Source organism: Sphingobacterium alkalisoli, from assembly GCF_005049105.1.
Taxonomy (GTDB): domain Bacteria; phylum Bacteroidota; class Bacteroidia; order Sphingobacteriales; family Sphingobacteriaceae; genus Sphingobacterium; species Sphingobacterium alkalisoli.
The window spans coordinates 634385-1518168 of sequence record NZ_SUKA01000001.1 but is presented as its reverse complement, the minus strand read 5'-3'; the positions used below and the strand labels follow the sequence as shown (position 1 = coordinate 1518168).

Genomic DNA, 883784 nt, shown 5'->3' with positions numbered 1-883784 from the left:
ATTGTCTTGTTTTTATATCTATTCCGGACTGACCTGGCTGGTCAGTTATTGCTAACTTATCGTTCTTAACTTTCGCCAAAAACTTCAGCTACTCGTTACGTTACATGATCATTTCCTTAAAGAACTTATTTCGCATCCGCTTCGCGCTTCTGCTGCTATTTCAAAGCCCGAAGGCCCTTCTTATCTCTTTTTCAAAACCCCTTCGTTTCCGACGGGACTGCAAAGGTAGAAATCTTTCCCGAAACTCCAAAATAAAAAAAATTTATTTTTTCGGCCCTCTCCGATTTCCGCGTTTAAATATTGTTAAACCCTTCTTTTTTCAGGTGCCGGACCCTGCGGTCCGGCCGTTCCTCCCTTGCGGAGTGGTGCAAAGATAGGAACTTTATAATATTACTTCCAAGCTTTCGAACAAAGTTTTTCATACGCGAAGCGTAACCTACTGGAAGTTTGAACGATAAATTTACGTCCGCCCGGCGGCAGCACCCGGCGGCATGCTCCCGAGCCGCTTTCATGCACGGAAATCAGGTAACCGGTATACACCTTCCCCCGCCTTTCCCCTGACCAATACCCAACCATCTTCGACCGATATATTGGCTTCGCCTTAGTGTTATCTTAGTGTTATCTTAGGACTATCCAGGAAAAGGTAAGGCAGCACTAAGACAGGGGTAAGACAGGCGTAACCTCACGGGGCCGAAACGGGCGAACAACGTCCGAAGAAGGTCCGAAGAAAATCAGGAGCACGAAGACACAAATAAATCCGCATAAAAAATTATGGGAGACACAACCAACTTCAGGTAAAAGCTATAGGTAATGATTTACTGCAGCTTGTTTACATAAAAAACAAATTGAATATTAAAAATTCAATAAAAACACATAAAAACAAAAAATTATTCTATATATTTATATCATCATCGAATATTATAACTAATTTTATGACAAATAAAGAATTAAAGACGCTTAAGATCAAATTAGAAAATCACGGAACTTCAACCGGAAGTAATTGGTTTACCAATAAGGATACAATCCTTTCCTCCTCGCCTACCAATGGTAAACCCATAGCACGCGTAGAATGCACATCCTATAAAGAATATGAAAAAGTAATAAAAGAAGCTGAACATGCAAAATTGATTTGGAGAGATATTCCTGCGCCAAAACGGGGAGAAATTATCCGTCAACTAGGCGAAAAACTTCGCGAAAAGAAACCAACTCTCGGCAAACTGGTATCCTATGAAATGGGAAAATCGTATCAGGAAGGGTTAGGCGAGGTACAAGAGATGATAGACATTTGCGATTTTGCTGTCGGTATTTCGCGTCAACTTTATGGCAATACCATTCATTCCGAACGCCCCGGACATCGTATGTACGACCAATATCATCCCTTAGGTATTGTCGGGATTATTACTGCTTTTAACTTTCCGGTGGCCGTATGGGCATGGAACAGTGCTTTAGCACTGGTCTGTGGAAACGTTGTGGTATGGAAACCGAGTGAAAAAACGCCTTTATGTGCAATCGCCTGTCAACATATACTTGCTGACATATTAAAATCAAACAAATTACCTGAAGGTATTTCATCTCTCCTAATGGGAAACGCAGAAATCGGCACCTGGCTCTCCAAAGATTCCCGTGTCCCACTTATATCAGCAACAGGTTCGACACGAATGGGGCGCCAAGTAGCGATGACCGTAGCCGAAAGACTCGGTAAGACCCTTTTAGAGTTAGGGGGCAATAATGCCATCATCGTTACACCAAAAGCAGATTTAAAAATGACCATCATTGGCGCAGTATTTGGCGCAGTAGGCACTGCAGGGCAACGATGTACAAGTACAAGAAGATTGATCGTTCACGATAGTATATATGACAAAGTTAAGACATCGTTGGTCGAAGCCTACAAACAAATAAAAATTGGCGACCCTTTGGATACGCAATACCATATGGGACCTCTTATCGATATCGACGCCGTACAGAAGTATTTAGATGCATTGTCAAAAATTAAGGAGCAGGGTGGAAAAATTTTAGTAGAAGGCGGTGTACTTAAAGGGGATGGCTATGAAAGCGGATGTTACGTAAGTCCGGTTATAGCAGAGGTCGACAATCAGTTTCCTATTGTTCAAGAAGAAACCTTTGCACCTATACTATATTTAATAAAATATTCTGGCGAAGTACAGCAGGCAATTGCGATACAAAATAATGTGAGACAGGGGCTCTCCTCATCCATCATGACGACTGATCTAAGAGAAGCGGAAGTTTTTCTCAGCCAAAATGGTTCAGATTGTGGGATTGCAAATGTAAACATTGGTACTTCAGGCGCAGAAATAGGTGGTGCTTTTGGAGGAGAAAAAGAAACAGGTGGGGGCAGGGAATCGGGATCTGACGCGTGGAAGGTTTACATGCGGAGACAGACCAATACCATAAATTACACGACAAGTCTTCCCTTAGCTCAGGGTATCCAATTTGAGCTTTAATGAAAAATCAAGATTATGAGAGAGGTACATCAAAGATTAGGAAAACATATATTAGCAGACGGGTTGCCCATGGTAATTGATTTGGAGCAATCTAACGGTTCTTACGTGGTGGATATAGATGGTGAAGCTTATCTGGACATGTTCAGTATGTTCGCTTCTTCACCTATCGGCTACAACCACCCACATCTGGTTGCAAATTCAGCATTATTAAAGAGCGTTTCAATAAACAAACTGGCTTTGTCGGATATATACCCAGTGGAGTTTGCCGATTTCTTAGATACGTTTGCACGTGTGGCAATCCCTAATGAACTGGATTACTGTTTTTTTATCGACGGTGGAGGACTTGCTGTTGAGAATGCTTTAAAAGCAGCCTTCGATTGGAAAACACGAGTAAACTTTTCAAAAGGTATTAACAAAGAGGCAGGAAAGGTTATACACTTTCAACAAGCCTTCCACGGTCGTACAGGATACACATTATCACTGACAAACACAAAGGATCCCCGAAAGTATATGTATTTCCCAAAATTCGATTGGCCTCGTGTTACTAATCCAAAATTACACTTCCCATTAACGGAAGAAAGTTTAACCGAAACCGTTGGTTTAGAGGCACAATCTATTATAGAAATTGAAACAGCTATTCGAAATCATCCAGATGAAATTGCCTGTTTAATAATAGAACCTATACAAGCAGAAGGTGGTGACAACCATTTCCGAAAAGAGTTTTTCCAAAACCTCCGCAACATCTGTACTCAGCACGAGATTATATTAATTCTTGATGAGGTTCAAACTGGGTTGGCGATGACGGGAAAAATGTGGTGTTACGAACATTACGACATCATTCCGGATATCATCGCATTTGGAAAGAAATCCCAAGTATGCGGCATTCTTGCAAGTAGAAGTAAATTTGATCGTATAGAAAATCATGTATTTAAAGAATCAAGTCGGATCAATTCTACCTTTGGAGGAAATTTAGTCGACATGGTTAGATTTAAATTGATATTAGAGGTTATTGAGAAGGAGAATTTGGTCGCTCAGGCGAAAGAGAAGGGTGAATATTTGTTAAAACAACTGGAGAGACTGGCTCAGGAGTATCCAGAAATTTCTAACATACGCGGAAAAGGCTTGTTAGTTGCCTTCGACTTTAAAGACGAAAAAATGAGAGATACTTTTGTTCAAAAGGCGCTCCATAATAAATTACTAATCTTGGGATGTGGCGACAAGAGTATACGTTTCAGACCGCATCTTACCGTTTCCATCGAAGATATCGATAAAGCCTTTGAAATTATCAGAAAAAGTATTTAATAGAAAGGCTCCAGGAAGTGAAATCATGGAGCCTTTCTATCATCATAAAAAATAAGCTTACCTCTTTGGCTTACTCGACATCTCGAATTCAAGACTTCCTCCATTTTGCAACAAGGCGTAAGAAAGTTTGAAATCTTTAATTTCCTTCCCATTCCAGCTCACTTTTCGTACGTACTTATTGGCTACACTTTGGTTTCTAGCATTTACTTGTATCTGTTTTCCGTTTTCCAGATTAATCGTGGCCGATTTTACCAACGGACTTCCAATCCAATAGGTGTCATCTCCGGGTGCTACAGGATAAAACCCCAATGAACTGAAAATGTACCACGCACTCATCTGTCCGCAATCGTCGTTCCCTCCTAACCCCGCTTCACCGTTGTGATATTGATTGTTGATAATTGTTCTCACTTTTTCTTGTGTCTTCCAAGGGCTATTTGTAATATTATAGAGATAGGCGACATGATGTGATGGCTCATTTCCGTGTACATAGTTCCCAATTATGCCTTCTCGAGTAATATCCTCTGTGTGTTCAAAATACTTATCAGGCAGGTGCATTGTAAATAAAGAATCTAAATAGCTTTCAAGCTTTCTTGCCCCTCCCATAGTATTCATCATTTCTACAGGCTGATGAGGAACATACAGACTATAGTTCCATGTATTTCCTTCGATAAAACCTTGGTTATGGGTCTCTAACACATCGAATTTGGGACGGAACTCCCCTTTACTATTTTTGGGCCGCATAAATCCGATCGAACTATCATAGAGATTTTTCCAGGATTCCGCCCTTTTGGAAAAGTCCTGATACAGTGTTTCATTACCTAGCTTTTTTGCCAATTGTGCGATACACCAATCATCGTAAGCATATTCGAGGGTATTGGAAACGGAAGTTCCCGACACATCATCCGGCACATAGCCTAGGTCTATGTAGGCACCAATCCCTTCATACCTGCGCGTGTTGGCCGTCTGTACACATGCTTGTAGAGCAGCATTCGCATCCCCTTTATATACACCTTTTAGTATAGCATCTACCACAACGGAAACACTATGGTAACCACTCATACACCAATTATCATTGGCATAATGTGACCAAATGGGCAACATCTTGAGTACACTCTGGTCGTAATGTGCTAGCATAGAAGAAACCATATCCGCATTACGTGATGGATTAATTAAATTCAAAAGCGGATGAAATGCCCTAAATGTATCCCATAGCGAAAAAGACGTATAATTTATAAATCCGTCAGCCTGATGAACCTCTTGATCGAGACCTTTATATTCACCGTTTACATCCATATAGATAGTAGGCATCAAACTCGCGTGATACATCGAGGTATAGAAATTCACCATATCTTCTTCAGACAGCATATCCACTTCAATCTTCTTGAGTTCATTTTCCCAAGCAGATTGACCCTCCGCAACAACTTGGTCGAAATTCCAGTTCGGAATTTCAGCTTCCATATTAGCTACTGCATTAGTCATACTCACCGGACTTAAGGAAACTTTCATCAGAATAGACTCCTGTTCTTCCGTATCAAAGTCAAGATGTAGCTTGAGGTTGTGTCCCGCTAGATCGGGGAAGTTATTTCGTTGATCAAATTTGCGCCAGAATCCGCGATAAACCTGGTTACCGTCAAACTGACCTGAACCATAATTTTTAAACGGTTTAGATGTCCGAATCGCGAAATAAACCGTACGTGTTCTTGCCCAACCATTTGTTTGTCGATATCCGGTAATCAATGAATCGTTATGTACCTTTAATACGGTCCAAACATTTTTCCCGTCGTAATTATAAATGCCTGAAGTTAGATCAATGACGATATGGGATTCGGTCGATTTAGGGAAAGTGTATCTATGCAGCCCCACACGAGTGGATGTAGTTAACTCAGCCTTTATATTGTGGTCATCCAACAATACTTGATAAAAATTCGGCTTAGCTACTTCCATCTCATGACGATAACGCGATCGATAGCCTTCCTCAGGCCGCTCGGCAGTTCCTGTATTTAACTGTAATTTCCCTTGTGTAGGCATCACCAATATATCCCCTAAGTCTGAATGTCCTGTACCGCTAAAATGCGTGTGACTAAATCCCACAATAGTAGGATCGTTGTATTGGTAACCCGCACAGTATTTATAAACATCTCCGTTATATTTACCATCGACGGCATAAGGAATTGTATCCGTATCAGGACTAAGCTGTACCGCGCCAAATGGTACAGTAGCGCCTGGAAATGTATGTCCCATTTTCGCTGTCCCTATTAGCGGATTAACGTAATCGACCAACTTCCTCTGCTGCGCAAAAGTAGAATCCGAAACAGAAATCAATAAGGAAATGATCAATATCAATTTTAACATCAATTTACTAGATTTTAAGATTTCAACTTAGGATTTTGTGCATAGCTCGTCCACAACTCGTCAATAGTTTTTCCTGTATTCTTTTTCCAAAAATCAGGTGTATATTGTTTTGTGCGCATAGCTTTATCTAATTTAACCACCAACCTCTTATCGTAATTTTGTTCAATCCAATAAAAAAAACGAGCTGTGATACGATAAGCATCTTTGTAGGAATGCTTTTCATTAAATTCCGTTAGTTTCCAATTCGCCCCTTGATTGTCAACCCCCATCACATGACGCACATAGTCTGCAATTCCCTCCGTTACCCAACCTGGTCCCGCTCCATTCGGATATTCTTGAACAATATGCATTATTTCATGCGTAACGACATCGATATCTCTCGGGTTTTTGACAAACCATGCCGGATTGTAGCGTATCACCCCCCCTCCAGCTGCAGCCACGCCATCATAATCAGGATCTATTACAAATGTAACCGATTTACGCGTATTCTTGTTGTATCTCTTTGCTTGCTTCGGATAATTCAAGAAATAAACGTCGATCAGTTCCTGCTTCAACGTTGGACTAAAATCCTTGTCTTTATTGATCCATACTAATGTAAACTTCCCCTTAGTAATGGTGTCAACATCCACTGCACTTTTTAGATCATTTTGTGTGTCACCCCATCCTTGTGCGCTAAGTGTATGAGCACATGTGATGATGGCAATAAATGTTAAAATTTTAATAAAGATATTTCGATTCATAATTTATTTTTTAGTGCTTTTTAATTCATTGGACATCGAGTAAGGAACAGCAGATTTAGTAGTACCGCGTGTTTTATTCGGACTTTCTGACATATCAAAAGTTAATTTTGCGCCTTTCATTAAGGCAGCATGGCTTAACCAATTTTTATCGTGTGATTTACCATTAATTTTTAAATCATCTACATATACATTTTCATTACTTGAATTTGTAGAGGTGATTTCAATCGTTTTACCGTTTTCTAACTTTAATGTCACTTTGGGAAACAGCGGCGCCCCCAATACATACTCATCCGTAGCCGGACAAACTGGGTAGAAGCCCAAAGATGAAAACACATACCAAGCCGAGGTTTGTCCATTATCCTCATCTCCACAGTAGCCATCCGGCGTTGCCTTGTACATCCGATCCAGTACCTGTCTGATCCAATATTGGGCTTTCCATGGCTCGCCACTATAGTTATAAAGGTAAATCATATGTTGAATAGGCTGGTTACCATGTGCGTATTGCCCCATGTCTGCGATTTGCATTTCACGTATTTCATGAATCGTTCCGCCATAATAGCTGTCATCAAAATCCGGCTTCTGATTAAATACACTATCCAACATGTGTGTAAAGACTTTCTCCCCTCCCATCAAATCAATGAGCCCCTGTACATCATGAAACACACTCCATGAATAATGCCAGCTATTGCCCTCAGTAAATGCATCGCCCCACTTTAGTGGATTAAACGGACTTTGAAAATTTCCATCCTTATTCTTCCCTCTCATTAAATTTGTAGACGGATCAAATAGATTTCGATAATTCTGTGCACGTTTGGCATATAGTTCAATATCTTCTTTTGGCTTTTTCAAGGCTTTAGCTAATTGATAAATCGTAAAATCGTCATAGGCATACTCCAGCGTCCGAGCCGCATTTTCATTAATTCCTACATCATAAGGAACGTATCCTAACTCATTATAATATTGAACACCTTTCCGACCTACAGCAGTCATTGGCCCCTCATTATTTGCACCGTGTTTTAATGCTTTATATAACGTTTCAATATCATAGCCACGAAGTCCTTTCATGTAAGCATCAGAAACTACAGAAGCCGAATTATTTCCGATCATGATATCTGCAAATCCGGGGCTACTCCATTCTGGAAGAAATCCACCTTCCAAGTAGGCATTGCGGAGGCCTTCCTGCATTTCAACATTAATCGAGGGATACATTAAATTCAAGAAAGGATATAGCGCTCTGAACGTATCCCAGAATCCTGTTCCTCCGAACAAATATCCGGGCAGTACTTTCCCATTATAGGGGCTATAGTGTACTTTCTCACCTGCTTCGTTTATCTCATATAATTTATTCGGGAAGAATAACGTGCGATATAGGGTGGAGTAAAAGGTACGCATCTGATCAATATTATCTCCTTCGACCGCCAGCTGGCTCAATTTCTCGTTCCAAATAGCTCGTCCATCCTTTTTCACTCCTTCAAAGTCACGATCGCCGATCTCTTTTAAGTTTAGGAGAGCCTGCTCTGGACTGATAAAAGACGAGGCGACTTTCACATGGATTGGATTATTTTTGCCCTTCACCTTAAAGCCTAAAATAGCTCCGGTATGATTGCTTTGCGATTTTGTTTTATTGTTAAACCGTTTTTTGTCTTCCCATGTCGAAAAATTATCGAAAGGCTGGTCGAAAACCAAGACAAAGTAGTTCTTAAAATTCGGCAACTTACCTCGGGAATAACGTGTCGAATAACCAATCACCATATTTTTTTCAGGAATGATCTGGACCTCCGATCCCTTATCAAATGCATCGAGTACCACAAACGCACTATCCGTTTGGCTATAAGTAAACCTGAAATAAGCTGCTCGTTCTGTCGGCGTTACCTCAGCTGTGACATCATGATCTGCTAAATAAACAGAATAATAATACGGAGTTGATTTTTCAGCTTTATGGGAAAACCAACTTGCACGTTCGTCCTGATCAAATGCTCCTTTCCCTGTTACAGGCATTAAAGAAAATTGGCCATAGTCATTCATCCATGGTGACGGCTGATGAGTCTGTTTTAATCCACGGATCTTATCCGAAGCATAAGTATACTGCCATCCATCACCATTCTTACCGGTTTGTGGAGTCCACATATTCATTCCCCAAGGAAGACCAATGGCAGGGTAAGTATTTCCATTAGATAGAGAGGGTTTAGAATCTGTGCCCATAAGAGGATTGACCAAATCAACGGGATCGATAGATTTTCCATTCAGCTTTTGTGCGAGTGTAGAATTAGGAAGTAATGTCCCTAATCCAATAGCTACACAAAGCCAGTGTGTAATTGTGTTTATTTTCATTTTTTAGATTGTACTTAGTTTCATACTCAAGTATAATGGCATTTTGTATTCTTCATATATCTTCTGTGCTTCGATTTCCGTAACACACAAAGACCTGCCTAAGGCCCAATTAGCGGGATTTTATTTTGCACGTCAAATTTCACAAAACCTCTACTAAAAGGTATTAGCGTTCAGCTAAGATAGTTATGACAGACGGAAATATCTGTTAATGAATTGTTAATAGCGTTATATTAAGTTATGCCGTAACCTGAAGTATAAAACCTTTGCCGTAGACGGTCGATAACTTTACTCGTGTAGAATACTGGAGGAGCTTGCGAATACGAGAAATAAATACATCTAAACTTCTGCCCAGAAAATAATCGTTCTCTCCCCAAATATTTATCAGAATCTGTTCTCGTGTGAGCATTACATTTAAATGCCGCGCGAAGAGACTCCATAATTCAGCCTCCCGGACAGTCAAGTTCACCTGATTTCCATTTGGAAACACCAGTTTTAATGCATCTTTAAAAAAAGTAAGGTCACCAATTAAAACAAAATCTTGAAGGGGTGTTACGCTACCTTGTCTTTTCAGTATATTTTTAATCCGCAATAAAAGTTCTTCTATATCAAAAGGCTTACTGATATAATCGTCCGCTCCTATTTTCAACCCCGTAAGACGATCTTCCTTACTATTTCGAGCCGTAAGGAACAGAAAACTTTGGTTGCTATTTACTTTTAGAATTTCTTCCACCAGTGAAAAGCCATCCATTCCCGGCAATGTAACATCAATAAGCGCAAGAGCAAAATCAGGATTTATGTTATAATCTTCCAACGCATTTTCTGCACTTTCATACCAAGTTATATCCAGACCAGACATTTCAAGATACTGTTTAGTTAGCATTCCCAAATCAATTTCATCTTCTACAAAGAGTAATCTATGTTTCATCTTATTAGAGATTTAAGTTCTGCTTAAAACAATTATAAATTCGGATCCTTTTCCAACTACACTGTTCAATTTAATGTTCCACCTGTGAAAATCAACAATTTTCTTGACATAAAAAAGTCCTAACCCTAAGCCCGCCGTTTTTATCTTTTCGGATTCTCGATAAAACTGGTCAAACACTTTATTCTTTGCCTTCTCGCTAATGCCTATTCCATTGTCTCGGATAGAAACTTGCAATTCATTGTTTTGTTGGATGAGTTTAACATGAATAATTTTCTTCGAACTCGTGTTAAATTTCACTGCATTATCTAACAAATTAAAAATAAGAGTTGTAAAAAGGAACTCATTTAACAAAACGGGGTTTGCCGAAGAACCTACTTGATCATCAAACTCGATCACGACTTCATTCCTCTTATTTAGATTATAGTCGTGAAGGATCTGATGAAGCAGGTCTTGAATATCGTACAGCCCTTGGTCGACAGATTCCTCTTCTAGTTTCGTCACACTAATCGTCTGATTAATTAGACGTTGTAATCTGACCGATTGCCTTTGTATAACAGCATGTATCAACTGTAATTTATCATCACTGGCATTTAGATTCTTTAGCGATTGATTTGCGACGATTATTGATGCCAAAGGCGTATTAAATTCATGTGTCACACTATTTAAAAAATCAGTGGTCATCATAGAAAGCCGCTTCTGCTTATGCCAATTCTGATAGATCATGATGTATATAACAACAACCATCGCTAAACTGATCAACGAAAGCAGAAAGACTGGCAGCATCTGGAGCATTACACGTGTACTCCTCGACTCATAGTCGACATGCCATGCAAATGATATTCTATAAGTATTTTCAATGGGACTACTTACCGATATGCGGGTAATCTCATTATTCTTATTGAAAGAACGTAGACTTCCACCCATCGGAACACCTGCGTACTCTGTTTGGCCATCGAGTGCTATATAGTTGACTCCGTCATTTGTGACGCTTAACTCGAGCAGCATGACGCAATGAAGGAAATCGTTATCATTAAGATTCTCCCTTAACAGCGAGGTAAAAAAAGTATCCGCTCTCAGTCCATTGCGTAGGTCATGAATGACTTTTCGATACAGGGAGTCGCCATAAGATTGAAATCTCTTTATATCGTTGTCATACAATATAGCAAGCGTATCTATTTCGTGTAGTATTACACTATCAATTATTCTCTTACCTCCTGGATAAACGTAATCATTGACAATTCCTTCCCTATATCTTCTATTCAACAACTCTCTTTCCTCTAAAAAATACTGTGCATTAGTAATTTCGTATGTCGAAATTAAGAATTTGAGCTGTAAGATAATTAAAAAAAAGAGTGCGGCGAAAGATAATATCTTGTATCTATTTTCAGTAATACGCATAATCAAGGATAACGAGAAGGACTTAAACAGCACGCAAACTTAGATAAAGTTGCGATTATATGCAATCACAATTGCATGATATAATATTATTCCCCTAGAACCGCTGTCACCGATTGTCTAAATCGTGTGCGAACCGGCTTTCCATTAACTAGTCCAGGTGACCATTTTGGCGATCTCTTCATCACGCGAAGAGCTTCCTTAGCAAACTCAGGGCTTATATTATGTTGATTTACAATTTCCACATCACAAACTTCTCCATCCTCGCAGACTGTAAATTCTAAAATTGCCGTTTGTTTAATACCATAGTCAACATAAGCGGTACTATCCATGGCGTAAATCGCATTCCGAATATCGAGATTTCGGCTAAGGAATTCATTCCACCTCTTGACACCACCCCTAAACTGAGGATATATATCTACATGTTCAACTACCGATGTATCTTGTAAGCAGTGCATTATTTTAGAAGTCGAAGTATCACTTTTAGCTGTAAAACTTATCAACGCACTACTGAACATACCTAACCAAAACCATTTCATAACCACCTCCTTTTATCCTATTACTGTTCAATTCTTCAAGTTACAAACAATCTGTTAGATTAATTCAACGGCAAATCTATTTTCTCTAAAAAATTTTGTTGCTCATCCGTTAAGAATGACATTGGAGTTTCAGGATTTTTAATAATTTCAAACAGAAGATACCCCCAAGGTTTCCAAAAGTTTTCCAATACTTGTCCGTATGTTTTTACCGCCCAACTGTCGAAAATAGGTTTTAAGGTAAAGTCGTTCAATGGCATAGGTTCTACATAAACTTTCTGCGGAGTTTCCATATAAGTATATTCAGGCAAACGGTTAAAAAGATAGGCAGAGTAGAAATAACGGGCACATATCTCTTCAAATTGTATGGGATGCAACTTGTGTTCTACTACTTTTTTCAATATCTCTTCATGATAGATGCTATGCGTACCGTTGTCTTGTAATGTCGCTATTATCGCAAAATCATTCATCCGTAAAGAGAACACCAAGGTATTGATTTCATCTCGGTACAAAAAGGTTTCAGGTGCATTTTCAACTGAAAAAACCTGAATGCTAAATGGATTTTTATGTTCAAACTCCATCGGCACAACAATGGATTGTAACATCGCATGAAGATTGCGAAATTTATGTACCAGTGCTTGCGAAAAGTTCATGGGCTCGCCCGATAACAAAGCTTGACGAATTCCGACTTGGATCTCATTGAAAACTACACCATATAAAATTTTGGATACCCATTGGAACAACGTGATCTCATCTAATTTCTTTACCGCATCAAATCCTTGTCCCATAGCCTGCTCCACTTGTCTTTCTACATTTTCAAATGCCAATGCAGTCGAAACCGAAGAGGGAAGCTGCAATTGTTTATAGGTCAGAAAACTCTCATCCAACATTTTAAATGGCTTCTCCTCCAGATCAAAGGCGCGCATCATCCAAACTGGAAAAACCTGTATCTGTTCATCGGGAGACTGCAACTCTTGCCCTGTAAGGAAACAGGTTTTGTTGTCAAATTTAAAATCTAAAAAAGGATTGTAAAGTTTTGTTGCCATATCGTGCACAAAGGTACAGGTTTTACGAAGAGTAAAGTCATTGAAAAATAAAGTTTGGAACGTACTCCATTACTAATTTACATCACATACCTGTGTCTCACTACATAACATTTACTTTAAAGTTTTCAAACACCAAGGAGGCATTGACTATATTACCTTCTTTGGTCTTCACCCCTTTAAGTTCAGAGGTCCTACCTTTTTCCAATAAGTTTTTCATTTCCTTTTCCTCCAACAAAACACCATTTAATACTCTCCAAATTTTAAAATCGCAGCCTCTAGCATAATGATCACATTGGGCAACCTTCTCGAAAAGCAAAATATGACCGGACTGACATTTCGGACACTTAATTTTTCCTTTCTGTTGCGGCTTTACTTCTTCTTGTACAATAGCGATACGAAGTTGTAATAGTTCTTTTGTAATTTTGGCCGTATAATCTTTAATGTGTTTCATAAACACATCATATGAAACTTTATTCGCACGCATTTCTTCCAATTTCTGTTCCCATTTTCCCGTTAGGGTTACTTTAGAAATAGAACGATCTTTCACCAAATTATAGACAGTCAATCCCTTTTCGGTCGGAATCAATTTCTTCTTATCGCGCTTGATATAATCTCGTTGAAATAACGTTTCAATTGTCGCCGCACGCGTAGCTGGTGTACCAAGCCCACAATCTTTCATCGCTTGTCTCATCTCATCATCTTCGATATCCTTTCCCGAAGTCTCCATGGCCTTAAGTAAAGAAGCTTCTGTATGAATCGGTCTGGCTTTGGTAAATCGCTCCGCCAGCTCCAACGTGAGTATTTCCAACAATTCGTCACTCGAAAGCTTTGGAAGTTGTGTATTTTCGTTGTCCTGATCATCCGTATTTTTCTCTTCGTCGGGCAATTCGACTTGATCGACAGATAAACGCCAGCCGTATTGTCGTATAACGGTACCCTTTGCAATTAATTCTACGCCCTGAGCATCGATAACGACGGTCGTAATGTCTTTCAGACAGACTTCCGAAAAACTTTCCACCATACGCTTAGCAATCATATTGTAGATATTTTGCTGTTCTTTTAACATAGGGCCGGGCTTTTCTTCCGTAACGAGTAAAGCATGGTGATCCGTTACTTTTTTATCGTCGACCGATCGCTTATTAAGCTTCGCGCCTATTAGATTGCGCGAAATTGCAGCGATATTTTCTTCCGCTGTGTCTGCAAGATGCTGAAACAGTTCCCCCATATTCTCAAAGACATCCTCGCCGATATACCGCGAACCAGTTCGCGGGTACGTAATGACCTTTTTTTCGTAGAGTGTTTGTGCAATACCCAGCGTTTGATCTGCCGAATAACCATATTTCTTATTCGCATCCTGCTGTAACGAAGTCAAGTCAAACAATAAAGGAGGTTGTTCTTTCGTTTCTTTGGCTTCCACTTTTAAAACCTTTGCATCCGAACCAACCGTAACCTTTGAAATGGCTTCTTCTGCCACTTCTCTCCTTTCAATCTTTTCGGAAGTTGCTTTAAATTTTATGTTATCCTTTTCAAAACCCGCTTGTATCTTAAAAAATGCCTGAGGTTTGAAATCCTTATTTTCCAAATAACGAGAACAAATCATAGCCAAAGTCGGAGTCTGCACACGCCCTAGAGAAAGCAAACCCCGATTACCCGCCGCTAAGGTAATTGCCTGTGTCGCGTTGATACCGATCAACCAATCGGATTCTGAACGCGAACGAGCAGACATATACAAACTATCGTATTCCGATCCCGCTTTGAGCTTCGCAAAACCCTCTTTGATTGCTTTATCTGTCTGGGAAGAAATCCAAAGCCTCTTAAACGGAACCGTGGATCCCAAATAGTAATAGATATTACGAAAAATCAGCTCCCCTTCACGTCCAGCATCCGTTGCTACAATAATTTCTTCTGCCTCATCAAGCAGCCTTTTAATCGTATTCAATTGCTTCAATGCTCCCGCATCATCTATTTGTTTACCATCTTTTCGGAGCTTTTTCACCTCCAAACGAAACTGCTGGGGGATAATAGGTAAATTAGAAACCGACCAGGTATTGTAACCATAGGCCTGAGGAGTGCACAATTGGACCAAGTGTCCAAAAGCATAGGTAAACGCATAACCATTACCGGCTATATACCCATCCTTGATTTCCTTTGCCCCCATCACTCTGGCTAAATCCCGTGCCACCGATGGTTTTTCCGCTATTACAACTTTCATATTCCTCTCGCTCCAATCACGTGTCTAAGTACTTTTTAATAAATAAGCTCATTTATAATGACGGTATGGAAATTCCTTTAATCTTTCGATATAAATCTATCGCATAAATGTCTGTCATCCCAGACACATAATCCAATACGGCGCGTATCTTCGAATAGGTATCCTCTTTATGCGTATGAAATTGTTGTGGAATCATGGCTACCATCTTTTTATCAAAGTGCCCTTTATCTTTTTTTAGATAAGCCGGAATAAATTCTTCCAGCAATGCATTCATTACTTTGAAACCTGCTATTTCGATCTGCACTACCGTTGGCGCGTTATAGATACGCATTACTGATATTCGCTCTATTTCCTTCATCTGTAAGACAATTCGTTCATCTAAAGCATCCACCAATGGTGTTTCAAATGTGCCTGACAAGAGTTTATCCTGATTCTGCGCAAAAACCTCTGCACACCCGTGAATCAAGGTATTGATCGCCTTGGCGCGCAACAACTCTACCCGACTACCACTATCTGCCAACCCATTCAATCGATTTCGCAAATCTTCCCCACCACATAAAGGTAGCAACAAATTTTCCACCTCGTCATAAGAGAGTATTTTCAGGTGATGTGCATCTTCCAAATCGATGATATTATAACAGATATCATCGGCTGCTTCCACCAGATATACTAAAGGATGACGCAAATACCCCTGCGAATTAGTTGGATCCCTTTCTAGACCTAATTCCTGTACGATTTTTTCAAATGCCTTTTTTTCGGGAGCGAAGTAACCGTACTTCTTACGGTGATGACTACCTTTAACATGGCCATCAATAGCCGCACAAGGGTATTTTACAATGGAGGCCAAAGTAGCATAGGTCAAGGCAAAGCCTTTATCGTCCTTGCCGTTGAATGGATGTGTCAATATACGCAAGGCATTTGCATTTCCTTCAAAATGTGAAAGATCCGCCCATTCTTCTGCGGTCATCTCCTTTTCATATTCCCGCCCTCTTCCTTCCGTAAAAAAGGATGATATGGCAGCTTCACCGGAATGCCCAAATGCAGGGTTTCCTAGATCGTGTGATAAGCATGCCGCCGAAACAATATTTCCTACTTCCTGTAAAAAAGGATACTCTGCATCGAGATTTGGATTCTGTTTCTTCATCAGATTATAAAATAACCTTCCCAGGGATCTTCCTACACTGGCCACCTCTAGACTATGGGTCAATCTGTTATGCACAAATACCGCCCCCGGAAGGGGGAAAACCTGTGTTTTATTCTGTAAACGACGAAATGGGGATGAAAAAATCAACCGATCATAATCTCGTTGGAATTCAGATCGTGCATCAAATTGATCATTCGGTACACGCGCTTCATAGCCCCATCGCTTTGCAGATAACAGTTGTTTCCAGTTCATATAATATTCGGATTTTGCTGAGCAAACTTAGATAAAATGCTTTTATCTAAGTCAAAATATTTAAAAAAGGTTTGTAATTGAGCCAATATTCAGGGGGTGCAAAAATCTCATTTGGCTCAAAAACAAACCTTTTCTGCATAAAAAACCAACTATTTTCAACCAAAAATAAAGGCTAAAAGACTTTTAAACCCGTTTTTTTAGCTAAAAGAACTGGCAATCTCCAAAAAACTCACTTCTAGGTGTTTTGTTAAAAAAGCTAGGTGTTTTGTTCTAGGAGATAGCTGCTTTTTTCTGAAAGGTAGGTGATAATACAAAACAGCTAGATAGCAACACAAAAAACCTAGCTATTTCCCTCTACAAGCTGTTTATCCTTTATAAAGTAGAAGGTTAACTCAGGTGTTACCATGAGTCCTATGCCCAATTGTAATTACCGCGAAACGCGGTTCTTTCGTCTAGATAATAATCCCGCAAAAAGATTAACAACATAAACCATTTGCCCCAGTAATAGGATGACAAACAAAATAGTAAAATTTTGTCTTACTGCAGCATTTTTAGCTACCAATCGGCTCCACTCACTATCCATACTATATTCTACTAGTTGCAATTGCCTAAGGAATGAAGAATCATAATAACAATATACCGCTAACGAAATACAGAGACAGGTGTACAACAGTACATGTGCCGAAATCCAACTCGCCAAATACATCCATTTTAATGTAAGTTGATAAAGCAGAGCCCAGCTAAATGAAAAGATAAACAATAGTTTGAACACTTGATGAAGATCAAAAACAAAAAAAGAGACCGCACCTTGAAGTGTAGCAGAATACGATTTACCGATACCCAATCCATATAATACAAGAAATAGCAGACCGTAAAAATAAAATATGTAAAAGGATTTTTGATGAACCATAATATTATTCAATAATAACTTAAAAATATGTATTTTTATACGATATAAAAATATATTATGACAACTTATTCCTTACCTAAACCTTCAGACTTCGCGCATACTATTAATGGCAAAAATACGCATTTAATTATCCTGACCAACCGGGCGGGCATGCAGGTCGCGCTAACGGATTATGGCGCTCGTTTAGTAAGTGCACTGGTACCAGACAAACGTGGCAATCTCGTTGATGTTGTGCTAGGTTTTGACTCCATACATGGATATCTCGGAGCCAAGGAAAAATATCATGGTGCTACGATCGGACGATTCGGGAATAGAATAGCAAATGGAAAATTTAATTTGGACGGCACGGAATATACATTAGCGCAAAATAATGGTCCGAACAGCCTTCACGGTGGCGAAGGCGGATTTCACTCGAAGGTATGGGATAGGCAGGTAAGTTTCAAGCAAAAAGTAGACTTTTATTATGTTTCCCCTGATGGAGAAGAAGGTTTTCCTGGCGAAGTAAAAGTCAAGGTATGCTATGAACTGACGAACGAAAACGAAATAATAATACGTTTTAGAGCGACAACAGATAAACCCACTGTTATCAATTTAACGAACCATGCTTATTTCAATCTAAATGGAGAAGGCAATAGTAATATTTTAGATCATCTACTTCAGATCCCATCCACGCATTTTATTCCAATTGATGACAATCAAATTCCTTTTGGCAACGAAGCTCCGGTAGAAAACACTCCTTTTGACTTTAGAACTCTCAAAAAAATTTCGCAGGATATTGGCGACGACGATCTGCAGATTAAAGCAGGAACTGGATATGATCACACTTTTATAAATCCCAATCCACTCTCCCAAGCAGCCGCTACGGCGTATGCTGAAGATTCAGGCATTCAACTTCAAGTATACACGACCGAACCCGGCATTCAATTGTATACAGGTAATTTTTTATCCGCGGATAGCGGTAAATCAGGAAACGAATACCAAAAACGTGGCGGTTTTTGCTTTGAGGCACAACATTATCCCGATAGTCCAAACCAACCTAATTTTCCAAATGTTGTCTTACGGCCTGGCGAAGAATTTCAATCTCAGATTAGCTACAAGTTTAATATAGTAAAATAAAGTAGCTTTTATAAAGGCTACTTTATTTTACTAAGGTTGTCAATGCCGTTTCAACTTTCTCAAATCCAAACCCTGCTTTTACCTCGTTAAACATTCGTTGAATCTGGTCATTGCACAAATTACCTATACTTCCCTCGTGCGTATGGTTCACCTCTTTAGCAGGTTTGAAGGTTCCATCTTCAATCGCTAAACCAATATTTTTATACGCCTCGCGAAATGGAATTCCTTTAAGCACCTCGTTGTTTACCACTTCGACACTAAAAAGATAATCGTATTTTGGATCATCCAATACATTCTCCTTTACCGTGATGTGTTCCAACATGAATTTAGTAATTTCCAGACAATCACTCAACGACTGAAATGCAGGGAACAGGTTCTCTTTCAACAATTGCAAATCGCGGTGATATCCTCCTGGTAGATTTGTAGTCATCAATGCTATCTCATTTGGCAAAGCCTGTATCTTATTACAACGTGATCTAATTAACTCAAATACATCCGGGTTTTTCTTATGCGGCATAATACTGGAACCCGTAGTAAGATTTGCTGGAAATGAAATAAAGCCAAAGTTCTGGTTTATAAACAACGTCACATCCATTGCAAATTTCGCTAAGGTAGCAGCGATTGAGCTCATTGCTTGTGCTAAAATACGCTCTGTCTTCCCTCGGCCCATTTGTGCATACACCACATTATAGTTTAAATCGTCGAACCCAAGGAGCCTAGTAGTCATCGTACGATCCAGGGGAAACGAAGAACCGTAGCCAGCAGCCGAACCTAGGGGGTTTTTATTGCAAACGCGCCATGCCGCCTTCATCATTTCTAGATCGTCGACCAAACTTTCTGCATACGCGCCAAACCACAACCCAAAAGAAGAGGGCATCGCGATTTGTAAATGGGTATATCCCGGGATCAAAATATCTTTGTGCTGATTACTTAACGTGATCAACTGTTCGAAAAGCGAAGTTACTTGTCCGACTAAATGTTGGATTTCAGAGCGGAAGTAAAGCTTCAAATCCACCAAAACCTGATCATTTCTTGAACGACCCGAATGAATCTTCTTACCGGCGTCGCCAATACGTTTCGTTAATAGCATTTCTACCTGCGAATGCACATCTTCCACCGAATCCTCAATCACAAAATTTCCCTGTTCGATTTCAGAATAAATATGTTTTAGTTCACCCTGGACAGCAGTGAGATCCTCCTCCGTCATCAATCCAATCGCATTTAACATACGTGTATGTGCCAAAGATCCCAATACATCAGCCGCCGCCAGATGCATATCCATGGCCCTGTCGTTTCCTACCGTAAATGACTCCACGAAGGAATCTACATTAATATTTTTTTGCCAAATTTTCATCAATATTTAATTTGTCTTTTAATGGCTGATGAGAGCTCGATTGTAAATTTATAGCGCTTTTCCTATCTATTTACATCTCGGTTTCATCAATATTTAATTTGTCTTTTAATGGCTGATGAGAGCTCGATGTAAATTTATAGCGCTTTTCCTATCTATTTACATCTCGGTTTCATCAATATTTAATTTGTCTTTTAATGGCTGATGAGAGCTCGATGTAAATTTATAGCACTTTTTTCCTAACCATTTACATCTCCGCCACAAAAATACCATTTCAAACGTAAAATCTTCCATACAAATACGTGCATTTAATATATCCTCCCTTTTATTTATATAAATTTACTGTCGACAATTAATTTAACATCTTCATGAACATCAAAACTCTCCTTTTTCTTTGCTTTCAAGTTGCCGGTTTGGCAACCTACGCGCAGGAAAACAAAATCCCCATTAGCTGGAAAGATATTCCGTCTTGGTCTTACATACGAATGAACAGTGTGCAATATACAAACGATGGAAAATGGACAGCCTTTGTTTCGGGACCCACACAAGGTGACCTTAGCCTTACATTGCGAAAAACGCTAGACACAACTACTTATAATTATAAGATCGGCGGAGAAGTAAATCCATTCGAGTTCAACTATAACAGCAAATATATTGCTTTCTTCGAATCACCAAATTACAAGGACATCAAAGCCAATGAAAAAGCAAAAAAACCAATCTCAAAAAAGTTAAAAATTGTTTCACTCTCGGACACCACATCCACCGTTTTTGACAATGTACAGTCCATTCAGTTTTCAAATGAAGACAGCAAATGGATAGCTATTCGTTTTTCAAAAACCACGAGCCGACCTGCCGGTCAACCTTCCTCAGAATCTGGGAAAGGATCCGATCTACTCCTTTATCATTTAGAAAATAAAAAGAGCTTCAACCTTGGGAATGTGAGTGATTTCAAATTCAATAAATCGGGACAGTATATTGCATATACCGTTGATGCCGACGGAACAAACGGCAATGGAATTTTGCTTTTAGACCTAAAAACAGGCTTAACTTCTATTTTACAGAATGACAAAGCAAATTATTCTAAAATCAACTGGAACAAAGAAGGCACCGCATTTGCCTTACTTAAATCAAAGAAAGACAAAAATTACAAAGAACCTATTTACACGTTAATCGGCGTTAAAAATATCAAGGGCGGACAAAATGACCTATTCACATATACCGGGTTAGATGAAGATCAAATTACATCCGGTTATGGCATAAGTCAGAATAGTATTCCTTACTGGAGTAAGGATCTAAGCACAATATTCTTTGGTATTGCCAAAATTGAGAAAGCTGAAAACGAAAAATCCGGCGAAGCTAAAATTGATAGCGTCGCGAAAGACAGCACCAATCAAAAAATAGATTTAGCAAAAGACACACTAAGGTCAGATAGTACCGCTGTACAAATTGCTGGTGAAAGACCTAAGAAACAGAACGGCGATAACAAAAAAGACTTAGAAAAACCCGATATGATTATTTGGAATTGGCAAGATAAAAGACTGCAATCTAGCCAACGAAACCAACTAGAATCAGACAAAAACTACATGGTAATGAGTTCATTGTATGTCAACGAAAATAGATTCATTTCTTTGGCGGACAGCAATATCCGTTCTATTGTACTTTCCCCCACCCAACAGATCGGATATGGTTTGGATTTCAAACCTTATGAGTTCGAGTCCAACCTCAATGGGCAGGTATATGCCGACCTGTATATCATCGACGTAAAAACAGGTAGCCGAAAGTTGGGCGTTGAAAAACTCTATCTGAATGCGACAGGAAGTATAAAATTCTCTCCATCCGCCGATTACCTTCTTTATTATCACGATGGCAATTATTATACGCTACATATTGCAACATCGGTAAAGACCAATATAACAGACAAGATTCCAACTACCTTTATTGATGCTTTCGACGACCATAACGTTTCAAAACCTGCCACTTCAAATTTTGGATGGACACAAGATGGCAAACATGTCCTTCTGAAAGACAATTATGACCTTTGGAAAGTTTCAGCAGATGGGAAAACCTATAGCAGTCTAACCAGCAATTGGAAAAACCAAAAATTAACTACCTCCCGTTATAACAAGATTTATGAAGATGATGATTTTATTGATTTAAAGAAAGATCAGTATTTCACCCTTTTCGACGATAATACGAAGCAGTCTGGAATTGCCCTTCTAGCGGCCAATAAACATAGCTTAGAAGTATTGTCATTAGCAGATGTATCCTTCGGATTATTTAACAAATCCAAACATGGTGATCAGTTTTTCTATAGTAAAGAAAAGAGTAATGAATCTCCGGAGATCTTTACAAGTACAGACAAATTCCTGAAAAGTGAGGTGAAATTAACTTCTAATACCCCTGATATGGAAAATTTCGCCTTTTCGTCTGGATCGAAATTATTAAGCTATGTAAACGATTTCGGCGACACATTACAAGCCACCTTGTTTCTACCAGCGGATTATGTAGCTGGTAAATCATATCCTACCATAACTTATATCTATGAAAGATTAACCGACGGAACGAATAGTTATTCCAATCCGGCTTTTCCTGGTGGTGGATTTAATAGAGCGGTGTATAACAGTAACGGCTACGCTGTATTGATGCCAGATATTACGTACAAGCTCAACGATCCCGGAATGTCTGCAGTTGCATGCGTGGTACCGGCAGTCAAAGCTGCTATCGCAACGGGCATAGTTGATCCCGATAAAGTGGGATTGCAGGGGCACTCTTGGGGAGGTTATCAAACATCCTTTTTAATTACACAGACAGATATCTTTAAAGCGGCCGTAGCCGGCGCTCCATTAACGAATATGATCAGTATGTATAGTTTGATCTATTGGAATTCCGGCTCCACAAATCAGAGCATATTTGAATCCAGCCAAGGTCGTTTAACGTCAGGGTACTGGGATAATTGGGACGCTTTTGCAAGAAATTCACCGATTTATCATATTAAAAAGGTAAATACACCTTTGGTTATTATGCATAACGATAAAGACGGTGCAGTCGATTATACCCAGGGGATCGAATATTTCAATGGACTTCGTCGTCTCAATAAGCCGGTCGTTATGCTCACCTACAATGGAGAGAATCACGGACTTCGCAAAGAAGTAAATCAAAAAGATTATGCAGTACGCATGATGGAATTTTTTGACCATTATCTCAAAGCAACTGAGTCACCAGATTGGTGGTCAAAAGGTATTGACTATATTGACCTTCCAAAACATCTTGAAGAGCGGGCATTCTAATCTTTAAATACATAAGGCGCGGACATTCTATATCTGCGCCATAATATTCCCTCATCAAGCTGAATAGCAATTAATAAGTAAGCACTTACTTTTTTTTAAAAAACATCTTTGGGTAAAGGATTTATATGCCTATGTTTGTACCACACGGGAGATGAAAAGAACAAGAGAAAGTGAGTTAATACTCACAAAATCTTACGACCCAGAGATAAACAAACTAAATGATGGTAGACCTCAACGTCTCGAAACTTGAAAAAGAAATTATTCTATCCAGTTATAAACTATTTTTTTGATTAAGACCTGTCAATGCCCACGACAGGTCTTTTTTTACACACAAACTAAATAGAATTAAGCAATACAAATAGAAATTAAAACTTGTTATAAAAAGTAAGTTTGTCTAAGTTTGTATCATAACATGGAGAGTCAAGGCTTTCTTTAACGAAAAAACACGATGGCAACAGAAAGCAAGAGACAGCAACGGTTTGCAGGAGTGATTCAGCAAGATTTGGCCGAATTATTTCAGCGTGATGGAAGGACATGGGCACCTGGTGCATTCATTACAGTGACTCGTGTGAGAGTCACACCTGATTTAGCGATAGCACGCGTATACCTCAGCTTTTTAAATACCAATACAGCTAAGGATGACATTGCTAGCATCAAAACGAAAACAAATGAAATCCGTTATAAGCTTGGTGTTAAGATAAAAAACCAGGCGCGTGTGGTTCCTCAATTGGAGTTCTTTTTGGACGACACCAATGAATATGTCGAACACATGGATAAATTATTCGATGAAATAAGTAAAGAAGATAGGCAGCCAGATTAATTTATCTGGTGTTTTTCTGAAAGTATATGTTCCCAACAGCTATGAAACCACCTATCAAGGAGCTTTCATGACTATTGGTCTCGTCCTCAGGCGAGATGAAGGTTTTTTAAGCACATGATTTTTGAACTAGAAGGCGGGCAGGTTTCCTTTCCTCATCCGAAGTATGCTGAAGCCGACGGCCTACTGGCAGTCGGCGGGGATTTAACGCCAAGAAGACTACTTACCGCATATAAACATGGTATCTTTCCTTGGTATGCGGACGATTCGCCCATACTTTGGTATGCGCCACATAATAGATTTGTTTTACATCCAAATCAGCTCAAAGTCAGTAAGAGTATGAAAAAAGTACTGTCAATGGGTTTATTTAATTTTACTTATAATACAGTTTTTGAGGAGGTCATCACCAATTGTTCTAACATTGATCGCAAAGATCAAGACGGAACCTGGATTATAGCCGATATGCGAAAGGCCTATACGGAGCTTCATCATTTGGGATTTGTCCACAGTATAGAAGTTTGGAAAGACGAGGAGTTGGTAGGCGGCCTATATGGCGTATTGGTCGGGGGCGTATTTTGCGGCGAAAGCATGTTTGCTAAAGTTTCTAACGCGTCGAAAGCTGCACTAGTTTTTTTAATCCAAAATTTTGGATTGGAATTGATCGATTGCCAAGTATATACATCACATTTAGAAAGCATGGGAGCCATTTACATGCCCCAGCAGCAGTATTTAGATATTTTACAACAGCAACACATGAAACCAAATGGATTACAAATCATATTTTGATGTACCAGAAGATATTATTTATCTGAACACACCTGGAAATGGATTGATGCCCAGAAGCCACCACATTTGGAGGCGACATCGGGATGAAGCATTTTTTGCGCCCTCAGGCGTAGAACGGGAAAAACAAGGGGAATTTATTGCAGAAGTCAAAAAAGACATAGCTGACCTATTTCATTGCGGTACAGATCGAATATTCTGCGTGCCCAATTTCTCATTTGGATTCAACACGTTGATTGAAGGGCTTTCTGCCGACACTACTTTTGCGTTAATTTCGGAAGACTACCCTTCGCTTAATTATCCCGTTCTAAGTAGAGGATTCCCGCATTTCTTCATTGAAGCAAATGAAAACTTAGAAGAAAATATCTTTAATGCCGTGAGCGAAAAGAGGCCTCATGTATTGCTATTAAGTGTCGTTCAATATATTTCAGGTCTGCAAGTAGATATAAGTTTTATCAAAAAGTTAAAGATGTCATTTCCGGATCTTATGATCATCGGAGATGCTACCCAATACTTAGGAACAGCTCCTTTTGATTTCGATAACTCCGGCTTCGACGCAATCGGCACCAGTGGATACAAATGGATGATGGCAGGGTTTGGCAATGGCTTTTTAATGATTTCAGAAACCTTTCGGTCAAAGATTTATGGAGAAGCCCAATCTCGTCCTCGTCCGCAAGAAGCAATGTGGGCAAAAAAGTCCATTTTAGACACGTATTTCGAACCGGGCCACCAAGACACCCTAAGTCACGGCACCTTACAGCAATCTATTCGTTTTCTAAAAGAAATCGGATTGGAGTCCATTCAACAACATATTCAGCGATTAAACACGCTGGCTTATGGCGAACTTATAGCTAGGGATCTCATCCTTCCGTCTATAAAAGCAAAAGCGGTCAAATCCTCCTTAATAAATATACAAATATCACCAGACCTTTACCCAGTTCTCATGTCTAGCGGACTCAGATGCTTTCCCCGGGGAACGGGCATACGTATAGGGATACATTTATATAATGACGAAAGCGATATCGAAAGATTAATACAATTAATAGACAAACATATATGGAATTCAAAATAGGAGATTTAGTACGATTTGTAGACGAGCCAATTGAGGGACATATCACGTCTATACAGGCCAACGACATCGTTGGCGTAACGGATGATACAGGTTTCGAAATACCTGTATTAAAGACAAAGATTACATTGGTTCATGGCAACATGCGTTTACCCGAAGATGATGTAGAAGATAGTCCCAGAACCGCTCAAGGCCCTTTTGTAGACAAGGGAATATACTTGGCTGTAGCCGGCGAGCAGAAAGACGGCTTAGCCAAATTTTATGTGATTAATGAGACCTCTTTTGAACTGCTTGTCAGTGTATCAGAAATTTCAGGGGCAAAAACTACGGGTTTATTCGCTAATCTTATCTCAAGAGGTGACTATGCACAAGTATATACTGCTAACTTCTCGGCGGTTGGAAAATGGCCTACCTTCCAATTTCAACTAATCCGTCATGCGCGCAGCCAGCAAACTCAGACGCAGCCTTTGAGCAAAGAATTAAGAGTAAAACCGTTGGATTTAATTAATTCCAAAGAAAACAACATTATACTCGGTGAAAAAGTTTGGTTATTTGAATTGGATAGAAAAGAAGAAAATATTGGATTGGACAAATTAAAATCACATTTTATATCGCATCGCCCTACTAAAAAATAAACGGTTCAAAAAGAATTTATATAACTATTCGGAACTTCCGATCCGCCGCTTTCTGTACATTAGTCTTTAACAGCTCTTAATTTTCGAACACTTAGCATTAATATCAACGCACTTAGAAACAAAAAGAACCAGCCCCATTTTAGATGTAAGGTCTTAGCAAGCATGCCATCTACGATTTTCATACCGAAGTAATTATTAATTTTAAAATAGACTGCCACAAATCCAATCACTGTCCAGCCTGCAAATATCCAGGTCACGATCCGAAATGCATTTACTTTGCGAATAAACAATAATGCAACACTTAACGCTAACAGGCCAATGCTAAGCCCAAATAAATTGACATCCGTCTGGTAGAGGTTCCAGTTTCCAACTAATGGTACTTTTAGAAACGGGCAAAAGACCGTGCTTAGTGCCCCTATTCCAATGCCAATCCATGCTAAAGGTTTGTTTAAGATATACATTTCTGAAATTTAATTTCACAAAAATGCAGAATCACTTCCATATTTAATATAAAGTTTCTACGCTATTTTTCTGAAAGTGATTATTTGACAAGTCAGCAAACACCTACGGGACACTTTCGTCGCTTTTAGGAACGCCCTAACGATATTGTAAAGGTTTTTATGCCTTAAGACACTTTTTCGGGTTGAATAAATGATTGTCATCATGTATGAAAAAGACAAGTTTTTCAATTCGCTGAAAAACAAATAATTAACAATAATTTAACATTATTTAAAAACATTCTAAATTGATTGGTTTGACAGATTTTTGACATTATACCCCCGCTTTTGCTCTACATTTGCATCAAAGATTTGGGCTAGAAAGAAAAAGCATTGAAGAACTTAAAAGTAATCGCATTTACACATCGACATGTTGACCTAAAAGACCTGGGCAATTTGGTAATCTGTAACGAAGAGTTAGAGTCCAGATTGATCAATCTGAAAAACAATTTAGATATACCCGAGATCTTTTACATCGCTACATGTAATCGTGTGGAGTTTGTTTTTTACGGCGCTCATGAATTAACCGATGATTTTATCGCTAACTTTATGGATAAGATGAATTTCTGCGTTCCTTCAGAAAGACTTCATTGTTATTTAGGCCAGGTAAACCGCTATGCTGGAATAGAGGCGCTCAATCACCTATTCCGGATGTCGTGTTCCTTGGAAAGTCTGGTTGTTGGAGAAAAAGAAATTCTAGCACAAGTACGAAGAGCATATGAAAAATGCCGCGATTCAGGATTCACTGGCGATTTTCTACGTCTTATGATGGACCGGTTAGTGAAAACAGCGAAAGAAGTGTACACTTTTACCAACATTTCCCGTAATCCCATTTCCGTTGTTTCGTTAGCCTATCGTAAATTAAAAGAAACCAAGTTACCTGAAAATCCACGCATACTCGTTATCGGCTCAGGAGAAACTAATCAAAATTTAGCTAAATACCTTAAAAAACATAAACATTCTAATTTTGTTGTGTTTAACCGTACGGTAGCAAATGCGAGTACATTAGCACGGGAACTAAATGCTGAATCATATCCCCTGTCAGAGTTAAAAAACTACAAGAACGGATTTGATGTCATGATTACCTGTACAGGTGCTCCCGAAGCGATTATTAACAGTGATCTATATCAATCATTGCTCAATGGACAAACGGACAAAAAAGTCATCGTCGATTTGGCCATTCCAAATGATTTAGACGCCCAAGTATTAGTCGACTATCCTATTCACTATATTGAAGTAAGTAGTCTTCAAGCTATCGCAGAGAAAAACATTCAAGAACGCTATAACGAACTAGAAAGCGCGGATAAAATCATCTGTGAGAACATTAAAGAATTCCTTCCCCTTATCAAACAACGTCGCGTAGAAGTGGCTATGCGTCAAGTGCCCGATAAAATCAAAGAAATACGTGCTACTGCGCTAAACGAGGTGTTTGCACATGACCTGCGCAACTTAGACCCTCAGGCTCGTGAAGTTCTCGAAAAAGTGATCAACTATATGGAAAAAAAATACATTAAAGTTCCCATGGTGATGGCTAAAGAAATTCTGGTGAGAAACAACGAAACAGAAAACAATTAAAAGCTAACGCGATTTCGCTAACTTAAAGTACTTTATATAGCATAAACTCACCTGAGCGACTTCTCCGAGAATATGAACGAATTCGTTTACGCTTATTATTCATTTGAAAGCAAGATTATCCTCTCATTTGGTTACCTTTGCAGATAGCTTTTTCTTACCGTAAATCTAATATAGTGAGCAGAAAATTAATAATTGGTACCCGAGGCAGTCAACTAGCACTATGGCAAGCCAACTTCGTAAAAGATAGATTAGCAGAAATTGGAATCGAAGTCGAATTAAAAATTATTAAAACCCAAGGTGACATTATTCAGCACCTCCGATTGGACAAACTGGAAGGCAAAGGATTCTTCACCAAAGAACTCGAAGAAGAATTACTGAATGCGCAGATTGATCTTGCTGTACATTCACATAAAGATTTACCGACGGTAAATCCGCCAGGGCTCATTATTGCAGCAGTATCTGAACGAGAAGATGCCTCCGAACTTTTGATCATTCACAAAGACTGTGTCGATATAAAGAAACGGCTTTCGCTAAAGCACAATGCAAGTGTCGGCACCTCTTCCAATCGTCGTAAAGCTCAACTATTGTCATTAAGACCTGATCTAGAGTTTACAGATCTTAGAGGGAACCTACAAACGCGTATTCAGAAATTACGGGACGAAAAATATGATGCAATTGTCTTAGCTAAAGCAGGTGTCGCCCGGATCGAAATGGATCTTTCCGATTTCCACATTGAAGAGATTTCTCCGGTAGAGCTCATTCCAGCGCCGGCACAAGGCGTACTGGCTATTCAGATCCGCGAAGCCGATCAGGATTTATTTGCTATTCTTCAAAAGATACACAATAACGAAGTCGCAGAAACGATCGCTGTTGAGCGTAAGGTTTTAAATCTGTTTGATGGAGGTTGTCATGCTCCATTGGGCTCTTACTGCCGAAAAAATGAAGGTAAATATGAAACATGGACATCCATCGCGGACGACAATGAAGACTTCCCAGATCGTTTTTTTATACAATCAGACACGACAGAAGGTCTAGCGGAACTCATTTTTTCAAAATTTGGAAAAGACAGAAAGATGCCTTCAAGCGTATTCATCACCAGGGATCTAGATGAGAATTCATATCTGGCGAGATGGCTGACAAAACACCGTATCGCCATTGATGATCGTTCGCTAATCAAAATTTATCCTACTATTAACAAGTTGGACTCCTTTATCCTAAAACGAGCTGATTGGATATTCTTCAACAGTAAAAATGCCATCGAGCACTTTTTCAAATTAGAACCTTTGGTGTTAAAGAAAACAAAGATTGCTGTTCTGGGTCGCGGTTCCGAAGATGCCTTACGTAAATACAATCGTATAGCAGATTTTTCCGGTGATAATTTAGGAATCAAGACAGAGGCTATCGCTAAAGAATTCGCCAAACTCGTGGATGGGCAAACGGTATTGATTCCACGTGCTGAAGGATCCTTGCAAACGATTCAAAAAGAACTTACGGAAAACACCAAAGTAATCGACGTCCCTATTTACGAAACGGTACTTGCCGAAAATGTAGATAAATCAAATGCAGACGTATTGATATTTACCAGTCCAAGCAACGTAGAGGCTTATTTCCAGGAAAACTTAGTCGATCCCGGTCAAAAAATCATCTGCATCGGGCATTCTACGGCTGCTGCTATTGCCTCAATGGGATTAACTTATTCGTTGCCCTTCACACCGGATGAAATCGGTCTGGCGGAAGCCATATTTGGTCTAGACTACAAATAGGGACAAAGATTAGGGATCTAAATAACTAATAATATGTTACAACGACCAAGAAGAAATAGAAAATCTGCTGTCATCCGCAACATGATACAGGAGACTTATTTGTTACCTTCCAATTTGATTTTCCCACTCTTCATTGTGGAAGGCGAAAATCAAAAAACGGAAGTGTCATCAATGCCTGGAATATATCGTCATTCTATTGATAACCTATTACGTGAAATCGAAAGTTGCCTGAAATTAGGTCTAACTACTTTTGATATATTTCCCGCCGTAGAAGAGTCGCTAAAAGACAAATTTGCTACGGAAAGCTACCGTGAAGGAACCCTTTATTTAAGAGCGATTGAAGCTGTAAAAAAGCACTTTCCTGAGGCCTGTGTCGTTACCGACGTCGCACTGGACCCCTATAGTTCAGATGGTCACGATGGTATCGTTGAGAATGGCGAGATATTAAACGATGAGACATTGGTTGTATTAGGAAAAATGGCATTGGCACATGCCCAAGCGGGCGCCGATATCATTGCACCTTCGGATATGATGGATGGACGCATCGGTTTTATTCGTAATGTATTAGATGAAAATGGTTTTACCAACGTTTCACTGATGTCCTATACCGCCAAATACGCATCCTCATTTTATGGTCCATTCCGCGATGCACTCGGCTCCGCTCCTAAAAAGGGAGACAAAAAAACATACCAGATGAATCCCGCAAATACACGTGAAGCATTAATTGAAGCTCGATTGGATGTAGAGGAAGGGGCAGATTTTTTAATGGTAAAACCTGGTCTACCCTATTTGGACATCATCAAGCTACTACACGACAATTTCGATCTTCCTATTGCTGCCTATAATGTATCAGGAGAATATGCAATGCTTAAAGCAGCTATTCAAAATGGCTGGTTGCAGGAAAGTGCCATCGTAGAAACGTTGCTCAGCTTCCGTCGTGCCGGAGCTACCGCCATTCTCACCTATCATGCGAAAGAAGTATTGGAAAAAGGTTGGTTGAAATAAATCACCTGTTTTAAATAAATAGATATGACAAATCAAGTACCCGATATTTCACGGGTTAAATCAGCAACGCTATACGAAAAAGCTAAAAACTATTTTCCTGGAGGCGTAAATTCCCCCGTCCGTGCATTTAAATCTGTCTATGGCACTCCACTTTTTATCGAGCGTGGCGATAAGGCACACTTATGGGATGCCGATGGCAATGAATTTATCGATTATTGCTGTTCATGGGGACCTTTAATTTTAGGACACAACAATATCGAAATCCGCGAGGCTGTTTCAGCACAACTGCATAAAGGGTTGAGTTTTGGGGCGCCAACCCAACTAGAGAATACCTTAGCCGAACTAATTATATCCAATAATCGATACGTCGATAAGATTCGTTTCGTCAGCTCTGGCACGGAAGCTGTCATGTCGGCTATCCGTCTGGCCCGCGGATATACGAAGCGCGATAAGATCGTTAAATTTGAAGGCTGTTACCACGGTCACTCAGATTCCCTATTGGTAAAAGCAGGATCCGGACTGGTCACATTTGGAGAAACATCCTCTGCGGGTGTTCCGAAAGCTTTCGCCGATGAAACAATCGTTATCGCATTAAATGATATCGCTGCGCTGGATAAAGTATTCTCAGATTTTGAAGGCCAGATCGCGGCCGTTATCATCGAAGGTATACCTGCTAACAACGGCCTACTCATCCAAGACAAAGCCTACATACAGTATTTAAGAGATATCACTACATCGAATGGTTCATTATTGATCTTTGACGAAGTGATTACGGGCTTCCGATTAGGGTTTGAAGGCGCCGCAAAGCATTACGATGTCCAGCCGGATATATTGACCTACGGCAAGATTATTGGAGGAGGAATGCCTGTAGGAGCCTATGGTGCTTCTAATGATATCATGGGATACATTTCTCCAGATGGCGGTGTTTACCAAGCGGGCACATTGTCTGGCAATCCAGTTGCCATGGCTGCAGGAATAGCAACACTTACGATCCTGTCACAACCCGGATTCTACGAAAAATTAGAGGAGACGACGTCTACGTTTGTCTCACGTATCCGTGATTTTATACGCGAAAAGAATTATCCTGTTTCAATTTTTACCATCGGCTCTATATTCTGGTTTGCATTTGCTACCGATAAAAAGATTCAGCGTGCTGATCAAATAGATCCATCATCAATGGAAAAATATAAAGTGATGCACCGAGAATTGTTAAACCGAGGTATCTATTTTGGTCCTTCAGGTTATGAAGTCGGTTTTATATCTGCTGCCCATACACCGGAAGATCTGGAAACCACACATTTTGCTATTCGAGAAGCATTAGAAGCAGTATTCGTATAACAAAAGCATTAAACTTATCAATAGACAATTAGATAAAACAAAAATTCAATTTAGCTGTTAAAAGGGTTAATGAGAATCTTTAATCTATAGAATTAATATGAAAACATTGAAATCCACATTGGCAATTTTAGCTATCTCTGCAACAATTGTATCCTGCAATAACACGACAAAAAATACAGATGGTGAAGTCCAAGATTCAACCGCTTTATCTGATACGGCAGGCACCGTAGCAGTCAATCCCCTTGCGCATGCAAAGGAATTTCCCGGTGCTACGCTGAAAATTGCGTCCATTACCTCGGAGAAGTCCGGCAGTGATTCTGCGAATATCACGGTAAAATATGATGTACAGAACTTCAAATTAACCGAGCAGACGGAGCACGACCATCATATGGCGAATTCGCATGAGGGGCAACACATCCATTTCATCTTAGACAATAAGCCCTATGTCGCACTTTATAAACCAGAGCATACGCATACCGTAGCGGTTAATTCAGAGCACTATCTATTGTCCTTTTTATCGAGGTCATTCCACGAGTCGATTAAAACACCTGAAGCCTCTAAATTGATTAAATTTAAAGTAAATGGCGAAGGCAAAATAGAAGAGTTACCGACTCCCACCGAAGCGTCATTATTCTATAGCCGTCCAAAAGGCGATTACAAAGGAGCAGACACGAAAACATTGCTGTTAGATTTCTTCGTCGTTAATACGTCTTTAGGAGCGGATGCAAACAAAGTAAAGGCTACAATAAATGGTCAGGATTTCACATTAGATCAATGGACACCCTATGAAGTTTTAAATCTTCCTATGGGCGAAACAAATGTGAAATTGTCTTTAGTGGATAAAGATGGTAACGCACTTACAGGCGACAATGTTTCCGTTGAGCGGAAAATTAATCTTGCGGCTGAATAGCATACAAGTATAAACTATCAAAAAAAGGTCAACCCGAATTCGGATTGACCTTTTTTTTGAAGGTATCTTTGAGTTCGTTACGCTTGGCCCACTAGCCATTAAGAACTTTGATAGTTGCATTACCCGAACATCATGAAGGTTTTTTATGGCAATATATTTGCTATGATTAAACCAACAACAATTTATCAGGTCATAAAATTATTAAAACACAATATTTTACTAACTTAACAATTGATCCCATGAAAAAAATATTACTCGCTCTCGCCATAGGCAGTATTTCTTTGCTAACGTTAAATTCCTGTACTAAAGAATACATTACGAACAATTTCTTACCAGGTATAACATATACACATACGATCCAACCGGGTGACTGGGTAGAAGACGGAGTAGGTTCAGGTGTTTATGCTGTTGATATTCCATTTCCGGAATTGGACGCCCAATATTATAATTTTGGTACGACACAAGTTGCGTTGGAATTTGCAAATAGCAGTACCGCATTTGATGCAATACCTGCCACTATCAGGGAGACCCATTATTCATTCAGTTATCAAGTTGGTTTGGTGACGATATTTGCTGAGACTAGATCACCAGAGGCCGATGATATCGACAGACCTATTGTTGTCAAAATCACATTAACAGATGCTGACAATGGTGGAAACTAAAAGAAGCCCGCAACTAGCGGGCTTCTTTTAGTTTCTTTAGTTTCCTTTTTAGTGCGTAGATTACGTTTTCCCACATTATTTCCAATAAGTGCTTCATCATAGGTGCAAAAATCCTATCTGTCCCTCACCTTTTCTCGTTTCCTAAAGGCTTTGCATCGCTTCATCCTTAAAGCGTTCGACATTATATTTACCCTTGCTCATAATCTTGTGGCTCATTCAATAAAAATGTACCAATTATTTTGTTCAGGCTCATATCAGAATAACGGTACTTTAAATTAGATAGATGTAATTATGATACAATATAACGTTGCAATACATCAAATTAACGCTTTCAAAGAACGCTATACGGTTATTCTATCAAATAATTACGTAAAGTAGAATTACTATTAAGTTACTTTAATATGTATTAACGTTTATATCTTATATTATAACGTATTTATATTTTATAATATCGTAATTAAGAAAAGATTTAACGTTAATATTAAAGAAATTTACGCTGTTGTATTTCAAAATAACGTTGGTATTTGTAATATTAACGTGATGTTACTCTAGAATTACATCATATTTCCTCGAAATAACAGATTATGACATATAAAAAGCTGTGTGGTTTAGATTAAACTAAAAATAAAAACTTTACAACTATGGACTACAAAAAAATATCAACCTATTTCATGATCTCCCATTCTTCTGCCTATTAAAACAATTTTCCCGTAGGAAGACTCGTATTGGGTTAAAATATGACTATTTAGTTGACATGAATGTTATCTACCTTTATTGAACTTGAATCGGACACTTGATAACAACGCAATTCCCTATATTCACCTACTAAGAAGTATACCTTCGGAAAATTGTTATACACCTCCCCGGTACCTCCGAATCAGATAAGCTAGCACTATAAGAATGATAGTCATAATTTTCATTAAAACTATTATCCAAATTCAAACAAAGAATCCAAGATAATTTTACCTTCTCAGAAATACGTATTGGAAGATGGATAACTTGATCTAGGCTCGTTCCTTCGCCTAAAGGATCCCAAGGGCCTTCACCACGATATTTATAGCGCATTATAAATATCATGAAGATATTCCTCCTGAGGATCGTTTAATAAGGTAGTGGATTTGCCCTTAGCATAATAAAGTTCAAAATTTCCTTTGTCTATAGTACTCTCAATTACCCGAACTCCATCAAGCACACACAAAAAACCGAACATACTTGTATCCACTCCCATCTCCACTATTTTTTTTATAAAAGATTTCCCTTCCTGATCTAAGCTATTATACCAATTAGAAATTTCCACTAATTCGTTATTGGGTTTCCTTCCAGGAGGATCAGAAAGACTCTCCAAAACATCATTTATTGCTCCCTGAGAAACGACAACTTTTATACTTTTAATAAATTCTTCTGATTTCATAAACTATTAGTTTTAAGGCTTAATAAAAGGTATTGGATATATTTCTTTGTTCAATTGAATCAATTGTTGTAAACTTGAAATTGGAGCATTTGTATGATTTCTTAAATCGTAAATATCTTTAGCTAATTGACTTCTTGCACTCCGAGTAGGGTCCCCCTTTACCGTAGGAATCGCTTTATGCTCTTTACTGGATAGCGCAATACCTGGTGCTGTCTTTGGGTCATACCCTTCAATTAACTGATCGGCAGGATGTTTTTGAGCCACATGGTGAATATCTAAATTATCTCCGACCTTAGATCTTCTAAGTAAATCATCAACAGTACTAACCTCATACTTAGTAACTTCCCTTGCTGCATCAACGGCAGTTTTAGCTTGGTTCGTTAAAATGATTTTTCCAGGAGTTTTAGCGAGCAGTCCTCCAGTGGCTCCTCCACCGCGACCAAGACTTGCTATATTTAAAACATCCAACCCATATTTAACAGCCTCGTTCCAAAATTCTCCAGATGTCTCAACGAAATCAGTGGTGTAATAACCATTTCCATTATCTACAAATGTAGCTTCTTTTCCAAAAAGACGCGCCAATAAATTGTACCCTGAATGCTTAAGAGATAAAATATCAGTAAACAGGGCATTACCAAACCCTTGTGCAGTGAGAGGGGGATCATTTGGCCACATTCCATCCGGATCAATAAAACGGACCGGATTGTTAAACGCATAGGTATACGGCGACCATCTTCTTCCCTGCTCCGCCATTGGATCCACCACGTTCCACCTTCCGATTTCAGCGTCGTAGAACCTCGCACCGTAATCGTACTGTCCTCCTAGCTCTTCCTGAATCTCTTTTCCGTTGTACAAATATTTATTAATCCCCCCTGTCAAACCGGCACTTTTTCTTTTTCCAAAAGCATAGTAATTATCCTTTTGAATCAAATTGGAACTTGTAGCCGATATCGGCTGGATCGTAGCCCGTACATTGCCCTGATAATCGGTAAGATTATAATAGTACACAAAATCATCTTCACCTTTCTGGATATATCCGTCCTCGGTAAGAATCAGTTCAATACGGCTGGGGTTGGATCCTATTTTATTGTACTCTATACCATCTATATAATCCCGTTGCAAAGTAACACCATTGACTGTAGATGTTTTACGTAACTTCTGACCCGAAGAACTATATACATACGCTACACTAGTCCCACTCTTAACTGCTGTTTTAGGAAGGTTAAGATTATTATATGTATAAACCAAACCGGTACGGTCTTTGGTCGCGTTACCGTTACCGTCATACAGATACGTACCACTGATTCCTCCACCAGAAACAGATGACAGCATATTTCCTTCGTAAACGTAGTTAATTGCCGAAAGGTTATCGCGAGTTAGCTGCTTGATGTTACCCATTACATCATACGATACTTCTTCTTTGAGATCAACACCGGTACTGTTGGCTTTTTTCAGTCTACTTAACAAATCGTATTCATACTGCATTTTCTTAGCGGGATCTGCAGTGCCAAAATTCCAATGTTGCTCACTTATATTTCCATTAAACTGAGCTATAGATCCGCCTGTAGGACTATCGTAATTAACAGTTTGTGAAAAATAGGGCGAACTAATCTGTTTAATCCAACCTCTTTCATTATATCTATAAGCTACTTCTGTAATAAAATCAGTTCCGCCGTTTTCGCTGTGTAGCTTTTTAGACCTAAGCTGGCCGATCCCATTATACGCTAAACTTTGTTGAATAATTTCCGGCTCGGTATTTATTCTCTTTTTAATCTGAACAACTCTACCAACATGATCATAATCATTTGTAGTCGTAATCAAAGTTACCTCTCCTGTTAATGAAGCCTTGTGCGAACGAACGCTCGTAAGAACTTCTCCTGAAAAATTATAGGTATTCGTTACATAATCTATCCCTCCAAGATGGTTTTGGGCCGCACTTTGTATTAGACGTCCCTTGTCGTCATAATAAAAAATAGTCAACAGAGGCGAAGTACCATCTTCTCTACTAACTTTAGTTCCTACCAGGAGCGATTTAGTCTTTAGACTCTCTGTAACACCGGAAGGTGACAAATTACTATCTCCGCTTCCGTCAAATGAATAGTTATCGTAATAATTGACCCGGAGTTCCTGTGTGGCAGAACTTGGAAAAGCACCATTCGAATAACTTGGCCCTGTCCTGCTTTCATAAAGGGATGTGATCGCATTTACCGCATTCTGCGCAAGCGTCTGGTTCGTAAGGCTAGCGTTAGTATAGATGCCAGAAGACACCTCCCTGCCAAAGACGTCATATTTTGTATAAGACCATTTACCGCCGCCTCTTTGTACCGAGTCCTGAGTCAATACAGGAAGATCGTTATCATTATAGACTATATACTTCCATCCTTGTCCGGGAACTTTCTGATGTGTGACGCGTCGTCTTTTATCGTACTTATATGCGTAAACATACTTTGTAAATGCGGTGTCCGTTTTTGCTTCGGTAAACGTCAAAGTCTTGACCGCAGGTGGAATAACATACCGCAGATCTCCAAAAGTGTCGTAAACATAATAGGTATTGAGTGCCGTATTCCCGACCCAAGATCGCTTTAAAATAACCTTACCCTCAAAATCTTTGTATTCTTCGACAGATCCGTCTTTTGACTTCGAGACATTATTTTCGTCATATACAACTGTTTTGGAGAGCTTGTTTGCCTGATAATCAGCATTACCTGTTGCACCGCTCCCATTTACCGTCCACAGACGAACATCAGTAGACTGATATTTGTCATAATTGACTGTCTTCACTGAATGCCCGGTGCTGGGCTGCCAATTCTTTCCGAAAGAACCTGCTTCGATAACCTCATTCAAAGGAGATTTCGCATATATACTTCTGGCATATGCGCTATCGGTCTTTGCTGCATAATCGTCCCACCCGGTAGATTTGTAATAGTTTATTTGGGATTGCTTGGCGGAAGTACTAAATGATCCATCATTTTTAAAATTTTCCGCATATGGCAAATACTTAAAAGACTGCCGCCCGAAAGCATCATACTCTAAATATTGAACCACATCGCTTTTTTGAGGAGAGGCCTGCCACTGCACAATCTGTACAGGTTTTCCAAAAGCGTCGAGATATTGTATTATCCTATTTACATCCTGAACCGGCTTGTTTTGCAGTTCAGCTACATTTTGGTAAGGGCTACGTGCGACCGATTCCAATATATAATTCTTCCCACTGGTTACTACAAAATTATTCGCGGAACCGCCAACTGAAAAAGTTAGGGTAACCGTTGTTGTACCGCTAGTATTTCGCGCAGTCACCGTATAGCTCTGGCTGGCCGTAGCAGCAGATAGCTTCCCGCTGATCTTTCCCGTGGAATGATCAAATGTTAGACCGCTAGGAAGTGCCGGACTGATACTATAGGCTGCCTGTATATTCACTTTTTTGATACGGTTGGACGTATTCTCTGTAATATGGTATTTACCGTCAGGTGTCCGCGAGATACCGAAAGGGTTAGTAAACTGACCGCCTGTCGAAATTGTCGTAACATAGCCCGAAGGGGAGATATAACGCAGAGAATTGTTCATCATGTCGACCAGATAAATACTGCCATTATCGACAACCAGATTATTCGCATTGTTGATGCGAGCCGTACTGCCCTGCCCATCTATATTCCCTGCCGTACCGTTCCCCGCTATTGTCGTCACCTGGCCCGAACTTATCCGGCGGACGGCATGGTTGGTACGGTCGGCAACATAAAGGTCTCCATTGCTATCGAAGGAAAGTCCCATTGGATAGTTGAACCGGGCCGTTAAAAGAGCTCCGTTCTGAAGCCCTGCCGTGCCGCTCCCCGCATATGTGCTTACCACACCTGCCGGTGTGATCTTACGGATACGGTGGTTATAGGCATCTGCGACATATAGGTTCCCTGCCCCGTCGAAGGCAAGCCCCATCGGGTACTGGAACGAGGCCGCCGTACCCGTACCGTTGGCAGAACCGATACTCCCGCTACCTGCAAATACGGTTACCACGCCCGAAGGCGTAATCTTACGGATGCGGTGGTTCTGCTGGTCGGAAACAAAGATATTGCCCGAGGCATCTACCGCAACGAAGCTAGGATGGCGGAAACGCGCTGCCGTACCCGTACCGTTCACATAGCCATATGAAGTACTGTTGCCCCCTGCGAATACGGTCTGCACCCCTGCAGATGTGCGCTTCAAAATAGAATGGTAACCCGTATTGGCAATATACAGCGTGCCATCGGCGCCGCTCACCGTATTCAGCGGATTGTAATAACCTGATAGCAGTGTCTGCTCGACCGTGACCGAGAATGTTGCCGCATCACCACTGTTCGTCGGTGACCAGTCGATCTCCTCATTCACCCCAAAGGTACGTGCCGCTCCGTAGCTGATGACAGGTGCACCCGTGGATAGGGGCTGCACCATGCCACCCTGTGGAACTGACTGTGCCGTAGAAGCGCTGATATCCAGTGAACCCGCACCTGAATGGATATGGGCATTCAGTGTATCGGTCTGCGCTAACGCGCTTATGCTCTGTCCCAAAACAAGCAAGAACAAGTAGCAATATTTTTGAATAGATGATATTTTCATTAGATGGTCAATAACTTATCGTGAGTCGTTGGTTAAATATATTGCTTATAGGACCAGTAGCGGTTCTCAAATGCGGCCCTTCAAAACCCTGTGTATCCGTTAGCCCCCATATATAGCCTGCAAAAAAACTACTAAACGGCGACAGCGGTATTTTTGCCCACCTATAGCTAATCAAAAATTTATAGGGCAGCATTTCTATCTTATAACGTTGATGGCCCTTCATAATTGTACTTATAGGTCTTTAAGATGTTCTGTTCATTGTCCTTTACAACCTGCAGTCTGTTGAATTCGTCATAAATATAATGTTCAACAAGCCCCTTTGAGTCTTTAATGCTCTCAACTCCTACCAAGGGTTTATATGTATAGGTTGTTATATGAGCATTTGTGAGAGTGGCTCGAAGAAGATTAAGTGCAGTTTGCACAGTCGTAGTTGACGTGGTATGTAAATCCAAAGAATTGACAACCGTCTGCCCGCCTATTGCCTGAAGAACCTGTGCATAGCTTGCATTTTCAACTTTCGCCAGTAAATACTTGCCATAATATCCATAAATATAGCAGGTTGTCAATCCTTTTTCAGTAGATTCGATCAGATTCCCGTATACATCATACTTAAAATCTTTGAGACGTAATTTGTAATTTGGATCCATTTGGCCAATGCCGTTACTACCGAGTGTCGTAGCCGTATAATTTGTCAAAGGCACTGTAGTTTCCAAATTATAGAACTCCGATGGTCTTATCAAATTATTGTATAATCCAAAATTAGTAAACTGGGCACCGATTACTTTATTTGTATTGTCATAAGTTATCTGTTCGACGACCGTTGATTTTGCTCTCCGAACTAATCCTGGGATAGCACTTGTGGTCGACGATCCCGAGTAATTATAGGCATAGTTAAATATCGTAAATCTGTCCATAGTAACAGTAAACACTGCGCTCCGTATAGGAAGGAAATCCCGATAATCATGGAATAGATCCGGATAAAGTAACTCTGATGTATTTCCGTACGATGTAGTTCTTACACCATTTAAATACTTAAAGTGTTCTGTCCAGATCCTGTCTTTCCTACTTTTATATGCCTTAATATAATTGCTAGCTTGCTGAACAGGAGATGTCGTTCCGGGAATCAGCAGATACATCTGTATATGATAGTTGTTTATCTTAAAATCTTCGGTGATGTATTTAACATATTTAATCTCACGAAGACTATTTATATTATCGCCTTCATACACGGTCTCTTCGGTCATACGGCCATTTCTAAAATCATAATCTGCTTGGGCTCCAGGTAGAAAATAATAATAGGGAGAAGGATTGTTAACAAACTTATATCTTACTCCCCCATTTATAGTGGAAGATCCTGGGATAATTTCATAAGTAAATATATCACTATAACCTAGGATTTCCGACTGATAAATGGGAGGAAACCAGTTATTTGATGTACCAAAAAAGTACAATCCAGTAGCAACATATATATTATTGGATCTAGCGAGTACTAGTCCACTTGAAGTATTATCTTCTTTTCTGTATTCGTATACTTTTTTAGAAATCAATTGATTAGTTCTATCGTAATTATTTATAGCGGATACCCTGGCACCTAAATGCTTAAAATTTGGCGTACTACTATTGCTGCTCGACGACGTATTATAATCGTTATTTTGATATTGAAATTCTGTGGTTAAGCCTGTAGGATATTTAACTTTCATCAATGCTGCCGATGATACATTTACAGAGTCATACCCGAAATGCAGTATATTCGAATTGTATTCGGGCAAGATCTGACTACTATATTGAAATACGTGAGTCTTTGGAATATTTGAAATAGAGTTACCATAATCCACCAATTTATCCAATCGTAACCTTTTACTCAAGGACGAAGTACTGTTGAAATAACTATGGTCCAAGACGAAATGATTGACAAGCACATTCGATTTATCGTAAATATTTATTTTCGACAATTTATAGCTATTAAGAACTCCAGAGACTGTTGTAAGATCTTCTCGCGTAGTGTACTGAAAATTTATTTTTCCGTGATTCCAAACTATTTCATTTAAGATTATTTCATCTGTTTTCATCGTAGATATAGAAGTATACGGATTCGTTACAGCTGTGCCAGTGAACGGATTATAGTACATCGTGATACCAAGATTAGCACTCTGAGAAGAAATTTTTTGTGTATAAGTACTGTAATTAAATACAATTTCCTGCCTATTCTCCAAAACTATCTTCGATAGGTACCATGAACTTATATAAGTTTCCGAAGGGACATTTGAACTAGGATTTGTTTCAATATCACACTTGGTGTAGACGAAAACATCAAAAGTATAAGTGTGTCCTTTATCGGTCGTCACTGAAATTACTTTGGTTTGAGTATCATATGTTATTACAAAATTTGGCGAATCTTCATACAATATCTCTGCTACACGTAACACTACTCTGCTATCACCTCGAGCAGGGAAAATAAATTTCACTGATCCTTCTGGTAGATTTAAACTAAAAATATCCGGCATATCCGACTTGTCTTTGTTACGCTCAGATTCTTTAACAAAAAAATATCCCTTTTCCTCGTTAAAATCATCCTTATCCACAATATTCCTCGAAATAACCGGTATATTTATTCCCCAGTGTAAACCGATAATAGAGGCACGGTCAGAATATTTCAACCCATTGTAATTATAACTCAATCCCAAAGGCAAATTGTAATTATAGTATTCTAAATTATACAGTGGTATATTTAAATTTGCAGCCCCTGTATAAAGAGAAATATCTGGGCTCCAGGTCATACTCATACTAGCGACTCCAGGCACCATAGGGTTTTTGGGCGCAAGTGACGGCTGAGCGGAAACTGAGAACAGGCTACAGTAAAATAAAATCGGCAACAAAAAAGTCCGTATCCAACTTGTCTTTTTTGTGGTCACAAAAAAAGATTCTAAAACATTATACATATACGTTCTATAAAAATAATAATTAGCGAAAGGTTAATAGTACACACAAGTTACAATGGTCCCGCCGATTATAGCAAAACAAAAATATACTTATTCTGGTTAATCATCGTTTTGCTTACGGTTGAACTTTGTAAAAAATTGATTAATCGTAAAAGTATAAAACATTTAGTACAAAAACAAGCTTGATCAATTCGTTTTGAAACAAAAAAACTTACTCTCTTATACACGACATAGCTTTGCTTGAAAATCCATAACAGTTTATGGTATATGTAGTTTTATTCACCAGTAGGGCGACTGCATAAAATTACTAGTTACCGCCTTTAAGCAATTTGGTTCGTATTTTAATCAATTTTCCAGTTGCTCCAAAAAACTTTTGCGACAAAAAAAGAAGCTCAAATACAAGCAAATTTCATATAGATTCTTTGTTAGCACGTCTTACTGGCCATTTCTAAAACATCTTTATCATGTAGATTATGGTAGACTATAAGTTAGCTTAGTTTACTTACAAAAAAAGGCGATGAAGAAGTTCATCGCCTTTTTTTGTATTATTATTACTATTTCCATTAACCATTCGATAGCGCTGCTGCGCCGGAAACGATTTCTGTCAATTCTGTTGTAATCGCAGCTTGTCGCGCTTGATTGTATGACAACTTCAACGCTTTTAATAAATCGCCTGCATTATCGGTTGCTTTATCCATCGCGGTCATACGTGCACCGTGTTCAGAGGCATTGGAATCTAACACAGCCTTATATAATTGCGTTTTGATAGACTTAGGAATCAATTCGGCAATTATCTTTTCTTTGGACGGCTCTATGATGTAATCTGATTCCACTACATCTTCGTTCTTCTTTTCAGGCAAAAGAGGTAACAATTGTTCTGAAGTTAAAATTTGAACGGCAGCATTGCGAAACTGATTATAAACCACTTCTACGCGATCTATATTGCCCTCTTCGAATTCATTCATCACATATTCCGCCACTTTAGACACATTTTCGAAATCTAAATTATTGAATAAATCGTTGTGATTGCCGATTACATTAAAATTGCGTCTAGAAAAAAAATCATGCCCTCTCTTACCAATCGCTATAAGGCTTACGTCACCTTTAGCAAACTGATCTGCATATTTCGCAGCGATCAAATTATTCGTTGCTTTAATAGCATTAGCATTAAAAGCACCGGCAAGACCCCTATTCGAAGTAACTACAATAATCAACACTTTGGTAGGTACACGATCTTGCGTGAAAGGTGAATCATTCCCTTCAACAGAAGCAGAAACTTGAGCTAAGACATCTCTCAGCTTATTGGCATAAGGACGTAATTGCACAATTGCATTAGTTGCGCGTTTCAATTTAGCAGCAGATACCATTTTCATTGCTTTGGTAATCTGTTGCGTCGATGTTACCGAGGTGATCCGGTTTCTAACTTCTTTTAAATTTGCCATATTCGCGATCAAAGATCTGAGAGGCTAGATAGGAGATTAAGATCAATGGTCTCCTATCTAAAATCTCACATCCAAATTAATATTTTGAAGATAATTCTTTTGCTACAGTTTCTAACACATCCGTCAATTCATCTGAGAATTTACCTGCTTTTAAAGCCGATAAGACCTCTGGATGACGTTGTTCCAATTGTGTTAAATACTCCTCCTCAAATTGTCTAACCTTATTTACTGGAACATTGCGTAATAGTCCTTTCGTACCTGCATAGATAATAGCAACTTGTTTCTCCACAGATACAGGTGAAAATTGACCTTGCTTTAAGATCTCCACGTTACGGACACCTTTATCCAATACAGATTTAGTCGCTGCATCGAGATCCGATCCAAATTTAGAAAATGCTTCCAACTCGCGGTATTGCGCCTGATCCAACTTCAATGTACCCGCCACCTTTTTCATAGACTTAATTTGTGCATTACCCCCTACGCGTGATACCGAAATACCTACGTTGATCGCTGGACGGATACCTGCATTAAACAAGTTTGACTCTAAGAAAATCTGACCATCCGTAATCGAAATAACGTTTGTAGGAATATAAGCCGACACATCCCCTGCCTGTGTTTCGATAATCGGCAAAGCTGTTAATGAACCGCCTCCTTTTACCAAATGCTTGATAGACTCAGGTAAGTCATTCATATTTTTAGCGATATCATCGGAAGAGTTGATTTTTGCAGCTCTTTCTAATAAACGGCTATGTAAATAGAATACATCACCCGGATATGCCTCACGACCAGGAGGACGTCTCAATAGTAATGATACTTCGCGATATGCCACAGCTTGTTTTGATAAATCATCATAAACGATCAATGCCGGACGGCCTGTATCCCTAAAGAACTCTCCGATAGCTGCACCAGCCATTGGTGCATAGAATTGCAATGGAGCTGGATCGGCTGCAGAAGCTGCCACTATTACCGTGTAGGCCATAGCACCCTTCTCTTCTAGTGTGCGTACGATGTTCGCTACAGTAGAATTCTTTTGACCTACCGCAACGTATATACAGAAAACTGGTTGCCCAGCATCATAAAATTCTTTTTGATTAATGATGGTATCGATACAAACCGCCGTTTTACCCGTTTGGCGATCACCAATCACCAACTCGCGCTGTCCACGACCTACAGGAATCATCGCATCGATAGCTTTTATACCCGTTTGAAGTGGTTCAGTTACCGGTTGACGGAAGATAACACCGGGCGCTTTACGCTCGATAGGCATTTCATACGTATCACCCAAGATAGGACCTTTGCCATCAATAGGTTGACCTAACGTATTTACGACACGTCCCAACATTCCTTCACCTACTTTAATAGATGCAATGCGGTTTGTCCGTTTGATCGTATCGCCTTCTTTAATTTCATCAGAAGGACCTAAAAGTACGACACCTACGTTGTCTTCCTCTAAGTTCAATACTATACCTTGCAATCCGCTAGCAAATTCAACCAACTCGCCTGATTGAACTTTTGTTAGGCCGTAAATACGCGCAATACCGTCTCCTACTTGTAATACGGTACCCACTTCTTCTAATTCGGCCTCTGACTTAAAGCCTGACAATTGCTCTCTTAGAATTGCCGAAACCTCATCTGGTCTTACCTCTATCATGTTAATTCGTATAAGGGGTTTTAGATTTTATTATTTTATTATTCACCAAGGAACTAAACACCTTGACTACTAAAATGTCTTTCCAATTTATTCAATTTACCAGCGATACTCGCATCAAGTTGCCTGTCGCCTACTTTTAGTACAAAACCACCTATTAAAGACTTGTCTACCTTGTTGGTGAGAAGAACTTTTGCATTGATTTCTTGTGCGATTTTGGCATTTAGTGCTTGCAAATTAGTATCAGATAACGCACTTGCTGAAGTCACTTCCGCTTTTACAATGCCCTTTACTTCGTTGTATTCGCGAATAAACTCTTGAGCTGTGGCGTATACCAACTCACTACGCCCTTTTCGTACCATAATATTAAAGAATTCAAGTATTTCCGGTCGTACTTTATCTTTAAATAGGGCTTCTAGGATGCTCTTCTTTTTGTCTATTTTAATAATAGGATTACCTAAAACAGCTTGTAACTCAGAGCTCGATTTTATCACAGCAACAATTTGTTCCATGTCATCTTTGATAACTTCTAAACTTCCTTGTTCTTGTGCTAAATCAATAAGTGATTTGGCATATCTTGAGGCAACTTTGAATACTGACATACGTTAATGCTTTATTTGCGTAACCAATTAGTTTAATTTAACATCCTTCAATAAGTCTGCTATTAATGCCTCTTGCTTTCCCTGATCTTCAAATTCTGTGGTTAATACTTTACGGGCAATTGCTAACGATAAAGCAGACACCTGTCCCTTCACTTCCGCTAATGCTTTCGTTTTTTGATCTTCGATCTCACGTTTTGCTTGCTCAATAAGTTTCGCACCTTCGGTTTGAGCAGCAACTTTCGCTTCAGCTACGATTTTATCTTTCAATTCTTTAGCCTCTTTCAAAATCACATCACGTTCAGCACGTGCTTCCTTTAAAAGTTGTGCGTTTTCATTTGTCAAACGAGACATCTCCAATTTTGCATTTGCTGCAGAAGCTAACGCGTCAGCGATACCACTCTCACGCTCCTCCAACGCATTAATAATTGGCTTCCAGGCAAACTTGCCCAATAAAAAGATAATAACCAATAACACGATCAATTGCCAAAAGAACAAACCGTATGAAAACTGATTAATTAATGCATCCATTATATATAGTGTAAAATGTTAATTTTTTAATCCTTGTTGTTTAATTAAAACACAATCTGCAACCAACCGTTGCAAATTGTGTTTGTACTTTCTATTGACTACTTACCTAAAAGTAAAGCACCGAATGCTAAACCTTCAAGCAAGGCACCAATAATGATCATCGCAGTCTGAATTTTAGATGTTGCTTCAGGTTGACGAGCGATAGCTTCCATTGCAGAACCACCAATTTTACCTAAACCAATACCTGCACCGATTACGATTAAACCTGCTCCAATTAAGTTGTACATAATAATTATTTTATAAAATTTAACAAAAATTTCGATTAATGATGCGTATGTTCTTCTACAGCCATACCAATAAATAACGAAGATAACATCGTAAAGATAAAGGCCTGTAAGAACGCTACGAACAATTCAATCACCATAAGGAAACAAGTCAGTAACATCGAAACGCCTATACTTCCACCTAAAGTCAATTGATTTTGCAACAGATAAACTATAGCTATTAATCCCATGATCACCGCGTGACCTGCTGTGATATTAGCAAAAAGACGCACCATCAGAGAGAAGGGCTTGGTAAACATACCCAAAACTTCAATAGGTGCTAAAACAAATTTAAAGGGAACGGGTACGCCCGGCATCCAGAAGATGTGTTTCCAATAATCTCTGTTCGCTTTGATATTTGTAATAAAAAATGTGAACAATGCCAAACATAGCGTAATACTAACATTACCTGTTACGTTGAAACCAAGCGGCGTAAGTCCTAATAGATTCAGTGTCAGAATTAAGAAGAATACCGAAAGTAAATACGGCATAAATTCTTTGTAGCGGTGGCCAATATTTGGAATGGCCATCTCATCACGCACATACAATACTAACGGCTCTAGAACACGACTAAAGCCTTTCGGAATCACATTGGCTCCTTTCTTATAGGTTTTAGCTAGACCTAGAAATCCCCAGAATAATAAAACTAGCGCTAAAAATAATCCTACAACATTCTTTGTGATAGAAAAATCCAAAGGTCTTGCGTTAGTAGGGTGTTGATGGTCATCATAGCTCAGCATGCCTGACGCATCTGTCTTGTAAATTTTACCATGGTATAATTTATAGAACTTTCCTTCTTTTTCTACAATATTGTCGCCATGGTGAAATTCTCCCGAAGAGAAAATTTTCAAACCTCCGTCAATCAGAATTACTGGAAGCGGAAATCCATAATGTTTACCGGCCTTTTTATCACTGAATAAGGAAAAATAGTAATCATCTTCCAAGTGGTGCGCGATATACGATTTAATTTCATCTTCTTGCGCTTGAGGTGCATCTCCATGCACATCATCCGCTGCTCTCAGACTGAAGGGGTTAACAGCAAAAAAAATCACTGCAAATACTAAAAGAGTTCTCTTAAGACTCACCATTTTAACTAACGTTGAATAATGAAAAATTTTGCGCAAAAATACAACTTTATTTGGCATTAAATACCTTTTATTAAAATTTTTAAAAAAAATACTTCACCTACTTCTTTCAGGTTTTATTTATCGCTTTAAAAGCAACGAAAACATCAAAAAACAAGAAAACAAAAAATACCACCAAGAAATTATACTCAATAAAATCGTTTTCAAACTTATTTAACCCGTTCTTAATAAACAGGTAGCTCCCTATAGCCTTGACGGTCATCACGCCAAGAAATATAAAACCGACGTTTTGTGGCATTAGCCATTGACCGAGTAAGACAAGAATTGTAACAAAAAAAGAAGCTATAAATCCAAAAAGATACAAACCCTGAAGGGAATAGCCGGACTGTACCCAATAGTGTTGGACATCCTGTCCAGCCAAAACGAAGTAATGAATACCATAGATTCCGCCTGCCACAGCCAATAATAAAAGAATATATTTCAAGTATTTACTCATGCTTATTAATGTAATTCACCTGTCTTATGAATTGATAAAGTGAAATGATCACTCCCAACATCGTGAGTCCTTTCATCCACCAGGCACCTCCAACCTCGTACCTATCATCTAACCATGTACCCAACCAGTAAAAAGCATAAATAGTCACCCCCATCTGTACGGGCATTGAGGCAAAAACCAACCATTTACTTACTTTTTTATCCGGTGTTTTCGTTTTCAAGACAAAATTGATCAGCTCCCTTACGAAGTGCAAAGATAGTTATTTAAACCGTACATCTGTCATTTACTATCCTGCTTTTATTTCTAAAATTCTTTGTCCAATTTTTATCTCTGGATAGGAAAAATCATCCCCTAATAGCATTTTGATTTCGGACGAAGATTTACCTTCATTTTTCTGCAATACATCTACTATCCTTTCCAATTTCTCCGGCGAGATCAGATCTTCAGCGTCGATCTCATTTCCAACAAAATTGATCAAATGCCCATAAATAGTTCCTTCTACCATACCACGTTTATTCGCAATCTGTTTGATATCAAAACCGTCTAAATACATATCCAGTGAGACCTGTTTCGTATCGACATCCTTTTCAGCGACCTCTTCTTTGATATGGACAGAATCATCTTTTATCTTTTCAATATTCAGGGGGATAGCTTCTAGCTCTTCATCGCGCGTAAGGGCCTGCGCAATCGTAAGACAGTGTTTCAACACCTCATGCTTACGTCTAAAATCTAACAGTAACGCCTTCAACTCCTGAATATATTTCTTGGTACGCTTACGAATTTGCCAGTCTTCAATATGCTTTTGAGTAGCATTAATAAGATCGATCTCCATTTTCGGCAAAAACCAATTTACTGCTGATTCGGTACGTACGCATATTTTATCATAGTCCAAAACCTCTGTATCAGACAACATTTTATACAATTGCGTTACGAACTTATTGGCGACACTTTCCTGCTCTTTGAGCTTCTTAGTTAGCTCCTCAAAAAACTGTACTGCACCAGCTTTATTATCCACATTTCGTTCGACCAAACTATCGGACAGTTCTTTTGTGGTTTCCGTTAGTGTATTAAATCGGAAACTTTGCAAAAGTATTTGACCAAGATAGCCTCGCTGACATTGCTTTAATATTCCTACGACCTCGTCCTCTTTCATCAATCGCTTCATAAAACCAACAACTTGAGAGTCCGTCCGTATGGAATGGGGCGAAATTTTTGACCGCAACACCAGACCTTCTAATCCCGTCAACCTACTCAGAGCGACGTATACTTGCCCGGCGGCAAACGAAGTACCCGCGTCTACAATTGCCTTTTCAAAGGTCAACCCCTGGCTTTTATGAATCGTTATCGCCCAAGCTAGTCGCAACGGAAACTGGGAAAAAGTACCGAGTACCTCCTCTTCTATTTTGTCTTCTCCTTTATTGTATTTATATCTTATATTTTCCCAGATTTCGCGACGGACGACGACATCTTCTGAACCATCTTTAAATCCAACGACAACTTGATCCCTGTCCAACTTCAATTCTTTTACAAAACCTATTTTTCCATTAAAGAATTTCCGATCGTCTCCGACATCATTTTTGATAAACATAACCTGAGCACCTTCTTTCATTGCAAGTGTTTCTTCTGTTGGATATGCTCCTTGTTGAAATTCATCTTTTACAATAGCCTTTACATTATGCAGTTTGCCCGAGAGCTTCACCAACTCTTCCTGATTTATCTGATCAGCTAATCGGTTATGAGAAGTTAAGGTGATATATTGATCATCTTGAGCAGGTCTAAAGTCTACCTTATAGTGCTCATTCAAGGCCATCAGGTCAGCACTCGAGCACAGGTTGTTTCGGATGTTATTTAACACAGCAATAAATTCATCATCCTTTTGGCGGTAAATCTGCTGCAACTCCAACATGACCAACGGATTGTCTCGTAGCACCTTTGCATCAAAGAAAAATGGGCTACTGTAGTGACTACGAAGAATCTGCCACTCATTATCCCTCACCACCGGAGGCAACTGATAGAGATCGCCTATAAATAACACTTGTACCCCTCCGAAAGGACGCATATCTCTACGAACCGATTTCAGAATTACATCAATAGCGTCCAACGTATCCGCACGTACCATAGACACTTCATCAATGACCAGAAGTTCCAACTCTTGAAGAATGGCACGACGTTGCTTGGTTAATTTGATCGTACTAAAAAGTCGATTCTTATTATAGATATGATTGTCTGCATCATCCCATTTCAAAGGATAATCCGCTATGAAAATACCGAATGGCAACCAAAACAAAGCATGTAAAGTTGTCCCTCCTGCATTCATTGCAGCCACACCGGTAGGTGCGGTAATAGCCATTTTTTTATAACAATTTTCGCGAATATATTTTAAAAAAGTAGTCTTACCTGTCCCTGCTTTACCTGTCAAGAAAAGGCTCTGGTTCGTCTGATTGACAAAAGCTACAGCCTGCTTAAATACTATATTGTTATGATCGTAATTAATAGATTCCATACTTGTCTACAAAGGTAAGATTTCTCGGCTAACTATCGTTCAAATGACTGATCGGAGCTTGATATAAATAAATCAGTGGCCACCGTGTTGATAAATATTTACATTACAGTCCCATTTTGATTATGAAATTTTCAAAGAATGTATTATCTTCATCGTCACTATAAATCAATGAGCCATGACATATATAGATAAAGGCGAATTATTCAGCCAAATTGAAGAAAAAATCACTGAACAGGGATTCACCATTGAAAGCACTGATCAAAATAGACCGTGGGGTGGATTTTTCGTTATCAACGAAGATCAAGCGCAGCAATTTGCTAATGCGTATTTTGAAGGTTTAGACGTACAAGATCTAAGGATATCAGGAAAATTAAGCCCAAAAATTTTGATCGTAGGTCCAAACAAGCGTTTGTCGTGGCAATATCATCATCGCCGAGCCGAAATCTGGCGTGTGGTACGCGGTGAAGTTGGCGTAGTAACAAGTCCCAACGATGACGAACACGAGCTTAAAATACTCAAAGAGGGGGATACTATACGCTTAAGCCAAGGCGAACGCCACCGCTTAGTGGGATTAGGAGGTTTCGGCGTCGTTGCCGAAATTTGGCAACATACCGATGCGTCCAACCCTTCCGATGAAAGCGATATAGTACGTGTACAAGATGATTTTGGCAGATAGTATTTGACCAAAATCGACCTATCAAAAACCATAAATAAACGATAATTTTCACTGCCGTAACTACTATTTATTAATGATTAAACAGACATTTTTAAAAACAATAGCAGTTTCCATTTTCACATTTATGGTTTTTGATTCATACGGACAGTTGTACTGCTATGGTGAAAATGTAGACGCTCCACAACTTATCAAAACTAACCTCTTAACTCTTCCCTTCAAAACGTTTCAACTCCAGTACGAAAGATCTATTAAGCCAAAAACATCTATAGGACTGAGCTTTTCTTTCACTCCAAACAGGGACCTTCCTTTTAAAGACTTATATATCGACAGAATAGAGGACGAAGATGCAAAAAAAACAGTAGAGGAAGCTCAATATAACCGATTTTCGATTCAACCCGAAATACGATTTTATTTTGGCAACAATAGTACATTCACAAGATTCTATGTCGCACCCTATCTTAAATACTCAAGGTACACCTCTTCTTTTCGGCTAAACTACAGCTATGTCAACGCAGTAGACAACATCCTATCGGAGGTAGACGTCCCTATTAAAGGTCCAATAAACGCCATCAGTGCTGGCTATGGAATTGGCCTGCAATTTAATATTGTTAAAGATTTTTATTTGGATTGGCAAATCATTGGTAATCATTTCGGATACGCTTTTGGCAAGGGCACCGGAACATCCTCCCAGCCCTTATCTCAAAATGTTCAAGACGATATACGTGAGTCTCTTCAACAGCTAGATGACACTCCTGTTTACAAATTTGACTACCATGTCGATGAGAGAATGATGGAAATAAAACCAAGCGGTCCAATTTTGGGCTTAACGATGGGCTTATCAATCGGGTACCGATTTAGATAGTTGATTTTACTGTTAATGCAAGATCTATTCTTTAATGAATAGCATACAAATTATCATCGATTTTTTTATATTTTTGTCAGGTTCTTAATTGAATTAACAAATGACTACATATAACGAAGATAGTATCCGATCACTCGACTGGAAAGAGCATATTCGCTTACGTCCAGGGATGTATATCGGTAAACTTGGCGATGGCTCTGCCTATGATGACGGTATCTATGTACTTTTAAAAGAAGTTGTGGATAATTCCATTGATGAATTCGTAATGGGAGCAGGAAGAACTATTGACATTACAGTCAATGATAATAAGGTTACGGTACGCGACTTTGGCCGCGGTATTCCGATTGGATCAGTAGTTGACGTAGTATCGAAGATAAACACGGGTGGCAAATACGACAGCAAGGCTTTTCAAAAATCAGTAGGTTTGAACGGAGTGGGTACAAAAGCCGTCAACGCACTTTCTTCCCAATTTACCGTACAGTCTTATCGTCAAGGAGTAACGCGTATTGCACAATTCAGCAAAGGAGAGCTCGTCGATGACGAACAGAAAGACACGACACAACGTAACGGAACATCGGTAACATTTTATCCAGACGACAGCATATTCAAACATTACAAATACAGAATTGAGTACGTTGAAAGCATGATTTGGAATTACGTTTTTTTGAATTCTGGACTGACGATCAATTTTAACGGCCAAAAGTTCATTTCCGAAAATGGGCTAAAGGATCTTTTGGAACGAAACGTTGAAACAGATTCTATGCGCTACCCCATTATTCACTTAAAAGGCGAAGATATCGAAATTGCCATGACGCACGGTCAGCAATACGGCGAAGAATACTATTCATTTGTAAATGGCCAGCATACGACACAAGGTGGAACACATCAAGCTGTATTTCGTGAAGCTGTTGTAAAAACAATACGTGAGTTTTACAAAAAAGAATACGACGCGTCCGATATCAGAGCATCGATTATAGCTGCTATAGCAATAAAGGTGCAAGAACCAGTCTTCGAATCACAGACAAAGACAAAGTTGGGATCCCAAAGTATAGGACCTGATGGCCCTACTGTACGGACATTTATCATAGATTTCGTAAAGAAAGCACTGGATGATTATTTACGAAAAAACTCAGCTACCGCTGAAGCCTTACAAAAACGCATTCTGCAGTCAGAACGAGAGCGCAAAGACATAGCTGGCATCAAGAAATTAGCTAATGAACGGGCGAAGAAAGCCTCTTTGCACAACAGGAAACTACGGGATTGTAAAGTGCATTTTGGAGACAAACATGAACGGACACAAGATACCACCCTGTTTATCACGGAGGGGGATTCCGCAAGTGGGTCTATTACTAAATCACGTGACGTACAGACACAGGCTGTATTTAGTTTAAAAGGAAAACCATTGAACTGTTTCGGATTGACCAAAAAGATTGTCTATGAAAACGAAGAGTTCAACTTATTACAACATGCGCTAAATATTGAAGATGGTCTGGATGATTTACGTTATAATAATATTGTAATCGCTACAGATGCCGATGTTGATGGTATGCATATTCGTCTATTGTTGATGACGTTCTTCCTTCAATTTTTTCCTGATTTAGTAAAAGCCGGACACGTATCAATCTTACAAACACCGTTATTTAGGGTTCGTAACAAAAAAGAAACCATTTATTGTTATTCCGACGAGGAAAGACAACGGGCAATTTCAAAGTTAGGTGGAAAGCCAGAAATCACACGCTTTAAAGGATTAGGTGAAATATCTCCTTCGGAATTTGGTTTGTTTATCGGCGAAGATATCCGTTTAGAACCGGTGATCTTATCTAAAGAGAATAAACTTCAGCAATTGTTAGAATATTATATGGGTAAAAACACACCGGATAGGCAAAAACATATTGTAAATAATTTACGCGTAGAACTAGATCTTGAAGAAGAGCTTGCTTTAGCAAAAGCCGCTCAACAAGCGAGTTAATAATCCTATACCGATAGAAAGAGAATAGACAAGCCTAAAACCATGCAGAACCAAACTTTAATTCTTATCCAGTGTAAAGATGCCGTCGGATTAGTAGCCGGTATTTCCAACGCTGTCGCCAAACATGAATTAAATATTATCACCATGCGTGAATACGTAGATGAAGAAAGTAATAAATTTTTCGTGCGTGTTGTATGCTCTGGTGCTTTAAGCTCTAAGGAAACGCTGATGCAGGACCTGCTGTTACAGTTACCCGAAAATGCTACGATATCAATCTCTCCTGCTCAACGAAAAAAAATAGTTGTACTCGTTACAAAAGAGCACCATTGCCTTGCGGACATTTTAGTCCGCCACTATTTTAACACTTTACAGGCAGAGGTCTTAGCAGTTGTGGGGAATTATGAAATCCTAAAAGAATTTACCGAAAAATTTGGTATTCCCTATCATTATTTATCCCATGAAAATATCTCCAAGGCGGAATTTGAGAACCAGCTAGCAGAAGTTTTAACCTCCTATCCGATAGATTATATTATACTTGCTAAGTTTATGCGCATATTGTCACCTGGTTTCGTGAAGCAATTTAAAGGTAAACTCATTAATATCCATCATTCATTCCTTCCTGCTTTTATAGGCGCCAATCCCTATAAACAGGCCCACCAAAGAGGTGTTAAAATTATTGGGGCTACAGCACATTTTGTCACGGACGATTTGGATGAAGGTCCAATTATAGTCCAGAATACGAAAACCATCGATCACAGTTACGACCTACATAGAATGAAAACGGCAGGAAAAGAGATAGAAAAAGCAGTTTTAAGTCGGGCGATTCAACTTCTTACTGAAGATAGGGTGATGCTCAATGGGAATAAAACAATCGTTTTCAAATCTTAAAAATGACATCAATCATCTTTATAAGCTATCGCAATTATTTTTTAATCGCGAAATTTTAAGGTATTTGCGTCCCATAATAAAAACTAATGGGACACTCTTTTCATATACCGGTTCTGGGCCTAGCATTCTCGATAGACAGCCCTATCAAAGTAGCCAAATTCGGTATTTCTTCCGTAATTTCAATTGTTGACGATGAACTAATTGAGCGCATGCGAAAATATTATTCCGAATTACACGGCAAATCCTATGCAGCGATTGTCAAGACATCGCACGATGCACGTGCACGCCGTATTACGTCCTACCTAGATCTTATCCAGGATTTAATAGACGAACAGGTAGTTAGATTACATTCTGCAGAGCTCGATCAAGACCATGAATTAAATCAATATTTCAAACTTCTCCCTGATGACAGTGATACGAAGATGCTCTATCAAGCTATCAAAAAAGAAAAAAATGACAAGGATAGAAAAAATAAAACCCACGCTTTAAAACAGCAAATGATCGTCGGGGATATTGATGTCAACATCATGTCTAAAGTAGATAAGATAAATTTCGATAAAAAAGGGGCAGCATTAGAAGATCAATATTCGGATGCATCAGCTGCCTTAAGGGGATTCGCAAACAGCAAGTTATCGTCATCAGTTATATTATCCGCCGGAATGAACCCGAGGCTGTACAGCTATTTAGCAGAATTGAAGCAATTTCTTCCGGATCACGCAGGTAAATTTTTAAAGAAAATCACGCTAAAAGTCAGCGACTATCGATCTGCATTTATTCAAGCTAAATTTTTGGCAAAAAAGGGAGTTTGGATTTCAGAATTCCGAATCGAATCGGGATTGAATTGTGGTGGACATGCATTTGCAACTGAAGGCTTTCTATTAGGCCCTATTTTAGAGGAGTTTAAAAGTCAAAGAGAAAACCTTATTCACGAACTGTTTCCAATCTATCGCCACGCCCTGGCAGAAAAAGGAGTTCAAATCGACTATGTACCCGAGATAAAATACACGGTGCAGGGTGGCATCGGAACTGCAGCCGAGCAACGCTTTCTTTTAGACTACTATGGCTTAAACCGTACCGGTTGGGGTTCACCATTTCTTTTGGTTCCAGAGGCGACTACCGTAGATGCACACACCCTAAATACACTTAGTACGTCCGAAAAAGAGGATTTTTACATCAGTGGAGCATCGCCACTTGGTGTTCCATTCAACAACTTTAGAAAAAGTACAGCAGAACAAAAACGCTTACAACGTATTGCACAAGATCGTCCCGGAAGTCCGTGTACCAAAAAATACCTGATATCCAACACAGAATTTACAGAAGAGCCTATTTGTACCGCCTCTCGGAAATATCAATTTAAGAAATTACAGGAACTTGAACTAAAAAATCTAGATATAGCAGTCTATAAAAAAGAATACGAAAAAATAACAGAAAAGGTCTGCTTGTGTGATGGTTTAGCTGCTGCTGCTTATTTAAAGTACGACATCTTCAGACCAAAAGAAAGCAAAGCCGTGGCGATCTGTCCAGGTCCAAATACAGCTTATTTCAAAGGCCCCTATTCTCTGATTGAAATGGTAGACCATATTTATGGCCGTAGGGATTTATTGGACGGAGTGAAACGTCCGTCATTATTCATAAATGAGCTAAATCTCTACGTGGATTATATACGCACCTATGTAGAAAACAACTTAAACGATGTTAATGACAAAAAGGAAAAATATCTCAACAAGTTCAAGCAACAACTACATGAAGGTATAGATTATTATAAAAACCTAAAGGATAAGGTTTCCGCGCTATCAAACAATGTGAAGCAGGATCTATTAACGCAATTAACTGAAGCGGAAAAACAATTGAAATCAATAGAGTTTATTTCAAAAAAAGAACTGAGTGAGGGAATTCATTGATGCCGAAGGAACAATATTTATCAATAAAGGATCCCAGTCAAAAAAAGACAGTCATATTTCCTACTTCAGGCGATATGACTGTCTTTTTTTTAAACAATATTGTTCTACTTACTCCGTTTTTTCATTTTTCTAAATTTGCCAAATACTCCCAATGGCAATTTAGGTCCTGCTGTAGCTTGCAGATATAACTCCCCTATTTCTAGATTTTCCACGTGAGGAAGAGAGGTCCTTATCAGATTCTCTACAATGACAGACGAGAAGCCGAGCGAATAAGTATTTAAGATAAGGAAATGTTCCTCCGGATCCAACAATTGAACGACATCCTGCATCATTTCCATGATATGGTCTTCCAATTTCCACTTCTCTCCTTTCGGACCATGACCATAAGCTGGAGGATCTAAGATGATGCCGTTATATTTATTTCCCCTTTTAAGTTCTCGTTTTACAAATTTCAGAGCATCCTCTACAACCCAGCGTATATTATCTATTCCAGAAAGTTCTTGGTTCTCGTTAGCCCAAGTTACTACTTGCTTTATCGAATCGACATGTGTCGTGTCCGCGCCTGCAGCTTTGGCGACCAACGAGGCTCCTCCCGTATAAGCAAAAAGATTTAAAACCTTGGGCTGCGCAGTCTCAAATAATCTTACACTGTCCGATATGTAATCCCAATTGACAGCCTGTTCAGGAAAAACGCCCACATGTTTAAAAGAAGTCAATCCGAGGCGCAATTTGATGGCCACCTCCTTATTTTTATACTCAACATGCCAACGATCTGCCGTTTTCGAATTTTTCTTTAACCATTCACCACTGGTAGCCGATCTTCCCTTGAATTTGATATCGTATCGCTTATTCCATTCTACGTCTCCCAACGTTTTTGGCCATACAGCCTGAGGCTCTGGACGAATTAAGATTAATTTACCAAAGCGTTCTAATTTTTCAAAATCTCCACAGTCGATTAGTTCATAATCCTTCCAGTGCTGTGGAGTTAGCAATTGGATATTTGTAATTTCAGACAAAGTAATCGTATTTTTTGTGTAAAGATAGATGTTAGATATGATTATTTAATATTTATTTCATCGTTTCTCGCGCAGCTTTCATTAACGGACTTGCGAACACAAAGTCATTAAGTTCTTTCACATCTGATTTGAGCATATCTTTATTTGATCCCTCCCAAAATTTTTGACCTTGATGGAGAAACATAACATATTCACCTATTCCCATCACAGAATTCATATCATGGGTCACCACTATCGTTGTCGATTGATATTCTTCGGTCAGATCTTGAATTAGTTCGTCTATTAATATAGAGGTTGCAGGATCAAGTCCTGAATTGGGTTCATCGCAGAACAAATATTTTGGGCTCATACTAATGGCACGCGCAATACCTACACGTTTTTTCATTCCTCCAGACAACTCTGCAGGAAACAAGTTATTTTTACCGACTAAATTGACTCGTTCTAAACAAAAATTTGCTCTGTCCACTTTTTCAGCAAGACTCATTTCGGTAAACATATCCAGTGTAAACACAATGTTTTGTTCTACAGTCATAGAGTCAAATAATGCTGATGCTTGGAAAAGCATCCCTATTTCCTTTCTGATGGGTACTTTTTGCTCAAAATCCATTCTCGTAAACTCCTGCTTACCAAAAAGTACTTTTCCCTGATCGGGTTCATGCAAACCCACTATACATTTAAGAAGTGTACTTTTACCGGATCCTGACCCACCAATAATCATACTTACCTTACCCCGTTCATAAACCGCATCTATTCCTTTCAACACTTGATTATCACCAAAAGCTTTATGTATATTTTGTATCTCGATCATCTTGTATATTATAAAAGTAAAGCAGTAATGATATAATCACTAGCCAAAATCGAAATACATCCAACCACAACAGCTCTAGTACCTGCTTGACCTACCTCCAAAGCTCCACCTCGCACGTGAAACCCTTTATGCGCAGGCACTGAAGTAATAATAAAACCATAAATAAATGCTTTAACCATTGCGACGACCATTGTAAAACCCTGAAAAGATTCTCTAATTCCAATGATGTAATCACCAGCACTGACTGCGCCTGTCAACGACCCCCCAAGCAATCCACCTACTAACGCACAAAAAATAGAAATAACCACCACGACGGGCATCATGATTACACCGGCCACGACTTTAGGAAGAATTAAGTACCCAGCAGCATTAATACCCATAATTTCCAACGCATCAATTTGTTCGGTTACGCGCATAGACCCAATTTGTGAGGAGATCGACGAGCCTACCTTTCCCATGAGTACCAAAGCTGAAATAGTCGGACCAAGTTCCAGAATATTGGAATCACGGTTAATCTGTCCGATAATTGAATTTGGTATTAGGTCAGAGACTAATTGAAAGGCAATCTGCATAGTCATTACAGCCCCTATAAATGTAGATATAATGATAATCAAGCCAATAGAGCCTACTCCGATCTCATTCATCTCATGTAAGATCTCTTTCCTATAAATTTTCCACTTCTCCGGTTTTTTGAAAACCTTCTTTAGCAGCAGCAAATATTCACCAAAATGATAAAAAATCATATACTTTCTTTATGCTAAATTACATATTTATTAATAGTATACCCCATTTTTTTGCGTATTTGTTCCCTCGACGAAAAAAAAGATGCTTAGTCGTAATACCCTCGGTTATGAAAGTGCGATGAGGGTTCTTGAAGGTCATCACACACTAACACTTTCAGAAAAGAAGATAAGCATCTCTTCTAATCGCTCACCGACAAAATCATTCCCTTTACCGAAAATAGGAATCGAATAACCTAATTCCGCTAGCAACACGATGGGTATAACCCTATTTTTGTTATCAATAAAACAACTAAAAAATGTTATCTTTAAAAACCTTCATGATATCCTTAGCAGCAGCAGTAATGAAGTTGTCGGGGAGGTTCTTGATGGCCTTTGGACCGAGTGATACGAGCTCATTGATGCCTTTAAAAATAAGCGATTATCAATAACACTAACACTTTCAGTAAAATCGAATATGAACAGTAAAATCACGACAGGCATTTGGTTTATCTTCTTCGGAATTATTATTCTGCTCCACAACTTTGGAGTCGTCAATTTCAACTTCTATGCTATTTTTAAATATTGGCCACTTATTATAGTAGCAATTGGTGCAAACTTAATTCTTCAAAATAGAAAATTTGGAACACTTATTACCTCCATTATCAATGTCGCCATATGCATATTTCTAATGATTATTGGCCTGACATCTTCAGAAAAGTTTTCCTTCAACAATTTCGCAAATATTAATATTGAAAATAGCAATGACACACTTGGTCTACAGCAGGTCGTATCTCTTCCCTTTACGGATGACATCCAAAAGGTGGGATTTGAAGTCAATGCTGGTGCTACGGCACTTCTTCTTGACAGTCATCCGTCCGAAGAACTAATTAAAGCCTCAAGTCCTAGTGGCAATATGGGGCTTAAGCTAAAGGTGACAGGCGAAAATCCGTTAGAAAAGATTGAACTTATTAATAAAATAAAAAATGACAGTTCTCCGGGCAACACGATCAACTTCGCCTTGAACAAAAATCCGATTTGGAATATGGAATTTAATATTGGAGCATCTTCTTTCAAAGGAGATTTATCTGCTTACAAATTGGCGTATCTATCGATTAATTCGGGTGCGGCAAGTATAGATTTAACATTTGGACAACCAAACGTAGGTATTACTACTATCGAGATAAATACTGCAGCATCTAGCTGTAAGATCCAACTACCAAAATCTGCAGCCTGTATGATCGAAAATGACAGCTTTTTATCAGGCAAGAAATTTAAAGGACTCGACATTAAAGAAGGCAACAAGCATAAAACTACAAATTTTGATAATGAGGAAAACAAGTATATTATTAAAATTACGGGAGCAGCCAATTCGTTATCAATAAATAGATTTTAAGTTATAAATAGCTAACTTTGTTTCCGACATGGAGACGACAAACACATTGGTATTACCTGGAGGATATTGTAATTCTAAGAACACTTATTCTAGATATAAAACTAGAGAAGTGTCTATCGGCGATATTCCTATGGGTGGAGAAAATCCTATCCGTATACAAAGCATGACCACAGTGGACACTATGAATACACTGGGATCTGTAGAACAGGTAATTAAAATGGTAGAAGCTGGTTGCGAATATGTGCGTATTACCGCTCCGAGTATTAAAGAAGCTGAAAACCTTTCCAATATAAAGCATGAGCTTCGTCTCAGAGGTTATAACGTACCTTTGGTAGCCGACATACATTTTACACCTAATGCAGCCGAAGTGGCTGCAAGAATCGTCGAAAAAGTAAGGATAAATCCAGGGAACTATGCCGATAAAAAGAAATTTGACGCGATAGATTATACCGAGGCTTCATATCAAGCTGAATTGGATCGTATCTATAAAAAATTTGCTCCACTAGTAAATATCTGCAAAGAATACGGCACAGCGATGCGCATAGGTACAAATCACGGTTCTCTCTCTGACCGTATCATGAGCAAATATGGAGATACTCCAGAAGGAATGGTGGAATCTGCATTGGAATTTATACGTATCTGTGAAGATTTAAACTATTACAACCTCGTGGTATCCATGAAATCTTCCAATCCACAGGTAATGGTCCAAGCCTACAGGCTTCTTGTAGAAAAAATGACTGCTGAAACCATGAATTACCCACTCCATCTCGGTGTGACAGAAGCGGGTGATGGAGAGGATGGCCGTATTAAATCGGCTGTGGGAATCGGAACTTTATTGGAAGACGGATTAGGAGACACTATACGTGTTTCCTTGACAGAAGAACCTGAAAAAGAAGCTCCTGTAGCCATAGCCCTAGTAAACAGATATTCCAAAAGAGCAACGGCATTGAGCAAAAATGAACACCATCCTATTTTGAATATTTCTTCGTCCGATGAAACCAAAGCATATGTATCTTCAGAAGTAAACACTTTTGTTGGTGGATCATTGGTTCCTCGAATTATTGTGAATATTTCGAAAGAAAATTTAAAAGATCCTTTTGTTCTCCATGCCGTAGGCTATAAATATGATGCTCTGTTAGACAAGTATCACATGGGAGAACAATCGGTGGACTTTGTCTATTTAGGGGATCAACTTCCGTCATTTACCATGCCTGGCAATCTCAAGCAATTATATGATTATAAAGCCTGGATTAACTTAAAGTCAAGAAGCAACATTCATCCGATATATAGATTAGACGAGTTTAATCATGCAGCGGAAAAAGATGCTGTACTGAATGTCGTCTACATATCGAATGCGCTTCTAGCATCTGAGGCGTTTGCCGACTTTCAAATAGACAAGACTGTCGTTTTTTTATTAGAAACCGATCATCTTCTTGGGATGGCCGATCAGCGCCAATTTTTTGCAAATATCCAGGAAATGGAATTAGACGTCCCGGTTATTATCAAGAGATCGTATCCCTATGATGAATTCAACGGCCCCGTGGGTGACATGATGAATCCTGAAGAACCTATTTCGAAAATTCAAGTATATGCAGCTACCGATCTTGGCGCACTTTTGATTGACGGTTTAGGCTCGGGCATATGGATCGACTCTCCTGCTACACCTGTGGACAATCTAAGCTCTCTCTCTTTCGGGATACTGCAAGCGACACGTTCTCGTATATCTAAAACAGAATACATATCCTGTCCAAGCTGTGGACGCACACTATTTGACCTTCAAGAAACTACGCAGATGATAAGAAGCCGTACCAACCATTTGAAGGGATTAAAAATTGGAATCATGGGGTGTATTGTAAATGGTCCCGGAGAAATGGCTGATGCCGATTATGGATACGTAGGTGCTGGTCCAGACAAAATAACACTTTATCGAGGAAAAGAAGTTGTGAAAAGAAATGTGAGCTCGGCTAATGCATTAGATGAGCTTATAGGCATCATAAAAAATGATGGCTTATGGATCGATGCAGAATAATGCGAGCGCGTCCTAATTAGAACGCGCTCGCACAATGAATTAATATTATTATAAGTTGATATAAAATTATCGTATGGACATTCGTTTTACCACGGTCTCTGCCCCCACTACAACACGCAGAAAGTAGAATCCTGGCGTTATTTTGTCATTGTTGTCAAAAGAAAAAGATTGATTTCCACTTTCTAACGTAGAGTTTGACAAATTCAAAACTTCATTTCCTAACGCATCCATCAATTTAATGCTTACCGTACCTTGCTTAGCTAGTCTAAAAGAAACATTAATCTGTTGAGAGACCGGATTATAAAATACCTTGACATTATTAATGTTTTTATCGTTCTCCTCTTCATTCCCAAATGACATCGTGTTATACGGAGTCGTAGGCCCGAGATAAACATTAGCACCACTAGCATATACCGTAGTAACAGAAATCAATAACAAGATATTGAAGACTCCTAATTTTACTATTCTGTGGATACTAAATTTCATTTATAGTTCAGACAATTAAAGGTGTCATTTGGTTTAATCAAAACTATGACTTTCAATCCAAATAACCTAATACAAAAGTAGTTTATTACCCATGTAATTTTAATATTTTTTTAAAAAACCACTTATTTTAACAATTTTTAACAAGAATAGACGTTACCCCAATATTTCGTGTTAACTTGGCACAATTTTTTAAACGATCTTTTTATACAATTCAAAATGGCAACAGACCATCAGCATTCCTTAAATCGACTCAGCCTAGGGGGCTTATTAGTAGCATTAGGTATTATTTTTGGTGATATAGGTACTTCCCCTCTCTATGTATTTAAGGCGATATTCAACAAAGGAATAATAGATTCCGATCTGGTCATTGGTAGTATCTCCTGCGTTTTTTGGACACTGACACTCCAAACAACCGTAAAATATGTTATTATCACCCTTAACGCAGACAATAAGGGTGAAGGCGGTATTCTCTCACTCTATTCCTTGGTGAGAAGAAAAGCCAAATGGTTAATCATTCCAGCTATTATTGGGGCTTCCACTCTCCTCGCCGACGGCATGATTACACCAGCAATTACTATTTCTTCAGCCGTGGAGGGTTTGGCGATTAAAAACCCCGATTTCCCTACAGTTCCTACTGTGATAGCCATTATTTCTTTGTTGTTCCTAATTCAACGATTTGGCACATCCATCGTAGGTAGGATATTTGGTCCTTTAATGTTTATCTGGTTCTCCACCATTGCAGTCATTGGCTTTAGATATATTGACCATGCGCCCCAAGTGCTCAAAGCGATTAATCCTTATTATGCTATCCAAACCCTTATAAATTATCCCAACGCACTCTTTATAATTGGAGCAATTTTCTTATGTACTACAGGTGCCGAGGCTTTGTATTCAGACATGGGCCATTGCGGGAAAAAAAACATCCGTATCAGCTGGATTTTTGTGAAGCTATCCCTCCTCTTAAATTATTTCGGTCAAGGAGCCTGGCTACTTTTGCATGAGGGTACACAAATTGGCGAAACAAATCCATTTTATGCAATTATGCCAGATTGGTTCGTAATCTATGGTGTTACCATTGCTACAATAGCTGCTGTAATTGCGAGTCAGGCAATGATTTCCGGATCGTTTACACTCATATCAGAAGCCGTTAGGCTTAATATTTGGCCTAAAGTAGCCATCCGCTATCCTTCAGATCAAAAAGGTCAATTATACGTTCCATCTATTAACTTGATTTTATTTGTAGGGTGTATGCTCATTATCTTTGTTTTTCGCGAATCTAGCAACATGGAAGCGGCATACGGTCTCGCTATCAACTTAACATTTATTACTACTACCATATTGATGTGTTTCTTTCTACTTCGAAAACATATTAATAAAATTTGGATCATTTTATTTGCAATCGTTTTCTTTACCATTGAAATTACATTTTTATTAGGCAACGTGATCAAAATAGGACACGGCGGATGGCTTACACTCTTACTGGCCTCCACTATCTTTGTTACCATGTTTTGCTGGTACGGCGCTCGTAAAATTAAAAATCGATATGTTCGATTTGTTGACATTAAAGAATTTTATCCATTAATAACAGAATTAAGTGATGATCTTTCCGTTCCGACATTCGCGTCTCAATTGGTGTACCTGACAAGTGCTAACAATAAAGAAGAGATAGAAGCAAAAGTTATGTATTCAATCATTAATAAAAAACCAAAACGTGCTGATGTATACTGGTTGGTACATGTAGATGTAATGGATACACCACATGCCAGAGACTATGTAGTTACGCAATTGATTCCAGGAAAATTGGTTAGAATCGATTTCAAATTAGGTTTTAGAGAAGAACAACGCATCAGTCTTCTCTTTCGTAAAGTAGTTGAAGATATGGTTAAAAAGGGCGAAATTGATATCACGAGTCACTACAAAACGTTAAATAAATACAAAATTACAGGCGACTTTAATTTTGTTGTACTCGAAAAAATATTCAGTAAAACCGCAGATCTAAACTGGGGAAACAGAATCATTATAGAAATATACAAATTACTTAAACACTTTAGCTTGAGTGAAGAAAAAGGTTTTGGATTAGACAGCAGCTTTGTTACACTAGAGCGGGTACCACTCAATATTCCTAATACAGACAATATCCAGTTGAGAAGGCTTAAATAAAGCAGTGGAGTTCCGCTGCTTTATGCTATTCTTTCACGCGATTAAGTTTCGAGTGCCGATATCCGTACATAAAGTAAATAACTAATCCGATGGCAAGCCATATGATAAAGATCAACCAGTTGCTCGCCCCAAGTTCGCTCATCAAGTATAAATTAATTAATATTCCGGTAACAGGCAAAAGAGAAAAGTTGTACTTAAAACTAAATATACTCATCAAGAACCAAGTCCCCCAGAATACTACTACCAACGACTTGTGAAGTATCATGTGCTTCGTTCCTAGAGTTTTCCATTCAGAAAGTCCCTCCTGACCATACAGGTTCAATAGTATTAGACCAATAAAAAAACCTATCCCTACGATGTACTTACCGTTAACATAAGGCACCTTGAATTTGGAACTTTTGGAAAGGCCTGAATGATCCATATATAGCACCCCCCCACATACCAATATAAACGCGAAGAAAGTTCCCACACTAGTCAAATCGACGAAAAAATCCATCTTCATAAACAAAGCGGGAACAGCAACGACAACTCCGGTCACGATTGTCGCATAGGAAGGTGTTTTATATTTCGGGTGTATTTTAGAAAACTTTTTGCTTAGTAATCCATCTCTGCTCATCGTCATCCAAATACGTGGCTGCGCTAGTTGAAAAACCAATAAGGCCGATGTAATGGCAATGACGGATGTAACGGAAATAATGCCCGCCATTTGATCGAATCCTACGTAATGAAAAACATAGGCTAACGGATCTTTCACATTTAGTTCGGAGTAATTAACCATGCCTGTCAATACAAGCGTAATGGCTACATACAAAACAGCACATATCACAAGGCAGTAAATCATGGCTTTAGGTAGATCGCGTTGTGGATTTTTACACTCTTCCGCTGTTGTCGAAATGGAATCAAAGCCGATGAAGGCAAAGAACACCGCGGCAACCCCACTCAATACCCCTCCCATACCCTTCGGTGCAAAGGGGGTCCAGTTTTCCGGCTTTACAAAAAATAATCCACCGAAAATAACAGCGAGAATGACTCCTATCTTAATGACGACCATTATATTGCTGGCACGCTTAGATTCTTTAATTCCAATATAAACCAGCCAGGTTACAAAAACCGTGATCAATCCGGCAGGAAGATCGAAAATTATTGGAAATCCCGCTATGCGCGGAGCTGTTTCGAACGCCTGCAGTCCAATTTTATCAATACCGCTTAGGTTTGCTGTACCTACTTCCAGCATTTTGACATGTGCTTCAGATGCATAGGCTGGTGCCATCGTTAGCCAACGGGGTATATGGATACCAAATCCTTCGCACATCGAAACAAAATATTGCGACCAAGAAATGGCGACTACCATATTCGAGACGGCATATTCTAATACCAATGCCCAGCCAATTATCCACGCAAACAACTCTCCAAATGCTACATATGCGTAGGTATAAGCACTTCCCGAGACCGGTACAGTACTCGCAAATTGTGCGTAAGATAATGCTGTAAAAACACATGCAAATGCGACAAAAACAAAGAGCAAAGACACCGCAGGACCTCCGTTATATGAAGCTAAACCAATTGTGCTAAATATTCCTGCACCAACAATCGCAGCGATACCTAAGGACACTAAGTCTCTTACGCCCAAAATTTTTTCTAAACCCGACCCGTGAGATTTCGAATCCGATAGGATTTGTTCTATGCTTTTCTTCCTGAAAAGTCTATTTGCCATAATAGATTAAAATTTGCTGACCACAAAAATGATAAAATAACACCAGCTATTCTATTTTATCTTGAATTACTAGAAAGATTTCCTTGTAATTTTTCAAATAATTGACCTCATAATTTATCAAATGATTGGTTAATTCAAGTACATGTTGTTCGCTTTCCTTAAAATCCCAAACTCGTCGACAAATACTAAAAAGTACATAAGAGATATTTTTAATATCGTCATATTGTGCAATATACTTTGATGTAATAAAGCCTTCATAATACACAAAAAAACGATCAATATCTATGCCTCCCAACACCTTAAGAAAAGATTCCACAGCTGCATGGTCGATTGAGGCCAAATGCTCATATAATCTATTCACATTCAGAATATGATGTTTAATGAGCAGATGATCTAACAAAAGTTCTAAACCAATATGAGCAAGAAAAGACGCTCGGATCGGTAGATCCTGTACAGTCTGCTCGATTTCTTTACGTAGGGTGTGCGTATGCATGTAGAAAAAATCGGAACTGTGAAATAATTTATCGACCTCTACATGTCGGTTCCATCCCTCATATAAAGCAGTACTTTTCGGATGAAAGTGCAGCTGATTTTCGTATTTATGAATTTGAAAAGAGTAACTTTTATCTAAATTTCTAAGTAAGTCTGGCAACAGTGCACCTAACACTTTCTCCGCATCCTGTGCAAACCGTTCAAAATAAAAATGAGATAGAAAATTCACCGTGCAAAGTTAATGTAATATTACGTATCGTAAGATACGGCTTAATCTTGTATATTTGCAATCTTATTAAAAAATTCTAAATCATTTCACATGAGTTTTGTAGAAGAATTACGTTGGAGAGGCATGCTTCAAGACATCATGCCCGGTACAGAAGAATTATTGAATAAAGAGAAAGTCGCAGGGTATATAGGCTTTGATCCAACAGGTGATTCTTTACATGTCGGACACTTGACGCAAATTATGACATTGATTCATTTTCAGAATGCAGGACACAAACCTGTTGCATTAGTAGGTGGAGCTACTGGAATGATCGGTGATCCTTCTTTTAAATCAGCGGAAAGAAACCTTTTGGACGAAGCCACCTTACAATACAATGTAAATTGTTTAAAAAACCAGTTGTCTAAGTTTCTAGCATTTGGAGAAGGAGACAATGATGCAAAAATGGTAAATAATTACGATTGGTTTAAGGACTTCGGCTTTCTAGAATTTATTCGTGATATCGGTAAATTGATCACTGTCAATTACATGATGGCAAAAGATTCTGTTAAAAAACGTCTCGAAGGCGATAATGGTCTGTCTTTCACAGAATTCACCTATCAACTGATCCAAGGATATGATTTTTATTATTTGTGGAAACATCACAATTGTAAAGTGCAGATGGGCGGATCCGATCAATGGGGAAATATCGTGACTGGTAGTGAAATGATAAGACGTCAAGATCAAGGAACGGCCTATGCCATTACGACACAGTTGATTAAAAAATCAGACGGACAAAAATTTGGCAAGACAGAATCTGGTGCAGTATGGTTAGATCCTAAAAAAACTTCTCCATTTAAATATTACCAATTCTGGTTAAATACGTCGGATGATGATGCCAAAAATTGGATCAAAATTTTCACCCTGAAATCAAAGGACGAGATCGATCAAATTATTGCAGAACATGATGCTGCTCCACATACGAGATTAATTCAGAAGTCATTAGCAAAAGACATAACTATCCGCACACACTCTGAAAAAGATTATGAAACAGTACTAAAAACTACTGACTTTCTATTCGGCAATGGCTCTTTAGCATTTTTAGCACATTTAGACCACGAAGGTGTCTTAGAAGTGTTTGAAGGTATTCCCCAATATACGGTAAGTAGGATTGATTTAGAAAAAGGAATTAATATCCTCGATTTGTTAGCCAATGATACGCAGGTATTTGCTTCTAAGGGAGAGGCTCGTAAAATGTTACAAGGTGGAGGCGTTTCTTTGAATAAAGATAAATTAAATAATATCGAACAGATTATTACTACTTCAAACTTAACAGGTGGCAGATATTTAATCGTTCAAAAAGGAAAAAAGAATTACTTCCTAATCATAGCTGAATAAATTAAAGGTGCTTTGGCACCTTTAATGTTTTATAATTTTCGCCTCTAAGCCTGTTTCTCCAGCGCCGACGTTATTTTTATTTCCTTTAATTAACAACGTATATATTCCCTGATTTTGAGGCTCAAAGCTTAGCTCCAGCGTAACGTCCGAATTCTCATCTGTAATTTCCAAATTATACCCGATATTAATCGGTAAGTTGATAAAGGAAGACACCTCTTTATACCCAACACGCTGAAAAATCACATTTCTCTCATCTGAAAAAACCTTCATAGATGCGACATTTCCCCCTAGATGAACCACACGTAATTTAGCCTGGCCTTTAGCGGGCAATAACACATTATCTTCCGATTGAAGCAGTTTCAGCCCCCCTTCTCGGTAAACAAATACACTATACACCCTGTTTGGATGAAATGTGAGCTGTTCTTTATGCACCTCTTGTTTTGTGCCAGAATAGCTCGTCAATGCGAATTCAACATCCCCAGAATAGGTATTTCTATAAGGAATATGCTCTCCAAAAAACAACTTATCAGAAGTATTATTTATTCGGGTTGAATTCACGAACACGTCCATGCCACTCGATCCCGGCACTGCATTTACAACACCCACCGACGACAAATTAACTACACCGTCGTGCATCTCATCTATACTTGCTTTATTACAGGCAAATAATGTCATAGATACAACAGCCCAGAAAAAAAACAATATCTTATATACCATAAAATTTATATGAGTAATTATTACACATGAATAAAAACGTTGTAGCGCGAACAATTGCTACAAGTTAACAGAAATACATTTTAACACCACACTTTTTATAGCTATTTTTTTTAAGTTTGTACGGAGAGAATTATCACATTTTCATGGCATATAAAGGAAATACATTCAAAAATAGTAGCCAATCTAGAAATTCTAAAGAGGTCAAGGATTCTACTAAAATCACCTATAAAAAAAGAGATTCGTTTGTCAAATCATTTGATAATATAGATTTTTCAGAGGGTCAACGCAAAATTCTGAAAATACTTGGTTTGCTGTTATTATTAACAGCCTTTGCATTTGCCGTATCCTTCGTTTCGTACCTATTTACATGGAAAGAGGATCAAAGTTATATCGCGACTAGCAATGGAGGATGGAATACCTTATTCAGCACGAATGAAGAAATAACAGATGACACAATAGAAACAGCTGTTGTACGAAATAAATTAGGTAAACTTGGCGCCCTATTATCCAATCAATTTATATATGAATGGTTCGGAATAGCTTCTTTCATATTTATCTTAATGCTTTTCGTAGTAGGATATAAGCTGATATACCGTAAATCTATACTTCCCATTTGGAAAACACTCCTATATTCAGTTTTAGGTATTATCTTCTTATCGGTAACATTGGGCTTTATCCAAGATTATATTGCAGAGACACCCCATATTCTGGAGGGAAAATTTGGATATTGGACTAATCAGTTACTAAATGCACAAATCGGCAAGTTCGGCGTGGCCGGTTTGTTGATATTTGTTTACCTTACGGTTCTTATATTGATTTATAATTTTGATCTCAACTTCTCATTTTTTAAAGAAAACACAACCGAAAAAAAATCCAGATATGGAGGTGATGTTGAAGAGGATAACGAAAAAACTTCCTTTAAAGAAAACGCGATAAAAACTAGTCCTACCGTCTCTTCTGCTAAAACAGCAGTTATACCTAATGTAAGTTTCGAACACAATTACAAAGAGCAAGAGCTGGATGAAGAGGAAGTGACAGATAACGTGCATTTTGATAGCAGACCGTCTTTCACCCAGAATACCCCGAAAAGTACGGAACCTAATCGCCAGGAAATCGAACTCTCGTTGGATACTCCTTTAGAAATTGAACTTCCAAAACAACCCGACGAACCAGTTTTAAGTGTAGCGGAGGTAAAAGAAGAAAAAGCGATAACAGCAAATGACCTTGTCGCGGAATTTGGAGAGTACGATCCAAAACTTGATCTTTCAGGCTATCAGTATCCGACTCTCGAACTTTTGAAAGAATATGGAAGTGGTAAAATAACGATCAATCAATACGAGTTAGAAGCGAATAAAAATAAAATTGTAGATACATTGCGCAACTACAATATTGAAATCGAGCATATTAAAGCCACCATCGGCCCTACAGTAACTCTATACGAAATAATCCCGAAACCAGGCGTCCGTATCTCAAAGATAAAAAATCTGGAAGATGATATCGCGCTAAGTTTAGCCGCATTAGGAATTCGTATAATCGCCCCCATGCCTGGAAAAGGAACAATTGGTATTGAAGTACCCAATAGTAACCCTGAAATGGTCTCTATGCGTTCGGTTCTAGCAACGGAGAAATTTCAAAAGACCGACATGGATTTGCCCATTGCATTAGGTAAGACTATTTCTAATGAAGTCTACATCGCTGATTTGGCCAAGATGCCTCACCTATTGGTAGCAGGAGCTACCGGTCAAGGTAAATCTGTCGGTATAAATGCTATTCTGACGTCTCTATTATATAAAAAGCATCCGTCGGAACTAAAATTTGTATTAGTAGATCCGAAAAAAGTAGAGCTATCCCTCTTTAAAAAAATAGAACGTCATTTCCTTGCCAAACTACCCGGCGAGGAAGATGCTATTATTACCGATACAAAAAAAGTAATCAATACACTTAATTCTCTTTGTATCGAAATGGATCAACGTTATGATCTGCTTAAAAATGGGCAAGTACGGAATTTAAAAGAATATAATGTAAAATTTATCAATCGTAGATTAAACCCTGAGGAGGGTCATCGATTCTTACCCTTTATAGTTCTTATTGTTGATGAATTCGCAGATTTGATGATGACAGCCGGAAAAGAGGTTGAAACTCCAATTGCCCGTTTAGCGCAGTTGGCTCGTGCAGTAGGTATTCACTTAGTAATCGCAACGCAGCGTCCTTCTGTGAATATTATTACAGGTACCATTAAAGCTAATTTTCCAGCGCGTCTGGCGTTTCGCGTATTATCTAAGGTTGATTCGCGAACGATCTTGGATTCAGGAGGAGCCGATCAGCTTATTGGACGTGGGGATATGCTTCTATCGACTGGAAGTGATTTAATTCGTATCCAGTGTGCTTTTGTAGATACGCCTGAAGTTGAAGGAATATCTGATTTCATCGGAAGCCAAAGAGGATATCCGTCGGCATTTATGCTTCCAGAATATGTCGATGAATCTGGGGAAGGGAGTGGCTCGATGGATTTTGATATGTCCGATAGAGACCAACTTTTTGAAGACGCTGCTCGACTTATTGTCATGCACCAACAAGGTTCGACATCCCTAATTCAGCGCAAGCTAAAGTTGGGATATAATAGAGCAGGACGAATCATCGATCAATTAGAAGCCGCTGGAATTGTTGGCCCATTTGAAGGAAGTAAAGCTAGAGAAGTATTGTATCCAGATGAATATTCATTAGAGCAATATTTAGAAACATTAAGAAATCAAAATTAGATGATGAAGAGATATATTTTAGTCCTATTATTCGCCTGTGCTACTCTTTATACGAGTGCCCAGTCGGATGCTGGTGCAAAAAAGATGCTGGATGCAGTAGCAAAAAAGTATGACAGCTATACAACGGCACAGGCCGATTTTGATTTTCTAGCCACTGACACTGACAACAAATCCTATTCAGATCAAGGCACATTATACCTAAATAAAGGTAAAAATCAATATCAGATTAAACTTCAAAACCAACAACTTATCTCGGATGGTCATTCTGTATGGACAGTCTTGAGAGAAGAAAAAGAAATTCAAATAACCGACGCAGATAATAGTACAGATGCTATCGGCCCGAACAATCTATTTACTTTTTATAAAACGGGCTTCAAATATATAGGAATGTCTGATGAAAAAGTAGGATCAAATACATTATCCGTTATTGAAATGGCTCCTCTGGACACAAAAAAGAACTACTTTAAAATTAAGGTGCGTATAAATAAAAATAAACACATCCATGATGTTAGCATTTATGACAAATCGGGTTCGAAATATACGTATACGATCAAAAACCTTTATGTTAATCATCAAATTCCAAATTCACAATTTGTATTTAACAAGAACAACTATTCAGATTTCGAAGTCGTAGACTTGCGGTAATTAACGCGAAATATCGTAGTGATATTTTTGTACCTTTAAAAAATTAGATTTTGACAAATGAATAAGGTAACACTTAAGGAGTTGGCCAAAGTTTTGAACATGTCTGTGTCTACCGTTTCCAAAGCTTTAAACGACAGCCATGAAATAAGCGATGCTACCAAGAAAATCGTAAAGAAATTTGCGCAAGAACGTAATTACCAACCAAACCCTTTAGCTAAATACCTGAAACTTGGTCGATCTAATAGTATTGGTGTTATATTGCCTTCTATAGGTAATCCCTTCCATAGTCAGATAATTGAGAACCTCCACAATTATGCAAGCCAACATAATTTCAACTTAATCATTATGCAGAGCAAAGACTCTGAAGAAATAGAGACAAAGGCGATAAAGGCTCTTTTGAATCAAGGAATAGATGGTATTATTATTTCCCCCGCTCATGAAACATCTAACATAGAGTTATTGAAAAAGATACATGAGAGCACCTGTCCTGTTATTATCTTTGATCGAATCAACTACGATCTCGACACCTATAAGATAGGTGTTAATAACTTTCAAAGTGGTTTCAATGCTACTGAAGAACTAATAAAAGGAGGACGAAAAAAAATTGTTATTCTTTGCGGAAAAAATATCGGCGTTACGAAACAAAGACTTGCTGGCTATGAAGAAGCCCTTAAAAGAAATAGCATAGAAGTAAATCAAAACTATATAGTTTACTGCAATTACAACAATAGTTTTGAAGAATTTGATAACGATCTAAAAGAAAAAATAGCCTATTTAATGCAGGATCGCGCCACCGCGCCAAACGCTATTTTCGGCACAACGGACACACTGACTACTCGCGTATTGGGAATATTGGCGGATTTAGAAATTCAAGTACCTGCAGAATTAGCAGTGATAGGTTTTGCAAATACAGAGATCGCAAACAGTCTTAATCCTGCACTATCTACAATTAGGCAACCTACCGCAGAAATTGCCTCCTTGTCTATAGAAATGCTAATTAAGCTTATAGCTAACAAAAAAAATCGAAGTCAAATAGACTTTCAAGAGTTTAAGCTTGATTCATCTATTCAACTTCGAAAATCAACAGATTTAAGCTCTTAAAACTTACATCTGTACCAATTTCATCTTAGGCACTAAAGCTCGCATTACTGTCCAAGCAATAAGATACGCTATTCCGCAAATCGAGAATATAATAAAATAACCGGCTTCTTCGCCTCGAAATCCCATAAATTGCATATTAGTACGACCTGCAAAGTCGAAGAGCATACCCGAAGACTTGTTTATTATAAAAGCTCCAATACCACCAGCAAGTCCGCCAATCCCCGTCACCGTAGCAATTGCTTTCTTAGGAAACATATCGCCTACTGTAGAGAAGATATTTGCAGACCACGCTTGATGCGCCGCACCGCCTATACCAATTAAGACTACAGGAAACCAATAACTAAGATGTCCTAAAGGCTGCGCTAGCATAACCACAAGCGGAAGGAATGCAAAGATCAACATGGCCTTCATACGACCAGCGTACGGATTCATTCCCAGCTTTTCCACGAAATAGGTAGGCAACCAACCGCCTATAATCGATAAAAGCGTAATTGCATAAAGGACGAAAACAGCAAGTTGACCTTCAAAATCGGAGGATTTAATATCATAGACAGAACTCAAGTAAGCTGGCATCCAAAATAAGAAAAACCACCAGACACCGTCTGTCATAAATTTACCAAAAGCGAATGCCCATGTTTGCCTATGTTTCAAACAAGATAAAATGGAGACCCTCTCCATCTTCTTCTTTGCATTCAAATCAGCATTTTCTTCTAGCGTATTGTCTTGCTGAATATAATTTAACTCTGCCTCGTTTACTCTCGGATTTCCTTCCGGTTTATCATACATGAAAATCCAAAAGCCCATCCAGACAAAACCCAATCCACCGATTATGATAAAGGACATCTCCCATCCCCATAATTTTGCAATCAGCGGTATTGTCAAAGGGGCAACTAAAGCGCCTACAGTTGCTCCTGCATTAAATATACTGGTAGAGTAAGCTCTATCTTTCTTAGGAAAATACTCTGCGGTAGCTTTGATTGCAGCAGGAAAATTACCGGCCTCACCGATTGCAAGGACTAGACGTGCAAAAATAAATAGCACCACGCTGACATTGATTACTCGACCAACGTCTTGGACTTGCCCAATAGCTTCTCGGGCACCTTCAAATCCTACAAACCATTCACCTGCGACGATACCAGAAGTTGCGATTCCGCAAAAAGCGTGGATAACAGCACCTACCGACCACACTCCTATTGCCCATAAAAATCCTTTTTTTGTATCCATCCAATCGACGAATCGACCCGCAAAAAGCATACTTACAGCGTAAAAAATAGAAAACAAAGCGGTAATATTACCATAATCATTGTTCGTCCAATGAAATTCCGGAGCGATAAAATCTTTCCAGGTCAAGGACAGTACCTGCCGATCTAAATAGTTAATAGTAGTAGCAAAAAAAAGCAAGGCGCAAATTGACCACCTATACTTGCTCATTGAATTAGACTTCATAAAGTTTATATAACAAGGTTTAGTAAATATTAAAGTTAAGGTTTTGAGCTAATAATTCCTAATTCCAGTCCACGAATTTCAGCTAAACCCTTTAATCGACCTATTGCTGAATACCCTGGATTCGTTACTTTTTGCAAATCATCCAACATTTGGTGACCATGGTCAGGTCTAAATGGAATAGGCTGTTCTCTCTTCTGGTTTTCATCGATAAAGATATTTAAGACAGCGGCCATATCTACATCACCGTCCAAATGGTCTGCTTCATAGAAATTACCCTGCTCATCCTTTTTCACATTGCGGAAGTGTGCAAAATGTACACGGTGTTTTAATGCTTCTGCAATCTCAGGAACATTATTGTTTATTCCTGCGCCCAATGAACCTGTGCAAAAACAAACCCCGTTAAAGCTCCTGTCCAATCCATTAATGATATTCAGATAATCCTGTTTATTTGAGGCAATCCTTGGTAAACCTAATATCGGATAAGGAGGATCGTCCGGATGTATCGCCATCTTAATATTATTTTCCTCGCATACTTCAGCGATTTCATTCAAAAACCAAAGAAGATTATTAAGTAATCCGTCGAATCCAATCTCTTTATATATTTCAAGGCTTGCGTGAAGATCTTCTAGACTAATATCTTTCTCACTTGGAATCCCCATTAGGATAACTCTATTTAAATCTTCTATATCGGCCGCCGTAAATCCTTCAAAACGTCTTTTTGCCTCTTCGACGATCTCGTGTGGATAATCCTTTTCTGCATGCTCTCTTTTCAAGATATAGAGATCGAACGCGGCCAAATCGGTCCAATTAAAGTAAAGTGCTTTTGCACCATTTGTAAGTTCCAGGTCCAGTTTAGTTCTAGTCCAGTCCAGTACCGGCATAAAATTATATGTCACGATGTGTATACCGCAAGAGGCAAGATTGCGTAGCGATTGCTTATAATTTTCGATATACTGTGCTGCATCACTTCTTCTTGTCTTGATAGCTTCGTGCACTGGAACACTTTCGACAACAGACCATTTCAGTCCAGATTCTTCGATGATTCTCTTCCGTTCCTGAATATCTTCCACAGGCCACACATCTCCATGCGTTATATGGTGTAAAGCAGTGACGATCCCTGTAGCTCCAGCTTGTTTTACATCTTGTAGACTGACCGAATCACTAGGGCCATACCATCTCCAAGTTTGTTCAAATCTATTTTTCATTCAACTATTTTGTTTTTTTGTATTGTTCTTAAGCAACTTCTTAAACTCCACTCCACGCATTAAATCCCCCATCGACGTAGACAGTTTCTCCTGAAACAAAGGATGACGCATCACTCAATAAATAAACCAACGTACCCTCCAGCTCAGATGGATCTCCTAGCCTCGTAAAAGGTGTTCCATTGATGAATTTTTGCGCGCGGGAAGTGTATGTCCCATCCGTGTTGGTAAGTAACGCCCTGTTTTGTTCGGTCAAAAATACCCCAGGAGCAATCGCGTTTACTCTAATCTTATCTCCATACCGGAGTGCTAATTCAGTTGCCATCCATTTGGTAAATCCAATAACTCCGTTTTTGGCTACCGTATAACCCAGCACACGGGTAATAGCCTGACTTGAAGATAACGATCCTATATTAATAATAGAACCTTTGCCATTCTCTGCAATTACCTTCCCAAAAACATGAGTTGGAATAATGGTACCAAACAAGTTTAGTTCAATAGCTTTAATCGTATCTTGTATATTTGAGGCGAAGAGATCTTGTTCCGGAGCAATTGTTGCACCTTGAATATTGCCTCCTGCAGCATTTACCAAGCCATCTATTGTCCCCCATTTTTCCAGTATCTGCTCTCTGGCGACTATCATGGACTGCTCGTCCATTACATCGCCTACAATAGCAAGTCCCTCGCTACCAAATGTCTCCACTAACCGTACTCGCTCGTCTGCACGCGCTTGATCACGACCAATAATACACACTTTAGCCTTTGCTTCTGCAAGTGCCTTTACAAAAGATTTCCCTAAAACACCCGTACCTCCAGTGACTATTATTACCTTTCCCTTCAAGGAAAATTTATCTAAAACGCTCATTTAACAACTGTTTATAATTTTATCAAAGCAAGATACCCAAAAAAACAACAATAAATGAACGTAAAATACGATAACGATTGCGGTAAATTTATGTATCAGCAGTCTCCTATTTATCACAGTTAAATCGTATTTTAGAGCATTAATCAAAACCATTGTAATGAAAAGTGTATTATCTTTTGGAGAAATATTAATCAGACAACAAGCTGTAGGCAATTCCTTTTTTGAGAAAGGCAATAATTTATCCAGATTGTATCCAGGAGGTTCAGAAGCAAATGTAGCTGTATCGTTAGCGCAAATGGGGACAAAAACTTCTTATTACAGTGCTTTTCCCGACAATCCACTTTCTTCCGAAATTATAGCTATACTCCACGAATCTAATGTGGACACGTGTAAAGTCTCCAAAATCGGAGATAGGATTGGCTCGTATATTCTGCTATCTGCCAACGGCCTTACCAAAGGAGAAGTAATATATGATCGAAAGTATTCAAGTTTTAGCCAGCTTCGTCCAGAAGACATCGATTACGGAACATTATTGGAAAATATAGATTGGTTGCATTGGACTGCCCTAACACCTGCTCTTAATGAACAGATGGCTTCATTAACCTATCAATTATTGAAAGAAGCAAGTTCAAGAAATATCACCATTTCAGTAGATTTAAATTACAGGAGTAAGCTCTGGCAATATGGTAAACAACCTATTGAAATAATGCCACAACTGGTTGAATACTGTGATGTAGTAATGGGCAATATTTGGGCAGCAAATAAAATGCTAGGAACATCTATTGATGAGTCGCTGAACCGCGAAACCGAGATTCAAACGTATTATGAATATGCAGTAAAATCAGCAAAGGATATATTCGATAAATTTCCTAAAGTAAAACATATCGCCAATACCTATCGTTTTATGGATAATCCTACACACAATCTTTTCTACGGAACCTATCATTCAAGAGAAGATAATAGTATCTCTAAAATATATGAAACTAATGCGGTTATCGATCGCATAGGAAGTGGTGATGCATTTATGGCAGGATTTATTCATGCGCTGAAAAACACATCTGATCCTCAGCAAATAATCGAAATAGCCACGGGCGCAGGATATCAAAAACTATTTGTGGAAGGTGATTTTGGAAACGGAAAATTTAATTAATTATGAACGATATATTAGAAACAATCAATAAATACCCTGTAATACCGGTTTATTATCATGATGACAGCACAAAATGTATTGAAATCGTTAAGGCTGCTTATGATGGTGGAATTCGTGTTTTCGAATTTGTAAATCGAGGTGAAAAAGCTTTGGAAAACTTCAAGATATTATTGGACTATAAGAAGTCACATCTACCTGGGTTGGTACTAGGCATAGGAACGATAAAAAATGTGGAACAAGCGAAAAACTTTTTAGCGATTGGCGCGGAATTTATTGTAAGTCCTATTATTGAACCAAGTATAGCTCGAGAAACATTAGATAAGGGCATTTTATGGATTCCGGGCTGTATGACGCCTTCTGAAATCGCTGTCGCAGAAAAACTGGGAGCCCCACTTGTTAAATTATTCCCTGGAGACACGCTTGGTCCAAAATTTTTAAAAGCGATCAAACCTTTGTTTCCTAAGGTGAAATTCATGCCTACAGGTGGTGTTGACGTAGAAGAAAAAAATATTCAGGAATGGTTTGATGCAGGAGTATACTCTGTTGGTCTTGGTTCCAAGTTATTCCAAGAACCACTAGGCGCTACCGATTATTCGTGGCTAGCTGATCGAAGTAAGCAATTGTTGAGCTGGATCAAAAAATAAATATTCCAAGCATTGTAGAAACAATAAAGGCTAGCAAATTTGCTAGCCTTTATTGTTTCTATAGTAGAAAGAGAAGATTAATCTTCCTCTTTCGATGCCAATAATTGATCGTATTCTTCACGGGAACCTACGATAATATTACTGTATTTACGTAGACCGGTACCAGAAGGAATTAAGTGACCAACAATTACATTTTCTTTCAAACCTAATAAATTATCACGTTTACCTGCAATAGCTGCTTCGTTCAATACTTTTGTAGTTTCCTGGAAGGATGCTGCAGAAATGAACGATTTAGTTCCTAATGAAGCTCTAGTGATACCTTGCAACAACGGGCTCGAAGTAGCAGGAATTGCATCACGCACTTCAACCAATTTCAAGTCTTGACGTTTTAAACTAGAGTTCTCTTCACGAAGTTTGCGCAAAGTAACAATTTGTCCTGCGCGTAAAGTCGGAGAATCGCCTGATTCGACAATAACTTTTTTATCGTATAGCGAATCATTTTCTTCCATGAAATCCCATTTGTTTACGGCTTCTTTTTCTAAGAAGCGTGTGTCACCGGGATCCTCAATATGAACTTTTTGCATCATTTGGTGAACAATTGTTTCAAAGTGCTTATCGTTAATTTTCACACCTTGAAGACGGTAAACCTCTTGAATACCATTTACAATATATTCCTGAACTGCTGCTGGCCCTTTAATGGATAGGATATCTCCAGGAGCAATCTGACCATCTGACAAAGGCATACCTGCTTTAATAAAATCGTTATCCTGTACCAGAATATGCTTTGAAAGAGGAACCAAATACTTCTTCACCTGCCCATCACGGGATTCGATCGAAATCTCACGGTTACCGCGCTTAACGCCACCTAATGATACCACACCATCGATTTCAGTAACAACAGCAGGATTAGAAGGATTACGTGCTTCAAACAATTCTGTTACACGAGGAAGACCACCCGTTATATCTCGTGTCTTACCGGTAGAACGAGGAATCTTAACTAAGATAGCTCCTTCTTTCACCTTCTGACCATTAGATACCGAAACGTGGGCTCCTACAGGGATGTTGTAAGAGCGGATTATTTCGCCCTTATTGTCAACAACTTTGATAGTTGGATTTTTCGTTTTATCGCGAGTTTCAATAATTACCTTTTCTTTGTGACCTGTTTGCTCATCAGATTCTTCACGGAAAGTAACACCTTCAATAACGGCATCAAACTCCACTTTACCTGCAAATTCTGAAATGATGACAGCATTATATGGATCCCAATCAACAATTTTGGTTCCTTTTTCTACTTTTTCTCCTTCTTTTACAAATAAATTTGAGCCGTAAGGAATAATTTGTTGATAAAGAACCTTATTCTCAGCACCGACAATTTTAACTTCACCCGAACGACCTAATACAACTTGGTATGGGCCAGTTGCTCCCTCTTTTTCAACTGTACGAACGTTTTCAAATTCAACAATACCCTCGTGTTTAGCAATAATAGTTGACTCGTTGGCAATGTTAGACGCTGTACCACCCACGTGAAATGTACGAAGTGTTAACTGCGTACCAGGCTCTCCAATGGATTGTGCGGCAATTACACCCACAGCTTCCCCCATTTGAACGCGTTTACCCGAAGCCAAATTACGTCCATAACAACAAGCACATACGCCTCGTTTAGATTCACAAGTTAATACCGAACGAATTTCAACACCTTCAATACCTGCTGCCTCTATAGCATAGCCAACCTCTTCATTAATATCTTCATTAGCTGCCACGATCAACGCGTTAGTTTCTGGATGATATACATCATGAAGTGGTGTACGACCTAAAATACGATCATATAATGGTTCAACAATATCATCGTTATCTTTCAATGCCGTTGTATAGATTCCACGTAAACCTCCACAATCGTGGTCTACGACAATCATATCCTGAGCAACATCATGCAAACGACGTGTTAAATAACCTGCATCGGCTGTTTTCAATGCCGTATCGGCAAGACCTTTACGCGCACCGTGTGTAGAAATAAAGTACTCTAATACAGATAGACCTTCTTTAAAGTTTGATAAAATCGGGTTTTCAATGATTTCACCCCCTGAATTACCAGATTTCTGAGGTTTCGCCATCAAACCACGCATACCACACAACTGACGAATCTGTTCTTTTGAACCACGCGCTCCAGAATCCAACATCATATACACGGAGTTGAAACCTTGGTTATCATTTGATAAGATGTCCATCACGTGCGCAGTCAATCTGTTATTGATACGCGTCCAGATATCGATGATTTGATTGTAACGTTCATTGTTCGTAATGAAACCCATATTATAGTTATTCATTACATCTTCTACCTCATTAGTAGCCTGAGCGATCAGATCAGCTTTTGCATCAGGAATATTCAAATCTTGCAAGTTGAATGACAAACCGCCTTTGAAGGCTGTTTGGAATCCTAATTCTTTCATATCATCCAAAAATTTCGCTGCACGAGCCATACCCGTGTTTTTCACGATCTCTCCAATGACATTACGAAGCGATTTCTTTGTTAAAATTTCATTGATGTAACCAACTTCATGTGGAACAATCTGGTTAAAGATTACTCGTCCTACGGTCGTTTCAATGATTTGCTGAGCATACTGTTCATCTCCAACTTTAACTTGAGTTTTAACTTTAATCCAAGCGTGAAGATCGACTTGTTGCTCATTTAATGCAATGATGACTTCTTCTGGAGAATAGAAAATACTTCCTTCGCCTCTCATCTTACGATTTTCGTCCGATTTACGGCCTTTAGTAATATAGTAAAGACCCAATACCATATCTTGAGACGGTACTGCAACCGGAGAACCGTTAGCAGGATTCAAAATATTATGTGCAGCCAACATTAAGATTTGGGCTTCCAAAATTGCAGCATTGCCCAACGGTAAGTGGACTGCCATCTGGTCACCATCAAAATCGGCGTTGAATGCTGTACATACCAACGGGTGTAATTGGATTGCCTTACCCTCTACTAAAGTAGGTTGGAAAGCCTGAATACCCAAACGGTGAAGCGTAGGCGCACGGTTTAGTAATACAGGGTGACCTTTCAGTACGTTTTCAAGGATATCCCATACAACAGGATCTTTACGATCTACGATTTTCTTAGCTGATTTTACTGTTTTTACAATACCACGCTCAATCATCTTACGAATGATAAACGGTTTGTAAAGCTCAGCAGCCATATCTTTAGGAAGACCACACTCATGTAATTTCAAGTGAGGCCCCACGACGATTACCGAACGAGCCGAATAATCGACACGCTTACCTAATAAGTTTTGACGGAAACGACCTTGTTTACCTTTCAAAATATCAGATAATGACTTCAACGCACGGTTACCTTCGGTCTTAACAGCATTCACTTTACGTGAGTTGTCAAACAAAGAATCCACAGCTTCTTGAAGCATACGTTTTTCGTTACGCAAGATCACTTCAGGAGCTTTGATTTCGATCAAACGTTTCAAACGATTGTTACGGATAATTACGCGACGGTATAAGTCATTCAAATCCGAAGTTGCAAAACGTCCTCCATCCAAAGGAACTAAAGGTCGCAATTCTGGTGGAATGATAGGAACAATTTTTACGATCATCCACTCTGGACGATTTTCAATACGATCTCTCGAACCACGGAATGCTTCTACAACATGAAGGCGTTTTAAGGCCTCATTTTTACGTTGTTGAGAAGTCTCATTAGCCGCTTGATGTCTTAAGTTATATGATAATTGATCAAGATCAATACGTCTCAGCAATTCTTCTAAAGCTTCGGCACCCATCTTTGCAACAAACTTTTGAGGGTCGTTGTCATCCAAATATTGGTTCTCCTTCGGTAAAGTATCTAAAATATCTAAATACTCTTCTTCCGTTAAGAAATCCATATAAGAAATACCATCATCTTCTTTGATACCGGCTTGAATCACCACGTATCTTTCATAATAGATGATCATATCCAGTTTCTTAGTAGGAAGACCTAATAAGTATCCAATTTTGTTGGGAAGAGAACGGAAGTACCATATATGTGCAACCGGCACCACCAAAGAGATGTGCCCCATACGCTCACGACGTACTTTTTTCTCTGTAACTTCAACACCACAACGATCACACACGATACCCTTATAACGGATACGTTTATATTTCCCACAGTGACATTCATAATCTTTTACAGGACCGAAGATCCGTTCACAGAATAGACCATCACGTTCCGGTTTGTATGTACGATAGTTGATCGTTTCTGGCTTTACAACTTCACCGCTTGAACGTTCCAAGATTGTCTCCGGAGATGCTAAGCTGATCGTAATCGATGTGAAGTTGCTTTTAATTTTATTATCTTTTTTGTAAGACATACTTATTCAAAAGTTAAAGCTTTAAAGAAGCTTAACAGAATGTTTCATCCATTAAGCCCTATGAGCTTGATTAATCTAATGTGATATCTAAACCTAAACCACGCAACTCATGTACCAATACGTTGAATGATTCCGGTACTGATGGAGTTGGCAAATTGTTACCTTTGACGATTGCTTCGTAAGTTTTTGCACGACCTACAACATCATCGGATTTCACGGTCAAGATCTCCTGAAGGATATTAGATGCACCAAATGCCTCTAATGCCCATACCTCCATCTCACCAAAACGTTGACCACCAAATTGCGCTTTACCACCCAATGGTTGCTGTGTAATCAATGAATACGGTCCGATCGAACGTGCGTGCATTTTATCATCTACCATGTGACCTAATTTCAACATATAGATCACACCTACCGTAGTAGGTTGATCAAAGCGTTCTCCAGTCAATCCATTGTAAAGATATGTACGCCCCGATTTAGGTAATTCCGCTTTTGCCACCCACTCTTCTACTTGACCCATTTCAGCTCCGTCGAAGATTGGTGTAGCGAACTTCATTCCTAATTTTTGACCTGCCCATCCAAGAACTGTCTCATAAATCTGACCCAAGTTCATACGAGAAGGTACACCCAAAGGATTCAGTACGATATCGACCGGCGTTCCATCTTCTAAGAAAGGCATATCTTCATCACGTACAATACGTGCAACAATACCCTTATTACCGTGACGACCAGCCATCTTATCTCCAACTTTCAATTTACGTTTTTTAGCTACGTAAACTTTAGCCATTTGAACTATACCTGACGGCAATTCATCTCCTACTGAGATCGCGAATTTATCACGTTTGAAAGCTCCTAACTCTTCGTTATACTTTATATTGTAATTATGAAGAGACATTTTAATCATCTCATTCTTTTCCTCATCGGTAGTCCAACCCGTTGGATTGATGTGTGCGTAGTCTAAATCCGTTAAGATCTTTTGCGTAAACTTAGCACCTTTTGCCACCAATAATTCGCGATAAGAGTTATAAACTCCTTGACTAGTTTTACCGTTTACAACAGTAAATAACTTGTCTACCAAACGCTCTTTTAATGATCTTAGATTTTTATCATGCGCTACTTCTAATTTTTCCAAAGCCTTTTTCTCGACGTCTTTAGACATTTTCTTAGCGCGGGAAAATAATTTAGTATCAATTACAACACCTTTGATAGAAGGTGGAGTTTTTAAAGACGCATCCTTAACATCGCCAGCCTTGTCGCCAAAGATAGCACGTAATAATTTCTCTTCTGGAGAAGGGTCCGATTCACCTTTAGGTGTAATTTTACCGATCAAAATATCGCCCTCGCCCACTTCTGCTCCAATGCGAATGATACCATTCTCATCCAAATCTTTAGTAGCTTCTTCTGATACATTCGGAATATCGGCTGTCAATTCTTCCTCGCCGCGTTTCGTATCACGAACCTCCAATTCGAATTCTTCAATGTGCAATGAAGTGAAAATATCTTGAGACACAACACGTTCAGAAATTACGATCGCATCCTCAAAATTATATCCCTGCCAAGGCATGAATGCCACTTTCAGATTACGTCCCAATGCCAATTCACCATCTTCAGTAGCGTAACCTTCACAAAGCACTTGACCTTTAGTAACTTTTTGTCCCTTTCTTACGATAGGTTTTAAGTTGATACAAGTGTTCTGATTGGTTTTCTTGAATTTGATCAATCGATATGTTCTAATATCATCGTCAAATGAAACCAAACGATCATCTTCGTTACGTTCGTAGCGAATCTTTATTTCCTGTGCATCCACATATTCTACTACCCCGTTTCCTTCCGCATTAATTAACGTCCGAGAATCCGAAGCCACACGGCCTTCTAATCCAGTTCCAACAATAGGAGCTTGTGGGCGCAACAATGGAACAGCTTGACGTTGCATGTTAGATCCCATCAAGGCACGGTTCGCATCATCATGTTCCAAGAAAGGAATTAATGACGCTGCAATAGATGTAATCTGATTAGGAGCAACGTCCATATAATCTAATTTCTCAGGTACGATAATCGGAAAATCACCTTCATATCTAGCTTTTACTTTAGGATCTAAATAATTACCGTTATCATCATATTGTGCATTTGCCTGCGCAATAGTTTTACCATCCTCATCTTCCGCAGATAAATATACTACGGGTTCATTTACGACAACTTTACCATCTCTTACAATACGGTAGGGAGTCTCAATGAAACCTAAGTTATTAATCTTAGCATGCACCGATAGTGAAGAGATCAAACCGATGTTTGGACCTTCTGGCGTTTCGATCGTACAAAGACGGCCATAATGCGTATAGTGAACGTCACGTACCTCGAAACCCGCTCGCTCACGGGAAAGACCACCTGGCCCTAAAGCTGACAAACGACGTTTGTGTGTGATCTCAGCCAACGGATTTGTTTGATCCATAAACTGAGAAAGTTGATTCGTTCCGAAGAATGAATTGATCACAGACGATAATGTACGCGCATTAATCAAATCCGTAGGTGTAAACACCTCATTATCCCTGATATTCATACGCTCGCGAATCGTACGCGCCATACGGGCTAAACCAACTCCAAATTGCGCATATAATTGCTCACCTACCGTACGTACACGACGATTTGACAAGTGATCGATATCATCCACCTCCGCTTTTGAATTGATCAGGTTGATCAGATATTTTACGATAGCGATAATATCTTGACGTGTCAATACCTTCGTTTCGGCAGCCGTATCCAACTGAAGCTTACGATTGATCCGATAACGCCCTACATCACCTAAATCATAACGCTTATCCGAGAAGAACAAACGATCTATGATACCACGAGCGGTCTCCTCATCAGGTGGTTCTGCATTACGTAATTGACGATAGATGTGTTCTACCGCTTCTTTTTCAGAATTTGATGTATCTTTCTGTAAAGTATTATATATAATAGAATAGTCCGCATTGTTCGAATCATCATCTTTTGCCAATATAATAGATTTAACACCGGCGTCGATGATCATATCAATGTGATCTTCTTCTAGGACAGTTTCTCGTTCAAGTATGATTTCGTTACGGTCTATCGATACAACTTCACCTGTATCCTCATCCACGAAATCTTCAATCCATTTTTTTAATACCCTAGCCGCCAAGCGACGACCAACATATTTCTTTAAACCAGATTTACTAACTTTTACTTCATCTGCAAGGTCGAACAATTCTAAGATATCTTTATCCGAATCAAAACCGATTGCGCGTAATAAAGTTGTAACTGGGAATTTTTTCTTACGATCGATATAAGCGTACATCACATTGTTCACGTCTGTAGCAAATTCGATCCAAGAACCTTTAAAAGGAATTACCCTAGCAGAATAAAGTTTAGTACCATTTGTGTGTCTACTCTGACCAAAGAAAACACCAGGAGAGCGGTGTAACTGAGATACAATAACACGTTCAGCACCATTGATAACAAATGTACCTTTGGGAGTCATGTAAGGAATTGTACCTAAATATACATCTTGTACGATTGTTTCGAAATCTTCGTGCTCTTCATCATTACAAGATAACCTTAATTTTGCCTTTAAAGGCACGCTGTAAGTTAGACCACGTTCGATACACTCTTGGATATCATAGCGCGGTGGATCAATGAAATAATCCAAAAACTCGAGCACAAAAATGTTTCTTGAATCAGAAATAGGGAAGTTTTCCGCGAAAACCTTGTACAACCCTTCCTGATGGCGATTATCAGAAGTAGTTTCTAATTGAAAAAACTCCTTGAAAGATTGCAGTTGCACATCCAAGAAATCGGGGTAATCAATTACCTTCTTACTTGTAGCAAAATTTACTCTTTCTTTTTGAATATTACTGTTTGCCAAGGGAATAAGATTTTAGTTTAAAAAAACTGAGCTTAACTGTGCTGTCATGTTGTAAATGTAAAGGAGCCAGCACTACCTCTTTACACGACTTATAGTATAAAACAGGAATAGACTCTGATAGAAATGCTATCAGAGTCTAACCTTTTGGGGCTTTATTTGAGATTACTTAATCTCAACAACAGCTCCAGCTTCTTCTAATTGTTTTTTCAAAGCTTCTGCTTCATCTTTAGAAACACCAACTTTTAATTCTTTAGGAGCGCCGTCAACTAAATCTTTAGCTTCTTTCAAACCTAAGCCAGCTAAATCTTTAACTAATTTAACTACCGCTAGTTTTGAACCGCCAGCTTCTTTCAAGATTACATCAAAAGATGTTTTCTCTTCAGCTGCAGCAGCACCGCCATCAGCAGGAGCAGCAGCAACTGCAACAGCCGCAGCAGCAGGCTCGATACCATATTCGTCTTTTAGGATATCAGCTAATTCCTTAACTTCTTTTACTGTTAAGTTTACTAACTGTTCAGCAAGTTGTTTTAAATCTGCCATTTTATTTTGATTTTTGAATTTACTTAATAATGTTGTTAATTAATATTACGAACTTTTAAATTAATGAGGCGTTCGTTATCCTCTTTGTTCTAAAGCTTTTACTAAACCTGAGATAGTATTTCCACCCGATTGAAGTGCAGAAATAACATTCTTCGCTGGAGATTGAAGCGCTGCGATAATGTCTGCAACAAGTTCATCCTTAGATTTAAGGGTAACTAATGCATTCAATTGATCGTCACCGATAAAAGCTGTTTCTTGAATATACGCGCCTTTCAGCACAGGTTTATCACCTGATTTACGCAACTCTTTGATCAGCTTTGCTGGTGCATTTCCTGATTCAGAAAATAACAATGTAGAAGCACCTTTAAGTACACTACGTAGTTCTTCCGAATCGATTCCTGCTTCGATAAGTGCTTTCTCGATTAATGAGTTCTTAGCAACTTGGATGATGATCCCTTGCTCGTAACACTTGCGACGAATTCCATTGATCTTGTCAACAGTTAAATCAGCAGTGTCAGTAATATAAAAATTACCAAAAGATTTAATCTGTTCGGCCAAAGCTTGAACAATTTCTTGTTTTTCTTCTTTTCTCATGATTAAATTCCTGCTACTGATTTAGTTTCGATATGAATACCGGGACTCATTGTTGATGAGATATGGATACTCTTGAAGTATGTTCCCTTTGCTGCTGAAGGTTTTAATTTTGCGATAATTTGTAATACTTCTAAAGCATTATCATAAATCTTCTCTGCAGGGAAAGACACTTTTCCAACTGAAGTGTGGATGATACCGGTTTTGTCAACTTTGAAATCGATCTTACCACCTTTTACATCTGTTACAGCTTTACCTACCTCTGTAGTTACTGTACCAGTTTTAGGATTTGGCATTAGGTTTCTCGGACCTAAAATACGTCCCAGTTTACCCACTTTTGCCATCACACTAGGCATGGTAATGATGATGTCAACATCAGTCCAACCACCTTCGATTTTGCTGATATAGTCGTCAAGACCTACGTAATCTGCACCAGCAGCTTTAGCCTCTTCCTCCTTATCAGGAGTACACAATACTAAAACACGCACAGTTTTACCAGTTCCGTGAGGTAATGTCGCAATACCACGAACCATTTGATTCGCTTTACGTGGATCTACGCCTAAACGAACGTCGATATCCACTGAAGCATCAAATTTAGTTGTCGTGATCTCCTTTACTAAAGCCGCAGCTTCTTGTAAAGAGTACGCCTTACCAGCTTCAATTTTGGATAGTGCCGCTTTTTGATTTTTTGTTAATCTAGCCACTTTCTTAAATTGATTTCGTTAATTAATTTTTCCAAGGAGCGTCACCTGAAACAGTGATACCCATACTACGCGCCGTTCCAGCTACCATTTTCATAGCTGACTCTACAGTAAATGCGTTCAAATCCGGCATTTTATCTTTAGCAATAACCTCAACCTGTTCCCAAGTCACCGCAGCAACTTTCTTACGGTTAGGCTCACCCGATCCACTTTTTAATTTAGCAGCATCTTTCAATTGAATAGCTACCGGTGGAGTTTTGATGATAAAATCAAACGATTTGTCGGCATAAACAGTAATGACAACAGGTAAAACCTGACCTGGTTTGTCTTGCGTACGAGCATTGAACTGCTTACAGAAATCCATTATGTTCACACCCTTAGCACCTAAAGCAGGTCCTACTGGAGGAGATGGATTGGCTGCGCCGCCCTTAACTTGTAATTTTACTAACGCACTGACTTCTTTTGCCATTTTGTTATAAATTTAATGTGTTAAATGTTTGTTAGTAAGTTGGAAGCAAATAACGTAACATTTATTCATTTGATCTAAAAATCTAATCTTGCAACCAAATGAGGTGCAAAGATATACAAAATATAATCATCAACAAACTATTTTTAAATATATTTCTATTATTGACCTATAAAAAAGCCCTCCTGATTTCAGAAGGGCTTACTAATATTTTTACGTTATATTTATCTATTCTTTGTCTACCTGCATATAGTTAAGTTCTAGCGGTGTCTTACGACCAAAAACTTTTACCATTACCGTAAGTTTCTTTTTATCTTCATGCACTTCTTCGATTTCGCCCGTAAAACCATTAAATGGACCATCCACTACTTTCACGGCTTCACCTACATAATAGGTAACATTAATGGTCTCTCCTTGCTCAGCCATTTCGTCCACCTTACCCAAAATACGGTTTATTTCCGCCTGACGAAGTGGAATCGCGTTGCCGGCCTTATCGCCCAAGAAACCTATTACACTATTTAAGTTTTTGATTATATGTTCGATCTCGCCATCTAAAGTCGCCTCGATAAGCACATATCCAGGATAATAGTTACGCTCTTTTGCTACTTTCTTACCATCACGCATTTGATAGTATTTCTCCATAGGTATCAATACCTGTGGAACCAAATGCTGAACACCAAGACGACTTACTTCCGCCTCTATATATTGCTTTACTTTTTTTTCCTTACCACTTACAGCACGCACCACGTACCATTTCAAACTCTGATCAGCCATAGATATTGGATTGATAAAATTAAGAAGCTGTACCGTACAACACCTCTAACACATTACTTGAGGCCTTGTCCATTACAAAAATGATCAATGCGATTAAAATAGACGCAACAAGTACGACAACTGCATGATTTTGCAACTGAGACCACGTAGGCCAAGTTACCTTCTCCGTAATCTCAACATAAGAGTCTTTAAAAAAATCAAGTACTTTAGCCATTATAGTTACTTAAGTTATGTTAGCACGGGCACAAGGATTCGAACCCTGATCGAAGGTTTTGGAGACCTCTATTCTACCATTGAACTATGCCCGTGTAGTTATTATTTCAATGCTGCAAATATAGTGTTTACGACACATTACAGCAAATATTATTTATTTTTTTTCACCGTTAAGCGAAGTAAATCCTTAGAAAAAATAAGCTAATCAGCATCAGCTAATTAGCTTATTTTTATATTGTAGTTACAATCTCTAAGACTATAAAATTTCAGTTACCTGACCAGCACCTACTGTACGACCACCTTCACGGATAGCGAAACGTAGACCTTTTTCCATAGCGATAGGAGAAATCAACTTAACTGTGATTGTAACGTTATCACCTGGCATAACCATCTCAGTACCTTCAGCTAATGAAATTTCACCAGTAACATCTGTTGTACGGAAATAGAATTGAGGACGGTATTTGTTAAAGAATGGAGTGTGACGTCCACCTTCAGCTTTTGACAACACGTAAACTTCAGCTTTGAAGTGATCGTGAGGAGTTACCGAACCTGGTTTACAGATAACCATACCACGACGGATATCAGTTTTCTCAATACCACGCAACAATAAACCTACGTTATCACCAGCTTCACCGTAATCTAAGATTTTGCGGAACATCTCCACACCTGTTACTGTAGATTTCAAGTTCTCAGCGCCCATACCTAAGATCTCAACTGGATCACCAGAGTTGATTACACCTCTTTCGATACGACCTGTTGCTACTGTACCACGACCTGTGATAGAGAACACATCTTCTACTGGCATCAAGAAAGGAAGCTCAGTCAAACGTGGAGGAATTGGAATGTAATTATCAACAGCATCCATCAATTCCATAATTTTCTCTACCCATTCAGGTTCACCATTAAGCGCCCCTAAAGCAGATCCTTTGATTACAGGAATATCATCACCTGGGTATTCATAGAATGATAATAATTCACGAACTTCCATTTCAACTAAGTCTATTAACTCTTCGTCATCGACTAAGTCAGTTTTGTTCATGAAAACAACTAATGCTGGAACACCTACTTGGCGAGCCAATAAGATGTGCTCACGAGTTTGAGGCATAGGACCGTCAGTAGCAGCTACCACGATGATCGCACCATCCATTTGAGCAGCACCAGTAACCATGTTTTTCACGTAATCCGCGTGACCAGGACAGTCAACGTGTGCATAGTGACGCGCCGCTGTTGAATATTCAACGTGTGCCGTATTAATTGTAATACCACGTTCTTTTTCTTCAGGAGCAGAGTCAATTGAATCAAATGAACGAGCTTCTGATAGACCTTTATCAGCTAATACTTTAGTGATAGCTGCAGTTGTAGTAGTTTTACCGTGGTCAACGTGACCGATTGTACCAATGTTTAAGTGTGGTTTACTACGGTCAAATTTCTCTTTTGCCATGTTTATGCGAATTAGTAATTATTAAATATTTCGTTATTAAAATTCATTACAAAGTTAATAAACTTAAATTATTCGAGCCAAAGATGGGATTTGAACCCACGACCTCTTCCTTACCAAGGAAGTGCTCTACCCCTGAGCTACTTCGGCTTCTTATCAAAAGCTTATTTACAGATTATTGCCTCCACCTTACATCACATGATTATCATGAAAGATAGAGACCCAAAATCTTGATATTAAAGAGCGGAAGACGAGGTTCGAACTCGCGACCTATAGCTTGGAAGGCTATCGCTCTACCAACTGAGCTACTTCCGCTTTTGTTTGCGAGATTGTAATCAGATTTTCACCTGCAACAACTCGCAAACTGTTTAGTGTGGAGGGAGAAGGATTCGAACCTTCGAAGCCGAAGCAACGGATTTACAGTCCGTCCCATTTGACCGCTCTGGAACCCCTCCAGACCAGCAACTTGCGTCGCTTTAGAGCCTCCTATCGGGATCGAACCAATGACCTACTGATTACAAGTCAGTTGCTCTACCAGCTGAGCTAAGGAGGCTAATATTTTTTCTTTTAATATAAATCTCTAAGAACAATCTGTTCTTCTGAACAGCGAGTGCAAAAATCAAAATTTAATTTCACTTTTGCAAGAGTATTTAAAAAAAAGTTTTTTTATTTAAAGAACAACTCAAAAACTAATTCCAAGATAGCCCGTATTGCTTTTGATGATGCAAATATAGGTACTAAAAGGACTTTACAAAATAATTACCTTAAAAAAGCAGCCCCATACTTTTCATTGTACTGATATGCAATGAAATAATTTTCGATTCCAATTCCATCTTCAATTCCGAAACATTTAGATTTATATTTTCTCTGCCTAATAAATCATCAACCGCTGCACAGAGAACGTTAACTACATAACGCCACTTTATAGAATATTAAACTATGTATTAATGCATAGATTTGTGTTTTTGCGATTAGATATTCGTGAATTCGAGGCATTTTATCTATGTTTGAAGCATATAAAAACGACATTAAAAATACGTGAAACCTGCGTTCGCTACTGCTCGAAAAAAGAACTATGCGAAAGCGAACCCTTGAACGGCATTAAAAGCAAACAAGAAGTAAAATAAATAAAGCCGCCTTTGCAAGATTCACTGTCTATTAAAACAATTTTATTCGAATGAAAAAAGCTTTTATTTTTTGTCTTTGCTCCGTACTATCGCTATCCTTATCCGCACAACAAAACAATAATCTTATAAAAAAGACAATCAAAAAGTTCTTGTCATCTAAAAATGATTCTTCTAGAGGAGCGAGTTTTATTGTCTTACCCGCTGTAGGATATTCGCAAGAATCTGGACTTGAATATGGATTTGCATCAACCTATAATTTTTATGCAGACAAATCAGATTTGAGCAGCCGGACGTCCAATTTAACACTGATGGCAACGATGACAACCAAGCAACAAAAGAACATAAAGCTAACATCAGACATTTGGACAAAAAACAATGACTATCATATTATTTCCGAATTAAGATTTAGAGATTGGCCATTTAATTTTTACGGTATTGGTAATAAAACGTTACTGATAAATGAAGACCATATCGACCAAGAGCTATTCAGAGTGAAGCTCGACATTGAAAAGAAAATAACGTCAAAACTCTACTTAGGAGTAAATGCAAATTTTGAACACTTTTCTTTTTCGGATTACGAACCAGGAGGTGTTTTCGAATCTAATGAAGTCCTCGGTAAAACGGGCGGAAAGTATCTTGCATTGGGAGTATCTGCATTATTTGACACCCGGAATAACACAACTTACTCCACATCTGGCCTTTACAGCCGAATAAAATATGCTTATGCTCCCAACTTCTGGGGCGGAGATAATTTCACAGGCAGTCAAATCGAATTAGACGTCAGATACTTCTACCCCCTCACACCCAAATTAACAACCGCTATCCAGACACTATACAGGGCTTCCATCGGTAAAGATATGCCTTTCTACGCCTTTAGGGATCTAGGAGGTGACATGACGATGAGAGGGTATTATCTAGGACGTTATAAAGACAAGAGCTATACGGCTACACAGGCAGAACTACGCTATAGAATTATTCCACGACTCGGAGCTGTTGTCTTTGGGGGTACAGGAAGTACGTTCTCTCCTCAGCACAACCTACGGCTAGTACCTTCATTTGGTGGAGGAATACGTTATTTCTTTAGTTTAGAGCATAACAGTACGATCCGACTGGATTATGCATATGGCGAAAAGAGATCGGGAGAAAAAAGACAGTCTGGCTTTTACCTAAGTATCAGTGAAGCCTTTTAATATTTCCAAAATGGGAAACGGAGCTTAAAATGCTCCTTCCGCTGCCCTTCCCGCTGACACACTATTCCAAAATAGAACAGATCTATCGTAACAGTAATGGAGTCTTCTTCGGTCAAGTTGTTCCATCTTCGTGTATTAGAAAGGCTCTTATGGATATCTCTTAGAAAAAGAAATGTAAAACGATGCTGTAAATCCACAACCTCCTCTAGCTGTAGCTCTTCGATGGAAACATCAAGCGCTCCACTCCATGCAGATTTATCCTGTTTTATTGCTACACCATAATACGCTGCAATTTCTTTAATAAGAAGATCAGATTTACTGCCCCCTCTGGCTTTCTGTCTAGTTGCTGTGTAAATCACCTCATCTGCCAACCTATAAACAAAAGGGGAATGTGTACCATGCCTACTATTAGACAATATAAAATGTGATATCAACCGAAAGAAAAATAACATCGCGACAAACTTAATTATTGTTTTCCAAAGAATTTACGATGTGCATGTTTTAATACCCCGAGTCCGTGTATTAGCACCTATTTGATACCGCTTCGCATTGCAGATGTCCTTTCTTCGCACCATACGGCAGGTATATCAACTATGCAAGCACACTAAAACCACCTCGAATCCGTGCTAGACTCGGACTCGTCACGGACTCAATACGGAGTTAACACGGACACATCTTCTATCTGCTACGAAGAGGCCATGACTCTTTCCCGAACAGATAGCGACTATAAACCGAACACGATGTCTCGCCTACCATCTCAAAATTGCAAGATAAATACACTTCCCTTGCCTTCATCGCTATCAACGAAAATATTACCCTTATGCAATAACATAATCTGTTTGCTCAATGTCAGTCCTATGCCACTCCCCGACTTCTTGGTTGTAAAAAACGGAGTAAATATCTGATCCTGAATATCTACCGACATCCCAATTCCATTATCTTCAACTTTCAACTGGATATTACCCTCCTTTTCCAACGCACTCAAACTTATATACGGATTTTCTACTCCCTTAACAGCTTCTATAGCATTAAGAACGATATTAATCAAGACCTGTTCTATTAAATTGACATCCGCCTGTAGAATTAATCTGGTATTTTTAATGATGATATCCAGATCAATTTTCTTTTGTATCAAGGTGGGTTCCAATAATTGATAGATATTTTCGAATAGCTGTACGACGATTATATCGGTATATTCCGGCTGGTCAACCTTATTAATCAATCGGTAACTTTTGGCAAATTGCAACAGGCCCTCACTCCTTCTTTTTATGGTATATATGCCCAATTTCACATCCTCAATCTCTTCGTGCCCTTCCAATAGATCCAATTTACTATATAGTGTTTCGGCTAAAGAGGTAATCGGGGCAATAGAATTCATGATTTCGTGCGTCAGTACCCGTAACAATTTGTGCCAGGCCCTGGTCTCTGTTGCATCCATGGCCTCATTGATGTTTTGATACACGATAATACGGAAAAGTCCATCCTTCGTCCCAAATTCAGAAGTCTGTATCAGAAGCTTAATCTTTCCCTTGCTCGAATTGATGACATCCATCTGCTGCTGTCCAACATCAAGGGCCATCGTCTTCTCATACAGTTCTTTATGTCGCTTCTGCATTCCCTTTATATTTCCGAGGTGAGGTGTTTGGAACAATTGCTTGAACGCATCATTGATCCAAATGACTTTACCTGTGTCATGATTGTAAAATATAATGGCCGAATCCAGCATATTAATGACCTTATTCAGGTATTGATTTTGGACTTCCTTATCCGCACTTATACTTTTATACGTTTGGTTGACTTGGTTAAAGGCGGTAAACAGCTTTCCCTCTGCCGATCGGGGGTTCTTAATGGGATACCGTCGAGTGAAATCATTATACCTGGCAGCCTCAGAAAACTCAATAAGGTATTTATACAGCACATGTTGATTTGACAAAATGTAGTATAAAACCGCAACAGTTACCAAAAACAATAAAGTGGCATAGGTATATCGTTGTAAAAAAAACAAATAAGCTACCCCTACAGCACAAGCTAATAAGACAATTACCTTAAAAACAACTGATATTACGTAACGCGACATATCCCGATTTTTTACGTTCTGAATCTCATTAAATATTGTACTTTTCTAATCGACGGTAAAGTGCTGCACGTGTAAGCCCCAATTCTTTAGCTGCTTTACTAATATTTCCATTGTGACGGTCAATAGCAGACTTAATGGCTTTTCGCTCCAGTTCTTCTAAGTTACGGGGATTAGGAAGTGTTGCATCAAGCGGATGAAGATCCTCCACCTGTTCAATTGGCGAAAAAAGAATATCATTCGCTTTTAATGTCCTTTCTTCCGACATAATCACGGCCCTTTCGATACTATATTGTAGCTCCCGGACATTACCCGGAAAATGATAATCCGTTAATTTTCGTAGTCCGTCACTTTCAATAACCTCAATCAGTTTATTGTATTTCTTGGAATAAAAAGCTAAAAAGTGTTCCGCCAATAACAACACATCATCTCCTCGGTCCCGAAGTGGTGGAACCTGTATTTCAACCGTATTAATTCGATATATTAGATCCTTACGAAATCGGCTCTCATCCGATAAGGATTTCAGGGATACATTTGTTGCCGTCAACAACCGTATATCTACCGGAACGGGTTGACTAGATCCCAATGGGATCACCTCTCTATTTTGTAATACACTTAATAACTTTGATTGCTGATGCAGCGATATATTTCCTATTTCATCCAGGAACAAAGTTCCCTTATTCGCATGCTCAAACCTTCCTTTTCGGTCTTCCCGCGCATCCGTAAAGGCTCCTTTTTTGTAACCGAATAGTTCACTTTCAAACAGGGATTCAGTCAATGCCCCCACATCTACTTTGACGTAAGGAGATTTACTACGGAAAGACCTGGAATGAATCGCATGTGCGATCAGATCCTTACCTGTCCCGTTTTCACCAAGGATCAAAATATTTGCCTCTGTTGGTGCAACCTTATTAATTTTATGTTGCAAATCGGCCATAACGGATGATTTGCCGATAATACCGTCATCGTGTATTCCCTTACTGGATGTACTGACCGTGACTTCCTTCTTTTCTGCCAATACATTTTCCAACGTTTCGATCAACTGCTCATTCTGCCAGGGTTTAACAATAAAATCAGCCGCTCCCTGTTTCAACGATTTCACGGCCAGGTCGACTGCCGCGTAAGCCGTTATCATAATTACCCGAATATGGGGATACTTATTTTTCACCTGCGAGAGCCAAAATAAGCCTTCATTTCCCGTATTAATCGTACTCTTATAGTTCATATCCAACAAGACCAGATCAATATCTTCTTTAGTTAATGTGGCTAATAAATTTTCGGGATTGTGTGCTACACTTATCTTCCTGACCTTCGATTTTAGCAAAATTCGAGCCGCCGTGAGTAAATCCTGATCATCGTCTAACACCAGTATAGAGGCTTTTTTTAAATCCATCCGCTAAAAATAATTATAAATCGAGATTACCTGCGTAATAATCATTGATATACTTTTGTAATAAATATGCGTATCGCTTCAACAACAACTGGTTTTTCGCTGCATCAAATTTGTTTTTCGCTGTCAGGTAAAGGACTGAATTGCTTGCTCCTTCATCAAATTGAACCTGGGCAATCCGGAATGATTCCGCATAGCTTTGTTCCTGTTCTTTCAGATTTTGCACACTCTCCAACGTCGCTTTCAAATCAAAGACCGCCTTTGCAGTAGATTCCCGCAAATTATTCAAAGCGATCTCCTTTTGTAACCGATTTTCTTCAAACCCAATTTTTGCACGATTTATCTGGTTACGCACCTGAAACTGATTAAAGATAGGAATACTTAAAGTCACAAAAATACTTTTTCCTAGATTATTTTTCGATTGCTGCCAGTAAGAAAAATCTCCTTTACTCGAATAACGACTGTTTAGCCCCGCTCCTAGCGATAAGGAAGGATAATAATAGGATTTCGCCACCTTAATATTTTGTTGCGCTTCCTTGATTCGCCAATCTAAGGCTTGATATTCGGGCAAAAGGGTCTGCGCCTTTATGTAGAGCTGCTCCCAGCCTAAAGCGGGGTCGGTAGCAAGCATAGGAAGAGGCTTGAGTTCACCCAGTTCAGGTTCCGAAATATTTAACAGATTTGCTAAACGCAACCTATTACCATACAAAAATTGTATGTTCGCCTGCACATTATTTTCATCCATTTTATACTGTCCTTTAATATCGTAATAGTCTCCCGGAGCATATGCACCTTCTTTAAACATAACCTCAGCTCTACGCAGCTGCTCTTTCGTAACGGTCAATTGCCGATGGGACTGACTCAACATATCCTTTGCGGTCAGCACCTGAATATAAGTTTCTATCACATCTAAGCGAAGCTCGTTTGCCTTTCCTTCAAATTCCAATTTTCCGGCTTCTTTTGCATTAGACTTCATACGTATATCATGTAAAATCCGAAAGCCGTTAAACAGGTTCACCCCTGCACCTAAGCCTTGATTTCCGGTAGTACTATTTTCTTCAATAAATTGATTGGTTGTAGGATCAATATTCCTACCCTGATTAAGTCCATGACTTAAATCCCCATTCAGGGTCGGCAATTGATTTTGCCACGCTTGTTTGTAATCGATCTCACTCCGCCTTACAATTAATTGATTTTGCTTCAGTTGTGGATTGTTTTTCAATGCCATTACAATACATGTACGCAGATCGATTATTGAATCCTGAGAAAAAGCTTTACCTCCATCCGCGATTATTATCAAAAGTATATTATAAAAATAAAATAGTTTTAAATTCATTTTTAGATATTTCCCAAATCCGTTCACAGCCTGTGCCAAACAAGTAAATCACAAAAAACCAATACGTTAAAATCCCCGACTTAAAAAAAATGTACGTTGATGAACAACGAGTGTTCGGAATCGGACACTTTGTTCGACACAAAAATCCAGCTCTTGGTACAATACAATTCACTTCATCCTACTGTTCGCAGATGAACAATCAAGTGTTCACTATCGGACAAACCGCTTTCCAAAAAAACAACTAAACAACTATATAACAATACTTTAAAAAAATGGCACAAGCTTCTCTAGGAAAAGAGAAAACGACATACTTTTTTTATATTTAATACTTTCTACTTTTCAATGGACAGACCGATAAAACAACGCAGATGGAATAAGAGAAGAATCCTTACTCTTATCGGGATTTTGAGTATACTCGCATTAATCGGAGCTAGCTACTACTTCACAAGTGGTAACAGCAAATTGAATGTAGAAGCTGAACGTCTAAATATCGTGGAAGTTAAAGAAGGGACTTTTCAGGAATTTATCCCTATCAATGGTACGATATTACCTATTAGCAGCATTTACTTAGATGCCTCAGTAGGTGGTCGCGTGGAAGAGAAATTTGTGGAAGACGGCGCACACCTCAAAAAAGGAGATCCAATTATGCGTCTATCCAACACAGATTTAGAACTCAGTCTTGTACAGCAGGAAACACAGGTACTAAACCTATTAACACAGGCGCAGATCGCGCAAACCAATGCACAGCAGGTATCTATCAACAACCGCAACCAAATGGCGGACGTAGAGCAAGGTTTAAAAGAAGCCGATCGTTTATATCGGCTCAACAAGAAACTTTTTCAGGAAAAAGCGATTGGCTCACAGGAGTACGAAAAAACCGTCAACGAATATAACTATCAAAAGGAGCGGGTTGCATTAACCAAACAGATTCTGCTACAGGATTCGCTGTCCACAAGCCAGAAACTGTACCAGGATCGAGAAACGTACAAGCGTACACAGAGCGCGTTAGAACTGATGCGCCGGAAGGTAGGCGATCTGATATTACGCGCACCGGTGGATGGACAACTGACTTCCTTTGATGCTGAGATCGGGCAAAATAAAAACGCAGGCGAACGCCTAGGACAGATCGATGTGCTGACCGGGTTTAAGGTACGTGCTGAAATCGACGAACATTATATTAATCGGATTTTTCCCGATCTGGAAGGATTGTTCACCATATCGGGCAAACCTTACAAACTTCGTATTAAGAAGATCTACACACAAGTGACCAGTGGTCGCTTTCAGGTAGATATGGAATTTACGGGTGAACGACCGCAAAGCATTCGCCGTGGACAAACCTTACAAATTCGCCTGGCATTAAGCGACGAGACAAAAGCCCTTCTATTAGCAAAAGGAGGATTCTATCAACAAACAGGAGGCAACTGGATCTTCAAATTAGACAAATCTGGTAACATTGCCTATCGTGTAGATATTCAACTGGGACGACAAAACCCGGATTTTTATGAAGTCATGAATGGGCTATCACCGGGTGACAAAGTAATTGTTTCCAGTTACGAAACATATGATAAAATACAGGAATTGAATGTGAAATAAGTAAAATGAGAAATAAAGAACAAAGATTATGAACGTGGAGTCTAATAACGATTACCAAGCAAACACCCAAGTCTACAGTCTAATATCTCAAATCTAACATCTAGAATACTATGATCAAAATAACTAACCTCCAAAAATATTACCGCACCGAAGAAGTAGAGACGGTCGCGCTGAACAATTTAACTATACATGTCAAAGAAGGAGAATTTGTAGCTGTAATGGGCCCTTCTGGTTGTGGAAAGTCAACCCTACTCAACATTGTCGGTCTACTGGATGATCTGGATGAAGGAAGTTACCTGTTCAACAATATCGAGGTTGCAAAATTCAACGAACGCAAACGATCAGACCTTAGAAAGCATAATATTGGTTTTGTCTTCCAAAGTTTCAATCTGATCGACGAGCTAACCGTCTTTGAAAACGTGGAGCTTCCACTCGTCTATACCAATGTGCCTGCTGCAGAACGCAAGCGCCGCGTCGAGGAAGTATTGGAAAAGGTACAGATCATGCATCGCCGAAATCACTTTCCACAGCAGCTTTCCGGCGGTCAGCAACAACGTGTAGCCGTAGCCCGCGCAGTAGTTAATACGCCTAAATTAATACTAGCCGATGAACCAACGGGAAATCTGGACTCCAACAACGGTAACGAAGTAATGCATTTGCTGACTGAATTAAATGAAGCCGGAACAACTATAGTAATGGTAACACATAGTGAGCACGATGCCAGATTTGCAGATCGTGTGATCCGTATGCTCGACGGACAGGTAATTATGGAAACGACAACGTTTTAGAAGATAATAAGGATATCTAAATAAGATGATCAAAAACTACATAAAAATAGCTTGGAGAAACCTTAGAAGTCAAAAGCTATTCTCCATCATAAAGATCGGGGGATTTGCCTTCGGTATATCCATCTGTTTGCTCATCGTTCTTTTCGTGAAGCACGAACTCAGCTATGATAAATTTTATCCCGACTCCGATCAGATATATAGAATAGTAGGTGTTGCTAATCGTGACAATGTAATTCTAAAAGGGATAGCCATGCCCGCGCCTGCTGGACCAACATTGAAAGAGGAATTTCCTGCAATCGAAGCCATGGGCAGAATGCTTTCCAACCCACTATTTGGCGCAGGAAGTAATCAGCTATCCATTAATGAAAACCCAGAAAACTTTTCAGACAATGGCTTTACCTATATAGACCAGTCCTTACTGGATATTTTCGCCCTACCAGTAATCTATGGATCATTAGCCCAAGCGCTCGATAAACCTAACACCATGGTTATAACCCTGAGCAAAGCAGAAAAATACTTTGAAGGAGACCCATCTGGAAAGATCATCTATTTAAATAACAACAAAGACAGACCTTACACAATCACTGCGGTCATCGCGGATATACCAAGCAATTCCCATTTGCATGGCTTTAATTTCTTTATGACTTTATCAGGAATTGATTTTTATCCGGGTGAACAGCAAAACTGGGTCGCTAGTAATTATTGCACGTATCTGAAGCTAAAAAAAGGAACTGATATCGAGCCCTTGGCCAAGCAGCTTACCAAATCATATATTCTAGATCACTACATACCTGCCATTTCACAGGCAGGCATGCAGGTTAATCCTGTCTTAAGCTCCGCAAAACTCATCTTACAACGATTAGATAAAATCCACTTATATTCATCAGATATTCAGGATTACAAATTAGAAACACAAAAAAGAGGTGATATTAAAACCGTATGGATTTTCAGTGCCATTGCAGGATTTATCCTTATCATTGCTGCCATAAACTTTATTAACCTTTCTACAGCAAACGCTACCAGGAGAGCAAAAGAAGTAGGCGTTAGAAAAACAATCGGGTCTAGTCGGAAAGCATTAATGAGCCAATTTATTTCGGAATCATTGCTCTACAGTTTGATTTCGGTCTTTCTGGGTATTGGTATCAGCTTCGCACTCCTGTCAGTTTTCAACAACTTAGCAGACAAAACATTATCTATACCGTGGAATGAATGGTATTTTATACCAACCGCTATCTCTGTTGCATTAATTTTAGGGCTACTCTCCGGAATATACCCGGCCGTTTATTTATCTAGCTTCAACCCAATATCGGTCCTGAAAGGTAATATATCTTCAAGATCTGGAACATCAACATTTCGCAACGGATTGGTCGTATTTCAATTTGTAACCTCTATTGTCCTTATTATTGGAACCCTGATTATCAATCAGCAGATGAACTTTATCTTAAACAAAGACATCGGATTTAACAAGGATCAAGTATTGATATTACATGGTACCAATACTTTAGGGGATCAGGTCAGAACATTTAAAAGCGAACTCGCCAATATACATACTGTGCAACATGTAGCTATTAGCGATTATTTACCCGTCATGATGGATGGTTCGAAGAGAAATGGCAATGCATTTTGGCAAGAAGGCAAACGAACGGAAGAGACCGGAAAAGGTGGTCAATTTTGGATAGTTGATAAAGATTACCTTCAAACATTTGGACTCAACCTGATTGCTGGTAGAAATTTCAACTCGGATATTGCCTCAGACTCAGCGATGGTAATAGTAAATGAAAAAATGGTAAAGGAACTTGGGTTAAAAGACCCTATTGGCGCACGAATTACAAACGGGACAACATATACAATCATTGGAGTCGTTGAAGACTTTATTTTTGGTTCACTACGAGAAGAAGGCTTACAGCCCCTTTGCTTGGCTATTGGAGGAAGTAACTCGCTAACATCTGTGAAAATCAGTTCGAACAACATCGACAAAACCATCATGGACATTACCTCTATTTGGAATAAATTTTCTCCAAACCAAAAAATCCAATACAGCTTTTTGGATGAAGGGTTTGCCGCGTTATATAACGATGTTCGACGTACTCAAAATATCTTCACTTCCTTTGCAATTATAGCCATCTTCATTGCATGTCTAGGGCTATTTGGCTTGGCGGCCTATACAACGACACAGCGAACCAAAGAAATAGGAGTTCGCAAGGTATTAGGCGCTTCAATCGCCGCTATCGTTAAACTACTGTCCAAAGATTTTGTAAGACTTGTGTTTGTGGCCATTGTCATCGCCTCACCCATTGCGTGGTGGGCGATGAACAAATGGCTGGAAGACTTTGCTTATCGTATCGACATAGAATGGTGGCCATTTGCATTAGCGGGATCAGCGGTCGTAGTGGTGGCCTTGCTAACTGTCAGTTGGCAGGCAATACGTGCGGCATTAGCCAATCCTGTAGATAGTTTAAGGGATGAATAAGCGAATCCGCGTATTTGCAAATTTGTCGATACGCCGAAAAATCAAAGATTATAGATAATAACTGGATTGCAATACTGAAATCTGAATACTAAAAAATGATAAGGAACTACATTAAAACCGCTTGGCGTAGCCTTCTGAAAAACAAGGGCTTCACCGTTATTAACATTCTTGGTCTGACCGTAGGGCTGTCTGCTGTGCTGATCATTGCCCTGTGGGTGCAGAACCAGTTTCGACAGGACAATTTTTACAGCAATCAGGAGAATATCTACAAAGTATTGAACCGATACATCGTGGATATGTCAACTGGTCAGAGCACCCCTTATCCTGCGGCGGATGCACTTACCGAAAATCATCCGGAAGTGGAATATGCCGCGCGGGTGTATCGGCATTGGGAGCGTTTGTTGACCTTCAAAAGTGACGGTATCAAAGCGTATGGAAATGAGGTCGATCCCGATTTCTTGAAAATATTCGATTTTCCGGCAATAAAGGGAATGAGAGAGGACGCACTCAGCAACAAAACCAATATCGTCGTGACCGAGGGCTTGGCGAAAAGCCTATTTGGAGACGAAGACCCCCTTGGCAAGACCATCACGCTGGACAACGAAAAATCCTACACCGTCGTCTCGGTGCTCAATGATCTACCGACCTATACGGATTTTAGCTTTAACTATTTGATTCCCATGGATCGGGATCCCTCGAACTGGAATACAATGAGCTATAGTACCTATGTAAGTCTCCGGCCTGGGGTCGACATCGAGGTGTTCAACGAAAAGATCGAACCTATGGTGCGTACCCATGCTCCCGATTTGAAGAACAACGTAAACTTTCTCTATCCCTTGTCCAGAATACACCTGTACTCGAAGTTTGAGAACGGTGTGGCTGTGGGCGGCAAGATCAGCCAAGTTCGTCTTATTGCTGGGATAGGGCTGCTGATCCTATGTATTGCCTGTATAAATTTTGTCAACCTCAGCACCGCAAAGGGACAAAAGAGAGCCAAGGAAGTCGGGGTTCGTAAAGTCATCGGAGCGAGCAAGGGCAATCTGGTCGGTCAGTTTTTGACGGAGTCTGTCATCATATCGGTCGTGGCGGGGATCCTGGCCATTGTGGCGAGCTTTTTGGCCTTGCCACTGTTCAACCAAATGCTCGACAAACCCTTGTCCTTCGTGACGACCGGGCCGTTGGTTTGGTTGATACTGTTGGGTTTTGTTATTTTTACTGGCTTATTGGCCGGCGTTTATCCGGCATTTGTCCTTTCGGCTTTTCAGCCCATCAAGACCCTAAAAAATATTAAAGTATCCAAAAAATCTAATTTCAGTATGCGTAGCGTATTGGTGGTCTTACAATTTGGCTCTGCCGTCGTGCTGATAATCGCTACTCTGATTATCCATCTACAGATCCAGTATGCGAGCGACAGAGATGTGGGGTATGATACCTCTCAACTACTGGAAGTCGCCCTCGAGGGCAAAGCCGTCGAGAATTATGAAACGATCAAGAACGAACTGCTGAACAGTGGTTTTGTCACCCATATAACCCGTACCGGACAGACCATTACCCAAAATAACTCATCATCATGGGGGAACTTTTCATGGCAGGGTGCTACGCCCGAACAATCAAAAAAAACGACTTTCTTCTTGACAAATGCGCAGAGTGATTTTATCGAAACCGTGGGACTCAAGCTGGTGGATGGCCGTGACTTGGACTATCCCCGCCTGCCTAGTGATAACCGTGCTATTCTGCTCAATGAGGCAGCAATTAAAACAATGGGTCTGGAAAACCCGATCGGGCAGCTTTTTAACTGGGGAGACGAGGTTTACACGATCGTGGGTGTGTTTTCGGACTTCGTTAGTGGCTCACCGTATAGCGAGGTAGAGCCAATGCTGGTCTTCTCATGGATTGATAATCTCAAAAATATGATTATTCGTACGGACAATCAGCAGGCAATGAATAAAACTTTAGCTTTCATCGAAAGCACCGTAAAGAAATTCGACCCGGCCTATCCGTTCAACTACCGTTTTGTGGATGAACGCTATGCCGAAAAATTCAAGAACCAGCAACAAACGGCTTCTTTATCCCTGACGTTTTCGCTGTTGGCTATATTTATCTCTTGCCTGGGCCTGTTCGGGCTTATCTCCTATATCACCGAGACACGTATCAAAGAAATCGGGATTCGCAAAGTGCTAGGTGCATCGGTATCAGGTATCGCTTCTATGCTTTCCATCGATTTTGTAAAACTTGTGTTTGTTGCCATTATCATTGCCACACCCATTGCCTGGTGGGCGATGAATAAATGGTTGGCCGATTTTGCCTACCGCATCGATATCCAATGGTGGATGTTTGTACTGGCCGGATTGTTGGCAATAGGGATCGCTTTATTTACGGTGAGCTGGCAGGCGATTCGGGCAGCGGTAGCGAATCCGGTGGATAGTTTGCGGGATGAATAGTATGTTGGAACAAGGATGAAAGAACAAGGATTAAGGATATCTAAATTGTAAAAAGATGAACAACAAAATTAAAACTACTCTCCGTTATCTTTGGCGCAATAAGTTATTTACCGCGTTGAACATGATCGGGCTGTCGATCGGCATCAGTGCCTGCTGGTTGGTATTCAGCATTGTGCATTATGAGTTATCTTTCGACAAGAAGATTCCCGATATTGAGCACGTTCATCAGATTGTATCTAGGCAGGAATTTGAAGGAAAAAAGAGCAGTTTCGCAGGTGTTCCTTTGGGTATGGCACCGCTGTTAGCAGATGAGTCATTGGATGATGCTCTTATCGTACCTATATATAACCAAAATTTTGAACGTTTGTCGATACCGCAGGATCATGAAGAAGAGCCCCTGACACTGGATGAGCAAGAGGGCATAGTGGGCACGCGGGCGGATTACTTCCAACTACTTCCTTATGAATGGGTTGCAGGCAATGCCGAAACGGCTTTTTTCCAACCCAACAATCTGGTACTCACGGAAGAGCGAGCGCGACAGTATTTTCCTAAAAATAGCTCCACGGAACTTTTAGGCAAGGTTATAGTGGCAGATACAACACAGTTTGTGGTATCAGGCGTAGTCAGAAAACTATCCTTTCCAAGCAGCTTTAATGCACAGGTATTCATGTCTATTCCCGATAAGGAATGGCATAATCAGAACTGGAGCGGTATGAATTCAAACCACACCCTTTATGTCAAAACAAAAAATCAGGCATCCTTGAAACGCTTATTATCTATGGTAATACAACGTTATCAGGAAACGGCCGCTAAAGAGCACGAAAAACTTGGTGCTAAGATTAATTTTACTTCTTCTCCTTTGAAAGATAAACATTTCGAAAAGCAATTCGACACCGAAGGAAGTAGCATCAATAAAAAAGTACTTTACGGATTAGTGATGATTGGAGGATTCTTATTAATCCTGGCATGTATTAATTATGTCAATTTGAGTACATCACAAATGCCTCAACGCGCTAAAGAGATTGGTGTCCGCAAAACTTTAGGCGCGAGCCCACTTTATCTTACGGCAAATTTCCTTGTAGAAACATTATTTACTGTCTTGCTGGCTTTACTATTATCATGGCCGATTGTCGAATTATTTCGGCGAATATATCCTGAATTTATTCCTTCGGGAATGGAACAATTCAATAACAATTGGATTGTTGTCCTGTTTCTGTTTATACTAGTTCTTCTGGTATCTCTTTTAGGCGGGCTGTATCCTTCCTATTTGATCAACAAAGTACGTTCTATAGACACATTGAAAGGAAAAATAGAGACCAAAATTAAGGGAACACGTTTTAGCTTGCTCAAGGCGCTAATTGTCTTCCAATTTGTCATTGCTCAGTTTTTTGTGGTGGGAGCACTTATTATAGGTCAACAACTGGATTTCACACTGCAGAAAGATCTAGGTTTTGCTCACGATGCTATAGTGACTATCCGCATGCCTTACAAATCATATCAAAATGCGGATGTCGACCCTTTTTTATACAAACAAGCCCTGTCAAAATATCCTGAAATAGCAAATATCGCATTAGGACATGAACCTCAAAATAACAGTCATTGGGGAGATATTTATTACTTCGCCGCAGATACCGGACAAGTACAACTTCACGCTCCAAGAAAATACGTGGATAAAGATTTTGTAGATCTCTATCATATCGAATTATTAGCCGGCCGTAATATACAGCAAACAGACACGATGCGTGAGGTTCTGATTAACGAATCTACTTTGAAACCCTTGGGTATCTCGTCCCCCGAACAAGCCGTTGGCCATATTTTGACGCAAGATGATAATAAAAATTTTTCCATTGTTGGCGTATTTAAGGATTTTCACCAAAAATCACTGCATGTAAAAATAGAACCGTTGATCTTAGGATCCTCCAATAAGAGCGGACAACTGCAAACGTTCCATATCAAACTGCCGAATGATCGCAACCTATGGACAAAAACCTTCGCATTAATGGAAAAAGAATGGAAAATTTTTTATCCTAACGCACCGTTCGAATACAAATTCGCCGACGAAAAGATAAAGACTCTCTATGGGACCGAACACCGTACAGCAAAACTGATTGATTTAGCTACAGGGGTTACGATATTTATCAGTTGCCTCGGTCTGTTTGGCTTAGCGACGCTCACCGCATTTCAACGTACCAAAGAAATTGGTATCCGCAAAGTTCTGGGTGCTTCGGTTTCAGGCATTGTTGCGATGCTGTCCAAAGATTTTGTAAAACTTGTGTTTGTGGCTATTATCATCGCCTCCCCCATTGCTTGGTGGGCGATGAACAAATGGCTGGAAGATTTTGCTTATCGTATCGATATAGAATGGTGGATATTCGCTTTGGCGGGCTTCTTGGCAGTTGTCGTGGCATTGCTGACGGTAAGCTGGCAAGCTGTGAGGGCAGCGGTGGCCAACCCGGTAGACAGCTTGAGGGATGAATAAAGAACAACGATTATAGATAATTTAATTGCCAGATCTTAATACGAAAGACATGATAAAATATTATTTTAAAACAGCGTGGCGGAACACATGGAAAAACAGTCAGTTTACCGTATGGGGTATTTTAGGCTTATCATTGGGCATGGCTGTTCTTATAACTATATTGATTTATATCAACCGCGAACACAGTTATGACCGATGGAATGAACAGTTGTCGCGTGTCTACCGGATAAATACAGAGAGCGAGTGGGGCAATAATTATGAATTGACTTCGTTTTCTCCCCCAGCATTGGGATGGTATATGCAAGAACACCTACCGGAGGTGGATTTAAGTACTGCTTTTAGGGAAATGGGAGAAGTATTAGTAAAAATCGAAGACGAACCCTTCTACGAACATCAGGCGATTGTTGCAGACAGCAATTTCTTTAAGATATTTTCTTATCCGTTCCGTTATGGCAATATAGATTTTGCTCTTAGTAGACCTGACCAAGTCGTATTAAGCAGAGCAACCGCTGAAAAGTGGTTTGGCCCCGCTGATCCAACAGGAAAAACAGTGGAGATAAACAAAAAGACGTATACAGTTAGCGGAGTTTTTGAAAAACCGGGGCCATCACATCTAGATATTCATATGTGCTTATCTACATCGTTTGACCAAAACAATTGGAATGCCCGCGTTTTGACACATTATGTTTTGCTAAAACCTAACGCTAACCTACAACAATTGCGACATAAGGCTGAAGAGGCTTTTGTTTACAATTTTGCATTGGGACAGCAAGCTAATCCATATATCAAGCATACTAAGCAAGAAGCTTCGGAGACAACGATTTTTAGCGCCGAGACTGCATCAAAATGGCTAGCTGAGTTCATGGGTATAAAAAATATTCACCTGCATTTGGAATCCGTGGCCAGCATCCACTTATCACCAATGACTTTCGGGTGGAGTGATTCCCCGGCGAACCATCCCGTACTAGATTTTGAAAAAGGGAATCATGTTCCCGTATTGATTTTTTCTATCATCGGCACACTTGTACTGCTCCTTGCGGCCATCAATTATGCTAACATCGCCATTGCCATCGAAAATACACAGGCCAAAAACACGGGAATCCGAAAAGTCGTCGGTGCCAGCAAGTCACAGATCATTTGGCAATCCCTAACTAGCTCTTTTTTTCAGGTGAGTATTGCATTGATTGCAGCTTTAGTATTCAGCTATTTCATTATCCGTTACCTGAATAAGAAGATGGCATTGGAACTCGAGTTCTGGAACAATATTGCCCAAACGACAAATTGGCAGCTAGTAGGGCAATTGATATTGACGGGCTTAGTGGTGACGTTGGCATCGGGACTTTATCCCGCTTTTATCGCTACGAGGTTCAAGTCGGTAAGGCTACTTAGCGGCGAATTACAAAATGGACAACGTGGCCGCGGTATTCGTAACACACTTGTCGTTTTCCAATTCGTGGTTGCTTTGGTATTCATTATCTCCTTGGTTGTTGTACGTTCACAATTGGATTTCATGAAAAACAACGACCCGGGTTTTGACACCGAACAGGTATTGCGAATAGATGCAGAACGGGTTGATATGGATTTTTTCGCCAACCTTGATGAGCATCATGCACTAATGAACACCCTAAGGGCGATGCCTGAAATCAAAACCCTTGGAACTTCTCATTTTTATCCGGGAAAACCCTCACACAGCATACAACCTGCTGCTTTCGGCCGGACATCAGACACGCTTTCCGTACGTGCCAATTGGGTCGGATTGGGATATTTTGAGACGTTGGGGATAGATATGGCGCAGGGGCGTACTTTTTCGGAAGCATTTGCCCGTGACACGGCTAATGCTGCTATTATAAACCAAACCGCGGCATTGCGTATGGGGCTGACACAGCCGGTAGGGGAACAGATTTCTGCCTTGGGAATGGAATACCGTATCATTGGAGTAGCACAGGATGTTCATTTATCAGGTTATCAACAAGCCATTGAACCTGAATTGTATGTAATTGGAACATTACCAGGCATGACCGGTGGTCGACGTCAATTACTTATCCGATTCCAAGACGGTTTTGCGGCTCAGCGGTCATTAGAAAAAATAAAGACTTTATGGCGAGATATTGAAAAAAGCGGACCGATGCGGTATGCCTGGTTGCAAGATGATTTTGCAAAGCTCATAGATAAATACGAAAAACTGAATCACTTAGTTACCTTACTGTCCATTATCTCCATGATCATTGCCGCTATGGGTATTTTCGCCATCAGCGCTTTCCTTACCCAAAAGCGGATCAAAGAAATCGGCATCCGCAAGGTGCTGGGGGCATCGGTATCCAGTATTGTTGCGATGTTGTCCACGGATTTCGTACGACTTGTGCTTATTGCCACTGTTATTGCCTCGCCCATTGGATGGTGGGCAATGAGTAAATGGTTGGAAGATTTCGCTTACCGCATTGAGATGGAGTGGTGGATATTTGCCTTGGCAGGATCTGTAGCCATAGTGGTAGCCTTATTGACCGTCAGCTGGCAGGCCATACGGGCTGCGATGGCGAATCCAGTAGATAGTTTGCGGGATGAATAAATTCTCCTACAGTCCCTCCAAAGGAAGTAAGGACAAAAAAATGATAACAGATTACAGATAATAACTAGATCTCGATACCGAAAATGATAAAAAACTACTTCAAGACGGCTTGGCGAACGATGTTAATCAACCGTACGTATTCCTTTACAAATTTGATAGGTCTTACAATAGGTCTTGTTGTCGTGATGTTGGTAGCCTCTTTGGTGTGGGATGAAATGTCTTACGACCGACAATGGAGCCACGGAGATGAATTATATCGTATCCGAACTATCCATCGTGATAAAGATGGACAGTTCAAATTTAGGTCCGAGAGTGTTCCTTCAGGACTTGCAACAGTATTGCCAACACTTTTTCCAGAAGTAATCAACTACACTCATATTAATACCTTTCGACCTATACTCGCAATAGATAGTGTTTCTCATAGGAATATCGAAATTGAGGTTCTGGAATCAGATACCAATTTTTTTAATTTATTTGACACCCAACTGTTAGAAGGTAATCCGAAACAAACCATTGCTCAAGTGAAGAATTTAGTCATTACAGAAAGTTTACGCCAACAATATTTTCCCGGCAAAGACATTCTCGGCAAAATATTTTACGATATCCCTGACGAAGGCCCCCCTCAAGCATATGTTATCAATTCGGTTATAGCTAACCTACCTCAAAATACACATCTTAAAGCAGATGCTATTCTCATCTCTTCAGAGACACAAACCTTCAAACCAGAAAATGCAGGAAGCCGGTCTGGGCAATACGTTCGTATAAAGCATCATACAGATACAGCTCAATTGGCAAAAAAAATTGGCATTTGGTTTAAAAACCAATTACCAAATAAACACTTTGAGGGTATGGTCTTTGAGTTCCAGTCTATTAAAGATATACACCTTCGCTCAGTTACCGGATGGGATAGTCCGATGCGGGACATTTACATGTTTATCGGCATCGGCATACTCATCCTAATCTTGATTAGCATTAATTTTGTCAACCTTACATTTGCTCATGCAGTAAAACGTACGCAGCAAACTGGTATACGAAAAGCCCTCGGAGCCAATCGATCCCACTTGATATCCCAAATGGGAGCCGAAAGCTCCTTGCTTTTCGGCGTTGCTCTAATTTTAGCGACCTTTATCTATATCTTAATCTTACCTGCTTTTGAAAAATATCTGGGTCACCCACTTACCATGGTGTTTCATCGTTCATGGTTTATGTTTCTGGGGTTAGTGTTCTTTTGGATATTGTTGGGTATAATATGTAGCCTGTTCCCAGCTATCCTGCTATCTAAAACCCAAACCGCTCACCAACTTAAAAAACGTTTATCGGTACTCCAACTGCCTTTGAATACAGGTTTTACCAGAATCCTCGTTTCCTTACAATTTAGCATAGCGATGACGGTGATCATCTGTATGCTCACCATACGCTCACAGCTACAATATATGCACAACAAGGATCTTGGCTATGAGCCTAAAAACCTTCTCGTTTTGGATTACACGGCATGGGAGGGCAAAGATCAGACTTTTAAACAAGTTCTTTTACAAAATCCGGCTATTACAGCAGTGAGTCTATCGATGTGGACTCCATTTAGTGGAGGGGTAGATTTCAAAGAAGTAATGCATCCTGACGATCCCGACAAAAAAGAGATGATCGCCCTCATTACAGGGGATTTTGATTTTGCAAATACGTTTGGGTTAAAACTTCAAAAAGGAAGACAATTACAACCCGATCGTGCTTTTGATGCCGTTGTTTATGATTCTGTAACGCTACAGAGGGAGATATACAGCAATGTGCTTGTGAGCAGAACCTTGGCTGGCAATCATGGTTTACAAGTAAATATAGGCTCCAAACCTATACGCCATACGCCCGTAGGTATTTTCCAAGACTTTCACCCAGGCAGCCTCCGCTACCCTATTATGTCAACCATTATTGAAGCACGAAAGAATTGGGAAGGTGCTTGTATGACAATACGTGTGGCACATGGTCAGGAAAAACAAGCCTTAGCTGCCGTCACCGCCACATGGAACAAATTTTTCCCGAATAGAACTTCGCAGATCAATTGGCTTGAGGATCAAGTGAAAGCGCAATATCAGAAAGAAGAAAAGCAATATCAACAATTGGCCTTTTTTAGCAGTATAAGTTTGCTGATAGCTCTTTTAGGTGTATTTGGCATTGCTATTTATACTATCGAACGCCGGATCAAGGAAATCGGTATTCGTAAAGTAATGGGAGCCTCTGTCAATTCTATAGTATTGCTCCTTTCTGGCTCCTTTGCAAAACCTGTATTTTATGCCGTATTCGTTGCTGTTCCTGCTGCCTGGTGGATGATGCATAAGTGGCTCGAAAATTTTGCTTTCCGAATTCAAATCCCATGGCTTTTATTTGTGTTAACAAGCGTATTTACCTTTAGTTGTATGTTAGCCGTTGTAGGTTTTCGTGCAGCGCATGCCGCTAGAACAAACCCCGTGGATAGTTTGAGGGATGAGTAAAACAATCTATGTAATTTCATCAGTACAGTTTATGTAATTTCATCAATAGAAGTTATGTAATTTCATCAAAATGATTTACATCTGTCATGTCAAAGGATTGAATGATGTTTGTAACCACAAGGATAGCGAATGAAATAATTGGAAGGTTGACCGCACCTTTATAGCGACAGAAATAAAAGCGGCTAAGACAATAACCACAGAAATGTTTAAACAGTTGGACAAATTCGAAAGCCATCAGGAAACACTTGTGCAAAGGTTTTGATCTACGGAGGCAATAAATCCCAAAAGCGCAGTAAGTATCTCGTTAGGAGCTGGAACGAAGCATCGGACGGAAGTCTTTATAAATAAGCCGTAGGGTGTCAAGAATAAAAAACCAAACCGATTTTGGGGAAATTGGTTAATAATTGGAAGATCCTACGGCTTAAAGATTTTAACGCTATTTTCAGCGTACTTATCAAGTAGTCATCATTTCTTTTTTTATATATACTAGGCCAGTAAAATTCGGCTTGCTAGATTTTTTTTGCACTAAGGAGAACCTTTCTTTTCCTTCCATGTGGTTTTGTATAATTTCCATGAGTTTTTTGGGTTTTATGTAACTATCCATTCGTTTGTTACAGGTATATAGAATATCATAAGCAAGTCTTTCTTCGCTAAAATAACCTTCTTCAAAAAGTTCGTGCAGTGTACTTTTTAACTTTCCATATTCTTCTTCATCGGAATTATACACGATTTGAACATTGCTAGTATCAACTAGCAAAAAGATAGTTTTTATCGGAGTATTGTTACTATCCACCTGTTTCAAGTCGTAAATAACACGATCAGTATAGTTCGTAACTACCATTTGATAACTATTTTTCTCATTGTTCGGATCGATGGGTATTGGATATGCGCTCCCCGCATTTTCGAAATCCAACACCTGTGTAAAAACATATAAATCATGAGCATATATCCGCTTTATTTCAAATGTTTCAACTTTATCAATATAATCCAGTGGCTTACCCATTAAGAAAGAAGCCTCCTTGCCGGACAAATGTTTAGCAAGCCTTAAAATCAACAGTCGGTAAATAATTAGTATTTCTAATTCACTGCATCGGATGGAATACGCTTTTGTCTTCGGAATAATTTCTTTTTCTTTCATAGTTTGTTTATATAGTTTTTCTATACAAATAAATAGATTAAATATCAATATTCAAAACATTTGATTAAAAAATATTTACATTTTATACATTTATCTATACAAATAGATATAATAGATGACCAAATTAGGAGAATACTTAGCAAAGAAATCAGTTAACAAATCGATGGTGGCCCGTAAAACCGGACTCAGCAAGGCTAGAATTAACGAATTGACCATGACCGATACCGCCAAACTACGTTTAGATGAAATGTACTTGATCGCATTAGCTATTGATACAGATCCTTGCGAAATGATGAAAATTCTCTGTGCAGACTTAAGTTTAGACGAGTCAGATTCTTAGAATGTGTAATATTATAGCGTAATCCAAATGAGGGAATATTTTACTATAGTACGCGTCGCACATTATACTTTTCATTTTGTCATCCTGACATTAGGAATTGCGAAGTAATCATTCAAACAAGCAGTACAATGATCCTTTCTATAAAGACCAACAGATTGCATTATTTGGAAATTTTGATTAAATTCGCATATTAAATATATAGAGATACGCCAATTTTCGGGATTTATACGACGACATCGCTTTGACTTAGGTTAAAAATTATAAAATCTTTTTTTGTTTTTGGGCGTTTGTTTGCGAATTATTCCAGAAAGTTATTTTAGTTACGGATTATCCGTTTTGCTATATTAAATATTGCCCATTTTTAACAGAAATCACTAAATTCATATGATTTCCCCATGCTTTATTAAATTATCGAACTATCTGTCGCTGAGTGACAATAGAAATCATTGTTATGGTATATAGTAATCAAACCGAAACTGAACTCATGACGCTTCTAAAAGAAGGCGACCACAAGGCATTTTTGGAAATATATGACCGCTATAAAGTGCTGCTTCAGCAACATGCCTATAAGAAAATTGGTGACGCTCAGGATGTCCAAGATGTTATTCAGGAGTTGTTTACTGAACTTTGGGATAAGAGAATATCTCTCAATATAACTACAGGATTGTCCAACTACCTGTTTACAGCCATTAGGAACCGCTCTCTCAATTTGATTTATAAGCGGAGAAAAGAGATGCATTATCTTGAATCACTGGAGGAATTTATTAATGAAGGGAACTACCTGATCGACCTTCAGATTCGAGAAAGAGAATTCACAGAGCTGATACAAAAGGAAATCGATGCTCTACCAAAACGCATGCGAGAAGTGTATAAATTAAGCCGTGAAGAGGGACTTTCCCATAAACAGATTGCAGAACTGCTGGGTACTTCAGAAACGACAGTATCTAAACAAATAACCAATGTACTTAAAATTTTAAGAAAAAAACTCGGCTCATTATACTTCATCACTTTTTTCTTCCCCTAATCACCCCCTGATTTCCTAAATTCTCCATGAATATTATCTTTCATGGAACTTTTCGCTTGAATTTCAATACAAAAACAAATAAAACACTGATAAAACAAACTATTAAAAGCAGAACCTTACATTTATTTAACTTTTTTTTAATCTCGGATACTTGTTCGGGCGAGTTTGTTTGTCTTAACTATAAATGGGGGTAAAACATTTCCCTATTTTAGGCAATGAAAGAGTCAGAAAAATTATTAAAGAGATACATAAGTGGGGAGGCAGATCCCCTTGAACAGACTATTGTTGAAAAATGGTATGCTGCATTAAATGTGCAGGATACTTCAGGATTCAATGATGCGCAAAAGCAGCAACAGCTAGAATTGATAAAGCAGAATCTGCCAGGACCAATGATTCGTAAAGTCAAACTATGGCCACGCATTGCAATAGTTGCTGCATTATTTATAGCTGTATTAGGTGCTAGTCTGTTTTACTTCAGCAACCAGCCAGATAGAACAGCAGTAAAAACAATTTCTTATGCTAATGATATTGCTCCGGGAAAAGAAGGAGCAACTTTGACTTTGGCAAATGGAGAAAAAATATCGATCAATAACACGATTACTGGAGATATCGCGAGACAGGGAGGAGTAAAAATTTCAAAGGCAGCAGACGGTAGCATTCTTTACGAAATTAGAGAAAGTAGATCAGGTCAAGTAGAATACAATAGCTTATCAACTGCAAGAGGGCAGCGAACGCGTTTGCGTTTACCTGACGGATCATTGGTATTTTTGAATGCCGGTTCTTCTTTAAGATACCCAACCTCTTTCACGGCATTAAAAAACCGCCAAGTGGACCTTGAAGGCGAGGCTTTCTTTCAAATTGAAAAAGATGAGGCGCATCCATTTATTGTAAAAACAAAAGGACAGCACGTAACTGTTTTAGGGACACACTTTAACATTAAAGCCTATAAGGAAGAGGCGAACGTGATAACCACCCTTCTAGAAGGCAGCGTGCGTGTAAATTTTCAGGCTGCCACATGGAATGATAACGGAAAAGTTATCTATGAGGATGAAATTGTGCTGAGTCCTGGACAGGAATCCCTACTTCAAGGAGAGTCTATCAGTATCGCCAAAGCGAACCTGGAAGAAAATATGGCCTGGAAAGAAGGCGATTTTATATTCACTGAGAAGGGTATAGAAAGCATTATGCGTGACATTGCACGATGGTATAACATCCAGATCGTTTACGAGGGAAGCATCCCCACAGGTACGTTCTCAGGGAATGTTTCCAGATCTAAAAACATAAGCCAGATACTCCGGGCTTTGGAATCCACAAAATTAGTTCACTTTAAAGTTGAAGGAAGGAAGGTATACGTGTCGAAATAACTACTTGAATAAATTAACCAGATCCCGAAGATCGGAACCTGATTAAAATTTGGCTTGGGCCAAAAACAACTGATCAACCGAATCCGTAGTAACCTTTCCCGTGGAAAGTTGAGGTATGCTACAGAACCCTAAGATGAAATAAATGTATACAAAATATATCAGAAAACCCGGTATGCCTGAAGGTATATGCCGCAAAACCTTGCTAATTATGCGATTAACCAGCATGATATTTTTAGCATTTCTTATGCAAGTTCCCGTAGTAGGGTTCGCACAGAAAATTACATTATCAGAAAAAAACGCGTCACTAGTAAGGATTTTCTCCAAAATTAAATCGCAGATCGGCTACGACTTTGTCGCAGACGGCAGTGTATTAAAAGCTGCGAAACCTGTAAATCTCCAGGTAAAAAATATGGAACTTCAGGAAGTTCTTGAGGTTATTTTTAAAAACCAGCCCTTAGCTTTCGAAATCCAGAACAACATGGTTGTTGTACGCAAAAAGGAAAACACTCTCACTCAACACCTTACCATTACCATTCATAACGTAGATATAAGGGGATTGGTAATGAATGAGAGAGGAGAACCAATGGCCGGCGCCAGTGTTTCCGTACGAGGAAGCAACCAGGTTACCAAAACGGCTTCAGATGGCTCGTTTGGCTTGCGAAACCTCACGGGTAGGGAAACGTTGATTACGACTTTCATCGGTTATAAATCGGATACATTAACATTAAATGGTCAAAATAGCGTGGTGATTGCCATGAAGCCTTTGGTTGCAGCACTTGAGGATGTATCCATCGTAAGTACAGGTTATCAGGATCTGAACAGAGACCGCGCAACGGGTTCATTTGGGATCATAACGGCTAAGGAGATTGCACAATTTCCAACGATCAGTATCCTTGAACGTTTGCAAGGGCTGGTTCCAGGAGTGAATATTTCGACAAAGACAACTGCTGGTAAAAGCCGCAACGGGACAATTAACATACGTGGTGTCTCGACCATCGTTGGTAATTATACTCAGGTGAGCGTAGAGCCCCTTTTAGTGGTCGATGGATTTCCATCGCAGATTTCCATCGAAAATGGTGCACTGGATTTGCTTAACGCAGATGACATTCAACAGGTAACCTTCTTAAAGGATGCTGCTGCAGCATCTATATGGGGTATTCAGGCGGCAAATGGCGTTATTGTAATTACGACTAAAAGAGGCAAACAAAATGCAGCACCATCACTTAACTTTTCGACTACCTATAGCACCGGTGCAAAACCCAGGACGGATTACGGGCCAATGATGTCTGTCGCTGATTACATTGATCTTGAAAAAGATATGATCAATAAAAATTATGTGGAAGACCTTACCCAATCAGCCTATATATCGGGAAACCTGACTCAAGCCCAAGCCATCATTTTTAAAAACAAGCGTGGCGAAATTTCTGAAGCCCAGATGAATGCAGAGCTTGCTGCATTGGCACAATATGATAACGCAGATCAAATTTCTGAATACCTGCTTCAGCGGCAGGCCACAAAACAATATAATTTATCACTTTCCGGTGGTGGTGTAAATAGCTCTTATTACATGTCTGGCTCTTACAATACCGATGACAGGATATACAAAGGAAATAAGAATAAGGGTTATTCCTTCAACTTATCTACAACTTCCAATCTCCTAAAAGGACGCGTTGCAATTAATACTTCCCTGATTTACGGTAACACTACGGATAAAACTAATCCCGCCGCTGCGCTTGGGATGAGCATGTCTCCGTTTGGACTGCGCCCTTATGATTTACTGGTCAATTCGGATGGAAGCACGATGTACTACGATGTTTTTACGATTCCATCCAGGGCCCGGAGTTTAGAAAGCCAAGGTTATCTTCCCTTTAGGTATTCCGCGCTAGATGAATTGAATTACAACAATACCATCAATACAGGTAACAATTTGGGCCTGAATGTAGATGTCAGAACTAAGATTACTTCATGGCTTAATTTTTCGGTCTCTGGAAATCTGGGCCGGAATTTTACCGAGCGTGAAAATTATCAGGAACCGGATAGTTACGAAGCCAGGATTATGATAAATAGGGCGACTACTATAAATTCTGCTGGTCAATTGGTTTATGGCCTTCCTATTGGTGGAAAGTTGATTACGAATAATGGATCAACCAAGAGCTATAATTTGAGGGGCCAATTAAACATCAATAAAAACTGGAACAACAAACATGAACTGAACGCTGTACTGGGGAATGAAATTCGTGAGGTTTTTAATAAAACCAGCGGAGAGAACCGTTATGGCTATAATAAGGAGATCAATTCATTTACGCCGGTAAATCCCAATGGAAGCTACCTGGATATAACTGGAAACCGTCCGGCTATTGGGGCTACGTCCTCGCCGGTTGTAGAGAGAACCACCAGGGCATTATCTTATTATTCAACTGCCTCATACACCTATGATAGCAAGTATACTGTTTCGGCAAGTGCACGTTTTGATGATTTGAACCTGCTTGGTGTGGAACGGAGAAAAAGAGCCATCCCGCTTTGGTCTGGGGGATTAAGCTGGAACATGAAAAAGGAAAGCTTTTTGAAAGATGTGGAATGGCTGAGTGCCATATCCGGACGGTTTACTTATGGTTTCACCGGAAATGCCCCGCAAGGCTATGCACCGGTAACGGTGATCGATTTACAGGGAACAGATGGTTATTCCCTCCTTCCGTCGGCGTATATTAAAACGCCCGCGCGAGAAGATTTGGCTTGGGAAAAAACCAAAATGCTGAATTACGGACTTGACTTTTCCCTTTTTGACAGTCGCATTTCTGGAACCTTTGAATACTATAAAAAACATACTAAGGATATCTTTTATGAGTTACCCATTAACGGAACCTATGGTTTTTCAAGAACTTTATTTAATGCGGCCACATTAGACGGAGAGGGTGTAGATTTAGGTTTTTCATTTGCAGTCGTTAGATCTAAACAAGTGACTTGGAACAACACGATTAATTTGTCTTACAATACCAATGTCATCCATGATGAGCGTTTTAAATTGCCTATCGCCAATATGCTGGCGGATGGGGAGGAGAGATTATACGATGGTTACCCAACAGACTATCTATTTACATATAAGTTTGCAGGACTGGACGAAAAAGGAGAAACATTAATAGAGGATCCTAAAGAGCCGGGTAAATTGTATACGACCTGGGATTTCCCTTTTTATGATGTGAAGTCGTATTCAGGAAGAACCGCCTCGCCATGGTATGGTGCATATAATACCAATGTTACCTACAAGAGGTTTGATCTGGGTCTTCAATTTCAATATCAGCTCGGTGGTGTTTTTTTAAGGCCCTCAGTTGCTGAAACGGGATTTTATTTAAGCCGTGCCGGAGATTTGGCACAGCGCTGGAGAAAGCCAGGTGATGAATTAACGACCAACGTTCCAGGAATTACATCGGATTATTCGCAGGGTTTTAATTATGGAACCAGTGTAGAGAGATATTCCAATTCGGATCTACTGGTGAGAAGCCGGAGCAATGTAAAATTGAATCAGGTGCGCCTGTCCTATTCGGTACCTCAGCCCGTGGCGGCTAAAATGGGTATTAGGGCCTTGAGTTTATCTGTGGTTTGCAGGAACCTAGGTATGATCTGGGCCAAAAATAAGGAGAAAATTGATCCGGACTATTTATTTAATGTGAGCAACACCTACCAATTGGCTCCCGTACGCAATTATTCTTTTCAACTTAACCTAAGTTTATAATGCATAAAGAAATCACTATGAATGTATTTAAAGTATTTTTCATCACTATAACTGCCGCAACCTTATTTTCCTGCCGGAAATATGTAGAAAATGTTCCGGTGCAAGGCCAGCGGGTTTTAGTATATACAAATGATTATCGCCTACTCATGAACAGCAGAACCGATTCAGAACTTGGCTCGGCAAATGCAGCGATTATAGGTTGTGATGACATTGATCTCAAAGATCCGAACCTTCAAAGCGATATCTCTTACAATAGTGTATACGTTGCGCAATATACCTGGGCAAAACCATTCTATATCGACAAAGAGGATGATTTTGACTGGAATTCTATGTATAAAGCAATATATACTTTTAACACCGTGATCTCAGGTGTATTGGAGAGTAAAAATGGCTCCCTGGCAGAGCAGAATACGATTTATGCGGAAGCACTTGTTCAAAGGGCATTTACTTATTTTACGCTGGTAAATTCACATGGGAAGCAATACGATGCTTCGACGGCTGACACTGATCTTGGTGTACCGCTGTTATTGGAAGCAAAGCTGTTTGTAAACTTGCAAAGGGCCACTGTTGCTCAAGTTTATGCCCAGGTACTGAAAGATATAGAAACCGCTATTCCTTTATTGCCTACTGCTAAAATGAATTCAGTGAACCCGTACCGAGGCAGCGCCTATGCACTATTGGCAAAGGTGCATTTGAACATGCGTAATTTTGAGGCCGCTCGAGTAGCAGCAGAACAAGCATTAGCACTTTCAAACGGACTTAATGATTACAATCTGTTCGTTAATGCTGCATTCCCTACGCTTATACAAAACAAAGAAGTTCTGTTACGTAAAATTCCCCGACTTAGTTATGCCGGCTTGCAGTTGAGCGAAGACTTATTGAACTTACTAGGGACTAAAGACTTGAGATATACTCTATTTACCAGAGACGGAAGCATCGGTTATCCCAGCTTTACAGGTAGGCGATTTTTTGCCGGAGCTGGTGCTGACAACGCATGCGTGGGATTAACAGTTGGCGAGACCTGGCTCATCCGGGCAGAATGCCTAGCACGTGCCGGAAGGCGTGCAGAAGCCTTACAGGCGTTGAATGATTTGCGTAAATTTAGGTTTACGCTGGACGATTATGTGGCGCTTACAGCTACATCAGATCAGCAGGCGTTAGAAATGGTGATTAATGAACGCCGTAGGGAATTATTCGGAACTGGACTTCGGTGGTTTGACCAAAAACGCTTGAACAAAGATGCCGCATTCGCAAAAACGGTTACACGTGTCTACAATGGTACGACCTACACGCTGGAGCCTAACAGCAACGCATATGTATTTCCGTTTTCTCCTATAATCGTTAATCAAAATCCGGAGTTAATACAAAATCCGAATTAAATTATGTTCTGTTACCTATGGTTTTTATAACATCAGCAGCAGAATTAATATTCCTATAAAATGTAAAATCACCAAATTTTGGAAAAAAGTATAGTAAAAATAGAGAATTTATCGCATCGATATAGCAGCAGCTGGGCGATACGTGACATCAATCTGGAGATTAGCCAATATGGTATTGTCGGGCTCCTGGGGTCAAATGGTGCCGGGAAATCCACCACGATGAACATTCTTTGTGGATCCCTTAATCAAACGGAAGGAAATGTCTATATCAATGGCATCAACTTCAGGGATGACCCGATGCGCGCTAAAATGGAAATAGGCTTTTTGCCCCAGAATCCGCCTTTATATTTGGATCTTACCGTGGATGAGTACCTTGAATATTGCGCAAGCCTACGGGACATGTCTGGCCAGGTCCGAAAAGATGCAGTGAAAGAAGCAAAAGAACGCTGCGGAATAGACCACTTCAGTGGAAGATTGATCAAAAACTTGTCCGGCGGTTACAGACAGCGCGTGGGCATTGCTCAAGCCATTGTACACCGCCCCAACGTACTCGTACTCGATGAACCGACAAATGGATTAGACCCCAACCAAATCATTGAGGTGAGGAACCTGATTAAAGACATCGCTAAAGATAGGGTGGTGATATTTTCTTCACACATTCTTTCCGAGGTGCAGTTGCTATGCAAGGACATTAAGATGATTGAGAACGGAAGGATCGTATTTGAAGATACGATGGAAGCGTTTAACAATTACATTGAGCCGCACAGCTTGCTGATCCACTTTAATAATATGCCGGATATCGCCGCATTGGAAACCATTGAGGGCATCATCAGAGCAGAAATTCTTACCGATAGACTCGTACGCCTGTTTTTTAGCGGAGAGGCGGGGATCGCCGAAACCATCGTCACGAAAAGCGTGCAGAACGGCTGGCGTTTACAGGAAATTACGCTCGAAAAAGACTCGGTAGAGGAAATATTTAAACAATTGTCCCAACAATAAACATATCAAAAAAGCTTAATGAAAACAATTTTTCGAGTGGCTAAAACAGAGCTGAAACTGCTGTTTTATTCCCCTATTGCCTGGTTTCTGATTACTATTTTTATGGTCCAGTGCGCCTTTGTCTATCTGAAAGGGCTTGACGACATCGCTATCACAGTAGAGGGTGGCTATAAAATTCCGTTCAGCATTATCGCTTCCATATTTTCGGGAGGACGAGGCGTCCTCTCTAACGTGATGGGGAACCTTTACCTTTACCTCCCGCTTCTGACCATGGGGCTCATTAGCCGGGAAACGAGCAGTGGTACCATCCGGCTTTTATACTCTTCACCGATTCGCGTACGGGACATTGTATTAGGGAAATTTGTAGCAATGGTAGCCATGAGCTTAGTCATGGTGTTCATTGTATCTATTTATATCATCACCAGTTACTTTACGGTAAATAATCCGGATACGGGTTTGCTGCTGAGCTATGTGCTTGGTTTATTCTTACTGCTCTGTGCTTATTCTGCGATCGGAATCTTTATGTCCTGCCTTACTACCTATCAGATTGTAGCCGCAGTGTGCACATTTGTAACTTTCGGCATACTCTATAATGTCTCCGGTTTGTGGAAGGGAATCCCTTTTCTAAGAGACGTTACTTATTTTCTTTCCGTAGCCGGCCGTACAGACTGGATACTCGCAGGACTGATCACCAGCAATGGAATTATATATTTCGTTGCCATTGTGTTCATGTTTCTGCAGTTGACCATCTACAAGCTAAAAACGGGGATGGAGACAACGTCTACCTGGGTTAAGATGAGCCGTTATAGCCTTATTGTCATTGTCACGATTGGCATTGGTTACATCAGTTCAATTCCTCAGCTTATTGTTTACTTCGACGTAACCAGGGATAAAAGCAACACGATTAAGCCAGATACGCAGAAAATTGTGGAGGATCTGGGAGATGAGCCGCTTGAAGTTACCGGGTACGCAAACCTGTTCGGCGGATATATGGAAGACGCAAAACCTGAATCCTACCAGCTGAACATCAATCGCTGGGCACCCTATGTCAGGTTCAAACACAACATCAGGTTAAAAACAGTATTGTACTATGACACCCTGGGTATTGGAGAGGGGATGAAGAAAGCCAATCCCGGGAAAACATTAACCGAGATCGCGGCCAAATCCGCAGAAACTGCGGAGATCAGTCTGAGCCAGTTTAAGCGTCCTGAAGAGATCAGAAAAATGATTGACCTTTCTCAGGAGCCCAATTATTACATCATGCAGCTCAAATATAAAGGAAGGCAAACTTTCTTAAGGGTATTTCCTGATAATGAACACTGGCCATCCGAGACTGAGATTTCTGCGGCACTAAAAAGATTGCTTCTTGCAAAAATCCCAAAAATTCTGTTTGTAACCGGAAACCTGGAACGTAACATAAATAAAATGGGTGACCGTGAATACCGGGCTTTAGCAAACCTGAAGAATTTTAGGAATTCACTGATTAATCAGGGCTTTGATGTCGATACCATTTCCTTACAAAGCGAATCGATTCCTAAAAACATTTCCGCACTCGTACTCGCTGATCCAAAGACCGAGCTTACGGCAGTAGAAACGTCAAAATTGCAGCAGTTCATCAACAATGGCGGTAATTTGCTAATTTCCGGTGAACCGGGAAAACAAGCCATGCTTAATCCGTTATTAAAACAATTTGGCGTTCAACTGATGGATGGCGCCATCGTCCAAACCAGCAGGGATCTGGAACCCCACCTTGCCGCACCGTTTTTGACCGGCACAGGCGCCAAGCTCTATCCGCCACTTGTAGCCGCGCACCGCGACAGTGTAGTGGTTTCAATGCCCATGGCCACGGCGCTCGGTATTGAAAACTCAAGTGTATACACGATAAAACCATTACTAGTCACCGACTCAAGAAAAAGCTGGCTTAAAAGAGACAAATTTGTAACGGATTCTGCAAAGGTGAAGTTTGAACCTGAAAGAGGTGATCTGCAGAAATCCTTTCCGCTGGCTGTTAGCCTGACCCGGAATACAAAAGGGAAAGAGCAACGTATCATCGTTGTGGGCGACGCTGATTTTATGTCCAACATCGAGTTAAACCGTTTTAACATGAGGACGGCCAACTTTGCCTTCAATACAGGAATTTTTAGTTGGTTAAGTTATGGTGAGTTTCCAATCAGCAGTTACCGTCCGGCGCCGAAGGATACTACGCTTTTAATCAAAAGGGAACAAATTAAATACCTGCGGATTACATTGCTTTGGGTATTCCCAGGCCTACTACTCGCCCTTGGGACATTAATATTGATCAGAAGAAAAAGAAAATAAAGAAATGGCATTCCTTACTGATCAACAAACGATAGACGACCTTAATCTTTTTGGAAAATCTGGTGGAGATTCCATCTATCAGATTTTTAACAGAACGAAAACGAGAGGTGGAGCGGCAATCCTGGAAGAAATGTTTCGTTTTCCGCTATCAGATGAGACTAAAATCAACCATCGTAGCCGGATTATTCAATATCTTGCCAAAACAGGAACATCTTTCCCCTTCAGCGTTGATAATTTTGACCCGGTAGAAACATACATAAAAAATACAGATACAAGGACCAAGCTGTCCGCACAGGAAAGCTCTATTGCAAAAAAGTTCAGCAACCTGGTTGCTCTGGATGCGGTTACTTCGGGCATATACCTTGGGATCACAGCTTTAATCAAGCTGCTAAACGAGCTGAATCAGTTTTTGAATAGCCTTGATATGGGTTCGCTTGATTTTTACCAGCAGGATAAAGCAGATATCATGAGCCTGCTAACCACATCGGGAATTAGGGAGAGCCTGAACTTGCCCCTTAACCCAAAGATTTCTTCGGACGAATATGTGGCTTACGACGAATTTTTCAGGTTTAAACACCGGGATGCGGTACTCAAAATACTTAATTATGTATACGGTCTAGATGTTTACTTTTCTATAGCCAAAGTGGCGGTAGAACGTGACTTTATTTTTCCGAAAGCTCTGCCTAAACAGCAGCATGTCGTTAAGTTAGAGGGCGTGTACCATCCGCAAGTAAAAAATGCGGTGGCCAACTCCATCCATATTACGCCCGACAGCAACGTGATTTTCCTAACCGGCGCCAACATGGCCGGAAAATCTACTTTTATGAAGTCATTGAGTGTCGCACTCTTTCTAGCCCATATGGGTTTCCCGGTCGCTGCCAAAGAAATGGAATTTTCGGTGCTGGATGGAATTTATACCACCATTAACCTTCCCGATAACCTGGGAATGGGTGCCAGTCATTTTTACGTAGAGGTATTACGTGCAAAAAAAATCGCCCAGGAACTTAAGCTGGGGAGGAATTTGTTTGTTCTTTTTGACGAGATGTTTAGGGGAACAAATGTGAAGGATGCCGCGGAAGCTACCATTGCTTTTACCGAAGCTTTTGCAGGGAAACGCGATAGCATGTTTGTGATTTCCACGCACATCATTGAAGCAGGCGAAATACTTAAAGAAAGATGTGATAATATTAATTTTGTCTATCTGCCCACCCGTATGGAAGGTAATCAACCCGTATACACCTACACCCTTGAACAAGGTTTAACAGCTGACAGGCACGGAATGATTATTATAAAAAACGAAGGAATATTGGATATTTTAGCGTCTGGCATGGAGCGGATGAATAAACAAAAGATATGAGCTTTACAGTTGACAAACAAACGCTGGAAGATTTAAACTTGTTGGGCAAGTTTACACCAGGTTCTATTTTTGGCATGTTCAATAAAGTACAGACCAGCGGCGGTGAAAGGCTTTTGCTGCAGTTGTTTAAAAATCCCCTAACAGATCCTGATGCCATCAATAAACGTAGTGGCTTGTTGAGCTATTTTCAAGAGAAGGCACTGGATTTTCCCTTTAGTCGAGCTGAATTTCAGACCGTAGAACACTATTTTAGCACGGGCAGCAGCACAAACTATCCAGCCGCATTTATGGTGGTTTTCTTTAAGAAAATACAAGCCTCCCTGTTAAGGGATGAGCGATATCCAGCGCTGCAGAAGGGCTTGGTAGCGACAATAGGTTTTCTAAATTCCTTAAATGATTTCCTGAAGCAATTCAATGATTCTAATCCAACACCTTTTGATGAGGAACGGCAATTGCTTCGGCGAATCCTCGAAACACCAGCGCTCCGTAACTTATTAAAAGAAAAAGGTACTGATGAATTTCCAACTGCAAAGCTCGCAGCCTATGATCATTTATTGAAACACACCCTTCAGGCAGATATAGAAATCCTTATGGAATGCATTTACAAATTAGACGTTTACATTGCCGTGGGCAAGGTAGGCAAGGCCCAGGGCTTTTCATATGCAAAGGCGCTGCCTAAAGGAAAGCAGTTGATAGAAATTGCTGCACTTTGGCATCCGGCATTAATCAAAGGGGTGGCCAACCCGGTTGGCTTTAGCGGAGAAAACAATATGATTTTCCTTACCGGGGCCAATATGGCCGGGAAGTCTACCTTTATGAAGTCTTTAGGCATTGCGCTTTATTTGGCACATATGGGCTTCCCGCTTGCTGCAAGAGGAATGCATTTTTCCATTTGCGATGGAATTTATTCTTCGATAAATGTGTCCGACAGTTTGAATATGGGTTACAGTCATTTTTATGCGGAGGTTTTGAGGGTAAAAAAAGCAGCGGAAGAAGTGGCCAGCGGGAAAAGCTTTCTTGTTTTATTTGATGAGTTGTTTAAAGGAACCAATGTTAAAGATGCTTACGATGCGACTCTAGCAGTAACCGACGCCTTTGCGCAATACCGACAATGTTTTTTCGTCATTTCTACCCACATTATTGAGGTAGGTGAAGCCTTGCAAAAGACAACAGACAATGTGCAGTTTGCTTATCTTCCTACGGTGATGGACGGCAAAGTACCGAGATACACCTACCTGCTTGAACAGGGCATTACAACGGACCGTCAGGGAATGCTTATTATTGAAAATGAAGGGATACTAAATCTGCTTAAAAACTAGAACACATAAACATTTGAGGCTTAATCACTTCTAAAATAATTACATACAAATGAAACACAGCATACTTTGGATCGGTATTTTACTGATGATGACCAGTACTTCTGTTGCACAGAAGGGACTGAGCAAAAAGGAAGCGGAAGCGCTTTCGGTTAAAGAATGGGCACAGGAGAAACAGCGTTTACTTCCTGCAGCACAAAAGGTGTGGGCGGAAGGGATCATTAAATTTGGCAAGTACACCATGCCCATCGCCTATAGAACCTTTGGAGAAAAACCCGCAGATGGCCGTAGCCTCTATATCTCTTTGCATGGTGGCGGAAATGCACCGCCGGCAGTAAATAATCAGCAATGGCAAAATCAAAGGACACTGTATCCAATTTCGGAAGGTCTGGTGATCGTACCTAGAGCGCCGACAGATACCTGGAACCTATGGCATGAAGACCACATCGATAACCTGCTGGATTCCCTGATCCGTTATGGAGTGATTTTGGAGGATGTGAACCCTAATAAGGTCTATATTTTGGGTTACTCTGCAGGTGGGGACGGTGTGTTTCAGTTGGGACCACGGATGGCCGACCGTTGGGCGGCCGCTTCCATGATGGCAGGGCACCCTGGTGATGCTAATGCGCTCAACCTCCGGAACCTTCCTTTCGCCATTTATATGGGCGGCAGGGATACGGCTTATCATCGCAACACTCTGGCCGTCGCATTTAATCAAAAATTAGATAGTCTGCAGCGGCTCGACCCGAAAGGATTTGTACACGACTTTCATTTATACGCCGACAAGGCGCATTGGATGGATCATAGGGATACGATAGCCATACCTTGGCTGGCATCCTTTAAACGAAACCCCTTCCCGGATAAAGTAATTTGGGTGGAAGACAACAGAGTGCAGCACCGCTTTTATTGGTTGTCTGCACCTGCAGTGGCCCAAGTTGAGGGTTCGACTGCGGAGATCAGCATCAGAGGTAACGAAATTTGTGTAAGCAAAAATACTTTTAGGGAACTCAATATCAACCTCAACGATCAACTCCTTGATCTGGATAAACCGGTTTCAGTGACGATGAACGGTCGGGTTGTGTTCCGAAAAAAGGTAAAAAGAAGCTTAGAAACGATCAGAAAGACAATCCGGGAGTATCAGGATCCGACTATGGTATTTTCCGTGAAACTCATCTTGACAGGAAACAAGGTCAGGACATAAACAAATCAATATCATCATAAAAAAGCACCTATCTCATTTTTCTACATCGTACGCTCTTTTTATTTCCAGTCCAGTGACAAAAGCAGCTTTATTGCAGAATAATGCTCAAAAAAGCTATCAAATAACAAAGCAGTCAATCCATTAGCAAGCTGGCTAATTGGATTGACCTACTTTATATGCGGCAATAAAGCGCCGAAAAAGCACCATCTAACCGACGGCAACTATCTCACTATACTACACATATACTACTGTCCGTAGACGTACAGTTACTGTTCGAAAACGAACAGTAGAACAACGTATTAAAAACACAATTAACTCGCAACGAATAACATATACTCTTGGCTTATTAATTGTAATCTGGTTAGAAATACAATTAATTTAAAGTCGCATATCTTAGATCTGAATACGAGAACAATGATACAACTAAATAACACATTCAAATGGTACTCCGTTGGCGGAGCGCGTAGTTTTGTACTCAAGGATATCAATCTAACGATCGAACAGGGTGAGTTCGTCTCTATCATGGGTCCGTCAGGTTCGGGGAAATCGACATTACTTCATATCCTAGGGGATCTGGATGAACCCAATGAAGGAAAATACCTGTTCATGGATGAAGATGTGTACAGCCTAAAGAAAAAACAACGAACACAACTATTTCAGTCCTATATCGGCTTTGTTTTCCAATCCTACCATCTGATCGACGAACTTACCGTGTATGAAAATATCGAAACTCCCCTATTGTACAAAGGGTTATCCTCTTCTGAGCGCAAGGCTGTTGTCGGAGATATGCTTGATAGATTCGGGATCGTTGGCAAGAAAGATTTATTCCCGGCACAGCTTTCCGGTGGGCAGCAACAGGTGGTCGGAATTGCCCGTGCTTTGGCGACATCTCCAAAAGTATTACTTGCTGATGAACCTACAGGCAACCTCAATTCACAACAGGGTGCGGAAGTAATGGATCTATTTAGTCAACTGAACAGAGACGGCACAACAATTATACAGGTAACCCATTCGGAGAAAAACGCCACCTATGGAAATAGGATCATCAACCTGTTGGATGGGCAGGTAAAATAGAAGGATTTTTGTTACATTAGGAAAAAGGCTATCGAAATAAATTGAAATCAGCACAATTGCAGTAACAACTTGCAACATATCGTAAATTTAGTTAAATTCGAATATGAAGGAGACGGAACTAAAGGCACTGATTTCTTTATTGGATGATCCTGACAATGAAATATTCAGTCAAGTCGAACAACATCTTGTGACCTGTGGTCCAGAGGTCATTCCGCTATTGGAAGAATCTTGGGAAGCCTCATTCGATGTATTATCACAAACGAGGATCGAGAACATTGTACATCAAATCCAATTTGATCAGATTAAACACGAACTCCAACTCTGGAAAATAAGGAATAGTGAAGACTTGTTAGAGGGTTTACTCATCGTTAACAGATACCAATATCCTGCTCTGGACGAAGATGTTGTACATTTCCAGATTGCGGAATTGCGCAGGAATGCATGGTACCATCTCATGTATGACATGAGTCCGATTGAGAAAGTTAAACTATTAAATAATACGATATTTAGAGAATTCGGACTATCTGGCAATACAACAAATTACCATGACCCACAAAATTCCTTTATCCATAAAGTACTAGAGTCAAAGAAGGGAAATCCAATTACATTGTCGTGTATCTATACCATCGTTGCACAGAAATTAGATATCCCCATTTATGGAATCAATCTCCCTAAACATTTTGTAGTAGCCTATATCGACAATGAGGCAGAAAATATTCCGTTGTTTTATATCAATATTTTCAATAAGGGACAAATTATGAAACAGGAGGATATCTTTTCTTTTCTTAGGCAGCTAAATCTTCCTCCCTCCGATGACTATATATTACCTTGCCCCAACTTAGAGATCATAAAACGGGTATTACGTAATTTAATGACGGCTTATGAAACCCAGGGAAATCCAGAAAAAAAAGACGAAGTTGCCTTTTTACTTCAAATCCTAGAAGAAAATTAAAGTCTGTTTGCCCCTCTGGAATCTAGTGATATAGATTGAGGTGTCTGTCTATTTAAAATTTCCAATACCTCATCCGGCTCCACATTACCAGTATCCGATAGCTTAAATCGTAGAACATTTCGGGAGACAGGTCCGGCATCAGCGACATAGATAAAAAGCGCATCATCTTCTCCCTCCCTTGTGTCTAACGCTACATCAAGAGGCTGTTGCAACAGCGTATTCGCTCCGGTTATAACACGCGTCGGCACAATTGTTCCTGAGCTGGTATACTGCGAGAAATTCTCAAAGATCAAAATTCGTCCATCACCTACATTAGGTTCTGGAGCCCCTGAATTCACTTTGTAATCCGTCAATGCCAAAATATCCTTACTTGAGGAATATGACAAACCACGTATATTGTTTGCACCACTAACGGTTAATTGGTAAGTTGGCTCGATATCCAGAAGTGTGTCTACCTTCAATGCAGCAGGTAAATTCTTATATACAACTATACCTCCATTATCTTCTGTTCTGGAAAGTAGCAAGTCATCTCCGTTCATCTGTATACTCCATGGGCGGTAATTTAACCTCAACTCATATCGTGGCGGCGTAAATCCCCTCCTACTCTTGGGCTGATCTACAATAAATAGGTTTACCGTATCGGCACCCAAGTTTGTCACTAACAGATAGTTATTCGTAATATTCGTTGTATTCCCGGGGGTATTATGCACATAATACCACAACCCTTTTACGTTATTAAACCTACGATTTCCGATCACGTTACCATTTGAAATCACCCCTTTGTCGCTAACGTTCATTACATAAATCGACGTGTCTCTATACGCAGGAGAATTCACACTACTCTGAAATATACTCTGCGCATATGGACTGAAATGTATTGCACTACCGCCCAATGCAGATGACGTATGATTAGAAAGGGGATCTATAGCAAATGAATTTGAATCCGCGGGGGTTACTACAAAAACATTGTATAGCGCAGGTGACGTCGTATTTGCCTGATAATTAGAAGTGGAAACATACAATCTCGAAATAGGTCTCGCGGCCTTAATTGGCTCGTCATCATCACGTTGACAGCTAACGAAACAAAGTATTGAGATTAATGTTACTATATAAAAGAAATATTTATTCATTGCCTAAAATCGTATTATTGTATGTTACAAATGTATAAAAATAAAACACATAGAATTAAACGAAAAAAGCAATAATAACGCCACAAGTTCACATCATGTTTTAAAATACCGACGTTTTTACTTAAAATTGCAACATTTGAAATTAGAATCATGGATGATAATAAAGAACTGACACGGGAAAAACTAAATCTACCCAATGCCGGCAAAAAGCTACTTTTACACTCTTGCTGTGCCCCTTGTGCAGGTGAAGTAATGGAGGCGTTGATTTACTCCGATATTGATTTCACGGTTTATTTTTATAACCCGAATATCCATCCACGTAAAGAATACGATATCCGCAAAGATGAAAATATTCGTTTTGCTGAAAAGCACAACATTCCATTTATTGATGCAGATTATGATGTAGATAATTGGTTTAATCTCGCAAAGGGGATGGAACACGAGCCCGAACGAGGTGTACGCTGTACGATGTGTTTTGATATGCGTTTCGAAAAAACAGCGGCTTATGCTGCTGCGAATGGATTTGACGTTATATCGAGTTCATTGGGGATATCGCGTTGGAAAAATATGGAACAAATCAATGACTGCGGACTTCGCGCAGCATCCCGCTATCCGGACATGGATTACTGGACATTCAATTGGCGAAAAAAAGGCGGATCTGCTCGCATGCTGGAGATCAGCAAAAAAGAAAAATTCTATATGCAGGAATATTGCGGTTGTGCCTATTCCCTTCGCGACACGAATAAATGGCGCATGACAAGTGGTCGGGAGAAAATAGAATTGGGCACAAAATATTACGGAGACGAGGAATAAAAAAGTATTTTCATAAAAACATTGCAAAATATAGTTAAAAAGATTAATTTTGCAGGCTCAAATACAAGATGGTGAAGTATCTAAAACAATACAGAATACCTTTTTCAGGCTTAACTGCAGGGAAGCACGATTTTGAATTTGAAATAGATGATAAGTTCTTTGATTGCTACGAGCATTCACTAGTAAAAAATGGGGACCTAAAGGTTCTGGTTCAGTTCCAGAAACAAGAAACCATGTTAATTGTGAACTTTAGTATCGAAGGAACGATAAAGTTGACATGTGATGTTTGCCTTAATGAATTTGATTCGCCGCTACAATTTACCGAGCGTTTGATTGTCAAATTTGTGAATGAAGAATGGGATAATGACACGGAGGAGGTGCTTGTGTTATCTAAGACAGATTATGAATTGGATATAGCAGGTCTTTTATACGAGTACATTAATGTTAGAGTCCCTTATTACACCAAGTGTAGCGAGCAAGGTATAAATCTTACTTGTGACGCAGAAATGCTATCAAAAATTAGCAATAGCAGTCAGGAAAACGAATCATCAACTGAAGAAGAGAAAATAGACCCTCGTTGGGCAGCATTAAAGAATATTAAGAACAATTAAAAAACAAAATACGAGATGGCACATCCAAAGCGTAAGACTTCTAAATCGAGAAGAGACAAAAGAAGAACACATTATAAGGCAGAAGCACCTACATTAACAGTGTGTAAAGAAACTGGAGCAGTCCACTTACCTCACCGCGCGTATACTGTAGATGGCAATTTATACTACAACGGTAAATTAATTATAGAAAATACTGCAGTTGTCTAAAGTATATCTTTAAAAAATTAAACATCCCAAATAAGCGTAAAATTTGAATTTTATGCTTTACTTTGGGATGTTTTTTGCGTATTATTGATTTAGATAAATAATAACGAATGAAGATTGGTTTAGACGTATTTGGAGGAGATTATGCTCCCGATGCTACAGTATTAGGCGCTATAGAAGCGCAGAAATCACTCGACAAAGACCAACAGATTGTGTTGTTTGGCGACGAGGCTGATATCAAAAAGCGTATTGAAGAGACTGGAGGAGATTCATCTTTATTTGATTACGTACATGCTCCGGAGGTAATATCCATGCACGAACATCCTACAAAAGCAATCTCTCAGAAACCAAACTCCAGCATCTCGAAAGGCTTCGAGTTTCTGAAAGAAGGTAAAATCGATTCTTTTGCTTCGGCAGGTAACACTGGCGCTATGCTCGTCGGATCGATGTTCAGCGTAAAAACTATACCCGGGGTGATACGTCCTGCTATTGCGACGAATGTACCCAAATTAAAAAGCGGCTTCGGCATTTTACTTGACGTGGGAGCCAACGCAGATTGCAAACCAGAAATGTTAAATCAATTTGCCATACTAGGAAGTCTTTACTCCGAATATGTATATGGTGTACCAAACCCAAAGGTGGGTCTTCTAAACATCGGCGAAGAAGAAGAAAAAGGCAACAATCTAACAATATCAACCTATCCATTACTTAAATCAAATCCCAAAATTAATTTCATAGGCAACGCCGAAGGTCGAGACCTCTTTACCGATCATGCAGATGTATATGTATGCGATGGTTACACGGGCAATGTCGTTTTAAAACTTGCTGAGTCATTTTATGTAGTGACCTTAAAGAAGGGAATTAAAGATGATTTTTTTGATAGGTTCAACTATGAACAGTATGGAGGGAGTCCGGTATTAGGTGTAAACGCCCCTGTGATAATAGGGCACGGCATATCTACCCCTGAGGCTATTAAAAATATGGTATTACTATCAAAAGACATGATCGTTTCAAAATTTATTGACAAAATCAGGTCTGCATTCAATTAAAAACATATGTCTAAAGTTCATGCGGCTATTACCGCTGTAAATGGTTATGTACCGGATTATATTCTGACCAACAAAGAGTTGGAATCAATGGTAGAAACGAATGACGAATGGATTGTCAGTCGTACGGGCATCAAAGAGCGTCGTCTTTTAAAAGGGGAAGGTTTAGCCACTTCTGATTTGGCTGTTCCCGCCGTAAAAGGACTTTTAGAAAAACGAGGTATTTCCGCAGAAGATATTGAACTGATCATTTTCTGTACCAGTACCCCCGACATGCTTTTCCCTGCTACGGCCAACATTCTGGCAGACAAAATCGGGGCAAAAAATGCATGGGGTTATGACCTGCAGGCAGCCTGTTCCGGTTTTCTTTTCGGTCTGACTACAGGTGCGCAATTCATCGAATCCGGTAAACATAAAAAAGTACTTGTAGTAGGTGCGGATAAAATGTCTTCTGTCGTAAATTATACCGACCGTAACACCTGTATTTTATTTGGTGATGGATGTGGTGCCGTGTTATTGGAACCAGACACTGAAGGGAATGGCCTTCAAGACTCGCTTTTAAAAACAGATGGTTCAGGTGGACAGTTTCTCAACATAAAGGGTGGTGGTTCATTACATCCAGCTTCGCATCAAACCGTTGAAGCCGGACTACACTATGCGTATCAAGAAGGTCGTACCGTATTCAAGTTCGCTGTTACAAATATGGCCGAGGTAGCAGCCGAAGTGATGGAGAGAAACAACTTAACTTCTAAAGATATAGCCTGGTTAGTTCCACATCAAGCGAATAAGCGCATCATCAACGCGACAGCAGAGCGTGTTGGCTTACCGGAAGAAAAAGTAATGATAAATATCCATAAATATGGAAATACAACAAGCGCTACTATCCCTATGTGTCTATGGGAATGGGAAGATAAATTAAAAAAAGGAGACAATTTGATATTGGCTGCTTTTGGTGGAGGATTCACCTGGGGGTCAGTTTACTTAAAATGGGCTTATTAAGCCAATCTTTTTTATTATATTCCGTTTATAATTTACAGCGGAGAAACGAGCTTGAAAGCTCACGGAACGTGAACTGATAAATTTGAAATTATATTCAACTCAATTATAATTTGTATATAAAAGCAAATTTATCTAAGTTTAACAGCTAATTTTTTACAAAACATTAAATCAAACCCTTCCAATATGAGTATGGATATCAAACAAATTCAAGATCTGATCAAATTTGTATCAAAATCAGGTGTGAATGAAGTATCAATTGAAGAAAAGGATTTCAAGATAACAATAAAAACCAACCAGGAACCTACCTACGTAACAGCTTCTGCCCCTACCGTAGCCCCTGTTGTAGCGGCAGCTCCTGCGGCGGTAACTCCGCCAACAGCTAGTGCGCCAGTAGTCGCAGTCAACGAAGAAGCAGGCTTTATTACGATAAAGTCTCCAATGATTGGTACATTTTACCGTTCGTCAGGCCCAGACAAAGCATCTTTCGTAAACGTTGGCGATGAAATTGCACCTGGGAAAGTCTTGTGCATTGTAGAAGCAATGAAATTATTTAATGAAATTGAATCGGAAGTTTCTGGAAAAATCGTCAAGATTTTAGTTAACGATGCAGAACCTGTTGAATACGATCAACCTTTATTTTTAGTTGATCCAAGATAATATTAGTTGCAATTCATTATCAACTAAATTTTAGTCACACGAAGTAATTTGTCAATAGGTTACCTCATTTATTCCTTATGTTTAAAAAAATATTAATAGCTAATAGAGGAGAGATTGCCCTACGTATCATCCGCACATGTCGCGAGATGGGTATTAAAAGTGTAGCGGTGTATTCCACTGCTGATAGAGACAGCCTTCACGTCCGCTTTGCAGATGAAGCCGTTTGTATCGGCCCTCCGGCGAGTAAAGATTCGTATCTAAGTATCCCTAATATTATTGCTGCTGCAGAATTAACAAATGCAGACGCAATCCACCCAGGTTATGGATTTCTATCCGAAAACGCTAAATTTTCTGCTATCTGTGCCGAATATGGAATTAAGTTCATTGGTGCCACTGCTGAACAGATTGAAAAAATGGGTGATAAATCTTCCGCTAAGGAGACCATGAAATTAGCAGGAGTACCTACCATACCTGGATCAGACGGACTAGTTCCTAATGTAAAGACTGGTATTGTGATCGCAAATGAAATCGGATACCCCGTAATTTTAAAAGCTACCGCTGGAGGGGGCGGACGTGGTATGCGAATCGTATGGAAGGACGAGGAATTTGAACCCGCTTGGGATTCGGCTCGTCAGGAAGCAGGGGCCGCGTTTGGCAACGATGGAATATACCTTGAAAAATTTGTTGAGGATCCGCGTCATATTGAAATACAGGTAATTGGAGATCAATACGGCAAAGTATGCCACCTATCTGAAAGAGATTGTTCTATTCAACGTCGCCATCAAAAGCTGGTTGAAGAAGCTCCCTCCCCATTCATTACAACAGATTTACGTGCCCGTATGGGCGAAGCCGCTATAAAAGGGGCGCAAGCCGTGAATTATGAAGGAGCTGGTACCATAGAATTTTTAGTCGATAAGCACCGGAATTTCTACTTTATGGAAATGAATACCCGAATTCAGGTAGAGCATCCTGTTACCGAAGAAGTAATCAACTTTGATTTAATCAAGGAACAAATCAAAGTCGCTGCGGGTATTCCAATTTCTGGAAAAAGCTATGAACCAACCATGCATGCTATTGAGTGTCGTATCAATGCAGAAGATCCATTTAACAATTTCCGTCCGTCTCCGGGTAAGATTACAAATTTCCACTCACCGGGTGGACATGGCGTGCGCATAGATACACACGTATATGCAGGATATACTATCCCTTCAAATTACGATTCAATGATCGCAAAACTGATCTGCGTTGCACAAACACGTGAGGAAGCAATCAACACGATGGAACGTGCACTTAGCGAGTTTGTTATCGAAGGTGTAAAGACCACTATACCGCTGCATTTAAGATTAATGCGCGATCCAAATTTTAGAGCAGGTAATTTCACGACTAAATTTATGGAAACGTTTGATTTGACGGCTTATCCCGACGAAGATTAAGCGTAAAAATTTTGTTTTCCGATTAAAAAATACCATTCTTATGTCAAAGAATGGTATTTTTGTTTTCCATAGCACATAAGTATGTCAAGTAGTAAAAAATTAATAGACGCAATAAAAGATAAAGGGAAGAACATTGAAACGGAGATGTCCTTTTTCGAACATATAGAGGTACTCCGTTGGCACATAATTCGATCTGTGATTGCCATTACCGTTTTTGCAATTCTAGCGTTCACATTTTATGATTTTGTCTTCAATGACATCATTATGGGGCCAAAGAACCTTGATTTTTGGACCTACCGAATGATGTGTAAATTGGGAGCGCTTTTGAATCTGGATGGCTTTTGTGTAGAACGCATTCCTTTTAACATCATTAATACGGAGCTGGCAGGTCAATTTATGCTACAGATCAATTCCTGTCTGTTGATGGCCGTAGCGCTGGGATTTCCCTATTTACTCTTCGAAGTCTGGCTTTTTGTAAAACCAGCTCTTACCGGAGTCGAAAGAAAATCAGCTAGTGGTTTCGTTTTCTACGCGACACTATTATTTGTTGTAGGCGCTTTATTCGGTTATTATATCGTTGTACCGCTTTCGGTCAACTTTCTGGCTAACATTTCATTAAGTTCTGAAATCACCAATCAAATTACAATCGATTCCTATTTATCGACTATCGCCACCTTAACACTCGGCTGCGGGGTGATATTTTTATTGCCTATCTTGATTTTTATCCTATCCAAATTAGGATTAATGACACCACAGTTTATGCGTGCGAGTAGACGTTATGCCATTGTCATTATCTTAGTAATAGCTGCTATCATCACCCCTACTGCGGATGTGATTACACTCTTAACAGTGAGCGCGCCTATGTTTATTCTATATGAAATAAGTATAATGGTATCGGCGAATGTGCTCCGGAAAAAGGAACTAAAAGAAAAAGAATTTTATAACAGTTAACACATAAATACCATGAAAATTGCTATTGGAAGTGACCATGCAGGATTTGATTATAAAGAACCTCTCGTAAACATATTGAAAGAACTAGGTCATGATGTGGAAGATTTTGGCCCAGCAACCGCGGATTCTGTGGATTACCCAGATTTTGCACATCCTGTAGCTTCAAGTGTAGAAGATGGGAAAAGCCAATTTGGCGTGCTGATTTGCGGAAGTGCAAACGGCGTAGCTATCACAGCCAATAAGCATCAGGGAATACGTGCAGCTATCGCATGGCAAAAGGAAATTTCTGTTTTAGCCCGTTTGCACAATGATGCTAATATCATTTGTATACCCGCTCGCTTTATTGATCTTGATCTAGCAAAGGAAATTGTAAAAGCTTTCCTAACGACTGATTTTGAAGGTGGTAGGCATGCCAACCGTGTAAATAAGATTTCTTGTTCTTAACGTAAAAACATGAAGCGATTATTATCTCTTTTATTCATAATTCCTGCTGTATATAGCTGTAGCATCGCACAAGATACGCAACAAAAATACGCAGATCTGATCACGGTAGAAAGTTCTAAAAAGCACTTGACCACTTTAAGTTCTGTTGAATTTGAAGGCCGTGGTACAGGCCAAAAAGGCGGAAGAAAGGCCGCGGAATATATTGCAGCAGAATATAAATCCTATGGGCTCACAGCTCCCGTTAATGGCTCCTATTATCAGCCGGTGGCCTTACAACAGGTAGCCTACCAAGTCGAACACTTTAACATCGACGGTGAAACCTGGATAAACGGAAAAGATTTCTATGTACAGGGAGATCATGATTTTCAAGATTTCGCCGCCGGGGAGATTATTTTTGTTGGCTATGGTATACAGCACGCAAATTACGACGAACTCAAGGGAATAGACGTAAAAGGAAAAGTAGTATTGCTGATTAACGAAGGTGAACCCACCGACGAATCGAAAAAATCCCATATCACCAAGGAAAGTTATCAATCAGAATGGTCTTCAAGTCGTTTTAAAAGAATTCAGGAGCTAACCAAGCTGCAGCCAGCTGCGATATTTTCAACAAGTTCTCAAGTCGCAGAAATGCTATCAAGGATGAAAGGCAGATTAACAGGAGGACGTGTGATGCTCGGAAATGGGGATAACACGAACAGAAATATCACGCAAGCCATTCCTGTTATTAACATTTCGTTAGCTACAGCAAATAAATTGCTGGCTAAAGCGAATACATCCATCGACAAATTTAAAGAAGAGACCAATAAATCATTCAAACCTACCACGCAACAGATTAGTGTTCCTTTCGCGGCTTCTATGGGCGTGAAGGTGGAAAAATTGAATGACCCCAATGTGTTAGGACTGCTAGAAGGTACGGATCTAAAAGAAGAAATTATTGTTATTTCAGGGCATTATGATCACGATGGCATCCTCCCTGATGGCACCATTTTTCCAGGAGCCGATGATAACGGCTCAGGAACCGTAGGTGTACTGGAATTAGCAAGAGCTTTTTCTCAAGCTAAAAAAGAAGGCAAAGGTCCGAGGAGAAGTATCCTTTTCATCGGGCTTGCTGCAGAGGAAAAAGGACTTTTGGGCTCGAAGTATTATACTGAAAACCCTATATTTCCACTGGCCAACACCGTGGCTTGCCTCAACTTAGATATGATAGGCCGTATCGACGACAAGCACCTAGGCGGAAATCACAACTATATACATGCAATAGGTACGGATAAATTAAGTTCAGAATTAAAACAGATCACAGAAGCTGCCAATAGAGCACACACTCAAATGGAGATTGATTTCACATATGATGATCCAAAAGATCCCATGCGCTTGTACTATCGATCGGATCATTACAATTTCGCATTAAACGGAATCCCTTCCGCGTTTTTCTTTTCAGGATTACACCCAGATTATCATACACCTAATGACACCGTAGATAAGATTGATTTCCCGATGATGGTAAAACGCGAAAAACTTATCTTCCATATCACTTGGGAAATCGCACACCGTGCCCAGCGATTAGCTCTAGATAACAATAAAGAATAAAGGCTGACAACCTGCCATTGCAAACGCTCCTGATTACCAGTCAGGAGCGTTTGTCGTTTCCCCCCTTTTGTTCCCTTAAAATTAACATTTTGTTAATACTATTTCTTAAAAAGTGTTAATAATAGGCAACAAGACAGTCTTTCGCTTTGATTATTACGAATAAATCGTAATATTTATGCTCAACTTAATTATATAACTTAAATGAGACTCTGTTTACTTGTATGCCTACTTCTCTGCAGCGCTTCGACGTTTGCCCAAAACAAAGGAAAAGTAAAGGGCACTTTATACTCTTCTGAAAAGGAAGCGCTGGAGAAAGCCACCGTCGCAATATTAAACGCTCAGGACTCTACTGTCCTATCTTATTCATTGTCCAACGAAAATGGAAAATTTAGCTTCATTAAATTACCGATTCATCAAGATTTGATCCTGTATATCAGTCATATCAATGCGACTGCAGAATATCTAAATTTCGATCTGCAAGATGAAGCCGAATATGATTTTAAAGACATTACGCTAGCGCCCAAAAGTTTGGAAGAAGTCGTCATCGAGATGACTCCCCCTATACGGATGAATAAAGATACCTTAGAATACAATGCGAAGTATTTTAAAACCCGTCCAAATGCGAATGTAGAAGAATTATTGCAAAAATTACCCGGTCTTCAGGTCAATTTAGACGGGTCGATTTACTACCAAGGAAAAGCAGTGCAGTCTGTCCGCCTGAATAATAAAGATTTCTTCAACGAAGATATGACGATCGCAACGCGGAACCTGGATGCCTCCATGATCGACAAAGTGCAGGTATTCCGCGAGAAAGGTGAGAGCAAGCAGGTCGTATTGGACGATTCTGACCTTCCTGTTATCATCAACCTAAAAACGAAACGAGAATTCGTAAAAGCTCAGTTCGGCAAGTTCTATGCAGGTGGAGGTACGCGCGATCGGTATGAAGCAGGAGCCTTGGTAAACACCTTTCGGGATACCCTCCAAATTAGTTTTATCGGATATGCCAATAACCTGAGCCGTAAAGGGTTTGATTACAGCGAACTCAGCCAACAGGGAGGATTTGGAAGAGCAGAGAACAATTCGTCCTCCTATTCCTTTTACGGAGGATTACAGAATAATGTCTCTGGGGCAGTAAACATCAATTACGATATTGCCAAAAAACTGAAGACCAACTTTTTATATTCTTTTGAACAACAAAACGATTATACGAGGGATGAAGGTAGCAGTCAGAGTTTTTATAATGACACGACTATTAGCAGCACAAATTTTTCCAACGCGACTTATAAGAACTACACACACAAAATAAGGGCGTTTGCACGTTACCATATCGATACCACATCATTTATTTCCTATGATCTAAATCTGAATTTAAATAAAAGAACTTCGGATAGACGCAATGAATACAGCAGTTTCCAAAATGAATCTACGCCTGTACGAGAGGGCAAAGGGGATAATAATAGCTTAAATAATTCGCCTTCGTTGCGGCATAACTTCAGATATGAGAAGCGATTTTCAAACAAATGGGTGCTATCCCTTAGCAATGATTTAAATGTACGCGATAATAAAGGGGATCAAAATGACATTTCTTATGGACGCTATTATCTCTTCGGTGACAGTATTATCGATCAACACGTTAATGAAATCAGTCGTTCGAATACGCAGCGGATCGGGAACACGCTAAATCTTCAGATTCCGTTCAAAAAATTATTTACCACCGATATTTATGCCAAATATAATATTGAGATAGAAGACCAGATAGAGGATATCTATTCCAAGTTAAATAGCGACGAATTCGAAGATAAAGAAGACATCACCAATGACAAAAAAATGAATGCACATGCTGCTTTTTTTGGAACGAAGGTCAATTATAGAATTTCCAAAAGAATTAGGGGATCGATTGGTGCTGAGTGGCTTAACATGGACCGTCGTTATGACTATTATGGAAAAAATGAAGATATCCAAAAAAACCAAAGTTATTGGCTTCCGAACCTCTCCTTGAATGTATATGACCTGAATCTTGCCTATTCGAAAGCTATAAACCTCCCTTCTTTTTACCAGTTTATTGCTGTAGATTCCGACCTCCATCCAACCAGGTTATCCTATGCAAGTCCCTATTTTGACAACGAGATCCAGGACAACTTGCGCATCCAATATTTCAAGCATTTTCAGAAATTAAAGCTTAATCTTTCTTTTTATGGAAACTATACCCTAGTTGACAAATCAATTGGTTATAATAATCTCTATGATCCAGAAAACTCATTCTCCACCTCACAGTATTATCAGGCAGATGGTTTAGATCGATTCAGCCTGGGGGGAAATTTCCGTAAAGAAATCATTCAAAATAAGATATGGAATATGTACGTCAATGGCAATTACAATCTTTATAACTATCCTTCCATTGGCATAACAAATGGAATAGAAAACAAGAGTAAAAATACGACTGTGTCAGGAAACCAAACACTGAATATCTCCTGGAAGAATAAAGTGTCGCTAAGCCCTAGCTACAATTTCAATGTATCAAAAACCACAAATTCATCCGACGCCAGCAGCTTCAGAGATATACAAACAACTACGCACGATTTCGGCGCAGGGTTACGATTAAGCGATATCCATAAAATAACCTTCGAGACCTCCTATAATATAAAAAATCAGCCTTCTAGTATTGATAATGCACGCACGAATATTCACCTAGTAAATGCATCTGTTTACTATCCTGTAATGGGCAAAGGAGAATTGAAATTAACGGTTTTCGATCTATTGAACCAGAATCAGAATGTTTACCGGTATAGTAGCAGCAACTACATTGGATATGGCGAGCAGCTCACGCAAAAACAATATTTCATGCTTGGATTTGTTTACAAATTCCTAACTTCATCCGACAAAAACAAAAAGTAAATTGTATTGTTTTTTACACATTAGTCTATACATAAACTATGGCATTCTTAGATTATTATAATGTACTGGGGCTAGATAAATCAGCTTCGCAGGATGATATTAAAAAGGCTTACCGAAAGCTGGCACGTAAGTACCATCCCGATCTGAATCCTAATGATGATGAGGCCAAGAAAAAATTTCAGGAAATAAACGAGGCAAACGAAGTCCTTACGGATCCCGAGAAGCGGAAGAAATATGATCAATATGGCGAAAATTGGAAACACGGAGATGAGTACCAAAAAGCCCAGCAGCAGTATTCGCGCCAGGGACGAGGAGGCACGCAGAATCCATTTGGCGGATTTGACTATAGTGGCAATTATGATACGGGAGAGTATTCTGATTTTTTTGAACAGATGTTCGGTTCCCGTTTCGGGGGTGGCCGCAAAAGTGCCTTCCGCGGGCAAGATCTAAATGCCGAAGTCAACCTTTCCTTGAAAGAAGCTTCGACTACGCACCAACGGACCTTTACCGTCAACGGGAGAAGCATTCGCATTACTATTCCAGCGGGCCTTCAAAATGGCCAGAAAATACGCTTAAAAGGTCAAGGAACAGAAGGTGCAAATGGTGGTCCCAGAGGGGATTTATATATCACATTCACGATTGCAGCGGATCCGCGATTCCAGCGTAAGGGAAATGACCTCTATACTAAATTAGAACTCGATTTATACACGGCACTACTAGGTGGCAATGCGCTGGTAAATTTACTGAATGGGCAGATCAATGTAAAAATAAAACCCGAAACCCAAAATGGAACCAAAATTCGCCTCAAAGAGAAAGGCTTTCCTATTTACAAACAGGAGGGGAAATTTGGCGATTTCTACGCAGAAATAAACATCAAGAACCCTACGAACCTCAGCGAGGAAGAGAAAAATCTATTCCAGCAATTGAGCGATTTAAGAAAATAAAATCATGGAAAGAACACTGGTGAAAATAATAGATGTCTGCCGGTCCTATAGGATTGAAAGCACGTTTGTCCGGGATCTGCATGAAAACGGCCTGATAGAATTAGTTTCTGTAGAAGAAGAAGAATTTATAGATGAAGAAGAGCTTGGCCAGTTGGAACAGTATTCCACCTGGCACTATGATCTGGAATTAAATTTGCAGGGAATTGAAGTTGTTCGGCATCTGTTAAATCGTATCGAACAACTTCAATTCGAACTCCGTAAGCTCGAGGACCACACCAAATAAATTAGCTTCACTATTGTTGCTGTTGTTGCTGTTGTTGTGTTTCGAGATAACGCTGATACAAATTTGATTTTTCAACTTGTTCATCCGTTGTCACGCTCACATAAGCAGGTTCAATGGGATCCGCCGTTTTTTCTTTTGTCTTTTCATTTGTTATAATGACAGATACTGCCAATGTATGTGCAGAAGGTCCTTTGTATGTCCCTTTTACCGGTGTACAATCTTTAAAATCACGTCCATAAGCTATTTTAATATGTCGATCACTAACCCAGCAATTGTTGGTAGGATCGATACCTCGCCAGCCAATAGATGGAATATAAACTTCTACCCAGGCATGTGTAGCACCCTCGCCTCTCATCTCACTGTTGCTCGGACAAATATATCCCGAAATATAACGGGATGGTATATCCTGCATACGCAACATGGTAATCAGTAAATGTGCAAAATCCTGACACACTCCCGCCCGAAGTTTCCAGATTTCATCTACCGTACTCTCTACCGTCGTTACGCCCTGCCGATAGGTGAAATTCGTATAGATATATGTCGACAACATACGAACAACATCGACAATATGCATCTCCTTTATAACATAGTCGTCAAAAATCGCATTAACCTCCGCTTTGCAATTAATATTTTCTAGATAGAGAAAATCAATATACGGAAATTCCCATTTTTTAAGTTCGAGATCAGCCCATTGCTCCACTACTGAAATCTCCGCAATAGGCTCTGTAGAAGCAAAGGTCACTACCTCCATATCCGCTCTTATTTCTAGCGAACGGTGAGGACCAACTAGCGTAAATACGCCTACTTCATTACCAAAGTAATCCGAAAAAACATCGATATTCACATTAGGAATCACAGAAATCTGGTGCTTTAATATCTGCTGCATATCATCAGACTTCGGAGATAATATAAATTGATTGGCACTATCGGTCACATCCGACGGATATACATATCGAGTTAGGTGCACGACGCTATATTTTGACATTACTGTAATTGCTAAATTGTTAAAAATTATCTTATTATCCCGAAATAGTCGCTATTAATAACTTTAGATAAGTTGTAGTAATTACGTTGAACCGTATTCAGGAACTGTATTTTATGATCTATATGTTCTGGTAGCTGATTGTATTTAATAAAAGAGAATGATTTTCCGATCTCAAAATGAAGCCCCTTCGTATGTAGAGCCACTCCCTCCTGTTCCATGAAACTAGCAAACGATTCAATCTGGTCCCAGTTGTAAAATAGTGAATTTGGAAAATTATTCTTATAGAGTATTTGATTAAGTACCGACTGAGGTTCAAGACTACCCACATTTTCACTCAGGTACGTTTCATAACCATTCAACGCGATCAGCAAATACCGCCAGCGCTGATCTTCTTCGTGCCCTTCCGTATGGATGTTTTGCTCGAGTTCTGTTTTTAACAAGTCAACGATCTGCAATCCACGTTCCATCAATTTTCCCAAACTCAGGAAACAATAAGCCTCTCCCCTGTTCATCGAACTATCAATAACGCCATAATAGTACATGGTCTGTTTGATAAGCTGATCCAGCACACTGATGGGATCAAAGATTAGTTGTTGACTCAATTGACTATCCCGTACCAAATGATAGTAATCATTCAAGGACTGCCACAATTCCCGATTGATATGATCCTGAGCACTGCGCGCATTTTCACGGGCACGAAAAACATTGTTCAGGATCGAAAAATTAGAATTACTATCAAAAATCAATGTTTTCAAAATGGTGTAACTAGACATATTTTCAGCCTCTCTAATACCGAATTGATGTGCAGTTTGCTCCCAAGATCGTACAGGCAGACCATCTTGATGCGCAATATACAAGGTCTTCAACACCCTCAGGCTTATATTTGTCCGCTCCATATAACGGCTCATCCAAAAAAGATTTTCGGCCACTCGACTTAACATATGTTTTAAAGTTTAGTTCAATCCACAATCCAGGTATCCTTACTTCCGCCACCTTGTGAAGAGTTGACGACAATGGATCCATCCTTCAACGCAACTCTGGTCAGCCCACCCGGGACAATTTTAATTCCATCTGGACCATAAAGGGCAAAAGGCCGAAGATCCACACGACGAGGCTGTAGCTTTCCATCAATATAACAAGGAGCCGCAGATAATTTGATGATCGGTTGTGAAATAAATTGTCTCGGATTTTTCTCCATTTCGAAAATATACTCCGCTATCTCCTGATCCGACGCGTTATTTCCGATCAACATGCCATAACCACCACTTTCGTTGGTCTTCTTCACAACCATATTCCGAATATTCTGCACCGTGTATTTACGTTGGTCTTCATTTTCCATTCGATAAGTAGGCACAGATTTTAAAATGGGTTCTTCATTTAGGTAGTATCGAATCATCTCGGGTACATAGGTATAGATTGCTTTATCATCGGCCACACCATTACCCATGGCATTGACGATATTCACCGTACCTTTCCGATATGCATGATAAAGGCCCGGCACACCCAATAGACTATCCGAACGGAAGACCAATGGATCGATAAAGTCATCATCTACCCGTCGGTATATCACATCCACTTTTTTCAGTCCTTTGGTTGTTCGCATATAAACAATATGATTCTGGACCACGAGGTCACGACCTTCGACCAGCTCAATTCCCATCAATCTAGCCAGCGTGGTATGTTCAAAATAGGCAGAATTGAATATACCTGGAGTCAACAGCACAACCGTAGGTCTTGTACTTAGATGAGCTCCTAAGCTAACTAGGTTTTTTACTAAAATATCAGGATAATGTGCTACTTGACGCACTTTATTTTCAGGCAGAATATTGGGGAAGATGCGGTAACTCATCTTTCGGTTTTCCAGCATGTAACTCACACCTGATGGTGTCCGAAGATTGTCCTCCAACACATAATACGTCCCGTCGTAATCCCTAATGAGGTCTATACCACTTATATGCGTATAAATATCAAATGGCACATTGACATTCACCATCTCACGCAGGTAATTGGGACAGGAAAAGATCAAACTGGAGGGAACGATACCATCTTTCAGAATGAATTGCTGATGATAGATATCCTTTAGAAAAATATTAAGTGCTTTGAGTCTTTGGCGGATTCCCGATTCAATATATTCCCACTCAGCAGCCTCAATAATTCGTGGGATCATATCAAAAGGGAATATCTTTTCAATCCCTTCTCCATCAGAATACACGGTAAATGTAATACCCTGCGTCATAAAGAGCTTTTTAGCCATTTCATTACGCAATTCCATGGAGTTAACATCTAATTCTCCGAAAGAGGAAACAAATTTCTTATAATGCTGACGGATTACACCATTCATCATCTCATCATAAACACCGTCTATCGGATTATACTTATCAATTAAATGGTCAATCATAACAATTATCTTAAATTATTCTAAAATTAAGCATTAATTGTTAACAAATCAATATAATAATTATAATTTTATTACATTTTTAATAAAAACACATACTATTTACTACAAAAAATCATCTTTTTCTGCAAAATAATTAAAAAAAAAGATCACAAATAAACTATATAAGAAGAAAAATATAACAGATTTATAATATCAGGAAAACAAAGCCGCATCAGAAGACTTAATTCGAAATTTTGTCATGAAATTATCGGAGAATTTAGAAACTTTACGATCAATATAGATTTTGATTCGCAGAACACTCCGTGGTTTAGATCCCTCCAAGGGTGAGATGACAGCAATGATATTTTAAATGGTCATGCTGAACGGAGTGAAGGATCTAAAGCCATTGATTTACTCCAGCATTTAGATCCTTCATCACGGTTTGGGAAGACACTTGTTATGCAATCTGCTTTTTAGGATTTGATAAAATTACCACCTTTTAATCCCTTTACTTCTATGACCCCTGCTCCGAGCATAAAAGTCAGATCAGCGGAAACAGAATACTGTGTAACCACACCTTTTCCATCAAGAATACCCGGGGCCCATTTACCATATTTTTGGATAATCTCTACAAGGTTCTTTCCTACACCTGGATACGGTTCTTCCAGAATTTTAAAATTTGAAGGCGTGCCATCTTTAGCGATTTCAAAATATACATCTACTTTTCCACCTTCCTTTTTTGAAATCATTTCTTTAGGATAAATTAACCATTCGCTGATACTTTTTCGAAAAGCTACCATTCCACCTTTTGGCTCAGGCAATACCTCTACCCGGGTATGATTCGGAATAATCTTACCACTTCGATCAAATTTAAATCCTACCGCTGTTCGGGAATCAACCGGTTGTCCGTCTTTGAGTGCCGGCTTCCACTTGCTTTTAGAGATGATACGTACCGCTTCATTAAAAAAACTTTGTTCAAGCTCATCTGCCCGGGATGAGAATTGATCCGGTTTACCTTCCTTGTTGACTACAAAACGCACAAGCATGTATGGGTCTATATCTGCTGAGGTAATCGCTCTAGGCAGTTGATATTCCTGCGCAAACCATTCCATAAATTTTGCTCTTCCCAGCGCAGGCTCAGCCAGCACATCCGGTTTAACATCCTCCTGAGCGGATCCCATATGCGTTAAATCCAATCTGATCGGAAGCGTAAAAGCTACACGAACTTTACGGCCATTTTGGATACCTGGACTCCATTTTTCAACATTTTTTAGCATTTCAACAGCAGCTTCCCCTGTACCATGTCCAATATCCTTTTTTATCTCGAAGGTCGTTAATGAACCATCCCTCTCTACAATAAATGAAATTTGTACTGTACCTTTTACACCGGCATCTATAGCCGCGTGCGGATACTTATAATTATCTGCTATCCATTTACGAAAAGTAGTGAATCCACCTGGAGGCTCAGGTACCACTTCAACCGCTGTAAATATTTCATTTCCTACCGTATCTTCCTGGGCTATCACCTGGGAAACGAATTGTTGTGTAGCTGCTGTTTCCTCTTGGGATTCCGTTACCGCTTCCACAAGACTTATCGGTTCTGCGAACACTCCAGATGGTTGATCGTCAGCACTAGATGACAAAGGTATCGCCACATCTGCCACCTTATTTTCAAATTCGGCTACGATATTTTTGGCTTTCGAGGTGTTGAAAATCAACGTAGATCCTACTACTACCAATACAAGAGGTAGCACAGATAGATACAGGTATTTGTGCTTTGTTTGTGATTTATTCTTAAATAACATCATGATTCTTTTCTTTAAAAATGAATGGTTGGAAAACTCATTTGTCAGATGCAGCTGATCTACATTCATCGCATGAGCTACTAATAGTTCGGCATAAGCCACCTTATCCTCCGAACAGATTTCATCTGCAATACACTCGTGTTGGAACTTTAATTCCTTGTGATAGAAATATAAAACAGGGTTGAACCAGTTGAACAATCTCACCAACTCGACCAATATAATATCATAGGTATGCCCCTGTTTCACGTGAACTAGCTCATGTGAAAGAATTGTTTCGTTATCCGTTAAGTGCCTTCCCAAGAAAATCTTGTTAAAGAATGAAAAGCTCAGCCAATCGTGTTCGCTTTCCATAATCAAGCGGAGTCGGTACAGTCGATACAGCAGCGACAATCCGAATACGAGAACACCGACACCATACAGGGGAGTAAGAAAATCAATTAAGTAATACTGACTTTCCTGCGTTCCGAATGCAATGATATCGACATCCATCATCGTATGCAGGTCAATGGTTGGAAGCGCTTGTTCCAACACGCTATTCGACGAGATATCCACAAATAAACCTACAGGTATAAGCAACGAAATAATCAATGCCCCCAGCAAATAATACCTATTCCACTGAAAAAAAGTAAGTTTTTTAAAAAATAAGCTATATAAGGTATAGCATACTATCAATGAGACATTGACTAAAATTAAATATACCATAATATTAAAGTTTATAAAGGCGGTCAACCTATTTATGCTTTTTTAGGATTGCAAGGATATCATCCAATTCTTTGACATCCAACTTATTGTCTTCTAAGAAAAAAGACAACATACGCTTGGGTGAATTATCAAAATAATTGTTCAGCAGTTTATCCGTTATCAATTTTTTATATTCCTCTTTGTGTATTTTCGGGACATAACGATGGCTTTTCCCGAATGCTTGATGTTCTACAAAACCCTTGGTTTCTAGAATACGTACAATAGTAGATACCGTATTATAAGCTGGCTTGGGTTCCGGTAAACGTTCGATGACCTCCTTAACGAAGCCTCCTCCCATTTCCCAAAGCTCGTGCATGATCTGCTCTTCGGCTTTTGTTAGTTCTTTAATTTCGTGCATAACTCTGTTTATTACATGTTAGACAATATTGCCTATAATCGATTACATAAACGAAGTTAAAACTAAAAACTTAGTTTCACAACTATTTCTTTAGTTTATTTTCAAAAAAAACATAAACAACTAAATATCAACACTATAAATACAATACACATCTGTTTGTTTACCATTATATTTCCCAAGAAGATCTATTACTAAAAAACTACCAACGCTATTTTCGATAAAAAAAACGACCGAAGTCGTTTAAAAATCTATAGGAAAAGTTTAAAGATTTAACGCATCGATCACGAAGTAAGACGGCCTTTTCCAAAACCCATCAACGGATCCGTGACACTTGGTTTTCCGATTTCCACATGACCCGCAAATTGGTATACCTCATTTTCTCGGTCGTCCGATTTAACAGCGACATCATACCAACCATTACTACGTGTCAAATTCAGTTCAATCACAGAAAGTGCGCTCTTCTGATCAGTCAATACCCCGTATCCATAAGACAAATCGGTCACTGTCCATTTCCCTGCATAACCTGTTAAATCAATTCGTATCCCCTCTGAACCAATATTTTGTGTTACTAAACCGCATCCTGTTATCGCATTGATACAATTTCCTGTAAAAGATCGATAGAATCCGTTTGGTCCGTAGATAGCGATATCATACTGGCCCGTTTTGAATGCAGACAGCTTCCATCGGTAAATCAAAGGTTCTTTCGGACCCACCGTAAAATTCCAGATTCCCGCAACATTATTTTCATCTTCATATGGATTAGCTGCTGAAGCTATAAACGGCACACCTACTATTTTGTTCGATGGCAGCTTTCCATTGACGGAAAATTTAATAACGAGTTCTTGCTGCTCCACGTCTACAAAAGCATTAACATCAACATCATAGGGCAGCGGACAAGCGGGCTTTGTTCCTTTTTCCTGCTTCGGAATAATTGGACTATCCCATCCGCCAACCAATCCGCCTTTAAGATCTTCTTTACTAATAAGTTGATAGTTTCCTGGCAAATCTTTGTCTCCTGCTGAAAAAATACGTTTCACATAATCATTACGATCTATAGACTGTAAATTGATCTTATCGGATGCCTTAACAGGTCTAAACACAGATGTCAGATCGCCACACACCAATCGTCGCCATGCGCTGATATTCGACTCCACCACTTGCTTGCCAAACTTCTTCTCAATGAAATGTTCTAAGAACTGCAAAGTAGAGGTATGGTCAAATACTTCTGAATTGACCCAGCCCCCTTTCGTCCATGGGGAAGCGATAACCATTGGTACGCGAAACCCCAAACCAATAGGGCTGTCTAGGGTAGTTTCAGGATTTCCTGTACGAATCTTTTCCTGTTCGGCTGTAACATATTCCTCTTCTGTCTTTATTTCTCGAGGAACGGCACCGCTATGCGGTCTTGCAGAATGCGGAGGCACAAAAGGAGAAACGTGATCAAAATATCCATCGTTTTCATCATAAGTCAGCACGAATATGGTTTTCTTCCATATTTCAGGATTAGCGGTCAAAATATCTAAGGCCTCCGATACATACCAAGCCCCATACCATGGTGAGCCCGGATGATCCGAAAAACGGCAGGGTGCCACCAGCCAAGAAACGGTTGGCAACTTGTCTTCTTTAACATCCTGTCGAAATTGATAAAAGACATCTCCTTTGGGTACACTGACGGATTTCTCCCCTCCGGCATCGGAATAGTCTATGTTTTCAAGCTGATGATAATAGGGATCTTCATGATTGGTAACAAAAGCCTTACGGTGTATATTTTTTGTAAACGGGTCGAGGGTTTCAAAACTCTCGTTATTAAATCGTACGATGTCTTCCTGCAGGTGTTTCAATCGCAGCTCCAATTTTTCCCGTTGACCACCATCCGGTGCAGACCCTTCGCTTAATCGTTTTCGGATCTGATCTGCCTCGCGTTGCATATAGCGATGATGAGCCGCATGGTAACGTACCTGGTAACGCCCGTAGAACTCCAAGTTGTTGTCTGTAAAATTTGCTAACCAATCTTCTTCCTCGCTGTTTAAACCTACGGGAAGGCTGAGTTCATTCTGATACACCTTCCATTCTATTCCTGCGTGTTCAAGCCGTTCGGGATAGGTAGTCCAACCTACGTCCTTATAGTTTATTTGGCCATTGTCTACATGCGCCACAGAGTCGGGATCATGTGGCTGCTCGCGTATCGCCCCGGCCCAGAAATACGACCGGTTGGCACTTGTGCCCGTTAGGGAAGAACAAAAATGTTGATCACATACGGTAAATGCATCAGCAAACGCATAGTAAAAGGGAAGGTCTCGCCTATCGTAATATCCCATCGTAAGGGGCATGTGTTGGTAGTTAGGATTCCCGGCCTTCTTCGCTTCAAGCCATGTGTCCATCTTCCCATCGTGACGCGCGGCGACCATATCCTTCCAACCGTGGGGTAGTGATCCCATCCAAGTCGCCTTGGTATTCTCGATATCCAAATGAAAGGGGGCATAACTATCTCCTTGGGCATTGGTCTGTATCCAAACAGGGAGGCCGTTATGCATCTTCATAGCTCTGGGATCATTAAACCCTCTAACACCACGAAGTGTGCCGTAACAATGGTCAAAAGAACGGTTTTCCTGCATCAGGAAAACAATATGCTCGGCATCTAAATACGTACTGCCTTCAGGTGCATCAATTGCCAACGCCTGTTGTATGGATGTAGGTAGCATCTGGAATGCAGCCGTAGCCCCCGCTAATAAAGATGCCTTTTTTAGAAATGTTCTTCTACTTTCTATCATATTGTGAAAATATTGATCCCAATAAAATGGTCGTTGTGTTTAATCCAAGCGCCATTTTCTATCTTTCTTCTTGTTAGCCTGCCTTTTTTTACGATCCAGACGTTCTAAAACTTTAGCTTTGGAGATCTTGGTCGGTATACGTTTTTTTATAGGCCTGAGTGCATTATTTACCAAATTCACTAACTTCTCTACGACGAGTTCTTTATTTTCCAATTGGCTCCTGCTCTCGGACGAATCCACAGCAAGCATACCCAATGCATTAATCCGGTGGGCCAATCGTTGTTCTACAATGGCTTTTTCAACCTCAGAAAGTAATTGGGATCCCTCCACATGCCATATCGCAGTGACCCTGGACTCGACCTTGTTTACGTTCTGTCCACCAGGTCCGCTCGATCGGGAAGTTCTATAAGTCAGTTCTGCCACCAACTCGTCCTTATGTATCATGGTACAAAATTATGAAAACTTTTTAGGCGCGATGCGCTTCAACACCAAAAACTTGCTTATACTTCTCACGCCAAAGGTTTTACAGCTAAATCCAATGGCAATTATCGGGCAACTAAACTTAAGGTATTTTATACTAAAGAACAGCCGCTTTCCAGAAAACCCGGATAGATTTGGTATCTACCTTTTTTCTTGCTATGAATAGGTTGTAATTATCCTGTACCTGTAACCAGAATTCAGGTGTTGTATTACTGAAACCTGTAGCCAGCTTTATAGCCATTTCCGGCGTAACGGACTGTTTTCCATTGATGATAGCCGATAATGTTTTACGAGTAGTACCTAAACCCTTTGCGACTTCTTCCACACTTAGTTTATTGCCGGTTTCTTCAATGATACCATCAATGGTTTCCCTGATTAATTCTCCGGGATGAGCTGGACTGAACATTGCCATAATTTTCTTATTAATGATAATCAATATAATCTATTTCCTGAACTTGCTCATTTTCAATTTTGAAAATGATCCTGTAATTCTTGTCAACTTTTACCGACCAAAAGTTTTTGAGGTTCCCTTTCAACTGATGAAGACCGTAGCCCGGAACATTTAGTTCTTCTGGGGTTTTGACAGCGTCTAAACGGGTTAAGATCAGCCTAATTTTGCTTACATGCTGCGATTGAAGTTTTGAAGCATCTCCCTTTTCGTAAAAGAGCTTAAGCCCTTTGTGTCTGAAGCTAACAATCATTTACAAATGTAACATGAAACGTATCAGGTTGCAAATATCCGACCAAATAAATTAATATTTATGAGCGGACTTTCTATTTTCCCCTTTTTTGTTCCCAACATCCCACTATCATTTATAAATGAAAACAACCGAAAACCTGCTTTATCGTCCTCGCAAAAAGGTTTGTTTTTGGGCCATTTCCCTGGGGATACCAAGAAGTCGTTGGCTCAAAAACAAACCTTGTTATCACAAAATTTAGATCATTTTTTTGATAAAAACTTATTTTAAACTATCATTAATAGGGTTTTTTAGCTAAATAAAATAGCAATCACCAAAAAACGCAACGCTAGGTGTTTTGTAAAAACAGCTAGGCATCCTGTTCCAAACGCTAGGTGTTTTATGACAGACGCTAGGTATTCCGTCAGGATCGGTAGCTATTTCATCAAAAACGTCAGGTATTCTCTTCCAAACGCTAGGTGTTTTATTAGAGTCGGTAGCTAAAAAAACTAAACAGCCAGGTGGTGAAACAAAACAGCTAGGTAAGCAATCAGAACAGCTAGGTATGCGATGATAATTCCTACATAAAAAGAAAGAATAGCCACCTTCTCGAATCAAATCAGTAGGCTGTTAACCTATTTTCCTTTAAGTTTCTGAACCTGTTCTTCCAGAAAAAGCACTTGTTTATCGAGTGATTGAATAGTTTTCTCCTGTGTGGAGATTACCAGCTGAAGAGCATCGATCAACGTATGCTCGATCTCATTTATTACCACGGGTTCCTGATAGGAATCCGTTTTATCCCTAGCCACTGTGCTCCCCTGCCGCAACATTTCACCATTACCTGTAACCAACCATTCGGGACTGATATCTGGATACTTAGATAAAATAGTGACTACCGTATCGGAATTTAATCCACTATTCTTCTGAACACCCTTAAAATTCGCATAGGAAAGGCCTAGATCCTTGAAAAAATCTGTTTTACTGATTTCGTTGTGCTTAGCAATAAGCAATACGCGCTCTTTAATATTAGACATTTTTTTATCTAAAAAATTGTAAAAGATATTTTAATGTCTTATATTTGATTTGTAAAGTATATAAAACTATCCAAAACACCTTTTAATAAACTGTAAACAATGAAAAATACACAAAAGAAATCAAAAGCGAAACATTTCCGGTATTTAAGTAAGGAGCATATAAAAAATCCGGACAGTTTCCTTAGCGAAATCGTACACCAATGGGGCCTCAATTGGTCCAGTAATTTCAATTACCTAATCAATAGTTCGCTATACCCTCCCATGCGTATCGCACTGGATTATAATTACGGTTTCATTTTCATGCATATGAAACAGATGATTGAAATTGCATTTGTTATAACAGAGAAGTGCCAGATAGCCCCGACCTCGAAGGATAAGTTATTCCAGCATTTGGGCAAAGAGACTTTCGAAGCTGAAATAGAAGATCAAATCATCCTCCCTACAAAGCTGCTAAGTGATTTTTGCGGATACAAATCATTGAAGGATTGGTACGAAGTGGCTGACAACTTACTATTGGCAAGAGACAATACCGATACTGAGGAGGCCATACTCGATTTCAACGTGGAATATATCGCTATCCGGGATCTTTTGGTAAAACTACCCCAAGCATTACTACATATCCACAACAAAGGAGGCATACAACATTATATATCCAAATAAATGGCGGCTAAAATAAAAACAAGCAATAAAAAAATAGAGCAACACAGTTCATAGTAAAAATTATAACCATGAAAAAACTAGAACAAACTGACTTGGACAATATCATCTTCCGACTCACAAGTATCTACCTGATTGATCAGATTTTCCTTTGGACGTTTAAATGGGAAAATCAAGCGAGGTATATGCTTCAGATCCTGATGTGCAAAGGCGGTGGGCAAACATTTACCGATGCAAATATCTACATGGGCACAGTGGTCAAAGAATATGACAATATAGATTACGTAGTCTGCTACCCACATGAGATACAAAAAAAGATTAAGCAGGGGCTGGGGAGAGCCATACTAATCTGTCAACCTGAAAATCTTGTCTACGAACACCCCAAGGCACATGAAAAAATCAAGATCCCAGATGTGGATATCGATAGTCTTGTAGAGAAAAACGAGCAGTATCTCCAAAAGGAGATAAAAAAGATATCCGCCTGTTTGGAGGGATATAGTTTTTATCTGGATAACACAAATTTTCAGCATGCAGCTTTTATGCTACATCAGGTTGTAGAGTTGGCTTATCGGGCAGCAGAACATCTTTTAGTGGGCGATGAGAGAAAGACCCATTGCCTCAAGACTCATCAGAATTATGTGAACAAATTCAGTTTCGAATTGGGCAACCTGTTCCGAACGCCCGAACGCAAGGCGATTATCGACAAACTGGACAATGCTTACTCCTCCGTTAGATACGACCAAGACTTTAAAATAAAAAAGAAACAGCTTGAAACTGCCCATCTCCTGGCTGAAACGATGACGGATTGGCTCACCGATTATAGTGCTTTTCTTCTTCAGGAAATCAAGGAAAAGCTCAGCCCCAAACATCAACTATTCATCAACCCAATAAACAAAACAGAAATGAAAACAATCATCAACACCGACCATCGAGATTTAATCCTTAATGCGATTGAGACCTACTGTACGCCCTCTGTCGTAGCTTGTTTCGGACATCGCCAACAGTCTGATCAATACATTAACCTAATTGACGATCAACAAGATCATCAAGTGATACACCACTACTACCTGTTTACAGTTTATTCAGAAAATCAAATTAAAACACCACTACAGAACTTACAAAACGCGGTTGAGCAACTCCTGCCCGAATATATACGCATCACCGTTCTAGTCTTTGAGCACGAACACTTTCAAAAGCAGTGTGATAAATCAAACACCTTTCATACGACTCTACTACAACAGAGCGACCTTTGGCATGAAGATCAACAACATAATATCACATTGCCTGATAATCTACAAATAGCATCTATAAACGTAAACCAGCAGAAAATTTTGTGGATGAAAACACACCGAAATGCTGAACACCTCTATCACGCTCATACCGAAGATATGTATTTTGGATCCGAAGAGGTTGCTTGTTACGGCCTAGCACTCGCTCTTGAACAAGCCTGCCTCGGCCTAATGAGGGTCTTTTGGCAGTTTCAGCCACAGAGCACTAATTTGAACTATTTAATGCGACTCTGTAACTTGATCTGCCCCAAAGCCACATCCGTATTCGTACTGGATCACCCCGGCCAATATGCTATTTTCAAACTCTTAGTCGACGCCCAACAGCAGTTCCGACACGCTCCCAATTACCGCACACAGGGACAGCATTTAGAGGCTTTGGCACAACGGGTAAAGCAGTTTATTGAGGTTGCCCACAGAGCAGTAGAGATACACTTCGCCGAAGAAACCAATAACATAGAACATTCCGAAAGTAAGCAACAGCCAGAGACAACGGAAATACTTTGCGCTTGATAAGCTCAGTAATTAATGACTAAAGAAAACAAAGAAGAAATGTTATCTATCGAGCCAGCTTTCTAGAATTTTCGCCATCATCGCATTGCAACGAGCTATATTTGCTTCACGCGCTGTTATTTCTGCTACCTTCTGGATATAAGGTGCGTCGGTCAATTCCGAAGCACCATTTTCCAACATGTCGCTTAGCGTATCCCGGGTTACTTCCAAATGAAATTGCAAACCGATCAAGTTATCTCCGTAAGAGAATGCCTGATTGTTATTTGCCGCAGAGGAAAGCAGGTCAAGACCGCCCTCAGGAATTTCAAACTGGTCGCCATGCCAATGAAAAACCGTTGGTTGATCCTTAAACAGATCATAAAACCAAGAAAGCTGTTTGCTTTCTTCGGCTGGTTTCACAGGGAACCAACCGATTTCCCTATGGGATGCTCCGTAGACTTTAGCTCCAAGATTATCCGCTAACAATTGCGCGCCTAAACAGATTCCCAATACTTTCTTTCCTGATTCAATGCAATCCGCAATAAATTGCTTTTCCTCAAGCAACCAAGGGTGCGGAACCGTATCGTATACCCCCATTGGTCCGCCCATAATGATCAATGCATCTATATTCTCAACGGCGGGTAAGTTGTAGTCTGCTTCATAAAAACGAGTTGACGAAATGGAAGATTTATTTTCTATCAACCAATCTTCTATGTAACCTAGCCCTTCAAAAGGTACATGTTGTAAGTAGTGTACGTTCATCTATTGTGTTTTATCTTCAACCAAACTTAGCTAAAGTTACCGCAATATACAATACGATTAACATCGATATGTGAATACGGTGCGCATAAAATTTTGCACAATTATGGCAATTTATTTAGCATACAGTTGCGTAAATAATCCTTTATTTGTACCAAAATTATAATCTATAGGAATCAGACCTATAATTTTATAAAGAAATACAAATAACAACATATTAAAAGATGAAAATAGGCATAGTTTGCTATCCAACTTTTGGTGGTAGCGGTGTAGTCGCTACGGAATTAGGAAAGGCGCTGGCTTCCAACGGACACCAGATACACTTCATCACATATAGCCAACCGGCACGATTGGATTTCTTTTCCGAAAATTTATATTATCACGAGGTAGCTGTTTCGCAGTACCCTTTGTTCGACTTCCCTCCCTACGAATCTGCTTTAGCAAGCAAGTTGGTGGATGTGGTGCGTTTTGAGAAATTGGACATCTTACATGTGCATTATGCTATTCCTCACGCTTCTGCGGCCTACCTGGCGAAACAAATTTTAAAAACTTACGGTATCGACATCCCTGTGGTAACTACCCTACACGGTACTGATATCACCCTAGTAGGCAGAGACAAAAGCTTTAAACCAGTTGTTACCTTCTCGATCAATGAGTCTGATGGTGTAACTACGGTTTCCGAAAGCCTTCGGGAAGAAACCTTGTCATTTTTTGACATCACCAGGCCAATCCAAGTCATACCTAATTTCATCGATCTTAACCGCTTTTACAACAAAAAAAGAGAGCACTTTAAGAAGGCTATTGCGCCAGATGACGAACGCATACTTGTGCACACGTCAAATTTTCGACAAGTTAAAAATACCGACGACGTTATCCGCATATTCCATCAAGTAAACCAAAAGATACCTAGCAAGTTACTCATGGTAGGCGATGGACCTGAACGTAGCAACGCCGAAGAACTTTCTCGACAGCTAGGTATTTCAGGCAGCGTACGTTTTCTTGGGAAACAGGACGCTATCGAGGAGATTCTGTCCGTTTCCGATTTGTTCTTGATTCCTTCCGGTTCCGAGAGCTTCGGGCTTGCCGCTCTGGAGGCTATGGCATGCAGTGTTCCCGTCATTTCTTCCAATGCAGGGGGGTTACCTGAACTGAATGTACAAGGTGTAACGGGCTTTTTAAGCGATGTTCAAAACGTAGATGAAATGGCAAAAAATGCAATTCACATTCTTGAAAACTGCGAACGACTGTCAGAATTTAAGACGGCAGCATTTAACCGCGCCAAAGATTTTGAGATTAGTAAAATCCTTCCGCATTATGAAAATTACTACCAACAAACGATAGATAGCGTAAAAAACAGCAACAAATAACGGGCTACTATCTCAAGGGATAAAAAAAAATCATATCTTTGACTTTTGGAAAGATTCCAAAAAAGAACACACATGAAATATAAACGTATCCTACTCAAACTTAGCGGTGAAGCCCTTATGGGGGAACAAAGCTATGGTATTGACATCAACAGAGTCGCACAATACGCAGGCGATATTAAAGAAATTCACGATCAAGGACTGGAGATAGCCATCGTAATTGGTGGAGGTAATATCTATCGCGGTTTAAGTGCTGAAAAATCGGGTATGGATCGTGTACAAGCAGACTATATGGGAATGCTTGCAACGGTTATCAACAGCATGGCTCTTCAAGATGCATTAGAAAAAGTTGGATTAAAAACACGTTTATTAACGGCCATCAAGATGGAACAAATCTGTGAACCTTTCATTCGCCGCAGAGCTGTTCGACACCTAGAAAAAGGTAGAGTGGTAATATTTGGAGCCGGTACCGGTAATCCTTATTTCACAACAGATACCGCAGCCTCACTACGTGCCATCGAGATCAATGCCGATGCAGTGTTAAAAGGAACACGGGTAGATGGCATTTACACAGCCGACCCTGAAAAAGACCCAACCGCCAAACGCTTTGACACAATCTCGTTTACCGAAGTGTATGAAAAGGGGCTCAGCGTAATGGATATGACAGCATTCACCCTGTGCCAAGAAAACAATCTTCCGATTATTGTTTTTGACATGAATAAACCAGGTAATTTGAAAAAACTAGCCTCTGGTGAACATATTGGAACTATAGTTAGCTAACGAATAAATACTCAAAGATATGAACGAACTGATATCACTCGAATTGGACGACTGCAAAGAAAGCATGCTTAAGGCAGTAGCCCATACCGAATCAGAACTTACAAAAATCCGCGCAGGAAAAGCTACACCGTCAATGTTGGACGGGATTAGTGTAGACTATTACGGTTCACCTACCCCTCTTTCTCAAGTAGCCAATATCAACACCACTGATGCGCGTACATTGGTAATCCAACCCTGGGAGAAGACCATCATGGGTACTATAGAAAAAGCCATCATTGACTCCAATATTGGCCTCAACCCTCAAAATGATGGTGTGGTCATACGTTTGGTGATACCTCCATTGACGGAAGAAAGAAGACGCGATCTCGTAAAAAAAGCAAAAGAAGAAGCTGAGAAAGGCAGAATAGCCGTGCGTAACATACGTAAAGACGCCAACGAATCCATCAAAAAATTAAAAAATGACGGCGCTTCAGAAGACGAGATTAAATTAGGAGAAGGCGAAGTTCAAAAATTGACCGACTTCTACATTGTAAAAGTGGATCAACTAGCTGAATTAAAAGAAAAAGATATCATGACGGTCTAGGTCGATACCTTTCCGTATAGCTATAAAAAAAGGATTCTTTAGAGAATCCTTTTTTTATAGCATTTTTTTTCTAAATTTAATCTTTGTAGATCAACCTTCCTATTCTCTACCATAGGAAGTACAGTAGTTGCAAGCAGATTATACACATATGAACAAATCGAGAAGAGATTTTATAAAAAAAACGGGAATAGGGCTGACTTCGGCCTTGATAAGTACCCAGCTGCTATCTGCGTGCACGGATAAGCACAAAATCGGAGATTCTCCTTTCCACAACATAGGATTACAATTGTTTACACTGCGGGATCTAATCGACGAAGACCCCAAACTTGTGTTGAAAACCGTAGCGAAGATAGGCTACAAACATGTCGAGACCTACGGCGTAGACGTGGCTTCAAATAGCTTTTGGGGCTTGCCAGTTACCGATTTAAAAAAGGTATTGGAAGATAACGATCTTAAATCATATAGTGGACACTACGATTTATCGAAATACCTAGATAAAAAACACAACGACAAGGAAAGTATCGAAAAATATATTGAAATCGCACACGAGCTCGGACAAAAGTATATTATCGCCCCCGTAACTCCGATGGAAGACCTAAATAATCTTTCTGTATCTGATTACCAATATGCAGCAGAGCAATTAAATAAAGCTGGAGAGATGTCCAAAAAGGCGGGCATCAAAATGGGGTATCACAATCACTTTTGGGAATTCAGAAATTTTGCCAACGGTACAAAAGGTCTGGACATCCTAATTGCGTTTACAGAACCTGAGTTAGTCGACTTCGAACTGGATATATTCTGGATTGAAAAAGCTGGCATCAGTGCGCAAAGTTATTTTCAGAAATACCCAGGTCGTTTTCCTTTATGGCACGTGAAGGATATGAACAAAAACTATGCACATGAAGTTGTTGGTGAAGGCTTTGATAAGTTACCGCTTGACAGTTTGATGAAAGCAAATGTACGCTACACCGAAGTGGGAACTGGAGCGATAGACTATCCGAATATAGTACGGAGTGCAGATCAATCGGGATTACAATTCGCATTCGTAGAACAAGATGATATTTATATCCCAAACAAATTTGAAAGCGTCAAGAAAAGTTACGAATACGTACAAAAATATTTAACGAAATAGAAGAGGAGCGTTAAGCTCCTCTTCTATTTTTATTTAAAATTTCATTTGTTCGACCTCTAATGCCGTTTTTTCAACAGCTTCCTTTAAGTCTCGTTTGAAAGCCAACACATTTCTGGAAATTTCCTCATTATTAGTCCCAATAATCTGAGCGGCTAAAATTCCTGCGTTCTTTGCCGCATTAAGTGCGACCGTAGCAACAGGGATGCCATTTGGCATCTGAAGTATCGACAGAACCGAGTCCCAACCATCTATGGAATTGGAAGACTTAACAGGTACACCAATTACAGGCAAGTGGGTAATTGATGCTACCATGCCAGGTAAATGTGCAGCTCCGCCTGCTCCTGCAATGATTACTTTCAAACCTCTGTCGGCAGCTTGTTCAGCGTAATCAAACATCCGCTGAGGTGTACGGTGTGCCGAAACAATCGTCACCTCAAACCCTACTCCAAGTTGCTTCAACACGCTTACAGCATCCTGCATGATAGGAAGATCGGACTTACTTCCCATGATAATTCCTACTTGTATATTTGCGTCCATCTTATGCAATTACTTTTAATATTTCCTGAACCTTGCGTGCATTGGCTACAGCCATTTCACGATCATCATTTACAATACAGACGTGCCCCATTTTACGGAATGGTTTGGTATATTTTTTACCATACAGGTGCACATATACACCATCCATGGCCAGCACTTCTTCTACGCCTTCATATACAGCCAAGCCATCATGTTTATCTTCGCCCAACAAATTGATCATGACTGCATTCGTACGTGCAGCAGTATTACCTAATGGCAGATTGAAAATAGCTCGAAGATGTTGCGCAAACTGAGACGTAAAATTCCCTTCTATAGTCTGGTGTCCCGAATTATGAGGGCGTGGAGCTAATTCATTTACCAGGATCTCTCCAGTTTTCGTCAAGAACATTTCTACCGCTAACAAACCAACAATCTGTAGGTCATTAGCTAATTTTTCTGCAATATTTTCAGCCTGCTGTTGTATTTCAAAGCTATAAGTCGATGGCGAAATTAAAAATTCCACTAGATTAGCCTGTGGATTAAACTCCATTTCTACCATGGGAAATGTACTGACGTCTCCTCTATCGTTACGCGCTACGATAACTGCAATCTCCTTCTCAAAATCCACGATTTCCTCAATAATGGAAGGTTCCTCAAAAGCACTGCTTATATCCTCGGCCGATAGTATTTTCTTTACCCCCTTTCCATCATATCCGTCTTTTCTTAATTTTTGGATAAAGGGAAATTGAAATTGGGTGTTACCTAACGCCTCTTTATTTGAAATCAACTGAAAGGGTGCGGTCGGAATATTATTTTGTTTAAAAAATTGCTTCTGCATCCCTTTATCCTGAATCAGCCGAATGACACGAGATTGTGGATAAACGAGCACCCCCTCTTCCTCCAATTTCTCTAACGCATCTACGTTTACTTTTTCAATTTCGATAGTGATCATATCCAATCCCTTTCCGAATTTGTAAACAGTTTCATAATCACTCAGTGATCCGCATTCAAATTGATTACATAATTTACGACATGGAGCATTCTTATCTGGATCCAGTACATGTACATTCACATTGTAATTAATAGCCTCTTGGATCAACATACGCCCCAACTGCCCTCCTCCAAGAATACCTAATTGCAACTCTCCATAAAAATCTTTTGCCATACTATTTTATCTTAAACTTTTTCCTCGAAATACTTTTCGTGAAGAATATGTTCTGTTTCTATTTTCTTTTGTAATTCTAAAAATGCACCAATTAGTGCTTCCGGTCTAGGTGGACAGCCCTGCACATAGATATCTACTGGTATAATTCGATCTACTCCCTTTACGACATGATAACCATGCTGCCAGTAAGGGCCTCCACAATTCGAACAAGACCCCATAGAAATCACATAACGTGGTTCGGGCATCTGTTCGTACAATCGCCTTATGCGATCAGCCATCTTAAAAGTAACCGTCCCCGCAATAATCATGACATCAGCCTGCCGCGGCGAGGGCCGCGGGAAAACACCTAATCTATCCAGGTCATAGGTAGCGGCCATGGCTCCCATCATTTCTATCGCACAACAGGCAATACCAAAACTCACAGGCCACATCGACGAAAGTCTGGCCCAGTTTAATAAGTCGTCGAGTTTAGCAACGACGACACCATTATTCTGTTCTTGCTGTGCACCCATAGCTTACGTTTTTTTAAATCGTGGTTTAAAACCTACTGAAGTTTTTGGAGTTTCGGCAGCCATTCTTTCTGCCGGTGGCTCTGTTTGAGCCACTATCTTATAGTCTTTAATTTCATATTCCCGTGCGTTCAATGTATCGTATACTGAAAGAGGGATTTTTACATCTGTCGTCGGCTTTTGATGAATAGGCTTAATCCAATTCAAATCACCTCGGCGCCATACATATACTAAGCCCATGACCAAAACACCTAAGAAAATAGCCATTTCAATTAATGTAAACCAACCCCATCTTGAATCTGCCGCTATCAGATCGCGGTTACCAAATACAGTAGCCCAGGGAAAGACAAATATCAATTCGACATCAAACAGCAAGAATATAAGCGCTATAACATAAAAACGTGGATTAAATTGTACCCAGGAAGTCCCTACTGTTTCTTCACCACACTCGTAAGTACTTTGCTTAATGGGATTAGGATTTTTAGGAGATATGAATTTTGCCAATCCAATCGTGGCACACACCAATATGACTCCTATTATTCCCATGAGGAGAATAGAACCATATTCAGATAACTGCCCGGGATGATCGTCCATACGATGCAAAAATAATAAAAAACAATTTAAATCATCTTATATTTCATTGGAATATATTTGTCGCCAATGGTAATGCCCCCTCCTTCTGTAAACAGGTAGCAACGAAAAAAAGCCAGACATAAACGTCTAGCTCTTTAAAATTTATATTATATCTCTAGTTTTTTAGAACGGTTTACCAGGCGTCTTCGGCATATTACGCATCATCTTGGCAGCCATCGCTGGATTTGACATCTGCTTCATGACCTTACGCATATCCATAAACTGTTTCAGTAACTTATTCACTTCGTCGATATTCGTACCAGATCCTTTTGCAATACGACTTCTTCTTTTCTGATCTATCGCATCTGGATTTTCTCGTTCAAAAGGTGTCATCGAGTCTATTATAGCTTCGATCGGCTTGAATGCATCATCCTCTATTTCAACATCCTTTAATGCCTTTCCAGCTCCCGGAATCATTCCAATAAGATCTTTCATATTACCCATTTTCTTGATTTGTTGAATCTGGGATCTAAAGTCATTAAAATCAAATTTATTTTTACGGATTTTCTTTTGAAGTGCAGCCGCCTCTTTCTCATCAAACTGCTGTTGAGCACGCTCCACCAACGACACCACGTCACCCATCCCTAAAATACGGGAAGCCATACGATCCGGATGAAAAACGTCCAATGCCTCCATTTTCTCACCCGTACCAATAAACTTGATCGGCTTATTGACAACGGATTTTATCGATAAGGCTGCTCCACCGCGTGTATCACCATCTAATTTAGTTAATACCACACCCGTAAAGTCAAGACGATCGTTAAACGTTTTTGCCGTATTTACCGCATCCTGACCTGTCATCGAATCGACAACAAATAAGATCTCATGCGGTTGAGTGACTTCTTTTACCGCTGTAATCTCATTCATTAACGCTTCATCAATTGCCAAACGACCCGCTGTATCTATGATGATTACATTGTTACCGTTCCGCTTACCTTCTTCAACTCCAGCTTTAGCGATGGCAATAGGATCAGTAGATTCACGATCAGCATAAACAGGAACACCGACTTGCTTACCCAACACTTCCAGCTGATCGATAGCTGCAGGACGATACACGTCACCGGCTACTAATAATGGCTTTTTACCCTTTTGTTCTTTTAGAAAATTAGCTAACTTACCTGTAAAGGTCGTTTTACCAGCACCATTCAGACCTGCAATTAAAATAACGGTTGGATTTGCGGAAAGGTTCAATTCTGTAACCGTACCCCCCATTAACCCGGTCAACTCGTCATTCATAATCTTGGTCAACAATTGACCTGGCGAAATACTCGTCAATACATTATCACCTAACGCTTTCTGCTTCACATCATCTGTGAATGTCTTAGCCGTCTTGTAATTCACGTCGGCATCCAACAACGCTTTACGGATTTCTTTCATCGTCTCCGCGACGTTGATTTCGGTAATACTTCCCTGCCCTTTTAATACTTTAAAGGCCCTATCTAGTTTATCCTGAAGATTTGAAAACATAATCTATTGAAGTTCTTAATACTAAAACGCAAAGTTACAAAATTGCCATGAAAGCAATGTATTATGGCAATAAAAAAGCGGCTATATAAATCTATAACCGCTTAATAATTTCAAAAGCTTATTAGTCTCTACGACCTAGCAACATACTAGCATAATAGAGTAAGGTTACCAAGGCAGATAAAGCAGCAACCACATATGTCATTGCAGCCCACTTTAGGGCGTCTTTTGCACCGTCATGCTCGACAGAACTATGGGTAATATTGGCCGTATTCAACCATGCCAACGCGCGATTGGAGGCGTCAAACTCCACAGGTAGAGTAATGAAACTAAAAACGGTAGTAATAGCTAATGCCACCACTCCTATCTGTAATAACAATAGGATATTTGAAAAAATCGCTAACATTACACCGATCATAAGTGTAAAAGAAACAATTTTTGAGGCTACATTTACCATCGGTACCATCGCCGAACGAAATTGCAACCAACTGTAAGCCTTAGCATGTTGGACGGCGTGACCACATTCGTGAGCAGATACTGCTGCGGCAGCGACACTACGACCATGATATACTTCAGGGCTCAGGTTTACCGTTCTATCCGCGGGATTATAATGGTCTGTAAGCTGTCCTTCCACAGAAATTACCTTTACATCATATATTCCATTATCGTTTAGCATCTTTTTTGCGATATCCGCTCCAGACATTCCCGAAGCCAGCGGCATTTCCGAATATTTCTTAAACTTATTCTTAAATCTCGATTGGACAATCATACTTACGATTCCAATACCAATTAATAAAATCCAAATTCCCATATTTTTAATATTTTAATTTTCAGACAGCTATTTCATATAGATTATCAAATCGCATTCCACTTAAATATAACTGTTAAAATAGCTGGTTAAAAATATTGATTTACTTTTACGCTGACAAATAATCGACTATAAATGGTCAATTTGTGACAATATGACTGACTGAAAAGAACACGCACTAAATGCCATATCTCCGATTAAAATATTATATTGCAAACAATCCGCTTCAGGTAAAGTATTATTGACTAAAAACCAGTACAGGTATAAAATGCCATTTAGCTTATTTAGTAAGCCGAATGATTAAAGATATTATTCGATATGACAGCTTTACATCTAAAAATGAAAGACAAGTTTATAAAACACTAATCTGGCATGAAAAATAAACTTGAACATAGACTTCTTTGGGAACGCATGAGAAATGGGGATGAAGAAGCTTTCTTTGATCTTTACAAATCGTTGTATTATGAACTGGTCAATTTTGGGATTCGGACCAGTGCTGACGCGGAGCTCTCCGGGGAAGCTACCGATCAAGTTTTCGTGGCAATATGGGAAAAACGGAGCAAACTCGAACGTGTGGAAAATGTACAGGCATACCTCATTACATTCTTGAAAAGAAAACTTCTTCGATTACTACAAAAACAGCATAAAATCAACAAGGCCCTTCAAAATGTAAAAGCCGAAGATGATTGGGCAGAAATGTCCTATGAAGAATTTATCATCAAGGTACAAACTAATGAATGGGTCCAACATCGGCTGAAAGAAGCTTTGGAAAAACTTACCTTTCGGCAAAAACAGCTCATTCATCTAAAATTTTTCGAAGGATTGACCTATGAGCAGATTGCAGCCAAAACTCAACAAAGTATAAAGACAGCATACAATACCATTTACGATGCGTTGAAAATCTTACGACAGGAACTCAAAGATGTGTAATTTTTTCTAATTGACTATCAATTACTTACGATATTTTTCAATATTTCATCTAGGAAAAACAAACAGGTAAGGGCACTATAAGTGTAAAGACCAAGAGAAATAATGATAAACACTAGATATGAAAACGTTGAAGATTTTCTGATAGACAATACCTTCCAACAGTATTGCTCTGGCGAAAACAAGCAATGTGTTCTATATTGGAATAACTACCTGTTAAATCATCCGGAACAAACGGAAACCATTATGCAGGCTAAAAGGCTTTTCCATATTCTTGTTGGTAACAAAAAACCGCTGCATACACAGGTCGAGAAACTGAAAACAGAGATTGAAGCATCTTCTTTATCTTCACCAATTAAGAAATTCAGACTTCCTATTTGGGTTAAAACCGTAGCAGCGCTCACGGTAATGACCGTGGGAATATACTGGACTATGCAGCGATGGAAACCCGAGCCGACGACAATCGATCATTCGGCGATTACCTATACCACGGCCAATGGAGAAAAGAAAGTCTTGCAGCTTACCGACGGAAGCAAAATCATCCTCAATGCTGGCAGCCGCCTTTCCTTGGAAGAAGGATTCAACAAAAGCGAAAGGCATGTGCATTTAACTGGAGAAGCATTTTTTGATGTGTGCGAGGATAAAAACAAGCCTTTTATTGTACACACACAGGACTTTGATATACGTGTATTAGGCACTTCCTTTAATGTAAAAGCCTATCCCGAGGAATCTACATCAGAAGCCATCCTGATTGAAGGGTTGATTGAAATGCACAGTAAACGGGGCAGTGAAAACTCGATGATCATCAAACCAAACCAGAAAGTAATCGTATATAAGGCAATAGAAACTCCGGATAAAACGGCGTCAATACGAAAAATCAAAAAATCTCCATTAAAAGAAATAGCCATTCAAGAGGTCGCTGCCGAAGACGAACAAATGTTGCTGGCCGATGTAGCATGGAAAGAGAATCGTCTGGAAATTGTAGACCAAGATTTTGCTTCGCTAAAGAAAGTCCTAGAACGCTGGTACAATGTAGAAATCGAATTAAACGGACAGCAGTTGGAAGATATTAGATTTACAGCGACATTTAACAAAGAGGGCATTGAGCAGGTTCTGGATGCCCTGAAGAAAGTACAACCCTTTAACTATAAAATATATGGAAAAAAAATAACGATTTATGAGTAAAAAAGGATGGTGAGCCAACACCACCCTTCTAAAAAATGATTAACAAACCGGCAGACCTAATTAGCTAAAAAACGTGCTGCCAAGTTTTACACTTTAACCAAAGTACCAAAGTATGATTAAAAATTGCTTATTGCAAGTGCGTAAGGTATATTTTATGCACTTTAGATTCATTATCTGGATGAAACTAACCTGTATTATGATTTTGATCGCAAGCCTCAATTTGTCGGCAAGCGTATATTCTCAGCAAAAAGTTTCTTTTGATGTAAATAAAACGAAGCTGAGTAAAGTGTTGAAGATTATTGAAGAAAACAGTGATTACTACTTTGTTTTCAATTCTAGCAACGCCTTATTAAACAAGGAAATATCCCTTTTTGTTGAAGACACGAAAGTGACAGATGTGCTGTCCAAATTGTTTAAACGAACAGGGCTCGAATACTCTATCTCTAACGAAGGGTTGGTCGTCATCAGCCAGAAACAAGATGCTATTATCAGAGGTATTGTACTAGACAGCCAGGGCAATGCACTTTCTGGCGCGACTGTACGTTTGAAGGGCACAGCTAAAGGAAATGCAACAGACATCAACGGCCGCTTCATGTTAGAAGCGCCAACCGGTAGTGTTTTGATTTTCTCCTATGCTGGTTATTTGTCGCAGGAAATTGCCATACAAAACAAAAACGAAATCAGCGTAACCTTAATTGAAGACAATCAACTACTTAATGAAGTTGTAGTAACGGCTTTAGGTATAACTCGAGAAAGACGTACGTTGGGATACTCGGTCACGCAAATAACTGGAGAGTCACTGACACAGGCACGCGAAAACAACATTGCAAACTCCCTGGTTGGTAAGGTGGCAGGTTTAGATGTAAGTTCTACTGCAGGTGGTGTCGGAGCTGCAACGAGTGTAATAATCCGAGGAGCATCTAGTTTAAGTCAGAGCAATCAACCGTTATATGTAATCAACGGTGTACCCATGGAAAGTAAACCTGTTGGACTAAATAATACCAATCCAAATGGGAATAAAGGTAGCCAATGGGACAATGCTCCAGATATGGGAGACGCTGTAGGAAACCTCAATCCAGATGACATCGAAAGCATATCAGTTCTAAAAGGAGCTGCCGCATCTGCGTTGTACGGTTCTCGTGCTAAGGGAGGGGTCATTTTAATTACCACCAAATCTGGCAAAGGAAATGGAATCGAGTTCAATAGTAATTTCGTTATTGAGCAGGTAATGGATCGAACAGACTGGCAATATATTTATGGTCAAGGTGTTAACAGAGAAAAACCGGCTACCGGCCAGGCTGCAGCGCAAGTAGGCGGGTCGAGCTGGGGCGCAAAATTGGACGGAAGTAGCGTTCCGCAGTTCGACGGAGTTTCTAGACCCTATGTCGCACAGAAAGACAATATTAAAAACTTCTACCGCAACGGCCATACCTGGACCAATACCTTAGCACTCAACAAATCCTTCGACGGAGGAACAGTACGTTTTTCAGCCAGTGACTTATCCAACAACTCTATTGTACCGAATTCTGGTTTAGACAGACAATCGTTTAACTTAGTAGGAACATTCGAACCTATAAAGAGGTTAACGATAGATGCACGTGCAAACTACATCTTAGAGCAGGCAAAAAATCGTCCAATGCTTTCCGATGGTGCTGGTAATGCTAATTTCAACGCGATCTTTCTACCGACCAGCATTAATATAAACGACCTAAAACCGGGAAAAGATGCCGCTGGCACCGAAATCCCCTACAACACCGGAAACGCTTGGGATACTAATCCCTGGTTTGCGGCCAACGAATTTAAAAACGACACCGATCGTAACCGACTAATCAGCTCCCTGAACGCTCGCTACACCTTTGACAACGGACTGTTTATACAAGCTCGTGCAGGTCAGGATTTTTATACCAATAGTTACACCAACGTAGTACCCTCAGGCACCGCTTATCGCCCTCTAGGTTCAATGGTGTCGCAAGAATCAACATTCTCTGATATCAATGCAGATGTATTGGTCGGAAAATCCTTCACAGTCAAAAAAGAGATCACTTTAACTCCGAATATTGGAGCGAGTTACAGGAATACCAAATCGGACATGACCATAAACGAAGGTACGGAGTTCTTAGTTCCGGGTGTATACAATATTATTGGCACAAAGAATAAAGCGGTCGGCTATGTCCAAAGTGAAGCAGAAACACAGTCGGTGTATGGTACGCTCGAATTTGCTTACCGCGATATTCTCTATTTGACCGGTAGTGCGCGTTCAGATTGGTTCTCCACCTTAGCCACTCCTGGAAGAGACAATAAACTACATGTTGTTTACCCTTCTATCAGCGGTTCCTTTGTCTTCTCTGAACTATTAAAATCCGAAACATTAAGTTTTGGCAAGTTGCGGGCTGGCTATGCTGTTGTTGGTCAGGCGACAGATCCCTATCAAACGCTTCTGACGTATAGCGTAATGAGTCAATCTTTAAATGGTAATCCGCTAGGCAATATTTCAAATATCAATATCCCAAATTCCGGGTTAAAAGCTTCAACTGCATCGGAGTTAGAAATAGGAACAGACTTGCGCTTCTTCAACAACCGTCTAAATGTAGATCTTACCTGGTACAAGAAACGTTCAAAGAATGAGATTGTTTTTGCGACAACTTCCACGACCATTGGTTATGATGGAGCCGTATTAAACTCTGGAGAAATTGAAAATAAAGGTGTAGAAGCCCTCCTATCCGGAACTATTATCAAAAACAATCATTTCAATTGGACGTCATCACTCAATGCCACCTACAATGACAACAAAGTCCTTTCGTTGGCCGAAGGTGTCCCTGACCAATTACTTGCCACATCACGCGCTGGCGTCGGTTTCCTAAAATATATTCCGGGAAAAGCTATGGGACAAATAATGGCTTATGATTTCCAGTACGATGCTAACGGCGAGATCGTGAAGTTGGCAGATGGGTCTCCAGCTCAAGGAGACCTGAAAGCTTATGGATCTGCATTTAACAAATGGTTTGCCGGATGGAACAACGAGTTTTCGTACAAGAATATTAATCTTGGATTCTTAATCGATGGGAAGTGGGGAGGCAAAGTATTCTCCGCTACTGACTACTATGGGTATATAAAGGGTTTACATAAAGCTACCTTAGAAAATCGAGAAGAATTGGGAAATACGGCACCTAAATTCTATGAAAATACGGCCAACAACTCCTCCCATCGCTTTGTACAAGATGCTAGCTTTATTAAATTCAGACAGCTAACTCTTGGTTATAATTTTCCAGCAAAACTATTCAATAATAAAATTAGCAGTCTAAATGTTAGCCTTGTCGGTCGTAATCTTTTTATACTAATGAAAAAAACAGACAATATTGACCCAGAGTCCAGTTACAATGCTACTTTTCCAGGATTGGAATTAGGAGGTGTACCCCCAGCAAGGACATTCGGCTTCAACTTAAGTGCTAAGTTTTAAGTTTACAAATTTTATTCCAATGAAAATGAAATCAATAAAGATATACGGTCTTACCCTGATGTTAGGTCTCTTGATCATCACGGGATGCACGAAGAATTTTACCGACATCAATACCAATCCGGTAACCTATGGACCAACAAACTTTGATCCCAATTATACATTTACAACTTCCCAACTTACCTATACCGGAAGTATAGATTTTGCATATGATACGTGGCGGGCTAATTTAATCTATGCCGCGACAATGATGCAAGGACTTTCTACTGTAGTAAGTTATTGGGCGGGAGACAAATACTTACTAACTCCCTGGTATACATCTGCCTACTGGGAGAGAGCATATGCTGAACAGGTAAAACCTATCGTAGATGTCGTAGAAATGACAAGAGAGAAAGAAGAATACCATAACTTACATCAGGTAGCCCGTATTTGGAAGGCGCTTATTTTTGCCCGCCTCACCGATTTGTACGGAGACGTTCCTTATTTTGAAGCTGGGCAGGGATATTACCAAGGCAATCTATCGGCTAAATACGATAAGCAGGAGACTATTTACATGGATCTATTGAAAGAAGTAGAGGAAGCAACCAATGCTTTAAATCCTGCTGCAGACATCGTGAGTGGCGACGTGATTTACAATGGTGATATAAATAAATGGAAACGTTTTGGTAATTCACTGTTATTACGTCTTGCAATGCGATTAACCAAGGTGGATGAAACTACGGCTCAAACTTATGTTACCAAGGTTGTCGGAAACACGATGACGAGTAATGATGATAATGCTTTTCTAACACATGACAAAAGTGGCGACCGTGTTACAAAGAATCGTAATAGCCAGGTTTTACTAGGTGATGGTGGGCAGGAACATTACTATGTAAAATGGTCAGATACGTTTATTAATACACTCAAAAGTACCAACGATCCACGGATCATTGTCGGGGTCACCAATCTTTGGCTATCAGAATCCGTAAAAGGCGAAGGTAAACACAACCCTACATTTACAACTAGCGCCGCGCTACAAAAAGGCATGCCTAATGGCAAGGATCTTAATACGAATCCATTGTACAGTATCAGTTCACACCCATCTTTCACCAGCTTTCCAGAATACTCTTCACCGCATCCGGGTATGATCAAATCAGACGGGATCACTTTTATATTAACGTACTCGGAGAGCGAACTCTTACTGGCAGAGGCGGCGCAACGTTGGGGGATTGGTGGTTCGGCCGAAGATCATTATGAAGACGGTGTTAAAGCGGGAATCACATTTTTAGCACAATATGATGACGCATTAGCAATTACGGATGCTGAAGCAGAAGCCTATGTCAGTGCTCATCCCCTAACGGCTGGCCTGAATCAGATCAATCTGCAATACTGGATACATCAAAATACGGCATTAAATTTCTATGAAACATGGGCCAATTGGCGCAGAAGTGGTTTTCCTAACTTGACACCGGTAAACTACCCCGGAAACGCGACCGGTGGGACTATACCCCGTCGATTCCCTTATCCAACGGCTGAGGAAGCTGGTTCCAATGCAGCTTATTATAAAGAGGCTTCCGCTGCAGTTCCAGGTGGGGACGAATTAAAAGGTCGTGTGTGGTGGGACAACCAATAATAAAAAAGCCAGATTTCTAGAAATCTGGCTTTTTTATTATCCTATTTGCAGTAGCATGTTATGATCTTCAATAATTTTGCGAAGGTTACTCAATGCATAACGCATTCTACCTAATGCGGTGTTAATACTGACATCTGTGATTTCCGCAATTTCTTTAAAGCTCATATCACAAAAATGACGCATAATCAACACCTCTTTTTGATCATCTGGTAAAAGTTGAATAATCTTCTTCAAATCAATATCACGTTGTGTCCTAACTATTTTGCTTTCCGCATCCTCATCTGCAAAATCGAGCACCTCAAATATATCAAAACCATCTGCATTGACAATATTAAGACCACGCTTTTCGCGACGAAAGTGATCTATTACCATATTATGTGCGATCCGCATAACCCAAGGTAAAAATTTACCCTCATCGTTATACTTTCCAGCTTTTAATACATTTATTACTTTTATAAATGTTTCCTGAAATATATCTTCCGCAAGATACTCGTCTTTAACCTGTATATATATCGAGGTATAAATTTTACTTTTATACCGCTCAATCAAAATCCTTAATCCAGCTTCATCGCCATTAATATACTCTTGGATCAACTCTTGATCACTCTTATTTTTCGATAGTTTCATAATAATTTCCCTAATTTTAAGTTAGAGTCACACTTATTTCTAGTTTTAAAAAGAGTAATTTTATATCAATAGGCAATTGTTTTTTGTTTAACTATCCAAATCAAATGAAAAAATCTCATGTTTCAAATTATCACATCCCTTTTTAACATTAATTCACACTTAAAATACTATGCAACAAAAAAAGCTCCAAAAATTAATTTCCGGAGCTTTTTTATTGATTATTTTTCTATGCTTATTTATACAATGGAAACTGAGCCATCATTGCTTTCACTTTTTCATGAATACGGGTCAATTGAGATTCGTTCCCACGATTTGACAACGCCTCGTCAATCAGTTCACCGATCTGAACAATTTCGGTTTCCTTAATACCTCTACTTGTAATCGCCGCTGTTCCGAAACGAACACCTGATGTAACAAAAGGAGAACGTGTATCAAAAGGAACCATATTCTTGTTGGTCGTGATCCCCGCCAATCCTAATACCGCTTCCGCCTCTTTACCGGAGATATCCTTATTACGAAGGTCAACTAGCATTAAGTGATTATCTGTACCGTCTGAAATAATGTTATAATCTTTCTCAACAAAGAACTGCGCTAAGACTGCTGCATTTTTCTTCACTTGAACAATATATTCCATGTATTCATCCGATAGCGCCTCTCCATAAGCAATTGCTTTGGCAGCAATGGTGTGTTCTAATGGACCACCTTGCGTACCTGGGAACACAGCTAGATCTAGTAATTGCGTAATCGTACGTATTTCGCCTTTAGGAGTTTTGATACCCCAAGGGTTTTCAAAATCCTTCCCAACCATAATCATACCTCCGCGTGGACCACGTAACGTTTTATGCGTAGTAGTGGTCACGATATGACAGTGCGGAAGCGGATCATTCAATAACCCACGAGCAATTAATCCAGCAGGATGAGAAATGTCGGCTACCACCAATGCGCCAATTTTATCTGCAACGGCACGAATACGGGCATAATCCCAATCACGCGAATAAGCAGAAGCACCACAAATGATCACTTTTGGCTTCTCTGTTAATGCTGTTTCTTCCAATTGTTCGTAATCGATCAGACCAGTATCCTGCTTTACACCATAAAATAAAGGCTGATACAGCTTTCCTGAGAAGTTTGCAGGAGAACCATGCGTTAAATGTCCGCCATGCGAAAGGTCAAAACCTAATATTTTATCACCAGGCTTTAAAATAGCCAAGAATACAGCTGCATTAGCCTGTGCTCCTGAGTGGGGTTGAACATTCACCCACTCCGCTCCAAAAAGTTGCTTGGCGCGGTCGATAGCAATTGTTTCAATTACATCTACTACCTCACAACCCCCATAGTAACGCTTTCCCGGAAGACCTTCTGCATACTTGTTTGTTAATACTGAACCAGCAGCTTCCATCACTTGCTTGCTTACAAAGTTTTCAGAAGCGATTAATTCAATACCTTCTTCTTGACGTTTTAGCTCTTCAGCTATAAGATTAAATATGGCCTGATCTCTTTCCATTATTGTTTTATTAAATAGGATTTTGAAGAATTATTTTAATAAGCCGCAAATATACGACATTCCTAAAAAATAATGTATATCAATGTGATATCTTTCAAAAAATTGATTCCATTAAATAAAATACGCTCGTCAATCAACGAATGCTTTCAGAAAAAACCTTAAAAATTTAGGCTGTTAACTCATTTTTCAGCAAGAGTTGGGCAGCATCGTACGGATTTACATCTAATTCATTTACATGTTTCAACACGAGCCCCACATACTGATCCAAGGTCGCTTCTTTTGGCAATGCATTTGCTGTATTCCGCAGCAAAGAAATGGTGTTAATCTTTAAATCTTTTACCACCGTCCAAGCAGCATCTGACACATAAAGCTGTTGCGTAAAATTATGATTAAATTCACTTTCCACTTCCGTAATCAGTATCTGCTTAAATTGCCCCATCGACAGCTGCGGATCGTGATTTCGTAACATAATTTGTTCTGGAGCAATGCGGTGAACCAATAAAATCAAGCGCTCATAAGCTGTGTAACGCAATTGGAGATTTTCTTTGGTTAAAAGCTTACTTTGATTGATGGCATTAATTTTTAATAGGTAGTTTTCGATCTTAGGCCAAATAATCCTAAATGCTAAAACTAACGCTGCAAATACACCAAAAGTCAAAACAAATAACTGTGCAAAAAAATCCGTATAATTCATATATAAATAATTTATTCTACATTTCGAGCCCCCCGTCTATCGACGATAAGACATCTCCATCACTATTTTCAGTGACACGTTCACATCCTGACGACTATGCCGTTTTTTAATCTTGCTTTGACTATCCGCATTGTTTACATATTGTCAAAAATCTCCTGCATCAAATTTTGTGGTTAAAAATATGTATTTTTGTTTAACTATACACTATAGGAAAGGCAAGAAATGAATACAGATAATACAATCATGACTGCTCCGGTAACATTAACTTCAGGTGCAGTTTCAGAGCTAAAAAAATTAATCGATCAACAAGAATTGGGGCCTGATTTCGGATTACGCCTAGGTGTAGAAGGTGGAGGCTGTTCGGGGATGAGTTATATTTTAGGATTTGACCAAAAGAAAGAAGGCGATTCGGAATACGAAATAGAAGGGATCCGTGTATTTATGAATAAAGCGCATGGATTATATTTGGCGGGCATGGAAGTCGATTTCAAAAATGGACTTGACGCAAGAGGATTTACCTTCAACAATCCAAACGCAACGAGTACATGCGGTTGCGGGAGTAGCTTCTCCTCGTAAATAAGCGAACAAAGACTTGGCGGTAATTTCAAGTCTTTGTTCGCTTATTGAAGTATGAATTCCTTTAAAACCCATCCGACCGATATACCTCCCAAAATAGCAATCAGAACATTTGTAAGGTTATATCCTCTTTTAACAAGGAGCTTAAACAGTCCGTATCCAAACGAAAAAAGCAGAAACCCCAACACCGGAATCATAGCTAAATTGTGAATCCTTCCAAATAGGGTATTTACAATTTCCGGAAGGACAGTGTAATAGTTCGTGTATAGAACAGTAAGGATTAAAAACAGGCACGCGCCTATCTGACCATATAAAATATTTTTACCCAGTGCTGTACCTTTCATATTGGAGATATATATCCAATAAATATAAAAACTTTTATCTGTTATCCACAATAAGGATGATTACACTTAAAAAATCCCCTCTTTTACCTTTACATAATATTCGTTAAATTAGCGACCTCAAACTTATCGGCCTCCCCTCTAGCTTTGAGAACTTATTTATAGAGGAAATTTTAGAACAATACACACGGATGTACAAGGAATATAAACAGTTGAATTTACCGGAAATCGGAAAAGAAGTATTGAAGCGTTGGGAATCTCAGGACATTTTCGCAAAAAGTGTATCAAACCGTCCTGCGAGTAAACCATACACCTTTTACGAAGGCCCCCCCTCGGCAAACGGTATGCCCGGAATCCACCATGTTATGGCAAGAAGTATCAAAGATATTTTCTGTCGCTACAAAACCTTAAAGGGTTTTCAGGTAAAACGTAAAGGCGGATGGGATACACATGGGCTTCCAATTGAATTGGCTGTGGAAAAGACATTAGGCATTACCAAAGAAGATATCGGTAAAAAAATATCTGTTGAAGAATATAACGCAGCCTGCCGTAAAGAAGTAATGAAGTACACTGACGTCTGGAACGATCTAACCGAAAAAATGGGCTACTGGGTAGATCTGGAAAAGCCTTATATCACCTATCAGAATGAGTACATCGAGACACTATGGTATTTGTTGAAAGAATTGTACACAAAAGGTCTCCTTTATAAGGGATATACCATACAACCCTACTCCCCTGCTGCTGGAACTGGGCTAAGTTCGCACGAATTGAACCAACCGGGTACGTATAAAGATGTAAAAGACACCACGATTGTTGCCGAGTTTCGTTTGGTAAAAGATCAAATCCATCCGCTGATCTCGACTTTGGTCGAAACCGAAGAAGAAGATGTTGCTTTTATTGCTTGGACGACCACACCCTGGACATTACCAAGCAACACAGCCTTGGTAGTAGGGAAGAAAATCGAATACGTTAAAATAAAAACATTCAATCAATACACCGGATCACCGGTTTCCGTAATTTTAGCAAAAAACCTAATCAGCAAGCATTTTAAGGCTGAAGGTCAACAAATTTCTTTTCAGGACTACAATCTTGGTGACAAAACCATTCCTTGGGAAATAGTGGCAGAATTTGTAGGTGAAGAGCTTCTTGGATTACGTTACGAACAACTACTACCCTATATAACAAACGAAGAGTTATTAGAGAAAGCATTCCGGGTAATTGCGGGTGACTTCGTAACCACAGAGGATGGTACAGGTATTGTTCATGCTGCCCCTACCTATGGTGGTGATGACTTTAGAGTTGCAAAGGAAAATGATGTTCCGGGTATTTTTGTTAAGGATGAAAATGGAAAAGATGTACCGACGGTAGACCGTACGGGTCGTTTTGTGAAAGAAATCACGGATTTTGCAGGCCGTTTTGTGAAAGAAGAATACTATTCAGATGCCGAGCGAGCTGAAAAAGATTTCCGCCCTACAGACGTTCTGATTGCAATTAAATTGAAAGAGGACAACAAGGCCTTCGATGTAAAAAAATATGAGCATACCTATCCACACTGTTGGCGTACAGACAAACCGGTTTTATATTATCCGCTAGATAGCTGGTTTATCCGCACAACTGCCATGAAAGAAGAAATGGTAGCGCTAAACAAAACTATCAACTGGAAACCCGAGGCTACAGGTTCGGGTCGATTCGGCAACTGGCTGGAGAATTTGGTCGACTGGAACTTGTCCCGTTCGCGTTACTGGGGCACCCCGCTACCGATATGGCGTTCGGAAGATGAAAACGAAGAAATTTGCATTGGTTCCATGCCGGAATTGAAAAGGTATCTAGAAGCATCTCTTGCATCTGATGTGCTTTCCGAAAATGAAAAAGAAGTCAATACAGCATATTTAGCAAAATTTGATACAGCGCACCTAGACTTACACCGACCATACGTAGATCATTTGGTACTGGTGTCTGACGGTGGACAAAAAATGTTTCGCGAGCCAGATCTGATCGACGTTTGGTTTGATTCCGGGGCAATGCCCTATGCGCAATGGGGCTTGGATTATGACAAATTGGCTAAAGGAGACAAGCTACCATTCAAAGAAGAGTACAATCATGCTTTTCCGGCAGATTTCATCGCCGAAGGTGTGGACCAAACCAGAGGCTGGTTCTTCACTCTACATGCAATCTCCACCATGATTCGGGGTTCTGTAGCTTTCAAAAATGTGGTATCTAACGGACTTGTCTTAGACAAAAATGGCAACAAAATGTCCAAGCGATTAGGTAATGGAGTAGATCCATTCGCTACGATTGAGAAATACAGTGCCGATGCTACACGCTGGTATATGATTAGCAATGCAGCTCCGTGGGACAATTTAAAATTTAACGAGGAAGGATTAGATGAAGTACGCCGTAAGTTTTTCGGCACTTTGTACAATACATATGCTTTCTTTTCATTATACGCAAATATTGATAATTTCAGCTATTCCGAACCGAATGTTGCAAATGAAAATCGACCAGAAATTGATCGTTGGATATTATCATTACTGAATAGCTTGATCCAGGAAGTAGACGGTTATTATGCGGATTACGAACCGACTAAAGCAACCCGTGCTATCCAAACCTTTGTCGATGAACACTTGAGCAATTGGTATGTGCGGCTGTGTCGTCGTCGCTTCTGGAAAGGTGATTATACACAAGATAAGATTTCGGCATATCAGACATTGTATACTTGTCTAGACACTATTGCCAAGTTGATGTCGCCTGTCTCACCATTTTTTTCTGATCAATTATATTTGGATTTAAATGCAGTGACTAAAAAGGAAAATTTCGAATCGGTCCATTTGGCAGATTTCCCATCTTACGATGCGCTCCTGGTAGACAGAGCGCTGGAAGAAAGGATGGCCTTAGCACAAAATATTTCGTCGTTGGTTTTATCTTTACGTAAGAAAACCGGAATAAATGTACGTCAACCCCTGAGTAAGATATTATTACCTGTTTTAGATAACGCATTCCAAGAGAAGGTGGAGAAGGTAAAAGATCTAATTCTTTCTGAAACAAACATCAAATCTATTGCATTTATTACGGATACTACCGGAATTATCAAGAAAAAAATAAAACCCAATTTCAAAGCTCTTGGCGCGAAAGTTGGTAAGGATATGAAATTAGTGACAACGGCCATCCAGTCATTAACCGTCGATCAGATCGCCGACCTCGAAAAGAATGGGAATTACGTGTTAGCAGGAACAGCACACATCATTTCTTTAGACGATGTGGAGATTATCGCAGAAGATGTCGCAGGTTGGCAAGTGGCCAATCTAGGAAACTTGACAGTGGCATTGGATGTACAGATTACAGATGAATTGAAAAAAGAGGGTATAGCTAGAGAGTTGGTAAATCGAGTGCAGAACCTTCGAAAAGAGAAAGATTTTGAAGTCACGGACAGAATCAACGTTTTATTGAGTCAAAATATTGAAATAGAAGAGGCTACAAGAAACAATTTGTTTTATATTTGCACGGAAATACTAGCTGACTCATTGGTTTTTGAAAACACACTAACGTCGTCAGACATAATAGAAATAAACGGTATAGAATTAAAGGTATTAATCGAAAAAAATTAGGTTATGGCAAACACGGAGAAAACACGATACAGCGATTCGGAACTACAAGAATTCAAATCGATTATCTTAGAGAAACTGCGTGTTGCTAAAGAGGAGTTATTAGCATTAACAAGAACTTTAAGCAACAGTAACGCAAACGGCACAGACGATACAGCTGGAACCTATAAAACTTTAGAAGACGGCTCCGCAACGCTCGAGAAAGAGCAAGTAAATCAGTTGGCTGCTCGTCAAAAGAAATTTATTGACAATCTTGAAGCTGCATTGGTACGCATCGAAAACAAAACGTACGGTATCTGCCGTGAAACTGGAAAATTAATTCAAAAAGAACGTTTGAAAGCAGTTCCTCATACGACATTAAGTATCGAAGCAAAAAACAAACAATATTAAGAATTGAAACCTGAATGGTCTTTGCTTAAACAGAGCAAAGACCATTTTATTCTATATCATGAAAGGCTACACGCGACCTATAACTCTTATCTTTCTTATTCTACTCGTTGATCAACTATCAAAATTCTGGGTCAAACTCAATATGACGATAGGCCAAGATTTCAGCATACTTGGCAACAAATTTCTTATTCATTTCATTGAAAACCCTGGAATGGCCTATGGAATGGAATTCGGAGGTGAATATGGTAAACTCTTTCTGAGTATCTTCCGTATTATTGCCGTCATTGGCATTGGCTATGGCCTTCATTATATGGTCAAAAATAAATATCATAGAGGCTTTACCCTAAATGTAGCGCTCATATTTGCCGGTGCACTAGGTAATATCATTGATTGCGTATTTTATGGTATGATCTTCAGTGAAAGTGATTTTTACACAAAGGCAGTACTTTTTCCTGAAGGGGGCGGATACGCATCATTCTTACATGGCAAAGTAGTAGATATGCTGTATTTTCCGTTAATAGAAGGTCATTTCCCGAGCTGGTTCCCAATATGGGGCGGTGATCACTTCTTATTTTTTCGGCCAGTATTTAATGTAGCCGATTCTGCGATATCGGTTGGCGTGGTTCTAATTTTACTCTTTCAAAAGAGATACTTTAAAGAAGAACACAAAGAAGAGGAAAGTGTGAATAGTGAGATGTTAGAGGATTAACTTGTAAAAAGTTAAGCTCACCTAAGTTTGGATATGCTACCATCATTGCCATTGAAAACAGATTTATACGGATGAAAATCACTTTAAAAATCAGCTTTATCAGTAGTTTCCTATCTATTCTGCTACTCTTACCAATATGTTTAGCAGCTCAGATCAAACAGGCGAATTTGAAGAAGCATATTTACTATTTAGCTTCAGACAAGATGAAAGGCCGCGGAACAGGCTCTAAAGAAGTCAATAAAGCAGCTAATTATATAGAAAAACACTTTAAGAAGTATGGCCTTTCACCCAAAGGAGAAAAACGCTACCGACAAACATTCACGGCAAAAGTCCGTCGTGTAACCGTTTCAGATAGTATCCGTCAGGCCGACAATGTAGTTGGATTTTTAGACAATGATGCACCCTACACCATTATAATTGGCGCCCACTATGATCATTTGGGCACAGGACATCAAGGAAGTTCGCGAGACTCATTAGGTGTAGGACAAATACACAACGGCGCCGATGACAATGCCTCAGGCGTTGCTGGTTTACTTGAACTAGCAAGACATTTTGCCACCAACAAAGAGAAAGAAGCGTACAACATGCTATTTATAGGTTTTGGTGCGGAAGAATTGGGTTTAGTAGGATCACGTTACTTCACCGATAATCCGACTATACCATTGGAGAATATTCAATGGATGCTCAATATGGATATGATAGGCCGATATAATCCAGATAACGGACTAGCTATAATTGGTTATGGCACCAGTTCTAAATTTCCATCAATATTCGAAGGAATCACAAGCGATATTAAATTTAACTTAAGCAGGGACGGAAACGGTGGTTCCGATCAAACGTCCTTTTATAAAAAGAATATCCCTGTTTTATTTTTTCACACAGGTGGTCACGATGATTATCACAGACCTGGCGATGATCCCGACAAAATCGATTATAGTTCGCTGGAATCAATCTTAAAACTGGAAATTGACGTACTGAACAATTCCATGAAACAGGGTAAAATGGATTTCCAATGGACGAATTGATGAACAAAGAGAAGCGCATCTTGTTAACAGGTTCTAATGGTTTTTTAGGTCAAAAGCTTACAGACTTTATTCTAAAAGAAACAGATTACTCCTTGCTGTGTACCTCAAAATCCTCAAATAGAAATCCGAATATAAGAGGTTACGAATATATACAGCTATCCCTTATAAATCAACAGGAATTAGCAACTTTAATTGATCGATATGCCCCAACGCATATTGTACACACCGCCGCTATCACAAGTGTCGAAAGCTGCGAAGACAATTGGGAGGAATGTAAACAACTCAACATCGATACGGTTCAGTTTTTAGCCGAACTTTGTCAGATGAAGGATATACATCTTATTTTTTTATCCACAGATTTTGTTTTTGATGGAAAAAATGGCCCATACCTGGAGACCGCATCCACAAACCCTTGCAACGCATATGGAAGAAGCAAAGTCGCTGCAGAACAAAAAATAATACAATCAGGCTGTAGGGCGACTATACTGCGCACGATATTAGTATATGGTGTCATTGCCGATAAAAACCGTTCGAATTTGATTCTTTGGGCTAAAAACAAGTTGCAAAACAACGAAGTTATACGGGTCGTACAAGATCAATGGCGTATGCCTACCTGGGTAGATGATTTAGCGCATACCTGTCTTCTCGCAATCGAGAAAAATGCAGTCGGTATTTACCATATATCCAGTGAAGAGATGTTTTCTATACTCGATATTGTTTATAAAGTAGCAGATCATTGGTCTTTAAACACGAGCTTAATTACACCTGTCAGCGCTAAAGAAATCGGACAGGCAGATAATCGTCCCCAAAAGACTGGGTTTATACTAGACAAAGCAAAAAAAGAGTTGGGTTTCGCCCCCACATCATTGGAAAAAAGCCTGATAGAAATAGATAAACAACTGGATTTTTAGTATAAAATAATATGCAAGAAAAATTTGCGAAAGGGTCGTATACCGAAATGAACGAACTCGTTCTTCCCAATGATACCAATACGTTCGGAAATTTAATGGGTGGACGTTTGCTATACTGGATGGATATTTGTTCAGCTATCGCGGCTCAAAAACATTGCAATAATGTCGTGGTCACAGCATCAGTAGATAATGTTTCTTTTAAGAAGCCTGTCAAACTCGGTGATGTAGTTACCATTAAAGCGCAGGTAACCCGAGCATTTAACACTTCTCTGGAGGTACGTTTGGAAGTTTTTGCCCAGAATCTTCCAAACGGCACAAACGAGAAATCCAATGAAGCCTATTATACGTTCGTCGCCTTAGACGAGCAGGGGAAACCCAAGGCTATTCCGTTGTTGAAACCAGAAACCGATAACGAATTAAAACTATATAATGAAGCCTTACAGAGACGTGAGCTACGCTTGATTCTGGCCGGAAAGCTGAACCCCGAACACGCCACAGAATTAAAAAATTTGGTTAACCTTTTCGATCATAAGGGATAGAAACGGTGAAAAACATTTATCGCGACGCGTACTGAAGAGGTAATATAATAGTAACTATTGTGGTAAATTGATCATTCTGATCAAGATTCTCCATATGCAGCGACGCCATTGATTTATTTATATTCCTGTTAATAATATCAATTCTTTCGTTAATGCCTTTAAGACCGAAAGAAGTTTTTTTGATGCCAGCGTAGGCATCTTTGGTTTGATCGTTACATCTCATTCCTACACCATTATCCATAATCTTGATGGTTATTAAACCGTCTTCCTCGAAAAAACTTAGTTTGATTTTGCCTTTTTTTCCAATTAAGTGCCTAACACCATGATGCACTGCATTTTCTGCAAGCGGCTGAATCAACATAGAAGGTATCATCTTGAATTTATAATCGAGATTTTGTAAATCGATTTCGAAATCAAACTGTTCGCTAAACCTAACCCGTTCAAGCTCTAAGTACAATCGGATTAACTTAATTTCAGATTCAATTGTGACAAATGAAAACTGTGAATTTTCAAGAACAATTCTACTTAAGGCAGCAAACTTATGTATAAGGCTACTGGCATTCTTACTGTCGTTTTCGACAACATACGCTTCGATAGAGTTTAATACATTAAAGACAAAATGTGGATTCATTTGCGAACGAATGGCCTTTAATTCGCTTTCATATAGCTTTTGCTTAAAATCAGCTTCAAGCTTTTTCTGCTTCTCCCGTTCAATAAAGACGTCTTGTTCTCTAACTTGCTCTATTTTTCGATCAAGTTCATGCTGCAATTTGCTATTAAAAGAGCGTTGTAGTTCATTAATCTTTTTCTGTTGATTAATTCTATATACAAAAAAAAGAATAATAGCCAGCAAAAATAGGCTTGCTACTAGACAACGAAACCACCATGTCTGATACCAAACAGTCTTTAAATAGATTGGAAGCTCGGCAATATGGGGTGACCAATTTCCATACAAATCCCCTTTTTTTATTTTGATTACATATTTTCCTCCAGGAAGATTTCTATAAGAAGCCACCTGTTCCGTATTGTCAATAACCCAATCCTGATCCAAACCTTCTAATTTATAGGCGTATTGAATACCATTATTTATATGCTGATCGCTCGATGAAAATGTAAGAGAGAAATTGTTTTCGTGCGGATCCAATATAATTTCGCCTGCAGAGAGGCGATATGAATTTTCCGCATTATGAATCCTAAAACTACTAATTATCGGTGCGCGCGCAGATAAAATGTCCACGTTGGTATGTTCCAATGAACCTTTTATTAATCCTTTGTCTGTGCACCATACCACATCGTCGTCTTTCAACAAAACATCATAGGTCGTGAAATTTGATGTCGGGTATACACCCTTTCCTTTCAACAATTGCAGAAAAGTCTTCTTTTCGGAATTAAAGATCATATAGCCATCGCGGGCTTTCATCCATATCCTATCAAAGGAATCTAGTTTTAACGAGTGCGCATATAACCATGGATATTGATTTCCATCGGGGATTTGACTAAAACTCCCTTTGTCAGTATAACATCCTATTCCAGGACTGCTATTGCTATACCATAAAATATTGTCTCTATCACTTAAAAATGAAAAGATGGTGTTTGAAGCTGTCGAATTACCTTGGTTATCATAAAAAAAATGTCGAAATGAGGGGCTTCTTCTATTTATTAGTTTTACTAATCCAAACCCATCCATACCCAACCAGATATTTCCTAAATTATCCTTTGCTACCGTAATTACTTTGTGGTCAGGCAATCCTTCTGATTTGGAAAAAAGCTGAATCTCTTTCGTATTTACGTTGTACTTATATAAGCCTGAATTCCATGATCCGATCCATAAATGGGATTGTCCATCAATATCATCCTCTATAATAGAATTGCAATCTGCTTTCCTAAAACCCGATACAGAACCATTGATCGGCAATGGTTTTAATACCTTTTCACTATGATCAAATATAAAAACACCTTGATCATACGTTGAGAAATATGTGGACTTTCCTAAAATAAACATTTTACTGACTTTCAAGTCCTTCAAAGAAAATTTGGCATGTATTTCCTTCAGGTCATTGGAAATAACGCCAAATTGAGAAGATGTTCGAAAAAAAAGCTGTCCTTCCGAATCTATAATTTCTAAAATTGGTTCTGACAATAGGTTTGGATAGAACTTATTAAACTGATTAAGTCTTTTCCCATAAAAAAATATCCCTTCTGAAGCAGTAGCTACCCAATATCCATCTTTAACAGGCAATATAGAGTTGATCCTCGGTTGTTTACTTTTATCATTTGAAATTTTGACCCATGGTATATGTTCAATTTTATCCGGTTCGTGATACACATAGATACCCTGGTTGCTATGGCCTGCTAACCATACATTGTTTTCTTTTAGATGAGCAATCCTTAGGATATTATTATCGTAAGGATCTACGTTTTTTCCCAGACCGAGTAGACGCTTCGCACTAAACTCCTCACCCGACACGGTCACTAAATCATAGTCATAATATGATAAGTATATTTTATTGTCGCTTACAGCAATGGCGGAAACGGCATTTTCTCCAGGAAGATTTCTTTTCAAATCAAAACCTTTTGCTTCTTTAGTTTTAGGCCGATATCTAATGAGACCGTTATATCGGGTACCGACCCAAATATGCCCTAAAGAATCTTCCGCCAAGGAAAAGATGGTAACCGGACTCTTAGAAATACGTGAAAAAGAAATATGTTCCACGATACCGCTTTTAACATTCAATACCTGTAGATCCGTTTCTTGTCCACCGAAATAAATGTTGCCACCCTTAGAAGGCAAAACGGTATATAATTCGCTTTTTCGAATAGTACTATGATTTAACTTTGGGAAATAATTGGAGAAGGCATCGCTATTAGGTCTAGCCGGGTCGTAGCATAGTAACCCTTGATTATAGGTACTAATCCATAGTTTATTATCAGCATCAAAAGCAAGGTGATTAAAATCACTGGAATAGACCTTTTCATTTGCATTAACATTGATATGCGTAAACCGGTATCCGTCAAAATAAGAAAGGCCTCTGTTATTAGCAATCCAGATTAGTCCATTTCTATCTTCTGCCAATCCGTTAACGCGATTACTTGAAAGACCATCCTTTTCTGCAAAATGTAAAAAATTGTAAATTTTTTCCTGCCCAAGAAGATTATTCAGGTTAATTACATCGAGAAAAACGAATAAAATAAGAATGGTCAATCTATTCATAAGCTAAGTCGCCATTGTCTGTAAGATTGAAGAGTATACAATAATAATCGAATACAGCTCGATTTTTAATTACCCAAAGCTACGATTCGATCAAATTCCTCCGGTTTCAATGGCATTACGGAAAGTCTCCCCTGACGCACCAATGCAATATCTTGAAGAAATTCATCTGTCTTAATAGCCTCTAGTGTGACGGGGCGTTTAAAAGTCTCTACTGGAGCTAAATCGACGACAACCCATTTTGGATCTTCGGTAGTAGGATCTTGATAAAATTCCTTAACGACCTTCGCCACACCTACTACTTCCTTGCCTTCATTGCTATGATAGAACAAGACAAGATCTCCCTCTTTCATTGCTTTCAAATTGTTGCGGGCCTGATAATTGCGGACGCCATCCCAAAAAGTTTGTCCGTCTTTATTAAACTGCTCCCAGCTGTATTTAAACGGTTCCGATTTAACCAAAAAGTAGTTCATTTTTTCTCTCTTATCTAACGTCTAAAATCTAGTATCTAATTTTGTTGTTCTAAAACTTCCATTTTCTCTGCAAAGTGCGCGCAGTAATCTCTTAAATCGCCAATAATCTTTTCTGCCATTGGATCACCGCCCGATGAACGTAAGAAAGAGTCACCTAACGTTTGCAATGTTTCATAAAAAAACCGCTTCATTTCATCGTACGGCATATCTTTAGTCCAAAGATCTATGCGCAAAGAGTTTTTATACTGTCCATCCCACAATGCCAAAAACATAGCTTTCGTAGGTATTGACTCGGTATTTTGCCCGTCAGTAGACGACCATTGAATGCTATCAGGGACATTGTTCTCGTCTAGTGCTACTTCTAATTTTATTTCTGCTTTTTTCATTTTAAATAGTTGTTTATTGATGTATTGTTATTTAGCGGCATCAATGAGATGGCTTCGTTCATGCTGCCTTCGACGCTTAAATAGCGATGAAAGTATTCTTATTGCATTTTTAATATGACCATAATGATTCCCACTACAAATATAAATCCAATCTGTAGAAACCAAATGCGTTGCAGATCCTTTATGGCTATTCTAAAAAATACATCCACAAACAAAAGCACAAGAATTAATGTAATTAACCATCCCCAGGAAAACAGCATTTCCGTGTCCGCATTCATTTCAGAGATAAACCAAACCAAGATACAGGCTAAGGTAATATTCAAGGGTGTTAGTTTCATGAATCTTACTTCTTTTTAAACGATTTTGACTTTGCGCCAGAAACCCTTCCTTTTCCCGATCCCTTTGTCCTAGAAGCCGCAGCTCCTTTTTTACCCCCTTGCTTAAGTGCAAATTTCTTCTCATGAAACGCGCCTTTGAAATCAGGATTTTCTTTTTTCATCTGACTGTCAATTTCACGGGCTATAGCTTGTCGTTCGTCAAATGGTGTTTTCTCAACAAAAACATCTTCCGGTAAATCAATTACCGCTATGGATTGACGAATGAGCTTTTCTATTTTTATCACATAATATTCTTCCGCGGGATTACAGAAGGTAATGGCATCTCCAGTACTAAAAGCCCTTCCGGTACGGCCAATCCGGTGAACATAATCTTCGATGACAATCGGTACATCAAAATTGATAACATGACTTACATTGCTTACATCCAATCCCCTCGCCGCGACATCAGTAGCTACTAAAAAACGAATTTCTCCGGTCTTAAAGGCATTTATCGAATTGATGCGTGTATTCTGCCCCTTATTAGCATGGATCACGCGAACATTTTTTGTACCGTACTTCCGTTCTAAAAATGCAAACACACTATCAGCCACTTGTTTGGTTTTACAAAAAACAATCACCCGATGATACGCTTCATCATCTGTAAACAAGTGTTGAAGCAGATTGATCTTGGTCTTAAGATTGGGAACATGATACAGCGATTGAGTCACCGTTTGAGCCGGTGTAGCCTGTTCTGTAACCTCGATTACAGTCGGAAACGCTAAAAAATCTCCTGCAATCTTGCGTACCAATTCGCTCATTGTTGCCGAAAAAAGTAAGTTCTGTCTTTTACGAGGTATTACTTCCAAAATACGATGCAGCTTACCGATAAAGCCCATGTCCACCATTTTGTCAGCTTCATCCATGACCAGTACTTTCAACGACTTCGTATTAATATCCCCTGCAAGATATAGATCCAAAAACCTTCCCGGTGTAGCGACAACGATATCGCATCCCTTAGCAAGTAGTTCTTTTTGTGTTTTCGGCCCCAAGCCGCCGTATAGTACAATAGTACGTAGATCAAGATAGGTCGAAAAGAGTCGGATATGTTCTTCAATCTGCATAGCAAGCTCGCGTGTCGGGCTTAATATAAGCGCTCGAGGGTCATCTCCCTGCGCATATTTGAGATTCATCAAAAGTGGCAAGACGAAAGCGGCAGTTTTGCCTGTACCTGTCTGAGCGATACCCATTACATCCTGCCCTGCCAAAATCGGCGGAATGCTCTTTTCTTGTATTTCCGTAGGTATCGAATAACCTGCTTCGGTTATCGCATTTAATAACTGTTTATTAAATTTAAAATCCTCAAACGATGCTTGCATTTTACAAAGATAGGTAAATCTACGGATTTAAATTTCGCAAAGAGAACGTTGCAACAGCAACTTTATTTGTTAAAATTTTGTTTTTTGGGGTATTTAAGCCAATTTTGCGGTCAAACAAAAGGATTGGCGATATACTGAGACGTAAATAGTATGCCGCATTAAACCCAACAATTGGGCTTGCGAGCCCATGGAATTCATCAAAATTAAATGTTATCAAAAAAACAATAAACAAATGAAGAAAATACTATCACTAGTAGTGTTATGCGTGATAAGCATAACGAGTATCGCAGACGAAGGCATGTGGTTTTTAATGCATTTGAAGCGTCTGAATGAGGCTGACATGCAAAAAAAAGGATTGCAATTAACCGCCGAAGAAATCTACAGTATTAACAATTCCAGCTTAAAAGATGCAATAGTACAGTTCAACGGTGGTTGTACAGCCGAAATAGTCTCTGCAACCGGCCTATTATTTACCAACCATCATTGTGGATATGGGGCTATTGCCGAACTCTCCACGCCAGAACACGACTACTTGACAAATGGTTTTTGGGCAAAGAGCCATGCCGAAGAATTGAAACCTAAATCTCTTTACGTACGTTTCTTTGTACGGATGGATGATGTCTCTAAACGTATTCTAGGATTGGTAAATGATACGATGCCTGAAAAAGAAAGAGAGAAAATCATTAACCAGGAAATTGCTAAAATAGAAAAGGAAAATAGCGAAAACGGAAAATATGTGGTTTCGGTAAAATCGTTTTACAATGGTAACGAGTATTATTACTTCGTATACCAAGACTTCACTGACGTACGTTTGGTAGGCACTCCTCCAAATAGCATTGGCAAATTTGGCGGTGATACCGACAATTGGGAGTGGCCTCGTCACACCGGAGATTTCTCCATCTTCCGTGTCTATGCAGACCAAAATGGAAATCCAGCGGAATATTCAACTGAAAATGTTCCATTGAAACCTAAATATCACTTGCCAATAAGTCTGAAAGGAGTAAACGAAGGTGATTTCTCCATGATATTAGGTTATCCTGGCCGTACCAATCGTTGGATGCCCGCTGCCGGGATTGACCAAAATGTAAATTATGCCTACCCTGCTTGGGTAGAAGCTTCCAAGGTAGGAATGGATGCCATGAAAAAACATATGGATCAAGATCAGGCTGTCAAAATCAACTATGCTTCACAATATTCAGGAGTTGCCAACTACTGGAAAAATCGTCAAGGTATGATTGATGCCCTTTCGAAACATAAAACATCGAATTCAAAACGTAAAGCGGAAAAGAAATTCCAAAAATGGGCCAACAAGACAGCAAATAAAGCGCAATATGGTGATGTCATGAGCACTATAAATTCGTATTATGCGTCGACAAACGAAAAATCCCGTCACGACAATTACTTAATCGGCATGCTTCGTTCATCGACATTTGCGGCATTACCTGCAAGCTTAGGAAATGCATTAAAGCAATACGCAGCTGCAAATGTAGAAAAACGCCAAGAAATGCGTCCTAGATTAGAAAGTGCTGTGCATGAAACTTATGAAAAAATACATATTCCTCTTGAAATCGATGTACTTGCCGACGAATTAAATCTATATAGCACAAAAGGAGGCAGCATATCGTCGTATATTGCCGAACTATCGAAACAAAACGGAGGTAATTTTGAAGGTCCAGTTGCCCAATATTTTACAAATAGTATATTTGGTTCAGAAGCAAATCTTCTTGCCTTCTTAGACACCCCATCTGAAGAAAAGATTGATCAAGATCCTTTATATGCAATTTCTAGTGCATTGATGACAAAGTATAGAGAACAATCTCCCGAGCAAGCTGAATTAGCAGATGCATATCAGGGAGCTTATAGAAAATACATCGCTGGCTTTTTGGAGATGAACCCCAAAGCTAAATATTATCCAGATGCAAATAGTACATTGCGTTTAACATACGGTACAATTAGGGCTTTACCTAAGGATCCGCGAAATGATGCGAAAGTTAACAATTACACGACATTGAAAGGTACGATAGCAAAATACAAACCACAAGATGAAGAATTCGATCTTCCTCAAAAATTAATTGATCTATACGAAAAGAAAGATTTTGGGCGTTATGCTGATAAGAAAGGACATATGCCTGTAAATTTCTTGAGCGATCAAGATATTACGGGTGGTAATTCAGGTTCTCCAGTGCTGAATGGAAACGGTGAATTGATAGGTCTGGCATTTGATGGGAATATAGAAGCAATGGCTGGTGATGTTATTTTTGACCCTAAATTGCAACGTACAATTTCAGTTGATGTACGTTATGTTTTATTCGTTATCGACAAATTCGCGGGAGCTCAAAATATAATTGATGAATTGACTATTGTAGACTAAATTCTAATAAAATGATTTTTTATACAAAAAAACAACATTTTATTATTTTTTTATTTGTTGAATTTGTATATTTATTACTTCTTAGTAATTAATTAGAGAAAACTAAAATTATATTAATAAAAATGGAAAACTACACTAAATTAAAAGAACTAGTAGCTTCAATCGAAGCAGATGCGGACAAATTCTTCAACAATGGTAACTCAGCAGCAGGTACACGTGTTCGTAAAGGTTTACAAGAAATCAAAACTTTAGCTCAAGACATTCGTAATGAAGTAACTGAGAAGAAAAATTCAGATAAATAATTCTATTGTTTATTTGAATATAAAAAACCTGATTTACGTCTGTAAATCAGGTTTTTTGTTTGTATTGACCGCAGCCAGGCAGCCCATTACTACTTAAGGATGAAGAGTTTACAAATAGCATCCTGCCATAACTAAGTTGAACATCTTCTCTCCCAAAAATCCTATTAAAACCGCACTCAATTGATCATATACTTCCTTCCGTGTCATCGGCTTGGCCTTTACTTTACCGATTGCCAACGCGCCCGGTGCTAATGGTGTCAGATCTACCTTGGTGGCGAAAATATTATAGTGTAGCTCGGGCACTGCCAGCCCTAATATCATCCCGGGCAACCCATTAAAACTAGAAGGGCCTAAAGAAACAGGAATTTCATCTGTATAAAATGCAACAACGTAAATCGAATCCATAACTAGACCATTGGCTCTTCGACAATTATATCCCGCTATTGATCTATATTCATCCGTTATCTTCCATTTCACACCAACCATCTCATCATCCACGAGAATCGATTGTCCTCCGAGATCAAAAGAAGACTTCATACGCTTCTCTCCCAAATTTTGGTAGGTGGTGATACCCGATTCGATAACCCCCATTTGCATCATCATACGAACAGATTCAGTGTAATCCTCTTTTACGTGCTCAAACAACACTTCCTTATCAGAAAATGATGCTTTCTTTTTAAATACATGATTTTCAGGAAGTCGATCCAGTAGTGAGAGCATCATCTGTTTTGAATTTTCATCCTTTGCGTACGCACCATAGCGTTTTACCAGATTCTTTATGAAGATCGTTTTCTCATAGCTTATTGTCCCCTGTTGCGGAAAATAAGTATACTGCGCTTTCAATGGAAAATGGAAGCATAATATAAATAGACTGACAAATAATATAAATTTCATATCGTGTATATTTTTAAATAAATTTTAGAATGGTATCCATCGCATACCGTACATTTCTTTCGTGAGCGTGGTAAGCTTCGTTTGACTTCTTCAGCGGCACGTGGAATGTCCAGGACCCAGTGGATAATTCTACAGTCAATAGAGCTGTTATAAGTTAATTCGCTTGTACAAACATTTTATTAATATCCCAAGATACTTTTAGCATAAAATATCGCCCTATTGTGTTATACCTGCGCTCGGTAAGCTGAGCACCACTTTGAACTCTCGAGAATCCTATATTCTGATTTAAGATATCATTGGCAGCCAATGTCAACATCAACGTTTCATCTTTCAAAAATTTCTTAGAAATAGATGGGTTCAACAATAAGCGTTCAAATTTTTGACTATAGACCTCAGTAGGTGCTTCATATATGTAATTAAGATCAGCCTGAAGGACAAATTTCATCGGTAAATAATATTTCAATGCATTATTAGCGCTAAACGTAAATCCTTTACTATCTGCCTGCGTATTTAAATCGGTAGACCGAATGGTATAACCTGGCACGACAGCTACGTCAAAATCAAATCCCTTTGTCGTGCTACGCTGTAGGGATAAGCCCATGTTGTAGGTCTGATTTAACGATGCGGCCAACAAACTATTTACGTAATTATAATTTTTGTTAATCGTGATTCCGGGATTAAGACCTAGCCTAATCTGATACTTCTTGTGCAGAAAAGTCGAATACCACGAATAAAAACTTAAACTTTGATTATTTCGGGTACTCAGATTATCCCAGATATAAGTATTTTTTCCCAGACTATCGGTCATTACATTTTGTATCAGGGCATCCTTTGTACTTGAGGCATTCGCGCCAAATCCGTAAAATGTTCCTTGCAAAAGTTTAGAAGCCCAGTAGTTTATATCCATATTATGCGTATACGAATTCTGTAGCTCTTCGTTCCCCAAGTACTCATTTAAAGGGTCTTCATTTGAACGTAGCGGCTGTATCTGTGTAAGATTCGGAAGCGTATTATCTCCCCGGTAATTCAACGATAACATGGAGTTCTTCGTAATGCTGTATCTCGTATTCATCCGTGGACTATACGTAAAGAATGTACGCGATAATTTTGAATTATCGTAATTATTTTTTTGAGATAATTCATTATCGTTAAATGCATTAGAGAAGTTGAAATTTAACGCATCGCCGACCTTATAATTTAAGGCGACATTGTAACGGTTTATAAATGTATTATATTCATAGTCGTTACTAAATTCATCGTCAAGTATATCATAAGCCTGCGTCTGCTCGTTCTTATTAAAAGACTCTAGCTTATTCTGATTGAAATTATTCGTAATCCCGTATTCAAAAGATACCACCAAATTTTTCAAAATTGGCTCGGAATAGGTCACTTTCCCGTCGTGATTTATAGAGGCATTTTCACTTACTTTATTTTGATCCAATGAGTCAGGTAACAACTCATTATTTCTAAAATAGTTTGTTAACGCGTAAATATATTGATCACTTTCTGCGTCTGAGGTATTCGTACCGTAGTAGAAGGATAAAGAACGGCCCTCTTTTCCGAATTTCCGTGTAAACAATGTACTTGCATTTAATGATTCATTCCTATTCGTATTCGAGGAATTTCTTTCATTGTCGTTAATTCTGTCGTTAAACTGATTTATTGTATTCGATACCGAAGATGAATTGTATTCTGATTTTGTACGCGAAGCGCCTGCCCAAACAGTCAGGGTGGTTAAGGAATCAAATTTGGCTTCATATTTCAGGTACATGTCCTGCTTATTGTTGTGTGAATTTATTCTCGAATCGTTATTCGTAATTAACGCGGTATCTCTTAACGAATTTTGTGTAAACACAGAGCGGTTAATATCATTATTTGCATCATTAAGCTTATATCCTACATGCCAATAATGTTTTCCATTATTCGATTTGTCCGCGTACTGCACCCCGGTATTTAAGACTTCCGGCCGCCCCTCACCCGAAAATTGCCCCTGCCCTCCGCGATCCTCATTTCCGATCGAAGATGCTTCATCTCCCGACAGGTCTGTCTTTCCGTTATTACTTGCAATCAAATAAGCTGATAATCGAAGTGATTTTTTAAAATAATTGGTCATCATTTGGCCTAAATAAAACTTATCGGTCGCTGCTCCTGCTTCTATCTTACCAAAAATACCATGTTTGGCTTCCTCTTTGAGTTTCAAATTGATCGTTTGCGAGCGCTGTCCATCATCCACACCGGTGCGTTCCGCTTGATCCGATTTTTTTTCGTATACCTGTACCTTGTCCACCATATCCGATCGAATATTCCGTGTTACCAATACAGGATCATCGCCGAAAAACTCCTCCCCGTCTACCAACACCTTCTCTACAGTCTTTCCCTGCGCCGTAATTTTACCACTTGCATCTACGGAAATACCGGGCAACACTTTAAGTAAATCTTCAACCTTGGCATTCTTTTCCACCGTGAAACTTGACGCATCATATTCCACCGTATCCCCTTTAATAACAATTGGAATTTTACCCGTTACCAGCACTTCTTCCAGAAGGTTTGTCACGCTACTTAGTCCAATCTGACCAATGTCTTCGTTTTGTTTGTTCCCGTCAATCGGTGTATAATAATCTCCAAATTTCGGATAGGATATAATTAACAAGTAAGAGCCGGTATCGGGCTTTATCAATTGAAATTTTCCGTTTTCTCCCGATCGGGTAAAATCGACCAAAATAGAATCCCGAGCCTGTAAAAGCATAATTGTAGCATTCGATAACTTTGTTTTATCTGCTTCATCTACGATTTCACCTTTTAAGTAAGCTTGCGAAAAAGCAACGCTGCTGAATAGAAATGGTAACAAAATAAAGAGTAGTTTTTTCATACAAGGAAAATAATCTTAAGCGAAAATAATTTAACGATTTATACTATGCAACAACATTAACCATAATTAACAATAAGTTTTTAATTCCGTCACTATTTAATAAGATGTACGAGAATTCAAATTCCATGATATTAGTAGATCAAATGCAAAAAATGTTACATCTACTTTCCTAATTTATTTCTTTACCTTTGTAAAAACCCGTTTATAATGCAAAATATCAAAGATTATGTGGAAGCAAACAAACAACGCTTCCTAGACGAACTACTTGAGTTATTGCGTTTTCCTTCAGTAAGTGCTGATCCTCAGTATAAGGAAGGCGTATTGAATACAGCAGAATTCGTAGCCAAAAAACTAGAAGACGCCGGAGCTGACAAAGTAGAAATTTGTCCCACAGCAGGTTATCCTATTGTATATGGTGAAAAAGTTTTTGATCCGTCCTTACCTACAGTTTTGGTATATGGTCACTACGACGTACAGCCTGCAGATCCCATAGAGTTATGGGACACTCCTCCCTTCGAACCAACTGTTCGCGACGGTAAAATCTATGCCCGCGGTGCGGCAGACGACAAAGGCCAATTTTATATGCACGTGAAAGCATTTGAGTACATGATGAAAAATGAACAGTTATCATGTAACATCAAATTCATGATCGAAGGAGAAGAGGAAGTTGGCTCCGCAAACCTAGGTATCTTTGTAAAGGAAAACAGAGAACGTCTAAAAGCAGATGTCATCGTTATATCCGACACCTCAATGATCAGCCTCGAAAATCCATCTTTAGAAACTGGACTACGCGGACTTTCTTACGTGGAGGTAGAGGTAACAGGTCCTAACCGCGATCTACATTCTGGAGTATACGGTGGCGCTGTAGCCAATCCGGCAACGATATTAGCTAAACTTGTCGCATCGTTACACGACGAGAATAACCATATTGCCATTCCCGGATTTTATGATGATGTTGTGGAATTGACAGCCGAGGAAAGAAAAGCGCTAAATGAAGCTCCTTTTGATATTGAAGAATACAAATCCGATCTTGGCATCGCCAATATTTGGGGGGAGAAAAATTTCACAACAATTGAACGAACCGGCATACGTCCTACGCTTGAAGTAAATGGCATATGGGGCGGATATATTGGAGAAGGTGCAAAAACAGTCTTACCTTCCAAAGCTTTTGCAAAGATTTCCATGCGTTTGGTGCCAAATCAGAGCTCTGAAAAAATCACGAAACTTTTTGAAGATCATTTTCAGGAAATAGCTCCTGATTGTGTAACAGTGAAGGTAAAACCGCATCATGGAGGAGAACCTGTGGTAACGCCTACGGATAGTATCGCATACAGAGCTGCCGAAAAAGCCCTAACCGATACATTCGGCAAAAAACCGATCCCCACACGCGGTGGAGGTTCTATACCTATCGTAGCCTTATTTGAAAAGGAATTGGGCATCAAGACCGTATTGTTGGGTTTTGGATTGGACAGCGATAATTTACATTCTCCGAATGAAAAATATGGTATTGAAAACTATTTAAGGGGAATCGAAACTATTCCCTTGTTCCATAAATATTACGCAGAATTAAGCAAGTAAGACAGAGTAAGAGATGTCTAACGTCATTGTGAGGCGCGCAGCAACGAAGCAATCTTAAAAAGACTGCCGCGTCGTAACCTCCTCGCAGTGACGTGTTTTTTCGCGGGTCAATTATCTTGATATATGCACCTGTTGTTTTATCTAACGGAAGCCAACTTTTTTGTTTCAAATTTATTTAGGTTTGCACTATGGTTAAACTATTGAGAAAAACGCACACCATCGTATATTACGGTGCCGTGTTATTTTTCTTTGCTCTCGCCTATCCTATCTTACGTTACCTTATTTTACGCCCCTCTAACTATTATAATCAAATTGTCTTCCTTCGTAAATGGATCAGCTTGTTAGCTTGTCGACTCGTCGGTATTCGATTCAAGGTAGCTTTTGAAAAAACGATCGACTGGACGAAACCATATGTTATTTGTCCCAACCATACCTCCATTTTAGATATAACCGCCGTCAACTACGTTTGTAAACAGCCCTTTTCGTTTATGGGGAAAATAGAATTACTCAAAAATCCGGTTACTGGTATATTTTTTAAAAGCGTAGATATTGCCGTAGATCGCAAAAGTAAAGTATCCGCTTTCCGGTCGTTCAAACGAGCACATCAACTGGTAAACGAAGGTAAGACCATTGTTATTTTTCCGGAAGGAAAAATCGACGATGAATACCCTCCTCGGCTCCATGGGTTTAAATCAGGTTCATTTCGCATTGCTATCGAAAATCAAGTCCAAATTATTCCTGTCGTCATACAAGATGCCTGGAAGGTACTTTGGGACGACGGACTAAAGAAAGGATCACGCCCCGGTATTGTCCACATTACGGTGTTAGCGCCTATAGATACGCAAAATTTAACAACCGAGGCAAGCATTCAATTACAAACGGAGGTATATCATCGCATGAAATCGTATTGGGATATATATAACGATCATTAAAAAGTCATAAACAAGGAAAAACATAAATTTATCTAACTGAACACCAATATATTAACACCACAATCGCAACCTATCGAAAAAATAACTTGATATAGTCAAATTAAATACTATTTTTGCGAAAAAGATAAAACATAAATTGTAAGACTATGTATTGGACACTAGAATTAGCATCGCATTTGGAAGATGCGCCATGGCCTGCAACAAAAGATGAATTAATCGATTATGGAATTCGTTCTGGCGCTCCGGTAGAAGTAATAGAGAATCTTCAAGCGTTGGAAGATGACGGTGAACCCTACGAGAATATTGAGGAAATTTGGCCAGATTACCCCACTAAGGACGATTTCTTTTTCAATGAAGACGAGTATTAATCCATCATAAAAATCGCACGAGCAAAAGTGCGATTTTTATTTCTATCGGCTACCTGCCAAGGTATATACTAGATTTTGACTGTACGCCAGCAAATGGTAGCGGTTGGACCTGTACATTAAAGTGCGTAGGTAAATTGAATTTACTGCGTCCAAGACTAATCCTTTTCTCCTAAAATGTGTCTTATCTTTAAATTGAAAACATGAGAATTCTATTGGCATTCATTTTCACCTTATCATCTCCTTACATTTTTGCGCAAAACCAAGACTCCATAAAGCAGGATGACATCCAGGTAATAAAAAATTTTATAGCCGATCTAGGAGATGAAAACATTGCAGTAGATGTTGTTTTGAGCCAATATATAAAGGTAGATCACCCCTCAAATGAAAAGTACGATTACTTAGAAGTAAGTTTAGAAGAAGTACGTATAAATTTGCTATACAAAAATATCGCTGATATTCAGTATATCCCTTACGCCAACATGCCACGCAAGGAGGTGCGAGATATTGACCCCGAAAAACTGGATATCAATAGGATGTATTTCTTACAATATAAAAAAAGACAAGTGCTAGCGGTGTATATCGATAAAGACAAAATCGCATCGTTCACCTTGGTATCAAAAGGCAATAACTTAGCGCATTTTGTTACATACTAATTTTTATTTTTATAAAATACATTTTGCTTTTTTAAAAAACTTATAAGATATTTGTGATAATAATAAAGAATATGAAAACAATTGTATCATTTAAAGCTTCGTGGTGGCATAACAGCTAATGTTGTGGCAGACACCTATTGCGTAAATTGATACATATCAAAAAATAGCGGGCTTGCCTTTTCGGGTGAGCCTTTTTTTGTTTTATATTATTGTTGAACCCGATGTAACAAGCATTGATGATATCGGAAATTATAGTTAGATCAAACTATCATCAATCACTAACCGAGCTTACGAGCTCATTGAAAGCAATAAAAAAGTAGATGAAAAAAATATTAGCACATTTGTTTGAATATAAATCTTTCTCACGGAAAGAAGCCTATGATATCCTGACCAATATCGCTACAGGCAAATACGACTCCCATCAGATAGCGGCCTTTATGACGACATACGGCATGAGAAGCATTCGTGTAGAGGAGCTAGGAGGATTTAGAGATGCTATGTATGATCTATGCCTGAAAGTCAATTTCGACGGATACGATTTAATCGACATGTGCGGAACCGGGGGAGATGGAAAAAACACGTTCAACATTTCGACATTAGCTTCATTTGTCGTCGCAGGAGCAGGGTATCATGTGGCCAAACACGGTAATGTAGGTGTATCTTCTGGATGCGGATCTTCCAATGTGATGGAGCACCTGGGCTATACATTTACCAATGACAGCAACATTCTTAATAAGCAACTGGATCATGCTCACATCTGTTTCCTTCATGCTCCCTTATTTCATCCAGCCATGAAAACCGTCGCACCTATCCGTCGGGCATTAGGCGTTAAAACTTTCTTTAACATGTTAGGTCCGTTGACAAACCCCGCTAATCCCAAATTTCAATCTGTTGGTGTATTTAGTCTGGAATTGGCAAGGTTGTATGGTTATCTTTATCAAAATTCAGAGAAGCAATACAGCATTATTCATGCTTTAGATGGATACGATGAGATCTCCTTAACGGGTGATTTCAAAATCATCAGCAATACCGGTGAAAATTACTACGAGGTAAGTGAGCTGGGGTTGGAAACTTTAAAAGCAAAAGACCTGACCGGAGGTGATACTGTAGAAGAGGCAGCTGCAATTTTCAGCAAGATAATCAACGGAGAAGGCACTGGTCAGCAAAATAATGTGGTATTAACGAACGCGGCCTTTGCAATCAAAACATTTGATCCAAAAAAATCATTTGGAGACTGCTATCACGAAGCGGAAGTATCCTTATTGGGAAAGAGAGCCCTGCATAGTTTCAAAACATTGATCAATGGCTAGTCGGAATCTTAAAATAAAAGTATGCGGAATGCGGGATCCACAGAATATTGCTGATGTGGCCTCCCTAAATATCGACTATATGGGATTTATATTTTACCGACAGTCTAAACGTTTTGTAGATCAAATTGCATTTGTGCCTTCTTCCACGAAGTTAAAGCGTACTGGCGTATTCGTAAATGCTCCTATAGCATATATAAAAACCAAAATAGTGGATTTCGCCTTAGATACCATACAGCTACACGGAGATGAAGATGTTCATTTCTGCCAACAAATCACCGAGTCAGGTATCCAGCTCATCAAAGCATTTGGAATTGATGATCAATTTGAATGGAAAAGCGTCGAGCCTTTTCTCAACGATGTAGATTTATTTTTATTTGACACAAAAAGCGCGGAACATGGAGGAACCGGGCGAAGCTTTAACTGGCAAAAGCTAAAAGACTACCCCTATGACAAGCCTTATTTTTTGAGTGGAGGACTGTCGCTAGCTAATATTCAGGAAGCTAAAGATTTTGAAGATGATCGGTTATTTGGTTTGGATCTGAATTCCAAATTTGAAATAGAACCAGGATTAAAAAACATAAGTACATTAACGCAAGCATTGAAACTACTAAGAGATGAGTAAATACCAAGTGAATGACAAAGGATACTATGGGCCATTTGGCGGCGCCTATATCCCTGAGATGTTGTATCCAAATGTAGAAGAATTACAGAACCGTTATCTTCAGATTATGGAAGAGCCTTCCTTTAAAGAAGAGTTTGAACAATTATTAACTGATTACGTCGGTCGTCCCTCTCCGCTCTACCATGCACAGCGGCTATCCAAAAAGTATAATGCAAGGATTTTTTTAAAACGAGAGGATCTAAATCATACAGGAGCTCATAAAATAAACAATACCATAGGTCAGATCCTCCTTGCCGAACGTTTAGGAAAAAAAAGAATCATAGCCGAAACCGGAGCTGGCCAACATGGCGTTGCTACAGCCACAGTATGTGCATTGAAAGGATTGGAATGCGTCGTGTACATGGGAGAAATAGACATACAGCGACAAGCTCCCAATGTTGCCCGTATGAAAATGATGGGAGCTACCGTGGTCGCTGCCCAATCAGGTAGTAAGACACTAAAAGATGCGACAAATGAAGCGTTAAGAGATTGGATTAACAACCCTGTAGATACCCATTACATTATCGGATCTGTGGTAGGTCCGCATCCCTATCCGGATTTAGTAGCCCGCTTTCAATCTATTATATCAAAAGAAACGAAAATACAATTATTGAGTAAAACAGGCAAATCTACTCCTGATGTGGTAATGGCATGTGTAGGCGGCGGGTCAAATGCGGCGGGAATGTTTTACCATTTCTTAGATGACGAGGATGTCAAACTTATCGCTGTTGAAGCCGCAGGTCACGGCGTGCACTCGGGTGAATCTGCAGCCACTACTTTATTAGGGAAAGAGGGTGTGTTGCATGGAAGTCGTTCTATATTAATGCAAACTACAGATGGGCAGGTGGTAGAACCTTACTCCATCTCCGCAGGACTTGATTATCCAGGAATAGGGCCACAACATGCATGGCTGTTCAAAAGCGGTAGAGGAAAATATGTAAGTGCTACAGACGACGAGGCTATGCAGGCGGGTTTAGAACTCACAAAATTAGAGGGAATTATTCCAGCGATAGAAAGTTCCCATGCGCTCGCCTATCTACAGAAGATGAACTTCAGCGGCGACGAAACGGTAGTAGTATGTTTATCTGGCCGCGGCGACAAAGACCTAGATAATTACATGAAGTACTTTAATTTGTAGTAACACAATATGTCATAATCGGCATTTATTTTTTACTTTTTTACTTTCTAAATGCAAATCAACAAAAACTCGAACGGCTTACTATCCATATATTTTACGGCTGGTTACCCCACATTAAATAGCACGATAGAAATTGCAAAAACACTGGAACAATCAGGTGTAGACTTTTTAGAAATCGGCTTTCCTTATTCCGATCCGGTTGCCGATGGTCCAACGATACAACACAGCTCAGAGGTAGCTTTGAAAAATGGAATGACGTTAAAGGTTCTTTTTGATCAATTGAAAGATTTACGGAAACACGTTAAAATTCCTGTTTACTTAATGGGTTATTTCAATCCTGTGCTGCAATTTGGTGTAGAGAACTTTTGCAAAGCGTGCAGAGAAGTTGGCGTGAATGGCACCATCATACCTGATCTTCCTATATATGAATATGAAGAGCTCTACAAACCTATTTTCGAAGAAAATAAAATAAGTAATATCTTCTTAGTGACACCGCAGACTTCGGAAGAACGTATACGCAAAATAGACAGTCTAACGACAAACTTTATTTACTTGTTATCTTCTAATGCAACCACTGGTAAACACCTTGAAGTTAAAAATCAATCAGAAGATTATTTCAACAGAATAAAACAGATGAACCTTACCAACCCATTTATTATAGGTTTCGGAATCTCGAATAAAGAAACGTTCGAAAAAGCCACGGCGTATGCAAACGGAGCAATTGTCGGCACCGCTTTCGTTAAAATACTGGCGCAAAACAACCCATTACGACTTATCCCTGATTTTATTGGAGACCTGAAAAAATAAAAGGCTACTAAAAAGTTGGTAAGTCAACTTTTTAGTAGCCTTAATCACTAACTTACTTTTGAGATAACTTTAGCATAAAACTTGAGCAGCAAACAGGCTAAAATAATCAAACCCGTTATACTCGCATAAACTCCAATCGGTGTGCTGAGAATACTTTCCATACGTCATTTAGGCTTTATATTTGTTGGAAACTAACCTAGTAAGTTTATTCCATAATATCAAATATTTTTTTAGTTTTTTTATTCGTTATATTCCTCGTACCTTTGGAATGATGAGACAGTTCATAGCACTTACATTGCTACTATTATATTCCTTCACATCCAGTGGAGCGACTATATATTTGCATCAATGTAGTGGTACTACTTTAGTCAGTCTTATTGAGGGCATAAACACGCATGAAAATTGCCCTATGTGCTCGAAAGATCACGATCACAAAGCGGAACGGAACAGCAATTGTGAAAAGAGTCATTCGTGTAATGACATCCAATTAGAGTTGGATCAATTTTCGGACAAGTTGTTTTCGGCAGATTATGCTAAAAGCTTTCTTGGATTTGGGCCAGCTATCATAACATTGTATTGGGTTCAGACTAACCTCTTTATCGGTGCTATTTTTACCAGCAAGCATACGCCCGAGGAAACAGTAGCTTTTTCCAACTCGTCCCCCCCCACCTATCTTCTCAATCGTAATTTCAGGATTTAGTATTCCGAATTCTTTATTTAATCGTTTAGTTAAACCTAAACGCAATGGAATTTTTATACTAAAAGAAATTACAATGAATTTTATACTAAGATTATCTATATTATTACTCCTCGTGTCACTAGGACACGCAAGCATTGCCCAAACCGACAGCACAGCTCATTTTAACGTAGCAGGAAATTGTGGTATGTGTAAAAACCGTATCGAAAAAGCCGCGAACATAAAAGGTGTAGAAAATGCAACCTGGGATATCAAGACAGGTGAATTCACCGTAAAATACAATTCTCAACACACAAAATTGAATGATATACAGCAGGCTATAGCGTCGGCTGGACATGACACCCCTTTGCATAGAGCGCCAGATGAGGTCTACAAAAAGCTTCATGAATGCTGCCACTATAATAGGTTAGATGCAAAAGAACGAGGTCATAGTCATGAGCCGTCATCTGATGCTCACCAACATCATGATGAGGAGACTGAATCTCATTCCAACGAAGAAGACCATCATGATCACGATCATGAAATAACAGGAGTTGTTGTAAAAGAGAGTTCCAAAGGAGATTTAAGTCCAATTGTAGGCGTGAACATTAAATGGTTAGAAAAAAACACCGCCAACACGGTGACTAATGAGAATGGAGTTTTCAAAATTAAACATGAAGAAGGACTAAAAAACCTGGTATTTTCCTTTGCAGGTATGGAACCCGATACCGTAGAAGTAAAGGATCTACATGAAGTATTGGTCATTCATGCCCAAGATAATGTACTGTCAGAAGTAGTGGTGTCTCGTCGTCGAAAATCTGCCTACATCAAGTCGATGGAACCTAATCGTGTAGAAGTACTTACCACACGAGAATTATTTAAAGCCGCTTGTTGCGATTTAAGTGAAAGTTTTGAAACGAATGTTTCGGTAGATGTAGTGAGCAACGATGCCGTGACGGGGAGTAAGCAGATCCAAATGCTAGGATTAAGTGGGATCTATACCCAGCTAACTGTTGAGAACCTTCCTGGGCCGCGCGGTTTTGCTACACCTTTGGGATTAAATAGTATCGCGGGCACCTGGATCGAATCCATTGAGATAAGTAAGGGTATCGGCTCGGTGGTAAATGGATTTGAAAACATGGCCGGACAAATCAACGTTGAACTTAAAAAACCGCACACTTCAGAAAAACTATTTTTTAACGCCTATGCTAATAATATGGGGCGCACGGATGTCAACTTGAACCTTTCACATAAAATAAATGAAGACTGGTCCGTAGGTCTATTGCTCCATGACAATTTTATGTACAATAAAAACATGAATTTTAGTGATAATGGGTTTCGTGATGTTCCGGTAGGGAACCTATTTTCTGGTATAAATAGATGGCACTATGAAAATGGTAAAGGCGTAATTGCTCAATTCGGTGTCAAATTTTTAAAAGACGACAGAACAGGTGGTGAAATCAATTTCGACAAGGAAACGGATAAATTAACCACTAACCGTTATGGATTAGGATTTGACAACCAACGAATTGAAGGCTTTGCGAAAATAGGTTATGTATTTCCGCAGAATAGGCTACGTAGCATAGGATTGCAATTATCAGCTTCCAACTACAAGCAAGATAGTTATTTTGGACTAAACACCTACCTGAGTGAGCAAAACAGTGGATATGCTAACTTAATCTATCAAGATGTAATAGGTTCTGTAAATCACAAATATAAGCTGGGTACATCCTTCACATACGACGACTACACGGAAGATATAAATAACTACGATTTTGACAGAAAAGAAGCCGTTTCCGGTTTATTTGCAGAATACACGTTCAGTCCATCCGAAAATTTTGATGCTGTATTAGGTCTTAGACAAGACTACAATACTATATATGGTTGGTTTACCACGCCTCGTGCGGTATTGCGGTACTCCCCAGTTACAGGTACTACGGTACGTTTGAGTTCAGGTAGAGGTCAGCGTACGGCTAATATATTTGCGGAAAACGTGAGTATTCTCGCATCAAGTCGTGCAATCAATTATTCAGCTTTGACTAATGGAAATCTTGCATACAACCTGAAACCCGAGGTATCTTGGAATACAGGACTTACATTTGACCAAGATTTCCAGTTGTTTGGAAGAGAATCCGGGATGTCTGTTGAATTGTTTCACAATAATTTCCAGAATCAAGTCATTGTAGACTATGAAAATCCAAGAGAAATCTCATTCTATAATCTAACTGGAAAATCTTATTCAAACAGTCTACAAGCAGAATTCAGATTTATGCCTGCACAACATCTTGAAGCTAGGCTTGCCTATAGATTACTTGATGTACAAACAGATTATGAAGCCGGACGACTGCAAAAACCGTTGACGGCTAAACACAGAGGCTTTACGAATCTGGCCTATAATACCCATAGCGGATGGAACTTTGATTATACATTAAATGTCGTGGGAGAAAAAAGACTACCTTCTACAGCTGCTAATCCGCAACAATATCAACTGTCCACCTATTCTGAAGCCTACGTCACAATGAATGCGCAAATCAGCAAAACATTCGGAAAAGCCAAAAACCTTGACGTATACGTGGGCGGTGAGAATCTATCGAATTACTATCAGAAAGATCCCATTTTAGCTTTTGAGGATCCTTTTGGTGCATATTTTGACACTAACTTACTGTGGGGTCCATTGACTGGAAGAATGTTCTATGCCGGTATACGTTATCACATAAAATAAAAGAAATGGAGCCCTCGCGGCTCCATTTCTTTTATTTTACTATTTTTTTCAACTCCTGAAACAAACGAGATGTGGGTAAGCCTACCACATTTTCATAAGATCCTTCTATTTTCGTGACAGCTATCCGACCTATCCACTCCTGAATACCATATGCTCCTGCTTTGTCATAAGGCTGGTATTGATTAACATAATACTGTATTTCATTGTCACTCAATGCTGCAAACCAGACTATAGTCTCTTCAGTAAAATAATATTGCTCACCTCTATAAAGTAGAACTACTGCCGTGTGGACAACATGCCGGTCTCCGGACAACCGGCCTAAGACACGAACAGCTTCAGCTTCGTCTTTGGGTTTACCGATCGGATTGCCATAAGTATCTATTACGATGGTATCGGCAGTAATAACCAATGCATCAAAAAAAATTTCATCCAAAAAAGCAGCGCTCTTTCTACGTGCTATTTCCAACGCCATATCTTGTACAGGAATATTACTATCAAAACGCTCATCGACCTCTCTAATCACTACCTCAAAGGAAATCTCCAAAGCAGATAGCAATTCCCTTCTTCGTGGTGATTGAGATCCCAAGATTATCTTTACCTCTTTTAGTTTATCCAGTATCATTTATCAAACACTTTTTACCGAAAAATCGGCATTCCACTTATTTTGTAGTTTCAGTACTTTCTCTACAACATCACGAACAACCCCTCTTCCCCCTTCTTTAGAAGAAATATAATGACTTATCGCCTTAATTTCCTCTACGGCATCTTGGGGAGCTGCCGCGATACCCACACTTTTCATACATGCAAGATCAGGGATATCATCACCGATAAAGAGTGCCTCTCTCTTATTAATTTGATATTTATCCAAAATAAATTCCATCATTGTAAGTTTGTCTGAGATGCCCATATGGATTTCTTTCACACCCAATCCTTGAAATCTTTTTAACACGCCTTCTGACCTCCCTCCTGTTATAATACATATTTGGATTTCCTTTTTAATAGCCAACTGAATCGCATACCCATCTTTCACATTGAAAGTCCGCAGCTGTTCACCGGCTTCATTTACAAAAATCGACCCATCAGTAAGTACGCCATCCACATCTAAAAAGATGGCTTTAACATATTTCAAGCGTTCTAGTATCATATTTGGTTTCAAAAATACAGTTTTTATTACCTAATACATAGACAACGATCTTATTCATTTAAGTCATTTTATTATTGCAAAAAACAAGGTGAATCACGCCATTGTCACAAAGTAGTTGTGATAACAACTTTCTTCATTACAACACTTGGTAGATGAAAAATCTTGCCGTAGATTTGTACCAACAATTCACATTAAGCGGTTTTGTTAATAAGATTGTCTTTTCATAATTTAGGTTTATAATTGGTTAGTAGCAAACCCTGACGCCCATCGTCAGGGTTTTGTTTTTACACAAAAAAGCCAATTGAACGTGTCAATTGGCTTTTTTGCATGAATATATTCGATCTATTTATTTTTCTCGTTCCCTTTTGGATTGGAAATTGAAGAACGCATATCTGTATCCGCTTGAATATTCTGCATCTTATAATAATCCATGATCCCCAAATTTCCGTTTCTAAAAGCTTCCGCCATAGCCAATGGGACCTGAGACTCCGCTTCAATCACCTTTGCTTTTGCTTCTTGGGCTTTTGCACGCATTTCTTGTTCGTTGGCTACAGCCATGGCTCTTCGTTCTTCCGCTCTGGCGTTCGCAACTTTTAAATCCGCTTCGGCTTGGTCGGTCTGCAATTTAGCACCTACGTTTTCACCGATATCGATATCTGCAATATCAATAGATAGTATCTCAAAAGCTGTTCCCGAGTCTAATCCTTTGGCCAGCACAGTTTTTGATATCTTGTCTGGATTTTCCAGTACCTGCTTATGATTCTCTGCAGAACCGATCGTGGTAACAATACCTTCCCCCACCCGTGCCAAAATAGTCTCTTCACCAGCTCCACCAACAAGCTGATTAATATTTGCACGTACGGTAACCCTCGCCTTCGCGATCAGTTGAATACCGTCCTTTGCAACCGCCGCAACGGGAGGTGTATTTATTACTTGAGGATTCACGGAGAGCTGTACTGCATCAAACACATCCCGTCCCGCTAAATCAATAGCCGTTGCTAGTTTAAAATCCAATGGAATATTTGCTTTATCCGCTGAGATCAATGCTCTAATCACTTTATTTACATTTCCGCCTGCTAAATAATGTGTTTCTATATCATTGGTTGAAATCCGCAATCCGGCTTTCGTAGAAGTAATCATTGCATTGGTAACGAGTGCAGGAGAAACTTTACGCAGTCGCATCAAAACCAAATTCAAAAGACTGATACGCACATTCGAAAGCTGAGCCGTAAACCAAAGGTTCACAGGCAAAAGGTAAAATAAAAGAAAGAAAGCTATCAGCCCCCCTACTATGGTCAGTATTAATGTAATTTCGGAATTCATTTTGCTATATTATTTTATTATATGGTTAACTTTCTTCCTAAAGATACTAAAAATAGATGAGTGGCAAAGACTTTTTGAATTCAATTCTTTAAAAAATAATAACCTATACCTGTTTTTTCCTAGAACCGAAATTCATTATATTTCCATGAGAGTCCTTCAACAGTCTAATTCTCATTTGCAGACAGGCTAAAATAGACACTCATAAACTTAAGCAACGCGCTGCCAGATGGAAGAAATATTGTATTTTTCCCATTTAGGTATTATTCATTTATATTTGTCTTCAATGGTATGAATGAACGCGCTACATTCGGTTCAAGAATATTATGCATTTTTACCACAGACTATATCACGTATTTAAGCAATGATTACAGAAACTAATCTTCGTTTCGACTTACTGAATGACTGTACCATTGCCCGTAAATACGCGATAGTTAACGTAAGAGCACGGTTTTTGCGAGCGTACTAAGCACACTATAAAAAACGATCGGAACAAATTATGAATCATAGATATATATTAAAATTACAGGTTCTAATCAGCATTGGGCTAGCATATATCGTTATTATATTCTCGGCTTTATATTTTCTTAATAAACTGAATAAGTTTACGAATGAAAACGAGTTGATCATAAATCTTGCGGAGGAACGCTTCACGACATCGACTGCTATTGAGTCCAACTTATATCACATTATTCAATATAAATCTCATTACACCACCAACAACCTACTACCTGAGGCGCTACGAATAAGGGAGGATAAAAATGCAGCCTTAGATGGCCTTATAAAATTGGAATCAGGCAGCAATTATTTCCATTCTATTGGACAAGCACAAAAAAACCTTAGAGAACTGGTGGAGCGAGTTGTCGATTTAGCCCACTTCGAGCACCAAAGACAAAATAAAGATCAACGTGAAATTGCCTTACAACTTGCTACGGAACAAGAGGAAACGAAGAATGTGCTCAATAGTTATACCCATTTCGTTATTGAAGAGCGTACCGAGGCTTTAGCAAAAAACAAAAAAGAATTTGACGAGTCAAAAAAAATAGCCCTTGTCCTAATGTGTATATCGCTCTTGGTAATTCTTTATACATTTTTTAAAGTGTTTCAATTGCTTGAATATTTACGAACATCCCGTAAGGAACTAAAGAAATTGAACACCCAATTTATAACAGCAAGCGAAAAGATTGAAAATACGAATTGGGTGTTAGAGACCAATAACAGACTAATTGAAGACATCAGCGGTATCGACGACGAAAATGAGATAAGCAAAATAACCTTAAAAATCTTAAACCAGGTAACGCCCTTCTATGGTGCTACCATGTATATCAGAAAGATGGCATCCAGCGAGTTTCGTTTGAGTCACAGTATCGGAGTTGATGAAAAAAATTGCCCTCCAACATTTTTTAGCGGGAAAGGTCTGCTGGGAAAGGTGGTAGAAGGCAAAGAAATTAAAACACTTCCAATCCATGATATTGCGCACCTCAATATAAAAAGCAGTATTGCACACGATATTCCCGCAACCGTATTTATCTGTCCGTTAATCCATGAAGGACAGAGTCTAGGTCTTCTAGAAATAGTGTTGAACATCACGGAAAGTCAATCAGTCAAATATGTTGAGTTTCTTATAAGAGCATCAAGAAATATTGCTACACGTATAAAATTTGGACAAAGTCATCATCTCGTAGAACAGCTACTTGAAGAGACCCAGCGCCAAACGGAAGAGTTGGAAGCACAGCAAGAAGAGCTTCGTATTACCAACGAAGAATTAGTTTACAAGACGAATTTATTAGAGTCCTCAGAGGAAGAACTGCGCGTACAACAAGAGGAATTAACACAAACCAATCAAGAACTCAATGAGAAGGCTTCTGAACTAGAGAAACGAAATAACGATCTAAACATTGCCCAAGTAACTGTCGAACAAAAAATAACGGAGGTAGAGCTTGCAAGTAAATATAAATCGGAATTCATGGCTAACATGAGTCACGAGCTTCGTACACCCTTAAATAGTATTTTGATCTTGGCTAAACTTCTGCGCGATAATAAAGGCAAAAATCTTAGCGAAGACCAGGTAAAATATGCCAATGTTATTCATAGCGCGGGAAGCGATTTATTACAACTTATTAACGAATTATTAGATCTAGCTAAAATAGAATCCGGCAATATAGAATTGCATATTGAAACCATCAATACAGGGGACTTTAAGCGTAATATCCAAGAGCTATTTAAAGAATTGGCAAAAGATAAACAGATTATGTTTAGTGTATCCTCCGACGATAACGTGCCAGATAATTTTTTATGTGACGAATACAGATTAGAGCAAGTGTTGAAAAACTTCTTATCAAATGCCTTTAAGTTTACCGGCAAAAACGGGAAGGTTGATTTCAATATCTCCTATTTAGACAGCAACCTATATTTTAAAGTATCAGACACTGGAAAGGGTATTTCCAACGAAAAACAGGAGTTAATTTTCGAAGCATTTAGACAGGAAGACGGGTCAACAAGCAGAAAATATGGTGGTACCGGACTCGGGCTGTCCATAAGCAAGGAAATTGCTTCCATCTTGGGCGGAAAAATAACACTAGAAAGTGCGCTTGATAAAGGAAGTACGTTTACCTTTATCATTCCAAATAACGCCTCGAAGTCAATCTCGGAGCCTACCGCTAAGAAAGCCATCGCTTCAGCTGAGGCTAAAGAAGAGCCAACTATAATACGCTCAAAAAGCCAGAACAGAAGTATTTTAATAATTGAGGACGACGTAAACTTTGCAGACATTCTTAAAGATTTCGCCGAAAACTATAATTTCAATGTCACGTTAGCGCATGACGGATCAATGGGCATCAAACTGGCACAAGAAATGATACCTGATGCGATTATCTTAGATGTTATGCTTCCTATTTCGGACGGTTGGGAAGTACTTCGGATACTAAAAGAAAATGAAGAGACCAAGCACATTCCTATCCACATGATGTCGGCAGCTACATTTAATAGAAAAGATTTTCTGGAAAAAGGTGCGATAGGCTTTATGCATAAGCCGGTCAATGAAGAAGCCATCCAAACAACATTTGAAAATATTAATCTGAATCTAAGTCAGTCCGTAAGAAAGATCTTGCTGATAGAGGATCAAGAGCTACAAAGTGATTTTATAAAAAATTCATTCGCCGAGCATAAAATAAATGTCATCCAGGCATTTTCACTTAGTTCTGCCTGGGAGAAACTGAACCAAGAATCAAATATCGACTGCATTATCCTTGATATGCAACTGCCCGACGGCACCGGAATAGAGTTGCTAGAACGTATAAAAGAATCTGAATCGCTGGAAAATATTCCAATTATTATTAACACGGCCTTTGAGCTGCCTAAAGATCAAGCCGAAAAAATACTGTCTTATGCAAAAGCTACCGTACTCAAATCGGCGAAATCAAGTGATAGGCTCATCGATGAAGTAAATTTATTTTTAAACAAAATCAACGATGCCCAGTATAAATCTGTTAAGAATATCCATAAAATAGATCCTACCATCCAAACAAATAATCTAGCCGGTAAACGGGTGTTAATTGCAGATGACGATATGCGGAATGTATTTGCGCTGACAACTACTTTGCAGAGCCTCAATATGGAGATCGAGATTGCTAATAATGGCAAAGACGCTGTACAATTGATGGAACATATCGGTGAGAAGATTGATATCATTTTAATGGACATCATGATGCCAGAAATGGATGGCCACGAAGCTATCCGGATTATTCGCGAGGACTTAAAATTCAAAAAACTCCCAATACTTGCTGTAACAGCAAAAGCAATGAAGGGCGATAGAGAAAAGTCACTACAGATCGGAGCCAATGATTACATCAGCAAACCCATTGACATCGACAAATTAACATCATTAATGCAAGTATGGCTAAGCTAAATGACCCTGTTCACATTACATTCGAAGATCTGGAGGATGTCGTCTATTTACTTAAAAAAGTAGCAGACTATGATCTATCCGGTTACTCTAAGTCGTCCTTGAAAAGGCGCGTGCAACGGCTTATGGACATGGAACGCATGGATCTTGTAGATCTGAAAAATGCAATTCTCAATGTAGAAGGTTTTTTTGGTTATTTTATTCAAGAGATTACAGTTAACGTGACAGAGATGTTTCGTGATCCCCTCTTCTACCATGAATTAAAAAACGTCGTTTTTCCTTACTTACAAACTTACCCACAATTACGTATCTGGAGTGCAGGCTGTGCCACTGGAGAGGAGGCTTACTCGTTATCAATACTTTTACAAGAAGAAAATTTATTGGGCCGTTCCTTTATTTATGGGACCGATATCAGCCAACAGGCCGTTAATACGGCAAAAAAAGGTGTTTATACCATGGCAAAAATTAAATCGTACACGGAGAATTACAACCGTGTAGGATTAAATAGCAAATTTTCCGACCACTATACGGCGATGTATGATGCCGCAATTATTAACAATGAATACCGGAACAGCGTTTTATTTTCGAATCACAATTTGGTATCTGATAATGTATTCAACGAATTTCAACTGATATGCTGTCGTAACGTACTTATTTATTTTGACAGAGAGTTACAACGGCGTGTACTGAACGTGTTCTATGAATCCCTCAGCTTATTCGGTTTTTTATGTCTCGGCACGAAAGAATCACTGTACAGTCAGGAAATCAATGCAAACTTCAAGGTCATCAACAAAAGTTTAAACATTTATCAAAAAATAAGATAATGACGAAAGCGGAGAATATAATTCTGATAGGTGGATCGGCTGGCTCGTACAGTTTGATCATAAGCATGTTGGAGAGTATCCCTGTCAATATTTCTTCAGCAGTAATTGTTGTCATTCATAGGAACGCAAAATATTCTACTCAAATGGAGAAAAGTCTTTCGTTGAAACTCAAAAGACCTATTGTCCCTGCCGAAGACAAGGTAATGATAGAAAATAATACCATTTATTTTGCCGCTCCAGGTTATCATCTGTTGATAGAACCCGACCGTACATTTTCTTTGGATATTTCTGATCCGGTTAATTTTTCACGACCTTCTATCGATGTCATTTTTGAAAGTGCAGCAGAAGTATATACGAACAGATGTACAGCCTTCTTGCTTTCTGGTGCAAATAACGACGGGGCTTATGGGATCAAAAGGGTAGAGTACTTCGGAGGAACCTCAATAATACAAGACCCATTGGATGCAATTATAGATACAATGCCGAGCAGCGCCATCACTACATCATCGAAAGCGAAAGTGCTCAAAAACAAGGAAATAATTAACTACTTTTGTTCTATTAAGTAAATAGCTATGAGTGCCATCAATCTTCTCATTCTTGATGATAAAGAGGAAAATATCATAAGCCTATCGGCTTTACTTTCAGATATTGGAGACATCAACATTATCAGCTCTACCGATCCCAATGAGGCATTAAAAATCTGTTGGATGAATGATATATCGATTGCTTTAGTCGATGTGCAAATGCCGGAAATAAACGGATTCGAATTTGTCGCCTTGTTGAAGTCCAATTCAAGAACGAGTCATATCATGGCGATCATGGTGACCGCAATGTCAAAAGAAGATAAGTATCTCATACGTGGACTAGAGAGTGGCGCCGTAGATTACTTATACAAACCGCTTAATCCAGAGATAACCATCGCAAAAGTCACGTCCTTTATAAAACAAATTCATATCCAAGAAGAAATCATCCAAAAGAATATTGAGTTAGAACAGTCTAAGAAAGCATTAATTCAGGCTAATCAAGAAGCAGAACAAGCCCGTCGATCGAAAGAGATCTTTTTAGCCAATATGAGCCATGAAATTCGCACCCCTATAAATGGAATTATGGGTATTGTACATATGCTTAAAAGCGCGGATCTGAATCCAGAACAAATCGACTGGATAAATCGTTTAGATAATGCTTCGAGTTCCTTGCTTTTGATTATCAATGATATCTTAGACATTTCAAAAATAGATTCTGGCATGATGAGAATTGAATTCGAAGATTTTGATTTAGAAGCCATGATCTTGGAATTCGATAAGGTTTTCAAACTTAAAGCCAACAACAAAAATTTGGAATTTGAAGTCATTCTGGATAAAACGTTGCCCAAATATGTAAAATTTGATGCTTTACGCCTTCAACAGATTATCAGTAATTTTATTTCAAACAGCTTAAAGTTCACCGAAAAAGGAAAGATATCATTGATCGTTAAGAATATAGATACGAATAAAGATCAGCACACCATCAGTTTCGCGGTAAAGGACACGGGAATCGGCATTAAGCCCGAAGCGTTGGAAAAAATATTTCAAGCTTTTGAACAGGGTGACGATGGCATAACCAAAAAATTTGGCGGAACCGGATTGGGATTAGCAATTGTAAAACGACTTTCCGAATTACTTGAAGGAAATGTCAGTGCTAAAAGCACCTATGGACAAGGCTCTGAATTCTCTTTCGTGACAACTATTCAAAAAGTGGAGCGAAACATCCATGATAAAGAAAAAGTCAGACTCGAATATACGCAACTTTCCCAATTTAATACACTCAAGGTACTTGTAGCTGAAGACAACGAACTCAATAGCTTCATGCTTACACACATGCTCCAAACATGGAACTGCAAGGTAAAGGTCGTAAAAAATGGACTGCTGGCATTGGAAGAATTCAAAACCAACGACTACGACTTGATCTTAATGGATACACATATGCCAATCATGTCGGGATTCGAGGCCATTAGAGAAATCCGAAATCACCATGACCGTAATAAACAAAATATTCCGATCATAACCATCTCCGCGTCGGTGCTCGAACACGAGCAACAAGCTGCCTTCGAAGTGGGCGCGGACGAGGTAATTGGCAAACCTTTCAATCCGGTCGATTTGTACAAGAAAATCACAAAAATCTGTGCATTGAAAAATGAAAATAATATTACTTTTTGAGGCGATTAAAGGTGTTAATTCTATAAAATTATTAGTAAATTAGTCGCTGATTAAAAAAATGTATGAACGCATTTCACGAATCTAATCAACGCTGAAACAAATAACACACATGTGAAGCTATTGCGATAGCTTTATCACAAATTAAATAAACAAACAGATGAAAAAAATCTTTATTATTCCAGCACTTGTATTTGCGATATCACTATCTTCATGTGGAGGTGGTAATGACACAAAATCGACCTCTACTGACAATACAGCAACAAAGGAATCTACAGATGCAGGCGCTGAAACTGTACCGGGTATTGAAAACATCGAGTTGTCAAATACATGGACGGTAGAAGGCAATGATCAAATGAAATTCGACACCGAATTAATTCGTGTAAAAGCTGGTGAACCAGTAGAAATCACATTGAAAAATGTAGGAACGATGCCAAAAGAATCGATGGGACATAATTTTGTTGTGTTAAAACCAGGGGTAGATTTACCTACGTTCGGTGCAGAGGCAACAGGTGCCGCAGATTCGGAATATATCCCCAAATCTTCACTTTCTTCTATCGTAGCACATACGAAGTTATTGGGTCCCGGAGAAGAAGATAAAATTACATTCACCATAGAAAAAGGTGTTTACGATTATATTTGTAGTTTCCCTGGTCATTATGGTGTAATGAAAGGAAAAATCGTAGCTGAATAAGCTTTCGAAAACGATTTTGATAAAAAAGGGCACACTATAGTGCCTTTTTTTATCTTCAATAATTAGTAACTTAGCAGCAAAAAATAAAATTCGCACACATGCAATACGATGTTATAGTAATTGGTAGTGGACCAGGTGGTTACGTAGCCGCTATCCGATGTGCCCAGTTAGGACTCAAAACCGCAGTTATTGAGAAATATAGTACATTCGGTGGTACTTGTCTGAATGTAGGATGCATCCCATCAAAAGCGCTTTTAGACACTTCGGAGCACTATCATAATGCCGCTCACAGTTTCGCAGATCACGGGATCAACGTGAGCAATTTAAAAATTGACGTCAAAAAAATGATATCACGTAAAAACGATGTCATTGCTCAGAATACGGCGGGAATCAGCTTCTTATTCAAGAAAAATAAAATTGATTCTTTTGAAGGTGTAGGATCTTTTATCGACAAGAACACCATCAAAATCACAAAAAATGACGGAAAAACAGAGGAGCTAAAAGGAAAAAATATAATAATTGCAACAGGTTCTAAACCGACGGCATTACCATTCTTACCTATTGACAAAAAGCGTATCATCACTTCGACAGAAGCTTTGAACTTAAGTGAAGTACCGAAACACCTTATCGTAATCGGTGGAGGTGTAATTGGTCTGGAATTAGGTTCTGTATACGCACGTTTGGGCGCTAAAGTTTCTGTTATAGAATATGCTAAATCAATTATTGGCACAATGGATGGCGGACTTGGAAAGGAATTACAACGCGTACTGAAAAAGTCATTAGGTATGGAATTCTTCTTAGGCCATAAAGTAACAGGAGCCTCCGTAAAAGGTAAAAATGTAACTGTTACGGCAGAAGACCCTAAGGGAACAAGCGTATCCTTTGAAGGTGATTATTGTATCGTCTCTGTAGGTCGTATTGCTTATACCAAGGATTTAGGTCTAGAAAATATCGGTATCGTGCCCGAGGAGAGGAGTAATAAAATTCCAGTAAACGATCATTTGGAAACTGCGGTAACAGGTATCTATGCAATTGGCGATGTGGTAAAAGGTGCGATGTTAGCACATAAAGCAGAAGATGAGGGAATTTATGTAGCGGAACGTATTGCTGGTCAGAAACCACATATTGACTATAACTTGATTCCGGGGGTTGTTTATACTTGGCCAGAAGTCGCTTCTGTAGGTCAGACAGAAGAACAGCTAAAGGAAGCCGGTAAAAAATATAAAGCCGGGTCATTTTCTTTTAAAGCCTCAGGTCGGGCAAAGGCATCTGGCGATACGGATGGATTTGCTAAGGTCTTAGCTGATGCAGAAACCGATGAGGTTCTCGGCGTTCATATAATAGGGCCAAGAGCAGCAGATATAATTGCTGAAGCGGTGGTAGCAATGGAATACCGTGCGTCAGCAGAAGATATTGGCCGTATCTGTCATGCCCATCCAACCTATACAGAAGCATTAAAAGAAGCAGCATTAGCCGCTACTGCAAACCGAGCAATTCATGCTTAAAAAAGAAGATTAAGAAGGTATCCAAAAAAGTCGTTACCTACAAGAAAAACGCGTCATTGCGAGGAAGAACGGTGAAGCAATCTACATTTTAACATCGTCAGATTGCTTCACCATCGTCCCTCCGGGTCGCAGTAACGACGATAGTGTGCTTTTTAGACAGCCTCTTAGTCATTAATCTGATATCTAAAAAACTAAACCAAATGAATTTTCACACGCGAAAATGGGTAAAACCAGAAGATCTCAATCCCAACGGCACCTTGTTCGGAGGTACGTTATTAAGATGGATTGACGAAGAGGCGGTTATTTACGCCATCGTTCAACTGAGTAACCCGCAGGTTGTTACTAAATATATTTCCGAAATAAACTTCGTCAGCTCAGCCAAACAGGGAGATATTATTGAACTTGGTATTGTCGCAACTCATTTTGGCACGACGTCCATCACCTTGGCTTGCGAGGTGCGAAACAAGATTACGCGAAAGACAATTCTCTCTATAGACAAATTAGTCTTCGTCAATCTCGATGAAAATGGTGTCCCCTTGCCACATGGTAAAACAGAAATTACCTACGCCTATATGAGTATAGACACGATATCTAATAAGTTAAAACCCGATTAATGGAGGTTGCTTCGTTTTGCAGAAGCAATTTGTTTTTTCACATCTCTTTCGATCCAAAAAGAGACGATAGGTATTAGGGATATGACAAAATAGGTAACTACTTTGGAGAATTTCCAACGGTATGTTTGCCAACATGCCACTAATAAAATAACAAAAATAACGACTAAAAAACCATGAATGGATCCTGCGATGCGAACCGCTTCAGGCACATTCGCAAAATACTTTAAAGGCATCGCTACAAAAAACAATATAACGGTAGAAATTGCCTCCCAAAGCGCGATTTGTTGAAATATTCTTAGCATAGATGTACGGTGATTTTGAAAGCAAAAATAGCGTTATTATTCTTTTCCGCTATATAATTTACCATTATTGACCACCTAGTGACAAACCCCCAAAACAGCTATTTCCAATTTATTGATAATGTCAAAATCACACGTTCAAATTACGTGCTACCAAAAAAAAAATGTATTTTTGGGTTTAATTGTAAAAGACACAAAATCATTATTATATGAACTATGACATCATCGTCATCGGAAGTGGGCCTGGAGGTTATGTAGCTGCTATCCGATCTGCTCAATTAGGTTTTAAGACTGCTGTTGTAGAGCGCGAAGCTTTAGGAGGTATTTGCTTAAATTGGGGATGTATTCCAACTAAAGCATTATTAAAAAGTGCTCAAGTATTTGAATATTTAAATCATGCCGAAGAGTATGGTATTAAAGTACAAGGCGGAGAAGCTGACTTTGGTGCTATCGTAAAACGAAGCCGCGGCGTTGCAGACGGAATGAGTAAAGGTATTCAATTCTTAATGAAAAAGAATAAGATCGATGTGATTATGGGTACCGCCAAAATCAAAAAAGGCGGTAAGATAGAAGTAAAAGGAGCTGACGGTTCGACCAAAGAATATACCGCCAAACATACCATTCTTGCCACAGGAGCACGGTCTAGAGAGTTACCTAACCTTCCTCAAGATGGGAAAAAAATCATCGGATACCGCCAGGCAATGAACTTACCAACACAGCCCAAATCAATGGTTGTCGTAGGATCAGGTGCAATCGGTGTTGAATTTGCCTATTTTTATAATGCCATCGGGACAAAGGTTACCATTGTCGAATTCATGGATCGTATCGTCCCCGTTGAGGATGAAGAGGTTTCAAAGCAACTCGAAAAATCCCTTAAAAAAGCCGGCATCGAGATTCTGACCAAATCGGAAGTTCAGTCCGTGGATACAAAAGGAAATCTTTCGAAGGTCAACATCAAAACAGCCAAAGGCAACGAAGTAATCGAAGCTGAAGTGGTCTTATCTGCAGTTGGTATATCCCCAAATATTGAGAATTTAGGACTTGAAGAAGTGGGAGTTAAAGTGGATAAAGGTCGCGTAGTTGTAGACGATTTTTATAAAACAAATATTGATGGCGTATATGCTATCGGAGACATCGTAAAAGGTCAAGCTTTGGCGCACGTGGCGTCTGCAGAGGCAATTACCTGTGTGGAGAAAATCAAAGGTCTTCATGTAGAAGCGATAAACTATAATAATATACCTGGCTGTACGTACTGTTCTCCTGAAATTGCTTCTGTTGGCTATACAGAAAAAGCTGCTCGCGAAGCAGGATACGAAATTAAAGTAGGTAAATTTCCATTTTCTGCTTCAGGAAAAGCGTCGGCTGCTGGTGCAAAAGACGGCTTCGTCAAACTTATTTTTGATGCGAAATACGGTGAATTTTTAGGTGCTCACTTAATCGGAGCCAATGTAACTGAAATGATCGCTGAAGTAGTTGTAGCCCGTAAACTAGAAACGACAGGGCATGAGATCATCAAATCGGTACATCCACACCCTACGATGAGCGAAGCTATTATGGAAGCTGCTGCAGATGCATACGGTGAAGTCATTCACTTATAAAATTATACACGCGCTACGCTAAAAATAAAATGTCGCGATTTTTACAAATCGCGACATTTTTATGATCATATTTTATCCTCAATGGATACAAAGATTCGTGAATCCTATTTCCACGTCTGCGGGCGGTATTCTTATTTTAAAACTAATTTAGAAGGAAAGACAATATCTTCCGTTACAAGTTCTTCTTTAGACGTCAAGATATCAAAAAGAATTTCTGCTGCCTTGCCGCCTTGCTTATCCGGATACTGCTCAATACTTCCTATTGGTGGATTTTCAATATATTTCCACAACGGATAATTTGCATAGCTAATAAAATGCATATCCTGACTTAAGACAATACCTCTTTGACGTGCGTATTTCATCACATCCAATGTCACGAAATCATTAAAAGAGACCACCGCAGAAGGCCGCTCAGCCAAGGAACATAACTGTTCCATCGCATCTTCATTACCTTTTTCAGTTAGATCGGTATGGACAATATATTTTTCATCAATTGCTACATCAAACTTTTTAAGCGCGCTTTTGAACGCCTCTGTACGCTCACCCGAAGCCAGCAAGGTATCAGGACCATTAATCAGCGCGATACGGATATGCCCCCTGGATACAAAAGCTTCAATAGCTTCCTCCATACCAGAAGATAAATCACTATAAACTTTATCCACATCATTCAGCTCCGGTACACAGTCAAAAAAGACAATTGGGATATCAGAAGCCCTCAACATCTCTATAAAACTTAAATCTGTCGTATTTTTACCCATAGACATCAATATGCCATCTACACGATGTTTCTTGAACGTATTAATGATTTGAAGTTCCCGCGCCTCATTGTCTAGAGACTGACCTAAAAGTACCGTATATTTATGTTCTTCAGCAACAGTCTCTATCGCGCTAATTGCTAGCGAAAAGAAAGGCTCCGACAAAGTGGGCAGGATCACGCCAATGGTAAATGTTTTACGTTGCTTAAAAAAAATGGCCGTCTGATTGGGCTCATAATTCAATTCTACAGCCATTTTCTTAACACGCATGGTCGTCACAAGCCCGATACTTGGATGATCATTGAGTGCGCGAGAGACTGTAGAAGGTGAAATTTTAAGCTTTCTTGCTATCTCCTTTATCGTCGCTGGCTTATTTGGCTTTGTCATCAAAGTTTACTTTAAGTTTATATCTCAAAGATACTATTTTATTTTTAAGTCTTTATTCCCAAACTTGAACATCCCTTGAACTGAATTTCTGTCGTTTAAGTGCATAATTCCCTTTCGAATCCGCTTATTTCGAACATTAATTGAAGCCGATCTGCTAAGCGATGTGTAAGTACCCGTGTTGATATGTCCCAAGGCTATTGCCAACATTGATTCGCGTTCATCTCCAAAGTCATAAAAGTTATCGAACTCTGAGACGTGAGCGGTAGGGACCAATCCGCTAAAATAGTCGCCTTCATTAGCGGCATTAAACGTTTGAAATGACGCCGCATACAATGCTAATGATTTGTTCAAAAGGTTCAATTCAAAAAAACCAACCGGCTTACCGTATGTATTTTCCGAAATCCGGGTTCCGTCTTCTTTCCAAGCATAGGTACCTATAACTTGTACATTCATATAAGGTTTCAAACTATTGATGAGCAGCTCACTTGCAGATGCGGAAGAGGAAGTCACTAAAAAATATACGCGGGCTAAATTTAGCGCATTTGATTTCGCAAAATACACATCTTCAAACTCCTTTTTAATATCTGGATCAGCTTCCAGGTACCTGTTAATTTTGTAGGTCGACATTAACTTGCCATTGCCACTTGCGGGTACAATTTTATTAGCTAAGTATTCAGCCGTATTTACAATACCGCCACCATTATATCGCAAGTCTACGATAAGCTCATCGATCCCTTGCGATTCAAATTTTTGAAAAACCGCTTCGAAAATACCGTGCATCGTAGAAGGGATCTCTGTATTTTCAATAACCAGACTTATAAATGAGCTAAACGCCAAATAACCAATTTTCTTTCCATTTTGTGTTATCACCTTATCGATAACTACGGGATTAAAGGGATATTCTGTACTGTTTATAGAGACTATCTCGGCAGAACCGTCTGGCTTAATAAGATCTAAACGCATCGAGGATGAAGATAATGCCGTATTTATAAATGCAAAATCCTGTGCCTTTTGCGATTCATAATCGATGTCGCTATGGTCATTGATACTCGCAATGCGATCACCACGCTTTATGCCTGCTTTATCAGCGGGAGAGTCAGCATCTACCATACGTACATACAAATCCGCATTGTTTCCCGAAGAAGCGGTTTGCAAATAAAAAACATACATTCCAAAATCTGTCGCGACACCACCCTCCAGTTCTCCACTCACCACCCCCTGCCTATCGATAAAACTATACCGATCTATAGGCTCTCCAGTTGAAGGGTCTACCTTTGTTAAGCCCATTAAATATGACAAAACGTTTTCACTTCGCTCAAAATATTGGGTAAAATTATTACGCAGATAATTTTCTTCATCAATTTTATTGATATCGCGAGGAGGAATATATTCTTCCCACAAGGACAATACCTTATAATAATACCACACCGAATCACGTAATTTATTCTCGTTTTCGTTACTTAGATACGTTGTACTCTTATCAATACCATCGTCATCAAGAGTCGGCGGACTATCCTTTTTACAGGAAAGCATCGTACCTAAAAATGCAAGTATCAATATTTGTGTCGCTATTTTTTTCATCCGTTTATTTTTTATTATGGCTGATGAGAGCTCAATATATCGGTTTCATAACTCCTATTTAAATCTAATCGCGCTCAATACAATATAAATCCCCGGGTGTTACCCCATAATCTTTAGCAATATAATCAATTGGTTCTAAAGATCTAAACTTTAATTCGTCAACAAAAAAAACTTTAAGAAAATTCTTAAATCGCTTTGCTTCTCCCCAATCAATGTGTTTGATTTTATTTAACTGTTCCACTGGGTTACCCTTAGTTAAAATAGCAACTTGTTTGTTTTGTGCAAAAAGTCGGACGATCAACTCTTCCACTTCTTTAAATAACAGTAATTTGAGTGGTAACTGGGCATTAACGTTTAATCGCAATAAATTCTCTCTGTATTTTTCTTCAATTCCGAATGTTTCTTTCAATCTATCAAAAACGAATTCATGTCCGTGATTTTCATAAACTCTCTTCATAAAACCCACCAGATCACTTGCAGATAAAGATCCTGTCTGAAATTCCATAAAATTCGCAAATAGATAGTAGACCTGCAAATCGTAGTCTGATTTCGGAAACAAGACATCATCTACTTCTAATAAATAAACTTTCTTATCTAAAGGAATATATTCGATACGCATATTATTTCAAAACCGCTAAAACAAAATCTTCTCCTGAATCAGAGATCACACCTAAACCATTAACAATAGAAGCGACGGGTTGACCTGAGATTAAATCAACACGATCCAATACGACACTTAAAGGTAATTCTTTTGTTGGTTCAAATAACACGTCTATCGCTAAAAGTTCATTTTTATCGGGACAAATAATACGTATACCGTATTCTTCGAACAGCTGTATGGACTCACTGATGGCCTGTACCTCTGTCGCTCCCAATGGAAGAATCATCTGTACGTCGAGATCCAACGCGAGCTTGAGCACTTCGTGCGAAAAGATAGGATTTGTTCCTGTTGGGATATTCAGGTATTTATCTTTTAGTACAGAGGGAACTTCCTCTGAGGTAGCATGAAGCACTTCGTATTTGGCCTGCATTAACTTTGACAGACGAATGGCTAGCGGTCGGGTACCGAATGTAATTAATAGCTTTTGCATAATTTAATAAATAAATCCATCCCGCATATGGATAGTACGGTCTGATATACCAGCCAACTCTTCGTTGTGCGTTACAATAATAAATGTTTGGCGCATGGTATCCCGCAAATGAAAAAACAGCTTGTGTAATGATGAGGCATTTTCGGAATCCAAATTACCCGAGGGTTCGTCAGCAAGTATAATAGACGGATTGTTAATCAAGGCTCTGGCCACTGAAACACGTTGTTGTTCGCCACCAGACAACTGGGATGGCTTATGTTTTGCGCGCTCAGCAACACCTAACAAATCTAATAGCTCCATCGCTTTCTTCTCCGTCTGTGCATGGTTCTTTCCGCCGATATAGGCCGGAATACACACGTTTTCCAACGCTGTAAACTCTGGTAGCAAATGATGAAATTGAAATACGAAACCTATATGCTCATTGCGAAAAGCACTAAGTGCATTCGCGGAGAGTTCATGTATTGCAGAACCATTGATGTAAAGTTCGCCTTTATCGGCCTTGTCCAGGGTACCGATAATGTGTAGTAATGTACTCTTCCCAGCACCTGACGCCCCTACAATCGAAACAATCTCACCTTTCTCCACCTCCAGGTTCACTCCTTTCAAAATAGGTAATTCACCATAGGTTTTATAAATATTACTTGCTTTCAATATCATAATACGAAGTTAGCAAAAAGTATGAAATTAAGCTCGTCTGCCCGTACATTACAAACACATACACAGCAATGAACAAAGTAGTTTTTTACGAACAAAATCTTGACCCTTACGAATAAAAGCATTACTTTTACACTAAATTTTTTATCGATGAACATTCACGAATATCAAGGAAAAGAAATACTTAAAAGTTTTGGCGTAAGAATACAAGAAGGTATTGTTGCTGAAACCCCAGAGCAAGCCGTAGAAGCTGCTAAAAAATTGAAAGAAGAATACAATTCTGACTGGGTTGTAATCAAAGCTCAAATTCATGCTGGTGGTCGCGGTAAAGGTGGTGGCGTTAAATTAGCTAAAAACCTCGAAGAAGTATCACAACGTGCTAAAGATATCATAGGTATGCAGTTAGTAACTCCTCAAACTGGTGCTGAAGGTAAAAAAGTAAGCAAAGTTCTAGTTGCTCAAGATGTTTACTATCCTGGTGAGAGTGAAACGAAAGAATTTTATGTATCCGTGTTATTAGATCGCGCTAAAGGGCGTAATATCATTATGTATTCTACAGAAGGTGGGATGGATATTGAAGAAGTCGCTGAAAAAACTCCGAACTTAATCTTCAAAGAAGAAATCGATCCTAAAGTTGGTTTACAAGGCTTCCAAGCGCGTAAAATTGCTTTCAACCTAGGCCTAACTGGTGGTGCACACAAAGAAATGGTAAAATTTGTTGCTGCTTTATATAAAGCATATGACTCAACAGATTCATCTATGTTCGAAATCAACCCTGTATTAAAAACATCCGATGACAAAATTCTAGCTGTAGATGCGAAAGTAGACTTAGATGAAAATGCATTATACCGTCACACGGATTATGCAGCATTACGTGATGTAAGTGAAGAAGATCCTACAGAAGTTGAAGCCGGTAAATCTAACTTAAACTATGTAAAACTTGATGGTAACGTAGGTTGTATGGTTAATGGTGCTGGTCTTGCAATGGCCACAATGGATATTATCAAAATTGCTGGTGGTGAGCCTGCTAACTTCTTAGATGTGGGTGGTACAGCAAATGCAGAAACGGTAAAAGCTGGTTTTAACATCATTTTAAAAGACCCGAATGTAAAAGCAATTTTAATCAATATCTTCGGTGGTATCGTTCGTTGTGACCGTGTTGCCCAAGGTGTGATCGATGCGTATCAGGAAATTGGAAACATTCCTGTCCCAATTATTGTACGTCTTCAGGGCACAAACGCCACTGAAGCTAAAAAATTAATCGACGAGTCAGGATTACAAGTTTATTCTGCTATTCAATTAAAGGAAGCTGCTGACTTAGTTACTAAAGTATTAAAAGGATAATACCTTTTTTTATCCTATGGAAAAAGGATGTATCATAAGTCAAAATCAAAATTCACAAACAGAATTTAATTTCGAGACGCTTCTCTAAAAAATAAAAAAGTAATAAAAAACGACAATTTTCTAATCGAGAATTGTCGTTTTTTATTAAACTGGAGAGTACCTTCAAAATTTAATTTGGCAACTTGACACCAAAAACAACTTATGATACAGCCTTTTTTCTGAAAGCCTATTTCTCAAAGGCCATCAAGAACTTTCATTCCTATTGGTGATTCAATGGATCATGAAAGTTTTGTTTTAAACGACCTTTCATTTCGGATCACGTAAATCTTCAGAGGGCATTATTAATAGTAAAAGAAGCATTATTTTATACAAATTTCTTTTGTCGCTTCGGCCGCGGCATAGCCTAAATTTCTTCTTAATCATTTTGCCCTCATCGGCAGGCAGCCTCCTTCCTTTCCTAAAAAGAAGCAAACCGAACGTAGTGAGCTCAAGAATTCCATTGAAAACAAATATTTATTCTTAAAATCGTCGCTGTACCCATTCGCCACATTGGCTAGTGCTTCCTCCTGCTATTGGCAAATGGCTAAGGCGACATTTTCGAATTTGTGAGGATAGTACATTGATTATATTGTACTTTTTGCTTTAGGTGGAGTTAAAAGGACGACCTAAGTCGATGTAGCGTTAAGAAAGCTTTTGGATTTGCGTTAAGAACAGATCTACGAAGTGCAACGGCTCAGATCTGTTTAGTAAATCCAAAAGCTTTTAGCGTAACCATTGACCAAGTCTTGACTCTTTGCTCCTTTCTCGTCAAGGAGAACCCTCGAAGAGGCTCTTGAATGCCTTTGAAATACAAATAATAAATGAAAAAAGGAGAAACCCTGCCACGGCCAGTGGCGAAAAGGCAATGCGATGGAAATTCAAAAAACTGTACAAAATAAACCTTCATTTTTATTATCCCTCCCCTTTTTAACATTGTCATCTCATTTCTTACTATAAATCGCTATTTTTGTCTTATTAAAACACAATAGGTTATCAGCGTATCATCTATTCAAATCTATCATTACTAAAAATGGAACACACACGCATTAAAGAACTATTAAAATCCGAAGAATTCGGTAGGCATGTTATTGTAAAAGGCTGGGTAAAAACCTTCCGAAATAACCAATTTGTAGCGATTAATGACGGTTCTTCTCTAAATAATATCCAGGCAGTAGTTGATTTTGAAAACACAGACGAAGCTTTATTAAAGCGAGTAACAACAGGTGCAGCTGTACGTGTATCGGGTGTACTAGTTGAATCATTAGGTAAGGGCCAGCACGTTGAAATTAAAGTAGATGAGTTAACTATTTTAGGCGATTCTGATCCGGAGAAATTTCCATTACAGCCGAAAAAACATAGCCTTGAGTTCCTACGTGAAATAGCACACCTGCGGTTTCGTACAGGGACATTCAATGCCGTATTCAAAGTACGGAACGCATTAGCTTTTGCAGTCCATCAGTTCTTCAACGAAAGAGATTTTGTCTACATGCACACTCCGATTATTACCGGGTCGGATGCAGAAGGAGCGGGAGAAATGTTTAAAGTAACTACCTTAGATTTCGACAATATTCCGCGCGACGAAGAAGGGCAAATAGACTTTAAAGAAGATTTCTTTGGTAAGGCCACTAACTTAACGGTATCAGGTCAGCTAGAGGGCGAACTAGCGGCTATGGCATTGGGTAATATTTATACCTTTGGCCCAACATTTCGTGCAGAAAACTCCAATACGACCCGTCATTTGGCTGAGTTCTGGATGATCGAACCCGAAATGGCTTTCTACGAATTGGAAGACAATATGGATTTGGCCGAAGAGCTGCTAAAATATGTGATCCGATATGCCTTAGATCATTGTGCAGATGAGATTGAATTTTTAAAAAGTCGCCTGTTAGAAGAAGAGAAGTCAAAACCTCAAAACGAACGGGCAGAATTAAATTTGGTCGACAAACTAAACTTTGTACTAGAAAATAATTTCGAACGTGTAACCTATACAGATGCTATTGAAATATTAAAGCGCAGTAAACCCAATCAGAAAAAACAATTTAAATACCTGATTGACGAATGGGGTGCTGACTTACAGTCTGAACACGAACGCTATCTGGTTGAAAAACACTTTAAGAAACCGGTGATCTTAATCGATTATCCGCGAGAAATTAAGTCGTTCTACATGAAACAAAACGAGCCTGATACCCAAGGAAGACATACCGTGCGTGCTATGGACATCCTATTCCCTGGCATTGGAGAGATGGTCGGCGGCTCGCAACGGGAAGAAAATCTGGATAAATTATTGGCCCGTATGGAAGAAGTCGGCATTCCGTCCGACGAGATCGATTGGTTCCTAGACACGAGACGGTTTGGTACCGCGCCGCACTCCGGTTTTGGCCTTGGCTTCGAAAGGCTGGTTCTCTTCGTTACAGGTATGACAAATATTAGAGATGTGATTCCTTTTCCACGTACACCTAACAACGCTGAATTTTAATCATAATTCTATGCAAACGTCTTAAAACCGTCAAAACAAATTATACTTTTGACGGTTTTATTGTATAGTGCCATGTCAGGAATGCGTATTTGCAAATTGCGTATTCGCGAATACGTTTTTATTACTTTTTACTTATAACATGTTAGTTAAAATATACGAAGACAATCCGAATCCAAAAGCTATCCAGCAAGCGGTAGATATTTTGAAAAAAGGTGGTGTGATCATTTATCCTACGGATACGGTATATGGTATCGGGTGTGATATCACCAATCAAAAAGCAATCGAACGAGTCTGCACGATTCGCGGATTACGCCCTGATAAAGCCAACTTGTCTTTTATCTGCTATGATTTGACGGATATATCCCAATACACAAAACCATTTGACACGACCGTATTTCGCGTGTTAAAAAAGGCGTTACCCGGGCCGTTTACTTTCATCTTTAACGCGAGCAATCAAGTACCAAAATTATTGAGTTCGAAGAAAAAAACGGTAGGTATACGGGTTCCGGATAATAGTATCGTACGCGAGATTGTCAAAGAGTTAGGTAACCCTATCGTAACGGCTTCCATTCACGACGAAGATGAGATTATTGAATATTCGACCGATCCCGAATTGATTTACGAGAAATATGAAGATAAAGTGGATATGGTTATAGACGGAGGATATGGAGACAATGTAGCTTCTACAGTTGTCGACCTAACCAACGGGGACTTTGAGATAATCAGGGAAGGAAAAGGCGATCTGGAACTTTATTTATAAAGTCGCTGCAAGCGTTAAAGAATGATCAATTCTTCGACAATGACTTGTCCGACATGCTCGTTTACCCGACCTATTATTTGTCTCCTCATCAATGCCAATTCATTTTTGATTACTGCAGACTCAACTTTTACAAAGAGCTTTCTATCCTTAATATAGATCTGCTGGGTACGGTTCGCGATAGATGCACCCATTATCTCGGGCCATGCAGAAACAATGGAAGATTCATCAAACTTCTTGCGTAATTTAAAAACTTCGAGCCATTTTTCAACAGCTTGTTTGATACTGACATCATCCCTTGTATGAATTTCCTCAAGCTTCTTCTTATACATTTACCATCCCTCCTTGTATCGCAAAGATACGTATCGGCTGGGCAATATCTTCAAAAATTTTTTGAAGTCTAACCGCATCGGTATCGGTAATAAAAATTTGTCCAAATTCATCATCCGATACCATCTGCATCAACTTTCTCGTGCGCTTTTCGTCCAGTTTATCAAAGATATCATCCAGCAATAGAAGAGGCTTATACTTTTTCTCGCGCCTTAGAAAGCTATATTGTGCTAATTTCAACGCGATCAAAAAGGACTTTTGCTGTCCCTGAGAACCAAACTTTTTAAGGGGCATATCATCATGGATCGTAAACGACAGATCATCTTTATGAATACCTTGAGAGGTACGCTCTAAAATCCGATCTTTTTCTAGTGTCTGGTTCAGCAGGGAAAGAAATTCACACTCGTGCAATGGGGACTCGTATTCAAGCGACACCTCCTCTGCCCCTTCCGACAAAAAACGATAATGACGCTGAAATTCGGGCAGGAATGATGCCATAAATCGCTTGCGATGCGCATAAATAACTTCACCTACATCTACCAACTGAACATTCAAGACCTCCATAAGACCAAGATCAAAAACACCTTTCTCTCTGATATTTTTTAGTATCGCATTGCGTTGAAGTAATATCCTATTATAGGAAATAAGCTTATCCAAGTACCTATTGTCGGTTTGTGAAATGACGTTATCTATAAATTTCCGACGTTCTTCGCTTCCCTCGGTAATGATGACACTATCATTAGGAGAAATCATTACGGAAGGGAACTGTCCGATATGGTCAGCTAAGCGTGGATAATCTTTCTTATTTCGCTTAAACTGCTTTTTTTGGTTACGCTTGAGGCTACACGACACATTATCTAAACGATCATCGGTATCAAACTCCCCCTGAATCATGAACCAATCTTCGCCTTTTTTAATATGTTGCGAGTCAATGGGGTTAAAATAAGATTTGCAGAGCGACAAATAATGAATAGCATCCAATAGATTGGTCTTCCCTGCTCCATTTTCCCCAGCGAAAGCATTCACTTCGGGTAGAAAATCTAACGTTGATTCTGTATAGTTTTTAAAATTTAAAACGGATAAATGCTTTAGCCACATGTTGACATTGTCAAAACTTAAAAACTTTTACCGTATTACTTAATTTCCTCAAAGTCGACAAATTCCCCCGCTGTTGCTGTCCCATTTTTTTTATGCTCTTCTTTAGCGGGAACATAATCCACATGGACTTTATCATCTGGTTTTCGGGACTGCGAATGATCTGTATTAGCACTACCAAAAGGGTTCGAATTCCCAAAAGGACTTTGTCCTCCATAGTTATATTGATGGGATTGCTGAGCTTTTTTCATCATACGTTCTGCAAGTTTACGCATCGCGAAAGGCATGATCAAACGCATCGAAAACTTAAAAACGTAGTAAAATATTATGATGAATAAAATAAAATATATAAATGTCATTTTGTTTCTTCTCTTTCTTCAAAGATAAAAATTTAAAAAGATGGCTGCGTCAAAAAAATGTCAGAGTCAACAACCTTAACGTTTTTTAAGATTCTGTGCGCTTCGCTTTAAGGATGGCATTTGTCAGTTCCTCAGCCTTGTGCGTACCAATAATATATACTAGTCCTTCCCGATCTTTCAGCCATACAGCATCCCTACCTCCTGCATAAAAACGAATCTTACCTTTTGTATGCAAGTTGTACACGGGGTTATTGAAAATAAAGTTACTATACGGTTTCTTCTCAACAGAAATTATGGACGAAAGATCAATTTTCACCAAGCTTGTAGACCACAATCCACTTATCGTTATATTATTTGGGGTTACCTGCGTTTTATACAGCAACATATACATCATAACAACAGAAACAACAATGATGATCCCTCCTACAATAAAAAATAATTGTCTGGAAGCCAGATGATCTAGATTCAGGTAATAGGCAATAAAACAGAACAACGCCAAAATAAGGCGCACACTAATCCAGGTTTTATCCCTTCCTAAATATTGTCTTTCGACAAAAGTATTTTCGTTGTCCATATTTACTATTTACGAACTAAGGTAAGTACTTTTTGTGTATTATCCCTAATCTTATACCGATCGTCTAAACGGTAACCACTGATCCACATGATCTCTCCATTACCATTCACCCAAATTGCAATATTCTTCTTATCAAAAAGACTAACTTTTTTATCCACAAAATAATCGCTCAGTTTCTTTTTCCCTTTCATCCCTAAGGGATAAAAAACATCGCCTTCCTGCCAAGAACGAACTTTTAATGGGAAAATCAATTTCCTGTAATCTATCTGCGCCACCTCGACATCCTGACGAATCTCCGTAGGCTCTGAGACTAGCATATGGAATATTTTATTTAACCAGTTGACTTCCTGAACATGTTCTGGCACTTCTACCTCATCTACGAAAAAATCTCTTTTCTTGAGGAGTACATATGCCCGATCCAACAGCAGTTGATATTCCCGCGATTCGAAAATCCGTCCAGGTTCTGCGTCGATTGCCCGCCTCAAATCTTGAAGCGTAATTTTAGAAAAACCGTAGGGTTCAAAGAGGGAAAATAGCAATGGCATGCTTTGTGCACGCAGCTCTTCTTTTTTAATCTTCCAACGTTCTTCTCCGACATCAGCTTCAAACAACTGTCTACGTAAGGGATCAATAAAACTTTGGAGCAGCGAATAGCTTTCTTGAAAACGTTGGATATTTCCATCCATCGTATCAATAAAATCAGTATTCAAAGACTCGAATTGCGGAATAATATCTAAACGGATCTTATTCCGCACATACTTTGTTGAAAAATTAGATGAATCATCCCGAAAAGGAACTTTTAGTTCCGCAACGGCTTCGCTAACTTCATTGGCCGTTAAAAATAAAAGCGGACGAATGATGTTACCACGCTTCGATTTTATTCCCTGAAGTCCCTGAAGCCCGGTTCCACGTATAAGATTTAACAGCACAGTTTCAACATGGTCATTTTTATGTTGCGCAATCGCTATGTATTTGCAGCTTGTTTCACGGGCGAGAACGTCAAACCAAGCGTACCGCAAGTCACGTGCCGCCATTTGAATCGATATTTTATTTATTTCAGCGTAGGAAAGGGTATCAATTTTTTTTACATGAATCAGCACATTATGCTCCCGTGCGAAACCTCGCACCAACGCCTCATCCTCATCTGATTCTTGTCCGCGAAGGCCAAAATTACAATGTGCAATCTCAAAAGCTACCTGCGCTTTTAGAAATAATGTCGCCATAAGCATGGAATCCCGACCTCCACTTACGCCAAGCAACACCTTGTCACCAGCAACGAAAAGCTCATTATCAGCACAATAATCCCAAAATCGATCTAAAAGTTTCATTAACCAAATTTAGCTAATATTAATTGATTTAACTGATTTAAACAAAACCGATCCATTAGATTTCATGGAGATATCGTTGATATTAAAAGAACCTATTTTTTAATCAGTTTTTATGCGCCTCTTTCGCCGGCGCGAGGGCGACTTCTTTTTCCTAAAAAGAAGCAAAAATCGTCGCTGTACCCATTTGCCAGAATGGCTAGTGCCTCCCACTGCAATTGGCAAATGGCTAAGGCAACATTTTCGATTTTGTAAGGATTATGCATTGATTATATGTGCTTTTTTCATCAGCTAAATTTAGAAAGAACGACCTAGGTCGATGTAGCGTTAAGAAAGCTTTTGGATTTACGTTAAGAACAGATCCCTGAAGTGAAACGGCTCGGAGCTGTTTAGTAAATCCAAAAGCTTTTAGCGTAACGTTGACCAAGTCTTGAATTTTGTCAACCTTTTTTTCAAGAAAAAGGTTGGAGCCCTGCCATGGGCAATGGCGGAAGGGTGCTGAACTGGACAAAAGAAATCGATTAAGAAAATCCTTCCTTTTTATCACTCCTTCAACTTATTTGCTAAATCCACCAGAACCTCACGTGCAGCGGTAAAACAAGTAAGTAAGTAAGTATATGAAAATTTATCAATTAACATTTTTTTGCTATTTATTTACATATTTTTGCCTTCGTGAAATATTGGTTGATTTTTGTCTTTTCTGCAATTGCTTTGCACTATACCTTTGGCCAGACTCCAATCGGTGGAACCCCTGTGCAACAAAGTGGTGGGCAAGATCGATTAAATCTGGTGTCGTCGAGTAGCGGGCGAATCAATGCAAAAACAGGACACATGATTTTCTACCGCCCTGTCTATGAGCATAAAGGCAGTACCTTATCTGCAGATAGCGGTTATATCTACGAGGACGAAGTAAAGCGCCAGTTTTTCGAAGCATTCGGTAATGTGGTCATTACGCAACCCTCGGGAACAGTTATATATTCGGATTATTTACATTACGATGCAGCTGCACAACAAGCACGATTAACCAAGAATGTAAGAATGGTTGATGGCGCTTCCACCTTAACCACGAATTACCTTACCTACAAGATGCGTTCTAAGGTAGGAACCTATACAGGCGGCGGACGTATCATTTCACAAGGTGACACAATTACCTCAAAAAACGCACATTATTTTGAGAACACCAAAGACGCCTATTTTCGCAATAAAGTAGTTGTACGGACTCCTAACGTGAAAATTTACACGGATACCATGCGTTATAATTCAGCGGGAAGGATGACCTATTTCTTTGGCCCAACCAATATAAAAGATCCCGTAGGAGAGAAAAATCTATATACGGAAAAAGGAAATTATAATACAGGTACCGGAGTCGCTGATTTCAATAAAAACAATTTATATACAGAAGGAAGCAAGTTTTTAAAAGGCGACAGTCTGCATTATGAACGGGAAACGGGTATTGGTAAAGCCTTTAGAAATGTTGTTTTTGTAGACACATTGGATAAATTTTATGCATACGGCGGATTTGGATTATACCGTCAATCTGACGAATCGATCACCATGACCGAGAAGCCACTGATCATTACCCTCGTCAAAAATGACAGTACAGCGAACGATCCAAAAGTAGACAGTACAGAAAATACCGTTGAAACAAAATCGCGACGCGAACGCAGACGGGAACAGCGAGAATTGGAAAAAGAGGAAACATTGGAACTAGATACAGATAGCAGCCAAACTGCCGAAAGCGAAATAACACCACCCGAGCTTAAGGAGGAGGCAAAAATGGATTCCGTGTTTTTGACAGCCGACACCCTATTCTCTAAAGTCATTCTGTTAAAAGAATATATCGCGTTAGATCTAAAATTAGACCGTAGTGGAGGTGAATTGATTGTCGAAGAAGATGTAGATTATGGCGATGATGAAGATTTTGACCTTGATGCAGACTCCATGGAGCTCGACGTGGATTCTACCGCACTGCCGTTAAAGCCCGATTCCATACAGATTGCGACCGCTGACCTCGATCAGATTGACGCTTTACAAAAGTCGAATCCCGACAGTACGTTAAAAAAGATTTCCCAAAAACCTGTTGTACAGGCAAAAAAAACTCAAAATAAGAAGCAGGAAGAACCTCTTTCCATAGAAGCAACCATAAAAGCGGATAGCTTGACGCGTCAGCATGCTATTATTCCGAAAGGCTCGGAAGCTGATGATCTCATGAACAACGCCTTAAAGGTTGCACAAACGCCAGATACGACCGCGAAGACTATTCCTCCTACGGGCACGGATAGCACGAAGATGAGTAACATACCGGATACCGCACGTACCCGAATCGTGAAAGCGTATTACAACGTACGATTATTTAAATCCGATTTGCAAGCCGTAGCGGATTCTGTTTATTACGGCATGGCCGACTCGATGTTTCGATTTATGGGGCGACCGATGATCTGGGCGCAGGGATCGCAGATCTCAGCAGACACCATTTTTATGCAAATCTTAAACCAACAGCTGGATAATGCTTTGCTCAAAGAAAATGCTATGATGGTAAATGCCGTGTTGGATACCGTTAAATTCAACCAATTAAAAGGTCGGAAGATTACCGCATTTTTTACGAATAGCAATATTGATAGATTATACGTCGACGGCAACGCGGAAAACCTTGTATTTTCAACAAATGACAAACTGGGTATCATTACGGAAATGTTTCACGATCGGGGTGCCCGTATAAAAGTAAAAATGGAAGGAAAGAAAATTATCGATTATGTTTCTGTCCGAAAGGTAGATCAAAAAGTATATCCCTTCAAAATGGTAAACCAGGATAATGAGATATTGCCCGGTTTCATCTGGAGACCACAAGATAGACCAACTTCAAAGGAAGATTTGCTTAACCGGAAGCGTGAAATTCCAAAAGAAGGCGAAATGTCTGAAGTTCCTCCGGCCAATGAAGGCGAAGGCACGAATCCCCCTCCCCTACAAAAAGATCTGATCGAAGCAGTGCAAGAAGAAGTGACGGAAGAAACGTTAGCGCCTAAGATCTAACCCTATCTTTGGTAATCCTTTAAAAAATCTGCCAATTTGCGAACAGCAATAGCGCGGTGACTGATTTGATTCTTTTCTGCGGCACTCATCTCCGCGAATGTCCTTTCGTATCCATCCGGTATAAAAATAGGATCGTATCCAAAACCACCTTCTCCTCTTCTTTCCTGAATAATCTGTCCTTCAATTATTCCATCAAAGAAATGCTGCTGCTCATTCAAGAAAAGTGAAATAACCGTCCGAAAACGTGCTTTGCGATTCGGATTATCCGCTAAGCTTTCCAACACCAAGTCAATATTCTTTTCCATATCCCGCGATCCGGAATACCGAGCCGAATAAACTCCTGGGGCATTATCTAGCTCTTCGACTTCCAATCCAGAATCATCTCCGAAGGAATATAACCCGTACTTATTCACTAAGTAATCGGTCTTTTGCTTCGCATTTTCTTCAAAGGTATCTCCTGTTTCTGGAATATCATCCTGACAATTGATATCAGCGAGCGACCTAATCTGAAATTGATCACCAACGACCTGTTGTACCTCTTCCAATTTATGGGCATTATTGGTTGCAAAAACTAGTTCTAGCATGTTTCAAAAGTAAAAAGTAAAAAATCAAAAGTAATAAGTCGCAAAAAAAACCAGCCATTAACCGTCGCTATCTATAAAGGTCTGACCTCTATGAGGTCAATACCTAAACCTTAGTCACTAACTCCCAATAAAAGTTCTAAACTCACCCCAGAATAGTTTCTTCTTTTGCACATCGACAAACATCTCTTCAAAACTGAATGTGTTGAACACGGTAGCGATTTTCCCTTTCATATACGAATTATGGGCTATAGCCGGCAGTTTTAACGAAGCAGGTTCGACCCCCAAAAGTGTAATCTTCTTAGGCTGAAAAAATTGCATGATGCGTTTAAAATCATTCGGGTTATGTGCATTAGCCAAATTGACTACCGCAACATTGTGGGGCGTAAGCTGTAGTGCGCCTATCGTCTTCACAAAAGCTTCTTCGGCCTGTGGCGAAAAGTAAGGATACTCTGGATAGCGAAGGATAAAAAGTACCCCCGTAGACTTATCACCTTGGTATATAAATTCCTCAGCCGAGCCCGTACTTACACTCGGCTGAGGAGTTATACTTGCATTAGAAACAGATGAGCTGGCCTCTTCTTGTACAGAAAATCCCGTCGAAAAAATTGTTTCCGACATCAGGGCTTGTAGTGCTACTGGATTATCTGTCAATAAGTTCTTCAATGCGCTATCTAATATGTTATTGTCCCAATAAATAAGCAAAAATCAATGGAGCTACTATAGTAGCATCCGATTCAATCACAAATTTAGGCGTATCAATATCTAATTTACCCCAAGTTATTTTCTCATTGGGAACCGCTCCGGAATACGAACCGTAGGAAGTTGTTGAATCTGAAATCTGGCAAAAATAAGACCAGAAAGGCACATCTTCCCACTCCAGATCCTGGTACATCATCGGCACCACGCAGATTGGAAAATCGCCCGAAATACCACCACCAATTTGAAAAAAACCGACTCCTTTACCTTCTGAATTGGCCCGATACCATTCCGTCAGATAAATCATGTATTCAATCCCTGATTTAACCGTACTCGCTTTTAACTTTCCTTTAATAACGTTAGAAGCGAAGATGTTTCCTGTGGTTGAATCCTCCCATCCCGGGCACACAATTGGCAAGTTCTTTTCGGCAGCCGCAACAATCCATGAATTTTTAGGATCAATTTCGTAGTACTGTTCTAACACACCCGAGTTGACGACTTGGTATAAAAATTCATGAGGCAGATACCGCTCACCTTTTGCCTCTGCCGATTGCCATACATCTTCTAAATGTTTTTGTAGACGGCGGAATGCCTCTTCTTCCGGAATACAGGTATCGGTAACACGGTTATAATGTTGATCCAACAATTCGCGTTCTTGCTCAGGTGTTAAATCACGGTAATTCGGTACACGTTTGTAATGCGAGTGAGCCACTAGATTCATCACATCTTCCTCTAAATTAGCACCTGTACAGGAAATAATGGCCACTTTATCTTGGCGGATTAATTCGGCTAATGAAATACCCAATTCAGCAGTACTCATCGCCCCACCTAAGGAGATCAACATCTTCCCTCCCTCATTCAAATGGGCCTCATATCCTTTAGCCGCATCCACCAATGCAGCAGCGTTAAAGTGTAGGTAATTTTTCTCCAAAAACTGGGAAATAGGACCTTTTTGTGAACTCATATTATTATCTTTTTATTAAGTAAGGCAAAGGTATGGAATATATCCGAATGAGCAACTACACCACCCATTTCTCACAGCTATCCAAAAACGCCTGCTGCATATCCGCTCCGATCCCGATATCATCTGGAATGGTAATACGATAGCCATTATATTGGATACCACCTACCACAGGGTCCTCTAAATGTCCAATCATACAGGTATCCAGATCATAGAATTTAACATTGGGAGCTGCATAGGCATAATGGACTTTCGCTGCTAAGGCTAATCGGCTCTCCAGCATCCCTCCTATCATACAAGGTATATTGTACTCGGCAGCTATCGCCTGAATCTTTAACGCCTCTTGAATTCCCGTGGATTTGGAAAATTTGATATTGACGTAGTCGCATGCATCACTTTTGCACAATCTTTCCGCGTCGTAATGCGAATATACAGACTCATCCGCCATAAGCGGAACAATGGTTTGTATACGTAATTCAGGCATTAAATGATCATTATGTGTACGCATAGGCTGTTCGCAGAACTGGATCTTATAGGATTCTAAACCCGTAAGTGCCTCGACCGCCTGCTCGTAAGTCCAACCTTGATTGGCATCAATACGGATAGGAATATCAAATCCGACGGCCTGGCGGATCGCACGGATACGGGCGATATCATCCTGCGGCCGCTTACCAAGCTTCACTTTCAATGCGATAGCTCCACTATTTTTAAAGGATAGCGCCTTGGTAGCCATTTCTTCTGGTGTAGCAATACCTATCGTAATATCTGTAGCTATGTCGCGCGGACTACCGCCAAGGTATCTATACAGCGGTACATTTGCATGCTTGGCAGCCAAGTCATAAAGCGCCATATCAAAGGCTGATTTGATCGTTGCATTGCCTGCTATGTACAAGTTGAGTTCAGCGAGACGATCTGCAATAGCCAAGGGATCCTTCCCCTTCAGGATCTTCGCAAAATCCTGCGCCACACTGATACAGGTATTCTGGGTTTCGCCTACAATCATGGGGAAAGCCGAACACTCTCCCACGCCATATACTTCTGCATCCGTATGGATTCTAATAAACGTATTCTGTGCATAATCCATCGTACCCGTTGCAATGACAAACGGCTCCATTGGAATGCTTAAACGGTAGATTTCTACTTGTGTTATTTTCATTGAAAAGTAAGAATTTAATAAAACTGAGTTGGTTTAAGACCGGTTCAACACTAAAAACCGATTTTACCGCTATAATTCTGAGCTAATATAAATAAAGTTCAGACTTCATTATTACATCCGGTAATGAAAAACTCAAATTAACCAATAAAACTATCTACTTCCTACTGATCAACAAACGACTTTTTTGGGGGAGGGAATATCTTGTTTTTTGTATGTAGCTAACGATAATTTGCAGAAAATCGATTTATAAAAGTTAAATCAGTCAGATATCAGATGAGAATTAATTGAACGCGAGGTTGGAAATTGCAAACGCAATGTCGTAGTGTAACAACGTTTGATGAACAAGACGACGGAGGAAGCGAACTAATATACAAAGTTCTCAGTCGCTATGAGGAGGTCTCTGTGGATATCGTCTCCCTAGACAGGGATCAGCAGGATTTTTTTGGTGTACTTGGCGACATCCGCAAAATCTAAACTGATTTTTTTGACTACGTTGAGGTCGTCTTCGAACAGTATACCAGAGTACATCATCTGTCTGAAGAAATCTATCGTAGAGCCGAACGTATCCAAGAGCACGTCAATAAGAATTTTCCTTCACCCTAAACAAACGCTATTGATGCGAATTTATAGACTACACCCCTTCATTGTTCTGTAGTAACACAACACTTCTGAATGATATTTCCATTTTCACATTTAAAAGCGCAATAAATGCGAATTCAATTATTTTCACAAATCTTCTTTGAAGAAAAGTCAAAATACACACATCTTTTTTATAAATAATTCAATTTAAAAAAGAAATTATTCGTATATTAGCAAACCAATATTTTGAGGAGAGAAAATGATTAACGAAAGAATGCAGCAAGAAGGACTTTACAACCCGGAATTTGAACATGATGCATGTGGTGTTGGTTTTGTTGCCCATATCAAGGGGCAAAAATCACATGCTCAGGTGAAAGATGCGCTTACTATGTTGGAAAACATGGAACACCGTGGCGCATGTGGATGCGATCCAGAGAGTGGAGATGGCGCCGGTATTATGATTCAGTTACCACACGAATTTTTGTGGGAAGAATGTATTAAATTAGGCATTCAACTGGAGGAACCTGGTTATTATGGAACGGGAATGGTGTTTCTTCCGAAAGAAACCGAATTGAATCAATTTTGCCGAACGATAATACAGGAAGCGACAGAAGAACGTAATATGAACTTTCTAGGGTTCCGTTCCGTTCCAGTGAACCGTCAAGGCATTGGCCCTACAGCACTAGGAGCTGAACCTGAAATTGTTCAATTTTTCGTTTCCCGACCAGAAGGTGTAGCCAATACAGAGGAATTTGAACGGAAGCTGTATGTATTGAGACGTCTCATCATTCAAAAAATAAAACAAAAACAAAGTTACCCACTACCTTTATATATTGCATCCTTATCATGCAAGACCATTATCTACAAAGGTCAGTTGACAACCTATCAGGTAGGCACCTATTATGAAGATCTTCACGACGCGCGCGTAGTTTCGGCGTTCGGATTGGTTCACTCGCGTTTTTCGACGAATACCTTTCCTTCTTGGTCGCTAGCTCAACCATTCCGCATGATAGCACACAATGGAGAGATTAATACACTTACCGGCAACTTAAACTGGTTTTACGCTGGCGTGCGCTCCCTTTCTTCTCCTTACTTTACAGAAGAGGAAATGGAAATTTTGTTACCCGTAGTCGACAAAGGTCAATCAGATTCAGCTTGTTTAGATAATGTGGTAGAACTCCTATTGCATAGTGGTCGTAGCCTACCTCATGTAATGCTCATGCTTGTGCCAGAAGCTTGGGACGGCAATACGCAAATGGATCCCTTAAAAAGGGCATTCTATGAATACCACGCTACGTTGATGGAGCCTTGGGATGGTCCTGCTGCATTATGTTTTACGGATGGAAAGACTATTGGCGCTACATTGGATCGTAATGGGCTCCGTCCACTGCGCTATGCCATCACTTCTGATGATCGGGTTGTCGTCGCTTCAGAAGCTGGAGCGCTTCCGATAGACGAATCTACCATTATCAAAAAAGGTCGTCAACAACCGGGAAAAATATTTGTTGTGGACATGGAAGCTGGTGTTATCCGTAGCGATGAGGAAGTAAAAGGTGAATTAGTTCGTCAACAACCTTACGGCGAGTGGTTAGACAACTATAAGATCAAGTTGGAGGAGTTGGCTAAACCACGTGTTACCTTCACTTATTTATCAAAAGAATCTGTCTTCAGATACCAACAATCTTTTGGTTACTCGCGAGAAGATCTAGAAACGATCCTTACACCTATGGCTGTTACGGGCTATGAACCGATTGGTTCTATGGGTACAGATGTGCCCTTGGCATTACTCTCTGATCAACCCCAGCACCTATCAAGCTATTTCAAACAATTCTTCGCCCAAGTGACTAACCCACCGATAGATCCCATTCGGGAACGTTTGGTGATGAGTTTGGCTACATTCATAGGCAATGCGGGAAATATATTAATTGAAGATAAAAAGTTCTGTCACTGTGTGACCTTAGAGCACCCAATATTAACATCCAGCGAGCTGGAAAAATTACGGTCGATTGATACCGGCGTATTCCAGGCGAAAACATTACAGGCTTATTTCCGTGCAGATGGCAAACCAGGTTCTTTGGAAGCTGGCATCGAGCGCCTTTGCCGCTATGCTGACGATGCGGTCCGTGATGGGTTCGAAGTGATTATCTTGTCGGATAGAGCGATCGATTCACAGCATGCAGCGATCCCTTCTATACTAGCTGTATCTGCCGTACATCACTATTTGATCAAAACAGGTAACCGCGGAGCTGTTGGTTTGGTCGTAGAAGCCGGAGATGCTTGGGAAGTACACCACTTCGCTTGCCTGTTGGCTTTTGGCGCTACAGCAATCAACCCGTATATGGCGTTGGCAAGTATCCGTACCATGCGTGAGGAAGGACGATTAGACACCGAACTTACCTGGGAGCAATTAAAGAAAAATTACGTTAAGGCAGTCTGCAACGGCCTATTAAAAATATTTTCAAAAATGGGTATTTCTACCCTTCAGTCTTATCACGGCGCACAGATATTTGAAGTGCTGGGTATTGACAAGGAGGTTGTAGACAAATACTTCTGTGGCGCAGTTTCACGCATCGGCGGTTTGAAGCTAGACGATATTGCTAAAGAGGCTTTGGCTAAACATTGGAGAGGGTTTGAAAACAATCGTTCTCCAAAAGGTCTGTTGCCCGAAGGTGGCGTCTACCAGTGGAAAAGACGTGGTGAAGGGCACTTATGGAATCCGCAAACGGTACACTTATTGCAGCAGGCATGCCGTACCGACGATTTCCAGACCTTTAAGAAGTATTCAGCACTCATCAATAATCAGAAAGAGCGCATTTTTACCCTACGTGGGTTGTTGGATTTTGCGAAGCACCGCACCCCAATTTCTATTGATGAAGTAGAACCTACAAGTGAGATCATGAAAAGGTTTGCAACGGGTGCGATGTCTTTCGGATCAATTTCCCATGAAGCACACAGTACCTTGGCTATTGCCATGAACCGTGTAGGCGGAAAGTCCAACACAGGTGAAGGTGGAGAAGATGAGTTACGCTACCAAAAATTAGCTAACGGCGATTCCATGCGTTCGGCTATCAAACAGGTCGCTTCAGGACGATTCGGTGTAACATCGAATTATTTGACGCAGGCGGATGAAATTCAAATAAAAATGGCACAAGGGGCTAAACCGGGTGAAGGAGGTCAATTACCTGGACACAAAGTGGATGAATGGATTGCTAAAGTACGCCACTCCACACCAGGTGTTGGACTTATCTCCCCTCCTCCACATCACGATATTTACTCGATTGAAGATTTAGCGCAATTAATTTTTGACCTCAAAAACGCAAATAGAGATGCACGTATCAACGTGAAATTGGTCTCTAAAGCCGGTGTCGGAACCATTGCAGCAGGTGTTGCGAAAGCCCACGCCGATGTAATTCTAATTGCAGGTTATGACGGAGGTACAGGAGCTTCACCAATCAGTTCGATTAAACACGCTGGCCTTCCGTGGGAATTGGGATTAGCGGAAGCACACCAGACATTGGTGCAGAACAAGCTAAGAAGTCGCGTGATACTACAAGCCGATGGCCAAATGAAAACTGGTCGCGATTTAGTAATCGCCACGTTATTAGGTGCTGAAGAATGGGGTGTAGCCACTGCGGCCTTAGTAGCTGGCGGATGTATTATGATGCGTAAGTGTCACTTAAATACATGCCCAGTTGGTGTAGCAACCCAAGACCCTGAATTACGCAAGCTATTCTCTGGAAAACCTGAAGATATTGTAAACTTATTCCATTTCCTAGCCGAAGAGATGCGGGAGATCATGGCAGAGTTGGGTTTCCGTACCATCAATGAAATGGTAGGACGTGCACAATTCCTCAAAAAACGTGAAGACATCCAACATTGGAAAGCGGATAAAATTGATTTCTCCGGAATCTTACACGTCGCCAGAAATGCGGCAGGCGAAACGCTTTACAACACAGAAGAGCAGGATCATGGAATGAGTATGATTTTGGATTGGGGCTTGGTAAAACAAGCGAGACCAGCCTTGGATAATAAAACACCCGTATTCGGAACATTCCTTGTAAAGAATACAGACCGTACGATCGGAACATTATTATCGAATGAAATATCGAAGCTATACGGTTCGGAGGGACTTCCTGATAATACCATCAACTTCAAATTTGAAGGTTCGGCCGGTCAATCATTCGGCGCTTTCAATACAAAAGGAATTTCATTTGAATTAGAAGGCGAAGCTAACGATTACGTCGGAAAAGGACTATCAGGTGCACAGTTAGCAATCTATCCAGCCAAATCCAGCACACTCGTTCCGCATGAAAACATCATCATAGGTAATGTCGCCCTGTACGGTGCCACTTCAGGACACCTATTTATTAACGGCATGGCTGGCGAACGTTTTGCAGTGCGCAATTCCGGAGCTACAGCTGTTGTAGAAGGAATAGGCGATCACGGATGTGAATACATGACAGGAGGGAAAGCACTAATCCTAGGAGCTACCGGACGTAACTTTGCCGCAGGGATGAGTGGTGGTATTGCTTGGATTTACGACGTCAGTGGCACATTTAGAGAAAACTGTAATCAAGAAATGGTTGATCTAGACCCACTGGAATCTGAAGATGAAACAGCAATTATTGCACTGTTGAAGCGCCATATTTTGTTGACAAATAGCGAAAGAGCATCTTACATCCTCAATAATTGGGCAGCAGAGAAAGTTCGCTTCATCAAGGTATTCCCACGTGAATACAAAAATGTATTGAGAAAAAAATTGGTTGTAGCATAAAATTAGAGGGAAAGTATCATGGGAAAACCAACAGGATTTTTAGAATTTGATAGAGCGCTTCCTCAGAAAGACGCTGTAGAAAGTAGAAAACAGAATTATCAAGAATTTGTACACCTCTTTTCAGAGGATCAATTAAATAGTCAAGCGGCACGTTGTATGGACTGCGGAATTCCATTCTGTCATTCCGGATGTCCGCTAGGGAATGTGATTCCGGAATTTAACGACGCCGTATACGATGGAAAATGGGAAGATGCCTATAATATATTGTCATCAACCAATAATTTTCCGGAATTTACTGGGCGTATCTGCCCGGCACCTTGCGAATCAGCATGCGTACTAGGTATTAACAAATCACCGGTAGCTATCGAAGAAATTGAAAAGCATATTATCGAGATTGCCTATAAAAAGGGATACGTTAAACCCAATAAGAGCTTCTTGAAAACAGGAAAAAAAGTTGCTGTTGTCGGGGGCGGACCTGCAGGTCTGGCTGCAGCCGCACAATTAAACAAGGCGGGTCACGATGTCGTGCTTTATGAGCGCGACGACAAAGTAGGCGGATTATTACGCTATGGTATTCCGGATTTTAAATTGGATAAATCTGTTATCGACCGCCGTGTTGAAATTATGGAAGAATCGGGCATCGAATTCCGCACCAATACTGAAGTAGGAAAAAATGTACCTGCCTCTGAATTGAACCAATATGACGCCGTTGTATTAGCTGGCGGATCCACCATCCCACGTAACCTGAATATTCCGGGCCGTGAGCTTAAAGGTGTGCACTTTGCCATGGAATTCTTAAAGCAACAAAACCAACGAGTGGGAAATTCGCCTATTGATGTGGAAGAGATAACCGCAACGGGTAAGAACGTGCTGGTAATCGGCGGTGGCGACACCGGATCGGATTGTGTCGGAACGTCGAATCGCCATGGAGCCAAATCAGTAACGCAATTTGAGTTAATGCCCCAACCGCCACAAACACGTACCGTTGCAATGCCATGGCCGACCTACCCCATGCTATTGAAGACCACTACTTCACACGAAGAAGGTTGTCAACGATATTGGAGTATTAGTACGAAAGAATTTTTGGGCGATGCCGAAGGCAAATTGCGCGGCGCATTAGTTGTAGACCTCGAATGGGAAACAGATGCACTAGGAAGACCTACATCCTTCAAGGAAGTCGAAGGCTCAGAACGTGAAATTCCGTGCGAATTGGTTACCCTAGCTATGGGTTTCTTACATCCGCAGCATGAGGGTTTACTCCAGCAATTAGGCGTGACCTTGGATGGCAGAGGAAATGTTCAGGCAACAGAAAGTGAATATAAAACAACTGCCGATAAGATATTCGTAGCGGGCGACATGCGTAGAGGTCAGTCCTTAGTGGTATGGGCCATTTCAGAGGGGCGCGAATGCGCACGTAAAGTCGATGAATTCCTGATGGGAAACACCGAGCTAGAAAGCAAAGAAGCAGTGTATAATTATGCGTAACTAATCGATCAATATATTTACCCAAAACCGTCTTTCATCATCTGAAAGGCGGTTTTATTTTTGTTCTTCCCACCACTCTGTTTGAAGCCCATCTATTTCCCGACGATCCCGTTTGGTCGGACGTCCCGCCCCTGGATCCCTTTTCAAGACTGGTGCCTGAAAAACCGATTTAAAGGCATATGTTTCCTCCACAGGTGTTTCATCTGCATAGAACTGAACCGCTGTTTTTGCGTCCACGCGCCGTTCGAGTAGTCCCGTTACACGTATCACCTTTCTTTCCACACCTTTTTGGACGGTATATACCTCTCCTATCTTTACAACATACGATGGTTTAATATTTTGTCCTTTTAACTTCACGCGACCGGCTTTGCAAGCCTCAGTCGCTAGACTTCTGGTCTTAAAGAGGCGGATACACCACAGATATTTATCAATGCGCAATTTTTCGGGTTCAATAGCCATATAACAAACTTAACCAACTTGACGTGCATATACAACACTAAATTAATCTTATTCCATTAAAAATAGCCAATCGCGTAAACGACTTCTCAACAAAAATCAGCATCTTTGTTCTTATTTTTTAAACCGCATTAAATTTAAAATGGAATTACAAAAACTAATTGAAGACGCTTGGGAAGACAGACAGTTATTACAGTATAAGGAATATTTTGAGGCTATTCAGTATGTAATCATGAAGCTGGATACTGGCCATTTACGGGTTGCGGAACCTATTGGTGACCGTTGGCATGTGAATGATTGGATTAAAAAAGCCGTGATTTTATATTTCCCTATTCGTGAAATGAAAGAGATTGACAACAAACCTTTCGTTTACCATGATAAAATGAAGTTGAAAACAAACTATAAGGAATTGGGTGTCCGTGTAGTACCTGGCGCTTCAGCCCGCTATGGTGCATATCTTGCAAAAGGTGTGATCATGATGCCTTCATATGTGAATATTGGTGCGTATGTAGATGAAGGGACGATGGTCGACACATGGGCAACCGTAGGTTCTTGTGCTCAAATAGGCAAAAATGTCCATTTATCAGGGGGTGTGGGAATTGGTGGAGTACTAGAGCCCGTACAGGCAGCACCAGTTGTAATCGAAGATAATGTTTTTGTAGGATCCCGTACCATTGTGGTGGAAGGTATCCGTGTCGAAAGCGAAGCTGTTCTTGGCGCCAATGTTGTATTGACAGCCTCGACTAAAATTATAGACGTATCCGGACCAGAACCTATTGAATACAAAGGCTATGTGCCAGCTCGTTCAGTAGTGATCCCAGGCTCGTATACTAAGAAGTTCCCTGCTGGTGAATATCAGGTTCCATGTGCGTTAATTATCGGAAAACGGAAGGAATCTACGGACAAAAAGACTTCATTAAATGATGCTTTGCGCGAACATAATGTTGCCGTTTAATAACACTCATGATGTCCACTTTTGTAAATAGAGAAGATCTGAATCAAGCGCTCGAAACATTAAAAAACGGCGGATTAATTTTGTACCCGACCGATACCATTTGGGGGATCGGCTGTGACGCGACTAATCCAGAAGCTGTTGAAAAAGTGTTTGCATTAAAAGGTAGGGATAAAAGTAAGAGTATGATCGTCCTGCTACATAGTGACAATCAATTGGCGGGTTATGTGCATGACGTTCCGGAGATCGCGTATGAGTTGATAGAAGCGACAGATAGGCCTCTTACAATAGTGTATGCTAAATCGAAAAATTTACCAGAAAATGTGGTTGGCGACGATGGCTCGATCGGAATCCGTATCGTAGCGCATCCATTTTGTCAGCAATTATTGCAACGGTTTAGAAAACCCATTGTCTCCACATCAGCAAATTTAAGCGGAATACTTTCGGCGACATCCTTCGATGAGATATCCGAAGAAATAAAAGCTGGTGTGGATTATATTGTCAAATTTGGTCAGCAGGATAAAAGCGAAGGAACACCTTCTGTTATCATGCGGCTTGATCCGAGTGGGAAATTCGAATTTTTACGTAAGTAAACAGTTAATGTACATATGAATAAATTAATTGCTCTTTGGTCGCTATGCGCTGTACTGGTATCGGTATCCCATGCGCAACAAAAAATTACTCCGGCCAAGCCGGGAGTGACCTATGGTAAAACAATCGACAAAACAGGTGCTATTTCGGTAAAAACCTTAGAAAACACCTTCAAAAAAGATGCTATTTTTAGCGGAAAGATTCAAGGTGAAGTAGTTGAAGTCTGTACGAAAAAAGGTTGCTTTATGACGTTAAAACGTGAAGGCGACCAAGAACCCATCATGGTTCGCTTTACAGATTACGCTTATTTCGTTCCTGCCGATATCATCGGCAAAACTGTCGTGGTCGAAGGAAAAGCAAAAGTGAAGGAAACGACGGTAGAATGGCAAAAACATTATGCGGAAGATAAGGGACAAAGTGCAGCAGAAATCGCCAAAAAAATGACAAAACCGAAAAAAGATATTTCGGTCGTTGCTGATGGTGTACTTGTTGTGAACTAAAAAGCAAAAAAGGCAAATTATCGTCATCGCGAGAAGACACGAAGCTGTCTTCTTTTATTAAGTCCAGAAGATTGCTTCCTCGCTATGCTCATCGCAATGACGTACAGGTAATAACACGTCACTTTCTTTTATCAAATAGCTGGTTTCATGAACAAGTTCCAAACGCATCCCGCCCAATCAATCAATATAAACGGAAAACTCATGACATTTGAGAAACCCTTACTTATGGGCATACTCAATGTAACTCCGGATTCCTTTTATGATGGAGGAAAACATACCACCATTGACCATGTCATAGCAAAGGCGCTGCAACTGATCACTGAGGGGGTTGACATTATCGATATTGGTGCCTGTTCATCACGACCCGGTGCCGCCTTAATTTCCTCCCAAGAGGAGATGGACAGGGCATTGCCAGTCATCGAAGCGATACGGAGGGAATTTCCGAATATCCTGCTTTCGATTGATACTTTTCGTGCCGATGTAGCTGAGGAGTCTATAAAGTCGGGAGTACATATCATCAATGACATTTCAGGCGGAACAATTGATGAACTGATGTTTTCCACAGTGGCTCGATTGCAGGTTCCTTACATCCTTATGCACATGCGCGGACTTCCGGAGAATATGCAACAGCAGACTGCATACGATGATATCGTAACCGATGTAGCCCTATTTTTAGGCGAACGTATAGCAGCATTACGAACGCTAGGTGTTCGAGATATCATTATAGATCCCGGATTTGGCTTTGCAAAAACGATGGAACAAAATTATGAATTGCTATACCGTGTGAATGAATTACATTATTTCGGATTGCCTATTCTCGGTGGTATATCGAGAAAGTCTATGATCTATAAAAAATTGGGGATCACGCCAAACGAATCTTTAAATGCTACTACTGCGTTAAACACGCTTCTATTGGAAAGAGGGGTCCAAATACTTCGCGTACACGATGTGAAAGAAGCAAAACAGCTTATCGACTTGTTTTATTAAGGATTAAAGAAAAAAGATTAAAGAATCAATACGCGTACTGGCTCTTTGATCCTTAATCTTTAATCCTCGTTCCTTTGTTCTTGTTCCAGCTACCTAACCGTGCTTCCCGATTTTATTGTACTGCTAGCACTTACAAAATCTAATCGACCATCAGCATCTTCGGCCATAAGAATCATTCCTTGCGACATAATCCCTTTTATCTCACGTGGCTCTAGGTTGACTAAAATTGAAACCTGCTTTCCCACGATATCGGCGGGTGTAAAGAATTCAGCTATTCCTGAAACGACAGTTCGTTGATCGATCCCCGTATCTATTTTCAATTTCAGCAATTTCTTCGTTTTCGCAACTTTCTCCGCTTCCAAAATTGTACCTACACGAATATCCAACTTCATAAATTCGTCAAAAGTAACATTCGTCTTCGCTGGAGGGACGACTGAAACTGCTTCCTGTGCGTTGTTTATTTTAGCCTGCGCCAATTTGCTTAATTGGAATTCTACCTCTTCATCCGCTATTTTCTCGAACAAGAGCTGTACTTCACCAAACTGATGTTCCTCATGTAGCAAATCTACCTGTCCCGCTTGATCCCAACTTTGTTGTGGTAGGTTTAGCATTTCAAATAATTTCGTAGCCGTTTTAGGCAAGAATGGTTGTGCCAGCACAGCCAAATTCGCGACGATCTGCGAAGCAACAAAGAGTACTGTCTTTACACGTTCTTCATCATTCTTGATAACTTTCCATGGCTCTTCGTCTGCTAGATATTTATTTCCGAGCCGTGCTGCATTCATAAAATGTGACAAGGCTTCGCGGAACCGATAAGTACCGATAGACTGTTCAATCAAGCCCGGATATTTAGACAACTCTGAGAATACGTTCCTATCCGCATCTGTTAAGGTCGATCCGCGCAATACCTTGCCATCAAAATATTTATGTGACAACACCATCACACGATTTACAAAATTACCTAAGATAGCAACCAGCTCGTTATTAACACGGGCTTGGAAATCCTTCCACGTAAATTCGCTGTCCGAAGTTTCGGGCAGAATCGACGTCAATACATAACGTAGTTCATCCTGTTTATCCGGAAACTCTTCAAGGTATTCATGTAACCATACCGCATGATTGCGGGAAGTAGACAATTTATCTCCTTCAAGATTTAAAAACTCATTTGCCGGCACATTATCAGGCAAAATATAACCGCCATGGGCATGTAATATAGCCGGGAATATAATGCAGTGGAAAACAATGTTGTCTTTACCAATAAAATGAATCAGCGTAGACTCGTCTTCCGGATTTGCTGGCTTCTTCCAATAGTCTTCCCAATTCTTTCCGTTATCGATCGCCCACTGCTTGGTAGCCGAAATGTAACCAATCGGCGCATCGAGCCATACATATAATTTCTTTCCTTCGGCCTCCGTCAACGGTACATCTACTCCCCAATCCAAGTCACGCGTCATGGAACGCGGCTGCAAGCCTGATTTCAACCAAGACTGACATTGTCCGAATACATTGGATTTCAGTTCGCCCTTTTTACCTTCGATAAGCCATTCTTCCAACCAAGGCTGATACTTATCTAACGGAAGGTACCAATGCTTCGTCTCCTTCAAAATAGGGGTATTGCCACTCAAGGTAGATTTAGGATTGATCAAATCTGTGGGACTGAGTGAAGTACCACATTTTTCGCATTGGTCTCCATAGGCCCCCTCATTTTGACAATGTGGACAGGTCCCGACAATGTATCGATCGGCTAAAAACTGATTGAACTCCTGATCGTAATATTGCTCCGAGAATTTCTCAATAAATTCTCCTTTTTCATATAGGTTCAAGAAAAATTCTTGAGAGAGTTCGTGATGAATAGGTTCCGATGTCCGGTGATAAATATCAAACGAAATACCAAAATCTTCGAAGCTATCTTTAATTTGTTTATTGTATTTATCGATAATTTCCTTGGGTGTCACGCCCTCTTTCTTCGCTTTGATCGTAATCGCCGCACCATGCTCATCCGAACCGCACACATACACCACATCTTTATGATTCAATCGCAAGAAGCGAACAAAAATATCCCCTGGCAGGTAAGCGCCGGCCAAGTGTCCAATATGCAAAGGACCATTTGCATAAGGTAAGGCAGAAGTAATCGTATAACGTTTTTTGGATAAAGTACTCAAGATATATCGTATTTTTAATGTTAATACTAAAAAATAAATCGTAAAATTGTTTGCAAAGATAACTCAATTTGAGCTTAATAATATAGACATCAAACAATATTCCACTGGAATAGAGATCTTTTTTAAACACCATAATGCAAAATCAAACATGAAGGCACCTCCATATTTACAACCCGGCGATAAAGTAGCTATCGTATGTCCGGCAAGCTACATAAAAGGAGATATTGACGTTGCTGTAAAAACTTTAGAAAATTGGGGATTAACAGTTCAGGTCGGAGCGTCTGTAACATCACAATTCCATCAATTTGCTGGGGAGGATACGCTACGTACAAAAGATCTTCAACAGGCATTAGATGACCCCACAATAAAGGCAATAATAGCCGGCCGAGGTGGTTATGGTTCGGTGCGCATTATCGATAAACTGGACTTCAGTCGATTTATAGCGCAGCCCAAGTGGCTTGTCGGCTTTAGTGATATTACGGCTATTCATAGCCATATTCAGCGGCAGTTCAACATACCGACTATCCACGGACAGATGGCAAAATCCTTCGTTAATTCAACTTTTGAAGCGCTTGAAACCCTTAAAAATGCGCTCTTCGGACAACATATAGATATTGTCTACTCAAATATCGACTTCCCCAATCGATCCGGAGAAAGCGAAGGTATACTAATCGGCGGAAATTTAGCCATCCTTCAAAGTATTCTTTCGTCGGCGTCCGATGTCAGATACGATGACAAGATTCTGTTTATTGAAGATGTAGGTGAATCACACTACAATATTGACCGTATGCTTTGGACATTGAAAAGAGCGCATAAATTCGATAACATAAAGGGTCTTATAGTAGGGGGCTTTACCTCACTACGCGATAGTGATCCTCCATTCGGACAACGCTTCGAGGAAATTATTATGGACAAGGTCAGCGAATTCCGCTATCCTGTTGCCTTCGGCTTTCCTGCCGGTCATATTGATGACAATAGGGCTTTGGTTTTTGGGAAAAAGGTAAAACTTCACGTTGAAGAGATAAAAGTATCTTTGAAGTATTCTTTTTAAAGGGGCGTAGTTTTTAAAAAGCCAAGGATTTTGTTAATCAATTTTTATGCGCCTCTTTCGCCGGCGCAGGGCGACTTCTTTTCTCTCAAAAGAAGCAAAAGTCATCGCTGTACCCATTTGCCACAGTGGTTAGTGCCTCCTCGTGCTATCGACAAATGGCTAAGGCGATATTTATCGGGTTTGTAAGGATAGTGCATCGTTATATGATTATTATTACACTTCAGCTGAATTGAAAAAGGACGGCCTTAGCGGATTTGAACGTGCAGGTCGCAGATGATGCGATGCGGAAACGTACAACTAGCCCTTAACCAAGCAGATCTCAGCCTTTGAAATGGGATAATGCGCTGGAGGCCTAAGAGTTGCGCGCTGCATCATCGCGTAGCCGAAACGACAAATACGGTGTTAGCCTTGATTTTTGCTAAACTTTTTATCAAGAAAAAGTTTAAGCCATGTCACGGCCCGAGTGACAAACTGACTAAAAGAACCCTTCTTCTAACATCAACAAAACCCCAATTAATATTCTCATAATGATTCGTTATAAACCCAACGAATGTTTCAATCAAAATTATTATATTAATAAAATTAACCACAAAAAACGATAAATAAAAACAATATTTATAAAAATTACATTATTTTATTTTCATTTTAACATTCTCCTTACCTTAGCACCGTAAATTATGATACACATGGAGCTACAACAATTAGGCACAAAAAATCCCTCAATTAACATGACTCAACTGGATTTACGATCGAGTAAGGTAAACTGGAACCTCGACCGAAGTACACTGACGCAACAAACCCTAAGACTTGGTCAAGGAAAATTAAGCGATACGGGGGCATTATGCGTCAGTACCGGAAAATTTACGGGCAGATCTCCGAAAGATAAATTCATTGTAAAGGATTCTTATACAGAACAGGTAATTGATTGGGGAGATATCAATATTCCGATTGAAACGCACGTATTTGACAATCTCTATCTCAAAATGATTGACTTCTTAGCAGAAAAAGAAGTCTGGATAAGAAACTGCTTTGCCGGCGCAGATACTAATTACAGATTGAATGTAACAGTGGTAAATACGACACCATGGGCAAATCTATTTTGTAGCAATCTTTTTATTTCTCCAACAGAAGAGGAAATACACAATTTTCAACCCGGATGGCTAATTCTTCAAATTCCAGAATTCCTCTCAAATCCAAACGTTGACGGCACCAGAAAGGAGAATTTCACGATCATTAACTTTAGTAAAAAAACGATATTGATCGGCGGATCCGCATATACCGGCGAAATCAAAAAAGGCATATTCAGTGTGTTAAACTTCCTTCTCCCCCATCATCACAACATATTACCCATGCATTGTTCGGCTAATGAAGGAAAAACCAAGGACGTCGCCTTGTTTTTTGGTCTCAGCGGTACTGGAAAAACTACGTTGTCTGCCGATTCAAATAGATCACTTATCGGAGATGACGAACACGGCTGGGCCGAAGGCTCCATCTTCAACTTTGAAGGAGGCTGCTACGCTAAATGTATAGATCTCAGTGTTGAGAAAGAGCCTGAAATATTTGCCGCCGTAAAAGAGAATACATTACTCGAAAACACCTCTTTTTTCCCCAACTCTACTACAGTAAATTATACAGACTCAAGTATCACCGAAAACACGCGGGCAGCGTACCCGATCGAGTATATAACAAATGCAAAGAAACCGTCATTAGGTGGGAATCCGAAAAATATATTTTTCTTGACCTGTGATGCATTTGGCATTTTACCGCCGATCTCCAAATTAACAAAAGAGCAAGCTATGTATCATTTTATCTCAGGCTATACCGCTAAAGTAGCCGGTACAGAAATTGGTGTTGTCGAACCACAAACAACGTTTTCCGCCTGCTTTGGGAGGGTCTTTTTACCGCTGCATCCCATTAGATATGCAGAACTTCTAGGTGAAAAGCTTGAAAAGCATCCCGAGGTGAACGTATGGTTAGTTAATACCGGATGGACAGGTGGACCTTATGGCATTGGAAGACGCATTAGCCTTAAATACACACGTGCGATGATAAACGCCGCTATAAATGGAGATCTGGATGAGGTAGCCTATAAGGCACACACCGTTTTTGGTGTACTAAAACCTCAGTCTTGCCCAAATGTACCCAGCGCATACCTTAACCCAAGAAACACCTGGGAAAATACAGAGGCTTATGATCAACGGGCGTTTTCACTTGCTCAATTGTTTGTAAACAATTTTAAACAGTTTGAAGATAGGGCCAGCGAAGCAATTCGATCTGCAGCACCTAAAACTTCATTGTAAAACTAAAAAAAAGAAGGTGACCTTTTTTGGACACCTTCTTATATCGGTTAAAAGATCTTACTATGCCAACTCTCCTGAAAAGGTATCTCCCATTTGGACTCTATTTCAGAAGCTTCTGTTAAGATATTATTAAATACAATGGTTTCTGAATGAACGATCCCTGATCTGATCAACTCTTTAAATTCGGAACGATCTACCAATTGTATCCTATGCTCTGCATCCCGGTAAGCTATTTTTAATCGGTCGAAAAAGCCAATATCAAACGCCTGCTCCAGCGATTTTATAAAATGTACTGATTTATCTATAGAACACCCCGTTACCCCAGCCTGTTCCTCGTCGACTTCAAAAATCAGAAATAAATCATACTTCACATATCCCTTACCTGCCAACGCGCTACCGTGGGCTGTCCAGGAGGATACAAACTGCCCTACCCTTTCCAGAATCTGAACACTTTCTTGTTGCGAAAAAATTCTATCTGCCTGATATATCCAAATCCTCTTCATACTTCTTTTTTGATTAATGCGTATAATACGGCGAAATCATCATGTATACAATTACCCCAGTTACCGCCACATAAAGCCACATAGGGTACGTTATACGCGCTAGTTTTTTATGTCTTTCATAAGCGCCAGCGATCCCTCTTACAAAGGTAAATAAAACGAAAGGAATGATAATAATCGAGAGTAAGATATGTGTTATCAAGATAAAGAAGTACACATACCGAATCATACCTTCTCCGCCATAAGGAGTAGAATCCGAAGTCATGTGATACGCGACGTACATGACAAGAAATAAAGAAGAGCAAATCATACAAAGCTTGATCAATCCTTCATGTAGTTTAAAGTTACCCTTTTTGACAGCCGAAATAGCCCATACTAAAAGTATCGCTGTCAATCCATTAACGGAGGCATAAATAGGAGGCAAAAAAGAAAGGGGCTCCACATCATATCCCAATTTTTTTAAATTCACGCCAAATAGGATGGCCACTGCTACTGGAATTACAATAGATAACGTCCAGATCCATCCCTTATATTTCCGTTCTTCTTCTGTCATTGCCATATTATTTCTTCTCTATTTTTAATGGGTTATTTCTTATTTCCTCCACCATTTGAAGTTTTATTTCATCGGTTAATCTATCCACTTCCGTCTTCAAGTTTATATCATAAAAACCTCTTATCCGACGTTGCGAATCTATCAATAGGTAATTATTACTAAATACAAATCCATTCGTATCCGCTGGAGTTTGCATCGCATCGATCAACATTTCTTCCCTTGCATATTTCAACATATCAATATCGGGAGCGTACACCGCATTCCAGTATTTACCTATCAATCCTTCATAAGGCTGTACGTAAGCTTTTAACTTTTCAGCGTTATCCTCTGGATCTACAGAAATAGACAATAAACGTAAGGAAGAATTATTTTTAAACCTATTCGCAATAGCATAGAGATTGTCCATCATAACCCGGGACAAGGCTGTGTCTTGTGTGTAAAAAAGGTGTACGACCGTGATCAATGTATCAGAGGCTAAAAACCGTAGGGAATCTCCTTCGCTATTAACAAAATCAACTGGAGCTAATTGATGATAAGTGGTGTCAGGAATCTCCCTTCCCATCTTTCTGTTCACCTTTCCAGAAAGGACTTTATCACCATATATCGGCAACTTTACATATTCATTAGAACCCATACGATTCAGTAATAAATATAAAAATCCTGGCACCAATAAAACAATGACCAGGATAATTACTTTTGAAAAGCGCTTTCTTTGAGTAGTATTACTCATTTAATCTACTTATTTGGATACAGTGGATGGCTCTGAAAAGCACCTAATAAAAAGTCGCCTTCAATCAACATCAGTGCAATAAAGTAAATAATAAAAATAAATACAATTGCACAACAAACTATAAAACTAGATTTCTCAAACTTCAAGTGCATGAAGAAAGCAACAATATAAAACGCTTTCACCAAGGTGAGAATAATATAAATTACGTTTACGAAGGTGCCCTTCTGCAAAATTCCCCAATGGTGAACAAAGCCCAATGCAATTAAAAACTCTAATGCTGTTAACGCCAACAAGATAAAGAATACAGACCAGATTCTCTTTTTGTCCATTCCATCTTCGTGCGCATGCGCGTCATGTGTAGCAATATGATCGTGATTAGCCATCTTTTTTTAGTATATTAAGTATTGAGTATAAGTATTGAGTATTCATAAGAGATACTCCATACAACACCTATTTTTTATTTTTAGCTTCTATTTTGACTTTCAAGTTAGATTAGGTAGAAGAACGTAAATACAAATACCCACACCAAATCCACAAAGTGCCAGTACAAACCCACTTTCTCAACCATCAAATACGTACCTCTTCTCTCAAATGTACCCTTGAGTGTCATACTCAAAATAATTATATTCAGAAGGATACCGATAGAGACGTGGAAGCCGTGGAAACCCGTAATGGTGAAAAACAAATTTGAAAATTGCAATGCCGCTGTATATGAGATATCATTCGTAAAGTAAGGCCTCAGTGCGTCAGCAATTGCTACATCACCTTCCAAACCTGTTGCTGGATTACGCCCAAACCAAAATCCCTGATGATGTAAGTGTGTCCATTCAATGGCCTGACATCCTACAAACAGTAAACCTCCCAAAATAGTCCATAACATCCATTTCACCACCTCGTTCTTCGCATTCCGATGTCCTGCTTCTACCGCTAATACCATAGTTACTGACGACATGATTAAGATAAAGGTCATGATACCTACGAATACCAAGGGTTGTCCAGATTCAGCGATACCTGGAATAGATTGGAACACTTTATCCGCATCAATCCATGTAGGCTGTGCAAATTTTTGCGCACCGTAATAAATAAGGAATGCAGAAAATGTAAATGCATCCGATACCAAGAAAAACCACATCATGATTTTTCCATACTCTAAGTTCCAAGGAGACTTGCCACCATTCCACGGCCCGTCTTTTACCTTATCCAATTGTGATACAGTTGTACTCATTGTTTACTATTATTGATTCAAAAGTAAGAAAACATAAATATAAATCCATAAAAGATCTAGAAAATGCCAAAAAATCGCCCCTAGATCCATTCGAAAAACATTGTAATCGTGTGCTATAGGCTTTACCGCTCCAATATAACACCGTAATAAAACAAGAATTCCCGCTATAATGTGCGCTAAGTGCAATCCCGTAAATATGTATATAAACGATTGCGAAGCGTTGTTGTTAATAAAATAAATCCCTCTTTCCGACAAAATTCCCCAAGCATTCAATTGTAATACGAAGAAAACAAGCCCCAGCACGATGGTAACCATAAGCAAAGATTTCTGCTTCAACAGATTACCCGCCTTTGCAGCCTTTAAACCTAGATGCATGGTGACACTACTCAAAATAATTGCGATTGTGCTATAGATAAATGCATTCGGTAAAATTGTTTTGATCCCTTTATCCACACCACTTGCCGTGTATACAATGAAACCACTCGACAAAGCAGCAAACATCATAAACATACCGATCAAGCCCAACCAAAGACTAAATTTCTTTGCCTTTCGTACGCGTAGTAATTCGGCTATTTCTAATTCTTCGTTTTCCATCAATTCTACTATAAAGGAATAAAGTCAAATAACAGGATCAACTGCGTTAACGGTAGGTACAAAAATGATGTATACATTACCTTCTTCGCAGAAGCATCTGTTCTTTCGATCATATGCTTATATCCATACCATGTAAAAAAAAGACCTCCAATCACCGAAACCAAGGTAAATATCCAACCACCAAAGCCATAATACATCGGCAAAAATGACGCAGGTACCATCAATAAGGCCGAAAAGAAAATCATAAAGGCAGATATCTTGTCTTTTTTTGTTGTAGGCAATAAATGAATGCCGGCGTTACTATAATCCTCTTCTGCTACCCAAGCAATAGCCCAAAAATGGGGGAACTGCCATAAAAATTGAATGCCAAATAGCACTAAAGGAATAATGACAATAGCCGCTTCACTTACCTCCGCATAGGCTAATCCAAACCCTGCCGATTGAAATGCTGCATAATAACCTATCAATGGCGGTAAAGCTCCTGGAAATGCTCCTATAAAAACTGCAATAGGCGACTTCTGCTTTAATGGCGTATATACGAATGCATACAAAAATATTGAAAAAACAGACAATAGGCCCGCGACAAAATTCAGCTGCACCAATACCAACGTGCCTATTATGCCCATCAACAGACTAAGTACCAAAGCCTGACCTGTATTCATCCTGCCCGAAGGCAAAGGACGATCCATCGTTCTCTTCATCAGCTTATCGATATCCTTCTCAATGATCTCGTTAAAGCCATTTGCGGCACCAGTAACCAAGAACCCGCCAACTGTTAGCATAAGCCAATTAAACCACATTATATCACCCTGTTGCTTCGCTCCTATCAGAAAAGAGACGGACGCTGAAAAAACAACAGTTAACGTTAAGCGTAATTTAACTAGTTTGTTAAAATCTGAAATAAAAGCCTTCATTTAATACGACACCTCCAAAATCTACCTAACTTATCTTTTCAATTTTGTCATTAAAAGCATCAAATAATATTGTGCTCCGAAAAACAAACTAGCAATTACTAAATGTGTTGTCTGTGCAAAAGCTGGAACATCAAAGTGAGCCATAATAAGACCAGACAACATCTGTAAACATACCAAGAACAATACAATCCAAGCATATCTACTTTGCAATGATAAGCGACTAAACCTGTTCTTCACCAAAAAGAAAAACAGAATTGTAATCGCAAATGTAACATACGAAAGAATACGATGAATATGGTAACTCTTTCCGATAGAATCAATCCAATTGGATCTTAATACTCCCTGATCATTCAAATGATCTATCACCTCTCTCACTTCCGTACCATATACCACTTGAACCAGTGTAACGATTATAGAAATGACGGCTAAAACCTTAACACTAGCATACTGATAATTAACCAGTATTGTCTTGTTTCTAAGCGTAGTTGCAATATAAAACGTATATATACTTATTGCCACAATAATCAGTGCCAAAAGCATATGAACGGTAATAATCCAGGGCATCAAATTCGTCGACACGACTATGGATCCTAACCACGCTTGCAACACTACCGCAAAAAGATTCAGAACGCTCCATATAAATATGGACGGTTTTGTTTTAATATATGTAGCTGAAAAAAGCGCAGAAAAAAGCAAACAAAACCCAGCTACTACGCCGACTAATCTGTTGATATATTCTGTCCAGGTTTTAGCAGCATTGAATTCTTCATGCACTAATATCGACTTATCATTCCGAATCCGATCAGCCATATCTGCGGAACCAAACAAATCCACGACATTGGCAAAACGCTGGTTCTTAGCTGCTCGACCTGCTATGTATTGTTCTTCATACCCTTCTGGCAATTGAGAAACATCAGTAGGAGGAATTATCTGGTTGAAACATTTCGGCCAATCCGGACATCCCATTCCAGAACCTGTACTTCTAACGACTCCACCAGCTGTGATTACGAGAAACAAAACAACGATTGTTATCCTGTTTATTTTAATAAATCGCTTCTCACTGCTAGGGTACATGCTTTCTTTGCTTTGTATCAGATCTTGCAGAAGAAATAAGGTTTTTCCTTACTCTTCTCCCGATCTATTATTTTCTTTATTCCATGCTCTCTGTATTGCAATAGCCTCTTCATCCCCTTCAAAATCGTGGTAGGAATTGGAACTCATTGTATGCGAATATGGAACATCTTGAGGAATAAAATCCTCGTCATGCCCAGGTTTACTATAATCGTATGGCCAACGGTGAACTGTTGGAATTTCTCCCGGCCAGTTACCATGAAAATGTTCAACTGGCGTAGTCCATTCCAATGTATTCGATTTCCATGGGTTCTGCGTTGCTTTCTTACCTCTCCAAATTGATCCGAAGAAATTAACCAAAAATGCCACTTGACCCAAGCCAGCTACAATAGCAGCCCAAGTCACTAAAATATTTACTGAAATCCATTTCTCCATAAACGGAAATTCAGTGAAAGCATAATAACGACGAGGAACGCCATCTATCCCCATAAAGTGCATGGGGAAGAATACTAAATAAGCGCCCAAGAAGGTCAACCAAAAATGTAAATAGCCTAATTTCGTACTCATCATACGACCGAACATTTTAGGATACCAATGGTATACACCACATAGCATACCAAAGATAGAGGCCGAGCCCATCACCAGGTGAAAGTGAGCCACAACAAAATAAGTATCGTGTAAATTAATATCTAAAGCTGCATTACCTAAGAAAATACCTGTAACACCTCCGGACACAAAGAAGGAAACCATACCAATTGCAAACAACATCGCTGGTGTAAAACGTATATTACCTCTCCATAAAGTAGCAATATAGTTAAATGCTTTAACTGCTGAAGGAACCGCAATAATCAAGGTGGTGATCATAAATACTCCACCTAAGAATGGATTCATCCCCGTCACAAACATGTGGTGACCCCATACAATAAATGATAGCACCGTGATACCAACCAACGAATAAACCATTGCATGGTACCCGAAGATAGGTTTACGAGAGTTTGTGGAAATCACCTCAGATGTTAAACCTAAAGCAGGCATTACTACAATATATACTTCTGGGTGACCTAAGAACCAGAATAAATGTTGAAATAAAATAGGTGATCCGCCTTCGTTCGGCAAAATCTGTCCTTGAACAACTAAATCTGATAGGTAAAAAGATGTTCCAAAGGAGCGATCAAATATCAACAGCACAACTGCAGAGACTAAGACAGGGAATGACAATAAACCTACGATTGCCGTTAAGAAAAACGACCAAATAGTTAGCGGCATTCTCCATAAATCCATACCCTTCGTGCGCATATTCAATATCGTACTGATATAATTAACACCACCCATTACCTGAGATGCGATAAACAAGGTCATACTGATCAGCCATAACGTCATACCCAATCCAGAGCCTGAAATAGAAGTAGGAACGGCAGATAGCGGCGGATAAATCGTCCATCCTGCTGAAGCAGGCCCACTCTCCACAAAGAAAGAAGCTATCATGATCACACAGGCTATAAAGAAGAACCAATAGGACAACATGTTCATAAATGGAGATGCCATATCACGCGCACCGATTTGGTAGGGAATCAATAAATTACTGAATGTACCAGATAAACCAGCTGTCAATACAAAGAAGACCATCATCGTACCATGGATGGTAACTAAAGAGAGAAAAAACTCTGGCTTAATACGACCACCTTCTGCCCACTTTCCTAGAAAAACTTCTAAGATAGGAAAATCCTTATCTGGCCATGCTAATTGAATACGAAACAATATTGATAATAGCATGGCAAAAACTGCCATAATAATACCTGTAATCAAGAATTGCTTAGCAATCATCTTGTGATCCTGACTAAATATATATTTAGTCAAGAATGTCTCATGATGGTGATCATGTGAACCGTGATGTGCTGCGTCGTGCGATATAACTGTACTAGACATATTCTATTGTAAAAAATCTTTGTTCTATTAATTTAATGAAGCAGTAGTGATGCCTTCAACTTCTTTACTCTGTTGCGCAAATTCCTTTTGCAAATCTTCTGTGAAATATTTGCTTTGTGTACTTAACCATTGCTTATACTCAGCTTCCGTAACTACTACGACCTTTTTCTGCATGTTATAGTGCGCTGATCCACAAATTTTATTACACAACATAACGTAGTCGTATTTTGGGTCATTCATCCGATCCCGCATCTCTTCCGTAGTTACCGTTGGCGTGAACTGGAAATAATTCGTCATACCTGGAACGGCATTAATCTGAACACGAAAATCTGGTATGTAAAAAGAGTGGATAATATCTTTAGAAATAATATGAAACCTAACTGATCTCCCAACTGGCAACACGATATGCTCACCCGAAATATCATCCCAAGAATTCTTATCGTTAAAATCTATACCGTAAGGATTCTCTGCAGTAGTTAATTTATAGTTACGCTTACCTATTTCGCCATCTGATCCAGGATACCGAACACGCCACATAAATTGCTCACCAAGCACCTCAACTTGAAGCGCCGATTTTTGCAGATCTTCGGGAATACTCGTGATCGTTCTCCATGTAAAAAATCCAAACAATACCAATACTGTCAATACCACCGCTGGCACAATAGTCCATATCTTCTCAATTGTATCGTTATGTGGATAGAAATATGCCTTACTATTCGCGCGCATTCTGTAAATGTAAGCAAACCCAAGTAGTAAAATATGCACAACAATCATTACAAAAGTGGTGATGACTGTTGTGATGATGAACATGGTATCAATCTTTTCACCGTGCTCTGTAACAGCATCTCTCCACGACCAGTTTCCCCAAACTGTATACGAATAATATACACCCCATAAGAAAAAGATCAAAAACAGTAGCAACAAGACCGCCTGCAATGTATTACCTGCAAGTGGATTATATCTACCGTTCATCTTATGTGTCAATTCGTAAATCGAAATAACTTTACCGATTACTGCGATAACAGTACAAATAACTAGGAACAATAAAACATAATAGAAAAAGTCTTTATAAACTTGAGGATCTATTTGCTTTACCTCTGCTGCAGTTGAGCTCGCATTAGCAGTGTCACCTGAAGACGTACCGACTACCGCTGTAGAGTCAGCTCCGTTGGCTATACCGTCAACCGAAGTAGCTGTATCAGCCACGACAGATTCGACACCCACTGCCATCGATGTTTCTTCGCCCGCTGTAGTATCAACTACAACAGTATCTTGCTGAAAGGCTAAAACGGGACCAGCAAAAAATATACTGGTGAGTAGTAGACAACCCAATATGGATCTGAATCTGTTATTTATTTTTAACTTCATTTCTTAAAAAACGTTTGAACGTAACTTCCTTTTCTTACTATTAAATTTGGTGGTGTAAACTTTCATCTAAGAACGGATGATTCTTGGCAGCCAACGGATGTCTGCTCAATTTACTCATCACCAAAAAGATAAAAATACCCATAAAACCAATAGCTGTACCTACTTCAATATATCCAAAACCTCTATGTGTCTCCACTGTACCAGGCATTACCATAATATAATAGTCTAACCAGTGCCCTAGTAATAGTAGAATACATACACACATCATTACATTAAGACGACGTTTTGCATCCCTATCAACCAACAATAGCAAAGGGGCCACAAAGTTAATGATTATATTGATCCAAAACCATGGTTTATATTCCGGCTCCCAACGCTTGTAAAAATAAACCGTCTCCTCTGGAATATTTGCGTACCAAATCAACATAAATTGAGCAAACCATACATAAGTCCAAAAGATTGAGAATCCGAAGATCAATTTACCCAGATCGTGTAGGTGATTTTCATTAACCCATGACATATATCCTGCTTTTTTCAAAAAGATCAAGATTAATGTAATCACGCACAACCCACTCACCCACATAGCAGCGAAGTTGTACCAGCCAAACATGGTAGAGAACCAGTGTGCTTCTAACGACATGATCGTATCAAATGACCAAATCGGTGTAGTGAAACCAAATATAACCAAGAATATTGCAGACAACTTAAAGCTTTGCTTGTAAGAGTTTAGACCACCTACCAAGTCCTCATTGTACGAAAGCTTAGCCAATATCACAGCGAATACACTGTATAAGCCCATGAAAATAATTTGGCGACCCAAAAACCAAGGCATATTTAAATAGCTTGCTTTGCCCGCTACCAAGGCATCATAATTAGGACTGTTCGGATCGGTTAAACCTTCCGCATGCCAATGATGATACAAATTATGCGTAGATAAGCCCAAAGCAATAATAATAAACAATATAACAGAAGCTATCGGTAAGATACTTGCCATTGCCTGAGGTATGCGGATTAATCCAGCAGACCATCCGGATTGGGTTACCAATTGTAGAGCAACGAAAAAAGCTCCTGCCGCGCATACACAAGTAAAATAATACCCCATCAATAAGAGATTTGCATATGTACGCTCAACCATGATGTGATCACTCGATAATAAACCGAGTGCGACTGCAACTATTCCTACAACGATAGCAACTAAACTGAGTACCTTGGCAGTACCAGCAAATTTATATTGCTCGCTGAAATTATAATCGTGATGATGACTGTGAGTTCCCATTTATAAAATCGATGTTAGATTATTTTTTTTGTAATTCTTGTACGTACATGACTACTTTCCAGCGCTCTTCTGGATTTAACTGAGAAGCGTGCGATCCCATCGCATTCAACCCGTAGTAAATAGTATGATAAATTTTTCCTGCTGTCAAATCACTCATAGCCCCCCCCCTAGAAGATACCGAACCCGTAGATTTCGCATACGATGGCGGCGGTGGAAAATTCTCCAATTGACGTCTACCTCGCGAATCCTCCACAAAACGGTCTTTTGTAATTGCACCATCTCCCTTACCTTCAGCACCATGACACATCGCACAGTTCACTAAGAACAAATGCTCTCCCTGCGCTAGGTTTTCTGCTGTTACCGCCAAAGGATTCTTAAGCTCAGTGCCTGCACGCTGATAGTCTTCTGGTGTATTTTCAAACTCAAAACGCTCAAAACCAATTGGCGTAGTCCCGACAGGAGGAATTTGTGCAGTTTGATTATTTTTAAAATTATTATTTAGTTGATCTGGATTGTAAGCAATCGGATCATACATATTGCGCGAAAATTCCCAACCTGCATCGCGCGTAGTGCCATCACCACAGGCAGAGACAACTGCAGCTAAAGCGACAGCTACACATACAGTTCCAAGAAAATTCTTCTTATTCATAACTAACATATTTCCTTTCATTGTATTTAACTTCTACTGCTCCGGCTTCCTTCAACAAATTATCAATTAACGCATGATCCGCATTTTCATTTGCATCTATCGCTATTATAAAACGGTCATCTGTTGCTCTTAAATCCATCACACGAGGTGCACGTCCGGGGAATAGGTGATTACGGAAGAAAAAAGTCGCTACCATCCCTAAAGCACATAATAAAATAGTTACCTCAAATGTAACTGGCACAAAATTTGGCAACGGCAATGACGGTTTACCGCCCACATTCATCGGCCAGTCATAAGCCATCGTATAATATAGCAAGCTAAATCCCAGCACAGTCCCCGTGGCTCCGAAAATAAAAGCAGCTATAGGTAAACGTGAAGGTTTAACGCCTAATTTTGCCTCTATCCCGTGTATCGGCATAGGTGTAAAACAGTCATATATGCTAATATTGCTAGCCTGTAACTTGTCAATCCCATGCATCATTTCATCTGGATCGGCAAAACTACCTAATATATATTTTGTGTTGCTCATTGCTATTATATTTTACGTAATTCTTTAATATCCTCTTCTGTGACCGAATCGTATTTACCCAAAGAGTTTTTGAAAAATTCAACCTGTTCCTCAGGAAATGCTCCCTCTTGAACCAATTTAGTTTTTTGTTGTAAACTTGAGCTTTTCAATAATAATTTAACCTCCGCAATTGCAATCCCTGGTAAGAAACGCAAGAACAGTAGGAACAGCGTAAAGAATAAACCAATCGATCCCACGAAGATACCTACGTCAGTCCAAGTTGGATAGAACATCGCCCACGAAGAAGGTAAATAATCGCGGTGCAATGAAGTCACGATAATTACGAAACGCTCGAACCACATACCGATATTTACAACAATAGATAATACCCATGAAATAGGAATACTCGTACGGATCTTCTTGAACCAAAACAATTGCGGTGAGATTACATTACAGGTCATCATCGCCCAGTAAGCCCATGCGTAAGGACCAGCAATACGATTTGCAAATGCATATTGTTCATATTCCGAACCTGAATACCAAGCTATAAACAACTCTGTTAAGTAAGCTACCCCTACAATGGAGCCAGTTACCATGATAATTTTGTTCATCGATTCGATATGGAACATGGTGATATAATCCTCAAAATTCAACACTTTACGAAGAATTAATAGTAAGGTCTGTACCATTGCAAAACCAGAGAAAATCGCCCCCGCAACAAAATATGGAGGAAAGATCGTTGTATGCCATCCGGGGATTACAGAAGTCGCAAAGTCCATCGATACAATCGTATGTACTGAAAGTACTAATGGTGTAGAAATACCTGCCAAAATCAGGGACACGATCTCAAAACGTTGCCAAGTTTTCACTGAGCCATTCCATCCGAAAGAAAAGATAGAATATATTTTTCGTTTAAGGCCTGTAGCACGGTCACGTACGGAAGCAATATCCGGAAGCAAACCACAATACCAGAATACTAAGGATACCGTGAAGTACGTTGAGATGGCAAATGCATCCCAGACGAGTGGAGAGTTAAAGTTAACCCACAATGAGCCAAATTGATTCGGTAATGGAAAGATCCAATAGGCCAACCACGGACGCCCCATATGTGCCACAACGTAAGTCGCTGCACAGATTACAGCGAAGATCGTCATAGCTTCCGCAGAACGGTTAATGGAGTTACGCCAATTTTGGCGGAATAATAATAATACCGCTGAAATCAGTGTACCCGCGTGACCGATACCTACCCACCATACAAAGTCGGTGATATCCCAAGCCCAACCTACTGTTTTATTCAGGCCCCAAGCGCCGATACCTGTCCAGAAGGTGTATCCAACACTCACAACCCATAGCATTGCTCCGCAGACAGCGACAATAAATCCTATCCACCAAGCTTTGTTTGGTTTATTTTCAACCGGAAGCAAGATATCATTAGTCACTTTAGCATAAGTGATATTCTTGCCGGTTACTAATGGTTCTCTTAATATTGATTCGTTATGCGATGACATAGTTTTTTTATTTCAGATATTGAATAAAATTACGCTTCAAATGTATTTCTTACTTTAGTCATATAACCGATGTTCGGTTGAACATTGATCTCTTCCAATACGTAATAAACACGCTCATTGCGTAGTGCTTTTGAAACTTCTGATTCCGGATCGTTAGCATCACCGAAGATAATAGCGTTTGCAGAACATGCTGCTTGACAAGCCATTTTCACGTCACCATCTTTCAGTTTACGATTTTCGATCTTCGCCTGTAATTTACCTCCTTGGATACGTTGTATACACATTGAACATTTTTCCATTACCCCACGAGAACGTGTCGTAACGTCAGGATTCAATACCAACTGTGTAAATTCGTTATTCAAGTAATTATCAAAACGTGAGTCATTCCAATAATTAAACCAGTTGAACCGACGCACTTTATATGGACAGTTGTTAGCACAGTAACGTGTACCGAAACAACGGTTGTAAGCCATATGATTAAGACCTTCCGAAGAGTGTACCGTCGCTAACACCGGACAAACCGTTTCACATGGAGCATGCTCACAGTGTTGACACAACATCGGCTGGTGTACAACTGTTACATTTTCGAAATCTTGAATATCAGCGATTTCCTTCTCTTTTGTGAATTTAATACCGTTCTCTTCTATTGTGTAATAACGGTCGATACGTAACCAGTGCATTTCGCGACGACGACGTACTTCATCACGTCCAACAACCGGGATATTATTTTCTACGTTACAGGCAACTATACATGAACCACAACCCGTACAGGCGTTTAGGTCAATCGCCATTACCCATTTATGACCAGGTTGTTCAAACTTATTCCACAAATCATACGTTTTATGAGAATCTGCAAAACGACCTGACTCTGAATTTGGATCTTTTAAATATTTAGCGAAAGTAGTCTCACGAATAATATTACGTCCTTCAATGGTATGGTGTGTTTGAGTCTGTGCTAATTCGTAAGTACCAGCAGCTTTAGAAACTTTAGCTTGTGCAGCAAATTGGACAGTACCGTTTACCAAGCTAGCAAATGGAAAAGCATTCTTTCCAACTTCATTACCGGCTTTACCTACTTTAGTTCGTCCATATCCTAATGCAACAGAAACCGTACCCATAGTCTGACCAGGTTGCAGCAAAACAGGAAGATCTAGCGATTTTCCATTTGCTTCTATCGTAACTTTACCATTTTCACCTATCCCTAATTCTTCTGCAAATTTAGGATTGATAGCAGCATAGTTATCCCAAGTTACTTTTGACACTGGATCAGGTAATTCCTGTAGATATGCGTTATTTGCATAACGCCCATCACGCATTACGGTAGATTCATATAATTTTAATTCTACCTCTCCAGCAATTTTCTTACTATCATTTACAATAGCAGAAGCTACCAAATTTACATCAACATTCGCCGAATACGCTGACCCTGTTGTAGATCCTTTATATACAAAACCTGCTTGTAATACATCTTTCCATGCTTTGCCTGTTCCCGGTAGGATATTGCTTTCCCAATTTAATTTTACAAAATCGTAAATAGAAGTTGTATCTCCAGCCCATACCAATAAGCTTTGTTCAGCTTGTCTGGTATTGAACACAGGATTGATCGTAGGTTGTACGATGGTGAATAATCCCTCCTTGGCAGAAGCATCGCCCCATGACTCTAAAAAGGTAGAAGCCGGAGCAATAGCTTTTAACTCCGAAGCAGTTTCGTCCGCACGATCAGCAAAAGACAAGGTAAAATCCACCTTAGCTAAAGCCGCTGCTACATCACTCGTGTTGAAATAATCGTAAATCGGATTGCTATTCAGGAAAAACGCAACACCTACCTGACCAGCTTTAGCTGCAGTTAAGAACTGCTGGAAAGCTGTATCTGAGCCTTGATATTGTTTAGAATAATTATCTAAATCTATAATCGCACCGTAAGCACCAAGTTGCGTGTTAATTGCATTTACTAGTGCTTGAATATTTACATCATTAGAGCCGGCCACTACTACTGCAGCACCTTTTGCATTAGCTAATTCTTTAGCCGCCAATTTGATTGCAGTCTGTGCCTTTGCATTCGTTGTAGCACCCGCTACATTTTGACCAGTAATCTCATTGTATAACGCGATTAAAACAGCCCCCTCTTCCGACGGTTTGATAGCAATACGTACGTCAGCGTTAGATCCTGTCATGCTCAATCCAGATTCGAATTGAATATGACGTGACATTTTACCATTCTTCAATGATTTGTAGTCACGGTTTTTAATATAATCTTGTGTATGCTCTTCACCTGCTAGCCAAGATCCCAAGAAATCAGCGGCTACAGAAACCACAACCTGTGCATTCGCAAATCGGTATGAAGGTATAACGGCTTTACCAAACGAATTTCTATTCGCTTCGATAATACCGCTATATGAAATCGCATCAACCTGAATATGAGAAGTTGTAGTGTATTTAGCCGTCAACTTAGCGATTGCAGCTAAAGTAGTCGGTGAATTCACTGTATTAGAAACAATTGTAATCTGCTTGCCCGCAGTCGCAGCTTTATCTAAAGAAGCAATTACAGTACTATCTAATTTAGACCACTCTACATCTCTACCACCAATTTGCGGATTTTGTAATTTGGACATGTCGTACAAATCCAAAACAGAAGCTACTGTAGGCGCATCCGTTCCTTGATTTAAGCCAATTGCATTCGGATTAGCTTCAATCGAAATAGGACGACCTTCACGTGTTCTTACCAATACACTTTGTCCATTAAAAGAGGAAGCATAGAAATTAGGTATACCTGGCGTAACCTCTTCTGGCTTGATCACATAAGGTACTGCCTTATGAATAGGTGTACGGTTACACGCTGCTAATGTAACAGCTCCTAAACCGAAACCCAAAGCTTTTAAAAAGTCACGACGTGGTGTTCTTGTACTTAAACCTGCTTCATTTAATACATCTTCTACAGGAATAGGTTCAGCAAACTCCCCTTTTTTACTTTCTACGAAAGCAGGAGTCTGATTTAACTCTTCTAAACCTTTCCAATATTTTTTATTGCTATCCATTTAAGCTGTATATAAGATTGCGTTTTCCTAATTAATTATTAATAGTGACATTTTCCACATTCCAGACCACCGATCATGGCTGCAGTCATCTTCTCACCTTTTTTCAATTTTTCGTGCGCTTCGATCAATTGATCGTAATATGCATTATCGGCGTTCACTTCAGTCGTCTTATGACAATCCACACACCATTTCATCGTCAACGGAGAATATTGGTATACCTCTTCCATTGTCTCGATCGGGCCGTGACACGTTTGACATTCTACACCAGCTACTGAAACGTGTTGCGAGTGATTGAAATAGGCAAAATCTGGAAGATTATGAATTCTTACCCATTCAATAGGTCTTGGATTGCTGCCATACTCACGTGTATCTGGATTAAAATCTACCGCACGGTATAATTTTGCGATCTCCGGAGAAAGCTCTCCTTCATAGTGATCAGAAGCTGTCACGGTATTATGACAGTTCATACAGACATTCGCTGATGGAATCGAAGCGTTCTTAGACTTGTATGCTCCACCATGACAATATTGACAGTCAATTTGGTTTACCCCAGCGTGAATTTGATGCGAGAATTTGATCGGCTGTACGGGTTGATACCCTTCATGTACACCCACATTCCACATGGTGCGCCAACCTACCACCGCAAGTAAAGCGACTAACATCAACACCGCAAAACCAACAAGTTTTTTGTTCTTTAAAAATGCCTTGGCAAATTTTGCATTACGACTTTCCGAAAACGATTCATTGCTTGCCTGCGCAGCTTGAATAGCCGCCTGGTTATTAACAATAACCTTTTCTAGTGTTCGCGTTACACGGTTTAAAACTACAACCACACCAATCGCTAAAATCAAGATCGCTATCAGACCAAAGATCATGAAGTTATTAGCTCCACTACTCTGTCCCGCACCCGCGGCAGCCGGACTAGCCGCTTTTTCAGCTAATTTAACTTCCTCATCTTGCACATACGCAATAATACTCTTGATCTGATCATCCGACAAGTGCGTGAAAGCCGTCATGGCCATCTTATTGTACTCTTCGTAGATAGCGACAGCTGCTGGATCGCCGGCATCGATCATTGCCTTCGAATTTTTGATCCAGCTAACCAACCATTCTTCTGAGTGGCGCGCGGACATTCCTGCTAAAGCAGGACCTGTTACTTTCTTGTCAATCTTATGACACGTTGTACAATTTGCTTTAAAAAGGGCTGCACCTTCCTTTACATCTTGCGCATTTGATGTCATCGTAACGGCAAATAACAATACCAAACTGATCGATATTGACTTCGCAAGTCTTCCCAAAACGGATGAGATATTTCTCATATTTAGCACTTTATACTATTTATTTATGAATATAAAAATTACTTAACTTAATTGCAATGTGGAATTCGCCCATAAAACAATGCACAAAAGTATAACTATTTAAGTAATCAGTGACAATTTAATGACGCAAATTATCAATTTAAATTCATTCTAAATAATTCGTTTAAACGCCTATTTAAGCCATTAGAGCCCCCGTTACGAAATATTTCACACCTGCTATCTTTCAAATAAATGGATACTTTTAAAAAATGACGTTGGGACGATTATGATATATAAAAAATCATTTTTATAATCTTTCATTATTCGTAATTTAGTAAATATGGAATTCTTTAATTGGCCAAACAAAACAGTGCATAATGAAGTTATCTATATGCCAGGCAGATATACGAATTTCTTTCACCTCATTACGATAAAGAACATAGATGAAATTGCTTATTTTTAATTTAATAGTAGGGTTTATACTAAGTGCTTGCATGAATGGAAACTCACAATCAGTACAACAACATATGGAAGATACTACCAAATACAACAGACTGACAGCAGAAGAAGAATACGTAATCCTACAAAAAGGTACGGAGCGACCGTTTACTGGCGACCTGTTGGAAAACAAGGAAAAAGGAACGTACGTGTGCAAACGATGCGACGCTCCCCTTTATCATTCAGAAGATAAATTTGAATCACACTGCGGTTGGCCGAGTTTTGACGATGAAATTCCCGGTGCCGTGCAACGGATAACTGATGCAGATGGCAGAAGGACAGAAATACTTTGCAAAAAATGTGGAGGTCATTTAGGTCATGTATTTCTTGGCGAAGGTTTTACTACAAAAAACACACGACACTGTGTAAATTCGCTTTCCATGAAATTTGTCCCAGCCAAGGAGAAATAAAAAGCAGATTCTAATTAGGTTCTTACTTTCAACTCACAAGGGATGACTACATGCTGGTATTCCTTGCCTTTGCCGTTGATTTCCGAAATCAATATCTGGATAATATGATCGGAGATGCTCTTGATATCTTGCGCAAGTGAGGTAACCGGAGTTTGGAATAGTGAAAATATAGCGTGATCATCAAAAGAAACGATCTTATCGATATTTAACTTGTATTTTTTAATTGCCTTGAGACCAGCAATTGCAATATAATTGGTCGCAAAGAAAACGGCATCTAATTTATTGTCTACAATAAAATCGCGTACCAAATCAATGGTTACGTCGTCCGGTTGATCAACTTGAATTTTCTTAATGACGGCGTCTCTACCCGACTCATCCATAGCCTGCATGTAACCATCCAGTCTACTACGCATCTGCGTTTGACCGGAATTGATCGTAAGCATGCCTACTTTTGTCGCCTTTAGATCTTCCAATAAGTATTTGGAACCCATATAGGCCCCTTGCTTATTCTCCGACACGACATAGTTGGTATCCAAATCTTCTATAAAACGATCAAATAATACGATAGGGACATTATTTTTAAGCAAATTGTGAATTACTTCCGAAAGTCCTTCGGTAGGTGCAATGATAAAGCCGTCAATCTGTCTATCATGAAAAAGTTGGATAAGCTCCTTCGCCCGATTCACATCATTATTCATACTACAATACAAAATGTGGTATCCGTGATCATAAGCTCGCTGTTCAATTTGTTTAGCGATATTCGCAAAAAAAGTATTGGAAATATCTTCCACTAATAATCCCAAGGTCTTTGATTTACCTGTACGCAGGCTTTTAGCCAGCTGATTAGGCTTGTATCCCACCTTTTTTACATAATCCAATACACGATGCGTCAAGGCATCGCTTATTCTTTTTTCTTTCGCTTTATCGTTTAATATAAATGAAACAGTCGTTACGGATATGCCTAGATTTTTGGCTATATCGCTAATAGACAATCTTTTTTTCATGAATTAGAGTGTATTTCAAACTACGGTAATTTAACAAGGCACAATCTACTAAAATTTAACAAGAATTTTAGCTAAATAAATTTTTATATTTTTCATCATAAACTTCAGAAACAACAGAGGGTCGCCTTATTTACTTTTATAGACTACTGCATTGTATCTAAAAAGAAATTTAGTTAATTTTGCTAAAAGGTTTTATCATTTCAAAATTTAATTAATCACATTCGTTACAGCGTAATTTCCACATGGTTAATCAAAAAAAAATAATTCTTAGCTTGCTTACATGCAGTTTGTTTAATTACAGCGGTATCGCCCAGACATACACCCAATATGTTGATCCATTTATAGGTACGGGTGGTCATGGACATACCTATCCCGGAGCTACAGTTCCCTTTTCCCTCGTACAGCTGTCGCCCGATAATGGTAAAAACGGTTGGGATTGGGTAAGCGGTTATCATATTTCATCCGATTCCATTGCCGGATTCAGCCATATGCACCTAAGCGGCACGGGTATCGGCGATTGGCTGGATATTGCCGTAATGCCGATGTTAGCACCCATTTTTCAAGAAAAAGTAGATACCCGTCAAAAATTTTCACACGCGCACGAAAAAGCAAGTCCCGGATATTACGAAGTTACGTTTAACAACGGCATCAAAACAAAATTAACGAGTACGGAGCGCGTGGGATTCCATGAATACACATTTCCATCCGGCACAGGTGCACCGACAGTAAGAATAGATCTAGGACATGCCTACAATTGGGATAGCCCTGTGACAACACGCCTAGAGATGATCAACGATAGCACCCTCGTTGGACATCGCTATTCATCTGGCTGGGCGAATAAACAACACATTTACTTTGCTTTACGCACATCACAGCCCATAAAGGACTACCTCTTTAATGGAGCTAAATTAAGTAGTTTTGACCCTATTATTGAAATCACGAACAACAGTGCGCAGGGAGGTACAAAATCTGCAAATGCGCAGCTAATATTTGACTCCTCGCCCACTATAAACATTAAAGTGGCCCTATCGATTACAAATACTGCGAAGGCACTTACCGCACTTCAAGAGATACCACATTGGAATTTTGATCATGTGCGGTCTGAAGCCGATGCGAAATGGGACAGAGAACTAGCCAAAATAAAAATTGAAACCAATGATGAAAAGCTAAAACGTGTTTTCTATTCTGCGCTATACCATACAGCCGTATCACCAACACTGTATTCGGACAGAGATGGCGAATACAAAAATTACAAAGGAGAAGTTCATCGCATGCCAAACGGCGCTCAACGCTATACCCTATTTTCACTTTGGGATACCTTCCGCGCATTGAAACCACTATTTACCATTACGCAGCCCGAAAAATACAGTGATATATTAAATAGTATGTTATCTTTTTATGATGAGAATGGATTACTACCAGTGTGGGACTTGAGCACATTCGAAACCAACACCATGACGGGCTACCATGCTGTGCCCGTGCTAGCAGACGCTGTTCTTAAAAACTGGCCGGGAGTTGATGCTGAACGTGCATACCAAGCTATGCGTGCAAGCGCCTTTCAAAAAACACGTGAAGTCCCCGCATACATTGAATATGGTTATATACCGCAGGATGTAAACGGAGGCAGTGTGACAAAAACATTAGAGTATGCCTTCGACGATTACTGCATTTCACTGGTAGCACAAAAACTTGGAAAACAGGAAGATTATCAAATTTTTACGGAAAGAGCAAAAAATTACACAAACCTTTTTGATCCCCAATCCGGCTTTATGCGGGCCAAACTCAGGAACGGTAAATTTGTCGAGCCGTTTGACCCATTTTACTCCGAACACGACTTCGACAAAAGTCAATATATTGAAGGAAATGCCTGGCAACATTCATTTTTTGTACCGCATGATATCCGAGGTTTGGCCAATTTGTTTCCAAAGAAAAAAGGATTGCGCGACATGCTCGATGCACTCTTTGCCGCACCCTCTTATATGACCGGTGAAAACCAGTCGCCTGATGCCAGCGGATTCATTGGGCAGTATGCCCACGGAAACGAGCCCAGCCATCATATTGCCTACATGTATAGCTATATTGGCGATGCCTGGAAAACACAAGAAAAAATTCGGCAAATCGTAGACAGCATGTATCACGATCGGCCAGATGGCTATGCTGGCAATGAAGATGCAGGACAAATGAGTGCCTGGGCTGTATGGTCGATGATGGGATTATACCCCGTTTCACCAGTAGGTGGTGAATATGTATTTGGTAGTCCATCGCTGGATAAAGCTACGATTACCATGCCGAACGATAATCTATTCACGATAGTCGCCCGCAACAATTCACCAGCAAATATCTATATTAAATCAATTACGCTCAATGGTAAGCCATACCACAAGGTTTTCATCACACACGATGAAATGCTTAAGGGTGGGGAGTTGGTTTTTGAGATGTCCAGTACACCGAATAAAAAATTGGGGAAAAGACGGGCAAGCTGGCCTACTTCAATGGATAATTAAACGAAAAGCGACGAAATGTCGCTTTTTTTAAGCAGGACTAAAAAGGTACATTTATTGTTAACCTATATATAAAAGGAGATACAAAATGGCTGATTTAAATAACATAAAATTACAAGACATTCCTGGAGACAATGACGGTGTCGATTTTTACGAAAATTTTAAACAAAAATTAATCGACGTCGAAACGTTTCCTTCTTTATATGTTTTCAAATTTATAGCACCCGCGTCAACCGATACAAAGCTTCAAATCGAACAGTTATTTGAGCACCCCAGCACAAAAATCTCTACCAAAGATTCCAAAACTGGGAAATATAATTCGTTCACTATTGAAACCTTTGTAAATACAGCAGACCAGGTAGTCGCCTATTACAAAGCCGTCGCCAAAATTGAAAATGTTATCATGCTGTAGACAACGAATACGCGGATAACAATAGAGCCGGCTGTCATAATGACAGCCGGCTCTATTGTTAATTAACCTTTAAAATTATTACGCTTCTACTTCTTCAGGAGCAAATTCTTCGTACAAGGTAGAAAATGATTCATAATCATCATCTCCATTTGGTGTAAACACCCTTATTTTTTGTTCATCGATAAATTGAAGCACCTCAGTATTCAAGTCGCTATCATTTACTACGGCTACATCGGTATATGTTAAAGCGCCTTTATACAAATCGACATAGCTACCCGAACCATAAGCCACCGAATCTACCAAGTCTACATCTTCCTGCGCAGGCATTTCGCCATATTTTGAACTTAACGTATCTACTGCGTCAAAATCCTCTTTGTAAAGGGAATAAAACACCTTCGCATCTTTAAACGTAGGATCTTCATGATACACCTTTTTCAAGTACAAAGGCACCATAGCCGAGAACCAACCATGACAATGTACCACATCAGGAGACCATCCCAGCTTCTTCACGGTCTCCAACACACCTTTTCCAAAAAACAACGAACGTTCGTTATTATCATCAAAAAATTTACCGCTTTCGTCACGGAAAACCTTTTTTCGTTGGAAATACTCTTCATTATCCAAAAAATAGACCTGCATGCGTGCTGCTGGTAATGAAGCTACTTTAATAATCAATGGATTATCGTTATTGTCTACCACAATATTCATTCCCGACAACCTTATCACCTCGTGAAGACGATTTCTGCGCTCATTAATATTACCAAAACGGGGCATCAGAATACGGATTTCAAATCCCTTTTCCTGCATGGCTTGCGGTAACTGGCGTGTAATTTCAGAAATTTTACTTATTTCAAGGAAAGGCGACATCTCGTGGGTAATAAACAATATTTTCGTTTTTGCCATCTCCAATTGCTTTTTTTATTAATAGAATATAAAAATCAGTACCACAAAGGTACGTAAATTATCTGAATTTTACAATTTATTAAAAATCATCGTTTTATAATTACAAAATTATTATGCAACTTTGCTCCCATTTTTACAATTAGAAAGACGTGCAAATTTTCAACACAAAAAACAGTCTTCACCGCTATCTTCAAGGTGTTCGCGGAACTCAAAAAACTACCGCTTTGGTTCCGACCATGGGTGCACTCCACGAAGGGCATCTGTCCCTTATTCGGCAAGCCAGGCAATCAGCAGATGTTACCATATGTAGCATCTTTGTCAATCCAACGCAATTTAACGATCCCAAAGATCTCGAGAAATATCCTAGACCCTTGGAAAATGATATTGCGTTATTGGAGTCGGTTTCTTGCGACGTACTGTTTTTACCGTCCGTTGAAGAAATGTATCCAGATCCTAATGAAAATTGGCACCTAGACTTGGGTCCCCTCGAAACGATCTGGGAAGGGGAACACCGACCCGGACATTTTCAAGGCGTAACACAGATTGTATACAAGCTGTTTACCGCGGTACAACCCAATTTTGCATGCTTTGGTCAAAAAGACTTTCAGCAGGTGATGGTAGTACAGAAAATGATCGATGTAAAACAATTACCCGTAAAACTCATCGTTTGTCCTATTATACGGAATCCACAAGGCCTCGCACTCAGTTCGCGTAATATGCGTCTCTCGCCCGAAGGCAAAGAGAAAGCACTAATCATCTCGAAAGCACTTCAGCACGTAAAAGCACATTTTAGATCGGTATCGGTCGACGAATTAACCCAGACAGGAAGCAACATCATTCTTTCTGAAAAAGGTGTAACGCCCGAATACTTTGCCATCTGCGAAACGAGAACCTTACAGCAGGTTAACGAGCTTCATGCTGATAAAGAATATGTCGCACTAGTTGTAGCTTGGGTGGAAGGAGTACGACTCCTTGATAATATGTTGTTAAATGAATAAGTATGCTTCATCAAAAATCTGTCGTTTGGATTGTTGTTGATTTGAAATGAACTTAATTTTTAATCAAATTTCTTTTACTCATTCTAGATTGTATTTGCATGCATTATTATCCGTATTTTTCTATTTGCCACTCGAGCCGTGGCGGGGCTCTTCTTTTTACCTCAAAAAGAAGCAAAACCGGAACGAAGTGGAGCTCACCGAAGGTAAACTCGTCGCTGTACCCATTTGCCACATTGGCTAGTGCCTCCTCCTGCAATTGGCAAATGACTAAGGCGACATCTTTAGTGAATGTAAGGATAGTGTATTGACTATATTGCACTTTTATACTTCAGCGGAATTTATAGGAGGACCTAGGTCGATGTAGCGTTAAGAAAGCTTGTGGATTTGCGTTAAGAACATATCCACAAAGCGAAGCGGCTTGGAGCTGTTTAGTAAATCCACAAGCTTTTAGCGTAACATTGACCAAGTCTTGAATTTTGTCAAACTTTTTTTCAAGAAAAAGTTTGGAGCCCTGCCACGGCCAGTGGCGGAAAGGTAATGCCATGGACAAAAAACTGATTAAAAAATAAGTTCCTTAATTTTATTCAAATAACAGGACTTCACCCCATCATTTTCTTACTTTAAATAAACAATAAAAAGATTAATTTTGCAATCATGATGATTGAAGTAATGAAATCAAAAATTCATCGTGCTCGTGTAACACAAGCCGAATTGAATTATGTGGGAAGCATCACAATTGATGAAGACTTGATGGATGCGGCAGATATTATTGCCAATGAGAAGGTACAAATTGTAAATAATAATAACGGCGCCCGTTTAGAAACATACGTAATACCGGGAGAAAGAGGTACAGGCACCATTTGTCTTAACGGAGCTGCTGCCCGGCTTGTGCAGGTGGGAGACATTGTAATCATTATCTCTTATGCCACTATGAACCGGGAAGAAGCCAGAAAACACCAACCTACACTTGTATTTCCAGATGATCACAACAGATTACTGAAATAATGATTAACTTTACCATCGAATAATACAATTCGATTGCTTTATCCGAATATGCTGCGCATAATATCTACATACCGCAAATTATCTGCATCCCTCTTAGCAGGATGGATGTGTATAATTGTGATCAGTGGTGTGGTATTTATGCACAAAGAGGTAACTTCCAGTGGGGAAATTGTCACGCATATTCACCCATATGATTTTACAGATAAGTCACCGAAGAAGCATCACAAGTCAGATGGTGAAATTCAATACCTAAACATTGTTTTTCAAGGAAGCTTTATTTCTTCTGATTTCGTCAGCTTCGAGATCCCTTTCTTTCAGGAATTTCAATTCGAAAATTATTCATGCTATTCCTATCACGAATATGCTTCTGTTTTCTATTCTTATTACCTTAGAGGTCCTCCCCAAGGCCAAGTGTAACAAAATTTTAAGGAACGGAAGAAATAATATTATCGTCATTGTAAGAGCGTACGAGGTAGCAATGGATCACAACTCTTGAGAAAAGATCGTCTACTGCGTACACTATCGCAGGTACGGTGAGAGGTATAACACCATCGTTATTACGAGGCGATACCACGCGGCAATTGATCACAACCATATTTATTCATCCGTTACCACAACTCTGTATCTTTTTTTAACGTATTTCATCAAGAACACATTATATATTATATGTCTACAAACTATTATGGTCATTTCATGACCGTACTTATGCTATTTGTTTTATCAAATGGCTTCGCCCAACAGAAAATTGAAGGGACTATCCAAGACCCAAAAGGTACACCCATTGAGCATGCCACTGTCCTTATAGAAGGCACGTCCATAGCCGCTTCTTCCGATGAGCAAGGTAAATTTTCCCTAACCTCTCCACAAAATCAGTCCACTATCCTGATCCGTACAGTCGGTTATCTGCCCTATAAACAAAAAATAAGCGATTCCGAAAAAAACTCACAACTCCACATTATATTACAAAAGGACAATCGCAATCTAGATGAGGTAGTGGTCTCCGGCACGCTGCGGGCGGTCTCCAAGTTAGAAAGCCCCATTCCGGTAGAGGTCTATTCTGCCAAATTTTTCAGAGCAAATCCAACCCCGACAATTTTCGAATCTCTCCAGAATATAAATGGTGTGCGCCCGCAGATCAACTGCAGTGTGTGTAATACCGGCGATATCCATATCAATGGTCTGGAAGGGCCATATACCATGGTACTGATTGATGGCATGCCCATTGTCTCCGGCCTTTCAACTGTATATGGATTGAACGGCATTCCGCAAGCTCTAATTGAACGTGTAGAAATAGTAAAAGGTCCGGCCTCTACGTTATACGGTAGCGAAGCGGTGGGTGGTCTCATAAACATCATTACGAAAACACCCGAAAACGCGCCACTATTAAGCTTAGAAACATTTGGAACAACCTGGCAGGAATACAACTTAGATCTAGGAGGTAAGTTTACGGTGGGATCCGCTCAGTCGTTGTTGGGCGTGAACTACTTTAACTATTCGAATCCTTTAGATAAAAATGGAGATAACTTTACAGACGTCACCCTTCAGGATCGGATTTCTCTCTTTAACAAATGGAATTTCGCGCGCAAAGACAATAAAACATTCTCACTAGCCGGCCGATATATATACGAAGACCGTTGGGGCGGAGAAATGAACTGGAACAAGCGATATCGTGGAGGCGATGAAGTATATGGCGAAAGCATTTACACCAAACGCTGGGAAGTGATGGGCGTCTACGACTTACCTGGAAGCGAAGATTTCTCTCTATCTTTAAGCGCAAATGGGCACGATCAAAATAGTGTCTATGGCGACGTCCAATATACAGCAGACCAGAAAATTGTATTTGGCCAATTAACTTGGCATAAACAACTTAAAAACCATGATCTATTGACCGGACTGGCTTATCGTTACACCTATTACGACGATAATACCCCCGCAACAACCGAAGTATCGCACACACATCTACCTGGGCTATTTGTCCAAGATGAAATTACCCTACATCCGCAACACAAATTATTGCTTGGAGCCCGTTACGATTATAACTCTATTCACGGGAGTATTTTATCACCACGTGTAAATTATAAATGGAACTCCAAAGACAAAACCCAGGTCCTTAGGATCGGTGCCGGAAACGGTTATCGTGTAGCCAATGTCTTCACGGAAGACCACGCTGCACTAACCGGTGCACGCGATGTGGTTTTCGAAGGCGATCTCAAGCCCGAAACTTCGTGGAATACAAACGTCAACTACGTGAAGAAGTTTTACTCGGATAATGGCTCTGTATTTGGTATCGATGCTAGCGTATTTTACACCTACTTTAGCAATAAAATTATCCCCGACTATGATACCGACATCAATAAAATCATCTATTCCAATTTAGATGGGCATGCCGTTTCAAAAGGTATTTCTGTCAATTTGGACTGGGCACATTCGAGCGGCTTTAAAGCCATGATCGGTGGGACCGTGATGGATGTATATAGTGAAGAAGAAGGCGAGCGGGAATGGCAGATGCTGACCGAGAAATTTATGGGTACCTGGACCATCGGATATAATTGGAATCGTCTGGGATTAAGTTTTGACTATACCGGTAATGTCATCGGCCCTATGCGTTTACCTATTCTAGGTGCAAACGATCCCAGACCCGACGAGTCGAATGCATGGAGTATTCAGAATATACAAGTCACGAAGCATTTTCGTAACGGGCTTGAAATTTTTGGTGGTGTAAAGAATTTACTGAACTGGACCCCCACCAAAGGAATTCCATTTATTATCTCCCGTGCCCATGACCCGTTTGAAAAAATTGATGACCCGAGTCTTCTACCGTTTGACCCCAGTTACGTTTACGGACCAAACCAGGGTATTCGTGGATTCCTAGGCGTTCGGTATAATTTATTAAGATAATATTAGGTATAATGATAGCAGGATTAAGTAAAAATTGTGCGTTATTGCTGGCCATAATTGGTCTTTTCAGTTCTTTTTGTAAAGCGCAGACAAATCCTGTGGACATTGCTAAGGTGGATAGTCTGATGGAGCAACAAGCCAAGCCGATACTAATTCTGCTATCTACCGATTGGTGTCAATATTGCCAGATGCAGAAGAACCAAATACAAAAGCACAAGGATTTCGCGCTAAAAGCAAACTTATTCTACTATGTAGAGTTTAATGCTGAAAGTAAAGACAACGTTTTGTTGCAGGGGCAGCACTATACTTTCAAGCCTACCGGCAAAAACACCGGCACGAACGAACTTGCTCGGGCGTTAAACGGTCCCGGCACGCTGGCGTTTCCAACTTGGGTATTACTGGACAAGAACTATCAGACGCTGTTTCAACATGGCGGTGTGTTGAATCCCCAACAGTTAACGGAACTGCTGCATGCTATCGATAACATCAACAAAAGCACCCTGTAAAAGTCTTAACAAAATAGCCCGCAACCTGATACTGCGGGCTATTTTATTTTGGGATTCTTACCATTACCTAGAGAACATTTTAGCTATAAACTTTTCTAACTGCTGATATAACTTTGAAGTTGGTCAATGGTCTGTCTTTGATCATCGATGATATGTTTCACAAGATCGCCGATAGAAATTATGCCAATAACAATATCGTTTTCCACGACAGGCAAATGCCTAAAATGATTGGTCGTCATCAGTTCCATACAACTTTCAATTTTTTCTTCAGTCGTAATGGTACGTGGATCATGTGTCATGACAACATGAATAGGTGTATCTTTGGATGATTTGCCCTGCAAAATAATTTTTCGGGCATAGTCACGCTCGGTGAAGATACCAACTAACGCGTCATTTTCAACAATCAACAATGCACTGATGTTCTTTTCCATCATCATTTGCAAAGCATCCAAAACCAATGTATTTTGGCTTACAGCGTGAATAACAGACGATTTACCCTGGAGAATGTGTTTTACGGTTTTCATCTAAATTAGTTTTTAGTTGTTGATGGGTCGGCATCAACAAATTGGCCATTATATGAAATATCCATGTAGCACAGGCTGCACAAATACGAATGAATATAGTTTGGATATTCCATATGGCAATTAAATAACAATTATATACATATGAATTAGTTCATTAAAGATAACTTTTTTTAGCGGAATAAAAAATAAAACCTTTTTTCTTACTTTTGCTGTAGCACTACGGAATAAGCCTGCGTTCTATCGTTTAAAAAAGACATTAAAATTTTTGAAATCGTCATGATTTTCGTCATGAGCGCTTCATTGAACTAAAAAACAATTTATTCGAATGAAAAATTTATTAAAACCACTATTTGCATTTGCGATTGTTGCAACGACTTTCACTTCGTGTATGGAAAAGGATGACACGGATTATGATGCGATCTACTTAAGAGAGGAGCAAATCATTGACTCTATCTTTTCTGCGCAGAAACTTGTTATTGAAGATTATGTGGACATGCACTTTGATAATGCTAAAGAAGACACCATAAAATTGACTTATCGTTACCTAAATAAGAGTATAAAACGAGGTATTTGGTTTGAAGTTCTTAGTGAACCGACGGATGACACTTACGAATATAAAGTAAACCCCAATAGTACACAAGGAGCACCAATTTACCCAAAATGGAAACTTAAATATAAAGCATCACTGCTTAATGGTACTGTAGTACAAGAAGATAGTGAGGGTACTGAATATAGCTTTAATACTAATAACCCTAACGTTTATAATAATGCGTGGTTTATCTCGTTTATCCCCTACTCTCTTAAATATAGCGGGAAAGACTTTATCTATGAGGGCTTAACTAAAAACGGTTTAAAAAAGGGCAGCAAATTTCGTATGGTTACTCCTTCGTACTTCGCTTTTGCTTCAACAGCTAAAGACAAAATCCCTGCTAATTCACCTTTAGTATACGAGTTTGAAGTCTTAGAAATCGAGTAAAACAGATAAAGTATAGGGTAAGCGTTAACAATATTTGTTGACGCTTTTTTTAGCTTATCTCAGAAACGTCTCGCTTTAACCCACATCCAACTATTTACCTAATAAAATTAGGTATCGCAAGTAACAAATCGGACGTTTATGTCATGTTTAACAACTATTATACAAATGAAAAACCTATTTAAACTACTATTTGCATTTACTATCACAGCAGCAACTTTCACATCCTGTGTAGACGATAAAGAGATTTTCGACCCGGAAGCACAGCTAGCATTAGAAAAACCTATCATTGAGAGCTATGTAGAACAACATTACCCTAATGCGCAGCAATATGAAAACAGCGGCCTATGGTATGAGATTATTGAACCCGGAGAGCCTGCTAGTTACGAGTACGACATTAAAGATACACTGAATCAAAAATGGATTTTTGCAGAAGGAATTATAAACTACAAAGGTAAGTTAGTCGCAGATGGGACAGTATTCGACCAGACAAAGGATATAACCAAAGGAGATACAATTCCTGTATATATGAGTCTTAACACAGGCCAAGCATCCGTTATTACAGCGTGGATTTATGCTTTTTCGCCAAAAACTTTAATCGTCGATGAGAAAAATATTGATCTAGGCATTATCTTCACAAACGGCGCACAAAACGGAGCGAAGTTTAGGATTATCACACCTTCACAATACGCTTATGGGAACAGTACTCAAGGTAAAATCCCCGCTAATTCACCATTAGACTTCGAAGTTGAGGTATTAAAAATGCGAGATTTCGATCCTAAACGTAACGATTAACACCAATAAAAGCGGTCTCTTAAACTAGACCGCTTTATTTATCATATCTACTATTTTTTTACTGCGACTAGAATGTCGTCCAGAAATATACGGTTTACGTTTCTCGAACCCTGCCAGCCACTACCTTCACGCAAATCATAAGCACCGCCCAAAAACCAGATTTGGGTATCAGAGGTAGCACCTGTAATCGTGAAAGTACGTGTCGTTTCCGGAGCTTTCCAAATTTCCGTACAGTTTGGGTCAGCAGAATAATCAGGCCAATTGTTGATATTAAACTCATCTACACTGACTGTACCGGGACCGGTGATACCCACTTTGAGGAGCGTGACATCTTGTGCGCCTCCGGCAGTCTGATAGGGTACAGCTTTAAAGGATACTTGCAGATTCTGTGTACCCTGCACAGCAGACAGCTTGGGACTGAGTATATCTGCTCCGTAATTTGTTTTTCCTAATTTCACAAACCCCGGACGAGCATACGTTGATGGGATATTATCCGCAGACGGCTTGTTCCATGTCCATCCCCTTTCTTTTTCAGCAGCGGTCCACAGATCTATTCTTGTCTCGCCAGTGGTCGTGTAAAAAACGGCATTCCCATATCCCAGCCAGTTGAAATCTTCATAGAGAACGACTTCCATTCCTTGCTGATTGATCTCAAATACACCGCCGGGTGCTTGTTCACCGTTCAGGTAGAAGACTAACGTTGCTTTTCGCACTTCGGGTGTTGCATTTGCGCCTACATTCAGGGTCACCCCGGTGTCAAAACGACCTTCCTTTGGTTCAATGTTCAACCAATCCGCACCTTCAAGTATTTCTACTTTCCAATCTCCTGTCGACCGGACGACATATCGCCCATAGAGCCCTTCTTCGGGAGCTTCTAAACTTGACAAGCCATCCAGATTGACATAAGGATCGTCATCTCCATTATTTATACTACGTGCTTCTTGCTCGATCCGCAATACATTATTTTGTATTTTGCCGTCCACAACAAACGTCAGAACAGATTGACGTGCCTCCAAGGTCGAGTTTCTGTCGACAGTTACCGTAAATGTCCCTGACCCATTCCCTTCGCTAGGCTCAATCTTTAACCATTTTTCGTTGCGCAAAGTTTCCACTCTCCATGTTCCTGAAGACTGCACAGTAAAGATCTTGGATATCCCTTGGGAAGATGCAGTCAGACTGCTCGGATTATCCTTCAATTCAAAATGAGCACTTCCATTATTTTCTTTGCTACAGGAATAAAAAAACATCAGGAAAAACACCCCTATAAGTATTCCTGAAGCTTTTCCAAAATCTATATAATAATTTGCTTTCATCGTTATGACTTTAATATTATTGTAACTCCCCTACCTTACTTGCATTTCCACGCGTTCTTGTATAACATTTGTAACACCGCTGATCGTGTACTCGTATTTCAGCAGAAACACGTTGGTTTTTCTTCCAAAAGCCTCTTCGATCCGAAACATATTTGGATACAACGGATCGTTATTCAACTGCGTAACCTGTATATCCTTATACGGTTTGATGGATACCTTGTTGTCCTCATCCACTTCCAGTATAATAGCCGTTTTTGCAAAGGCAGCTTCAGTTGACTGAAAAGTTTCATTACCCGCTATCATCCTGACGCTGTTGTGCGTAAGCGGAAACAATTCCTTATTTGCCGCCACAGGTATCTCTCCGTCTTTTATCCCCGTCATCGTATACCTTGAACTGGTAATTTGAGAAGCATAAGCGTTCTCAAAAGACACTTGGTAAAGCACGGTATTTTTTGTCGGATTGATCTCTACACCGGAAACGTCGGTAGCCTTTAATCCGATAAAATAGGTCGAATCCGGCGATAAACCTTCCGGGCGTAGCTTAATCATGGTTCTTCCGGTGCGCTCGCCCGCTTTTATTATAATCTTGTCATCAAGAAGCTCGTATTTACCTGCAGGCACAAGTTTGGCATACAGATCTTCCGCTGCATCAAAATTCGACCAGTTGTATTCTTTCAAGGGTTCCGGATCTTCCTCCAGTCCGATCACCAGATCCTTCTCGGGGGCGTGTGTACCACCGACAGAAGCGGCGACATACCCGATGATTTCCCCTCCGGTCATTTGTACGACCTCCTGAAATACATTGTGGTCATCGCTACTAATCAAAGAGACTTCATTTTTGTACATCTCCTTTTCGAACATCTCATGATCATCACAAGACGTAAACATCGTCGTGAATGCAAGAATGGCTATATATCTTCGTTTCATCCGTTATTTTTTTTAGTGGTCCGATGTCTCCCCATAATTAGGAAACCGCGGGTTTATGTTCTTCCTTTTTATCGTTCTATTCTAATTATACCCTGGATTTTGGTCTACCGACGGCAACCTTCTCAATTCAGCGCGTGGTAGCGGCACCCAGTTGGCTCGCTTATTGACTTCCCGCGCAAGGAATGAAGAAGATCCCGGCACGACACGTCTGTAATAGGCCTCCCGTGTATCTCCATCCGGATTCATACCCATGATGGGCTCGCGTTCTGTTTGTTCGTAGATGCCCCAGCGACGTACATCGTAGAAACGTCTGTTCTCCCATAGGAACTCGACCATACGTTCGCGTTCGATTTGTTTTTGTACTTCCGATGAGCTGGCAAGCTGCCCAGCAGACAAACCGGGCAAGCCTGCGCGATAGCGCACAGCATTGAAAGCGCCTTTGATCGCATCGACATCGCGGCTTAGGGCATACGTTTTGTCTCCCAGTTCTACCGAATGGCTACCGGTCAGGTTATTGAGTGCCTCGGCGTACGACAACAAGATTTCGGCATACCGAATCATCGCATAGAACTTTGGAAGTTGCCGTGCTCCGGTACCACTTTTTGCATCATACGGGTGTATCCATTTCTTGATCACGTATCCCGTGATCGGATAGTTGGGAGAGCTCGCACTCACCCCACCGCGGCCGTCCAGATCCTGAAAATAGTACTTGGCGGTGTGATTAAAGAGCGTGGTAGAGGATAATGCCTGCCACACGGCTTCATTGAATCCTACAGATGCGTAAAAGCGCATTTCTCGATTAGCATACATCTTGAATACACCGGCATTAAGCGGGTACCCCGAGAAGCTCCTCGACTGTTCTGTAAAAAGGTCATTAAATGTACCACCTGCAGGCAGATCACTGACTTGTTCAAAATAGGTGTCGCCACGAGCTTCCTGTATGGTACGTCCATCCGTCATCAGGTAGGCATCAACGACTTTCTGTGTCACGCAGAAGCGTCCCCAACCACCGAGCGTTGGCGGAAGCGCTCCTTGATTGAGGTCGGTATTGATATACTGCGCACTTTTCCCCCAGATAATTTCCGGGTTGATGGCAGCTACAGATTCACCGGTAAATATATCTGAGTAGGATCTGAATGCATCGATACCATTTGCGCCATTTGGATAGCTATTATAATATTCGGGATCGGACACAACCCCTGCCGGCAACATAGGGGTCAAGTCGTCAGCAGGCACAGTATAAAGCTTATACAATCCCATATCCATGACACGTTTGGCAGCGGCCGCGGCTACCGCCCAGCGCGCTTCGTCATATTGCTGTGATACATAGTGCACGCCGTCGGTCTTGCGCGTCCAACTGCCGAAGAATGAACGGCCTGCTTCACCACCATTGTACAATGGACTGGCATGTATCAATCGCAAACGTGCGATCAGTGCCCATGCCGCTCCTTTGGAAGGACGTCCGAAATTAAGTAGCCCAACATCGGGCGGCATCAGTTGGCCTGCCTTCTCTAACTCTCCGCAGGTATATTCCATCGCTTCATCGTAAGTCGACCGCGGACGATCGTAGTATTCCATGGTTTCGTTCGTGTTGAGCACTTCATCGCCTACCAATATCGGAGGACCATAATCCACCAAAATATTGTAGTATGCATAAGCTCTAATGAAACGGGTGTACCCCTCGATCCGTTGCCTATCGACAATTGTCATGTCGCCCGGCCGCTCCAGATTTTGCAGCACCAGATTGCATTTACGGATAATTTTGTAATAGTTGTTCCATTGATTAAGCCCTCCAAATTTATCCGGTGTAATGTTTCCGGTAGCAAAATCCATCCCATAATATATATTGGTGGTTCCCGCTCCGGTCAGCCCGTTAAAAGCTTCATCAGTTGCCATCGGTCCAGGGGTGTAATTGCTTCGAATTGTTTTTGCCTCGTCAGGGAATAGCGACGCTGCACCCCACATATAAGCTTCCATATTTCGGGTATTGCTAAATGCCGAGTCGATGTTAAACTCATCGTCGAAGTAATTGTCGATATTCAGGTAATCCTTACAGGAGGTCGCCATGACAAGCAACTGAATAATAAGCACTGCCTTCGTTATTTTTTTTATGATTATTGACGTTCTCATGTCGTTAATTTAAATCTGTCGTTCTAAAGATTGATATATACTTGCATCGAATAGGTCGTCGGTATCGGATACTTACGGCCATTCCATGCAGCCTGCTCGGGGTCAAAGATTTTCACATTGTCCCAGATATATAAGTTGTTTCCTACAAATTGAAGATCCATGGAACTTACACCCGCCCTCTTCAAAAATGCTGGACTTACTCGGTAACTCAATGTGATCTCTTGCAATCGAATGTAGCGGGCATCATCCAGCCAAAAAGAGGACAACTGGGTGTTGTTGTTATTCTTACCGTACTGAAGACGTGGAAACCGGGCATTCGGATTTTCCGCCAGAGAAACGTCTATACCATGTTCCAGCGCATATTCCCGAGGAATCCACCGGTTTTTGGGATCGTTAACCGACTCGATTACATTGCCCTCCGTACCGTTGTAGAATGGCATATAACCCTTACCGTTGATCTCTGTGACTCCCTTATACGTTTTAGGCATGCCTACATAGTAGAAAGGTGTTCTTCCGGTTCCTTTGAACAGGACGCCCAAGGACAGGTTTTTATAACGGAACTCGCCACCAAAACCGAACATGAGCAACGGATAATCGCTATGCGTCAAAGGCACCTTGTCTAACGTATTGATTACACCATCTCCATTGACGTCTTTGTATTTGATATCACCCGGCAACACCGCTCCAAAGCTCTGTTTCGGACTATATTTCACGTCATCCTCATCCTTAAACAGTCCCAGAGACTGGTAGCCACGGACGGAATTATATGGGAAACCGTTCTGTTCCAAATATGGATACTCCATATATGCCTGTTCCCAGTTTTGCACAACATTTTTAGAGTAGGTAAAATTACCGCGCACGGTAAAGCCAAAATCCTGAGACACCTGCGTGTTGTAGCTGATGTTTCCGTCGGCACCCGTGCTTTTCATCCGTCCCACATTTGCCCATGGATTGTTCACCACGCCCACATATTCGGGAACTTGTACGCGTTGCTGGAATATTCCGTTTCGCTGATCTTTAAAGAAATCAATGACGAAGTCAATCTTGTTGTTGAAAAGCTTGCCCTCGATCCCTAGATTAGACTTGATAGCCCTTTCCCAGGCGAGGTTATCCGCTCCGATACGGGTTTCGTTAATAGTTTCTATCCCGCCAACTCCCCATATGGTACCGAAACCTTGATTGGCTTTCGTCAGGTAAGGAAAACGAATATCATCAATGATACGGTCGTTACCCACAGTCCCATAGGAGGCCCGGATCTTAAAATAGTTGAGCCAGGGAGCCTTCTCCTGTATAAAGCTGTAGCTCGTAGGCACCCAGCCCAGTGCAATAGATGGAAAGAATCCATATTGCCTGCCCGGCTGGAAGTTTTCGGAACCCGTATACCCGAAGTTGACATCCAACAGATAGGTATCACGGAAACCATAAGTCAGTCTGCTGGACACCCCTTGATAACGCACAGGGATAGCCGTCAGGTTATTTGTGGCTTTCTCCGTGCTTTTGGCATCGCTGACGTAGTAATAGATCAACGCTGATGTGCGGTGGTCATCACCGAATTGTTGGTCATAGTTAAGCGTGGATTCCAAATGGTACTTGCGGTACTGCCGTGTATCTTTACCATAGGCTGCAGCGCTTTCCTGTACCATTTCCTCCGTAACAAGTGAGCCGTCATAATTCCGGCCCGTGGCCTGATATAGGGCTGGCTGTACCCATCTGCGTTCTGTGAATCTACTGTGAATATCGTAAGCGCCCTGTACCCGGAACTTGAGACCATCGAGCACACTGGAAAGATCTTGATCGAGCGAGAGCGTTGTTTTACCCTTGTACCACTGCTCACTGGCCTTTCCGGTACGGTTAATTAAGACGTAAGGCGATGACAGCCCGTTACTTCCCATTGCCGGTAGCATACCATTGGAGTATTGTGTAGGAATAGCCAGGGGTGTAAGCGCTGATTGTGCATCCCATATATAGTCTGTATTGCCCATACCTGGCATATCCAATTTGGATAAGTATCCATCCGATCCTAAGTACACTTTTGTGGTTTTGGTTAGATTAATATCCAGGTTAATCCGATAGGTATAAGCATTAAATCCTACATTTGAACTGTATGGACTGCCCTTATCTACTTTATAAGCGGCTGTTTCGCTGTTACCGCCTAAACTCAGGAAATAGCGTGCGACCTCAGATCCTCCGCGTCCGCTGGCATAATAGCTTTGACGCCAAAAGTTTTTGTTGAGGATTTCGTCCTGCCAACTGACATCTGGATACATGTCCGGATCCAAGCCATATTGAATGATCCCTAATTCGGTATCGGTATAGACCGGCGATTCGCTGCGTGCAAAAGCAGCCTCATTAGCCAGCTGGGCATAATCGTATGCACCTAAATACTTGGGCAGGCGACTGAGGTGTGAAAGAGTTGAATTCACACGCCCTGTAATCTGTATCCGATCCACGACACCTCTCTTGGTCGTGACCAACACTACGCCGTTGGCACCGCGCACGCCATAGACGGCCGTGGCCGACGCATCCTTCAGGATGGAGAAGCTCTCAACGTCCGCCGGATCGATGGTATTTAAGTCACCTTCCAGTCCGTCGATAAGGACCAGTGCACTGGCATTGGCACCAAAGGTACCTATACCACGTATCCAGAAATCTGCGATATTTTGTCCTGGTTCACCGCTGGCCTGCATGGATATCACGCCGGCTGCCCGTCCGCCGAGCAGGTTTGCCATCGAGGGAGCTGGTGACTGCAGGTCTTTGGTATCCACCGTCGTGATGGCGCCTACCGAACTTATTTTCCGCTGTTGGGCACCAAGACCGACCACAACAACCTCATCGATAGCCGCTGCAGCTTCGTTGAGCCTGATGATGAGATTGTTTGTCGATTCGACCGCTAGGTGCTCTACGGGCTCATATCCCACGGAAGTGAACACGATTTTATCGCCATAACTCGCTTTAACGCTAAATTTTCCTTTTTCATCCGACGATGTACCGATACTGGCCTTGTCCCTGACGTAAATAGATACGTTGGCCATTGGCTCTCCGCTTTCATCTAATACGGTACCTACGATTGTTAATTCTTGTGTTTGCTGTGCAAATGTCGTCGTAAGCCAAAAGCAAAACGGCAGTAAGCACAAAATATGAATGATCCTCATAGTATTTATATGCAATTTATTATTCAATAACTAGTTTGCGAATTCGCGAATTGCCGTAGTCGGCAATATATATATCACCGTCTTCATTAACGGCAACCCCCCAAGGGTTGTTAAACATGGATTCTATCGGCCCCCCGTCTTTGTATCCTGACACGCCGGGCTGTCCCGCTACCGTAGTAACGATACCGTCAGCCGATACCATACGGATACAGTGGTTGCCATAATCGGCGACAAACATATTTCCGTCGTTGTCAAACTTGATATCTTTGGGATAGTTAAACACCGCATCTTCGATCGGCCCATCGCGGTGGCCACTACCACCGGTCGCATTTACCCTTTTGAAGCCTTCGTTGATATGTTCTGGACGAAGATCCAGCACCATGAGGCCCTGTCTGTACTCGTTCGGACTGGCATTTGAATGAAGGGTCATCCAAAGCTCCCACGGTTTATCCGGGTTGATACCCTGTCCATATTGCGATCCGTAGGGCCATTTCGACCCGGCAGCATTCGATCCTTTGTGTATAACGGTCGCTTCATATGTATCGGGGTGTATCCGGACGACACTGCCATCTCGGGAACGCGTATAAAGATAGCCGTCGTACGGAGAGAAAGAGATAAAGTTCATATACTGATTACCCGTTGGAATTCCGTGAGGATCTGCAAATGAGGCGTTGCGCTGACGCGGATACCAGCCCTCCCTTGGGTCAAAGGAGAAAAACACTTCAACCACGGATTCGTGCGAAACAGTCATCATACCTGTTTCTCGATCTACCGTGATACCGTTGGCATAGGGATATGGACTGCTCGCCGCCAGATACATGGAGGTCACTAGATTTTCGGCTTCGCTGACTCGGCCCACGCCAAATTTCTCATTACCGACGCCATCCCGCCAGGTCATAAAGAGGTTGCCCTCCTTATCCAACTCCAGGTACTTTGCACAGACATGGGCCTGATCGAGCGTTCCCGGTACGAACTCTCTGTCGCCGGAACCGGTAACAGTGGTAACCTGCGCCTGAGCCGTGTAGATGAAGTGGTTTTCATAGACTACGGAATCTTCACCGATCCTCACCGAAATACGGGGGTCGTCACCCGGCAGACGCGGTACAATAGCATAGATCCGATTTCCGCTGGAAGAAACGACCGCAGCCTCTTTCTTGTTGAAATAAACTTTGATTGCTTTCGGGTCGCTTCCGAAATTTTCTCCATTCAATAAAATTTTGTCTTTTGCTCCACCCTCAAGCGGATAAAAGGACGTCAGTACCACAGGTGCTGATGGATCATATTCCTTACGCAGATCAGTTTCTTCATTTTTACAAGAAGATAAGACAAAGAGGAATAAAGATAAGTACGAAAAAATCTGTTGTTTTGGTCGCATTTCTATTAATTTATTTCTAACAATTGTGTTTTAAGTTTAAAATGAGTTATATTCTGCTTCTCCATTTTGTCAACATACGGCAACTGTTGAGCCGTCACTTTTTCGGATGCAAATGACATAAAAATTCCTTCATTTTTGTCAATTTCATTGGCTCATTAATTTCATTTTTCAAAGGTCAAACTTTAATGTTAGACTATTTTAAATGCGAATTTTCACAACATCAAAATCAAAATCATAAAAAATTTAAAACACTAATAAACAGTATTTTATACCACTTAATAAATCTTAATTTCTAAACTTTTAAGATATATTTACAGGCATTTCCATGCGGTGTTTTCGGGAATTTAACATTGAATTTACAACACCTTAACAGACTTCCAATTTTCACCTGTTAAGGTTGTATTTTTTCATCTTAAATTCACTTTTGGTGACTTAAATATGATAAAGTTTACCTGTCTTTTATGGTAGAGATAAGGCTTATCTTCAGTGATTCATTTACTTTTTGGATCAATAAATTTTAAAGGAACTTATTTTTTAATCAAATTTCTTTTACTCATTCTAGATTGTATTTGCATGCATTATTATCCGTATTTTTCTATTTGCCACTCGAGCCGTGGCGGCGTTCTTCTTTTTACCTCAAAAAGAAGCAAAACCGGAACGAAGTGGAGCCCACCGAAGGTAAACTCGTCGCTGTACCCATTTGCCACATTGGCTAGTGCCTCCTCCTGCAATTGGCAAATGACTAAGGCGACATCTTTAGTGAATGTAAGGATAGTGCATTGACTATATTGCACTTTTATACTTCAGCGGAATTTATAGGAGGATCTAGGTCGATGTAGCGTTAAGAAAACTTGCGGATTTGCGTTAAAAACAGATCCACAAAGCGAAGCGGCTTGGAGCTGTTTAGTAAATCCAAAAGCTTTTAGCGTAACATTGTCCAAGTCTTGAATTTTGTCAAACTTTTTTTTAAGAAAAAGTTTGGAGCCCTGCCACGGCCAGTGGCGGAAAGGTAATGCCATGGACAAAAAACTGATTAAAAAATAAGTTCGTTTCTATTAACCAGATAGTTTAAGTCACAGACTTTTTTTTTGAAAGCAGTCAGAAAAAGAAATCGTTTGGGAACAAAGCATTAATACGACAACAGCAAGTCTTCGCGATCAAGTACCTGAATGCGTCCTTCAAACTGATCTGGACAAATCGATTTGTTTTTAGTCTTACTTCGGTATGTATAAATCGTACTTATTGAACACCGTAGAAACCGTGAAATCTTGGCGCTATCGGTTATGCCTAATCTAATAAGAGCAAAAATCCGAAGTTCAGTCGTTAACAATGCTCCTTTTACTTCCGTTCTCTCCTCTACCGGTAAGAGGTTATTAAACTCCATCACGAAATTTGGGTATAATTTCAAAAAAGTCTCATCAAAATTAATAAGGAACGCTTTGTATTCCTTTTCAATGTATGCTGTAGAATCTAGTTCCCTTTGGATTTTTTCAATCATCCCTCTCTTCAGCAATCTTTTCAGATTAACGCGATAGTCATTTAATTTTTCGATGTAATCCGAGCACAAATCTATAAACTTACTCAAGTAAGTTTCCTTTAGCAAACTCATAGCTATCAGCTCATTATTCGAAAATGCCATCTGACTGTTAGCAATGTGGAGCTCTGCATTAGAAAGGTGCAGTTGATTACTCATTGAGTTAAGCTCTTGATTCATTTTCGTCAAGTCGTCGTTCAATACACTTAACTGATCTTTTGTTTTCCGCAGTTTTCTGTACTGCTTTACGACAAACAGCGACAATAAAATTGTAAATGCCAATAGACAGGCAATAATCAAGAATCCTGATGAGATTGCATTCCGCTGTTGTACAATTTTTGTGTTATAAGCTTCATATATTTTCGGAAGAATCTTTATAATCTGCTGGAACCATCTGAAGGCTCCACTATAGGTTGCATCTTGTAGCGATAGTTCGACAAATTGGTAAGCAGTTTCAATATCACCTTCATCATATAAAAGTGCAGCTAGCTTCCACAAAGACACATATGCTTTTACGGCATATTTAACATCGGTGATAGCCGAAACAGCGAGAAATCGCTTTTCTTGTTCCAAATCTCCCTTCAAGTGAAACAGTGTGGACATATAAAAGGCAACATGAGCCATTTCCCGATCTTCTAGCGATAGTCGATTATAGGCTCCGAACAATACCTTTATTGCACTGTCATATTCTTTCTTCGCCTTAAGCTTGTTGGCAAGATGTATTGTGTGCCAAACGGACTGTTCAGGTGTATAACGCAGCAACGAGTCCAAACAAGCATTTATTTCACTTTTATAAATCTTCTTCTCACTCGCAAGGATTGTATATTCGGCCAGTCCTTTATACAGTTCCATTCGTACGGTGAAATAGAGTAGGTTTATTTCGTCAGCCAGTCCCGCTCCAACAATACGCGCGCTATCTAATATTTCCTTAGATTCGCGATACGTCCCTGTATATGCGTACACGCGAGCTATAAAAAGCATTGATTCTGTCCTGTAAATGGGCTGCTGTTTAAGCGAAGTCTCCGACAGCGCAAGCATGTGCTCGGCATACTTCAATGCGCTATCAATCTGCAAGTCATAATACATCTGAAAAAGCGACTTGCAGGCGTCAAATTGAGCAACGGGACTATTAGAAGAATCCAGTTGTTTTCGCATTTGATCGATCTGAGTCAACTTCTTTTCCAAATAATAATCACTCTTAGCAATCTCACTTTTAAGCAATGTAAATGATTCGCTATATGACATATCTGTTTGCGCTCTCCCCGGTAGGAAGCTGAACAATAAGGTCAGTAATATTGTAGACAAAGCGATTTTCATATATTCTTTTATCAAAAAATGCTCGGTTACTTCCGTTCTACTATGCGATAGACAACATATTATAAATCATGTTGTCTATACTTCATAATTAGAGGTTACCATTTGTCCTACAAAAGACGACAATACAAATCAGGAAAATATAAACTTAATATTACGGTTTTGTTAACAATTACATCAGGAGACTATCGAAATTTACTTCCCCCTAAACTTAGATCCTTCCAGAATTTCCTGTGCGTCTTCCTTCGCTAGCAATTGCTTCAGATCCAGTTCGGGATTTTTTTCCATAAATTTTCGCACGATCATCCAGCCGATATAAGAGCCTAGTTTAGGGGCCGATTCATTGTTCTCTCCGAGTTCACGGGTAAAAGGGGCCTCACTAAAATATTTTTGTATCCCCATGTAATCGGTGCTGTACAAAAGATTTTCTTGAATAAACCAAGCCCATACGTCTTCTTGATAGCGCTGAATCCATTCCATTTGCTGTGCAGTGTAACCGATCTTGAGGCTATCCGCTACATTTTCCAGCAAGACATCCATCGCGTACAGCACCTTACCGTTGTATATCATGTGCTGCAGCATATTCACATCACCATTATGCTGGGGAAATAGCTCTTGTCGCAATACGGTTTCCACTATACGAGGAGTTATGTTCTCAGGTGTAAATCTACGGGAGATATAGCGGGGTATCGATTGAATCAATGCTGGATAGAATTCCGAGTCCGCGCCCAAAAACATATCCAATCCGATACCTAGATAATCTTCACCGGAAATCGTCTGGAATGAAAATCCACCTATAAAAGAAACAAAACGCGGTACGATATATTCCGGGTAGTAATACTTAATATATTTGAATGCTTGTGACAACTGCTGTTGCTGTTTTTTCAGATCTGGAAATTGTACCGCAACAGCTTTCGATAAGTCCACAAAGTCTTTTTTTACCAGTACTTTTTTCAAAATGGACTCAACCTGTACGCTATCCGTCGGATGCCCTACCTCCAGCATTTCAGTCATAAAATCCGTATAAAATAGACCGTAGTGCCGTTGCCAATCACTATTTTTCTGCAGAATCGCAGCCGTATCTAAAGCCGAAAACTCCTGATCAAAACGCTCAACTCTAATATCAAGCTCTATTTCCGAAACATCAGGTCTACTTATTGTAGCAGATTGATGACACGAACTCATACCGAGTATGAAAAAAAAGAAATAAATTTGTGCTATATTGAATTTCATCTATATCTGTCGATTTATGTAAACAAACTTAAGTATCTTGACGTTTTGTTACAAGGGTTAGTTTTACGGCAATATTCTTTAATACATTGATGGTGATACATCGTTCTGCGTAAACGCGAAGCAAAATTATACATCGTAAAATAATATAGACGCAGATAGGAGCTCAAACATATAGAAAATAAAAAGAATGATCAAAAGCACTTTAATCATTACCTCTTTGGCTTTTTTAGCTACTTTATTTGCCACTACGGCCGTGAAGGGTCAAGCTTATTACGAAAAGGCGCATTCGCGTTTAGCGCTTACATTTAATCCTAATATCGGTTGGTTAACATACGATAACGAATTTAAGGGGAAAGCAAAAGCAGGATATTCCTACGGTCTAGTTGCCGATCTGGGGTTCGCGCGAAACTACTACTTTTCAACCGGTTTATTGATCAACGCGATAAATAGCCGTGTTGAGGCACACAATCCGGTAGATGCTGGCGACCCTCTTCTGTTTTACAGTAGAGATATTTACTTAAAATATGCAGAAGTTCCTTTAGCGATCAAACTTAAAAGTGAAGAAAACCACCTGGGAAGATTTTATGGTCTATTTGGTTTCACTGCTGGCGTTAAAGTATCGGGAAAAGAACAGCTACATCGTCAAACAACGAAAACATCCATAGATGGTGATGATGTATTTCGTTTAGGACTGCAGGTGGGCGGTGGCGCCGAGTGGAGACTATCCAATAACCTTGCCCTACTGACAGGTGTAGCTTATAATAATGGTTTTACGAGAGCCATCAATGATCTAGGTAAACCTAAAACCTCGTATGTATCCCTGAATGTCGGCTTATTTTTTTAATGGAAAACAAATTATCTACAGATGAAGATCGCTTTAGCACAATTAAATTATCATATCGGGAATTTTGAAAAAAATAATGAAAAAATAATCGATGCCCTACAACAAGCAAAATCTCAAGGTGCTCATTTAGTCGTCTTTGCCGAATTGGCCATTGGCGGCTATCCGGCAAAGGATCTTTTGCGCAATGCGGTCTTTATAGAAGAATGCAAACGAAGTATAGACCTCATTGCAACGCATTGCCAAGATATTGACTGTATAATCGGCGCGCCGTTAAAAAACACCAGCGGGGAAGGAAAGAATTTATTCAATGCCGCGGTATATATCAGTAAAGGGAAGGTGGTGAACTTCCATAAAAAATCCCTTCTACCCAACTACGATGTATTTGACGAGTACCGATTCTTCGAACCGAGCGACAACCTGCGGTGTATTCAAATGGGTGATCTAAAAGTCGCCTTAACAGTATGTGAAGATCTGTGGGACGATGACGGAGACAATTCGTACATCGGCGATCTGATGGGAGAACTTGCCCAAGAACATCCCGATCTAATCATCAATATCGCAGCCTCCCCTTTCTCCTATACCCATTTCACAAGGAGGTTAAATGTTTTGCAGCGTAATGTACTAAAAGCACATGCGCCACTCATTTACGTTAATCAAATTGGAGCACATGCCGATATCATTTTTGATGGACGTTCCGTTGCGTTGGATCAATACGGAGAGATCGTAGCGGAATTAAAGAAATTCGAAGAAGACATTCAATATGTAACATTTGACAAGGGTAACCTACAGGCGACTGAACAGCAGGAAGAAAAACCAGAAGCAGCTGAAATTGCGTTAATACATGAGGCCCTCATACTTGGATTGAGAGATTATTTTTCAAAATCCGGTTTTCAGAAGGCAGTACTTGGCTTGTCCGGCGGAATTGATTCGGCAGTTGTAGCAGCTTTAGCTATCGAAGCACTGGGAGCCGAGAACGTGCTTACGGTACTCATGCCTTCCGTCTACTCTTCTGGCCACTCCTTAAAAGATGCGCTTGATCTGGTTCAAAACACGGGCTGCGACCACCTAATATTACCCATAAAAGATATTGCCTCCGCTTTCGAAAGCACATTAAGCGATGCCTTTACCGGCTTACAACCGAATACGACCGAAGAAAACATACAGGCACGTACACGTGGAACCCTTCTGATGGCCCTATCCAATAAATTCGGACATATTCTGCTAAACACCTCCAACAAGAGCGAATCAGCAGTGGGCTATGGCACCTTATATGGCGATATGGCTGGGTCACTCGCTGTAATCGGAGATGTATATAAAACGCAAATTTACGAGCTTGCAGACTACATAAATCGTAACAAAGAAATCATTCCTGTGAATACGATCGTAAAACCGCCGTCCGCAGAACTTCGTCCGGATCAGAAAGATTCTGACTCGTTACCTCCCTACGATCTATTGGATGCCATCTTATTTCAGCTGGTCGAGTTAGAAAAATCCGGTAGCGAAGTTATAAAATTAGGATTCGAAGAAGCCTTGGTGCAACGCATTGTCCAGCTATTAGGCAATGCTGAATTTAAGCGATTTCAATCACCACCGATTCTACGGGTAAGTCCTAAAGCTTTTGGTATCGGAAGATCGATGCCATTAGTTGCAAAATATCCATTTTAGCGTTAAACCTTTATATCAAAAGAGCGTCTAACTGTAAAGGGATAAGTGTTTTAGTAGATTATTTACATATATCATATGAAAAAGTTATTATTTTTTGTTTCGTGTCTGGCGCTGATCGCCGTGAGTTCGTGTTCTTCCCAGAAGTACCACACCACCCGCGTGCAAAATCTAGATTTCAGCCAGTATAAAACCTACGGTTGGTTACCACCCGTGGATTCGCTTTCTAAAGATTATTTTAATAACGATATTGCAAAAGGAAATATACTTTCTACAGCAAATAAAGAGTTAGAAAGCAGAGGATTAACCTATTCTAAAGAAAATCCGGATATATTATTTCGATATATTACCATTGTGAACAATAAAAGCCGACTGGTTTATGGAAATGCTTGGGGTGGTGGAGCATGGGGATGGGGCGGCCCATGGGGATGGTACAGACCCTGGGGTTTCTATGGAGGCTGGGGAATGGGAATGGGTTACTCCTATCCTGTTGCCAAAGAGAAAATTCGCTACGGACATATCATATTGGAAGCGGTAGATCGTAAAAGCAATGGTGTAATCTGGCAAGCACGTGGTACCGGAGAGGTAGATATTCCCGAAAAAGCAATTAATGATTTACCTAAAATTGTATCAGGTATTATGAAAGAATATCCGTTACAACCCAATAAGAAGTAAGCGCACGACTTTGATAGAATAATCTAAAAATACCCATTTCTAGGTATTGGTATAGGGATATGCCTTACGTAACTTAGGTTCCGTAACAAATTATAAACTAATACTGATACTATGAAAATGACGCGATTCAATTTGAACTTACTCTTCGGAATAAGTGTATTATTCCTATTGGCAGGCTGTGCCAAAAAAGATCCCCATACGGAAGATGAAGACCAGTTCAATCCAAAATTTGTAAACAGCAATTGGGGACATTATAGCGGCGTACTTGTCGGGTCGACCGGCTATTTCAATATACTTGTCAACGGAAATGGTGTGAGTGCCGTTGTTATTTTTGATGGACAGAGGTATGAGATGCAAAGCAATACGCCCGTACCGGAAAAACAACAGTATGGGGTGGAGTTATCCAAGGATGGTGTATTGATTACTTTCACGGTAGACAAAGCAGGAAAAACCCCTGAAGTAAACCTAGAGATTCCTGAGCACCCTGATGTCCATGCCACGATCTTCAAATCCGAAGAAAATATGTCAGTCAAAAACTATATGGGATGGAGCAAATCAACCTATATGCAAACTACGCATAATGAGACGTACAACATGACGATCAGGGGCGATAAATATAGGGTGGTGGCCAAAAGCTCCGATGAATCCTATACGGAGACGGGTAAAATAGAATGGGTGGGTACCGATAAGGTTCGAATTATAGCACCAGAAACTACTATTCTAGCAAATGTGAATCCGAATACCGGGGTTATCAGCTTTAAAGAGACAGGTGAGGACAATTATTCTTTGGAAATACGGTTGACTCCCCAAAATTTGCTCATTGATGACAATCCGGATGATGGCGACAATTTTGCTTCCCCGACCCCGCCCCCAGGCTCTCAGGAAAACTAACAGTTTGATTAAATCATATTAAAACATCCATATAACAGCTCTCCCTTTAAACCAAATCAGGGAGAGCTTTCGTTACTGGATTTGGGTAATGTTTAAAATCGTGCTCTTTAAAAAGAAATAGCCTTGCTAAAGCCTAATTGAAGCTGAGAGAAATCTTGTTTACGGTCCGACAGGTTTAAGTAATTGATAAACCGAAGAAATATTTTATCTGACTTTTCCTTTTCTGTAAAGTAAAACAGGCTTGTTCTAAACGACAGCATTTTATTCCATTCATCGTTATCAATCAATTCATTTGGGTTGAGTTTCTGCCACAGGTAACGTCCTCTCAAATCAAATCCAAAATTATTTAGTTTTTTGCTTTTTAACACTGCCTCTATATAAGGTGTATGCAATACAGCCTGAATCTTTTCTCCATCAATCACTAGGTTGCTGGAACTGTACATATACCCACCTTTTACCTCAAATGAATTGGAGGGGCGCCAATCAGCACGAAACAGATTGGCGTCTAAACCTATGGCATATGTATAGCGTCTAAATAGCTCTAATCTATTGATTTCATTTGTGCCGGATACGCTGATGGTGTCAAATTTGCTTTCGATACGGTTGAAATGGAAAAAGGGCTCAATGGCATCCAAAGGCATGAAGATATATGAATTTGGATAATTTGCCCGATGTAGATACAGCTTGGTATTGGCTTCAAATTGTATAAGTCCATTGGGCTGATCGCCAAACACGCCAAATAGATCGGAGTATACTTGAAAGTTAACCAACGAATTGAGATTGTTCTTGGCATGCAACATAGCCAACCCAACAGATGTAATCGCATTAGAGGTATCTTTACTGTTTCGTATGGTGAGTGACTGTTCATCCGGGAAATAGTTGAAACGCCGCTCTGCTTCGAAAAAAATCACATCTTTTAGCAAAATCTTACTACCATTTTGTGGATTGATCAATACGTCCTCGAAACGCTTTTCTAAGGTAAGGATAGGGATGGGTGATCTAATATTGTAGAAGGATTTACCATCTTCGGTATATACCTGTATATGCTCCATTACACCCTCACTAATCGTAATAACCACACTGTCTATCAGGGTAGTTTTGTGTGCTGTTGCATTACGCAGGCTCTTGACCGAAAGCCGTTGCCCTTTGAGCCTTTGGTCAGCAATTTCTTTCCAGGCTAATACGGTGTCAATGTTTACCGAATCTTTCTTCCCGAACACAAAAGCATAAGGCTGCAATACAAAACGCCCGATCTTGGTCTGTCCATTATCATCACGCTTAATCTCTTTGAGCATCGTCAGCATGTGCTGTATGTCATTTTTGGATACAGTGACAGAGTCTTGATCCTGACTATGAACTATCAAAGTCGAACAAGATAATAGGAATAGAATAAGGTATTTTTTCATATTGTTGAGTTTTTAATCAGGGATATATACTACACGGAAGCCTACTTTATAACTATTATAAGCATCCCAGTTTTTTTTGGGAGATCCAGCCTTCATCCGATAATATACGGAAGAAAGAGCTGCCCAATAACTTCCTCCTCTGACCACTCTCTCCTTACCGCTATCAGGACCCATTGGGTTTTCTTTGGGGCTTACAGTATAATATTTTTTATCGTACCAATCCAAACAGACTTCCCTCGCGTTACCTGTCATATCGTATATTCCTAATTCATTTGACTTATGTTGCCCAACAGGGGAAAGAGAATACTTCCCCATAACATCGCTTTTAAGTGGTTTTCCCACTTCATCGAGATCATTACTACCACTATATTTATACCCTTGACTTTTGTTTCCTCCTCTTGCTGCATATTCCCATTCGGCCTCAGTGGGAAGTCGCCAAGTTCCCCCATATTGTTTTTCCAACCACTTACAATACCCCATAGCTTCATCCCATGCAATAGGCCATACAGGAACATCGCCAACACCGTCGTTTTTCTTAAAATTGCCATACAATCTATTTGTCACCTCGTACTTCCCAATATAAAAATCACTTACTGTTACTTCGTGAGCATCTTTTCCTTCACCCATCATATACGTGCCCCCCTCTACAAAGACCAAGTTGTTTTCAGAAATTAATTTTTCTTTGTGTTTAGCGATCGTTTCCTTCTTGTACGTTTCAGTCAATTGTGCAAACTCTTCTCGGGTGCTGACTTTGGGTAATCCTGCTGCCATATCGTAAATCTGTCTATATTTTTCTTCTAATCCGGCTATGTCGTAGTTTTTTAGATATTGATCGCATAGCTTACGCAGTGTTTCCAGTTGTTCGTAGCTCGCATAGGGATCGGCTTCCCACACTTTACTTTCGGACATAATGCGCAGGTGCAGGATATTAGGGGCAGATTTACCTAGCAGTTCCTCTGTTTCGTCCAACAGGCTGATGCAACTTTGATAATCACCGTTGTAAAAGGCTTTCTCGGCATCTTCGTATTTGAGCTTGGCAACGGTGTTTTGGCCATATGCGTCTATGGCAATGGCAAAGGTCAGTAACAAAAAAAAGAGTCGTTTCATAATCATTTTTTTACTGGGAAAAGACTACCCGAAAACCGCGAATGTCAGAGTAGTATTCAGTTGTTTCAGGTATACGGCTGTAACGATAAGACACCTTGCACTCAGCGGTGCTGTAGCGCCAGTTGCCACCGCGTACCACACGTCCAGAGCCAGAATTTGGACCTTTAGGGTTTTTATCCGGGCTATTGGTATAGTAGTCTTCCCTATACCAGTCATGGCACCATTCCTCCGCATTGCCGCTCATATCGTAAATACCTAATTCATTCGGCTTTCTCTTTCCAACGGGATGGGCCATGAAATGAGTGCGAACTTTGCTGTTCCCATTGTGCCAGGCGACTTCCTTCCGTCTATTGCCACCGCTGTAGGTGTATCCCCTACTATGTTTACCACCGCGGGCGGCATATTCCCATTCCGCTTCGGTGGGTAGGCGCCAATTTCCTCCCTTTGTTTCGGACAACCACTGACAATAGTCTACAGCATCATGGTGGTTGATGTTCACAACAGGATAAATGTCTGACCAGCCCCAACTTGGTTCCTGAGGCATAGATCTACCCGTGGCATCGCAAAAAGCGTGGTACTGGGCGACAGTGACCTCATATTTACATATATAGAAATCACTCAATGAAACCTGGTGTGTACCTTTTTTTTCTCCCATCATAAAAGTTCCGCCCTCTACAAAAACTAAATTGTTCTCGGCTATTATCCTTTCCAACTGTTTGGCATGTTCTGCCTCTCCTAACTGTGTGAGTTGCGTTTGATTCGCAGCCTTGGGCAGTTTCCCTGATAGCTCATACACATCCCGGTACTTGCCCTCTAGCCCGGCGATGTCGTAGTTTTGCAGGTATTGGCTACAAAGGCTACGGAGCTTCTCAATTTGTTCATACTTGGTATAAGGGTCGACTTCCAATATCTTGCTCTCTGCCAGAATGCGGAGGTAGAGGATATTAGGAGCGGATTTGCCCAACAACTTTTCTGTTTCGTCCAATAGACTGATGCAACTTTGATAATCACCGTTGTAAAAGGCTTTCTCGGCGTCTTCGTATTTGAACTTAGCGACGGTACTTTGAGCCCGTGTATAACTGCAAATCAGCAGTGTAAGCAATATGATAAGGTACTTTTTCATCTATATAAATTTATTTTCAATGGTGATGAAGCTATCAGATTTATTCTTTTATGGGATTCCCGAAAAAATCCAGCTTTGGGCTAGTCTTCGTTGGAGTGGCCTTTTCTTTTCGCGTGGATTGGTTTTTCTTTGGATTTTGATTAATGGGATTGCCGAAGAAATCCAATGCTGGTCCTGTGGACTGACGACCGCCCTCCACTTGTGCATTGAACCCTTTATGCTCAACATAGGCCACTTCCATCCTTGCCTTTTCGGCATATTGGACAAATTGTGTCAAACTGTTCTGCGCTTCGTTAAGAGACGAATAGGGACCATGAATAGTTTCTTGTGAAGAGGTTAAAGCATTCAATTCCTGTTCTACCTTGGTTTTCATAGGCCAGGTACCATCGGGATATCGCCCGATAGCAAATACATTGGAGGCGTAGATCTGGCATGAATTTTCTTCTATTTGGTTGCGGTCCATAGCATAGACAAAATAGTAGAGATTATTCCCTGTAGTTCTGATGGATGATATCGGAAGCTCACCGGCTTCAAAATAACTGAGTACAGCTGTACGGGCATTGCGCAAGGCAGTTTTTAGCTTCGCGACACGTTCTTTTTCCAGTTTATCCCGCTCTTCCCGCGCTTCCCGAGCCGCCTTTCGTTTTGCGGCACCTTCGCCAATAGCCATTACCGCCCCCACACCCATACCGATCAATGCGCCTTTGGCCTGACCTACACTTCCGGTAGAAGTGGCTAACCGGGCCAAACTACCGCTGCTTTCGAGGAGGTTTTTACCGGAGCTGACATCCAGCTGCTCGATAGAATTGTCCAACTCGGCTTTATCACGGTTCGTCTGTGCTATTCCCTGTTGTCCCTGGTTGTAAATGGCATTGTTCTGATCGTCAACCCGTTTTCTTTCCGCCGCCCGCTCGACTTCCCGGGCTCGTCCCGCATTGGCATTCCGCTCACGTAGTTCCATTTGTGATTGGTAGTGGTTGTTGTTTTGTACTTCTGTACCGCCATATCTCACGGTCTCGACTTCATTACCGGCGGTCTTTTTGGCAGCAGGATTCCCCCAGAAATCTAACTCCTGTGTTTGCGGTTGACCGTTGCGTGAGACCGTTGTGCTCCTTTCGGTCTCCATATTAACTCCTTTGGAATCATTGCCCGATACGGCAGTAGCACGATCGGTATCATCTTCCTGTTGTGGCTTTTTAGACACGTCGCTTAGCTTCTGGTCTTCCTGCGTCTTCTTCTTGCTTTCTAACTCGTCAATTTTTGCCTTTTCGATTATTTTTCCAACTTCTTGGTCTGCTCTTGTATAACCGCTTATGTCTTTCTCAATGGGTTCAATAGAGGTAATCTTCACATCTAGTTTTGCCAAAAGTTGACTTATGGTCATATCTTTTACACTCCCCGTATAGCCAAACAATTCCAATTCTTCACTCTTTGATTTTCCAAATTTCCACACTTTAACATCGTGGGTAAATGTCTTTCGCTCTTTATTACGAGGATCTGTATATGCTCCTGTAATTCTAAATTTTACGCTTCCCCTTATATTAGCACCCAATTCATTCAACACATAATGCTTTTCTCCTCCTGATGCATTATAACCACGCACTGAAGAAGGTATATCAACGTCGAAGTCAATAACTGCCAGTAAACCCTGCGCAGCAAATCCGACAGTATTTACATTAAGTCTCCACCACCCTAAGCCATTTTCAGGGGTGATATTTTTAAAACTTTTTAGCTTTTCACTTGATTGGGCTTCAGGAACCGCAGCCATCAAACCTTGTCCAGACCCTCCGTTTATATGCTGCTGTCCATAACCGGTCGTTGTCATAAAAACCAATATAAATATTACAATACATGTCAGCTGTTTCATAACTGTTCTCCTGTTGGCCATTTCATTTTCATATTTGATTAATAGGTCTATTCATTCTATATAGAATTTTTTAGATCCGTACTTCGTAAATAATGCATTAAAGGTATTACCAAAAGAGACATCGCTGCAATACCTAGTTTCAGGTATTTACATTATAAGGATTAATTCTGCATTTTTGTATATGCAGTTACTGGTCGTACCTCGTGTCATCTTATTGGTTTTTCTGTCGCTATCGACGGTGCAGTCGGTATATAGTGGAGAGGAAATAGTCTATCGTGACACCTTTGAAGTGTCGGGAGCGAATACGACACATCTATCTCGATACGTGAGCTATTGGCTAGACAGTAGCAAGACAGCGGACGTTACAAAGGTAGATAAGGCATACCAACGAGACCTATTTATGCATTGGCCGTTGAATGCAAATCTTAATGTAGGGCTCAATCCCTATCCGCTGTGGCTCCATTTGCATGTCAAGCACACCGCTCTTCAGAAAACAACGTATTGGTGGAGCTTTTACAATCAGGCCGATACGGTGCTGGTATACCAAAAGGAAGAGAATGGGAATTATGTCTGCACCGATACGCTTTCATACATGTTACCCATGGCGCGACGAAAAACGCATGTGCGTTTCCAAGCTATACCACTTTCTTTGGATTCGTCCGAAAATAGAACTATACTCGTCAAGGTTATCAATCTGCGGACACCACAGTCCTTCGTGACGGACTTTACCTCACCTCGCGACAATCTACTATGGGAGCAAAAGTTCTATTGGTCTGTAGGCGTATTTGCAGGATGTTTTCTGTTTGCTTTGGTTGGCAGCTTAATTGCAGCCGTTGTCGCTCGGGAGCGTATCCTCTGGATCTACGCGCTTTATGTGCTGACGGTAGTATTTTTGCTCTTCTCGCAGGAGCTATTGATAACCATCTTGCCCGATTGGATGTTTTTCCTCTCCATCCGTATCCATCCGCTCCTGGTGGTTTTGGTCGGTCTATCACTTTACGGTACGGTTGTATGTTACGTTCTGGATGTCAAAACCCGCTATCCACGATTGTACAGGGCTTTGAGACGAATCAATCTATCCGTCCTTGGGTATGGGTTATTGACTACAGTGGGCTATTTAGTTTTTTATACTTATCTGACCGTTCAATCCAAGTTATATGTATATGCTTTCTATATTCATGTCAACCTGGTCCTTGTCATGTTGGGAATTACCTTAGGCGTTATCGTTTTCGTAGGTCTCAAAGGAAAGTATATAATTCTCCACATCGTGATAGGTTGTTTAGTCATCTATTTTAATCCGGCCAGTTATTACCTCAACTATGAAGGGCTTATCAACTATTATCAAATCACCTATCCAAATTATTTTTATTGGATATTGTGCCTAGAATTCATTGTATTTGGAGGGATAATATCATGGCGATACCGAAAAACTCGGAAGCAGAACCATGTTCTTTTTCAGGAAAAGGTACAACAAGATAAGAAAGCCTATCTTCGTGAACTACAGATACAAGAAGATGAGCGGCTTCAAATCGCCCGGGATTTACACGATGATTTGGGCGCAACATTGAGCGCTATCAAATTGGTCACAACCAATAGCTATCCAGATGATAAACACCTCACTGCGATGGTCGTTAAAGCGAATACGGATCTCCGTCATTTCTTCAGTAAACTGACGGAAATGAATTTGAAGGAGAAAGGCTTTTTTTCTTCCCTAGATGAACGAGTAGAAGAGTTGAATGCCAGTGGAGATACAGTAATCTCATTTATCTCTGTTGGAGATGAAGAGCTGATCCCCGAAAGCATTCCACTCCCTTTATTTAGGATTATAAGTGAATTGCTATCCAATATTTTAAAACATGCTAAGGCAAGCGAAGCAATAGTCCAGCTAATCGTTGAAACAGATCATATTCAACTCCTCACTGAAGACAATGGGATAGGATACGATACGCATTCGGCTGAAAATAAAGGGATGGGGTTGCGCAATATTCAGGATAGAGTTGCCCGTCTGGACGGGAAAATACATGTTTCCAGTAATACCTCCGGAACCACAAGTATCATTATTATACCCCTGTAGTACGAATGTTTGTATGAAAGCAATGGATCAATATCAAATTTTTGTCGTAGATGACCATCAGTTGTTTTTGGATGGTATGATTCGGATATTGGAAGATGAGGCTGATTTTGCAATCGCAGCTTTCTTCAATAACGGCAATGAAGTACTACATGCATTAAATCGAACGATCCCCGATCTTATTATTTTAGATGTACAGATGTCGGGAATCGATGGTATATCGTTATGTGAAGAGGTCAAAAGGAGGTTCCCGGAGATTAAGGTATTGTTTATCTCCATGTTTGAACAGTCGAATGTAATTCTGAATTGTAAAACTGCTGGAGCCGAAGGTTTTTTACCCAAGACGTCCGACGCTGCGATTGTGAAAGATACTATTCGAAAAATAATTAGAGGTGAAACCGTTTACTTAAAGAATACAGAAAAGTTAGAAAAGAAAAAAGTAATTTTTCCAACCAGTATTTTTCTTTTGAGTAACAGAGAAAAAGAGATTATAAGATTGATAAAATCAGGAAATACATCAAAAACCATTGCAGATATACTATCAATCAGCGAATATACAGTACAAACGCATCGAAAGAATATTTTTAAAAAACTAGGATTAGTATCGATGTCCGAACTGATAGCTTTTGCTTATGACAATGGGTTGTAAAATATATAAAAATCTATTTCTTAGCTTCCAGACATCCCATGATAAAGGGCCCTGTGGCCTTTGAATCATTTTCACGAACGCGTTCATTCACATAATATTCGTAACTTCCATCACGGTAAGGATGACCGCCCAATCCCGCCACGGCATTGCACTGGATTAGGATAAGATTATCACCATCTTTACGGATCAGTTTCGTATTTATTCCTTCGAAAACCTTATCTACAACGTTTACATATTCCTTACCGATATAGCCTTTATTGATTGCCTTGCTATAGCCATAGAGAAACATGCTGTTCACCGAGGCTTCCTGGTAATTTTTGGGTGCTCCTGCCTTATCCAGCACCTGCCACCAAAGACCGTCCTTATCCTGATATTTCGTTAAGCTTTTCGCTAAGCCTTGAATAACCTGTACTACACTATCTCTCCTCGGGTAATCTACGGGAATGTAATCCAACACATCGACCAACGCCATATACCACCAGCCGATACTTCTTCCCCAAAAATTAGGTGACTGTCCAGTTATGGGATTCGCCCATTGTTGTTTCTTGCTCTCATCCCAGGCATGATAATACAAACCCGTAGCGGGATCGAAAGTATGTTTAGCAGCGATTAGGACGTGATCAATCGCGTCCTCATAGTACGTAGAGTCTTGCGTGAACTGACCATATTGCGCCACAAATGGCGCCGCCATATACACCCCATCCAACCACACTTGATGCGGATAAATCAACTTGTGCCAATAAGCTCCTTCCAACGTACGTGGATGCCGCTTCAGTTGATCCATTAGACGCTCAATAGCTAATTTATATTTTTCCTTACCCGTCTCTTTATATAAGGAAAACAAAATTTTACCCGGATTAATATAGTCTACGTTGTACGTTTCCACTTTGTACAGGTGAATCTCTCCCTGCTCGTTGATAATGGTATCGCCCCACGCTTCTACGTAATCAAAGTATTTTTGGTCTCCCGTCTGTTCCCAAACTTTTAACATCGCTAGGCAGCCCAAACCTTGTGCATATCCAAAGTAGAGTCTTTTGCCATGATCCAGTTGCCAAGCTTCGGGAAATCTATTCATTTCTGAATCCGCGAACTGGATACCAACAGATTGGGCATAGGACCCCACGACAACGAACAAGTAAGATATCAAGATGGCACATGCTTTCATATTAATCAGTTTTAAAAGGTAAAGCGGGTATTCCTTCCGCATTGTATAAGTTGGCTTTATTGTAATTCTTCCATGCATACCGTGTGTACTTGGGACTAGTGACATGTTCGGAACGGAGTCGAACAGAATGTTTATCTTCCACAATCGCTTGTGCGCGGTAGAAAACCTGATCATCTCCTGCAATTTCAAATCCTAAAATCGCATTATCTTTTCGAAGGTTTTTAGAATTGTGCAGATCAAATCTCACCAGCATGCTATTGGATAATGCCGTACTGGATTCATAGATAGGCCCCTGCCAAACGATTTCCTGATTGTAGACATTTGCTAGGGCTACCTTGGCTAACCGCTCTGCTGGTACACGTTTGTTTCGCGGATGAATATCTGTTGAATCGCTCACATCGGTCGTGACAACCATTTGCACATTGCTCAACTGCTGCGTGGCCTGATACTGTTGAGCTCGAATTTCGGGCGTTATCCCTTTGTAGGGGGCAAGCTGTACAAAATAAAAAGGAAGGTTGGCACTGTTCCTATGTTGCCGCCAACTGGAAATCATATTGATAAACATTTGCCCATATCGCTCTTGTCGCGCGACATTGGATTCGCCCTGGTACCAGATTACCCCTTTTATAGCATACGGATTCAAGGGATGAATCATGGCATTCCATAGTACGACAGAAGACTTGTTATCTTTTTTACGGCTTTGCTCCTGAAGTAAATAATCTGCGTACAAGGGGTTCTGATTCATGACGTTCTCAGCGGTCCAAGCTTCAATTGGAGTACCTCCCCAGGTCGATTGAATAAGTCCAACTGGAACTCCTAAGGTGTTTACCAATGCGCGACTAAAGTAAAACCCAATCGCCGATTTATCCTGGATACTATTTGCATCGCATACGACCCACTCCCCTTCGCAATCCAGTCTTGCAGTGTCCGAAATAGATTGTTTCACCCGAAAAAAACGGATGGATGGATAGTCAGCATCCCGTAATGCTTCGGCTTCATGCAACTCACCACTCCGCCAAGTAGCACCTTTTGACATCGGAAAATCCATATTGGATTGTCCGGAAGCGAGCCAGACTTCACCTAATAGAATATTGGATATCAGAATTTCTTCTGATATGTTGGATAACCGAAGCGTATGACTCTGTCCGTCGGACTTCTGGGTATTTAGGTGGCATTGCCATCTTCCTTCGGAATCCGTTACCGCCATAAAGGCCTCCTGATTCCAGGAAGCCTTTATATGAATGGTATCGCCTACAGCGCTCCATCCCCAAATAAGGGCCGAAGTATCCTGCTGGAGTACCATGTTATTAGAAATAATAGCAGGTAACGTAATAGTTTGTCCGGTTCCGAGCGAAGCCGAACAAACCGTTAAAAGAAGCAGGCTGATGTATTTTTTAAAACTATACATCACGCTGCTTAGTATAATGGATGTTGCTGTCCCCTTAACCCTGGGTTAGCATCGATAGTCTGCGTGTTCAGCGGAAACAGTTCCACCTTATTTTTTTCAAGACCTCGATAAATATTGGTTACCCAAACCTCCGTAGGAGTAAACGAATTTGCAAAGAATGCAGCGTTCCGACCATACATGTCCAATATGGTATAACCATCTCCTTCTAACGTAGCTCGCTCTTGCGTAGTGGGCGCACTAACAAAACCTTGATAAGGAATCGCTACAGTTGGATCAGACAATTTTGCAACGGCGTCAATTTTATAGGCGCGGAATCTTGGTACATTGACGTACTTGCCTTGATGTCTTGCCAAGTCCAAAATATCACTTTTGGTAGCTGTCAATTTTTCAAATAAGATACCCCAACGGATTAAGTCAGTTCGTCTCCAACCTTCAAAAGCCAGTTCTAGTTTGCGTTCCTGAATAATCGCATTTCTAAAGCCTTCGTAGTCCGAAGGCGTCTCACCGATCAAATCCGGATTATTATTAAAAGCACGCAACCGGACTTCTTCGTATCGTTCTTTAGCCAGCGCGGTGGGTCCATTATTCACTTCATTAGCCGCCTCGGCATACATCAAGAGAATATCCGAATAACGTAAGTCGATCCAGTTGAAATTGCGTTGATGTTCCCTTGGACCTAATTCTGCTCCCCAGTTTGCCCGATACTTCCCGATGGTGTGGTTGGCATAGGTATTCATTTGATATCCATTTTCAGCTGTAATGGAATAATTGCTAATCGTGACATCGCGTCTCGTATCGCCATTGTCAAACTCGAAATACAATGTCGGAATTACCGCCATAGCCGGTTGTGATTTTTTGACCACAGAAAGGGTGTGCATAAAAATACCGTTGGTATAGCCATTGCGCAGCTCATTACGATCTGGACCTTCCTGTCCATATTCCAGAATATTTTCATTATTGTAGCGCTTATTCGTCACGTCACGGAATACCGATTCGAAAGTTGGCGATAAGCTGTGTCCGCCCTGCGTAATAACTTGTTCACAAGCATCGGCGGCGATCTGGTACAGCTCTTGCACGCGTACAGGATCCGAACGTTTACCTAATTTGACCGTTCCTGGTAAATAAGAGTCTAAATCCCATCGTAGGGAATATCCCGCTGCGTAAAGAGCGACCCTTGCAAGTAATCCATAGGCGGCATTTTTTGAAATACGCTCCGATGATAATCCCGAAGCACTTTTCCATGGCAACAATTCAATCGCCTGTTGCAGATCCGAAATACAGCCGTCCAAAATGATGTCTCTATTTACACGGGATGACGAAAAGCTTTCCGCGTCCACTACAGGAACCAAGGGATAAGGCACGTCACCAAAAAACCGCACTACATTCAACATATTTTTTGCACGTATAGCATATGCTTCTCCCAACAGCATATTAAGCTGCGATCGCTCTGCGTCCGTAGCATCCATGGCGGTGATTCCCTTAATGAGTACATTCACCTGCTCAACGCCCGAATACATACTAGTATATGTCGACGTTGGTGTAGTAGATGGATTGTAAACATAATTAGAAACCATGTTCTTCGAATTCGTCTCGCCCTCGGTAGAAAAGGCCTCATCTGTGCCCATCCCAAATTGGTAGTACAACTCCTGATTGGAAGTACTAGTGTAAGCGCCTAACAGCGCCATTTCAACTCGGCTTGGATTTTCAAAGATGGTTGAACTGTCGAAATCACTCTGTGAAGGTAAATCTAGCCATTTTTGACAGGACGAAGCGAGCAGTGTTGCACCTATTGTTATGATATATAATACTAATTTCTTTCTCATGATTCAATATTTAAAATGTCAAGTTCAAACCGGCAACAAAACTTTTTGCCCGTGGATATGCGGAATTATCGACACCTCTTGTCAGTATCGAACCAGTCGCTGAAACCTCTGGATCATAACCACTAAATTTCGTGAATGTATGTATATTATTAAGGGTAACAAAAACTCTTAGCCTATTTATAAAAGCACGTTGGGAGACTTCATCGGGCAGGGTATATCCCAAGGTAATATTGTTTATTCTTAAGAACGATGCGTCTTCCAAATAGTAATCTAGTGCGTCTGAAACAGCAATACTATTAGTGGAGTTTAAGCTCCAAACCTGGTCTTTATCGTGCTGATTCGGATTTAGCTCAGCCAGTCTAGCCAAATTCATCGTCTCTGCACCCGTGGCAGGATCGATTAGTGTGAAACGATCTGCCATACGTCCTAAGGAATTCTGATTTGGAAGATATGGCCCCATGAAGCGTTGCGTATTCATATTAAAAGCTTGGTTGCCATAACTAAAGTTCAAAAACACGCTCAAATCGAAATTCCCATAGATAAATTCATTGTTAAATCCACCGAAAAACTTTGGTTCCGGGTTGCCGATAATCGTTCGGTCATTGGTCGACCAAACCGGGTTACCATCAGAATCCATTTCGTCAGCAGTAGGAACATACTTTATATCTCCTGGTTTTACCGTGGCACGGTTCTTCCCTTTCAAAGCAGCCACACCGTCTTTTAAAGTATAGGAGCCGTCACCATTTTGTATAAAATCATCTGTTGTATACACACCATCATATTTATACCCGAAGAATTTTCCAACAGATTGATCGACATACGTACGAAACATTGCTCGGGAATCGACATCTCGTTGTAAATAGTCACTACCCGCACTTCCAGTGAGTGACTGTGTTAGAGAACGGTTAAAGGTCATATTCAAATTGGATCTCCATTGAAAATGATCATTTCGGATATTGGTTGTTGCTAAGGTCAATTCAACTCCTCTATTTCTAAGCACCGCAACGTTCTGATATTGAAACCGATATCCAGTAGAGGTAGGGATTTCAGCCTCCAAAAGAAGATTCGATGACCTGTTATTATAGAAATCAGCAGTAACATTGACCCGGTTATTGAAAAAGGAGATATCAGCCGCCACATTTGTAGTTTGTGTTTTCTCCCACATCAATAGCGGATTCCCAACGATGTCACCTGGTCTAAGACCTGTAGCCATCTCATTATTTATCGCCACTATCGTCGGTCCGTAGAGCGTTGCATAACGTACATTTCCAATTTTATCATTCCCGGTGGTACCATATCCTACCCGGACCTTTAGCTGATCAAAAAAATTGACATTTTCCATAAAGTCCTCGTTATGAATATTCCATGCTGCGGAGGCTGACGGAAAATTCCCCCACTGCCTACCTGGCATGAAAGTCGATACACCATCCCGACGTAAAGTACCGGTAAACAAATAGCGGTCATCGTAATTATAGATTGCCCTTGCAAATACAGATACAATTCCATAACGTCCTTCTTCCGTTTCTCCACGCTCCGTACGTCCGGCTAGCGATACGTCGTTCAAACCAAAATTATTGGAAGGAAACAGAAAATATTTGTGCTTAAGGGACATATTTTGCCGGTACATCACTTCGTGTCCAGCTAACAGATTAAGGTTGTGTTTACCGAAATCTTTTAGCCAAGACACTGTGTTTGTCACCTGCCACTGGTATTTCTCTCCATTTTTGATATCGCCAAAAGGACCTAAATTTGCTCGCGCATCAGCAGTACGTCCGTCATCCCAAAAGGTATTACGGTCTTGCCACCACTGATAGCTACCTGTACCACGCCAAGTGAAATCCTTGAAGAGCTTCGCTGTAAACCCGGCGTTGATATTGGCTACACGTTCGTAAGCATTCAGACTACGCGCATCGTTGGTAATAATCGGATTAAAAATATCGTACTGTGAATTCAATTGCTGTAGCTCCTCGCCTAAATCCTCATTAAGCAGCTGCTCATCCGTGAAACGCGTACCTCCCGTTACAGGTTGTAGAATCGCCATCTTGAGCATCCCTCCGAGCGAGCGGCCACCTTCAACATGCTGGCTCTGGAACATAGAATTGAAGTCTACGTTAAGCCCCGGGATGATCTCGTGATCTATCCTCGCTCGAACTGAATTACGGCTCATTCCAGACTTCGCAACGACACCATTCTGATGTGTATTATTGTAGGATAACATAAACTTCGTCTTCTCGTTACCGCCATTAATATTCACATTATGGACGTTTAACAAGGCTTGACCTCCAAACACAGCATCCTGCCAATCAACACCTTTTCTATTAGCGTAATCGCGTTGGATACGAGCATAAGCACCGCTAGCAAAATCCGGTGCATCGACATCACCTCCAAAACCAGTAGCGAAATCAGGCTGTCTACCACCTAAAGTCTGCAATTCATATTGGTATTTTACATATTCTTCTACATTAAGCAAGTCCAGCTTTTTACTCAAGCTCTCAAAGCTATAATATGTGTTATAGTCTACATTCGTACGACCAGCCTTTCCTGATTTCGTTGTGATGAGTACAACGCCATTGGAACCTCGAGAACCATAGATCGCAGTAGCAGATGCGTCTTTTAGAATCTCCATGCTCTCGATATCATTTACATCGATACGCGTTAATCCATCGTCCATAACAAATCCATCGACCACGTAAAGAGGTGTAGTCTCGCTGGTTAAGGAAGTACCACCACGTATATTCAGATTGATATCAGCTCCCGGCGCCCCACTTTGCGTTACAACGCTTACTCCTGCTACCCGGCCGGTTAATGCTTGAGCTGCTGAAGTAACCGGTAGATTGCGTATATCATCAGCTTTGACAGATCCTACGGCGCCCGTGAGATCGCGCTTCCGAACTGTACCATACCCAATAACGACTAGCTCGTCCATCACATTGGTACTTTCGCCCAATTGAATATTGATTTTAGCTTGATTATTGACAGGAACCTGTTGGGGTTCAAAACCCAAATAATTGAAAGTTAATGTTGCTGTGGTAGAAACTGAAATTTTATACATTCCCGCCGCATCGGTCTGTGCGGACGTTGTACTGTTTGAGACGGTGATGGTTACACCGCTTAAAGGTGTATTGTCCTGATCCGTAACAATTCCTGTTACATCAATGTTCCCTTGTGCCTTGGTAGCTAGAAAACTGAAGAACAGCAGACTGACTAAAATAATTCGTTTTGTAATGAGCATCGGCTTCTATATTGATATTAAAAATAAATAGGTTTACTATATCCTCCATTTTCAGGTGGAAAACAAAATAATCCTATTTGCAGCTAATACGCATCCTGTGCCATCCTGAAATAGAACAGCATAAAACCGCAGCACTTAGCGCCGATTAATCTTAATACAATAAATAAAGTAATGCTTTCTATCTATAAACGTGCTATTTATGAGTTTGTAATGTACAGAGCCTCAAAACAACTTAAAATTTACCATTGTAACAAGAATGTTTTGTTACAATGGTGAATATTTTTTTTACGAAAAAATATTAGGCGTCGGCGAGTTCACTGGATTAAGATAATAATGAGGCCTTTCCAATCAACTGCACTACTTTATTATGCCGTGCTAATTTGGATCGTAGGTGGTAAAAAATCCAAAATAGTGTTCCATATAGGAAGCTTTCGTAATCCTAACAGCAAGGTTCAGCGATTCTGGGTCGCCTTGGTTGAGTATTACACTGCCCGATAACGGCGCACCATCATACTCATCCCACAGGGAAGTATGAGGCTCCTCTTCGTATATTGAGCCTTCACTATAACCCCAATATTCGAGATCTATGATTGGATCGCCAGATGTAGGAGTAACTTGTATGTCATAATACAAAATATTCTCGCCATTAACTCTTACTAACTCATATTCGACCTTTAAAAGACCGTCTGCACTTTCGTAGGTTAATTTTGTATCATCAACATACGTTACTCCGGGATTTGAAGAGAGGTAGGTCCAATCCATGCTCTGTCCAAACGCCATGGTACTCATCCATAAAAATAGGATACTAAACATAATTTTTCTCATACTTTTTGTTTTAAGGGTTTATAATAATGAATAAAAAAATAAGCGTATTTTAGAGATCTTGCAATCGTTTTACTTAAACAAAAGGTTAGTTCAACGGATACTTAATAAACCAATTGTTCTCGTCCATCAGATACGACCGAATCTCTTCCTCTCTTGCTCCATATTTTTTTGATACGATATCCGCTAAGATGGCATTATCTTGCCAACGTTTTGCAATACGCATCATAGCAAAATACGCTTTAGCTTCACCGGCACTTTCCATCAGGGTTTCTTGTACAATTAACTCATCCAGTCCCTTCTTGTAAGCTAGTGTATCTGCTGAATCCTCAAGTTCATCTTTCGACATCCCTTCTGGATAAACCGGAAACATCTTAACACGACGACGGATTCCCCAGTTTCTAGCGATCGCACTATTTATCACCTCATCATTAAATGGAAATCGCAGTTTATCTCTGTTTAAGATAAGGTACTGTTCAACACCGTCATTAAGCAATGCTTCTGCCTCGGCAAATAAATTTAAATTATTCAGCGCTTCTATCATAAAGAAATGTACGTCAGCATCTCTGTAAATCGAGATATGTACGTTATTTTTGTAAATTTCAGATGCAGCTTCTCGGTCTCTGGAAAACTTACGTACCACCCATTCCCCGTTTTGAAGGAAAAATGTACGTTCATCCCCTCTCCATAAATCGCCTAAATTACTACCATCGTACCGTAGCTGCCGGGCGTACCTATCCATTGACACCTGCGTTGGTCTTAGATAATAAAGAGATGGTGGTGTATTGGAAAAAAACTGAATTAATCTATTGGTTTGATTCCGCTCAAAATCATAGGGTACAACATTAATAAGCGCTCTAGTTCTAGTAATAGGATCACGCGTAAACAACTGAATCCACTCCCCATCGTAATCATCATTACCAATTTTATACCGTGCTCCCCCACCATCATAGATAAAGTTTATCCCGTTCTGTACGACCAAATCATACTGTCTATTCCACAGCTGCAATTCCATAAGTAGCGGCATAGGCGATGGACAGATCATATTCCACATCAGATCCTGCTGATTAGCCGGTACGCCTGGGAATAAAATATTAGCCCAGTTCGTTTCGTACAGACCACTCACACCATCTACCCCTGTATTCATTAACCCCAACAATCGCGGTAACAACTCATCCAAGGTAATCACCGGCATATTTGCAATATCGTCCAATTGTAAATTGGGGGTATCAAAATAGGCCGCTTTGCCATACAATTTTCCGATGGTTAGATAGGTCCATACTTTAAAGCGAATGGCTCCAGAAATCAACGCACGATAGTGGCTGTCTTCAACCGCCTTAGGATTTTCCTTCCGATATTTAACGATCTTGTCCAAATAACTATTTGCATTTACGATGAGATCGTAATAGCTACTCGGATTAGCAAATTCATTTCCTTTCGTTTCTCTATAATTGTAGATATCCCACAGGTCCTGTGGTGCATTCTGCGTTGGTTCTAAAAAATCTGATCTCAAATCGCTCAGAAAGACGGTCTGATCGGCAATAGCCTGCATTTTTGAGGCGACACCGATATAGCCCGAATACAGTTCATTCGCCTCGCCTACATAATTATCGTCCAGCAACATATCACTGGTATTCACTTCAAAATATTTATCACAGGCCGTAAAACTCAGGGAACCTGCTAATAAGGCATATATTATAAAATTTCTTTTCATCGATTTCTCCACTATAATTTGATATTTACACCTAATTTAAATGTTCTCGGCAGTGCGACCTTACCGTAATCCAGCCCCATATGTCCCGTTTGCGTACTATACCCTGTCACCGGATCTAAGCCGAGATAATTCGTCCACGTGAATAGATTCTCGCCAGAAATATACCATTCGGAATTCGCCAGGGCCTTAATAGAACTTTCCACAACTTTGTATGAAAAGATTACGTTCTCCAATCGAAGGTAAGAAGCATCTTCAATCCAGCGGTTGGAAAACCGGGCATTTTCCATCGGATCACCATATTGTGCCCGCGGAATATCCGTCAGCTGCCCATCAGCCTGCCATCTTCGCAGGGCTGCTTCCGATTGATTATAATAACTATCCAACGATTCTAAGCTACGACGAACACCGTTGTACATCGAGCTACCCTGGCTGTAACTCATAAAGCCCTGCAGACTGAATTGTCTGTAACGCAGATTAAGGAAACCTCCGCCAAAGAGTTTAGGTAAACTACTGCCCAGTAACATCCGATCATTTTTATCAATTACGCCGTCTTGATTGACATCATTGAAATGCGCATCTCCGGCCTCGAATGATTGGTTTCTAAAATCCGATAGATTAAGTTGGTTAGCATCGGCTGCTGTTGAAATCACACCTAAAAACTCATGTCCGTAAAACGAAAATGGAGATTGTCCCACCATTTGGATCCGAGAAACGTTATCCGACTGATCGGAAATGATCGGTTCATTTCCGACTAGCTTCTTAATTGTACTATTAATCGTGGAAATATTTCCACCGACAGAAAATGACCAAGTTTTATTATCCACAACCGTATAGTTTAAATCCACTTCAAGCCCGTGATTATCTATTTGTCCTCCGTTTATGTAAACGCGATCAATTCCAGCAATAGGAGAAACAGGAAATACATTCAACAGGTTAGTCGATTGCGTAAAGTAATAACCGACATTTATATTAAATCGGCGATCGAAGCCCGAAAAGATCAAGTTGGCCTGCAGATTTTGGTTATCCTCCCAACGTATACCTGTATTTGGAATGTTCCCGACAACGATACCTGCTAACTGCCTGTATAATTGACTGGAATAATAAGACTGTCCTATTTTTGACGAGAAACGACTATTTCCTGTTTTCGCATAGCCTAACTTTAATACTAAGTTACTTATTGCGTCTACATTCTTTAATCCTTCAAAGTTGCTCATTAAGAAGGAGATATCAGCAGCCGGAAAAAGTCCAAAGCGATTGGCTGTAGTACCCGAAACCGAAGAACCGTCCACATTCAAAGAAGCATCTAATTTCACAAGGTTACGAAAATTATAGGTAGAGGCTCCGTAGAAGCTCAACCAGTTCCAGGACTCGTTATACCCCCAAAACATCCTCCCAGCATTGTCCACAAAGTCCAATGTCCGATAAAAATCTGAACTGGTATTCCTACCCGAACCGGCGTCATATTCCTGTGCATTTATAATACTCTGTACACCTCCGGTTAATTGCCAACTATCCCGATCAAATGTCCTACTATATACCCCATTGAGACCTAAAAAAACATTGGAGGCTTTACCTGCACCTGCCCTTGCTGTATTTAATGCAATCCCATTTTCCAAAGGCACTACTGTACCGCTAGAAAGGCCAGGTACAAATGTTGCTTGTCGTGTATAGTTGGAAAAAAGACCAATCGTACCATTCAACCGCAGATTTGTCGATGCTTTGTAAGCCAAATTTGCATTGACAAAGATATCATACACGTCCGAACTGACCTTCCCTGTATTTAATAGCGCAACAGGATTAGTCACTCCAAATTGCCTTACGCCATCATAATCCGGCAACAGGTTGTTCTCACTATCTTTGAGACGATCACTTAATATGGGTGCTCTATAGAGAGCCGCCAAAATAGGATTTGTGGCTGGCAACATGCCCTGCTCTTGCAGCAATGCAGTTGTATAACTCAAGCCCATAGAAGCTTGTAAATCAAACTTGGCACCTAGCGCAACTTGTGTATTCATACGCGTACTGTAACGCGTGCTCTGGGTATTGTCCAGCGCACCGTTTTGGTTAAGCACACCGAGAGATAGATCGTATTTAGCAACCGCATCTCCTCCTTTGATACGCAAGTGATTGTCGGTCACAAAGGCATTGCTATATATTAAATCCTGCCAGTCTGTATCGTTATTATACAAATAGTTGTAAAAATAATTAGGGTCATCCCTTAAGAAAGGAAATCGTGTGAGCAGTTCGCCTAAATCTTCATATTCGGTCATACCGACATTGCCCAGATAACTCTTGTAGTCGCTGACCCCTAAAACAGGCATCGTCCTGAAATTGTGTGCTACGCCATAATTTCCTTTAAACTCCACTACAGTCTCCAAATCGGTAGAAGTCGACGTCTCCAAATACAGTACCCCATTAGACCCCAAAGAGCCGTAACGGTTTGCATCCGCACCTTTAAGCATACGTATGCTCTTAATATCATTGACGTTAATTGCACTCAATATGCTGCGCGAATAACCTCCTATAATAGGAGAATTTCCTCCATCGGGCAAATACGGGATACCGTCTATTACGATTAATGGCGAATTATCCGCTTCAAAAGATCGTACACCCCGATAATTCAGTGTTGCCCCTTCCGTAACCATCCCGCTCTTATTCATAACGCGTAACCCTGCAACTTCTCCAACCAACACGTTTTCTATACTTTGCGCACCCAATCGAAAATCCGAATTTTGCAAATAGGTACTATTTTTGTCGGAAAAAGCACCGTCAATAACGTTGTCATACTTAATTCTTCCTGCCGATATCAAGGTAATTTCAAATTCCGAACGTCCCAGCACGTCCACTACAGCTTCATAATACCCCGGACTCCATACGCGAATTGTCGTGGGTGCTTCCTCCAAATCGCTAAATTTAAAGGTACCATCCGCCCGCGTTTGTGTCGTGTGGGTTGTATTCACAACCGTTACAACAGCATTCTGAACAGGCCCTTTATCATACGAACTCAACACCTTACCGGTAATAACCGTCTGTGCAAATAGGGGTAATGCTCCTAATAATAGTGTAGAAGTGAAAATTAATCTATATAAGCCTCTCGCTCTATTTCTCATAAACTTATTAAAAAAGGGTTATTAATAATTGTTTGCTGTCGGTATTAAAGCCCAGTGATAAAGTTCCACGGTCTCTGCCGTGCCTTTACCTAATCCGGCAAATTCGACCTTGATTTTGAACGTCCTTACCTCATCACCGTCAATCATCACCGTACCGACCAGCCCACCCCATCCATTGTACTTAGCAGGGCTCGTATTTGTGCTTCTATCATAATGCCATGGATTAGAAGGCTCAACATTGAGTTTCGAAGCTATCTGCTTTCCATCTACATAAATGTTGACATATGGATGTGAGATATGCCGGAAACCCATATATAAATTATATTCACCTGGAGGCACCTCGACGATCTTATAACCAATAGATCCATCTGAAGCACGCTCCAGCATCAGTGGTGTAAAATCGATAGACACCGGACTACCATCGTTTACGTCGCCTTCACCTCTCAGTACTAAGGTGCGATAAATTCCCTCTACACCAATCGCTGGAAAACACATGCAATCTCTATCTGTAGGTACAATGGTACTATAGTTTGATACGGTAAACAGATCATCCTTCAACGCATCGGGCACATATTCATAATAGTGAAACAACTGCTTGATCATCTTGATGTGCACATTGTTCGGAATCTTCATCTTGGTAATATTGTAGATTCGGCCGTTGCTCATGCGCATATAGTCAGGATCGACCTCTTGTACAGTAGGCTTCCAAAGCTGGTTAAACGCCGAAGTGATATCGCCACTGCCGTAATTGTCAATAAGCGTATTGTAAAATATAGCTTCTTTTATCCATTTGTAGGCGATCACCGTATCCGCCGGTAAGAAGGGTTTGCCGAATTGACCGTAAAGCTGTCCTAAATTATCAAAACACTCTTCAAGCACCTCATTACTTGGCAAAAACATGGTCAGCTTATCAAATTCGGACATAATGTTTGCTCTTTCGAAAATAGGATTAGAAATTATAAAAACGGAGTCATATAATGTTCTTCCTGTGCGATCGACTCCTACCGGTATGCTGTTTTCCATATCAAACAGGGTATCATTCATAGCTAAAATCGTATCCCGTATAGTGGAATGACTATCTCCCAATCCTTCTAGATAGTCGTAGATACTAATGTCCGGTTTCAATAGCTGGTCAATTTCATGAACCACACCATTTTTACACAGTTGGTTCCCTTTGGTAATTGTACCATCTCCTACGTGAACACCATTCTCCGAAATGTCCACCGATAAGTATTTGCCATTAAATGTCATCAACCGAAGACCGCTCTTCAACTTGGTCTTGTCAAAAACCAAACTATTGATGTGGTATTTTAGCACGTAGTCCTCATCAAAGTCCATCTCCGTCAATTGCGCCATTTTATCATTAGTAACTACCCATACAGTTAACGTCTGATCTCTTTCCAACTCTTTATCAATACCATATTCTTCTAGCTTTGCTAGAAATGCTGAATACTGTGGCTGTGATTTCAGGTATTCCAAGAGATTAAGTGGCGAAACAATTTCGTCTGTTTCTTTGGTTCCATAATGGTCTTCCCAGCCTTTTTGACAGCCACCTATTAACATCGTAATAACTGCTGTAAGGATTAAAAAAATATTTTTCATAACATATCAATTATAATTATTAATCAATCGGATCAAATTGCAGGTAATCCATGGTAATCAGCTTACCATCAAGCGATAAAATGCGAAAGGTATGCGAGGTTGTTTCTTCGAATTCCACTTCACCCAGTACCTGTGTCTGTCTTCTATCTGCGGATGTGTTTGATGTAACGAGCCGGGAATAAAGTTCTTGGTTATCCAAGATAAAAGAACATATTCCAGTATTTGTGGCATTTCGCACACTAGGCCACACAAAAGTTACTTTATATTTACCACGTACAATCGTTGGCGTATTCATTTGTATCCAGCCCGATTCACCAAGCGTAACCCTAAAATGGTCGTGATTAAGCACGCTATTATAAAAAACACCGTCTGCTTGTCTGTTGTTTCGATAGATTAAAACGTCTGATCTAAACTCAGGAACCGATGACCATATTATACTGGTCAGTTCGTTTGCGGTGAATGTTTTATTATATTGTGCACCCAAACTCGGATTCTGGTATTGTGTCACATTTGCTGCTACATCGGGGTAATCTGTAAATTCCCATATGATCGGTACGCGTGCAGGAAAAAATACCGGCATCCAATCATCCACCTCGTGGACAACACCATTCTTGGCGATAATATTATATTCAATAAACTGAATATAATTTTCTCCGACCTCATCTACATTGACAACGAGCTCAGCAGAATTATCCGAAACGTTCATTAGCTCGCCTTTGGCTAACGTTTCGAAGTTCACGCGGGCTGTACCCTCTGGAAATTTACCCAGATCAGTATACGAACGCTGCTGCGTCAGTACATGATACGCTACATACTTATATAGTGGATTGTTCTCATCTTTTAAGTCCGATCCAGGAGTAACGGCTAATTTCGTTAGCAAATCCGGTAAGGACGCTATACCCTCTTTGGCAAAAGTGGCATTAGCTACAGCGAACAGGGTATATTTGAACCGCTGTTGAACCGGATTACCAAACTCGTCTACCGTTTCGGTATAGATGCGATCCAACCTCTCATCCAAACCGACTGCTATTACGGTTTCGCGAAACAAGCTAAATCTCTCTTCTGCTAACCGATCCAGGATGGTAGCCGTAAGCGGCACAAGCACATCATCAATACTGTGGATCACACCATTGGTTGCTGCAATATCAAATCGGTTAAAACGGGACTCACCATTTAGGTAAACGGCATCTAACCCCCCTTCCCTAAATTCCACATATAAATTATCATCTGTTGCATTTAAATCGCTAATGGCGCCGCTCTGAAATTGGCCGAAGTCTACCTTAATACCCGGAATCAAGTGATATCGAACCAAATAATTCGCATCTTCTTTAGACATCTCAGCTACCGAGCCGATATTGAGCTTGGCAAGATAGCGTTCGACACCTTCATTCACAGGCGCAAAATGGGTGTAAACAGTACTGATATTTAAGGTATTGTATAAATCTGCCTTTTCCAAAATTTCGACCCACAGTGAATAATTCTCCGGATCACTTTTTAGCAAGATCGCAATCGGGCTTTCTTCATACGCTTTAAACGTATCATCCTCATATGCATCCTTACAGGATCCAACCAGCAGGGAAGCAAATGCCACCAGCAGGTACACAGATAACTTCCATTTAGTTTGTAATTTTTCCATGATTCTTCCGTTAATTAAGTGGTGCATAATATGGATTTTGTGTCAGCAATGTATTGAACAGAATCTCGTCCTGATGAATGGGTAGGTAATGTGCATTTTCGTTCAGTAGTATCGAACGAATTACCGGTGCCGAACCTCCCGTCATACCTGCCAGTACTTCTTCAATTAAATATTCTTTATATTCATAATTATTACGCATCGCAACACGTAAGATGTCGTACCAGCGTTTGCCCTCGCCTACGAATTCGCGGGCACGTTCGTCCATCAGAAGATCCAGCATCTCCAACTCGTTGGATCCGGCGGAAATAGGTCGCGAAATCTGCGCGCGCGACCGTACTGCGGTAATTAGCTCCAATGCAGCGGGGTAAGAATCCTCTCCTTTCATGATTAAGGCCTCGGCCTTCATGAGGTAGATGTCGGCAACACGGTATAAGATCCAGTTCTGATCACTTTGTGGCCTTGCCACCCCTGTATTTCCTTCAGCCCCTATAAATTTCCAAAGTTTAAAATCCGATGCAGAGTAGGACGCCCCAGCTCCCCGTACATCTTCCAGATTCTCTTGAAATAAGGTAACGCCATAATTAGAGATGACCCAATTATGTGAAGTACCAAAGATGGTAAGAAAATTATTGGTTTGGTTTTTGGTAAAGTCAAACTGCACTTCAAAAATGCCTTCATTGGAATTACCCGGACTGAAAATGGTAAACCAATTGTTCTGGGTATTCACGACACCTTCTATTAATCCGACTTTTCCAGATTCCAACACGGCATTGCAGGAAATAATCGCATTATCGTAATCTTCTGTCCATAAGTATACATCTGCCAGCATCGCATGGATCGCATTCGTCGTGGACCTACCTTTCGTTTCCCAGACCGTAGGCCAGGTATCCTTACTATTTTCCAACGCCGTATTCAGGTCAAAAATAATCTGGGCGTACAGTTCTTCTTTCGTCGATTTTTCCTTTTCATAACGCTGCGAATCGTTCATATAAGGATCCAAAAGCAGGGGTACTTCGCCGAAATTACGTACCAGATAAAAATAGCTCAACGCACGTAAAAAATAAGCCTCGGATAAAAACGACTGCATTATTGCCGTATTAAAAGAAGGATCCTTCTCCACAACACCGGGAGCATAACGTATCACCATATTGGCGTAGTTGATCATTTGATAGAACTCGGCCCATTTGGTAAGGGAATTGGATGGAAGTAAACGCAACGTTTTAAAGTCACCGAGGCCAGTCGCCACAAAGCCGCCTAAGGACAACATGTTGCCCCTGGCCTCTCCCCATACAATCATCGAATTGACGGACTTTTGTAGGGATACATATGCAGCTCCCAACACCGCTTCGACCTCTTCTTTGTTACTCCAATACTCATCGGTCACCTGCTCATTCTCAGGCAATATTCCCAACCACTTCTCACAAGAGGTCGTAAAGAACAGGAGTGCAACCAAAATATATGTTAATATCTTCATATCTATCTCTTTTAAAAATTAGCTATTATACCAAATGCAAAACGCCTTGGTCTCGGCGTACTCGCCCCATCTTCACTTAACATAAAGATATCCGATGACAGACCGACTTCTGGATCCTGTCCCGAATAATTCGTCCAGGTAAATAAATCCTGTCCCGTAGCAAACACATCGAAACGCGAGATATTAAAACGACTGATAATCGATTTTGGCAAGGAATACCGCACAGAGACCATCTTCAACCGTACAAAGGAAGCATCTTCCACAAAACGATCCGAGCCCAAGGTATTATAACCCTCATTATATAATGCCCTGGGAATTTCCGTATCATCCCCCTCGTGTCTCCACCTGCGCAGTACAGCTGCACTTTGATTATTTGTTCCGCGCATACTTTCATTACTAATGCGTACGCTGTTAACTACCTTCTGTCCTAACCTCGCGTGCAAAAACGTGTTGAGTGTAAAGGCTTTGTACCGTACATCAATCCCTCCTCCAGAGGTAAACAACGGCATCGCATTTCCCAAATAAACGATATCATATTGATCGATGACTCCATTGCCGTCCATGTCCTGATATTTCGCATCTCCCGGGTAAACCTTTCTGTTACCATTTTGGGTATAGATGGGCTCACCCATCAGATCGTATATAGTATTGTTGTCGAGATCACGTGCGAGCGTCTCTTCTTCATTTTGATAGACGCCAAGATACTTGTATCCATAAAATGATCCTAGTGGGTTGCCAGCTATAATTTTATGCGCATATTTTCCATTTTCAAAATTGTAATTCTCAAATTGCAGGTTCTCCGGTAATTCCAGCACTTCATTCTGGTTTCTGGAGAAGTTTAGCGTTGCACTCAATGTGAAGTCCTTCGCCCGGATTAAGTCACCCCGAAAAACAAGTTCCCATCCTTTATTCACCATTTCTCCTGAATTATAAAATTTCATCGTCGCAAAACCAGTAGACGATGGGAGCTTGACGTCCTTTTGCAACAAGTCTGATGTTAAGCGGCTGTACCACTCCGCCATAATATGCAGACGATCCTTGAAGAAAGACAGTTCCAAACCAACATCTGTTTGCGTGACCAACTCCCACTTTAAGTTATCCAATTGGATACGGGTTGGCCGGATAGCCGTCATATCCATATAGCCCGGGACAAGGGGCTCAAAGGCACCTAGGTAAACAAAAGATCCACTCGGCGGGTTACCGTTCTGTCCCCAGCTTACGCGAAATTTGGCCATATCCAAAAAGTCCAATTCCTGCATAAAGGGTTCATCGCCTAAATGCCAGGCCGCACCTACTGTTGGAAAGCCCTTCCAACGATGCTGTGCGGAGATGCTCGTATTCGCTTCCCAGCGATAGATTCCATTCAGGATATACCTATTCTTATAGCCATAATAAAGACTACTGGTAAAACCGATATCTCTACTCATCGAATTTCCAGAACCCATTTTCACCACAGCTGCACCTGCTGTCGGATCACTTAGGGAAGCAGAAGCATTACCCGAAGTCTCCGAGGCATATCCAAAAGCACGGGTTTCGTTTGTACGTACAATCTGCGTAGCGATAATATTATGATCTTCGTTTAATATTTTATTATAAATAAATTTGTTCTCCGTGTTCAACTGCAGTCTATCACTCAGTTGGTCTGATCCGCGATTGAAATAGGAATCTGTCCAAATGACACCGGTAACCGACTGCGGCAAAAACCGCCGGATTTTATCCGAACTCGTGTTAAAGCCAACCGTGGCCGTATACCGTAAGGAGGGTAGGATATCATACTGTGCCCGAAAGATGGCACGGGCCTGTTCTTTCATGGCATTGTTGACCGACTCGTTAACCATTGCCACTGGATTATACATACTTTCTTTAGCTTCACCTACAAAACTTCCCTGAAAGTTTATCCGTGGTGTAAAATACTGATCCGAATACACACCATAATCGTCGATAAAATATGGACTCATATTTGGCATCTTCTTCAACGCCATCGCTCTCGGTTCTGGTACCTTGTCTCCCGTCCAATACTTGTTGATATCACTAAGGGAATACGAAATATCAGAACTGATATTAAACTTATTCGAAAATTTATAGTTCACACTTACCAAGGCATTATACCGATTGGTTTTCAATCCTTTCGTTGTTCCTACATCGTTCAGATAACCTAAAGATACACGATAGGTTGCTTTATCCCCACCCCCACTGATGGAAAGCGAATTGTCTTCAAAGTGCCCAACCTGGGTAACCATATCCGTCCAATTTGTATTCTGGTTATACTCGTTAAAATAATTCCAGCTGGGGTCGTACTTTATTTCGTTGGTATTATACAACAAATTAAGATATTGTAGCGAACCCATATAGCCTAGATCATTAACCGTATTCCATATCGCGTCCTGTACCAGCGACACATATTGCCCACCATCTAACATGGGAATAGGGTCTGCTTCCTTCTTCACATCCACTTTTGACGAAAACGAAAATTGTGTCTTACCTTTCCGTCCCTTTTTCGTCGTAAACAACAATACGCCATTAGCACCTTGCGATCCCCAGATAGCCGTAGCGGCTGCATCCTTCAGTACTTCAATCGTTTCGATGTCATTGGGTGATATATTGATTAGGGCGCCAAAATCTTCATCATTAGCGGTGGAAAAATTAAAATCGCTACCAACGTTCGTCGAATAGGGTACGCCATCTACAACAATCAAAGGCTCTGAATTACCATTCAGCGAAGTGGTACCCCGGATACGGATGGAACTTCTTCCTCCGGGATCTGCACTGGATATGATATCCACATTCGCTAAACGTCCTTGAAGACCGCTCTCGACCGACGCAAAAGGCATGGTTTCCAGTTCTTTCATATCAAAGCGTTCGGTAGCAGAAACCTGATTTCTGAAGCTTATTCCCATATCATTTTTTGCCCCTCCTTCGCGTACAATCGTAACTTCCTCGATAGATCGGTCATCCACCATCAGGGTAAGATTAATTGTTCCTTGCCCATTATAAGGGATTCGCGTAGATTGATACCCGATACAGGCGATCACAATAGTTAGTCCATCTGTAGCCGGAACTTCAATTTGATATTGCCCCAGGGCATCTGTTGATGCGCCTTTCAAGTTTCTATTCTCCTTATTCTCTACAAAAATCGAGGCTCCTTGTAGAGGTGCATTTTTCTCTCCTTTGATCGTCCCTATCAACACCTTTGAATTTTGGGCAGAGGCCGAATACGCAAAAGAGAAAAAAGCTAATAAAATTAAAATCTGTAGCCTCATTTATCTTATTTTAATGGTTAAATATTATAATTTGGTTATTTCTTAAGTAGTCCTGATATCTTGTATACCGCACCATCACTAAATAGCTTTGGTAAATCAGTAGATACCGGAATAATTGTACCGTCAATATCCTTGAGCTCCAGACGTGTATTCTGGTCTATTATTTCCAACTGACGGTATACGTTATATCCCGTTGACATAGTCGTCTTCCACACACCTTCAATCCCGAAACCTGGAAACGGATAATCGCCTAATGAATTATCAGGTATCGAAATAAAATAGGATTTTAGGTAAGCTGCAAGTTCTACATTGTCTGTTGGTATACTCCCCTCTGCTATGCCATTTAAAACGGTGGCATTATCGGGAGCGAAAACGATAAATCGGTTACCAAAAAGAAATGATAAGGCACTACCCGTTTCCAAAAGACCTGCCCGTGCTAATAACTTGGAAAACTCAGAATAGGCATTCAATGGATTAGAAGGTGTTTCAGACCCCGGTATTGTCCCCTTAATCGATCGAGACTCCGCCAATAAACTACTTCCAAAGGGTTCATACGCCCTTCCGTTATACCAATTGCCTGCAATATCAGCGACCGTAATTTGCTGATCTGGATTATTATATGTTGCTGAAGAATAAATTTCCCCATCTCCTGTATACACATAAGTAAACGGATTTCTTGTACGGTATACCTTTTTTTCCGATAAGGAATTCACTCTTCCGTAAACAATATGATCAGACACGAAAAGCTCCTGTTGTCTGATAGATAACGGAACCAGTACCCCATCGTCATTTTGTACCATCACACCCTCGTCTCCAAACACCAATGGATTCCCTTCCGACCAAAATAGATAGCTATTACCTACCAAGGTACTTTCTAGCACCTCGTCCGATGGGATAAATAAAGTAAACTCGATATCCTTACTCGACAATGTCTGATGTAAACCTGTACTCGCCAACATGTACATAAACATCTTGTACTTGGGGTTACGAAAAGCAGGGCCGGTAACGCTGTTAAACAAATCGGGCACCATTACTTTGTTTAACCCGTAGAACACACCGTTTGACGCAATGGCTTTATCCTGCACGTCAGCATTCGGATTAAATTCGATCGGAGTTCCAAAACTTGTTTTAATATCTGGATTCGTACCAATTTCTGACGGAAAAACCATATTACCCTGATAGACGTGATTACGCATGACCATAGAGAGTGGGAGCAGATCCACTTCGAATAATGAACCATAGTAAGGTGAAAAATATTCATTAAACAGGCTTTGTAACGCCTGATTCGATGGCGCAAATACATTGTATGATTGATAGGTAAGACTTCCCAAATCCCAATAGTCAGGGATGCTTCGTGTTGTCCACTCGGATGCAATTGGAGGAAGCAGGTTATGGTCGATTGAGAATAGGGAGTCGCCTACAGCAGCATAATTAATGGACGCCTGCTCATCATATAAAAACATTCGAAATTTATCGTACAACGTAATAAAGTCGCGGTAGTTTTCGTTGTTAGCCAATTCGTCGTAGACCGTATTAAGCGGCTCTAGCACCTTGTCAAGAATATATAAGTATCCATTATCAGCGGGGATAGCATATTCTTTAACCCCAGAATTGCTTACATTAAAGCCTTGTGTACCAGCCCAAGAATCCGCCCCAAAAAAATACTCATAATTGGCACTTGCCTCAATGCCTTTTGTATCAAAGTGCGTTTGCGAGAATACCGGAAGAAACCGCTCCTTATGATATATCTTCTTCAGCTTTCCATCTGTTTTATCCACCTCGGTTGTTATGGCATCGTTACTTCTTGTCCGGTGTTTATAATACAATCCGGCGTTATTGATTTCATACCCCTCACTTCCACCTGGCTGATAATTCATTAACATATCTTTTCCATACGCGTAGTAAACAAGATGATACCCAATAAGCTTTTGAAGCTCAGCTTTCGGAAGCTGTCCGATCTGCGTTAAATTTTTGGATTGAAGATATGCATCGAAGGCCTGATCATCCGGGGCAAAGACCGTCGCTATCGTCTTTCCTTCTAAGACCTCTCTGAAACCAGCTCGTTCAACACCATCCAAGAATTGGGTAAATTCTCCTCTTTCTTCCAGTATTTGCCACGCATTTCCTCTCAACCAGTCCGGGCGCTCATAATGCGAAGTCAGCTCCTGTTTGGCGCATGAAATAAAAAATAGTAGCAACACACTGATACCTATTAACAGTCTTTTCATGTGTAAATAATTTGTCTTTAAATGGTTATAGGGAATATTTAATGTTCCTTATATTGATTAGTTTCTTATTGTATTAATATCGTTATCGTAATTTTATCATAAATAACCGGCTCACTTACAAATGGTATATGCAAGCTTACGAAATGCAATCGGTTTCATTATCCTGTACTATCCTGAAATCGAAAAAATATTACCATGCATAACGTAGCCCTATATCCAGTCCTTGTCTTCCTATCCCTTGTACACCAGCAGTTGTAGTCGCGTACCCTAGATTGAAATACACATTTTTCACTTTAGTGGAAATTCCTGCACTAAAATTTTTGGACGTGTGATAAAAGAGGTATGTGCTAAACAATTGGTCAAAGCCTACAGACGTTCCGAAATCAAAAATATCCTGATCATTCAACATGCGACGGTATGCGACTACCGGACTCACTGACACATCTTCAAACAGCAAGTTGTACCGTACACTGGAATAGATAAAGGGCGTCGGATTCACCAAGAAATTATGCCGTTCTTTAAGCAAATTATTTACAGCCAGACTCACAACAACGTTGTCCGAATTATAGGCTAGACCCAGGTTAAAATCCATCCGATTAGGATCATTATTGTAGTATGCAATAGCCGGATCATTCGGGTCACCGACAATTTTGTCCGTATTAATCTGCTCACGTAAAAATTTGATACTTGTGCCCATACTCAAAAATTTTGAATCACCATCCAACGGAAGATGAAAGGCGTAGGAGGCATTGAGTTCGGTCAAATTAAATGCGCCAACCCGATTGGTCCGAAAACCGGCACCTACGCCATTTCGACCAAACCCGTACATGACATGTAAATAGTTTTCTTTCATGTCATCTTTAAGTTGACCTACAGGCATCCGGATAATGGCATCTACGGCCTTCGTGCCATTTACACCAATTTGTGCTGAATTAAATAAATAATCATTTTGAAAGTAGCTTGATACGATTGGAGATTGCTGGGCGACACTCGCTCCGAGCATCAACCCTACAAATAACACCGTTAAAAAGCTGTAATTAACAATTTTCATAATTTTTTTTGCGTTTATCGGTTAATTCACTACACTAATACTTCCCGTAAATACTTCTCCGTCTACCACTACCTTATAATAGTAGACCCCTGTTGCCAGTCTGCCCGCAACAGATACACCATTCCAATCATTGGCATAGTTGCGCTTCGTAAAGATGATGTTTCCGCTTGAATCAAAAACACTTACTTCATTCTGCGTGTACAGATCCAAATTCTTGATGACCCAGAAATCATTGACCCCATCGTTATTCGGTGTTAAAAAATTACCGATCTCAAGCTTTAGGTCACTATCCTGCCCGATCACATCTAGCGCTAATGTTGCTTCGGTTGTGCAACCGATTGGAGTCGTCACCTCAACCCGATAGACCGCATCTACCGAAGCTTCGACCACGACGAAAGGCTGCTCGCCCACTAGTTCATCATTTTTGTACCAGCGGTAAGTATATCCATTCGGTAATCCTGGAGAAACGGACAAGGTAACTTCCTTATTTTCCAGTACGCTGAGCGACGGATTAGCCACAATTTGGATTTCCGGAATAGAATTGATATTTAATAGAATGCGTTTCGTGAACGTGTTCACTCCACCATTTTCGGTACCGCCGTTATCATTAATCGTGATATCCAGGGGAACTAAACCTTGTACCTCGTCTATGAGTATAAAACTTATTACTACGTCGTCATTTTCGAGCGTATCTATTATTGGTCGACTTTCAAAAAGGAAATTTTGAAGTGTTTGAACTGTTAGCTGCAGCGCTGACTCTTGGTTTGTTTCTTTACCCGCACTAATATTTGTGAGGGGGATTTGCATAACGTCACTTACATTACAGATATCGATGTTCTCTTCAACTTCAAAAGAAGGCGCTTCATTCACAAATAATACCTGAAGCGTAATCGGCGTAGGATCACTGACGAAGTCACCATTATTGACTAAAACATGAAATGTGACCTCTTCTGCCAGCCCTACGTTGAAGTCGGCCACATCGTCTACATATACCATACCCGTTGCAGGGTCAATCGTCACAGGAGCAACACCATTGCCATTGGGGTCATCAAAACTATCCAATCTCCAATTGCCCAATTCTGCACCGGTAAAAACCCATCCTTCCATCTGCCCAATCTCACTATCTGTTAATACATCTTCCCGCACCTCGAAAGTCTGTTCAGTAATAACTGGTTTATCACGGTTATCGGGCATCGTTTGGAACGTCCAGACGTCGCCTTGTATAACTTCGATATCTCTAATTGCGTCGACTCGCCAATAATAGGCTTTGTTGTCTCCTTGAATTTCGCCAATATTAAACATACGCAGCATGCTGTTTTCAGCAACAAGCTCTAATTCTTCAGGAGACTCGCCAAAATAAACATTGTATTTATCTTCCTCTCCTGCCCATTCTAGTGTCACATCGGCAAAGTCAACACCTACACTTTCATGAAGTGGAAAAACAGCCTGTGCTTTTGAAGTCGGTACATTCTCTGCAAATAAGCGGGTAATATCTTCTTGCGATAACGCATAGTTATAGATCTTCAACTCATCCATCAGATCCCTATACGATTTATTCTCTGTGGAATTACCAATATCCAACGCTCTATTTACGTCACCGATATCTACCGTATTCACATTCTCTACATGTTTCACCCGGCTTCCGTTGATATATACCGAAGTCGTTCGACCTTCCACATCCCGGGTGGCCACTATGTGGTTCCATTGTCCGTTGAATAAATTATTCGAGGCTATACTCGTTGCATTATCCGTTTTAGCTGCGTCATCATCAATAGCGAAATTAATATTACCGTTGTGGCTTAATTGGATACCCCACCATTTCCCAAGTCCGCCGTCATTTTTATTAAAGGCGCCCTTATGAACCATATAAGCATTATTAGCCGCAACCGTGTACGTGTTTTCATCTCCCTTCATCCAATACGATATACTAAAAGATTGGGTCCCTAACGTATTATGCGCCTTTGCCGGAGCCGTTAATCTCTTTTGTGCGGCATCACCTGCTACAGCAAAATTGGCTGCACCGGAAGACTTACCTTCAGCTATATAAGGCGTAGCTTCAAAACCATTTGCTGCTGCGTCATTCTTGTACCTGCTATAATCCTTACCGATCTGTTCCGGATCATCGAAGCTGTAATATGCAAGTAATTCCTTGCCTGTAGTCTTGGCCTTCGTTTCGAATGTCCAGACATCCCCTTCGATAACTTCTCCATCGCGCATCGCATCCACTCGCCAATAGTACGTTTTCAAGCCATCTAAATCATTTTCAAGCTCAAAAGTTAATGCACTCGTTGCTTCAGCTGATAACAATGTTAAATCATCAGGAGATTCACCCAAATATACGTTGTAATTATCCTCACTACCTTCCCAGCTTAGCGTCAAGTCGGTATGGTCTACTTCGGTGCTTTCATGAGTCGGGAAAACATTGCTCGTCTTGACCACAGGAACGAACTGCGTGCCGATACGTTGAATATCTTCCGCACTGAGTACGTAATTGTAAATTTTAAGTTCATCAAGCAGATCCCGATATGACCTGTTCTCGGCTGAGTTGCCAATTATTAGTGCCCTATTCGGATCGCCTATATCAATGGTCGCCACGTCTGTTGCATGACTTACCCGCTCACCATTGACATACAGAGACGTTGTTTTTTGCGTCACGTCGCGCGTAGCTACCACATGGTTCCACTCATTATTAAAGAGATTAGCAGTGGCGGTCGCAATTCCTGCATCCTTTTTCGTCACATCGTCATCAATGGAAAAAGTAAGATTGCCATTGTGATGCAACTGCAAGCCAAACCATTTACCCAATCCCCCATCATTTTTATTAAAAGCACCTTTGTGTAGGATGTAGGCGTTATTTGCCGAGGGGTTATAGGTATTCGCAGCACCCTTCATCCAATACGATATGGTAAAGGATTCCTGTCCCAACACATTATGGTCTTTTGAGGCTGCTGTCAACCGCTTTTGCGCGGCATCACCTGCTGTTGCAAAATCGGCTGCTCCCGCTAACTTACCTTCAGCAGTATAAGGGACTGCTTCGAAACCGCTAGTTTCCGCATGGTTAGCGTACTTACTGTAGTCCTTACCCAACTGCTCCGCATCATCAAAGCTATAATGTGCAATAAGTTCTCGCATTTTGGCATTTGTGGTAAATGACCACACTTCGCTTGTTTCAGCGGAAGTCCCATCCGCGGCCTCTATCTTCCAATAGTAGGTCACTCCAGGCGTAAGGTTTTCAAACGTATAAGTGAGCTCTGTGCCTGCGATCTCTTCTTTAAGTGCTAAATTTTCTACGCTGGTACCCAGATAAACTTTGAAATTCGTCGCATTCTCGCCACCCTCCCAAGTCACTGTCGCCGCATCGTTACGATCAGACACACCTCCAGCGATAGGTGTAGGCGTATGCGGTGGCATTAAGCCTAACAGCGCCGTATATTCTGACTTTATTTGCGCTTCCGTCAAGGCATAGTTAAACAGCTTAACTTCATCCATTTGTCCTCCGTAGGGAGCACTATTTACCGTATTCTGTTTAAGGAATTCCAGTTCACCAATATTTCCAATTACCAGATCTGACTCTTCGCCAATTCCGTATAACGCTTTGGTAATATTTCCTTGTTTAACCTCAGTTGCGTTTTTATAAAACTTCAGCAGCTTGTTCTCTACATCTCGAACTACCGTTACGTACACCCATTCGTCGGTGAAGAAGTCGGCACTGTTGGCGTAGATTTCATCTTTCCCAAGCGCATCGTTATCAATAGCAAAACGAAATTGGGCGTCTTTAATTTCCAGATTAAATCGGTTACCGGTAGCACCCGTTTCCGGATTTTTACTGATGGATCCTTTACAAAACAAATAGGCACTCGCGCCCGCTTCCGGTCTGTCTTCAGCACTTCCTTTCATCCAAAATCCTAAGGTAAAAGACGAATTGCTCAGGAACAGGTGATCAGCATGCGGAATATTTGCGGCATAGGTGGATTTATCGCCGTCTTTCAGGTTGATAGCTCTTCCTGAAATACCTTCGTCAATACGTAAATTCACCCCATCTTCTATGTTATGCGACAAGACACCGTGATTGGCAAAAGTGGAATGATCGAGCAGAACCGTCGCGTTCTCTCCCTCTGTTTCATCAAATGTCCAGTGGCCGACCAATTGCGGTTCAAAGACCTTTTCAGTTGTAAATGACCATGTCTCTCCAGTGGTCTTACCTTTATCGTTGATCGCATCTACCCGCCAAAAATAGGTCTTATCGTTTACTAGGCTCGATAGTGTAAAACTAGGCTGCGCGAGCTGTTCTGTAGAAACCTTCATTAAATTATCTGTAGTCTCACCCAAAAAGACTTCGTAAGAAGTCGTGTTTTGACTTCCCTCCCATTTTACTTCAAGAGCACCATTGGTCAACATCACAAATGAAGCGTCAGAAGCGGGCTGTGGATTTTTGACCGTTTCGGGAGCAGTCGGTATAGCTGGTGTTCGATAACTAAAATTCGTGTAGACGGATTCCTCTTCGTCCACGACAGACTTAAAACGATAATAATAAAGCGTATTGGGGATCAACTCGCTCTCATCTAAGTAAGTCGCTATATTGGGGTCTAGGGTAGTGAGTACCGTCCAATTTTCTTGGTCAACCGAACGTTCAATTATCAGGTTGCTTTCTTGGGCATTTTCCCAAGTCAACGTTACTTTACTATATGCTGGCTCTACCTCAAAAGATTCGCCTACCGCCGCCACTTGACGCACCGGGCGAACAAAACTGTCGTCTGGTGCCTCCTCTGCAAGAAGATTGATATAAACTTCAATATTTAAGTAACCTGCATATGCCGGATCCGAAGAGGGCTTTAACGCATCACTGGCATCATCCTTATCTAGATTTAGACGGGTTTCCCATTCATCGGGTATTCCATCACCATCCGTATCGACTAATAATGGAGCTCCATCAAACGTACCTACACCTCCGTTAGCTAACGGTAAATCAGACTCCCTATACGTATAAAAGCCCTGAGTACCTTTACTTTCTAACTCGGTAACCAAAAAGCCGTCGACCTGATCTCTTTTGGGAAGTGTAGCACCCACGTTATCGATAATATACTGATAAGCATCTTGCGCACTAAGACTTGGATTGATCGAGGGGTAAGTCAAATAGTCTGCTGCTGTTTTAAAATTAGCAGTTTCAATACCGGGATACCAAGTGGAATTCTGTTCGATCAGCTCGCCATCAAGGCTACCATTTTGGTTGTTATCGTAATAGTTTCCTGATTGGTAGAGATTAAAATTACCATTTCCTCTCGAAAAGGGGGTAGCTTTGCCTGTAGGAGTAGAGGGGCCACCCACGAAGTAATTATTCAGAATTGTTACGTTCGACTCACCTGCAGACTCGCCACCTAAAATATAGGCATCGGCCGAAATGCTATGGTCCGAATAAGTCGTGTTTGCATTACCAAAGTTGTATACCACATTGTTTACAAACTCGTTTACGCCTTTAACCTTTGGGTTTCGAGTTTTATTACTGTGATATAAGGATTTAAGGATAGAAATCTTTCCTCCTGTCTGTATTAGACCTCCAGCAGAATGATTGTGCCGATGTAGCCCTTGTCCAATAACACTATTTTGGATCGTAATATTATCTGGCTCTAAGCCTTTGTTATCCCAGTTAATCGAAAAAACTTCATCCAGCCCCCAGGTAAATGACATATGATCAAGCATAATGTTACTCCCATTGGAAATTCCAGAAGCATCTTCGTTCTTTCCTGCTCCTTTGTTGACACCTGCGCGAATCCGAAGATGACGCGATATCGTATGCGAAGAGCCCGAAAATGAGACCCCTCGACCGTAAAGTACAACGCCATCTCCGGGTGCCGTATGCCCCGCAATGGTCGTGTTAGCGGCAATTGCAATACGATCTTTTAATTCAATAATTCCGCTGACTTTGAAGATAACAAATCTTCCGGGCTGGCTCACCGCGTCGCGAAACGAGCCGGGTCCGCTATCATTCAAATTGGTTACAAAATACACACTCGGAGCGGCATGTCCCCTTGCTCCTTCGGCAAATCGACCATATCCTTCCGCACCGGGAAAGGATAACACCTCCTGTGCTTGCGAAGCAGAGCTGAAGACAAAAAATAATAGGATAAAAATCCCCCTAATTAGGTCTAATCTTTTCATTTGGTTAACTGATTTATATACTGGTTACCTATAAAAGAAATGAAAGCAATACTTCCCTCTCTCCTATTACTTCCAAAGATATTAGATGCAACCGATTACATTATCCTGTACTGTCCTGAATATAATAGAAAAGCCCGACCCAACTCCATTTAAAAGCTCGTAAAGGTACTTTTGAGTACTAAAAAATATTTTAAACAATCAAAAAAACGCCCCACTTTTTCAAGCAGAGCGTTCTAAATTTGGCTAGCGCCTCTAATTCCTGCTCCCTACTTCCCCTTTTTCTGCAGCAAGCGGGAAAGAAGGTAGACATCCTGAGGTATCTCCTATATTTCGTCGTGTCTTTGTACATGTACATGTGAATGCCTGCACAGTACATTTCTGTTTTGTCCAAGAGCAAAGCTAGTATGCTAATTGAGCTATGGATTATGTTCCGTGACTTTGCGGTCAAATCGCGCCATGCACTTGTTGCGCCTATAGACTTTACGTCATCGAACGTCTATAAGTCCGGGGTAATTTTTAGCGTCTGAAGAAATGCTACCGAAATATGTCGCTGTTCCGTTTTTCGTTTCTTCAACGATTCGTAGATCAATACTATCGCGTTGCTTTGAACACCCTGCATGTTGCAAAACCAAATGATACGCTTCCTGAGCGGCATGGGTGGTAACAACCCCCTTCTTCAACGGTGTGGAAAGGCGCATCTCTCGAAATCGGAACTTGTGCATATGTGACAAACACGATGTGGTGAAAAACAAAAAAGATGATTAACTTTATAATTATTTGGGATTCTATCTCTCCAACATAATTATTTTTTCTATTTTAATGAAAAAATCAACATTACATAAATTAAACTGATATATGAAGCTCCTGATAACCGATCTATATAAATTTGGTTTGTTCTTATTTTGTCTTTTCGCTTCCCCGCTATCAAAGGCACAGGAAACCATAGTGTCCTACGTCACTAAAAATGGCGGTCGTACCGCACATAAGGATTCAGCAGAATATACCAGCATACTGCGTATAAAGCCAAGCGAGCAGGGACTATATGAACTTAATGACTATTATCAAAACGGCAACTTGAAGCGTCATGGTTGGGTAAAGACACTTGACCCTATGCGACTGCGCCTGGAAGGCTTGGTAGAGACCTATTATAATAGCGGATCGCTGGAGGCCACCGCCTATTATTCCGACAATAAGCGTATCGATACGGTCCATCGCTACTACGAAAGCGGCACTTTAAAAGAAATAAAGGTCTATTTAAAACCGCAAGAAGGACAGAAGCGACCAGCATGGGATGGGACGAATAAGCTCTTGCTCTACTATGCGGACTCCATAGGTAGCATACAAGTGCAGGATGGCAACGGCGACATCGTGCTTCCCCACGACAACGGCATCGATTTCGAAAAAGGAATGTACAGGGAAGGCCTACGGGAAGGCCGCTGGGAGGGGTCGTTTCGAAAAGGAAAATACCGCTTTGAGGAATGGTACGAGAAGGGAATCGTTACCCGAGGCGTTAGCACCGATAGTATCGGTACAACCCTTCCTTACAAGGAAAGAGATGTCCAGCCAGCGTACCCAGGCGGTGTAGAAAATCTTCGGCGGTTTGCGGCACAGCATTATCGCTATCCAAAAGAAGCTATTCGGGCCCGCGTAAAAGGACAAGTCATCCTTCGTTTTGTGGTTGATACAGCGGGTAATCCAATAGATTTTGAAATCGTAAATGATCTAGGACACGGCACCGCGACCGCGGGCATTGAAATGCTCAAAAAGTCAGCAAAATGGTCGCCGGGCTATCAACGTGGTGTTCCGGTCCGTGTGGCCTATACGTTGCCGATTTCATTAAATATGGATCCGCGTCCCCAACAGTAAAAGCACGAATTTAGATTCCGCTCCACGAGCGGCTCACCATCTGTTTCAATACATCCTGCATCCGCTTATAGTAATGCTTCTGCGGTCTATACAGCTCAACCGCACGCCGCTGTGCAGCCTCTGCTTCTGCGTAAAAACCCACTTGATATAGCAATTTTGCGAGGATATGGTGCGATTGCCCGCGGTCGGGGAGTAGCACGACAGATTTATGCATCCAGCGGATGCCGTCGAATAATGTCTCCGGATTATCTTTCCCATAGCTTAGCAGTTGATTCGCCCCATAATTTAACTGATCCACCTGCGTTTTCACGTACCGCGGACGATACTTTTCCAACCAGTTCTGAAAGCCTAGATTTTCGACACTGTCCAACAGGAATCCTCTTCTCGGAATATTCATATTTTGATTGTTGGCATAATCCACCTTGGCTAAGGAGTCTTGGTCTAGGCGATAGAAATAAGTGTTATAATAATTCTTTGCATAGGAGCGATACAGTACGGTATCTCGGCAAAGCTGCAAATACTTCATCGGATAGTAACTTCGGGCTATATTGCCTCGCAGGTGATTTGATTGCCAAGTATTCGCAACGCGGTTTCCCAAGTTTTGGGCCAAAGCAAAGTTCTTTTTATCCAGTGCCTCCCGAAATGTTTGACGCTGTATACGCCCGTTTATCTCTTTGCGGGTCGGGAGAGGCAAGGTCGCATAGAGGCTATCTACCATTTTGCGGTTGGTGTAAGCTAATTGATAGGTCGGGCTATCATACGTGGGTCCGCAACGTAGCAGAAATACCACCGTTTCAAAATTATTCAGCTCCTGCACTGTAAGCCCAGAGACATAGTCATTCAATACCTGCTGATCTGCATACTGATCAAAGATTTGGTATTGTTTCAGCAACTTCCGTAACAACAATTGGTTGCGGAGACCTTTTTTATACTGCTGTAACAGCTTTCCCATCGTCTCACCCTCCGCGAGGGTTTTCGCAGAGTCAATCAGTTTCAGCAAGGTATCCTCCTGTTTAATTTGCTTGTTATAGCGCAATATCGGATAACCATCTTTATCGGTAAAGAAATATATAGGCGTACGAAGGTGATACGCCTTCGATAGGGGGTGGTTAAATTCTTCCGGGGCAACCCGTACGATACCCGAAACAAATGCCTCACGGAGCATCTCTTTCGTTCTTTTAGATAAAGAGAAACCATCATAGGGAGAAAACTGCTCGCTTCGCTGATGCACCAAAAAGAACATCGGCTTATCCTGTTCCTTCGCTTTCGTAATTAAGCTGTCATAGGCAATATGACGTGAATATTCCGATTGGGCTATCGACGGGAAGACAACGAACTGAATAAGGACGAGTGCAATAAAGGTTCTACAATCAACCATGTGTTAATAAGTTTAGTTATACCCTATAAAGATAACTAATCCTACCTATCCAACAATACACTCGTCATAATAAAAGGCCCGATCGCTTTAGGATCATTATCCCGAATAGGCTCGGAAATATAATATACAAAACTTCCGTCTCTATAGTTTTTTTCACCTCCCAACCCGGCAACTGAACAACAATCGGTGATCGATAAGGAGCCGTCTGCTTCTGTCTTGACGAACCGCTTTAAATACTGATCATATGCATGTTCTCCTTTTGTTAGATATGCCTTGTCCAAATAACCTTTTTTGGCACCTTTGATCCACGAATAAATAAACATAATGGAGCCCGTTGATTCTAGATAATTCCCTTCTCGCCCTCCTAAATCGGTGACCTGATACCACATCCCGCTTTTCGGATCTCTGAAATTCTCGATCGAGGCGGACAGTTCCTGTAAGATGTTAATAATGGCGGGTCGATCCTTATGATTTTCCGGTAAAAAATCCAGCACGTCAACAATCGCCATCATATACCAGCCAATACTACGCGACCAAAAGTGAGGAGAAAGACCAGTTTTCGGATCTGCCCAACGTTGCTGTTTACTTTCGTCCCAACCATGGAAGTATAGTCCAGTCTTCGCATCATATAAATATTTCCGAACATCCACAATCTGCAGGGCTACATCATCATATAAAGCTGTTTCATTATTTTCTTTCGCGTATTGAGCCAGAAATGGGCCGGCCATATACAGTCCATCCAGCCATACTTGATGCGGATAGACTTTTTTATGCCAAAAGCTCCCGTCTTTCGTACGGGGATGTGCGCGCATCTGTTCCCGTTGAAGATCCAATGCGATTTTAAATCGTTCCTCTTTTGTCTTAGCTACGATTGGGAAGAGAATTTTGCCAGTATTGACGCGATCTATATTATACTCCAAAGGTTTATACGTCTTGATCGTTCCATCGGCATTCACCATGGTATCTGCATAATCATACACATATTCATAATATTTCGGGTTGTCCGTCTTATCATGAACTTGTAATATAGACTGCATCACCAAACCATGGCAGTAGTTCCATTTCAGTGCTTTTGAAAAATCAATCATCCAGGCTTCTGGGTTACGCTTCATGTCCGAATCGGCCATCTGAACATAATTTTTTTGTCCAAAAGTTTGTATGGCGAAAAAAACGGAAAATATCAATATGATTAACTTCTTCATCTGAACGAGGCTTATATTTATATTCGGTTTATTAATTATGCTTTTACAACTATAAGTATTTGATAGGTGAATACATACAAAATAGTATAAAAAACAGTGCAAACGTTGCCGGCAACGCCCTTGTAGTGTAAATCGAACTGTGTCACGTCACTCCTTTTCGCGGAGTAGTCATTAGATTGTGCAAAAGTAAAGTCGTTTAGTGGTAATAAAAAAGATATTGGATACCTAATACAATCCTTCCACCAAACTATTGAAATACACCTCGATATTATCATATACCTCGCTTAAATCCCTTCCATTAGCATTCGGTACATTTGGATCGAGGTTGTTAGCCGTTTCCCACGCATCGGGCATACCATCTCCATCGGTATCGATTAAAGGTGTCGTTTGTACCAAAACAGGCCAACCACCCACATCCACCTGTGAATCGATGATGCCTGCATAGCCCGTTTTCGAGCCGCAGTAGGTTGCTGTGCCATCCCGCACCTCTTGCACTACACGCGCGTCTACCGCATCACGTTTATAGGAAGCCCCTGCCTTTTCCAACACCGCATCGAAAGCTTGTTCGGCTGTATGCTCTACTGATAAGGCTATGTATGGAAAGGGTTGATCAGCCTGCACAGCTGCCGGCGCAACACCTCCACTTAAGTCTACCCCAGCCCAATTGTTTTGGGTGACGCGGGCATTATTCCACATATAATTTCCTTCAATAAAGAACACCCCATGCCCAGGTGCGTATTCAGCAGAACTTTCTTTAGAAACCTGCATAATCCGACGTGGATTATTACGCGTGCCCGGGCCCGGCTTATAATAATTATTTACCATATTGTACGCCCCGTTTTCGCCTCCATAAGCGGAGTTGGCGCCCCAGTTATAAATAACATTATTGCGGTAGTCTACTTGATCTTCGCCAACCGGACTCATGCCGCCGGTGCCCGGACGGTTGCCGCCATCGAAGCGTGGATTCCGACTGTTGTGGTGAGCCAACAGATTATGGTGAAAAGTGGCTCTGTTGCCTCCCCATATTGCCCCGTAGCCGTGATCGTTTTTCTCGTGAAAAGATTGATTCAGGCTTTCCGACAGCATGCACCACTGCATCGTAAAATCCTGATTGGCATAGAAAGACGAGCATTCGTCAATAGACCAACTTATCGAACAATGATCAATAACGATATTTTTCTGATGACGTCCCCACAGGGCATCCTGCTCATTTTGGGTCAGGTCCCCCATTCTAAAACGTAAAAATCGAAGGATAACGTTATCCGCTGCAATGACCATTTCATGATCCTGTATACAGATACCGTCTCCAGGAGCCGTCTGCCCGGCAATCGTGACATCCCCATTGCTGATACGTAACCTGTTATTCAGCTTAATATTTCCCGAAACTTCAAAAACAATAATCCGTGGACCGGACTGTTCAATAGCTGCACGTAAGCTCCCTGCGCCGGCATCGTTTAAGTTGGTCACTTTAATAACCTTCCCGCCACGACCACCTGTCGTCATCTTGCCATAACCATCCGCTCCCGGAAATGCTACAGGAGGCTCTGTCTGCTCCGGCGGCAGAATTTCTTCCTCTTCTTTTGTTATTACGGGCACCTCCGTTGTAGGCATATCTTTCCCCCACCCTATGGTTGCCCACAGTAGACATATTCCAATCCAAGGAAATACGATGTTTTTTATTCGAAAGTTTATATTATTTTTCATCTATATATCATTATTAGCTTATTCCAACCGGCTTGTTTTTAGTGAGGAGAATAGATCTTGATACCTATTTTAAAAGAGCCGCATCAATCGGTGATGCAGCTCTCTCTGTATACTATCGGTTAACGCCAGCGCGCGGCGCCGACTCCGTTTAGTTTCAAATCTAGGTTATTGACCGTGAAGTCGCCATTCTCTGGATTTGTAAATTCAGGGTTTAGGGATGTATAATTTCCCGTATCGTTTTTAGCGTTTGATTGTGAGCTTGCCGTGAAATTCGGAGCATTATAGTAGTTATTTCCCGAAAGTTCGGTAATAGTTGTTGCACCTTGATTTGTATAATACCCTTCACTCGAAACGATTAGATTTTTCGTGAATGATATACTGTTATTCGCCAACCGGATATACAGGTATCTTTTCCCATTATTATTAATCGTGTTGTAGAAGGTATTTTGGGTAATCATAATTTTACTTTCCACGGAGCCAAAGTTGTCAGATCCCCCCGCGTCCATACGGAACAGATCACGTGCTGCGGCGCTATTATAGACTGTATTATCCACAAAAGTAAATATGTCGGCGATACCTTTTCGGAAATCTATAAAGTCTCCTCCGTCACATTCAATATCATAGATGAGGTTATTTCTAAAAGTAACAGACGCGATTCTAGCTTTTTTATTCACGTAAAATATACCTTTCACGTAATTTCTGACCTCACAGTCTTGCATTAGGAAATCGCCGTACGGGTTATCGAGATCTTCATTATAAACAATTGCCTGATCACTACCAGCACCCGTCGCGTCAAACACCAGGTCTCGGAGTACCAGTCCGGCATTACCAGAGACTTTAAAGATAGCGCCTTGAATAATCGGTCTATCATGTGGCTTATACCCTCGAACCGATATAGTCTTACCGATGTTTAAGTTGCCATTGACCACATACGTGCCCGGCTCAATCGCAAGTATAGCACCATCTGCCGCTGCGTTTACTATTGCCAGAAGGTCTGCGCCGGTTGTGACCTTCGTCACACCCTCACCACCGAGTAGCGTGGTGAACGTAAGCTGTCCTCGTCTCTTTTCGCCATTCATCAGTGTAGCAGTATAAGTTACATCGCTGGATAACCCTGTAATTGTTGTTACACCAGCCGCTAACTCAGCCGATGTTATCTCATGCAGAATTTCCCCCGGCATTAAGACAACTGCGCTGGCCTTCTCTCTCGCTGGCCACGTCAATGTCACCGATTCCACTGTCAATGTTTCTGGATCAATCTCGTTAAAAATATGCTCTATACCGGTCTCAAACGTCGCTGTAGTCCATTTCGAGTTTTCAATACCTTCTCCAACAGCGCTCACACGTACACTGTATATCGTCTCCCCATCAAGTCCAGAAATGGTATAGGGTAGTTGATCCACCGTCACGTCGGCAACGGTTTTAACAGCTGACCCCGTAAAATCTGAATTTTCATAAATCTCTATCGCGTATAACTCCGCATTATTGACTTTTTTCCAATTCAACCGCACACTTAACCGATCGACCACCTGCGCCGTTAAGTCGGTAGGTGACAAGGCACGATCGAGATTTAACGCTGTAATTTCCTGCAAAATATTTTCTTTACAGGATGACATTCCCAGTCCTCCTAGGATTGCTAAAAACCATAATATTTTCATACACTTCATAATTTCAAAACATTAAAGGTTTAAATGTTTGTTATCTAACATACCGTTGGAGCCGAATATGAAAACCTCCCATATAGGCCAGTACTGTTGTTTATTCGGGTCTTTACCCGGATAAACCAGTGCATTCCATAGCTTTGTTTCATTTTCATTTGCGACTGTCGTCCACGTTTTGCTCTCCGGGTAGTTTAATGCCGCTCCCTGTGCATCCGTGTCACCAAAGTTCAGACCATAGATGGTGATAGTTTCCTCATCGCCATTCATTTGGTAGTAAATTTTTTCGGGAAGATTTGCATACTTTCCCGTTCTATTTTCCAATTGTTCCAGCTTTTCCTTTGCTTCAGCCAGTTTCGTACCAAGTAAGTTCCAACGGATAAGATCCCCTTTACGTAACATCTCGCCCGTGAACTCCAATGCACGTTGGTCGACAATACTATTAAAAAACGTTGTTGTTGATGCTGTAGCTTCTGCTAATAGGGTTGTCGCCTTATCACTATTGGTCGGAAACGCTCTATCCAAGATCATTTTCAAATAAGGGGCTGCCGCTTGCGGGCCATCTAGCTCGTTAATAGCTTCAGCAGCCATTAAGACCACATCGGCATAACGCATATACATCCAGTTAAGACCGTCGTCATTAGTCGACGTGACGCGTCTATTCATCCATTCATACCGATACTTGCCAAAATACAAACGTCCCAAAGCGGAAGGTATCTGAAACGCACCAGCATCTGCTACATCGCCCGCACGATCCCATTCGTAGGGAACTACCGAAACAAAGCGCCGAGCGTCATCTTGGTCAAATTCATATAGCATGATTGGGTTCGGACCAACTGTACCCCCTCGGTTCTGTCCTGTATACTGGTTCGTCTTAAGATGCTTTACACCCATGTCAAAAATAACGCGTCCGCGTCCTTCACTAAAGGGAATTTCCCACATGGACTCGCCACCCGCTGCCAAGTTTTCTTGGTTAAAGCGGCGGAAGAGATCTTCAAACCCCAATAACTGTTGGGTATTGCTGTTAATGATATCCAGACATTCCTGCTTAGCCAGTGCATACATCTTCTCCTTCGAAAGATCCGGATCTTGACTTAGCCGTACCGTGCCATCCAACCGTTGTGCATAACCTCCGGCGGCCAATGCCAGTCTTGCCCGAAGCCCTTTCGCAAATGCTTTGCTCGCGTGCTCGACAGAGGACGTTTTGGAGGATTCATTCGGCCAAGGCAGTAAATTTGCCGCTTCTTCTAGATCGATCAGCAATTGCTTATAAATCGTGTCCCGATCGACTCGCGGCAAATAGGTCGTTTCTGTCTTGATCGGCTCAAACCGCGCCGGTACATCGCCCCAACCTTTGATTAAATCGTTGTACAATACCGCTCGGAGAACCAGCACTTCGCCGAGAATCTGTGCCATTTGTGTGTTTGTCTCGACTTCGCCATAGGTGCGCAACCCTCGAATCGCCATATTCGCTCGCTCAATCCCCTCATAGAATTTTGCATAAGCATTGTTAGTCGTATTCATTTGACCATTCGAAACATTCGTATTGTAATTACCCAATCTAGACTTATCGTCATCTATAGACTTAAGAGAATTGTGCACCTCCACATCGGTATTCGTGCCATAATAAACCAGATAACGCCCCCGATAGGAGTTGGTCTCACCAAAAGACTGAATAATTCCCGGAATAACGCCTTCCGCCAAAGCAGGCGAAGAAAAAATAATAGATTCGTCTAGAGACGATTTGGTCGGTGTCTCCAATACATCTTTACATCCTGTCACTGATAGAATCGTTGCCGTAAGCACAGCCATGTTTATAATTCGCTTCATCGTTTTCAAATTAAAAATTCACATTCAAACCAAATACAAAGTATCTACTTTTCGGATAAGCCGAATAGTCTACACCCGGCGTTAATTGTGTTTTCCGACGGGTGGAGACCTCGGGGTCAAACCCACTATAATCTGTGAACAACAGCAGATTATAACCCGAGGCATAAATTCGTAGATTCTGCATTTTCAATTTAGAAGTAATGGATTCCGGAAAAGTATAACCAATAGTAGCAGTAGAAAGCCGCAGGAAAGAGCCATCTTCAACACCCCAATCGGAAAACGTAAAGGAACGAGTATAAGGTGACCACATCGTGGTATTTGCATTCATCGCTTCCAACTCAGCAGGATCATTACTGATCGTTCCATCCGGACGAAGATTTGTCCAGCGTTCGCCGCTCTTCATGATTCCAATAATATTCCGGGAGTTATACTGGCTTGTCGACGTATATTCAATTTTGTTGGCGTTGTAGATATCGTTACCATAACTCCAGGTAAAATAAGTTGCGAAATCAAAGTTATAAACCCGGGAAGTGATCGAAAATCCACCTGTATGTAATGGATTTGCATTCCCAATAATCGTTCTGTCTTCAACACTAATTTTGCCATCGCCATCCAAATCTTTTATTTTCATCGAGCCGGGGCGGATTAAACCGACTTGTTCTTTCCCATCCACGACGCCTTCCCTCAAGACCCATTGATTTGCTTCTGCATCATAGCCTTCAAAATCGGAGACCTCGTAGCGGCCGTCGCTTTGGTAGCCATACATGCTCCCAATCGGCAAGCCAACTTCAGCCATATAATCGTGGCTAATTGCGCTCGATGCCCAACCCGAATCCCATGGGTAATTCTCCAACGATCCCAAACTGATTATTTTATTCCGGTTAAAGGCGATATTGGCATTCACCGATAAATCAAAGTTTGTTTTTTGTATTACAGCTCCGTTCAATGTAAATTCAAGTCCTTTATTTTGGGTGTTTCCCAGGTTACGGTATTGTATATCGTATCCTGTTCCGCCAACAGGAAATGCAATTAACAAGTCTTTCGTCTTATTTAAATACGCGTCAATGGTTCCGCCCAGACGGCCATTCCACAACGAAAAGTCTAAACCGATATTTCGGGTAACCGTCGTCTCCCATTTTAAATCTGGATTTGCCATCGTTTTCGAAGCCGCCCAATAGTTATCGTATCCGTTCACCCAAGTGGTCGTCGAGTTATTAAACGTTTGCACGAGTAAGCCGGAAGGAATACGGTTATTGCCGGCAGACCCATAACTCGCCCGAAGTTTGATGTCTGTCAACCAGGTTTTAGCATCGGATAGGAATTCCTCATCAGATAGGCGCCAAGCACCGGACACGGAAGGGAAATAGCCCCACCAATTCTCTCTAGAAAACTTTGATGAACCATCTGCCCGAAAAGTAGCACTCAATAGATATCTCCCTCTGAAATCGTAGTTTGCGCGTCCGAAGAAGGACAACAGTTTATCGTCCGGAGCGAAATTATTATCCACTGAGTTCGGGACGCCTTGCGTTGTCAATTTCCGGGCATCATCAAAAGAGAAAGACTCGGGAAAATTATGGACAGCGTTCGTCAACACCTGATTTTCGGTAAATAAATACTCTTGACCAACCATCACGTTCAGCTTATGATCTTCGCCGATCATATCATCCAATGTGTAAGTTGCGGTATTCGTATTCCGCCACCCGTTGCGGTTCGTATTGGTCAATATAAGCGCCGGTTTGCCTTGATGGTCCCCCGCCGGTACATTCCGCACATAGTAGGTTGTTGCACCATAGAACCGATCCTGGTCGTTCCGATAGTTATCATAACCAAATTCGGAGCGTAAACGAAGGTTTGACAGCGCCTGATAAGAGAGAGCCGCGTTTAAGTTTACCGTCTTCCGTCTGTAATATTGATCGTTATCAGAAATAGCCACCATCGGACTGTATAGATTAAAGTCGTCATCTGTTTCGGTTGTCGTCGTTAGGCCGGCTACTGGAAAAGGCGGGTATAACATGGAGTACTTCAACCGGGAATCGGCCGAAGAGACCTCGTTCTGCTCGTTCATCCCGCCACCGTTGACCTGTGTATCCGAATAACGTGCGCCGATATCCAATGTTAAGCCATCATACAACTTATGATTCAGTTTAAAATTCGCATTGTGCCGCTGGAAGTCAGACATCTGCATAATAGCACGATCTTTTACAAAGCTATGGCTGACACTAAACCGGGTCTTTTCTCCACCACCACTGAGGTTTAAGTTTTGATTGTAGGTATTACCTGTTCTTCCGAATATAATCTCCTGCCAATCATTCGGTTCGACATCTGCATAAAGATCGATGTCCTGATAATTTCCAAAATATTGGGTGTAATTTTCAGGCTTGTTGGCCAAAAGCGAATGTTCATATTGCCAGGTTACATAGTCTAGCGGCGACAACACATCAAGCTTGTTGGCTAAATTTCGGGAACCGGTAAACACGTTGAAACTGATAGCGGTTTTCCCGGATTTGCCTCCTTTGGTGGTAACGAGAATAACCCCGTTTGCCCCCCTCGCACCATAGATCGCTGTGGAGGAAGCATCTTTCAGGATATCGATGGTTTCAATATCATGCGGCGCAATATCAGCGATAGACGACACGGGAAATCCGTCCACAATGTACAGCGGTGCATTATCCTGCGTGATTGACCCACCCCCACGCACACGCACCGTGAGCTCCGCATCGGGCGAGCCTTCGGTTGAGTTAATGTTCAATCCGGCCACACGTCCTTGAATGGCTTCCAAGGCAGATGAAACCGGCGCGGCAGTAATGGTTTTTGCATCTACGGATGCAACTGCTCCGGTTAAATCCCTTCGCTTAACCGTACCGTAACCGATGACAACTACTTCATCTAAACCGGCCGCATCGACTTGCATCGTTATAGTAAGCTTGTTGTTACCTTGCACAGCCTGCTCCAAGTCAACATAGCCAATAGAGGAGAAAACAAGCACATCACTTGCCCCCGAAACAGCGATGGTATAATTGCCTTTTTCGTTTGTACTGGTTTGTAGATTCGTGCCTTTCACTTTTACCGTTACTCCAGGTATCGGTTTTGTTTCTTCGTCATACACCGTACCGGTGATGTTTCGCTCTTGCGCAAAAACACAGTGAACGAAAAAGAACATCAGTATTAAAGCTTTAAATATCCTCATGATAGTTTTAATAAATGATTAAATTGGTTGCATACAATAAATAGCTATAAGAACGACACTCCATCCTACGACTATAATTACTTTTTTAATTTTGTGTTTTTTTAACAGATTCCTATTGGTTAAACAACATACTTCCTCCTGGAGGTGTACATGGTTTATAAATTGCGTTATCTAATACAATTATAGCATATTGGATAGGTTAATACCTAAAGAATGGCGGTAAAAAACAACGCAAACGTTGCCGGTAACGTTTGCAGGACAGAACAGGACAGTTGTTCGTAACAAACGATTATGCGATAGAGCGATTACGAGGCTTATAATACTTGGCAGGGAAAACATCTGTGCAGAAAAGTTGAAATTTAGCTTATTATAAATATTACTTCGGTACACCATCAACGAAGTGAGCTATTATTGCGGTTTTAAAGAGGTGGGTTCCTTTTCCGATTATTTCTTTAAGCATATGGGTATGCGCCCTCTTCAGTACAAAAACATGGTCTTCGGCAAAAAAGAGGAATAGCAGGTTCAAAATGCCGAAATACAAAGGTTCAGCATACCGAAATCCGTCAGGAGATAGATATTTCTCATACAAGGTAATATATTCTTCTTTTGTTATCATTCCCCTTTTAACTTGGTCGTTATTATATAGAGACATTTTTTTAAGCAAACTCACACAAATAATGACAAGTTTTTTATATTTTTGTTATACGCTAACATAATTTGGATCAACACATGGTTCCTATTGCTAGCTTCCAACTGTAAATCTTAACATGTTTTCGAAAAAGAAAAGCGCATGACTTTACGGAAAAGACAAAACCCTAATCATCTGGTGCAAACTGACGCAGAATTATGGCATGAAGTACAACTCTGCAATTGTTCAGAATCCTTTTCTGTTCTTTTTGATCGATACTGGAGTATACCATATACACCTCTGCCTTTCGCTATTTAAAAGACAGTCAAAAGTCTGAAGACATCGCACACGATATCCTTGTCAATCTCTGGGAAAAATGAGCAACATTACAGATTAAGCATTTTCCCGCCTATTTACGTGCCGCTACTCGTTATCAAGTATACAAAGAAATGAAGGCTCTTGCGCTTACGGTGGCTATAGAATCAAATAATCCATCTTTAACGAAACTAAATAATGCTGGCGATGAAAAGATCGCAAAAGAAGATGTTCAAAACATGTTAACTCAAATCATCAATGCATTGCCGTCTAGATGTCCGGATTTTTTTTTACGCAGTCGTATTGAAAACTTAACCAATACCGAGATCGCGGATAAGCTTAGTCTTTCAAAAAGATCCGTCGAAAACCAATTGAGTTTGGCATTACGCCATATTCGGACACACAATATAGCTTGGCTTTTTAAAATGCTAACCGTACTAACACTAACGGTCTAGTAAAGAAGCGTAAAACGTACAAATGTTAAAAACAGAATTTCCTATTCGAATCACTTTGTGAACGAATAGGAGATTCCTGCATGTTATTTAGCCAACCTAAATACCTCTGTTCCGGCTAGAAGAAAACAGCCTAATCCATAATCTTCAAAATCCGGCACCTTATCCACTGTAACCGGCTGGCCGTCTTTAGGTTCTTTACCCGTAGACTGCAGATACCCCAAGAAGCCATTCGGCTGAAGCGACTCTTTGGTCAGTGCATTCCATCCCTTTGTAATAACAGGCAAATACTCTTCTTTATCCAGTATACCATGGTTAACACCCCAAGCCATACCGTACACAAACAATGCCGTTCCAGAAGCTTCCTTACCTCCAAAATGATTGGGGTCATGTAAGCTTACATTCCAGAATCCGTCAGCGCGTTGTAAGGGTACCAATGCCTTCGCCAAGCTTTTGAAATCCGACAGGTATTCTTGGTAATGTGGGTCGGTATCCGGCAGCTCTTCCAATACCAAGGCTAATGCAGCAAGCACCCAACCGTTGCCCCTAGACCAATAGCAATCTTCCCCATTTGGTTCTTTGTATGGGGGAATAAAGTCTTTGTCTCTCCACCACAACTGATCTGCGGGGTTGTACAGTCCATGACCACCTTCTTTATACTTGATGTGGTGGTACATCTTATACATGTAATCAAAGTACTTGGTGTCCTTCAGTGTCACACCCAACTTAGCATAGATCGGCATGGCCATCTGAATAGCGTCAATCCAGGTCCAGTCGTTGTACCTGCCGCTATTGATTACCGAATCAATATTTTTTTTGATCGCATCAATGCGTTCAGGCTGTGGATCAATGCGGTAAAGATCGATATAAGTCATTCCACAGTTTTGATTGTCGGCATGTCGTGTATACACTTCGCCACGTACAGGTTTCCAATCGTGCTTCTCTCCCCACTCTACTGCATAATCATAATACTCTTTCTGCTGATCGAGCTTATACAACGCCATTAGGCCTTCGTAGTATACCCCTCTCGTCCAGATATTTGCACGGCGTTCCTTATTCGTAACAATGGTCTTTCCTGGATCCGGCCATTTATTCATGAAATAACTATTGGCCTGACGTAGCCTTTTGATGACCTCATTTTTACTTAGATCCGTCTGCGCTTGAAGTCCCAGTACAAAAACAACACTCCATAACAAAACAATAAACTTCTTCATCTTTATCAATTACGGCATTTTTTTAAATCCTTCTTTCTTAATTTTCCAGCTTCCGTCTTTCGGGAAACCGGGGAAGTCACCCTCGGAAGCATCCCAGCCTTCAAGCATCATCGCGACAGCGGTCAGCACACCCCCGTTACCCGGCAGATATATCCGGAGCCGATTATCTTGAAAATTATGGCCATTTTTGAGGTAAGTATTCGTCTGGATATCCATGAATAATGCATCGAGAGCCTTCTCAGGCAAGTTCAAACGAGCCGCATTCATGGCCGTCATCGGAAAATCCCAACCCCAGGTATCGGCCCATGACCATTTTGCCCACACGGTATCCAATGTGTTTTTCATGATCTCTTTGTCCAATTTTGGAGATTCTGGCACCATGCCCAGGGCACCTAGAACAGCTGGATGATCGGTCATCCATTTTGGGAATGTATAGGAATCGGTAGCCGATTCTGTTGCTAGATACACATCACCCTGCACTGGTAAAGGAGCTAGTTTATTAATCACCTCATCCCACTTTTTATCACGTGGCTCACCCAAGCGTTCTTTCCATTCCTGCGCAATACGAAGTGCCCAATCCCAATAAGCCACTTCGTAAGTGGGGTTAAAGGTCTCTACAGCCCGAAATACCTCCTGTGCAGGAATAACACCTTTCCCTAGGTTATAACGATCTTTCGCTTTATCATAATACGCATAATCGGCCATGAATTCAGCAGAAGCGAATACCAAATCCTTATATTTCTCCAGCACCTTCGTGTCCTGCTTGTCGCGATAGGCCAGTTCTGTCATGTAAATGATATGCGGTTGTTGCCATATTAAAAATGCCGCCACAGAAGATGGACTTTCATTCCCATCATTATCCGACATCTTGATCCACCGGACACCTTTATACCCTTGGCGTTCGGCAAGTGCCTTAGCCTTATTGTAGGTATGAAAGTAATAATCCAACGTATTTTCCATGATCTCCGGTCTGCCCCACAGCGCGTAATGCACACCGTGCCACCAGTGCATCTCCGTATGTGGTTTACCGTACCAGCTATTAAATGTCAATCCGGTTTCTTGTGGCGGGTTGCTTCCGCCACATTGTACTTTCGTTAGGTATTGCGACAATATAATGCGTCGTTCCAATTCATTGGCTCTCGGATCGGTACTCCCTTCAAAATCTACCGCGGCTCCACTTTTCCAAAAGTCCGCCCACCCGTTGGTGCTACTTTCCGCAGTAGCGGAATAAAGTCCTTCGGTCGATTGGATGCTATCCTTTGCGGAAAATCTGGCCGTAAGTTCAAATTCTTTTAAATCCTTTGCAGGCTCATAGACAAAATAATGCTTACCGCTTTCTTTTACGACTCCATTCGAATGATCCAGAAAGGTGTAGTAATTCGCTCCCTTTAATTTGTGATTTAATATAGAAGCATCTTTAGCACTGGAAATCAACGAACTCTCATGTTCTTCGATATTTGCATAGTTAGTCCCCTCATCCAAAAACTTTCCGCTCGGATACGGATACTGCACAAAAACTTTAATTCTATTCTGTCCAATCAAGTCTGAGCTTACTTTCACGGCGATTTTGTCTTCCGATTGATGCGCTGCTGTTGAAACCTTCACGACATCACCATCCACAGTGAACTCACTTGAAATAATACCGGTCCATGCATCCAGCGTTTGCTTGATATCCGTTAGTTGTTCAATTTTAGCTTTCTGTCCATTCTTTAAATACAATTCCAAACCGACATTACCTAATTGAAGGCGGTGGGGATTCACCCGATAATACTCGGTCGCTTCTTTATTCCGTCCCGGCTCCTTGTGCTGGATGCTATATTTTGCATCCCGTCCTTCATTATTAAAATCATATGATTTGAGTGTCTCCTCAAATTTGTAATCACCCTCGTTTGGAAATGAACTCCATCCCCACTCGGATTGCGTACCCAGCGAAACACCATTTTTATAGAATTCTGGAAAAGATTGCATACCTGTAATGTCAACAGTATATGCAAACGCCCCGTTACCCACTGTGAGGGAGGAAAGTGTATCTACCTTATCGTTGATGACATTATGACGTTGAACGACCGCTTTTCGGTCTATCTTCCCTTCCTGCTGTCCCTCACAGGAGAAAAACACCAGTGCGCATAATCCAATGCTTAAAAATTTTCTTTTTATTTTCATAGGTCTATTATTACTTCGTGAGCTCGCAAGCTCGGTTTGATTTTTAATTGTCATACGGAATAGTATTCGTATTTCCTTTTGTTTTAATAGCACTCGTCCTACTTCGTGGTCATGTGTCTTTGTAAAGTTAATCCCATTATACCGACGACGACATCATTCGCTTCGGATACCAATACCGCAGATTGTAACGTTTTATCTGACTGCAGCGGCAAATCCAACAAGGTAGCAGCTCCACCTTCGATTGCTCTATTGCTATAGCCCTTAATGTCACTGTATTTAGCTAAGGTACCCCCTTTATATAACTCACCTGTTTTAAGCTGAATACGGTAAGGAATCTGGTCATCTGCTATTTCAAAGGCAAAGTTATCGTCTAAGAAATCTTGCTCAATAGGCCACCAATTGGTTGGATTTTTTAGTTCAAGGACATCTACCGTACCGTCTGTATATACGACCTTAACTTTCGCATTAACAAGCTGTGATTGCATCGGATTTGTAGAGCCAGCCATCAATAAATACATCTTATCTGCCTGGCCTGTAAGCGGGATCGTTACTTCGGCCGGATAGTTATCCCATTGACTACTAAAGATCACATTCTTATCGCCGGTGATATTAAACGGAATATCCAAAAATGTAACAGTATTATTTTCTCTGCTTTCCATTAAACCCGAATCATCGATCACTGCCGTAGTCAACGGATAACACCAATTACCTATTCCTTGCCATGGCAATTGCAAGGTGGGAACATCCGGTCTCGGAGAAAGATATTTCTGTTCAAAAATATTCGTCACCCGATCATTGTAATATGCGCTCAAATCCTGTGCTTCATACGCCGCGACTTTAGGAATTTCCCAATTGATGTAATCCAGTTTAAGTGTATGTTTTCCAACCTGAATCATAATTCGGTTAGAGCCCTTGGATAACAGACTAGCGGGTAGTTCGATTTTTTCTCGCTGCCCCGCCTTCAATACGATACTTTTTTCAAGAGACTTAAACTTAAGGTCGACCGCGCATTCAAGACTAGACTTGCTTTCTAATGTGACATAGTGTGTCCCACCTTCTTCTGAGTAGACGGGAACGACAGGGGCTATCAATTCTACATTAACAGCTTCCCACCAGGAGAGATCACCCTGCTTCAATTGAACAAAAAAAGTACCTTTACGAGCCTTTTCGATCAGCACAAATCCTGCTTCTGTCCTGTCTTGTACAAGACCCTGCGGATCATGTACATCGGTTAGCTTTACATCGGAAGAAAGCTTAATCACAAATGGATCGGTATACGGATGCGTGGAGCGATAGGAAACTGGTAAAATATTTTCACCCGCCTGTTCGACGTTTATCGCAAAAGAAGAACTAGCTTCTGTCTCGAACTGGATATACGGAAGATTAATAGACGATGGCTTTAACGTCCATTCGACCTCTTTGCCATTTACCTTCACCGATTTGATTCTTGTGTGGTTTACCGGAATTTCCAACCGTAGCGACACCGGATCCGAAACCTTACGTTTTATGTTATAATGGATCGTTTTTCCCGTTCGTTTGTAACTATAGCTTAGTTCAGGTAATTCAATCTCTGCAAAATCCCATTCCGTTGGAAAACCAGGCTTTATGAAAATGCTATTGTCCAGTAAATTGGGGTGGATACCGAATAAGCCCTCCACCAATGTGCGGGAAGCCACACCAATTGGATCGGCGAAATCCCGGTACAATTCACCTCTATACGCATCGTAATGCGACAATTGTTGAAAGTTACCCGGACTGATTCCATGGTACATACTTTCGATAATATTGCTCTTCCAAAGGTGAAAAGCCTCATTAAAGCGTCCGGACTGCCAATATGCAAGAGCAGCTTGCAGGTTTTCCGCCAATGCTACGTTGTTAACCGACCAGGTATAGGGTTGCCAATTGGTCGTTGCCAAGGTATATAAACCTTGGTGTTCTCCATTTTTAACCTGTACGGGTATTTTGGGCAAGTGATTCTCGATATACTGCACATTTTGGTAGTTATCGAAATCATCTAAAATATACGCATCAGCAATATGATAGATGGTCCAAAGCCCCGGTTTATCGTGAACTATCTTATTTCCTAATAAATCCTGATACTCCGCAAAGTGGCCATTTCCCTTTAGCCATAACCGGGAACGCAATGCATCGGCTATTTTTTTTGCTTCGGATTCATATAGCGTTGGATCTTCACCTATCAATTTGGCCAATTTAGCAGCCGCTTTGTTCGCTCGATAGTTATACGCACTTGTATGTGCCACACCTCCTCCCGAATACTGTAATCCATCACTGGCCCAAATCGCGCAGTAGGCATCATAGAGCCCATCTCGATCCACATCAAAATTACGACGTTCCCAAGCCAAATGACGCACAATCGTAGGCCACATTTTTTTCAAATAGACGAGATCCCCGGTATAGTTAAAATGAGAAAACAGTTGGTCGAAAAACACCAGGTTCATATCATAATGATGGGGCCTGGAATTATCGTTCGGATTCCGCGAGATGTACCCGCTAGAAAAAACGGCGGTTCCCATCTCTTCAATGTGGCGTGCCAAATGCAAAGCCGTATCTGCCACGACCTTACCCACCTCGGGCTCGATTACCTGCGAATTAGCATAGCTCGAAAAATGTTCTTTTGCGCGATCATGCCACCCGAGCGCATCCGCGGAATAGGCCCCACGCCAGGCATTTAAACGCATTCGCCATGCGACAGCACCATGCAAGAAAGTCGGACTTTCCCAAATTCCATCGGCAGCGACCGCGAGTGTCGCACCAAAGTTATTGATATAGCGATCTGGAGTATTTATGGTAACGCGGTTGGCTAGCTGTTGTCTATCCGACTCCGCTTTATCATAGATCTTTACCAAATCGGCCTCGCCAAGCAGTTTGTTCTTTAATTCACCACGTGCGATCTGTATATAAAACGGTGCAGCTCCCAATCCATAGTTTGCCACTACAATAGGGGCGTCTTTTGCCTTTGAAACCGTTATCTTTGATACATCATCCAACATCGTCGCGTCGGCCAATGTAACTTTTCCTGCGCTTCCAAATGTACCATATAGCACTTCCTCTTCTGCGCTTCTTCCCAAATAGTTCAGCTGAAAGCTGTTTTTAGCTATCTCGAACTTATTCTGCTTGCAGTATTCAGGCAACAGGTAAAAGCCAGATTCGGGATCTGCCCCAATATCACCATTGCGGCTAAACCGCTTTCCACTTGCTCCGCCATATATCGCAAACAACTCCGTTCCTTTAGGTACGTTTTGGGCACCAACTTTGACGATCATTCCCTCTTTAGCTACCTGCGCTAGAACCGTGATTTCCAACACGCCTTCACCAAGTAGTTTATCCCGAATGGCATAAACCATTGCTCCAGGCCGATATCTTGTCTCAATATTATCGGCATGAATGAGCTTCTTGTATTCGTCGTTGCCTTTTAGCACAAATTGCAGGTTGCCACCCATTCCAGGCATATACAGTGCAAATTCAGGAAGATCTCCCGCCTCCACACGAGAGGCCTTATTACTTCCATACAAAGCCCGGTTGAAGCGATATTTTCCTTCAACCAATAAAAAATCACCTTTGTCCTCGGTATAGTGTAACGTACGCTCGTTGTGCTGCCAGTGTTTAGATTGGGCCAAACTTCCACAATATATGGCAACAGAACATAATGTAGTAACTGCTATTTTTTTAAATATCATTTAATCAAAAGATTGGTATGCCTTCCCGTTAATCGTAACCTTCTTTAAGGTTACATTCTCCATGTAATCTACTTTATAGGCTTCTTTAACCCCATCAATTACGCAATTAATCATCGTTACATTTTTTACAGGCGATTCTTTGTAGGCAGCTGATAGTACACCATATTTACCGCCTTCTTTCACCTTCATATTTTCTACCCATATATTTCGGATCGTAGGGATATGGTTCCCAGGTTTCTCATAAAACATGTTAAACCGAACTGCAGCATCCTTATATTTACCAACTTTGGTATTATAAAAGAACACATTTTCAGTTGTACCACCTCTACTTGAGCTAGTTTTTATACGCAAGGCACGATCCAGATTAGGACTATCCATCGTATTATTTAAGGCATAGATATTTCTTGCACCGCCCGCTATTTCACTACCAATAACAACACCACCATGCCCATCTTTCATAATGCAATTTTCGATGATGTGGTTTTCCGCCGGTCTTCCAATATTACGTCCGTCTTCGTCACGACCTGATTTGATCGCAATGCAATCATCTCCAGTATCAAAATAACAGTCCTTGATCCAAACATTTTTACAGGCTTCCGGATCGCAACCATCATTATTTGGACCGTGTGTAATCACTTTCACACGTTCGATCAATACATTTTCGCACAGTACAGGATTCAGGTTCCACATGGGTGCATTAATTAATTTGACATCAGCGATATAAATATTAGAACATTTATACGGTTGTACAAAAGCCGGACGCAGGTAGTGTCCATCTCCAAAAATCCGCGTCTTGGGATCTACTTCATCGGCCATCATTTCATGTAGGGCAACACGGGCCGGCGTTTGCTTCCCCTTGCTTTCATCCCAATTGAATTTTTTGGCACCACACCACCACCACCAGTAGTCCATATTCGCATTACCATCTAGTGTACCATTGCCGGTAACAGCAATATTTTCCTGTTCGTACGCATATATGAATGGGGAATAGTTGACACACTCCATACCCTCCCAGCGTGTGAATACCATTGGGTAATCCGTAGAATCCCGGCTAAAAAGTACAACTGTGCTATCGGCTAGATGCAGGTTTACATTGCTTTTCAAATGAATAGCTCCTGTTAAAAATATCCCCTTCGGTACCACTACGCGGCCGCCACCATCAGCATGGCACTTCGCAATGGCATCGGCTATCGCTTGGGTATTCTTCGTCGTTCCATCTCCTACTGCTCCAAAATCCGTAATAGAATAGTCTTTATTGCGAAATTTTGGCTTGACGATCTGCTTTTTCAAAGCTTTTACTTCCTTCAGTGGTTGCTTTACAGAAGTCCACACCGTTTCTTGTGCCTTTCCCTGTACACCTATTATCACTAAAATAAGGATGTACAATAGTTTTTTCATCATGGTATTAGTTTCTAGTTTGTTTATGTCTATTCTTTGTAATGCTATCTTTCTCCGATCAACCTGCGTCTACTATTTCAAACACGAAAGTAGTTGCCGTATCGTATGCTCCTCCCTGGGTCCCGCCAAAGATGTACTTCGGTCGCTTATTATCTTTGTCAAACAAAATCATTGGTCTTTCTAATCTTCCGAAACGCTTTAAGTGTTTAGGTGGTTCGTTCTCGGTTACATAAGTTTTTAAGTCGAGGTAAGCGATCTGTGGTTCCGACCAGCTTATTCCGTCATCGGATGTTAAAATCAATCCGTACTCATGGTTGTAAAACCCCATGTCGCGCGCGATCAACTTGTATTTATTTCTCTCCCGCCACACGAATGCATCCTCGAGCTGCGCATTATTTGGACGATTGGAGAAGTCGATAACGGGTTTATCCGATACTTTATGATAGGGCCCTAGTGGATGATCAGCCTTTGCTAATCCATATTTACGATTGCCACGCACTGCTCCTGTCATGTTGTTGTATTCTGCGGTATTCCATGATTTGTAATACAACCAATACTTACCATCGGCCCCTTTTATAAATGCAGGATTCGTGGTGCAGTGATCATCCCATTCACCCTCCTTACCAGGCAGAAGACAAGGCTGATCATACCGTTTCCAAGGTCCGTCGAGGCTCTCTGAAGTCGCTATACCGATACGCTTTGTATTTGTCTTCCCGTTTGAATTGCCCATATAAAAAAGATAATATGTGCCATCCACCTCTTTGATCAACGGATTATGGCAGGTCGTGCTATCCCAATATTCATCCCTTGGCGCCAAAGCAACATCTTTGTGCTGAAAAGGACCCTCTGGGGAATCTGCTACGGCATGACCTATTTCAGAACCTCTGATCCAACCACTCATTCCCTTCGTTTTCAACCATCGCGAATAAAAGAGATGGACTTTACCATCGTTACCCCAAATGGGTGATGAACACCAGATATAATAGTCTTCGAGTGAAAAGCTCCTGCCCAAGGGTTTGAGTTTAAAATAGGGCCATGCGTTAACCGCCGTATCTGCTAACAGATAACTAGGGACCAACACGGCAGAAGTCGCCAAAACTAAAGATTTTATAAATCTTTTTCTGGAAAGGAATTCCGTATTTGTGCTACTTTCAATCATGGTAAATCAACGATTTTAACAAGATAACTTATAGGTTTAAACCACCAAGATATTAAAACCACTATACGTGCGTATCCTGCACCGTCCTGTAAAAAATCCAATTCGCGTCCGTATTTTCTCTAAAAGCGGGCTAAATCGCTATTCTTGATAGTTTTATCGTAGCTTTTGAATAGTTGCACAACAGATACTATAACTACAATATTACAGAGTGGCAGCGGTGTACTACCTTTTCGTCGTTGCCACGACAGGGCCTTCATTTTTTCATTAATATTTAGTTTTCAAAGGCATTCAAGAGCCTCTTCGAGGGTTTTTTGCTTGACCCAAAAAACGAAGCAAAAAAAGTCAAGACTATACCGTATTTGTCGTTTCGGCTACGCGATGATGCAGTGCGCAGCTCTTAGGCCTCCAACACACTATCCCATCTCAAAGGCTTTGATCTGCTTGAAAAGTGCAAACACATACGTTTCTGCAACACATCATCTGCTGCCTACTCGTCCAAATTCGCTTAGGTCGTTTTTTTTATTCAGCTGGAGTATAAAGGTTGTACTAAAACGCACAATCCTTACAAATTTTGGCAAATGTCGCCTAAGAAGTTTTTGGCAATTGCACTGGGAAGCATTATCCGTACAGCCAAAAGGTTCAAGTCACATCTTTAGTGAATGTGAGGATGGTGCATTTACCTAAATATTATTTTATACTTCAACTGAAAATAAAAAGGACGACCTAGGTCGATGTAGCGTTAAGAAAGCTTTTGGATTTGCGTTAAGAACAGATCTACGAAGTGCAACGGCTCAGATCTGTTTAGTAAATCCAAAAGCTTTTAGCGTAACATTGACCCAGTCTTGATCTTTTGGTCCATTTTCCATCAAGGGAAAAGGACTAGGCCGCCCGCCGATGAGGGCAAGAAGATAAAATACAGATATGAATTGGTTGCCAATACAATTTGGAATTAGCGAGCGACAAACTGAATAAATTAAACCTTCCTTTACTATAACAAAATAAAATTTTAAAACATTTCTGTTTTAAATCGAAGCCCTCAAATTAACATAAAAAGGCACTTCAACATGGTTATTGGAATTTTCTTTGATAATCTGTGCCGCATACTTCCCCATTAATTCGAAGTCGGTCGAAATAGTTGTAATACCATTGAGAATAAATTTCTTGAGAGGTGTCTCGTTGTAAGAAATAATCCCAATATCTGTTCCGATCTTTAGCCCCTTTGATATTATTTTATCCACAAGAATCACCAAATCATCTTCCGCAAGGTTTATGTAACATTCCCCATTTTTTATGTTCTCTTTGGAAAGATCACCCACCAGACTATGGTCGAACGCATATTGCTGACAAAACTTATAAAATCCCTTAATAATCGCTTTGGGATAATCGCTATTGTCTGGAAAGACCAGCTTCAACATGCGGTATTTAGACAGGGGATCCAGCGCTATTTCTAGGGCCTGATATATATCCTTTTCATAATTCTCATATACCGCTGGAAAATCACCTTCCATTCCATCTACCATTCTCCCCAATAACATAAGCTTTTCTGCCGGGATTAATGCAAGCACATCCGGCGCTTGATCCCTACCTTCTTTAAAGTGTGGAAAGACCACATATCGATCGTATTGTTTAGTCAGATTTAACAATAAGCTTCGTAAATAGGATATATCGCTGTTATAAACAAACATATCCAAAGAAGCATCATCCCCTAACTCCTTTGCGAATGCATCATAGACAATTTTTTTATGGGCGCTGAGCTTGTTTAAGAATAGGGCAATTTTTTGGCGGCTTCTGATGTCTGCCTTCGCAATAAAGTATCCTTTACCAGGCGTTGATGCAATAATATCCTGATTTTTAAGCAATTTATATCCCTTCTCTACGGTATCGCGCGAAATATCCAAATGCATACTCAGCTCGTTAATAGAGGGTAACATATCCCCTACCCCAATGAGTTTGTTTTTGATCGCATCAATTACTGCATCCGCTAATTGTAAATACTTAGGAGTAGATGAAAAATCACTAATTTGAATATATTTAATCAAATCAACCGAACTCATAGCAGTGAATCTTTATTTAAAATTGGAATAGAGGTAAAGAAAAGGATTTTTAATGGAAACGCAAAGATTATCCAGTAATATTATTATTAAAAAGTAAAAGGCTTAACGAATTAAGCCTTTTACCCCTGTTATCAATTCGATCCCACTTCTGTCGCCTCTTTTGGCTAGTTACAGCGTTTCGTAAAATATTCGAACAACCATTAATAGCCTGGGTTTTGCATGGCCTGCTTTTCGGCAGGGGATAAAGCTGCCCCGTTTTCGTTTGTAATTTCATCTAAAAACGATTGCGGTATGGGACGATAATAATGTGTATTCGGGTTAAACACCGTGTTGCCGCGAACATAGCCATCATTGAAGGCCTTCCAGCGCGCTTCCAGTGTTTTCGTACGGGCCAGATCTTCCCAACGGTATAATTCACCACAAAGCTCGCGTGTGCGCTCGTTCAATAAAAAACAGAGCATCTTATCGGCGTTGCTCGCTGCGCCCAGCTTGGCATAAATCGGTGCATCGACCGGTGAATTGTAAATATCACTAACCGAATTAATTACTACTGAAGTTGCTGCTGTAGTTGGCGCCATATCATTAGACTCGTAATAGGAATTCCCTTCCCAATAGACTGCACCATCTGCCGAAAATCCGCCCCCTTTTCCCGAAGCGTATGTATTATTTTTATACGCCTGTCCACCGTCTACATTTTTAGCACGATCCTCGCCAGCTTTATAGCCAGCACGCGTGCGCAGTCTATTAATCCAGGTAATGGCATTCGCATATTGTCCTTCACCTTTACGGATGTAGGCTTCAGCGACCATCAATACATCCTCTGCAGATCGTGCCATAATCGCATCTCGTGTTCCGAATTGAGAAGCAATACTCACCCGGTATCCGTCTCTAAATTTAGACAAGGCTACTGATCTAGATTGTACTCCAAAATAGCCATAGTTTCCGTGTTCTCCTACCCATGCCTGTGGCTGTCCAGTAAAATAGCGCACAAAGGTATGTGTATTTTGCATAATACCATCTTTTAGCACTCCAGTGTTATCACCCGATACTTTGGTATACCGGCTATCTCCCGCATCATTAACAATATATTTTATCCCTAATTGACCACCTACAAAGCGCTTCGTGCCCGCTACCGTTCCCACAGGTCCTAATGCTGCATTTGCTACAGTCCAAGTTGGAGCTCCAGCTGTATTATTTGCTCCATACATGGTAATAAAAGATTTCCAAAAACGGGAATCGTTTACCCGATCAAAGACATCCAACGTATAATTCGTAGATCGTGCGTACGAAAATTCGCGTCCACCTGAGATATCACGAGAGGTTCCCGCCAAATCCTGGTAGACAGAAGGATAATATAAATGTATTTGATTGCCGTACCGTCCCCAAGTGGCCTGATCATCTGAAAATTGCGCAGACAAAACCACTTCCGAAACCTTTTCATTGGCACTGTTAGCTCTTTGGTAATCCCAAAGTTGTACGTAGTTATCAACCAAAGGATGGGCATCCACTACCTCAGCGCCGTATTTAATTACCGCATCCAGATCGCTTTCTATAAAAGATGTATTCCAAGATGCATACAGTTCGCTTGCTCGGGTCAAATGCGCTTTTGCTAAATAATGTGCCGCTGCCCATTTCGTGACGCGACCAAATTCTGTTCCCGTAGGGGGCAACAAATCATAAGCTTGCTTTAAATCGGATACGATCTGTGCAAAAACTTCTTCCTCCGAAGCTCTAGTAAAATAGGTTTCCACGCCACTAGACGGGGTCAATTTTAAAGGAACCCCTCCAAACTGCGCCACTAACTGCAGGTAAAAATACCCACGCATAAAATACCCTTCGCCCAAACGCGTATTATAGTTACTATTCGACTGATCATAATATAAAGGCACGTTTTGGATCAGCGTATTAGCCGATTCAATACCACTATACATATTGTCCCATAATGGCGCTATATTACCTCCACCATAAGTAGACTCCAATGAATGTAAATCTGTGCTATAACTGTTAAAACTTGGCGAGGCATTATTTGCATCGGTAAACTCATCAACGCCTAAGTTAAACAATGCCATACCCCAAGTATAATTGAATTTAAATTTCAATTTAGAGTAAACCCCGGTTGATAAATCATCCAGCCCGGCTTGTGTTTTGAAGAGATCTGTATCCGGTACCGTAATCTGATCTTCTCGTAAAAAATCCTTGCTACACGAGCTCATTCCCAAAAAACTAGCTGCACCAATCAGCGAAGCAAATAATATTTTATAATTTCTTGTTTTCATGTTCTTTTCTGTTAAAATACGTCGTTATCGTTTCTAGAAACCAATACTTAGTCCCAGTACGGCTCCTCGGGTTGTGGTAGCCGATCCTGCTTGCGTCGTATTATTATTATAAGTTGATAAATCAGTGTCCAAGAAATCTACTTTCGAATATAACATTGCCGGATTCATCAACTGGCCATAAATCTTTAGATTACTAATTCCCATTTTTTGAAGTTTTTCTACGGAAAAATTATAGCCAAAGCTTACATTTCTTAGTTTGATGAACGAACCGTCGCTGTAGTTTTGGGATGATGCATACGTATCTGCGGCTTCTCCGTTAGAACCCGGTTGATAATATTCCGCATCTTCATTTACACCAGGAATAAAGTAATCCAATTTACGTTGCATATAACGACCATCTAAAGTTGCTGACCCCGCGTTAACCGTAAAACCCCAGCGGGAATAGATGAAAAAAGAAAGTTCAAAATTCTTGTAGTTAAAGGTATTCGAAATACCACCAGACCATTTTGGACGATATGAACCAACCACTTGGCGGTCGTTACCATCTATAATCCCATCGGGTGTACCATCTGGACCGCTGATATCTTTCACACGAATCTGTCCTGGATTACGCCCAAATTCCTGAGCCTCTTCTAATTCAGAAGTTTTCCAAACACCATCGTAAACGTAATCTATCGGCACGTTCAAGTCTTCTCCTACAATCCATCTATTGTCCAGATCTTCTAATCTACCATTTGCTAACGCGACAATTTTACTTTCGTCTTTAGACCAGGTTAAATTGGTGACCCATTGAAAGTTTTCATTCTGAATATTCACAGCGTTCAATTGTAGATCGACACCCCAGCCCTTTGTTTTACCTACATTAGCATTTGTTGCGGTATATCCTAGTATCGAGGGAATATTCATTGCTAATAATAAATCACTCGTCCTCGTACTGTAATAATCAATAGCACCACTAATCCTATTGTTAAGGAATCCATAATCGAGTCCGATATTATACTGTGTGGTACGCTCCCACCCTAATGCTGGATTGGCCATTTTTTGAGGATTGGCTGCCGAGGGGTCCGAAGCGATATAACCCGGTGTAGAACCTGTTGAACTCCAATTATAAAATATTTGAGTTAATCCACCCTTCGTAGCATAAGCTCCTATTGCGTCATTACCCACAATACCCAGTCCGGTGCGTAATTTTAAGTTGTTTACAAAAGATAGGTTTTCCATAAATTTCTCTTGATCAATCCGCCAGGCTAAAGCCATCGATGGAAACGAACTCCATTGATGACCGGGTGCTAGCACGGATGAGGCATCCCATCGGGTAAATGCTGTTAAAACATAGCGATCTTTGTAGACATAATTCAGTCGCGCCATATATGACTCCCGTTGCACCTCTCTTAAGCCGGTACCGTAACTGCCAATAAACCCACCAGAAGAAATATTATACCACAATTCCTCGGCGCTATAAACATCCGTAGCTCGCATCGTTGAATTTTCATAGTTTATAGCCGTAGCAGACTGTAAAAAAGTTAAGCCTAAACGGTGGTCGTTACCAAAACTTCTGTCGTAGTAAACCAAATTATCTAATGTATACGCTAACGTACGATCAGGACTGTAGGTTACCGCATTATTACCATCTCCATTTATTCCTTCTGCCGCATTGGCAATACCCAAACGATAATGTTTGTATTGGGGTCCGAATTGTATGCGATAACGTAAACCTTTTAGGGGAGAGTAGATATTGCCCAAATCAAACTCGCCGTAAAAACTCGCATTGGCTACAAAAGTTTGGCGTTGATTCGTGTTGTATTCTAATTCTCGAATCGGGTTAATAATGTTGATATCCCCCGCTGCAGGATTACGAATATAGTCTCCGTTTTCATCATAGGGCACAGTCCAAGGCAACATTCCCCGTAGCGCACTATAATAATCACCCGCGCCCGTAGTTGATCTCGAAAAATTATATCCATAATCCTGATCGCCGTAAGCTGCATTGATGGAAGTTCCCATTTTAAACCATTTCGTAGGGGATGCTTCAAAGCTTATTTTCGTTGTAAACCGTTCGAATAATTGTCCCGGCTGTGTGGCGTCTTGCTTTAGATAGCCAAAAGAACCGTACCCTTGGGCATTTTCTCCCCCACCAGAGACACTTAAGGTTTGTTCTGTTGACAACGCATCTTCTCGTCCCTGTGCTCCCCAATCATAATTCCCTACTAACGTTGGATCCCATACCGTATTATTTTGAGTCCATCCCTTAGCGATATTCGCCCAAGAAGATGCGACCGAACCCCATCGTGAAAAATCGGCATCGTAATCTGGAGTGGTCGACCCCGTCTTTGCCAAACGGGCGTAATCCAGCCACTCAGCGGCGTCCATATACTCAGTAACGTCATACAGTCTTTCACCTGTGACAGTACCAGCATAGTTTAAAGACACTCGGCCCTGCTTTCCCTTTTTCGTCGTAACAAGAACGACACCATTTGCCCCTGCCGCTCCGTAAACAGCCGTAGAAGAGGCATCCTTTAATACGTTAATCGATTCTATATCCGATGGGTTAATATTGTCGATGCCTCCAGTATGCACAATCATACCATCGATTACATATAAGGGGCTGTTATTTGCGCTCAATGAACGTACACCTCGAATTTGGATGCTCCCTGTAGTACCGGGACGTTGATTGGACGTAATATCCACACCAGCCATCTTTCCTTGCATGGCCTGCAACGCATCCTTGACAGGCATCGCTTTTAACTCCTTCTCCCCAATACTTGCAACCGCACCAGTAACCTCTGATTTCTTCACCACATTGTACCCGACTACCACCACCTCTTCCAGTTCTTCTTCCTCACTTTGCAATCCAATTTCAGCAATGCTGCCTGAAAGCGGTATACGTCGAATGGTGTATCCTACCAAACTAATTTCAAGCGTTTCCGTGCTTTTTCCAGCTATTTGAAACGTGCCGTCAGATCCAGATGAAGTAGAAACGCCCGTTTCTACAATTTTCACCGTTGCCCCGGCAATTGGCTGCCGTGTCGTCGCATCTACCACTTTACCGCGCTTGAGATCCGATTGGGCAAAAACCGACGTGTTCATCAATATTGTGCAAAGCACAAAAACCAGATGAACGATTTTACCTTTCGCAAAAATATGTCTATCCATTTTTAAAATAATTAACAGGTTTATATACCATAGGTATGACGCAATTTAAAAACAGTTTCATTGCTAACCATCATGGACTTACAGGCGCTGTGCTGCCCCTAGAAACCAGAAACCTAAAAAACAGCAGGGAGCAGGATGTCGGCATCCTGCTCCCTGCTGAGAAATTACCTGAAATAGTACGCTAACTAACTATTTCAGGTAATCATCTTTGTAACACTAATAACTTAAAATCCGAACCGGCCCCAACAAACCACTATCCATTAGCTTCCAACCGCTCGCATCAAATTCCTTATAATTGATATTCACAAAATTGATCTCATGGTAATTTCTCCATTGCACACCTTGTACATCCAGATCCCGAACCCGATTGGCCATTAAATTAGCCACCTCAACGCGAATCGTATTTTCGCCGTCGTTTAGGAAATCTTCAATATTAACTTCAAACGGATGCGCCCACACGAGCCCTACGTTCTTACCATTGACCATCACCTTTGCACTCTCGGCCACTTTACCCAATTCCAACACATAGAATTTTCCCTGCTCTTTGTTCAACTTGAATGTTGTTTCATAAGCCGCAGTCCCCGAAAACCTGTTCGCTACTTTGTCATTCCACGTCGTCCACGAGGAAAGCTCCGACAATGATCTGCCTTTTGGAAGTTCAGGCCCACCCGTGGTAAAGGTTACCTTCCATGGGGCAGAAAGCGTAACGACCTCTTTTACATCGTCCTGATAAGCATAGGTCTTTTCGGCCTGTTTATCGTCAGTAACAAGGATTACCCAGGCATAGCCGGACTTGAGCTGCACCCGTATCGATTTGTTACGAACAGGTAAAGCATAGTTTGCCCCGGTTTGTGGATCCAATAGAATGTAATTTTTTCCTTCCGTATTCAATCGTATCTCTTGGTCTACGGTAGACTTTCCGTGATTGACAAGGTAATAATAGGTATCCTCACCACTCACACGTCTACTAAACTTAAGACCGGTACGTATCATCCGTTCACCAAATACCTGTTCCGTTTCCAACGCAGACTGCGCATCTTTGGTCAAGTAAACCTTACCCTTTCCATAGGCGGTATATTGGTTCACATCATCCTTATTAAAGTTCAGCTTTGCAATAAGACTTTGGAGTTTAGCTTTTCGTCCTTCCGAATCCGAAAGACCATGGATCTCCTTTGGCAAGTCTTCAAAGATAATCGTTGCACCCTGTTCTGCTAAAAGCAACAATTTTTCAAAAGTCTTTTCCGAGAAATAGGTACAGGTTGGAATATAGATTACCTTATAGGGATTTGCTTTTTCTGCCGTGACGATGCGATGATCCTTTACCGATGCCCGTCCGATAATATCATCGGTCACGAAATCAAAACTAAAACCCATTTTTTGCAGACGAACACTTTGCTTGTAGAATTCTGTAGGATGTAACCAATCGTCCACATGATGCACACTTAATGACTTATCCACGCCTTTCGCGTTGTGCCATATATCGTATATCGGCCAATAGATCAATAATTCGTTATCCGCTTTGCTGGTTTGCAAAATTGACTGTACGCGTGTTATGTATTGATTCAATCCGCTCAGGTGTGGCCAGAAAGAATTATTGGTCGTAAAATTAACAGACGCATAAAACAACCAACCTGGATAAGGGACATCTTGAGGCGAATAGGTCGTGCCGTGATAAAATACATGATTCACACCCGCCAAAAACAGTTGCTCCACTTCGGGTTTAGCCTGAGACAACGAAGTTTTGAAATGCTCCGTGAGCCAGGTGAAGGTTTCCGAAGAGGTATATTTCTTGCCGCTGGTATTTGTAGCAGAAGTGGCAAACTTGGCCATCATGGGATCCGGATCTACATTTCGTACATCCGCACTATCTCTTCTCAGGTTAGGGATATCGAAACTGCTTGAACCAAACGTTTCACATTCGGCAATATCCGTACTGGCGTACAAATCTATCAAATTACCGGGCGATCCATGCGCCTGATTTTTAGAGATAGCTCCATGCTTATTGGCAAATGCCGTAAAGGGAATTAAGAAATTATTTTTTAGAATCGCACTGACCACCTCCCGATAATCTGACTTAACCCTAGCTTGCTTATCCAAATCAGCACTTTTACCTGCAAAATGAATAAGCTGATCTTGCAATTTATATCCTTTTAGCTGTTCAAATTCGCCTAGAAATCCATCTGTCCAATTTGCACCATATACCTCATAGCTGTCGTTAAAGAACGATCGCACATTTAACTGTCTATCCAAAAATGCTTTTTCAAACCGCTGAAAATAAGTCTGCACGGAAGAGGTACCTAAGTGATCCAGGGTAAAGCCTTCTCCACCCGGAGCTGCCCGTTTTACCTTCTGCCGTGTTCTTCCCGAAAATAAGGCAATAATGTTCACATCCTCTGGAGCGGTCCAAGCGGGATTTCCCGACTGGATGAAGGCATCGAGATTTATTTCCTCGCCCGAAGAGGTGTAAGCCCGTAAAGCCTGCAAGCTTGAATAGGTTTGTTTGGCATCACTTACCTTGATTGGAAAGTGGAGCTTTTCGCCTTTCTTTACAATGATCTCGTCCAAAAACACCCGGGTTGCAGCATCTTTTTCCTCGATCTGCGGACCACCAAACGGCCATCCCGTACCGAGATTGATATCAACACCCATTCCCAGTTTGTTGGAAGTGCTTGTCGTAAAGTCGAGCATCTCCATCCAAGTTGGGGAAAGGTACTGTACATATCTTTTCTCGTAGTTTTTTGCACCATAAATGGGCGTCACTTCTACGCCACCGAAACCCGCCTTCTCAAACAGCTTTAATTCGCGGTCCAGATTAGGTTTATCTACTGCCGATCCTAGCCACCACCAGCGGGTCCAAGGCTTCATTTCCTTGGTCACACTTGGCCATAGGTTCTGCGCGAAAGAAATCGACATAGAACTCGTCAAAGACAACATCACCGCTGCAACTATCTTCTTCATATTTTTGATTAATCTAAATGAAATACTTTTGTTAAAGGTATAGATACCGGCGAAGAATCCGCATGGGTCTCCATAATATCCGCCATGTATTTCCACCATTTTTGCACAACTTCTTCCTTCCCTAAATCTTGGGAAGAACTACCCGCCTGTTTCTGTACGGCAAATAAGGTGTCTGTCTCTTCGTCCAAAAAAATACTGTAGTCACTCACTCCAGCAGTCTTAAGCAACCTTACCAGCTCCGGCCATATTTCGTTGTGTCGTTTTATATACTCTTCCTTTTGTCCCTCTTTGAGTTTCATTTTAAATGCAATCTTTTCCATGCTATTTTATTTTTTTATGAATATCAATTTCAATAATACTCAATGTACCTTTTGCGTTCATATCGTCCCGTTGCACACCATCGTCCAGTTTTTTCCCACCGATTTCTTCGTGTTTATTCTCACTAGCAATATAAGACGATCCCGCCAATTGAACTTTCACCCTTCGTCCGCTGGTTTTTGGGAAGGATATCGTACAATAGCCCAAGGTGGTCGGTGTATTACCCTCGTAGACCAATTTATCGTCGATAAAAATCTGAATGGGGTATGATCGCGATCTAAAATTGTTCAATTTCAGATCAATTTCATCAATATCCGATTTTTTAGCCAGTGTATATTCGATCCAAGCTGTATTTAATTTCCCATCGTTTACCCAATCTGATAGTTCGTTGCTGTCATAAGATTTCATACCACGCTCCGCATTCGCACCTGCTGTAACTTTTTGAATTGGTAACGTTTCACGGGTACGGACGATAGTGGATCTCGTCGGAGCGGCTCCCCGACTCAGATTTAGTGGCAGATTCAAAGCCGACGCTTTTACAAAGTAATCACCAGTTGTTTCTATCGGAGACACTTCAAACACGACAGAATCCGCTATTAAACCATTTGAAGAAGCCTTGACCTGTACCTTACCTGTCTTGCCATAGCGGGTACGCAGGAGCACACGATTCACACCGCCTTCTACTGGCAGCGATTCGGAAAGTATGTAGTTGTTGGGTCCCTGCGCAATGCCTCCCTTCCATTCTATTGGTCCATCGATATTAAAATCGATCATATTAAGCGCAGTGGGGCAACGTCGACCTTCTCGATCCACGACTTCTACATCGACCATTACCATATCATTTCCATCAGCGTACAATCCATTTTCCCCATGTAGGTATTTTAATTTGACACGGTAAGGGGCACCGGTCGTCGCAAGGGATTTCTCCGCTAACAACACGCCATCTTTCGTATAGGATTTCGCGGTGATCTCTCCCGGTTCGAATGCAACGTTTGCAAATGTAAAAAGAAAATTATACGACCGCTCACCGAAGCCTTTGGAAACACCATTGACAAAAAGTTCCACTTTTTCTCCCGCAGCAACAACCAAGATATCCTTTTTCACTTCAGGCCCATAGTTCCAGTGCCCAATGATATGCAAACCCGTCGGATCCGTTTCTACCCATCCGTTCCACATCACCTGATGTGCATAGAAAGCATCTTTTGGAATACGCATGGCATCCACTTCGCCACTCCGTCGGTAGTTCTCTTTACCACGATAGTGTGTATTTGAATCTGAAAAAATAATATTCACCCCGCCTGAACTCACTCTTTTTCCTGTTCCAGGGCGAACATTCCAGTACTCCCACCATCTTTTTACCGCTTCAACAGCATGAGAATCCTGATTGCGGTTATAGTCGCTGGCATCGTTCCCTTTATATAGCGGTCCTTCCCCGTTTTTATGGTACGGATAGGTATGTTCATCCCAATATTTACGTAATCCTTCGTCGCGCATATACTCTGTTGCAATCATCGGATGTCTGTCGCTCTTATTGATATAAAGCATCTCTCCACCATATTCGGCTATTTTACTATCCAACATCTCACGTGAGCCTATCGCTCTTCCGCCATGTAGATCATACTGGTCCCGTATAGCAATCATTTCTGCCATATGTTCTTCCGAAATCGATTCATTGCCACATTCGTAAAAAAGCACACTGGGACTATTTCTATAATATATGATCGCATCCCGCATGAGTTCTGTACGCTGTTCCCATCGTCTGCCGGTAACATCTCTTTCCGCATCTCCGGCGGGCAGCATCTGCATCAAACCGACCCGATCACATGATTCCACGTCTTGCTTCCACGGCGTTACATGCATCCACCTAACCAGATTGGCATTACTCTTTACCATTAATCGATTGCTGTAGTCGCTCAGCCAAGGCGCAACGGATAACCCGATTGCCGGCCATTCGTTACTTGTGCGCTGCGCATACCCCTTCATCATCAACACCTTGTCGTTTAGATACACCATACCCTCTTTAAAGGCTGTTTTTCGAAATCCAGTCTTGGTATCGACCGCATCGACTACACGATCATCAATAACAAGCTTCGAGGTTACCGTATACAGATATCCATAGCCCCAACTCCAGAAATTGACGTCCTTGACAAATGCACTGGCTTGCAAAACGTTGGTACTCCCTGGCTGCACGATATAATCTTTTGCAAAGGTTTTCACAACCTGATTATCCATATCACGAAGCTCAACGACAAAATTGACACTTTTAGGTTCATTCGTTTCGTTTTTCACTTCCGATTCGACGAATAGATCGATCGTCTTTTTATCAATCTGTATATTCTTGGCGTAAACATACACACCCGTTGTCTTTAGATTAGAATATAAAGGCAGCGTCTGGTAAACAGGCGCCGTGAAATGAATCCACACATTTTTCGGAATTCCACCGTAATTGGCGTTGAAATTTTTATCGTTCCACTGATAGGTACTGTTCGTCTCCTTTTCCCGGTACGACCAACTGTTGTCTATACGTATAGCTAAGATATTTTCCTGATCGGGCAGGAGTGCATCGGATAGATCCAATCCCACACCCATCACACCATTCTCGTGTCTGCCGATGAATTTTCCATTCAAATAAAATTCTCCACCATGCCGAATACCTTCAAACTCCAAAAACACCTTATCCGTCACCGTGCCTTTTGGCAAGACAAATGATTTCCTATACCACACAATATTCGTGCTGTGCTCATGAATGGGCTTGGCAAAAGCCTCGTCCGCATTCCAGGCATAAGGCAATGTGACTCCCTTCCATTCTCCGTCATCAAAAGTAGGCTTTTCCGCACCCGCTATGTCTCCGACATGCAGCTTCCATCCTGCATTAAAACTAAACTTCGTACGATCGTTGCCGAATACGAAAAAGCTATACATAAGTAGAAGTAAGGTTAGAAGATTACGCATATCAATAGGTTATATTTACTTGAATATCTACAGCATTCATATTAGCCGTTTGTACCGTTAATTCATGGTTGGTAGCGTCATAATACCAACTACCACCGGAAAGTCCATCTGCTTTAGCCACTTTAGGCAACGACTTCCCATTCTCTGAAATAGCCTGTGGCGCTGACATAACAGATCTTATTTTCGCGGTATAGGTTCGCGGATGTACGGAAAAACCACCTTGGCTCCGCTCAATTTTCAATATGGCATTGTTCCATGCAATCGTTGAAGTCGCAAACTTTCCGTCCTTGTACGCTAGACTTTCTCCATCATCGTCGTATACGATGAAATGCGATTCCTTTTCGCGCCCCATGGGAAATAAATCTAAGGTCATATTATCAAGCTTTTTTTCATCGGTATAGGCCATTTTCGGTTGCATGGGTATAATCCCCCCCTCTTTCACAAATAACGGTATAGTTTCTAGCGGAGATACCACATGGATATATTGTTTTCCCTCATATTTCTTACCCGTCCAATAGTCAAACCAAATACCTTCAGGTAGGTAAATACTCCGTGTAATAGCGCCTTTGGTCGTCACCGGACATACCATTAAATAGTCACCCAACATATACTGGTCGGTTATGGAATAAGTGTTCACATCATCTTGATGATCCAAAAGTAACGCACGCATTAGGGGCGTACCTTCTAGGTGATTCTGATAGAGGGCGGTATACAGGTATGGCATTAATTGGTAGCGTAGCTCGTCGTAGAATTTGAAATTGGCTAACGCCTCTTCGCCATAGTTCCAGGGCTCTTTGTAACCGGGGTGATCCATACCAAATACCATGGCAATAGGCGAAAACATACCAAATTGAACCCATCGTGTATAAAGCTCCGGATCGGCATTATGCTCAAACCCGCCCATACAATGTGTCCAGTTCCCTACCCCAGACAGGCCGATGTTCAATCCAGCTTTAATAACGGGTTCGAAGTATTGCCATTCGCTTGGCCAATCGCCTGCAAAAATAAAAGGGTACTTTTGAATACCTGCGTATCCTTCACGCGTATGATTGAGGCCACGCACACCATTGAATTTTTCAAAAGATTCATAGGCGGCCTTTGCATAGACCAACGGGAAAACATTATGTAATCTTTCTGCTTCCTTTCCTGTAGGCCCCACTTTATCACTTTCATTTGCTAATGCACCAAATGCACTTCCTTCATCTGTCTTTAAGAATTTAGCGCCCAAGCTCGCCGCTTTCTTCACACCGTTCTCAAACCACCAATCGACGGCTTTCGGATCGAAAAAATTCACAAACTCGCCGGGACTGTTTTTCTCGGGATACGTATACCCTAGCTCCCGCGCTTGATCTAAGAGATTAAGACTTTTAGCATTATCGAATCGCGGGCGTAGGTGTACCCCGACCATCTTATAATCCATGGCATAGATGCGATCAAACATACCTTTCGGATCCTTGAACGTCTCCCTCCATTCAAAAGAGGTAGCGCCCTTCCCACCATTTTTACCAAACAGTCTCCAGGTCGAATCCAACCAGAGGATATCCGTTGGAATACCTTCTGCACGCAAACGCCTCGCCAGCTCCACCACATACGCATCGCTGGTCAATTCTTCGTGCCCCCAAGTACCGCCGCTATAGGTGCCGACGTGCAGTCCCAGCGCATATTTAGGAAGCAACGGGGCCTTACCGGTAATATTCGTATATTGATTTAATAAGGATTTAAATTGCGGACCATAGATAAAGAAATAATCAATTTCACCATTCACGGCCGCGAAAGAATATTCGTCTGTACTGGAGCTTCCCATATCCCAGTGTGTTCGATAGGGAGTATGAAAAAATATCCCATAGCCCTTGGTACTCATAAAGAAAGGCACAGGGGCATAATTAGCCTGCAACACGTCATAGGCTCCCACGGCATGTGGCATTCCTTTACCCCGACCCACATCTAAGGTCAAGGTCTTTCCCCGACGATCCAGAAAGTCCATGCGTTCACCGAATCCAAAAAAGTGTTCATCGGCATGCATTTTCTTTATCACCTTCACCTCTTTTGAAGATTTGTGGGGGGCAATTTCGTCTTGGTTGATGATCTCTCCCGCATTGTTTTTAAATACGGTTTTGAAATCGCTTTTATTCAACTCCACCGTTAGGAAAGCAGTTTTCAACCGGAATACCGTTGCATCTTCCTGTACAGTAAAATCTACTTCTGTGGACGCCTTTGGCGCTAGCATATAATTTTCCAGATTGGAAAAATCCGAATTCCAGGTATGTCGTATACGCACTGTAGTAGGCGAGTAAACCTCCACCTGGGTTTGCGCATGTTCATTTTTAAAGTGAATGCGGTTTCCATCGACTTTAAACCCGGCAACATAACTTCCTACCGTCTGCGCTGTCGTCATTCCCGTCGAAAAACAAACTAAAAACAGGCAAAATACACTACTTATTTTGTTCATATGTATATTATTACTTCAGGAGCTCGCGAGCTCGGTGTGAGTTCTCTCCACTCGGTTATCTGCAATGAGCTGTTCTGCATTTTCTATTTTAGTTTATATACTTCAGCTCCTGCCAATAGAAAACATCCCAAACCGTAATCTTCAAAATCCGGCACACTTGAAAAGCTAACGGGCTGCCCATCTTTAGGTTCTTTCCCCGTTCCTTGGAGGTAACCCAGAAATCCACTGGGGTGTACCGCTTCTTTCACCATAGCATCCCAAGCCTTATCAATCATCGGTCTATAGGTGGCCGCATCCAGAATACCATTGTTGATACCCCAGGCCATACCATAAACAAATAAGGCCGTACCAGAGGTCTCCCGACCGCCAAAATTGGTTGGATCATGTAAACTGACATTCCAAAAACCATCTTCACGTTGCGCTGCTGCGACACCTTCCATCAACTCCATATAATCTTGCAGGTATTCCGCGCGATGCTTTTCATTCTCGGGAATCAGTTCCAGTACGCGCACCAAAGCGGCCACTACCCAGCCGTTTCCTCTAGACCAATAGCAATCTTCTCCATTCGGTTCTTTATACGGCGGAACAAAATCCTTATCCCGCCACCACAATTTGTCGTCTTTATTGTATAGTCCACCGCCCTCTACGTGTTTCGAGTGGTGGTACATTTTATACATGAAATCAAAGTACTTATCGTCCTTGTACATGACACCCAGCTTAGCGAAAATCGGCATGGCCATTTGGATGGCATCAATCCAAGTCCAATCATCGTATTTACCGGAAGCAATGATTCCATCGATACTCGCTTTAATATCCTTAATCCGTTCGGGTTGCGGATCAATTTCATACAGGTCCAGATAGGTTTGTCCGCAAGCATGGTCGTCTGCATTACGCGTCTCTATTCCATTCCGTAAACCCCACTTGTGCTTGTTCCCCCAATCTACCGCATATTCATAGTAAGCTTTATTGGGGTCAATCTGATAAAGTGCCATTAAACCTTCATAATACACCGCACGGGTCCAGATGTTACTTGGTCTCCAACGCGTTGTATAAATAGGTTTTCCGGTGTCTGGCCATTTATTCATAAAATACTGATTCGTCAGCCGCATCACCTGCAATACGTCTGCATTGTTCTTTTCCGTTACCGCTTTTTTGGCGGAGGAACAGTTTGTCAATACCAGACCCATTGTAGTCAGCATCCCTAAAAAAACAAAAAATCTAAGGTTCATATTATTGTTATAAAAATTCATTAATATTCGGTTTTAGTTCATCCGGAGATGATTTAGTGTATGTATCAAAGGTCAATTTCGAAGGTTTTGTGACAAGATCCTCAACTAATTTAAAATCAATTACCTCCTTCGGTTCAAAGGACGAAGACGACATGTAGTTGATCAGGCTATGATACAACTGCCGACTTACTATTTTTTTAGGATCGTCAGACAGATCGGCGGAACTCACTACAAGCTTTCCGTTTCCGACTTTCGCTTCGAAGATTTGTGCCAACCTCCGGTTCATAAACCAGGTATCGATAGGCTGCATCAGCGGACGGAAGTCTGCCGGAAAATCTTCGAGATGCATCACCTGTGCTTTATGCACAACTTCCCACCATTGGATGGTACTGTAATTCTGGGTTGGAAAGGACGAAAAAGCCAAATGTGATCTATCCAAAATAAAGCCTAGCGTATGTGGCGGCCGCATTTTAAACCAGGACGTATTCCAGAAGACCGGAAGATAATGCTGAACGATCTCTGCTCCCTTTTTTATTTTACCCGACAGATTCAAAAACACCTTACCGCCGCTTTCCAGAACCCGTTTTACAGAATCGTTTATTTCATTCGCATAATACACTTCGTCCGATAGTTTCGGAAGTGATTTTGGATAAACATAAAAATCCCAGTCATTGGAAATGTTTGTCCCCTCCAGCAAGAGTTCAAGCTTCATTTCCTGAGCGTCTTTTAACCCATCCAATATAATCTCGATCGTTCCTACCGCATTGTTATTTCCTATCTGTATATCTTGTCCCTTAAGTATTCCATGGGCATAAGGCTGACGGTCCTTGTTTAATAACCTCCATTTAACCGCTACCGAAGACATGACTTCCTTGCCGTAATGGGCCATTTCGACGTCTACCTGCAGTGTTTCATCATTGGTAAAGGTGAACTTCGGGGCACGGATAAGTAAAACCGTCGTATCACAAAAACGCTTAAATTCGGAAGCAGTGATATAACCTTTCTCTTCCCAAAAAGCATCCAATAACCCAACTAACGCCGTTCCTTGTCCGGAATAATCGTTCAACGAAAGCAGTTGAAATCCTGAATATCCGGGCGTTTTTAAGGCACGTTCGATTTCAGACTTATACGCTAAGGCCTGCAATTTTCCGGAAGCGTATAAAAACGCTTTCCCCTGATCGCCCATATGGTGATCGCGCAGGTCTTCTTCAAAAAGTTCCATATTTTTGGCACGGTACGCACCTGTATACTTTTTAATTTCATCAAAATTAGGAAAGACACAGTACTGTCCCATTTCATGGGCGACGAAAGGCACTTCAAACTGTGCAATTTTATCCCTAAAATCGGAAACACTTTCGGGTTGTCTATTCCAATCTAAGCCCCTGGCTCCTGCTCGCACCATAAATTCATTGTTGGGAATCACAGGCCAGCTTCCGCCTACCGAGGCACCGGTATACAGTCTTCTTGTATCTTTCGCCTTCCAGTAATTAACAAAAGTAGTTAGATAAGGCACCTGGTTTCCTCGCGGTTCATTCCCATACGCCATCATACAGAACGAAGCATAGTTGCCAAAATGTTTTGCCATTCTATTCGTCTCGTCATAGATGTATTGGTCTATGGGTTCGCCGTTACCCAGTGAGGAGCCATGATTTGCCCAGCTTGGCCCTTCAGGTTGCAGGTAAATTCCAATTTTATCGGCAGCCTGAAAAGCCGCTTCCGGAGGACACCAGGAATGGTAACGCACATGATTAAGACCATATTCCTTTATCTTCACAAAGATACGGAGCCAAGATTTTTCGTCTGTGGGGGGGTATCCCGTAAGCGGGAAAACGGCATTATCGCAGGTTCCACGTAAAAACGTTTTCCTTCCGTTGATATAAAAATCCCTTCCTACGGCTTTAAACTCGCGCATACCAAACGTCACTTCTCTCTCGTCCAGCAGCTTATCCTTTTGGTATAGTTGAAAGGTAACTTTATACAAATTGGGATCGAATTCATCCCATAGTAGCATATCCTCGCCCATATCCATCGTTAACGCAACGGTATCTGAAGCAGATGTGAAAGTCAAGGATTTCGAAACCGGGGCGACCCGGTGCTGCTGTTTACTGTTGAAACTCTCTGCAGAATAGCGTACTTTCAGTTGCTGCGCTTTAGGCACAGTTGTGTTCAATCGTATCGTAGCCTGCCGACCATGTATATCCGGATATATCTGGATGTCGTCAAAATGAATAGGATGTAGTTGTAGTATTCCAATCTTCCCGATAATACCATTCCAATTACCCTGTGTATGATCGGTGAGACTATGTGAATCGGGACCGACATTTATTTCTTTAATGCGATTATCAACACGGATAGAAATCGAATTTCTGCCAGCTTTTACGTACGGTGTAACGTCAAAATTGTGCGCGACGACCATACTATTTTGCGATCCGACATTCTTCCCATTAATCCATACGGTGGTTTCCGTATGAGGCTGTTCCAAGTGAAGGATCAGTTTATTGTTCAGCATAGATTTATCCAACTGAACTTCCTGCTGATACCAAGCCGGGCCGACATAGTGCTTTAAGGGCGTTAGCCAAAAAGGTATTTTGAGATTTCCGGGCTGTCTGTATTTCTCCAACCGGGGATGAAAATAATAGGAACTATCGTATATACTACCTGTCCATGATGTAGTTAATGATATGTCATGACCTATATTCTGTTCGTTTAACGATCCCGGGAGCTCGACTTCCTGTGAAAGCTTTTTGTTGTACCACTTTTCATGCACCCCACGATCCGCACTATCCAACGCAAAACGCCAGGTACCTGTTAAATCAATAAAATTCTCCTGTCCAATGCCGCTCTGGCATAACAGAAAATAGAAGCTAATACTTATAAAAAAGGCTCTCACTCAGGTTTATTTTTACGTGTTACCATGCGATAATAATACTAATTCTCATGCTGGGCAACCTGCTGTGTCCTGCGAACTGTCAGAAAATGCCTCCAATTGCTTTGCAAGCGACATTGGGAGGGAATATTTAATCTATAAAGTTATCGTTACAATTTTGCGCTTTCGCATATTCGCGTATTTGCATATTCTTACTAACTTTGGACTCCTTAAACAAATTAAATGAGTATAATCAATACTATAAAAGATTTCTCTGTAGCCGAACGCTTTCTTCGCTACGTACAAATAGACACACAGTCTGACCCGAGTTCAGAAACATTTCCTTCAACGGAAAAGCAAAAGAATCTAAGTAAATTACTTGTAGAGGAACTATTGGCGATGGGCGTTACAGACGCGCATTTAGATCAATATGGCTACGTATATGCTACCATTCCCTCCAATACAACTAAGAATGTACCTGTAATTTGCTTCTGTTCGCACGTTGACACATCACCCGACTCTTCCGGCGAAAATGTAAAACCCGTTGTACACCACAATTATCAAGGTCAAAACCTTGTGCTTCCCGACGATAAGAGCATTGTAATCCGCTACGACGAACATCGCGATCTCGCCAACCAGATCGGGAATGATATTATTACCGCGAGTGGCACCACCTTATTAGGGGCGGATGATAAAGCTGGCGTCGCCGAGATCATGGATGCTGCACGCCTACTCCTAAATCATCCCGAAATCAAACACGGCGATATCAAAATTCTTTTTACACCGGATGAAGAAATCGGTCTAGGTGTAAATTTTGTAAATATCGAAAAACTAGGTGCACAATTTGGATATACCATGGATGGCGAAAAGGCAGGCACAATAGAGGATGAAACCTTTTCTGCCGATGGGGTTAAAATCACCATACATGGCATCTCCGTACATCCGGGCTTTGCACAGGATAAGATGCAAAGCGCCATTAAAATCGCCTCGAAGATCATCGGTACACTTCCCGAAGACCGTCTCTCTCCTGAAAGCACTTCCGGGAAAGAGGGCTTCGTTCATCCTACACATATGTCAGGAACAGTGGAGAAGGCTACGATCGAATTTATCGTTCGGGATCACGCGACGTCCAATCTGAGCCGATACGAAACAGAATTGGAGAACCATGTCAAGAATATCTTAAGTAAATACCCCAAATGTACCTATACCTTTGAAGTGCAGGAACAGTACCGAAACATGAAGGAAATCTTGGATCAATATCCACAGATTATGGAAATAGGGATCGAAGCCATCCAACGGGCGGGCATGAACCCAGAGCGTAGAAGTATACGAGGGGGCACCGACGGATCAAGATTATCCTTTATGGGACTTCCCTGTCCTAATGTATTTGCCGGCGGACATGCTTTTCACGGCAAGCAGGAATGGGTAAGTCGCCAAGATATGGAGAAGGCGGTACTAACCATACTACACATCGCTTCCCTATGGGAAGAAAAAACTAATTAAGCGCACGCATATTCAACGATAAAAGAAATGAGTTATAAAAACGAAGTATTAAAAGCTATCCACTTAAGGAGATCCGTATTCCAAGTAAATTTTACGGATCAGGAAGTAAGCAAAGAAGATCTAGAAACCATACTAGAAGCGGCAAATTCGGCTCCAACACATAAACGCACCCAACCGTGGCGATTTGTGGTGTTTCGCAAAGACGGATTGGACCGCCTAGGTGCCGAACTTGGTCGTGTCTATAAACACATCACGCCTGCTGAAAAATACGCGGAGGCTACAGAGATCAATATGGCAAAAAAAGCAACGCTTTCTAATGCCGCTATTGCTATCATCGTAAACTATACGGGCGAACTACCGGAATGGGAAGAATTGGCGGCAACGGCCTGTGCTGTTCAAAATATGTGGATTGCTGCACATTCCATCGGATTGGGTGGATACTGGGCCTCACCGGGTCTCATCAATCACATGGGCGAATTCTTACAATTGGAGCCGAATCAAAAATGTATTGGACTCTTTTACTTAGGTCATCACCAGAGTGAAGAGCGGGAAGCTGTACGGAATCCTATCGCCGAGAAAGTTCGCTGGGAAGAGTAAAAAAGATACTTTCGTCGTCATTGCGAACCGAAGGCACGAAGGTGTGGCAATCTATCAACATCAGTGGAAAGACTGTCGCGTCGTGCCTCTCGCAGTGACGATATCAAAAGCGCCTTATTCTTTTGAATCAATTTCAATACGGATTTCACCTCGTGTTCCGTTCCATTTGACTTTATCCCGTACAAATTCGATGATCGCAGATCCAACCTCCGAAGACGAAGTACCGGCAACGGTGATCGCCGTGGCTAAGCCGTTTTCCACATTAAACCGCACGATAACATCTTCTGTCGATAAAACATCCCGGACTTCAGAATTCAGCTCCTCATTAAATTGCGGCCAGCCCATTTCCGGAATAGCATCATTCTTAGCTAATGTACGTGAATCTACACGTAGCTGCTGCTCCATTAAAATCACTTCTGTCTTTTTTTCCTGTTGCGACGAGAAAAATTTAAAAAACACCAATGAGCAGGCGACCACAAAAAGTACAGCAGCAGCTAATGCCACGGTTAAACGCTGCCAACCAAAGAAACGTCTATTGTTATCCATTTTCTGTGTTTCTACGCGTCGAGCTAGACGTTGTTGCAAAATGCTGAGCTGCTTTGCATCAACCCCTTGTTGCATCTTGTATCCATCAATGGCATCCTGTAAAAAAGGATCCTGCAGAGCCTCCCGTTCAATAGCATACATTTCTTCCTTACTCATGAGCCCCATGACGTAATTATGAATTCTTGATAGTTGATAATTATTTTCCATTACTTCTTCTCCATACAGATTTTAAGGTTACGCTTACCATTCTGAATAAAGCTTTTTACCTTATTTAAATCAAATCCCGTTATTTCCGCAATATCTCTATAGCATTTCTGTTCCAAATAAAACAAACGTACACAGGTTTCCTGTTCGTTATTTAGGGTCCCCAGACAAGTTTCTAATTTTTTAAAATCACCCTCCGTCCAATCCTCTTCATCCGATTGGTTAAGCTGTTGTTCGCTCTCATACAGGTTATCTTCAATATCGACATTTGTTATTTTTTTTCCTTTTCGCAACTGCATTAAGCAGTAGTTACGTGCATAGACGTAAAGCCAGCTTTTGAAATTTTCGACCTCATGCCCCCGAAGCTTAACGATCAGCTCTTCAAAGATCTGCATGACGGCATCCTGACTACGTTCTTCATCCTGTAGATATTTGTAGCACACCCCATATAACAAGGACATATACGGCGCATACAATTTACCGAGGGTATTTAGATCCCCTGTCTGTTTATAATATGTAAGCAACTCCTTTTCGTCCATGAATAGTATACGTCAATTATATGATGCCTCAAGATAAGGAATTCCATAAGAAAAAATGAATTTGGATTTCCATGAAATCACATTTGGAGGCTAAGGAGCTTTATGAAAAATGGTTATAAGATTTATTGGACGGAGCCCTAAGAAAAGGAAATTGTAGTGTAAAGGATCACAAACTATACAAAAGGCAAGATAGCCATCCAAAAAAGGCGGCTATCTTATTTTACTTTGTGCAAAATATTGACTTATTTTTTTGAATCTTCAAGAGATACTTTTCTAAACTCTTTCAATAGTTTTTCCAAGGACAATGTTGCTTTGCGGGCTCTTGTTCCAGCTGCTTTGTTTCCTTTTTCTGCCTGTACATCGGCGTCGCTTTTGAATGCCTCAAATTCGGCACTGATCTTTTCGATTAATTCTTTCATTCTAATAAATTTTGTTTAAGTGATAATGCGATTATCTCTCCTCTCATTTAACCAAAACCGTACCAAACCTATGTCTCTACCGTATTATCATTAATCCGGATACCCGATCCTGCATTATTTTCATCAATTTTTATAACGTTATATCAGTACATCATCCCCAATTGCCATAATGGAATCGTATTCAACACTGTATCGAAGAGGGCTTGCTTTAGCAAGGGCACAAAAAGCTACCAACTTCTCCCCAAATTTGCCGTAAGTCCATGTTAAGTCCGCATTGACTTCACCATGACTCCTCATGTCGCCCTGTAGATGTGGAATCACTGTGCGCCCACAGTGTAGATAATATTTTTTCAGGGGCAAGTTGGTTAGGGGTTGGTGATAAGTTGTTCCACGTTTCCTCAGAATCAACGTTGTCTTGTTACACACCTTTACGAAAATGATAACGGCTTCTCGAATAGGCATTATGAAAATCGCAAAAGCGTTCTTACTCGCTTTTAAAATTTCGTAAAAATTCACATTTATTTGATTTACAGCTTCTTGATTTATTAATTTCAACAGTATGAAACCATCATGATTTATTCAAGCCACACAGGGGTATGAATAAACCGAGCTTGCGAGCTCTTTAACACATATTAAAACCAACACTGGTGAAAAATCTGATAGCTTCATCACATTAAAAAAAACATACTTAGCGAAGCGATCTCATTGATCCCGCTAAAAACAAAATAATAGATCAATAATTATATACAGATGAAAATAGCAGCAAATGGTGCAATTCGAGGACTGGTTGGAAACCTCGTAGCACGAAAAATTGGAAATCAACAAATTATACAATCGAGGCCCCGTAAGTTTAAACAAACCGTCGCCACCAAAGAAGCTTCTACCGACTTTGGACGGGCCAGCAAATTTGGAGGCTTCATCCGGGCGTGTTTATCAGACACCCACCTGGATCTATATGACAGCAGGATGGTGAGTCGGCTTAACGGACAAATACTGCGCACCATGCGTGCTAATCCCGATCAAATACGCGGCAGAATGTGTCTTCAGCAGGGCAAACTGAACCGCCTGGCTAACTTCCAGTTCAATGAAAAAAGTAACACGCAGGATTATCTTAATTTCGATATCGAATTATCACTTAACGAGGACAATTTACTCGCTATAGACATTCCGAGATTTAAAAAAGATCGCGACATCAAATTTCTCGACGCTGCTGAGAAGATGGTTATTGTCATAAACGCAATGGCTATTGATATCGTTAACGCAGACGTTAAAATAGTATCGTACACAGAAATAGAAATCAATTGCTTAAGGCTGGGAGGCTGGCGCGAAGCCGAGCGGATAGCAGTAGATTGCAACGCATTCAAGGGCTCTGTGATTTTTGTTGGATTATCGGTGTTGTATTTGAATAACTCCAGGGGCAGAGATATACTGCTTAACTCCAAAGAACTTCATCCAGCAAGTATAGTAGGCGCATTTAACATTACGTAACTAGAAAAGGTATAATCTTCATCAGCACTTCGCGTAAAGTCAAGTGCTGATGAAATGCTTACTTAGCTAAACAAAGCCAATGCAATCAACAAGGTTACGATCACATTAAATGTCTGCGCAATTAAGAATGCGTAAAGAGGCTTTTTGTTTTCCTGTCCAAATAGCTCTTTAAAATTAGTTTCCAATCCAATCGAAGTGAATGCAAGTGCAAACCAAAGGCCTTGAAGGCTTTTCAGACTATCTTTGACCATGGCGTTACTTTCGGACGAAACAAAAAATGAAAATAAGAGCGAAGCAAATACGAAACCGATGACAAACTTCGGGAAGCGATCCCAGATAATCTTCAGTGTCGGTTTTTCCTGCTTAGTCTCCGCATCCACAGATTTGGCGTAGGTCCAATATATACTGATTGCAAATGCTGCTATCCCCAGCAGCACATTTTGTGAAAATTTTACAATTGTACTGATTTCCAACGCTTTTTCTCCTACAAGGGATCCGGAAGCAACAACAGCTCCTGTGGTATCAATAGAACCGCCTAACCACGCACCGGTTACCTCCTGCGAAAGCCCTAACCATTCTGCGATATACGGCATAAAAATCATCATCGGAACCGCAGTGATCAGTACCAGGGATATGACGTAAGACAGCTTTTTAGCATCTCCCTTGATCGCTCCTGAGGTGGCGATGGCTGCTGAAACACCACATATCGACACCGCACTGGAGAGCATCATCGTCATTTCCTTATCTATTTTTAGTTTTTTACAGACCCAAAAGGCAAAATACCAAACAGATAGCACTACTACCAGTGCCTGAATAAGTCCTAAGGAACCCGCTCTGAGGATATCGCCAAAAATAATGGTCGTCCCCAATAAGACCAGACCAATTTTGACATACAGTTCGGTACTAAGTGCATTTTTGAACCATTGCGGCAAACGGAAAAAGTTACTGATCAATAAACCAATCCCCAAACTGAAGATAACTGCTTCGAGGTTGTAGTCTTTGACAACCGCATTTCCAGCTGCAAGAAGTGCGAACAGTGTCAAGACATATACAACGGGAAGCACAACGAGCAGGCTTTTCACATTCTTTCCCAAAAGTATCGCGCCTGCAATTGCCGTGACGAATATCAGTACGAATTGACTTCCGATGGCCGATAGATTTTTTATAGCAAATACCTGTTCTGTTAATTCAGTGGTATTCGACCAGCTAAAGCTAGGCTTTGGTACGATTACACCGGACAGTGCTAAGAAAACGATCCCTAATCCGAGCAGGACGACAACCCAATCTTCGGAAATAGAAAATGTTTTTGATGACGACATAAAATTATATTATTTTGAGTTGATAAGTTGTTCAAATGCTTGATGAATTTCAGGATAGCGGAATTCAAATCCTTCTTCCAATAATGCTTTGGTCGTGACCGGTGTGGTTTGCAGCAGTAAACTGGCGTCGACACCCTTGATAAAAGCGCCAATTTTCGCCAATGGACTTGGCAAGGGCAAACCAATTGCCGTTCCCGCGGATTTCCTTAGGCTTTTCATAAACTCGGCATTGGTTACCGGGAAAGGACTACAGGCATGATATAGCGTATTTTTAGCCGAACCCGAACTAATCCACGCTACGATGCGGGTAAAGTCCTGTTCGTGTATCCAACTGATGTACTGTTGTCCAGTCCCTACTTTGCCTCCCAGTCCCCATTTGGCTAAGGGATACAGCTCCTGAAACATCCCGGAAGACCTGCTTAGCACCGGACTTAAACGCAGGATAACTTTTCCGGTGTTTGGCGTATTTGAGGCCAAAAAAATTCGTTCCCATTCTTTCGCCAGCTCTGCTAAAAAATCATGACCATAGTGTTGACTATCTTCGTCCTGTATGCCTTGTACCCCTCCAAAAATGGAAATTCCAGAAATGTTGATCCATAGCTTGGGAGGGTCTTCGGAATGTTCAATAGCCTCCCCCAACGCAGCGGTAGGCAGGAAACGCGACTCTTCGAGCCTTTTCCTATTCTCCGGCGTAAAACGGGTATTGATACTTTCTCCACTCAGATTAATGAGTACATCTGCACCCTCCAATGCCATAGCCCAATTTCCGGCTGTGGTACCGTTCCATTGGATATAATCGAGTCCCAGTACGGAAGACTGACGCGCTGAACGGGTCAGAATACTAACCTTATCACCATTTCTTAAAAATAGATCAGCCAGCAATTGTCCTAAATTTCCAGATCCTCCTGCTAAAATTATTTTTGCCATTGTTTAAAGATTAACATTTATATTAAAATGATCTTGTAATGCCGTTTTCGCAGCATGGAATCCACACATCCCGTGCACTCCGCCTCCCGGAGGCGTTGCTGAGGAGGAAATATACACTTTTTTATTGGAGGTACGATAAGGTGTGAAGCTCCAGGTCGGACGTGTATACAATTGCAAAATATCCATTACTCCTCCATTGATGTCACCTCCTATATAATTGGGATTATACTCTTCCAATTGACGTGTATTGATTGTCGATCGCGCAATAATCGTGTCTTTAAATCCAGGAGCAAAGCGTTCCAACTGATTTTCAATGACATCCGTACGGTCAACCGTTGAACCGTTTGGTACATGGCAATATGCCCAGCCGGTATGTTTCCCTTCGGGTGCACGAGTTTTATCGAATGCAGTCTGCTGCGTAAATAATACGAAAGGTTTATCCACTAACTTCCCCTCATGACTAAGCTTCTCATTTCGAGCTATTTCTTCAAATGTATTTCCTAAATGAACAGTAGACGCCTGCTGACAATGCTTATCTTTAAATGGCACGAGTTCTGAAAGCGCCCAATCGATTTTGAAAACCCCCATTCCCTGCCGGTAACGTTTCAATTGCTTTTTATAGCTTTCCTGCAAATCTAAGCCTTTGATCTTCAATATCTGTTGTGGCGTCAAATCCAAAATAAGAATCTTATGATCGGGCAAATCTGCCGTATCGGTTAACCAAAAATCGGTCTGTATTTCACCTCCTAAATATCGAAAATAAGTGGCCAGGGCATTCGCTATGGATTGTGAGCCACCCACAGGTATAGGCCAGCCGTATTTGTGTCCTACACCAGATAACACGATACCAATGGCCGAAGTCGTTAAATTAGACAGGGGTTGAATGCCGTGTGCCGCCATTCCTCCCCAAAGTGCCTTTGCTTTCTCCGTTTTGAAACACTTTGCAATCCATGTTGCAGGCTGCAAGGCATTCAACCCAAATTTGGCCAAGAATACAGGATCTTTAGGAAAACGTAATGGTCCCATTGTATCAAGAGCCAAAGTTTTCCAACGGTTAACAATGGGTTGAATTAGTTTTAAATAAGTTGTTCCATCCCTGCCTAGGTCGGCCGCCGTTTCGTAAATATCTTTATGTAAAAAGGCGGTTTCCCCATTGTCCAATGGATGTGCAGCTTGATACGGGGCATAGGTAAACTGCAACCCAAACTGTTCGAGCGGAAGTGTTGCAAAAAAAGGTGATGCTAGAGCCATTGGATGAATAGCAGAACATACATCATGCTTAAACCCAGGGATTGTCAGCTCTTTGGTACGCATTCCTCCACCAACAGAATCAGCACCTTCGATCAAAAGCGTACTGATTCCTTGCTGCTGCAGCGTAATTGCTGCGGCAAATCCGTTGGGTCCCGAACCCACTACTATCGCATCGTATTGTTTCAAAATCTCGTATCTACCGTGAATAGAATTCGTAAATTACAAAATCTTTAAGGGATAACCTCGACGAAATACCTCTATTTTTTCATCTATATAATTTTTTCAATGGTGATGAAGTTATCATTCATGAAATCGCTTCGCTAAGTTCATGAGCTCACTACGTTCGGTTTGAATAAATCATGATGGTTTCCTATTTTTACAAAGTTTTAATAGTGAATACTTGCAAGTGCCAACGCCAATTGAATACTTGTTTCATTATTGAACAGATGAGGGAAGCGTGAGCTTCCCTTTCTGTTACTATACTAAGAGAGATTATTTAAGATTATAGCGTAACGTTACACCATACGTTTGCGGATCGCCAATTACACCAGCATATTGACCGAAATTACCTGGTGCTGCAAGCAGCTGCTCGTAATAATCCTTATTCGTCAAGTTACGGCTCCATACGATGGCAGACAGTCCATTGGTGGCTCTAAATCCAACACGCGCATTCAATAAAGCATATGCGTCTATGTTTAGGTATTGCGAGGGGGATGGACTGGAAGAAAATTTTGAACGGTAAAAAAGATCTGTGCCCAAGAAGTAATTCCCTTGTAAGTTCAGAAAATTCCCTTTTGTTGTTAATTCTGCAGCCAGCGTCCAAGACCATTTAGAAATTCCAGGCAATTCACCTCCTGAAATATCTTTGAATGCATGTGCGCCGCCCACTTCTTCTAACGGAACAGGTGCATTCGTAAACTTCTCATATTTCCCATCAGTATAAGCCAAAGCACCATTCAACCGAAGGAACTTCCAAGGTCGGATAGATCCATCTAACTCAAATCCTTTTACCCGAACTTCTTCTGCATTCGCCAAATATCCTCTGTTTACACCAGGATCTGGTGTTTGAACCTGCGTTTGATAATCTGTGATATTGGTTTGATACACCGTAAGGTTTAGGAAGGAATTCCTGCTCGGGTTAGTTTTTACGCCAAATTCCACATGATTTACGGACTCCGGTTTTACCTCGGCTAAATCCGTTGCTACTTGCCCATCTATAACCGGCAGCCCACCGACATTAATACCTATTGGCTTATAACTATTCGAATAAGTAACATAGGTATTGTAATTTGGTGTAAATTTATACTGCAAGGATAATTGTCCCGACAGATTTCCGGCATCCGCATTAACATCGAAGGTCTGATTGGAATAAATGCTGTTTACTGCAGCAAGTTGCTCCGCTGTGTATTCGATATTGTTATCAATGTATTTCGTCCGGTCGTAGTTGGCTAATTTTTTATCATAGTTGTAGCGTATTCCTGGCAACACATGCAATTTATCGGTTATCGCCCAATCTACTTGAGAGAATACAGCCAAACTGGTACTCTTGATACCGTATTTCGTACGAATACCCACCTTATCGATCAAACCTGGAGCCCATTGTGTCTGAGATGCACTGCTTTGCTGAAATCGCCATAGCGCATCACCCGCTTCTTCGGTATGTACAGGATCTGTCTTTAGATCCTGCCACAAACCGAAAACACCTATCACACCACTAACCTTCTCACTGATATTGCCTGAGTATCGGAATTCCTGGGACCATTGGTCATGTGCGGAGTTACCAGCTGATATGGTGTAGGCTGGGACACCTAAATAATCTCTATCATTTAATGGTACCCAATTCCAATATCTCCACGCTGATGTTGAGGTCAATGTACCATTTCCTATTTTATAGTCCACGTTTAATGATGCTCCACCTAATTCGTTATCTGCCTTGGAGCGCGTATCTAAATCAACCTTTCTTTCAAAGGCACTTTTGTATGGAATTTCATATCCCAGATCCTTGATGATGCTATTAAATTGTCTATATTCCGAACGTTGATTTTCAACAACACCCGCGATGCCCCAGCCGTAGCCATCCGGACGCTGCGCCGTAACATCCCCTGCTAATGATATCTTTAAATTCTCATTCGGTGTGAATAACAATTGCCCTCTAACACCTAGGTTATTGATATCATTGATATTACGATCAGAATACACGTTATACAACGTTCCATCACGTTGTGTTCCCGAAAAAGAAACGCGAGCCGCTAATTTATCTTTAATCAAAGGACCAGTTAAGGAAGTTTTAGCTTGTATATAGCCATAGTTCCCATAGCTCAATTCAAAATTTGCACTGGGTGTAAATTGGGGCTGCCGCGAGGTGATATTAAATGCCCCTGAAGTCGTATTCTTACCAAATAATGTTCCTTGAGGACCGCGTAGCACCTCAATCTGCGCTACATCTATAAAATCTAAAGAGGTCGCTGCAGGTCGTGCCAAGAAAACACCATCTAAATAGAACCCAACACCCGGATCGATACCGTCGTTCGTAAGACCGTAAGTCGAGCCCAAGCCTCTTATATTTAACGTCGTGTTGCGTGGATTGGATGAATAAAGCTGCACGGTAGGTACCACTTCCTTGATTCGCGCTACATTAAATGCACCAGCATCGTCTATTGTACTAGCGCGTACGATAGAAATCGGAATTGGAATATCCTGGATCTGTTCCGTTCTCCGACGTGACGTTACCAATACTTGTTCTAACGCATTTAAGGTTGGGGTTAGTTCGATAATTGTTGGCGAGGTATCCACAATTACTTTTCGGCTTGCATACCCCACGTATGATACGTTTAATGTCAAAGGCAGTTTTTGTCCGGTCACGAATTGAAACTTCCCATCACGGTCTGTTTTTACCTGATGGGTTACCGCCTCCAGCTGCACGGTTACACCGGAGATAGGCTCCTTCGTAAGCGCGTCAATGATCGTCCCTGCTAAAGATGCATTAATAATTGGTTTTGGCTCATTCTGTGCATAAACAGAAGAAACTGTCAGTATAAAAGCACTGATGATGGTGCAGATTTGAAAAGTATGTTTTGTTTTCATCTAATTGTTTTCTAAATTATTGACGAATAGGTCAACACGATAACTTGACGCGATATAAGCGCATCATATCGATAGTCGATTTTCATCGCCTTCACTTGTGTTAAAGAAATTGTTATGTATGGTCTATAGTTACGTATCCTACAGGATCGAATTTAGCAACACATTCGCATGCGTAGGGAAAGACAATAAAGGTTGATTAGATCTGTCGAGTTCTGGAAATAAAACTTGCGGTTTAGATAGTTTGTTTTCATATTGTTTCTTATAATAAATACTTCGTAGCCAACGCCAATTGTTTACGTTTACGGGACAAATATATAAATATTTTTAAATAGTCTACCAAATAAGTAGATTTTATTTAATTATTGTTTACATAAAAAAAAAGCCTGCAACTTTCGTTGCAGGCCCTATAACCAACCTAAAAACTTTAGAAACAATATTTATTTTCATCAATAAGCTTCCGTGCAATCCGCTGGCGGGCGTCTTTCACATTGAAGGGCTGCGCTTTAGTAAAACGTCGTAGCCCAACTAACATCATATTTAATTCGTCACCCTCTCCAAATGAGTATAGTGCTTCTTTGGCCGCGATATTTATTTTATCCACTGCCGAATATAAATAGACGCGTGCCATATCGGTAGTCAGCGACGAGGCCTCTTCCCCTCTTGAATAGTGGAGTTTTTCCGCACGTAGTAATACCGATTCAGCTACATATACGTATCCAATCACATCAGCAATATTCATCAGGATTTCCTGCTCTTTAGAAAGCGACATCATCAGCTTCTGAACCGCAGCGCCGGCAACCAGTAGTCCCGCTTTCTTCAGGTTAGCGATAATTTTCTTTTCAGCTGCAAATGGGGCTTCGTCTTCTGCGCCAAAGTCAGGGATAGACATGAGCTCTCCGGCGACAGCTTGCGCGGGTCCCATTAAATCCAATTCGCCTTTCATCGCCCGTTTTAGCAGCATATCCACCACCAATAGCCTATTTACCTCGTTCGTTCCTTCAAAAATACGGTTGATACGAGAATCCCGATAAGCTCTTTCCATAGGGGCTTCGGCAGAATATCCCATCCCCCCATAGATCTGTACGCCTTCGTCCACCACATAATCCAACATCTCCGAACACCATACCTTGATGATTGCACACTCAATAGCAAACTGTTCGACAGATTTTAATTTCGCTTTCGCCTCATCCATTCCTCCTTCAACTAATGCATCATAGGCATCATCGATATTTTGCCCTGCACGATAAGCCGCCGATTCCACCGCGAAAAGCCGTGTGGCCATTTCCGCTAATTTGTAACGAATAGCACCGAACTTTGAAATAGGCAGATTAAACTGAACCCGCTCATTTGCATATTTAATAGATTGCGTCAAGATTGCTCTGGAGGAACCAATGGTCGCAGCACCTAATTTAATACGGCCAATATTTAGGATATTGACGGCTATCTTGAATCCATTTTCGCGATCAGAAAGCATGTTCTCTACTGGAACTGCACAGTCGTTAAAAAATATCTGACGGGTAGATGATCCTTTAATACCTAATTTGTGTTCTTCCGGATTCATGGTAATACCGCCAAAATTCCGTTCGATGATAAACGCACTTAAATCCTTGTCGTTATCAATTTTAGCGAACACGATGAATATATCTGCAAAACCACCGTTTGTGATCCACATTTTTTGGCCATTGATCAAATAATGCGTCCCTTCTGCATTTAGTTTGGCCGAGGTGCGACCTGAATTGGCATCTGAACCCGAATTAGGCTCCGTTAAGCAGTAGGCAGCCTTCCATTCACCGGTCGTTAATTTTGGAATATATTTATTTTTTTGAGCTTCATTACCATAATATAGGATAGGCAACGTACCGATACCCGTATGTGCCGATAAAGCTACCGCAAAAGAAAATCCGCCACCGACCGCATCAGCAACCAGCATCGATGTATTGAAATTCTTGCCAAAACCACCGTACTGCTCAGGTATCGACACACCCAACATGCCAAGTTCTCCTGCCTTGTCGAGCAGGTTAGTCATTAATCCCTCTTCTTGTGCATCGATGCGATCGAGCTTGTTCAACACTTCAGTATCCAGAAAATCCAAACAGGTCTGCCGTATCATCCGGGCCTCTTCGTCAAATTCCTCTGGAATGAAAATATTGGCATATTCGGTTTCTTTGATTACAAATTCGCCGCCCTTAATAGTCTGTTTCATTTCTTATTAGATTTGAGATGTGAGATTAGAGATATGAGATTCTTTTCTCATTGTTCACATCGGATTTTAATTATTAAACTTTGCAATAGAGAATGTTAATTTTCATTGTATGGAGATCTTAGATTAGATAAGTGAATTCTCCAATCTAATGTCTCAAATCTCCAATCTAACCCATCATTTCAAATATGCCCGCAGCACCTTGTCCGGTACCTACACACATCGTGACCATACCGTACTTCTTATTTCGACGTTTAAGCTCATTCAAAACTTGAACAGTTAACTTTGCTCCTGTACAACCGAGGGGGTGTCCCAAGGCAATAGCACCTCCATTCACATTAATTTTTTCTTCATCGAGACCTAACTCTCTAATCACGGCCAGAGATTGCGATGCAAAAGCTTCATTTAATTCGAACAGATCGATATCTTCTTTTTGTAATCCTGCCATCGCCAACGCTTTTGGAATAGCTGCAACCGGACCAATTCCCATAATGCGCGGGGGTACACCTGCGACAGCATAGCTCACCAACCTGGCAATAGGTTGAAGGCTTAATTCCTTCATTTTCTTTTCCGACATCACCAATACGAAGGCTGCTCCATCCGAAGTCTGCGAAGAGTTCCCTGCTGTTACTACTCCGTCTGCAGCAAAAACCGGTCGTAATTTCGCTAACGCTTCTAAAGAAGAATCCGCACGCGGACCTTCATCCGTATCGACGATATATTCCCGTGTTTCCATCGTTTTGCCGTCTTTAAGATAGTTTTCTCTTACCGTAATGGGCACTACACCATCACGCAGATGTCCATTTTTTATGGCTTCAATTGCCTTTTGATGTGATTTTAAAGCAAAAGCATCCTGATCTTCGCGTGACACCTTGTACTCCTTTGCAACGGCCTCGGCCGTTATTCCCATTCCCCAGTACCAATCGGGATGATCTTTCGAAACAGTCGGATTCGGCACGATTTTCCACCCGCCAAAAGGCATTCCCGACATCACCTCTACACCTCCGGCGATAATACAATCAGCCATCCCCGATTTAATCTTGGCAACTGCTGTAGCAATAGTCTCTAATCCAGAGGCACAATACCTATTGACGGTAACACCGGGTACTTTATCGGTCTGCAATCCCATTAAAGAGATCAGCCTCCCGACGTTCAATCCTTGCTCCGCCTCAGGCATTGCGTTTCCAACGATCACATCGTCGATTTCTTCCTTATTTAAATTTGGAACTGAGGCGACCAGATGTTTGATCACATCGGCGGCCAAGTCGTCTGCTCGCATAAACCGAAATCCGCCACGGGGCGCTTTTCCTACTGCTGTGCGATATCCTGCTACTATGTATGCTTCCATATTTTTTAGTATTGAGTAGTTAGATATTAGTATTTAGACTTTAGTTTCTGCTGAAAAACATAGTTGATTTTTTGGAGTTCGTTAATTTTCTCCACCAGTCTTTCTAAATCTTCTACTGATATATAACCCAAATTATTTGAAATAATTAATTGTGTTTCCACTTCATAAGTCGACGCATGGGCAATAGAAAGAAAGTGTAAAAACTCCTTATCTGAGTTTCTACCTGCCCCCTCTGCTATGTTTGAAGGAATGGAAACAGCAGCCCGATTGATTTGGCTAACCAAATTAAACCTTTCTCTATCTGGAAACGTGATTGTCAACAGATAAATATCAGACACTAATTCAATCGCCTTTTGCCACAATTTCAATTCTTTATACTGATGCATACATCTAAATACTAAGTACTAAATACTTCGTTTCTTAATCTAATTCCTAAGCGGCTTCCCTTTCGTCAGCATATGCTGAATGCGTTCCAGTGTTTTGCGCTCAGCACAAAGTTCTAAAAAGGCTTTACGCTCGAGATCTAACAGGTATTGTTCGGAGACTTCAGTTGGTGCCGAAAGATTTCCTCCACACATTACCCAACCTAGTTTCTCGGAGATTTTTTTATCATGATCGGAGATGTAATTACCTGCCCGCATCGATGCTGCTCCCACATAAACGATACCCAAACCTTGATTACCTAACACTTTAATGTCATTTCGTGGAGCAGGTTGTATATATCCTTCGGCTGCTAGCTCCAAGGCTTTTGCTTTTGCATCTGCCAATAAGCGTGCTCTATTCATCGTCACAGCATATTTTCCTTGCTGTAAATAACCGAGTTCAAAAGCTTCTACGGCTGAAGTCGACACCTTGGCTTGCCCGATGGTCAAAAATCTATCCTTTAATGTATTTTGTACAATTTGATCGTCGCGGTATTCATCGGAGGCGCGTAAGGCAAATTCTTTGGAGCCTCCCCCTCCTGGAATAACACCCACGCCAAATTCGACGAGTCCCATGTACGTTTCGGCATGTAGCTGTACAAAATCAGCATGCATCGAAAATTCACATCCTCCTCCCAATGTGAGTTGAAAAGGAGCTGCTACGACCGGAATAGACGAATAGCGAATACGCATGGCTGTATTTTGAAACATACGTACGGCCATATTCAGCTCATCGTAATCTTGCTCTACGGCCATCATAAATATCATTCCGATGTTCGCCCCTGCAGAGAAATTTTTCCCGTCGTTCGATATGACGAGACCGCGATATTCCTTTTCAGCCAAATCGATCGCTTTATTCACACCTTGGATCACATCGCCGCCAATCGTGTTCATCTTGGTATGGAACTCACAGTTGATGATCCCATCGCCAAGATCAATAATGGACACACCCGAATTCTTCCAAATTGTTTTTGCTTCGCGGATGTGGTCAAGTACAATGAGCTCCTCGGCCCCTGGTATAGGCTTATAGGACTTCGATGCAATATCATAAAACTGACGTACCCCGTTCTCTATCTTATAAAACGACTCGTGCCCCGCTGCCAACATATCATGTACCCACGATGCAACTGCACCTTCTTGTCCTGGAAGTCGTTTTTCTTCCGTCTTTATTTTTTCAATGGTTTCGCGGACTCCCAATGCATCCCATACCTCGAATGGACCTATCTCCCAGCCGAAACCAGCACGCATCGCGTCATCTATACGGAAGAAATCGTCCGTAATCTCAGGCACACGCTTGGACACGTATTCAAACAGCGGATAATGCATAGCTCGGAAGAGTTCAGCAGCTTTATCTGTTCCCTGCTCGTAAACTTTCATGCGCTTACGAATATCTTCAATTGGTTTGGTCGCTTCTAGGGTCGTCGATTTCACCTTTTGCTGCGGACCAAAGGTCATTGTTTTTAGATTTAACGACAGAATCTCCGAGCCACCCTTATCATCTTTTACTTTTTCATAAAATCCTTTTTTTGTTTTCTCACCCAGCCATTTATTTTCCACCATCTTGTCAATGAAGGCGGGTAGCTGAAATACGCCTTTCGCTTCATCATCCGGGGCGTTCTGCTCCAGTCCTTTGGCAACATTTACCAGGGTATCCAGACCTACTACATCAGCTGTACGGAAAGTGGCTGACTTTGGATGTCCCATTGCCGGCCCCGTATACTTATCCACTTCCTCTACCGAAAGATCTAGCTTTTCAACTAAATGTGTCAATGCCAACATGGAATAGACACCGATACGGTTCCCGATAAAAGCAGGTGTATCTTTACATAATACGACCGTTTTACCCAACATCTTATCACCAAACTCCATTAAGAATGCTACGACATCGGAATCGGTATCCGTCGTCGGAATGATCTCCAAAAGCTGCAAATATCGAGGAGGGTTAAAAAAATGTGTCCCGCAGAAGTGTTTCTTAAAATCGTCGGAACGGCCCTCGGTCATCATATGTATGGGTATACCCGATGTATTAGATGTAATTAATGTCCCCGGTTTTCGGAATTCCTCTACGCGATCGAATACCGATTTTTTGACATCCAGACGCTCAACCACGACCTCAATAACCCAATCCACCTGCGCGATCTGTGCTAGATCATCATCAAAATTTCCAGTCTTAATCCGTTTTACATACGATTTACTAAAGAGTGGTGAAGGATTTGACTTCACTGCGGTTTCCAACGATTGGTTGACAATGCGGTTTCGCACGATCTTACTGTCTAAGGTAAGTCCTTTGGCCTCTTCAGCAGGTATTAAAGTACTTGGCACAATATCCAGTAGCAATACTTCGACACCAATGTTCGCGAAGTGGCATGCAATGCGCGATCCCATTACGCCCGAACCCAAAACAGCGATTTTTTTAATACTTCTGTTCATCTCTCTATGATTTTTTCGTTATGGTCAGTGGAGCCTTCGATGAATAAATAATTCACGTCGGGTCCATCTGTCTATGATTTTTTCTTCATTAGATCTATTAATCCAAAGATTCTAAGCGCAATCCTGGCATGTAGCTACTCGCTAACTCGTTGATTTTACTAAGCGTCTTAACGAGTTGGATACGCTCTTCTTCTGGAAGTTGAGATTCTAAATACTCATTAAATTCTCGGACTACATCTTTTGCAATCTTTCGTTTTTCTTTACCCAATTCCGTTAAATACACTTTCACGGACCGTTTGTCAGTTTCACTGGTCTCTCGATAGATAAACCCCAAGGCCTCTAAATTGTTTAACACACGGGATAGCGATGTGGTTTTAACACCTGTTGAATTTGCGATTTGGGAAACAGGGGTACCGTCTTTATGAATATTTATTAAAATATAACCAGCAGCCTGGGTGAAGCCATGCTGCGTAGCAATAAAATTGTACTTGTTCGCAACGGTCTGCCACGCAGTCTTCATAAAGTAATCTATTGTGTTATCTTGGCTCATGTTTGGATTTTGCTTTTTTATTATGCAAGCATATCAAATTTACCACTTTGATTTGAGATTCCAAATATTTTCTCGATTTTTTTAATGTATTCTTAATGGCATCCCCATTTCACCACCTTTCCGCCACTGGCCGTGGCAGGGCTTCCTTCTTTTCTCTCAAAAGAAGCAAAACCGGAACGAAGTGGAGCTCACCGAAGGTAAACTCGTCGCTGTACCCATTTGCCACATTGGCTAGTGCCTCCTCCTGCAATTGGCAAATGACTAAGGCGACATCATTAGTGAATGTAAGGATAGTGCATTGATTATATTGTATTTTTATACTTCAGCGGAATTTAATAAGAGGACCTAGGTCGATGTAGCGTTAAGAAAGCTTTTGGATTTACGTTAAGAACAGATTCACAAAGCGAAGCGGCTTGGAGCTGTTTAGTAAATCCAAAAGCTTTTAGCGTAACATTGACCAAGTCTTGACTTTTTTTGCTTCGTTTTTTTGGTCAAGCAAAAAAACCTCGAAGAGGCTCTTGAATGCCTTTGAAAACTAAATATTAATAAAAAAATGAAGGCCCTGTCGTGGCAACGACGGCAAGGTAATGCGATGGACAAAAAACTGATTAAAAAATAAGTTCCTTAAATTTACCATTTCAATCTATACCCTTTGACATTCTCGTTACAAAAATTTACAAACAATATTATTCCGTAACTTTGCATTAAACAAACAGTTAAATATGGCAATCGTAAACATACCTCGGCTAGACCTCTTAAACTATACACAGGGATCAGCAGCACAACGCAAGCAGTTTTCTCAGGATATCGGCAAGGCTTTCAACGAAACCGGCTTTGTTACTATCGCTAATCACGGATTGAGTCAACAGCTGATTGATGATTTGTACGAAGTGGTGAAAGCGTTCTTCGACTTATCTGAAGGTACGAAAAGCCGATATGAATTTCCGGAGCTTGCCGGACAGCGCGGTTACACAGCTAAGGGGCGTGAAAAAGCAAAAGATGCCAATACACCTGATCTGAAAGAATTTTGGCAACGTGGCCAGACCATTGTGGGCGAAACGTATTCAAAAGCAGACTTCCCAGATAATCCAGAAGTAGCTGAGCTATCGCGATTCAATGAAATCACATCGGAGGTTTACAAAAAACTGGAAGATGCGGGCCGCAACCTGTTAAAAGCCATTGCTGTTTATCTGGATTTAGAAGAAGATTATTTTGAAAAGTTCGTCGTTAACGGCAATTCTATTTTAAGGGCAATACACTATTTTCCCATTGAAAATCCCGATACCCTATCGCCTGACGCCGTACGGGCAGGGGCACATGAAGACATCAATTTAATTACGTTATTAATCGGTGCCAGTGCAGATGGATTAGAGGTACTAACTAAAGATGGAGCGTGGTTTCCTATCAAGGCCAAAGGGGAAGATATCGTCGTAAATGTGGGCGATATGTTGCAACGTCTCACTAACAATAAATTGAAATCCACTACACATCGCGTAGTCAATCCACCCCGCGAATTGATGACGACCTCCCGCTATTCCGTGCCGTTCTTTCTACATCCAAAAGCTGCCATGAGCTTGGCCTGTCTAGATAGTTGCATTTCGGAGGAATATCCAAAAGCATATCCCGACTACACTGCGGGGGAATATTTGGACGAGCGACTACGAGAAATTGGATTAAAAATGTAGTATACTTGATTACAAATAAAAAATGCCAAAGAACGTCGATTCCTTGGCATTTTCTTTTACCTTCTATTTACGCATCTTTTTCCGCCTACCTGCAATATTAGGCAACAAGCCCGTAATAATACCGATCAAGGGTAAATAGGCGCATACCTGAAAGACGTATTGTATACTCGTATGATCAGCGAGCCAGCCTAAGAGCGCCGATCCTATCCCACCCATTCCAAAGGCAAAACCAAAAAAGAGACCCGCTACCATACCTACTTTCCCGGGCGCCAAATCAGTGGCATAGACTAAAATAGCAGAGAACGCCGATGAAATAATCACGCCGATGAATACCGCGAGTACGGCCGTCCAAAAAAGATCCATATGCGGCAACATCAATGTGAAAGGAGCCGCCCCCAAAATGGAGACCCAAATAATAAGCTTTCTTCCATAACGATCTCCCAAAGGTCCTCCGAGAATGGTCCCCGCAGCTACCGCAGCCAGAAAGGCAAAAAGATAAACTTGGGATTGTTGAACAGATAGACCAAACTTGTCAATCAAGTAAAATGTAAAATAGCTTGTCATCGAAGCCATATAAAAATACTTGGAAAATATCAGTACCAACAAAATAACAATCGAAAATGCGATTTTCTGTCTGCTTAACACAGGTGCCTCCATAACAGGTTTAGCTACAGTTGAGCTGGATACGTTCACAACCATATTTGCTTTGTACCACTTACCTACAGCCGTTAAAATAACAATCGCCAACAGAGCAAATAACGCAAACCAACTGATATAAGCCTGGCCATGGGGAATAACAATTAGAGCGGCAATCAATGGACCGATAGCACTCCCGGCATTCCCCCCTACTTGAAAAATAGATTGAGCTAAACCTTTCTTACCTCCTGATGCCAGCTGGGCAACACGCGAAGCTTCGGGATGGAATATGGAAGACCCTATCCCGATCAAGCATACAGAAGCCAGCACAAATCCATAACTTGGCGCAAGCGATATACAGACCAATCCTGTCAAAGTAAAACCCATACCAATGGCTAAAGAAAATGGGTTCGGACGTTTATCGGTATAGTACCCTACTAGGGGCTGAAAGATAGACGCAGATAGCTGGAATGCCAACGTAATTAAACCTACTTGGGTAAAGCTCAGTTTAAAATTCTCCTTTAGCATTGGATAGATTGCCGGCACCACCGCTTGCAAAAGATCATTTAGAAGATGGCTAAAGCTAATGGCAAATAAAATTGCATATACCGTGTGCCTAACTATTGGAGAAGTTGGTGTACCTATATCTCTATTCATAAAACTTTCAATTCAATTCCTACTCAACCACACTAAAAAATGCCCCTCATCACAGATAAGGGGCAAACTTAGACAAAATGTATTGTATTCACAAACCCAACAAAATGAGCTTATTTACACTATTGTTACCGGAAGAACTGCGACGCCAATTGAGTCCATGGATTCCTTGAAAAGCAACTATCCTCTTCCTTGGTCCCTGCTCACTATTTTACTGTTTTATTTAACCATGCGGTAATGATAGCCAATGTACTTGTCGGTATCGTCCCCAGTTCCGCATACTCTTTGGCGTCACAGGTCTTACACGCTTGCATTAGGTGATTGACGTTTGGCAATAAATGAGTCGTTACCAACCCCTTCTGTCCGGACTTGCTGTATTTCTGCCATCCCTCCAGATTAGTCGGATCCACATAAACATCCTTGTCGCCATTTAATGCTAATATAGGCACATCGACCTGACTTAATACCAATTCTGCGTTATAGCGAACGAAATAACGGTACCACGGTCCAACGGCCTGCATGGCGTATGAATAGATCGGAAAACGAAAGTGGTCCCATTCCTTACCTAAGGTTTTGAAATAGAGGTCATCTTTGAGTTTCCAGTAGTCATAAACCTCATTCAGCTTGCTTTCCAAACTATCGGATTGCGCATACTGATAGGCTGTCGAGAACATCAGTCTATTTATCTGGTTATATCGCTTTTGGTCCACAGGTGTCGCAGGCGAATTGCGTACAATATTTTCATTCTGAACCAGTAATGACTCCATACCGTTGGTGGCTAGTCCAGCCAAACTAACGAGGAAAGCGACATCTTTAGACTGTGACGCAGCGATAGACATCGCAGCTCCACCTTCGCTATGGCCCAAGAGACCAATTTTTCTGCTCTCTACGTTTGGATAGGTCTTCAAGAAATCAACAGCCTGTAAAGCATCTTTTGCGAAGTCGGCTGTAGTAGCTTGTTGATAGGTTCCTGTTGTCTTCCCTACGCCACGGTCATCCATGCGCAATACAATATAGCCTTTGGAGCTCAGGTATTCTGCAATCTGCGCAAACAAAGGCTGTCCCGCCATTTCACAATCTCTGTTTTGAGGCCCTGTACCCGAAACCAACACCAAGGCAGGGAAAGTTCCCCCTTGCTTCGGACTGGTAATTGTTGCGCCGATTTGGATCGTATCACCTTTTGCTTCAAATATAACCTCTTCCGAGTTAAACTGCTGCGCACCTGCTATATTTAGAGCAGAGAACCAGAGTCCAATCAGCAAACCTCCTTTTAACATCCTAGTCATTTTATTTTTCCGTTTTTAATACCTGTACCATTTCAATAATCTCATCCGCAAGTTCAGAGGGACTGCCCATGTAGCCTACTTCGGAAAAGCGCAATTTACCATTAGGGCCTACTACCATCTTATGTGGGATTGCGCCCACACCAGCTGCCTTCGACGCTCTACTATCGCCATCCAACAACACCGTAAACGGATAATCATTTTCCTTCATATAGTTGGTGACATACTCCTTCATATCCTTTTTCTCTTGGGTATCTACAAAATAAAAAACAACATTGGGGTCGTTTTTAAAGTGCTCCACGGCAAGTTTCATTCCTGGAAAGGCTGCTTTACAAGGTGCACACCAAGACGCCCAAAAATCAAGGACGATGATTTTGCCCTTCTGATCAGACAAACGCACATTATTTCCATTCTGGTCCAGCAACTGAAAATCAGCAAAATCCTTATTGATTAGTAGTTTTTGAACTTTCTCTTTCAATTCTTTTCCCTTATCCGCATCCTTCAAACTAGCCAGATAACTCTCGTATCCCTTCTCCGATTTATTGCGTTTGGTATACAACGTCTTCATCAGCTCTAACATGTAAGTTGAACTTTGGTTGAGCGAATAACTCTTTTCCAACGCCATCTGCAGTTCCTTTGCTTTCCCTTGCCCTTCTAAAACACGGACATAACTGTCGTTTAGATTAGCGTCTTCATACATTTTGGTACTCTGTGCTGCGGCAGCATAAACAAAGGCTTCGTCATACAGCTTATTATCTACCAATATCTTGGCAAAAAGAGCCGCGTTGGCATAATAAAGTGTGGAAAATCGGTCGCCTTGAAAATTATCCTTGTAGTAGTTTAAACGTTCTAACACCGCCCGTGTATAAGGTAAAATCTCCTTCGCATTCATACTAGCCTGAGAAATATAGGGAACATATAGGGATCTGTAAATGACATTAGATAGCGATTCATAAGGGGCAGCTGTTGAGATATACTTGGAATAAGCCGCTAAGTCTTTCTGCATACTGGTATAGACCGAGATTATCCAATAGGCAGTAATGTGGCTAATGCGATTCGCTTCATTGAATTCCACATCCGATTCGTTGTAAGGGTGTTTATCCACAAATGACATGGCTGCCTTTAAGCGCCCTTCATCCGTTTTTGCTTCTTGTATTGATTTAAAATCAGCCAGTCGCTGCTGATCACTTACATATTTACCATCGGGAAATTGCAAACGTATTTTACCTTCAATTTCCTTGACCTTGCTTGTATCCTGCAATACCTCTTTATACACTTTCATAAGCTGCATAAAGTCATCTTCTTTTAAATCAGGAATCTGCTGGAGCGCATCCAATTCGTTATTCAGTTTACCTAAAGACTCCTCTTTATCCATATGCTTCAGTGCACTTGCGGCTGCATACAACACCTTAAAGCGATTCTCCGGATGATATTGCAATTCATACTTGACCCACATCAACAAAATTTCATCTGTCTTGTAAGCCGCTGTATCCACCACATAAGGAACGCCTTTCACAATATGTGGGGTACGCAACATACCCCAGCCCAGCAAACCACCTGAGACCTGACGGCCGTCGTTTGCAGTAAGAATATAGGAATACGTTAACTCTCCTCCATTATCTTGAATAGTGTCAGATTGAAAAGTCAAATTCATTAAACCTAAATTCGGGGGCAACACATAGGTTGCTGTCCAAACAGAATCTCTTTTTGTAAATTTCAGATTATCCTGTATCCATTTAAAATCCTGGAATCCAGTCATTGCTGCTGATATTTCCGTTGCATTTTTCAACACCGTCGTCCGGGCATCATATACCAGCTGAACGGTATCTTGCTCTTTCGGAAATTCGGGGATAACACGAAATGGTTGCATTTGCTGCGCTATAACAGGAACACTTAATAAAAGTGTTCCTGCCAAAACACCTATTGTTTTTTTTAATCTATTTATCATGTTGGTTGTGCTTCTGCTAAATATGTATTGTTCTACTATTAAATTATTATCCGTTCCCTTTTGTTTTAGCAGACAGGTCAACGACCTTACCGGCTACTTCAAAGACATTTAATGGCACTGCGTTTATCATACCGGAGGTTTCATTGAGTCCAAGCTCATACACTTTACCTTTAGTTCCATCCCAGGTCGCTACATATAATACACGATCTTCCTTATCCGCCACAAAGGTATTCGGTGAAGGGCGATAGAATTTAATGCTAGTGATTTGCTCTCCAGCCGGGACAGTAAATGCTTGGCTAGCGGTATTGGAAAAGCTATATGAGTAGTTATAGATTTTGCTGTCTGTAGCGTAATATATATAATCTCCAAATGCTGCTGCCTGATAAAATTTTGCCTGTGCCGCATCTGGTAAATTGGTCATCTCATAGACAGCGACCCCTAGCGTACCGTCATCAGATTTCGAAGAAAAGTCTATCTGATAAAGCCACCGTCTGTCTCCAACTTTATCCTTAAACACGCTGTAAGTATGTGAATTACGCCCCTCACCCATAAACAACATATCTTTACCGATATTCCGCAAATCAAAAGGTTGGTTTACATTGAGCGCCGGAGCAGCAAAATCGACCATGGTATGGCTGCTTGGAAAATATCGAATAAATCGTCCATTTTTTTGATCGTACCCCACCACATAGATTGCAAAATTAACTTTTGAAGTTAAATACGGCGCTAACTCATAATCTCCCGCCGCAGGACCGCCAAACAGTGCATCTATTTCATTGGTGATTTCGGTCGCCACATGGAGTTTTCCACCATTAATCAAAGCTTGATAATTCGTAGAAATATAACGGTAAGCCTGAGGATTGATTATCGTATTATTGCGACGGAAAATATCTAGCTGATCCCGCAACAAATCAAAGTTATTCGCATTAAAGCGACCTAAATAGTTACTACTGCCCACAGTAATCCAGTCAACCGGTCGAAAGTTGACCCTTGCGTTGCCAATAAATTTCGGTGTACCAGATATCTGCGCACCATAAGAAGCACTAAACAAATGCTTAAAATGTTCTACTTGTGTAATCGAGGCCGAAAGCTGTGGCGTTTTTATAAAATCTACATCTCCACCTTCTTCCGTCTGATATAGAACCATCATACCATAATCCAAATTTGAAGTGACATCGACCCGAAAAACTACTGTACTCATAATTCCTGTTGTCTTATCCGTCACGATAAATTCCAAGCCATAATTTCCTTCCGGCTCACCTATTGCTGCGTTGAGAATCGCATCAGTAGAAATAATCGCTGATTTTGCCGGAATAGCTGAAGAAGCAGGTCTATTAAAAAGGATCCATTTGTATTCTGCCTCGTGGCCCGAGGGGATATTTATCTTTGGCGCTAAATTCAAAGACCCATAACGCAAAACAGCAAGTATCCCTCCCATGTCAGACGTATCAATCGTCACAATAGGTGTATCTGTATACTCATAATTTCCCAAATCATCCTTACAGGCTTGGACAAATACGATAAAAAGGGTTACGTATATTAAATATATTCTTTTCATTTCTTCGTAGTAAAATTAAAATGTAAAGTTTTTCGGATTCTGTGGGTTCGCAGCATTATACGCTAATACTTCAGCTCTTAAACGTGCAGCAAAGTCGGCCAATGCTGCGTAGGAATATTGTCCCTCTCTTGGGACACATCTCGTACAATCTGGCGGTGGAAATTCTGCAATACCTAAAATATCAATTACAAACCGATATTTTTCATCGCTATATTCACCGAAATAAAAAGGCCATGTACTTGGCTGAGAAAGGCGGTCAGACCACCTTAATGTGAATACCTGGTCTTCTACAATACCAACCTTGAAGTCTTCGGTTTCGCCAATCGTTAACACCAAACTCACCTCTTCTGAAGCAATACGTGAATTTCTAAAAATCTTCACTGGCAAGAGACCTTCCACCTCGCCAGCAGGAATAAGCGCAGGTAAAAACTCATAGTCCTCACCCGCTCTTGCCGTCGTCCCATTTTCAATCCGTTTGCCTATACTGTAGCGGTCGTAGCTCGCGGTATCGCCCATACTTTTAATCTTGATAAAGATTATATGCTCCGTAATCGTAGATGGATCAAGCAGAAAAGAATAACTTTTACTTGTAACAGAACTGGTTAAATCGACCGTACTTCTTTCGAAGAAATATACGCGGGCGTCTTGCTGATATACCGCGTTAAGATCCTTTTCACAGCTGCTGAACAATAGACATAGCGTAGCCAACAGGCCTGTGCTCATGCATAAATGTTTTAATAGTCTCATCGTATAACTTATATTAAAGTCCATAAGATATCTCACGATCCGGCAATGGCAACACATACTTTGTATCGTCCATTAGTATCGTTACGTCTGGAATTTGTGATTTATTTTTTCGTTTGTAATAATAAAAAAGTTGACCTTCTGAAATAAACTCTTTACGATATTCTAATTCGATCTCACGATCTATATCCTCGACATCAAGATCTGTGGGTAAGTCAGGAATACTATTACGCTGCCGACGCACGAGGTTCAGGTATGTTATAGCCTGTAATGGATCTGTTGCTGCGAGACATTCAGCAGCAATGTAGTACAACTCTGACTTACGGATCATTGGCATTCTGTTTGCAAATGCAGAAAGCATGCTAGCAGGTTGATATAGCTTCGTACTAAATCTAACACTTCCGTCTGCAGACGCCTCTGTTATGTGTGCGTAACGATAGTCACTATTTCCACCAAACAGGTTATCGTACTCGCTACTACGTCTACCTAAAAGCGTTCCACCTAAATTGACTGCCTCAAAATAAGGATTTACATATGTCGAAAAACCATTGATACTCAAACAAAAAACGAGCTCTTGCGTATATACCCTATTTCGCGAACCTGTGTTCGAATGCACAATCTCTGCTGATGGAGTCCAGGCAAAGACATTATCATCAATTACTTCCTTAGCAGCAGCCAAAGCATTTTGTTGATTTCCGGTATACAGATATGCTCTTGCTTGCAAAGCTTTTACGGCATAGTAATTTAATTTGTAAGATCGATCGCGTAAATACGTAGTTGCATTGTTGCTATTGGATACTATAATAGGATCACTTTTCTTCAAATTTTCTGCAGCGACATCCAAATCGGCAAGCACACGTTCCATGAATGCTTGAGTAGTTAACCTCATTTGCGGCTGCGTGGTAACGACATCCACATAGGGAATAGCCAACTTGGTACTGCCTTCCGAGGCTATAGAAGACCCGTAAAGTCTGATCAAATCAAAGTGCAGCATAGCACGTAGACCATATGCTTCTCCTTTTATAATCGCATAATTAACACCAGAAAATAGCTGTTCCCCTTTCTTGTCAAGATTTGCAATTAAGTTATTCAGATTTGCAATTGCATTATAGCCCTTTTCATAAAGTGTGTTATTTTTTGAGATAAATGCCTCCCCATTGTACTGGTAATTCACTATGGGATAATACTGATTGCTGTTTGCAGCAACATCAAACTGACCTGCCAGACCGTCTACCATCCCAAAAGTCAGCTCTCTTCCGTATAAGGATTGGTCTGAAATTTTAAGATACACTCCCGTAAGTGCATCTTGAAATCCAGATTCTTTCTCAAAAGCCACATCAGATTCAATCTGTGTTTGTGGCACAATATCCAGCCATTTTTCACAAGCGCTCGTCGATATCAAAGTCACTACCGCGACAACCGATAAATATATGTAGTTATAGTACTTTCTCATTATATTATTGTCTAACTAAATCCTTTAAAAACTGGCACTCAACGAAAATGACATGGTACGTGCAAACGGATACTCCAATCCTCGCTCGACCCGAACGGTACTCAAATGAGCTAGATCATTCAAGTTACAGGACAACATCAATGTCTTTATTGGCGTGCGCTGTACCCACGCTAATCGCGAGAAATTGTAAGACATGCTTATCGATGAAAAAATCATTTCATTCAAATCCTGCACGAAACGAGAGGTCGGCTTGGTAGATGTTGAAAAACGGTTCGTTATTCCCTTAAAGGAAACCAAATCGCCAGGTTGTTTCCAACGATCTTCCAACGCGCGCACATCGACATTGTACGCATAGTCGGCATCATCCACCACACGTACTAATGTTGAATTGTACATTTGTCCTCCCCAACGATAAGTAAACGCAAAGTTTGCACTAAAATCCTTATACTGCACATTCGCGCCAAAAGTACCGTTATACTGTGGTCTATTCTCCCCCAATACAACTTGGTCTGCTGCATCCCACTCATAAGTAATAGAACCGTCGCGCTTTAAGAAAATTTCCTGACCATTCGCCGGATCAATACCTAACGATTTTACAGCCCAAATAGCATCCATAGACCGTCCCACCTCATAACGTCGCACAGGTCGTTGCTGTAAAGTGTTAGGCTCCCCATCATAAATCGCATCATTTCTATCGTTCAACAACTGCAACGAGGATGATATTTTGTTAATCACGTTCGTATTGTGGGCTAGATTACCAAAAATATTGATATTGAATCGCTTAGTCGCATTCTTAATTAATCCATAATTTAGCGTAGCTTGAAATCCCTTATTACGTACATCACCTATATTTTCAGCGTAATTTGTAAACCCTAAGGAAGGAGCAATATCCATACTCAACAATAAATTATTGGTATTTCGTATATAATACTCAAAACTACCATTTAATCGATTAAACAGTCCGAGTTCGAAACGTACGTTATTGTCGCGTACCTTCTGCCATTTCAAATCTGGATTGGCTAAAGCCATCAAATCTAACCCCATGTCACCATTATAGGTTCTATCCAAAATATAGGTGTATGTAGCAAGAGATTGATAGGCGTTATTACCTGGAGGAGTTCCGGTGATTCCGGTGTTTGCCGTTATACGCATTAAATTCATCCACCCCAAACGTTTGAACATATCTTCCTGATGGATATTCCAGCCTAAACCAAAAGACCAAAAATCACCCCATTTCGTGTTCCTACCAAACTGTGAAGCCCCGTTCTTGCGAAACGACAGATCCACTAGGTAACGGTTATCATAAGCATAGTTCAGGGCCGTAGTCAAAGCGGCGGTTCGAACGGTATTCTCTGTTCCAATAGCTTTACTTCCAGGTGCATACTCTCTTCCCATACCAATACTATTTAGGTCGTCATTTGGAAAACCAACCATGGTCATTCCCGACAGCTCAGAAACCTGTTCATTTGCAGTCAGAATACCATTGAAATAAAACTCATGTTTGCCAATTATACGGTTATAAGCAGCACTTAAATCAATTGTATACCCCTTTTGAAAACCATTACTGATTCTGTACTCACCACGGTTTAAATATTGATCACTGGTAGTTGAGATATTCAAGTATTGGGTATGTCGAGCAGAACGAAAAAATTCGCTCGCCGTATTTTGCTGATTGTATCCGATTCTCGCATTGAAACGTAAATTATTGTTATGACGATAGTCTAATTGAAAGTTCTGTGTAATTGAGGTGTAATTACTTCCATCTTTCGAATTCAGTGAACCGTTATATAAGGGATTTCCGACAAGTTCGGAGGTACCAAAAAGGTAATAAGCTGGGATCAGGTTTCCGTTATCATCATATATCCGCCAATACGGATTCATCCTTGCGTAATCACTGAAAGCACCATAGGGACTATTAGCTGCAAAATTGCGATCCACCGAGAGATTATTCGTTGCGGAGATCTTACCTTTACGGTAAACCAGAACGGACTGGCCACTATATGTGTTTCGGTCGGAACCTTTCATTACCCCTTTGTTATTGTTGTAACCTAGATTGACCGAGTATTGAAAGTTTTCCTCTCCTCCATCAAAGACTAAGGTATGCCGCTGTCCAACACCATTTTGCAAAGGTTGCGATAACCAATAGGTATCGACTCCATCCAATACAGCTTTGAGATTTTGACCATACGCCTTATTCAAACGTGTCTGATCATCGGGGCTCTGTCCAGTATAGATTCCTGAAAGTAATTCAGCTTGTACCTTTTGCATAGAATTGGTCAAATGATAACTCGAGAGATCAGGAGCCTGAATATTAGCACTGGCATTATACGAAATACGCATCTGTCCAACCTGCGGACGTAATGTCTCAATAACTATAACACCATTTCCTGCCTTGGCACCCCACATCGCCTTAGCAGCCCCGTCTTTTAATATGGTTACACTCTTTATAAAGTTAATATTTAAATCGAATACACGCTGAATCGTTGATTCAAACCCGTCTACTACAAAGAGAGGCTGATTCGCAGCATTACTATATTCAGTACGGAGGTCCTCCGAAAATCCAGTTTGTCCACGTAACTGGATCTCTGGGATCGCATTCGGGTTTGAGCCGAGTTCATTATTAGCAAGCATCTGAAATGAAGGATCTAAAATAGCCAATGCGGAAAGTACGTTCTGATTAGAAACCTCTTTAATTTGCTGCTGGTTAAATGTCACTGTACTTCCGGTAAACGTACCCGCTTTTCTTTCGAAAAGTCCCGTGTTAACAACAACTTCCTCAAGGGTATTATCTTCGCTATGCAGCACAACATTCCCCAGATTTCCATCACCCAATACGATCTTTTTAGTAACGAACCCCACGTAACGAAATTCGATTTCTTTCGCATTCTCTGGAAATACGATTCTAAAGTACCCTTCTTCATTGGTCGCGCCGCCTATGCGTGTACCGACGAACCAAAAGGTGACTTTTGGAATTCCTTCGCCTTTAGCGTTAATAACGCGCCCAATTACCTCCCGCTCCTGCGTACCTGCAGATGAAGGTCTTTTATCTGGTTTGTAAATAGCGTATAAGTTTGGATTTACTTTCGATATTTCGAGTCCCTTTCCGGTCAAGGCCTCTTTTAGCACTTCACTCACATCTGCATCGGCCGCACGCACCGTAATCTGGATATTTTGCGTTAAAATATCATCGCTGTAAACAAAACGGACTTTGGATTTTTTTTCAATATCCTGTAGAAAATGAGCTAATGATGTGTTCCGATGATTGACCGAAACCTTGTTTTGGGAGTAAGCACCAGCAGAGGCACTCAATAGCCCAATGCACATCAGAAAAAGCGTAAGCTTCATATACAATATCGCTTGAAGACAAGCAGAAGTTTCATTAAAGCGCTCCTGCTTTAAAATATTATTCATAAATTTAGAATGGATTTAATAGTTGATCAATAAAGAGGGTCGGACGCCAATCTAAACACCTCTTGACGATTAAAGCCTTTAGTGTACAAAATCGTTCTTAACGTATTTTGTGCACTATTAATTAATAGTTAGTACACTACAATTTTGTTCCCCTCCTTTCTATATTTGAACGGTTTGACAAGTTGAAGTGCATCCAAGATATCAACAACATCTTCTTGCTCAAAAGAGGCAGTGTATTTAAAATCAGCCGCTTCCTTATTTTCAAAAATTATGTCCACCGCATACCGACGTTTCATCTCCCGTGCAATATCCTGAAACGGAGAGGAAGCAAAGGCAAACTTTCCCTCTTTCCACGCTAGGTCAACAGGGGCAGTATTGCTCGGATCGATAAATTCCATTGGAACAACTTCGATCTGTGATTTTGTCTGTGGCAAGTGAGATGTAATCAATGCGATTTTATCTACAACAAACTTATGGTTTGGTGTCAATATAGAAAGTGTACGTTCTTCTTTGGCCGTGAGCACTTCGACCTTTCCATGAATTAAAGAAGTCTCAATAGCAGGATCCTCTTTATACGCCTTAAGATTAAAAGCGGTTCCCAATACCCTTACCTTAACGTGAGGCGTAGCGACAATAAAGGGATGAGATCTATCTGCTTGTATTTCAAAAAAGCCTTCTCCTTCAAATTTTACTTCACGACGCTTTGCTTCAAATACCCTAGGATAGGTCAGCGTACTATTGATATTCATGGTGATTTTTGAACCATCAGGCAGCACAACCTCTTTCCTTGATTTCCCGGATTCCACGATTACATTTGGATCAGGTTTTAAAATAAGAGTATACCCTAGCCAGCCCGTAAAAAACACCAAAAGACAGGCTGCAGCTATACGTAGAAAAGAGTTTATAGCATATATTTTCCCCTTCGAAGCTCCATTCCTTTTTAGTTTCACTCCTTTTAGTATTTTTTTTCGCACATCTTCAAAATTTCCCATCGTATTTTCGTTCCACTCCTTCGAAAATTGATAGGAATTATAAAGTTTAAACAATTCTTCTCGCTCTTCTGAAGAAATGGTATTATTTTGCAATTTATCGATAAGATTATTTCTTAAATTTTCTTCCATTTTGAAAACAAGCTAATAAAAACTAGAGGAGCTCAAGAAGAGCCTTTATATGTATGTAACATTCGAAAGCAATAACCCCCAAGGGAAATTAAATTTTTGTTAAAAAAAGATGAGATAAGGGTTAATTCTTAAAAAAAACTTCATGCCAAATGCTATTTTCCTAACAAGAAGACTAAAAAGATATGAAAAGAAAAAACAAGAAACCTGAGTTATCTGTCCAATAAAAACGGTAATATAAACGCGAGATCTTTTAAAGAAATTCGTAATTTTTTGAGTGCAATGGCGATTTGGTTTTCCACCGTTTTTTCGGAAAGCTGAAGTTTCTGTGCTATCTCTTTATAAGACAGGTATTCAAAACGGCTCATTACAAAAATTTCCTTACATCGTGGTGGAAGCTGCTCCAAGCCTTCCATCAGTCTCCGTTGGATATCTTGGTTATCCAACTTTATCTCCGCAAGGTTTGAGGCTGTTTCCTCTATGAGGTGTAAACGTTCAAATCTGTCCCGGACCTTTCCAGATCTGACCACATTGAACACCTGGTACCTTACGGCCGTAAAAAGCCACGAGGTCAGACTCTTGATCTCTAAAGTAGACGCATTATCCCACAAGTAGCTAAAAACCTCTTGTACAGTATCTTCCGCCTGCTCCCGATCACGAAGTATATTAAAAGCAGAAATGTAGAGACGAGACCAGAAGAGATCATACACCTTACCAAAGATCACTTCATCCTGAGCTTTCAGCCCAGTGACATAAATGTCTTCCGTATGTTGAAATGATTTTTCCATCGATCCAATTACCCTATACCCCTACACTTAGTATGTTTACAAATATATTTTTTTTTGAACATTATTCTTCTCTTTGTCTGTCAATTATTATCGACTAAGGACATCGTTAAAAAAATATCCAGAAAAATTTGCGTAGCCAAACAGCTACACTTATATTTGTAGTCAAATGACTTCATAATGAATCTGAGACGAGACGTATTCCAGGCAATAGCCGACCCAACAAGAAGAGCCATATTGCTATTACTTGCTTCGCAATCCATGACAGCAGGAGCAATAGCATCAAACTTTGATACGGCACGGCCAACCGTTTCGAAGCACCTACAAATTCTAACGGAGTGTGACTTGCTGGAAAAAGAGCAAAATGGTCGAGAAATTTATTATCAGCTAAATCCAAAAAAAATAAAGGAAATCGCGGATTTTGTGGAACCGTTCCGTCAGATGTGGGATGAGAGGTTCAATAAACTGGAAGACGTGATGAAAAACTATAAATCTAAATAGCGGTACAATGGAATTAAAAACGAAGGTAAATGCCGAAGAAGGCAAACAGGAAATAATCATTACACGGGAGTTTGAATTGCCCGTAAACTTACTTTTTAAAGCATATACCGAGGCTGATCTCGTAGAACAATGGATGGGCAATAAAGTACTAAAGATGGAAAGCAAAGTACATGGGGGTTATCAATTTGAAACAAAAGATAACCAAGGAAATGTGCTATTCAGGGCCAACGGAGTCATTCATGAATTCATTCCAAATCATAAAATTACCCGGACATTTGAAATGGAAAACACGCCGTTTCCTGTTCAGCTTGAGTTTTTGGAATTTACCGAAATGACTGAGCACAACAGCAAATTGACAATACACATTATTTACAAGTCCGTAGCGGACAGAGACATGATGTTACAAATGCCATTTGCTAAAGGTATTAACCTAGCCCATAATACATTGGAAAAAATAATGCACACGATAAAACAGTAAATTATGACAAAAACACAGAAAATCACCTATTGGGTTGTTACTATTTGGCTAGCATTGGGAATGCTATCAACTGGAATAGTACAATTAATCAACATGAAGGACGAGGTTGAAGCCTTTAGCCACTTAGGCTATCCAGACTATCTACTTACGGTACTGGGCGTTTGGAAAATATTGGGTGTTATAGCCATTCTTCTCCCCAGACTGCCCCTGATAAAGGAATGGGCTTATGCAGGATTTTTCTTTGTTGCATCAGGTGCAATAATATCGCATATCGCTTTAGGTGACGCCGTAACTGACGTTCTTCCTTCCTTACTCCTTCTTTTTCTCACTATTGCTTCCTGGTTCCTTCGTCCATCGGATAGAAAATTTTAAATTTACTTGTATATTAAACTAAGATAAAAGATGAAAAAAACTACTTCCAATAGTGTAACATTACCGCAGGAACGAATGCTCGAGTTGTTCAAAATTTTACACGCCCGCTTCGAAAAACATATGGATCGCCATCAGGAACTGGATTGGCAAAAAGTACAAACTAACCTAGAAAAGGATGCAGAAAAGCTTTGGTCTCTCAACGAAATGGAAGAGACCGGCGGAGAACCTGACGTAATAGGCTACGATGCAAAAACGGATCAGTACCTTTTTTGCGATTGCTCGGCCGAAAGTCCTAAAGGCCGTAGAAGTCTTTGCTACGATCAGGATGCACTGGAATCAAGAAAAGAGCATAAGCCGAAAAACAGTGCTGTAGGTATGGCAGCGGAAATGGGGATTGAGCTCTTAACGGAAGAACAATACCGTGATCTGCAGCAATTGGGAAAGTTTGACACCAAAACGTCCAGTTGGGTAGCGACTCCAACCGAAATTAGAGAGCTAGGCGGGGCAATTTTTGGCGATTTGCGTTTCGGCCGCGTATTCATCTATCACAACGGCGCAGAGTCGTATTATGGAGCTAGGGGATTTCGCGGACTGTTGAAAGTTTAGAACCAGGCTTGAAAGATACTCCAAGAAGAAATCAATACTACCATTACGCCCACTAGCGTAAGCAAAACACGTGGATTGATCCGGGAAGCTACATATGCGCCTACGGGCGCTGCAATAACACCACCGATGATAAGACCCAATACGATTTCTAGGTGTTGAACGCCTAGAACGAAAATAAATACGGCCGTCGCAAAATAGGTGACAAAAAATTCTGCGGTATTAACCGTACCTATGGATTCCCGGGCATTTTTTCCTTGGCTTAACAAGTTCGAAGTGACGATGGGTCCCCACCCGCCACCGCCGATGGCATCCAATAATCCACCGCAGAATGCTAAAAGCGGTGCATTTTTTATTTTACGGGCTGCCTTGGCCTTATTTCTATAGGCTTTGAAAAGTAGATATAAACCCAGTCCTAACAAATAAACAGAGATGTAGGGCTTTATTAAGTTACCATCAAGTATATCAGATAGCAAATAAGCGCCAAGTATAGCTCCTATACTTCCTGTTATTGCAATTTGAAAGAAAAGTTTTTTGTCGATATTTTTAAAACGGATGTGTGACAAACCTGACACGCCGGTCGTAAATATTTCAGAGGTGTGTACACTCGCAGATGCAAACTTGGGTGGAATACCAAACCATAACAATAAACTCGTACAACTCACACCATAGGCCATTCCTAAAGCACCATCGATCAGTTGCGCTACAAAGCCTGCTACTATGAACCCAAAAAACATAGAACCAAATTGAAAAGTGTTTGCCTGAACACCTTCAATGACGAGATGTATAAAATAAAGTAATATAATAACTTTAAGAGAAACAATAATCCAGCCCACATGCTTTAGGGTGACCTTACCTTTTAGTTTATTCAGATTTAATATTGCTAGTGCTTTTTCCATACAAATTACGCTGTGTAAAACATTCAACATACAAATGTAAAATAAAAAAACTAAAAGACTACCATTTCTATAGATTTAATTTTATTTAACAATTAGCTCCCAGTCCTTATGTTTCCTTCTTAGTCGACTAAAACTGTACTGCGCTATCATTAATCACATATTTCTTCGTAGCGAGCAGTTCATACATTTCAGCCGCTGCTAATAATACAGGCCCATAACCATGCGCAGCAAATTTGTTTACAGGTCTATAGTAGTAGAATGCCGGATCAAACCCCATTCCCGTCCCGACACAGGTACCTTCCACTTGACCCTCGGTATTAATTTGGGTACTTACCGCGTTCCAAGCCTGTAAAGCCATAGGTCCGTAAGCGCGGGCATCCAACCAGCCGTTATTGATACCATAGGCAATACAATAAGCATAGATGGCTGTTGCCGATGTTTCCAGATATGAATCATTTCGATCCAAAAGCTGATGCCAGAAGCCAGTACCGTGTTGCAGCGGAGCCAATCCCGCTACGTGCTTCTTAAACTGTTCGACTAATGCCGCTCTGCCGGAATGCTGCTCGGGCAATACACGCAATATCTCCACTTTCGTTAGTAATGCCCAACCGTTGGCACGTGCCCAGTGAAATGTCGGGTGGGGATCCATATCCTGCACCCAGCCGTGACGGTACAACCCCTTTTCCGGCACAAACATCCTATTCGCAAATAACCAAAACTGTTTAATGGCCTCATCAAAATACTTGGATTCGCCGCTTGATTTCCCCATCTGTACCAAAGCCGGCAAACTCATGTATAAATCGTCTAACCATAAGGTATTGGGCAACGGCCGATTTCGAGCCAGCGTTCCATCCGCCAAGCGGAATTCCTTATTTAAGATGTAATCAATATAATTGGTGGCGATAGGCTGGATATCCTTTTGCAGCACACCCGACCGTTGCGCTTTGATCATAGCGGCACACATTGCTCCAGCATCGTCGAGCGCCTGCGGATGCAAGACCGAATGTACCGGAGATCGATAACCTGCATATTTTGTTTCTAACGCACGAAATGCTGGAAGCACACTGCTAACGAGATCCAGACGTGTACGCGTATAGTCCACAAACTTCTTGTCTTTGGTCACTTCGCTTGCCCGCAACATGGCACCGTAGGTTACCCCCCACTCATAGCTGATAAGGCGGAAGTCGCCTTTTTTAAACACGGTATTGGTATCAATCTTTGTGAAATCAACGACATCCTTGTCGCTGTCCTGCTGCTCCAAACCCGCAGGCGTCACCTTTTCGAGATAAGCATATACTTTATCCATATCAGCCTTAATGCTATCGGGTGTCGTTTCACCATACATTACAGGATACTCCGGCCTTAACAGATGAAGCGGGGTATTCACATCATTCGTTTCTGCAGGTACGGAGGCAGACTTCGGTTGGCACCCTGCTAAGCTCAGCACCGCTAAGATTAAAATCAAAAAATTGTTCATTTTTATAGCTTATAATTCATGATTACGTGCAATATCTATCCACATGCTTAAAGTTCACATACAATAGATTTGCAACACGAATATACTATTCGGTTTTTGAGTAACTGTCATGCTCTGCCATGCGTTTTAATTCCCTGCAGCAAGTTATATCCCTGAACAAAACAGCAGCTTTCTTATGCTCGAATGAGCGCAGCAATAGACTAGTCATTTCTTAGGCCTGTCCTTTGTGCAACGCTATAAACAATGGTCCCTAACGCATAACACATGACATCCCAGGGATCTCCAACAAGTTTAGGATTAATTCTGGGAAATACAATTTCTGCTAGAATAGATACCAATATGAAGTAGCCCGACAAGTATGAGCTTGGTAAAAAAAAATCCTTTTTCCCCTTTATGCATTGGTGTTCCCAACATACGAATTGTAAGAGTATTGGCATCATCAATAGCGGATCGAGATAATTATCAGCAAGTGGAATTGAAACCGCTTTTATGTGTTGCAGGTACTGATGAAATAAAAAAAGAATGCAGCATACGGTAAACAGAAGATATTGATACCTGCTTGTCTTCACAACGCGATGAGCACTACGATCCCCATGAGCAGGATAAAAACTGGCGACACGGCTAAAATCAACAACAATACAGGTAGCTTCAAGATAAAAATCAGGATTTGTACAACCGTATGCTGATCCTTTGAAGGGCTCATCCAATCCCTAATAGCCGAGTATACCGCATCTAATTTTCTCCTTAACGCAGCAGCGACCGTCTCGTTTTGCTTACTACTTTGCTTTTCTTCGTTATGCATCTCAACTTCTCATGTAATAAAATCTGTCCTTTCCATATCAATGTAGGTTACCTCCGGCAATATTAAGGTTTAACGTACGGTAACCAAAATTGTTTCTCGTACGGATATTAAGGGTTGCACAACGACCCTTAATAAAAAATGGCATTTCACCACCGCATACCAAATTTAAATTTTTTCAAACATTTCCTTCATAAAGTGTATTATACCTAAAGTAACTAAAAAACATGTACCATTCATGGCAAATCGTATCAATCTCGACATCTTTAGAAAATTCTTCAAATCCGCTAATGCCGGTGGCATACTACTTTTTGCAGGTGTTATTTTATCGCTTATCATAGCGAACTCACCTTTAGCTTCCTCCTTACAATCTTTGTTAAATATGAAGTTAGGTTATGAGTCGGAGTTTGTTCATTTAAATTACAGTATTCTCTTATGGATAAACGACGGATTGATGGCCATCTTTTTTTTGCTGGTAGGACTTGAGATCAAGCGTGAAATTGTGGAGGGAGAATTATCCTCTCCCCGGAAGGCCTCATTACCTGTCTTGGCTGCTCTAGGTGGCGCTGCAGTACCTGCGCTGATTTACGTAGCATTTAATGCAGGTACCGATACCGCCGGAGGCTGGGGAATCCCCATGGCTACAGATATCGCCTTTGCACTAGCTGTTATCGGCATATTAGGAAAACGGATTCCTGCCAGCCTAAAAATATTTCTAGCTGCCTCAGCAATTGTTGACGACCTGATCGCGATTATGGTCATCGCCTTCTTTTATTCATCAGGTGTAGAAATGACCTATCTGCTATACGCGGGAGTAGGTATGGTTGTACTACTCATTATGAACCGAATGAACATCCAAAACCCCTACCTTTATCTTATTCCTGGAGCTTTCATCTGGTACTTTGTTCACCATTCCGGCATACATGCTACGATCGCCGGAGTACTCGTGGCAGTAACTATCCCCACAAACAATACAGAGATAGAGTCTCCCTTAGAACGTTTGGAACATGCCTTGCTCAAACCGGTCAATTTCTTGATTATCCCTATTTTCGCCTTTGCCAATACCAACATTACCCTACAAAGCGAAATGTTAGACGGACTTGTAGCGCCATTAGGACTAGGTATTACCTTAGGATTACTTTTAGGCAAACCCCTGGGGATCTTCTCCATGACGTTTCTTGCCACAAAATTAAAAATTAGCAGTTTGCCAGCAGGAAGTAACTTTAAACATATTATCGGAGTCGGTCTATTGTCGGGAATAGGATTTACGATGTCCATCTTTATTGCCATCCTGTCTTTTGACCACCCCTTATATGTCAATGAGGCCAAGCTATCCATTCTGATCACTTCCTTACTTGCAGGACTGGCGGGCTATTACCTATTACGTGCCGAAGGGAGCAAAGCTAGAGTGACTAAAGCAAAAATTTAGAATACGAGAATAGAGTAAGTAGACGAATGCATTCATTTGTCTACCTACCTATTAAAAAACAGATACCTGATCAAGCACCACGCCCTCATCAAGCGCTTTAATACGTAGTTTGTGCTTTCCGATGCCGACGATCGGTAGCTTCACGGTTCGGATCGCCTGGTTGCGCAGCACATTGTCTTTCCATTCGTCGCTTCTCCCCTGTGTTTTGTATGATACTTCCTGAAAGGTTCCGTCGTCTATTGAAATACCGAAGCGCAATTGCTTGCCATCTACGGCATGATTAGGTAGTAAACGTACTTCAACGACCACTGAATCTCGGGCTTCATGTGTAAACACCACAGAAACCTGTTGCCCTTTGGGAATGGATAACACTCGATTTGTATAACCCAAGCCGTCCATCAAAATGGCATCTGCCCCTGCTTTATCGAAGTCGACAACATCAAACCGGTATCGTGGAGTAACTGACTGCCTAAGCTCACCTTTCGCTTTCTCTTCCGGTATCCGCTGATATACTGCGAGGTCGCGCGGCTTATAGTCCATTATGCGGTTCCACTTACCATCTTCCAATTGATTATACTGTACCGTTAGCGCTACAATACTATCAAACGCTTGATGGCTATCTTGCCACGAACTTTTTCCGTGCCGGGCAAGCTGTGCATGCAAGATTTTTTTATTCATCTGTGCTGCTGCCTGTACGGGATATTTTATCAATTGAAAATAGGCAGACTGCTGTGCCTGCGGTACAAGTGCTTCAATTTTCTCCACCTGATCCGAAAGCTTACTATACTCACGGAGTCGTTCGCGAATTTCAGCTTCGCTCCAGTCTAGGTCCTTGACAATCTTATGGATCGGATCCCTTTCTTCCATGCGTGTATTACCCATATGCTCCGGCTTTCGGATATATGCTAGGCGATAGTATTCTTGTAAAACCGGGACTAACTTCTTCCCTGCAGCTGAACCTATATTGGTATTTAGCCACTGCGTTATATGTGCAGCAACGCCTTGTTTGTTTACCTTCTCCACATCCCAGGCCATATCTAAGAACAGTTCTATTTGGTATTCCGCAGGCTTGATATCACCCACATTCACGATCCACAGCTTCTGCACCCCTTTCTCGTACGCTAAGCTCATTTGTTGATGCAACAGCGCTGGATTGATCGTCGAGAGCCATAGGTAGTCGTGCGGGCGCCCCCAGTAAGAAACATGATAGTATAGACCATTTCCGCCATTTCGCGCACGTTCGGCATCATCCGGAAAATGCTTGATATAACCATAATTATCGTCACACCATACCAAGGTGACGTCCTCCGGCACATCGAGTCCGTCATTATACACATCAAGTACCTCTTTGTAAGGGATAAAAACCTGTGGCACCCGGGTCAGATCTGGATTAATATATTTTTTAAGTAGTTCCCTTTGATCGGGTAATACCTGAGACAGCACCGTCTTATGCTGCGCCTGACTTTTTACACCTTGCATCATCCCATCGTGCTTTCCGCGTAATCCAATTGTAAAGATATTGTCTGCACCTTGTAGTTCTTTCAGTCGCTCCTTCCAATAGTTTAACAGCTCAGGTTTGTTGGTCACATAATTATAATCCCCTTTACCAGACACATCCCATTCTCGGGCACTGTTACGCATTAGTGGCTCACAGTGGGATGTACCTAATATAATACCATATTTCGCTGCAGCTTCTCTGTTACCAGACGTAAAATAAAAAGGAATCGTGACTTCATGCATGGCTGGCCATAAGGTATTGGCCCGTAAACGTAACAACAGTTCGAAGATCCGCGAATAGGTTTTGGGACCAATCTGTCCTTTTCGGTCAGAAGGTTCGTACGTCATACTACTCCAGGGCATGAGCCCCCAATCTTCATCATTAAGGAATATACCCCGGTATTGAACAGAAGGTTTTTGTCTATCTTCATAATCCATCGGTATTGATAGGTCGCTTTTTTTAATCGGTCTGGTATCTGCCCACCATACCCAGGGCGAAACACCTATCAGGCGCGACAGTTCCAACACCCCATAGGCGGCTCCACGTGGATCACTTCCCAACACGAATAAATTAGCCCCCCTATTCGTTTGTACTACCTTGATTTGAAAAGCTTCCCATTGCCCGGTAATATCCGAAATATCTACGTTGTGTTTAGACAGCAGCTTATCAAGCTGCCCATCTTCTCCCGGTATACCCACTATGATTCCGCCATTTTTGACGTTCGACAAGCGCTCAAATCCTGTTCCGGCTACGGCTTTAGAATCTTCGATCAACATCGCTAAAGCGGTATTGACAACCACCTCATCACCTCCGTAATAAACAGAGGTACCTTTATTACTAGCGATAAGTTTGAATCCATCAGCAGCGCACACCTGGCCAGCAAACATCCATACTAAGATTATTGCAACTAAAATCCTCATTCTTTGTCTCCCTTTAATTTTATTCTCGAGCGTTAAAGGCCCGAGAAACTATGATATGACACCTACGTTCAAAAGTTCCATTTCTAGACCATGGACGCGGCTTAAAGATAGACATCGATTTTTCATTTGGCAACCTGCACTATGAGGGGGGGAGGTAGATATGAAGAAAAAATTAGATTATATAGCACGATTTTCCAGCAGGGGAACCACTTTTTCGATAATGTCAAATGCCACCTCAGCCATCTTATTTCCCCGATTGTCCAACAAAGGATTTACTTCGACGATTTCTAAACAAACCACTTTACCAGAAGCCAAAATCGAGGCTAGGACCTCTGTCACTTCTTCTGGTAAAAACCCTTGCGGAACAGGTGTTCCGGTGCCGCTCGATATCCTTTCACTATCCATACTATCTACATCAAAGGATATATAAATATAGTCACATTCTTCAACTTGACGCAACGCGTTTTGTATGCAACCCTCAATGCCATTTGCGCGAAGTTCCGCTACTTTATAATTTCGGATAGCTAACCGCTCGATCAGTGCGTCCTCTTCCTCCTCTGTGTCCCGCACACCGAAATAGATCAAATCTTCTGGCGCTAGCTTCACGCTCTCCAGTCCAATTTTTTTTAGCTTATCCCAGTAAATCAGCGTCTCATCCCCGACTTTATTAACGGCATTTGCCTTATTATCGATGCTCATCAATGCGGCTAAGGGCATTCCGTGCATATTCCCAGATGGCGTCGTATACGGTGAGTGGATATCTGCATGTGCGTCAATCCATACAACGCCCAAACGTTTATCTGGATAAGCCGCTCGAATACCGCTAATGGTACCAATAGCGGAAGAATGGTCGCCGGAGAACACCAATGGTATGTTATTCTTCAGCAAAACGTCTTCCACTATGGAAGCCAGATGCTTACATTGTTGGTAAACTTGCTTGATATGTTTACCAAACGGAGAGTCGACATCTTCATACACCGATTCATTTCGGGTCGGAACATCTACTGAAAGATGATCCTTAAAGAAGTAGCTATGCTTATTGATTGCTGCTATTTCTATCGCGTCGATTCCCAAATCAGAACCACGTGTACCGGCTCCGATATCGGATCTGTTCTTTACAATTTCAATCTGCTTTCTCATATAAAAAGACGTAAAGATTTATCGATAATTTGTAAGGATTCAGTCAACTGCTCTTCTGTTATCGTAAGAGGCGGTGCCAGCCTGATCTTGTTCCCATGAGTGGGTTTTGCAAGAAGCCCATTGTCCTTAAACGCTAGGCATATCTCCCACGCGAGTGTATCCTCTTCTTGGCAATTTATCTCTATCGCATTTAGGAGCCCCTTGCCCCTTACCTCAATAATCAGTTTATTCTCCTTCGCTATACGATTTAATCCATCTCGAAAAAGTGTCCCCATACGGTAGGCGTTCTCAGTCAGTTTTTCATCTTTAACTACCTCCAGCGCTTCCAAGCCTACCGCACAGGCCAATGGATTTCCGCCGTAGGTAGATCCGTGCTCCCCGGGACGGATCGTTAACATAATTTCATCGTTGGCCAATACAGCGGATAGGGGAAGAACACCTCCAGACAAGGCTTTACCCAATATCAAGACATCAGGCTTACTACGATGGATGGTTGCTGAAATATCATATGATGCCAGAAAACTGCCCGTACGCCCAATACCTGTTTGTATTTCATCCACCACGAAAAGAACCTTATGGGCAGTACATAACGTACGGACTTTCGCCAGATAGGTATCATCGGGAATAATGATGCCTGCCTCTCCCTGTATAGGCTCTACAATAAATGCCGCTATATTTTTATCTTCCGAGAAAAGGCGTTCCAATGCCGGTATATCATTATAAGTAACCTGCGTTAAACCTTCGGTAAAAGGACCGAAATCATTGCGTGCGGAGGAATCACTTGATGCGGAGACCACGGAAATCGTACGTCCATGAAAATTCTCTTTCGCAAAAACAATTTTTGCCTGATCGGAAGCGACACCTTTAACTTTGTATGCCCATTTTCGACAGAGTTTCATGGCCGTTTCTACTGCTTCGACTCCCGTATTCATCACCAAAGCCTTGTCGTAACCTAACAAATGACAGATGTATTCCTCAAATTCCCCTAGGCGATCATTAAAGAACGCGCGAGACGACAACGTGAGCTCGTTGGCCTGAGCCGTTAACGCACCGATGATACGTGGATGGCAATGCCCCTGGTTAACAGCTGAATAGGCCGACAGAAAATCAAAATATTTCTTTCCCTCCACATCCCACACGAAAACACCTGCACCTTTCTTTAATACAACAGGTAGCGGATGATAATTATGCGCACCATATTTCTCTTCCAGGGCGATGTAGTGTAAACTATTATTAAGATGATCGTTCGTGTGTATCATATCTTATAGGGATTAAGAATAAAAAAATTATGACTCAAATATAAACTTAATTAAGTTAATTTGACTTATATTTATTACTTTTAATCAATTTTGACATAAAAAGCAATTCTATTTAGAAAAATGCACGTATTAGACGATTTTGATAAACAAATCTTAAAAAAACTGGATCAGGATGGCCGAATTCCATATTCGAGTATTGCATCGGATCTGGGAATATCAAACACAATGGTACATCAACGCATCGGGAGGTTGGTGGAGCAAGGCATAATCATGGGAACAAAACCACTCCTAAACGAAAAAAAACTTGGTTACGACTGGGGAGCATTTACCAGCCTAAGTCTCGAAAAAGACCATAACTCCGAACACGTGATCGAAGAGCTAAAAAAGATTCCAGAAGTTACCGAATGCTATTACATTACCGGCAACTATACGTTATATATTAAATTGGTGGCGCTTGATCACGAGCATATGCGGCATCTCCTATATGATCGCATAGATCATATCCCTGGAATCTCAAAAACGGAATCCATTATCGAATTGGGATGTGCATTTAAACGGAATATCATTCTGTAATCGAATAAGAACGAAACCAGATTTAATGTATACGCCTTTACCATAGCACGGTTTCGTACCCTCGTATAAAACCATGCTTGGTTCGTGGGTGCGTACTGGGGTCGCAATAAGAACGGGAGTATACTATCTATGTAAATGCTACAGGGAAGAGCAGGTTGCCCACAAAAATGCTATACCTTATTTTTGAATGCAGTAAACCGACTTTAAATCCAGCTATCATGATTACATACGCCAAAGCGCTATTTGTCTTCCTTATCCTATTGCTTATCCTTGAAACAGGACAAGGACAGATAAGTCCCCAGATCTATCGATCCGGCCCTGAAGAGAAGGACTTTCGCGCATATCTCTTTACCTATTTTACCAGTGGATCAGCAGGCGAAGCGATCCGATTCGGCGTAAGTACCAATGGATATACGTACAAAGCACTGAACCACAATGAACCTGTATTGGATTCAAAAAGAATTAGTTCGACAGGTGGCGTGCGCGATCCACATATCTACCGAAAAGTGGATGGAAGTGGCTTTTACATGGTCGCAACGGACATGACCGCTGCAAAAGGTTGGGACTCCAATCGGGCAATGGTTCTTCTACAATCAACAGACTTGGTTCAATGGACATCTAGCGTGGTTAATATACAGCATAAGTTCGCTAATCAAGATAGCCTCAAACGCGTCTGGGCGCCGCAAACGATCTTTGATGCAGAGAAGGGTAAATATTTGATTTACTGGTCGATGAAACATGCCAACGGGCCCGACATCATCTATTATTCATATGCTAACCAGGATTTCACCGACCTGACCGATGAGCCAAAAATCTTATTCCGCCCCCGTAACGGTGGTTCCTGCATCGATGGAGATATTATTTTCAAAGCAGGTATTTACTATTTGTTCTATAAAACAGAAGGAGATGGAAATGGCATCAAAGTAGCCGAAAGCAGCACGCTGACATCAGGCACCTGGCTCGAGCAACCCGGGTATAAGCAACAGACCCCGCAAGCTGTAGAAGGGTCTACCATCTTTAAATTGATCAACGAAGACAAATATATCCTCTCTTACGATGTGTATCGCGACAAAAGCTATCAATTTTGCGAAAGCACGGATCTGCTCCACTTCACCCCCATCGACAGCGCTATACAGCTCGATTTTAAACCGAGGCACGGCTCCATTGTACCTATTACGCAAAAAGAACTAGCGACATTATTGGCCAAATGGGGTACCCCCGAAGGGTTTCAATCCACGTCAAATCAGAATCCGATTATCGAAGGGTACTATGCTGACCCCGAAGTATTGTATGCGGAGAAAACAAAGAAATACTACATCTATCCAACCAGTGATGGCTTTCATGAATGGAGTGGTCATTACTTCAAGGCGTTTTCATCCAGCGATTTGAAAAATTGGAAAGACGAGGGTGTCATTCTAGATCTAAAAAAAGACGTACAATGGGCCGATAGGAATGCGTGGGCACCGACGATCATTGAGCACAAGAAAGAAGGAAAATATAAGTACTACTATTATTATACGGCAGCACAAAAAATAGGCGTCGCTGTATCAGATCATCCGACAGGTCCTTTTTTAGATAGTGGAAAACCACTTATCGACTTCAAACCAGAAGGAATAAACAGGGGACAAGAAATCGATCCAGATGTCTTCAAAGATCCGACCACAGGAAAATATTATCTCTATTGGGGTAATGGGTATTTAGCAGTTGCCGAACTGGAAGACGATATGATCTCTATAAAAAAAAGCAGCCTAAAGGTAATCACACCGCCTAGTACATTCAGAGAGGGGGCAGAAGTATTCTTCCGTAACGATCGTTATTATTTCCTATGGTCTGAAAATGACACACGCAGTGAAGACTACCGCGTCCGGTATGCGTATTCCCATTCTCCAACAGGTCCATTAACAATACCGGAGGAAAACCTTATCCTCCGAAAGGATCCAAGCTTGGGAATCTATGGAACTGGACATAACTCGGTCTTAAAAATACCGAACAAAGACGAGTGGTACATGGTATACCACCGTTTTAGTCGACCAAATGGCATTAACATGGGAAGGGCAGCCGGTTATCATCGGGAAGTTTGCATGGATCCCATTTCGTTCAATGAAGATGGCACAATAAAAATTCTAGCACCAAGTCGTTAACCTAAAAAGCTACTCCACGCGGGGTAGCTTTTTTAAAAAACTCAAAGGTCTACTAATTGAATTTAAAAAATAACCGATTCTTCATATTTGGAGATCCACTAAAACTCTTAAAGCGATGCCGTTGTGACTGAGGCCCCAACTCCTCCGCTCTTCCAAACTTTGTACCTACCGACGGTATTGCATCCATAAAAGAGATATTACCTATGGGATAGTTAGGAACCGTATAATTCTTATTTTTGTCATAGAGCGGTTGTATTTTTGGTGTGAACAAATGCAGGGTAACATCTTCAGAAGTCGAATAAACTTCAAAAGGAGTCGCGCACCGGAGTTTCATCCCATAAAAAAGGGAGTAATATCCTTTAAATTCCGGATACTCCCAAACCTCCCCAGTGATAGCATCATTGTACTCCTTTTCCCAAACACCTAGACTCCCACCCTTCATTCGATTGTTATAAACGCGATAGGGACCGTTAGCGATAAGCGCAGCGCCTTCTATATCCACTTCAGGAAAATGGAAGGTTATTCCAGCCATCTCCATACCATCTCGGGGGCGATAATCATAGTCGAGCTGCAGTATGCCATTGCCGTTCATTTTCCAAGAAAATTGGTAAGCCTTCCCGCCTTTTTTGTAATCGTAAGACACGTCCACCCGGAAGCTCCCATCTGTCTCCAAAAGCTTTACACTTTTGCATTGCAAATCTTGATCGGTTATAAATATTGGCCCTCCGTTCAATGGAATTTCGCCTCCTTCGGTACGGACTTCAATCAAAAGTCCGGTTGCTTTGCTTATTTTGGCTGAGACACCGGAAGCTTTAAACATATAAAGAGAATCGTCTTCACTAAACTCGACACTGTTAGGATCGGAAGCCATATTCTTTAAAATCCGGTCAGCAAAAGAAGCAGGAGAACTTATTTCGTAACTCCACGTAAAGAGTTCCGATCCATTCGGATCTTTTGCGGTGACATACAGGATATCAAAAGTCCTCCAATTTTGAGGCAGCTTAAGTTTTAACAATCCATGATTACCCGGCTGAATTTCCGGCGCGTCGATTTTACCCTTTATAGTATCTACATCCCCCTCAATCGAATTAATCCGAGATAAGGCATACGAAAATGTACATTGATTGGTATTGGTAAAGTCATACCTGTTTTCAACACGAAACTCACTGTTCCACGCTGACGTGATAAACTTTTTCTCCAAGAAAATTGGCGACCATACTTCCTTAATCGTAAAAAAGCTTCCCTCCTTCTCGCGGTATGGACCGACGATGCCGTCAGCTCCGTGGTCTCTATCTGTATCAAGAATACCGTTCTTATCGGTACGTACGACGCCCTGATCGGCAAAATCCCATAAAAACATTCCAGCAGATAGCGGATTAGACAACATTAAATTCCAGTAGTCGTCTAAACCAGCTCCATGCCCACCGTCATATAACCCATGGATCAGTTCAGTAGGCATAAAAATATCCCGGCCGTTAAACATGTCTTTTATTCCCGAATTATAGGTAATGTAATGAACGGTATTAACATTTCCGAAGAGACCGAATGGATGCAATACAGATCGCTTTTGAATATCCAAATGCGAAAACAGGGTATCGAGATCGAAGTTGAATCCTCCTTCATTTCCATTTGCCCAAAAAACAATAGAAGGGTGATTAATATCTCGTTTAACCATTTCATTCACTAATATTGTGCCCACTTTCGTATCGTAAGGTGGGCTCTGCCACGCGCAGAGTTCATTAATAACATACAGCCCTAGCGAGTCGCATAATTCAAGAAAATGTTTATCAGGAGGATAATGTGACATCCTGACGGCGTTCATATTCATTTCCTTAATCAGCAAAATATCTGCTAAACTCTGCTCTCTACTTACCGTGCGTCCGGTAGTGGGCCAGAAGCAATGCCGATTAACGCCCTTAAATCTTATCTTCTTATTATTAACGTATATTCCATCACGCTCACGCACTTCTACCGTACGGAATCCAAAGCGTTCGGTAATGGTATGTAAATCCTTATCATTTTGCACCAAGGTGATCACTGCTTTATATAAAATGGGTGATTCGGTCGACCAGGCCCGAACATTAGGGATAACGGATTGCAGCCTAATCTTTTTTGCATTATTAATCGGATCGGAGGAGAAGTCTCCAACTTTTTTACCAGAGATCAGTTCAAAAATTTCGGCTTTCACTTTCGCATGCTTAATTTCACGGTCTAAGAAAACTTCCACATCAATTTTTCCGTCTGCCTTGGCATCAATGCCTGAATATTCCATATGTGTTTCGGGTACTGCCTCCAAGTAAACCGGCCTAAAAATCCCGCCGAACACCCAAAAATCAGCATCTCGTTCTGCACTATTTACGCTAGCATTGGACGACATCTTGCTGACCTCAACCTCTAATTTATTTAAGGTCGAAGAGCTAATAAGATCCGTTATTTCTCTTTTGAATCTGTAAAATGACCCTTGATGTACATCTCCTGCCGATTTTCCGTTTACCGTAACCTTGGTATCGGTCATTGACCCATCGAAAACTAGGAAGACGCGCCTTCCTTTCCAAGTCTTCGGCACTTCAAAGGTGGTACGATAAATACCTTTCTCAGCAGCTTTATTTTGATCATGCCCATAATTGTATTCACCAAAGCCTTCAAGCTCCCAACAGGATGGCACTTTTATCTTTGTCCAGGCGCCACTATTCCTTCCAGCCGTACAATAAAAATCCCATAGGACACTATTTTCTCCACCATCACCCGACAGCATTATTTTCTGTGTCTCTTGCGCATACAGCGTCATGCTCACTATGCAACAGATGACTATGGCTACTCCGTGCCGAATACGTTTCCCATCAATCCAATTTTTCATATTTACGTGTACTATACTTGTTTTCCGGTATTGGTTAAGTTAAAATGGCAATAGGAAAGTGGTGTTTACGACAACTTATCCTTAAAAAAATCTACCGTTCGCTTCCATGCCAATTCGGCTGCCTCTTTATCATAACGAGGTGTTGTATCATTATGGAAGCCATGATTGGCTTGCGGATACATGTACATCGTATATTCCTTTTTATTGGCTTTCAATGCCTCTTCGTAAGCAGGCCAACCTTCATTAACACGGGTATCCAGTTCCGCATAATGTAGCTGTAGAGGAGCTTTGATATTCGGTACTTCTTCTGCCGGAGCCTGCCCGCCATAAAATGGAACCGCGGCAGCCAGAGCCGGGACACGTGCAGCCATCATATTGGAGATCCATCCACCAAAACAAAAACCCACGACACCGACTTTACCGTTGCAGTATTTGTCGCTATTAAGGTACGCTGCCGCCGCGATAAAATCTTCCAACATTTCATTTCGATCACGCTTGCTTTGCATCTCGCGACCTTCATCGTCATTTCCGGGGTAGCCGCCCAGCGGACTTAAGGCATCAGGTGCAATACTTATAAATCCGGCCAATGCCGCTCTTCTTCCCACATCTGCAATATGTGGATTAAGGCCCCTATTTTCATGCACCACCACGATGCCCCCCAATTTCTTTGTATTGTCTTTGGGCATACAAAGCAATGCCTTGATGGTACCGCCACCTTTTGGAGAAGGATAATCAATATATTTTTCAGTAATCCGCGGATCACCCGATTCTATCTGTACAGCCCCCATATAGTCGGGCATTAAAAAACTCATCAATGTAGGTACTGTAAGCCCGCCTACGGCATAGAGCGACAGTTTTTGCATAAAATCACGTCTCGACAAGCGGCTATGCGCATAGTCGTCATATAGGTCGAAAACTTCTTGTTTGATTTCCTCTTTTTTGGGGACACTCATAATATTTCTATTTATACGTTTAATACTTCACCCTTATTTACCATAAATGGTACTGCTTTACTTGTCGCACAGCAAGTTACAGATTTTCTTTTAACTTTTAGGGGCGTAGGTCGTGATTTCACCACCGTATCAATGCTATCTCTTCAATTTTTCCAATAGCCATGCGCGCACTTTAATAGGGATGTCTCTATTTACTATTCGCATTCATTCTGCCGTATCTGTTGCGGTATTCTCGCGGACTTATTTCCATCTCTTTAAAAAAGGCCTTCGATAAATGAAATGGATCGTAGAAACCTAGCTTAAAAGCAATCTCTTTAATTTTCAAATCAGAAAACTGTAAATAATAACACACACGCTGGATTTTGAGTTGATTGTAATATTCAATGGGTGAAAATGAAGTTGCCTGCACAAATAGCGCATTTAAATGGGTGGTAGAATATCCTACCGCATCTGCGATATCTTTCAAGGCTATCTTGTTCTCAAGATTATCACGCATATAATGTATACAGTTTTGAATAACGTCATTGTGTCCAAGTCTATTTGGTTCTTGGTATTGCGGCATATACTTGAGTGAGGCTAGGAGATACATCAAACAGAACGTGATGTATTCCATATTTTCATGGCTATAGCCCATCTCAAAATTTTTATAAATTTCCTCAAAAAGTTGCATGCGATCCGACTTCCTGTTGTTAGCCGTTTCCGGAATACGGAGCACTTTACCCGAAATGGAATCAAACATCGCTGTATTCTCGCCTTGAAAATGTAACCAGTAAATACTCCAGGAATTGCCGATATCTGCTCCATAGACGTGCTTTTGATTGGCCGGCAGAATAAAAACCTCATTTTCTTTTAAAAATATCTTTTCATCTTTATATTCTACCCAGCCCGTGCCTTTATCACAATAAATTAAGATATTCTCCGGAGCTCCGTCCGGACGTTCGCGATAGTGGTATCTTGCATTTGGATAATACCCAATATGGGTAACGTACAATTGACGCGTAATGGGGTTCTCCGTTTGCATACTTCGAATTACATTCGGTGTAACAATAGCCTTCTCGCCCTTAAAACCATCTGCTTTGATATTTCCCATAAACACATTAAAATATCTAAAATAGTTCTTTTTTACATGTTTTACAATTAATCTTACATCTTTTATCTCAACAATAGCTATAAATTTGAATTAATTATAAATCTATACGACACTCTTATGTCAGAATCAAAAAATTCAAAAAAAGGTTTTTTATACATCATCACCTTCATCTCCGCCATGGGCGGGTTACTTTTCGGTTACGATTGGGTTGTCATTGGGGGCGCCAAACCGTTTTATGAAGTGTATTTCGAGATTGTCGATTCACCCAATATGCAGGGTTGGGTAATGGGGTCAGCAATACTAGGTTGTCTGCTCGGAGTTTTGATTACGGGATTTTTAGCCGATAAGTTTGGACGAAAGTCCCTGTTGTTTATTTCGGCACTCATATTCATTATTTCTGCATATGGAACCGGGGCTGTCGAGGACTTGACCTTGTTTATTATCTTTCGCGTAATTGGTGGCGTAGGCATAGGTATCGCTTCAAACCTATCACCGATGTATATTGCAGAGGTTGCTCCGGCTACTATTCGTGGAAAACTGGTCTCCGTTAACCAGTTGACTATCGTAATCGGTATATTACTGGCCCAAGTTGTAAACTACCTCATCGCGGAGCCTGTCGGTCAGGGCGAACAACTGATCGACACCTGGAACGGCCAAACCGGATGGCGTTGGATGTTTTGGTCCGAAGGCTTTCCCGCCATCCTTTTCTTTGTACTGCTTTTTGCATTACCTGAAAGTCCCAAATGGCTCATGTCGCGTGGCAGAATGGAGGATGCGGTTAAAACCTTAGTAAAAATTGGAGGCGAGGAATATGCGAAGACTGAAATACAGGCATTACATCAGGTAAACCATACCGCACAAGCAGCAACCAACTATGGAGCACTGTTTAAGGGAAAAATGCCTAGAATTCTGTTAATCGGTATCGTCATCGCGGCATTTCAACAGTGGTGTGGTATCAATGTGATTTTCAACTACGCAGAAGAAATTTTCTCCGCCGCTGGATATGGTGTTTCAGACATTCTTTTCAATATTATCATCACCGGGATTACCAATTTAGTATTCACAATCATAGGCATGTATACCGTGGATAAACTCGGTCGAAGGGCGTTATTAATTTTCGGATCTATTGGTTTAGCAAGCATTTATACACTTTTGGGGCTATGCTATTATTACGAGTTATCGGGTCTTGCCGTACTCGTACTGGTTATGCTGGCCATCGGCTGCTATGCCATGACCCTGGCTCCTATCACCTGGGTGGTCATCTCTGAAATTTTCCCTACAAAAATAAGAGGAGCCGCAATGGCTATTTCGACGTTCTCCCTGTGGACGGCCTGCTTCATACTTACCTATACCTTTCCTATTCTCAACTCATCTTTAGGAGCTTACGGCACATTCTGGCTGTATGGTGTGATCTGTCTTCTCGGATTCGTATTTATCAAAAGAAATCTGCCTGAAACCAAAGGGAAGACACTTGAAGAAATTGAGAACGAACTAACTAAATAACAACACAAACATCAAATATTAAGATACTATCCAATGGAAACTATAACAAATCATCTGACGCGTTCGACTGTGAATGACAGAAATGTAGTGCGTGCATGGGAAGAAGATGTATTGCTACCCACATATCAAATTGGCGAAGAAGAGAAAAATCCCATTTTCTTGGAAAAGAGAGTTTATCAGGGAAGTTCGGGCGCGGTGTATCCCTATGCCGTTGTTGAGAAAGTTTCTGACGACAAAAAAGACAAACTGTACAAAGCCATATTTATCGAAAACGAATACATTAAGATCATGGTACTTCCTGAATTGGGCGGCAGGATACATATGGCATTCGATAAGATAAAACAACGGCATTTTGTGTACTACAACCAGGTCGTGAAGCCTGCCTTAGTCGGATTAACCGGCCCCTGGATTTCCGGAGGAATAGAATTCAATTGGCCGCAGCATCACCGTCCCAGTACTTTTTTGCCTACGGACCACTATATTGAAAACAATAGCGACGGTAGCATCACCATTTGGTGTAACGAAGTCGAGCGCTTGTTCCGCATGAAGGGTATGCAGGGGTTTACGGTATATCCTGACAAGGCCTATATCGAAATTAAGGTAAAAGTATACAATAGAACAGCGCTACCCCAAACATTCTTATGGTGGGCGAATCCTGCTGTTGTCGTAAATGATTCGTATAAATCTGTTTTCCCTCCTGATGTTCATGCGGTATTTGATCACGGCAAGCGGGATGTATCAAATTTTCCTATTGCTACGGGCGAATATTACAAACAAGATTATTCGGCCGGTGTTGATATTTCCAAATACAAAAACATTCCCGTTCCAACCTCATATATGGCCATTAAATCAAAGTATGATTTTGTTGGCGGTTATCAGGACGATCATCAAGCGGGACTATTGCACGTTGCCAACCACCATGTATCTCCGGGCAAGAAACAGTGGACCTGGGGAAACGGTGATTTTGGTTTGGCATGGGACCGTAACCTCACCGACGAGGATGGCCCTTATATCGAATTGATGACGGGTGTATACACCGACAACCAACCTGATTTTAGCTGGATCCAGCCCAATGAGGAAAAATCCTGGGTACAATATTTTATGCCGTATTCAGCGGTTGGTTATGTCAAAAACGCCACCAAAGATGCCGTTGTAAACTTGGAAATGATAGACGGGCATGCACATATAATCCTCTATACAACCGCTGAGTTTGCCGATTTAGGCGTCAAACTATCCCATGTGGACGGTACAGTATATTTACAGGAAAGCACCCCCTGTAGTCCACGGAATACCTATCATAAAGAAGTTCGAATTGGAGAAGAAAAGATTGAAAATCTGCTACTCGAAGTACTTTCGTCAGAAGGAACACAACTATTGAAATACCAGGCAGAGCGTCCTAAAATAGAACCAACACCTAATCCTGCCAAAGGTGCAAAAGATCCAAAAGATATTTCATCGATCGAGCAGTTGTTCTTGACCGGTCAGCATCTGGAACAATACCGCCATGCGACCTATAACCCAATAGATTATTATACCGAAGCACTGCGTCGCGAGCCACATGATATTCGATGCAATAATGCCCTCGGATTGCTGCTTTTACGCAGAGGGCAATTTGAAAAAGCGGAAAAATATTTCGATGAAGCGATAAAAACACAAACAGAACGAAATCCAAATCCGTATGACGGAGAACCACATTATAATCTGGGGTTAAGCCTTAAGTTTCAAAAACGGTTTGACGATGCATATGCAGCATTTTTTAAAGCAACCTGGAATGCTGCATGGCAAGATTCGGGATATTTTGCTCTTGCCCAAATAGATACACGAAACAAATCGTGGGACGTAGCCTTAGAAAATATTGATCGGGCCCTTATCAAAAATTGGCATAACCATAAAGCCCGTCAATTAAAGGCGAGTATATTAAGAAAGCTGAATAGAACAGAAGATGCGTTACAACTGATTTCAGACTCCTTAGCCATTGATAAATTCAACATTGGATGCCGCTTCGAAAAATACCTGATCACCAATAACATAAACGATCTGAACGAACTTCAGCAGCTCTTGTCGCAATCGATCCATACCTATATTGAGTACGCCTTGGACTACGCCAACGCCGGCCTGTATGCGGAAGCCATTACCTTCTTACAACATGGCATTGAAGACGAAAACAATGTCTACCCTATGGTTTACTACGCGATCGGCTATTTTTACAAGCAGCTTGCGGATGAAGTCAAAGCCAAAGCATACTACAAAAAGGCTTCGGCCATGTCGCCCGAAAGATGTTTTCCGAATAAACTTGAGGAAGTTACCATCCTTATCGATGCCATACAGACCCATCCGGAAGATTCGTTCGCGCCCTACTATTTGGGCAATTTTTGGTATGCAAATCGTCAATACGATGAAGCGAGATCATCTTGGCAAGCCTCGATTCAATTAAACGATCTATTTCCAACAGCATTACGAAATCTCGCACTGGCCTATTATAACAAATTTGACAAAAAAAGTGAAGCGCGGGAATTATTGGAAAAAGCATTTTCTTTGGATCCAACGGACTCCCGGATTTTCATGGAGCTAGACCAGCTTTACAAGAAATTAAATTTATCCCACGAATCACGGCTGGCCTTGTTTGTTACCTATCCCGAATTGATCGAACAACGGGACGACCTGTTGATAGAGCAAATTACCTTGTACAATCAGACGGGTGAGTATTCTTCCGCGAGGGAGATGATAAGCAATCACATCTTCCATCCCTGGGAGGGCGGTGAAGGTAAGGTTACGAAGCAATATACGATATGTCGGGTTGAACTGGCAAAGCGAGAAATTGAAAAACAAAATTATCGCGAAGCACTTCAGCTTTTGCACGAGATCGACAGCTATCCACATAATCTTGGTGAAGGGAAATTAGCCAATGCAGAAGAAAATGACATCAATTATTATAAAGGCGTCGCCTATGCCGGTCTGGGTGATCAAGAGCAATCTTTATATTTTCTTCATTTGGCAACTGTAGGCTCGCAAGAACCCCAGCAAGCATTTTTCTATAATGATCAACAGCCCGACAAGATTTTCTACCAAGGGCTCGCATTTAAGGCTTTAGGTTTAGAAGATAAAGCCAGGAGCCGGTTTAACAAGTTGATAGCCCATGGAAAAAAACACCTGTTCGATACCTGCCGCATCGATTACTTTGCCGTATCTCTCCCTGATTTAGCCATTTGGGAAGATGATCTGAATGTACGCAACCAAATACATTGCTATTATGTAATCGGACTGGGTGAATTGGGATTAGGAAATACCGCCGAAGGTAAAAAGTACCTGCAAAAAGTACTGCAATTAGATATAAACCATATCGACTGTCATTTGATATTAAAGCAGTACCAACCTGTATAACCATATTCCTCCGGTCTAATCGACAGGTTAACAAATCTGATAAGGAACAAATGGCGAAATAACGGTTTATAAAACGTAAAAATGCGGATAACTAATGGGTATCCGCATTTTTGTAAAAGCAAATTATAACGCGATGCCTCTTTATTTCCCCAACTTTTCCAATAACCATGCGCGCACTTTATGGTTCTGTTCGTCGGATGTTTTATGTCCTCTTTCGGGATCCAAGGAAATTTCCTTAACCGCCGGAATCATATTATAAGCAGCGTAGTACGAAGTAGGTGGACATGTTTCGTCATTAAATCCCCAAGAGTAGAGTCCGGGCACCTTAACGTAACGCGCAAAATTGACCACGTCATAGTATGCTGATACTTTGATTTTTTCTTCCTTCACCATGAAGGCCGCATTCGACTCATTGAACATATGTGGCCAGCCGCCAGCGCGACCGTGCAGGTAACCCGTTAAATCGCATAATGCAGGATATGCTGCTGCTAATCCTTTGATACGATCATCTAATGCTGCGGTTATAATGGCCAACGCACCACCCTGACTACCACCCCAGACCAACATTTTTTCATCGTCTACCTCTTCCAGAGAAGACAGGTAATCTACAGCACGAACACAACCCAAATACACCCTTTTGTAGTAATATTTATCCCGGTCGTCGAGATTGAAGAACTGGTAATTCTTCAGTGCGCCGTTACGCAGATCCTCGTACAGGTCCTCATCGTATGTAACCGGAACACCGTGTATACCGATTTGTAATGTAACCACGCCCTGCTCTGCTAGATCCACGATACCTGCGTAGGGGCGTATGCCTGCTCCGGGCACGGATAAAACTGCCGGGTATTTTCCTGCATTTTTGGGTTTTGCCAATATACCATAAAGGCGTGCTCCCTTTTCATAGTGTTGAAAGGAGACCTGATACACATCTACGCTTTCCGTACCACGCTCGGGTAACAAAGTGAGCTCCGCCTCCATAGGAACTCGGGCTGCCTCTACTTTTGCCTTATCCCAAAAATCCAAAAAATCATCGGGAAGATTCTGCGTAGGTTGAATAGCTTCGGGCGCGAAACCCGCCGTAGCCAGACCACGATAACGAGTTCCGTCTACTTCCATGCTGACCGCGCAGCGCAGGAATCCGGCTTCGGATAGCTTGCCTTTAATCGTACCTTCTCCGCTTTTCAAATGCAATTTCCCTTTTTCTGTAGGCAGCATTTTTTCCAATCCAATCGTGTACGAGACGTCCACATCATCAGCGAGTTCCTGTCCCCGATACACCTGAATCTTAAAAACAGCTTCTTGTCCGATCTCGTAAGTCCAATTCGGAGCGTCTGCCGACACGACGATCTTTAGGTCATTATTAGTTGCCGATTGCCCATATATCACAGATGTTGCTAGGAGAAAGCAAATGATCCAAATACTTTTCAAAAAAAGACACCGTTGTTGGAGGTTTATGTTATACATTGATCTAGATGTTGGTTTAGTTATTAGTTTTTTCATTGACGTGTTATTAGGCTTAGCATATTTTTTAGATCACGATCTATTTTTACTGTTTAATAAAGTTATTTTCTAATAGCCATTTTTCGCAAAGACCTACCCACTCTTGTGTAGATCCTGGATTGTCTCGCAATGCCACAGCATGTTTTCCGTCCGGAAAAATATGCAGCGAGGATGACACGTCAAATATCAGCAATTGCTCGAAATATAACAGACTATTTTTTGCACGCACTACATTATCATTAAAAGCATGTACAATAAATGCCGGTGGGGTATCTTTATTGACCTGCTTGTGTGCGCTATATCTATCCATGAGTTCTTGAGATGGTGCCTCTCCCAGCAACTGTCGCCTACTCCCTTGATGTGCATATTGCTCCATATCGATAACCGGTGAAATCAAAATCTGAAATGCAGGTATATAATCGTAGTTATCTGCAGCATCGCCCAACTTTGAAAAATCTTCCTGACACGTGCTCAATGTAGCCGCAAGATGACCACCTGCAGAAGATCCCATAACCCCTACACTTAGCGGATCTATACCCCATTGACCTGCATGTTGTCGTATCATACGCATAGCGCGCTGTGCATCCTGCAAAGGCGCTAGTTCTTTTTGCTGCACATCAACCGAATGTGGCAATCGGTGTTCGAGCACAAAAGCATGCATACCTAATGTATTGAACCATTTTGCCAATTGGTAACCACTCACTTGATACGCCAATCGCGAATATCCTCCTCCGGGAATAATTAAAACCGCCGCACCTTTATTTTCCTGATTTGAGGTAAAGAAAGCCTGCATTCGTGGTTCGCCGATCTGATATATCCGCTCATTGGCAATGCTATCCAAAACAACATGCCCTTTTGAATTAGGCATCATTCCTTTGGGCCACAAGTCTATACGTTCTTGGCTTTTTGCTGCAAGACAGATCAGAAATAAGGCGATAATAAAATTTATTTTGATGTTCATATAAAATAACAATTATTTCATTGCAACACCATCATCCACAAATCCGGGATGTTGGCTCCCCATTGCCTTTGCATACGTATAATCTGTCGCCTGCTTTCTCGTCAGTTGATGAGACCACGCTACTCTTGTACCGGGGCTAGCTCCTTCTCCGGTAGAATTATATTCTGCATAGAAAGCTGTGCTTTCATTAGCCACGTTGCGCCAGTTATCCCAGCCCTCACTACGTATGTGTTTACCTAAACTGCTCTGTAGAAATACGACTTTCGCATATGGACGCCAAGGTCTTCCAAGGTAAACTGAACCGTGGGCAACCGTGGGGTACGCCGTAATACTACAGCTATGAAAAATATAACCAAAAGATTGCCCCTCGGGAGTCGATGCCGCTGTAATGTAGCCATTCCGTGTACTTTGTATATGGCATTCATCAAAAAACGCAGTAGAGCCACCGAAGATAAAATCTACCGACCCTTCGATATAGCAATCCTTAAGATATTGGAACGTGCCACTTCCGGCATACCAGGTATCTTGATGTCCCAGAAAACGACAGTTTCGGAAGGAGGATCTTGCTCCACCAATATTGATAGCTAGCGCTTGTCCAGCAGTCATTCCGGCGGTATTGGCAAATGTTAGGTTTTCCGCAACGAAGAAATTTCCATTTGCAAAAAAAGTGGCAGATCCACTCGTACCAAATTCCGTTCCATCAGGCTTGAGCCGTTTGGCATAGTTGTCAAAAGTCAAGATGGTATATTCGGCATCCTCCCCATAGAGATAGATATAGTCTTTGTTTTTTGGAATGGTAATCACTTCCTTATATGAACCCCTTTTAATATAAATATAGAAATAGGTATTCCTATTATCCGGTGCCGCATTGATTGCCGCCTGCACCGTTGTAAAATTTCCTGTGCCGTCTGCTGCTACGACCGCATCGGCTTTGACTTTTTTGTCTGTTTCCACTGCCAGCGTAAGTTCCGATGGCATCGGGTATCTGCTGGCACTTGCTATCAGTGCATAAAAGACAAACACCGATAGTACGCTACAGCGCATTCTTGCCCAACTGGAGAAATAAGCTTTATTATTAAACATCAAATACATCATCAAACAAATATCCAACAAAATGCGCAAAAGGATTTATACTAATTCGTCTCAGCTGTACAAATTCTATTCATTTTTGTCGTCCAGAGTTTTTGCCGAACGTATTTTATTTTAAGTTTGTGTATTGTAAACCCGAAAATCAATGAAGAAGTACGTCCTATTATATGTCCTGCTGTCGATATTAAGCAAATCTTTTGCCCAAAGCAAAGGGTCTTTTTCGGTAAAGCAGTACGATATGGACGATGGGCTGGCACATACACGCACAAAAAACATTATCCAAGATAGCAAAGGGCAAATTTGGATTAGCACTTGGAACGGCATTGATCAGTTCAATGGTTACAATTTTCGCAACTTCAAATCCTATCCCCACGATAAGGTAAAACTCAACAACAATCGGATCGAAGGACTCAGCCTCAATGCGGCCGGTAACATATGGTTACGAACCTACGGGTCGCAGGTATTTCTATTTAACAGTAAGCTGGAGGTATTCGAGGATATATTTTCCGACAAGCAACATCCACTGGTGAATGATATCAAGAGCTTGGCAAATGGTGCCACGTGGATCACCGCGCAAAATCATAATCTGTACCGGATAGATGATCGTAACTATACTGCCGAAGACGGCATTCGCGTATTTGGCCCCACTACATATCCTTACCTGGGCAACACTATCCACAACATCTTTCTCGATAGCGAGGGTGACGAATGGGTATTAAGCAATAAAGGGACCTTCACGTACGGCAAGAAGAAGGTCAGTAACAACATGCCCTTTCATTTTATCACAGAGGTAGACGGCACGATTTATTTTGCTGCTCGAAATGGCTATCTCGCCACATACCGGGACGGAAAGCTTGCACCCTTTGAGCTACCTTTTGAACTGACGGATATCTTTAGGCTCCACAAGCTGAACCCAGAGTTACTGGCAATTGTCACGGCAGACCAAATTATCATTTACCACACGAAGACCAAGCGCTACAGCCGATTTGTACCACCTGTTGGTCAGGAATTTATATTTTCCGAAAAGGCATTTTTTGATAGCTATGGTCGCGTATGGGCTTTTGCCTCCGGAAGACAGCTTGTTTGCTACGACATCAAGCGCGATGAGCAGCACATCGTACCTTACCCCGACCTATCTGGACTAATGCTAACACCCAGCTCCATATTTTTTATCCACGAAGATGAATATAGGCAACTCTGGATATTACTACCTGATGGTGTTCTATGCGCCTATGATCCCGACCTACACAAACTCGATCTGGCGGAATATACGCCACAATCTGGTATACCCACCCACTATGCCGTATCTGCCGGCGACTACCTGATAGATTCGCACAAACACATTTGGTTAAGTACGACCGATGGAATCCAGCAGCTTTCCTTCCGAGAAAAGAGCTACGAACGTATTGCGGCATCCGCCGATGGCGAAGTAAGGAGCGTATTCCGGGACAACCAGGATCGTCTGTGGGTCGGAAAGAAAAATGGCACATTAGCACTATATAATAAAGCAAATGATTATTTGGGTAACCTGACTTCTGCTGGTGCAATCGTACGGGATAAAAAAGCGGTGTTCGGTGCAAACGTTTACTGCTTTATACAGGATCACGAAGGGCAGATCTGGTTGGGTACACGGAATCACGGTTTATTTATCTTACGCCCTAGAAATGCCCAAACGTATCAGGTCACAAATTATAAGCCGACATCCGATCCATACAGCATCGGTTCTGAATCTATATTCTCCCTCTATCAGGATGCCCAAAAGCGTGTCTGGATTGGGGGATATGGCGGTGGACTAAATTTAGTCGAAAAAAAACCTGATGGTACCCTTCGATTTGTCCACGCCGGCAATCGGTTAAAAAACTACCCTGTCGACCAGTGCGGCTTGGTGCGCTATGTATATCAATCCAAGAATGGAACCATGCTTGTCGGCACCAGTAACGGTCTGATCACTTTTTCAGGCACATTCCAAAAACCAGAGCATATCGGTTTCTTTCATAATGCATCCACAGCCGACCGAACCGACTGTCTGAGTAACAATGAGGTGCTGCACATCTTTCAGGATCGGCGGCAACAAATCTATGTATCCACTTTCAGCGGCGGCATCAGCATCACTACAGACTCGCCTAACCTGCTTTCCGACAAAATAAAGTTCAAAAATATAAACCGAACCAACGGTCTCATATCCGACCTATCCTTATCGGTAATCGAAGATCTTAAAGGTTATCTTTGGATTGCCTCGGTTAATGTATTGAGTCGCTTTAACCCGACCAACAAGCAGTTTGATCACTTCAGTAAAGAAAATTTGGGCCTCCCACCGCTAATCAATGAGGCCGCCCCCATACGGGATCTGGATGGAAATATTATATTTGGCACCACCGACGGAGCCTTACGCGTGCTCACCGATCGCATGTTGCGAAGTACATTTGTGCCGCCAATTGTATTTTCCGCTATCCGTATCCAACGCCAGGATGTACAGGAAGAGTGCAACGTCGGCGAAAATGGCATGCTGATACTAGCAGAGGATGAACGAAATATTTCGGTTTCCTTCGCCGCCCTCGACTATACCAACACGAAATCGATCCAATATGCCTACCGGCTCAAAGGCACCGATAGTACCTGGGTGTATCTCGGTCATAACCGGTCAGCCAGCTTTGTCGAACTGCCCGCTGGCAGACATACGCTGGAAGTAAAGTCAACAAATAGCGACGGTGTGTGGGTAGAGAATGTTGCGACGATACAATTTTATATTACGCCGACATTCTGGGAGACCGGATTTTCGTGGGTAATTTACATTTTGGCACTTGCCGTGCTGGTGCTCCTTATTGTGCTTATCGTATCCTATATTATGCAGTTGCGCAAGCGAGTAGATGTGGAGCAGCAACTGACCGGACTTAAACTAAATTTTTTTACAGACATTTCACATGAACTGCGTACCCCTCTCACGCTCATAGCAAGTCCGATTGAGGAAGTACTACAGCATGAAAAGTTATCTTCCAGCGGTCGCGCATACCTGCAAACGGCCAAGCAGAATACACATCGTATGCTCCGATTGATCAATCAGATACTCGATTTCAGAAAGATACAGCACCGAAAAATGAAGGTGTATCTCGAGCAAGCTGATGTAGCAGCACTGTTAGAAAAAACTTTTAACAGCTTTTCACCAATTGCCCGACAAAAGCAGATCAACTATACCCTTGAGCAGGATATCACTTCTACACCAATCTACGTGGACGTGGATAAAGTCGAAAAGATCTTGTTCAACCTCTTATCCAATGCGTTCAAGTACACACCTGCGGGGCGGCAGATCGCCATACGGGCCACGGTAGAAAACGGAGAGTTGGTTCTTATGGTCACGGACGAAGGCAGCGGTTTCGATATGGGTAAGGCGAAAGGACTATTCGAGCGTTACGAAACCAATGATGCCGACCCGAGCATCTCATCAGGCATCGGATTAGCTTTGGTGCATGAATTGGTAGATCTCTTGCATGGTCGTATTGCCGTGGACAGCGAAAAAGGAAAGGGTAGCGCTTTTACTGTGCGATTGCCTATCGCTTACGAAGCCTTTGCTGGCGATCCAAATATCGAACTAAAACTCGGTGATGGTGTTGCGGAACAAGCGCATACAACACCTATAGTGGATACTGCTCCTGAAATTACGAAGCGTACCAGCATTTTAGTGATCGAGGACAATGATGAGCTGCGCGACTTTATCCGTAGCATACTTGAGCAAGAGTACGACATACTGGAAGCCTCCGATGGTCGAAAAGGCCTCGAAATCACGTTGGACAAGCTACCCGATATCGTCGTAAGTGATGTGATGATGCCCGACATGGATGGTGTGGCCTACCTAGAGGCCGTCAAGAATAACAGCGATACTTCACACATTCCGGTGATCTTACTAACAGCTAAATCCGCGCTGGACGATAAAATAAAGGGTATGGAGTATGGTGCCGATGACTATATCACCAAGCCTTTCCACGCCAGTTATCTGAAAGCCAAGATTGCTTCCCTGCTCAAGCAACGTGAGCTACTTCGGGAATATTATCTAGCACATAATAGCACTTTCGAGCCGACAACAGGTACAGCAGTCAAATCATCACCGTCATGGGGTCCCTCCGTTCCTAAAGTAACAGCATATGATGACGAGTTCATCCGTAATGTGATTCAGGGTATTGAGGATAATATCGAAAACACCAACTTTAAAATAGACGATCTGGTAGCTGGAATGAATATGAGTAGGGCAGTATTCTACCGAAAGATAAAAGCCATCGTAGGGCTTTCTCCGGTCGACTTCGTGAAAAAGATACGCGTCAAGCGTGCAGCACAATTGCTGGAGACCGGACAGTTTACTGTCGCGGAAGTCGCTTATCAGAGTGGCTTTAGCACATCGCAATACCTTAGCAAAGTATTTAAGGAAATGATGGGTTGCACACCCACCGAATACTTAAAAAATCTCAAGAACAAGTAATTTTTGATTGTAACAGTCTGTCTTTTAATCGACATAGTCGGACGAGTTCGCTTTTCATAGAAATAGGACAGATAATCAGAAACCTATCTTCTGAACGAATATTGCACATATTTGATTAAATATTACCCTCTCTTTCGGTCGCTAGACCGCACATTTGTAATATTATTGTTATAAACCTCCAAATTCTACTGTTAAAATGGCTATGTATTTCACGTACGTAAACGCATTAAATTCTTCTTAGCATATGTGCTAAACCATACTTACATCTTCATGTAAGCATTACTTTTTATATACCTACTAAATGAGAACCTAATCAAATATAAATCAATGGAAAAAATCAATGTATTAAGGAAAGAACGACTTATCTTCCTCCTATTCTCCTTCTTAATGATGAGTTCGTGGACTTTTGCGCAGACCACTGGTATAAGCGGTCAGGTCAAAGACAAATCTGGAGAACCGATTATCGGCGCTAATATAAAAGTGAAAGGCGGAACAATTGGGACTACTACGGATGCTAATGGTAATTTTACGCTGTCGGAAGCCCCCGTGGGTAGTATCCTGGTCGTCAGCTACACAGGATACAATACCCAAGAGTTTCCGACCAATGGTCGGACAACTGTCAGCATTACGATAGAAAGCGAGGATCAGGCCCTCGATGAAGTCGTTGTAATTGGTTATCAGACGGTAAGGCGCCGTGACCTTACCGGTTCAGTTGCGTCAGTCGGCGGGAAAGAGCTGGCTACCGCTCCCGTTATTAATGTAGCACAGGCACTACAGGGTAAACTACCCGGCGTCAATGTTATGTCTCAGGATGGCCGACCAAATGCAAACGTATCCATTCGGATCCGTGGCGGGGGATCGATCTCGCAAAGCAATGAACCGTTAGTATTGATCGACGGAATACCCGGAAATATTGCCGATATACCAAGCGATATGGTAGCAAGCGTGGATATCTTAAAAGACGCTTCATCTACAGCAATCTACGGTGCCCGCGGAGCAAACGGGGTTGTACTCATTACCACCAAAAGGGCAAAAGCTGGAAAAAGTACCATCACCTACAGCGGCTTTGGGAAATACAATACGCCGACGGGCTATATGGATGCGTTGAATCCCTATGATTATCTCGCTTTCAAATGGGCCATGCTTGATGCGTACGAAGAGCTGGATTATGTTACGCCATTCAAGGAATTATTTGCGATTGGAGACCAAAAGGGAGCTAATACGGCCGGTATCGACGCATATAGGAATGTCCAACCGTATAACCTTCAACAAGAGCTGTATGGCAGTTCCTTTTCCCACAACCATGATCTATCTATATCAGGCGGAACAGAGATGACTAAAATATTGGTTGCAGCTAGTTACATGGACGAAGCTGGGATGAAATTAATGTCGAATTCTAGAAGGGCCTCCGCTTTCTTTAAGATTGATCAAAAGATCAGCGATAAACTGAACTTTAACATGGATCTACGTTATACAGACAGGCGGAATCAAGGCAATGAAGGGACTACAAGTGGTGCAGGGTCTATTCTGTCGTCTGCCTACCGGTTTCGTCCTATCGCCATTTCCGATATCTTGGGCAATACCGATCTACTTGCGCACGCAACACTGGGTGAAGAGGCCTCGGTGATGTACGGTGTAACTAACCCCGTGAATAGGACTAAGGACATCGATAATCTTGCATTTGAACAAAATTTTCTAGGCACAGCAGGCGCAAGATGGAATATTTTGGAAAATTTGAGCTATTTCAGTGAGTTAACTTTATCCCGCAGGTATACCAAAGACCGAAACTGGCAGGGAAGTACCACGGATCCCAATTTTTTTGTATCTAGCGGAACCATGGAAACTATGGATCGCGTAATCTATGCCGGTAATGCCGACTCTAGGAGAGGCGACAGATGGGGCTTACGCTGGACAAACACACTAAATTATGATGTACTCCAAAATAATACACATCGGCTTACCATTTTAGGTGGTCAGGAGGTAACGACAGGGGGCGGTAGCGATATGCGAATAAACGCGTTACGCTTCCCTTCCAATTTCAAGAAGGAGAATGCCTTTGCGATGATGAACCAGTTTGACAGCAGCATTGCGACCAATATGACGGTAATAACCTCAGAGGTGACCCCAGGTCGTATTCTCTCCTACTTTGGTCGCGCGAACTATTCGCTCTTAGACCGTTACCTTTTCACTGCAACAATACGCGCCGATGGTTCGTCCAAGTTTTCGCCAGAGCACCAATGGGGGTACTTTCCTGCTGCTGCCGTAGCGTGGAGGATATCTAACGAATCTTTTCTAAAAGGCCAGAGCTGGATCAACGATCTGAAACTGCGCGCTTCCTACGGTGAAGTCGGTAATGACGCCATAGATCCAAATCAATGGAACCAACTTTGGATCGCAGAGACCGATCCACGTAGCCAAGGCGCTTTGAATAACTTACTCCAGCCATCATATGACTTAGCTTCACAACAATTTGCTAACCGCAATCTTAAGTGGGAAACGACCGTCACCCGCAATTTAGGTCTCGATTTCACCTTGTTTGACAATAGGTTATCGGGTATGATTGAGGTGTACAATAATAATACAAGAGACCTTTTGATGCTTACAGATATTCCGTCTATTACCGGTTTCAACACCAGTTATGCCAATGTCGGACAAACAAGCAACAAAGGGATAGAGCTCTCGCTTTCAGGTACAATTTTTTCGAATAATGATTGGAATATCAGCGCGGGCGGTAACATCAATTTTAATAATCCTAATGTAGATTTTCTTGCAGAAGGTGTTCAGAGCGCGTACGGCACACAGTTTTTGCAATCGAACCTTCCGAACAATGACTATCTACTAGAAGAAGGAAAGCCGGTCGGAATTGTCATGGGTTATAAGACCACAGGCAGAGGTTTCTACGAAACCAGCGATTTTGCGTATGATACTGCCACAGACAGCTACACACTCAACGATGGGATTCCAGATCTATCTCCTCAATTTGTTGCGCACCACAAAGGCGTCGTACCGGCTGGTCAACAGGCTTATCCCGGCATGCCTAAGTTTGTCGATACCGACGGAAACGGCATCATTGACACCAAGGACTATGTAGAGATTGGTAACATGACACCAAAGCATACGGGCGGTTTAAACCTGAACGTAAGTTACAAGCGTATTGACCTTGCGGCCTACTTCAACTGGAGCTACGGTAATCAGATCTATAACGCCAATAAGCTTGCTACACTGTATAATGGTAATAAAGGTGGAGGTCTTTACGGAAATAAGCTGGACATCGTTAATGACGGTTACAAGGTCTACGATATAGACGCGAATGGCGATTTAGCCCGAGTAACGACGCCGGCAGCCTTAGAGGCGCTTAATCAGCATGCGACATTGCCATTGACATACATGCATCAAGGTTATGTAAGCGACATCGGCATTGAAGATGGGTCCTACCTCCGTCTGAACACATTGACCTTAGGATACAATATGCCATCACAATGGTTGAGCAAAGTAGGCATGAGCTCGTTACGGATCTACGGTACAGTATTCAATGTGGCTACTTTGACGGGCTATAGCGGTATCGATCCGGAAGTCAATGCGAATCCAAATATCAACAATGCGCGCTATCCGACACCGGGCTTTGACTGGGGAGCTTACCCACGTCCACGGCAATACACTTTTGGATTAAATGCATCTTTTTAAGCAAGATTATTTATTGAAATTTTTAAGATGAGAACGATGAAAAAATCACCTATATATATATGTTTAGCATTGACGTTAGCCATGTTTACACAGTGCAAAAACTATCTGGACGTTAATAACCCTGGGGAGAGCGATGATGCATTCGTGACCTCTAGCCCCGAAGAGACCTACAAGACATTATCTTGGTGTTATGGCGAATACCGTACGAATGTAGCGGCTGGCGGAAATTATAATTTTCAGGATCCTTTGGGCTCAGATGCGGAGTACATGAGCGAATTTCCTACGGCAAATAATGTTATTGCCCGTCTACAACCTGAAGCTACGGCGATAGGCAGTCTGGCCACGCAATACAACAGTTTAAATATCATTTTGGCGCGTGCCGCCCGTATTGCAGATGCCATAGAGAAGAAAGGTGTACTTGAACAAGCAGAAGGTACGGATGTATGGACACATCTATATGGCGAAGCGAAAGCCATACGTGCATTATGCGGTTGGGAACTGGTGCGCCATTTTGGCGATGTCCCATTCGGTTACGAGAATCAATATGTACAAGACTATGAATTAACTTCCCGTTTTGAAATAATGGATCAGTTGATCGCCGATCTTCAAGCCGTGGAAGCCCGCATGTACAGAATCGGGCAAGGTAGCATTACGGCCGAGCGTTTGAGCCGCTCCTATGTACACGCGCTTATTGGCGAAATTGCCTTGCATGCAGGGAGCTGGCAGACCATCCGTACCGATATGGGGGACTTATATGGCGATGTGCAGTTTGAAACCAAAGGCACGGATGACGGGCTCTGTAAATACGCCCGTCGTACGGACTATCTAGATTATATCCGTATAGCCGAACAATATTTAGGAAATGCGGTTAACGATGCGGAAATACGAGGTCCTGTCAACTTGATTACCACAGACTCCCGGGCCTTCAACAATCCATTTCAGGCTGTATGGCAGCATATCAACTCCAGAAGATCTAGTCCAGAATCGCTATTTGAGATAGCCTGTGCGCCGGGACAGAGTTCGGAACACCCTTATTCCCAAGGTCGCCCCGGCTCCAATAACGGTGCCGTTGCTGTGCTAAACACATTTGCAGCAATCCGCATTATTCCAGCTTTCTTTTACAACGGTTATGAAGACGGAGACAAACGGCGCGACGTAAGTATGGTCGTAACGGGTAGTGACGCAGCCACGGGTAGAGAAGCGTTGATGCCACTCGGTGCGGGTACCCGAATCGGAGGAGGCGGACCAGCAATCAACAAGTGGGATCAGAACCGCGGAGACAACCCATTAATTTCGAACAATGGCAACCGGGCATCGGGCATGAACTATACGATTATGCGAATGGCCGATGCGATGTTATTGCTCGCAGAGGCCAAAGCAGTGCTTGGTACGGACAATGCAGGTGCAGTCAATCTGGTTAACCAGATCCGTGCAAGAGCATTTGGTGACAACACGCATAATATCTCTGCGCTATCCGGTGAAGCACTCCTGGATGCGATCTACGCGGAGCGAAAATTAGAGCTATTGGGCGAAGGGGATATCCGCTGGGATATGATTCGCTCCGGAAAATTTAACGAAAGAGCAATCGCCGTGCGCCAACAGATGGAAAATATGATGGCAGGCCTGGCAACCAATGGCTATTACACCTTTCCGAGCGGACGTACAATATCAAACTATATCTGGACGAAGCATGTCCAGGTTAACCCGGGCAGCACGGCTGCTGTGGTGACCCAGGAAAGCACGGATCCGAATAATGCAGCATTATACCCCGGATGGAGAGGGATATATAATTGGAACGCTGCTGCGCATGCCGCAGTTTCTGCCAAAAATTTAGCTATCAAGGGTCTATACACCTATATCGATCCCGACGGAGCGGAAGCAGCTGCTTTGGTAGCTGATGGTTACACACGTGTCAATTGGGGTATTGCGATCAACAGCGGGACCAATCCAGCAATGTACAGAGCTGCGATCCTTGACGGTGTAGTTGGGCGTGAGACCAATGCTCCTCGGTATTATCACCCTATGCCGCTTACGGTTATTGACCAGTCAAAAGGTAAAGTTACAAACGGATACGGGTTACCCAATAGATAGGTAACGTATCAGACCTGAAATGTAGGGCTATATAGGCTCCGAGAAGATCCCCTAGATCTTCTCGGAGCCTTTTCTATTTGCCTACCATTGTTTTACCGGCGCGTGTGTGCAGGCCACGTGCGTAGCATATCGGCCTTAAGCTAGTAATCTTATGATGGTCGTCGACCGCTAAATTTTAGTTTCAATTTCATCATTATGTCTGTCTGTTCATCATCACCCAATTTGAAAACATGTCTATCAAATTCAATAAAGCCGTTTTTCTTATAGAAACTAATTGCTCTTGGATTTTCTTCCCAAACACCTAACCAAACATAGTCAGACCCTTTTTGTTGGGCAACTTCCATAGCCTTTCCATAGAGGATTTGTCCGACTTTTTTACCATGAAATTCTTTTAGGACATAAATTCTTTCTATTTCAATAGCCTTTTCGTCTTTTAGTTCTGTTTGGGATGCTCCAAAGTTAATTTTCAAATAGCCAACTACTTTATTTTCAGATAAGGCAAAATAGAATGCTGAATTTTCATTATTGACTTCATCTGTCAACGTTTCAACAGAAAACCCCTCGGCTAAATATTTTTTCATATTTTCTTCGGTGTTACTCCGAGAAAATGTTTCTGAAAATGTTTCCTTACCGATTTTTTGCAATTGCTCAATATCGTTTAATGTTACTTTGTGTAATATTATTTCCATTGCTGTACTATTTCTAAATAACCTTTCGTAATCAGACGAACCTCTATTTCATGTGCCCCCAGTTACCGGAACTGAAGCTAAAATGAGAGATTTTTTTTAAATAAAAAGAACTTTTCTAAACCAAATCGACAAGCACAAAGGTAGGCACTGATTTAATTTAACAATTTCCGCAAAGATTCTACAGGAATCGTAGTTTTTAACACCATCTGTACGCTGCGTCCAGGATCATTATACTGTAAAGTGCGTGTACTGGAAACCGTACCGATAATATTACCTCCACTATCTAACACAGGTCCTCCACTAGCTCCTGCTGCGTAATCGGCAGAAATAGCCATTACATCATAAAAATAAGGATTTTCTTCGGTACCACCAGCTTCTTGAAATTTGGAATTAACCATTCCTTTGGTAAAAAAATAATACATACCACGCGGATGCCCCAATACATAGGCATCATCGCCGATCTCGGCGCCGCTAGATAGTGCTAAGGCAGGAAGTACATCCTTTCCTATATCTAAACGTAACACGGCCAGATCATCTTTTTCAGAAGCGTTGACCACTTCCTTCACAGCATATGTTTTACCATTTGCCATGCGCACTAGCAGCGCTAGAGGTTTATTTCCTTCGCCCATATTAATATAGCCATCTACCACATGGTAATTCGTGACCACGATTCCCTCTTGCCCGATAATATATCCTGTCGCGTTCCCTACATGGGTATTAGCACAACGCGGACAAAGATAAGCGCTTCCAACTATCACGGTAGATTGCAATGCTTTCGAATAAATTTCCCTTGCATGCAAATCCCTCTTATTATTAACTGCCATGGTAAATTGTCCTAAGGTAGGGTGAGCTAACGACTTCTTAAGCTGCTCAGCTGGACTTACTTTTCCCAAAGCAATCAATGAATCTGCTGAAGACACAAAACGTTGTGATATAGCCTGTGTATTGTTTCTAAAATCCTGTGCTTTCAGCAGAGAATATGGTATGGTAGCAGACAAAATGCCTGCTACCATTAGTTTCCCTAATATATTGTTATTCATACCTAGCCTTTCTTGGCAAACTCAATCATTACTGATAGTTCTTTTACTGCTTTATCTGCGTCTGCTGAAAAACCAGATGTATTAAAGCGAATCTGTCCTTTTGGATCAATGATGATCTTTGTAGGAATTCCCTGCACCTGATAGGATGAGGCTACCGCACTGTTCTTAGTTTCTGGATTACGCAAATCCATTAACACATCGAAGGTATAATTATTATCTACTACATATTTCTTGGCATTCTGTGTTGGATCTCCTCCACCTTTTTCCCAAGTGTGTAGAAATAAAAACTTAACATCTTGATCGTCTTTATACTTATTGACAGCCTTCTGCATGGCTGGGAAGGATGCTTTGCAAGGGCCACACCATGTTGCCCAAAAATCTAACACAACAACTTTACCTCTTAGATCGCTTAACTTCACGCTTTTCCCATCTACGTCTTTCAGTTCGAAGTCGTGTGCAGGTTGTTTTATAGCTATTTTCGAAACTTCAGCCTCTAAAAAAAGCTGCTGCGCATTTAGAAGATCTCTTTCGTAAACTAAAAAGTCATTATCCGATCCATTAACGGCAATGTATGCATTCTTTAACTCATTCTTCACCAAATCGGAAGCATTTCCAGCTTTTATAGCTTCTTCCATTAGTGGCAATGCTTCCTTAAAGCGCTTCGTACGTATTAATGCCTGTATATATCCGGCTTTGACATACTGGAATAGACGCGCATCTGTCGCTTCAGCACTTTGCAGTTCTGAATAGCTTTTATGCGCTAAACGATAACCCTCTTCCGGATTACTACCTAACGACAATGCGTGTACATAACTAGAGAGCACGCCATAATAATTGCTTTTTGCACGCATTAAAACATTTTCATCGGGATTTGCTTCAGCCAACATGTTATCGAGCGAAATCTTCGCATCTTCAACTCCTACTTTCAAATATCTTGCTGCAGCATCTGGATTGGTTTGTACCATACCACCGGCCATCATTGCATAGATATTCTCTTTTTTTACTGAATTCCCCTTGCCATCGGTTGCTCCTTTCGCGTATATATCAGCGTAGAATTTCATTTTTTCTTCATTTCCCTTTGCCGCAAATTCCTGAGCAAGGGAATAAGCTAGAAAAGCATAATTACCATTCGGATTTTTCTCAAACAACGCAATAAAACGTTTATCCTTTTCCTTGAGGTCTGTCAATTCGTCTATCTCTTGCATTTTTCCCTGCATTACCAATTGACCATCAGGAAATTTACGTTGGATAAGTTGCTTTGTAATTTCTGCTTTGTCTGTAAGATCTTTATTGGCATAATAGTAATAAGCAAGTAAGTAATCCTCTTCGTTTGCTCCGCTAACTAGTTCTGTTAGTTTCTTGTCGAGCTCGTTCTCATCACTGACCATATTGAGCTCAGTAAGCCGTTGTCGGATACTGTTACCTTTTCCTTGTTGTTGTCCATATGCCGCTATCAGCAAACAAGCGGAAACAATTGTTAAAAAAAACTTCTTCATTTCTTATTTTATAATAAAACTAATATTTGTTCACCCTATTAAAACTTGTATTTTTTGTCATTTTATATTCTGGCAACCTCATCTAGCCGGCATTAGGCAGGCGGTAGCTTAAGTTGACGATGTGGCCGAATCCTGTGAAAACCTTACTTTCACGCGAGGTGTCGCGGTCTCCAAAAGTGGTCATATAGATATATTGGATCTCACCGGTCTCCCCTTTATTCAACGCCACTGTTATCTGTTTCCCTGATTCGGTACCATTTTTCAATATTTTTATATCGGCTACCTGCGTATCAGATGGAAATTCCTGAAACAATGTTACAGTACCATTTGTGCCATCGATTTTGTATATCTTATTCTCCGCCGCAAAGTAGGCATAGTCCCAAACGTTGGATGCAGCAAAAGCGGCTAATTTATCCAAACCGGCAAAACTTGATAACTTATAATATTTTCCACCACTAACTGCAGAAGTAGCACTAAAAGGCAGGTAGTAAATATAGTAATCATTGGAATTGTCTTTCAGTAAAGCGAAATAGTTATTAGATTTACATTGGTCTGCAGCCACCATGGTTCTTCCTACTGCATTCAAACTGAACTGTGCATTTGTCATGGACGTTGTAGGATATGAAAAAGACCTTCCAAAATAAGGAACAGATAAGAATTTTTTATTCTTGTTATCATAAAAATATGTGGGCGAGCCTGTTGAAGAGAAAACAAATGGAAACAACGAATAATCACCTTCAAAAGCTGGTGTAAATTTTCCGTAATCCACAATTTCCGCTCCAAAGAAGTCTTGACCCTCTGCGGCATACAATAGACCTTCATTCACCAAATATTGATCGTAAAGTGTTCCGCTTATTCCGTATCCTGGTTTGTTTAGATAGGTTAATGGGTCAATAAAATAATAATCCAATTCAGAAGTCTGCATCATATTATCAGAATTAAAGACCGTTAATCCTTGATCCGTGAAATAAAGTATTTGCTTAAATTGACCGGAAAAGAAACTTCCAACGGCACCAGAATAGGCTGCAATAACCTTACCCGGATACACCGCGTTATTTAATTCTTCCAGCGTATTATATGATATGTTATCATCGAGATCTCGTATAAAAGAAAGTTGTCCTTTACCATTAACATTATTACCTATAATCCATCCCTGAGAAAATCCGCCCGTTACTTCTACATAGAACAAAGCACTAATAGCTTTGATCTTCGTATCATTGTCTATAACAGAATATTGGAGACTATACGTACCGGTGCCTAGGACAATGACTTCCTTTAAATTCTTTTCTGTCGATAAAACAGTAAAGGTGCTTCCTGTATACAATCGCCACTCATACGAATAACTTTTCTCTGTATTCAATCCTTGTAGCACCGGATAAATATTGATTGAATCTAATTGAGTTATAATATACCTACTTTCTATAGATTCCGGGACAATAGAAAAATCATCAATTTTAGCATACGGCTTAAAATAGCTGTCTTTGTTACATCCTGAAAAGGTGAAGGTTAATAACAAGATAAATATATTTAATGTTTTCATATATCTACTAAATAATTAAAATGTTAATCGATTGCCATTTTCATCCAGAAGTGGTCCATTGTCCTCTTCATACTTTCTTAGCGCAGTCCTCAAACGAAGAGGCATATTATTTACTTCATCATCATAGGTCCAATAGATCGTACCATAATAATCTACAGGATAATACAATCCCTCAAAATCGTAATCGTTGCCATACACGCTATAGACAAACTGCAGTTTAACCACACTAAATTCTCCTAAATAACTTTCCAATGTGCTCCACCAGGATGGTTCAGAAAGAAAATCGTTGAATCTAATCTTATAGCTTTCAATACTATACGTTTTGCCTATTTCCTGTCCTATGGCAGCTTTTTGAAAGTGATCGTTTGGCTTTATGGCAACATATAAGTATTTTGTAGCTTCTTTTAATGCTGCGCCTCTCAGCAGTACAACAGGATAACGTGCCTCCGTCGCTCCAGCGGGAAATTCATACACTGGTAATTCATACTCTACTCCGTCAATTGCCGTTGTACCGGAAGTAGCCTGTAATTGAATAGACCGACTGTAATCAGCCGCTGGTCCCTGTAATCTTATTTTCACATACACCGTATCGCTAGCAATATCGGGAAGCTTATTCGCAAATGAATAAATGGTGCTGTCAGCCTCGAATTCATTAACATATAGAGCCATGGAATCCGGTCCTCTATAATATATTATTTCGTCCCTTTTACAACCTACAAGGAGTAAAAGACAGAATAGCAACATAATTATTTTTCTCATAATCTACTGATAGTAATTGTTAAATTCTTTTTCATTCTCGGGGATAGGGAGTACATATACGGAAGTTCCAAAAGTCGTCGGAGCAAACTGTATTTGGGAAAAATTAAGTCTCTTATAAAAAAAGAACAACTGTCCTTCAGCGTAACATTCCTTTTGATATTCTTTTGTAATCTCCGCTTGAATAAATGTGCTGTTTAAGGTTGATGCATCTTTAGGAAACTCCGTTAGATGCCGTCCTAAACGAACAAGGTTAAGCTGATCTAACGACTCGCTCAAAGATGGTGCTGTTTCAGCCATTATATAGCGAAGTTCACTCATCCGGACAACAGGAATCATTCGATCTAGTCTAGTACTATCTATAGTGGATGTAGAAGTCTGCCAAAATTTGGACGGAAAAAGCACGTCCGAGCTATTCTCAAATAGGTTTCCGTATCGAAGATCATTAGTATTGGCCTCATAGATCGTAGCTATATCCGCGCTAGGACGTGTGAGCCTATATGTTGAATTGATGTAAAAGGTAAAATAAGCATCTACCGCCCAACTAGATAAATCCCGGTTCCTGAGTGCAAACACCAACTCGGACATAAACAACCTATCTTTAATACCGGCAGAACTTGTATTGACAGCTGATTGATCCACAAACGGAAATTTTTCGGAATCAATAACTGTCTTCGCAGCGGTGTAAGCTTCTGAATTTTCACCTTTATACAGATATACTCTTGCCTGAAGCCCTTTGACAGCGTAATAGTTTAGCTTAAATCGCCTTTGCATCGTATTCGCAAAAATGGGATCAAGACCTTCAAGAAGAGTTTCGGCCTCTTTAAGATCGCTCAATACAAAGCCAATTATCTCGGAAACCGATGACGGCCCAACTGAGTATTGATCTATAGATACCTTATAGGGAATAGCCTGTGCTGAAGGATCGACAGCGTATGCCGGAGCAAAGAGGCGCAATAAATCAAAATGGAGGAGCGCACGAATGGCCAAAGCCTCGCCACGGATTTGCTGATAGCTGTTGTTCGACAACACCGATCGATTGGATTCAGAAAATTTTAAAATATTATTTACCGACGCGATCGCATTGTAGGCGCCGGACCACGTTCCCGTTACATATTCCGAGACTTCCAAAGAGGTATAATTATAAGCTCTAGTCTCCACGAATAAATTACCCTCGCCTGATGTAGCATAGTTTTGGGCCAAAGCCGAAACAAATCCCATTGTAAAATTATCGCCGTACAAATTTCGTGATGCAAGACTTGCATACACACCTGATAGTGCCTGTTGAAAACCGGCCTCTGAGGCAAACATTTCATCTTCAGAAAGACTAGACTTCGGCTCTACATTGAGATATTTATCACAGCTGCCCAAAAATACACTTAAAAGTATTGCAAGGATTACATTGATATATATTTTGTTCATATTCATAATTGTTAATATATTAAAGACCGACACGTAGCGAAAGGGCGAACGTTCTGGCAAACGGATTTGCTGTTCCCCGCTCTATTTCAATAGAGCTCCATTGGAAGATATCATTAGTTAACGCCGTAATCAGTAAGCTTCGCAGTCCTACTTTTTTTAACCATGGTTTACTATAAAAATTATATCCTAACGACAATGAGCTAAGTCTAAGTAGGTTATTATCTTGAACAAACCGAGAGGTCAATCTTGTCGGAATTGTATTAACTCCGATACGGGTAAACTGGCTTTCTGCTCCGGGAGCGGACCAACCTAAATCATATGCACGCCTATCCACATTCAGTCTTGGGTCGACCGATTCAACTCGGCTTACCAATGTTTGATTGTATAACTGGCCCCCAAATTGATAATTAAAAATCACCCCCAATTCAAACCCCTTATATGCAGCATTGGATCCGAAATTACCATTCCATTTCGGAATGCTAACTCCCGCTGATATTTTATCTGCTGCATTCCATGTATAAGTACGTTCACCCTCTTTTGTTAAATAGATCTCTGAGCCGGTTACCGGATCAACGCCCAACGATCGCACGACATATATAGCATCTAGAGACTCCCCCTCTTGAAAAAGAACATTAGGATTTGTCTGTGCTACATTGTTGCCATTCAAAAGCTCATTAGAAGCCTTTAGTTTGTTAGACAACTCCTTTAAGATATTTTGATTAGTGAAACCATTCAGATAAACAGACCACAATGTTCCTTTTTCCTTCTTCTCGATGATCTTATAACGAGTTGAAAATTCAAATCCTGTATTTTGTATTTTTCCTAGGTTTTCTGAATAGCTCGAAAAACCGGTAGAGGGAGCCAAGGTAATCGTCGTCAATGAATTTCTGGTAATTTCTCTATACATATCTAGCCTAAGATCCAGACGTTCTCTTAGGATGCTGGCATCCAAGCCAAGATTCAACTTATAAACATTCTGCCAGCTCAAACCCCTATTACCTAAATTGGTTATTACAGCCCCCAGATCACCGTAATAGCTACTTGTAGAGGAATAAGTGTAACGTGTTTGGGCTCCATATGCCGGAATGTTTAATGATCCCGTTGTACCATAACTCCCACGCAGTTTCAAACGATTTACAAAATCATTCCGCTGAAAGAACTTTTCATTGTGAATATTCCAACCCAAACCTGTAGACCAAAATGTTCCAAACCGTTTATCCGTGCCATATTGAGATGATCCATCTCGCTTAATCGAAATATCTGCAAGAAACCGGCTGTCATAGCTATAATTAGCATTATATAATATCCCTACCCTTCTAACCGTACTCTCATCGCCGGCTGGTTTTCCATTTTCTTGATATTGATACGCGAAAAGTAAGTTATCTAACCGATCATGAGGAAAGCCTTCTGCAATAATCTGCGTATAATTTGTATTATTGCTAGCAAAATTCAACGAGGCTGTAGAGAACAATTGATGTGCTCCCCGTGAAAAATTATAGTTCAGGTTTGTTGTACTTTCGTAAGAGGATGATTCATCGTTACGATCCGTATAAGATCCTTTTCGGTTAGGATCTGTAATCGATTCAAAACGGCTATCCTGCGCAGAATAAAATTGATCTGTCCCCCCCACCTGCTTAGAAAAGCTTAAGTTCGATTCTAGGTAAAAATTTGACAAAATATTGTATCTAACTTGAAAATTATTAGTAAATCCAACGTATTTTGTTTGATTAACCGAATTTAATGTTGCGTCATACATTGGGTTGGTCGTTCTGAACAATTGGCCGACGATGGTATAATTTTCTAAATATCGCTGTATATTGCCCTCCTCGTCGTAGGGACTCCAATAAGGATTCTGTTTTAAGTAGTTGTCAAAGCTACCGTAAGGAGATTCATTAGATAAATTTTGATAAACTCGTATGGAGTTTTTGAATTGTAATTTTTGAACCAGATAAGTGAGATCAAATTGTCCAGAATAATTCTTGCGGTCCTGCCCCTTCATTACGCCTTGTTGTAAATCAGCGGAAGCTAGAACGCCGTATCGCAAATACTCATCGCCTCCCTGTAGATTTAAGGAGGTTCTATTGTTATAACCATATTTTACAGGAATCTTTTCCCAATCTGTATCTACACCTCGCTTTACATTCTTTAGACGCTCGTTATAAATCAAACCGTTACGGTAATGCCCCTGACCGAACGACGCGTCATATACACCTGCTCTTTGTTCAAAATCCAATTTTTCAGATGCATTTAAGTAGTTATAAACCGATAAATCCGGAGCAGAAAGCCGAAAATCATTGTTAATGGTCACCTGTACTTTTCCGGGCTTAGGTGCTATGGTATTTACGACCATGACGCCATTCGCTCCGCGAGAACCATAAATAGCGGTAGCCGAAGCATCCTTTAATATAGTGATAGAAGCGATCATATTCATATCCAGATCGACAATACGTTGTAAAGCCACTTCAAATCCGTCTAAGATAAATAAGGGCTGATTCGGGTTTGAAGACAGTTCTCCTCCTAAATTTGGAAATGAATTCTGACCACGCATTTGGATATCAGGCAATTGATTTATATTACCCCCTAGTTCGTTATTCGCTAACATTCTAAAGGAAGGCTCGATAGCCGCAATCCCAGCAAATATGTTATTTGTTGATATTTTCTTTAGTTCTTCACCCGAAATTGTTCGCGCAGCACCAGTAAAGCTCTCCGCACTTCGATTAAAGATACCCGTCACGACAACATCTTCTATTTCTTCTGTTTTTTGATGAAGTTCAATATTGTATTTAACCGAAGCGGTAATAGGAACAAATTGCTTTTGATACCCGAGGTAATTGATCTCCAATTCTCTTGCATACTCTGGGATATTGAGCACAAAATTTCCATCTTGATCACTGCGGACCGTTATATTTTTAACATTAACACCTATAGTGGCACCACCAATAGGCTGTTTAGTATCTGCATCTATTATAGATCCCTGTACGGTCTTATATTCTGCCTTGTCTTCGTCGATTAAGACAATAGTTTTATTTTTAAAAATATGAATGACACCTGTCTGTGTGTTGAAATATTCATTTAGTACTTCGACAATATTGGTGTTTCTGAACTTCGGACTGATCTTCTTGGAGAAATCCAACTTCGAGGAAGTAAAAACGAAATCATATCCGGTTTGTTTTCGAATTTCAGATAGAAATTCATTTAATGTGATGTCCTTCTTATCAATGGTTACCCTTTGTGTCTGAGCACTTGCATTTTCAATAGACATACAGGTGCATGCCAGGGTTACCAAGCATATCCTGAAGAACTTTTTATATAAAGTACGTATATGCATATCCATGTATTTATCCTTCCAATAGCTTGACTAAACTATTGAAAGCTGTTTAGGTTAACTGTAAATGTTTAGTTAGTACTGTAATTATTCTGTTAGTTGTAAAAATAGGGTAATAGTATTATTTCATAACGCGGACCTCCTTTCCGTCAATTTCAAAATGTATGTCATTGGTTTGTTGCAACACTTCCAATAATTCAGATAGTTTTTTTGTTCTTGATATTTGCGCCCATAAACGAAATGTCGGTACCTCACCTACATACTCGATATCTATATCATACCAACGACTAACCTGTGCCATTACATCCGCGAGCGGTTCATTTATGAAATAGAACATATCATTTTTCCACGCAAGATTGACATCAAGATTGGCAGGCAAAATTGCTATTTCTTCACCTTTCACGATGGCTTGCTCCATCGGTTTAAGAAATAGTTCATTTTTATGACTGCTAATCTTTACACTACCCTCTATCAGTGTGGTCGTAATCCCCTCATCTTCTGGATAAGCACATATGTTAAATTGGGTACCGTACACGACAACCTGTTGGCGATTACCGTTCTTCACGGTTTCGACTATAAACTTCTTGTCTGGATCTTTAGCAACCTCAAAATACCCCTCTCCTTCGAATTCAACCTTTCGAGCATTATCTGCGAACATACTTGGGAATGTTAATCGGGAGGAAGAATTAAGTTGTACCTGAGTACCGTCGGCTAACTTGATATGATACGTGCCACCGCGCGGTGTAACCAATGTATTCATGCTATTATTTGCAAATACCTTTTGGTTATCCGTTTCTTTAAATTGGAAGACAAGATCCCCTTTTCCTTGCTTCTCAACACGCAGTCCTTCTATATGTATTTCTTTGCCAATTTCCAGTTCATCCAACTGTAGTACGGTTCCATCAAACATCGTTAAAACAGCTTGGTCTTTTGCCGGAAACCGATCATTGACGGGCTGCTGTGTATTATTGTCGTGTTCGACTTGTTTTTTTACACGAGGGCCCCGACTAAATACTTGATCAATTTGTTTGGTATTGATATGAAAAGTGAGCGGAGCGAGTATTAGTAATGCAACAGCAGCTACAGCGATCCATTTTAAGAAAGAAGCGCGTATGATTTTTGGAGACGTAGCCGGTCGTCCCAGGCCCCGAAGTGAATTCCATATCATATTTTGCTGATCTAAAGGCATATCTACTAACTCTTTCTCTTTATAAAAAGATTGTAGTAGAGAATGTTGGATAATCTCATTTTGATCAGCATCTTGGATGTATCTATTCAGTTCTTCACGCTCACTTGCCGTAATCCTTTGCGAGATACACTTATCTAAAAGATGATTTATCCTTTCTTTTTTGGAATTATTCTGCATAATTTAAAATTTCCGACCAACTGCCATCACTTCCATTATCACATTTATTATTTAGGAAACACGAAATTAGTTAGGCAACGATTCGATTCGTCTTTTAAGCCGATTAATAGATAAGACAACGGGAGAATGTCTTTGGGGGGTATGATTTAAAAATATTTTGAGAATAGATGCAAAACAACAACAATGGGTAAGTCTTTAAGGTGAACCATGCAGTACGCGCGGATACTTTTCATAGCCTGTTCCAAGTTCCATTTGACAGTTTCCGGAGAAACGTTTAATTCTGTTGCTGCCTCATCCCGTTTCAATTGTAATTCCTTGATTAACTTATACGTCTGCTGCTGTTTTGGAGGAAGACGGTCAATTGCTTGCTGTAAAATAAGTTGGAATTCCTTATCCTGAACCATGTAGTCAGCCTCTGGATAAACCCTAAGAAGGGCCTCTTTTGATTCTGCTAAAAAGTAGGCCTTGTAATTTTTCTGCTTCTTTAAGATATTAAATGTTATATTCTTAGCAATTACATAGAGCCAACCTTCAAAGTTCGTTACATTAGTCAGTTCTTCGCGACTCATCCATACCTTGACAAAGGTGTCTTGTACAATATCCTCAGCCATCCATTCGTTGTTGGTAATACGCAGAGCAGTCGTATAGATATTTGGGCGATATGCATCGAACAATTCCCTAAAAGCACTATCGCTTCCCGCTATCACCCCGCGTATGGTCGACTGTAAATCAAGTTTGGCCATTTTAAATCTTTTAGGTCACCGGATCCGTACAAATATATTAATAAGTAGATTATAAACTTTATTAATTGAGTGCCGAGATCAAAACGCAAAGGTAACGAGATTATAATATTGTACAATGACGAATCGAATGTCTTATCGGATCTAATCCTTTTTAAACCATAAAAAAACAAAGATAAAAATATTATTATCAAACTATTAGATGAGTAGACGTTTAACTAATGTCGCAATGTACAAATTGCATATTCTTTTCACTGTATGCGACTTAGTAAAGCCAAATAAAAAAGCGCGATCCATCTTACAAGATCGCGCTTTTATTTACTGCTTTTTCCTTAGCTTTCCGAGCCATCCGCTTACACCGTAGCTGACTAATGCACCTACCGCAGATAACACAATTGTTTCTAAGACACCTCCCCATGTAATAGAGGCCCATACCGAGCAGAAGGCACCACCCAGCGTACTGATGCGCACTTCGTTAAGTTTCATCAGTCTCCTCCTTCCTGTCCGGCTCTGGCTTCTCTTCGGTATCTTCACTGACATCGATGTCCGCATTAACTCTTTCCTTACCCTTCTGCTCCCGGTTTTCCGCTTCCGGTTTGTCCTCATCCAGTACGGCCTCGATTATCCCCAAGCCCACCGCGACATATTTAATAATATTCAATGCCTTTCCCGGCAATTTAATTGGCGCCAGCAGTATCACCTGTACCGCACGACTTATTTTGTTTATAATATCTTTCATAGTATTAAGTATTTCAATAGTATTTAGTATTAAGACCTTGGATTTGAGATGTGAGATTTGAGAACCGGAAACTGGAATCAGAGATCCGATTCCGGCTACCCGATTCCTGATCCCCCTTACTCCTAACCCCTAGTCACTAGTCACCAACCCCTCGAAGATCGCCGCGTCGCTATGCTCCTCGCGAAGACGAGAATAACAGTTCTACCCCCTAGTCAGTAGTTTCTAGTCACGAACTCCTGATCACCAATCACTATCCACGCTTCACCTTTTGCTACCGCATCCAGCAGTAAACCGTACACCCGCTTATAGGCTTTGGCCGATTTCTCCAGCACATAATCGCCGTCCTCATCCTTTTTGTAGTGGTCACCGACCAACAGACATCCTGAGGTATCGCCAATATTGTTGCCAATATGTATATACACATACGAAAAGTTAGGGATGTCGCTTATCTCGATCATGCCACGGTGCAGAGTCGGATACCGCTTCTTATAACGGGCATTCATACCACCATAGGTATTTAGCTTCAATCTATATCGACCGGCCGGTATGGCCGTGCTGCCTTTGATCTTGACTTCGCGGATCGAATCCTCTAGCCCATAGCAGATGAATCTGCCGTCGATATAGCATTCGGACAGGGTACTCTCCTTCCCCTGCCGAATACGTTTTACAACGATTGTCATTAGCGTACGATAATCGACACTGCTTCGCTCCAATCGCCGGTTCCCTTGCCATTTCGCGCACGCACCCTCACATAACAGCGGTCGCCTGGTGCCAGTCCCGAAATATAGTTTGCACGGGAATTGGTGGTACGGTGCAGCTCCCCCCACTCCGGATCGCCATTCGCATCCAAAGAGATAGCATATTGATATTCGTATTCCCAGGCAATCCGCAGCGATCCAAACATGAAACGTAGCTCGCCGCTGACACGCCCATCCAACAACCGCAAGTTTTTCGGAATGCCCGGATAAGCGGTGGATTGTGGGGGTGGCACCAGCTCAAAGCCCGAACTGGCCAATACCTGTCCATCACCTTTTGCCACGGTATTCACATAGAAGGACAGCTCCTTCATAGCCTGCAGCACCAGTGCGCGGGCATTATCCTTAGCCTTAATCTCGAGCTGACTGCCCCGTTTACTCGCGACTTCGTGTTTCTCCCGGTAATCGTTGACGATCACGGTATAGTCGTCCATTGTAGGCCGAGGTTCTGGAAAATTAAGATTATCGGTCATAGAGGCGAGCGTACGCCCGGCCAGTGTAGAAAGGGAGTAGTCATCCCATTTCTCGTAACTTTGATATATTGTTGCTTTACGCATAACTGTATTGTTTAATGTTAACTGATTGTGTTCTTTTACTTGAGGGTGGACTTACTGGATCCATTCCTGTTTGGATTATTTCGTCGGATGGTTCCGCACGAATTTGATTTGCTTTGGTTTCAACCATTTTTCTTTCCTCCCTATTGATGATGATCCAAAAATGTGGAAGACCATAGGGAGAAAAGATTTTTCAAACAACACCGTACAACAAACAACAACTTTAGTAGAAATGCCATACAACACCTTACAAGCAACAGGTCGGATATGCATGGAAAAATGGCTTGAAGGATACCTCTCACGTGAAATGAAGTACGCCTTACGCCAAATGAGGTACGTCATATCCCACGAAGTGTACGTCATATCCCACGAAGCATACGTCCCGTGCGAGATGACGCATACCTTACACGAAATGACGTGCGTCTAAATCCGGAAAGCATATAGCATAGACCACGGGGTATATGCTTCAGACGAGACGAGGTACGTCTAAAAGCAGGAAGCGTATGCCCAAATCCACAGCGTGCACTTCATATGTCACGAAGCATACACTTTGCGTGAGATGATACACATCTTAAACGAAATGCCATCCATCTAAATGCAGGAAGTGTATTTCTAAATCCACTAAGTGTATCTCATATGCCACGAAGCAGACACTTCGAGCGAAATGACGTACATCTTAAACGAAATGAGGTACGTCTAAAAGAAGGAAGCATATATCTAAATCCACGATCTGTGCGTCATATGCCACGGAGTATACACTTCGATCAAAATGACACACATCTTAAATGAAATGGCATCCATCTAAATGCAGGAAGCATATGCCTAAATCCCCGATCTGTGCGTCATATGCCACAAAGCATATATCTTAAATGAAATGACGTACCCCATAAATGAAATGAGGTACGTCTAAATACAGGATGGGTATGCCTAAATCTGCGAAGGGTACGTCCCCTAACTCCTAGTCACTAACCCCTAATTACACTTTTCCCTTCGGCGCACTGTACCAAACACGCGCAGCATCCACTTCGGTCTTGATCAAACGCTTACGTCCGTCGCGTTCAATCTTTGTGAATTGACCTTTTTTGCGCATATCAAAAATTTTCCAGCGACTTACACCGAGAATTCCCATGGCCTCTTTAATCGTCAGGAGTTCTTCCTCATCATAAGATGCCGCATCCCGCACATTGCATTCGTCAGGTACGGCTACAGATGCAGATACAGGTACGTCCTCGTTTGTTGAAAGTTGCTTTTCTAATAGATTATAAATAAGATTTAATGTTTTAAGGCAATTGGTAAGTGTCTTAAAGATTGCCATCATCAATTTAATCATGGTTCCGTAGTTTGGACCACTTCATGTACAAGTACAGCTACATGCTTTTCGATGTTATTGATTCGGATAGCACGACCATTTCCGACACAGATAGGAAAAGCAAGTCTACCACAATGCGGTAAAGTTTATAATTAATTTATCCTTCCTAAGATACCATTAATTATAAATTTTTCCATAGCATGATGAGGGCGAATACCACATTACCTTAATCCATTTCAGCGTGATCGTCGGAGTTGAGTTTAGGTGTGAGGCCAGAAGATTTTTTCTTAAATTCTGAAGGGCTCATCTCAAATTGTTTCTTAAAACATACACTAAAATATTTTGCATTATTAAAACCTGTCTGATAAGCTATCTCTGCCACTGTTAAATCCGATTGTTCCAATAAATAAGCGCTTCGTTTCAATCTGATATTTAAAATAAATTCTTTAATGGACATGCCCACGATATCATTTATTTTCTGATATAAGACCGTTCTTCCTACATTCATGTCAGATACAAAATCATCTACGGAGTAGTTTGGATTTGCAATATTCAGTTCAATCAGCTTCATCGCCTTGACTAATAGCTCTTCATCCATAGACGTAATCGTGACTTTCGAAGGATCTACGGTGACACGTTTGCTATATTTCTCCTTTAACTCCTGCTGGTTCTTTAGAATAGTACCAGTCTGCTGCAGCAGATATTCGACATCAAAAGGCTTATCGATAAATACATTCGCTCCATATTCAAGCGCCTTAATCTTATTCTGATTATCATCACCCATTCCCGAAATCATTACAATAGGAATATGGCTGGTTTTGAAATTTTGACGCAAGCGGCGACAGACCTCGAAGCCATTACAGTGAGGCATTATCAAATCCGTGATGATTAATTGCGGATAGATTTTTTCGGCTTTAGTGATCCCTTCCATACCGTCACTGGCCGTGTAGACATTGTATTTTTCTGAAAGCCGTTCTTCCAGATAGGTACGCATTGCCGGGTCATCCTCTATGAGCAGCAGACTATTTGCTTTTCGGGGATTCTTAACGGTCCCTTCTCGACTCGCCGTATCCAACATGATGTCATCAATTTCCGAAACCGTATAATCGTACACATTGCCTTGCAAATCGCCCGAGCCCGTATCCTTTTTCAAGCCAAATAGGATCGTAAAGGAAATCTTGTCCGTTTTATTGACCATCCAGATCCTCCCTTCCAACGCATTGACAAGTTCTTTTACAATTGCCAGACCAAGCCCCGAGCTTTCTTCAAAAGTCGGTCGATGTGGAGACAGTCGGTTAAAGGAGGTAAAAAGTGTTGCTATTTGCTGTTCGGAAAATCCGTCCCCGCTATTTAACACTTCTATTGAAATATACTCTATGCCCCGCTCATCCGGATCTCGAGACAACTTGGTCAATTCTTCTTCAGTAGATTCATAGATACGAACACCTACATAGCCTTTATTAGGCGTATATTTTAGTGCGTTCGAAAACAAGTTGGTTAAAATTTTCTCAACAACGTCGTAATCGAAGGCCACATACACATGATCCTTATACGTGGCTATACTTGTTTCTATTTCCTTTTTATACGCGTACAACTCAAATAAACCGAAGACATCTCGCACGAAGTTGATGAAATCGCCAACCTGAGGATTTAGGGTAATTTTCTGGCTTTCTATTTCCCTAAAACGAAGCAACTGACTAATCATTCGCTGAATACGGGATATATTCTTTTCTATATGTTGCATATAGCCGATGGCATGATCATTCGTCACCAAGCTCTCTTTCAATTGCTTAAGTGGCTGGAGCACCAAAGTGAGCGGTGTTTTCAGGTCGTGGGAAATGTTGGTAAAGAAATCGGTACGTGCCTGATTCAGCTCCCTCATATTCTTCTCTTTCAACACCTGTAGAGCCAATCGCTCCTTATACACCTTCTTATTCGTATAGTAACGAATAATGAAAAACAGCAGCGCAAACGCAACTATGGCATAAGAACAATAGGCCCACCAAGAGAGAAAAAACGGAGGATCTACATGTAGGTACAGTCTGGAAATTTCGTCGCCCCATAAACCATCATTGTTCGATGCTTTTATTTCGAATGTATAATCACCGCTGGGCAGATTGAAGAATTGTACCGATTTTTGATTGGTATTGATCGACAACCATTTGTCGCCAAGCCCCCGCATGCGATAGGCGAATTGGTTTTTATCTGCCGCTAAATAGCTATCTGTCGAAAACCTGATCTCTATATTAGACTGTTTACTGGAAAGGATTATTTTTTCGTCCTTATGATTGGATAAGCTTGAAATGTCTTTCGATAATGGTGAATTACTGGAATTAACCGTTACTCGCCTGTTGTTGACAAAGAAACCTGTAAAAAATACCCGAGGCTTTTGGGGATTTTTGTTTAAATAAGCGGGATCAAAAAGCAAGAACCCATTTGTTCCGCCAAAAAGCATTTCTCCCTGTTGTGTCTTGAAAGCCGCACGGATGTAGAAGGATCCACAATTATTCTCTTGATAAAATCGTGCTTTTTCAAACACCTGTAATTCCTGATCGTAGTAATACAGTCCCTCACTCGTACTGAGCCAGATGTTTTTGGACACGTCATCCTCCAGTATGCCAAAAACCATCTTTGCTGGGAATCCATTATTAGCATTGTAATTTAGGTAGGTACCATCTTTTTTTAAAACATTTACACCTCTTCCCAGCGTCCCCAGCCATAAATCTCCGTTGGAAGCTTCGTGATAACTGCATAGGTAATTAGCAGAATAAGGCGCATCTTGAATAACATAATGTTTCAACACGTTCAACGTATTGCGATCTACCACATATAATCCCTGATGCGTAACCAAACGAAGGTTGTCGTACCTATCCATGTACAATGCTTCGACTTCCAAATCCAGCTTGTTGTTATTTTCGCCAAGAACCTTCACCATTTCAATATGTCGATTTGTGCGCTTATATATAAAAGACTTATCTGGATCCGACATCCACCATGAGCCTTGATCGTCCTGCACAAAATCATATATAGTAAGTGGCACTTGGCTTCCCGGAAAGAAAAAGCGGAAATCGTTGAACACATTCTGATCCATATTGTATGACATCATTCCGCCACTAAATGCAGAGATGAGCAATGTTTTGTTGTCAGCATCGAACTTTAATCGTTTTATCATATTGGAATTCGGTGAGTTTGACTTCGATACTACAAAATGACGGAATGAATCATTTGTGCGGTCCCAATAGTTGAGTCCTCCCCCCTCGGTACCGATCCAAATATTCCTCAAATGGTCTTCTTGGAAGCCGCTAACAACCGGATGATTGAGTCCACCAGCACTAGGGTTAAAGTAACGTACTCGAGCATCATATAGAGAACAATAAGCGATCTTACCTCCGTAGGTACCTATCCACGCGCCCTGGTCAGGGTCGGCATGGATGGTCCAGATTGAATTATTGGGTGGTGAAAAATCGTCATTCAAATTCAACCGAAGGAAGCTACGGCTTTCAGTGGTCGGATCGTACAGAAAAAGACCTACTTGCGTAGCTACCCATATCACACCTGTTTGATCGATAAACAGTTTTTTAGACAACGCAGAGAGGTTTCCTGAAGAGGCTACCGAAACGTGGTGCTGGACAGCGCCCGCGCCATCCGTCACATGAATACCTCCGCGTTGCGTCAGAAAATAGTACCGCCCCTGATATTCAACGGCATCATTTACTGTATTTGCAGCTGATCCGAAATCCGCAAACAGCTTTAAGCCACGTTTCGCCATATCGACCTGATAAAGAAGACCTTCTTGGGAAACATAAAGACGACCGTCTAAACTAATAACATTGCTGATAAACTTATCTGTCGACAGTCGGAAACCGTCGAGCTTCTTGCTTTTTTGATCGTAACATAATATACTATCTCCCGACAACATATATAGTTTATCATCATGTAGTGATACCGATCGCATTTTTCCGGGAACAAGCAAATCAAATGAAAATTGTTCATAATCGAACGCCAACAACCCATGATTTGTCGTCAGAAACAGCTTGCCTTTTTTATCTGTAATCAACGTGCCATATCCCCATTTCACCTTCGGGTAGATGGCAGAAACCATGTCATTCAATTGGTAGAAGCTATTCCCATCGTACATGAAGAGCGCATCGGGACCGGTATACCACATCCTCCCTAAACTGTCCTTTGTAATACTTTGTATACCACCGTAATAAGATGTTTCGGGCATCACATGAAACCGATATCGCGACGTATCAATAGCGACAACACATTGTACAATAGAAATAAAAAAATAAAATAATAAACTGTATTTTCTCATTTTATACGGAACGCTTCACCAGGTTTATACGCCAATGTACTATATAAAAATTATTTAACCTAACACTTTCTTACCTGAAAACAGGGCTTTCCGATAAGCTCATGGTTTCTTGCTGACTATTCTTCAACTCAAAAACAACAATTTCATTTTTCCCTAATATCAGAACATCCGATTGAATTAGTATAGACTGTTGTTTTTCTTGTTCCCAATATGACCCCACGTAGGTATTATTGATCCATACTTCTCCCATCCCCCATCCAGAGATGTCAAGATACCTATTTTCCACTGCATCGACATTAAATATTCCCTTATAAAAACCTGGGGTCTGCCCCTTCGCTCGATTAGTAAAAATCAAATCCGTTAGCGTATAATTTCGTATATTCAATGGTATCATTGTCCAATTTTCTACATCTTCACCATCCAGCAGTACCTCTCCAAATATCCCTTTCGAATTATCCAGGATTTCCGGGCCATATGTTATTCTTCCTATATTTTCTACATACAATTGCAGTTCATGCGTGCCAGATAAGTTGTCAAGCTGTATCTTTTTCCTGTTATCGGCCAGCGTTCCCTGCAATTTTCCATCGATATAGACAACAGCATAGTCCCGAACATTGTCGAGTTCAAGTGTTGCGCTTTCCGACTCCGCCGTGATCTTAGCTTTATATAATACATAACCAAACTCTACGCCTAGGTCATTCATCGGAAGCAAGGATTGGGACATCACCGCCTCCAGATAGACTTGCGCTAGCGGAGCTCCTCTATCCAGCTCAATTTCCTGACCGACAACCGCTGTAGAAAAAGTCAGGAGCAGGCCAATGGCCACTATTCTTATCATCTTTTTCCTATTCTGTTAAAAATGACTTTATAAACGACTCCTCAACAATTATTTGCGGATGAAATTCATCCCCCTTAACATACTTATCGATACTGTATAATAATTGCTGTGTAGCCGGACGTTTGTCCAGGTCCTTTTTCGTATCCACAGCCAATACCAGTAATTTTCCACCATTGACTTTAGCTTCAAATCCAATTCCTAATTTTTTGTTGTTGTCGTAACTATCGATCACCTGTATAAAAGGCCGAAGCGCAGGCGGTGCCTCACTCATTTCGATGACCTTGGCGTCGTTCAAAATATCCCACCACTGCCAGTCCGTATGGTAAGAGGTCGTAAAGTCATGGAATACCGGTTTTTCATGATGTATCAAACAACCTATCGTCATGGGCGGCCAGGCAAACATGATCGGGTTCCAGAAATGGTTGTGGAATACAGACTTCCTACCTTTTACAGTATTCGGTAATGGGTATAAAACCACGGTTTTACCTTGTGCAAGCTGTTGTTTTGCAGCCTCATCATATACCGTTGTGTACAACACCTGATCCGTAGATTGCATAAGCGATCGGTGCTCGGGATACACCCATATATTCCAGCTGTTATTAATCGTATCATTAACCGATAGGTGTACCGTGAGCTTTTGGGTCTGGTCCAAAGTAATATGCGTCAATGGTATGGAAAATCTACCTATTGACGACACATCCTCATTCGCAATAGTTTGGGTTTTAAGATTTCCTTTTTTTAAAACCTTCCCCTGATCGTCGGTCAACCGCCACTTCAATTTCGCGTTTTTAATCGCCGAACTACTAAAATTATACACTTCAGCCTCAGCTGTAAAAGTTTCATTTTTGAAATAAGCACTTTTTTCATAGCGTAACAATGCGACGGTAGGTGCACAGAACTCTCTGAATTTTTCAGGTGTTATCAGCCCCTTGGAATCCCAGAAAGGGTCGAGTATCCCTACTGGTGCATATCCCTGCCCTGGAAAGTCATTGATAGATAGCAGTTGAAATCCTGCCGATTTGGAGGAACGAAGCAATGCCTCTATAACAGCCTTGTATTCCAATACAGTCAATGCACCTGAAGCGCGGAAAAAATCATGCGCTTGGTCGAGCATACCATTGTCATCCAACATTTCCCTAAACACTTCAAAATTGCGGGCCTCTACCGGACTATTTGCATATTTTTTTATTTCTTCAAAATTGGGATATACGCAACGTTGTCCCGATTCATGTGATATCACGGGTACATCGACATCCGACTCGGTATTTCTATCCCAGTCTGTATTGGGTAAACCCTCATAAACCTTTACAGGTCCCTTATTCGTTTGTTGCGATACATAATATTGATCGGATTTTACACGTGTTCTGGCTGTAGACCCACTGTATAAATGGCGGGAATCAAATTCCCTTCCTTCGGCCGTCAACTCTTCAATGAAGTCAAAGTTGCCTGTAATCTCATTCCCGTTACAGTACAGTATGAAGGAAGGATGATTACCATATTCTTTTAAGATACCCTTGATCTCTCGGCGGAAGAAATCGTACCGGGCTTCATCTGGTTCGGCATCCTTGCCCCACATGGGCATTTCTACCTCAAAATAAATCCCGTACTTGTCCGCCATACGGAAAGCTGCCTTTGGGGGACACCAGGAATGGAAACGAAGGTGGTTAAGACCGTAATCTTTCATTAATACCATGATGCGCTCCCAAGATGCATCGTCTAAAGGGGCGTAGCCGGTAGCGGGAAAAACAGCGTTTTCTACATTACCTCTTAAATGGACGGGACGGTTGTTGACCAGCACGTGGTTCTTACCTTGTTTCACCTCCCGCATACCAAATGTGGCCGATTTGGTATGCTGATAGCTTGCTTTATCATTGGATGTATTTAATGTACACGTGATTTCGTAGACATTCGGATTGAATTCATCCCAACGTTTTATCTTATCTCCCAGCGCGATCGTCGCTTCCACAAAAGTAACCGAGTCGTTGCTCGCAACAGACACTTTATGTTCGAGACGGTAATCCGTTCCTGCAATCATAAAGGTAGCATCGCCATTTACCTCTTTTTTGAGTGTATTGTTTAACTGTAGTCTAACTCGTATGGTATTATCCGCTATGTTAGGATAAACTTGCATATCATCGATATAGACCGGGTCGATAGCCATCAGTTTCATTTCTCCCAATATACCATTCCAGTTGATTTGCGTAAACTCTGTATGGGCATGATTCCACTTGTGTGTATTGTACTGAAACCTATTGTCAATACATACGGTTATACGGTGTATTTTCCCCGGACGGACAAATTTTGTCAAGTCGTGGTTATGAGGCACACTTACATAATCTATTTTACTAACCTCTTTTGTGTCGACATAGACGGAACTAAGCCAGTGCGTACGTTCAAAATACACAAATATTTGTTTGCCTTTCCAGGTTGCGGGAATTTCGATATCACGTTGATACCATGCTGGCCCCATATACTCATATTTTCGGGTAAGACGATCGATATGACGGTATGGTGATTTATAGCCGATTTGGTAGTCGTCGGTTATGCCGGGTAGTTCGATGTTTTCCGGTAAAGCGTGGTTATAGCGTGGAGAAAGAGATCCTCGCCGAAAATCCATCAGGTCCGTCTGGAAGCCCCACGTACCTGACAAATCAAGTTCGGTAGTTTGTGCTTGTAGGGAACTAATCTGTAAAGATAATAGCATCAGTAGTATGCTCATCAAGTGTTTCTGCATCTTATAATTCATTTGGTATCTCTGTATTCAATTACGTTTTAAATCCTTTTCTTAAGTCGAGTTAAAGCTTCCAGATAATAATAGTCTGCATAAGTAAGCGGCACATCAACCTCGGATTTAAGCGGGTATGCTCCGACGCTATGTTTTAAAATAAAACAACCGTTTTCGCCTAGATTAGCCGTGTAGGTGGAAGAAGCCAATGTCTTAATCTGAGTTTCTACAACCTGTCTATATTTTTGAGCACGATCTTTCTCGGCATATTCGCTCAATTCGACTAAGGCGGATGCCATGATAGCCGCAGCCGATACATCGCGATAGGTATCGGGGATATCCGGACTGTTGTAATCCCAATAGGGAATATAATCCTCAGGCATATTCGGATGATTAATCAAATAGTTTGCAATTTCTACCGCTTGTTGTAAATAACGCTCATTTTTTGTTTCCCTATAGAGATAGGTATATCCGTATAATCCCCAAGCCTGACCTCTGCTCCACGACGATTCGTCCGAGAAGCCCTGATGCGTTTGCCTCAAATGCGGGATACCTGTAATTGTATCGTACGATACGACATGATAGGAACTGTAATCGGGGCGGAAATGATGTTGCATCGTTTTATCGGCATGGGATAATGCGATCGCTTTAAAGCTCGTATCGCCTGAGTATTCTGCTGCCCAGAGCAGCAGCTCCAAATTCATAATATTATCAATGATAACAGGATACTGCCATTGTTCTGTATTATGATCCCAAGATCGAATCAATCCCACTTTTGGACGATAACGTGTACTTAGCGATTTGGCAGCGGTAAGCATCACTTCTTCGTAATGCCTATTTTTTGTCAACCGATAACCGTTACCAAAACTGCAGTAAATCATAAAACCTACATCGTGATTGTCGGTGGTATATTTCTCCCGCTCTATCCGGTCTGTGTATAGCTGTGCATATTTCAATACATCTGGATTTAGGCTGTTTTCGTAGATATACCACAATGAGCCAGGGAAAAAACCACTACACCACCAACGCGAATCAGAAGACACATCATTGCCGTTTGCATACGTCTGTGGCAATTTCCCCTCCTGATCCTTATATTTTTCGGCCATTAGCAAGGATTGCTTTTCTGCAAAAATCAGGGCACTATTGATGGTTGACGCGAATGCGTAATTATCGCTGGTCTTCGATGTATTGGTACAAGCGATCAATGCGAAGCTTGCTATAAACCAAATTAGGGATCTTGATAAAGTAACCACGATCGTCTTTGATAGACTGAAGGTCTTTTTTTTCATCTGAGCTAATATTTTCACAAAAGGTTGCCACGGCCCTCGCTTCAACTAACGAAACGCAGTGGCAACTAAAATCTATAAAGTTTCTAAAAGAGCACTATTGCACCTGCACATCGAGGAGCTTTGTCCAACCTGCGCTCGTAACATCACCATTTATAGCGAGCTCTAATCCCGGTTGGTTATCTTTGGCTGTATCCACAATGGCTACAGCCCAAGAATAAGCGCCTGCAGGCAAGTCTACCTTGGTTTTAAAGTTATATGAAACAGGATTGTCTTTTAACCATTCGGAAGGTTCGCTGTCTGTATCCAGAAAAATTTTCTTCACATTGTCCTGGGCATCCAATAGTGCAAAAGCGACTTTATATTTATAATTCCATTGCGGAATGTTATTGGGACAATATCCCCAGCCCATATTTCTCCAACGATGCGTGATAGTGGTCTCCGCTCCGCTCTTGATTTTCTCTGGTAAATATACCCGATCAGGATACAGTCGATAACCGCCTTCAGAGATAAAACGTTGTACTAGACTAAAGGATTTTTCGAACCAGGAATCCGTATCTCCAGATCGGAAGTCCATCATATTGACGCAGGCTTCTGCCGAATCGTCGAATTCCCCCTGCCTTACATCTTCGGGATGACCTTCCCTATAGCGGCCACTCGGATCCGTCCAATACCGATGTGTTCCGGAGGTAATCCATCCCCCCTCCATCAGGATTGGGCGCTTGTAATTCCACGATTTAGCAAACTGCTTTTCCCAACCTTGATAGTAGTCCGTCATACCGAACGCATCTTGCCTGAGGCTATACCCCTTGTTGATCATCTTGGCCAATAGCTTATCACTATTCGGATTCGGAGAACCCCAACTTTGTGGATGACCGATTAGACGATGGTAGTTGATTACCAACGGTATCTTGGTGAAGGTTCTGGTGTATAGATCGGAAACCCAATCGATCAACTCCTCTTTGAGAGCTTCCGTATTAGCCCCGGTAGACGTGTTGGGATCTTCGTATATGACATTATGCGCTTCGCCCCATTTTCCAAAACCATAGGCATCGATAAACGATACGTGATCAGGGTCGTTGAAATCTTCAGCTAGGGCCTCAATAAATTTGGCGTAGTATTGCCTAAAGATAGGATCCTGAGGTAGTGGTGTCACACGGGTTGGATAGGAAGGATTCTCCAGATAGGAGGCTGCTCCTGCATCGAATACAAACTGAGGTGTATTCATTCCTTGATCGCGGCCATCGACCACGATGCGCAATGCAATGGGCACTCCCCGTTCTTTAGCACCGTTAATCAGTCTCGCAATCTGTGTGCTTGGATCCCGCCAAGCGTAAACGCCATCGGCCGGATTGAGTGAGGACCAACTCGTCCGTAGGTAACAGGCCGAAGCATAATCAATTGCTTTTACCCGTTTTCCTAAATCGGGAACATAGTATTCCTGATCCCAATACGTGGGCTCTGCTGTTCGGGCTGCATACATAACCCAGCCGTTTAAAGGATTGCGCAACACCGAGCTCCTGTTATATTTAGGCTTTACCAAGGTATTACCATTGTTAATCCCCCCCTCATCACTATCCAGATCTTTAGAAGAGCAAGCTAATGACTGGAGGCAAACGCAGATCAGCACGGCTAACCTGATCATTGATGTATAATTTAGTTTTCTCATTACGATAAATTTGTTTTCATTACCATTTTTTCTTCTCATATTATCGCTTCTCAGCGATAATAGTCATATTTCGCAGGTCGAGCACAAGAAAGTTCGTCCCGGCTGGGATCGTGATATACGAGTTCCTGTGTTCGCCCGAGGAGCCGCCGGATATATCAGCTAATTTCCCTAGTGTAAGCGTTATATCTTGTCTCAGGCCTGCTGATGTTAATGGCGAGCAAAATGCGTAGGCAAGATTCTTGTCATTATCACTTCCTCCATAGACGATAAATTTTGCTTTACCCGTCCGGCCGCCTGTATACACCAGCACCTGCGGATCGGCCAAACTTACTGTACAGTCCATCTTAATAGGAGTTCCCCAACCGTTGATCGCGCCATGCATCCATAGATCCGTAACCTCGGTTGTTATTTCCCCGTTACCACTATTCCAAACAACACTCTTAGGAATAAGGGCCTGTGCAGGGGAGTAGATCGTAACGGTCGCCTTTTGCATATTGACAACTACCCGGTATTGACCTGGCGTTTCAATCTTCCAGGAAGCAGGAGTTTCCCGCATTTTTACACTTACCGGCACCCCATCCTGTAAGTTGTCATTTCCATCCGCAGGACTGATATAATTGGTTGCGCCGTCAAATTCTACGGGAATTTGTAGCTCTCCGGCTTCCAGATCAAGAAGGTATGCATATTGGTTTTCGTTTTCCACGGTTTTACTCATCTCAACACGGCTCATTCCCGTTACAGCAGTACCGTCTAGGAACACCTTGTCTGCGTCGAATACCACGGTTCGGATAGGTTGTACATTAACGCGCACTGTACGAACTTCAGGTGCTTCAAAAGTAGCACCTCCACCCCATTGGGCGGTAATCCGAAACTCCACGGTAAAAGATCTGTTCGTGGGGACACCCCATTTTTCGTTTGCCCAGTTCTGCAGCTGCTCTGATGTAAAACTTCTACTGTATACACCTTCGTCTTCATAGTTCATAATAGCGGTAGACGATCCGAAATTGTTACCAACCACATCCAATTTCGTGGTGTATGAGACCAGATGATCATCTGATTGCGGTCTAGCCTCTACCCAGGTGAAGGTTAAAATATTGTCTGCGAGATGCTCTTCATCCAAAGTAATGTCTGCAGATGAAGCCTCCAGTTCCAGACGTTCTTCCACCTTTTCGATATCCTCGATCTCGTACGAGCAGGACAGTATGCAAAAGGCGACAAAAAACAACGCCCATGTTTTGTATAAATAATTAACCCTTTTCATAAATATCTTTGTTGATATAAAAATTCATAGTTCACATTTTCATCGTTCATATCCTGGATTTTGCGGAAATTCGGCATCTCGATTGGCATCAATAATCGCTCGTGGAATAGGCCAGAGGGCGTGATCGGCTTTGACTTTCTCTCCGACTAAACCATTATACATTTTTACCCGCTCGACAAACTGATTCGTGCGCACCAACGTAAATCGACGACTCTCTTCTCCTACCAATTCACGGATCCGCTCGTCGAGAAGAAAGTCTAGTGTCATTTGGTTCGCATTGATTAATGTTGCGCTTGCCCGGCCACGAACTTCATTGATGGCATCAGCTGCTTTAGCCGGATTCTGCTGTCCGAGATAAGATTCTGCCAACAACAAGTAGGTTTCGGCTAGGCGAAATTTCATCCGATCCCTGTAACTGCCTGTCAGCCCCAAGTTCTCTGCGCGTCCGTAAAAGAACTTCGTAAGTGCCGGAAATAATGTTTTTGTAGAGAACCAGGTTTGTTCCGTAATATTGGCTTTTCGACCATATAGCGTCGCATTGGAGGCGTTATTGTAATACCAATCCCGTTTGATGTTATAGTTCGAATTACGGATATCTGTCGCATCGAAAATACCGGGCACATTACCAGTGGCATTCGTACCAGTGGTACCTACCCACCATTTCATTGGTACGATCTGCGCCAATCCACGGCCACCTAAGGTATCGGCCAGGACAAAACCCGAAACGTCAAAATATTTGGGGTTCCACGCTCTACGCGTCCAGTCATCCGAATTTGTCCCACCGCCAATCGCATTAAACTCAAATTGCAATACCCAGATGCTTTCTCTGTTTCCGCCTTTCCTGTTTTGATTGTGTTCAATAAACAAATCGCTAAATACATCGCCGGGGTTTTCCTGACTTTTTCCGAATCGTGTTTTCATTAGCTCAAAGTAGCCACTGTTGATAACCTCTAATGCAGCCTTTTCAGCCAACACATATTCTTTCTGCATCAAATACATTTCACTTAACAGGTGATATGCTGCCCACTTGGTCAGTTTCCCATCCTGCACTTGATCGGGATTTTCTGGCAAATGTTGGGAAGCGAATTCGAGGTCATCAACAATATGCTGCAATACTTCCGCTTTTGGGGTACGCGTAAAATTCAGCTGAAAATCGTATTGAATGGTTTCCACGTATGGCACATCCCCATAAAGGTAGATCAAACTGCGATATGCGTAAGCGCGAAAGAAACGCGCTTCAGCCCGGAAACGTTCCTTGTCGCCCGGCGTATCCCAATTAGTATTTATATCAGCGTACATCAATATTTCATTGGCTGAAGCAATTAGGCTGTACGACCAATTCCAATAGGACTCTACAAACCGCTCTTCGTCAGTCATCGTTAAATTGGCAAATGCCGTCAGCGATGCGTCGCTATTGATAACATCGACGATATCGGTCGCTGCCTGGAGGGCTTCGTAGGGGGTCGCGTTGCCGTGCATGAAAGCACCACCCTCGCCCCAGGTATTGTATTCCGCCCGCGTGATCGCATAAAGTCCGGCCGAACCTACTTCAAACCCGTATGTACTCGTAAAGGTGTTGGTAGGAGCCAGTTGCGATTTCAGGTCTTCTTCAAGAAAATCCTTACATCCTGTTGTGGTGATGATCACCATCAACACCAGTCCACATTTTATGATATTCTTTATTTTCATATCGTTTCGTATTTAGTTAGAAAGTGAAATTTAATCCGAGCATATACGAACGTGCAGTCGGATAGGAAGCCATCCAACCATTATCGTAGTTAAGTACCTGCCTAACGTTGGAGAAGGTATGGGCGTTGTTAACGCTTACATTGACATCAATAGCATTAAGACCCAGCTTCCCTGCTATATTTTGTCCCATTCTATAACCTAGGGTGATGTTCTTGATCTGGACGTGAGACATTTTTTTGTAATGATTGTGCCCAAATGTATTTATATACCCAGGGGATACGATATCGGCATCGGGATTCTCAGGTGTCCAATAGTTTGCGTCATGCACATAATTTGTTAGTCCAAAGGTCCATGAGCCCATATTGGCGAGGTTGTCTTCGCGCCACACACCGAATACGCCATTTACTAAGCATGAAAAGTAGAAATTGCGAAAGGCTATTCTATTGCCAAATGAGGCGGTGTAATCGGGCATTCTAGAACCGATGATCTTCCTATCGTCGGCATTAATATAACCATTGCCGTCTACGTCTTCCAATTTAGCCGAACCCGCTGCGGCACCCGTTTGTACTTCCCGCTCTGTCCCATTGGCATCCGTATAGAAATACTCGTCTCCTTGTTGCCAGATACCCACCATATTATAATCATAGTACACCCGCAATGGTTTACCGATAAACCATCGATTGGCCACATCATCTATCTGGTCGCCCCGTAATTCAATAATCTTATCCCGGTTTAAGGCAAAATTAAGGTTCGAGCTCCATTGGAAATTCTCGCTATGTATGTTAACTGAATTCAACACAACTTCAATACCCTTGTTGCGGGTCTGCCCAATATTGTCCCAGATTCTACCGAAGCCGTTCATTATAGGCACGCTCCGCGTCATGAGCAGGTCGTGCGTATTCGATAGATACGCATTGACCGTACCACTCAATCGGTTATTCATTAGCTGGAAATCGATACCAAGATTGGCAGTATAAGTAGTCTCCCATTTTAGATTCGGATTGCCTACACCATCACTTGCCAGGTATACCGTATTGAAGGGTAGTCCACCATCCCCCCAAATGTACTTTACACTTGAGTATAGGCGATCCAGTGTCTGATAAGGACTGATGGCTTGATTTCCATTGGCACCATACGATACCCGTAGTTTAAGCATATCCATCCAACTCAGATTATCTGTAATAAAACTTTCTTCGGCTACATTCCACGCTAGTGCGACGGAAGGGAAAAAAGCATATTTGTTGTTCGCCCCGAATACGGATGCGCCATCCCTACGACCCGTCAACGTAGCGAGGTACTTGCCTTTATAGCCATAATTGACCCGTGCCATATATGATAGCAAAGCTGTTTCGGACAGTCCCGAAGATATGGTTTGGTTGCGTTCGGCTGTACCCATCATGTAATAACTCGTATTGTCAGTTACGAATCCTTGTCCGCTTTGGCCAGAAGAAACGTTTTTCGTCCGTTGTAAACTGAACAATCCCGTTGCATCGACTCGATGATGCCCGATTTGCCGTTCGTACCGCAAGACGTTCTCCCAGGTATAATCTGTACTGTGCCCGTTGCTAATGCTTGCGTTTCCTCCTACCTGACCTCCTTGTTCCCGACCTACAAAGGTATCCCTACCGTAATACGTTCCTGTAAAGTTACTTCTGTAATTGTATCCAAGATTCGAACGAAAAGACAGACCTTCCACCGGAAGCAGGATATTTGTATATCCATTTATGAAAAAGTTTCGATTGGTTCTGTCCTGATCGGCATTAACGTTAAGCATAGGATTAGTGATCAGGGAATATTCCATCGGCTCGGCCACATACTTCCCAAATTCGTCCAGGTATTTTCCATACGGACTCTGCTTGATGGCATGTTCGATATTTGGCGTTATACCTCCATCTTCCCGTTGTACAAATTGGGTTCCTATACCAGTTGTCAGCCAATCATTGAATACCTGATCGATATTGGAAGATATATTAAATCGTGAAAGCTTCGAATTGTAAACCACCCCCTCTTGGTTCATAGAAGAAACCGCCGCCATATATTTCGTGTTACGTGTACCACCTGAAAAACTTAACTGGTGATCCATTGTCATTCCCTTCCGAAAGATATAATCCTGCCAGTTGTGCGTAATTCCGTTTGCATAATTTTCACGTTCGCTTTGACTGATTATGGAACCCGCAATAGGATCCAGCTGGTCTCCACTAAGGCCTTCGCGCAAACGACCGATATCCTGCTGTAGCCGTATGTATTCATTAGGCCCCATAACTTGTATATATTGCATGGGCTCAGCTGCTCCAATCAAGCCTCTGTATGCAACCTGCGGCTTACCTTCGACACCTCTTTTGGTCTGTATCAGTATGACACCGTTAGACCCTCGTGAACCGTAAATTGCTACGGCGGACGCATCTTTGAGTACTGTTAAATTATCGATAGTGTTGGGGTCCAGGTCGACCAGTGAGCCACTATATGGAATCCCATCCAAGATAATTAACGGACTGTTGTTGGCGGACAACGAGTTTTCGCCCCGAATTAACAGCGATTGACTAGCGCCGGGAGCAGCATTGGATGTGGTAATATTTAATCCCGCTACCTGTCCCACCAAACGATCCATCAGATTTGTCGTAGAAACCATTTCCAATTGTTCCTTTCCCACTACGGATAATCCGCCCGTCAAATCCCGTTTACGTACGCTACCATAGCCTACGACTACCACTTCATCAAGCTCTGCTAAACCAGATAGGGTGACATTTATAACACCCGATGCGTTTATGGCTAACTCTTGGTTATCATACCCAACATGGGAAAAAATCAAACGCGATAAAGGTGACGCCTGTATTGTGTAATTTCCCGCAGCATCGGTCATCACCTGTGTATCCTGATCTTTTACTTTAACGGTCGCCTCGCTGAGGGCAACACCATTTTGATCAACGACCTTTCCCGTAATTTTAATCAGATTTTGTTGTGAATAGCCATTGGTTACTAACAGCAAGAGTACGGTAACCATCCCAAAATAGCTGTTAAACTTTTTGTGAATTATTTTTATCATATATTTATATTGGTTAAAACATTTACATTTCATATCTCCACTTACCTAGAGGTTAGCGAAGAATAAGTTGGTTTACTTTGGTTACTTTTTTCTATAGGCATCAAAATTTATTGGTGAAACATCTTTCCATTCTACATTATTAAATGCTAAATAAGTCGCGATTATGTATAGCTTTATTATTGGTATGCCGAAGCTGTTGTGATGCTTTGACATAGTACAAAATTAAGCGTAAACTTCACACTGAAGGGTATTGGTTTGTTCAGAAATGGTTCATTTTTGTACGGAAAAACCCATTTAAAGGCCTAATTCAGCAGTATCAAAGAAAGTAGACGGTCTAATTCAGACAAGCTTGCCTAGTTAGGGATAGTGATGACATGGTCTATGGTGACCGTTTCACTAGGCTGGACATCAATCGCATGTCCTGTCCCGACACGCAATATATCCCTAAAACTAGCGTGTGTAATTCCTTTCGAAACAACCATGTGCTGCGATACTACATTGCGAACAAATAGGCCCATTACATTCTTTGCGTGTTCTATCACCAAGCCCTGATTGGACAACTTATTAATCGTCATGTTTTCGATAAACACATTGTTAATCCTCAAATTGCCTATGGGCATTATGCGTATCGCGCGATGAGATATGGAATAAAAATCTTGCCAGTTCTGAAGGTATATATTGGTGATATCGTCGATTTTTCCTCGATGTATAGATCCGCTTACTACATTGACATTTTCCTGTCCAGCATCCACATTCGTATCAGTTAAACCGATATTAATAAAATCGTCACCACTCCTTCCCTGGCATCTGTCGATGATAATATTTTTACATCCAAATCGAACCCCTAGTCCATCTTGGTTCAATATCTGTCGTTCTGTTCCATGCACGTTGACGGCCTGCCGGACGTTAAACGTGATGTCGGAAATCTTGCCATTCTGCGCCCGTTCCAGCACAATCCCGTGTGCGTGGTAATCTTTTAAGGTAAGTCCACTAATTTCAAACCGATCAACATGCGCTAAAATAATCGCATGATTTCTCCAGCCGCCCATTTGATTTTCACCAACTTTGCCCGCATCGCTACCGTATGAAAGGTTATAATTACCATTAGGCTCCGTGGATAGGGTCTTATTGTGATCTCCTGTCGACCTCGGATTGTCCGCACCTTCTAATAGCACATGGCCAACGCCCCGGATCGTTATATTTTTTAACGGTCGGACTTCAGCTATACCAAGGCCCGTGTTACCGGATCGTATAAAATTGTCTCGGCATTGATCGGAGAGTTTGATCGTACAGTTGTTGAGCACAAGCTCCATATCACTCGGCAACAAGATAGCGCGGTCGATTAGCCAAACTTTCCTGCCTGTCGTCGCGTCGATTGGTGGGATGACTACCCGACCTGTGGTGCCGCGGGCTTCATTAATAGCTTGTTGTATCCGTTCGATTTGGCTCCCCGTGTTGTACATATTTGGACTGTGGTACTCCGTTGGTCCCCCCAGATCTGTTCTGTTTCTGCTGTTGCCAGCTTGTGCTTCTAGGCTAAAAAGTATTGTCAAAAGTAGCCAGTTCTTAATTTGCTTTATATTCATCATACTTATGGTTATACCGTGCATTTGGATTTCTAATTCCATCAAAAATAGTATAATCAAACAGCAGTAAGTTTCGTTTTTGTACAGAAATAGTTCGTTTTTGTACGGAAATAGTTCGTTTTTGTACGGAAAGAAATAGGTGACATCAATCCTAGGTCATCTTTAGCTCCACATCCTTCCATAACACCATAACCGTAAACACCTTTGTATCATCGATGACGTCGATCCTATTCTCTTCACCATAGATTTTCAGCAGGCTTTTGATGAGAGGTAAGCCAAGCTGGGTACTTTCTTCGCTAGTGGTACGGCCCTGCTTTCGGAAATTGGTGAGGCACATATAAAGCCTTCCATCCGGCAGCAGATCCAACGTGAGGTGTAGGGGCCTTTTCGGGTCGTCTACGATACCGTATAGGCAGCAATTTTCGATCAGCGTCATCAGGAGCATGGCCGGCACTTTGATGTTGTAGACCGCTTCCTTGGCACAACGGATAACAAGGCGTAACTTTTTACTGCGCTGAATACGATATATTTTACACAGATTCTCCAACTGCTCCATTTCAGTACCTAATGGGTGGGTCTGCTGGTCATGAATGTCGTTGTAATATCGGAATATCTGCATCAGCGGCTCCGCGATCTTCGCAGCCCGATTCGGCTTCTTAATCGCCAGGATTTGAAATGCAGATAAGGTATTCTTCAGAAAATGCGGAAAGAAGTGTGAACGGAGCACCTCTGCCTCTAATGCGAGCAGGTTATCCCAATCGATCTTGGCACGGTCGATCAGATAACTCATCCAGCCCAGAAAAGCAGGCAACACCAGCAAGGAAATAACTTCATTCAGATTCGAGATTTCCCAATCTCCTTCATGCTCCCAGGTCGCTGCCCCCAGCCAAACGCTCACGCATAATAAGCCAAAAAAAACGATTCCAATAGTGACCACATACAGAATCGGAAGGTATAGAAAAGGCTTTCTATTACTATAGGAGACGGGGGCGATGAGGTAACGCGATAACGCAAACAGACCTATATTAATGGCGAGCATGGCTATGAAGTCATTCCACCCTGAAAAGGCTGCTGCGCATAAACCTAGTACGATCCAAGCGGTTACAAATATGGCTAAGCACCACAGGATTATTTGCGTTGTTTTATAATTCGATTTCCGAAAAGGCATACATGATTATTAAGGCGACTTTTCACTGGCTATGAATTTTTCGATGTAGGAACGGCGACTTCTGTTCACATCGACTTTTACTCCATTTTTGAGTTTCACAGTGCTTAACGAAATATCCTTAACATAATCCTTATGGTACATCACCGAGGATGTTACAAACAAAAAGATATTCAAACGTTCGTAGTCTTGATAGAAAGCCTTTAGCGATGTACGCATACTTCCCAGTAAATAATAATGTCCGGTAGGATCCAGCCCATAAAAATCGATCTCATTTCCTTCCCGCTTCTCCTCTTTGACTTTACGCTTTACCCTCACGATATCTTCCAGTGCCACTCTGGTCAATTCCCTCACCGGATGCCCGGCATGCTCCCTGTCGTCATCCTTCTCTTCTTCGATTCTTTTGTCGTGGGGTCGTCTTACCAAGATAGAAATAGGGTCCTTCGGCCGCCAGGTTTCCCGTTTTTGTAAATCCCGTACCAACTCATGGATATCCTCCTGGAACAGGGGCTTCTTGAAAAAAGCATCCGGACGGACATCGTGTCCCTCTTCGGCATGTTTTTCCCGGTAATCCGAACATAGGATGATAAAGCGGACATAAGGGCGTAACTTACTTACCCCCTCCGTACCCAACATACCGTCTAGTTCGACATCCACAAATGCAAAGTCAACTTTTACGGGACGGTTCTTCAATGCTTTTATTGCGGTTTCGACGGAAGTATAACACTTCTTCTCCACATGGAACAGTTTTGTCCCCATAATCACCCTTCTCATCTGCTCCTGAACAAGCGGGAGGTCTTCTATAATAATTGCTGAAAACGTAGACATTCTGGTTTCTTGTTTTACTAGGTTGTACCGCTAATTTACAAAAATCCTCATAAATGTGTCGGTTTTCACCAACAGTATGGCCGATCAATGCTGTAAAAGCCATATTTACGGTATTACAAACAACTAAACACATGAACATAAAAAACAAATCGCTACGCTACGCTGCCCTCATTGGCTGTGCATTTTGCCTATTTCAGGCTCTTCCATTTTTAACGACGGAGTCTCAGCCGCAGACCGTCGAAGTATCCGATGCCTTACTTCAATTGCATCCTGATGTTTTCAAGACCAAAATTCTTTTTTCCAGAGATGAGCCGACGGCCGTTGCCCCGGCCGTACAAGAAATTATGGAGCAGGAGTAAGGCGCAATGGTGAGCTGGTACCGCCGACTGTTGTCGAAGTGCTGGGAGCTACACATTCTCATCAGCGTATTGTACAATCTTGCTCATTTGTCGAGCAGTACAATCGTTGTCGCGTGGGGTGTAGCCCCACTGTACTTCAACAGAGTATGGGAGCCTATCAGGACTACATCGTTTGTACCTCGCTACGCCGAGTGGGCTGGTATCCATGGTGGATACAGTTTTTATAGTCCTTCGGTAGCGAGTACGTACCGCAGCCACTTCTATATTGCCGACCCTAATGGTGAACTGCATTATTACAGTCATCCGTTATTGCGCAGCCGTAGTGCGAAGATCCGCTATCGCAGCTTTATGGACCATCAGCAGGTCTGGATAGGCGCAAAAGAGCATAACAGTGAAGTGGACACGGCCTTTGCCTACGCGGTACAACGGTCATTAACGATGCAACTGGCCAAACGCTATCCCGGCAGCCCGGTAGTACACCGGATCATGGTGCAACATATACCGTCACTGCGGGAGCATACCGAGCAGATAGAACTGAAAAAGCAATTGATTAACCTTAAGACATACCGATATCAATACGACACCCTACACACCCATTTGGAGCCGCCTGTTACCACAGGGGATGGGATTGATCCTGGGTTGGGAGATGATCCAACTTTGGTCCGATTTACCAATACTGTATGGACAGGATGGGATTATCGACAACCGTTTGCTCCAGTTGCACCAATCGGATACAGGTTGGAACATCTATATGGCGGCAGATTATCTTCGATGGATTGCGCTAGCCTACCTCTTATGCTGTGCAGCAATGACACTACGGTATCACGGCCGTTTAGCCAGTATTCTCTTATTGATACTGCATCATGGGTTGTGGATCAATGATCCCAACTGGTCTTACGGCGTAGACTACCTCGCACAGACCGGCCTGCTGATCTGCTGTCTTTCCCCAAAATCTCCGCATACCTTAAAACTCTTACGCTGGCAGCTCACGGTGGTGTATCTGTTTGGTGGATTAGGGAAAGCCATTGGCGCGAGCTGGTACGATGGGGAGGCACTTTGGCGGGCCGTACAACAACCCTTTCCAGGCGCCCTGTTTCCGATTCCGACCAAGTGGGGAAGTTATAAGGAGATCTGGATAGTAAGCGGCTGGTTTGTTATCCTGCTTGAGTTGTGCTATCCCTTGATCTGGCGAGCGGGTGGGTACCGTCGTACTTTTTTAGCAGGCATTATCGGATTACATGTCAACATAGCCTTAACCATGGGATTGTACCATTTTGCGAGCCTCATGATCTGGTATAACCTATGCAGCTGGTACTTCCCCGACAAAAATACGATCATTTCCAATTATTCACCCCTTGAAGGCGAGGCGAGGTATCTCGCAAGTACGATTCCTTCCCTCCCACCTTCAATACAAGGAAAGGAGGCTAAAGTCTCTGGAGAGACTACGCAAACATCGCCGATCGGTTTGATGGCGAATAGAGCAAACACCAAGAACTAAACAAAAAATAACGAATTATGAGCAAATATTACAGCAAAACAAAGGCGTTTAACCTGCTTTTGAACTACTGGTCAAAACATCGGCCGATAAGTGAGGAACACGCACGATGGCTAAAAGAAAACTGCACCGCGCATATTGTTAAAAGTGAACAGATACTCTATGCGGAAGGAGATCGCCAGAAGAAAATCTATTTTGTTTCGGAGGGAATCCTGGCACGGCGGAAGCTTACTCCCAAAAAAAAGAAACAGCAACTCTTGGCTATAGCCCCGCCAACCTACGGTCTATTTACCACTAAGCACACGCATAGCCTAACGCCGGCGGAAGGCGATATCATAGCCTTACGTTCCGGTCTCCTTGTGTCCATTCCATATACCAGCTTAGCACTTGAAGGCTTCAAACACCTTGGACTGGATGAATTTTCCAGACAGCTGGTCAATAAGAAGAAAGCTTTGCTGGACAAATTGCGCCCCTTAGCATTTGAGCGGGATGCTATGGAGCGCTACCTGCGGTTTGCCCGTGATTTGCCAGAACTCTGTTCTATACTATGGCAACAGGAACAGGCCGATTTAATCGATGTATCTATCAGCACTGTGCAACGAGGCTTTAGTCGTTTGTAAAAAATCACCCCTAATCTCTGTCTCTAGGAGCATGATCTCAGGCAGATTTTATTACTCAACTTTGAAAAGTGAGACATCGATATAAAGAGTAGAGCGAATTAAGCTAAAAAATAGGTTGAGCGTATCGGGATGACAGCCACTATTCCGGTGGTAGAGTTTCGACAAGGTAGAAAAAGGCAGTGAGACCGGCTACTGCTATCCGCCGATACGTTGGTGTGGTCACGGATGTCGAGACACAGGGACGCGGGTACAGCGATATAGTACAAATAAAGCCAAGGGGCAGGCTGCGTCGAGGACGCAGCCCAGTCCGGGCCAGATAGGAAAAAAATGTAGTAAAGAAAAATGAACAAAATATGAACCGCTATCAGACAGTGATATTAAAAAGCAAGGCTGTCCTCGTAAAGTTAGAGAGACTTGCACAGTCCCTATGGACGAAGCTGCATGGGCGGTACATGTCGAGTTTTGGCGTGCAGGGAAGTATGGTATGGGTACTGCTATGCACGCACGCCTATCTTGCGCCCCGCGCTCCTCAGAGAACTGCGAATAGAATCAAGTATCCGCGTAAGTATGCACTATTCCGGCGTTAGCAGCCAATTATCTACTACACTGGTCAATCGCGTTTCGGGGAGAAATGCCTGGCCGATACGGAACCCTCGATCGCATTCCTGTGAGGCAAAACCGAAATGCAGAAAAAGAAATACTGATTTAATCTTTGTAAACTAAAGCTCGCACTGAGTTAAAAGTGTATATAATGCCTATGGCAACTTTAAAAAACAATTGGCTACGCGCCATTACATTAGGATTATTTATGATGGGTTTAATTTTTACTTCGCAAGCAGGCGAAATTGATCCACCTAAAAAGGACAAGAAAGGGGCAACGGGTGTAGCAATAAAAGAAACTGCTCCAACAAAAATGCTGAATCAAACTTGGCATTATAACGGCGGACCGACAGATTCACCCACGGATGCGAGCAAGTACAGCCTGAGTTCTGGTGAACCATGTGGTATCTTACAGGAAACTGTTTGTAAACTAAATGCACCTGCTTCAATTGCGAATCCGAATCAACCGGATATGAATGCCGAAGTAGAGGTTGACGGTGAACCGGAGCCGAGAACAATTACCCAACGTATTAATGATGCGTTCAGCGGTTCGACACCGCAAGCTAATGAAACCGTACAAAGTTTCAAAGGCCTGTAGTCTATCGTAAGCAAAATCAAAAGTCCGAAAATATTATGTTTTCGGACTTTTGTCGCTTATTTAGTTTTGGTGCATCCCTGTAATATCAATAACATCCTTCGGTATTTTAAAAACGTAACTTTCCGAATTTGGCAATAATTTGTATTCTTTGCTTACACCTTGATCTACGAGTGTACGGACAATCGTCTTTTTAAATCGCTCATCTTTGTTGAGCCGCCTTAGATCTAACCACCGTATACTTCTATTAATAAGTTCTTTCCTGCGCTCATCCAAAATTAACTTTAGAAGTACATCAGTATCATCCTCATCAACCGGCTTAAACGAAGCCTTATCAATCCGGTTTATGAGCAACCTATTTAAATCTGCTCGCGCCTTCGCGGATTCCCGCCCCCTAGCATAACATTCCGCACGGTTTAAAAGAACTTCCGAGGTTGTCAATCCGGAAAAAATAGTCCCGGAACCAAAGCCCATATAATTCCCTTTGAATGAATATCCGTTATCACCTTCGCTTCTAAAATAAGATTGAAGTCTCAAGTCACCCGGTTCGAACAAGTTGTACAGCTCAGTAGACACGACGGAACCACGACTGGGACTCAATAAACTAGAGCCACTGCCACAAGCAAAAAATATCGTTTCTACATTCATGGCATTATAGGGATAATTGGCACCCAGGTCAATGGTGTTCAGATCTATCAATGTGTTCTGTCTGGCTAGACATGCTGTAGCAGCACGTTCGGATTCGTCATATAATTCCATCGCAAGATAGATTCGGGATAAAGCAGCATAAGCAGATGCCGTATTCGGACGTGATAGGTAGCCGTTTGTCTCGTTCAACAGCACTACGGCTTCATTCATATCTTTCAATATGTCATCATACGTTTCCTTAATGGTGCTCCTTTGCGAATTGATATTTGCATCTGAAGAATGTCTCAGCGGTATACCCAGACCGGCATTCGTACCATCCTTATCGTAAGGAAGACAGAAAACCTGTGCCAACATAAAGTGTCCAAAAGCTCGGTGGAACAAAGCCTGCCCTCTGATATTTCGCCCGGCAGCGCTTTCGGTCTGTCCCATTTTTTCCAGGCTTTCCATGACAATATTGCTAATGGAAATAGGTTTATAAGAATTGACCCATACACCCAGATACACAGGTGGGTACAGATCTGTCCATATAAATTTATATGTACTCTGATCAAAAGCCGTCAGGTTGCCCAAGCTATTGTGATCCATTTGATAATCATCGGTACCGACTTCCAGTAAGAAAGGATATCCTCCCAGATTAATGAAATTTTCAGCATCCAATAAAGCCTGTAAGTCGCTTAGCGAAGAGGCTACCTTACTAGAATGCGAAATACGCTGATCCAAAAATTCTTCGCAGCCGGTCGCTGTCATGGTACATATTATACCCAGCACATAATATTTTATTTTATTCAATAATTTCATTTTTTGTCTATTTAATTACAATTGAAAATTTAGGCCTGCTGTAAAAACCTTAGGACTCGGCATTGCGAGATAATCCGGATCTAGCGTAGACTCACTTTTCTTCCAGATAACACCCAGATTATTGGCCCCGACGAAGAGCGAACCCCGGATTGCATAGCGATTAACTTTGAGGCTGGTATTATAGGATAGTCTCACGCTCTGGAACCGGATCAGATCGCCCCGTTCGATATTGGCATCAGATCTCACATAAAAGTTGTCGCGATTGGCATCGCCGGGATACACCATTGAAGGTACCGTGGTCATTGTTTCGTCTCCCGTTTTTTGCCATCGCTTTTCAAAATCACCGTGGCCGGTCCAGCTGTTAAAAAGTGCCGTGTAACTGATAGATTCTTTCCTAAAATAATGTCCCCATTTAAAAAGAATATTCATACTCAGCGTGAAGTTCTTATACGAAAAATCATTATTAAATGCACCGTAATATGGTGGAAGTGCCGTTCCATGAAAATTGAGGTACTGCAACGAATCCGCAAGCATCTGGGCGTAGTTTTTTGAAAGCTCCCCTTTCAAATACCCCTGTGGATCACCGTTCTCCGGATCCAATCCTGCGAACTTATAGGAGAAAACGGGATACAGTGGTTTTCCTTCGATCGGAGTGATCTGTACACCGCCGTTCACATAGTTTGTCGTAGTACCTATCCCCCCTTTAAAACTGGTGATGGTATTCGAGGCGTAGGAAAAATTGAGATGGGGATTCCAGCGAAATTTATCGATACTGATGCTGCCCCTCAGGTTTATATCCACACCTTTGCTCTCGATCTCCCCTACATTCTTGGTCATTGTAAGAAAGCCACTTGTAGGATCTACGACATCCTGAGAAAGAATATCATAAGATCGCTTTTTATAAAATTCAACAGCACCTGACAAACGGTTGTTCAACAGAGCGAAATCTAGACCGTAATTCAGCATCCTGACAGTTTCCCATTTCAGCGATGGATTCGGTGGATTAAAAACCTGTGCATAAGGCAGGTTGGTATATGGTGAATTGCTGCTAAAAACGAGGGTGGCTTCCAAAGAAGAGCTTCCCACCGCGTTACCACCTGCGCCGAGGGTGGAACGCAGTTTCAGCATATCGAGCCACGCTATATTTTCCATAAATTTCTCCTTAGATACATGCCATGCCAGCCCCGTGGACCATAACGGGTTCCAGCGCGTATTTATTTTTGAACCAAACCCGTTGGACGCATCCCTTCGCGCAGACATCGAAATACTATACTTCTCTAAAAAATCGTACTGCAGGTTGGAATACATGGATACATAGCGCACCATTCTATCTGAATAACCGGTATAGAAAGGGATAGTTTGGCTGCCGGCCAGATTACCATAGATCGGAAAGCGGTTGATATAATCAACATTCTTGCTGGTCATCACACCTTCGTCATACCCGTACACCCCGTACGAATCTTGAGTTGTATTGGAAGAAGATATCTCACCGCCCAGCAACCAGCTAAAACCATGACGCTGCGCCCATTTCTTATTAAAATTGAGCTGCCCTCTGATCCGGTGTGCCTGGAGGTGATTGGTGGCATTATTGAGTATTCCACCCCTTGGTAGATTATACTTTACTTCGCCATTGACGATCTGTGAAAATCGGTTAATTAGATCCCTTGCATGAAAGGATTCTTCCTGATAATGTAACGAAGTCTTTCCCGACTGGTTCTCGTATCCGTATGTGAGCTCTCCACTCAGTGACTCCAAAATTCTATAGCGCAGCTGCAAGTTGGCGGCTATGTGCCCGGAGCGGGTGCGCGCTGTTGATTTGTCTACGTCTTCCAGCGGCATATACGTCCAGTCCAATAATTTACCGGCTCCTGCCGTATCAGCAAACGCACGGTTGAAGTTCTTGGCAATTACCAGCGGGTTACCTCCCGCGTCTATCAGCTCAGCGTATGGATAGATTGCATTACGTGTGCCTCCCGGGATAAGATTGCTGCTCGGGAAAGTTGCACTGTTTTTATTTACCGACTCCGTGTACGCAACATTAACTAACATACTAAGCTTTTTACTCAATGTGGTTTCATTAGAGAGCCGAAATGTATATCGCTCGCTGTTACTTTTTATCTGCGCCCCGTTATTATGATCAAATCCCAAACTGGCCTGCATCCTATTCTTCTCCGTATTGCTTTCCACCGTTGCAAAGTACTGTTGTCCAAGCGCATTGCGCAACAGGTGTTTACTATAATCATTTCTGTAATCCCTGGCCGACCAATAGTCCATTTTTTGCTCTAGTTCCTCCTTTGTGACCTTACCGTCCTTATTTGCATAGAGCAATTCTATCAAGGGCGAAAACACCGTCCGCTGCTTCGTCGAACTGCTATAAGCCCTGTCATAGAACCCGTTATCAAAGAGCATCCGCTCTACCTCCATAAAGTCTGAGCTCGATATGCTTGGTGTATAGAACAGGTCCGGCTTTTGGGTTATTAGTACATTGCCCATGATATTTACCGCCGCTCGGGAGGAATCCTTCCCTTTCTTAGTGGTGATGACAATGACTCCGTTACCTGCTCTGGAACCCCAGATCGAACTTGCCGCGGCATCCTTTAGGACGGTAACCGATTCGATGTCATTGGGATTCAGATTGTTCAGATCACCATCGTATGGGAAATTATCCAGTACGATCAGCGGCTTTGAAGATCCGGAACTGAATGTATTGAGTCCGCGAACATTGATAACCGATGTTCCGGAGCGGTTGTCAAATTGCAATCCAGCGACCTTACCTTCCAGTCGTTCCAGGATATTAACGGTTGTCATGGTATTAAGTTCCGAATTTGAGATCTGTCCATAGCTTCCAGTAGCCCTTTCTTTGGGTAATATCTGGTAACCTGTATTGACAAGGACTTCTTCGATAACATTTTCCGTGGGCACCAGAACAATATCGGTATCACCTTGCCCCGCATCCAACGTTATATTTTGGGGTTTATAACCGACAGCAGATACCACAACCTCTAACTCCCCTCCTGTCGCGGAGATATTGAACCTGCCTAAGCTATCCGTCGTAAACACACGATCTGTTTCATTTATCCGCAGGGTGGCAAATGAGATGGGCGATCCATCCTGTTGTTTAATCGTACCCCGATAGTGCTGCTGTGCAAATACCGTGACAGTAAGCAATATGGCTGCAATACTACTGATTACGTTTTTCATATTTTTGGTTATAATTGATAAATACCTCTACCTGATCTTCGTTTACAAATTCGCTGAAAGTAACACCTGATACTACCCCTTTGGGATTGATCCAGACGTAGTGCGGAATAGCCACATAATGGAATACACTCGCCAGATAGTCGTCGTTATAAACAGTTGTCAAATTGCTTTTTCTGAGGATATCATCTTTCATCGAATGGATCTTTGAATAGTCGTCTCTTGTAACCCTCGAATTCGCAAGAAGCACATTAAGCCGGCCTTTATATTTATCCTGCAACAGGGATAATTTTGGAAGCCCCTGAATACAGGAAATACACCAGGTTGCCCAGAAATCGATGATCATCGGTTTTCCTTTAAATTCTCTCATCGTTTTACGGACGGTGTCCCCGTTGCTATAGAAAAGATGTTCTTTGGTCCAAAAGTCGTCCGGTACGTTCTGTCCCACAATAATTGGCTGCACCTCCCCTAACCCGTTTGCAATCCGCTCTCCAGCGGACTGCGCCTGGGCATCACTAAACAACACACATATGAAAAACAGGCAACATATTCGTAAAATGCTACCTAAAGAATCGCTATTTGTTACATTAATTTTTCCGGTTCGCGGATTTTGTATAAACCTTTCACGGTTTTGAAAACTGCGTTTAAATACATTAAATACAGTTTCACAAACAGTTCGCAGAAATAAGTAGTTATTTCGCGGATTTTTTGGGCAAATATCTTGGTCATCTAATCGGACACGATCCGGTAGTTTCCAAAAACTATTTTCTCCGTCATCATGAGCGGAGCGAAATCGCAATCTTCTTATTGTGTTTAGGGCAATGTTGACAGCTCGCAATAGCGCATAGCAATCCCCTTTGCGTAATTTTCGCATTCTTTTGGTGTGTTGTGCAAAGGCAGTAACATGTAAAACTTAAGTCCTCCCTTTCCCAAACACACATTACACCTTCACGGACACTCAGCTATACAGACCGACCTCTGCCAGTTAAAAAATTTATTAAAATTGGATCCGAATGCGATTTCAGCGAGCATAATAAAAAAGATTAATAGGGTTTATCTTTCGCATTTACGGATAAAGGAACTCCGCAAACGGAGTTAAGCCCTACCGAAACTATTCGGGGGCGGTTTTTAGATTTTTGTAAAGTTGCTTTTTTGTAATTTTCATAACTCACTTTTATTTAAGTGAGTCTCAGGAATGGAAGGAACTATAGCCGGGCTCCTATCAACCGCGTAACAGGGTTCCGACGCCCTCCAAAAACGGCTCACGATAGGGCCCATGACGCTATAGCCGTACAAAAGTACGTAAAAGTCGCCATAGGCATCCTCCTATCGTCTCGTTTTGGATCAAATTGTCGGAATTTGTTACCGAGACTCTTCTAGTTAAACACCTTGATTAATTGCTTAATCATTTCATAAAGCAAACATAATAAAATATATATAACATTACAAATTTATTTCGGTTAATATTATTTACAAGAATAACAGGACTTTCATAAAATGGAAAATCCTGTGAAAATTAGCTCGATACATCTTTTCATAATTAATGTGATCAGGCTATTGCGAGTGAATCTAGGTTTAAGTCAAAAAGACATTCAAGATATTTTAGATCTTAGTTCTGACAGTAATCTTTTAGGCTCAGTTGAAAGTAACTTTCGAACGGAAAGGTATCACGACAAACATTTAAACAAACTTGCCATAGCTTTTACAAAGATAGCTAGCGAACAAGGTAAAGATATTAGCTATACTGTCAGTGACTTTTATCCTCCTGTCAATTTCAAGGAAGAAATGATAGAAAAGATTGTTGTTAAAATAGAACCTACGGAGCTAAAACAAACCGGCATTCTATACCTATTACTTGAAGAAGAAAACGATCCATTCTTTAATGATTGGCATACGTCTAAAGAAATCGCACAGTACTGCGGTGGCAAGGCCGGAAAGAACTGGGGTTCCAAAGATTTTACCGCGGTGATTGAATATGCGGTAAAGAAAGGAAAACTGATCAGAAAGAGTGAGGACGAAGCACTTTTTAAAAGACCATAAACTGAATTTCAGATGGCCAAACCAATAAAAGAAGATATACACACGGAGTTTAAAAGTTCCTTTAACGATACAGTTATCGAATCGCTATCGGCATTTGTTAATACCAAGGGTGGACGTGTACTTGTTGGATTAATGGATACAGGGCGGCCTGTCAAAGTTTAGGGAATGTACCATCTCTAGAGCTTCGGCTTGTAAATGCAAAGCCTTTTAGCTAAATTTGGTATTAAAACTAAACAACTATGAATGTACTATCACTTCGAGAGCAGGTTAAGAGAGGCTCGATGGCTGTGAAAGCACTCAGAGCTAACCGATTGAAAAGCGGATTACCTTTCATGATCAATGTAACAGGTATGGAAAGAAAACTGTGTTATATGGAATATCCTAATGGTAAAATACATCTGGTAAAACAGTCTAACAATGGCAGCGATTTTGAGACCATGCATATTTTGGACGAGTCGGAAACAATACAGCTTAGAAACCGTTTCGATCTCTATTAATACCCGAACTTTTTGTAATAACTGGATCTAACGGAGCAGGTAAATCTACCGTAGGACCGAGTTACTTCCCAGATAACTTACAGAATATTTTTGATGGAGACAAGCTTTATTTGGAGAAAAGGTCGGAGCTTTGGAAATCTCACAACAGCCAAACTGGCTAATCAAGTATATGCCTAATATCGCTCGCTTGGCGGAACTCAAATGAACACAAATTTCGTTAGTGTATGTACATTAGTGTTACAGTCTAATTTCCCGCTATTAATTGTTGGAGTAACCTGCAAACGCTAACAATTGGTTGGATTTGCAGATACAAATAAATTTATCTAGGTTTGAAGCGACAGCGTTGATGCTATGGCCAACAAAAAATCAAAACATCTTGTTACTTTTCCTGCATTCTCGTTTGACAAGATTGCCCTATATTATAAAATCAGGAAAGAAAAAGGAATATCGGCATTTGAGTGTTCTTTCCTGCTTGGCAAGCATAACTTTTTTATACGGGATACCGAAAACCCTTTTAAGCCAACACTGATTGATCCGGAAGATAGCGCACAGATCGGGAAGATTCTTTTACTGGAAGACTACAATCCGCCCGTTACTCCTCTCGACCTATATAAACTGAATGTCGAAGAAATCAAGATCGACCGGAAGCGAATAAAACGGGTTATAACAATAGAAAGTGATCACAATCTACCGAACAAGTACCTGGAAATCTTCACGGAAGAAAAGGAAGATGAGCTTGAAACACCTCTATTTCTTAGTACCTCTCCAGAAGTACAAACTGCCTTTAGAGAACTACTTGAGCAGGGATATTTCAATCATACGCGCACAGCTTTGGAAATTTTTGACACATTTAGGGCGATGGATCAATTTGGGCCAAACTTCCATCCACGGTATCTCATCCAGAACATCCGCTATTTTGTCAATAAGAAATCCGGGGAACCTATTCTCGACAATAGCCGAACGAATCTTTTTTCAAGACGATTATTCTTTGAGCCTATCGACTTCACTATCGACCAGGCCAAAGGCGAGGTTTCCAACTCATTTGACGCGTTGGGTATAAATTCTTTTGGCGAGGCGGCTGATTGGGTCAGCGCGTTAAACTATCGGCGAAACAGCGATAAAAACAACCCATTATGTTTATTCGAAGACAACTGCGGCACCTGTAGCACCAAACATGTACTGCTGAAAAGACTGGCCGATGAAAACGGGCATCCAGAGCTGCAATTGATGTTGGGCATATTTTACATGACCGCCAAAAACACGCCAGCTATTAAAGACGTGCTAAAAAAATACAATCTAAAATATATTCCAGAAGCTCACAGTTATATTCGCGCTTACAACTATATACTTGACTATACCGGCATCGGTATCAATGAAACCAAATTTGAGCTTGAACTACGGGCTGAAGTCGAAATACAAGCAGACCAAGCTACGGATTCTAAGGTATCTTACCATAAAGACTATCTAACGACATGGATCGATAAAAATGGAGTTTCCTATTCTCTTGATGAATTATGGAAGATCCGTGAGGAGTGCATAAAAGCAATTACACGTCGCAGTGCTAAATAAAAATGCCACTCAAATATCCATCCACAGTTGACACAGGCTTGTAGCCCAGCCTTTATAACCTCTTGTCAGTAGTCTCTACTTTTAGGTTGCAATTCCAGCATGTACTTGCTCATTCTACTATTTAAAGACAATACTTCCCACTAACGTATCAATAAAAGCCTCTGCTTTCGCAATATCCCGCATGGCGCAATAGATCCTACCCAAAACAACGTATTTACCTAACAAATCCTGCATAATAAACGACTTAGCATTATTGGATTTATAGTAATTAATTAAGACTTCGCTGCCATTAACCGTTTTAAGCTCATCATAGTAATCTGCTTCCAAGGTGTTCGTTTCGCCAATCATATTGGTAAACATCTCCCTGAACTCTATTTGAGACTGGGTAAATGGACGGAAATCATTACCAGAGGTCCTATTACGGCAGGTTAATTCGATGACCATGCCATCTACCAAAAAATATTCACCAGCCATTTTATCCAGCCCTTTAATTCGTGTAGTATAGGTGTAAAAACTATTGACCAAATCTTTAGCTGCGGAATAGGCCATGCGATTGGCCGTCGAGATATGGGTATTGGTATGCGCTATCTCCGAGAAAGGGCGTACCGCGGTCCCCTGGATATAGGTCTGGGCAAGCGATACCTCACCCAGACCTAAAAACAGAAAAAATAGAAGCATGTATTTACCCATATCTTTATTTAAAGACTATACTACCCACCAACGTATCAATAAAAGTCTCTGCTTTCGCAATATCCTGCATGGAACAATAGATATTGCCCAAAACAACATATTTACTTAAAAGATCTTGCATAAAAAAGCTTTTAAAATTGGCAGATTTATAATATTTTATTAACACTTCACTGCCATTTACAGTCTTAAGTTCATCATAGTAGTCCGCTTCAAGAGTATTAGTTTCCCCAATCATATTCGTAAACATCTCCCTGAGCTCTATTTGAGTTTGGGTAAATGGACGGAAGTCATAATCGTTGGTACGATTTCGACAAACAAGCTGAACCACCATATCATCCACCAAAAAATATTCTCCGGCCATTTTATCCAACCCTTTAATTCGTGTAGTATAGGTGTAAAAACTATTGACCAAATCTTTAGCTGCGGAATAGGCCATACGATTGGTTGTAGAGATATGGGTATTGGTATGCGCTATCTCCGAAAAAGGGCGTACCGCGACCCCCTGGATATAGGTTTGGGCAAGCGACACCTCGCCCAAACCTACAAACAGAAAAAATAGAAGCATGCATCTGCCCATATCTTTATTTAAAGACTATGCTACCCACCAATGTATCAATAAAAGCCTCTGCTTTCGCAATATCCTGCATGGCACAATAGATCGTACCCAAAACAACGTATTTACCTAACAAATCCTGTATGAGAAAGGTCTTGTAATTTACAGATGTATAATAGTACTTCAAAATTTCATTGCCGTTAACTGTTTTAAGCTCATCATAGTAATCCGCTTCCAAGGTGTTTGTTTCGCCAATCATATTCGTAAACATCTCCCTGAACTCTATTTGAGACTGGGTAAATGGACGGAAATCATTATCGGCAGTCCGATTACGGCAGGTTAATTCGACGACCATACCATCCACCAGAAAATATTCCCCAGCCATTTTATCCAGACCTTTAATTCGTGTAGTATGGGCATAAAAACTATTGACCAAATCTTTAGCTGCTGAATAGGCCATGCGATTGGCTGTAGAGATGTGGGTATTGGTATTCGCTATCTCCGAAAAAGGACGTACCGCGACCCCCTGGATATAGGTCTGAGCCTTTGTTGCTACGGCAAACCATGTGCATGCGATTAATATCATTAAGATTTTCAAACTTTTCATTTTCTTTTTTTATGTGGTAAATTTAATTACAAGGACTAGGCATCGCCATACCCAACTGTTTCCGTAAAGCCGAAAAATTCAGCGTACCATTATTCGGCGATCGATAAATATTAACTGCATCCCCATACATGGTCAACAAGGCGTATTCCGCGGCCTCCACTCTACTTTTACGTTGTGTATCACGAAAAAATTCTTGAGCGTGTTGTTGATATTCTGTATTTGCTTGTGTCCGGGCTGTAGGATCCGACAGATCAATAGCTGCCCATTTCGTTTCATCCTTTACGGTGACCACGTAAAGATAATCATCCGTGATGATAGTTGAGGTATAATACCCTGCAAAGATGCTGCGTTCGCCTACTGGAACCGTGTTATACCATTGTGTCCCGATAAAGAGATCACTCGGCGAAGGGGCACTGTTATTGGGGTGCGTGTGTGTATATCCGATGGTATATCCTGTAGCTGCGCTCCACCGTGTACTGAAGTTCACATTGGATACAGTTCCGCTCTTTAATGGATTATTGTCTATTTCAAATGTTACAAGGTCTTTCGCCAACGTTTCATATCCATACTCTACATTCTTGCCACCCACTAACACATTTTTCGTATTATTCAATGCGTGCGTATTCGTTAACCGCATTAGTGGTATGTTAAGTCTTTCGTTGACAGCATAGCGCCCAAAACAAGAATCTCCGGAAGGAACTGTGGTTAATTTTTTATTAGGATCTGCAGCGACCACGACATAAGCTACCCCAGGAGTAACAGGTATAGAAGAAAAATCGCCCGGGCTGTATGTTCCCTGGTACCATGCGTCGGATCCATTTCCACTAGTCGTATAACCCATCACCGTCACAGCTTCTATTGTGTTACTATTTGGTGGAGGCTCATTGTCGCTAATCCCTCCCTCATGAAAAACTCCGCCGCTAATGATCCCGAGATATGTTCCCCCGCCACCTCCCCAATTGTTCTGCTGAGCAGTGACCAATACCTCTTCAATGGTACCACCGTTTATGGTTGTATCACCGCCCCCACCCCCGGTCGAGGCAAGTTTTTGCAATCCGGCTTTTAGTCCCTGAGATCGCCTGATATCGACCGCCATTGACTTCCTGCTGCGGATAAATGTCCCGCTCAGGAAGCGATTTCCGGTGCCGCTATACAGGTTCAGGGGTGTATTGCTTACAAAGGGATCACCGAAGTACTCCTTGATCATACCATTGGCATTTCCCCCCGCATCCACAATAAAGCCCAGCTCCACGTAGGTATCGTTCCCCTGGCCGGCATAGCGTATAGGTACGGTCAACACAGGCTTTCCCTGCTGATTTTTGGAAATGCCGTGCTTATCCCACTGGAAATGCAGTTTGGTAATATCCAGATCGCTCGACTTAGCTTTCTTTTTCTGTGCAAACTCCAGATTCTGTTGGTGCCATACTTTAGCCGCATACAGGAGCGGATCATCTGGTTTTCCACCATCGTCAAGCCCATAGAAGCTGTCTTTGCGGCAGCCCTGCACAGCAGCCACTAGTAGCAACAGTACGCACATGTAGTGCCATAAATTGATTTTTCTCATCATGATTTAATTCGTATTAATGGTTTTTAAGTAATTTTCTGCTTCTTGCCTTATCCCCTGCACCTGTTCCGAAGGCACCTTGACGGGATGCTGGCTGATCTCCTCTGCCCATCGCCGCGCAAATAGCTGGTCTTTATGCTGTCGATACAGGTCAAATAGCAGGTATTTGGGAAGAAAGCTCTTTGGTAGGATATGCACGGCTTTTTCGTAGGCTTCCGCAGCCCCGGGTACGGAGCCTATCTGTTCATAACCCTGTCCGAGCTGCATATATCGATCGGCCGTGGGCTGTATGGACACGGCTCTTTCCAATAAAGGGATGGCAACTTCGGTATCACCCACGGACAGCAGCTTATTGGCATAATCGCTTACAAAAGCAGGCTCTTCTCCTAGTATCCGCTCAAAATCAGTATATGTTTTGTAAAAAAGAGGTTCATTATAATGTACTAAAATAGCCCTGCCTTTCGTATGCCACTGATAGAGTGTCGAGGCATACCGGCATGCGATAAAGCCTACTGCCAGTACCGACACGATGATAAGCCCCCCTCCTCCGTACCACAAAAAACGTCCGTGCCTTCTAACAGGAGTACCCTCTTTATGCTTGCTGATCAACACCGTGGCATAAGCCACGAGGATCACTGCCAGTAGATGAATGGGGATAGACAACAACGGATAGGAGCTTATCGCACAGAGTAGCAGGAACAGCAGGGCACCAATCAACATATAGTGGCGGTGGCGTAAAAACACCCGTAAGGTCCATCCGACCAAAGTCACCGTCAATAGACACCCCACCACGCCGTTTTCCACCAGAAAGCGAATGTATTCGTTTAGCACGGCACGTACGTCACCGGCCAACATGCGATCGGAAAGTACCGCATCTCGAAGTGCTGCCCCCTGAAGATCGGCCAGATGATATTCCATAAAGCCAGCACCGCGTCCCAACCATATATTTCCGGCATCTAGCGCACTTAGACCGATCTTCCATAGCAACAACCTGCCATCCATAGAGTCCGGGTGCAAAAAATAAAACGCAATGCCGATAGCGACCAACAAACTAATTGCCGGAATCAGATAGCGCATACGAAGCCATTCCCGTCGGTAAAGAACAACCACCGTACTCGCCGAAACAAGTAAGGCCAACACTACCGTACGTGAGGCACAGAACAGCACGGTAACGACCAGCAAGCCTACCAATACCCATCTTACCCATCGCCCAAATGCAGCACCGTGCAGTAAGAAATAGGCTGTCAGTACCAGAAACATAGCCAACAGATGTCTACCGAATAGCAGTCCACGACCATCATATTCCTTGTCGGTGAAGAAAGCTATGTAATAAAACTGCACGGCAAGCACCATCGCGAGCACGGTCATCCAAAGGCTGAAGATTCGGAAAACCCTGATATCCGCCCGGAATAGAAGTACGGCAAGCAGGTAGACCATCAGGTAGGCCAAGGCAAGTACGATATACTTGTTAGTCGGAAAGCCGGTCATTACCCCTTCATGGAGCCAGGGTGTTACGCACAGGTACAGGACGTAGGCCATCACCACGGCAAGTATCCCACTGTGGAAAAAGTAGTCAGTAACGGTATCGTGATTGACCAACGTTCGTACCATCATCCATACTAACAACAGGGTCGACGTTATAAGCAGCAGGTATGGCAAGATCAGTGCGGTACTCAAAAACGTATACGGCAACGGGACGGCTACACTGGCGGCCAACGGCCATGCGGATAACAAAGAAATTCGATCTCGGGAGCTGTATGTAGTCGATGTATTCATGTCTTATTGATTCTCGATATGGATAAAATCTTGTTTATCATTTGTATAGAAAAAAGGAAGCTCTTCTTTGCCTTGGCTCAGGTTGCGCAACCAGTAAACGGTGCCGGCCGGCACCTGCCGGAAGTGAACAAAATTATATCGTGCGGTATCCGTCTGATGTACCTTCCAGCTTCTTCCATCATGGTAATACAGCCGATAGACATCCCTTGGTATGATACCATTGTGGGCACTACGGGGTATAAACCGGACATGCGTGATCGCCACCGGGCTACCGAAGTCGATACTGGTGCGAAAATCGTTCATCACGGTGTTGATATCCCCGTCATACAGGTTTTCCGCACCGGGACTCAATGCCCCAGGTGTACCCTGGATACGTACGAGCCCCCGGTCATCAACCTTGCCAGTATCTTTGGGTGAGAAGATTGGTAGCGGCGAAGGTGCAGCATGCGCATGTCGCTCGCTCGGCTGTCCAAGAAATTCCATTTCGGCCAAATTCATCTTGTAGCTCTTTCCTGGCCCGGCGTAAAACCGATAATAGCGGTAAGCCTCCTTATTGTTCAGGGGTACCTCCTGCCAATAAGGCACCGCTCCCTCCTGCAGTACAGCCAGTGTATCTTTCTTCTTTCCTTCAAAACCAATGAAATAGCCCCCCTTAAGCCGCTGCTGCAGGATTTTCAGGTGTGCTTTCTCCGGGTATTTGCGTATGAGTACCATATCATCATGCCGTTGTCCATTGGGATAAAGCTCCACGTAACGCAGAGAAAGAGTCTTTTCCTGGAAAAAGGCGTTCTGTTCCAGCCGCCCGTTCTGCATACGAAAATCAAATGCTTTACTGGGCTTATTTTCAGTCAGAGGCTCAGGAAACAATGCTAAAGCATCCCCTTGATCGGATTCGATCAAAAAAGGCGTACCAAAGGGTTGCTCCTTCCCATCCTCGGTGTAATACAGCGGTACAAAGACCGTATGAAGCGGTACCTGCTCAAATACGGCTTCCTTTTTACGGTGATCAATCTTCCCCCAGGCAACGGCATTCAATTTATCCCCCTGAAACAGGCAGAGATAAGCCAACTTGTTCGGGACATCGGCCGCTAGAGGAATGCGTAGGGTGATCGTTTGGTGATAACGAAAGGTCTGGTCTCGCAACAGTGGAGAGGCCAGTTCCTCGGGAATGTACTCTGATGAGCCGGCTTGAAAATAAGGAGTTTCCCTATTGACACCATACGTCCTACGGTAAACTTTGCTAGCCTTCTGCAAATCACTCTCCCAGTTTTCACGCAGATTATTATCCGGTGTCGTGTAAGGTTGCCATATACCGCTTGAGTCGGGAGATACTGCCCAAAAGTGACGGCTAGGCCGATCCTTCCATTGTGGTGTATATTCATACACCGCAGGAACACCGCAAGCCCTTAGTATATTGATGCTCCAATTGGTCAGGCTGTGACAGTTCATCCTGAACTTGGGCAGGATAAGATCATATAGTGCAGCATGGGTTTTAGGTTTGGTGTATTCGTTAAGCCAGCGAGACTTGCCGATAAAGGCCTTATACCGGTTGACGGGCTTCCGGATATTGTCAAAACCTTCTTTTTCCAGAATGGGCATCCACTGCTTCCGCAGGTCGGCACGACGCAAGATAAGTTCCTCGTCGGTTGTTCGGTAAGGCAGTACAAATTCTTTAAAATCGTCGTAAGCCATCTTGGCAAGTAGGGGATCTCCTCTCCACGCCTCAAATGCCTGATCGATATGACTGATCAGAAAATCGGCTTTGATGAGGTGTACGTCGCCAACGCTGTTTTGCTCGTGCAGAGGTGTGTCCAACTGTTGGAAGTCCTCTCCCAGTTGCCGGCGAAAAGGGTTATATTCCCTCGGCATGAGTGTGCGGATGGAATCGCCCGACAGACCTCGAAACATATCGTGGTAAGCCGAATCCAGTCTATCAAAGAAAAGGTGGTAATCGTCCGGCAGGGATACTTTCTGCTTACTCTTATGATACGGCATATTGGCAATCAAAAAAGAAGCAGCTTTGAATTTATAGAAATTTTTATAGCGGTAGTGGTCTAAAACCTTCTCCAGCTCCTTTCTGTTATTCCCAGCTTCTACCAAGGCAGATTTTGTCTCTTTGGAGAGTGTAAAGCACCCGAAGATTACGACTGCAGAAACTGACAGGAGCAAACAAAATAAAAACAAATATTTCGTCCACTTTCGTCCGTCTTTATTCGGTCGATCTGCTATTTCGTTAATGTTTTCCATAGTTAAAATAAACCGGCTTTACTTAGACTATCGGATTTCGTGGTTATGCACATTCTTTGTCATTTTATAAATAGCTAAGTATTAGAGAAAGTTGTAAACGGGACAAATTCTTTATTTAATCTTAACCTTAACATTCCAGTTTATAAACAGCTAACTATATCGAAGATAACCCTTTAACAAGGCTAAATCAACATGCATTTACCCATCTTTTGTGTATGGCTAGAAATATCATTTTTTGATGGTCTCATTTTTCACGAACGTCCATGACAATTAAAGCAAAATATTGGATATTAATCAAATAGACAATCCATTGCTAGAATTTTAATGATTGCATTATTCATGTTTACAGCTTCAATATTATTGAGTTTGATGCACGAAAAAATTCACTATTGGCGTAATAGTATACGGGGTATTCCGTAGGCTTAAATTATATTGATATTCATGTTATCTCAATTTTCTTGACACAAGTAAAAGCTACATGTACTTAAATTACACTATGCTCTGCGCAAATCCAAGTAGAGTAGCTTCCAATTCTTTTAACGTGCTAGTGAAAGGTATCTTTTTCCCATTATTCAATTCCACGATTTTTTCACTATGATGTATGCAGGACACGTAGCGCAAATTAACAACGTGCGATCGACTTACCCTGTGCATAAAGATCCAATCTTGTAGTTTATTTTGTAAATTGCTTAGATTGAAGCTGGCCGTGATAACTTCACCATCGACCAGATATATACAGGCATACGACGAACTAGCCTGACAGTATAGAATACGATTTACATCAATATAGTATGTCTTCCCCTTGGTTTTAATCATTAGCTTTTTCATAGATTTTTGGTCTTATTTAATTACATCATGTAGATTACGATCTTACGGAATACAATAGCAGATTAGTTATTTTTCATTGGTAGCAGCTATCAACGTAAAGATAGATTAAATTCAATATCGGTAGAATAATTTCAAGTCGCAACCTGCGCTATCCTGTTTATCGAAATATAAAAAGTAGATCCTTATCTGATGCCAAATACAACTTTAAGCACTGCCATTCGACCGCGTAACTCATATACATTATGGCTTTGGTTATTGGCGGAGATAGCGTAGGTCTCAAAAGTTCTGATATTAGCCAGATTTGTCAAATTAAGCTCAAAGTCCGTACGCCACTTTTTAGATCTATACCGAGCAAAAGTATCAAAAAACACATAGCTCATATTCTGAAAACCGGGCTGATGACTAAATAGATGACGCGCTTTAACATTTACATGAACGGACTTAAACAAATTGGCCGGTAACCCGACTTCTTGAGAAATAAAGATCGTATTTCTATCCAAATCCCCTATTCCACCTTGCTGCGTGGTATTTGTCCAGTTCAGTCTGCTCGTATAAGATGCATTTAGCGTTTTAAAAATCTTTAGCTCCATAGAAGGACTCAACACGTATGATGTATTGACAAAAGGAAGTATTTCTTGGTTGAAAAGCTGATTATAGTCTGTTCGCGACCAGCCTGCCTTTATTTTCAGCGCGCAGGCCCAAGCAAATAGAAATTTGTCATATCCAATCGACGCATTATAGATGTTCATTTTATTCTCTTTTGCTATCAACTGGGTCTGGGTGGTTTCGTTGGAGATAAAATTAGAAACTATCGTACTGGATATAGATTGATTATAGCCCAAATTAAAGTTAAAAAAAGTCATCTTGAGGACATTGCCCAATTTATATGATAGTGAAAAATTATTGCCACGGCTCTCATTGATTCCAGAAGAATTATTGGATAGGGTTCTATAGTTTTTTAAAATCAAGCCTCTGTAAACGTTTTCTATGTTACCAAAACCATTGCTCCGTTGATAAGAAAATGAAACTTCATCGCTATGCCCTATTGCATAGCGAGCTTGAAACGACGGGTTAAAAATCAGATCAGCACGCTTCTCATCCACATGGTAATTATGATCTTCATAAGCTGTTCTCTGTACGGAAATTGGTAACGATAAAGCGGAGGAAAATTGCTTTTTCCTCCACTCATAATTTGCTTGTATAAAGAATGATGTGCGAAGCCAATTCATATCATTCACGGTGGAGTCACGCTCGGGTACTGAAGAGATATTTTGATCTATAAGCAAGATATCAGATATTAACTGCTGCTGCTCCAGACTTGTTCCCATTGTATACGATTGCATAACCTGCCCTTTAGGAAGACGGTATTCAATAGAGGCCCTTGTGAAGAAATTGGGCACTTCAACCTGCTGCATGATGTGGTCAAAAGACAATCCATTAAAAATATGTGTAAACGCATCGGTAGATGATATCAGATGTTGTGGTTTATTTGCATAACTACCAAACCAGTTAATCTGCAAAATATCACCATTAGCAAGAGTCGGAATATATTCAAAGGTATTAGCAATACCCTTTACAGCGTGTTTTCGTTCGTTGAATACGTAGTTAGTATTGCTCCATAAGTCGGAATATCCATTTTCCTTTTCATACTCTAGTGAAAGCACATTTTTAATAAATTTTTTAGCTACATTTTTCTCGGCATTTAATCGAATGGCAACTAACCATTCATTAAAATGACTAGATTGTGTTTCGTCAAATGAAATGGTTTCCTCTTCGGTAAGATATTCGCTAAAGCCATTGAATTTATTATTATTTGCATCATAAAGCACCTGTACATTGGATTTGATTTGCCAGGCATTCTTCGTGCTTACCATATTATTTAGATGGACAGCCGTTGATTTATTCCTGTAATAATAAACTTTGCTTAACGGAGGGCCGCCAACTACTCCTAAAGAAAGTAAATTGTTAATGCTGCTCGTTCCCATCTTGGAAAGGATTGTTTCGCTGTTGAATCCTCTAAAATCTCCTGCCAGATCATTGCCTATGTTATTACTAAAAAGCGCATTGAGCGATTTGTATTTTTTGTTGAACAAAAGGCTATTCACTTCTCCGTCATACAGGCTTGGCAATCCGCCACCCAGCTTGGCCTGTCCGGTTAATTTGAGCTTAGCATCGTCTTTAATCACCAAGTTGAGTGCGACGTTGTCCGTAAAACGCTTTCCCTTTAATACTTTAAGGTGCTCATGATTGTTCATCACTTGCACATCACGAACCATATTGTGGGGTATCGTCCGACTTCCGATTGTGTATTTATCATCCAATAGGTCATCTCCATCGATATAAAAGTTGGAAATAGCTTTTCCCTGGTATTTTATCTGCCCATCATCGGTCACTTCGATACCTGGCATCCGCTTCAATACATCCCCGACGGAACGGTCTTCTTCCTTCGCAAATCCTTCAACATTATAGGCTAGTGTATCCCCTTGCTGTCTGATTTTCGGGCGGCTTTTTACCGAGACTTCTTCTATCTGGGTAACGCTTTGCTCTAGTTCAATCCTAATATTTTTTAAATTTGATGGCAAGGGTATGCTGAATCTGCTATAACTTATATGGTTTACTTCCAATAGCGTATTTTCAATAGACCTTGAGGTCGACAGTTGGAAATATCCCTTATCATCAGTGATCTTAAACGCGATAATTTTTCCTTCTGAAGATTTGAGATTAACACTAACACCCCGTATTACCTCCTTCGAATGCTTGTCTAGTAAGTGGCCTTCAATACGATGTTGTTGTGCAGATGTTTCCAAACATTGAAATAGTACAATCAAAAATAGATCTATCCGCAGAGTAAGGCTTAACTTCAATCGGGTTGTTTGTTGTCGATGATACTGTATAGTACGTGACATTCCGTTAAGGTAACTCTATCGGATTATTTGTATTTTTTGATGGTCGATAGTTTTCAGCATTTTTTATACTTATGCTTTTGATCTTTCTTGCGTCCAAATCCTTCGAAGTATTGGCGCCAGATGAAGTACCGGACCTCCGGACGGATTCTCTAGATTTGAAATATGCGGAGGGATTCTCTTCATAGGCTGTTTTTAGTCTTATTATCTCTTCCGGTTTAGCCGAAATCGTATTTTCAGGAGCGGCGATCAGTTTAGCATCTTCACTATCGACCTTCTCAAAACCTCCGTATTTAAAAGTTACTTCTTCTTTATCATCCTTTGCAGCCAAAATTAGACCTGGTAATCCATGAAGTTTCCAAGGACCAAAGGAAAAGGGAAGTTCGGCTGTAAACCAAGCGGTATAGTTCCTTCCCTTAAATTTCGTAACTGCCTTTTGGCATAAATAACCTCCGATTGTCGATGTATCGTCTTCTATAGTCCATGATGGCACATCGTAATCAGTCTTGGTAACAAAGTTCTCGCCGGCAATATTATGTACTTCAAAAATTTCGGCTTTTGAAGGAATTATAATATAATAGTTTCTCAGGGGATCAGCTCTTTTTTCGATTACTATATTTCCGTCAAAATTAGCAGACAAAAACTGTTTACGCATGACCTCCTGAGCGTTTAAAGTGGATCCTTCGGTAAAAAAACTTCCTATGTTTCCTAAATAAGTTATGGTCTCAAACACTAAAGGCTGTTCACGTTGTGCTGTATCGTTGACATGTTCAAAGATATAATGGACTTTTGCTATGGCTTTTTCTTGAGCATAGACAGTAAATTCCACAAAAAAGGATAAAACTAGAAGTAAGTATCTCATAATGTTTATTTTGATCTTATAAAGATATAAAAAATATATTGATTACGAAAAAATCGTAGATATATGTGGCAAATTTGATATGCCAAAATTGACGGTGAGTGAGTGACATATTTAATAAACCGCTGTAAGTTTTTCCGTATTTCCGCTACTTATTGAGAAATACAGATAATATGAATAAGACGAATATACAGACGGTCGCAAAATTATTACCTTTAATAAAAGAGAGTAATGGATGAAGCAGTGTTTTTAGCCCTTATAAGTGAACATCAAGGAATTATCCATAAAGTATGTCGCCTGTACCGGGATATCCGCGAGGACCGTGAAGATCTTTTTCAGGAAATAACGTTCCAGCTTTGGAAATCCCATCAGACATTTAAAAATGAGTCTAAAATCAGCACCTGGATCTATCGCATTGCGCTGAATACTGCAATTGCCTCCTTCCGTAAAAAGAAACATGCAATTGAGTACTCACCCGTCTTGCCCGATCTTGCAGACGAACAACCCGATGAAGAACTTGCCATTCGTCAAGAGCGTTTATTCAATGCGTTAAAAAGGCTTAATGATGCCGATAAGGCAATTATCACCCTATACCTTGAAGATCTGAGTTATCAACAAATAGCAGAAATTACAGGAATAAGTGAAAATAATGTTGGTGTCAAATTGAACAGAATTAAAATCAAAATCAAAAACTTTTTAAACAATTAATAATGGAACTGAACGATATAAAGACTACATGGAGCACAGTGGAATCTCCACGAGTTTCCGATCAAGAAATTCGGGCCATGGCATCCGAAAAAATGCACCCTACTCTTAGCGGTATTAGAAAACAATTAACAATAGAAATCATTGTATGGAGTATTTTTCTGATATGCTATTACTCCATGTTTGACGGTGACAAAAAACCAGTATGGATCAACATCCTGCTTGTACTATCTGTGCTTGTACCCATTATTCACAACTTGATGGGTTATCGCATTGCTAAATACCCGGTGCAAGGAACAAATATTCGAGAATCGATAAACAAGTATCGATCTAAAGTTAAAATTTACGCTATCGTTTCCATTATTACCAGACAGATTTACCTAATGGGGCTTCTTTTGTTTTTCACCTACGGAATAACGTTTAACCCGAGCAAATATATCTCGCTAGCCATTATCAGCTCGATATTCCTCCTGCAGCTATTTATGTCTTACAGGATATGGGCAAAACGGGTGAAAAACTTGGGTATTGCAGTAGAATCATTTCGGTAATTCTATTACATATTTAACACCACCCAACGGTGTCCGTCCGGATCGGCAAAACGCATAGCCCACCACCCCTCCTTCATCTCTTCGGGTGGGCTGATGATATCTGCACCGATTGCTTCAAGTGCCTTTTCCCATTCTAATACTTCTTCTTTAGTGTCTGCAGAAATACTGAAATTCACTTCATTGCCGTTAGCCGTATCCGCAGACTTCGTCTTTACGCCCTTTTCAAACCGTTCAGTAGAAAATAGGTTAAGGATGAAACCGCTATGGCCTATGGTAAGGCTAATGAAATTATCCCCGTCGTGCGTTTGATCCCGTACGGAAAATCCTAGTGCGGTATAGAATTCTTTGGACCTATTGATGTCTTTTACTGGGTAATCGGCCCATATTTTTGAGGGTTGTGGTGCCATAAGTTTAATTTTAATTACCAAAAATATCGGTTACTAACTACAATAATCTTACCACAAGACAAGAAATCAATAAGGTCCTCAAACAACTTAATGGAACAGAATAGGCTTCTGTGATGAAATAGGTCAACCTACGAATTAGAACTCGTACAGAAATTATTTTAGTCGATAGTAGCGATCGACTAAAAAATATAGGACACCCTGAATCAAAGATGAAAAACCGATCAGCACAACAGCAAACGGAACCTGCTCTGACCAAGGGCTGAATTTTGTCAACAGCAACATACCGTATCCAGTCAGTATAACAAATAAAATATTTATAGCGATATAGCACAAAATTGATAGTAGTATATAATTTCGTCGTATTCGATATAACCACTTAATTTTAACTAAATGTAGTGGAATCAATGTTGCAACAAGCAAAATTGTACCCCAGAAAAATACTCCCTCGAAAACCCTACTTAAATACGATCCTAAATCGCTATAATATGTGTCATAATACTTATAATTTTTCGTAAAAATGTTCACCAAATACTCGGCAACATATATAAGTGGAAAAAGAATGTAGGTAACCAATAGATTACCTACAATCACACCTGTTTTCATATTTTGAAAGCTTAAACTATATATTAACCAAATAGATAATAATCAAATAAGGCACGTTATTTCATTGCGAAAATAGTTGTTGCTAAAGTAACCGAAGTCCCCCTCCCTTTGAAAAATGATAGCTTAAAGAAATCTCATGTGAACCATTACGCATTCCAGAGATATTTGTACTAGCTACCCCAAACTGGTAACCATAGCCAAATTTGAAACTATTGCTCACCTGAAAGGATGCGATAACACCCATATCTCTGCTCGTGCCATAGTTAAGGCCTAAGCCTATCTTACGATTGAAGTAGGCCGTAGCCGAAAAGTTACCGAGCATCTCCTCATTATCCATCATAGAAAGCCAGGTTGCTGCTTTCACATGAAACCCTTGGTCTACCGTAAAGAGGTATGCAGCTACAGCTGAATAATTCTCACGGAAGACTTGGACTTCTTTAAACTGTTCTGCTCCAATACGTGGCACCGATACACCAACATAAAATTGCTCAGGTCTATGGTAAAGGAAAGATAGACCTATGCTTCCTACCCGCTCATTAATATCACTTCGCAACGACTGATCGCTCTGTTCGAGCAGCGCAAAACGCACATTATAAAATCGCAACCCTAGTCCGACGGTACCTGATATATAATCATTTTCGGACAACTGGATGCTATGCCCATAAAAGGCACTGGCTTCCGTATAGCGTTCGGGACCGATCTTGTCATACAACAGATTAAACCCGACTGCAGAACGTTCATTAGAGGTCTTGATATGCCCCCCCAACAATACGGTCGCTGGGGCGCCATCAATTCCCATCCATTGCTTACGGCCCACACTGTAAACTTTGGCCTGATCAGAAGCCAGCGTATAGGCCGAATTGATCGCTTCGGGATGCTGTTGATATTGCAAATATGTTCCGAGCTGTTGCTGGGCATTGACTTCTACTGCTAGTATGCTTATCATGAATACCGCTATGAAAGAACGGTAAAAATATCCTGTTTTTCTCATCTTATCTTTTTAAATAAAACCAACCACTTTGTTGCAACTTTTTACCGTCCTGTAACCATTCCAGCTTGAAGAAATAAGTTCCTTCCTGGAGCAAATTCCCAGAGGTGTCTTTTCCGTCAAACACCCTATCTGCATTGTTGTAGTTCTCGATATCGGCGAGCATCTGCCCCTGGCGATTAAATACACGGAATGTGTTTTCCGGATAACGCTCAATCTCTCTCACAATCAACACATCATTGTCTCCGTCGCCATTGGGAGTGACTACTTTCACCACATCCATGGATGGCTTCTCTAAAATCTCGAGATCCTTGCTCACCGGATCGGCTGCTTGCCACAATTCATTACCAGCTTGTTTCGCAACAATCTCTGTACGCCCACCTTGGTGTACAGCGACATGGTCGCCCTCAATAGTAGCAAGGCGTGTGTCCATAGACTCGAGTGACACGGGCAGGCCGGAACTGCTTTCTACTTCCGTTAGATAAGGATCGTCACTTACCGTCAGCGTTGGCAAATCTTCAAAGCTAATCGTCTGTATTCCTTTCGCTATTGACAGTGATTTCGTAACAGGATCGGCGGCTTCCCAAGTAATATTGCCCTTCTGTACCGCGGTAATATTAGCGGTTCCTATACCAACAAACTTCAATTGTTGGTTTTCTACCGTAACCACCTGCGGGTTGTCCGTTGTGTAGTCAATTCTTAATCCGGAGGTTGCTGTCGCTTCTGGACGTACTTGTGCGAGATCGAAGGTGAGCGCTGGAAACTCAGGGAAATCAATTTCCTGTTCCTTTTTCTCCAGTTCCAACAACGCTATATTAGGCTGCTCTTGCTCAACCATCTCCTCTCCTAGATAAAAACTAGGATGGGGCGGTTGATTATAGCCGCTGTTCTGCCACGCAATTGCCGTGCGATACTGCGAATCATGCATCAACGTATACAACCGATGTTCTGTAGGTATCGCCGTAGTGAACACCATCAGCTGCTTGCTGTCTTCTGAACGATAGATGACCTCTTCTCGCCAGTCGCCAAGAACATCTGCACTTAAACCTGGTGTGGCCTTCGTACTGTTATTCGACAATGCACCTTGGTTACCAAAAGTCGCCAAACGTTTCGTCGAATTGTTATTCCAATCCCACTTATCAATATTGGTCCCGTCCAATAATTCTCGCAAAAGATCACCGTCCCACCAAATTCCAAAGTTCATAGAGCTCGGTTTTGCAGGTGTGACTTGAGTGCCATTTACATTATACAAGCCGCCCGCAGCAGACCACATCTCGTAGCCTTTGTAGCGCGGATCAATATCGGCAGCCATGGCACGACCAATGTCCCTCGTGGCAGGTATACCAAAGATGGTCTCACCTGTCGATGCATCGACTAATGTGATCGCTAAATCTTTGTAAGAACTTGGCGATTCATGCGGCATCCAGACCAACTGCCGATCCTTAGTTGGATCCATTTGGCTTACATGAAGGGCATCTCCATGACCTCGACCCGTACTATAAAATTTTCTTCCGTTGTCATTGACTACACTTGCACCATTGAGTATCTCATCTTTTCCGTCATTATCTACATCGGCTACCGACATCTGGTGATTACCCTGACCAAAATGCGCTTCATTGCCTTTCGTGTTTGTATCGAAGACCCATCTTTGGGTAAGTTTTCCATCTCGCCAATCCCATGCTGCTCGAACCATACGGGTATAATATCCCCGTCCAAATACCATACTTGGACGTTCGCCATCTAAATAAGCTACCGCTGCAATGAAACGGTCAACCCGGTTACCGTAAAGGTCGCCCCAGTCTGCCACACGCCCACGCTCAGGTATATAATCTACTGTAGCCAATGCTTTACCAGTCATTCCTTCGAATACCGTTAAAAATTCCGGTCCTGAAAGAATAAAACCACTGGGTTCACGATGATCGGCATTGGCGTCGCCAATAACCACGCCTGTTCCATCAACTGTACCATCCGAGGTACGTAATGCTAACTCTGCTTTCCCATCCCCGTCGAAATCGTACACTAAAAACTGCGTGTAGTGTGCACCTGCACGTATATTTATTCCAAGATCTATCCGCCATAATTTGGTTCCGTTCAATTTGTACGCATCTAAATAAACTTTTCCGCGCTGGCCCTGCAAATTATCGCCGGAAAGCGTGGGTTCCCATTTCACAATAACTTCATATTCACCGTCGCCATCTAAATCCCCCACACTTAGATCGTTCGCTGTATGGGTATATGGAGTTCCATCTTGGGCTACACCTGTGGGTGGTATGTCCATTGGAATAGAAAGATAACCCTGGCTCCATACGTCCACTTCTTTGGAAGGCGTGCCTTCTTCGCCGTTGACCACAGGAACCACGATATATTTACCGTTTATCTCTGTCACATCCTGATAGTTTGTCGAACCGGTAATAGGTTCTTCATTGAGCTTGATATCATCACGGTACACATTGAATCCCAAATCCATGGTTTCATCGCCCAACAGCCGCCAGCTGACAAAAACACGGTTATTAGCAGGGCGGACAGCTACAACGCCACGATCCAGTGTTTCCATCCATCTGGCTGTTGTTACGACCTCGTCTGGCTCGGGTTCCGGCTCAGGTTCTTCTGTTTCATCCACCACCAAGTGATAACGCTGTACAAAAGGTCTTTCATTTTTCGTATAAAGGATATAGGGCTTCCCATTTGCTGACACACTCATCGACAGCCGGGAACCGGCATCTACAACAGACGTCTCTGTCGACTGTTCCAACGTTAAGAAACTTGCTGCTGTCAAAGGAGAAGAGGCGCTAATAGCGGCAATCTTGCTCTTCGACAAATGATAAACATAGATATTCCCCCAATTTTCCATGTGGGATATGGTCATATTGCCCCCGGCATCTACGACCAGCCGCTCACTTACCGAACTAGCATGATCGGCCAGCCGCAAGTTGGTCCAAGATGGATCCGCTATAGGAGAATACACCAAAAAGGGCCTGCTGCCCGATCCGGTATTCATAAAATAGACGAAGACCATATCGTTCGAAATACCCATCTGGGTAAAACGAGCAGAACTGCCCTGCCCCGAAGAAGTGACATCACCTAAAGTCTTCCAGCTGCCCGCATCGAAATACCTGACCTGAACAGCTCCCACTTCGTCCGGATTATTCGCGCTCCAGGCATACGAAACAAAGGGACGGTTTTGGCTATCAAATGCAATAGAAAAACCAGCAGCTCCATAATTAGGAGCACCTTCTATAGGGATGGCTCCGCCTCCTACTAATTCCCATGCTCCACCTACAAAACGCTTTACATGGGCTGCCCCTTTACGCGTGTTGGTTGGAGCTTCCCCATATACAACATACAGAACATTGTCCCTATCAAATGCGACAGCATGATTCACCTGGTCGCGTATATTATTTGTACCCCAAGGACTTATACCGCCTGTGCTAACAAGTCGGTTAGCAGCATTGTCACCCAGAGGCTCCCAACTTTCCGCCGCTTCCTTATAGTAAACGATCTTCAGCCTGTGGCCGTCACTGCCGTCAACATACGAGCAATAAAGCACATTATCCTTACCGAGCCACAGGTATGACTGCGCAATAGCCTGCCTATTACCGCTGTTTGTAAACTTGTAGTCAGTCAACGCTGCCCCTACCTGTTCCCACTGTCCGGATGCATTTCTTTTCTTAACAACCAAACCATCCGCCGAACTTGTAAAAACAGCGTAAGGAACTTCTACGCCACCTTCCACTCGACCTACCGCAGACCCGTACGCACTCGCTACATCCGAAATCTGGTTATCACTACCCATAATTTCCCAAGTATTTGGTATAAAATCAATCTTCGGGAACAGATAGCGTTGTACAAAAGGTCGTTCATTTTTCGTATAAAGGATATAAGGGTCTCCACTTGCCGACACACTCATCGACAGCCGGGCACCGGCATCTACAAGTGCTGTCTCCGCTGACTTCTCCAACGTTATAAAGCTTGCTAACGTCAAAGGAGAGGACGTGGAAATTTCAGCAATCTTGCTTTTTGTCAAATGATACACATAGATATTGCCCCAGCTTTCCATGTGGGATATGGTCATATTGCCCGCAGCATCTACAACAAGCTGCTCATTGACCGAGTTTGCATGATCGGCCATCCGCAAGTTGGTCCAAGATGGATCCGCTATGGGTGAATACACCAAAAATGGCCTGCTGCCCGATCCGGTATTCATAAAATAGACAAAGACCATGTCGTTAGAAATACCCATCTGGGTATAACGAGCGGAACTGCCCTGCCCCGAAGACGTGACATCGCCTAAAGTCTTCCAACTGCCCGCATCGAAATACCTGACCTGAACAGCTCCCACTTCGTCCGGATTATTCGCGCTCCAGGCATACGAAACAAAGGGACGGTTTTGGCTGTCAAATGCAACCGAATACCCAGCCGCTCCATAACTAGGAGCACCTTCTATAGGGATGGCTCCGCCTCCTACTAATTCCCATGCCCCACCTACAAAACGCTTTACATGGGCTGCCCCTTTACGCGTGTTGGTTGGAGTTTCACCATATGCAATATACAGGACATTGTTCTTGTCAAACGCAACGTAATGATTCACCTGGTCGCGTATGTTATTTGTACCCCAAGGGCTTATACCGCCTGTGCTAACCTGTAGGTTAGCGGCATTGTCACCCAGAGGCTCCCAACTTTCCGCCGCTTCCTTATAGTAAACGATCTTCAGCCTGTGGCCGTCACTGCCGTCAACATACGAGCAATAGAGCACATTATCCTTACCGAGCCACAGGTATGACTGCGCAATAGCCTGCCTATTACCGCTGTTTGTAAACTTATAGTCAGTCAATGCTGTCCCTACTTGCTCCCACTGTCCGGATGCATTCCTTTTCTTAACAACCAAACCATCCGCCGAACTTGTAAAAACAGCGTAGGGAACTTCTACGCCACCTTCCACTCGACCTACCGCAGACCCGTATGCAGTGGCTACATCCGAAATTTGGTTATCATTACCCATAATTTCCCATATATTTTCGGGGGCACTATCATCAATAGAGATGATATTCAAAGCTACAAGTCCATTGTACACAATCTCTGCCGTGGCATCAGCGCCAGCCTTATTGGTGTGCAGGTTGTCGTCCGGAAAAAATTCGGCAACAGCATCTTCCCCCATAAAGTCATATAAATCTGCGACACGGTTATTCAAGTCTAGAAAATCAACACTTTCCTGTTCAGCCACTTGTCTTGACCACAGCCCCCACTCTTCTAAGGAACGGACTGTAAAACCCTCCACAAAAGCATTTCGTGGCACAGGAGAGGCAACGACCGGCTTGACACCTTTCTCTTTCGCCAATTGTATAAACTGACGCAAGTACCAGCCATAAGAATGTACCACCTCCTGCTGTCCCTGTGAATTTGTCACATTCTGTATATTATCTCCTATTCCGCGCAAACTTGCCTTACTATCCCCGGTAACACTACCTGCATCGTTATGTCCAAACTGTAGTAACAGGATATCTCCTGCTTGCAATTCTTCTAATACCTGCGTAAATTTACCACTAGCATAAAAGGTACGGCTACTTTCCCCCCCTTGTGCACGGTTGACAATTTCAACCCTATCGTCTTCATATAGCTCCTTTAGCGAAGTACCCCAACCCCATAATACACCGTTGGGCCATTCTTCTTGTCCGCTACGCACCGTAGAATCTCCGATCAATACGATACGGGATCTATCTAATGCGATGAACCCTAAAGAAACAAGGGTGACTAAACAAATTATTCCTATTGAAAGAATTCTTTTCATAATCTTGTAATTATTGATTAATAGACTTTAATTTTGTTGACCTTACTCCCAACGAAATGGTAAATACCAATTCTCCGGTTGCATCAACTTACTGCGAATAGCGGATGCATTCCCAACGCCTTCCTTGCTCAATTTTTCGTATACCTTATCGGCAAGAAACGCAGGATCATTACGTCTACGTGCTATACGTACCAAATCCTCCCATCGGCTCCCTTCAAAAGCTAGCTCTAAAGCTCCTTCTTCGATTAAATAATTCTCAATATGCATTAGACTATCTGCCGGGTTTTCAATAACCCTACTTTGAAGATACGCGCGAGAGCGTATGCCTTCATTACGGTGCCAAATGCCCCGGAAATACGGATTTGCTCCCATCCTTGCATCAAAATCGTACGGCCAAGGCAGATGTGTTTGCATCAAGTCAGTCTTATCCGTTTGTGTCGGGTCATCGTAATTTCCGCGTAGACCGTTATTCAGTAAAGCATAGGCAAGCTTATGTTTTGCATCCCTATTAGCGGCTTCCGCAAAACGCAAATGCAATTTCGCTGCGCGGTAAAGGAACCATTTCCCATTCCGGTTGTATTCGTCTACTGGAAGTAAGGTCGTAATATCGGCATACTCATCGGTATATTTAGTGATTACCGGACGGTCGTCTACATTCGTTACCGAAAGCAATTTACGCCCATCATAAGGCACACCGTTCCATTGTTCCTGTTCATCCCATAAGTCAATGACTTCTTTACTTGGTTTTAGCAGGTACTCACCTCCATTGATCGCAAAATAACGTATAAAGGGATTGGTTTGTCCAAAATTACTGGCGAAGGGCATAGTCCACACCCATTCCGAGTTCCATAAGGCATCCTGCGAACGGGAGAACATCGAGCGCCAACCCAAGGTTTTGCTGTTTACAAATGTCCGGATATCTTGTTCCCTAAATCGGGCGTACCCTATCGACAGGTCATTGTTGTTTGTTACAGAGCGTTCTTTTAACTTAAAATAATCAAAATTCCAAGTATCATTACCTTTATTATCATAATAGGTCATGGCTCGCTTATAGGCATCTGCGGACTTGAGGTAATCGTTATTCCAGAGATACAAATCTCCTAATAAGGTATACTTGTTTATAAAAAAACGTTCGAGGTTAAAACCATCTACCGCAAGACGCAGCGATTCATCGTCAGGATAAAGTCCTTTGTACGGAATATTTTCCATGTCCCGGATCAGATTTGACAGCAACTGCTCAAATGCTATAATCGGATATTTGTTATTGTCCAATACATCATCCATACTCTCCAACGGATCGGTCACGTAAGGCACATTACCGTAATGTATTCCCAGTTGTAAATATACCCAAGTTCGGATGCCCATGATATCCGAATAACGGCTATTGTATTGGTCAATATCCATTTTATTGTCGTCGCGCATGGCATTAAAGTTTGTCAGCACATCGTTGCAGGCCAGTATTACTTCGTAAAATTTACGCGGGTTGATGTACGGATTATTGGCGCTCATTGCCGTCACATCGTTGCTATTGATTTCGTGTAAGTACGGATCCGCCTGTGGCGTCACAGTTAATAGATCCGCGCGCAGCTCATTCAAAAGCACATGCTGCTCGGCGAGGCCGAGAAACTTTCCGTAAACACCTATTACTGCAGCATCTGCATCAAAAATATTACGGTACATCTGTTCCTTCAACAGCACTTCTTCTGGCTCAACATCCAAAAATTTGGAGCAGGATGACAATCCCCATAGCGAGAAGGCAAGACATACACCATATAAGGTCTTCCGTTTCATATGTATATTATTTATCTTTTAATGTCCATATGGAGTATCGTTTATACACATTCCACATGGACTGTTACTAATCCGATTATTTTATTAAAACCCAGCCCGAATGCCCAACTGTAACATTCTATATTGAGGCGACATGCCAATATCCACACCTTGGCTGAAAATGGAATTGTTTCCACTGAATTCCGGATCATAGCCGAGATATTTCGATAGCGTAAATAAATTGTTCGCCGCGAAATATATATCAACTGACTTCAACACAGCCTTATTTAAAGGTAGGCGATAACCAATATTTACCGTCCGTAATCTCAAGTAAGAGCCATCTTCAATCCAGCGATCCGAAAACTCGGCATTGTTCAACGGATCACCCCAATTTGCTCTCGGAACATTTGTTAACTGCCCCTCTTCTTTCCAGCGGTTTACCACAGCAATACTTTGGTTATCATAATTAGATCCGCTTTCTGCATTTCTCCGTACCGCATTGTATACATCATTACCAATCGAATAGGTAAACACGGTATTAAAAGACCAGCTTTTATACGTTAATGAAGTGGTAAAGGCACCAAACCAATCTGGATTGGGATTGCCGATAATTACCTTATCGCGTGCGTCAATAATTTCATCTCCGTTTTGATCTATAAAATGCATGTCTCCTGCTTGAAAAGGCAATAAACTTCCATCTGACAGCTGCCGGTTCAATCCTGCGGATGCAGCCTCTTCTGAGGTTGAATAGATACCTTGTGTCTGTAGTCCATAGAATTGATTGGCTGCAGACCCGACTTCTGTAATCATATCGCCGCCGTAATACGATGTCTCAAAAGCTCCATCAGGAAGAGACGTTACTTCATTACGGTATTTTGACAATTGTATACCGATATCAAACGTCGTATTCTTATTGTGAACAAGTCGTCCATTGATACCTACTTCTACACCCAGATTGCGCATTGAAGCTCCGTTGAGAAAGACCACATCAATACCTGAATGCGCCTGTAAACCTTGGTATGTAACCACATCTTTGAACTGATTGTTGTACACATCGGCGGATAGATTGATACGTTCATTGGCAAATGACAGGTCTGCTCCGACATTCGTTTTAATCGCCCGTTCCCACTGTAATTTTGGATTACCGATATTACCGCGGATCAAGCCCTGCACACCTAACAAATTCTGTGACAAATAGTAGGATTTGGCAGCGTAATCTCCGATATCGTCGTTACCGCTTAGCCCAAAAGACGCTCTTAATTTTAGAAGATCTACCGCTGACGATTGAAAGAAATTCTCCGCTGATACAATCCACGCCGCATTAACAGCTGAATTAACGGCAAAAGCATTCTGGCCAAATTTTACCATATTGTTCTGTGGATCGTCACCAAAGCGAGAAGATCCATCCAATGCTACATCCCAAGAGAATAGATACCGATCTTTATACGAATAGTTATTTGCTAAGTACACATTCATCCAGTTCCAGTTACCGAATCCGCCCCGAATCTGTCTCAGTAAATTACTGCCTGCGCCGATATTGACATAGTCATCATTTGCTGAGTTAAATCCCAAGCCGTAATCATGCTCCGCTTTATTCGACTGCACACGTATGCCGACCCGTGTGTCTAACAAATGATCCACTCCAAATCGATTGGTGGCATGTAGGTACGTATCGTTAAACAGACTAAACAATCTCCGTATTTCTGTTCCAGACTGGTTAGAAACTTCTGCTGTCGGCAGGTTTTCGGCGAAAACCCCAATCTCAGGCAGGAAAAAGTTTTCACGTCCTTTGTCGTAAACTAAACCTGCAATACTCTTTAAGGCATAGTTGTCATTGAATTTAAAGTCAAAATGTATATTTCCGATAAAACGATAACTCCGGTTATTACCTATCGTATTATCGCTTACCAGTACAGCTGGATTTGTCTGATTAAAAATGTCAACGTCGGACAAGAGCGGTGAAATACCACCATCGTCACCATATACGTTAGCAAATAATATTGGTGATTTCACGAGCGCTGCATGCATCGGGCTGGAATAAGAGCCGACACCCTGGCTACGTAGATTGTGTTGATTATAGTAAAAAGAAAGGTTAGACTGTACCGTAAATTTTTTCGAAAGCTGCAAATCCCCATTCAACCGCATAGAATACTTACTGATTTCATCATTCACTAAGACCCCTTGATCCTGAATGTACCCTGTTGATAGCGAATATTTCGCAATATTATCTCCGCCAGTAACTTTAAGAAAATAGTTCTGACTAATGCTATTATCAAATACCACCGATTGCCAATCCGTGTTGTTATTATAGGTATAGTAATCCATTGTATTTGGCTCGGCTCCAAAATAGGGCTGTTCAGCAATTTCTGCCGAGCTTAGTCCCTGGCTTCTTAACAGCTCGGAAAGGTAAGACCGGTAATCGTTCGCTTCCATCAACGGTAGGAACTTAGGCCGTTGATTAAAGCTGGTATACGCACCAAAATTGATATGCGTAGCCAATTCGTCTGCATGGGAGGTCGTAATAAAAATAACCCCATTGCTACCCTTGGTTCCATAGAGTGATGAACCATCTTTGAGAACCGTAATGTTATCAACATCGCGGAGATCAATATTAGCTAATCCAGATTCGAAATAGTTGCTGATCAACTGGTGGCTATAGTCCTGATCTTCATACAACATACCATCTACGACCAATAAAGGTTGAGAAGTGCCATAAAAAGAACTGATGCCCCGTAATGTTAGATTAGCCCCCGTATTAGTTGTTCCCGACCGACGAACCGCATTCAGACCAGCAATTTTCCCCTGAAAAATGGTTGATGCGTTTTCATTAATGGTACTGTTCCACTGATATTTTTTTAGATCAAGAACCTCGACCGCTCCAACGGTAGACATTTTGTTTACCGCCCTATTGAATTGATTAGTTGTTTGGAATAACGGACTGTATCCGGCTTCGTAGAGCAGGATATCTAAACTTTCCTCCCCAACCTTAGAAAAAACTATTTTTTCCTGATAACCAGCATACTGCACCACCAGCTTCACATTCTGGGAGCGGGCTTTAATTGTAAAGCTACCATCGTCTTCGGTAATCGCCACAGAAACACCTTCTATACTCACATTTGCGCCCGACACAGGTTCCCCGTCGGAAGCAAAGCGCACTACCCCCTTGATCTCGATATCTTGTATTTCGCTTCGATATATAGCAGAGGAAGCTAGCATCTTATGTCTTGCCTGCAGCATATCGACAGGCAAAAACGTAACTAAGGCAAATCCCCCTATAAATAATTTATGTATCAACTGCATGTTCTAATTGGTTTAGTTTTGTTTTACTTTTGGTACAAATCGCAGATAATCCGCCACGATGGTATTATTCCCGTTTGTCGTGACTGCCGCACCTGTTAAAAAGGCATTTACACGTTTTAGCTCTGCTAATTCAAACTCTCCTAAATACACTTCATTGTAATTACGCACTTCCACATTCATATACGGAAACTCTTGAAATGTTGGGTATCGAAGTACGCCAAACTCATCTTCTACCATATTTATATCTGTCATGACTACTCTTTGCTGAAACACATTTGTCTGAATATCATTTACCGCCCGCCAGTAAACATCATAATTGGTACTTAGCAGATAAGGCAACGCATATCTCACCCCTAACGCGGATACACCGTGGTTCTGAATCATCAAATCCCGAAAGATATTTCCTGATGGATCCATTTTTTCTCTTACAAACGTGGAATTAGAAACGGAGGATGTTGTTCCTGTAAAATCTTCTCCTTCAATAACCAGGTCTAACAACCTATTAGCCACCGGTAATGTAGAGGTATTTAATACGTGTATATAGCCATTGCTTAAGGGTATCGTTTCAACAATTGCATTCTTATCAATTGGAAACTGCACACCCGAGATACTTACCAATTGATCCGGTAGGCTTTCTAAGTCGTAAGCCTGTGCAAATATCAGGTCTTTTACAATATGGTACCGGCTAATCGCTAACGAAGAATCTGCTTCGTTACGGTAGTTAACATAAGGAAGGAAACCATTGACCTCTTGCTCAAACGTCGCATTATTTAATACGAAATAAGTAAATCGGTCTTTCTCCACACGTACGTCGGCTAAATTATGTAGAAACTCATTGTTTAGGTACTCGTCTTCGGGATCATCTTGACCAGCAGCAGTGTCTAGTAAATTATAGGTGTTCAGACTAAGCACAAATTGATTTTGGGCATAATCGGTATTACTGTTAATAAACTCCCACAAATTTTGCTGGGGCATTAACGGCGTATTAATAACATGGTACAGTCCATCAGCACTTCCTTGATTCGCCTTGGCAAAAGCAACCCCACCTATTTGCGAGTTCACCAAATCTAAAATTTTACCGTTCAGCATCGTAATCTGCACCGTGTCACTACCTGTATTTAAACGATGCGTAGATACTGCGATGTGATTTTGAACAAAGGTCTCAAGGGCTTCAGGGTCCGTCTTTAGGGAGGTTACCAACGATTGAATACTTTCATTGGTCGGAGCAAAGACCGTATAAGCATTTCGTCCATCAAGATTTTTGTCTAATCCGGAAGTCTTGAGTAGATCCAGGAATACGGTCGCATTTGCCTCACTCTCCAATCGTTGGAGCAAGCTTTGATTAACATTTGTTACTCCATCGTTCACGTGATCGTCCCATGGATCGGTACAATGCGTTAAAATTGACGTAAGCAATAAGATGCTCAATATGTATATAGTTTTATTTTTCATTATATATTTTTAAAACTCCATTAAATTACATTATGGATACACGGCATTTCCATTGATATCGAATACAGGATAGATCTGTTCCATATCTACAGGTATGAAGTGGATCATATCCATTCGAAAAGGCGTATTGCGGTTAGTTTTCGTTTCCAGCCGTATGGTATGCCGATCTGTCGAGTTTATATCTACAATACCAACCATCTTCGTGTTGTAATTATTAGCCCCAGAAGGAGATCCAGCCAGATGCATCTTATAACCTAAAGCCTCTAATTCCCGTGCTGGCAAAGTTCTATTTCTATACTCACCGTTAACGATCGAGCGCGAAAGCTGCGCACCGTTTACATATACATCGATAGTATTAGAGCCTTGCTGACTATCTATTGTACGCCAACTGATCCACACTTTGTAGCGTCCTTTTACAATCACGGGGGTTTTGAGTTCAATCCAAGGTATAACTGCTGTGCGTAAATTAACTATCAATAGATCATTATAAACCGCTCCTATCATATTGGCTCCAAGCAAGCTTTCATAATCTATCGCCGCAGATTCAGCCCCTCCCCAACTCACGTCTTTCAGAAAACCTTTAGCTACAGATAAATTAGCCCGACCATAAACACCCGCTATCCTGATCTCAGGTTGATCAGCTGGATCCCAATAAATTGGAAAAGGGAAACGCGCTTTAATAAAGATATTATCTTTCAATTGATGTAACACACCATTTTTTGTTGTATTATCACTGATGCTACGATCGATTTCAGCACCCAATTCGATATTTCCCAACCACTCCTCTTCATTAATCAACACACGCTCACCATCAACCTTTACCAAAATAATCTCATTATTTACCTTAGTCACATGTGAATTTTGCAACATAAGGTCAGACACATATTTTAGATCAGGTACAATATGGTAAGCCATATGCATATAAAGGCTATCATTCGGATTTTTCGGGTTTCCTGTATGGGAATACTTGTCTCGTAAATCTGCTAAGCTATTAATACCTCGCTGTGCAAATACGGCATTTGACACAGCTAACACCGAAAAATATTGTTCTTCTTCAACTATATTCAAGGTTGCATCCAAGCCAGTCTCTTGTAAGGCTTCTGCAAATAAACTAAGCTCTGGGTTAGCCTGAATCTCTTCCATAAGCGTACGCGTAATAGGCGTGAATACTTTATCTACCCCATGTACCAATCCATTTCCCGTACGTTGGTTAGGTAAGATAATAACCGATTCTTTATTAAGCAGAATTTCGGAGCGTCCGTCTACATTGCGTACGGAAGTGGTGATAAACAGACCCGCTACGGAGTTCTTTGTAATTTTACCATCTTTAAAATTGCCTGTGGATACCGTATCAGTCACAATATGCTGTGTTACCAACAATTTAGCTTCCTCGTCCGTGAGATCGGCGACCTTACTCTTACCCAAGCTGCGGATGTAAGTGTCCATTGCGACATTATTTGGAGCAAACACTGTATACGTACCCCAAGCATCTAGATAAGCAGCTGTACCGGCTTTCACAACCGCTTCATAGAATACTGTAAAATCTTCCGAATTTTTCAAAAAGGTAGCGATATTGGGTGTCACGTCAGTAGTTTGGGTAAAATCTTCTTTAACACAAGCTCCCTGCACCATAAGCATCCAGACTCCCAAAGTCCAGTACATTATTTTTTCTATATATTTTATTTTCATAACCTTAATGTATTAATTGTTATAAAACGGGTTTTGTACCAATGCCTTGTTCATCTGCAATTCAGTAAAATAGATAGGCAGATAATGACTATTCGGATCCCGGTATTTGCCTAGCATGGACTGTTGCCGGTCTGCAGGAGCGTATTCCATTACCATATTTGTAATCAAATCTATACGTGCATAATTATTCCGCCTCGCATGGCGTAAGACATCAAACCAACGCTTGCCCTCGTACGCAAATTCACGTGCCCGTTCTGCAACCAAAAATGTTGTTATCGTAGCCTGATCATCCTCGGTAGGAGTTAAATCGTTCAAATCTAATGCATTTGCACGCTCGCGTACCTCGTAAATCAAATCTATCGCCTCCTGCCCTTCGTTTAGGCCGTTTAAAGCTTCAGCTTTCATCAACAGAACATCCGCATAGCGATATACCATCCAGTGGGTATATGATTCTTCCAATGTTTTACGCTGTTGTCTGTTAATTCCTTGGTACTTGTAGATTTGCCCTGTAGAAGCATCTAGCGAACCCCGATCTCCGCGTACATCAAAATTATCAGGATCGCTCTCATCAATCATGTACAACGATTCATACACAGTTCCTCCTACTGCATAAATACGATTTTGTATGAAGAGATTATGAAATGGATTTAACTGCTGCCGATCGTATTGCAATTCGAATATACCTTCAGAAGAATTACCCACTGCAAATAGCACATTTAGCCACGTCGATGGATCTCCCGAGACCAATTCAAACTTGCCAGACTTGACAATCATCTCGCAGGCATCCAACGCTTTGGAATAGTCATCTTGCCACAGATATACATCTGCCAATAGGGCATTAACCGTATATTTAGTTACCTTCCCTTTGTCGGCTGCAATTGTTGTGGCAAAGGTTTCCTTAACCATTCCCTCTGCACGAATCAGGTCCGCAACCACAGCGGCCAACACTTCTTCCTGACTGGATTTTGCAATCATTAGATTATCGTCATCCGACTGCGTATAATTTAATTTTAACGGTACATCCCCCCAAATACGGGCCAGATAAAAATACATCCATGCGCGTATGGTTAACGCCTCGCCGATGTACGCATCCAGATCGGCTTGAAGCAAGGTCGGATCTACCTCTTTTACACCTGGTGCATTATCTATTACATTATTACAATAATTGATAATACGATAAAAATCACCCCAATTGGTAAACGTATTGGTTGACATTAGATTAGCAAAACGATATTCTTCATGCATCTGTGTGGTAAAAGCAGTAAGCTCCACCATGTTGGTACGCATCTCGCCGTGCATAAAGAGTGAACTCACAAGATTACTCGATACTAAAGAAATATAGATACCGTTTACCGCTGAACGAACATGTTCCTTTGTCTGCCAAAAATCCTGCTCTACCAATCCATCCTGTGGCTTGAGGTCAAGCCATTTTGTACAGGAGCTCGATAGCGAGCAGATTGCTATCAGAACAATGGAAATATATAAATTGATTCTTTTCATGTCTTTCTATAGATTATCTTCATTAAAATCGAGTGGATAGTCCTAACGTAAAACGCATGGTGGGCGGTGTCCGGGAATCATCCCAGGCCACACCAAAAATGCCTTTTTGCATATTGATTTCCGGATCTTGTCCCAGATAGTTTGTCCAGGTAAAGAAGTTTTCCCCAGTGACATACATTCTTAAATCACTCATTCCCAAACGCTTCATCAGATCCTGACCAAAACTATAACTCACCGTGGCCGATCTGAAACGCAGAAAAGAAGCATCCTGCACATAGCGATCCGATCCCAACCAATTATATCCTTCTGCCAATAAAGCACGTGGCATATCCGTTACATCCCCCTCATTTCGCCAGCGGCTCATCACAGCGGTAGATTGATTGTCGTAATTGTGCATCTTCGTCGTATGCATCATGGCACCATTTACAACGTCATATCCTGTCCTGAAATTAAAAAATAGCGCAATACGTAAGCGGTTTTTGATATTTACCGACGGGCCAAAGCCACCCGTTAATCTGGGACTGGAATTTCCTAAATACACAATATCCCGTTCATCTATACTACCATCATTATTGATATCTGCATATCTGGCATCTCCCGCCTGAAAAACGTAGTCTGAGTAGGGATAATTAAATCGCATGTAGACGGGCTCTCCATCGGGCCCGATGATGTTGTTCCCATCTACGTCCTTTGCAATGGTTTCTTCTGTAGTAGAATAAACACCTTCGTACCGATAGCCATAGAATGAACCAATCGGGTTATTCATCTGTAAGATACGCTTGAATTCACCATTCACGGTGCCGCGTCCTTGTTCATTTACCAGGAACTCTGGGATCTCCCGGATCACATTCATATTCCGTGCGATATTAAACGAAAAGTCTATGGTGAGATCATTGGTACGGTAGGGTGTGGCATTCAGTCCGACCTCCCAACCTTGATTGTCCATGGTTCCAGAATTTAGCCATATGCTGTTGTAACCGCTGATATTCGGCACACCTAAGTTTTCGAATAACATATCCACAGTACGGTTTCGATAGAAATCCACATCAAGACGCACTTTTCTATCCCACACCTCCACATTGAAACCGACATTCTGTCCTTTCACGGTTTCCCATTTCAAATTCCGTAGTTCCATATTCGCCGGAAACACACCTGTTTCACCTAGATAGGACGTTGCGTTATTAACAATATTGCTATAAAACAAATAGTCATAACGTGGAGCCCGACCAGATTGTCCGTAACTTGCCCGTAGGCTCAGCTCATTAATAAAAGGAATATTTTTCATAAATTCCTCTCCCGAGACCCGCCACCGCGTAGAAATGGACGGAAACAAGCCAAAGCGATTATTGGCCCCAAATTTAGAATTGGCATCGGCGCGCAAGCCTGCGTTAATAATATACTTATCGTTTAACTTATATTGTGTACTAAACAATCCCCCTATCGACCGAGATTCGCCCATGCCGGCGAATAGCGCCAATTCATTGTTTTGTGTACGGCCTGGATTAGACGGATCTGTTAATAACGTCGACGCCGTATTGGAAATCAAGGATTCATAGTTTAATCCACGTGCTTCATCTGTTTGCCAGGACAATAGCATCTGTAGATCGTGTTTTTCTGTTGCGATGGGAAAGTAGATCAGATTGGCCTTCGTCTGCAAACGGAAAGAATCATGATCTGATTCTCCAGCCCGGTTTACAACCGTCTCGGTATATGGTCGACCGGTAGCCAACTGCGGTAAGAAATTGTTCACCCGGGCATTATTAATATCAAACATGACCTGAAAATCGGATATTAACTTGCTTGGAATAATATCGTACTTCAGATTGAAAACCGGTGTGATTCGTTCTCCCGAGTGTCTGTTACTGGCATATTCAGCCATAGCAGCAGGATTGTATGTGCCTGGATAAGCACCTTGTATATTGCGATCTGGAGAAAAATATACCGGCATTTCATTGCCATATCGGTCATACTCATACAAACTCATATTAGGCATTTTAATGTAAGCAAGCCCCCTGATATTATCTTGATTGTCCTTTGTATTTACATAATTTCGATCCGTTACGGTATGTGTATACGCAATGTCGGTACGGAACTTAATGCGGTCTGAGATTTCATAATCCAGATTCAGACGTGCGGAAATCCGTTCCAAGCCTGTCCCAACCGTTACCCCACGTTGACCTAGATAACCTACAGATGAGTAATAGCGTGCTTTTTCGCCCCCGCCCTGAATGGAGAAGGTATGATCATTGGAAAGACCTGTTTGCGTAATCGCGTCGATCCAATCCGTATTTTGACTGTAATTATTGTAATAGTAAACATCCCCCGGATCGTACTGAAATTCTTTAAAGGTCAAGGTATTTAGAGGGGTACCCGTACGGTTCATTACCATCTCTGGAATCAGTTGCGAGTATTGATTGCCATTTAATAGCGGTATAGCATCAGGTAAACTTGATAGTGAACCGCGGAACGAGTAATTGATAGTCGGTTTAGACATCGTACCACGTTTTGTGGTAATCAATAACACACCATTGGACGCCCGGGATCCCCATACCGCAGTTGCCGCCGCATCTTTTAAGACGGTTATGGTTTCGATATCTGCCGGTGCAATATTCAATAGCTGTGCATAACCGTCTTCGTCGGCTGTTCCGAAGTTAAAATCGCCGGGAATACTTGTTTCATATGGCATCCCATCTACCACAATGAGAGGTTCTGCATTACCACTTAAGGATGAAGTTCCCCGAATCCGGATAGACATCCCGGATCCTGGATCACCGGAGTTAGCCGAAATATCTACCCCAGGTAAACGTCCTTGAAGCGCCTCATCAATCGAACTAGATTGCATATCTTGGAGTACTTTGGCATTAATTGTAGCTGTAGCTGTTGTTAAGTCACGCTGCGCAATATTGAGCAGCCCCGTATTTGTACCCGTCTGCTGCCGGGAGATGGCCACCTCTTCGATCTGATTATCACTAGAAACCAATGATACGTTCAGCTGTGTCTGATTATTGATAGGCAGGGTCCGAACATGATAGCCAATAAAGGATACGTTTAGTCTATTCGTAGCCCCTTTTAACGTAATTGCATAGTTACCGTCCATATCTGTGGTCACGGCTGTAACAGTACGGTTATCACTGGCTAATTCGGCAACTGTTGCACCCACAATAGGTTCTTTCGTCTGCGAGTCGGTTACCCTTCCCCGAAGCACAGTTTGGGCATACGTATTCTCAGCACCCATCAAGAGGAATAACACCATCAGGGAAAAAATATAGTTTAACTGTAATTTCATAGGTTTATTATTCTTTTTTTCAACTACCATCTCGAGATCAGCACTCCTAGTTAAGATATCCATTGAGTTCATGTAATACAATGCGGTTACTGATGTATAAATTCGTATTATTGACCACAGGAATAGTTCTATTTGAACTATCAATAAAGCGCAAATTATTGACTGCATTGGCTACGCCTACAATAATGGATTGATCGTTCGCGTCCTTTAAAAGGCTTATGGCAGATATTATATCTTGATTTCCATCAGGCGCAAGATTAACGTTTGTCAGGATATGGTGCTGAACAAACTGCTCAACTTTGACTTGATCCGCTAGGTCTCCGGGCGTATGACTTGCCGGCAATACACCATCATCTATAGCTTGCTGGATAGCGTCATTGTTCGGCATCAAGATGGTATAAGATGAACCTGTAGCAATCCCATTTAATGTCAAATCAGCTGCTCGGTATAACCTTGAATTAAACACATAATCCCGAAAACGGCTTACATCTGTATTAGACGTAGCAATACGTGTCAATGCTTGCCCTACCGTTTCTGATGAAAATTCCAATAAGTTATCGACATAATAGATCCGTCCATTATTGCCAAACTTGGCCGATCCAACAACATGGACAGCCTGCCCTAAAAACTCATTACCCGAAGCGTATATATTCCCGTTACTCCACTTGATGTATTCACCGGGAAGAACATTATCTCCGGTCTGTATATAACCACTTGTGGTGCCGATATTAGCTAACTCATCATTGGGTGTTTCAACAATATGGGTGTAGAGGATACGCTGTAGACGGGGTTCGGTAATGGAGTGACCAATAACGTTGTTATTACGATCTCGCCATGACCAATCATTAATCCGGTCATTATATGCATAGCCTAACTGCTGTAATAAACGGTCGGAAAATAAAAATACGGTATACTGCTTATTTGGATTGGTTACGAATCTTTTATATTCTTTATTTAGCAACATGAGCATTAAAGAATAATCTGGATCTAAAATCACATGCTTATACACTGTACTAAACAGATTGGACTCCTGCATTTTACTCGTTCCGTAGAAAAAACCATTGCTAAGCATTTGCTTATCAGCGATATCAGATAATTCAAAAGTCGCCTCTTCTTCGTGTATATTGGTTTTTAAACCAAATTGACTTGGCCATACGGCATTTTGCCAGAGCATAGTATTGACTAAATCGGCCAATACAGTTTTGGGTACATTGCCCAGCGCTTTATAATGTTCTAGCAGCACATTTCTGACCCAAGGAATCAACACTTCATTCTTAGGGATAAATAGCGTATAGGCGTCCATCTGTCCGTCGTTATCCTCCATCTTTAGGTAGTTCTCGTTATTGGGAGAGAAGGTCAGCATCGGGTCATATGCTTTGATATATACTTGAGCAGCCTGCCCTGTACGATATTCGTAAGTCTTGCTCGCTTCGGCATTGGGTTGGTAGGTTACAAAATACGGATTTAGAATTGAATCCCTAAAAAAGCTATAGTCATCATTCTGAGCAATATATTGGTCCAAACTTAACTGTGGAAGATTAACGGCATCTACTTCGTGAATAATGCCGTTTTCCGCAATGATATTTGCCTTCACGACCTTTGAGCCCATAAAGTTAAAATCGGTCCAGTTCACATTTGGATGGAAAAACGTATAGTCGCTAGCCGTTAGGTTATTTAATGCCGCATATTTGGAGTGAAAATAGGTTACATATTTGTTATTATTATCTCCATCGACATAATAAGGTGTTCCAAATGAAACGGTCATGTTATTACGGTTAGACGCCGCAACAATTAACTCTTGTTCTACTCCATTGATTTTTACATTTTCTTTCTGAAAACCGTCATAATATGCTGTTCGTCTACGGAAAGACATACCTTCTACCCAACCCAAACTAGACTGGTAATCCGAGATGCGATCGGTTTTAAAAGCATTGTATACTAATGCGTTACGAACAATTTTTTCTGCTATATCGGCAGAAACCGCATCGATATCCGAAATATTTTGTTCTTCTAGAAAACGTTTAACAGCGTCATCATTAGGCGCAAAAAATGTCCAATAGCCGGCTTGGTTTAGGGTTTCTTGATAGCCCGCTTTATCGATGAGCTTCAGAATCATTGAAAATCTCCCTTCCTCTTGCAACTTGGAATAGATGGCAGACTCAAGCCAATCCGGACGGCCATAAAATTCGTCGAATGCCGCTTTTCGACAACTGGAGATCGTTAAGAACAAGAGTAACCAGCAAAGGGAATACTTGTTAAAAAGCATAAACATAGTTTATTGGGTTAGTTAAAAGTTTATTGTTATAAATTGGTAACGTAAAAAAAATCGGCTCTCAGCAAAAAATGATTAAAACGTATCGGCAAAAAATTTCATTGATGGTATAATCTATCAATTGGTATATCCAAATGTAACATATACCCTGCAATCCCGCAACCTGCGCTATCCTGATAAAATACTATAAATGATGGTTAAAATCCTACAACGATGGAAATAAACGTACTAAATCGACTACTAAAAGCTTTTAACAAGAGTATTGTAAGCTAAACTGATTTATAAATTAATAAGGACATGAGAAAGGTTTAGGATGAAAAAGGTAGTAAATTAATTCCCGTCTGGCTTAATCGTACTATTTTTCACACTTAGCGGCCAATTCCAATCTTGAAAAGAATCTGGCTCTTTAGGATCGTAGCCCTGAAAATCAACAATGTGTTTCCGCACATCTAATCCAGCAGTGGACATGCCCTGCAGCACCATCTTCGCAATCTGATAGGCTCCATAGGTATTGAAATGGGTATTATCCTGTAAAGGCTCTGATTGACCAGGAAAACTATTCGCAGGATAGTGCACCAATGCATTTTTCGATGCTTCTACACCGAGCGCAGTGTAAAATGTGGAGGTCATCGCATTCAGATCGATCAAGGGTACCTGCAACTCTTTCGCTATTTTACGCGCAGCATCTGGAAAATCGCCTAGGGTATGTATGAGTCTGTCATCCCCATCAAAAGATCGTCTTGCGGTGGAAGTAACAATAACAGGTATGCCGCCTTTGGTGCGAAACTCGCTGATAAACTTTCTTAGTCGCTCGGAATAAGACTTGTAAGCGCCAGCATTTTCTCCTTTTTCTTTCTGATCGTTATGACCAAATTCAACAAATAAATAATCACCTGACTTAGCGATGGATAGAATTTTTTCCAGCCTACGCGAAGAGAGAAACGATCCTAATGATAGTCCTGATTCGGCATGGTTTGCAACGGCGACGTGCGGATCAAAAAACCGGGGAATCATTTGCCCCCAGGATGCCCAGGGTTCTTCTTCCTGATTGACCACCGTAGAGTTACCCGCTAAAAACAACGTAACAGCATCCGTAACTTTTTCTATTCGAATAGCTTCTATATGATTTTCGCCCTGAAATTCTAAGGTTAATTTATTGTCCCAATCCAACTTCGACCTTTCCCGCTCTTTTAACCTCACCGAGTCGGTTCCGGCTATCTGTGCATCTTTTACATGTACCAGGAAGGAGCGTTGAAATCCAGTCTTATGATCTATCTTTTCATGTTCTAACTGCAGACGTCTAGATTCAGATCGTAACGTACTGGTATAGGCTCTGCCGATATTCTTGTATGTTATTGTTACCTTATAATTTCCTTCTGCCACTTGTACCGAAAAATAAAAAGGCTTATTGCTGGACAAGTACCCTCGCTTGTTCTTAACTATAGCTACGTTGCCTTCGGTTCCGAGATCGAAACCATAACCTGCCTTCGAATCGTAAACAAGCGGATGGTTAATGGCTATCTGTGATTTGCTTTTCTTAGTGAATGAAAACTCCATCAGTACTTGGCCTGCAGACAAAAACTGGATATTAATCAATACCATAGTTAGCAGTACGATAGCTTTTCTTTTTGCAATTAAGTTCATAAGATGTCAACAGTTAAATCTACGGTGTGTTCGGTTTATATTCGTGACACTAAATTAGCTGGTTTATCCGAGTTCCGCAACCTGAGCCATCCTGCACGAACAAAGGTCATCTTCCTGCCGTACCATCGTACCTCCGGTTCGCGATGAAGGGCTTATGGACTACATCACTGCATGGAAAAACCGATAAAGCCCGCCTACCTACGGGTAAACAGGCTTAAACCTTAATGTCTTCCTCGGAAGAATGACGTGGCGATCTAAGTTCTGGCACAGTTCGATCCAGTCACTATTGTACCACGGATTGATGCCATTGAAGAAATCAGGATCTACCTCTAAAATAACGTAACTCGATAATATCATTTGGAATAGGGTGGCTGTTCCAATGCTGATGTATGACTAAAGCGGCCCCTATTGCGGTGGCTTGTGCCATCGACGCAGCATATACTTCTGCATCGGTAAATTCTCGCGCCAGCAAAGTCATGTAAATATTGTTCTTACTGAAACCGCCGTCTACAAATATTCTTTTTACACGTTGCGACGACAGGATCAGGCGGGTGGATTCCACCTGCGCATTCACTAAGTCGATCACGAGTCCATGATAGGCCTCTGCGACGTGTGCATACTGGCTTAAGTCTCTTTTGGAAAAGGTATCGAGACTCGTAGGCGAATTTTCTTCTTTTAGCTTATCGATGATCGACCAGTCGATCTCGATGCTTTTAAACCGGGCAGTAGTCGTGCCGAAGTGTTCGGCAATTCGCTTGGTCTGCACTTCGTGCTCATAGCCTGCGAATAGCCGGGAAGCTTTGACAGGTGTACCTGCATACGTGAGGTAGAACAGGCAGTCTTTGTCCAATTGCTCTTTTGTCAGTGGGCTCTCGTTAAATGGATTGAGGGAAATACACCACGTACCCGTAGAAATTAGGACAAAAGGTTCATGAAAATTAAGTAAATAGGGAATCAACGCTGAAGAGCTGTCGTGTAATCCGACGCCTACTTTGTAGGTACTCCCTGGGAAGGTAGCTGGAAAAACCTCATCTCCCTGTACAATAGGAGCGAGCTTTTGTGCAATCCCTGTATCTTTTACCCATTGGTGGTAATCTCTGGCATCAAAATCCCACAGCGCGGTATGGCAACCGATACTGGTCATATCCGAATACATTTGTCCGGAAACCAAGAAACTTAAATATTGGGGCAGATGCACGGCATATTTCATCTGCTCAAATACCTCTGGCTTCTCGGTCTTGAGGCGATACACCTGCAGACCGGAATTGAGACTTCCTAATGAAGGGGAAGCTGTAGTTAATGAAAACTGTTCAACTCCCCCATACTTTACATGAAGATCTTTATCTAATTCCTGTGGATATTCTTTAAGGTAATTATAAAGTGGGGTCAATGGATGACCGCTTTCATTGAGATACACAAAACTTGCACCGTATGACGTAAAATTAATCGCCTTGATATCAAACTCCGTACGTCGAAATACTTCGTGCAATGAATCGAAAACGGAAAGTCTTAAGCTTTCCAGGTTCTCACAAGGATCGCCATCTTCATCCACTGTTTCTAAAAAGCGGGCCGATTTCTCGAATACAATCTGATAGTGTTCGTTGAACAAAAAAAGCTTCTTATTCGTTTTACCAACATCAAAGATTGCAACGACCGGAATGCGCATAATAAATTAAAAAATATTTAAGTAAAAAAAACGTTTATAAACCTGTAGCGACAGAATTGCTTCCTCTTTCTTCTATCAATCTCGTTCTTACTGCCACCTCTTCAAATAATCCTACTGGATCCAAGGCGCCACCGCTTCTAAATCTTGCTTCAGCAACAATTGCACGTACATCAGTACGGAAAACATCTTGTAATATCTCTTGTGCTTTTACCACATCATTAGCCTGCTGTGCGGCGCGTAATGCTTTTCGGTCTACCATCAATGCCTGCGTGTAAGCAATCTTAATGGCTTCCACAGATTGCAACAAATCCACTAATGGATCTTTCAGATTGTGTGATGCATCAATCATCCAGCCTAGCCCGGTTGCGTGATCGATTCCTGCAGCATCCATCCCGTCGACCAACTCGTTGAAAATCAAAAACAGTTGGTATGGCTTAATACTGCCTGCGGTCAAATCGTCGTCCGCATATTTACTATCGTTAAAATGGAATCCAGCTAATTTGCCTTCCATTAGTAACAAGGAAACGATCTGCTCGATATTTGCATTGGGTAAATGGTGACCTAAATCGACCAAGGTATACGCTTTATCTCCTAATTTATTTGCTAGCAATAACGACTGTCCCCAATCGGCAATAGTGGTGGAATAAAAATTAGGTTCAAATGCTTTGTATTCGACAAACATTTTCCAGTCCTCCGGTAGATGCTTGTAGATTTCTTTTAGACTTTCTAAGGTATTCTGGAATGCCTCCCTGAAATTCAACTGGCCAGGAAAAGATGAACCATCGGCCAACCACACGGTAAGTGCTTTGGATCCTAGTGCGATACCATGCTTGATCACTTCGATGTTATGATCTACAGCTTGTTTCCTTACGTTTGGATCTACGTGTTGCAACGATCCAAATTTGTAACTGTATGCCTGTCCAGGCTGATCCTGAAAAGTATTGGAATTGACTGCATCAAATACCAAATCATACGATGTGGCAAGTTCCTTTATTTTTTCAGCGTCTTGTGGAATATCCCAAGGAATATGCAAAGAGATCGCGCCACTGGATTTATTCAATGCATGCAATAAACCTACATCCTCGATTTTTTGCTCCAATGAAGAGGGTTCGCCTTTGCCCGTAAAGCGTCCAAACCGTGTACCACCGGTGCCTAGTGCCCAACTGGGAATAGCAATCTGGAACTTTTCTACTTTTCTCAAAAGTGATTCTATATCAGAAATCTCCTCGGAAATATAATTAAAAGCACGGCGATGCTTCGCTTCTAGCTTTTGGTTATGTTGGTCAATTAGTTGTTTTTCTATTCTCATTTTCTCAAAATAAAAAAGTTACAAGTCGAAACTTATACTTGGTAAATAAAGGTGCTGGAAAGTAGAACCTTCCAACACCTAACAAACAAAAATGAATTATCTTGTAAACGCCATAGCTACTCCGCCATCGACATTTAATACGTTCCCTGTGGATTTATTTAACAGGCCTCCAGTAAATGCAAAACATGCATTTGCGATATCATCTGGTAAAATTATCTCATTTAATAAGGTACGCTTAGCATAATATGCAGGAAGTTCTTCAACCGTAACGCCATATGCCTTTGCACGTCCTTCTGCCCATCCACCGGCCCAGATGTTGCTGTCTGAAATCACGGCGTCTGGATTTACGACATTGACCCGAATGCTTGCTGCACCCAATTCTGCTGCATTCAATCGACTCAGGTGCAACTGCGCCGCTTTTGCACTACCGTATCCGGCATTATTTGGCCCGCTAACGAGGGCATTCTTACTAACGATATTAATGATATCGCCGCCGACTCCCTGTGCTTTCATCGTACGCGTAGCTGCTTGGGTTACCAAGAACTGACCTTTTACCAACACATTATACAATAAATCCCAGTCTTTTTGGGTGTGGTCTTCGATCGTTTTGGAAATAGATAGACCCGCGTTATTCACAATAATATCGACACCTCCAAATGCCAATGCTGATTTTTCGAGTGCCTTCACAATCTGCTCTTCATTGGTTACATCCAATACAGCAGTTGCAACGGCATCTTTTCCAAAGATTCCGATAAATTCTTCCTCTGCTGATGCCAATCGCTCAGCATTCATATCATTCAGAATTACAACGGCACCTTCACTGGCAAATTTCTTTGCAATCGCTTTACCGATACCACCAGCACTACCTGTGACTAAAGCAATTTTTCCAGATAATGCCTTTGGCTTTGGCATACGTTGCAATTTAGCTTCTTCCAACAGCCAATACTCGATATTAAATGCTTCTTGGCGCGGCAACGAAGTATATTCGCTTACGGCTTCGGAGCCCTTCATCACATTAATGGCATTGGTGTAAAATTCGGCTGCCACCCGTGCAGTCTGTTTATCTTTTGCAAAGGCAAACATGCCTACGCCTGGGTATAAAATAATGACCGGATTCTTATCACGGATAGCAGGACTATTGGCGTGCTTACATGTTTCGTAATAATTGGTATACATCTCCCGGTAATCTTCGAAAAGTGGAAGAAGTTTCGCTTTGATAGCCTCGGCATCACTTAGGTCTTCTCCTTTGTCTAGATTTAAGATCAAAGGCTGAATCTTCGTCCTTAAGAAATGGTCTGGACAACTTGTTCCTAGCGGTGCTAAACGCTCCAGGTCATTGGAATTGATGTATTCTAATACTTTGTCATCATCTGCAAAATGACCAATCATATGACGCTCGCTAGAGCAGAAGCCTCTTAAAATAGGAGCCAATTTCGCCGCTTGTAACGCCCGTTCATCTGCAGATAAGCTCTCTATTTTTTGTCCGCCAAATACTGGGCGCTTTTTACCGTAATTCTGTTCTAAATATTCTGCACAGGTCTCGATAACATCTAAGGAATTTAAATAGCTTTCATAAGCGGTATCGCCCCAAGTAAATAAACCATGGGAACCTAACATAATTCCGCGGATTCCGGGATTCTGATCAAGACAGTCGCGCAACTGTAGCCCTAGATCAAAACCTGGCTTTTGCCAATCTACCCATCCGATTGTTCCGTTGAATAAATCCTGTGTGATCTGCTTACCATCTTTTGCCGCAGCAATAGCTATGGCTGCATCGGGATGCAAGTGGTCAATATGTTTGAACGGTAAAAATCCGTGCAACGGTGTATCGATGGAAGGTGCTTTGGAACTTAGATCGAAGATGCAGTGGTTGAACAATTCGACCATCTCGTCTTCGTGTTCGATACCTCTATATACTTTTTCAAGATCGCGTAAACGATCAACATATAATGCGGCAAGGCCTGACTTTTTTAATGTTCCGATATCTCCTCCAGATCCTTTAATCCACATCACTTCTACAGACGCACCCGTCAAGGGATCTTTATCTATTAGCTTACAGGAAGTATTTCCACCACCATAGTTGGTGATTCTCAAATCAGAACCTAATAGGTTGGAGCGGTATAACAATAACGCAACTTCATCTCCTTCAAGTGATTTTGCCTTTTGTTCGTCCCACAAGTAATTTACGTGTTTATATGTTTTCACACCAATATAATTTTAAAAGTTATTATTCTAATGTTTTTGCAAATCCAACAATACAGATTGATAAAATAATGATCGCAATACCCGCAATAATAGAGCGATAGGTAGCCTTACTCACACCTTTCCACTCTTTCAGGAATATGCCCCAAGCATTTGAAATCAGGATGATAAATGCCATATGTAGGATCCATGAACTTGCCCCGTTTCCTAATCTACTCTCGCCCATACCGTAGAAGAAAAACTGTAAGTACCAAGTCGTACCGGCTAATGCACACAGCAAGAAATTCTTACCTAGTGGAGCGGTGGATTTTTTATAATCTGAAAATGTTTTATTCTTGGCTAATAGGTAGAGGCACCAAATAAAATTTGTTGTAAATCCGCCCCAAAGTATAACAATGTAAGTGACATTATTTTGATAAAGAAATTCGCCATCATTGGGATTGGCAGCCTTCCAAAGCTGATTGGCAACATCGGCCATCGGCTTTCCTGATTCAATTCCAAAATTAAAACAAGCACTTAATATTCCGGAGATAATAGCTACTGTGATCCCTAGTCCAAATTTATACTCCAGCTGTGTCTCACCAGACAGGTTAGCGAGTCCTCTTTCTTTGAGAACACCAGCTTTCCCACAGAGGTAAATACCTAATACACAAACCAACAACCCCACCATGACGCAGACTCCTGCATTCGTTGTAAAGAAATAATCGATACCGTGTTTTCCTTCGGCCTTGTTGAAAAAATAATAGATGGCAGGCATGAGCGAGCCAAAAACCATACTCAATCCCAAAATGACACTGCTTCCTAAGGAAACGCCGAGATAACGTACACCCAGCCCATAGGTAAGGCCCCCGATGCCCCACAATAGACCGAATAAAAAGGTATATCCCAAAATACTGGAATCGGTATTTTGGATGATCTCCATAAAATTTGGAATCGTCAAATACGCCGCGATGGGCGGTACGATGATCCAAGAAAATAACCCACCAAGAATCCACATAGCCTCCCAAGACCAGTCCTTTACTTTCTTATAAGGTACATAGAAGCTCCCTGATGCGAACCCCCCGATAAAATGAAATATTACTCCTGCTATTGCGTTCATAAATTATTACAATAATGATAGATTTATAAATGTGTTCTAAGATAAAATAGTCTATTTACATAACTGTTATGAACTGTCATGTCCTCTTTCGAAAAGCTCCAATATCTCTCTTAAAATAAGCAAAGCCCTAAAAAGGGCTTCGTATTGATTCATAAGCATCTAAACCAAAAGATTAGAACTTCTCCGCATTTTCTTTTTTTTGATTGTTTATACTTTCTATTGATTCTACCGTTTTATTATTTATTTTAAAATTTGAGAAAACCACATTTTTGGTATGGTTACTTTGCACAGGTATATCTACTCCATTAATTGAGGAATTGATCACGGTAAAATTCGTTACCGGAGAATCTTTATAGGCATCAATCAGGATTCCAAACTTCCCTCCTTTTTCAACCTGAAGATTTTCGACCCATACATTTTTGATTTGCGGAAGGAAATCCCCAGGATTTTCATAAAACATGTTAAAGCGAATAGCCGCTTCCTTATAGGTGCCTACCTTAATATTCCGCACATACAAACCGTCTATTACGCCCCCACGCAACGAACTTGTCTTCAATCGGATAACACGATCCAATTCCGGACTATCCATTTGCAGGTTTTGCGCAAAAATATTTTTTGCACCTCCAGAAATTTCGCTTCCGATCACAATGCCGCCGTGACCATCTTTCATGACGCAATTTTCTATAATAATATTTTCGGCTGGAACTGCTAGATCCCGTCCGTCTTCATTGCGTCCGGATTTTATAGCGATACAATCATCGCCCGTATCAAAATAACAGCCTGTTATAAGGACATTTTTACTGGCCTCGGGATCACAACCGTCATTATTAGGACCGTGGGTGATGATCTTCACATCGCGCACAGTTACGTTTTCACACAATACAGGATTGAGGTTCCAAAAAGGAGCATTGTTTATCGTAATATCGGCGATTACAATATTTTTGGATTGATAGGGTTGGATAAATGGAGGTCGTAAAAAGCCACCATCTCCATATATGCGATCTGCTACAGGGGTACGGTCTTTGACTTGTTGCGTCAGCTGCTTTACCGATGCCAATTGATTATCCATTCCTTCGACCCAACCATGTTCTTTCTTTGCTTTCCACGGCCACCAGTGCTGATTATCAGCATTTCCATCTAATATTCCGTTTCCGGTTATTGCAATATTCTCTACCTGATAGGCGTAGATGAGCGGAGAATAATTCATCAGATCCATACCCTCCCATCTGGAGCGGACTAAGGGTAAATAATCTTGCGGATTACGGCTGAATAAAATTTTAGAACCATCTTCAAAATGCAGATTCACATTAGATTTTAAATGAATGGCACCACTCAAAAAAACACCCTTGGGGACGATCACTTTCCCCCCGCCGCCTTCCGAACAACGTGTGATGATGCTATTAATGATATCCGTATTCATAAATACGCCATCGCCTTTGGCGCCATGATCGGTAATCAAATAGGTGTTGTCTGCGAATGTTGGCGCCACGATCAACGTTCTGATACTATCTAATTTTGCCCACGGGCTTGCGTCATGTGGTTGCGAAAAAGATTTCATTGAAAAAATAAGACCTAAAAGGAGTAGCGAAAAAAAACGATTCATGAGGATAAATTTATTGACACGGTTTATGTTTAAAGTGCCTAAAATATAGAAAAAATTGGATAGTCAATGTATATGTAAAAAATAAACGTCTATTCCACAAGTTTACCTTGTGTACTTCTCCGCACTTCATCTAAGGTTACACCATCATGCAATTCGATGATTTTAAAACCGCCCTGCGGTAATACATCGAAAACCCCCAACTCCGTAACGATTTTTTTTACACACCGTTTGCCCGTAAGCGGCAACGTGCAGGCGGAAAGCAATTTGGACTCTCCTGCTTTATTCACATGTTGCATGGCGACAATAATATCTTGTGCACTGGCAACAAGATCCATGGCGCCTCCCATTCCCTTCACCATTTTACCCGGAATCTTCCAGTTGGCAATATCGCCATGCTCGGACACCTCCATAGCCCCCAAAATTGTCAAATCAATCTTTCTGGAGCGAATCATACCGAAACTCATTGCGGAATCAAAGAAAACGGAACCGGGCAATGTGGTAATAGTCTGCTTACCCGCATTAATATAATCGGGATCCTCTTCTCCTTCATAAGGGAACGGCCCCATGCCGAGCAAGCCATTTTCGCTTTGTAACACCACGTTGATATCATCTGCAATATAATTAGCTACTAAGGTTGGGATACCGATGCCCAGATTCACATAATATCCATCTTGTATTTCTTTGGCAATACGTTTTGCAATTCCATATTTATCTAACATACCTCTACGATTTTGGCCTGAAAGTCCGTTGTTCTATTCGCTTCTCGTAATTTTTGCCCTGAAAGATCTTATGCACATATACCCCAGGTGTGTGAATGAAATTAGGATCTAATACGCCTGGCTCTACCAATTCTTCTACTTCGGCAATGGTGATCTTCCCGCACATGGCCATCGCATGGTTAAAATTCTGTGCTGTCCCTCTATAGACTAAATTGCCCATACGATCACCCTTCCAGGCTTTCACTAGTGCAAAATCGGGCTCGAATGCATACTCCATTAGATACTCCTTTTCTACACCATGGAACTTGAATTTGCGTACCTCTTTTCCCTCAGCCACTTCTGTACCTACACCGGCCGGTGTATAAATCACCGGGAGACCATATCCCCCTGCCATCAAACGTGTGGCTAGGGTTCCTTGGGGCACCAGCTCAACTTCCAACTCGCCACTCAACATCTGCCGTTCAAATTCTGCATTCTCACCTACGTAGGATGCTATCATTTTTTTGATCTGCTTTCGGCGTAATAAAAGACCCAGCCCAAAATTGTCTATTCCTGCATTATTACTGATACAGGTCAATTCCCGAAGATCCCTTTCCATCAACGCAGCGATAAGGTTTTCAGGAATGCCACACAATCCAAATCCCCCAACGGCGATTGTCATTCCACTGCTAACCTCTCGTATTGCTTCGACCGCATTTAACACACTTTTATCTACCATGGTTTATAAGGTTTTATCCTTTTTGGTTCTACCTAATATCGTATTTTATTTGGAGCTATGCAATATATTTTCAAAATTTATGTTACATTTAAATAAATACACTATTTATCTATGCTAAAATTTATACATGCACTCACGTTCCTTTTGTTCATTTCATCTGCTTTTGGGCAAAAAATCAATCTTCAAGAGGCCTTGACAAAAAGCTCTATCGACAGTCAATTCTATTATCTTAATATACTCTCGCGTTCGCAGGACGCGGATTTTAAAATCATACGTAAAACCAACTTAGAGCGTGTGCGTCAAAACACGCGCGATACGCTGAAGACATTACGTACGGAAATCCAGAACCTGAAACAATCGAGTTCGTCTTCTGTATCTGCCAACCAACAACTCACAGACAGTGTGCAAAATCTGCAGACGCGGTTGGATGCCGAAAAATTAAAAACAGACAGTATATCCTTCTTGGGTATCGACTTCTCAAAAAGCGGTTACCACAGCTTTGTATGGCTCTTGATCATTGTACTTGCAATAGCGTTCCTAGCGACTTTCTTTGCTTTTCGCAAAGCAAAAGTTGATACGGTATCATCCAAGAAAACCGCGGAAGAGTTTCAAGAGGAGCTTCAAATACACAAAAAGAAAGCATTGGAAAAAGAACAATTATTAAAACGGCAGCTACTCGACGAGCAACTGAAAAGAAACTCTTAAGTTAATCGAGGTTTCTCTATTATTAAATTCGCAAATCAACAGATTCGCGATTAAGCAAATAAGCAGCTAAAAAAAATATTCATTTATTTAATGAAGAAGTTTTGCTTTTAGCGCGATAAAACTTATTTTTGCATTCCAAATTACAGATCGAATAATCTGTAATCAAATAGATTAATAAATTTTAGTCCCTATAATATGCCCAATATTGGTAAAATAGCACAGATTATCGGCCCAGTGGTTGACGTCAACTTTGCCGACAATGAAAATCTTCCTAAGATTTACGATGCATTGTACATTGAGAAAGATAATGGACAACGTGTCGTTTTAGAAGTTCAACAACACTTAGGCGAAGAACGTGTCCGTACTATTGCCATGGATGCAACTGAAGGTTTGGTACGTGGAATGAAAGTAGTAGATACTGGTGCTCCTATTAAAATGCCTATTGGCGAAGAAATCAAAGGTCGTGTATTCAACGTAGTTGGTGACCCTATTGATGGTATTCGTGCATTGGACAAAACGAATGGACGTTCTATTCATAATGTACCACCGAAATTTGAAGACCTTTCTACCGAGTCTGAGATTCTTTTTACAGGAATCAAAGTTATCGACTTGTTAGAGCCTTATGCTAAAGGTGGTAAAATCGGTTTGTTTGGTGGTGCCGGAGTAGGTAAAACAGTATTAATCCAAGAATTAATCAACAATATCGCAAAAGGACATGGTGGTCTTTCTGTATTTGCGGGTGTAGGTGAGCGTACACGTGAAGGTAATGACTTATTACGTGAAATGTTGGAATCAGGCATTATTAAGTATGGCGAGCATTTCATGGAAGGCATGGAAAAAGGCGAATGGCCTTTGGACACGGTAGATCAGGAATTGTTGAAAGAGTCTAAATGTACTTTTGTATTCGGCCAAATGAATGAGCCTCCAGGTGCTCGTGCTCGCGTGGCCCTATCTGGATTGACAATTGCGGAATATTTCCGTGATGGCGATGGCGAAGGTCAAGGTCGTGATGTATTATTCTTCATTGATAATATCTTCCGTTTTACACAAGCGGGTTCTGAGGTTTCTGCTCTTTTAGGTCGTATGCCTTCGGCTGTGGGTTACCAGCCGACATTAGCTACAGAAATGGGACTGATGCAAGAGCGTATTACCTCTACTAAAAACGGATCTATTACTTCGGTACAAGCGGTATATGTACCTGCAGATGATTTAACTGACCCTGCTCCAGCGACAACTTTCGCTCACTTGGACGCAACCACCGTATTATCTCGTAAGATTGCGGAGCTAGGTATTTATCCTGCAGTGGATCCATTGGATTCTACGTCTCGGATTTTATCCCCAGCTGTTTTAGGTCATGAGCATTATAATACGGCACAACGCGTAAAAGAAATCTTACAACGCTATAAAGAACTTCAGGATATTATCGCCATCTTAGGTATGGATGAGCTGTCGGAAGAAGATAAATTAACGGTATCACGCGCGCGTCGTGTGCAACGGTTCTTATCTCAACCTTTCCATGTTGCGGAGCAATTTACAGGTTTGAAAGGCGTATTAGTCGACATTAAAGATACGATCAAAGGGTTTAACATGATCATCGATGGAGAAGTCGACGAATACCCGGAAGCTGCCTTTAACTTAGTAGGTAATATAGAGGAAGCGATCGAAAAAGGTAAAAAATTATTAGCAGAAGCAGTTTAATTAGATAGGAGACATTAGATAGGAGATAATAGACAGCAGAATCTCATATCTACTTTGAAAGCTAAGCGTTCTCAAATCTCACATCTCAAATCTTGTATCTAAAAAAATGAAATTAACAATTATTACTCCAGACAGATTAGCATACGAAGGTGAGGTAACTGCGGTTACGGTTCCCGGTTCTGCGGGGTCTTTTCAAATCTTAAAGGACCATGCGGCTATTGTGTCTACGCTGGACGATGGCAATGTCATTGTCAAAAAAGGCAATGATGAGCAGGTCATTATTATCAAGGGCGGTGTGGTAGAAGTAAAGGACAACAATATCATCGTTTTAGCGGAAGGAATTGTGCAGAACTAGTAAAAATAACATATGATAAATAGCCCTTAAGACTTCGAGTTTTAAGGGCTATTTTTTTATATTTTTTTGGGCCAAAACCCTTTTTTACGAAGAATTTTGGTTTTTAGAACCATTTTTCAAAAACTCAAGAAATATACCGATTTTAATTCTAGTCTACAGGCAAACAAATTTAAAATCAAATAAATATATAAATTCAGAATATTATTTTGATTTAAAACAATAATCGAAATAAAAAACTTTTTAAAAAAAACACAAATAGCTATTGTAAAGAATTCTAATTCGAGCTAACTTAACAATGTTATAATTTTGATTGACATTAGAGTTTTTGGGGAGGAACTTTTCATCACGAAGAAATCAGAAAAAATGCAGTACTACAATCAGAACACTTTAATTTATTTGAACGGTGAGTTTGTAAAGGCACATGGTGCTGGCGTTGATCTATTTGGTCAATCACTTCACTATGGGTACGGAGCCTTTGAAGGACTTCGATCATATAGCACACACAATGGTACTCGGATATTCAAAGCTGAAGAACATTTTGAGCGTTTAGAAGAATCTTGTAACGCCATTAACCTTCCCTATTCTTGGAATAATCGGGTGTTGATCGAAAAGACCTATGATCTATTGGCAGCGAATAATTTAAGATCTGCTTATATCAGACCTTTGGTTTTTTCTGGTTCCAACATGCATTTGACTTCATCTACCAAAGCAAACATCATGATAGCGGCATGGGAATGGGGTCCGTACTTAGGTCAAAATTTAATAAAAGCGAATATCTCCAGTATAGAACGGCCAAATCCAAAATCATTTCGGGTGGATGCCAAGATATCCGGGCAGTACATCAATTCAATCATGGCGACAAGCGAAGCAATTAAAAATGGGTTTGACGAAGCCTTGCTATTAGATCAAGATGGTTTTGTGGCACAAGCATCCAGTGAAAACATATTTATCGAAAAGGATTTCAAAATTTACACCCCACCCTTAGAAAATATTTTCCCAGGAATCACTCGTCAAACTGTATTGGAGATCTGTAAAAAACTAAACTTTGAGATCATCGAAAAGAAATTAACGGTCGACGATATATACCAGGCTGACAGCGCTTTTTTGAGTGGGACAGCAGCAGAAATCATCGGTGTAAAACAAGTTGATCACGTTGTATACAAAGACCATTGGGAGCACACAATAGGAGCATCTATCCAAAGAAAATATAAAAATTTAGTATTAGAGCAAGAGAATTATGAAGTCATCATCTGACAGCACAAATGTATTAAACAAATATAGCCGTATTTTCACCCAAGACAAAACACAACCGGCAGCCAAAGCCATGTTGTACGGAATTGGATTGACCGATGCGGATATGGAAAAAGCACAAGTTGGTATCGCCAGTATGGGGTACGATGGAAACACCTGTAATATGCATTTGAACGATTTGGCACAAGTCGTAAAAAAAGGCGTATGGGCTAATGATCTAGTAGGTTTAACTTTCGGAACGATTGGCGTAAGTGATGGCATGAGTAACGGTACAGATGGGATGCGTTATTCCTTAGTATCGCGCGATGTCATTGCCGACAGTATCGAAACGATCTGTGGGGGGCAATATTATGATGGCTTAATAGCCATTCCGGGATGTGATAAAAATATGCCTGGAGCCGTAATAGCTATGGGCCGGCTGAATCGTCCCGCTATCATGGTATACGGTGGCACGATTGCTCCCGGTCACTATAAAGGTGAAGAGTTAAATATCGTATCTGCTTTTGAAGCGTTGGGCAAGAAAATCGCGGGCACAATTTCGGATGAAGATTACGACGGTGTAATCAGACATACTTGCCCAGGTGCGGGTGCATGTGGAGGTATGTATACCGCAAACACGATGGCCTCTGCAATTGAAGCTCTGGGAATGAGTCTACCCTACTCCTCTTCCAATCCAGCTGTATCTAAAGAAAAACAGGACGAATGTCTTGAAGCGGGAAAATACATCAAAATCCTTTTAGAAAAGGATATCAAGCCGTCGGACATCATGACGCGTAAAGCATTTGAAAACGCAATTCGCACCATTGTTATCCTAGGAGGTTCTACGAATGCCGTATTGCACTTTATTGCAATCGGAAAATCCGTTGGTGTAGATATTTCGCAAGATGATTTTCAACGCATGTCTGATGAGACGCCTGTATTAGCAGATTTCAAACCATCAGGTAAATATCTTATGCAAGATCTGCATCAATACGGTGGTGTTCCTGCTGTATTACGCTATCTACTAGACGAGGGTTTGTTACATGGGGATTGTTTAACGGTAACGGGCAAAACACTGGCTGAAAATTTAGAGGGTGTAAAATCGGTAATCGATTATAACCAACCTATTATTCAAAAACTGGACAACCCAATTAAGGCTACGGGGCATTTGCAGATTCTATACGGCAATCTAGCGGAAAAAGGTTCTGTTGCAAAAATATCAGGTAAAGAAGGCGAGAAATTCAGCGGTCCTGCTCGTGTATTTGATGGCGAACATGATTTAGTGGCAGGTGTTTCTTCAGGCAGAATTAAGCCGGGCGATGTTGTCGTAATCAAGAATGAGGGGCCTAAAGGGGCTCCCGGTATGCCTGAAATGCTAAAACCTACGGCTTTAATTATTGGTGCGGGGCTAGGTAAATCCATCGCTCTAATTACCGACGGCAGGTTCTCGGGTGGTACCCACGGTTTCGTAGTAGGCCATATCACTCCGGAAGCTTACGAAGGTGGACTGATTGGATTGGTAAAAGACGACGATATTATCGAAATTGATGCTGTTAACAATACGCTGAACCTAAAAGTGTCGGACGAAGAAATAGCCAGTCGTCGCGCCACATGGATACAACCTGCGTTAAAAGTAACAAAGGGTGTATTGTATAAATACGCAAAAACTGTTGCAGATGCTTCACAGGGCTGTGTGACGGATATTTAAAATAAAGATTAAAGTGTAAAGAACAAAGACTTCTAGATAATTGTCTTTGATCTTTATTCCTTAATCTAAAATCTCAATACTAATATCTAAATACTAAAAAATGAGTACACTGGAAAAAACGGAAAAGGAACAAGCTGCTCCCGCTACAATGCAACAATTGAGCGGTTCGCAAGCGGTTTTAGAGGCCTTGATCCACGAGGGGGTAGATACCATTTTTGGATATCCGGGTGGCGCTATTATGCCAATCTATGATGCATTGTATGATTACAATGATAAGTTAACCCATATTCTCGTGCGCCACGAACAGGGAGGAATCCATGCGGCACAGGGCTATGCACGAACATCAGGCCGTGTGGGTGTCGCTTTTGCAACAAGCGGTCCCGGTGCTACCAACTTAGTAACCGGCCTAGCTGATGCTATGATTGATAGTAACCCTATCGTCTGCATTACCGGTCAGGTCTTCGCTTCACTACTCGGAACCGATGCTTTTCAAGAGACGGATGTTATTAATATTACGACACCTGTTACAAAATGGAACTACCAGGTGACGGATGCCACCGAAATTCCCAGTGTATTGGCAAAGGCCTTCTATATCGCGAGTACAGGGCGACCTGGTCCCGTATTAATCGATATTACTAAAAATGCACAATTACAACTATTCGATTATCATGGATACGAATTCTGTAATCATATCCGTAGCTATAGGCCTAAACCTATTGTCCGTAACGAATATATTGAACAAGCAGCTCAATTGATCAATGAGGCGAAAAAGCCATTTGTGATTTTCGGTCAAGGGATTATCTTAGGGAAGGCAGAGCAGGAATTTAAAACCTTCATCGAAAAAGGAGGATTCCCTGCTGCCACAACCGTAATGGGACTGAGTGCACTAGAGACAGATCACCCGCAACATGTGGGCATGCTGGGTATGCATGGAAACTATGCACCTAATGTCATGACTAATGAGTGCGACGTGTTAATTGCCATAGGTATGCGATTCGACGATCGGGTTACTGGACGTCTCGACAAATATGCGAAACAAGCTAAAGTGGTTCATTTGGATATAGACCCTGCTGAGATCGATAAAAATGTAAAAGCCACAGTACCGGTTTGGGGAGATTGCAAGGAAACCCTACCGCTTTTGACAGATTTAATAAACCAAGTGGATCACAGCAAATGGTTGCAACAATTCCGCGAACTCGAAAAAGAGGAAATTAAAGAGGTGATCTACGATGAACTTAACCCAACGAGTGAGGTGCTTACCATGGGTGAGGTTATTAACGTATTGAACGAGCTAACCGGAGGTAACGCAGTAATCGTTACAGATGTTGGTCAGCATCAGATGGTGACCTGTCGCTATGCTAAATTCAATTCTTCCAAATCTAATGTTACTTCCGGCGGATTGGGAACAATGGGATTCGGATTACCAGCAGCTATTGGCGCTTGGTATGGTGCTCCGGAGCGCGACGTAGTTGCCATAATCGGAGATGGTGGTATACAAATGACCATTCAGGAATTAGGAACAATTATGCAATTTGGCGCTAAAGTCAAAATCTTAATTCTGAACAATGAGTTCTTAGGTATGGTGCGTCAATGGCAACAGCTCTTCCATGACAGGCGTTACTCTTTTGTAAATATTACGAGCCCAGACTTTGTCGCAGTGGCAAAAGGGTATTACATAGACGGAAATAAAATTTCGGAAAGAAAAGATCTCCGTGATGCGCTAAAAACGATGTTAGATCACGATGGCTCGTACCTGCTGGAGGTAATGGTAGGTAAGGAAAATAATGTATTCCCTATGGTGGCACAAGGCACGTCCGTATCGGAAATTAGACTGAAATAGTGAAAAGCTGATTTGCAGACACAAATGAATTAGAAAATGGAAAAACAAGAATATACCATCACCCTATATACAGAGAACTCCATTGGTATGATTGGACGTATCTCCGGGATTTTTTCAAGACGTAAAATCAATATCGAGAGCTTAAACACTTCACCTTCAGAGGTGGAGGGTATTCACCGCTTTACGATCTTAATTACAGAATCCGAGGAGGTAGTACGTAAGCTATGTCGTCAGATTGAAAAACAGGTGGAAGTATTAAAAGCATATTTCAATACGAATGACGAACTGATCTGGCAGGAACAAGCTTTATACAAGGTTCCTGCACACGTAATCGCGGAGAAAGCCTATGTCGAGCGACTATTGCGCCAATATGGTGCAAATGTTGTCGTAATCCGTAATGATTACATTGTTTTTGAAACCGCAGGCCATCGTGAAGAAATCGATAGATTGACGGAGGAATTAGGGAAATACAAACTTATCGAGTTCGTACGTGGAGCGCGTATAGCCATTATTAAAGAAAGTGCTGGTTTTCATTCCAAATTGATTCAATTTGAGAAAACAGAGCCATCACAGGAAATCGTGGAAAACGAATTTCTCGATCAGCAAGACAATGTATTTACAATGTAAGAAAGGGTTAAAGATAAATCTCGTTACTCAATACGTTGTACTAAATACTCAATACTAAAGAAATGGAAAAAACATTCAACTACATACTTCAAACACGCAAGGCTTTCATCGGATTGGTAGATGGACTAACGATCGAGGAACTGAATCAGATCCCCGATGGATTTAGTAACAACATCATATGGAATTTTGGGCATATTGTCGTCGCTACCCAAGGCCTGTGTTATCTGCGAACACAAGTTAATCTGGATTACGTAATCAAATACGGTGCCGCTTATACAAAGGGAACAAAACCTACCTATATGGTTACGAAAGATGAAGTTGAAGACTTAAAAGCATTGGCTATTCAAACAGTGAAGCAGATAGAAAAGGATTATTTTGCCGGAATTTTTAAGGAAATTAGTCCGTTTTCAACTGATACATATAAGGAGATCATGCCTACTATTGAGGATGTCATTATCACGACGGTGGGGCATGACAACCTTCATTTTGGATACGCTGTGGCACAAAGACGAATGATCAAAAACGGCAAATAACAACTTAAACTAAAAAAGAAAAGCATTAATAATAAAAAAATGGCAAATTATTTCAACACGTTACCGCTTAGAGAACAACTAAGACAACTAGGACAAGCAGAATTTATGAATTCATCAGAATTCTCAGATGGTGTACAGGCTTTAAAAGGCAAAAAGATTGTAATCGTAGGATGTGGTGCTCAGGGTTTAAACCAAGGATTAAACTTAAGAGATAGCGGATTAGATGTGTCTTACACATTACGTAAAGAAGCTATTGAACAAAAAAGAGATTCCTGGAAAAATGCAACGGACAACAATTTCAATGTAGGAACATACGAAGAATTAATTCCTACGGCGGATCTCGTCATCAACTTGACTCCCGATAAACAACATACATCTGTCATCAATGCAGTAATGCCATTGATGAAACAAGGAGCTACCTTATCGTATTCACATGGTTTCAACATTGTGGAAGAAGGTATGCAAATCCGTAAAGATCTAACAGTCATCATGGTAGCACCTAAATGTCCAGGGTCGGAAGTACGTGCGGAATATTTAAGAGGTTTTGGTGTTCCTACCTTAATTGCGGTTCATCCTGAAAACGATCCCCAAGGGAAGGGTTGGGCTGAAGCTAAAGCATACTGTGTGGGTACAGGTGGTGATCGTGCCGGTGTATTGAAATCGTCTTTTGTGGCAGAAGTAAAATCTGACTTAATGGGTGAACAAACAATCCTTTGTGGCTTATTACAAACAGGCTCTATTCTTTCATTCGACAAAATGGTTGAAAAAGGAATCGACGCAGGATATGCTTCTAAACTGGTACAATACGGTGTTGAAGTAATCACAGAGGCATTAAAGCATGGCGGTGTAAGTGGGATGTTGGATCGCTTGAGCAACCCCGCAAAATTGAAAGCTTTCGAAATTTCGGAAGAATTAAAAGATATTATGCGTCCGTTGTTTCAAAAGCACCAGGATGATATCATCTCTGGTGAATTTTCAAAAACGATGATGGAAGACTGGGCGAATGGTGATGCAAACTTATTGAAATGGAGAGCAGAAACTGGTGAGACAGCTTTTGAGAAAACAGCTGCAGGCGATGTAAAAATCGCAGAACAGGAATATTTTGACAACTACACATTAATGGTTGCTTTTGTAAGAGCGGGTGTTGAGCTGGCTTTTGAAACGATGGTTGAAGCGGGCATTAAAGCCGAATCGGCATACTATGAGTCGCTGCATGAAACACCGTTGATCGCAAACACAATCGCACGCAAAAAATTATTTGAAATGAACCGTGTCATCTCGGATACAGCCGAATACGGATGCTATTTATTTGATCAAGCTTGTAAACCGTTGTTGGCAGACTTTATGAAAAAAGTAGACACAGACTTAGTCGGAAAAAACTTTAACGATGGCAAAGATGGTTCGGTAGACAATGTAAAACTTGTACAGGTGAACGAGCTATTACGTGATCATCCAGTGGAAATTGTCGGCAGAAAATTGCGTAAAGCGATGACGGCAATGAAAACAATTAAAACTATTTAATATAACTAAGCTAACCGACATTGCGGATAGGGACGTAAAACCTCGCAATGTCGGTTAAAACAATAGAGAAAGAGAGAAACATGGGAAAAACATTAGTCGAAAAAATTTGGGATGCACACGTCGTCAAACGCCAAGAAGGGTTTCCTGATATTTTATATATCGACACCCACTTAATCCACGAGGTAACATCTCCTCAAGCGTTTGAAGGATTGCGCAAAAGAGGTCTTCCAGTTTTACGTCCGCAACAAACTGTAGCAACAGCCGATCATAATGTCCCGACGTTAAACCAACACCTTCCTATCAAAGAAGAGCTATCTCGTTACCAAGTGGATATGCTTACCAAAAATTGTAACGAATTTGGCATCGAGTTATATGGTCTGGGGCACCCCTACCAAGGTATTGTTCACGTTATAGGCCCTGAACTGGGCATTACACTACCTGGTAAAACAATGGTATGCGGCGACAGCCATACGTCTACTCACGGAGCATTTGGTGCAATTGCTTTCGGTATCGGAACATCTCAAGTGGAACAAGTTTTTGCAACACAATGCCTGTTGCAACAAAAACCTAAAACGATGAAAATCGAGGTAAATGGTGAGCTAGAAAAAGGTGTAGGTGCAAAAGATATTATCTTATACATTATCGCAAAAATTTCGGCAGCAGGAGGCACAGGGTATTTTATCGAATATGCTGGATCTGCTATTCGCTCTTTGAGCATGGAAGCACGGATGACCATATGCAACATGAGCATTGAAATGGGTGCACGCGGTGGCTTGATTGCGCCAGATCAAATTACATACGACTATGTAAACGGTCGCGAGTTCGCTCCTAAAGGTGAAGAATGGGAACAATCGCTTGCTTATTGGAAAACATTGTATTCCGATGATGATGCTGAATTTGATTCCATATTAACATTTGATGCGGCGGATATTCAACCCATGATTACCTACGGTACTAATCCAGGTATGGGTATGGGTATTTCTGAGCACATCCCAACGACAATTACCCAACCTGAATCCGAGCGGCCATCTTATCAAAAAGCCTTGGATTATATGGGATTCCATGATGGAGAGGAGGTGATTGGAAAACCTATCGACTACGTCTTTATTGGAAGTTGCACAAACTCGCGCATTGAAGATTTACGTGAGGTAGCTGCTTTTGTACAAGGAAAACAGAAAGCATCTAACGTAGAGGTTTGGATCGTACCTGGTTCTAAACAAGTAGAAGCACAAGCCAAATTGGAAGGTATCGACAAGGTGTTCGAAGCTGCAGGTTTTGAGCTACGTGAACCTGGTTGTTCGGCCTGTTTGGGAATGAACGAGGATAAAATTCCAGCGGGTAAATATTGCGTTTCGACGTCGAACAGAAACTTCGAAGGCCGCCAAGGTCCGAATGCACGTACCATGCTGGTAAGTCCGCTTACTGCCGCCGCCGCCGCCGTCACCGGAAAAATTACGGATGTAAGAGAGCTACTTCATTAAAAAGTCAAAATTGGAAGTATACACTCTTTTTTACTTTTTATTCTAAAACATGAAAAAATTTGAAACATTAAGTTCAAGGGTAGTACCTCTACCGATTGAAAATATAGATACTGATCAGATTATCCCGGCTCGTTTCCTAAAAGCAACGACCCGTGACGGATTCGGTGACAACTTATTTCGCGATTGGCGCTATGAAGCGGACAATAAACCAAAGGCGGATTTTATATTGAACGATCCGACTTATTACGGAAAAATATTAGTCGCAGGTAAAAACTTTGGTTGCGGATCTTCAAGAGAACACGCCGCCTGGGCGATTCAGGATTATGGTTTTGACGTTGTTGTCAGCTCATTTTTTGCGGATATATTTAAAGGGAATGCCTTGAACAATGGTGTATTGCCGATTCAAGTTCCAGATGATTTTTTGAAAAAGATTTTCGATGTAGTATTTGCCAATCCTGCAGCCGAAGTGGTCGTTGATCTGGAAGCACAGAGCATAACACTCCCTGCCACAGGAGATCAATATATTTTTGAAATCAATCCATACAAAAAGTCGTGCTTAATTAATGGTTATGACGACATCGATTACATCTTAAGTCAAAAAGAATTAATAGAAGAATTCGAACAACACAGATAATGCCGGAACCTTTCGTCCAGATACAACTGCTTAACGTTCAATACGCAACACAAATCGTATTGGATAACCTCTCGTGGACTATCGAGCGAGGGCAACACTGGCTTATCGGAGGAAAAAGTGGAACGGGTAAAACCACCCTAGGTAAGGCGCTTGCAGGTGTGACAAGAACAAGTGGAAACACATTAATTCATTTTGACACGGCAAGTCACTTACCTGCAAAAGCATACTATATTTCCAACTGGTTTCAGTTTACCAATCTGGAAGGAGACCGGAATTTTTATTATCAGCAGCGCTACAATAAACATCAAGGGCAAGACACCTTAACGGTAAAGGCTGAGTTGGAACATTTCGCGCAGCAGGAGAATTTAGATTTTACGGAAATAGAAAGCAAATTGATCGAATTTGGCTTTGCCAATGTACAGCAATCGCAATTGATTGAGCTTTCGAGTGGCGAACACAAAAAACTTCAGTTGGTAAAAGGCCTGTGGCTTAAACCACAACTACTAATCATTGACGAGCCGTATACTGGCTTGGATAAAAATTCTAGGATTGTATTAAACCTGTGGCTTGACGAACTGGCCGACGAGGGTGTACATCTTGTTATTATCAGTAATGACACCGCCCTTCCCAACGCTATTAATCACTTCACACAATTGCGGGAAGGAAAAATAGATGAAGTTACAGGCCCACTTGCCTTTGTAAGAGAAAGTGTACGGCAACCTAGGGCTCTACCCACGTTTTTAAAAGAAGTACCACATACACCCTATGACACTATTGTACGATTAAGTGGTGTACATATTCGTTATGGTGAGAAAAATGTATTAAAAAATGTTTCCTGGGAAGTAAAGGTTGGTGAAAAATGGGTGTTACAGGGGCCTAATGGATCTGGTAAATCGACCTTATTGAGTCTAATCAATGGCGACCACCCGCAATCTTATGGAATGGATATTCTTCTGTTTGGTAATAAAAGAGGCTCGGGTGAGAGTATCTGGGACATTAAACATAAAATTGGAATTATCTCTCCGGAAATGCACTGGTATTTTGATCAAAATGCAACAGTATGGCATACGATAGCATCAGGATTTTATGATAGCATCGGCTGGTTTATCGATGTCAAATTTCAGGAACAAAAACAGATTGAAGAATTGATGGCTTTTTTCGATTTAACGGAATACAAGAATCAATTGCTTCATACTTTGCCGTTGGGCAAACAACGCTTAGCATTACTCGCAAGAACGATCATTAAAAATCCACCTTTATTGGTGTTGGATGAACCTTGCCAGGGTTTGGATAGTGACCAAACCCAATATTTTAACGATGTGGTGGATGAGTTGGCCCAGCATGGAAAAACATTAATCTATGTAGGTCACTACGAAAGTCAACTACCGAAATGCATCGAACACCGGATTGTATTAGAACAGGGCGAAGTCATCGCCATAGAAAATATATTAGAAAACGTTTAACACTGCAATGAAGAAAAATATTCTTATTATTCCAGGTGATGGAATTGGACAAGAAGTAACTACTTGGGGAAAGCAAGTATTGGAAGCTGTAGCCCAAAAATATAACCATGAATTTGTTTTTGACGAAGCTATTATGGGGCACACCGCTATCGAAGCGACTGGAGATCCACTCCCTGAAGAAACCTTGGAGAAAGCAAAAGCTTCCGATGCTATTTTATTTGGTGCTATTGGACACGCGAAATACGATAATGACCCTTCAGCAAAGGTACGCCCAGAACAAGGTCTCTTGAAAATACGCAAAGAATTGGGTCTATATGCTAACCTACGGCCAATCTTGTTATTCGATGAACTATTAGACGCTTCCAGTTTGAAGCCAGAGGTGTTACGTGGAACAGATATCTTATTCTTCCGCGAGTTGACAGGAGATGTGTACTTCGGCGAAAAAAAACGAAATGAGGACAATACATTTGCTTCTGACCTGATGAACTATCATCGTTACGAAGTAGAGCGGATCGCGCGCAAAGCATATGATGCTGCACGTACACGTAATAGAAAACTGTGCTCTGTCGATAAGGCCAATGTACTAGAAACCTCCCGCCTTTGGCGCGAAGTTGTACAGGAGATTGCACAAGAGTATCCTGATGTGGAAACCGAACATATGTTTATCGACAATGCTGCTATGCAACTGGTAAAGAATCCAAAGAAATTTGATGTGGTATTGACGGCGAATTTGTTTGGTGATATCTTAACGGACGAAGCTTCACAAATCGCAGGATCTATGGGAATGTTAGCTTCAGCTTCTATCGGTGATGGAACGGGATTTTTCGAACCCATCCATGGCTCGGCGCATGATATAGCAGGTCAGAATAAAGCCAATCCATTAGCTTCCATCCTATCTGCTGCATTAATGCTCGATATTGCGTTCGGCTTACAGGAAGAAGCAAAACTGGTGACAACAGCCGTAGCGGAAACATTGAAAGCAGGGTGGCGAACGGGTGATATTGCCAATGCAGAAACTGCTTCCGATAAGATGTTAGGCACAAACGAAATGGGTGCTAAAGTCTTGGAGTTTATTAAATAGTATTAAGATATGAGCATTGAGTATTAAGATGTTGACTATGCAACCTATGGCTTATTGTAGCCAGTTGTCTCATTACCCAAATAATTGGATAAAAAGATAATCCTGCATAACTTTATAACTCGATGACCTCTTAATGTATACTTTATTAATTTTTTAATTTAAAATTATGTTACACGATCCGAATCACTTATACATCTTCGACACGACGCTTCGCGACGGTGAGCAAGTTCCTGGATGCCAATTAACGACGATAGAGAAAATCGAAATCGCTAAAGATCTAGAACGGTTAGGCGTTGATATTATTGAAGCTGGATTTCCAGTATCAAGTCCTGGCGATTTCCAGTCGGTTGTCGAATTATCCAAAGCTGTAGACGATGTGATTATTTGCGCCTTAACCAGGGCCAATAAAAACGATATCGATGTAGCTGCTGATGCTTTAAAATATGCCAAGCGTCCGCGTATACACACCGGAATTGGCTCGTCGGATATGCATATCCAATACAAATTCAATAGTACCCGGGAAGAGATTTTGGAAAGAGCTGTAGCGGCTGTGAAACATGCGAAATCATATGTCGAAGATGTCGAATTCTATGCCGAAGACGCGGGACGCGCTGATCTAGCTTATTTGGCTCAAATGATCGAAGCTGTCATTGCTGCTGGTGCTACTGTAGTTAATATCCCAGACACAAATGGCTATTGCCTACCCGACCAATATGGTGCTAAGATAAAATATCTTACAGAGCATGTGAAGAACATTGACCAGGCTATCATCTCGGCACATTGCCATAATGATCTTGGGTTAGCTACTGCCAATTCTATTGCTGCAGTGCAGAATGGGGCTCGGCAGGTAGAATGTACAATCAATGGTATCGGAGAGCGTGCGGGCAATACATCATTGGAGGAGGTCGCGATGATCTTAAAAGTACATAATCAATCTTTTGGAAATCTGAGCTCCAATATTGACAGTACCATGTTTACCTATATTTCACGAAAAGTGAGCGACATGATGAACATGCCTGTACAACCCAATAAAGCTATTGTGGGTCGAAATGCTTTTGCGCATAGCTCAGGTATACATCAAGATGGTTTCCTAAAACATCGTGAAAATTACGAAATCATCCGTCCTGAAGATGTCGGCCTGGAAGAAGCCGATATTATCTTGACGGCACGGTCTGGCCGTCATGCGTTAAAACATCACTTAGAACGTCTTGGCTACCATTTGGATAAAGAAACCTTGGCGGATACATACGAACGTTTCTTAGCTATCGCAGATGCGAAAAAGGACATTAATGATGAAGACCTGCTTTCCTTAGTTAAATAATATAGATCAAGGATGAAGGAATAAGGATTAAAGACATCTTTGATCCTTATTCCTTCATCCATTCTCCCATATAAAATGGACCTATCAACATTAGAAATAGATTCGCTCGCGGCGAAAGAACGTATAAAAGACGTTGTTACACGCACACCGCTACAATACAACCTGCATCTTTCTGAAAAATATGGCGCAGACGTATACCTAAAAAGAGAAGACTTGCAAGTCGTGCGTTCGTACAAATTACGGGGAGCCTACAATAAGATCGTGAGTATATCCGAAGAAGAGCGATCCCGTGGAGTGGTATGTGCCAGCGCCGGTAATCATGCACAAGGGGTAGCACTGTCATGTAAAAAACTGGGTATCAAAGGTGTTATTTTTATGCCCGGACCAACACCTCGTCAAAAGATCACGCAGACGGAGATGTGGGGAAATGGCCACATCGAAATTGTGTTGACGGGGGATACCTTTGACGATTGCCAAAAAGCAGCAATGGAATATGCTGCCGAACATAGCATGAATTTCATCCCTCCTTTTGACGATATTAAAATAATTGAAGGACAGGGGACCGTAGCTGTAGAAATCATAGAAGATCTTCCCGACCTAGACGCCATTTTGCTTCCTATCGGTGGAGGTGGTTTATCATCGGGAGTAAGCTTTCATATGAAAAAAGTTGCTCCCCACGTAAAATTGTACGGTATTGAACCAGAAGGAGCTCCATCTATGCAAGCAGCTCTTGCGCATGGCGGCCCCATCGAATTGGACCATATCAATAAGTTTGTGGATGGCGCGGCGGTCAAAAAGATCGGCGCCTTGACCTATGCCATCAGTAGCCAATTACTGGACTCTGTAAAATCGGTGCCGGAAGGGAAAATCTGTACCTCGATTTTAGAACTCTATAACAAAGATGCCATTGTGGCGGAACCAGCTGGTGCGCTTTCCATTGCCGCTCTTGCGTTTCACCAGGAAGAAATCAGAGGTAAAAAAGTAGTCTGTGTTGTTTCAGGCGGTAATAACGATATCGATCGCATGAGCGAAATTAAGGAGATGTCGTTGTTATACGAAGGGTTCAAACATTATTTTATCGTTCGATTTCCGCAACGGCCAGGTGCTTTACGCCTTTTGGTTACCGAGGTACTTGGTCCGAAGGACGATATTACCCGTTTTGAATACATCAAAAAAACTGAACGAGAACGTGGTCCGGCACTAATAGGTATCGAGCTTAACGACCCCAAGGATTATATTAGCTTTATCGAGCGCATGAAAATGTACAAATTTGATTTTATCGAAATTAATAAAGATCAAACCCTATTCGAGTATTTAGTATAAGAAAACTCGGTAATTAGTGGGAGCGAACAGCTGTTAACGTTTCAGAAGTTTATTGAGGACAATGGAGGTCCTGCTTGAGCATCAGTTGACAGCCAATTCAGCCGAAATTAAACACAATTGATTCATCTCTAAAACATAAGATCAGTTTTATTGTTTCCTTATAAATACTAAATCGAAAAAAAATGAAGACAACACTCTTACTAATGATGACGATGGTATGCACCATCGTATTTGGACAGACCGACAAAAGCAAAAGACCAAGCCCGCCAGACAGCGTAATGGTGACAACAAATGACGGTGTCACGATGGCAATACATTACAGCAGTCCATCACTAAAAGGTAGAGAAATAGGAGTAGATATCGTACCGTTAGGTCAATTGTGGCGCACGGGGGCTAACGAAGCGACTACTATCGAGTTTGACAGGGATGTACTGATTAATAACGAAAAACTGGCCAAAGGCAAATACAGCTTATACACCCTACCCGGCGAGATGCAAACAATACTGATATTCAATAAAATCTGGAACCAGTGGGGTGCTGGCAAATACGACGAAAAGCAAGATGCTTTACGGGTTACCGTAATTAATAGCAGCGGTGGTACAGCGCTGGAAAGATTTAAAATAAATGCAGATAAAGCGGGTAAGGTCACCTTGGCATGGGGCAATTATTTGCTGCCTTTTCAAGTCAAAGCTGTACAGTAGTAATTTCGTATAAATTTATAAAAGGGTATTAGAACAGTATGTTTCTGATACCCTTTTATTTTTCTGAGAAGAACTGTATTTGATAACCGCTAAGAATCTGTATGTCGTTTTGCCGAATTTTTGTTGTTATTACGCCGATCAGAAAGGTCTATATCCTCTCAATTATTTTTCTAAACTGATGCCGCTTCCAAAAGCCGGTAACAACAACCGTCCTTTGAATCGATAGCTCTGCGAAGAATGAAATACCACATTCACTGTTACACTGTCGGGCAAACTAAGGTTCCTGCACTATGAACAATATTGTCTCAAAGACTTCCAAAGGCAGTATTAATAAAAAAAATCATTTTTTTTTTGATTGTAACTTTTTTATATCTACTTTAGATTTATAGAATGAATTATGAAGCTCTATCTTGTTAAGCTAAATCGATTTAAGATCATGCTTATATGCGTAGAAACATTGGATACAACTGGATTATGATTCGACTATAGACGATACAATTAACATAACTTAAATAAAACAAACATTTTTAAATTTTTAGAGTCAGTTTCCAATAAAGCATAATTCATCCTCTTCTTGAAAGAGGGCAATTTTGTGAAAACCGACAGCTAATTAAGTAATGAAAAATATGCACTTTCAAATTGATTTTGCTAAATCGTATTAACAATTTATAAACACTGAATTAACAACCAATTGAATTAATATATGATTTCAGAATTTCATCTTATCAACGCGAATTACAGTACGAATGTGGATATCCTTGATACAGATATCTCCCATTGCACGAACGAATAAATTATAGAATAAATCGTCAATTATAATAAAACTAAAAACCTAAATTTATATGAAGGAGAAATTTCCAAGCACATATAATGTCGGTATTCCTGCTGTGTTTTTTATGCTATTACTTCATGTTCAGCTCTTTGCAAGACATAAAGAAAGAGTCTTAAATGAACCGCTCTCCCTTAATGTACTGCAGGATACAGTGCCACAGCTGTTGGATTCGGTCTTTGAGCTGAATTTTAAAAATATCAGGACTAGATCCGTACCTAAGCCTATTGAAGACATTGCTCTTTATGGTAACGCAACGATTCCTCAATTGCTGAAGGGTGAGGCTGCGGGTCTCTACATCAGCGAACCGACTGGTGAACCGGGAACCCCGAACTACATGTTTATCAGAGGTATTTCTTCTCCGATATTCAGCAATAAGGATGTTTATCAGAACCAACCTCTGGTTGTCCTTGATGGCATCCCTATGATCAGCCCTCACCCATTTTCTTACATGATCCAATCTTACGATATTGATCGGATTGGCCCTGAGAACAATTTATTGAGCAATATTGACGTGGACAATATTGCTTCCATTGAGGTGCTGAAGGATATGGCAAACATCGCGATTTATGGCCCCATAGCGGCGAATGGCGTTATTAAAATCACATCTAAGAAAAGCGCTAGCGACAATAGAAGAAGAATAAGCGTGAACAGTTTTGTAGGGATGGCGAGCAGACCACAGGTGACTACCATCAATGGCGGCTATGAAAACCGATTTAGACAGCAATTTTACGACTTGTATACCACCAACGGACGCTACAATGCGGATGACACATACCCCGTGTACTTAAGTGATTCATTAAATCCCCGCTACTACGGCCCCTCGAACTGGAGCGACAGTTATTACAATAACGGACTAAACTATGGTATAAATGCCAGATTATCAGGAGGAGGGAAACGCTCTAATTTCCAATTTTCATTGGGCACACTGCAAAATTCAGGGATCGCCGAAGACACCAATTTCAAGAAGTACAATGCTCGGTTTCAACTGGATCTGCAACCACTCAAATGGCTATTTTTCCACACCACCATCAACGCGGCACGTCTTGACAGGAACAGAAACAAAAACCTCCGAAACCGCTACGCCATGCTTTCGTATCTACCCGATTTAAGCGCGCCGTTGGCACCTAACAAAGATGCTTATGATAGTTATCGGCTGATACATGACAAAGGTTTTGACAATAACTTTTCGAATATCTTAGAAGGCAATATGGCACTCAATGTACAGTTTGGATCCTTCAAGCTTAAATCAAGCATGTCGGTGGATTATAATGAAGGGTTTCGCGACCTCTTTTACCATAGCAGCTTGATGGAACGAAATAACTTTGCTTCCAACTATTACGGCTATAGCCAGCGATTGATATATGATAATGTAGCTTCTTATGACTTGAAAATGGACAACAGCAATCTTTTCTTGGAAGCGGGAAATGTTTTACAGTGGGATTTGCATAAATATAATTATGCCTATGCATACAAAGGAATTAACGACCATATTAAAATCAACCTGTTGGAATCGGATCCCAATAACGGAAATTTCCTAAATCCCACCGCTTTTCCAAGACAGCTAACCTACAAGTTTTTGGACCGTACACGCCACAACCTTGTGTCCTTCTTCGGTCGTGGAACCTATAACTTAATGGATAAGTATTCGGCAAGTCTATTGCTTCGTTACGACGGGTCTTCCAATGCTCAGCCAACGAATCGCTGGCTGTTTACGCCGTCTATCGCGTTGGGGTGGGACATTAAGAAAGAATTCTTACAAGACAACAATGCCTACCAGAGTTTCAAAATCAGGGCCAGTGCTGGAAGGCTAGGTATCCTAAATATGTACGACAATATTTCCCAGGGGCCGAACTATACGGCACAGATTGGTTATACCGGAAACGTCATCGTACCGGCATACAACGGGATCGCAGCTCTAGTAAGGCCGTATGAAGATGGATGGGTTGGATACAATATGCCCTGGGCCTATACCGATCAAGCGAATGTAGGACTTGACATCCAACTGTCCAAACGAAACGCTTATATCACGTTGGATGCTTATATCCGGGATAATAAAAATCAAGTATTAACGATTCCTGCCTATGCGGAATATGGATATGAATATAGTCTAGAGGCAGGGATGGACGTACGTAACACCGGTGTCGAATTAGCTTTTGGCGGAGATATTATTGCTGGTTTGGAACGCAACTTTCGCTGGCACTCCGGGATCAACGTAGCCGCCAATAACAACAAATTAACCGCATTGCCTGGCGGGCTCGACGAGGTGGTCATCCAGAACCGTAAACTTAAAGTTGGTGAACGGGTCGATGTTTTCTGGGTGCTGGAAAACGAAGGGATTTATCAAACGGATTCCGAAGTACCGGAAATAAACGGTGTAAAGAAAAACTATAATGGAATAACCTTTAAAGCCGGGGATCCCATATGGACGGATCAAAATAGTGACAACCGCATCTCTTCCGAAGATCGGCTGATGCATGGTAATCATATTCCCAAAGTAACGGGTTCATGGCAGAATGATTTTTATTACAAAAATTTCGACCTGAAGGTTAATTTGTATTTTAATCTGGGACGACAGATTCTCAATCAGGAAATGGCAAACCGCTTTGATTTTATCAATAACGAAAATGCGAAGAATGTCAATTCTATTAAAGAAATCACCTATTGGGAAAAGCGTGGCGACTACAGCAAGTATCCGTTATACAATCCTTGGAGCACAGTCAATGCCTACCAATCTTCGCAGGATCTCTTTCTTGAAAATGGTTCATTTATGAAACTAAGACAAGTGTCGCTAGGGTACAATTTTTCCGACCTATTGGGATCGCAGTTGGGCGGGGGTAAATTTTATGGTTATCTCTCAGCAAATAACCTCTTCACGATTTCAAACTATTCAGGACGTGATCCAGAAATAGCTAATTCTCTGGGGTACGACGAGGGATACAACATGATTATTCCAAGGACGTTTTTAATGGGTTTTAAATTGAATTTTTAATATAGCCACATGAAAAAGATACTTTATTATTTGATGTTCTTGATCCTACTATGTACCAGTTGCAACAATATGCTTGATGTCGATTCGACACGGGTGGTTTCGGAAGAAAACATGTGGGAAAAGATAGAAGATACCCGAGCAAAATTGATGGGCGTATACGCCATGACCAAGGCTGCCTTAGTAGACCGTAATGCTTTTTGGTTATACGGCGAAGTCCGGAGCGGCGAGTATGCGATCCCCTCACGAATGGACCTACGGGCCATATCAGCTAACGAACTGAACGCCAACGACCCTACATTAGACGCTTTGCGCAACTGGCGTCGATGGTATGCCGTAGTCAATGAGGCCAACATATTTCTGGAGCGTGCACACGAGGTTCTTGAAAAAGACGAGCGTTATACACAAAACAATTTAAATGTAGATTTGGCGCAAGCCCGTTTTCTGCGTGCCTTCGCATATTTTAACATGACCCGGATATGGGGCGATGTACCGCTGATCACAAGCTCTTCGGAAGGCAGCTTTATGACTAAAAAGCGAGAAGAAAAAGAAAAATTAATGGCGTGGATCGAAGTTGAGCTTCAACAGGCTGCTGATCACCTTCCGATACGATACAGCGTAAACGAGCCGGAGCAATTAGGAAATTACTACAATGAAGCCACGTCCCGCTGGGACGGAGCACTGGCTACAAAAATTGCAGCTTATGCCATCATGGCGCACTTGGCAGCCTGGCAAGAAAATTACCCCGATGTGGCATCCTATACGGCTTATGTTATGGACAATTATACAAGGGCCAATATCAACTATGTTGCCACGTCAAGTTTGGTATCCCCTAGCGGATTCTTTTTTGACAAACACAGTAGCCAGATGTTTGCCTTCCCTTCTATTTGGGGTCACGTGGAAGCAAATTTTACAGGTCAAGTAGAAGAACTCACCCTGGCCGCTCCAGTTGTGAATAAAAGTATTCCCGATATGTACTACACAAAGGAGACAATCTCTGCTGTATTTAATGAACCGAAAGATGAACGCTTTAGCATAGATACGTTGGGAAATCCGGTTACTGAAAATTATTTTAGAAATTTCAATGGCCGCTACCCTATTCTGAGTAAGATAAAATGCATTCAGGGCGGAAATACCGATCCTTCCTTTCGTATCTTCTCGAGTGCCCTTGTTTTTTCGAGACTGGAAGACATGGTCCTGCTGCGGGGCGAAGCACTAGCTGTGCTGGGCGATCGGAATGGAGCAGTGGAAATGCTGGATCGAATCCGTGAAAATAGAGGCCTAGCATTATATACAGAGGCCAACAACGGCGATTTAGTAGATGCTATTTTCAAGGAAAGGCGTCGGGAATTGATGGCCGAAGGACATCGCTGGTATGACCTTGTACGATATCACAAAATTAAAAACAACGATCCAGACTTTGTACAGTTGATTAGAGAAGGTGGGATTTATTGGCCTATTGCCGAATCCTTGCTCCGGCAAAATGTGCTTCTAGAACAAAATAACTACTGGCAATAATGTTTAATAAAAAAGAATTATCATGACACTCCGAATAGTATATCTTTTATGCTGCCTATTGGCGCTTTCCTGCACCAAGGACAACGGCATGTATAAGCATGAATTGCAAAAATCCCAGTTCAATGGGGATATATATACGTATCTTAAAAGCAAGCCTGGTGTATACGACTCTTTAATCAAAGTTGTTGACCGGGTCGGGCTGGACCAAGTACTGACCAACGATGGCGTGACCTTATTCGCACCGACCAATGAAAGTTTCAGGCTGGCAATAGAAAACCTAAATATTGTTCGTAGACGTGCGGATCAGTCTAGGGAGTACCTAGTAGACGTAGATTTAGCACATCTAGACACGATGATGTCACAGTATATCGTGCGAGGCAAGCTAAACGGCGACTCGTTAGCCTCTAAGGATGGAAAATCGCTAGTTGATTTCCGTTATGGATACCCTATGCACGGAAAACTGACAGAATCCTATTCCTCGGGCTATATTCATGGAGGACCTTCGGTTATCGAGTTCAGCGACACTAAAAAGAGTAGCTTTATACGCAATTGGGTAACGACTAGTACTGCATCCATTAATATTGAAACCACAAATGGTATCGTACACGTATTGTCGCCCGATCATGTGTTTGGTTTCGCTGATTTCGTAAAGAGATTGACCTATATACCTCCTCCACCAAATTTATTTGTTACCGTAGGCGGCACGTTTAGCGCATCAACGGAACACAGCGGTGGCCCGAATGCGCAGGAAGCATCCAAGTACGTCTTCGACGGGAATTCACAAACCAAATTCTTAGTAGGTTTCAGCAATTCTTTATGGATGCAAGTACAATTAAATGAACCTTCTGTGGCCAATGCCTACACGTTGACCTCGGCCAACGACGTGCAAGATAGAGATCCTATTGATTGGCGTTTAGAAGGCTCTCATGACGGCACCACCTGGACGCAGCTGGATTCAAGATCATCCGAAGAATTTGTAAATCGGTTTATGCAACGTGTATTTAGAATCAGAAACACCACCGCATATACCTATTACCGTCTGACCATTACGCGAATAAGGGCTGGTTCAACATTCCAATTGGCAGACTGGTCGGTAAACTACGAAGAGTTATTATAGAACAGATGAAACTTAACGATAACCTATATATGATGAGTTATATGAAATACAAGGTTTTGGGAACGGTAGCAAGTGTTTTTTTTGCGGTAACATCCTGTACTGAAATGTACGACTTGCCGGAGGATAAGGATTTTATCAGCGAAAACCTAAATTATACAAATAAGGTATTAGAACCCAGATTGGGGATAACGACAATCATGAATCCGTTAAATGCGGACAATTCTACACTACCAATCGGCTTCGAGATCATCAATCCCCGTTTTGGTGACGGTAGACCCGTAACTGACTTTTTACAGGTCGTACCGACTTATGAATGGATTGCCGAATACGATGGCGAGGAGACCTCGCTACAGGAAATTGAGAACAAACGTCATTTGGTAGACAAACCACTCTTTGAAGTCGATGCGGGAGGCCGCTTTATTATGCATGCCACAGCGACAAATGAACTTGTGACGCCTCGTCCTGCAGACACCGTACTAAAAACGCAAGATATTCGCTTTTTTGACCTCAAACTTAGCAATTCAGGTGGAATACGCTACGTTAAGGACTTTCAACTTATTCCCTGGCGAGAGATACCGTATGAGCCATCAACCGATATCAACCCGTACACAGGCGGTATTGCACCAGATCCCAATGCCCCAAATGATCCGAGGAAAAGAGCATACATTGTACCTTCGTTTATATCGAATATTGTAGGCGAAACCACAAATGTGCTATTGGAGAATAACATTCAAAAGAAAGATATAGTTGTCTATATCCGACCTTTTGAAGGAGGTAATGGAAATAAACTTCGCTTCAAATTTTTGAATAAGGACAGCATACCTATCTATCCCCTCGATTTCAATGAAACACGCTGGGATGAACTAGTGCATGGGTTCAATAAGGAAGTAACGGCCGAATATGTGCAATACGATGTGGCTTATCCAATTCCGCTGACTTCCATACGCACCATCTATTCGATAGGAGATAGGGTGCAGGCTGAGTTTGGCTACTCGCGCATAGGCTGGGGTGGCACACGGGAAATAGCCTCCTTCGGTCTAAATTTTAAGATCTTTAAGAAAGGCGATTGGGAAATCGTTTTTCATTTCAAAAACGACAATCCAAAATTTGACAACGAATAATGCAGCTCTCTATGAAAAATAAAATTATATATAGCATACTTCTATTTTGTATAGGTCTTTGTCTTCAAGGGATTGCACAAACCACCGTGCGAGGGAGAGTATTGGACGAAAACGGCAGAGGTCTCGCTGGTGTCACCGTCATAAATACTTCGACAGGCCGTGCGTTGGTCGCTACGGATGAAAATGGTGGGTTCTCAGTTTCCATAACGGGAAGCACCACGTTATTGTTCAAACTAGTGGGCTATGTAGACCAACGGACACGTACTAGCGGACAGACCAACCTAACTGTCACCATGGAACCTTCTGAGGATACGGAGTCGGTAGAGGAAGTAGTGGTAACACGCGGTTATGTAAAACGGCCCAAAGAAACCTCTACGGGAGCATCCAACATCATCACAGCGGATGACATCCGTGATATACCCGGATCTTTGGAAACTTTACTACAGGGAAGGGCTCCCGGACTTAATATACAGGTGAACACGGGCGCACCGGGATTTCGTGGTACGACGCAAATACGCGGTCTTTCCACACTGGCCACGGCGGGCTCAGGAAATGAATCCATCCTCATGCCTACCTCTCCCTTATACGTAATCGACGGAGTACCATTGGATGCGGATAGGGCTTCCGAAATGGGCTTACAGCAGCAAGGACCGGGTATCAGTCCGTTGTCCATGATTCCGCCAGAAGACGTGGAAAGTATAGAAATTTTAAAAGATGCCCAGGCGACTTCTCTTTATGGTTCATTGGCCGCTTACGGGGTAATTATCATCAATACAAAAAGAGGAAATTCAGAAATCCCACGGATCAATTACGTCAATAATTCATTTATGCGGACGCCTCCCAAATTACGGGAAACCTTAGGCGGTAATCTTGAGCGTAGGCTAAAGCTGGAGCAGATTTTTGGAAATGCATTGACACAGGATGATATCGACCGCATACAGCAGACTCCGCATTTATCGGATAGCTTGAACGCGTATTTTAACAACTCTACAAACTGGCAAGATTTGTATTTTCAGACCACATTCAATCAAAGCCATAACCTAAGTGTCGATGGCGGTAACAATGTACTATCTTACAAAGCCAATATCGGGTATCATACCGAAACGGGTATTATTCGCAATACAGGTTTTGACCGCTATTCGACCAACCTTCGGATGGATTATAGTCCGGATTCTAAGCTTCGCTTTACAGGACAGGTGTTTGCCCAGTTAGGTAAGATAAATAAAGGCGATGGTACGGGCATACTGCAAACAGGTGTCGCCTCTGGCGGAATGTCTTCCACTTTACTCCCGCCGCCTTCTTTCTATTCGGCGTCATCGGAGTACATCTCTTCCATTAGTACAAAAAATGACAATGTTAAGCGGTTAATCCGTCCTTATATTGAAGGATCATATGAAATCTTAACTGGTCTGCGCCTTACTTCGGCACTGAGTTATGAGTTTGTTTCTGACACTGAAGATACGTTCTCACCTGCAGCGGCTAACAATCAGTTTTCGAAAGTCTATTCTTTTGCCGGGAGGCAAACGCAACTGTATAGCCGCAGCTCGCTGAATTACAGCAAATCCTTCAACGAGGCACATAATATCTTTATCAACCTCTTCAACGAGGCTCGCAACGTGACCCGGCAGGATTTCCCGATTCAACAAGATCGCACACCAAACGATAATTATCAAGGTCCGTTAGGCTATGATGGGTATTTTTCACGGGGCGGAGGGCTATTAAACAATTTTAGAAACGAAAAAGCGCTATCCTTTGCCCTGTCTACTTCTTACGACTACAAAAGAAGATATGTCGTTGATCTTTCCTATCGTATGGATGGCTCTTCAGGAAATGGTTTTGGAAACCTTTATACGAAAAACCCAGCGCTCGGCTTACGTTGGAATGCGCACAATGAGGAGTGGGTAAAAGATAATGCCTCCTGGATAAGCCTAGCTTCCATACGCGGAAGTTGGGGGATTAATGTAATGCCAAACAGTACGCTGGAACGAATCTACGGTCGGTATGATATTCAAGGCAATTATAACCAACAAGCCGGGATAGGTATTAATTTTGGTCAGATTCCTAATCCGAACTTGAAGCCTACAACTTCGATGCAATATAACTTCGGGTTAGATATTTCGATATTTAACAATCGCGTGGAGTTTGTCTATGACACCTATTACAAAAAGGTGGACAACTTGCTCTTCGATCAATTTTTGAACAATTCCGTCGCTTTCAATGTGCTAGCGTCCAATGATGCGGCGATCGCGAACTATGGGCATGAATTAATGTTAAATGTTAGGCCTTTACGCCCGGGAGGCGATTTTAATTGGACATTCTCCATTAACGGTGCACTCAATAAGGATGTGCTATTAAAATTGCCTGCGCATTATGGTGGCCAATTTATCAAATTTAGTGGTGATCCTGTAGATGGACAGCATAATGTATTCCGCGTGGGTACGGCTACGCTTTCCAACTACCTGTTAATCAATCAGGGCGTATATGCGCATGACCAAGACGTGCCAATTGATCCAGCTACTGGCTTGCGTTACCGCACGGCAGATGGAACCTTCTTTCAGGCTGGAGATCCGATTTGGAAAGACATAAACGGGGACTACATTCTTGATAGCCGTGATATGGAACGGACTGGCAACTCCCAACCGCTGGTTACTGGTGGGGTACAAAATACATTTACCTATAAAAATCTCCAGTTTAGCATGTATGCATCTTATACGGCTAAGCGTACGATCTTGAACAATGCATTAGCCGAGCGCATGGGACTCATGTCCGATCCCTTTGGAAAGGACGGAGATAATAAAGTCGTGGTACCACTAGACGGATATGATATGTGGCGACAACCGGGCGATATAGCCAAATATCCCTATGCTTACGCCTACACACGAAGCGGATCAGTAAACCCGTTTCGTTACGATCAAACCTTATGGGCAGAGAATGGCACTTATTTTAAAATCAACAATATTATTTTGGCCTACAATTTCAGCCGCGACGCCTTGAGACGATATGGACTACAACGACTGCGTGTGTATGCTTCGTTGGATAATGTGGTAACATTCTCTAGCTACAGCGGACCGAATCCAGAAAACGTAACTAGTCTCGGACGTGATCTCTCCAATGGATATCCCATACCTAGGACATATAACGTAGGTTTAAATCTTTCATTTTAATTATGCCATGAAAAGAAAAAATTACATGATATACGATAAGATAATCAAAAGACTGCTCCTGGCAGCGGTCTTTTTGATGACGACCGCTTGTCAGAACTATTTAACAGTAGAGCCGATCGACCGTTTAACAGGGAATAACTTCTACCAGTCGAAAGAAGATGTGGAAGCGAATATGGCCTTTATGTACGCTAAGTTTTTTGAAAAAATTCGAGAAAGCTGGGTAATGGGAGCCACGGGAGAAGCGCGCTCAGGCGAAATTCAGGCAACTGTTAATGCTGGCGATTCAAGGACGCGTCCGCTTGACCCCGCCGAGCGTACGGTCGTAGAAGTATTGGGCGCCAATGCGCTACCAATAGCAATTAGTTCTATCATGTTTGAAGATTATGAACTAGGAAAAATTACCGACTGGACCGGATATTATCAGGTTATCCAAAGTGCCAATATCTTGCTATCCAAATTGGAAGAAGGTATTCCGGGGGTAGACGGTACTGATCAGGCGCGTTATACTGCGGAAGCAAAATTTATCCGTGCCTTCACCTATTTTTGGATGGTTCGCCTATATGGTGATGTGGTGTATTACACCGATCCTTATTTTTCGAATTCTCTACCGCGTGAACCGATGGTATCAGTACTCGACAAATGTATTGCCGATCTGGAGCCTCATAAGGATCAGATGCCTTGGACATTTGGCGATCCCGCCGAAAGAGGGGCTCGTCCTGGACGAGGTGCTATTATTGCGCTGCTGATGCACATGCACGCCTGGAATGCTTCTTTTGATCGCGCCAATAGCCAAGCACATTATACGGAAGTAGCTGAATTAGGAAAAGAGTTGATCGACAGCAAGGAACATCGTTTATATAGTCTGACGGCGCAGAATTGGGCCGAAGTATCAAAAGGAAGAACAGAGGAGTCCTTATTTGAGTTCTACCGTAGCATCAACTATGGAGACGACCAGTGGCTTTCGGAAGATTGGGACAATTTTAATGTCAGAAACCATTATCAATTTTGGAGTCATTTTTTAAGATGGCCATACCTGTTCCCTAGGCACGATAAATCCATAAGTGCGGCTTACTTTGTTTCTGAGTATATGAACAGCATCTATCCGGAAGGCGAAGCCGATCTACGTCGCGACATGTGGTTTGACGATATTGCCTCGGATAACGGCCAGTTTGCGCTCAAAAAATTTGGGTATAATGTGTTTACGTCGGGAAATGAACAAGGATACCCAGCGAACTCGATTATTATCTTTAGGTATTCCGACGCCATCCTGTTGCAGGCAGAGGCACTTGCTGAGCTCAACCGTGACGGCGAAGCTACTGCCGCTGTCAATCTGGTTCGGAGTAGAGCAGAAGCATCGCCATACTCAGGCGGCGGTGGCAATGACCTGAAAGATTTTATCTATATGGAACGATGCCGGGAATTGATCGGTGAGGCGCACCGCTATTTTGATCTGATCCGTACCCGACGAATTCTTAGTGCTGCATGGACTATGGCTCCGATGAACTTAGACCAGTATAACCGACGAGCCTGGACCTGGCCATTGAATGAAAGTGCAAGGAGGTACAATCCCCATATCGTGTTAAATGAATATTGGACAACAACAGGTAGATAATAATGAACGTTATGATGAAATCAATAATAAAACAGGTTGCCTTAATCTTCGTCTTGACAACACTGCTGTTTGCTTGTAAGGAGGACGAATATTATACAGATGGTGGACGTGCAGAGGCTGTCTTCGATGGTACGATAATGGATTATCTGGATGCCAAACCCCGTGAATTTGACACTATCGCACAGATTGTGCGCCTGGCAGGCTTGGAAGATAAATTCACCAACGAAGAATTCACCTTTTTCGCACCCCGGGACGAGGATATAAAGCAATTGATCGGTTCTTTCACAGCGGGGGGACTAAATGCCCAGCTTTATGCCCTAGGCTTGGATACTATTAAAGTATTGAGCGATGTGGATCCTGTGATCTGGAATTTTTACCTGCATCGGCATATATTCAATGGTAAAAACAAACTGGCAGATTATCCACAGGTCGATTACAGCCTGATGAACGTTTATGGCGGTCAGTACTACCAATCCCAAGGCGATGCCGTTTGTAATATCGGAGTGGTATTTAATGATGCTATAAGCTCTGACGGCAAATCGGTGTTGCGTTATATGGGATACAGGCAACTACATATGGCCTATATCAGCGATCTATCTAATCCGGATGTTTATGGCGGGGTCGCTATTACATCGTCTGATATCCAACCTCATAATGGTGTAATCCATGTGTTGGACTACACGCAGACGGAATTTGGATATCGCAATGTGCATATAGGAGCAGATATTATACAAAGCAAGAGATAACGAAACATGGATGCCAGCAAAAAGGATAATAAAAAATCTATTATAACATTCTTTATATGAAAAATGGAATTATAAAATATATTGTGGAGGCACTTTTCCTGTCATTATTGATCACAGGCTGTAGGAAAGAGACGACATTTTTTTCCGAGCCGTACGGGCCCGGAAAAGAGACGTTGGGTGTGGTTTTTGATCGCTCCTTAGTGCCATCACCTGCTAGCGGAGGCGTGGGCACAATCGTTAACCTCAAGGTCTCGGGGCTTTCCAATTACCGGGACAAAGCGATTGTTAAGTTCAGCGGGCAAGCGGCGGAAATTGTGAGCCTTGACGGGGAAGATCTTCAGGTGAAGGTACCTTTATATGCAAGTACCGGTATTATGTCGATTACCATTGATGATGTTATCATTTTCGGACCTGAGTTTGAGGTAGACGGTAGAATAAAAATTGACCCGACCTGGGAGGCTAGGCAGGGTACAAACAATTCGGTAAACGACAGATTAATCACTGCAGATGGAAAGGCGATTTATATCGGCAATTTTACGGACTACAATCGAAGAGGTTTAGTAAAACCGATCAATCGACTGGTACGGACATTTTCTAACGGCGCCTACGATGTGAGTTGGCGGACAGGTCTTGGTGCAAATGGTGCACTAGTGGCCATCACACAGCTTGGCGACCGCTATTACATTGGAGGATCATTCTCTGGTTACGATATGAAGCGTGAAAACATATCGAATTTAACCAGTTTGCATCTCACAGGGGGACTAGATTCTGTCGGCATCAAGCCTTTTAGGAGACCGGACCAGTCTGACACCACCAAATATGTCCCCAGGTTTAACGGTGGATTTAATGCCGCAGTTCTCCGCCTCTATCCGCAGGATAACAAGCTTATTGCTACAGGTAATTTTCGCTACTATGTGAGTCGTCAATACGACAAACCGAACGCTAGGGAAACGCGGGATACGACGATTTTAGACAGCGTCGAAATACGGCAAATTGCACGTTTAAACTTAGACGGTTCCTTAGACAAAACCTTCCGTTTTAATGGTAATACGTCCTTTCAAGGTGCCAACGGCGATGTAAGCACGATAGTGCATGAATCGGGACCGCATCAAGGCAAGATTTTAGTCTTTGGACAGTTTACGCGCTTCGACGAAAAAACCGTGGGCTACATTACGCGCTTGAATCCCGATGGTACCATCGACAACACCTTTAATGCACAAGGAGTAGGTGCGGATTACTTCGTAACGAACGTAACCTATAATGCGGAAACGAACAAGTACATCGCTTTAGGACAGTTTACGACTTATAATGGCCGACCGGCGCGGCATATGGCTCTGCTGAATGCCGACGGCACATTGGATGAAAGCTTTCAGGCTAAGATGTTTTTAGGGGGATTTCCTAGTTATGCAAAACAGTTAGACGATGGGCTAATTATGGTATCCGGACGGTTTCTAACCTATGGAGGTGTAACCCGAAACGGCTTTATGATGATCAATCCCGACGGTAACCTAGCCGAGACGACACTGAATGCGACAGGACAGTTTTTGGGCTCTATCTACCAAGCTATCGAAACCACTTCCGAGGATGGTAAACGGGCATTGCTCTTGATGGGCGAATTCCAGAAATTTGACAATAAGGATGTTTCTAATATAATTAGAGTGATTATAGAATAAATAATGGGATTATAAAAATGGAAAAGCTACAGAGAAATATTAAGCTGCTGTTAATGGCTATGCTAACCTTGGGTCTTTTAGGTCAATGTAAAGAGGAGTTTAGCAAGACAATCCCCCCGCAGGAGGAGGAAGAGGATGTGGATGTCGTGTATGGTGAACGGAAGGTGCTGTTGCTCATTGTGGACGGTGCACGCGGACAATCAGTAAGGGATGCCAAATCCCCTACCCTAACGAAATTGCTACCAAGCTCCATCCATACCTGGGTAGGATTAAGCGAGGAAAATGCACAAGGCATTGCGGCTAATTGGACCGATATCTTTACCGGCGTGAATTATACCAAACACGGGGTCGTAGATAACAACTTCGCTACCAATAAATTGGACATTTATCCCTCTATTTTTAGCCGAATAACAGACTTTGATCCGGAAGCCAAAATAGAAATTATCAGTCCCAATCAGCAATTTTTAGCTAATTACGGAACAGACGCCGAAGCAAACCTTGCATCTGGTGACGAGGATGTTAAAAACAAGGTGATAGCCAGCCTAGGAGTGGAAGATCGTTCTTTGATTACCGCTCACTTTGAAGATGTACAGAAAGCGGGTATAAACAGTGGATTCGACCTGTCGTACAATGAGTACAGGGAGGCAATCAATAGCTTTGATAGCAAGGTGGATGGGATCTTAAAAGCACTAGAGCAACGGGAGCATTATGCGCGTGAAGACTGGTTAGTCGTTATCACCTCCAGTCAGGGGGGGCATTTTGATATCCCGGCGGGAGAAAATGACAACACCGTGTTTAGCAACCCATCGTTGAACACCTTTACGGTTTTATACTCTCCGAAATACAGTTCGAAATTTATCGGAAAGCCTTACATCGGGAATAAGCTTTCGGGGGAGTTTATGCGTTTTAACGACGTTAAATATGCAGAGCTGCAGGCTGAAAATGAACTTTTCGATCTTGGATTAAATGATTTTACGATAGAGATTAAAATCAAGAAAAACAGGGGGTCAAATAATAACTATCGGTTCAGCCATCCTTCGATAATCGGGAAACGAGAGACCTGGCAAGGAGGTTGGGATAGAGAACTGATGAACGGCTGGGTAATCCATCTTTCGGATAATTTTTGGGTATTCAATGCCCGTGGCGACGAAGGGTATGGGGAGGTCAAAGCGGATGAGAATCAGCGGCTGAATGACGCAACCTGGAATACCATAACCGTAGTTGGTCTACATCGGGAGACCGAGCGCTTTGTACGGTTATACACCAACGGTCAATTTAACCGGGAAGCGAACATCACCGGGTGGGGAAATCTAGATACCCGCTGGCCGCTACGAATCGGCTTTTTACCTACCCGAGAAAACTGGCGTTCGGATGCGTACCTCGCCGATGTAAAGATCTGGAACACGGCGATGCCAGAGGATATGGTGCAGCAGTTTAGCTGCGATATAGGCGTCGATCCAAACCACCCGTATTATGCTAATCTGGCAGGATATTGGCCAATTATGGGTGGTAGCGTGAATGGGATGCTCCTCGACGAGGGACCATTTGGGGCTAATTTAAAACTGGGTGACCCAAGCTACCCAAGTACCCAACTTAATGATTTTATATGTGCACCTTCCACGACCGAATTGGGCCAAATGGTACCTCGGACATACGATGTGCCGGCGCAAATTATCAGTTGGTTAAAAGTGCCTCGTCAATTGAATTGGCAGATGGATGGTCGTGTGTGGTTGGATAAATAATACGAAATAATGATGAAAACATTAAAGAAAATCGGTTTCATAGCTACCGTGCTGTGCGGCTTAGGAGCCTGTAAAGATGCGAACCTCGAAGACTTTGACCTGCAAGAAGGACAAGGCGTAAAGGTAGCGGCAAGCAACAACATTGGTACTATTGTAAAAACAAATGAAACACTCACTATCCCAGTGAATCTCAAATTAAGTGGAGGTGCGGCGAAAGCTTTTGAGGTCAGTCTTCAGGTAAATCAGGATACGGTAGCGAAGCAGATACAGGAGGGTAAATTAACCGGTGTGACCGCTATATCTTCAAGTGCGATACTGATCGACAATGTGGCGGAAGTGAGTTATGGATCAGACGTAGCACAGTTCCAGATAACAGTAGCAAGAACGGAGGTGGAGAAATATTTTGGCAAAAAAATAGGCATCGGTTATACCATAGACCACGCTGGCAAAGAGAATACCGTCGATCCAGCGCAAAATACGGGTATTATCGTAATCAATACGACAGAACTTTTAACCGCAGATGATATTCATTACATTTCGTTACAGACAGGTGGCAACATTATCGAAGCGAAAGACCGACAAAACTATTCCGCTAGTTCGGGAGGGATATCTGTTCCGCTTGTGGTCAATTTGGCGAGTTTTCCGGGAAGCGCATTTTCTGTGGGCATCGCTGTGGATCCCGATACAGTACAGACCATGATACAAGAAGGTGCTTTACCTTCAAATACCGTAGCTCTACAAGAAGGTGAATTCACGATTGGGGATAAGGTCAACTTCCCGAGCAATGCAAGTGAAGCTACCTTTGCGTTTGATGTTCCATGGTCCGTTATCAATAATAATCTTGGAAATCAACTGGCAATCGTGGTACGCTTAGAAAACCCTAGCCTGCATATCTTGAATACAGAAAAAAGCTTTACAACAATTTTGATCGATTGTGATAATGTGCTTGAAGAAGATGTGACACATCTAGGGGTATTTTCGGTTAATAGGGATAATAACGGTGGCGCCGATCATAATGAAGGATCGAAAAAAATGGTAGATAATAACTTTTCCAGTAAATTTCTTCTACAAAACTACATTGGAGATCTCGTTTGTACGCTCATATTCCCTGAACCACAAAAAATAGGCGCTTATACCTTAACATCTGCAAACGACGCCGCATCACGGGATCCGAAAGAATGGAACCTTCAAGGGTCTAATGACGGGGTTAATTGGACAACGATTGATAGTCGGTCGAATCAAACTTTTGCAACTAGATTGTTGACGCGTAGGTTTAATGTAGCCTATCCTGTGTCTTATACGCACTACAGACTTAATATAACGGCTATCGTTGGCGGCACAAATCTATTTCAGATCAGCGAATGGCGCATGATCAAAGTTCGTTAATCTTTAACTTTAAATGTGATTACTATGACCAGAAAATATTTGTATGTGATGCTATCCTTAGTGATAGGCTTCACTTCCTGTTCGAAAGAGGAAAGCTTGATTGTCGATGAGGAAGGACTGCTTCCGAAACCAACGTCGTCCTTTACGTATACTATCCCAGACCCTAAAGATCCGTTTACTGTCAAGTTCAACAATAGTTCTACGAATTTTGTAGATAGCAGATGGTCTTTTGCGGATGACAGCACCTCATCAGAAACATCGCCCACGCATACCTTTCTAAATACGGGAGTTTACGATGTTAAATTGGTCTCCCTAAATGAAGAGGGTTATTGGGCACAGCGTGAGGAAACGGTCAGTATATTACCGATGGACCTTGTCGAATTGATTGCTACTCCATCTGGAGGAAGTCTCCGTATGTCATACGAAACAGATATGACCATAGACAAAACAACTTGGTTTACCAAGCTTGGCAGTGCAGACTATCAACAAGAGTCGGATGCCGCCGAAATGATACTAAATATTCCACCAGGCGAGTTTGTAAATTCTTACGTCGAATTAATGACGCCAAAAGGATCGAAAACGCGAATCGACATGCTGTTAATGGCGTCGGGAATTGTGAAAGATCTAACGACTGTAGAAAACGATTTTTCGGTGTCGCATGAAAACGACGGAGGTAAAGAAGCTGGTGAAGGATCACTAAAGCTGATTGATAACAATATTAACAGTAAGTTTTTGCTTTTCAGGATAGATCAGATCGGTGGGCCATTCCATTGGCAATTTGAATACTTCCAACGCCAGATTATCAATGCTTATACCATGACTACAGGGAACGATGCTTTGGGACGCGATCCAAAGAATTGGGATATGCTAGCCTCGAATGATGGCGAAAATTGGGTAACACTAGACAGTAAAGATGATTATATTTTCCCAACTACCGGCGGGCCAGATAATAATGGACGCAAAGCAACCTATACATTTACATTCGACAATGCGACACCATACCACTACTATCGTCTTCAGGTAAGAGCTGTAGGTTCAGGCACACTCTTTCAAATGGGAGAATTCAGAATGCTCCAGTTGCCCTTGTAGAATGGCTGCTGGTTAGTTTTAATAAGATAGCCGCCCACCATAGAAATAGGTGGGCGGTTTAAGAATAGATTACTCAATTCTATTCCCTTTAGTCATTATACAAACCCCTATAAGTTTACTTATTTTTTTAATATAATCCGCAAAAAATGCCTCGCTTTTTTTGCATAAATTAGTCATTTTTTTTTGACAAAAATTCAAGTACAAAAAAGGATTTTAAAGTTATCCACATATCTTAAAACCTGTTAAACAAATCATTATATAAAATTCACCTTCACCAAGCGCATTTCCGCAGAAGTTCTAAAATTAATGTGGAAAAGTATAACTACCGCTCGCGTATAAAATATATGATATTTGTTCTACAAGAGATTTTGGCAATCTCGCAAAATCATAATTCATTAAACAGACGGTATCAGTGGATTAACCTCTTCTGTTACTTTTAAACTTAACTATAACATGGCAAGAATCATTAAATTCGAAAAAAATGACTGTGCTCCATGCGCACAAGTATCGGCTTACCTTGACAATAAAGGTATCTCTTACGAAACGGTTAATCCTTTCGATGAACCTGAATTGGCGGTTAAGTTCAAAGTAAGAACCGTGCCTACCGTAATTGTGCTGGAAGAAGACGAAATAAAACACCGTATCATAGGGTTCAGACCAGAAGAATTAGAAGCGGCTATTGTTCAATAAGAATCTCGTATTATTAAAGCATGACTGACATGACACATTTATATTACGATAGCAGAACAGGCAATGTACAGCGCTTTATTGACAAAGTAACTCAGATTACAGGCTGGACGGCGCACCGTATTCATGACGACATGGTGGTCGACACACCGGGACACCTCATTACTTTTACGACTAATTTTGGCAAAGTCCCCCCGCTGACTGAAGAGTTTTTAAAAACGCAGCACCATAACCTTTTTTCGGTGACATCAAGTGGCAATCGCAACTGGGGAAGAAATTTTGGCGCTGCCGCGGATAAAATTACGGAACAATACGACATCCCAATTGCTTTCAAATTTGAGCTATCGGGGACCATGGAAGATATTAATCAATTTATAGACATCATAAAAAATCAATACTATGATAGCAAACGAGGTAGCAAAAAACTGGATATTGCTTAATAACGAAATCATGATTAAACATGATGACGAGTTCAGCCTCCACAAAGATAAAGAGGCCGTTCGCGCCTATTTTCTAGAGTATGTCAATAAGAATACGGTGTTCTTTTACAATCTAAAGGAAAAAATTGATTATTTGGTAGAAAACGACTACTATATCGACTTTTATCAATGGTTTACGTTTGAGCAAATGCAAGAAGTTTACAATTTTGTATATGCGAAGAAATTCCGTTTCCAATCCTTTATGGCGGCTTTTAAGTTTTTTCAAAGCTACGCACTACGCGACGACACGGGAGAGAAATTCTTAGAACGCTACGAAGATCGTGTCGTGGCAGTATCCTTATTTATGGCACGGGAAGAGGGAGTCGAAAAAGCTATCCAATATGCTGAAATAATGATCAATCAAGAATATCAGCCTGCTACCCCCACATTCTTGAATGCTGGAAAAAAACGTTCTGGAGAACTCGTTTCTTGTTTCCTGGATGAAATAGGAGACAATCTGAACGGTATTGGCTATGCTGTCGACTCCGCAATGAAATTATCGTCGATAGGTGGAGGTGTATCCTTTAATATCTCAAAAATCCGCGCACGTGGTGAGTCGATAAAAGGTGTAGATGGCCGTGCTGGTGGTGTATTACCTATCATGAAGATTATGGAAGATACATTTTCCTATGCCAATCAACTAGGACAACGTCCTGGGGCTGGAGCGGTATACTTAAATATTTTCCACTCTGATATAGAAGAATTTCTAGATTGTAAAAAGATTAATGTCGATGAGAAAGTACGTATTAAATCGCTATCCATCGGTATCATCATTCCTGATAAGTTTATGGAGCTGGCCGAAAAAGACGAAGCCTGCTACTTGATTTATCCACATACCGTAATGCTAGAGTACGGCAAGCCTCTTGACGAAATGGATATGGATGAGATGTATGACGAGTTAATCACGAATCCAAACGTTAAGAAGAAAAAAATTAATGCCCGCCACATGTTGGTGAAAATAGCACAAACACAAAAGGAATCTGGCTACCCATATATCTTCTTTAAGGAAAACGCAAACCGTTCACATGCATTGAATGGAATAGGGAAAGTTAAATTCTCTAACTTGTGTACAGAAATCATGCAAGTCTCGCAAGTTTCCGACATCGAAATTTATGGTAGAGAAGACACGATCCGCTATGGTATTTCATGTAATCTTGGCTCGTTAAATATCGCGACGGTAATGGATAATAAACGAATCAAAGAGACGGTAAAAACCGCAATGCGATCGTTGACAGTCGTGTCTGATGTAACGAATATCGAGATGGTACCTTCTATCGCAAAAGCGAACCGCGAATTGCACTCGGTAGGTTTAGGGGCAATGAATTTACATGGATTCTTAGCAAAAAGCTTTATCATGTACGAGTCGACAGAAGCTTTAGATTTTGCAAATACGTTCTTCATGATGATGAACTATTATTCGTTAGAAGCATCTATGGAAATTGCAAAAGAACGCAACAAAACATTTACAGGTTTTGAAAAATCAGGCTATGCCGATGGTTCTTATTTTGACATGTACCTAAGCCGCGAGTACACACCTAAAACAGATAAAGTAAAAGAATTATTTGAAGGAGTACATATTCCTTCCATATCTGACTGGACAAATTTGAAAGGGTTAGTACAAGAGCACGGGATATATCATGCTTACCGCTTAGCTATTGCTCCTAATCAATCTACCTCTTACATCATGAATGCAACTGCATCCGTAATGCCGGTAGTCGATATCATTGAGGTACGTGAGTATGGAGATAGCACAACGTATTATCCTATGCCCTATTTGACAAATGACAATTATTTCTACTTTAAATCGGCATACGATATGGACCAATTCAAGGTATTAAAGCTTGTTTCGGTAATCCAACGGCATATTGATCAAGGTGTCTCAACGATTCTTCATACTAACTCAAAGGATAGTACACGCGACCTATCTAAATACTATATCTATGCCCACAAACTAGGCTTAAAATCTTTGTATTACACACGTACACGCAAGTCAAGCATTGACGAATGTGTCTCGTGTTCGGCATAAAAACGAATGTTAGACATTAGATCTGAAATATTAGAGAAACAAAGTCAATAGAATATTACATCGATATTTTTTTTGATTTTTTCAACAACGTAGGCAAGCACAGGTTTTCCATTGTCAGTACTGTTTCCAACCACCGGCGGATAATAGGTTACACTGATTTTTAAATTTTAAATTTGACTTTTTAATTATTTTATGAGTAAACAATTTACAGCGGTAAACTGGAACACCCCGGACAACGATTATGCATTAATGTTTTGGGAGCAAAATATCAGACAGTTCTGGATTGATACAGAGTATATTCCTTCAAAAGATATTGATAGCTGGAAAGGCTTAAGCTGGGATATGAAAGAATGCTATAAAAAGGCGTTGGGAGGTTTGACCTTATTGGATACATTACAAAGTCACACGGGCATGCCTAAAATTATCGATCATATAAATTCATTGCAAAACAAAGCTGTGCTATCTTATATGTGTATGATGGAAGCCATACATGCCAAGTCATATTCTACCATTTTTTCCACAGTATCGACAACAAATGAAATAAACGATGTATTTGGTTGGGTAGCGGAAAACAAATTTTTGCAATATAAGGCGGGAACCATCGACAGATATTATCGTGCGATCGATAAAGAAAATGTTTCTGACGAAGAATTATTCATGGCATTAGCTGCTTCGGTATTATTAGAGTCATTCTTGTTTTATTCAGGCTTCTTCCTTCCACTGTGGCTATGTGGACAAGGACAAATGGTCGCATCTGCTGATATTATTAAAAAGATTGTGGCAGATGAATCTATACATGGTGTATTTGTAGGTTTAATCGCACAAGAAGTATATGCAAAGCTATCCAACAAAGAACAAGTCAAAGAAAAATTTCTCGCTTTACTTAATGATTTGTACGAAAACGAAATCAAATATACCGAAGAACTTTATACTGTTGTAGGTCTTACTGCAGAAGTAAAAGAATATGTGCGATACAATGGAAACAAAGCCTTAATGAATTTAGGATTTGATCCTATTTTTGAAGTAAAGCAGGTAAATCCAATCGTATTAAACGGTCTGAATACCGAAACAACACAACACGATTTTTTCTCTAAGAAATCAACAAACTACGAAAAATCAATGGAGATCGTCCATTTAATGGATGATGACTTTAAAATGGATTCTACCGTAGAAGTTTAAAAGTATTTTTAATAAATAAGCATATCGCATTACGACGTGCTTATTTATTAAAAATTCCCTTCTTCATTTCGTTACCACTGATCCCGATCCAATAACAACAGCATCCTACGTTCTATCTTTTATACTGTCAATATTCAAATTTGCCATAGAAAATTACACTTCAATTTTTAATGCTCCGTTATATCTTCCCGGAATCAATTCATAAACTATTTTATTTTTCATCCAGAAAATTATATACAAACTTACGCAAGCAGCATTATTTTTATTTTACCTATTTTTGCGTATATGAGTCCCTGTTGATATGGCATTCAATATAATCGCATTAATAATTATTGCGGTGTGTTTAATCGCACGGCATTCATGAGTACCTGCTGAGCCGAATTCAGGAGGAATAACTATAACTTGAATTATATACGACTCCCGCATACTGCAGGCAGATATATAAATAAAAAAACAAATAGATGAAGGTAATAGCGGTAGGCAGAAACTATGTAGATCACGCGAAAGAGTTAAATAATCCAGTTCCAGAAAAGCCTGTTATTTTCATGAAACCGGATACGGCTATCTTAAAAGACAATAAGGACTTTTATTACCCGGAATTTTCGAACGACGTACATTTTGAAGTAGAAGTAGTGATTCGGATATGTAATGAAGGGAAACATGTTTCTCCAAAATATGCATATAAATATTATGACGCACTAGGCTTGGGAATCGACTTTACAGCTCGGGATATTCAATCCATCCATAAAGAAAAAGGTTTGCCCTGGGAGCTCGCAAAAGCTTTTGATCATTCAGCTGTTATCAGTAATTTGATTCCAAAGGAAGAATTTGAAAATGTAAAAGAACTCGCCTTTTCGCTATCAAAAAATGGCATAACTGTTCAAGAAGGCAATACTAAAAATGTTATGTTTGATTTTGACAGCCTTATCGTCTTTATCTCGAAATATATCACGTTGCGGAAAGGCGACTTGATTTATACGGGTACCCCTGCAGGCGTAGGTCCGGTTCAAATCGGAGACCAATTGGAAGGATTTTTGGAAGGTAGGTCTATGTTCATCTGCAATATAAAATAACTATGATTAAACTTATCCTGTTCTTAAGCTGTGGAATGCTCTATTTAGCTTCATTCGCCCAAAATAATAGCATAATTACTTCGAGAAATTATCCTCAAGGCTACTTTCGTAACCCATTAAATATTACACCCGACGCTTCGGGCACATTTGGAGAGTTGCGTTCAACTCATTTCCATGCCGGTGACGACTACCGCACGCAACAGCGAATCGGCCTTCCATTGCATGCTGCTGCAGAAGGATACGCCGCGCGTGTCCGTGTGCAAATCGGAGGGGGAGGCAATTCTGTCTATATTGATCATCCCAACGGATATACTTCAGTTTATCTCCATATGGACAGCTTTAACGATGTGCTTACAAATATCGTTCGTGCCGAGCAATATAAGCAACAACGATTTGATGTCGACATCGCGCTCAAACCCGGTCAGGTACCTCTAGCCAAAGGCCAACGCATTGGCGATGCCGGAAATACCGGAGGCTCAGGTGGTCCACATTTACATTTTGAAATCAGAGATACTAAAAGCCAGCATCCTTTAAACCCACAATTATTCGGTTTACATTTTACGGATCGATTTAATCCCACGATTAGTGGTGTCACCATCTATGATCTTAATGATGGGATTTTCAATGAGCATACACCTAGAAGACATCAAAAGGTGAAGGCCGTCAATTCAAGTCGATATACGTTGGCCTCGCCGGCAGTAATCCCAGTAAATGGCAAATTCGGTTTAGGGATCAATGCGATCGACAGACATCGCACTGGTGGATTTCGAAACGGTGTATATTCTATTGAACTATTTATAGATGCCCAACCTATTTCAACGGTTATCTTTGAAGAATTAGACTTCAATACTTCTAGAGGGATTCATTCCTACATCGATTACCCCTATTGGAAATTAACAAAGGCTAAAGTGCAAAAAAGCTTTAAAGATCCGGGTAATCCAATTGACATTTTTAAGCTACTAGAAAATCAGGGGATTATCGAATTGGAGGATAATCTTGTTCATGACGTAAAATATGTCGTAAAAGATGTGCATGGGAATTGCAGCGAATTAAATTTTAAAGTACAAAATAAAGCAACTTATATCCCAAAACCGAATCCCCGGTTGGGAATTCAACACTTCTCTTATAACAAAGAAAATAAATTCGAGGCCCCTAATATTAAAATTGACATGCCGATAGGTGTATTGTATGACCAGTTGGATTTTCAATACAGCGAAGGACCGCAAGTGGCTACTGGATATTCCTTATTGCAAAAAGTACACAATAGTTTGATCCCACTATTTAGTTCGTATAAATTGAGTATCAAGCCGACTAATCTTCCTACACACTTACAAACCAAAGCTCTAATTGCTTCGGTTGAGTCTGGCTCTGAAGGAGGTAAATTTGAAAATGGTTGGGTAACTGTAAACACCCGTAATTTCGGAAACTTTTATGTCGCCGTAGATACGATTGCTCCCACTATCACTCCACGTAACCTCAGTAACGGCAAAAATGTATCGACACAATCCAAAATAGATTTTACGATATCCGATAACTTCTCAGGAATTCAGTCTTTCGACGGTTATATTAACCACGAATGGGTATTAATGGAATACGACTCCAAGAACAGGCACCTGTGGCATCGCTTTGACCCTTCGTTACCCAAGGGAACTTATACATTCAAGCTCGTTGTAAAAGATTGGAAAAACAATGAAAAAGTGTATGAGGTGAAATTTACAAAATAAAATCAGGAACAAGGAGTAAAGACGACCATGCTTCTTGCTCTTTAATCTTAAATATATGGCAACAATACAAATAGGAGATAAAGCTCCTGAAATCATCGCGAAAGATCAAAAAGGTGAGACGGTAAAACTTTCCGATTTCAAAGGGAAGACAGTTATATTATATTTTTACCCAAAAGATAATACGCCCGGTTGTACTACCGAAGCTTGCAATTTCCGTGACAATTATCAAAGCTTGGTTAACGATGGATTTGAAGTAATCGGTGTCAGTATTGACAACGAACAATCACACCAAAAATTCATCGCTAAGTTTGAGTTGCCTTTTACTTTGCTAGCGGATGAAGATCAAAAAATTGTTAACGACTATGGTGTTTGGGTGGAGAAAAACATGTATGGAAAAAAATATATGGGCACTGCCCGTACAACTTTTATCATTAATGAAAGTGGAATTATCCAGCACATTATCAAAAAAGTAGATAATAAAAATGCGACACAGCAGGTTCGGGATTTGTTATCCCATCCCTAATCTTTGTTCTTTTATCTTTGTTCTTTTATTTATATTTGCGACTTATGAGTAAGCAAACAGACGACTTTTTCAAAAATATTATTTCTCATGCGAAGGAATACGGTTTTGTATTCCCTTCAAGTGAAATTTATGACGGTTTAAGTGCCGTTTACGACTATGGCCAATTAGGTTCGGAATTAAAAAACAATCTAAAGACCTATTGGTGGAAATCTATGGTGCAGCTGAATGAAAACATTGTGGGTATTGATGCTGCAATTTTCATGCATCCTACTACCTGGAAAGCTTCAGGTCACGTTGATGGATTCAACGATCCGATGATAGACAATAAAGATTCTAAAAAAAGGTACCGCGCCGATCAACTGATCGAAGATAAAATCGATCGATATGAAAAGGACGGTAAAACAGATAAAGCAGCACAATTACAAAAAGATCTAGACGATGCATTGAATGCAGATGACCTTATCCGCTTGAAAGCTATAATCGAAGAGCATAATATCGTTTGCCCTATTTCAGGAACTAAAAACTGGACTGATGTACGTCAATTCAATTTGATGTTTGCTACGCAAATGGGCGCTATGGCTGATGGTGCAGAACAAGTATATCTTCGTCCTGAAACCGCTCAAGGTATTTTTGTAAATTTCCTGAATGTACAAAAGACAGGAAGAATGAAAATCCCATTTGGGATCGCTCAGATTGGTAAAGCTTTCCGAAATGAGGTGATTGCCAGACAATTTATTATGCGCATGCGCGAATTCGAACAAATGGAAATGCAATTCTTTGTGCGTCCAGGTTCGGAATTGGAATGGTATGAGAAATGGAAAGACGCACGCTTAAAATGGCATTTGGCTTTAGGTTCCAATCCAACCAAATACCGTTACCACGATCATGTAAAACTTGCACACTATGCGAATGCCGCCGTGGATATAGAATACGAATTTCCATTTGGTTTCAAAGAGGTAGAAGGCATTCACTCCCGCACTGATTTCGATTTAAAACAGCACCAAGAGTTCTCAAAGAAAAAAATGCAGTACTTCGATCCGGAAATTAATCAAAATTATATTCCGTATGTAATTGAAACTTCGATTGGTCTGGATCGCCTGTTCCTTACTGTACTAGCTAATTCCTTAGTACAAGAGGATCTATCTACTGAAGAAAAAACAGACACGCGTACAGTATTGAAATTCCATCCCGCTATCGCTCCGGTAAAAGCCGCTATCTTACCTTTGACAAAGAAAGACGGTTTACCGGAAAAAGCTCGCGAGATAATGGCCAAACTGAAGTTAGATTTCAATATTCAATACGATGAGAAAGATGCGATCGGTAAACGTTACCGTCGTCAAGATGCAATTGGCACTCCTTACTGTATCACGGTAGACCACCAAACACTGGAGGATAATACAGTCACTATTCGCCATCGCGATAGCATGCAACAGGAACGTGTGAATTCAGATGATTTAGAAAAAATAATAGGAAATTTGGTCAGCTTGACCAGTTTATTGAAACAACTGATCTAGCAGATCCATTTGTAATAAAAAAAGGTAGCATCACTGACAGCGATGCTACCTTTTTTATTTTCATATTTCTGATTATAAAATATCTCTTAAAAGATCTATATATAACTTCACTCCGTCTTCAATCTCATGGAGATATATGAACTCATCTGCCGTATGCGAACGCGCCGAATCCCCCGGACCGATTTTTAACGATGGTATAGGCAACAAGGCCTGATCACTCATGGTCGGACTTCCATAGGTCTTTTTACCTAATTTTATACCCGAAAGAACGATGGGATGTTGAAGGTCTATAGTTGAAGAATTTAGACGTGTAGAACGTGCTATTACTTCCGATTGCACCTGGGATTGAATGATGTTCAACACTTCTTCGTTGGAATACATATCAGTTGTGCGTACATCTACAACAAACGAACAGGAAGCAGGAACTACGTTATGTTGAGAACCAGCATTAATCATAGTCACAGACATCTTAACAGGCCCCAGATACGATGATATCTTCTCAAATTGATAGTTCTTAAACCAATAAATATCTTCCAAGGCATTGTATATTGCATTTACACCTTCCTCACGAGCGGCATGTCCTGATTCGCCGTGAGCGACACAATCCAATACCATCAACCCCTTCTCAGCCACTGCTAAATCTAAAAGCGTGGGTTCGCCTACTATCGCAAATTCACAAGAAGGAACATGTCTGTAGGCTTCTTCAATTCCATTTTTCCCAGATACTTCTTCTTCGGCTGAAGCTATGAGACAAATATTATATCTCAAATCTTTTTGGGAATAATAATACAAAAATGCAGCGATCAAGGATACAAGGCAACCTCCAGCGTCATTACTTCCCAATCCATACAGTTTACCTGCTTCTATCGATGCCGCAAATGGATTTCTGGTGTAACCAGGATTAGGTTTGACCGTGTCGTGGTGCGAGTTCAACAGCACTGTAGGCTTGTCTTCATCAAAATGTTGATTATAAGCGATTACATTATTGCCTACGAGATGCGCGTCTACACCAAATTTCATTAAATGTTGACCAATTAAAGATGCAGTACCTTCCTCCTCTCTGCTAAATGAGGCTATAGTAATCATCTGTTTAAGCAAATCAATACTATCATCGGTCAACTGGGCAATACTAGTCATTATATAGACCTCCGGCTTGTTTAGCGGAGAATTTGATCCCTTTTATAAAAGCAGAGCTAAAACCATTGTGTTCCATTTCATTTAAACCTGCTATTGTACATCCTTTAGGTGACGTCACCTTATCGATTTCGCTTTCGGGATGACTATTTGTCTGCAACAACAAATCTGCAGCCCCTTTAGCAGTTTGTATGGCCATTTTTAACGCATCATGAGCATGAAATCCTATTTCGACCCCTCCTTGCGATGCCGCACGAATACTCCGCAAGAAAAAAGCAATTCCACAGGCACATAAAGCCGTCGCAGATGTCATCAAATCCTCTTTAATCACAACTACTGAACCAACTGTTTCAAACAACCGTTCTACCACGGCAACTTCCTCCGAAGTGGCAGTATCCGTTGCGATACAGGTCATCGACTGCCCAATAGCTATAGCTGTATTAGGCATTGCCCGCACCACTATCGTATCAAGTCCTAGCACTTCTTTGATATGAGCACAAGAAACTCCAGATGCGACAGAAACTACAATTTGACCGGATGATAATGCAGGATGGATTTCTTCCATTACTTTCCGAATCTGCTGAGGTAAAATGGCCAACACAATAACTTCGGCACCTGCAATGGCTTCTTGATTATTTGCACTCACATCAAAACCTAATTCTTTCTCTTCCTGAAGGGATTGTAGGGTACGTCTCGTCAGTGTTATATTATTCGCATGATATTCATTAGATTTTACTAAGCCTTTTGCTAGTGCTAATCCGATGTTGCCCGATCCAATTATAGTTACTTTTCTCATACAGTTTAGTTTGATTATTTTATTGCTAAGCAAGTACCAAATTTACCTTGTTGAAATAAGTGTAAATTTAAAGCATTACCAATATAAACATTTTTAACGCCTTTACTAATGGCATTGAAAGCATTGTCCAACTTTGGAATCATACCTTCGCTAATGACGCCTTGGGATTTTAACTTTTCAAAACTTTCGACGTTGATACTTTCTATGACAGAATCTTCATCACTGATATCGGTCAGTACACCATTTTTCTCAAAACAATAAATTAATGACGTTTCATACAATTCAGAAAGAGCCAACGCTAGGGATGAAGCTATTGTGTCAGCATTTGTATTTAATAATTGTCCATTTCCATTGTGAGTAATAGCCGAAAACACCGGGGTAAAACCAGCATCCAAGAATTTCTTTATGGACAACGTGTTGACCGAATCTGCTAAAATATCTCCAGCGAAACCATAATCGATATCTTTTACCGGTCGCTTAATTGCTTTAATCACATTTGCATCAGCACCACTTAACCCTAGGGCATCGCAGCCATATTTTTGCAACGTCGCCACTATATTTTTACTTGTAAGTCCAGCATATACCATGGTAACTACATCCAACATCTTCTCATCCGTAATACGGCGTCCATCTACCATCTTTGCTTCGAGCCCCAAATCAGAAGCCAAACGGGTGGCTATTTTTCCGCCACCGTGTACCAATATTTTTTTGCCGGGAATAGCTGCGAACTTCTCTAGAAAAATCATCAATTGATCACTATCATCAATTACATTTCCACCTATCTTTATTATATGTAGTGTGCTATTTGACATCTATTATTTAACAATTTATTAGTTCAAATTCTCTAAAATACGCTTTAAAACAACTTGCGCTGCCCACACCCGATTGCCAGCTTCTTTAACAACTAATGAATTAGGCCCATTCAATATCTCAGAAGAAAGCTCCAAATCACGTCTTACCGGAAGGCAATGCATTACCTTAGCATCGTTCGTTATCTTTAGCTTCGCGTTGTCCATCATCCAGTTTTCTCGAACTGGATAAACTTCACCATATTCATTGTAAGACGACCAATTTTTGACATATACAAAATCTGCATTCGTCAACGCTTCCTCCAAACTGGAAGTAATGGTGGCTCCCTTTGTAAAATCTTCACTCAATTCATAACCAGCTGGCTGAGCTATGGTAAACTCTAACAAATTCTCACTTTGGGCTTTACACATCCACTCTGCAAACGAATTTGGCACAGCCTGCGGCAATGCTTTTACATGTGGCGCCCAAGCTAAGACTACTTTTGGTTTAATTGTCTTTTTGTATTCGGTAATAGTAATCAAATCTGTCAAGCTCTGTAATGGATGTCGGGTAGCACTCTCCAAGGAAACCACAGGAACGCCGCAAAACTTGATAAATTTATTAAATAGATCTTCATTATAATCTGCTTCCTTATCTTTTAACGAGGGAAAAGACCGCAAACCCAAAACATCGCAATATTCACCCATAACAGCAGCCGCTTCACGAATATGTTCTACTGTCGTACCGTCCATAACGACGCCATCTTGCGTCTCCAAAGCCCACCCGTCCTTATCCATATTCATTACCATCACAGTCATACCTAAATTTGTAGCAGCTTTCTGTGTACTAAGACGAGTGCGCAGACTCGGATTCAAGAATACTAACCCTAATGTCTTATTTCTACCTAATGTATCATTTACATGCGGATTAGCCTTGAGTTCAAGAGCCTCCCTTACAATAGTATCTAAATTATCGACATCAGCTACTGAAAAAAATTTCTTCATATCTTAATTTATGCTCGATGAGCTCGACGCTCGGTTAAAAAGTCAAAACAACAAATCTAATAATCTACGCTTTCAAACGCTCATCCAAGGCGGTTAAAAATCTATCAGCAATCTCTTTTGTGATATTTAGCGCAGGTAATATACGTATTACGTTAGGTTTTGCCTCGCCCGTAAAGATTCTATTCTTTAATAATAAATCTCTTTTTACGGTAGAAAGTTCCTCTGGAAGATCAATGCCAATCATCAATCCTCTACCACGAACTTCTCCAATTCTATCAAACTTCTCCAACTCGGCAATTAAATATGATCCAATTTGAGCCGCATTTTTTAACAAACTGTCCTGTTTGATAACTTCCAAGACAGCAAGAGCAGCTGCACAGGCTAGATGATTACCTCCAAAAGTAGTACCTAGCATACCAAAAGAAGCTTTAAATTTCGGTGCGATAGAAATACCTCCTATAGGAAACCCATTACCCATTCCCTTAGCCATCGAATAGATATCCGCTTCCACCTCTGCGTAATCATGAGAATAAAAGTCTCCAGTACGACCATATCCGCATTGTACAGAATCTGCGATAAAAATTGATCCATACTGATCGCATAATGACCTAATCAATTTCAAAAATGGAATAGAAGCTTCGCGAATACCTCCTACACCTTGAATACCTTCTATAATGACAGCACATATCTCCTCTCCATAGTCTGCAAATGCATTTAATAAGGCCTCATCATCATTAAACGGAAGGAACACAACATTATCCGTCTGGTTTATGGGGGCTAAAATATTTGGATTATCGGTGGCCGCTACAGCCAAAGATGTACGACCGTGAAATGATTTACTAAAAGCCAAAACTTTCTTGCGCCCCGTATAAAAAGACGCCAATTTTAGCGCATTTTCATTAGCTTCAGCACCCGAATTACACAAAAACAAGCTATAATCTTCTTTACCAGACACTTCTCCCAATTCCTGAGCGAGCCTCTGTTGAATAGGGATCTCAATAGAATTAGAGTAAAAACCTATTTTGTTCAATTGAGTTGTCAACGACTCCACGTACCGTGGGTGGGTGTGACCAATAGAAATGACAGCGTGACCACCGTATAAATCCAAATATTCCTTACCTTCTGCATCCCAAAGGGTGGACCCTGAAGCTTTCACAATATTGATTGGATTTATTGGATAAACGTTAAATAAATTCATGAATAAATAATAAAAAGGCGTGTATAGCCGGTTACAAATATAAGTAAGACAAAGCTTAAATAGCTTATCAATAACAAAAAAAGCCTATCATCACTGATGATAGGCCTTTGAATCTTATAGAAAAAATTTAGTCTTTTTTCTCTTCCGTACTAGGAGCTTCTTCAGTTGTCTCCGCTTCTTCAGCGTTCACTTCTTCTGCAGCTTCTATAGGAGCTTCAACGCTCTCAACAGCTTTCTTTTTAGAAGAACCGCGACGTCGAGTAGATTTTTTCTCAGTTTTTGCGGTAGCACCATAAACTTCGTTGTAGTCTACCAACTCTACGAATGCCATTTCAGCGTTGTCACCTAAACGGTTTTCCATTTTGATAATACGCGTATACCCACCTGGACGAGTAGCTACTTTTTCGGAAATTTCGCGAAACAAGATTGTAACCGCGTCTTTGTCTTTCAAATAAGCAAATACCGTACGACGAGAGTGAGTCGTGTCGTTCTTAGACTTTGTGATCAAAGGCTCCACATATTGGCGTAAAGCCTTAGCTTTTGCTAACGTAGTGGTAATACGTTTGTGTTTAATTAATGAAGTCGCCATATTAGCTAACATCGCCTTACGGTGACTGTCAGTGCGGCCTAAGTGGTTTACTTTTTTTCCGTGTCTCATTTTCTAATTTGTTTTGTGCATACCGTCCTTTTTAGATGAAGGATTAATGATCAAAGAACAAGGAAAGATCAACTTAGTCTTTGCTCTTTTTTCTTTCTCCCTCACTCCCTAACAAGGGGAATTATGCATCAGGTCGCTTTATTACTCTATTTATTTACTCTTCGTCCAATTTGTATTTAGACAAATTCATGCCGAATGATAAACCTTTCGATTTAACTAGTTCTTGAATCTCGCTTAGGGATTTTTTACCAAAATTACGAAACTTCAACATATCTGCTACATCATAAGTTACCAACTCTGCTAAAGTACGGATATCAGCCGCTTTAAGACAATTCAATGCACGTACAGAAAGATCTAAATCTACCAATTCAGTTTTCAAGATTTTACGCATATGTAAAATTTCCTCGTCTACTACTTTAGTTTCCTCTTTTGTTTGAGACTCTAACAACATATTCTCATCAGAGAATAACATAAAGTGCTGGATTAAGATCCGAGCTGCCTCTTTCAAAGCTTCTTCAGGGTGAATAGAACCATCCGTAGAAATATCCAACAACAATTTCTCATAGTCGGTTTTTTGTTCTACACGGTAATTCTCAATGGTATATTTCACATTCTTGATCGGAGTGTAAATCGAATCGATAGCGATTACACCTACAAGACCATCAGTTACTTTATTTTCTTCAGCGTTTACATAACCACGACCTTTAGAGACTGACAATTCCACTTCGAGCGTTACCGAAGTTTCCATGTTACAGATAACTAAATCCGGATTCAAAACTGTAAAATTATTAGAAAACTTAGTAATATCACCAGCTTTGAACTGGTCTTGACCATTGATAACTACAAAGACTTTCTCGTTATCCCCCTGTTCACCTGATTTTTTAAAACGTACTTGTTTTAAGTTTAAGATGATTTCGGTTACGTCTTCTACTACACCTTTAATCGTAGAGAATTCGTGCGAGACGCCAGAAAACCTTATCGACGTAATTGCATATCCTTCTAATGAGGACAATAAAATACGGCGCAAAGCATTACCAATAGTTACACCAAAACCTGGCTCTAATGGACGAAATTCGAAAGTACCATCAAAATCTGTTGATTTTTGCATGATTACTTTATCCGGTCTTTGAAATGCTAAAATTGCCATTTATATTCTTTTAATATTTTTTTATAACAATAAGTATTAATAGCATATGCATAATCTAAAATTGAGATTACGCATATATCTATCAGATATTATTTAGAGTATAACTCCACGATTAAGTTCTCTTTAATATTTTCAGGAATATCAGCTCTTTCTGGGAAAGTTACGAATGTACCTGTCAAATTACTTACGTTCCAATCCAACCAACCAAATTTATTGATTGCTCTTCCTGCTACAGATGTGCTGATAGTCTCTAAAGATTGTGAACGTTCGCGAACAGAGATTACATCACCTGGACGCAAACTATATGATGGGATGTTAACTAAATTGCCGTTAACATTAATGTGCTTATGTGAAACTAATTGACGAGCAGCCGAACGAGTGGGAGCAATTCCTAAACGGTATACCACATTATCTAAGCGAGCTTCTAGCAATTTCAAGAAGTTCTCACCTGTGATACCTTGCTTCGCTGACGCCTTTGCAAATAAGTTAGCAAATTGACGCTCTAATACTCCATAGGTATATTTTGCTTTTTGCTTTTCCAACAACTGAATAGCATATTCAGATTGTTTACCTCTTCTCTTTGATGGTCCATGTTGACCAGGAGGATAATTCTTTTTTTCTAACGCTTTATCTGGGCCAAAAATTGGCTCTCTAAATTTACGCGCGATTTTGGACTTAGGTCCGGTATATCTTGCCATTTTTTCTCTCTGTTTGAAGTATCTACCAGTCTATAACTGATGAATCTTATCTTAAACAATAATATTATTAAACTCTTCTGCGTTTTGGAGGACGACAACCGTTGTGAGGAAGTGGTGTAATATCTTTAATGATAGTTACATCAATACCAACATTTTGTAATGTACGAATTGCCGACTCACGTCCTGCACCTGGACCTTTAACAAATACCTCTACTTTACGTAACCCTAAGTCATGAGCAACTTTACCACAGTCATTAGCCGCTTGGGATGCTGCATAGGGAGTATTCTTTTTAGAACCCCTAAAGCCCATTTTACCAGCGCTAGACCATGAAATTGTCTGACCTGAATTGTTTGTCAAAGTAATAATAATGTTGTTAAAGGTAGCGTTGATATGAGCTTGACCAACAGGCTCGATAACTACGATGCGCTTTTTGGTAGCTTTTTTAGTTTTAGCCATTTCTTAAAGATTATTTAGTAGCTTTTTTCTTGTTTGCAACTGTTTTACGTTTACCTTTACGTGTACGCGTATTGTTCTTCGTACGCTGACCACGAACTGGTAAATGTTTACGGTGACGTAAGCCACGATAACAACCAATGTCCATCAAACGTTTGATGTTCAATTGAACTTCTGAACGTAAAGCACCTTCTACTTTGATCTCATCGTTGATGATCGTACGAATAGCAGATAATTGATCATCATCCCACTCTGATACTTTTACGTCTTGACTGATACCTGCCTTCTCTAAGATATAAGCAGCAGTGTTGCGACCAATACCGAAGATATAAGTAAGGCCAATCACACCTCTTTTGTTTTTAGGTAAATCTATACCTGATATCCTTGCCATATACTATTTTAAGCGATTTTGTTAATTAAATTATCCCTGACGTTGTTTGAATTTAGGGTTCTTTTTGTTGATCACAAAAATTTTTCCTTTACGACGGATGATTTTACAATCCGCACTGCGTTTTTTTACTGATGCTCTTACTTTCATTTTACTAATTATTTAAGCTCTATTTGGAGCAAAACCTTATTTATAACGATAAGTTATTCTTCCTTTAGTCAGGTCATAGGGAGACATTTCCAATTTAACCTTATCACCTGGCAAAATTTTGATATAATGCATCCGCATTTTACCAGAAATATGAGCAATAATCTCGTGTCCGTTTTCTAACTCCACACGGAACATTGCATTAGAAAGCGCCTCTCTAATTATACCGTCTTGTTCTATTGAGGCTTGTTTAGCCATATGTCAATTACTAATTTACGTTGTTTAAAGCCTGCACAAACAGGAGTGCAAAGATAAATAAAAAATATTAAAAACCAATTACTTTTTATCCAAAACTTTCTCAACATGTTCAAACGATAGCAAGACATCAGGCCGGCCTTTACGTATTGCAACCATTTGTTCGAAGTGAGCAGATAGCTTACCATCTTGTGTACTTACAGTCCATCCATCATCCCAGAACTTAACCCCGGCCTTGCCAGCATTAATCATTGGTTCGATACAAATTACCAAACCTGGTTCCAATTTAGGACCCGAACCGCGTTTTCCATAGTTGGGTATTTCAGGTTTCTCATGCAAATGAAGCCCCACGCCATGTCCTACTAGTTCGCGAACGATACCAAAATTATACGGATGAATATATTCCTGAATTGCAGAAGAAATATCACCCACACGTTTGCCGGCGACGGCTTGCTCTACGCCTTTATACAAAGCATCCTTTGTAACATCTAATAACTGCTGAGCTTCCGCTGAAATCTCTCCAATACCAAATGTATAAGCCGAGTCACTAATGAACCCTCTAAGATTGACGCCTCCATCTACGGATACTAAATCGCCCTCTTTGATTACATAATCACTTGGAAAACCATGTACCACCTGATCATTCACAGAGATACATAAAGAATACGGAAATCCGTGATAATTCAAGAATGCTGGTGTGCCTCCATGATCATGGATGTAGTCGTACGCCAACTTGTCAAGAAATAATGTAGTAATACCTGGTCTTATTTCAGTTGCAATCTCAGCAAGTAAATGCGAGAGTACATTCGCAGACTCTCGCACTTGCTCAATCTCTTCTTCCGTTTTATAAATTACTTTACTAGACATTAAAGATTAAATAGTAGATTGATCATATCCTTCTACAGCAGCTGCCGAACGGCCTTTCACTCGGCCAGTCTTCATTAACCCATCGTAGTGACGCATTAACAAATGGCTTTCGATCTGCTGTAATGTATCCAAAACTACCCCTACTAAAATCAATAGTGACGTACCTCCGTAAAAGTGCGCAAATTGATTATTAACACCGAATAGACTAGCTATAGCCGGCAGGATGGCAATTATTGCCAAAAAGAAGGCTCCAGGAAATGTAATACGAGAAATGACATTATCAATAAATAGATTTGTATCATATCCCGGTTTGATTCCCGGAATGAATCCTCCATTTTTCTTCATATCTTCAGACATCTGTTGAGGATTAACCATAATAGCAGTGTAGAAGAACGTAAATGCAATAATCAAAATTGCAAAGGTTACATTATACGTCACTGAGGTATAGTTGCTCAAAGAAGTCAAGAAATCCGATTGAATATTTGGAAAAAACTGTGATAAAGACATAGGCAAAAACATAATTGCCTGCGCAAAAATAATAGGCATTACACCCGCGGCATTTACCTTCAACGGAATATATTGACGTACACCGCCTACTTGCTTATTACCTACAATCTTCTTAGCGTACTGCACCGGAATCTTACGTACACCCTGTACGACCAAAATAGTAAAGATCACGACGAAGAATAATGCAATGAACTCTAATAATAGAGGGATAATACCACCACCACTAGGTGCCATACGCGAAGCCCACTCTGCTGTAATACCCGCAGGAAGCTGCGCAATAATGCCCGCCATAATGATTAACGAAATACCGTTACCGATACCTTTGTCAGTGATTTTCTCACCCAACCACATCACAAACAGCGTACCTGCAGTCAAAACTACAGCAGAAAGAATAGTAAACATTGGGTCAGCAATTGTTTTGGCAGCTGGCTCAATTTGTGTTCTTACGTAAGCTATCGCTTGTACCAAGGTAATAGCTAATGTAAGGTAACGTGTAATCTGTGTCATCTTTTTACGACCAGACTCACCTTCTTTTTGCATTTTTTGAAAAGCAGGAACTGCAATTCCCAATAACTGTACAACGATAGATGCAGAAATGTAAGGCATTACACCGAGAGCAAAGATAGCTGAACGGGAGAATGATCCTCCAGCAAACATATCCAATAGACCTAGAAGGCCTTCTTTTTGCCCAGTAACTAACGCATCTGGATTGACACCTGGCAATACCACGTGACATCCAACACGATAGATGAGAAGAAAAAGTAAGGTATTTAAAATACGCTTACGTAAATCTTCGATCTTCCATATATTGGTTAAGGTTGTGATTAGTTTCTTCATGTATTAAAGTTTAACGATAGAACCACCTGCAGCCTCAATTGCCTTTTGTGCGGAAGCTGAAAATGCATGTGCTTTAACTTCTACTTTAGCCGTAAATTCGCCACGACCCAATACTTTCACCAAGTCATTTTTAGAAACTAAACCATGAACTTTTAATGTATCAAAATCAATAGTTGTTAAATTAAATTTCTCAATAAGAGCTTGTAATACATCTAAATTAACACCGTTGTATTCAACACGGTTGATGTTCTTGAAACCAAATTTAGGGACCCGACGTTGTAAAGGCATTTGACCTCCTTCGAAACCAATTTTTGCGCTGTTACCAGAACGAGAACCTGCCCCTTTGTGACCACGTGTTGAAGTACCACCACGGCCAGAACCTTGACCACGACCAATACGCTTTTTGCTTTTTGTTGAACCAGCTGCTGGTCTTAAATTACTTAAGTTCATTCTAAACTAAGATTATGTTGCGCCTTCGCTTTCACTAAACAGGACACAACGATTAACAATTTGATAATTAACAACTAATGGAGAAGGTAGACTATACCTTCTCCTTAGTATATTTTAGATAGTCTCTACAGCTACCAAATGGTTTACTTTACGTACCATACCGATAATAGCCGGGGTAGCTTCAACTTCTACTGAGTGATTCAATTTTCTTAAACCTAATGCCTCAATAGTTTTCTTTTGGCGCTCGCTTCTGTCGATAACGCTCTTTATCTGGGTGATTTTGATCTTTGCCATGATAATTAACCGTTAAATACTTTGTTTAAATCGACACCACGTTGTTGAGCTACCGTATATGCGTCACGCATACTTGATAAAGCGTCAACGGTTGCTTTAACCACGTTATGTGGGTTCGACGATCCTAATGATTTAGCTAGTACGTCTTTGATACCAGCAGACTCCAATACTGCGCGCATAGCACCGCCGGCTAATACTCCTGTACCGTGTACCGCTGGTTTAATCAATACAGATCCACCAGAATACTTACCATATTGCTCGTGAGGGACAGTACCATTAATAATAGGAACTTTGACTAAGTTCTTTTTAGCATCATCGATACCTTTGGTAATTGCCTCTGTGACCTCTTTTGCTTTACCTAGGCCATACCCAACGATACCGTTTTCATCACCAACAACTACTATAGCTGAGAAACTAAATGTACGACCACCTTTAGTTACTTTAGCTACGCGTTGGATGCTTACTAAGCGATCTTTTAACTCAATTTCGCTTGATTTCACTCTCTTTATATTGCTTAATGCCATTTCTATATTGATTAAAAGTCTAAACCGCCTTCGCGAGCACCTTCAGCCAATGATTTAATACGGCCATGGTATAAGTACCCATTACGATCGAAAACTACTTTGCTAATACCTGCTGCTACAGCTTTCTCCGCTACTAATTTACCTACTGCTTTAGATTGCTCCACTTTGTTACCTGCAGCTGCAAAATCCTTTGAAATGCTAGAAGCAGATACTAAAGTTTTTCCAGTTGTATCATCGATAATCTGAGCGTAGATACCTTTATTACTTCTAAAAACTGATAAACGTGGACGTTCAACTGATCCAGTCAGGTTCTTTCTTATTCCCTTTTTAATTCGCTCTCTGCGATTTGTTTTACTTCCTGCCATGGTTATTATTTTTTAGCTGATTTACCTGCTTTTCTTCTCAATACTTCACCTGCAAATTTAACACCTTTACCTTTGTATGGCTCTGGTTTACGGAAGCCACGGATTTTCGCCGCTACTTGACCAATTAATTGCTTGTCAATAGATTCTAAAGTGATAGTAGGATTTTTACCTTTATCAGCAGTTGTTGTAATTTTAATTTCCTTTGGCAATACGAAAACAATCTGGTGAGAGAAACCTAATGTTAACTCTAACGTATTACCAGTGTTTGAAGCTCGGTAACCTACACCAACTAATTCCTGCGTAGTTTTGTAACCTTCTGTTACCCCTACAACCATATTATTAATCAATGCGCGGTACAATCCGTGTAATGCTTTGTGCTTTTTTTGCTCAGTAGGACGACTTACTACGATGTTTCCATCTTCTTCTTTTACTGTAATGTCGCTGTCTACTTGCTGCGTTAATTCACCTTTAGGGCCTTTCACTGTTACCAGATTCTTATCCGATACAGCTATCGATACTCCTGAAGGGATAGCGATGGGCGCTTTTCCAATTCTTGACATCTCTTTGTGTGTTTTTTCCTAGATTAATAAACGTAACATAAAACTTCGCCACCTACGTTTTGTAAGCGAGCTTCCTTATCTGTCATAACACCTTTCGATGTAGACAAGACAGCAATACCCAAACCATTCAAAACGCGAGGTAGGTTGTCAACACTTGCATATTTTCTTAAACCAGGTTTACTCACACGAGTCATTGTGCGAATAGCCGGTACTTTGCTAATTGGATTGTACTTCAAAGCAATCTTGATCGAACCCTGTGGTCCTTCTTCGATGAACTTGTAATTAGCAATGTAACCTTTATCAAAAAGAACTTTGGTAATTTCTTTCTTTAGGTTCGATGCAGGAATTTCAACAACCCGGTGGTTGGCCTTAATGGCATTCCTTACTCGTGTAAGGTAATCCGCTATTGGATCTGTATTCATTATGTAATATAAAATTTGGATAATGGTTTCTTTGGCTAACCTAAGCCTTTGACCTACTATCTGTTAATAAAATTTGCAAAGAAAACCTGCTTGAACTACCGTTAAAAAACAAAACATAGCTCATGCAAGCTTCACATTACCATTAAAATAAAAACTACCTATGACGAGCTTCTTTATGCAATTGAACTTCGACACTCAATAAATAATTATTTCAATTAAAAAACCCGATAAACCGTTTTTTCAGGCTTATCCGGGCAAAAGTAAATATTTTTTTTAAATTACCAAGAAGCTTTTTTCACTCCCGGGATTTTTCCATCTAATGCCATCTCCCGGAATGTAACACGAGAGATCCCAAATTGACGCATATATCCTTTAGGACGCCCAGTTAATTTACAACGGTTGTGTAAACGTACAGGGGAAGCATTCTTCGGTAATTTGTCTAAACCTACATAGTCACCCGCTTCTTTTAAAGCCGCACGTTTTTCTGCAAATTTAGCTACCAGTTTTTGACGCTTTACTTCGCGTGCTTTTAATCCTTCTTTAGCCATTGTTATTCGAATTTTGATTTTTGAACGGTAAACCGAATTGCTTTAATAACTCCAACGCTTCAATATCATTACCTGCTGAAGTTACGAATGTAATATCCATACCTTGAATTTTATTGATTTTGTCAATGTTAATCTCAGGGAAGATAATTTGTTCCGTAATACCTAAGTTATAATTACCTCTTCCGTCAAATCCTTTGTCATTGATACCACGAAAGTCACGGATACGAGGCAAAGATACTGCGATCAAACGGTCAAGAAATTCATACATATTGTTATCACGTAACGTTACGCGAGCTCCAATTGGCATACCCTTACGCAATTTGAAATTCGAAATATCTTTTTTCGATTTAGTAGCAACAGCTTGTTGACCTGTAATCAACGTTAATTCTGAAATTGCATTATCAATTAATTTCTTATCAGCTGTGGCAGCTCCAATACCTTGTGATACGACAATTTTCTCCAGTTTTGGAACTTGCATAACACTTTTATACTGAAATTTTTCTTTAAGCGTTGTACGGATTTCTTCCGCATATTTCGCTTTTAATCTTGGTACGTAAGTCATTATTTAATCTCCTCCCCTGATTTTTTTGCGTAACGAACTATTTTACCATCTGCATTCACTTTGCGTCCTATACGTGTTGTTTCACCCGTTTTAGGATCAATTAAAGCTAAATTTGAGATGTTGATAGCAGCCTCTTTCTCAATGATACCACCATTAGGATTAGCCGCACTTGGTTTAGTGTGTTTTTTCACGATGTTAGCGCCTTCTACGATAGCTCTGTTTGCATCCACTAAAATTTGCAATACTTTTCCTTGCACACCTTTAGAGTTACCAGCGATAACTTTCACTAAATCACCTTTTTTAATCTTGATTTTGTGAGTTGTTGTTGTTTTCTGTGCCATAATTATAAAACCTCCGGTGCTAGTGATACAATTTTCATGAACTGCTTCTCACGTAATTCTCTTGCAACTGGGCCAAAGATACGCGTTCCACGTGGTTCATCGTTGTTATTTAATAATACTGCCGCATTGTCATCGAAACGAATGTAAGAACCATCTTTACGACGTATCTCCTTTTTCGTACGTACAACGACTGCTTTAGAAACTGATCCCTTTTTGACGTTTCCAGAAGGTAAAGCGCTCTTAACGGTAACAACAATTTTATCACCGATAGATGCATAACGCTTACGCGTACCACCCAATACACGGATTACTAAAACTTCTTTAGCTCCGCTATTGTCAGCCACATTTAGTCTTGATTCTTGTTGTACCATGTTATTTAGCTCTTTCTAAAATTTCAACTAATCTCCAGTTCTTTGTCTTACTCAGCGGACGTGTTTCCATGATTAATACCGTATCGCCGATACCGCAGGTATTAGTTTCGTCATGAGCTTTGAATTTAGTAGTTTTCTTAACGAATTTGCCATAGATCGGATGTTTTACTTTACGTTCAACAGTCACTACAATGGATTTATCCATTTTGTTGCTAACTACTAAGCCGATTCTTGTTTTTCTTAATTTTCTTTCCATTTCGACTTAATTTTATGCCTCAGAGGCTGTTTCAGATTTTTCAGCATTCTTACGTTTCGTGATCTCAGTGGAGATACGAGCGATAGACTTGCGAGCTGCTTTAAGAACGTTTGGATTCTCAATAGCAGAAACAGCATGGGCAAATTTCAATTTGTTAAGGGCAGTCTTCTCTTCTACAAGACGAGCTACTAAATCCTCTTTTGATAATTCTACGATTTCTGAATTTTTCATCATTATTAATTTTTGACTGATCCCGATGAAACCTTCTCGACTACTCGAATGATTTCATTTTCAGTTTCAGTTAATGTTGGGTTATCAATTCTGCTTATATAACGCCTTACGGGTAACGGCCGTAAGGCTTAAACTATTGACATTACCAAACTCTATTATTATGCTTCTACGTAATCTCTACGTATTACAAACTTAGTTTGAACCGGCAATTTTTGAGCTGCAAGGCGCAATGCTTCTTTAGCTACTTCTAAAGGCACCCCTTCTGCTTCAAATAACATACGGCCTGGGCGTACTACTGCAACCCAGTATTCTGGAGCACCTTTACCTTTACCCATACGTACCTCTGCAGGTTTTTTCGTAACAGGTTTATCAGGGAAGATACGGATCCACACTTGGCCTTCACGCTTCATGAAACGTGTAACGGCGATACGAGCTGCCTCGATCTGACGGCTAGTGATCCATGCTTGCTCCAATGTTTTGATACCGAAAGAACCGAAAGCTAACTCCGCTCCACGAGAAGCGTTACCTTTCATACGGCCTTTCTGCATCTTTCTGAACTTCGTTCTTTTTGGCTGTAACATGTTCGTATTTATTATAATCTGTTAATACAGATATTTTAAAATCTAAATTATTTAATTACCCTCTTTTTGCTCCACCACGGCTACCACCACGATTGTTGTTTGTGTTGTTGTCACGACGACCTCCTCGGTTACCTCCACCGCGGTTATCACGACGATCAACACCACCACCTTCATTACCACCGCGTGATTTTACGCCTGAAGTTTGACCAATGTTTGGAGACAAGTCACGCTTACCATAAACTTCACCTTTACATATCCAAACTTTGACACCAATCTTACCGTAGGTAGTTAATGCTTCCACTAAAGCATAGTCAATATCAGCACGCAATGTGTGTAAAGGAGTTCTTCCTTCTTTGTACTGCTCAGTACGCGCCATTTCAGCACCACCTAAACGGCCAGAACACATAATTTTGATTCCTTCTGCGCCCATACGCATAGTAGAAGCTATTGATGTTTTCATTGCACGACGGAATGAAATACGCGCTTCTAATTGTTTAGCAACGCCTTCGGCTACTAATTTAGCATCAAGTTCAGGACGTTTGATCTCGAAAATATTGATTTGAACATCTTTCTTGGTCAATTTCTTCAATTCTTCTTTGATCTTGTCAACTTCCTGACCTCCCTTACCGATAACGATACCCGGACGAGCTGTATGGATAGTAACTGTGATGCGTTTCAACGTTCTTTCAATAACAACTTTTGCTACACCACCTTTCGCAATACGCACAGAAAGATATTTTCTGATTTTCTCATCTTCAACTAATTTATCGGAATAGTTTTTTCCTCCGAACCAATTAGAGTCCCATCCTTTGATGATCCCTAATCTGCTACCTATTGGATTTGCTTTTTGTCCCATTCTATAATAAATTAGTTGTTAACGTTTAAACTATCTACTACCAACGTCACGTGGTTAGAACGCTTGCGAATTCTATATCCACGACCCTGTGGAGCCGGACGTAATCTTTTTAATTGACGGCCTCCACCTACTGACACCTCTTTCACAAATAAAGCAGAATTCTCTAATGAAGTACCTTCATTTTCAGTTTCCCAGTTTTTGATCGCTGATAATAATAATTTTTCAACACGACCAGCAGCTTCTTTACTTGAGTGCTTAAGAATGTATAATGCATTTTCCACTTTTTCGCCACGGATTAGATCCACGACTAAACGCATTTTGCGAGGTGAAGTAGGGCAGTTCAATAACTTGGCAGTAGAAGCTCCTCCTACTTGAGCTTTTTCCTGCTCTTTGCGCTGTCTAATTAAGACAGATTTTTTGAGTTTTTTTGTTGCTTCCATTACCTATTATTTTTTCTTTTCTGCGTGGCCTCTGAATGTACGCGTAGGCGCGAATTCTCCAAGCTTGTGACCTACCATATTCTCTGTTACATAAACCGGAATAAATTTATTCCCATTGTGCACTGCGAAGGTGTGGCCAACAAAATCAGGGGAAATCATAGATCTACGAGACCATGTTTTGATAACTGACTTTTTGTTAGTTTCATTCATAGAAAGAACTTTTCTCTCTAAGTTGTGATCGATATAAGGACCTTTTTTAATTGAACGAGCCATTATTTTTTCCTTCTCTCAATGATGTAACGATTTGATATTTTCTTCTTCGAACGGGTCTTAAAGCCTTTAGCTAATACACCTGTACGTGAACGAGGATGACCTCCTGAAGTACGACCTTCACCACCTCCCATAGGGTGATCTACCGGGTTCATAGCTACTCCACGTACACGAGGACGACGACCTAACCAGCGATTGCGTCCTGCTTTACCTAAAACTTGAATAGATTTTTCAGCATTCGATACGGAACCGATAGTAGCAACACATGTCAATAAGATCATACGTGTCTCACTCGACGGTAATTTAATGATTGCATACTTACCATCACGTGCCGACAATTGCGCATATGTACCAGCCGAACGTGCAATCGAGCCTCCTTGACCTGGGTTCAATTCTATATTATGAATAATAGAACCTAAAGGAATGTTAGCTAATGGTAACGTATTACCTACTTCTGGGGCAACTTTGTCACCTGCGACAACAGTTTGGCCTACTACAAGACCAGTTGGAGCAATAATGTAACGTTTCTCACCATCTGCATAGTGCAATAATGCAATACGTGCAGTACGGTTTGGATCGTATTCAATCGTTGCTACTGTTGCGGGGATATCTTTTTTATCGCGTTTGAAATCTATCAATCGGTATGATTTTTTATGTCCCCCACCGAGATAACGCATAGTCATTTTACCGGAATTATTACGACCGCCTGATTTCTTGATTTTTACTACCAACGATTTTTCAGGAACGTTAGTTGTAACATCAGAGTAGTCTGCACCTACTCTGAAACGAGTACCAGGGGTTACCGGTTTGAATCTTTTAACTGCCATTCTATTTATATAACACTGTAAAAGTCAATAGTTTCACCGTCCTTAATTGTAATGACGGCCTTTTTATATTTAGGAGCTCTTCCAGATACAAAACCCGCTTTCGTGTAGCGACTCTTTGCTTTACCAGCCACTACTGCTGTATTCACTGCTAACACTGTAACACCGAACATCTCCTCAATAGCTGATTTAATCTGAATTTTGTTGGCTCTGTGATCTACTTTGAAAGCATAACGGTTTAATTTCTCCGTCATTATTGAAGCTTTCTCAGTTAAGATAGGTTTTTTAATAATTTCCATATTACTTAGCTAATGCTTCCTCCAAAGTTTTAACAGAATCTGCAGTCAACAATAATTTAGTAGCATTTAATACATCATATGTATTTAAATCTGATGCTACAACAACTTTTGCTTTCTTTAGGTTTCTGCTTGATAAATAAACATTGTTATCATATGCTGACAAAACCAACAATGTTTTTTCGTCAGCAATGTTCAACGCGCTTATTAAAGACACATAGTTTTTTGTTTTGATTGTATCGAAGCTCACCGCATCCAATACCACAATGTTACTTTCCTGTGCCTTGTAACTTAACGCTGATTTACGTGCTAGTTGCTTAAGTTTTTTATTCAACTTGAAGCTATAGTCACGAGGTTGTGGACCAAATACACGGCCACCACCATTAAACAATGGAGATTTGATAGAACCCGCGCGAGCACCACCTGTACCTTTTTGTTTGTGTAGTTTACGAGTAGAACCCGCGATTTCATTACGTTGTTTCGATTTGTGAGTTCCTTGACGTTGATTCGCTAAGTACTGTTTCACATCTAAATAGATCGCATGGTCGTTTGGCTTTACGCCGAATACTGACTCAGGCAGTTGCACCTTGGCACCTGTTTCTTTACCTGATAAATTTAATACATTAACTTCCATCTCTACTATTTGTCTACGATTACATAAGAACCTTTAGCTCCTGGAATGGAACCACTAACAACAATTAGGTTTTGATCAGCATAAACTTTCAATACTTGCAAGTTTTGAACTTTTACCCTTTCACCGCCTGTACGACCTGCCATGCGCATTCCTTTGAATACACGTGAAGGCCAAGAAGAAGCACCTAATGAACCTGGAGCGCGTAGTCTGTTGTGCTGACCGTGAGTCGCACCACCTACACCACCAAATCCGTGACGCTTCATTACACCTTGGAAACCCTTACCTTTAGAAGTGCCGACTACATCTACGTACTCTCCTTCTTCAAAAAGTGTGACATCCACGATGTCTCCTAGTTGCTTCTCTCCTTCAAAAGTTTTGAATTCAACCAGTTTACGCTTAGGAGTCACCCCTGCTTTTGCAAAGTGTCCTTTCAAAGGCGCCGTCGTGTTCTTTTCTTTGGCATCATCATAGCCTAATTGAACAGCGGAATAGCCATCCTTTTCTTCCGTACGTATCTGCGTAACCACGCACGGTCCAGCCTCAATCACTGTACAAGGGATATTCTTACCCTCTGCGTTGTACAGGCTGGTCATTCCTACTTTTTTACCAATAATTCCTGACATGTTATAAAATAAATTAATTAAAGTCCATCGAAGCAGTAGGGCTTCGCTCAAGACATACTATTCCCACTAAGGGACTGCAAAGGTATAAATAATTTTATAACTATCAAACAGTTAATGAATTATTTTTTCCAAACCTCAGCTCCGTTACATCCACCGAGATAGGGTTCTGCGGCTGCAACAAAATGTATCCAACACCCAGCAAAAAATACAGAAAACTAGAAAAGATGATAAAATGAATCTTGCGACCTCTATTCTACATAATACCTGAACAAAAGCTAGGTTAACCGCGAATCCTCTTTATCTTTTAATACTAAATAACGTAACTTAACCCGTCCAATCGTTTACGCTGTCTGTCAGTTTCGAGAAAATCGAAAAGTCAGAGAATATATGTGTTTTATTGAGAGTATCTATAACCGATCCATTTCGTTTTCGCTCTATTCGAAACGAAAGTCGTTCAAGAGTTCTTACGCAGCTCCTTTTAGCACTTTTTCTTTTCTAAAACTGCCCCGTATTCAACATAACTAAGGTACAACCTTCTATTATTTCAATGCCTGCGTCTTTCAATTTCTGCTGCAAATCAGGATTCTCAGAACCTGGGTTAAAGATCACACGTTTTGGATTAGTTTGTAGAATATAATCGTAATAGGGTGCTTGATTCCGAGGCCCCACATACATTGTTATAGTATCGATATCCGTATGTATAGTCTCCGCAGGCTCTATTACAACACCAGCCACCTCGCCTACTTTACGCCCTACATTGACAATAGGATGTCCTTTACGTACTAATTTGTTCGCTACCAAATAAGAATACCGAGTAGTATTTGTAGTTGCACCTAAGATCAAAGTTTTTTTCATATTATCTAATTACAATCAATTAACGACGAAATCTCCACTTGCATTATAAGCATTTTGTCTCAAAATAGGCATTTCTAAGATTTTATACAAGTCATCCAACTGATTTAAGCTACTATTCACAAAATTTGACAAAAGAACAATAGTTATATCATTTTTTAAATCTCGAACGTAGAGGTTTTTAAACCCATGCCACCAGCCTGTATGATATACGATTTGTCCGTTTGCTGGCGTGAATGTACGCCAACCATATCCATAGCTAAAGACACCCCTTTTCGCATCACTTCGCGGAATATATGCAGAATCCAAAATTGACTTGTCTAGTAACCTTCCTTCGCGAAGGGCAATATCCAATAGATACATATCCTGTACCGTACTATAGGTTCCTTTATCGCCAACGGGTCCATCTAAGTAATCCTGAACCACCGAACGTCGCCAGGTACGATCATGCCCTACCACATCTGTCGGAATCTTTTCATAAACCGCTTTAGACAGAACCGCCGTGTTTTTCATTCCGGCAGGTTTAAAAACATGTTCCATCATGTAAACGCCAAAACTACGTCCAGAAATCTTCTCCACTATTGCGGCAAGGATCATGTAATTAGAATTATTATAGTGAAATCTTCCATCGGGAGCGCCATATCGAGTGGGTTTATGTTGGATTAATAAATTAATAGCGTCCAAGTTGGTCATTCCTTTCTTTCGATTCGGCCATAATTTTTCAACAAAATACACATAGTTGGGCAGACCTGAACGATGCGTCAAAAGCTGTTTAACCGTCACGCCTTGAAAGGGGAAACCAGGAAAAAAATCACTAACTTGTTGTTCCAAATTAATTTTTCCTTTATCCACCAATTGTAAAACAGCAAGTGCAGTCATTGGTTTTGACACGGAGGCTAATTCAAATTTAGAATCAATTCTCAAACTATCTCTATGCAGGTAGTCAGCCCATCCAAATGAATTTTGGTAAATGATCTTGCCCTTCTTAGCAATAAGTACATTTCCATTAAAGCCAGATTTCTTATGCAATTTCATCATAAATTCATCAATCTGAGTATCGGCTTGAGTGTGATCATAGATTAGGGCTATACTATCAAGTTCTGCTTGTTTTTGTACGACTTCGGTCTGTTTTTTTTCAGCACTTGAACAACTAAGCAACCCAATAAGAGAAAGGATGAGAATAAACTGAAGTAATGTAAATCTTACCAATGAAAATGTATTTTGATATTTATTAAGTCGTTTTTCTAAGGTAACAACTAAAAAAGAAGCCACTTTATTGTTTAAAGTGGCCCCGTATTTTGACTAAAATTTGATTATGCTAATAAACGGATTGGGGCTTCTAATAATCCCTTCAATGTTTGTAAAAATTGAGCACCAGTGGCACCGTCCACTACCCGGTGATCACAACCTAATGTCAACTTCATTATGTTGCCAGGAACAACAGCACCATTTTTAACGACAGGAACCTGTTGAATTGCTCCTACAGAAAGAATCGCACCATCAGGAGAATTGATAATAGACGTAAATTCATCAATACCAAACATACCTAAGTTAGACACTGTAAATGTCGAACCCTCCCAATCTGAGGGCTGAAGTTTTTTCGATTTAGCTTTCTGCGCAAAATCTTTAACTTCAGCAGAAATATGTGATAAGGATTTACCATCTGCAAAGCGGACGACAGGAACTAACAAGCCATCTTCAACAGCCATAGCTACCCCAATATTCGTGTGTTCATTAAAACGTATCTTATCTCCTTGCCAAGACGAATTGACCGCAAGGTGTTGTTTTAATGCAATAGCTACAGCTTTTATGACGATATCATTGAATGATACTTTTCCCGGGGCCACATCATTAATCTGAGCACGTGCGGCAATTGCATTATCCATATCTATGCTTACTGTCAAATAGAAATGAGGCGCCGTAAATAGCGATTCGCCTAACCGACGAGCAATTGTTTTACGCATTTGCGAAACATTTGCCTCCGTATATCTTTCTTCTCCAACATATTGCGGAATACTTACCACTTTCGTTTCCGATTTCGTATTTTCTTGGGATGGAGCAGCCTTAGTTGTAGGAACAAAACTTTCTACATCTTTCTTAACAATCCGACCACCATCTGCCGAACCTTTTACATCATCTAAATTAATACCCTTATCTTTTGCAATTTTACGTGCTAAAGGCGAGGCTTTTACCCGTGAATCATCTGATGATGATGAATTATTTACAGAAGAAGATTCAGACGTGGATTTCACTTCTTTAGCTTCAGATTTTTCTTCCGCAGCTACCACTGGAGCAGGCTTTTGATTCAATAAAGGTGTAACATCAGTACCTGCAGGACCAACTATAGCAATAATATCATTCACTTTTGCAGCTTCTCCAGCTTCCAAGCCGACATACAATAAAGTACCATCTGCATAAGCTGTTACTTCCATCGTCGCTTTATCTGTTTCCACATCTGCGATTGCATCATCAGACTTAATGGTATCACCTACTTTAAAATTCCATTGTGCAATGACACCTTCTTTCATGGTGTCACTTAATAACGGCATAGTAATAACAGTACAATCCAATTCTTCCGGTGTTATCGTTTTGCCTGTATCATCAGTTTCCGATTTACTTTCCGAAGAAGGGCCATCTTCTTTTTTTTGCTCGTCCTTAGGTGCTTCCGTTGTTGACTCTCCAGTTAACAAAGCTTCGTAAGCTTCGCCTTCTTCACCTAGAATAGCGATGATAGCATCTATTGCCACAGCTTCACCTTCTTTAGGGCCTATATACAACAAGGTACCTTCCTGATAAGACTCAAAGTCCATTGTCGCTTTGTCTGTTTCGATCTCTGCAACAAGATCTCCCGAATTAACTTTGTCTCCGACTTTTTTGTGCCATTTAGCAATCACACCTTCAGTCATGGTGTCGCTCATTTTCGGCATTTTTACTACTTCAGCCATGTATTATAGTAGATTATATCTTTAAATGTTAAAGTAATTAGTACGAATTAGTCCAATATAAAAGGATAATCCTCTTGCACATAAATATCATTGTACAGTTCATTATCGCTAGGATATGGAGATTCCTCTGCAAACTTTACAGATTCTTCCACGATAGATTTTATCTCTGCCTCTACTTCCTTAAACCAGGCCTCATCTGCATAGTTATTTTCTAATATAGCGACTTTAGTCGTAATCAACGGATCACGACCTTTATATTCCTCAAGTTCTTCCTTCGTGCGATATTTTGCTGGGTCAGACATCGAGTGACCTTTATAACGATACGTACGGATCTCTAAGAAAGTAGGACCTTCACCTGCACGCGCGCGTTGAACAGCCTCATCCATAGCATTGTGCACAGCCACCACATCCATACCGTCTACAGGCATACTCGGCATATCAAAGCCTAAACCCATTTTGTAGATGTCCATCATATTAGTTGTGCGCTTTACTGACGTCCCCATCGCATAACCATTGTTTTCACACACAAATATGACAGGCAACTTCCATAACATTGCCATATTTAACGTCTCGTTGAAAGCACCTTGACGAACAGCTCCGTCCCCCATGTAACATACATTCACATTATCGTTGCCTAAGTATTTTTCAGCAAATGCGATGCCGGCTCCTAGTGGGATCTGCCCCCCTACGATACCATGACCACCCATCATCTTGTGTTCTTTGGAGAAAAAGTGCATCGAACCGCCTTTACCTTTGGAACAACCCGTAGCCTTACCATATAATTCAGCCATGCATGCATTTGCAGACACCCCTTTTGCTAGCGCCTGTGCGTGGTCACGGTACGATGTAATGAGTGAATCTTCAGGTTTCGTTGCAGAAATAGTCCCGGCTACCACCGCTTCTTGGCCTATGTATAAGTGACAAAAACCACGGATTTTTTGCTGCCCATACAGTTGACCAGCTTTTTCTTCAAACTTACGCATGAGTAGCATGGATCTATACCACTCTAAATATGTTTCTTTTGTTATAGGTGTTGAACTCATTTTATAGTCTTTGTTTCTTACTAAACTGATTACAAATCTAATAATTTATAACGACAAAAAGGATACATTTAACATCCTAATTGGTTAATTTTTATTACATTTTATTATTAATGTCAAAATAACATAAAGGTGCCTATAGCTAACTAGCCCCATCTGTGAAATTATCTTAAAATTTCGATTAACGTATCTTCCTTCAACGACTTCTGCTCCCCAGTAACCATATCTTTTAGCGTCAATTTGCCAGATTGGATCTCCTCTTCTCCTACTAATAAAACATATGGAATCGACTTAGCATCAGCATAGCTCAGCTGCTTTTTTAATTTCACCGCCGTGGGATAAAGTTCCGCCGCAATATTCTCTCGACGTAACTTATAAAGTAAGGGCAAGGTAAAGGTTTCAGCATTTTTATCAAAATTCACAATCAATAATTTCGTACTTGTCATTGATCTTTTCGGAAACAAATCCAGCTCTTCCAGCACGTCATAAATGCGATCCGCTCCAAAAGAAACACCTACTCCAGTCAAACCTTTCAAACCAAACATCCCGGTTAGATCATCGTATCGCCCTCCCCCCCCGATACTGCCCATCGCGACCTCATTCGTTTTTACTTCGAATATACATCCCGTATAATAGTTCAATCCCCTCGCCAAGGTAATATCAACCTCTACAAACGTATCCAACTTGTTTTCGGTTTGCTGGAATTGCTGGATATACGCGAATACATCCTCAATCTCCGCAATGCCTTTCAGTCCATTTTCAGAGGAAGATAAAACAGATTTTAATTGGCCAAGCTTTTCATAATTAGTCCCCTCCAGCAAGATAATCGGCTTTAGCATCTCCAAATCATCTTCTGTAAACCCTCTTTCTAAAAGTTCCTTATTCACACCCTCCAATCCAATTTTATCTAACTTGTCTATCGCAACAGTCATATCAACGATAAGCTCAGGCTTACCTATCACTTCTGCAATTCCCGTTAATATCTTACGGTTATTGATCTTAATCGTAAAATCCCGTAGCCCCAATGCTTTTAAGGCCTCATGATAGATTAGAATAAACTCTGCCTCATTCAATAAACTATCAGACCCCACTACATCCACGTCACATTGATAGAATTCTCGATAACGACCACGTTGAGGACGATCTGCCCGCCAGACGGGCTGAATCTGAAAACGCTTGAAAGGCAATGAAATATCATTCTGATGCATAACGACATACCGTGCAAATGGCACTGTTAGATCATAGCGTAACGCTTTTTCCGAAAGATGAGCAGTAAGTTTAGTGGACGATTTAGACAACAATAACTCCGAGGGGGCCTTAGCTAAGTAATCCCCGGAATTCAATATTTTAAAAATCAACTTATCTCCTTCATCACCATATTTCCCTGTAAGTGTCGACAAATTTTCAAAAGAGGGCGTTTGAATTTCATTATACCCGAATTTTTTAAAAACATCTTTCAGGACATTGAAAATATAATTGCGTTTCTCCATTTCAATGGGAGAAAAATCACGCGTACCTTTTGCCAAAGAGGGTTTTACTATTGCCATAGCGCAAAGGTAATATAAGAAAGCGAATAAGAAAAAAGGAATTAAAGTTAAAAAAGAAGTACTATACCGATTCGATAATCTTCAAGAATTCGCAGGCACGCTCGGCCGCCAATTTCTCTGCACTCTTTTTGTTGAAATCACGTCCCAAGCCACACACCTCACCATTTACCTGTACTAATATACTAAACATTTTGGATGATTCACCTTCAGGGTTATCCGTCTGCACAAATTGAACATCCTTCCCTTCCTGTTGACACCATTCGATCAAACGGCTTTTAAAATTGGTTTCTGTATTTTCTAGCGTATGTATATCAACATGGGGCTTTATAATTCGTGAAAGTAAAAATTCACGCGTAAATTGATAGCCTTTATCTAAATATACTGCGCCAACCAAAGCTTCAAATGCATCACCTAATAAAGAGCCTTGCTTATTTTGGTAGCTTATCATACGCGCATCGTACTGAATTAATTCGTTCAATCCCAACTTGCGGGCCAGTTGGTTCAGATTAGCTCGGGAAACAATTTTAGAACGCATTTCCGTCAAAAAGCCCTCATCTTTATAGGGGTAAAGTTTAAAAAGTAACTCAGCCACTACAGAACCTAGGACTGCGTCTCCCAAGAACTCCAAGCGCTCGTTGCTATTTTTCACACCTTCTTTAATCAGTTTTGCAACAGACTTATGCCGAAAAGCCATTTGATATAACTTAACATTCCCTGGAACGAATCCAAGTAAATTCTTAAGCTTTTTTATATAAGCTTTCTGAGGGGATAAATAGAGCTTGTAAATACTTAAAGACATGTTTCTTACTATAAGAAGAAATAGGCAGCTATAACACTACCTATTAAGATCTTTAGCCTAACCACGCTATTAAGCTTTGTATTTTTTAATCACAACAGAAGCATTGTGACCTCCGAATCCAAAGGTATTGCTCATAGCAGCGTTAACCACCCGTTTTTGAGGGATATTGAAAGTGAAATTCAATTTATTGTCCAATTCTGGATCATCCGTAAAATGGTTAATAGTAGGCGGTACTATATCATTTTGAACAGCATAAATAGAAGCTATAGCTTCGACAGCTCCCGCAGCCCCCAGCAAGTGGCCGGTCATAGATTTAGTCGAACTAATGTTCAGAGAATAAGCATGCTCACCAAATAATTCTTTAATTGCTTTGGTTTCGCTAATATCTCCCAGAGGTGTAGATGTTCCGTGTACATTGATATAATCAATATCCGTCACCTCCATACGAGCATCTCTTAGCGCATTAGTCATCACTAACTTTGCACCTAGACCTTCAGGGTGCGGTGCAGTAATATGATTCGCATCGGCACTCATGCCTCCTCCTACTATCTCTGCGTAAATTTTCGCACCTCTTGCTAGAGCGTGCTCAAGACTTTCTAAGATAATAGTACCCGATCCTTCACCCGCAACAAATCCATCTCGATCTTTATCAAAAGGGCGCGAGGCAGTTTTAGGGTCGTCGTTTCGGGTAGATAATGCGTGTAATGCATTGAATCCACCTATCCCAGCTTCATTGATAATCGCTTCCGAGCCTCCAGTGATGATCATATCCGACATACCAGTTCGAATATAATTAAACGCATCTATCATGGCATTTGTTGCAGATGCACATGCGGATACACATGAAAAATTCGGACCACGTAAACCATAACGCATGGAAATATGACCCGGAGCAATATCCACGATCATTTTAGGTATAAAGAATGGATTAAAACGAGGTGTACCGTCGCCTTTAGCATAGGATGATACTTCATCATAAAATGTCTTCAGTCCACCAATGCCAGATCCCCAAATAACTCCTATACGATTTGTATCTAATTGCTCAAAGTTCAAATTAGCATCTTTTACCGCTTCATCGGTTGAGGCAATAGCATATTGTACAAAAGGATCCACCTTACGTGCCTCTTTTCGATCCATAAATTCATGTGGATCAAACCCCTTTACTTCACAAGCAAATCGGGTCTTAAACTTCGACGCATCAAATTGCGTAATAGGAGCAGCACCACTTACACCATTAAGCAATCCATCCCAGTATGCTGGGGCGGTATTTCCTAATGGTGTAAGTGCGCCTAATCCTGTTACAACTACTCTTTTAAGCTCCATTTATTATGTTTGGCCTAATAAAATTAGTTAGTTAACGTTCTTTTCTAAATAAGCAATCGCTTGACCTACAGTACTGATATTTTCAGCTTGGTCATCAGGAATTGCAACGTTAAATTCTTTTTCGAACTCCATGATCAACTCAACTGTATCAAGTGAGTCTGCACCTAAATCATTCGTGAAAGAAGCTTCTGGTGTTACTTCGTTTTCATCTACACCTAACTTTTCTACGATAATTGCTTTTACTCTTGATGCGATATCTGACATGATTTTATAGTTTAATTGTTTAATAAATCTGTGCAAAGAAAAATAAATTTCCCCAAAAATCAAACTCTTTTGATTCGTAGCGAAAAATAAAGAACAATAATTTTGAGTTTTGTAACCATAAACGGCTCTAACAAACCTCTTTCAATATTACCAAAAGAATTATCTTTTTGCAAATATATTCTAATTAAATACAAATATTACACATTTACAATACAAAACCTCGTCATAAATTGTATTTTCGTAGAAACAAAAATAAGTATAAAGCCTTGAATAAAATAACATTCAAATTAGAAACCGATTTTGATCTTGAACTGGATTTTATTTTAATTGGCATCAGTTCTTCTCTCCGCGATTACAGACTTTGCCATTTCATTAACAAATATACCGGACTTAAATTCATCTATGGTAAAGAAGATCCCATAGACCACAATAATAATCTTAAAAATAAAAGTCAAGAAGAATTAGACTATCACATTATATATGAAAAGTCGAAAAGTAAAAAAAAAGACAATATCCATCACTTTCCGACGTATAGATATTGTAACGACTCATTCGAATATGAGTTCTATATTATGAATAATAAGAGTATTGAGAATGGCTTTTTAGTACCGGAAGCAGCCAATTTTGATTATTTCTTAATCATAAAACATTTCATCGACGAAGAGGATTTAGAGAAGCTTATAGACAACCTAAAAAAAGTAAAAGACATCTTATTGGCAAAAGAAATTGACCCGATTACATTGAAATCTAAAGAAAATCTGATATTTTAGCGAATTATTTACAAAGTGTAAAAAATACACATTATACAATATCAACCTAATAATGAACTCTGACTATTATCAGGGGCTTATAAAGTAAAAGAGAACAAAAGAATACTTACATGAAGAAGATTCAAAAAAGAACAAAAATAGTAGCAACTCTAGGTCCAGCCTCTTCCAATAAGGAAGTACTTACCCGTATGATTGCTAAAGGTGTTGACGTTTGCCGCCTAAACTTTTCTCACGGCAGCCAAGAGGATCATCTAAAAGTTATCAAAACGATCAATGAAATTAACGCTGAAAACCCTTTCAACGTTGGCATTTTAGCAGACTTGCAAGGTCCTAAAATCCGGATTGGAAAAATGAAAGAAGGCGGGGCTATATTAATCAACGGGTCTACTGTAGAAATCACCACACATGAATTGATCGGCGACGAAAATCGTATATATATTACTTACGAAAACTTCCCTAACGATGTCAAAGAAGATGAAATCATCTTATTAGACGATGGAAAACTCCAATTACGTGTCATTAACACCAATCATTTGGATACCGTAAACTGTGAAGTGGTTCATGGTGGTGTCTTGACTTCACGGAAGGGAGTGAATCTACCTAACACAAAAGTTTCTATTCCTTCATTGACAGATGAAGATTTGGACAACCTTAACTTCGCATTGGACCATGGTGCAGATTGGATTGCCATGTCATTTGTCCGTTCTGCAGAAGATATCATCCAAGGTAAGGCTATCATCGCCGCGAAAGGAAGCCATGCAAAGATAATTGCTAAAATAGAAAAACCAGAAGCTATCGAAAATATCGATGCAATTATTGAAGCTACTGATGCAATAATGGTAGCCCGTGGTGACTTGGGAGTTGAATTACCGATGGAAGAAGTCCCAGGTCTTCAAAAGATTATCGTACAAAAATGTCGTGACTTATCGAAGCCGGTGATCATCGCAACACAGATGCTGGAAAGCATGATTACAACGCCACGTCCTACCCGTGCGGAAGTAAACGACGTTGCAAATTCTGTTTTAGATGGAGCTGATGCTGTGATGTTAAGTGGCGAGACGTCTGTTGGTGAATTCCCTGAGATGGTAATTGAGACAATGGCTAAAATAATTACCCACGTCGAATCTACCTCTTATCCTTATTACAGTTCTAAAGAAGACACTTATATCGACATTACTAAAATTCCAGACGCAATCTGTAGCTCTTCTATTTTCCTAGCTGAAAAATCAAAGGCATCGGCAATTGCTGTCATGACAACATCAGGCTACACAGCAATGGAAATTGCCAGCTATCGTCCGGATGCTAATATCTATGTTTTCACAGGAAACAAAACTTTATTACGCCTTTTGAGCCTTGTTTGGGGTGTTAATACGTTTATCTATGAGAAATATGAAAGCACCGACGGTACGATTCAAGACGTAAATGGCTTACTAAGAGAGTATCAATTGGTTGAACCGGGTCAAATCGTTATTAATACTTCTTCTACTCCGCTACACGAAAAAGGGAGAACAAATACGATTCGTGTGTCTGAATTAAGATAATAATTACAGATCGATAACCGAAAAAGCGGGATGTTAAAAGGCGTTCCGCTTTTTCTGTTTCATATTTACATGAATTATTATAAGCGAGTTTCCAGTTCAACTATTCCGCGTGTTTGTACTCGACAATGACTTGAAGCATCCCCATTTAGCATAAAAAAAACATAATACACTATAAAATAAGCTGTTAAATAGTGTTAAATGCATGCAAACAGGAATTATCATTACTATTTTTGTACGTAATGGAGCCAACGGTTTTGAACGAACAAAACAATTTTACAGTAAATAGAACCATCATGACGCATCTACTAGCAAATGCAAGGATATTCAAGACGCTTGTCTTCGGTAGGCAAGCTTTATTGCCATGGAAACTTATCAAAACAATTCGTTAGTGCCATTAAAGAACAAACAACACGTTGATAAACAACCAAGGGGAACGCACATGGTACACCATCCAGCCCCTATGTTCATAAATAATTTATCCGAATGAAAAAAAGAAGTATTGCATTAATAATATGGTTAATGTCGATTGCCTTATTAGGTGTCGTCGCCATGCAATATTATTTTATTCGAGAGACATATCAACAGAAATCAAAATTATTTGACGAAGGTGTGATGGCTTCATTAAATGCGGTTTCTGGACATATAGAACGCAGAGAAATTTATCTATTCACGCGCGCCCAACAAAAGGTAAATCAAACAAAGTACCTTCAAGATCAGGAAAAACAACGGGCAAAAGAACGTATCTTAAGCAAACAACTTGATATACAAGATAAGATTAAACATCTTCAACAACAACAGATCGAAATTGAAAATAAATTTAGAGATGCCGAACGTGATTTGAAAGGTCAATTCCCAAATGCTACGGAAGTCGACAATTCCTTTTATGAAACCTACATCCGAAGAGAAGCTTATCAAAAATATATAGATATTCAAATTAGCCGTGTTCCAAGCCAATACGGTAGCTTAATGGATAATGAGGTCTTTATTGGGGCGACTACAAAAGTTCCAGAAATAGAAGCGAAAGATGACAGTGTCCGCTATGGCATCCCAATCATTGATCCGATTACGGGAAAAGTTAACCTGGGCACGGTAGCTCTTCCTCCTAAATCCAGTGATAAAATCGCTTTTGAGCTTTATAATCATGAGAAGAAACTAAAAGAGCTAAATCTGCAAAAACTGGAAAGCGCGTTTAGCTTAGAAGATTCAGTAGCTATCTTAGGAGGTAAGAATCCCGAGCTGGTAGAACAGGTGGCCATCGCCATGGAATTAGCAAAAAAACCGCTTCGAGAACGTATTAATATTATATCTGTCCAACGATTGATCAAAGATGAACTAGAACGTCGCGACATTCACACACCATTCAATATTGAGATTCGTGATAGACACAATAACAACCTAATCTTTAACATTCAAGCGGATGCCAATTTCAATTCATCAGAAAAAATTACTCGCTATAGCACCCCACTTTTTCAAGGCGATGCCAACAATCAGACGCCCGGCGTGCTGTCTGTATATTTTCCGAATAAAAAATCAATCATCGCAGACAACATGAGTTACCTCATTTTGCCCACTCTGGCGCTATTTGCTTTATTGATAGGATGTTTTGTTTATACACTAAGCATCATTTTCAGACAGAAGAAAATTTCGGAAATGAAAACCGACTTCATTAATAATATGACCCATGAATTCAAAACACCAGTCGCAACAATAATGATCGCCAGTGAATCGTTGCGCGATCCGGAAATCTCATCGGATGAAAAACGAGTGAATAGATTGGCAAATATTATTTATGATGAAAATGTCCGCTTAGGGTCACATATCGAACGAGTATTAAACATTGCGCGCCTAGAAAAGGAAAACCTGAAAATAGAACGTGTCAATGTCGAAGTAAATGAATTAGTATCAGATGTATTAGATAGCATGCAACTGCAGCTACAAAAAGCAAACGGAAAAATAAACATTGATCTATCAGCCGAAAAAGACACCGTAATTGGTGATGAATTGCATCTTTCTAATGTAATGTTTAACTTAGTTGACAATGCAATAAAATATAGTCTTGAAGCGCCAGAAATTACCGTAAAGACATATAACTCAAAAAATAATATTATATTAACAGTCACAGACAAAGGGATGGGAATGACAAAAGAACAGCAAGAAAAAATATTTGATCAGTTCTATAGAATCCCGACCGGAAACATTCACAATGTGAAAGGATTTGGACTGGGTTTAAGCTATGTTAATGATATTATCAAGCGATTAGACGGACGTATAGCGGTGAGAAGTGAGAAAGACAAGGGAACACAATTTGAGGTCACGCTTCCTCTGAAATCCAATTAATGGGAGGTTACAAAATTTAAAAAAATTGTTATGCAAAAGATATTATTAGCTGAAGACGATCCTAATCTAGGCGAGTTATTAAAAGACTATCTAGAACTAAAAGGCAAATATGATGTTGTACTTTGCCAAGATGGGGATCAAGCTTTGGAACAATTCCGAAAAGAACGTTTTGATCTTTGCATTTTTGATGTGATGATGCCTAAGAAAGACGGGTTTTCGCTAGGTAAAGATGTCCGTAAGATGGACCAAACTATTCCAATAATATTTGCAACGGCGAAAGGAATGATGGAAGATAAAACCCAAGCTTTCGAACTTGGAGGAGATGATTATATCACTAAACCATTTCGTGTAGAAGAATTACTGTTACGCATACAAGCTTTACTAAAACGTGTCAGTAAGGATAAGGAAGAAGAATTGGCAGATAAGTTTGAGATTGGAAATTATTTCTTTGATTACACCAGCCAGGTGGTCACGTACAAAGGACAGCAACAAAAGCTTTCTACAAAAGAAGCAGAACTACTACGTCTACTTTGCTTAAAGAAAAATGACGTATTAACACGCGAAGAGGCACTAGTCAAAATATGGCATGACGACAACTATTTCACAGGCAGAAGTATGGATGTATTTTTGAGTAAGTTACGGAAATATTTAAAAGAAGACCCCAACGTCGAAATTGTTAATGTCCACGGTAAAGGATACAAGCTACTTGTGAGTTAATCTATTAAAATCCTGTAAGGATCGAAAACCGATTGGAATATTTGCTATACGGTGTAAACTTTTTTTTGTAATATCAATTCTTATTCCGATATTAGCAGCGCTTATAGAGAAAGGCAGAGGGACTAGACCCGTTGAAGCCTTAGCAACCTGTCTCTTGACAAGGTGCTACATTCTACTCCGAAAGGGGAAAGATAAGCTGAAGAAACTGATCCAAGTCTCCTTCTCTACTAGCAAATTTTTTTTACAAGTAAAAAATAAATAGGGAAAATAGTATGTTAATTACCAACAACTTAGGGTACCCAAGAGTGGGACCATTCCGCGAATTAAAAAAAGCCAATGAAGCATATTGGGCTAAAAAAATTTCTGCGGAAGAATTATTACAAGCGGCTAAATCTATTCGCGAAAACAACTGGAAAACTCAACAAGATTCAGGAATTAATTTAATTCCCTCGAACGACTTTTCCTTTTACGATCAAGTTCTCGACTTATCCTTAACGGTAGGTGCAATCCCAGAACGTTATAATTCACTATTGAACAAGATCGACCGCAAATATAACCTAGATTTATATTTTGCAATGGCTCGTGGTTTCCAAGAGGAAGGTGTCGACGTCACAGCAATGGAGATGACTAAATGGTTTGACACAAACTATCACTATATAGTCCCTGAATTTACTAAAAATCAAGAATTTAAGTTAATTTCCGAAAAATTCTTAAATGAATATAACGAAGCTAAATCGTTGGGAATTGAAACAAAACCTGTGCTCATCGGGCCCATCACTTACCTCTTAGTTGGTAAGGAAAAAGAAACAGATTTCAATCGCATAGATTTAATCGATAAATTAGTACCTGTTTACGAAGAAATCTTATCAAAATTAGCAGAAGCCGGCGCGCAATATGTTCAAATTGACGAGCCCTTCTTAGCATTGGATATTGACGATGCAACACGTACATTGTACGGCAAAGTGTTCGAAAAATTGGCCGCTGCAGCTCCGGACATCAAATTAGTTGTCGCTACTTATTTTGAGGCGTTAGCTGATAATGAAGACACTGCATTAAACCTACCAGTTCACGCGCTCCACTTAGACTTAGTTCGCGGTGAAAAGCAGTTAGATACTGTACTGGCTAAAGTGCCCGCTACACTAACTCTTTCCCTAGGAGTAGTAGAAGGACGTAACATTTGGAAAAATGATTACGAAAAATCGTTAATATTAATTAAACAAGCCGTAAATATATTAGGAAAAGACCGCGTTTGGATTGCACCTTCTTCCTCGTTATTGCACGTTCCTTTCGACTTGGATAATGAAGACAATGAAGAATCACTTCCAAAAGAAGTTAAAAACTGGTTAGCATTCGCGAAACAAAAACTAGCAGAGGTCAAAGATCTAGCAACATTAGCTGATGGCGAAGTTGACACCAAGACTGCCGAACGTTTTGAGGCAAACAAAGCTGCTGCTGAAAGCCGTCGTACTTCTCCATTAATTCACAAACCCGAAGTAAAACAACGGACTGCCGATATCACAGATGATGATGCAAAACGCACATCACCTTTTCCTACGCGTAAAGCTACTCAACAAGCTAAGTTTAATCTACCTGCGTTTGCTACGACTACAATTGGCTCGTTCCCACAAACGAAAGATGTACGCAAATGGAGAGCTGACTTGAAAAAAGGAGTTATCTCTCAGGAGCAATACGACAAGGAGATTGCAGAAGAAACGGAAAGAACCATCCGCTTGCAAGAACAATTGGACATCGACGTATTAGTGCATGGAGAATTCGAACGTAACGATATGGTAGAGTATTTTGGTGAACAATTAGCAGGTTACGCATTTACTAAAAACGGATGGGTTCAATCTTACGGATCACGTTGTGTAAAACCACCTGTGATTTATGGAGATGTATACCGTCCAGCTGACATGACCGTACGTTGGTCATCATATGCACAAACATTGACCAAACGTCCGGTAAAAGGTATGTTAACCGGTCCAGTGACAATTCTACAATGGTCTTTCGTACGTAATGATCAACCTCGCTCGACAACGACTTACCAAATTGCTTTAGCTATTTTAGATGAAGTACAAGCATTGGAGAAAGCGGGAATCAAAATTATCCAAATTGATGAACCAGCTATTCGTGAAGGTCTTCCATTGCGTAAGGCTGATCAAAAAGATTACTTAAATTGGGCTGTTCGCGCTTTCCGGGTTTCTTCTTCTAATGTAGAAGACGACACACAGATCCATACGCACATGTGTTATTCAGAATTTAACGACATTATCGAAGATATAGCCGCAATGGATGCGGACGTCATCACCATCGAAACGTCGCGTTCACAAATGGAATTATTAGATGCTTTCGCCGCTGATTTCAAATACCCTAACGATATTGGCCCTGGCGTATATGACATCCACTCACCACGTGTACCTAGTACAGAGGAGATGGTCGAATTATTGCGTAAAGCAAAAGCTGTAGTTCCTGCAGAACAACTTTGGGTAAATCCTGACTGCGGATTGAAAACCCGTGCTTGGCCAGAAACTAAAGCAGCTTTAGAGTCGATGGTTGAAGCTGCAAAAATCTTAAGAGCAGAATAAATTTTTAGAATTAGTAACATTAAATATAACATCCCGAAGTGTAAGCTTCGGGATTTTTTTATCCCCCTTCCGTTTATTCATCTGATAATAAAAAGGTAAGTCTACTAAACCATCTAAAATTTCGGATCTTGCTTTTGTATCATCCGGAAACAGCGACTTCATCTGCCAGATATAAACAAAAGTGCTATTTAAGATGTTATTACAAAAAGAAAGAAAATTACATACTTATGAAACGTCACTCAATCATCCCTATTTCAATCTTAGCATTGATCACGACATTATTTACTAGCTGTTCTGTTATAGAAGGCATCTTCAAAGCAGGTGTATGGACGGGCATAATTGTTGTTGTACTGGCAGTTGCACTCATTATTTGGTTAATTGTAAAGATGACAGGTGGAAGAAATAAATAACCATCATAGTACATGATAGAGTTTAGCATAAATATTATGATATTTGTACGCTAAACTCTATCATGTTATAATCATGTCAAAAAAAATATATTTCCCTTATAAATCACAGTATCCTTCTATAGTTGATCTGAAAAAAAAGGCAAAAAAGAGAATACCAAAATTCGCCTTCGATTATCTTGAAGGAGGGTGTAATGAAGAGTTGAATTTAATGCGAAATGAAAGTGATTTCGACGAAATTCTACTAAAGCCACAATATCTACATGTCGCGGATGATATTGATATGTCGGTAGAATTATTTGGCAGACGTTACAGTGCTCCATTTGGTATATCTCCGATTGGGCTTCAGGGCTTAATGTGGCCAAATGCGCCAGAGATATTAGCAAAAGCTGCGGCAAAACACGATATCCCTTATACATTAAGTACTGTATCGACAAGTAGTATAGAACGCATTGCTGAGGTCTCAGATGGCAAAGCCTGGTTTCAACTTTACCACCCGACTGAGAACAGATTGAGGGACGATATACTACAAAGACTAACGGATGTGGAATGCCCTGTATTAGTGGTTTTGGTTGACGTACCTTCTTTCGGGTTACGATACAGGGAAATTAAAAGCGGTTTATCTATGCCTCCAAAAATGAATATTTCCAACATTTTTCAGGCGATGACCCGCCCTATCTGGGGAATTAAAACTTTGCAACATGGCATTCCTTCCTTTGCTACATTAAAGCCCTACATGGAAAAAGGGTTGGATTTATCCCAACTAGGGCAATTCATGAATAAGACCTTTACAGGAAAGGTAAATATCGAAAAAGTCAAGGCTATTCGTGATATTTGGAAAGGACCTCTGGTACTTAAAGGCATTACTACCGAAGAGGATATGCAAGCCGCAATTGCAATCGGAGCAGACGGCGTGATTGTTTCTAATCATGGTGGTCGCCAGATCGATGCAGGAGAATCTTCCATCCATTCGTTGATCAAATTAGCTGGAAACCCCTTGTATAAAGAAAAAACAAAAATTATGCTGGATGGAGGAATTCGTTCCGGTGTAGATTTAGCGAGAGCACATGCTGTTGGATCAGATTTTAATTTTATGGGTCGCCCCTTTATGTATGGAGTGGGAGCTTTGGGCGACGAGGGTGGAGAAAACACAATCAATCTTTTCAAAGCACAGCTTTATCAAATTATGCAGCAACTATCCCTAGAAAAAATAGAGCAGTTACCTACAAGATTAATAAAATAAAACACTTATAATTTACGGCCCCTGTCGCACTTGGAAATAGGGTTCGTAAATTTGTGTAAATTACTTTAAATAGATAATAGGTTTCTATCTTTGTTCATATGATAATAGCAGAAAGATATCATGATATCTCCTGTGGCCATCGCGTAGTGGGCCATGAAGGAAAATGTCGATTTTTACATGGCCATAATTACCGTATCCATTTCACTATTACTGCGTCTAAATTAGATCCTGTCGGACGTGTACTGGATTTCTCCATAATAAAAAGCCATCTATGTGAATGGTTAGAACATCATTTCGATCACAAATTTTTAATGTGGGAACAGGACGAGTTATTAGAACAGCTTCTTGAAATTCAAAAAGAAAGCTTGGTAGTTGTACCCTTTAATCCTACAGCAGAAAACATTGCCAAATATCTAGTCGAAGTTGTAGGCCCCAATCAACTGGCAGATACAACTGCAAAACTAATCTCCTGCAAAGTGGAAGAGACCAGCAAATGTTCAGCAAGTTATAGTATAGATTAAAAAATAGAATATATACAGTTTTTTAATACCATCTTTTATCTTACTTCTAAAACAACCGGGCAATGATCTGAATGTACGGCTTTGGATAAAATTTCCGCATGAAAGATATGCTGAGACAAAGCTGGGGAAACCATGTTATAATCTATACGCCAACCTAAATTTCTAGCCCTCGCCCCAGCACGATAGCTCCACCAAGTATATTGATGTGGGTCGGGATTAACGTGTCTAAAAGTATCAATGAATCCCGATTGGATAAAGTTTTCCATCCATTCGCGCTCAGCAGGCAAAAAGCCAGATGTATTTGCATTGGATTTCGGATTATGAATATCGATTGCACGATGACAGATATTAAAATCACCTGAAATAACCAATTTAGGCTTTTCGACTATCAGCTTGTCCGTATACGATTTAAAATCATCCAAAAAACGATATTTGAACTCCTGACGCACGCCTCCGGTAGTACCAGAAGGAAAATAAGTACTCACTACTGAAATGTCGTCAAAGTCAGCGCGAATCATTCTGCCCTCAAAATCATAATCTTCGTGACCACAACCATACTCAATATGATTAGGTGTTATTTTTGTGAAAATCGCTGTTCCACTGTACCCCTTTTTCTGAGCAGGATACCAATAGTGTTCGTACCCCATCTGTTCAAGGTACAGTATTTCAGGAACCTGATCGACAGTCGCTTTTATCTCTTGCAAACACACAATATCAGGATCTACGATTTTCAGCCAGCCTAACCAATCCTTTTTAAGAGCAGCACGTATCCCATTAACATTGTAGGTTACAATTTTCATCTAATTTATTTATTAATAAGTTTAAAGTCATTTAGCGTATCCATTAGCTCGCTCCCGCTCTGCTTTTTAGTGATTAAGAGAGCTCGAAGTAAATCACATTCACTGTGTGTCAATCATCGTGTACATCTCGGTTTCATTTACTGGATGGTATAATATTTGGATTTAAATGAATCAAGCAACTTGGTAAAAAAACTATTTCTTGGTTGCAAACCCTTATATTTACGTTCTAAATTAATAGCCTCCCTTCGTGTCAATAATTGCATTGCTATTCTTTCATTTTTTAATGGGCGATCAAAAGAATCTGTTTCTACTACAGCTATTTTATCCACGATTTCTACCCCAGTTAAAAGCTCTCCAAAAACTGTATAATTCCCGTCCAAATGAGGAGTTCCTCCTACAGTTGAATAGGCCTGTCGTTGTATAGGTGACAACTTTTTACCTTTCATTCTAAATTGCTCCAAAGAATCTAATCCTCCCTGTGAATATTTACGCCCCTGAACAAAATAGAACTGTGAAGCAGAAGACTGTTTAGCCGGATTATTATCTCGCGCAGCACCGATTGTTCCCTTTCTATGGATTAAATCCGATTGGATTTCTGCTGGAATTTTATAATCAAGACCTCCATTACCTAATTGCACACGATCCGCCGCAAATCTGGACTCTGGGTCTCCGCCTTGAATCATAAAATTATGAATAACACGATGAAACAGTAACGAATCATAAAACCCTTCTTTCGCTAATTTAACGAAGTTGTCACGGTGCTTAGGTGTCTCATTATACAGTTTCAAAATAGCATTACCTTGACTGGTAGAAACATTAACATAATAGTGCGTAGGCTTCTGTGCATGTACAACACTACCAACCATCAAAAAGAGGATAGTTATTAATTTTTTCATTGGATGTAATTCGCCTTTTTAAGGTGATGAAGCTATCATGCTTTGACTCCTAATTCCTTCGGAATATTTGTAAATCATGATAGCCCCATTTATTAAATAATTTCTAACTCTTGGAAATAATCTATAATCAAGGATTTCATAATCATTTCCTGTTCTAATAAGGTATAATTTGGAACTGGCTTTACCAATTCCCAGTGCGGCCAACCATCCTCGTCAAGTCCTTTAAGTTCATAAAACCCCATAGCACTAAACAGTCGACATGTCGCGATATGCATAAGCTCTTCCTTCTCGCGCTTCGAAAACTTTTTAGGGCCTTGTCCCAATTCTTGCACGCCAATCAGGAAAAGCATTACTTTCATGTCGGGGAGCTCCATATCAAAGTTTTCAGCGATAACGCCGCGTAACTCTTCCCACTTCCTATTTACTTCTGCGATCTTCATATAATAAGCCAAAAGTAAAAATTATCTTTGATGAACATGGCAAAATGCCGAGTTAAAAAACGTAAACTAATTAAAAACGTTAAACAGAATCCCGAATTGGCTGATAAAATCAAGATTTCGAGATAGACTTAATCAACTCAAGGCATCTTTTCTCAACCATTTCATATACTGGTAGAAATAAAGCATCATCAAAATAAGGATCCGGCACAATATCATTATCTACAAACAGTCTCACTTTCTCTCTATCCTGATCATTTTTTGCCTGTGCTAACACATCTCGTAAATTCTGTCTATCCATAACAAAGATCAGATCATATTTATTAAACAACTGGGCGGTAAAGTGTTTCGCCCGCTGCTGTGAAATATCCACGCCATATTTTTTTGCGATAGCCACCGAACGATGATCGGGCGCTTGTCCGACATGCCAATCACCCGTACCTGCTGAATCAATTTCCCATTGCAAATTTTCTGATTTAGCTAAGTGTGCCATTATTCCGTGCGCTAGGGGTGAGCGACAGATATTACCCAGACAAACCATCAAAATTCTCATATCTTAAAACTAGATAAATAAAAACATGGCCTTCCGAAGAAGGCCATATACTAACAATATAAACTATTTATGAAAAATTAATATTCAATAGGCACGTTAAACTCTACTCGGCTACCTCTTTCTGGCACACCTGTTACACGAACGATATTACGTTTCGTATTTCCTAACGCAGACTCTACATCGTCCACATTATTTACTGGTTTACCATTAATTTCTGTAATAACCAATCCCCTCTCTACACCAAAGTATTCAAAAACACCACCTCGATGTACCTGTGTTACCACTACACCCGAGCTAATTCCCAGCTCCTTTTTACGGGCATCAGTAGCAGGAATAAAGCTTGCGCCTAATTTATTATATATCTCCGTTGCGCTAGCACTAGTTCCTTCTTCCTCTGCCTTAGCCTTCGCCTCTTCACCTTTCAATGTAATGGTTGCTTCCCGTTCTTTACCCTCACGTTTGTAGGTAATTTTAACTTTATCACCTGGACGTAACCGCGCCACGCGTTCTTGTAAATCGGATGAAGAATAAATTACATTTCCATCAATCTTAGTGATAATATCTCCTTCTTTAACACCGGCGGCTTCTGCAGCCCCACCCTTCACAGCATCAAAAACATACAGACCTAAAATATCTGTAACACCAAACTCTTTCTTCTGTTCTGCGGTAAGATCTGACACCTCTCTAAAACTAACTCCTACAAATCCACGTTTCACGCTACCGAATTCTTTAAAATCGTCCAAGATCTTTTTCGCTAAATTGATAGGAATGGCAAAACCGTACCCTGCATATACACCTGTAGGTGAAGCGATTGCTGAATTGATACCTATTAACTCGCCCTTTGCATTTACCAACGCGCCGCCACTATTACCTTTATTAATTACCGCATCAGTCTGAATGAAAGATTCAATCGCTGTATTTACAATCTGTTCTTCCTGTCCTTGACCAGGACCATATCCGTAACCGCGCTGAGGTTGTTGTGATTCACCTAGAATTCCTATTTGTCGGCCTTTCGCACTCACAATCCCCGCTGTTACCGTAGACTGCAAGCTCAATGGATACCCTACCGCCAATACCCATTCTCCAATCTGTACATTATCTGAATTTCCAAGTTTTACTAATGGCAATCCCGTAGCATTGACTTTAATAAGTGCAAGATCCGTATTAGCATCTCTACCAATCACTTTCGCCTCAAAAGTGCGCTTGTCCGTCAGTTGAACCTCAATTTTATCAGCATCTTCCACGACATGATTATTCGTGACAATATACCCGTCCGGTGAAATAATCACACCAGATCCGGAAGCTTGAGCTTGACGTGGTTGTGCGCGGCGCTGTTGGGGCATACCGAAGAACTCCTCGAACATATCAAAGGGAGAAGCTCCACCACCACGTTGTGAGCCGCGGCTCGTCATCGTGACCTTAATATGAACGACACCTGGCGAAACCGCTGCGGCGGCTTGCGTAAAGTCTAGATTTCCCGAAGAAGATACCATCTCCTCCATAGGATTATTTGCATAGTAAACCTTTTGTCTTTCTTCAAAAGACATATTATCCATTTGCTTGTTTTCAAACAATTTGTAGCCTCCTACTGCGACAGCTCCTCCTAAGACAGCTGTTAATAAAGTGATTCCTATTTTCTTCATATTTTATTTGCTGTAATAATGCTTAACTTTGTTAAAATTTAATTTGTTACGTATTTTAATTGTGTACATTCAAATGTAATACCATTGACAGTCTTCCTGCAAGTTTTGTCAGTTAAAAATTGTTAACAAACAGCCCTGAGCTTCTTTTTTAACAAGATTTAACACACTTCAAAAGAATTGTAACAAGAATATTAATTTTACAGTAGATTTTCAAATTATGCATAAAAAAATAAAATTTTTTAAATATCAAGGAGCGGGGAATGACTTTATCTTAATTGACAACAGAAACGGCTTTTTTGACCGAAAAAACGAAACATTAATACGTAATTTTTGTGAAAGACGGTTTGGAATTGGTGCAGATGGGTTAATGCTACTTCAAGATACGAAAAATTATGATTTCGAAATGATCTACTTCAATGCTGATGGACGCGAGGGGACCATGTGTGGGAACGGCGGACGGTGTATTGTAGCTTTCGCCCGCGATCTGGGTCTTATCCAAAACAAGACTGCCTTTCTGGCAGTCGACGGTGACCATATAGCAGACATCTATGGGCCTCAAGTAAATCTAGGAATGATCAATGTGTCTCAAGTAACGCAAGAATCCGACGCATATATACTTGACACCGGTTCTCCGCACTATGTCAAAATTGTCGAAGATTTAAAAAATTTCCCTGTATATGAGGAGGGATATAGCACTCGAAACAATAACATCTATGGCACAAATGGCATCAATGTCAACTTTGTTGAAAAAGAGGGAGAAGGCTACTTTCTACGAACCTTCGAAAGAGGTGTGGAAAACGAAACCTACGCTTGCGGCACTGGAGCTACAGCTGCGGCCATGGCTATGGCAATACACGAAAATATAGAGGGGGATGTCGAACTTCCAGTTCGCGTAATGGGAGGCCAGTTATACATTTCCTTTCACAAAGAAGGAAACATATTCACTAATGTATTTCTTAAAGGGCCAGCCACTTTTGTTTTCGAAGGCGAAATTCAGTCTATTTAATGTGAAAACACTCGCTCTTAAATGCGAATTTATCTGTATATTACAACCCTTTTTTAAGAGAAATTGGTTTTGATGCAAAAGATAGATAATTCCGTACCATATCGTTTAATATATTCACTGGGGAAACATGCCTATTTAGGCTATTTAATTGAGCCTCATATCGTTCAGTTGAACTCTAATGGTTCAGATTCGCTATCGTACAAACGGGTCTTTTCCAATACGGTGGACGAATTTAAATCAGTTCTAGACGAAGAAGATTATAAAATAATTAAGCTTCTGGATGAAATTGAACAAACTCATGTCATCAAGCGGTTTCACAAGAAAGCAATCCGTCCTATGGATTACTTTTCTAAGATTTTTGACCAGAAGCTCTACGATTATATCCGTCCTAAACTAGAACAGAAAATGTTAAAGGCATTGGAACTAATCGGCAGCAAGCCGTTATTTTTGATGAGCAAAAAAGACGGATACCCAGCAGATCAAGCACTTAACATTGCAGATCAAGCAACGTCAATCCTCTTTCATTTTAGACGTAGTGAGGAAGAAACTCGTTATTTCCCGACACTAAAGTATAACGGGCACCGCATGGAGTTTATGTTTAAGAACGCAGAAGTTATTATCAACCAGCAAGCATGGCTGCTTTTAGAAAACACGTTATATTATTTTGACCAGCCCTTAGAAGGCAAAAAATTAAGCCCCTTCTTAAATAAAAGGTATATTGCTGTAGGCCGCACCACAGAAAAGAAATATTTCGAGACCTTTGTAACTGGATTAATTGAAAAATATAACGTATACGCCGAAGGCTTCGAAATCAAAACCATTAAAGAAAATGCCATTTCAGTTTTAACATTGAACTATGTAGAAACTGGGGAATCATATCTTAAACTTTCTTTTAAATATGGCGACTATTCCTTTTCAGCAGGAGGTGAATATAACATTTCAGTACGTATGCAGTATGATCCAAAAAAAGATCAATATACATTTATCCGAATCAAAAGATCATCGAGCTGGGAAGTAAAACAGCAGGATTTCCTTCATGAGTTGGGTTTAAAAAAATTAGATGCTTTATTTGGGAGCTTCGTTCCTATTCAAGAAAAGTCAATTTTTAGCTGGCTAAGTGAAAATCAGAGTGCGCTTTTCGAGAAAGGTTTTAGAATACAACAAGAAACAGGTGATAAAAGCTTTTTTATAGGAAAAACCACCTTGGACATAGAAGTTGATGAAGACAACGACTGGTTTGATGTACGCGCATTTGCTAACTTTGGTTCCTATAAAATTCCCTTTATCCAGCTCCGAGATCATATTCTAAATCGCATTCAGGAATTTGAATTACCTAACGGGGAGATTGCAATTCTTCCAGAAGAGTGGTTTGCCCAATATGAACACCTTTTCCATTTTTCAATCAAGAAAGACATATTGCAATTTAGTAAAGCGCATATCGGTCTTTTGCACGAAATAAGCGAGCATACCGCTCTAACAATGAGTCGTAAGCTTCAAAATCTTTCTAACTTCGAAAAAATTGTCAACACCTCTCCTCCTCTTCACTTCAAAGGACAGCTAAGACCATACCAACAAGCCGGTTATAATTGGTTTCATTTTCTACAAGAATTCAAGTTTGGAGGGGTATTGGCCGATGACATGGGGCTTGGAAAAACAGTACAGACGTTAGCATTTTTACAAAAGCAAAAGGAAGATTTAAAAAGCACCGACCACGCCAAAACATCGTTATTGATCCTGCCCACCTCGTTGGTATACAATTGGCAAAAGGAAGCGGATAGATTCGCGCCTGAATTACGTATTTTATTACATACTGGATCTAACCGGTTCAAAGACCCCTACGCATTCTCACACTTTGACCTCGTAATTACCACCTACGGTATCGTACGATCCGACGAAGCTATTTTAGGAAAGTTCTTTTTTAATTACATCATCTTAGATGAAAGTCAAAACATAAAAAATCCTGCTTCCAAATCTTTCAAATCGATTAAAATACTCAAAAGCAGAAACAAATTAGCATTAAGTGGAACACCTGTTGAAAATTCCGTTTCAGATATCTGGTCGCAAATGCATTTCACCAATCCAGGGCTTTTAGGAAGCTACGCATTTTTCCAAAAAGAATTCGTTTTGCCTATTGAAAAGAAAAAAGATGACGAAAAAGCACAAAGGCTTCAAGCAATAATAAAACCTTTTGTACTGCGTCGAACAAAGAATCAAGTTGCCACCGAACTGCCACCGAAAACGGAGCAGATCATTTATTGTGAGATGACAGAAAAGCAAAACGATATGTACGAAACTACGAAATCAGAGTATCGAAATGCGTTATTAGATGGAATCGTACAACAAGGGGGAAAAACGTCACAGATAAGACTATTACAGGGATTAACTAAATTACGGCAACTAGCCAATCATCCGAAAATGGTCGATGAAAATTTTTCCGAAAATTCAGGAAAATTTCAAGCTGTTTTAGAAATGTTACAGTCCATTTCTTCCGAACAGAATAAGGTATTGATTTTCTCTCAATTTGTAAAACATCTCCAACTTTTTAAAGCCCATTTTGACAAACAGAAAATCAAGTACGCCTATTTAGACGGTGCGACGAAAGACCGTGCCGACGCAGTACAGAACTTTAAAGAAAACAAGGATACAAAAGTATTTCTTATCTCTATCAAAGCCGGAGGTGTGGGCTTAAACTTAACCGAAGCCGACTACGTCTTTATTCTGGATCCCTGGTGGAATCCTGCAGTGGAACAACAGGCTATTGATAGGACACATCGTATAGGTCAAACTCAAAATGTTTTTATTTACAAATTCATAAGTAAGGATACAGTTGAAGAAAAAATAGTCGCTTTACAAAATCGTAAAAAATCTATTGCTACATCACTTATCACAACAGAAGAAAGCTTTGTTAAATCATTATCACAAAATGATTTAAAGGAATTATTAAGATAGCACAAAATACCTATATCATGCTTCTCTGTTGTCGACAAAAATAATCGGTTTACGGCTTATCGGATTGAAAACTGACCGTTGCAATTCTTCAAGCGCAACAAACTCGATCTTTGGAGCAACACGCAGCTTAGCCCGGAAATGATCCTTTACCTCATTCAAAAATTCTTCAGAAATATTGGAACAGCTGATACGAATAACGATTTCATCAGTACCGATTTCGTTACGTGAAATTTCAATTTGATGGAGCGAAATCTGCGGAAACCCAGCTAACAAATCATGCATTGCCGGCGGGTATAACGTTGTTCCCTTGTACTTCACCATATGCTGTTTACGCCCCTCCACCGCTCCTATTCGGTAAGTATTTCGGCCACACGCACAGGAGGTCGTGTACTTACGAACGATATCACCTGTTTTGAATCGCAATAACGGCACGCCCTGTACACCCAACGTTGTAATGACTAACTCTCCGCTCTCACCATCGGCAACAGATCTTTCTTCATCATCCAGTATTTCAGTAATAATGAGTTCCGGTTGAACGTGCCCTCCCTGAAAATGTTCACATTCTGTAAAAGCAGCTCCCATCTCTGTCGACGCATAAGTCGAATACAGTTTTATATCCCATTTTTCTAAAATCCGTTGCGTTAAAACTGAATTGTTCAAGTCCTTATCACGGAGCGCCTCTCCTATACAAATAACCCCTTTCACACTGGATTTTTTATAATCTATCCCATGATGCTCCGCAAATTCGATGAGTTTCAAGAGAAACGAAGGAACAGAAACCAAGTAATTGGGGTTGTATTTCAGAATAGAATCCCATTGCATTTGAGGAATACCTGAGCCCACACGAATGATTCCTACACCTAACTTTCGGAGTCCCAAGAAGTAGGCTAATCCAGCCATAAATCTGCGGTCTATTGTGGTCATCAACTGTACGACATCGCCTTTCTGAATACCTGCAATTTGAAAAGACTGCATTTCATTTTTTGCCAGTCGATCTAGATCGGACTCTGTTAAACCAAAGGTAACAGGTGATCCTAGGGTTCCGGAAGTTGTACAGTAGTCGACAATCTCATGTTGAGGAACACAAAAAAAATCATCGTTGTGTAATTGCAAATCGTTCTTAGAAGTGAGTGGTAATGTCGTCAAATCTTCTATAGTCTGAATGGATTTCACATCTATGCCGTGGACAGAAAAGAGTTTCTTATAGTACGGGGAATGATTAGCTAAATATTGTAATTGAAGTTTTAATAACTGCACCTGAAAACGGTTTATCTCTTCCTTAGAATGGTATGCTATCGTATTCTTTTCCATTTTGAATGCTTCTTTTTATATATTGGGAATCAGATTCCTATTTATCCAAATTATTGAGTGTCCGAAAATGTCAAATCGTCCGAAGATAATGATTGCCGCATATGATGAATTAAATAGTTGTGTCCTAAAATCTCCGCGCAAGTCGCTACCCCTCCAATAGTCACCCCTAGAATTCCATGCATATTTACCCCCTGACCTGTAAAATAAAGGTTCGGAATCTTTGATTTTGGAGAAATCATGTAACGCAACGGGTCATTATAGTCCTTTAAAGGCCCATATAAACTACCTTCGAAACTCCCTATATAATCGCGATAAGAAAGTGGTGTAGAAGTATAGCTTGCTTTAATTGTAGTAGAAAGATGAGGAATTTCCTTTTCTATCTGGGCAATCATTTGATTTAATTTCTGTTGTTTGAAACTTTCATAGGAGGCTCCTCGAAACCCGATTTTTGTAACGGTATTAAACGTATCATTCCATTCCCTTACTTCATCGAACCGCATATAGGTAAGCGCCGTTATCGTATCCGCATAGCCCACATTTTGCTTATCTTCGGTCATCGAAAGCATATACATAGCTGGCCAATTCGCCGTTGAATATCCAGCGGCAGACCATACTGAATTCAAATCCCGATGATAAAAAAGATTAGAGGATCTGTAAGATATCTTTTTCTCGATAAGCACGAGATGAACGCTAAATGAAGATATACTGACGGGCAGTGACAAAATACGTTCGAAATATACCTTGCGAAAATGCCGCTGTCCTATTTGACGGAGCGTTAATTTAGGATCCGTGTTTGAAATAAATAAATCAGCTGCATATCGATCACCTGCAGCCGTTTCGACATGAGAAATTTTTCCCTCTGTTACATGATACTTGATAACTTCTTGATGTTTGTAAGCTTTACCCCCATGTTTCTTGAGTTCGCGAATCAACAATTTACTAATCTGACTACCTCCATTTACACAACGGAAAGCACTTAGTATATATGAATTGATGGAAAGAGCATGCACATAAAAGGGGGTCGTCAATTCCTCCCCCGCATACAAAAAATTAGCCCCCACCAGCACTGATTTCAATTTTTCATTAGTTGTTAGGCTGTCAAAATACCTTTTCACGCTCAAATCTAAAACATATGGCGGATAAGTCTGTTTATCTTCAAAGTTGTACAAAGGGAAGGCTCGACACGTCTCTTGTAGATCCGTTACATATTTCCGTAATGCATCTCCCTCATCCGGAAAATAAGCCAATAGTTCATTTACAAAATTGTCATATCCCTGTGCAATAGGGTATCTATTTTCGTCACCATCAAATAAAATTTGATCAAAAACTGTTGGCATACGCTCCAATTTCAACGACGACATTATGCCAAGATAGGAGAAATATTGAAACAAATTCTGGCCTCTATCCAATCCGCCCAAGTAGTGCACTCCAGTGTCGAATATCTTCTTATTACGTGAGAAGGTTTGTAAATTACCTCCAAACTGATTGTTTTTTTCTAGAATGCAAACGCGATACCCTTGCTTGGCCATCACAACAGCAGAGACCAATCCCCCTAATCCACTCCCCACAATAATGACGTCAAATTTCGTAGGTCTCATATTCCCTTTTTGTAAATCTCGATTTTGTTTCCCCCATATATTTTATCAAAACCTTCCCGGATCAAGAAGGTTAAATCATTAAACCCGTCAATGTTTATAATTTTCGAAAAACCATCAAAGGCAATTGTTGCTATTTCACTACTATCCAATGACCTTGATATTAACAATATATCACCAGACTCTGCTTTCTCTTCAAATCGAACCCTTCGCTGCTGTTTCCAGTAAATACTGTTGGCTACTTCTCGTCTTTCCTTATCTACTATTACGCCCACTATCTTTCTCATTCCATCCTGTAAGGAGAATAAATAATCCAATTCACCATAGGTATCTGAAATGTGTATTACTTTATAATCTCCACATATATGACTATTCAAATCATAAAAAAGACCTTTATTCGTTTCCAAGCTTGACCGTACAGACTGTGTTATCTCTTGATCCTTATACAGGTAAGCAATATTTATTTTCGGTATAAAGTAATTCTCATCTTCCAGTTTTCTTCTCCAGACATGGTATTCCTGTCGGAAATATGTCGATATGATTTTCGTCCGATCCGAATAAGTACGGCCAAAAGTAAAATCGTCAATCGCTATCCTTTTCCCGATAATGGCAGTCAATTTCCCACCGAATATCATGAAATCACCTTTTGGTAATACATCTCCATTTCCGTGTATATAAATGGGTAAAATATCCACTTTAAGTTGTTCCGCCAAATAAAAAGCGCCCTTGTGAAAACGCCCAATTCTATTATCGTAAGAACGTGTTCCTTCTGGGAAAACAATAATCGAAAAACCGTCTTCGATTTTCTGTCGGATAAAATCCAAGCTTTCATTTACACCTCTGCTTATTGGATAAAACCCTAGAGCTTGAACAGCCTTTCCGAAAATCGGAGATGTCCATACCCATTTATTCACCAACAAAATCATTTTAGGAATTAGCATACCTATTGTCAGTGTATCCAAAAAAGAGCTGTGATTAGCGATAATAATAGCAGGTTTTCCGAAATTTTCCCGATATGGATTAATCGTCTCCATTCGCGTTAGCGGATGAAAATATAGTACAGATTTCATAAAAGCCCTTATCATACTACGGAATAATTTCTTCTGTTGCTCTTTACCTATCGGAAAAAGTGGAAAAATAAACCTCCCAATACCTGACACGATCAAACAACCTAATCCATAATATGCAAAAAGCAAAATGGAAAAGATTAAAATGGTCAATGTAAACGGCGATTTTCCCTTTTTTGCACGGTCGGAAATAAAAAACCGGAATAATAATGGATAGAAAACAAAGGTGATAATAACCGCAGCAAATACACCTATCAACGACACCGAAGAAATAGAAATTAATGCCGGATGCTTAGCAAATATTAAAGCTCCGATCGCTAAAACAGTAGTTAACACAGCCAATAGTATTGATGTGCGATAGAGTTGTAATTCGTCATTTCCTGTGGTATATTGTTTCTGAAGAGCTGTGGTCATGAAAATACTAAAATCAACACCGTGTCCGAATACCAAAGTGCAGACTATAGCACTGAAAATATTGAGTTCAAGCCCGAAGACCCCCATTAAGCCAGCAGTAACTAATCCAGTTAGCCCAATCGGAATAGACGCCAGTAAAACCAATTCTATCCGTTTAAAAAAGAACCAAAGTATCAGCAAAACTCCCACGAATGAGTAACCGACAAGCGAATTAAAATCGTCTCTAAGTTTTCCTAAATATGTTTCGTTTAATTGCTTCCTATCGACCACGACCACACCTTCCAACAATTCCAAGGACCTGATAACCTCCTTCCGATGCACTTCCTCCAATTTCACCAAACTAGACACCGTAAAAAAATCCCCTTTGCTTGCTATGAAGTCTTTTAACCCGATATTCGGCACATTCTGAAAATCGCTATAGGTCAACGGTGTAAAATCCCTGGCCAAAAGCTTATAAAATTCCTGATGTGCATCAGCCGAGAAACCGTAAGCTGCTCCTTCTCGTTGTAGCTGTCTTTCCAACGCGTTTTTGTTGTGATACTGCCAAAAAGAATTCCACTCCGCGATCTGTTGACGCTGATCCCGTGCAGACGGCAACAGCGTATTACTATTGGAGAAACTAATAATTTCCCCACGTTCTTTCGCCGCCAACAATAGGTTAGCAACTTCTGCATTGCGGTCCAGGGCTGTATCTAGCGTATTTCCGGTAGCCACCACATATAAAGACTTGGCAGATGAATTGGTTAACTGGTCAAGCTTTTGCTCCGCCTCCTTCAAATCTGTCGGGATATAATTCAAAGCCGACAAATCATCATTAAAGGTGATATTACGACTCGTAAAAAAACTAACAAGAATCAATAGCAGACAGACTCCGATCAGGGCTTTACTGCGTTCAAACGGGAACGCTGCAATTTTATCTATCAAACTGTTGTGTATTAATTCCTTCTTTGCACTGTAAAGATGTGGAATGATCAATAACGTGAATATCGCGGAAGAGAAAACAGTGATAGCAGCGAAAATACCGAGATCTATCAGTGCTTCAGAATGCACAAACAACAAACATAAAAAGGCTACAGAAGTCGTCGCACCACTCATGATAATGGGTTTCGTCAATTCCTTATACAGGGCTTTAACGTCCGCATTCTTCTTATAATGTGTCAGCACATGCAACGTATAATCTATTGTAATTCCGATTAAAACCGCTCCTATGCTGATCGAAATGGCTGATATCACAGGTTTATATACATATATACAAGCTAAAGCAAACACGCCTGCGAACATTGTGGGGATAAACACGAGTAACGGAACATAGACCCTACGGTAAAAAATGACCAGAAGAATCATCAAAATACTCATGGAAATCAGCACCGTCTTCGCAATGTCTGATTTTATCTGATCAGCATTTGCTACAGCCACTAAGGCCGAACCGAAATAAGAAACGCTAGCCTTATTTTGATATTTAACATTCAATCTCTGCTGTATCGTATATAACTCATCCGTAAAGGCTTTATTATGTTCCGTTTCAACACCGATATATTTAGGAGTTAGAAACAGAAGCACAGCACTGGAATCCCTAGAAGTAACAAATCCATTGTACAGTATAAAACGCTCTCCTACATTTATCTCCTGCAATTTCGACAATCCCAGAAAAGCCAATCCTAACGGATCCTTTTGAATGAAATCGGCAGCAACAAAACCCGTTGGCGAAATCAATGCGTGATAATTAGACTTTGCTTTTAATTTTACTGCTTCGGGAGTAATTTTTGCAGCAATGCTATCATAATCTGTCGATGTTAAAAAAAATGGTAGATTTTGGAAAACGAAATCGTAAGTTGCTCCTATATCTTCATTACCTAGCTGTCCTATGATTTCGGAAATATACAATGTATCTTGTGATAGCGTATCTGCAATCTCCTGGGCGAGGGAGATGACATCATCCATATTGCCTTCATGTTGCTTTTCCAAAAGCACCGTTACTTTATCCGAGAAATTAATTTGTTGGATGGCTTTGGTCGTTAAATTCGATTTCTCACTTTTAGGAACAATCTGTGTAATATCCTCTTCAAAACGAAGATTGGATCCTAAATAACCAAAGACTAGAAGAAACAATGCGACAATACCCCAGGAAAAAAAACGATTCCGTTGTACCCAACAATAGATATGGTAAAATACATCGTGCATTATTCAGCAGCAGCCACGGTCCTGTTGTTTCTTAATTTGATCAACACATAACTACCAAAACCGATAAGCAATGCCATTATTGCAGCTAAGATAAGACTCCCTACTAAATATTGAACTAAATGGGATTGAATAACTGCAAAATTATTTTCATCGGGATGAAACAAATTTTGTCGTTTTACAGAAGGTGCTACCAGACCTCCAACCAATAACGAGCCGTAGATAATTAGGGGTATAAAGGGGGGAAGACTGATATTTGAAAAGGTAAAAGCTAAAACTTTATTCAGGCGCAAAAAAACAGACGCCGTAATCACAATAGCAGTCTGAAAACCCCAAACAGGTGCTATACCCATGAACACACCAAATCCAATAGATATGGCCATTTTCTCAGGCGAATCGCCACTTCCAAAAATATTCTGTTTTACAAAATCAGTTAATTTTTTTTTTTTGAAAGAACGAATAAAATTACGCGGAATAATATAAAAAAAGGTCATCAATACTAATACCGTATTCAAAATACTTATTCGCGTAAAATCTTTAAACGGCCTAAAGTGCGAGACACGTTCCTCCGGATCATACAATACTCGAATAGGTACGTTTCTTACGGTGACACCATTCCATGCTGATCGCACAATCACCTCAATCTCAAATTCAAATTTCCGGGTGTAAAAACGGGAAGGAATTGCCGTTAGTGGGTAGGCACGATATCCAGATTGGGTATCGCTCAACTTAATTCCAGTCTCGAACCAAAACCAAAAATTGGAAAACTTGTTACCAAAACTACTTTTTTGGGGAACCGATTCATGCGACATGTTCCGGCTGCCTATCAATAGTACAGCTTCTGTTACTTGACTTATTTCTTTCACAAAGATAGGTAAATCACTAGCGTAATGCTGTCCGTCAGAATCGATTGTTATGGCGTATTGGAAACCTAATTCTTTTGCTTTTTTTAACCCCGAGCGTAAAGCCATCCCCTTGCCTTTATTCTCCGAAAAAGTGATGTGATGCAATTGCGGGTATGCCGTTAGAATTTGTGAGGTGCCATCTGTAGAACCATCATTCACCACAATGATCTGATCGGTATATGCTAACACCCCATCCAAAATACGTTGCAGGGTTTTATGGTTATTATACGTCGGTACAATAACCACTATACCTAATCGGCTCATTTGCATAGGGATGGTTTCATGCATCTTCAGCGCATTTATTTCGATAACTTGTCAATTTCTGAAGCGGTAAAAACTGCAGAACGTTTTGTCGCATATCGCTTTATAAGACCTTTTACAGCAGCATGTTGAGCAGAGAAATTCTTTAAGATCATTTGCTTATCGGTGTTAATATCCGTCTTATATTTTAGTATCTTCGGCGTATTCTCTTGTATAATCAAACGTATTAATCTAATCTCCATATTATTCGGGGCACTCTTTATGGCCGCTTCTATATCTTTGACACCAGCCACGAATAATTCTTTCTTATCTTTTTTATCCGTAGTATACCGCGCCTGTAAACTATATGCCGCTCCTTTATACGCCTGGATAACAGGGTCGCCTTTATCGTAACCTTTCAGTAGATTATACAAGTGTTCGGTATTTGCTTTCGAATTACCAGCTTTCTCAAAATCGGCACGAATAGTACCCAGATCGATTGAGGAAATCCAGAAAAAGGAAACAACTAAAGCTACTAAAATCTTCATATTACTTCAATCTATACGTACTTACCAACTTCAACGCTACCGTGTCGTCAAAGTAGGTTACATTTTTCACTTTATACTCTGACTCTCCGGATCCCGAAATGTCAAGTTCTAATTTTAAATCAGGGTTAATTTCTGGATTAATCAACGCCATGAATTTAACATTCGATGCTTTGTGCATAAAGAGTGGCTTTTCTACTATGCCCTCCGTTAGCTCTTTAATAATCTGAATCATACATACACCCGGAGTAACTGGATTATCCGGAAAATGCCCTTTGAAAATATCGTGATCTTTATTCAAAGTAATTTTCACAATATACCTTTGATCATCAATCTGTTCCAAAGAACGGAGTATATAAAAATCTTGTAAAAGCATATGTCCTATTTAGCTTTCAAACTTAGCTAAAATGCTTTGTATTCACGAATACCTAATTCCAAAATATTACAATTCAAAAACGGAATCAGAAATAGCCCCATTCACGTTGTGATTACTAAAAACAAATCGAGTAAACCCCTTAGAATTATCCAATAACGTTACTTCCGAAACCTGATAGCTAGACTTATCAAAACAGAGAATGAGCTGTTTCATCGCCTTTTTCACATCCTTTGCTACAGGATCCAACTTGAGAATATACTGCTTACTTGTTTGGAAATAGGAGGGCGAGAACTCCGTTCCTAGAGGGGCTCCTCCATTCATATTGGACTGGATAGCTTGACTAATCTTTTCAAACTGCTTGCTGCGCGACATATCCATCGTTTTTTTACTCCCCTTTTCCTTTATCACTATTTTTTTACCTTTAAAAATCATGGCGGAAGATATCGGATTTCGGTAAACCCAGGCTAACCTATCTGGATTCTTCACGTAAAAGGTGCCCGAAGAAATCAATTCTTTTTTAACATAGCTCACTTTCTTGTACTGTGTGAACTCTGCCGTCAGTGTCTTCAACTGAACAGACTTACGCATAACACTTCGGAAATTTGCGATATCCGAAGCCGACATTTTTTGCTCTTGGGCAAAACCTATCGACATCCAACAACAAAAAAAAGTAAATACAAATATTTTAATGTTCATATGCTGGTAAATTTAACAACTCATCGATCGTCACTGATTGAAAGTCTTGTTGCTTCATATACTCCAATAGACGAGTTGCAACGCGAAGTGTCTTATTCGAAGTATCGTGAAGCAATATAATATCTCCCGGTACCAACCGCGTAGATACACGGTCGAATATTTTATTTTCGTCGTCAATTATAGTGTCTAATGAACGATTACTCCAACCGATAACATGATGCTTAGTTTCTTTGACTGCTTTAGCAACAGAAGGATTAGTTACACCAAACGGCGGTCTAAAAAAACGTGGCTTATGCGGTACGATATCATTGATTGAGGCGTCACAGCTATCGATTTCTTGTTCTATTTGCTGTGCATTCAAAAATCCAAACCCCTTAGAATGATTCATCGTATGATTGCCGATCGTATGCCCCTCTTCTATAATTTTTCTGAAAATATCCGGATGTTTGTTAATCTGTTTCCCAATACAGAAAAAAGTAGCTTTAGCTTGATGTTGTTTGAGCAACGCTAAAATATCAAGTGTTACCGGGGTAGGTCCATCGTCAAAAGTAAGCGACACTCTTCGACGGTTTTCATGTTTCTTTTTGTAAAAAACATCTGTAAAATAACCCTGCCGAATATCAAAAGCTCCCCATGTTGTGCTGCCCAGCCAAACAAATAGCACTAAAAACACCCACCACCAAGAGCTAACGGCAAATAAGGCGAGTAACGTGCTTACAATTCCGAACACGATTAAAATGGGGACTATGTTTTTATGTTTCCACATGGCGCAATAACGTGAGACTATGATCTTTTCCTAAGTATTGGTTATATATTAAAACATACTTTAATTCAGAAAGTTTGATTGCATTCCATTGAATAGTTTTTGGAATGATTTGTTTTTTCAAAACGAAAGCAGCAGCAGCTAGTCCAAATGCCGATGCAACGTCCGATTGTCCGACAAGATGCTTATAGAAAATCTGGGGCTGATTTGCGAATAAAGTGCAAAAGGTAGTATAATATATGTCATATTTCAAATCGCCATTATTACCAATAACAACAGCAGAAACATCTGCCAAAGTAAGCTGATTTCGGGTTAAAAAAGAAGTCACAAAGTCGACTACTTCCTCCGTTGCTAATTTATTCAGAATAGATACTTCTAAAATTTGAGCATATGTATTTTCTCTTTTTTCGGTATTCAGCGCAAAGAATGTCCCTCCTTCTCCAAAATTGACACCAGGAGACTGAGAATCTTTAAGTTTTTCGACAGCCCCATCGGCCTTCACCTCGTGAACTAGCTGTTTAAGGGCAAAAGTACGTCCTGCAATTTCATCTATTCCACCCACCAAAACTTGATTAGCCTCTTTAGACTCGATTTGCATAAGAGCATCTAATAGTGCAGATTCAAAAGATGTAGCACCATTCACATACGTGAAATTATAGGATTTACATCCCAATCTGAGGGCTATTTGCGCACCTACAGTGTTGTGTGTAGATTGAATAAATGACGTTGGTGTCAAAAACTGTTCATCATTATCCAACACGTTTTTCAGAAATTTCTCAGAGTCCTCTAAACATCCTAATCCCGTACCTGTAATAATTGCATCTACCTGATCCATCGCCGCCTCATCCAACGCCTGTTGAGATGCAAATATTCCCATTTTTATGCCCTTTGACATCCTCCGAATCATTGCTGGCGGTATAAGCTCCTTGTAAGAAGGCTGCATCGCCATGGTCAATGGGTTGCTGATCTCCGTTATATGCGCAAAAGGATCATCGTTCCAAATACCTTGTGCATTGACAGCTCCTATTCCATTAATATAACACGGATTCTTCATTAGGCTTTTGAGAATATTAAAGTAGAACAATTTCCTCCAAATCCAAAGGAATTGGACAATACATGGTTTACGGATTGGTGAAGTAATCTCGTTTGTGGCAACAATTGAAATTCCCCCATCGGTGTTTCGAAGTTGAGATTCGGAAATATGACGTCATTTTGCAAGGCCAATATGCTATAGACTGCCTCTATTCCTGCAGCAGCAGCCAACGTATGCCCCGTATACGCCTTGGTCGAACTAAATGCCGGCACCTGCTCGCCAAATACCCGAATCAAGGCATGGCCTTCCGACAAATCATTATTTGGTGTAGCCGTACCATGTGCATTGACATAATCAATATCTCGCGGGCTTAACCCGGCTAGGTTAAATGCTTTTTTCATAGCTAGGTATGCTCCTTCCCCATTTTCGGACGAAGCCGTTTGATGAAAAGCATCATTGGCATTGCCATATCCTGAAAGATAAGCAAGCACTTTTTTATTTTCCTTTAGAACGATTTCATCCGATTCCAGGATCAGATATGCCGCAGCTTCACCCAAGTTCAGACCTTTGCGATTTTGGTCAAAGGGTCTACAGTAAGTATCCGACAGAATCATTAGCGTATTAAATCCATTCAATGTAAACTTGCTCAGAGCATCCGTGCCTCCCACAATTACGCGATCTAATCTGCCGGATTTAATCAGTTGAGCTCCCAACATAATGGCATTTGCAGCAGATGAACAAGCGGTACTTATCGTAGTAACGAAACCCTTCAGCCCTATATAGTCCGCTATGTGCTGAGAAGATACACCTGCATCATGACTAGCGATGTAGCGATGTAGCTCGGGGTTATTCTCATATGCATAAAAATACTTCTCGGTGATATCCATCCCTCCAACGCTGGTTGAAGACACCAAACCCGTTCGATAATTATTCGATACCATATCAATCTGAGCGCTCACAATAGCCTGCTTAGCGGCCAGCGCCCCTAACAGGCCTGTACGCGTCATACTATTATCAACCGGCAGCTGCAATTTTTCGATCATTTGATCGTTAGATAGCTTTATCTCGCCTACCAGCACCTTGTCCCGCAAAGAAGTATCGAAATTATCTACCTGTGTAATTCCGTTCTGTGCATTGCGCAAAGAATTGAGGTTCTCAGCTACCGTATTTCCGATAGCCGATACGATTCCCATTCCTGTGATAGCAACACCGTTCTGCATATTTAGAGCCTGTTTAAAATTTTAACGAAATAATATTGTAACCTATTTGTCCCCTATCTTTCCTTTATTTTGATGCTCTTTTCAGCCTATTTTTTACTTCCTATTTTTGATTTAGCCCGCTAAATCTTCAAATACGAAGCAAAAACTCTTTCTCAAAATACCTATAAAAATAAAGAGCAATAAAATTTAAACAGGATCTTATTTTGTTCGGTTTTTAGCAATATAATCTGCCATGGTATTTACAGATTCGAAGATGGATTTACCTTGTTTAGGATCACTCAATTTAATACCGTACTCTTTATCTAAAAGCACAATAAGCTCCAGTGCATCGATAGAATCCAGGCCTAATCCATCGCCGAATAAAGCGTCAGAATCATCGATATCTGCCACCGAAATATCCTCTAGGTTCAAGACTTCAATGATTTTTCCCTTTAATTCCTCTTTTAACTCTTCCATTTTTAATTTTTAACTAATTTATTAATAGTATCTGTCGTATGTAGTGCAGTTCCCCTCTCTTCCACAAGATACAGAACTGCTTTATAATTCTCTTCAAAAAGTTCAACCCAGCCACACAACACTTTTTTTGCCTTCAGACTTTTTATCAAATACGTAGCATAATTGAAAATAGTAACTGCATCGAATTCATCGCTCACAAAAAAAACATGTTCGGATTTCATTCCGTGACGAATACCAATCTCACCTCCACATATGTTGGCCAAGGTATATACAAAAACAGCCGGACTCGGAAAAAAATTAGCTGCATCTTGAATACTGCCTTGATACTTAACATCCGTGTCCAAACTCGCCGATTTGTTACTTAAAACCAACGCAATATCTTCTTTATCTTCTTCTTCGTTTAGCAGAACTTCTGCTGCTAAAAAAGCTAATTTACTTAGATTATCCATTTTATAAAATTTGGAATAATCTATCTGTTGATTCTTAAAGGCCTGCTTAATAAAAGCAAAGAACTGAGCTTCATCTGTATGAAAAATTGCATTTCCATCAACAGAAATCCTCCCATTTTCTATTTTACTATAGTGCGATATATACAGTGGCCTATCCATTCATCTTTTTTAAAATTGCCGCGCAATTACTACCACCAAAGCCCGATGCTGTCTTCAAAATATACGTTAATGGAATATCCATAGCTTGGGTGACGATATTAACATCCTTCGATGTACCCTTCAAATTAAATCCTTTGGTAGGAAGTAATTTGTTATTCTGAAGAGATTGGATCGAAATAATTAATTCCAGCAAACCAGAGGCACCTAGTGTATGTCCATAATAACCTTTAAGGCTGTTAATTGGAATTTTATGCATCCCCAAACGGCTAAAAGCGATCGCTTCCATTTCATCATTATATGGTGTTGCTGTTCCATGGGCTGATATAAAATCAATTGCAGATGCGGCGATCCCTGCTTCTTTCAAGGCCGAAGAGATGCTTTGATATAATCCCTCTCCCGTTCTCGACGGGCCCGAAATGTGGTTGGCATCGTTAATAGCACCTTCTCCTACAATTTCTACTAATGCATTTTCGTCAGATTTGGTAACCAAAATAGCGCCCGCAGCTTCTCCTAAGGTCACACCGTCACGATTTAAATCGAATGGTTTACAGGGATTGGCACTCATCGCTTGAAAAGCACCGAAGCCTGACAATACAAACTCACTTACCTTATCACCCGCTAGCACGAAAACCTCATCAAATTGTCCCATCTGTATTAGTCTTTTGGCAACTGAAACAGCTAGAAGCCCCGACACACAAGCATGTGAAATCACGATAGGTTGTGTAATAAATCCAAAAAGATGAGCTAGCTTAACAGCAAGCTTATTCAACTGAGCCTCCTCCGATTTACCTTCCGATAAAAAATCTATATTCCCTTTAGTCGTAGATAGAATAAATCCTGTTTTGGTATCTAAGTTTTTTAACTTTACCAATGGTTCCAGGGCCAAATAAAGCATGGTTTCCAAATACGTCAAATCTGAGCGGACGGTCGGAAGATTCTTTATCTTTGCGGTATAGATATTTTCAAAATATCCTATCGTGTGCATATCGATACCCGTATTTTCCTCCAATAAGGCAATCCAATTGCTATGTAAATCCAAACCTAAAGGAGTTACACAATTCATAGCGGATATGTATACTGGAGAAAACACGTTAAAACAGACCCATTTTTTTCTTCCAATCAGTGATAAAAGCGGGTGTATTTAACACCAAACTATTTTCTTTATCTAGGAAAACCTGAACAGTTTCTCCAGTACACACGAGTTGGTTATGCGTGTTAAAAATACGATACCGAAAGATCAATTTGGCCGTAGGCGTATCCACAAGAGTTGTCTCTATCCGGCATGCATCACCGTAGCGAAGCGGTAACTTATGTTCGCATGTGGATTTCACAATCGGCGTAGTATACCCCGCACGTTGAACCGTAAGATAATCTATTCCATGCAACAAGCCAAAGGCTTCTCTTCCATCTTCGAAATAGGAGATGTAGTGACCATGCCATACTATGCCCAACGAATCCACCTCGTTAAAGCGAATATTCACTTCTTTCGATACTCTGAGATGAAGGATTTCGTTATATAGTTCTTTTCTTTTTATCATATATGATGGCTATGGCTATGGTGAGCCCGAAAAACAAAAGTAGCAAAATAATCTCAGGCATGATGTCTATCCATGATCCATTCCGAAGCAAAACATCATAAAATCCGTTCAATGCCCAATTTATCGGCGAAATCTTAGAAATAACCTGCATCACCTGGGGCATGATAAATACAGGAACCCATACCCCGCCAATTGCTGCCAATATCACCACGAAAGTAGCTCCAAAAGGTGCCGACTGCTCTTGCGTTGTCGCAATGGTACCTACAGCTACACCTGCTCCAATCGCGGCCAGTCCAGAAAATATAGCTAAAACCGAAAGTTTAAAGAGATTGTTATCGATTGCAAAAGCCGGAATTCCCATTAAGGGAAATAAATAGACACCAATTGCCAACATCAAATAAAACTGTATCAGACTAATACAAAGATAGCTAACTGTTTTACCCAAAATAAAGACGTAATACGGAACAGGGTTTGTAGTTAAGCGGATCATTGTACCTTGCGATTTTTCCTTTACAATATTAATAGATAGCGGAACTATAATAAAAAATATTGCAAATAGGGTCCATGCTGGCACGTTATGCTGGCCTGCATCGGGTTTTATCTCCTCGCCCTCTTTCTCCGAACCAATTTCTTTGAAGGTAATGAATCCTTTCTGTGTAAATGCTCCTCCATCTATACCGTCGCTTAACTGCTCCTGAAATTTCTTATAGATACGTTCTGTTTCGATCGTGGCAATCAGTTTATCTATCGAACTTTTTACCGCTGTTTTAAACGAAGATTGAGTAGCAGGATCAAAATATAGTCTAACTTCCTTGCTCGATATCGGCCGACTTCCCGTTGCTGTAGCTTCTTCTTCTTCATAACTGAATTCGCTCATAATGCGATCCACATTATGCTGTACCTGTGAGTTCAAATCAGAGGTCATGTTTGCTGGTAAGATAATGGCAAGTTGAAAATCTCCTTTGAATACTGCATCCTTTGCTGTTGCTTCCACGAGCGGTGTATCATCTATTTGCGTGATCAATGTAAAGTTTCCTATTGATCCCAGTTCCCTTTGGATAGCATACGATATAGAATCTTTATCGTTGTCTACCAGGAGTACGGGTATTTTAGTCCCCAACAACGAATCAAATGATCCTTTTTGAACGACGGTAATCGTAACCAGTAGCAGCAGAGGCATCACAAACAGAATGATCAGACCACCTATATCCCGTATCTGCAATAACAATTCCTTTTTCACCGCCATCCCCAGTTTATATACCATCTCGGAACCCCCTTCCTGTCATCGCAATGAATACATCTTCTAAATTTCGTGCATCCACAATCGAATTAATCAATACCGCTGGTGTACCTTGAGCGATAATCCTACCTCCTTCGATAATCGCGATCCTATCACACAGCTCTTCTGCTTCAATTAAGTGATGAGACGTATAGACAATGGTCGTACCCTGTTTGTTAAGCTCTTTTAAAAAATCCACGATTGCATTTCTTGACTGTACATCGACACCTACTGTGGGCTCATCTAGAAAAAGTACTTTTGGCCGATGTAACACACCAGCTAGTAAATTTACTCTCCTTTTCATTCCTCCAGAGAATGTTCCTACCTGCCTGTTTGCGAAACGCGTAAGTCCCATCTTTTCTAGTGAAACATTGACTAGTTCCTTAAGACCTCGTCCTCTCAGCCCATGCATAGCCCCAAAATAACTTAGGTTTTCATGCGCAGTCAAGGTATGATAAAGCGCGTACTCCTGCGGGACTACACCAATAGATTTACGGATCGCTAAACCATTTTCTTTGTAGGTCTTCTGATCAATGGAAAAATTCCCCGAGCTAGGTTGTATCAAACCACAGAGCATTGAAATCAACGTCGTCTTGCCAGCACCATTCGGCCCTAAAAGACCAAATATTTCACCATTTAAAATATCCAAGGATAGATTATCTACAGCTAAAAAATCACTGTTCTTATATTGTTTAGAAAGGTTTTCAACCTGAATAACAGACTTTAAATCCATCAAATCGCCTTTTTTAATCTCTTGAAAAATGCCTCTTCCAGATCAGCTAGCTTCATCAAATCGGCAGATAACGCTGCATATACATTCTCTTGATTGCTACGGTTTTTATATACACGTGAAGCAGCCACAGCAAAATCGCGCCACATGTCGCCGATTTCGGTCATTTCTTCTGAGAGCTGAAGCAGCTGAGGATTATTGATCTTCTTACTCGCTTCCTGCAAGAAAGCCGAATAAATATAGCGAAAACCGCCGCCACCGGTACCAATTTCTTCCTGCATACGCACCATTTGGGCTAGATAATAGTTTGCTTTTGCAACACCATGCTTCTTCGGCCACTTTAATATCGAACGGGCAACCATACGCATCCCCCTTACTCCGATAATCGGCACAGGTGCTAACATATCATTGCAGGTTTTTTTTATGGATTTAAAAATAGCACGCTCCCAATCTATCGTATCCTCATCCGGAATATATGTTGGATAGTAAATATGTCCTTTTGGGGCTAATACTCCCTTCGAGAACCGTACCTTCTCCAATTCTCTATCTGTCAAGCGATTTACCCCTTCCATAGTCGGATCACTGATAAGATATTCATTTTGCTCTTTTCCATATACAACAATATTGTGCGCATTGAAATGGAAACGGTAATCGTCCGGAAAATAAGGAAGATGAAATACGCCTACTTGTAAACCCGAAGGGATGTTATTTTTTAAGTTATCATCAAGTTGCTGTTGTGCCCGCTCTTTACTCGAAAACTTCTGACGTTTTATTTTAATACCTAAGCGACGCGCCATTCGTCCGAAGATCCATCCCGGCATGGGCCTGTAGCTTAATCCTGGCGCATTATTTACTCTTAAAAAGGGAAGATACACGTAAAACAATCCTGATCCTAGACCGAAAACCATCGGCTCACTAATATCTAACCCTCTATTGCGCAATAAATTTGACGCAACGCCATTTTCGCAATGTGCCGTTTGGTGATGTGTAAAATCTAATTGCATTAATCTCCTTTGTAATTTCTTAACTCCTCCACAGTAATTTCGAACACGTCCGCATATTTCTGCAATTGTTTATCTGCTAATTTTCTGAACACTTCGGGTTTATTATGTCGCTTTACGCGCCATTTCCAATACCCCGTATACTCAGCAAGTAAACCCCAATCCATTCGGTTGCGTAACATAAAATATTGAATCGGACTACTAAGTCCCGCTTTAACATCGGCCGCGGCCTTATTTATTTCTTGCTGCAACACTTCCATCGTATGGTCCTGCACGATATTTTTGGCTTCCCAACCCGTACTTAAAGCTGTTGTATATTCGCCATTTTCATCGAGTGCATAATACAACTCTCGAGATCCTTTTTGGACTACTCTTCCATCATCCTGTGGAACTTCAGATTTCTTCATTTATTTTCCTTTTTTAAAAATAAATTTATATCCGCCTCTGCGCAAATTCTTTCTCCAATTCTACTGGAGACCTGCATTGTACAGATACTGTAATCATTTCCATCAAATTTCGACGTTAACGTAGCATCGGTCACCAATAGATCCCCTACTTGCGGGAGTACCAAAATACGTAAACTTTTTATGCCCGAAATAAATCCAATCGCTCGCTCGTCTACCGCTGCGTTATAGTCGTCCTCATAATACGTCTGTCCGACGATCGAAGAACATACCTGAGCCATGTTTTCCACCAGCCCAATTTCTTGAAAAAAACCATCCCTGAGTAAAACATTATCTCTCTGAATCAAAAAGTGACATATCACATGATCAGCAGATATTTCTACGATATGATCCACCATAAGCATGGGTCTACGATGTGGCAAAAAAGCCTGTATCTCGATCATATTATTTGATGATGACATATTAACTAGAAACGACAACTGTTTTCATTTGCGCCCTTCCGATCACCTCTTTTCCTATTTTGGAAGTGATGTTTACTAAAGTGACCCCCATAAATTCTTGAATAATTTGCACCTCGGTTTGAATAACATCACCTACCTTCGGTAGAGAAGTCAATTCTATGCTTTGCATAGAGCCAATATAGCCTATAGGAGGTTCTTCATTTCGTATAAAATAATCATAACCAGTATGTAGCGCTACCGACTGCGCCATATGCTCTAACAGGCCGCATTCTTGAAGTGTTTCTATATTAACGAATAACGTATCTTCGCGCACATGAAGGCCAGAAAGAAGACAATTTTCAGCATAACGATATAGCGTATCTACCATAACAATAGGAGGCCTTTGTGGTATCAACTTCAAAATCCGATCGTCATGAATGGGTAAGTTCATATTTAAATTAGCAAACGGTTAAATAAGCATATGAATACGTAAACCGGGCACTTTCGGGAACACACAAGTAGATGTGTTGCCCTTTTTTTAGTTTGCCCGAGTTCACGAGTTCCTCTAACATCAGATAAACAGATCCTGCACCGACATTTCCTACCGTTTTCAAATTCAAAAACCATTTCTCCCGCGTAAACTCGAGTCCCGCTTTCACTAGTCGTTCATAAAGTCCATCCACAAAATAGTGCGAGGAAACGTGTGGTAAAATATAATCTACATCATCTGGTGTGATATGATGCTTTGCCAATGCATGCTTCGTACTTTCAACTCCTTTATCTAGAATATATTTATCCAACAACTTAGTATCCTGCTTTACTGCAAAAATAGACTGATTCAACCACTCTTCAGAAGGATAGTCACTGAATGATTTTAAGGAACCGTCTTCTTGCTTTTCTGACCCAGCGTACATGCATACTTCTAGTTCGTGCGCATACGAATATCCCTCTATCCATTCTATCTTTAACGGCAACTTCCCTTTTGGTTCATTCTGCAACAAAAAAGCGCCAGCCCCATCGGAAAGCATCCAACGTAAAAAATCTTTGTTAAACGCAATAATCGGCTGTTCCTCCAGCTCCTTAAGATTCTCAACCTCTTTATTAAAATGATCGGCTAACATCCACGAAGACATACGCTCCGACCCGGTACATACCGCATTTGCAGTGTTCCCAGACTTCACGGAAAGATAGCCAAATTTCAATGCATTCATTCCCGCGCAGCAATTTCCTGAGGCTGAATTTACTTCCGATTGACCATTTTTCAATTCGCCATGTACCATTACTGCATGAGAGGGCATTAAATAATCTGGAGAAGAGGTGCCACAAGAAATTAATTCAATTTTATCACCGGAAAACTCCTCATCCAATAGATTACGAATTGCATTAGCCGTAAGCTCTACATTGGTGTGAGTTGGCTTACCTTCCTTTGTTAGTGCATAATATCGAGTCTCTATACCATTATTTCGCAGCACGATTCGTCGTGCTTTCGATTCGCGGTCATTAATTTTCCCTAAGTAATCCTCCATTTCATCATTAGAAATAGGATCATTTGGCAAAAACTTACTAATTCTGTTAATATATACTTCGTTCATTTAAATTCCTAAATAATGTGCTCTGTCTTTTCTAATTTTTATGAAATATAGCAGCGGATATAATATTAATTCAATAACAAATACAATTGGCGATAACACATACAATGCCAATATCACATAATACTTAAACATGTTGACCAAGATCTTTCTCCTTTTAGGATTTTTTAAAATCAACTTGGACCAAATAGCAAACATGCGATTTGCCTTTTGGTCCATGGAAACTAGGAAAAATCTAAATTTTACTGCACCATTTTCTACTAATTCATTTTGTAGCTTTTCAAAATTACCATTTTTTAAATAGGGAATAATTATTCTACCAAATTTTGCTGAACTTTTGATTTCATCTTCAGAAACTCCCGGCATCGGAAAAATTCCAAAAGCTTTCTTTTTCATTCCTGAAAATAACCAGTCTACAATGGTAATGACAGAGATTAAATTGGGATGCCGATCCGTTAGCGCAATGTTCCCGACTAACACGCCCCCATTGGATACAATCTGCATTTTTACCTTATCCTGCGCTTTTGCCCACATATTACGGGTTCCGCTTACGGTAACGATCGGCCTTCCCTTAAGCAAAGGCATAGCATATCTACTTTTCAAAAAAGAATTGATGGGAATAGAAGGACTTAGATACCATACCTGATAGTGAAACAACACCAAATCGTATTCATTTTCAAGCAGGCTTGGAGAAGGGGGGTGAATTTCTTCGGGAATCTGCTGAAATGTCTCCGGAAAAGTATTGAAAAATGCACTTCCTGTCCATGGAAAAGGAAAGGAATGCACCATTTTTATCTCATAAAAATCTACATTGATCTCCGGATCGGCTAGCATCGGACCGCAAATAGATTGTGCAATTTCCTGCAATTGTCCAGATTGGCTAAAGTAGATTACTAAAATGTTCTTCATCCGATGTTATTGTTTCTCTTCCAAAAATCAAAGAAATTAAACCATTGTAAGGGATATTTCCTTACTATTTTTTCTACACTCGCCGTGTATGCTCTCAGTACCGATTGCGCATCTCTATGTTTGACACCTTCCGCCACACGCGCATACAGATGATAGTGGAGATTAGATTCCTTCATCACATATACAAAGATCACAGGCACACCCAAGCGAGACGCCAAATGAAATGGTCCTGCCGGAAAAACCGCGGACTTACCTAAAAGCTCTCCTTCCAGCACTTTAGATCCTTCAAAATAGCGGTCTCCCGTAAAACATATCAATTCATTATTCGATAGCGCATCATTTATATCAAAGACATGCGACATATCGTCTTTAATAAAGATATATTTAATCGTGGATTTATCTGCAATACGTCGCAGATATTCTTTGATAATTGAGACTTCCTGGTCTACCGTAACCTGATTGATTTGGAAATCTACATTAAGTTCAGAAAAAAAACGTTCGGATATTTCAAAATTACCTACATGCGCACTAATTAAAATACCTCCCCTTTTCTCTTCCAATGCTCGTTTTAAGTGTTCAATGCCGTCAAATTCGTATGTAAAACGATTCCTCAATCCCGAAGAGATGGCTACTTTGTCTATAATCGTCTGGCCGAATACGAAGTAAGTCTGGTAAACTTTCCAGAAAGACGTCCATCTTGAAAAACCTTGACGTTTATGGAGATAGTAGAAAATTTCTTTAAAGTTGGCCGGGTAGAAAATGAAATAATAAAATGCCACAAAAACAAGAAGTCCGTAAGCAGTACGGACGCCAAGTTTTCTGATCAAGAAAACAAATATTTTATAGCCAAGGAGTGTTCCTTTAGACTTTCCGTCCCATTGGCTCATATTATTTTCAATTATTTCGCCGCGATCTTCTTTTCAATCACATTATAAAAATCTTGGAAGGTCGTCATACCCGAAAAGTCAGCTTCTCCCAATTTAACTCCAAAATTTGATTCGATCAAAACGACTAAATCCACATAGTCTAAACTATCCAAATCTAATGATTCCTTTAATGGGGCACCTGGTTTAATCACCTCTTCATCCACCTCAAATTCTTCAATCAATATGTCGTTTATTTTCTGCTTAATATCTGTATTACTCATTTATTTAAATCTCTTAACCACTATCGCTGAATTGGTACCACCGAATCCAAAAGAATTAGACAAATATATGTCAAATTCTTTTTTAATTGTTGTAGAAACTAAATTTAATTCTTTAACGTCATCATCTGGCGATTCCAGATTAATATTAGGTGCTATGAAACCGTTTTGAAGCATCAATGTTGAATATACAATTTCACTTGCCCCTGCCATCCAACATTCATGCCCAGTCATTGATTTAGTAGAACTTACATAAGGCTTTTTACCAAAAACCTCCAAAATGGCTTTTGCCTCATTGGCATCTCCCAGTGGCGTGGATGTGGCATGCGCATTGATATACTCCACTTGTTCAGGGAATATACCAGCCTGTTCAAGGGCACGACGCATGGCAATAGTCGGGCCTTCGATATTCGGTGTGGAAATATGTCCACCATTTGATGAAAAACCATATCCCACCACTTCAGCAATAATAGGGACGCCACGGCTTACGGCAGATTCGTAACTTTCTAAAATGATTGTTGCTGCCCCTCCGCTCGGAACAAGCCCCGTTCGGTGTACATCAAATGGACGGGAAGCTTTTTGAGGATGATCGATATCCGTTGCAAACACGCCCAATCCATCAAAGCTTGCCATCGCATAGGGATTTATTTCCTGTGCACCGCCACAAATAATAACGTCCTGAAGTCCCTGTTTAATAAACATGAACCCGAGGCCTATTGCGTGAGAACCACTTGCACAGGCGGCACTGATGCTCATGTTAACGCCCTTTAATCCGAGAATGGTCGCTAAATTCATTGTTACAGTGGAGTTCATCGATCTGAAGATAGCACCAGAGCCAATTAATTGTGTGTCCTTCTTTTCCCTAGCAATATCTGTTGCTTCGATAACGGCCTTCGAAACGCTATCGTTTCCAAATAATATCCCGACTTCGTTATGCTCAAAATAAGACATGTCAATACCGGAATTTTGTAAGGCCTCCATCGTAGCCATGTACGCATATTCGGATTCTTCGCCCATACTGATTCGCTGACGACGACTTAGTATCTTTTTCAAATCGGGAACTGGAACCATCCCTGTAAGCGGCGATTTAAATCCAAAAGAAATCCGTTCCGGATCTACCACAATACCAGATTTGCCTTCAAAAAGTGATTTTGTAACCTCCGCTAAATTTGTTCCAATACAGGAATAGATCCCCATTCCTGTAATCACGACCCGTTTATCCATAATTACTTAAGAATAAATACCTCCGTTAATATTAATAACCTCACCTGTAATATAGCTAGATTTTTTTGAAGCTAAAAAAGAAACTAGGTCTGCTACCTCTTCAGCTTCTCCAAAACGATTCGCAGGAATCATCTTCACGAGTTCCTTTTCATCCATATCCGCGGTCATATCGGTACGTATAAATCCGGGAGCCACTGCGTTGACTGTAATATTTCGTTTAGCAACTTCTTGCGCAAGCGCCTTCGTAGCGCCTATAATTCCGGCTTTTGCCGCCGAATAGTTCGTTTGTCCTGCGGTACCCTTCACCCCCGACACGGATACAATATTAATAATACGCCCATAACGGTTACGCAGCATTTTTTGGATAAAGAAATTTGTAACATGAAAAAAGCCATTGAGCGAAATATCGAGTACGGATTGCCAGTCTGCTTTTTTCATCCACATGAATAAGCCGTCTCGCGCAATACCCGCATTGTTAACGATAACTTCCACAGTTGCTTCCGGATTCCTATCAAGCCAAGACTGTAGTGCCGTTTCTACCGCCTCGGAATCTGAAACATCAAATTTCAGTATCTCTCCTTTGCCCCCAACTTCCTCAACTAGTGACAGGCATTGCTTTGCTGCTTCCTCATTACCTTGATAATTAATCAAGATATAGTAGTCAGAATCTGCGGCCAATTTTTTACAGATTGCACGTCCGATTCCTCTTGATCCTCCCGTTACTAATGCACAGATCATACTGCTAAATTTACTTCATTAAATATTCCTTTACTGCTTTAATAGCGGGGTAAAGGGGTTTGTCATCTGAAAAGACCGGAATAATCTGACGAATATCCTCATATATCTTTTTCGTTCTTGAAGATACTAAATTTTGATAAGATAAAATATCTATGGCTTGGGCTAAAGATATCATTTGAATCGCCAAAACCTCATATGCGTTGATAATTACTTTATGGGTGATCATAGCCGCATTTGTACCCATACTTACAATATCCTGATTATCGTTATTATTCGGGATACTATGCACGTACATCGAATTGGATAAGGTCTGGTTTTCTGCTGTCGTAGACGTGGCCGTAAATTGCGCTCCTTGCATTCCAAAATTAAAACCTAATTTCCCCATATTAACAAATGGGGGAAGAATCTCATTGATTTTAGCATTCATCAAGTAGTTAAGCTGACGTTCAGACAACATAGTCAGACGGGTAATAGCCAACTTCAATTTATCCATTTCAAGAGAAATATAGTCCCCATGGAAATTACCTCCGTGATATACATTTTCATCTTCTACCGAAATAATGGGATTATCGCTTACCGAATTAACTTCATTTTCCAATATACTGCCGACTCCACTAATTGTTTCCAAAATAGGTCCCAAAATCTGTGGCACACAACGTAGTGAATAATATTCCTGTACCTTATCTTTAAAAATTTCCTCGAGATTGTTTCCTGAGTACAAATCATCTTCACGTTTACGGATCAGCTGACTGTCACTGAGATGTTCGCGCATCATGCGGGCAATATCCTGTTGACCTTGATGCTTTTTGACTTCATTGAGCGTAGTTGAGTAATGATCATCATGAGCTTTTGCTAATTCATTCATAATAGACGACATCTCCACCGACCATTTCAACAATTTCTTTGCATGAAAATAGTTTACTAATCCTGCTCCCGTCATTACGGAAGTTCCATTAATCAACGAAATACCTTCACGAACGACTACCTCAACCGGCACTAAACCTAATTCGGCAAACACGGCCGTCGTAGGTCTTCTTTGGCCCTTGTAGATAACTTCTCCTTCACCAATCAGGGTAAGTGCCAAATGAGCAAGTTGGACCAAATCGCCGCTTGCTCCTACACCTCCATGTGCAAAGATCACCGGTGTGATGTCTAGATTAATAAAATCCTGTAGCCGTTCAACAACGCTGATATGAATACCCGATTTACCTTTTGAAATATTGCTTAGACGAGTTAGCATTGCGGCCTTCACCACATCCGGCGGCAACAATTCCCCAGTACCTGCAGAATGGCTGCGAATCAAATTGTATTGTAATTGAATGCGATCAGAATCTTGAATTCGATACTGAGCCATTGGTCCAAATCCGGTATTTATACCATAGATTATCTTATTTTCAATAAATGACTTTAAAAATTCATGGCTTCTTTTTACAACTTGACGTGTTTCCTCAGAAATAGTAACTTCTTGTTGACCCAGTAAAATATTTGAGAACCCTTCCAGAGTTAATTCATTGTTGATGGCAATCATTGATAGTGATTATTATAACTTTTTCAATTTTAAGATTATCTTCTTTGCGGTTAAGATAATATGTTACTTTTGCTCTCGCTTTGCATCGCAAAAGTAACATATTAAATTTAATTCTTTAGGAATGAGTACAGGTGATGTTGATATTTTAATCATTGGCGCTGGTCCCTCTGGGTGCGTTGCTGCTGGATACCTCCAAAAGCAAGGAGCAAAAATAAAAGTAGTTGAAAAAACAAAATTTCCTCGCTTGGTTGTAGGCGAAAGCCTAATCCCACGTGTTATGGATCATTTTGATGAAGCAGGATTGTTTGACGATCTCAATACGCAAAACTTTCAACCAAAACCCGGCGCACGTTTTATTAAGGGAAATATTATCAGTATTTTTGATTTTAGTAAGAAATTTGGTGGAGGTTGGGATTGGACATGGCAAATTCCACGCGCCGACTTCGATCAGATAATGACAAATTCACTGATGAAAAGAGGAGTAGATATCGCCTTTGAAACTACGGTCACCGATATCACATTTCAGGGAACAAATTCCATAACGACCGTTGTCGATAAAGAAGGAAATTCATCTCAAATCAAAGCAAAATTTGTCATCGATTCCAGTGGATACGGCCGCGTACTACCACGGTTGCTAAATTTAGATAAGCCTTCTCAACTCCATCCTCATTCAGCCATTTTTTCGCATGTAAATGACGTTAAGAGACCAAAAGGTATAGAAGGGACACAGATATCATTCGATGTGTTGGACACGGAGGTATGGTTATGGGTTATTCCTTTTTCTAATGGCAACACAAGCCTGGGCATCGTAGCGAACACGGATTTTATTGACAAACTATCTACTAATGGTCACACGGAAGAAGCATTGCGCAAGGCGATCCAACTCTCCGATTTTTACGTGCAACGTTTTGCAAATACCACATTTTTATTCGATCCTGTTCATCTGAAAAATTATTCAGCCGCAGTAACCAAGATGTACGGCGAAGGATTTGCGTTAACAGGAAACAGTTCAGAATTCTTGGATCCGGTATTTTCTTCGGGAGTTTGTTTTGCAACCGAGTCGGGGATTTTAGCTGCTAAACTAGCTTGGAAACAAATCAACGGCGAAAACGTCAATTGGGAACAGGATTTTGCAGCATATATGCAAAGAGGAATAGACGTATTCACGACCTACGTAAAGGAATGGTACACCGGAAACTTACAGACCTTATTTTTTCACCGTCCTGAAAATCAAGATGTGAAAGAGAAAATATGTGCTGTACTTGCTGGGTATGTCTGGAACGAAGAAAATCCATTCGTCAAAAAGCATGACAGAGTAATTCGAAGTATGGCTTATCTTTTACAGAACAATCCTGCTGCGTTTAAAGAAGTAATCGGTGAATAAGTAACACATAACAAAAGCAGATAATAAGTTATCTGCTTTTGTTAGTTTAACGCTATTTACAATATAGCTCGTAAATTTGTTGCGCTTTGTTTTACATCGTCTTTATTATTCTGCCAGTTATACTCATATTCTGCAGAGAGCATTCCCGAGAACTTTTGACGTTTTAACTCGTTAACAACTTCCTGAAGCGGAAGTTTTCCTGTTCCCCAATGCACGTCATGTGCCTTTTTATCTCCAAAAGTATTCAAATCCTTAAAATGTAAGTGAAAGACGCGACCTTCCAGTTGTTTTAAACACGCCACCGGATCTAATCCCGAACGCATCCAATGACCAACGTCAGCTGCTGCTCCCATACGCTTGCTTCTACCATCCAGTGAAGCAAGTACAACATCCGGTGTCCAATATTTCGAGGGTTGGGGATGATTATGAAGTGCTGCCTTAATATCGTATTTATCACACAATCTGGAAATAATATCCAAATGTTCCTCCGCGGGCTCGACATTTACCACTTTTACCTCCATATCTTTAGCAAATTGAAAAATCTTTTCCCACTCTTCCTCGGTGTTAGCACCTACTACCCCGAAAGCGTATAAGGTAATATTCTTTTTCTTCAATAAATCCTTCACCAATTTTCTTCCTGATTCAGAAAGGCCGTATCCCATTTTTTCCTGGCTTCCGGCACCAATTATTTGACCGGGGTATGCTTCCACATAGCGTAACTCACAACTGTCAATTTTGTCTAACGCTTCTGCAAAGGTGAAAAGCCTAAATGTATAGGCCTGCGAACCTAATTTCCAACCAAGTTTTTCCTCTGGATTTGCCCGGGAAAGATCTCTAGTGGAAGAGCACGATGTCAAGACAGTAAGACTCCATACGATCAATAAATTTAGAAAGGTTGATTTTATCATGATTGGGGTTTAAGTATTAAAAACTTCTAAAGTAATAAAAAACGCCAAGAAATAGGAATTTCTTGGCGTTTTTTATTACCTGATAAATCGTTAAGAAAAATGAGGCAAGGCTGCTTCGATTCGCCCAATTACTTCTTTTTCTTCTAATAGTTCTGCTATTTTAAAAACATCAGGACCAAACTTGCCACCTACGAGCATAATGCGAAAAGGCATCATCAGCTCACCGACTTTCATTCCAGATAAAGCTACTTTTTCCTTAAAAAAGGATTCTAACGCCGATGCTTCCCAAACAGGCAACTCAATTAATTCTATTATTAACTCTTCAAAAAAAGAGGTTTTCTGCGCATTCCATTTCGGCTTAATAGCCTCCACATCATAGGAAATAGGACGCTGAAAGAAAAATGATGTTTGCGTCCAGAAGTCTGAAATATATGTCATACGTTCTTTCACAGCAGAAAGCACTCCATCTAAAAAGACCGGATCCACTTCTTCTATTCCATGTTCAACCAATATATTCCGCATTTGCACAATTAGCGCAATATTATCGGTTTGCTTAATCCATTCGTGGTTGAACCATTTTGCTTTTTCAAAATCGAATTTGGCACCGCTCTTACTAATACGTTCTACCGTAAATTTTTGGACCAACTCTTCTTTGGTAAAAATTTCCTGTTCTGTTCCGTCATTCCATCCCAATAATGCAAGTATATTGAGAAAAGCCTCCGGCATAAAGCCAAGTTCCCTGAAACCTTTTGTCAAGCCACCGGATTTAGGGTCAACCCAATTCATCGCATATACCGGAAACCCCAACCGATCCCCATCGCGCTTGCTCAATTTACCATTGCCATCAGGTTTTAAAATCAGCGGTAAATGTGCCCAGTACGGCATTTTCTCTTTCCATCCGAGATATTCCCACAACAAAACATGTACAGGAGCAGATGGCAGCCACTCTTCTCCTCGGAAGATATGTGATATTTCCATCGCCTTGTCATCCACCACTACGGCCAAATGATAGGTAGGCATCCCATCTGCCTTTAATAAGACTTTATCATCAACTAGTTTTGTTTCAAAAGAGACACGCCCGCGAATCATATCTTCAAACGATAACACTTCATCTTCAGGCATTTTAATACGTACAGTATAAGGAACCCCGTCTTCAAGCAACTTTTGAACTTCTTCCTCTGATAAGCTTAGTGAATTTCGCAGGTTTGCTCGATTTTCGTGGCCGTATCTGAAATTCGGATAAATCCGACGCTGCTCTTCCAGTTCTTCTGCGGTGTCAAACGCATAGTAGGCATATCCATCTTTTATTAATTGTTCTGCGTATTGACGATAGGAAGGTTTTCTTTCACTTTGTCTATAAGGCCCAAAGGATCCTGGCTTACTCGGACTTTCATCCGGTTCAATCCCACACCAGGCAAGACATTCTGTAATATATTCCTCAGCACCGGGCACAAACCGTGTTTGATCAGTATCTTCAATACGTAAAATAAATTCACCCTCGTGATGACGCGCAAATAGATAATTGAACAAAGCCGTTCGTACCCCCCCTAAATGCAATCCCCCTGTAGGACTAGGTGCAAACCGCACCCTAACTTTCTTTTGTGAATTCATACAACAAAATTACATATTTATCGGGGATTTACTTTAAAAATCGCTATAATAGAATAGTTATGCAATAAAATTTTTATTTTGCGGTACGATATATATCATGAATCCATACAGGTACAATAAACAACTTTGGAAATTCTTGCTTTTGTTATTCGCGGTAGTGATAGGGGGCGCATCGCTTGTATATACAAACTACCTTGTCAAAAGTTTATCCAAATCAGAGCGCACGAAAGCTGAGGTATGGGCTATGAGTACGAGGAGTATTGTCACCATGCCCGATGTAGACGATCAATTTATCAGTTTTATTTATGCCGTAAGAGATAGCCTCACTTTACCCGCTATCATTACCGACCAAAAAGAAAACATTATTTTTTGGCGGGATCTGGATTCGACCAAGACAAATATCCGTATAGAAGACACCGTTCAAGCAGATTTAGCATACGATCCGGCCTATTTTGAAAAACAGCTGAATGGGATGAAAAGAATGCATTCTCCCATTGTCATTGATTTAGATACGGGAGAAAAGTGGTATGTCTACTATCACGATTCCGATGCACTACGCCAGCTCCGTGTTTACCCGTATGTCCAGATATCACTTATTGCCGTGTTTCTTATTATTGCCTATACAGTATTCAATTCCATTAAACGATCCGAACAAAATCTCGTATGGGTGGGTATGGCAAAAGAGGCTGCTCATCAATTAGGCACACCCATTTCTTCATTGATGGGGTGGTTGGAGCTGATCCGTATAAAATACAAAGCCGAAGATGATAGTGTACTGAATGAGATGGAACGTGATGTACAACGACTGGAAATAGTAGCCGATCGATTTTCCAAGATTGGTTCTACCCCTTCTCTTACAAACCACAATGTATACCGTGTCATCAACGATTACATAACCTATTTCCGTGTACGTACCAGTGATAAGATTACTTTTGTTATTGAAGGTGATAGACATGTGGAAGCGATGTTAAACATCCAGTTATTTGACTGGATTATAGAAAATTTACTTAAAAATGCCGTCAACGCAATCGGAACTGAGGGGAAAATCATCGTAACCATTTCAGAAAATATTGCAAAAGAGGAAATTTTTATAGACATTAGCGACAATGGCAAAGGAATTGCTCGTACAAATTTTGAAAACGTCTTTCAACCCGGATTTACCACACGCAAACGAGGATGGGGTCTTGGCTTGAGTCTTACCAAACGAATGGTGAGCTATCACAAGGGGCAAATCTTTGTCAAGGAATCTGAAATCGGTAGAGGAACCACATTTAGGATAATATTAAAAAGTAACTTACGCTATGAACCAACTCAAGTCTGATGAATATCCAGCTATATACAGTGATTATATTGAAACAATAGTTGGCGATATAAAAGAAGAACTTGTGCTTCAAATTGAATCTTTTCCCGAATTTATCCGCAGCATACCCGAAGAATTAGGCACATATGCCTATGCAGAAGACAAGTGGACGGTAAAAGAAGTATTATGTCATATATTGGACACCGAGCGGGTCATGGCCTATAGAGCATTGCGGTTTGCTCGAAATGATATGACTGCCTTAGCAGCCTTTGAACAAGATGAATTTGTTGCAAATGGCCGTCATAACGAGCGCACATTTGAGAGCGTGATCGAAGAATTCATCCATTTGAGAAAGGCCAATTTAATTTTCTTTAATTTGTTGAATGAGACCGAGCTTAATCGCAAAGGAATGGCTTCAGATCGCTTAATTAGCGTACGCGCATTTATTTATGTCATTGCTGGCCACTTGAATCATCACCGTATCATTCTACAAGAACGTTATCTAAAAAAATAAAATGATCTGGCTTAAAAATTATTCCTTAGACGAGGTCAACCGTATTTTTGATAAATATATGACTCAGTTCCTCGAAATCAAAGCAACGGGTATCTTAGATAATGCCATTATCGCCACAATGCCCATTACAGACAAAGTGAAACAACCATTCGGAATCCTTCATGGAGGAGCTTCAGTGGTGCTAGCCGAATCTGTTGGCAGTGTAGCATCAAACCTGATCATCGATACAACGAAATACGTAGGTGTAGGATTGGAAGTGAATGCCAACCATGTAAAATCAGGTATAGCAGGGTTAGTAACGGCAACCTGTACAGCAATTCATCTCGGGAAATCCACACATGTTTGGGACATTAAAATCCATAACGATCAACACGAATTATTATGCATATCACGACTAACAGTAGCAATTGTAGAAAAAAAATGATTTTTTTGAAAACATTTTTTAAACAGCATTGTACTATTAATATAGATACCATTCATTGGTTTTATGATACGGTTTAGGTTTAGAGAGACTTCGCCCATCGGAGTCTCTCTATTTTTGTAAACGCATGCAAACGATTGATTACTTTATTCTATTTCTATTCTCAATTTATTTTATTAGTCTTGTGTTATCAAATTATGATAATTATATTTAATCTTAAAACTCCCTATGGATTCTAAAAAATCTTATCAAAAACCGGGACAGTCGACAGTAGGTCCTATGATTATTATCGGATCACTTTTCTTTATTTTCGGCTTTGTCACGTGGTTGAATTCTTTGCTAATTCCTTATTTAAGAATTGCTTGCGAGCTTACCGAAGTACAATCTTATCTCGTGACGTTTGCGTTCTACATCGCCTATTTAGTCATGGCCCCAGTTTCTACATGGGTATTGAATAAATATGGCTTTAAAAAGGGCATGTCTATTTCCTTAGGTATTATGGCTGTGGGCGCGTTGTTATTTATTCCCGCCGCCTATTCCAGAACTTACCTTATCTTCTTGATCGGCTTGTTTGTTATGGGGGGAGGTTTAGCAATATTACAAACTGCTTCTAATCCGTATATTACGATTCTTGGCCCGGTCGAAACTGCAGCGCGACGAATAAGTATAATGGGTATTTGTAATAAGTTTGCTGGCGCTGTGGCCCCTATCATTCTAGGCTTGTTTCTAAATTTAGGTGAGGCGGATAAGTTGACACAACAAGTAAATTCTCTTTCTGCCGCAGAGTATTCCGCAGCTCTAGACAAAGTCGCTTTGGCCGTAGTGAATCCCTATATCGGAATTGTGGTCGTATTAGTGGTTTTATCCATTTGGATCGCGAGAGCAAATCTTCCTGAAGTGCAGGGGAATGAGGAAGAAACAGTAAACCAACACCATGCGTCAGACGGAAAAACCAGCGTTTGGCAATTCCCGCATGTGGTATTAGGAATGATTACACTGTTCTTATACGTAGGCGTTGAAGTTTTGGCTGGTGACACTATTATTGCCTATGGCGTATCCCAAGGTATTGCCTTAGATGATGCAAAATTCTTTACCGGATTTACGATGGTCGCAATGGTAGTTGGATATATTGTCGGTATCATTGCTATTCCGAAGTACATTAAACAAGAGGCCGCATTAAAGTTATGTGCCATACTAGGGATTGTGTTCACAGTGGGTATCGTTTTCACTCATGGAATGACTTCGCTTTATTTTGTCGCACTATTGGGGCTTGCAAATTCGTTGATTTGGCCTGCTATCTGGCCATTAGCCTTGAAAGGTGTGGGCAAATTTACGAGTGCAGCGTCGGGTTTGTTGGTAATGGGAATTGCAGGTGGAGCTGTCATCCCATTATTATATGGTCAGATAGCACACTATGTAGGATCGCACTCGGCTTATTGGATTGCACTACCTTGCTATTTATTTATTTTTTATTATGCTATTATAGGACATAAAGCTGGGAAAAAAGTATAATTAATTCGGCGCTAGGTTAAATAACTCCTACTCGCAGGGCTGTCTCAAAAAACAACAAGTATTTACGTCGTTTCGATCGAAGCGACATGACCATAGTTGCAGGCTTTCGAGACAGCCCTGTCAATAAACTTGATTATGAAAGTTCATTTATTCCTTATATTGCTATTTAGCAGTTTAATTTCAAGGGCACAATTCCTCGAATTCAAAGATCCAAAAGCAGTAAATCCACAAGCTTGGGATATCGTTAAAAAACCTGCAAATTTCTCCTTTATCGATACAGAATTCAGTTTATCCAAATCTACTCCCCCCTCTTCCTCACAACAAATTCTTACATGGAATGCCAAGGCTTGGAAAAACGAAACTATCCACACCCAACTTGCATTCTGGGGTACAACGGATTTCCAAACCATACAACTTTCTGCTTCTCCGTTAACGTCCGATCAGGCGACGATTTCTGCAGATCACATTCAAATCCATCCCATTACATACGTATTATCGGATTTGCCAGGAGATTTAAAAAATGGATGTGGGATCAACGTCAAACTAGATTCCATCTTAGTGGCAGATCGGATAGACAATAGCCAAAGTTTCGTTTATCAAAGAAAAGAAACCCGTCCAATTTGGTTAAGTATCGCGATTCCGAAAAACACATCAGCAGGTCTTTACAATGGCAAAGTATATGTCAATACAGGAAGCAAGGAGATAGCGTTAGATTACACTGTACAAGTAGCCAGTCATACACTTCCTGATGCTGATGAATGGTCTTATCACTTAGACCTTTGGCAAAACCCCTATTCTGTAGCACGACACCACGAGGTGGAACCCTTCTCGACAGCACATTTTGAAAAATTAACGCCTCATATTAAATTGTTGGCAGATGCAGGACAAAAATCAATTACGGCAACCTTAATTTACGACCCTTGGAATGGTCAAACTTATGATAAATACGATGCCATGATAAAATGGGTAAAAGCGAAAGATGGATCATGGCGATTTGATTACTCCGTATTCGATACATGGGTAGCATTCATGCAAAATCAAGGGATCGATAAATTCATAAATTGTTACAGCATGATTCCCTGGAATCTTTCATTTTACTATTTTGATGAGTTGAGCGATAAAATGGAAGTGTTAAAAGCCAAACCGGGAGAAGAGGCTTATGAGAAACATTGGTTGCCTTTTTTAATAGATTTCGCAGCACATTTAAAGCAAAAAGGCTGGTTTGAAAAGACCACCATTGCAATGGATGAACGCCCGATGAAGGATATGTTAGCGGCTATTAATATCATAAAAAAAGCCGATCCAGACTTTAAAATTTCGTTAGCAGGCACCTATCACGAAGAATTAGCGTTTGAATTAATCGATTATTGCATTACACTAGGCGAAAATATGCCTACGGAAATTTTGGAAAAACGTAAATCGTTGGGATACAACACCACAGCTTACACCTGCTGTTCCGAAATATTTCCAAATACCTTTACAAATTCAGGCTATAGCGAATCGGTGTGGTTAGCTTGGAACTCGGTTGAAAGGGGTTTTGACGGATACCTGAGATGGGCATACGATTGTTGGAATGCGACGCCCGATCAAGACACCCGCTATGGAAGCTGGCTCAGCGGCGACACTTATTTGATATATCCCGATAATACGACTAGTATTCGCTTTGAACGATTAAGAGAAGGTATACAAGACGCTGAAAAAATAAAAATAATACGAGAATATCTTCATAAAGCAAAGAGAGAAGATGATTTGGAAAAACTAAACAAACTTATATCGACCTTCAACAACAAAGATATTAAACAAGAATTAATACCGAAACAGGTGAAAGATGGAAAATCTTTCTTAAATTCACTGTAAAATTATTCACAATGAACAGAACATTATTGAGCGCATTCGCCGCTTCAGCATTATTTTTCACGATACAAACTGCGGAGGCACAGGTAAAATTACCTCCTGCAAGTAGTACACAGACTATTACGCAAGGATTAGGAATTAAGAAGATCTCTTTAGCTTATCAAAGACCGAACATCAATGGCCGGGTTGTATTTGGAGAGTTAGTACCTTATGGTGAAGTATGGCGTACTGGGGCAAACAATATTCCTGCCATTACTTTCGAAGAAGAAGTAAGCATTGAAGGGAACAAAGTACCAGCTGGTACATACGGCTTATTTACTATTCCGAACCAAAGTAATTGGACCATTATTTTGAGTAAGAACGTACAACAATGGGGAGCATATCAGTACAAGCAAGAGGAGGATTTACTACGTTTTAACGTAAAATCACAAGCGACGTCTCAAAAAGTAGAAACCTTTACAATTAATTTTACAGACGTAACACCAAATTCTACAAATGTAACGTTAGCGTGGGAAAATACACAAGTTGCATTCAACATTAAAGTCGATCAATCCACCGAGATTCTCGCTTCATTAGATCAGGCTATGCAAGGGGAGAAAAAACCGTATTTTCAGGCTGCTCAGTATTACTACACGAACGGGCTTGACCTCAAAAAAGCTACTGATTGGATCAACGAAGCCGACAAAGGTAACAATGAAGCACCATACATTAAATATTGGAAAGCCAGAATTCTTTTAAAATCGGGCAATAAAGCCGGAGCGGCGCAAGCTGCGAAAGAAGGAGTTGCAATAGCCGAAAAATCAAATAACGGCGAATACATTAAATTAAATAATCAAGTCCTGGGTGAGGCGACCAAGTAATTGATGTTTTAAGATTGCTTCGTCGTCATTCTTCCTTCTCGCAATGAACGTTTTACCACTTGTTCGTCACTGCGAGGAGGTACGACGCGGCAGTCTTTCTTAACTTAATAGGCAAATAGATCGCCGGCCTATCCCAGGCAGGCTTCTTCGTCGAAATGACGGCTCTTAGGACGTGGTTTACTTTTTTCAGGCTCCCTCTTTTTCATTCAATGCATCGTATAAAATTTCTACGGGGTGGTACGCTCGCTCCGAAGTACCATCCTTAATCTGATGCCGACAACTAGTCCCTGACGCTACGAGGACATCATTCTGTTCTTTATTGCTTACGGTAGGAAAGAGTACCAATCCACCTATTTGCATGGAGATTTCGAAATGTTCTTTTTCATATCCGAAAGAACCCGCCATTCCACAACAACCAGAAGCAATGGACTTTACACTAAATTTCTCTGGTATAGAAAGCACCTTTTCCGTAAAATGCTGCAATTTCCAGGCCTTCTGCTGGCAATGCGCATGTAAAAGCAATGTTTTTTGAGACATATTGAAGTCTTCGGATGATATATTTCCTTTCTCAAATTCCTTCCAGAGAAACTCTTCTATAATCATAGCATGTGGTGCGATCTTTTCTGCATCTGTTAAGAGATGTTCATCGACTAGGTCAACATATTCGTCACGGAATGACAAAATCGCTGACGGCTCCACCCCAATAAGAGGCGTTTCACTAGTAACCCGGGAAGCAAAAACCTCTACATTTCTATTTGCTAGCTTTTTTGCCGCGCGAAGCATGCCTTTTGAAATCAGTGCCCGACCACTGAATGCATGATCTATCATTAAAACTTCGTATCCCAATTTCTCCAACAACATAACGGCTTTTTTACCAATTTCCACATCGTTATAATTTGTGAATTCATCGCAAAAGAAATAAACAGTTTTTTTAACCTGGGAAATATTGTGTACCGGTTTATCATAGAGCTCAAACCATTTTCGCAAAGATACACGCGCCACCAAAGGAAGATTACGTTTTTCCGAAAAACCAACCATACGCTTAATAAGCCCTCCAACTAGCCGGTTTTGAATCGACCAATTGTACACAGTTGGCATATAGTAGGCCAGCTGTGTTATCTTATCCACCCATCCTATCAAGCGTGTACGTATTGGGATACCGTTAGCATCGTGATAAGCCTGCAAGAATTCTGCTTTAAGTTTAGCCATATCTACACTCGAAGGACATTCCGTCTTACAGCCTTTACAACTTAGGCATAGATCCATCACCTCCTTGATTTCAGGATGGTCAAACGGATTTTCCTTCGGCGAGTGTGTTAGAAACTCCCGTAAAATATTAGCCCGCGCACGGGTAGTATCCTTTTCATTTCGCGTAGCCATATACGACGGACACATGGTTCCTCCGGACAAGTGGGACTTGCGACAATCACCCGAGCCATTACATTGCTCCGCATGCTGAAGAACGTGTTGTTCTCCATAACGAAAGGCAGTTTTTATCGTTCTGTTCGGTCGATCAGGAGTATAGCGCAAGAAGGAGTTCATTGCCGGCGTATCCACTATCTTCCCTGGATTAAACACACCATAGGGATCCCAGGTGTGTTTAATTTGTTTCAGTAATTGATAGTTCTGCTCTCCTACCATATAAGCGATAAATTCACCTCTAAGTCTACCATCTCCATGCTCTCCGCTCAATGAGCCTCTGTATTTTTTTACAAGTTTTGCAATCTCGAAAGCGATCTCCTTAAATAATCGATTGCCGGCGCTGGTTTTAAGATTTAATAGAGGTCGTAAATGTAGTTCCCCGGTGGCAGCATGCGCATAGTGAACCGAATATAAATTATATTGCAATAAAATCTGATTAAATTCAGCGATATACTCCGGCAAATCCTCTACATCAACGGCTGTATCTTCGATCACGGCGACCGGTTTTTCGTCTCCAGGTGTATTGCTCAAAAGTCCAAGTCCGGCTTTTCGTAAATCCCACACTTTCTTCTTTTCCGCTTCGAGGATCAATGGAAAATAATATCCTAATTCTTCCCTCCGCATATGTGCTTCCACTTCAGCGACTTTGCGTCGAATCTCTTGCTCATCCATACCATCGTATTCCACAATAAGGATTGCAGCGGGGTCTCCTTTTACGAAAAATCGGTTATGAGCTTGTTCGAGATTGCTTTTGGTACAAGACAAAATATAATTGTCCATGAGCTCACTCACTAGCGGCTTGTATTTTAGCGCTATCAAATTGGCTTGCAGCGCATCTTCTATACTATAAAAATGAACACATAATAATCCAGAAGGATAGGGAGAAATCTTATTTAGATGCAATTTAACAGAGGTAATAAACGCTAATGTACCCTCCGACCCACAGATCAATTTAGAAAAATTAAAAGCCCCTCCTCCAGCCGTAAACGGATCTGTGTTAACTAAAACATCTATTGCATATCCTGTATTTCTGCGTTCTATAGATGGTTTTGGAAATTCGGATCTAATGCGCTCCTGATTTTGATAATCACTCAATATACTTCGGATTTGGGCATACAACCTTCCTTCAAGTGTCGTTCCCGTACATTTTTCCGTAAACTCTTCGAAGCTCAAATCTTTAAATAACACTTTAGAGCCGTCGCTCAAAAAAGCTTCGATCTCCAGTACATGCTCACGAGTACTTTTGTAGATCAGTGAGTTTGATCCGCAGGAGTTGTTTCCCACCATTCCTCCGATCATGGCCCGATTAGCAGTAGAGGTTTCCGGACCGAAGAATAGGCCATATGGTTTTAAAAACAAATTCAGTTCATCCCGAATTACTCCCGGCTGCACCCGTACCCATTTATCAACTTTATTGACTTCCAGTATTTTCGTAAAATATTTCGACACATCTACTACTATCCCCGACCCCACCACCTGTCCGGCAAGAGAAGTTCCTGCTGTTCGCGGTATGAGTGAAATTTTATTTTCTTGCGCAAAGAAGATGAGCTTCTGTATATCCTCTTCCGTCTGTGGAATAGCTACCGCTAAGGGGATTTCACGGTATGCAGATGCATCTGTCGCATACAGAATACGCATGGTGTGATCCGTAAAGAGATCTCCAACAAGTGACCCCTTAAGATGTAATAAAAGCTCCTCCAAAATACTTCAATTACGAACCTTTAATCTGCGCAGTATAGGTACTTTCAAAAATTTTATCCGCATTATTTGTTTCAAAACCGTCTCTCCGGTGCTGCGGTTGAATTTGATCTTTTGGCATATCTTTGTATTCCGGCAAGATGCTACGTTCGGCAAATTCAACATAGCTACCAGCGATCTCTAATGATTTGTTATCTGCAAATTTTGCTTCGTAAAGCGCCGAGACAGTACTACTTTGGCGTAGAAGACCATCGTCACTGGTCTTGATAACACCACCTGAAGTATTCAACTTCACTCCGATATCAGCCAAAAACCTATTGAATTCTTCTAGCGTATTATACCCTTCTTTCAACTCATGAATACTAATTGTATAATGATTAAGGTAATATCGGTTGTATATCACCCATGCGGCATATTCGCTTTCCGCGAGTAAAGCCTGATAATCTTTAGAAGTCGGAAGAGCCCACAGCGGCCTTTGTAAAAAATTTGCCACTTCCTTCCCATTACTTAACTGCAATTCATCCACCGGATCCGAGTCAACATTTTTTGTATATCCATAGATAATAGCCTGCGCATTTTGTGACAAATCAGCAACTCGCAACTCGGACACAAAAATCCGAGGGTAATGATTAGCTGGAGGCGAATACCAGTAAGCATCCAACTTTTTTCCTTCGAAATAATAATAATCTCTTTTCTTGTATCCGTATTTTAAGAATATCTTTTCAAAAGACTGGATCCCCAGATAAGGTACAGCTAATGTTCTAAAAGCAATATGATCATTAACAATGTCGTTCTGAGAAGCAACAACCCCCTTATCTAATAAGCTCTTGGTAATTTTATCGACATCAGCGACATTTTGGCGATAATGCTCAAACAAATCATTCAAGACAATATCTAATGGATTATTTTCATCAAAATGCATAAGACAAAAAGTAAGTTTATATAATGTAAATTTACATAACACTTTTCTCATTTTCGTCAGAAAATACAAAAAATAGAATTAAATTCGAAATAAACAAGATATAACAAAAGCTTATTCAGAAAAAGAAGCAGACCAAACAACTACAACTCCTCTCGAAGGATTTTCTCTAATTCTTCAGGTGTAAGGTTCATATTTATATTTCCATCCTTTGCAAATGATATTTCTCCGGTTTCTTCGGAAACGATTACTGCTACCGCTTCTGATACTTCGGTAACACCAATCGCCGCCCGGTGTCGCAATCCAAATTGAGGAGGTAAGTCTTCACTATCTGACAAAGGCAATACTGAACTCGCCGTCATCACTCTAAAATCGACTATTACTGCGGCACCGTCGTGCAGAGGACTATTTTTAAAGAATATACTTTCTAACAATCTTTTGGACACTGGGGCATCAACATACTCACCACTGGTTTGATAATACTCCTCATCAAAATATTTAGAAAAAACAAGTAAAGCGCCCGTGCGTGATTTTGACATACTTTTACAAGCTTCTATAATTGGCTTAATTTCCTCCGAGCGGTCATGTTGTGCCGTTCGTTTATTTCCCAAAAAACTCCAAAAAAATTTCTTTCGCCTTAGCGATATATTCTTACCAATATGAAGCAAGAACCTTCGGATTTCTTGTTGGAATACAACAATCAATGCAATAGAACCGACAGAAATAAAACCTCCGAAAATCTCTGTCAACAACCTCATCTCCAATTGTTTAACTACAAGATGAATACCATAGAAAAGACCGACCCCTACGAGAATATTAACAGCAATAGTTCCTTTGATCAAACTGTAGATATAATAAATAATTACAGCCACCAACAGGATATCTATAATATCCAACAGCCGAAAACCCTCTAATAAATTGAAGTCTAATCCATCCATATTCCTATGCAATTTATAAAATTCCCACAAGATTCTTATTATCTGTATTTAAAATTGCAACAACATTCGTTAACGTGTTATATATTTTACATCTACACGTGCTATAACTATAGCAGGCTGTTACACCAGCATTGAATTGATTAGATGTTTTCCAAACAATATTTTGTAAAAAAATAAGGTGTTGCTCTTCGGAGCAACACCTTATGTCAATATTATTTATAAATGATGATCCGTTTACTGACCCGCTTCTGCTTTTGCTTCTTTCACCATTTGATCACCCGCTACAATAACAATCTCTACACGACGATTTTCAGCACGTCCTGCATCCGAATCATTTGAAGCAAGGGGTTCAGAATAATTTTTACCTTGTGTTTTCACCCGTGTTCCAGTTAGACCTTGTGATACAGCATATGATTTTACTGCAGCAGCACGCGCCTCAGAAACTTTCTGATTAGCAGATAAAGAACCAATATTATCCGTATGTCCAATTACCAAGATTTCAGTTCCTGGCTCCTTATTTAACGTAGCCACTAGATTAGCAATATTAGATTTTGCTGCAGTTTTTAAGTTCGAACTATTAAAATCAAACAATATGCCTTCATCGAATTTTACGATAATACCTTCATCGGCTTTGATAACTTCGGCACCAGCTACAGTGTTTTCGATCTCCTTAGCTTGCTTATCCATTTTCCGGCCAATCAACGTTCCGGCGGCACCTCCTATCACAGCACCTGCTATAGCGCCAACAGCCGTATTACCTGCTTTACCTCCTATCAATGCACCTACCGCACCACCAGCTGCCGTCCCGATGACAGCACCTTTAGTAGTGCTATTTGTATTTTGAACTGCTGAACAGCTTCCTAATAACATTGCTGACGTGGCCAAAGAAAGACCATACACCGCCAATTTTTTATTCATTTTCATAACCAATAATTATTTTAATTTATTACTCTAAGTAGTAAACAAAGTAAATGCCAAAAGTAAAGTAGGTTCGTCTAATCGCTGCCCAAGCGTTAAAAAAAGCACTTTTTATTTTGACTGAGGTGGGATATACAATTTGGGCAATTTTTGAGAAGCAGGTCTTCCCTGTTCATTCCACGATTTTAATGAGCGATTTACATAATCCAAGAGATCATATTGTCCCCAGTTTTGTGCCATAGAAAGAGACGGTCTATAGAGGTCCATAAAGTTTTGAAGATCGTCACCGCTCAATCCCGTAATTTCGGCAATTTTGGCCTTACTGAAGATCCGATCCACTTGTATTTCATCGACCTCACGATCCATGAACTTTTCAAAGCGCTTCATGTTCTTTGCCTCACGCCCAAACAGATTATATAATGCCGTAGCAGGGCTAGCTACATACGTACCCACACTATTTTTCCCTCCATTATAGATTCCCTTTTTCCCATAATCTCGTAGTATATCTTCCATCTGTTGCTCTCGTGATCTTCGACTAACGATTATAGTTTCCAAATGGATTCCTGATTGCATTTCCAGCAACATGTCTTCCATTGTATAAACAAAAGTTTTAATTGACCCGTACCCAGTCTTTGTAAGAGACAATGTATCTCCTACAGCAGCCTCTATATAGAATACCCCGTAACTATTTGTGACCGCACGTGTTTTTGTACGCAGATTGACAACATTTACATCTTCTATGCGACTTCCATTATCTTTATCCAATACCAGTCCAGATAACGAAGGTATTTCTTGAGCACGCACTTCAATTAGTGCTAGCAAGAGCACAAAAAGACAACATATAGCTTTTATTATTTGTTTTAACATCAGAGGCTAAAGTAAAGAAATAGTTAGACTATCAAATGTTAAAAAGTTTTAAACTATTCATCACTTTTATTTATAGGGGTAAAAAACAAAATTTGCGCCATCAGGAACAACTACAAACAGACACATAAAATTTTCGGGTTTTTTGAAATGCTTTTCGAAATAAGCTCGCTTCTCTTCTTTTATAACCCCTCGCTCTACAAATTCTTCTACCGAACTCACGTTAATTGACCAATTTGTTCCCAATTCTAGCTTGTCAAGCAATACCTGTCCTAGACTTACTTCATGTTGATGTGCGATAAAGATAGGATATAACGTGTAGCCTTCAACAATCATTTCCGCAGAAACTTCCTTTATCGACTCGCTATAAAAATCCAAATCGACTTTTAAACTCTGTAACGGACTACTTTTAGCGGGTTGACCGTCCTCTCCAGACGATCCGTTATTGAGAAGATCTTCTAAATTCATATCACTCTTTCTATCGTTATTCCTTTATCTCTGTTCTTTAATCTTCAATAGCACAACATTTTCGACGTGCTGTGTATGTGGAAACATATCAACAGGTTTGATGCGTACTACATCATATTTAGCTGTAAGCAGTTGCAAATCCCTAGCTTGTGTAGCCGCGTTGCAACTTACATAGACAATTTTTTCTGCTTCCATTTCCAGAATGCGCTGTACCACATCTGCATGCATACCCGCACGGGGAGGGTCCGTAATAACGACATCGGGTTTACCATGCAGGGCAACAAAATCACCGGTAAGCACATCCTTCATATCACCTGCGTAAAACTTCGTGTTCCCTATTCCGTTGATTTCCGAATTTAGCTTAGCATCTTCAATAGCCGACGGCACATACTCCACACCTACGACCTCCTTTACTGTACGGGCGACAAAATTTGCAATCGTACCCGCACCTGTGTATAAGTCATAAACTAATTCGTGACCCTTCAGATCCGCAAACTCACGTGTGATTTTATACAATTCATACGCCTGATGTGAGTTTGTTTGGTAGAATGACTTGGCCCCCACCTTAAATTTCAGTCCCTCCATTTCCTCGTAGATAAAATCACGTCCTTTATATATCTGAATATCCTGATCAAAAATAGTATCGTTTCGTTTTTGATTGACAATATATAATAAGGAAGTAATAGCTGGAAATTGGTTGTATACAAATGACATCAATTGTTCCACATGCCCTTCCTCAGGATAAGCAAAAACAACGATCACCATTACTTCACCCGTTGAAGAAGTTCGAATAATAAGATTACGCAACGCTCCCTCATGTGTACGTAGGTCATAAAAAGTAATCCCTTTTGTTATGGAAAAATCACGGACTGCATTACGTAATTCATTAGAAGGATCCTGCTGCAAAAAGCAATGATCTATATCCAGTATTTTATCAAAACGACCTGGAACGTGAAAACCCAAAGCGTCCATGCTATCTGGAGACACTTGCTCATCCAGGGAAGTGAGCCATCTTTTATTGGAAAATGTGAACTCTAGCTTGTTTCTATAGTACTCCGTCTGCTGTGATGGAAGAATATTTTCCATGGAGGAAGTATCCACCTTCCCTATACGGGAGAGTGCGTTATCTACCGACTGCTGCTTGAACTGCAATTGCGCTTCATAGGTCATATGTTGCCACTTACAACCACCACATACGCCAAAATGCGGACAAAATGGATCTACACGATACTCGGATTTTTGAATAATATTAACGACTCTGCCTTCCGCAAAGTTCTTCTTTTTTCGTTGCAATTCAACATCTACTATATCACCCGGCACCCCCTTCTCAATAAAAAGCACCAAATCATCCTGTTTGGCGACACCTTTCCCCTCTTCCGCTATGTCAACAATAGTAATGTTGTGCAGGAACTTCTTCTCCTGCGGTATTCTTCTTCCCATGATTTGGCAAAAATACGGTTTTTTTGGAAGTATTAAGTATTGGGTGGTGCATATTGTGAGATACGCGAAGTACGAATTTGCAAATTCGCGGATTCGACTAAAGTAACGTGGCGGCTACTAGATGAGGTAGCATCTCCTTCTGGAAGGAGATAAAATTTTTCTTTACATCTGCATCGGTTACCGCCGTAAAAGCAAATGAAAAAACAATATTTTTACTCGTTTTAATCAGGAAAGTAAGTTTTTCCTCAGAGATGGTTGAACCTATCGTCTCGTTTTGTATAAAAGAACTTAATAGTAAAAATTCCAGATCATCCGATAGGGTCTTTAGATACTCCTGCGCATTTGCAGACTCCCGAATAAATTCCCAACCCACGAACTCATTACATACAGTATAAGTAACTCGACTAACGCGAAGAATGGTATTCGCTAAAAAAGTAGGCAAATCCTGCTCGCGAACGCCTTTATTCAAGATATCCTGTACATTTTCTTGAATGTACTCCATCAGTACGGCGTGAAGAATAAGCTCTTTTGATGCAAAATATTTATAGAATGTCGCTTTCGAAATATGCGACTGCTTAGCTAGTTCATTGACGCTAGTTTTATTATAACCGTATTTACGAAAAAGCTCACGAGCGGCTTTTTTAATAGCTACGGTTATTTTATCCTGTTCCATCGATTAATTATTTCCTACAGTATATGAATTCCCAAAAGAACTGACATAATACGGCTTAAGAGGACATTCGGCCACATCAATAGGCGAACCATCTTTTAAAAACCATTTGGCTCCACTTACTGGATCTTCTGCATAAAAAGCGTTTGAAATCACGACCTGATTCCTCTCCTCAGGATTGACTGGACTACACCTATCGTAAGCAACAAATCTATAAGCACCAGCTGCATTTGAAATATTATACACGATCAAACCACTGACCCCTCCCGAAACATAATCGCTCCCATTCGGGCGAAACGCATCTCCCGCCGTTGCTTGAGAAAACGTTTGGTTAAAGGCCACATTAGGAACAACATTACATCCCCCTTTATCACAGGCCCAAGCAAGCAAGGTGAACAAAAAGATCATAATAAAATTCCTAATGATACGCATTATATTATTTCAGTTTCAAATTGAGACAAGAAACGAACATCATTCTCAGAGAAAAGACGCAGGTCTTTAATTTCATATTTCAAGTTCGTAATACGTTCTATACCCATTCCAAATGCAAATCCCGAGTACTTTTTGCTATCAATTCCACAGTTCTCCAATACGTTCGGATCTACCATCCCACATCCTAAAATTTCTACCCAGCCCGATCCCTTGCACAATTGACAACCCTGTCCTTTACAGATCGTACACGAGATATCCATTTCTGCCGACGGTTCGGTGAAAGGAAAGTAAGAAGGACGGAAACGCACCTTCGTACCTTCGCCGTATAACTCTTGCACAAAGTGAAACAATGTTTGTTTTAAATCTGCGAATGAAACGTCCTCATCGACATACAATCCTTCTACCTGATGAAAAAAACAGTGGGCACGAGCAGAGATAGCCTCATTACGGTATACTCTTCCCGGCATAATTGCCCGAAAAGGTGGTTTACCGGCTTCCATCAGACGTACCTGTACCGACGAGGTGTGTGTACGAAGTGCAATATCGTTACCATCTTGCTTTTTGATAAAGAATGTATCTTGCATATCTCTGGCAGGGTGTTCCGGAGGAAAGTTCAATGCAGAGAAATTATGCCAATCGTCTTCAATTTCAGGGCCTTCGGCGACGACGAATCCTAATTTTTTAAAAATTTCTACGATTTCTTTGCGTACTAAGGAAAGCGGGTGCCGGGATCCAAGCTGAAACCCTTCGCCCGGTAACGTTAGATCACCTTCCTCAAGTTTTACTGTATTCGTATTAGATTTACCAAACAGTTCTTGGGCTTCTTGATATTTATTTTCCGCTAATTGTTTAAATTCATTCAATACTTTACCTAAGACACGTTTCTCCTCAGAAGAAACGGTTTTAAACTCCTCGAATAAACCTTTTACAACACCTTTCGAAACTAAAAATTTTAACCGGTAATTTTCTACATCTGCAGCGGATAATAGCGTAATCTGCTCAATCTCTTCGGTATACTGCTTTATTCTATCTTGCAACATGAAGCCAAAGATACAGCAAAATATTAAAATTCCTTGTCAGGGGATTCTAATTAATATGAATTAAAAAGGTAAACCATCTTTTTCTTCATCATTCTCTTTATAATCAACAGACTGTTCCTGTTGGCTCGCTTTCGTATTATTAGTTTGGTTACCTCCGGGGCTCTCGAAGTCCGTGCGCCGTCCCAAGATATTAAAACTTTCGGCTACAATCTCCGTTGTATACCGCCTAATTCCCTCCTTATCTTCGTACGAGCGGGTACGCAATTTACCTTCAATGTACACGAGCCTACCTTTGTTCAGATATTTGGAGGCGACATCTGCCAGTCCGCGCCACATGACGATATTATGCCATTCGGTCTGTTCGATTTTTTTCCCATCTTTATTAAATGTTTCGGAGGTGGCTAAGGGAAAACTCGCTACACTAACGTTTCCGTCTAAGTAACGCAACTCAGGATCTTTACCTAAGTGTCCCACTAAAATAACTTTGTTTACGCTTGACATACTATAATTTAGGGTTTATTTAGCTAATATACTTATTTAAAAAAGAAAAAATAAGCTTATGTTTAGCTAAATTATTTAAATTTTCTGACAAACAGTAATTCCAGTCTGCTTTTTTTTCCTTTACCGCTGGCAAATTTTCCAAACGATAAAATCGAGCATAAATATTCTGATGACTTAATACATGCTTTATTTGTCCATTTATCGGCAACAGCTCTGCACCATCAAAATGTCTGATAAATTCGTGGTGAAGCATTAACTCGGCTACATCCACTTCATTTTCAGTTTCTATCAAGGGGAGTTCGTATAAATTGGCCCACACATCTGCTTCACCCCTTTTTGACATCAATATAGCATTTTCTTTTTCGTGAAGAAAATAATGAAAAAACCTGTTCCTGCTTACTTTTCCTTTAGTCTTAACTGGTAATTCAAAAACTCTATTCTCGTTAAAGGCTACACATTCCAATCTAAAAATACAGGTCTCACAAAGAGGCATCTTAGGTTTACACTGTATTGCACCAAAATCCATTATCGCTTGATTGTGCAAACCGGGAACGCTATCAGATATCAATTCTTGGGCAAGATTTTTAAATACTTTTTTTCCTTCTCCCGAATTTATCGGTAAATCAATACCGAAACAACGCGCCAGCACTCGAAAGACATTTCCGTCCAATACCGCTTGTTTTTCATTGATCGAAAAAGAAGAAATTGCCGCAGCGGTATAGTCCCCTATTCCTGGTAACTGGATGACATCCGCATATCGTGTCGGGAAATTCCCTTGAAACTCAGCGATAACACGTTTTGCAGCCCTGTGCATGTTCCTTGCACGAGAATAATAACCTAAGCCTTGCCAAAGCCGAAGGATATCACCTTCCTCAGCGTCTGCAAATTTCTGAACGTTTGGGTATTTTGTTACAAAAGAATGAAAATATGGCAACCCTTGTTCAACGCGGGTTTGTTGAAGAATTATTTCAGAGAGCCAAATAATGTAAGGGTCCTTTGTCGTGCGCCAAGGTAAGATGCGGCCGCTTTTTGTATACCAAGAGATTATTTTTTCCGAAAATGACATGCTGCAAAAGTGCACATTTTTAACAAATTTTAACGAGCATAAATGGTCTTTACACTATAGAAAATTAACCGCATCCCACCTATTTCATTAAATTTGCAACGATTCGTAAATCGTATTACGTTAAGTATTACATTAAAAGTACTTAGTTATTATCATATGCTAAAAAACAAATCTTCTGTACGCATTATCAGTGCAGATGGTACTTCAGATAAAAACCTGCTTGTACCAACAGTCCTTCTTAAACACTGGAAAAAGATATGTATCTCAACCTTATCGTTTATCTTTATCTTGTGCGGTAGCATTATCTATTTTGCCACAAGTAAAAAGGAACATGATATTACAAGCAAATATGAGGCCACACTAGATGAAGTACGCGCGATGAACCGACAGCTGAGTTGGGACCAAAGCGAAAGTGAGCGGGATATTCATCAAGTAAGACAATCATTCAATAAAATAGACAGTACGATCGAACGCATAAATGCAAAGATGAAAAAGAGAGGTTTAAAAACCATCGCACTTCAAAATGCAGGAGGACCTATTGAAGCGGATGAAGAGAATATTGAATTATTAAGCGAGTTTTATGCTGGCGCATTAAAAGATTTAGACCGAAAGCTATCGGGTATTCCGATAGGAATCCCCCATCCGGGGAAAATAACCTCAAGATTCGGCTACCGTCGCAACCCGTTCACCAATAGAGGTAGGGAAATGCATTCTGGAATTGACCTAAAAGGAAGAACAGGCGACCCTGTAAAAGTTACCGCTAGCGGTAAGGTAGTATTTGCGGGGTACGAGGGCGCATATGGATATGTGGTCAAAGTGAATCACCCAAATGGATTTGAAACCCGTTATGCACACCTTTCAAAAACGAACGTAAGAAAAGGCCAAAATATCGAAGTCGGTAAAGTAATCGGATTACTAGGCAACACCGGCAGAAGTACGGGATCCCACCTTCATTATGAAATATTACACCATGACAAGAAGGTCAATCCAGAAAAATACTTCAATTTTTAAATTAAAACTACACAAATTTTCCGTGTACATTTGTACACATGCAAGCATCTTTCACTATTCACACCCTCCACAGAGGCAAGTTTATTTCGGCCTTTTTGCTGATGCTCTTTTTAGCTGGCGGCTTGAGTTCTCTTATTCCGTTTCAGGAAATTGTAAAGATTATCATTATATTATTTACGATCCCAGTCATACTATTTGTAAGCGTCAGAATGAGTCAAAATCCTTCGGTATGGCTCCTTACTGAAGAGCACCTAATTATTACCTTTCCAAAAAAGGAGATTTCCTATCCTCTTGCCGAAATAGATTATATCCAAAGTCTTACCCGTTCGGGTGGAGCTTTGTACGTCATTCATTTCCATAAGAAATCACCTAGCCGGTATTGGCGCAACAAGCTGTTCCAAGAGGAGGATGACAACCAGCTTCTTCATCATGCACTTATTGACTCCGCTGTAGAATATTATAAGTTTTAAGTTACAATTCACCCAACTCGCTTCAATTTTTGTAAGTTTGACACAAAGAAACCGAGCTTACCCACCTCCGGTAGGTCAGGCCAGCTCATGAAGTAGTTATTATATATAATATGAAATTAAATTATATCCTGTTTTTAGCTATAGTAATATATTGTTGCAATCCCTTATTTGGACAACGTAAAGGATATTGGCAACAAGGTGTAGATTATAATATGTCCATTGATGTGCATGAAAAAACCTATCAGTACGATGGAAAGATGACGTTAAAATACACCAACAATTCGGGTCAATCACTGTCAAAAGTGTATTTCCACCTCTATTTCAACGCCTTTCAACCTGGAAGTATGATGGATTATAGGCTCACTTCCATATCTGATCCAGATCCGCGGATGACAACCAACCTGGGCACAAAAGAAAAACCTATTTACCAAAGTCGCATCGCGCCACTTACACCTGATCAAATAGGTTATCAGAAGATAAAATCACTTACATTCAACGGCATTAACACAACCTATAAAGTGGACGGCACTCTATTAGAAGTGACTCTTCCTTCACCTATTCTAGACGGCGCTACGGCTACATTCCAAATGGAATGGAATGCACAGGTCCCGGAGCAAATAAGACGAAGTGGTCGAAATTCGAAAGAGGGTGTTGCCTTATCGATGACACAGTGGTACCCCAAGATGGCACATTTCGACGAATTCGGGTGGCATCTTGACGAATATGTTGCGCGGGAATTTATCGCACCTTTTGGTAATTTCGACGTTAAAATCAATATCCATAAAGATTACGTGCTGGGCGCGTCTGGAGTACTTCAAAATCCCGCTCATGTAAAAGGTTATCAAAAGAAACCCACAGTAAAGCCAATAAACAATAAGGTACAGTGGCATTACAAAGCGGAAAACATTCATGATTTTGCTTGGGCTGCGGACCCTAAGTTTGTAGTAGACTCTGCCAAAAGCCGTGGTGGAATAAACGTATATACAGTATATTTACCCAAGGATAAGCCTACGATAGCTAACTGGCGGCAAGCGCTCGGATTGGCAACTGATTTTTTTGACTTCTGTGCCGATAAATTTGGAGCTTACCCATGGCCAAGCTACACGATTATACAAGGCGGTGACGGAGGTATGGAATACGGAACAGCTACTTTGGTAACGGGAGGTAGAAATATCAAAAGTTTAGTGGGTGTTATTTTTCACGAAGCCGCCCACTCTTGGTACCAACATCTTTTTGGCATCAATGAAACAGTAGACGAATGGTTTGACGAAGGATTTACAAGCTATGTAGAAGAGTTAGCCTTCCAGCAACTTTTTGAAAAAAAGGGTGCAATAGACACTAACCCGGTTATTGCACCCTATCGTGCTTATTACAAGCTCGCTCTTTCAGACAGGGAAGAACCTATGAGTCTTTTGGCAGATTATTACAATTCCAACTATGCATATAGTAACGAGGCCTACAATAAAGGCGCCGTCTTAGCCCAGCAATTGGGCTATATCATAGGACAGGAAAACTTGAACAAGACATTTTTAACATTTTACGAACATTGGAAATTTAAGCATCCTACACCGAATGATTTTAAACGCGTAGCAGAAGAAGTGTCAGGAATCAATCTCAAATGGTACTTTAATCTATTTATCAATACGACACGTAAAATCGACTACGCAATTACAGAAGTAACTTCGAATAGCATTGTGCTTAAAAACAAATCCGACTTTGCGATGCCGCTAGACGTACTTGTTGAATATGAAGACGGTTCCAAAGAGTTATTTTACATTCCGCTTCGGGAAATGCGCGGAGAGAAAGCAGCAGAAAACTTTGACATCTATCAAGGCATAACCCGTACAATAGTAGAAGATTGGTTCTGGACTAAGCCTGACTATGTGATTACAACAAATAAGCCTGCAAAAAAAGTTTGGATTGATCCTTCCCAACGGCTAGCAGATGTAGAATCATCAGACAATACTTTTGAAAGATAATTGAAATAAGGGGCTGTCTAAAAAGCACAACATCGTCGTCATTGCGAACCGGAGGAACGATGGTGAAGCAATCTGACGATGTTAAAAACGCAGATTGCTTCGTCATTCTTCCTCGCAATGACGCGTTTTCTTGTAGGTGACGACCTTTTTAGACACCTTCTTTTATATTTGCATTAGATATCCAAATTGAATCAAAACCGTACGTTGTCGATTGATTAGAAGCTTCAATCACCAGTTCCCCTCCCGCTGCTAGCTCCTCATGCTTTATCCAGACCCTACCCAAATCCTTACCATTTAACTTGACGCTTTTTATATAACGATTTCTATCCGAAAAATTCAAGACTTTTATAACTAGCGGTTTACCATTATTAGCAAGGGTTACTTTTGAAAAAAACGGCACATTAAGGTAATAAATCGGCTCTCCTATTAACGGCTGATGAAGGCCAATAGCTGTCATTACGAACCAACCCGACATAGCACCTGCATCGTCGTCCATGGTACGCACAAAAGCTTTAGGCTCATTTTTATAGATCCGGTCAATGTGTGCGTCGATTCCTCTACTGTTATCGTTAAAATAATACTGTATCACCGTATCCAAAGCGAGTTCATGCACTAAAGATTGATATCGCCAAGGCTTTGCACTAGAGTAATATAAAGTCGGCGATTGCATATCCGGTTCATTCGCACGATTGAAATAATGATTATCAAAAAAATCGTCCAATTGCTCTGTAAAAGCCGTCTTCCCCTCTGCCAATTTCACCAATCCTAACACGTCAAACGGCACATTCCATCGATACTGCCTTATGGTCCCTTGATACATATCTCGCGCGGACATGCGATCCACGTCGTTTCTTTTTAGATCCTTAAAATGCTTTTCCCAAACCTTTTTATAGGTCATCGCACGATTAAAATAATGATCCGACTCCTCTCCCTCAAACAACTGACTCATCGTCCACATATCATAAGCAGCTTCCAGATACTTATCTGGCTTTGAGAAATCAAAACGAGATGTATCTTTGATCAATGAGTCGCGTATTTCATCCAGATGTATTTCATAACCCTTGCCTTTAGCATCCAGCAATACTACTGCAGCGTGTTCGGTTCGCACCGAATTCGCCGGTTCATAACGCCCTGCAAAATCGTGTTTACCATAGCGGTACAAATCAGAGATGGAAGATACAATAGCTTGATAGTACTGAGGGAAAGCCAACTCTAAAAGAGGAAGCTGAGTTTTATAGTTGTCCCAGATGGCCCATCCATGAAATCGGGGGAGCTCATCCTGATGAATCTCACCGTCAGTACCCCGATACTTCCCATCAGCCTCGGATATCTTATACGGAGATTGCATTGTCCGATAAAAAAGCGAATAGAACAATTTTTCACGTTCAGGATCACCTTCCACTTGTATGGCAGACAGGTATCTGTCCCAATTCGCTACCGATTTTTGTTTTAGTCTAGCATAGTCCATCGTATTATGATCCTCCAGTGTTTTCCTGGCGTAAGCGATATCCACCGCAGAAAAAGCGATTCGAAATTCGCTCTTTTCTACATTGTTTGCTAAGTGCATGCGCAGTTTATCACCTTCGACAGCCATGTCTACAACATGATTTAATGAGATCGCATAGTATATGGTATATATACCTACATTACAAGTCGTCTTTGCACGAAGCGCACCCAAAATAAGACCATCTTTTATTTCATACTTATTATTAACAAATGCACCATTAAATGCATGTGCTAAATCGATAGACAATCCCTTTTTTCCTTTTGGAAAAGTATACTCATGTATACCAAAATTACCATCTACTGCGATCTTCGCGCCGATTCCCTCTTTAAATTCTATCTCGTAAGATCCGGGAGATGCCTTTTCTCTCCTTTTCTGTAGCGGAATTTTCGTATCCTTATCACCCAAAAATGGTTTGACCAAAATCAATCCGCCACTACCCTTACATCCGACGCCTTCAAACCGGTTGTGCGTGAATCCAACAACCTCCTTCGCTAGATACTCATATCCCATGTGCAGCGTTGGGTTGGTCTGCGGAACAATACTCAACTGATGAAAAGGCGATGACGCAGCAGGAGAGAGTTGGCCATGGTCACCTGATGAGCCAAGAAAAACATTCACGTTTTCACTCTGTGCATGCACGTGTCCCTTTAAATAAAGGAATGAGATCAGTACAAGGCAGGAAACATAATTTTTCATAAAAGTATCTTAATCAGTTTTTTTAGTTTAGCAAGGTTGTAATTTACAGTTTTCCTGGCTCTTTGTAAAGAATTTTATGTTTACAGGCATACATATAGATCACTATTATTGCACACTATATCGCTTATAAACTGTCTCGATCCGCTCAAATATTCTTTCGCGCGAATCGAGACGATTTTTTCCGAAGCTATACGGTAACGCGGCTCCTATTGATAACCTTCGTTTTGATACATTTTTTCGGGATTCAGCTTGTATTCGTCGAAAGGAATTGGATAGTATCTGTCCTTTGTCGAGATATTGGACAGTTTAGCATTTCCGTAATCCGCCTGGCTTTTCGTTTTGAAGTATTCTACCAATCCTTCAGTATCATAATTACGAATAAGATCGAACCAGCGGTGATTTTCAAAAGCCAACTCTACTCTACGCTCGTGTAATATAGCATCTTTTAGTGTAGGGTACCTACGGCTATAGGTTGCATTCGACTTAGAGACTTCATAAGAAGGTAATCCAGCCCTTTCACGCACTTCATCCAATAATTTAATTGCTTCTGCCTCTTTACCTAGATGCATTTTTGTTTCAGCTAACAATAGCATGACATCGGCATAACGAATCAAAATCCAATCATTTCCGCCCCAACCTTGAGTACCTGATTCGTCACTATTATCTCTAAATTTAGTGATAAACCAGTCATTAACTTGCGCATGGGTAGCAAATTTTATAGAGAAGCTCTTTCTTACGTCGTTCTCCTCATAATCTTTCACTAAATCCATCTTTACATTACCGCCAGTACCTGTAGAAGGATATTGAGAGTTAATCGTTTCTCCACGCGCTTGATTGTTGCGTGCTATAGAAGAGCTATAGTTTTGGTCGCCCTGAAGGTATTGTACTTGCATAATCAGTTCCTTACAGCTCGCTTTATTCGTTACATCGAATACTTGCGCATAGGGAATTTCATTTAATTTACCAAATGTACGCATGCCATAGGCAGCAGATAAATGTCTTTCAGCTTTTTGAAAATTTTCTATTTTATCCAGGGTGAAGGTAGATCCCATCGTTAGATACACCTGTCCTAACAGCGCGTTGATAGCTGCCTTAGATGTTCTACCAACGGCGTATTCCCACTGTGTATTTGGTAAATCACTATCTAAGGCATCGGTAAGATCGGCCACAATCTGCTTGTATACAATATCTTCTTTCTGTCTATAAGCCAATTCATTCGCTTGCTCTTTACTTGTAATTTCAACAGTAGCCAATGGGATGTCACCAAATTTACGTACCATATGAAAATACAACAATGCACGCACAAATTTTGCTTCTGAAACATATCGAATTTTTATATCTTCATTACTAAACATCACTTGATCTATCCGTGATATTAAGGTATTGCAACGCGCAATACCATCGTACATATTGGACCAATGTGTTTTTAAATAAGAGTTACTTGGCAAAATGGAAAAATCATTAAACTGAAAGGGTTCACCGGCATTGGACTGGTTGTCGTCACGTCCCACATTGTCCGATCTTTCTTCGCTATATAGCGTACTGCTTTCTCCAATATTACTCCCTGAACGCAATGCTTGGTAAAGACCGTTTACCGCTAATAATACATCATTTTCCGTTTTAAAATACTCTTCGACCGCCACTGCATTGGGATCTAATTGATTCAAAAAGTCCTTTTGGCAAGACGTTAGTCCCAAAAGAAGAAATGGCAATATATATCTTGTTTTCATCTGTTTGCTTTTTTGATTGATAAAGAGTCCTTCGTTATTTAGAAAGACGCTAATTAAAATTTAAAATGTTACTTTCAAGCCTAAGTTATAACCTCTTACTAGGGGGTACAATCCGTAATCTACACCGGGAGTTAGGTTTCCACGTTGGTTGTAATCAGGTTCCGGATTGTAGCCTTTATATTTCGAGATCGTAAATGGATTTTCTACACTTCCATAAATACGTATACCAGAAATATGCATTTTAGTTACCAACGACGGAGACAGATTATAACCTAGTGTAATATTGGTCATTCTTAGAAAAGAACCATCTTGTAAATAAAAAGATGAAAGGCGTGTACTATTACTCTGCGTTCCAGCTCGAGAAGCACGGTACACATTTCCATTTCCCGGGTTTGCAGAAGAGCGCCAGCGTTGTGCTACGTCGGCATACTGGTTTCCAGAGCCCTCCATATTGTATAAATAATAATCGTAACCGTCAAGCACCTGATTTCCTTGCGACCCATTAAAGGATGCACGTATATCAATTCGTTTATAGCTTGCATTAATGGCAAAACCATAGGTGAAATCGGGGTGCGGATTTCCAATTACACGCTTATCTTCGTCATTCACGATGCCATTTCCATCTACATCTTCAAAATAGAGATCACCCGGTTGAAGAGGGTTTGTAGAGCCTGCCGATGGAGCAACCGTTTGATAGTTTTGCTCGGTAGCTATTCCCAATACTTTAAAACCATAGAACATACCAATTGGGTTTCCTTCTTGGGTGACGTGGGTAATGTAAGAACGCTCCGCACCATTAGTAAAAATGGTTGACCCGCCCCCTAAATCAAGCACCTTATTACGATTCACGTTTATATTACCACTAAAACCAAGCTGGAAATCATTTTTTCTTATAATTGTTGCATCGAGCTGAAGATCGAAGCCTTTGTTCTCCACATTGCTGTGTGGTAAATTGGTCAAAATTGTAGTTGCGCCAGAAATCGCGGTTATGGGTTGCTCAAATAAAAGATTAAATGAGCGACTTAAGTACAAATTAGCCATTAAATTTACACGTCCGTTGAATAGACCTACATCAAGACCACTATTATATTGTGATGTAGACTCCCATCCAAGTCCGGCATCTCTTAAATTACTCGGCCAATATCCTGTCGCTACCCGATCGCCAATGATAACACCTCCAGGAGATTCCATCGTTGTAATCGCTTTATAATCGCCAATATTATTATTACCACTTAAACCCCAACTTGCTCTAAGTTTTATAGAAGATCCGGTGCCGAGCCAATCGGTGTAAAATTCTTCGTTTGACAAAGTCCATCCCGCAGAAATGGAAGGGAAGGTTCCCCATTTTGTTTCTGGACCAAAACGAGATGAACCATCGGTACGAAAGGAAGCAGAAAGAAAGTATCTCGCATCATAATTGTACATCAATCGGCTAAAATAAGACTGTAATGTAGTAATACGTTTAAAAGTTTCCCCATTATCTTTCAGCAGTTGAAAATTAGATGGATCTGCGCCCTTATCAGTGATTTCTCCGACAGCATCACTTTGAAAACCGTTAGCCCGAAGATGTATTTGGTCGATATCGGTTCGCTGCGCGGAGTAACCCAATAATGCGTTTAATTGATGCTTTTCATTAAAGTTCTTATTATAAGTTATTGTCGCTTCCACCAGCTTATCAATTTCGCCTCTTGTTCTCGCGTCGGCATAAGCGGCCGTTTTGGCTGGATCAGAAAACGGAGGATTGTTACCAGATGAAATACTCGTCGGGCGGTAGTAGTCATATTTTTCATCATAGGTAGACAGGCCGCCATTAACCTTGAGATTTAACCCCTCCAAAATCGAAAAATCTGCAAACGCGTTATATAACCCCCTTTTTCCTCTACGATTATTTTTAATTTGGGTGACGTAAGCTAAGGGATTTTCAGGATTCTGAATACCGAAATTATTTGCGGATAGATCCCCCATTAAATATTGTGCATAGCTACCATCTTCATTATAAACGGGAAGTGTAGGCAAATAAATCAAGGCCGCCATAGATGGACTACGATCGTAACGCCCTGTCGTCACCTCATTGTTGTCGTTGTAGGTAAAGGCAACGTTTGCTCCAACTGTTAAACGATCACCGACTTTCGAATCTACATTGGTACGAAAATTAAAAATCTGTTGGTCTGTACCAAGCATGACCCCATTTTGGTCTTGATACGAACCGCTCAATAGATAGCGTGTTTTATCATTACCTCCATAAGCGGATAAATTGTGTCTTTGAAAGGGCGCATTCCGGTACAGCGCATCCTGCCAATCGGTATCGTGTTGCGATTTTTTCGCCGTGCCCGTAGCAAAATCGTAGTATTCCTCCGGGATCGAAACAGATCCCGCATTACCTACACGTGCTACACGCGCGGCATTGTCATCTAAACGCATAGCGTCCGTCCAAGTCATTCCCCTATTTACAACAAGATCTTTGTAGGCATTATTACGTCCATCAATAATTAAGTCAATGAACTCTTCCGCATTAAGAAGATCTACTTTCTTCGATAACTGACCGAAACCTGTTAACGCATCATAATCCACATTGCTTCGGCCTTCTTTACCTCTTTTTGTTGTGATCAGAACAACACCTCCGGCGGCACGTGAACCATAAATGGCGGCAGAAGCTGCGTCCTTTAGCACGTCGATACTTTCAATATCATTGGGATTAATATTCAAGTTATTTCCAGCAGGATAACCGTCAATTACATATAGTGGATCTGAACTAGCAATAATAGATCCCATTCCGCGAACCCTTATTTTCGTCCCGTCATAAGGAGCTCCACTTGTTTGCATGATTTGCACGCCTGCTACTTTGCCCACCAGTGCCTGCGAAAGTTTCGGCGACGCTAAATTAAGTTCTTCTGCCTTAACACTCGCTATTGCACCCGTCACGTCAGATTTGCGTATCTTTTGATACCCAATCGAAACTGTTACTTCCTCCAGCATATTATCCGCGTCAACCAATTCAATCGATACATTTCTCAGATTTGAAATCGTCGTTTGAATAGTAGAGAAACCAATATAACTGATCGTAAGGCTGTCGCCTACCACCCCATCTAACACAAAATTTCCCGTCGAGTCTGTTAATACGACCTGTTTCGTACGATCGTTAGTAATTGTAGCACCTACAATTGGAATGCCCTGATTGTCTCTTACCTTACCTGTAATCTGTTGTTGATTTTTAATTTCCATTTTCAACAATTCCACCCTAAGAGGGGAGGCTTGGGCGCCCCATGATGTAACGGACAACGGCACTAGAAGCCATAAAAGCTTAGTTGATTTCAAATACATATTATTGTGTCTTACCTTTAATTTGACGCAAAAATATGCTTGAAGAGTTACCTCAAAATATCCCTAATATTAAGAAATGATTATCATGCTAAAGGGATTTAGCAATCACATTAAAATAGTTAATATAAAACAGCGTTTTGGGATACAATTTATTGCCTAACCAATACATTTGTCATTCCCATTTCGCCCCATTTTTCTGAACTGACTGCTTCGAAACAACACGCTCGCTTACTTTCTCACACAACAGCTCTCCATTTTTTACATGGAATACCTGCATAATATCTGCCGCCATATGCGCTTTATTGTTGGAAGAAAAATCAGTTGAGCCACTGGTATCCCACAAATAATATTGCACAAACCCGATTACAAATAGCACACACTCGTCGGGTATCTTAACCATTATCTTAACCCTCTGAAAATTAATTGGTTTATGGGGCACCATAAATGCAGTTTCTGTAAAAAACTGTTCGGCGATCAAGTCATCTAAAGAAACACCAATTACGTAGAACGTTATGCCTATCCGACTTAATCGCTCTGGAAAACTCTTTAGATCCCAACTTTTATTATCTGGAAGAGTTATATCAACATGTGCTTGCGGTAAATTCAATTTAATTTCGGGTACCCAAGGTAATAAAGAACGCCAGGATCGGGTGGAACTCAATCTAAAATTCCGCAATTCTGTAAACACAGTATATTGAGTTTCACTTTTCAACAATTGCGCCTCCAGATGCTTAATTTCGACAAGATGCTTAAGTAATCTGTTATACATTTCTCTTTTCACAAGTTTACCCGCTACCAACTTAAAAGCTTGATATATTTTTGAGGTTAATGTATTACTCTCTCCAAATCTATTAGATGAACGCTTGCTGTTTTCACTTAGCTTATATTCCTCACCTTTCTTATGTAATTTCTTGGCTATATAGCGCTTAAAAAATTCTTCCATTTAACGAGTTGATAATTATAATTGGTAATCACAGACCAGGCTATAATACGAATATAAGACTAATGTCTGACTAAAAAGTGAATTGAACACCAAAATTTCCATATACTTTAAACTTTTCTTAGTAAATTCCGTCTATATCTCAGTCTTTAAAGGCTGCTTATAAACAACCCTACTTACTAGTTTTTAAGACCTATCTATTCCTGTTAAAAGTAAATAAAAGTCCGTTAAAGTCCGTACAACTCCGTTAAAGTCCGCCGAAATCCGTATTAGCTTCGAGATAAGCAGTACACAACTTCGTGACAACTTCGACTTAGCTTCGTCCGTCCTTCGACACATGTTCGGAATTATTACCGGTATCTGTCGAGTCAAAATGGAACAGCAGTCGAAGAGTTATCGAAAAATTGTCGAAGAAATTGCGAACGAGGCTCGAATCTAACCAGAAGCAGGTACAATGACCTGTCAAGACGAAGGCGAAAAAAACTATATTTGCATGTATGATCTATTTCCATATTCCATTTTGTAAGCAGGCATGCCATTACTGCGACTTTCACTTTAGTACTTCCTTAAAGTACAAAGAGGACATGCTGCAAGCTATGCATAAGGAGCTCCAAATACGTGCATCTTATTTGGAAGATAAAACGGTACAATCCATCTACTTTGGTGGCGGTACACCTTCGATCTTGGAGGCCGATGAGGTTAGCCGACTGATCGATCAGGTCGGACGCTATTTCGAAATTGCCACTGGTGCCGAAATTACCTTGGAAGCAAACCCAGATGATCTGGACAAGGTCAAGATCCAAAAGTTAAGAAATACACCGATCAATAGGTTTAGCATTGGTATCCAATCTTTTTATGAAGAAGACCTGAAATGGATGAATCGGGCTCATAACGCATTAGAAGCCCAGTCTTCAATTATGCGCGTGCAAGATGCGGGCTTTGAAAATATAACCTGTGATCTAATTTATGGCTATCCGTTACTCACTGACGAAAAATGGAAGTCTAACATGCAACGATTGATCGATTTTGAAATTCCACACATTTCTTCTTATGCAATGACTGTAGAAAATCGAACTGCTTTGGATCACTTTATCAAACAAGGAACAGCGGCTCCTCTAAATGAAGACCAAAGTGCAGAACAAATGTTGATTTTGATAGAGACTTTAATTAGCAAGGGATTTGAACACTACGAAATATCCAACTTTGCAAAGCCTGGTAAATATGCTAAACACAACACTAATTATTGGAAAGGCAAGCACTATTTAGGAATCGGGCCTTCCGCTCATTCATTTAATGGTACCTCGCGCGCTTGGAACATAGCCAACAATGCGAAATATTGTACAGGGATATTGGAAAACTCATTTCATTTGGAAACAGAGCAACTCTCATTAGAAGATCGTGTCAATGAATACATCATGACCTCTCTTCGTACCATGTGGGGAATAGACTTAGACAAAGTGAAGAATGATTTTGGAGCCGATATCGAAAACTATTTGACAAAAGAAGTACGGCAATTTGTCGAAAAGGGAGAAGTTGAATTAACGGATCATACCTTACGCCTTACCTCGGCGGGGAAATTGGTTGCTGATCATATTGCTTCGGCATTATTTCTGATCGATGAAACGCAACTTTAATTAGTAGGGCTGTCTCCTATGTTTGGCCAAGACAAACATAGGAGACAGCCTCTTACCTTTACTTACCTATCTTTGCATCATACAACTTTTGGTGTATATTTTTCAGATCTGATTCCGAAATTTTAATTACTTTACGGTCATACGTCATCAACCCGTTTGTCTCTACCTCTACATCCGTTGTTTGTGTATACACACCGCCAGATAGTCCAAGTGGAATAAGCTTTGCTAGGTTATTTATAAGCTCTTCATATCTCTTTTTCAGCTCTTCCTTATTTTTAAAAGATTGGTATCCCCAGTTATCTTTTTGCTGCCAGCTATGTCCATCAATAGGCAGACCTAATCCACCAAACTCTCCTAAAGTCAATATATAATCTTTACCAAAGATCTGCGGATCAGGCATCGCTGCATCAGGATAATTATGTATATCAAGCATATGACCAGTGTACGCAAAATTGCCACCACTGGCACTATTTACAATTCGTGACGGGTCGTATTGCATCGTCCATTCGGTAATTTCCTTGGTTTTGAACTGCCCCCAAGCTTCGTTGAATGGCACCCATACCACTATACTTGGATAATTATGCAGTACATCCATAATTGCTTTCCATTCTTTACGGTATATTGCCTCAGATTCTGCAGAACGCGCCTTATCGTGGAGACCTCCAGATATCTTCCCAGGTTGCATGTCCCATGTATTTCCGCCAAGATCACCGCTTGGCATATCTTGCCACACCAATATACCGATGCTATCGCAGTAACGATACCAGTTTGCAGGTTCCACTTTGATGTGCTTCCTTATCATATTAAAGCCCATCTCCTTTGTTTTGATGATATCAAATTTCAATGCCTCATCAGAAGGCGCCGTATGCAAGCCATCTGGCCACCAGCCCTGATCTAAAGGTCCATAATGGAACACAAACTTATCGTTTAAATACATACGCTGAATTCCCTTCTCATCTGGTTTCATCGTGATTTTTCGCATGGCAAAATAACTTGTCGCCCTGTCGATTACTTTACCTTTGCGGAGGACTTTGATCTGTAAATCATAAAGCTTTGGATTATCTGGTGACCACAATGTAGCTTGCGGTACCGCAAGTTTAAGAACAGAACCCGTAGGAGTGCTCCCTTCTGCGATTTTAGTAGTTCCGTCGTACGCTTCTACCACAATCTGATCACCCTGCAGAGCACCTTCTACTTGCGCCTCGAAATGCAGTGCTTTGTCATCCACAGCAGGTGTCTGTTTGGTACTTACAATATACGTTTTAGGCACTGACTCTATCCATACGGTCTGCCAAATACCCGTTACTGGAGTGTACCATATACCATGCGGGTTGTTAATTTGCTTACCGCGGGGCTGAGGGCCTTCGCTGGTAGGATCCCACACACGCAGTGCAATATCCTGCTTTTTGCCCTTTTTTAGAAATGACGTCACATCAAATGAAAATGGATCAAACCCTCCTTCATGTCGGCCCACACGTTGACCATTTATATAGAGGTCACACTGCCAATCGACCGCTCCAAAATGAAGAATCACATTATTTTTGTTGACATTGCGGTCTAAATCAATTTCATTATGGTACCAAAGTGCTTTATCTTTTCCCACTTCCTTTCCGACACCAGATAATGCAGATTCAATAGCGAATGGGACCAATATATTCCCTTCCCATACATTCGGAATGCCTTCTTGCTCTCTCGGTGTAATGGCATACTGCCATAACCCATTCAAGTTCTGCCAATTGTTACTACGAATTAGCTGAGGGCGCGGGTATTCAGGATGAGGGTTAACAGGATCTAGGTTCTCTCCCCAAGTAGTCAGTATTTTATCCCCTGCAGGTTTCCACTGCTGAGAAAAACCTTCTGATAAGTTCGCGGCTAGCACAAGGGCAATAGCAATAGTTTTTCTAATCATATTTTTATTGTTGTTTAATTTCATTTTATATCGGCTTGCTTTCAGGTCTCATTTGTTTTGGTTTCGGGTAGTCCGCCAACACATTTTTTAGTTTTATAAATTCAGGATGATCCGCACGCCAGATATTTTCTTTTTCAATTAGGTCCCCACCGTACTCGTACAGTTCGTATTGCGGTTCCTCTTCTTTATCAAGAGATTTCCATTCTATTAGACGGTATTTTTCATTTCTTATCGCACGTCCCAGTTTACCTCCCCTAGGAAAACAATGATATACATGATCCCGAGGAGCAGAACCATTACCGAATAAAAAGGATTGATAACTCTTTCCATCTATAGGCTGTTGCATCTCCGGCAATTCGAATCCACATAGTGTTGCTAAGGTTGGATACAAGTCTACAGTTTCTATCATTGCATCTGTTTTTGTCGACCGTTGTAAATCCGGATGATGTATAATCAATGGAATACGATTTGCCAGTTCATGGTTAACGTGTTTAGTCCACATACCCATTTCCCCTAAAAGATACCCATGATCTCCCCATAACACAATGATTGTATTTTTATCTAGCCCTGTTCTCTTCAACTCATCTAAAACCTTTCCGATCTGTGCATCCACATAGCTTACCCCAGCATAATACCCATGAATTAACTTACGGGTCAGCGTATCTGGGAAGGGGTCTTCTTCAGCAGCATATGGAATGCCTCGGTATTGAGCAATTTCGCCATCACGCTTATTTGCAAATGCAAGCGAGTTCTCAGGGTGTGACTGCATTTCAGGCAAAGGAATATCTAGCGGGTTATACAGATCCCAATATTTTTTCGGAACCGAAAAAGGCAAATGAGGTCTAGCAAATCCTACAGCAAGAAAAAAAGGCTGATTACGACGATTTAGTTCTTCTAGGCGTTCTACCGCCCGTTTTGCAACTCGTCCATCAGCATACGTTTCATCGTCTACATCAAGATGCTCCCAAGCAGCCCCTTTTTCCTTTTTATTCGCCTCGTTCCAAGGAACATTCGCAAACAACGCTTCCTCCCTTGTCAAACCTCTCTTTAACGTATCGGCATATTCAACCACAAGATCATAAAAATGCGGCACGGACCAGGACTGCTCATCGTTATAGGTATTATGACCCACATGGAAAACTTTACCAATTGCCTCAGTGTGGTATCCATTATTTTTAAAAAATTGTGGTAATGTGGTTGCTTTCGGATAGAAATCTCTAAATGCCCTTCCAAAATCATATAATCCCGTTGAGGTAGACCGAGCGCCCAATAATAAATTGTATCGAGAGGCAACACACACCGCCTGATTGGTATAGGCACGCTCAAACACTGCAGCATGCTGGGCGAATCGGTCAATATTCGGACTAACTACTAATGTATCTCCATAACAGCCTAAAGTGGGACGGAGATCATCTACTAAAATTAGTAGAACGTTAACAGGAGCTTTTTGCTGTCCGTTACAAATAACACACATAAAAAATAATGAGACTATAATCTTCGTCTTCAACCACAATACATCATAGGTTTCAGCTTGTTTTATCATATTTCAAATATTTTTAGACTAAAAATAGTCTATTCTTTCTGCATTTCTATACAGAAATCAAAATCCCTCATTTCCGTCTAACTTTTTAACCGTGATCGATTTAGCTCCTAGAAAGATTTAATATACGCCAACTTGCGCCTTGGTTTATTAGCTGCCAACGAATCCCTAAATCTATCACATATCCCCAACACGTTATTGACAATTTGTCTCAATAAATCACTAAATCGTCTCATCACCAACTTTAAATCCGCCATATTTCATGTTCCAACCCTTTTCTCTAATTTCGTGAATAGAACCCCTATAAAGAATTATAAAAAAAATTAGATATATTCGTACTGAAACACCAATCTATACTTCCTATGTATAATAACGACATCACACGTTCCACTATACTTGTTGCAGATGATCATCAAGATATTTTAGACTTTCTTGCAGAGGATCTGGGAGAACATTATGACGTGGTCAAAGCTAACAATGGCCAAGAAGTGCTGAATCTTATAGCCGATCATCATGTTGACCTCATTGTTAGTGATATTATGATGCCCTACATCGATGGATACGAATTATGCACCCGTCTAAAAGAGAATATAAGCTATAGTCACATTCCATTTATCATGCTGACAGCCAAAAACAATCTACAATCTAAAATTGAGGGATTGAAATACGGCGCCGATGCATATGTGGAAAAACCCTTTTCTCCTTCCTATTTACAGGCACAGATTGACAGCTTATTACGCAACAGACGTCATATGCGCCAACACTACAGCCAATCTCCTATCGTCCCCCTCAATAGTATTGCATTAAACAAGTCTGACCGGACATTTCTGGAAAAACTAAATCGTTTAATATTGGACAATATCTCGGAGCACTCGCTATGTGTTGATATGTTGGCCGATAACATGAACATGAGTCGACCGACATTATATAGAAAAATAAAAGCACTCTCGGATCTTTCACCAAACGAATTAATCAATATTACCAGATTAAAAAAAGCTGCAGAACTATTACTCGAAGGGGAATTAAAGATTTATGAAATATCAACTATGGTCGGTTTTAATTCATCCTCTCACTTTACCCGCAACTTCCAAAAACAATTTGGCGTTTCACCCAAAGAATATGCCGAGTGAAGTAAAAAGGGATTTTACCCCTTTTTACTTCACCTTGCTTTCTAACATCTTAATGAAATACCCCCCTACAACGGATCTCGCTTTAAACCCCCTTCTATTTGCTTTGTCCGTATAGATCCAATCAGACATCGGAACCCTATCTGTTGTTTCGTGCATAAACCGATGCACGGGCGATATAAACTTCTTGAACGTTTCGACGTCGGGAGCCAGGGTCGCGGTCCAAAATATCCAATCTGATTTTGTATACGTTTCACGGCTATCCAATGGCAATCCATATACATTCTGTTTGGTAAGATAATAAGCGATCTCATCTTGCGCAATATCTACATCAAAAATATCCATATCAAATATCTTGTCCCACACCAGATTGTATTTCTGACTCCACGTGTTCGACTTATCAAAAGTTAGCTTATAGTGATCGCCATCTTTTGCCATTCTCTTCCACTCCTTCGCCATTTCCCTGGCTATGGCGACATATTTATCAGCTACCTTGGTTTCGCCCAACATTCCTGCCAACTTGCCATAGGACGCAATCCCTAATATAGCTTTGATGGATAGATTGGCATTGTGTGCAAAATGGCCTGCAAAATCATCAGTACACAATTGATTTTCGGGATCTAAGCCATTTTCCACCAAGTAGTCGGCCCAAGTTGTTAATACCGACCAGTGTTTTTTTGCATACGCAGCATCACCTTCCATCTTAGCTATTGCATGTGTTAAGATCAACATATTTCCAGACTCTTCAACCGGCATATCACCTCCATATGTTTGTCCATTGGCAAGTGGATAAGTACCGACATCATGCGCCGCAAACGGTTTTGTCCATTTACCACTTTCACTATAATAGAAGATAAAGTTCATAAGCGCCTTTGCGAGCTCGGGGTTATAGTACAAAAATAATGGTGCCGAGGGATAAGTGACATCAACTGTGCCGATAGAACCGTTACTATCATTTTCCTTTGACAGCAATAACAGATCGCCGTTGGGGGCTTTAACTAACTTGTGTGCCGCGATAGCTTGTCGATACGCCAAAGCACACAATTCTGCATAAGCTTGACCACCTTCTTCGCTGAAGTCGGACATTAGCTTATGGTCGAATACGGTACTTTTCGCAATGAGATCGTTATATTGGTCATATGACTTATGAAAAGCATCCAAAATAGAAGATTTACCCTCCGCGTTCCAATAAGGTCTGAGATTTTCTCCAAAATACTGAATAGAAAAAACATCATCGTATCCCAACATAATCTTATCAGTATACTCATTTTTAAGTGTTATCTTTTTTGTTAGTGACAATTGATTTTTACCCGTTCCTTTTTCTACTGCAGCTTCGGAATTCTTAATGAACGATGCACGGATCGCACTACTTTCACCAATCTGATAGGTCGTATTCTGCTTATCAGCTACCATATAAAAATAACCCCAATCAATCCGCAAATCATCCCCTTTCTTGCCCAATATATCCTGACTTTTGCTCCCTGTCTTCAAAAATACCAAGTTATTATCTTCAAAAGCTTCTGTCGTCGATTCCTGCAATGGAGAATCTAAAGCCCAATTAGGAGAAGCCTCAAAATAGATCTCTACCTGGTGCTCTTGCTTATCACTCGCTTTAACTTCGTAAGTAAGATAATTGACAGGTCGAGACATTAACTCCAAGTTGTCCAAGAACATGGGCGCAGTAAACGTTACTTTTAACTCGACCGGGCCGCAGGTAAACGTATAGTGCGTCTGTGTAGCCTGTACGTCGGCAGATATCTGTTTTGCCGTATTTGCAAAAAAAGTTTGCCCTTCTTTTTCCTTGAACAATCCAAAATCGAAAAAGCCGTTCGCCACCCTATTATGACAATATCCTGCGAGTAAATTTTTACCTTTCTTTAATGTTTTAACGACCTCATCTGATAATTTGATTTTGGTATTCTTACCCGTCTTATTTCCGGTATTTACCACTTCCATTCCATTTACATACAAGGTGGCATCATCATCATGTGTAAACTCTAGATATACATTCTTACCTATGAGATCCTCCTCCAATACAATTTCTCTGCGAACCCATATCTTCTCATCTTCCCAATTTGTAACGGTTCTGGGTTCGTTTACCTTGGTTCCAAAAGGTGCTGTCCCATCACGCCATCCCGTATCATCAAACTCCAATGTATTCCAATTGGCATTTGGAGCTGCCGTGATATAACGTGCATTCCACGCTAGGTTATCGCCCATTGGCGCTAAAGACAACAGTTCTACTTCCTCTTTTCCCATGAACCGATATAACTGTCCGTCCACTTTAATAACACCTAGCAATGGAAAGTTTCTCCCTGTCCAATGTTTAACAGATTCGTCATATAGGTTGTCAGTATAGGACCAGGCACTGGTATTGGGATCAATAGTAACAAGTGGATAAGCGGGAGCTCTCAAGCCGCTCACCAGATGCGCTTCTTCTTTTTGAGCATTACAACTCGATAGAAATACTCCTAGTAGCACGAAGATAGTTTTGATTTTCTTTATCATTTATAAAAGCTGTTGGTTATTATTAAATAATACTGTTGTTTATGCATGTTGGTTTATCATTGGCGCTAATCAAATATAGTACCTCCGCCACCAGGTTCACAGTAACAAAGAAAGTGCTTATTAATTAGGATAAAGAGCAAATCCTATTCAAATAATAACAAAAATTATTCAAGTTGTTGTTACTAAAAAAACAAGCTATCCATCGTACCCTCCCCCACCTTTATAAGAAAGTGAGCTACCAAAAAAATAAATATTAGATTGATTTTCATGAACAGATTTTGCTATTTTATGAACAGATTTTGCTATTATGACGAATAAATCTTTTTGAATTTTGACCTATATCGTTTTAGCCAATGAAAACCTTTTATAGTAAAATTATTTTTGTAGGGATTATTCTCATGATTTTTTTTTCTTGCCATCAAGCGGAAGAAAATGCTACAGAAGCTTCTAAAAGATCCATTCAAATATTAGATTTCGGATCAGATCCTTACGTATTCTTTCACGAGGGATATTATTACTATACCCAAGGAAGTGAGAATAAAGTCGTTATTTGGAAAACAGCACAACTTGAAGACCTGCGAAACGCGACGCAAAAAGAGGTATGGATACCACAAGATAAATCAAATGCTTTTCATTTATGGGGTCCGGAATTACATCGTATAAACGGAAAATGGTATATCTATTACGCCGCTGACGACGGCAACATGGATAACCATCAAATCTATGTGATAGAAAATAGTCATACAGATCCGCTGATAGGCGACTTTACGTTTAAAAACCGGATCCAAACAGATAGTGCAAACAATTGGGCCATACATGCCAACGTGTTTCAACGAAATAAGGATTGGTATATGGTTTGGTCCGGATGGAAAGAAAGAAGGATAGAAGAGGAAACTCAACACATCTATATCGCTAAAATGAAAAACCCTTGGACATTATCTTCTGAACGTGTGTTAATTTCGACACCTGAATATGAATGGGAAAGGCAATGGATTAATCCGGATGGCACAAGAACCTCTTATCCCATCTATGTTAATGAGGCTCCGCAATCATTCTATTCACCAAATAAAGATAAAATTTTCATCTCCTATTCTGCCAGTGGCAATTGGACACCATTTTATAACGTAGGACTTCTTTATGCCGATGTAAAATCCGATCTACTTGACCCCTCATCCTGGAAAAAAGTAACGGAGCCGGTATTTCATTCCAATCCTAAAGATAATGTGTTTGGTACAGGCAACCTGATGATTCTACCAGAGGGCCAAAAGAATAGGCATCGTTTTATTTATCACGCACGCACCAAACCAAACGACGAAACGGGTGGGGTAAATTCGCGGAGCCCCCGTGTGCAAGAAATGAAGTGGACCGAAGACGGTTTCCCTGTATTTGGTATGGCCCGCCATTTTAAAACGGAAAAGTAACCAGTTATAACGCAAAAATTAAATTTATAAATCAAAAAACATAGCTACACCTACAGTAATACCAGATAGTACTATTTTTTGACTAGATATTGCTTTTGGAAGACTATCTATAACAAGAAATTTACAATTCCTTTCAAGGGGTAAAGGAAATTATAAACTACCAATTTTATCATTGTTAAATCAAAATTTATGATGTCATCATTAATTAAGACTAGGAATACGAAGCTTGAACTATGGTTCTTTCTTCGCTTATACCTCTGCATTTTAGCTTGTTCGAAGACAAAAAAGAGAGAGCTCCCCATTACTCCACCATGATCCGAATGGGGGCAGACATTCATTTATTAGCAATGTCCTCTTCCTATTAAACTTATTGCTAATCAAATCCGTACGATGTTCAAAATCAATCTGACGATTGGAGAACAAGAAACCCAGTCATGTTAGTGTATCTACATGCTGAAAAAAAAATGAAATTTTAACCAATAAATCGTGTTTTATGAGCACTAAATATATAAAAAAAAGCAACGTCCGGCTCCTTTACTGGATATTATCAGCCGTTATCGCATTGAGCTTGAGTGTGACAGGCTGTAAAGATGACCAACCGAGTGTCGTCGAGGCACAGCCTTTTGATCCGTCCAAGCCTGTTCTGGTATCTGATTTTAACCCCCGGTCTGGGGGTATGGGGCAACGCCTTGTTATCTTCGGACAGAACTTTGGAAACGATCTCAAAAACATATCCGTATTTATAGGGGGGAAAGAGGCCAAGGTAATCAATGTACTGGGCGAATCACTCTATTGCCTGGTCCCACGACAAGCATATAGAGGAGACATTGAAGTACGCGTGGGGAATAATGAAAGACAGGTAATAGGTAAATCGGAAGTACCTTTTGACTATCAGCGCAAGTTAGTGGTATCCACGGTTATCGGATACCGTAACGACCGGGGAGATGAACCCTGGCGAGATGGAAAATTTAAGGATGCAGATCAGAATAAGATGGCCAGCGGATTCTGGGAACCCTCCTTTTTTAAATTCGACCCGCTCAATCCAAAACACCTATGGATGACATTTGACTTTAACAATGGGCTATATCTGGTGAATTTCGAGGATAGCACCGTTACGAAAAAGCGTTCGGATTTCGACCGCCCAAGAAGTATAGACTTCACCGTTGATGGCCAATATATGATCATTGCCGAGGATCGTGGTGGTGAAAATGACCGAGCAACCTATCGACTATCACGAAGTAAGGAGTGGCAAGACAGGGAAATTCTTACCACCTACAGACAGTGTAACGGTGCATCCGTTCATCCGGTCAACGGGGAAATGTATTTCAACAGTTACGACAAGGGACAGTTTTTTCGCTTTGACCTAAATAAATATTTCAGTGAAGGACTCGGGAATAAAGACTATAAACAACTATTTGTGGTACATGATCCGCAATGGGAATATAAAATCATGATCCATCCAACTGGAAACTATGCCTATATCAACGTTATTAATCAACATTATATCCTTCGCATCGATTATAATTGGGAAAAGAAGCAATTCAACCAACCGTATCTGGTATGCGGGCAGCTGCGGAGTGCGGGCTATGCAGACGGTGTGGGTTCCGCCGTCCGTCTGCGTAATCCGTATCAAGGTGTATTTGTTAAAAATCCGGAATACGTCGCAGCAGGCAAACCTGATGAGTATGATTTCTACTTCACCGACCAGCACAACCATGCCATCCGTATACTGACACCCGAGGGTAGTGTAACCACCTTTGCCGGGCGTGGCAGTTCGAGCATCAACCCTGATCCCTGGGGGTACGTGGACGGTGATTTAAGACAGGAAGCCCGGTTCGATAGACCTTCGGGAATCGCCTACAATGAGGAAGAAGGTGCTTTTTATATCGGAGATCAGGCAAATCGCCGCATCCGTAAAATAGCGCTCGAAGAAATGGATGAAAGTAACTAATGTAAATTAAACTAAAGCTAGAGAATGGTATGATAAATAGATTCTTACTAACCTGTGTGATACTTCTCAGCGCCACTTTAAGTGCGCTGGCTCAGGAAATCGTAGAAGTACGTGGAGTTGTTGTCGACGCAGCAAAAACACCTTTAGTTGGTGTCAGTGTTTTTGTAACAGATGCACCGGGCTTAGGTGCCGTTACAGATAACAATGGCCAATACAAAATAAAAGTAGAACAATATAAAAAGCTCACGTTCTCGTACGTAGGCTACGACAAACAAGAAATATTGGTCAAAGATGTATTCAATATTAATGTCACGTTGCAGGAATCAGAGATGAGCGTGCTGGACGAGGTGGTGGTAACGGGAACTGGCCCTCAGAGTAGATTATCACTTAGTGCCGCCGTTAGCGTGGTAGACGTGAACGATATGAAATCAAATCCCACGTCGAGCCTGTCAAATGCACTCGCTGGAAATGTACCCGGTGTCATGGCGATGATACAATCCGGACAGCCCGGCAAAAATATCTCTGAATTCTGGATTCGGGGAATCTCCACTTTTGGCGGCGGATCCGCCGCCTTGGTGTTGGTTGATAATATTGAGCGTAACCTGGACGAAATCAATATTGAAGATATTGAGACATTCACCGTATTGAAAGATGCGGCAGTGACCGCTATATATGGTTCAAGAGGTGCTAACGGTGTTATCTTGATTACAACCAAACGCGGTAAAGAAGGCAAAATTAATATCAGCTTTAAGGATGAGACCATCTACAATACGAGAACCATCACGCCCGAGTTCGAAGACGGTGTTACGTACGCTAGCTTGCTGAATGAAGCACGCATTACCCGCAATCATGAACCGATTTACCAGTCTGAAGAGTTGGATATCTTACGCCTGGGGCTGGATCCTGATTTATACCCGAATGTGGATTGGAAAGACCTGCTATTGAATGACGGTGCCATGACCTATCGAGCTAACCTCAATATGAGCGGAGGCGGTTCTACCGCGCGCTATTTCGTCTCGGGAAGCTATATCAATGAAGGTGGGATGTACAAAATTGATGAGACACTACAGGATGATTATAATACCAACGCCAATTACGGTCGCTGGAACTACCGAGCAAACACCGATATCAACATCACGAAAACAACATTGCTTAAGTTGGGGGTTGCGGGCTCACTCAGCAAGCGGAACAGTCCGGGATTAGGAGATACCGATTTCTGGGGGGTACTTTTCGGCTATTCTCCTATCCGTACCCCTGTACTGTACTCCGATGGACGTGTACCAGCTATCGGCACCGGCAACCAAACAAATCCTTGGGTAGTGGCCACGCAAACAGGTTATAATGAGAATTGGCGGAATAATATACAGACCAATGTAACCTTAGAACAAAATTTCGATTTTATTACAAAAGGACTTCGTGCGCGCGGAATTTTCGGTTTTGACACGAACAACGACAGTAATATTCAACGTCGTAAATGGCCGGAACAGTGGCGTGCGGAACGTGCCCGCGACGAAAATGGAAATCTTATATTTACGCATGTTTCAGCACCTCAGGAGTTACAGCAGGCCAGTACTTCGACTGGTGACAGACTCGAATTCCTGGATCTGATGTTTAATTACGACCGACGCGTAGGAAACCATAATCTAGGAGGAGTGGTCCGATATACCCATGACGCGTTCGTGCGTACGGTAGACATTGGTGGTGATATCAAAAATGGGATATCCAGAAGGAATCAGGGTTTAGCTGGTCGCGCGACTTATAACTGGAAATACCGTTATTCTGTCGATTTCAATTTTGGCTATACCGGTTCAGAAAATTTTGCCCGTGGGCAGCAATATGGTTTTTTTCCTGCAGTTTCAGGTGCCTGGAATATATCGGAAGAGCCTTTGATCAAGGAGAATATCGATTGGATGAATATGTTCAAGATCCGTTATTCCTGGGGACGAGTAGGAAACGATCAGTTAGCTGGCGGAGAGCGCTTCCCTTATTTGTATACTATCTCGGAAATTGGCCGTACCGAGAATAACACCTGGATACCCGAAGGAGGCTATCAGTGGGCCGATTACGGTTTGAACAGGTATTACGGCGGCATGCGGTTTTCACAAGTTGCCGCGCCATATGTTACCTGGGAAATGGCGACGAAACAGAACCTCGGTTTTGATATCGCGCTATTTCGAGACAAAATCGTTGCCAATCTTGATTTTTTTGATGAAGAACGTACCGGCATCTACATGTCACGGGAGTTTTTACCTGCAATAGTGGGTTTAGAAAGCATACCTAGAGCCAACGTGGGTGCTGTGCAGTCTCGCGGATTTGACGGGCGCTTTGAATACAAGCAACGGGCCGGCGAGGTAAACTTAACGGCCAGAAGTAATATCACATATAGTAAAAATGTTACCCTAGAAAGAGATGAAGAAAACAATGTGTATGGATATCAAAATCGCGAAGGCTACCGTGTCGAACAAAACAGAGGACTAATTTCCTTAGGTCTCTTTAAGGACTACGACGATATTCGAAATAGTCCAGTGCAGACTTTTGGTGCCTACCAGCCAGGTGATATCAAGTATAAAGATGTTAACGGAGATGGTGTGATCGACGACGGCGACCGGGTGGTTGTTGGTGCCACCAGAAGACCCAATCTGATTTACGGTATAGGTGCGTCCGCCAGCTGGAAAGGACTAGATGTTAACTTTCACTTACAGGGAGCAGGCAAGTCCTCGTTCTATACCTATGGAAAAACTGTTTATGCGTTCAGTGAAGGTGAATGGGGACAGGTCATGAAAGGTATGATGGGTGAAAACCGTTGGATTTCGGCTGATATTTCCGGAGACCCAGCCACCGAAGATCCCAACGCCTCTTATCCTCGTTTAAGTTTTGGAGCAAACCCTAATAATTTTCGTGAATCGACCTATTGGCTGCGTGACGGACAGTACATACGTCTCAAAACCGTAGACATCGGCTATTCCATTCCAAAGCACCTGGCTAACCGAATCAAGACCAATAACATCCGCATTTTTTTGGTCGGCACCAATCTATTGACGTGGTCGAAATTTAAGCTTTGGGATCCAGAGCTGGCCAGTGCACGAGGGGAAGACTACCCTCCTGCTAAATCATTTACCTTGGGTCTAAGTGTTAACTTATAAATTGAAAAGCGATGCAAAAGAAAATATATTTTGTGCTATTACTTGTGCTGAGCACGAGCATCATTTCTTCCTGTAAAAAAGATTTCCTGAAATCCGATCAATTTTTTAAAGACCGGATCACCTTAGAGAAAACGTTTAAAAGCAAAGTCTATACCGAACAATGGTTGGCACATGTATTCGAAGAGTTCAAAGGGATCAACGCTGATGTAGCCAGTAAAGGCGTTACACCACATAATTTTGCCGACGATATGTATTATGGCGATAGGGACAAAGACTATGACCCTTCAAAGAACGAATTGTCGTACAATATGTTTAAAACAGGCCTTTATACGGAAAACGACAAACAAGGTACTTGGATACAATGCTACCGAGGCATACGGAATGCGACGACATTTATTCACAACGTGTATATGAATGAGGAAATGTCAGCAACTGAAATCGAAGACTACCGTGGACAGGCCCGTTTCGCACGAGCTTATCTCTATTGGCTACTCCTTCGTAAATACGGTCCGATTCCCTTATTGCCCGATGAAGGATTAGATTACACAAACAGTTATGAAGAACTGGCCACCCCGCGAAGTACCTATGAAGATTGCGCGAACTACATCAGCAACGAAATGTTACAGGCTGCCAAAGAAATGCAGACCTTGGGAATGGACCGCGGTCAGGACGGATCCGCGCGCCCGACCTCCGGGGCGGCATTGGCGACCCGTGCCAAAGCCTTATTGTATGCAGCAAGCCCCTTGGCGAATGGAAATACTTCAGGTTATGCGTCAAGACTGACCGATGATACAGGAAAACCACTGCTTTCGCCAGACTATCAGGAAGAAAAGTGGGCAAAGGCTGCAGCAGCTGCGAGAGATGTTATCGAGCTCGGTGTCTACCAGCTTTATTTCGCACCTCTACAGGAGACTGGTGATGACGCGACCGTTATCCCTCCCAAGGACAATAATTTTTCCGAACAATCTTGGCCGAATGGTTGGGCCAATATCGATCCGGCCAAATCCTATGCACAGGTATTTGACGGAACGCTTTTACCTTCTGGAAATCCGGAACTGATCTTTACCCGTGGTAATAATCAGGACGGGGAAAGTGTCCGCGCTATGGTTATTCACTGCTTGCCTCGTTCGGCCACCGGTTGGAATACGCATGGGCTTACCCAAAAATTGGTCGATGCTTATTATATGAACGATGGAAAGGATGCACCCGGAAAGGATAAGGAAATCGGTCGTGGTGACGGTTCGGAACGCTTAAGTGGTTATGTATCGGCAGAAGATTATGCTACCGGCAAGTACAAACCGCTCCGAGCGGGTGTTTCTTTGCAATATGCAAACCGTGAACCGCGCTTCTATGCTTCTGTTGCCTATAACGGAAGCTTCTGGACCCTACTTAATGAAACGAGGGAAGAAAACCGTAATCAGCAGGTGTTCTATTACCGCGATGATACCCGAGGTAATGGGTTCAACTCTTCAAATGCCTACTGGTTACGTACCGGCTTTGGTGTAAAAAAATATGTACATCCGAGTGATACCTATGAGGGTGGAAATGATTCTCGTGTTGTATTAAAAGCCGAGCCTGCAATACGCTATGCGGATATTTTACTGATCTATGCCGAAGCGCTAAATGAGCTGGATGGTTCGTACAGTATTCCCTCCTGGCGTGGTGAAAATTACGCGATCAGTCGTGATATTAGCCAGATGCAACGCGGTATCCATCCCGTACGTATTCGTGGCGGCGTACCAGACTATCCCACAACCGTTTATGCAAACAAGACCGAATTAAGAAGAACATTGAAACGCGAACGCTTTATCGAGCTTATGGGTGAAGGACAGCGCTATTACGATCTGCGCCGCTGGATGGACGCACCGATAGAAGAGGCATTACCTGTATATGGCTGTAATATTCTTATGAATGCTGAAGAAAGAGATCTTTTCCATCGACCTGTCGCTATCTGGACACTTAAGACTACCTTTGCCGATAAGATGTGGTTTTGGCCAATCAGCCATAGCGAGCTGAAACGGAATAGCCGGCTTACACAAAATCCTGGATGGACCTATAACGACTAGAAAAAATTACGACATGTGAAGGGGCCGGGAGCTGTTCCTTATAGACGAAAGCTCGTGTCCGCTTCACAATTATAAAAGTAAATAAGATTTCAAATGAAACCATCATATCTATTCATGTCACCGTGTGGTTTGAATAAATATAATAGTTTCATCGCAATTAAAAAACAAATTATACCGATGAAAAAGACCTATATATCACTCTTTTTGCTTTCATTGTTTATCCTTTGTAGTTCATGCAACGACGAATGGACAGATGAACTGTATGAAAATTTTGTATCATTTAAAGCACCTCTGATAAATGAAGGGATAACCAATATCTATGTCCGGTACAAAGGTGAGGGAAAGACGACTTTCCAGCAACCTTTAATCGTCAGTGGATCAACCACAAATTCAAAAGACCTAAGCGTCAGTATCGCCGTTGATCCCGACACTTTGCAGACGTTAAACTTCGAGCGATTCCAAAATCGGGAAGACTTTTACTACCGGCAGCTGAGCGCCACATATTTCACGATCCCATCCCAAATAGGCATTAAATCCGGCGAGAACACGGCCTTAATGCCTATAGATTTTACGTTTAAAGATATCGATATGACAGAAAAATGGGTACTTCCCTTAACGATCTTAGATGATCCCTCTGGTAATTACAATAGCCATCCACGGAAACACTATCGAAAAGCCCTCCTGCGAGTTAATCCCTTTAATAATTACTCAGGTACTTACAGCGGTACAGCATTGAAAACAAACATGAAAGGTTATGAAGATGAGACGCCGATTGTTAAAAGTGAGATACGAAGCTATGTGGTAGATGAAAATACAATCTTTTTTTACGCAGGAAATATTGATGAGGATCGGCAGGATAGACGCAACTATAAAGTCTATGCCACCTTCAACCAAACGGGTGGAGTAAGGTTCTGGTCCGATAATCCAGAAATGGATTTTAAATTGAACAAAGATGCGAGTTATACCATAGCCGAACAGATGGATGCAGTCCGTCCGTATTTACTGCATCGCTACATCACCATCAATAATATCGACTATGAATTTACCGATTACACGATGATTTCAACGGTTGATATTAACTATGTTGTTACAGGATCGGTTACATTGCATCGGCAATTAAATACCCAGATCCCTGACGAAGATCAGGCCATACTGTGGTAGTTAACAAGTGCTTGCTACTATTCTATTATGTCCTTACTCCTTTTGTCAATGTTTACTTCTCCAGAGTTGGACATAGACAGAAGGAGTTGCTTCATTTTTTATAGTATTGAACCTTAGTATGTTCAAAAAAATATGTAAATTAGTCACATTATCTCACTTCATAATTATCCAAAGTAAACCGAAATAAAATACCAAAACGTTCATTCCATTCATACCATGAAATTTATTGCGATCCTTTATATATATACCATATGTTTCGTGCATATTATATCAGCCCAGCATCTGCACCTAAAAAAATATCTAGTGGAGGATGGACTGTCCCATAATACCGTATGGTGTAGCTTGCAAGATAGCAAAGGATTCCTCTGGTTTGGCACTTCAGATGGATTAAATCGGTTCGACGGGAAAGTGTTTAAATCCTTCCAAAAAAGTTACACCGATTCGACAAGCTTAGGAAACAACAATATCAGAACTTTATTTGAAGATGCTGAAGAACAGATATGGGTAGGCACAACGAATGGGGTCTATATTTATAATCGATACAAAAATGAATTTGCCAAGTTCAACACGGTCACGCGTTACCACGTCGGTATTAACGCCGAAGTAACCGGTATATTTCATATGGGTAAAGATCACATATGGATGACGACATTTGGGCAAGGTTTTTTCATATATAATCTAAAAACGAAACAGCTGAAACAAAATAGCCGTAATATCAGCTTTGTATGGGATGCCGTTCTCAGCACCCAAAATACCGTATTTATCTCATCTAAATATGGTGAAATTCAAGAGTTTTCGAAAGAAGGAAAGCTTATTAATGAGTATCAACTTGCCGATGGTTTTATTGCGAAGGAACTATTCGTCATGGATAACCGGTTATGGTTTACGACAGAGAAGGCGTTTATTGGAATACTTGATCTATTTTCTAAAAAAATACAGTACCTGCCTTTCGCAGAAGACCGTTTCGGAAAACTGAGAAAATTTTCCAGCTACAATGCAACTGAAACGCTGTTAGCTACAGACTGGGGGATTTATGCATTTGATATCTACCGTGAGGAAATCCGGAATCTAGGAAAGCAAAATCAAAGCAATCTCGGCGACGAGACTATCAGCAGTATCACCCGAGATAAAGAGGGAGGCTTGTGGTTTGGAACTTCTATAGGCGGTGTGAACTATCTACCTAAACCTAATAAACCTATATTATCTTTTGATTCGCAATACCCAGGGCTCGAGCGTATTAAGATAATACATACTTTTGCGGAAGACAATCACGGAAATATCTGGATAGGTACAAAGAATGGACTACGTCTCTTTGATCCCGAAACCAAACAAATAAGTCAAATAGGCATACCTCCATCGGTGTTGCATACGGAAATTAAATCATTACTATATGAAGGCAATCATCTATGGATAGGAACCATGGGCAAGGGGTTAAAAAAGTGGAACCTTGTTAACCAAACGATAAAAAATTACACTTATTCTAAGAACAACAATAGGACAATTACAAGCGATGATGTGCTGGCTCTGTACAAGTGCTCAGATGGAAATATTTACGTAGGAACTTCCTGGGGTATCAATCGATACAATGCCATAGAAGATAACTTTGTAACGTTAAATTTAGTAGGATCTATGGTGTCGGTCGTCGATCTCGTAGAGGATAAGAAGAAACAGCTCTGGATTGCAACAGAAAACGCCGGCATTTTTAAGTTTCATATTGAAAATAATAGTTTGACACACTATTATGCAAATGGTAGTGCGGCTCAAAAAATCACTACCAATTCGATTATCTCCGTATATCAGGATAAAAAAGAAAATATTTGGACAGGGACTAACGGTGAAGGACTTCTATGTTTTGATGCAAAAAAAGAACGCTTTTCACCCATTGACACCAGTAACACTTTTTTGCCCAATCAAGTAATTTATGCCATAAACGAAGACAATCTGGGATATCTATGGGTGTCTAGCAACATGGGGTTAACGCGCCTATCTTCCAGTCAACTAAATAAAAGCACTTCCTTCACGAAGGAAGATGGACTGTCGAGTAATCAATTTAACTTTAATGCAACGTTTAAAACAAAAAAAGGAGCTCTTTTGTTCGGCAGTGTCAATGGTTTCCAATTTTTTGAACCCGACAACTTCGTAAACAACAGCTATGTTCCTCCTACATACATCACCAAGGTACAGTTGATAAATGGAGATATTCTTTCAACCTATAATGATTTCAATCCGTTTACAGACGATAGTAAGCCTATTCAACTGAAATTTAATCAAAATAACATTCAACTTGATTTCGCTACACTCAGCTTTGAGGGCTCCCATAAAAACAAATTTCGATATAAATTAGACGGTTTGGATAAAGACTGGATTCAAACGAAATCAAATATCATATCTTACAATAATTTAAGCCCTGGAAACTATACTTTCTTACTTAAAGGGTCAAATAATGATGAGGTATGGAGTTCAGAAACAAAACGTTTGAAAATAAGTATTTCCTATCCTTGGTGGCAATCCAATTTGGCCAAGATTATTTATCTGCTATTGTTATCCGGTATTATCTACTCCTTAATCAATTACTACAAACAGTACCACAGGAGGCAACTTAAATTAAAGTTCAAGCGGTATAAAGATGAACAGGAACAGAAAGTATATCAATCAAAGATTGATTTCTTTATTAATTTGATGCATGAGATACGGACACCATTGACACTGATCAGTATTCCGGTCGAAAAATTAAGACAAACAGAGACTTCAACATCAAAAAGGTACCTTTCAATTTTAAATAGGAATGTCAACTACCTGTTAACCTTAGTAAATCAGGTTCTTGATTTTCAAAAATTAGACAACAGTAAAACAGCATTGCATTATCAGCAAACGGATCTTATTAACGTGATTGAAGACATTTGTCAACAATTCGACGCTGCCAGTGAATATAAAAATATTCGGCTAAATAAGCACTTGCAATATGAAAGCCTCCACGTTAATATTGACTCGGATGCTATTGCTAAAATTCTGTTCAACATTATCGGTAATGCGTTTAAATACACACAATCGTATATTTCGATTACGTTGGAATTATTTGAAAAAAAATTTCAAATACGAATCAGCGACGACGGTGCGGGTATTCCGGATAGTGAAAAAACCAAAATATTCGATACCTTTTATCAGATCGATAGTAAGAACTATTCAGGAACAGGCATAGGCTTATCTTTCGCAAAAAACCTTGCCGAACTTCATGGAGGAGCATTGACCGTGACGGACAACCTACCACATGGCGCCACCTTTATCCTCGAGATACCACTATCCGATGATCTTCTGATTAAAGCTAAAGAGGAAATCGTAAATAATGTAACGGTACCCGAGAATCAGACAGTTGCCAAACAATTCGACATCACTATTCTGCTCGTAGAGGATAATGAAGAACTAGGAACTATTATTCAGGAAAACTTAATGGAACAGTTCGAAGTCACTTGGGTAAAAAACGGGCAACTCGCTATAGATTATTTGAATGATCATGCTATTTCACTAATTATTACTGATGTCATGATGCCGTTGGTAGATGGCTATCAGCTCACAAAATATGTAAAGTCTACGCTGGCTTTTTGTCACATCCCCATTATTATGCTTACTTCGAAATCAAATGAAGAGGCAAAATTATTTGGTCTAGAACAAGGCGCAGAAGTCTATTTGGAAAAGCCTATTTCCTTGACATATCTAAAAATGCAAATTGAAAATCTGTACAAACTTCGCCTTGCGTTTCAGTCTAACACGTCCAAGATCCAGGATCTAGTCAATACTGCCGATCATTTGACAAACAAAGACAGGGATTTTCTTAAAAAAGTAAACAACGAGGTATTGGCTCACTTAGAGGAATATGATTTTTCGATCGATTCATTAGCCGAGAAACTTTTTATGAGTCGTTCGAATTTCTATCGCAAGCTCAAAAGTATCTCCGGGTTATCTCCTAATGAGTACTTGCGTAAAGTAAGATTAGAAAAAGCGGCCGAATTATTGAGATCGCGAGAATACCGGATTTCAGAAATATATTATAAAGTAGGATTTAGTTCTTCATCCTATTTTGCAAAATGTTTTAAAGCAGAATACGGGGTTTCTCCCAAAGAATTTATTTAATAAACATAACTTTGGAAGATCTTTTCGATGAAGCCTTCCTCAAACGAAAGCTTCACCGAAAAGATCTTTATACATTTGGTAATTTATACCCATTATGATACTCGGATACCAAGTACTTATTGGCTTCACGATCGGTAAATTTTCTATATTTCTTATCCCAGAACAATTTTTTGCCTGTCCGATATGCAATATTTCCCATCTGTGAAAAAGCTGCAATATGCGCTCCTGCCTCAATCGGTGCATTTAGCATGCTGGCATCTTTTTTAACGATGGCATCCACAAAGTTTACCATATGTTTTTCTAACCCATTATCTGATGATTTTTTTAACGGCACGGTGATCCCCTTGTCTTTTTCCGAAATGACCTCCCATCCTCCTCGATCCAAGACCAAGGTACCATTATTCCCAATAAATGCGACCCCATGCGTGCGGTTATACGGCCCCAAATCCAATCCGAGCGCATGTTCCCATTGTATGTTAAAATCATCAAATTGATACACTGCAGTCAACGTATCCGGGGTTTCTGCTGCACCATTAGGATCCGCAAACTTACCTCCAGAGGCCATGATGGAGATCGGATCTGACACTTTCATCCCTAAAAGCGCGTAATCGAGCATATGTACTCCCCAGTCCGTCATCAATCCACCGGCGTAATCCCAAAACCACCTAAATTCAAAATGGAACCGATTTGGGTTAAATGGTCTACTCTGTGCAGGTCCTAGCCATTTATCGTAATGTACCCCTGCAGGAATAGGTGCATCAGGTTTGTTTGAAATAGTTTTCTTCCAGCCTACATATGACCATGCTTTCACCTGTCGTATTTTGCCGAGCTTCCCAGAATGTACAAAATCGATTGCATCCCGAAAATGTTTCTGGCTGCGTTGCCATTGTCCAACCTGCACGATGCTCTTGTTACGCTGTGCAGCAGCTACCATTACTTCGCATTCTTTAATCGAATTACCGATAGGTTTCTCTACGTATACATGTTTTCCTGCATTTACCGCATCTACCATCTGTAATGTGTGCCAATGGTCGGGAGTCGCGATAATAACAGCGTCTACCACGTTATCTCGTAACAACTCCTTGTAATCGACATACCGCTTTACGGTTATACCACGCTGCGCGAGTTCGTCGCTCCGCTTCTGAAGAACATTCTCGTCTACGTCGCATAAAGCAGTACATACTACCTTATCATCCTTCAACAAAGCGTTCAAGTTAGACCAGCCCATACCGTTCACCCCAATAGCGCCTACTCTAATTTTTCCGTTTTGTAACGTGAAAGCATGTGCGCCCGAATACATGCTGGAAGCCGCAAAAATAGCAGAAGCCTTTAAAAAATCTTTTCTATTCATTTTTTGATAAAATTTATCCTCCCGCTGCTGCAGCGAGAGATAGCGTTAAACAAATAGTATGCGGCTTTAATTTAAGGTTTGACTGTCGGTCCATGTACGACTAGCTTACCGTCGGGTAACACTTCCAATGCATCTAAAAAAACCAGTCTTTCATTACCAGTTTCTTTTGTTCGGGCATGATATACGCACCATATTTTTCCGTCACGGTCTTTTAATATACTGTTATGTCCCGTGCCCGACACGACACCCCCCTCATCTGTATTTTTTTCCAAAATTGGATTACTTGCAGATTTCTCAAAAGGCCCTAGCGGTTGCGACGCAGTTGCATAACCTACAGCGTAGTTCTCGCCTCCAAAATGATTTGCCGAATACATCATGTAATATACATCATTTTTTTTAAAAAGATAAGAACCTTCTGTCCATCTTCTATTTACTTCGCGTGAAGTCACCGAACGACTTTCCCACTCCGATTGCTTATCCGCTAAAGATACGGGAGGACGCAGTAGTAATTTCGGCTCACCAATAACAGCAGAGAAATCGGCAGCGAGCTCCACTCCATAAATCCAACTTTCCTCAATTTCCTGATACAAGCCTTCTTTTTTAGCCCAATCCGCGATTTCCGATTGTACAGGATGTTTATAGCAGCACCTTGAGTAGTAAAGATATAATTTACCATCTTCGCCGAAATAGACATTTCCATCGATGACCGGATATCCTGGATCAAATAATGGACCTCCTGTCATATCCATAAACGGACCAGTAGGACTATCCGACACGGCTATACCGATCCGATAGTTTTCTAATTCGTTGGTTGGATTTTCTTTCCAATGCGCACTGTAGAACATATAGAACTTACCGCCCCGCTTATACACTTCTGGAGCCCAAAAATCTTTCGTTCCCCAAGCTTTATCCTGTTTCGCAGTATATACGGTGCCCTGACTTTCCCAGTTCTTCAAATCGTCGGAAGCATATGCCATGAAACCGTTCTCCACACCTCCAGTTCCATACATATAGTACCGATCTGAGGTCTCGTCATACACGATAAAAGGGTCACCAAAAGCCACCTCTAACGGGTTATTGGACTGTGCAAAACTCGTGGAAATGCAAGATAAGCTGCATACCAACAACATTAAAATACTCTTTTTCATCATTTCTTATTTTTTTCAGTGGTTGATGAGAGCTCGATGTAAATAACCGAGCTTGCGAGCTCATCGAAGATAATCATTATTGTTTATCTATATTATTTACATCTCGGTTTCATCATTCATTAATTTTTAAATACAGGTGCATAAACTGATTGCTTCATCGGTACACCTTCTCCAATCGACGGCCAGCCGTCTGACCATACTACTTTATCCAGCATCAATACGCGTCTACTAGCTCCACTAGAAACCTTTGCTTTATCTCTTTGGATCGCATGGTATAGTAACCAATCTGTACCTTCTCCATCTTGAATTATTTTGCTATGATGCCCCGGTCCGACCATCCATTCATTACCTTTCAGCAACACTGTTCCTGTTCCACGTTCATTGATATCTCTTCCAGATTTATCGAGATATGGCCCTTTTAGGGATGTGGCCCTCGCAACAAGCACATGGTATTGACTATTCGCTCCATCACAGCAGCTTCCTTTAGAACCGAAGAAATAATAATATCCATCTTTCTTATGGATCATTGCAGCTTCCCAATCACCGGCCGCTACCTTAAATTTTCTCTTTAAATCGGGTACACTTGCTCCATCTGCGGCCAACGGAATACCATGGATTCCTTGTGATGGTCCGTTCCCAAAGCTTCCCCAAAATAGAAAATTCTTTCCATCCTCTTCATAAAAAGACGGATCTATCGAATTGGGAACATCCACCTCACGGGTTGTAAATAGCTTACCTTTATCATGGAACGGTCCCTCCGCCTGATCTGCTATTGCCAGTCCAATACCTGGATCCCTGTCCCCCCAAAGCGAATAGGAATAGTACAGATAATATTTACCGTTGATCTTATTTATATCCGGAGCCCATAAACCGCCTTGATTTTTCCAAGCGGGCTTTTCATTAAACACGTTACCCACATAGCTCCAGTTAACCAAATCTTTAGACCGCAGAATCGGCATCAATCGGTTTCCTTTCCCATCTCCCCAGTTATCTTCAGTTCCATAGGCATAGAAAAAACCTGTGCTGTCATCTCTAATCACCGTTGGATCGGCTAGAATGGGTTCAAACACGGGGTTAGTATACGTTCTAAGCGCATCAGATTCCTTATAATCCGTCCTAGAATCAAAAATTTGACAGGACCACAAGAGAAATATGATTCCAAATACGCTAATTATAAAAATCAGGTAAGTACTTCTATTTATAATCATCCCTTTCAATCCTCCGCTATAGATGCCGTTTGCTTGCGACGAGTCTCTGCTTCTGACAAATTGTATTTTGTAACGATCATTTGTATATTCTATCTTTTGCTTATAATTGTAATCGGGTACGAATTATGAACCGCAATTGATGATAATCCATTCCAAAGAATAGATTATCAGACTGAATTATCAATCAGTGAGAGCAAAGTTGAAAATTACAGCTTGCAAAAAATTGTCATTTTAATTCAAAATAAACTCAAATTGTATCATTCATGAGAACTCATAAGTCTTCGGCACTGCTATTTATCTCTTTTTTTACGCTGCTATGTATTCCCATTTTTCAAATCTCCGCACAAGTATATTATTTTAACCATTATCAAGTCGAAAATGGCGTTTCTAATAATGCTATTCTATGCAGTGTACAAGATAAAGATGGCTTTATGTGGTTTGGTACACGCGACGGATTGAATCGATTTGATGGATACAGTTTCAAACACTTTTACGCTGACACCGAAACCAGTGGTGGACTCGGTAGTAACTTTATTCATAGTATGGCTGTAAGCAGTGACAATCAGCTTTGGATAGGTACTGATCAAGGCGTAAATATATTTGATCCGCGAACCGAAAAATTCGCCGATTTGCCGGAAGTACATAACAGGGAAATTGTAAAAATTGAAGAGGATCCTTCTGGAAATATCTGGTTCATTGCTAATAATGAGCTGTTTTACTATGACGTCATTCGGAAGACACTAGAGCAAAAAACCTATCGTAAGCAATATGTAGTTTCCAGCTTCTGCTTTGACAATAATAAACAAGTATGGATCGGCGCAGAAAAAAAACTCATTTCACTAAACACGAAACATACATACAGCTTACCCATCACCTCCACCATAACGACAGAGGTCAAAAAGCTATTTGTAGACAAAGAAAACAATATCTGGATGGGAACCTCGAAAGAGGGATTATTTAAGTATGATGCAAAAAAGCAAACAATTAAGCAGGTTATCGCCTCCCCGTTTCCCTTTACACCCTTATACATCCGGGACATCCTCCAATTTAACGATACATCTCTGTGGATTGGATCTGAAGCAGGCGTATTTATCTACAACACATCAGAGGACCGGTACCACATATTACGACACGAGAAAGACAACCCCTGGAGTCTTACAGACAATGCGATCTACACACTCTGTAAAGACCACCAGGGCGGCATGTGGATCGGCACCTATTTTGGTGGTATCCAATACTACCATCCCCAACATACGTACTTTGAAAAAATATTTCCGAGATCTACCACCAATTCTATTCAGGGGCATGCCATACGGGAAATAATTGAGGATCGCGACCAAAATATTTGGATAGGTACAGAAGATCATGGTCTCACCGTCTGGAATCAGCGCGAAAATAGTTTTCTTACGTTAGGCCAAAAAACGAATCTAGCCCATAGTAACATTCATGGACTCGCAATCGCTGGCGATAGCCTCTTGGTCGGCACTTTTCATCAGGGGATGGATGTCGTAGACGTACGTACGAAGAAGGTAATCAAGCATTTTGACAACAAGAATACACAAGGCAGGCTTGGTGATAATTTTGTCTTCTCTATATATCGAACAAGGGCAGGCAGAATTCTAGTAGCAACTTCCCGTGGAGCCTATGAATTTTTCCCGGGAGAAGATCGGTTCCAAACATTAAGGCATTTGGAACGTCATATTTGGTATACCTCTATTTATGAAGATAAACAAGGAGATATTTGGCTGACAACCTGGCGTGATGGATTAATAAAGTTGTCGCCAGCAACTGGAAAAGTTGCACGTTATCTTCACGATGCAGAAGATAGGCAATCTCTTAACAGCAACCGCGCCAATAAAGTATTTCAGGATTCTGAAGACAACATTTGGATTGCGACAGAAAGTGGAATTGCACTTTGGCAAGAAAAGACTGGCAGTTTCCACAGAATCACTAAACATGACGGATTGCCCAGTAACCTGATTCTGGGATTCGAAGAAGATGCGCGTCAAAACCTATGGATTAGCACTTCACGTGGACTTGTCAAAATGAATATTCATACACACAAGATTGATTTATTTGATACCGAGTTGGGGCTTTTGGGACTTCAATTCAACTATAACTCTGTTTTTAAGGACAGCAAAGGTCTCCTGTATTTTGGCTCTTCAAAAGGATTAGTTCGTTTTGATCCCCTACGGATGACAGAGCATTTTAACACCGACCTACGTGCTCCGGTATTTATTACCGGCATTCAAACCCATCAACGGGAGCTAACAATCGGCGGACGTGATGGCAACCTAAGCCAGTCGGTCATTTATACAAACCATATTACGTTAAACCATGACGAATCAACTATCAGCATTGATTTTGCAGCCTTAAACTTTGTATCTGCCAAATCTACCTCGTATCGATACCGATTAGTAGGTCTGGATACCGCCTGGACATTTTTGCGCACGAATGGGAAAGCAAACTTTACGAAGATCCCTCCCGGCAAATATCGCTTTGAAGTGATGGCAACAGATGCCAATGGTACGCCAATTTCCGAACAAAAAAACTTACATATTAGCATAAAACCTCCTTTTTGGGCGAGCACTCCCGCCTTTATTGTATATGCAATTTTGACGTTCTTGCTCTTGTACTATGCCTTGTCTATCTATGATCAGCGTATCAAGGAAAAGAACAGACAACGTCTCGAAGTTATTAAAAACCATAAAGAACAGGAATTATACAAGGCTAAAATGGACTTTTTTATGCGTATTACGCATGATATCAAGACACCGTTAACCTTAATAAAAGCTCCTTTAGAGAAAATACTTCAGGGCGCTGATACCACAAAAACAGAAAAGTGGTTACATAGTATCCAGCAGAACACGGAAAAACTTCTCACTTTGACGGACAATTTACTTGACTTCCGAAAAATTGAAAGCAGCGAATTTTCACTACAGCTTCAAACACAAAAAATAAGTGAGCTCATACAAATTGCCTTGCAAGAATTTGCGCCGTTGATAGAAAGTAAAAAGCTGGGCTTACAGGTGGATATGGACGAAGAGCTGGAAGCCCTAATTGACATAGAGACCATCTATAAAATTCTTTCGAATTTACTATCCAATGCCATCAAATACGCCGAACATATTGTTATCATTAGCCTCCGTAAAAATCCAACTCGGGAGACTTTTTTTATTGACGTTAAAAACGATGGTGTCGTACTTACCGAAGAAGAAGTACAGCAAATTTTTAAACCTTTCCAGCGCGCATCCTCCCATTACAGAATCAAAGGATCGGGGTTGGGATTGGCTTTAGCATATTCCTTCGCAGAACTGCATGGCGGTTCACTTTACTACGACAAGAATACCGAAGAATTGAATGTTTTTGTTTTGGAGATCCCGCTAAAAAATTGACGTTTTTTGATTCTTAGTCCATATTAATGATGTAAGAATACATTCCTCTCTCTTGTCTTGCAAATTGAGACAAAAAAACAATTTATTGATACAATCAAGCAACTTCTAGCGGCAAATATTCACAAACTTTGTCTATGAAGTTTCCGTTGGGGACCATTATAAACACATATTACTTATATTATTAACACAAGCCTTACACAACGAATCTGTAACATGATCCGTCATCACTGAATAAATATAAACCCTATGTTAAAAAAATCCTTCTTATTGTTATTAACAATATGTTCTTTTCAGTTTTTATCGGCACAACAAAACCCGTTGAAACAATTCCCAAAAGGATCAACCCCTAAAGAGATCGGCAAACAATTGGCCTACCATTTTATAAATGGCAAGCATGAACTATACGACAGATCAATCCATTATGCCGAAGTATGCACGTGGAACGGGGCACTGGACTACGCCCTAAAGGTTAACGACAAAAAGCTTATCAAGCACCTTCAGGATAAATTCGAACCGCTCTTTACGACGGAAAAAGCATTACTACCTCCCATGAACCATGTGGATTACAATATGTTTGGAAGCCTTGCCCTTAAACTTTACCAGATTACAAAAGACGAGCGGTACAAAAAGATGGGATTGGAATACGCCGACACCCAGTGGATACTACCGGCAAACGCCAAACCTGAACAAAAAGCGTGGGCAGATAAAGGATATTCCTGGCAGACGCGCTTATGGATAGACGATATGTACATGATTACTGTAGTTCAGGGCGAAGCTTATAAGGTGACCGGTGACAAGAAATACCTTGATCGCGCCGCTAAGGAAATGGTCATGTACTTAGACGAATTGCAGCGTCCCAACGGATTATTTTATCATGCGCCAGATGTACCTTACTATTGGGCACGCGGCGACGGCTGGATGGCTGTTGGCATGCCGAATCTGTTACGCATGATGCCTGAAGACCACAAAGACCGTCCCCGCATCATGGAAGGTTATCTGAAGATGATGAAAAGTTTAAAAAACTATCAGCAACCCAGTGGGATGTGGAATCAGCTGATCGATGAGCCTACCTTTTGGGCAGAAACATCTGGAGCGGCCATGTTCACCTACGCTTTTATCGTCGGTGTGCAGGAGGGCTGGCTGGATGCTGCAGAATATGCTCCGGCCGCACGTAAGGCATGGTTAGCGATGATTCCTTACATCGATCAACGTAATAACGTAACTGAGGTTTGTATCGGAACCGGAAAAAAGAACGACAAAGCGCATTATTTTAATCGTCCGCGCAATGCCGGAGATCTTCACGGACAGGCACCCTATCTGTGGTGTGCAGCCGCTCTTTTAGGAGAGTAAGAACATCTACACCGTATAGGAACAAATGAAATTTTGTCCCTATACGGTGTAGATTACAGTTTCCATCTTGATATAGTTCACTAATTAATTAACCGGAAAGCACCACATTGAGACGAAATAGCAATTTATTGATCGAGATATATATTTTTTTCTATCAAACATTAGGGAAATTTGAATATTGAATTGTGTAACAACTAAATTATAAACGGGTAACCTAAAATAATTCGGAAAAGAGAACAAGAAATTGATTCCCTTTGATGTTTTTTTTATTAATCAATTAATAAAATGGCTAAAAAAATAAGCAGATTATAATGAACTAAGCAACTTCGTGAAAGAGTAATTCTGCTCTTATCAAAGCGCGTAGCAATAACAAGCACATAAAACTAGATTTAAACCGTCTGGGAGATGAAAAAAAATCACCCTGGCTATTCTATGCCCTATTGGAAGTAGGTCGTATGCCATACAACAGATAACAATTATAAACAGACTAAATTAATGAATAAAAACCAACACGCCTATGCAAAATATCGACAAAATCAATCATCCACCCTGGCTATTGAAAATTACGAACAAAATTAAATTAACCAAATTCCAATTGGATAACAATAAATGTATATAGAAATGAAAAACAAAATTAAAATTAGACCTTGGCCCATTCAGGGGATACTGGTGGCACTTATTACGATTTTCTTTGTACAATGTAAAGAAAAGAGCACCGATGAACTTGCAAGTGTATTTGACCCATCGAAACCGGTTTCTGTCACAGACTTCCTCCCGAAAGAAGGTGGCGCGGGGAGCAATCTGGTGGTTTACGGAGATAATTTTGGTAATGACATATCTCGAATTAAGGTCATCATCGGTGGAAAAATTACTAAAGTCATCAGTGTCAAAGGTAATGCCTTATATTGCATCGTGCCTGCGCAGGCTTACGACGGAGATATAAAAGTAAGCGTATTGGACGAAGCCGGTGAAGACGAACTTGCCTTTGGCGAAGCTGTAGAAATGTTTACGTACGAACGAAAATGGATTGTGACGGATCTAGTAGGGACATACTACGAGGTTGGTTCCATGTTTGAGGAGAAAGAAGGACCTTTTGGCGATTGCGGAGCATTCAAGGAAATAAACTGGTTTACCTTCGATCCTAAAAATCCCAATCGCATGTATTTCGCCGCTGAAAATAGTGCTGCACGTATAGTGGATCTGGAGCAGAGGTATGTGTCTTATTTTCGTACGCCTGGTCTCGGACGTAAGTCTGTCATCCTTTGGAAACCTGACGGGGATCAAGACCTGATCACGGCCGAGAACCATGCTTCGGACACACGCAACGCATTTCATATCTATTCCAGATCATCCAATTTTCAGTCAAGTCAGGTCATAAACCGTGTAGCGCGCGGTGTCAATGGGGCGGCGATTCATCCGGTCAATGGGGAGATGTATTATACACTTTTTCGTGCAGGAGAAATACGGCGTCATGATTTAACAACTGGAACTGACGAGCTGGCTTTTGCTAACCCGTTTTCCGCGGTTGCAATTTATATTGTTATACACCCGAGTGGCGATTATGCGTATATCACCAATTCCGAACGGCATTATATCCTGCGTAGTGATTACGATTACGGCAGAAAGACCTTTAAAGCACCCTATCCGGTTGCTGGTACGGCAAGTACCTCGGGTTGGGTGGATGGTGTAGGCACAAATGCACGCCTCAATCGTCCAATGCAAGGCGTATTTGTCAAAAATCCCGTTTATGAAGAGCAGGGGGGCGATCCATACGATTATTACTTCTGTGATCGGGACAATCATTGCGTTCGTACAGTAACGCCTCAGGGTAGGGTAAGCACCTTTGCTGGACGAGGCAACAACGGCACGAGTGGCTATTCCAATGGCGATCTCCGTTTGGAAGCGCGTTTTAAAGGCCCCAGAGCCATTGCTTATGATGAGACCAGAGATTGCTTCTATATAGGTGACACCGATAACTGGATTATCCGGAAAATTGCGCTGGAAGGAGAATAGAAAACCAATTATTAAATACATACAGATAATGAAAAAATACATACTATGTATCGGCCTTGCTGTGCTGGCCATGGGACAGCGTGCCCTTGCCCAACAGGGAACAGAACAAGTGGTACAGGAAGAGGTGACGATCACGGGTAGAGTCACCGATATAAACAGCGAACCGCTTATGGGGGTGAGTATATCTATCAGTAATGCGCCTGGTTTGGGAGCGCGTACCGATGAGGCAGGTCTATATAGTCTAAAAGTACGGCGGTATCAAACCTTGGTATTCACTTATGTAGGGTACGATAAAGTGGAGGTCTTACTTAATGCACAACCAACGATTGATGTGACGATGAATGAGTCTGGGTCTTCTGTGATCGATCAGGTAGTGGTTACAGCTACGGGCAATGAGCGGCGGATAGCGGTCACTGGGGCGATCACGACTGTCGATGTGGAGCGGTTGAAATCCAACCCCTCAACGTCAATGGCGGATGCATTGGCCGGTCAGGTTCCAGGTATCTTGGCGATGCAACGTTCCGGCAGACCGGGCGAAATCTCCGAATTCTGGATACGAGGTATTTCCACTTTTGGTGCGAGCAGTGCAGCCTTGATTCTCGTGGATGGTTTTGAACGGGATATGAATGAGGTTAACGTAGAGGATGTGGAATCCTTTACGGTCCTAAAGGACGCTTCCGCCACAGCTATCTACGGTAGCCGCGGGGCAAATGGGGTAGTTTTGATCAATACTAAGCGGGGTAAGGAAGGAAAGATCGCCATCAATGCTAAGTTGGAAGGGTTTCGCAGCCAATTTACCAAACTGCCTACGTTTGCAGATGGATATACCTATGCCTCCATGGCCAATGAAGCCAAAACGACCCGTAATCAAGAACCCTTGTATTCGGCAGCCGAGCTGGAAATTTTACGCCTTGGTCTAGATCCGGATCTACTGCCTAGTGTTGACTGGATGGATGTGTTGCTACGGGACAACACATATAGCAATCGCAGCCAACTCAGTATGAGTGGCGGAGGCAAGACCGCGCGTTATTATGTGGGCGGATCTTATCACAATATGCAGGGCATGTACAAAGTCGATGACGCCATTAGTGATTACAATACAAATACGAATTTCAGACGTTATACCTATCGGTTGAATGTGGATATGGACATTACGCCAACGACTTTGTTACGTGTCGGTGTTTCGGGTTCCTTGCGCAAAGAAAATGATCCGGGAGTGGGTACCAATGCCATCTGGACATCCCTAATGGGCTATAATCCCGTCATGATGCCTCTAACCTATACTGATGGACGCATTGCTTCTTGGACTTCACAGGGTGACAACCTTAATCCTTGGGTACAGGGTACGATGACAGGGTATCGCGAAAACTGGGATAATAATATACAGACCAACCTAAATTTAGAACAAAAACTCGACTTTATCACCCCGGGCTTACGTTTTGTGGGGCGCTTTGGTTATGATACAAAAAACTGGAGTTCTATACACCGTTTCAAGCGGCCGGAAACTTGGAAGATTGAACGGTTCCGTAACCAGGGCGAGCTGGTGTTCTTTCGAACAGGGGTAGAACAAGTAATGACACAGTCTTCCAGTTCTGACGGATCGAGAAGGGACTTTTTGGAGTGGGATTTATTGTACAACAAAAGACTAGGTAAGCATAATTTTGGCGCTGTTGCCAAATACATGCAATCCTCTGAAGTGTTTACACAGGGCATTGGATCTGATCTGAAACGAGGTATTGCCCGGCGTATACAGGGTATTTCCGGACGTGCAAACTATAATTTTAATAACCGTTATTTTGTGGATTTCAACTTCGGTTACACCGGTTCGGAAAACTTCCACCGCGACAATAGATTTGGGTTCTTCCCAGCTTTCTCTGGTGCATGGAACGTTGCCGAGGAACCTTTTCTGAAAGAGGCGGACTGGGTGAATATGTTCAAGATCCGTTACTCGCACGGTAAAACGGGAAATGACAGAATGGGACCTTCAAATAATCCTATCCGCTTTCCTTACCTGTACGATATAGAGACGATGTCTGGTGGAGGTTATCAGTTTGGGAATACGCAAATTCTTCCCGAAAATGAACCTTGGATAAACGGAATGCGCTATTCGTCCGTTGCGTCTCCTCATGTCACCTGGGAGGTGGCTACAAAGAAAAACCTGGGCATGGATTTTTCTTTCCTTAACGATAAAATTTCGGGGGTATTTGACCTATTTGACGAACGTCGGGACGGCATCTATATGACACGGATGTTTCTACCAAATATGGTCGGTCTAGAAAGCAATCCACAGGCAAATGTGGGCAGTGTGAAATCTAGGGGATTTGACGGAAACATTGATTTCAAACAGAAATTCAATACGGTCGATCTCACCCTTCGCGGAAATATGACGTACAGCAAAAACGAGATACTCGCACGTGATGAGCAAAATACGATATATAATTACCGCCTACAACAAGGACATCGTGTGGATCAGGCTCGTGGTCTGGTAGCTTTGGGTCTGTTCAAAGATTATGACGACATCCGCAACAGCCCGACGCAACAATTTGGCGAGGTGATGCCGGGAGATATCAAATATAAGGACATCAACGGTGATGGGATTGTTGATGCGACAGACGTGACCGCGATCGGTGCTACTACACGCCCCAACCTGATCTACGGTTTTGGGATGTCGATCAGCTGGAAGGGGATTGACCTCAATGTTCTTTTTCAAGGTGCGGGCAAATCAAGTTATTTTATCAACGGTTCATCCGTCTATATGTTTCAGGGGGGTGACGGTTGGGGAAATGTGCTGACCGAATTGGCCAACAGCAACCGTTGGATACTCGGAGTCAACGAAGATCCGAATGCGGACTATCCAAGGTTGAGTTATGGTGCAAATTCCAACAATTACCGAGCGTCTAGTTTGTGGCTACGGGATGGATCCTATATGCGGCTCAAAAATCTGGATATCGGCTATTCACTACCCAAGCATTGGGTCAATAGAGCGCGTTTAAATAGTGCTAGGATCTTTTTTGTTGGCACAAACCTGCTTACTTTCTCCGCATTTAAGCTTTGGGATCCCGAGATGGGCAATCCAGATGGGAAAGTGTATGGCTTGAGCCAGACATTGTCATTGGGTTTACAGGTTAATCTATAAAGAATAATGAAAATGAAAAAAAATGCGATAATTTTATCCATACTGGGGTTGTTATTTATCCTGGGTGGATGTAAGAAATATTTGGACTCGGACTACCTGTTTGATGAACGGATGTCAACCGAGGATGTGTTTACCAACCGGGATTATACTGAACGCTGGTTGGCCAGAGCCTACAGCTTTTTGGGCACCAATGCCATGCAGGACGTGAGTAGCAAAAAGTCCGTGATGTTCAATTTTGCGGATGATATGTATTACGGTGATGAGAATGAAGAATATGCCCGCTGGAAGCGTGGCCAATATGTAGAGACTGGTTTAAGCGGTGAAAGTGGGGGGATATGGAACGTAGGATACGATGGTATTCGACAGAGCTCCATCTTTATACAGAACATTCACCTCAATCAGGCGATTTCAGACGTCGAGAAAGAAGATATGAAAGCCCAGGCCCGATTTCTGCGCGCTTACTTCTATTGGATTGTGATTCGCAATTTTGGCCCTGTTCCACTTTTACCGGATGAAGGACTTGATTATACGGAGAGTTACGACAATCTTGCCTTGCCCCGAAATACATATGATGAATGTGTAGATTTCCTGACCAGCGAATTGGCAGAAGCCGCGAACGCTCTGCCGCTTACTCGGGGAACAACCAATATCACCCGACCTACGCGCGGTGCGGCATTGGCCCTCCGGGCCAAGATATATCTTTTTGCGGCCAGTCCATTATTCAATGGTAAAGCGCCAGCGGATGTAGCGGCTGGCTTAGTGGATAAAAAAGGTAAACCGCTTTTGTCTGCAACCTATGACGAGTCCAAATGGGCTCGGGCAGCAGCAGCAGCCAAAGATGTCATCGATCTGGGGCGTTACCAGCTGTATGTCGCATACCGTAAGGAGACGGGGAATGTGCTCTACCCAGCGACGATAACACCGCCATATACCCCAACTTTCTCCGATAATAATTGGCCTCTTGGCTGGCGGGATATTGATCCGTATGAATCTTATCGCTCCTTGTTTAACGGCGATGTGGCAGAATTTCAGAATCCGGAACTTATTTTTACCCGGGGTAAAAACCAAGGTGACGAGAATATCAGGGTCATGGTCCTGCACCAACTTCCCCGCTCGGAGGCCAGGGGATACAATTCACATGGCATGACCCAAAAACAGGCGGATGCCTATTACATGAACGACGGTACTGATCTCCCAGGGATGAACAGTATGTATCAAGGTCAGCCGGGCTATGCGGGTCGATACAGTACGCTGCCGCGTCCTACAGGTGTGGTGACAGAAGAGCAACAAATCGACTATCCAGAATTGGGTGTGGGTAAAGGTGTTGGCGTGCACAAGCAATATGTGCGTCGCGAGCCCCGTTTTTATGCCTCGGTAGCCTACAATGGTTCAGTATGGCATCTGGACAATGCGACGTTACCAGAAGATGTCGCCAATAAAAATAAGCAGATCTTTTATTATTTTGATGCGGTAAATGGATACAGACCAGGTGTGACATATTGGTTGCGGACCGGCATAGGCATCAAAAAATATGTACATCCAAACGATACACGCCTTGTATCCCAAAATACCGGTTATGACGTAAATAATATCGAACAGAAGGTCGACCCAGCGATTCGCTATGCCGAAGTATTGATGATTTACGCGGAGGCCTTAAACGAGTTGAGCGGAAATCACAGCATTCCTTCGTACAACGGTTCGAAAACGCATACCATTATGCGCGATATTGAGGAAATGAAGCAAGGTATTCAGCCGATTCGCATCCGTGCTGGTCTGCCAGATTATACCAGCGAAGTGTATAGCAATCCGGACAAATTTCGTATCCAGATGAAACGCGAGCGCCAGATTGAATTCTTTGCCGAAGGGCAGCGCTTTTACGATCTGCGTCGCTGGACAGATGCGCCACAGGAGGAAGCTGCGCCCATCTACGGCTGCAATACGCTGCTTACGTCGGACAGACCGGATTACTTTCATACACCCGTACCTGTACCTTCCTTACCGACCATTTTCTCCTTGAAAATGTGGTTTTGGCCGATCGATTGGAATGAGCTGCGAAGCAACAAAGAACTGACGCAAAATCCAGGTTGGACAATGCCGGAATAACACACTATAAATTTGAAGATCATGAAAAAGATATATATCCTGTTTTTAGCAATCACAACCAGCATTTTGTTGCTATCCTCCTGCAACAATGAATGGGAAGATGAACAGTATGAACAATTGGTATCCTTCAAGGCCCCACCTAACACGGAAGGTGTGAACTGGACTTATGTGCGGTACAAAGCAGATGGTAAAGTGACCTTTAATCTGCCGTTGATCGTGAGCGGGTCTACACCCAATACACAGGACCGGACTGTGCGTATCGGTCTCGATTTGGATACTTTGGCGATTATGAACCGGGAGCAATTCGGACATCGACAAGAACTTTTTTATCAGTTATTAGAACAGAACCATTATAGTATGCCCGAAAGCATCACGATACCTGCCGGGCAAAGCCAAGTGAATATCCCGATCGAGTTCTCACTGGCGGATATTGACGAGGTGGAAAAATGGGTACTTCCGTTACAGATTTTAGATAATCCAGGAGGAAATTACCAGATTAATCCACATAAACATTACAAAAGAGCCATGCTGCGTATTATGCCTTTTAATGCGTACTCGGGAACGTATAATGCAGCGCAGTTCCGGATAATCTTGGAAGGCAATGCCTCCACTCCACTTACGGCCGCACAGCAGCGCGCGTATGTGGTCGATGACGAAACCATCTTTTTTTATGCCGGTACACGAGATGTGGATTATCTAGATCGTAAATATTATAAAGTCTTCTTAAGATTTACCGATGAGCAAATCGATATCCAAAAGAAGAAACTCGAAATATGGAGTGATAACGCGGCAAACAATAAGTTTGAGGTAGGCTCGGAGCAAGCTTACTATATTTTGGATGAGGACATGGATCCTACAAGACCTTTTTTGAAGCGTAAATATATTACACTTTCACTTAGTTATAAATTTGAAGATTATACCTCTGTGCCAGGCTTACGATTACAGTATGAAACTACAGGTACGATGGCGATGCAGCGTAACTTGAACACCCTGATACCGGACGAAGATCAACAGATTCAATGGTAATAACATATGGGGTTGTCAACGACGTTGCGCAACCCCATTTTTTTACATCAACCAAGTTCCTACTGTTCGCCGCCAGCATTAGAGAGATCTTTCAACAGATCGATCTTTAGATTCTTTCTATCGTCAGAATGACAGAGGAAGTTACACAACTTAAAACAAAAGAAAAATGTTAAAAAAATTACTGACTAATATACTGCTGTTCTTGATTGTTATCCCATTTGTCGGATCGTGTAAAGGCACAGAAGAAAAAACTATTGAAAGGGAAATTACCAGCTTTTCGGTCGTGGATCAAAATGGAACAAATCATATATTGAGTGTAAATAATGCTAAAAATACAATTACGAACAAGGAGACCTTTCCTCCGCATGTCAATCTATCGCGTCTAATTGCGCAATTTAAAACGAATAGCGCAGATGCTATTCTTAAAGTCGATGGCGTGCCGCAGCAAAGTGGCAAGGGAGAAACCGATTTTACAGATGAAGTTGGCTATGATCTATATGTTGGCGATGTAAAACAGCGCGCTTACACGGTCAACATCACGAAAGAAGCGATGGCAAACACTTTCCGAACATTTGCTTTTTCGGATCAAACAATATCACTTTTTCCGGTTGTGATAGATGAAGAATCGAGCGAGATTTCCAATGAGAATGAAATTCCCAAAAATGTTGACATTACGGCATTACAACCTACATTCACCCTCACCGAAAGCAAAGCTACCGCCAAAGTAAATGGAGTAAAGCAACTGAGTGGCGTACAACGTCATGATTTTTCCAAACCTGTAGTGTACACCATTGAAGGCGAAGATGGCTCGTCCCGAACTTACACCGTCAACTTAAAACAAGGCAACGTAATAGCGATTACAAACCCTGTTATGTCTGGGAGTTATGCAGATCCGACGGTAATCCGTGTTGGAAATGAATTCTATGCATATGTAACATCCGGACGCGTAAGAGGTTACAAATCCACCGATCTAATAAACTGGAACCGTATTGGCACAGTGAGCGAAGTTTTTACGACTAGACCTGATTTTGTCGAAGTTGTCAGCGGTAAAGACGCCCCCGCTATGTGGGCACCCGACATCAACTATTTCGATGGTAAATATGTGATGTATTATTCCATATCGCAATGGGGCGAAGGCGCTAAATGTGGCATCGGCGTAGGCGTTTCGAATCTACCTCAGGGGCCTTTTGTGCCACCGGCCGGTAATCCCAATGGAAAATTATTTATCAGTACTGAAATCGGGGTACACAATTCCATCGATCCATGCTTTTACGAAGAAAACGGAAAACGCTACCTTTTTTGGGGAAGCTTCCATGGATTATATATGACAGAACTAACTGCCGATGGTATGGCGGTAAAGGATTTAAGTAAAAAAACCAAAGTTGCCGGTAACGCCTTTGAAGCAACATACATTCACAAAAAAGGCGATTACTACTATCTCTTTGCGTCCGTAGGCAGTTGTTGCGATGGTTTGAACAGTTCTTATAAGGTGGTAGTCGGACGATCGAAAAATCTTGCAGGCCCTTATTTGGGGCGCACAGGTACAGATATGAATACCGTAAATTCATGGAATGCACCAGGCTTTGATCCGATCGTATTACAAGGCGATGGTACATACATTGGCCCCGGTCACAATGCAAGAATCCTCACAGATAAGAACGGAGTAGATTGGATGCTGTATCATGCCTATATCAAAGAGAATAATGCCGTTGGTTCCCGTAATCTACTGCTTGGCAAAGTGAACTGGGATAATGAAGGGTGGCCTAAAGTCGATAACGGCACACCGTCTGCTGTACTTACCCAAATGCCTGAATTTTAATAATAGAATGAATATCACTAAATTCAACTTCATGATAAGCAAGTATTTTATGTTGGCGATTGCAGTGCTTTGGTCTTGCAAAAGCAGTAGCAATGCGATCCCCACGGAAAAAGAAGAAGACGATAAAAAGACCGTCGTCGTAGCATCCGTGTCGAATTTAGCCGCAGGAGAAACGGATAAGAAGAACGAACTCAAGATCACTTGGAATAATCCAACAGCGACGGTATCCGTGATGATTTCCTATACAGAGGAGGGAACGGATGAGGAACATACTGTTACGCCTCATATACGTACAGAAGGAGAAAACAGAAGCTCCTATGTATTAAAATTACCACGATATGCGACTTATAAAATTGCAGCCGTCGCCATGGATAATTATGGACGAAAATCAGAATCCCTCACGGTAACAGCTACTCCGGCCAAGGAGGACGCTCCCCTATCCTACGAGATAATCGGGGATAAATTACCTATTGCTGACCCTTATGTTTTGTATTACGAAGGTAGATATTATGCCTACGGAACCCGGATTAATGGTTTTGAAGTTTATATATCGGAAGATCTGAAACATTGGAAGCGCAGCACAAATCTTGCCTTATCGCCCGAAAACTCGTGGGGAACGAGATGGTATTGGGCTCCCGAAGTCTACTATGTGGCATCTAAAAATCGATTTTATATGTTCTATTCCGTTGACGAGCACATCTGTGTAGCTTCGTCTAACAGACCTGAAGGTCCTTTTATACAACAGGAGAAAACACCTATTGTGAGTGAAAAAGCAATTGACACCCATTTGTATATTGATGAGGATGGTACGCCCTACTTATATTATGTACGGTTTACCGGTGGAAACGTCATTTGGGTGGCTGAGATGAATGATGATTTAAGAACTATTAAAACTGAAACATTGACAAAATGTATCAGCGCCGAAGAACCGTGGGAACGGAAGCAAGGAACGATTACTGAAGGTCCCTCCGTGATCAAGCATGGCAACATGTATTACCTCATGTATTCTGCTAACCATTTTGAGAGCCAGGATTATGCTGTGGGTTATGCCACATCAAATTCACCTAAGGGTCCATGGAAAAAATACAATGGCAATCCGATTCTACGAAGGGATAAACCTGCTGCTTCCGGATTAGTCGGCACAGGTCATGGCGCTCCTTTTATCACTGCTGATGGAAGTTATAACTACATCTATCACGCACATGCGAATATGAATAGCGTAGGTCCGAGGACTTCCTACATCAACGACATGACAATTTCTGAAGATGGTGTCATTCGTATCAGCGGAGAAGCAATTAAGCCGGTGTTGGTAAAATAAGGAACTCTCCCTGCGAAATTAATTGGGCAGGCTATCGTGCCTGCCCAATTAATTTCGCTTATTAGCGTGCGTCCAAGCTTTTGGGATCAAAAATCGCGACACCCACCTGACTGTCTGCGCAACCGTAATACAAAAACCATTTGTCTTTAAAATAAACAAGTCCTTGGATAAATACCGTACCATCCGGATACTGTCCACTTTTTTCGAACGGCTCGGTGGGTACAAAAAATGGCTTATCCAAACGACCAATAACTTTGGATGGATTTTCTAAATCAAACAGTACCTGTCCTGCCGCATACGTTCCGGCGGTATAGTTTGTATCTCTCCCATCGCCGCCTTTATTTTTGCCGTTGTATAAGACCAGGATGCCCTGATCAGTAATAATCGCTGGAGGGCCACATTCCGTCATATCGCTATCAAAATAACCTCGTCGAGGTTTGACGATCAGATCTAGATCGCCTTTGTTGTCCAACGTAGGCTCCCAGTTAATCAAATCATCAGAAGTAGCAATATTCATAAAGCGCTCACCCCAGTACATCATGTATTTTCCGTCTACCTTGGTGATAACTTGCTTATTGTTCTCGACTTTAGTCACTATTGAGCCGGATTTACAGAACATATCCTTAAACTTTCCATTGTGTGCTTGTTGAAATGCGGGGCCGTGCTTTGTCCAATTTTTCAAGTCCCTAGATGTGGCCACGGCTAGGCGTGCTACTTTTCTGTTCCATTGCGTATACATCATCACATATAGGCCACCATCGGTAACAGCGATACGTGCATCTTCGCATCCACCCGGCCATTCATTTTCCTTTTGTGTGTCTTCGTCAGGATAAAAGATCGGCTTGCTGCTTCTTTTCATGTTGATCCCATCTTTGCTTGAGGCAATGCCCAGTCTAGAGGTTCGCTTCCCGATACCCATACCAGATTTATCTTCCCCTCGATACAGCACGTAAATCCGGTTGTTCTTCACCACCGCTCCTGGATTGAACACATCGCTCGCTTCCCAAGCTATATTTTGCTTGCTCATTGGGTCGAAAAAAGTGCTTTCCGGGTTAGGCGATATCACTGGATTGACCCCTTCTGGACGTATGAAAGGACCCAATGCCCAATCAGGAAGCTGGTGCTGTGCGTTCGCAAAAGAAGTAAAACAAAGAAAAGCTATAAGAATTTGTAGTCGTAAATTGATATAATTCATAATGGGGTCTTTTTGCTCGATTATGGTCACTCGACCATACAAATATTACTAATATTTACCTAAGAAAACCCGTTAATTGTATCAATTAATTGATTTTTTGTCTCAGCAGCAAATGTAACTAAGCAGCAATCGTCTATGCTATCAAAAAACATATTGAGACGATTTCACATTTTATTGATACAGAGAGATATTTTATTCCGGAAGACATTTGGGAAATTTGAGTATTAAATTGTGTAAAGGCTAATTTTTATAAACGACACCTAATACTAATTCGAAAAAGAATAAGCTACTTCATGTAAAAGGATTTCACTGTAAATTCGTAAAATTAAAACCAACGTGCCGATACAAACTAACAACATACGCATGAAGATAAAGGCTATTTCTAAAATTTTAGGTTCCCTTACTGTAGGGCTGGCCTTACAGCAACCAACCCAAGCAGTTGCACAATATGCAGCAAATAAAGAAACAACAACAAAGCCAAATTTTATATTTTTCATCACCGACGACATTGGTTGGGACGATTTGGGCTGCTACGGAGATCCAAATGTCAAGACGCCAAATATCGACAGTTTGGCTAAGTTAGGACTTAAGTTCGAAAATGCATATCTGACGACCAGCAGTTGTAGCCCAAGTCGTTCTAGTATCATTACGGGGCGATACCCCCACAATACCGGAGCACCCGAACTCCACGATCCACTTCCTAGCGGACAGGTAATGTTTCCGCAGCTCCTGAAGGAAGCCGGCTATTATACGGTGTTATCCGGCAAAAACCATATGGGGCCACAAACGAAGCATGCATTTGATACGATCTCACCGGGCAAGGGGCCAGGTGGCGAAGGAGATTGGAACCAGATTATAAAAAACAGACCGAAAAATCAGCCTTTTTTCTTTTGGTTTGCCTCACACGATGCGCATCGAGACTGGCAGATTAACGATAAGGGTCCCATATACAATCCCGATGATATCATCGTGCCACCGATGTTATACGATGGTCCAAAGACACGTCAGGATCTTGCCGCATATTACCACGAAGTGTCGCGCGCCGACTATTACCTAGGGGAAATTGTCAGGGAATTAAAGAAGCAGAACATCTTGGAGAACACCTATATCATCTTTATGAGTGATAACGGAAGACCGTTCCCCCGAAGCAAAGGAAGATTATACGACAGCGGAATAAAAACGCCTTTTATTGTCTATGGTCCTAATGTAAATCAAGGTAAAACTAACGCTTTAATAAGCGCAATAGATATTGCATCTACGGTTCTAACATTGGCAGGTAATGACGTCCATGATAATATACAGGGCGTGAGCTTTCATTCCATTTTAGCCGACGGCGGAAGATCGGAACACCGTGATTTTGCGTTTGCCGAACACAATTGGCACGTCTTTCAAGCCCATGAACGAATGGTTAGGCACAAGGACTGGGTATATATCAGAAATGCTTTCCCCGAGCATCAGAATTTGGTAGGCGAATCTACACGGCAGTTTCCCGCAGGAAGCGAATTGTGGGATGCCCATGATCGCGGATTGACAGTCCCGGAACAGGAAGATGTGTTTCTTGTACCCCGCGAACACGAAGAATTGTACTATCTACCTGCTGATCCATATCAATTCAACAATCTCGTGTCCGATAAAAAACACCAAAATTCCCTCGTTTATTTGCGAAAAGTAATGGATCAATGGGTTGCTGAAACAGGAGATTCTGTGCCGCAGAACCCAACACCTGATCGAGATGATGTTTATGGAAACCGGCTTCCGGGAGAATGGAAAAAGGGGGAAAGGGCCGGATTGGCTAAGGGTGCTTTAAAAACAAATGAAAAAGGCCCTCGCCATATTAAGGATGTGCGGTAAAGTTAAAAGTTACCAAAAGACAGCATAATTTCGTATATTCACAGCGCGCAATTAGAGATCGCTATATTATAAATCAAAAGTCGTAAATAACAACTTCTTGTTAGTAAGAATGGGATATGAAAAACCTAAGAAATCATACGGATGAAGCATTGGTTATCTTATTAAATGATGATGACGAAAAAGCTTTTTTGGAGATTTATGATCGCTATAAAAATGAACTCGCGGCGCATCTCGTTCGGCTGTTGCGTTCCTATGAATTAGCTGAGGAGGTGCTGCAAGAGGTGTTTATGATGTTATGGGAGAAGCGTCATGAGATGGATGCATCAAAGTCCGTTCCAGCCTACTTGTACCGGAGTGCAATAAACAAATCAAAAAATGTATTTCGTAAATTGGCGAATGACAGTCGTCTGCGAGAGGAATTTCTGACATACTTTAGGTCGACGGATAATAACATGGTGGAGGAGTGGATAGAACATAAGGAAACGCAACAATTGCTGCAAACATTGTTAGATCGCTTACCACCTCAACAGAAAAAAGTTTATGTGCTTTGTAAGCTTGAAGGACTAAGCTACAAAGAGGTAAGTGAACGACTTAAAATTTCCATAACGACCGTTAATAGCCACATCAGAAATGCTAACATTTTCTTAAAAGGGGAACTGAAAAATCAAACCGAACTTACCAGCATTTTATATCTCACTTTTATTTTTGTTATTTTTTAATTTTTTTTCTTGCTGATTACCAGTATATTATAAAATATATTCTATTTCCGTTGCTTGCTTTTTGCATTTGAGGTGTAATAATACCGTTAGCCAAAAAATATAATGGGTAAGAGCCAGTACGATATCGAAGTATTATGTAGAAAATATATAGACCTTTCTATTTCTGAGGAGGAGTTGAAGGCGATGCTGGATTATTTCAAAGACTATGGTATACCTGAGGCATTTGATCATCTTTTGCGGAAAGAATTCTTGAACACGATCGCGCACAATCCTTCTAGGGAAGCAGAGGATCTGACCGATAAGGTAAAATTAAAGTTGAGAAAACATATCGCATCGAAAAAGAAATCAGATTTAAATCGCTGGCTTCCTTATGTTGCGGCCGTATTTATATCAGGGATGATCGGGATTTCATGGTTTATATTCTCACCGAAAGCTGATGATACCGTTGTCTCTGAAATAGATATTATGCCGGGCGGAAATAAAGCAAAGATAATACTTGCCGACGGCAGGACACTTACCTTGGACGAAAGTCGTAATGGCATTATCGTCGATGAAAAAGAGATCACGTATAATGATGGAACATCCACTGTTGTAGCATTGGAATCATCTTCTCCGCAATGGTTAACGCTAAGTACACCACGTGGCGGAACATATAAAGTTACGTTAGCCGACGGAACAACGGTGTGGTTAAACGCCGAATCAACGCTAAAATATCCTACCCATTTTGCTAAAGGAGAGCGCGTCGTGGAATTGAAGGGAGAGGCTTATTTCGATGTAAAACGTGTACAAACTGATAACACGGCTACACATTTTAAACCATTTAAAGTTATTAGCGCCAACCAAACGATCACCGTTTTAGGTACGGAGTTTAATATTTCGGCTTATCACGATGAAGAGGAAACGAAGACCACCTTGGTGGATGGTAAAGTTCGCGTCGAAACACCTCGATCTGGTGAAGAGTTGACACTTCTTCCAGGGGAACAGGGAAAAAATGGAAAGAATGGACTTCAAAAAAGTAAGGTGGATGTACACGATTATGTCGATTGGAAGAACGGCGAATTTGTATTTCGGGATGAGACCGCAGAAGAGGTATTGGAAAGGATAGCCCGTTGGTACGACTTCGAAATTGATAACAGCAAATATGTGCCTTCCAATGAGGTATTTTCCGGAAGTATTTCAAGGTACGGTAACCTACGGACGGTGCTGGATATCATGCAGGAGGCGGGCGGTTTAACATTCGAAGTTAAAAATAGAACCGTGATCATCCGCAATAAAATCAAAAACTAATATAAAAAATTTAAGAATAGTGTATGTTATAATTTGACAACAATAAAGTGAACAAGAAGCCGAAAGTGCGACCAACACTTTCGGCAATATCTGCAAGGCAGAAAATGTTCAGGACAACGTATAAAGCTAGTTATTCAATTGAACCAAACATTACTGTAAATGTACGAAAAAATTACTTTCCCGCTTCAGCGGGTGTTAAAAACTCAGGTGCTTATGCGCATTCAGCTTACGCTAACAATCATTATCTTCTTCGTTATGCAGGTTGGAGCGCGTAGTGTGGCACAACACCACGTTACGCTTCAGCAAAATGGTATTTCCATGAAGGAAGTCTTTCGCGAAATCAAGAAGCAGACCGACCGGACGGTTTTTTATTCAGCAAAACGATTGAATGATACCCGGAAAGTTAATATTAATCTTAAAAATGCTACGCTCGAAACCGTGATGGACGAATGTCTTAAAGGACTGCCCCTTACGTATGTTATTATGGATAAAACGATCGTACTGAAAGAAAAGGAGACTCAAAGACGCAAACATATCCACCAGCAATCGGAGGAAAGGGAATCCAATATGCATATTCAAGAAAATGTGGTAACAGGCACCGTCCGCGATGCAAATGGAACTGCATTGGCGGGGATTTCTGTATCGGCGGAAGGAGCAACTTCCGCTGTAGCTACATCGGATAATGGAAGCTACAGCATAGCTGTTAAATCAGACGGAACACTCATTTTTCAGTCTGTAGGTTTTGCACGCAAAGAGGAAGCTGTGCGAGGTAGATCTGTTATAGATATAACGTTGGCGCAAGAAATCAGTGATTTGGATGAAGTGGTCGTTGTGGGGTACGGCACGGTGAAGAAATCTGATTTAACAGGTGCCGTCAACGTAATCGATGAACAAACGATCCGCAATACGCCTGCCGCAAATATTGCAATGGCCCTGCAAGGTGCAGGATCAGGGGTGAACATACAACGAAGTGGAGGATCAACACATCCGGCACATACGCCTGAGATCCGTATCCGCGGTACGCGATCGATCGCTGCAGGCAATGACCCTCTTTTGGTTGTGGACGGTATTCCTTACGATTTAGGTATGATGAACAATATTTCACCAGATGATATCACTTCAGTTACTGTTCTTAAAGATGCTTCGTCAACAGCAATCTATGGTTCGCGTGGAGCCAATGGCGTTATACTGATGACGACCAAGCGTGGAGTAGAAGCGGCAAAGGCTGCAGTGACTTACAATGGATATTTAGGAGTTAGCAAGCCGTTAGGGTTTTATGATGCTATGAATTCGGATGAGTATATGCAACTACGGAAATGGTCCATGTACAATCGTTATAAAAATTCGGACAGTTACACAGGTATCGACGATCCCAGGGTATTACAACGTGTATTCGAAGGAGGACTCGATGGAGAAATCGAAGGTTATGACAGAGGAGTGTATACCGACTGGCAAAAAGAGTTGTATGACAAGGATCCAGTCATCAACAATCATCAGATCGGTATAGCAGGCGGATCGAAAAATACCCAATATGCTACATCGTTGGGATATTTTAAATCGACAGGTATATACGATTTACAGTCGATGGAGCGTGCAACCCTGAAATTGTCTGTGGATCATGCCATAAACAAGTACCTTAAATTAGGGTTTAACACATTGAATACCTACTATATAAGTAGAGGAGAAAGCCTGAATCCGATGGGCGATGCGCTTTCACTCAGTCCGCTCCTATCGCCCTATTTGGACGATGGATCAATACGGGAAAAAGTACATCCAAATGACCTCATGAGTAATCCCCTCATGGATCTTCGTCCAGGAGCGATTCAGGATGACCGCAAACGGTTGTCAACATTTACGACAGGTTATTTAGATGTCGATTTCACGCATGGTTTTAAATACAGGCTCAATGCAGGTGTACAGCTATCGCAGACTACCCTGCAACGCTACTATCAGCAAGGGACAAGTAAGCGCCGGCAGTCATCAAACTATGGGTATAATGAATCCGCCTCACTTATGAATTATACGCTTGAGAATCTTTTAACTTATGACAAGAAAGTGGATAAGCATAACTTCAATGTCACCGCTTTGTTTAGTGCTGAAGAAAGAGAATCGCAGGATTTCGATCTAAACTATGAAAACGTACCGACCAATCAGGTAGGTTATTACAATCCGGGTACGGCTGAAAACCATAAAGGAGCTGGCGAATACAGCAAATGGAGCATGCTTTCTTATATGGGGCGCCTTAATTATGACTTTGACCAACGTTATTACCTGACCGCAACGTTTCGTGGGGATGGCTCTTCCCGTCTCGCCCAAGGCAATAAGTGGCACTATTTCCCTTCTGCTGCCCTTGCATGGAACATAGGCCATGAACAGTTTATGGACAGAACGGCTCATATATTGTCGCAGTTGAAACTGCGTCTCAGTTATGGTGAAGTCGGTAACACCAACGTGAATCCTTATGACACCATGGGCAATATGAGTAGCAACAGGTACATCTTTGGTTCTCAGGGCGTACTGGGGTATTATCCTACTGCGGCCTCCAACAGCGAACTGAAGTGGGAACGTACAGCCAGTTATAATGCCGGTATAGATTTTGGTTTTCTGAAAAACCGGATTACTGGTTCTATTGAAGTCTACAAACAATACTCCAACAATTTGATGATGAATTTCACTCCTCCTGCAACAAGTGGTGTCAGTACAGCTATCCCTTACAATGTAGGTAAAACAGAAAATGTAGGGTTTGAGACGAATGTCCGTATGGATATTTTCAATGGCGATGGCAAGAATAAATTCCAATGGAGTACGGATCTCAATATCTACTTTAACCGGAATAAGGTTGTGCAGCTTACTGAAGGAGTAGATCAACTGATTTCCGACAATCTCTTTGTCGGTCATCCGCTAGGATCTTTTTACGAATATGTAGGATTGGGTATCTGGCAAGACACTCCTGAAGACCGGGCGTTGGCCGAAAGCTTCGGACTTAAAACCTCGGGCGACGAATCCGTGATAGGGACTATTAAAGTGTCCGACATCAGTGGCCCCGATGGTGTGCCTGATGACATAATCAACGACAATGACCGCAAAGTATTGGGAAGCCATCAGGCCAACTTCGAAGGTGGATGGACAAATACCCTGGCTTATAAGAACTTTGACTTTACCGTGGTGATGAATTTCCGCCAAGGAGGTTTACTTAGGTCTGAACTCTATGGCGGCGGACAAAACTCTCTGTTAGGTGGTTATACAAATAATCTGGATGTGGATTATTGGACCCCGGAAAATACAGGTGCGCGTTGGCCAGCTCCAAATAACAGGGTACAGAGCATACCTTATAAAGGAACGCTTACACTATTCGATGCGTCTTACCTCAAGATACGAACAGTGACGTTGGGTTATACTTTACCCGATCAGCCCCTTAAATCAATAGGATTAAGCAAGGCCCGCATATACGCAACCGCTACAAACCCGTTGACCTTCTTTTCAGAATATGTGAACAAATATAAAGGTCTCGATCCGGAGACCAACCGTGTGATGGGTACAGTGGTTCCTCCGTCGTGGCAAATGTTATTTGGTATTAATATAACTTTTTAAGTACGAGATGAAAATGAAAATGAAAAATCTAATATTTTTATTAATATGTATACCGTTACTATTCGTCACGGCGTGCAAGGATTTTCTGGAAGAGGAAAATCACTCGAAAATTACACCCGAGTCGTTTAATACACCACAGGGATTTGAACTTGGATTAAATGGTGTTTATGGCGGAATGCGCGCTTTTTATGGTCCCATTAGTGCTATCCATATGTTGACGGTGACTGGAACCGATGAGTTCTACAGCCGTGCTTCGGGTGACATTTATAATTTTGGTAATTATACGGCAAATTACAAACCCAGTTCGGACTATATTTATTCCTACTGGAGATCTTCGTATACATTGATCAATACCTGCAATGGTCTTGTGCACTTTGGGCAAGACATGACGGGCATTACAGAAACTAAAAAAACAACTATGCTGGCGGAGACCAAATTCTTCCGGGCTTTGCTTTATTTTCGTTTGGTGCAATTCTTTGGCGATGTGACATTGAACCGTACATATAATGATGGGGTTATAAAAGAGGCTAAGCGTGACCCTATGGCTGATGTGTACGATTTTATTATCGAAGACCTCTTGTATTGTACAACGCCGGGCAACCTGCCCGCAGGATCGAAAGATACAAATACAGGCCGTGTTACACAAGCTTTAGCTCGTCATCTACTAGCAAAAGTATATCTCACCCGTGGATGGAGCAGTGCTGCTCAATCTACCGATTTTCAGCAGGCATATGATGTAGCAACAGCACTAATTGAGGATGGCGAGCAAATAGGCGTCAAGCTTATGCCAAAATATGCAGATATCCATAAACCCGGCAATGAAAATAATCAAGAAATACTGTATAGTGTACAGATGACAAACGATCCGATTTATGGTGTACCTGAATCGGATGCAAATATGAATCATCTTTCACATGTCTTTGTTGCCGGTTATTTTAATTTTAATGGTAGCGGTAATGTTCAACAGATAGAAGATGGACGTGTTTATGCGCGATATCACGGAACAACCTGGCTTTATAATGAAGCCTTTGGTGATGTAGACAAAGATTCGCGCTATTACGCTACATTCCAAAGCGAGTGGAAAGCTCCGGTCGATTTTCAGAATAGAACCCAGGAATTTTATGTCGGCAACACCAAGTATTCTGCCATTAGAAGTGGAGCAAAAGGTAATCTTGCAGGTTATCTTCCGGGCAAAAACATGACCAGAGAAGAAATAGGGGCGACAAATTATTATATACTGACGCCCGAAAACTACACTGATCCTTCATTCCCAACAATGAAGAAATTTTTGGATCCCAATCGTGCAAGTCTTTCATTCGACTCCCAGCGTTCAATCATCGTATATCGTTTGGCCGAAACATACCTTATCGCTGCCGAAGCTGCTTTTAAACTGGGTAATAATTCTACAAACAACGGAGCTGCTTATTACATCAACGAACTTCGTAAAAGAGCTGCCTCGAAGGAAGAATATATTGACGACCTGATGATTGCTCCCGGAGATATAACCATCGATTATATTCTTGATGAAAGAACACGCGAGCTTTGTGGAGAACAGTTGCGCTGGTTTGATCTTGTTCGCACACAAAAATTAGTTGAGCGTGTACGGAAGCATGGGTTCTTTACGACAAAATGGACCAATCATACCCTGCCTAAGGATAATATACAGGATTTCCACGTATTGCGCCCAATTCCGTTGAAACAAATCGAGTCTGTTATTGCAGGCGATCCCTATCCACAACAATCCAACGGGTGGGATAATATGTAATATTGAAGACGCACAATGGAATTATTACGCGAAAACTTATTAAACGAAAATAGAGATGAAATTAATGGTTACACTTTGCAGTATGTTGTTATCTCTCTCTGCTTTATGTCAATCTCGCATGATGGAACAATTGAAAAGCGGTAAACCACAACATATCGTGGTATATGGCACCAGTTTGTCCAGCGGTGGAAATGGAAGGGCATGGATGGATGTCGTCGAAGCACGTATTGCGGAGGAGTATGGAGATAATTTGGTCCACTATACGCTCGCCGGTAAGGGCGGGATGTGGTCTGTCTGGGGCGTCAAAAACTTCGAAGATAGTGTCATTGCCAAAAAGCCGGATGCCGTGTTTATAGAGTTCGGTATGAATGACGCGTTTAAAGAATACGGGACATCGGTTGCGCTTGCTAAATTGAATCTGGAATATATGATTGACCGCGTGCGTCTTTATAGCGATTCCTGCGACATCTTTTTACAGGTTATGAATATGCCTATAGGAAAATCTGCTGCTTTTAGACCCGATCTATCAGCGTATTATGCGATGTATCGGGAAGTAGCACGCCAAAAAAAGGTAATGCTTATCGACCATTACACCAATTGGCAGAACATCTTAGATCAGGGGGAAGAGGTTTTCAGGCAGTACGTTCCGGATGGCTTACATCCCAATAAGAAGGGTGGAGAAGAGGTCATCGCACCGGAGATAATAGAATTTTTAAACTTAAATGTAACAGATAAATAGAAAACATGAGGAAAACACTATTGGCTGTGGTTACCATAGCGCTACTTGTTTCTTGCAACCAATTGCATTCAAATGAATATCAAGCAGACCTGATTGTCTATGGCGGCACATCAGCGGGCATTATTTCTGCGGTACAGGCAAAAAAATCGGGGAAATCGGTCATCGTCATATCGCCCGACAAACACTTGGGCGGATTGTCATCAGGGGGGCTTGGGTTTACGGATACAGGTGATAAATCGGTCATCGGGGGGCTAGCACGCGATTTCTATCATCGTGTGTATCTGCACTATCAGGATAGCGCAGCTTGGCGCTGGCAAGGTCAGTCGGAATACGGCAACAAAGGCCAAGGTACAGCAGCAATAGATGGTAACGAGCGTACGATGTGGATTTTCGAACCCCATGTAGCCGAACAGGTCTTTGAGGATTATGTAAAAGAGTACGAGCTGGAAGTTTGGCGAGATGAATGGTTAGATCGGGAGGGTGGCGTGATAAAAAAGGGCGACCGTATTGTTTCCATTACGACCTTAAGCGGGAAAACGTTTAAGGGAAAGATGTTTATCGATGCCACGTACGAGGGAGATTTAATGGCGGCTGCAGATGTGAGCTACCACGTGGGACGCGAGGCGAATAGTGTATACGGAGAGAAATGGAATGGCATACAGACTGGAGTATTACACCACGACCACTGGTTTAAGAGCGACATTAGTCCATATGTAATAGCCGGTGATAGCACGAGTGGGCTTTTATACGGGGTGTCAGCTGAGGATCCAGGTGTCTATGGGGAGGGCGATCATCGGTTGCAGGCCTATTGCTTCCGGATGTGTTTAAGTAACCACCCCGATAACCGCGTGCCCTTTCCGAAACCAGCTCATTATAAACCGGAAAACTACGAGCTACTGGCCCGCGTTTTCGCATCGGGCTGGCGCGAGACCTTTCGTAAATTCGACCCAATCCCCAACCGCAAAACGGACACCAACAACCATGGCCCCTTTAGCACGGATTTTATTGGTATGAATTACGATTATCCTGAAGCGAGTTACGAACGTCGTAAAGAGCTAATCAAAGAACATGAAGATTATCAAAAAGGATTGCTGTATTTCATGGCTAACGACGAGAAAGTACCGGCTGATGTGCGCAGGGAAATGGCGCAATGGGGCTTAGCGAAAGACGAATTTACAGACAATGGACATTGGCCCCATCAGTTATACATCAGAGAGGCACGTCGCATGGTAGGCCAGCACATAATGACCGAACACGATACATTCAGCGAAAGTGAGATTTCTGACCCTGTAGGCATGGGATCTTATTCGCTGGATTCGCACAATGTACAGCGATACGTAAAGGCCGACGGGTATGTTCAGAATGAGGGGGATATCGGTGTGAAGCCCAAGAAGGGGCCTTATAAAATATCCTATGGTTCACTCGTACCCAAGAAAGAAGAATGCGTAAATCTTCTTGTTCCGGTATGTGTCTCCAGTTCACATATCGCTTTTGGGAGCATTCGTATGGAACCGGTATTCATGATACTGGGCGAAAGTGCAGCTTTAGCCGCATCTTTGGCTATTGATCAAGGTATCAGCGTGCAAGATGTACCCTATAGCGCTCTTCAGAAGATGCTTCTGGAAAATAAACAGATCTTATCCAAACCATAAGCAAAATATGTAGGATATTAAGAATTAAATCGTAATTTCAAACAGAAAGGATTATATATATGGATTTGATCAACAGAAGAATCGCCATTCGCAGGTTATTGTTTATCGCCGGCGGTACACTTTTGCTTCCAGCCTGCTATCGAAAATCGGGTAAGCCAACTATTGAACTGACCCATTTGGTGATAGAGGAAGAACATGAAAATTTGCTAGCCGAGCTAGTTGAGACGATTATACCCTCTTCTAATACCTCTGGAGGACGGGAATTACTACTACACCTCTTTGTTTTGAAAATGGTGGATGATTGTCATAATCCAGAAGATCAAGCAGCTTTTATGGCTGGATTGGCTTCATTTTCTACCTATGCGCGCGAGAAAATGGGAATGGATTTTATCACACTGGAACCAAATAAACGCCTTGCTTTTTTAGAAGAGATGAAGGAAGTAAAAGATGAACAGATAAAACGGTTTTATGCCATTACCAAACGCCGAACCATACAGGGGTTTGTGAATTCGAAGTATGTGATGACTGACTTGAAAAAATACGAGTTAGTCCCCGGTCGATATAATGGCTATGTAAAAATGGCCTGACGGCCCGTAGAAGAGAAACAAAATAAGAGAGAACATATAAAAGAATGGCAAACTTAAATATAGATGATGTAAAGACTCGCGTTTTCGATGCTATTGTAATCGGATCCGGAGCAAGTGGGGGTTGGGCGGCAAAGGAATTCACCGAAAAAGGTTTAAAAACGCTCGTCCTCGAACGCGGACGCGATGTGGTACATGTCAAAGACTACCCAACGACTAACCTCTATCCATATGAATTGGAACACCGTAATGAAATAACCTATGCCGATAAGCAAACGAATCCGATTGCCAACAGATGTTACGCGTACAGAGAGGACACCCAACATTTTTTCGCGAAAGATGAGGAACATCCTTATATTCAGGAGAAAGATTTCGATTGGATTCGCGGATATCAGGTTGGTGGAAAATCATTGATATGGGCACGGCAAACGCAGCGCTGGAGCGAATATGATTTTGAAGGACCTGCACGTGACGGCTTTGCGGTGGATTGGCCTATCCGGTATCATGACATCGATCCATGGTACAGTTACGTAGAACGTTTCGTTGGTATTGCGGGCAATAAGGATGGGCTATCTACACTCCCGGATGGTGATTTTTTACCGGGTTACCCGTTGAATGCGGCGGAAGATTATTTCCGTCAATCCGTCAATCAGCACTTTAAAAACAGGCACGTCATCAGTGCGAGGTGCGCACACCTCTCCGATCCACAGCCTATCCATCTTCAGCAGGGACGTGTTAAATGTCAGCACCGCGTACTGTGCCAGCGTGGTTGTCCTTTTGGAGGTTACTTCAGCAGCAATGCCTCTACTCTTCCTTGGGCACAAAAAACGGGTAATCTCACCTTACGTCCCCATTCGGTAGTGCATTCGATACTGTACGACCAAGAATCGGGCAAAGCGAAAGGTGTAAAAGTAATTGATACAGAATCACTTGAGGAAATAGATTTCTTCGCTGAGGTAATTTTTGTTAATGCTGCGGCTTTAAATACCAATCTTATTCTACTCAACTCTAAGTCGGACCGTTTTCCGGAAGGACTAGGAAATGACAACGGACTGCTAGGAAAATATATTGCTTTTCACAACTACACCGCACGTATCAGTGCGGAATATGATGGTCTTCTCGAATATCGAACAGATGGTCGAAATCCAGCCGGTGGGGGGTATATCCCGAACTTCCGTAATGTGGATAGTCAGGAAACAGATTTCTTGCGCGGTTGGGCAGCAGCTTTCAGTGCCAATCGTTCACAGGTTCGGGATACTAACGGTGTGGGTGACGCGCTTAAGAATGCATTACTCGATGATTCAAAATGGAGTAACTGGCGCATACATTCTCATATGATGGCGGAAACTATCCCCAAGGAAAGTAATCAAGTGTGGTTAGACGCAAGTAAAACCGATAAATGGGGCGTGCCACTCTTACATATTTCTGTAGATTACGCCGAAGACGATTGGCAAAGGCGTAAAGATTACTACGAACAGATGACTGCGATGTATGAGGCTGCCGGATTTAAGAACATCAGAACGTCCAATGATTCCCGTCGACCCGGAAACGATATTCACGAGATGGGTGGGGCTAGGATGGGCAACGATGCGAAGACTTCGTTATTGAATAAATGGAATCAACTTCACCTCTGTAAGAATGTTTATGTAACAGATGGCGCATGTATGACATCAACAGCGACGCAAAACCCGACATTGACCTATATGGCACTTACCGCGAGAGCAGTGGACCACGCCGTCAAGTCATTAAAAAAGGGCACTTTATTAGATGGTAAACAATAAAATAGGTTGCCGCAAAAATTTGGTTTACAGTGTACTGTTTAAGCTGTCCTAATCGAGCGTTAAGAAGGTACTGGTTTCAGTAGCCGGTACCTTCTTCATTTATCCCAAAAGCTTTTCGGTTTCCAGGTATTTCATAATGATCTGTGTCGCACCAGCACGTTGTTTCACATACGCACTAGCGGCTTCCCCACAAATCTTCCGGCGTTCCTGTTCGTTCAGCGATCTAAAAACACCCTGCAAGTCGTTGTAGTTGGCAATAGAAAATCCAGCCGTTAACGTGACGAGATCTACCGCTTCCTGAAACTTTTCATATTTTGGACCAAAGATAATCGGCATACCATAGGTCGCCGCTTCCAATGTATTATGGATCCCGACACCAAAGCCACCTCCTATATATGCAACGTCGCCATAATAGTAGAGAGACGATAACATGCCAATATTGTCAATGAGCAATATTTGCGCTGCTTCAATTTTGGCAGCGGTATAGGATGAAAATTCGGAAAACTTAATGGCCTGAGGAAAGAGTTTAAGCAGGCTATGTATATGATTATCATTCACCTCATGTGGGGCAACTATAAATTTCCACAATGGATATTGTATGGCAAGCTGCTGTAATAGCGCTTCATCCGTTGGCCAGGTACTCCCCGCAACAAGTACATGCTGATTACCGACAAATTGCTTTATGGGAAGGATTTCCTGATGTTTCTTGGGCAACTCCACCACCCGGTCGAATCGGGTATCACCCGCCAACCCCGCATGGGTAATTCCAATCCACTTTAACATATGTACGCTATCCATATTCTGTGTGAAAAAAAAAGTTACCTTCTTGAGAATTGATCGATAAAAACCACCGTAGGGCTTAAAAAAAAGTTGCTCCTCTCTGAAAATAGCGGAAATCAGGAGCAGACGAGTCTTACGTTTATGGAGCTGATTAAAATAATGGTACCAATATTCGTATTTTGTAAAAATGGCAAATTTAGGATTGATCGCTTCCAAAAAATCGCGTGCATTTCTGGCAGAATCCTCGGGTAAATAAAACACATAATCAGCCAAGGTTGTGTTTTTACGAATCTCATAACCTGAGGGCGAGAAAAAAGTTATTACAATTTTTTCATGAGGATATTTCTTTCTGATCTGTTCCAAAACCGCCCTTCCTTGCTCGAACTCTCCTAAGGAAGCAAAATGAAACCAGATGTGTTCCTGACCTTTTTCAACCGTGTGTTTTATGTGTTTTAACAGCCCTTTTCGACCGTCTACCCAACGTTGTGCCTTGGTATGAAAAGGAGCTATCAACCGTAGTATCATACCGTAAAAAACAATTCCCAGATCGTACAGTATCCGCATATTAATGAAATAATACTTATATTCGTCAAAGATATTAAACCTTTTCTAATTCACGACAAAGTGCAACAGAAGGCTCAAAAAAGAATACTTATAACCGGTGCAGCAGGATTTTTGGGTTCACACCTTTGTGATCGTTTTATTCACGAAAATTATCAAGTTATTGCGATGGATAATCTGATTACCGGGAATATCGAAAATATCGAACACCTTTTCCATAGGGCGAATTTTGAATTCCATCACCATGATGTTTCCAAATTCGTACATGTACCCGGAGAGCTGGATTATATTCTCCATTTTGCGTCGCCCGCCAGCCCGATAGATTATTTACGCATCCCGATTCAGACCTTGAAAGTTGGTTCGCTAGGCACACACAATCTGTTAGGACTAGCTAAAGAAAAGCAAGCGCGTATTCTGGTTGCTTCAACTTCCGAGGTATACGGCGATCCAACCGTCTCTCCGCAGTCAGAAGAATATTGGGGAAATGTGAACCCTGTCGGTCCACGGGGTGTCTACGACGAAGCGAAACGTTTCCAAGAGGCCATGACTATGGCTTATCATAATTTTCATGGACTGGATACAAGGATCGTACGTATCTTCAACACATTCGGTCCACGTATGCGACTGGAGGATGGAAGAGCTTTACCTACCTTCATTGCACAGGCCCTTAGGAATGAAGACCTAACGGTATTTGGCAGCGGCAAACAGACGCGATCATTTTGCTACGTTTCCGACCAAATTGAAGGTATATATAGACTATTACATACCGACTACCATGAGCCATTGAACATTGGTAACCCAGAAGAGCTGTCTGTCAAGGAGGTTGCAGAAGAGATCATAGCCTTAACAGAAAGCAAGTCAAAGATCATCTATGAAGCGTTACCTGTAGACGACCCGCAGCAGCGAAGACCCGATATTACAAAGGCAAAACGGATACTGGGGTGGGAACCACAGGTGTCCAGAAAAGAAGGCTTAATACAAACGATAGCGTATTACAAACAAAAATTAAAAGACCAAGTAAAACAACAAATCAACATATAAATGAGCAAAATATTAGTTACCGGAGGCACAGGTTATATTGGTTCCCATACAGTAGTGGAACTCTACAAAGCAGGATATACACCTGTAATTATTGACAATTTATCCAATTCAAGCAGCAAGATCTTAGCACAGATCGAAAAAATTATCGGCGTAAAACCCGAGTTTCATCAATTTGACCTATGCGATACCGAACAAACCACAGCATTCATCAATAACAATCCCGATATCAGTGGCATTATTCATTTTGCGGCTTCAAAAGCCGTGGGTGAATCCGTTCAAAAACCATTAAAATATTATCACAACAATTTTTTCTCCCTAATCAATTTGTTGGAAGCTTATCAGGAGAAGAAAATCAATTTTGTATTCTCTTCAAGCTGTACGGTATATGGCGAGCCAGATGCATTACCCGTTACAGAATCTGCGCCAGTGAAGAGAGCCAGCTCTCCCTACGGCAACACCAAACAGATCGCAGAGGAAATCCTCGCGGAATCTGCCGCTGCATACGACAACTACAACATAATCGCACTACGTTATTTCAATCCGGTAGGTGCACACGAGTCGGCCTTAATCGGCGAATTACCACTGGGTGTACCCCAAAACCTCCTGCCTTTCATCACGCAGACCGCCATCGGAAAACGCGAAAAGTTAACCGTCTTTGGAAATGATTTTGATACACCTGATGGCTATTGTATACGGGATTTTATTCATGTTGTAGACTTGGCAAAAGCACACGTTGCTGCGATTCAACTTTTAGAAAAAGGTAATCCAAACGGAAAATACGATGTATTCAATGTCGGTACCGGAAAAGGATACTCTGTCCTTGAAGCAATCAAGGCTTTTGAGAAAGTCTCCGGTAAGACGTTAAATTATGAGGTTGGTCCACGAAGAGAAGGCGATATTGTAAAAGTATATGGAGATGTCACCAAGTCATCCAGCGAACTAGGTTGGAAAGCCCAGCTCGGCATTGAGGAGATGATGTCTTCCGCTTGGAAATGGGAAAATTATCTAAAAGAAAATCCGATTGAATAATTAGAAGTTGTTCGCGGATTCGCTTATTTTGAGAATTTGCGAATCCGCGTATCTGCACACCGGCCTATCTGTTAGACACCCTCTCCTTCTTTCACATCAGCATAGCGCTCCGGTCTATATTTAAATGCTGGTGTTAGCCAGTACATCAATACAATGCGGGAGTACCTATAATTAAATGGCGCCAAGAGGATAGTCGCCAATACGGCTACAGTAAGGTAAAGCCATGGCGATTCCATATTCCGTGTAATGATATATGTCCCTACACATACGCTCACTAACTCCGCTACGACAAATACATAACTCACGTACATCGCTACGTAAAAATAACCAGGCTCTTTCTCGAATTTAAGACCACAATGCGGACAGGTATTTCGCATCTTTTTAGACGAAAAACTAAATAGCGGCCCTTCGAACATATCCCCTTTTCTACACCGAGGGCACTTTCCATTTGCAGCGCTTTTCAGCTCGCTGGGAATAATATATTTTGTTTCTTCCATATCTTACTGCTTCTTTCTTCTAAATTCCTCCGGTGTAATTCCCTCCATTTTTTTGAAAAATTTCGTGAAATACGAATTATCACTAAAATTCAATTCATACGCTATCTCACTAATGCTGTGCTGATGTACCACCAATAAGCGCTTCGCCTCCAGCAAAATCCTATTACGAATAAGTTCTCCAGCCGAAAGGCCCAGATACTCTTTTGAAAGTGCATTAAGATGATTGGGCGTAATATAAAGAAGCGCCGCGTACTGCTTCGGTAAATGTAAGTCTTTATATTTCTTTTCGACCAGCGCTCTAAAATTTTTAAGTAATGTATAATTATATGACGAGGCTTCATGCCTTTCATTTGGCTCCATTTGCTGTTCTAATACCATAAAAAAATACAGCAAGGACACCTTTATAAAATCCATACCAAAGGATTTTTGAATCAATCTATCCATTACCCGCAAAATGGTATCCTGATATTCATGGGAAATCATAAAAACACATGTATGCTTAAGACCTAAGAAGAATGGAAAGTTTGAAAGATAATCTGGTTGCAGTAGAAAAGTTTGGAATGTATCCACGCTAAAGTTAACAATATACCCTTCTACCGCGCCTTCGAAATTCCACGTATGAATTTGCCCAGGAATCATAAAATAAACCTGCCAAGGCCGAACCTCATATTCATCAAAGTCGATGGTATGTTTTCCTCCTCCATTTGTAAATATTACAAAATGATAAAAGTTATGCTGGTGAGGAAAAACAAGATTATTATTCCTTTCCAGATAACTCGACAAACGCTCAACAAGAATTCCCCCTTCTTTATCGGCCGATAAAGTACATTGATCGAGTATGGGGGCGCCTGTAATCATTGACACAAAGATATTTAAATACTATCAGATCGAATGGTACATTTAGCTTTTTCAATGGTACTTTTTACGGATTTATATTTCAATACTATTTCCACCAAAATTCAACGTCTTTTTTTGCAGATATTTTTTTTAGATTAGCATATGTCTTTACATAAAAACAACACCCTTAAAGAAGCTGTTCTTTCGCTTTCACAAAAAGAGAAAGACAAGCTGCTTGTACGTCTGATTAATAAAGACAAAATGCTATTGAAACAGCTACATTTCCAGCTACTAGAAGATGAACTAGACTTAGAAGATCGAATTAAAAAGCTGAAAGGAAGTTTAGAAAATCTAATGTCCGAAGCTGAAAACTCCATCAAAAACATACCTACCTATAGCCAATATAGAGCACTAAATATACTTCTACGTCAAGCGAGCGGAAGTATAAATGAACATGAAAAGGTAACAAAAGACAAGATAAGTGAGATTGAATGTCGGTTATACCTATTAAAGACAGCCTTTGAGAAGTTTCCTAAACTTTTCGAATCCACGGCTGTGAGCAGCGGTTTGAAGCTCCGAAATTATGCGGCAGGTCGAATAAAAAATGTTAACGGAAAATTCGATAAGTTACATGAAGATTTACAATTCGACTTACAGAATGAGATGGAATTCGTAGGGGAATTTGGCATGAAACATGGACTGCGTTGAGCTATAAATTTATTTTAGTAACTTCGCATAAAAAGTAATTCTTCGGGTGGGTATTCAAGAAATTTTAGAAAAATACAGGGAGATCGAGCAGGTAAAAACACTTGTCAAATCGATCCAAAACAAAAGTCCAAAAGTTCATCTTAAAGGTTTAATTGGTTCCGCAGATGCGATGGTTGCTTCGGCAGCTTATCATCTTCACATACGTCCGTATGTTTTTATTTTGCCTAACCATGAAGACGCTTCCTATTTTCTCAGTGACCTCGAAAGTATCTTTGACAAGCAGATCCTATTTTTCCCAGCCTCCTATCGAAAAGCTTTTGAATTCACGCAACTAGATAGCGCCCACGTATTGCAACGCGCTGAAACATTAAGCGCTTTAAATCACACGTCCGAATTACCGAAAATTGTGGTCACTTATCCCGAGGCAATCGCGGAGAAGGTCATCAACCGAAGTGATCTTGAGAAAAACACACTCGAAATCACCCAAAATATTAAAGTTGGTATTGATTTCATCAATGAATTCCTTTATGAATATGACTTTGACCGCGTCGATTTCGTGTACGAACCCGGGCAGTTTGCCATTCGAGGAGGCATCGTCGACATTTTTTCCTTCTCCAATGATCTCCCCTATCGGATTGAGTTCTTTGGCGATGAGATAGAAAGCATCCGGACTTTTGACATTGAAAGCCAGCTCTCCGTAAGCAAAATACACACCGTCACGATTGTTCCTAATGTCCAAGCAAAGTTTCTAGCAAATAACCACATCTCTCTACTCGAATATGTCGATAAAAACACGGTGGTATGGATTAAAGATGTTCAATTTACCTTCGATATTATCAAAGAAGGATATAAAAAGGCTTCACAGTTTTGGAAAGCGCTGTCCGAAAAAGAGATAAAAGACAATCCCGAATGGCTTGACCCCAGATTTACCTTTACCGATGACCGAAATTTTGCCTCCCTGTTGTTTGAATTTCCGAATATCGAATTTGGTAAACAGTTTTTCTATAATGCATCGGAGGTGATTACTTTCGACACACACCCCCAACCCTCCTTTAATAAAGATTTTACGCTTCTCACACACAATATGAAGGAGAATGAGAAGCATAAGATCACCAATTTAATATTTTCAGATTCCAACAAACAGATAGAGCGAATCTATGCCATATTGGAAGATCTGGATAAGTCCAACACATTCATACCGGTACACCGCGCTTTACGCGAAGGCTTCAGAGATGACACCATACAACTTGCTTGCTATACAGATCATCAGATTTTCGACCGATATTACAAATACAAACGGAAGAAAGGCTATGAACGCTCGCAAGCTATTACGCTGAAGGAGCTGCGTGATCTCAAACCGGGCGATTACATCACCCATATTGATCATGGTGTAGGCAAATACGCCGGACTCGAAAAAGTAGATGTGAATGGCAAAACGCAAGAGATGATACGATTGGTTTATGCAGACAACGACCTATTGTATGTCAATATAAACTCCCTTAATCGCATTTCTAAGTATTCGGGAAAGGAAGGGTCTGTTCCCAAAATGAATAAGCTAGGAACCGATACCTGGGACAAGCTTAAGAAAACGACTAAAAAGAAGGTTAAAGATATCGCGCGCGATTTGATCGTTCTCTATGCCAAACGGAAGGCACAGACAGGTAACGCCTTCAGTCCGGACAGCTATTTACAGAACGAATTAGAGGCCTCTTTTATTTACGAAGACACCCCAGATCAGGAGAAAGCGACTGCCGATGTAAAACGTGACATGGAATCTCCGCATCCGATGGATCGATTAGTATGCGGTGACGTAGGTTTCGGTAAAACAGAGGTTGCCATCCGCGCGGCTTTTAAGGCCGTAGCCGACAGCAAACAGGTAGCCGTGTTAGTACCAACCACTATCCTTGCGCTACAACATTACCGTACGTTTAAAGAACGTCTTCAAGGCCTCCCGGCAAATATTGATTACATCAATCGATTCAAGACGTCTAAACAGATCAAAGAAACACTCAGCAAACTAGCGGATGGTAAAATCGATATTATCATCGGTACGCACCGTCTAGTAAGCAAGGATGTGAAATTCAAAGATTTAGGACTGATGGTCATCGACGAAGAACAAAAATTCGGGGTATCCGTCAAAGAAAAGCTAAAAGTGATGCGCGCCAATGTTGATTCCTTGACGTTGACCGCCACACCTATACCACGCACACTGCATTTTTCGTTGATGGGCGCTCGGGATCTAAGTTTGATCACTACTCCCCCCCCGAACCGACAACCCGTACAAACGGAATTGCACGTATATAATGAGACCTTGATTCAGGAGGCTGTATCTTACGAATTGGACCGCAGCGGACAGGTGTTTTTTATCCACAATCGCGTAGCAGATCTAAAACAATTGGGTGTGATGATCCAAAGACTGGTGCCTGGAGCGCGGGTCGGTGTAGCGCATGGCCAATTGGAGGGAGATGATTTAGAAGATGTGATGTTGAAATTTATCAACAACGATTACGATGTCTTGGTGGCGACAACTATTATTGAAGCCGGACTAGACATTCCGAACGCCAACACTATTATCATCAACCATGCGCATATGTTTGGCTTGAGTGATTTACATCAAATGCGCGGCCGCGTAGGGCGTTCTAATAAAAAAGCATTTTGCTATCTATTAAGTCCTCCGCTATCGACCCTTACCAATGAGGCCTATAAACGACTTTCAGCAATTGAAGAATTCTCTGAATTGGGATCAGGCTTCAACGTTGCCATGCGCGACTTGGATATACGCGGCTCCGGTAATCTTTTAGGAGCGGAGCAATCGGGATTCATTGCAGAAATAGGCTTTGAAATGTATAATAAAATCCTCGACGAAGCGGTACAGGAGTTAAAAGAAGATGAATTTGCAGACCTATTTGCCGATGACAAAAATCATAAATACGTCACTTTTACACAGATAGACACCGATTTAGAAGTGTTGATTCCAGATGAATATGTTACCAATATCGGAGAGCGTTACAATCTATACAATGATATCGCAAAACTTGAAAACGAATCGCAGCTACAGGACTTTATCCAATCGCTGACAGATCGATTTGGACCAGTACCAGCCCAAGTACACGAATTATTCAATACGTTAAGGCTTCAATGGATGGGAAAGGAAATCGGGTTAGAAAAAATATCCTTCAAGAAAAATGCGTTAAAAGGCTATTTCATCAACAATCCCAAATCTGCTTACTTTGAATCCGATCAATTCGGCAAAGTATTGGCTTTTGTACAAGCCCATCCCGCTGTCAGTAATCTAAAAGAGGTAAAAGGACAGCTACGTATAGCCGTAAATAATGTAAACAGTATCGAATACGCGCTAAATCTGTTAAAAGAAATGGTGTAAGCGGATCTCAGAGCGTGATAATTTTAAATGAAGGTTTATTTTAACAGTTTGTCGCTCGCAAATTCCAAATTATATTGACAAGCATTAATATCCTTATTTATCTTTTTGCCCTCATCGGCGGGCGGCCTAGTCCTTTTCCCTTGATGGAAAATGGACCAAAAGATCAAGACTGGGCCAATGTTACGCTAAAAGCTTTTGGATTTACTAAACAGCTCCAAGCCGTTGCACTTCGTAGATCTGTTCTTAACGCAAATCCAAAAGCTTTCATAACGCTACATCGGCCTAGGTCGTCCTTTCTAATTTCAGCTGGAGTTCAAAGTAAATATTTAATAAAAAACGTAGTACCCATACATTCACGAAAAATGTCGCCTTAGCGGGTCGACAATAGCAGGAATGGTGAGCCGTGGTGTCGAGCCGGTACAGCGACGATTTTTTTGCTTCTTTTTTAGGTAAACGGCGAAGCCCTCATTCATGCAAAAAAAATAAACACGTATGAATAAAAAGAAGGCCCTGCCACGGCGAGTGGCGGAGAGGAAAAGCAATGGACAAAGTTAATTGCCTAATTTAAACCTTCATTATTACTCCCCAAAACTAAACATTTACTTCATGACATTAAAACACCAAAGAATATCTACTAACCAAATAGATTTTATTACTTTTGATAAACTAAACATATGACATGGCAAAGGTAGAAACGAATCTTATTCACATCGGCGAAGAATTTAATAAAACAAATGCCGTAGTAGCTCCTATTTATCAATCGTCAACATATCTGGCAAGCGAAGATATAGACGCCTATATTACTGCCGCGACCGCGCCAAAATACCCGGAATTTTATCACCGTCATGGCAATCCGACGAATAGTCAAGTTGCTGCCATTGTTGCAAATTTGGAAAAAACAGCAGATGCTTTGGTTTTATCCACGGGTATGGCGGCCATCAGCACGGCTATCCTCGCACTTGTCAAGGCTGGAGATCATATCATTGCCCAGCATGCGCATTATTCGGGAACCACCTTGTTCTTCAAGCAATTCTTAATCGACTATGGCATCGAAATCACACATGTTGACCAAAAGGATATCAATGCGTTCGAAGCAGCCATACAATCGAACACCAAACTTATTTATTTAGAAACACCATCCAATCCAAATTTAGATATTACGGACCTTGAGCTATTGGGAAGATTAGGAAAAGAAAAAGGTATCACGACTATGGTGGATAATACATTTGCTTCCCCCATAAATCAGGTGCCCAGTGAATTTGGTATCGACGTCGTTATTCATAGTGCCACAAAGTATCTGGGCGGACATTCTGATTTAACCGCAGGCATCGTATGTGGTTCCAAAGAATATATTGAGAAAGTCTGGAGCCGTTCCCTAGTATTGGGCGCCACGTTAAGTCCATTTGACTCTTGGCTGCTGTTAAGAGGTTTAAAAACCCTTTCGCTTCGGGTTAGACAGATTAACGAGAACGCACAACAATTAGCGGAGTGGCTGGAAAGAAATGCCGCTATCCAGCATGTCGCCTATGTCGGGTTACCTTCACATCCACAGCATGAGCTGGCAAAGAAACAGATGAAAGGTTTCACAGGAATGATGTGTATAGAAGTGGTAGGACAAAGTGAAGAAAATGCCTTTCAAAATGCCCAAAGAATACTCAACAACCTAAAAATATTTACGAATGCAGCGAGCTTGGGAGGGGTTGAATCTCTGGTTGTCCATCCGGCAAGCATGTGGGGCTCGCATCATTCAGCGGAACAAAAACAAACCTCCGGTATTACAAAAGGAATGCTTCGGATTTCAGTAGGTATTGAACACATTGACGACCTGATCGCAGATTTCGATCAGGCAATCCGTATGATTTAGCATAAGTAAAAGGCTCCTTACGGAGCCTCTTACTTATTATTTCTTTACCGAAAAGCTATAGATTGTTTTCGTCTTGTACGTATCTCCCGGTTTTAACACCGTTGATGGAAAATTGGGTTGATTAGGGGAATCCGGAAAATGCTGCGTCTCCAAACATAGTCCCGTTCTAAAATCATCCTTTTTACCATTTTTCAATGTTACCTTACCTGCCATGAAGTTACCGCTATAAAATTGAATACCTGGCTCAGCCGTATAAATATCCATTACAATTCCAGACTGATCCCCCGTTAAAGTCGCCGCATGGTTCAATCCATCCACTTTTGTTCCATTTAGCACCCAATTGTGATCATATCCTTTCCCAAAGGTCAACTGCTCATTCTCTACATTTATATCCTGACCTATCGTTTTGGGTTGGGTAAAATCAAAAGGTGTACCTTTTACCGGCGCCAACTCTCCGGTAGGAATCAAACCACCATCCACAGGTGTGTACTTATCCGCTAAAATTTGAAGTTGATGATCGAGGATCGTTCCACTTCCTTCTCCGTTCAGGTTAAAATAAGCATGATTGGTTAAGTTTACCACGGTTTCTTTATCAGTCGTTGCTATATAATCAATTTCCAAACCTGTATTCCGTAACCCATAAGTAACTTTGATGTCCAGATTTCCAGGAAATCCTTCGTTACCGTCGGGCAGGGTGTAAGCAAATTGGATTGTACTATCATTCAGCTGCTGCCCTTCCCATGCCTGAAAATGAGTTCCCTTTAAACCGCCATGTAATGTGTGTCCATTGTTATTTTGTGGCAAGGTATATTCTGTACCACTGAGCTTGAATTTACCGTTGGCAATACGATTACCAAACGGACCTACAATAGCGCCATAATATGCTTCTGCGGGATTATTATATTCCGTTGCCGTGTTAAATCCCAAACTGACGTCCACTGTTGCCCCATTTTTATCGGGTACATTCAGCGATACCAAACGCGCACCATAATTTGTAAATGATGCCGACAGACCTGACTGACTTTTGATCGTGTACAGATCTATCTTTTTGCCATCAATTTCAGCAGCAAAAGAATGGGAAGTATCTACTCCAGTATGGGAGGTTGAATCTTGCGAAGAAGAACTGTTGGTTGACGATTGGCACGAAACGAATGCCAGTGATAGCACACCAAGTCCAAGTAATGAAAATTTTGTCATATTTGTTTATAATTAAGTTATATTAATATTCTATTTCAGAAGTTGTGAGCCTCCATCCGCTTTCACAAATATTGGATCCAATTCGAGGTTAAACTTCGTCTTATAAGCCGGAGCTATTGCATCAGCAAGTTGCTGTCCAAAACCTTTTTTCACGATATTGATCGTGCAACCGCCAAAGCCACCTCCCATCATCCGTGCACCTACTACTTCGGGAATATCCTTTACAAAATCCACTAAAAAATCCAACTCTTCGCAGCTCACTTCATATTCGTCACTCAAAGCAGCATGCGCTAAAAACAACTGCTTACCAAGCTCTTCAATATCACCTTTTTTCAATGCTTCGCAAGCTTTATCCAAGCGTATATTCTCCTCTACCACATACTTACATTTCGTATACGTGTCCATGTCACGATCTTTTACCAACTCGTCTAACATATCGACCGTAATATCACGAAGGCTATTTACATCCGAGTGCTTCTCCTTTACCCAAGCAACCCCTTGCTCGCACAACTCTCTTCTTTTGTTATAGGCCGACGAGGCCAAGGAATGTTTAACATTCGTGTTTAGCAACACAATTTCATACGCTCCAAGCTCCAAGGGGACATATTCATATTCCAATGTGCGGCAGTCGAGTCGAAGTACATGCCCCTCCTTGCTTAATACCGAAGCAAATTGATCCATGATACCACATTTTACACCGGCATACGTGTGTTCAGCCAATTGGCCTATTTTCGCGATATCTACCCTTTTTAAGCCAAATGAAAACAGTTCATTCAATGTGAATCCAGTTGCGCATTCTACTGCCGCTGAGGAAGACAACCCTGCACCTAAAGGCACATCCCCATCCAGATAAAGATTAAAGCCACTGAGCGGAAGATCTAATTTCTGTAACTGATCTACTACCCCTAAAATGTAATTTGGCCAACCTTTATCGGTTATAGCAAGATCTGCTAAATCTATCGAATACTTTTCGTTAAAATCCTCCGCATACAGATGTATTTCCTGATCTTCGCGCTTTCCTACTGCGACATAAATCGCCTTATCAATGGCTGTGGGCAATACGAATCCTTCATTGTAATCGGTGTGCTCACCAATAATATTGATCCGTCCTGGTGATTTAGCCAGCAAATCGGGTTCCGATCCAAATATCTCTTTGTATCTATTCTTAAGTACTGAAGTCTCTATCATCTATTTTCTCTTGTAATGTGTAGTCGATTGTTTTCTTAATACATCCGCAGCAAATTCGGGTGTAATATCACGCTGTGGATTCGCCAACATCTCGTAGCCAACCATAAATTTTTTAACCGAAGCAGATCGCAGCAGCGGTGGATAAAAATGCATATGCCAATGCCATTCCTGTTGATCGCCCGAATTTACAGGTGCTTGGTGCATTCCCGCAGAATAAGGGAAAGACGTTTGGAAGATATTGTCATATCGAATGGTCAATTCTTGAAGTGTCTTTGCTAGATCTTCTTTTTCCTCCTCTGTAAATGAAAGGATATTAGTCACATGGCGTTTGCTGATCACCAATGTCTCGTATGGCCAAGAAGCCCAGAAAGGAACCAACGCCACGAAATGTGCATTATCTACAATAATCCGCTCCTGTTTTACCAGCTCGATTTCTACATATGCACTTAATAGGGATTTGGCATTCGCTTTATAATAATTTGAAAATTGCAACGCTTCCTTTTCAATCTCGACAGGAAGGCTACTTTGCGCCCATATCTGACCATGCGGATGGGGGTTGCTGCATCCCATTATTGCACCTTTATTTTCGAATATCTGAATATATTTGATCCATTCTTTATTTGACAATTCCTGAAATTCCTGCTGCCAAAGATCCACGACAGCCTTTATTGCAGGTAAATCCATTTCTGGCAGTGTTAAATCATGCCGCGGAGTAAACGAAATGACTTTGCAAATGCCCCGTTCAGTTTCGGCCTTTAATAAGTCTCCTTCATTGTATGTTCCGTCCGAAGACTCCGCCAATAATGCAGAAAAATCATTGACAAACACAAAGCTTTCTTTATAATCAGGATTTTGTGTACCGTCTGCACGAGAGTTTCCAGGGCATAAATAACACTTCGGATCATATTCGGGCCTATTATCTGCAGGTAAATCCTCCACTTGTCCTTGCCAGGGTCGTTTACTTCGATGCGGTGAAACCAGTATTTTTTCTCCTGTCAACAAATTAATCCGAGTATGTGGTTGGTCTAAAAATGAAAGCATATACTTATATAAAATAAAAGGTTTAGATGCTAAAAATAAGTGTTTTCTATTAATTATCAAAGTGTATTTTTTACACTAGTACTGAATATATATAAATTGACCAGTTATGGTCCTTTTTTGAACGGAAGAATCTACTTACAACAGAGAGGGTGCATACCATTTATATGCAAATCGCTTCTATTGCCTAGAAAAGTAAATTTATCTAAGTTTGTAGGACAAATAGGAATCATGACGAAATTATCGGTAAACATTAACAAAATAGCCACTCTTCGTAATTCGCGGGGTGGCAATACACCAAATGTATTGACGACGGCTTTAGCATGCGAACGGTTCGGTGCTGAAGGCATTACCGTACACCCTCGACCTGACGAAAGACACATTCGCTATCAAGATGTATACGATCTCAAAGCCCATATTACGACAGAGTTTAATATTGAGGGGAATTGTCAAGAGCAAAAATTTGTAGACCTCGTGCTCGCTAACAAACCAACGCAGGTTACCTTGGTACCTGATGCATTAGGTCAGATTACCTCAAATCACGGATGGGATACCATCAGAAATCGAGCATACCTTGCCGATATGGTCAGCCTGTTCCACGACCAGGGTATCCGGGTCTCGATTTTTGTAGATCCAGACGAAGAAATGGTAGAGGCGGCCGCTGAAACAGGAACGGATCGAATTGAATTGTACACAGAAGCCTATGCTGCGGAATATGGATTTGACAAGGAGAAGGCAATTAACCCTTATTTTAAAGCTGCTTTAAAGGCTCGCGAGGTGGGGCTGGGACTGAATGCAGGCCACGATCTGGATTTAAATAACCTAGCATACTTTAACCAACACATTCCCGATCTCCTAGAGGTGAGCATAGGACACGCACTCATCGCCGATGCATTGTACTTAGGACTGGAAGAAACCATTAAACGATATTTAGCTGCATTAAAGTATTAAGATGTGAGAAATGAGATGTGAGAAATAAGAGTTTGATACTGATCAATTGCCTCGGGATCATTGTCGTCCCGAAAAGACACCTAACTCCCAGTTTCTAACTCCTTGAAGACTGCCACCTCGCACCTCTTCGCCTGTCTATCGCAGACAGGCAATACCGAAAAAGTAGTAACGTCATCGCGAGGAGGTATGAAACACCTTCATTTCTTAGATTCGCGATGACGAGAATATTCTGCTAGAGTATCTTAATGAATACCTCTAAAAATCCGGTTCCAACGTATTTTGGATAAGAAGGTACCATCTTTATCCCAACTTAGCCAAGTAAATAATGCTTTACCGACAACGTGATCTTCGGGCACGAATCCAAATTCTCTTGAATCCAGGGAATTGTCCCTATTATCACCCATCATCCAGTAATAATTCATTTTTATGGTATAGCTATCTGCCTTGGCACCATTAAGATAGACACCATCCGCTCTTTGTTCCAATGTATTCCCTTCGTAAACGGTAATCAGCCGTTTATATAAAGGAAAGGTTTGCGTATTTAATTTAACCACGTCTCCTTTTTTAGGAACTGTCAGCGGTCCAAAATTATGAAAATTCCATCCATATTCGGTTGCATGGGGGAAAGATGATTCTGCATTTTCAAAGGGAATGACCTGCTTTACATTCGTCCAAGATTGTACGTCTTTTATTTCCTCATCGGTCACATATAAAACGTAAGGTTCAACCATACCTTGCACGTAGTCATACCTTTTATCGATAAGACGTTGTGGATTAAGCCCTGTCCCATCCGTATAAATCAAATACGCTTTTTGAACATCAGAGGATCCAAATCCCGGTTTGCCATTTACGATCAATTGCCCTTTCTGCATTTCGACAACATCACCTGAAATAGCCACGGCCCGTTTAATATAATTCTCCCGTTTATCGACAGGTCGATTAAATGGCGCATCGGCCTCCATGGGGTAATTGAAAACGACAACATCATTGCGCTCGATTGCTTCAAAACCAGGCAGACGTTTGTATGGAATATGAATAAGCTCCGAATAAGCTTTACCACCCGTAACTGGCATAGTATGGTGCGCAAACGGAAAAGCAAGTGGTGTATTCGGGATCCGCGGGCCATAGTTGAGTTTACTTACAAAAAGAAAATCTCCTACTAATAGGGATCGTTCCATGGATCCGGTTGGAATCATATAAGCTTCAATCAAAAAGCCCCTTATTAGAGAAGCAGCTACCGTAGCGAAAATAATGGCATCGGCCCATTCGCGAGCAACAGATTTTTTATACGCATATTTTTTCTTAAACTCTTCCGTATTCGGCTGTCCCAAATATTTAACGTTGGGATCCCTTCCCCACATCGGTAACACAATAAAAGGTACGAGTACCGCAGCGGCATTTTCCCAAAAACGCTTTTTACCGAAAGCTTTGATCAGATCTAAATATAATCCATAAAAAATGAAGATATTAACAATAGGAATCAGTAATAAGATTACCCACCAAGTTGGTCGGGCAACAAGTTGAGCCATTACATACTCCCTGTAAAAAGGAACAATCGCCTCCCATCCTTGCTTTCCTGCCTTCTTGAAAAGCAACCATAGACCGTATAAAGCGACTATTGTTAAAACCCCAAAAATAATATACCACATATAAATAATAAGTAAAAAGTCAAAACCGAGCCCGCGAGCTCATTAAAAATTATTAAAAAATCAAAAATCCACTAACCCCTAATCACTAAGCCCTGTCACCAATTACCAGTCACCAATTACCAGTCACCAATTACTAGTCACCAATTACCAGTCACCAATTACTAGTCACTAATTACCAGTCACCAATTACCAGTCACTAATTACCAGTCACCAATTACCAGCTACCCCTGATTAAAGTCAAAAATCTCAGTTACCTGAAAGAAACCTTGTTTTCCTTGCAGCCATTCGGCAGCAATTACTGCCCCTAATGCAAACCCATCCCTATTGTGCGCGGTGTGTTTGAATTCAATCTGATCGACTTCAGAACTATACAAAACCGTATGTGTCCCAGGGACTTCCTCTATTCGATGACTTTCGATCAATAGTTCATCCGATTTCGCAATTATCTCTTCCCCTTCACCAACCACATCATTCACCCACATATTCTTCGTAGAACTATTTTCTAATATTCCCTCCGCTATCGTGATTGCTGTACCGCTAGGTGCATCCAGTTTATGAATATGGTGAATCTCTTCTACCTGCACATCGTATTGTTTATACGGATCAATAGCTTTGGCCAATAGTTTATTGATATGGAAGAAAATATTTACACCGATACTGAAATTAGATCCATATAGCAATGCACGATTAGATTCGAGACAAGTTTCTTTTACCTCTTGCAGATGTTCATACCATCCTGTTGTACCTACTACGAGCGGCAAATTTGCCTCAAAACATAGACTTATATTTTCTAGTGCGGCGTGCGGCGTACTGAAATCAATCGCGACATCTGCTCCGTTCAAATCTTCCAACTCGATAGTGGATCGGTTATTTTCATCCACGATAAGTACGACTTCGTGACCCCGCTTCATGGCAAACTTTTCAATCAGTTGCCCCATTTTGCCATATCCTAATAAGACTATCTTCATTTTTTTAATTCTAACACCGCTAATATACTAATCCTTAAGTTATTCTACTAACTAACTATCGAATGTTAAAGGTTAATTTTACACCAGGTACAAATTGGTTCTTAAGGGGAGATTGATAACCCAAATAACCCGAGGGCATAAAGGTCGGTGATACTTTTACACTCAAATTATCCCCCATATTATATCTATTTTTCAGCATAGAATTCACATAGGCTTCCACCACATTCAGTCCCCAAAACCCTACCGTAGCCAATATCGTTAAATCTCGGTTACGGCGTGCGTTGTCTTTCGATTGGATAAGGTATTCTAAAGAGAGTCGTTCTAAATCCGGATCGCTAACTGCATTGTTATTATTAATTCGATACGTTGCCTCGTCCAAAAACTTTCGATAATACCATTGCCAATAATCAAACGTGAAGTACGCTCCTGCAAAACCCCCATAAATAATCGGAATCTTAATCCACCATAACCCACCATTGGTATATTGGCCCCAACCGGGTAATATTAAGGAACGTTTCCAAGCTACCCGCGACAACTCTTCGATGGCTAGACGGGTAGAATCTTTAAGAATATCTTTATAATAAAACTTAGCACGTTCCTTCTCTGCCTTTTCCCTCGCCCTTCTCTCCTGTCTAGTCTCTTTCTTAACCGTATCCTGCGCAACGGAGTCCACGGCCGTAACCACTGAATCCATTTTATTTGCCACAGAATCCACCGATTGCGCCACTGCAGAAAAGCAGGTGCAACCTAATAAAAAAAGAAAAAAACAGATTTTATACATTACCAATCTAACAATTCTAAGATGCGGCTCAAATCATCCTCCGAATCAAATGGAATTTCTATTGCACCTTTACCTCTGGTATTTTTCAAATTCAAACGTACGCGCGTCGAAAATTTGGAAGCTAAATCATCTTCAATCTTTTGATATTGAAAGTCCAACTGCGTCCCTACATTTTGATTCTTTTTGGGTTTTGTCTGTTGCTGTATATTACGCACCAATATTTCGGTCATCCGTACAGATAGTCCCTTATCGATGATCTCCTGGAAAACGAACAGTTGTTTATCCACTTCCCCGACGTTGATTAAGGCACGGGCATGTCCCATGGAAATCTGTCCGTCACGTATACCAGCTTGTATAGCTGGGGGTAATTTCAACAGGCGCAGATAATTTGTCACTGTAGAACGGTTTTTACTCACCCGGTCACCCAGTTCTTCCTGCTTTAGATTACATTCTTCAATCATGCGCTGAAAACTCAACGCTACTTCGATGGCATTCAGGTTTTCACGTTGAATGTTCTCAATCAGTGCCATTTCCAGCATCTGCTGGTCGTTGGCAGTACGAACATAAGCTGGTACCTCGGTGATATCAGCAAGTTTTGAAGCCCGTAGTCTCCGCTCACCACTGATCAGCTGATATTGATTTTTGCTAACCTGACGTACGGTAATAGGTTGAATAAGTCCCTGTAACTTGATGGAATCTGCTAATTCCTGTAAGGCATCCTGATCAAAATCTGTTCTTGGCTGAAAAGGGTTTACAGCGATTTGTTCCACCTTAATAAAATTAATGCTTCCTGCTGCCGGCACCCCAGTTTTGGTATCTGTGGCTTCCCTTTGATCAGATTTCGGATTTATCACTCCCTCATCCTGCAATAATGCTCCTAATCCTTTTCCTAAACCTGTTTTTCGTTGTAATGCAGACATATTTATACTATCGCTTGTTCTTTATTTTCTTGTAATAAACCGTTTTTTTGTAAAATCTCGCGCGCCAGGTTCAAGTAATTGATGGCACCTTTACAGGATGCATCGTGCATGATTACGGAGATCCCATAACTAGGGGCTTCACTTAATCTTGTATTACGTTGTATAATAGTTTCAAAGACCAAGTCGTGAAAATGTGTTCTTACCTCCTCAACCACCTGATTGGAAAGACGAAGACGCACATCATACATGGTCAGTAAAATACCTTCGATTGCTAAATCTGTATTCAGACGGTTTTGTACTATTTTTATCGTGTTTAATAATTTACCCAATCCTTCTAATGCAAAATATTCACATTGAACCGGAATAATGACCGAGTCCGATGCGGTCAAGGCATTAATCGTGATCAATCCCAATGAAGGCGAACAGTCGATAATGATAAAATCATAGTCATCTTTTATCTGCAGGAGCATTTTTTTCATTTTATACTCCCGTTCATTCAGGTTGATCATTTCGATCTCGGCACCTACCAAGTCAATATGTGCAGGCAATAAATCCAAATTGGGCGTATCCGTACCGTGTATAGCTTCCCTCGGATCCAAATCATTCACCAAACATTCATATACACTTGCTTTAATAGCTCTTGGATCAAACCCAATACCTGAAGTCGAGTTTGCCTGGGGATCCGCATCTACCAACAATGTCTTGTACTCCAAAACCGCTAAACTAGCCGCCAGGTTAATAGAAGTTGTTGTTTTCCCTACACCACCTTTTTGATTTGCAATGGATATTATTTTTCCCATAAGATACTGAACCTTTACCTATTAAATGTACACTTCTCGTTCCCGCACCAAATTTACATTTCAATAACTTACCAAATGCTTAAATGATGTTAAAATTGCTATTTTTGAGAACATTTCTGAGCTTACAACTCAGCATGCTAAGATACGAAAAATAGATTTACCATTTACATCGTCATTCACTGAGAGACATAAATTACAAAAGCACAATGAATTTAATTATTTCGGGAACAAATAGATTGGGAAGCAACTCGTTAAAGGTGGCCAGATATTATCAAGAGCAGCTGCAGCGACGAGGAGAAGAATGGGAAATATTTTCGTTGAGCGACCTTCCTCACGACATCATTTATTCTGATCTATACGGAAAAAGAAGTGCTGATTTTGCGCCCATACAGGAGAAGGTTTCTGCAGCCCGTAAATTTATTTTTATTGTTCCTGAATATAATGGAAGTTATCCGGGTGTACTTAAGGTATTCATTGATGCCTGTGCGTTCCCAGCTTCATTCTACCATAAAAAGGCAGTCTTAGTGGGGGTAGCAACCGGAAAATACGGGAACATTCGTGGCGTTGACCATCTCACAGGCGTCTGTAATTATATGCGGATGCATGTTCTTCCCCTTAAAATTCATATCCCACATATCCAGAACGAGCTCAACAACAACAATGAATTTATTGACAACATTACTGTCAAATTTATTGATGAACAGCTAGAAGAAATTATTCGGTTCTAAAAACTTTGCACGCGTACACGTTCCAATATATTTTCCAGGGAATAATTCAGTAAGATATCGTGCATCGGATATTTCCCAAGGGTATCTTTCTTTTCTTCGTAAGCAAACATATCCCACTCACCATTATGGTACTCTAGCGCCGATAGGTTTTCAATCCAGTCGCCCGAATTCATGTATACACACGAACCTTTCTTCGTTACCACTGTCCGGATTTGCGGTTGATGGATATGTCCACATATTACATAATCGTATTCGCTTTCGATAGCCAGCTCCGATGCCGTCTGCTCAAAATCTGAAATAAATTTAACCGCCTTTTTCACCGAGTTTTTGATTCGCTTAGAAAGCGAATACTTCTCTTTTCCCATTCGAACAAGAACCCAATTTATCAGATTGTTCAATCCAATAAGACGGTCGTACCCCCAGCCACCCAACTTTGCCAACCATTTGGAATGTTGAATAGAAGCATCGAACACGTCACCATGAAAGATCCACGCCCGCTTATCACCTAGATGCAGTACTAATTTATCCACCAACTGGATATTGCCAAAATGTATATTCGAAAACTTACGTAGCATTTCATCATGGTTGCCCGTGATATAGATGATCTCACAACCTTGATATGCCATATCAAAGAGGTATTTAATCACTTTGAGATGATGATCAGGAAAATAGCTCTTTTTAAACTGCCAGATATCCATGATATCACCGTTCAAGACTAGCTTTGCGGGTTTGATGGAATACAAATAATGGAGTAATTCCTGCGCCCGACATCCATAGGTTCCGAGATGTACATCTGAAAGTATTACTAAATCGACTTCTCTCTTCATATTACAAAATAATAAAACAACTGTTAACTCATCATTTTCAGATAGTTAATTAATTGTCAATTTTTTTGGAATAGTTGGAGTAGCTTGTTTTTAATGAAGGTTTATTTTAATCATAGGGTTATGCCTTATAAAGAAAAAGAGCTTCCATACGGAAACTCTTTAATTACGTGGGGATTACTGGGTTCGAACCAGTGACCCCTACCTTGTCGAGGTAGTGCTCTAAACCAGCTGAGCTAAACCCCCTATTTTGAAAAAACATCCCTGATCTGCGGCCAGAAAAAAGCACCTAAGTGGATACTTAATGTGGTTCTTATGCAAGACCTACGGCAAAGGTAATATTTTATTTGTATTGTAATGTGCTAAAAATACATTTTCATTCTAAAGTCACTCTCAAAGGGTTTCTGAGAATAGTTGCCACTCTTTTTACTTCGTCAAACCACGTGCCGGCAGTGGTGAATCGACCAGCTTTGTCCCATGCGGCACCGCTATAATAGGTATAGGCTTCGCTATCCCTTACGGTGGTTTGAAAAAGAAATTGTGTAGGTTTACTAGAAATGAATTTTATTTTCTTCCTCGGAAGAATAAGAGCAATTCCCGTGTGGCCATTGTCGCCTACTATGGGCTCCCAATAAGCAAAAGTTCGCTTTTTTCCTGTTACCATAAATTCTGGTGATGTTTCATTTCTCTTGGCTACACCAACGACGATCGGCATTACTTGGGCATCCATATTGCTAAACGCAATGGTAATTTTGTTAAATTGTGACCCAGCGTCCAAAGAAATTGTCTTGCTGAGACTAATGTTGTTTCCGTTGATTCTTTCAGGATGGAACTTTAGGCGGAAAGTAGTGCGCAATGGCCCATTGTCTAAAATTTCGAACTCACGATAGTGCTTGGTGTATTGTAGCTCACTGTTGTAATAAAAGGCCATATCTCCTGCACCAAGTGTCTGACCAACGGCGTAATAATCCAATCCTTCGCCATGGTCTTTATGATAATTTTCTCCTTTATACCACTTGTTGATGATAAGGTCTTCTGTGCGTTTGGCCCAAAAGTCCATACCCTGTGCATCATCCGATCTACCTTCCAGTGCTTTTCCGTATAGCCTAAAAGCCACAACGTTATTTTCCCAAGCAAAATCATCGAACCGCTCTGGGATATACCGGGCATAAGTTTTGGATAGAAACATAGGAGGCTTTTCTGTTGAAACAAACAGTGTTAATGTACTTTTGGGGTTAACAACTACCTCTATCAATACATTTTGAGGAACATTACTTCCGCACATTTCCAACTGGTGTGGCAATATACTTCCTTCCATATCCTTAATCAAAAAAATACTATCCACTTTAAAGTGTCGAGTAAAGTTATCATACGGAATGCTGACCACCTCTTTTCGAATGTGTGGAGTTGTATTCTTGACTTTGAGCGAATTTTGCCCGTATCCCGACAATATAGTTAGGCTAACAAGAAACAAAAGGAAAACTTTTTTCATGTGTGACTTATTTAATTTACTTATCGATTCTAAACCAATCCATGTCCATCCAGGACCGTGGCGTTTTGTCCGTTTTATTCAGGATAAACATGCCGACCTTTGCGCCAATCCATTTTCCCTGTTTCGCTTGGAATGGTGCTCCAACAGAATCGAACTTCTTTCCGTCGGAACTATAGGAAAATTGACACATAGCACCGTCTTTTACGTCGACGCGAAAATATACGTCCGTCAGTTCCAAACGGGTCTGGTAGTTATACTTAACCTCCGTATTCAATTTTTTGGCCGGAATAGTTGCTAGCAATTTTTCTTCGCCTTTTTGTTCAGCGTCCTGACAGGCTGCTTGCACGATCGCATACCCACCCATTATCTTCCGCAATGCAATATAACTGTAATCCCACCCCATTATAATTAGGCCCGCTTGGTCACCTTCATTTTGCAGTACAGCAGTAAGTTTCAGTGTAGCGTTAAATTTTGGAGCAGGAAACTTTTGTAGCAACAGATTGGAAATGTCCCAAAAATTGGTATAGTCCTCTGGATAGTATTGTCCATACATCCGTAAATAGCCATTAACCGATGGGAATCCCCATCCTTGTTGAGGATTGGCGTGCCATTGCCATTGCAGTCCGAGTTTCGCTGTGTTAAATTCGTCGCTCTCCACCGGCGTCATTATGGAATATGTTTCCCCTACATCCGGCTTTCGGTAGGTCGTAACCGGTTCACCACAATAATCCTTATCATTTATACCCATAACCGGCCAACCATCTTTCCAATGAACCGGCTGCAGATGTGCCACACGTCCGTAAGGCCCTTTGTCTTGAAAATGAATAAACCACCATTCGTCCGTCTGCGTCTGTACAAGTCCACCTTGATGCGGACCGTTTATATCCGTCTTTCCCTGATCTAAAACCCGTTTTACTTCATAGGGGCCATACACATTCTTGGAACGCAGGGCGATCTGCCACCCCATAGCTACACCTCCCGCCGGAGCCAACAAGTAATAATACCCGTCCCTTTTGTAGAATTTCCCGCCTTCTATTGTATGGTTGATTCCATCGTTGCCATCAAAAATCAGGCTTTCCTCGCTGATAACCTTTGTGCCCTCTTCGTTCATTTCACATACGGTCATCACGCTGTTGAAATATGCTCTGCTACCTGCCCAGGCATGGGTGAGATATACCTTGCCATCGTCATCAAACAACGGGCTTGGGTCAATACGTCCTTTCCCGGGGAGAACCAAGATAGGATTATCCCATCGACCCAATATATCTTTTGTTTTCACGACGTAAATACCAAAATCAGGGTCTCCCCAATAGATCAAGTATTCACCCTTATGGTAACGGATGCATGGTGCCCATACGCCTTTGCCATGTTGAGGCTTCGCAAAAAAGCCTTCGGGGACACCCTCCAAGGTCAAATCACGAAGGGCGTAATTGACAATCGACCAATTAACCAGATCCTTCGAGTGTAAAATGGGTAAGCCCGGCACACTATTGAAACTGGATGCTGTCATATAATAATCGTCTCCAACAGATATCACATCGGGATCGGAGTAATCGGCATGCAAAATGGGATTCTTATAGGTACCATCTCCTTGATCGGCTACCCAGGTATTAGAAGCTTGCCCATAAGAATACATAGTTGTATTCAATAATCCAAAGAGGCATGCCATGCTCAACTTAATTATATTTGGTAATTTCATTTTTCAATCCATAATTTAATCTCCTACAGCTTGATTTCGCCGAAATCCGGGGCATCCAATTTAATCTTTTTACCTTTAGTATTACGTATGGTAATGGGGCTTTCCGCATTTACAAAATATTTACCGTTGCGGTATTCCACTACTGCATTGGTTGCCTGCTCACTTTCTATCCTCAATCCATAGGCTTCGATATGCGTTCCATTTCCTAAAAACAAGGTAAAATCACTCCCTTTTTCACGAATTATTCCATAAGTCGCCTCAACAGTCATTTTTTTATAATGGACTTTTTCTTCAACAACGGACGAAAAAATATAATCTACCTGACCATGTTTGCTTATTACTTCCAATCCTACAAAATCCGGAGAACTTCCTTCCACCTCAAATGACTGTATAGAGGTGATAGACCTTCCTTCTTCTTCGGTATAAGGTTCAAATATAGATACAAAAGGCCTGTTCCACGCTTCTCCGTGCTGTCGTGCAGCGATGGTTAGAAACGGAGATGATAGCACATCATAAGGTAATCCATGATTGGGTCTGAATGCTTTGGTAGGGGGAGCTTTGATTGAAAAAACTTCCCGGTTGGCATAACCTTTCATCCAGAGGTTCATGTACAAATGGTTGCTGTCCGGACGGCTCATTTTCCATTCCGTCTGGTAATCTTTATCTGTACGAGCCGAACGTTTGTCCCACATATAGTCGAGTGCAAACAAATGTCCGCCCGCAAAGGCCATTTCGTTATTGGGTTGCAGATCAAGTTCTTTGCCATGCATATCTTTGACAAAAAGTTCCTGACCAAGGTTGTGATAGAAATAATCATGGAATTTGTCGCCCTGACGTTGCTTTTTTGAACGGAAAATATCGACATAATACCCGCTACTTTCTCCGGTTCGAACAATTCCTAATGTACGTCTTTGATCGCTCCTGCTTTCCGGCTCCAGGAAATATACATCCGAATAGGTCATATCAGGATAGTATCCTTCTTTCTTGCCAGAAGCAGGATAGTGCCCCAGCAGATCAAATGGATGATTACTCAACATCTCCGGATACTTGGAAATCCCGTCTACCATGACGGTATTATGTGCCGGAAATTGTGAATAGTATTCCAAATAGGGCTTTTCAAAATAAGAAGACCCGATGCCAGATTCTGCTCCCAATACGTAACCTTTACCATATAACTCCATAGCAATACCATTGGAATGCGCATGATTCCCCAAAGAACCATATTGCGAAATCATCATCCCATTTTCGGGATCGGTAAATTTATTCCGCTGTACAAACCAACTGACAGTAGGCGCATAAAAAGTTTGGGTGATATAATCGCTCAGGCTTCCCTTAGATACATCTTTTCGGAGAGAAATCGGTGTACTGGAAAAGAATGAAGAAACCCGTGCAGGATATTTTCTAAGACTCACCGAACTGTCTTTCTGTTCTCCACTGAACAATTTATACATACGCGTATAATGTGCTTCATCTGTTGAATTGTTGTATTTCTGTGCCATACGAATCATATTATGCATCGACGAAGTATTGACGCTTCCATAATAAGAATCCCCGAATGCCGTGGTCTGACCGTTAGGAAAAAGATATTGTGGCAATACATCTACCGCTTTACGCATTACAGGCATATAAGGAAGTAGATTTTGATGGAACGTATGGTCATAGTGAACAATAAAATCCATGAATATGCTGGTTACACTTTGCGCATATCCCGGGCATTCGTTCCATATCCCGCTATTAAAGTCATAGCCGTATTCCATCAAGCGGGGAATGGCCCATTGACGGGGGGAATTACGATTAAAAATATAATCAATATAGTATTCTCTTCCCTTACCATCTTCGTAGCTTTTGTTGTCTTCCAATACCATCGCAACCGGCAAAATGAACTTATCGCCATGCAGGTTCCAGTTATTATGGGGGACACCATTTTTGATAGTGACATCGATCCATTTTTTGAAGGCGCTTTCAAATAGCACTATTTTATCGGCATGATGGGCTTGGATATACCCATGCAGAAAGTCGTAATATTCCGCCAGATCGGGAAGAACACCTTCCTGGATAACTTCAAAAGTAGTCATCGCTACCAACGTCTGCGCATGGCCATTCCCTAAATCTCTAGGCTCATTGCGATGGTACATACCCATCATGTATGTATTGAACACGTCATAAGCTAATTTTGCATACTTTTTTTCTCCTGTGGTCCAATACACAAATGCTGCATCCCGGCCGATCCGAATGATTTCATGATTGACGCTCTCTATCTGTGCTCCTGACACTGTTGCCTGATCTGCCCATTCTAATGGATTTCCGGCTTTGGCCGTATTATGGAAATAAACACCTTTCGTATCATCCATATACGGTATAATGTCTTCTAATTTTGGCCTTTTGATAGGTGAACCAACTCCCCGGGTACTGCCAAAGCGAACTGTGGGTACGGGAGCTTCACCATCGGCACGGACATATACACCACCATTGATATATACATTTGTAGCTTTACTTTTCCAGTACATCATCAATCGAGAGTACAGCCAATCCGGTTCGTCGGCAGTACGTTCTACATATACATCCACCCTATTCTTTATCCCTTCAAATATCTCTTTTGCCCATTTTTCTTGCTGAATTTTTTGTAATAGCGGTTCCTTCTCCGCGGGATTAGTCAATAACCGGGGTCTTGTCTGGGGCAATGTTTCGGGCAGCGGTATCTGCTGCGCATAGAGAAAACGTCCAATAGTTAATACCCCTATAAGTAAATAAAATCTTTTCATATCTGCTGAATTTCTTTTCTATTTCAAATCCCAATATACCACATAGCGTTGACGATGGATCTGATGGATAGGTTCTAATCGTACAATATCCTCTTCATTCGCTGTCGTAAAAGCCAATGGTTCGCCCGTTATCGGTTTGATGAATTTTGTCAGCTCTTTTCGGTCGAGTTGCAAAGAGGTCTTTAAGTCTGCCGGCACCTTGTAATCATAGGTATAGTAGTCGTTATATTCTGTAGGATCAGAGAAAGGTGCTAAGCCAGTCATCCCTTCGGTTCCCATCACACCTGCTAATACTAACGGTCCATACATAATGGCAGCTTTTTTCGGATCATCATTTGCTTCCGCGATATGTAGGTTCATCGGATAATTCACTTCGATCAGGTCACCATCTTTCCATACTCTCTCAATCGTCATGTAAGATGAAGGTGTTTGTTTTACCTTAATAGCTCTACCATTTACTTTTATGCTCACTGCTGAAGCCCAATATGGATAACGCAAATGAAGTTTCCATTTGGTATTCGAGGTCGAAGAGACCTTGAAATGTACCGTTTCTTCCGCTGGAAAATTCGTTTCTTGCGTTAGCTTCACGCCTTTTTCTTTCCAATGCAGTTCCGATGGGATAAACAGATTGACATACAAACCCTCATCATTTTTGTAGTATATGGCTTCACCATATTTGGCGTGGTTCTCAAAGCCCGTCCCCACACAACACCAAAAGGAATTCGCTGGCGTACTATATACTTTATGTGCGCCGGGCAATAAAGGCAAAAAGTAAGCTACCATACCTGATTCCGGATCTTGTTGCCCTAGAAGATGGTTATACAAGGCGCGTTCGTAATAATCGGCATACACCGGATTGGCATCCCAGGTAAATAGATGACGTGTCAATTTCAACATATTGTTGGTGTTACAGGTCTCTTGTGTATATCCCGTTAAGTTTTTAGAAATACTATCCGCATGGATAAATTTCTCTTTATGGCTGTTACCGCCCGTTGCATAGGTCTGGTGATTGACCACCGTGTTCCAAAAGAAACGAGCGATATTACGTGCTCGCGGGGTATTATGTAGTTCGTAGTTACGCGCTTCGCCGATAACTTTCGGAATAAAAGTATTTGCATGTTTGAAATAGAGATCTGCTTCTTCCGATGCCAAAGGGTCAATCACATCATTATGGTAGAAAAATTCAGCCAATTCTTTATGTTCGGCCGAACCTGTAATGGAATATAAATTGTAAAAAGCCTCGTTTACGCCACCAAACTCATTTCGAAGCATTAAAGCTCGTTGTTCTGTTGTCAATGGTTTTAATTTTTGATAAGCCCAAGATGCCGCTTTTTTCATTACCTCCAGCGCTTGTGCATTTTGAGCATACAAATACTGATCGATAAGCCCCGCATAAATCTTATGCAATGTATACCAAGGTGCCCAGACAGACTGTCCTGCGATATTACGGTTAATTAAATATTCGGGATAGGCACTGATATAGCCTTTTTGTCCTATATCTTCCAAAGCTATTTGCACCTCTGCCAAACCACCTACCAGACTATCTCCTTTTAATTTATAACGTTCGTCTCCGGTAGAAGCATATAAGTAGGATAGTGCCGATAGGATATGCCCGGTGCTGTGGCCTCTTAGATCACAATCCAAGGACTCCCATCCGCCCAATTTCTTCACCGTCATATAGCCCCCTTCCCGACTGGAGAAAACACCGGCTGTATTTCGAAAACTCTGTAATAGACTTGTAGCCTCTAATGATAGAATCCATTCGCTTTCACGTTCCATATTCTCACGGAAAATAGAGGGTAGTAAACGGACATCCTGCATATCAAAGCTATAGGCTTTAATTTCAGCTGTAACGTCTTTTGTGATTTTGCCATTATGCTGTCCCGGATAAATGGATTGTGCATTTGTTATTCCTCCTAATAACAATCCAAACCCAACTAATAAATGCTTCTTTTTTATAAACATATTTTTCACGATTTTTCACCTATTGCATTAAATTTAGTTGCAACATATTATCATTGAATATAAAAGCTACGTTCTGCAGGAGATACGCTTTGCATGCTATCCTTTAAACCATACTGCCAAGCCACAACCGTTACCTTGACCGGGAACTTTGCGCGTGGTGGAAGCTTCGTAAAAACCAATTTATTTCCTTCTATCTTGGCGGGTCCTTCTTTTACGTAATAAGAAACATCCAAACCCTTATCGCTGGTCGCGTTCAATTCTACCTGTTCCGTTCCATGTCTAACGTCCGACAAGCCTGGAAACAGAATATATTGCCTTTCTCCTTTATCCAGCGGATAGGGAACCTTTATATTGATCTGTTGGACAACACTTTTAAAACGACTATCTTCTTCACTATGTGCAAGCAACCAGATATCGCCTGTTCGCCGCGGGTTATTCACTCCCATCCGATAAAAATCGAGTACAAAAGTGGCGTCGTTCAATTGCTTCACCGGACCGCTAATTTTTGATATCCAGATTTTTTCTTTTAGAGAAGAATTGATCATCGGCTGGGTACGCGACGAATCAGTCAACATAGCGGCTATATTAAACGTAAGATTTTCTTGTAATTCCACGTTTGCCGTATATTGTGCATGCGATGATGCTTCAAACCGTACCAGTCTTCCATTTAGGGAGAATGTTATGTATCGCATTTCCTTGTCCGGAAATTCTTTATAATAGTTTTCTGTCGCTTCTGCCACTTCCTGATCAAAATACCAGAAAGCATCATGTTCATTTCCTTGGTATAGAGAGAAAGGAGTTGCTTTTGCACGATTTTTAAAATTGGAAGTCCAGCGTTCAGCCAGCCACCCGTCTTTAGGATTTATTTTTGTCAACTCTACAGGCTTGTCCAAGGGTTGATTTTCCGGCAAGCGATATTTTGCGGCTTTTCGCAGGAAAAGGGAAATATAATCTACGACTTTGTCTGACACATCAAAATGTCCCTGTCCCCTATCATACAGAAATGAAATACAGCTTTCGGGGTACACCATGCGGAACGCCAGTGCCGGATTTACACGGGCTTCCCACCATTCGTATTCGCCTTCTATCATCAAGCCCGGTATACCATCAATATTCCGTGTTCTTCCCCATTCCAGATTCTCCCTTCCGTATCCGGTCAGATTAGTACGGGGCGCATCACCTTTATAGGAAACCACCGCCAATGTACGCTCTGAGTTCCACGCTGCAAAATTCCAGGGGAAAGTAGCCATCGCTGAATGTCCTAATGGAACAATCGGTGCATGCTTTATTTCCGTGTAACCACTGACATCAGCTAAATCCTCCAGCATATTGTCGAAAACATCCTGACAACCAGTCGCTGTGTTCCATTGATAATCGATGCCCGGTGAAACCCAAACGATAGCAAATCCAAGTTCCGACATCGTTTTGCGAAAGTTGACATGCTCAAAGAGGGTTTCTTCACACATGTTCTGCTGGCTAAACACTATTGCCCTTATCTGGTTACAATCTTCTGGAATCCACAAAAATGCCGTCGGATTACTTTGCGTTTCATCGGATACATATCCCTTTAAAGCTACAGACCACTGCCACACCACCGTTTCTTGAGCATGTGTTGTAAAACACAGCAACATCAGTACATAGAGGAGTTGGAAGCCTGAATTTCTTTTTATAGTCTTCTTCATTACGTAGTCAAGGAATAAACTGAATATTTTCGACATGCTCTCCGATAAAGATGCGAGCCATATCACCTGTCTTATACCATTTTGGCTTATCCGCCATATCATCGGTAATCAGCGTTCCATTAATCCTCAAGTTTTGGAACGTAATATTTTTGATTTTCCGCTCCTCATTGTAGCCAGCAATTATAGATATTTCATCTCCGGTACCATTGTAGAAAATATCCTTAAACAGGATATTTTCAATGGATTGGCCCGGTGCGGGGCAGTACTTCTCGTTGAAGAAAATACGGACATTAACGAGCTGACCTTGCCGGAAATCCTCGATACGAATATTCTCAAATGTCACATTACGTATGATATTATTGTCGCCTGCATTGATGGCTAAGCAACCCTGGTAATCCAGTTGCACTTCTTTGTGATCCAGAATATCTATGTTGCGGTAAATCAGGTTTTCGATCGTATCCGGTCTGTCTGCATTGCCGTGAATTCCGATGAAAATCGGGTGTGCGACATCAGCCCACAGGGTAGAGTTTTCCATTGTGATATTTCTAGCCCCGCCTTTAAAGTCTTTCCGTGTAGCATAGACCGTCGTACAATCGTCCGAATTACGGCAAAAAACCCGGTCATAATGTACATTGCTGCTTGCAAAGACATTCAACCCATCACCCCAACCGTAGTAGCTAATGCTCTTCACGTTTCGGATGGTCACATTTTTCGATCCACCTGTGGCACATTGCGTCACGAATAGATCTTCTACCAATACATTTTCGGATCTCGCAATATGAATACCCATTTTCACGGTATGTTCAACCATACCTCTGCCGATGATCTTCACATTCTTAGCATTATGCACCAGGAGTTGCCCCCTTAATACGGCACCTCCATCAACATATACGGTACTGTTTGATGGTACGTCTAATTTACCTCCTTCAAATTCATGGATTCCCGGTCCGAAATAGATCACGTCCTTTTTATTTTTATCTGGTCTATCCGTCATCAAGGGATTGGCAAAAAGATGCAGGTTATGGAAGATGTCATCGTTGATCTCTACCGAAAGATTAGCCACGTCTTTTAACCTGAATGTTAGCGTATTTCCGGCGATTTTCGGGGTAACCCCATAAGAAAGAGGCCTGATACGTGCCTTATGGATATCTCCCTTGGTATAAATCACCGAAATTTCAACTTCACCCGAAAAGTCAAAAAAAGCCATCGACGCATTTTCTACGTGGTGCTGTGTATTCCGAACCTCATCCACTTTAACCAAATAACTTGGAATGCCTTTCCAAGAGCCATTCGGGTTTTTAACTTTCACCACAAAATCATCATTCAACAAAGCCCCTTGTGGAGCATCGTAGACCACCAACTTATCTTCTTCTTTACCGTAAGAAACAAGGGTCAAACCAAACAAAAGGTATATTACAAATAAAAAATCTCTCATTATTCTATATTTTAAGTATCTATCCAAATTAATATCCTGTTAACAGTTTGTGGTAAACACATCTTTTCGTTGTGAAAAGGAAGTATGACGTATTTTTATTTAGGATATACATGTATCGCCACGCCGCCACTTTTCTTTAATTCAAACAGTTGGACAACTGTCGCATCTACCTCGATCTTTAACACACCTACTTTTGTTCGTGTATTGACCTCATCATCATCTACATAAACCTCTGCCATATACTTTTTACCTTGTTCCAGAAAATCGAAAGGCACAGTAATCTTTTGGGAATCGTTATTGCCGATGGCTCCGATGAACCATTCCTCGCCACTACGCCTAGCCATCGTGATGTATTCACCAATCTCTCCATTGAGCACCTTCGTGTCATCCCAGACTGTTTTTACCTTGTCAAAAAACGCTATTTCCGGTTCGCCCTTGTAGTGGATTGGTTTATCATACCAGTACAAAAACTGCAAGGGACTGTAATAAATTACCGACAGCGCCAATTGATGGGCTCTAGTCGTTTTAATGCGATTATTGTAATAACATAGCGTATAATCGCCGGCACCAGCCAAAAACCTCGTAAAAGGCAATATCGTATTGTGGGTGGCATCCGGCATCTCCTCATTTCCTCTAATACCTTCCTGGGTAAGCATATTAGGATAAGTGCGGCTGAATCCTGTGGGCCGGTACTCGTCGTGGATATCCACTAAGAGCTGGTATTCTGCTGCCTTCTTCACCGCATCGTGCAGCCAGGTAGACCACCGGTTTGAGCCGACCTGTACAAACCCAAATTTGACCCCTTTCAATCCCCATTTTTGGTAAAGCGAAAAAAGTGTATCCAGATTACCATACAACGCCCGTTGATTGACATACACAAATATCCCTATGCCTTTTGTAGCTCCATAATTGATGATCTGTTGCATGTCAATATCGCGGTTTTCCACAACTTTTGTGGCGTCCGAATTGACTTTCATTTCTGTTCCGTACCACCCGGCGTCTAAATGCACATATTGCAGTCCACGTTCTGCAGCAAAATCAATACATTCCATGGCATCAGCTGTCGTCAGGTTTGACCGTATAACTTTACCGGGTTTGATCCAAGACGTATTTTCGATCACATTTGGTGCATTGAGATTAAGCACAATATCGTTGTTTTCGATCAATTGCCCAGGTTGTTCGGCAGCCATAATTAAACGCCATGAGGTCGAAAACGGACTAATAGCATCTACGTTATCGTAAATAGATGCTACTAATGTATTTTTCTTAGTAGGATGTAATTTAAATTTTGTGCGTGCATAGTCTATCATTTGTGCTTCTAATAGCGAGACATACAAACCGTTTTTCAACTTTAGGGTTAAGGGGCGTTCACTTTCATCTTTCCAATCTGCTAATTGCTTCACCGAGTAAGGGCCCTGTGCCCATCGCTCATAGTAGGCCAACGCGCCAGGTTCAAAGGCAAATTCGGTCTGCTCGCCCACGATATGCAGAAATAAGCCGTTGCTGCTTTCCGGAAAATGATAGCGAAAGGCCACACCTTCGTCAAACGTCCTGAAAACTAGGTGCATTTCGTAGCTACGCCGCTTATCATAGCTAGTACCATGTTGTCCTTCAGCTAATGAATTTCCTTCTCCAAACTTTGTGAACTTCAATACCAGCTCGTTATAATGATTCCGTACCTTCTGTCGCTCACCATATAATGGCTCCCAACTATTTTTTATCTCTTCTCTTGATTCAGATACAAAATCCAGGTTTTCACACCACCACTCCGAGGGGTCGTTTTCTATACCAAGTGCCGATTCAAACAATTGGTTTTCCAAATGTATTCCGAGAGTGGAGGACTTGAGAATATTTTTCCCTTTATAATCTATCGAATAATATAGTTGTCTTTTGTCCGTCGCCGTTTCATATTGCGAAATATGGACAGTATACTGGCCATCTGGAGAGTTCAATTGCCAATTATGCAGACTTCTACCCGATTGGGCGGCCCCGCGAGTTAAGCTAGTCAAAAAAACAAATACAAATACTAAATACTTCATCTAAATAAAATTAATACTATTTAATTCCCATTTCCTACTAAATCTGTTCTAAAACCCATATCGGCGGTCACTACAAAATTTGTAAATGTACTCCGTCGTTAATTAATTCGTATAGTTTTTGTATTTCAACAATGCCTCCAGATAATAATAATCAGCGTAATTGATGGACGTATTGATCTCCGTACCCCCAGGTAAATGTCCCGTAACATGCTTTATTAAGGCACTGTTCTTAGAACCGGATTTATAGGAGCTGCTGAGCGCATTCAACATACCATTCGCCTTTTCCAAATAGACTTCCCTTTTTTGGGGCTTCACATACTGGGAGAGTTCGTAGAGTGCCGACGCTACGACAGCCGCCGCAGACGCATCCCGGGGAGCATCAGGAATCTTCGGGTCATCAAAATCCCAAAAGGGTATCAAATCATCTGGCAAACGATCTAGATACACATCTGTCACTTTTTGGGCAAAATCCAAGAATTTAGGATCCCTGGTCTCACGATATACCATGGTATATCCGTATATCGCCCAAGATTGTCCCCTTGCCCACAGACTTTCATTAGCTATTCCCTGGTGAGTAATCTGCTTGCGTACTTTACCTGAATCTTTGTCATAAATCACGACATGAAAGCTAGTGTGATCTTTTCTAAAATGATTCTCCATGGTCGTTTCGGCATGTCTTACTGCTATATCGTATAACGAATCAGCCCCTCCGTTTTTGGATGCCCAGAATAACAGTTCCAAATTAATCATGTTATCGATAATAGTGTTGTGGTGCGGCCAATCCATATTCGGAACAGAACGCGGCCACGATAGGATCGTCCCTACTTTAGGATTGTAAAGAGTGGCTAAAGAATCTGCCGCTGCAATAATCACCTCCTTGTAGGATGTATCTCCTGTTAAGCGATACGCATGACCATATGAATTAAAAATCTGAAAACCGATATCATGGTCGATGACAGGCTCGTATGCCAATGGCTCAAGTTGCATTGTAAAGCGATCAGCCTCGTCACGTAAACCTATTTTTCCAGTTAGCTCATACGCATACCACAACTGCCCAGCCCAAAAGCCACTTGTCCAGTCCTGATAACTTACAAAGCGCCAGGTCTTCCCGTCTTCCCGTATATTACGTGGAATATTGGGCAATGACTCCGGTATTTGTGATATGGTTGATTGAAGTTGATTGACAATATATTCATTTTCAATAGACGTGTTCATTGGAACTCTTCTATCACATGCGATAGATCCAAGAAGTATAGTAATTGCTAAAAGCTTCTGCACATTAAATTTTAAATTGATTCCCATATAGTATTATTGTATTCTCTTTTCTGTCTCGGTTAAAAAACTCTTTCTTTATAAAAGATAGCTCTTTCCAATACTTTAGTTGTAAGAGTCTATCTTTTTAATTAATACAACACCTCTATAGCCCTAAGAACTCGGCCAGTTTCTCTTTACTTTGAAATGTTCTTATCCAATATATCTTATAACCTGTAGCGGGGTCTGCTGCAGGGATATCCGCAATTTTAAATTGAAATGTCGTGAAACTGATTTCTTCATTCGTACGTACAGCACCACTTCCCAGACTTAAGGTAGACATATCCCAATAATAAACACGCTGATCGGCATAATCGGTCGAGTACTTATTGAAGCCATTACCAAATGATCCATTATTGGTATCAAAGGTAATACGTGCCCCTTCCGGTTTGTCCATTTTCATCGCGATGATTGGGTAGTTACCCGTGTGTACTTTCACTGGCAAGGTCTTTTGCATCAGATCAGAACGTTTATTACCTGAGGTTTGGCTAAATGTTACCTGAAGTGCTCCTCCTCCTACAGACCATGCCGTAGGACTCTGCTGAGGTTCCCAACCCCAATTTTGTCCATCCATATTAAATACCCAGATTAGTGATCCTACTGGCGCTATCTTCTCCACCACGTTACCATAAAATTCAATTTCGGCAATATTACCATTCCCATTAGCTGTATAATAGTAGATATACCGATACTCTTCTTCCGTTTCTATATTGACTTCCGTATAGACACCTGTAGCCGGTGTTCCGTTAATCGTATGCAATACAGTATAGGTTGACAATGACGGATCATTAGACCCACGAATCTCACCACCGTTCATACGTGAGGCATGGGTGGTACGTGGCACATAGCGAACTGATTTTAAACTGGTAGCCTTGCCTTCTCCCAGGTCATAGCCTACATATCCTATGGCAGTAGGCCCATCTACAAATGTGGTGATGTCTCCATCTACCGCAGCTTGAATCGTCGTAGCAGCATTATTGCCCCAAGATCCCGTATGCCCGATCAAGGTACCGCCTATTTTTTCGATACCCACCATTAGGTACGGGCCGACTAAATGCTGCCCATCTACAACAGCTATAATACTACCTGACGGTACGTTTGGCGTTAGAAACCGGATCGCCGTTTCTTCTACCGCAATGATCTCAGCCTCATATTCCTCCGCACCGATAAATACCTGTATAAGAGAAATATCTGTTCCAAAATTTTCTCCGGTAATCGTGACTTCGTCCCCTTCGTTGGCCTTATCTGTACTGGCGCCGATAATCCTAGCCGATGGCATAAGGACAAAATCAGCCGCCGCTTCATCTTGCTTTCCGTAAATATCCACCGTGACTTTACCAGAAACAGCATTTTCAGGCACCAATACTTCAATTTTATTATTTTCTACCACAATCGGGTCTGCAGCTTGTATACCTCCAAAAAAAATTTTAACAGCCTTAATAGTCGTTCCAAAATCGGCTCCTTCAATGGTAATCGTACTTCCGATATAACCTTGTTTAGGATAAAAATCATCAACTATCGGAGCCGGATAAACAAACTCCCTAAAATTTGGCCCCTTCTCACAGGCGCCCAAAATAATACCGACAAAGAGCACCATGAAAATAGTAAGTCTTGAATGATCTAAACTTTTCATATAAGTATAATTTGTTTTTTAATTGCCATATGGAATACTCATGTGTGTTTTTGGAAACATAAGCATCTCATATTCTAACATTTTTGTTCCAGAACTATCAATCCAATGTATACATTAACGTACCAAAGCCCAACTGGTCAAAACCACCGCTATTCGGACCGTAATCACCGCCACCGCCTTCAGGGTGTACCGACTCCACACCTAATCCAGTGTATATGGCCTGTTTTCCTTTGATTTTTGTATAATGGTAATACGGTCCTGCCCATATGGGTCTATTTGCCCCCTTACCTACACTACTAATCTGTGTATGCACCTCGGTTTGCGCGCAATTAGCTGCCCATTTGCGTGTATATTCGTGAAAGGGAACCTCTAAATTAGCTACATTGTATTTTGCTACATACTCGCTAGCTTTTAAATACCGATTATCGTCCAGACCATAAAAATCATCTCCTTGATTCCATGCCAGTTGTGCGATGTGGCCAAGAATACCGATCACCATCACCGTGTGACCTTGATCACGACCACTTTCCTGGATTTGAGCTAAACCGTCATTCTCACCATCAAATACATGATTGATTGCCTTATACCAATTACCGTTTCCGTTGCCATTTTGTAAATAATCTACTGCGTAATTGTAAATAGATCGGTTGTCGGTCAGTATACCAATCGCCATCACAGAAGCCAAATTGACTAAGTCCCAATTCGCCCAATAATGAGAGTCACAGGTGCCCCAATGAGAAGTTAAGAAAGCCATATTCAGACTATAGAATACATCTTTCATCCATTTTTTATATGCTTCAAATTCTTCGATATTCCACCCTGGATAATCCCTGAGTAACTCCGCGGCTACAGCAAACTGATAGCCGTAGATTCCTCCGGCTAATGCCGTATTCGTGTCTCCACTAATTCTTTCACAGGTTGAGGCCCAGGCATTGAGGATATTAACAGCTGCCTGAGCATACGCATCGTCTCCTGAGATTTTCCATCTTAAAGCAAGCTGATAGGCCGCTGCTACATCGTTCATTGCTCTCGAGTAGTTGTCGGGATCTGGCTCTTCCCTGCTGCCCCCTCCACGCACCAGTTTCACTACTGGATTTGCCGTATAGGTTGCTTGTGCATGACTATTAGCGGTAAGCTTGTTCCATCCGGCCGTGATCCTTTCGTCACCAGCAGCGAGCTTCGTCTTAATGCGGGTAAAATCAGCTTCGGTATGCAGTCCACCTACATGCTCTATCGGAACCGAAGGCGGCAACGTATCGATCTTCAAAACCGCAACAGGATCCTCCGTCTTATTTATATCTGGCCTAACAATCTCTGCCACTTCGTAGGCACAACCTGTTGTGATCATTGTACCTGCCACCATTGCCAGGACACTTTTTCGAATATTAATTTTAAATATTTTCATAATCTACCGATTAATTCTGTGTAAATGATTTCTTTTAGTATCCAGGGTTCTGTAACAGTGCATTATTCAATACTCTTTGCTGTTCTGGTATCGGGTACAGATAATGTTTCGCTGACACGGAATGGTTAATGGAGCTCGAAACAACGACACATTTCAGCATACCTTCGGGTGTTTCCACTTCTTCCTCACCCCAGATGTACGATGACGGAACATATGCCGCTGTTGGATTTCCGGATGCATCCTTAAATGGTGTGGTATAATTGCTACCGTTACCGACTACTCTGCCCAAACGTGAAGGATTCAAGGACTCTTCAAGGATTCCCCAACGTTTCAGGTCATCGAAACGTTTACCTTCACGATATAATTCTACAGCGCGTTCTCTTCTAATTTCTTGCAACAGGTCCAGATTATTCGTTGTTGCTAATGCATTGCTCAAAGAAGCCACATTGGCCCTCATTCTCAGTCTATTGATCGAATTATTTAACTGCGCGTCTGTAATGGATCCGTTCAACTCATACAAAGCCTCTGCATACGTCAGATATACTTCCGCCAGACGGATAATCGGCCAGTTGGCGGATTCTTCATTGTCTTTTCGGCGGACACCGTGCCCCAGTACCGCGTACTTACTGTTACTATAACCACTAAATCCCTGACCTCCAAAGTTTAGGACAACAGATGCAGGTGCCGTAGCAGACCCATACAGGTAGTTCAGCAAACGCAAATCCCTGCTTTGGAATTCGGAGTTTACGGTATGATATCCTTGAAATAAAGATGATTTCTCTGGAGGAAGACCGTCTGTACAGACTACCATATCCACAAATTTGCGACTCGGATAAAGCTGCCAAGATGTCCAGGATATATTCATACGGGACTGTCTCAATGTAAAGTCGTAAATACTGTACAAGATAAATTCCTTATTACTTGTTTTATCATACCCCCCTGGATTGGATTCTTCGTCTTCCAGGTTGAACAAATACCAGGAACTCATATTTGTCATTTCTGAGTCGCCATTCTTATTCCACAGTTCATATCCTCCCTGATTGATAATATCCTCGCATTGTGCCACGGCATCTGTCAGATATCTATTTACATTTGCAGGATCATATCCTGCTGTACCTCCCCCTTTTGTAACACCATCTCCATCAAAAGATTGGCCGTTATATTTTTCCCAAGTGGCTTCGTACAGTTGCACCTGTGCTTTTAATGCTTTTGCCGCCCATTTGCTCACTCTTCCTTTATCCTGTGTCGGAATATTTTGTTCAGTAGGTAATTGATCTATAGCGTTGTCCAAATCAACTAATATCTGTGCAACTACTTCATAGCGGCTATTGCGCTTCCCGTACAGTTCTGGTGAATCGACATCCAATGCTGTCGTAACGAGCGGTACGCCTCCATAAGTTTTAAGCAGGTTAAAATAATTGTAAGCACGAAAGAACAATGCCTCCCCCACATGTTGCGTAATATTATCCGCACCTGTATAAGCAGCTGCTTTTTCCAAAAGGATGTTGCAGGTGCGAATACCTCCGTAATCCCAGCTACCTCCCCCTACTGCGATTGTTCCATAACCTTGTGCGTAGCCGTTGCTGTTGGAATTAGCGGAGAGATCTGAGCTGTTGTCCATATTTGCAAAACTCCATCCTTGCAATTGTCCATAGAAAGAAGCGGAAAAAGCTTTGAAATCACTTGCTTTCTTAAAATAGACCACATCCGAAAACTGGGCAGGCGGTTCAAGGTCAAGAAAATCACCCTGGCAAGATGACATGCCTAAACATAAGCCACCCAATACTATGTAATTGAATATCGTTTTCATTTTTTTATCGTTTCAGGTTATTAAAATCCAATATTTACACCAAAAGACCAGGTGCGAGCAAATGGGTATCCAGCACTGTCACCATCGGTAGCATTCTGTCCCGTTTCCGGATCAAAACCATCCTTGATAGTCGTTGCCTCCCAAAGATCGTTACCCGAGAAGTATACACGAACTCTACTTAATTTAGCTCTTTGAGTAAATTCCTTCGGCAATGTATAGCCTAGTACCAATGTTTTCAATCGGATATATCGGCTGTTCTGGAGCATAAAGTCGTTGTTGGCATAGTTCCATGCAGCCCTTGCCGGATAGGACGTCAAACGTGGAAAAGTGGCGTCCGTATTTTCTGCTGTCCATGTTTGTCCTAAAAAAGCAGGGTTTTGATTGGTAAAGATCCCTCGAAAAGGGTAGGCCATGTATCCATCGCGCATAATGTTCTGCTTTAAATGTCCTTGAAAGAACATATTTAAATCAATACCTTTCCACGAACCTCCCAAATTAAAACCATAGGTATAGTGCGGCCTACCATCTCCCATATACACCAAAGAACTAGCGCCATTTCCTACTGCTGTGATATTACCTGTGCCTGCCACATCTACTTTCTTGGTATCTCCTGGGCGAAGCGTCGTCTGCGGATTATCTGGGCTCATAGCAGCTAACGTCTCACTACCACCATATTTAGCATAGTAAGCATCCACATCAGCCTGATCTTTGAAGAAACCATCGGTCTTGTACAGGAACCAGGACTGCCATGGAAATCCGTTGACAATACCGTTACGTCCTGCGCCAAACGAATCTGCATTTTCAACACCCTTTACCAACGTGTTGGCATCGCCTATATTGAAGGAGACATTGTACGAGAAATCTTCTTTTCTCTCTTTCCAGCCAACGACAATTTCCCATCCCCGGGTATTAAAATTACCACTATTGGTTCTAGGCGCTGAGCCACCTAATACGGACGGGTAGGTCACGCCGACCAACATGCCGATATTTCTCTTCTCGTACACATCAAAGGATGCTGTCAGACGATTTTGTAAAAATCCCAAATCCATACCGATGTTCTGCTGTAAAACGGTTTCCCATGTACGGGTGTAGCTAATTAAGCCGGAGTTTGCCAAGCCGGATGCTGTCTGTTGAGATGCTGGATTTCCAAGTACAGCTGTACCCGTATTGATCAATGAAATATAATCAAAATCGGCCAAGCCATCGGCTGCATTACCAGTAGATGCATAGCTCGCTCGGATCTTACCGAAATTCACAATATCACTTAAGGAACTCATAAAATTTTCCTTAGAGAACACCCAGCCTGCCTGTACAGACCCAAAGTTTTTAAATTTGTAGCCTTTTGCAAATCTGGAATTACCGTCCATACGACCAATTAATTCCAATATGTATTTTTCGTCATAATTGTAATTTAGACGGGATAAATAAGAATAGCGTCCATTCAGTGATTTACTCCCGCCGTTTGTCTGTGTTTCAGCAGATCCCAGACTAATATCATAGATGCCTAGATCTTCAAAGCCAACACGGTTTGCGCTAAGGTTTTGCGAACTGAATTTCTCTGCATTGATACCAGCCATGACAGAGAAATTATGTAGGTTATGGAACGTCTTATTATACCTAACCAGCGCCTCATAATACTGGCTAAAGCTGGAATATGCACTGGCAGCAAAAGCATTATTTGTGCCATCTGTATTGTACGCATAATTCGCAGGTACACCGTACCAATTGTATAATTGGACTGGAACTACGTAATGTTCATGTGTGAATCGTTCATTTTGAACCGACGCTAAACCTTCAACAGAAATGCCATTCCAGATATCATAGGTCGCTCTCAGGTCTGCCCGTCCTGTTAACGAATATTTATCATACCGGCCAGCATCCGATGTAGTTGCTGCTGCATTCCTGATAGCCCCTCCGTCGATTCCGTTAAAAGGTGCAAGCCATTGTCCTAGTGGGTTTTTTGCAGGGTAGAAAGGCATGTCAAAAGAGTATAAAATATTTCCCAATCCACGTGAAGGCATACTCGTATTCGCATTGACAATACTCACGGACGATTCTAACTTAAATTTATCAGACACCTGATAATTGTGATTAAAACGTGCGTTGTATTGCTTCTGACCGTCATAGGCTGTAGCCAGATTACCTTGATTGTCCGCATAGCCTAATGAGATGCGATATCCAGACTTCTCCGTGCCACCGGCCAAACTTAGATTATGTTGATAGGAGTATCGGGTTGCAAACATTTCTTCGATACGGTTTGCATTATAGATATAGAAATCTGTGTTAAATAGATCATATTTTCCTTCGTGGCCTTGTGCCATCTTATTCAAATTTTCTTCTCCCCAGATCCACCAATTCGGAGAAACCTCTTCTTTGTTTGCCTCAAGCCATATCTGCGCATATTCCTGCATACTTGGTGAATAATTGACCAAGCCGTTGGTATTGAAACGGAAATTACCGGTGTAATCTACAGATACTTTTCCCTTGCCTTGCTTAGTTGTCACTAAGATAACGCCGTTTGCGGCCCGTGAACCATAGATCGCAGCTGAACCATCTTTCAATATCGTCACGTTTTCGATGTCATCCGGATTCAGGTTTTGAAAAGCATAGGCATTCAGCGCAGGTACACCATCGATAATGATCAATGGATTTGATCCATTTACTGAAGAAGCACCCCGGATAGCCAGATTCAAGCCCTCATTGCCTGGACGTGGCGATGTACGGGTCACAACCAATCCTGGAGTCTGCCCTTGCAGGGCTAATGCTACATTAGTAATGGCACGATTCTCAAAAACCTCTTTGCCCACTACCTCAATTGCACCTGTTAGTGTTGCCTTTTTCTGCGTACCATAGCCTACCACGACTACTTCTTCCAGAGCATCCCCATCTAGCGCAGTAAGAAATATCTGCATCGAGGCGGCGCTCCGTTGGGTGAGCCGCCCATAACCCAGATAAGAGAATGCAATTATTTTATCCGGTGATATATTTGTGAGTTCAAATGCTCCCTTTTCATCGGTGCTCGTCATCGCTGTACCGTCAACTATGACACTCACACCTGCTAACACTTCTCCTGACGAAGCATCTTTCACCACGCCGCTTACTTGTCCCTGTTGTGAAAAAGCCCAGTGAGGTAGAAAAAGTGCATAAACAGCAAGGAGTAGAGTTATAAGACTCTTTCTGATTTTATCTTGTTTGTTCATAATTTAAAATTTATTTTTGGGTAAAAGGTTCACTGACATGAAATAAGTCGTTTTTTTAGTTGTTTATAAATTGATTATTTTGAAAGTGTAAAATGAAGCACTCTAGTCACTTTTTAGGCTAGAAATTTGGAATCAATGAATTTCTATTCACCAGCCGATACGTATTAATTTTTCTTTCATTATTTGAATGTATAAGTTTATAATGTTGACCCATCTTAGGGATTGGTCATTGGATTAAGACAAAAGTGTATCTTTATTTGAACTATGGGTAGGTCATTTTGTCTCATAAAAATAGTCAATTTGTAACCCTACACTTAAACACCTCATTTACAGGTATAAAAAATATAAGTTAACAGGATCTTGTATATAAAAAAACATCAATGACAAAAAATCATTAATCAGATTTTATCACTATTTCTATACTCAGACGGTGTGATTCCGAAAGTGTCCTTAAAATGTTTGTTGAAATATTTTTGTGCGTTGAAACCGACCATATAAGCAATTTCTGTTACGTGTAATTGGCTATCCCGTAACAGCTGTGCAGCACGCTTCAGTCGGATAGCACGTATGAAATCGGCGGGGCTTTGACCCGTAATAGACTGTAGCTTACGATACAGATGTCCGCGGCTCAGACCGATGTCTTTTCCGAGATCTTCTACGCCATATTGTGGATTATCCATGTTACGCTCTACACTTTGCAAAGCTTTCTGTACCAATTCTTCATCCAATGAATTGATGGTGATACTACTCGGCGTCACCTCAATGGTCGTGTGGAACAGTTTCTTTCGCATTTCCTGCTGCTCGATCAGATTTTCGATACGGGCATGCAGCACATCATATACGACCGGTTTCGAAAGGTAAGAGTCTGCTCCTGCAGCATATACAGACATCCTGACTTCGTCAGACATCTTAGCCGTAAGCAGGATAATAGGGATATGGCTCGTCTGCAAATTATGCTTTAGCTTTTGGCACATGCTGATTCCGTTAACTTTCGGCATCATCATATCGGAAAGGATTAAATCCGGTTCTACCTCTATTGCCAGCTTTTCGCCTTCATCTCCGTCGGCGGCTTCGATCACCTGATAGTATTTGCCAAGTTCAGATTTCAGGAATTTCCGAAACTCAAAATTATCCTCTACAATAAGGATCTTTTTGTCCTTCAATTTTCCATCTGGGTTATCGCTCTCCTGTTTATTCTGTTCCACAGATAGAACAGAAGGGACACATTCAGTTGTCAAATCGGTAGGCAACCATACCGTAAGAGACGTTCCTTTGTCCACCTCACTTTGGACAATAGTACGCCCCTCATGAAGTTCGACATACTCCCTGACAAGATAAAGGCCTATTCCACTTCCCCCCTGTTCGTTAATTTGATTTTTTGCTTGCTCAAATCGATCAAAAATCATCGGTAGATCGCCGTCGGGAATTCCGCATCCTGTATCCGAAACAACAATCTCTACATAATTACGACCTGAAGAATGGCGTAGGACGACAGATATTCGTACTTCGCCACCCACAGCTGTAAATTTGAAAGCATTGGACAAGAGGTTATTCATCACCTTTACGATCTTGTCTTTGTCAAAAAACATATAGATCGGATCATCGGAGCCATCAAAGCTAAAATTGAGTCTTTTGCTTTCCGCTATTGGTTTGAAAGTGGTATAGATACCTTCAAGAAACTCAACGATATCTCCGTGGCTAAGTCGTAACGTCTCCCCTCTTACCTCTAGCTTTCGAAAATCGAGCAATTGGTTGACCATGGAAAGGAGATCTTTTGAATGTCTATAAATCGATAGCAGCTTATTTTTCAGATCAGCGTCCTTTACCTCTTTGGCCAACAAGTCGAGTGGGGTCATGATTAGTGACAAAGGTGTTCTAAACTCATGACTAAGATTGGTAAAGAAATTCAGCTTGAACTGATCCAATTCTTCCCTTTGAATCTGTGCTTCTAGCTCTCTCTGACGAATAATCTTCTCTTGATTCCGCCGATTAAAATAGTGGATTATTGCCATTACGGCAGTCACCAAAAGCAACATATAAAGAGCCTTAGCCCAGATTGTTGCCCAAAAAGGAGGATTAACGACGACTTTGATCTCTGTGTATTCGTCACCCCATACCTTGTCGCTATTGGCTGCGTATACCCTAAAAATATAGGTTCCCGGAGGTACGCCTGTATAATTGATTCGTCCTACCCCGTCAACTTGTACTTCGACCCAGTCCTGGTCATAGTTCTCCATTTTGTAACGTAGATAAGAACGGGAAGGATGTACATAATTCAACCCGGCAAATTCCAACGTTATGAAGTTTTCATTGTACTTCAGTTTGATCTCATGGATTTGATTGATAGGTTGCTCAAATAAAACTCTACCATTATATTGATCTCCAGCTTTGATCGCATGATTGAACACACGAAAACCGGTGAAAATAGGTTTGTGGTTGCTTGTATTATAAACAAGTAGGCGTGGATTGAACATGCTGATACCATGCACGCCTCCAAAGTACATAGTGCCATCCGCTGCATATACGGAAGCCCCTGTGTTGAAACGTCCGCCCTGAATCCCTGCTCCGTCTATTTGTCCGAAATTCGTAACCGAAAAGATATAACCATCTTCATTTTTGTTTACGGCTATCTTGCTAATACCGTTCATGGTCGACACCCATATATCCCCTGTGGCGTCCTCTAGTATAGCCGATACGGTCTGGTTGGGTCGGTCGTTATGCACGGGTATTTCATAGAGCCTTTGGTTGGATTCGTCCCATACTTTCAATCCGTCTACGCTGATCCAATGTAGTTTTCGGCGATCGGGATAGATAAAGTTAAACTCTGCACCGTGCGAATTTATGAGCGATCTGTAAGACGGAAACCAAACACTGTCTTTTCTCACATTGTAAAAGTAAAGCTCTTCAGCAGCAACAGCGATTGTCTCTTTATCCATCTGGGAAAATGTAAGCCCCAGTTTGAGGTTCTTGATTTCAGGATGTCTCTCGTGTAGGAACTCAATATTTCCATTATTTGGATCGAAACGGCCGACACCACCATAAACACTCACCCACAGTTGTCCCAGGTGATCCTCTATCATCGTTCTTGCGCTGTTGGGGTTGGGGCTGGCATGTATGGATACGCCTTTCTTCTCGTACTGCCGTACCTTACCATTTTCAATACAGAAAATACCGTTGTGAAATGTGGGGATCCAAATACGCCCCTTACTATCTCTATAGAGCCACATACAAAGCTTTCCTTCCAATTCCCGATAAACGGGCTCCATTTTAGCCGAATGCGGAAAATAGCGAAACAATCCGTTAATCGTGCCAATAAGAAGGGTACCATCAGGTTCTTCGAGAAAACCGCGTACATTTTCATTCGTAACCGGACTATCATGTGCTATCGTATGCAATAAGTGTATTTTCCGCATACTCGCGTGATAGTAGCAAACTCCCTGAAACAAGGTGCCCACCCAGACTCCATTGTCGTCATCTATATAAAGCGAGCTTATGTCGTTTACCAAAACACCGCCAGAAGTCAAGGGCATACCTACGAACGACTGTACAGTCCGACCCAATGCTTGCACGATACGTATTTCAGACTGGGAGGTTCCGATCCATACGTCTCCATTCTTATCAACATCCATACAAGTAAAGAAGTTGGATAATCCAGAAATGCTGCTAACCATATCCCAACGATCTGATAATGAAGAGTAGAAAAACAGATCAGTGTGGTGCAGAAGCCAGAGATCTCCTTTTAGGGATCGACGAAGGACTAAGGCATGTGATGCTTCATTGATCTTACCGACCAACCTTTCATCCTGAACAATAACCTTTTGTGTCTTATAGCTCCACTTTTGGAGCAATCCTTTGGAGTAGAGAATCCATAAGGTGTCGCCGTCCTGCTCAATTTGACGAGGTACACCAAACTTTTTCATATGGTTATTATCTACTTTTGGTAAGGAGATCAGTTTTCTCAACGCAATATCGTAATAAGAAAGATCGTTTTCTTCGGAAAGAAACCATAGGTTTTTTGACTTGTCGATAAAGAAATCGGCCAGCTTATTCTTCACGCCATAGGACGTGATCACCTTTTCGATGTTTTCAACAAATTGGTTGGTCCGTAAATCAAATAACTGTAACTTTTGCTTTCGTTTAAGCCATAACCTATTCAGACCGTCGACATATTCGTGCTCGTAACCCGTATGTTGCCAAGTATAGTTTGACCTACCGGTTTCCCTAAAATAATCAAAAGTTGCTCCATTGTATAAGTTAAGCATCGATTGCGTCCGAATACTTATTCTTCCGTCAGGGAGACTGTTAATCCCTTTGATCACATTGTCTGATACGCCGGTAATAGCATCAATATGTCTAAAAACAAACTGATTTTGGGCGATTGCATAGGAGCATAAAACATAGTAGGCAACAAATAGCAGAACCTGTCTCCAAAATTTCATTCTAACAACTTTTCGATTTTATAGTGTGTTTATCTATGGTCTTCGATTACAATATAGAAATAATACTTAGTAATGTAAAAATAACATTAAATATTATGAGGGAGTTTTCGTCAAGTTCGGAGAAGGTTCAATTTCAAAAAAAAAGCATCCCAGTGGATGCTTTTTGTGGGAGATACTGGGTTCGAACCAGTGACCCCCTGCTTGTAAGGCAGGTGCTCTGAACCAGCTGAGCTAATCTCCCGAATGCTGTTTGTGGAGAATACTGGGTTCGAACCAGTGACCCCCTGCTTGTAAGGCAGGTGCTCTGAACCAGCTGAGCTAATTCTCCTTTTGCTAATTGCGTGTGCAAATATAGGTCTTAATTTTTAGTTTCAAAATATTTTACAAACATTTTTTAACAGCCCACACACAATCAACTAACATACAATTACATATATTTTAGTCGTAAAACTTCCAAGAAACCCCAAAACGTAAGTTAGCCGGGTTCATCGGATATCGCCGTACGGTATAATACCCTTTGGGATAGATATATTGATTCACAAAGTTATAACTGATAAACAAATTTACACGTTTAATATTTGCTGTAGCCCATACATCTACAATAGGATAAGTAGAAAATTCAAGCCCTACATTATCGTTATAAAACTGTCCGGCATTAATCGCGTAGGAAGGAGTTCTAAAAGGTGTATTAAACCTTCCATCCAATCCAATTCTGAAATCCAAAACCTTATATGCTACATCGCCGTAATACAGACTATGCCAAGTATATAATTCGGGAGTTGCCAGTACATCCATTGCATCCGATTTTTGATATACGACCAAGTTATCTAAATGGAACTTCCCGAATCTAAAATTTTGCCCTACACTGACCTTTAATAAATTGAGGTTGCCATATTGAGCTGGCTCGATCAACTTTTCTATCCGCTCATCGTCATTCGGATTAGCCACCTCTTTAAAGTAGAGGTAATTACTAATCAAAAAATACTCCGCTTTCCCCGAGAATCCAATTTTGTCATTTTGGTATTTAAAGGATAAATTTTGCGTCTTCTCCTTATCGAGGTTACTCGACCAGGTGTGGTAGGTATAATTCATCCTTGAAAACGTCATTTCAGGCGATTTATTCTGCGAATACGCGCCAATGGAAACCCGACCGATCTTGTCCCCTACAAATACATCCGCATCTGCTTCATAGAGAAAATCACCCACATTTCTTCCCAATACAATTTGGTTTACCGCCAGTTTGAAATTTACCCTGTTGCTAAATTGATAGCTCAGATCTCCTTTAACGGCACTATTTTGAAAGAAATCATTGGACAGGCTGTCTTCATACCAAATCAGGTCATTTTGGAATCCAAGGTTTAATTTAGCTTCATTTTTTAACAAGGACTTATTCCGCAGGTAAAAGGCATACGTAAACTCATTTGATATGGTCGTAATCTTGGTGGTATCACGTACTAGCTTCGTATTACCAAAGGGAAAAGCGTCATATTGGTCATCTTCATTCTTAAAGAAAACATACTTTCGCTGTCTGATAGAGGAATTGTGTGCAAATGAATTTGTTGGATGGATTTCCATCTCGGGCAGGCCTGCATTTAGGGTATCTAACCTGCCAATATAAAACGATTGGCGTAAAAACAATCCGTTGTCCAGCCATTTATTATAAGGTCTGTTCGCTTGCTGTCCTGTAAGACGAGTCGTCACACCGGTTAATGAGGTGAGATTTTCATCTCTGAAAAGGCTATCATTGATAACCGAACCATTTTCGGTAGCGTCGATTTTGTTAAATGCAGCATTTACCAGCATGTTATAACGTCGATTTGGCGACTCATACCATGAAAAAACAGATCCTTTACGATCTGCATAAGTCTGATTAAAAAAGTAACCGTCTGTATTTGTTGCTTCGTACTGTACCCCCACGTTCCAATGCGGGTTGATATTTTGTGCCAGTTTCGCCTTAAACACCTGGTCATCAAAAAAGAATCCGACGGCATAAAGCTCTGAAAACCTTGCTCTGGCTCTATAATAGATCACCGAATCAGAGGTCAGTAAGTACCTTTCCAATGCATGAAATCCCGGCTGGAATCCGATGGACTTATTGGGATTAAAAAGCAGATCTCTCGTTGCCAGACCGTACGATCCCAAATGTATACTCGGGTTCCAAGGGTGATTCTGCGGATTGTAATATTGAAAATTATAATGTGTGGTATCGATCTGCTTGGTATACGACGCATTTTTCAACATATTCAACGTTGCATATCGAACATATTTTGCATTAAAAATAACCGAATCCTTTTTATTATCTTCCAACGCACGCGCGGAGTCCAACGCACTACTAAATTCCTCATCTTCTTGCGCATACGCTTGCGAAGTCATGCCCAACAACACGACAACACTAAAAAGAAAGGGCATCAAATACTTCATGTAATCTATTTATTATCCAGCAAACTTAGAGAACTTGCCGTTTATATGCAAGTCGCACAAGTAATATAAAAGCCCCTCCTGATTAACGGTAATCATCGACCGTTATTGCAACGCAATTAACTCCTTCAATATCGCGGTGAGCTTTGGCTCAGCTTCATTGGCGACTGCCACAATTTCGGCTAACGATACCGGCTTTAAATCCGCATGATACCCTTCGTCGGTAATCACGGATATAGCGAAAACGGGGAGCCCCATATGATTCGCTACAATTACCTCCGGCACTGTACTCATTCCTACGATATCCCCCCCTATTATCCGCATGTACCGATATTCAGCCTTGGTTTCCAAATTCGGGCCCGGTGTAGCGACATACACCACTTTATGTGCTATAATATTTAGCCTATCGGCGATATCCAGGCCCTGTCGCAACATCACTTTGTCGTACGGCGCACTCATATCGGGAAACCGCGGACCATAATCAGCATCGTTAGATCCTCGCAAGGGATTATCCGGTAAGAGATTAATATGATCATCTACAATTCCGATATGCCCTTTTTGGATTGTGGGATTTAAAGATCCTGACGCATTCGATACAAACAGCTTTTCTATGCCAAGGGCTTTCATGATCCGAACGGGAAAGGTGATTTCCTGCATATCATATCCCTCATAATAATGCAGACGCCCCTGCATCGCTACTACATTTCGACCATTTAATTTACCAAAAATAAGTTTACCGGAATGAAATTCAACTGTGGAAATTGGAAAATTGGGGATATTCGCGTACATAAGTTGATGCGTTATCTCGATTTCATTTACCAGCTTACCCAGGCCAGTACCCAGTATAATTCCAAATTCGGGCTTAAAGTCGCCTATTTTACGGCGTATAGAAGATACAGTTTCGTTTATTAAATGATACATGCGTGCAAAAAACTAAGACTCAAACTTAGATAAAGTTGCTTACGTATACAACTATATTTGCTTGAAATAAAAAAGCACCCTATCCATCAATGTCTATCTTCACGCTCAACTTTGATTCCTAAGGGGAAATTTTGTGAATAGGAGAAATGAAGGCTTATTTCAAACACATTTCTTTACTGGTTCTAGATTGTATTCGCAAACATTATTATCCGTATTTTTTCATTTGCCACTCGAGCCGTGGCGAGGCTCGTACTTTTTTTCATTTTTTATTTGTATTCAATGGCATTCAAGAGACCTCTTCGAGGGTTGTCTTGCCAAAAGTACGCAAAAGCGTGTCGCTCGAAACTTTTGGCCGTAGGGATAGTGCATCCACCTGCTAATGCCAAAATTTTCACAGGCGACATTTGTCGGGTATGTAAGGAAAGTGCTTTGTATTGTTTTTAAACTACAGTACAAGTTAAAAGGACGACCTAGGTCTATGTAGCGTTAATAAAGCTTTGGATTTGCGTTAAGAACAGATCCCCGACGCGTAACGTCCTTGGAGCTGTTTAGTAAATCCAAAAGCTTTTAGCGTAACATTGACCCAGTCTTGAATTATCCTTCGGATGAGCTCCCTGTCGGTCGGTTTTGTCAAACTTTTTTTCAAGAAAACCCTCAAAGAGGTCTCTTGAATTCCTTTTAAAACAAATGATTAATGAAAAAAGTTTGGAGCCCTGTCGTGGCAGCGACGGAAAGGTAGTGCGATGGGAAATTTCAAATTGATTAAATTAAACCCTCCTTCTAACAGCTAATCTCAAGAGCAACGTTAGGCTTCTTACCGAAGAGAAGCTTGCTTTTCCAGAGACATCTTTCCAGGAGATGTTAACGCTAACAGCAAAGCGGTTATCAGCGCATTGTACATGATCAGCTCAAATCCGATTCGATACGTTGTGTGGGGTATAATGTAATACGTATTCAACAAAAACAGTAAAACAGGAGATAGCACACAAAAGAAAGGCACTAATTTATCATTCACCTGCATTTTGGTCAGAATACCAAAAGCAAACAAACCTAGAAGCGGACCATAGGTATAACTTGCCGCTGTGAATATGGCGGTGACGACCGAGTCATCATTTATGATCCGAAATCCCAAGATTACCAATAGCATAATGAAGGAAAACACGAGATGCACGATATTTCTAGAACGCACCAATTTAGGATCGTTCGGATTTTCCTTTTTATTGAAGTTGAGAAAATCAATACAGAATGAGGTTGTTAACGCCGTAAGCGCCGAATCTGTTGTAGCAAAAGTCGCTGCCGTCAATCCCATCATAAAGATGATCCCGGCTACGAGTGTCAAATTATTCAATGCAATCTCAGGATACAAATAATCCGGTGTGCGCAATGCACTGATATCAATTCCTTTCTCGCCCACGTAAATATACAGCAATGCACCCACTGCTAAGAAAAACAAGTTGATTACAACAAATATCCCGGTAAAGGTCAACATGTTTTTTTGCGCTTCACCGATGGTCTTCATACTTAAATTTTTCTGCATCAGGTCCTGATCCAATCCGGTCATCGCAATGGTAACGAAGGCTCCACCGATCATATGTTTCCAAAAATGGTTCTTATCGCCCAATAGGTTTTCCCAGATAAAAATCTGAGAATACGTACTGTCTTTTACTTTTTCAAAAGCTTCAAAGACCGAGATTCCCAAACCATCCGCCATAAAAAAGATGGAAAGTATCACGGCTAATAATAAGAAGAACGTCTGTAACATATCCGTAATAATTATGGTCTTTAACCCTCCCTTATTTGTATATAGCCATATCAATAACAAACAGACTGCTACCGTTACGGCGAAGGGCACATTCCACGCATCAAAAATAAATTTCTGAAGGATAATTGCTACCAGGTATAAACGAAATGCCGATCCAATCGTACGGGATATCAAAAAGATCATTGCTCCAGTTTTATAGCTCCGATGTCCAAGTCGCTCTTCCAAATAGGTGTAGATAGACGTTAGATTCATACGGTAATATAGTGGAAGTAGTACGTAGGCAATCACCAAGAAACCCAGTGCATTTCCCAAAACGAACTGAAAATAACTAAAATTGGAGAGTCCTACGGCTCCAGGTACAGAAATGAAGGTTACGCCAGAGAGGGCTGTTCCAATCATTCCAAAGGCGACCATATACCATTTCGAATTCTTGTTTGCAACGAAGAACGTAGCGTTATCAGACGATTTTTTTGCTGTAAAGTGCGATACGCTTAACAGCACACCGAAGTAAACGACCAAGAATGCGAGAAGAGTTATAGGAGACATTTTTACAAAATCAAGATTAAAAAACTAACAATTATCCAACGACAAACTTATCGGGGAGCTAAACGTGCTTGTCACCAATCTCACGGCAGCTTTCAATCGCTTTACGCACATTTCCAAACTCCTCGATCAAAGCTGTTGCCGTTTCTTCATCCACCCCTGTTTCTGCCATCACCATACGCACGCCACGTCCCACCAGCTTATGATTAGAAAGTTGCATATCTACCATTTTATTACCTTTTACTCGGCCCAATTGTATCATCACTGATGTGCTGATCATGTTCAAGACCAATTTTTGCGCAGTACCCGCTTTCATACGTGTAGAGCCCGTCACAAATTCAGGCCCGGCAATCACTTCTATAGGAAATTGTGCTTCTTTTGCGATCGGCGAATTGCCATTACAAACAATACAACCTGTTACCAGCCCGCTTTCATTTGCCTTTTGTAGTCCACCTATCACATAGGGCGTCGTGCCCGAGGCTGCGATACCGATCACCACATCATCTGCATTAATAGCAAACTCCTCTAGGTCTTTCCACGCCTGCTCCATATCATCTTCAGCAAATTCCACTGCTTTTCGAATAGCGACATCCCCGCCTGCTATCAGTCCGATTACCCAATCAAATGGAACACCGTATGTAGGTGGACATTCCGACGCATCCAATATACCTAACCGTCCGCTCGTGCCCGCGCCTATATAAAACAACCGTCCACCCGACTGCATTTTTTCAACTGCGATTTTGACCAAAGCCTCTATCTGAGGGATTGACTTTTCAACCGCCAACGGAACCGTTTTGTCCTCCTTATTTATATTCGTCAACAACTCAAGCACAGACATCTTGTCTAGGTCTTGGTAGTTCGAATCTTTCTCTGTCGTATTTATCATGTTATTAGAAATTCTAATTACTGTCGTGGTAATATTCCGTAAATATGCAAAATTTTTATAAAACATGCAAAAACACGCACATGTATTCTAATTTTTTTGCAGCAGCACGAATTTATAATTTTTTAGCTTTAATTCACGTATTATTTCGTCAAGATCATCGTATAATTTATCTTTTCTTCTCTTATCCGTCCCGAGATGAATAAGAATAATACTCCCATTCAGTCCTTTTTGAGCCTCTAAAGTAAAGAGTTGATCCCTAATCGCCATCGATGACATGTAGCGGGATTCCATTTGAGGATACGTATAATCTGCGGCGGTTCGAATCCCGGGTGTAAAATTATAGGTTTGTATCCCTATCGCATTTGCCCAATCCACAATCTGTTTATTATACCATTCGTAAGGCGGAATAAACTTATCCATATTTGTGATACCAATTTTAGCAAGCCTATCCATATTTAATTGCAGGTCTTGTTTAAAATCAGCTTCGCTAACCAGCAAACTATCCCTATTTTCCCAAGGACTATAAAGCAAATGCGCTTCCGAATGCGGACCGATATAATTTCCCTTGTTAAATAAGCGTTTTAAGATTTTCTTATTTTTTTCCACAAATTGTCCTGTAACAAAAAAAGAACCCTTTACCTGATTTCTATCCAGCACTTTTTCAACCGTTGCGATACCATCCCCAAATTCGTGCCCGGTAAAGACCAAACTTATTTGTTTTTTACTCGTATCGCCTTGAACAATAGCTCCATATTTATCCCTTATCTTCGACGGCTGGCCTTTATTCTCCTGTGCGGCCAGCAGGTAGATCAAAGAAGCAGTACCATCCATGGTTGGCTCATTGGTACTGTAGTCACCAAAATCATCATGATATACGACGAGATCACTCTGGAACTCGGCGTATTCATCTTCCTCCAATAATTTAATGCCGATCAGACTGTTGTACGTATTGGCATATACCGGACCGTCTACCAAGCCTCCATCGATTGGATACTGATGGAGATGCGTAAATGCCGAATGCGGATCTACAGGTGTATCACCCCAAGCGGGCAGTCCATACACCATAGCAGTACCCCAAGGATTTACACCAAACAGCCAGTCGATATTTGCCTGCTCCAATTCATCGTAGCTGTTATCTCCAGTAACCGTACCGTACCACATACATTGAATGGCAAAAGAAGTGGTTAGGTTATTACTGCACCAAATAAAAGGAACACCTCTGAAAAACATATTTTGCTGTGCACGTTCCCACACTGCATCAATTCCGGTCTTGTAATAAGAAAGCACTTCGGCTCTAGCATCACCTTTCAACTTTTTCGCCAGCTCATAATGCCCCAGATTAATAAAGGGGTAATACTGGTAATGATTGGCGGTATCCCGTGTCATCCAAGGTGTAACCTTCTCCTGGGCGGCATATGAGAGCGCTGCATCCACATGCTTTTGATGACCAAAAAGGCTGTGCATCTCAGTCTCCGCCAGTTCCATATCATCCACCCAATTATCTTCGGCATAGATATACGGAGACTTAACAGACACCGTTTGTGTTACTCCCGGTTTGATGTGACTGTAATCATATGCAGTCCGCGCTTTTGACTTTAGCTGCGTGCTATAGCTCGAATCGATGTTGCGGAATAAATGATGTCCCAATGCAAAAGCACTTACGAACTTCGCTGCCGTAGAACTCGTGCCGGTCGTATTATTTAGAAACTTACCTCTTTGCTGTGGCTTACCATCAATAAAATAAACAGGTCTTTCAAATCCCCTTCCATAATATGGATCTTCCCCGGGCATACGTAATTTAGTGTGATCCCTATCGTCGGCAATCTGATTAAACATGATGTTGGGTTGGGGGTGCATCTTTACTAACCAATCCAAGCCCCATTTGGCTTCATCCAATACATCAACCAGTCCGTTACTCCCATCCAATCCATTGGTCTGCTTTTCATCCGAGAATACATCTGGGAAATCCCGGTAAGCAGCTAAGAGATGATAGGTCGCATTTGCTGATGTAGTTGCGTACTGCAGGTAGTCCGAGGCATCGTGCCAACCGCCACCTACATCTACATGCGTACTATCCGGTAATCCTACCGACTGCGCATAAAGCGTAAAACCATCGTGCGTATGGCAGCTGTCTTGAAGAAATGGATTGAATAGTGTACGCTGTTGCCGCATATAACGCAAGGCAAAATCCGCGGTACCTTTATATACTTCTTCATTAATCCTAAAAACAGGAGATTTTATATTCTCAACACGCACGTAATACGTTCCGGATTGTGTCCAGCCCGAGAAATCTAGTCGGTAGCCGGATGCAAAAGGCCCGTAATGTCCAAACCCCTTTCCAGCTTTCCCTTTGAATACCGTTTTATTCGATTGGCTGTCTATAATTTCAAATTCCTTTATCTTTTCATTTCCCTTAGATACCCATACGGCTACCTTTTTAGATTCCGGAAGGTAGCCCAGCTGGTTAATTCGTATCCAAGCATTCTCCTGCCCCTTGGCTAAGGACAACAATCCGATAAAGATAGCTAGAAACAGGATTCTCTTCATGCCTTTAATATTGCAGCAACACAATTTTACCATCCATCGTACTTACCACTATCTTATTTTTAAGTACTAAAGGTGGATTTATCATCGCATTTGAAATTTTATATTGCCAGGCTACGTCACCAGATTTAGGATTTACAGCAGATAGTAGACCCGAATTGCTTGGCACAAACACCAGCGAGGATGAACTATATATAGCCGTCGGCACGATATCGTAAGGCAGCTGCAAGGAAGATTTCCAATCGATTGTCATGGAATCCGCTTTTGCAGATATGCCTACCAATTCCCCGTCCATCGTCTTAGCATATATAAATTTCTTATCCCGTGATAGTCCCATCGATTCCCTTACGCGGTATAACTCCTTCTTTTCCCGCCATATCACTTTACCGGTCTGCAGTTCCAAGGCCGTCATATACCGATCAGGAGCAACGACGAAAACACGATTGTTCGCTACCACAGGATAGCATGCCGCTGCCGAAAACATGCGGTTGGCGTGTCCATTATTCCATTCCCACACCAGCTCTCCCGTAGTTACATCAAGCGCATAAAAGCCATTTCCCCAGCTTCCGAAAATCACCTTATTATCTGCAATTGTAGGCAAGGTAGACACGTAGTTCTTCACACCTTCAAATTTCCAAACTTCCTTTCCCGTCAGTAGGTCCAAGCAACGAAACACACCGTCCGAACCACCGATATAAGCCTTTCCTTTGTAGAGCTGCGGAGAACCCAACACTGCTTTTGCTGTTTCTGTTTTCCAACGCACAGCACCCGTTTTGGCATCCAATCCGTAGATAAAATGGTCTGAAGAGCCTACAACTACGATTCCTTTATCTACGGCGGGCGTAGAATACACTTTGCCCCCTGTTTTATACGACCAGATCTTTTTACCATCAGCTAAACTGAGCGCATATACCTCACCGACAGTATTCGCGGTGAACAATAACTTGCCATTAGACGTGATTCCTGCACCGATATCGCCGTGGTCTTGGTATTCCCAGAGTAATTTTGCTTTACTCTTGTTATTTACCGAATAATCCGGACGTTTTACAGCTTGCCCTGAAACATCTTGGAATTTTTTCAGTGGAAGCTTTAACCAATAATCTTCTGTGGACAGCAGTGGTCTACGCGTTTGGAAAAAAATAGAATCCGGCTGTATCGTTATAATATTATAGCCCCCAACTTTCTCCTTCGCCTGTAGGTTCGAGCGAACCATAACCCCGGGAATACCTTCCCAGTCGTACAGCCTGTTTTGATGGCCATGACCACAGGTTGCCACCTGAATATTTCGTTGTTTCAATCGGTCTATTTTTTCAAACCAATTATTTAGGGAAGAGTCGAGTGGATAATGGTTGATGGCGATCAGCGGTGTTTCTTTATCTGGATTTGCTTTGAATACCGAATCCATCCAAACCAGATTTTCACGTGGAATCTGTCCGGGGCTCATCCGCATATTAGGTCCCGATGTGGTACCGATAAATTGGATACCCTTATGCTCAAAGAAGAAAGATTCAGCGCCAAATACCTTTCGAAAACTATTAGCACCACTTTCGGACCAGTTGCTATCGTGGTTGCCGGGAATAACGTACAGCGGAAGGTTGAGACTGTCTAAAATCTGCTTCGACAGCGCCAATTCTTCATCCGATCCAAATTCGGTCACATCGCCCGACAAGATGACAAAGTCGATATCCTTTAGTTGATTCAAATCCCTTACTGTCCTTCTCAGATCGTCTGCCCCCGTACTACCGCCTACATGCGTATCGGTTACTTGGGCAAATTTAAAGGATTGGGCGAAGGCGAAGGATTGACAAAAAATCAATGCTATACCTACACGTAGTAATGTGCTTATCATTATATAAGTTTAAAGGCAGAAGGTCAAAAAATGACCTTCTGCCTGTATATAAATATTAGGGTTATTGTTCCCAGCCTGGCGTCTGGTTCAACGTAAAACCTCTATCTTGATATTCCTGAATAAGGGATATGCTTACCGGAGCTAAATAGTTTCTATTGTTAACAGCTAAGCGGTTTGTGAAATTCCGAACCACATAGAAACCGACCATCTCTGCATCGTTGGAGCCGTTATAGGTAACAATTGTACCGTCTGTCTTCATAACTTGCAGTACATTTACAAATGAAGCCAATATTTTACCAGGGTTGTTTTTATCACCCAAATCCACCGTTCCAATTATCCAAGAACCTAATTTGAAATCATTATTATTATAGTTCAGATTGGTTAACTTTTTCCAACGGCGAATGTCATTGATACGGGCATATTCGAACACAAATTCCATTCTCCGTTCTCTTCTAATTTCCCACATTAATGCGGATACATCAGCATCTCTGTTCGGATCATTTGGTAAAGCCGACAATTGAAGCGGAGCCGTCTTGGTAACACCCTTTGCAACTGCAACATCATCCAATGGTCTATTTCTAATTGCATTTATTGATTTACCGAGATCCTCTTGGGTAACTGCTGGTCCACCATAATTTTCCGCTAGTATTTGTTTTGCCTCTACCCAATTGAGTACGACTTCTGCCAGACGGACAATCGGTGCATCACTTATATTTGTGTTGCTTCCCCATTTAGGCGGGTAAGTTTTACCTATATAATCTAGTGCTTCCCTACCCGCAAATTTATGCGCATAAACCAAGGTACCTGTAGCAGGGGTATTTATCGTATCCATAAAAGTTGCTTCAAATCTAGGATCTCTTGTTGTAGCAAGATCTTGTAGCCTAAAGCTGTTTGCATCCGTAACTGCTGAATTTTGCCAAACTTGACCGTCTACACAAACAAAATCTTTCAATAAATCTAGATTAGCCGAGCGCGCCTGTCCTTCGGTACCATTACTGTAAGAAGCCACAGCATGTCTTACAGCAAGTGCATCGTCATATGTGCGATAAAAGATCACTTCTGGATTACCTGCTAAATTATCAGAGACAAAGAGACTTTTGAAATCAGCAGTAAAACTCCATTTACCACTATCCATCACATATTGCGCCGCATCTCTTGCCAATTCGAGGTACTTCTGCGCTTTCGTTTGGTCTAGTCCATGGTAATGTTGCCACGATCCCTCAAATAACATTAAATTGGAAATCAAAGCTGCCGCAGCATAACGATTCACATAGCCAACTCCATCATCTTCCCGCATATTTTCGAGCACAAACTGAAAATCCTCGTAAACTTTATCCATCACCATACCGCGGTCATCGCGCCCTTTGTACATCTGATCGAAATCGTCTGCTGTTATTGGTTTATCAAAATACGGAACATCTCCAAAAGTAGAGACCAATCGGCTGTACTCGTATCCTCTAAAAAAGCGAGCCACTGCAGACCAATGGTTAAATTCCTCTTCAGACAACTTTGGTTTCGCAAAGGTTTCCAAACGATCAATCATAATATTGGACTTACGCACCCAATAAAAGTTCCAGTTTGGGCCTGGATGTTCAGCCCGCAGCACTGATGTTGTGCGGAGGGCCGTATTCGTCATCGATGTTCCACCCGCTCCGGTGGGAACAGATCCTAAAAGATTAAGTTGAGCCCCCTGGGAAGTTAGATCATCGGAAAAGTTATATCCGGTTAGCGGAGCATAAGCAGTTCCAAATCCGGAGTTATATCCAACAAAATAATTCGTGTAAAAATCATTCGCGAATAACCGTAGATCATTTTCATTTCTCCAATAGGTATCTTCCGAATCGACAATTTTTGTCAATTCGGGTCTGTCCAAAAGATCCTTGCAACCCGAAAAGAGCAAAGATGTACCCAGAAATATATATGCTAATTTTTTCATGATCGATCTATTAAAAATTTAACTGAATACCGAAAGATGCACTTTTAAATGTTGGCGTACCGACGCCCGTTCTTCCTGAATTATAATTAGTTGCGTTAAATATTGACTCACCAGAAACCTCCTCTGGATCGATTGGTAACCCGTTCAATTTATCCCATGTAAAGAAGTTCTCCAGCGCAACGTACAGTCTTAGGTTGTTAATCTTTATCCTATCCAAAACCTGCTTTGAAACTGTATAACCTAACGTAACATTCTTCAATCGTAGATAAGACATATCCAGTAAATATTTTGATTGAATCTGCATGTTGTTCACATTGGCCGTTCCACCGTTATTAAATGCAGCAGGATAAAAAGCATCTTGATTATCTGGCGTCCAATAGTCATCCACAAAAGAAGCAGGCATGGCTCCGTCAGATACATGGAAACCTGGAATAGCTAAAAATCCCGCTCCCCAGATACTTCTTTGGCCAACGCCTTGGAAAAATGCAGAGAAATCGAAACCTTTGAAATCTGCTCCTAGACGAAATCCGTAGGAATACCGTGGTGTCGAATTTCCAATAATTTTCATATCACCCGGATTGTCAACCGTACCGTCGCCATTATCAATTTCACCGTCACCATTTAGATCCATGAATTTCACATCACCCGGACCAAAATAAAAATTCGCCGAATTCTGGAAACGCGGTTGATAAACGGCATCACTTCCATTTAATAAATACGCTTTACCACCACCACTGGTATTATACCTCGTCATATCAGCAGTCAAATCGACCAGTTGAGGCTGGCCATCTCCGTCCAATACAAAATCATCGTATTGGTATAGCCGATCTGTTTCATATCCCCAAATCTCACCGAAGGTCTTCCCGTCATAGTTTGAATTAGTTAATCGTGAAGATGTGTAATCGCTAAACACAGAGGTAGCATCATCCAAGTTTGCGCGTAAATTGATTCCCAAACCATTTTCAAATCTGTGATTAAAATCCACCGCAATCTCAAACCCTTTCGTCGTCAAAGTACCATAATTACCAAGCGGCGCTGGACCTCCTAATGTGTAGGTGGTACCTTCGATCGGCACAAATAAATTATTGGTGGTTTTCTTATACCAGTCGAACGTAAATCCAAGCTTGTTGCTAAAAAAGCGTGCATCAACACCTAAATCCAACGTTTCCAAATCTTCCCATGTCACATCCATCACTCTTAACGCCGGGCTTTGAACACCAAACAACTTACCACCATTCGCAATCCAAGTACTCTCACCTACTTCCATATTCGGAATATATAAATCTGAAGCAACAGCTTGGTTTCCGATATAGCCCCATGAACCTCTGAATTTCAAATTACTTAACACTGGCTTGGACCACTCCATAAAAGACTCTTCAGATGCCACCCAACCCGCGGATAAAGAAGGAAACCATCTCCATTTCAAGACTGTTGGGAAAGTTGAAGATCCATCATATCGTAAATTTCCTTCAAATAAGTACTTATTTTTATACGCGTAGTTAACACGGCCAAAATAACCTAACTGCGAATCCCAATACTCTCCTCCACCTGAAGTCTGTGTACCTGTAGCCAAATTAAATTGTGGATTGTCTATATCCAAGAGATTCGTTTTTTGAGACTCGTGAAAAAGACCGCGACCAGCTACCAAATTTATCCCCGCAATGAACTTAAAATCATGGTCACTATTTAGATTCAAATTATAGGTGGTAAATGCATTCAATGTGCTTTTATATTCATTCTCAGACCGAAGATAAATATGATCAGGTACGCCTCCTGCCGCAGTATACGGATCATTCGATAAATCATACGCCAAGATTGCTCCTTCATCGCCTGCCCCAACTACGTCGCCATTTGAATTAACATATACCGGATCCCCATTCTCATCAAAGCGTTGTTGGGCTGCAGCCCAGCTATTTGCTGCTGTAAAACGTGTTCCGTTCCGCCTCCAATTATAGTCCTCGTTTGTAAAATTGTAATCCATATCAACCTTCCAATTAGACATGATATTTACCGTAGCGCCTGCGTTCAAATTGATATAGTTCCGTCGCATTATGGCATCATTTGCGGCCTCATTTTCACTCCAAGGACTACGTATTGGATTTCCATCTTCATTATTTCCTAACGGATATAAAGAGCTCCATCGATATAAGTATAACCACGGATCTGCTGTTGTCGAGCTAGTCACGTACGGATATGTTTTCTTTCGTTGAGAAAACATCGCGCCACCACGTAAGGTAACGTACTTGTTCAATTCGCTCGATACACGCACTGCCGCATTATAGCGTTGAAATTTGTCCGAATTTCCAGGCTTCAGCATACCACTCTGATCGATCATACCGAAAGAACTTGTATATTTTGTCTTTCCCAAAGCGCCATTTAAAGAAATATTGTGGGTCTGTGTCGGTGCCTATTCTCTGATCATATATTCATACGGATCATATGTCCTGATACCATACTTTCGTGTTGGAAAAGCAGGATCCACATACCAATCACGACCATACACAGTAGGATCTTTTGAATCGATAATACCACCATATTTATTTTCCCATTCTACGGCCTTGTCATAACTTTCTTCGTTGATACGGTAAAAAGCACCCGTTTCCACGCCGCCAATTCTGTCCATTGCATCAATGGTATATTTTAATGCATTTATCCCTCCCATTTCATATTTCTTAAATGGATTCTGAAAAGAGAAATTATTGGAATAGTTTACATTTACTTTATCCGAACTTCCACCTGTCTTGCTGGTAATCAAGATGACACCAAAAGCAGCTTTTGCACCATAGATCGATGCGGAAGCTGCGTCTTTTAGTACGGTAATCGACTCTACGTCGTCCGGGTTAACATATTGTATACTTGGAATTTCTACGTTATCCAACAAGATTAAGGGATTACCTCCAGCTTGTACCGAAGAAATCGCACCACGAATCTTAATTTTAGGATCCGAACCGATCTCTCCGCTCGGAATGGTCACACTTAAACCGGGTGTAGTACCTTGAATAGCACGCCCAACATCAGCGATAGGCCTTCCTTCGAGGTTTTCCTTTACATTAATCGACGATACAGCGCCAGTCAAATTACCTTTCCGCTGTGTTCCATATCCGACAACCACCACCTCTTCAAGCGGATTATCATCGGGCGCCAAGGTTACCACCAATTGATTTGTACTCACGGATACATCTTTAGGTTGGTATCCTACTGAGGTGAATCGCAAAACCGATCCTATTGGTGCATTAATGCTGAACCGGCCGTTTTCGTCTGTAGAGGTAGAGGTAGTCCCTCCCACCAGTGCTATAGTCACTCCAGCGATTGGGCCTGCGTCACCTGTTACTGTTCCTTCTACAGTATTTTGTACTAGCCTATTCACGGAATAGGTAGTTGTTGCCGAAAGATTAGAAAATACACCTACCTTACCTGCATACGCATCGGTAGATACAGCTAATCCCAAAGCAATAGAAAATAGTAAAGATTTTCTCATTGTTAGTCTATTTAATAATGTGTGACTGTTATCATAATTTTGTTGTAAAAAAAAATGCAGTATTATTAATGGTTCAAGAACAAACCGCTCAAAACCGAATCCAATTTAGTTAATAAATGTTAAAAACAAAATATATTTTGCATTTTTTATCAACATCGAATCACAACATCGAACAAAACCGCATTTACGGAACCAACAGTGATGTTATTCCTCTACTCGAAATCTGGATAGAGGAGGTACTTCTTACGCATCTGTTTGTATGCCCGTAGCTCAGGTTCCCATGACCCTTTAATTTCATGTTCCGTTTTTCCCGCCAAAATCTGCTTGCGGAGTTCATCCGTACCCGCGAGTTTATCGAAGAATTCTGCGCGTGCAAAAAACTTGGATTTATCTGGCATCTTGTTATAAAAATCGAGCACGTATTTCAGTGTGAATTGCTGACTATCTGCATCTAATTCTCTTAAATCTACACCGTACAATTTCTGACCTTTCCCTTCCACATGTTTTGCCATACCTGCTTTCTCCCCCGGCGTATAAGAGAAATTACCAAAGATCGGATCATTATGACCAACTACCTGGAACGGCCAATCTGTCCCGCGTCCTACGGATATATCCGTTCCTTCAAACAGGCAAAGTGATGCATACAACCGCACCGACAAATGATTGGGAAGACTTGGTGATGGAACAACTGGTAATTCATATAGAGATGCATGCGTATAATTCTCGACAGGAACAACCGTTAATTTACATTGCTTCCCATTCTCCAGCCATTTTTCACCATTAATCATCTTTGCCAGTTCACCAACGGTCAGACCATGTACCATGGCAATTTTATGAAAGGATACATTGGATTTAAACTTATCGTCTTTACGTACCGGCCCGTCTACCTGATCACCACATGGATTCGGTCGATCCAATACGATTAACTCCTTGTTGTGCTTTACACATAATTCCATGACACGATGCATTGAAGTGATATAGGTATAAAAGCGTGCGCCAACATCCTGTAGGTCAAATATCATCACGTCTATTGATTGTACAATGGAGTCCTGTTTCTCATTTCCCCCATATAACGTATACAATGGGAGTCCCGTTTTAGCGTCAACGTCGTTACTTACCTTTTCACCACGTTCTACCGTACCTCTGAAGCCATGCTCAGGAGCAAATCCAAACCTCAAATCCACCTTTTCGCGTAGCAATACATCGACTAAGTGTTCTTTTTCAGCGCCTACAATGGAAGTCTGATTACCCATAAGCCCTACTTTCTTACCCTTTAGTAGAGGTAAATATGCAGAAAGTTGGTCCGCAGCTGGAATGATAGTATTTGTAGAAATGCTGGTGTCTTTATTGTTTATTTTCCGTGTACTATCTTTAGGTGCCTGCCCTGTGGTACAGGCACCTAAAAATGCGATGACAAAAAACAGTGATAAATTAAAAACCTTTTTCATATGTATATCTATTTACTCGCTTCATAAGCTGCTTTGATAAGTGAGTTCTCACCTCTAGCATCCTGTGCAAATTCCCAGAACATTAAACCATTTCCACGTTGCTTTGCTAATGCCACTTTGGCTTTTATCGTGTTGATGCCATTATAATAATATATAACATCATTTGACGTTTTGTATTCATCTAGTGCAGGATTCCCACCACTAGCTAGTATATTGGTATAAGTCATCGAGCCATTATCTACATTTTTTCCATATAGCGGCACGCCCAATATTGCCTTTGCCACTGGCAAATTCTTTTCTGTTAACCAAATATTCAACACCCTTTCTCCCATATTATAAGAAGAATGATGATTCGGATTAAGAGGATCTGTACCTATACCATCATAAGCCATTAGATTTACAAAATCAACTGCATCTATTGCCCCCTGTGTAATTCCCTCCTTTACCGGTCCAGCAAACAAGCCCGCTGTGACCGCCATACTTAAATATTTATGCCAAGAATGAAGCTCTAGAGAAAGCTCTTTCATAAATAATTCAAAAGTCACATCGTTACCGTAGTTAGCACGAGGATATTCCCAATCAAGATCGATACCGTCTAAATTATAACGTACTGCAAAATCAACGATATTTTTTACAAAAAGTTTGCGTGTGATTTCATTTGCTGCTATCGTGCGATAAATAACTTCGCTACCGCTCAGGGATATTGCTGTCTTTACGCCTTTTTCCCGTGCCAAGCTATTTAATGCCTCAAAATTCGCGTGGTTGGTTAACGTCTGGAGTGTACCGTCCTCTTTCGGGTTCAAAAAAGCAAAATGGAGATGTGTAATATATTCTAATTTTGTCGTATCAAAGTTAGCTACAGCATTATTATGATAACAATAGGAAACCAGTTTAAAAGATTGGTCGGCACTGTACTCCTCCACTGGCTTTTTCACTTCTTCTGCGCCATATCCGTCGGGCACCCATACTACTTCTTTTTGGCAGCTACCTAATAACGTAGCAGAAATAGCAAACATATATATTAGTTGTTTTTTCATAACATTTATCTTTTATTGAATAAAGGAGGGGATCCTCCTCTCCTTTATTACCGTTTTACTTGATCGATAGCGATACCGTAAGGAGCATAACCTTTGAACAAGAAACTAGCCGATTCGGTACCATTTAAATTATATTTTTTTATTCCAGAATTTGCCGCAGACGACCCAAGTGAAGGTGGATTTCCGCTTCCAAAAACATCAGAAATAGCCCTATAGCCATAATACAGATATCCGTCTCCGTTTTCATCTACATCAATATCCATGCTTGTGATATACACATATTCTCCCGCAGCTCCCTGATCACTAAATCCTCCTGATCCAATGTTCATGGACCAGTGTGTGTCAACTGCCACAATATTTGATCCATCAAGATTGCTGCGATACACACCTAAACCTCTACCTGCATCAGCGCGATTGGTGGCGAAATAAATATAACCATTCACCTGATCCACTACGAAGGCCCGAATAGCGTGTTGCTGGATGTCGGTTGTAAATTTACCGATATACGCTCCATCGTACCCAAATTTGTAAATACCTTTACCTGTCGTTCCTGCGTAGGACACCCAAATTTCGCTTCCTACTTCTTTAATATCTGAAGCAAAGTATGTGGCAGTTCCTTCTCCTGCAATAGTAGCATTGATATTAAATTTGATAGCTGGATAAGGAGCCTCTGAAGCAGAAGCATTTGCCACCCTAACACCCCAGTTACGACAAGTCCACCAAATGTTTCCGAATTTATCAACCGTATGCATCCAAGGGTCGTCCCTATAATCTAAGTTAGCGGCTACGGGTCTTGTAATTAGACTCTCTCCTGTCCCATCCAAGTTGTACGATTTAATAACTCCATCTGCTACTGCTGCCGCGCCCGCAGAATAACGTGTACCAAAGCCTGTTTCTGACAAATACAATTTATCTCCTTTTACAGAAAGTCCAAAAGGATTATATCCGGTGGTGACACCTATTGATTCTACTTGGGCCTCACTTTGCGTAGTCAGTTTATATTTGTAGACTCTTCTAGTCAATGCATCGGTTAAGTACAGCGTCTTAGCCAATTCACCCTGTACATTTACAATCACTTCTGTCGACAGCGTTTCTTCGCCATCATTGATTGTCAATTTAACGACATGCTCTCCTTCGGTCACGAACTGTACTGTAGGACTTGCTTCTGTCGAGGTACCCGCCTCTCCGAAATCCCATGCGTAGGTTACATTCTGACCGGGGTACTTAAATACCGCCGCGTTGAAAACCACATCGAGATAAATACCGATATTCTCTGGTACCAAGATGGTTGGCTGCTGCTTTTCGATAGATATCGTTTTTGACAGCACTTTCTCTTCCCCTCCTTGCCACGTCGTTAATTTAACGGTATAATCTCCCGGTAACGCATAGTAGATTGTATCAGGTACCATTTTTTCAGAAGTTGAAACATCTAACGTGTCTCCCTGATTATTAATCGTTTGACCACCATTATACTCCCACAGGAATTTATCCGCATTTTTCGAACGGTTCGTAATTACTACCTTACCAGGTGCGTAAACTTCGTAAGTCGGAAAATCAAAATTAGCTAAGTAATCTCCTTGCTGACCTATACCGGTAATCTCGTTTTTAGAACAAGCTAGTATTACCAGCCCAGCCATAAACATGTATAAAAATCTTAATCTTTTCATAATTGTTAAATAGTATTATCAAATGTACGAGAGGATGAGGTCGTCGCACCGGTAGGAGTAATAGCAGCCACCTCGATTGTTACACTGTAACTACCTGTTTTATTCAAACTTTTTATAATCAGTGAAAGTTGATCTTTTGTTAGGTTTTGCTTCAGATTATTAATTCCCGCTTGAGTTAATGCATATGTACCTCCATTTGTAAAATCCGTACTAGGTGCATCAGGAAATAATAGCAAATAATCCGCGCGTGTAATACCATATGCTAAGACACTCTTTAACACATCAAACTCTGGCGCAGAAAGAGCGGCTATGAGCGTGCCATCGTTCGGATATTTACCATCTAACTTCTCCATCTCATATTCAGCAGCTATTACATAGTTGTTGGAATTGGTTACCCAAAACTGATCTAATACATCCGCTGCCACGGTTTTCCATATAGTTCTACTTTTAACTGTATCTGTTAACAACAGAGTGGGGAAAGTAGTTGATCCCACCGTTACCTCTTTCGTGTTAATAGAAGTTCCGTTTTCCAATTCCATTTTCACCCCAAACGTTTCATATAGGGTTTCATAAAACTCCACTTTATCAAATTTGTCATCACGTTGCCAAGTAGAAGCGGTTACGATCACGGTATCACCAATAAGAGGTCTTGTATTATCGTATGATACTCGTAACTGAGCAGTAAATTCACCATTCGTTGTTCCCAGTTCTGTAATAGGGTCGTTCTTTTCACAGCCTACTACCAGCAGTAAGGCGAAAGAACTATATATATAAACTAAATATCTTTTCATAATCAATTTTTACGGAGTTTTTAAATTTGATTTTTCCACCCACCAAAGTGGCGTGAATATCCAGTCCCTTGCACCTGCTCCTAAGCGTGCAATTTCCTTTGGGTTATAAACATATTCCGTTTGAGGGTCATATACGAAACGCTGTATATACCTCCCTCCCCATTCGGCCAGCGCAAACCGAGGATAATACATGTCCGGATAGGCATGTGTACCATACCCGTATCGACGGACATCCACCCAGCTTTCCGCCTGAAGATATAAGGCAATCCATTTCTGCATCATGATATCCGATATTTCTAAATCATCCGCATTTTGTACAACTCGAATAGATCCCATAAAATTAATTATCTGTCCCTCTTCAACGCCTAGTCTTCTTAAATTATGTTCAATACCTTGTTTATACGCTGCTAAAGCAGTCTCCATATCATTCAAGTAAAAGGCAGCCTCTGCCTTTATAAAATACAATTCTTCTTTTATCATGTATGGATAAGGCGAATTGTCGGCGGTCCAATACCCATTATAGAGATTTGCAAAGTCCTGGTAGGTCGTTCCTGTCGGTAAGTTGGTATTTGCACTATTTAATCCTATAGACATTTGGGCACCTAAATATTTGTTATTTGCACCTGGTGTAGTTAGTTTATATAATCTCGGATCAAACTGTTGAGTAGCTTCATCGATAGTTAACGCCTTCATCAACACATCGGTCGGAAGCGTATTTAACAGGTCATTGCGGATATCCGCAAACTGCCATTCCGGACTTGGTCTAGACTCGCCCCAAAGATTTTTTTCCCATGTAGAAACAGAAGATTCCGGATAAACAAACATTGCATCTTCAAATCCACCTAACGCTGTGTTGACAGTCGTCAGCAAGTTCGCGTATCCATTCGTAAAATTGGCAGTATGCAGCTTGAGCCTCGCACGGACAGCTTCTGCAAATGAAATCCATTTGCCATAGTCCCCAGCATAAATCACATCAGAAAGCGCGTTCATACTTCTAGCCGATTCGCCAACATTTTGCAGTTCGTTTATTCCTTCATCCAATAACCGTTCAACATTTTCGTATATTTTTTCCTGCGAATCGTATATCGGGTTGAACGATCCATTGTACGCTTCATCAAATGGCATGTCTCCAAATACATCTGTCGCTCCTAAGAAACTAAATGCGAGTAGGATTTTACCCACACCGATGTAATTATTATCGCCATCTTCCTGCGCCCGTAACATCATTCCAGCCGGACCTGCGATGTTAGAACCTACATCAAAATAGTGCCATCTCCAAGCTCCCATTCGTGTAATATTGTTATAATTCCAGGTATCCGTTTGTGCATTGCTATTACCAGTCCGAGTAGTAAGATAATAGCTGTGAAATGACGTGTAACGTGCTTGAGAATATAAAGAATAAGCAAGATTTGCCTGAATAGCCGGAAGACGTTGATTCGAAGGCACAGTAACAGGCTGTACGGGGTTATAGTTCAAATCCAGATCGTTACATGATGTAACAAACAAAACCGCCAATAATATAGATAGAGTTTTTAAAGTTCTTTTCATGATATCGCTTCTATAAAGTAATATTTAAACCAAAAGAGAATGATTTTGCCAAGGGAATTGCCCCATTGTCTACGCCCATGGTACTTGCTCCTGAACCTCCCGCATTGGGTCCGGCACTATTTACCTCTGGATCTCCGCCTGAATAATTTGTGATTACAAATGGATTTTGTGTAGAAAATTCGAGACCCAACCTTTGGACGCCCATTCTCGAAGCAAGAGATTGCGGCAGGTTATAGCCCAACGTAATAAAACGGATTCGAGCCCAATTTATCTTTTCAACAAAATTCGTCCCCACTTGATAATAGTTATTAGCAAAATAGCTGTAATCCAACACCGCTGATTTTTCATTCTTAACATAAGAACCATCCTCTTGGGCAACTACGCCATTAAAAACAAACTCTTTATCTCTCCATTGGCCAATATCATACGCTGTACCAACTGACATCATACGTTGGCGAGAAGCATTTAATATATCCCCACCGAATCGGAAATCCCAAAGAAAGGATAAATTGAAATTTTTGTAGTTTATTTTATTTAACCATCCGATATTGAATTCCGGCTCACGGTTACCGATGTCTTTCTCTGTACCATCTATTACTGGATATCCATTTGCATCTACAACTATATACCCTTCTTCCGTACGTTTATAATCCGTTCCGACAATGCCTAGTACATGTTTATCTAAAGTTGTCGCCGCCGAACCCGCGTTCAACTGTGCATTGGTATATTTAAATGTTACGATATCTCCCGCAAATTCAAGCATTTTGGAGGTGTTTTTCCATGCATTTACGGTCGTGCTCCACATAAAATCATTGGTTTTGATAGGAATAGCATTAACCGAAGCCTCTACACCATTGTTCTTAAGCGATCCGGCATTGAATGTCATAATTACGTATCCAGAAGGCAATGGGACACGCGGTGTCATAATCATATCAATACTTTTACGCTCGTAATAAGTTAAATCCACATTCAACCGGCGATCTAGGAAGCTTAATTCCGTACCGATCTCAAATTCTGATGTTCGCTCTGGCTTTAGATCCGGATTACCACCGCTGGCGTCTACTACAAATCCACCACCAATAGTTGCGACTTGTCTCAGATTCGTGTTCGTTTTATAAATAGGGGCATCCTTACCTACCCTTGCATAACTCGCTCTCAATTTCCCATACCAGCTATCTGGATTGATCAATTCACTAAATGTAAAACTTCCTGAAAACGAAGGTGAATAGAATTGCCTGTGCTGTGGCGATAGTGTCGAGGTCCAATCGTTACGCCCGGTGACCGCTAATGTTAACAAGTTTTTATACGAAACACTCAGGTCGCCGTATATCGCATAACGCTGACGACGCGTCAGTGTTTCCGTCAATATTAAGCCGTCCTTAGTAACCACGTTTGGAGAAAAAATATCTGGAACCAAAAAATCTTCCGCTTGATACCCCAAGCCTGCCGACTCGTAATAATCGCTACTTCCCCCCAAAATTAAAGCTACGTTAAAGTCATCAAGAAAATCTTTTTGCATCGTCGCGTTAAAAATTGATGTTACATATCGAGAATTGCCATTTGATTCGTTGACACGTCCTTCAAAAAAGTCTCCCGGAGTTCCCGGTGTAACAACTGTCCGGTATTTTGAAGCGGTATAATCTTGTCCAAGTCTATACGATAAAGTCATCCAATCAAGTGGCTTATATTCTAGATTTCCGTTGACTATAAAGCGATCCACATTATTGTTCCGCGGATTTCGCATTACCCCCCACATCGGAGATATACGCGCGTCCCGCCCGTCATCCTCTGGTTCGATATAAGCATACCACGGCTCTCCATTAGGTCTTTCATAATTCAATATATCATATTTAAGTGGGTATGTCAGGATACTATTGATCCAACCGCCAGCTGTTGCCCCACCTAGTCCTTCCTGAATATTGTTTTGAATATAGTTAGCTGAAGCCGTGAGTGACATTTTGGAACTTAGCTGTGCAGTTCCTTTGATCAAGAAGTTTATTTTATCCTGCTCCGTATTCGGGACCATAGAACCTGCATTACGATATCCCCCAGAGACATAATATTGCAGCTTCTCAGAACCACCATTGATATTCAAATTTGCGTCATGTGTTAAGGCTGTTTGAAAGAAACGCTCTACATTATTATATATCGGCTCATCGTAACGAAACTTTCTACCCCATGAACTTCCGGATGATTCATCATATGTACCACCTGTTCCTGTAGTATAGATTCCTTGTTGTCGCGGCAACCTACCCATAGTTTCCACAAACGCTTTATAAGAGCCTCCAATCTGTATTACACCTTCCTTTCCTTTTTTAGTTGTAATGATAATCGCACCCGAAGCGGCGTCGATACCATATAGTGCTGCCGCCGCGGCTCCCTTCAGAATGGAGATATCCTCTATATCTTCTGGATTAATATCGGCAACTCTGTTTACCGTACCATTTGACGAGGAATTGTTTACCCGGATACCATCTACAATCATTAGCGGTTGGTTGTCGCCCGTTAGGGTTGTAGACCCTCTTAGAATGATCTCCGTCGGAAGACCTGGTGAGCCCCCAGAAGACGAAATCTGTGCTCCGGCAATCTGCCCTTGTAATCCGTTAAGAATGTTCCCTTGATTAGAGGCTCTTAAATCATCGCCGGAGACTTTTTGAACAGAATATGTTAAGTTTTTCTTGTTCCGTTCAATTCCCAGTGCGGTAACTACTATTTCGTCCATGCTTTGTTGATCAGGATCTAGCACCACATCAATGGTAGGCTCATCGCCTACAATCCGTGAAACAGATAGCATACCAATAAACGAAAAATTCAATGTTTGTCCTTTGCTAACTTTTATCTCATAACTTCCGTTACGATCTGTTGAGGCTGCTATGTTTGTGCCATCGACTTTGACTGTAGCGCCTATAATGGGAAGGCCATCCTCCGACGAAGTAATTACGCCTCGTACAGTGGTTTCTTGTGCAAACACAGTATGAGATGTCAACACCAACATTGCAAATAGCAAGTGTAGAGTTTTTTTCATAAACTAAATTTAAAATATTAATAATTGCACCATTGCTTGTATCATAATAATGGATTACCCAATAAAAATAAAACAAATCATGCACAATACAGCAAAACGGGCACATATTTTAATAACAAACCGCACAAAACATTAGCAAAAGACGCAAGACTATGCATGATCATATACCACATAAAAGCTAAAAAGTGTTAAAAAATGTATATTTCAAGCCGAAAAACCTATTTAATAAAGCTTTTAGCATTGATCTTCGTGTACAAAATACACAAACTCGTAACTTTTTAATTACAATAGAAGATAAAATGTATATTGGTAACAAAACTTTCATGATCCATTGAATCACAGACAGGCATGAAAGTTCTTGATGGCCTTTGAGAAATAGACACTTTCAGAAAAAAAGGTCTGAACGTTTGTCCAGACCTCTTTCCAGTGTTTGCTACTCAAAACAACTTTTCTTGTAGTTTTAAATCCTTTAAACGTTTCCTTAACTTGTACATGAAAACGTGACCCGGATCAATTTTAAAAGTAATGTAATTAGGATCCGCTTCTTTCCAAACAGATGTTTCCCTAAGTTGATAGTACTCCACATGTCCAAGCATATACTTAATGGGATACTTCTTAACCAAAGACCGAATCAGCTTCTCATTAGCTATTAGCTGTTCCTTAGTTAACGGATTACGCTCGCTACCTATGTTCTCAATGCCAATAGCGCAATAGTTTAATCCAATAGTATGCCTAGCAAAAGTAGTATCAGCCAAAAACTGATAAATTGTTCCATCACGATCTATCACATATTGCGAAGATACATTTAGCTTACTTGCCTTAGTCAATTCGGGCCTTCCAGGTAATTCAACCGGATTGAATAAATCAAAAGTCTTTTCTACGCTGTTATTTGCAGTCCAGTGCACAACCACCATGGCAGGAACAATCGTAGCCCTATCTTGTATCATCCCATGTCGATCTCTTAGATACTCGAGAGACAACCGCTCTCTATCTTCATTCCAAATTATCGGCTTCTGAACAATTTCAAATGACTGTGCCAGCAATATTGTCGGTATGCAAATAAAGATTATTAGAGAAATTTTCTTCCACATCATATAAAAACTAGGTATTTCAGAGATATATAACTCGATACAACTCTTGCTATTGCTTCATGCCCCCCATTACATCACATCTCTTGGAATGCGAAACTAAAAAAAGCCGAGTCAACAACATTAAATAAAACTTTCGGACACTCAATTAAACAGGTCACATGACTAGCGACCTGTTAATTAATATCCTATTCGGCCACATTGAACCAAAGAGGTGTAAGCAGTCTAAATCTTTCAGAATTGTCTCCTACAGCCTCAGGATTTCTATTTTGCTCATTGGACTCATAACACATGGCCTGTATCCACTGATTGGCATTATTGGCATCAAAAACTACCGTATTCAAATTCGCAGGTCTTTTCAAACTAGGACCATAGATAGAAGTGCTGTAATCCATCCGTCGCATGTCGACCCAAGTCTCTGGATTAAGACATAAAGCAACGTACTTCTGGCGCATTACATGCGCTAACCCTTGTTGTAAATTGTCAAAATGAGCACTCAAACCATCTGCGACCTGTGCATTCCAGTAATCGTTGATATCACTACTGGATACACCAAGCTTACGCATATTGGACTTAACCCCTTCCTCGTAAGCCGCAAGCGCACCTACTTTGTCGCCACCTTTGCGCAACCTAGCCTCAGCCTCTATAAACTTGACCTCTGAATAACCAATAAAACCAAAAGGTGAAGTTATATTTGTATAGAAGCCACTTTTGCTAAATCGACCATAATCATCAGGACTTGTCTTGGTTGCATCTCCAGCAGAGCCATCTGCGAGAATGCCTTGTCCATTCGCAAGAAAAAGCCCTGCTCCCGTTCCTCGATATTCCCCATCCGACTCGGCTCCAGTCATAATCTTACTAATACGGGGATCTTCATATGAAGCGTTCGTAACAGGAAAAGAAGTCAGCATATTTACAAAAAATTGAGACCAAGAAAAATACCTAGGATTAAGCAAATTTTCAAAACCACCCCAACTATACCAAGGATTTTGATCTATTAAGGCTCCTCCCGATAGATAAGGGAACTCCGCGTCCATACCGTCTCCATCAAAAGCTTTGGAACACGCGTCAATAATAGCATCCTCGTCATACAAAGTTGACTTTTTACTTAAATGATTATAATAACGCGCTTTTAACGCCCAAGCAAACTTAATCCACTTCGAAACGTCTCCTTGATATAGAAGATCTCCATTCTTCACATTCAACCCTCTATTATTATCCGAGCGTCCTAATGCAACAATGGCATCATCCAATAATATCTGAATTTTTTCATAAACTTCCTGCTGCTTATTAAATTTTGGCATCAGATTTAACTGACCAGCTCCGTTGTAATAATCGTCGACCACAATATCGCCGTATTGGCTCGTGAGCAGTCCAAAATTCATTGCCAATAGAATCTTTCCCACGCCAACGAAATGTGGATTTCCTTCCTCTTCGCCTAGTGTCACTAAATCAACCGCATTTGGCATGGTGTTTACATAGGCATTTTGCCATAAAAAATAAGCCGACGTAAAACGCCATGTGCTGGCAGCATACCCGCCAGATGTGGCAGATTGGATGCCGGCATATTGCATAACTCCCGCAATTTCCCGCGTCCCTCTCCATTGTGCTGCACCACTTGAAGTGGTAATAGCTCCAGCAATACGGCTAGCCGCCTCAACTTTTGTCGGATTATCCACATCTTCGTTCACATCTAAGAATTTCTCACAAGATGAAAATGTCATGATAATCCCCAAACCAGTATACAATGTTATATTTTTAATGATATTTTTCATTTGTCTTCTATTTAAAATGAGAATCTTAAACCTAAATCAAACCCTCTTGTAGCAGGCAAGCCCAAATTATCAAACCCGAAAGAACCTGAACCTCCGACACCAGCCCCACTGCCAGAAACCTCTGGATCTACTCCTGAATAATCTGTGAACAGCAATAAATTTCTACCTGTAAAAGTAAACTGAAGATTATTCAATTTTAGCTGTCTAGCAAAACTTTTAGCATTATATGTCAGGCTTACATAACGCAAGCGAACCCAACTGCCATCTTCGACAAAGTTAGCCCCTTGACTCGCAAACAATGTCTCATAATAGTTTTGATCGAGATTTGCTGCAGTTGTATTTACCTGTCCCGTACTTTCAATGACCCCAGGAATCACGGTAGTACCGCGATCTAACGTTAACGGGCTAGTTCCTGCTTTGACCATAGCAAAGGCTGTAGAGTTGAACACATCTCCTCCTTGTCTAAAATCCCACATAAATGACAAGCCAAAACCTTTATAATCAAATGTATTAGTAACACCAGCTAGCCAATTTGGATTACGATCACCAATTTGTGATAAAGTCGTGACAACTTGAGGTAATCCTGCATTCGTCAAAAGATATTGACCTTCTCCATTGGTTTTCCATGTTCTGCCGTTGATACCGAATAACGTACCATTCAAGAATGCTGCGCCTTGAGCCGCATCATCGACAACCCAAGCATCCGAGAGTTCTACACGATCCAAGCTTCCGGGTAGATCCAAAACCTTGGATCTATTTGCCGTAAAATTAACATCAAATGACCATCTAAAATCATCTTTGCGAATTGGCTGGGTATTTAACACAGCTTCGATACCTTTATTTTCAATTGAACCTCCATTCAGATACGCTAAAAAAGCACCTGCTGAAGGAGGTACTCGTGTACCGAGAATTTGATCCTCTGTTTTCGACTTATATGCAGCAAAATCTAAACCTAATCTCCCTTGAAAAAAACGTAGATCTAAACCTAGCTCATAAGAATTGGTAAACTCCGGTTTTAAGGTAGGGTTACCATAGTAATCGGCTATACTTGAAATAAATCCTCTTGGATTAATTGTGAAATTATTTATTGAGGTCCCTAATAAAGTAGCCAACTTATGAGGGGGTGCGTCTTTACCAACTTGTGCCCACGCTCCACGCAATTTTGCGTAATCTAAAATACCTGTAGAAGAGCTTCCACTTATCTCTTTATACAAATCTGTCAAGATAAAAGAGGTACTGATTGATGGATAGAAAAAGGAATTATCTGAAACAGGCAAAGTCGACGACCAGTCATTTCTTCCTCTAAAGTTTAAGAAAACCATATTTTTCCAGTTCATATTCAAATCACCGAAAACACCAACAATACGTCTTCTAGAACTACGCACAACAGATGTTCTATCTTCCATATTGGAGTTATTAATACTGACAAAATCAGGCTCTATAAAATTAGTCGCTGAGACCGTTGTAGTTTTACGATCCATCATTTCTAAATTGTGCCCTGCAGTGAATGTAAAACCAAAATCATCGAAATCTTTTTTTGCAGTTGCTAAGAATGTCGATGTAGTAATCTGGTTATTAGTTCCCGATCTCACCAGATAACCGCTTTCACTTGCCTGAGAAGTAGGTGTAGTCACACTTTGAAACGTTTCAGTATAATAATCTGTCCCTAACCTATAGGTTAAATTTAACCAAGAAAATGGATCATAACTTACGTCTCCTACTGCAAGAAAGCGATTCACATCATTCGTTTTTGCATTTTTATTAATTGTCCAATAGGGGTTATCCATAGCGCCATCAGAGCCAGAAGACAACATATTCTGCGTACCATCATCAGGATTGATATAATCTGTCATATCAACATTACGAGGCCAAAAGAAAACCCCCATAATTCCGTTTTTACTACCTTGAGCAAAATATGTACGGTCAGAATTCACATAATTCATGTTAGCGCCAAACTTGAGGTTGTCAAACACCTTATGCTCCGCGTTTAGACGAAATGATTTTCTACCAAAATCAAAATGATCAACAATACCATTTTGATCTAATACAGATGCTGAAGCATAATATTTTGTTTTATCACTTCCGCCACTCGCAGAAAAATCATGGTTTTGACTAAATGCAGTTTTAAAATAACCGTCGATATTATCGTAAATTTGATAATCTCCAGACTCCGCAGCAGGCCCCCATGAAAGATAACTTTCAGGATCGAAAACCCCATTTACCCCTTGCACATATTGATTTTGTAGTTCTGGTAATTTATTGACGTTGTCTACCGAAAAAGTATTTCCATAAGTCACTCTTCCTTGTCCAGAAACTCCTTTTTTTGTTGTTATGACAATAGCTCCTCCAGCCGCTCTAATACCATATAAAGCCGCTGCTGCCGGCCCCTTCAACACAGTCATACTCTCGATATCTTCAGGATTGATATCGACTCCACGATTGGAAGCTGGAGCTGCACCTGCACTTAATCCTCCTTGAGCAACTGGCGTTGTATTATCGACAGGAATACCATCTACTACGAAAAGAGGTTGATTATTCTCACTTAGGGATGAGCCCCCACGTATCATGATATTCGCGGAAGCGCCTGGAGCACCGCCTGAATTAGTCACTTGAACTCCTGCTACTTTTCCTTGAAGTGCATTAACAACATTAGGTTGGTTAGACTCTGTCAATTCTTTGGCGGATACACCCTGAACAGCAAAACCGAGGCTTTTTGTTTGCTGCTTAATCCCAAAGGCCGTCACAACCACCTCGTCCAATGCTTCTTCTGTCGACATAAGCGATATATTATATACACTACCGTCTCCGACGGTCTGTTTCTTTTCTTCGGAACCTATGGCCCGGAAGACCAAAACTTCACCTGGCGCAGCCTGAATGGAAAAGGAACCATCTGCGGTAGTTTGCGTGGAACGTGTCGTTCCTTGCACTGTAACCGTTACGTTCCCCAATCCCTCACCAGTTGCAGAACTAACGCGTCCTGAAACCGCTTTTTGCTGGGCCATCAAACAGGTTGTGATCATAAACAACCCGATAAAAACTAAGAGTAATTTTTGTTTCATACGTTTGATAGTTTGTTTGTTAAAAAATAATTATTTGTACTGTTACACTCGAAATAACTGGATTTATCATAAGCTTAGCGCTTACAATACTACAGAAAAAAAAATAATCATGCATTATTTTGCAAGATTATTTAAAATTAATGGAAAATTTGGAATAATTACAAATTACAACTGCTTAGAATTCGCATTTAGCAGCGTGATTATGCTTCTTTTTATTTTTTATCCGCAAATTGACTAAAAACGTATTTATTCATAAGACCACTTTTTGTAACAGCCGTCCGACTTCTTTCTCTCCTTATTGAAATCAGCTATCTGATGTAAAGATCGATTAAAAATCTACAGCCATCATTTCAATCAAAACCGAATACAGCGACGAGGGATACTGACACGCCTTTCTCTTTAACTTCCTAAAACCTATCAGTTCAGCAAATCGCTTCCTATCAGTTCGCGAGATAAGATGCGCTATACCTTTGTTTTAGACAATCGGTACTAATTAAGTAACCGTATCTAGAAATAAAGATATAGCAACAATGAAAACAAGAAAAAGACATATAATTGGTTACAGCCTGCAGATTTTTCTGATGATCTTTTGGCTGTACGTTGCACTGGATAAATTGTGGGGACTAAAAGCTTTCCACATTTCATTACTACGCCAACCCTTTCCGAATTGGTGGGCAGATATACTGTATTGGAGTCTTCCTCTGTTCGAACTGGGAATAGCGTTATTGTTTGTATTCGCGTCGTCATCGCGAGGAAAGGATGACCGACGCGATCTTTTAAATAAACAAAGATTGCTTCCTCGCTTCGCTCGTCGCAATGACGTGGTTTTTAATCCCTACCTCCTTTCCGCCCTACTCCTATTGATCTTTACCATATACATCGCTTTAGGTGTAGCCGGTCTTTACGCCAAAAAGCCCTGTGGATGCGCTTCGGTATTTTCTGGACTATCATGGGAATGGCACCTGCTGGTGAATATAGTGTTATTGGGGCTATCGACCCTCGGTTGGTACTTGAGTGGCCCAACCAACCCAATCGATACAGCTATACGCTATAAAAAATCCATCAAGCTGTTTTGCACCTTCCTATTGTTAGTCTCGATACCGGTCTACCATATTGTTTTAGTCGTTCATAAAAGGTTTCCAAGAAAGTTTGCTCCCTTCCCGGGCAGGCCGGTATGGGAATAAATTATGATACGTGCTGATATACCCCGTAAAAAGTATATCCGGGGCTTTAGTGATCACTCCACCCCGTTAAAGAACGATGGGAGATCAGCTGTTACTCAAAACCAGTAATATGGAAAGTTTAAAAAGCTACATAACAGCCATAGTGGCCGTAGCTGTAATATTAGGATTCTCGGCATTTAAAGTTGCAGAGAAATTTACTCAACCGCAAAGTGGTTGGTATCAAATATCAGTCAATCCGTCTGCACCAGATGACAAATCTCAGCAGATAATAGGAGGATTTGAGAGCGAAACTGCTCCCAATGAAGAAAACTGTAACCTCGAGTCTGAGGAAACACCTCCTTGTCAAGTTCATTTAAATCTGACGAATTTCTCCGGAGCCGCAACTCCAGCAGGGCTATCGGTCAGTGATGCAACAAATCCATCTACCTACAATGGTGCATTGGATATGAGCCAATCTTCGGATGGCTATGCAAGACAAGAAGAAGAGTAAATAACTAGGGTGTTTTAAGGATGTAGCCAGCCCGCGTAAGCAGGTTGGCTATATTCTCTAACAATAAGTCAATTTTGTTCAATTCCTGACAACTCAATAACATCGTCCGGAATCCGCCAGACATACTTCCCTGAATTGGGGAGCAGTTCATAAGTTGTCCCGTTTACCTCTTTTGAAACCGTTCTTGCAAATGCTGGTTCTTGGTTTAACCTTCTTAGGTCTTCCCATCGGAGGCCTCGAAAAGCAAGCTCCCGCCGCCGTTCCGTGATAATCTCGTACAATAGCGAAGATGGCTCGTCTATCAGCAAAGGGATGTAAGATCCGGTCTCAAACCGTTTACTTCGCAATACATTTAAATCTGCGAGACCCTGATCCATCTGGTTTAGCCGAACATATGTTTCCGACCGGATCAAATAGAGTTCCGACGTGCTCAGGCCTACAAAAAACGGCGTTGATCCGTGATAAGATCCTTTAAAAAAGATATTATTGATACTTCCCTTGTCATAAAAAACTACTTTACGGAGATCGGCTTCTTCATATAGATCATATAGCTCAGGATCAATGTGCATCCTGGCTCTACCCAACAAATTAACAGCGGGCGCATAACAAAAGAACAGCACCTCTGGATTACTCTGTCCATAATCCGCTTCAAAGGGCTTTGCGGTATTCAATGTATTATAATCAATCAACTCGTCTGAATAAGACAACGCCAGGTCTGCGTATGTTAATGCAGATTGATAATCTCTCATCAATAGGGACACTCGTGCCAACAGCGCATAGGCAGCAGGCTTTGATGGCCGCATCTTCGCCAGCGGTGTAACAGGCAATAGATCTGCGGATTCCTTCAGATCCTGTATGACACGAGCATATGTCTCCTTCACGCTATTTCTTTTACTTCGTAGGGTAATATCCGCTTCCAGCCGCAGCGGTAATCCCAATGGATCATCTGTATCTGCCGAAAACGGTTTACAGAACACCTGAGCGAGCTGGTAAAAATTCAAAGCGCGGAAAAACAAAGCCGAGCCCTTCACATTTTTCCATTTTTCGCCTGCTTTTTCTGAGGCATCAAAGGAATCTATATTATCCAGTACCAAATTGGTGTGCAGTATCCTTGAATAGGCATCGTTCCAGTCATCGCCGTCCGATCCTTTATAATAATTAAGATTCCACAGGTATGCTTCTTTCCGCGGAATGTTAGTGAGCGCCTCCCATACGGCTGTAGTGAGATAATATTCATCGGAGCCGATCAGTCCGAGCACATGTGCGGCATTTGAATTCATTTTGGCCGTTGAGTTGTCCATCAGCGCCTGATAATCATCTAAAGAGCGCATTGTCCCTATGCTTCTATCTGATTTTACGTCTAGAAAATCTTCCTGACAACTGATCAAGAAAATGGATATTGTATATAGTGTTATTACCAAACATTTCATATGTAAACAACTTATCTTTTACTAAAAACCTTTCTGTTAAAACCCGATCCGAGCTCCGAAGGAGAAGCTCAATGGATTGGTGTACATCCGATTGATAAAATCTGGATCCTCATTACCGAGACCGGCATCTTTTTTCCAGATGAGTCCGAGGTTACGAACATAGCCGTAGATTGCCAAGTCCCTCGATCTAATTTTTTGACTCCATTTTAGCGGTAACTGATAATTAAAACTGACATCCTGTAATCGTAAGTGTGTCCCTTCGCGTACCAACACCTCGGAGTTACCGTAAATATTGGATATAGCAGCTGCATTCGTAGCCGGCATTTCTCCGACCTCGATTTTCCGGGGGACAGCGGTTGTCAGCTCATCGCCGGGTTGTTGCCATCTATCAAAATAATCGCTGTGATATCGTGCATAGAATTCACCATCAGGCTCCATTGATTTCCTACGTACCACGTAACCTGCTTTCCACGATAACAGAAAACTGACTTCAAGCTTTTCAAACCTAAATGTATTCATCAGCGAGCCGTACCATGTCGGTACACTGACACCAGCATTTTTCAAATCTTCGCGGGTAAGCTGCTGGTTATAATAAACATTATAATCTGTAACGGCCTCACCGTTGTACTCCAAAACAGGCAGACCATCGCTATTTAAGCCATTCCAAGGAATACTGTAAATAACATCGCGGGAAATTCCGGTTCGGGGTGGCGGAGCTGGATAAAAATAATGATACAGTGCCAGGTTACCTTGATCGTAAAAGTTCATCACCCGGTTACTCGAATAACTGACCATAACATTTGTAGACCATAAAAATTTACGATCGATGTTTCTGGTACTTATATTTAAATCCATCCCTTTCGTCCGTATATCCGCATAGTTTATTTTATAGGCACCATTTACCCCGGTAGTCGGGTCTAAAAATGTATCACCGATCAGATCTCTTCCATTCTTAACGTAATAATCAAGATTGGTCTTTATTCTGCCGTTCAAAAATGACAGATCCGTGCCCATATTCACTGTGCTGACCTTTTCCCATCTAAGCGACGGATTTCCGATCGAGTTCAGTGACGCCATAGCAAGGTTTATCAAAGACTGTCCGTGTGATATGGTCGGATAGTGGGTGATCGTTTTGTTGACGTTACCTGCTACACCATACGTTAACCTCCATTTCCACGAATCGACAAAGTCGACCTTCGACATAAACTTTTCCCTGTTCATATCCCACATCCCTCCTATAGACCAGAGTGGCACCCCTTTTTGATTTGCTTTTACACCAAAGAGATTACTGCCGTCCCAACGGAGACTAGACGTAAGGGTATATTTGTCCAGCACACGATAACTACCATTGAAATAATACGAAAGATCTCGATTTATGTACTGCCTGTGCAATTGTGAAGCACTTGGTATTCGTTGAAATACCGTTCCTGTAGGACGCGTTGCATAGCTCTGGTTGAAATTATATTGTGCGCTGCCCGTCCAGTACTCACTGTCGTAATTATAGAGCACCGAAGACGGCAGCATCTCCGTCTGGGCATGCCTAATTTCGGCCCCTCCTAACGTAGTCAATTCAGTATATGTCCATTTTTTTGAGTAGTTCGCCTGTATCCGTCCGTAGTGAGATAAGCGTTCTTGCGGACTCGATGTACGGAAAATACTGTTGTGGGGAATGATCCGTGTTCCATTGGACTGCGTGAAAGAATTGACGAGACTACGTACGTAATAGCTGTCTTTATCGCTCAGCGTCTCACCTCCGCTATTTCCTAAAATGCCCTGATATAGCATGCTTAATTTCAGATCTTTATACAGCTTAAAGTCAAGTCCGATACCTGTTCTTAGTTCTTTAGAAAAGGATTTATTAATCACCTTACCCCGATCCTCTAGAGGACTATAGGTCCAGTCAAGCAATCCCTCGTTTGCGGCGTACAGGGTATATGCATACCTAAAGTCTTTTGGGATCGACATCAGATCACCATGTTCATTACGTAACTGAAGATATGGAGATACCATCGACGTTCCGCCCTGCAATATAGCAAGGTCGTTATATTCCAAACCGTTGCGTTCAGCATTTTGATTTACAAAGGCGGCATCCACCATCAGGTCTAACCAGGGAAATACTGTAAAATTATTTTGTAGACGGGCATTGAAGCGGTTACTATGATTACCAACCACATCCTGCCGATCGCTTTGATACGAGGTGGTGAATAGATAACTGGACCTCGCGCTCCCACCGTTCATGCGTAAATTGTATTGATCCAAAATTCCCGGACGGTAAAGGTGCGTCATTGCCTCCCTTCTGGTATCGGTAACGGACATTATGTTACGTCTTTTCTCCAATTCGGCCTCGTCTATCAGACCCTCCTCCAACATGTTCAGGTAATCTACATATAACGGGACCGCTATATGGTTTCCAAAGGTAAATAGTCCTTTGTCATACCTTTCTTTTTCAATGTCCATCACTAAGGAGCTGGGCAACCAAGCGGTACCGTACGTTAAATCCGGAACCTGGGACAGCCGCTTATTGACCGTAAAGTCGAGCCGCATTCGTTCGTTCTTGCCACCTTTTTTCGAACTGATGACAATCACCCCGTTTCCTGCGCGTGCCCCCCATATAGAAGCTGCCGACGCATCTTTGAGTACTGTTATACTCTCCACATCATTTGGGTCGATATTATCTATACTACCTTCATAGGGAAAGTTGTCCAAAATAATCAAAGGTGTTTCATCCGATTCGATGGTACTTATCCCCCTCACGCGGATGTCCGATGCAGAAGTACCCTCCGGGTTTACAAACTGTACGCCCGGCAGTAAGCCTTCCATACGTTGCAGGACATTTCCTCCCATCGCTCTATTGAACAGTTTATTATCTACATGCACGTACGAACCTGTCGCTCTTTCCTTATCTAAGGTGTAATAGCCTGTATTTATCTGTACCTCTTCCAACATGTTCCCTTCTTTATGTAAAAGCACCATGGTTCCCATCTTTGCATTTGGTTTAACTGCAATAGTGGTATCAATAAATCCGATGTGTGATACTTTTAAAGAATCGTCCGCTGTTAGGATTAGGGCAAATTGACCTTGCTTATCAGTAAACGTAGTACGGCCAGATTTTATCAGGGAAAGCGTAGCATTTTGTAAGAGATCCCCTGTGGCGGCATCTTTTACAGTTCCGGTGAGGGTCTGCCCCGATCCAACCCGAAAAAGTACTAAAAGGAATAAGAAAAAAAGAATTAAATGTTTCATCTTCTCCCCTCCAATCCTTCCATATGTGTAGCTTCAAATCTATTTACGATATCTACAGGTCTACCTTCTAAAATTCCTCGTATCGCAGCATCGTCATAGCCACGTACACTGGGACAGGCCAGATACCTGCCCTTATATATAAATATGGGATTACCAACTACAGGACGTTTGAAGAAATGAGACTGGAGGATAAAGTAATTTTCGCCCACCACGCAGGGCATATCCCAGCCACGGTTTTTAATAAAAGCTGCTACAGTTGTATGGTTGCTGTTATGAACCGGTAACACCATTAATTGTTGTCCGTAGTCCTGTTGTAGCTCGTTCAAGTGGTCAAGCGCCTTTACACAGGGAGAGCACCAGGTTGCCCAAAAATCGAGAACAATGAGATCTTTGTGCTGATATTCCCTCAACGTGACGATCCGGCGTCCGCTCTTTTCATTAACGACCTGCAATGGAAGATCCCAGATACTGTCCGGAATACTATCACCCAAGAATGGCTTACCTATGAACGAGGTATCCTTCTTAAGGAAAACAGTTGACTTTCCCCGGATCAGTTTCCCGTCGTATAAGGCCTTCGTTACCGCACCAAAACTGTGGAAACTGACACGGATGCTATCATCGCCCCAGTGCGGGGGTATCACAAAATAGCCCGCGGTATCCGAAAAGACCAGTTCTCTAGTCTTATTCGCTAACCGTTCAATCTTTGCTCCTTCTATCGGTGTAAAGGCTGCATCCGAGAGGACACGACCTTGATATTCAGTTGGTGACCCGTCGGCAGCTCGCTCTCCAGCGGACTGCGCCTGGGCATCACTAAACAACACAACAAAATACAATAGGAATGTACTGAAGATTGCTGACCCCTTGCTTAACAACATTCCGTTGCGTCGCAATGAGGCTACCGTTAAGCTACCAAATGCATGTAAATTATCAGAGGCATTCCGGTACAGAGCCACTAGCTTGTTACCGACTTCCTGGTATCGGATTGGTAGCTTTTTAGTAAGTCTTTGGTAAGTCTTTAGTAAGTCTAGGGTATACTTTTGATAAGTAACCCGTATACTAACAGTAGCTTTTTGGTATAGCGACCGTAGGTCAACAGCATTTTTTACGCACGTTGTTCTAACTTTCTTTTGCCTTTCTTCTACCCTTCTTTTACTTGTCTTCTGCATTTTCTGCTGCTGGTAATCTTCCGGCTTCGGGCCCGCTTCGGTCAGGAACATGGCACGCCCGAAGTCCAATCGAAGCCGGCCCCAAGAAATGTAGGAAATGGGGCGAATAAAGGGCGAAATTGACTGGGAAACGGACAGAGCAGGTGCAACAGATAATATGGCATTTTCGCGGTTGCGTATGCGCGGCTCACGTTTGCTTTTTCGCAACTCGCAATTGCGAATGCTGCTAACGTGTTCGCAAATGCCGTGTTTGTGTTTGCTTTTGCGGCACTTTGGTTTGCAAGCCACGTTTTTGAAAACCCATATGCTGCTTTTGTAATTGCTAACCACGCTGTTCCAACTGCATATGCGGCTAACGCGTTTGCAAGTGTGGCTAACGCAATTGCTAACGGCGTATTTAAGTTTGCAAATGCCGCACTTGTGTTTGCTTATGCCGCTTTTAGGATTGCGAGTACGGCTAACGCAATTGCTAACGGTGTATTTGGGTTCGCAAATGCCGCACTTGTGTTTGCTTATGCCGCTTTTGGGATTGCTTATGCCGCTTTTGGGATTGCGAGTGCGGCAAACGCAATTGCTAATGGCGTATTTAGGTTCGTAAATATCGCACTCGTGTTTGCGTATGCCGCTTTTAGGATTGCGAGTGCGGCTAACGCAATTGCTAACGGTGTATTTGGGTTCGTAAATGCCGCACTCGTATTTGCGAATGCCGCTTTTGGGATTGTAAGTACGGCTAACGCAATTGCTAACGCCGTATTTAGGTTTGCAAATGCCACGTTTGTGTTTGCGTTCCAGCTCCTTTTTCCCGTTCAATTTTGTTACCAAGCTCTCTTTTAACCGGCGAGTATTCGGGACTTCTTTAATATTAAAGGATTCTTGTCCTTCTAATGGATTGTCTTTTGTGTTTGAGAAAAGGGCATACCTCTCCCCTTTGCGTAATTTTCGCATTCTTTTAATTGCTTAATGCAAAGGTTGCGAGCAAGCTACACCTAACCCCTATCTCCTTCTATCTAACTCCTACTCAACCTTTGCAGTTTAAAAAATAATTTAATTTGAAATCCGAATGCGATTCAGCGGTCTTTCAGGTTAATATCAGTGTCATATACGCATTCTAGAATCTGGCCATATTGGCTTTTCCCGCGTGAGCTATTCCGGCGGAGAAATCAGGTTAATCTGTAAATGTTCAGCTTTTTTTTGCATTTTTACCGTTAAGTTTACGGTAATAGGAGACATCAAGATCTAATGGAGGATTATGTGTTATAGATTGGGCACTACCTCCCTGCCAATCCTGAGTCCCCACACAAGAAGCAGATCTACAGCAGTACCCTATCCATAACAAAAGACAAAGATAGTCATTTGAATGAATTGGGCATAACACCTGCTGCCTCGCTCTTGTGTGGGAGTTTTGATTGACGAGACCTTTATGTATATACCTATACCAAGTTTATTATTGAGTTTTATTCTTTATCTCATATTAGTTTTTTATTAACATCAACATAGAACAAAGATATAGATAAAATTCTAAATACAAAATATAATATATAGAATTTTAATATTTACAACTTTGACTACTAAAACTATACTTCCAGCACCAAAGGAATTCGGCTTACAATTAAAACTTTATCGGGAGAAGACAGGGTTAGATCAAATTGAGACCGCGAACTTCTTCGGGATGAAGCAATCTCAATTAGCTAATTATGAACTAGGAACCAACAGCATAACTATTAAAAAGATGGAGTTTTTGGCCGCCGGATTTGGTGTAAAATATTATTATTTGGCCAATCCTAATGAACGAATACCAGATCTTGTTCAAATGCCGGACGATCTACAATCTTTTGTGGAGGTTTGTTTAGACGCAAGAAACAAAACAAAAGAAGAGAGAGCAAATCAGCCAAAAGAACGTACATGGTCTTCAAAAGAACTTCATCAATTAATTGATGAAGGTTTTTTTGATCAAAAGAAGTCTTCGAAACAGGCCTTTTTAAAAATAAATCCTAATATCTCTGACGAGGACGTAACAAATAAGTATGGTCAAGAAATAGGAAAAATAACAAGCACGCTTAGCAAAGGGAAATTTTCGAAACTCCTGGACAAGCTACCCGCCGAAGGGAGTACTAAAGTTGTTTATTTCATTAAATGCGTTAACTAAACAAAAGGGTGTATTTTTGCCACCAAATTTTCTAATCAGATTAGTGAAATGCTCCTTGTATTAAAAAGACGCGCCTAGGGGCCTATTTAAGGGCAAGGTTGAAAGTATCTCTTCTTATAAGGTATTTGCACTCGCAATTCTTTTGGTCTTGATCCTGTAACTCTTTTTGAGCACTTTTTTACGACCATGGACAACGGCCTGTAGTAGGAAACAAGGAATAATCGAACACCTAGATAAATAGAATTCCGTCGTCGAGATGTTTCAGGTATCCGACTTTACGAAAACCATTAAAAAATAGTCTCCTAGTAGGAATCGCAAACCAGCACTAATTAGCAATTTACTCTATTTAATAAGTATACATTTAATCCTGGTATCGAGTAAGTTTATAACACCTAAAAAAGTCTCGTCATAATGTATCTCTTCCAATCCTTTTAGATGATTAATAACATCTAGAATTATCGAAGTATTACTGATTATCACATTTTTAAAACTTAACGATTTTATTGGCAGGCCAATAACTTCTTCTAAACCCTCAATTCGTATATTTTCAAATGAAACTTCCTCTACATTTTTCATCATGGCCAACCATTCAGGAACCTCTTCGTAAACTAAGTCAGTATTAGGTTTCTTTCCAAGAATTGAATTCAAAACAAGTTTTTTTATATTAAATATACTATCGCCAACATTAAACATATCCAAAGAAGAAATATTTGGACTGGTAAATAAAATAATAGGGCGCTTATTCTTTCCTAAAAGAATATCTCTGCCATTGAAAAATAGGACTTCTCCTTCTTCCCCTTCTTTCCACTGAATATTTAAAAATCCACTGCCCTGAATCTTAGATTCTGGAACATTTTTATCGTCTCTCAACATATCGTCTTAATATTAAGGCATCAAATATATCAAATTAGATTTTGCGGAACCAATCCATTTAGCCGGCGTTCTTAATTGAGCGTTTCCATAAGGAAAATAAGCATTAATTAATACATTTAATCGCAAAACCATGTATTCTTTTGCAGACCTTTCATTGGTAATATCTCTCTTCATATATTTTTCATTAATCTCTGTTCGTACAAAATTAAAAATCAAGGCGAGATCTGTTTTTATTTGATCTATACTTTGGAATTGGCCCTTTCTATTTCTAGAAGATATCATCACATTAAGACTTCGAATATCCACATTCATAATGCCATACCCACCTCTATCAAATCCTTTTAAATCGAAAAAATTCTCTTCATAATAAATATTGGTATAATAACTCTCTCCAATCTTTTTAAGATTGAAGGATGATGGTTTAGTCGGAGTAGCGATTGTGCCCTGATTATTAACATTGTCAGTACTTTCACCATTAGAAGAAATACCATCGTCTTCTATGTGCTTAGTAGAATGATAATTTAGCGCTTCTTCAAATGAATATGACTTGTAATTACCATTTATGTCCTTTTCTTCATCATCTGTATATATACCCTTGTTCCCTTTATTATGTTCCTCCCAATTATAACGGGGCGCCATCCCATCAGGATCTATGAACGTTATTGGATTATTGAAAGCATAGTTGTACGGGCTGTGCCTCCTCATCTGCTCCGCCAGCGGATCCATCACATTCCACCGTCCAATTTCTGCGTCATAGAACCTTGCCCCGTAATCGTATTGCCCTTCCAGTGTATAAGAACTTCCAAAGCTATGCGTGCCCCCCTTCAAACCGTGTTGCATCTCCTTGCCGTTATAAAGATAATTATTTATACCGGAAATAAGCACGCTCTTCCGCTTACCAAAGGGATAAAAATCATCCTTTTGTACTACCGTCCCGGTAGTACCCGTGGTTCGCTGGAGGGTAGCCCGCACGTTACCCAAATGGTCGGTTAGATTATAACGGTAGAGGTATGTTCCGCTGCTATTTTCAAGGTAGCCTTCCTCCGTATGAATCATCTCGATCGTACGGGCGCCGGCACCTATTTTGCTGTATTCGATACCGCTGATATAGTCCCTTTGCGTAGCCGTACCGCTTTCGGTATGGTACCGACGAAGTTTCTGCCCCATCGCATCGTAAAGATAACCTAGCTTGATCGTAGCACCTGTGTTGTAAACCGAATCTGGCAGGTTCAGGTGGTTGTAACGGATCGTCATATTCGTACGATCCTTCGTCACATTTCCATTCACATCATAGGTATAACTACCCTGTAGGGCCCCCGTCAAATTCGCCAGACGATTACTTTTGTTGGTATTGTTGTAGGTATAAGTGATCGTTCCCCCGTCACGTATAAGTGTCCGGATATTACCCATGTTATCGTACGTCAATGTCTCACTCATTACCGTACCCGTACTACTCCCACTTGCCAGTCTGTTCACTGCATCGTAACTGTAACTGAATACATTGGGTGTACTGGTAGTGCCGTGCCCCCAGTGCTGTTGGGAGATGTTACCGTTGTACTGTGCAGTAGCTGCCACCGTGGGATCATTATATTTTAGCACCTGGGTGAAATGCGGCGAACTGGTGCGGGTGGTCCAGCCCCGCTCATTGTAATTATAATCGATCTGCGTGATGAAATTAGTACCGCTGTTCTCACTATGCAGCTTCTTCTGCTTGAGCTGACCGATCTCATTGTATACCAGTCGGCTCTGCACAATTTCCGGCTGTGTGTTCACCTTTTTTCTGGTCTCCTTCAATCTACCTACGTGGTCGTAGTTATTGGTCGTAACGATGGTTGTCGCAGTTCCAGATGCAGAGGGCTTATGTACACGCGTGCTGGTCAACAGTTCTCCGGGAAAACTGTAAGTATTGGTCACGTAATCTGTACCGGTTAAATGGTTCTGGCTGGCAGACTGGATCAATCTGCCGCGGTCATCGTAGTAGTTCACCGTCAGCAACGGAAATGTACCGTCGTCTCTGCTAACCTTTGTTCCAGTGAGTAGCGTCTTTGTTTTCAGACTTTTCGTAATACTCGAAGGCTGAAGTGTAGAGGCGTTGGTACCGCTGAACGTATAGTCGTCATAATAGTTGACCACAAGCGGAGTCAAGCCTACCATCGGAAAAGAGATGTTTGTGTACTCTGGTGTTCCGTTACGACTTTCCCATTGTGCTGATACCGCATCTGCCAAAATCTGTACCTGCTTACGTGTAATTTGACCTACGCTAGCATTAGTGTATATGCCGCTGGATGCAATCCGCCCAAATGCGTCATACTTGGTATAACGCCACTTCTTTAATGCTCGTTGCACGGAGTCCTGCGTCAGGATTGGCTGGTCGATGCTATTGTACACCATATATTCCCAGCCCTTACCAGGGATCTTTTTTTCGATAAGCCTGCTACGGCTGTCGTATCTATAGGCATAGACCAGCTCGTTGAAATCAGCGTTACCATCCGTCACCGTAGCAGTTGTATATCCAGGAGGGATTACATAACGCAGATTTCCAAAGTCATCGTATACGTAATACGTGTTTAGTGCCTCCGTATTACTCTTCCATACTCGTTTGAGAACAACACGGTCGTCCAAGTCCCTAAACTCTTCCATTATACCAGACTTCAATGAGGTATCCGCCAGCGATATATTTTCATTCCGAAAACGAGTTATTCTTAATTTCCCTTTGGAATAATTGGCCGATCTAGATGCACCATTGACTGTAACACGCCAAATCGCAACGACATCTGTGCCGGTCGACGTATTGGTACCATAACTACTTCTACCAGTATGGCCGGAAGTTGGAATATCATCGCGATATGGTTGCCAGTCTGCCCCGGGAGCTCCCTGCTGTTCGATGCGGTTCAGCGGATTTTTCTCAAAGACAACGTCCGAATACGGATGCTCGGTCTTGGAAACATGACTGTCCCAGGAGTTAGCCTGTGAATAATAGGATTTAATCAGATTTATCGCTACTGGATGGTACCAACCCTGCACATCTACTGCACGCCCGCCCACCGAAAGATACTTTCTAAATTCCTGTCCGTATCGATTGTATTCCACGACATCAACAATATCAGTTTTGGAGGGAGAAGCATGCCAACCGACCCTTTGAACCAAACGGCCTACTCCATCGAAATACTTAATGTTACGGTTCACACTATCTACAGGTTTGGAAAACAGATCCGTATTTGCCACATAACCCCTACGAGGCAACAGCTCCATAATATAATTCCTGTTCGCCTTTGGGAGAGTGGACTGACCATAAAGCCATCCTTGGGACAGCAAAATAGTGGATATGATAACACCTAATATTTTCATGTTAATTGAACAGAAAAATTTCCGAAAGACCATATTCATAACCAAATATTTCAAAATTAAGAACCTCCAGTTCTGCAGTTTCATTGCCAGTAGAAACCATATCAGAGTATTCTGCACCTCCATTGAACAAATATTCCAGACCTATCTTGTCCGGTAGGAATGGCTGATCAAGGTTACTGAAATGAAATACAACCTTGGAATATGACCCAGGTCTAAGCCAAATTCGCCATGTATCATATGTGTTATCGTAATGCGTACCTGCGGAATAGACAAGCTGATTATTGGAATCATAGCAGGATATTCCGGAAAATACGTTATCGTTCGCATGCAAACCCATTATGTCAGCAGCAAACATACAGACACCTAAGCTGTCGGCATAGGCTTGGCCATTGACGATTATGTCCTGATCCGCTAACGTATTTGCGTGCAGCACGGAAATAGTTGAAGAATAGGTATTGGCGGGCACTTCATAGATAATACTCTCACCCATTACCCTGTCATCTTCTTCGCAGCCCATTTTTGTAAAGGACTGTGTCTTCCGCTGGTTCCAATAAATCGGCGCGCTGCATGTACCGTTAGTGTTGGCGTAAATCTGTCCGTTCTGAGTAATATCCTGCTGCGCCTGGTTGTTTGCGTCTAATTGAGAAACATAAGATATATACTTGCGTGCAGGAACCACATAAACCACAGAGCTGCCTATCATCCCTCCTGTACAATTGCTCTTTGTAAAGGTCTGCTGCTTTCTATCGTTATAAAACACCTTAGGATTATTTAATACGCCATCAGCCTCGGATTGATATTTATAGACATAGGACTTAACAATTTTGTTCTCATCATCCAGCACACTCAATAACCGGCCAAATCCGTCATATTGATAGGAGGAGAAAGCTGTATTAGGCTCTATGGCTTTATTTACCCCATATTCGTCATACTTATACCCCCTCACCATAGAAGATTTGAAATGGTTCTGCACAGATGCTATTAAATTATCTATATAATCGGTTCGAAAGATACTGCCGTAATTCATATTTAGGTTAAAAAGTGTAGAATTACCACCTACATAGTTAAATAGACTATCATACGATAAATTATCGGCAATCAGTACAGGATACTGATATCCCTTACCATATAAGACAGATCGAGTAGACCCTCGGTGTCGTTTGCTTTCTACTATATTTCCGTAAAGGTCATACCTACTTATGATATATTCCGGCTTGAAATCACTATCCCGGGTTATCTTGTTATTGGAATAAATAATCCCTCCATTTTGAAGCAGTCTCGGATTGGTAGGTGAAGGACTATACGTAAATATTGTATCTACAAAAGGGGAATCGGACTTGTAGCTATAATAAACCGTAGACAACGTTTTATGTGCTGTGCTATTTTTTAATTCCTTGGTAGCAAGTATGGGCACGGTTATCTTATTTAAAGCCAAAAGATTTCGTATTCCAAGACTTTTTGAGTCTGTTGATGCTGCTGAAACTGGATAATCAACAGGATAAAATGTCTTGGATATAACAGAGTCTCCATAGCTATTTAATGACGTCTCTTGGTTTGCTAACCATAGCCTATCGTTATAACCGTATTTTGTGTATACTGTATCATTTCCATTCGTATGATAGTTGATTAGTTTCTTTTCCTTAAGCGGTACAAAATGTTTATAATACGGATATATTCTATAAACAGGGAAGACACCTGGAGCATCTTCGGGATCTTGATAGGAGATTTCTATAGGTCTCATAGTACCACCGTAGTCAACACCATTGGTAACAAGAAGAGCACTCGCCATCATTTTCAAATAATCACCGCCCTGCTGGTCATCATAATCGAAAGCATAGGTATTGATCTCCTTGCTGACAACACTCTGATTGCCGGCATAAACACTCATTTCCAATAGTTTGCCCCTAAACAAATCGAAGGATACTGGACGGTCATTTATTAAATAAGTAGTTTCACCATACCTATCTGGATAGTCATCATAAGAGGTAAATTTATAACTCGTAAATCCGCTTTTATTATCAAAATTATATTCCTGAACTTCTTTATAACCAACACCCTTTCCTTGATCTGAGATCAAGGGGTACATTGAACGCGAATGCCTTTTCATAATATCGTGAAGATAGGGTTCGCCTTCGCTTCTAGGGTCAGGTTCTGACGACAGATCCCAAGAACATGCTTTGTAGTTATAATTCTGGTACAGTTGTGCCCTACCGCTTTTCAAATTAGGGTTATTCGCTAAATAATACGTAAAATATTTATGGGAAATAGTGTCCTTGTCCAACCCTATTGTGGTAATCCCCTTTATCCGATGTCCTCCGACATACGAATTTACTAATACTTTATTGCTGTTTACCAGTTCTGCTTGATTGCTTTCAAAATCGAAGAAGGTGGTGGCGCCGGTTGGATAGGTAATTTCTTTTAACATTCCCATATTGGAATAGTATGGGTTTACATTGCGGTTTGCTCCTGGAAAAGAGCTACCTAGGTGGGTTGCCGCATCGAAAAGGTTTGAATTAGAACTTCCATTATAATATCCCCAATAATCCTGGGAATAAGATTTCAATGGGCAGATCAGGTTATTATAACGAAAGGTATACCGGCTAATAGGGTTAACCGTAGGAGGTTCGAGGACAGCTCTTTCATAGTCTAAATCACCAATGCTCAGGGAATCTAACCGTAACCGTTTCAGATGTGCATTAACAAGGGTATTTGCTGTCGGCCCATTTACATTGAAGTAGCTTTGATGGAATGTATGAATCGATTTTATATCACCGTATTCGAACACAGTTATTTTCGAGAGCGCTTCATCCCCAAATAGGTCGTACCGTGGATTATCATATGTAAAGTTGACAACTGTTGTGCCGGAGGAGATGCTTACTAGTTTTATTAAGTTTGAACGCATCACCTGTTTCCCTGTGCTATATTCGCTAACATTCATAGGGCCGGTAGAAGTGAAGGCCATTCCAAAAAGATGCGTACGGGAAACTTCAACATCCGTAAGGCAGTTCACTTTCTCTTCATACATAAAATGTGACTCTCTCCCCGTAGCCGGATCAAAGATATGGTCTAGACGCCACGATGTAGGAATGGGATCATGAGGAATCTGCGTTTCGTTTATCGGGGTGAACTCGATCGTAGAGAACGTGTATATTATTCCATTGCCGTCTCGAACTTCAAACACCAAATGACCTGTACTTTCATCGAAATCGATCTCAAGAGTCGGGTCTGTTAAAGAAATAAATTTGCCAAGCGTCTGATTATAGATAAATTTGCCGCTTTTAGTTCCAAAATTATAGTGATAGATGTCACTGCCGCAGTCGATCTTCCCGTACCCCATTCTTATTAACCGAGTCCTTACGTTTGTGATATTTGTATAGTTCTTCAAATCTCGGTTGACACTATCTATCGTGTACGGTTCGGTAAAAAAACTGTGTCCCCCCATAGAACTGCGTTCGTCCGGTATCCCAACAACGGATCTCGTTATCGTCCCTCCAGCGCCCAAAGCCCATCCAATGCCTAAATCGGACGATATTTCATCAACCCTTATACCAGCAGCATGGTATTTAATCTCAATTGGCAAAGTCATATCTCCATCAGTAATGGTATATATAGGAATAGTTATATCTGGAATTCCTGTATAATGACCGACGGCTATTTCGCTAAATTTACCTAAAGAGGCGGCATTTGGAGATGGAACAGTCAGGTTCTTTTCCTCGTGAATATTATTCCATAAGCTTTGTTGCTGTGCGTCAACATTTTTCCCACATAATAGGGACAGAATTAAAAAAAAACCAAATTTGTTCATAAGCCGTCTAGGTAGTAAATAAAAGTTTATATCTCTTGTTGAGAGTATAATCAATTCATGGTAATCTGGCAAAGTGCTATTATATATTATATAATATGGGTTCAGCTAATAATTACTCTAATATAAGTATTGTTAATCAATTAAAAAAGTATTTTTTTGTTTTTAGAAAAAGAACTATCCAAACTATCGCGACCAAGAGTACAAGGCTTTTCAAGAAAAACATATCGCATTAAAATAGCAAATGGTAGAAAAGCAAGTATTGCAATTGACGCATTAAAGGAAATAAAAAAATAGTAATTCTGCCTATATCGATACTTTTAAATTATTTTTATCGCGATGACAACACCGACTGGTAATGATGTAAAGAAATAATCGGCACAAAAAAACATACTTACTCCTGCCATATTAAATAAATTATGACAAACTCGAAAATTCAAGAACGCCCTTCGTTTCATGGGTTTATTTTTTTAATTTTATAACTAATAACGCTCTATTTCGGCGATACTGAAGTAACGCGTTTTTAAATCTAAATGAAAAGAGATTAAGAATAGAACTTCTAGCTCCAAAAGCAGTATAGTAAGTCTCGATAGATATTTACAGACATTCGTATCAAATAAAATATATTAAACATCCTATGCAAAATTTCCACACTATCGAATATTCAACAGATCTACAAGAAATTGGAAAATCATATCCACAAATTCAAAAAATGCGCAAAGGTTATGATTTTAAACCAGAAAACTCTATAGATAAACTATCCAGATGTGATAAAAAGTTTCCAAATTTCAGCCCTGATTTAAACCACTTTATACTTCCTAGCAGCAGTATTGCTACTGACTTCATAAGCAATTCCATATCATCAAAAGGAATGATTGTCAGTGAAAAAGTGGTAGAATTATTCAAAAAAATAACCCACTGCCCAGTACAATTTTATCCTGCAGAAATTATGCACAAATCCTCCATATTAAAAAAATATTTTTGGATGCACATAGTTTCCGACTACACTGATAAAATTAATTACTTCAAAACTAATTTTGTCATTCTTCAGGATTATAAACATGAACATGGCGCCATACAAATCAACTCATTAGCGGATCTTGTAGAAAAAAAACAAGAACTCATTAATAATAACCCCGACTTAACTATGACTATTTGGGCAGAAAGCATTACTTTGTCTAGTCAATTTAACTCAACCCTCGATTTTTTTGAAATAGGGACATTTGACAACAACATATATGTCAGTGACTTATTTTTTAAATTGTACCATGACACCAACCTAACTGGCTTGTTAATAAAACAGTCTAACAAACTAAATATAGAATAAATTCGGCATTTACAACATAAGAGCAGTATCTATTTTTGGTTTTATTGCAGGCATAATATTCAGCTCTGTTCTTGTATTATCTTGGAGACCAGCGGGCACCACTGATTTAAATAAATCATTAACTTTTGTTGAAGGATTATTTTCAATTGTTTGTTTAAGATCCTTTACCAAATTCCTTGTAAACTTCAAAGCATCGGAACTCGTAAACTCGGGATTATCTTTCGTAAATTTACTAATACGATCCATAACTTCCTGATTGTAGTTTGGATGATTTGAATGCCTTCCTTCGCCGCTCGTTTTACTAAACTTTTCGACAGGCATCCTGTTCTCCGCACCTTCAAATTTAAAACTTTCGTCTCGAGCTGCACGAATAACCTCATTATTCTTAAGTTGTCTAGGCATTATATGATGATCTTGGTTTTTTGAAGCTTCAACAGCTCTGCCGATAAGTTCTTGAACAGGTTTTCCAGAGATTTCTCCCCCTGCTTTTGCTGGATTCTCTACGGAAGCCCCCCCTCACAAGAGGGCCGATTCCAATAAAGTTAACATTATAGTCATTACCTCCAAAGGTTTGATCTATACTCGATGCTATATCCTTCTATGAACCGTACATCAGGGAGACACTCCAAACGGGAAGATGTGCGCGACAACCCTAAAATTTATGCAATCGTCCAACAACGTTCTATGATCAACGATCAACCTGACATTGCTCCTGGTCTGTTATGCGTTGAGCGCTCTCAATAGTTCTCCGATGGGTGAGGATAGACAGTTGAGGTCCTATCAACTTTTTTCACTGAAAACTGCCTGTCGTGTGGCTGTCGCCGCTATCACCCCTTATGACTTCAGAAATAGTGGTGCTATGAATCCCCAGTGTTCATGAAGCCTCCTCGATAGTCGGATATAATTAATATTAAAATAATTTAATATAGGGTTTGAACATAAATATTTGCCCTCTTTTACCGCCAGTCATTTCTTTTAATATATCATATTGCTCCATTTCATCAATAATTTTGTAGGCGGTCGGCATTGATACACCTGTAAATTCTACTACCTGTTGTGCGTTAATGATCGGACGCTGATACAAATGATCTAATATATTGAGTAAATGATGACTTCGTGTACTGCTCTTTTGGATGAGTTCTTCTTTTTCTTTTTTTAGCTTTAATATAGCATCGAACGTAGCAACTCCGCTTTTTGCTGTTTCTATTACGCCTACCAAAAAAAACTTCAACCATTGTTTGATATCGTTATGAGTACGAACACGCATAAGATTATCATAATATAGTGCTCGGTTACGTTCAAAAAAATCCGATAGATATAAAATAGGCTTCTTTAGAATTCCCTTATCTACTAAATAAAGTGTAATCAATAAACGGCCCACGCGACCATTTCCATCTAAAAAGGGGTGGATGGTTTCAAACTGGTAATGTATCAATGCAATCTTTAACAAATCAGGAAAAAAGTATTCTTCATTATGCGCAAATTTTTCAAGATCATTCATCAATTCCGACACAGAAGTATGTACTGGTGGGATAAAAGCAGCATCATTGATACTCGCACCACCGATCCAGTTTTGACTGGTTCGGAACACTCCCGGTAATTTATGTTCTCCACGAACGCTTTGCAATAGAATGCGATGAGTGTCGCGGATTAATCTCGATGAAAAAGGCAAATCATGTAGCTGCTGAATTGCCTGATTCATTGCCGCTATATAATTATGAACTTCCACCCAATCGTCTCTGTACTCTACTCCCAAATCTTCTTTATCCAAAAACGCATCTTCTATATTCGTTTGTGTACCTTCTATTTTGCTACTTTGAGTAGCTTCCTTGGCGACATGCATACTGATAAACAAGTCGATATTAGGTATATATTCGGAATACATGTCTAACCGCCCCATCTGCCGGTCGGCTTGCGATAGTAATTGTTGTATTTCTATATCATCTAATATCCATTGCTTGTTCAGTTCGTTAGGCTGAAAGCTTTTGTAATACCCTTGGCTGATATAGGATCCTGCTTTGAAGTCCTTCATTAAAATAAGTTTATGGTCGCATTTTAAATAGAATATACGGTTATTTAAAATTTAGCACGCTAATTTAAATAAAAAAAACCTTATTTAAAATTTATGGATTAATTTTAAATAAGATCTGTAAGCCCGTCCCGTATACCTCTTGTCGGAAGCTATCTTCGATTTAGAATGCATTTTCTAAATCATCCTATCTAGAAGTCGAGCTTTCACCTTTAATAAGAAACAGCCACTTCGTGATACTCCACCGTAGCCGCGTTCATTAGTGCTTTAGCAATATACAGTTTGTCACCATTCGTTAAGAGTGAAATCGAGAAGGCTGATGTAATGCCAGTGGCAAGCGGTTGGGCTTTCCATTTCTGCAAGGACGGATTATAGATGTGTAGCTTCATGGTTTGCCCGTCTAGCAGCCAGATCAGGTCTTTGTACACCACTACCGTGCTCATGGTAGGAGCTGAAGTGTAATTAAATGGCAGATCGGACAACGTCTCCCAATTCCGTGTTGATAGGTCGAAAACACTGAATTTCTTATCGGCACTCCTACCGCCCAGTACGTAAATTTTATTGTCAATCCCCGCTACGCCAGAATAAGATGTAGGATACAAATAGTCGGGCAATCCGATCCACTTATCGTCTTTTATACTGTAATACCGGAATTCTTTTGGACGTGATCGTCCGCCTAGCGAATAAATGTTACCACTATATATAGCCGTACCAACTTCACCGTCCCTAGCAGAGTTCGGGTAGTTTAATGCAGTCCATGTATTTGTAACCACATCATAAGCTGCGCTTCCATTGGCAAACAAGTACATTTTTTTGCCATCATTCACTAATTTGCCGCTATATCCGCAAGCACACAGGTCGTCCGTAACGGCAAGTGCTGCAGAATAGCTGTTACTCAAGATGTTATAGGCCAAAAACCGGGGTTTTCCGTCGGAAGTTGACGTGGCACCATAATAAATGGTTTTGCCAATCATCGAGAAAAAGACATGCGAATAGTCTACGCGGACACCTGTTTCGGGTGCATAGATCTTTGTAAGTGAAACTGATACGGCATCGGGATCAATATTGTGCACAGGGGAAGGATCCTTATCTTTGCCACAACTAACAAAAAAAGCGATCAAAATAACCATCGTGTAGCGGGAAAGCCCTAAGACCTTATTGCTATTTATCTTATTGTTCATCTAGTAACTCCTTTCTTTTCCAATACAATGTTACCCATTTGATCCCGACGTATTTTCGGTAATGAGTGAAAGGGTGTCTTGACTACGCAAAAGAGTTCTTTCATTGAGTAAACGTACTGGGTGATCGCAATAGTGGAATCGTTAAGCGACAGCAGTATGACCCGTCGTAAAATAGCTATACTGACCCGTCCCAAACTCATCGAGAATCATTGGCATTCCTTCTTGAATATTTTTATGGAAGAAAAATTACACCGTGATACAGTTGTTGCAAAAAATGCAACAACTGCCCAAGATGGTAAAACTTATGAAGTAGAGTATTAAAATCTTGATGCGGTAATCTATTCCACTAGTCTATGGTGGAGACACTTCCCAATCCCGTACAAACTACACCGTAAAAAGTTGGAAAGAAGCTTCGGATGGAGAGGGGTATGACTAATCGGGCGTCAATCTTGATGCACCAAGCAAAGAACTTTATACACCAAGTTTCAAACTTTGTCCATCAAGATTAAAAGATGTCGCATCAAGTTTACGGCAGGCTAAGCCAACATTTAAACTTGATGCATCAAGTTTCTAATAGGCGTTAACCGGCAAGAAACTTACCGCAGCAACATACAAACTTGATGCACCTTGATACAAAGACATCGCTACAAGTTTCAAACTTTGTCCATCAAGTTTGAAACTTGATCCATCAAGATACAAACTGGATCCATCCCAACGCACACTTGTGTCTACCTCCATTACACTTGATGCATCAAAAATGACAGTCTTGTAGACCTGATTGCCCCGAGATGTACCAACTTCTGTAGCCATGGCGTTGATGGAACGTCCGGTCTTGCCAGATAGTAATCTTCATTAGGCTAATGATTTTCCGAATGCAAGGTCATTTCGATATGGTGTAATTTTACAATTTCAAGTCTATATTAGTCCGCGTAAGTCTTAACTTTTAGTTTTCGTTTTAAAAGTGTAATTGCGCTTGCATAAAATACCAATAATTGGTGTTTTTGATTAAAGATTAAAATTATGGCAAAAAACACTTCAATATTATTAGGAGATTATTTTGACAGCTTCATTAACAAACAGGTTCAATCTGGAAAATTCTCATCTGCAAGTGAGGTTGTAAGAGCTGCATTAAGGATGTTTGAACACGAGGAAGCTAAGAAAACAGAACTTATTAAGGAACTCAAAAAAGGAGAAAAATCTGGCTTTGTGAAAAACTTCGATAGAGATACTTTATTGAAAACACTTCATCAAAAACATATTGCAAATGATGATGTATAAAATAAGTAATGAAGCTCAAAATGATCTATAAAATATTTGGCTTTATACTTTTGAAACTTGGTCTACAGAACAACATACACTTCGCTTATTGCATAATTCCATCCTTTTCGCCCGCCACGGAGTGCCTGATCCGGCCAAATGCCCCTCTTCAGCAGTGGAACGCTCGTGAAAACAGTTACATTTGTTGAAAAGTTATTGTTTACCATGCCGAAAAATTAATTTTAATTACACCAAATTAATGAAAAACAATTATGAAATCCGAAAATCGATTATAAAATCATGTTTTTTGTGATTTTTTTATTTATCATTGAATCTTAATAAGTGTTCATAAACAGCCAACAATATAGCTTTAAACAAAATATATACCTTCGACCAAGCTTGGCTCTTTCGAATCATGCGAAAATGCGCTAGAAGATATGTTTGCTGAAAGCCATTAAAAATAGTATTCGTTTAAAGTTGCAATTCCGGTATCCGTTTCCGTCAGCGATGTATAAACTCCGTAGGCTACGTTTGTGAATGCAAAGCATTTGAGTTAAATTTGGCACTAAACTACAGGAATATGAATGTATTATCACTTCGAGAGCAGGTTAAAAGAGGCTCAATGGCTGTAAAGGCACTCAGAGCTAGCCGATTGAACAGCGGATTACCTTTCATGATTAATGTAAAAGGTTTGGAAAGCAAGCTGTGTTATATGGAATACCCTAATGGCAAAATACATCTTGTAAAACAGTCTAGCAATGGCAATGATTTTGAGACCATACATATCTTAGATGAGTCAGAAACAGTCCAGTTTAGACGTCGTTTCGATCTTTATTAATGCCCGAACTTTTTGTAATAACCGGATCTAATGGAGCGGGTAAATCCACTGTAGGACCTAGCTACTTTCCAGATAATCTTCAAGATGTATTTGATGGAGACAAACTTTATTTAGAGAAAAGGTCGGAATTATGGAAATCAGGATTACGTGTACAAAGAGAGCTAAACAGTCAAGCATCAGAATTTGTAGACCTTACGTTTTACTCGCTAGTGGAAAATGCCATTTCTCAGTCGCTGGACTTTGCATATGAGGGGCATTTTTCAAAAGATGAAAGCTGGAATATTTTACATCAATTCAAAAACGAGGGATATACAGTACATTTAATTTTCTTTGGACTGGATAGTGAGGACATCTCGTCAGACCGTGTTCTTATCAGAGCGAAAGAAGGAGGGCACCATGTTGATCCATTAACCTTAAGAGAAAATTATTTTGGTAACTTACATCAAGTCAATGATCGATACCAGTTGTTCAATACGTTAAAAGTAATTGACACTTCTGAACTTGAACATAAGGATTTAGTGTTTATTTTGGATGGAAAAGTGGTCGAAGCCTTGGATATTTCGCAACAGCCAAGCTGGTTGATAAATTATATGCCAAATATAGCTCGCTTAATTAATCTTTAATAGCCAAAAACGGTTTGGCTTTAGCTGTTATACTGAAAGCTCCTGCTGTAATTGCTTCCGTTTGTAAAGCTTTTTAGCTTACTCGCCCAGCTGCCCTAGCTGTACGCAAAGATATCTGCCCTGCATGGATGAGGCTGTTGATGTTCCAAGCAGCAAATGGTTAAAAAAAATCTCCACTATTAATAAGCAACAGTTACTTCGTGATATTCTACCATAGTCGAGTTCATTGCCGCTTTGGCGATATACAATTTGTCAGCAGTGAAACAGAGAATTCCCTTGAGATACCAGTAGCGATTGGCTGAGCTTTCCATTTTTGCATAGCGGGATTGTAGATGTATAGATTCATGGTTTGCCAGTCTAGCAGCCAGATAAGGTCTTTGTACACCACCACTGTGCTCATGGTAGAAGCTGAAGTGTAATTAAATGACAGTCTTGTAGACCTGATTGCCCCGAGATGTACCAACTTCTGGAGCCATGGCGTTGAGGGAACGTCCGGTCTTGCCAGATAGTAATCTTCATTAGGCTAATGATTTTCCGAATGCAACGTCATTTCGATATGGTGTATGCCATTTTCCATTTTAATGGATTGGCCGTGACGTACTTTGCCATTAACTTTTGAAAGTTGCATATTGTCTGGCGCAACAACGGTCGCGCTACTACCAACTGGTATCGCAACTTGCATCCGGAGCATATCTTGTTCCAATGTCCAGTCAACGCCAACGGGGCCGTAAGGGCTATCTATAGTCGATTTTACCCAGGTTATGCCTTTCGGTATCTGCGGCGAGATGCGCACGTGCTGATAGCCCGGTCTTTTTTCATCGACACGTATACCGCCTAATGCTTGATAAAACCAGGTGCCGATGCCGTTATAACAGTTATGGATACGGCTTCGTTCTCCGTTCCAGTATTCCCAGGTGGTGGAGGCACCCTGATCGATCATATGTAAATAACCCGGATAATCACGCTGCTTTAGCATGGTATACATAAAATCCGCTGCCCTGTTTTCTATCGCCCATTGCGTCAATATCGGCACACCCACAAGTCCTACGGCGATGTGATTCTGATGCTTTTCGGCAGTAGTGCGGTAGAGTTTGTCTTTAACCTGTTCAACACGGTCAGCAGGTGTTACACCAACCAACATGGGGTAAGTCATATCAAGCTGCGATCCGGTCGAGTAGGTATTTTCAACTGCATCAAAAAAGCGGTGATGTAAGAGTTCATTCAGCTGACCCCTACGCTCCGCAAACATCTGGGCATCTTGGGTCTCACCCAATGTTGTCGCAATTTTCTCCATGGCGGCGAAACATTCACTCACGGCGCAGTTATTTACCAGGCTAATGGAAGACGGATTGCTGGAGTCGACACCTATTGGTGCAAGCCAGTCCCCCAAAAACCAGTCCCGGTATTTGGTATCTGGCCATCGCTGTAGGAGACCCTCTACGGTATATTTGTCAACATACGAAAGCCATTGTTTCATCTGAGGATAATAACGCTGTATGAGGCGCGGGTCATTATAATTAACATAAGTACGCCACGAGGCCATGATCATAAAGCTACACCAATAAGGACCGCCGCCGCCAGCCCCGGGGTTTGGTGCCACATGGGGCAGACTTCCGCCTTCCCGCATGGAATCGGCCCAGGCCTGTAGCCAATTGGTATAAAGTGGTGAGACATCGTACATGGTCTGTAAGGTATTCGTTGACGAAATGCCATCTCCTCCATAGCCCGCCCGTTCAAGATGCGGGCAGTCTACCATATAACCGCTAAAGCTGAGACAGCGCATCGTATACTGAATCATATCGTGTATCGCATTTAGATCGGGATCGGAACATGAAAAGGATGACGTCGTCTTAAAATCGGTATGGATGAGATATGCTTTGATATCTTCGGCCTTGGGAGCTATAGGTAGGTTCGAAATCCGAACATACTGAAAAGCATGATGGTTGAACCGGTTTCGAAACACTTCGGCATCCCGCCCGGTAGCAATGTAGATATCCTGCTGGCCTTGATCCAGGAAGTTTCCCTCCTGATCGAGAAAGTCACTATATTCCAATACGACCTCCTGCTTGTCCTCCAGACCGCTTAATGCGATTTCAAACCAGCCATTGAGCGCCTTACCCATATCTACGAGCCAGGTGCTGTCGCGGAGCTGCTTGATCGCTTTCGGAGTAAAGGTCTGCTGAATTTTATTAGGTTCCGTCATCTGAGGCGAAGCTATATGTGGTAGTATTTCGACAACCTGCACATCTTGCCATGATCTGCGGTCTAAGGTACCCTTCTTCATATCAACGGGATTGAGGCCCGCATCTACCCGCTCGCCACCAAATTGAAGTGCTCGCCATGTACCTGTATCGCTGTAGCCGCTGGCTGATCCTTGCCAGGAAGCATCGGTAGCGAGGAATGTAGTCCAACGCTTATTTTTTTCGAGCACATCCAGCTGTGCTTTTACGAGTGCCCCGTCAAATTTAACATCAAACCCGGTTGTTGGCTTATACCACCCTGTTCCCAACCATAGTACGATTTCATTATCGCCTTGACGAAGGTAGGCACTTATATCGTAGGTGGTGATGAGCGATCGCTTATCCAAGTGTGAAACGGCCGGAGACAGGACATCATCGCCAACCTTCATACCGTTGATATATACCTCGTAATAACCCAGTGAATTGATATGCAAAAAAGAGGTCTTCAATTGATCGAGAAAAAAGCCTTTTCGGAGCAAAGGGCTTTGGACCGCAGCGAGTCCAATGTAATCGCCCTGGATCCTTTCGTTGTCGATGATACCCACACCAAAGCGTTCAATATCGCTCCAGTCCGACACCTCACCTTTGGCATTCCACACACGCACACGCCAGTAGCAGAGGCTGCGTGAGGTAAGCGGTTTTCCACCATAAGGTATCATCACCGATGCGTCTGATTTTACCTTTCTGGAGTTCCATAGATCTGCCACGACATGCTTATGTAAACTTATGCTATCGGTCGCTACTTGAATTTCATAATAAGCCTGTTGCATCTGCCCATTTGTATAAGTTATCTTCCAACTAAAGTGCGGTCGTAAGTTATCTATCGCATGTGGCCGGATCAAATTTTCACAACGTAGACCGGATACAGATATCCGAGAAGGGCTTGCGTTACCTATCAACGGGCAAAGGATAAGGAAAAGAAGAATATAGCATATGCTATACGATCGACGTCTCGGATATAAAATAATCATGGTGTACAGATTGGATGACGCAAATATATTGATGAACATTCGGCTTTTACCCCTGAGCGGGACCTTTGGTAAATCTTTCTTTTTTAAAAATACTTTAAAATATTAATAATCAAATAAATATAACCAAAAACCAGTACACAATTGGTAAAGAGCAAATCGTGGGAAAGAACGGATAATAAAAGTATATTTCGTAGGTTTGTAGGTAAAGGACCAAAATTATAGATACGCGTGTTGAAAGTGAAAAGAATTTTATTAACCATTCTCTGCCTATTATCTTCTTGCCTTGCTGTGTACGCCGATACGGAGATAGACTCCTTATTGAAGGAGCTGGATCAGACTATTGCTGATCGTAAATTGTACACATCGCTTAAGGAACAAAAGATAGACGACATCAAAAAAATGCTGACAAAGCAAAGTTCACTTGAAGATAGATTTCATCTGCACACTAAAATTATTGAGGAGTACCAGTCATTTATATGTGATTCTGCACTGGCCTATATTGATCGAAATATAACGATCGCCAACGTATTGCAGAACGAGATTTATCTGGTAGAGAGCAAGCTGAAACTCGCATTTGTACTGTCACTATCAGGCCTATTTACGCAGGCACGGGAGGTGTTCGATGTGATAGATTATCACAAATTACCACAGCACCTAAAGGCATTATATTGCTGGGATTACATTCGCTATAATGAAAATCTACTCAAATACACCGACAATCCTACTTACGGACAGATCTATATAAAAGAGAACCGACGATATCGGGACAGTTTGATGCAAATGCTTGGAAAGGATACGGATATGTATCTGAAAGAAAAGTCCTTCCAATTGAAAGGAGATGGAGCATATGCGGAATCGGCTCAGATACTGACTGTACTGTTCGAACAGGAGAAGCCCGGCTCGCATAGCTATGGTATGTCGGCAATGGCGCTATCCATGATACACCGTGAACTTAAAAATACGGAGCTCGAAGTAAAATATCTCCTTTTAGCAGCGATTACGGATGTTAAACTAGCCGTCAAAGAAAATGAATCCTTACTGACGTTAGCTATCCATCTGCATAAAAATGGGGATGTAAATCGGGCGTATAATTACATACAGGCCTCATTAGAAGATGCCAATTTTTACAACTCCCGGTTTAGAAATGCAGTGATCTCCCGTACCCAGCCTATTATAGAGGCAACATATTTAGCCAAAATCGAAGAACAGAAAAAGAATCTGCGGATGTATGCGCTTACGTTAAGCATTTTTGTGGTTATCTTGATCTTTACGCTTTACTTTTTATATAAGCAGGTGAAGATCGTATCAAGAGCACGAAAAAACCTGAAACAGATCAATACCCAATTGATTTCCGTAAATCAAAAATTAGACGAAGCAAACTTGATCCGCGAGAGATACATTGGATATTATATTAACCAATGCGCCGTGTACCTCGATAAGCTAGATGATTACCGAAAGCAAGTGAATCGCAAAATCAAAGCAGGACAGATTGATGACCTACAAAAGCTGACTTCCTCTACGCGGACGCTCGAAAAAGATGCACAAGAGCTTTATGAGCATTTCGACAGCACATTCTTTGAAGTGTATCCCAACTTTGTGGACGAGTTTAACGCGCTTTTACGAGAAGAAGAGCGGTATCAACTTAAGAAAGACCAGCTAAACACCGAACTACGTATTTTTGCGCTCATCCGTTTGGGGATAACCGACGTCAATCAAATTGCCATCTTTCTTCGTTATTCTATACAGACCATTTATAACTACAAGAGCAAAGTAAAGGGAAAAGTACTTGCCGACAGTGATAATTTTGATGAAAAAGTGAAGAAAATAGGGGGTTTTGAAGCCAAATAAGTTCTATTTAATTTACCAACTCGAATCCCACAAAGACAATCAAAAAGCTATAAAACAATAACTTACAACTAAAACAGATTAAAATCGTTTACTAAGACGCCTACTTGATGCTACAGGTGGGCGTTTTGCTGTATACATTTGTTTGTGCAAAGTGTACAGAGGCCCTGACCCGAAATACGGAAGCGTATTTTAAGTTTGTAATCTGTGTAACGTGCATCCTTTTATAAATTATTTATAAACCAGATATGAAATGTTCGCTGCAATATGCAGCAATGTTCCGTACGATCATTAACAAGAATCGCATAGTAGAACGACACGTGCACGCTATATCAATAGGCACGGATCTACGCGACACCTGATAATAAACGATAACGAATTACAAATGAAAAGAACCCTAGCTACAATTTGCTTATTTTCCCTTTTTCTATCCACGGGGATACGTGCTTATGCACAACAGATCACACCCTTCAAAGAAGATGATCGTGTGGTATTCCTGGGCAACAGTATTACAGACGGGGGGCATTACCATGCCTATATCTGGCTGTACTATATGACACGCTACCCACAGATGAACCTGTTGATACAGAATGCAGGTATTGGAGGTGATCGGGTGATCGAAATGCTAAAGCGTCTAGACGGGGATGTATTCAGCAAACAGCCGACAGTACTTATCACCACCTTTGGTATGAATGATTCGGGTTATCTCGAATACAACGGGCCGGAGCCTGAAAAATTTGCAGACAGCAAAGTCAAGGAATCTTTTGAGGCTTACAAACAGATGGAAAAGCGTTTTCAAGGTCTTCCGGATACGAAAATAGTATTATTGGGGAGCTCTCCGTACGACGAAGAGGCGGTCATTGCAGACAATACTCCGCTCAAAAACAAGAATAAGGCAATGTTGCGTATTGTTGATTTTCAAAGAGCGTCGGCTAACCAAAATAAATGGGAGTTTTTTGATTTCAACCAATCTATGACCGATATCAATAGAAGGTTTCAGAAAACGGACGCCAGTTTCACGATATGCGGAAATGACCGTGTACATCCCGACACCGACGGGCATATGGTGATGGCTTATCTCTTCCTGAAAGCACAGGGGTTTGCCGGAAAAAAAGTAGCAGAAATAGCAATTGATGCTTCCAAACAGCGTATCATCTCGTCTGCCAACTGTACGTTATCCGACATCAAAAAAAATGCGACAGGCATCAGTTTTGACTACCAAGCGAATGCACTACCTTACCCTCTAGATACCATCCCTAGGGGATGGGGCAGCAAAAAGAGCCAGTCTGATGCGATAAAAGTCGTTCCCTTCATAGAAGAGATGAACCAAGAACT

The 883784-nt window shown here is 40.9% G+C and carries 662 protein-coding genes, 8 tRNA genes, 1 pseudogene and 1 riboswitch (1 of these 672 cut by a window edge); of the genes and pseudogenes, 256 read left to right on the top strand and 415 right to left on the bottom strand.

Annotated elements, in window-relative coordinates:
- Positions 1-932: 932 nt before the first annotated feature.
- Positions 933-2462, top strand: coding sequence for an L-piperidine-6-carboxylate dehydrogenase (gene amaB, locus FAZ19_RS05700; protein WP_136819715.1), 1530 nt, complete (start codon positions 933-935; stop codon positions 2460-2462).
- A gap of 15 nt (positions 2463-2477) precedes the next feature.
- Positions 2478-3764 (top strand): L-lysine 6-transaminase, encoded by a 1287-nt coding sequence (lat, locus tag FAZ19_RS05695; RefSeq protein ID WP_188876054.1) that lies wholly within the window; start codon positions 2478-2480, stop codon positions 3762-3764.
- 57 nt (positions 3765-3821) lie between these two features.
- Here lat and FAZ19_RS05690 read toward each other — a convergent pair whose 3' ends face one another.
- From FAZ19_RS05690 to FAZ19_RS05645, 10 genes are all read right to left on the bottom strand, one after another.
- Positions 3822-6116 (bottom strand): GH92 family glycosyl hydrolase, encoded by a 2295-nt coding sequence (locus FAZ19_RS05690; RefSeq protein WP_136819713.1) that lies wholly within the window; start codon positions 6114-6116, stop codon positions 3822-3824.
- A 14-nt stretch (positions 6117-6130) separates the two neighbouring features.
- Complete coding sequence (locus FAZ19_RS05685; RefSeq protein ID WP_136819712.1) at positions 6131-6856, bottom strand: basic secretory protein-like protein; 726 nt, start codon at positions 6854-6856, stop codon at positions 6131-6133.
- Between the two features lie 3 nt (positions 6857-6859).
- On the bottom strand, positions 6860-9187 hold the full coding sequence (locus FAZ19_RS05680) for a GH92 family glycosyl hydrolase (RefSeq protein WP_136819711.1): 2328 nt from the start codon (positions 9185-9187) through the stop codon (positions 6860-6862).
- 235 nt (positions 9188-9422) lie between these two features.
- A complete protein-coding gene (locus tag FAZ19_RS05675; protein WP_136819710.1) occupies positions 9423-10112 on the bottom strand; it encodes a response regulator transcription factor in 690 nt (229 codons plus the stop codon).
- Positions 10113-10124: 12 nt separating this feature from the next.
- Positions 10125-11510, bottom strand: coding sequence for a sensor histidine kinase (locus tag FAZ19_RS05670; RefSeq protein WP_136819709.1), 1386 nt, complete (start codon positions 11508-11510; stop codon positions 10125-10127).
- 86 nt (positions 11511-11596) lie between these two features.
- Positions 11597-12046, bottom strand: coding sequence for an energy transducer TonB (locus FAZ19_RS05665; protein WP_136819708.1), 450 nt, complete (start codon positions 12044-12046; stop codon positions 11597-11599).
- A gap of 59 nt (positions 12047-12105) precedes the next feature.
- Positions 12106-13089: a hypothetical protein gene (locus tag FAZ19_RS05660; RefSeq protein WP_136819707.1), complete on the bottom strand. Its 984-nt coding sequence runs from the start codon at positions 13087-13089 to the stop codon at positions 12106-12108.
- Positions 13090-13189: 100 nt separating this feature from the next.
- Positions 13190-15301: a type IA DNA topoisomerase gene (locus FAZ19_RS05655; protein ID WP_136819706.1), complete on the bottom strand. Its 2112-nt coding sequence runs from the start codon at positions 15299-15301 to the stop codon at positions 13190-13192.
- 52 nt (positions 15302-15353) lie between these two features.
- Positions 15354-16697: a deoxyguanosinetriphosphate triphosphohydrolase gene (locus FAZ19_RS05650; protein WP_136819705.1), complete on the bottom strand. Its 1344-nt coding sequence runs from the start codon at positions 16695-16697 to the stop codon at positions 15354-15356.
- A gap of 427 nt (positions 16698-17124) precedes the next feature.
- Positions 17125-17607 carry a hypothetical protein gene (locus tag FAZ19_RS05645; RefSeq protein ID WP_136819704.1) on the bottom strand — a complete coding sequence of 161 codons (483 nt, stop codon included), beginning with the start codon at positions 17605-17607 and terminating at the stop codon, positions 17125-17127.
- Positions 17608-17664: 57 nt separating this feature from the next.
- Between FAZ19_RS05645 and FAZ19_RS05640 the strand changes: the two genes are divergently transcribed.
- Complete coding sequence (locus tag FAZ19_RS05640) at positions 17665-18723, top strand: aldose epimerase family protein (RefSeq protein WP_136819703.1); 1059 nt, start codon at positions 17665-17667, stop codon at positions 18721-18723.
- 22 nt (positions 18724-18745) lie between these two features.
- On the opposite strand, the gene argH is transcribed toward FAZ19_RS05640, so the two are convergent.
- Positions 18746-20077 (bottom strand): argininosuccinate lyase, encoded by a 1332-nt coding sequence (gene argH / locus FAZ19_RS05635; protein ID WP_136819702.1) that lies wholly within the window; start codon positions 20075-20077, stop codon positions 18746-18748.
- A gap of 365 nt (positions 20078-20442) precedes the next feature.
- On the opposite strand from argH, the gene FAZ19_RS05630 reads away from it, so the two are divergent.
- The 5 genes from FAZ19_RS05630 (at position 20443) to FAZ19_RS05610 (ending at position 26665) form a co-directional block, all read left to right on the top strand.
- Entirely contained in the window at positions 20443-23361 is a 2919-nt protein-coding gene (locus FAZ19_RS05630) for a S9 family peptidase (protein WP_136819701.1), read from the top strand.
- Between the two features lie 448 nt (positions 23362-23809).
- A complete protein-coding gene (gene rbfA / locus FAZ19_RS05625) occupies positions 23810-24181 on the top strand; it encodes a 30S ribosome-binding factor RbfA (RefSeq protein WP_136819700.1) in 372 nt (123 codons plus the stop codon).
- Positions 24182-24295: 114 nt separating this feature from the next.
- Entirely contained in the window at positions 24296-24964 is a 669-nt protein-coding gene (gene aat, locus FAZ19_RS05620) for a leucyl/phenylalanyl-tRNA--protein transferase (protein WP_136819699.1), read from the top strand.
- Positions 24942-26033, top strand: a complete 1092-nt coding sequence (locus FAZ19_RS05615) for an aminotransferase class V-fold PLP-dependent enzyme (RefSeq protein ID WP_136819698.1) — start codon at positions 24942-24944, stop codon at positions 26031-26033. Before aat ends, FAZ19_RS05615 begins: the two co-directional genes overlap by 23 nt.
- Positions 26018-26665: a hypothetical protein gene (locus tag FAZ19_RS05610; RefSeq protein WP_136819697.1), complete on the top strand. Its 648-nt coding sequence runs from the start codon at positions 26018-26020 to the stop codon at positions 26663-26665. The genes FAZ19_RS05615 and FAZ19_RS05610 overlap by 16 nt, the downstream gene beginning before the upstream one ends.
- A gap of 59 nt (positions 26666-26724) precedes the next feature.
- Here FAZ19_RS05610 and FAZ19_RS05605 read toward each other — a convergent pair whose 3' ends face one another.
- Positions 26725-27126: a hypothetical protein gene (locus tag FAZ19_RS05605; protein WP_136819696.1), complete on the bottom strand. Its 402-nt coding sequence runs from the start codon at positions 27124-27126 to the stop codon at positions 26725-26727.
- Between the two features lie 369 nt (positions 27127-27495).
- Here FAZ19_RS05605 and hemA point away from each other — a divergent pair, with 369 nt between their 5' ends.
- The 6 genes from hemA (at position 27496) to FAZ19_RS05575 (ending at position 34415) form a co-directional block, all read left to right on the top strand.
- Positions 27496-28737, top strand: coding sequence for a glutamyl-tRNA reductase (gene hemA, locus FAZ19_RS05600; RefSeq protein ID WP_136819695.1), 1242 nt, complete (start codon positions 27496-27498; stop codon positions 28735-28737).
- A 173-nt stretch (positions 28738-28910) separates the two neighbouring features.
- Positions 28911-30500: a hydroxymethylbilane synthase gene (gene hemC, locus FAZ19_RS05595; RefSeq protein ID WP_136819694.1), complete on the top strand. Its 1590-nt coding sequence runs from the start codon at positions 28911-28913 to the stop codon at positions 30498-30500.
- A 33-nt stretch (positions 30501-30533) separates the two neighbouring features.
- Positions 30534-31505: a porphobilinogen synthase gene (gene hemB / locus FAZ19_RS05590; RefSeq protein WP_136819693.1), complete on the top strand. Its 972-nt coding sequence runs from the start codon at positions 30534-30536 to the stop codon at positions 31503-31505.
- A gap of 24 nt (positions 31506-31529) precedes the next feature.
- Positions 31530-32843, top strand: coding sequence for a glutamate-1-semialdehyde 2,1-aminomutase (gene hemL, locus FAZ19_RS05585; RefSeq protein WP_136819692.1), 1314 nt, complete (start codon positions 31530-31532; stop codon positions 32841-32843).
- 97 nt (positions 32844-32940) lie between these two features.
- Positions 32941-33753, top strand: a complete 813-nt coding sequence (locus tag FAZ19_RS05580; protein WP_229707231.1) for a hypothetical protein — start codon at positions 32941-32943, stop codon at positions 33751-33753.
- Between the two features lie 239 nt (positions 33754-33992).
- Positions 33993-34415, top strand: coding sequence for a hypothetical protein (locus FAZ19_RS05575; protein ID WP_136819690.1), 423 nt, complete (start codon positions 33993-33995; stop codon positions 34413-34415).
- Positions 34416-35469: 1054 nt separating this feature from the next.
- Here FAZ19_RS05575 and FAZ19_RS05570 read toward each other — a convergent pair.
- The 12 genes from FAZ19_RS05570 to FAZ19_RS05515 form a co-directional block, all read right to left on the bottom strand.
- Positions 35470-35826: a hypothetical protein gene (locus FAZ19_RS05570; protein ID WP_136819689.1), complete on the bottom strand. Its 357-nt coding sequence runs from the start codon at positions 35824-35826 to the stop codon at positions 35470-35472.
- Between the two features lie 12 nt (positions 35827-35838).
- Entirely contained in the window at positions 35839-40413 is a 4575-nt protein-coding gene (locus FAZ19_RS05565) for a DUF6443 domain-containing protein (RefSeq protein WP_136819688.1), read from the bottom strand.
- A 200-nt stretch (positions 40414-40613) separates the two neighbouring features.
- Positions 40614-43217, bottom strand: a complete 2604-nt coding sequence (locus FAZ19_RS05560; RefSeq protein WP_136819687.1) for a hypothetical protein — start codon at positions 43215-43217, stop codon at positions 40614-40616.
- 698 nt (positions 43218-43915) lie between these two features.
- Positions 43916-44794, bottom strand: coding sequence for an ATP synthase F1 subunit gamma (gene atpG / locus FAZ19_RS05555; protein WP_136819686.1), 879 nt, complete (start codon positions 44792-44794; stop codon positions 43916-43918).
- 76 nt (positions 44795-44870) lie between these two features.
- Positions 44871-46445, bottom strand: a complete 1575-nt coding sequence (gene atpA, locus FAZ19_RS05550) for a F0F1 ATP synthase subunit alpha (protein ID WP_136819685.1) — start codon at positions 46443-46445, stop codon at positions 44871-44873.
- A 53-nt stretch (positions 46446-46498) separates the two neighbouring features.
- Positions 46499-47044: an ATP synthase F1 subunit delta gene (gene atpH / locus FAZ19_RS05545; protein WP_136819684.1), complete on the bottom strand. Its 546-nt coding sequence runs from the start codon at positions 47042-47044 to the stop codon at positions 46499-46501.
- A gap of 27 nt (positions 47045-47071) precedes the next feature.
- Positions 47072-47572, bottom strand: coding sequence for a F0F1 ATP synthase subunit B (locus FAZ19_RS05540; protein ID WP_136819683.1), 501 nt, complete (start codon positions 47570-47572; stop codon positions 47072-47074).
- A gap of 98 nt (positions 47573-47670) precedes the next feature.
- On the bottom strand, positions 47671-47859 hold the full coding sequence (gene atpE, locus FAZ19_RS05535; protein WP_136819682.1) for an ATP synthase F0 subunit C: 189 nt from the start codon (positions 47857-47859) through the stop codon (positions 47671-47673).
- Between the two features lie 35 nt (positions 47860-47894).
- Entirely contained in the window at positions 47895-49040 is a 1146-nt protein-coding gene (gene atpB, locus FAZ19_RS05530) for a F0F1 ATP synthase subunit A (protein ID WP_229707232.1), read from the bottom strand.
- A 49-nt stretch (positions 49041-49089) separates the two neighbouring features.
- Positions 49090-49476 carry a hypothetical protein gene (locus FAZ19_RS05525; protein ID WP_136819681.1) on the bottom strand — a complete coding sequence of 129 codons (387 nt, stop codon included), beginning with the start codon at positions 49474-49476 and terminating at the stop codon, positions 49090-49092.
- Positions 49469-49729, bottom strand: coding sequence for an AtpZ/AtpI family protein (locus FAZ19_RS05520; protein WP_211245428.1), 261 nt, complete (start codon positions 49727-49729; stop codon positions 49469-49471). The genes FAZ19_RS05525 and FAZ19_RS05520 overlap by 8 nt, the downstream gene beginning before the upstream one ends.
- 33 nt (positions 49730-49762) lie before the next feature.
- Complete coding sequence (locus FAZ19_RS05515; protein ID WP_136819680.1) at positions 49763-51979, bottom strand: helix-turn-helix domain-containing protein; 2217 nt, start codon at positions 51977-51979, stop codon at positions 49763-49765.
- Positions 51980-52154: 175 nt separating this feature from the next.
- On the opposite strand from FAZ19_RS05515, the gene FAZ19_RS05510 reads away from it, so the two are divergent.
- The 5 genes from FAZ19_RS05510 (at position 52155) to FAZ19_RS05490 (ending at position 58275) form a co-directional block, all read left to right on the top strand.
- A complete protein-coding gene (locus FAZ19_RS05510) occupies positions 52155-52655 on the top strand; it encodes a cupin domain-containing protein (RefSeq protein ID WP_136819679.1) in 501 nt (166 codons plus the stop codon).
- Positions 52656-52728: 73 nt separating this feature from the next.
- On the top strand, positions 52729-53517 hold the full coding sequence (locus tag FAZ19_RS05505; protein WP_136819678.1) for a DUF3575 domain-containing protein: 789 nt from the start codon (positions 52729-52731) through the stop codon (positions 53515-53517).
- A 100-nt stretch (positions 53518-53617) separates the two neighbouring features.
- Positions 53618-55486, top strand: a complete 1869-nt coding sequence (locus FAZ19_RS05500) for a DNA topoisomerase IV subunit B (RefSeq protein ID WP_136819677.1) — start codon at positions 53618-53620, stop codon at positions 55484-55486.
- A gap of 42 nt (positions 55487-55528) precedes the next feature.
- Positions 55529-56374, top strand: coding sequence for a formyltetrahydrofolate deformylase (purU, locus tag FAZ19_RS05495; protein WP_136819676.1), 846 nt, complete (start codon positions 55529-55531; stop codon positions 56372-56374).
- A gap of 86 nt (positions 56375-56460) precedes the next feature.
- Positions 56461-58275, top strand: coding sequence for a hypothetical protein (locus tag FAZ19_RS05490; protein WP_136819675.1), 1815 nt, complete (start codon positions 56461-56463; stop codon positions 58273-58275).
- A gap of 104 nt (positions 58276-58379) precedes the next feature.
- On the opposite strand, the gene FAZ19_RS05485 is transcribed toward FAZ19_RS05490, so the two are convergent.
- From FAZ19_RS05485 to FAZ19_RS05475, 3 genes are read right to left on the bottom strand one after another with little or no spacing between them, the layout of a single operon-like run.
- Positions 58380-59291, bottom strand: a complete 912-nt coding sequence (locus FAZ19_RS05485) for a class I SAM-dependent methyltransferase (RefSeq protein ID WP_136819674.1) — start codon at positions 59289-59291, stop codon at positions 58380-58382.
- A 52-nt stretch (positions 59292-59343) separates the two neighbouring features.
- Complete coding sequence (locus FAZ19_RS05480) at positions 59344-60099, bottom strand: ABC transporter ATP-binding protein (RefSeq protein WP_136819673.1); 756 nt, start codon at positions 60097-60099, stop codon at positions 59344-59346.
- 8 nt (positions 60100-60107) lie between these two features.
- Complete coding sequence (locus FAZ19_RS05475; RefSeq protein ID WP_136819672.1) at positions 60108-60842, bottom strand: MlaE family ABC transporter permease; 735 nt, start codon at positions 60840-60842, stop codon at positions 60108-60110.
- Positions 60843-61296: 454 nt separating this feature from the next.
- Between FAZ19_RS05475 and FAZ19_RS05470 the strand changes: the two genes are divergently transcribed.
- Together FAZ19_RS05470 and ispG are read left to right on the top strand one after the other, a co-directional pair.
- Positions 61297-62214: a LiaI-LiaF-like domain-containing protein gene (locus FAZ19_RS05470; protein ID WP_136819671.1), complete on the top strand. Its 918-nt coding sequence runs from the start codon at positions 61297-61299 to the stop codon at positions 62212-62214.
- Between the two features lie 28 nt (positions 62215-62242).
- Positions 62243-64243, top strand: coding sequence for a (E)-4-hydroxy-3-methylbut-2-enyl-diphosphate synthase (gene ispG / locus FAZ19_RS05465; RefSeq protein ID WP_136819670.1), 2001 nt, complete (start codon positions 62243-62245; stop codon positions 64241-64243).
- A gap of 66 nt (positions 64244-64309) precedes the next feature.
- Here ispG and FAZ19_RS05460 read toward each other — a convergent pair whose 3' ends face one another.
- A complete protein-coding gene (locus FAZ19_RS05460; RefSeq protein WP_136819669.1) occupies positions 64310-64729 on the bottom strand; it encodes a T9SS type A sorting domain-containing protein in 420 nt (139 codons plus the stop codon).
- A gap of 216 nt (positions 64730-64945) precedes the next feature.
- On the opposite strand from FAZ19_RS05460, the gene FAZ19_RS05455 reads away from it, so the two are divergent.
- Positions 64946-66889 carry a KUP/HAK/KT family potassium transporter gene (locus tag FAZ19_RS05455; protein WP_136819668.1) on the top strand — a complete coding sequence of 648 codons (1944 nt, stop codon included), beginning with the start codon at positions 64946-64948 and terminating at the stop codon, positions 66887-66889.
- Positions 66890-66914: 25 nt separating this feature from the next.
- Here the strand turns inward: FAZ19_RS05455 and FAZ19_RS05450 are convergent, their stop codons facing one another.
- Both FAZ19_RS05450 and FAZ19_RS05445 read right to left on the bottom strand, forming a co-directional pair.
- Positions 66915-68603 carry an amino acid permease gene (locus tag FAZ19_RS05450; RefSeq protein ID WP_136819667.1) on the bottom strand — a complete coding sequence of 563 codons (1689 nt, stop codon included), beginning with the start codon at positions 68601-68603 and terminating at the stop codon, positions 66915-66917.
- Between the two features lie 46 nt (positions 68604-68649).
- Positions 68650-69324, bottom strand: coding sequence for a hypothetical protein (locus FAZ19_RS05445; RefSeq protein ID WP_136819666.1), 675 nt, complete (start codon positions 69322-69324; stop codon positions 68650-68652).
- 90 nt (positions 69325-69414) lie between these two features.
- Between FAZ19_RS05445 and tyrS the strand changes: the two genes are divergently transcribed.
- Positions 69415-70698 carry a tyrosine--tRNA ligase gene (gene tyrS, locus FAZ19_RS05440; RefSeq protein ID WP_136819665.1) on the top strand — a complete coding sequence of 428 codons (1284 nt, stop codon included), beginning with the start codon at positions 69415-69417 and terminating at the stop codon, positions 70696-70698.
- Positions 70699-70719: 21 nt separating this feature from the next.
- Here the strand turns inward: tyrS and FAZ19_RS05435 are convergent, their stop codons facing one another.
- Positions 70720-71415 carry a DUF4397 domain-containing protein gene (locus FAZ19_RS05435; RefSeq protein WP_136819664.1) on the bottom strand — a complete coding sequence of 232 codons (696 nt, stop codon included), beginning with the start codon at positions 71413-71415 and terminating at the stop codon, positions 70720-70722.
- Between the two features lie 143 nt (positions 71416-71558).
- Here FAZ19_RS05435 and FAZ19_RS05430 point away from each other — a divergent pair, with 143 nt between their 5' ends.
- From FAZ19_RS05430 to FAZ19_RS05420, 3 genes are read left to right on the top strand one after another with little or no spacing between them, the layout of a single operon-like run.
- Positions 71559-74174, top strand: coding sequence for an FtsK/SpoIIIE family DNA translocase (locus FAZ19_RS05430; RefSeq protein WP_136819663.1), 2616 nt, complete (start codon positions 71559-71561; stop codon positions 74172-74174).
- Positions 74175-74819, top strand: a complete 645-nt coding sequence (locus FAZ19_RS05425) for a LolA family protein (protein WP_136819662.1) — start codon at positions 74175-74177, stop codon at positions 74817-74819.
- Between the two features lie 57 nt (positions 74820-74876).
- On the top strand, positions 74877-75920 hold the full coding sequence (locus FAZ19_RS05420; protein ID WP_136819661.1) for a LacI family DNA-binding transcriptional regulator: 1044 nt from the start codon (positions 74877-74879) through the stop codon (positions 75918-75920).
- Between the two features lie 3 nt (positions 75921-75923).
- Here FAZ19_RS05420 and FAZ19_RS05415 read toward each other — a convergent pair whose 3' ends face one another.
- Genes FAZ19_RS05415 through FAZ19_RS05405 form a run of 3 tightly spaced genes read right to left on the bottom strand, consistent with a single transcriptional unit; the run spans position 75924 to position 79433 of the window.
- Entirely contained in the window at positions 75924-77366 is a 1443-nt protein-coding gene (locus FAZ19_RS05415; protein ID WP_136819660.1) for an MFS transporter, read from the bottom strand.
- 35 nt (positions 77367-77401) lie between these two features.
- Entirely contained in the window at positions 77402-78571 is a 1170-nt protein-coding gene (uxuA, locus tag FAZ19_RS05410) for a mannonate dehydratase (RefSeq protein WP_136819659.1), read from the bottom strand.
- Positions 78572-78611: 40 nt separating this feature from the next.
- Positions 78612-79433: an SDR family oxidoreductase gene (locus tag FAZ19_RS05405; RefSeq protein WP_136819658.1), complete on the bottom strand. Its 822-nt coding sequence runs from the start codon at positions 79431-79433 to the stop codon at positions 78612-78614.
- Between the two features lie 157 nt (positions 79434-79590).
- On the opposite strand from FAZ19_RS05405, the gene FAZ19_RS05400 reads away from it, so the two are divergent.
- Both FAZ19_RS05400 and FAZ19_RS05395 read left to right on the top strand, forming a co-directional pair.
- Entirely contained in the window at positions 79591-80583 is a 993-nt protein-coding gene (locus FAZ19_RS05400) for a sugar kinase (RefSeq protein ID WP_169305570.1), read from the top strand.
- Positions 80584-80585: 2 nt separating this feature from the next.
- On the top strand, positions 80586-81227 hold the full coding sequence (locus FAZ19_RS05395; RefSeq protein ID WP_136819656.1) for a beta/alpha barrel domain-containing protein: 642 nt from the start codon (positions 80586-80588) through the stop codon (positions 81225-81227).
- Between the two features lie 77 nt (positions 81228-81304).
- Here the strand turns inward: FAZ19_RS05395 and rpoC are convergent, their stop codons facing one another.
- The 14 genes from rpoC to FAZ19_RS05325 form a co-directional block, all read right to left on the bottom strand.
- Positions 81305-85582: a DNA-directed RNA polymerase subunit beta' gene (gene rpoC / locus FAZ19_RS05390; RefSeq protein ID WP_136819655.1), complete on the bottom strand. Its 4278-nt coding sequence runs from the start codon at positions 85580-85582 to the stop codon at positions 81305-81307.
- 70 nt (positions 85583-85652) lie between these two features.
- Positions 85653-89462, bottom strand: coding sequence for a DNA-directed RNA polymerase subunit beta (gene rpoB / locus FAZ19_RS05385; protein WP_136819654.1), 3810 nt, complete (start codon positions 89460-89462; stop codon positions 85653-85655).
- Positions 89463-89624: 162 nt separating this feature from the next.
- Entirely contained in the window at positions 89625-90002 is a 378-nt protein-coding gene (gene rplL, locus FAZ19_RS05380) for a 50S ribosomal protein L7/L12 (RefSeq protein ID WP_136819653.1), read from the bottom strand.
- A 75-nt stretch (positions 90003-90077) separates the two neighbouring features.
- Positions 90078-90596: a 50S ribosomal protein L10 gene (gene rplJ, locus FAZ19_RS05375; RefSeq protein WP_136819652.1), complete on the bottom strand. Its 519-nt coding sequence runs from the start codon at positions 90594-90596 to the stop codon at positions 90078-90080.
- Positions 90597-90598: 2 nt separating this feature from the next.
- Positions 90599-91297 carry a 50S ribosomal protein L1 gene (gene rplA, locus FAZ19_RS05370; protein WP_136819651.1) on the bottom strand — a complete coding sequence of 233 codons (699 nt, stop codon included), beginning with the start codon at positions 91295-91297 and terminating at the stop codon, positions 90599-90601.
- 22 nt (positions 91298-91319) lie between these two features.
- Entirely contained in the window at positions 91320-91763 is a 444-nt protein-coding gene (gene rplK / locus FAZ19_RS05365) for a 50S ribosomal protein L11 (RefSeq protein ID WP_136819650.1), read from the bottom strand.
- A gap of 225 nt (positions 91764-91988) precedes the next feature.
- Positions 91989-92534 carry a transcription termination/antitermination protein NusG gene (gene nusG, locus FAZ19_RS05360; RefSeq protein ID WP_136819649.1) on the bottom strand — a complete coding sequence of 182 codons (546 nt, stop codon included), beginning with the start codon at positions 92532-92534 and terminating at the stop codon, positions 91989-91991.
- 19 nt (positions 92535-92553) lie between these two features.
- Positions 92554-92748, bottom strand: coding sequence for a preprotein translocase subunit SecE (gene secE, locus FAZ19_RS05355; protein WP_136819648.1), 195 nt, complete (start codon positions 92746-92748; stop codon positions 92554-92556).
- Between the two features lie 23 nt (positions 92749-92771).
- Positions 92772-92842 (bottom strand) — tRNA-Trp (locus FAZ19_RS05350).
- Between the two features lie 161 nt (positions 92843-93003).
- Positions 93004-94188: an elongation factor Tu gene (gene tuf / locus FAZ19_RS05345; RefSeq protein WP_136819647.1), complete on the bottom strand. Its 1185-nt coding sequence runs from the start codon at positions 94186-94188 to the stop codon at positions 93004-93006.
- A 75-nt stretch (positions 94189-94263) separates the two neighbouring features.
- Positions 94264-94335, bottom strand: a tRNA-Thr gene (locus FAZ19_RS05340).
- Positions 94336-94427: 92 nt separating this feature from the next.
- Positions 94428-94500, bottom strand: a tRNA-Gly gene (locus FAZ19_RS05335).
- A 59-nt stretch (positions 94501-94559) separates the two neighbouring features.
- Positions 94560-94640 (bottom strand) — tRNA-Tyr (locus FAZ19_RS05330).
- 25 nt (positions 94641-94665) lie between these two features.
- Positions 94666-94738, bottom strand: a tRNA-Thr gene (locus FAZ19_RS05325).
- A gap of 624 nt (positions 94739-95362) precedes the next feature.
- Between FAZ19_RS05325 and FAZ19_RS05320 the strand changes: the two genes are divergently transcribed.
- The gene (locus FAZ19_RS05320; protein WP_136819646.1) at positions 95363-96502 is read left to right on the top strand and encodes a BamA/TamA family outer membrane protein; all 1140 of its coding nucleotides are present in this window, start codon (positions 95363-95365) and stop codon (positions 96500-96502) included.
- Here FAZ19_RS05320 and FAZ19_RS05315 read toward each other — a convergent pair.
- From FAZ19_RS05315 to FAZ19_RS05300, 4 genes are all read right to left on the bottom strand, one after another.
- Entirely contained in the window at positions 96499-96918 is a 420-nt protein-coding gene (locus FAZ19_RS05315) for a hypothetical protein (RefSeq protein ID WP_136819645.1), read from the bottom strand. The genes FAZ19_RS05320 and FAZ19_RS05315 overlap by 4 nt on opposite strands.
- Before the next feature lie 341 nt (positions 96919-97259).
- A complete protein-coding gene (locus FAZ19_RS05310) occupies positions 97260-98579 on the bottom strand; it encodes a sensor histidine kinase (protein WP_136819644.1) in 1320 nt (439 codons plus the stop codon).
- Between the two features lie 28 nt (positions 98580-98607).
- Entirely contained in the window at positions 98608-99969 is a 1362-nt protein-coding gene (locus FAZ19_RS05305; RefSeq protein ID WP_136819643.1) for a sigma-54-dependent transcriptional regulator, read from the bottom strand.
- Between the two features lie 13 nt (positions 99970-99982).
- Positions 99983-101302 carry a TolC family protein gene (locus FAZ19_RS05300; protein WP_136819642.1) on the bottom strand — a complete coding sequence of 440 codons (1320 nt, stop codon included), beginning with the start codon at positions 101300-101302 and terminating at the stop codon, positions 99983-99985.
- A 342-nt stretch (positions 101303-101644) separates the two neighbouring features.
- Here FAZ19_RS05300 and FAZ19_RS05295 point away from each other — a divergent pair, with 342 nt between their 5' ends.
- The 7 genes from FAZ19_RS05295 (at position 101645) to FAZ19_RS05265 (ending at position 116119) form a co-directional block, all read left to right on the top strand.
- Positions 101645-102895, top strand: coding sequence for an efflux RND transporter periplasmic adaptor subunit (locus FAZ19_RS05295; protein WP_136819641.1), 1251 nt, complete (start codon positions 101645-101647; stop codon positions 102893-102895).
- 110 nt (positions 102896-103005) lie between these two features.
- Positions 103006-103683, top strand: a complete 678-nt coding sequence (locus FAZ19_RS05290) for an ABC transporter ATP-binding protein (protein WP_136819640.1) — start codon at positions 103006-103008, stop codon at positions 103681-103683.
- A 25-nt stretch (positions 103684-103708) separates the two neighbouring features.
- On the top strand, positions 103709-106153 hold the full coding sequence (locus tag FAZ19_RS05285) for an ABC transporter permease (protein WP_136819639.1): 2445 nt from the start codon (positions 103709-103711) through the stop codon (positions 106151-106153).
- A 95-nt stretch (positions 106154-106248) separates the two neighbouring features.
- A complete protein-coding gene (locus FAZ19_RS05280) occupies positions 106249-108594 on the top strand; it encodes an ABC transporter permease (protein WP_136819638.1) in 2346 nt (781 codons plus the stop codon).
- A 55-nt stretch (positions 108595-108649) separates the two neighbouring features.
- A complete protein-coding gene (locus FAZ19_RS05275) occupies positions 108650-111073 on the top strand; it encodes an ABC transporter permease (RefSeq protein ID WP_136819637.1) in 2424 nt (807 codons plus the stop codon).
- Between the two features lie 49 nt (positions 111074-111122).
- The gene (locus FAZ19_RS05270; protein WP_136819636.1) at positions 111123-113639 is read left to right on the top strand and encodes an ABC transporter permease; all 2517 of its coding nucleotides are present in this window, start codon (positions 111123-111125) and stop codon (positions 113637-113639) included.
- An 83-nt stretch (positions 113640-113722) separates the two neighbouring features.
- Positions 113723-116119, top strand: coding sequence for an ABC transporter permease (locus tag FAZ19_RS05265; RefSeq protein ID WP_136819635.1), 2397 nt, complete (start codon positions 113723-113725; stop codon positions 116117-116119).
- A 454-nt stretch (positions 116120-116573) separates the two neighbouring features.
- Here the strand turns inward: FAZ19_RS05265 and FAZ19_RS05260 are convergent, their stop codons facing one another.
- A complete protein-coding gene (locus FAZ19_RS05260; RefSeq protein WP_136819634.1) occupies positions 116574-117257 on the bottom strand; it encodes a hypothetical protein in 684 nt (227 codons plus the stop codon).
- Between the two features lie 115 nt (positions 117258-117372).
- Here FAZ19_RS05260 and FAZ19_RS05255 point away from each other — a divergent pair, with 115 nt between their 5' ends.
- The 12 genes from FAZ19_RS05255 to FAZ19_RS05200 all read left to right on the top strand — a co-directional run bounded on the left by FAZ19_RS05255 (position 117373) and on the right by FAZ19_RS05200 (position 134312).
- On the top strand, positions 117373-117597 hold the full coding sequence (locus FAZ19_RS05255; RefSeq protein ID WP_136819633.1) for a helix-turn-helix domain-containing protein: 225 nt from the start codon (positions 117373-117375) through the stop codon (positions 117595-117597).
- A 451-nt stretch (positions 117598-118048) separates the two neighbouring features.
- Positions 118049-118621 (top strand): RNA polymerase sigma factor, encoded by a 573-nt coding sequence (locus tag FAZ19_RS05250; RefSeq protein ID WP_136819632.1) that lies wholly within the window; start codon positions 118049-118051, stop codon positions 118619-118621.
- 215 nt (positions 118622-118836) lie between these two features.
- The gene (locus tag FAZ19_RS05245; RefSeq protein ID WP_136819631.1) at positions 118837-119985 is read left to right on the top strand and encodes a FecR family protein; all 1149 of its coding nucleotides are present in this window, start codon (positions 118837-118839) and stop codon (positions 119983-119985) included.
- A 208-nt stretch (positions 119986-120193) separates the two neighbouring features.
- Positions 120194-123715, top strand: a complete 3522-nt coding sequence (locus FAZ19_RS05240) for a SusC/RagA family TonB-linked outer membrane protein (protein ID WP_169305569.1) — start codon at positions 120194-120196, stop codon at positions 123713-123715.
- A 17-nt stretch (positions 123716-123732) separates the two neighbouring features.
- Positions 123733-125094, top strand: a complete 1362-nt coding sequence (locus FAZ19_RS05235) for a RagB/SusD family nutrient uptake outer membrane protein (protein WP_169305568.1) — start codon at positions 123733-123735, stop codon at positions 125092-125094.
- 78 nt (positions 125095-125172) lie between these two features.
- Positions 125173-126093, top strand: a complete 921-nt coding sequence (locus FAZ19_RS05230) for an ABC transporter ATP-binding protein (RefSeq protein ID WP_136819628.1) — start codon at positions 125173-125175, stop codon at positions 126091-126093.
- A gap of 102 nt (positions 126094-126195) precedes the next feature.
- Positions 126196-128412 (top strand): Gldg family protein, encoded by a 2217-nt coding sequence (locus FAZ19_RS05225; RefSeq protein WP_229707233.1) that lies wholly within the window; start codon positions 126196-126198, stop codon positions 128410-128412.
- A 4-nt stretch (positions 128413-128416) separates the two neighbouring features.
- Positions 128417-129769 carry a MutS-related protein gene (locus FAZ19_RS05220; RefSeq protein ID WP_136819626.1) on the top strand — a complete coding sequence of 451 codons (1353 nt, stop codon included), beginning with the start codon at positions 128417-128419 and terminating at the stop codon, positions 129767-129769.
- Positions 129766-131088, top strand: coding sequence for a MutS-related protein (locus tag FAZ19_RS05215; RefSeq protein ID WP_136819624.1), 1323 nt, complete (start codon positions 129766-129768; stop codon positions 131086-131088). Before FAZ19_RS05220 ends, FAZ19_RS05215 begins: the two co-directional genes overlap by 4 nt.
- Positions 131089-131137: 49 nt before the next feature.
- The gene (locus tag FAZ19_RS05210; RefSeq protein WP_136819622.1) at positions 131138-132286 is read left to right on the top strand and encodes an alpha/beta hydrolase family protein; all 1149 of its coding nucleotides are present in this window, start codon (positions 131138-131140) and stop codon (positions 132284-132286) included.
- 414 nt (positions 132287-132700) lie between these two features.
- Entirely contained in the window at positions 132701-133360 is a 660-nt protein-coding gene (locus tag FAZ19_RS05205; RefSeq protein ID WP_136819621.1) for an ABC transporter ATP-binding protein, read from the top strand.
- Positions 133361-133463: 103 nt separating this feature from the next.
- Positions 133464-134312, top strand: coding sequence for a transglutaminase-like domain-containing protein (locus FAZ19_RS05200; protein ID WP_136819619.1), 849 nt, complete (start codon positions 133464-133466; stop codon positions 134310-134312).
- Here FAZ19_RS05200 and FAZ19_RS05195 read toward each other — a convergent pair.
- Positions 134309-135442, bottom strand: coding sequence for a hypothetical protein (locus FAZ19_RS05195; protein WP_136819616.1), 1134 nt, complete (start codon positions 135440-135442; stop codon positions 134309-134311). The genes FAZ19_RS05200 and FAZ19_RS05195 overlap by 4 nt on opposite strands.
- 150 nt (positions 135443-135592) lie before the next feature.
- Here FAZ19_RS05195 and FAZ19_RS05190 point away from each other — a divergent pair, with 150 nt between their 5' ends.
- The 13 genes from FAZ19_RS05190 to FAZ19_RS05130 all read left to right on the top strand — a co-directional run bounded on the left by FAZ19_RS05190 (position 135593) and on the right by FAZ19_RS05130 (position 148309).
- Complete coding sequence (locus tag FAZ19_RS05190) at positions 135593-136255, top strand: epoxyqueuosine reductase QueH (RefSeq protein WP_136819613.1); 663 nt, start codon at positions 135593-135595, stop codon at positions 136253-136255.
- 68 nt (positions 136256-136323) lie between these two features.
- Positions 136324-136866, top strand: coding sequence for a YceD family protein (locus FAZ19_RS05185; protein ID WP_229707234.1), 543 nt, complete (start codon positions 136324-136326; stop codon positions 136864-136866).
- Positions 136867-136881: 15 nt separating this feature from the next.
- Positions 136882-137073 (top strand): 50S ribosomal protein L32, encoded by a 192-nt coding sequence (gene rpmF, locus FAZ19_RS05180; RefSeq protein ID WP_136819611.1) that lies wholly within the window; start codon positions 136882-136884, stop codon positions 137071-137073.
- A gap of 107 nt (positions 137074-137180) precedes the next feature.
- Positions 137181-138119 (top strand): phosphate acyltransferase PlsX, encoded by a 939-nt coding sequence (gene plsX / locus FAZ19_RS05175; RefSeq protein WP_136819608.1) that lies wholly within the window; start codon positions 137181-137183, stop codon positions 138117-138119.
- Positions 138120-138125: 6 nt separating this feature from the next.
- The gene (locus FAZ19_RS05170; protein WP_136819606.1) at positions 138126-139115 is read left to right on the top strand and encodes a beta-ketoacyl-ACP synthase III; all 990 of its coding nucleotides are present in this window, start codon (positions 138126-138128) and stop codon (positions 139113-139115) included.
- A 183-nt stretch (positions 139116-139298) separates the two neighbouring features.
- Positions 139299-139772 (top strand): acetyl-CoA carboxylase biotin carboxyl carrier protein, encoded by a 474-nt coding sequence (gene accB, locus FAZ19_RS05165; protein WP_136819603.1) that lies wholly within the window; start codon positions 139299-139301, stop codon positions 139770-139772.
- Positions 139773-139849: 77 nt separating this feature from the next.
- The gene (accC, locus tag FAZ19_RS05160) at positions 139850-141205 is read left to right on the top strand and encodes an acetyl-CoA carboxylase biotin carboxylase subunit (protein WP_136819600.1); all 1356 of its coding nucleotides are present in this window, start codon (positions 139850-139852) and stop codon (positions 141203-141205) included.
- 81 nt (positions 141206-141286) lie between these two features.
- Entirely contained in the window at positions 141287-142156 is an 870-nt protein-coding gene (gene tatC / locus FAZ19_RS05155) for a twin-arginine translocase subunit TatC (RefSeq protein WP_136819599.1), read from the top strand.
- Positions 142157-142168: 12 nt separating this feature from the next.
- Positions 142169-142600, top strand: a complete 432-nt coding sequence (rpiB, locus tag FAZ19_RS05150) for a ribose 5-phosphate isomerase B (protein WP_188876057.1) — start codon at positions 142169-142171, stop codon at positions 142598-142600.
- Between the two features lie 9 nt (positions 142601-142609).
- Positions 142610-144187, top strand: coding sequence for a M28 family peptidase (locus FAZ19_RS05145; protein ID WP_136819594.1), 1578 nt, complete (start codon positions 142610-142612; stop codon positions 144185-144187).
- A gap of 201 nt (positions 144188-144388) precedes the next feature.
- Positions 144389-147082 carry a TonB-dependent receptor gene (locus tag FAZ19_RS05140; RefSeq protein ID WP_136819591.1) on the top strand — a complete coding sequence of 898 codons (2694 nt, stop codon included), beginning with the start codon at positions 144389-144391 and terminating at the stop codon, positions 147080-147082.
- Between the two features lie 38 nt (positions 147083-147120).
- A complete protein-coding gene (locus tag FAZ19_RS05135; protein ID WP_136819588.1) occupies positions 147121-148026 on the top strand; it encodes a DnaJ C-terminal domain-containing protein in 906 nt (301 codons plus the stop codon).
- A gap of 4 nt (positions 148027-148030) precedes the next feature.
- Entirely contained in the window at positions 148031-148309 is a 279-nt protein-coding gene (locus FAZ19_RS05130) for a chaperone modulator CbpM (protein ID WP_136819586.1), read from the top strand.
- 10 nt (positions 148310-148319) lie between these two features.
- Here the strand turns inward: FAZ19_RS05130 and FAZ19_RS05125 are convergent, their stop codons facing one another.
- The 10 genes from FAZ19_RS05125 to FAZ19_RS05080 all read right to left on the bottom strand — a co-directional run bounded on the left by FAZ19_RS05125 (position 148320) and on the right by FAZ19_RS05080 (position 159537).
- Positions 148320-149294 carry a transglutaminase family protein gene (locus FAZ19_RS05125; RefSeq protein ID WP_136819583.1) on the bottom strand — a complete coding sequence of 325 codons (975 nt, stop codon included), beginning with the start codon at positions 149292-149294 and terminating at the stop codon, positions 148320-148322.
- Between the two features lie 26 nt (positions 149295-149320).
- Positions 149321-150235 carry an alpha-E domain-containing protein gene (locus FAZ19_RS05120; protein ID WP_136819581.1) on the bottom strand — a complete coding sequence of 305 codons (915 nt, stop codon included), beginning with the start codon at positions 150233-150235 and terminating at the stop codon, positions 149321-149323.
- A 17-nt stretch (positions 150236-150252) separates the two neighbouring features.
- Entirely contained in the window at positions 150253-151692 is a 1440-nt protein-coding gene (locus tag FAZ19_RS05115; protein WP_136819578.1) for a circularly permuted type 2 ATP-grasp protein, read from the bottom strand.
- Between the two features lie 452 nt (positions 151693-152144).
- Entirely contained in the window at positions 152145-154178 is a 2034-nt protein-coding gene (locus FAZ19_RS05110; protein ID WP_136819576.1) for a TonB family protein, read from the bottom strand.
- A 28-nt stretch (positions 154179-154206) separates the two neighbouring features.
- Positions 154207-154575, bottom strand: a complete 369-nt coding sequence (locus FAZ19_RS05105) for a BlaI/MecI/CopY family transcriptional regulator (protein WP_136819573.1) — start codon at positions 154573-154575, stop codon at positions 154207-154209.
- Between the two features lie 281 nt (positions 154576-154856).
- The gene (locus tag FAZ19_RS05100; protein ID WP_136819572.1) at positions 154857-157346 is read right to left on the bottom strand and encodes a phosphocholine-specific phospholipase C; all 2490 of its coding nucleotides are present in this window, start codon (positions 157344-157346) and stop codon (positions 154857-154859) included.
- Between the two features lie 39 nt (positions 157347-157385).
- Positions 157386-157790 (bottom strand): alternative ribosome rescue aminoacyl-tRNA hydrolase ArfB, encoded by a 405-nt coding sequence (gene arfB / locus FAZ19_RS05095; protein WP_136819569.1) that lies wholly within the window; start codon positions 157788-157790, stop codon positions 157386-157388.
- 133 nt (positions 157791-157923) lie between these two features.
- Positions 157924-158238, bottom strand: coding sequence for a HigA family addiction module antitoxin (locus FAZ19_RS05090; protein WP_136819567.1), 315 nt, complete (start codon positions 158236-158238; stop codon positions 157924-157926).
- A gap of 10 nt (positions 158239-158248) precedes the next feature.
- On the bottom strand, positions 158249-158527 hold the full coding sequence (locus FAZ19_RS05085) for a type II toxin-antitoxin system RelE/ParE family toxin (protein WP_136819565.1): 279 nt from the start codon (positions 158525-158527) through the stop codon (positions 158249-158251).
- Positions 158528-159138: 611 nt separating this feature from the next.
- Positions 159139-159537: a hypothetical protein gene (locus tag FAZ19_RS05080; protein ID WP_136819563.1), complete on the bottom strand. Its 399-nt coding sequence runs from the start codon at positions 159535-159537 to the stop codon at positions 159139-159141.
- Positions 159538-159636: 99 nt separating this feature from the next.
- Between FAZ19_RS05080 and FAZ19_RS05075 the strand changes: the two genes are divergently transcribed.
- Positions 159637-160197, top strand: coding sequence for a protein kinase family protein (locus FAZ19_RS05075; RefSeq protein ID WP_136819561.1), 561 nt, complete (start codon positions 159637-159639; stop codon positions 160195-160197).
- Positions 160198-160265: 68 nt separating this feature from the next.
- On the top strand, positions 160266-161993 hold the full coding sequence (locus tag FAZ19_RS05070; protein WP_136819558.1) for a HEPN domain-containing protein: 1728 nt from the start codon (positions 160266-160268) through the stop codon (positions 161991-161993).
- Between the two features lie 42 nt (positions 161994-162035).
- Here the strand turns inward: FAZ19_RS05070 and FAZ19_RS05065 are convergent, their stop codons facing one another.
- A complete protein-coding gene (locus tag FAZ19_RS05065) occupies positions 162036-162734 on the bottom strand; it encodes a type 1 glutamine amidotransferase (protein WP_136819556.1) in 699 nt (232 codons plus the stop codon).
- Positions 162735-162955: 221 nt separating this feature from the next.
- Here FAZ19_RS05065 and bshA point away from each other — a divergent pair, with 221 nt between their 5' ends.
- The 4 genes from bshA to FAZ19_RS05045 all read left to right on the top strand — a co-directional run bounded on the left by bshA (position 162956) and on the right by FAZ19_RS05045 (position 166590).
- Entirely contained in the window at positions 162956-164098 is a 1143-nt protein-coding gene (gene bshA / locus FAZ19_RS05060; protein WP_136819553.1) for an N-acetyl-alpha-D-glucosaminyl L-malate synthase BshA, read from the top strand.
- Positions 164099-164170: 72 nt separating this feature from the next.
- Positions 164171-164875, top strand: a complete 705-nt coding sequence (gene pyrH, locus FAZ19_RS05055; RefSeq protein ID WP_136819551.1) for a UMP kinase — start codon at positions 164171-164173, stop codon at positions 164873-164875.
- Between the two features lie 19 nt (positions 164876-164894).
- Positions 164895-165458 (top strand): ribosome recycling factor, encoded by a 564-nt coding sequence (frr, locus tag FAZ19_RS05050; protein WP_136819548.1) that lies wholly within the window; start codon positions 164895-164897, stop codon positions 165456-165458.
- A gap of 148 nt (positions 165459-165606) precedes the next feature.
- Positions 165607-166590 carry a sugar phosphate isomerase/epimerase family protein gene (locus tag FAZ19_RS05045; protein WP_136819546.1) on the top strand — a complete coding sequence of 328 codons (984 nt, stop codon included), beginning with the start codon at positions 165607-165609 and terminating at the stop codon, positions 166588-166590.
- Between the two features lie 33 nt (positions 166591-166623).
- Here FAZ19_RS05045 and purE read toward each other — a convergent pair whose 3' ends face one another.
- From purE to FAZ19_RS05015, 6 genes are all read right to left on the bottom strand, one after another.
- Positions 166624-167127 (bottom strand): 5-(carboxyamino)imidazole ribonucleotide mutase, encoded by a 504-nt coding sequence (purE, locus tag FAZ19_RS05040; RefSeq protein WP_136819544.1) that lies wholly within the window; start codon positions 167125-167127, stop codon positions 166624-166626.
- Position 167128: 1 nt separating this feature from the next.
- Complete coding sequence (locus FAZ19_RS05035) at positions 167129-168271, bottom strand: 5-(carboxyamino)imidazole ribonucleotide synthase (protein ID WP_136819541.1); 1143 nt, start codon at positions 168269-168271, stop codon at positions 167129-167131.
- 11 nt (positions 168272-168282) lie between these two features.
- Entirely contained in the window at positions 168283-168783 is a 501-nt protein-coding gene (locus FAZ19_RS05030) for an NADH-quinone oxidoreductase subunit B (RefSeq protein WP_136819539.1), read from the bottom strand.
- Positions 168784-168786: 3 nt separating this feature from the next.
- Entirely contained in the window at positions 168787-169374 is a 588-nt protein-coding gene (locus FAZ19_RS05025; protein WP_136819536.1) for an NADH-quinone oxidoreductase subunit A, read from the bottom strand.
- A 162-nt stretch (positions 169375-169536) separates the two neighbouring features.
- Entirely contained in the window at positions 169537-170880 is a 1344-nt protein-coding gene (gene ffh, locus FAZ19_RS05020; protein WP_136819534.1) for a signal recognition particle protein, read from the bottom strand.
- A 121-nt stretch (positions 170881-171001) separates the two neighbouring features.
- Positions 171002-171688, bottom strand: coding sequence for a zinc metallopeptidase (locus tag FAZ19_RS05015; RefSeq protein WP_136819532.1), 687 nt, complete (start codon positions 171686-171688; stop codon positions 171002-171004).
- 369 nt (positions 171689-172057) lie between these two features.
- Between FAZ19_RS05015 and FAZ19_RS05010 the strand changes: the two genes are divergently transcribed.
- The 4 genes from FAZ19_RS05010 (at position 172058) to FAZ19_RS04995 (ending at position 178863) form a co-directional block, all read left to right on the top strand.
- Positions 172058-172615 carry an RNA polymerase sigma factor gene (locus FAZ19_RS05010; protein ID WP_136819530.1) on the top strand — a complete coding sequence of 186 codons (558 nt, stop codon included), beginning with the start codon at positions 172058-172060 and terminating at the stop codon, positions 172613-172615.
- A 102-nt stretch (positions 172616-172717) separates the two neighbouring features.
- Positions 172718-173797: a FecR family protein gene (locus FAZ19_RS05005; protein ID WP_136819527.1), complete on the top strand. Its 1080-nt coding sequence runs from the start codon at positions 172718-172720 to the stop codon at positions 173795-173797.
- Positions 173798-173993: 196 nt separating this feature from the next.
- A complete protein-coding gene (locus tag FAZ19_RS05000) occupies positions 173994-177254 on the top strand; it encodes a SusC/RagA family TonB-linked outer membrane protein (RefSeq protein WP_229707238.1) in 3261 nt (1086 codons plus the stop codon).
- A gap of 19 nt (positions 177255-177273) precedes the next feature.
- Positions 177274-178863, top strand: a complete 1590-nt coding sequence (locus FAZ19_RS04995) for a SusD/RagB family nutrient-binding outer membrane lipoprotein (RefSeq protein ID WP_136819524.1) — start codon at positions 177274-177276, stop codon at positions 178861-178863.
- A gap of 36 nt (positions 178864-178899) precedes the next feature.
- On the opposite strand, the gene FAZ19_RS04990 is transcribed toward FAZ19_RS04995, so the two are convergent.
- From FAZ19_RS04990 to FAZ19_RS04980, 3 genes are all read right to left on the bottom strand, one after another.
- A complete protein-coding gene (locus FAZ19_RS04990; protein WP_136819521.1) occupies positions 178900-179490 on the bottom strand; it encodes an RNA polymerase sigma factor in 591 nt (196 codons plus the stop codon).
- 232 nt (positions 179491-179722) lie between these two features.
- A complete protein-coding gene (locus FAZ19_RS04985; protein ID WP_136819519.1) occupies positions 179723-180994 on the bottom strand; it encodes a serine hydroxymethyltransferase in 1272 nt (423 codons plus the stop codon).
- A 166-nt stretch (positions 180995-181160) separates the two neighbouring features.
- Positions 181161-181688 carry a DUF7935 family protein gene (locus tag FAZ19_RS04980; protein WP_136819517.1) on the bottom strand — a complete coding sequence of 176 codons (528 nt, stop codon included), beginning with the start codon at positions 181686-181688 and terminating at the stop codon, positions 181161-181163.
- Between the two features lie 222 nt (positions 181689-181910).
- On the opposite strand from FAZ19_RS04980, the gene FAZ19_RS04975 reads away from it, so the two are divergent.
- Complete coding sequence (locus FAZ19_RS04975) at positions 181911-182264, top strand: HesB/IscA family protein (RefSeq protein ID WP_136819515.1); 354 nt, start codon at positions 181911-181913, stop codon at positions 182262-182264.
- Between the two features lie 44 nt (positions 182265-182308).
- Here FAZ19_RS04975 and FAZ19_RS04970 read toward each other — a convergent pair whose 3' ends face one another.
- Positions 182309-182608: a hypothetical protein gene (locus FAZ19_RS04970; protein ID WP_136819513.1), complete on the bottom strand. Its 300-nt coding sequence runs from the start codon at positions 182606-182608 to the stop codon at positions 182309-182311.
- A gap of 188 nt (positions 182609-182796) precedes the next feature.
- On the opposite strand from FAZ19_RS04970, the gene ileS reads away from it, so the two are divergent.
- The 6 genes from ileS (at position 182797) to FAZ19_RS04940 (ending at position 189781) form a co-directional block, all read left to right on the top strand.
- Positions 182797-186210 carry an isoleucine--tRNA ligase gene (ileS, locus tag FAZ19_RS04965; protein ID WP_136819511.1) on the top strand — a complete coding sequence of 1138 codons (3414 nt, stop codon included), beginning with the start codon at positions 182797-182799 and terminating at the stop codon, positions 186208-186210.
- A gap of 3 nt (positions 186211-186213) precedes the next feature.
- Positions 186214-186597 carry a TraR/DksA family transcriptional regulator gene (locus FAZ19_RS04960; RefSeq protein ID WP_136819508.1) on the top strand — a complete coding sequence of 128 codons (384 nt, stop codon included), beginning with the start codon at positions 186214-186216 and terminating at the stop codon, positions 186595-186597.
- 58 nt (positions 186598-186655) lie between these two features.
- Positions 186656-187306 carry a lipoprotein signal peptidase gene (locus tag FAZ19_RS04955; RefSeq protein WP_136819506.1) on the top strand — a complete coding sequence of 217 codons (651 nt, stop codon included), beginning with the start codon at positions 186656-186658 and terminating at the stop codon, positions 187304-187306.
- Positions 187307-187377: 71 nt separating this feature from the next.
- Entirely contained in the window at positions 187378-188331 is a 954-nt protein-coding gene (locus FAZ19_RS04950; protein ID WP_136819503.1) for a M20/M25/M40 family metallo-hydrolase, read from the top strand.
- Entirely contained in the window at positions 188319-189242 is a 924-nt protein-coding gene (locus FAZ19_RS04945; RefSeq protein WP_229707240.1) for an SDR family oxidoreductase, read from the top strand. The genes FAZ19_RS04950 and FAZ19_RS04945 overlap by 13 nt, the downstream gene beginning before the upstream one ends.
- A gap of 11 nt (positions 189243-189253) precedes the next feature.
- The gene (locus FAZ19_RS04940) at positions 189254-189781 is read left to right on the top strand and encodes an acyl-CoA thioesterase (RefSeq protein WP_136819502.1); all 528 of its coding nucleotides are present in this window, start codon (positions 189254-189256) and stop codon (positions 189779-189781) included.
- Positions 189782-189797: 16 nt separating this feature from the next.
- Here FAZ19_RS04940 and FAZ19_RS04935 read toward each other — a convergent pair whose 3' ends face one another.
- The 5 genes from FAZ19_RS04935 to FAZ19_RS04915 all read right to left on the bottom strand — a co-directional run bounded on the left by FAZ19_RS04935 (position 189798) and on the right by FAZ19_RS04915 (position 195541).
- Positions 189798-192992, bottom strand: coding sequence for a ligand-binding sensor domain-containing protein (locus FAZ19_RS04935; protein ID WP_136819499.1), 3195 nt, complete (start codon positions 192990-192992; stop codon positions 189798-189800).
- 65 nt (positions 192993-193057) lie between these two features.
- On the bottom strand, positions 193058-193462 hold the full coding sequence (locus FAZ19_RS04930; RefSeq protein ID WP_136819496.1) for an EVE domain-containing protein: 405 nt from the start codon (positions 193460-193462) through the stop codon (positions 193058-193060).
- A 35-nt stretch (positions 193463-193497) separates the two neighbouring features.
- The gene (gene gldC / locus FAZ19_RS04925) at positions 193498-193848 is read right to left on the bottom strand and encodes a gliding motility protein GldC (protein ID WP_136819495.1); all 351 of its coding nucleotides are present in this window, start codon (positions 193846-193848) and stop codon (positions 193498-193500) included.
- Between the two features lie 98 nt (positions 193849-193946).
- Entirely contained in the window at positions 193947-194186 is a 240-nt protein-coding gene (locus tag FAZ19_RS04920; RefSeq protein WP_136819492.1) for a hypothetical protein, read from the bottom strand.
- A gap of 5 nt (positions 194187-194191) precedes the next feature.
- A complete protein-coding gene (locus FAZ19_RS04915) occupies positions 194192-195541 on the bottom strand; it encodes a DEAD/DEAH box helicase (RefSeq protein WP_136819491.1) in 1350 nt (449 codons plus the stop codon).
- A 232-nt stretch (positions 195542-195773) separates the two neighbouring features.
- Here FAZ19_RS04915 and FAZ19_RS04910 point away from each other — a divergent pair, with 232 nt between their 5' ends.
- On the top strand, positions 195774-197912 hold the full coding sequence (locus FAZ19_RS04910; RefSeq protein WP_136819490.1) for a S46 family peptidase: 2139 nt from the start codon (positions 195774-195776) through the stop codon (positions 197910-197912).
- Between the two features lie 122 nt (positions 197913-198034).
- Positions 198035-198214: a histone H1 gene (locus tag FAZ19_RS04905; RefSeq protein ID WP_136819488.1), complete on the top strand. Its 180-nt coding sequence runs from the start codon at positions 198035-198037 to the stop codon at positions 198212-198214.
- Between the two features lie 108 nt (positions 198215-198322).
- On the opposite strand, the gene FAZ19_RS04900 is transcribed toward FAZ19_RS04905, so the two are convergent.
- Both FAZ19_RS04900 and FAZ19_RS04895 read right to left on the bottom strand, forming a co-directional pair.
- Positions 198323-199108 carry a GLPGLI family protein gene (locus FAZ19_RS04900; protein WP_136819486.1) on the bottom strand — a complete coding sequence of 262 codons (786 nt, stop codon included), beginning with the start codon at positions 199106-199108 and terminating at the stop codon, positions 198323-198325.
- Between the two features lie 154 nt (positions 199109-199262).
- Positions 199263-201977 carry an outer membrane beta-barrel protein gene (locus FAZ19_RS04895; RefSeq protein WP_136819485.1) on the bottom strand — a complete coding sequence of 905 codons (2715 nt, stop codon included), beginning with the start codon at positions 201975-201977 and terminating at the stop codon, positions 199263-199265.
- Between the two features lie 207 nt (positions 201978-202184).
- On the opposite strand from FAZ19_RS04895, the gene FAZ19_RS04890 reads away from it, so the two are divergent.
- The 10 genes from FAZ19_RS04890 to FAZ19_RS04845 all read left to right on the top strand — a co-directional run bounded on the left by FAZ19_RS04890 (position 202185) and on the right by FAZ19_RS04845 (position 212822).
- Positions 202185-203555, top strand: a complete 1371-nt coding sequence (locus FAZ19_RS04890; protein WP_136819483.1) for a dipeptidase — start codon at positions 202185-202187, stop codon at positions 203553-203555.
- A gap of 188 nt (positions 203556-203743) precedes the next feature.
- On the top strand, positions 203744-204487 hold the full coding sequence (locus FAZ19_RS04885) for a lysophospholipid acyltransferase family protein (RefSeq protein WP_136819481.1): 744 nt from the start codon (positions 203744-203746) through the stop codon (positions 204485-204487).
- 146 nt (positions 204488-204633) lie between these two features.
- Positions 204634-204855, top strand: coding sequence for a DUF2795 domain-containing protein (locus tag FAZ19_RS04880; RefSeq protein ID WP_017258669.1), 222 nt, complete (start codon positions 204634-204636; stop codon positions 204853-204855).
- A 200-nt stretch (positions 204856-205055) separates the two neighbouring features.
- On the top strand, positions 205056-205508 hold the full coding sequence (locus FAZ19_RS04875; protein WP_136819480.1) for a hypothetical protein: 453 nt from the start codon (positions 205056-205058) through the stop codon (positions 205506-205508).
- A gap of 320 nt (positions 205509-205828) precedes the next feature.
- Complete coding sequence (trpD, locus tag FAZ19_RS04870; RefSeq protein WP_136819479.1) at positions 205829-206818, top strand: anthranilate phosphoribosyltransferase; 990 nt, start codon at positions 205829-205831, stop codon at positions 206816-206818.
- The gene (locus FAZ19_RS04865; protein ID WP_136819478.1) at positions 206811-207440 is read left to right on the top strand and encodes a phosphoribosylanthranilate isomerase; all 630 of its coding nucleotides are present in this window, start codon (positions 206811-206813) and stop codon (positions 207438-207440) included. The genes trpD and FAZ19_RS04865 overlap by 8 nt, the downstream gene beginning before the upstream one ends.
- Positions 207433-208617 carry a tryptophan synthase subunit beta gene (gene trpB, locus FAZ19_RS04860; protein WP_136819477.1) on the top strand — a complete coding sequence of 395 codons (1185 nt, stop codon included), beginning with the start codon at positions 207433-207435 and terminating at the stop codon, positions 208615-208617. The genes FAZ19_RS04865 and trpB overlap by 8 nt, the downstream gene beginning before the upstream one ends.
- A gap of 51 nt (positions 208618-208668) precedes the next feature.
- On the top strand, positions 208669-209424 hold the full coding sequence (gene trpA / locus FAZ19_RS04855) for a tryptophan synthase subunit alpha (RefSeq protein WP_136819475.1): 756 nt from the start codon (positions 208669-208671) through the stop codon (positions 209422-209424).
- A gap of 409 nt (positions 209425-209833) precedes the next feature.
- A complete protein-coding gene (locus tag FAZ19_RS04850) occupies positions 209834-210124 on the top strand; it encodes a hypothetical protein (RefSeq protein WP_136819473.1) in 291 nt (96 codons plus the stop codon).
- 73 nt (positions 210125-210197) lie between these two features.
- A complete protein-coding gene (locus tag FAZ19_RS04845; RefSeq protein ID WP_136819472.1) occupies positions 210198-212822 on the top strand; it encodes a TonB-dependent receptor domain-containing protein in 2625 nt (874 codons plus the stop codon).
- Between the two features lie 31 nt (positions 212823-212853).
- Here FAZ19_RS04845 and FAZ19_RS04840 read toward each other — a convergent pair whose 3' ends face one another.
- The 3 genes from FAZ19_RS04840 to floA all read right to left on the bottom strand — a co-directional run bounded on the left by FAZ19_RS04840 (position 212854) and on the right by floA (position 215289).
- Positions 212854-213444: a Maf family nucleotide pyrophosphatase gene (locus FAZ19_RS04840; protein WP_136819470.1), complete on the bottom strand. Its 591-nt coding sequence runs from the start codon at positions 213442-213444 to the stop codon at positions 212854-212856.
- Positions 213445-213447: 3 nt separating this feature from the next.
- Positions 213448-213966 (bottom strand): KdsC family phosphatase, encoded by a 519-nt coding sequence (locus tag FAZ19_RS04835; protein ID WP_136819468.1) that lies wholly within the window; start codon positions 213964-213966, stop codon positions 213448-213450.
- A gap of 342 nt (positions 213967-214308) precedes the next feature.
- Entirely contained in the window at positions 214309-215289 is a 981-nt protein-coding gene (floA, locus tag FAZ19_RS04830; protein ID WP_136819466.1) for a flotillin-like protein FloA, read from the bottom strand.
- 496 nt (positions 215290-215785) lie between these two features.
- Here floA and FAZ19_RS04825 point away from each other — a divergent pair, with 496 nt between their 5' ends.
- The 7 genes from FAZ19_RS04825 (at position 215786) to FAZ19_RS04795 (ending at position 225019) form a co-directional block, all read left to right on the top strand.
- On the top strand, positions 215786-219193 hold the full coding sequence (locus FAZ19_RS04825) for a response regulator (RefSeq protein WP_136819464.1): 3408 nt from the start codon (positions 215786-215788) through the stop codon (positions 219191-219193).
- On the top strand, positions 219181-220014 hold the full coding sequence (locus FAZ19_RS04820) for a CheR family methyltransferase (protein ID WP_136819463.1): 834 nt from the start codon (positions 219181-219183) through the stop codon (positions 220012-220014). Before FAZ19_RS04825 ends, FAZ19_RS04820 begins: the two co-directional genes overlap by 13 nt.
- The gene (locus FAZ19_RS04815; protein ID WP_169305567.1) at positions 220014-220580 is read left to right on the top strand and encodes a chemotaxis protein CheB; all 567 of its coding nucleotides are present in this window, start codon (positions 220014-220016) and stop codon (positions 220578-220580) included. The genes FAZ19_RS04820 and FAZ19_RS04815 overlap by 1 nt, the downstream gene beginning before the upstream one ends.
- A 6-nt stretch (positions 220581-220586) precedes the next feature.
- Positions 220587-222209 carry a response regulator gene (locus tag FAZ19_RS04810; RefSeq protein ID WP_136819459.1) on the top strand — a complete coding sequence of 541 codons (1623 nt, stop codon included), beginning with the start codon at positions 220587-220589 and terminating at the stop codon, positions 222207-222209.
- A 157-nt stretch (positions 222210-222366) separates the two neighbouring features.
- Positions 222367-222900 (top strand): plastocyanin/azurin family copper-binding protein, encoded by a 534-nt coding sequence (locus tag FAZ19_RS04805; protein ID WP_136819457.1) that lies wholly within the window; start codon positions 222367-222369, stop codon positions 222898-222900.
- Positions 222901-222998: 98 nt separating this feature from the next.
- On the top strand, positions 222999-224405 hold the full coding sequence (gene lpdA / locus FAZ19_RS04800) for a dihydrolipoyl dehydrogenase (RefSeq protein ID WP_136819456.1): 1407 nt from the start codon (positions 222999-223001) through the stop codon (positions 224403-224405).
- A gap of 200 nt (positions 224406-224605) precedes the next feature.
- The gene (locus tag FAZ19_RS04795; protein WP_136819454.1) at positions 224606-225019 is read left to right on the top strand and encodes an acyl-CoA thioesterase; all 414 of its coding nucleotides are present in this window, start codon (positions 224606-224608) and stop codon (positions 225017-225019) included.
- Here FAZ19_RS04795 and FAZ19_RS04790 read toward each other — a convergent pair.
- Entirely contained in the window at positions 225016-225321 is a 306-nt protein-coding gene (locus FAZ19_RS04790) for a DUF3817 domain-containing protein (RefSeq protein ID WP_136819453.1), read from the bottom strand. The genes FAZ19_RS04795 and FAZ19_RS04790 overlap by 4 nt on opposite strands.
- 206 nt (positions 225322-225527) lie before the next feature.
- Here FAZ19_RS04790 and lpdA (FAZ19_RS04785) point away from each other — a divergent pair, with 206 nt between their 5' ends.
- Positions 225528-226916, top strand: a complete 1389-nt coding sequence (gene lpdA, locus FAZ19_RS04785; protein WP_136819451.1) for a dihydrolipoyl dehydrogenase — start codon at positions 225528-225530, stop codon at positions 226914-226916.
- A 131-nt stretch (positions 226917-227047) separates the two neighbouring features.
- On the opposite strand, the gene FAZ19_RS04780 is transcribed toward lpdA (FAZ19_RS04785), so the two are convergent.
- The 5 genes from FAZ19_RS04780 to FAZ19_RS04760 all read right to left on the bottom strand — a co-directional run bounded on the left by FAZ19_RS04780 (position 227048) and on the right by FAZ19_RS04760 (position 231387).
- Positions 227048-228058, bottom strand: coding sequence for a LacI family DNA-binding transcriptional regulator (locus FAZ19_RS04780; RefSeq protein ID WP_136819449.1), 1011 nt, complete (start codon positions 228056-228058; stop codon positions 227048-227050).
- A gap of 33 nt (positions 228059-228091) precedes the next feature.
- A complete protein-coding gene (locus FAZ19_RS04775) occupies positions 228092-229639 on the bottom strand; it encodes a S41 family peptidase (RefSeq protein ID WP_136819448.1) in 1548 nt (515 codons plus the stop codon).
- 64 nt (positions 229640-229703) lie between these two features.
- Positions 229704-230258, bottom strand: a complete 555-nt coding sequence (locus FAZ19_RS04770; protein WP_136819446.1) for an HAD family hydrolase — start codon at positions 230256-230258, stop codon at positions 229704-229706.
- A 1-nt stretch (position 230259) separates the two neighbouring features.
- A complete protein-coding gene (locus FAZ19_RS04765) occupies positions 230260-230730 on the bottom strand; it encodes a hypothetical protein (RefSeq protein ID WP_136819444.1) in 471 nt (156 codons plus the stop codon).
- A 3-nt stretch (positions 230731-230733) separates the two neighbouring features.
- A complete protein-coding gene (locus FAZ19_RS04760; RefSeq protein WP_136819443.1) occupies positions 230734-231387 on the bottom strand; it encodes an ABC transporter ATP-binding protein in 654 nt (217 codons plus the stop codon).
- A 147-nt stretch (positions 231388-231534) separates the two neighbouring features.
- Between FAZ19_RS04760 and sucC the strand changes: the two genes are divergently transcribed.
- The 3 genes from sucC (at position 231535) to FAZ19_RS04745 (ending at position 236003) form a co-directional block, all read left to right on the top strand.
- Complete coding sequence (sucC, locus tag FAZ19_RS04755) at positions 231535-232728, top strand: ADP-forming succinate--CoA ligase subunit beta (protein WP_136819442.1); 1194 nt, start codon at positions 231535-231537, stop codon at positions 232726-232728.
- A 1069-nt stretch (positions 232729-233797) separates the two neighbouring features.
- A complete protein-coding gene (gene asnS, locus FAZ19_RS04750) occupies positions 233798-235243 on the top strand; it encodes an asparagine--tRNA ligase (protein ID WP_136819440.1) in 1446 nt (481 codons plus the stop codon).
- Positions 235244-235382: 139 nt separating this feature from the next.
- Entirely contained in the window at positions 235383-236003 is a 621-nt protein-coding gene (locus FAZ19_RS04745) for an L-threonylcarbamoyladenylate synthase (RefSeq protein WP_136819438.1), read from the top strand.
- A 14-nt stretch (positions 236004-236017) separates the two neighbouring features.
- On the opposite strand, the gene FAZ19_RS04740 is transcribed toward FAZ19_RS04745, so the two are convergent.
- The 5 genes from FAZ19_RS04740 to tilS form a co-directional block, all read right to left on the bottom strand.
- Positions 236018-236332 carry a DUF721 domain-containing protein gene (locus tag FAZ19_RS04740; protein WP_136819436.1) on the bottom strand — a complete coding sequence of 105 codons (315 nt, stop codon included), beginning with the start codon at positions 236330-236332 and terminating at the stop codon, positions 236018-236020.
- Positions 236325-237428 carry a DNA replication/repair protein RecF gene (gene recF / locus FAZ19_RS04735; RefSeq protein WP_136819435.1) on the bottom strand — a complete coding sequence of 368 codons (1104 nt, stop codon included), beginning with the start codon at positions 237426-237428 and terminating at the stop codon, positions 236325-236327. The genes FAZ19_RS04740 and recF overlap by 8 nt, the downstream gene beginning before the upstream one ends.
- 35 nt (positions 237429-237463) lie before the next feature.
- Positions 237464-237784, bottom strand: coding sequence for a DUF4834 family protein (locus tag FAZ19_RS04730; protein WP_136819434.1), 321 nt, complete (start codon positions 237782-237784; stop codon positions 237464-237466).
- Between the two features lie 85 nt (positions 237785-237869).
- A complete protein-coding gene (locus FAZ19_RS04725; protein ID WP_136819433.1) occupies positions 237870-238358 on the bottom strand; it encodes a hypothetical protein in 489 nt (162 codons plus the stop codon).
- Positions 238359-238363: 5 nt separating this feature from the next.
- Positions 238364-239686: a tRNA lysidine(34) synthetase TilS gene (gene tilS / locus FAZ19_RS04720; protein ID WP_136819432.1), complete on the bottom strand. Its 1323-nt coding sequence runs from the start codon at positions 239684-239686 to the stop codon at positions 238364-238366.
- A gap of 669 nt (positions 239687-240355) precedes the next feature.
- Between tilS and FAZ19_RS04715 the strand changes: the two genes are divergently transcribed.
- Positions 240356-242713, top strand: coding sequence for an OstA-like protein (locus FAZ19_RS04715; protein ID WP_229707243.1), 2358 nt, complete (start codon positions 240356-240358; stop codon positions 242711-242713).
- Positions 242714-242715: 2 nt separating this feature from the next.
- Here FAZ19_RS04715 and FAZ19_RS04710 read toward each other — a convergent pair whose 3' ends face one another.
- The 4 genes from FAZ19_RS04710 to FAZ19_RS04695 all read right to left on the bottom strand — a co-directional run bounded on the left by FAZ19_RS04710 (position 242716) and on the right by FAZ19_RS04695 (position 246110).
- Entirely contained in the window at positions 242716-243297 is a 582-nt protein-coding gene (locus FAZ19_RS04710) for a non-canonical purine NTP diphosphatase (protein ID WP_136819430.1), read from the bottom strand.
- Between the two features lie 117 nt (positions 243298-243414).
- Positions 243415-243960: a hypothetical protein gene (locus FAZ19_RS04705; RefSeq protein WP_136819429.1), complete on the bottom strand. Its 546-nt coding sequence runs from the start codon at positions 243958-243960 to the stop codon at positions 243415-243417.
- 16 nt (positions 243961-243976) lie between these two features.
- Positions 243977-244957, bottom strand: coding sequence for a deoxyhypusine synthase family protein (locus FAZ19_RS04700; protein ID WP_136819427.1), 981 nt, complete (start codon positions 244955-244957; stop codon positions 243977-243979).
- Between the two features lie 55 nt (positions 244958-245012).
- Positions 245013-246110 carry a mandelate racemase/muconate lactonizing enzyme family protein gene (locus FAZ19_RS04695; RefSeq protein WP_136819425.1) on the bottom strand — a complete coding sequence of 366 codons (1098 nt, stop codon included), beginning with the start codon at positions 246108-246110 and terminating at the stop codon, positions 245013-245015.
- Positions 246111-246413: 303 nt separating this feature from the next.
- Between FAZ19_RS04695 and FAZ19_RS23785 the strand changes: the two genes are divergently transcribed.
- The 3 genes from FAZ19_RS23785 to FAZ19_RS04685 all read left to right on the top strand — a co-directional run bounded on the left by FAZ19_RS23785 (position 246414) and on the right by FAZ19_RS04685 (position 252948).
- Positions 246414-246584: a hypothetical protein gene (locus FAZ19_RS23785; RefSeq protein ID WP_169305566.1), complete on the top strand. Its 171-nt coding sequence runs from the start codon at positions 246414-246416 to the stop codon at positions 246582-246584.
- Between the two features lie 364 nt (positions 246585-246948).
- Positions 246949-251463 (top strand): glutamate synthase large subunit, encoded by a 4515-nt coding sequence (gltB, locus tag FAZ19_RS04690; RefSeq protein WP_136819424.1) that lies wholly within the window; start codon positions 246949-246951, stop codon positions 251461-251463.
- A gap of 18 nt (positions 251464-251481) precedes the next feature.
- The gene (locus FAZ19_RS04685) at positions 251482-252948 is read left to right on the top strand and encodes a glutamate synthase subunit beta (RefSeq protein ID WP_136819423.1); all 1467 of its coding nucleotides are present in this window, start codon (positions 251482-251484) and stop codon (positions 252946-252948) included.
- A gap of 54 nt (positions 252949-253002) precedes the next feature.
- Here the strand turns inward: FAZ19_RS04685 and FAZ19_RS04680 are convergent, their stop codons facing one another.
- Positions 253003-253407 carry an RNA-binding S4 domain-containing protein gene (locus FAZ19_RS04680; protein ID WP_136819422.1) on the bottom strand — a complete coding sequence of 135 codons (405 nt, stop codon included), beginning with the start codon at positions 253405-253407 and terminating at the stop codon, positions 253003-253005.
- A gap of 139 nt (positions 253408-253546) precedes the next feature.
- Here FAZ19_RS04680 and FAZ19_RS04675 point away from each other — a divergent pair, with 139 nt between their 5' ends.
- The 4 genes from FAZ19_RS04675 (at position 253547) to folP (ending at position 256434) form a co-directional block, all read left to right on the top strand.
- The gene (locus FAZ19_RS04675; RefSeq protein WP_136819420.1) at positions 253547-254359 is read left to right on the top strand and encodes a 2,3,4,5-tetrahydropyridine-2,6-dicarboxylate N-succinyltransferase; all 813 of its coding nucleotides are present in this window, start codon (positions 253547-253549) and stop codon (positions 254357-254359) included.
- Between the two features lie 8 nt (positions 254360-254367).
- A complete protein-coding gene (locus tag FAZ19_RS04670) occupies positions 254368-254949 on the top strand; it encodes an L-threonylcarbamoyladenylate synthase (protein WP_229707248.1) in 582 nt (193 codons plus the stop codon).
- Between the two features lie 15 nt (positions 254950-254964).
- Positions 254965-255447: a DUF4920 domain-containing protein gene (locus tag FAZ19_RS04665; protein WP_136819418.1), complete on the top strand. Its 483-nt coding sequence runs from the start codon at positions 254965-254967 to the stop codon at positions 255445-255447.
- Between the two features lie 147 nt (positions 255448-255594).
- Complete coding sequence (folP, locus tag FAZ19_RS04660; protein WP_136819417.1) at positions 255595-256434, top strand: dihydropteroate synthase; 840 nt, start codon at positions 255595-255597, stop codon at positions 256432-256434.
- Between the two features lie 89 nt (positions 256435-256523).
- On the opposite strand, the gene metG is transcribed toward folP, so the two are convergent.
- Entirely contained in the window at positions 256524-258596 is a 2073-nt protein-coding gene (gene metG, locus FAZ19_RS04655) for a methionine--tRNA ligase (RefSeq protein WP_136819415.1), read from the bottom strand.
- Between the two features lie 148 nt (positions 258597-258744).
- Here metG and FAZ19_RS04650 point away from each other — a divergent pair, with 148 nt between their 5' ends.
- Both FAZ19_RS04650 and pckA read left to right on the top strand, forming a co-directional pair.
- Entirely contained in the window at positions 258745-259647 is a 903-nt protein-coding gene (locus tag FAZ19_RS04650; RefSeq protein WP_136819414.1) for a S66 peptidase family protein, read from the top strand.
- A 686-nt stretch (positions 259648-260333) separates the two neighbouring features.
- Positions 260334-261947, top strand: coding sequence for a phosphoenolpyruvate carboxykinase (ATP) (gene pckA, locus FAZ19_RS04645; RefSeq protein ID WP_136819413.1), 1614 nt, complete (start codon positions 260334-260336; stop codon positions 261945-261947).
- Between the two features lie 47 nt (positions 261948-261994).
- On the opposite strand, the gene FAZ19_RS04640 is transcribed toward pckA, so the two are convergent.
- From FAZ19_RS04640 to FAZ19_RS04565, 16 genes are all read right to left on the bottom strand, one after another.
- Positions 261995-262450, bottom strand: a complete 456-nt coding sequence (locus FAZ19_RS04640) for an ABC transporter ATPase (RefSeq protein ID WP_136819412.1) — start codon at positions 262448-262450, stop codon at positions 261995-261997.
- 13 nt (positions 262451-262463) lie between these two features.
- Positions 262464-263006, bottom strand: coding sequence for a DUF420 domain-containing protein (locus FAZ19_RS04635; protein WP_136819411.1), 543 nt, complete (start codon positions 263004-263006; stop codon positions 262464-262466).
- Between the two features lies 1 nt (position 263007).
- A complete protein-coding gene (locus FAZ19_RS04630) occupies positions 263008-263730 on the bottom strand; it encodes an SCO family protein (RefSeq protein WP_136819410.1) in 723 nt (240 codons plus the stop codon).
- 5 nt (positions 263731-263735) lie between these two features.
- Positions 263736-264113, bottom strand: a complete 378-nt coding sequence (locus FAZ19_RS04625) for a cytochrome C oxidase subunit IV family protein (protein ID WP_136819409.1) — start codon at positions 264111-264113, stop codon at positions 263736-263738.
- Positions 264114-264217: 104 nt separating this feature from the next.
- Positions 264218-264955, bottom strand: coding sequence for a cytochrome c oxidase subunit 3 (locus FAZ19_RS04620; protein ID WP_136819408.1), 738 nt, complete (start codon positions 264953-264955; stop codon positions 264218-264220).
- Between the two features lie 9 nt (positions 264956-264964).
- Entirely contained in the window at positions 264965-265549 is a 585-nt protein-coding gene (locus FAZ19_RS04615; protein WP_229707250.1) for a cytochrome c oxidase subunit 3, read from the bottom strand.
- Positions 265550-265557: 8 nt separating this feature from the next.
- A complete protein-coding gene (gene cyoE, locus FAZ19_RS04610; RefSeq protein WP_136819406.1) occupies positions 265558-266463 on the bottom strand; it encodes a heme o synthase in 906 nt (301 codons plus the stop codon).
- A 30-nt stretch (positions 266464-266493) separates the two neighbouring features.
- Positions 266494-267537 carry a COX15/CtaA family protein gene (locus FAZ19_RS04605; protein ID WP_136819405.1) on the bottom strand — a complete coding sequence of 348 codons (1044 nt, stop codon included), beginning with the start codon at positions 267535-267537 and terminating at the stop codon, positions 266494-266496.
- Positions 267538-267585: 48 nt separating this feature from the next.
- Positions 267586-269460 carry a cytochrome c oxidase subunit I gene (locus tag FAZ19_RS04600; RefSeq protein ID WP_188876058.1) on the bottom strand — a complete coding sequence of 625 codons (1875 nt, stop codon included), beginning with the start codon at positions 269458-269460 and terminating at the stop codon, positions 267586-267588.
- A gap of 27 nt (positions 269461-269487) precedes the next feature.
- Positions 269488-270828 (bottom strand): cytochrome c oxidase subunit II, encoded by a 1341-nt coding sequence (locus FAZ19_RS04595; RefSeq protein ID WP_136819404.1) that lies wholly within the window; start codon positions 270826-270828, stop codon positions 269488-269490.
- Between the two features lie 40 nt (positions 270829-270868).
- A complete protein-coding gene (locus FAZ19_RS04590; RefSeq protein ID WP_136819403.1) occupies positions 270869-272104 on the bottom strand; it encodes a quinol:cytochrome C oxidoreductase in 1236 nt (411 codons plus the stop codon).
- A 19-nt stretch (positions 272105-272123) separates the two neighbouring features.
- Positions 272124-272753 (bottom strand): c-type cytochrome, encoded by a 630-nt coding sequence (locus tag FAZ19_RS04585; RefSeq protein ID WP_308423927.1) that lies wholly within the window; start codon positions 272751-272753, stop codon positions 272124-272126.
- The gene (locus FAZ19_RS04580) at positions 272746-273282 is read right to left on the bottom strand and encodes a DUF3341 domain-containing protein (RefSeq protein WP_136819401.1); all 537 of its coding nucleotides are present in this window, start codon (positions 273280-273282) and stop codon (positions 272746-272748) included. The genes FAZ19_RS04585 and FAZ19_RS04580 overlap by 8 nt, the downstream gene beginning before the upstream one ends.
- Positions 273283-273287: 5 nt before the next feature.
- The gene (gene nrfD / locus FAZ19_RS04575) at positions 273288-274769 is read right to left on the bottom strand and encodes an NrfD/PsrC family molybdoenzyme membrane anchor subunit (RefSeq protein ID WP_136819400.1); all 1482 of its coding nucleotides are present in this window, start codon (positions 274767-274769) and stop codon (positions 273288-273290) included.
- A 29-nt stretch (positions 274770-274798) separates the two neighbouring features.
- The gene (locus tag FAZ19_RS04570; RefSeq protein ID WP_136819399.1) at positions 274799-277804 is read right to left on the bottom strand and encodes a TAT-variant-translocated molybdopterin oxidoreductase; all 3006 of its coding nucleotides are present in this window, start codon (positions 277802-277804) and stop codon (positions 274799-274801) included.
- 38 nt (positions 277805-277842) lie between these two features.
- The gene (locus FAZ19_RS04565) at positions 277843-279123 is read right to left on the bottom strand and encodes a cytochrome c3 family protein (protein WP_136819398.1); all 1281 of its coding nucleotides are present in this window, start codon (positions 279121-279123) and stop codon (positions 277843-277845) included.
- A 473-nt stretch (positions 279124-279596) separates the two neighbouring features.
- On the opposite strand from FAZ19_RS04565, the gene FAZ19_RS04560 reads away from it, so the two are divergent.
- Positions 279597-280010 carry a methionine-R-sulfoxide reductase gene (locus FAZ19_RS04560; RefSeq protein ID WP_229707252.1) on the top strand — a complete coding sequence of 138 codons (414 nt, stop codon included), beginning with the start codon at positions 279597-279599 and terminating at the stop codon, positions 280008-280010.
- A 14-nt stretch (positions 280011-280024) separates the two neighbouring features.
- On the opposite strand, the gene FAZ19_RS04555 is transcribed toward FAZ19_RS04560, so the two are convergent.
- Positions 280025-281014 carry a LacI family DNA-binding transcriptional regulator gene (locus FAZ19_RS04555; protein ID WP_136819396.1) on the bottom strand — a complete coding sequence of 330 codons (990 nt, stop codon included), beginning with the start codon at positions 281012-281014 and terminating at the stop codon, positions 280025-280027.
- A 242-nt stretch (positions 281015-281256) separates the two neighbouring features.
- Between FAZ19_RS04555 and FAZ19_RS04550 the strand changes: the two genes are divergently transcribed.
- Both FAZ19_RS04550 and FAZ19_RS04545 read left to right on the top strand, forming a co-directional pair.
- Complete coding sequence (locus FAZ19_RS04550; protein WP_136819395.1) at positions 281257-283518, top strand: GH92 family glycosyl hydrolase; 2262 nt, start codon at positions 281257-281259, stop codon at positions 283516-283518.
- An 85-nt stretch (positions 283519-283603) separates the two neighbouring features.
- Positions 283604-283927 (top strand): DUF493 domain-containing protein, encoded by a 324-nt coding sequence (locus FAZ19_RS04545; RefSeq protein WP_136819394.1) that lies wholly within the window; start codon positions 283604-283606, stop codon positions 283925-283927.
- Between the two features lie 78 nt (positions 283928-284005).
- Here FAZ19_RS04545 and FAZ19_RS04540 read toward each other — a convergent pair whose 3' ends face one another.
- Positions 284006-284830: a glycogen/starch synthase gene (locus tag FAZ19_RS04540; RefSeq protein ID WP_136819393.1), complete on the bottom strand. Its 825-nt coding sequence runs from the start codon at positions 284828-284830 to the stop codon at positions 284006-284008.
- A gap of 149 nt (positions 284831-284979) precedes the next feature.
- On the opposite strand from FAZ19_RS04540, the gene panC reads away from it, so the two are divergent.
- Positions 284980-285828 (top strand): pantoate--beta-alanine ligase, encoded by an 849-nt coding sequence (panC, locus tag FAZ19_RS04535; RefSeq protein WP_136819392.1) that lies wholly within the window; start codon positions 284980-284982, stop codon positions 285826-285828.
- Between the two features lie 106 nt (positions 285829-285934).
- Here the strand turns inward: panC and FAZ19_RS04530 are convergent, their stop codons facing one another.
- Complete coding sequence (locus tag FAZ19_RS04530; protein WP_136819391.1) at positions 285935-286147, bottom strand: hypothetical protein; 213 nt, start codon at positions 286145-286147, stop codon at positions 285935-285937.
- A 335-nt stretch (positions 286148-286482) separates the two neighbouring features.
- Between FAZ19_RS04530 and panD the strand changes: the two genes are divergently transcribed.
- The 4 genes from panD to FAZ19_RS04510 all read left to right on the top strand — a co-directional run bounded on the left by panD (position 286483) and on the right by FAZ19_RS04510 (position 290237).
- Positions 286483-286833 (top strand): aspartate 1-decarboxylase, encoded by a 351-nt coding sequence (panD, locus tag FAZ19_RS04525; RefSeq protein ID WP_136819390.1) that lies wholly within the window; start codon positions 286483-286485, stop codon positions 286831-286833.
- Positions 286834-286881: 48 nt separating this feature from the next.
- Complete coding sequence (locus tag FAZ19_RS04520) at positions 286882-287250, top strand: hypothetical protein (protein ID WP_136819389.1); 369 nt, start codon at positions 286882-286884, stop codon at positions 287248-287250.
- Positions 287251-287499: 249 nt separating this feature from the next.
- Positions 287500-289731: a TonB-dependent receptor gene (locus FAZ19_RS24205; RefSeq protein ID WP_211245427.1), complete on the top strand. Its 2232-nt coding sequence runs from the start codon at positions 287500-287502 to the stop codon at positions 289729-289731.
- 11 nt (positions 289732-289742) lie between these two features.
- Positions 289743-290237: a thioredoxin family protein gene (locus tag FAZ19_RS04510; RefSeq protein ID WP_136819388.1), complete on the top strand. Its 495-nt coding sequence runs from the start codon at positions 289743-289745 to the stop codon at positions 290235-290237.
- A gap of 95 nt (positions 290238-290332) precedes the next feature.
- On the opposite strand, the gene FAZ19_RS04505 is transcribed toward FAZ19_RS04510, so the two are convergent.
- The gene (locus tag FAZ19_RS04505) at positions 290333-290761 is read right to left on the bottom strand and encodes a CBS domain-containing protein (RefSeq protein ID WP_136819387.1); all 429 of its coding nucleotides are present in this window, start codon (positions 290759-290761) and stop codon (positions 290333-290335) included.
- Positions 290762-291086: 325 nt separating this feature from the next.
- On the opposite strand from FAZ19_RS04505, the gene FAZ19_RS04500 reads away from it, so the two are divergent.
- Together FAZ19_RS04500 and FAZ19_RS04495 are read left to right on the top strand one after the other, a co-directional pair.
- On the top strand, positions 291087-291737 hold the full coding sequence (locus tag FAZ19_RS04500; RefSeq protein WP_136819386.1) for an FKBP-type peptidyl-prolyl cis-trans isomerase: 651 nt from the start codon (positions 291087-291089) through the stop codon (positions 291735-291737).
- Between the two features lie 165 nt (positions 291738-291902).
- Complete coding sequence (locus FAZ19_RS04495; protein ID WP_169305565.1) at positions 291903-292529, top strand: FKBP-type peptidyl-prolyl cis-trans isomerase; 627 nt, start codon at positions 291903-291905, stop codon at positions 292527-292529.
- 50 nt (positions 292530-292579) lie between these two features.
- On the opposite strand, the gene FAZ19_RS04490 is transcribed toward FAZ19_RS04495, so the two are convergent.
- From FAZ19_RS04490 to gldB, 8 genes are all read right to left on the bottom strand, one after another.
- Entirely contained in the window at positions 292580-293842 is a 1263-nt protein-coding gene (locus FAZ19_RS04490) for a BACON domain-containing protein (protein WP_136819384.1), read from the bottom strand.
- 30 nt (positions 293843-293872) lie between these two features.
- Positions 293873-294769, bottom strand: coding sequence for a BT_3044 domain-containing protein (locus FAZ19_RS04485; protein ID WP_136819383.1), 897 nt, complete (start codon positions 294767-294769; stop codon positions 293873-293875).
- An 81-nt stretch (positions 294770-294850) separates the two neighbouring features.
- Positions 294851-296899 carry a RagB/SusD family nutrient uptake outer membrane protein gene (locus tag FAZ19_RS04480; protein WP_136819382.1) on the bottom strand — a complete coding sequence of 683 codons (2049 nt, stop codon included), beginning with the start codon at positions 296897-296899 and terminating at the stop codon, positions 294851-294853.
- A gap of 23 nt (positions 296900-296922) precedes the next feature.
- Positions 296923-300051, bottom strand: a complete 3129-nt coding sequence (locus FAZ19_RS04475) for a SusC/RagA family TonB-linked outer membrane protein (RefSeq protein ID WP_136819381.1) — start codon at positions 300049-300051, stop codon at positions 296923-296925.
- 19 nt (positions 300052-300070) lie between these two features.
- Complete coding sequence (locus tag FAZ19_RS04470; protein ID WP_136819380.1) at positions 300071-301426, bottom strand: IPT/TIG domain-containing protein; 1356 nt, start codon at positions 301424-301426, stop codon at positions 300071-300073.
- A gap of 581 nt (positions 301427-302007) precedes the next feature.
- Positions 302008-302220, bottom strand: coding sequence for a hypothetical protein (locus FAZ19_RS04465; protein ID WP_136819379.1), 213 nt, complete (start codon positions 302218-302220; stop codon positions 302008-302010).
- A 335-nt stretch (positions 302221-302555) separates the two neighbouring features.
- Complete coding sequence (locus FAZ19_RS04460) at positions 302556-304277, bottom strand: DUF6377 domain-containing protein (RefSeq protein ID WP_136819378.1); 1722 nt, start codon at positions 304275-304277, stop codon at positions 302556-302558.
- 192 nt (positions 304278-304469) lie between these two features.
- Positions 304470-305507 carry a gliding motility lipoprotein GldB gene (gene gldB / locus FAZ19_RS04455; protein ID WP_136819377.1) on the bottom strand — a complete coding sequence of 346 codons (1038 nt, stop codon included), beginning with the start codon at positions 305505-305507 and terminating at the stop codon, positions 304470-304472.
- 187 nt (positions 305508-305694) lie between these two features.
- Between gldB and FAZ19_RS04450 the strand changes: the two genes are divergently transcribed.
- The 4 genes from FAZ19_RS04450 (at position 305695) to FAZ19_RS04435 (ending at position 309579) form a co-directional block, all read left to right on the top strand.
- The gene (locus tag FAZ19_RS04450) at positions 305695-306351 is read left to right on the top strand and encodes an outer membrane beta-barrel protein (RefSeq protein ID WP_136819376.1); all 657 of its coding nucleotides are present in this window, start codon (positions 305695-305697) and stop codon (positions 306349-306351) included.
- Positions 306352-306372: 21 nt separating this feature from the next.
- Entirely contained in the window at positions 306373-308016 is a 1644-nt protein-coding gene (locus FAZ19_RS04445) for an NAD+ synthase (RefSeq protein WP_136819375.1), read from the top strand.
- Positions 308017-308091: 75 nt separating this feature from the next.
- Complete coding sequence (locus FAZ19_RS04440; RefSeq protein ID WP_136819374.1) at positions 308092-308688, top strand: DUF4136 domain-containing protein; 597 nt, start codon at positions 308092-308094, stop codon at positions 308686-308688.
- A 111-nt stretch (positions 308689-308799) separates the two neighbouring features.
- Positions 308800-309579, top strand: coding sequence for a hypothetical protein (locus FAZ19_RS04435; RefSeq protein WP_136819373.1), 780 nt, complete (start codon positions 308800-308802; stop codon positions 309577-309579).
- Positions 309580-309686: 107 nt separating this feature from the next.
- Here the strand turns inward: FAZ19_RS04435 and FAZ19_RS04430 are convergent, their stop codons facing one another.
- From FAZ19_RS04430 to FAZ19_RS04415, 4 genes are read right to left on the bottom strand one after another with little or no spacing between them, the layout of a single operon-like run.
- Positions 309687-310985 carry a hypothetical protein gene (locus FAZ19_RS04430; protein ID WP_136819372.1) on the bottom strand — a complete coding sequence of 433 codons (1299 nt, stop codon included), beginning with the start codon at positions 310983-310985 and terminating at the stop codon, positions 309687-309689.
- Between the two features lie 12 nt (positions 310986-310997).
- Entirely contained in the window at positions 310998-312092 is a 1095-nt protein-coding gene (locus FAZ19_RS04425) for a formylglycine-generating enzyme family protein (RefSeq protein WP_169305564.1), read from the bottom strand.
- 10 nt (positions 312093-312102) lie between these two features.
- Entirely contained in the window at positions 312103-313215 is a 1113-nt protein-coding gene (locus FAZ19_RS04420; protein WP_136819370.1) for a formylglycine-generating enzyme family protein, read from the bottom strand.
- Positions 313216-313255: 40 nt separating this feature from the next.
- Positions 313256-315040: a hypothetical protein gene (locus tag FAZ19_RS04415; protein ID WP_136819369.1), complete on the bottom strand. Its 1785-nt coding sequence runs from the start codon at positions 315038-315040 to the stop codon at positions 313256-313258.
- 223 nt (positions 315041-315263) lie between these two features.
- On the opposite strand from FAZ19_RS04415, the gene FAZ19_RS04410 reads away from it, so the two are divergent.
- Complete coding sequence (locus FAZ19_RS04410) at positions 315264-317156, top strand: sensor histidine kinase (RefSeq protein ID WP_136819368.1); 1893 nt, start codon at positions 315264-315266, stop codon at positions 317154-317156.
- A 22-nt stretch (positions 317157-317178) separates the two neighbouring features.
- Positions 317179-317802 carry a response regulator gene (locus FAZ19_RS04405; protein ID WP_169305563.1) on the top strand — a complete coding sequence of 208 codons (624 nt, stop codon included), beginning with the start codon at positions 317179-317181 and terminating at the stop codon, positions 317800-317802.
- A gap of 13 nt (positions 317803-317815) precedes the next feature.
- Here FAZ19_RS04405 and FAZ19_RS24065 read toward each other — a convergent pair whose 3' ends face one another.
- The 15 genes from FAZ19_RS24065 to FAZ19_RS04335 all read right to left on the bottom strand — a co-directional run bounded on the left by FAZ19_RS24065 (position 317816) and on the right by FAZ19_RS04335 (position 349205).
- A complete protein-coding gene (locus FAZ19_RS24065) occupies positions 317816-318967 on the bottom strand; it encodes a glycoside hydrolase family 88/105 protein (RefSeq protein ID WP_188876060.1) in 1152 nt (383 codons plus the stop codon).
- A 1-nt stretch (position 318968) separates the two neighbouring features.
- A complete protein-coding gene (locus FAZ19_RS24060; protein ID WP_188876061.1) occupies positions 318969-320375 on the bottom strand; it encodes a sialate O-acetylesterase in 1407 nt (468 codons plus the stop codon).
- Positions 320376-320383: 8 nt separating this feature from the next.
- On the bottom strand, positions 320384-322198 hold the full coding sequence (locus tag FAZ19_RS04395; RefSeq protein WP_136819366.1) for a RagB/SusD family nutrient uptake outer membrane protein: 1815 nt from the start codon (positions 322196-322198) through the stop codon (positions 320384-320386).
- 10 nt (positions 322199-322208) lie between these two features.
- A complete protein-coding gene (locus FAZ19_RS04390; RefSeq protein WP_136819365.1) occupies positions 322209-325430 on the bottom strand; it encodes a SusC/RagA family TonB-linked outer membrane protein in 3222 nt (1073 codons plus the stop codon).
- Positions 325431-325805: 375 nt separating this feature from the next.
- Positions 325806-326255, bottom strand: coding sequence for a hypothetical protein (locus FAZ19_RS04385; RefSeq protein WP_136819364.1), 450 nt, complete (start codon positions 326253-326255; stop codon positions 325806-325808).
- Positions 326256-326340: 85 nt separating this feature from the next.
- Positions 326341-327966: a RagB/SusD family nutrient uptake outer membrane protein gene (locus tag FAZ19_RS04380; protein ID WP_136819363.1), complete on the bottom strand. Its 1626-nt coding sequence runs from the start codon at positions 327964-327966 to the stop codon at positions 326341-326343.
- An 11-nt stretch (positions 327967-327977) separates the two neighbouring features.
- Positions 327978-331076, bottom strand: coding sequence for a SusC/RagA family TonB-linked outer membrane protein (locus FAZ19_RS04375; protein WP_136819362.1), 3099 nt, complete (start codon positions 331074-331076; stop codon positions 327978-327980).
- Between the two features lie 21 nt (positions 331077-331097).
- Complete coding sequence (locus tag FAZ19_RS04370; RefSeq protein WP_136819361.1) at positions 331098-332678, bottom strand: fasciclin domain-containing protein; 1581 nt, start codon at positions 332676-332678, stop codon at positions 331098-331100.
- A 19-nt stretch (positions 332679-332697) separates the two neighbouring features.
- The gene (locus tag FAZ19_RS04365; RefSeq protein ID WP_136819360.1) at positions 332698-334314 is read right to left on the bottom strand and encodes a fasciclin domain-containing protein; all 1617 of its coding nucleotides are present in this window, start codon (positions 334312-334314) and stop codon (positions 332698-332700) included.
- Between the two features lie 10 nt (positions 334315-334324).
- Positions 334325-335788 carry a RagB/SusD family nutrient uptake outer membrane protein gene (locus FAZ19_RS04360; protein ID WP_136819359.1) on the bottom strand — a complete coding sequence of 488 codons (1464 nt, stop codon included), beginning with the start codon at positions 335786-335788 and terminating at the stop codon, positions 334325-334327.
- Between the two features lie 11 nt (positions 335789-335799).
- Positions 335800-339048: a SusC/RagA family TonB-linked outer membrane protein gene (locus tag FAZ19_RS04355; protein ID WP_136819358.1), complete on the bottom strand. Its 3249-nt coding sequence runs from the start codon at positions 339046-339048 to the stop codon at positions 335800-335802.
- A gap of 35 nt (positions 339049-339083) precedes the next feature.
- Positions 339084-341276 (bottom strand): fasciclin domain-containing protein, encoded by a 2193-nt coding sequence (locus FAZ19_RS04350; RefSeq protein WP_136819357.1) that lies wholly within the window; start codon positions 341274-341276, stop codon positions 339084-339086.
- A gap of 190 nt (positions 341277-341466) precedes the next feature.
- Positions 341467-342327 carry a PorP/SprF family type IX secretion system membrane protein gene (locus tag FAZ19_RS04345; RefSeq protein ID WP_136819356.1) on the bottom strand — a complete coding sequence of 287 codons (861 nt, stop codon included), beginning with the start codon at positions 342325-342327 and terminating at the stop codon, positions 341467-341469.
- Between the two features lie 21 nt (positions 342328-342348).
- Positions 342349-348483, bottom strand: a complete 6135-nt coding sequence (locus tag FAZ19_RS04340) for a LamG-like jellyroll fold domain-containing protein (RefSeq protein WP_136819355.1) — start codon at positions 348481-348483, stop codon at positions 342349-342351.
- A gap of 485 nt (positions 348484-348968) precedes the next feature.
- Positions 348969-349205, bottom strand: a complete 237-nt coding sequence (locus FAZ19_RS04335; protein WP_136819354.1) for a hypothetical protein — start codon at positions 349203-349205, stop codon at positions 348969-348971.
- Between the two features lie 133 nt (positions 349206-349338).
- On the opposite strand from FAZ19_RS04335, the gene FAZ19_RS04330 reads away from it, so the two are divergent.
- Entirely contained in the window at positions 349339-350349 is a 1011-nt protein-coding gene (locus FAZ19_RS04330; protein ID WP_136819353.1) for an energy transducer TonB, read from the top strand.
- 10 nt (positions 350350-350359) lie between these two features.
- Here FAZ19_RS04330 and FAZ19_RS04325 read toward each other — a convergent pair whose 3' ends face one another.
- The 7 genes from FAZ19_RS04325 to FAZ19_RS04295 form a co-directional block, all read right to left on the bottom strand.
- Complete coding sequence (locus FAZ19_RS04325; protein ID WP_136819352.1) at positions 350360-351727, bottom strand: hypothetical protein; 1368 nt, start codon at positions 351725-351727, stop codon at positions 350360-350362.
- A gap of 41 nt (positions 351728-351768) precedes the next feature.
- Positions 351769-352929, bottom strand: a complete 1161-nt coding sequence (locus FAZ19_RS04320) for a glycoside hydrolase family 88/105 protein (RefSeq protein WP_136819351.1) — start codon at positions 352927-352929, stop codon at positions 351769-351771.
- Positions 352930-353154: 225 nt separating this feature from the next.
- Positions 353155-354633, bottom strand: a complete 1479-nt coding sequence (locus FAZ19_RS04315; protein ID WP_136819350.1) for a pectate lyase — start codon at positions 354631-354633, stop codon at positions 353155-353157.
- A gap of 119 nt (positions 354634-354752) precedes the next feature.
- Positions 354753-356291 (bottom strand): DUF4957 domain-containing protein, encoded by a 1539-nt coding sequence (locus tag FAZ19_RS04310; protein ID WP_169305562.1) that lies wholly within the window; start codon positions 356289-356291, stop codon positions 354753-354755.
- 21 nt (positions 356292-356312) lie between these two features.
- Complete coding sequence (locus tag FAZ19_RS04305) at positions 356313-358121, bottom strand: RagB/SusD family nutrient uptake outer membrane protein (protein ID WP_136819348.1); 1809 nt, start codon at positions 358119-358121, stop codon at positions 356313-356315.
- Between the two features lie 10 nt (positions 358122-358131).
- Positions 358132-361308: a SusC/RagA family TonB-linked outer membrane protein gene (locus FAZ19_RS04300; protein ID WP_136819347.1), complete on the bottom strand. Its 3177-nt coding sequence runs from the start codon at positions 361306-361308 to the stop codon at positions 358132-358134.
- A gap of 376 nt (positions 361309-361684) precedes the next feature.
- Positions 361685-361924: a hypothetical protein gene (locus tag FAZ19_RS04295; RefSeq protein WP_136819346.1), complete on the bottom strand. Its 240-nt coding sequence runs from the start codon at positions 361922-361924 to the stop codon at positions 361685-361687.
- Positions 361925-362385: 461 nt separating this feature from the next.
- Here FAZ19_RS04295 and FAZ19_RS04290 point away from each other — a divergent pair, with 461 nt between their 5' ends.
- Positions 362386-362706 (top strand): RNA polymerase sigma factor, encoded by a 321-nt coding sequence (locus FAZ19_RS04290; RefSeq protein WP_136819345.1) that lies wholly within the window; start codon positions 362386-362388, stop codon positions 362704-362706.
- Between the two features lie 83 nt (positions 362707-362789).
- On the opposite strand, the gene FAZ19_RS04285 is transcribed toward FAZ19_RS04290, so the two are convergent.
- The 8 genes from FAZ19_RS04285 to FAZ19_RS04250 all read right to left on the bottom strand — a co-directional run bounded on the left by FAZ19_RS04285 (position 362790) and on the right by FAZ19_RS04250 (position 379818).
- Complete coding sequence (locus FAZ19_RS04285; RefSeq protein ID WP_136819344.1) at positions 362790-363917, bottom strand: glycoside hydrolase family 88/105 protein; 1128 nt, start codon at positions 363915-363917, stop codon at positions 362790-362792.
- 9 nt (positions 363918-363926) lie between these two features.
- Positions 363927-366080 (bottom strand): glycoside hydrolase family 65 protein, encoded by a 2154-nt coding sequence (locus FAZ19_RS04280; protein ID WP_169305561.1) that lies wholly within the window; start codon positions 366078-366080, stop codon positions 363927-363929.
- Positions 366081-366178: 98 nt separating this feature from the next.
- Entirely contained in the window at positions 366179-369778 is a 3600-nt protein-coding gene (locus tag FAZ19_RS04275; RefSeq protein WP_136819343.1) for a DUF4450 domain-containing protein, read from the bottom strand.
- Entirely contained in the window at positions 369779-371179 is a 1401-nt protein-coding gene (locus tag FAZ19_RS04270; RefSeq protein WP_211245425.1) for a glycoside hydrolase family 28 protein, read from the bottom strand.
- Between the two features lie 55 nt (positions 371180-371234).
- Positions 371235-372335 (bottom strand): glycoside hydrolase family protein, encoded by a 1101-nt coding sequence (locus FAZ19_RS04265; protein WP_136819342.1) that lies wholly within the window; start codon positions 372333-372335, stop codon positions 371235-371237.
- Positions 372336-373357: 1022 nt separating this feature from the next.
- A complete protein-coding gene (locus FAZ19_RS04260; RefSeq protein ID WP_136819341.1) occupies positions 373358-374389 on the bottom strand; it encodes a GntR family transcriptional regulator in 1032 nt (343 codons plus the stop codon).
- 200 nt (positions 374390-374589) lie between these two features.
- Positions 374590-376665 carry a RagB/SusD family nutrient uptake outer membrane protein gene (locus FAZ19_RS04255; RefSeq protein WP_136819340.1) on the bottom strand — a complete coding sequence of 692 codons (2076 nt, stop codon included), beginning with the start codon at positions 376663-376665 and terminating at the stop codon, positions 374590-374592.
- Positions 376666-376698: 33 nt separating this feature from the next.
- Positions 376699-379818: a SusC/RagA family TonB-linked outer membrane protein gene (locus FAZ19_RS04250; RefSeq protein WP_136819339.1), complete on the bottom strand. Its 3120-nt coding sequence runs from the start codon at positions 379816-379818 to the stop codon at positions 376699-376701.
- A 35-nt stretch (positions 379819-379853) separates the two neighbouring features.
- On the opposite strand from FAZ19_RS04250, the gene FAZ19_RS23780 reads away from it, so the two are divergent.
- Entirely contained in the window at positions 379854-380003 is a 150-nt protein-coding gene (locus FAZ19_RS23780) for a hypothetical protein (RefSeq protein WP_169305560.1), read from the top strand.
- 31 nt (positions 380004-380034) lie between these two features.
- Here the strand turns inward: FAZ19_RS23780 and FAZ19_RS04245 are convergent, their stop codons facing one another.
- The 6 genes from FAZ19_RS04245 to FAZ19_RS04220 form a co-directional block, all read right to left on the bottom strand.
- Positions 380035-382776: a glycosyl hydrolase gene (locus tag FAZ19_RS04245; RefSeq protein WP_136819338.1), complete on the bottom strand. Its 2742-nt coding sequence runs from the start codon at positions 382774-382776 to the stop codon at positions 380035-380037.
- Between the two features lie 8 nt (positions 382777-382784).
- Positions 382785-383096: an L-rhamnose mutarotase gene (gene rhaM / locus FAZ19_RS04240; protein WP_136819337.1), complete on the bottom strand. Its 312-nt coding sequence runs from the start codon at positions 383094-383096 to the stop codon at positions 382785-382787.
- Between the two features lies 1 nt (position 383097).
- Entirely contained in the window at positions 383098-386046 is a 2949-nt protein-coding gene (locus FAZ19_RS04235) for a DUF4982 domain-containing protein (protein WP_136819336.1), read from the bottom strand.
- Position 386047: 1 nt separating this feature from the next.
- Positions 386048-388495, bottom strand: coding sequence for a glycoside hydrolase family 31 protein (locus FAZ19_RS04230; protein WP_136819335.1), 2448 nt, complete (start codon positions 388493-388495; stop codon positions 386048-386050).
- Positions 388496-388578: 83 nt separating this feature from the next.
- Positions 388579-389724: a glycoside hydrolase family 88/105 protein gene (locus tag FAZ19_RS04225; RefSeq protein WP_136819334.1), complete on the bottom strand. Its 1146-nt coding sequence runs from the start codon at positions 389722-389724 to the stop codon at positions 388579-388581.
- A gap of 7 nt (positions 389725-389731) precedes the next feature.
- A complete protein-coding gene (locus FAZ19_RS04220; RefSeq protein ID WP_136819333.1) occupies positions 389732-392614 on the bottom strand; it encodes an exo-beta-1,4-galactosidase in 2883 nt (960 codons plus the stop codon).
- A gap of 219 nt (positions 392615-392833) precedes the next feature.
- Here FAZ19_RS04220 and pepT point away from each other — a divergent pair, with 219 nt between their 5' ends.
- Both pepT and FAZ19_RS04210 read left to right on the top strand, forming a co-directional pair.
- The gene (pepT, locus tag FAZ19_RS04215) at positions 392834-394093 is read left to right on the top strand and encodes a peptidase T (RefSeq protein WP_136819332.1); all 1260 of its coding nucleotides are present in this window, start codon (positions 392834-392836) and stop codon (positions 394091-394093) included.
- 27 nt (positions 394094-394120) lie between these two features.
- On the top strand, positions 394121-394690 hold the full coding sequence (locus tag FAZ19_RS04210; protein WP_136819331.1) for a nitroreductase family protein: 570 nt from the start codon (positions 394121-394123) through the stop codon (positions 394688-394690).
- 114 nt (positions 394691-394804) lie between these two features.
- On the opposite strand, the gene FAZ19_RS04205 is transcribed toward FAZ19_RS04210, so the two are convergent.
- The 4 genes from FAZ19_RS04205 to FAZ19_RS04190 form a co-directional block, all read right to left on the bottom strand.
- The gene (locus FAZ19_RS04205; protein ID WP_136819330.1) at positions 394805-395443 is read right to left on the bottom strand and encodes a hypothetical protein; all 639 of its coding nucleotides are present in this window, start codon (positions 395441-395443) and stop codon (positions 394805-394807) included.
- Positions 395443-395979: an RNA polymerase sigma factor gene (locus tag FAZ19_RS04200; protein ID WP_136819329.1), complete on the bottom strand. Its 537-nt coding sequence runs from the start codon at positions 395977-395979 to the stop codon at positions 395443-395445. The genes FAZ19_RS04205 and FAZ19_RS04200 overlap by 1 nt, the downstream gene beginning before the upstream one ends.
- Before the next feature lie 242 nt (positions 395980-396221).
- Positions 396222-396398, bottom strand: a complete 177-nt coding sequence (locus FAZ19_RS04195; RefSeq protein WP_136819328.1) for a histone H1 — start codon at positions 396396-396398, stop codon at positions 396222-396224.
- 138 nt (positions 396399-396536) lie between these two features.
- Positions 396537-396860, bottom strand: coding sequence for a hypothetical protein (locus FAZ19_RS04190; protein WP_136819327.1), 324 nt, complete (start codon positions 396858-396860; stop codon positions 396537-396539).
- A gap of 288 nt (positions 396861-397148) precedes the next feature.
- On the opposite strand from FAZ19_RS04190, the gene FAZ19_RS04185 reads away from it, so the two are divergent.
- Complete coding sequence (locus FAZ19_RS04185) at positions 397149-397886, top strand: hypothetical protein (RefSeq protein ID WP_136819326.1); 738 nt, start codon at positions 397149-397151, stop codon at positions 397884-397886.
- 62 nt (positions 397887-397948) lie between these two features.
- On the opposite strand, the gene FAZ19_RS04180 is transcribed toward FAZ19_RS04185, so the two are convergent.
- The 9 genes from FAZ19_RS04180 to FAZ19_RS04140 all read right to left on the bottom strand — a co-directional run bounded on the left by FAZ19_RS04180 (position 397949) and on the right by FAZ19_RS04140 (position 411417).
- Complete coding sequence (locus tag FAZ19_RS04180) at positions 397949-399205, bottom strand: YeiH family protein (protein ID WP_136819325.1); 1257 nt, start codon at positions 399203-399205, stop codon at positions 397949-397951.
- Positions 399206-399214: 9 nt separating this feature from the next.
- Complete coding sequence (locus FAZ19_RS04175) at positions 399215-400132, bottom strand: TIGR01777 family oxidoreductase (RefSeq protein WP_136819324.1); 918 nt, start codon at positions 400130-400132, stop codon at positions 399215-399217.
- 3 nt (positions 400133-400135) lie between these two features.
- A complete protein-coding gene (locus FAZ19_RS04170) occupies positions 400136-401569 on the bottom strand; it encodes a phytoene desaturase family protein (RefSeq protein WP_136819323.1) in 1434 nt (477 codons plus the stop codon).
- Positions 401570-401875: 306 nt separating this feature from the next.
- Complete coding sequence (locus FAZ19_RS04165) at positions 401876-404467, bottom strand: TonB-dependent receptor (protein WP_136819322.1); 2592 nt, start codon at positions 404465-404467, stop codon at positions 401876-401878.
- A gap of 424 nt (positions 404468-404891) precedes the next feature.
- Positions 404892-406670, bottom strand: a complete 1779-nt coding sequence (locus FAZ19_RS04160) for an acyl-CoA dehydrogenase family protein (RefSeq protein ID WP_136819321.1) — start codon at positions 406668-406670, stop codon at positions 404892-404894.
- Between the two features lie 166 nt (positions 406671-406836).
- The gene (locus tag FAZ19_RS04155) at positions 406837-408015 is read right to left on the bottom strand and encodes an acetyl-CoA C-acyltransferase (RefSeq protein ID WP_136819320.1); all 1179 of its coding nucleotides are present in this window, start codon (positions 408013-408015) and stop codon (positions 406837-406839) included.
- A 26-nt stretch (positions 408016-408041) separates the two neighbouring features.
- Positions 408042-408401 carry a four helix bundle protein gene (locus tag FAZ19_RS04150; protein WP_136819319.1) on the bottom strand — a complete coding sequence of 120 codons (360 nt, stop codon included), beginning with the start codon at positions 408399-408401 and terminating at the stop codon, positions 408042-408044.
- 39 nt (positions 408402-408440) lie between these two features.
- Positions 408441-410867, bottom strand: a complete 2427-nt coding sequence (locus FAZ19_RS04145; protein ID WP_136819318.1) for a 3-hydroxyacyl-CoA dehydrogenase/enoyl-CoA hydratase family protein — start codon at positions 410865-410867, stop codon at positions 408441-408443.
- 97 nt (positions 410868-410964) lie between these two features.
- Positions 410965-411417: a MarR family winged helix-turn-helix transcriptional regulator gene (locus tag FAZ19_RS04140; RefSeq protein ID WP_136819317.1), complete on the bottom strand. Its 453-nt coding sequence runs from the start codon at positions 411415-411417 to the stop codon at positions 410965-410967.
- A 722-nt stretch (positions 411418-412139) separates the two neighbouring features.
- Between FAZ19_RS04140 and FAZ19_RS04135 the strand changes: the two genes are divergently transcribed.
- Entirely contained in the window at positions 412140-413102 is a 963-nt protein-coding gene (locus FAZ19_RS04135; protein ID WP_136819316.1) for an isopenicillin N synthase family dioxygenase, read from the top strand.
- Between the two features lie 63 nt (positions 413103-413165).
- Here FAZ19_RS04135 and FAZ19_RS04130 read toward each other — a convergent pair whose 3' ends face one another.
- The 9 genes from FAZ19_RS04130 to FAZ19_RS04090 form a co-directional block, all read right to left on the bottom strand.
- Positions 413166-414395, bottom strand: coding sequence for an MFS transporter (locus FAZ19_RS04130; protein WP_136819315.1), 1230 nt, complete (start codon positions 414393-414395; stop codon positions 413166-413168).
- 203 nt (positions 414396-414598) lie between these two features.
- Positions 414599-415678, bottom strand: coding sequence for an alpha/beta hydrolase (locus tag FAZ19_RS04125; protein ID WP_136819314.1), 1080 nt, complete (start codon positions 415676-415678; stop codon positions 414599-414601).
- Position 415679: 1 nt separating this feature from the next.
- Positions 415680-417623 (bottom strand): TlpA family protein disulfide reductase, encoded by a 1944-nt coding sequence (locus FAZ19_RS04120; RefSeq protein ID WP_136819313.1) that lies wholly within the window; start codon positions 417621-417623, stop codon positions 415680-415682.
- Positions 417624-417669: 46 nt separating this feature from the next.
- The gene (locus tag FAZ19_RS04115; protein WP_136819312.1) at positions 417670-419181 is read right to left on the bottom strand and encodes a PKD-like family lipoprotein; all 1512 of its coding nucleotides are present in this window, start codon (positions 419179-419181) and stop codon (positions 417670-417672) included.
- A 15-nt stretch (positions 419182-419196) separates the two neighbouring features.
- A complete protein-coding gene (locus tag FAZ19_RS04110) occupies positions 419197-419928 on the bottom strand; it encodes a DUF4843 domain-containing protein (RefSeq protein WP_169305559.1) in 732 nt (243 codons plus the stop codon).
- A gap of 13 nt (positions 419929-419941) precedes the next feature.
- Complete coding sequence (locus tag FAZ19_RS04105; RefSeq protein WP_136819310.1) at positions 419942-421378, bottom strand: RagB/SusD family nutrient uptake outer membrane protein; 1437 nt, start codon at positions 421376-421378, stop codon at positions 419942-419944.
- Between the two features lie 24 nt (positions 421379-421402).
- Positions 421403-424789: a SusC/RagA family TonB-linked outer membrane protein gene (locus FAZ19_RS04100; protein ID WP_136819309.1), complete on the bottom strand. Its 3387-nt coding sequence runs from the start codon at positions 424787-424789 to the stop codon at positions 421403-421405.
- A 128-nt stretch (positions 424790-424917) separates the two neighbouring features.
- Positions 424918-425910 (bottom strand): FecR family protein, encoded by a 993-nt coding sequence (locus tag FAZ19_RS04095; RefSeq protein ID WP_136819308.1) that lies wholly within the window; start codon positions 425908-425910, stop codon positions 424918-424920.
- A 209-nt stretch (positions 425911-426119) separates the two neighbouring features.
- On the bottom strand, positions 426120-426695 hold the full coding sequence (locus FAZ19_RS04090) for an RNA polymerase sigma-70 factor (protein ID WP_136819307.1): 576 nt from the start codon (positions 426693-426695) through the stop codon (positions 426120-426122).
- Positions 426696-426872: 177 nt separating this feature from the next.
- Between FAZ19_RS04090 and FAZ19_RS04085 the strand changes: the two genes are divergently transcribed.
- Genes FAZ19_RS04085 through FAZ19_RS04070 form a run of 4 tightly spaced genes read left to right on the top strand, consistent with a single transcriptional unit; the run spans position 426873 to position 428649 of the window.
- Positions 426873-427193: an ArsR/SmtB family transcription factor gene (locus FAZ19_RS04085; protein ID WP_136819306.1), complete on the top strand. Its 321-nt coding sequence runs from the start codon at positions 426873-426875 to the stop codon at positions 427191-427193.
- Positions 427194-427200: 7 nt separating this feature from the next.
- Complete coding sequence (locus FAZ19_RS04080) at positions 427201-427671, top strand: SRPBCC domain-containing protein (protein ID WP_136819305.1); 471 nt, start codon at positions 427201-427203, stop codon at positions 427669-427671.
- A gap of 3 nt (positions 427672-427674) precedes the next feature.
- Entirely contained in the window at positions 427675-428043 is a 369-nt protein-coding gene (locus tag FAZ19_RS04075) for a DoxX family protein (RefSeq protein ID WP_136819304.1), read from the top strand.
- Between the two features lie 30 nt (positions 428044-428073).
- Complete coding sequence (locus FAZ19_RS04070) at positions 428074-428649, top strand: DUF4256 domain-containing protein (RefSeq protein WP_136819303.1); 576 nt, start codon at positions 428074-428076, stop codon at positions 428647-428649.
- On the opposite strand, the gene FAZ19_RS04065 is transcribed toward FAZ19_RS04070, so the two are convergent.
- From FAZ19_RS04065 to FAZ19_RS04055, 3 genes are all read right to left on the bottom strand, one after another.
- Positions 428646-429545 carry a sulfite exporter TauE/SafE family protein gene (locus FAZ19_RS04065; protein WP_136819302.1) on the bottom strand — a complete coding sequence of 300 codons (900 nt, stop codon included), beginning with the start codon at positions 429543-429545 and terminating at the stop codon, positions 428646-428648. The genes FAZ19_RS04070 and FAZ19_RS04065 overlap by 4 nt on opposite strands.
- 127 nt (positions 429546-429672) lie before the next feature.
- Positions 429673-431022, bottom strand: a complete 1350-nt coding sequence (locus tag FAZ19_RS04060; protein ID WP_136819301.1) for a glycoside hydrolase family 88/105 protein — start codon at positions 431020-431022, stop codon at positions 429673-429675.
- Between the two features lie 565 nt (positions 431023-431587).
- Positions 431588-431824, bottom strand: a complete 237-nt coding sequence (locus FAZ19_RS04055) for a hypothetical protein (RefSeq protein WP_136819300.1) — start codon at positions 431822-431824, stop codon at positions 431588-431590.
- 235 nt (positions 431825-432059) lie between these two features.
- On the opposite strand from FAZ19_RS04055, the gene nhaA reads away from it, so the two are divergent.
- On the top strand, positions 432060-433250 hold the full coding sequence (gene nhaA, locus FAZ19_RS04050; protein WP_136819299.1) for a Na+/H+ antiporter NhaA: 1191 nt from the start codon (positions 432060-432062) through the stop codon (positions 433248-433250).
- Between the two features lie 51 nt (positions 433251-433301).
- Here nhaA and FAZ19_RS04045 read toward each other — a convergent pair whose 3' ends face one another.
- The 3 genes from FAZ19_RS04045 to rocD form a co-directional block, all read right to left on the bottom strand.
- Positions 433302-435668 (bottom strand): glycosyl hydrolase 115 family protein, encoded by a 2367-nt coding sequence (locus FAZ19_RS04045; protein ID WP_211245424.1) that lies wholly within the window; start codon positions 435666-435668, stop codon positions 433302-433304.
- A 177-nt stretch (positions 435669-435845) separates the two neighbouring features.
- Positions 435846-436808 carry an arginase gene (locus FAZ19_RS04040; RefSeq protein WP_136819298.1) on the bottom strand — a complete coding sequence of 321 codons (963 nt, stop codon included), beginning with the start codon at positions 436806-436808 and terminating at the stop codon, positions 435846-435848.
- Entirely contained in the window at positions 436805-438067 is a 1263-nt protein-coding gene (rocD, locus tag FAZ19_RS04035) for an ornithine--oxo-acid transaminase (protein WP_136819297.1), read from the bottom strand. Before rocD ends, FAZ19_RS04040 begins: the two co-directional genes overlap by 4 nt.
- 120 nt (positions 438068-438187) lie before the next feature.
- Between rocD and FAZ19_RS04030 the strand changes: the two genes are divergently transcribed.
- Positions 438188-438640: an Lrp/AsnC family transcriptional regulator gene (locus FAZ19_RS04030; protein WP_136819296.1), complete on the top strand. Its 453-nt coding sequence runs from the start codon at positions 438188-438190 to the stop codon at positions 438638-438640.
- Between the two features lie 218 nt (positions 438641-438858).
- Complete coding sequence (locus FAZ19_RS04025; RefSeq protein ID WP_136819295.1) at positions 438859-440781, top strand: family 43 glycosylhydrolase; 1923 nt, start codon at positions 438859-438861, stop codon at positions 440779-440781.
- A gap of 52 nt (positions 440782-440833) precedes the next feature.
- Here FAZ19_RS04025 and FAZ19_RS04020 read toward each other — a convergent pair whose 3' ends face one another.
- The 3 genes from FAZ19_RS04020 to FAZ19_RS04010 form a co-directional block, all read right to left on the bottom strand.
- Positions 440834-443638, bottom strand: a complete 2805-nt coding sequence (locus FAZ19_RS04020; RefSeq protein ID WP_211245423.1) for a glycoside hydrolase family 2 protein — start codon at positions 443636-443638, stop codon at positions 440834-440836.
- 65 nt (positions 443639-443703) lie between these two features.
- Positions 443704-444591 carry a dienelactone hydrolase family protein gene (locus tag FAZ19_RS04015; RefSeq protein WP_136819294.1) on the bottom strand — a complete coding sequence of 296 codons (888 nt, stop codon included), beginning with the start codon at positions 444589-444591 and terminating at the stop codon, positions 443704-443706.
- 187 nt (positions 444592-444778) lie between these two features.
- Positions 444779-445681 (bottom strand): AraC family transcriptional regulator, encoded by a 903-nt coding sequence (locus FAZ19_RS04010; RefSeq protein ID WP_136819293.1) that lies wholly within the window; start codon positions 445679-445681, stop codon positions 444779-444781.
- A 117-nt stretch (positions 445682-445798) separates the two neighbouring features.
- On the opposite strand from FAZ19_RS04010, the gene FAZ19_RS04005 reads away from it, so the two are divergent.
- Together FAZ19_RS04005 and FAZ19_RS04000 are read left to right on the top strand one after the other, a co-directional pair.
- Entirely contained in the window at positions 445799-447184 is a 1386-nt protein-coding gene (locus tag FAZ19_RS04005; RefSeq protein ID WP_136819292.1) for a sugar porter family MFS transporter, read from the top strand.
- 33 nt (positions 447185-447217) lie between these two features.
- Entirely contained in the window at positions 447218-450565 is a 3348-nt protein-coding gene (locus tag FAZ19_RS04000; RefSeq protein WP_136819291.1) for a DUF5107 domain-containing protein, read from the top strand.
- A 141-nt stretch (positions 450566-450706) separates the two neighbouring features.
- Here the strand turns inward: FAZ19_RS04000 and FAZ19_RS03995 are convergent, their stop codons facing one another.
- The 3 genes from FAZ19_RS03995 to FAZ19_RS03985 are packed head-to-tail and all read right to left on the bottom strand — an operon-like array spanning position 450707 to position 454109.
- Positions 450707-452065: an acetylxylan esterase gene (locus tag FAZ19_RS03995; RefSeq protein ID WP_229707255.1), complete on the bottom strand. Its 1359-nt coding sequence runs from the start codon at positions 452063-452065 to the stop codon at positions 450707-450709.
- Between the two features lie 46 nt (positions 452066-452111).
- Positions 452112-453026, bottom strand: coding sequence for an alpha/beta hydrolase (locus tag FAZ19_RS03990; protein ID WP_136819290.1), 915 nt, complete (start codon positions 453024-453026; stop codon positions 452112-452114).
- Between the two features lie 12 nt (positions 453027-453038).
- Positions 453039-454109, bottom strand: a complete 1071-nt coding sequence (locus tag FAZ19_RS03985) for a pectinesterase family protein (protein WP_169305558.1) — start codon at positions 454107-454109, stop codon at positions 453039-453041.
- Positions 454110-454260: 151 nt separating this feature from the next.
- Here FAZ19_RS03985 and FAZ19_RS03980 point away from each other — a divergent pair, with 151 nt between their 5' ends.
- The 3 genes from FAZ19_RS03980 (at position 454261) to FAZ19_RS03970 (ending at position 464358) form a co-directional block, all read left to right on the top strand.
- Complete coding sequence (locus FAZ19_RS03980; RefSeq protein WP_136819288.1) at positions 454261-458583, top strand: hybrid sensor histidine kinase/response regulator transcription factor; 4323 nt, start codon at positions 454261-454263, stop codon at positions 458581-458583.
- Between the two features lie 327 nt (positions 458584-458910).
- Positions 458911-462267, top strand: a complete 3357-nt coding sequence (locus tag FAZ19_RS03975; RefSeq protein ID WP_136819287.1) for a SusC/RagA family TonB-linked outer membrane protein — start codon at positions 458911-458913, stop codon at positions 462265-462267.
- 36 nt (positions 462268-462303) lie between these two features.
- Positions 462304-464358 carry a RagB/SusD family nutrient uptake outer membrane protein gene (locus FAZ19_RS03970; protein WP_136819286.1) on the top strand — a complete coding sequence of 685 codons (2055 nt, stop codon included), beginning with the start codon at positions 462304-462306 and terminating at the stop codon, positions 464356-464358.
- Positions 464359-464507: 149 nt separating this feature from the next.
- On the opposite strand, the gene FAZ19_RS03965 is transcribed toward FAZ19_RS03970, so the two are convergent.
- The 25 genes from FAZ19_RS03965 to FAZ19_RS03850 form a co-directional block, all read right to left on the bottom strand.
- A complete protein-coding gene (locus tag FAZ19_RS03965) occupies positions 464508-465047 on the bottom strand; it encodes a GNAT family N-acetyltransferase (protein WP_136819285.1) in 540 nt (179 codons plus the stop codon).
- A 152-nt stretch (positions 465048-465199) separates the two neighbouring features.
- Complete coding sequence (locus tag FAZ19_RS03960) at positions 465200-466087, bottom strand: S1 family peptidase (protein ID WP_136819284.1); 888 nt, start codon at positions 466085-466087, stop codon at positions 465200-465202.
- 2 nt (positions 466088-466089) lie between these two features.
- Positions 466090-467583 carry a redoxin domain-containing protein gene (locus FAZ19_RS03955; RefSeq protein ID WP_136819283.1) on the bottom strand — a complete coding sequence of 498 codons (1494 nt, stop codon included), beginning with the start codon at positions 467581-467583 and terminating at the stop codon, positions 466090-466092.
- Positions 467584-467665: 82 nt separating this feature from the next.
- Positions 467666-469123 carry a PKD-like family lipoprotein gene (locus FAZ19_RS03950; protein ID WP_136819282.1) on the bottom strand — a complete coding sequence of 486 codons (1458 nt, stop codon included), beginning with the start codon at positions 469121-469123 and terminating at the stop codon, positions 467666-467668.
- A 15-nt stretch (positions 469124-469138) separates the two neighbouring features.
- Positions 469139-469882, bottom strand: a complete 744-nt coding sequence (locus FAZ19_RS03945) for a DUF4843 domain-containing protein (RefSeq protein ID WP_136819281.1) — start codon at positions 469880-469882, stop codon at positions 469139-469141.
- Positions 469883-469885: 3 nt separating this feature from the next.
- Positions 469886-471301: a RagB/SusD family nutrient uptake outer membrane protein gene (locus FAZ19_RS03940; RefSeq protein WP_169305557.1), complete on the bottom strand. Its 1416-nt coding sequence runs from the start codon at positions 471299-471301 to the stop codon at positions 469886-469888.
- Positions 471302-471320: 19 nt separating this feature from the next.
- A complete protein-coding gene (locus tag FAZ19_RS03935; RefSeq protein ID WP_188876063.1) occupies positions 471321-474563 on the bottom strand; it encodes a SusC/RagA family TonB-linked outer membrane protein in 3243 nt (1080 codons plus the stop codon).
- 184 nt (positions 474564-474747) lie between these two features.
- Entirely contained in the window at positions 474748-475992 is a 1245-nt protein-coding gene (locus FAZ19_RS03930) for a FecR family protein (protein ID WP_136819278.1), read from the bottom strand.
- Between the two features lie 146 nt (positions 475993-476138).
- On the bottom strand, positions 476139-476735 hold the full coding sequence (locus FAZ19_RS03925) for an RNA polymerase sigma factor (RefSeq protein WP_136819277.1): 597 nt from the start codon (positions 476733-476735) through the stop codon (positions 476139-476141).
- A gap of 315 nt (positions 476736-477050) precedes the next feature.
- On the bottom strand, positions 477051-477218 hold the full coding sequence (locus tag FAZ19_RS23775) for a hypothetical protein (RefSeq protein WP_169305555.1): 168 nt from the start codon (positions 477216-477218) through the stop codon (positions 477051-477053).
- The gene (locus tag FAZ19_RS03920) at positions 477208-477471 is read right to left on the bottom strand and encodes a hypothetical protein (RefSeq protein WP_136819276.1); all 264 of its coding nucleotides are present in this window, start codon (positions 477469-477471) and stop codon (positions 477208-477210) included. The genes FAZ19_RS23775 and FAZ19_RS03920 overlap by 11 nt, the downstream gene beginning before the upstream one ends.
- Before the next feature lie 212 nt (positions 477472-477683).
- On the bottom strand, positions 477684-478151 hold the full coding sequence (locus tag FAZ19_RS03915) for a DUF5675 family protein (protein WP_136819275.1): 468 nt from the start codon (positions 478149-478151) through the stop codon (positions 477684-477686).
- On the bottom strand, positions 478151-478783 hold the full coding sequence (locus tag FAZ19_RS03910; RefSeq protein WP_136819274.1) for a fibronectin type III domain-containing protein: 633 nt from the start codon (positions 478781-478783) through the stop codon (positions 478151-478153). The genes FAZ19_RS03915 and FAZ19_RS03910 overlap by 1 nt, the downstream gene beginning before the upstream one ends.
- 973 nt (positions 478784-479756) lie before the next feature.
- A complete protein-coding gene (locus FAZ19_RS03905; RefSeq protein WP_136819273.1) occupies positions 479757-480110 on the bottom strand; it encodes a helix-turn-helix transcriptional regulator in 354 nt (117 codons plus the stop codon).
- A 205-nt stretch (positions 480111-480315) separates the two neighbouring features.
- A complete protein-coding gene (locus FAZ19_RS03900) occupies positions 480316-484407 on the bottom strand; it encodes a hybrid sensor histidine kinase/response regulator transcription factor (protein ID WP_211245422.1) in 4092 nt (1363 codons plus the stop codon).
- Positions 484408-484477: 70 nt separating this feature from the next.
- Positions 484478-485245, bottom strand: a complete 768-nt coding sequence (locus FAZ19_RS03895; RefSeq protein ID WP_136819272.1) for a hypothetical protein — start codon at positions 485243-485245, stop codon at positions 484478-484480.
- A gap of 7 nt (positions 485246-485252) precedes the next feature.
- Complete coding sequence (locus FAZ19_RS03890) at positions 485253-487979, bottom strand: sugar-binding domain-containing protein (protein ID WP_136819271.1); 2727 nt, start codon at positions 487977-487979, stop codon at positions 485253-485255.
- A gap of 38 nt (positions 487980-488017) precedes the next feature.
- Positions 488018-489259, bottom strand: a complete 1242-nt coding sequence (locus FAZ19_RS03885; protein ID WP_136819270.1) for a glycoside hydrolase family 88 protein — start codon at positions 489257-489259, stop codon at positions 488018-488020.
- A 94-nt stretch (positions 489260-489353) separates the two neighbouring features.
- Positions 489354-490925: a DUF4832 domain-containing protein gene (locus tag FAZ19_RS03880; RefSeq protein WP_136819269.1), complete on the bottom strand. Its 1572-nt coding sequence runs from the start codon at positions 490923-490925 to the stop codon at positions 489354-489356.
- A gap of 40 nt (positions 490926-490965) precedes the next feature.
- The gene (locus FAZ19_RS03875; protein WP_136819268.1) at positions 490966-492186 is read right to left on the bottom strand and encodes a SusE domain-containing protein; all 1221 of its coding nucleotides are present in this window, start codon (positions 492184-492186) and stop codon (positions 490966-490968) included.
- Between the two features lie 39 nt (positions 492187-492225).
- The gene (locus FAZ19_RS03870) at positions 492226-493875 is read right to left on the bottom strand and encodes a RagB/SusD family nutrient uptake outer membrane protein (RefSeq protein WP_136819267.1); all 1650 of its coding nucleotides are present in this window, start codon (positions 493873-493875) and stop codon (positions 492226-492228) included.
- Between the two features lie 16 nt (positions 493876-493891).
- Positions 493892-496918, bottom strand: a complete 3027-nt coding sequence (locus tag FAZ19_RS03865; RefSeq protein ID WP_136819266.1) for a SusC/RagA family TonB-linked outer membrane protein — start codon at positions 496916-496918, stop codon at positions 493892-493894.
- 353 nt (positions 496919-497271) lie between these two features.
- Entirely contained in the window at positions 497272-498507 is a 1236-nt protein-coding gene (locus FAZ19_RS03860; protein WP_188876064.1) for a glycosyl hydrolase family 28 protein, read from the bottom strand.
- A gap of 148 nt (positions 498508-498655) precedes the next feature.
- A complete protein-coding gene (locus FAZ19_RS03855) occupies positions 498656-499672 on the bottom strand; it encodes a histidine kinase (protein WP_136819264.1) in 1017 nt (338 codons plus the stop codon).
- Between the two features lie 9 nt (positions 499673-499681).
- Entirely contained in the window at positions 499682-500497 is an 816-nt protein-coding gene (locus FAZ19_RS03850; RefSeq protein ID WP_136819263.1) for a response regulator, read from the bottom strand.
- Between the two features lie 131 nt (positions 500498-500628).
- Here FAZ19_RS03850 and FAZ19_RS03845 point away from each other — a divergent pair, with 131 nt between their 5' ends.
- The 6 genes from FAZ19_RS03845 to FAZ19_RS03820 all read left to right on the top strand — a co-directional run bounded on the left by FAZ19_RS03845 (position 500629) and on the right by FAZ19_RS03820 (position 504169).
- Complete coding sequence (locus FAZ19_RS03845; RefSeq protein ID WP_136819262.1) at positions 500629-500856, top strand: hypothetical protein; 228 nt, start codon at positions 500629-500631, stop codon at positions 500854-500856.
- 6 nt (positions 500857-500862) lie between these two features.
- Positions 500863-501738: a hypothetical protein gene (locus FAZ19_RS03840; RefSeq protein WP_136819261.1), complete on the top strand. Its 876-nt coding sequence runs from the start codon at positions 500863-500865 to the stop codon at positions 501736-501738.
- Positions 501665-502354 carry a hypothetical protein gene (locus FAZ19_RS03835; protein ID WP_136819260.1) on the top strand — a complete coding sequence of 230 codons (690 nt, stop codon included), beginning with the start codon at positions 501665-501667 and terminating at the stop codon, positions 502352-502354. The genes FAZ19_RS03840 and FAZ19_RS03835 overlap by 74 nt, the downstream gene beginning before the upstream one ends.
- A 17-nt stretch (positions 502355-502371) precedes the next feature.
- Complete coding sequence (locus FAZ19_RS03830) at positions 502372-502971, top strand: Crp/Fnr family transcriptional regulator (protein WP_136819259.1); 600 nt, start codon at positions 502372-502374, stop codon at positions 502969-502971.
- A 353-nt stretch (positions 502972-503324) separates the two neighbouring features.
- The gene (locus FAZ19_RS03825) at positions 503325-503558 is read left to right on the top strand and encodes a hypothetical protein (RefSeq protein ID WP_136819258.1); all 234 of its coding nucleotides are present in this window, start codon (positions 503325-503327) and stop codon (positions 503556-503558) included.
- 170 nt (positions 503559-503728) lie between these two features.
- Positions 503729-504169, top strand: a complete 441-nt coding sequence (locus FAZ19_RS03820; protein WP_136819257.1) for a hypothetical protein — start codon at positions 503729-503731, stop codon at positions 504167-504169.
- A 60-nt stretch (positions 504170-504229) separates the two neighbouring features.
- Here the strand turns inward: FAZ19_RS03820 and FAZ19_RS03815 are convergent, their stop codons facing one another.
- The 3 genes from FAZ19_RS03815 to FAZ19_RS03805 are packed head-to-tail and all read right to left on the bottom strand — an operon-like array spanning position 504230 to position 509684.
- Positions 504230-505612 carry a RagB/SusD family nutrient uptake outer membrane protein gene (locus tag FAZ19_RS03815; RefSeq protein ID WP_136819256.1) on the bottom strand — a complete coding sequence of 461 codons (1383 nt, stop codon included), beginning with the start codon at positions 505610-505612 and terminating at the stop codon, positions 504230-504232.
- A 15-nt stretch (positions 505613-505627) separates the two neighbouring features.
- Positions 505628-508813, bottom strand: a complete 3186-nt coding sequence (locus FAZ19_RS03810) for a SusC/RagA family TonB-linked outer membrane protein (RefSeq protein WP_136819255.1) — start codon at positions 508811-508813, stop codon at positions 505628-505630.
- On the bottom strand, positions 508794-509684 hold the full coding sequence (locus tag FAZ19_RS03805; RefSeq protein ID WP_136819254.1) for a TlpA family protein disulfide reductase: 891 nt from the start codon (positions 509682-509684) through the stop codon (positions 508794-508796). Before FAZ19_RS03805 ends, FAZ19_RS03810 begins: the two co-directional genes overlap by 20 nt.
- A 623-nt stretch (positions 509685-510307) precedes the next feature.
- On the opposite strand from FAZ19_RS03805, the gene FAZ19_RS03800 reads away from it, so the two are divergent.
- The 4 genes from FAZ19_RS03800 to FAZ19_RS03785 all read left to right on the top strand — a co-directional run bounded on the left by FAZ19_RS03800 (position 510308) and on the right by FAZ19_RS03785 (position 512916).
- A complete protein-coding gene (locus FAZ19_RS03800; RefSeq protein ID WP_136819253.1) occupies positions 510308-510850 on the top strand; it encodes a hypothetical protein in 543 nt (180 codons plus the stop codon).
- A gap of 12 nt (positions 510851-510862) precedes the next feature.
- Positions 510863-511012, top strand: a complete 150-nt coding sequence (locus FAZ19_RS03795) for an ATP-binding protein (protein ID WP_136819252.1) — start codon at positions 510863-510865, stop codon at positions 511010-511012.
- 77 nt (positions 511013-511089) lie between these two features.
- On the top strand, positions 511090-511347 hold the full coding sequence (locus tag FAZ19_RS03790; protein ID WP_136819251.1) for a hypothetical protein: 258 nt from the start codon (positions 511090-511092) through the stop codon (positions 511345-511347).
- Positions 511348-511698: 351 nt separating this feature from the next.
- On the top strand, positions 511699-512916 hold the full coding sequence (locus FAZ19_RS03785; protein WP_136819250.1) for a hypothetical protein: 1218 nt from the start codon (positions 511699-511701) through the stop codon (positions 512914-512916).
- Positions 512917-513033: 117 nt separating this feature from the next.
- Here FAZ19_RS03785 and FAZ19_RS03780 read toward each other — a convergent pair whose 3' ends face one another.
- The 9 genes from FAZ19_RS03780 to FAZ19_RS03740 all read right to left on the bottom strand — a co-directional run bounded on the left by FAZ19_RS03780 (position 513034) and on the right by FAZ19_RS03740 (position 524946).
- Entirely contained in the window at positions 513034-513606 is a 573-nt protein-coding gene (locus FAZ19_RS03780) for a hypothetical protein (RefSeq protein ID WP_136819249.1), read from the bottom strand.
- A 4-nt stretch (positions 513607-513610) separates the two neighbouring features.
- Complete coding sequence (locus tag FAZ19_RS03775) at positions 513611-514171, bottom strand: hypothetical protein (protein WP_136819248.1); 561 nt, start codon at positions 514169-514171, stop codon at positions 513611-513613.
- A 16-nt stretch (positions 514172-514187) separates the two neighbouring features.
- A complete protein-coding gene (locus tag FAZ19_RS03770) occupies positions 514188-514766 on the bottom strand; it encodes a hypothetical protein (RefSeq protein ID WP_136819247.1) in 579 nt (192 codons plus the stop codon).
- 22 nt (positions 514767-514788) lie between these two features.
- Positions 514789-516333, bottom strand: coding sequence for a hypothetical protein (locus FAZ19_RS03765; protein WP_136819246.1), 1545 nt, complete (start codon positions 516331-516333; stop codon positions 514789-514791).
- A 3-nt stretch (positions 516334-516336) separates the two neighbouring features.
- The gene (locus FAZ19_RS03760; protein WP_136819245.1) at positions 516337-518106 is read right to left on the bottom strand and encodes an O-antigen ligase family protein; all 1770 of its coding nucleotides are present in this window, start codon (positions 518104-518106) and stop codon (positions 516337-516339) included.
- Positions 518107-518109: 3 nt separating this feature from the next.
- A complete protein-coding gene (locus FAZ19_RS03755; protein ID WP_136819244.1) occupies positions 518110-520353 on the bottom strand; it encodes a hypothetical protein in 2244 nt (747 codons plus the stop codon).
- A gap of 489 nt (positions 520354-520842) precedes the next feature.
- On the bottom strand, positions 520843-521181 hold the full coding sequence (locus FAZ19_RS03750) for a LytR/AlgR family response regulator transcription factor (RefSeq protein ID WP_136819243.1): 339 nt from the start codon (positions 521179-521181) through the stop codon (positions 520843-520845).
- A gap of 182 nt (positions 521182-521363) precedes the next feature.
- On the bottom strand, positions 521364-524087 hold the full coding sequence (locus FAZ19_RS03745) for a peptidase associated/transthyretin-like domain-containing protein (protein ID WP_136819242.1): 2724 nt from the start codon (positions 524085-524087) through the stop codon (positions 521364-521366).
- A gap of 4 nt (positions 524088-524091) precedes the next feature.
- Positions 524092-524946 (bottom strand): GLPGLI family protein, encoded by an 855-nt coding sequence (locus FAZ19_RS03740; protein WP_136819241.1) that lies wholly within the window; start codon positions 524944-524946, stop codon positions 524092-524094.
- Between the two features lie 228 nt (positions 524947-525174).
- Here FAZ19_RS03740 and FAZ19_RS03735 point away from each other — a divergent pair, with 228 nt between their 5' ends.
- Complete coding sequence (locus FAZ19_RS03735) at positions 525175-525651, top strand: RNA polymerase sigma factor (protein WP_136819240.1); 477 nt, start codon at positions 525175-525177, stop codon at positions 525649-525651.
- A gap of 2 nt (positions 525652-525653) precedes the next feature.
- The gene (locus FAZ19_RS03730; RefSeq protein WP_136819239.1) at positions 525654-526196 is read left to right on the top strand and encodes a hypothetical protein; all 543 of its coding nucleotides are present in this window, start codon (positions 525654-525656) and stop codon (positions 526194-526196) included.
- Positions 526197-526201: 5 nt separating this feature from the next.
- Here FAZ19_RS03730 and FAZ19_RS03725 read toward each other — a convergent pair whose 3' ends face one another.
- The 18 genes from FAZ19_RS03725 to FAZ19_RS03640 all read right to left on the bottom strand — a co-directional run bounded on the left by FAZ19_RS03725 (position 526202) and on the right by FAZ19_RS03640 (position 560208).
- Complete coding sequence (locus tag FAZ19_RS03725; protein ID WP_136819238.1) at positions 526202-526603, bottom strand: VOC family protein; 402 nt, start codon at positions 526601-526603, stop codon at positions 526202-526204.
- Positions 526604-527288: 685 nt separating this feature from the next.
- Complete coding sequence (locus FAZ19_RS03720) at positions 527289-528197, bottom strand: PorP/SprF family type IX secretion system membrane protein (protein WP_136819237.1); 909 nt, start codon at positions 528195-528197, stop codon at positions 527289-527291.
- A gap of 1 nt (position 528198) precedes the next feature.
- Complete coding sequence (locus FAZ19_RS03715; RefSeq protein WP_136819236.1) at positions 528199-533979, bottom strand: rhamnogalacturonan lyase family protein; 5781 nt, start codon at positions 533977-533979, stop codon at positions 528199-528201.
- 42 nt (positions 533980-534021) lie between these two features.
- Positions 534022-535770, bottom strand: a complete 1749-nt coding sequence (locus tag FAZ19_RS03710) for a RagB/SusD family nutrient uptake outer membrane protein (RefSeq protein WP_136819235.1) — start codon at positions 535768-535770, stop codon at positions 534022-534024.
- An 84-nt stretch (positions 535771-535854) separates the two neighbouring features.
- Entirely contained in the window at positions 535855-539049 is a 3195-nt protein-coding gene (locus FAZ19_RS03705) for a SusC/RagA family TonB-linked outer membrane protein (protein ID WP_136819234.1), read from the bottom strand.
- 12 nt (positions 539050-539061) lie between these two features.
- Entirely contained in the window at positions 539062-540501 is a 1440-nt protein-coding gene (locus FAZ19_RS03700; protein WP_136819233.1) for a fasciclin domain-containing protein, read from the bottom strand.
- Positions 540502-540531: 30 nt separating this feature from the next.
- Positions 540532-542190 carry a fasciclin domain-containing protein gene (locus FAZ19_RS03695; protein WP_136819232.1) on the bottom strand — a complete coding sequence of 553 codons (1659 nt, stop codon included), beginning with the start codon at positions 542188-542190 and terminating at the stop codon, positions 540532-540534.
- Positions 542191-542202: 12 nt separating this feature from the next.
- A complete protein-coding gene (locus FAZ19_RS03690; RefSeq protein ID WP_211245421.1) occupies positions 542203-543690 on the bottom strand; it encodes a RagB/SusD family nutrient uptake outer membrane protein in 1488 nt (495 codons plus the stop codon).
- 22 nt (positions 543691-543712) lie between these two features.
- Positions 543713-546976: a SusC/RagA family TonB-linked outer membrane protein gene (locus FAZ19_RS03685; RefSeq protein WP_136819231.1), complete on the bottom strand. Its 3264-nt coding sequence runs from the start codon at positions 546974-546976 to the stop codon at positions 543713-543715.
- Between the two features lie 46 nt (positions 546977-547022).
- Positions 547023-549242: a fasciclin domain-containing protein gene (locus FAZ19_RS03680; RefSeq protein ID WP_169305553.1), complete on the bottom strand. Its 2220-nt coding sequence runs from the start codon at positions 549240-549242 to the stop codon at positions 547023-547025.
- 336 nt (positions 549243-549578) lie between these two features.
- The gene (locus FAZ19_RS03675) at positions 549579-550892 is read right to left on the bottom strand and encodes a rhamnogalacturonan acetylesterase (RefSeq protein ID WP_136819229.1); all 1314 of its coding nucleotides are present in this window, start codon (positions 550890-550892) and stop codon (positions 549579-549581) included.
- 316 nt (positions 550893-551208) lie between these two features.
- Positions 551209-552558: an FGGY-family carbohydrate kinase gene (locus FAZ19_RS03670; RefSeq protein WP_188876066.1), complete on the bottom strand. Its 1350-nt coding sequence runs from the start codon at positions 552556-552558 to the stop codon at positions 551209-551211.
- 34 nt (positions 552559-552592) lie between these two features.
- On the bottom strand, positions 552593-553867 hold the full coding sequence (locus FAZ19_RS03665; RefSeq protein ID WP_136819227.1) for a TIM barrel protein: 1275 nt from the start codon (positions 553865-553867) through the stop codon (positions 552593-552595).
- A gap of 96 nt (positions 553868-553963) precedes the next feature.
- Entirely contained in the window at positions 553964-556072 is a 2109-nt protein-coding gene (locus FAZ19_RS03660) for a bifunctional aldolase/short-chain dehydrogenase (protein ID WP_136819226.1), read from the bottom strand.
- 22 nt (positions 556073-556094) lie between these two features.
- Positions 556095-557168, bottom strand: a complete 1074-nt coding sequence (gene rhaT / locus FAZ19_RS03655) for an L-rhamnose/proton symporter RhaT (RefSeq protein ID WP_136819225.1) — start codon at positions 557166-557168, stop codon at positions 556095-556097.
- Positions 557169-557340: 172 nt separating this feature from the next.
- Positions 557341-558771: a glycoside hydrolase family 28 protein gene (locus tag FAZ19_RS03650; protein WP_136819224.1), complete on the bottom strand. Its 1431-nt coding sequence runs from the start codon at positions 558769-558771 to the stop codon at positions 557341-557343.
- Positions 558772-558860: 89 nt separating this feature from the next.
- Complete coding sequence (locus FAZ19_RS03645; protein WP_136819223.1) at positions 558861-559490, bottom strand: 3-oxoacid CoA-transferase subunit B; 630 nt, start codon at positions 559488-559490, stop codon at positions 558861-558863.
- A 4-nt stretch (positions 559491-559494) separates the two neighbouring features.
- Positions 559495-560208, bottom strand: a complete 714-nt coding sequence (locus tag FAZ19_RS03640) for a CoA transferase subunit A (RefSeq protein ID WP_136819222.1) — start codon at positions 560206-560208, stop codon at positions 559495-559497.
- A 111-nt stretch (positions 560209-560319) separates the two neighbouring features.
- On the opposite strand from FAZ19_RS03640, the gene FAZ19_RS03635 reads away from it, so the two are divergent.
- From FAZ19_RS03635 to FAZ19_RS03465, 35 genes are all read left to right on the top strand, one after another.
- Positions 560320-560913, top strand: coding sequence for a hypothetical protein (locus FAZ19_RS03635; protein ID WP_136819221.1), 594 nt, complete (start codon positions 560320-560322; stop codon positions 560911-560913).
- 195 nt (positions 560914-561108) lie between these two features.
- Positions 561109-562611 carry a F0F1 ATP synthase subunit beta gene (gene atpD / locus FAZ19_RS03630; protein WP_136819220.1) on the top strand — a complete coding sequence of 501 codons (1503 nt, stop codon included), beginning with the start codon at positions 561109-561111 and terminating at the stop codon, positions 562609-562611.
- A 106-nt stretch (positions 562612-562717) separates the two neighbouring features.
- On the top strand, positions 562718-562966 hold the full coding sequence (atpC, locus tag FAZ19_RS03625; RefSeq protein ID WP_136819219.1) for an ATP synthase F1 subunit epsilon: 249 nt from the start codon (positions 562718-562720) through the stop codon (positions 562964-562966).
- Between the two features lie 306 nt (positions 562967-563272).
- On the top strand, positions 563273-564220 hold the full coding sequence (locus tag FAZ19_RS03620; RefSeq protein WP_229707262.1) for a branched-chain amino acid transaminase: 948 nt from the start codon (positions 563273-563275) through the stop codon (positions 564218-564220).
- The gene (gene ilvD / locus FAZ19_RS03615; protein WP_136819217.1) at positions 564204-565904 is read left to right on the top strand and encodes a dihydroxy-acid dehydratase; all 1701 of its coding nucleotides are present in this window, start codon (positions 564204-564206) and stop codon (positions 565902-565904) included. Before FAZ19_RS03620 ends, ilvD begins: the two co-directional genes overlap by 17 nt.
- Positions 565905-566004: 100 nt before the next feature.
- Positions 566005-567744 (top strand): biosynthetic-type acetolactate synthase large subunit, encoded by a 1740-nt coding sequence (gene ilvB, locus FAZ19_RS03610; RefSeq protein WP_136819216.1) that lies wholly within the window; start codon positions 566005-566007, stop codon positions 567742-567744.
- Between the two features lie 36 nt (positions 567745-567780).
- Entirely contained in the window at positions 567781-568371 is a 591-nt protein-coding gene (gene ilvN, locus FAZ19_RS03605) for an acetolactate synthase small subunit (protein ID WP_136819215.1), read from the top strand.
- A 62-nt stretch (positions 568372-568433) separates the two neighbouring features.
- Positions 568434-568904, top strand: coding sequence for a DinB family protein (locus FAZ19_RS03600; RefSeq protein WP_136819214.1), 471 nt, complete (start codon positions 568434-568436; stop codon positions 568902-568904).
- Positions 568905-568943: 39 nt separating this feature from the next.
- Complete coding sequence (gene ilvC / locus FAZ19_RS03595; protein ID WP_136819213.1) at positions 568944-570425, top strand: ketol-acid reductoisomerase; 1482 nt, start codon at positions 568944-568946, stop codon at positions 570423-570425.
- A gap of 80 nt (positions 570426-570505) precedes the next feature.
- Positions 570506-571906, top strand: coding sequence for a 3-isopropylmalate dehydratase large subunit (gene leuC, locus FAZ19_RS03590; RefSeq protein WP_136819751.1), 1401 nt, complete (start codon positions 570506-570508; stop codon positions 571904-571906).
- Positions 571907-571955: 49 nt separating this feature from the next.
- Complete coding sequence (gene leuD, locus FAZ19_RS03585; protein WP_136819212.1) at positions 571956-572540, top strand: 3-isopropylmalate dehydratase small subunit; 585 nt, start codon at positions 571956-571958, stop codon at positions 572538-572540.
- Complete coding sequence (locus FAZ19_RS03580) at positions 572540-574003, top strand: ATP-binding cassette domain-containing protein (RefSeq protein ID WP_136819211.1); 1464 nt, start codon at positions 572540-572542, stop codon at positions 574001-574003. The genes leuD and FAZ19_RS03580 overlap by 1 nt, the downstream gene beginning before the upstream one ends.
- Positions 574004-574010: 7 nt before the next feature.
- Positions 574011-575084, top strand: a complete 1074-nt coding sequence (gene leuB / locus FAZ19_RS03575; protein ID WP_136819210.1) for a 3-isopropylmalate dehydrogenase — start codon at positions 574011-574013, stop codon at positions 575082-575084.
- Positions 575085-575250: 166 nt separating this feature from the next.
- Positions 575251-576405: a 2-isopropylmalate synthase gene (locus FAZ19_RS03570; RefSeq protein ID WP_136819209.1), complete on the top strand. Its 1155-nt coding sequence runs from the start codon at positions 575251-575253 to the stop codon at positions 576403-576405.
- A gap of 75 nt (positions 576406-576480) precedes the next feature.
- Positions 576481-577728, top strand: coding sequence for a threonine ammonia-lyase IlvA (gene ilvA, locus FAZ19_RS03565; RefSeq protein ID WP_136819208.1), 1248 nt, complete (start codon positions 576481-576483; stop codon positions 577726-577728).
- Between the two features lie 182 nt (positions 577729-577910).
- Complete coding sequence (locus tag FAZ19_RS03560; protein WP_136819207.1) at positions 577911-578429, top strand: DUF2911 domain-containing protein; 519 nt, start codon at positions 577911-577913, stop codon at positions 578427-578429.
- Between the two features lie 842 nt (positions 578430-579271).
- Positions 579272-582250: a SusC/RagA family TonB-linked outer membrane protein gene (locus FAZ19_RS03555; RefSeq protein WP_136819206.1), complete on the top strand. Its 2979-nt coding sequence runs from the start codon at positions 579272-579274 to the stop codon at positions 582248-582250.
- A 9-nt stretch (positions 582251-582259) separates the two neighbouring features.
- Positions 582260-583765 carry a RagB/SusD family nutrient uptake outer membrane protein gene (locus FAZ19_RS03550; protein WP_169305552.1) on the top strand — a complete coding sequence of 502 codons (1506 nt, stop codon included), beginning with the start codon at positions 582260-582262 and terminating at the stop codon, positions 583763-583765.
- Positions 583766-583787: 22 nt separating this feature from the next.
- On the top strand, positions 583788-584882 hold the full coding sequence (locus tag FAZ19_RS03545) for a fasciclin domain-containing protein (protein WP_136819205.1): 1095 nt from the start codon (positions 583788-583790) through the stop codon (positions 584880-584882).
- A gap of 41 nt (positions 584883-584923) precedes the next feature.
- Positions 584924-586003: a DUF5007 domain-containing protein gene (locus FAZ19_RS03540; RefSeq protein WP_229707263.1), complete on the top strand. Its 1080-nt coding sequence runs from the start codon at positions 584924-584926 to the stop codon at positions 586001-586003.
- An 11-nt stretch (positions 586004-586014) separates the two neighbouring features.
- Positions 586015-589167, top strand: coding sequence for a SusC/RagA family TonB-linked outer membrane protein (locus tag FAZ19_RS03535; protein ID WP_229707268.1), 3153 nt, complete (start codon positions 586015-586017; stop codon positions 589165-589167).
- 7 nt (positions 589168-589174) lie between these two features.
- On the top strand, positions 589175-590779 hold the full coding sequence (locus FAZ19_RS03530) for a RagB/SusD family nutrient uptake outer membrane protein (RefSeq protein WP_136819203.1): 1605 nt from the start codon (positions 589175-589177) through the stop codon (positions 590777-590779).
- Positions 590780-590790: 11 nt separating this feature from the next.
- Positions 590791-591525 carry a fasciclin domain-containing protein gene (locus tag FAZ19_RS03525; RefSeq protein ID WP_169305551.1) on the top strand — a complete coding sequence of 245 codons (735 nt, stop codon included), beginning with the start codon at positions 590791-590793 and terminating at the stop codon, positions 591523-591525.
- A 56-nt stretch (positions 591526-591581) separates the two neighbouring features.
- Positions 591582-593198: a DUF5008 domain-containing protein gene (locus FAZ19_RS03520; protein ID WP_136819201.1), complete on the top strand. Its 1617-nt coding sequence runs from the start codon at positions 591582-591584 to the stop codon at positions 593196-593198.
- A 17-nt stretch (positions 593199-593215) separates the two neighbouring features.
- Positions 593216-594940, top strand: coding sequence for a LamG-like jellyroll fold domain-containing protein (locus FAZ19_RS03515; protein ID WP_136819200.1), 1725 nt, complete (start codon positions 593216-593218; stop codon positions 594938-594940).
- A 9-nt stretch (positions 594941-594949) separates the two neighbouring features.
- Positions 594950-596326: a discoidin domain-containing protein gene (locus tag FAZ19_RS03510; RefSeq protein ID WP_136819199.1), complete on the top strand. Its 1377-nt coding sequence runs from the start codon at positions 594950-594952 to the stop codon at positions 596324-596326.
- A gap of 24 nt (positions 596327-596350) precedes the next feature.
- Positions 596351-597415, top strand: a complete 1065-nt coding sequence (locus FAZ19_RS03505) for a PKD domain-containing protein (protein ID WP_136819198.1) — start codon at positions 596351-596353, stop codon at positions 597413-597415.
- Between the two features lie 453 nt (positions 597416-597868).
- Positions 597869-598105 carry a glutaredoxin family protein gene (locus FAZ19_RS03500; RefSeq protein WP_136819197.1) on the top strand — a complete coding sequence of 79 codons (237 nt, stop codon included), beginning with the start codon at positions 597869-597871 and terminating at the stop codon, positions 598103-598105.
- A 29-nt stretch (positions 598106-598134) separates the two neighbouring features.
- The gene (nrdI, locus tag FAZ19_RS03495) at positions 598135-598542 is read left to right on the top strand and encodes a class Ib ribonucleoside-diphosphate reductase assembly flavoprotein NrdI (protein WP_136819196.1); all 408 of its coding nucleotides are present in this window, start codon (positions 598135-598137) and stop codon (positions 598540-598542) included.
- On the top strand, positions 598502-600607 hold the full coding sequence (nrdE, locus tag FAZ19_RS03490; protein ID WP_136819195.1) for a class 1b ribonucleoside-diphosphate reductase subunit alpha: 2106 nt from the start codon (positions 598502-598504) through the stop codon (positions 600605-600607). Before nrdI ends, nrdE begins: the two co-directional genes overlap by 41 nt.
- 192 nt (positions 600608-600799) lie before the next feature.
- Positions 600800-601786 (top strand): class 1b ribonucleoside-diphosphate reductase subunit beta, encoded by a 987-nt coding sequence (nrdF, locus tag FAZ19_RS03485; protein WP_136819194.1) that lies wholly within the window; start codon positions 600800-600802, stop codon positions 601784-601786.
- A gap of 461 nt (positions 601787-602247) precedes the next feature.
- Complete coding sequence (locus tag FAZ19_RS03480; protein WP_136819193.1) at positions 602248-602859, top strand: fumarylacetoacetate hydrolase family protein; 612 nt, start codon at positions 602248-602250, stop codon at positions 602857-602859.
- Between the two features lie 2 nt (positions 602860-602861).
- Positions 602862-604583 carry a M23 family metallopeptidase gene (locus FAZ19_RS03475; protein ID WP_136819192.1) on the top strand — a complete coding sequence of 574 codons (1722 nt, stop codon included), beginning with the start codon at positions 602862-602864 and terminating at the stop codon, positions 604581-604583.
- Positions 604584-604638: 55 nt separating this feature from the next.
- On the top strand, positions 604639-605106 hold the full coding sequence (gene bcp / locus FAZ19_RS03470; RefSeq protein WP_136819191.1) for a thioredoxin-dependent thiol peroxidase: 468 nt from the start codon (positions 604639-604641) through the stop codon (positions 605104-605106).
- 44 nt (positions 605107-605150) lie between these two features.
- Positions 605151-606620, top strand: a complete 1470-nt coding sequence (locus tag FAZ19_RS03465) for a glycine--tRNA ligase (protein ID WP_136819190.1) — start codon at positions 605151-605153, stop codon at positions 606618-606620.
- A gap of 72 nt (positions 606621-606692) precedes the next feature.
- On the opposite strand, the gene FAZ19_RS03460 is transcribed toward FAZ19_RS03465, so the two are convergent.
- The 42 genes from FAZ19_RS03460 to FAZ19_RS03255 all read right to left on the bottom strand — a co-directional run bounded on the left by FAZ19_RS03460 (position 606693) and on the right by FAZ19_RS03255 (position 635717).
- The gene (locus tag FAZ19_RS03460) at positions 606693-607757 is read right to left on the bottom strand and encodes a M20 family metallo-hydrolase (protein ID WP_136819189.1); all 1065 of its coding nucleotides are present in this window, start codon (positions 607755-607757) and stop codon (positions 606693-606695) included.
- The gene (proC, locus tag FAZ19_RS03455) at positions 607750-608550 is read right to left on the bottom strand and encodes a pyrroline-5-carboxylate reductase (RefSeq protein WP_136819188.1); all 801 of its coding nucleotides are present in this window, start codon (positions 608548-608550) and stop codon (positions 607750-607752) included. Before proC ends, FAZ19_RS03460 begins: the two co-directional genes overlap by 8 nt.
- Positions 608551-608564: 14 nt before the next feature.
- Positions 608565-609362 carry an acetylglutamate kinase gene (gene argB / locus FAZ19_RS03450; protein ID WP_136819187.1) on the bottom strand — a complete coding sequence of 266 codons (798 nt, stop codon included), beginning with the start codon at positions 609360-609362 and terminating at the stop codon, positions 608565-608567.
- A gap of 18 nt (positions 609363-609380) precedes the next feature.
- Entirely contained in the window at positions 609381-610343 is a 963-nt protein-coding gene (locus FAZ19_RS03445) for a Rossmann-fold NAD(P)-binding domain-containing protein (RefSeq protein ID WP_136819186.1), read from the bottom strand.
- A 64-nt stretch (positions 610344-610407) separates the two neighbouring features.
- Positions 610408-611541 carry an aspartate aminotransferase family protein gene (locus tag FAZ19_RS03440; RefSeq protein WP_136819185.1) on the bottom strand — a complete coding sequence of 378 codons (1134 nt, stop codon included), beginning with the start codon at positions 611539-611541 and terminating at the stop codon, positions 610408-610410.
- A 127-nt stretch (positions 611542-611668) separates the two neighbouring features.
- Positions 611669-612199, bottom strand: a complete 531-nt coding sequence (rplQ, locus tag FAZ19_RS03435) for a 50S ribosomal protein L17 (RefSeq protein WP_136819184.1) — start codon at positions 612197-612199, stop codon at positions 611669-611671.
- 154 nt (positions 612200-612353) lie between these two features.
- A complete protein-coding gene (locus tag FAZ19_RS03430) occupies positions 612354-613346 on the bottom strand; it encodes a DNA-directed RNA polymerase subunit alpha (RefSeq protein WP_136819183.1) in 993 nt (330 codons plus the stop codon).
- 89 nt (positions 613347-613435) lie between these two features.
- The gene (rpsD, locus tag FAZ19_RS03425) at positions 613436-614044 is read right to left on the bottom strand and encodes a 30S ribosomal protein S4 (protein ID WP_136819182.1); all 609 of its coding nucleotides are present in this window, start codon (positions 614042-614044) and stop codon (positions 613436-613438) included.
- 67 nt (positions 614045-614111) lie between these two features.
- Positions 614112-614501 (bottom strand): 30S ribosomal protein S11, encoded by a 390-nt coding sequence (rpsK, locus tag FAZ19_RS03420; protein ID WP_136819181.1) that lies wholly within the window; start codon positions 614499-614501, stop codon positions 614112-614114.
- 10 nt (positions 614502-614511) lie between these two features.
- Complete coding sequence (rpsM, locus tag FAZ19_RS03415) at positions 614512-614889, bottom strand: 30S ribosomal protein S13 (protein ID WP_136819180.1); 378 nt, start codon at positions 614887-614889, stop codon at positions 614512-614514.
- 30 nt (positions 614890-614919) lie between these two features.
- Positions 614920-615036, bottom strand: a complete 117-nt coding sequence (gene ykgO, locus FAZ19_RS03410; RefSeq protein ID WP_021071232.1) for a type B 50S ribosomal protein L36 — start codon at positions 615034-615036, stop codon at positions 614920-614922.
- A gap of 36 nt (positions 615037-615072) precedes the next feature.
- The gene (gene infA / locus FAZ19_RS03405; protein ID WP_002997456.1) at positions 615073-615291 is read right to left on the bottom strand and encodes a translation initiation factor IF-1; all 219 of its coding nucleotides are present in this window, start codon (positions 615289-615291) and stop codon (positions 615073-615075) included.
- 78 nt (positions 615292-615369) lie between these two features.
- Complete coding sequence (gene map, locus FAZ19_RS03400; RefSeq protein WP_136819179.1) at positions 615370-616155, bottom strand: type I methionyl aminopeptidase; 786 nt, start codon at positions 616153-616155, stop codon at positions 615370-615372.
- A 6-nt stretch (positions 616156-616161) separates the two neighbouring features.
- Positions 616162-617499 (bottom strand): preprotein translocase subunit SecY, encoded by a 1338-nt coding sequence (secY, locus tag FAZ19_RS03395; RefSeq protein ID WP_136819178.1) that lies wholly within the window; start codon positions 617497-617499, stop codon positions 616162-616164.
- A gap of 3 nt (positions 617500-617502) precedes the next feature.
- Entirely contained in the window at positions 617503-617949 is a 447-nt protein-coding gene (rplO, locus tag FAZ19_RS03390) for a 50S ribosomal protein L15 (protein ID WP_136819177.1), read from the bottom strand.
- Between the two features lie 114 nt (positions 617950-618063).
- Positions 618064-618243 carry a 50S ribosomal protein L30 gene (gene rpmD / locus FAZ19_RS03385; RefSeq protein ID WP_136819176.1) on the bottom strand — a complete coding sequence of 60 codons (180 nt, stop codon included), beginning with the start codon at positions 618241-618243 and terminating at the stop codon, positions 618064-618066.
- A gap of 5 nt (positions 618244-618248) precedes the next feature.
- The gene (gene rpsE, locus FAZ19_RS03380; protein WP_136819175.1) at positions 618249-618767 is read right to left on the bottom strand and encodes a 30S ribosomal protein S5; all 519 of its coding nucleotides are present in this window, start codon (positions 618765-618767) and stop codon (positions 618249-618251) included.
- A gap of 11 nt (positions 618768-618778) precedes the next feature.
- Positions 618779-619132 carry a 50S ribosomal protein L18 gene (gene rplR / locus FAZ19_RS03375; RefSeq protein WP_136819174.1) on the bottom strand — a complete coding sequence of 118 codons (354 nt, stop codon included), beginning with the start codon at positions 619130-619132 and terminating at the stop codon, positions 618779-618781.
- Between the two features lie 5 nt (positions 619133-619137).
- Positions 619138-619692 (bottom strand): 50S ribosomal protein L6, encoded by a 555-nt coding sequence (gene rplF / locus FAZ19_RS03370; RefSeq protein WP_136819173.1) that lies wholly within the window; start codon positions 619690-619692, stop codon positions 619138-619140.
- A gap of 23 nt (positions 619693-619715) precedes the next feature.
- Positions 619716-620114, bottom strand: a complete 399-nt coding sequence (gene rpsH / locus FAZ19_RS03365; RefSeq protein WP_136819172.1) for a 30S ribosomal protein S8 — start codon at positions 620112-620114, stop codon at positions 619716-619718.
- A gap of 278 nt (positions 620115-620392) precedes the next feature.
- Positions 620393-620662: a 30S ribosomal protein S14 gene (gene rpsN / locus FAZ19_RS03360; protein ID WP_136819171.1), complete on the bottom strand. Its 270-nt coding sequence runs from the start codon at positions 620660-620662 to the stop codon at positions 620393-620395.
- Entirely contained in the window at positions 620655-621224 is a 570-nt protein-coding gene (gene rplE, locus FAZ19_RS03355) for a 50S ribosomal protein L5 (RefSeq protein WP_136819170.1), read from the bottom strand. Before rplE ends, rpsN begins: the two co-directional genes overlap by 8 nt.
- Positions 621224-621565, bottom strand: coding sequence for a 50S ribosomal protein L24 (gene rplX / locus FAZ19_RS03350; protein WP_136819169.1), 342 nt, complete (start codon positions 621563-621565; stop codon positions 621224-621226). The genes rplE and rplX overlap by 1 nt, the downstream gene beginning before the upstream one ends.
- Positions 621566-621567: 2 nt before the next feature.
- Positions 621568-621936 carry a 50S ribosomal protein L14 gene (gene rplN, locus FAZ19_RS03345; RefSeq protein WP_002997484.1) on the bottom strand — a complete coding sequence of 123 codons (369 nt, stop codon included), beginning with the start codon at positions 621934-621936 and terminating at the stop codon, positions 621568-621570.
- 1 nt (position 621937) lies between these two features.
- Positions 621938-622192 carry a 30S ribosomal protein S17 gene (rpsQ, locus tag FAZ19_RS03340; protein WP_037498947.1) on the bottom strand — a complete coding sequence of 85 codons (255 nt, stop codon included), beginning with the start codon at positions 622190-622192 and terminating at the stop codon, positions 621938-621940.
- Between the two features lie 12 nt (positions 622193-622204).
- Entirely contained in the window at positions 622205-622423 is a 219-nt protein-coding gene (gene rpmC / locus FAZ19_RS03335) for a 50S ribosomal protein L29 (protein WP_136819748.1), read from the bottom strand.
- 158 nt (positions 622424-622581) lie between these two features.
- Positions 622582-623004 (bottom strand): 50S ribosomal protein L16, encoded by a 423-nt coding sequence (gene rplP / locus FAZ19_RS03330; protein ID WP_136819168.1) that lies wholly within the window; start codon positions 623002-623004, stop codon positions 622582-622584.
- 55 nt (positions 623005-623059) lie between these two features.
- Positions 623060-623860 carry a 30S ribosomal protein S3 gene (rpsC, locus tag FAZ19_RS03325; RefSeq protein ID WP_136819167.1) on the bottom strand — a complete coding sequence of 267 codons (801 nt, stop codon included), beginning with the start codon at positions 623858-623860 and terminating at the stop codon, positions 623060-623062.
- Between the two features lie 11 nt (positions 623861-623871).
- Positions 623872-624300, bottom strand: a complete 429-nt coding sequence (gene rplV, locus FAZ19_RS03320) for a 50S ribosomal protein L22 (RefSeq protein ID WP_136819166.1) — start codon at positions 624298-624300, stop codon at positions 623872-623874.
- A gap of 6 nt (positions 624301-624306) precedes the next feature.
- Positions 624307-624573, bottom strand: a complete 267-nt coding sequence (gene rpsS / locus FAZ19_RS03315) for a 30S ribosomal protein S19 (RefSeq protein WP_002997495.1) — start codon at positions 624571-624573, stop codon at positions 624307-624309.
- Positions 624573-625397: a 50S ribosomal protein L2 gene (gene rplB, locus FAZ19_RS03310; RefSeq protein WP_136819165.1), complete on the bottom strand. Its 825-nt coding sequence runs from the start codon at positions 625395-625397 to the stop codon at positions 624573-624575. The genes rpsS and rplB overlap by 1 nt, the downstream gene beginning before the upstream one ends.
- Positions 625398-625402: 5 nt before the next feature.
- A complete protein-coding gene (gene rplW / locus FAZ19_RS03305) occupies positions 625403-625693 on the bottom strand; it encodes a 50S ribosomal protein L23 (RefSeq protein ID WP_136819164.1) in 291 nt (96 codons plus the stop codon).
- A 1-nt stretch (position 625694) separates the two neighbouring features.
- A complete protein-coding gene (gene rplD, locus FAZ19_RS03300; RefSeq protein ID WP_136819163.1) occupies positions 625695-626324 on the bottom strand; it encodes a 50S ribosomal protein L4 in 630 nt (209 codons plus the stop codon).
- Between the two features lie 5 nt (positions 626325-626329).
- On the bottom strand, positions 626330-626947 hold the full coding sequence (gene rplC, locus FAZ19_RS03295) for a 50S ribosomal protein L3 (protein WP_136819162.1): 618 nt from the start codon (positions 626945-626947) through the stop codon (positions 626330-626332).
- 495 nt (positions 626948-627442) lie between these two features.
- Entirely contained in the window at positions 627443-627802 is a 360-nt protein-coding gene (locus tag FAZ19_RS03290) for a CoA-binding protein (protein ID WP_136819161.1), read from the bottom strand.
- Positions 627803-627817: 15 nt separating this feature from the next.
- Positions 627818-629008: a serine hydrolase domain-containing protein gene (locus tag FAZ19_RS03285; RefSeq protein WP_136819747.1), complete on the bottom strand. Its 1191-nt coding sequence runs from the start codon at positions 629006-629008 to the stop codon at positions 627818-627820.
- A gap of 104 nt (positions 629009-629112) precedes the next feature.
- Positions 629113-630744, bottom strand: coding sequence for a dihydrolipoamide acetyltransferase family protein (locus tag FAZ19_RS03280; RefSeq protein WP_136819160.1), 1632 nt, complete (start codon positions 630742-630744; stop codon positions 629113-629115).
- A gap of 47 nt (positions 630745-630791) precedes the next feature.
- Positions 630792-631787 carry a pyruvate dehydrogenase (acetyl-transferring) E1 component subunit alpha gene (gene pdhA, locus FAZ19_RS03275; protein WP_136819159.1) on the bottom strand — a complete coding sequence of 332 codons (996 nt, stop codon included), beginning with the start codon at positions 631785-631787 and terminating at the stop codon, positions 630792-630794.
- 161 nt (positions 631788-631948) lie between these two features.
- Positions 631949-633331, bottom strand: coding sequence for a histidine--tRNA ligase (hisS, locus tag FAZ19_RS03270; protein ID WP_136819158.1), 1383 nt, complete (start codon positions 633329-633331; stop codon positions 631949-631951).
- A 61-nt stretch (positions 633332-633392) separates the two neighbouring features.
- Positions 633393-634130: a ribonuclease III gene (rnc, locus tag FAZ19_RS03265; protein ID WP_188876067.1), complete on the bottom strand. Its 738-nt coding sequence runs from the start codon at positions 634128-634130 to the stop codon at positions 633393-633395.
- 69 nt (positions 634131-634199) lie between these two features.
- Positions 634200-635453 (bottom strand): beta-ketoacyl-ACP synthase II, encoded by a 1254-nt coding sequence (fabF, locus tag FAZ19_RS03260; protein ID WP_136819157.1) that lies wholly within the window; start codon positions 635451-635453, stop codon positions 634200-634202.
- 27 nt (positions 635454-635480) lie between these two features.
- Positions 635481-635717 (bottom strand): acyl carrier protein, encoded by a 237-nt coding sequence (locus tag FAZ19_RS03255; protein WP_079643602.1) that lies wholly within the window; start codon positions 635715-635717, stop codon positions 635481-635483.
- 266 nt (positions 635718-635983) lie between these two features.
- On the opposite strand from FAZ19_RS03255, the gene FAZ19_RS03250 reads away from it, so the two are divergent.
- From FAZ19_RS03250 to FAZ19_RS03215, 8 genes are all read left to right on the top strand, one after another.
- A complete protein-coding gene (locus tag FAZ19_RS03250) occupies positions 635984-636487 on the top strand; it encodes an IPExxxVDY family protein (protein ID WP_136819156.1) in 504 nt (167 codons plus the stop codon).
- Positions 636488-636597: 110 nt separating this feature from the next.
- Positions 636598-638028 carry a pyruvate kinase gene (pyk, locus tag FAZ19_RS03245; RefSeq protein WP_136819155.1) on the top strand — a complete coding sequence of 477 codons (1431 nt, stop codon included), beginning with the start codon at positions 636598-636600 and terminating at the stop codon, positions 638026-638028.
- Between the two features lie 483 nt (positions 638029-638511).
- Positions 638512-640365: a sensor histidine kinase gene (locus FAZ19_RS03240; RefSeq protein ID WP_136819154.1), complete on the top strand. Its 1854-nt coding sequence runs from the start codon at positions 638512-638514 to the stop codon at positions 640363-640365.
- Between the two features lie 30 nt (positions 640366-640395).
- Positions 640396-641082 carry a response regulator transcription factor gene (locus FAZ19_RS03235; RefSeq protein WP_136819153.1) on the top strand — a complete coding sequence of 229 codons (687 nt, stop codon included), beginning with the start codon at positions 640396-640398 and terminating at the stop codon, positions 641080-641082.
- A gap of 98 nt (positions 641083-641180) precedes the next feature.
- A riboswitch (SAM riboswitch) is annotated at positions 641181-641280 on the top strand.
- A gap of 74 nt (positions 641281-641354) precedes the next feature.
- The gene (metE, locus tag FAZ19_RS03230; RefSeq protein WP_136819152.1) at positions 641355-643667 is read left to right on the top strand and encodes a 5-methyltetrahydropteroyltriglutamate--homocysteine S-methyltransferase; all 2313 of its coding nucleotides are present in this window, start codon (positions 641355-641357) and stop codon (positions 643665-643667) included.
- A gap of 227 nt (positions 643668-643894) precedes the next feature.
- Entirely contained in the window at positions 643895-644077 is a 183-nt protein-coding gene (locus FAZ19_RS03225; RefSeq protein WP_136819151.1) for a hypothetical protein, read from the top strand.
- Between the two features lie 73 nt (positions 644078-644150).
- Positions 644151-645317 (top strand): alpha-hydroxy acid oxidase, encoded by a 1167-nt coding sequence (locus FAZ19_RS03220; RefSeq protein WP_136819150.1) that lies wholly within the window; start codon positions 644151-644153, stop codon positions 645315-645317.
- A gap of 98 nt (positions 645318-645415) precedes the next feature.
- Complete coding sequence (locus FAZ19_RS03215) at positions 645416-645838, top strand: 6-pyruvoyl trahydropterin synthase family protein (RefSeq protein WP_136819149.1); 423 nt, start codon at positions 645416-645418, stop codon at positions 645836-645838.
- A gap of 35 nt (positions 645839-645873) precedes the next feature.
- Here the strand turns inward: FAZ19_RS03215 and FAZ19_RS03210 are convergent, their stop codons facing one another.
- The 5 genes from FAZ19_RS03210 to FAZ19_RS03190 all read right to left on the bottom strand — a co-directional run bounded on the left by FAZ19_RS03210 (position 645874) and on the right by FAZ19_RS03190 (position 650167).
- The gene (locus FAZ19_RS03210; protein ID WP_136819148.1) at positions 645874-646638 is read right to left on the bottom strand and encodes an exodeoxyribonuclease III; all 765 of its coding nucleotides are present in this window, start codon (positions 646636-646638) and stop codon (positions 645874-645876) included.
- Positions 646639-646775: 137 nt separating this feature from the next.
- Positions 646776-647534 carry a peptidylprolyl isomerase gene (locus tag FAZ19_RS03205; protein WP_136819147.1) on the bottom strand — a complete coding sequence of 253 codons (759 nt, stop codon included), beginning with the start codon at positions 647532-647534 and terminating at the stop codon, positions 646776-646778.
- A gap of 92 nt (positions 647535-647626) precedes the next feature.
- The gene (locus FAZ19_RS03200; RefSeq protein WP_136819146.1) at positions 647627-647974 is read right to left on the bottom strand and encodes a hypothetical protein; all 348 of its coding nucleotides are present in this window, start codon (positions 647972-647974) and stop codon (positions 647627-647629) included.
- 109 nt (positions 647975-648083) lie between these two features.
- Positions 648084-648524, bottom strand: a complete 441-nt coding sequence (locus FAZ19_RS03195; RefSeq protein ID WP_136819145.1) for a low molecular weight protein-tyrosine-phosphatase — start codon at positions 648522-648524, stop codon at positions 648084-648086.
- Between the two features lie 77 nt (positions 648525-648601).
- A complete protein-coding gene (locus FAZ19_RS03190) occupies positions 648602-650167 on the bottom strand; it encodes a Do family serine endopeptidase (RefSeq protein ID WP_136819144.1) in 1566 nt (521 codons plus the stop codon).
- Between the two features lie 217 nt (positions 650168-650384).
- Here FAZ19_RS03190 and dapF point away from each other — a divergent pair, with 217 nt between their 5' ends.
- Entirely contained in the window at positions 650385-651173 is a 789-nt protein-coding gene (gene dapF, locus FAZ19_RS03185; protein WP_136819143.1) for a diaminopimelate epimerase, read from the top strand.
- A 72-nt stretch (positions 651174-651245) separates the two neighbouring features.
- Positions 651246-654122 (top strand): DEAD/DEAH box helicase, encoded by a 2877-nt coding sequence (locus FAZ19_RS03180; protein WP_136819142.1) that lies wholly within the window; start codon positions 651246-651248, stop codon positions 654120-654122.
- A 15-nt stretch (positions 654123-654137) separates the two neighbouring features.
- Here the strand turns inward: FAZ19_RS03180 and FAZ19_RS03175 are convergent, their stop codons facing one another.
- The 27 genes from FAZ19_RS03175 to FAZ19_RS03045 all read right to left on the bottom strand — a co-directional run bounded on the left by FAZ19_RS03175 (position 654138) and on the right by FAZ19_RS03045 (position 680053).
- Positions 654138-655433: a phenylacetate--CoA ligase family protein gene (locus FAZ19_RS03175; RefSeq protein ID WP_136819141.1), complete on the bottom strand. Its 1296-nt coding sequence runs from the start codon at positions 655431-655433 to the stop codon at positions 654138-654140.
- Between the two features lie 50 nt (positions 655434-655483).
- Entirely contained in the window at positions 655484-657031 is a 1548-nt protein-coding gene (locus FAZ19_RS03170) for a phytoene desaturase family protein (protein ID WP_136819140.1), read from the bottom strand.
- Positions 657028-660690 (bottom strand): 1-acyl-sn-glycerol-3-phosphate acyltransferase, encoded by a 3663-nt coding sequence (locus FAZ19_RS03165; protein ID WP_136819139.1) that lies wholly within the window; start codon positions 660688-660690, stop codon positions 657028-657030. Before FAZ19_RS03165 ends, FAZ19_RS03170 begins: the two co-directional genes overlap by 4 nt.
- On the bottom strand, positions 660690-661880 hold the full coding sequence (locus tag FAZ19_RS03160) for a DUF2062 domain-containing protein (RefSeq protein ID WP_211245420.1): 1191 nt from the start codon (positions 661878-661880) through the stop codon (positions 660690-660692). The genes FAZ19_RS03165 and FAZ19_RS03160 overlap by 1 nt, the downstream gene beginning before the upstream one ends.
- Before the next feature lie 11 nt (positions 661881-661891).
- Entirely contained in the window at positions 661892-662380 is a 489-nt protein-coding gene (locus FAZ19_RS03155; RefSeq protein ID WP_136819138.1) for a hypothetical protein, read from the bottom strand.
- A 1-nt stretch (position 662381) separates the two neighbouring features.
- Positions 662382-662753 carry a hotdog family protein gene (locus FAZ19_RS03150; RefSeq protein WP_136819137.1) on the bottom strand — a complete coding sequence of 124 codons (372 nt, stop codon included), beginning with the start codon at positions 662751-662753 and terminating at the stop codon, positions 662382-662384.
- 66 nt (positions 662754-662819) lie between these two features.
- A complete protein-coding gene (locus FAZ19_RS03145; protein WP_136819136.1) occupies positions 662820-663449 on the bottom strand; it encodes an outer membrane lipoprotein carrier protein LolA in 630 nt (209 codons plus the stop codon).
- Positions 663439-664179 carry a polysaccharide deacetylase family protein gene (locus FAZ19_RS03140; protein ID WP_169305550.1) on the bottom strand — a complete coding sequence of 247 codons (741 nt, stop codon included), beginning with the start codon at positions 664177-664179 and terminating at the stop codon, positions 663439-663441. Before FAZ19_RS03140 ends, FAZ19_RS03145 begins: the two co-directional genes overlap by 11 nt.
- 22 nt (positions 664180-664201) lie before the next feature.
- Positions 664202-665266 (bottom strand): beta-ketoacyl synthase chain length factor, encoded by a 1065-nt coding sequence (locus FAZ19_RS03135; RefSeq protein ID WP_136819134.1) that lies wholly within the window; start codon positions 665264-665266, stop codon positions 664202-664204.
- The gene (locus FAZ19_RS03130; protein WP_136819133.1) at positions 665266-666465 is read right to left on the bottom strand and encodes a beta-ketoacyl-[acyl-carrier-protein] synthase family protein; all 1200 of its coding nucleotides are present in this window, start codon (positions 666463-666465) and stop codon (positions 665266-665268) included. Before FAZ19_RS03130 ends, FAZ19_RS03135 begins: the two co-directional genes overlap by 1 nt.
- Positions 666466-666663: 198 nt before the next feature.
- Positions 666664-666921 carry a phosphopantetheine-binding protein gene (locus tag FAZ19_RS03125; protein ID WP_136819132.1) on the bottom strand — a complete coding sequence of 86 codons (258 nt, stop codon included), beginning with the start codon at positions 666919-666921 and terminating at the stop codon, positions 666664-666666.
- 2 nt (positions 666922-666923) lie between these two features.
- Positions 666924-667529 (bottom strand): beta-ketoacyl-[acyl-carrier-protein] synthase family protein, encoded by a 606-nt coding sequence (locus FAZ19_RS03120; protein ID WP_136819131.1) that lies wholly within the window; start codon positions 667527-667529, stop codon positions 666924-666926.
- On the bottom strand, positions 667522-668592 hold the full coding sequence (locus tag FAZ19_RS03115) for a beta-ketoacyl synthase N-terminal-like domain-containing protein (RefSeq protein ID WP_169305549.1): 1071 nt from the start codon (positions 668590-668592) through the stop codon (positions 667522-667524). Before FAZ19_RS03115 ends, FAZ19_RS03120 begins: the two co-directional genes overlap by 8 nt.
- Positions 668593-668620: 28 nt before the next feature.
- On the bottom strand, positions 668621-669067 hold the full coding sequence (locus tag FAZ19_RS03110) for an acyl-CoA thioesterase (RefSeq protein ID WP_136819129.1): 447 nt from the start codon (positions 669065-669067) through the stop codon (positions 668621-668623).
- Positions 669042-670313 carry an ABC transporter permease gene (locus FAZ19_RS03105; protein WP_136819128.1) on the bottom strand — a complete coding sequence of 424 codons (1272 nt, stop codon included), beginning with the start codon at positions 670311-670313 and terminating at the stop codon, positions 669042-669044. Before FAZ19_RS03105 ends, FAZ19_RS03110 begins: the two co-directional genes overlap by 26 nt.
- A 7-nt stretch (positions 670314-670320) precedes the next feature.
- Positions 670321-671079, bottom strand: a complete 759-nt coding sequence (locus tag FAZ19_RS03100) for an ABC transporter ATP-binding protein (protein WP_136819127.1) — start codon at positions 671077-671079, stop codon at positions 670321-670323.
- Positions 671079-672080, bottom strand: coding sequence for a BtrH N-terminal domain-containing protein (locus tag FAZ19_RS03095; RefSeq protein WP_136819126.1), 1002 nt, complete (start codon positions 672078-672080; stop codon positions 671079-671081). The genes FAZ19_RS03100 and FAZ19_RS03095 overlap by 1 nt, the downstream gene beginning before the upstream one ends.
- Positions 672080-672484, bottom strand: coding sequence for a hypothetical protein (locus FAZ19_RS03090; protein ID WP_136819125.1), 405 nt, complete (start codon positions 672482-672484; stop codon positions 672080-672082). The genes FAZ19_RS03095 and FAZ19_RS03090 overlap by 1 nt, the downstream gene beginning before the upstream one ends.
- A complete protein-coding gene (locus FAZ19_RS03085) occupies positions 672481-672924 on the bottom strand; it encodes an ABC transporter permease (protein ID WP_136819124.1) in 444 nt (147 codons plus the stop codon). The genes FAZ19_RS03090 and FAZ19_RS03085 overlap by 4 nt, the downstream gene beginning before the upstream one ends.
- 19 nt (positions 672925-672943) lie before the next feature.
- Positions 672944-673372 (bottom strand): hypothetical protein, encoded by a 429-nt coding sequence (locus tag FAZ19_RS03080; protein ID WP_136819123.1) that lies wholly within the window; start codon positions 673370-673372, stop codon positions 672944-672946.
- Positions 673373-673379: 7 nt separating this feature from the next.
- Positions 673380-674513 carry a beta-ketoacyl-ACP synthase III gene (locus FAZ19_RS03075; protein ID WP_136819122.1) on the bottom strand — a complete coding sequence of 378 codons (1134 nt, stop codon included), beginning with the start codon at positions 674511-674513 and terminating at the stop codon, positions 673380-673382.
- Positions 674514-675419 carry a dialkylrecorsinol condensing enzyme DarA gene (locus tag FAZ19_RS03070; protein WP_136819121.1) on the bottom strand — a complete coding sequence of 302 codons (906 nt, stop codon included), beginning with the start codon at positions 675417-675419 and terminating at the stop codon, positions 674514-674516.
- A complete protein-coding gene (locus FAZ19_RS03065; protein WP_136819120.1) occupies positions 675416-676306 on the bottom strand; it encodes an LpxL/LpxP family acyltransferase in 891 nt (296 codons plus the stop codon). The genes FAZ19_RS03070 and FAZ19_RS03065 overlap by 4 nt, the downstream gene beginning before the upstream one ends.
- An 11-nt stretch (positions 676307-676317) precedes the next feature.
- Complete coding sequence (locus tag FAZ19_RS03060; protein ID WP_136819119.1) at positions 676318-676566, bottom strand: acyl carrier protein; 249 nt, start codon at positions 676564-676566, stop codon at positions 676318-676320.
- Positions 676567-677787, bottom strand: coding sequence for a beta-ketoacyl-[acyl-carrier-protein] synthase family protein (locus FAZ19_RS03055; RefSeq protein ID WP_136819118.1), 1221 nt, complete (start codon positions 677785-677787; stop codon positions 676567-676569).
- Between the two features lie 6 nt (positions 677788-677793).
- Positions 677794-678525: a 3-oxoacyl-ACP reductase FabG gene (gene fabG / locus FAZ19_RS03050; protein ID WP_136819117.1), complete on the bottom strand. Its 732-nt coding sequence runs from the start codon at positions 678523-678525 to the stop codon at positions 677794-677796.
- 10 nt (positions 678526-678535) lie between these two features.
- Entirely contained in the window at positions 678536-680053 is a 1518-nt protein-coding gene (locus tag FAZ19_RS03045) for an HAL/PAL/TAL family ammonia-lyase (RefSeq protein ID WP_136819116.1), read from the bottom strand.
- 121 nt (positions 680054-680174) lie between these two features.
- Here FAZ19_RS03045 and FAZ19_RS03040 point away from each other — a divergent pair, with 121 nt between their 5' ends.
- The gene (locus FAZ19_RS03040) at positions 680175-681437 is read left to right on the top strand and encodes an NAD(P)/FAD-dependent oxidoreductase (RefSeq protein WP_136819115.1); all 1263 of its coding nucleotides are present in this window, start codon (positions 680175-680177) and stop codon (positions 681435-681437) included.
- A 56-nt stretch (positions 681438-681493) separates the two neighbouring features.
- On the opposite strand, the gene FAZ19_RS03035 is transcribed toward FAZ19_RS03040, so the two are convergent.
- The gene (locus FAZ19_RS03035; RefSeq protein ID WP_136819114.1) at positions 681494-682345 is read right to left on the bottom strand and encodes a sugar phosphate isomerase/epimerase family protein; all 852 of its coding nucleotides are present in this window, start codon (positions 682343-682345) and stop codon (positions 681494-681496) included.
- 90 nt (positions 682346-682435) lie between these two features.
- Positions 682436-683956: a glutamate--tRNA ligase gene (gene gltX / locus FAZ19_RS03030; protein ID WP_136819113.1), complete on the bottom strand. Its 1521-nt coding sequence runs from the start codon at positions 683954-683956 to the stop codon at positions 682436-682438.
- Positions 683957-684053: 97 nt separating this feature from the next.
- Here gltX and FAZ19_RS03025 point away from each other — a divergent pair, with 97 nt between their 5' ends.
- The 6 genes from FAZ19_RS03025 (at position 684054) to FAZ19_RS03000 (ending at position 690417) form a co-directional block, all read left to right on the top strand.
- A complete protein-coding gene (locus tag FAZ19_RS03025) occupies positions 684054-685277 on the top strand; it encodes a sensor histidine kinase (RefSeq protein WP_136819112.1) in 1224 nt (407 codons plus the stop codon).
- Entirely contained in the window at positions 685258-685770 is a 513-nt protein-coding gene (locus FAZ19_RS03020; protein WP_136819111.1) for a DinB family protein, read from the top strand. Before FAZ19_RS03025 ends, FAZ19_RS03020 begins: the two co-directional genes overlap by 20 nt.
- A 1-nt stretch (position 685771) precedes the next feature.
- Positions 685772-686194: a hotdog fold thioesterase gene (locus FAZ19_RS03015; RefSeq protein WP_136819110.1), complete on the top strand. Its 423-nt coding sequence runs from the start codon at positions 685772-685774 to the stop codon at positions 686192-686194.
- Positions 686195-686419: 225 nt separating this feature from the next.
- The gene (locus FAZ19_RS03010; RefSeq protein ID WP_136819109.1) at positions 686420-687703 is read left to right on the top strand and encodes a sugar MFS transporter; all 1284 of its coding nucleotides are present in this window, start codon (positions 686420-686422) and stop codon (positions 687701-687703) included.
- A 135-nt stretch (positions 687704-687838) separates the two neighbouring features.
- Positions 687839-689560, top strand: coding sequence for a DUF4091 domain-containing protein (locus tag FAZ19_RS03005; protein WP_136819108.1), 1722 nt, complete (start codon positions 687839-687841; stop codon positions 689558-689560).
- Positions 689561-689571: 11 nt separating this feature from the next.
- The gene (locus FAZ19_RS03000) at positions 689572-690417 is read left to right on the top strand and encodes a DUF2911 domain-containing protein (protein ID WP_136819107.1); all 846 of its coding nucleotides are present in this window, start codon (positions 689572-689574) and stop codon (positions 690415-690417) included.
- 186 nt (positions 690418-690603) lie between these two features.
- Here the strand turns inward: FAZ19_RS03000 and FAZ19_RS02995 are convergent, their stop codons facing one another.
- From FAZ19_RS02995 to mutY, 12 genes are all read right to left on the bottom strand, one after another.
- Positions 690604-693540: an FAD-binding and (Fe-S)-binding domain-containing protein gene (locus FAZ19_RS02995; RefSeq protein ID WP_229707273.1), complete on the bottom strand. Its 2937-nt coding sequence runs from the start codon at positions 693538-693540 to the stop codon at positions 690604-690606.
- A gap of 10 nt (positions 693541-693550) precedes the next feature.
- The gene (locus tag FAZ19_RS02990) at positions 693551-694459 is read right to left on the bottom strand and encodes a DUF1338 domain-containing protein (RefSeq protein ID WP_136819106.1); all 909 of its coding nucleotides are present in this window, start codon (positions 694457-694459) and stop codon (positions 693551-693553) included.
- Between the two features lie 140 nt (positions 694460-694599).
- On the bottom strand, positions 694600-695394 hold the full coding sequence (cdaA, locus tag FAZ19_RS02985; protein ID WP_136819105.1) for a diadenylate cyclase CdaA: 795 nt from the start codon (positions 695392-695394) through the stop codon (positions 694600-694602).
- 234 nt (positions 695395-695628) lie between these two features.
- Entirely contained in the window at positions 695629-696324 is a 696-nt protein-coding gene (locus FAZ19_RS02980) for an OmpA family protein (RefSeq protein WP_136819104.1), read from the bottom strand.
- Between the two features lie 99 nt (positions 696325-696423).
- Positions 696424-697179: a hypothetical protein gene (locus tag FAZ19_RS02975; protein ID WP_136819103.1), complete on the bottom strand. Its 756-nt coding sequence runs from the start codon at positions 697177-697179 to the stop codon at positions 696424-696426.
- A 66-nt stretch (positions 697180-697245) separates the two neighbouring features.
- Positions 697246-697644, bottom strand: coding sequence for a hypothetical protein (locus FAZ19_RS02970; protein ID WP_136819102.1), 399 nt, complete (start codon positions 697642-697644; stop codon positions 697246-697248).
- 24 nt (positions 697645-697668) lie between these two features.
- Positions 697669-699084, bottom strand: a complete 1416-nt coding sequence (gene rlmD / locus FAZ19_RS02965) for a 23S rRNA (uracil(1939)-C(5))-methyltransferase RlmD (protein ID WP_136819101.1) — start codon at positions 699082-699084, stop codon at positions 697669-697671.
- Positions 699085-699181: 97 nt separating this feature from the next.
- On the bottom strand, positions 699182-699757 hold the full coding sequence (locus tag FAZ19_RS02960) for a TetR/AcrR family transcriptional regulator (RefSeq protein WP_136819100.1): 576 nt from the start codon (positions 699755-699757) through the stop codon (positions 699182-699184).
- A 3-nt stretch (positions 699758-699760) separates the two neighbouring features.
- Positions 699761-700162, bottom strand: a complete 402-nt coding sequence (locus tag FAZ19_RS02955) for a hypothetical protein (protein ID WP_229707274.1) — start codon at positions 700160-700162, stop codon at positions 699761-699763.
- Between the two features lie 23 nt (positions 700163-700185).
- Positions 700186-701226 (bottom strand): phenylalanine--tRNA ligase subunit alpha, encoded by a 1041-nt coding sequence (gene pheS, locus FAZ19_RS02950; RefSeq protein ID WP_136819098.1) that lies wholly within the window; start codon positions 701224-701226, stop codon positions 700186-700188.
- A gap of 60 nt (positions 701227-701286) precedes the next feature.
- Positions 701287-701727, bottom strand: a complete 441-nt coding sequence (locus tag FAZ19_RS02945; protein ID WP_136819097.1) for a single-stranded DNA-binding protein — start codon at positions 701725-701727, stop codon at positions 701287-701289.
- A gap of 19 nt (positions 701728-701746) precedes the next feature.
- Positions 701747-702793, bottom strand: coding sequence for an A/G-specific adenine glycosylase (mutY, locus tag FAZ19_RS02940; RefSeq protein WP_136819096.1), 1047 nt, complete (start codon positions 702791-702793; stop codon positions 701747-701749).
- 156 nt (positions 702794-702949) lie between these two features.
- Between mutY and FAZ19_RS02935 the strand changes: the two genes are divergently transcribed.
- The 3 genes from FAZ19_RS02935 (at position 702950) to FAZ19_RS02925 (ending at position 706253) form a co-directional block, all read left to right on the top strand.
- Positions 702950-703804: a M23 family metallopeptidase gene (locus tag FAZ19_RS02935; protein WP_136819095.1), complete on the top strand. Its 855-nt coding sequence runs from the start codon at positions 702950-702952 to the stop codon at positions 703802-703804.
- A 38-nt stretch (positions 703805-703842) separates the two neighbouring features.
- A complete protein-coding gene (locus tag FAZ19_RS02930; RefSeq protein ID WP_136819094.1) occupies positions 703843-704274 on the top strand; it encodes a hypothetical protein in 432 nt (143 codons plus the stop codon).
- A gap of 110 nt (positions 704275-704384) precedes the next feature.
- Complete coding sequence (locus FAZ19_RS02925) at positions 704385-706253, top strand: M1 family metallopeptidase (RefSeq protein WP_136819093.1); 1869 nt, start codon at positions 704385-704387, stop codon at positions 706251-706253.
- A 148-nt stretch (positions 706254-706401) separates the two neighbouring features.
- Here the strand turns inward: FAZ19_RS02925 and FAZ19_RS02920 are convergent, their stop codons facing one another.
- From FAZ19_RS02920 to FAZ19_RS02905, 4 genes are all read right to left on the bottom strand, one after another.
- Positions 706402-708456 (bottom strand): glycoside hydrolase domain-containing protein, encoded by a 2055-nt coding sequence (locus FAZ19_RS02920; RefSeq protein ID WP_136819092.1) that lies wholly within the window; start codon positions 708454-708456, stop codon positions 706402-706404.
- Between the two features lie 206 nt (positions 708457-708662).
- Entirely contained in the window at positions 708663-710186 is a 1524-nt protein-coding gene (locus FAZ19_RS02915) for a RagB/SusD family nutrient uptake outer membrane protein (protein ID WP_136819091.1), read from the bottom strand.
- Positions 710187-710246: 60 nt separating this feature from the next.
- Positions 710247-713507 carry a SusC/RagA family TonB-linked outer membrane protein gene (locus FAZ19_RS02910; protein WP_136819090.1) on the bottom strand — a complete coding sequence of 1087 codons (3261 nt, stop codon included), beginning with the start codon at positions 713505-713507 and terminating at the stop codon, positions 710247-710249.
- 172 nt (positions 713508-713679) lie between these two features.
- Complete coding sequence (locus FAZ19_RS02905; protein ID WP_136819089.1) at positions 713680-714450, bottom strand: hypothetical protein; 771 nt, start codon at positions 714448-714450, stop codon at positions 713680-713682.
- A gap of 494 nt (positions 714451-714944) precedes the next feature.
- Here FAZ19_RS02905 and hemW point away from each other — a divergent pair, with 494 nt between their 5' ends.
- Complete coding sequence (gene hemW / locus FAZ19_RS02900; RefSeq protein WP_136819088.1) at positions 714945-716081, top strand: radical SAM family heme chaperone HemW; 1137 nt, start codon at positions 714945-714947, stop codon at positions 716079-716081.
- A 58-nt stretch (positions 716082-716139) separates the two neighbouring features.
- Here the strand turns inward: hemW and FAZ19_RS02895 are convergent, their stop codons facing one another.
- Both FAZ19_RS02895 and FAZ19_RS02890 read right to left on the bottom strand, forming a co-directional pair.
- Positions 716140-717990, bottom strand: coding sequence for a glycoside hydrolase family 2 protein (locus FAZ19_RS02895; RefSeq protein ID WP_136819087.1), 1851 nt, complete (start codon positions 717988-717990; stop codon positions 716140-716142).
- A gap of 25 nt (positions 717991-718015) precedes the next feature.
- Positions 718016-719533: a sulfatase gene (locus FAZ19_RS02890; protein ID WP_136819086.1), complete on the bottom strand. Its 1518-nt coding sequence runs from the start codon at positions 719531-719533 to the stop codon at positions 718016-718018.
- 359 nt (positions 719534-719892) lie between these two features.
- Between FAZ19_RS02890 and FAZ19_RS02885 the strand changes: the two genes are divergently transcribed.
- Entirely contained in the window at positions 719893-720660 is a 768-nt protein-coding gene (locus FAZ19_RS02885) for a response regulator (protein ID WP_136819085.1), read from the top strand.
- 24 nt (positions 720661-720684) lie between these two features.
- On the opposite strand, the gene FAZ19_RS02880 is transcribed toward FAZ19_RS02885, so the two are convergent.
- A complete protein-coding gene (locus FAZ19_RS02880; protein WP_136819084.1) occupies positions 720685-723165 on the bottom strand; it encodes a glutaminase domain-containing protein in 2481 nt (826 codons plus the stop codon).
- Positions 723166-723518: 353 nt separating this feature from the next.
- Here FAZ19_RS02880 and FAZ19_RS02875 point away from each other — a divergent pair, with 353 nt between their 5' ends.
- From FAZ19_RS02875 to FAZ19_RS02850, 6 genes are all read left to right on the top strand, one after another.
- Positions 723519-724586, top strand: a complete 1068-nt coding sequence (locus FAZ19_RS02875; RefSeq protein WP_136819083.1) for a glycoside hydrolase family 43 protein — start codon at positions 723519-723521, stop codon at positions 724584-724586.
- 493 nt (positions 724587-725079) lie between these two features.
- On the top strand, positions 725080-726537 hold the full coding sequence (locus FAZ19_RS02870) for an IPT/TIG domain-containing protein (protein ID WP_136819082.1): 1458 nt from the start codon (positions 725080-725082) through the stop codon (positions 726535-726537).
- Positions 726538-726566: 29 nt separating this feature from the next.
- Positions 726567-729680, top strand: a complete 3114-nt coding sequence (locus tag FAZ19_RS02865) for a SusC/RagA family TonB-linked outer membrane protein (RefSeq protein ID WP_136819081.1) — start codon at positions 726567-726569, stop codon at positions 729678-729680.
- A gap of 11 nt (positions 729681-729691) precedes the next feature.
- Complete coding sequence (locus FAZ19_RS02860; protein ID WP_136819080.1) at positions 729692-731746, top strand: RagB/SusD family nutrient uptake outer membrane protein; 2055 nt, start codon at positions 729692-729694, stop codon at positions 731744-731746.
- Positions 731747-731923: 177 nt separating this feature from the next.
- A complete protein-coding gene (locus FAZ19_RS02855; RefSeq protein ID WP_136819079.1) occupies positions 731924-732907 on the top strand; it encodes a DUF4973 domain-containing protein in 984 nt (327 codons plus the stop codon).
- Between the two features lie 258 nt (positions 732908-733165).
- Complete coding sequence (locus tag FAZ19_RS02850) at positions 733166-737035, top strand: hybrid sensor histidine kinase/response regulator transcription factor (RefSeq protein ID WP_169305547.1); 3870 nt, start codon at positions 733166-733168, stop codon at positions 737033-737035.
- 67 nt (positions 737036-737102) lie between these two features.
- Here FAZ19_RS02850 and FAZ19_RS02845 read toward each other — a convergent pair whose 3' ends face one another.
- The 3 genes from FAZ19_RS02845 to FAZ19_RS02835 all read right to left on the bottom strand — a co-directional run bounded on the left by FAZ19_RS02845 (position 737103) and on the right by FAZ19_RS02835 (position 740742).
- Positions 737103-738386 (bottom strand): Gfo/Idh/MocA family protein, encoded by a 1284-nt coding sequence (locus FAZ19_RS02845; protein ID WP_136819077.1) that lies wholly within the window; start codon positions 738384-738386, stop codon positions 737103-737105.
- Between the two features lie 71 nt (positions 738387-738457).
- Positions 738458-739537, bottom strand: a complete 1080-nt coding sequence (locus tag FAZ19_RS02840; RefSeq protein ID WP_211245419.1) for a glycoside hydrolase family 43 protein — start codon at positions 739535-739537, stop codon at positions 738458-738460.
- A 116-nt stretch (positions 739538-739653) separates the two neighbouring features.
- On the bottom strand, positions 739654-740742 hold the full coding sequence (locus tag FAZ19_RS02835; RefSeq protein ID WP_136819076.1) for a family 43 glycosylhydrolase: 1089 nt from the start codon (positions 740740-740742) through the stop codon (positions 739654-739656).
- A gap of 263 nt (positions 740743-741005) precedes the next feature.
- Here FAZ19_RS02835 and FAZ19_RS02830 point away from each other — a divergent pair, with 263 nt between their 5' ends.
- The 8 genes from FAZ19_RS02830 (at position 741006) to FAZ19_RS02795 (ending at position 756902) form a co-directional block, all read left to right on the top strand.
- Entirely contained in the window at positions 741006-744137 is a 3132-nt protein-coding gene (locus tag FAZ19_RS02830) for a ligand-binding sensor domain-containing protein (RefSeq protein ID WP_136819075.1), read from the top strand.
- A gap of 246 nt (positions 744138-744383) precedes the next feature.
- On the top strand, positions 744384-745487 hold the full coding sequence (locus FAZ19_RS02825) for a glycoside hydrolase family 88/105 protein (RefSeq protein WP_136819074.1): 1104 nt from the start codon (positions 744384-744386) through the stop codon (positions 745485-745487).
- A 621-nt stretch (positions 745488-746108) separates the two neighbouring features.
- Entirely contained in the window at positions 746109-747500 is a 1392-nt protein-coding gene (locus FAZ19_RS02820) for an IPT/TIG domain-containing protein (protein WP_229707276.1), read from the top strand.
- A 28-nt stretch (positions 747501-747528) separates the two neighbouring features.
- Positions 747529-750636 carry a SusC/RagA family TonB-linked outer membrane protein gene (locus FAZ19_RS02815; RefSeq protein ID WP_136819073.1) on the top strand — a complete coding sequence of 1036 codons (3108 nt, stop codon included), beginning with the start codon at positions 747529-747531 and terminating at the stop codon, positions 750634-750636.
- Between the two features lie 6 nt (positions 750637-750642).
- The gene (locus FAZ19_RS02810) at positions 750643-752739 is read left to right on the top strand and encodes a RagB/SusD family nutrient uptake outer membrane protein (protein WP_229707277.1); all 2097 of its coding nucleotides are present in this window, start codon (positions 750643-750645) and stop codon (positions 752737-752739) included.
- Positions 752740-752760: 21 nt separating this feature from the next.
- On the top strand, positions 752761-753765 hold the full coding sequence (locus tag FAZ19_RS02805; protein WP_136819072.1) for a DUF4973 domain-containing protein: 1005 nt from the start codon (positions 752761-752763) through the stop codon (positions 753763-753765).
- A 166-nt stretch (positions 753766-753931) separates the two neighbouring features.
- Entirely contained in the window at positions 753932-755584 is a 1653-nt protein-coding gene (locus FAZ19_RS02800) for a family 43 glycosylhydrolase (RefSeq protein WP_136819071.1), read from the top strand.
- A 31-nt stretch (positions 755585-755615) separates the two neighbouring features.
- A complete protein-coding gene (locus FAZ19_RS02795) occupies positions 755616-756902 on the top strand; it encodes a glycoside hydrolase family 43 protein (RefSeq protein ID WP_211245418.1) in 1287 nt (428 codons plus the stop codon).
- Between the two features lie 61 nt (positions 756903-756963).
- Here FAZ19_RS02795 and FAZ19_RS02790 read toward each other — a convergent pair whose 3' ends face one another.
- Entirely contained in the window at positions 756964-758097 is a 1134-nt protein-coding gene (locus FAZ19_RS02790) for a glycoside hydrolase family 130 protein (RefSeq protein ID WP_136819070.1), read from the bottom strand.
- Between the two features lie 363 nt (positions 758098-758460).
- Here FAZ19_RS02790 and FAZ19_RS02785 point away from each other — a divergent pair, with 363 nt between their 5' ends.
- The 9 genes from FAZ19_RS02785 (at position 758461) to FAZ19_RS02745 (ending at position 772066) form a co-directional block, all read left to right on the top strand.
- A complete protein-coding gene (locus tag FAZ19_RS02785; RefSeq protein WP_136819069.1) occupies positions 758461-759948 on the top strand; it encodes a sulfatase family protein in 1488 nt (495 codons plus the stop codon).
- A gap of 116 nt (positions 759949-760064) precedes the next feature.
- Positions 760065-760667: an RNA polymerase sigma factor gene (locus FAZ19_RS02780; protein ID WP_136819068.1), complete on the top strand. Its 603-nt coding sequence runs from the start codon at positions 760065-760067 to the stop codon at positions 760665-760667.
- Positions 760668-760769: 102 nt separating this feature from the next.
- The gene (locus FAZ19_RS02775; protein ID WP_136819067.1) at positions 760770-761954 is read left to right on the top strand and encodes a FecR family protein; all 1185 of its coding nucleotides are present in this window, start codon (positions 760770-760772) and stop codon (positions 761952-761954) included.
- A 159-nt stretch (positions 761955-762113) separates the two neighbouring features.
- Positions 762114-765545 (top strand): TonB-dependent receptor, encoded by a 3432-nt coding sequence (locus tag FAZ19_RS02770; RefSeq protein ID WP_136819066.1) that lies wholly within the window; start codon positions 762114-762116, stop codon positions 765543-765545.
- A gap of 19 nt (positions 765546-765564) precedes the next feature.
- Positions 765565-767310, top strand: a complete 1746-nt coding sequence (locus tag FAZ19_RS02765; RefSeq protein WP_169305546.1) for a RagB/SusD family nutrient uptake outer membrane protein — start codon at positions 765565-765567, stop codon at positions 767308-767310.
- 55 nt (positions 767311-767365) lie between these two features.
- Positions 767366-768049, top strand: coding sequence for an SGNH/GDSL hydrolase family protein (locus FAZ19_RS02760; protein WP_136819064.1), 684 nt, complete (start codon positions 767366-767368; stop codon positions 768047-768049).
- Positions 768050-768054: 5 nt separating this feature from the next.
- Positions 768055-769701 carry an FAD-dependent oxidoreductase gene (locus tag FAZ19_RS02755; RefSeq protein WP_136819063.1) on the top strand — a complete coding sequence of 549 codons (1647 nt, stop codon included), beginning with the start codon at positions 768055-768057 and terminating at the stop codon, positions 769699-769701.
- A 59-nt stretch (positions 769702-769760) separates the two neighbouring features.
- Positions 769761-770288, top strand: coding sequence for a gluconate 2-dehydrogenase subunit 3 family protein (locus FAZ19_RS02750; protein WP_136819062.1), 528 nt, complete (start codon positions 769761-769763; stop codon positions 770286-770288).
- A 44-nt stretch (positions 770289-770332) separates the two neighbouring features.
- Positions 770333-772066, top strand: coding sequence for a GMC oxidoreductase (locus tag FAZ19_RS02745; RefSeq protein WP_136819061.1), 1734 nt, complete (start codon positions 770333-770335; stop codon positions 772064-772066).
- 99 nt (positions 772067-772165) lie between these two features.
- On the opposite strand, the gene FAZ19_RS02740 is transcribed toward FAZ19_RS02745, so the two are convergent.
- A complete protein-coding gene (locus FAZ19_RS02740) occupies positions 772166-773410 on the bottom strand; it encodes a 3-deoxy-D-manno-octulosonic acid transferase (protein ID WP_136819060.1) in 1245 nt (414 codons plus the stop codon).
- A 60-nt stretch (positions 773411-773470) separates the two neighbouring features.
- On the opposite strand from FAZ19_RS02740, the gene FAZ19_RS02735 reads away from it, so the two are divergent.
- The gene (locus FAZ19_RS02735; RefSeq protein ID WP_136819059.1) at positions 773471-774448 is read left to right on the top strand and encodes a UDP-glucuronic acid decarboxylase family protein; all 978 of its coding nucleotides are present in this window, start codon (positions 773471-773473) and stop codon (positions 774446-774448) included.
- Complete coding sequence (gene galE / locus FAZ19_RS02730) at positions 774449-775477, top strand: UDP-glucose 4-epimerase GalE (protein WP_136819058.1); 1029 nt, start codon at positions 774449-774451, stop codon at positions 775475-775477.
- A gap of 71 nt (positions 775478-775548) precedes the next feature.
- Here the strand turns inward: galE and FAZ19_RS02725 are convergent, their stop codons facing one another.
- Together FAZ19_RS02725 and FAZ19_RS02720 are read right to left on the bottom strand one after the other, a co-directional pair.
- Entirely contained in the window at positions 775549-775974 is a 426-nt protein-coding gene (locus tag FAZ19_RS02725; protein ID WP_136819057.1) for a DUF983 domain-containing protein, read from the bottom strand.
- 3 nt (positions 775975-775977) lie between these two features.
- A complete protein-coding gene (locus FAZ19_RS02720; protein ID WP_136819056.1) occupies positions 775978-776832 on the bottom strand; it encodes an AraC family transcriptional regulator in 855 nt (284 codons plus the stop codon).
- 141 nt (positions 776833-776973) lie between these two features.
- On the opposite strand from FAZ19_RS02720, the gene FAZ19_RS02715 reads away from it, so the two are divergent.
- From FAZ19_RS02715 to FAZ19_RS02705, 3 genes are all read left to right on the top strand, one after another.
- A complete protein-coding gene (locus FAZ19_RS02715) occupies positions 776974-777519 on the top strand; it encodes a hypothetical protein (protein WP_136819055.1) in 546 nt (181 codons plus the stop codon).
- 46 nt (positions 777520-777565) lie between these two features.
- Positions 777566-780901, top strand: a complete 3336-nt coding sequence (gene mfd, locus FAZ19_RS02710) for a transcription-repair coupling factor (protein ID WP_136819054.1) — start codon at positions 777566-777568, stop codon at positions 780899-780901.
- 679 nt (positions 780902-781580) lie between these two features.
- Positions 781581-782765: a trans-sulfuration enzyme family protein gene (locus FAZ19_RS02705; protein WP_136819053.1), complete on the top strand. Its 1185-nt coding sequence runs from the start codon at positions 781581-781583 to the stop codon at positions 782763-782765.
- A 36-nt stretch (positions 782766-782801) separates the two neighbouring features.
- Here FAZ19_RS02705 and FAZ19_RS02700 read toward each other — a convergent pair whose 3' ends face one another.
- Genes FAZ19_RS02700 through FAZ19_RS02690 form a run of 3 tightly spaced genes read right to left on the bottom strand, consistent with a single transcriptional unit; the run spans position 782802 to position 786191 of the window.
- Complete coding sequence (locus FAZ19_RS02700) at positions 782802-783962, bottom strand: aldose epimerase family protein (RefSeq protein ID WP_136819052.1); 1161 nt, start codon at positions 783960-783962, stop codon at positions 782802-782804.
- A 30-nt stretch (positions 783963-783992) separates the two neighbouring features.
- Positions 783993-785150 carry a galactokinase gene (gene galK, locus FAZ19_RS02695; protein ID WP_136819051.1) on the bottom strand — a complete coding sequence of 386 codons (1158 nt, stop codon included), beginning with the start codon at positions 785148-785150 and terminating at the stop codon, positions 783993-783995.
- Entirely contained in the window at positions 785151-786191 is a 1041-nt protein-coding gene (locus FAZ19_RS02690) for a UDP-glucose--hexose-1-phosphate uridylyltransferase (protein WP_136819050.1), read from the bottom strand.
- Positions 786192-786419: 228 nt separating this feature from the next.
- On the opposite strand from FAZ19_RS02690, the gene FAZ19_RS02685 reads away from it, so the two are divergent.
- Positions 786420-787139, top strand: coding sequence for a pyridoxine 5'-phosphate synthase (locus FAZ19_RS02685; RefSeq protein WP_136819049.1), 720 nt, complete (start codon positions 786420-786422; stop codon positions 787137-787139).
- 242 nt (positions 787140-787381) lie between these two features.
- Here FAZ19_RS02685 and lepB read toward each other — a convergent pair whose 3' ends face one another.
- From lepB to FAZ19_RS02660, 5 genes are all read right to left on the bottom strand, one after another.
- Complete coding sequence (gene lepB, locus FAZ19_RS02680; protein ID WP_136819048.1) at positions 787382-788788, bottom strand: signal peptidase I; 1407 nt, start codon at positions 788786-788788, stop codon at positions 787382-787384.
- Between the two features lie 221 nt (positions 788789-789009).
- Positions 789010-789756: a 4-hydroxy-tetrahydrodipicolinate reductase gene (gene dapB, locus FAZ19_RS02675; protein ID WP_136819047.1), complete on the bottom strand. Its 747-nt coding sequence runs from the start codon at positions 789754-789756 to the stop codon at positions 789010-789012.
- 55 nt (positions 789757-789811) lie between these two features.
- Entirely contained in the window at positions 789812-790450 is a 639-nt protein-coding gene (locus FAZ19_RS02670) for a DUF5683 domain-containing protein (protein ID WP_136819046.1), read from the bottom strand.
- Positions 790451-790536: 86 nt separating this feature from the next.
- The gene (locus FAZ19_RS02665; RefSeq protein WP_136819045.1) at positions 790537-791457 is read right to left on the bottom strand and encodes a ParB/RepB/Spo0J family partition protein; all 921 of its coding nucleotides are present in this window, start codon (positions 791455-791457) and stop codon (positions 790537-790539) included.
- A gap of 2 nt (positions 791458-791459) precedes the next feature.
- Positions 791460-792257, bottom strand: coding sequence for a ParA family protein (locus tag FAZ19_RS02660; RefSeq protein WP_136819044.1), 798 nt, complete (start codon positions 792255-792257; stop codon positions 791460-791462).
- 206 nt (positions 792258-792463) lie between these two features.
- On the opposite strand from FAZ19_RS02660, the gene FAZ19_RS02655 reads away from it, so the two are divergent.
- A complete protein-coding gene (locus tag FAZ19_RS02655; protein WP_136819043.1) occupies positions 792464-792985 on the top strand; it encodes an NADPH-dependent FMN reductase in 522 nt (173 codons plus the stop codon).
- On the opposite strand, the gene FAZ19_RS02650 is transcribed toward FAZ19_RS02655, so the two are convergent.
- The 35 genes and pseudogenes from FAZ19_RS02650 to FAZ19_RS02485 form a co-directional block, all read right to left on the bottom strand.
- The gene (locus tag FAZ19_RS02650; RefSeq protein ID WP_136819042.1) at positions 792982-793812 is read right to left on the bottom strand and encodes a UDP-2,3-diacylglucosamine diphosphatase; all 831 of its coding nucleotides are present in this window, start codon (positions 793810-793812) and stop codon (positions 792982-792984) included. The genes FAZ19_RS02655 and FAZ19_RS02650 overlap by 4 nt on opposite strands.
- A gap of 168 nt (positions 793813-793980) precedes the next feature.
- Positions 793981-794055: transfer RNA gene (locus FAZ19_RS02645), tRNA-Val, on the bottom strand.
- Between the two features lie 130 nt (positions 794056-794185).
- The gene (locus FAZ19_RS02640) at positions 794186-795301 is read right to left on the bottom strand and encodes a DUF4861 family protein (protein ID WP_136819041.1); all 1116 of its coding nucleotides are present in this window, start codon (positions 795299-795301) and stop codon (positions 794186-794188) included.
- Between the two features lie 16 nt (positions 795302-795317).
- Positions 795318-797000: a glycoside hydrolase family 43 protein gene (locus FAZ19_RS02635; protein ID WP_229707280.1), complete on the bottom strand. Its 1683-nt coding sequence runs from the start codon at positions 796998-797000 to the stop codon at positions 795318-795320.
- 23 nt (positions 797001-797023) lie between these two features.
- The gene (locus FAZ19_RS02630) at positions 797024-799762 is read right to left on the bottom strand and encodes a hypothetical protein (protein WP_136819040.1); all 2739 of its coding nucleotides are present in this window, start codon (positions 799760-799762) and stop codon (positions 797024-797026) included.
- A gap of 18 nt (positions 799763-799780) precedes the next feature.
- Positions 799781-801727, bottom strand: a complete 1947-nt coding sequence (locus FAZ19_RS02625) for a glycoside hydrolase family 127 protein (protein WP_136819039.1) — start codon at positions 801725-801727, stop codon at positions 799781-799783.
- A 50-nt stretch (positions 801728-801777) separates the two neighbouring features.
- Positions 801778-803409, bottom strand: a complete 1632-nt coding sequence (locus FAZ19_RS02620) for a hypothetical protein (RefSeq protein WP_136819038.1) — start codon at positions 803407-803409, stop codon at positions 801778-801780.
- A 7-nt stretch (positions 803410-803416) separates the two neighbouring features.
- Entirely contained in the window at positions 803417-804844 is a 1428-nt protein-coding gene (locus FAZ19_RS02615) for a glycosyl hydrolase family 28 protein (RefSeq protein WP_136819037.1), read from the bottom strand.
- Positions 804845-804939: 95 nt separating this feature from the next.
- Positions 804940-806883, bottom strand: a complete 1944-nt coding sequence (locus tag FAZ19_RS02610) for a glycoside hydrolase family 97 protein (protein WP_136819036.1) — start codon at positions 806881-806883, stop codon at positions 804940-804942.
- Positions 806884-806985: 102 nt separating this feature from the next.
- Positions 806986-808098: a glycoside hydrolase family 88 protein gene (locus FAZ19_RS02605; RefSeq protein WP_244927451.1), complete on the bottom strand. Its 1113-nt coding sequence runs from the start codon at positions 808096-808098 to the stop codon at positions 806986-806988.
- 202 nt (positions 808099-808300) lie between these two features.
- Positions 808301-809827 carry a DUF4979 domain-containing protein gene (locus FAZ19_RS02600; RefSeq protein WP_136819034.1) on the bottom strand — a complete coding sequence of 509 codons (1527 nt, stop codon included), beginning with the start codon at positions 809825-809827 and terminating at the stop codon, positions 808301-808303.
- A 97-nt stretch (positions 809828-809924) separates the two neighbouring features.
- Complete coding sequence (locus FAZ19_RS02595; protein ID WP_169305545.1) at positions 809925-811232, bottom strand: alginate lyase family protein; 1308 nt, start codon at positions 811230-811232, stop codon at positions 809925-809927.
- 34 nt (positions 811233-811266) lie between these two features.
- Entirely contained in the window at positions 811267-813042 is a 1776-nt protein-coding gene (locus FAZ19_RS02590; RefSeq protein ID WP_136819033.1) for a RagB/SusD family nutrient uptake outer membrane protein, read from the bottom strand.
- A 20-nt stretch (positions 813043-813062) separates the two neighbouring features.
- Positions 813063-816242 (bottom strand): SusC/RagA family TonB-linked outer membrane protein, encoded by a 3180-nt coding sequence (locus FAZ19_RS02585; protein WP_136819032.1) that lies wholly within the window; start codon positions 816240-816242, stop codon positions 813063-813065.
- 398 nt (positions 816243-816640) lie between these two features.
- Positions 816641-820681, bottom strand: a complete 4041-nt coding sequence (locus FAZ19_RS02580) for an ATP-binding protein (protein ID WP_136819031.1) — start codon at positions 820679-820681, stop codon at positions 816641-816643.
- Between the two features lie 166 nt (positions 820682-820847).
- Positions 820848-820922: transfer RNA gene (locus FAZ19_RS02575), tRNA-Val, on the bottom strand.
- A 12-nt stretch (positions 820923-820934) separates the two neighbouring features.
- Positions 820935-821009, bottom strand: a tRNA-Val gene (locus FAZ19_RS02570).
- A 110-nt stretch (positions 821010-821119) separates the two neighbouring features.
- Complete coding sequence (locus FAZ19_RS02565; protein ID WP_136819030.1) at positions 821120-823102, bottom strand: putative porin; 1983 nt, start codon at positions 823100-823102, stop codon at positions 821120-821122.
- Between the two features lie 102 nt (positions 823103-823204).
- A complete protein-coding gene (locus tag FAZ19_RS02560; protein ID WP_136819029.1) occupies positions 823205-824020 on the bottom strand; it encodes a purine-nucleoside phosphorylase in 816 nt (271 codons plus the stop codon).
- Between the two features lie 814 nt (positions 824021-824834).
- Entirely contained in the window at positions 824835-826328 is a 1494-nt protein-coding gene (locus FAZ19_RS02555; protein WP_136819028.1) for a sodium:solute symporter, read from the bottom strand.
- 58 nt (positions 826329-826386) lie between these two features.
- The gene (murQ, locus tag FAZ19_RS02550; protein ID WP_136819027.1) at positions 826387-827211 is read right to left on the bottom strand and encodes an N-acetylmuramic acid 6-phosphate etherase; all 825 of its coding nucleotides are present in this window, start codon (positions 827209-827211) and stop codon (positions 826387-826389) included.
- 87 nt (positions 827212-827298) lie between these two features.
- On the bottom strand, positions 827299-829758 hold the full coding sequence (locus FAZ19_RS02545; RefSeq protein WP_136819026.1) for a glycoside hydrolase family 9 protein: 2460 nt from the start codon (positions 829756-829758) through the stop codon (positions 827299-827301).
- A gap of 4 nt (positions 829759-829762) precedes the next feature.
- Positions 829763-831604: an outer membrane protein assembly factor BamB family protein gene (locus FAZ19_RS02540; protein WP_136819025.1), complete on the bottom strand. Its 1842-nt coding sequence runs from the start codon at positions 831602-831604 to the stop codon at positions 829763-829765.
- A gap of 61 nt (positions 831605-831665) precedes the next feature.
- Positions 831666-833540: a RagB/SusD family nutrient uptake outer membrane protein gene (locus tag FAZ19_RS02535; RefSeq protein ID WP_136819024.1), complete on the bottom strand. Its 1875-nt coding sequence runs from the start codon at positions 833538-833540 to the stop codon at positions 831666-831668.
- 10 nt (positions 833541-833550) lie between these two features.
- Positions 833551-835932, bottom strand: a pseudogene (locus FAZ19_RS02530) (SusC/RagA family TonB-linked outer membrane protein); the annotation flags it as partial.
- A gap of 15 nt (positions 835933-835947) precedes the next feature.
- Positions 835948-837018, bottom strand: coding sequence for a TonB-dependent receptor plug domain-containing protein (locus FAZ19_RS24200; RefSeq protein ID WP_229707283.1), 1071 nt, complete (start codon positions 837016-837018; stop codon positions 835948-835950).
- A 212-nt stretch (positions 837019-837230) separates the two neighbouring features.
- Positions 837231-838466, bottom strand: a complete 1236-nt coding sequence (locus FAZ19_RS02525; RefSeq protein ID WP_136819023.1) for an exo-beta-N-acetylmuramidase NamZ family protein — start codon at positions 838464-838466, stop codon at positions 837231-837233.
- Positions 838467-838474: 8 nt separating this feature from the next.
- A complete protein-coding gene (locus FAZ19_RS02520; RefSeq protein ID WP_136819022.1) occupies positions 838475-839503 on the bottom strand; it encodes a glycosyl hydrolase family 18 protein in 1029 nt (342 codons plus the stop codon).
- Between the two features lie 47 nt (positions 839504-839550).
- Entirely contained in the window at positions 839551-841170 is a 1620-nt protein-coding gene (locus FAZ19_RS02515; RefSeq protein ID WP_136819021.1) for a PKD domain-containing protein, read from the bottom strand.
- A 5-nt stretch (positions 841171-841175) separates the two neighbouring features.
- Positions 841176-841961, bottom strand: a complete 786-nt coding sequence (locus FAZ19_RS02510) for a hypothetical protein (protein ID WP_136819020.1) — start codon at positions 841959-841961, stop codon at positions 841176-841178.
- Positions 841962-841970: 9 nt separating this feature from the next.
- On the bottom strand, positions 841971-843509 hold the full coding sequence (locus tag FAZ19_RS02505) for a SusD/RagB family nutrient-binding outer membrane lipoprotein (protein WP_136819019.1): 1539 nt from the start codon (positions 843507-843509) through the stop codon (positions 841971-841973).
- 10 nt (positions 843510-843519) lie between these two features.
- Positions 843520-846534, bottom strand: coding sequence for a SusC/RagA family TonB-linked outer membrane protein (locus FAZ19_RS02500; RefSeq protein ID WP_136819018.1), 3015 nt, complete (start codon positions 846532-846534; stop codon positions 843520-843522).
- 437 nt (positions 846535-846971) lie between these two features.
- Positions 846972-847628, bottom strand: coding sequence for an N-acetylmuramoyl-L-alanine amidase (locus FAZ19_RS02495; RefSeq protein ID WP_229707284.1), 657 nt, complete (start codon positions 847626-847628; stop codon positions 846972-846974).
- Between the two features lie 182 nt (positions 847629-847810).
- A complete protein-coding gene (locus tag FAZ19_RS02490; protein ID WP_136819017.1) occupies positions 847811-849397 on the bottom strand; it encodes a SusD/RagB family nutrient-binding outer membrane lipoprotein in 1587 nt (528 codons plus the stop codon).
- 11 nt (positions 849398-849408) lie between these two features.
- Positions 849409-852456 carry a SusC/RagA family TonB-linked outer membrane protein gene (locus FAZ19_RS02485; RefSeq protein ID WP_136819016.1) on the bottom strand — a complete coding sequence of 1016 codons (3048 nt, stop codon included), beginning with the start codon at positions 852454-852456 and terminating at the stop codon, positions 849409-849411.
- A gap of 530 nt (positions 852457-852986) precedes the next feature.
- Between FAZ19_RS02485 and FAZ19_RS02480 the strand changes: the two genes are divergently transcribed.
- Both FAZ19_RS02480 and FAZ19_RS02475 read left to right on the top strand, forming a co-directional pair.
- Positions 852987-853640 carry a MauE/DoxX family redox-associated membrane protein gene (locus FAZ19_RS02480; RefSeq protein ID WP_136819015.1) on the top strand — a complete coding sequence of 218 codons (654 nt, stop codon included), beginning with the start codon at positions 852987-852989 and terminating at the stop codon, positions 853638-853640.
- A gap of 109 nt (positions 853641-853749) precedes the next feature.
- Positions 853750-854130 carry a hypothetical protein gene (locus FAZ19_RS02475; RefSeq protein ID WP_136819014.1) on the top strand — a complete coding sequence of 127 codons (381 nt, stop codon included), beginning with the start codon at positions 853750-853752 and terminating at the stop codon, positions 854128-854130.
- Between the two features lie 68 nt (positions 854131-854198).
- Here FAZ19_RS02475 and FAZ19_RS02470 read toward each other — a convergent pair whose 3' ends face one another.
- From FAZ19_RS02470 to FAZ19_RS02460, 3 genes are read right to left on the bottom strand one after another with little or no spacing between them, the layout of a single operon-like run.
- On the bottom strand, positions 854199-855560 hold the full coding sequence (locus tag FAZ19_RS02470) for a RagB/SusD family nutrient uptake outer membrane protein (RefSeq protein WP_136819013.1): 1362 nt from the start codon (positions 855558-855560) through the stop codon (positions 854199-854201).
- A gap of 36 nt (positions 855561-855596) precedes the next feature.
- On the bottom strand, positions 855597-858803 hold the full coding sequence (locus FAZ19_RS02465) for a SusC/RagA family TonB-linked outer membrane protein (RefSeq protein WP_136819012.1): 3207 nt from the start codon (positions 858801-858803) through the stop codon (positions 855597-855599).
- Positions 858800-860176: a TlpA family protein disulfide reductase gene (locus FAZ19_RS02460; protein WP_169305544.1), complete on the bottom strand. Its 1377-nt coding sequence runs from the start codon at positions 860174-860176 to the stop codon at positions 858800-858802. Before FAZ19_RS02460 ends, FAZ19_RS02465 begins: the two co-directional genes overlap by 4 nt.
- A 45-nt stretch (positions 860177-860221) precedes the next feature.
- Here FAZ19_RS02460 and FAZ19_RS23770 point away from each other — a divergent pair, with 45 nt between their 5' ends.
- A complete protein-coding gene (locus tag FAZ19_RS23770; protein WP_211245417.1) occupies positions 860222-860803 on the top strand; it encodes a hypothetical protein in 582 nt (193 codons plus the stop codon).
- 727 nt (positions 860804-861530) lie between these two features.
- Positions 861531-862115, top strand: coding sequence for a helix-turn-helix domain-containing protein (locus FAZ19_RS02455; protein ID WP_169305542.1), 585 nt, complete (start codon positions 861531-861533; stop codon positions 862113-862115).
- A gap of 342 nt (positions 862116-862457) precedes the next feature.
- On the opposite strand, the gene FAZ19_RS02450 is transcribed toward FAZ19_RS02455, so the two are convergent.
- The 3 genes from FAZ19_RS02450 to FAZ19_RS23765 are packed head-to-tail and all read right to left on the bottom strand — an operon-like array spanning position 862458 to position 870141.
- Positions 862458-862988, bottom strand: a complete 531-nt coding sequence (locus FAZ19_RS02450; protein WP_136819009.1) for a hypothetical protein — start codon at positions 862986-862988, stop codon at positions 862458-862460.
- A gap of 12 nt (positions 862989-863000) precedes the next feature.
- Positions 863001-866336, bottom strand: a complete 3336-nt coding sequence (locus FAZ19_RS02445; protein WP_169305541.1) for an RHS repeat domain-containing protein — start codon at positions 866334-866336, stop codon at positions 863001-863003.
- 1 nt (position 866337) lies between these two features.
- On the bottom strand, positions 866338-870141 hold the full coding sequence (locus tag FAZ19_RS23765) for a DUF5977 domain-containing protein (protein WP_169305540.1): 3804 nt from the start codon (positions 870139-870141) through the stop codon (positions 866338-866340).
- Positions 870142-870775: 634 nt separating this feature from the next.
- On the opposite strand from FAZ19_RS23765, the gene FAZ19_RS02440 reads away from it, so the two are divergent.
- Positions 870776-871465, top strand: coding sequence for a hypothetical protein (locus FAZ19_RS02440; protein ID WP_136819007.1), 690 nt, complete (start codon positions 870776-870778; stop codon positions 871463-871465).
- Between the two features lie 9 nt (positions 871466-871474).
- Here the strand turns inward: FAZ19_RS02440 and FAZ19_RS02435 are convergent, their stop codons facing one another.
- The 3 genes from FAZ19_RS02435 to FAZ19_RS02425 form a co-directional block, all read right to left on the bottom strand.
- Entirely contained in the window at positions 871475-871912 is a 438-nt protein-coding gene (locus FAZ19_RS02435) for an AHH domain-containing protein (protein WP_262709331.1), read from the bottom strand.
- Positions 871913-872375: 463 nt separating this feature from the next.
- Positions 872376-873497 (bottom strand): Fic family protein, encoded by a 1122-nt coding sequence (locus FAZ19_RS02430; RefSeq protein WP_136819005.1) that lies wholly within the window; start codon positions 873495-873497, stop codon positions 872376-872378.
- Between the two features lie 209 nt (positions 873498-873706).
- On the bottom strand, positions 873707-874675 hold the full coding sequence (locus FAZ19_RS02425) for a Kelch repeat-containing protein (RefSeq protein WP_136819004.1): 969 nt from the start codon (positions 874673-874675) through the stop codon (positions 873707-873709).
- 120 nt (positions 874676-874795) lie between these two features.
- On the opposite strand from FAZ19_RS02425, the gene FAZ19_RS24055 reads away from it, so the two are divergent.
- Positions 874796-874996 carry a hypothetical protein gene (locus tag FAZ19_RS24055; RefSeq protein WP_211245416.1) on the top strand — a complete coding sequence of 67 codons (201 nt, stop codon included), beginning with the start codon at positions 874796-874798 and terminating at the stop codon, positions 874994-874996.
- 249 nt (positions 874997-875245) lie between these two features.
- On the opposite strand, the gene FAZ19_RS02415 is transcribed toward FAZ19_RS24055, so the two are convergent.
- Positions 875246-875485 carry a hypothetical protein gene (locus FAZ19_RS02415; RefSeq protein ID WP_136819003.1) on the bottom strand — a complete coding sequence of 80 codons (240 nt, stop codon included), beginning with the start codon at positions 875483-875485 and terminating at the stop codon, positions 875246-875248.
- Positions 875486-875695: 210 nt separating this feature from the next.
- On the opposite strand from FAZ19_RS02415, the gene FAZ19_RS02410 reads away from it, so the two are divergent.
- From FAZ19_RS02410 to FAZ19_RS02400, 3 genes are all read left to right on the top strand, one after another.
- Positions 875696-875953, top strand: a complete 258-nt coding sequence (locus FAZ19_RS02410) for a type II toxin-antitoxin system ParD family antitoxin (RefSeq protein ID WP_136819002.1) — start codon at positions 875696-875698, stop codon at positions 875951-875953.
- Positions 875954-876512: 559 nt separating this feature from the next.
- A complete protein-coding gene (locus FAZ19_RS02405) occupies positions 876513-876770 on the top strand; it encodes a hypothetical protein (protein ID WP_136819001.1) in 258 nt (85 codons plus the stop codon).
- Positions 876770-877393 carry a zeta toxin family protein gene (locus FAZ19_RS02400; RefSeq protein ID WP_136819000.1) on the top strand — a complete coding sequence of 208 codons (624 nt, stop codon included), beginning with the start codon at positions 876770-876772 and terminating at the stop codon, positions 877391-877393. Before FAZ19_RS02405 ends, FAZ19_RS02400 begins: the two co-directional genes overlap by 1 nt.
- 523 nt (positions 877394-877916) lie before the next feature.
- Here the strand turns inward: FAZ19_RS02400 and FAZ19_RS02395 are convergent.
- The gene (locus FAZ19_RS02395) at positions 877917-880604 is read right to left on the bottom strand and encodes a family 78 glycoside hydrolase catalytic domain (protein ID WP_136818999.1); all 2688 of its coding nucleotides are present in this window, start codon (positions 880602-880604) and stop codon (positions 877917-877919) included.
- Positions 880605-880841: 237 nt separating this feature from the next.
- Between FAZ19_RS02395 and FAZ19_RS02390 the strand changes: the two genes are divergently transcribed.
- The gene (locus tag FAZ19_RS02390; RefSeq protein ID WP_136818998.1) at positions 880842-882452 is read left to right on the top strand and encodes a DUF6377 domain-containing protein; all 1611 of its coding nucleotides are present in this window, start codon (positions 880842-880844) and stop codon (positions 882450-882452) included.
- A 382-nt stretch (positions 882453-882834) separates the two neighbouring features.
- On the top strand, positions 882835-883784 hold the 5' portion of the coding sequence (locus FAZ19_RS02385; protein ID WP_136818997.1) for an SGNH/GDSL hydrolase family protein. It continues 445 nt past the right edge of the window; only the first 950 of its 1395 coding nucleotides appear in the window; its start codon is at positions 882835-882837; the stop codon falls past the right edge of the window.

Coding starts and splice junctions, on each gene's coding strand:
- FAZ19_RS03675 (WP_136819229.1), bottom strand. CDS start 550,892: ATGAACTTAATTGCAAAAAGAAAAGCTATCGTACTGCTAACTATGGTA.
- FAZ19_RS04950 (WP_136819503.1), top strand. CDS start 187,378: ATGAAAATCACTTTAAAAATCAGCTTTATCAGTAGTTTCCTATCTATT.
- trpA (WP_136819475.1), top strand. CDS start 208,669: ATGCAAATCAACAAAAACTCGAACGGCTTACTATCCATATATTTTACG.
- FAZ19_RS05300 (WP_136819642.1), bottom strand. CDS start 101,302: ATGAATTTAAAACTATTTTATTTTTATAATATACTTTTGATAATAATC.
- dapB (WP_136819047.1), bottom strand. CDS start 789,756: ATGAAGATAGTCTTATTAGGATATGGCAAAATGGGGCAACTGATTGAA.
- FAZ19_RS04745 (WP_136819438.1), top strand. CDS start 235,383: ATGTTAGTTAAAATATACGAAGACAATCCGAATCCAAAAGCTATCCAG.
- FAZ19_RS04865 (WP_136819478.1), top strand. CDS start 206,811: ATGGCTAGTCGGAATCTTAAAATAAAAGTATGCGGAATGCGGGATCCA.
- FAZ19_RS02925 (WP_136819093.1), top strand. CDS start 704,385: ATGAAATTAAATTATATCCTGTTTTTAGCTATAGTAATATATTGTTGC.
- FAZ19_RS04065 (WP_136819302.1), bottom strand. CDS start 429,545: ATGGAAAAAGCACTAGCAATATTAAATCTGAATAAACTAAAAGGTAAG.
- FAZ19_RS05310 (WP_136819644.1), bottom strand. CDS start 98,579: ATGTCGCGTTACGTAATATCAGTTGTTTTTAAGGTAATTGTCTTATTA.
- FAZ19_RS03445 (WP_136819186.1), bottom strand. CDS start 610,343: ATGAAGAAATTTTTTTCAGTAGCTGATGTCGATAATTTAGATACTATT.
- FAZ19_RS04355 (WP_136819358.1), bottom strand. CDS start 339,048: ATGAGGCTACAGATTTTAATTTTATTAGCTTTTTTCTCTTTTGCGTAT.
- FAZ19_RS03635 (WP_136819221.1), top strand. CDS start 560,320: ATGCTAAAATTTATACATGCACTCACGTTCCTTTTGTTCATTTCATCT.
- FAZ19_RS04940 (WP_136819502.1), top strand. CDS start 189,254: ATGCAAGAAAAATTTGCGAAAGGGTCGTATACCGAAATGAACGAACTC.
- rpsM (WP_136819180.1), bottom strand. CDS start 614,889: ATGGCAAGGATATCAGGTATAGATTTACCTAAAAACAAAAGAGGTGTG.
- FAZ19_RS02755 (WP_136819063.1), top strand. CDS start 768,055: ATGAGGAAAACACTATTGGCTGTGGTTACCATAGCGCTACTTGTTTCT.
- FAZ19_RS03850 (WP_136819263.1), bottom strand. CDS start 500,497: ATGTCTACGTTTTCAGCAATTATTATAGAAGACCTCCCGCTTGTTCAG.
- FAZ19_RS04615 (WP_229707250.1), bottom strand. CDS start 265,549: ATGGAAAACGAAGAATTAGAAATAGCCGAATTACTACGCGTACGAAAG.
- FAZ19_RS03090 (WP_136819125.1), bottom strand. CDS start 672,484: ATGAAGAAATCTGAAGTTCCACAGGATGATGGAAGAGTAGTCCAAAAA.
- FAZ19_RS04345 (WP_136819356.1), bottom strand. CDS start 342,327: ATGAAAATTGTTAATTACAGCTTTTTAACGGTGTTATTTGTAGGGTTG.
- FAZ19_RS02555 (WP_136819028.1), bottom strand. CDS start 826,328: ATGTCTCCTATAACTCTTCTCGCATTCTTGGTCGTTTACTTCGGTGTG.
- FAZ19_RS02480 (WP_136819015.1), top strand. CDS start 852,987: ATGAAAACAAGAAAAAGACATATAATTGGTTACAGCCTGCAGATTTTT.
- FAZ19_RS05615 (WP_136819698.1), top strand. CDS start 24,942: ATGGATTACAAATCATATTTTGATGTACCAGAAGATATTATTTATCTG.
- FAZ19_RS02405 (WP_136819001.1), top strand. CDS start 876,513: ATGAATGTATTATCACTTCGAGAGCAGGTTAAAAGAGGCTCAATGGCT.
- FAZ19_RS02475 (WP_136819014.1), top strand. CDS start 853,750: ATGGAAAGTTTAAAAAGCTACATAACAGCCATAGTGGCCGTAGCTGTA.
- FAZ19_RS05610 (WP_136819697.1), top strand. CDS start 26,018: ATGGAATTCAAAATAGGAGATTTAGTACGATTTGTAGACGAGCCAATT.
- FAZ19_RS05605 (WP_136819696.1), bottom strand. CDS start 27,126: ATGTATATCTTAAACAAACCTTTAGCATGGATTGGCATTGGAATAGGG.
- FAZ19_RS03950 (WP_136819282.1), bottom strand. CDS start 469,123: ATGAAAACATTAAATATATTTATCTTGTTATTAACCTTCACCTTTTCA.
- FAZ19_RS04315 (WP_136819350.1), bottom strand. CDS start 354,633: ATGAAAAATAATATAAACTTTCGAATAAAAAACATCGTATTTCCTTGG.
- FAZ19_RS04185 (WP_136819326.1), top strand. CDS start 397,149: ATGAAAATAGCAGCAAATGGTGCAATTCGAGGACTGGTTGGAAACCTC.
- rhaT (WP_136819225.1), bottom strand. CDS start 557,168: ATGAACGCAATAGCAGGAGTAATATTTCATTTTATCGGGGGGTTCGCA.
- nhaA (WP_136819299.1), top strand. CDS start 432,060: ATGGCAAATCGTATCAATCTCGACATCTTTAGAAAATTCTTCAAATCC.
- FAZ19_RS03025 (WP_136819112.1), top strand. CDS start 684,054: ATGAATCCATACAGGTACAATAAACAACTTTGGAAATTCTTGCTTTTG.
- FAZ19_RS05630 (WP_136819701.1), top strand. CDS start 20,443: ATGAACATCAAAACTCTCCTTTTTCTTTGCTTTCAAGTTGCCGGTTTG.
- ileS (WP_136819511.1), top strand. CDS start 182,797: ATGTACAAGGAATATAAACAGTTGAATTTACCGGAAATCGGAAAAGAA.
- FAZ19_RS03480 (WP_136819193.1), top strand. CDS start 602,248: ATGAAGGTAATAGCGGTAGGCAGAAACTATGTAGATCACGCGAAAGAG.
- FAZ19_RS03790 (WP_136819251.1), top strand. CDS start 511,090: ATGAATGTACTATCACTTCGAGAGCAGGTTAAGAGAGGCTCGATGGCT.
- FAZ19_RS02820 (WP_229707276.1), top strand. CDS start 746,109: ATGAAAAACAAAATTAAAATTAGACCTTGGCCCATTCAGGGGATACTG.
- FAZ19_RS04595 (WP_136819404.1), bottom strand. CDS start 270,828: ATGAAGTTAAAAATAAATAACAGATTCAGATCCATATTGGGTTGTCTA.
- FAZ19_RS04680 (WP_136819422.1), bottom strand. CDS start 253,407: ATGGCTATTGAACCCGAAAAATTGCGCATTGATAAATATCTGTGGTGT.
- FAZ19_RS03645 (WP_136819223.1), bottom strand. CDS start 559,490: ATGTTAGATAAATATGGAATTGCAAAACGTATTGCCAAAGAAATACAA.
- FAZ19_RS02415 (WP_136819003.1), bottom strand. CDS start 875,485: ATGGCTACAGAAGTTGGTACATCTCGGGGCAATCAGGTCTACAAGACT.
- FAZ19_RS02810 (WP_229707277.1), top strand. CDS start 750,643: ATGAAAATGAAAAAAAATGCGATAATTTTATCCATACTGGGGTTGTTA.
- FAZ19_RS04795 (WP_136819454.1), top strand. CDS start 224,606: ATGAATTTTCACACGCGAAAATGGGTAAAACCAGAAGATCTCAATCCC.
- FAZ19_RS03095 (WP_136819126.1), bottom strand. CDS start 672,080: ATGCAATTAGATTTTACACATCACCAAACGGCACATTGCGAAAATGGC.
- FAZ19_RS05675 (WP_136819710.1), bottom strand. CDS start 10,112: ATGAAACATAGATTACTCTTTGTAGAAGATGAAATTGATTTGGGAATG.
- FAZ19_RS03945 (WP_136819281.1), bottom strand. CDS start 469,882: ATGAGAAAAATAATTATGTTGCTATTCTGTCTTTTACTCCTTGTAGGT.
- FAZ19_RS03785 (WP_136819250.1), top strand. CDS start 511,699: ATGGCCAACAAAAAATCAAAACATCTTGTTACTTTTCCTGCATTCTCG.
- fabG (WP_136819117.1), bottom strand. CDS start 678,525: ATGATCTGTGCATTAGTAACGGGAGGATCAAGAGGAATCGGACGTGCA.
- rpoC (WP_136819655.1), bottom strand. CDS start 85,582: ATGTCTTACAAAAAAGATAATAAAATTAAAAGCAACTTCACATCGATT.
- atpH (WP_136819684.1), bottom strand. CDS start 47,044: ATGTCAGTATTCAAAGTTGCCTCAAGATATGCCAAATCACTTATTGAT.
- FAZ19_RS02400 (WP_136819000.1), top strand. CDS start 876,770: ATGCCCGAACTTTTTGTAATAACCGGATCTAATGGAGCGGGTAAATCC.
- FAZ19_RS03010 (WP_136819109.1), top strand. CDS start 686,420: ATGGATTCTAAAAAATCTTATCAAAAACCGGGACAGTCGACAGTAGGT.
- FAZ19_RS02880 (WP_136819084.1), bottom strand. CDS start 723,165: ATGATAAAGAAAATCAAAACTATCTTCGTGCTACTAGGAGTATTTCTA.
- FAZ19_RS05185 (WP_229707234.1), top strand. CDS start 136,324: ATGGTGAAGTATCTAAAACAATACAGAATACCTTTTTCAGGCTTAACT.
- rpsH (WP_136819172.1), bottom strand. CDS start 620,114: ATGAATACAGATCCAATAGCGGATTACCTTACACGAGTAAGGAATGCC.
- FAZ19_RS05645 (WP_136819704.1), bottom strand. CDS start 17,607: ATGGTTCATCAAAAATCCTTTTACATATTTTATTTTTACGGTCTGCTA.
- FAZ19_RS02905 (WP_136819089.1), bottom strand. CDS start 714,450: ATGGAAGAATTTTTTAAGCGCTATATAGCCAAGAAATTACATAAGAAA.
- FAZ19_RS04585 (WP_308423927.1), bottom strand. CDS start 272,753: ATGAATAAGAAGAATTTTCTTGGAACTGTATGTGTAGCTGTCGCTTTA.
- FAZ19_RS05100 (WP_136819572.1), bottom strand. CDS start 157,346: ATGATAGAAAGTAGAAGAACATTTCTAAAAAAGGCATCTTTATTAGCG.
- FAZ19_RS04410 (WP_136819368.1), top strand. CDS start 315,264: ATGCAGTTACTGGTCGTACCTCGTGTCATCTTATTGGTTTTTCTGTCG.
- FAZ19_RS03430 (WP_136819183.1), bottom strand. CDS start 613,346: ATGGCAATTTTAGCATTTCAAAGACCGGATAAAGTAATCATGCAAAAA.
- FAZ19_RS04825 (WP_136819464.1), top strand. CDS start 215,786: ATGAATCATAGATATATATTAAAATTACAGGTTCTAATCAGCATTGGG.
- FAZ19_RS03830 (WP_136819259.1), top strand. CDS start 502,372: ATGAGCAAATATTACAGCAAAACAAAGGCGTTTAACCTGCTTTTGAAC.
- FAZ19_RS02590 (WP_136819033.1), bottom strand. CDS start 813,042: ATGAAAACGATATTCAATTACATAGTATTGGGTGGCTTATGTTTAGGC.
- FAZ19_RS04110 (WP_169305559.1), bottom strand. CDS start 419,928: ATGAGACTATTAAAACATTTATGCATGAGCACAGGCCTGTTGGCTACG.
- FAZ19_RS04025 (WP_136819295.1), top strand. CDS start 438,859: ATGATTACATACGCCAAAGCGCTATTTGTCTTCCTTATCCTATTGCTT.
- FAZ19_RS03290 (WP_136819161.1), bottom strand. CDS start 627,802: ATGAAAAAAACTTTGATCTTAGGTGCAACTACAAATACTACTCGGTAT.
- uxuA (WP_136819659.1), bottom strand. CDS start 78,571: ATGAAAAATAGATTTGAACAAACTTGGAGATGGTATGGCCCTAGTGAT.
- rplX (WP_136819169.1), bottom strand. CDS start 621,565: ATGGCACAGAAAACAACAACAACTCACAAAATCAAGATTAAAAAAGGT.
- FAZ19_RS03810 (WP_136819255.1), bottom strand. CDS start 508,813: ATGAAAAACGTAATCAGTAGTATTGCAGCCATATTGCTTACTGTCACG.
- FAZ19_RS04935 (WP_136819499.1), bottom strand. CDS start 192,992: ATGAATAGATTGACCATTCTTATTTTATTCGTTTTTCTCGATGTAATT.
- FAZ19_RS05245 (WP_136819631.1), top strand. CDS start 118,837: ATGAAAGAGTCAGAAAAATTATTAAAGAGATACATAAGTGGGGAGGCA.
- rplB (WP_136819165.1), bottom strand. CDS start 625,397: ATGGCAGTTAAAAGATTCAAACCGGTAACCCCTGGTACTCGTTTCAGA.
- FAZ19_RS03970 (WP_136819286.1), top strand. CDS start 462,304: ATGAAAAAATCACCTATATATATATGTTTAGCATTGACGTTAGCCATG.
- FAZ19_RS02650 (WP_136819042.1), bottom strand. CDS start 793,812: ATGAAGAGAGAAGTCGATTTAGTAATACTTTCAGATGTACATCTCGGA.
- FAZ19_RS02800 (WP_136819071.1), top strand. CDS start 753,932: ATGTTAAAAAAATTACTGACTAATATACTGCTGTTCTTGATTGTTATC.
- FAZ19_RS03855 (WP_136819264.1), bottom strand. CDS start 499,672: ATGCCTTTTCGGAAATCGAATTATAAAACAACGCAAATAATCCTGTGG.
- FAZ19_RS04340 (WP_136819355.1), bottom strand. CDS start 348,483: ATGAAAAGATTAGACCTAATTAGGGGGATTTTTATCCTATTATTTTTT.
- FAZ19_RS04390 (WP_136819365.1), bottom strand. CDS start 325,430: ATGCTCATTACAAAACGAATTATTTTAGTCAGTCTGCTGTTCTTCAGT.
- FAZ19_RS02450 (WP_136819009.1), bottom strand. CDS start 862,988: ATGTTGAGAGACGATAAAAATGTTCCAGAATCTAAGATTCAGGGCAGT.
- FAZ19_RS04055 (WP_136819300.1), bottom strand. CDS start 431,824: ATGCATAACGAAGAAAAGCAAAGTAGTAAGCAAAACGAGACGGTCGCT.
- FAZ19_RS04180 (WP_136819325.1), bottom strand. CDS start 399,205: ATGTCGTCATCAAAAACATTTTCTATTTCCGAAGATTGGGTTGTCGTC.
- FAZ19_RS02660 (WP_136819044.1), bottom strand. CDS start 792,257: ATGGGAAAAATAATATCCATTGCAAATCAAAAAGGTGGTGTAGGGAAA.
- FAZ19_RS03215 (WP_136819149.1), top strand. CDS start 645,416: ATGATAATAGCAGAAAGATATCATGATATCTCCTGTGGCCATCGCGTA.
- FAZ19_RS04730 (WP_136819434.1), bottom strand. CDS start 237,784: ATGACATTTATATATTTTATTTTATTCATCATAATATTTTACTACGTT.
- FAZ19_RS05570 (WP_136819689.1), bottom strand. CDS start 35,826: ATGAAATCAGAAGAATTTATTAAAAGTATAAAAGTTGTCGTTTCTCAG.
- FAZ19_RS04090 (WP_136819307.1), bottom strand. CDS start 426,695: ATGGAAAAATCATTTCAACATACGGAAGACATTTATGTCACTGGGCTG.
- FAZ19_RS03705 (WP_136819234.1), bottom strand. CDS start 539,049: ATGCAGTTGATACATAAATTATTTATAGGGGGATTTGCCTTAGTTACG.
- FAZ19_RS05560 (WP_136819687.1), bottom strand. CDS start 43,217: ATGGTGCCTGGAGTCGCTAGTATGAGTATGACCTGGAGCCCAGATATT.
- FAZ19_RS04650 (WP_136819414.1), top strand. CDS start 258,745: ATGAAGGCACCTCCATATTTACAACCCGGCGATAAAGTAGCTATCGTA.
- nrdI (WP_136819196.1), top strand. CDS start 598,135: ATGACACATTTATATTACGATAGCAGAACAGGCAATGTACAGCGCTTT.
- FAZ19_RS03775 (WP_136819248.1), bottom strand. CDS start 514,171: ATGCTTCTATTTTTTCTGTTTGTAGGTTTGGGCGAGGTGTCGCTTGCC.
- FAZ19_RS03150 (WP_136819137.1), bottom strand. CDS start 662,753: ATGCTTTTACAAGATTTTTATATACTCCGTTCTTTGGAACAGATTGAT.
- FAZ19_RS02610 (WP_136819036.1), bottom strand. CDS start 806,883: ATGAAGTATTTAGTATTTGTATTTGTTTTTTTGACTAGCTTAACTCGC.
- rpiB (WP_188876057.1), top strand. CDS start 142,169: ATGAAAATTGCTATTGGAAGTGACCATGCAGGATTTGATTATAAAGAA.
- FAZ19_RS05540 (WP_136819683.1), bottom strand. CDS start 47,572: ATGGATGCATTAATTAATCAGTTTTCATACGGTTTGTTCTTTTGGCAA.
- FAZ19_RS05640 (WP_136819703.1), top strand. CDS start 17,665: ATGACAACTTATTCCTTACCTAAACCTTCAGACTTCGCGCATACTATT.
- rpsQ (WP_037498947.1), bottom strand. CDS start 622,192: ATGGAAAGAAAATTAAGAAAAACAAGAATCGGCTTAGTAGTTAGCAAC.
- FAZ19_RS04380 (WP_136819363.1), bottom strand. CDS start 327,966: ATGAAAAGAAATTTTATAATATATGCCTTATTAGCAGGTTCCCTGAGT.
- FAZ19_RS02765 (WP_169305546.1), top strand. CDS start 765,565: ATGAAAAATCTAATATTTTTATTAATATGTATACCGTTACTATTCGTC.
- FAZ19_RS02615 (WP_136819037.1), bottom strand. CDS start 804,844: ATGAGAGATTTTTTATTTGTAATATACCTTTTGTTTGGTTTGACCCTT.
- FAZ19_RS04040 (WP_136819298.1), bottom strand. CDS start 436,808: ATGAGAAAGCAGATTGAAATTGTAAAGAACAGATCCGATATCGGAGCC.
- FAZ19_RS04280 (WP_169305561.1), bottom strand. CDS start 366,080: ATGAAAATAAAAAGAAAATTTTTAAGCATTGGATTATGCGCACTGGTG.
- FAZ19_RS03840 (WP_136819261.1), top strand. CDS start 500,863: ATGGTGAGCTGGTACCGCCGACTGTTGTCGAAGTGCTGGGAGCTACAC.
- ykgO (WP_021071232.1), bottom strand. CDS start 615,036: ATGAAAGTAAGAGCATCAGTAAAAAAACGCAGTGCGGATTGTAAAATC.
- FAZ19_RS03720 (WP_136819237.1), bottom strand. CDS start 528,197: ATGAGAAAAACAGGATATTTTTACCGTTCTTTCATAGCGGTATTCATG.
- FAZ19_RS05580 (WP_229707231.1), top strand. CDS start 32,941: ATGAAAACATTGAAATCCACATTGGCAATTTTAGCTATCTCTGCAACA.
- FAZ19_RS04260 (WP_136819341.1), bottom strand. CDS start 374,389: ATGAGTTCGGTTGATTTGATTAAATATATTCAAATTAGTGATTTTTCA.
- FAZ19_RS02485 (WP_136819016.1), bottom strand. CDS start 852,456: ATGAAACAAAAATTACTCTTAGTTTTTATCGGGTTGTTTATGATCACA.
- FAZ19_RS04470 (WP_136819380.1), bottom strand. CDS start 301,426: ATGCGACCAAAACAACAGATTTTTTCGTACTTATCTTTATTCCTCTTT.
- FAZ19_RS02930 (WP_136819094.1), top strand. CDS start 703,843: ATGCAAGCATCTTTCACTATTCACACCCTCCACAGAGGCAAGTTTATT.
- floA (WP_136819466.1), bottom strand. CDS start 215,289: ATGAATTCCGAAATTACATTAATACTGACCATAGTAGGGGGGCTGATA.
- FAZ19_RS05005 (WP_136819527.1), top strand. CDS start 172,718: ATGATAAACACTAGATATGAAAACGTTGAAGATTTTCTGATAGACAAT.
- FAZ19_RS03075 (WP_136819122.1), bottom strand. CDS start 674,513: ATGAACGAAGTATATATTAACAGAATTAGTAAGTTTTTGCCAAATGAT.
- FAZ19_RS04985 (WP_136819519.1), bottom strand. CDS start 180,994: ATGGAAAGAGATCAGGCCATATTTAATCTTATAGCTGAAGAGCTAAAA.
- FAZ19_RS04920 (WP_136819492.1), bottom strand. CDS start 194,186: ATGAAACTAACACCCTTGAATATTACCTTAGCCTGTATCTTGGTTTGG.
- FAZ19_RS04015 (WP_136819294.1), bottom strand. CDS start 444,591: ATGAGTGTCCCCAAAAAAGAGGAAATCAAACAAGAAGTTTTCGACCTA.
- FAZ19_RS02745 (WP_136819061.1), top strand. CDS start 770,333: ATGGCAAACTTAAATATAGATGATGTAAAGACTCGCGTTTTCGATGCT.
- FAZ19_RS05250 (WP_136819632.1), top strand. CDS start 118,049: ATGGTATATAGTAATCAAACCGAAACTGAACTCATGACGCTTCTAAAA.
- FAZ19_RS03995 (WP_229707255.1), bottom strand. CDS start 452,065: ATGAAAAAACTAATAACTAAACCAACATCTAGATCAATGTATAACATA.
- argH (WP_136819702.1), bottom strand. CDS start 20,077: ATGAAAATTTGGCAAAAAAATATTAATGTAGATTCCTTCGTGGAGTCA.
- FAZ19_RS04195 (WP_136819328.1), bottom strand. CDS start 396,398: ATGAAAGAATTAATCGAAAAGATCAGTGCCGAATTTGAGGCATTCAAA.
- FAZ19_RS04070 (WP_136819303.1), top strand. CDS start 428,074: ATGAAAAAAACTACTTCCAATAGTGTAACATTACCGCAGGAACGAATG.
- FAZ19_RS04300 (WP_136819347.1), bottom strand. CDS start 361,308: ATGAGGATATTTAAAGCTTTAATACTGATGTTCTTTTTCGTTCACTGT.
- rpsD (WP_136819182.1), bottom strand. CDS start 614,044: ATGGCAAGATATACCGGACCTAAGTCCAAAATCGCGCGTAAATTTAGA.
- FAZ19_RS05395 (WP_136819656.1), top strand. CDS start 80,586: ATGAACGATATATTAGAAACAATCAATAAATACCCTGTAATACCGGTT.
- FAZ19_RS03460 (WP_136819189.1), bottom strand. CDS start 607,757: ATGACTAGTATTGCCCAGTTGACCGATGATAGTATTGATTTGCTTAAA.
- FAZ19_RS05435 (WP_136819664.1), bottom strand. CDS start 71,415: ATGGTATATAAGATATTGTTTTTTTTCTGGGCTGTTGTATCTATGACA.
- FAZ19_RS04270 (WP_211245425.1), bottom strand. CDS start 371,179: ATGATGAAAAAACTATTGTACATCCTTATTTTAGTGATAATAGGTGTA.
- FAZ19_RS02705 (WP_136819053.1), top strand. CDS start 781,581: ATGGCAAAGGTAGAAACGAATCTTATTCACATCGGCGAAGAATTTAAT.
- FAZ19_RS04540 (WP_136819393.1), bottom strand. CDS start 284,830: ATGGCAAAAACGAAAATATTGTTTATTACCCACGAGATGTCGCCTTTC.
- FAZ19_RS05190 (WP_136819613.1), top strand. CDS start 135,593: ATGGATGATAATAAAGAACTGACACGGGAAAAACTAAATCTACCCAAT.
- FAZ19_RS03570 (WP_136819209.1), top strand. CDS start 575,251: ATGTTACACGATCCGAATCACTTATACATCTTCGACACGACGCTTCGC.
- FAZ19_RS02565 (WP_136819030.1), bottom strand. CDS start 823,102: ATGAAGTATTTGATGCCCTTTCTTTTTAGTGTTGTCGTGTTGTTGGGC.
- argB (WP_136819187.1), bottom strand. CDS start 609,362: ATGTCAAATAGCACACTACATATAATAAAGATAGGTGGAAATGTAATT.
- FAZ19_RS03935 (WP_188876063.1), bottom strand. CDS start 474,563: ATGTCTATTGAAAATGCAAGTGCTCAGACACAAAGGGTAACCATTGAT.
- FAZ19_RS04365 (WP_136819360.1), bottom strand. CDS start 334,314: ATGGAAAAATTACAAACTAAATGGAAGTTATCTGTGTACCTGCTGGTG.
- FAZ19_RS03165 (WP_136819139.1), bottom strand. CDS start 660,690: ATGCACGATGTATTTTACCATATCTATTGTTGGGTACAACGGAATCGT.
- FAZ19_RS02585 (WP_136819032.1), bottom strand. CDS start 816,242: ATGAACAAACAAGATAAAATCAGAAAGAGTCTTATAACTCTACTCCTT.
- FAZ19_RS03190 (WP_136819144.1), bottom strand. CDS start 650,167: ATGAAGAAAATAGGAATCACTTTATTAACAGCTGTCTTAGGAGGAGCT.
- FAZ19_RS04125 (WP_136819314.1), bottom strand. CDS start 415,678: ATGACTAGGATGTTAAAAGGAGGTTTGCTGATTGGACTCTGGTTCTCT.
- FAZ19_RS03885 (WP_136819270.1), bottom strand. CDS start 489,259: ATGAAAAAAAAGACCTTCAGTCTATCAAAGACGATCGTGGTTACTTTA.
- FAZ19_RS05490 (WP_136819675.1), top strand. CDS start 56,461: ATGGGACACTCTTTTCATATACCGGTTCTGGGCCTAGCATTCTCGATA.
- FAZ19_RS05025 (WP_136819536.1), bottom strand. CDS start 169,374: ATGGACGATCATCCCGGGCAGTTATCTGAATATGGTTCTATTCTCCTC.
- FAZ19_RS02815 (WP_136819073.1), top strand. CDS start 747,529: ATGAAAAAATACATACTATGTATCGGCCTTGCTGTGCTGGCCATGGGA.
- FAZ19_RS03820 (WP_136819257.1), top strand. CDS start 503,729: ATGGCAACTTTAAAAAACAATTGGCTACGCGCCATTACATTAGGATTA.
- FAZ19_RS05065 (WP_136819556.1), bottom strand. CDS start 162,734: ATGAACGTACACTACTTACAACATGTACCTTTTGAAGGGCTAGGTTAC.
- FAZ19_RS03520 (WP_136819201.1), top strand. CDS start 591,582: ATGAAAAATGGAATTATAAAATATATTGTGGAGGCACTTTTCCTGTCA.
- FAZ19_RS02640 (WP_136819041.1), bottom strand. CDS start 795,301: ATGAAAAAAGTTTTCCTTTTGTTTCTTGTTAGCCTAACTATATTGTCG.
- galK (WP_136819051.1), bottom strand. CDS start 785,150: ATGATAGAGACTTCAGTACTTAAGAATAGATACAAAGAGATATTTGGA.
- gltB (WP_136819424.1), top strand. CDS start 246,949: ATGATTAACGAAAGAATGCAGCAAGAAGGACTTTACAACCCGGAATTT.
- rpmF (WP_136819611.1), top strand. CDS start 136,882: ATGGCACATCCAAAGCGTAAGACTTCTAAATCGAGAAGAGACAAAAGA.
- FAZ19_RS04450 (WP_136819376.1), top strand. CDS start 305,695: ATGATCAAAAGCACTTTAATCATTACCTCTTTGGCTTTTTTAGCTACT.
- bshA (WP_136819553.1), top strand. CDS start 162,956: ATGAAAATAGGCATAGTTTGCTATCCAACTTTTGGTGGTAGCGGTGTA.
- proC (WP_136819188.1), bottom strand. CDS start 608,550: ATGAGAAAAGTAACTATAATTGGATCGGGCAACATCGGATTAGCACTA.
- FAZ19_RS05450 (WP_136819667.1), bottom strand. CDS start 68,603: ATGGCAAATAGACTTTTCAGGAAGAAAAGCATAGAACAAATCCTATCG.
- FAZ19_RS03255 (WP_079643602.1), bottom strand. CDS start 635,717: ATGTCAGATATCGCATCAAGAGTAAAAGCAATTATCGTAGAAAAGTTA.
- FAZ19_RS03800 (WP_136819253.1), top strand. CDS start 510,308: ATGGAAAATCCTGTGAAAATTAGCTCGATACATCTTTTCATAATTAAT.
- FAZ19_RS04370 (WP_136819361.1), bottom strand. CDS start 332,678: ATGAAAAATATTTTTTTAATCCTTACAGCAGTTATTACGATGTTAATA.
- FAZ19_RS05090 (WP_136819567.1), bottom strand. CDS start 158,238: ATGGCAATGTTCAGTCCAGCTCATCCCGGAGAATTAATCAGGGAAACC.
- FAZ19_RS05130 (WP_136819586.1), top strand. CDS start 148,031: ATGGAAAGAACACTGGTGAAAATAATAGATGTCTGCCGGTCCTATAGG.
- FAZ19_RS03805 (WP_136819254.1), bottom strand. CDS start 509,684: ATGCGAAAATTACGCAAAGGGGATTGCTATGCGCTATTGCGAGCTGTC.
- FAZ19_RS04875 (WP_136819480.1), top strand. CDS start 205,056: ATGAGAATTCTATTGGCATTCATTTTCACCTTATCATCTCCTTACATT.
- FAZ19_RS04780 (WP_136819449.1), bottom strand. CDS start 228,058: ATGACAAAGCCAAATAAGCCAGCGACGATAAAGGAGATAGCAAGAAAG.
- atpA (WP_136819685.1), bottom strand. CDS start 46,445: ATGATAGAGGTAAGACCAGATGAGGTTTCGGCAATTCTAAGAGAGCAA.
- purE (WP_136819544.1), bottom strand. CDS start 167,127: ATGGACGCAAATATACAAGTAGGAATTATCATGGGAAGTAAGTCCGAT.
- FAZ19_RS03580 (WP_136819211.1), top strand. CDS start 572,540: ATGCCGGAACCTTTCGTCCAGATACAACTGCTTAACGTTCAATACGCA.
- FAZ19_RS03940 (WP_169305557.1), bottom strand. CDS start 471,301: ATGAACAAAATATATATCAATGTAATCCTTGCAATACTTTTAAGTGTA.
- FAZ19_RS02430 (WP_136819005.1), bottom strand. CDS start 873,497: ATGAAGGACTTCAAAGCAGGATCCTATATCAGCCAAGGGTATTACAAA.
- FAZ19_RS03895 (WP_136819272.1), bottom strand. CDS start 485,245: ATGATAAGAATAGTGGCCATTGGCCTGCTCCTGACTTTTTCTACAGCG.
- FAZ19_RS04550 (WP_136819395.1), top strand. CDS start 281,257: ATGGTTAATCAAAAAAAAATAATTCTTAGCTTGCTTACATGCAGTTTG.
- FAZ19_RS03740 (WP_136819241.1), bottom strand. CDS start 524,946: ATGAGATACTTACTTCTAGTTTTATCCTTTTTTGTGGAATTTACTGTC.
- asnS (WP_136819440.1), top strand. CDS start 233,798: ATGGAACACACACGCATTAAAGAACTATTAAAATCCGAAGAATTCGGT.
- rpmD (WP_136819176.1), bottom strand. CDS start 618,243: ATGGCAAAGATCAAAATCACCCAGATAAAGAGCGTTATCGACAGAAGC.
- FAZ19_RS04135 (WP_136819316.1), top strand. CDS start 412,140: ATGGCAATCGTAAACATACCTCGGCTAGACCTCTTAAACTATACACAG.
- FAZ19_RS03040 (WP_136819115.1), top strand. CDS start 680,175: ATGAGTACAGGTGATGTTGATATTTTAATCATTGGCGCTGGTCCCTCT.
- nrdE (WP_136819195.1), top strand. CDS start 598,502: ATGATAGCAAACGAGGTAGCAAAAAACTGGATATTGCTTAATAACGAA.
- FAZ19_RS04665 (WP_136819418.1), top strand. CDS start 254,965: ATGAATAAATTAATTGCTCTTTGGTCGCTATGCGCTGTACTGGTATCG.
- FAZ19_RS02470 (WP_136819013.1), bottom strand. CDS start 855,560: ATGAAATGTTTGGTAATAACACTATATACAATATCCATTTTCTTGATC.
- FAZ19_RS04980 (WP_136819517.1), bottom strand. CDS start 181,688: ATGAATTATACGGATTTTTTTGCACAGTTATTTGTTTTGACTTTTGGT.
- FAZ19_RS05275 (WP_136819637.1), top strand. CDS start 108,650: ATGAACAACAAAATTAAAACTACTCTCCGTTATCTTTGGCGCAATAAG.
- rplP (WP_136819168.1), bottom strand. CDS start 623,004: ATGTTACAGCCAAAAAGAACGAAGTTCAGAAAGATGCAGAAAGGCCGT.
- FAZ19_RS04805 (WP_136819457.1), top strand. CDS start 222,367: ATGAAAAAAATCTTTATTATTCCAGCACTTGTATTTGCGATATCACTA.
- pheS (WP_136819098.1), bottom strand. CDS start 701,226: ATGTTGCAAGATAGAATAAAGCAGTATACCGAAGAGATTGAGCAGATT.
- rplE (WP_136819170.1), bottom strand. CDS start 621,224: ATGACTTACGTACCAAGATTAAAAGCGAAATATGCGGAAGAAATCCGT.
- FAZ19_RS04140 (WP_136819317.1), bottom strand. CDS start 411,417: ATGAGCCAAGATAACACAATAGATTACTTTATGAAGACTGCGTGGCAG.
- FAZ19_RS03715 (WP_136819236.1), bottom strand. CDS start 533,979: ATGAAAAGAATTCTTTCAATAGGAATAATTTGTTTAGTCACCCTTGTT.
- FAZ19_RS02720 (WP_136819056.1), bottom strand. CDS start 776,832: ATGATTACAGGCGCCCCCATACTCGATCAATGTACTTTATCGGCCGAT.
- hemL (WP_136819692.1), top strand. CDS start 31,530: ATGACAAATCAAGTACCCGATATTTCACGGGTTAAATCAGCAACGCTA.
- FAZ19_RS04145 (WP_136819318.1), bottom strand. CDS start 410,867: ATGAACAGAAGTATTAAAAAAATCGCTGTTTTGGGTTCGGGCGTAATG.
- FAZ19_RS05575 (WP_136819690.1), top strand. CDS start 33,993: ATGAAAAAAATATTACTCGCTCTCGCCATAGGCAGTATTTCTTTGCTA.
- rplD (WP_136819163.1), bottom strand. CDS start 626,324: ATGGAAGTTAATGTATTAAATTTATCAGGTAAAGAAACAGGTGCCAAG.
- FAZ19_RS02410 (WP_136819002.1), top strand. CDS start 875,696: ATGGCAAAAAACACTTCAATATTATTAGGAGATTATTTTGACAGCTTC.
- FAZ19_RS03065 (WP_136819120.1), bottom strand. CDS start 676,306: ATGAGCCAATGGGACGGAAAGTCTAAAGGAACACTCCTTGGCTATAAA.
- rhaM (WP_136819337.1), bottom strand. CDS start 383,096: ATGGAAAAGATTGCATTTAAAATGAAACTCAAAGAGGGACAAAAGGAA.
- FAZ19_RS04880 (WP_017258669.1), top strand. CDS start 204,634: ATGTATTGGACACTAGAATTAGCATCGCATTTGGAAGATGCGCCATGG.
- FAZ19_RS05030 (WP_136819539.1), bottom strand. CDS start 168,783: ATGGGTGCACAGCAAGAACAGAATAATGGTGTCGTCGTTGCTAAACTC.
- FAZ19_RS03155 (WP_136819138.1), bottom strand. CDS start 662,380: ATGAAGATTTTAGTAGCTTTAGTTGTTTCCTTTTTCTGGATTTCCTCA.
- FAZ19_RS04045 (WP_211245424.1), bottom strand. CDS start 435,668: ATGAGGATTTTAGTTGCAATAATCTTAGTATGGATGTTTGCTGGCCAG.
- FAZ19_RS04605 (WP_136819405.1), bottom strand. CDS start 267,537: ATGTACCCTAGCAGTGAGAAGCGATTTATTAAAATAAACAGGATAACA.
- FAZ19_RS03765 (WP_136819246.1), bottom strand. CDS start 516,333: ATGATGAGAAAAATCAATTTATGGCACTACATGTGCGTACTGTTGCTA.
- FAZ19_RS04115 (WP_136819312.1), bottom strand. CDS start 419,181: ATGAAAAGAATATATTTAATATACGTAACCCTTTTTATCGTATTTGTC.
- ilvB (WP_136819216.1), top strand. CDS start 566,005: ATGAGTACACTGGAAAAAACGGAAAAGGAACAAGCTGCTCCCGCTACA.
- FAZ19_RS05565 (WP_136819688.1), bottom strand. CDS start 40,413: ATGAAAATATCATCTATTCAAAAATATTGCTACTTGTTCTTGCTTGTT.
- FAZ19_RS02845 (WP_136819077.1), bottom strand. CDS start 738,386: ATGAATAGAAAAGATTTTTTAAAGGCTTCTGCTATTTTTGCGGCTTCC.
- FAZ19_RS04670 (WP_229707248.1), top strand. CDS start 254,368: ATGATGTCCACTTTTGTAAATAGAGAAGATCTGAATCAAGCGCTCGAA.
- pdhA (WP_136819159.1), bottom strand. CDS start 631,787: ATGAGTTCAACACCTATAACAAAAGAAACATATTTAGAGTGGTATAGA.
- rpsC (WP_136819167.1), bottom strand. CDS start 623,860: ATGGGACAAAAAGCAAATCCAATAGGTAGCAGATTAGGGATCATCAAA.
- cdaA (WP_136819105.1), bottom strand. CDS start 695,394: ATGGATGGATTAGACTTCAATTTATTAGAGGGTTTTCGGCTGTTGGAT.
- FAZ19_RS04545 (WP_136819394.1), top strand. CDS start 283,604: ATGGCTGATTTAAATAACATAAAATTACAAGACATTCCTGGAGACAAT.
- FAZ19_RS04930 (WP_136819496.1), bottom strand. CDS start 193,462: ATGAACTACTTTTTGGTTAAATCGGAACCGTTTAAATACAGCTGGGAG.
- FAZ19_RS03680 (WP_169305553.1), bottom strand. CDS start 549,242: ATGCTTTTTAACAAGTATTCCCTTTGCTGGTTACTCTTGTTCTTAACG.
- rplC (WP_136819162.1), bottom strand. CDS start 626,947: ATGTCAGGAATTATTGGTAAAAAAGTAGGAATGACCAGCCTGTACAAC.
- FAZ19_RS02975 (WP_136819103.1), bottom strand. CDS start 697,179: ATGTTAAAACAAATAATAAAAGCTATATGTTGTCTTTTTGTGCTCTTG.
- FAZ19_RS04100 (WP_136819309.1), bottom strand. CDS start 424,789: ATGAATAATATTTTAAAGCAGGAGCGCTTTAATGAAACTTCTGCTTGT.
- FAZ19_RS03905 (WP_136819273.1), bottom strand. CDS start 480,110: ATGATTAAATTGATGATGGCAATCTTTAAGACACTTACCAATTGCCTT.
- FAZ19_RS05690 (WP_136819713.1), bottom strand. CDS start 6,116: ATGTTAAAATTGATATTGATCATTTCCTTATTGATTTCTGTTTCGGAT.
- FAZ19_RS24200 (WP_229707283.1), bottom strand. CDS start 837,018: ATGAGAAAATCTTTACTATTTTCTATTGCTTTGGGATTAGCTGTATCT.
- FAZ19_RS04235 (WP_136819336.1), bottom strand. CDS start 386,046: ATGCGTAATCTTCTAACCTTACTTCTACTTATGTATAGCTTTTTCGTA.
- FAZ19_RS05415 (WP_136819660.1), bottom strand. CDS start 77,366: ATGAAGTCTAATTCAATGAGCAAGTATAGGTGGTCAATTTGCGCCTTG.
- rplV (WP_136819166.1), bottom strand. CDS start 624,300: ATGGAAGCAACAAAAAAACTCAAAAAATCTGTCTTAATTAGACAGCGC.
- atpG (WP_136819686.1), bottom strand. CDS start 44,794: ATGGCAAATTTAAAAGAAGTTAGAAACCGGATCACCTCGGTAACATCG.
- sucC (WP_136819442.1), top strand. CDS start 231,535: ATGAACATTCACGAATATCAAGGAAAAGAAATACTTAAAAGTTTTGGC.
- FAZ19_RS04425 (WP_169305564.1), bottom strand. CDS start 312,092: ATGAAACGACTCTTTTTTTTGTTACTGACCTTTGCCATTGCCATAGAC.
- FAZ19_RS02840 (WP_211245419.1), bottom strand. CDS start 739,537: ATGATGAAAAAGAGTATTTTAATGTTGTTGGTATGCAGCTTATCTTGC.
- FAZ19_RS03085 (WP_136819124.1), bottom strand. CDS start 672,924: ATGATCGAGATACAGGCTTTTTTGCCACATCGTAGACCCATGCTTATG.
- FAZ19_RS04305 (WP_136819348.1), bottom strand. CDS start 358,121: ATGAAGCGAATTATAAACATGGCTGTGCTTACGGCAACGATTCTATCA.
- rplO (WP_136819177.1), bottom strand. CDS start 617,949: ATGAACTTAAGTAATTTAAGACCAGCAGCTGGTTCAACAAAAAGCAAA.
- FAZ19_RS03510 (WP_136819199.1), top strand. CDS start 594,950: ATGATGAAAACATTAAAGAAAATCGGTTTCATAGCTACCGTGCTGTGC.
- rlmD (WP_136819101.1), bottom strand. CDS start 699,084: ATGGGAAGAAGAATACCGCAGGAGAAGAAGTTCCTGCACAACATTACT.
- FAZ19_RS05510 (WP_136819679.1), top strand. CDS start 52,155: ATGACATATATAGATAAAGGCGAATTATTCAGCCAAATTGAAGAAAAA.
- secY (WP_136819178.1), bottom strand. CDS start 617,499: ATGAAGAAACTAATCACAACCTTAACCAATATATGGAAGATCGAAGAT.
- FAZ19_RS05525 (WP_136819681.1), bottom strand. CDS start 49,476: ATGAGTAAATACTTGAAATATATTCTTTTATTATTGGCTGTGGCAGGC.
- trpD (WP_136819479.1), top strand. CDS start 205,829: ATGAAAAAAATATTAGCACATTTGTTTGAATATAAATCTTTCTCACGG.
- FAZ19_RS05670 (WP_136819709.1), bottom strand. CDS start 11,510: ATGCGTATTACTGAAAATAGATACAAGATATTATCTTTCGCCGCACTC.
- FAZ19_RS03560 (WP_136819207.1), top strand. CDS start 577,911: ATGAAGACAACACTCTTACTAATGATGACGATGGTATGCACCATCGTA.
- FAZ19_RS02825 (WP_136819074.1), top strand. CDS start 744,384: ATGTTAAAAAAATCCTTCTTATTGTTATTAACAATATGTTCTTTTCAG.
- FAZ19_RS02790 (WP_136819070.1), bottom strand. CDS start 758,097: ATGAATTATATCAATTTACGACTACAAATTCTTATAGCTTTTCTTTGT.
- FAZ19_RS02605 (WP_244927451.1), bottom strand. CDS start 808,098: ATGAACACGTCTATTGAAAATGAATATATTGTCAATCAACTTCAATCA.
- FAZ19_RS02535 (WP_136819024.1), bottom strand. CDS start 833,540: ATGAAAAAATTAGCATATATATTTCTGGGTACATCTTTGCTCTTTTCG.
- FAZ19_RS03160 (WP_211245420.1), bottom strand. CDS start 661,880: ATGCATGAAACCATCCCTATGCAAATGAGCCGATTAGGTATAGTGGTT.
- FAZ19_RS05110 (WP_136819576.1), bottom strand. CDS start 154,178: ATGGTATATTTAATTTTAGTCAATGTCTCATTGATAGTATGCTATACC.
- pepT (WP_136819332.1), top strand. CDS start 392,834: ATGAGTATAATCAATACTATAAAAGATTTCTCTGTAGCCGAACGCTTT.
- FAZ19_RS02700 (WP_136819052.1), bottom strand. CDS start 783,962: ATGACAAAATTTTCATTACTTGGACTTGGTGTGCTATCACTGGCATTC.
- FAZ19_RS02760 (WP_136819064.1), top strand. CDS start 767,366: ATGAAATTAATGGTTACACTTTGCAGTATGTTGTTATCTCTCTCTGCT.
- atpC (WP_136819219.1), top strand. CDS start 562,718: ATGAAATTAACAATTATTACTCCAGACAGATTAGCATACGAAGGTGAG.
- nrfD (WP_136819400.1), bottom strand. CDS start 274,769: ATGTCATCGCATAACGAATCAATATTAAGAGAACCATTAGTAACCGGC.
- FAZ19_RS02750 (WP_136819062.1), top strand. CDS start 769,761: ATGGATTTGATCAACAGAAGAATCGCCATTCGCAGGTTATTGTTTATC.
- tuf (WP_136819647.1), bottom strand. CDS start 94,188: ATGGCAAAAGAGAAATTTGACCGTAGTAAACCACACTTAAACATTGGT.
- rplL (WP_136819653.1), bottom strand. CDS start 90,002: ATGGCAGATTTAAAACAACTTGCTGAACAGTTAGTAAACTTAACAGTA.
- FAZ19_RS04495 (WP_169305565.1), top strand. CDS start 291,903: ATGAAAAACCTATTTAAACTACTATTTGCATTTACTATCACAGCAGCA.
- rbfA (WP_136819700.1), top strand. CDS start 23,810: ATGGCAACAGAAAGCAAGAGACAGCAACGGTTTGCAGGAGTGATTCAG.
- FAZ19_RS04255 (WP_136819340.1), bottom strand. CDS start 376,665: ATGAAAACAAGAAATTATAAAATATTATTTGCTTCGCTGATTGGTGCA.
- FAZ19_RS02520 (WP_136819022.1), bottom strand. CDS start 839,503: ATGAAAAAACAACTAATATATATGTTTGCTATTTCTGCTACGTTATTA.
- plsX (WP_136819608.1), top strand. CDS start 137,181: ATGAAGATTGGTTTAGACGTATTTGGAGGAGATTATGCTCCCGATGCT.
- FAZ19_RS04225 (WP_136819334.1), bottom strand. CDS start 389,724: ATGAACCTTAGATTTTTTGTTTTTTTAGGGATGCTGACTACAATGGGT.
- FAZ19_RS05115 (WP_136819578.1), bottom strand. CDS start 151,692: ATGATTGACCATTTAATTGATAAGTATAATCCGATAGACGGTGTTTAT.
- FAZ19_RS03985 (WP_169305558.1), bottom strand. CDS start 454,109: ATGTTTAATAATAAAGCTTATTTCTCCAGTTGGGCAAGAATGCGCTGT.
- FAZ19_RS03530 (WP_136819203.1), top strand. CDS start 589,175: ATGAAAAGAAAAAATTACATGATATACGATAAGATAATCAAAAGACTG.
- FAZ19_RS03600 (WP_136819214.1), top strand. CDS start 568,434: ATGGAAAAAACATTCAACTACATACTTCAAACACGCAAGGCTTTCATC.
- FAZ19_RS04685 (WP_136819423.1), top strand. CDS start 251,482: ATGGGAAAACCAACAGGATTTTTAGAATTTGATAGAGCGCTTCCTCAG.
- FAZ19_RS03135 (WP_136819134.1), bottom strand. CDS start 665,266: ATGAAGAATCCGTGTTATATTAATGGAATAGGAGCTGTCAATGCACAA.
- FAZ19_RS02465 (WP_136819012.1), bottom strand. CDS start 858,803: ATGAAACATTTAATTCTTTTTTTCTTATTCCTTTTAGTACTTTTTCGG.
- FAZ19_RS05215 (WP_136819624.1), top strand. CDS start 129,766: ATGAGCTTTACAGTTGACAAACAAACGCTGGAAGATTTAAACTTGTTG.
- FAZ19_RS03770 (WP_136819247.1), bottom strand. CDS start 514,766: ATGAAAAGTTTGAAAATCTTAATGATATTAATCGCATGCACATGGTTT.
- infA (WP_002997456.1), bottom strand. CDS start 615,291: ATGGCTAAACAAGCCTCAATAGAACAAGACGGTATAATTAGAGAGGCG.
- FAZ19_RS02665 (WP_136819045.1), bottom strand. CDS start 791,457: ATGTCTGCATTACAACGAAAAACAGGTTTAGGAAAAGGATTAGGAGCA.
- FAZ19_RS04200 (WP_136819329.1), bottom strand. CDS start 395,979: ATGGACGAAAAGGAGTTGCTTACATATTATAAACAGACAGGGGATCTA.
- FAZ19_RS04430 (WP_136819372.1), bottom strand. CDS start 310,985: ATGAAAAAATACCTTATTCTATTCCTATTATCTTGTTCGACTTTGATA.
- FAZ19_RS02970 (WP_136819102.1), bottom strand. CDS start 697,644: ATGAATTTAGAAGATCTTCTCAATAACGGATCGTCTGGAGAGGACGGT.
- bcp (WP_136819191.1), top strand. CDS start 604,639: ATGGCAACAATACAAATAGGAGATAAAGCTCCTGAAATCATCGCGAAA.
- FAZ19_RS04250 (WP_136819339.1), bottom strand. CDS start 379,818: ATGGATAGACATATTTTTGCGAAAGGTAAAATCGTTCATCTGGTTTTT.
- FAZ19_RS05280 (WP_136819638.1), top strand. CDS start 106,249: ATGATAAGGAACTACATTAAAACCGCTTGGCGTAGCCTTCTGAAAAAC.
- map (WP_136819179.1), bottom strand. CDS start 616,155: ATGTCTAGTAAAGTAATTTATAAAACGGAAGAAGAGATTGAGCAAGTG.
- rpsE (WP_136819175.1), bottom strand. CDS start 618,767: ATGGCATTAAGCAATATAAAGAGAGTGAAATCAAGCGAAATTGAGTTA.
- FAZ19_RS04160 (WP_136819321.1), bottom strand. CDS start 406,670: ATGAAACAGACTATTAAGGGCGGCGAATTTGTAATCAAAGAAACCGAA.
- FAZ19_RS03240 (WP_136819154.1), top strand. CDS start 638,512: ATGAAAAAAAGAAGTATTGCATTAATAATATGGTTAATGTCGATTGCC.
- FAZ19_RS02725 (WP_136819057.1), bottom strand. CDS start 775,974: ATGGAAGAAACAAAATATATTATTCCCAGCGAGCTGAAAAGCGCTGCA.
- FAZ19_RS05205 (WP_136819621.1), top strand. CDS start 132,701: ATGATACAACTAAATAACACATTCAAATGGTACTCCGTTGGCGGAGCG.
- FAZ19_RS02770 (WP_136819066.1), top strand. CDS start 762,114: ATGTACGAAAAAATTACTTTCCCGCTTCAGCGGGTGTTAAAAACTCAG.
- FAZ19_RS04560 (WP_229707252.1), top strand. CDS start 279,597: ATGAATGGAAACTCACAATCAGTACAACAACATATGGAAGATACTACC.
- FAZ19_RS02830 (WP_136819075.1), top strand. CDS start 741,006: ATGAGAACTCATAAGTCTTCGGCACTGCTATTTATCTCTTTTTTTACG.
- FAZ19_RS04675 (WP_136819420.1), top strand. CDS start 253,547: ATGGAATTACAAAAACTAATTGAAGACGCTTGGGAAGACAGACAGTTA.
- rplF (WP_136819173.1), bottom strand. CDS start 619,692: ATGTCAAGAATTGGAAAAGCGCCCATCGCTATCCCTTCAGGAGTATCG.
- FAZ19_RS02560 (WP_136819029.1), bottom strand. CDS start 824,020: ATGTATCATTTAATAAACGAAACTGTATCTTCTATACGCCGTAAAATA.
- FAZ19_RS03020 (WP_136819111.1), top strand. CDS start 685,258: ATGAACCAACTCAAGTCTGATGAATATCCAGCTATATACAGTGATTAT.
- FAZ19_RS03440 (WP_136819185.1), bottom strand. CDS start 611,541: ATGAATTTATTTAACGTTTATCCAATAAATCCAATCAATATTGTGAAA.
- FAZ19_RS04695 (WP_136819425.1), bottom strand. CDS start 246,110: ATGAAAATAACACAAGTAGAAATCTACCGTTTAAGCATTCCAATGGAG.
- FAZ19_RS05305 (WP_136819643.1), bottom strand. CDS start 99,969: ATGGATTTAAAAAAAGCCTCTATACTGGTGTTAGACGATGATCAGGAT.
- FAZ19_RS02875 (WP_136819083.1), top strand. CDS start 723,519: ATGAAAACCTTTTATAGTAAAATTATTTTTGTAGGGATTATTCTCATG.
- FAZ19_RS03080 (WP_136819123.1), bottom strand. CDS start 673,372: ATGAACTTACCCATTCATGACGATCGGATTTTGAAGTTGATACCACAA.
- FAZ19_RS05665 (WP_136819708.1), bottom strand. CDS start 12,046: ATGAAATGGTTTTGGTTAGGTATGTTCAGTAGTGCGTTGATAAGTTTT.
- galE (WP_136819058.1), top strand. CDS start 774,449: ATGAGCAAAATATTAGTTACCGGAGGCACAGGTTATATTGGTTCCCAT.
- FAZ19_RS04120 (WP_136819313.1), bottom strand. CDS start 417,623: ATGATAAATAGATTAAAAAAAACAATAGGTGTTTTGGCAGGAACACTT.
- secE (WP_136819648.1), bottom strand. CDS start 92,748: ATGGCTAAAGTACTTGATTTTTTTAAAGACTCTTATGTTGAGATTACG.
- FAZ19_RS03730 (WP_136819239.1), top strand. CDS start 525,654: ATGGAACTGAACGATATAAAGACTACATGGAGCACAGTGGAATCTCCA.
- FAZ19_RS03015 (WP_136819110.1), top strand. CDS start 685,772: ATGATCTGGCTTAAAAATTATTCCTTAGACGAGGTCAACCGTATTTTT.
- FAZ19_RS03825 (WP_136819258.1), top strand. CDS start 503,325: ATGAACCGCTATCAGACAGTGATATTAAAAAGCAAGGCTGTCCTCGTA.
- FAZ19_RS04775 (WP_136819448.1), bottom strand. CDS start 229,639: ATGAAAAAAATAGCGACACAAATATTGATACTTGCATTTTTAGGTACG.
- tatC (WP_136819599.1), top strand. CDS start 141,287: ATGTCAAGTAGTAAAAAATTAATAGACGCAATAAAAGATAAAGGGAAG.
- FAZ19_RS03760 (WP_136819245.1), bottom strand. CDS start 518,106: ATGAATACATCGACTACATACAGCTCCCGAGATCGAATTTCTTTGTTA.
- FAZ19_RS02395 (WP_136818999.1), bottom strand. CDS start 880,604: ATGATTATTTTATATCCGAGACGTCGATCGTATAGCATATGCTATATT.
- nusG (WP_136819649.1), bottom strand. CDS start 92,534: ATGGCTGATCAGAGTTTGAAATGGTACGTGGTGCGTGCTGTAAGTGGT.
- FAZ19_RS05470 (WP_136819671.1), top strand. CDS start 61,297: ATGAACAGTAAAATCACGACAGGCATTTGGTTTATCTTCTTCGGAATT.
- FAZ19_RS02715 (WP_136819055.1), top strand. CDS start 776,974: ATGTCTTTACATAAAAACAACACCCTTAAAGAAGCTGTTCTTTCGCTT.
- FAZ19_RS05680 (WP_136819711.1), bottom strand. CDS start 9,187: ATGAAAATAAACACAATTACACACTGGCTTTGTGTAGCTATTGGATTA.
- FAZ19_RS05220 (WP_136819626.1), top strand. CDS start 128,417: ATGGCATTCCTTACTGATCAACAAACGATAGACGACCTTAATCTTTTT.
- FAZ19_RS04590 (WP_136819403.1), bottom strand. CDS start 272,104: ATGGGAACTCACAGTCATCATCACGATTATAATTTCAGCGAGCAATAT.
- FAZ19_RS05425 (WP_136819662.1), top strand. CDS start 74,175: ATGATGAAGAGATATATTTTAGTCCTATTATTCGCCTGTGCTACTCTT.
- FAZ19_RS05430 (WP_136819663.1), top strand. CDS start 71,559: ATGGCATATAAAGGAAATACATTCAAAAATAGTAGCCAATCTAGAAAT.
- FAZ19_RS05145 (WP_136819594.1), top strand. CDS start 142,610: ATGAAGCGATTATTATCTCTTTTATTCATAATTCCTGCTGTATATAGC.
- FAZ19_RS03055 (WP_136819118.1), bottom strand. CDS start 677,787: ATGGATAAACGGGTCGTGATTACAGGAATGGGGATCTATTCCTGTATT.
- FAZ19_RS03875 (WP_136819268.1), bottom strand. CDS start 492,186: ATGAAAAGGGTTAATTATTTATACAAAACATGGGCGTTGTTTTTTGTC.
- FAZ19_RS03500 (WP_136819197.1), top strand. CDS start 597,869: ATGGCAAGAATCATTAAATTCGAAAAAAATGACTGTGCTCCATGCGCA.
- FAZ19_RS04325 (WP_136819352.1), bottom strand. CDS start 351,727: ATGGTTGATTGTAGAACCTTTATTGCACTCGTCCTTATTCAGTTCGTT.
- FAZ19_RS03145 (WP_136819136.1), bottom strand. CDS start 663,449: ATGAACATTAAAATATTTGTATTTACTTTTTTTTGTTGTTGGATGTCG.
- FAZ19_RS23780 (WP_169305560.1), top strand. CDS start 379,854: ATGACGCAATTTAAAAACAGTTTCATTGCTAACCATCATGGACTTACA.
- FAZ19_RS05000 (WP_229707238.1), top strand. CDS start 173,994: ATGATTTTGATCGCAAGCCTCAATTTGTCGGCAAGCGTATATTCTCAG.
- FAZ19_RS05475 (WP_136819672.1), bottom strand. CDS start 60,842: ATGATTTTTTATCATTTTGGTGAATATTTGCTGCTGCTAAAGAAGGTT.
- FAZ19_RS05140 (WP_136819591.1), top strand. CDS start 144,389: ATGAGACTCTGTTTACTTGTATGCCTACTTCTCTGCAGCGCTTCGACG.
- FAZ19_RS03955 (WP_136819283.1), bottom strand. CDS start 467,583: ATGAAGAAGTTTTTTTTAACAATTGTTTCCGCTTGTTTGCTGATAGCG.
- FAZ19_RS02805 (WP_136819072.1), top strand. CDS start 752,761: ATGAAAAAGATATATATCCTGTTTTTAGCAATCACAACCAGCATTTTG.
- FAZ19_RS04005 (WP_136819292.1), top strand. CDS start 445,799: ATGTCAGAATCAAAAAATTCAAAAAAAGGTTTTTTATACATCATCACC.
- FAZ19_RS23765 (WP_169305540.1), bottom strand. CDS start 870,141: ATGAACAAATTTGGTTTTTTTTTAATTCTGTCCCTATTATGTGGGAAA.
- rpsS (WP_002997495.1), bottom strand. CDS start 624,573: ATGGCTCGTTCAATTAAAAAAGGTCCTTATATCGATCACAACTTAGAG.
- FAZ19_RS03920 (WP_136819276.1), bottom strand. CDS start 477,471: ATGAAAGATATTATAAACAAAATAAGTCGTGCGGTACAGGTGATACTG.
- FAZ19_RS05270 (WP_136819636.1), top strand. CDS start 111,123: ATGATAAAATATTATTTTAAAACAGCGTGGCGGAACACATGGAAAAAC.
- FAZ19_RS02580 (WP_136819031.1), bottom strand. CDS start 820,681: ATGAAATTTTGGAGACAGGTTCTGCTATTTGTTGCCTACTATGTTTTA.
- FAZ19_RS03045 (WP_136819116.1), bottom strand. CDS start 680,053: ATGATTGCCATCAACAATGAATTAACTCTGGAAGGGTTCTCAAATATT.
- folP (WP_136819417.1), top strand. CDS start 255,595: ATGAACAAGTTCCAAACGCATCCCGCCCAATCAATCAATATAAACGGA.
- FAZ19_RS04245 (WP_136819338.1), bottom strand. CDS start 382,776: ATGAAGAAGATAGTTGCAGCGGTGATGTTGTCTTTGACGAGTTCTATG.
- FAZ19_RS02910 (WP_136819090.1), bottom strand. CDS start 713,507: ATGTATTTGAAATCAACTAAGCTTTTATGGCTTCTAGTGCCGTTGTCC.
- FAZ19_RS04995 (WP_136819524.1), top strand. CDS start 177,274: ATGAAAATGAAATCAATAAAGATATACGGTCTTACCCTGATGTTAGGT.
- FAZ19_RS05135 (WP_136819588.1), top strand. CDS start 147,121: ATGGCATTCTTAGATTATTATAATGTACTGGGGCTAGATAAATCAGCT.
- FAZ19_RS02625 (WP_136819039.1), bottom strand. CDS start 801,727: ATGTTTATAAAAAAGAAGCATTTATTAGTTGGGTTTGGATTGTTATTA.
- FAZ19_RS03515 (WP_136819200.1), top strand. CDS start 593,216: ATGGAAAAGCTACAGAGAAATATTAAGCTGCTGTTAATGGCTATGCTA.
- FAZ19_RS05285 (WP_136819639.1), top strand. CDS start 103,709: ATGATCAAAAACTACATAAAAATAGCTTGGAGAAACCTTAGAAGTCAA.
- FAZ19_RS24060 (WP_188876061.1), bottom strand. CDS start 320,375: ATGTATAGTTTTAAAAAATACATCAGCCTGCTTCTTTTAACGGTTTGT.
- FAZ19_RS03540 (WP_229707263.1), top strand. CDS start 584,924: ATGAAATACAAGGTTTTGGGAACGGTAGCAAGTGTTTTTTTTGCGGTA.
- rplR (WP_136819174.1), bottom strand. CDS start 619,132: ATGGCAGGAAGTAAAACAAATCGCAGAGAGCGAATTAAAAAGGGAATA.
- FAZ19_RS02515 (WP_136819021.1), bottom strand. CDS start 841,170: ATGAAAAGATTAAGATTTTTATACATGTTTATGGCTGGGCTGGTAATA.
- FAZ19_RS04635 (WP_136819411.1), bottom strand. CDS start 263,006: ATGGCAATGACAGAAGAAGAACGGAAATATAAGGGATGGATCTGGACG.
- rplJ (WP_136819652.1), bottom strand. CDS start 90,596: ATGAGAAAAGAAGAAAAACAAGAAATTGTTCAAGCTTTGGCCGAACAG.
- FAZ19_RS03700 (WP_136819233.1), bottom strand. CDS start 540,501: ATGAAAAATAAAACTATATACATATTGAGCATCTTATTGCTTACGTCA.
- FAZ19_RS05420 (WP_136819661.1), top strand. CDS start 74,877: ATGAATAAGGTAACACTTAAGGAGTTGGCCAAAGTTTTGAACATGTCT.
- FAZ19_RS04710 (WP_136819430.1), bottom strand. CDS start 243,297: ATGCTAGAACTAGTTTTTGCAACCAATAATGCCCATAAATTGGAAGAG.
- FAZ19_RS05660 (WP_136819707.1), bottom strand. CDS start 13,089: ATGGCAACAAAACTTTACAATCCTTTTTTAGATTTTAAATTTGACAAC.
- FAZ19_RS02685 (WP_136819049.1), top strand. CDS start 786,420: ATGACGAAATTATCGGTAAACATTAACAAAATAGCCACTCTTCGTAAT.
- rplW (WP_136819164.1), bottom strand. CDS start 625,693: ATGGAAATTATTAAAAAACCTATCTTAACTGAGAAAGCTTCAATAATG.
- FAZ19_RS02490 (WP_136819017.1), bottom strand. CDS start 849,397: ATGAAAAATATCATTAAAAATATAACATTGTATACTGGTTTGGGGATT.
- FAZ19_RS05295 (WP_136819641.1), top strand. CDS start 101,645: ATGGACAGACCGATAAAACAACGCAGATGGAATAAGAGAAGAATCCTT.
- FAZ19_RS04945 (WP_229707240.1), top strand. CDS start 188,319: ATGGACGAATTGATGAACAAAGAGAAGCGCATCTTGTTAACAGGTTCT.
- FAZ19_RS04975 (WP_136819515.1), top strand. CDS start 181,911: ATGAATACAGATAATACAATCATGACTGCTCCGGTAACATTAACTTCA.
- FAZ19_RS04815 (WP_169305567.1), top strand. CDS start 220,014: ATGACGAAAGCGGAGAATATAATTCTGATAGGTGGATCGGCTGGCTCG.
- nrdF (WP_136819194.1), top strand. CDS start 600,800: ATGAGTAAACAATTTACAGCGGTAAACTGGAACACCCCGGACAACGAT.
- FAZ19_RS04320 (WP_136819351.1), bottom strand. CDS start 352,929: ATGAAGAAGTTAATCATATTGATATTTTCCGTTTTTTTCGCCATACAA.
- FAZ19_RS05505 (WP_136819678.1), top strand. CDS start 52,729: ATGATTAAACAGACATTTTTAAAAACAATAGCAGTTTCCATTTTCACA.
- FAZ19_RS04490 (WP_136819384.1), bottom strand. CDS start 293,842: ATGAAAGCAAATTATTATATAGATTTTGGAAAAGCTTCAGGAATACTT.
- FAZ19_RS02595 (WP_169305545.1), bottom strand. CDS start 811,232: ATGAAAATATTTAAAATTAATATTCGAAAAAGTGTCCTGGCAATGGTG.
- FAZ19_RS05195 (WP_136819616.1), bottom strand. CDS start 135,442: ATGAATAAATATTTCTTTTATATAGTAACATTAATCTCAATACTTTGT.
- ilvC (WP_136819213.1), top strand. CDS start 568,944: ATGGCAAATTATTTCAACACGTTACCGCTTAGAGAACAACTAAGACAA.
- atpE (WP_136819682.1), bottom strand. CDS start 47,859: ATGTACAACTTAATTGGAGCAGGTTTAATCGTAATCGGTGCAGGTATT.
- FAZ19_RS02870 (WP_136819082.1), top strand. CDS start 725,080: ATGAGCACTAAATATATAAAAAAAAGCAACGTCCGGCTCCTTTACTGG.
- mutY (WP_136819096.1), bottom strand. CDS start 702,793: ATGTCATTTTCGGAAAAAATAATCTCTTGGTATACAAAAAGCGGCCGC.
- gldB (WP_136819377.1), bottom strand. CDS start 305,507: ATGAAATTCAATATAGCACAAATTTATTTCTTTTTTTTCATACTCGGT.
- lat (WP_188876054.1), top strand. CDS start 2,478: ATGAGAGAGGTACATCAAAGATTAGGAAAACATATATTAGCAGACGGG.
- murQ (WP_136819027.1), bottom strand. CDS start 827,211: ATGATAAATACGACAGAGAAAGATTCGAACTACCAAGACCTAGACAAG.
- ilvA (WP_136819208.1), top strand. CDS start 576,481: ATGGACCTATCAACATTAGAAATAGATTCGCTCGCGGCGAAAGAACGT.
- FAZ19_RS03225 (WP_136819151.1), top strand. CDS start 643,895: ATGAAACGTCACTCAATCATCCCTATTTCAATCTTAGCATTGATCACG.
- FAZ19_RS05105 (WP_136819573.1), bottom strand. CDS start 154,575: ATGCACGAAATTAAAGAACTAACAAAAGCCGAAGAGCAGATCATGCAC.
- FAZ19_RS04310 (WP_169305562.1), bottom strand. CDS start 356,291: ATGAAAATATTATGGTTTTTAGCAATCCTAGGAGGACTGGGAATGTCA.
- FAZ19_RS04080 (WP_136819305.1), top strand. CDS start 427,201: ATGGAATTAAAAACGAAGGTAAATGCCGAAGAAGGCAAACAGGAAATA.
- FAZ19_RS04335 (WP_136819354.1), bottom strand. CDS start 349,205: ATGCACAAGTTCCGATTTCGAGAGATGCGCCTTTCCACACCGTTGAAG.
- FAZ19_RS02915 (WP_136819091.1), bottom strand. CDS start 710,186: ATGAAAACAAGATATATATTGCCATTTCTTCTTTTGGGACTAACGTCT.
- FAZ19_RS04770 (WP_136819446.1), bottom strand. CDS start 230,258: ATGCGTATCGAATATATTCCTTTAGATAAGAAAGTTTATTTATTAGAA.
- hemW (WP_136819088.1), top strand. CDS start 714,945: ATGATCTATTTCCATATTCCATTTTGTAAGCAGGCATGCCATTACTGC.
- FAZ19_RS02895 (WP_136819087.1), bottom strand. CDS start 717,990: ATGATTAGAAAAACTATTGCTATTGCCCTTGTGCTAGCCGCGAACTTA.
- gltX (WP_136819113.1), bottom strand. CDS start 683,956: ATGAATTCACAAAAGAAAGTTAGGGTGCGGTTTGCACCTAGTCCTACA.
- FAZ19_RS03665 (WP_136819227.1), bottom strand. CDS start 553,867: ATGAGAATAGAAAAACAACTAATTGACCAACATAACCAAAAGCTAGAA.
- rplQ (WP_136819184.1), bottom strand. CDS start 612,199: ATGAGACACGGAAAAAAAGTAAACCACTTAGGCCGCACTGACAGTCAC.
- FAZ19_RS05405 (WP_136819658.1), bottom strand. CDS start 79,433: ATGAGCGTTTTAGATAAATTTTCCTTGAAGGGAAAGGTAATAATAGTC.
- FAZ19_RS04740 (WP_136819436.1), bottom strand. CDS start 236,332: ATGTATAAGAAGAAGCTTGAGGAAATTCATACAAGGGATGATGTCAGT.
- FAZ19_RS05235 (WP_169305568.1), top strand. CDS start 123,733: ATGAATGTATTTAAAGTATTTTTCATCACTATAACTGCCGCAACCTTA.
- FAZ19_RS03105 (WP_136819128.1), bottom strand. CDS start 670,313: ATGGCGGTGAAAAAGGAATTGTTATTGCAGATACGGGATATAGGTGGT.
- FAZ19_RS03915 (WP_136819275.1), bottom strand. CDS start 478,151: ATGACAATCGTTGTAAAACGTATTCGGCAGGGGAAGGAGAGTACCCTG.
- FAZ19_RS05125 (WP_136819583.1), bottom strand. CDS start 149,294: ATGTCAAAATATAGCGTCGTGCACCTAACTCGATATGTATATCCGTCG.
- panD (WP_136819390.1), top strand. CDS start 286,483: ATGATGATTGAAGTAATGAAATCAAAAATTCATCGTGCTCGTGTAACA.
- FAZ19_RS02540 (WP_136819025.1), bottom strand. CDS start 831,604: ATGATAAGCACATTACTACGTGTAGGTATAGCATTGATTTTTTGTCAA.
- FAZ19_RS02655 (WP_136819043.1), top strand. CDS start 792,464: ATGAATTTAATTATTTCGGGAACAAATAGATTGGGAAGCAACTCGTTA.
- FAZ19_RS05500 (WP_136819677.1), top strand. CDS start 53,618: ATGACTACATATAACGAAGATAGTATCCGATCACTCGACTGGAAAGAG.
- purU (WP_136819676.1), top strand. CDS start 55,529: ATGCAGAACCAAACTTTAATTCTTATCCAGTGTAAAGATGCCGTCGGA.
- FAZ19_RS04520 (WP_136819389.1), top strand. CDS start 286,882: ATGCTGCGCATAATATCTACATACCGCAAATTATCTGCATCCCTCTTA.
- FAZ19_RS02505 (WP_136819019.1), bottom strand. CDS start 843,509: ATGAAAAGAACTTTAAAAACTCTATCTATATTATTGGCGGTTTTGTTT.
- FAZ19_RS03280 (WP_136819160.1), bottom strand. CDS start 630,744: ATGGCTGAAGTAGTAAAAATGCCGAAAATGAGCGACACCATGACTGAA.
- accB (WP_136819603.1), top strand. CDS start 139,299: ATGAGTATGGATATCAAACAAATTCAAGATCTGATCAAATTTGTATCA.
- FAZ19_RS04620 (WP_136819408.1), bottom strand. CDS start 264,955: ATGAGTACAACTGTATCACAATTGGATAAGGTAAAAGACGGGCCGTGG.
- FAZ19_RS03550 (WP_169305552.1), top strand. CDS start 582,260: ATGAAAAAGATACTTTATTATTTGATGTTCTTGATCCTACTATGTACC.
- FAZ19_RS04480 (WP_136819382.1), bottom strand. CDS start 296,899: ATGAGAACGTCAATAATCATAAAAAAAATAACGAAGGCAGTGCTTATT.
- pckA (WP_136819413.1), top strand. CDS start 260,334: ATGGAGCTACAACAATTAGGCACAAAAAATCCCTCAATTAACATGACT.
- FAZ19_RS02890 (WP_136819086.1), bottom strand. CDS start 719,533: ATGATAAAACAAGCTGAAACCTATGATGTATTGTGGTTGAAGACGAAG.
- FAZ19_RS02630 (WP_136819040.1), bottom strand. CDS start 799,762: ATGAAAAGATTTTATTTACTTATAGGGGTATTAACTATTGGACGTTTT.
- FAZ19_RS05070 (WP_136819558.1), top strand. CDS start 160,266: ATGAAAAAACTAGAACAAACTGACTTGGACAATATCATCTTCCGACTC.
- FAZ19_RS03005 (WP_136819108.1), top strand. CDS start 687,839: ATGAAAGTTCATTTATTCCTTATATTGCTATTTAGCAGTTTAATTTCA.
- FAZ19_RS04210 (WP_136819331.1), top strand. CDS start 394,121: ATGAGTTATAAAAACGAAGTATTAAAAGCTATCCACTTAAGGAGATCC.
- cyoE (WP_136819406.1), bottom strand. CDS start 266,463: ATGAAGGCTTTTATTTCAGATTTTAACAAACTAGTTAAATTACGCTTA.
- FAZ19_RS04445 (WP_136819375.1), top strand. CDS start 306,373: ATGAAGATCGCTTTAGCACAATTAAATTATCATATCGGGAATTTTGAA.
- FAZ19_RS04820 (WP_136819463.1), top strand. CDS start 219,181: ATGGCTAAGCTAAATGACCCTGTTCACATTACATTCGAAGATCTGGAG.
- FAZ19_RS03195 (WP_136819145.1), bottom strand. CDS start 648,524: ATGAGAATTTTGATGGTTTGTCTGGGTAATATCTGTCGCTCACCCCTA.
- FAZ19_RS02990 (WP_136819106.1), bottom strand. CDS start 694,459: ATGCATTTTGATGAAAATAATCCATTAGATATTGTCTTGAATGATTTG.
- FAZ19_RS05210 (WP_136819622.1), top strand. CDS start 131,138: ATGAAACACAGCATACTTTGGATCGGTATTTTACTGATGATGACCAGT.
- FAZ19_RS04850 (WP_136819473.1), top strand. CDS start 209,834: ATGTGCTCGAAAGATCACGATCACAAAGCGGAACGGAACAGCAATTGT.
- FAZ19_RS04095 (WP_136819308.1), bottom strand. CDS start 425,910: ATGGAAGAAAATTTAAGAAATAATCTTATCGATAAATTGCAAAATAAT.
- FAZ19_RS03725 (WP_136819238.1), bottom strand. CDS start 526,603: ATGGCACCACAACCCTCAAAAATATGGGCCGATTACCCAGTAAAAGAC.
- FAZ19_RS05685 (WP_136819712.1), bottom strand. CDS start 6,856: ATGAATCGAAATATCTTTATTAAAATTTTAACATTTATTGCCATCATC.
- tyrS (WP_136819665.1), top strand. CDS start 69,415: ATGAGTTTTGTAGAAGAATTACGTTGGAGAGGCATGCTTCAAGACATC.
- FAZ19_RS05080 (WP_136819563.1), bottom strand. CDS start 159,537: ATGTCTAATATTAAAGAGCGCGTATTGCTTATTGCTAAGCACAACGAA.
- FAZ19_RS05290 (WP_136819640.1), top strand. CDS start 103,006: ATGATCAAAATAACTAACCTCCAAAAATATTACCGCACCGAAGAAGTA.
- FAZ19_RS02865 (WP_136819081.1), top strand. CDS start 726,567: ATGATAAATAGATTCTTACTAACCTGTGTGATACTTCTCAGCGCCACT.
- FAZ19_RS02525 (WP_136819023.1), bottom strand. CDS start 838,466: ATGAAAAAGGTTTTTAATTTATCACTGTTTTTTGTCATCGCATTTTTA.
- FAZ19_RS04420 (WP_136819370.1), bottom strand. CDS start 313,215: ATGAAAAAGTACCTTATCATATTGCTTACACTGCTGATTTGCAGTTAT.
- rplN (WP_002997484.1), bottom strand. CDS start 621,936: ATGGTACAACAAGAATCAAGACTAAATGTGGCTGACAATAGCGGAGCT.
- FAZ19_RS04000 (WP_136819291.1), top strand. CDS start 447,218: ATGGAAACTATAACAAATCATCTGACGCGTTCGACTGTGAATGACAGA.
- atpB (WP_229707232.1), bottom strand. CDS start 49,040: ATGCCAAATAAAGTTGTATTTTTGCGCAAAATTTTTCATTATTCAACG.
- FAZ19_RS04630 (WP_136819410.1), bottom strand. CDS start 263,730: ATGAGTAATACTACTCAAAGAAAGCGCTTTTCAAAAGTAATTATCCTG.
- FAZ19_RS02445 (WP_169305541.1), bottom strand. CDS start 866,336: ATGAAAATATTAGGTGTTATCATATCCACTATTTTGCTGTCCCAAGGA.
- FAZ19_RS03120 (WP_136819131.1), bottom strand. CDS start 667,529: ATGGATAGGCCACTGTATATATCGCACTATAGTAAAATAGAAAATGGG.
- rnc (WP_188876067.1), bottom strand. CDS start 634,130: ATGTCTTTAAGTATTTACAAGCTCTATTTATCCCCTCAGAAAGCTTAT.
- FAZ19_RS03475 (WP_136819192.1), top strand. CDS start 602,862: ATGATTAAACTTATCCTGTTCTTAAGCTGTGGAATGCTCTATTTAGCT.
- FAZ19_RS03110 (WP_136819129.1), bottom strand. CDS start 669,067: ATGATAAAAAGAAAAGAACTATATAACGAAATCCTTCATCTCAGAGTA.
- recF (WP_136819435.1), bottom strand. CDS start 237,428: ATGTGGCTAAAGCATTTATCCGTTTTAAATTTTAAAAACTATACAGAA.
- FAZ19_RS04900 (WP_136819486.1), bottom strand. CDS start 199,108: ATGAAATTTATATTATTTGTCAGTCTATTTATATTATGCTTCCATTTT.
- FAZ19_RS05035 (WP_136819541.1), bottom strand. CDS start 168,271: ATGGCAAAAGATTTTTATGGAGAGTTGCAATTAGGTATTCTTGGAGGA.
- leuD (WP_136819212.1), top strand. CDS start 571,956: ATGAAAAAATTTGAAACATTAAGTTCAAGGGTAGTACCTCTACCGATT.
- FAZ19_RS05225 (WP_229707233.1), top strand. CDS start 126,196: ATGGTCCAGTGCGCCTTTGTCTATCTGAAAGGGCTTGACGACATCGCT.
- FAZ19_RS05075 (WP_136819561.1), top strand. CDS start 159,637: ATGAAAAATACACAAAAGAAATCAAAAGCGAAACATTTCCGGTATTTA.
- FAZ19_RS02960 (WP_136819100.1), bottom strand. CDS start 699,757: ATGGAACAGGATAAAATAACCGTAGCTATTAAAAAAGCCGCTCGTGAG.
- FAZ19_RS03175 (WP_136819141.1), bottom strand. CDS start 655,433: ATGGAAAAGAATACGATAGCATACCATTCTAAGGAAGAGATAAACCGT.
- FAZ19_RS03745 (WP_136819242.1), bottom strand. CDS start 524,087: ATGTCACGTACTATACAGTATCATCGACAACAAACAACCCGATTGAAG.
- FAZ19_RS04725 (WP_136819433.1), bottom strand. CDS start 238,358: ATGGACAACGAAAATACTTTTGTCGAAAGACAATATTTAGGAAGGGAT.
- FAZ19_RS04360 (WP_136819359.1), bottom strand. CDS start 335,788: ATGAAGATATTAACATATATTTTGGTTGCACTCCTGTTCTTTACGACC.
- FAZ19_RS04970 (WP_136819513.1), bottom strand. CDS start 182,608: ATGAAAGGTACAGCACTGGGTAAAAATATTTTATATGGTCAGATAGGC.
- FAZ19_RS04500 (WP_136819386.1), top strand. CDS start 291,087: ATGAAAAATTTATTAAAACCACTATTTGCATTTGCGATTGTTGCAACG.
- FAZ19_RS02855 (WP_136819079.1), top strand. CDS start 731,924: ATGAAAAAGACCTATATATCACTCTTTTTGCTTTCATTGTTTATCCTT.
- FAZ19_RS04580 (WP_136819401.1), bottom strand. CDS start 273,282: ATGAGCAACACAAAATATATATTAGGTAGTTTTGCCGATCCAGATGAA.
- FAZ19_RS03060 (WP_136819119.1), bottom strand. CDS start 676,566: ATGAGTAATACAGATATTAAGCAGAAAATAAACGACATATTGATTGAA.
- atpD (WP_136819220.1), top strand. CDS start 561,109: ATGCCCAATATTGGTAAAATAGCACAGATTATCGGCCCAGTGGTTGAC.
- FAZ19_RS04640 (WP_136819412.1), bottom strand. CDS start 262,450: ATGAAGAGGATTTGGATATATCAGGCAGATAGAATTTTTTCGCAACAA.
- lepB (WP_136819048.1), bottom strand. CDS start 788,788: ATGTGGTATATTATTTTTGGGGTTTTAACAATAGTCGCTTTATACGGT.
- FAZ19_RS04265 (WP_136819342.1), bottom strand. CDS start 372,335: ATGATTGAAAGTAGCACAAATACGGAATTCCTTTCCAGAAAAAGATTT.
- FAZ19_RS04885 (WP_136819481.1), top strand. CDS start 203,744: ATGGTTAAACTATTGAGAAAAACGCACACCATCGTATATTACGGTGCC.
- FAZ19_RS03865 (WP_136819266.1), bottom strand. CDS start 496,918: ATGATAAAAATAATTCACAAAAAGTTTAACAGCTATTTTGGGATGGTT.
- FAZ19_RS03960 (WP_136819284.1), bottom strand. CDS start 466,087: ATGAATAACAATATATTAGGGAAACTAATGGTAGCAGGCATTTTGTCT.
- FAZ19_RS04175 (WP_136819324.1), bottom strand. CDS start 400,132: ATGGCAAAAATAATTTTAGCAGGAGGATCTGGAAATTTAGGACAATTG.
- FAZ19_RS02835 (WP_136819076.1), bottom strand. CDS start 740,742: ATGATTATAAATAGAAGTACTTACCTGATTTTTATAATTAGCGTATTT.
- FAZ19_RS04415 (WP_136819369.1), bottom strand. CDS start 315,040: ATGACAACGACCGGTTATGGACAGCAGCATATAAACGGAGGGTCTGGA.
- FAZ19_RS03555 (WP_136819206.1), top strand. CDS start 579,272: ATGAAGGAGAAATTTCCAAGCACATATAATGTCGGTATTCCTGCTGTG.
- FAZ19_RS05650 (WP_136819705.1), bottom strand. CDS start 16,697: ATGAACTGGAAACAACTGTTATCTGCAAAGCGATGGGGCTATGAAGCG.
- FAZ19_RS02600 (WP_136819034.1), bottom strand. CDS start 809,827: ATGAAAAGTTTAGATCATTCAAGACTTACTATTTTCATGGTGCTCTTT.
- FAZ19_RS04990 (WP_136819521.1), bottom strand. CDS start 179,490: ATGAAACTATCGAAAAATAAGAGTGATCAAGAGTTGATCCAAGAGTAT.
- FAZ19_RS02920 (WP_136819092.1), bottom strand. CDS start 708,456: ATGAAAAATTATGTTTCCTGCCTTGTACTGATCTCATTCCTTTATTTA.
- FAZ19_RS04105 (WP_136819310.1), bottom strand. CDS start 421,378: ATGAGAAAGTACTATAACTACATATATTTATCGGTTGTCGCGGTAGTG.
- rocD (WP_136819297.1), bottom strand. CDS start 438,067: ATGATACACACGAACGATCATCTTAATAATAGTTTACACTACATCGCC.
- FAZ19_RS02885 (WP_136819085.1), top strand. CDS start 719,893: ATGTATAATAACGACATCACACGTTCCACTATACTTGTTGCAGATGAT.
- FAZ19_RS04555 (WP_136819396.1), bottom strand. CDS start 281,014: ATGAAAAAAAGATTGTCTATTAGCGATATAGCCAAAAATCTAGGCATA.
- FAZ19_RS03695 (WP_136819232.1), bottom strand. CDS start 542,190: ATGAAAATAAAATATATAGAAAAAATAATGTACTGGACTTTGGGAGTC.
- FAZ19_RS02785 (WP_136819069.1), top strand. CDS start 758,461: ATGAAGATAAAGGCTATTTCTAAAATTTTAGGTTCCCTTACTGTAGGG.
- lpdA (WP_136819451.1), top strand. CDS start 225,528: ATGAACTATGACATCATCGTCATCGGAAGTGGGCCTGGAGGTTATGTA.
- FAZ19_RS24205 (WP_211245427.1), top strand. CDS start 287,500: ATGTCTACAAACTATTATGGTCATTTCATGACCGTACTTATGCTATTT.
- FAZ19_RS03235 (WP_136819153.1), top strand. CDS start 640,396: ATGCAAAAGATATTATTAGCTGAAGACGATCCTAATCTAGGCGAGTTA.
- FAZ19_RS04155 (WP_136819320.1), bottom strand. CDS start 408,015: ATGGAAGCATACATAGTAGCAGGATATCGCACAGCAGTAGGAAAAGCG.
- FAZ19_RS05010 (WP_136819530.1), top strand. CDS start 172,058: ATGAAAAATAAACTTGAACATAGACTTCTTTGGGAACGCATGAGAAAT.
- rpsN (WP_136819171.1), bottom strand. CDS start 620,662: ATGGCTAAAGAAGGATTAAAAGCACGCGAAGTAAAGCGTCAAAAACTG.
- FAZ19_RS03220 (WP_136819150.1), top strand. CDS start 644,151: ATGTCAAAAAAAATATATTTCCCTTATAAATCACAGTATCCTTCTATA.
- FAZ19_RS02500 (WP_136819018.1), bottom strand. CDS start 846,534: ATGAAAAAAACTCTACACTTGCTATTTGCAATGTTGGTGTTGACATCT.
- FAZ19_RS04600 (WP_188876058.1), bottom strand. CDS start 269,460: ATGTCTAGTACAGTTATATCGCACGACGCAGCACATCACGGTTCACAT.
- FAZ19_RS04190 (WP_136819327.1), bottom strand. CDS start 396,860: ATGCCTATTCGAGAAGCCGTTATCATTTTCGTAAAGGTGTGTAACAAG.
- FAZ19_RS02860 (WP_136819080.1), top strand. CDS start 729,692: ATGCAAAAGAAAATATATTTTGTGCTATTACTTGTGCTGAGCACGAGC.
- FAZ19_RS04020 (WP_211245423.1), bottom strand. CDS start 443,638: ATGAAAAATTGGATTGATGGGAAACGTATTCGGCACGGAGTAGCCATA.
- FAZ19_RS04845 (WP_136819472.1), top strand. CDS start 210,198: ATGAATTTTATACTAAGATTATCTATATTATTACTCCTCGTGTCACTA.
- trpB (WP_136819477.1), top strand. CDS start 207,433: ATGAGTAAATACCAAGTGAATGACAAAGGATACTATGGGCCATTTGGC.
- FAZ19_RS05255 (WP_136819633.1), top strand. CDS start 117,373: ATGACCAAATTAGGAGAATACTTAGCAAAGAAATCAGTTAACAAATCG.
- FAZ19_RS04625 (WP_136819409.1), bottom strand. CDS start 264,113: ATGGCTAATCACGATCATATTGCTACACATGACGCGCATGCGCACGAA.
- FAZ19_RS04030 (WP_136819296.1), top strand. CDS start 438,188: ATGCACGTATTAGACGATTTTGATAAACAAATCTTAAAAAAACTGGAT.
- FAZ19_RS03685 (WP_136819231.1), bottom strand. CDS start 546,976: ATGAAATTACAGTTAAACTATATTTTTTCCCTGATGGTGTTATTCCTC.
- FAZ19_RS02425 (WP_136819004.1), bottom strand. CDS start 874,675: ATGAACAATAAGATAAATAGCAATAAGGTCTTAGGGCTTTCCCGCTAC.
- FAZ19_RS03880 (WP_136819269.1), bottom strand. CDS start 490,925: ATGAGAAAACTAAATTATACATCAATGATCAGGTTAGCCGTGCTGATC.
- FAZ19_RS02670 (WP_136819046.1), bottom strand. CDS start 790,450: ATGGATTCAGTGGTTACGGCCGTGGACTCCGTTGCGCAGGATACGGTT.
- FAZ19_RS03980 (WP_136819288.1), top strand. CDS start 454,261: ATGAAGAAGTACGTCCTATTATATGTCCTGCTGTCGATATTAAGCAAA.
- FAZ19_RS03465 (WP_136819190.1), top strand. CDS start 605,151: ATGAGTAAGCAAACAGACGACTTTTTCAAAAATATTATTTCTCATGCG.
- dapF (WP_136819143.1), top strand. CDS start 650,385: ATGCATAAAAAAATAAAATTTTTTAAATATCAAGGAGCGGGGAATGAC.
- FAZ19_RS03525 (WP_169305551.1), top strand. CDS start 590,791: ATGATGAAATCAATAATAAAACAGGTTGCCTTAATCTTCGTCTTGACA.
- FAZ19_RS04790 (WP_136819453.1), bottom strand. CDS start 225,321: ATGCTAAGAATATTTCAACAAATCGCGCTTTGGGAGGCAATTTCTACC.
- FAZ19_RS05085 (WP_136819565.1), bottom strand. CDS start 158,527: ATGATTGTTAGCTTCAGACACAAAGGGCTTAAGCTCTTTTACGAAAAG.
- FAZ19_RS04330 (WP_136819353.1), top strand. CDS start 349,339: ATGAAGCTCCTGATAACCGATCTATATAAATTTGGTTTGTTCTTATTT.
- pyrH (WP_136819551.1), top strand. CDS start 164,171: ATGAAATATAAACGTATCCTACTCAAACTTAGCGGTGAAGCCCTTATG.
- FAZ19_RS04295 (WP_136819346.1), bottom strand. CDS start 361,924: ATGATAACAAAAGAAGAATATATTACCTTGTATGAGAAATATCTATCT.
- FAZ19_RS02955 (WP_229707274.1), bottom strand. CDS start 700,162: ATGATCTTTTTGTTCACCTTGCTTGCTTGGGCCTGTGATAAAGGGGGA.
- FAZ19_RS05655 (WP_136819706.1), bottom strand. CDS start 15,301: ATGAAAGTTGTAATAGCGGAAAAACCATCGGTGGCACGGGATTTAGCC.
- FAZ19_RS04835 (WP_136819468.1), bottom strand. CDS start 213,966: ATGATACTAGAACGCTTGAAATATGTTAAAGCCATCTTTTTAGATGTG.
- leuC (WP_136819751.1), top strand. CDS start 570,506: ATGGGAAAAACATTAGTCGAAAAAATTTGGGATGCACACGTCGTCAAA.
- FAZ19_RS04405 (WP_169305563.1), top strand. CDS start 317,179: ATGGATCAATATCAAATTTTTGTCGTAGATGACCATCAGTTGTTTTTG.
- hemB (WP_136819693.1), top strand. CDS start 30,534: ATGTTACAACGACCAAGAAGAAATAGAAAATCTGCTGTCATCCGCAAC.
- FAZ19_RS03990 (WP_136819290.1), bottom strand. CDS start 453,026: ATGAACATCAAAATAAATTTTATTATCGCCTTATTTCTGATCTGTCTT.
- FAZ19_RS03000 (WP_136819107.1), top strand. CDS start 689,572: ATGAACAGAACATTATTGAGCGCATTCGCCGCTTCAGCATTATTTTTC.
- FAZ19_RS03965 (WP_136819285.1), bottom strand. CDS start 465,047: ATGGAAATAATATTACACAAAGTAACATTAAACGATATTGAGCAATTG.
- FAZ19_RS03860 (WP_188876064.1), bottom strand. CDS start 498,507: ATGATGAATATAAAGCAAATTAAGAACTGGCTACTTTTGACAATACTT.
- FAZ19_RS04440 (WP_136819374.1), top strand. CDS start 308,092: ATGAAAAAGTTATTATTTTTTGTTTCGTGTCTGGCGCTGATCGCCGTG.
- FAZ19_RS03180 (WP_136819142.1), top strand. CDS start 651,246: ATGCAAAAGATAGATAATTCCGTACCATATCGTTTAATATATTCACTG.
- FAZ19_RS03035 (WP_136819114.1), bottom strand. CDS start 682,345: ATGATAAAATCAACCTTTCTAAATTTATTGATCGTATGGAGTCTTACT.
- FAZ19_RS04150 (WP_136819319.1), bottom strand. CDS start 408,401: ATGCATCAGTATAAAGAATTGAAATTGTGGCAAAAGGCGATTGAATTA.
- FAZ19_RS04435 (WP_136819373.1), top strand. CDS start 308,800: ATGAAAATGACGCGATTCAATTTGAACTTACTCTTCGGAATAAGTGTA.
- FAZ19_RS04130 (WP_136819315.1), bottom strand. CDS start 414,395: ATGAATAGAGATATAGGTACACCAACTTCTCCAATAGTTAGGCACACG.
- FAZ19_RS03890 (WP_136819271.1), bottom strand. CDS start 487,979: ATGCAGAAACACTTGATGAGCATACTACTGATGCTATTATCTTTACAG.
- FAZ19_RS03910 (WP_136819274.1), bottom strand. CDS start 478,783: ATGCGTAAAGCAACAATATATCAAAGTTACGAGAAATGGGATGACTAC.
- FAZ19_RS04230 (WP_136819335.1), bottom strand. CDS start 388,495: ATGAACAAAATAAGTAGTGTATTTTGCCTGTTTTTAGTTTGTTTTTCG.
- FAZ19_RS04570 (WP_136819399.1), bottom strand. CDS start 277,804: ATGGATAGCAATAAAAAATATTGGAAAGGTTTAGAAGAGTTAAATCAG.
- lpdA (WP_136819456.1), top strand. CDS start 222,999: ATGCAATACGATGTTATAGTAATTGGTAGTGGACCAGGTGGTTACGTA.
- FAZ19_RS04910 (WP_136819490.1), top strand. CDS start 195,774: ATGAAGAAAATACTATCACTAGTAGTGTTATGCGTGATAAGCATAACG.
- FAZ19_RS04205 (WP_136819330.1), bottom strand. CDS start 395,443: ATGGAAAATAATTATCAACTATCAAGAATTCATAATTACGTCATGGGG.
- FAZ19_RS05240 (WP_169305569.1), top strand. CDS start 120,194: ATGCGATTAACCAGCATGATATTTTTAGCATTTCTTATGCAAGTTCCC.
- FAZ19_RS04350 (WP_136819357.1), bottom strand. CDS start 341,276: ATGAAAAGACTGTTAATAGGTATCAGTGTGTTGCTACTATTTTTTATT.
- FAZ19_RS04765 (WP_136819444.1), bottom strand. CDS start 230,730: ATGCAAAAGCTATTAATTACATTCGGTACCCGACCGCTAGCCATTCGT.
- FAZ19_RS04890 (WP_136819483.1), top strand. CDS start 202,185: ATGCAAAATATCAAAGATTATGTGGAAGCAAACAAACAACGCTTCCTA.
- FAZ19_RS04840 (WP_136819470.1), bottom strand. CDS start 213,444: ATGATACTGGATAAACTAAAAGAGGTAAAGATAATCTTGGGATCTCAA.
- FAZ19_RS03900 (WP_211245422.1), bottom strand. CDS start 484,407: ATGAGAAAATACAGTTTATTATTTTATTTTTTTATTTCTATTGTACAA.
- leuB (WP_136819210.1), top strand. CDS start 574,011: ATGAAGAAAAATATTCTTATTATTCCAGGTGATGGAATTGGACAAGAA.
- gldC (WP_136819495.1), bottom strand. CDS start 193,848: ATGAAAAAAGCAGAAATAAAATTAGAAGTAGCACTAGACGAGAACAAT.
- fabF (WP_136819157.1), bottom strand. CDS start 635,453: ATGGAGCTTAAAAGAGTAGTTGTAACAGGATTAGGCGCACTTACACCA.
- FAZ19_RS02635 (WP_229707280.1), bottom strand. CDS start 797,000: ATGAAATTACCAAATATAATTAAGTTGAGCATGGCATGCCTCTTTGGA.
- FAZ19_RS05170 (WP_136819606.1), top strand. CDS start 138,126: ATGTCTAAAGTTCATGCGGCTATTACCGCTGTAAATGGTTATGTACCG.
- FAZ19_RS03755 (WP_136819244.1), bottom strand. CDS start 520,353: ATGGAAAACATTAACGAAATAGCAGATCGACCGAATAAAGACGGACGA.
- ffh (WP_136819534.1), bottom strand. CDS start 170,880: ATGTTTTCAAATCTTCAGGATAAACTAGATAGGGCCTTTAAAGTATTA.
- FAZ19_RS04895 (WP_136819485.1), bottom strand. CDS start 201,977: ATGAAAAAACTACTCTTTATTTTGTTACCATTTCTATTCAGCAGCGTT.
- FAZ19_RS03710 (WP_136819235.1), bottom strand. CDS start 535,770: ATGAAACGGAAGACCTTATATGGTGTATGTCTTGCCTTCTCGCTATGG.
- FAZ19_RS23775 (WP_169305555.1), bottom strand. CDS start 477,218: ATGAAACTTAACGAAGTGCGCATCAGTACGCTGGGTGGTGCCTTCTGC.
- FAZ19_RS03690 (WP_211245421.1), bottom strand. CDS start 543,690: ATGAAAAGAATCAATTTATATATTTCCATTGTTCTGATAGCAATCTGC.
- FAZ19_RS05260 (WP_136819634.1), bottom strand. CDS start 117,257: ATGAAAGAAAAAGAAATTATTCCGAAGACAAAAGCGTATTCCATCCGA.
- FAZ19_RS05460 (WP_136819669.1), bottom strand. CDS start 64,729: ATGAAATTTAGTATCCACAGAATAGTAAAATTAGGAGTCTTCAATATC.
- FAZ19_RS03505 (WP_136819198.1), top strand. CDS start 596,351: ATGACCAGAAAATATTTGTATGTGATGCTATCCTTAGTGATAGGCTTC.
- FAZ19_RS03640 (WP_136819222.1), bottom strand. CDS start 560,208: ATGGTAGATAAAAGTGTGTTAAATGCGGTCGAAGCAATACGAGAGGTT.
- FAZ19_RS04505 (WP_136819387.1), bottom strand. CDS start 290,761: ATGAAAACCGTAAAACACATTCTCCAGGGTAAATCGTCTGTTATTCAC.
- FAZ19_RS04375 (WP_136819362.1), bottom strand. CDS start 331,076: ATGAGAAATAGAGCGAGAGGCTTATATAGATTAATTTTCACTTCTACA.
- FAZ19_RS03130 (WP_136819133.1), bottom strand. CDS start 666,465: ATGCAGAACGGTGTTGCTATCACAGGAATGGGAATCGTATCGGCTATC.
- rpmC (WP_136819748.1), bottom strand. CDS start 622,423: ATGAAAAATTCAGAAATCGTAGAATTATCAAAAGAGGATTTAGTAGCT.
- FAZ19_RS05265 (WP_136819635.1), top strand. CDS start 113,723: ATGATAAAAAACTACTTCAAGACGGCTTGGCGAACGATGTTAATCAAC.
- FAZ19_RS05455 (WP_136819668.1), top strand. CDS start 64,946: ATGGCAACAGACCATCAGCATTCCTTAAATCGACTCAGCCTAGGGGGC.
- FAZ19_RS05480 (WP_136819673.1), bottom strand. CDS start 60,099: ATGATCGAGATACAAAATATACATAAAGCTTTTGGTGATAATCAAGTG.
- FAZ19_RS04275 (WP_136819343.1), bottom strand. CDS start 369,778: ATGATATTTAAAAAAATAGCAGTTACTACATTATGTTCTGTTGCCATA.
- FAZ19_RS04085 (WP_136819306.1), top strand. CDS start 426,873: ATGAATCTGAGACGAGACGTATTCCAGGCAATAGCCGACCCAACAAGA.
- FAZ19_RS03750 (WP_136819243.1), bottom strand. CDS start 521,181: ATGAAAAAGCTAATGATTAAAACCAAGGGGAAGACATACTATATTGAT.
- FAZ19_RS04810 (WP_136819459.1), top strand. CDS start 220,587: ATGAGTGCCATCAATCTTCTCATTCTTGATGATAAAGAGGAAAATATC.
- FAZ19_RS03210 (WP_136819148.1), bottom strand. CDS start 646,638: ATGAAAATTGTAACCTACAATGTTAATGGGATACGTGCTGCTCTTAAA.
- FAZ19_RS03545 (WP_136819205.1), top strand. CDS start 583,788: ATGACACTCCGAATAGTATATCTTTTATGCTGCCTATTGGCGCTTTCC.
- FAZ19_RS02620 (WP_136819038.1), bottom strand. CDS start 803,409: ATGAAGAAGACTATAAAAAGAAATTCAGGCTTCCAACTCCTCTATGTA.
- FAZ19_RS02545 (WP_136819026.1), bottom strand. CDS start 829,758: ATGAAGAGAATCCTGTTTCTAGCTATCTTTATCGGATTGTTGTCCTTA.
- FAZ19_RS04290 (WP_136819345.1), top strand. CDS start 362,386: ATGAAGGCTCTTGCGCTTACGGTGGCTATAGAATCAAATAATCCATCT.
- FAZ19_RS03170 (WP_136819140.1), bottom strand. CDS start 657,031: ATGAGACCTACGAAATTTGACGTCATTATTGTGGGGAGTGGATTAGGG.
- FAZ19_RS02510 (WP_136819020.1), bottom strand. CDS start 841,961: ATGAAAAGATATTTAGTTTATATATATAGTTCTTTCGCCTTACTGCTG.
- FAZ19_RS04565 (WP_136819398.1), bottom strand. CDS start 279,123: ATGAGAAATATCTCATCCGTTTTGGGAAGACTTGCGAAGTCAATATCG.
- frr (WP_136819548.1), top strand. CDS start 164,895: ATGAACGAACTGATATCACTCGAATTGGACGACTGCAAAGAAAGCATG.
- FAZ19_RS24065 (WP_188876060.1), bottom strand. CDS start 318,967: ATGAAAGCATGTGCCATCTTGATATCTTACTTGTTCGTTGTCGTGGGG.
- FAZ19_RS04460 (WP_136819378.1), bottom strand. CDS start 304,277: ATGAAAATCGCTTTGTCTACAATATTACTGACCTTATTGTTCAGCTTC.
- ispG (WP_136819670.1), top strand. CDS start 62,243: ATGGAGACGACAAACACATTGGTATTACCTGGAGGATATTGTAATTCT.
- FAZ19_RS02935 (WP_136819095.1), top strand. CDS start 702,950: ATGCTAAAAAACAAATCTTCTGTACGCATTATCAGTGCAGATGGTACT.
- FAZ19_RS04010 (WP_136819293.1), bottom strand. CDS start 445,681: ATGGGAAATATCAAAGCAGATGGTTTTAAGGGCGAGAAGGCTATTGTT.
- FAZ19_RS04915 (WP_136819491.1), bottom strand. CDS start 195,541: ATGCAAGCATCGTTTGAGGATTTTAAATTTAATAAACAGTTATTAAAT.
- FAZ19_RS02440 (WP_136819007.1), top strand. CDS start 870,776: ATGCAAAATTTCCACACTATCGAATATTCAACAGATCTACAAGAAATT.
- FAZ19_RS03925 (WP_136819277.1), bottom strand. CDS start 476,735: ATGGCCAAACTTGATTTACAGTCGACCATACGCGGGGTGATAGCGGGA.
- FAZ19_RS02945 (WP_136819097.1), bottom strand. CDS start 701,727: ATGTCAAGCGTAAACAAAGTTATTTTAGTGGGACACTTAGGTAAAGAT.
- FAZ19_RS03795 (WP_136819252.1), top strand. CDS start 510,863: ATGGCCAAACCAATAAAAGAAGATATACACACGGAGTTTAAAAGTTCC.
- aat (WP_136819699.1), top strand. CDS start 24,296: ATGATTTTTGAACTAGAAGGCGGGCAGGTTTCCTTTCCTCATCCGAAG.
- FAZ19_RS05200 (WP_136819619.1), top strand. CDS start 133,464: ATGAAGGAGACGGAACTAAAGGCACTGATTTCTTTATTGGATGATCCT.
- FAZ19_RS03845 (WP_136819262.1), top strand. CDS start 500,629: ATGAACATAAAAAACAAATCGCTACGCTACGCTGCCCTCATTGGCTGT.
- FAZ19_RS03200 (WP_136819146.1), bottom strand. CDS start 647,974: ATGAAGATCGCAGAAGTAAATAGGAAGTGGGAAGAGTTACGCGGCGTT.
- FAZ19_RS05400 (WP_169305570.1), top strand. CDS start 79,591: ATGAAAAGTGTATTATCTTTTGGAGAAATATTAATCAGACAACAAGCT.
- FAZ19_RS02690 (WP_136819050.1), bottom strand. CDS start 786,191: ATGCTTTCATTTTTAGACCAACCACATACTCGGATTAATTTGTTGACA.
- FAZ19_RS03975 (WP_136819287.1), top strand. CDS start 458,911: ATGGAAAAAATCAATGTATTAAGGAAAGAACGACTTATCTTCCTCCTA.
- FAZ19_RS02775 (WP_136819067.1), top strand. CDS start 760,770: ATGGGTAAGAGCCAGTACGATATCGAAGTATTATGTAGAAAATATATA.
- FAZ19_RS04475 (WP_136819381.1), bottom strand. CDS start 300,051: ATGAGGATCATTCATATTTTGTGCTTACTGCCGTTTTGCTTTTGGCTT.
- FAZ19_RS04060 (WP_136819301.1), bottom strand. CDS start 431,022: ATGAACAATTTTTTGATTTTAATCTTAGCGGTGCTGAGCTTAGCAGGG.
- FAZ19_RS04760 (WP_136819443.1), bottom strand. CDS start 231,387: ATGATATTGAAAGCAAGTAATATTTATAAAACCTATGGTGAATTACCT.
- ilvD (WP_136819217.1), top strand. CDS start 564,204: ATGAAGTCATCATCTGACAGCACAAATGTATTAAACAAATATAGCCGT.
- tilS (WP_136819432.1), bottom strand. CDS start 239,686: ATGAAACTTTTAGATCGATTTTGGGATTATTGTGCTGATAATGAGCTT.
- FAZ19_RS04165 (WP_136819322.1), bottom strand. CDS start 404,467: ATGAAAACAAAACATACTTTTCAAATCTGCACCATCATCAGTGCTTTT.
- FAZ19_RS05015 (WP_136819532.1), bottom strand. CDS start 171,688: ATGGGAATTTGGATTTTATTAATTGGTATTGGAATCGTAAGTATGATT.
- amaB (WP_136819715.1), top strand. CDS start 933: ATGACAAATAAAGAATTAAAGACGCTTAAGATCAAATTAGAAAATCAC.
- FAZ19_RS05320 (WP_136819646.1), top strand. CDS start 95,363: ATGAAAAAAGCTTTTATTTTTTGTCTTTGCTCCGTACTATCGCTATCC.
- FAZ19_RS03650 (WP_136819224.1), bottom strand. CDS start 558,771: ATGAATCGTTTTTTTTCGCTACTCCTTTTAGGTCTTATTTTTTCAATG.
- FAZ19_RS03735 (WP_136819240.1), top strand. CDS start 525,175: ATGGATGAAGCAGTGTTTTTAGCCCTTATAAGTGAACATCAAGGAATT.
- FAZ19_RS03670 (WP_188876066.1), bottom strand. CDS start 552,558: ATGCGCATTCCGGTCGTTGCAATCTTTGATGTTGGTAAAACGAATAAG.
- pyk (WP_136819155.1), top strand. CDS start 636,598: ATGAAGAAGATTCAAAAAAGAACAAAAATAGTAGCAACTCTAGGTCCA.
- metE (WP_136819152.1), top strand. CDS start 641,355: ATGTTAATTACCAACAACTTAGGGTACCCAAGAGTGGGACCATTCCGC.
- hisS (WP_136819158.1), bottom strand. CDS start 633,331: ATGGCAATAGTAAAACCCTCTTTGGCAAAAGGTACGCGTGATTTTTCT.
- FAZ19_RS02795 (WP_211245418.1), top strand. CDS start 755,616: ATGATAAGCAAGTATTTTATGTTGGCGATTGCAGTGCTTTGGTCTTGC.
- FAZ19_RS03815 (WP_136819256.1), bottom strand. CDS start 505,612: ATGAAATTATTGAATAAAATAAAATATTATGTGCTGGGTATAATATGT.
- FAZ19_RS05045 (WP_136819546.1), top strand. CDS start 165,607: ATGAACAAATCGAGAAGAGATTTTATAAAAAAAACGGGAATAGGGCTG.
- FAZ19_RS02495 (WP_229707284.1), bottom strand. CDS start 847,628: ATGATGTGGAAGAAAATTTCTCTAATAATCTTTATTTGCATACCGACA.
- FAZ19_RS04955 (WP_136819506.1), top strand. CDS start 186,656: ATGAAAGGCTACACGCGACCTATAACTCTTATCTTTCTTATTCTACTC.
- FAZ19_RS04510 (WP_136819388.1), top strand. CDS start 289,743: ATGATAGCAGGATTAAGTAAAAATTGTGCGTTATTGCTGGCCATAATT.
- FAZ19_RS04485 (WP_136819383.1), bottom strand. CDS start 294,769: ATGAAACGAAGATATATAGCCATTCTTGCATTCACGACGATGTTTACG.
- FAZ19_RS03125 (WP_136819132.1), bottom strand. CDS start 666,921: ATGGAAGAGTTAAAAGAGGAATTAAAGGGAAAAATCATTGAAGTCTTG.
- FAZ19_RS04960 (WP_136819508.1), top strand. CDS start 186,214: ATGGCAAACACGGAGAAAACACGATACAGCGATTCGGAACTACAAGAA.
- accC (WP_136819600.1), top strand. CDS start 139,850: ATGTTTAAAAAAATATTAATAGCTAATAGAGGAGAGATTGCCCTACGT.
- rpsK (WP_136819181.1), bottom strand. CDS start 614,501: ATGGCTAAAACTAAAAAAGCTACCAAAAAGCGCATCGTAGTTATCGAG.
- FAZ19_RS04075 (WP_136819304.1), top strand. CDS start 427,675: ATGACAAAAACACAGAAAATCACCTATTGGGTTGTTACTATTTGGCTA.
- FAZ19_RS04395 (WP_136819366.1), bottom strand. CDS start 322,198: ATGAGAAAGAAATTAGTATTATATATCATAACAATAGGTGCAACACTG.
- FAZ19_RS02780 (WP_136819068.1), top strand. CDS start 760,065: ATGAAAAACCTAAGAAATCATACGGATGAAGCATTGGTTATCTTATTA.
- FAZ19_RS03115 (WP_169305549.1), bottom strand. CDS start 668,592: ATGAATTGTGTAACTCCTTTAGGTTTGGATTTACATAGCAATTGGATT.
- FAZ19_RS04700 (WP_136819427.1), bottom strand. CDS start 244,957: ATGAGTTCACAAAAAGGTCCTATTTCCCAGTTTTTGGAGAAAAATTAC.
- FAZ19_RS03835 (WP_136819260.1), top strand. CDS start 501,665: ATGACACTACGGTATCACGGCCGTTTAGCCAGTATTCTCTTATTGATA.
- ilvN (WP_136819215.1), top strand. CDS start 567,781: ATGGAAAAACAAGAATATACCATCACCCTATATACAGAGAACTCCATT.
- FAZ19_RS05515 (WP_136819680.1), bottom strand. CDS start 51,979: ATGGAATCTATTAATTACGATCATAACAATATAGTATTTAAGCAGGCT.
- FAZ19_RS05120 (WP_136819581.1), bottom strand. CDS start 150,235: ATGTTAAGTCGAGTGGCCGAAAATCTTTTTTGGATGAGCCGTTATATG.
- FAZ19_RS03930 (WP_136819278.1), bottom strand. CDS start 475,992: ATGCAGAATAATTCCAAAAAAGAAAGGATAAATCATCTTTTAGATAAG.
- rplK (WP_136819650.1), bottom strand. CDS start 91,763: ATGGCAAAAGAAGTCAGTGCGTTAGTAAAATTACAAGTTAAGGGCGGC.
- FAZ19_RS03070 (WP_136819121.1), bottom strand. CDS start 675,419: ATGAAGAACATTTTAGTAATCTACTTTAGCCAATCTGGACAATTGCAG.
- FAZ19_RS04285 (WP_136819344.1), bottom strand. CDS start 363,917: ATGAAGAAGTTTATTGTTTTGTTATGGAGTGTTGTTTTTGTACTGGGA.
- FAZ19_RS04905 (WP_136819488.1), top strand. CDS start 198,035: ATGGAAAACTACACTAAATTAAAAGAACTAGTAGCTTCAATCGAAGCA.
- FAZ19_RS03780 (WP_136819249.1), bottom strand. CDS start 513,606: ATGGGTAAATACATGCTTCTATTTTTTCTGTTTTTAGGTCTGGGTGAG.
- arfB (WP_136819569.1), bottom strand. CDS start 157,790: ATGATACATAAGGACGAGTTGGTGGCAGAACTGACTTATAGAACTTCC.
- FAZ19_RS04385 (WP_136819364.1), bottom strand. CDS start 326,255: ATGAGAAAAATTATGTTTAGTATCCTATTTTTATGGATGAGTACCATG.
- FAZ19_RS03100 (WP_136819127.1), bottom strand. CDS start 671,079: ATGGATTTAAAGTCTGTTATTCAGGTTGAAAACCTTTCTAAACAATAT.
- FAZ19_RS03535 (WP_229707268.1), top strand. CDS start 586,015: ATGAAAAATAAAATTATATATAGCATACTTCTATTTTGTATAGGTCTT.
- FAZ19_RS02740 (WP_136819060.1), bottom strand. CDS start 773,410: ATGCGGATACTGTACGATCTGGGAATTGTTTTTTACGGTATGATACTA.
- FAZ19_RS03205 (WP_136819147.1), bottom strand. CDS start 647,534: ATGAAAAAATTAATAACTATCCTCTTTTTGATGGTTGGTAGTGTTGTA.
- FAZ19_RS03870 (WP_136819267.1), bottom strand. CDS start 493,875: ATGAAAATAAAGAATATCATAAAATGTGGACTGGTGTTGATGGTGATC.